Annotated in this window: 718 protein-coding genes, 13 tRNA genes, 1 other RNA gene, 8 pseudogenes and 2 riboswitches (1 of these 742 only partly in view); of the genes and pseudogenes, 283 read left to right on the forward strand and 457 right to left on the reverse strand. The window is 69.3% G+C overall.

The features are described 5' to 3' along the window. Both AVP41_RS03925 and AVP41_RS03930 read right to left on the reverse strand, forming a co-directional pair. On the reverse strand, nt 1-2777 hold the 5' portion of the coding sequence (locus AVP41_RS03925) for a UPF0182 family membrane protein (protein WP_067161001.1). Its footprint begins 145 nt before the window's first position; 2777 of the gene's 2922 nt are visible here — the first part of the coding sequence; the start codon lies at nt 2775-2777; its stop codon lies beyond the left edge, outside the window. Nucleotides 2778-2847: 70 nt separating this feature from the next. Further along, nucleotides 2848-3969 carry a YlbL family protein gene (locus tag AVP41_RS03930; RefSeq protein ID WP_067161004.1) on the reverse strand — a complete coding sequence of 374 codons (1122 nt, stop codon included), beginning with the start codon at nt 3967-3969 and terminating at the stop codon, nt 2848-2850. A 123-nt stretch (nt 3970-4092) separates the two neighbouring features. Between AVP41_RS03930 and AVP41_RS03935 the strand changes: the two genes are divergently transcribed. Then, a complete protein-coding gene (locus AVP41_RS03935; protein ID WP_067161006.1) occupies nt 4093-5493 on the forward strand; it encodes a zinc-dependent metalloprotease in 1401 nt (466 codons plus the stop codon). A 760-nt stretch (nt 5494-6253) separates the two neighbouring features. Here the strand turns inward: AVP41_RS03935 and AVP41_RS03945 are convergent. Further along, nucleotides 6254-7990: an ATP-dependent helicase gene (locus AVP41_RS03945; RefSeq protein ID WP_067162766.1), complete on the reverse strand. Its 1737-nt coding sequence runs from the start codon at nt 7988-7990 to the stop codon at nt 6254-6256. Continuing rightward, nucleotides 7987-8892: an NAD(+) diphosphatase gene (gene nudC / locus AVP41_RS03950; protein ID WP_067161012.1), complete on the reverse strand. Its 906-nt coding sequence runs from the start codon at nt 8890-8892 to the stop codon at nt 7987-7989. Before nudC ends, AVP41_RS03945 begins: the two co-directional genes overlap by 4 nt. A gap of 63 nt (nt 8893-8955) precedes the next feature. On the opposite strand from nudC, the gene AVP41_RS03955 reads away from it, so the two are divergent. Then, entirely contained in the window at nt 8956-10221 is a 1266-nt protein-coding gene (locus AVP41_RS03955; RefSeq protein ID WP_067161014.1) for an aminoglycoside phosphotransferase, read from the forward strand. Nucleotide 10222: 1 nt separating this feature from the next. Here the strand turns inward: AVP41_RS03955 and AVP41_RS03960 are convergent, their stop codons facing one another. Then, nucleotides 10223-13585: an ATP-dependent DNA helicase gene (locus AVP41_RS03960; RefSeq protein ID WP_082829001.1), complete on the reverse strand. Its 3363-nt coding sequence runs from the start codon at nt 13583-13585 to the stop codon at nt 10223-10225. Continuing rightward, a complete protein-coding gene (locus AVP41_RS03965) occupies nt 13582-16686 on the reverse strand; it encodes an ATP-dependent helicase (protein ID WP_067161020.1) in 3105 nt (1034 codons plus the stop codon). Before AVP41_RS03965 ends, AVP41_RS03960 begins: the two co-directional genes overlap by 4 nt. Before the next feature lie 147 nt (nt 16687-16833). On the opposite strand from AVP41_RS03965, the gene AVP41_RS03970 reads away from it, so the two are divergent. Further along, nucleotides 16834-17058, forward strand: coding sequence for a DUF3107 domain-containing protein (locus AVP41_RS03970; protein ID WP_067161022.1), 225 nt, complete (start codon nt 16834-16836; stop codon nt 17056-17058). Between the two features lies 1 nt (nt 17059). After that, nucleotides 17060-17350, forward strand: coding sequence for a hypothetical protein (locus AVP41_RS03975; RefSeq protein WP_067161025.1), 291 nt, complete (start codon nt 17060-17062; stop codon nt 17348-17350). A 4-nt stretch (nt 17351-17354) separates the two neighbouring features. Here the strand turns inward: AVP41_RS03975 and AVP41_RS03980 are convergent, their stop codons facing one another. Beyond that, a complete protein-coding gene (locus AVP41_RS03980) occupies nt 17355-18071 on the reverse strand; it encodes a ferritin-like fold-containing protein (RefSeq protein WP_067161030.1) in 717 nt (238 codons plus the stop codon). A gap of 176 nt (nt 18072-18247) precedes the next feature. Between AVP41_RS03980 and AVP41_RS03985 the strand changes: the two genes are divergently transcribed. Then, a complete protein-coding gene (locus AVP41_RS03985) occupies nt 18248-19759 on the forward strand; it encodes a DEAD/DEAH box helicase (RefSeq protein WP_067161033.1) in 1512 nt (503 codons plus the stop codon). 8 nt (nt 19760-19767) lie between these two features. Here the strand turns inward: AVP41_RS03985 and AVP41_RS03990 are convergent, their stop codons facing one another. Then, on the reverse strand, nt 19768-20658 hold the full coding sequence (locus AVP41_RS03990) for a PHP domain-containing protein (RefSeq protein WP_067161036.1): 891 nt from the start codon (nt 20656-20658) through the stop codon (nt 19768-19770). A 57-nt stretch (nt 20659-20715) separates the two neighbouring features. On the opposite strand from AVP41_RS03990, the gene AVP41_RS03995 reads away from it, so the two are divergent. The 3 genes from AVP41_RS03995 to AVP41_RS04005 are packed head-to-tail and all read left to right on the forward strand — an operon-like array spanning nt 20716 to nt 25006. Beyond that, nucleotides 20716-21750 carry an endonuclease/exonuclease/phosphatase family protein gene (locus AVP41_RS03995; protein WP_067161039.1) on the forward strand — a complete coding sequence of 345 codons (1035 nt, stop codon included), beginning with the start codon at nt 20716-20718 and terminating at the stop codon, nt 21748-21750. A 38-nt stretch (nt 21751-21788) separates the two neighbouring features. Then, on the forward strand, nt 21789-23213 hold the full coding sequence (locus AVP41_RS04000; RefSeq protein ID WP_067161042.1) for an aminopeptidase P family protein: 1425 nt from the start codon (nt 21789-21791) through the stop codon (nt 23211-23213). Then, nucleotides 23210-25006 (forward strand): gamma-glutamyltransferase family protein, encoded by a 1797-nt coding sequence (locus AVP41_RS04005; RefSeq protein ID WP_067161045.1) that lies wholly within the window; start codon nt 23210-23212, stop codon nt 25004-25006. Before AVP41_RS04000 ends, AVP41_RS04005 begins: the two co-directional genes overlap by 4 nt. Nucleotides 25007-25030: 24 nt before the next feature. On the opposite strand, the gene AVP41_RS04010 is transcribed toward AVP41_RS04005, so the two are convergent. Together AVP41_RS04010 and AVP41_RS04015 are read right to left on the reverse strand one after the other, a co-directional pair. Continuing rightward, nucleotides 25031-25711 (reverse strand): alpha/beta hydrolase family protein, encoded by a 681-nt coding sequence (locus AVP41_RS04010; RefSeq protein WP_067161048.1) that lies wholly within the window; start codon nt 25709-25711, stop codon nt 25031-25033. Further along, complete coding sequence (locus AVP41_RS04015) at nt 25708-26313, reverse strand: general stress protein (protein WP_067161051.1); 606 nt, start codon at nt 26311-26313, stop codon at nt 25708-25710. Before AVP41_RS04015 ends, AVP41_RS04010 begins: the two co-directional genes overlap by 4 nt. A gap of 124 nt (nt 26314-26437) precedes the next feature. Between AVP41_RS04015 and AVP41_RS04020 the strand changes: the two genes are divergently transcribed. The 3 genes from AVP41_RS04020 to AVP41_RS04030 are packed head-to-tail and all read left to right on the forward strand — an operon-like array spanning nt 26438 to nt 29462. Beyond that, a complete protein-coding gene (locus tag AVP41_RS04020) occupies nt 26438-27703 on the forward strand; it encodes a magnesium transporter MgtE N-terminal domain-containing protein (RefSeq protein ID WP_067161054.1) in 1266 nt (421 codons plus the stop codon). Beyond that, complete coding sequence (locus tag AVP41_RS04025) at nt 27703-28257, forward strand: DUF1003 domain-containing protein (protein WP_067161057.1); 555 nt, start codon at nt 27703-27705, stop codon at nt 28255-28257. Before AVP41_RS04020 ends, AVP41_RS04025 begins: the two co-directional genes overlap by 1 nt. Further along, complete coding sequence (locus tag AVP41_RS04030) at nt 28254-29462, forward strand: Mrp/NBP35 family ATP-binding protein (RefSeq protein WP_067161060.1); 1209 nt, start codon at nt 28254-28256, stop codon at nt 29460-29462. The genes AVP41_RS04025 and AVP41_RS04030 overlap by 4 nt, the downstream gene beginning before the upstream one ends. A 78-nt stretch (nt 29463-29540) precedes the next feature. Here the strand turns inward: AVP41_RS04030 and AVP41_RS04035 are convergent, their stop codons facing one another. Continuing rightward, complete coding sequence (locus AVP41_RS04035; protein ID WP_067161063.1) at nt 29541-29963, reverse strand: translocase; 423 nt, start codon at nt 29961-29963, stop codon at nt 29541-29543. A gap of 73 nt (nt 29964-30036) precedes the next feature. Between AVP41_RS04035 and AVP41_RS04040 the strand changes: the two genes are divergently transcribed. Further along, nucleotides 30037-30684, forward strand: a complete 648-nt coding sequence (locus AVP41_RS04040; protein WP_067161066.1) for an O-methyltransferase — start codon at nt 30037-30039, stop codon at nt 30682-30684. 86 nt (nt 30685-30770) lie between these two features. Here AVP41_RS04040 and AVP41_RS16275 read toward each other — a convergent pair whose 3' ends face one another. From AVP41_RS16275 to dapE, 3 genes are all read right to left on the reverse strand, one after another. Then, complete coding sequence (locus tag AVP41_RS16275; protein ID WP_082406089.1) at nt 30771-30944, reverse strand: DUF3117 domain-containing protein; 174 nt, start codon at nt 30942-30944, stop codon at nt 30771-30773. A 98-nt stretch (nt 30945-31042) separates the two neighbouring features. Continuing rightward, entirely contained in the window at nt 31043-32263 is a 1221-nt protein-coding gene (locus AVP41_RS04045; protein WP_067161069.1) for a hypothetical protein, read from the reverse strand. Further along, a complete protein-coding gene (gene dapE / locus AVP41_RS04050; protein ID WP_067161071.1) occupies nt 32245-33321 on the reverse strand; it encodes a succinyl-diaminopimelate desuccinylase in 1077 nt (358 codons plus the stop codon). The genes AVP41_RS04045 and dapE overlap by 19 nt, the downstream gene beginning before the upstream one ends. An 89-nt stretch (nt 33322-33410) precedes the next feature. Here dapE and dapD point away from each other — a divergent pair, with 89 nt between their 5' ends. After that, nucleotides 33411-34355: a 2,3,4,5-tetrahydropyridine-2,6-dicarboxylate N-succinyltransferase gene (dapD, locus tag AVP41_RS04055; RefSeq protein WP_067161074.1), complete on the forward strand. Its 945-nt coding sequence runs from the start codon at nt 33411-33413 to the stop codon at nt 34353-34355. A gap of 46 nt (nt 34356-34401) precedes the next feature. Then, nucleotides 34402-35214, forward strand: coding sequence for a polyphosphate kinase 2 (ppk2, locus tag AVP41_RS04060; RefSeq protein WP_231902656.1), 813 nt, complete (start codon nt 34402-34404; stop codon nt 35212-35214). A 2-nt stretch (nt 35215-35216) separates the two neighbouring features. On the opposite strand, the gene AVP41_RS04065 is transcribed toward ppk2, so the two are convergent. From AVP41_RS04065 to AVP41_RS04095, 7 genes are all read right to left on the reverse strand, one after another. Next, a complete protein-coding gene (locus tag AVP41_RS04065; protein WP_067161077.1) occupies nt 35217-35588 on the reverse strand; it encodes an SHOCT domain-containing protein in 372 nt (123 codons plus the stop codon). A 94-nt stretch (nt 35589-35682) separates the two neighbouring features. Continuing rightward, a complete protein-coding gene (locus tag AVP41_RS04070) occupies nt 35683-36978 on the reverse strand; it encodes a citrate synthase (protein ID WP_067161080.1) in 1296 nt (431 codons plus the stop codon). A 102-nt stretch (nt 36979-37080) separates the two neighbouring features. Then, nucleotides 37081-38184, reverse strand: coding sequence for a succinyldiaminopimelate transaminase (dapC, locus tag AVP41_RS04075; protein ID WP_067161083.1), 1104 nt, complete (start codon nt 38182-38184; stop codon nt 37081-37083). Beyond that, on the reverse strand, nt 38184-38504 hold the full coding sequence (fdxA, locus tag AVP41_RS04080; RefSeq protein ID WP_067161086.1) for a ferredoxin: 321 nt from the start codon (nt 38502-38504) through the stop codon (nt 38184-38186). The genes dapC and fdxA overlap by 1 nt, the downstream gene beginning before the upstream one ends. Before the next feature lie 94 nt (nt 38505-38598). Then, nucleotides 38599-38982 (reverse strand): DUF6113 family protein, encoded by a 384-nt coding sequence (locus AVP41_RS04085; RefSeq protein WP_067161089.1) that lies wholly within the window; start codon nt 38980-38982, stop codon nt 38599-38601. Between the two features lie 29 nt (nt 38983-39011). After that, nucleotides 39012-39326 carry a branched-chain amino acid transporter AzlD gene (locus AVP41_RS04090; protein ID WP_067161091.1) on the reverse strand — a complete coding sequence of 105 codons (315 nt, stop codon included), beginning with the start codon at nt 39324-39326 and terminating at the stop codon, nt 39012-39014. Further along, nucleotides 39323-40054, reverse strand: a complete 732-nt coding sequence (locus AVP41_RS04095) for an AzlC family ABC transporter permease (protein ID WP_067162771.1) — start codon at nt 40052-40054, stop codon at nt 39323-39325. Before AVP41_RS04095 ends, AVP41_RS04090 begins: the two co-directional genes overlap by 4 nt. 65 nt (nt 40055-40119) lie before the next feature. Between AVP41_RS04095 and AVP41_RS04100 the strand changes: the two genes are divergently transcribed. Together AVP41_RS04100 and AVP41_RS04105 are read left to right on the forward strand one after the other, a co-directional pair. Beyond that, the gene (locus tag AVP41_RS04100) at nt 40120-40707 is read left to right on the forward strand and encodes a helix-turn-helix domain-containing protein (protein WP_067161096.1); all 588 of its coding nucleotides are present in this window, start codon (nt 40120-40122) and stop codon (nt 40705-40707) included. Between the two features lie 15 nt (nt 40708-40722). Next, the gene (locus tag AVP41_RS04105; protein ID WP_067161099.1) at nt 40723-41067 is read left to right on the forward strand and encodes a DUF2200 domain-containing protein; all 345 of its coding nucleotides are present in this window, start codon (nt 40723-40725) and stop codon (nt 41065-41067) included. A 36-nt stretch (nt 41068-41103) separates the two neighbouring features. On the opposite strand, the gene typA is transcribed toward AVP41_RS04105, so the two are convergent. The 10 genes from typA to AVP41_RS04155 all read right to left on the reverse strand — a co-directional run bounded on the left by typA (nt 41104) and on the right by AVP41_RS04155 (nt 54969). Next, complete coding sequence (gene typA, locus AVP41_RS04110) at nt 41104-43014, reverse strand: translational GTPase TypA (protein WP_067161102.1); 1911 nt, start codon at nt 43012-43014, stop codon at nt 41104-41106. Between the two features lie 193 nt (nt 43015-43207). Further along, entirely contained in the window at nt 43208-44911 is a 1704-nt protein-coding gene (locus tag AVP41_RS04115; protein ID WP_067161105.1) for an ABC transporter family substrate-binding protein, read from the reverse strand. A gap of 56 nt (nt 44912-44967) precedes the next feature. After that, nucleotides 44968-47049 (reverse strand): ABC transporter ATP-binding protein, encoded by a 2082-nt coding sequence (locus AVP41_RS04120; protein ID WP_231902657.1) that lies wholly within the window; start codon nt 47047-47049, stop codon nt 44968-44970. Next, a complete protein-coding gene (locus tag AVP41_RS04125) occupies nt 47042-47953 on the reverse strand; it encodes an ABC transporter permease (protein WP_082829002.1) in 912 nt (303 codons plus the stop codon). The genes AVP41_RS04120 and AVP41_RS04125 overlap by 8 nt, the downstream gene beginning before the upstream one ends. Nucleotide 47954: 1 nt before the next feature. After that, nucleotides 47955-48938 (reverse strand): ABC transporter permease, encoded by a 984-nt coding sequence (locus tag AVP41_RS04130; protein ID WP_067161111.1) that lies wholly within the window; start codon nt 48936-48938, stop codon nt 47955-47957. Between the two features lie 141 nt (nt 48939-49079). Continuing rightward, the gene (locus AVP41_RS04135; protein WP_067161114.1) at nt 49080-49625 is read right to left on the reverse strand and encodes a PH domain-containing protein; all 546 of its coding nucleotides are present in this window, start codon (nt 49623-49625) and stop codon (nt 49080-49082) included. Further along, nucleotides 49622-51358, reverse strand: coding sequence for a dipeptide ABC transporter ATP-binding protein (locus AVP41_RS04140; RefSeq protein WP_067161116.1), 1737 nt, complete (start codon nt 51356-51358; stop codon nt 49622-49624). The genes AVP41_RS04135 and AVP41_RS04140 overlap by 4 nt, the downstream gene beginning before the upstream one ends. Continuing rightward, the gene (locus AVP41_RS04145) at nt 51355-52308 is read right to left on the reverse strand and encodes an ABC transporter permease (protein WP_067161118.1); all 954 of its coding nucleotides are present in this window, start codon (nt 52306-52308) and stop codon (nt 51355-51357) included. The genes AVP41_RS04140 and AVP41_RS04145 overlap by 4 nt, the downstream gene beginning before the upstream one ends. After that, nucleotides 52298-53227 carry an ABC transporter permease gene (locus AVP41_RS04150; protein ID WP_067161119.1) on the reverse strand — a complete coding sequence of 310 codons (930 nt, stop codon included), beginning with the start codon at nt 53225-53227 and terminating at the stop codon, nt 52298-52300. The genes AVP41_RS04145 and AVP41_RS04150 overlap by 11 nt, the downstream gene beginning before the upstream one ends. A gap of 125 nt (nt 53228-53352) precedes the next feature. After that, nucleotides 53353-54969: a peptide ABC transporter substrate-binding protein gene (locus AVP41_RS04155; protein WP_067161120.1), complete on the reverse strand. Its 1617-nt coding sequence runs from the start codon at nt 54967-54969 to the stop codon at nt 53353-53355. A gap of 386 nt (nt 54970-55355) precedes the next feature. Here AVP41_RS04155 and AVP41_RS04160 point away from each other — a divergent pair, with 386 nt between their 5' ends. Genes AVP41_RS04160 through AVP41_RS04180 form a run of 5 tightly spaced genes read left to right on the forward strand, consistent with a single transcriptional unit; the run spans nt 55356 to nt 60481 of the window. Then, on the forward strand, nt 55356-56516 hold the full coding sequence (locus AVP41_RS04160; RefSeq protein ID WP_157532379.1) for a M24 family metallopeptidase: 1161 nt from the start codon (nt 55356-55358) through the stop codon (nt 56514-56516). Then, entirely contained in the window at nt 56516-57892 is a 1377-nt protein-coding gene (locus AVP41_RS04165) for a M20/M25/M40 family metallo-hydrolase (RefSeq protein ID WP_067161126.1), read from the forward strand. The genes AVP41_RS04160 and AVP41_RS04165 overlap by 1 nt, the downstream gene beginning before the upstream one ends. Continuing rightward, on the forward strand, nt 57889-58491 hold the full coding sequence (locus AVP41_RS04170) for an Lrp/AsnC family transcriptional regulator (protein ID WP_067161128.1): 603 nt from the start codon (nt 57889-57891) through the stop codon (nt 58489-58491). Before AVP41_RS04165 ends, AVP41_RS04170 begins: the two co-directional genes overlap by 4 nt. After that, nucleotides 58491-59687 (forward strand): pyridoxal phosphate-dependent aminotransferase, encoded by a 1197-nt coding sequence (locus AVP41_RS04175; protein ID WP_067161131.1) that lies wholly within the window; start codon nt 58491-58493, stop codon nt 59685-59687. Before AVP41_RS04170 ends, AVP41_RS04175 begins: the two co-directional genes overlap by 1 nt. A gap of 26 nt (nt 59688-59713) precedes the next feature. Further along, nucleotides 59714-60481 carry a CPBP family intramembrane glutamic endopeptidase gene (locus tag AVP41_RS04180; protein ID WP_067161134.1) on the forward strand — a complete coding sequence of 256 codons (768 nt, stop codon included), beginning with the start codon at nt 59714-59716 and terminating at the stop codon, nt 60479-60481. A gap of 21 nt (nt 60482-60502) precedes the next feature. Here the strand turns inward: AVP41_RS04180 and gcvP are convergent, their stop codons facing one another. From gcvP to AVP41_RS04200, 4 genes are all read right to left on the reverse strand, one after another. Further along, nucleotides 60503-63316 (reverse strand): aminomethyl-transferring glycine dehydrogenase, encoded by a 2814-nt coding sequence (gene gcvP, locus AVP41_RS04185; RefSeq protein WP_231902699.1) that lies wholly within the window; start codon nt 63314-63316, stop codon nt 60503-60505. 53 nt (nt 63317-63369) lie between these two features. Then, nucleotides 63370-63753, reverse strand: a complete 384-nt coding sequence (gene gcvH, locus AVP41_RS04190; protein ID WP_067161138.1) for a glycine cleavage system protein GcvH — start codon at nt 63751-63753, stop codon at nt 63370-63372. After that, the gene (gcvT, locus tag AVP41_RS04195) at nt 63750-64895 is read right to left on the reverse strand and encodes a glycine cleavage system aminomethyltransferase GcvT (protein WP_067161141.1); all 1146 of its coding nucleotides are present in this window, start codon (nt 64893-64895) and stop codon (nt 63750-63752) included. The genes gcvH and gcvT overlap by 4 nt, the downstream gene beginning before the upstream one ends. 50 nt (nt 64896-64945) lie before the next feature. Further along, nucleotides 64946-65042: riboswitch (glycine riboswitch) on the reverse strand. Nucleotide 65043: 1 nt separating this feature from the next. Beyond that, nucleotides 65044-65138, reverse strand: a riboswitch (glycine riboswitch). Between the two features lie 38 nt (nt 65139-65176). Next, nucleotides 65177-66361: a MarP family serine protease gene (locus AVP41_RS04200; RefSeq protein ID WP_067161144.1), complete on the reverse strand. Its 1185-nt coding sequence runs from the start codon at nt 66359-66361 to the stop codon at nt 65177-65179. Nucleotides 66362-66531: 170 nt separating this feature from the next. Here AVP41_RS04200 and AVP41_RS04205 point away from each other — a divergent pair, with 170 nt between their 5' ends. Genes AVP41_RS04205 through AVP41_RS04230 form a run of 6 tightly spaced genes read left to right on the forward strand, consistent with a single transcriptional unit; the run spans nt 66532 to nt 73298 of the window. After that, a complete protein-coding gene (locus AVP41_RS04205; protein ID WP_067161148.1) occupies nt 66532-67242 on the forward strand; it encodes an NUDIX hydrolase in 711 nt (236 codons plus the stop codon). 42 nt (nt 67243-67284) lie between these two features. Further along, the gene (gene nadA, locus AVP41_RS04210) at nt 67285-68598 is read left to right on the forward strand and encodes a quinolinate synthase NadA (protein ID WP_067161150.1); all 1314 of its coding nucleotides are present in this window, start codon (nt 67285-67287) and stop codon (nt 68596-68598) included. Beyond that, nucleotides 68595-70277, forward strand: a complete 1683-nt coding sequence (gene nadB, locus AVP41_RS04215) for an L-aspartate oxidase (protein WP_067161152.1) — start codon at nt 68595-68597, stop codon at nt 70275-70277. The genes nadA and nadB overlap by 4 nt, the downstream gene beginning before the upstream one ends. Beyond that, nucleotides 70277-71158: a carboxylating nicotinate-nucleotide diphosphorylase gene (gene nadC / locus AVP41_RS04220; protein ID WP_067161155.1), complete on the forward strand. Its 882-nt coding sequence runs from the start codon at nt 70277-70279 to the stop codon at nt 71156-71158. Before nadB ends, nadC begins: the two co-directional genes overlap by 1 nt. Before the next feature lie 2 nt (nt 71159-71160). Beyond that, nucleotides 71161-72345 (forward strand): cysteine desulfurase family protein, encoded by a 1185-nt coding sequence (locus AVP41_RS04225; protein WP_067161158.1) that lies wholly within the window; start codon nt 71161-71163, stop codon nt 72343-72345. Further along, nucleotides 72342-73298, forward strand: coding sequence for a glycosyltransferase family 2 protein (locus tag AVP41_RS04230; protein WP_067161161.1), 957 nt, complete (start codon nt 72342-72344; stop codon nt 73296-73298). The genes AVP41_RS04225 and AVP41_RS04230 overlap by 4 nt, the downstream gene beginning before the upstream one ends. A gap of 16 nt (nt 73299-73314) precedes the next feature. On the opposite strand, the gene AVP41_RS04235 is transcribed toward AVP41_RS04230, so the two are convergent. Continuing rightward, nucleotides 73315-75243: an ABC transporter ATP-binding protein gene (locus AVP41_RS04235; RefSeq protein WP_067161164.1), complete on the reverse strand. Its 1929-nt coding sequence runs from the start codon at nt 75241-75243 to the stop codon at nt 73315-73317. Nucleotides 75244-75283: 40 nt separating this feature from the next. Then, the gene (locus AVP41_RS04240; protein ID WP_067161167.1) at nt 75284-75922 is read right to left on the reverse strand and encodes a DUF1345 domain-containing protein; all 639 of its coding nucleotides are present in this window, start codon (nt 75920-75922) and stop codon (nt 75284-75286) included. A 131-nt stretch (nt 75923-76053) separates the two neighbouring features. On the opposite strand from AVP41_RS04240, the gene AVP41_RS04245 reads away from it, so the two are divergent. Next, a complete protein-coding gene (locus AVP41_RS04245) occupies nt 76054-77559 on the forward strand; it encodes an MDR family MFS transporter (protein WP_067161170.1) in 1506 nt (501 codons plus the stop codon). Nucleotides 77560-77726: 167 nt separating this feature from the next. Here the strand turns inward: AVP41_RS04245 and AVP41_RS04250 are convergent, their stop codons facing one another. Both AVP41_RS04250 and AVP41_RS04255 read right to left on the reverse strand, forming a co-directional pair. Then, nucleotides 77727-78833 (reverse strand): fatty acid desaturase family protein, encoded by a 1107-nt coding sequence (locus tag AVP41_RS04250; RefSeq protein WP_067161173.1) that lies wholly within the window; start codon nt 78831-78833, stop codon nt 77727-77729. 161 nt (nt 78834-78994) lie between these two features. Continuing rightward, nucleotides 78995-79198 carry a cold-shock protein gene (locus AVP41_RS04255; protein WP_067161176.1) on the reverse strand — a complete coding sequence of 68 codons (204 nt, stop codon included), beginning with the start codon at nt 79196-79198 and terminating at the stop codon, nt 78995-78997. A gap of 294 nt (nt 79199-79492) precedes the next feature. Between AVP41_RS04255 and AVP41_RS04260 the strand changes: the two genes are divergently transcribed. From AVP41_RS04260 to AVP41_RS16285, 4 genes are all read left to right on the forward strand, one after another. Beyond that, the gene (locus tag AVP41_RS04260) at nt 79493-80041 is read left to right on the forward strand and encodes a type 1 glutamine amidotransferase domain-containing protein (RefSeq protein ID WP_067161179.1); all 549 of its coding nucleotides are present in this window, start codon (nt 79493-79495) and stop codon (nt 80039-80041) included. 7 nt (nt 80042-80048) lie between these two features. Further along, entirely contained in the window at nt 80049-80990 is a 942-nt protein-coding gene (locus tag AVP41_RS04265) for an AraC family transcriptional regulator (RefSeq protein WP_067161182.1), read from the forward strand. A 117-nt stretch (nt 80991-81107) separates the two neighbouring features. Further along, complete coding sequence (locus AVP41_RS04270) at nt 81108-81458, forward strand: DUF7882 family protein (RefSeq protein ID WP_067162775.1); 351 nt, start codon at nt 81108-81110, stop codon at nt 81456-81458. Beyond that, entirely contained in the window at nt 81455-82426 is a 972-nt protein-coding gene (locus AVP41_RS16285) for a nicotinamide-nucleotide amidohydrolase family protein (protein ID WP_197464245.1), read from the forward strand. The genes AVP41_RS04270 and AVP41_RS16285 overlap by 4 nt, the downstream gene beginning before the upstream one ends. Before the next feature lie 68 nt (nt 82427-82494). On the opposite strand, the gene AVP41_RS04280 is transcribed toward AVP41_RS16285, so the two are convergent. The 4 genes from AVP41_RS04280 to AVP41_RS04295 all read right to left on the reverse strand — a co-directional run bounded on the left by AVP41_RS04280 (nt 82495) and on the right by AVP41_RS04295 (nt 84898). After that, nucleotides 82495-83673, reverse strand: a complete 1179-nt coding sequence (locus AVP41_RS04280) for an alcohol dehydrogenase catalytic domain-containing protein (protein ID WP_067161185.1) — start codon at nt 83671-83673, stop codon at nt 82495-82497. Continuing rightward, nucleotides 83670-83933, reverse strand: coding sequence for a hypothetical protein (locus AVP41_RS04285; protein ID WP_067161193.1), 264 nt, complete (start codon nt 83931-83933; stop codon nt 83670-83672). Before AVP41_RS04285 ends, AVP41_RS04280 begins: the two co-directional genes overlap by 4 nt. Nucleotides 83934-83996: 63 nt before the next feature. Then, a complete protein-coding gene (locus tag AVP41_RS04290) occupies nt 83997-84221 on the reverse strand; it encodes a hypothetical protein (protein ID WP_157532380.1) in 225 nt (74 codons plus the stop codon). Between the two features lie 59 nt (nt 84222-84280). Further along, nucleotides 84281-84898 (reverse strand): TetR/AcrR family transcriptional regulator, encoded by a 618-nt coding sequence (locus tag AVP41_RS04295; protein ID WP_067161197.1) that lies wholly within the window; start codon nt 84896-84898, stop codon nt 84281-84283. A 96-nt stretch (nt 84899-84994) separates the two neighbouring features. On the opposite strand from AVP41_RS04295, the gene AVP41_RS04300 reads away from it, so the two are divergent. After that, nucleotides 84995-85309, forward strand: a complete 315-nt coding sequence (locus AVP41_RS04300) for a hypothetical protein (RefSeq protein WP_067161199.1) — start codon at nt 84995-84997, stop codon at nt 85307-85309. Nucleotides 85310-85321: 12 nt separating this feature from the next. Here the strand turns inward: AVP41_RS04300 and AVP41_RS04305 are convergent, their stop codons facing one another. Both AVP41_RS04305 and AVP41_RS04310 read right to left on the reverse strand, forming a co-directional pair. Next, nucleotides 85322-85864: a GNAT family N-acetyltransferase gene (locus tag AVP41_RS04305; protein ID WP_067161201.1), complete on the reverse strand. Its 543-nt coding sequence runs from the start codon at nt 85862-85864 to the stop codon at nt 85322-85324. Nucleotides 85865-85936: 72 nt separating this feature from the next. Further along, nucleotides 85937-86473, reverse strand: coding sequence for a pyridoxine/pyridoxamine 5'-phosphate oxidase (locus AVP41_RS04310; RefSeq protein WP_067162779.1), 537 nt, complete (start codon nt 86471-86473; stop codon nt 85937-85939). Between the two features lie 142 nt (nt 86474-86615). On the opposite strand from AVP41_RS04310, the gene AVP41_RS04315 reads away from it, so the two are divergent. Next, complete coding sequence (locus AVP41_RS04315) at nt 86616-87050, forward strand: hypothetical protein (protein WP_067161203.1); 435 nt, start codon at nt 86616-86618, stop codon at nt 87048-87050. Between the two features lie 174 nt (nt 87051-87224). Here the strand turns inward: AVP41_RS04315 and AVP41_RS04320 are convergent, their stop codons facing one another. The 5 genes from AVP41_RS04320 to AVP41_RS04340 form a co-directional block, all read right to left on the reverse strand. After that, nucleotides 87225-88139 (reverse strand): restriction endonuclease, encoded by a 915-nt coding sequence (locus AVP41_RS04320; protein WP_067161206.1) that lies wholly within the window; start codon nt 88137-88139, stop codon nt 87225-87227. A 166-nt stretch (nt 88140-88305) separates the two neighbouring features. Next, the gene (locus AVP41_RS16290; protein WP_231902658.1) at nt 88306-89214 is read right to left on the reverse strand and encodes an Abi family protein; all 909 of its coding nucleotides are present in this window, start codon (nt 89212-89214) and stop codon (nt 88306-88308) included. A 335-nt stretch (nt 89215-89549) separates the two neighbouring features. Then, nucleotides 89550-90718, reverse strand: a protein-coding gene (locus AVP41_RS04325) for an IS3 family transposase (protein WP_157532381.1) whose coding sequence is annotated in 2 segments (ribosomal slippage) — nt 89550-90431 and nt 90434-90718 — 1167 coding nt in all. Because the reading frame shifts where the segments join, the coding sequence is not laid out codon by codon here. A gap of 124 nt (nt 90719-90842) precedes the next feature. Then, on the reverse strand, nt 90843-91916 hold the full coding sequence (gene ychF, locus AVP41_RS04335; RefSeq protein WP_067161214.1) for a redox-regulated ATPase YchF: 1074 nt from the start codon (nt 91914-91916) through the stop codon (nt 90843-90845). Between the two features lie 11 nt (nt 91917-91927). Then, on the reverse strand, nt 91928-92716 hold the full coding sequence (locus AVP41_RS04340) for a class I SAM-dependent methyltransferase (RefSeq protein ID WP_067161218.1): 789 nt from the start codon (nt 92714-92716) through the stop codon (nt 91928-91930). 108 nt (nt 92717-92824) lie between these two features. On the opposite strand from AVP41_RS04340, the gene AVP41_RS04345 reads away from it, so the two are divergent. Then, nucleotides 92825-93436 carry an exonuclease domain-containing protein gene (locus tag AVP41_RS04345; RefSeq protein WP_067161220.1) on the forward strand — a complete coding sequence of 204 codons (612 nt, stop codon included), beginning with the start codon at nt 92825-92827 and terminating at the stop codon, nt 93434-93436. Between the two features lie 36 nt (nt 93437-93472). Beyond that, nucleotides 93473-94798: a DNA recombination protein RmuC gene (locus AVP41_RS04350; RefSeq protein WP_067161222.1), complete on the forward strand. Its 1326-nt coding sequence runs from the start codon at nt 93473-93475 to the stop codon at nt 94796-94798. Here the strand turns inward: AVP41_RS04350 and AVP41_RS04355 are convergent. Together AVP41_RS04355 and glpX are read right to left on the reverse strand one after the other, a co-directional pair. Beyond that, entirely contained in the window at nt 94773-94964 is a 192-nt protein-coding gene (locus AVP41_RS04355; protein WP_067161230.1) for a UDP-N-acetylmuramyl pentapeptide phosphotransferase, read from the reverse strand. The genes AVP41_RS04350 and AVP41_RS04355 overlap by 26 nt on opposite strands. A 125-nt stretch (nt 94965-95089) precedes the next feature. Beyond that, a complete protein-coding gene (glpX, locus tag AVP41_RS04360) occupies nt 95090-96079 on the reverse strand; it encodes a class II fructose-bisphosphatase (protein WP_067161233.1) in 990 nt (329 codons plus the stop codon). A gap of 194 nt (nt 96080-96273) precedes the next feature. Here glpX and fbaA point away from each other — a divergent pair, with 194 nt between their 5' ends. Further along, nucleotides 96274-97302, forward strand: coding sequence for a class II fructose-bisphosphate aldolase (gene fbaA / locus AVP41_RS04365; RefSeq protein WP_067161236.1), 1029 nt, complete (start codon nt 96274-96276; stop codon nt 97300-97302). A 111-nt stretch (nt 97303-97413) separates the two neighbouring features. On the opposite strand, the gene AVP41_RS16985 is transcribed toward fbaA, so the two are convergent. The 3 genes from AVP41_RS16985 to AVP41_RS04380 all read right to left on the reverse strand — a co-directional run bounded on the left by AVP41_RS16985 (nt 97414) and on the right by AVP41_RS04380 (nt 101201). Beyond that, nucleotides 97414-99498, reverse strand: coding sequence for a peptidoglycan DD-metalloendopeptidase family protein (locus AVP41_RS16985; RefSeq protein WP_067161244.1), 2085 nt, complete (start codon nt 99496-99498; stop codon nt 97414-97416). A 108-nt stretch (nt 99499-99606) separates the two neighbouring features. Then, nucleotides 99607-100170: a DUF6264 family protein gene (locus tag AVP41_RS04375; protein WP_067161245.1), complete on the reverse strand. Its 564-nt coding sequence runs from the start codon at nt 100168-100170 to the stop codon at nt 99607-99609. Next, entirely contained in the window at nt 100167-101201 is a 1035-nt protein-coding gene (locus AVP41_RS04380; RefSeq protein WP_067162781.1) for a 4-hydroxy-3-methylbut-2-enyl diphosphate reductase, read from the reverse strand. The genes AVP41_RS04375 and AVP41_RS04380 overlap by 4 nt, the downstream gene beginning before the upstream one ends. A gap of 119 nt (nt 101202-101320) precedes the next feature. Here AVP41_RS04380 and xseA point away from each other — a divergent pair, with 119 nt between their 5' ends. The 8 genes from xseA (at nt 101321) to AVP41_RS04420 (ending at nt 108147) form a co-directional block, all read left to right on the forward strand. Then, nucleotides 101321-102658 carry an exodeoxyribonuclease VII large subunit gene (xseA, locus tag AVP41_RS04385; protein WP_067161246.1) on the forward strand — a complete coding sequence of 446 codons (1338 nt, stop codon included), beginning with the start codon at nt 101321-101323 and terminating at the stop codon, nt 102656-102658. After that, nucleotides 102655-102876, forward strand: a complete 222-nt coding sequence (locus AVP41_RS04390) for an exodeoxyribonuclease VII small subunit (protein ID WP_067161249.1) — start codon at nt 102655-102657, stop codon at nt 102874-102876. The genes xseA and AVP41_RS04390 overlap by 4 nt, the downstream gene beginning before the upstream one ends. Further along, nucleotides 102876-103493, forward strand: a complete 618-nt coding sequence (locus tag AVP41_RS04395; RefSeq protein ID WP_067161253.1) for a DUF4245 family protein — start codon at nt 102876-102878, stop codon at nt 103491-103493. The genes AVP41_RS04390 and AVP41_RS04395 overlap by 1 nt, the downstream gene beginning before the upstream one ends. Further along, complete coding sequence (locus tag AVP41_RS04400; RefSeq protein ID WP_067161256.1) at nt 103490-104131, forward strand: carbonic anhydrase; 642 nt, start codon at nt 103490-103492, stop codon at nt 104129-104131. Before AVP41_RS04395 ends, AVP41_RS04400 begins: the two co-directional genes overlap by 4 nt. Before the next feature lie 76 nt (nt 104132-104207). Beyond that, nucleotides 104208-105602: a class II fumarate hydratase gene (locus AVP41_RS04405; RefSeq protein WP_067162783.1), complete on the forward strand. Its 1395-nt coding sequence runs from the start codon at nt 104208-104210 to the stop codon at nt 105600-105602. 10 nt (nt 105603-105612) lie between these two features. After that, entirely contained in the window at nt 105613-106590 is a 978-nt protein-coding gene (locus tag AVP41_RS04410) for a sensor histidine kinase (protein WP_067161257.1), read from the forward strand. Further along, a complete protein-coding gene (locus AVP41_RS04415; protein ID WP_067161258.1) occupies nt 106587-107240 on the forward strand; it encodes a response regulator transcription factor in 654 nt (217 codons plus the stop codon). The genes AVP41_RS04410 and AVP41_RS04415 overlap by 4 nt, the downstream gene beginning before the upstream one ends. Before the next feature lie 4 nt (nt 107241-107244). Beyond that, the gene (locus tag AVP41_RS04420; protein ID WP_067161259.1) at nt 107245-108147 is read left to right on the forward strand and encodes a metal-dependent hydrolase; all 903 of its coding nucleotides are present in this window, start codon (nt 107245-107247) and stop codon (nt 108145-108147) included. Here AVP41_RS04420 and AVP41_RS04425 read toward each other — a convergent pair. The 3 genes from AVP41_RS04425 to AVP41_RS04435 form a co-directional block, all read right to left on the reverse strand. Then, nucleotides 108140-109495, reverse strand: a complete 1356-nt coding sequence (locus AVP41_RS04425) for a PhoH family protein (protein ID WP_067161261.1) — start codon at nt 109493-109495, stop codon at nt 108140-108142. The genes AVP41_RS04420 and AVP41_RS04425 overlap by 8 nt on opposite strands. Nucleotides 109496-109661: 166 nt before the next feature. Beyond that, nucleotides 109662-110810 carry an aminotransferase class V-fold PLP-dependent enzyme gene (locus AVP41_RS04430; protein ID WP_067161264.1) on the reverse strand — a complete coding sequence of 383 codons (1149 nt, stop codon included), beginning with the start codon at nt 110808-110810 and terminating at the stop codon, nt 109662-109664. A 42-nt stretch (nt 110811-110852) separates the two neighbouring features. Next, the gene (locus tag AVP41_RS04435; RefSeq protein ID WP_067161267.1) at nt 110853-111638 is read right to left on the reverse strand and encodes an isoprenyl transferase; all 786 of its coding nucleotides are present in this window, start codon (nt 111636-111638) and stop codon (nt 110853-110855) included. A 133-nt stretch (nt 111639-111771) separates the two neighbouring features. Between AVP41_RS04435 and trhA the strand changes: the two genes are divergently transcribed. Then, a complete protein-coding gene (trhA, locus tag AVP41_RS04440) occupies nt 111772-112476 on the forward strand; it encodes a PAQR family membrane homeostasis protein TrhA (RefSeq protein WP_067161273.1) in 705 nt (234 codons plus the stop codon). On the opposite strand, the gene AVP41_RS04445 is transcribed toward trhA, so the two are convergent. After that, nucleotides 112448-112732 (reverse strand): hypothetical protein, encoded by a 285-nt coding sequence (locus tag AVP41_RS04445; protein WP_067161276.1) that lies wholly within the window; start codon nt 112730-112732, stop codon nt 112448-112450. The genes trhA and AVP41_RS04445 overlap by 29 nt on opposite strands. 108 nt (nt 112733-112840) lie before the next feature. Here AVP41_RS04445 and AVP41_RS04450 point away from each other — a divergent pair, with 108 nt between their 5' ends. Next, a complete protein-coding gene (locus tag AVP41_RS04450; RefSeq protein ID WP_067161282.1) occupies nt 112841-113242 on the forward strand; it encodes a DUF4307 domain-containing protein in 402 nt (133 codons plus the stop codon). A gap of 89 nt (nt 113243-113331) precedes the next feature. Then, nucleotides 113332-113823 (forward strand): transcription elongation factor GreA, encoded by a 492-nt coding sequence (gene greA / locus AVP41_RS04455; protein WP_067161284.1) that lies wholly within the window; start codon nt 113332-113334, stop codon nt 113821-113823. 4 nt (nt 113824-113827) lie between these two features. On the opposite strand, the gene ilvA is transcribed toward greA, so the two are convergent. The 6 genes from ilvA to AVP41_RS04485 all read right to left on the reverse strand — a co-directional run bounded on the left by ilvA (nt 113828) and on the right by AVP41_RS04485 (nt 120431). Next, entirely contained in the window at nt 113828-115072 is a 1245-nt protein-coding gene (gene ilvA / locus AVP41_RS04460) for a threonine ammonia-lyase (RefSeq protein ID WP_067161293.1), read from the reverse strand. Next, on the reverse strand, nt 115069-116271 hold the full coding sequence (locus AVP41_RS04465) for an AI-2E family transporter (RefSeq protein ID WP_067161294.1): 1203 nt from the start codon (nt 116269-116271) through the stop codon (nt 115069-115071). Before AVP41_RS04465 ends, ilvA begins: the two co-directional genes overlap by 4 nt. 49 nt (nt 116272-116320) lie before the next feature. Next, nucleotides 116321-117205 (reverse strand): M48 family metalloprotease, encoded by an 885-nt coding sequence (locus AVP41_RS04470; RefSeq protein ID WP_067161295.1) that lies wholly within the window; start codon nt 117203-117205, stop codon nt 116321-116323. Between the two features lie 39 nt (nt 117206-117244). Next, a complete protein-coding gene (locus tag AVP41_RS04475) occupies nt 117245-117811 on the reverse strand; it encodes a LemA family protein (protein WP_067161298.1) in 567 nt (188 codons plus the stop codon). A 77-nt stretch (nt 117812-117888) separates the two neighbouring features. Beyond that, nucleotides 117889-119202: a D-arabinono-1,4-lactone oxidase gene (locus AVP41_RS04480; protein WP_067161312.1), complete on the reverse strand. Its 1314-nt coding sequence runs from the start codon at nt 119200-119202 to the stop codon at nt 117889-117891. Further along, nucleotides 119199-120431, reverse strand: a complete 1233-nt coding sequence (locus tag AVP41_RS04485) for an alanine racemase (RefSeq protein WP_067161315.1) — start codon at nt 120429-120431, stop codon at nt 119199-119201. Before AVP41_RS04485 ends, AVP41_RS04480 begins: the two co-directional genes overlap by 4 nt. 115 nt (nt 120432-120546) lie before the next feature. Here AVP41_RS04485 and AVP41_RS04490 point away from each other — a divergent pair, with 115 nt between their 5' ends. Beyond that, entirely contained in the window at nt 120547-121371 is an 825-nt protein-coding gene (locus AVP41_RS04490) for a hypothetical protein (RefSeq protein WP_067161316.1), read from the forward strand. On the opposite strand, the gene AVP41_RS04495 is transcribed toward AVP41_RS04490, so the two are convergent. The 12 genes from AVP41_RS04495 to AVP41_RS04550 all read right to left on the reverse strand — a co-directional run bounded on the left by AVP41_RS04495 (nt 121368) and on the right by AVP41_RS04550 (nt 131986). Continuing rightward, nucleotides 121368-122321, reverse strand: a complete 954-nt coding sequence (locus AVP41_RS04495) for a hypothetical protein (protein ID WP_157532382.1) — start codon at nt 122319-122321, stop codon at nt 121368-121370. The two genes, AVP41_RS04490 and AVP41_RS04495, sit on opposite strands and share 4 nt — an antisense overlap. 49 nt (nt 122322-122370) lie before the next feature. After that, nucleotides 122371-122443: transfer RNA gene (locus tag AVP41_RS04500), tRNA-Leu, on the reverse strand. Nucleotides 122444-122466: 23 nt separating this feature from the next. Next, nucleotides 122467-123879: an NAD(P)/FAD-dependent oxidoreductase gene (locus AVP41_RS04505; RefSeq protein WP_067162785.1), complete on the reverse strand. Its 1413-nt coding sequence runs from the start codon at nt 123877-123879 to the stop codon at nt 122467-122469. A 68-nt stretch (nt 123880-123947) separates the two neighbouring features. Further along, nucleotides 123948-125240, reverse strand: coding sequence for a S8 family serine peptidase (locus tag AVP41_RS04510; RefSeq protein WP_442922772.1), 1293 nt, complete (start codon nt 125238-125240; stop codon nt 123948-123950). Continuing rightward, nucleotides 125237-125719 carry a DUF501 domain-containing protein gene (locus tag AVP41_RS04515; protein ID WP_067162787.1) on the reverse strand — a complete coding sequence of 161 codons (483 nt, stop codon included), beginning with the start codon at nt 125717-125719 and terminating at the stop codon, nt 125237-125239. Before AVP41_RS04515 ends, AVP41_RS04510 begins: the two co-directional genes overlap by 4 nt. Nucleotides 125720-125842: 123 nt before the next feature. Further along, complete coding sequence (locus AVP41_RS04520; protein ID WP_067161318.1) at nt 125843-126328, reverse strand: FtsB family cell division protein; 486 nt, start codon at nt 126326-126328, stop codon at nt 125843-125845. A 47-nt stretch (nt 126329-126375) separates the two neighbouring features. Beyond that, a complete protein-coding gene (gene eno, locus AVP41_RS04525; protein ID WP_067161319.1) occupies nt 126376-127656 on the reverse strand; it encodes a phosphopyruvate hydratase in 1281 nt (426 codons plus the stop codon). Between the two features lie 100 nt (nt 127657-127756). After that, entirely contained in the window at nt 127757-128446 is a 690-nt protein-coding gene (locus AVP41_RS04530; RefSeq protein WP_067161320.1) for an O-methyltransferase, read from the reverse strand. A gap of 31 nt (nt 128447-128477) precedes the next feature. Beyond that, the gene (locus AVP41_RS04535; protein WP_067161328.1) at nt 128478-129524 is read right to left on the reverse strand and encodes a DUF1648 domain-containing protein; all 1047 of its coding nucleotides are present in this window, start codon (nt 129522-129524) and stop codon (nt 128478-128480) included. Further along, nucleotides 129514-129870, reverse strand: coding sequence for a GntR family transcriptional regulator (locus AVP41_RS04540; protein ID WP_067161336.1), 357 nt, complete (start codon nt 129868-129870; stop codon nt 129514-129516). The genes AVP41_RS04535 and AVP41_RS04540 overlap by 11 nt, the downstream gene beginning before the upstream one ends. Nucleotides 129871-129961: 91 nt before the next feature. After that, nucleotides 129962-131254 carry a histidine--tRNA ligase gene (locus tag AVP41_RS04545; RefSeq protein ID WP_067162790.1) on the reverse strand — a complete coding sequence of 431 codons (1293 nt, stop codon included), beginning with the start codon at nt 131252-131254 and terminating at the stop codon, nt 129962-129964. A 78-nt stretch (nt 131255-131332) separates the two neighbouring features. After that, nucleotides 131333-131986 (reverse strand): MazG nucleotide pyrophosphohydrolase domain-containing protein, encoded by a 654-nt coding sequence (locus tag AVP41_RS04550; protein WP_067161337.1) that lies wholly within the window; start codon nt 131984-131986, stop codon nt 131333-131335. 86 nt (nt 131987-132072) lie between these two features. On the opposite strand from AVP41_RS04550, the gene AVP41_RS04555 reads away from it, so the two are divergent. Then, the gene (locus tag AVP41_RS04555) at nt 132073-134739 is read left to right on the forward strand and encodes a phosphoenolpyruvate carboxylase (RefSeq protein ID WP_067161338.1); all 2667 of its coding nucleotides are present in this window, start codon (nt 132073-132075) and stop codon (nt 134737-134739) included. A 19-nt stretch (nt 134740-134758) separates the two neighbouring features. Here AVP41_RS04555 and AVP41_RS04560 read toward each other — a convergent pair whose 3' ends face one another. Then, nucleotides 134759-135361 carry a gamma carbonic anhydrase family protein gene (locus AVP41_RS04560; protein ID WP_067162792.1) on the reverse strand — a complete coding sequence of 201 codons (603 nt, stop codon included), beginning with the start codon at nt 135359-135361 and terminating at the stop codon, nt 134759-134761. 147 nt (nt 135362-135508) lie between these two features. On the opposite strand from AVP41_RS04560, the gene gdhA reads away from it, so the two are divergent. Further along, nucleotides 135509-136867 (forward strand): NADP-specific glutamate dehydrogenase, encoded by a 1359-nt coding sequence (gene gdhA, locus AVP41_RS04565; protein WP_067161343.1) that lies wholly within the window; start codon nt 135509-135511, stop codon nt 136865-136867. Between the two features lie 40 nt (nt 136868-136907). Here gdhA and mfd read toward each other — a convergent pair whose 3' ends face one another. Continuing rightward, nucleotides 136908-140495 (reverse strand): transcription-repair coupling factor, encoded by a 3588-nt coding sequence (gene mfd, locus AVP41_RS04570; RefSeq protein WP_067161346.1) that lies wholly within the window; start codon nt 140493-140495, stop codon nt 136908-136910. Between the two features lie 193 nt (nt 140496-140688). Here mfd and AVP41_RS04575 point away from each other — a divergent pair, with 193 nt between their 5' ends. After that, nucleotides 140689-141807 (forward strand): alcohol dehydrogenase catalytic domain-containing protein, encoded by a 1119-nt coding sequence (locus AVP41_RS04575; RefSeq protein ID WP_067161349.1) that lies wholly within the window; start codon nt 140689-140691, stop codon nt 141805-141807. A 53-nt stretch (nt 141808-141860) separates the two neighbouring features. Here the strand turns inward: AVP41_RS04575 and pth are convergent, their stop codons facing one another. Continuing rightward, nucleotides 141861-142445 (reverse strand): aminoacyl-tRNA hydrolase, encoded by a 585-nt coding sequence (pth, locus tag AVP41_RS04580; RefSeq protein WP_067162794.1) that lies wholly within the window; start codon nt 142443-142445, stop codon nt 141861-141863. Nucleotides 142446-142523: 78 nt separating this feature from the next. Then, entirely contained in the window at nt 142524-143153 is a 630-nt protein-coding gene (locus tag AVP41_RS04585) for a 50S ribosomal protein L25/general stress protein Ctc (protein ID WP_067161350.1), read from the reverse strand. A gap of 237 nt (nt 143154-143390) precedes the next feature. On the opposite strand from AVP41_RS04585, the gene AVP41_RS16990 reads away from it, so the two are divergent. Beyond that, nucleotides 143391-143513, forward strand: coding sequence for a hypothetical protein (locus tag AVP41_RS16990; RefSeq protein WP_269454406.1), 123 nt, complete (start codon nt 143391-143393; stop codon nt 143511-143513). Here AVP41_RS16990 and AVP41_RS04590 read toward each other — a convergent pair. Beyond that, entirely contained in the window at nt 143498-143992 is a 495-nt protein-coding gene (locus tag AVP41_RS04590) for a gluconokinase (protein ID WP_067161359.1), read from the reverse strand. The two genes, AVP41_RS16990 and AVP41_RS04590, sit on opposite strands and share 16 nt — an antisense overlap. 260 nt (nt 143993-144252) lie before the next feature. Between AVP41_RS04590 and gndA the strand changes: the two genes are divergently transcribed. Both gndA and AVP41_RS04600 read left to right on the forward strand, forming a co-directional pair. Beyond that, nucleotides 144253-145659, forward strand: a complete 1407-nt coding sequence (gene gndA, locus AVP41_RS04595; protein WP_231902701.1) for an NADP-dependent phosphogluconate dehydrogenase — start codon at nt 144253-144255, stop codon at nt 145657-145659. 53 nt (nt 145660-145712) lie between these two features. Further along, nucleotides 145713-146126, forward strand: a complete 414-nt coding sequence (locus AVP41_RS04600) for a VanZ family protein (RefSeq protein WP_231902660.1) — start codon at nt 145713-145715, stop codon at nt 146124-146126. A gap of 93 nt (nt 146127-146219) precedes the next feature. Here AVP41_RS04600 and AVP41_RS04605 read toward each other — a convergent pair whose 3' ends face one another. Beyond that, nucleotides 146220-146945 carry an ABC transporter ATP-binding protein gene (locus tag AVP41_RS04605; RefSeq protein ID WP_067161365.1) on the reverse strand — a complete coding sequence of 242 codons (726 nt, stop codon included), beginning with the start codon at nt 146943-146945 and terminating at the stop codon, nt 146220-146222. Between the two features lie 24 nt (nt 146946-146969). Beyond that, on the reverse strand, nt 146970-148439 hold the full coding sequence (locus AVP41_RS04610) for an ABC transporter permease (RefSeq protein WP_067161367.1): 1470 nt from the start codon (nt 148437-148439) through the stop codon (nt 146970-146972). Between the two features lie 227 nt (nt 148440-148666). On the opposite strand from AVP41_RS04610, the gene AVP41_RS04615 reads away from it, so the two are divergent. Further along, complete coding sequence (locus AVP41_RS04615) at nt 148667-149398, forward strand: response regulator transcription factor (RefSeq protein ID WP_067161370.1); 732 nt, start codon at nt 148667-148669, stop codon at nt 149396-149398. Beyond that, nucleotides 149395-150876, forward strand: coding sequence for a sensor histidine kinase (locus AVP41_RS04620; RefSeq protein WP_067161374.1), 1482 nt, complete (start codon nt 149395-149397; stop codon nt 150874-150876). Before AVP41_RS04615 ends, AVP41_RS04620 begins: the two co-directional genes overlap by 4 nt. A 24-nt stretch (nt 150877-150900) precedes the next feature. Here the strand turns inward: AVP41_RS04620 and AVP41_RS04625 are convergent, their stop codons facing one another. From AVP41_RS04625 to AVP41_RS04640, 4 genes are all read right to left on the reverse strand, one after another. Further along, entirely contained in the window at nt 150901-152454 is a 1554-nt protein-coding gene (locus AVP41_RS04625; protein ID WP_067161377.1) for an FAD-dependent oxidoreductase, read from the reverse strand. Further along, a complete protein-coding gene (locus AVP41_RS04630) occupies nt 152451-153317 on the reverse strand; it encodes an FAD:protein FMN transferase (RefSeq protein ID WP_067161381.1) in 867 nt (288 codons plus the stop codon). The genes AVP41_RS04625 and AVP41_RS04630 overlap by 4 nt, the downstream gene beginning before the upstream one ends. Beyond that, nucleotides 153317-153769, reverse strand: a complete 453-nt coding sequence (locus AVP41_RS04635; RefSeq protein ID WP_067161384.1) for an FMN-binding protein — start codon at nt 153767-153769, stop codon at nt 153317-153319. Before AVP41_RS04635 ends, AVP41_RS04630 begins: the two co-directional genes overlap by 1 nt. Before the next feature lie 87 nt (nt 153770-153856). Continuing rightward, complete coding sequence (locus AVP41_RS04640; protein WP_067161389.1) at nt 153857-156574, reverse strand: cation-translocating P-type ATPase; 2718 nt, start codon at nt 156572-156574, stop codon at nt 153857-153859. A gap of 52 nt (nt 156575-156626) precedes the next feature. Here AVP41_RS04640 and AVP41_RS04645 point away from each other — a divergent pair, with 52 nt between their 5' ends. Then, on the forward strand, nt 156627-157970 hold the full coding sequence (locus AVP41_RS04645; protein ID WP_067161393.1) for a leucine-rich repeat protein: 1344 nt from the start codon (nt 156627-156629) through the stop codon (nt 157968-157970). A 30-nt stretch (nt 157971-158000) separates the two neighbouring features. Here the strand turns inward: AVP41_RS04645 and AVP41_RS04650 are convergent, their stop codons facing one another. The 3 genes from AVP41_RS04650 to AVP41_RS04660 form a co-directional block, all read right to left on the reverse strand. Then, nucleotides 158001-159032, reverse strand: coding sequence for a ribose-phosphate diphosphokinase (locus AVP41_RS04650; RefSeq protein ID WP_067161396.1), 1032 nt, complete (start codon nt 159030-159032; stop codon nt 158001-158003). Continuing rightward, nucleotides 159007-160479, reverse strand: a complete 1473-nt coding sequence (glmU, locus tag AVP41_RS04655) for a bifunctional UDP-N-acetylglucosamine diphosphorylase/glucosamine-1-phosphate N-acetyltransferase GlmU (protein ID WP_067161399.1) — start codon at nt 160477-160479, stop codon at nt 159007-159009. The genes AVP41_RS04650 and glmU overlap by 26 nt, the downstream gene beginning before the upstream one ends. A 1-nt stretch (nt 160480) precedes the next feature. Next, nucleotides 160481-160552 (reverse strand) — tRNA-Gln (locus AVP41_RS04660). Nucleotides 160553-160699: 147 nt separating this feature from the next. Between AVP41_RS04660 and AVP41_RS04665 the strand changes: the two genes are divergently transcribed. Then, nucleotides 160700-161197, forward strand: coding sequence for a MarR family winged helix-turn-helix transcriptional regulator (locus tag AVP41_RS04665; RefSeq protein ID WP_157532383.1), 498 nt, complete (start codon nt 160700-160702; stop codon nt 161195-161197). 27 nt (nt 161198-161224) lie between these two features. Here AVP41_RS04665 and AVP41_RS04670 read toward each other — a convergent pair whose 3' ends face one another. The 4 genes from AVP41_RS04670 to AVP41_RS04685 form a co-directional block, all read right to left on the reverse strand. Then, nucleotides 161225-163045, reverse strand: coding sequence for an ABC-F family ATP-binding cassette domain-containing protein (locus AVP41_RS04670; RefSeq protein WP_067161405.1), 1821 nt, complete (start codon nt 163043-163045; stop codon nt 161225-161227). Between the two features lie 51 nt (nt 163046-163096). Beyond that, nucleotides 163097-163687, reverse strand: a complete 591-nt coding sequence (locus tag AVP41_RS04675; protein WP_157532384.1) for an FHA domain-containing protein — start codon at nt 163685-163687, stop codon at nt 163097-163099. Between the two features lie 73 nt (nt 163688-163760). After that, the gene (locus tag AVP41_RS04680; RefSeq protein WP_067161411.1) at nt 163761-168092 is read right to left on the reverse strand and encodes an FtsK/SpoIIIE domain-containing protein; all 4332 of its coding nucleotides are present in this window, start codon (nt 168090-168092) and stop codon (nt 163761-163763) included. A 22-nt stretch (nt 168093-168114) separates the two neighbouring features. After that, a complete protein-coding gene (locus AVP41_RS04685) occupies nt 168115-169188 on the reverse strand; it encodes a hypothetical protein (RefSeq protein ID WP_067161414.1) in 1074 nt (357 codons plus the stop codon). Nucleotides 169189-169284: 96 nt separating this feature from the next. Here AVP41_RS04685 and AVP41_RS04690 point away from each other — a divergent pair, with 96 nt between their 5' ends. Genes AVP41_RS04690 through AVP41_RS04705 form a run of 4 tightly spaced genes read left to right on the forward strand, consistent with a single transcriptional unit; the run spans nt 169285 to nt 172003 of the window. Further along, nucleotides 169285-169824 (forward strand): hypothetical protein, encoded by a 540-nt coding sequence (locus tag AVP41_RS04690; RefSeq protein WP_067161417.1) that lies wholly within the window; start codon nt 169285-169287, stop codon nt 169822-169824. Beyond that, nucleotides 169821-170582 carry a hypothetical protein gene (locus AVP41_RS04695; protein WP_067161419.1) on the forward strand — a complete coding sequence of 254 codons (762 nt, stop codon included), beginning with the start codon at nt 169821-169823 and terminating at the stop codon, nt 170580-170582. Before AVP41_RS04690 ends, AVP41_RS04695 begins: the two co-directional genes overlap by 4 nt. A 51-nt stretch (nt 170583-170633) precedes the next feature. Next, a complete protein-coding gene (locus tag AVP41_RS04700) occupies nt 170634-171254 on the forward strand; it encodes a hypothetical protein (protein ID WP_067161422.1) in 621 nt (206 codons plus the stop codon). Next, nucleotides 171251-172003 carry a hypothetical protein gene (locus AVP41_RS04705; protein ID WP_067161425.1) on the forward strand — a complete coding sequence of 251 codons (753 nt, stop codon included), beginning with the start codon at nt 171251-171253 and terminating at the stop codon, nt 172001-172003. The genes AVP41_RS04700 and AVP41_RS04705 overlap by 4 nt, the downstream gene beginning before the upstream one ends. 4 nt (nt 172004-172007) lie before the next feature. On the opposite strand, the gene AVP41_RS04710 is transcribed toward AVP41_RS04705, so the two are convergent. From AVP41_RS04710 to hemE, 19 genes are all read right to left on the reverse strand, one after another. Beyond that, nucleotides 172008-172340, reverse strand: a complete 333-nt coding sequence (locus AVP41_RS04710) for a hypothetical protein (RefSeq protein ID WP_067161428.1) — start codon at nt 172338-172340, stop codon at nt 172008-172010. Next, nucleotides 172337-173572, reverse strand: a complete 1236-nt coding sequence (locus tag AVP41_RS04715; RefSeq protein ID WP_067161431.1) for a hypothetical protein — start codon at nt 173570-173572, stop codon at nt 172337-172339. The genes AVP41_RS04710 and AVP41_RS04715 overlap by 4 nt, the downstream gene beginning before the upstream one ends. Beyond that, on the reverse strand, nt 173569-173910 hold the full coding sequence (locus tag AVP41_RS04720) for a hypothetical protein (RefSeq protein WP_067161434.1): 342 nt from the start codon (nt 173908-173910) through the stop codon (nt 173569-173571). Before AVP41_RS04720 ends, AVP41_RS04715 begins: the two co-directional genes overlap by 4 nt. 80 nt (nt 173911-173990) lie before the next feature. Next, entirely contained in the window at nt 173991-177950 is a 3960-nt protein-coding gene (locus tag AVP41_RS16910; protein ID WP_231902661.1) for a hypothetical protein, read from the reverse strand. A gap of 24 nt (nt 177951-177974) precedes the next feature. After that, nucleotides 177975-178283: a WXG100 family type VII secretion target gene (locus tag AVP41_RS04730; RefSeq protein ID WP_067161440.1), complete on the reverse strand. Its 309-nt coding sequence runs from the start codon at nt 178281-178283 to the stop codon at nt 177975-177977. Beyond that, complete coding sequence (locus tag AVP41_RS04735) at nt 178283-178978, reverse strand: WXG100 family type VII secretion target (RefSeq protein WP_067161443.1); 696 nt, start codon at nt 178976-178978, stop codon at nt 178283-178285. The genes AVP41_RS04730 and AVP41_RS04735 overlap by 1 nt, the downstream gene beginning before the upstream one ends. A gap of 53 nt (nt 178979-179031) precedes the next feature. Beyond that, nucleotides 179032-179325 (reverse strand): WXG100 family type VII secretion target, encoded by a 294-nt coding sequence (locus tag AVP41_RS04740; protein ID WP_067161446.1) that lies wholly within the window; start codon nt 179323-179325, stop codon nt 179032-179034. Between the two features lie 151 nt (nt 179326-179476). After that, nucleotides 179477-180784 carry a GNAT family N-acetyltransferase gene (locus tag AVP41_RS04745; protein WP_067161449.1) on the reverse strand — a complete coding sequence of 436 codons (1308 nt, stop codon included), beginning with the start codon at nt 180782-180784 and terminating at the stop codon, nt 179477-179479. 5 nt (nt 180785-180789) lie between these two features. Beyond that, entirely contained in the window at nt 180790-181728 is a 939-nt protein-coding gene (locus AVP41_RS04750) for a 4-(cytidine 5'-diphospho)-2-C-methyl-D-erythritol kinase (protein WP_067161452.1), read from the reverse strand. Further along, nucleotides 181725-182783 carry an aldo/keto reductase gene (locus AVP41_RS04755; protein ID WP_067161455.1) on the reverse strand — a complete coding sequence of 353 codons (1059 nt, stop codon included), beginning with the start codon at nt 182781-182783 and terminating at the stop codon, nt 181725-181727. The genes AVP41_RS04750 and AVP41_RS04755 overlap by 4 nt, the downstream gene beginning before the upstream one ends. Further along, a complete protein-coding gene (gene rsmA, locus AVP41_RS04760; RefSeq protein WP_067161457.1) occupies nt 182780-183646 on the reverse strand; it encodes a 16S rRNA (adenine(1518)-N(6)/adenine(1519)-N(6))-dimethyltransferase RsmA in 867 nt (288 codons plus the stop codon). The genes AVP41_RS04755 and rsmA overlap by 4 nt, the downstream gene beginning before the upstream one ends. 31 nt (nt 183647-183677) lie before the next feature. Next, nucleotides 183678-184985, reverse strand: a complete 1308-nt coding sequence (hemL, locus tag AVP41_RS04765) for a glutamate-1-semialdehyde 2,1-aminomutase (protein WP_067161460.1) — start codon at nt 184983-184985, stop codon at nt 183678-183680. Then, the gene (gene hemB / locus AVP41_RS04770; RefSeq protein ID WP_067161463.1) at nt 184982-185977 is read right to left on the reverse strand and encodes a porphobilinogen synthase; all 996 of its coding nucleotides are present in this window, start codon (nt 185975-185977) and stop codon (nt 184982-184984) included. The genes hemL and hemB overlap by 4 nt, the downstream gene beginning before the upstream one ends. Further along, on the reverse strand, nt 185974-186831 hold the full coding sequence (locus AVP41_RS04775) for a uroporphyrinogen-III synthase (RefSeq protein ID WP_082829010.1): 858 nt from the start codon (nt 186829-186831) through the stop codon (nt 185974-185976). The genes hemB and AVP41_RS04775 overlap by 4 nt, the downstream gene beginning before the upstream one ends. Then, nucleotides 186828-187769 (reverse strand): hydroxymethylbilane synthase, encoded by a 942-nt coding sequence (hemC, locus tag AVP41_RS04780; protein WP_067161466.1) that lies wholly within the window; start codon nt 187767-187769, stop codon nt 186828-186830. The genes AVP41_RS04775 and hemC overlap by 4 nt, the downstream gene beginning before the upstream one ends. Then, nucleotides 187766-188995 carry a ferrochelatase gene (locus tag AVP41_RS04785; RefSeq protein ID WP_067161468.1) on the reverse strand — a complete coding sequence of 410 codons (1230 nt, stop codon included), beginning with the start codon at nt 188993-188995 and terminating at the stop codon, nt 187766-187768. Before AVP41_RS04785 ends, hemC begins: the two co-directional genes overlap by 4 nt. Beyond that, the gene (gene hemQ / locus AVP41_RS04790; RefSeq protein WP_067162798.1) at nt 188995-189669 is read right to left on the reverse strand and encodes a hydrogen peroxide-dependent heme synthase; all 675 of its coding nucleotides are present in this window, start codon (nt 189667-189669) and stop codon (nt 188995-188997) included. The genes AVP41_RS04785 and hemQ overlap by 1 nt, the downstream gene beginning before the upstream one ends. A 52-nt stretch (nt 189670-189721) precedes the next feature. After that, a complete protein-coding gene (locus AVP41_RS04795) occupies nt 189722-191092 on the reverse strand; it encodes a protoporphyrinogen/coproporphyrinogen oxidase (RefSeq protein WP_231902662.1) in 1371 nt (456 codons plus the stop codon). Next, nucleotides 191089-192165: a uroporphyrinogen decarboxylase gene (gene hemE, locus AVP41_RS04800; RefSeq protein ID WP_231902663.1), complete on the reverse strand. Its 1077-nt coding sequence runs from the start codon at nt 192163-192165 to the stop codon at nt 191089-191091. The genes AVP41_RS04795 and hemE overlap by 4 nt, the downstream gene beginning before the upstream one ends. Nucleotides 192166-192338: 173 nt before the next feature. On the opposite strand from hemE, the gene AVP41_RS04805 reads away from it, so the two are divergent. Then, nucleotides 192339-193565, forward strand: coding sequence for a glutamyl-tRNA reductase (locus AVP41_RS04805; protein ID WP_067161474.1), 1227 nt, complete (start codon nt 192339-192341; stop codon nt 193563-193565). Further along, nucleotides 193562-194566 carry a LacI family DNA-binding transcriptional regulator gene (locus tag AVP41_RS04810; RefSeq protein ID WP_067161477.1) on the forward strand — a complete coding sequence of 335 codons (1005 nt, stop codon included), beginning with the start codon at nt 193562-193564 and terminating at the stop codon, nt 194564-194566. Before AVP41_RS04805 ends, AVP41_RS04810 begins: the two co-directional genes overlap by 4 nt. A gap of 33 nt (nt 194567-194599) precedes the next feature. Here the strand turns inward: AVP41_RS04810 and AVP41_RS04815 are convergent, their stop codons facing one another. From AVP41_RS04815 to AVP41_RS04825, 3 genes are read right to left on the reverse strand one after another with little or no spacing between them, the layout of a single operon-like run. Next, the gene (locus AVP41_RS04815; protein ID WP_067161480.1) at nt 194600-195475 is read right to left on the reverse strand and encodes a TatD family hydrolase; all 876 of its coding nucleotides are present in this window, start codon (nt 195473-195475) and stop codon (nt 194600-194602) included. 22 nt (nt 195476-195497) lie between these two features. Beyond that, nucleotides 195498-197069, reverse strand: a complete 1572-nt coding sequence (gene metG, locus AVP41_RS04820; protein WP_067161483.1) for a methionine--tRNA ligase — start codon at nt 197067-197069, stop codon at nt 195498-195500. 48 nt (nt 197070-197117) lie between these two features. Further along, nucleotides 197118-198131 carry a LacI family DNA-binding transcriptional regulator gene (locus tag AVP41_RS04825; protein ID WP_067161486.1) on the reverse strand — a complete coding sequence of 338 codons (1014 nt, stop codon included), beginning with the start codon at nt 198129-198131 and terminating at the stop codon, nt 197118-197120. Nucleotides 198132-198300: 169 nt separating this feature from the next. Here AVP41_RS04825 and AVP41_RS04830 point away from each other — a divergent pair, with 169 nt between their 5' ends. The 4 genes from AVP41_RS04830 (at nt 198301) to AVP41_RS04845 (ending at nt 204349) form a co-directional block, all read left to right on the forward strand. Next, a complete protein-coding gene (locus tag AVP41_RS04830; RefSeq protein WP_067161489.1) occupies nt 198301-200352 on the forward strand; it encodes a beta-galactosidase in 2052 nt (683 codons plus the stop codon). Nucleotides 200353-200488: 136 nt separating this feature from the next. Then, nucleotides 200489-201733: a sugar ABC transporter substrate-binding protein gene (locus AVP41_RS04835; RefSeq protein ID WP_067161492.1), complete on the forward strand. Its 1245-nt coding sequence runs from the start codon at nt 200489-200491 to the stop codon at nt 201731-201733. 58 nt (nt 201734-201791) lie between these two features. Next, entirely contained in the window at nt 201792-203423 is a 1632-nt protein-coding gene (locus AVP41_RS04840) for an ABC transporter permease subunit (protein WP_067161495.1), read from the forward strand. Next, the gene (locus AVP41_RS04845) at nt 203423-204349 is read left to right on the forward strand and encodes a sugar ABC transporter permease (RefSeq protein ID WP_082829013.1); all 927 of its coding nucleotides are present in this window, start codon (nt 203423-203425) and stop codon (nt 204347-204349) included. The genes AVP41_RS04840 and AVP41_RS04845 overlap by 1 nt, the downstream gene beginning before the upstream one ends. 6 nt (nt 204350-204355) lie before the next feature. Here the strand turns inward: AVP41_RS04845 and rsmI are convergent, their stop codons facing one another. Continuing rightward, nucleotides 204356-205171 (reverse strand): 16S rRNA (cytidine(1402)-2'-O)-methyltransferase, encoded by an 816-nt coding sequence (gene rsmI, locus AVP41_RS04850; protein ID WP_067161498.1) that lies wholly within the window; start codon nt 205169-205171, stop codon nt 204356-204358. Nucleotides 205172-205194: 23 nt separating this feature from the next. Here rsmI and AVP41_RS04855 point away from each other — a divergent pair, with 23 nt between their 5' ends. The 12 genes from AVP41_RS04855 to hrpA all read left to right on the forward strand — a co-directional run bounded on the left by AVP41_RS04855 (nt 205195) and on the right by hrpA (nt 227236). Next, on the forward strand, nt 205195-206784 hold the full coding sequence (locus tag AVP41_RS04855; protein ID WP_067162805.1) for a dolichyl-phosphate-mannose--protein mannosyltransferase: 1590 nt from the start codon (nt 205195-205197) through the stop codon (nt 206782-206784). A 71-nt stretch (nt 206785-206855) separates the two neighbouring features. Then, complete coding sequence (locus AVP41_RS04860; RefSeq protein WP_067161501.1) at nt 206856-207824, forward strand: FHA domain-containing protein; 969 nt, start codon at nt 206856-206858, stop codon at nt 207822-207824. A gap of 2 nt (nt 207825-207826) precedes the next feature. Further along, a complete protein-coding gene (locus AVP41_RS04865; RefSeq protein WP_067161505.1) occupies nt 207827-208972 on the forward strand; it encodes a serine/threonine-protein kinase in 1146 nt (381 codons plus the stop codon). Between the two features lie 2 nt (nt 208973-208974). Further along, on the forward strand, nt 208975-214923 hold the full coding sequence (locus AVP41_RS04870) for an Ig-like domain-containing protein (RefSeq protein ID WP_067161508.1): 5949 nt from the start codon (nt 208975-208977) through the stop codon (nt 214921-214923). Between the two features lie 49 nt (nt 214924-214972). Further along, the gene (locus tag AVP41_RS04875; protein WP_067161511.1) at nt 214973-215938 is read left to right on the forward strand and encodes an AAA family ATPase; all 966 of its coding nucleotides are present in this window, start codon (nt 214973-214975) and stop codon (nt 215936-215938) included. Continuing rightward, the gene (locus AVP41_RS04880) at nt 215935-217293 is read left to right on the forward strand and encodes a DUF58 domain-containing protein (protein WP_067161514.1); all 1359 of its coding nucleotides are present in this window, start codon (nt 215935-215937) and stop codon (nt 217291-217293) included. Before AVP41_RS04875 ends, AVP41_RS04880 begins: the two co-directional genes overlap by 4 nt. Continuing rightward, nucleotides 217290-219809, forward strand: a complete 2520-nt coding sequence (locus AVP41_RS04885) for a transglutaminase domain-containing protein (RefSeq protein WP_067161517.1) — start codon at nt 217290-217292, stop codon at nt 219807-219809. The genes AVP41_RS04880 and AVP41_RS04885 overlap by 4 nt, the downstream gene beginning before the upstream one ends. A gap of 43 nt (nt 219810-219852) precedes the next feature. Then, nucleotides 219853-221061 (forward strand): FHA domain-containing protein, encoded by a 1209-nt coding sequence (locus tag AVP41_RS04890; RefSeq protein WP_067161521.1) that lies wholly within the window; start codon nt 219853-219855, stop codon nt 221059-221061. Next, nucleotides 221058-221891 carry a PP2C family protein-serine/threonine phosphatase gene (locus AVP41_RS04895; protein ID WP_067161524.1) on the forward strand — a complete coding sequence of 278 codons (834 nt, stop codon included), beginning with the start codon at nt 221058-221060 and terminating at the stop codon, nt 221889-221891. The genes AVP41_RS04890 and AVP41_RS04895 overlap by 4 nt, the downstream gene beginning before the upstream one ends. Nucleotides 221892-221936: 45 nt before the next feature. Further along, a complete protein-coding gene (locus AVP41_RS04900; RefSeq protein WP_067161527.1) occupies nt 221937-222389 on the forward strand; it encodes a hypothetical protein in 453 nt (150 codons plus the stop codon). Next, nucleotides 222386-223117, forward strand: a complete 732-nt coding sequence (locus AVP41_RS04905) for a hypothetical protein (RefSeq protein ID WP_067161531.1) — start codon at nt 222386-222388, stop codon at nt 223115-223117. The genes AVP41_RS04900 and AVP41_RS04905 overlap by 4 nt, the downstream gene beginning before the upstream one ends. 84 nt (nt 223118-223201) lie before the next feature. Then, the gene (gene hrpA, locus AVP41_RS04910) at nt 223202-227236 is read left to right on the forward strand and encodes an ATP-dependent RNA helicase HrpA (protein ID WP_067161534.1); all 4035 of its coding nucleotides are present in this window, start codon (nt 223202-223204) and stop codon (nt 227234-227236) included. A gap of 48 nt (nt 227237-227284) precedes the next feature. Here hrpA and AVP41_RS04915 read toward each other — a convergent pair whose 3' ends face one another. Then, on the reverse strand, nt 227285-228631 hold the full coding sequence (locus tag AVP41_RS04915) for a M20/M25/M40 family metallo-hydrolase (RefSeq protein WP_067161537.1): 1347 nt from the start codon (nt 228629-228631) through the stop codon (nt 227285-227287). A gap of 66 nt (nt 228632-228697) precedes the next feature. Here AVP41_RS04915 and AVP41_RS04920 point away from each other — a divergent pair, with 66 nt between their 5' ends. From AVP41_RS04920 to AVP41_RS04955, 8 genes are all read left to right on the forward strand, one after another. After that, a complete protein-coding gene (locus AVP41_RS04920) occupies nt 228698-229681 on the forward strand; it encodes a Gfo/Idh/MocA family protein (protein ID WP_067161540.1) in 984 nt (327 codons plus the stop codon). A gap of 89 nt (nt 229682-229770) precedes the next feature. Further along, on the forward strand, nt 229771-230958 hold the full coding sequence (locus AVP41_RS04925) for an ROK family transcriptional regulator (RefSeq protein WP_082829097.1): 1188 nt from the start codon (nt 229771-229773) through the stop codon (nt 230956-230958). 31 nt (nt 230959-230989) lie between these two features. Next, complete coding sequence (locus AVP41_RS04930) at nt 230990-232048, forward strand: sugar ABC transporter substrate-binding protein (RefSeq protein ID WP_082829015.1); 1059 nt, start codon at nt 230990-230992, stop codon at nt 232046-232048. Nucleotides 232049-232098: 50 nt separating this feature from the next. Further along, a complete protein-coding gene (locus AVP41_RS04935) occupies nt 232099-232902 on the forward strand; it encodes an ATP-binding cassette domain-containing protein (RefSeq protein ID WP_067162809.1) in 804 nt (267 codons plus the stop codon). Between the two features lie 38 nt (nt 232903-232940). Beyond that, on the forward strand, nt 232941-234107 hold the full coding sequence (locus AVP41_RS04940) for a sugar ABC transporter permease (RefSeq protein WP_082829098.1): 1167 nt from the start codon (nt 232941-232943) through the stop codon (nt 234105-234107). 157 nt (nt 234108-234264) lie between these two features. Continuing rightward, nucleotides 234265-235353, forward strand: a complete 1089-nt coding sequence (locus AVP41_RS04945; RefSeq protein ID WP_067162811.1) for a sugar ABC transporter substrate-binding protein — start codon at nt 234265-234267, stop codon at nt 235351-235353. 86 nt (nt 235354-235439) lie between these two features. Beyond that, complete coding sequence (locus tag AVP41_RS04950) at nt 235440-236228, forward strand: ATP-binding cassette domain-containing protein (RefSeq protein ID WP_067161546.1); 789 nt, start codon at nt 235440-235442, stop codon at nt 236226-236228. Then, nucleotides 236225-237493 (forward strand): sugar ABC transporter permease, encoded by a 1269-nt coding sequence (locus tag AVP41_RS04955; protein WP_067161550.1) that lies wholly within the window; start codon nt 236225-236227, stop codon nt 237491-237493. The genes AVP41_RS04950 and AVP41_RS04955 overlap by 4 nt, the downstream gene beginning before the upstream one ends. Here AVP41_RS04955 and AVP41_RS04960 read toward each other — a convergent pair. After that, entirely contained in the window at nt 237490-237855 is a 366-nt protein-coding gene (locus AVP41_RS04960) for a PLDc N-terminal domain-containing protein (protein WP_067161553.1), read from the reverse strand. The genes AVP41_RS04955 and AVP41_RS04960 overlap by 4 nt on opposite strands. A gap of 66 nt (nt 237856-237921) precedes the next feature. Here AVP41_RS04960 and AVP41_RS04965 point away from each other — a divergent pair, with 66 nt between their 5' ends. Then, nucleotides 237922-238782: an NYN domain-containing protein gene (locus tag AVP41_RS04965; protein ID WP_067161556.1), complete on the forward strand. Its 861-nt coding sequence runs from the start codon at nt 237922-237924 to the stop codon at nt 238780-238782. 60 nt (nt 238783-238842) lie between these two features. Here AVP41_RS04965 and AVP41_RS04970 read toward each other — a convergent pair whose 3' ends face one another. Then, a complete protein-coding gene (locus tag AVP41_RS04970) occupies nt 238843-240381 on the reverse strand; it encodes a CitMHS family transporter (protein ID WP_067161559.1) in 1539 nt (512 codons plus the stop codon). A 149-nt stretch (nt 240382-240530) separates the two neighbouring features. Here AVP41_RS04970 and AVP41_RS04975 point away from each other — a divergent pair, with 149 nt between their 5' ends. Then, the gene (locus AVP41_RS04975) at nt 240531-242222 is read left to right on the forward strand and encodes a sensor histidine kinase (RefSeq protein WP_197464247.1); all 1692 of its coding nucleotides are present in this window, start codon (nt 240531-240533) and stop codon (nt 242220-242222) included. Next, the gene (locus AVP41_RS04980; protein WP_067161562.1) at nt 242219-242902 is read left to right on the forward strand and encodes a response regulator; all 684 of its coding nucleotides are present in this window, start codon (nt 242219-242221) and stop codon (nt 242900-242902) included. The genes AVP41_RS04975 and AVP41_RS04980 overlap by 4 nt, the downstream gene beginning before the upstream one ends. 14 nt (nt 242903-242916) lie before the next feature. Here the strand turns inward: AVP41_RS04980 and AVP41_RS04985 are convergent, their stop codons facing one another. Then, nucleotides 242917-243297 (reverse strand): DoxX family protein, encoded by a 381-nt coding sequence (locus AVP41_RS04985; RefSeq protein ID WP_067161568.1) that lies wholly within the window; start codon nt 243295-243297, stop codon nt 242917-242919. A 90-nt stretch (nt 243298-243387) separates the two neighbouring features. On the opposite strand from AVP41_RS04985, the gene AVP41_RS04990 reads away from it, so the two are divergent. Both AVP41_RS04990 and AVP41_RS04995 read left to right on the forward strand, forming a co-directional pair. Next, on the forward strand, nt 243388-244722 hold the full coding sequence (locus AVP41_RS04990; protein WP_067161570.1) for a DUF4921 family protein: 1335 nt from the start codon (nt 243388-243390) through the stop codon (nt 244720-244722). Further along, on the forward strand, nt 244719-245837 hold the full coding sequence (locus tag AVP41_RS04995) for a class I SAM-dependent methyltransferase (protein ID WP_067161573.1): 1119 nt from the start codon (nt 244719-244721) through the stop codon (nt 245835-245837). Before AVP41_RS04990 ends, AVP41_RS04995 begins: the two co-directional genes overlap by 4 nt. A 3-nt stretch (nt 245838-245840) precedes the next feature. Here the strand turns inward: AVP41_RS04995 and AVP41_RS05000 are convergent, their stop codons facing one another. The 9 genes from AVP41_RS05000 to AVP41_RS05040 all read right to left on the reverse strand — a co-directional run bounded on the left by AVP41_RS05000 (nt 245841) and on the right by AVP41_RS05040 (nt 253099). Beyond that, entirely contained in the window at nt 245841-246644 is an 804-nt protein-coding gene (locus AVP41_RS05000; RefSeq protein ID WP_082829017.1) for an ABC transporter ATP-binding protein, read from the reverse strand. Beyond that, on the reverse strand, nt 246641-247486 hold the full coding sequence (locus AVP41_RS05005; protein WP_067161576.1) for an ATP-binding cassette domain-containing protein: 846 nt from the start codon (nt 247484-247486) through the stop codon (nt 246641-246643). The genes AVP41_RS05000 and AVP41_RS05005 overlap by 4 nt, the downstream gene beginning before the upstream one ends. Then, nucleotides 247483-248346: an ABC transporter permease gene (locus AVP41_RS05010; RefSeq protein ID WP_067161579.1), complete on the reverse strand. Its 864-nt coding sequence runs from the start codon at nt 248344-248346 to the stop codon at nt 247483-247485. Before AVP41_RS05010 ends, AVP41_RS05005 begins: the two co-directional genes overlap by 4 nt. Continuing rightward, nucleotides 248343-249287, reverse strand: a complete 945-nt coding sequence (locus AVP41_RS05015) for an ABC transporter permease (protein ID WP_231902664.1) — start codon at nt 249285-249287, stop codon at nt 248343-248345. Before AVP41_RS05015 ends, AVP41_RS05010 begins: the two co-directional genes overlap by 4 nt. A gap of 35 nt (nt 249288-249322) precedes the next feature. Beyond that, nucleotides 249323-250837, reverse strand: a complete 1515-nt coding sequence (locus AVP41_RS05020) for an ABC transporter substrate-binding protein (protein WP_067161582.1) — start codon at nt 250835-250837, stop codon at nt 249323-249325. Between the two features lie 64 nt (nt 250838-250901). Then, a complete protein-coding gene (locus AVP41_RS05025; RefSeq protein WP_231902665.1) occupies nt 250902-251663 on the reverse strand; it encodes a DUF1684 domain-containing protein in 762 nt (253 codons plus the stop codon). A gap of 107 nt (nt 251664-251770) precedes the next feature. Further along, nucleotides 251771-252160 carry a DoxX family protein gene (locus AVP41_RS05030; RefSeq protein ID WP_067161588.1) on the reverse strand — a complete coding sequence of 130 codons (390 nt, stop codon included), beginning with the start codon at nt 252158-252160 and terminating at the stop codon, nt 251771-251773. Nucleotides 252161-252212: 52 nt separating this feature from the next. After that, nucleotides 252213-252668 carry a DUF3817 domain-containing protein gene (locus tag AVP41_RS05035; protein WP_067161591.1) on the reverse strand — a complete coding sequence of 152 codons (456 nt, stop codon included), beginning with the start codon at nt 252666-252668 and terminating at the stop codon, nt 252213-252215. Between the two features lie 20 nt (nt 252669-252688). After that, nucleotides 252689-253099: a MarR family winged helix-turn-helix transcriptional regulator gene (locus AVP41_RS05040; protein ID WP_197464248.1), complete on the reverse strand. Its 411-nt coding sequence runs from the start codon at nt 253097-253099 to the stop codon at nt 252689-252691. A gap of 75 nt (nt 253100-253174) precedes the next feature. On the opposite strand from AVP41_RS05040, the gene AVP41_RS05045 reads away from it, so the two are divergent. The 3 genes from AVP41_RS05045 to AVP41_RS05055 all read left to right on the forward strand — a co-directional run bounded on the left by AVP41_RS05045 (nt 253175) and on the right by AVP41_RS05055 (nt 254596). Further along, nucleotides 253175-253546: a VOC family protein gene (locus tag AVP41_RS05045; RefSeq protein ID WP_067161594.1), complete on the forward strand. Its 372-nt coding sequence runs from the start codon at nt 253175-253177 to the stop codon at nt 253544-253546. Nucleotides 253547-253607: 61 nt separating this feature from the next. Next, nucleotides 253608-254111, forward strand: a complete 504-nt coding sequence (locus AVP41_RS05050; RefSeq protein ID WP_067161597.1) for a hypothetical protein — start codon at nt 253608-253610, stop codon at nt 254109-254111. Between the two features lie 122 nt (nt 254112-254233). Next, nucleotides 254234-254596 carry a RidA family protein gene (locus AVP41_RS05055; protein ID WP_067162816.1) on the forward strand — a complete coding sequence of 121 codons (363 nt, stop codon included), beginning with the start codon at nt 254234-254236 and terminating at the stop codon, nt 254594-254596. A gap of 60 nt (nt 254597-254656) precedes the next feature. Here AVP41_RS05055 and AVP41_RS05060 read toward each other — a convergent pair whose 3' ends face one another. The 5 genes from AVP41_RS05060 to AVP41_RS05080 are packed head-to-tail and all read right to left on the reverse strand — an operon-like array spanning nt 254657 to nt 257959. Then, nucleotides 254657-255409, reverse strand: a complete 753-nt coding sequence (locus AVP41_RS05060; RefSeq protein WP_067161600.1) for an ABC transporter permease — start codon at nt 255407-255409, stop codon at nt 254657-254659. Next, nucleotides 255409-256299 (reverse strand): ABC transporter ATP-binding protein, encoded by an 891-nt coding sequence (locus AVP41_RS05065; RefSeq protein ID WP_067161603.1) that lies wholly within the window; start codon nt 256297-256299, stop codon nt 255409-255411. Before AVP41_RS05065 ends, AVP41_RS05060 begins: the two co-directional genes overlap by 1 nt. Continuing rightward, nucleotides 256296-256595 carry a transcriptional regulator gene (locus AVP41_RS05070; RefSeq protein WP_067161606.1) on the reverse strand — a complete coding sequence of 100 codons (300 nt, stop codon included), beginning with the start codon at nt 256593-256595 and terminating at the stop codon, nt 256296-256298. The genes AVP41_RS05065 and AVP41_RS05070 overlap by 4 nt, the downstream gene beginning before the upstream one ends. Continuing rightward, nucleotides 256592-257248, reverse strand: coding sequence for a hypothetical protein (locus AVP41_RS05075; RefSeq protein ID WP_067161609.1), 657 nt, complete (start codon nt 257246-257248; stop codon nt 256592-256594). Before AVP41_RS05075 ends, AVP41_RS05070 begins: the two co-directional genes overlap by 4 nt. A gap of 51 nt (nt 257249-257299) precedes the next feature. Next, on the reverse strand, nt 257300-257959 hold the full coding sequence (locus tag AVP41_RS05080) for a TetR/AcrR family transcriptional regulator (protein ID WP_067161612.1): 660 nt from the start codon (nt 257957-257959) through the stop codon (nt 257300-257302). A gap of 49 nt (nt 257960-258008) precedes the next feature. Here AVP41_RS05080 and AVP41_RS05085 point away from each other — a divergent pair, with 49 nt between their 5' ends. Together AVP41_RS05085 and AVP41_RS05090 are read left to right on the forward strand one after the other, a co-directional pair. Then, the gene (locus AVP41_RS05085; RefSeq protein ID WP_067161615.1) at nt 258009-259307 is read left to right on the forward strand and encodes a glycosyltransferase; all 1299 of its coding nucleotides are present in this window, start codon (nt 258009-258011) and stop codon (nt 259305-259307) included. Between the two features lie 151 nt (nt 259308-259458). Further along, complete coding sequence (locus AVP41_RS05090; RefSeq protein WP_067161618.1) at nt 259459-260394, forward strand: hypothetical protein; 936 nt, start codon at nt 259459-259461, stop codon at nt 260392-260394. On the opposite strand, the gene AVP41_RS05095 is transcribed toward AVP41_RS05090, so the two are convergent. Then, nucleotides 260327-261118: an ABC transporter permease gene (locus AVP41_RS05095; RefSeq protein WP_067161621.1), complete on the reverse strand. Its 792-nt coding sequence runs from the start codon at nt 261116-261118 to the stop codon at nt 260327-260329. The genes AVP41_RS05090 and AVP41_RS05095 overlap by 68 nt on opposite strands. Beyond that, complete coding sequence (locus AVP41_RS05100) at nt 261115-262056, reverse strand: ABC transporter ATP-binding protein (RefSeq protein ID WP_067161625.1); 942 nt, start codon at nt 262054-262056, stop codon at nt 261115-261117. Before AVP41_RS05100 ends, AVP41_RS05095 begins: the two co-directional genes overlap by 4 nt. Before the next feature lie 95 nt (nt 262057-262151). Here AVP41_RS05100 and AVP41_RS05105 point away from each other — a divergent pair, with 95 nt between their 5' ends. Further along, a complete protein-coding gene (locus tag AVP41_RS05105) occupies nt 262152-262955 on the forward strand; it encodes a TetR/AcrR family transcriptional regulator (RefSeq protein ID WP_067161628.1) in 804 nt (267 codons plus the stop codon). Between the two features lie 92 nt (nt 262956-263047). Here the strand turns inward: AVP41_RS05105 and AVP41_RS05110 are convergent, their stop codons facing one another. From AVP41_RS05110 to AVP41_RS05120, 3 genes are read right to left on the reverse strand one after another with little or no spacing between them, the layout of a single operon-like run. Continuing rightward, nucleotides 263048-264970: a heavy metal translocating P-type ATPase gene (locus AVP41_RS05110; RefSeq protein WP_442922773.1), complete on the reverse strand. Its 1923-nt coding sequence runs from the start codon at nt 264968-264970 to the stop codon at nt 263048-263050. Continuing rightward, nucleotides 264967-267549, reverse strand: a complete 2583-nt coding sequence (gene mgtA, locus AVP41_RS05115) for a magnesium-translocating P-type ATPase (RefSeq protein ID WP_067161634.1) — start codon at nt 267547-267549, stop codon at nt 264967-264969. The genes AVP41_RS05110 and mgtA overlap by 4 nt, the downstream gene beginning before the upstream one ends. 48 nt (nt 267550-267597) lie before the next feature. Continuing rightward, nucleotides 267598-268632, reverse strand: coding sequence for a zinc-dependent alcohol dehydrogenase (locus tag AVP41_RS05120; protein ID WP_067161637.1), 1035 nt, complete (start codon nt 268630-268632; stop codon nt 267598-267600). A 363-nt stretch (nt 268633-268995) separates the two neighbouring features. Here AVP41_RS05120 and AVP41_RS05125 point away from each other — a divergent pair, with 363 nt between their 5' ends. Further along, a complete protein-coding gene (locus AVP41_RS05125; RefSeq protein ID WP_067161641.1) occupies nt 268996-270642 on the forward strand; it encodes a sensor histidine kinase in 1647 nt (548 codons plus the stop codon). A 104-nt stretch (nt 270643-270746) separates the two neighbouring features. After that, nucleotides 270747-273137 carry a phosphoenolpyruvate synthase gene (gene ppsA / locus AVP41_RS05130; RefSeq protein ID WP_067161644.1) on the forward strand — a complete coding sequence of 797 codons (2391 nt, stop codon included), beginning with the start codon at nt 270747-270749 and terminating at the stop codon, nt 273135-273137. A 70-nt stretch (nt 273138-273207) separates the two neighbouring features. On the opposite strand, the gene AVP41_RS17045 is transcribed toward ppsA, so the two are convergent. The 3 genes and pseudogenes from AVP41_RS17045 to AVP41_RS05140 form a co-directional block, all read right to left on the reverse strand. Next, nucleotides 273208-273957, reverse strand: a complete 750-nt coding sequence (locus tag AVP41_RS17045) for an MBL fold metallo-hydrolase (RefSeq protein WP_331709383.1) — start codon at nt 273955-273957, stop codon at nt 273208-273210. Nucleotides 273958-273981: 24 nt separating this feature from the next. Then, nucleotides 273982-274506: pseudogene (locus AVP41_RS17050) on the reverse strand (MBL fold metallo-hydrolase); the annotation flags it as partial. Between the two features lie 113 nt (nt 274507-274619). Then, complete coding sequence (locus AVP41_RS05140) at nt 274620-275165, reverse strand: flavodoxin family protein (protein WP_067161653.1); 546 nt, start codon at nt 275163-275165, stop codon at nt 274620-274622. A 186-nt stretch (nt 275166-275351) separates the two neighbouring features. On the opposite strand from AVP41_RS05140, the gene AVP41_RS05145 reads away from it, so the two are divergent. Beyond that, complete coding sequence (locus AVP41_RS05145) at nt 275352-276194, forward strand: universal stress protein (RefSeq protein ID WP_067161657.1); 843 nt, start codon at nt 275352-275354, stop codon at nt 276192-276194. A 150-nt stretch (nt 276195-276344) separates the two neighbouring features. On the opposite strand, the gene AVP41_RS05150 is transcribed toward AVP41_RS05145, so the two are convergent. Then, the gene (locus AVP41_RS05150; protein WP_067161661.1) at nt 276345-276980 is read right to left on the reverse strand and encodes a response regulator; all 636 of its coding nucleotides are present in this window, start codon (nt 276978-276980) and stop codon (nt 276345-276347) included. Nucleotides 276981-277143: 163 nt separating this feature from the next. Between AVP41_RS05150 and AVP41_RS05155 the strand changes: the two genes are divergently transcribed. After that, nucleotides 277144-277671, forward strand: coding sequence for a pyridoxamine 5'-phosphate oxidase family protein (locus AVP41_RS05155; protein ID WP_082829022.1), 528 nt, complete (start codon nt 277144-277146; stop codon nt 277669-277671). A 169-nt stretch (nt 277672-277840) separates the two neighbouring features. Here AVP41_RS05155 and nrdF read toward each other — a convergent pair whose 3' ends face one another. From nrdF to AVP41_RS05175, 4 genes are read right to left on the reverse strand one after another with little or no spacing between them, the layout of a single operon-like run. After that, complete coding sequence (nrdF, locus tag AVP41_RS05160) at nt 277841-278818, reverse strand: class 1b ribonucleoside-diphosphate reductase subunit beta (RefSeq protein ID WP_067161667.1); 978 nt, start codon at nt 278816-278818, stop codon at nt 277841-277843. A 52-nt stretch (nt 278819-278870) separates the two neighbouring features. Further along, nucleotides 278871-281027, reverse strand: coding sequence for a class 1b ribonucleoside-diphosphate reductase subunit alpha (gene nrdE / locus AVP41_RS05165; RefSeq protein ID WP_067161670.1), 2157 nt, complete (start codon nt 281025-281027; stop codon nt 278871-278873). Next, entirely contained in the window at nt 281009-281440 is a 432-nt protein-coding gene (gene nrdI, locus AVP41_RS05170; protein ID WP_067161673.1) for a class Ib ribonucleoside-diphosphate reductase assembly flavoprotein NrdI, read from the reverse strand. Before nrdI ends, nrdE begins: the two co-directional genes overlap by 19 nt. Nucleotides 281441-281458: 18 nt before the next feature. After that, nucleotides 281459-281692 carry a redoxin NrdH gene (locus tag AVP41_RS05175; RefSeq protein ID WP_067161678.1) on the reverse strand — a complete coding sequence of 78 codons (234 nt, stop codon included), beginning with the start codon at nt 281690-281692 and terminating at the stop codon, nt 281459-281461. A 351-nt stretch (nt 281693-282043) separates the two neighbouring features. Here AVP41_RS05175 and AVP41_RS05180 point away from each other — a divergent pair, with 351 nt between their 5' ends. Beyond that, entirely contained in the window at nt 282044-283252 is a 1209-nt protein-coding gene (locus AVP41_RS05180) for an MFS transporter (RefSeq protein ID WP_067161681.1), read from the forward strand. A 152-nt stretch (nt 283253-283404) separates the two neighbouring features. On the opposite strand, the gene AVP41_RS05185 is transcribed toward AVP41_RS05180, so the two are convergent. Next, the gene (locus tag AVP41_RS05185) at nt 283405-283809 is read right to left on the reverse strand and encodes a pilus assembly protein CpaE (protein ID WP_067161684.1); all 405 of its coding nucleotides are present in this window, start codon (nt 283807-283809) and stop codon (nt 283405-283407) included. A gap of 57 nt (nt 283810-283866) precedes the next feature. Here AVP41_RS05185 and AVP41_RS05190 point away from each other — a divergent pair, with 57 nt between their 5' ends. After that, entirely contained in the window at nt 283867-285027 is a 1161-nt protein-coding gene (locus AVP41_RS05190) for an acyl-CoA dehydrogenase family protein (protein ID WP_067161687.1), read from the forward strand. Nucleotides 285028-285200: 173 nt separating this feature from the next. On the opposite strand, the gene AVP41_RS05195 is transcribed toward AVP41_RS05190, so the two are convergent. After that, nucleotides 285201-285473, reverse strand: coding sequence for a metal-sensitive transcriptional regulator (locus AVP41_RS05195; RefSeq protein ID WP_067162818.1), 273 nt, complete (start codon nt 285471-285473; stop codon nt 285201-285203). A gap of 70 nt (nt 285474-285543) precedes the next feature. On the opposite strand from AVP41_RS05195, the gene AVP41_RS05200 reads away from it, so the two are divergent. The 4 genes and pseudogenes from AVP41_RS05200 to AVP41_RS05215 all read left to right on the forward strand — a co-directional run bounded on the left by AVP41_RS05200 (nt 285544) and on the right by AVP41_RS05215 (nt 288762). Further along, nucleotides 285544-286812 (forward strand): DUF445 domain-containing protein, encoded by a 1269-nt coding sequence (locus AVP41_RS05200; RefSeq protein ID WP_067161690.1) that lies wholly within the window; start codon nt 285544-285546, stop codon nt 286810-286812. A gap of 65 nt (nt 286813-286877) precedes the next feature. Beyond that, complete coding sequence (locus AVP41_RS05205; protein ID WP_157532385.1) at nt 286878-287219, forward strand: gamma-glutamylcyclotransferase family protein; 342 nt, start codon at nt 286878-286880, stop codon at nt 287217-287219. Then, nucleotides 287216-288091, forward strand: a pseudogene (locus tag AVP41_RS05210) (arginase family protein); the annotation flags it as partial. The gene AVP41_RS05205 and the pseudogene AVP41_RS05210, both read left to right, overlap by 4 nt. A 200-nt stretch (nt 288092-288291) precedes the next feature. Next, on the forward strand, nt 288292-288762 hold the full coding sequence (locus tag AVP41_RS05215; RefSeq protein ID WP_067161694.1) for a SixA phosphatase family protein: 471 nt from the start codon (nt 288292-288294) through the stop codon (nt 288760-288762). A 6-nt stretch (nt 288763-288768) separates the two neighbouring features. On the opposite strand, the gene hutI is transcribed toward AVP41_RS05215, so the two are convergent. The 3 genes from hutI to hutH are packed head-to-tail and all read right to left on the reverse strand — an operon-like array spanning nt 288769 to nt 293227. Continuing rightward, on the reverse strand, nt 288769-289947 hold the full coding sequence (gene hutI / locus AVP41_RS05220) for an imidazolonepropionase (RefSeq protein ID WP_067161697.1): 1179 nt from the start codon (nt 289945-289947) through the stop codon (nt 288769-288771). Continuing rightward, nucleotides 289944-291611 (reverse strand): urocanate hydratase, encoded by a 1668-nt coding sequence (gene hutU / locus AVP41_RS05225; RefSeq protein ID WP_067161700.1) that lies wholly within the window; start codon nt 291609-291611, stop codon nt 289944-289946. Before hutU ends, hutI begins: the two co-directional genes overlap by 4 nt. Then, a complete protein-coding gene (gene hutH / locus AVP41_RS05230) occupies nt 291608-293227 on the reverse strand; it encodes a histidine ammonia-lyase (RefSeq protein WP_067161703.1) in 1620 nt (539 codons plus the stop codon). The genes hutU and hutH overlap by 4 nt, the downstream gene beginning before the upstream one ends. Nucleotides 293228-293279: 52 nt before the next feature. On the opposite strand from hutH, the gene AVP41_RS05235 reads away from it, so the two are divergent. Continuing rightward, entirely contained in the window at nt 293280-294086 is an 807-nt protein-coding gene (locus AVP41_RS05235; protein WP_442922774.1) for an IclR family transcriptional regulator, read from the forward strand. Between the two features lie 75 nt (nt 294087-294161). Here AVP41_RS05235 and AVP41_RS05240 read toward each other — a convergent pair whose 3' ends face one another. Continuing rightward, entirely contained in the window at nt 294162-295175 is a 1014-nt protein-coding gene (locus AVP41_RS05240) for a LacI family DNA-binding transcriptional regulator (protein ID WP_067161707.1), read from the reverse strand. Nucleotides 295176-295322: 147 nt separating this feature from the next. Between AVP41_RS05240 and AVP41_RS05245 the strand changes: the two genes are divergently transcribed. Genes AVP41_RS05245 through AVP41_RS05260 form a run of 4 tightly spaced genes read left to right on the forward strand, consistent with a single transcriptional unit; the run spans nt 295323 to nt 300485 of the window. After that, complete coding sequence (locus AVP41_RS05245; protein WP_067161710.1) at nt 295323-296588, forward strand: sugar ABC transporter substrate-binding protein; 1266 nt, start codon at nt 295323-295325, stop codon at nt 296586-296588. Between the two features lie 5 nt (nt 296589-296593). Then, nucleotides 296594-297724, forward strand: coding sequence for a carbohydrate ABC transporter permease (locus AVP41_RS05250; RefSeq protein WP_067161712.1), 1131 nt, complete (start codon nt 296594-296596; stop codon nt 297722-297724). Then, a complete protein-coding gene (locus tag AVP41_RS05255) occupies nt 297721-298599 on the forward strand; it encodes a carbohydrate ABC transporter permease (RefSeq protein WP_067161715.1) in 879 nt (292 codons plus the stop codon). The genes AVP41_RS05250 and AVP41_RS05255 overlap by 4 nt, the downstream gene beginning before the upstream one ends. Next, complete coding sequence (locus tag AVP41_RS05260) at nt 298596-300485, forward strand: glycogen debranching N-terminal domain-containing protein (RefSeq protein ID WP_067161718.1); 1890 nt, start codon at nt 298596-298598, stop codon at nt 300483-300485. Before AVP41_RS05255 ends, AVP41_RS05260 begins: the two co-directional genes overlap by 4 nt. A 12-nt stretch (nt 300486-300497) precedes the next feature. Here AVP41_RS05260 and AVP41_RS05265 read toward each other — a convergent pair whose 3' ends face one another. After that, the gene (locus tag AVP41_RS05265; RefSeq protein ID WP_067161721.1) at nt 300498-300977 is read right to left on the reverse strand and encodes a YbaK/EbsC family protein; all 480 of its coding nucleotides are present in this window, start codon (nt 300975-300977) and stop codon (nt 300498-300500) included. 162 nt (nt 300978-301139) lie between these two features. On the opposite strand from AVP41_RS05265, the gene nhaA reads away from it, so the two are divergent. The 3 genes from nhaA to AVP41_RS05280 are packed head-to-tail and all read left to right on the forward strand — an operon-like array spanning nt 301140 to nt 305136. After that, nucleotides 301140-303080, forward strand: coding sequence for a Na+/H+ antiporter NhaA (gene nhaA / locus AVP41_RS05270; protein WP_082829024.1), 1941 nt, complete (start codon nt 301140-301142; stop codon nt 303078-303080). Between the two features lie 36 nt (nt 303081-303116). Then, entirely contained in the window at nt 303117-304745 is a 1629-nt protein-coding gene (locus tag AVP41_RS05275) for a cyclic nucleotide-binding domain-containing thioredoxin-disulfide reductase (RefSeq protein ID WP_067161724.1), read from the forward strand. A gap of 40 nt (nt 304746-304785) precedes the next feature. Beyond that, a complete protein-coding gene (locus AVP41_RS05280; protein ID WP_067161727.1) occupies nt 304786-305136 on the forward strand; it encodes a UBP-type zinc finger domain-containing protein in 351 nt (116 codons plus the stop codon). A 224-nt stretch (nt 305137-305360) separates the two neighbouring features. Here the strand turns inward: AVP41_RS05280 and AVP41_RS05285 are convergent, their stop codons facing one another. Next, a complete protein-coding gene (locus AVP41_RS05285; RefSeq protein WP_067161730.1) occupies nt 305361-306221 on the reverse strand; it encodes an endonuclease domain-containing protein in 861 nt (286 codons plus the stop codon). A 305-nt stretch (nt 306222-306526) separates the two neighbouring features. On the opposite strand from AVP41_RS05285, the gene AVP41_RS05290 reads away from it, so the two are divergent. Then, a complete protein-coding gene (locus AVP41_RS05290; RefSeq protein WP_067161733.1) occupies nt 306527-307594 on the forward strand; it encodes a Glu/Leu/Phe/Val dehydrogenase family protein in 1068 nt (355 codons plus the stop codon). A 37-nt stretch (nt 307595-307631) separates the two neighbouring features. On the opposite strand, the gene AVP41_RS05295 is transcribed toward AVP41_RS05290, so the two are convergent. Next, nucleotides 307632-308129: a DUF805 domain-containing protein gene (locus AVP41_RS05295; RefSeq protein ID WP_067161736.1), complete on the reverse strand. Its 498-nt coding sequence runs from the start codon at nt 308127-308129 to the stop codon at nt 307632-307634. A 127-nt stretch (nt 308130-308256) separates the two neighbouring features. Then, a tRNA-Ala gene (locus AVP41_RS05300) sits at nt 308257-308332 on the reverse strand. A 59-nt stretch (nt 308333-308391) separates the two neighbouring features. Between AVP41_RS05300 and AVP41_RS05305 the strand changes: the two genes are divergently transcribed. Continuing rightward, a complete protein-coding gene (locus tag AVP41_RS05305) occupies nt 308392-309609 on the forward strand; it encodes an amidohydrolase family protein (RefSeq protein ID WP_067161739.1) in 1218 nt (405 codons plus the stop codon). Between the two features lie 17 nt (nt 309610-309626). Here the strand turns inward: AVP41_RS05305 and AVP41_RS05310 are convergent, their stop codons facing one another. Genes AVP41_RS05310 through galU form a run of 3 tightly spaced genes read right to left on the reverse strand, consistent with a single transcriptional unit; the run spans nt 309627 to nt 312210 of the window. After that, entirely contained in the window at nt 309627-310595 is a 969-nt protein-coding gene (locus AVP41_RS05310) for a large exoprotein (protein ID WP_067161743.1), read from the reverse strand. Nucleotides 310596-310649: 54 nt separating this feature from the next. Further along, nucleotides 310650-311309 (reverse strand): GNAT family N-acetyltransferase, encoded by a 660-nt coding sequence (locus tag AVP41_RS05315; RefSeq protein WP_067161746.1) that lies wholly within the window; start codon nt 311307-311309, stop codon nt 310650-310652. Nucleotides 311310-311334: 25 nt separating this feature from the next. Further along, nucleotides 311335-312210 (reverse strand): UTP--glucose-1-phosphate uridylyltransferase GalU, encoded by an 876-nt coding sequence (gene galU / locus AVP41_RS05320; protein ID WP_067161748.1) that lies wholly within the window; start codon nt 312208-312210, stop codon nt 311335-311337. Between the two features lie 89 nt (nt 312211-312299). Between galU and AVP41_RS05325 the strand changes: the two genes are divergently transcribed. The 3 genes from AVP41_RS05325 to mscL are packed head-to-tail and all read left to right on the forward strand — an operon-like array spanning nt 312300 to nt 313655. Further along, the gene (locus tag AVP41_RS05325) at nt 312300-312896 is read left to right on the forward strand and encodes a 5-formyltetrahydrofolate cyclo-ligase (RefSeq protein ID WP_067161752.1); all 597 of its coding nucleotides are present in this window, start codon (nt 312300-312302) and stop codon (nt 312894-312896) included. A 20-nt stretch (nt 312897-312916) separates the two neighbouring features. Beyond that, on the forward strand, nt 312917-313195 hold the full coding sequence (locus AVP41_RS05330) for an FmdB family zinc ribbon protein (protein WP_067161757.1): 279 nt from the start codon (nt 312917-312919) through the stop codon (nt 313193-313195). A gap of 40 nt (nt 313196-313235) precedes the next feature. Beyond that, nucleotides 313236-313655 carry a large conductance mechanosensitive channel protein MscL gene (gene mscL / locus AVP41_RS05335; RefSeq protein WP_067161760.1) on the forward strand — a complete coding sequence of 140 codons (420 nt, stop codon included), beginning with the start codon at nt 313236-313238 and terminating at the stop codon, nt 313653-313655. A gap of 174 nt (nt 313656-313829) precedes the next feature. On the opposite strand, the gene AVP41_RS05345 is transcribed toward mscL, so the two are convergent. Next, the gene (locus AVP41_RS05345) at nt 313830-317516 is read right to left on the reverse strand and encodes an AAA family ATPase (protein ID WP_231902704.1); all 3687 of its coding nucleotides are present in this window, start codon (nt 317514-317516) and stop codon (nt 313830-313832) included. 221 nt (nt 317517-317737) lie between these two features. Between AVP41_RS05345 and AVP41_RS05350 the strand changes: the two genes are divergently transcribed. Then, complete coding sequence (locus tag AVP41_RS05350) at nt 317738-318298, forward strand: methylated-DNA--[protein]-cysteine S-methyltransferase (protein WP_067161768.1); 561 nt, start codon at nt 317738-317740, stop codon at nt 318296-318298. Between the two features lie 73 nt (nt 318299-318371). Here the strand turns inward: AVP41_RS05350 and AVP41_RS05355 are convergent, their stop codons facing one another. Beyond that, nucleotides 318372-320009, reverse strand: a complete 1638-nt coding sequence (locus AVP41_RS05355) for a solute symporter family protein (RefSeq protein ID WP_231902667.1) — start codon at nt 320007-320009, stop codon at nt 318372-318374. After that, on the reverse strand, nt 320006-320356 hold the full coding sequence (locus AVP41_RS05360; protein ID WP_067161771.1) for a DUF485 domain-containing protein: 351 nt from the start codon (nt 320354-320356) through the stop codon (nt 320006-320008). The genes AVP41_RS05355 and AVP41_RS05360 overlap by 4 nt, the downstream gene beginning before the upstream one ends. A 131-nt stretch (nt 320357-320487) precedes the next feature. Between AVP41_RS05360 and AVP41_RS05365 the strand changes: the two genes are divergently transcribed. Beyond that, the gene (locus tag AVP41_RS05365) at nt 320488-321339 is read left to right on the forward strand and encodes a LuxR C-terminal-related transcriptional regulator (protein WP_067161774.1); all 852 of its coding nucleotides are present in this window, start codon (nt 320488-320490) and stop codon (nt 321337-321339) included. 7 nt (nt 321340-321346) lie between these two features. On the opposite strand, the gene AVP41_RS05370 is transcribed toward AVP41_RS05365, so the two are convergent. From AVP41_RS05370 to AVP41_RS05380, 3 genes are read right to left on the reverse strand one after another with little or no spacing between them, the layout of a single operon-like run. Next, nucleotides 321347-322210 (reverse strand): hypothetical protein, encoded by an 864-nt coding sequence (locus AVP41_RS05370; protein ID WP_157532386.1) that lies wholly within the window; start codon nt 322208-322210, stop codon nt 321347-321349. A 39-nt stretch (nt 322211-322249) separates the two neighbouring features. Further along, nucleotides 322250-323575 (reverse strand): cellulase-like family protein, encoded by a 1326-nt coding sequence (locus AVP41_RS05375; RefSeq protein ID WP_067161781.1) that lies wholly within the window; start codon nt 323573-323575, stop codon nt 322250-322252. Next, nucleotides 323568-326837 (reverse strand): DUF5107 domain-containing protein, encoded by a 3270-nt coding sequence (locus AVP41_RS05380; RefSeq protein ID WP_067161784.1) that lies wholly within the window; start codon nt 326835-326837, stop codon nt 323568-323570. Before AVP41_RS05380 ends, AVP41_RS05375 begins: the two co-directional genes overlap by 8 nt. Before the next feature lie 95 nt (nt 326838-326932). Here AVP41_RS05380 and AVP41_RS05385 point away from each other — a divergent pair, with 95 nt between their 5' ends. Continuing rightward, nucleotides 326933-327796, forward strand: coding sequence for an AraC family transcriptional regulator (locus AVP41_RS05385; RefSeq protein ID WP_067161787.1), 864 nt, complete (start codon nt 326933-326935; stop codon nt 327794-327796). 10 nt (nt 327797-327806) lie between these two features. Here AVP41_RS05385 and AVP41_RS05390 read toward each other — a convergent pair whose 3' ends face one another. The 3 genes from AVP41_RS05390 to AVP41_RS05400 form a co-directional block, all read right to left on the reverse strand. Further along, nucleotides 327807-328694, reverse strand: coding sequence for a carbohydrate ABC transporter permease (locus AVP41_RS05390; protein WP_067161790.1), 888 nt, complete (start codon nt 328692-328694; stop codon nt 327807-327809). Then, nucleotides 328688-329602, reverse strand: coding sequence for a carbohydrate ABC transporter permease (locus AVP41_RS05395; protein ID WP_231902668.1), 915 nt, complete (start codon nt 329600-329602; stop codon nt 328688-328690). Before AVP41_RS05395 ends, AVP41_RS05390 begins: the two co-directional genes overlap by 7 nt. 73 nt (nt 329603-329675) lie before the next feature. Next, complete coding sequence (locus tag AVP41_RS05400) at nt 329676-331001, reverse strand: ABC transporter substrate-binding protein (protein WP_082829026.1); 1326 nt, start codon at nt 330999-331001, stop codon at nt 329676-329678. Nucleotides 331002-331212: 211 nt separating this feature from the next. On the opposite strand from AVP41_RS05400, the gene AVP41_RS05405 reads away from it, so the two are divergent. Further along, nucleotides 331213-331818, forward strand: coding sequence for a flavodoxin family protein (locus AVP41_RS05405; RefSeq protein ID WP_067161798.1), 606 nt, complete (start codon nt 331213-331215; stop codon nt 331816-331818). Between the two features lie 99 nt (nt 331819-331917). After that, nucleotides 331918-333819, forward strand: a complete 1902-nt coding sequence (locus AVP41_RS05410; protein WP_067161801.1) for a hypothetical protein — start codon at nt 331918-331920, stop codon at nt 333817-333819. An 83-nt stretch (nt 333820-333902) separates the two neighbouring features. Here AVP41_RS05410 and AVP41_RS05415 read toward each other — a convergent pair whose 3' ends face one another. The 6 genes from AVP41_RS05415 to AVP41_RS05440 form a co-directional block, all read right to left on the reverse strand. After that, nucleotides 333903-335096, reverse strand: coding sequence for a serine hydrolase domain-containing protein (locus AVP41_RS05415; protein ID WP_067161803.1), 1194 nt, complete (start codon nt 335094-335096; stop codon nt 333903-333905). Next, the gene (locus tag AVP41_RS05420) at nt 335093-335929 is read right to left on the reverse strand and encodes an ABC transporter ATP-binding protein (RefSeq protein WP_067161806.1); all 837 of its coding nucleotides are present in this window, start codon (nt 335927-335929) and stop codon (nt 335093-335095) included. Before AVP41_RS05420 ends, AVP41_RS05415 begins: the two co-directional genes overlap by 4 nt. After that, complete coding sequence (locus AVP41_RS05425; RefSeq protein ID WP_197464249.1) at nt 335926-336921, reverse strand: ABC transporter ATP-binding protein; 996 nt, start codon at nt 336919-336921, stop codon at nt 335926-335928. The genes AVP41_RS05420 and AVP41_RS05425 overlap by 4 nt, the downstream gene beginning before the upstream one ends. Nucleotides 336922-336926: 5 nt before the next feature. Continuing rightward, on the reverse strand, nt 336927-337832 hold the full coding sequence (locus AVP41_RS05430; protein WP_082829027.1) for an ABC transporter permease: 906 nt from the start codon (nt 337830-337832) through the stop codon (nt 336927-336929). Beyond that, nucleotides 337829-338899 (reverse strand): ABC transporter permease, encoded by a 1071-nt coding sequence (locus tag AVP41_RS05435; protein WP_067161811.1) that lies wholly within the window; start codon nt 338897-338899, stop codon nt 337829-337831. The genes AVP41_RS05430 and AVP41_RS05435 overlap by 4 nt, the downstream gene beginning before the upstream one ends. 73 nt (nt 338900-338972) lie before the next feature. Then, nucleotides 338973-340574: an ABC transporter substrate-binding protein gene (locus tag AVP41_RS05440; protein ID WP_067161814.1), complete on the reverse strand. Its 1602-nt coding sequence runs from the start codon at nt 340572-340574 to the stop codon at nt 338973-338975. Nucleotides 340575-340682: 108 nt separating this feature from the next. Here AVP41_RS05440 and AVP41_RS05445 point away from each other — a divergent pair, with 108 nt between their 5' ends. Then, the gene (locus tag AVP41_RS05445; RefSeq protein WP_067161817.1) at nt 340683-341579 is read left to right on the forward strand and encodes a LysR family transcriptional regulator; all 897 of its coding nucleotides are present in this window, start codon (nt 340683-340685) and stop codon (nt 341577-341579) included. An 18-nt stretch (nt 341580-341597) separates the two neighbouring features. Here AVP41_RS05445 and AVP41_RS05450 read toward each other — a convergent pair whose 3' ends face one another. The 3 genes from AVP41_RS05450 to AVP41_RS05460 all read right to left on the reverse strand — a co-directional run bounded on the left by AVP41_RS05450 (nt 341598) and on the right by AVP41_RS05460 (nt 343913). Next, nucleotides 341598-342341 carry a YidC/Oxa1 family membrane protein insertase gene (locus AVP41_RS05450; protein WP_067162832.1) on the reverse strand — a complete coding sequence of 248 codons (744 nt, stop codon included), beginning with the start codon at nt 342339-342341 and terminating at the stop codon, nt 341598-341600. Between the two features lie 75 nt (nt 342342-342416). Continuing rightward, a complete protein-coding gene (locus AVP41_RS05455) occupies nt 342417-342707 on the reverse strand; it encodes a DUF6412 domain-containing protein (RefSeq protein WP_067162835.1) in 291 nt (96 codons plus the stop codon). Between the two features lie 153 nt (nt 342708-342860). Then, complete coding sequence (locus tag AVP41_RS05460; RefSeq protein WP_067161820.1) at nt 342861-343913, reverse strand: alpha/beta hydrolase; 1053 nt, start codon at nt 343911-343913, stop codon at nt 342861-342863. 148 nt (nt 343914-344061) lie between these two features. Between AVP41_RS05460 and AVP41_RS05465 the strand changes: the two genes are divergently transcribed. From AVP41_RS05465 to AVP41_RS05480, 4 genes are all read left to right on the forward strand, one after another. Further along, nucleotides 344062-345093, forward strand: coding sequence for an AraC family transcriptional regulator (locus tag AVP41_RS05465; protein ID WP_067161823.1), 1032 nt, complete (start codon nt 344062-344064; stop codon nt 345091-345093). Between the two features lie 138 nt (nt 345094-345231). Continuing rightward, on the forward strand, nt 345232-346620 hold the full coding sequence (locus AVP41_RS05470) for a flavin-containing monooxygenase (RefSeq protein WP_067161825.1): 1389 nt from the start codon (nt 345232-345234) through the stop codon (nt 346618-346620). Continuing rightward, entirely contained in the window at nt 346617-347495 is an 879-nt protein-coding gene (locus AVP41_RS05475; RefSeq protein WP_067161828.1) for an SDR family NAD(P)-dependent oxidoreductase, read from the forward strand. Before AVP41_RS05470 ends, AVP41_RS05475 begins: the two co-directional genes overlap by 4 nt. Then, nucleotides 347492-348904, forward strand: coding sequence for an aldehyde dehydrogenase family protein (locus AVP41_RS05480; protein ID WP_067161832.1), 1413 nt, complete (start codon nt 347492-347494; stop codon nt 348902-348904). The genes AVP41_RS05475 and AVP41_RS05480 overlap by 4 nt, the downstream gene beginning before the upstream one ends. Nucleotides 348905-349079: 175 nt before the next feature. Here AVP41_RS05480 and AVP41_RS17095 read toward each other — a convergent pair whose 3' ends face one another. From AVP41_RS17095 to AVP41_RS05505, 4 genes are all read right to left on the reverse strand, one after another. Next, nucleotides 349080-350006 (reverse strand): DUF1990 family protein, encoded by a 927-nt coding sequence (locus AVP41_RS17095; protein ID WP_442922775.1) that lies wholly within the window; start codon nt 350004-350006, stop codon nt 349080-349082. Nucleotides 350007-350066: 60 nt separating this feature from the next. Further along, nucleotides 350067-351572, reverse strand: coding sequence for an alanine/glycine:cation symporter family protein (locus AVP41_RS05495; RefSeq protein WP_067161836.1), 1506 nt, complete (start codon nt 351570-351572; stop codon nt 350067-350069). Between the two features lie 76 nt (nt 351573-351648). After that, nucleotides 351649-351723 (reverse strand) — tRNA-Arg (locus tag AVP41_RS05500). Between the two features lie 23 nt (nt 351724-351746). Further along, nucleotides 351747-352745, reverse strand: coding sequence for an alpha/beta fold hydrolase (locus AVP41_RS05505; protein ID WP_197464250.1), 999 nt, complete (start codon nt 352743-352745; stop codon nt 351747-351749). Nucleotides 352746-352773: 28 nt separating this feature from the next. Between AVP41_RS05505 and AVP41_RS05510 the strand changes: the two genes are divergently transcribed. Together AVP41_RS05510 and AVP41_RS05515 are read left to right on the forward strand one after the other, a co-directional pair. Continuing rightward, the gene (locus AVP41_RS05510) at nt 352774-353292 is read left to right on the forward strand and encodes a DUF2087 domain-containing protein (protein WP_067161843.1); all 519 of its coding nucleotides are present in this window, start codon (nt 352774-352776) and stop codon (nt 353290-353292) included. Next, the gene (locus AVP41_RS05515) at nt 353289-354164 is read left to right on the forward strand and encodes an endo alpha-1,4 polygalactosaminidase (RefSeq protein WP_067161846.1); all 876 of its coding nucleotides are present in this window, start codon (nt 353289-353291) and stop codon (nt 354162-354164) included. The genes AVP41_RS05510 and AVP41_RS05515 overlap by 4 nt, the downstream gene beginning before the upstream one ends. A gap of 87 nt (nt 354165-354251) precedes the next feature. On the opposite strand, the gene AVP41_RS05520 is transcribed toward AVP41_RS05515, so the two are convergent. Beyond that, nucleotides 354252-354809: a hypothetical protein gene (locus AVP41_RS05520; RefSeq protein WP_157532388.1), complete on the reverse strand. Its 558-nt coding sequence runs from the start codon at nt 354807-354809 to the stop codon at nt 354252-354254. A gap of 180 nt (nt 354810-354989) precedes the next feature. Further along, the gene (poxB, locus tag AVP41_RS05525) at nt 354990-356720 is read right to left on the reverse strand and encodes a ubiquinone-dependent pyruvate dehydrogenase (RefSeq protein ID WP_067161852.1); all 1731 of its coding nucleotides are present in this window, start codon (nt 356718-356720) and stop codon (nt 354990-354992) included. 165 nt (nt 356721-356885) lie between these two features. Between poxB and AVP41_RS05530 the strand changes: the two genes are divergently transcribed. Then, the gene (locus AVP41_RS05530) at nt 356886-357167 is read left to right on the forward strand and encodes a HesB/IscA family protein (protein WP_067161855.1); all 282 of its coding nucleotides are present in this window, start codon (nt 356886-356888) and stop codon (nt 357165-357167) included. 103 nt (nt 357168-357270) lie between these two features. Here the strand turns inward: AVP41_RS05530 and AVP41_RS05535 are convergent, their stop codons facing one another. The 6 genes from AVP41_RS05535 to AVP41_RS05560 all read right to left on the reverse strand — a co-directional run bounded on the left by AVP41_RS05535 (nt 357271) and on the right by AVP41_RS05560 (nt 365957). After that, a complete protein-coding gene (locus AVP41_RS05535; protein WP_067161858.1) occupies nt 357271-360675 on the reverse strand; it encodes an error-prone DNA polymerase in 3405 nt (1134 codons plus the stop codon). A gap of 33 nt (nt 360676-360708) precedes the next feature. After that, nucleotides 360709-362301: a DNA polymerase Y family protein gene (locus tag AVP41_RS05540; RefSeq protein WP_067161861.1), complete on the reverse strand. Its 1593-nt coding sequence runs from the start codon at nt 362299-362301 to the stop codon at nt 360709-360711. A 1-nt stretch (nt 362302) separates the two neighbouring features. After that, nucleotides 362303-363007, reverse strand: a complete 705-nt coding sequence (locus AVP41_RS05545) for a hypothetical protein (RefSeq protein WP_067162839.1) — start codon at nt 363005-363007, stop codon at nt 362303-362305. 136 nt (nt 363008-363143) lie between these two features. Beyond that, nucleotides 363144-363641 (reverse strand): HNH endonuclease, encoded by a 498-nt coding sequence (locus AVP41_RS05550; protein ID WP_067161863.1) that lies wholly within the window; start codon nt 363639-363641, stop codon nt 363144-363146. Nucleotides 363642-364081: 440 nt separating this feature from the next. Further along, on the reverse strand, nt 364082-364984 hold the full coding sequence (locus AVP41_RS05555) for a M23 family metallopeptidase (RefSeq protein ID WP_067161867.1): 903 nt from the start codon (nt 364982-364984) through the stop codon (nt 364082-364084). Nucleotides 364985-365249: 265 nt separating this feature from the next. Next, complete coding sequence (locus tag AVP41_RS05560) at nt 365250-365957, reverse strand: metal-dependent transcriptional regulator (protein WP_067161870.1); 708 nt, start codon at nt 365955-365957, stop codon at nt 365250-365252. Nucleotides 365958-366056: 99 nt separating this feature from the next. On the opposite strand from AVP41_RS05560, the gene serC reads away from it, so the two are divergent. After that, nucleotides 366057-367175, forward strand: coding sequence for a phosphoserine transaminase (serC, locus tag AVP41_RS05565; protein ID WP_067161873.1), 1119 nt, complete (start codon nt 366057-366059; stop codon nt 367173-367175). A 199-nt stretch (nt 367176-367374) separates the two neighbouring features. Here serC and AVP41_RS05570 read toward each other — a convergent pair whose 3' ends face one another. Then, the gene (locus AVP41_RS05570; protein ID WP_067161876.1) at nt 367375-368007 is read right to left on the reverse strand and encodes a TetR/AcrR family transcriptional regulator; all 633 of its coding nucleotides are present in this window, start codon (nt 368005-368007) and stop codon (nt 367375-367377) included. Nucleotides 368008-368190: 183 nt separating this feature from the next. On the opposite strand from AVP41_RS05570, the gene AVP41_RS05575 reads away from it, so the two are divergent. The 6 genes from AVP41_RS05575 (at nt 368191) to AVP41_RS05600 (ending at nt 376032) form a co-directional block, all read left to right on the forward strand. Further along, complete coding sequence (locus tag AVP41_RS05575; RefSeq protein WP_067161880.1) at nt 368191-369855, forward strand: ABC transporter substrate-binding protein; 1665 nt, start codon at nt 368191-368193, stop codon at nt 369853-369855. Nucleotides 369856-369996: 141 nt separating this feature from the next. Continuing rightward, entirely contained in the window at nt 369997-370821 is an 825-nt protein-coding gene (locus AVP41_RS05580; protein WP_067161883.1) for an ABC transporter ATP-binding protein, read from the forward strand. After that, nucleotides 370818-371645, forward strand: coding sequence for an ABC transporter ATP-binding protein (locus AVP41_RS05585; RefSeq protein WP_067161886.1), 828 nt, complete (start codon nt 370818-370820; stop codon nt 371643-371645). The genes AVP41_RS05580 and AVP41_RS05585 overlap by 4 nt, the downstream gene beginning before the upstream one ends. Next, nucleotides 371642-372736: an ABC transporter permease gene (locus AVP41_RS05590; RefSeq protein ID WP_067161890.1), complete on the forward strand. Its 1095-nt coding sequence runs from the start codon at nt 371642-371644 to the stop codon at nt 372734-372736. Before AVP41_RS05585 ends, AVP41_RS05590 begins: the two co-directional genes overlap by 4 nt. Nucleotides 372737-372739: 3 nt before the next feature. After that, nucleotides 372740-373744: an ABC transporter permease gene (locus AVP41_RS05595; RefSeq protein ID WP_067161893.1), complete on the forward strand. Its 1005-nt coding sequence runs from the start codon at nt 372740-372742 to the stop codon at nt 373742-373744. After that, on the forward strand, nt 373741-376032 hold the full coding sequence (locus AVP41_RS05600; protein ID WP_067161897.1) for a glycoside hydrolase family 3 N-terminal domain-containing protein: 2292 nt from the start codon (nt 373741-373743) through the stop codon (nt 376030-376032). The genes AVP41_RS05595 and AVP41_RS05600 overlap by 4 nt, the downstream gene beginning before the upstream one ends. Nucleotides 376033-376110: 78 nt before the next feature. Here AVP41_RS05600 and AVP41_RS05605 read toward each other — a convergent pair whose 3' ends face one another. Both AVP41_RS05605 and AVP41_RS05610 read right to left on the reverse strand, forming a co-directional pair. Then, the gene (locus AVP41_RS05605; RefSeq protein WP_067161900.1) at nt 376111-376698 is read right to left on the reverse strand and encodes a DUF3027 domain-containing protein; all 588 of its coding nucleotides are present in this window, start codon (nt 376696-376698) and stop codon (nt 376111-376113) included. Continuing rightward, nucleotides 376682-377065: a cold-shock protein gene (locus AVP41_RS05610; RefSeq protein WP_067161903.1), complete on the reverse strand. Its 384-nt coding sequence runs from the start codon at nt 377063-377065 to the stop codon at nt 376682-376684. Before AVP41_RS05610 ends, AVP41_RS05605 begins: the two co-directional genes overlap by 17 nt. Nucleotides 377066-377186: 121 nt before the next feature. Between AVP41_RS05610 and AVP41_RS05615 the strand changes: the two genes are divergently transcribed. The 6 genes from AVP41_RS05615 (at nt 377187) to AVP41_RS05640 (ending at nt 383832) form a co-directional block, all read left to right on the forward strand. After that, the gene (locus AVP41_RS05615; RefSeq protein WP_067161906.1) at nt 377187-377468 is read left to right on the forward strand and encodes a multidrug ABC transporter ATPase; all 282 of its coding nucleotides are present in this window, start codon (nt 377187-377189) and stop codon (nt 377466-377468) included. Nucleotide 377469: 1 nt separating this feature from the next. Then, nucleotides 377470-379191, forward strand: a complete 1722-nt coding sequence (locus AVP41_RS05620) for a helicase-associated domain-containing protein (protein ID WP_067161910.1) — start codon at nt 377470-377472, stop codon at nt 379189-379191. A 66-nt stretch (nt 379192-379257) separates the two neighbouring features. Further along, nucleotides 379258-380901, forward strand: coding sequence for a DNA repair helicase XPB (locus AVP41_RS05625; RefSeq protein WP_067161914.1), 1644 nt, complete (start codon nt 379258-379260; stop codon nt 380899-380901). Between the two features lie 76 nt (nt 380902-380977). After that, nucleotides 380978-381670 (forward strand): response regulator transcription factor, encoded by a 693-nt coding sequence (locus AVP41_RS05630; RefSeq protein ID WP_067161918.1) that lies wholly within the window; start codon nt 380978-380980, stop codon nt 381668-381670. 156 nt (nt 381671-381826) lie between these two features. After that, the gene (locus tag AVP41_RS05635; RefSeq protein WP_231902669.1) at nt 381827-383425 is read left to right on the forward strand and encodes a sensor histidine kinase; all 1599 of its coding nucleotides are present in this window, start codon (nt 381827-381829) and stop codon (nt 383423-383425) included. Nucleotides 383426-383544: 119 nt separating this feature from the next. Next, on the forward strand, nt 383545-383832 hold the full coding sequence (locus AVP41_RS05640) for a WXG100 family type VII secretion target (protein ID WP_067161925.1): 288 nt from the start codon (nt 383545-383547) through the stop codon (nt 383830-383832). Nucleotides 383833-383919: 87 nt separating this feature from the next. Here AVP41_RS05640 and groL read toward each other — a convergent pair whose 3' ends face one another. From groL to AVP41_RS05665, 5 genes are all read right to left on the reverse strand, one after another. After that, entirely contained in the window at nt 383920-385539 is a 1620-nt protein-coding gene (gene groL, locus AVP41_RS05645) for a chaperonin GroEL (protein WP_067161928.1), read from the reverse strand. Between the two features lie 141 nt (nt 385540-385680). Then, nucleotides 385681-386724: a DUF3048 domain-containing protein gene (locus AVP41_RS05650; protein WP_067161932.1), complete on the reverse strand. Its 1044-nt coding sequence runs from the start codon at nt 386722-386724 to the stop codon at nt 385681-385683. A gap of 28 nt (nt 386725-386752) precedes the next feature. Continuing rightward, nucleotides 386753-386959 carry a cold-shock protein gene (locus AVP41_RS05655; protein ID WP_067161936.1) on the reverse strand — a complete coding sequence of 69 codons (207 nt, stop codon included), beginning with the start codon at nt 386957-386959 and terminating at the stop codon, nt 386753-386755. 135 nt (nt 386960-387094) lie between these two features. After that, on the reverse strand, nt 387095-387670 hold the full coding sequence (locus AVP41_RS05660; RefSeq protein WP_231902670.1) for a LytR C-terminal domain-containing protein: 576 nt from the start codon (nt 387668-387670) through the stop codon (nt 387095-387097). 9 nt (nt 387671-387679) lie between these two features. Then, nucleotides 387680-387931 carry a DUF3263 domain-containing protein gene (locus AVP41_RS05665; protein WP_067161943.1) on the reverse strand — a complete coding sequence of 84 codons (252 nt, stop codon included), beginning with the start codon at nt 387929-387931 and terminating at the stop codon, nt 387680-387682. A gap of 104 nt (nt 387932-388035) precedes the next feature. Here AVP41_RS05665 and msrB point away from each other — a divergent pair, with 104 nt between their 5' ends. Together msrB and AVP41_RS05675 are read left to right on the forward strand one after the other, a co-directional pair. Further along, nucleotides 388036-388437, forward strand: coding sequence for a peptide-methionine (R)-S-oxide reductase MsrB (msrB, locus tag AVP41_RS05670; protein ID WP_067161946.1), 402 nt, complete (start codon nt 388036-388038; stop codon nt 388435-388437). Continuing rightward, nucleotides 388434-388997: pseudogene (locus AVP41_RS05675) on the forward strand (nitroreductase family protein); the annotation flags it as partial. The gene msrB and the pseudogene AVP41_RS05675, both read left to right, overlap by 4 nt. Nucleotides 388998-389228: 231 nt before the next feature. Here AVP41_RS05675 and AVP41_RS05680 read toward each other — a convergent pair. The 5 genes from AVP41_RS05680 to AVP41_RS05700 are packed head-to-tail and all read right to left on the reverse strand — an operon-like array spanning nt 389229 to nt 394919. Beyond that, nucleotides 389229-390191, reverse strand: a complete 963-nt coding sequence (locus tag AVP41_RS05680; protein ID WP_067161950.1) for a DMT family transporter — start codon at nt 390189-390191, stop codon at nt 389229-389231. Between the two features lie 58 nt (nt 390192-390249). Next, nucleotides 390250-390843, reverse strand: coding sequence for a TetR/AcrR family transcriptional regulator (locus AVP41_RS05685; RefSeq protein ID WP_231902671.1), 594 nt, complete (start codon nt 390841-390843; stop codon nt 390250-390252). Next, complete coding sequence (locus AVP41_RS05690; protein WP_067161954.1) at nt 390840-391367, reverse strand: MaoC family dehydratase; 528 nt, start codon at nt 391365-391367, stop codon at nt 390840-390842. The genes AVP41_RS05685 and AVP41_RS05690 overlap by 4 nt, the downstream gene beginning before the upstream one ends. After that, a complete protein-coding gene (locus AVP41_RS05695; RefSeq protein WP_082829100.1) occupies nt 391360-393345 on the reverse strand; it encodes an ATP-binding protein in 1986 nt (661 codons plus the stop codon). Before AVP41_RS05695 ends, AVP41_RS05690 begins: the two co-directional genes overlap by 8 nt. A gap of 5 nt (nt 393346-393350) precedes the next feature. Beyond that, the gene (locus AVP41_RS05700) at nt 393351-394919 is read right to left on the reverse strand and encodes a carboxyl transferase domain-containing protein (protein ID WP_067161959.1); all 1569 of its coding nucleotides are present in this window, start codon (nt 394917-394919) and stop codon (nt 393351-393353) included. A gap of 136 nt (nt 394920-395055) precedes the next feature. Between AVP41_RS05700 and soxR the strand changes: the two genes are divergently transcribed. Continuing rightward, nucleotides 395056-395541, forward strand: a complete 486-nt coding sequence (gene soxR, locus AVP41_RS05705) for a redox-sensitive transcriptional activator SoxR (protein ID WP_067161962.1) — start codon at nt 395056-395058, stop codon at nt 395539-395541. Here soxR and AVP41_RS05710 read toward each other — a convergent pair. From AVP41_RS05710 to AVP41_RS05725, 4 genes are all read right to left on the reverse strand, one after another. Then, entirely contained in the window at nt 395536-396408 is an 873-nt protein-coding gene (locus AVP41_RS05710; protein ID WP_067161966.1) for a transketolase family protein, read from the reverse strand. The genes soxR and AVP41_RS05710 overlap by 6 nt on opposite strands. Next, complete coding sequence (locus AVP41_RS05715; protein ID WP_067161970.1) at nt 396408-397091, reverse strand: transketolase; 684 nt, start codon at nt 397089-397091, stop codon at nt 396408-396410. Before AVP41_RS05715 ends, AVP41_RS05710 begins: the two co-directional genes overlap by 1 nt. Before the next feature lie 78 nt (nt 397092-397169). Then, nucleotides 397170-398297, reverse strand: coding sequence for a low temperature requirement protein A (locus AVP41_RS05720; RefSeq protein ID WP_067161973.1), 1128 nt, complete (start codon nt 398295-398297; stop codon nt 397170-397172). 51 nt (nt 398298-398348) lie between these two features. Beyond that, entirely contained in the window at nt 398349-398684 is a 336-nt protein-coding gene (locus AVP41_RS05725) for a nuclear transport factor 2 family protein (RefSeq protein ID WP_067161978.1), read from the reverse strand. 110 nt (nt 398685-398794) lie between these two features. Between AVP41_RS05725 and AVP41_RS05730 the strand changes: the two genes are divergently transcribed. Next, a complete protein-coding gene (locus AVP41_RS05730; RefSeq protein ID WP_067161981.1) occupies nt 398795-399499 on the forward strand; it encodes a TetR/AcrR family transcriptional regulator in 705 nt (234 codons plus the stop codon). Nucleotides 399500-399520: 21 nt separating this feature from the next. On the opposite strand, the gene AVP41_RS05735 is transcribed toward AVP41_RS05730, so the two are convergent. Together AVP41_RS05735 and AVP41_RS05740 are read right to left on the reverse strand one after the other, a co-directional pair. After that, nucleotides 399521-400510, reverse strand: a complete 990-nt coding sequence (locus AVP41_RS05735) for an SRPBCC family protein (RefSeq protein WP_067161984.1) — start codon at nt 400508-400510, stop codon at nt 399521-399523. Then, nucleotides 400507-400752: a hypothetical protein gene (locus AVP41_RS05740; protein ID WP_067161987.1), complete on the reverse strand. Its 246-nt coding sequence runs from the start codon at nt 400750-400752 to the stop codon at nt 400507-400509. The genes AVP41_RS05735 and AVP41_RS05740 overlap by 4 nt, the downstream gene beginning before the upstream one ends. Nucleotides 400753-400983: 231 nt before the next feature. Between AVP41_RS05740 and AVP41_RS05745 the strand changes: the two genes are divergently transcribed. Beyond that, nucleotides 400984-401538 (forward strand): hypothetical protein, encoded by a 555-nt coding sequence (locus AVP41_RS05745; RefSeq protein WP_067161990.1) that lies wholly within the window; start codon nt 400984-400986, stop codon nt 401536-401538. 36 nt (nt 401539-401574) lie between these two features. On the opposite strand, the gene AVP41_RS05750 is transcribed toward AVP41_RS05745, so the two are convergent. The 4 genes from AVP41_RS05750 to AVP41_RS05765 all read right to left on the reverse strand — a co-directional run bounded on the left by AVP41_RS05750 (nt 401575) and on the right by AVP41_RS05765 (nt 407501). Continuing rightward, a complete protein-coding gene (locus AVP41_RS05750) occupies nt 401575-402387 on the reverse strand; it encodes a hypothetical protein (protein WP_067161993.1) in 813 nt (270 codons plus the stop codon). After that, the gene (locus tag AVP41_RS05755) at nt 402384-403124 is read right to left on the reverse strand and encodes a hypothetical protein (RefSeq protein ID WP_067161996.1); all 741 of its coding nucleotides are present in this window, start codon (nt 403122-403124) and stop codon (nt 402384-402386) included. The genes AVP41_RS05750 and AVP41_RS05755 overlap by 4 nt, the downstream gene beginning before the upstream one ends. Nucleotides 403125-403261: 137 nt before the next feature. After that, nucleotides 403262-404059, reverse strand: a complete 798-nt coding sequence (locus tag AVP41_RS05760; RefSeq protein WP_067161999.1) for a hypothetical protein — start codon at nt 404057-404059, stop codon at nt 403262-403264. Between the two features lie 262 nt (nt 404060-404321). Beyond that, complete coding sequence (locus AVP41_RS05765) at nt 404322-407501, reverse strand: cutinase family protein (protein WP_067162002.1); 3180 nt, start codon at nt 407499-407501, stop codon at nt 404322-404324. A 220-nt stretch (nt 407502-407721) separates the two neighbouring features. On the opposite strand from AVP41_RS05765, the gene AVP41_RS16575 reads away from it, so the two are divergent. Continuing rightward, on the forward strand, nt 407722-408072 hold the full coding sequence (locus AVP41_RS16575; RefSeq protein WP_197464251.1) for a hypothetical protein: 351 nt from the start codon (nt 407722-407724) through the stop codon (nt 408070-408072). A gap of 560 nt (nt 408073-408632) precedes the next feature. Here AVP41_RS16575 and AVP41_RS05775 read toward each other — a convergent pair. Beyond that, nucleotides 408633-409343 carry a hypothetical protein gene (locus AVP41_RS05775; RefSeq protein ID WP_067162010.1) on the reverse strand — a complete coding sequence of 237 codons (711 nt, stop codon included), beginning with the start codon at nt 409341-409343 and terminating at the stop codon, nt 408633-408635. A 179-nt stretch (nt 409344-409522) separates the two neighbouring features. Between AVP41_RS05775 and AVP41_RS05780 the strand changes: the two genes are divergently transcribed. Continuing rightward, nucleotides 409523-410590, forward strand: a complete 1068-nt coding sequence (locus tag AVP41_RS05780; RefSeq protein WP_067162012.1) for a DUF3800 domain-containing protein — start codon at nt 409523-409525, stop codon at nt 410588-410590. A 258-nt stretch (nt 410591-410848) separates the two neighbouring features. On the opposite strand, the gene AVP41_RS05785 is transcribed toward AVP41_RS05780, so the two are convergent. The 4 genes from AVP41_RS05785 to AVP41_RS05795 form a co-directional block, all read right to left on the reverse strand. Next, nucleotides 410849-414310 carry an SIR2 family protein gene (locus AVP41_RS05785; protein ID WP_197464252.1) on the reverse strand — a complete coding sequence of 1154 codons (3462 nt, stop codon included), beginning with the start codon at nt 414308-414310 and terminating at the stop codon, nt 410849-410851. A gap of 465 nt (nt 414311-414775) precedes the next feature. Then, the gene (locus AVP41_RS16300; RefSeq protein WP_197464253.1) at nt 414776-415606 is read right to left on the reverse strand and encodes an FRG domain-containing protein; all 831 of its coding nucleotides are present in this window, start codon (nt 415604-415606) and stop codon (nt 414776-414778) included. Nucleotides 415607-416303: 697 nt separating this feature from the next. Then, nucleotides 416304-416376 (reverse strand) — tRNA-Thr (locus tag AVP41_RS05790). Between the two features lie 34 nt (nt 416377-416410). Further along, complete coding sequence (locus tag AVP41_RS05795) at nt 416411-417418, reverse strand: thioredoxin domain-containing protein (RefSeq protein WP_067162018.1); 1008 nt, start codon at nt 417416-417418, stop codon at nt 416411-416413. 268 nt (nt 417419-417686) lie between these two features. Between AVP41_RS05795 and AVP41_RS05800 the strand changes: the two genes are divergently transcribed. From AVP41_RS05800 to AVP41_RS05810, 3 genes are all read left to right on the forward strand, one after another. Then, nucleotides 417687-418790 carry an ABC transporter ATP-binding protein gene (locus tag AVP41_RS05800; RefSeq protein ID WP_067162021.1) on the forward strand — a complete coding sequence of 368 codons (1104 nt, stop codon included), beginning with the start codon at nt 417687-417689 and terminating at the stop codon, nt 418788-418790. Between the two features lie 106 nt (nt 418791-418896). Beyond that, on the forward strand, nt 418897-420204 hold the full coding sequence (locus AVP41_RS05805; protein ID WP_067162025.1) for a DUF4032 domain-containing protein: 1308 nt from the start codon (nt 418897-418899) through the stop codon (nt 420202-420204). 11 nt (nt 420205-420215) lie between these two features. Continuing rightward, entirely contained in the window at nt 420216-420530 is a 315-nt protein-coding gene (locus AVP41_RS05810) for a Dabb family protein (protein WP_067162028.1), read from the forward strand. Between the two features lie 17 nt (nt 420531-420547). Here AVP41_RS05810 and AVP41_RS05815 read toward each other — a convergent pair whose 3' ends face one another. Continuing rightward, a complete protein-coding gene (locus AVP41_RS05815; protein ID WP_067162032.1) occupies nt 420548-421186 on the reverse strand; it encodes an NAD(P)-dependent oxidoreductase in 639 nt (212 codons plus the stop codon). Nucleotides 421187-421285: 99 nt separating this feature from the next. Between AVP41_RS05815 and AVP41_RS05820 the strand changes: the two genes are divergently transcribed. Beyond that, complete coding sequence (locus AVP41_RS05820) at nt 421286-421843, forward strand: GNAT family N-acetyltransferase (RefSeq protein ID WP_067162036.1); 558 nt, start codon at nt 421286-421288, stop codon at nt 421841-421843. Here the strand turns inward: AVP41_RS05820 and AVP41_RS05825 are convergent. Genes AVP41_RS05825 through AVP41_RS05840 form a run of 4 tightly spaced genes read right to left on the reverse strand, consistent with a single transcriptional unit; the run spans nt 421791 to nt 427369 of the window. After that, nucleotides 421791-422903, reverse strand: coding sequence for a zinc-dependent alcohol dehydrogenase (locus AVP41_RS05825; RefSeq protein ID WP_067162039.1), 1113 nt, complete (start codon nt 422901-422903; stop codon nt 421791-421793). The genes AVP41_RS05820 and AVP41_RS05825 overlap by 53 nt on opposite strands. 7 nt (nt 422904-422910) lie before the next feature. Beyond that, nucleotides 422911-423840, reverse strand: coding sequence for an NAD(P)-dependent oxidoreductase (locus AVP41_RS05830; RefSeq protein WP_067162041.1), 930 nt, complete (start codon nt 423838-423840; stop codon nt 422911-422913). Between the two features lie 50 nt (nt 423841-423890). Next, nucleotides 423891-425180, reverse strand: coding sequence for a 2-oxo acid dehydrogenase subunit E2 (locus AVP41_RS05835; protein ID WP_067162043.1), 1290 nt, complete (start codon nt 425178-425180; stop codon nt 423891-423893). Beyond that, entirely contained in the window at nt 425180-427369 is a 2190-nt protein-coding gene (locus AVP41_RS05840) for an alpha-ketoacid dehydrogenase subunit alpha/beta (RefSeq protein ID WP_067162045.1), read from the reverse strand. The genes AVP41_RS05835 and AVP41_RS05840 overlap by 1 nt, the downstream gene beginning before the upstream one ends. A 162-nt stretch (nt 427370-427531) precedes the next feature. On the opposite strand from AVP41_RS05840, the gene AVP41_RS05845 reads away from it, so the two are divergent. From AVP41_RS05845 to AVP41_RS05855, 3 genes are all read left to right on the forward strand, one after another. Further along, complete coding sequence (locus AVP41_RS05845) at nt 427532-428086, forward strand: VOC family protein (protein ID WP_067162047.1); 555 nt, start codon at nt 427532-427534, stop codon at nt 428084-428086. Continuing rightward, nucleotides 428086-428811, forward strand: coding sequence for a GntR family transcriptional regulator (locus AVP41_RS05850; protein ID WP_082829101.1), 726 nt, complete (start codon nt 428086-428088; stop codon nt 428809-428811). Before AVP41_RS05845 ends, AVP41_RS05850 begins: the two co-directional genes overlap by 1 nt. 71 nt (nt 428812-428882) lie before the next feature. Then, on the forward strand, nt 428883-430259 hold the full coding sequence (locus AVP41_RS05855) for an NADP-dependent succinic semialdehyde dehydrogenase (RefSeq protein WP_067162049.1): 1377 nt from the start codon (nt 428883-428885) through the stop codon (nt 430257-430259). Between the two features lie 56 nt (nt 430260-430315). Here the strand turns inward: AVP41_RS05855 and AVP41_RS05860 are convergent, their stop codons facing one another. The 13 genes from AVP41_RS05860 to AVP41_RS05920 form a co-directional block, all read right to left on the reverse strand. Further along, entirely contained in the window at nt 430316-430951 is a 636-nt protein-coding gene (locus tag AVP41_RS05860) for a cupin domain-containing protein (RefSeq protein ID WP_067162051.1), read from the reverse strand. After that, nucleotides 430948-431631 (reverse strand): cupin domain-containing protein, encoded by a 684-nt coding sequence (locus tag AVP41_RS05865; protein WP_067162053.1) that lies wholly within the window; start codon nt 431629-431631, stop codon nt 430948-430950. The genes AVP41_RS05860 and AVP41_RS05865 overlap by 4 nt, the downstream gene beginning before the upstream one ends. 79 nt (nt 431632-431710) lie before the next feature. Then, nucleotides 431711-433024 carry a M24 family metallopeptidase gene (locus AVP41_RS05870; RefSeq protein WP_231902672.1) on the reverse strand — a complete coding sequence of 438 codons (1314 nt, stop codon included), beginning with the start codon at nt 433022-433024 and terminating at the stop codon, nt 431711-431713. Continuing rightward, on the reverse strand, nt 433021-433494 hold the full coding sequence (locus AVP41_RS05875; protein ID WP_067162056.1) for a RidA family protein: 474 nt from the start codon (nt 433492-433494) through the stop codon (nt 433021-433023). The genes AVP41_RS05870 and AVP41_RS05875 overlap by 4 nt, the downstream gene beginning before the upstream one ends. A gap of 25 nt (nt 433495-433519) precedes the next feature. Continuing rightward, the gene (locus AVP41_RS05880; RefSeq protein ID WP_067162058.1) at nt 433520-435157 is read right to left on the reverse strand and encodes an amidohydrolase; all 1638 of its coding nucleotides are present in this window, start codon (nt 435155-435157) and stop codon (nt 433520-433522) included. 19 nt (nt 435158-435176) lie between these two features. Further along, nucleotides 435177-435893, reverse strand: coding sequence for an ABC transporter ATP-binding protein (locus tag AVP41_RS05885; protein ID WP_197464254.1), 717 nt, complete (start codon nt 435891-435893; stop codon nt 435177-435179). Further along, nucleotides 435890-436693, reverse strand: coding sequence for an ABC transporter ATP-binding protein (locus AVP41_RS05890; RefSeq protein ID WP_067162061.1), 804 nt, complete (start codon nt 436691-436693; stop codon nt 435890-435892). The genes AVP41_RS05885 and AVP41_RS05890 overlap by 4 nt, the downstream gene beginning before the upstream one ends. Then, nucleotides 436690-437979 (reverse strand): ABC transporter substrate-binding protein, encoded by a 1290-nt coding sequence (locus AVP41_RS05895; protein ID WP_067162063.1) that lies wholly within the window; start codon nt 437977-437979, stop codon nt 436690-436692. The genes AVP41_RS05890 and AVP41_RS05895 overlap by 4 nt, the downstream gene beginning before the upstream one ends. A 5-nt stretch (nt 437980-437984) precedes the next feature. Then, nucleotides 437985-439091, reverse strand: a complete 1107-nt coding sequence (locus tag AVP41_RS05900; protein WP_067162065.1) for a branched-chain amino acid ABC transporter permease — start codon at nt 439089-439091, stop codon at nt 437985-437987. Next, nucleotides 439091-439957: a branched-chain amino acid ABC transporter permease gene (locus AVP41_RS05905; protein ID WP_067162067.1), complete on the reverse strand. Its 867-nt coding sequence runs from the start codon at nt 439955-439957 to the stop codon at nt 439091-439093. Before AVP41_RS05905 ends, AVP41_RS05900 begins: the two co-directional genes overlap by 1 nt. Before the next feature lie 241 nt (nt 439958-440198). Further along, nucleotides 440199-441581 carry a M24 family metallopeptidase gene (locus AVP41_RS05910; protein WP_067162069.1) on the reverse strand — a complete coding sequence of 461 codons (1383 nt, stop codon included), beginning with the start codon at nt 441579-441581 and terminating at the stop codon, nt 440199-440201. A gap of 43 nt (nt 441582-441624) precedes the next feature. After that, a complete protein-coding gene (locus AVP41_RS05915) occupies nt 441625-442332 on the reverse strand; it encodes an SDR family NAD(P)-dependent oxidoreductase (RefSeq protein ID WP_067162072.1) in 708 nt (235 codons plus the stop codon). Continuing rightward, nucleotides 442329-443252, reverse strand: a complete 924-nt coding sequence (locus AVP41_RS05920) for a cupin domain-containing protein (protein WP_197464255.1) — start codon at nt 443250-443252, stop codon at nt 442329-442331. The genes AVP41_RS05915 and AVP41_RS05920 overlap by 4 nt, the downstream gene beginning before the upstream one ends. A gap of 243 nt (nt 443253-443495) precedes the next feature. On the opposite strand from AVP41_RS05920, the gene AVP41_RS05925 reads away from it, so the two are divergent. Together AVP41_RS05925 and AVP41_RS05930 are read left to right on the forward strand one after the other, a co-directional pair. Then, on the forward strand, nt 443496-444935 hold the full coding sequence (locus tag AVP41_RS05925; protein ID WP_067162846.1) for an amidohydrolase family protein: 1440 nt from the start codon (nt 443496-443498) through the stop codon (nt 444933-444935). After that, nucleotides 444932-445321, forward strand: coding sequence for a RidA family protein (locus AVP41_RS05930; protein WP_067162076.1), 390 nt, complete (start codon nt 444932-444934; stop codon nt 445319-445321). The genes AVP41_RS05925 and AVP41_RS05930 overlap by 4 nt, the downstream gene beginning before the upstream one ends. A gap of 13 nt (nt 445322-445334) precedes the next feature. On the opposite strand, the gene rlmB is transcribed toward AVP41_RS05930, so the two are convergent. From rlmB to AVP41_RS05955, 5 genes are all read right to left on the reverse strand, one after another. Further along, a complete protein-coding gene (gene rlmB, locus AVP41_RS05935) occupies nt 445335-446327 on the reverse strand; it encodes a 23S rRNA (guanosine(2251)-2'-O)-methyltransferase RlmB (protein WP_067162079.1) in 993 nt (330 codons plus the stop codon). After that, complete coding sequence (gene cysS / locus AVP41_RS05940; protein WP_067162082.1) at nt 446320-447732, reverse strand: cysteine--tRNA ligase; 1413 nt, start codon at nt 447730-447732, stop codon at nt 446320-446322. Before cysS ends, rlmB begins: the two co-directional genes overlap by 8 nt. Nucleotides 447733-447815: 83 nt before the next feature. Next, nucleotides 447816-449012: a bifunctional 2-C-methyl-D-erythritol 4-phosphate cytidylyltransferase/2-C-methyl-D-erythritol 2,4-cyclodiphosphate synthase gene (locus tag AVP41_RS05945; RefSeq protein WP_067162084.1), complete on the reverse strand. Its 1197-nt coding sequence runs from the start codon at nt 449010-449012 to the stop codon at nt 447816-447818. Next, nucleotides 449009-450307, reverse strand: coding sequence for an acyltransferase family protein (locus AVP41_RS05950; RefSeq protein WP_067162086.1), 1299 nt, complete (start codon nt 450305-450307; stop codon nt 449009-449011). Before AVP41_RS05950 ends, AVP41_RS05945 begins: the two co-directional genes overlap by 4 nt. Before the next feature lie 41 nt (nt 450308-450348). Continuing rightward, the gene (locus AVP41_RS05955) at nt 450349-450831 is read right to left on the reverse strand and encodes a CarD family transcriptional regulator (protein WP_067162088.1); all 483 of its coding nucleotides are present in this window, start codon (nt 450829-450831) and stop codon (nt 450349-450351) included. Between the two features lie 188 nt (nt 450832-451019). Between AVP41_RS05955 and AVP41_RS05960 the strand changes: the two genes are divergently transcribed. Further along, nucleotides 451020-451523: a DNA modification methylase gene (locus AVP41_RS05960; RefSeq protein ID WP_231902673.1), complete on the forward strand. Its 504-nt coding sequence runs from the start codon at nt 451020-451022 to the stop codon at nt 451521-451523. A 4-nt stretch (nt 451524-451527) separates the two neighbouring features. Here the strand turns inward: AVP41_RS05960 and AVP41_RS05965 are convergent, their stop codons facing one another. Both AVP41_RS05965 and AVP41_RS05970 read right to left on the reverse strand, forming a co-directional pair. Then, entirely contained in the window at nt 451528-452211 is a 684-nt protein-coding gene (locus AVP41_RS05965) for a response regulator transcription factor (protein ID WP_067162090.1), read from the reverse strand. Beyond that, entirely contained in the window at nt 452208-453497 is a 1290-nt protein-coding gene (locus tag AVP41_RS05970; protein ID WP_082829038.1) for a sensor histidine kinase, read from the reverse strand. Before AVP41_RS05970 ends, AVP41_RS05965 begins: the two co-directional genes overlap by 4 nt. A 171-nt stretch (nt 453498-453668) precedes the next feature. On the opposite strand from AVP41_RS05970, the gene phoU reads away from it, so the two are divergent. Next, a complete protein-coding gene (phoU, locus tag AVP41_RS05975) occupies nt 453669-454349 on the forward strand; it encodes a phosphate signaling complex protein PhoU (RefSeq protein ID WP_067162093.1) in 681 nt (226 codons plus the stop codon). Nucleotides 454350-454509: 160 nt separating this feature from the next. Here phoU and AVP41_RS05980 read toward each other — a convergent pair whose 3' ends face one another. Next, entirely contained in the window at nt 454510-455259 is a 750-nt protein-coding gene (locus AVP41_RS05980; protein WP_067162851.1) for a phosphoglyceromutase, read from the reverse strand. Nucleotides 455260-455300: 41 nt separating this feature from the next. Here AVP41_RS05980 and AVP41_RS05985 point away from each other — a divergent pair, with 41 nt between their 5' ends. Next, nucleotides 455301-456137: a class I SAM-dependent methyltransferase gene (locus AVP41_RS05985; RefSeq protein ID WP_067162095.1), complete on the forward strand. Its 837-nt coding sequence runs from the start codon at nt 455301-455303 to the stop codon at nt 456135-456137. A 35-nt stretch (nt 456138-456172) separates the two neighbouring features. On the opposite strand, the gene AVP41_RS05990 is transcribed toward AVP41_RS05985, so the two are convergent. From AVP41_RS05990 to AVP41_RS06005, 4 genes are all read right to left on the reverse strand, one after another. Further along, on the reverse strand, nt 456173-457309 hold the full coding sequence (locus AVP41_RS05990; protein ID WP_231902674.1) for an FUSC family protein: 1137 nt from the start codon (nt 457307-457309) through the stop codon (nt 456173-456175). Between the two features lie 7 nt (nt 457310-457316). After that, a complete protein-coding gene (ygfZ, locus tag AVP41_RS05995) occupies nt 457317-458408 on the reverse strand; it encodes a CAF17-like 4Fe-4S cluster assembly/insertion protein YgfZ (RefSeq protein WP_067162097.1) in 1092 nt (363 codons plus the stop codon). Continuing rightward, nucleotides 458408-459013 (reverse strand): FABP family protein, encoded by a 606-nt coding sequence (locus tag AVP41_RS06000; protein ID WP_067162100.1) that lies wholly within the window; start codon nt 459011-459013, stop codon nt 458408-458410. Before AVP41_RS06000 ends, ygfZ begins: the two co-directional genes overlap by 1 nt. Before the next feature lie 173 nt (nt 459014-459186). Next, complete coding sequence (locus AVP41_RS06005; RefSeq protein WP_067162102.1) at nt 459187-459477, reverse strand: hypothetical protein; 291 nt, start codon at nt 459475-459477, stop codon at nt 459187-459189. Between the two features lie 104 nt (nt 459478-459581). On the opposite strand from AVP41_RS06005, the gene AVP41_RS06010 reads away from it, so the two are divergent. The 8 genes from AVP41_RS06010 to AVP41_RS06045 all read left to right on the forward strand — a co-directional run bounded on the left by AVP41_RS06010 (nt 459582) and on the right by AVP41_RS06045 (nt 468718). Then, complete coding sequence (locus AVP41_RS06010; RefSeq protein WP_157532391.1) at nt 459582-460280, forward strand: response regulator transcription factor; 699 nt, start codon at nt 459582-459584, stop codon at nt 460278-460280. A gap of 42 nt (nt 460281-460322) precedes the next feature. Next, nucleotides 460323-462491, forward strand: a complete 2169-nt coding sequence (locus AVP41_RS06015; protein ID WP_067162107.1) for an RNA degradosome polyphosphate kinase — start codon at nt 460323-460325, stop codon at nt 462489-462491. Continuing rightward, nucleotides 462488-463426: an NUDIX hydrolase gene (locus AVP41_RS06020; protein ID WP_067162109.1), complete on the forward strand. Its 939-nt coding sequence runs from the start codon at nt 462488-462490 to the stop codon at nt 463424-463426. Before AVP41_RS06015 ends, AVP41_RS06020 begins: the two co-directional genes overlap by 4 nt. Nucleotides 463427-463557: 131 nt before the next feature. After that, nucleotides 463558-464667 (forward strand): phosphate ABC transporter substrate-binding protein PstS, encoded by a 1110-nt coding sequence (pstS, locus tag AVP41_RS06025; protein WP_067162111.1) that lies wholly within the window; start codon nt 463558-463560, stop codon nt 464665-464667. 86 nt (nt 464668-464753) lie between these two features. Continuing rightward, nucleotides 464754-465704: a phosphate ABC transporter permease subunit PstC gene (gene pstC / locus AVP41_RS06030; protein WP_067162113.1), complete on the forward strand. Its 951-nt coding sequence runs from the start codon at nt 464754-464756 to the stop codon at nt 465702-465704. A 1-nt stretch (nt 465705) separates the two neighbouring features. Further along, on the forward strand, nt 465706-466812 hold the full coding sequence (gene pstA, locus AVP41_RS06035; RefSeq protein ID WP_067162115.1) for a phosphate ABC transporter permease PstA: 1107 nt from the start codon (nt 465706-465708) through the stop codon (nt 466810-466812). A gap of 24 nt (nt 466813-466836) precedes the next feature. Beyond that, nucleotides 466837-467616: a phosphate ABC transporter ATP-binding protein PstB gene (pstB, locus tag AVP41_RS06040; RefSeq protein WP_067162117.1), complete on the forward strand. Its 780-nt coding sequence runs from the start codon at nt 466837-466839 to the stop codon at nt 467614-467616. Nucleotides 467617-467884: 268 nt separating this feature from the next. Beyond that, nucleotides 467885-468718, forward strand: a complete 834-nt coding sequence (locus AVP41_RS06045; RefSeq protein ID WP_067162119.1) for a type IV toxin-antitoxin system AbiEi family antitoxin domain-containing protein — start codon at nt 467885-467887, stop codon at nt 468716-468718. Between the two features lie 201 nt (nt 468719-468919). On the opposite strand, the gene AVP41_RS06050 is transcribed toward AVP41_RS06045, so the two are convergent. The 5 genes from AVP41_RS06050 to AVP41_RS06070 all read right to left on the reverse strand — a co-directional run bounded on the left by AVP41_RS06050 (nt 468920) and on the right by AVP41_RS06070 (nt 473982). After that, a complete protein-coding gene (locus tag AVP41_RS06050) occupies nt 468920-469804 on the reverse strand; it encodes an aminodeoxychorismate lyase (protein ID WP_067162122.1) in 885 nt (294 codons plus the stop codon). A gap of 259 nt (nt 469805-470063) precedes the next feature. After that, nucleotides 470064-470702 (reverse strand): DNA-directed RNA polymerase subunit beta, encoded by a 639-nt coding sequence (locus tag AVP41_RS06055; protein WP_067162124.1) that lies wholly within the window; start codon nt 470700-470702, stop codon nt 470064-470066. 47 nt (nt 470703-470749) lie between these two features. Next, a complete protein-coding gene (locus AVP41_RS06060) occupies nt 470750-471637 on the reverse strand; it encodes an anti-sigma factor (RefSeq protein WP_067162126.1) in 888 nt (295 codons plus the stop codon). Then, nucleotides 471634-472233, reverse strand: a complete 600-nt coding sequence (gene sigK, locus AVP41_RS06065; protein ID WP_197464256.1) for an ECF RNA polymerase sigma factor SigK — start codon at nt 472231-472233, stop codon at nt 471634-471636. The genes AVP41_RS06060 and sigK overlap by 4 nt, the downstream gene beginning before the upstream one ends. Nucleotides 472234-472266: 33 nt before the next feature. Further along, nucleotides 472267-473982: a cytochrome c biogenesis protein DipZ gene (locus AVP41_RS06070; protein WP_067162128.1), complete on the reverse strand. Its 1716-nt coding sequence runs from the start codon at nt 473980-473982 to the stop codon at nt 472267-472269. Nucleotides 473983-474238: 256 nt separating this feature from the next. Here AVP41_RS06070 and AVP41_RS06075 point away from each other — a divergent pair, with 256 nt between their 5' ends. Further along, nucleotides 474239-474901: a fasciclin domain-containing protein gene (locus tag AVP41_RS06075; protein ID WP_067162130.1), complete on the forward strand. Its 663-nt coding sequence runs from the start codon at nt 474239-474241 to the stop codon at nt 474899-474901. 247 nt (nt 474902-475148) lie between these two features. Beyond that, a tRNA-Lys gene (locus AVP41_RS06080) sits at nt 475149-475221 on the forward strand. A gap of 613 nt (nt 475222-475834) precedes the next feature. On the opposite strand, the pseudogene AVP41_RS16305 reads toward AVP41_RS06080, so the two are convergent. The 6 genes and pseudogenes from AVP41_RS16305 to AVP41_RS06105 all read right to left on the reverse strand — a co-directional run. After that, nucleotides 475835-476959 (reverse strand): annotated as a pseudogene (locus tag AVP41_RS16305) (recombinase family protein); the annotation flags it as partial. Nucleotides 476960-477065: 106 nt separating this feature from the next. After that, nucleotides 477066-477296, reverse strand: a complete 231-nt coding sequence (locus AVP41_RS06085; RefSeq protein WP_231902675.1) for a hypothetical protein — start codon at nt 477294-477296, stop codon at nt 477066-477068. Between the two features lie 11 nt (nt 477297-477307). Then, complete coding sequence (locus tag AVP41_RS06090) at nt 477308-477943, reverse strand: hypothetical protein (RefSeq protein WP_058859026.1); 636 nt, start codon at nt 477941-477943, stop codon at nt 477308-477310. A 19-nt stretch (nt 477944-477962) separates the two neighbouring features. Further along, on the reverse strand, nt 477963-478409 hold the full coding sequence (locus tag AVP41_RS06095) for a single-stranded DNA-binding protein (protein WP_058859025.1): 447 nt from the start codon (nt 478407-478409) through the stop codon (nt 477963-477965). Nucleotides 478410-478497: 88 nt separating this feature from the next. Next, entirely contained in the window at nt 478498-480285 is a 1788-nt protein-coding gene (locus AVP41_RS06100; protein WP_067162132.1) for a type IV secretory system conjugative DNA transfer family protein, read from the reverse strand. Continuing rightward, the gene (locus tag AVP41_RS06105; protein WP_231902676.1) at nt 480282-480854 is read right to left on the reverse strand and encodes a hypothetical protein; all 573 of its coding nucleotides are present in this window, start codon (nt 480852-480854) and stop codon (nt 480282-480284) included. The genes AVP41_RS06100 and AVP41_RS06105 overlap by 4 nt, the downstream gene beginning before the upstream one ends. A 110-nt stretch (nt 480855-480964) precedes the next feature. On the opposite strand from AVP41_RS06105, the gene AVP41_RS06110 reads away from it, so the two are divergent. Both AVP41_RS06110 and AVP41_RS06115 read left to right on the forward strand, forming a co-directional pair. Further along, complete coding sequence (locus AVP41_RS06110; RefSeq protein WP_197464291.1) at nt 480965-481327, forward strand: ArsR/SmtB family transcription factor; 363 nt, start codon at nt 480965-480967, stop codon at nt 481325-481327. 45 nt (nt 481328-481372) lie between these two features. Beyond that, nucleotides 481373-482626 carry an MFS transporter gene (locus AVP41_RS06115; RefSeq protein WP_058859023.1) on the forward strand — a complete coding sequence of 418 codons (1254 nt, stop codon included), beginning with the start codon at nt 481373-481375 and terminating at the stop codon, nt 482624-482626. 81 nt (nt 482627-482707) lie between these two features. Here AVP41_RS06115 and AVP41_RS06120 read toward each other — a convergent pair whose 3' ends face one another. From AVP41_RS06120 to AVP41_RS06230, 23 genes are all read right to left on the reverse strand, one after another. Then, nucleotides 482708-484219: an ATP-binding protein gene (locus AVP41_RS06120; protein WP_067162134.1), complete on the reverse strand. Its 1512-nt coding sequence runs from the start codon at nt 484217-484219 to the stop codon at nt 482708-482710. After that, a complete protein-coding gene (locus tag AVP41_RS17100) occupies nt 484216-485451 on the reverse strand; it encodes a hypothetical protein (RefSeq protein ID WP_374939219.1) in 1236 nt (411 codons plus the stop codon). The genes AVP41_RS06120 and AVP41_RS17100 overlap by 4 nt, the downstream gene beginning before the upstream one ends. Nucleotides 485452-485570: 119 nt before the next feature. Beyond that, nucleotides 485571-487043, reverse strand: coding sequence for an SCO6880 family protein (locus tag AVP41_RS06130; protein WP_067162136.1), 1473 nt, complete (start codon nt 487041-487043; stop codon nt 485571-485573). 6 nt (nt 487044-487049) lie between these two features. After that, the gene (locus AVP41_RS06135; protein WP_067162138.1) at nt 487050-488471 is read right to left on the reverse strand and encodes a conjugal transfer protein TrbL; all 1422 of its coding nucleotides are present in this window, start codon (nt 488469-488471) and stop codon (nt 487050-487052) included. 41 nt (nt 488472-488512) lie between these two features. After that, nucleotides 488513-488845 (reverse strand): DUF6112 family protein, encoded by a 333-nt coding sequence (locus AVP41_RS06140; protein WP_058859019.1) that lies wholly within the window; start codon nt 488843-488845, stop codon nt 488513-488515. A gap of 110 nt (nt 488846-488955) precedes the next feature. Then, nucleotides 488956-489222, reverse strand: coding sequence for a DUF6112 family protein (locus AVP41_RS06145; RefSeq protein ID WP_058859018.1), 267 nt, complete (start codon nt 489220-489222; stop codon nt 488956-488958). Between the two features lie 6 nt (nt 489223-489228). Beyond that, nucleotides 489229-490881, reverse strand: a complete 1653-nt coding sequence (locus tag AVP41_RS06150; RefSeq protein WP_058859017.1) for a M23 family metallopeptidase — start codon at nt 490879-490881, stop codon at nt 489229-489231. 15 nt (nt 490882-490896) lie between these two features. Next, entirely contained in the window at nt 490897-491583 is a 687-nt protein-coding gene (locus tag AVP41_RS06155; RefSeq protein WP_067162140.1) for a hypothetical protein, read from the reverse strand. 50 nt (nt 491584-491633) lie between these two features. Further along, nucleotides 491634-492647 carry a ParB N-terminal domain-containing protein gene (locus tag AVP41_RS06160; RefSeq protein WP_067162143.1) on the reverse strand — a complete coding sequence of 338 codons (1014 nt, stop codon included), beginning with the start codon at nt 492645-492647 and terminating at the stop codon, nt 491634-491636. Then, on the reverse strand, nt 492644-493582 hold the full coding sequence (locus tag AVP41_RS06165; protein WP_067162145.1) for a hypothetical protein: 939 nt from the start codon (nt 493580-493582) through the stop codon (nt 492644-492646). Before AVP41_RS06165 ends, AVP41_RS06160 begins: the two co-directional genes overlap by 4 nt. Before the next feature lie 95 nt (nt 493583-493677). Next, the gene (locus tag AVP41_RS06170; protein WP_067162148.1) at nt 493678-494130 is read right to left on the reverse strand and encodes a hypothetical protein; all 453 of its coding nucleotides are present in this window, start codon (nt 494128-494130) and stop codon (nt 493678-493680) included. After that, complete coding sequence (locus AVP41_RS06175) at nt 494127-494882, reverse strand: DUF2637 domain-containing protein (protein WP_067162150.1); 756 nt, start codon at nt 494880-494882, stop codon at nt 494127-494129. The genes AVP41_RS06170 and AVP41_RS06175 overlap by 4 nt, the downstream gene beginning before the upstream one ends. A 59-nt stretch (nt 494883-494941) precedes the next feature. After that, nucleotides 494942-495895 carry a bifunctional DNA primase/polymerase gene (locus AVP41_RS06180; protein WP_067162152.1) on the reverse strand — a complete coding sequence of 318 codons (954 nt, stop codon included), beginning with the start codon at nt 495893-495895 and terminating at the stop codon, nt 494942-494944. Next, nucleotides 495895-497016 (reverse strand): ArdC-like ssDNA-binding domain-containing protein, encoded by a 1122-nt coding sequence (locus AVP41_RS16800; protein ID WP_058859012.1) that lies wholly within the window; start codon nt 497014-497016, stop codon nt 495895-495897. Before AVP41_RS16800 ends, AVP41_RS06180 begins: the two co-directional genes overlap by 1 nt. Nucleotides 497017-497251: 235 nt before the next feature. Then, nucleotides 497252-498148 carry a helix-turn-helix domain-containing protein gene (locus tag AVP41_RS06190; protein WP_067162154.1) on the reverse strand — a complete coding sequence of 299 codons (897 nt, stop codon included), beginning with the start codon at nt 498146-498148 and terminating at the stop codon, nt 497252-497254. A gap of 254 nt (nt 498149-498402) precedes the next feature. Further along, nucleotides 498403-498726 carry a metal-sensitive transcriptional regulator gene (locus tag AVP41_RS06195; RefSeq protein ID WP_058859011.1) on the reverse strand — a complete coding sequence of 108 codons (324 nt, stop codon included), beginning with the start codon at nt 498724-498726 and terminating at the stop codon, nt 498403-498405. Between the two features lie 58 nt (nt 498727-498784). Next, nucleotides 498785-501010, reverse strand: a complete 2226-nt coding sequence (locus AVP41_RS06200; protein WP_067162156.1) for a heavy metal translocating P-type ATPase — start codon at nt 501008-501010, stop codon at nt 498785-498787. Between the two features lie 42 nt (nt 501011-501052). Continuing rightward, nucleotides 501053-501646, reverse strand: coding sequence for a YdhK family protein (locus AVP41_RS06205; RefSeq protein ID WP_058859009.1), 594 nt, complete (start codon nt 501644-501646; stop codon nt 501053-501055). Between the two features lie 115 nt (nt 501647-501761). Continuing rightward, nucleotides 501762-502040, reverse strand: coding sequence for a YHS domain-containing protein (locus AVP41_RS06210; RefSeq protein WP_058859008.1), 279 nt, complete (start codon nt 502038-502040; stop codon nt 501762-501764). Between the two features lie 39 nt (nt 502041-502079). Further along, on the reverse strand, nt 502080-504407 hold the full coding sequence (locus AVP41_RS06215; RefSeq protein WP_067162159.1) for a heavy metal translocating P-type ATPase: 2328 nt from the start codon (nt 504405-504407) through the stop codon (nt 502080-502082). Then, on the reverse strand, nt 504397-505380 hold the full coding sequence (locus AVP41_RS06220; protein ID WP_067162161.1) for a heavy metal-binding domain-containing protein: 984 nt from the start codon (nt 505378-505380) through the stop codon (nt 504397-504399). The genes AVP41_RS06215 and AVP41_RS06220 overlap by 11 nt, the downstream gene beginning before the upstream one ends. A 1-nt stretch (nt 505381) precedes the next feature. After that, nucleotides 505382-505597, reverse strand: coding sequence for a heavy-metal-associated domain-containing protein (locus AVP41_RS06225; protein ID WP_058859005.1), 216 nt, complete (start codon nt 505595-505597; stop codon nt 505382-505384). Nucleotides 505598-505656: 59 nt separating this feature from the next. After that, nucleotides 505657-507210 carry an MFS transporter gene (locus AVP41_RS06230; RefSeq protein ID WP_067162163.1) on the reverse strand — a complete coding sequence of 518 codons (1554 nt, stop codon included), beginning with the start codon at nt 507208-507210 and terminating at the stop codon, nt 505657-505659. Between the two features lie 152 nt (nt 507211-507362). Here AVP41_RS06230 and AVP41_RS06235 point away from each other — a divergent pair, with 152 nt between their 5' ends. The 11 genes from AVP41_RS06235 to AVP41_RS16585 all read left to right on the forward strand — a co-directional run bounded on the left by AVP41_RS06235 (nt 507363) and on the right by AVP41_RS16585 (nt 519814). Continuing rightward, complete coding sequence (locus tag AVP41_RS06235) at nt 507363-508019, forward strand: TetR/AcrR family transcriptional regulator (RefSeq protein ID WP_067162165.1); 657 nt, start codon at nt 507363-507365, stop codon at nt 508017-508019. Beyond that, a complete protein-coding gene (locus AVP41_RS06240) occupies nt 508019-509209 on the forward strand; it encodes an FAD-dependent oxidoreductase (protein ID WP_067162167.1) in 1191 nt (396 codons plus the stop codon). Before AVP41_RS06235 ends, AVP41_RS06240 begins: the two co-directional genes overlap by 1 nt. A gap of 352 nt (nt 509210-509561) precedes the next feature. After that, a complete protein-coding gene (locus AVP41_RS06245) occupies nt 509562-510176 on the forward strand; it encodes a TetR/AcrR family transcriptional regulator (protein ID WP_067162169.1) in 615 nt (204 codons plus the stop codon). Further along, complete coding sequence (locus AVP41_RS06250; RefSeq protein WP_067162172.1) at nt 510173-513172, forward strand: non-ribosomal peptide synthetase; 3000 nt, start codon at nt 510173-510175, stop codon at nt 513170-513172. Before AVP41_RS06245 ends, AVP41_RS06250 begins: the two co-directional genes overlap by 4 nt. Further along, complete coding sequence (locus AVP41_RS06255; protein ID WP_067162174.1) at nt 513169-513945, forward strand: leucyl/phenylalanyl-tRNA--protein transferase; 777 nt, start codon at nt 513169-513171, stop codon at nt 513943-513945. Before AVP41_RS06250 ends, AVP41_RS06255 begins: the two co-directional genes overlap by 4 nt. Before the next feature lie 62 nt (nt 513946-514007). Then, the gene (locus AVP41_RS06260) at nt 514008-514709 is read left to right on the forward strand and encodes an N-acetyltransferase (protein WP_157532392.1); all 702 of its coding nucleotides are present in this window, start codon (nt 514008-514010) and stop codon (nt 514707-514709) included. After that, complete coding sequence (locus AVP41_RS06265) at nt 514706-515728, forward strand: methyltransferase (protein ID WP_067162179.1); 1023 nt, start codon at nt 514706-514708, stop codon at nt 515726-515728. Before AVP41_RS06260 ends, AVP41_RS06265 begins: the two co-directional genes overlap by 4 nt. Next, complete coding sequence (locus AVP41_RS06270; RefSeq protein WP_067162180.1) at nt 515725-517344, forward strand: acyl-CoA dehydrogenase family protein; 1620 nt, start codon at nt 515725-515727, stop codon at nt 517342-517344. The genes AVP41_RS06265 and AVP41_RS06270 overlap by 4 nt, the downstream gene beginning before the upstream one ends. Continuing rightward, nucleotides 517341-517973, forward strand: coding sequence for a hypothetical protein (locus tag AVP41_RS06275; RefSeq protein WP_067162182.1), 633 nt, complete (start codon nt 517341-517343; stop codon nt 517971-517973). The genes AVP41_RS06270 and AVP41_RS06275 overlap by 4 nt, the downstream gene beginning before the upstream one ends. 70 nt (nt 517974-518043) lie before the next feature. Next, the gene (locus AVP41_RS06280) at nt 518044-519231 is read left to right on the forward strand and encodes a cytochrome P450 (protein WP_176472509.1); all 1188 of its coding nucleotides are present in this window, start codon (nt 518044-518046) and stop codon (nt 519229-519231) included. Beyond that, entirely contained in the window at nt 519212-519814 is a 603-nt protein-coding gene (locus AVP41_RS16585; RefSeq protein WP_141236367.1) for a hypothetical protein, read from the forward strand. Before AVP41_RS06280 ends, AVP41_RS16585 begins: the two co-directional genes overlap by 20 nt. Here AVP41_RS16585 and AVP41_RS16915 read toward each other — a convergent pair. From AVP41_RS16915 to AVP41_RS06295, 3 genes and pseudogenes are all read right to left on the reverse strand, one after another. Then, entirely contained in the window at nt 519759-520151 is a 393-nt protein-coding gene (locus tag AVP41_RS16915) for a 4'-phosphopantetheinyl transferase family protein (protein ID WP_231902677.1), read from the reverse strand. The genes AVP41_RS16585 and AVP41_RS16915 overlap by 56 nt on opposite strands. 6 nt (nt 520152-520157) lie before the next feature. Beyond that, a pseudogene (locus tag AVP41_RS17105) lies at nt 520158-520523 on the reverse strand (hypothetical protein); the annotation flags it as partial. A gap of 260 nt (nt 520524-520783) precedes the next feature. Then, nucleotides 520784-521752: a helix-turn-helix transcriptional regulator gene (locus AVP41_RS06295; RefSeq protein ID WP_082829040.1), complete on the reverse strand. Its 969-nt coding sequence runs from the start codon at nt 521750-521752 to the stop codon at nt 520784-520786. Nucleotides 521753-522065: 313 nt separating this feature from the next. On the opposite strand from AVP41_RS06295, the gene AVP41_RS06300 reads away from it, so the two are divergent. The 5 genes and pseudogenes from AVP41_RS06300 to AVP41_RS16320 all read left to right on the forward strand — a co-directional run. Continuing rightward, entirely contained in the window at nt 522066-523466 is a 1401-nt protein-coding gene (locus tag AVP41_RS06300; RefSeq protein WP_217987206.1) for an MFS transporter, read from the forward strand. A 76-nt stretch (nt 523467-523542) separates the two neighbouring features. Next, entirely contained in the window at nt 523543-524739 is a 1197-nt protein-coding gene (locus AVP41_RS16315; RefSeq protein WP_082829041.1) for a 3-deoxy-7-phosphoheptulonate synthase, read from the forward strand. 2 nt (nt 524740-524741) lie between these two features. After that, nucleotides 524742-525407 carry an isochorismatase family protein gene (locus AVP41_RS06315; RefSeq protein ID WP_067162197.1) on the forward strand — a complete coding sequence of 222 codons (666 nt, stop codon included), beginning with the start codon at nt 524742-524744 and terminating at the stop codon, nt 525405-525407. After that, nucleotides 525400-527241 (forward strand): anthranilate synthase family protein, encoded by a 1842-nt coding sequence (locus AVP41_RS06320; RefSeq protein WP_067162199.1) that lies wholly within the window; start codon nt 525400-525402, stop codon nt 527239-527241. The genes AVP41_RS06315 and AVP41_RS06320 overlap by 8 nt, the downstream gene beginning before the upstream one ends. A gap of 89 nt (nt 527242-527330) precedes the next feature. Next, a pseudogene (locus tag AVP41_RS16320) lies at nt 527331-530504 on the forward strand (thioester reductase domain-containing protein); the annotation flags it as partial. Between the two features lie 135 nt (nt 530505-530639). Here the strand turns inward: AVP41_RS16320 and AVP41_RS16920 are convergent. Beyond that, nucleotides 530640-531959: an ISL3 family transposase gene (locus AVP41_RS16920; protein ID WP_442922776.1), complete on the reverse strand. Its 1320-nt coding sequence runs from the start codon at nt 531957-531959 to the stop codon at nt 530640-530642. Between the two features lie 179 nt (nt 531960-532138). Next, on the reverse strand, nt 532139-532357 hold the full coding sequence (locus AVP41_RS17110) for a hypothetical protein (protein ID WP_067162201.1): 219 nt from the start codon (nt 532355-532357) through the stop codon (nt 532139-532141). Between the two features lie 128 nt (nt 532358-532485). On the opposite strand from AVP41_RS17110, the gene AVP41_RS06335 reads away from it, so the two are divergent. Next, nucleotides 532486-532956: a CueP family metal-binding protein gene (locus tag AVP41_RS06335; RefSeq protein WP_218867906.1), complete on the forward strand. Its 471-nt coding sequence runs from the start codon at nt 532486-532488 to the stop codon at nt 532954-532956. Nucleotides 532957-533278: 322 nt separating this feature from the next. On the opposite strand, the gene AVP41_RS06340 is transcribed toward AVP41_RS06335, so the two are convergent. Both AVP41_RS06340 and AVP41_RS16995 read right to left on the reverse strand, forming a co-directional pair. Then, on the reverse strand, nt 533279-533986 hold the full coding sequence (locus AVP41_RS06340) for a DNA cytosine methyltransferase (RefSeq protein WP_255249018.1): 708 nt from the start codon (nt 533984-533986) through the stop codon (nt 533279-533281). Then, on the reverse strand, nt 533974-534204 hold the full coding sequence (locus AVP41_RS16995; RefSeq protein ID WP_255249017.1) for a DNA cytosine methyltransferase: 231 nt from the start codon (nt 534202-534204) through the stop codon (nt 533974-533976). The genes AVP41_RS06340 and AVP41_RS16995 overlap by 13 nt, the downstream gene beginning before the upstream one ends. A 325-nt stretch (nt 534205-534529) precedes the next feature. Between AVP41_RS16995 and mobF the strand changes: the two genes are divergently transcribed. The 7 genes from mobF to AVP41_RS06375 all read left to right on the forward strand — a co-directional run bounded on the left by mobF (nt 534530) and on the right by AVP41_RS06375 (nt 546551). After that, entirely contained in the window at nt 534530-538069 is a 3540-nt protein-coding gene (gene mobF / locus AVP41_RS06345; protein WP_067162861.1) for a MobF family relaxase, read from the forward strand. A gap of 44 nt (nt 538070-538113) precedes the next feature. Further along, nucleotides 538114-539220 (forward strand): CBASS cGAMP-activated phospholipase, encoded by a 1107-nt coding sequence (locus tag AVP41_RS06350; RefSeq protein ID WP_005049382.1) that lies wholly within the window; start codon nt 538114-538116, stop codon nt 539218-539220. After that, nucleotides 539217-540212: an SMODS domain-containing nucleotidyltransferase gene (locus AVP41_RS06355; protein WP_067162204.1), complete on the forward strand. Its 996-nt coding sequence runs from the start codon at nt 539217-539219 to the stop codon at nt 540210-540212. Before AVP41_RS06350 ends, AVP41_RS06355 begins: the two co-directional genes overlap by 4 nt. After that, nucleotides 540209-541963, forward strand: coding sequence for a ThiF family adenylyltransferase (locus AVP41_RS06360; RefSeq protein ID WP_005049384.1), 1755 nt, complete (start codon nt 540209-540211; stop codon nt 541961-541963). The genes AVP41_RS06355 and AVP41_RS06360 overlap by 4 nt, the downstream gene beginning before the upstream one ends. Nucleotides 541964-542117: 154 nt before the next feature. Continuing rightward, entirely contained in the window at nt 542118-542498 is a 381-nt protein-coding gene (locus AVP41_RS06365; protein ID WP_067162206.1) for a sulfate permease, read from the forward strand. 548 nt (nt 542499-543046) lie between these two features. Further along, a complete protein-coding gene (locus tag AVP41_RS06370; protein WP_034228238.1) occupies nt 543047-544012 on the forward strand; it encodes an AAA family ATPase in 966 nt (321 codons plus the stop codon). A 205-nt stretch (nt 544013-544217) separates the two neighbouring features. Beyond that, nucleotides 544218-546551, forward strand: a complete 2334-nt coding sequence (locus AVP41_RS06375; RefSeq protein ID WP_197464258.1) for a S8 family peptidase — start codon at nt 544218-544220, stop codon at nt 546549-546551. 55 nt (nt 546552-546606) lie between these two features. Here the strand turns inward: AVP41_RS06375 and AVP41_RS16925 are convergent, their stop codons facing one another. From AVP41_RS16925 to AVP41_RS17000, 4 genes are all read right to left on the reverse strand, one after another. Next, the gene (locus tag AVP41_RS16925) at nt 546607-547326 is read right to left on the reverse strand and encodes a hypothetical protein (protein WP_231902678.1); all 720 of its coding nucleotides are present in this window, start codon (nt 547324-547326) and stop codon (nt 546607-546609) included. Beyond that, nucleotides 547305-547811 carry a hypothetical protein gene (locus tag AVP41_RS06385; protein WP_067162209.1) on the reverse strand — a complete coding sequence of 169 codons (507 nt, stop codon included), beginning with the start codon at nt 547809-547811 and terminating at the stop codon, nt 547305-547307. Before AVP41_RS06385 ends, AVP41_RS16925 begins: the two co-directional genes overlap by 22 nt. A 798-nt stretch (nt 547812-548609) precedes the next feature. Continuing rightward, the gene (locus AVP41_RS06395; RefSeq protein ID WP_067162213.1) at nt 548610-548984 is read right to left on the reverse strand and encodes a hypothetical protein; all 375 of its coding nucleotides are present in this window, start codon (nt 548982-548984) and stop codon (nt 548610-548612) included. A gap of 166 nt (nt 548985-549150) precedes the next feature. After that, on the reverse strand, nt 549151-549279 hold the full coding sequence (locus tag AVP41_RS17000) for a hypothetical protein (protein ID WP_269454407.1): 129 nt from the start codon (nt 549277-549279) through the stop codon (nt 549151-549153). A gap of 134 nt (nt 549280-549413) precedes the next feature. Between AVP41_RS17000 and AVP41_RS06400 the strand changes: the two genes are divergently transcribed. Continuing rightward, nucleotides 549414-551000: a hypothetical protein gene (locus AVP41_RS06400; protein WP_067162215.1), complete on the forward strand. Its 1587-nt coding sequence runs from the start codon at nt 549414-549416 to the stop codon at nt 550998-551000. Between the two features lie 133 nt (nt 551001-551133). On the opposite strand, the gene AVP41_RS06405 is transcribed toward AVP41_RS06400, so the two are convergent. After that, nucleotides 551134-551478 (reverse strand): histone-like nucleoid-structuring protein Lsr2, encoded by a 345-nt coding sequence (locus AVP41_RS06405; protein ID WP_067162217.1) that lies wholly within the window; start codon nt 551476-551478, stop codon nt 551134-551136. A gap of 157 nt (nt 551479-551635) precedes the next feature. After that, nucleotides 551636-551830 carry a hypothetical protein gene (locus AVP41_RS06410; RefSeq protein WP_067162219.1) on the reverse strand — a complete coding sequence of 65 codons (195 nt, stop codon included), beginning with the start codon at nt 551828-551830 and terminating at the stop codon, nt 551636-551638. A gap of 266 nt (nt 551831-552096) precedes the next feature. Here AVP41_RS06410 and AVP41_RS06415 point away from each other — a divergent pair, with 266 nt between their 5' ends. Further along, nucleotides 552097-553275, forward strand: a complete 1179-nt coding sequence (locus tag AVP41_RS06415; RefSeq protein ID WP_067162221.1) for a cobalamin-independent methionine synthase II family protein — start codon at nt 552097-552099, stop codon at nt 553273-553275. A 33-nt stretch (nt 553276-553308) separates the two neighbouring features. Here AVP41_RS06415 and AVP41_RS06420 read toward each other — a convergent pair whose 3' ends face one another. The 7 genes from AVP41_RS06420 to AVP41_RS06450 form a co-directional block, all read right to left on the reverse strand. Continuing rightward, nucleotides 553309-553848, reverse strand: coding sequence for a CGNR zinc finger domain-containing protein (locus tag AVP41_RS06420; protein ID WP_067162223.1), 540 nt, complete (start codon nt 553846-553848; stop codon nt 553309-553311). Between the two features lie 254 nt (nt 553849-554102). Next, complete coding sequence (gene chrA / locus AVP41_RS06425; protein ID WP_197464259.1) at nt 554103-555290, reverse strand: chromate efflux transporter; 1188 nt, start codon at nt 555288-555290, stop codon at nt 554103-554105. 81 nt (nt 555291-555371) lie between these two features. Then, nucleotides 555372-556223 carry a DUF2510 domain-containing protein gene (locus AVP41_RS06430; RefSeq protein WP_067162227.1) on the reverse strand — a complete coding sequence of 284 codons (852 nt, stop codon included), beginning with the start codon at nt 556221-556223 and terminating at the stop codon, nt 555372-555374. After that, complete coding sequence (locus tag AVP41_RS06435; RefSeq protein ID WP_067162230.1) at nt 556220-556801, reverse strand: isochorismatase family protein; 582 nt, start codon at nt 556799-556801, stop codon at nt 556220-556222. Before AVP41_RS06435 ends, AVP41_RS06430 begins: the two co-directional genes overlap by 4 nt. Before the next feature lie 27 nt (nt 556802-556828). Beyond that, on the reverse strand, nt 556829-559126 hold the full coding sequence (locus tag AVP41_RS06440) for an MMPL family transporter (RefSeq protein ID WP_067162232.1): 2298 nt from the start codon (nt 559124-559126) through the stop codon (nt 556829-556831). A gap of 77 nt (nt 559127-559203) precedes the next feature. Then, nucleotides 559204-559620: a hypothetical protein gene (locus AVP41_RS06445; protein WP_231902679.1), complete on the reverse strand. Its 417-nt coding sequence runs from the start codon at nt 559618-559620 to the stop codon at nt 559204-559206. After that, nucleotides 559615-559687 (reverse strand) — tRNA-Thr (locus AVP41_RS06450). Before AVP41_RS06450 ends, AVP41_RS06445 begins: the two co-directional genes overlap by 6 nt. A gap of 215 nt (nt 559688-559902) precedes the next feature. On the opposite strand from AVP41_RS06450, the gene AVP41_RS06455 reads away from it, so the two are divergent. The 3 genes from AVP41_RS06455 to AVP41_RS06465 are packed head-to-tail and all read left to right on the forward strand — an operon-like array spanning nt 559903 to nt 562550. Continuing rightward, nucleotides 559903-560805, forward strand: a complete 903-nt coding sequence (locus tag AVP41_RS06455) for a MetQ/NlpA family ABC transporter substrate-binding protein (protein WP_067162236.1) — start codon at nt 559903-559905, stop codon at nt 560803-560805. A gap of 55 nt (nt 560806-560860) precedes the next feature. Further along, on the forward strand, nt 560861-561898 hold the full coding sequence (locus tag AVP41_RS06460) for a methionine ABC transporter ATP-binding protein (protein ID WP_067162238.1): 1038 nt from the start codon (nt 560861-560863) through the stop codon (nt 561896-561898). Continuing rightward, nucleotides 561891-562550: an ABC transporter permease subunit gene (locus AVP41_RS06465; RefSeq protein WP_082829044.1), complete on the forward strand. Its 660-nt coding sequence runs from the start codon at nt 561891-561893 to the stop codon at nt 562548-562550. The genes AVP41_RS06460 and AVP41_RS06465 overlap by 8 nt, the downstream gene beginning before the upstream one ends. A 27-nt stretch (nt 562551-562577) precedes the next feature. On the opposite strand, the gene AVP41_RS06470 is transcribed toward AVP41_RS06465, so the two are convergent. The 7 genes from AVP41_RS06470 to AVP41_RS16330 form a co-directional block, all read right to left on the reverse strand. Beyond that, nucleotides 562578-564149, reverse strand: a complete 1572-nt coding sequence (locus AVP41_RS06470) for an alpha/beta hydrolase (protein WP_067162240.1) — start codon at nt 564147-564149, stop codon at nt 562578-562580. Continuing rightward, nucleotides 564146-565342 (reverse strand): DNA polymerase III subunit delta', encoded by a 1197-nt coding sequence (locus AVP41_RS06475; RefSeq protein ID WP_067162243.1) that lies wholly within the window; start codon nt 565340-565342, stop codon nt 564146-564148. The genes AVP41_RS06470 and AVP41_RS06475 overlap by 4 nt, the downstream gene beginning before the upstream one ends. Before the next feature lie 45 nt (nt 565343-565387). Continuing rightward, nucleotides 565388-566011, reverse strand: a complete 624-nt coding sequence (tmk, locus tag AVP41_RS06480) for a dTMP kinase (RefSeq protein WP_067162245.1) — start codon at nt 566009-566011, stop codon at nt 565388-565390. Then, nucleotides 566008-568635 (reverse strand): type I DNA topoisomerase, encoded by a 2628-nt coding sequence (gene topA / locus AVP41_RS06485; protein WP_067162866.1) that lies wholly within the window; start codon nt 568633-568635, stop codon nt 566008-566010. The genes tmk and topA overlap by 4 nt, the downstream gene beginning before the upstream one ends. A 173-nt stretch (nt 568636-568808) precedes the next feature. Next, nucleotides 568809-569126, reverse strand: a complete 318-nt coding sequence (locus tag AVP41_RS06490) for an Rv3654c family TadE-like protein (protein ID WP_067162247.1) — start codon at nt 569124-569126, stop codon at nt 568809-568811. Further along, entirely contained in the window at nt 569126-569464 is a 339-nt protein-coding gene (locus AVP41_RS06495; RefSeq protein WP_231902680.1) for a TadE family protein, read from the reverse strand. Before AVP41_RS06495 ends, AVP41_RS06490 begins: the two co-directional genes overlap by 1 nt. Further along, complete coding sequence (locus AVP41_RS16330) at nt 569461-569625, reverse strand: DUF4244 domain-containing protein (protein ID WP_442922781.1); 165 nt, start codon at nt 569623-569625, stop codon at nt 569461-569463. Before AVP41_RS16330 ends, AVP41_RS06495 begins: the two co-directional genes overlap by 4 nt. 63 nt (nt 569626-569688) lie before the next feature. On the opposite strand from AVP41_RS16330, the gene AVP41_RS06500 reads away from it, so the two are divergent. Further along, nucleotides 569689-571335, forward strand: coding sequence for a recombinase family protein (locus AVP41_RS06500; protein WP_067162250.1), 1647 nt, complete (start codon nt 569689-569691; stop codon nt 571333-571335). 113 nt (nt 571336-571448) lie between these two features. Next, nucleotides 571449-572219: a hypothetical protein gene (locus AVP41_RS06505; protein ID WP_157532394.1), complete on the forward strand. Its 771-nt coding sequence runs from the start codon at nt 571449-571451 to the stop codon at nt 572217-572219. Here AVP41_RS06505 and AVP41_RS06510 read toward each other — a convergent pair. Then, nucleotides 572208-573419 (reverse strand): hypothetical protein, encoded by a 1212-nt coding sequence (locus AVP41_RS06510; protein WP_067162255.1) that lies wholly within the window; start codon nt 573417-573419, stop codon nt 572208-572210. The genes AVP41_RS06505 and AVP41_RS06510 overlap by 12 nt on opposite strands. A gap of 2 nt (nt 573420-573421) precedes the next feature. Next, entirely contained in the window at nt 573422-574258 is an 837-nt protein-coding gene (locus AVP41_RS06515; RefSeq protein WP_082829047.1) for a serine/threonine-protein kinase, read from the reverse strand. Between the two features lie 281 nt (nt 574259-574539). On the opposite strand from AVP41_RS06515, the gene AVP41_RS06520 reads away from it, so the two are divergent. The 3 genes from AVP41_RS06520 to AVP41_RS06530 all read left to right on the forward strand — a co-directional run bounded on the left by AVP41_RS06520 (nt 574540) and on the right by AVP41_RS06530 (nt 575950). After that, a complete protein-coding gene (locus AVP41_RS06520; protein WP_067162259.1) occupies nt 574540-574902 on the forward strand; it encodes a helix-turn-helix domain-containing protein in 363 nt (120 codons plus the stop codon). Between the two features lie 26 nt (nt 574903-574928). Then, a complete protein-coding gene (cmtR, locus tag AVP41_RS06525; protein ID WP_067162261.1) occupies nt 574929-575273 on the forward strand; it encodes a Cd(II)/Pb(II)-sensing metalloregulatory transcriptional regulator CmtR in 345 nt (114 codons plus the stop codon). A 62-nt stretch (nt 575274-575335) separates the two neighbouring features. Next, nucleotides 575336-575950 (forward strand): cation transporter, encoded by a 615-nt coding sequence (locus AVP41_RS06530; protein WP_231902681.1) that lies wholly within the window; start codon nt 575336-575338, stop codon nt 575948-575950. A gap of 126 nt (nt 575951-576076) precedes the next feature. Here AVP41_RS06530 and AVP41_RS06535 read toward each other — a convergent pair whose 3' ends face one another. The 6 genes from AVP41_RS06535 to AVP41_RS06560 all read right to left on the reverse strand — a co-directional run bounded on the left by AVP41_RS06535 (nt 576077) and on the right by AVP41_RS06560 (nt 578981). Further along, nucleotides 576077-576658 carry a recombinase family protein gene (locus tag AVP41_RS06535; RefSeq protein WP_067162263.1) on the reverse strand — a complete coding sequence of 194 codons (582 nt, stop codon included), beginning with the start codon at nt 576656-576658 and terminating at the stop codon, nt 576077-576079. Nucleotides 576659-577110: 452 nt separating this feature from the next. Then, nucleotides 577111-577371, reverse strand: coding sequence for a hypothetical protein (locus AVP41_RS06540; protein ID WP_067162265.1), 261 nt, complete (start codon nt 577369-577371; stop codon nt 577111-577113). Then, nucleotides 577368-577622 carry a WhiB family transcriptional regulator gene (locus tag AVP41_RS06545; RefSeq protein ID WP_067162267.1) on the reverse strand — a complete coding sequence of 85 codons (255 nt, stop codon included), beginning with the start codon at nt 577620-577622 and terminating at the stop codon, nt 577368-577370. Before AVP41_RS06545 ends, AVP41_RS06540 begins: the two co-directional genes overlap by 4 nt. After that, on the reverse strand, nt 577619-578002 hold the full coding sequence (locus tag AVP41_RS06550; protein WP_067162269.1) for a hypothetical protein: 384 nt from the start codon (nt 578000-578002) through the stop codon (nt 577619-577621). The genes AVP41_RS06545 and AVP41_RS06550 overlap by 4 nt, the downstream gene beginning before the upstream one ends. Before the next feature lie 2 nt (nt 578003-578004). Next, the gene (locus AVP41_RS06555) at nt 578005-578517 is read right to left on the reverse strand and encodes a hypothetical protein (RefSeq protein ID WP_067162270.1); all 513 of its coding nucleotides are present in this window, start codon (nt 578515-578517) and stop codon (nt 578005-578007) included. After that, the gene (locus AVP41_RS06560) at nt 578514-578981 is read right to left on the reverse strand and encodes a hypothetical protein (RefSeq protein WP_157532395.1); all 468 of its coding nucleotides are present in this window, start codon (nt 578979-578981) and stop codon (nt 578514-578516) included. Before AVP41_RS06560 ends, AVP41_RS06555 begins: the two co-directional genes overlap by 4 nt. A 226-nt stretch (nt 578982-579207) precedes the next feature. Between AVP41_RS06560 and AVP41_RS16600 the strand changes: the two genes are divergently transcribed. Next, nucleotides 579208-579591, forward strand: a complete 384-nt coding sequence (locus AVP41_RS16600) for a hypothetical protein (RefSeq protein WP_157532396.1) — start codon at nt 579208-579210, stop codon at nt 579589-579591. Between the two features lie 573 nt (nt 579592-580164). On the opposite strand, the pseudogene AVP41_RS17005 reads toward AVP41_RS16600, so the two are convergent. From AVP41_RS17005 to AVP41_RS06575, 3 genes and pseudogenes are all read right to left on the reverse strand, one after another. Further along, nucleotides 580165-580293 (reverse strand): annotated as a pseudogene (locus AVP41_RS17005) (DUF4244 domain-containing protein); the annotation flags it as partial. A gap of 57 nt (nt 580294-580350) precedes the next feature. Then, a complete protein-coding gene (locus tag AVP41_RS06570; protein WP_067162276.1) occupies nt 580351-581211 on the reverse strand; it encodes a type II secretion system F family protein in 861 nt (286 codons plus the stop codon). 119 nt (nt 581212-581330) lie between these two features. Then, nucleotides 581331-582422, reverse strand: coding sequence for a TadA family conjugal transfer-associated ATPase (locus tag AVP41_RS06575; protein ID WP_067162278.1), 1092 nt, complete (start codon nt 582420-582422; stop codon nt 581331-581333). 435 nt (nt 582423-582857) lie between these two features. Here AVP41_RS06575 and acs point away from each other — a divergent pair, with 435 nt between their 5' ends. Both acs and AVP41_RS06585 read left to right on the forward strand, forming a co-directional pair. Further along, nucleotides 582858-584822 (forward strand): acetate--CoA ligase, encoded by a 1965-nt coding sequence (acs, locus tag AVP41_RS06580; protein WP_067162281.1) that lies wholly within the window; start codon nt 582858-582860, stop codon nt 584820-584822. Nucleotides 584823-585034: 212 nt separating this feature from the next. Next, entirely contained in the window at nt 585035-585505 is a 471-nt protein-coding gene (locus tag AVP41_RS06585) for a GNAT family N-acetyltransferase (protein ID WP_067162283.1), read from the forward strand. A gap of 3 nt (nt 585506-585508) precedes the next feature. On the opposite strand, the gene AVP41_RS06590 is transcribed toward AVP41_RS06585, so the two are convergent. Together AVP41_RS06590 and AVP41_RS06595 are read right to left on the reverse strand one after the other, a co-directional pair. Beyond that, a complete protein-coding gene (locus AVP41_RS06590) occupies nt 585509-585976 on the reverse strand; it encodes a RidA family protein (RefSeq protein WP_067162286.1) in 468 nt (155 codons plus the stop codon). Next, on the reverse strand, nt 585973-586200 hold the full coding sequence (locus tag AVP41_RS06595) for a DUF4177 domain-containing protein (RefSeq protein ID WP_067162288.1): 228 nt from the start codon (nt 586198-586200) through the stop codon (nt 585973-585975). The genes AVP41_RS06590 and AVP41_RS06595 overlap by 4 nt, the downstream gene beginning before the upstream one ends. An 85-nt stretch (nt 586201-586285) precedes the next feature. On the opposite strand from AVP41_RS06595, the gene AVP41_RS06600 reads away from it, so the two are divergent. The 4 genes from AVP41_RS06600 to AVP41_RS06615 all read left to right on the forward strand — a co-directional run bounded on the left by AVP41_RS06600 (nt 586286) and on the right by AVP41_RS06615 (nt 590894). Beyond that, nucleotides 586286-588976 (forward strand): transglycosylase domain-containing protein, encoded by a 2691-nt coding sequence (locus AVP41_RS06600; RefSeq protein WP_067162290.1) that lies wholly within the window; start codon nt 586286-586288, stop codon nt 588974-588976. Between the two features lie 152 nt (nt 588977-589128). After that, nucleotides 589129-589932 (forward strand): metallophosphoesterase, encoded by an 804-nt coding sequence (locus AVP41_RS06605; protein ID WP_231902682.1) that lies wholly within the window; start codon nt 589129-589131, stop codon nt 589930-589932. A 50-nt stretch (nt 589933-589982) separates the two neighbouring features. Then, nucleotides 589983-590056: transfer RNA gene (locus AVP41_RS06610), tRNA-Pro, on the forward strand. 73 nt (nt 590057-590129) lie between these two features. Next, complete coding sequence (locus AVP41_RS06615; RefSeq protein WP_067162295.1) at nt 590130-590894, forward strand: HAD-IIB family hydrolase; 765 nt, start codon at nt 590130-590132, stop codon at nt 590892-590894. Between the two features lie 53 nt (nt 590895-590947). Here the strand turns inward: AVP41_RS06615 and AVP41_RS06620 are convergent, their stop codons facing one another. The 6 genes from AVP41_RS06620 to sigJ all read right to left on the reverse strand — a co-directional run bounded on the left by AVP41_RS06620 (nt 590948) and on the right by sigJ (nt 597520). Beyond that, a complete protein-coding gene (locus AVP41_RS06620) occupies nt 590948-592210 on the reverse strand; it encodes an alpha-hydroxy acid oxidase (protein ID WP_067162297.1) in 1263 nt (420 codons plus the stop codon). 43 nt (nt 592211-592253) lie between these two features. Then, nucleotides 592254-592976 carry a FadR/GntR family transcriptional regulator gene (locus AVP41_RS06625; protein WP_067162299.1) on the reverse strand — a complete coding sequence of 241 codons (723 nt, stop codon included), beginning with the start codon at nt 592974-592976 and terminating at the stop codon, nt 592254-592256. Between the two features lie 116 nt (nt 592977-593092). Next, entirely contained in the window at nt 593093-593749 is a 657-nt protein-coding gene (locus AVP41_RS06630) for a thymidine kinase (RefSeq protein WP_067162301.1), read from the reverse strand. A 109-nt stretch (nt 593750-593858) separates the two neighbouring features. After that, nucleotides 593859-595331, reverse strand: a complete 1473-nt coding sequence (locus tag AVP41_RS06635; protein WP_067162304.1) for a malate:quinone oxidoreductase — start codon at nt 595329-595331, stop codon at nt 593859-593861. A gap of 28 nt (nt 595332-595359) precedes the next feature. Further along, nucleotides 595360-596430 (reverse strand): aspartate-semialdehyde dehydrogenase, encoded by a 1071-nt coding sequence (locus AVP41_RS06640; protein WP_067162306.1) that lies wholly within the window; start codon nt 596428-596430, stop codon nt 595360-595362. Between the two features lie 160 nt (nt 596431-596590). Then, nucleotides 596591-597520: an RNA polymerase sigma factor SigJ gene (gene sigJ / locus AVP41_RS06645; protein WP_082829050.1), complete on the reverse strand. Its 930-nt coding sequence runs from the start codon at nt 597518-597520 to the stop codon at nt 596591-596593. A gap of 91 nt (nt 597521-597611) precedes the next feature. Here sigJ and AVP41_RS06650 point away from each other — a divergent pair, with 91 nt between their 5' ends. Beyond that, the gene (locus AVP41_RS06650; RefSeq protein WP_067162871.1) at nt 597612-598379 is read left to right on the forward strand and encodes an SDR family oxidoreductase; all 768 of its coding nucleotides are present in this window, start codon (nt 597612-597614) and stop codon (nt 598377-598379) included. Here AVP41_RS06650 and thrC read toward each other — a convergent pair. Both thrC and AVP41_RS06660 read right to left on the reverse strand, forming a co-directional pair. Then, entirely contained in the window at nt 598354-599754 is a 1401-nt protein-coding gene (thrC, locus tag AVP41_RS06655; RefSeq protein WP_067162308.1) for a threonine synthase, read from the reverse strand. The genes AVP41_RS06650 and thrC overlap by 26 nt on opposite strands. Nucleotides 599755-599786: 32 nt before the next feature. Then, the gene (locus AVP41_RS06660; RefSeq protein ID WP_067162310.1) at nt 599787-601082 is read right to left on the reverse strand and encodes an aspartate kinase; all 1296 of its coding nucleotides are present in this window, start codon (nt 601080-601082) and stop codon (nt 599787-599789) included. Between the two features lie 134 nt (nt 601083-601216). Here AVP41_RS06660 and AVP41_RS06665 point away from each other — a divergent pair, with 134 nt between their 5' ends. Beyond that, nucleotides 601217-601618: a DMP19 family protein gene (locus AVP41_RS06665; RefSeq protein WP_067162313.1), complete on the forward strand. Its 402-nt coding sequence runs from the start codon at nt 601217-601219 to the stop codon at nt 601616-601618. 36 nt (nt 601619-601654) lie between these two features. On the opposite strand, the gene AVP41_RS06670 is transcribed toward AVP41_RS06665, so the two are convergent. From AVP41_RS06670 to AVP41_RS06680, 3 genes are read right to left on the reverse strand one after another with little or no spacing between them, the layout of a single operon-like run. Next, nucleotides 601655-602581, reverse strand: coding sequence for a DMT family transporter (locus AVP41_RS06670; RefSeq protein WP_067162315.1), 927 nt, complete (start codon nt 602579-602581; stop codon nt 601655-601657). Next, nucleotides 602581-603174 (reverse strand): recombination mediator RecR, encoded by a 594-nt coding sequence (recR, locus tag AVP41_RS06675; RefSeq protein ID WP_067162317.1) that lies wholly within the window; start codon nt 603172-603174, stop codon nt 602581-602583. Before recR ends, AVP41_RS06670 begins: the two co-directional genes overlap by 1 nt. 14 nt (nt 603175-603188) lie before the next feature. Continuing rightward, nucleotides 603189-605372 (reverse strand): DNA polymerase III subunit gamma and tau, encoded by a 2184-nt coding sequence (locus tag AVP41_RS06680; protein WP_067162319.1) that lies wholly within the window; start codon nt 605370-605372, stop codon nt 603189-603191. A 90-nt stretch (nt 605373-605462) separates the two neighbouring features. Here AVP41_RS06680 and AVP41_RS06685 point away from each other — a divergent pair. Then, a pseudogene (locus AVP41_RS06685) lies at nt 605463-606561 on the forward strand (NAD(P)-binding domain-containing protein). An 18-nt stretch (nt 606562-606579) separates the two neighbouring features. On the opposite strand, the gene AVP41_RS06690 reads toward AVP41_RS06685, so the two are convergent. The 5 genes from AVP41_RS06690 to ffs all read right to left on the reverse strand — a co-directional run bounded on the left by AVP41_RS06690 (nt 606580) and on the right by ffs (nt 613580). Continuing rightward, entirely contained in the window at nt 606580-609135 is a 2556-nt protein-coding gene (locus tag AVP41_RS06690) for a glycoside hydrolase family 65 protein (protein ID WP_067162321.1), read from the reverse strand. 90 nt (nt 609136-609225) lie between these two features. Next, nucleotides 609226-609957 carry an HAD family hydrolase gene (locus tag AVP41_RS06695; RefSeq protein WP_067162323.1) on the reverse strand — a complete coding sequence of 244 codons (732 nt, stop codon included), beginning with the start codon at nt 609955-609957 and terminating at the stop codon, nt 609226-609228. Nucleotides 609958-610007: 50 nt separating this feature from the next. Next, nucleotides 610008-611213 carry an acetate/propionate family kinase gene (locus AVP41_RS06700; protein ID WP_067162325.1) on the reverse strand — a complete coding sequence of 402 codons (1206 nt, stop codon included), beginning with the start codon at nt 611211-611213 and terminating at the stop codon, nt 610008-610010. Continuing rightward, nucleotides 611210-613357: a phosphate acetyltransferase gene (gene pta, locus AVP41_RS06705; protein ID WP_067162327.1), complete on the reverse strand. Its 2148-nt coding sequence runs from the start codon at nt 613355-613357 to the stop codon at nt 611210-611212. The genes AVP41_RS06700 and pta overlap by 4 nt, the downstream gene beginning before the upstream one ends. 126 nt (nt 613358-613483) lie before the next feature. Beyond that, an RNA gene (gene ffs, locus AVP41_RS06710) (signal recognition particle sRNA small type) lies at nt 613484-613580 on the reverse strand. Between the two features lie 81 nt (nt 613581-613661). On the opposite strand from ffs, the gene AVP41_RS06715 reads away from it, so the two are divergent. The 3 genes from AVP41_RS06715 to AVP41_RS06725 are packed head-to-tail and all read left to right on the forward strand — an operon-like array spanning nt 613662 to nt 618263. Next, a complete protein-coding gene (locus AVP41_RS06715; protein WP_067162329.1) occupies nt 613662-614642 on the forward strand; it encodes an AAA family ATPase in 981 nt (326 codons plus the stop codon). Between the two features lie 8 nt (nt 614643-614650). Beyond that, the gene (locus AVP41_RS06720) at nt 614651-615961 is read left to right on the forward strand and encodes a DUF58 domain-containing protein (RefSeq protein WP_197464260.1); all 1311 of its coding nucleotides are present in this window, start codon (nt 614651-614653) and stop codon (nt 615959-615961) included. Continuing rightward, complete coding sequence (locus AVP41_RS06725) at nt 615948-618263, forward strand: transglutaminase family protein (RefSeq protein ID WP_082829051.1); 2316 nt, start codon at nt 615948-615950, stop codon at nt 618261-618263. The genes AVP41_RS06720 and AVP41_RS06725 overlap by 14 nt, the downstream gene beginning before the upstream one ends. A gap of 7 nt (nt 618264-618270) precedes the next feature. On the opposite strand, the gene AVP41_RS06730 is transcribed toward AVP41_RS06725, so the two are convergent. Then, nucleotides 618271-619239 carry a ketose-bisphosphate aldolase gene (locus tag AVP41_RS06730; protein WP_067162333.1) on the reverse strand — a complete coding sequence of 323 codons (969 nt, stop codon included), beginning with the start codon at nt 619237-619239 and terminating at the stop codon, nt 618271-618273. A 139-nt stretch (nt 619240-619378) separates the two neighbouring features. Between AVP41_RS06730 and AVP41_RS06735 the strand changes: the two genes are divergently transcribed. From AVP41_RS06735 to AVP41_RS06755, 5 genes are all read left to right on the forward strand, one after another. After that, nucleotides 619379-620800, forward strand: coding sequence for an FGGY family carbohydrate kinase (locus AVP41_RS06735; RefSeq protein ID WP_067162335.1), 1422 nt, complete (start codon nt 619379-619381; stop codon nt 620798-620800). A gap of 53 nt (nt 620801-620853) precedes the next feature. Next, nucleotides 620854-621927 (forward strand): LacI family DNA-binding transcriptional regulator, encoded by a 1074-nt coding sequence (locus AVP41_RS06740; protein ID WP_197464261.1) that lies wholly within the window; start codon nt 620854-620856, stop codon nt 621925-621927. A 110-nt stretch (nt 621928-622037) separates the two neighbouring features. Next, nucleotides 622038-623078, forward strand: a complete 1041-nt coding sequence (locus AVP41_RS06745) for a substrate-binding domain-containing protein (protein ID WP_067162339.1) — start codon at nt 622038-622040, stop codon at nt 623076-623078. A gap of 27 nt (nt 623079-623105) precedes the next feature. Continuing rightward, the gene (locus AVP41_RS06750; RefSeq protein ID WP_067162341.1) at nt 623106-624098 is read left to right on the forward strand and encodes an ABC transporter permease; all 993 of its coding nucleotides are present in this window, start codon (nt 623106-623108) and stop codon (nt 624096-624098) included. Next, nucleotides 624095-624841, forward strand: coding sequence for an ATP-binding cassette domain-containing protein (locus AVP41_RS06755; RefSeq protein ID WP_067162343.1), 747 nt, complete (start codon nt 624095-624097; stop codon nt 624839-624841). Before AVP41_RS06750 ends, AVP41_RS06755 begins: the two co-directional genes overlap by 4 nt. Nucleotides 624842-624899: 58 nt before the next feature. On the opposite strand, the gene AVP41_RS06760 is transcribed toward AVP41_RS06755, so the two are convergent. The 11 genes from AVP41_RS06760 to AVP41_RS06810 all read right to left on the reverse strand — a co-directional run bounded on the left by AVP41_RS06760 (nt 624900) and on the right by AVP41_RS06810 (nt 635062). Further along, nucleotides 624900-624990, reverse strand: a tRNA-Ser gene (locus AVP41_RS06760). Between the two features lie 52 nt (nt 624991-625042). Continuing rightward, nucleotides 625043-625708 (reverse strand): deoxyribose-phosphate aldolase, encoded by a 666-nt coding sequence (gene deoC / locus AVP41_RS06765; RefSeq protein WP_067162345.1) that lies wholly within the window; start codon nt 625706-625708, stop codon nt 625043-625045. A gap of 37 nt (nt 625709-625745) precedes the next feature. Then, nucleotides 625746-626777, reverse strand: coding sequence for an ABC transporter permease (locus tag AVP41_RS06770; RefSeq protein WP_067162347.1), 1032 nt, complete (start codon nt 626775-626777; stop codon nt 625746-625748). Then, nucleotides 626774-628288, reverse strand: coding sequence for a sugar ABC transporter ATP-binding protein (locus AVP41_RS06775; RefSeq protein ID WP_067162349.1), 1515 nt, complete (start codon nt 628286-628288; stop codon nt 626774-626776). Before AVP41_RS06775 ends, AVP41_RS06770 begins: the two co-directional genes overlap by 4 nt. Further along, nucleotides 628285-629229 carry a sugar-binding transcriptional regulator gene (locus AVP41_RS06780; RefSeq protein ID WP_067162351.1) on the reverse strand — a complete coding sequence of 315 codons (945 nt, stop codon included), beginning with the start codon at nt 629227-629229 and terminating at the stop codon, nt 628285-628287. Before AVP41_RS06780 ends, AVP41_RS06775 begins: the two co-directional genes overlap by 4 nt. Further along, on the reverse strand, nt 629226-630749 hold the full coding sequence (locus AVP41_RS06785) for an FGGY-family carbohydrate kinase (protein ID WP_067162353.1): 1524 nt from the start codon (nt 630747-630749) through the stop codon (nt 629226-629228). Before AVP41_RS06785 ends, AVP41_RS06780 begins: the two co-directional genes overlap by 4 nt. Nucleotides 630750-630764: 15 nt before the next feature. Then, entirely contained in the window at nt 630765-631808 is a 1044-nt protein-coding gene (locus tag AVP41_RS06790) for a galactitol-1-phosphate 5-dehydrogenase (RefSeq protein WP_197464262.1), read from the reverse strand. 123 nt (nt 631809-631931) lie between these two features. Further along, nucleotides 631932-632909, reverse strand: coding sequence for a substrate-binding domain-containing protein (locus AVP41_RS06795; protein ID WP_067162355.1), 978 nt, complete (start codon nt 632907-632909; stop codon nt 631932-631934). Nucleotides 632910-633075: 166 nt separating this feature from the next. After that, nucleotides 633076-633246 (reverse strand): multidrug transporter, encoded by a 171-nt coding sequence (locus AVP41_RS06800; RefSeq protein WP_067162357.1) that lies wholly within the window; start codon nt 633244-633246, stop codon nt 633076-633078. Between the two features lie 38 nt (nt 633247-633284). Further along, entirely contained in the window at nt 633285-634181 is an 897-nt protein-coding gene (locus AVP41_RS06805) for an SDR family oxidoreductase (RefSeq protein ID WP_067162359.1), read from the reverse strand. Between the two features lie 158 nt (nt 634182-634339). Continuing rightward, nucleotides 634340-635062, reverse strand: coding sequence for an NUDIX hydrolase (locus AVP41_RS06810; RefSeq protein WP_067162361.1), 723 nt, complete (start codon nt 635060-635062; stop codon nt 634340-634342). A 53-nt stretch (nt 635063-635115) separates the two neighbouring features. Here AVP41_RS06810 and AVP41_RS06815 point away from each other — a divergent pair, with 53 nt between their 5' ends. Next, nucleotides 635116-636156 carry a lactonase family protein gene (locus AVP41_RS06815; protein WP_067162363.1) on the forward strand — a complete coding sequence of 347 codons (1041 nt, stop codon included), beginning with the start codon at nt 635116-635118 and terminating at the stop codon, nt 636154-636156. A gap of 97 nt (nt 636157-636253) precedes the next feature. On the opposite strand, the gene AVP41_RS06820 is transcribed toward AVP41_RS06815, so the two are convergent. The 4 genes from AVP41_RS06820 to AVP41_RS16805 form a co-directional block, all read right to left on the reverse strand. Next, nucleotides 636254-637903 (reverse strand): DUF5671 domain-containing protein, encoded by a 1650-nt coding sequence (locus AVP41_RS06820; protein ID WP_231902683.1) that lies wholly within the window; start codon nt 637901-637903, stop codon nt 636254-636256. Continuing rightward, complete coding sequence (locus AVP41_RS06825) at nt 637900-638400, reverse strand: hypothetical protein (RefSeq protein WP_067162368.1); 501 nt, start codon at nt 638398-638400, stop codon at nt 637900-637902. The genes AVP41_RS06820 and AVP41_RS06825 overlap by 4 nt, the downstream gene beginning before the upstream one ends. A 269-nt stretch (nt 638401-638669) precedes the next feature. Beyond that, complete coding sequence (locus tag AVP41_RS06830) at nt 638670-639452, reverse strand: isocitrate lyase/PEP mutase family protein (protein ID WP_067162370.1); 783 nt, start codon at nt 639450-639452, stop codon at nt 638670-638672. Nucleotides 639453-639552: 100 nt separating this feature from the next. Continuing rightward, nucleotides 639553-639729 (reverse strand): hypothetical protein, encoded by a 177-nt coding sequence (locus AVP41_RS16805; RefSeq protein WP_197464263.1) that lies wholly within the window; start codon nt 639727-639729, stop codon nt 639553-639555. An 83-nt stretch (nt 639730-639812) separates the two neighbouring features. Between AVP41_RS16805 and AVP41_RS06840 the strand changes: the two genes are divergently transcribed. After that, a complete protein-coding gene (locus AVP41_RS06840; RefSeq protein ID WP_067162374.1) occupies nt 639813-640709 on the forward strand; it encodes an ATP-grasp domain-containing protein in 897 nt (298 codons plus the stop codon). Between the two features lie 273 nt (nt 640710-640982). Next, complete coding sequence (locus tag AVP41_RS06845; RefSeq protein WP_067162376.1) at nt 640983-641381, forward strand: hypothetical protein; 399 nt, start codon at nt 640983-640985, stop codon at nt 641379-641381. 13 nt (nt 641382-641394) lie between these two features. Here the strand turns inward: AVP41_RS06845 and AVP41_RS06850 are convergent, their stop codons facing one another. The 4 genes from AVP41_RS06850 to AVP41_RS06865 form a co-directional block, all read right to left on the reverse strand. Then, a complete protein-coding gene (locus AVP41_RS06850) occupies nt 641395-641949 on the reverse strand; it encodes an NYN domain-containing protein (RefSeq protein WP_067162378.1) in 555 nt (184 codons plus the stop codon). A 127-nt stretch (nt 641950-642076) separates the two neighbouring features. Continuing rightward, complete coding sequence (locus tag AVP41_RS06855; RefSeq protein ID WP_067162380.1) at nt 642077-643318, reverse strand: MFS transporter; 1242 nt, start codon at nt 643316-643318, stop codon at nt 642077-642079. 101 nt (nt 643319-643419) lie between these two features. Next, complete coding sequence (locus AVP41_RS06860) at nt 643420-645156, reverse strand: ABC1 kinase family protein (RefSeq protein WP_067162381.1); 1737 nt, start codon at nt 645154-645156, stop codon at nt 643420-643422. Nucleotides 645157-645213: 57 nt separating this feature from the next. Then, nucleotides 645214-645840, reverse strand: coding sequence for a PadR family transcriptional regulator (locus tag AVP41_RS06865; protein ID WP_231902684.1), 627 nt, complete (start codon nt 645838-645840; stop codon nt 645214-645216). A 173-nt stretch (nt 645841-646013) separates the two neighbouring features. On the opposite strand from AVP41_RS06865, the gene msrA reads away from it, so the two are divergent. Next, nucleotides 646014-646556 carry a peptide-methionine (S)-S-oxide reductase MsrA gene (gene msrA, locus AVP41_RS06870; protein WP_067162385.1) on the forward strand — a complete coding sequence of 181 codons (543 nt, stop codon included), beginning with the start codon at nt 646014-646016 and terminating at the stop codon, nt 646554-646556. Nucleotides 646557-646568: 12 nt separating this feature from the next. Here the strand turns inward: msrA and AVP41_RS06875 are convergent, their stop codons facing one another. Genes AVP41_RS06875 through AVP41_RS06885 form a run of 3 tightly spaced genes read right to left on the reverse strand, consistent with a single transcriptional unit; the run spans nt 646569 to nt 648962 of the window. Beyond that, nucleotides 646569-646952: a DUF3054 domain-containing protein gene (locus AVP41_RS06875; RefSeq protein ID WP_067162388.1), complete on the reverse strand. Its 384-nt coding sequence runs from the start codon at nt 646950-646952 to the stop codon at nt 646569-646571. Beyond that, nucleotides 646949-647677, reverse strand: coding sequence for a sulfurtransferase (locus AVP41_RS06880; protein WP_067162390.1), 729 nt, complete (start codon nt 647675-647677; stop codon nt 646949-646951). Before AVP41_RS06880 ends, AVP41_RS06875 begins: the two co-directional genes overlap by 4 nt. 4 nt (nt 647678-647681) lie before the next feature. Further along, entirely contained in the window at nt 647682-648962 is a 1281-nt protein-coding gene (locus tag AVP41_RS06885) for a M18 family aminopeptidase (protein ID WP_067162392.1), read from the reverse strand. Between the two features lie 281 nt (nt 648963-649243). On the opposite strand from AVP41_RS06885, the gene AVP41_RS16335 reads away from it, so the two are divergent. Next, nucleotides 649244-654235 (forward strand): IPT/TIG domain-containing protein, encoded by a 4992-nt coding sequence (locus tag AVP41_RS16335; RefSeq protein WP_197464264.1) that lies wholly within the window; start codon nt 649244-649246, stop codon nt 654233-654235. A gap of 142 nt (nt 654236-654377) precedes the next feature. Then, nucleotides 654378-654599, forward strand: coding sequence for an RNA-binding S4 domain-containing protein (locus tag AVP41_RS06895; RefSeq protein ID WP_082829054.1), 222 nt, complete (start codon nt 654378-654380; stop codon nt 654597-654599). 27 nt (nt 654600-654626) lie between these two features. Here the strand turns inward: AVP41_RS06895 and AVP41_RS06900 are convergent, their stop codons facing one another. From AVP41_RS06900 to AVP41_RS06965, 14 genes are all read right to left on the reverse strand, one after another. After that, a complete protein-coding gene (locus tag AVP41_RS06900; RefSeq protein WP_067162394.1) occupies nt 654627-655535 on the reverse strand; it encodes an alpha/beta hydrolase in 909 nt (302 codons plus the stop codon). A 46-nt stretch (nt 655536-655581) separates the two neighbouring features. After that, nucleotides 655582-656226, reverse strand: coding sequence for an NAD(P)H-binding protein (locus AVP41_RS06905; protein ID WP_067162396.1), 645 nt, complete (start codon nt 656224-656226; stop codon nt 655582-655584). Nucleotides 656227-656320: 94 nt separating this feature from the next. Then, the gene (locus tag AVP41_RS06910) at nt 656321-657160 is read right to left on the reverse strand and encodes an EamA family transporter (RefSeq protein WP_067162398.1); all 840 of its coding nucleotides are present in this window, start codon (nt 657158-657160) and stop codon (nt 656321-656323) included. Continuing rightward, on the reverse strand, nt 657157-657975 hold the full coding sequence (locus AVP41_RS06915; protein ID WP_067162400.1) for an energy-coupling factor ABC transporter ATP-binding protein: 819 nt from the start codon (nt 657973-657975) through the stop codon (nt 657157-657159). The genes AVP41_RS06910 and AVP41_RS06915 overlap by 4 nt, the downstream gene beginning before the upstream one ends. Beyond that, nucleotides 657972-658820 (reverse strand): energy-coupling factor ABC transporter ATP-binding protein, encoded by an 849-nt coding sequence (locus tag AVP41_RS06920; protein ID WP_067162403.1) that lies wholly within the window; start codon nt 658818-658820, stop codon nt 657972-657974. The genes AVP41_RS06915 and AVP41_RS06920 overlap by 4 nt, the downstream gene beginning before the upstream one ends. Then, nucleotides 658817-659596: an energy-coupling factor transporter transmembrane component T family protein gene (locus AVP41_RS06925; protein ID WP_067162406.1), complete on the reverse strand. Its 780-nt coding sequence runs from the start codon at nt 659594-659596 to the stop codon at nt 658817-658819. Before AVP41_RS06925 ends, AVP41_RS06920 begins: the two co-directional genes overlap by 4 nt. Before the next feature lie 6 nt (nt 659597-659602). Continuing rightward, nucleotides 659603-660448, reverse strand: coding sequence for a histidine kinase (locus AVP41_RS06930; protein WP_067162408.1), 846 nt, complete (start codon nt 660446-660448; stop codon nt 659603-659605). A 100-nt stretch (nt 660449-660548) separates the two neighbouring features. After that, nucleotides 660549-661598, reverse strand: a complete 1050-nt coding sequence (locus AVP41_RS06935; protein WP_067162410.1) for a nucleoside hydrolase — start codon at nt 661596-661598, stop codon at nt 660549-660551. Nucleotides 661599-661666: 68 nt separating this feature from the next. Then, entirely contained in the window at nt 661667-662590 is a 924-nt protein-coding gene (locus AVP41_RS06940) for a ribokinase (RefSeq protein ID WP_067162412.1), read from the reverse strand. Continuing rightward, complete coding sequence (locus AVP41_RS06945; protein WP_067162414.1) at nt 662587-663585, reverse strand: LacI family DNA-binding transcriptional regulator; 999 nt, start codon at nt 663583-663585, stop codon at nt 662587-662589. Before AVP41_RS06945 ends, AVP41_RS06940 begins: the two co-directional genes overlap by 4 nt. Before the next feature lie 305 nt (nt 663586-663890). Beyond that, nucleotides 663891-664715 carry an SDR family NAD(P)-dependent oxidoreductase gene (locus AVP41_RS06950; RefSeq protein WP_067162876.1) on the reverse strand — a complete coding sequence of 275 codons (825 nt, stop codon included), beginning with the start codon at nt 664713-664715 and terminating at the stop codon, nt 663891-663893. Between the two features lie 2 nt (nt 664716-664717). Continuing rightward, entirely contained in the window at nt 664718-665233 is a 516-nt protein-coding gene (locus tag AVP41_RS06955; protein WP_067162416.1) for a DUF427 domain-containing protein, read from the reverse strand. Continuing rightward, nucleotides 665230-666309, reverse strand: coding sequence for a DNA glycosylase AlkZ-like family protein (locus tag AVP41_RS06960; protein ID WP_067162418.1), 1080 nt, complete (start codon nt 666307-666309; stop codon nt 665230-665232). The genes AVP41_RS06955 and AVP41_RS06960 overlap by 4 nt, the downstream gene beginning before the upstream one ends. 1 nt (nt 666310) lies before the next feature. Beyond that, the gene (locus tag AVP41_RS06965; RefSeq protein WP_067162420.1) at nt 666311-666967 is read right to left on the reverse strand and encodes a DUF4386 domain-containing protein; all 657 of its coding nucleotides are present in this window, start codon (nt 666965-666967) and stop codon (nt 666311-666313) included. Nucleotides 666968-667104: 137 nt separating this feature from the next. Here AVP41_RS06965 and AVP41_RS06970 point away from each other — a divergent pair, with 137 nt between their 5' ends. Together AVP41_RS06970 and AVP41_RS06975 are read left to right on the forward strand one after the other, a co-directional pair. Further along, entirely contained in the window at nt 667105-667773 is a 669-nt protein-coding gene (locus AVP41_RS06970) for a TetR/AcrR family transcriptional regulator (RefSeq protein WP_067162422.1), read from the forward strand. 46 nt (nt 667774-667819) lie between these two features. After that, nucleotides 667820-668197, forward strand: coding sequence for an HNH endonuclease (locus AVP41_RS06975; protein WP_067162879.1), 378 nt, complete (start codon nt 667820-667822; stop codon nt 668195-668197). Between the two features lie 6 nt (nt 668198-668203). On the opposite strand, the gene AVP41_RS06980 is transcribed toward AVP41_RS06975, so the two are convergent. After that, entirely contained in the window at nt 668204-669643 is a 1440-nt protein-coding gene (locus AVP41_RS06980) for a dihydrolipoyl dehydrogenase family protein (protein WP_197464266.1), read from the reverse strand. Nucleotides 669644-669750: 107 nt separating this feature from the next. On the opposite strand from AVP41_RS06980, the gene AVP41_RS06985 reads away from it, so the two are divergent. The 4 genes from AVP41_RS06985 to AVP41_RS07000 are packed head-to-tail and all read left to right on the forward strand — an operon-like array spanning nt 669751 to nt 672959. After that, nucleotides 669751-670593, forward strand: a complete 843-nt coding sequence (locus tag AVP41_RS06985) for an ABC transporter ATP-binding protein (protein ID WP_067162426.1) — start codon at nt 669751-669753, stop codon at nt 670591-670593. Beyond that, nucleotides 670590-671267 carry an ABC transporter permease gene (locus tag AVP41_RS06990; protein ID WP_067162427.1) on the forward strand — a complete coding sequence of 226 codons (678 nt, stop codon included), beginning with the start codon at nt 670590-670592 and terminating at the stop codon, nt 671265-671267. The genes AVP41_RS06985 and AVP41_RS06990 overlap by 4 nt, the downstream gene beginning before the upstream one ends. Continuing rightward, on the forward strand, nt 671264-671980 hold the full coding sequence (locus AVP41_RS06995; protein WP_067162429.1) for an ABC transporter permease: 717 nt from the start codon (nt 671264-671266) through the stop codon (nt 671978-671980). Before AVP41_RS06990 ends, AVP41_RS06995 begins: the two co-directional genes overlap by 4 nt. A gap of 52 nt (nt 671981-672032) precedes the next feature. Continuing rightward, a complete protein-coding gene (locus tag AVP41_RS07000; protein WP_067162431.1) occupies nt 672033-672959 on the forward strand; it encodes an ABC transporter substrate-binding protein in 927 nt (308 codons plus the stop codon). A gap of 64 nt (nt 672960-673023) precedes the next feature. Here the strand turns inward: AVP41_RS07000 and AVP41_RS07005 are convergent, their stop codons facing one another. From AVP41_RS07005 to AVP41_RS07025, 5 genes are all read right to left on the reverse strand, one after another. Continuing rightward, complete coding sequence (locus AVP41_RS07005) at nt 673024-674340, reverse strand: LLM class flavin-dependent oxidoreductase (protein ID WP_067162433.1); 1317 nt, start codon at nt 674338-674340, stop codon at nt 673024-673026. Then, complete coding sequence (locus AVP41_RS07010) at nt 674337-675674, reverse strand: O-acetylhomoserine aminocarboxypropyltransferase/cysteine synthase family protein (RefSeq protein ID WP_067162435.1); 1338 nt, start codon at nt 675672-675674, stop codon at nt 674337-674339. The genes AVP41_RS07005 and AVP41_RS07010 overlap by 4 nt, the downstream gene beginning before the upstream one ends. 88 nt (nt 675675-675762) lie before the next feature. Continuing rightward, complete coding sequence (locus tag AVP41_RS07015) at nt 675763-676719, reverse strand: squalene cyclase (RefSeq protein ID WP_067162437.1); 957 nt, start codon at nt 676717-676719, stop codon at nt 675763-675765. A gap of 54 nt (nt 676720-676773) precedes the next feature. After that, nucleotides 676774-677574 (reverse strand): methyltransferase domain-containing protein, encoded by an 801-nt coding sequence (locus AVP41_RS07020; RefSeq protein WP_067162439.1) that lies wholly within the window; start codon nt 677572-677574, stop codon nt 676774-676776. Nucleotides 677575-677609: 35 nt separating this feature from the next. Beyond that, nucleotides 677610-678563: an aldo/keto reductase gene (locus AVP41_RS07025; protein ID WP_067162441.1), complete on the reverse strand. Its 954-nt coding sequence runs from the start codon at nt 678561-678563 to the stop codon at nt 677610-677612. A 99-nt stretch (nt 678564-678662) separates the two neighbouring features. Between AVP41_RS07025 and AVP41_RS07030 the strand changes: the two genes are divergently transcribed. The 3 genes from AVP41_RS07030 to AVP41_RS16810 are packed head-to-tail and all read left to right on the forward strand — an operon-like array spanning nt 678663 to nt 681217. Continuing rightward, a complete protein-coding gene (locus tag AVP41_RS07030) occupies nt 678663-679694 on the forward strand; it encodes an LLM class flavin-dependent oxidoreductase (protein WP_067162443.1) in 1032 nt (343 codons plus the stop codon). Nucleotides 679695-679736: 42 nt separating this feature from the next. Then, a complete protein-coding gene (locus tag AVP41_RS07035; RefSeq protein ID WP_067162446.1) occupies nt 679737-680285 on the forward strand; it encodes a GNAT family N-acetyltransferase in 549 nt (182 codons plus the stop codon). Then, nucleotides 680264-681217, forward strand: coding sequence for an AAA family ATPase (locus tag AVP41_RS16810; protein ID WP_197464267.1), 954 nt, complete (start codon nt 680264-680266; stop codon nt 681215-681217). The genes AVP41_RS07035 and AVP41_RS16810 overlap by 22 nt, the downstream gene beginning before the upstream one ends. Nucleotides 681218-681251: 34 nt before the next feature. On the opposite strand, the gene AVP41_RS07045 is transcribed toward AVP41_RS16810, so the two are convergent. Continuing rightward, a complete protein-coding gene (locus tag AVP41_RS07045; protein ID WP_067162449.1) occupies nt 681252-684053 on the reverse strand; it encodes a lamin tail domain-containing protein in 2802 nt (933 codons plus the stop codon). A 278-nt stretch (nt 684054-684331) separates the two neighbouring features. On the opposite strand from AVP41_RS07045, the gene AVP41_RS07050 reads away from it, so the two are divergent. The 5 genes from AVP41_RS07050 (at nt 684332) to cydC (ending at nt 691063) form a co-directional block, all read left to right on the forward strand. After that, entirely contained in the window at nt 684332-684955 is a 624-nt protein-coding gene (locus tag AVP41_RS07050; RefSeq protein WP_067162450.1) for a helix-turn-helix transcriptional regulator, read from the forward strand. A gap of 102 nt (nt 684956-685057) precedes the next feature. Then, the gene (locus AVP41_RS07055; RefSeq protein WP_067162452.1) at nt 685058-686503 is read left to right on the forward strand and encodes a cytochrome ubiquinol oxidase subunit I; all 1446 of its coding nucleotides are present in this window, start codon (nt 685058-685060) and stop codon (nt 686501-686503) included. 9 nt (nt 686504-686512) lie between these two features. Further along, the gene (cydB, locus tag AVP41_RS07060) at nt 686513-687547 is read left to right on the forward strand and encodes a cytochrome d ubiquinol oxidase subunit II (protein ID WP_067162454.1); all 1035 of its coding nucleotides are present in this window, start codon (nt 686513-686515) and stop codon (nt 687545-687547) included. A 115-nt stretch (nt 687548-687662) separates the two neighbouring features. Further along, nucleotides 687663-689405, forward strand: coding sequence for a thiol reductant ABC exporter subunit CydD (cydD, locus tag AVP41_RS07065; protein ID WP_067162456.1), 1743 nt, complete (start codon nt 687663-687665; stop codon nt 689403-689405). After that, on the forward strand, nt 689402-691063 hold the full coding sequence (gene cydC, locus AVP41_RS07070) for a thiol reductant ABC exporter subunit CydC (protein WP_067162458.1): 1662 nt from the start codon (nt 689402-689404) through the stop codon (nt 691061-691063). Before cydD ends, cydC begins: the two co-directional genes overlap by 4 nt. 170 nt (nt 691064-691233) lie before the next feature. Here cydC and AVP41_RS07075 read toward each other — a convergent pair whose 3' ends face one another. Then, nucleotides 691234-692007, reverse strand: a complete 774-nt coding sequence (locus AVP41_RS07075; RefSeq protein ID WP_082829107.1) for a helix-turn-helix domain-containing protein — start codon at nt 692005-692007, stop codon at nt 691234-691236. A 49-nt stretch (nt 692008-692056) separates the two neighbouring features. Between AVP41_RS07075 and AVP41_RS07080 the strand changes: the two genes are divergently transcribed. The 6 genes from AVP41_RS07080 (at nt 692057) to AVP41_RS07105 (ending at nt 698188) form a co-directional block, all read left to right on the forward strand. Beyond that, the gene (locus AVP41_RS07080) at nt 692057-692872 is read left to right on the forward strand and encodes a siderophore-interacting protein (protein WP_067162462.1); all 816 of its coding nucleotides are present in this window, start codon (nt 692057-692059) and stop codon (nt 692870-692872) included. 82 nt (nt 692873-692954) lie between these two features. Further along, entirely contained in the window at nt 692955-693947 is a 993-nt protein-coding gene (fepB, locus tag AVP41_RS07085; protein WP_067162464.1) for a Fe2+-enterobactin ABC transporter substrate-binding protein, read from the forward strand. Continuing rightward, nucleotides 693944-695029, forward strand: a complete 1086-nt coding sequence (locus tag AVP41_RS07090; protein WP_231902685.1) for a FecCD family ABC transporter permease — start codon at nt 693944-693946, stop codon at nt 695027-695029. The genes fepB and AVP41_RS07090 overlap by 4 nt, the downstream gene beginning before the upstream one ends. After that, nucleotides 695026-696090 (forward strand): FecCD family ABC transporter permease, encoded by a 1065-nt coding sequence (locus tag AVP41_RS07095; RefSeq protein ID WP_231902686.1) that lies wholly within the window; start codon nt 695026-695028, stop codon nt 696088-696090. Before AVP41_RS07090 ends, AVP41_RS07095 begins: the two co-directional genes overlap by 4 nt. An 11-nt stretch (nt 696091-696101) precedes the next feature. After that, nucleotides 696102-696923: an ABC transporter ATP-binding protein gene (locus tag AVP41_RS07100; RefSeq protein ID WP_067162466.1), complete on the forward strand. Its 822-nt coding sequence runs from the start codon at nt 696102-696104 to the stop codon at nt 696921-696923. Continuing rightward, complete coding sequence (locus AVP41_RS07105) at nt 696920-698188, forward strand: NtaA/DmoA family FMN-dependent monooxygenase (RefSeq protein ID WP_067162467.1); 1269 nt, start codon at nt 696920-696922, stop codon at nt 698186-698188. The genes AVP41_RS07100 and AVP41_RS07105 overlap by 4 nt, the downstream gene beginning before the upstream one ends. Nucleotides 698189-698191: 3 nt before the next feature. On the opposite strand, the gene AVP41_RS07110 is transcribed toward AVP41_RS07105, so the two are convergent. The 5 genes from AVP41_RS07110 to AVP41_RS07130 form a co-directional block, all read right to left on the reverse strand. Continuing rightward, the gene (locus AVP41_RS07110; protein WP_067162469.1) at nt 698192-698788 is read right to left on the reverse strand and encodes a GNAT family N-acetyltransferase; all 597 of its coding nucleotides are present in this window, start codon (nt 698786-698788) and stop codon (nt 698192-698194) included. A 9-nt stretch (nt 698789-698797) separates the two neighbouring features. Beyond that, the gene (locus AVP41_RS07115) at nt 698798-700435 is read right to left on the reverse strand and encodes an SDR family oxidoreductase (protein ID WP_082829058.1); all 1638 of its coding nucleotides are present in this window, start codon (nt 700433-700435) and stop codon (nt 698798-698800) included. A 264-nt stretch (nt 700436-700699) separates the two neighbouring features. Beyond that, nucleotides 700700-702697 carry a helicase HerA-like domain-containing protein gene (locus AVP41_RS07120; protein ID WP_067162471.1) on the reverse strand — a complete coding sequence of 666 codons (1998 nt, stop codon included), beginning with the start codon at nt 702695-702697 and terminating at the stop codon, nt 700700-700702. A gap of 4 nt (nt 702698-702701) precedes the next feature. Further along, on the reverse strand, nt 702702-703340 hold the full coding sequence (locus tag AVP41_RS07125) for a phosphatase PAP2 family protein (RefSeq protein ID WP_067162473.1): 639 nt from the start codon (nt 703338-703340) through the stop codon (nt 702702-702704). A 67-nt stretch (nt 703341-703407) separates the two neighbouring features. Then, entirely contained in the window at nt 703408-704745 is a 1338-nt protein-coding gene (locus AVP41_RS07130) for a multidrug effflux MFS transporter (protein ID WP_231902687.1), read from the reverse strand. A gap of 209 nt (nt 704746-704954) precedes the next feature. On the opposite strand from AVP41_RS07130, the gene AVP41_RS07135 reads away from it, so the two are divergent. Together AVP41_RS07135 and AVP41_RS07140 are read left to right on the forward strand one after the other, a co-directional pair. After that, a complete protein-coding gene (locus AVP41_RS07135) occupies nt 704955-705668 on the forward strand; it encodes a DUF3105 domain-containing protein (protein ID WP_067162475.1) in 714 nt (237 codons plus the stop codon). After that, nucleotides 705665-706339: a DUF305 domain-containing protein gene (locus tag AVP41_RS07140; RefSeq protein WP_067162477.1), complete on the forward strand. Its 675-nt coding sequence runs from the start codon at nt 705665-705667 to the stop codon at nt 706337-706339. The genes AVP41_RS07135 and AVP41_RS07140 overlap by 4 nt, the downstream gene beginning before the upstream one ends. A 157-nt stretch (nt 706340-706496) precedes the next feature. Here AVP41_RS07140 and AVP41_RS07145 read toward each other — a convergent pair whose 3' ends face one another. The 3 genes from AVP41_RS07145 to AVP41_RS07155 all read right to left on the reverse strand — a co-directional run bounded on the left by AVP41_RS07145 (nt 706497) and on the right by AVP41_RS07155 (nt 710042). Continuing rightward, entirely contained in the window at nt 706497-707453 is a 957-nt protein-coding gene (locus tag AVP41_RS07145) for a carbohydrate ABC transporter permease (RefSeq protein WP_067162478.1), read from the reverse strand. After that, on the reverse strand, nt 707453-708592 hold the full coding sequence (locus tag AVP41_RS07150; RefSeq protein ID WP_067162480.1) for a carbohydrate ABC transporter permease: 1140 nt from the start codon (nt 708590-708592) through the stop codon (nt 707453-707455). The genes AVP41_RS07145 and AVP41_RS07150 overlap by 1 nt, the downstream gene beginning before the upstream one ends. A gap of 112 nt (nt 708593-708704) precedes the next feature. Further along, nucleotides 708705-710042, reverse strand: coding sequence for an ABC transporter substrate-binding protein (locus AVP41_RS07155; protein WP_067162482.1), 1338 nt, complete (start codon nt 710040-710042; stop codon nt 708705-708707). A gap of 238 nt (nt 710043-710280) precedes the next feature. Between AVP41_RS07155 and AVP41_RS07160 the strand changes: the two genes are divergently transcribed. Continuing rightward, the gene (locus tag AVP41_RS07160) at nt 710281-711336 is read left to right on the forward strand and encodes a LacI family DNA-binding transcriptional regulator (RefSeq protein WP_067162483.1); all 1056 of its coding nucleotides are present in this window, start codon (nt 710281-710283) and stop codon (nt 711334-711336) included. Between the two features lie 84 nt (nt 711337-711420). Here the strand turns inward: AVP41_RS07160 and rplL are convergent, their stop codons facing one another. From rplL to AVP41_RS07175, 3 genes are all read right to left on the reverse strand, one after another. Next, nucleotides 711421-711813 (reverse strand): 50S ribosomal protein L7/L12, encoded by a 393-nt coding sequence (gene rplL / locus AVP41_RS07165; protein WP_067162486.1) that lies wholly within the window; start codon nt 711811-711813, stop codon nt 711421-711423. Between the two features lie 44 nt (nt 711814-711857). After that, nucleotides 711858-712373 carry a 50S ribosomal protein L10 gene (rplJ, locus tag AVP41_RS07170; protein ID WP_067162488.1) on the reverse strand — a complete coding sequence of 172 codons (516 nt, stop codon included), beginning with the start codon at nt 712371-712373 and terminating at the stop codon, nt 711858-711860. 399 nt (nt 712374-712772) lie between these two features. Beyond that, nucleotides 712773-713753, reverse strand: coding sequence for a type IV toxin-antitoxin system AbiEi family antitoxin domain-containing protein (locus AVP41_RS07175; protein WP_067162490.1), 981 nt, complete (start codon nt 713751-713753; stop codon nt 712773-712775). 295 nt (nt 713754-714048) lie between these two features. Between AVP41_RS07175 and AVP41_RS07180 the strand changes: the two genes are divergently transcribed. The 4 genes from AVP41_RS07180 (at nt 714049) to AVP41_RS07195 (ending at nt 718347) form a co-directional block, all read left to right on the forward strand. Continuing rightward, nucleotides 714049-714765, forward strand: a complete 717-nt coding sequence (locus AVP41_RS07180; protein ID WP_067162492.1) for a YqaJ viral recombinase family protein — start codon at nt 714049-714051, stop codon at nt 714763-714765. A gap of 141 nt (nt 714766-714906) precedes the next feature. Beyond that, the gene (locus tag AVP41_RS07185; RefSeq protein WP_067162494.1) at nt 714907-716592 is read left to right on the forward strand and encodes an MDR family MFS transporter; all 1686 of its coding nucleotides are present in this window, start codon (nt 714907-714909) and stop codon (nt 716590-716592) included. A gap of 9 nt (nt 716593-716601) precedes the next feature. Then, a complete protein-coding gene (locus AVP41_RS07190; RefSeq protein WP_067162497.1) occupies nt 716602-717096 on the forward strand; it encodes a MarR family winged helix-turn-helix transcriptional regulator in 495 nt (164 codons plus the stop codon). 204 nt (nt 717097-717300) lie between these two features. After that, complete coding sequence (locus AVP41_RS07195) at nt 717301-718347, forward strand: NADP-dependent oxidoreductase (RefSeq protein ID WP_082829060.1); 1047 nt, start codon at nt 717301-717303, stop codon at nt 718345-718347. Nucleotides 718348-718358: 11 nt separating this feature from the next. Here the strand turns inward: AVP41_RS07195 and AVP41_RS07200 are convergent, their stop codons facing one another. Further along, nucleotides 718359-719252: a LysR family transcriptional regulator ArgP gene (locus tag AVP41_RS07200; protein ID WP_067162499.1), complete on the reverse strand. Its 894-nt coding sequence runs from the start codon at nt 719250-719252 to the stop codon at nt 718359-718361. A 69-nt stretch (nt 719253-719321) separates the two neighbouring features. Between AVP41_RS07200 and AVP41_RS07205 the strand changes: the two genes are divergently transcribed. Next, complete coding sequence (locus tag AVP41_RS07205) at nt 719322-719972, forward strand: LysE/ArgO family amino acid transporter (protein ID WP_067162501.1); 651 nt, start codon at nt 719322-719324, stop codon at nt 719970-719972. Between the two features lie 40 nt (nt 719973-720012). Then, complete coding sequence (locus tag AVP41_RS07210; RefSeq protein ID WP_067162503.1) at nt 720013-720291, forward strand: acylphosphatase; 279 nt, start codon at nt 720013-720015, stop codon at nt 720289-720291. 123 nt (nt 720292-720414) lie between these two features. Here the strand turns inward: AVP41_RS07210 and rplA are convergent, their stop codons facing one another. The 6 genes from rplA to AVP41_RS07240 form a co-directional block, all read right to left on the reverse strand. After that, a complete protein-coding gene (gene rplA / locus AVP41_RS07215; RefSeq protein ID WP_067162505.1) occupies nt 720415-721104 on the reverse strand; it encodes a 50S ribosomal protein L1 in 690 nt (229 codons plus the stop codon). Nucleotides 721105-721117: 13 nt separating this feature from the next. After that, nucleotides 721118-721549 carry a 50S ribosomal protein L11 gene (gene rplK, locus AVP41_RS07220; protein WP_067162507.1) on the reverse strand — a complete coding sequence of 144 codons (432 nt, stop codon included), beginning with the start codon at nt 721547-721549 and terminating at the stop codon, nt 721118-721120. 226 nt (nt 721550-721775) lie between these two features. Beyond that, nucleotides 721776-722798, reverse strand: coding sequence for a transcription termination/antitermination protein NusG (gene nusG, locus AVP41_RS07225; protein WP_067162509.1), 1023 nt, complete (start codon nt 722796-722798; stop codon nt 721776-721778). Nucleotides 722799-722862: 64 nt separating this feature from the next. Beyond that, nucleotides 722863-723126, reverse strand: coding sequence for a preprotein translocase subunit SecE (secE, locus tag AVP41_RS07230; protein WP_067162511.1), 264 nt, complete (start codon nt 723124-723126; stop codon nt 722863-722865). Nucleotides 723127-723198: 72 nt separating this feature from the next. Then, nucleotides 723199-723271: transfer RNA gene (locus AVP41_RS07235), tRNA-Trp, on the reverse strand. Between the two features lie 233 nt (nt 723272-723504). Beyond that, nucleotides 723505-723939, reverse strand: coding sequence for a pyridoxamine 5'-phosphate oxidase family protein (locus AVP41_RS07240; RefSeq protein WP_067162513.1), 435 nt, complete (start codon nt 723937-723939; stop codon nt 723505-723507). Between the two features lie 143 nt (nt 723940-724082). Here AVP41_RS07240 and AVP41_RS07245 point away from each other — a divergent pair, with 143 nt between their 5' ends. Both AVP41_RS07245 and AVP41_RS07250 read left to right on the forward strand, forming a co-directional pair. Then, nucleotides 724083-725906, forward strand: a complete 1824-nt coding sequence (locus AVP41_RS07245) for an HSP90 family protein (protein ID WP_067162891.1) — start codon at nt 724083-724085, stop codon at nt 725904-725906. Further along, nucleotides 725903-728698, forward strand: coding sequence for a hypothetical protein (locus AVP41_RS07250; protein ID WP_067162515.1), 2796 nt, complete (start codon nt 725903-725905; stop codon nt 728696-728698). Before AVP41_RS07245 ends, AVP41_RS07250 begins: the two co-directional genes overlap by 4 nt. A gap of 90 nt (nt 728699-728788) precedes the next feature. On the opposite strand, the gene AVP41_RS07255 is transcribed toward AVP41_RS07250, so the two are convergent. The 6 genes from AVP41_RS07255 to gabT form a co-directional block, all read right to left on the reverse strand. After that, the gene (locus tag AVP41_RS07255; RefSeq protein WP_067162518.1) at nt 728789-730153 is read right to left on the reverse strand and encodes an NAD-dependent succinate-semialdehyde dehydrogenase; all 1365 of its coding nucleotides are present in this window, start codon (nt 730151-730153) and stop codon (nt 728789-728791) included. Nucleotides 730154-730172: 19 nt separating this feature from the next. Next, nucleotides 730173-731645: an NAD-dependent succinate-semialdehyde dehydrogenase gene (locus tag AVP41_RS07260; RefSeq protein ID WP_067162520.1), complete on the reverse strand. Its 1473-nt coding sequence runs from the start codon at nt 731643-731645 to the stop codon at nt 730173-730175. Beyond that, nucleotides 731642-733198 carry an APC family permease gene (locus AVP41_RS07265; protein WP_067162522.1) on the reverse strand — a complete coding sequence of 519 codons (1557 nt, stop codon included), beginning with the start codon at nt 733196-733198 and terminating at the stop codon, nt 731642-731644. Before AVP41_RS07265 ends, AVP41_RS07260 begins: the two co-directional genes overlap by 4 nt. Continuing rightward, nucleotides 733195-734082, reverse strand: a complete 888-nt coding sequence (locus tag AVP41_RS07270) for a universal stress protein (RefSeq protein WP_067162524.1) — start codon at nt 734080-734082, stop codon at nt 733195-733197. Before AVP41_RS07270 ends, AVP41_RS07265 begins: the two co-directional genes overlap by 4 nt. After that, entirely contained in the window at nt 734079-735437 is a 1359-nt protein-coding gene (locus AVP41_RS07275) for a flavin monoamine oxidase family protein (RefSeq protein ID WP_067162526.1), read from the reverse strand. Before AVP41_RS07275 ends, AVP41_RS07270 begins: the two co-directional genes overlap by 4 nt. Nucleotides 735438-735628: 191 nt before the next feature. Next, entirely contained in the window at nt 735629-736999 is a 1371-nt protein-coding gene (gene gabT, locus AVP41_RS07280; RefSeq protein ID WP_067162528.1) for a 4-aminobutyrate--2-oxoglutarate transaminase, read from the reverse strand. A gap of 97 nt (nt 737000-737096) precedes the next feature. On the opposite strand from gabT, the gene AVP41_RS07285 reads away from it, so the two are divergent. Beyond that, a complete protein-coding gene (locus tag AVP41_RS07285) occupies nt 737097-738632 on the forward strand; it encodes a PucR family transcriptional regulator (RefSeq protein WP_067162530.1) in 1536 nt (511 codons plus the stop codon). Nucleotides 738633-738658: 26 nt separating this feature from the next. Here the strand turns inward: AVP41_RS07285 and AVP41_RS07290 are convergent, their stop codons facing one another. Then, on the reverse strand, nt 738659-738994 hold the full coding sequence (locus AVP41_RS07290; protein WP_067162532.1) for a hypothetical protein: 336 nt from the start codon (nt 738992-738994) through the stop codon (nt 738659-738661). A gap of 33 nt (nt 738995-739027) precedes the next feature. Further along, entirely contained in the window at nt 739028-740512 is a 1485-nt protein-coding gene (locus tag AVP41_RS07295; protein ID WP_067162894.1) for a helix-turn-helix domain-containing protein, read from the reverse strand. Between the two features lie 151 nt (nt 740513-740663). On the opposite strand from AVP41_RS07295, the gene aceA reads away from it, so the two are divergent. The 3 genes from aceA to AVP41_RS07310 all read left to right on the forward strand — a co-directional run bounded on the left by aceA (nt 740664) and on the right by AVP41_RS07310 (nt 744952). Continuing rightward, nucleotides 740664-741971, forward strand: a complete 1308-nt coding sequence (gene aceA / locus AVP41_RS07300) for an isocitrate lyase (protein ID WP_067162534.1) — start codon at nt 740664-740666, stop codon at nt 741969-741971. Between the two features lie 41 nt (nt 741972-742012). Continuing rightward, nucleotides 742013-743641 carry a malate synthase A gene (gene aceB / locus AVP41_RS07305; RefSeq protein ID WP_067162536.1) on the forward strand — a complete coding sequence of 543 codons (1629 nt, stop codon included), beginning with the start codon at nt 742013-742015 and terminating at the stop codon, nt 743639-743641. A gap of 93 nt (nt 743642-743734) precedes the next feature. Continuing rightward, nucleotides 743735-744952 carry a pyridoxal phosphate-dependent aminotransferase gene (locus AVP41_RS07310; RefSeq protein ID WP_067162538.1) on the forward strand — a complete coding sequence of 406 codons (1218 nt, stop codon included), beginning with the start codon at nt 743735-743737 and terminating at the stop codon, nt 744950-744952. 44 nt (nt 744953-744996) lie between these two features. Here the strand turns inward: AVP41_RS07310 and AVP41_RS07315 are convergent, their stop codons facing one another. The 12 genes from AVP41_RS07315 to AVP41_RS07370 all read right to left on the reverse strand — a co-directional run bounded on the left by AVP41_RS07315 (nt 744997) and on the right by AVP41_RS07370 (nt 757991). Then, nucleotides 744997-746133 (reverse strand): UDP-N-acetylmuramate dehydrogenase, encoded by a 1137-nt coding sequence (locus AVP41_RS07315; RefSeq protein WP_067162540.1) that lies wholly within the window; start codon nt 746131-746133, stop codon nt 744997-744999. Between the two features lie 2 nt (nt 746134-746135). Continuing rightward, complete coding sequence (locus AVP41_RS07320) at nt 746136-746543, reverse strand: MaoC/PaaZ C-terminal domain-containing protein (RefSeq protein WP_067162542.1); 408 nt, start codon at nt 746541-746543, stop codon at nt 746136-746138. After that, on the reverse strand, nt 746540-746986 hold the full coding sequence (locus tag AVP41_RS07325; RefSeq protein WP_067162544.1) for an FAS1-like dehydratase domain-containing protein: 447 nt from the start codon (nt 746984-746986) through the stop codon (nt 746540-746542). The genes AVP41_RS07320 and AVP41_RS07325 overlap by 4 nt, the downstream gene beginning before the upstream one ends. A gap of 65 nt (nt 746987-747051) precedes the next feature. Continuing rightward, the gene (locus AVP41_RS07330; protein WP_067162546.1) at nt 747052-747846 is read right to left on the reverse strand and encodes a sulfite exporter TauE/SafE family protein; all 795 of its coding nucleotides are present in this window, start codon (nt 747844-747846) and stop codon (nt 747052-747054) included. Further along, the gene (locus tag AVP41_RS07335; RefSeq protein WP_067162548.1) at nt 747843-749906 is read right to left on the reverse strand and encodes an ABC transporter ATP-binding protein; all 2064 of its coding nucleotides are present in this window, start codon (nt 749904-749906) and stop codon (nt 747843-747845) included. Before AVP41_RS07335 ends, AVP41_RS07330 begins: the two co-directional genes overlap by 4 nt. Then, entirely contained in the window at nt 749903-751630 is a 1728-nt protein-coding gene (locus AVP41_RS07340; RefSeq protein WP_067162550.1) for an ABC transporter ATP-binding protein, read from the reverse strand. The genes AVP41_RS07335 and AVP41_RS07340 overlap by 4 nt, the downstream gene beginning before the upstream one ends. A gap of 183 nt (nt 751631-751813) precedes the next feature. Next, a complete protein-coding gene (locus AVP41_RS07345) occupies nt 751814-752056 on the reverse strand; it encodes a hypothetical protein (RefSeq protein ID WP_157532399.1) in 243 nt (80 codons plus the stop codon). 106 nt (nt 752057-752162) lie between these two features. After that, complete coding sequence (locus AVP41_RS07350; protein ID WP_067162554.1) at nt 752163-752993, reverse strand: aldo/keto reductase; 831 nt, start codon at nt 752991-752993, stop codon at nt 752163-752165. A gap of 687 nt (nt 752994-753680) precedes the next feature. After that, the gene (locus AVP41_RS07355; RefSeq protein WP_067162556.1) at nt 753681-754259 is read right to left on the reverse strand and encodes a hypothetical protein; all 579 of its coding nucleotides are present in this window, start codon (nt 754257-754259) and stop codon (nt 753681-753683) included. After that, nucleotides 754256-755515 (reverse strand): DUF7224 domain-containing protein, encoded by a 1260-nt coding sequence (locus tag AVP41_RS07360; RefSeq protein WP_157532400.1) that lies wholly within the window; start codon nt 755513-755515, stop codon nt 754256-754258. Before AVP41_RS07360 ends, AVP41_RS07355 begins: the two co-directional genes overlap by 4 nt. A 6-nt stretch (nt 755516-755521) precedes the next feature. After that, nucleotides 755522-756256 (reverse strand): ATP-binding cassette domain-containing protein, encoded by a 735-nt coding sequence (locus AVP41_RS07365; protein ID WP_067162561.1) that lies wholly within the window; start codon nt 756254-756256, stop codon nt 755522-755524. Between the two features lie 1225 nt (nt 756257-757481). Then, nucleotides 757482-757991 carry a hypothetical protein gene (locus AVP41_RS07370; protein ID WP_157532401.1) on the reverse strand — a complete coding sequence of 170 codons (510 nt, stop codon included), beginning with the start codon at nt 757989-757991 and terminating at the stop codon, nt 757482-757484. A gap of 330 nt (nt 757992-758321) precedes the next feature. Here AVP41_RS07370 and AVP41_RS07375 point away from each other — a divergent pair, with 330 nt between their 5' ends. Then, nucleotides 758322-758516, forward strand: coding sequence for a hypothetical protein (locus AVP41_RS07375; RefSeq protein WP_067162565.1), 195 nt, complete (start codon nt 758322-758324; stop codon nt 758514-758516). A gap of 195 nt (nt 758517-758711) precedes the next feature. On the opposite strand, the gene AVP41_RS07380 is transcribed toward AVP41_RS07375, so the two are convergent. Further along, nucleotides 758712-760031 carry an ISL3 family transposase gene (locus AVP41_RS07380; RefSeq protein WP_442922776.1) on the reverse strand — a complete coding sequence of 440 codons (1320 nt, stop codon included), beginning with the start codon at nt 760029-760031 and terminating at the stop codon, nt 758712-758714. A 226-nt stretch (nt 760032-760257) separates the two neighbouring features. Beyond that, entirely contained in the window at nt 760258-761073 is an 816-nt protein-coding gene (locus AVP41_RS07385) for a hypothetical protein (protein WP_067162566.1), read from the reverse strand. A 19-nt stretch (nt 761074-761092) separates the two neighbouring features. Between AVP41_RS07385 and AVP41_RS16615 the strand changes: the two genes are divergently transcribed. After that, entirely contained in the window at nt 761093-761530 is a 438-nt protein-coding gene (locus AVP41_RS16615; RefSeq protein ID WP_157532402.1) for a hypothetical protein, read from the forward strand. A gap of 224 nt (nt 761531-761754) precedes the next feature. Continuing rightward, a complete protein-coding gene (locus tag AVP41_RS07395) occupies nt 761755-762486 on the forward strand; it encodes a hypothetical protein (RefSeq protein ID WP_157532403.1) in 732 nt (243 codons plus the stop codon). Here the strand turns inward: AVP41_RS07395 and AVP41_RS07400 are convergent, their stop codons facing one another. The 5 genes from AVP41_RS07400 to AVP41_RS07420 all read right to left on the reverse strand — a co-directional run bounded on the left by AVP41_RS07400 (nt 762487) and on the right by AVP41_RS07420 (nt 765436). After that, nucleotides 762487-762702: a hypothetical protein gene (locus AVP41_RS07400; protein WP_067162572.1), complete on the reverse strand. Its 216-nt coding sequence runs from the start codon at nt 762700-762702 to the stop codon at nt 762487-762489. A 234-nt stretch (nt 762703-762936) separates the two neighbouring features. Next, a tRNA-Met gene (locus tag AVP41_RS07405) sits at nt 762937-763013 on the reverse strand. Between the two features lie 25 nt (nt 763014-763038). After that, nucleotides 763039-763110 (reverse strand) — tRNA-Thr (locus AVP41_RS07410). An 85-nt stretch (nt 763111-763195) separates the two neighbouring features. Next, complete coding sequence (locus tag AVP41_RS07415; protein WP_067162574.1) at nt 763196-764476, reverse strand: M23 family metallopeptidase; 1281 nt, start codon at nt 764474-764476, stop codon at nt 763196-763198. A 135-nt stretch (nt 764477-764611) separates the two neighbouring features. Continuing rightward, a complete protein-coding gene (locus AVP41_RS07420) occupies nt 764612-765436 on the reverse strand; it encodes an inositol monophosphatase family protein (RefSeq protein WP_067162576.1) in 825 nt (274 codons plus the stop codon). A gap of 31 nt (nt 765437-765467) precedes the next feature. On the opposite strand from AVP41_RS07420, the gene AVP41_RS07425 reads away from it, so the two are divergent. Further along, a complete protein-coding gene (locus AVP41_RS07425) occupies nt 765468-767066 on the forward strand; it encodes a phytoene desaturase family protein (RefSeq protein WP_067162578.1) in 1599 nt (532 codons plus the stop codon). 19 nt (nt 767067-767085) lie between these two features. Here the strand turns inward: AVP41_RS07425 and AVP41_RS07430 are convergent, their stop codons facing one another. Both AVP41_RS07430 and AVP41_RS07435 read right to left on the reverse strand, forming a co-directional pair. Further along, on the reverse strand, nt 767086-768075 hold the full coding sequence (locus AVP41_RS07430) for a hypothetical protein (RefSeq protein ID WP_067162896.1): 990 nt from the start codon (nt 768073-768075) through the stop codon (nt 767086-767088). Nucleotides 768076-768177: 102 nt separating this feature from the next. After that, nucleotides 768178-769269, reverse strand: a complete 1092-nt coding sequence (locus tag AVP41_RS07435) for a type I restriction endonuclease (protein WP_067162580.1) — start codon at nt 769267-769269, stop codon at nt 768178-768180. Between the two features lie 158 nt (nt 769270-769427). Between AVP41_RS07435 and AVP41_RS07440 the strand changes: the two genes are divergently transcribed. Further along, the gene (locus tag AVP41_RS07440; RefSeq protein WP_067162583.1) at nt 769428-769682 is read left to right on the forward strand and encodes a hypothetical protein; all 255 of its coding nucleotides are present in this window, start codon (nt 769428-769430) and stop codon (nt 769680-769682) included. A gap of 6 nt (nt 769683-769688) precedes the next feature. On the opposite strand, the gene AVP41_RS07445 is transcribed toward AVP41_RS07440, so the two are convergent. From AVP41_RS07445 to AVP41_RS07490, 10 genes are all read right to left on the reverse strand, one after another. Further along, a complete protein-coding gene (locus tag AVP41_RS07445) occupies nt 769689-770174 on the reverse strand; it encodes a hypothetical protein (RefSeq protein WP_067162585.1) in 486 nt (161 codons plus the stop codon). Next, entirely contained in the window at nt 770171-771163 is a 993-nt protein-coding gene (locus tag AVP41_RS07450) for a hypothetical protein (RefSeq protein ID WP_067162587.1), read from the reverse strand. Before AVP41_RS07450 ends, AVP41_RS07445 begins: the two co-directional genes overlap by 4 nt. Beyond that, entirely contained in the window at nt 771160-771684 is a 525-nt protein-coding gene (locus AVP41_RS07455; RefSeq protein WP_269454410.1) for an RNA polymerase sigma factor, read from the reverse strand. Before AVP41_RS07455 ends, AVP41_RS07450 begins: the two co-directional genes overlap by 4 nt. A gap of 137 nt (nt 771685-771821) precedes the next feature. Further along, on the reverse strand, nt 771822-773027 hold the full coding sequence (locus AVP41_RS07460; protein ID WP_082829062.1) for an ROK family transcriptional regulator: 1206 nt from the start codon (nt 773025-773027) through the stop codon (nt 771822-771824). A gap of 42 nt (nt 773028-773069) precedes the next feature. After that, a complete protein-coding gene (gene deoC / locus AVP41_RS07465; RefSeq protein WP_067162591.1) occupies nt 773070-773744 on the reverse strand; it encodes a deoxyribose-phosphate aldolase in 675 nt (224 codons plus the stop codon). Nucleotides 773745-773766: 22 nt separating this feature from the next. Beyond that, nucleotides 773767-775821, reverse strand: coding sequence for a transketolase (gene tkt / locus AVP41_RS07470; RefSeq protein WP_067162593.1), 2055 nt, complete (start codon nt 775819-775821; stop codon nt 773767-773769). Nucleotides 775822-775941: 120 nt separating this feature from the next. After that, nucleotides 775942-777414 carry a PTS ascorbate transporter subunit IIC gene (locus AVP41_RS07475; RefSeq protein ID WP_067162595.1) on the reverse strand — a complete coding sequence of 491 codons (1473 nt, stop codon included), beginning with the start codon at nt 777412-777414 and terminating at the stop codon, nt 775942-775944. A gap of 31 nt (nt 777415-777445) precedes the next feature. Beyond that, nucleotides 777446-777718 carry a PTS sugar transporter subunit IIB gene (locus tag AVP41_RS07480; RefSeq protein ID WP_067162597.1) on the reverse strand — a complete coding sequence of 91 codons (273 nt, stop codon included), beginning with the start codon at nt 777716-777718 and terminating at the stop codon, nt 777446-777448. 77 nt (nt 777719-777795) lie between these two features. Continuing rightward, nucleotides 777796-778248 (reverse strand): PTS sugar transporter subunit IIA, encoded by a 453-nt coding sequence (locus tag AVP41_RS07485; protein ID WP_067162599.1) that lies wholly within the window; start codon nt 778246-778248, stop codon nt 777796-777798. Between the two features lie 149 nt (nt 778249-778397). Then, a complete protein-coding gene (locus AVP41_RS07490; RefSeq protein ID WP_067162601.1) occupies nt 778398-778766 on the reverse strand; it encodes a hypothetical protein in 369 nt (122 codons plus the stop codon). A 405-nt stretch (nt 778767-779171) separates the two neighbouring features. Between AVP41_RS07490 and AVP41_RS16345 the strand changes: the two genes are divergently transcribed. Then, the gene (locus AVP41_RS16345; protein WP_197464271.1) at nt 779172-780365 is read left to right on the forward strand and encodes a type II toxin-antitoxin system death-on-curing family toxin; all 1194 of its coding nucleotides are present in this window, start codon (nt 779172-779174) and stop codon (nt 780363-780365) included. A gap of 821 nt (nt 780366-781186) precedes the next feature. Here AVP41_RS16345 and AVP41_RS07505 read toward each other — a convergent pair. The 8 genes from AVP41_RS07505 to AVP41_RS07540 all read right to left on the reverse strand — a co-directional run bounded on the left by AVP41_RS07505 (nt 781187) and on the right by AVP41_RS07540 (nt 787702). Further along, nucleotides 781187-781268 (reverse strand) — tRNA-Tyr (locus AVP41_RS07505). An 88-nt stretch (nt 781269-781356) separates the two neighbouring features. Then, nucleotides 781357-781845: an FBP domain-containing protein gene (locus AVP41_RS07510; protein ID WP_067162607.1), complete on the reverse strand. Its 489-nt coding sequence runs from the start codon at nt 781843-781845 to the stop codon at nt 781357-781359. Nucleotides 781846-781854: 9 nt separating this feature from the next. Continuing rightward, entirely contained in the window at nt 781855-782823 is a 969-nt protein-coding gene (locus tag AVP41_RS07515; RefSeq protein ID WP_067162609.1) for a family 43 glycosylhydrolase, read from the reverse strand. 68 nt (nt 782824-782891) lie between these two features. Next, nucleotides 782892-783725 carry a carbohydrate ABC transporter permease gene (locus tag AVP41_RS07520; RefSeq protein ID WP_442922782.1) on the reverse strand — a complete coding sequence of 278 codons (834 nt, stop codon included), beginning with the start codon at nt 783723-783725 and terminating at the stop codon, nt 782892-782894. Nucleotides 783726-783847: 122 nt separating this feature from the next. Further along, nucleotides 783848-784789: a carbohydrate ABC transporter permease gene (locus tag AVP41_RS07525; protein WP_082829064.1), complete on the reverse strand. Its 942-nt coding sequence runs from the start codon at nt 784787-784789 to the stop codon at nt 783848-783850. A 69-nt stretch (nt 784790-784858) separates the two neighbouring features. Next, nucleotides 784859-786148 carry a sugar ABC transporter substrate-binding protein gene (locus AVP41_RS07530; RefSeq protein WP_067162613.1) on the reverse strand — a complete coding sequence of 430 codons (1290 nt, stop codon included), beginning with the start codon at nt 786146-786148 and terminating at the stop codon, nt 784859-784861. Nucleotides 786149-786157: 9 nt separating this feature from the next. Then, nucleotides 786158-787279 carry a LacI family DNA-binding transcriptional regulator gene (locus AVP41_RS07535; RefSeq protein WP_082829065.1) on the reverse strand — a complete coding sequence of 374 codons (1122 nt, stop codon included), beginning with the start codon at nt 787277-787279 and terminating at the stop codon, nt 786158-786160. A gap of 147 nt (nt 787280-787426) precedes the next feature. Next, on the reverse strand, nt 787427-787702 hold the full coding sequence (locus AVP41_RS07540) for a hypothetical protein (RefSeq protein WP_067162615.1): 276 nt from the start codon (nt 787700-787702) through the stop codon (nt 787427-787429). Between the two features lie 98 nt (nt 787703-787800). Between AVP41_RS07540 and AVP41_RS07545 the strand changes: the two genes are divergently transcribed. Then, complete coding sequence (locus AVP41_RS07545) at nt 787801-788610, forward strand: MerR family transcriptional regulator (protein ID WP_067162617.1); 810 nt, start codon at nt 787801-787803, stop codon at nt 788608-788610. A gap of 30 nt (nt 788611-788640) precedes the next feature. Here the strand turns inward: AVP41_RS07545 and AVP41_RS07550 are convergent, their stop codons facing one another. Genes AVP41_RS07550 through AVP41_RS07555 form a run of 3 tightly spaced genes read right to left on the reverse strand, consistent with a single transcriptional unit; the run spans nt 788641 to nt 790093 of the window. Beyond that, the gene (locus AVP41_RS07550) at nt 788641-789207 is read right to left on the reverse strand and encodes a phosphotransferase (protein WP_231902688.1); all 567 of its coding nucleotides are present in this window, start codon (nt 789205-789207) and stop codon (nt 788641-788643) included. Beyond that, nucleotides 789138-789488 carry a hypothetical protein gene (locus AVP41_RS16930; protein ID WP_231902689.1) on the reverse strand — a complete coding sequence of 117 codons (351 nt, stop codon included), beginning with the start codon at nt 789486-789488 and terminating at the stop codon, nt 789138-789140. The genes AVP41_RS07550 and AVP41_RS16930 overlap by 70 nt, the downstream gene beginning before the upstream one ends. 47 nt (nt 789489-789535) lie before the next feature. Then, nucleotides 789536-790093 (reverse strand): hypothetical protein, encoded by a 558-nt coding sequence (locus AVP41_RS07555; RefSeq protein WP_157532405.1) that lies wholly within the window; start codon nt 790091-790093, stop codon nt 789536-789538. Nucleotides 790094-790246: 153 nt separating this feature from the next. Between AVP41_RS07555 and AVP41_RS07560 the strand changes: the two genes are divergently transcribed. Further along, a complete protein-coding gene (locus tag AVP41_RS07560) occupies nt 790247-790738 on the forward strand; it encodes a YajQ family cyclic di-GMP-binding protein (RefSeq protein WP_067162621.1) in 492 nt (163 codons plus the stop codon). Nucleotides 790739-790742: 4 nt separating this feature from the next. Here the strand turns inward: AVP41_RS07560 and AVP41_RS07565 are convergent, their stop codons facing one another. Both AVP41_RS07565 and AVP41_RS07570 read right to left on the reverse strand, forming a co-directional pair. Further along, on the reverse strand, nt 790743-791165 hold the full coding sequence (locus AVP41_RS07565) for a DUF1003 domain-containing protein (protein ID WP_442922777.1): 423 nt from the start codon (nt 791163-791165) through the stop codon (nt 790743-790745). 24 nt (nt 791166-791189) lie between these two features. Then, nucleotides 791190-791819, reverse strand: a complete 630-nt coding sequence (locus AVP41_RS07570; RefSeq protein WP_067162623.1) for a DUF1684 domain-containing protein — start codon at nt 791817-791819, stop codon at nt 791190-791192. Nucleotides 791820-792024: 205 nt separating this feature from the next. On the opposite strand from AVP41_RS07570, the gene AVP41_RS07575 reads away from it, so the two are divergent. Then, nucleotides 792025-794226 carry an FG-GAP-like repeat-containing protein gene (locus tag AVP41_RS07575; RefSeq protein WP_067162625.1) on the forward strand — a complete coding sequence of 734 codons (2202 nt, stop codon included), beginning with the start codon at nt 792025-792027 and terminating at the stop codon, nt 794224-794226. On the opposite strand, the gene AVP41_RS07580 is transcribed toward AVP41_RS07575, so the two are convergent. Together AVP41_RS07580 and AVP41_RS07585 are read right to left on the reverse strand one after the other, a co-directional pair. Then, entirely contained in the window at nt 794216-794575 is a 360-nt protein-coding gene (locus AVP41_RS07580; protein WP_067162627.1) for a hypothetical protein, read from the reverse strand. The genes AVP41_RS07575 and AVP41_RS07580 overlap by 11 nt on opposite strands. Next, on the reverse strand, nt 794565-795536 hold the full coding sequence (locus AVP41_RS07585) for an alpha/beta hydrolase (protein ID WP_067162629.1): 972 nt from the start codon (nt 795534-795536) through the stop codon (nt 794565-794567). Before AVP41_RS07585 ends, AVP41_RS07580 begins: the two co-directional genes overlap by 11 nt. Nucleotides 795537-795582: 46 nt before the next feature. Between AVP41_RS07585 and AVP41_RS07590 the strand changes: the two genes are divergently transcribed. Next, nucleotides 795583-795868 (forward strand): PadR family transcriptional regulator (locus tag AVP41_RS07590; RefSeq protein ID WP_067162631.1); only part of this gene is annotated, 286 nt, incomplete at its 3' end.

Raw genomic sequence — 795868 nt, forward strand, 5'->3', positions numbered from 1 at the left:
TGGTAGGCCACGTTCGTGTCGGTGCCCCCGGGGGTTCCCCCGCCGGGCGTCTCGGTCGCTCCGGGCGACGGGCTCGGGTTCGGCGTCGGTGTCACGTCGCCGTCGCCGGTGCTGGCACCCGAGTCGCCCTGGAAGAGGGAGTCGAGGGCCTCCTGCAGGGTGTCCTCGAAGGCCAGCTCGTCACCGAACGCGACCAGGATCTTCCGGAGCGCCGGGAGCTGTGTGCCGCTCGCCGGCTGGACGAACACGGGCTGCACGTAGAGGAAACCGCCACCGACGGGGAGCGTCAGCAGGTTGCCGTTGAGGACCTCGGACTGGCCGATCTTGAGGACGTTGATCTGCGATGAGATGACCTCGTCGGAGTTGAAACGGCTCTGCACCTGACCGGGACCGGGCACCGGCTGGTCGGCGCTGATCTCCAGCATGCGGAGCTTGCCGTAGCCCTCGCCGCGCACGCCCTTCTGGTTCCCGGCGTCGGCGTCCACGCCCAGATACCCCATGAGCACATTGCGCGCCCCCGTGCCCTCGGAGGCAGGGATGAAGGAGCTGAACATCGAGTACGTCGGCTCGTCCTGGCCGGGCATCTGCATCGTGAGGTAGTACGGCGGCTGAAGGACGTCGTTCTTGGAGACCGGGTCGTTGGGGGTCTTCCAGGCATTGTCACGAGCGTAGAAGGACGCGGCGTCGTCGACGTGGTAGGTGCCGAGCATCGCCCGCTGCACCTTGAACAGGTCGCTCGGGTAGCGCACGTGGCTCATCAGCTGCGCCGACATGTCCGAGATCGGCCGCAGCGTGTTCGGGTACACCTTCTGCCACGCCTTGAGCAGCGGATCGGTCTCGTCCCACGCATACAGCGTGACCGAGCCGTCATAGGCGTCGACAGTGGCCTTGACCGAGTTGCGAATGTAGTTGACGTTGTCCAGCGCCAGCCGGGAGACGTTCGTCGTCGAGTCGCTGATCGCCTGACGCAGGCTGACGATCGACGAGTAGGGATAGTTGGCGCTCAGCGTGTAGCCGTCGACGATCCACACGATCCGTCCGTCCACGACACTCGGGTACGGGTCGTTGTCGAGCTCGAGGTACGGCGCCGCCTTCTGCACCCGAGTGAGCGGGTCACGGTCGTAGAGGATCTGCGACTTCTCGTTGACCGCGTCGGAGAAGAGGATGTCGGTCGACTGGAACTTCAGCGCGTAGATGAGTCGGTTGAAGAGGTTCCCGATGTCCGGTCCACCGTCGCCCGTGAAGGTCGTCTTGGTCTGTGCCGCGCCGTCTTCGGTGCCGCGCGGGTAGTCCAGCTCGATGTCATCGGTGCCTTCGGGCGCGCCGACGATCGAGTAGGCGGGCGAGGACTCACCGAAGTACACACGAGGCTCGTACTTCTCCTCGGTGGTCAGCTGTCCCGAGGTCGGGATGCCGCGTTCGATGAAGACCGGGTTGCCGTCCGCCGTCCGGTCGTTGCCCTTCGCGGCCACCATGCCGTACCCGTGGGTGTAGACCAGCGTCGTGTTGTACCAGGAGGCCGCTTGACCCAGCTGCGGCAGGTCGAGCTCGCGGACCGAGACGACCGCGTCCTGCGTCTTGCCGTCGATCTCGTAGCGGTCGACATCCAGCGGATCGGCAAACTTGTAGTACGAGCGATACTGCTCGAGCTGACGCACCGTGGGCGGGATGATCGCCGGGTCCATGATGCGGATCGAGGCCGTGGTCTCGGCATCGGCGCGCAGCTGCCCCGACTCGGCGGTCGTCACCGCGTTGTAGTCGATCTTTTCCAGATCGTTGATCCCGTAGGCCTTCTTGGTGGCATCGATGTTGCGCTGGTAGTACGTGCTCTCCAGCCGCTCCTGGTTCGGCACCACCTGGAACTGGTTGACGAACCAGGGGTAGGCGACGCCCACGACGAGGGACGAGACGATCAGCAGCGCGGTCGCGATGAGCGGAAAGCGCCAGCGTCCGATCACGGCGGTGACGAAGAACAGCGCCGCGACGATCGCTGCCACGACGGCGAGGATGGTCAGACCGGGGATGATCGCGTGCACGTCGGTGTAGCCGGCGCCGGTGATGCGGTCCCCCTCCGACAGCAGCGTCTTGTAGCGGTCGAGCCACAGGCTGACGGCCTGCACCGCGAGATAGAGACCGGCGATCACGGCGAGCTGGATACGCGCCGACTTGGAGATCCGCAGCTCGCGCTGGCCGATCCTCATCGCACCGTAGAGGTACGCCACGATCACGGTGACGGCCAGGCACACCAGGAGCACGGCGGAGGCGAACCCGACGACCGAGCCGTAGAAGGGGAGCTCGAACAGATAGAAGCTCGTATCCAGCCCGAACTGGGGATCGAGGTCGCCCGTGGGAACGCGGTTCATCCACAGCCAGGCGGTCTCCCACTGTGCGGAGGCGGCGAAGCCGGCGAATGCGCCGAAGAAGACGGGAATGCCCCACATGGCCAGGCGACGCAGCGGCTCGACGACCTCCTGGTAGTGGTCGAGCTGCGAGCTCAGGCGGGCGTACACCGGGCGCAACCGGTAGGCGAGCTGGATCGCGACGAACACCGGCACGGCCATCGCGGCGAAGCCGACGAGGAACATGACGACCCGCGCTGTCCACTGCGTCACGAGCACCCCGTCGAAGCCGAGCTGTTCGTACCAGAGCCAATCGGCGAAGAGGCTCGCGAAGGTGAAGAACGCCACCACGAGCGCGGCGATCACCGCGAGCGTGATGCCGATCGCTCGGCGGAGGGGACTGGGCGTGGCCTGGTTCGGCGCTGAGGTCGTGGTCACCCCTCCATCCTAAGCGGGGGCCGTCTGGGTGAGCGCCGTGGATCGGCGGTCACCACCCCTGTCCGGCTCGTCAGGAGCTGCAGGTGGGAAGCGCATCCAGATCGCCGTGATCGCGCAGCGCCTTCAGTACCGCGAGCGAGTCGTCGAGTGTGGCGACGGAGAAGACCCGGAGACCGGAGGGGACATGGCCGACGACCTCGCCGCAGTTCCTCTCCGGTGCCAGGAAGTAATCGGCTCCCGCGCGGACGGCGCCGTACATCTTCTGCCGGATCCCGCCGATCGGGCCCACGGTACCAGCCGCATCGATCGTGCCGGTGCCCGCGACATCGAGCCCGCCGTTGAGCTCCCCCTCCGTGAGGGTGTCGATGATCCCGAGAGCGAACATCATTCCGGCGCTCGGCCCCCCGACGTTGTCGAGCTGGATGGTCACCTCGATGGGGAAGGTGTAGTCGTGCATCGCGGTGATGCCGACGACCCAGGAGGTCTCCCCGTCGACGACCGCCTGCGTGGGCGTGACGGTGACCGACACCGCCTTCCCGCTCCGATCCACGTCGAAGGCGACGGGAGCACCATCGGCGTCGTTGATGACCTTGCGAAGTTCGGAGACGTCGCTGATCTCCTTCCCGTCGGCCCGACGGATCACGTCGTCGGCTTCCAGCCGCCCCTGCGACGGGGAGTCGTCGGTGAGGGCATAGACCCGGACCACCGGCTTCACGTCGTATCCGAGGGAGGTCAATGCCGCTGCCGTCGCCTCCTTCTGCGAGTCGACCATCATCGCGGCACTCTGCTCGTTGCGCTGCTCCGTCGTCTCTCCTGCCGGGAAGACCTGATCGATCGGGATCACCGCACGGGAGGGATCGAACCACGCGGTGGCGAGCTCGAACCACGAGGGGGTGCGCTCCCGATTGCCGACCACCTGCACGGTGAGGAGATCGAGCGACCCGGCCGTCGGATACGTCTGCGCTCCCTTGATCGAGATGAGCGGGACGTCCTCCTTGTCGGCGTTCTGAGCCGTTCCCAGCGTGTTGAAGACGGGGCCCGCCTGCTGGATCACGAACGAGGTGGGGAGCACGGTCAGCGCGAGAAGGGCGGCGAGGGCGACCGTGACGGCCCAGATACCGGCGACGGCCGAGCGCGGCAGACGACGGCGGGGAGCGGGCGCGACCACGTCGCGGTCTTCGAACAGTGCCACAACGACCTTCCTGGCCGGACGTTCGCGACCGGCGTACACGAGACGGGCTCGCGCCGGACGGGGCGTGAACGCGTGCGACTAGCGTAGAACGCGATGTCATCATCCTGCTGAAAGGCCCCTGACATGAGCGACGACGACCGCCCCGAACCCGAGGACTTCGCCGAGATGCTCCGCAATCTGCTGGGGGGCCAAGGAGGCCTCGCGGGGCTGGATCCGGAGCAGCTGGAGCAGTTGCGAGGACTCGGTCTCGATCCCGCGATGGTGCAGCAGATGATGCGACAGCTCCAGGGCGCCTTCGCCGCCGGAGGTGACGGATCGATCGACTGGTCGGCGGCACGCACCCAGGCGCTTCATCTCGCCAACAAGGACAGCCACGCCATCGACAGCGGAGTACGGGCAGACCTCGACCGCGCGGTGTCCCTGGCCACCCTCTGGCTGAGCGAAGCGACCGCGATCTCCGAGCTCCCCGCTCCCGCCCGCGCCGTCACCCGCGGCCAGTGGGTCGAGTCCACCCTCCCGGTGTGGCAAGAGCTCGCCGAGCCGGTGGCCACCTCGATCGCCGACGCGCTGACGGAGGCGATCGGCACGCAGCTCCCGGAGGAGATGCGTGCCGCCGCGGCGAACGCGGGGCGCATCATGCGGACGGTGGGCGGCTCGCTGTTCGCCGCGCAGTTGGGCTCCGTCGTGGGCGCTCTGTCGCTGGAGGTGATCTCGGGCGGCGACGTCGGGATCCCGCTGATGCCCGACGGCGAGGCCGCGCTCCTCCCCCAGAACTTCGCCGACTTCGGCAGGGATCTCGAGATCGACGAGGATCAGCTCGCCCTCTACGTCGCGACGCGTGAGCTCGCTCACGCCCGGCTGTTCCGTCACGCTCGCTGGCTGCGCCTGCACGTGATCTCTCAGGTGACCGAGTTTGCGCGGGGACTGCGGGTCGACACCGACGCGCTGGAGGACATGGCCACACGATTCGACCCGTCGTCCCCCGAGGAGCTCCGCGACGCGCTGCAGAGCGGGGCCCTCCTCGATACACGGTCCGAGGCGCAGGTCGCCGCATTGGCTCGCCTCGAGAACCTGCTGGCCACGATCGAGGGCTGGGTCGATGTCGTCACGGCCGATGCGACTCACCGGCTCCCCGACGCGCACCGGATCGCCGAGGCCGTGCGACGCCGGCGCGCCGTGGGCGGACCCGCCGAACGCGCGATGGGATCCCTCGTGGGACTCGAGCTGCGCCCCCGGCGACTGCGGGAGGCGGCGGCGATGTGGCGTGCCGTCACCGATGCGGTGGGCGCGACCGCGCGCGACTCGCTGTGGGACTACCCCGACCTGATGCCCACGGCGGAGGACATCGATGATCCAGCCGCGCTCGTGGAACGCCTGCAGGCGCGAGAGCGCGGCGAGAGCCCCGCGCGCGACGCGATGGACGACGCGCTGGACGCCCTGTTGGCCGAAGCCACCGACGAGCGTCCGGGCGACGGGGCCGGTGGCGACGACGACCTGCCGCCGGAGGGTCCGCGGCCGGTCTGAGCGGCCCTGGCACGGCGGCTTGTGGACAGCGCGTCACTCCCGCTCCCGCCGCGCACGAGAATCGACCGCATGCTCCGGCTCGATCCCTCCCACCCGCCGCTGTGGCGCACGCCCTCCGATCTGCAGTTCGGCGTCGACGACGTGGCTCGGCTGCGAGACGTCCGGCCGTGGCAAGAGAGAGTGCTGGCCGCCCTGGAGGGCGGGGTCCCGGACGGGAGACTCGTCGGCCTCGCGCGGAGTTTCGGAGCCTCTCCATCCGAGGCAGAGGAGTTCGTGCGGGCGATCCGCCCGGCCTTGACCCATGACAGCGGCGAGGAGCGACCAGCCAGCCTGGAGTTTCCGGGGGACTTCCCGGTCGCAGATGCGAACCTCGTTCAGGAGACGCTGGAGCGGTGCGGAGTCGAGCTCGCCGACGTCCGACGTTGGCCGGACACCAGCCGCGCCCCGTTGATCATCGTCGCCCACCACCTCGTGGATCCGGGGCACGCCGCCAGACTCATGGCCGACGGGGTGCCGCACCTGCCGATCGTCCTTGCCGGAGCGCACGCGGTCGTCGGCCCCCTCATTCTTCCCGGCCTCACGGCATGCCTGTCCTGCCTGGCGGCTCATCATCGCGATCGCGACCCGCAGTGGCCTCTGCTGGTGAGCCAGTTGCTGGGACGCCCGGCACCGCCGACGTCCCGCGCCGTGCTCGTGGATGCCGCCACCCTCGCCGGGCGGTTCCTCCACGGCGCGGTGCGGCCGGGAGTCTCGGTCGCCGTCAGCGCCGCGAGCGTGCGTCGCCGGTGGCGCGTACATCACCCGCACGCAATGTGCCTGTGCCGATCTCCTGAAGGAAACGGGAGCGTTGACGCTCCCGCCCCCCGCTCCCCCGCGCCCACGACAGCGCGAGGGTTCGCGCGGCCCGCGTGATGCCGACGTAGGCGAGGCGTCGCTCCTCGTCGATCTGCTCCAGTCCCGTCGCGTACGAGATCGGGAGGAGTCCCTCGGCGAGTCCGACGATGTGCACGTGGTCCCATTCGAGGCCCTTGGCCGCATGGAGCGTGGCGAGGGTCACCGTCCTCAGCGAGGGCTCGTGCTGATCTTTCGCGCGCGCGTGCAGCTCGTCCGCGAAACGTCGCAGTGTCATGTCCGCCGGCGCTTCCTCAGCGAGACGGAGCAGCGCCGCCCGCGCCTCCCAGGTCTCCCGGAGCGCTCCTCCGACGGGTGGCGCCTCGTCGGTGTGACCGAGCGATCGCAGCACATCGCGGACGGCGGGCACGAAACCGGTCTCCATCGGTGCAACAGCGGCGCCCCGCAGCGCCATCAGCGCTTGACGCACCTCGGGCAGATCGAAAAACCGTGTCCCGCCGAGCACCGTGGCGGGGATCCCCGCCGCGGCCAGCGCCGACAGCAGCGGGGCGGACTGCGCGTTGGAACGATAGAGGACCGCGATGTCGTGCGGCGCGACGCCGGACGACAGTTGACCAGCGATGCGCGCGGCCACTCCGGACGCCTCCGCGGCATCGTCGGAGTAGGCGTACTCCGAGGGAGCCGATGATGCGGCCGACGAACTCCCGCTGACCTCACGCGCCGCGCTCTGGAGCCGGAGCGCGCCGGGTCGCCCGCGCATGAGCGCATTGGCGACATCGAGGACCGCGGGGTCTGATCGGTAGTTGCGCTCCAACCGGACCAGCCGGGCGTCGGGGTGGCGCGCCTCGAAGTCGAGGAGGTAGGAGGGGTCCGCACCGGCGAACGAGTAGATCGTCTGGCTCGCGTCACCCACCACGCACAGATCCCGCCGGTCCCCCACCCACAGCTCGAGAAGCCGGTACTGCAGCGGCGATACGTCCTGGAACTCGTCGACGGTGAAGTGGCGGTACTGCTCGCGCACTTGCGCAGCCACGCGCGGCTCGGACTCGAGCATCCCGGCGCACGCCAGGAGAACGTCTTCGAAGTCGAGCTGCCGACGCTCGTCCTTGAGCCTCTCGTACGCCCGCTGCAGCTCGGCGAGCGCGTCGGGCCCGACGCCGCCGATCGATCTCGGTCGGTCGCGGGCAGCCTGCTCGATCGAGCGCATCGTGACTTTCCGCCACTCGATGTAGCTCGCGACGTCACGCAGCGTCGCGCCATCCAGACGGAGCCGCAGACCGTCTGCCGCCTGACCGAGGAGCCGGACCTTCCCGGACACGATCGTCGGGGCCGTGTCACCGGCGACCTGCGGCCAGAAATGGTTCACCTGCGCCAGCGCCGCGGCGTGGAACGTCCGCGCCGACACCCCCGGCACACCGAGGCGCCGCAGCCGCCCCCGCATTTCCCCGGCGGCTTTGGCGGTGAACGTCACGGCCATCACCCGGGAGGGCGAGTAGGCGCCGGTGTCCACACCGTGGGCGATGCGGTGGGTGATCACTCGCGTCTTCCCGGTTCCGGCTCCCGCCAGAACGCACACGGGACCGCGCAGGATGCTCGCCGCCTCCCGTTGCGCCTCGTCGAGTCCGGCGAGGGCGTCGCCGCTCACGCCGCGGCCCAATCCGCGATCAGCCGGCGTGCGATCGAGGTCTCCCCGGGCAGCACGAAGTCGGCTCGGCCGTCGACGGCCGAGGCGATCTCGGCACGCGTGAACCAACGGACATCCACGATCTCGTCACCGTCGGGACGCGCCACCGAGGCGTCGTCCACCGTCGCGTGGAAGCCGATCATGAGCGATCTCGGATACGGCCAGGGCTGCGACCCGCGATACCGGATGTCGGAGACCCGCACTCCCGCCTCCTCTTCGATCTCCCGCAGGATCGCCGCTTCCAGGGACTCGCCCGCCTCGACGAAGCCCGCGAAGGTGGAGTACACGTTGCGGCTGCGCCACTGCGCGTTCTGCCCCAGGAGAAGACGGTCGCCTGCCGCGTCGGAGACCGCGACGATGACGGCCGGATCGGTACGCGGGAAGTGCTCGCGTCCGCACGCGGGGCATGACCTGGCCCAGCCGGAGGCGCGGACCGCCGTGCGCGCGCCGCAGTGGGAGCAGAACGCTGCGTCGCGCAGCCACCGCCCGACCGCGACGGCGGCCACCAGCGCCGCCGCGTCCTCCCCGGGAAGGGTCGCTCCGACCTCGCGCAACGACGCCCACTCCGGCGCGGGAAGCGCGGCGGCCTCGGCCTCATCGCATGGGGCGACGAGCAGGGCACGGCCGTTCCCGTCGCGCCCGAGGAAGGCCCAGTCCGCCGCCGCCGTCACCTCGGCCGGCCTGAATGTCCGCAGGCGGAGGTCGGAGGTGACCGGGGCGCGATCGCCGCTGACGACGACCACCCGGGTCTCCGCGTCGGCCCGCAGTCGCGGAACCAGAGTCGGGTCCTCGCGCTCCTCGGCGGCACGGCCGAGGGCCGCGCGCGAGAGAGCGGGCGGCTGAGGTGTGTCCTGAGGCGTCATCGAGGACCTCTCTTGCGGGCGTGGCGCCGTAGCGCCCGGACGTGCCCCGCCTACCCTGGGGGCATGGCACGCTCACCTCTCACTCTAGCCGCGTCGGTGACCTCGGCCCTGCCCGGAGCAGTGGTCGTCGGCGCCGCCGCACTGTCGGAGGGAGCAAGCGGGAGATACGACTCCGCGGTGGCCACTCTGCACGACGGCGCCAAGGTCGTCATCCGCGTCCCGATCGACGCCGCGGCGGAGAACGACCTCCGCAGCGACGCGCGCGCTCTGGGCGCCCTCACGCAGGGCGTTAGGAGCGTCCTGCCGTTCCACGCTCCCTTCGTCGTGGGTGAGACCACGGTCGACGGACGCCACGCCGTCGTCCAGACCTGGTCGCCCGGGTACCGCGTCGATGCGGCGCACGTGCCACCCGGTCCCGGCGTCGCCTCCGCCCTCGGCACCGCGATCGCTGCCGTCCACGCCTTGCCGGCCTCGATCGTGCGAGATGCGGGACTTCCGTTGCTGTCGGCGGCTCAGGTACGTGACGAGGCGGAGCGCCTGCTCGACCGCTGCGAGGCGACGGGACTCCTCCCGTTCGGGCTTCTCCGGCGCTGGAGCACGGCGCTGGGCTCCGACGCCCTCTGGCGCTTCGAGAGCACCGTGACCGCCGGCGGCGTCGACCCCGCCTCGTTCCTCTTCGAGGACGACGCGCAGGGCGTCCCCCGGGTCACGGGCCTCCTCCACTGGGGTGGACTGAGCGTCGGGGATCCGGCGAAGGACCTGCGCTGGCTGGCTTCCGCGCCCGACGCGCGCACCGCGGTGCTCGACGCCTACACCGATGCCGCGTCGCACGCGCCCGATGCCGCTCTGTGGGAACGTGCTCGGCTCCACGCCGAGCTCGAGTTCGCCGCGTGGCTCGTCCAGGGGCACGAGGCCGGCGCCGAGACGGTCGTCGCCGACGCCGTCGGACTGCTGGAGGCACTCGACGAGAGCGTGAGGGACGCCCCGCCACTGGCACAGGAGTCCATCACGGTCGACGACGCGATCGCGGCCCTCGGGCGCGTCGCCTCCGACACCGCGACCGTCGACACCTCGATGCAGACCGACACCTACGACGCGGAGGCGCTCGGCGAGTACACCGCAGACGACGCGGAGCCCGCTGCGCCCGGCTCTGCCGACGAAGAGACTGCCCCCCTCGAATGGGAAGGCTGGGCCGACACCGGCACGAGCGGCCCCGGCGCGACGACCGGCGGCACCCCCCACCGGTCCGAGCCCGACACCGAACCGCGAGACGAAGACATCGACGAGGCGGCTCGTAACGCACTTCGCCGGTGGACGGAGAGCGCCTGACTCACCCGCGCAGGACGACCCCGTCCGCGACGTAGAAGAGCACGACGTCGATCTGGTCCAGCGGAGTCCCGAACTTCGCGTGATACGCGCGCCGGTACAGCTCCACCTGGAACATCCGTTCCCGACGCTCCCGCGGCGTCACCGGCGGTCGCCCCGTCTTCCAGTCGACGATCTCGATGCGACCGTCACGCTCATACACGGCGTCCAGCTTGCAGATCACGACGTGCGGGCGGCCGCTGCCTGCCTCCTCGGGGAAGAGGTCGTCAGCGGTGAAGTCGATCTCCGTCTCCACGGCGATCGGCTGCAACGGCGCCCACTCGGAGGCGAGGAAACGCTCCTTGAGCTCGTCGAGAGTGCGCTGATCCGCACCCGCGTCCTCCGCCGGATCGTTCGCCTCCTCCCACAAGCCGTCATCGATCGAGGGACCGAGCCCGCTGACCCCCGAACGCTGCTCCACCCAGGCGTGGAACAGCGTCCCCACGCGCGTCTGTCGATAGGGCCGTTCCGGGAGCGGACGTGCGGCGGCTGCGGCCGCCGCGGTGTAGTCGAGGGCGAAGTCCTTGAAGCGCGACGCGGGGATCCGTGTCGGCGCGCGCGGCGACGTCCGTCCCGCACGCTCCTCACGCTCGGCAAGGAGCAGGCGCAGATCGCGCGAGGGCTCTGCTCGTCGCCCCTCCGCGGCCGCGCGCACACGGGCGGCGGCCTCTTCGACGCGAGGGCGACGGATGCCGAGGGGATCCAGCGGCCACGCGAGCAGCCGACGGACATCCTGATAGGGGTTCTCGCCGGGCTCGACCTCGCCCATCGGCGCCCCCAGAGCCTCTGCCGCCTCCCGCAGGAAGGTGCTGGGATCGCGCGGAGAGAGGGTGCCCGACCAGGATGACCCGGTCAGCAGGAGGTGCTCCCGCGCCCGGGTGACGGCGACGTAGGCGAGACGCCGCTCCTCGTCGAGCTGACGGCGCGCGATGTCGGTGCGGAACTCCCCCAGCGCGTCGCGCAGGTCCTGCTGGGTCGGGGAGTCCTCGCGTCGCCATCGCAGGCGGGGCAACCACTCCCGGTCGCCACGGAAGTCGTACGGGAGAACTCCGAAACGCGCCCAGCCCAGGCCGTCGCGAGGCTTGGCGGGAAGCTCATCGGTGACCATGCGCACGACCGCGACCGCGTCCCATTCCAGCCCCTTGGAGCCGTGGACCGTGAGCAGCTGGACCACATCGGGCTCGGGTGGTTCGGTCCGGGGCGCGAACTCGTCGATCCGTTCGGCGCGGTCGAGCCATGCGAGCAGCGCCGGAAGGGAACCGCTCTCCTCGGTCTGGAGAAAGCTCTGCACTTCGTCGACGAACGCGCGCAGCTGATCGCCCGCGGTGCGCGCCCGGCCGCGCGCCTCGTTCGCGGCCAGTTCGATGTCCAGACGCAGTTCCGACTCGATCAAGCGGACGAGTTCGGGGACAGGGAGCGTCGATGCGCGACGCAGGCCTTCGAACACCGTCCCCGCCTCGCGGAGTCGACCCCGTCCCTCGCGTGTGAAGCCGCTCAGCCAGCCGTGGTCGGGCTTTTGCCGGGTAAGGAAGTCGAGCGCGTCGATGAGCGATCCCGCTTCTCCGCCCGCCCGGCGGAGGTGGTCGACCACGTGAGGCTCCAGCGCTTGGAGCGATGCGTCATGACGCGTGAGCCGCCGCGAGAGCGCGGCGAGTGCGCGAAGGTCGGCGAGGCCGACCTCCCAGCGCGGCCCGGCGAGCAGTCGCAACAGGGAGGAGCCCGCCTGTGGATCGCTGATCACCCGCAGCGCCGCCACGACGTCCACCACCTCGGGGGTGCTGAGGAGCCCTCCGAGACCGAGGATCCGATGGGGGATGCCGCGCCGGGCGAGCGCGTCGGCGAAGCGGACCATATGCTTCTTGGCGCGGAAGAGCAGGGCCCCGGAGGTCGTCTCACCGCGCGCCGCGCGCGCCTCGCGCACTGCGGCGAACCAGCCCGCCACGCGGTCGGCCTCGGCGTCGATGTCCGGATCGAACCCGATCTCCACCGATCCCTCCGGCGCACCGGGCCGCACCCGCAGTCGGCCGACCGGAACCGGCGCGGTCTCTGCGAGCGGGGCGAGGATTCCGTTGGCCGCCTCCAGCACGCGCGCACTGTTGCGCCAGCTCGTCAGGAGGCTGTACTCGGTGGCCGAGGCGTCGTCATCGAGGCCTGTTCCCGCGAAGGCCCGCGCGAAGCCGCCGAGGTTGCCGGCGCTCGCTCCGCGCCACCCGTAGATCGACTGGTGCGGATCGCCGACCGCCATCACCGGTGTGCCGGCAAAGAGCGCCGCGAGCAGGTCGGTCTGCACGACGGAGGTGTCCTGATACTCGTCGAGCAGCACGACACGGAACCGGTCGCGCATCGAGGCGCCGATACCGGGATGACCACGAACGGCCCGCAGCGCGCCCGCGACCTGGTCGGAGAAGTCGATGAGGCCCGCGCGCCGCTTCTGGTCGTCGTAGCGGCGGGCGAGCTCGCTCAAGACGTCGAGGCCCCCCACCCGCGCGGCGGCGGTGCGCACATCCGCGTAGACCGTGGTGCGCTTGTCGCGCGAGGGTCGCTCGAGCACGTCGGAGAAGTCAGCGGCGAACGTCGCGAGCTCCTCGAGGTCGACGAGGTTGTCGACCTCGTCGCGTGCGAGTTGGAGAGCGGCGTCGATGATGGTGCTCGGCCGATACTCCACCGTCTCCAGGCGGGGGTCGTCGCTCTCGTGCACGACGCGACGCATGAGCAGCCAGGCGGCCGATTCGGTCAGCACGGCCGCGTCGGCATCACGTCCGAGGAGGATCGCGTTCTCCCGCACGATGCCGTCGGCGAAAGCGTTATAGGTGGCGATCGTCGGACGGTGGAGGATCGCATCGCCCGGCACGGACGACGAACCGCCTTCCCCGCCGAGACTCCGGAGGGCGGCACGCCGGTCGGCGGAGGACGCCCCCCGCTGCTGGAGCACGCCGAACGTGTCGAGCGCGCCCACGCTGTGCAACTCCTCCAAACGATCCAGGAGACCGTACTCCTCGAACTCGGCCAGCCTCTCCAGGCGATTCCGGATGCGCTCAGCGAGCTCGCCCGCAGCCTTACGGGTGAACGTGAGTCCCAGTACCTGATCACGACGCACGAGCCCGTTCGCCACCAGCCAGACGACCCGGCCCGCCATCGTCTCGGTTTTTCCGCTCCCGGCTCCGGCGACCACGAGCGTCGGCGTGAGCGGCGCGGAGATCACCGCGGCCTGCTCGTCCGTCGGGGGAAACTGCCCCAGCGCCGCCGCGAGGGCATGCGGTCCGATCCTCGGCCGCGGGTGAACGGAAGAGGACGAGGCAGCCCGGAGGACGTCGTCGGCTGTCGTCATGAGGCACTCACCGCGCCCACGGTGTGGATACGACACAGTCCGAAGGTGTGGTCGTCGCGACAGTGGGCTTCGTACGGAGCCAGGAACTGCGATCCCCCGACCACCTGCACGGCGTCGCGGACACGGGCGAGGAACGCAGCACGGGTCTCCTCGTCGAAGGGAGGCTGCGTCGGCGTGGCGTACGGTGCTCCGCGTGTCGGCTTGAGCACGAGCAGCTTCGCGCCGCCGGAGGGCCGTCCGGACACCGCGGCGATGGCTCCCGACTCCACCGCCAGCTGGTAGGCGCTCAACTGCGGGTTGGTGAGCGCGGCGCGCGGCCCCGTCGACTCGCTGCGCCCCGTCTTGAGATCCACGATCACCACCGAGCCGTCGCGGGCGAGTTCGACGCGGTCGATGGTGCCGCTGAGGACCGCCGGGCGGGTAAGGCCCTCTACGGGGACCTCGCACTCGAAATGCGGTTCGGCGCTGACCAACTGCACGCCGTCGGCCTCGACATCACGGAGATAGCGAGCCAGGCGCGAGATGAGGTCACGCGCCCGCGCGCGCTCCGTGCGTTCGATCCAGTCGGCCTCGAACTCCAGCTCCCCCCACCGGCGCTCCACGGCGGCCCACAGGGCCTCCTCATCATGGCCGTCGACGGTCTCGAGCGCGGCGTGGAGGAGCGTCCCCACTCCGGCGACCACCCCACCCCCGTCACCACCGAGCTCACCGATCACCCAGTTGAGTTGGCAGTCCTCGATCGCCTGGAGCTTCGACGGTGAGAGGCGGGCCTGCTCGACCTCCAGATCGAACAAGGGGCTCGCCGAGGAGGGTCCGGCCATTCCGTACCACGATGAGGGATCCGCACCCGGCACACGAGCCTCGGCGAGGAGGACGAGCTGGGCAGAAGCGTGCGCCTTGTCCGCCTCCGAGGCGTGGAGAGCCGTGAGGGTGCGCCGATGCGCGGCCACGAGACCCCGCAGCGAGAGGGGATGATCGGCCGACGCCGGCACGGGGGAAGGCGAAGGAAGGAGCTCGAACAGGACGCTCGGTCCGTTGTCGTCATCGTCCACCGCCGTGATCACGAGCTGGGAACGCGCCCGCGAGATCGCGCGTGCAAAAAGGCGCAGCTCGTCATGGAGCACATCACGTCGGCGGTCGAGGGCGTCCGCCGCCTCGCCCTCGGCCGCCCCGAGCCGCCACGTCTCCAGCAGACCGCCGCGAACGCGGAGATTGGGCCAGACGCCGTCCTGCAGTCCGGCGACCACGACGGTGTCGAACTCGGTCGCCAGTGCGCCGGCGGGTGTCATGACGCGCACGACGCCGTCGCGGGCCGCGACGCTCAGCCTGTCTTCCGCCACGTCGGAGTGGAGGACCCCTCGGATGAAGTCGATCGGGGACGTCCCGTCGGCGCGCTCCCCGTGCCGCTTCGCGGACTGGAACAGATCGACGACCGAGTCGAGGTCCCGACCCGCCTGGTCTGCCAGGACGCCGCTCCCGCGCGCCGCTTCGACCAGATGTCGCTCCCGCCCGGAGCGTTCCCATGCCGTCCACAGCAGTTCATGGGCCGTGGCGCCGTCCCGCAGTCCCGCCCCGAGCTGGATCAGCGTGTCGGCGACACGTGCCGCGCGGCGGCCCTCTCGCGTGTCGAGGAGCTCGAACTCCAGCGGATGCCGCAGGGCGGACACCAGCAGTGCCGCCGCCGTCGCCGCGTCCTCCCCCTCACGGCGGACGGCCGCATGGCGCAGCGCCGATCGCAGCCGGCGCGTCTCGACGACGTCCATCCCGGCCGCGCGCAGCGCGTCGTGCACCGTATCGGGATCCCAGGTGTCGGGGTCGGTCGCAGCGATGTCTACCATGCGCAGCAGGTCCCGCACGGTCGCCGACGACGCCAGGGTTCGCGCGGGGCCCGTGGCGCCGGTGGGCACGTCGCGCGCCGCGAGCTCGTCTTCGAGCGCCGCCACTTGACGCGTGTCGTGTGCGATGATCGCGCACTCCCCCCACGGCACCCCGTCGTAGACGTGACGCTCCCGCAGCAACCGTGCGATCGTGTCGTACTCCTCGGCGACCGACCGCAGGGCGAAGACGGCCACCGACCCGTCGGAAGGCGCGCCGGTGGGCCGTTGCCGGTGTGCGACCAGACCCCCCGCACCGATGCGCGAGGTGACCTCGGCCAGGAGGTCGCGCTGTGGCGGGGTCCCCCGGTGCGGTCGCGCGAGCACGTGGATTGGGCCCGAGGCCGAGAGCCGGGCGAAGTTCTGCGGCGTGGCGCCACGAAACGCTCCCGAGCCGACGTCGGGGTCACCGAACGCGAGAACCGACACCCCGCGCTGACGCAGGGCCTCGAGAACGTCGATCCCGCCGGCGGTCAGCTCCTGTGCGTCGTCGACCATGACGACCTCGAGATCGGACAGCGCACCCCACTCCGGCGCGCCGACCGGGAGATCGGCGAGGAGCTCCGCAGCCTCACGCACGAGACCGGCCGCATCGCGGTGCGCGCCCCGCATCCGTGACCGGACCCCGTGATACTCCCGCGCGAAGGACGCCATGGACTCCCACACCTCCACGCCATCGCGTCGAGCACGGCGGGAGAGCTCGGCCTCGGTGAGTCCGAGGCTCGTCATCTCGGCGAGGAATGCGCGCACCTCGGCACGGAACCCGCGGGTCGCCCGGACCTCGGCCGGCAGCGAGGCGGGCCACCGATGGATGCCGTCCCGCTCGTCCTCGGCGTCGCCCTGGAGGAGGTCCTCGATCAGACGGTCTTCGTCGGGCCCCGTCAACAGCTGCGGCGTCTCGGCTCGTCGATGGACGGAGACGGCGCGGACCACCTGATAGGCGAAGGCGGCGACGGACCTGACGAGCGCACCGGTGGTGGCCGCCCCGACGGCCACGGCGACCCGGTCGCGAAGCGCCGTCGCGGCCGGTCGCGTCGGCGTGAGCACGAGGATGCGGTCCGGTGACGTGCCGGAGGCGACCAGCGCCGCGGCACGCGCCACGATCGTCGCCGTCTTGCCCGTTCCGGGCGCGCCCACGACGACGCCCGATGCGTCGGCGGGGAGCGCGATGATCTCCTTCTGCACCGCATCCGCCTCTTCTGCATGCAGAGACGGGGCGATCGACATGTCCCCCACGCTAACGCTCTGCGCCGACATCACCGCACGATCGGCGCGGCGGTCGGCGGAGGCTTGCGGTAGCCGGGCCGCCGACCCCTTCACGTGTCGTAAAGTCGAAGCAGGCATCCGGAAGCCCGGGCCGGAAAGGCAATCATCGTGGAGATCCGCATCGGCCTCGCGAACACCGCACGCGAGCTCAGCTTCGAGTCCGACGAGACGGCGGAGGCCGTCAAGAAGACCGTCACGGACGCGATCGAGTCGGGCACCGGCCATTTGAGCTTCACCGACGCCAAGGGCAACTCGTACGTCGTCCCGACCACCGCGATCACTTTCGTCGAGGTGGGCACCGACCAGTCGCGCCGCGTCGGCTTCGTCGCCTGACATGCAGATCGTCATCGCCCTCGTCTTCGGTGCCGCGGCGGGAGGACTGCTCCACTTCCTCCAGGCCGGGCGCACCTCGCGTGGCGTGGCTCTCGCCCCGATCCTCGGAGCCTTCGTCGGCGGAGCCGTCTGGCTCGCGCTCACCTGGGCGGGCCAGACGACGCTCGACCCGTGGCTGTGGCTGATCTCCCTCGCCGCGCCCCTCGTCGTCGTGCCGCTCACCCTCGTCGCGCTCACCCGCGCGCGTGCCGCTCACGACGACCGTGAGCGCGTCCGTCTCGGCATCGCCTGACGGATCAGGCGTCGAGGCCCAGCTGAGTCATCCGACGCGAGTGCGCACCGAGGAGTTCGGTGAAGACCGGTTCGACGCGCTTCTCCTCCGCGGCATCGAGTCCCTGCGGCCGCAATGCTCCGCGCGCGATCAGCAGCGTGTCACCGACCAGACGTCGTCCCCAGAGCGCCAGTAGCGAGCGCCACTCGGAGTCACTCGCGATCGCCGCCGTGATGATGCCGACGAGGGCGTCTCGGTCGTCGTCGCGATCGAGGATGTCGGCGACGCGGCGGCCCGTCGATGCATAACTGGCCGAGAGCGAACGGTAGAAGTCGTCCAGCATGCCGGCCGTGATGTGGACCGAGAGCATCGTCTCCAGAGGACGCGCACCGTGGGTGGCTCGGCGAAACGCGTCGAGCGGCTCGCGGAACGGCAACATGAGATCGAGGGGGTCGTCCCCCCGCTCGCGGATCACGCTGACGAGCTCGCGGTGCTTGAGGAGCGCGGCGCCGGCGGCCAGCGACAGCGACTCCTTCTGATTGAGGTCGGGCGTCGGCGCGATGAGCTCGCTGAGCGTCTCGAAGTAGCCGAGCTGCAGGTAGGCGGCCTGCCCCAGGAACGTGTCGATGTCGGGAGCGAGCTCCTCGAAGTCCACGCGGGAGACGTCGCCCAGCTCGCCGCGCGACCGCAGCCGTAGCGTCCGTTCGGGAGTGCGCCCGCGTTGCCAGAACCACCTCACCACGGGCACCAGCCTAGAGGCACCGCGCGCGACGACACGGCCGATCACCCAGGTGGGTGACGGCGCCTCCGGTAGGCTGGTCGGGTCCCGGCGACGGATCGGGACCCCGCGCCTGTGGCTGAGTGAAGGGCGTGGACCTCATCACCGGCGGCTTCTCACCGCCAGACAGGCATGGAAAAGTGACGACATTCGTCGAACTCGGAGTGGACAGCGACATCGTCGACGCGCTCGCCGCGCGCGGCATCGTGGACGCCTTCCCGATCCAGGAGCAGACCATTCCGCTGGGACTTCCCGGCCAGGACATCATCGGACAGGCCAAGACCGGAACCGGCAAGACCTTCGGGTTCGGCATCCCCGTGGTCCAGCGTCTCGGCCTCGACCCCGCCCCCGGCGTCAAAGCCCTGATCGTCGTCCCCACGCGGGAACTCGCGGTGCAGGTGTACGAGGACATGGACATGCTCACCTCGAACCGCTCCACGAGCGTCGTCGCCATCTACGGCGGCAAGGCGTACGAGGGCCAGATCGATCAGCTCAAGGCCGGCGCACAGATCGTCGTGGGAACGCCCGGGCGCCTCATCGACCTCAACAACCAGCGACTGCTGGATCTCTCGAACGCGACCGAGGTCGTCCTCGACGAGGCGGACAAGATGCTCGATCTCGGCTTCCTCGCCGACATCGAGAAGATCTTCTCCAAGGTCCCCGCCATCCGCCACACGCAGCTGTTCTCGGCCACGATGCCGGGCCCGATCGTCGCTCTCGCGCGGCGCTTCATGTCCAACCCGATCCACATCCGCGCCACCGATCCGGACGAGGGGCTGACGCAGGCGAACATCCGCCACCTGGTCTACCGCGCCCACGCGTTGGACAAAGACGAAGTCATCGCCCGCATCCTGCAGGCGGAGGGACGCGGCAAGACGGTGGTGTTCACCCGCACCAAGCGCGCCGCGCAGCGCCTCGTCGACGAGCTCAATGATCGAGGATTCAACGCGGGTGCCGTGCACGGCGACATGAGCCAAGAAGCACGCGAGCGTTCCATGGCGGGCTTCAAGGCGGGCAAGAAGGACATCCTGATCGCGACCGACGTCGCTGCCCGCGGGATCGACGTGGACGATGTCACCCACGTCATCAACCACACGATCCCCGACGACGAGAAGACCTACCTGCACCGCGTCGGCCGCACCGGGCGCGCCGGAAAGACCGGGATCGCGGTCACCTTCGTCGACTGGGAAGACCTGCACAAGTGGGCTCTCATCAACCGCGCGCTGGAGTTCGGCCAGCCGGAGCCCGTCGAGACCTACTCCTCGAGCCCCCATCTCTACAGCGACCTGGACATCCCCGCGGGAACCAAGGGACGGATCACGACGGCACCCAAGACCCAGTCCGTCCGCACGGCTGCCCCCGCGCGCGCCGCAGACGCGGCCGCCGAGGGCACCACCGAAGGCGGCACCCGTCGCCGTCGGCGGCGGCGCAGCGGCGCGAACGAGGCCCGCGTCGGCTCCACGTTCGCGGACGGATCCGGTGAGGGAGAGGACTCCCCCGCCTCGGAGGGGTCGACGTCAGCAGCCCGCTCGGACGACGGCGCGGGGACGCATGACGGCGCCGGCAAGGAGCACCACGACGGCAAGCCCGCCCCGGCCCGGCGCCGGCGCCGGCGTCGCGGCGGATCGGGCGCCCCGGTCGCCGGAGCCTGAGCGCACGGTCACGACGGGAAGACCGGCGAGCTGCCGCGTCCCCGCTCGATGATCCGCGCGATCATCGCGACACTCGTGGTGTTCTCCCCCGGCACATTCGGCTTGCCGACGCCGTGGTAGTCACTCGAACCCGTCACGATCAGGTCCTCGCGCTCGACGAGGCGTCGGAGTCGGCCGAGCGCCGGCTCGACGTTCTCGCGGTGGCCGAGTTCGAATCCCGCGAGCCCCGCCTCGAGCATCCGCTCGGTGAGGTCGACCGGCAACAGCCCGGCCCGGCCCGCGGGGTGCGCGATGATCGGCACGCCCCCCGCCCCCGCGATCGCAGCGACGGCGGTCACCGGGTCGGGCGCATACAGATCGACGTAATAGTCACTGCGGGGATGGAGGATGCCCGCGAACGCCTCGCCACGGTCGCGAACGAGCCCCTTGGCCACGAGCGCGTCGGCGATGTGCGGGCGCCCCACCGTCGCGCCGTCGACTGTCTGGGCGACGATGTCCGCCCACTCCACGTCGTAGTCACGCGAGATCCGATCGGTCATCGTGCGCGCACGCGTCAGGCGTGAGTCCCGGATCCGGCTCGTCAGCGCCCGGATGCGCGCGTCGTCGGGATCGAACAGGTAGCCGAGCACGTGGACGCTCCGCCACTCGTGACGCGCCGAGAGCTCCATTCCCGGAAGGAAGGTCATCCCGAGCGAGGTGGCGGCCTCTGCCGCCTCTGCCCAGCCCTCGGTGGTGTCGTGGTCGGTCAGGGCGACGCAGCGCAGCCCTTCGCGGTGGGCGGCGAGCATCACATCGGCGGGCGGCTCGGTACCGTCGGACCAGTCGGAATGCAGGTGGAGGTCTCCCGGACCGGCGAACGGGAGGTCAACCGTCCCGCTTCCCTCGCCGTGCCACTGCATCCTCAGAGGGTATCGCGATGCCGAGAACTCCCAGCCTGCTGACATAGAGTCGGGCGCGTGGTGCGTGCGTTCGGAGTCCTGGTGACGGTGCTGTTCGCCATCGCCGCCGCGATCATCACCTGGCCGCAGTTCTTCCGTCTCGAGCGCACGTTCCCCTTCGCCCAGATCGTCTCGCTGCGCGGCGTCCTCGTCGCGGCATTCGCGGTCCTCGCGTTGCTCTCGCTGTTGCTTCTGCTCGCCCGGTCCGCGAGGGCGTTCGCTGCCTCGCTTCTGGTCATCGCGGTCGCCGCTGGTGGAGCCAACGCCGCCATCCTGGTCTCACGCGGCATCGGGACGACGTCGCTACCCGACAAGACGGCGGACTCGCTGCGGGTGATGACGTGGAACACCGCGGGCTCGGCGACCGATCCCGCGGTCATCGCACAGACCGCCGTCGCCATGCGCGCCGACATCGTCGCGCTCCCCGAGACCACGATCGAGGCGGGCAAGGAGGTTGCCGTCGCGATGCGGGAGATGGGTCACCCGATGTGGGCCCACCACGAGAACTTCGGCGATCGCGCCGACTACCCCGATTGGGATGCGAACTCCACGACCCTTCTCATCTCCCCCGACCTCGGAGACTACGCGCTGGTGGAGTCCACAGCGGGCGGCGCGAGCAACACGTCAGCCGTTCCGAGCGTCGTCGCGATGCCCGTCGACGGAGACGGTCCGATCGTGGTCGCCGTCCACGCCGTCGCGCCCCGAGAGGACGCGATGGAGGCCTGGCGCGGCGACCTGCAGTGGATCGCCGACCAATGCGCCGCCGACAACGTCATCCTCGCCGGCGACTTCAATGCGACCGTCGATCACATGGACCGTCTCGGCACCGACGGCGGCACGCTCGGCAAGTGCCTCGATGCGACCTCGGCCACCGGCACCGGAGGCATCGGCACCTGGTCCACCGAATGGCCGGGGCTGCTGGGCGCCCCGATCGACCACATCATGGCGACCGACGCCTGGACACCCCGCGCGTCCGTCGTCATCGGCTCGCTCGACGGGGCCGGCAGCGATCATCGCCCCGTCGTCGTGCAGTTCGAGCGTTCCGAGGGCTGAACGCCCCACCGCGCGACGCGGGGTGGGAGACTGGTGCCATGAGCACGAGCGACAGCGACACGATCGCGGACACCCCCGTCGACACCGAGACGGCGCCGGTCGAGAACACCAACCGCAAGCAGCCCTTCCCGCGCGGCTTCCTGGAGACGATCTTCACCGGGTGGGCGGACCGCGAGGCGCTTCCCTCGCCTGCTCGTCCTCAGTCCGCGTACACCGCGGCGCGACGCGATGCGGTGTCTGCGGCATTCGCCGGGCGGCGGCTGGTCATCCCCGCGGGCTCGGCCAAGCAGCGTTCGAACGACACCGACTATCCGTTCCGCGCGCATTCCGCGTTCTCTCACCTCACGGGGTGGGCCGCCGACACGGTTCCGGACTCGGTTCTCGTGTTCGACCCCACCCACGACGGGCATCGGGTGACGCTGTATCTTCGCGAGCGCGCCGATCGCACGACCGCGGAGTTCTACGCCGATGCCTCCGTCGGCGAGTTCTGGATCGGTCCGCGACCGTCGCTGGCGGGCGTCGCCGCGGACCTCGGCATCGACACCGACCACCTCGCGGCGTTCGAGCCCCATGACGACGACGTCCGGCTGGAGGACGATGCGGAGCTGACGAGGTTCCTCTCCGAGCTCCGCCTGGTCAAGGACGAGTACGAGCTGAGTCAGCTGCGCGAGGCGGTGGCCGCCACCGCTCGAGGCTTCGACGACATCGTCGCCGACCTCCCCCGCATCATCGCGACCGAGCGCGGCGAGCGCGTCGTGGAAGGTGTGTTCCACCTGCGGGCGCGCACCGATGGGAACGGAGAAGGCTACGACACCATCGCAGCCTCGGGTCCGCACGCCTGCTACCTCCACTGGACCCGCAACGACGGGCGGGTGATCCCCGGAGACCTGATCCTGATCGATGCCGGCGTCGAGGTCGACAGTCTCTACACCGCCGACATCACCCGCACCCTCCCGGTTTCGGGAACCTTCACGCCGATCCAGCGCCGCATCTACGAGACGGTCCGCGAGGCCGCCGACGCGGCGTTCGCGGCGGCTCGGCCCGGCGTCAAGTTCCGCACGGTCCACGAAGCGGCGATGTCGGTCATCGCGCAGCGCGTTGCCGAGTGGGGCCTGCTCCCCGTGACCGCGCAGGAGGCATTGGACGCCGACCTCGGTGGTCAGCACCGCCGGTACATGGTCCACGGCACCAGCCACCACCTCGGGATCGACGTCCACGACTGCGCGCAGGCGCGTCGGGAGATGTACTACGACGGCATCTTGGAGCCCGGGATGGTCTTCACGATCGAGCCGGGCCTCTACTTCCAGATCGACGACCTCACCGTTCCGGAGGAGTACCGCGGAATCGGGGTTCGGATCGAGGACGACATCGTCATGACCGCCGACGGCCCGGTGAACCTCTCGGCCGGAATCCCACGGACGGCCGACGAGGTCGAGGCCTGGATCGCTCGCCTGTCGTCGTGACCTACACGCCGCCGCCGGCCGTCACGACCCGGCCCCTCCTCCAGGGGTCGTTCGGGTTCAGCGCCTCCACCCACTGGCTCGCCACAGGCGCCGCTCAGTCGGTGCTGGAGCGCGGGGGGAACGCATTCGATGCGGCCGTGGCCGGAGGGTTCGTGCTCCATGTGGTCGAGCCCCACCTCAATGGTCCCGGAGGCGACCTGGTGGGGCTGTTCACGGAGGCGGGTACGGGTGCGACGCGCGTGCTCATGGGGCAGGGGCCAGCGCCGGCGGGCGCGACCATCGCGCACTTCCGCGCAGAGGGACTGGGCCTCGTGCCGGGTGCGGGCGGTCTGGCGGCAGCCGTCCCCGGGGCCGTCGACGCCTGGCTCCTCCTCCTTCGGGATCACGGCACGTGGGAGCTCGCCGATGTCCTGGCTCCGGCCATCGCCTACGCACGCGACGGGCATCCGCTCCTGCGCTCCGCGGCCGAGACGATCGGACGCGTGCGCGAGCTGTTCCAGCATCATTGGCCGACGTCCGCGGCCCTGTGGCTCTCGCGCGGTCACCCTCCCGAGCCCGGCGAGATCGTCCGGAATGCCGCTTATGCCGACGTTATGGACCACCTCGCCTCCGCCGCCGGACGGGAGGGCGGGGCGACGCCGCGCGCCGATCGTATCGACGCCGCCCGGCGTGCCTGGAGGGAACTCCTCGGTCACGCGGTCGACCTGGTCTCCCACCCGCATCGGCACTCCACCGGGACCGACCACGCCGGGGTTCTCCGCCAGGACGACATCGATGCCTTCCGGGCCGGATACGAGCGTCCCGTCAGCGCCACGTTCCGCGGGGCGACGGTTGTCAAGGCGGGGAGCTGGACGCAAGGGCCTGCGCTCCTGCAGGCACTGAAGATCCTCGAGCCTTTCCCCGATCACGCGCTCGATCCGGGCACGCCCGATGGCGCCCATCACATCGTGGAGGCCTTGAAGCTCGCGCTGGCCGACCGCGATGCGTACTTCGGCGACGGAGCGGATGTCACCGCTCTCCTCGAGGACAGCTACGTCGCGCAGCGGCGAGACCTCATCGGCGACCGCGCCTCCCGGCAATGGCGCCCCGGTTCCCCCGCGGGCCTGACTCCCTTCCGTCCGCCCCTGACACGGACCGCGGCCCGACCGCTGCCGGGCGCCGGAGAGCCGACCGTGGATGCCTCGGGGGCGACCCGGGGAGACACCTGCCACATCGACGTCGTCGACCGGTGGGGGAACATCGTCTCCGTCACCCCGTCCGGCGGATGGCTACAGTCCTCACCGGCAGTGCCGGAGCTCGGCTTCTGCCTCGGCACGCGGCTGCAGATGTGTTGGCTCGACGAGTCGTCGCCCTCGGCGCTGCGCCCCGGAAACCGCCCGCGCACGACATTGACCCCGACGCTCGTGCTCTCCGGAGACGGGTCGATCATGGCGATGGGCACCCCGGGAGGCGATCAGCAGGAGCAGTGGCAGCTGCCGATGCTTCTGCGGATGCTGGTCGGCGGATACCAGGCTCAGGAAGCCATCGACGCGCCCACACTCCACACCTCCGCGCTCGTCGACTCCTTCTGGCCCCGCGAGTGGGAGCCGGCCGGGGTGACGATCGAGGACCGGCTCGGCGCGGAGGTGATCCACGGCCTCCGCGCGCGCGGCCATGACGTGACGGTCGTCGACGGCTGGACCCTCGGCCGGCTCAGCGCCGTCGGTCATGCCTCCCGGCGGAGCGAGGAGACTCCCCGGCTCTGGGCCGCCGCCAACCCGCGGGGTCAGGCCGGTTACGCCGCCGGACGGTGAGGGTGCCGGAGGGAACACGACGGGCTACCGGCCCAGAGCCTTCCCGATCCACGGTTCGACGCGCTGCGCGATGTCCGCGCCGATCACCGCGGAGTCCCGCTTCGCGCCCCTCACCTCGAAGGAGTGACCCGCGTCTTCCACCCAGAGGATGCTCGCCCGCGGCAGGCCGTCAACGACGGCCGTGAACTGTTCGAGGGGCTGGAGGAAGGGATCCGCGGTTCCCGAGACGAACAGCTGCGGCGCGGTAATCGCCGGAAGGTGGTCGGCCCGCACCTTGTCGGGTGCTCCCGGGGGATGCAACGGGTACCCGAGGTAGACCAGCGCAGCCGGAGCGATCACGCCCTCGGCAGCGGCCATCGACGCCATGCGTCCGCCGTAGGAGCGACCGGCCGCGATCATCGGGACCTCGGGCCGGCGCCGCGCAGCGTGCGCGAACACGGCGCGCCAGGCGGCAACGGCGTGAGCGGCGGGCCCCGGCATCCGCCGTCCTCGCTGGGCGTAGGGGAAGGCGAACCGGACGACGTCGAAGCCCGCGCCGGCAAAGGTGTCGGCCACACCCGTCAGGAAGGGATGGTCCATGCCTGCCCCGGCCCCGTGGGCGAGGACGATGACCGCCCGCGGCCCCTCGTCGCGCGCCCGAGCGGCATCCACCGCGATACGGACCTCCACGTCATCCGAAGGAAGCTCGACGAGGACGGACGTCACGTCGCGGGTTTCTGCTCCGCGGAGGGGTCGGTGTCATCGGTCCCGGGCGCCGGGGCGTCGGAGGTCGGCGCGGGCAGGTCGATGCGTTCCCCGTACTTCGGCGGAGGAAGCGGAGCGTCCGCGGGCGGCGACACCGGGGCGGAGGAGCGAGCGCGTGCCCCGAGGATCTCACGCGACCGCGGCAACGAACGCGGCAGCACCGTGACCTCGTAGTGATCGGCCACGACCTGCGTGATCGATGTGAAGTCCCGCCGACGTCGCAGGAGCGAGTAGGTGACGATGCTCATGAGCATGCCGATCGCGATGCCGACGAACATCACTCCGACGAACAGCTGGATCGCCGCGTTGGGCGTTCCGAGGACGAAGATCGCGGAGAAGAGCAGACCCAGCAGGATGCCGTTGATCGCGCCGGTGCGGGCGGCCGCGGCGTACCCGAGCCTGCCCGTCACGGTCTCCACCGAGCGAAGGCCGCGGCCGACGATCGCGATGTCTTTCGCCGGGATCTCGCTCGCGATGAGCTGCGACACCGCTTTCTGCGCGCCCTCGTAGGAGGAGAACTCGGCGATCGTCTCGCCGTGCTCCTGCGGTGCACCACCCATCATGCTCACACCACCCATCTTCGCATGCCCCGCCGTCGACGGAGCGGGACGGGATGCGCCCCGCCTCCCTCGCTCGCCGGCGGCGCGGGACCGGCCGGGCGCCGCGGTCGCGGGCTACGCTGGACGAGTGAGTACGCAGCGGGTTTTCGTCGCGCGCCTGGTCGGGTGCGCCGTCTTCGACCCCGCCGGCGACCGGCTCGGCAAAGTCCGGGATGTCGTCGTCATCTTCCGAAAAGACGATCCGCCTCGAGTCGTCGGACTCGTGGTGGAGATCCCCGGACGCCGTCACGTCTTCCTGTCGATCGGACGGGTCACCTCGATCGCGACCGGTCAGGTGATCACCACCGGTCTCATCAACGTGCGTCGCTTCCAGCAGCGCGGCGGCGAGGTGCGGGTGATGGCCGAGCTCCTCGGACGCAAGGTCTACTTCCGCGATGGCTCGGGCGAGGGCGTGATCGAAGACGTCGCCATCGAGCGCAACCGCCTCGGCGAGTGGGACATCGGTCAGCTGTTCCTGCGCAAGCCGAAGACGAGCGCGTCCCCCTTCGCGAAGGGCCCGACGGCCTTCGCCCAGTGGCGAGACGTGCGCGAGCAGCAGACACCCGGCGAGGCGCAGTCGGCGGAGCAGCTCGTGGCGAGCTACTCGGAGCTGAAGCCCGCCGATCTCGCCAACACCCTTCTCGACCTCCCGGAGGAGCGCCTCCTCGAAGTGGCCGAAGAGCTGCCGGACGGGCGTCTCGCCGACGCCCTCGAAGAGATGCCCGAGGACGATCAGGTGCACATCCTCGAGGCGCTCGGCGATGAGCGTGCAGCCGACATCCTCGATCAGATGGAGCCCGACGACGCCGCCGACGTCCTCGCCCAGCTGCCCGAGCAGCAACGTGAGGAGCTGCTGGAGCTCATGGAGCCCGAAGAGGCCGAGGACGTCCGCGAGCTTCTGAAGTACGGCCCCGACACGGCGGGCGGACTCATGACGAGCGAGCCGATCGTGCTGTCGGCAGACGCGACGGTCGCGGAGGCCCTCGCGCTGATCCGGCGACACGAGCTGCATCCGGCCCTGGCTGCCGCCGTCTTCGTCACCCTCCCGCCATACGAGACACCGACGGGAAGGCTCCTCGGCACGGTCCACTTCCAGCGGATGCTCCGCTACCCGCCGCACGAACGGCTCGGTGCGATCATCGACGACACCGCCGACGCGGTGCCGGTGACCGGTTCTGCCGCCGAGGTCGCACGACTCCTGGCCAGCTACAACCTCGTCTCCCTGCCCGTGGTGGATGCCGCTCACCGGCTGGTCGGAGTGGTGAGCGTCGACGACGTACTGGACTACCTGCTGCCGGAGGACTGGCGCTCCAACGACGGTGAGCAGGCGGCGGCGACAGCAGGGAGGCGATGATGGCACGCACGACTCGCCAGGCCTCCCTCGACGCCCCTCTGGGCCGCACGACCCTCCGGGCGCGTCCCCCGCAGCCCTCCCGCGACCGGTTCGGCCGATTCACGGAGTGGATCGCACGCGCGATGGGAACCCCGACGTTCCTGCTGCTGCTGACCCTGTTCTGCGCTCTGTGGATGACGTACACGGTGGTCGCCGAGGCCAACGGCTGGTGGCGGTTCGATTCGGCAGCGCTGGGGTTCACCGCCCTGACCCTCATTCTGTCGTTGCAGGCGTCGTACGCCGCCCCGCTGATCCTGTTGGCACAGAACCGTCAGGACGACCGCGACCGCGTTCAGATCGAGCAGGACCGGCAGCGCGCCGAGCGGAACCTCGCCGACACCGAGTACCTGGCGCGCGAGGTCGTCGCGCTGCGGATGAGCCTGACGCACCTGACCGACGAGCTCGTCAGCAAGGACACCCTCCGCCAGGAGCTCGCCCGACTCATCGAGCATCTCGACGCCCGGGCGGCAGCCGACCCGCAGACCGACGCGCCGACCGGCGACGCGCGGGCATGAGCGCCGACCCCGCGTCCTCCTCCGCGCACGACCGGCGGGTCGCCGCGGTCCACGCCGCTGTCGCCGCCGTGATGGATCCAGAGCTGCGCCGGCCGATCGGAGAGCTGGACATGGTCCGGGCGGTCACGGTCTCGGCGGATCGGGCAACGGTGTCCATCGCCCTGACGATCGTCGGCTGCCCGGCGGCTGACCGCATCGAGCGCGAGGTGCGGGCTGCGGCCGCCGGTGTCCCCGGCATCGAAGAGGTCGACGTCGAGGTCGGTGTGATGAGTCCCGCTGAGCGTACGGCGCTCGTGGAGCGCCTGCGCGGCGGCACCCGACGGATGCCGTTCGGACCCGACTCGCTGACGCGGGTGATCGCGATCACCAGCGGCAAGGGCGGGGTCGGCAAGTCCACGGTGACCGCGAACCTGGCGGTGGCCCTTGCCGCCCGGGGGCTCGCCATCGGGGTGATCGACGCCGACGTCCACGGGTTCTCCATCCCCGCGCTCCTCGGCCTCGTGGGCGACGACGGCCTCCCTCCGCAGCCCACCCGCGTGGGCGACCTGATGCTTCCGCCGGTCGCCTTCGGCGTCAAGGCCATCTCGATCGGCATGTTCCTTCCCCCCGGCGCCCCCGCCGCGGTGGCGTGGCGTGGACCGATGCTCCACCGCACGATCCAGCAGTTCCTCACCGATGTCTTCTTCGGCGACCTCGATGTGCTGTTGATCGACATGCCGCCCGGGACGGGCGACATCGCGATCACGGTGGGACAGCTGCTGCCCCACGCGGAGGTGGTGGTCGTCACCACGCCGCAGGCCGCCGCGGCCGAGGTCGCCGTACGCAGCGGGCTGCTCGCCCGCCAGACCGGCCAGCGCGTGGTCGGCGTGATCGAGAACATGGGACCGCTCACCCTCCCCGACGGGACGAGCCTGGATCTCTTCGGGCACGGGGGCGGGGAGGCGGTAGCCCGCGCGCTCACTGCCGCCCCGGCGGAGCGCTCAGCGGATACGGACGCACCCTCGGCTGCGTCGCCCGCAGTCGTGGAGGTGTGGGGGTCTGTGCCCCTGAGCGCCGCCCTGCGAGCGGGCGGCGATCAGGGCGTCCCCCTCGTCGTGAGCAGTCCCGACGACCCCGCGGCGCGCGTTCTCGAAGACATCGCGACACGCCTCTCCTCGCGGCCCCGAGGACTGGGCACGCGGCGGCTCCCCCTCACCGTGACCTGAGCCGCGCGTGGGCGGAGGACGGAGCCCGCCCCACCGCGGCTGCTTCGCCCCACCGCGGCTGCTTCGCAGAGGCTCGACTCAGGTCGCCTCGGAGTCGAACGGAACGCGGACCGCCGAACCCGGCTGGAACGTCTGCACCGCATCACGGGCGGTGTTCGTCGGCGTCGGTACCTCCGCTGCCGACGTCGACGCGGAACTGATCGGCGCAGCGACGGCGGTCGAGGTCGCCGCAGGAGCAGCGGGCGAGTCTTCCAGAAGTGCGTCGCGGATGATCCTACGCGGATCGTATTGTCGAGGGTCGAGCTTTCGCCACTCGATCTCGTCGAAGTCCTCGCCCATCTCGTCGCGGACGCGCGAGCGCGCTCCATTGAGCCAATCGCGCGCGCGGACGGTGAACTTCGCGAGGAGCTCGGCGTAATGGGGCAGCTTCTCGGGGCCGAGGAGAAGGGCAGCCACCACCGCGATGATGACGATCTTCTCCATGTCGATCCCGAAGAACATGGGTCAAGGTTACCCGTGCGCCTCGCCGCCCCGCGCCGCCGCGGACCGTACGCTTGCAGTGGAGGTGCAGGCAATGCGCGACAACGATGCTGAGGCGGTCCGACGGTTCTCGGACGAGGTGACGACGGAGCCCGAGACCATCGCCCGTGCGCGCTCTCACGCCCTCGAGCTCGGCGCTGATCCGGTCAGTGCCGCCGTCGGCGCGCAGTGCGCGGTCATCTCGGCAGCCACCGCGGCCCTGAACATCGTCGAGATCGGAACAGGAGGCGGCGTCTCGGGCCTCTGGCTCCTGCGGGGATCGCCTCGGGCGACGCTGACGACGATCGACGTCGAACCCGAGCATCTCGCCGCCGCACGCTCCGCCTTCTCCGACGCCAAGATCCCGCCCGCGCGTGCCCGCTTCATCACCGGCCGCGCTGCCGACGTCCTCCCCCGTATGAATGAGGCGTCCTACGACATCGTCCTGGTCGACGCAGACCCCGACGGCGTGATCGAGTACGTGGAGCACGGCCTGAGGCTCGTCCGCGCCGGTGGCACCGTTCTCGTGCCCCGCGTCCTCAACGGCGGCGCGGTGGCCGATCCCGTGCGTCGAGACAGCGTCACCGGCGCGTACCGGTCACTGATCCAGGAGACGCAGTCGTCGCCGGCCGTGCTCGGTGCGCTCTCGATCGTCGGAGAGGGTCTGCTCCAGCTGACGACCACGTCGGCCGAAGTCCGATAAGGCGTCAGCCGCGCCCGTCTCCGGTCACGCGGCCGAGACACGACGAGAGGCCGGTCCGAAGACCGGCCTCTCGTCTGCGGGGGAGGTCAGGCGGCGCCGACGACCTCACCGAGAACGCTGTGGAGTTCCTTCGCCTCGTCGTCGTTCACCGAGACGACGAGACGTCCGCCGCCTTCGAGAGGAACACGCACGATGATCAGGCGTCCCTCCTTCACGGCCTCCATAGGTCCGTCACCGGTTCGCGGCTTCATGGCTGCCATTGCGGCTCCTTTTCGTCGTGTACCCGACAAGTTTACCCGTCCCGACCGACACCTCGGTTCGGGCCGTCATCGAGACGCCCATTGCGGCTCCGCCGCGTTCACGGAATCTGGTAATACGTGGACGCGACGGCATACATGTTGTAGATCCACCACCACTGGCCGCAGAGACAGACACCGAGCACACCCGCCCGCCACACCCGCGACCGGGGAATCGCGAGGGCACCCAGCAGCGGCGACATCGGCAGGAGGAGCCGAAAGACGCTCGACTGCGGGAAGAACACGGCCAGGAGATAGACGACGTAACTCGCCGACCACAAGCGCACCTCCATGCCGAGCCTCCTCACGTGCGGCACGAACAGCAGCATGCCCGCCACGGCCACCACGCCGAGTCCGAGGGCGACATAGCCCCACTCCGCGGGCAGTCCCCACAGCGGGAACCAGATTCCCGCAGCCCGGACGAACCCGTCGAACGGGACGAACCCGCCCGACTCACCCGTCCACGCGCGCCGCCAGCTCAGCTCGGTCTCGAGGTAGCCGGCGGGGTCGCCGGTCACCGCCCCCACGATCCACTGCCAGGAGAAGCCGATGACTGCGGCCCAGAGGCCGAGCGCCACGATGTGGATGATCTCCCCCACGCCCAGCGGCTCGGTGCGCCGTTGCCACCATCGCCAGATGCCGAAAAGCGCCAGGAAGAGCGAGAAGGCGAGGACTCCGGGACGCGTGTATCCCATGAGCGGAATGAGCAGATAGAGCCATCCGAACCGGCGCCGTTGGACGCACCACAATGCACAGAACAGCCACAGCAGAAAAAGCGACTCGGCGTATCCGACGTGGAAGAGGGCGGCGAGGGGGCCGCTGACGAAGAACACGACAGACCACATCGCAGCGCCCTCACCGATGCGTTCCCGAAGGATCGCGTGGAGGACCAGCGCTGCGAGATAGCCCGCGACGAGGGCGACGATGAGGGCCCCCGCTCCGTAGTTCCCGAAGGGAGCACCCACGATCCGAGCGATCAGGGGGAACAGCGGCATGAACGCCCACTGGTTGGTGGCCACGTTCCCGCTGTCGTCGCGCGGCAGATCGCTCGGGTAGCCCTGGGCGGCGATGAAGCCGTACCACTCCGCGTCCCACCCCATGACGAACGAGCCGAGCGTGGCCTGCTCGCCGAAGCGGGAGCCGGGTCCGGAGATCTCCGCCGCGAGCAGCAGAAACGCAGTGGTGATCAGCCGCGCGGCGAGGTAGACGAGCGCGATTCGGGCAGCCGCGGGCGCAGCGCGCAGCCGTCCCCACGCGAGCGCGCTCAGCGCGCCGCCAGCCACGCCCGAAGGCCCTCTTCGACGGCCAGGATCTGCGCCACCGGGACGCGCTCGTTGTCGTGATGGGCAAGGTGCGGGTCGCCCGGTCCGAAGTTCACGGCGGGCACGCCGAGCTCGGAGAACCGCGCGACGTCGGTCCACCCGTACTTGGGCCGCGGCTCGGCGCCGACGGCGGCGAGGAACTCCTGGGCCAGCGGCGCATCGAGACCGGGACGGGCCCCGGGGGCGACGTCGACGATCTCCACGTCGAACCCTGCGAAGACCTCCCGCACGTGAGCGGCGGCCTCCTCGCCGGAACGCTTCGGAGCGAATCGGTAGTTGACCTCGACCGCGCAGAGATCGGGGATGACGTTTCCCGCGACGCCTCCGCGGATCGCGACCGCGTTGAGCCCTTCGCGGTAGACCAGCCCGTCGACGTCGATGCTGCGGGGACGATACTCCGCGAGGCGGGTCAGGATCGGAGCGGCCTTGTGGATCGCGTTCTCTCCGATCCAGGACCGCGCACTGTGCGCCCTCACCCCGTGCGTGCGGACGACGGCGCGGAGTGTGCCGTTGCACCCTCCCTCGACCTGGCCGTTGGAGGGCTCCCCGAGGATGGCGAAGTCCGCCTGGAACACCTCGGGCCGGCTCGCGACGAGACGGGTCAGAGCGTTGCGGGCGGAGTCCACCTCTTCGTGGTCGTACCAGATCCAGGTGAGGTCGACGCGGGGGTCGTTCAGTTCGGCGGCGAGCTTGAGCTGCACCGCCACTCCCCCCTTCATGTCGACCGTGCCCCGGCCCCAGAGGTAGGCCTGGCCGTCCTCGTCGACTTCTCTCGTGGGGAGGTTGTCGTTGATCGGGACGGTGTCGATGTGACCGGCGATCGCCACCCGCTGCGGGCGCCCGAGCGACGTGCGGGCGATGATGGTGTCACCGTCGCGCTCCACGTCGAGATGCGGATAGGCCGACACCGCCGCGTAGATCGCATCCGCCAGCGCGGTCTCGTCGTCGGACACGCTCGGGATGTCGCAGAGGGCGCGGGTGAGCTCCACCGATGAGGCGGTCAGATCGAGCGTGGGCATGACGACGAGTCTAGTGAGTGCCCTCGGGTACGGCCTTGGCGCTGCCGCAGACGACGGGGCCCTCGGCTCGCTGCCGATACGCTGGAACGATGAGTGACGCGCGTTGGGTGTGGGGTGCCGGTCTTGCCACGAAGAGCGGAGACGGAACGGTGCTGGACACCTGGTTCCCGTCGCCCGCGCGCGGTCGGGCGCCGGAGAACCCCGACCTCGACGTGGTGGCCGGTGGCGCCGGAGCAGACGAGCGTCGTGGAGTGACGATCGAGGTCGTCGTCGTCGAGATCGATCTCGATGCGCCCCCGGCCGGGACCTCCGACGCCTACCTCCGCCTTCACGCTCTGTCGCATCTGCTCGTGGCCCCCAACGACCTCGACCTCACCGGCATCTTCGGGCATCTCCCGAACGTCGCGTGGACGAACGCCGGACCGGTGCATCCCGACGACGTCACCCGTCTGCGCCCGGGCTTCGTGCGAGCGGGGATCCAGCTGCAGGGTCTCGACAAGTTCCCGCGCCTGACCGACTACGTGGTGCCGGCCGGCGTCCGCATCGCCGACGCCTCGCGCGTGCGCCTGGGCGCCCACCTCGCGCCGGGGACCACCGTGATGCACGAGGGCTTCGTCAACTTCAACGCCGGCACCCTCGGCAGCTCGATGGTGGAGGGCCGAATCTCACAAGGCGTCATCGTGGGTGACGGCAGCGACATCGGCGGAGGCGCGTCGATCATGGGAACCCTCTCCGGTGGCGGGAGCCATCGCGTGTCCATCGGAGCGCGAACCCTGCTCGGCGCCAACGCCGGGATCGGCATCTCGCTGGGAGACGACTGCGTCGTCGAAGCCGGACTCTACGTGACCGCGGGCTCGAAGATCACCCTCGCCGGTGAGCCGCCGCGTGCCGACGGCAGCAGACCCACCGTCAAGGGGGCCGAGCTCTCGGGACAAAACGGCCTCCTCTTCCGCCGCAACTCGGTCACCGGAGCCATCGAGGCCGTGCAGCGCGCGGGCGTGGGCGTCACCCTCAACGAGGCGCTCCACGCCTGACCGCCCCGAGCTCACGCGGTGCGACAGGACAGCCTAGGCTCGTGCCATGACGACACGGGTGCCGAAGAAGGTCTACGAACGCGAGCTCAAGGCGCTGCAGGCGCAGCTGGTCGACATGCAGGCGTGGGTGCAGGCGACGGGCGCCCGCATCGTCGTGATCTTCGAGGGCCGGGACGCGGCAGGCAAGGGCTCGACGATCAGCCGCGTCTCCCAGTACCTCAACCCCCGGGTCACCCGGGTGGTCGCCCTGCCGACGCCCACCGAGCGGGAGAAGTCGCAGTGGTACTTCCAGCGCTACATCGCTCACCTGCCCGCCGCGGGTGAGATCGTCTTGATGGATCGGTCCTGGTACAACCGTGCCGGGGTGGAGCACGTCATGGGGTACTGCACCAACGCGGAATATCACCGCTTCCTCCACCAGACGCCGATCTTCGAGCGCATGCTGGTCGAAGACGGGATCCTGCTCCTGAAGTACTGGTTCAGCGTGTCTGACGTCGAGCAGGAGGCGCGGTTCCGTTCCCGCAACGACGACCCGATGCGCCGCTGGAAGCTGTCCCCCAACGACGTCCTGTCGATCACCAAGTGGGAGGACTATTCGCGCGCGAAGGACACGATGTTCGTGCACACCGACATCCCCGAGTCCCCGTGGCACGAGGTCGACAACGAGGACAAGCGCCGCGGCCGGCTCAACATGATCCACCACCTGCTCTCGCAGATCCCCTACCAGCAGGTGGAGCGCGACCGGATCGAGATCCCGGAGCGCCCCGCGCCAGGAGGCTACGAGCGTCCGCCGCGCGAGCTCCAGAACTACGTGCCCGACTATGCGGCCGAGGTCATCGCGCGAGCCTCGTCGAACTGAGCTCAGCCGCGGAGCGCGGCCGCGCGGGCGTCGCGGTGCTCAGCCTCGGTGATGACGCCGCGCGCGCGGAGGTCGTCGAGCTCCCGCAATCGCTCCTCCAGGGTCGTGATCGGCGCGGCCGGCGCTGACGGCGCCAACGCACCGCTCTTGATCACCTTCGCCGCGATCTCCGCGTCCACGGCGAGCGGGTCGATTCCCGCGTCCGTGAGGATGCGGTACTTCCGCACCGCGACGAAGACGCCGAACACGATGACACCGACGGCGATGACGGCGAAGAGGCCCATGAGCCCCGCCATCCCGCCAGCGAGACCGGCCACGGGATCGCCCATACCCGGGTCGATGACGTCGACATCGGGGAGATCGTCCGGGCCCATGCGCTCACCATACCGCGCTGCCGCGGTCACCGAGACGTGCGTCGTGGAGCTGGGCGTGACCGATCGCGGCCGTTGACACCTGGCTGCTGGTACGTCAGCCGATGCCGGGGTAGTTCCTCGCAGCGGAGCCTGTGTACAGCTGCTGCGGACGGCCGATCTTGGTCTGCGGGTCCAACTGCATCTCGCGCCAGTGGGCCAGCCAGCCCGGCAACCGGCCGATCGCGAACAGGACGGTGAACATCCGGGTGGGAAATCCCATCGCCTTGTAGATGACACCCGTGTAGAAGTCCACGTTCGGGTAGAGGCGACGTTCCTTGAAGTAATCGTCGTTGAGCGCGATCTCCTCGAGCTCCTTCGCCAGATCCAGCAGCGGATCGTGCACGCCGAGCTCGGCGAGCACCTCGTCGGCCGACTCCTTGACGAGCTTCGCGCGCGGGTCGTAGTTCTTGTAGACGCGGTGCCCGAAGCCCATGAGCTTCACCCCGTCCTCCTTGTTCTTGACCCGTTCGACGAAGCGCTGCACGGTCTCCCCCGAGTCGCGAATGCGCGCCAGCATGTCGAGCACGGCCTCGTTCGCACCGCCGTGGAGAGGCCCGTACAGCGCATTGATGCCGGCCGACACGGAGGAGAACTGGTTCGCGCCCGTCGACCCCACCAGCCGCACCGTCGAGGTGGAGGCGTTCTGCTCGTGGTCCTCGTGCAGGATCAGCAGACGCTCCAGCGCGCGAGAGGTGACCGGGTTGACCTCGTAGATCTCGGCGAGGACACCGAAGTTCAGCTTGAGGAAGTTGTCGACGAAGCTCAACGAGTTGTCCGGGTACAGGAACGCCTGACCGATGCTCTTCTTGTGCGCGTAGGCGGCGATGACCGGGAGCTTCGCGAGGAGCCGGATGGTGTTGAGCTCGACGTGGTCGGGATCGTTCGGGTCGGACTGGCCCTCATAGTAGGTCGAGAGCGCAGCCGTGGCCGCAGAGAGCATCGACATGGGGTGAGCGGTGTGCGGGAGCGCGGAGAAGAACCGCTTGAGGTCCTCGTGAAGCAGCGTGTGCCGACGGATCTTCTCGTCCCACTCGGCGAGCTGGTCGGCGGTGGGGAGATCGCCGTAGAGGAGGAGCCACGCCACCTCGAGGTACGTGCTGTTCTGCGCGAGCTGCTCGATCGGATAGCCGCGGTAGCGAAGGATCCCCTCGTCGCCGTCGATCAAGGTGATCGCCGACTTGGTGGCCGCCGTGTTGACGAACCCATAGTCCAGTGCCGTGTGGCCGGTCTGTCTCGTGAACGTCGAGAAGTCGACGGCGGGAGTGCCCTCGGTTCCCACCAAGACGGGGAGTTCGGCGGTGCGGTCACCGATGGTGACGGTGGCCTGCTGGGGGGTTCCCGACTCGCTCACGAAGCCTCCTTGCGGTCGAACTGGGCGTCCTTACAGCCTACTGGGCTCTGCGGCCTACTCAGATCGTCACCAAAGGAACGGCGCGATCGCGAGAGGATTCCTCTAAGCGCGCAGTCGCCGCGCCGCGGTCTCGATCCGCTCGTCGCTCGCGGTGAGGGAGAAGCGCACGTGCTGCGGGAAATGGGTTCCGTAGAAGTGACCGGGGCCGGCGAGAATGCCCCGATCGGCGAGGGCGCCGAGCGACTCCCAGGCGTCCTCGCCCGCTGTCGCCCAGAGGTAGAGGCCCCCCTCGCTGTGATCGATCCGGAACCCGGCCGCCTCCAGGGCGGGCTTCAGCGCGTTCCGTCGCGCTCGGTACAACTCCTTCTGCCGAGCGACATGCACGTCGTCGGTCACGGCGGCCGTCATTGCGGCCTGCACGGGCGCGGGAAGCATGAGGCCGAGGTGCTTGCGCGCGGTGAGCAGGCGCGAGACCAGCGCCTCGTCGCCGGCGAGGAACGCGGCACGGTATCCGGCGAGATTCGACTGCTTGCTGAGGGAGTAGACCGACAGCAGACCGGCCAGGGCGCCGCCCGTGACCGCCGGATCGAGCACGCTGGGCACCCGCTGGCTGGCCCACGGGCCCTCCCACCCCAGCTCCGCGTAGCACTCGTCCGAGGCGAGCACGGCTCCGAGCTCGCGCGCACGCGCGACCGCGGCGCGGAGCTCCTCGACGCCGAGGACGCGCCCGTCGGGGTTGCCGGGCGAGTTGATCCAGACGAGCCTCGTCCCCTCGGGCCACTCACTCGGGTCGTCGGAAGCGACCGGACGCGCGCCCACCAGCTTCGCGCCGACGGCGTAGGTCGGGTAGGCGGCACGGGGATGCACGACGGAGTCGCCCGGCCCGAGGCCGAGCAGGAGCGGCAGCAGCGCCACGAGTTCCTTCGACCCGACGGTGGGGAGCACGTGCGACGGGGGCAGCCCCGTCACGCCCCGGCGCCGGGCGTACCAGTCGACGATCGCCTCGCGCAGCGCCGGGGTGCCGGTGGTCTGCGGGTAGGCGTGGGCGTCGGTGGCGTCCCGCAGCGCGCGGGCGACCAGTTCCGGCGTGGGGTCGACAGGCGAGCCGATGGACAGGTCGACGATGCCGTCCGGGTGCGAGCGGGCGCGCGCGGCGAACGGGGCGACCGCATCCCACGGATACTCGTCGAGGTCGGCGACACCCATCAGTGCGACTGGGGCGGAAGTGCGGAGATCACGGGATGATCCTTGGCGATCACGCCCACCTTGGCCGCGCCGCCGGGCGACCCGATGTCCTCGAAGAACTCGACGTTGGCGGTGTAGTAGTCCTGCCACTCCTCGGGCAGATCGTCCTCGTAGTAGATCGCCTCGACCGGGCACACCGGCTCGCATGCTCCGCAATCCACGCACTCGTCGGGGTGGATGTACAGGGAACGCTCACCCTCGTAGATGCAGTCGACGGGACACTCGTCGATGCACGCACGGTCCTTCACATCCACGCAGGGCAGGGCGATCACATACGTCACGCCTCAAGTCTAGTTCGTCGGCATCGCGGGTCGGCCCATGCCACGGGTTCGCTTCCACTGTCCGCTCGCTCTCGATGGGCAGTGCAGAAGGAGGTCAGTCGCGCGGGCGCAGGGCGGGGCGCGACGGCCACGCGACGACCAGGGCGACGACGATCGGCACCCCGATCGTCCAGATGATCCCGGTGGACACAGCGCCCTCGGCCGGCGCCGGAACCACCACCGATCCCCCCGGGCCCCGGCCCGAGAAGACGAGGGTCGCGATCATCGCCCCCAACCCGGTCGCCAGCGCGGCCCACCGGTCGCCGGTGAGCAGGCGCACGCCGAGGAGGATGGCGGTCGTGCCGATGAGGGCGACGACAAGGCCGATCGGCACGCCGGCCCATGTCGAGCCCTGCCCGATGGTCCCGGCAACGCCGAAGACGATGCCGACGACGAGGGCGACGATCCAGGACCCCCAGCGGGACAGACGCGTGCTCACCCGGTCAGTCTAGGCGCCGGCGCAGATGATCAGGCCGCCCAGCCCAGGGCACGCAGACCCGCCGCCACAGCGGCGGCCGCCACCACGACGACCAGGAAGGGAGCGCGCATCGCGAGCAGCCCTCCAGCCACCAGGAGCGCCGGGACCCGCGCATCGACCACGATGCTCTGTCCGAGGCCGAGGGCCTGCACGACCACGAGCGCCGACAGCAGCGCGACGGTGAGAAGGTCGGTGATCCGGGAGGGCGCGGGCGCATCGAACCACCGCGGCGGGACGAGGTACCCGACGCCCTTCAGCGCCACGCACAGGATCGCCGCCACGAGGACGGCTGTCCACATCGTCATGAGGCTCTCCCCCGCGCCAGGACCTCGTCGCCGCGGCCGTTGCCAAACCAGTTGAACCAGCCGACGACGACAGCGACTCCCGCCGCCACGAGCACTGGGAGGCCCGGCATCACGATGGGCGTGAGCGCGGTGGCCACGACCGCCGCGGCGACGCCCACGGCGACGGCCTGACGTCGCCGCAGCCGGGGCCACAGGAGCGCGAGGAACGCCGCCGCGGCGGCGGCATCCAGTCCATAGGCCCGCGGGTCTCCGAGGACATCGCCCAGAAGGGCCCCCGCGAGGGTCGACAGATTCCACCCGACCCAGATCCCGAGGCCCGTCACCCAGAATCCGACCAGGCGGGCGCGCGGCGTCGGCTGTGCCAGGGCGACGGCGGTGGACTCGTCGATCGTCAGGTGCGCGGCGGCGGTGCGCCGCACGGCGCCCGGCCCGATCACCGGCGACATCCGCAGTCCGTAGGCGATGTTGCGTGCGCCGAGGAGGCCGGCCGAGGCGATCGCGGCCGGCGCGGCGGCGAGGCCTCCGGCGGAGATGACACCGACGAAGGCGAACTGCGATCCCCCCGTGAACATCAGAAGACTGAGGACGCAGGTCTGCCAGAGGTCGAGTCCCGACGCGACCGACAGCGCTCCGAACGACACGCCGTACGCGCTCGTCGCGATCGCGACTCCGGCGGCCTCCCGTCGCGCGCGGCGCACGTCGGAGTCGTCCGGTGGCGAGGTAGGCATGGTCAGCATGATGCTCGGTCGGGGATTGTTCGTCAAATCAGCCGATCGTTCGTCATAATGAACAGATGAACACGAGTGCAGCGGACGGCGTCCAGCCGGATAAGGCGGACACCCTCGGCACGCGGATCGCTCGCGCCCTCCGGCGGGAACGGGAGCGCGCGGGGCTCGGTGTGGCGGGGCTCGCGCGTCAGGCGGGTGTGGCCAAGGCCACCGTGTCCCAGCTGGAATCCGGCGCGGGCAACCCCAGCGTCGAAACCCTCTGGGCGATCGCCACGGCGCTGGATGTGCCGTTCTCCGTCTTCGTGGACGCCCCGGCGGCGGAGACCCATGTGGTGCGGGCTGCGGACCGGCCGGGTGTCCGCGCGAGCGACGCCCCCTACGAGGCCTTCCTCCTCGCCGCCGGCGCTCCGCATGCCCGCAGCGACCTCTACATCCTGCGGGCGCAGCCGGGCGAACCCCGCCGCTCGCTCCCCCACCCGTCGGGGACCACGGAGCACGTCGTCCTGATCAGCGGACGCGCGTCGGTGGGTCCGGCCGGCGAACCCGTGGTGCTCCATCCGGGGGACTACATGCGGTATCGCGGTGACGCCGCGCACGTCTTCGAGGCGTGGGAGCCGGACACCACCGCGGTACTGGTGTCCGAAGTGCGCTGACGGCAGACTGCCCTCATGAACAGTCGTATCGAACGGCTGACCTTCGCGTCGGTGTATCCGCTCTACGTCGCCAAGGTCGAGCGGAAGGGACGCACCCGCGCCGAACTGGATGACGTGATCCGCTGGCTCACCGGGTTCGACGATGAGCAACTCCACCGGCACATCGACGAGCAGTCGACGTTTCGCGCCCTCTTCGACGACGCGAACCCGCCGGCAGCGATCGCGTCGATCACCGGCGTCGTGTGCGGGGTCCGCGTCGAGGAGATCGACGACCCGCTCCTGCGCAACATCCGCCTGATGGACAAGGTCGTCGACGAACTGGCCCGCGGCAAGGCCGTCGACCGGGTCATCCGACGCTGACCGGCGGCTGCGGCGACACCGGGTGCCGCCGCGGGATCAGGCGTTCGCGTCCTGGCGCTTGAGCCGCGCAGCGGCGCGACCGCGCTCGGTCGCGTCGAGGACGACCTTGCGGATGCGCACCTTCTCCGGAGTCACCTCGACGCATTCGTCGTCTCGCGCGAACTCCAACGACTCCTCCAGCGACAGCGTTCGCGGCGGGGTCATCGACTCGAAGGAGTCGGCGGTCGACGAGCGCATGTTCGTCAGCTTCTTCTCCTTCGTGATGTTCACGTCCATGTCGTCGGCGCGCGAGTTCTCGCCGATGACCATACCCTCATAGACCTCTTCGGTCGGCTGGACGAAGAACGACATGCGCTCCTGCAGAGCGATGATCGCGAAGGGGGTGACGACGCCGGAGCGGTCGGCGACGATGGAACCGTTCTGACGGGTGGAGATGTGACCGGCCCACGGCTCGTAGCCGTGCGAGATCGCGTTGGCGATGCCGGTGCCGCGCGTGGTGGTCAGGAACTCGGTGCGGAACCCGATGAGTCCCCGAGAAGGAACGACGAACTCCATGCGCACCCAGCCGGTGCCGTGGTTCGTCATCGTCTCCATGCGGCCCTTGCGTGTCGCCAGGAGCTGGGTGATCGCGCCCAGGTACTCCTCCGGGGCATCGATCGTCAGGTGCTCGAAAGGCTCGTAGGTCTTGCCGTCGATCTTCTTGGTGACCACCTGGGGCTTGCCGACCGTGAGCTCGAAGCCCTCGCGTCGCATGTTCTCGACGAGGATCGCCAGCGCGAGCTCGCCGCGCCCCTGCACCTCCCACGCATCCGGCCGTCCGATGTCGACGACCTTGAGCGACACGTTTCCGATCAGCTCGCGATCGAGACGGTCCTTCACCATCCGAGCGGTGAGCTTGTGGCCCTTGACCTTGCCGACGAGCGGTGAGGTGTTGGTACCGATCGTCATCGAGATGGCCGGGTCGTCGACCGTGATCGCAGGAAGCGGTCGGACATCCTCGGGGTCGGCGATCGTCTCGCCGATGGTGATCTCCTCGATGCCGGCGATGGCGACGATGTCGCCGGGACCGGCCGACTCGGCGGGGTAGCGCTCGAGCGCGCGGGTCTTCAGCAGCTCGGTGATCCGTGCGGTGGTGTGCGACCCGTCATGACGCACCCACGCGACCGTCTGCCCCTTCTTGAGCGTGCCGTTGAAGACGCGCAGGAGCGCGAGACGTCCGAGGAAGGGCGAGGAGTCGAGGTTCGTCACCCACGCCTGCAGCGGCGCCTCGTCGTCGTAGGAGGGCGCCGGAACGTGAGCGAGGATCGCCTCGAACAACGGCTCGAGATCGTCGTTGTCGGGCAGCGACCCGTTCTCGGGCCGATTGCGCGACGCGGCACCGGCGCGACCGGAGGCGTAGACGATCGGCACGTCCAGGAGGGCGTCGACATCGAGGTCAGGAACGTCGTCGACGAGGTCGGAGGCCAGCCCCAGCAGCAGGTCGTGCGCCTCCTCCTCGACCTCGGCGATCCGCGCGTCGGGCCGGTCGGTCTTGTTGACGAGGAGGATGACGGGGAGCTTGGCCTCCAGCGCCTTGCGGAGCACGAAGCGCGTCTGCGGCAGCGGTCCTTCGCTGGCGTCGACGAGGAGGACGACGCCGTCGACCATCGACAGTCCGCGCTCGACCTCGCCGCCGAAATCGGCGTGGCCCGGCGTGTCGATCACGTTGATCGTGACGGGCACGTCGGTGTGTGCGCCGTTGTAGGTGATCGCGGTGTTCTTGGCGAGGATCGTGATCCCCTTCTCACGCTCCAGGTCGTTCGAGTCCATCGCCCGCTCCTCGACGTGCGCGTGCTCGCCGAAGGAGCCGGTCTGGCGCAGCATCGCATCGACGAGCGTCGTCTTGCCGTGGTCGACGTGTGCGACGATCGCGACGTTTCGGAGATCCGGACGGAGGGCATGCGCCATGGAGGTGGTCCTTGCGGAGGGTGTCGATGAGGTCGATGTCGGAGAGCCCGCGCAGCAGATCCGCGCGCGGCCGACGTTCCAGGATACCCTGTGCGGCGCCCTGGGCCGCGCGTTCCGCGGATCGCGGTCGTCGACGGGACGCGGAACGGGGCGGGATTCCGAAGAATCCCGCCCCGTTCGGGTGCGAAGGGGATCAGCCCTTGTAGCCCACGATCGACCAGTCGGTCGACTTGAACGTCGCCTTGCCGAAGTTGACCAGCCCCTCGTCGGTCGCAGCGACCTCCGGGTAGGGGTAGATCGGGATGCTCGGCAGGTAGTCAGCGATCACGCCGCTGATCTCGTTCGCGATCTTGATGCGCGCGGCCGGGTCGAGCTCGGCGTTCGCCTTGTCGAACAGCGGCTTCAGACGGTCATCCGTGAAGAAGGAGTAGTTCTGACCGTTCTGGTCGCCGAACTCCTGCTCCGGGTAGTAGATCGTCTCGGACGACGAGATCGGGAACGGGGTGCCCTGCCAGCCGAACGTGGCGGCCTGGTACTTGCCCTCGGAGATGTTGACGAAGTAGTCCTCGGAGGGCGACTCGTCGATCGTGACCTCGATGCCGAACTCCTTCAGCGCGTCCTGGATGCCCAGTGCACGGTTGATGTTCGACTGCGTACCGGCGGGAACGATGATCGCGAACGTCAGCTTCTGACCGTCCTTCTCCCAGTTCTGACCGTTCTTGGTGTAACCCGAGGCCTCGAGGTACTCCTTGACCTTCTCCTCGCTGCGCTGGTACTTCTCACCGAACGCGTCGATGTAGCCGTCCTGGCCGGGCATGAAGATCCAGTCACCGAGCGTGGCCGCCGGGGCGCCGAGCGGGGTGTTGGCCACCTGCGCGATGAGCTCGCGGTCGATCGCCGAGGCGACGGCCTTGCGCACGTTGGCGTCGTCGAACGGAGCCGACTTGCCGTTGAACGTGAGGTGCGACCAGGTCAGACCGCCCGAGCGCTGGATGACCGCGCCCGCCTTCGACTCGGCCGTGGCCAGAGCGTCCGGCGTCTGGATCTCGAGGTAGTCGATCTCGTCGTTCGCGAACGACTGCGGCAGGGCCTCCTGAGCGATGCGCTTCCAGGTGATCGAGTCGAGCTTGGGCTTGTCCTCGCCCCACCAGTTGGGGTTGGGGACCATCGTGTAGATGGCGGCGTCGTTGTCGACCTTGTCGACCTTGTACGGGCCCGCCGTGGGGATCGGCTTGTTGGTGTAGCCGGTGTTGAAGGCGTCCTTGTCATTGGCGATCGCAGCCGGGATGACGGGGACGAGCATGAGGTTGGCCCAGTCGGCGAAGGTCGCCTTGAAGCTCACCGTGAACTCGGCGTCACTGACGACCTCGACCTTGTCGATCTGCGCGAAGACGGAGGACGGGATGACCTCGTAGCCGTCGTCGGTGTTGCCGGCGGAGTCGAGCGTGGCCTTCCAGTCGTCGGCCGTGATCGGCGAGCCGTCTTCCCAGACCGCCTTGTCGTTCAGCTTGACCGTGACGACCTGCGGCGACTCGCTGGTGAGCTCGACCGAGGTGGCGTAGTTCGGGTTCGCGACGACCTTGCCGTCCTCGGTCACCATGCCCAGGTTGCCGAGCGTCGGAGCGAGGAGGTTCTGCACCTCGACGTTCGCGGCCTTGGCATGGTTGGGGTTCCAGTTGCCCTCGTCGGTCGGCGTGCTCAGGATCGACAGGTTGAGCGTGCCGCCCTGCTTGACGTCCGAACCCGGCACCTGCTCGTAGGCGACGGTCGCCAACGTGGGCTGCTCGGACGGCGCAGGAGACGTGTTGGTCGGCGTCCCTCCACCGGCGCAGGCCGAGAGCAAGAGCGCTCCGGCACTGAGCACGGCGAGGGCCGCAACTGCTGTCTTGCGGTTCATGTGCGTTTTTCCTCTCTGGTGTCCCGTCGCACGCGACGGAAGTCTCTGAATCCTCGTCAGACCGCGACGAGGGTGTTCTTGTCGACGTGGTGGCAGGCTATCTCGACATCCCCGCGCACGTCGAAAGCGGGGTACTCGGTACGACACTTCTGCTGCGACGCCTCGTCCAGGATCTTGTAGAGCGGGCATCGTGTGCGGAAGCGGCAGCCGTCGATCTGGACGGCGGGGCTGGGCAGGTCCCCATCGAGCAGGACCCGCTCGCGGGTGCGCTCGATCCGGGGGTCCGGGATCGGCGCCGCCGACATGAGGGCCTGCGTGTAGGGGTGCCGGGGGTTCATGAAGACCTCCGCGATCGGCCCGGCCTCGATCACACGACCGAGATACATGACCGCCACGTCGTCGGCGAGCTGACGCACGACGGCGAGGTCGTGCGCGACGAAGATCATCGACAGTCCCAGTCGATCGCGCAGATCCTGCAGGAGGTTGATGATGCCGGCCTGGATGGAGACGTCCAGAGCGGAGACCGGTTCGTCGAGGACCAGCACCTTCGGGTTGGTCGCGAGCGCGCGTGCGATGCCGATCCGCTGTCGCTGACCGCCCGAGAACTCGTGCGGATAGCGGTCGGCCATCGCGGGGTCCAGGCCCACGAGGTTCAGGAGCTCCATCACTCGCGCCTCACGCTCACGCGGGGGGACCTTGTGCGCAAGGAGCGGTTCTGCGATCACTTCGCTGACGGGAAGTCGCGGGTCGACCGCCGCTGCCGGGTCCTGGAAGACGATCTGGATGTCCTTGCGCAGCGCGCGACGACTCGATGCGGTGAGGCTTCCCACTTCGCGTCCCTCGAAGCGGATGTTGCCGCTCTGCGGTGCCACCAGTTCCATGAGCTCCAGGATCGTCGTGGTCTTCCCGCATCCGGACTCGCCGACGAGCGCCAGGACTCGCCCCGGCTTGAGGTCGAAGGACACACCGTCGACGGCGCGGACCGTTCCGACCTGCCGCCGGAAGACTCCTCCCCGCGTGAGCGGGAAGTGCTTCACGAGGTCGTCCACCTCGACGATGGGCTCATCGCTCGTCTCGGCCTTGACCGTCTCCGGCAGCGCCGGCGGACGCGGGAAGATCTCGGCGCGGGGCAGTGTACCCGCCGCGATCTCACCGGCGCGGTGGCACGCGGCCTGGTGCCCTTCGACACCCGTGGGGTGGACGAGCTCCGGCTCGACCTCGCGGCACACCGCGATCGCGGCGGGGCAGCGGTCGGCGAACGGGCATCCCTTCGGCAGAGCGGACAACTGCGGCGGACGACCCTCCAGCGGCACGAGGCGTTCGGTCCCGGCGGTGCGGATGTTGGGCACGGAGCGCAGAAGACCGACCGTGTAGGGCATCGCGGGCTGGCTGAAGAGGGTGTCGACGTCGGCGATCTCGACGAGCTTCCCCGCATACATGACGCCCACGCGGTCGGCGTGACCCGCGACGACGCCGAGGTCGTGCGTGATCAGCGACACTGCGGCGCCCGTGAGACGCTTGGCCTCCTCGAGCACCTCCATGATCTGCGCCTGGATCGTGACATCGAGCGCCGTGGTCGGCTCGTCGGCGATGATGAGTCGCGGATTGTTCGCGATCGCGATGGCGATCATCGCGCGCTGGCGCATTCCACCGGAGAACTCGTGAGGGAAGGCCCGGACGCGGCGTTCGGGGTCGGGGATCCCGACGATCTTCAGCAGTTCGATGGCCCGCTTCTGCGCTGCCTGAGCGCTCAGGTGCCGATCGTGCAGCCGCAGTCCCTCCGCGATCTGGTCGCCCACCGTGTACACCGGTGTGAGCGCGGAGAGCGGATCCTGGAAGATGATGGCGAGCTCGGAACCGCGGATCTTCGAGAACCGCCGGTCATCGAGATCGAGCAGATTCTTGCCCCGGAAGAGGATCTCGCCCTCGATCTGGGCGGTGTCGGGAAGAAGCCCCATGATGGCCAGCGACGAGACCGACTTGCCCGAACCGGACTCACCGACGATGCCGAGGAACTCGCCCTCGTGAATCGTGTAGCTCACGTCGCGCACGGCGCGGACGGGGGATCCGTTGCGCTGCGGGAAGGTCACGGTGAGGTTCTTGACCTCCAGGAGAGGAGTGTTGAGGTTTTCAGCCACGGTTGACTCCCGAGGTCGGATCGATGGCGTCGCGGAGGGCGTCGCCGAGCAGGCTCAGGCTCAGCAGCAGCAGGACGAGGACGCTGGCGGGGAAGGCGAACAGCCAGGGACGGGTCGCCGCCGCCGTGTTGCCGTCGGCGATGAGCACACCGAGCGACACGTCAGGCGCCGGAACGCCGAAGCCGAAGTAGCTGAGACTCGTCTCGGCGAGGATCATCGCGCCCACACCGAGCGCGGCATCGATGATCAGCAGCGAAGCCACGTTGGGGACGATGTGCCGCGTGACGACCGACCACGATCCGAAGCCCATGTAGCGGGCCGCCTTGACGAACTCGCGCTCGCGGAGCGACCGCGTCTGCGAGCGGATGACCTGTCCCATGATCATCCAGCCGAACAGCGCGAGGAAGAACGTCATGACGATCCAGCTGGCGCTGCGGAAGAACGGCCACAGCAGCACGAGGATGAAGAACGACGGCAGCACCAGCAGGAGGTCGATGAACCAGGCGATGACCTTGTCGGCCCAGCCGCCCAAGTAACCGGCGATCGATCCCACGATCGCCGCGATCGCCGTGGCGAGCAGGCCCGCGACGAACCCCACGATGAGTGAGATGCGAAGACCTGCCATCACTCGGGCGAAGATGTCGTACCCCAGCGTGTCGGTGCCGAACGGGTGCGCCAGGCTCGGCGCCTGGTTGAGGGCGAAGTAGTCGCGCTCGGTGTGGCTGATCGGCCACAGCATGGGCCCGAAGATCGCCCAGAGGACGATCGCGGTGAGGACCACGCCGCCGATCCAGAACTGCTTGGACGAGCGCAGTCGGCGCCACACCACGCGGGCGCGGGAGAGCGGGCGCCGGACCTCGATGAGCTCCTGGCTCTGCTCGACCTGTTGGGGGGAGAACGACACGTCAGCGCCTCACTCTCGGGTCCAGGGCTGCGTACAGCACTTCGGACAGCGTCGACGAGCACAGGATCAGTACCGCGACGAACATGGTGGAACCGGCGAGGGCGTTGATGTCCTCCTGGCGCACGGCCTGAATGGCCCACTCCCCCATGCCGTGCCAGCTGAAGATGACTTCGAGCATCGTGGAGCCGGCGACGAGGGTCCCGAAGCTGTACGCGAAGAAGGTGGACATCGGGATGAGAGCGACGCGGACGCCGTGACGCACCAGCGCCGACCCGCGGGTGCGCCCCTTGGAGCGCGCCGTGCGGATGTAGTCCGCACCGAGGACGTCGAGCATCGCGTTGCGCTGATAGCGGCTGTACGACGCAGCGGCGGCGAGGATCAGGACGAGCGTCGGCAGGAGCAAGTGGGAGAGGCGGTCTCCCAGTTGTGGCCAGAACTCGTCGGGTATGCCCGGGGAGTACTGACCGCTGAATCGGATGACTTGCGCGCCGACGAGCTGGTTGAAGTTCGTCGCCACGATCATCAGCAGGATCGCCATGACGACGGTCGGCGTGGCGAAGACGAGGTAGGACACGATCGTCACCACGCGGTCGCTCAGGCGGTACTGGCGCACCGCTCCCCAGACACCGAGGATGACGCCGAGGATCGCGCCGATGAGAGAGCCGATCAGCAGGAGCTGCAGGCTCACGCCGGCGCGCACCCAGATCTGGTCGATGACGGGCTGATTGCCGACGGTGAGACCGAGGGAGCCCTGCGTGAAGAGATTCCAGAGCCAGCGTCCGAGGCGGACGATGAGCGGGACCTCACGGTTGACGCCGAGGCGATCGAGGATGGAGTCGACCGTCTCCTTCGGCACCGGAGGGTTGCGCAGCTGGAACTGTCGCGCAGGGTTCAAGCCGATGCTGGCGAGCATGTAGGCGAGGGAAGTCGCCACGAGCGTCAGGATGAGGTAGTTGATGACCCGACGAAGGAGGTAAAGCGTCACGCGGAGTCGGGTCCTTTCTCACGGCGAGGGGATTCGACCGAGCGCTTGCCTCGCGCTCGCTGCCCCGCAGCCTCGTCAACGGTAACAAAGGTCGAACGGAATGGACCCCTGTGTTGAACATGTCGTTTCATGATCTTTACATCACGGACGCACAATTATCAGCGCGAGGAGGGCCAGGGCGAGCAGAATGCACCCGACGGTCACCGCCCGAACGTCCCAGCCGGACCAGGCGACCGCATCGGATTCCGGGGCGGATTCCTTCGCCGCCTCCAGGAGCTGCACGGCTTGGCTCGGCCCGGTCTCGCGTCCCCGCAGTCCGGGCCGGGCGGCGAACGGCGCGCCCCAGCAGTCCCGCCGCGAACCATCGGCGAGTTCGATCCTGATCTGGGGTTTCTCGACGATCGCTCGCACCTGCCGCCACGGGATGCGGTGCACGCGCAGCAGGTTGACGACCACGACATGATCCGGTTCGATCCGGATGCTCGAGTGGTAGAGCAGCACCCAGAATCCCCAGACGACGAGAGCCACGACGGCGGACCAGCGGAGGAGGAACTCGGAGCTGCCGCGCAGCGCCGCGTCACCCATGAGAAGGACCACCAGTCCGACGACCGCCCAGAACGCCACGAGCGACGAGGTCGCGCGCAGCACCGTCGGACGCGACGAGCGCGCCCCGGGTCGATCGGTCACTGGGCGAACTCGAAGCCCGCGCCCGGGATGGCCGCGAGCAGTTCCCGCGTGTAGGGGTCCTGCGACTTGTCGAACACCTCGTCGGTCGTCGCCGACTCCACCAGGCGACCGGCCCGCATGACGCAGACGTTGTCGGCCACCAGACGCACCACCGCGAGGTCGTGCGTGATGAACAGGTAGGTGAGGTCGAGCTCGGACTGCAACTCGGTCAGGAGTGTCAGGATCTGCCCCTGCACGAGAACGTCGAGCGCCGAGACAGCCTCGTCGAGCACGAGGACCTCGGGCTTGAGGGCGAGGGCGCGAGCGATCGCGACGCGTTGCCGCTGACCTCCCGACAGTTCGCTGGGGTAGCGGTCGCGAGCGGCGGCGGGGAGTGCCACCTGATCGAGTAGCTCCCGCACCCGGGCGCGCTGACTCGCGCGGTCACCGACTCCGTGCACGCGCAGGGGCTCGGAGATCGTGTCCCCCACGTTGTACTGCGGGTCCAGCGTGCCGTACGGGTCCTGGAACACCGGCTGCACGCGGCGGCGGAAGGCGAGCATCTCTCGCTTGCCGAGACGCTCCTGCTTCTTGCCGTCGAAGAGGATCGAGCCGCTCGTGGGCTGCTCGAGCTGCAGGATCATCCGCGCGAGCGTCGACTTCCCCGATCCGGACTCGCCCACCACCGCGGTCGTCGTGCCCTTGGCAACCGAGAAGCTCACGTCGTCGACGGCGACGACGTCCTTCGTGCGCAGACCGCCGGTGCGGACCTTGTACACCTTGCGGGCACTCACGACCTCGATGAGGTTCTGGGGCCCGGTCGTCGCGGCGGACTCCGCTTCGGCTTCGCGGACCTGCGCGCGCTCGAGGAACTCCTCGCCGGCACCGAAGACGTCGACCTCGTCGTGGTGACGGACGGCCTGGATCCGGCGCGAGGCGAGGCTCGGGGCGGCAGAGACGAGTCGCTGCGTGTAGGGGTGCTGCGGCGCCGCGAGGATCTCCTGGGACGGGCCCGACTCGACCACGCGGCCCCGGTACATCACGACCAGGTGCTCGGCGCGCTCGGCGGCAAGGCCCAGGTCGTGCGTGATGAAGAGGACGGTCGTGCCGAACTCCTCCGTGAGCTCCCCCAAGTGGTCGAGGATCTGCCGCTGCACCGTGACGTCGAGCGCCGAGGTCGGCTCGTCGGCGATCAGCAGCTGCGGGCGTGCAGCGAGACCGATGCCGATGAGGGCGCGCTGGCGCATTCCTCCCGAGAACTGGTGCGGGTACTGCCGCATCCGCTCGGAGGCGTTGGGGAGCCCGGCCTCGTTGAGCACCTCGATCGCGCGGTCCTTGACGGCACGACGCCCTCGCACCGAACCATTGTTGCGGACCGCTTCTTCCACCTGGTAGCCGACCGTGAGGACCGGGTTGAGGTTCGACATCGGGTCCTGCGGCACATAGCCGATCTGAGATCCTCGCACGTGCCGCAGTTCGCGCGGCGAGAGAGTGGCCAGATCACGGCCGCCGAACATGATCGACCCCTGCGTCACCTCTCCCGAGCCGGGAAGAAGACGAATGATCGCTTGTGCCGTGGTCGACTTCCCCGATCCCGACTCCCCGACGATCGCCACCGATTGGCGCGGATAGATCGTGAGGTCGACGCCTCGGACGGCCGGAACCACGCCCGACTTCGTCGTGAAGCTGACGTGCAGGTCACGGATCTCGAGCAGCGGCGACGCGCTCGAGGCGCTCGCGTGGGTTTCGCTCATCGGCGCGCACGCTCCTTCGGATCGAGGGCATCCCGGACGACATCACCCAGCATGAGGAAGGCCAGCACCGTCAGAGAGAGCGCCGCGGCGGGGTAGATCATCGTCATCGGGTTGGTGAGGATCGAGACACGGGCCTGCCCGATGTCGTTGCCCCACGACATGACGCTCGGCGGGAAGCCGAGACCCAGGAACGACAGGGTGGCCTCGGCGACGATGTAGGTGCCGAGCGAGACCGTCGCGACTGCGATCGCGGGTGCGACCGCGTTGGGGAGCACGTGGCGCACGAGGATGCGGAAGCGCGAGACACCGACGGCGATCGAGGCGATGACATAGTCGGACTGCTTGGCGCTGAGGACCGCGCCCCGCATGACCCTGGCGATCTGCGGCCAGGCGAACACCGCGATCACGACAGCGACAAGAAGCGCGTTGCGATCGGGGAACACCGACATCAGCACGATCGCGCCGAGGATCGTCGGGATGGCGAAGAACACGTCACCGATGCGGGAGAGGATGGCGTCGAGCCAGCCGCCGTAGTACCCGGCGATCGCGCCCACGACTCCGCCGAAGATCGTGACGATGAGGGTCGCGAGCACGCCCACGAGGACCGACGCCTGCGCGCCGTGCACGACGCGCGAGTAGACGTCGCATCCCTGCCGCGTGAACCCGAACGGGTGGCCGGGCTGCGGGCCGCCGTCGCCGTTGGCGAGGAAGCACTGCGAGCTGGGCGGGAACGGCGCGAAGAAGCCGGGGAAGATCGCGACGAGAAGGATCAGGACGATCAGGACGGACGACACCCAGAAGAGCGGACGACGCCGCATCAGCTCCCAAGCGTCCCGCCAGACGGTGCGGGGCTTCGAGTCGACGTCGACGGCATCGATCGGAGCGATGGGCGTCTCGTCGAGCGGCGCGACGACGTGCTTCTGCGGGGCGGGACGGTGATCACTTGGCATAGCGGATCCTCGGGTCGAGCCAGGCGTAGAGGAGATCGACCAGGAGGTTCGCCATCATGATGACGACGACCATGATCGCGACGAAAGAGACGACCGTCGGCCCCTCACCGATGATGATCGCGCGGTAGATCGTTCCGCCGACGCCGTTGATGTTGAAGATGCCCTCGGTGACGATCGCGCCGACCATCAGCGCGCCGAGGTCGACGCCGAGGAAGGTCACGACGGGCACGAGGGAGTTGCGGAGCACGTGGACCGTGACGACGCGCGGACGGCTGAGGCCCTTCGCGGTCGCGGTGCGGACGTAGTCGGCGGAGAGGTTCTCGGCGACGCTCGACCGGGTCAGGCGCACGATGTAGGCGAACGACACCGAGGCCAGCACGATGGCCGGGAGGACCAGCTCGTTCCAGGGGGCGGCGGGGCTCACGGTGGGACGCGCCCACCCCAGCTGCACACCGACGACGAGCTGCAGGACGAAGCCGATGACGAACGTCGGCACCGAGATGAGCAGGAGGCTGATCACGAGCACGCTGGCGTCGAAGATCTTGCCCTTGCGCAGTCCCGCGATGAGCCCGATGACGATCCCGAACACCGCCTCGATGGCCAGAGCCAGCACGGCGAGGCGAGCGGTGATCGGGAACGCACGCGCCATCACGTCGGCGACGGGCTGGCCGGAGAAGGTCGTCCCCCAGTTGCCCTGCAGAAGGTCTCCGATGTACAGGAAGTACTGCACGAGCAGGGGCTGGTCGAGGTTGTACTGCGCGCGGATGGCGTCGATCGCGGCCTGAGACGGCTGACGATCGCCGAACAGTGCGGCGATGGGGTCCCCGGGGAGGGAGAACACCATGAAGTAAATGAGGAAGGTCGCCCCGAAGAAGACGGGGATCAGCTGCAACAGCCGTCGACCGATGAACCACAGCATCGACGATTCCTACTCTCGGCGGTTCTCGGCGGACAGGGACTCAAAGAGCATATGCCCTCTCATGACGCAACCGGTGCCCGGGGTGTCGCGCACCCCGGGCACCGGTTCACGCCATCAGTGAGGGGTCAGCCCTTCGTGATGTCGTGGTAGAGCGGGACGGAGTCCCATCCGAAGACGACGTTCTGCACGCCCTCGGCCCACACGCCCACGGCGTTCTGGTACCAGAGCGGAACGCTCGGGAGGTCCTTCATCAGGATCTCCTGCGCCTCCTTGTAGAACGCCGTCGACTCCTCCAGGGAGCCGGCCGCGGTGGCCTCGGCGAGCTTGGCGTCGAAGTCCTTGCTCGAGTAGCCCTCGTAGTTGGAGCTTCCGCCGGTCGAGTACTGCGCCGAGAGGAAGTTGTACTGCGACGGGTAGTCCGCCTGCCACCCGGCGCGGGTCGCGCCCTCCAGCGTGCCGGTGACCCGCTTGTCGAGCGCGGCGGCGAAGGTCGGGAAGGGCAGGCCCTCCGCCTTGACGCCGAGCGTGTTCGAGATCGAGTTGGCGACGGCATCGACCCAGGCCTGATGGGGCCCGTCGGAGTTGTACGCGATCGTGAACGTGCCCTCGTACGGGGAGATGGCGTCCGCCTGGGCCCAGAGCTTCTTGGCCTCTTCGGGGTTGTAGGCGAGCACCTCGGCGCCGGCCAGGTCGTCGGTCCAGCCGTCCACGACCGGCGACGTGAAGTCGGTGGCCGGGGTGCGGGTACCCAGGAAGATCTTGTCCGTGATCTCCGCGCGGTTGATCGACATCGAGATGGCGGCGCGACGGAGCTTGCCCTCTTCGTCGTTGGCGAAGTGGTCGAGGTAGAACGGGATGTTGAAGCCCTGGTAGATCGCGGCGGGCTGGTTGACGCTCCGGTCCGGGAAGTCCGTCTCGAACGAGGCGAACGAGGTGTCGGGAACGGCGTCGAGGACGTCGAGGTTCCCCGTGCGCGCGTCGGCGTACGCGGCGTCGAGCGACGTGTAGAACACGATGTTCAGGCCGGCGTTCTTGACCTCGCGGACACCCTTATAGTCCTCGTTCTTGACGAGGTTGATGCCCTCGTCGTGGCGCCAGGCGCCCTCACCCTCGAGCTTGTAGGGACCGTTGCCGATGGGGTTCTCGCCGAAGGCCTCCATGTCCTCGAACGCGACCGAGGGAAGCGGCATGTAGGCGGTGTAACCCAGGCGCAGCGGCCAGTCGGCCTCGGCCTGCTTGAGCTTGACCGTGAACGTGCTGTCGTCGACGACGGCGAAGCCGGTGGGCTCCCCCTTGCCGTCTTCGGTCACGCCCTCGACGTTGGTGTACCAGTACGCACCGGCCGGGTCCTTGGCGGCGGCGGTCCAGGTGTCGACGAACGTCTTCGCCGTGATGGCCTCGCCGTTGGTGAAGGTCCAGCCGTCCTTGACCTTGACGGTCCAGGTGATGTTGTCATCGCTCTCGATGGAGTCGGCGACCTCGTTCACCGGCTCACCATTGGCGGTGTAGCTCACCAGACCCGCGTAGATCGACGTCAGGATCTTGCCACCGCCGACCTCGGTCGTGCCGAAGGTGATGAGCGGGGCCTGCGGCTCGTTACCGTTCGTGGTGATGATCGCGTCGCTGGCACCCGCGCTCGGCGACGTGCCCGGGTCGGTGGCGCTCGGAGAGCAACCGACGAGGGTCAGCGACACCACGGATGCGAGCGCGAGGCCGGCAAGGCCCCAACGTCGTCTCGACATTATTCCTCCATGTGCAGTCGAACGTGCCGCAGTCGTGCGTGATGACCGGGCGAAGGGCCCGGGCTGCGGTCACGTGAATGAATCGACCATAAACGGCGCCGTCGCCACGGACCGCGTCCGACGGCAAACCGTTACAAGGCGGCAACAATCCCGGCCCTTCGATTGTGCAGATCCCCCACGTCTGAGCGCGGGAGCGAGGGGATCTGCACAATTTCAACGGACCGCGATGATCACATCGGAGGCGGCGCGGGGCTCGGTGCGTACGGGATCACTCGGCCTTGACCTTTCACACCCCTGCTCGGATCCATCCTGGGCCTTACATGTGACGGCGAGATGATACGGTTCCCTTCGTATCGCCGGTTCCGGCGGTGGAGGAAGGAGTCACGGTGAGCAACGACACCGTTCTGATGTACGCGAGCACCGAATCGGCCGATATGCGGCACGTGATCCCTCACGAGGTGCACGACCCGTTCCTCTACATCGAGACGGATGGTGAGCGGTACACGGCGATCAAGTCGCTGGAGGCCGCGCGCATGCGCGACGTGCAGGGAATGACGGTCTTCCCGCTGGAGGAACTGGGCTACGACGATCTGCGCGCCGCGGGTCAGGACCCCGACACGGCCGAGCTCAACGCCCTCGTCGAGGCGTGCCGCCGGACGGGCGTCACGAGCGCCGCCGTGCCGCCGACGTTCCCGCTCGAGGTCGCCGACCATCTGCGTGAGCACGGGATCGCGCTCCACGTGGACCGGGAGCTGTTCGTGATGCGACGCAGGGTCAAGACCCCCGAGGAGCTGGCCGGGATCCGACGGGCCCAGGTGGCCGCCGAGGCCGGCGTCTCCTTCGTGGCGGCGTCCCTCGATCGTGCCGAGATCGGTAGCGACGGCGGCCTGCTCCTGGACGGCGAGCCTCTCACCTGCGAGTGGCTCAAGGAGGGCATCCGTGCGGCATATCTGCGCAACGGCTGCGAAGACGCCGGCATGATCGTCGCCCACGGGGCACAGACCTGCATCGGCCACCACGCCGGTTCGGGTCAGATCTTCGCCGGCGAGCCGGTGACGGTGGACATCTGCCCGCGTGATGTGATCTCGGGCGGCAACTCCGACATGACTCGCACCTTCGTCAAGGGCGAGATCAACGAGGAGCTCGCGTTCTACTACCGCATCGTGAAGGAGTCGTTCGACGCGACGCTCGCCGCCATCCGCCCGGGTCTTCCGGTGGCCGAACTCCACCGCATCTCCTGCGAGCCGATCGAGCGGGCGGGGCAGCCCACGCAGTTGTCCAAGAAGCCGGGCGAAGTGCTCGACGAGGGCTACTTCCACAGCCTCGGGCACGGAATCGGCCTCGAAGTCCACGAGGCGCCCAGCCTCAACCAGAACGACGCCGTCCTCGTGGTGGGGGACGTCATCGCGATCGAGCCCGGCTGCTACCGCCAGGGCTTCGGCGGCGTGCGGCTGGAGGACATCGTGCGGGTCACCGAAGACGGCTACGAGCTGATCACCGACTACCCGTACGAGCTGACTCCGGTCTCCCTCCCGCGGGGCGCGTGATGCCGACCGGTGTCATCGGTCGGGATGCGCGCATCCAGGCACGCGCAGACCAGATCGTCGCCGACTGGCAGGCCCTGTGCCGCATCCCGACGGTGGCGGGCGATCTCGCCGCGATCGGAGAGGCGGCCGACTGGCTGGAGATGCGGCTGCGGCCGCTCATGGACCGGGTGGATCGCTATGAGATCCCCGGATACGGCCCCGTCGTCGTGGGCTTCCGGTCCGGCCGCAGCGATCGCACGCTGCTCCTCTACAACCATTACGACGTTCAGCCGGCAGGCGACCCCGCGCGCTGGACCTCGGGGCCCTTCGATGCGGAGATCCGGGACGGCGCGATGTACGCCCGCGGCGCCTGCGACGACAAGGCCGATGCGGCCGGGCGGCTGATCTCGCTGGAGCTGTGGATCGACGAACACGGCGGCGATCTGCCGTACTCCGTCATCTATCTCGCCGATCCGTGCGAAGAGATCGGGAGTCCCGGGCTGGCCGACGTGCTGGCCGCCCACGCCACGGACCTTCGGGCGGACGCGTGCCTGTGGGAGAGCTATCTGCGGGAGGAGAGCGGGCGCCCCGCGATCGGCTTCGGGTGCCGCGGTGCCCTGGAGATCGAGCTGCGCCTGGACCTCCTGGCGGCCCACCAGCATCCGTCGTACGCGTCGGTCCTCCGTTCGGCTCCGCTGGAGATGATGAGCGCGATTGCCTCGCTGCAGACGCCCGACCAGCGCATCGCTGTGGAAGGCTTCGCCGACGGGGCGCTCCGGCCGGACGCCGACGCGCGGCGTCGGACCCAGGACATCGCGGTGCCGGGCGACTCGATCGCCCGCCCCGGTGTCGACCCGCACCCCCGCGTGGCGGAGGACGAGCTGCGCACCCGCTTCATCTACGAGCCGTCGATGAGCCTCTCCGGCTTCGATCTCGACGACGCGGTCCGCCAGAGCATTCCGGCCTCCTGCACCGCGCGCGTGCGGTTCAGCCTCGTCCCCGGGATGGTGCCGCGGACGGCGCTGGCCGCCGTCACGCGACACCTGCAGGCGCGGGTTCCGGAGATGCAAGTGTCGCTGATCCGCGAGATGGAGCCCGCCTACTCCCCCGTCGACTCCGCTTTCGGCGTCGCGGTCCAGCGCGCCGCGCGGCGCGCCTTCGGGGACGAGCCGGTCGTCTACGACGTCATGACCGGCGCGGGACCGGGAGCGATCTTCCTCGAGCACCTCGGCGCGCCGATCATCTCTCCCACGGGAACCCTCCGCCCCGAAGGCAACATGCACGGATACGACGAGCACGGCTACGTCGAGGACTACCTCCAGCACGTGCAGTTCACGCTCGATGTGCTCCGCGAGCTCGACGCGGCCGGCTTCGCAGACGGGGACGCGCGACCGTGAGCGCCGCCACGAGCCCCCGTTCCGGCGAGGAGACGCCCGACGAGACTCCGGGCCTCCGCCAGATCCTCGAGCCGGACCGCGAACCCCTCGACCTCGATGACGTGGACCGGCAGCTCCTGCAGCACCTGCACGAGGACGCGCGACAGCCGATCCGCACCCTCGCCGCCGAGGTGGGGATGTCGGCCCCCGCCGTCGCGGAACGGATCGCACGGCTCGAGCGTGGCCACGTGATCCGGCGTCGGACGATCGAGCTCGACTGGGCGGCGCTCGGCTATCCACTGCTCGTGGTCATGCCCATCAAGCTGACGGCGTCGGCCGACGCGCTCGACGTCATCACCGAGCTCCGCAGGATCCCCTCGCTCACCGAGGTGCTCGTCCTCGCGTCGCGCTACGACCTCATGGCGCGTTTTCGCGTGCGCGACCACGCTGACCTCCAGCGCCTCCTGATCGAACACATCTGGACCATCCCGGGGATCGAGGACTCCGAGGCGATGATCTCGATCGGTCGGCTGGCCGACCAGAGTCCGCTCCGGCACGTCCTCGCGCTCGACGACGCGTCGTCGAGTTCCCCCACCCCGACCCGAAGGCGACGTTCCTGATGCGCATCGACGACTCCTGGCGAACCCTCGCCTCCCCTGACTTCTCCCTCTTCGCCGACATCGACGAGCACCGGAAGATCATGATGATGGGGGCTGACCCGTTCGCCCCGGATCCCTGCATCCCCTCCCACGTGATCGAGGCCACCAAACGCGCGCTCGACGAGGGCAAGACCCACTACTCCCTCGCCAACGGATACGCCGAGCCCCGCCTGCGGGATGCGTTGGTGGCGAAGCTCCGCGACTTCAACGGGATGGAGGTGGACCCGGACACCGAGCTCATGGTCTGCCCGAGCTCCGCCTTCGGGCTCTACCTCGCGATCCGCATCTGCGTGCGCCCCAACCAGGGCGACGAGGTACTGACGACCGGCCCGGGCTTCAGCGAGAACTTCAACGACGTGCACCAGATCGGCGCCGTGAACGTCGAGGTCCCGACCTCCGCCGACGACGACTTCGAACTGGACATCGACGAGGTGCGCGCCCGGATCACGGACCGCACCCGCTGCATCGTCATCACGAACCCCAACAACCCGACCGGCACGGTGTACCGCCGGGAGACCCTCGAGGCTCTCGCGGCGCTGGCCGAGGAGTTCGACCTCGGCGTCGTGGTCGATCAGGACTTCGAACGCCAGGTCTACGACGACCGCGAGTACGTCACCTTCGCGACCCTCCCCGGGATGCGGGAGCGGACGATCACCGTGTTCGGAACGTCGAAGGATCTGGGACTCACCGGGTTCCGCGTGGGCTACATCGTCGCCCCCGCCGAGATCATGCCGATCCTCAAGACCGCGACGTTCAACTACGTCGGCCCCACCAATACCTTCGCCCAGTACGGCGTCGCCGCCGCGTACGAGGACCCCGCCTACACGGACGAGTGGTTCGCCCGCTATGACTCCCGCCGCCGCCACGTGTTCGACGCGCTGCAGGGCATTCCCGGCGTGATCTGCCGCATGCCCCAGGGCGGTTTCTACCACTGGGTCGACGTCCGCGCCCTCGGCACCTCCGTCGAGGTCGTCCGCCATCTCGTGACGACCCAGGCTCTCGGCGTCTCCCCCGGCAGTTGGTTCGCTCAGGCCGGGGAGGGCTACATTCGAGTGATGTACGGCACCAACGGTGACGACGCCGTCTTCGAAGAAGGCGTGCGACGGCTCGCCGCGGGCCTGCGCGACCTGGCCGCGCATCGGGGCATCGCCGGATAGGACGACGCGGGAGGGGTGACAGGCGCATGAGCGAGAGCACCATCCGCGTCCCCTCGGCCCGACTCTGGTGGGAGATCTCGCTCGTCCTCGCGCTGTCGGTCGGACGCTCCGCGCTTTACTCCGTCCTCTCGCTGGTGCAGGCGCTGACGCGGGAACAGTCGCTCGGTGAGCAGTCGACGTCGCTGAACCCGGGCGCCAACGCCCAGGACTTCTGGGACGTGCTCTATCAGTTCCTCGGGCAGTTCTTCGCGCTCGCTCCGATCGCCCTGGCGATCTACTTCCTGTGGGAGCCGGGACGCTCCGCGTTCCGGCGCATCGGCCTCGACTTCCGGCGCTTCGGCCGCGACCTCGGCGGCGGAGTGCTCCTCGTCGCCGTCATCGGGGTTCCCGGCCTCGGGCTCTACGCCGCCGGGCGGGCGATGGGGATCACCCTGCAGGTGGACGCGTCCCCGCTCGACCCGTCGTGGTGGACGATCCCCCTGCTCCTGCTCGCCGCGGTCCGCGCGGGTCTCACGGAAGAGGTCGTCTTCATCGGCTACCTGTTCGATCGCCTCCGCCGGCTCGGCTGGAGCACCTGGACGATCATCCTGTCCACCGCGGCGCTGCGCGGCGCGTACCACGCCTACCAGGGGTTCGGCGCGATCGTCGGCAACCTCGCGATGGGCATCGTCTTCGGATGGGTCTACCAGCGGTGGGGCCGCGTGATGCCCCTCGTCATCGCGCACACGCTCATCGACGTGATCGCCTTCATCGGCTACCCCCTGGCGTCCGCCTGGTGGCCCGGACTCTTCTGACCCGAGTCCGAACCACTCCACTCAGGCGAAGGCCTCGATCGGCGGGCACGCGCAGACGAGGTTGCGGTCGCCGTAGGCATTGTCGATACGGCGCACCGGCGGCCAGTACTTCGTCCGGATCAGGCTCCGGAAGGGATACACCGCCTCCTCCCGGCTGTACGCGTGGCGCCACTCCCCGGCGATGACCGATTCGGCCGTGTGGGGCGCACCGACGAGCGGATTGTCGTCGGCCGGCCACTCCCCCGCTTGGACACGACGGGCTTCGGCATGGATGGCGATCATCGCCTCCACGAACCGGTCGAGCTCACCGAGGTCTTCAGACTCGGTCGGCTCCACCATGAGGGTCCCCGCCACCGGGAACGACATCGTCGGGGCGTGGAATCCATAGTCGATGAGGCGTTTGGCCACGTCGTCGACGGTGATGCCGGTCTCCTCCTTGAGGGGACGGAGATCGAGGATGCACTCGTGCGCGACGAGGTCGCCCTCACCCGCGTACAGGACCGGGAAATGGTCCTTCAGCCGGTGCGCGACGTAGTTGGCCGCCAAGACCGCCGCTCCGGTCGCCTGCCGCAGCCCGGCCGTCCCCATCATGCGCACGTAGGCCCAGGAGATCGGGAGGATCGAGGCCGACCCGTAGGGCGCCGCCGAGATCGGCCCGCCGTCGAAGACGAAACCTCCCGCGTGCTCGGCGCGCTGCGCCAGCGGGTGCGACGGCAGATACGGAGCGAGGTGCGCCTTGGCCGCGACGGGGCCGACGCCCGGTCCCCCACCACCGTGCGGGATCGCGAACGTCTTGTGGAGGTTGAGGTGGGAGACGTCGCCGCCCAGATCGCCGAAGCGCGCGAATCCCAGAAGCGCGTTGAGGTTCGCCCCGTCGACATAGACCTGACCTCCCGCCGCATGCACGGCGGAGGTGATCTCCACGACGTCCTGTTCGTACACGCCGTGCGTGGACGGATACGTGATCATGAGCGCGGCGAGCGTCTCGGCATGCGCCGCGATCTTCTCGCGGAGGTCGGCGAGGTCGACGTTGCCCGCCTCGTCGCACGCCACGACGACCACGCGCATCCCCGCCAGGACCGCGGAGGCGGCGTTCGTCCCGTGGGCGGACGACGGGATCAAGCAGACCGTGCGTTCCGTGTCGCCGTTCGCGTGGTGATAGCCGCGGATCGCGAGGAGCCCCGCCAGCTCCCCCTGCGAGCCGGCGTTCGGCTGCAGCGACACCGCGTCGTAGCCGGTCACCTCCGCCAGCCACGACTCGAGCTGCTCGATCATCACGAGGTACCCCGCGACGTCGTCGGCCGGGGCGAACGGATGCACCCGCGCGAACTCGGGCCAGGACACGGCAGCCATCTCGGTGGCGGCGTTGAGCTTCATCGTGCAGGAGCCGAGCGGGATCATTCCACGATCCAGCGCGTAATCGCGATCTGCGAGCTGCGCGAGGTAGCGCATCATGGCCGTCTCGGACCGGTGGACGTGGAAGACGGGGTGGGTCAGGTACTCGTCCTCGCGCACGAGGCCCGCCGGGATGTGCGAAGCGGCACCCGAGCCCGCGACGAACGCGAAGGCGCGCTGCGAGGGTCCGCCGAACACGTGCGCGATCGCATGGAGGTCGGCGACCGTCGTGGTCTCGTCGAGCGAGATGCCGACCGAGTCGCTGTCGCGGAACCAGAGCTGGAACCCGCGTTCGCGCGCCGCGTCCAGCACCTCTGCCGCGCGACCGGGAACCCGCACGACCAGGGTGTCGAAGTAGTGCTCGTGGAGCACGTCGTTCCCCGCCTCGACGAGCCATTCCCGGAGCATCGCGGCGTCGGTGGCGATCTTCGCCGCGATCGCCCGCAACCCATCGGGGCCGTGGTAGACGGCATACATCGATGCCATCACCGCGAGGAGCACCTGTGCCGTGCAGATGTTGCTGGTGGCCTTCTCGCGCCGGATGTGCTGCTCCCGCGTCTGCAGCGACAGGCGATAGGCGGGGTGACCCGCCGCGTCCTGGCTCACGCCGACGAGACGGCCCGGGAGCTGCCGCTCGAGCCCGGACCGCACGGCCATGTACCCCGCGTGGGGACCGCCGAAGCCCATCGGCACGCCGAACCGCTGCGTCGTCCCGACCGCAATATCGGCCCCGAGCGACCCGGGCGATCGCAGCAGGGTGAGAGCGAGGAGATCCGCGGCGACGACCGCCAGCGCGCCGTTCGCCTGCGCGGCCGCGATGACCTCGGAAGGATCCCATACCCGCCCGCTCGCACCCGGGTACTGCACGAACACGCCGAACACGTCGAGGTCTTCGGGAAGCTCGCCGACGGCGAAAGCCACCTCGCGGATCTCGATGCCCAGGGCGGCCGCGCGGTGCGCGATCAGTGCCTTGGTCTGCGGGAAGGCATCGGCATCGACGAGGAAGGTCGACGAACGGCTCCGTGAGGCGCGCCGGGCCACGAGCATGCCCTCCACGACCGCCGTCGACTCATCGAGCATCGACGCATTCGCCGTCTGCAGTCCGGTCAGGTCGGTGACCATCGTCTGGAAGTTGATGAGCGCCTCGAGACGACCCTGCGAGATCTCCGGCTGATAGGGGGTGTAGGCCGTGTACCAGGACGGGTTCTCGAGAACGTTCCGAGAGATCACCGACGGCGTGACGGTGTCGTAGTAGCCGAGCCCGATCATCGACCTGGCCGGGCGGTTCAGTGCCGCCAGGTCACGCAGCTCCGCCAGGGTCTCCGCCTCACTCGCCGCCGCCGGGATGACGGAATCTGCCACCGGCTCCGCGTGGATCGACGAGGGAACCGCGCGGTGCACCAGCGCGTCGACCGACTCGTATCCGAGCGCGGCGAGCATCTGCCCCTGCGCGTCGGGCCCCGTTCCGATGTGACGACGGACGAAGGGGACGCTCACTCCTCGCCACCTGTGAGGGCGACGTAGGCGTCTCGGTCCAGGAGTCCGTCCAGAGCGGACGCGTCGGCGACCTTCACCTTGATGAGCCAGGCGCCGAAGGCGTCGCCGTTGACGAGGGACGGGTCGTCGGAGACCGCGTCGTTCACCTCGACGATCTCGCCGCTGAGCGGTGCATACAGCTCCCCGACCGATTTCGTCGACTCGATCTCGCCGCAGACGTCACCGGCCGTCACGGCCGCTCCGACCGCCGGGAGGTCGACATAGACGACGTCGCCGAGCTTGTCAGCCGCGTAGTCGGTGATCCCGACCGTGGCCACGTCGCCGTCGAGGGCGATCCATTCGTGTTCCTGGGTGTAGGCGAGCGCGTGCAGGTCGGTCATGTTGTCCTCCGGTAGAACGGCAGTGCGGTGACGGTGGCGGGGATACGGGTGCCTCGGACATCGAGGAAGAGTTCGGTGCCGAGCGCGCTGACGCGCGGGGAGACGAACGCCATCGCGATGGGGTGACCGAGCGTCGGGCTGAGGGCGCCGCTGGTCACTTCTCCGACGGGGGAACCCTCGGCGTCCAGGACGGCGTAGCCGGCGCGCCCCGCCCGGCGCCCCTCCGCGACGAGTCCGACGAGGACCGGAGCGTCGCCCGCGACGACCGCGGCAAGGGACTGCTTGCCCACGAAGTCGTCTTTGTCCAGGGCGACCACCCGGCCGAGCCCCGCTTGGGCGGGGAGGATCTCGGCCGACAGCTCGTGCCCGTGCAGCGGCATGCCCGCTTCCAGACGCAGGGTGTCGCGCGAGGCGAGCCCGGCCGGCACGAGTCCGCGGGGTCCGCCCGCTCGAAGAAGAGCGTCCCAGAGCTCGCCCGCGCGCTCGTTGGTCACGAGGAGCTCGAACCCGTCCTCGCCGGTGTACCCCGTCCGGGCGACGAAGAGCTCGTCGCCCGCGAACGTACCGTTCCGCCACGCATAGAAGCCGAGGTCATCGAGCCCGGGGATCTCGACGGACTCGGTATCGGCGAGGATCTCCGCCGCGCGTGGCCCCTGCACGGCGATGAGCGACACCTCTGCGGAGATGTCCCGGACCGCGACGTCGAAACCCGCCGAGCGCTCGGCGAAGGCCGCGGCGACGACGGCGTGGTTACCCGCGTTGGAGATCACGAGGTAGGAGTCCTCCCCCTGCCGGTACACGATCACGTCGTCTACGACACCGCCCGCGTCGTTGAGCAGCAGCGAGTACTTCGCCTTGCCCTCTCGCAGGACCGACAGCCGGCCCGCGAGCGCATAGTCCAGGAACGCGCCGGAATCGGGTCCGTCGATTCGGAACTCGGCCATGTGGGAGATGTCGAACAGCCCCGCGGCCGTGCGGACGGCGTGGTGCTCGGCGAGGTCGGACGTGTATCGCACGGGCATCGACCAGCCGCCGAAGTCGGTGAACGAGGCGCCGAGCGCCCGGTGCCTGTCGGCGAGCGGAGTCTCGGCGAGCGCGGTGGCGGGCACCGGATCGCCGTTGGGCAGAGCTGGGTCGGTCATGAGTTCTCCCGGGTCGGGCGGGCAGACGCCGAGAACCGGCGTCCGTGAACTCCCCCTCTGTCATTGGCCTGAGAGTTTCGCCCCTCGCGCACGGCGGCGGGCTTTCACCTTCGGCACGATCCGCGGACGGATCGTTTTCCAGAGCGGCCGGACGCGAGCGGTACGCGGACCTGAGAGATTGGCGGGGAGGCTTGCTCCTTCGGTGCCCGGGCCCTGGGCCCGGAGCTCTCCCGCACACGTCATGCGGCCTGTCTTCAGTTGCAGGCCCAGCATAGCGTGGGCTAGCTCGTGCACCGCCCTGACGCGACGGTGGGGCTCGAGGCGTCGATGCCGTCCAGTGCCGGCCGCACCTCGGCGCTGGTCATGGCGTAGCCGCGACGGTCACCGTCGACGCCGCGCGCGAAGACGACTCCGATCACCTCACCCTCGGCGTCCAGGAGGGGACCTCCGGAGTTCCCGGGGCGCACCTCCGCGTCCAAGGCGTAGACCTCGCGCGCGGCGACGGACTGATCGTAGATGTCGGGGACGGGCACGGGCCCCACGCTCAGCACGGCAGCAGCCCCGCTCGTGAAGGGGCCGCCGAGGGGATACCCCTGCACCGCGGCGCGGGTGCCGGGTTCGGCCGGCGCCGCCAGTCCCAACGGCGCGGTGGGCAGTCCCCGTACCGCGATCACGGCGAGATCGTCGACGGGGTCGAGATACACGAGCCGCCCTTCCGCCGCGATGCCTCCGGGAAGCTCGACGATCGGCGCGTCGACACCGGCGACGACGTGGGCGTTGGTGACCACGAGACCGTCGGCCGCGACGAAGCCCGAGCCGGTCATCGACCGGCCGCAGCTGTACGCGGTGCCGCTGATCCGCGCCACTGACTGCGCCGCCCGTTGCAGCTCAGGATCATCGAGAGCGATCGGCGGGCCCGTCACCGGGGTCGTCACCCCGATGACCTCCGCCAGACGCGGCACGGTGTCGTCGATGACGAGCGAACGCAACTGCGCCACGACATCGGCGACAGGTGCCGGCGTCGCATCGTCGATGACCGTGAGCACTCGGGACGAGGCGACCGCCGCGGACACGACGGGGATTCCGGCGGTCTTCAGTCCTGCAGCCAGCGTGGTGACGACGAGGGTCGTGGCGAGAAGGCTCACGACTCCGCCGAAGAACCGCTCCACGCCACGAAGCCGGGCGCGGTCGGCGCCACGGCGGACGACGGCGCCGATCCCCGCCCCGATACCGACCGCCAGCAGGACGATCGCGACGGCGAGCGCCGCCAACGCGACGCTGCGCCACAGGCCCGCCGGAACCACCGTCGAGACCGCGGGCGTGGCCAACGGCACGAGCCAGAGAGCGGCCAGCGCCCCGGCCACCATGCCGACGATCACTCCGAGGCTCGCGAAGAATCCGCGCGTGAAACCCGAGACGAGAGCCACCGCCAGGACGATCAGCACCACGATGTCAACGACGAGCATGCCGATCCCCCTCCTGCGCTGCGGCAACCACCGTAACGAGGGGCGGCTCGGATTTGCCTGAGCATCGTTCCTGCGCGTCGGCGGTGACGCGCCGGGCGTTATCACCGGCCGGGCGGATTTGCCCTTCGAGTCACAGAGACCCTAAGATCGTTCAGGAACTTAGAGTCACCATGACACAAACACCTTCCTCCCCTGTCGACGGCATGGAGATCCGCGTGGCGGTCTCCACCGTCATCTTCAGCCTGCGCCACGACCGCGATGCGGAGATCCCTCGTGTGATCGTCCCTCTTGTCCGCCGCACGCGCGACCCTCACGAGGGTCAGTGGGCGCTCCCGGGCGGCTGGCTGGGCGCGGCGGAGAACCTCGAGGCCGCCGCGTCGCGCACGCTCGCCGAGACGACCACGCTCGCCCCGAGCTACCTGGAGCAGCTCTACGCGTTCGGCGATGTGGACCGGTCGCCCAGCCGCGTCGTCTCGATCGTCTACTGGGCGCTGGTGCGCGAGGACGACTCCCGCAACTCCGAGCTCCACAACGTCGCCTGGTTCGACGTCGACGCGTTGCCCGCCCTCGCCTTCGACCACGCGCAGATCCTCGATTACGCCCTCTGGCGCCTGCGCAACAAGGTCGGCTACAGCCGGATCGCGCACGGCCTCCTGGCCGAGACCTTCACCCTCGCCGACCTTCGCGAGGTCTACGAGGCCATCCTCGGACGGCGCCTCGACCCGGCGAACTTCCGCCGACAGGTCGAGAACTCGGCCACGCTCATCCCGACAGACCGCTTCCGCACCGGAAGCCACCGCCCCGCACGTCTCTACCGCTACAACCACGCCGTCGAACTCGCCGACCGCGGACCTCTCCCGGGGTCTGCGGCCGATCACTGACCACCCGCAGACGCACCGCGCGCCCTCACTCGAAGGAACCCCATGGCCGCCACCGCCCTGACCCTCCAGCCCCGACCGCTCGACCCGAGCGTCGACCACGAGATCCAGGCGATCGTGGCCGGAGAGCTCGTGGCCGAGACCTGCAACACCGACCTGGCCGCCGCTCCCTGGACCTTCGACACCCGTCCCGGGTACGGTCCGGGATCGTCCATGGGCGACGTCATCCCCGCGGGCGCACCGCGCCAGGGGGCGCTCCCCGAGGAATACCGCACGGCCGACGAAGCCGAACTCGCCGACCGCATCCGACGGGCGAAAGAGACGCTCGGCGACCGGGTCGTGGTGCTCGGCCACTTCTACCAGCGCGAGGAGGTCGTGGTGCATGCCGACTACGTCGGCGACTCGTTCCAGCTCGCCCGCGCGGCCAAGGCCCACCCCGAGGCCGAGGCGATCGTCTTCTGCGGGGTCCACTTCATGGCCGAGACGGCCGACCTCCTCTCCGGCGCCGATCAGGCGGTGATCCTGCCGAATCTCGCCGCCGGATGCTCGATGGCCGACATGGCAGACATCGATCAGGTCGAGGAGTGCTGGGAACAGCTGGCCGACGTGCTCGGCGACCTCGACACCCCCGACGAGGACGGGCTCCTTCCCGTGATCCCGGTGACCTACATGAACTCCTCCGCCGCCATCAAGGGTTTCGTCGGGCGCCACGGCGGGATCGTCTGCACCTCCTCGAATGCCCGCACCGTGCTGGAATGGGCGTTCGCCCGTGGTCGGCGCGTGCTGTTCTTTCCCGATCAGCACCTCGGACGCAACACCGCCAAGGCGATGGGCGTGAGGCTCGAGGAGATGCCGATGTGGAACCCGCGGCGCCCCCTCGGCGGTTCCACGGCGACGCAGGTGCAGGACGCGCGCGTCATCCTCTGGCACGGCTTCTGCTCCGTCCACCGACGCTTCACGGTGGACCAGATCACCCAGGCGCGGCGAGAGCACCCCGGAGTCCGTGTCATCGTGCACCCGGAATGCCCGATGGACGTGGTCGACGCCGCCGATGAGGCCGGCTCCACCGACTACATCCGGAAGGCCATCGCCGCCGCGACCGAGCCCACGACGTTCGCGATCGGGACGGAGATCAACCTCGTCCAGCGCCTGGCCGCGCAGTACCCCCAGCACGAGATCTTCTGTCTCGACCCCGTCGTGTGCCCGTGCTCGACGATGTACCGCATCCATCCGGGCTACCTCGCCTGGGTGCTGGAGGGCCTCGTCGCCGGTGAGGTGCGCAACCGCATCACGGTTCCCGGCGACGTCGCCGAGCCCGCCCGCGTCGCCCTGGAACGCATGCTGGCGGCCCAGCCGTGACCCACCCCGTCGCTGCGCGGTCGTGTGCGGACGAGCCCGCACACGTCGTCGTCGCCGGCTCCGGCATCGCCGGGCTCACCGCAGCGCTCCACGCCGCCGATAAGGGCTGCCGCGTGACGCTCGTGACCAAGAACGCGCGGGAAGAAGCAAACACCCGCTACGCCCAGGGCGGGATCGCCGCCGTGATGTTCGAGGACGACCAGGTGGAGTCGCACGCGCAGGACACGCTCGTCGCGGGTGCGGGGCTGTGCGACCCGGACGCGGTCGCGGTGCTGACGTCGGAGGGGCCGGGACGCGTGCGCGAGCTGATCGCGCTCGGGGTCGCCTTCGATCGGTCTCCGGAGGGAGTCTTGCGGCGGGGTCTCGAAGCCGCGCACTCCGCACCGCGGGTGCTCCATGCGGGAGGCGATGCGACCGGCGCCGTCATCGAGGCGGCCCTCGTCGCCCGCGTGCGGCAGAGCGGCGTCGCGATCCTCGAGCACACACTCGTCGTGGACGCCGTCATCGACGGTGGCCGTGTCACGGGCGTCACCGTCCTGCAGGAAAGACCGGGCCGCGAGGGCCGACGGTCCACGAGCGATGCGCCCGGCACGATCGGCTGCGACGCGCTCGTGCTCGCCACCGGCGGCGTGGGCGAGTTGTACGCCCATACGACGAACCCGCGCATCGCCACCGGCGACGGCATCGCGATCGCCCGGCGCGCCGGAGCCCGAGTGCGCGACCTCGAGTTCGTCCAGTTCCATCCGACGGTGCTTCCCACCTGCCGCGCGGAGGCCGGCGTCGGCGAAGCCTTCCTCGTCTCCGAGGCCGTTCGCGGGGAGGGCGCCGTTCTGCGCGACCGCGAAGGTCGGCGCTTCATGCCGGACATCCATCCCGACGCGGAACTCGCTCCGCGTGACATCGTCGCCCGCGCGATCGCCGCCCAGATGCGACGACAGGACGGAACCCCCGTGCTGCTGGACGCCACGGGGCTGCGCTCCGACGATGAGACGACGTCTCGTTTCCTCGCCGAACGCTTCCCGACGATCGACGCCGCGGTGCGCGCGCGCGGCCTCGACTGGTCGCGCACACCGATCCCCGTCACTCCTGCCGCCCACTACGCGATGGGCGGGGTGGAGACCGACCTCTGGGGGCGCACCGGCGTCCCGGGCCTGTACGCCGTCGGCGAGGTCGCCCGCACCGGTGTGCACGGCGCCAACCGCCTCGCCTCGAACTCGCTGCTGGAGGGGGCCGTGTTCGGGGCCCGCGCGGGCGAGCGCATCGCGGCCGACACGCTCGGCGCCCGCGCGGGCGAGCCCTGGCCCGTCGACCTCCCGGTCCCGCCCCGCGATGCGGAGCTCCCGGCGGCTCCGCTCGGTCTCGACGCGGACGGCTTCACGCGTCACGGCCTGCAGGAACTGATGTGGGCGCACGTCGGCCTCGTCCGAGACGATGCAGGGCTGCGCCACGCCGCGGCCGTCATCGATCGGTGGGAGCGGGCGCTTCCCGCGCCGCAGAACCTCCGCGACCATGAGGATGCCAATCTCCTGCTCGTCGCGCGCGAGATCGTCGCGGCGGCGCGGGCGCGAACGCGCTCGGTCGGCGCGCACTTCCGCAGGGACGACACCGAGTCACCGCGTCACCCGATACCCGGCCTTCGACACGGCCACGCCCCGCTCTCCGGAAAGGTGACCGCCTGATGCTGCCCCCCGCCCACATCGACCGCGTCGTGACCGCGGCCCTGGAGGAGGACGCTCCCTGGGGCGATCTCACCGGCGAGTACCTGCTTCCGGCCGACGCACGCGCGACGGCCGTCCTCGTCGCGCGAGAAGGCGGCGTCTTCAGCGGAGGCGACGTCTTCGCCGCCGCCTTCCGGCTCACCGACCCGCGGATCGGGATCGAGGTGCACACCCCGGACGGCGGCCGGATGGTGCCCGGGCAGGTCCTGGCGACCGTCTCGGGCCCCGCCCGGAGTGTGCTGACGGCCGAGCGGGTCGGCTTGAACTTCGCGCAGCGGATGAGCGGCATCGCGACGCTCACCGCACGCTACGTCGCCGAGGTCGCCCACACCGGCGCGCGGATCGCGGACACCCGCAAGACCACGCCCGGACTGCGAGCCCTCGAGCGGCACGCCGTCCGGTGCGGCGGGGGCCACAATCACCGCTTCTCGCTCTCCGACGCGGTCATGGCCAAGGACAACCACCTCGCGGTCCTCAGCGCGCTGGCGCCCACGACGACGCCGGGGGCCGCAGTGACCCAAGCGCTGCAGGCGGCCATCGCCCGCCTGCCCCATACGACGCACGTCGAGGTGGAGGTCGATCGCCTGGACCAGATCGACGCCGTCCTGGCAGCCGGCGTCGGCACGATCATGCTCGACAACTTCACCCTCGACGAGCTGCGCGCGGGAGTCGAGCGGATCGGAGGACGGGTGACCGTGGAGGCGTCCGGCGGCGTGTCCCTGGAGACCGTCCGCGCCATCGCCGAGACCGGCGTCGATGTCATCTCGGTCGGCGCGCTCACGCATTCCGCCCGCGCGGTGGATCTCGGTCTCGACGTGCGGGTGGAGATCGCGGGGGCCTGAGCATGCTCTATCTCGATCACGCCGCCACGACCCCGGTGCGCGCCGAGGTACGCGAGGCGATGCTCCCGTACCTCAGCGAGCGTTTCGGCAATCCGTCCAGCCACCACACCGTCGGCGAGGCTGCGGCCGACGCGCTGTCCGACGCCCGTCGACGCGTCGCGGCGGTGCTGGGGGTGCGCGCCGGCGACATCGTCTTCACCTCGGGAGGCACCGAGGCCAACAACCTCGCGATCAAGGGACTCGCCCTGGGTGCCGCTGCCGCCCGCGCCGAGCGGGACTCACCCGCCGATCGCCGGGCGCACGCGGCGATTCCGGCGGTGCACATCGTCACAACCCCGATCGAGCACGAATCGGTCCTCGCGTCCTGCGAATACCTGGAGCGCTTTCACGGCTTCACCGTGACGCGCCTACCGGTGTCTTCGACCGGCCGGGTCGACCCCAATGACCTCGCCGCAGCGATCCGGCCCGACACGGCGCTCGTGACGCTCGGATACGCCAACAACGAGATCGGCACGATTCAGGACGTCTCCCGCATCGCCGAGGTGTGCACGGCTGCGCGCACCCCCCTGCACCTCGACGCGGTCCAGGCCGCCGGCTGGCTGCCGCTGCGGTCGACGGGCGCCGATGCCCTCTCCATCGCCGGACACAAGATCGGCGCCGCTCCCGGCAGCGGAGTGCTCGCCGTGCGCGGCCGCCTGCCGCTGGAGCCGCTGCTCCACGGCGGGGGGCAGGAACGCGATCGTCGCAGCGGCACCGAGAACGTCGCGGCGGCGGTCGGCTTCGCCGTGGCGCTCGAGCGCGCGGAGGCGGAGCGCGAGGCGCTCGCGGCGCGGGTCGCCCGCCGTCGCGACGCCTTCTCGGCGCGCGTTCTCGCGCTCGTCCCGCAGGCGCGCCTGACCGGAGATCCGGTACACCGGCTCCCCGGCACCGCGAGCTTCACGTTCGCGGGGGTCTCGGGCGAGTCCGTGCTGCTCGAACTGGAACGTCGGGGCGTCGTCTCGTCGAGCGGTTCGGCGTGCGCGGCGGGAAGCGACGAGCCGTCACACGTGTTGCTGGCCTGCGGAATCGCCCCCGAGGTGGCGCAGACCTCCGTGCGCTTCACGCTCGGACACGGGCCCGATCTGGACCTCGAGCCGGTCGCCGACGCCGTCGCCGATGCGGTGGCGGCGGTACGATCGGGCGGGTGAGCACTCCCGCCATCACGGTCATCGTCCCCGGTCGAGACGTCGCGGCCTATGCGCCGGACGCTCTGGAGTCGCTGCGGAACCAGACCTCCACGCAGTGGCGCGCGATCCTCGTCGACGACGGCTCGACCGACGAGACCACGCGGATCTTCCAGGAGGCCGCCGCCGACCCCCGGTTCGAGCTCATCCGTCACGACGTGCCGCGGGGCCTCGGCGCGGCACGTAATGCGGCGCTGGACCGCGTGGAGACGCCGTTCGTGACCTTCCTCGACGCCGACGACGAGTACACGCCGCAGGCGTTGGAGCGACTCGTCACGACCATCTCCGAATCGGGGAGCGATCTCGCGGTGGGCGCGTACGTGCGCCTGCGCCCCGGCGTGGACGGCTACGTCGAAGGCCCCGTGCAGCCCTGGGTCGCCGCCTCGACCTCGCCCGCGCGCCGCGGAACCACGCTGCGGGACCATCCCGCCGTCTCGGGGAACATCGTCGCGTGGTCGAAGATCAGCCGGATCGAGTTCTGGCGCCGGCACGATCTGCGGTTCCCCGAAGGGCGGATGTACGAAGATCAGGTGGTCGCCCAGCGGATGTACACGCTGGCCCGCGCCATCGACGTGATCCCCGATGTCGTCGTCCGCTGGCGCGAGCGCGCCGACGGATCGTCCATCACCCAGCACAAGGACGCGGTAGACGTGCTCGCCGACTATGTCGCCGCGATGCGCGACGGGATCGCGGTGCTCGATGCCGCCTCGCAGCGCACCGCTGCGACCGAGCGGGTACGGCTGATCCTGGAGATGGACACTCCGCCGCTCGTTCGGATCGCGAGCACCCACGACGACGCGGTCTATCGGCGCATCGTCGGCGACTTCGTGCGGGAGCTCACCTCGCGCGCCGACGCGGACGCCCTCGCGATCAACCCCGAGACGAAGGGACTGCTCGACGCCGCCAGCCTGTGGTGATCTCCGCCCACCGCGCTCACCGCGTGCCGTGCTTCTCCGGACCGGATTCGAGCTCCGGTGCTCTCTGAGACTCCAGTCCCTCGATCCGCGCCGCCGCCGTCTGCTCCCTCGCAAGCTCCGCATACAGTCCGCCCTTCGCCAGCAGCTGCCCGTGCGTCCCGGTCTCCACGATCCGGCCCCCGTCGATCACGTGGATGACGTCTGCCCCGACTACCGTCGACAGTCGATGGGCGATCGAGAGCGTCGTCCGCCCGCGGGCGACGTTGTCGAGCGCTTCCTGCACGACCCGCTCCGACACCGTGTCCAATGCCGAGGTCGCCTCGTCGAGCAGCAGGATGGGCGGGTCTTTCAAGAGCACCCGCGCGATCGCGATCCGCTGCTTCTCCCCTCCCGAGAGGCGATAGCCGCGCTCCCCCACGACGGTGTCGTAGCCCTGGGCGAAGCCACGGATGACGTGATGGATGTTCGCCGCCGCGCACGCCGCCTCCAGCTCTGCCGCCGTCGCGTCGGGCTTGGCGTAGCGGAGGTTCTCGGCGATCGTCGCGTGGAAGAGGTAGGTCTCCTGCGAGACGATCCCGATGTGATCGATGATCGACTCCTGCCGAAGTGTGCGCACGTCGGCTCCGGCGAACAGCACCGACCCGCCACTGGCCTCGTACAGTCGCGGCGCCAGATAGATGACCGTCGTCTTGCCCGCCCCGGACGGACCCACGAAAGCGACGTGCTGGCCGGGTTCGGCGACGAAGCTCACCCCATCGAGAGTGGGACGGGAATCCGGGCCGGCATCGGGATAGCGGAAGACGACGTCGCGGAACTCGATCCTCCCGATCGGCCCCGGCGCCGAGGCGACGTCCGCCGCGCCGGGGGCGTCCACGATCGCCGGCCGCAGGTCGAGGTACTCGAAGATGCGGGCGAACAGCGCCCGCGAGGTCTGGAGGTCGAGAGCCACCCGCATGAGACCCATGAGCGGCTGGAGGAGCCGGGCTTGGACCGTCGTGAAGGCCACGACCGTGCCCGCCGTGATCGCTCCGGCGCCGCCCGCGATGAGCCAGCCGGACACGAGGTAGATGACGGCGGGAACCGAGGCCATCAGCACCTGGACGACGGCGAAGAAGCCCTGCCCGCTCATCGCCCGGCGCACCTGCAGCCGAATCTGGTTGACGTTCTCCTCCTGGAAGCGCGCCGACTCCGTGCGTTGCCGGTTGAACGCCTTCGACAACAAGATCCCCGAGACCGAGAGCGTCTCCTGCGTGATGGAGGTCAGCTCGGACAGCGACTCCTGGGTCTGCCCGGCGATACGGGCGCGCACCTGGCCGACGCGACGTTGCACGAACACGAGCACCGGCATCATGACCACCGCGATCGCCGTCAGGCGCGCATCGATGATGATCATCGCCACGAGCGCGGAGATCACCGTCACGGCGTTGCCCAGGATGCTCGTGACGGTGTTGGTCAGCACACCCGAGACCCCTCCGACATCGTTCTGGAGGCGCGACTGGATGACGCCGGTCTTGGTGCGCGTGAAGAACCCGAGCTCCATCGCCTGCAGGTGCTCGAAGAGCTTCACGCGCAGGTCGCCGGTGACCGCGTTGCCGACCGTGGCGGTGAGCCAGGTCTGAAGGACGCCGAGTGCCGCCGTGAGGAGGAAGAGTCCGACCATGACGGACACGAGCACGCTCAGGAGCCGCAGGTCGGGCGCCGAGCCGGTCACGGGGAAGAGCGCGTCGTCGAAGATCCGTTGCACGATCACGGGAGGGACCACCGCGATCCCCGCACCGAGCACCACCAGGACCCCGGTGAGGACGATCCGCCCGCGGTAGGGACGGAAGAGGGCCACCACGCGCCGCCCGAGACCGTCGATGTGGGGTGCGTCGGCGTTGCTCCGTCGCTGCGCTTCCTCGTCGACGCCGCGGAATCCGCCGCGGCCACCGAACCCGCCGCCCATGCTCACCCGCTCACTCTAGAGCGGTCCTGTGACCTCGGGGTCAGCCGAGCGAGGTGACGAGATTGATGACGGTCGCGAGGATCACCGCGCCGAAGAGGTAGGCGAGCAGCGTCTGGGCGATGACGATCCGCCGGATCTCGCCGCGGGTGACGTTGGTGTCCGCCACCTGATACGTCATCCCCAGGCCGAGCGAGAAGTAGGCGAAGTCGGTGTACGCGGGAGGCTCCTCCTGGTTGAAGTCGATCCCGCCGCCCGGACGGCCGTAATAGATGCGGGCGTACCGGAGCAGGTAGTCGACCTGGATGAGGGCCCATGACGCGGCGACGGCCACGACCGCGATCCCCGCCAAGGCGAAGGAGGTCGCGGGAGCAGCACCGTGTGTCTGCAGCAGCACCACCACGACCGCCCCGAGACTGGCGACGCTGCCCACGACGGCCACGAGACGAGCGACACGGCGGCCGGGATCCTCGATCTGCGCGTGCGTGCGGGTCTCGGACGCGTTCATCGGCCAGATGACCGCCACCACCCAGACGACGTCGACCAGCGCGAGAGCAGCCCAGCCCGCCAGGAGCGCCGCGGCGAGACCGAGCGACGGCGCCACCATCAGACCGATCACGACGCCCACAGCGACGGCCGCCGCTTCGCGGACGGCCGCTCGGCGGGGGTGGAAACGGCTCATGCGGCCCATCGTTCCACGGGAAAGCGCCGGATCGGGGAATAACGTGTCGGCGGTGCGGGTTAGTCTCGTTCAGGCGCTCGGGCTGTCACGGGCGTTCCGCGTTTTTCTGCCGCCATCGCCCGAGGAGTTCCATGACGTCTGCGACGACCCGCCGTTCGGCCCCGCCCTTGCTCGGTCCGGCCGAAAACCGCATCGTCTGGCTCCTGCTCGGCGCGGCGTTCGTGGCGATCCTCAACGAGACGACCATGGGCGTCGCCATCCCGCACCTCATCGACGACCTCGGTATCACGGCGGTCTCGGCGCAGTGGCTCACGACGGCCTTCATGCTCACGATGGCCGTCGTCATCCCGATCACGGGCTTCCTGCTGCGCCGCTTCACGACCCGTCAGGTGTTCATCACCGCGATGAGCCTCTTCTCGCTCGGCACCCTGATCGCCCTCCTCGCGCCCGGGTTCCCCGTCCTGCTCGTGGCTCGCGTCGTGCAGGCGATGGGCACCGCGATCATGATGCCGCTGCTCATGACAACGCTCATGACCATCGTCCCGCCTCATTCGCGCGGGCGGATGATGGGTCGCGTCTCGATCGTGATGTCGCTCGCCCCGGCGATCGGGCCCACCCTCTCGGGTTTCCTGCTCGAACTCGGTTGGCGGTGGATCTTCGCGGTCGTGCTGCCGATCGCACTCGTCTCGCTTTCGGTGGGAGCGCGCTGGATCCGCAACCTCGGTGAGACCACGAGGGCTCCGATCGACCTCCTGTCGGTGGTCCTGTCCGCCTTCGGGTTCGGCGGGATCGTCTACGGACTCAGCCAGATCGGCGGCGCGGCGTCGCACGGATCGACCGAGAACGCAGCCGCCGATGCGGCCGCCCAGAACATGTCGAGCGTCTCTCTCGTCGTGGCTTTCGCAGTCGGTGCGGTCGCGCTGGGCCTCTTCCTGTGGCGGCAAGTCATCCTGCAGCGCGCCGACGACGCCCTGCTGGATCTGCGCGTGTTCCGGGATCGCAACTTCAGTCTCGCGATCGGCCAGATGGCGCTGCTCTCCCTCGCCTTCTTCGGCACGATCACCGTGCTGCCGCTCTACATGCAGCGCGCCCTCGGGCACAGCGCGCTCGAGACGGGGCTCGCGGTTCTGCCGGGATCGCTGCTGATGGGCTTGGCGGGCCCGGTGATCGGCCGCATCTACGACGCACGCGGAACCCGAATCCTGCTCGTTCCCGGCGCGGTCATCGCGGCGGGCGTACTGTGGACGTTCGCGATGACGTTCACGGCGACCACGCCGTTCTGGTTCATCGCCGCCGCCCAGACCGTGCTGTCCCTCGGGCTCGCACTGTCCTTCACCCCGCTTTTCACGGCGTCGTTGGGGTCGCTCGAGCCCCGCTTCTACAGCTACGGCTCCGCCGTGCTCGGTACCGTGCAGCAGGTCGCCGGGGCGGCAGGCATCGCCGTCATGATCACCGTGATGTCATCGGTGGCCGCCACAGCGGCAGAGGCCGGCGTCGATGCTCAGACGACTGAGGCGCAGGGGGCCCACTCGGCGTTCCTGCTCGCCGCGATCGTGTCGCTGCCGCTGCTGATCGGCGCGTTCCTGATCCGCAAGCCGGCCGACACTGGGGCCGGCGAGCTCGCCCCCAGTCACTGAGAACGGGGTCGCGGGGCGGAGATCAGACGCCGCAGGTGCCGCCGCCGCAACACGATCCGCCGTCGGACAGAACCTCGATCAGGTTCTTGTCATCGGGAACGGGCTGAAGCTGCGGGGTCGGGAGGTTCGACGTGGCCATGCCCCCTATCCTACGACCGTGGTGCGGATCAGGCGCGGCGATACGTCGCAGCCATCGGGCAGTCGAACGGGTCGCGTGCGCCAAGCCCCACCCGGTTGAGGTAGTCGATCACGATCGCGTACGAGCGCCAGAGCGTGGTCTCGGTGTACGGCACGTCATACGCACGACACTGCTCGATGACGATCTCGCGCGCCCGGGAGAGCGCGGGGCGCGGCATGTTGGGGAAGAGGTGGTGCTCGATCTGGTAGTTGAGACCGCCCATCAGCCACGTCGCCCACCAGCCGCCGCCGACATTACGCGAGGTCCGCACCTGCTTGCTGAAGAAGTCGAGCCGAGCATCCGGCGCGATCACCGCCATGCCTTTGTGGTTCGGTGCGAACGACGCCCCCATGTACACGCCGAACACGGCCAGTTGCACCCCCACGAAGGCGAAGGCCAGGCCGAGCGGCAGGAAGACGAAGACGGGGGCGACGAACACGAGGAAGCGGACGACGAGCAGCCCGAGTTCGATGAAACGGCCCTTGACGGGGGCCCGACCCAGCAAGTGTCGGAACGCGAGAGCGTGGAGGTTGAGACCCTCCAGCGTCAGGAGCGGGAAGAACAGCCATCCCTGATGCCGCGTGACGAGGCGCTGCACACCTCGCGCCCGGGCCGCGTCCTCCTGCAGGAACGAGATGGTGTCCACCTCGATGTCCGGATCCTTCCCGACGCGGTTGGGATTGGCGTGGTGACGCGTGTGCTTCGTCGACCACCATGAGTAGCTCATGCCGACGACGCCGTTTCCGAGCAGGCGCGCGAGCCGGTCGTTGGCGGGACCCGACGCGAGGATCTGGCGGTGCGCGGCCTCATGCGCGAGGAAGGCCACCTGCGTGAACAGGATTCCGAGCGCCGCGGCAATGAGCAACTGGAACCAGCTGTCCCCCAGCAGGACGAAGCCCGTGATGCAGCCCGCGAACGCCACGGCGATCGCGGTGCCGACCAGCGCATAGAACCAGGGCGTCCGCCGCAGCAGCCCCGTCTCTCGCACGACCTGCGCCACCTCGGTGTAGGCGCGGGTAAGGGGCGGGAACTCGTCCGTCCCGGCGTAGGTCTGGCGAAGCGGGCCGAGGCGAGGGGCGAGAGCGGAAGTGGAGATGGAATCACCTGCTGGAGATCGGGACCCGGAGGCCGGAGAGCCAAAGGCGGGCGCCGATCGCTATGCCCCACCGTACGCCTGCCCACATGGCCGCATCGGCATGTGCCCGGGCACACGAAAGCCGGGCCCCGTGCAGTACGGAGCCCGGCTGACGGGAAGTCTCAGAGCGCGCGAATGTTCGCTGCCTGCATGCCCTTGGGGCCACGCTCGGCGTCGAACTCGACCTTCTGGTCTTCGCGGAGTTCCTTGAAGCCTTCGCCGGCGATCGCGCTGAAGTGAGCGAACAGGTCGGCGGAGCCGTCATCGGGAGCGATGAAGCCGTAGCCCTTCTCGGAGTTGAACCATTTCACGGTGCCAGTGGCCATCGTGTCTTTCCTTCTGTTGTTCGGGCCGCCGAAGCGACCGGGGTGCCGAGCCGAAGGTTCCGACTCGGACGTATGTGGTGGTGTGGAGGACAGGCGAGCGGATCGCGTGTCGGAATCAGAGGACACCGGAGCAAACCATCATCAACCCGTCTGCATCGGAAGAGCAGAGGATCGGGGACGAATCGGCCGGTCAGGACGACTGAGCCTAACACGGTCGCCCGCCGCCGCGTCAGTGCCTGTGCGTATGTTGTCAACCCCCTCTTTCATGTCGGGGGCCCGACCTAGCCTGCCGTCATGACTCATCTCAGCGGAAAGAAGGTCGCCTTCCTCGCGACCGACGGCTTCGAAGACAGCGAGCTCACATCCCCGTGGGAGGCGGTGACGTCCGCTGGAGCGGAGGCCGTGCTCGTCGCCCCGTCCAGCGGCAGCATCTCCGGGAAGAACGGATACGCCCAGTCCGTCGATCTGACGACGGACGGCGCCCGGGCGAGCGACTTCGACGCGCTCGTGCTTCCCGGCGGCGTCGTCAACGCCGACCACCTGCGGCTCGACGCGGCGGCAGTCGACTTCACCCGCGACTTCTTCGAGCAGCACAAGCCGGTCGGGGCGATCTGCCATGCGGCATGGATCCTCGCCGAGGCGGACGTGCTATCGGGGCGGACGCTCACGAGCTACCCGAGCTTGAAGACCGATCTGCGCAACGCCGGCGCCACCTGGGTGGACGAGGAGGTCGTCGTCGACGAGGGACTGGTCTCCAGCCGCACGCCCGATGACCTTCCCGCCTTCAACGCCAAGGTGGTCGAAGAGATCGACGAGGGCGCGCACTCGGGTCAGACCGCATGACGCGACGATGATCGAGAGGGTTCGTATCCACACCACGGGAGCGGAAGCGGTCGAACAGACGTGGCGGGCCGTGGTGCCCTCGGCCCATCTCCGACGCGCCGAGCACCAGCAGTACCGGTTCTCGTGGTCGTCGGCCACATGGCAAGGGGCGTCCGTGGTCGCCTACGATCTCGACGCTCCCGTGCGCTCGCACGCGGCACCCGAGGACCAGATCATGATCTGCCGGCTGACCGTCGCGGGCGGTGGCGCCTGGGATGAGGACGGTGCGCTGAACGGTGAGCTGCCGTGGGGAACCGACGGACGCCCCATCAGCGCGCGGTGGGACGGACGCGGTCGGGTCCACGCTCTCGTGTTCGACCGTTCGGAGATCGAACGGGCCGCCCACGCGCTCACCGGGCGGGAGCATCCGCGTCCGCATCGCTGGGACAGTCGTCCGATCTCCGACGCCGCGGCGCGACACTGGGAGCGCACCTATCGGTATGTCGCCGCGTCGGTCCTGGGCGACCCGGAGGAGCCGAGCGCGCTCGCAGCGGTCGAGCTCCGGCGCCTCGCCGCGCAAGCGACTCTCCTGGCCTTCTCCCCGACCTTCCTCGACGACACCGACCGCACCTCACAACGGCGGGCGGCCCCGACGAGCGTCCGACGCGCACTCAGTTTCATCGAGGCGAACGCCGACCAGCCGATCGGACTCGACGACATCGCGCGGGCGGCCGGGATGTCCACGCGCGGACTGCAGTACGCGTTCCGTCGCGCTCTCGATATCACGCCCATGCAGGCACTCCGGCACGCACGACTCGTCGCCGTGCGGGAGGAACTGCGCCGGGACGAGACGATGAGCGTCGCCGAGATCGCTCGTCGCTGGGGGTTCCTCCACCCGTCCCGCTTCGCGGCGCACTACCGCGCCGCGTTCGGCGAAAGCCCGCATGCCACGCGCCGGAACCGCCGATGATCACGTCGCGGGAGCCGTTCGGTCACCCGTCGCTCGACGCTTTCGTTTTGCGGCTCCGCTCTTCGTCCAGGGGGCACGGCGACCGCCGGTGTCCCGGCGCGACGCATGCTGGTTCCGGTGAGCAGACTGGTCTACGACGGACATCATCGCCTCGTCACCGACGACCGCACCCTCCGTCACCTGCAATGGGTCATCGGGGACAAACTCCGTCGCCACGAACCGTTCATGTTCACCTGGACGCACCCCCCGGAGGACGGCGGCGGTCGCCTGGCCGTGTGGGTCACCCCCGACGTCGGGCTCGCCTATACGTTCGACGAGCGCCGGGGCGGGCCGCTGAACGCCCGCTGGATCCAGGCGCTCGCTCTAGCCGCGCACTCACCGGCCGGCCTGTGGCTGGTCCCCGAACCCGTCGACGAGGATGGGGAGACGGAGACGAGCGACCCCAGCCCCCAGGAGGTTTCCCCGTGACCGACACGCCCCCGGCAGACATCGACGATCTCCTTGCTGCCATCGCCGGCAGGTGCGAGGAGACCGGAACGCACGTCGGCGCCGTGGAGTCGCTGACAAGCGGAGCGATCGCGACTGCCCTCGGCCGCGGTGAGGGCGCGTCCGCGTGGTTCCGAGGCTCCATCGTCGCGTATGAGATGCAGACGAAGCACGACCTCCTGTGGCTCGAGCCGGGCACCGACCCCTGCTCCCCCTCGTGTGCCCGCCAGCTGGCCCAAGCGGGCCTGAGGGCGCTCGCCGCCGACGCCTGCGTGTCGGCGACGGGAGTCGGAGGGCCGGATCCGTCCGACGGACACCCACCGGGCGAGGTCCACATCGGGGTGGCAACCCGCGCGGGAGTCACCACGCAGGCGCACCAGTTCGACGGATCACCCGAGGAGATCCTGGAAGCCACCGTGCGCGCGGCACTCCTCGCCCTGTGGGAGCGGGGCGAACCGGATCCCTCCGCCACCGTGACCGCAGACGACGACGGTGTGCGGATCGAGCCCCTGCGTCCCGACGACGCCGGCGAAGTCCTCACCGTTCAGCGAGCGGCCTTCGTCAGCGAAGCGCAGCTGTACGGCTCGGCCGAGACGCCGCCGCTGACGCAGACCCTCGAGCAGGTCGAGGCAGAGCTCGCCGACGCGGACGGCTGGGTCGCCCGGCGTCACGGGCGTCTCGTGGGCGTGATCCGCACGCGCGAGCACGACGACTCGCTCCTCATCGGGCGGATCGCGATCGCGCCCGACCAGCAGGGTCAGGGTCTCGGTCGCCGGCTTCTCGAGGCCGCGGAGTCGCACAGCACCGCGCGGGTGGCGGAACTGTTCACCGGGAGTCTCAGCGAAGGCAACCTCCGGCTCTACCGCGACTGCGGCTACCGGGAGAGCGAGCGCGTCGACCAGGGCGACGGCACCGCGCAGGTGTTCCTCCGCAAGACGCTCCGCGACTGAGCGGGCGACTCGCCTCCCGGGCGGCGGGGAGGGGACGCCCCGCCGCGCCTCCGGCCCGGAGTCGTCGATCACGACTGCGCGTCGAGCACGACCTTGATGCAGCCGTCTTCCTTCTTCTGGAAGAGCTCGTAGTGTTCGGCGGCTCGCCCCAGCGGTGGTCGATGGGTGACCAGATCCTCGGTTCCGAGCGGATCGTCCGGCGCCTCGACGAGCGGCATCAGCACGTCCGTCCAACGCCGGACATTGCACTGCCCCATCCGTAGGGTGACCTGCTTGTCGAAGAGCGTCTTCATCGGCAGCGGGTCGGCCTCCCCCGCGTACACGCCGCTGATCGAGAGCGTTCCGCCGCGCCGCACCATGTCGACGCCGCTGAGCAGAGCCGCCGTCCGATCGAGCCCGGCGGTCTGCAGGAGCGGCTGCGCGACGGCGTCGGGGAGCGCACCGAGCAGGTGATGCGCCGCGCTGACCACCGGATTGCCGTGTGCTTCCATCCCGACCGCGTCGATCACGGCATCCGCCCCGCGACCCCCCGTGGCGCTGCGGACGACCTCGACCGCGTCGTCGACGTCGATGGCGCGCACGCCGTGACGCTCGGCCATCGCCCGACGCTCGGGGACCAGATCGATCCCGACGACGTCGTATCCCAGGTATCGGCCGATGCGGGAGGCGAACTGTCCGACCGGCCCCAGCCCGACCACCGCGAGCGTGCCGGCTTCGGGGACGTGGGCGTACTGCACGGCCTGCCATGCCGTCGGCAGGATGTCGCTGAGGAACAGGTACCGGTCGTCGGGAAGGTCGTCGCCGACGGGGATGGCGTTGGCATCGGCGAGGGGAACCCTCAGTCGTTCGGCCTGGCCACCCGGCACCTGTCCATAGAGCTTGGTGTATCCGTAGAGCGCCGCCCCGGACTCGTACTCGCGCACCTGAGTGGTCTCGCATTGGGACTGGAGGCCACGCGCGCACATGAAGCACTGTCCGCACGCGATCGTGAAGGGGATCACGACCCGCTGGCCCGGGGCGAGCGACTGCACCGCCGAGCCCACCTCCTCCACGACCCCCATGGTCTCGTGACCGAGCACGTCGCCCCGGTCGAGGAACGGGCCGAACACCTCGTACAGGTGGAGGTCCGAGCCGCAGATCGCCGTGGACGTGACCCGGATGATCGCATCGGTCGGCTCGATGATGTGCGGATCCGGGACCTCCCGCACCTCGACGTGCCGACGCCCTTGCCAGGTGAGGGCCCTCATGCCTGACCCCCCGACTCGGAGGCGGCTGGAAGCTCGGTCCGCAGATCGCGGGGTCCGCCGGCCGGGTCGGCGGGTTCGGCGAGGTCGTCGGGGCTGAGGTCGCCCTCCCCGTCCTCGCCGATGTCGGCGATCAAAGGGTCTGTCCCCTGCGACTCCGGCTGAGCCGTGGATGGGGGGAGGTCCTCCTGCGGGATCTCTTCCGTGACCTCGGCCTGGTCATCGTGCGGGAAGCGGTCGGTGAAGTCGGCTGCGGTGGTCATGCCCCCCACGTTCAGGGCGCGGGATCCACGGACGAAGGGGGTTGCGTCGCCTCGCCCGCCCCGCTAGGCGCTCCTCCCCGCACGCCGGACTCCCCACGTGAGCGCTGCGGCGCCAAGGGCCGTCACGACGATCACCGCGAGCCACAACGCCGGCATCGCGGGCAAGGCGGACAGCGCGAACCAGAAGGAGGTGCAGGAGTCGTCGGCGGTGCCGGCAGGGCACGCGGTCGCCTGCACCAGCGGGGCCCAGAGCACGGTGGCGACGAGAACGAGGGCGGCGGCTGCCATCCACACGATGGCAAGGGTGCGGCCGGACCATCGGCTCAGACCTTCCCCCTCCCGGCGATTCATCGCGCCCGCCCGTCGCCGCTGACAGGCCTCGACGCCTCCTGGATCTCCGTGGCGAGATGGGTCGCGAGCGCCCGCACATGCTCACGCCGAGCGCGGGCGGCGGCTTCCCCCTCGCCGACGAAGAGTTTGGCCAACTGTGGGAAGACGTGCCAGCCGTCGGTCAGCGTGACGATCGAGAGGAGCAGTCCCCCGGCCGCCTCTCTGGAGACATCCGGGAGGGCGGCCTGCACGGCGGTCACCTTGTCGAGGCAGTGCGCCTGGCGACGCTCGAGTGCGGCGACCTCGACACCCCGGACGAGCCCCTCCCACGCCATGAGGCGCGGGAGCTCCGGATGGGCGGACACGTGGTCGAGCAGGCGCGCCGCGTAATCGCCGATCGCCTCGGGCCCCGATCCGTGGATCGGGACGTCGGCGGTGGCTCGGCCGAGCTCGTGCGCGACCACCGCGTCGAACAGCCCGTCCTTGCTTCCGAAGTATTGGTAGATGCGCTCCTTGTTCACCGTCGCGCGCTCGGCGATGCGATCCACGCGCGCACCGGACAACCCGTGTTCGCTGAACTCCGCCGTCGCTGCCTCCAGGAGCAGCTGGCGCGTGCGTGCCGTATCGCGTGCCATGACCGGAGTGTATCGTCTTCCAACTATTCAGTTGCTAACCCCTCACGCGAGCTCTATGCTCGGAATACTCAAACCAACCAGTTAGTTGGAGTCGTCATGACCACACCGACACCCGCATCCCGTCCTCTCGCTCCGTCCGCCGAAGAGGTCACGCTGCCCACCGCTATGCCGACTCCCCCGCCGATGCCGAGCATCCACGTCCGCGCGTTCCTCACGTGGCTCGCGATCTTCCCCCTCGTCACGCTCGGGATGACGGCGATCAGCCCCCTCACGGAGGACTGGCCGATCGTCCTCCGCGCACTCGTGTTGACCGCCATCGTCGTTCCGATCGCGGTGTACCTCGCCATGCCGCAGCTCCTCCGGGCCCACGGCGCGCTCGCACGCCGGCGAGGCCGCCGCTCAGCGCGCTGAGGACCCGCCGGTTCAGCTGCTGAGGATCCGCTGGAACAGCAGGTGATCCTGCCAGCGGCCGGCGATGCGCAGATACTCCGGAGCCATCCCGATCCGTTCGAACCCGCAGCGATGCAACACCGCCTGCGACGCACCGTTGTCGACGAGCGTGCTGGCCTGGATCCGGTGGAGACCGATGGCGGTGCCGGCCAGCGCGACCGTCGCCTGCACGGCCGCGGTCATCAGCCCCCGGCCGGCATACTCGGCATCGATCCAGTAGCCGAGGTTCGCGCTCTGGAACGCGCCGCGAGCGATGCCCGACAGGGTCACCCGACCGATGATCAGGTCTTCGTCGAGGAGCGCCAACGGCACTCCTCCGCCGGCCTTCTCATCCGCGAGCGCCCGCTCGATCTCCGTCCGCTGCCCCTCCTCGCTGAAGAACGTCTCGTCGCGTATCGGTGACGTGGGTTCGAGGTGAGCCCGGTTCCGCCGGTATGCCTCCGCAAGCGCGGCGGCATCGGCCAGGGCAAGTGAGCGGAGGCGGATGTCGTCGGAGAGCGCGATGTCGTGGTGCACTCGAGGGACCCTAGTGCGACGTGGGGCGCCACACCAATCCGCGCCCGCTGAAGGCGCTCAGGGCTCCACGACTCAGGTGCCGCCCTCTCGCGTGTAGACGATGCGGAGATGACGTAGGTCTGCCGAGCCCTGCCAGAACTCCACGCGTGTGGGCACCACGCGCCACAGGGTCCAGTCGTCGGGATCGATGCCGTGCTGCGCGGCGGCGCTGCGCGCATGGAGGTCGGCGAGACTCTCCTCGCCCGACGCTTCGCCGACGCGACCCCGCACGCGGATCGACCGGACGAGGGGCTGCCACCAGAAGGTCAGCGCCGCCTGCGGCGCGGCTTCGAGCTGGCGCCCCTTGGCGCTGCGCCGCGTGCTCGCGAACGCCCATCCGCGGTCGTCGACGTCTTTCAATACGAGCACCCGCGCGTCGGGGACGCCGCTCTCGTCCACCGTCGACAGTGTCATCGCGTGCGGCTCGGGAACCCCGGCGCGACGCGCTCCGTCTAGCCAGTCCAGGAACAGACTCACCGGGTCGTCCGGGAGGCGGTCCGCGTCCCACGACGGGGCGGTGCCGGCCAGCGACGGAAGCGAACGCAACAACGCTCGAGTGTCGTCGGTCATGCTCTCCTCCGTCGATCGGTCCGGGGCGCGGCCGGTGGCGGCATGCGGTGCCGGCGCCATCTAGACGTTGACGCGGAACTCCACCGGGTTACGTTATGGATAGGCATCTGCCTCGCCGTTCGAACGCGGCAAGATGGAAAGCATGTGCGCTACCAACCTGTGGGTGATCAACGCGGCCGCATTCACACCCGAGTTCACTCGGTTCACCACCGACGTGCTCGGCGTCGAGCCGACACCGTCCGAGATACGCATCTCCTCCAGCCGAGTGCGCAACTCGTCCACTGTCTTCACGCTCATCCGGCGGATGTGCGACTGTGACACCCTCGTCGGGCGTCGCAACGATCCTCCCGTGGACGGCGAGATCAGCGCCGAGGCGTGGCTCACGTGGCTTCGCGACCTGCCCGCCCACGTGCCACATGTCTCGCGCATCGCAGTCATGCGCGCATGGAGCCCTGAGGATGACGTCATTGCGCCAACCCATGCGCGTGGCATCCGGATCGGCGAACTCACCGAAGACGTTCTTCGCGATGTCCGCGACGACAACCTGCTGACGATCGACTATCCGCGCGCCGCGTGAGTACTCATCAAGCGCGGAAAGGATCACACGTTGAAGCGGAACTCCACCGAGTTCCGACACAGGGAAGTGTATTCTCTGACGGTCATGAGTGCCGCCACTCGCAAGAATTCGGTCACAAAGCATCGTCATGGCACGAACTGCTGCCGAGGACAGCCCCTTGCCTGAAGGTGGGCACTACTCGAAGTAGTCCTCATCGACCTCGACAGCGCTGAATCGCTGCTTCTCTTGCACACCGACGCGGTAGGCGATCATCAGGTCGACAAGCTTCGATCCGTCGATCAGAATGATGCGCGACTGAACCTTCTGGGCGTAGTCGATGGCACCAGACGTGAACGCACTCGTGGTGAGGAAAACTCCCCGAGAGGCCCCGAACCCATGGAGCGCCCCAACGAAAGCCTGAATAGGCTCCCGCCCGACGTTGTTGCCCTCTTTGTATCGCTTCGCCTGAATGTAGACTTGGTCGAGACCGAGGGCATCTTGATCGATCAGACCGTCGATTCCTTCATCGTTGCTACCCCCGATGCGTTTGCCACGCTGGGCCGCTCCCCCGTAGCCCATCTTCAGGAGCAGATCCACGACGGCCTGTTCGAAGAAATCGGGGTGACTGTTGCGGAGCCGGTCGAGCAAATCTTCACCGACGCTGGCTTCGATACGAGCCACAGCGTCTTCGATGACCTCGATGGGATCGGAGATCTCGTCTGAGGGCTCCGGCGCTGCGCTCGGTGACGACGCCTTGGTCTTCTCGGGCCAGAACGGCGCGAACACCTCTCGAGCGAGCGCGTAGTCGAATCCGTTCGGGTAGTCCGCCAGAGCCTTCCTGCCGGCGTCGTTGATGACGTAACGGCCTCGCTCTGGCTTATCCACCCACTGCGCCTTCCCCAGATGGCTCAGCACCCAGCCCATGCGCTGCTCGTATCGGGTCCCGCCGGACTTGAGCGTCTCGGCACGGGCATCGTCGCTGATGCCAGCGCGCTCAGCGACAGCATCGAAGATCTCCCGCCGCTGATAGTTCCTGCCGTCGGAAAGTACCCGCAGTGTGGGTACCACCAGAACTGGCCAGATCGGCACGAGAGATGAGTCTTCGGACATGCTCTTGATTATCCCAGGTTGGCTCGTCGGCCATCTGAAGCGGTGAGGCGACCGGGAGGGGCGACCAGCTCGGGTTGTCCCGCTGAGGACTGCATGCGCAACATCGATGCGCTCGTCAGCGGATTCTTCCCACTGCTCACGGGAGTCTTCGTCATGACTCCAAGCTTCAAGCCCAAAGCGGGCTCGCCGTCTGCCACCCCTCGGGAACGCCCATATGAGAGATCGGAACGATTTGCACTGTCGGGAAACTCTTGACCACAGCGGGCAGTAGCCTACTTTGCCCTACCTCGAGTCTGTCCGAGAGAAAACGGATGAGCGTCAGTTGCCCGAACGTGCGGCTCCAATCGGTCGCCACAGAATCAAGGTCGGGGTGACGGCCAACTCTCGGAAGCTTCGGGGCGATGGTGTGCACTCGGTTGAAAAGCCTTCCGTGATGTGCACAGGTGTTACGCACAAGATTGAGCGCCTTGAGCCAGCTCGTCAGCTGCGGCGCGCTGAGTCCACAAGCATCGGCAACCACGTCCTGAACATTTCTGGGTGCGAAACCATAGAGGTATGTGAGGCTCCCCCAATCAAGGATCTCCGTCGCAGCCCAGACCGGCAAGCGTCCACCGTATTTCTTGTGGTGGTGGTCAACGAAGTCCTCACGCGAGTCGTTCAGTTCTTTCTCGTAACGCTCAACCCAGCGCGGATACTGGTCACCCCGTCTTGCCGTAGGGCCCAGCATAGAAGGATCCAGATGAGCACAGGGATCGATTCGACCGAGCTCGTGGCCGAGCAGGGCACGTATAGCAAGTTCGACCGGCGTCAGAGCAGCGAACGTCGCAGCCCTGAGCCTCGCGTCGAAGTCGTACAGCGCGATGACATCCGCAAATCGGCTACCAGGGTAGAAAGAGTCTTCGCGGCCGCTCGAAGTGAGTTTTCGAAAGGGATACCAGTAGCCGCTCAAACGGTAGTAGTTCACCCTGCGAAGAGTCGCGGCGGCGGCTTCATCATCACCCATGTCCATGCCACGACTCGCGAGGAGGGCGACCTGCTGTTCATAGGTCTTGTGCTCCTTGACGTCTTCGTCCACGAACACCACCTGAGAAAAATGAAGACCGGCCCTGGACCTACCGAGGTAGGCGGAACCGGTCGTAGTGGTTCAAGTGTACGTCAGATCCAGGTGCTTGTGCAAGAAGTCGGACGAGCGAGGCGCTCTGGCCTGGTAGTCACTCAGCAGAGCACGCCCGCAGCCCGTCGAGTCGCTGCTCGGCAATCGCCAGAGCAGTGTCTGCCTGTATCGCGTTCTGCTCCTGGACAAGGATGCGGTCGTGCAGTCGCTGTACGGACACGGAGTCGACTTCTTGGAGTGCAAGCTCGCCCAGCTCGTGAAGGGGACTGCTGCACGGATAGGTGACGGTGGGTTTGTCACGCGGCCGGTGCGGCTGGCGTGTTCATGATGACCTCGAACTCCACGGGCGTCAAACGTCCGGGGCGAAGTTGGCGGCGGCGTCGGTGGTAGGTCCGCTCGATCCAGGTCACGATGGCGATGCGGAGCTCATCGTGAGTGGCCCAGGATCGGCGGTTGAGGACGTTCTTCTGGAGTAGTGCGAAGAATGACTCCATGGCGGCGTTGTCGCCTGCGGCGCCGACCCGGCCCATGGATCCGACCATGCGGTGGCGGGCGAGGGTGCGGAGGAACTTGCGGCTTCGGAATTGACTGCCTCTGTCGCTGTGAACCACGCAGCTGGCGACGTCGCCGCGCATCTGGGCGGCGTTCTCCAGGGCCCTGACGGCCAGGGTCGACTTCATCCGGGAGTCGATGGAGTACCCGACGATCTTGTTCGAGAAGACATCCTGGACCGCGCAGAGGTAGAGCTTTCCTTCGCCGGTTCGGTGCTCCGTGATGTCGGTCAGCCAGAGCTGGTTCGGCTCGGCCGCGGTGAAGTCGCGGCCGACGAGATCGTCGTGGACGGGCGGTCCGGGCCTCTTCCCGCTCCCGCGGCCCCGCTTCTTCCCGAAGCTGGACCACCAGCCATTGGCTGCAGCGATCCGCCACGCCGTCCGATCCGCCATCGCCTCACCCGCATCACGGGCCTCGTCCGCGAGCAGCCGGTGTCCGAACTCCGGGTCATCCTTGTGAGCGTCGAACAGCGCGTTCGCGCGGTACGCCTCCACCACCTCGCTTTGCGTGATGGGGGCCGCCAGCCACCGGTAGTAGGGCTGGCGAGAGAGCTTGAGCACCCGGCACGTCACCGTCACGGGAATCCCCGAGCCGGCGAGCTCCTTCACGAGCGGGTAGAGCCTTTTCCCGGCAGGTTCGCCTGTGACAGATACGCTGCCGCCCGCCGGAGGACCTCGTTCTCTTGCTCGAGTAGCCGGACCCGCTGCCGCAGCTCACGGTTCTCCGCGGACTCCGCCCGGGACGGGCCCGGCGCAGTCCCATCGTCGACCTTCGCGCGGTGGAGCCACTTCTGCAGCGTCATCGGGTGAACACCGAAGTCTTTCGCGATCTGCTCGATCGTCACTCCGGGCTCACGGTTCCGCGCGACGCGCACGACGTCATCACGGAACTCACTCGGGTAGGGCTTGGGCACAGCAACATCCTTCCAGGCCCACCCCTCGGGCAAGCCAGATCAGATGTCACCTACTCGCGCAGCAGTCCCCAATCACCCAAACTCTGTGTTAGTGATGCCCCGAAAAGCGCGAGAAATCAACGATCTAGTTATTAAATCTAAACTCCACCACGTCGCCGTCCTGCATGACGTAGTCCTTGCCCTCCAGGCGCGCCTTGCCCGCCGCCCGTGCGGCCGCGACGGACCCGGCAGCGACGAGGTCGTCGAAGGAGATCACCTCCGCCTTGATGAAGCCCTTCTCGAAGTCGGTGTGGATCACCCCGGCCGCCTGCGGCGCCTTCCAGCCCTTGCCGATCGTCCAGGCCCGGGCCTCCTTGGGGCCTGCCGTCAGGTAGGTCTGCAGTCCCAGCGTGTCGAAGCCGATGCGCGCGAGCTGGTCGAGCCCCGACTCGTCCTGACCTGTCGAGGCGAGCAGCTCGGCTGCGTCCTCGGGATCGAGGTCGATGAGCTCCGACTCGATCTTCGCGTCGAGGAAGACGGCGGAGGCGGGGGCGACGAGCGCCGCGAGCTCCGCGCGTCGGGCATCGTCGGTGAGCACCGACTCGTCGACATTGAAGACGAAGATGAAGGGCTTGGCCGTCAGAAGGCCGAGCTCCTTGATGGGCGCGAGATCGAGGGACGACGCCGAGAGGAGCTCACCCCGCTGCAGCACCTCCAGCGCTTCCTGCGCGGTGGAGAGGACGGCGGGGTCGAGCTTCTTCCCGCGGACCTCCTTCTCGTACCGCGCGATAGCCCGCTCCAGCGTCTCGAGGTCGGCCAACTGCAGCTCGGCGTTGATCGTCTCCATGTCGGAGGCGGGGTCCACCTTGCCGTCGACGTGCACGACATCGCCGTCCGCGAAACCGCGGACGACCTGAGCGATCGCGTCGGCCTCCCGGATGTTGGCGAGGAACTTGTTGCCGAGACCCTCACCTTCGCTCGCGCCACGGACGATGCCCGCGATGTCGACGAACGAGACCGCCGCGGGAAGGATCCGCTCGGAGCCGAAGATGCCCGCGAGGGTCTCCAGGCGCGGATCGGGAAGGTTCACGACGCCGATGTTGGGTTCGATCGTGGCGAACGGATAGTTCGCCGCCAGCACCTGGTTCTTGGTGAGGGCGTTGAAGAGCGTCGACTTGCCGACGTTGGGGAGACCGACGATTCCGATGGTAAGAGCCACGGGATGTCAGTCTACGTGGGCTCCCCGCCCTCTCCGCGCCCGGGCGTGCGGGCACGGAAGGCTCGCGTCACGTACGGCAGCCGCACCTCCGCGTCGCCGACCGCACCGATCTCGTCGAACAGCTCCGCGATCTCGGCCTCGATGCGCGAGCGTTCGGCCGCCCCGGCCGTGATCACGTAGCTGCGCGAGCGCACCATTGCGGTCAGCCCCGCCTGCGTCATCGGGCGCTCCCACGACCACCGCTGCTCTTCGAGACCCGCGAACGGCGGCCTCACCTCCGGACCGCCGCGAGCCAAGAGCTCCTCGGCGTGGCTGCCCTTCATGATCGCGGTCAGCCGGGCGACCCACGGCACACGCTCATCCCGCAGGTTCCACACGAGCCCCAGGACGCCACCGGGCCGGAGGACCCGGGCCACCTCGATGGACGCGGCGCCGGGGTCGACCCAGTGCCACGCCTGCCCGAGCACGACCGCATCGAGCGCGCCGACACTCTCCCCCGCTCTCGGCAACGGCAAAGCCTCCGCACTCCCCACGAGCGTCGGCACGCCCGGGACGGCGGTTCTGAGCGCGGCCAGCATCTCCGGATCTGGGTCGACCGCCACGACGTCCGCGCCGAGGCTCCGAAGCACCCGGGTGAGCTTGCCCGTTCCCGCTCCGACGTCAGCGACGCGGACCGGCGCGGCACCCCCGACGGGTGCGAGCATCCACGACACCGCCTCGACCGGATAGTCCGGGCGACCCGCCTCGTAGACGTCGGCGGCGCGGCCGAAAGACCGGGAGAGATCCTGGGCATCGCGCATGTCCCGACCCTACGCTCGCGTCGCGCGACGCGGTCGAGGGCGCGTCCACCGCAAGCGTTCCCGGCGCGCCTTCCTCACGCGAACCGGGCGCGGGGTGAGTCTGGGGAGGTGCCCCTGGACTTCACCGCGATCGACTTCGAGACGGCGAACTCCTCCAGCGCGTCGGCCTGCTCGGTGGGGCTCGCCCGTGTGCGGAACGGCCGCGTGGTGGCCACGGCGGGATGGCTCATCCGCCCGCCGGCGGGCCACGATCGATTCTTCGAGATCAACACGCGCATTCACGGCATTCGGGCCGACGACGTCATCGACGCGAAGGACTGGACCTCTCAACTCCCGGACCTGTGCGCCTTCCTCGGCGACGACGTTCTGGTCGCCCACAACGCCGGATTCGACATGACGGTGCTGCGCCGGGCCTGTGAAGCCACCGGAGATGTGCATCCCGCGTATCGCTACCTGTGCAGCCTGCAGGTCGCGCGGAAGACCTACGACCTGGAGTCGTACCGTCTTCCGCTGGCCGCCGCAGCCGCCGGCTACCTCGACTTCCCTCACCACGACGCTTTGGCCGACGCGATCGCCTGCGCGCACATCGTCATCGACGCCGCCGCCCGAGCGGGCGCGGGAGACGCTGTCGAGCTCGCCATGCTCCTCGGCCTGCGCGTTCCGCAGGTGCCGGTTCCGGAGAGGGCAACCGCTCTCTCCGACGTGCCCGCCGTCGCCTGACGCGGCGATGTCGGGACCTCCGAGGAGGATGGCTCCATGAACGACATGCCCCTGCTCGTCACCTGCCTCGCGTGCGTGCTCGTGGGGGTCGCGGCAGGCTGGTTCGGTGGAGCCGCACGCGCCACGGCGCGGGCTGCGGTGGAACGCACCACCACAGCGGCCCGACTGGCCGCAGCCGAGGCGGAACGTGCCGCGCTGGCGACACAGCTCGATCAACAGCGCGAGGTGACGCGGGAGCTCGCGGCGCAGGCACGGTCAGACCAGGCGATGCGCGACGAGCGGGAACGTCGGGAGCAGCATGTGTTGCGCGCACTCGCCCCCGTGAACGACGCCCTGCAGGCGATGCAGCAGAAGGTCGATCACCTGGAACGCGAGAGGCAACAGCAGTACGGCTCGCTCGCCGAACAGCTCCGGCGGGCCCACGAGCAAGGAGAGCGGTTGCGGGCCACCACCGAGTCCCTGTCGGGTGCCCTGCGATCGACGTCGGCACGCGGCGTGTGGGGCGAGACCCAGCTCCGGCGGATCGTCGAGTCGGCCGGCCTCACGCGGTACGTCGACTTCGAGACCCAGGCCTCGGTGACCTCCGATGCGGGCGCCGGGCGGCCCGACCTCGTCGTGCGCCTTCCCGGCGACAAGGCGCTCGCCGTCGACGCGAAGGTGCCTCTCGACGCCTATCTGGAGGCGAACGATATTCCGGTCACGGCGACCGGCGCCGAAGGCACGCGCCGCAAGGCCCTCTTGGATCGGCATGTGAAGGCCGTCCGCGCCCACGTCGACGCGCTCGCGAAGAAGAGCTACTGGTCCGGGCTGTCGTCGAGCCCGGAGTTCGTCGTCTGCTTCATTCCGAGCGAGTCGCTCCTCGCAGCGGCCCTCGACGAGGATCCGTCGCTGCTGGACTACGCGTTCACTCGCCGCGTCGTGCTGGCGTCGCCGGTCAACCTCTGGGCCGTGCTCAAGACCGTCGCCTACACCTGGACTCAGCAAGACGTGTCCGATGAGGCACGCCGGCTCTTCGACCTGGGGAACGAGCTCTATCAGCGCCTCGGCGGCCTCGTCCGACACACCGACGATCTGCGGCGCGCGATCGAACGGACCGTCGATAGCTACAACAAGCTCACCGGTGCCCTCGAGTCCCGGGTGCTCGTCAGCGCACGGCGGTTTCCCGGCATCGATGCGACCAAGCTCGACGCAACGGCTACTCCGACCGCGATCGAGAGCTCTCCGAGGCGGCTCACGGCGCCCGAGTTCATCGAACCTGCGACGACCAGCGCCGAGCAAACCGTCACGGAGACGACCAGCGCCGACGTGGGTGAACTGCGTGTCCGCTTGGACGGGGTCAGCCGCCCGGGAAGAAGTTCATGAGGCCGATCACGGCGGCAGACACCGCGACGAAGGCGCCGATCATCCACCACGCGCTCACCTGGTGGTCTTCGGGCATCCGGCGACGCAGCAGCACGTCGGGGCGGCGGGCGGGGTCGATGGGTACCGCGATCTGACCGGTCTTCGGACTGTTCATTGCTGCGGACATCAGGACTCCCAAATCATGTGGAGGGCGACGTGTCGCCGATGACACCGCTCACCATTCTGCCAGAGGGGGCTGTGAACAGCCTCCATCCCGATGGTGTCCCGCGTGGCGCATCCGTCTCGATCAGGTCACAGCCACTTCGAGGTGAGGTGCTCCGACGAGATGCGTCGCAGTGTTCCCGACGCGCCGCGGAGCACGACCGACTCGGTGTAGACGTAGTCACCCTCACGTCGCACGCCGGCCACGAGCTCGCCGTTGGTGACGCCGGTCGCCACGAAGATCGTGTTCTTCCCCGTCACCATCTCATCGGCCTCGTACACGTGATCGTCGAGCTTGAGCCCCGCGTCGATGCCGCGCTGCTTCTCCTCGTCGTCGCGGGGCCACAACCGACCCTGGATGTGTCCCCCCAGGGCCTTGATGGCGCACGCCGTCACGATCCCCTCGGGGCTGCCGCCGATGCCGACGCACATATCGGTCCGGGCGTTGTGACGGGCCGCGTTGATCCCGCCCGCGACATCGCCGTCGCTCATCAGCCGGGTGCCGGCACCGGAGGCCCGGATCTCCTCGATCAGGCGGGCATGTCGGGGCCGGTTGAGCACCGAGACGACCATCTCGTCGACGGGCTTACCCAGCGCCTTGGCCAACCGGTGGACGTTCTCGGCAACGGGGAGACGGATGTCGACCACCCCGACGCCCGCGGGGCCGGTGACGATCTTGTCCATGTAGAAGACCGATGAGGCATCGAGCATCGCACCACGGTCAGCGACGGCGAGGACCGACAGCGCGTTGTTGCGCCCTTCCGCGGTCAGCGTCGTCCCGTCGATGGGGTCGACGGCGATGTCGCACTGCGGGCCGCGCCCGGTGCCGACGTGCTCTCCGTTGAAGAGCATCGGGGCGTTGTCCTTCTCCCCTTCGCCGATGACGATCACGCCGTCGAAGTTGACGGTCGACAGGAAGGCGCGCATGGCATCGACCGCGGCACCGTCGGCGAGCTCCTTCTGACCACGGCCGATGAACGGCACCGAACGGATGGCCGCCGCCTCGGTCGCGCGCACCAGTTCGAGTGCGAGGTTGCGGTCGGGATGCAGCGGACTCATGTCCGCGGTCAGGCTCACCATGCGCTCAGACTACGCGGCGAAGAGGCTCCGCTCCGCGTTTTTCCAGCGTGCCGAGGCGAAGGAATCGCGTTTCTTGACAGCGGTGAAGACGTCGCGCAACGACGGCTTTTCCTGGCGGCCCGCGCGTCGGCGCGGAGTGTGCTTCGCTAGAGTGACCGAGGAATCACCGCCGCACATATGACCGAGGAGTCGTCATGCCCGTCGCCACCCCTGAGCAGTACGCCGAGATGCTGGATCGCGCGAAGGCGGGCGGATTCGCCTACCCCGCGATCAATGCCGCCAGCTCGCAGTCCGTCAATGCCGTGCTGCAGGGACTCACCGAGGCGGGTTCCGACGGCATCCTGCAGGTCACGACCGGGGGCGCGGACTACTTCGCCGGCCACACCGTCAAAGCCCGCGCGACGGGAGCGCTCGCCTTCGCCGCCTACGTGCACGAGGTCGCCAAGAGCTACCCGATCACCGTCGCCCTCCACACCGACCACTGCCCGAAGCCCGCGCTCGATGACTTCGTCCTGCCGCTGATCGCCGAGTCGGAGAAGGTCGTCGCCGACGGAGGCCAGCCGATCTTCCAGTCGCACATGTGGGACGGTTCGGCCGTGCCGCTCGACGAGAACATCGAGATCGCGAAGGAGCTGCTCCCCCGGATCAAGGCGATCAACGCCATCCTCGAGGTCGAGATCGGTGTCGTCGGTGGCGAAGAGGACGGGGTCAAGCACGAAGGCTCCAACGAGGCGCTGTACACGACCACCGCCGATGTGGCCAAGGCGGTCGAGGCGCTCGGACTGGGCGACCAGGGCCGGTGGATCGCCGCGCTGACCTTCGGCAACGTCCACGGCGTCTACAAGCCCGGCAACGTCAAGCTGCGCCCCGAGCTCCTCGGTGAGATCCAGGCGGGCATCGCGGAGAAGTTCGGCACCGGCCCGAAGCCCCTCGACCTCGTGTTCCACGGCGGCAGCGGTTCGACGGACGAAGAGATCGCCCTCGCGGTGGCCAACGGCGTGGTGAAGATGAACATCGACACCGACACCCAGTACGCCTTCACCCGCTCGGTCGCCGGCTTCATGTTCCAGAACTACGACGGCGTCCTCAAGGTCGATGGCGAAGTGGGCAACAAGAAGGCCTACGACCCGCGGGCCTGGGGCAAGATCGCCGAGTCCGCGATGGCCGCCCGTGTCGTCGAGGCGACCCAGCAGCTCGGATCGTACGGCAAGTCCACGTCCTGATCTCTGTCACGCCGATGCCGTGGCACCCCTCGGGGTGACCACGGCATCGTCGTCTCGGCCCCGGCGAGGCAATCCCCGTCACGGGGCCGCCTGATCCTGCCGCGCCGCGGCTCAGTACGAGGCGGTGCCCAGCAGATCACGCGGGTAGAGGATCTTCGCCACGCCATCGACCTTGACCCCGAGGTGCAGGTGCGGGCCGGTGGAGCAGCCCGTGGAGCCCACCTCCCCGATCTTCTGCCCCGCCTTGACGGTCTGGCCGTTCTTGACCGAGAACTTGCTCAGGTGCGCGTAGTTCAGCTCGAACTCGGTCCCGTCGATGACCGAGGTGATGCGTACCTGCTTCTGGCGCGTGTTGTTGGGAGCCCAGGAGGGACAGCCCGAGGTGATCCACACTTCCTCGACCTTCGCCTTGCCCCCACGCATCGCGTAGACGGGGGTGCCGGTCGGCTCGGGGAAGTCGTCTCCACTGTGCCCCGAATAGGTCGTCATGGTGGCGGAGGGACGGATCGGATAGGCCCAGCCGTACCGGCCCGGAGTGCTGCCGGTGGCGGCGGTCGCGTCGGAATAGACGGGGAGCTTCTTCTGGTCCCACGTCCACAGGCCGTCGACCTCGACCAGACGCAGGTTCCCGCTGTTGTCGAGAGTCAGTGCACTCACGGCGTACCCGGTGGTGCCCGACTGCCACGCCGGCCGGTCCGACGACGAGTAGACCGCCAGCAGCCCGTCCTCGCGCAGGACGAGAATCGGGTCGATCGTCCCCGTCGTCTTCGTGGAGCGAAGCGGTGTGCCGTTCTTGGTGAGGACCACGTTCCCGTCTCCCTGGACGGTGAGACGATAGGTGCCGTTGGGGGAAGCGAGGTAGGTGCCCGTGCGCATCGCGGTTCCCGGCCGCAGCACGTCGCCGAGCGACCACGATGCGGACCGTTTGGCGGACTGACGCGTCACGGTGAGGTAGCCGCTCTTCTTCGCCGTCACCTCGACGGTCACCAGTCGACCGGCCGCCCATTCGGGAACGGTCCAGGTGGAGGACGTCGCGCCGGCGACATCGGAACCGTCGACACGCCACTGATAACTGAAGCTCGGTGCCGGCTTCCACGATCCGACATCCGCACGGAGTTGCCGACCCGCGGCGACGGTGCCGGTGACCTTCGGAGAGGGTGAGGCGGTGAAGCCCCACTTGGCGTCGACGGCGCCGCTCGTGCGGGTGACGGTGGTGTACCCGGTCTTGGAGCCCGTGATCCGCACGGAGATCTCGTGACCCGCGTCCGCCGACACGAGTGTGTACGTCTTCTTGGTGGCACCACTGATCGACTTGCCCCCGCGGAACCACTCATAGCGGAAGGTGACCGGCGACGGCCCCCACGTGCCGGGCTTGGCCGTGAGCACGGAACCGACCGTCGGCGTTCCGCTGAGGCTGACGGTCGACGGCACCGTCAGAACCTTCGGCACGCTCACGGCGCCGGAGGCCTTGGTCACAGTCGTGTAGCCGCTCTTGGTGGCGGTGACCCGCACCGAGACCTCTTTCCCGGCGTCCGCCGCGACGAGGGTGTACGTCTTGCCATCGGCTCCGGAGATGGCGCTCGACCCTCGATACCAGCGGTACGAGAGAGTGACGGGTGCCGGCGCCCATGCGCCCGGGCTCGCCGTGAGCTTCTTGCCGACGGCGACCGTCCCGGTGATCGCGGGCGCCGGGGCTGCCGTGAATGCGCGTCCGACCTTCTTGCCGTCGCTGGTGGCCGACGCCGTGATATAGCCGTCTCGCGTGGCGACGACCTTCGCGGAGACGGTCGCATCCGCGTCGGCGGCCGTCAGCGTGTAGGTCGACGCTGTCGCCCCCGAGATCGCCTTGCCGGATCGCAGCCACTGATAGGAGAAGACGCTGGGCGTGGGCTTCCAGGTCCCCGGCGCGACGCGAAGGGTGCGGCCCACCGTCGCCGTGCCCGAGACCGCCGGTTCACCGATCGTGGAGAACGGCTTCGGGGTCGGAGAGGGAGTCGGCGTGGGTGACGGCGATGGCGAGGAGGTCGATGAGGGCCGAGGGGTGGGCGTAGCGGCGGTCGCGACGTTCTCCGATGCGACGGTGGTCGCGGCGACCGCGGGAAGGGCCTGCGCGGGCACGAGACCGAGCGCCAGGCTCGAGGCGGTGATCAGCGCCAGCGAGACCGTCAGGGCACCACGACGGAGGGCACGGGGCATTGCTCGCTCCCTTCGGGGGGTCTCGGGGCGCACGCCTGAGCGCAGCGTCACCGTACCAGACCCGTGGGGCTGGTGTGACCAATGAAGCGGAAGTTGTCTCGCGTGACGTCAGCGCGCGCGAGCGAGTTCGCCCATCAGAGCGGGGTCGGTCACCAGGGGAATGCTCAGGCAGAGGCTGACGACGATGAACGACACGACCGCCCCGACGATCGGTATCCACCACGACCGCCGGCCCCGCCGAATCGCACGCCAGGACGCGAGGGCGGTGAGCACCCAGCCGACAGCGAATGTCACGGCTCCCGTGATGCCCCACGCGCGCGCCGACGCGGTGACCTCGAAGGTGGCATCGATCTGGGCGAGCTGCATCCAGGTCTTCACGAACCCGCCGTAGTCGATGAGCTGACCCATCGTGGAGACGACGACGAACAGCCCGTAGGCGAGGAGTGCGATCGTGACGAACCGGTCACCCCGGCGTACCGCGGCCTGCTCGGAGACCTCGGCGACTCCCCCGGCGGCCGGATGCGGTGCTTCCACGCGGCCCGCTCCGACAGGCTCTGCCGGCCGGGGCACCGACGACGCGCCGTCGCCTCCACGGAAGCGCGCCTGCTGCTCGGGCGTTGCGTACTCCCCATACCTCGGCGCGGGCGGGGGCGTGGGGTCCTGGTCGCTCACGCGCGACCCCGGCCACCCAACGCGCGCTCGTCTCGACGTCCGGCCGCATCCTGACGCAGTTCCTTCGGCAGGGAGAACATGAGGTCCTCCTCGGCGGTGCGCACTTCTTCGACATCGCGGTAGCCGGCACCGGAGAGCTCCGCGAGAACCTCGCGGACGAGGACCTCCGGAACCGATGCGCCGGAGGTCACCCCGACGGTCTCGACACCGTCGAGCCACGCCTGATCGATCTCATGCGCGTAATCCACCCGATAGGCCGCTTTGGCACCGTACTCGAGCGCCACCTCGACGAGCCGCACGCTGTTGGACGAGTTCGCAGATCCCACCACGATCACGAGGTCGGCGTCGCGAGCGACCTTCTTGATCGCGACCTGACGGTTCTGCGTCGCGTAGCAGATGTCGTCGGACGGGGGGTCCTGGAGTTCGGGGAAGCGCATCCGCAGCCGCCGCACCGTCTCCATCGTCTCGTCGACCGAGAGAGTCGTCTGCGACAGCCAGACCACCTTGCTCGGGTCGCGCACTTCCACGCGGTCGGCCTCTTCGGGGGAGTTGACGACCGTGACGTGCTCCGGCGCCTCTCCCGCTGTCCCCTCGACCTCTTCGTGCCCCTCATGACCGATCAGGAGGATCTCGTAGTCGCTGCGCGCGAACCGCACCGCCTCGCGATGCACCTTGGTCACGAGCGGACAGGTGGCGTCGATCGCCTGGAGCCCTCGTTCTTCGGCCGCGCCGACGACGGCCGGGGATACGCCGTGGGCGCTGAAGACGACGTGCGCACCGGAGGGAACCTCGTCGACCTCCTCGACGAAGATCGCTCCCTTGGCCTCCAGCTCGGTGACCACGTGGATGTTGTGGACGATCTGCTTGCGTACGTACACCGGCGCGCCATACCGCTCGAGAGCCTTCTCTACGGCCACGACCGCACGGTCGACCCCCGCGCAGTAGCCCCGCGGCGCGGCCAGCAGCACCCGCTTGTGTCCGGCGACCGGGTTATCCTGGAGCCGCCCACGGGCCCCGGGAATGCGGGGCAAGGGCAGGGGGACGGCGGAAGTGCTCACCCCTTGATTCTACGAGTCGCCGGTCGGCAAAGGCCTGAACGTCCCCGATCCGGGCGGCGCCGCGTGCCAAGCCGCCCGGCGAAGGAGGACGAGTGACCGCGTTCGAGACGGCAACGGGCGACGCCGCTCCCCCGGATGCCGTGCACCCCCGGGACTCGAGCCCGCAGGCACCCACCTCCGTCTCCCGCCTGAACGAGACCATCCGCGACTTCGTGCAGCGATGGAACTCGGTATGGGTCGAGGGTGAGATCACCTCTTGGAACGTTCGCGGCGGGCACGTCTTCGGCCGCCTCAAGGATTCCTCCCTCGACGCGGTGATCTCCTTCCGCCTCTGGGCGTCGACCCTGCAGCGTCTCCCCGAACGCCCCGGCGTCGGCGACCGGGTGGTGGCCTGCGTCAAGCCGGACTACTTCGTCAAGACCGGCGATTTCACCTTCACGGTGTCGGCGATGCGCCACACAGGCCTCGGCGACCAGTTGGAGCGGCTGGAGAGACTCCGCGCGCAGCTGCGGTCGGAGGGACTGTTCGACCCCTCGCGAAAGCGCCCGCTGCCCTTCCTCCCCCACGTCATCGGCCTGATCTCGGGCGAGCGCAGTGACGCCGAGAAAGACGTCCACCGAAACGCCGAGCTGCGCTGGCCGCATGTCCGGTTCCGCACGATCCACGCGGCGGTGCAGGGCGACCGCTGCGTGCCGGAGACGATGGCCGCGCTCGCGACGCTCGACGCCGATCCCGAGGTGGACGTCATCGTCATCGCTCGCGGAGGCGGCGACCCGCAGACCCTTCTCGGCTTCTCCGACGAGCGACTCCTGCGCGCGGTCGCGGCGGCCCAGACACCCGTCGTCTCCGCGATCGGACACGAGAACGACCACCCGCTCCTCGATGACGTCGCCGATCTCCGCGCATCGACTCCCACCGATGCGGCAAAGCGGGTCGTCCCCGACGTCGCCGAGCAGCGCGCGCTCGTCAGACAGCTGCGCAGTCGGGCGGGATCCCGTCTCGCGCAGCGCGTCGCGCACGACATCGGCCAGCTCCAACAGCTGCGCTCCCGCCCCGTGCTGCGCGATCCCGAGACGATGCTGACCGGTCGGGCCCAAGAAGTGTGGACGTGGGCGTCGCGCGGACGAGAACAGGTGCGCACGCGCCTGGACGACGCCCGCGCGACGACGGCCGAGCTCCGCGCCGCACTCCGAGCCCTCTCGCCCGGGGCGACCCTGGCCCGGGGATACGCGATCGCCCATGTCGGTGACGGTGTGATCGTCCGCGACGCGGCGCAAGCGCCGACGGGGACCGAGGTGGTCGTCACGGTGGCCCGTGGGTCCTTCGCCGCGCGCTCAGCGGGTGAGCTGACGCAAGACCCCGGAAGCCACGACGACGGCCCTACCGGATCGAAAGCGACGTCGTCGCGGGAACATAGGATGGACGCATGAGCAGCGACGGCACCGCCGACATCGCCGACCTGTCTTTCGAACAGGCGCGCGATGAGCTCGTCCGCGTCGTCGCCGAGCTCGAACAGGGCGCCCCCACGCTCGAGGAGTCCCTCACCTTGTGGACGCGCGGCGAGGCGCTCGCGGCCCGTTGCGAGGAGTGGCTTCTCGGGGCGAAGCGCCGACTCGACGCGGCGCGAGCCGCCGACACGGAGTCCTGATGGCATCCGGCCCGCGCGTCGTCGCGGAGCTCGGGCGCCCCGAGACTCCGGAGGAGACGGCCGCCCGCAAAGCAGAGTCCTCGCGCGTCTACCGCTCCAGCCAGACGCTCCGCAATCTCGTGGCCGCGCTCGTGGTCACCGTCGCCGTCGTCGCGGTCGTCTACTTCGGCGTGCCGCGGGGCACTCCACCGGAGCCGAAGCCCGCCGACGTCGCCGCCGCTGCGGCGCGGGTGTCCGCGTCCCTGGACCGGATCGTGCTCGTGCCGGACGTGCCGGCGGGGTGGCGCGCCAACTCGGCGCAGATGGATGCCGGCGCCTGGGTCACGGTGTATGCACCGGGCGATGGCTTCGTCCGGATCGCGCAGGGCTTCGACGCCGACGAGCAATGGGCCGCGAGCCTCTTGGGCGGATTCGCCCCCACCGGCACGACCACCGTCGATGGGATCGAGTGGGACGTCTACGACCTGCCCGGCACGGCACGACTCAGCTACGCCCTGGCAACCGAGGCCGGAGCCGACACGGTGGTCGTGTACGGGTCGATGTCGGCCGAGACCGCCCAGACCGCCGCCGAAGGATTGACCGACCAGATCCGCCGACTCCGGGAGGAAACGCCATGACCGCACCCCGCCCCGCCCCCGCGACCGTCTGGGAAGAAATGCGCCGCGGCAACGCACGTTTTGTGGCCGGTGAGCCGCGACACCCTCGCCAGGACGTCGAACGCCGCCACGAGCTGGAGGCCGCACAGAAGCCGCGCGCGGTGCTGTTCGGCTGCTCGGACTCCCGCCTGGCGGCCGAGATCATCTTCGACAAGGGCCTCGGCGATCTCTTCGTCGTCCGCAATGCCGGCCAGGTCGTCTCAGATTCCGCCATCGCGAGCATCGAGTACGCCGTCGCGGTGCTCGATGTGTCGCTCATCATCGTGCTGGCGCACGACCAGTGTGGCGCCGTGCGCGCCGCGATCGACTCGACAGCTCTGGATGCTCCCGAGCTTCCGCCCCACATCTGGCGGTTGATCGCCAAGATCGTTCCCGCCGTGCGACGGGTCCTGCGCTCCACCGAGGGCGCGACCCCCGACACGATCGACGCGGAACTGGTCGGACGGGAGCACCTGCGCAACACCGTCGACGAACTGATGGCGTCGTCCCGTCTCATCAGCGACGCCGTGGCCGACGGCCGACTGGCCATCGTCGGTGCGAACTACCGCCTGGGCGAGGGAACCGCCATCGCTCAGGTGAGCGTCGGCATCGACGACTGACTCTCCCCGACTCCACGGGCCGCTGCGACGGCCCTCCGAACACCTACCCGCACGAGGAAACGAGGACGTGACCGCCATGACCGACACCGAGTACCGCATCGAGCACGACACCATGGGCGAGGTGCGCGTCCCGAAGGATGCGCTCTACGCCGCCCAGACCCAGCGGGCGGTGGAGAACTTCCCGATCTCGGGGAGCGGCCTGGAGTCCACGCAGATCGCGGCCCTCGCACGGATCAAGAAGGCTGCCGCTCTCGCCAACAAGGAGCTCGGCACCCTCGATGCGGCGATCGCCGACGCGATCGCATGGGCGGCCGACGAGGTCGCCACCGGACGCTACGACGACCAGTTCCCCGTCGACACGTACCAGACCGGTTCCGGCACCTCGTCGAACATGAACATGAACGAAGTGTTGGCGACCCTCGCCACACAGCACCTCGGGGCGCCCGTCCATCCGAACGACCACGTCAACGCTTCCCAGTCGTCCAATGACGTCTTCCCCACCTCGGTGCACATCGCCGTCACCCAAGCCCTCGTCGACGACCTGATCCCTGCCCTCGACCACCTCGCGGTGGCGCTGGAGGGCAAAGCGGAGCTCTGGAAGGACGCCGTGAAGTCGGGGCGCACCCACCTCATGGATGCGACGCCGGTGACCCTCGGCCAGGAGTTCGGCGGATACGCCCGCCAAGTACGGCTGGGTATCGAGCGCGTGCAGGCCGTCCTCCCCCGCGTGGGCGAAGTGCCGCTGGGAGGCACCGCCGTGGGTACGGGGATCAACACCCCGCTCGGCTTTCCGCAGAGGGTCATCGCATTGCTCCAGGAGGAGACCGAGCTGCCGATCGTCGAGGCGAAGGACCACTTCGAAGCTCAGGCGAACCGAGACGGTCTCGTGGAGGCATCGGGCGCGCTCCGCACGATCGCCGTCTCGCTGACCAAGATCAACAACGACATCCGCTGGATGGGTTCCGGACCCAACACCGGCCTCGCCGAACTGCACATCCCGGATCTGCAGCCGGGCTCGTCGATCATGCCGGGCAAGGTGAATCCCGTCGTTCCGGAAGCGACCCTCATGGTGTGCGCGCGCGTCATCGGCAACGACGCCACAGTCGCGTGGGCGGGAGCATCCGGGGCGTTCGAGCTGAATGTCGCGATCCCGGTGATGGGGACGGCCCTGCTGGAGTCCATCCGCCTCCTCTCCAACGCCATGCGCGTGCTCGCGGACAAGACCATCGATGGCCTGCAGGCCAACCTCGATCGTGCCGCCGCCTACGCCGGGATGTCCCCGTCGATCGTGACGCCGCTCAACAAGCTCATCGGGTACGAGGCGGCGGCGAAGATCGCGAAGCATTCGGTGGCCAAGGGCATCACGGTGCGGGAAGCGGTGATCGACCTCGGGTACATCGAGCGGGGCGAGCTGACCGAGTCGCAGCTCGACGAGAAACTCGATCTCCTGTCGATGACCCACCCGGGTTGATAATCGGAGAGTGAACCGCACGAACTCCGTGCATTCCCGCCGAACGCGCACCCTGGGGCTCCTGGTCGCCGTCGTCGCGGCGGGCTTTGCACTCGCAGGCCTGGGCGACGCCGTCGTCCACGTCCTCACGGACCAACCGTTGCCCTGGGCATCGATCCCGGTATACATCGTGATCGCCGTGGCGACGATGGTCGTGACGGCCGTCGTCGGGTGGGCCGTGATTCCTGCGGTCCCGCTGGGCGGCTTCCCCGCCGATGGGGACGAGACCGCTTACGAGGCCCAGCGCCGGCTCTTGGACGACGTGCGGCACGAGCTCAAGACCCCCATCACGATCGTGCGCGGTCACCTCGAGGTGATGAACCCGCAAGACCCGGCCGACGTCGCGGCCATCCGTGAACTCGGGATGGCGGAACTCGACCGGATGACGCGGCTGATCGGCGACATCGACCTGCTCGCGGCCGTGGAGACGGACAAGTTCACGATGACCGACGTCGACCTCGCTCTCCTGACGCAGCGCGTCGGAGAGCTCGTCACCGTCATCCCCGACCATGTCTGGCGGGTCGAGCACAGCGCCGCCGCGGTCATCCGCGGCGACGGCGATCGGCTGCTGCAGGCGTGGCTCCAACTCGCCGACAACGCCGCCAAGTACACCCCTCCCGGAAGCTCGATCGAGGTGGGCAGCGCCGTCCACCCCGGCGGCGTCCAGTTGTGGGTGCGCGATCACGGTCCCGGCATCCCGCCGGCCATGCGCCACCGGATCTTCCGCCGCTTCGATCGCGGCGCCGGGAAGCGCGCGGTGGGAGGATCGGGGCTGGGCCTGGCGATCGTCGACGCGATCGCCAAAGCCCATCGAGGGCACTGTTCCATCGCTGAGACCCCCGGCGGCGGTGCGACGTTCACGCTCGAGATCCCCGTGGGGACCCGAGCACACGTCCCTTCACCGGTGCGTGCCGGTGATGTCCTGCTGCAACGGGAGGCCTCCGCATGACTCGTATCCTGGTCGTCGATGACGAACCGCACATCGTCTCCCTCGTGACACGGGGCCTCGCCTCCGAGGGATACGAGACCGCTGTGGCCGAAGACGGGGCGGAAGCCCTGGAGCTGGCGATGGAGCCCGACCTCGACCTGATCATCCTGGATGTCGGCCTGCCGACGATGGACGGGTTCGAGGTCCTCCGGCACCTGCGCGCTCGAGGCAACACCGTCCCGGTGATCATGCTGACAGCGCGTAGCGGAACGAGCGACACGATCGAGGGGCTCGATGCCGGAGCGAGCGACTACGTCTCCAAGCCGTTCGCCGTCGCCGAGCTCCTCGCCCGGGTGCGCTCCCGTCTGCGGGAGTCGCCCGCGACCCCCGTCGTGCTCACGCGCGGCGACGTGAGTCTCGATGTCCTCGCCCGTCGCGTCACCGTGGGCGACCGGGAAGTCGACCTGTCCGCCCGCGAGTTCACGCTGGCGGAGCAGTTCCTCCGCCACCCCGGCGAGGTGCTCACTCGGGAGGTGCTCCTCAGCCGCGTCTGGGGGCTCGACTTCGATCCGGGCTCCAATGTCGTCGATGTGTACGTGCGCTACTTGCGCTCCAAGCTCGGCCCCGATCACATCGTGACGGTCCGTGGCGAAGGCTACCGGTGGGACTGACCTCGTGACCCTTCCCTCCCGTGACACCCGTGTCACCTATCCCGACGGCGACGTGGTCAGTGAGGCGACCGTCCTGCACGTGACCGACAGCGGCGACGGACGCACGGTCGTCCTCCTCGACCGCACGGCATTTCACCCCGTGGACACGGCCTGGCCCGACCAGCCCTCCGACCGAGGCAGCATGAGCGACGGCATCCAGCGGTGGCCCGTGCCGGAGGCGGTGACGGGAGGAATCCACGAAGGTGAGCTCTTCCTCGGTGCCGACCTCCCTGTTCGCACGGGAACGGAGGGATGGGTCTTCGTCGTCGGGCACGTCGTCGAGGGGTCGGGACCGCGCGTCGGCACGCCGGTGCGGATCGAGGCGGACCGGGCGCTGCGAACGGATCTGTCGCTCGGGCACACGGCCTGTCATCTTGCCTCGCTCGCGCTCGATCTCGCTCTGCGCGACTCGTGGACGAAGGAGCCTCCGCGTGACGGGCTCGGGAGCCCCGCCTTCGATGCCCTGGCGATCCAGCGTTCTCGCATCGAGCCTCGGGGATCGGTGGACACGTATCGGATCGGCAAGTCGCTCCGCCGCAAGGGCTTCGACCCGGCGGGACTCGACGACCTCGACGCCGTGGCCGCTCGCGTCGACGAGGCTCTGGCACGCTGGCTCTCTCAGGCGTCGGCCGTCCGCGTCGAGCGCGAGGCCGAGGAGCTCTCGGCCCGCCGCGCATGGACCTGCCGCCTGGATGACACCGACATCCGCATCCCGTGCGGCGGCACACACGCGGACTCCCTCACCCGGTTCTCCTCGGTGCACGTCGACCTGGAGCGGCGTGACGTCGAGGGCGGTCTGGAACTCGTCATGCATACGCGCGCGGTCGCCCGTCACGACCGCGCGCGTATGGCCGGCTCCGTCAGCTGAGCTCGCCCTGCTCCAGCAGGTCGGTCACGAGCGCCGCGATCGCCGAGCGTTCCGATCGCATGAGCGTCACGTGTCCGAACAGGCCGTGGCCTTTGAGGGTCTCGATCACGGAGGCGACGCCGTCGTGGCGCCCGACGCGGAGGTTGTCGCGTTGGCCCACGTCGTGGGTGAGGACGACGCGCGAGTTCTGCCCCATCCGACTCAGGACGGTCAGGAGGACGTTGCGTTCCAGTGACTGGGCTTCATCGACGATGACGAACGCGTCGTGCAGGGAACGGCCGCGGATGTGCGTGAGCGGCAGCACCTCGAGCAGTCCGCGCGCGACGACCTCCTCCAGCACGTTTCCCGAGACCACCGAGCCGAGGGTGTCGAAGACGGCCTGCCCCCACGGGTTCATCTTCTCCGCCTGGTCGCCCGGGAGATAGCCGAGCTCCTGCCCGCCCACCGCGAACAGGGGGCGGAAGACGATGATGCGCTTCTGCTGCTGTCGCTCCAGCACGGCCTCCAGACCCGCGCACAAGGCGAGGGCGGACTTTCCGGTGCCGGCCCGGCCACCGAGGGAGACGATGCCCACCTCGGGGTCGAGGAGCAGATCGATGGCGATCCGCTGCTCCGCCGAACGTCCGTGGAGGCCGAACACGTCGCGATCTCCACGGACGAGACGGAACTCGCCGTCACCGATCACCCGCCCCAGAGCGGATCCGCGCTCGGAGTGGATGACGAGGCCGGTGTTGACGGGGAGACCTCGGACGTCATCGCTGAGGGCGAGCTCGGTCTCGTACAGGTCGCTCATGTCGTCGCCGGACACATCGATGGTCGCGATTCCCGTCCATCCCGAGTCGACGGCCTGCTCGGCCAGGTACTCCTCGGCGTAGAGCCCCAGCGAGGCGGCCTTCACACGCATCGGCATGTCCTTGGAGACGACGGTGACCGCGTGCCCCTCCTGCGCCAAGTGCATCGCGACCGAGAGGATCCGGGTGTCGTTGTCGGCCAAGCGCATGCCCACCGGGAGGATCGAGGGATCGGTGTTGGTGAGCTCGACACGCAGCGTGCCTCCGTCGCCGACCGGCACCGGGAAGTCCAGCCGGCCGTGCTCGACTCGGAGTTCATCGAGGTGGCGGAGGGCTTGCCGGGCGAAGTACCCGATCTCGGGGTCGTGGCGTTTGCCCTCGAGTTCGCCGATGACGACGATCGGGACGACCACCGAGTGCTCGGCGAATCGGAAGAAGGCTCGTGGGTCACTCAGCAAGACGGAGGTGTCCAGCACGTAGGTGCGGAGATCCTGTGCTGCAGCGGCGGAGCCGCTCGTGCTGGTGGAGCGCTGCTTCTCTGGTGCTCGTGTGGTCACAACCCACTCCCGCCCCGGGTGAGTCTCACCCGGCAGTCACGAGTCGACCAGGGGCCACGAGTCAGTGGATGGCCGACTCGAACGGGCGCCTTGCCCGATGAGATGAACGTACGTCTCCCCGTCGTCGGGTGGCCGACGCGACACGCGGGCCCAGATGTCCTTCTCGTTAACTATCGAGAGCGACGACCGCGGGAGGAACGGGAACGTTCCGACGCGCCGCGACCTCGGCGAGCGCATCGCCGAGCAACTGCAGCGTGTCGGCTCCGGTGCCGGCGTGGGCCCCCAGGCGCACCACGCCGCCGCGCGCCGTGGCCGTCACGCCGTGGTTGGCGAGAGCCGCTGCGAGGGGCCCGGCATCGGCGGGCTCGGGTTCGAGCGCGACGATCCCCGAATGCGCCTCGCGTGGCGTCAGGACGGGGATCTGGTACCGGTCGGCCAGAGCCATGACGTGCCGCGCGCGATCGGCCACCTCGGCTGCCACCGCCGCGACACCGGCGTCGACGACCTCGGAGACGGCCACGGCGAGCCGTCCCGCGGCGAGGGAATCGGTTCCTGTCACGGTGAACGCGTCTGCCCCCGCGCGGGCGCCGCCGAACTCGCCGGGACCGAGCTCCCCCTCGAGTCCCGCGAAACCGGCCAGCACCGGCTCGATCCGTTCACGCGCGGTCGGGGAGAACCGGACGAAGCCCGTGCCGTATCCGGCGCGCAACCACTTGTATCCGTTGCCGCAGAGCACGTCGGCGGCCGCGTAGTCGGCATCGACCACACCCACGGCCTGAACGGCGTCGACGATGAGGAGGCGATCGCCGATGACCTCCCGCACGGTGCTCAGGTCCAGCGTGTAGCCGGTGCGGTAGTCGACGAGGCTGACGAGCACCGCGTCGATGTCGGCGGTGAGTGCATCGCGCAGCGCCTCGGGCCGGAGCATCCCGTCCGCCGGCGCGAACTCGCGCACGTGAAGACGACCCCGTGCCTCGTGTGCCCGGCGGGCTGTGACCGGCAACGCCGGGTACTCGGCGGAGGAGACGAGGACAGTGCCGGTGAGCCCGAACAGCGCGTGCATGAGCCCATAGGTGGTCGAGGGCTGAAGCGAGATCTCGTCGGCGGGTACCCCCAGCAGATCGCCGAGGGCGCGGCGGGCCTCGTCTCGATGAGCCGCGACGAGCGCGATCCCGGAGGCGCGTCCCGATGCGAGCAGTTGCGCGTCGGCGCGGCTCTCCTCGAGCACCGTCGGCGACAACGGACCGAAGGCCGGCCAGTTCAGATATCCCGGTTCCTCATCGAAGCTGTCGAGAAAAGACTCCAGCGCGCTCACCCTTCCAGTCTGTCACGGGGCGCGGCACCGGCGACGACGGGTTCAGCCCCCGTAACGACGGTCGCGGGAGGCGTAATCCCGGATCGCGCGCAGGAAGTCCACTTCGCGCAGGTCGGGGCCCAAGGCCTCGACGAAGTAGAACTCGGAGTGTGCGGACTGCCAGAGGAGGAAGTCGCTGAGCCGCTGCTCGCCGGAGGTCCGGATGACGAGATCGGGGTCGGCCTGACCTCCCGTGTACAGGTGCTCGCCGATCTGCTCGGGAGTGAGGTGAGCCGCCAGCTCCTCCAGCGATCCCCCCCGCTCCTGGTGCTTGGCGACGATCCGTCGGACGGCGTCGACGATCTCGCTGCGCCCCCCGTAGCCGACCGCCAGGTTCACGTGCAGTCCTCGGTTCCCGGCGGTGCGCTCCTCGGCCGTCCGGAGGGCCCGCGCGAGATCGGTGGGGAGGAGGTCGGCGCGGCCCACGTGTTGCACACGCCACTCGGGCTCGAGGGAGATGGCATCGGCCAGCTCGGCGATGATCTCGATCAGGTCGGCGAGCTCGCCGGAGTCGCGCTTGGTGAGGTTGTCGGTCGACAAGAGATAGAGCGACACGACCCGGATGCCCAGTTCGTCACACCAGCGCAGGAACTCCCGCATCTTCGCGGCTCCCGCGCGGTGTCCCTCGGCGACGGTCGGATACCCGGCTTGGCGAGCCCATCGACGGTTGCCGTCGATCATCATCGCCACGTGGTGCGGCACCGTCTGGGGTGCGAGGCGCCGACGCAGGCGCGAGATGTACAGCCGGTAGAGCGGACCGCGCCCCTCCCCCGAACCGTTCGCCGTCACGAGGTATACCGTACCCCTCACGACTCGGAATCCGCCGTCTCGACGAGCTCTTCGCACCGCGGCGCGTATGTGAGGGTGGGCATACGGCGCGGCGTAGGCTCGGGTCGTGACCACCCCATCCGAGGGCGCTGAGATGCCTCAGCTCCCACTCCTCGATGCCGCTGCGGCTGGTGCCCAGATCGAGTTGAAGCCGTCGTGGCGCGGCTGGATCCATGCGGCGACCTTCCCCGTCGCCATCGCCGCCGGAGTCGTGCTGATCGTCCTTGCCCATGGAGCGGCCGCCAAGTGGGCCAGCGCGGTGTTCATGGCCACGTCGCTCCTCCTGTTCGGAAACTCCGCGCTCTATCACCGCTTCCACTGGGGTCCGCGGACCAAAGCGGTCCTCAAGCGCATCGACCACGCGAACATCCTGCTTCTGATCGCCGGAACCTATACACCGATCGCGGTGCTGGCCCTCCCCCGGGACAAGGGCCTGCTGCTTCTCACACTCGTCTGGACGGGGGCCCTCCTGGGCATCCTCTTCCGCGTGTTCTGGATCAATGCGCCCCGCTGGCTGTACGTCGCGCTCTACCTGCTGCTGGGCTGGGCGGCCGTCATGTACATGCTCGACCTGCTCCAGGCGAGCGTGCCGATGATGATCCTGGTCATCGTCGGCGGTCTCCTCTACACGGGCGGCGCGATCGTCTATGCACTCAAGCGCCCGAACCCGTGGCCGGGCCACTTCGGCTTCCACGAGATCTTCCACGTCTGCACCGTCCTGGCCTTCCTGTGCCACTGGACGGCGTGTCTCCTGATCGCGCTGTCGCCCCTCAGTCCTTCACTGGGCTCGGCGGGATGAGGCTCGGCCCATCGCCGTCGCCGTCAACGTCGCGCGCTTCCGCTGCCTCCGCGTCGAGCTGTTCGGCGATCTCGGAACGATAGCGGGCGCGACGGATGCGTCGCTGCATGTCAACCAGCAGGAGCACCACGGCGATCGCGATCACGGCGATCCCGATGAAGCCCGCGACACCGGGGGTGACCCGGTCGGGGTCGATGAGCGTCGGAGACGGCGAAGGAGTCGGGGTCGCCGTCGCGAGCCACATGAGCGCGTACATCTGTCCTCGTTCTGCGCGCGAAGCGCATAGCCTGGAAGTCCAGCCTAGAAGATCCCTCCGCGCGTCCCGACCGCTCCGTCGGGCTGCGACCACGACCGACGGAAGACGATGACCACCGAATCCACGCAGGCGATGCTCGACGACCGGTATGGGCGCTCCTCCGCCCGAAGCCGCCGGCTGCGATGGATCGTTCTGGGTGTCCTCGCGGCGGCGCTCGTGGGATACCTCGGCTGGACGACGATCTCCCGCACGATGAACCAGGTGGACTACGACACCACCGGCTTCCGAAAGGTCGACGATCACCAGATCACGATCGACTTCCAGGTCACGTCGCAACCCGACACCGCTGTCGCCTGCGCCATTGAGGCCCAGGACACCGAGCACGGGGTCGTCGGATGGAAGGTCGTGGAGTATCCGGCCGATCCGGCGCACACACGCCGATTCAGCGAGACGGTGCCGACGACCGCACTCGCGACGACGGGTTTGGTCACCTCCTGCTGGATCCCGTAGGCTGAGTCGACACTCATGCGCCCCGGCTCGGCTGCCGGGGCGTTCGGTTTAGGTCCGATCCCATCGGCCTCTTCCCCCTAGGAGACGACGTGTCCAGCGACAGCACTGTGACCTTCCTCACGCAGGATGCCTACGACCGGCTCGCCGCAGAGCTCGAGCACCTCTCGACGGTGGGCCGCGAGGAGATCGCGAAGCGCATCGAGGCGGCCCGCGAGGAGGGCGATCTCAAGGAGAACGGCGGATATCACGCCGCGAAGGACGAGCAGGGCAAGCAGGAGGCCCGCATCCGCACCCTTCAGCAGCTGCTCAAGGAAGCCCAGGTGGGCGAAGCACCCGAGTCCGACGGCACCGTGCAGCCGGGAACCGTCGTCACCGCCGTGGTTGCGGGAGGGGAAGAGGTGTTCCTGCTCGGCAACCGCGAGATCGCGGCGGGTTCCGAGCTCGACGTGTACAGCGAGGCATCCCCGCTGGGGTCTGCCATCCTGGGCCTTGCCGAAGGAGCGAAGACCTCCTACACAGCACCGAACGGGCGCGAGATCTCCGTGGAGATCGTCAAGGTCGAGACCTACGCGGGACAGTAACCCCTCAGTCGGACACGACCCGCGGCTGGAACCCCGCCTCTTCGAGGACGGAGATCACGTGGGCGCGGTGGTCCTCGCCGCGCGTCTCCACGCTCAGCTGAAGGATGACTTCGCTGATCTGGAGCCCTTGTCCGTGACGGGTGTGCAGCACCTCGATGACGTTGGCGCCGGCCACCGACAACAGCTCGGACACGCGGGCCAGCTGACCCGGGCGGTCCGGGAGCGGGATCTGCAGTGTCATGTACCGCCCGGAGGCGGCGAGGCCATGGGCCACGACGCGCTGCAACAGGAGCGGGTCGATGTTCCCCCCGGAGAGGATCACGACGGTCGGGCCGCTGGCCACGACCTTCCCGGAGAGGATGGCCGCCACCCCGACCGCCCCGGCTGGCTCCACGACCTGCTTGGCGCGCTCGAGGAGCACGAGCAGTGCCCGCGCGATGTCGTCGTCGGTCACGGTGACGACCTCGTCGACGAGGTCCCGGATCACCTCGAACGGCGCCGCGCCCGGTCGGGCTACCGCGATGCCGTCGGCGATCGTCGGGGTGGTCTCGATGGTGACCGGCTCCCCCGCCGCCAGGGAGACCGGGTACGGCGCCGAGTTGGCCGCCTGGACGCCGATGATCCGCACGACACGTCCGTCGGCGGCCGCGCGGGCCTTGATGGACGCCGCCACGCCGGCGATGAGCCCGCCGCCCCCGATGCCGAGGATGACCGTCTCGACGTCGGGCACCTCGTCGTAGATCTCCAGACCGACGGTTCCCTGACCGATGATGACGTCGCGATGGTCGAACGGGTGGATGAGGACGGCGCCGGTGCGCTCGGCGAACTCGGCCGCCAGCCGCAGGGGCGTCTCCACGGTCTCGCCTTCCAACACGACCTCGGCACCGTATCCGCGGGTCGCGAGGAGCTTGGGCACCGGGACGCCGAGAGGCATGAAGATGGTGGCCGGGATGCCGAGCTTCTGCGCGGCGCGCGCGACGCCCTGTGCGTGGTTGCCGGCGGATGCGGCGACCACGCCGCGCGCGCGCTCGTCATCGGTCAATCGCGACATCCGATAGGCCGCACCACGGATCTTGAACGATCCGGTGCGCTGCAGGTTCTCGAGTTTGAGGGAGACCGGGACACCGAGGACCTCGCTGAGGAACTCGGAGTCCTCCAGCGGCGTGCGCGCGGCGACGTCGCGGAGGAACACCGCCGCATCGTGGAACTCGGCGAGCGACGGGTGGGTCGCGGTACGGGGGTCGGTCACAGGGCACTCCTCTTCGCGCGGGGCACGGTACTCCAGATCAGGTCGTCGGGTCCCAGCCGCGCCCCGGTCTCCCATTGACGGCGCGACAGGTACAGCGCGACGACGTTGACGAATGCGGCCAGCGGCACGGCGAACAGCGCACCGGGGATGCCGGCGATCATGGCGCCGCCTGCCACCACCAGGACCACCGCCAGCGGGTGGACCTTGACCGCTGCGCCCATCATGAGGGGCTGCAGGACGTGGCCTTCCAACTGCTGCACGCCGAGCACGACGATGAGCATCCACAGCGCGATCCAGGGTCCGTTGTAGACGAGCGCGAGGAAGACCGCGAGGCTTCCGGTGACCACCGCCCCGACGAACGGGATGAACGAGCCGAGGAACACCAGAACACCGATCGGGATCGCCAGCGGAACACCGAGGAAGAAGGCCCCGAGTCCGATGCCGATCGCATCGATCGTGGCGACGAACATCTGGGTGCGGGCATACGTGACGACGGTCTTCCATCCGGCGTGGCCCGCGCCGTCGACCGCCGGCCTCGCCGCGGACGGGAAGAGGCGCACCACCCAGCGCCAGATACCGCCGCCATCGGCGAGCGTGCAGAGGAGGATGAACAGGGTGAGCAGGGCGCCGGTGGCCACGTGCCCGACCGTGGATCCGATCGCGAGGGCGCCCGACCAGAGCGTCTCGGCCTGCTGCTGGAGGAACGTGCCGGCCTGGGCGAGGAGATCGTCGATCTGCTGGGCCGTCAGGTGCAGCGGACCATCGATCAGGTACTGACGGAGCTGCTCCACCGATGCCTCTGTGCTCGCGCGCACGCGCGGCCACTCCCGCGTGATCTGCCAGATCGCGAGGTAGACCAGCCCGGAGACGATCGCGATCGTGCCGAGCACGCTGATCACGAGCGACAGCCATCGCGGAACGCGATGGCGCAGCATCCACGTGAAGGCCGGCCAGACCAGGGCCGTGATGAGCAGGGCAACCAGCAACGGGATGACGAGGAGCTTCAACTGGATGACGAGCCACACGAAGATCGCGAACGCAGCGGCGATGACGACGAAGCGCCACGAGTAGGCTGTCGCGATGCGCAGCCCCCGCGGGATCGACTCTCCGATCTCCGTGGAGACGGTGCGATTGCGCAGCGCATCCCGGAACGTGCCGCGGGGCTTCGGATCCGACGACTTCGGGGCTGAGCCGGTCATCCCGCCAGTCTACGACCGGGCGTATGCGCCACCGGGAACGCGCACGCTCCTAGAAGCGGCCGCCCATCTCGTGCAGCCGAGAGATGCGGTCGGGCAGCGGTGGGTGCGTCGCGAACAAGCGTGACATCGCGCCCGGTCGCAGGGGGTCGCTGAACCAGAGGTGCGCCATCGACGTGCTCTCCTTCGCAAGAGGGCGTCCCTGATCGGCGAGCTTGGCCAGCGCCGAGGCCAGACCGTCGGGGTCACGGGTCGTGAGCGCGCTCGTCGCGTCGGCGAGATACTCCCGCTGCCGCGAGATCGCCGCCTGCACGAGTCCGGCCAGCAGAGGTGCGACGACAGCGGCGACAACGCCGAAGATGAGGAAGACGATCTGCGCCTGGTTGTTGCCGCGGCCCCGACCTCCGAAGAAGGCGACCCGCATCATGACGTCGGCGAGGATCCCGACGGCCACCACGAGCCCGAAGACGATCAGCGAGACGCGGATGTCGTAGTTGCGGATGTGACCGAGCTCGTGACCGAGCACCCCCTCCAGCTCGCGATCGGTCATGAGCTCGAACAGGCCGGTGGTCACCGTGATGGAGGCTTCTTCCGGGGTCCGTCCGGTCGCGAACGCATTGGGGGCGGGATCGTCCACGACGTACAGACGGGGCATCGGCGTGCCCGTCGTGATGCACAGGTTCTCGACGAGTCGGTAGTAACGGGGAGCCTCCTCGCGAGTCACCGGTTGGGCACCGGCGAGAGCGAGAGCCTCCTTGTCGGCGACGAAGTACTGCACGGTCGCGTACCCGGCCGAGAAGATCAGCACGAAGGCGGTGATCCACCAGTTGTTGCCGGCCAACCAGCCCGCCACCAGACCGATCGCTCCGAGGACGAGCACGAACCCGATGAGGATGAACCAGGTGTTGCGCTTGTTGCGCGCGATCGCGGAGTACACGTCATCACCTGCGGTTTCCCGCGGCGCTCACCGCCGACCTCAGAATTGGATGCGCGGAGGCTCGGCGATGGCGGCACCATCGACGACCTCGAAGAACTCGCGCTCACTGAACCCGAGGTTGCGCGCGAAGAGGTTGTTCGGGAACACCTTGATCTTCGTGTTGAGTTCTCGCACTCCGCCGTTGTAGAACCGCCGCGAGGCCTGGATCTTGTCCTCGGTGTCGACCACGGCCTGCTGCAGCTGCAAGAAGTTCTGGCTCGCCTGCAGTTGGGGATACGCCTCGGCGACGGCGAACAGCGACTTGAGCGCCTGCTGCATGTGGCCCTCGGCGACGCCGGCGTCGGCGGGGGTGGAGGCCGTCAACGTCTCGGCACGTGCGCGCGTCACGTTCTCGAAGACCGCCTTCTCATGCGCCGCGTACCCCTTGACCGCCTCGATCAGATTCGGCAGCAGATCGGCACGACGCTTCAGCTGGACGGTGATGTCGCTCCATGCCTCGTCGACGCGAACGTTCAACGCCACGAGCGAGTTGTAGGTCGCCCAGAGGTAGATTCCGACGATGACGACGAGTCCCACGACGATGAGGACGGGGATCAGCCACTCCATAGCACTCCCAACGGTTATGTGCTCATCCTATCCAGGCGTCGAAGGCTCACGGACCGCGGCGGCCTCACTCCCAGCCGTTACTCACCGAGGACGCGCTGGAGATACGGGTTGCGGAAGCGTCGGTCGGGGTCGAGGCGGTCGCGCAGGGCGACGAAGTCGTCGAAGCGCGGATACTCGGTCCGAAGGTCGTCGGCCGTCTGGGTGTGCATCTTCCCCCAGTGCGGCCGTCCTGCGTGGGAGCGCATGATCTGCTCGACCGCGGCGAAGTATTCGCGGTGGTCGGCGCGCCAGTAGCGATGGACGGCGATGTAGCCGGTGCGACGTCCGGACGCCGTGGACAGCCACAGGTCGTCCGCTGCGGCGGTCCTCACCTCGACCGGGAACTCGATGCGCCACCCGTGGGCGTCCACCAGTTCTCGGACCTCGGCGAAGGCCGATGCGACTCGTTCGAGGGGAACCGCGTACTCCATCTCGCGGAAACGTACGCTCCGTGCCGTCGTGAACACACGAGACGAGGCGTCGGAGAAGGCCCGGTCGCCCCACACCCGCGCGGACAGTCGATTGATCACGGGAACGGCGGGCGGCACGATCCTCCCCGCACTGCAGACCAGCTGATGCACACCGTTGCCGACCACGACGTCGTCGATCCACCGCCTCACGGGCGCGAGCGGCGCGGTCGGCTCGCCCGGCGGGAGTCGTGTGTTGGCCTTGGTGAGCGCGACATCCGTGTGGGGGAACCAGTAGAACTCGAAATGGTCGGTTTCCTTGGCGCGGCCGAGAAGTCCGGCGACGACATCCTCGAGGGGTTCCGGACGCTCGACCGCCCGCAGGCCGAACGCGGGCACGCATTGCAGGGTGACATCCACGATGACACCGAGAGCACCCAGACTGACAGCGACAGCGGGAAGGAGCTCGGGCTCGTGCTCCTCGTCGATCGTGAGCAGCTCGCCGTCGGCCGTGACGAGGGTCATGGCGCGCACCTGCGTGGCGATGCCTCCGAACGCGAGGCCGGTCCCGTGCGTGCCCGTGGACAGAGCACCCGCGAGCGACTGCCGGTCGATGTCACCGAGGTTCTCCATGGCCAAGGCGTGCGGTGCGAGCAACGCCGGGATCTGATGGAGCCGGGTCCCCGCCCACAGCCGCACCCGGCCCCGGTCGACATCGACCGAGACGATGCCGGTCAGATCGGAGAGATCGAGCAGCACACCCGGAGCGACCGCGGCGCCACTGAAGCTGTGCCCGGCTCCGACGGCTTTCACAGCGAGGCCGCGCGACGCGGCGGAGCGCATGGCGCGACGGACCGCATCCAGGGTCGGTGGATACTCCACCCGCTGGGGACGCACGCTCTCGGTGCGCGCCCAGTTCCGCCACGTGCCGCCGGGCCGCGTCACAGGAAGGCCTTCCCTTCGCCCCGGTATGTCGGTGTCTCGCCGATCAGCTCCGATCCTCGCGTGAGGTGATATCGATCGACGCGCTCGGCGAGCTCGCCGCTCTTGGCGTGTCGGAACCAGACGCGATCGCCCACGCGGAGGCCTCGTGCGTTGTCGCCCTGCAGCGGGGTCTGCACCTCTCCGGTGCCCTCTCGTCCGAGCGTGCGCAAGCCCGCGGGCCAGACGGGGCGCGGCTGGCGAGAGGCCACGGGAGGCCCGGAGGCGACCCACCCGCCTCCCAGCACCGTGGCGATGTCGAGCGTGGGACGGCGTACGACCTCGAGGGCGAAGGCCGCGGCAGGCGCCGGATCGAAGGCTCGGTAGCCGTCGAAGAGGTGGCCCGCGAGCAGGCCGCTCCCCGCCGTCGTCTCGGTCACCGCCTGGTCGGCGGAGGTCGACTCCAGTGACCCGGTCCCACCCCCGTTGACGAACTCCAGCGGTGCGATCTCCCGCAGAGCGGCGACGATCGCTGCGCGGCGGTCGCGCAGTTCGTGGTCGCTGCGCCTCTGCATCCACCGAATCACCGGATCGCCGGGTCCGACGTCGTCGGGCTGGCCGGCGATCTGCGCCTCGTACATCATCAGCCCGACGAGCCGGAATCCGGGCCGCGCGACGATGCCCCGGGCGAGACGGGAGACTTCCGCCGCATCGTGCGCGGGCGATCGGCGCACCCCGATGTGCCCGAGCACGGGTGCCCGCCACGAGGCGTCGGCGTCGATCGCCACGCGAAGCGTCGCGCGGTGCGAGGGGGCTGCGACCGCGTCGATGAGGTCGAGCTGGGCGAGGTCGTCGACCATGAGCGTGATGCGCGCGCTCGCTGTCTCATCGGCGGCGAGAGAGGCGATCGCCGCGCGGTCTGCCGTCGGATATCCGAGGACGATGTCGTCGTACCACTGCGCGAGCCAGAGCGCCTCCGGCAGGGTGAAGGCGAGGATGCCCGCGTAGCCATCGAGCGCCAGCGCCGCATCGAGCACCGCCCTCACCCGGATGGACTTGCTCGCGACCCGGATTGGCACCCCGCTGGAGCGGACGACGAGGTCGAGGGCGTTGTAGCGCACGGCGTCGAGATCGATCGTCGCGATCGGTCCGGACAGCGACGCGATCGCGCGGTCGCGGGCGGTCCAGTACGCCTCCGGGTCGCGCCAGGGCGCGAGCGCGCCCGCGGGTTCGGAGAGAAGATCGAGGCCCATGTGAGGCTCCTTCGCACGTCGAGGCCCAGCCTAGACGTCCACCGGCGCCGGGCGCCCACATCCGCCGCCGACGGCGCGCGGTGACGATGTGGGACGATGTGGGACGATGCGTAGGATGTCCTCTCCCGATGCCGAGCTCCGCGACCTCCGCCAACGCGCATACGGTCGCCACGCCGACCTCGACGACGTCGGCCGACGCCGACTCGAAGAACTGGAGGAGCTCGAGCGAGTGGCACGGTCGAGCGCTCCCGCTGCGATGCGCCCGGCGGGCGCCGACGATGGGGAGCCAGATCGTGACGATCGGGACGGGGATCAGCGAGACGGGGAGGCCGCCGAAGCCTCGCCCGCACCGGTGCACTGGCCGGACGCGGACGCCGACGCCCTCCCCGAGCCATCCGCGTCGGTGATCGAAGGCCCCGACCTCCGACGCCGTCTCCCTGACCTCCGACGCCGTCTCATCGGGCGCCGATGGCTCTATGCCGCGTCGCTGGTTCTGGTCGCGGCGGTCTCGGCAGCCCTCACCTGGTCACTGTCGGCCGTCGCGCCCGTCGTCACCTCGAGCGGTGCACGCCAGGTCGCGACGCTCCAGCAATCGGGTCAGCCGGTGCCCGGATTCTTCAAGTCCGCGGGCGAAGGAACACGCGTGTACGAGTTCCACGGTATGACGATCGTGCGCACCGAAGGCTCCTTCTATGGGACGGCCGGCGAGTGCATCATGGCCTACCCGTCCCTGAACGCGTCCGCCTCGGGCGACGCCATCACCGGGCCGAGCTACTACGGCTGCCGAGCCGGCGACTTCCCCGCCTCCGTCCAGTTCACGGTAGGCGCCGACGACCCTGCGGAACTACGGGATTCCGTCGGCGAGGGGAACGGCGTGCAGTTCGTGCTGGATGGTGACGTCGTCGGCGTCTTCGTGAGCGAAGCCGCCTCCGACGACTAGGTGTAGTTCCCCGTGAGCCGGCGGGACTCGTCGCGCTCCGACACCGGGGACGTGAGGAGCTGGAATCGGAACAGCACTCCCCCGCTGACGAGCCACAGGATCCAAGGGTTCTCGGTGACGGGATGCGCGGAGAGCAGGGCTCCCTCGTCGTGCGGGTCTTCGATGAGCGCCGTGTCGTGGGCGAAACGCTTGCCCAACACGACGAGGTTCCCTCGACCCTCCGCCAACTCCGCGACGCTGAGCTCGAGCCAATCGCCGAGCTCGTGCGCCTGCGGCGAGAACGTCATGCCTCCTACGGGGCTCGGATCGGGGACGAACGCCGTCTCCTCCGCCATGTCGATGTGGATCATGCGTGCCCAGCGCTCGGCGAAGATGAGACCACAGGTCTCCAGTTCGCCGCGCACGCCGCGTACGGCGTCGACGGCGTCGGCGCGCGCGAGTGTCGGACTGGCCGTCAGCGCTTCGAACTCGTGGAACGGAAAGGCGGAGCGTCCCCGCACCACCGTCGTCGTGCGCCGCACGCCACGTCCACGCTCCGCGCTCCCCGCGACATCGGCGCAGAAGTCGCCGAGGTGACTCAGCATCACCGGCCCCCACTCGGGGACGAAACCGATCGGCGCCAGCTCCTGCATCGCCCGATCCCAGGCCTGGTTCGTCCGGTCGTCTGGGCGGCGCACGTCGGGGACCACCGAGGGATCGACCTCTTCGACGATGCAGTGGTCCAGATCGCGCGTCTCGGTGACACGGAAGGCGACCTGACCTCCATCGATCACCCCCGTGAGGAAGGAGACAGAGGAGCGTCGGTACAGAAGGTTGACGGCCAGCTGTTCGGCGTAGGCGCCAACGGCCGACTCCTCCCATCCCGGCCGCGACGTGTACCACTGCGTCCCGTCCTCAGAGACGAGACGAGCCTCGGTCGCCACCGCCGCGAAGACCTCCACACACACCACGCGGGCCAGAAGGTATCACTGCTGCGCAGCCGTCTGCAGAGAACAGACGTACCCCCGCTGGGACTCGAACCCAGACTGAAGCGATTTTAAGTCGCCTGCCTCTGCCATTGGGCTACGGGGGCCTGCGCCCACGATAGCCCGCGGGTCAGCGCGCGGTGGTCTCGGCGGGCTCCTTGGCGGCCGCCTTCTTGGCCGGGGCCTTCTTCGCCGCGGGCTCAGCCGGAGCCTCCGCCACCGCCGGACGCGGGCGAGCGGCGAACTCCTCGAAGACGTACCGCGGGTTCTGCACGGTCTGCAGCGACACGTTGTCGCGGTTGAGCCAGAAGTTGTGCCACCAGTCGCCGATCACACGCCACTTGCGCTCCCACGACGGCATCGCCAGGCCGTGGTAGCCACGGTGGGCGATCCACGCGACGAAGCCCTTGAGCGCGATCTTGCCGGACTGGAAGACACCGTTGTAGAGACCGAGACCGGCCACCGCACCGAGGTTCTTGTGGATGTACTCACGAGGCACCTCACCGCGCATGACGGCGACGAGGTTCTTGGCGAGGAGCTTGGCCTGGCGGACGGCGTGCTGAGCGTTGGGCACGCAGTATCCACCCACGCCGGCACCGGTGAGGTCGGGCACGGCCGCCACATCGCCCGCGGCCCAGGCGCCCTCGACGGCCTCGTCGGAAGTGCCCACCCGGAGGTCGGCGCGAGTGCGGATGCGGCCGCGCTCCTCGACGGGGAGGTCACCGCCGCGAACGACGGTCGGGTTGGCCATGACACCGGCGGTCCAGATGATGAGGTCGGTGGGGATGACCTCGCCGGTGGAGAGCTCGACGTTGCCGTCGACGGCGCCGGTCACCTGCGTGTCGAGGTGGACGTTGGCGCCCCGCTTCGCGAGGTCCTTGAGCACCCACTCGCTCGTCTTGAGCGACACCTCGGGCATGATGCGCCCCATCGCCTCGATGAGGTGGAAGTGCGTGTCCTCGAAGCGCAGCTGCGGGTAGAGCTTGAGAAGCGACGACGCGAGGGCGCGGGTCTCGGCGAACACCTCGATGCCGGCGAACCCGCCGCCGACGACGACGACGGTGAGCAGGCGGTCGCGCTCCGGCCCGGCCGGAAGGTTGGCGGCACGATCGAAGTTCGTGAGGATGCGGTCACGGATCGCGACGGCTTCTTCGATCGTCTTCAGACCGATCGCGTTCTCGGCAATGCCGGGAATCGGGAACGTGCGGGAGACGGCACCCGCGGTCACGACGATCTGGTCGTACGTCTCGGTCCACGGCCCACCCACCTCGGGCGTGATGGTCGCCGTGCGCGTTGCGTGGTTGATGCCGGTGACCTTCGCCACCACGACGCGGGTCTTCTTGAGGTGCCGGCGCAGGCCGACGACGACGTGGCGCGCCTCGATCTCACCCGCGGCGACCTCCGGCAGGAAGGGCTGGTACGTCATGTACGGCAGCGGGTCGACGATCGTGACCTCCGCCTCGCCCTTCCGGAGGTGCTTCTCGAGCTTCCACGCGGTGTAGAAGCCGGCGTAGCCGCCTCCGACGATGAGGATCTTGGGCACAGCGCTGGTCGCGGGGGCGAACGCAGGGCTGGTCGCGGTGCTGGTCACAGGACGCGGAACTCCTTGAATCAACGGCTCGACGTGCGGGAGGCGCGCGCCGATCTAACTCGCCGGGCAGCAGCGGTGACGCCGAGCCCCACCATTATAGCCACCACGGTACCGGCCAAGAGCGGCACGGTGCCGTACCTCAGGCTCTCCGCGCTCGGCAGGAGCGCCGATTCCGGCGGCGTTGCCGCCTCCGGGGCGGGAAGCTGCGGGACCACGACGGGCGCCACGGTGGGAGTCGGCTGCGGCTTGACCTCCTGGCGCCGGTACAGACGGATCCACTCGGTGAGGCTTCCCATCGGGTTCTCATCGACGCGGGCGACCTTCGCCGAGACCGCCGCGGCGGCATCGACCAGACCGTAACCGTACAGCGCAGGCTTGGCCCGAGACTCCGGGGTCGACCGTGCGGTGCGGATGATCCGGTTGATGACGTTGTCGGCGTCGAGCTCGGGGTGGGCCGCCCTGACGAGTGCCGCGATCCCCGCCACGATGGGGGCCGCACCGCTCGTGCCGTCCCAGATCACGATCTGACCGTCGGGCGACACCCCGAGCAGTTCTTCGCTGGGCGCCATGATCCCGATCGCGATCCCCTGCGTCGATGCCTCGACGCTCGCCTTGCCGGAACGGTTGACGCCGCCCACCGTGAGCACACCGGGAATCGTCGCGGGCGCCCCTACCTCGTCGGTGCCGGTGCCCCGGTTCCCCGCAGCGACGACGACGACGACGTCGTGCTGGAACGCATAGAGGAATGCCTCGTCCCAGCTCGGATCCCATTCGAGAGTGTTCGTGGTGAACGACAGGTTGATGACATCGGCGCCATGGTCGACGGCCCAGCGCATGGCGTCGGCGATCTGGTCGACGAACGGCACGGCCGCCGACGAGCCGAAGCCGACCGACAGCGACAGGAGCGTCGCCTCGGGGGCGACCCCGAGCATCCCGGCTCCGTCACCGGTGCCCCGCGATGCCGCGAGCGATGCCACCCAGCTGCCGTGGTTCGAGTCGACGGCGCCGACGGGGCTGCGTCCGTCCGGTGCGCCGACGCCGGAGAAGTCCGCGCCGTCGCGTACCCCGCCGAACTCCACCGGGCCCTTCCCGATGCCGGTGTCGATGACGGCGATCGTGACACCCTCGCCCCGACTGGTCTCCCACGCGGTGCGGATGCCGTAGTCATCGAGCCAGTACTCCAGCGACTGGACCGGATCGATGTCCGCGTCGTCGTCGGGCGGTACCGTCGCGGCCGTCGTCCCCCCGAGGACGATGAGGAACGCGACGGCCGCGGCGCTCCAGCGCACCCACGGGCTCCATCGGGCCGTCACGCGGCGTCCTCCGCGCCGGGCCCGGGACGCGCGCAGGTGCACCTGGACGGAGACCAGTCGCCGCGCTCGAGCGCGAGATCGCCGATCGGGTTGACGCCGGGGCCTGCCGCCAAGGCGTGTCCCGCGAGGGCGTGGAGGCACTTCACACGCGAGGGCATACCGCCGGCGGAGACTCCCTCGATCTCGGGCACCTCGCCATAGGCCGCACGGTCGGCCAGGTACGCCGTGTGCGCTGCCGCGTACGCGGTCGCGACCTCATCGTCCGTCGCCAACAGCTCCGAGAACTCGCGCATGACCTGCGCCGCCTCCAGCGCGCTCATCGCGGCGGTCGCGCCCGGATGCGTCAGGTAGTAGAAGGTGGGGAACGGAGTGCCATCGGGAAGCCGCGGCTCGGTGGCCACGACCGTCGGGTTGCCGCACACGCACCGCGCGGCGATCCCGACGACGCCGCGCATGGGGCGACCGAGCTGCTCGCGCATGATCTCGAGGTCGCGGTCGGTGGCAGGCGTCAGAGGCACCCGTCCAGGCTACCCGGCCGCACCTGAGGCCCCGCTGCGTCGCGAGTAATGGTGAAGGGGGCGGCGCGATGGCCCGGCGACCGCTCACTCCCCCACGGCCGGCCGCGAGAGCCCTGCGGCGGCGACGGATCGCACGAGCTGCGCCATCCAGTCGGTGCGCGTCTCTTCGACATCCTCGCTCACCGGGGCCTGCTCCTGCGGGATCGCGGAGGCGGGAAGATCGTCGTCGACGAGATAGACGACCTCACCGGGCCGGTAGTAGTAGAGCCTCTCCCGCGCCTGTGCCGTGACATAGGCGGGATCCGCCCAGCGCTCGCGCTCCAGCTGGAGCTCGGCGATCTCGTCCTTGCCGAGCGTCACGGCCTGACGCAGCGCCGCGATCTGCTGCCGCTGATCCAGGTACGTCCCCACCGACGGAACGAGGACCAGCGCCGCGAGCACCACGAGTCCCAGCATGATCCCCGTGAAGGCCGTCAGCCGCAGACGCCCCACCCAGTCGCGGACGTCCACCTGTGACCGGGACGGCGAAGAGGGAGCCGACGCGGCGCGTCGGGCTCCCTCTTCGTTCATGTCTTCCAGCCTACGTCGCCGCAGTTGGGGCCGCGGCAGGCGCTCCGTCAGCCCGCGAAGCGCGGGAAGGCGGCGCGCCCGGCGAAGACCGCGGCGTCGCCGAGCTCCTCCTCGATGCGCAGCAGCTGGTTGTACTTGGCGACACGCTCGCTGCGTGCCGGCGCCCCCGTCTTGATCTGGCCGGCGTTGACCGCGACCGCAAGATCGGCGATCGTGGTGTCCTCCGTCTCGCCGGAGCGGTGCGACAGCATCGAGCGGTAGCCGCTCTGCGTGGCGAGGGAGATCGCGTCGAGGGTCTCCGACAGCGTGCCGATCTGGTTGACCTTCACAAGCAGCGCGTTGGCGACCCCGAGGTCGATGCCGCGCTGCAGTCGCTGCGGGTTGGTGACGAACAGGTCGTCACCGACGAGCTGGACCTTGGAGCCGATCGCGTCGGTGAGCGCCTTCCACGCGTCCCAGTCGTCCTCGGCCAGGGCATCTTCGATCGTGACGATCGGGTAGTTGGCGACGAGGTCGGCGAAGTAGTCGGTCAGCTGCTCGGCCGACCACGCCTTGCCCTCGACGGTGTAGACGCCATCGGCGAAGAACTCGGTCGCGGCGACGTCGAGCCCGACGGCGATGTCCTTGCCGGGCTGGAAGCCGGCCTTCTCGATCGCCTTCATGAGGAAGTCGAGGCCCTCGCGGTTGCTGGGGAGGTCGGGGGCGAAGCCGCCCTCGTCGCCGAGGCCCGTCGCGAATCCGGCGGCCTTCAGCTCACCCTTCAGGACGTGGTAGACCTCGGTGCCCCAGCGCAGGGAGTCGGCGTACGTGTCGGCGCCGATCGGCGCGAGGAAGTACTCCTGGAAGTCGATGCCGTTGTCCGCGTGCTCGCCGCCGTTGATGACGTTGAACAGCGGGACGGGGAGGACGTGCGCGTTCGGGCCGCCGAGGTAGCGGAACAGCGGCAGGTCCGCGCTGTCGGCAGCCGCCTTGGCAACGGCGAGCGAGACGCCCAGGATCGCGTTCGCGCCGCAGCGCGACTTGTTCTCGGTGCCGTCGGTCTCGATGAGGATCTCGTCGACGATGCGCTGCTCACTGGCCTCGACGCCCTCGAGCGCCGGACCGAGCTCGTCGACGACCGCGGCGACGGCCTTCAGGACGCCCTTTCCGCCGTAACGGCTCTTGTCGCCGTCGCGCAGCTCGTACGCCTCGAACGCGCCGGTGGATGCGCCGGAGGGGACGGCGGCGCGCTGGACGATTCCGTCGTCGAGCAGCACCTCCACCTCGACGGTCGGGTTGCCACGCGAATCCAGGATTTCGCGTGCGCCTACAGCCTCGATCAGTGCCACAGGGGACTCCTTGCTTGTGGAGGATGGATCTGGGAGCGTCGTCGGTCCGCTCCCGAGTCTAGTGATGCCGCGACGGGACTCACAGAGCGTGGCCGCCGGGTCAAAGCTCCCCTGCGCGGACGACCACCGCGAGGGCGATGCCGTCCCACCCCTTGAGATCGAGGGTCTGGAGAGCCGTGGCGTCGAAGCGCGGGTCGCTTCCGAGCATCGCCAGGGCGCGCTGCGTGCCGACCACACGCGGGTCGGTGGCGTCGGGATCGGCCACCTCCCCACCGCGGGCCACGTTGTCGACCACGACGACCGTGCCCTCCCGCCCGAGCCGTGCGGCCCAGTCGAGGTAGAGCGTGTTGGACTCCTTGTCGGCGTCGATGAAGACGAGATCGAACGGCTCCTCGTCGGACAGGGTCGGCAGCACGTGCTCTCCCCTGCCGACCCGGATGTCCACGAGTGATCCGACTCCGGCGCGGTCGACGTTCGCACGCGCGACCCCGGCGTTGACGGGCTCCGCCTCTATTGTCACGACCCGACCGCCTCTGGGCAGGGCGCGGGCGAGCCAGATCGTCGAGTACCCGCCGAGCGTCCCGATCTCCAGCACCCGGCGAGCGCCGCTGATGCGAGCCAGGAGGTGGAGGAACTTGCCGTTGACCGGTGCGACCTCGATGGCGGGAAGGCCCGCGTCGCGCTGCGCCTCGACGGCCTCCTCCAGTGCGGGATCGTGTCCCACGAGGGTGTCGGCGAAGTAGCGGTCGACAGCGAGCCAGCCGTCAGGAGTGGGCGATGCAGATGTCATGCCCCCAGCGTCGTTCCGCCTGGTCGCCTCGTCAAGCCGCGCCGCGATCGGAGCGGCGGGCCGCGCGGGCGGCGAGTGCCGTCAGCACCGAGGCCCCGGCCGCGGCGTCGTCGACGGTTACCGTGAAGGTCTTGCCACTCCGGCGACGCACCTCGATGCCCTCGCCCGCGCGCATGACGACGCCGAAGCGCCCCGAGGGCGCCCAGCGGAGTCCCCACCCGCCGAACTCCGCCATCGGGTCGACGTGCACGACGGCCGCCTCGGCCACCTCCGCCAGAGGAACCCGCATCCGCGGCCATCCCAGCCCCGAGGTGACGGCGAGGCCGGCCTCGTCCACCCGCACATGGAAGACGAGGTTCATCGCGACGAGGAGGACGAGGAGCACGGTGACGCCGAGCATCACCGCCTGACCGGCGAGGTCCATTCCGGAGAACCAGGCGATGACCGCGATGACCACCATGAGACCGGTCGCGGCGAGCAGGATGACGATGCCGCCCCGCGCCATCACCGTCCGCTGGAGCCAGACGACCTGTTCGTCGTCGGCGACCTCCAGCGGTGCGGCGTCGCCGAGCCGCGTGGGGACGTAGACCATCCGGGGTTGAATCGCGAAGCCGACGGCCCCGGCGGCGGCACCCGCGAGGACGCCGGCGAGGAGCGGCATCCAGATCGTGGCGGCGTCGGCGGCGTCGGCGAGCCCCGCCTGGGCCGTGGTGGCGACCGTCACGAGGACCGTCAGGAACACGGCGAGCCCCCACGACACCGCCCCGAGGAGTCGAGGAGAGCTCCCGATCCCGCCTCGCCGCAGCGCGGGAAGCGTCGTCAGGGCCATCAGGAGCGAGGTGCCGGCGACGACGGCAAGGAGCACGAACGCCACGAGCCACAGCGGCCCGAAGCCGTCCGGGTGTCCGCTCGCGCCCCAGTGCACGGCGATCGGGTCGGGAAGCGCCTCGGCGACCGAGATCAGGACTCCCAGCCCCGCGGCGACCGTGAGGAGCGGCAACACGATGGCGACGAGGACGAAACGGCGGACCGCCGCGCGAGGCTCTGCCGTCTGTGGGGTCGGTGTGTCAGCGGTCATGGGCTGCCTCCTTCACGAGAGCGGCGAGGGTGTCGGGCGATAGCGAGAGGGCGCGGGCGCGGGCGGCGAGCGCCGTGATGTCCTCGTGGAGATCGGCGAGTGGCGCGACGGCGGCGGTCACGACGGCACCGCGTCCCGGGCGCAGATCGACGAGGCCTTCGTCGCGCAGTCGCTGATACGCGTGGAGCACGGTGTGGAGGTTGACCTCGAGTGCCCGAGCGAGTTCGCGGGCGGCGGGAAGGCGATCGCCGGGCTTCATGCGGCCTGCGGCGGCGTCGGTGCGGATCGAGGCGGCGATCTGCTCGAACAGCGGCGCACTGCTGGTCGGGTCGACGCGGACGATCATGCATCCATTCTATGACAACTAGAACAAATGGAGCGTGCGTCGACGATCGGATCCCGCTCCTCCGAGGCGGGGAGACGGATCAGCGGCGGGATCAGCCGAGCGTCTTGAGCTGGAGGTCGTCGCGCCCCTGCCCCGCGCTGACGGTCGCGAAGGAGGTGTAGCCGTCGGCGGCCGCGCGCTCGAGAAGACCCTTGAGATTCTTCGTCCGCTGCTCGAGTCGAACGCGGGCCCCCTCCCCCACGAACGTCGCTTTGAGGTGAGCGAGGTGCGCGACCGGAACGTCTCGGTCGTGGACGAGTACGACAGCGTCGGCCGCGATCGCCGTCGCCGGCGCCACGAGGTCGACGATCCGCTCGAACCCGAGCGAGAAACCCACCGCGGGCACGTCCTGGCCGAGGAAACGCCCGATCATCCCGTCGTAACGTCCGCCGCCACCGAGGGAGAAGCCCACCGACGGGTGGGCGAGCTCGAAGATCGTGCCGGTGTAGTAGCCCATCCCGCGCACGAGGAACGGATCGAAGACGAGGGGGACGCCTGCGACCGGGACACCGCGCGCCGCGGCGACGGCCTCGGCGATGCCGGCCAGGTCGGCGGCGGGCTGCCGCACCTCCTCCGGCAGGACATCGACGGCAGGGAGGACCCTCAGGATCGCATCGACCGTGACCGGGACCGACACTCCCGTCGAGGAGACGCCGTCGGTGCCGACCAGGAGCGACCGCAGGTAGTCGGCAGCGGCATCTGCCGGCACGCCGTTGTCGTGCAGTTCGGCGACGACCCCGTCGGGGCCGATCTTGTCGAGCTTGTCGAGGGTGATCAGCGCCGAGGCGGAGAACTCGTCGCCGATGCCGAGGAGGCTCAGGATGCCCCGAAGGATGCGGCGGTCATTGATGCGGATGGTTCCGCCGTCGAGGCCGAGGGCGTCGAGAGTGTCGAGGCTCGCCGCGAGCAGCTCGGTCTCGGCGCGCGCCGACGCGTCTCCGATGATGTCGATGTCGCACTGCAGGAACTGCCGGTAGCGGCCCTTCTGGGGGCGCTCGGCGCGCCAGACGGGAGCGATCTGGATGGAGCGGAAGACCGCGGGGAGCTCCGCACGGTGGCTCGCGTAGAAGCGCGCCAGCGGCACTGTCAGGTCGTAACGGAGCCCGAGGTCCGACAGCGCGGCGGGATCGTCGGCGCTCGCCCGGATCGCCTCGGCATCCATCCCGCGCTTGAGCACGCTGAAGGAGAGCTTCTCGTTGTCGCCGCCGATCCCGGCGTGCAGGCGCGCGTACTCCTCGACGACGGGAGTCTCGATCTCGTCGAATCCGTGCGCCCGGTAGCGGTCGCGGATCACGGCGAGCACGCGCTCGCGACGGGCCTTGTCAGCGGGGAGGAAGTCGCGCATGCCACGCGGCGGGTTCACGGATGCCACCTGGCCATTGTCCCAGGTCTGCGCCACTCCTCCGGTCCGGCTCCGGAAGAGTCAGGCCACGCCGTCCGCGTGGGACTCGGCCCGGCGCACCTCGACCTCGACTCCGCGCAGCCGCTCACGGAGCGCCCGCTCGGCATCCCATCCCTGCGCGCGCGCGGCGGCCACCAACGCCAGGAGAGCGTCACCGAGCTCCTCTTCCGACGCCGGAGACGGGGAGGGCGGCAGAGGCGAGTCGATCACCGCGCCGACACGCCCGAGCATCTTCTGCGCCAGCGCCAGTGAGGGCATGTGCGGCGACACGCCGTCGAGCACACTGGTCCGAGCGCTCTTCTCGGCCGCCTTCGCGGCGTTCCAGTGCACGAGCACCTCTTCCGGTGTCGTCGCCACGGCGTCGCCGAACACGTGAGGATGCCGCCGCACCATCTTCTCGGTGAGCGCGCGGGCCACATCGTCGATGTCGAACGGATCGTCGCCGTCCTCCGCGGCGATCTGTGAGTGGAAGAGCACCTGCCACAGCAGATCGCCCAGCTCTTCCCGCAGGTCGTCACGGGTGCCGGCCTCGACGGCATCGACGAGTTCGGCGGCCTCTTCCTGCAGGTAGGGCACGAGGTCGCGGTGGCTGATCCGTGCGCTCCACACGCACCGCTCGCGGACGGCCTGCATCGTCGCGACGGCACGGCGGAGCGGATCGAGGTCGGTGTCCATGCGGCCACCCTAGATCCTCGTCTCCCCCGCGGCATCCGGCGTCACACGTGACGAGCCGGTAACAACCTGCCGTTACCGTTGAAGCCATGCGTGAACTCACCCGGACGGAAGCCATCGACCTCGTCGGACGCGGCGAGGCCGAGCAGGAACTTCCCGAGCAGATGCGCGCCGACGTCCGTCTGCTCGGCGGCCTCCTGGGACGGGTCCTGCGCGAGAGCGGGTCGCCGGGCCTCTTCGAGGACGTGGAGCGGCTGCGGTTGGCCACGATCGCCGCGTACACCGACGAGTCCCCCGAGGCGTTCGAGCGCGCCGAAGCGATCGCCGAATCGTTCTCGGTCGCCCGCGCCGACGAGGTCGCCCGCGCCTTCACCGTCTACTTCCACCTGGTCAACCTCGCCGAGGAGCACCAGCGCGTGCGCGTGCTCCGGGAGCGCGACGGACGTCCCGACCGCGAGGACGTCACCGACTCGGTCGCCGCCGCCTTCGTGCGCCTGGCGGCGGAGGTCGGCGACGACACCGCGCTGGAACGCCTTCAGCAGATGCGGTTCCACCCCGTGTTCACCGCCCACCCGACCGAAGCACGACGACGGGCCGTCTCCTCCAGCATCCGTCGCCTCGCGGCGCTGCTGACCGAGCACGACGCGGCGCTCCGAGGCGGGGCCGACGAGCGCCGCGCGGAACGGCGCATGCTCGAGGAAGTGGACACACTGTGGCGCACGGCTCCGCTGCGGGCTGAGAAGCCGACCCCGGTCGACGAGGTCCGCGCCATCATGGCCGTCTTCGACGAGACGTTGTACACCGCCGTTCCGCACGTCTACCGCCGCGTCGACGACGCGTTGCAGGGCCCCGCGGCGGGCGGCCGCGCTCCGGTCGTGCGTCCGTTCGTGCGCTTGGGCACGTGGGTCGGCGGCGATCGCGACGGCAACCCCTTCGTCACCGCCTCGGTGACCAAGAAGGCGGCCGCCATCGCGTCCGAGCACGTGCTCCTGGGCCTGGAGCACACGGCGGAGCGCATCGCGCGCACCCTCACACTCTCGGCCGACACCACTCCCCCGTCTCCCGCGCTCCAGTCCCTGCTCCAGCGCCTCGCGGCCGCCGACGAAGAGGGCGCGACCGACGCCGTCAAGCGCGCCAGCGGGGAGCCGCACAAGCGGGCGCTCTTGCTCATCACCCGACGGATCACCGCCACCCGCCTGCGCGACGCCGACCTCGCCTATCGCGACCCGGAGCATCTGCTGGCCGATCTGCGCGTGGTCCAGGACTCCCTCGTGGCCGCGCACGCGAGCCGCCAGGCCTACGGACACCTGCAGCAACTGCTGTGGCAGGTCGAGACCTTCGGTTTCCATCTGGCCGAGCTCGAGGTGCGTCAGCACTCCGCCGTCCACGCCAAGGTGCTCGCGGAGTGCGAGGCGGGCGGCCCGCTGAGCGACCAGGCCGAGGAGGTGCTGGACGTCTTCCGCACCATCGCGCAGGTCCAGCAGCGCTTCGGCCCGCGGGCGGCCGGCCGCTACATCGTGTCCTTCACCCAGTCGGCACAGGACCTCGCGAACGTGCACCGTCTCGCGCGCCACGCCGCGGGCGCTTCGGGAATCCTGCCCGTGCTCGACGTCATTCCGCTGTTCGAGACCTTCGCCGATCTGCAGGCCGCGCCGGCGATCATGGCGGAGGTGGTGGAATTCCCCGAGTTCGCGGCGCGCCTGGCCGCCACCGAGCGTCGCCTGGAAGTGATGCTCGGCTACTCGGACTCCTCGAAGGACGTCGGCCCCGTCGCCGCCAACCTCGCCCTCTACGAGGCGCAGGCGAAGATCGCCGCATGGGCCAAGGAGGCGGACATCCGCCTCACCCTCTTCCACGGTCGCGGAGGCGCGCTCGGACGCGGCGGCGGACCGGCGAACTCGGCGATCCTCGCCCAGCCCCCGCACTCCGTCGACGGACGGTTCAAGCTCACCGAGCAGGGCGAGGTCATCTTCGCGCGGTACGGCGACCCCGCCATCGCGATGCGGCACATCGACCAGGTCGCCGCCGCCGTACTCTTGGCCTCGGCGCCCTCCATCGAAAAGCGCAACAGCGACGCCGCCGACCGCTACGCCCACGTCGCCGCGACCATGGACACCGCCTCACGGGAGCGGTTCTTCTCGCTCGTGAAGGCAGACGGGTTCGCCTCCTGGTTCGCGACGGTCACCCCGATGGAGGAGATCGGGCTGCTGGCACTGGGTTCGCGCCCCGCGCGGCGCGGGCTGTCGGTGGAATCGCTGGAAGACCTCCGCGCGATTCCGTGGGTCTTCGCGTGGTCGCAAGCGCGCATCAACCTCGCCGGCTGGTTCGGTCTCGGTTCGGCGCTCGAGGCCGTCGGAGACGAGGATCTGCTCCGAGAGGCCTACGAGCAGTGGCCCCTCCTCCGCACCGTCATCGACAACGTGGGCATGAGCCTCGCCAAGGCCGACACCCGGATCGCCCGCCGCTACCTCACCCTCGGCGATCGCCCCGACCTCGCGGAGCTCGTCCTCGCCGAGATGGACCTCACGCGCGATTGGGTGGTCCGCATCACGGGAGGCGACGAACTGCTGGCGAACCGGCCCATCCTGCAGCGTGCCGTGAAGATGCGCGACCCGTACGTCGACGCGCTCTCGCTCTTGCAGCTGCGTGCGCTGCGCGTCCTCCGCACCGACGAGGCCGCAGCGTCCCCGGACTGGCAGCGACTGCTGCTGCTCTCGGTCTCCGGCGTCGCCGCGGGACTCCAGAACACCGGGTGACGAGCGGCCCGTCCAGGCGTCAGTCCTCGAGCCGCCGGTCGCTCGAGTGGCGGGAGAGCGATGAGGCGTAGCGTTCGGTGAGCTGCGTCATCAGGTCGGGCGTGTCACGGTCCAGGCCGAAGACGAACCCCGGGAAGTCCAGGTCGTGCTGACGCTCCCAGATCTCCTCGTGACGGTCGGGCGAGAGGACCTCCGCCGGGTCGCCCACCGCGACCCAGCCGATAGGGACGACGGTGCGCGGCGGCAGGACCGTCCGCAGATGCACGACCGCATTGATGCGCACTTCGCTCCCGGTGCCGATGCGCGCCCCGTTGAACACGCGCGTGCCGGTGGCCAGGAAGACCTCGTCCTCCACCACCGCTCCCGACACGCTCGCCATCGGCCCGACGAGGACGTGATCGCCGATGTGGACCGGGTGACTCGCGCTGGCGCGGACGAGGGCGTTCTCCATCACGATGACCGACGAGCCGAGGGTCACGGGGCCGCCCTCGGCGGTGAGGACCGCGCCGTGCAGGATCTGGCATCCGGCGCCGATCGTCACATCGCCGGAGATGACGGCGGTGGGAGCGACGACGGCTTGGGGGTGGATCCGGGGCTGCGCCCCGAGGTGCTCGAATCGCATGCCGCCAGCGTAGGGCCCGGTCGTCATCTGCGTCGAGGTGACCCGTGAGCGCCGCTAGGGTGAAACCCGGACCTCGCTCCACCCCGACCCGCCGCACCCGTACGGCAGGGCTCTCCCCGCCACATCCCTCGGCCAGAAAGCTCCACCATGACCGAAACGCTCACCGCCCTGCCCGCGTCCGTCCGGGAGGTGTTCCAGACGGTCGTCGCCCGCAATCCGCACGAGCCCGAGTTCCAGCAGGCCGTCCACGAGGTCCTGGTGTCGATCGCCCCAGTGCTGGACGAGCACCCGCAGTTCGTCGACGGCGGAATCCTCGAGCGCATCGTGGAGCCCGAGCGGCAGATCATGTTCCGCGTGCCGTGGGTCGACGACGCCGGCCGCCTGCAGGTCAACCGCGGCTATCGCGTGCAGTTCTCCTCCGTGCTCGGTCCGTACAAGGGCGGTCTTCGGTTCCACCCGTCGGTGAATCTGTCGATCGTGAAGTTCCTCGGCTTCGAGCAGATCTTCAAGAACGCGCTCACCGGACAGGGAATCGGCGGCGCCAAGGGCGGCAGCGACTTCGATCCGCACGGCCGCTCGGACGCTGAGGTCATGCGCTTCTGCCAGTCGTTCATGAGCGAGCTGTACCGCCACCTCGGTGAGCACACCGACGTCCCCGCCGGCGACATCGGCGTCGGCGCCCGCGAGATCGGATACCTGTTCGGGCAGTACCGCAAGATCACCAACCGGCACGAGTCGGGCATGTTCACCGGCAAGGGCGTGCAGTGGGGCGGTGCCGAGGTGCGCACCGAGGCCACCGGCTACGGCGCGGTGTTCTTCGCCGAGGAGATGCTCCGGATCCACCGCCGCTCTCTCGAGGGACTGCGGGTGTCGGTGTCCGGATCGGGCAACGTCGCGATCTACGCGATCGACAAGGCGTGGCAGCTCGGAGCGACCCCCGTGACCGCCTCGGACTCCTCCGGCTATGTCGTCGACGACGACGGGATCGATGTCGCCCTCCTCCGACAGGTCAAGGAGCAGGAACGGGCCCGGATCTCGGAGTATGCCGCACGCCGCCCGAACGCCCGCTTCGTCGACGGCGCCCGGCCGTGGGAGGTGCCCGTCGACGTCGCGATCCCCTCGGCCACGCAGAACGAGCTCGACGAGAGCGACGCCCGTGCCCTCATCGACAACGGCGTGCGCGCGGTCGCCGAGGGAGCCAACATGCCCTCGACACCCGGCGCCGTGGCGGCGTTGCAGGGCGCCGGCGTGCTGTTCGGTCCGGGGAAGGCCGCCAACGCCGGCGGGGTCGCCACGTCCGCGCTCGAGATGAGCCAGAACGCCTCGCGCCAGCGCTGGAGCTTCAGCGACAGCGAGCGCAAGCTCCGCTCGATCATGAAGGACGTGCACGACGCGGCCTTCGAGGCCGCTGACCGCTACGGACACGGCGGCGACTACGTCGTGGGCGCGAACTCGGCCGGCTTCGAACGGGTCGCCCACGCGATGCTCGCCCAGGGTGTGATCTAACCCGGGCGGTTCGCGCCCGAGGACCTGAACCGGCTCGCGGTCACGCGTCGGCTGCGCGACGCTCCGGGATCGGGAACATCTGGTCGAGCAGTTGCCGGGTCCAGGCCAGCAGATCGTCGGGGGCCACCGGCTCCCCTCCGGCCGTCGGCAGGGGGACGATCATCGCCTCGCCGCCGGCCAGCACCTTCGCCTTCGGGTGCAGGCGCTGCAGCCGCACTCTCAGGGAGTCGGGAAGGTGGGCGGGAGCGATCCGCAGGTTCGGCCCCATCGCGACGACGTCGGTGAGCTCCGACTGTGCGGCGCGGCGACGCAGGCGCGCCACCGCGAACAGCGCCTCCACCTCGGGAGGCGTCGCGCCGTAGCGATCGCGCAGCTCTTCGGCGACGAGATCGATGGCATCGGGCGCGGCGGTGACCGCGGCTGCCGCCGACAGCTTCTGGTACGCCTCCAACCGCAGGCGCTCACTGTCGATGTACGACTCGGGGATGCGCGCCTCGATCGGCAGTTCCAGCCGGAGCTCGGCCGGCCCGGCCGTGTCCTCGCCGCGGAAGGTGGCAACCGCCTCACCGATCATCCGGAGGTAGAGGTCGAACCCGACGCCCGCGATGTGTCCGGCCTGCTCGGCACCGAGGAGGTTTCCCGCGCCGCGCAGCTCGAGGTCTTTCAGGGCGACCTGCATGCCCGAGCCGAGGTCATTGTTGACCGCGATGGTCTCCAGGCGATCCGCCGCGGTCTCGCTCAACGGCTTCAGTTCGTCGTAGAGGAAGTAGGCGTACGCGCGTTCGCGTCCGCGACCGACCCGGCCGCGCAGCTGATGGAGCTGACTGAGCCCGTACTTGTCCGCACGGTCGATGATGATCGTGTTGGCGTTGGAGATGTCCAACCCGGTCTCGATGATCGTGGTCGAGACCAAGACGTCGGCGCGACGCTCCCAGAAGTCATCGACGACCTGTTCGAGCGCATGCTCGCCCATCTGCCCGTGGGCCACGGCGATCCGGGCCTCCGGCACGAGCTCCGCCAGATGTGCGGCGACCCGCTGGATCGACTGCACGCGATTGTGGACGTAGAAGACCTGACCCTCACGCAGCAGCTCACGCCGGATGGCGGCGGCGACCTGCTTGTCGCTGCGTGGTCCCACGTACGTGAGGATCGGATGGCGATCCTCGGGTGGCGTCTGGAGGGTCGACATCTCCCGGATGCCGGTGACGGCCATCTCCAGGGTGCGCGGGATCGGGGTCGCGCTCATCGCGAGGATGTCGACGTTGGTCTTGAGCTTCTTCAGCTGGTCCTTGTGCTCGACGCCGAATCGCTGCTCTTCGTCGATGATCATGAGTCCCAGGTCGCGGAAGACCACCTTCTCGGTGAGGATGCGGTGGGTGCCGATGACCATGTCGATCGTGCCGTCCAGGAGCCCGGCGATCGTGGCGCGCGCCTCCTTCTCGGACTGGAACCGCGACAGCGGGCGCACCTTCACGGGGAACCCGGCGAAGCGCTCGGTGAACGTCTCCAGGTGCTGCTTGACGAGGAGGGTCGTCGGCACGAGCATCGCAACCTGCTTGCCGTCCTGGATCGCTTTGAAAGCGGCGCGCACGGCCACTTCGGTCTTCCCGAAGCCGACGTCACCGCTGAGGAGACGGTCCATCGGGATGGGACGCTCCATGTCGGCCTTGATCTCATCGATCGTCTGGAGCTGGTCCTGCGTCTCGGCGAACGGGAACGCCTCCTCCAGCTCCCGCTGCCAGGGCGTGTCGGGACCGAAGGCGTGTCCCTTGGCCGCCATGCGTGCGGAGTAGAGCTTGACGAGCTCGACGGCGATGTCGCGCACGGCCTTTCGCGCACGCCCCTTGGCCGCCGCCCAGTCGCTCCCGCCCATCTTCGAGAGGGTCGGGGCCTCGCCGCCGACGTAGCGGGAAAGCTGGTCGAGCTGATCGGTGGGGACGAAGAGCTTGTCGCCCGGGAACCCGCGCTTGGACGGCGCGTACTCCAGGACGAGGTACTCACGCTGCGTCTTGACCGCATGGCGTCCGCCGCTGGAGACCTCGCGCTGCACGAGTTCCACGAAGCGCCCGATCCCGTGGGTCGCATGCACGACGACGTCTCCCGGCTTGAGCTGCAGCGGATCGACGACGTTGCGGCGCCGCGAGGCGAGCTTCTTGACGACACGGGAGTCGCCGCCGATCGTCCGGCCGTAGAACTCGTTCTCGGTGAGGACCGCGAGCCGCACCTCGGGCGATTGGAAGCCCGACTCCAGGGAGGCCACGACGGCGGTGGCGACGCCGGGCTCCGGAGCCGCCTCGAGCTCCGCGACGGTGCGGGCCGCAACCCCGCGCTCGGCCAGGACATCGCGGGCACGGTCGACGAGGCCGGCACCGCTCGCCGCGATCACGACGCTCCATCCGTCGGCGACGAGTCCGGCGACGTGACCGGTCGCGCCCTCCACGTTGCCCTGGAACGAGGGGACGGGCGCTGCCGGCACCCGCACCGCCCCATCCGCCTCGACGAGCCCCTCGGCATGCGCGTCGGCGGCCCCGGAGTCGAAACCGCTGAACGTCCACCAGACGCCGCCGCGTTCGGTCGCGGTCTCCCGCAGCTGGGGCAGCGTCAGGAAGTCGCCCGAACCGAGGTCGACGGGGGTGTCCGCCCCCGCGGTCGCGGCGCTCCAGGCCGCCTCGAGGAACTCCTGATTGGTCTCCCCCAGAGTCATCGCCCGCGTCACGGCGCGCTCCGGGTCGACCACGGCCGTCGCCGTGCCCCGAGGAAGGTAGTCCAGCAGCGGCACCACATCGTCGGCGACGGCGGGAAGGAGCGACTCCATCCCTTCGACGGGGATCCCCTCGCTCATCTTCTCGAGCATCGTGCGCAGACCGGGGAACGCGTCGCGGAGCCCGGCGGCGCGCTCCCGCACGCTCGGAGTCAGTAGGAGCTCGCGGCTGGGGACCAGAGTGGCCGAGGCGATCTCTCCGGGAAGGGACCGCTGGTCGGCGACGGAGAACGCGCGGATCTGATCGATCTCGTCGCCGAAGAACTCGACCCGGACGGGGTGATCGGCCGAGGGGGCGAAGACGTCGAGGATTCCCCCTCGCACCGCGAACTCGCCCCGCCGGGACACCATGTCGACCCGGTGGTAGGCCAGATCGATCAACCGGCGGACGACCTCGTCGAGCTCTTGGCCGCGAGCGCCGACGGTCAGCTCGACCACGCCGGCCGCGGTGAGCCCGGCCGCGAGCGGCTGGAGGGCGCTTCGGACCGAGGCGACCACGATGAGGGGCATCGAGCCGTCCCATGCTTGCGCGCGACGCAGCACCTCCAGACGGCGGCCGACGGTCTCGGCGCTCGGACTCAGTCGCTCGTGGGGCAGGGTCTCCCAGGCGGGGAACTCTCGCACGTCTGCTGTCGGGACCAGGGAACGCAGCGCCGTCGCGACGCTCTCGGCGCGGCGTCCGGTCGGGGTGATCACGAGGAGGGACGGCGCCGTGCCGCCCGCGGCACGCGCGTCGAGGAGAGCCGCCAGCAAGGGGGCGTCCAGGCCGGCGACGACGGAGAAGTCGGCATCGCGGCGGGCGTGCCGCAGGACCTCGGCGAAGGAATCGGACTGCGAAAGGGCGCGCACGATCCCGGCGACTGTCATCCCTCCAGTCTAGGCGTCGGGTCCGACACCACGCCGCCGAGGAGCGTCTTGCCGGCGACATCCGGCATCCTCCCGCCGTTCACCGGGTCGTCACCCCCTCTCCGTAGTGTCGCTCGTCCGACATCCCCCGGCAGACCCGCCGCGCGGGATCCGTCACCGAGGGACCCCCGCGGGGAATCCGAGAGGCCGACAGATGAGCACGCAGACCGTGACGCGCACTCCGGCGGGCGTGCGTGTGGGGCTGCGCCCTCCCGCCGAGGCCTACGCGTTCATCGGCGCGGACCATCCTCTCCAGCCCATCGCCGTCCTCGACGTCACCCTCCAGGAAGGCGAGGCCTTGGCCGCCATCGAGCTGGCCACGGTGTGCGAGTGCGACCTCCGCACGACGAGCTCCTCGCGAGCCGCCACCGTCCCGCAGATCCTGGGCCATGAGCAGGTGGGCCGGATCGTCGCCCTCGGCCCGGGGGATCCGGCGCTCACCGCCGACGGACGTGTCCTTGCGCTCGGAGATCGGGTGGTCTGGGCGCGCGAGGTCGCCTGCGGGCGGTGCGACGAGTGCCGCACCCGCTCCGCGGGAGCGGTCGAGCAGACGGCGGCATGCCGCCGGCCCCACCGCTACGGGCGCGAGCGGGCGACGCGAGGGTGGGAGCTCTCGGGCGGGATCGCCACGCACGTGCATCTGCTCGCCGGAACCGTCGTCTTCCGCGCACGGGACTGGGTCCCCGCCGCGGTGCTCGCCCCGGCCGCCTGTGCCGGCGCGGCCGCCACCGCCGCGCTCGACTCCGCCGCCCGGCAGCAACCACTCGAAGGGGCCCGCGTCGTGATCTCCGACGCGGGGATGCGCGGTGTCACCGCCGCGGCGATGGCTGCGGCCCGCGGGGCCGTGGTCACGGTGCTGGACGCGGATCCCGTCCGCCGGCAACGCGCGCTTCGCTTCGGCGCCTCCGCCGTGTTCGCCCCCGACGTCTCTCCGAAGGGGCACGACGTCGCGCTGGACTTCGTCGGAACGACCGAGGCCGTCGACGCCGTCGCTGCCCGAACGCGTCACGGTGGCCTGATCGTCGTGGCCGGCGACGACGCTGCGCCACAGAGACGTCTGGTCCAGACCGCATCGGTGATCTCACGCGAGCTTCGCGTGCATGTCGTCGAGAAGGTCGAGCCCGTCCACGTGGGTCAGGCGCTGGCGTTCCTCGAGCGCGCCGATGCCGCTGTGTTCGCCGAGGCGGTCGGTGAGACCGTGCCGTTGCGCGAGGCGCCGCGCGCCTTCACGGCCGCGCCTCACCTGCGCCTCCGCACCGCGATCCGCCCCTGAGACGCCCTCTCCATCGAGCTCGCGGCGGCCGGGGGGCGCCCCGAGCGGCGGTCTCAGGATCGGGGGGCGTGCCAGCGCTGCTGCGCGGCCAGAAGGCCCTCGCCGACCACCTGCTCGACGGCGTCCGCCGCATCCGAGACGAGGGACGGGAGCACGGCGCGCTCGGTCGCCGAGAACGGATCGAGGACCCAATCGGCGGGGTCCTGGCGGCCGGGCGGCCTCCCGATGCCCACCCGCACGCGGGCGAACTCCGGCGTTCCCAGGGCCTTGGTGACGTCGCGGACCCCATTGTGCCCCCCATGGCCGCCGCCGACCTTGAGCTTGAGCGAGTCGAACGGGATGTCCAGCTCATCGTGGACGACGATCACGTGGTCGGGCGATATGCCGTAGAACGCCGTCAGCGCCGACACCGGACCTCCCGACACGTTCATGAAGGAGTTCGGCTGGGCCAAGACCATCTTCGCCGCGCCCGGGCGCAGCCACGTCTCCGCGACGCGAGCGTTCGCCTTGTGGGAGCGGAGGGTCTCGGACCGTCGCGCCGCGAGCTCGTCCACCACGAGCTGTCCGATGTTGTGGCGCGTGCGTTCGTATCGGGGCCCGGGATTACCGAGTCCCACCACGAGCCAGGTGTCAGCCATGCGCATGCCTTTCACGACGATGCCCGCCGTCGCCATGAGCGGCGTCGGCGGGCATCGTCATACGGGAGGGTGTCGCGATTACTCGCCGTCCTCGGCCGAATCGGCCTGCTCCTCGGCCACGGCCTCGTCGGCGGCCTCGATCTCATCGGCCTCGGCGATCGTCGCGGCCGGGACGGAGATGGCGACGATGAGCGTCTCGGCGTCGGTCACGAGCGACGCACCCCGCGGCAGGGTCAGGTCTGCGGCCGTGATGTGCGTGCCGTCCTCGAGACCCTCGACGTCGACCTCGATGTTCTCGGGGATGTGGGTGGCCTCGACCTCGAGCAGGACGGTCGTGTTGTCGAGGTTGGCGATCGTGCCGGAGAACGGCTCGCCGACGACGGTCACGGGCACATCGACCTGGATCTTCTCGCCCTTCTTCACGACCAGGAGGTCGATGTGCTCGATGATCTGGCGCACCGGGTCCTTCTGGACGTCCTTGACGAGGGTGAGCTGCTGGGTGCCGTCGACCTCGAGCTCGAGGACCGCGTTGGCGCGGCGGACGAGCAGGGAGACCTGGTGGCCGGGAAGGGCCACGTGGACGGGGGTGGTGCCATGCCCGTAGATGACGGCGGGGATCTTGCCGGCGGCGCGAAGGCGACGCGCGAAGCCCTTGCCGAAGTTCTCGCGGGTCTCGGCGATGACCTTGGTGTCGGTCTCGGTCGACATTGTTGTTCTCCTTGTGGACCGCTACCGGCCCGGATGTGGGGTCTGTGGTTTCGACTCGAACGCACGCGCGTGAGGAAGCCATCAGGAGAACGGAGGAGGAAATCCACCGCCTGCATCTCCAGGCCGAATCACCGCGTCGATCACGGATGCGTGAACGCACCCCTCGCCGAAGGACACCGTGAGTCTACCAGGACGCCCGCTACGATGGGGACGAGCCCGCACCGACCAGGAGGAACCATGGACTACGGCTGGATGTCGCACGCACTTCTGTGGCTGATCGGCCTGATGTCGATCGGAGCCACGCTGGGAGCGCTCGGCGCGCTCTGGTCGATGGGGCGCTCCAACTACCGCAAGGACTGAGCCTCGCGGAGAGACGCGATCCGGCCGACCACCGATTCCAGGTCGGCGTCGTTGGCGACGCGGATGCCCGGCTCGTCTGTGGCCAGCGGCTCGAGAGTGGCCAGTTGCGAGTCCAGCAGCGCCGGCGGCATGAAGTGATCCCGCCGCGACATACGCGTCTTCAGCTCTCCCTCATCGACGACGAGCTCGACGAACCAGGCGTCACTGCACGTCTCTCGAATCCGGTCGCGGTAGGCGCGACGCAGCGCGGAGCACGCGACCACCACGGGAGCCTGTCTCATCAGGACCAGGGCGACGGCGTCGAGCCACGGCGCCCTGTCGGCGTCGTCGAGGGGCACCCCCGCCGCCATCTTGGCGACGTTCGCTCGCGGGTGGAGGTCGTCGCCGTCCACGAACCGCGCACCGCGGCGGGCGGCCAGCGCCGCACCCACGAGCGACTTCCCCGATCCGCTCGGCCCCATCACGACGATCCGGCTCATTCCGGTTCCTTTCTTCCCCTGCGACGCGGAGGCGTCCGGCGCACACGGCCCTGGAGGCTTTCGTCGGCTCGAACGCCCCGGTGTCGAGCCTAGGCGCTGACGTCATCCGGCCACACGCCGATACGCATCCGACTACGCTGAGAGGTACCCCGAGCGTGTGACGACGCCCTGCCGCGTGTCGCCACCCCGAGCGTCTATCTGAGGAGATCTCTGTGCCGGACCAGCCTGTCGCCAACATCGGAGTCGTCGGACTCGCCGTCATGGGATCCAACCTGGCGCGCAACCTGGCCTCGCGAGAGGGCAACACCGTCGCGGTGTACAACCGCAGCCGCTCCAAGACCGACGAGCTGGTGTCCACTCACCCCGAAGCCGGTTTCGTGCCGGCGTTCTCCTACGAGGAGTTCGCCGCTTCACTCCAGAAGCCCCGCACCGCGATCATCATGGTCAAGGCGGGCCGGCCGACCGACGCGGTCATCGAAGAGCTCATGAACGTGTTCGAGCCCGGCGACATCATCGTCGACGGCGGCAACTCGCTGTTCACGGACACGATCCGCCGCGAGAAAGCGGTCGGCGAGCGCGGGTTCAACTTCGTCGGAATGGGCGTGTCCGGAGGCGAGGAGGGTGCTCTGCACGGCCCGTCGCTGATGCCCGGCGGCCCCGACGCCTCCTGGGTCACGCTCGGTCCGATACTCCGCTCCATCGCCGCCGTCGCCGAGGGCGAGCCGTGCGTCACCCACGTGGGCCACGACGGCGCCGGACACTTCGTCAAGATGGTCCACAACGGCATCGAGTACGCCGACATGCAGCTGATCGCGGAGGCGTACGACCTCATCCGTCGCGGCACGGGCAAGAGCCCCGCCGAGATCGCCGACATCTTCGCCGAGTGGAACCGCGGCGAGCTCGAGTCGTACCTGATCGAGATCACCGCGGAGGTGCTGCGGCAGAACGACGCCGCGACGGGGCTCCCCCTCGTCGACGTCATCGTCGACGAGGCCGGCGCGAAGGGCACTGGCGCGTGGACCGTGCAGACCGCGCTGGATCTGGGCGTGCCGGTCTCGGGTATCGCGGAGGCGACCTTCGCCCGGTCGTTGTCCAGCCACCGCGAGCAGCGCGACGTCGCGGGATCGCTGCCGGGGCCGAGCGAGGACTCGTTCACGGTCGAGGACGTCGACGCGTTCGTGGAGCAGGTGCGCCTCGCCCTCTACGCCTCGAAGATCGTCGCCTACTCGCAGGGCTTCGACGAGATCCGCGCCGGGGCGGCGCAGTACGGCTGGAACATCGATCTCGGTGCGATCTCGAAGATCTGGCGGGCGGGCTGCATCATCCGGGCGCAGTTCCTCAACCGCATCGCCGACGCCTACGACGCCCAGCCCGATCTGCCCGTGCTGCTGACGGCCCCCTACTTCGTCGACGCGCTCACCCGTGCGCAGGACGCGTGGCGGAAGACCGTGACGATCGCCGCGGAAGCGGGGATCCCCGCGCCGGCGTTCTCGTCGTCGCTGGCTTACTACGACGGCCTGCGGGCCGAGCGCCTGCCGGCCGCCCTCATCCAGGGACAGCGCGACTTCTTCGGGGCACACACCTACCGCCGGACCGATGCCGCGGGCACCTTCCACACGCTGTGGTCGGGTGACCGGTCCGAGGTCGAGGCCGAGGACACGCACTGAGCGGCACCATCGACACGACCGCGTTCCGCGTCCAGCGAGTCGCGGCGCGCGTCGTGCTCGCGCTCTTGTCGGCGGCGTACCTCTGGGCAGTCGCCTGGATGACCCTCCGCGCCGCACCGTACGGATCGGACATCGGCGCGGCGCTCGACCGGCTTCTCGCGTGGCTGGCAGAACGTCCGTCGACCGCGTGGATCACGTTCGATCGCATCGAGTTCGCCGCCAATGTGGCGATGTTCGTCCCGCTCGGGATCTTCGCCGTGCTGTGGTTCGGCGTGCGACGCTGGTGGACGGCGCCGCTGCTCGGTTTCCTCGCCAGCGGCGCGATCGAGCTGACCCAGGCAGCATTCCTCGACAGCCGCGTCGCCGACGTACGAGACCTCGTCTCCAACACGCTCGGCGCGATCATCGGCATGCTGCTCATGCTGCTGCTCGCCTTCCTGCTGTCGTCCTCTCGCCCCCGACGCTGAGAACCCCGCATCCCCGCCGCGTCCTGCGCCGGGCACCCAGGGGGAGGAAGGGGTGCGGGCGCGGGAGCGACGCGGATGCGGGGAGTCGTGCAGTCAGCGGGTGATGTCGCGGACCGTGCCCTTCTCCAGCCGCAGTCGACGACGGGCGCGACGCGCCACCGCGGAGTCGTGGGTGACGACGACGAGCGTCAGCCCGTCGGCGTTGAGGGCCCCCAGCACGGCGAGGATCTCCTCGCGCATCGACTCGTCGAGGTTCCCGGTCGGCTCGTCGGCCAACAACACCCGTGGCCGCTTGGCGATGGCCCGCGCGATCGCCACGCGCTGCTGCTGACCGCCCGACAGCTCGCCCGGAAGGTGCTCGGACCGCTCCCCCAGACCGACATGGTCGAGCGCATCGGCGACCCGAGCGGAGCGCTCGTCGCGGTCCAGACCGAGCGGTTCCAGCCCCATCCCGACGTTCTCGGCGGCCGTCAGGGTCGGGATGAGATTGAACGCCTGGAAAACGAAACCGATCTCGGTGGCCCGCACGCGCCCCTGGACCGCCGACGACGCGCTGGCGAGGTCGGTGTCCCCGATGAAGACGTGACCGCTCGTCGGCGTATCGAGTGCTCCGAGCAGTTGCAGCAGCGTCGACTTCCCTCCCCCGGTCGGCCCCTGGATGGTGACGAAGTCCCCCTGCGCGATCTCGAGGTCGACGTCCCTGAGGGCGTGGATCTCTCTGCCCTTCTGCCGGTAGGTCTTGGTCACCGAGGCGAGTCGGTAGGCGGGGAGGTCGGGCGAGGGGATGCCGCCGGTGGGCTCGGTCTGTGTCATGGTCATCTCTGTCTCCTGGTGAGGTACGGGTCAAGCGAGGGCACGGAGGGCTTCTGCGGGCCGGAGGCGGGCAGCCCGCCATCCGCCGAACGCGCCGGCGATGAGGCCTCCCGCGACGGCCAACAGCAGCGCGGCGAGGACGATCCCGACGGACAGCGGCGCGCTCAGGACGATGTCGCTCGCGTTCTGGGCGAGCGGGCCGAGGCCGCCGCCCATGCCGCCGGGGCCCCTGCCGACGGTCGTCTCGGCGGGCGTGGACGAGATCGTCGGAGCGGCGAGGGTGACCGCCGTCGCCCCGGCAACGCCGAGAAGGACCCCGGCGACGCCGCCGAGGAGGGACTGGACGACGGACTCGCCGGCGACCTGGCCGACGACGCGACGCTGGGACCACCCGATGGCCTTGAGCGTGCCGATCTCGCGGGTGCGGCGAGAGATCCCGGAGACGGTGAACAGCACGGCGAGGGCGACGGCGACCGCGAGCACGATGATCGACAGCCACGTGCCGAGGCTGGTGATCAGCGAGCTGGCGCTGGCGAGGGAGCCCGACACCGTCGAGGCGAGCTCGGACTGCGAGCTCACCGTCGCGTCGGGCAGGGCCTTCTGCACGGCCGCCTGAACGGTGGAGATCTGGTCGCTGGAGGCGGCGTGGACGTAGACGGTGGAGACCACCTCCCCCGCACCGGACAGTTCCTGGGCCACGTCGAGCGGGATGTACACGTTCGCGGCTGTATCGGCGTCGGAGGAGGACGAGGCAACGATCCCGACGATCTCGAACGATGTGCCGCCCACGTCGATCGTGTCGCCGACGGCGAGCTCCGAGCTGGCGGCGTACGTGGCGTCGAGGACGGCGACCTTGCGTCCGGCGTCGGCCTCGGTCAGGGCGCGTCCCCCCGACACCTCGACGGCCGACAGGGGGCCGACGGCCGTGTCGACGGCGTCGATGCCCAGCACGGTGAAGGAGTCGACGTCGAACGAGCCGCCGCCGAATCCGCCTCCACCGCCCGTCGGGTCGCCGGGGTCGCCCTCGGGAGCGGTCTGGCTGGACCCTCCTCCGTCGGCGCCGCCGGGACGCTGCGGCAGTTCGCCGTCGAATGTCATGTTGGTCAGGCTCAGAGCGCCCGAGGCCTCCGAGACTCCCTCGACGGACGCCACGGTCTGTACCGTGTCCGCCGCGAGGGTGCTCCGTCCGAAGTCGGTGATCAGGCGCGACTGGCTGAGGGTGGTGGTCCCGTCGTCGTCGGTGTCGCCACTGTCCTCATCGAAATCGAACTGCCGTCCTCCGTCGCCTCGCTCCCCCGGCTCGGCTTGCGCCCCGGTGACGGTGAGATCGGTGCCGACGCCGTACACCGACTCCAGCGCCTGTGCCTGCGCGTCGCGGACACCCGCCGACAGCGCGTTGACGATGATGACGAGCGCGACGGCGATCGCCAGACCGAGCGCAACGATCACGGTCTGTTTGGTGCGCCCGGCGAGCTCTCGCCGCAGATACGTCCAATACATGTCTCTCCTCTCCGCGCACGGGCTCGGGCGCACACTCCTCCGGTGCGCTCTCGGGAGCCGTGGCCGATGATCCGACGCTAAGGAGGGCTCTTCTGCGCCCGTGTGGCGCGGCTATGCAGTCCGTATGGGCGATCGCGAGGCGCCCGAAGAGCAAGCGGCTGCTTTTCACAGAGAGCGCATAGGAGCGTCCATAGGAAAGCCACAGGATGTGGCGGACACTGGATGTCATGACCGCTGCTTCCTCGCCCGCCCTCCGTCGCGCCGACGGTTCGCCCCTGCGCGTCCTCGTCGTCGACGACGAACAGATGCTGACCGACCTTCTGTCGATGGCTCTACGGATGGAGGGGTGGGATGTGCGGACGGCGGGCTCCGGCTACGACGCCCTGACGGTCACGCGGGAGTTCGACCCCGACGCGCTGGTGCTGGACATCATGATGCCCGACCTCGACGGGATGTCGGTGCTGCAACGCCTGCGTCACGGGGGCAACGACGTGCCGGTCCTGTTCCTCACCGCCAAGGACGCCGTCGCCGATCGCGTCGCAGGCCTCACGGCGGGCGGTGACGACTACGTCACGAAACCCTTCAGCCTCGAGGAGGTCGTGGCTCGACTGCGCGGACTCATGCGTCGGGCAGGGACGGCGACCGCAGGCGGCGCGGATCCCATCCTGCGGGTGGGAGACCTCACGCTGAACGAGGACTCGCACGAAGTGGAACGACACGGTACCGAGATCGAGCTCACCGCGACGGAGTTCGAGCTCCTGCGCTTCCTGATGCGCAACCAGCGGCGCGTGGTGTCCAAGGCACAGATCCTCGATCGCGTGTGGAACTACGACTTCGGCGGACGCTCGAGCGTCGTCGAGCTCTACATCTCCTACCTGCGCAAGAAGATCGACGCCGGGCGCGAGCCGCTCATCCACACGGTGCGCGGCGTCGGGTACATGATCAAAGCACCGCAATGAGCCGGCGCCGTTCGCGCCCGCATCGCTGGAGCCTGCAGACGCGACTCATCGTCGCGGTCATCTCCTTCGTCGCCTTCATCCTCGTCGCCGTGGGCGCGGCGACGGGAACGATCCTCCGATCGATCCTCGTCGAGAACCTCGATGCACAGGTGACCTCGGCGGCCGAGCGCGTACCCGCGGCCGCCACCGGCGACGCGGCGGACACGGTGGCGGGCAGGCAGCCCGGAACGCTCCTGATCGTCAACAACCTCACCGGCCTCACCGGGGCGTACGTGGCCCGCGACGGCGAGACCGTCGCGTTGACCGGCGCCAAGCTCAGCGCCGTCATGAACAGCCTCACGGCCCCCGAGCACGGCGGATGGACGAACGGGACCGTCGCCGGGGTCGGCGACTACCGCCTGCGGGTGCTGTCGGGGCCGGCGGGGAGCACCTACATCGTCGGGATGCCCACATCGGAAGTGACCGCGCTCGTCGCCCACATCCTCACGACCGTGACACTGCTGACCCTCGGTGGGCTGCTCGTGCTCGCCTCGGTGATCGCGTTCGTGATCCGCCAGTCGCTCCGGCCGTTGCGCGCCGTCGCGGACACGGCGACCCGCGTCGCCGTCATGCCGCTCGACTCGGGAGATGTCGCCATCACCGAGCGCGTGCCCGCCGCGCACGCCGACGCCTCGGACGAGATCGGACGCGTGGGCGCCGCCCTCAACACCCTCCTCGACCACGTCGACACCTCACTGGCCGCCCGACAGCGCAACGAGGAGCGCATGCGCGCCTTCGTCGCCGATGCCAGTCATGAGCTGCGGACTCCGCTGGCCGCGATCCGCGGCTACTCGGAGCTCTCCCTGCGTTCGCTCGGCCAGAACGGTCCCCGGGCGACCAAACCGCAGCTGCAGGAGGCCACCGCGCAGTCTCGGGCGGGGCTCGAGCGCATTCAGGCGGCATCCCTCCGGATGACCACCCTCGTGGAGGATCTGCTGCTCCTGGCGCGGCTGGACGAGGGGAAGGAGCTCGTCTATGGTGCCGTGGACCTCAGTCGCACCGTCGTCGACGCTGCGGCGGACGCGCAGGTGGCCGGCCCCGACCACCGCTGGAGCATCGAGGTCGCAGAGGAGCCGGTCGTCGTCGCCGGCGACGGAGCGCGACTGCACCAGGTCGTCGCCAACCTCCTCACCAATGCCCGCGTGCACACACCCGCCGGCACCCACGTGACCGTCTCGGTCGCCGCCGACGCCGGGGACGCCGTGGTCCGCGTGCACGACGACGGGCCCGGCATCGATCCGACGATCGCCGACGAGATCTTCGAGCGCTTCTCCCGGGCCGACACATCCCGCGCCCGGCAGACCGGCGGAACGGGGCTTGGACTGTCGATCGTGAAGGCGATCGTCACCGCCCACGACGGCACGATCACCGTGGCGAGCGAACCGGGGTCGACCACTTTCGAGGTGCGCCTGCCCGCCCGTCCCTCGGCTCCGGCCTGAACTCCCGAGAGCCGGCCCGCGTGGTCAGTATCCGGAGAAGGCGTCCGTCGTGAGCGACCGCGCCTTCTCCAGGGCCGGGGCGAGCTCTGCGATCAGGCGCGGCGGACCCGACACGTAGGCGTGCCGCGCACCGATGTCGGGGACCATGGTCACGAGCGCGGCGGCATCCAGACGGGCGCCCCGTCCCCATCGCCAGTGCGGCGGAAGGGTGGCCGGCTCGTTCCGGGTGAAGACGATCACGGGAACACCGGAGGCCTCGAGCTCATCCCGGAAGGCGAGCTCCTCTGCCTCGGAGGCGACGTAGACGAACACGACGTCACGGTCCTCGCCCGAGAGCCGCAGATGGCGCAACTGCGACACGAACGGGGTGACGCCGATCCCGGCGGCCACCATGAGGACCGGGCTCACCGTCTTGACCGGAAGCACGAAGTCACCCCAGACGCCCGTGACGGCCAGGGACTGTCCCGGCTCGACGAGGGCCAGGGCCTTCTTGTAGCTGGACTGAGAGCCCTCGCGCAACGCGATGCGAACCGTCGGCAGCTCCTCCGGTGCCGAGACGATGCTGAACTCGCGCCGCGTTCCCCGCGCATCGGGCCGGGGATGCGGCACCTCGAGCTCGAGGTACTGGCCCGCCGTGAAGCGGAAGCGCCGCCCCGCGCGGAACACGAGCTCGCGCACGGTGGGAGTGAGGACGACGCGTTCGACGAGCGTCAGACGCACCGCCGAGCGGAAGGCGAAGACGAAGGCCAGGAGATTGCCCACCAGGAGAGCACGCTCCTGGCCGATGGTGATCTCGCCGATCGTCAGCGGCCATCCGGCCAGCACACCGACGACCACGGCGACCGCGAACTGCTGCCACCGCCGGGGCGGGAGAGTCAACGGCTCGGAGAGCATGAAGGCACCGAGGAACAGGAACGGCGAGGACCACAGGATCTGCCAGAACAGCGACCCGCCGTCGACCTCGAGTCCTGCCGCCTGGAACTGACTGGCGGTGCGCAGGAGCGCCACCGCGACGGCGATCACGAGGAAGACCGCCACCACGCGCACCTTCTCCGTACGCAGGAGCACGAGCAGCCCCAGTAGCAGCACGGGACCGGCCAGGGCCGGCGAGCCGACCCACCAGGCCGAGGAACCCAGCCCGGGAACCCAGATGCTCAGGATCGTGAGCGCAGTGGCTCCGACGGCGGCCGGATTGAAGATGTGACGGCCCTGCCAGGCGAGGAGGTACTTCGAGGCGGACGCCACGACGCCGGCCACCGCGATGCCGCCCAGAGCGAGGGGGTCGACCGTGGGTCGCAGCACGAACAGCAGGATGAGGACCGTGATGAGGGTGGACTCCCATCGCCAGGAGGTCCGCAGCACGCGGTGCGCGACGGCATCGGTGACCGTGCAGGCGACGGCGAGCACGGCGTACGACGCGAGCAGGTCGAGGGGCGTGGGCGCGAGCACTCCGAAGAAGGAGATGACGAAAGAGATCACCGCCAGCGAGACCAGCGAGAAGAGCACGAGCCGGTACATCGAGACGCGGCCGAGGACGGCGAACAGGCGATTCCACGCCGCGGTGAGGGAGGAGATCACGAGAACAACTCTGCCTTACAGTCGGGCGACCACTCCAGGCGGCCGTCGGTGGTCATGCGGACCCACTCCACTCCCCTGTGGTGAGCGAATTCGGGTCCCCCGTCGAAGAAGAGGGCGGTGGCGGCAGCGTCGGCCACCAACGTGTCCGGGGCCACGGCCCAGGTCGCGGCGACGGTGCGTACCGGGTGGCCGGTACGGGCGTCGAGCACGTGGTGGAGACCGTCGCCCCATGCCCTCCGGCCCACCGCCGACGCGCAGAGCGACCGATCCTGCACTGTCCAGGTCCCGATGGCGCGCGCCGGGTCGAACGGGTGCTCGAGGGCGATCCGCTCCGAGTGGCCGTGCACGGCGATGTCTCCGCTCGCGTCCACCGTGAGGGGGCCCGAGACCTCGCCGCGCACGACGGCGACGACGAGGTCCACCAGCCGTCCTTTTCCGATGGCGCCGACGTCGAGCGTCGCTGCCTCGGCGAGGCTGAGTGCGCCCTCGCCCCACCGCACGATCTGCTGCCAGGGGCGCGCGGGCGTCGCACCGCGGTCGACGAGCGTGTATCCCGGCCCATACCCCCGCCGGTCCAGGATGTCGCCGATCAGCGGATTGACCGCGCCGTGCGTGGCGGCATCGAGCTCCCGGTAGAGGTCGAGCAGCGCGTCGGTGTCCGCGGGGGCGGCCACCCGGCCGGGAACCCGCGCGAGCGCCGAGACGAGGGAGTCGTCACGGAAACGCGACCAGTCGCGGTCGAACTGGTCGATCGTGCGCTCGACGCGGTTGCGGGCCTGCGCCGACAACGCGACGGCGGTGTCGATCTGCCACCGGGTGCCGATCGCCGAGAACTCCCACCGGCCGACGGCGGCCGCGCTCATCAAGCGGCCGCTTCGGCCTTGATCGTCTCGATCGCCTTGTTGAATCCGCCGCTGGTGAGCGAGGATCCTGCCACGCGGGACACGGAGATCTCGTCGACGTTCTTGCCGACGACCTCCTCCTTGATTCCCCCGATGAACTTCGCCTGATACTCCTCCGACTCACGCTTGGTCGGGTTTCCGGTGACCGTGACGTCCGTGATGACGTTGTCCTTGAGCGTGACGCTGACGCTGATCGTCTCCACCGACTCCGGCGTCGCGTACGACCCCTCCGCCGTGTAGGTGCCGTCTTTCAGCTCGGCGCCCGCGGCCGGGGCATCGCCGGAGGGAGACGACGGAGCGGACGAGCCGGGTGTCGTCGAGGCGGCGCATCCCGCGAGCACGGCGATGCCGACGACGGAGGCCGCGGCTGTGCCGAGGCGAACGGGGCGGGGAACGGCGGTGGTGCGGATCATGACGGTCCTCCTTCTGTCGTGCCCGGCCGCATCGCGGGGGCAGAAATCACGCTATCCGGCGCCGGATCGACAGAAGCCTATGCAGGGCTATGCATTTGCAGTGAACGCGAGGGATGCGTCCGCTCCAGAGCGCAGGTCTCCCCGACGACGGAGGGCCTTGAGCACTTCGACGGCGAGGAAGACCACGACCGAGAGCGCCAGCGGCAGGAGCCAGCCCGTGACGTCGAGCGGCCGTGAGCCGAAAAGGTCGTTCATGAAGGGCACATAGGTATAGAGCAATTGGAACAGCACGAGCGATCCCGCGGCGATCCACACCAGGGGATTGCCCCGCAACACATCGGGCGTGAGCGAGCTGCGACCGAGGAACCGGCAGTTCAGCAGATAGGCGAGCTGGCCGAAGGCGAGCATGGTGACCGCCTCGGTGCGCGCCGTGTCGAGGTCGATCCCCCGGCCGGCCGCGATCCAGAAGACCGCCAGCGCCGCGCCACCGATCAGGACGGAGACGATGAGGACGAAGCCCAACTCCCGCCGGTTGATCAGCGAGCCCCCCGGCGGGCGCGGCGGGCGATCCATGATCCCGCGTTCGGCCGGCTCGTACGCCAAGGCGAGAGAGAGCGTCACGGCGGTGACCATGTTGACCCACAGCACCTGCACGGGGGTGAGAGGAAGCGTGAGGCCGAACACCACGGCGACCAGGATGACAAGCGACTGGGCGCCGTTGGTGGGGAGGAGGAACACGACCGACTTGCGCAGGTTGTCGTAGATGCGGCGGCCCTCGCGGATGGCGCTGCGGATCGTCGCGAAGTTATCGTCGGCCAGGACGATCTCGGCCGCCTCCTTGGTGGCCTCGGTCCCCTTGATCCCCATGGCGATCCCCACATCGGCGCGCGTGAGGGCGGGAGCGTCGTTGACACCGTCGCCGGTCATCGCCACCACTTCGCCGCGCGCCTGGAGAGCACGGACGATGCGGATCTTGTGCTCCGGACTCGTCCGGGCGTAGACGTCGACATCGACGACCGCGGCCTTCAGCTGCTCCTGCGACATCTCTTCGAGCTGGGCCCCCGTGAGCACGGCGACCTCACCCGAGGCGAGCCCCATCTCGCGGCTGATCGCCACGGCCGTTCCGGCGTGATCCCCCGTGATCATCTTGACCCGGATGCCCGCGTGGTGGCAGTCGGCGATCGCCTCCACCGCCTCGGGACGCGGCGGATCGAGGATGCCCCACAGGCCGAGGAACTCGAGGTCCTGCAGATCGTCGACCGTGACCGCATCTCCGCGCGTCGCCTTGCGGGCGGCGGCGAGCACCCGCAGCCCTTCTCCGCTCAACTCATCGATCGCCGCCTCCCAGAAGGCGCGATCGACCGGCTCCGCACCGTCGGCTCCGCGCTGGGTGAGAGCGCGGTCGAGGAGACGGTCGGGGGCTCCCTTGACGAGGATCGCTCGCGCGCCGTCGGCGGACTCCTGGAGGGTGGCCATGAACTTGTTCGCGGAATCGAAGGGCACCACGCCGATCCGGCGCGAGCCCGCACCACCGCCGGCGCGCCCCTTCATGGCGACGACTTTCAAGGCCCCCTCGGTGGGCTCCCCCACGAGGGTCCATCCGTCGTCGCGGCGGGTCACGTGCGCGTCGTTGCACAGGTCGGCCACCGCGAGGAGAGCGCGGAGGTCTCCGCCGGCCGGTGAGCCGAAGATCTCACCCGCGGGGTCATAGCCGAGACCGGTCGCCTCGTAGCGCGCGACGGGCGTGATCAAGCGTCGAACGGTCATCTCGTTCTTGGTGAGGGTGCCCGTCTTGTCGGAGCAGACCGTCGTGACCGAGCCGAGCGCTTCCACCGCGGGGAGCTTGCGCGTGATCGCGCGCCGCCGTGCCATCTGCTGCACGCCGATCGCGAGGGTGATCGTCACCAGCGCCGGCAGCCCTTCGGGGATCGCCGCCACCGCGAAACCGATCGTGGCGGAGATGAGGTCGGCGAACGGCATGGCATGCAGGAACCGTCCGATGAGCATCATCGCGACGGCCATACCGAGGATGACGAGGGTCAGCACTCTCCCGAATCGGGCCAGCTGTCCGGTGAGCGGGGTCTGGAGCGTACCGGCGTCCCCCACCAGCGACTGGATCTTGCCGATCTCGGTCGCAGCCCCGGTGGCGGTCACGATGCCGCGACCTTGGCCCGCCGAGACGATCGTGCCCGAGAACGCCATCGAGGCCCGGTCCCCCACACCCGCGTCATCGGGAACGGCCTCCACCTGTTTGGAGGAGGGAACGGACTCGCCGGTCAGCGCGGCCTCCTCGATGCGCAGCTGCGCCACCTGCACGAGCCGGACGTCGGCGGGGACCTTGTCCCCCGGGGCCAGGCGGACGATGTCGCCGGGCACCAGGTCGGCTGAGGGGATCTTCGACCACTGACCGTCACGGCGCACCTGCGCCTCGGACGAGAGCATGCCGCGGATACCGGCGAGCGCCTTCTCGGCACGGCCCTCCTGCAGGAAGCCGATGACGGCGTTGATGATCGCAACCGCCATGATGACCCAGAAGTCGAGCCAGTCGGCCATGATCGCCTTGATCGCCGCCGCGCCCAGGAGGATGTAGATGAGCGTGTCGTTGAAATGGCCGAGGAAACGCAGCCAGGCGGGGGTGCGCGTGGCCTCCGGCAGCACGTTGGGGCCGACCGACGCCAGGCGCGATCGCGCCTCCGCAGCGCTCAGTCCCCCGGACTCGGTGCCCAGCACCTCGGCGATGACATCGACGTCCAGCGCAAACGGTGCATCGACAGTGAACTCGGAAGAAGTCGTCGCGGCGCCCATGTCGCGATTTTAGGCGCGTGGAACCGGGCGCCGCGAACTGTATCTTGGCTCCATGCGCTCACGCTCGCGGGCCCGCCTCGGCCGCCTCCTGCCCGTCATCGTCGTCGCGACTCTCGCCGCGGTCAGCATCACGCCACCGGCCGTCGCTTCGCCCGCGGCTGCGACCTCGGCGACTTCCTCCACGACAGCGGCGGCACCCACGTCCGTGAAGTCCCAGAGGGTGGGGGCCTACGCGTACCAGCTCGACACCGCCACACGCACGGCGACCGTCACGGGCTGGAGCGGGAAGCGGAAGAAGGCCATCGCGATCCCGGCGAAGATCACGGTCGGCGACCGCTCCTATCGGGTGACGCGCATCGGCTACGGAGCCTTCGCCGGCCCCGTGACGTACGTGCTTCCCGGCTACTCTCCCGTCCCTGCGACCAAGCTCACCCTCCCCGAGGGCATCGAGTCGATCGACGACTTCGCCTTCTACGGGAACGCTCTGCCCTCGGTGACGATCCCGAAGACGGTCACCTGGATCGGTACGAGCGCGTTCGATCAGGACCGGATGGCCGGCGCCAGTGGGTGGACGTACCCGCTCCGCAAGGTGACCTTCCGGGGAAATGCCCCGCAGATGTCGGAACTCGGCAGCTACATCGTGAGCCCAGGAGGAGGCGGGTGGAACGGAGCTGCGCCGTTCGGAGTCGGGAACGGGTTCTCCGTGTTCTATCCCAAGAATGCCGTCGGGTTCACGTCGCCGATCTGGGCGGGCTATCTCGCCTCCCCGACCGGTTCCGCCTCGGTGCCAGGAGGTTACGGAAGCCGCGTCAAGAACTACGGCATCACCATCTCCCCGACGGCGCTGGCGGGAGCGAAGCTGACCGCAAAGCTCCAGGACTTCTACAACGGATCGAAGTTCTCACCGAAACCCACCTCGCTCACGTATCGATGGGAGCTGCGTGAGTCCGACGGCACATGGCGTGTCCTCAGCACGAAGAAGACCGCCACCCTGCCGCGTGACAGCACGGGGAAAGTCATCCGGGTGCTCGTGATCGCCAAGGGTCCCGGCACTCGCAAGGCGGTCCTGCAGCTGGGCGGCGTGCGCACGGTGCTCGACCAGTTCCGCACGTCCCCCACACCGCGCATCATCCTGCCTGCGGGCAAGAAGAAGGTGACCGTCGGCATGAAGCTCCGCGCCGACGGCGCGACGGCGAGCGCGTGGACCCCCGATGCCGATCGCGTGGACTACCAGTGGTATCGCAACGGCAAGGCCATCTCGAAGAACGGCTGGAGTCGCACCTACAAGGTCGTCGCCGCCGACAAGGGAAAGAAGATCACGGTGCGTGTGACCGGGATGAAGTACGACTTCGTCGCCAAGACGCGAACGTCGGACGCGGTGACCGTCGCGCGCTGATCCAGCCGCGGCGGAACCGGCCCGATTCGTTCAGGCCGCGCCGTCGAACATGCTCGTCACCGAGCCGTCTTCGAAGACTTCCTTGATGGCCCGGGCCAGGAGCGGAGCGATCGGCAGCACCGTCAGCCCCGGGAAACGCTTCTCGGGCGGCAGCGGGATCGTGTCGGTGACCACGACCTCGTCGATCGCCTCGTCCTGCAGGCGAGTGGTGGCCGGGTCGCTGAAGATCGCGTGCGTCGCGGCGACGATGACCCGCTCCGCGCCGTCCTTCTTGAGGGCCTGGGCGGCCTTGACGATCGTTCCCCCGGTATCGATCATGTCGTCGACGAGGAGGCAGACGCGCCCCTCGACGTTGCCGACGATGTCGTTGACGGTGACCTGGTTGGCCACATTGGGGTCACGACGTTTGTGGATGATCGCCAGGGGGGCGTCGAGGCTGTCGGACCACGTGTCGGCCACACGCACGCGGCCGGTGTCGGGCGAGACGACGGTGAGCTTGGCGCGGTCCTCGGCGGAGAGGCTCTTCTCGAAGTACTCCAGGAGCACCGGCTTGGCGAAGAGGTGATCGACCGGACCGTCGAAGAATCCCTGGATCTGGGCGGCGTGCAGATCGACGCTCATGACCCGGTCGGCACCCGCCGTCTTGAGGAGGTCCGCCACCAGACGCGCGCTGATGGGCTCGCGTCCGCGGCCCTTCTTGTCCTGCCGCGAGTACGGGTAGTACGGCGCGACCACCGAGATGCGCTTCGCCGAGGCGCGCTTGGCGGCGTCGAGCATGATGAGCAGTTCCATCAGCCATTCGTTGACCGGGGGTCCGAACGACTGGATGAGGAAGATGTCGCAGCCGCGGATCGACACCTCGAAGCGGGTGAGGATCTCCCCCGACGCGAAGGTGCGGTGCTCGGTGGGCACGAGGGTGGAGCCGAGCTCGGAGGCGACCTCACGCGCGAGCTCCGGATGGGAGCTTCCCGCGGCGACCACGAGCCGCTTCTTGGTCTTCACGACCAGTCCGGGAGCGATGTCGTCCCGATCGGGCTCAGTGGCTTTCTTCTTGCGCGACATCGTCCGCTTTCTCTGCGGACCGAGCACGGGCCGCGGCCTCGGCCGCTCCAGTCCCCGGTCGGTGGTTCTCGACCCACCCCTCGACGTTTCGCTGAGGGGCGACGCTCAGTGCCAGCGCACCAGCGGGAACATCCTTGCGGATGACCGCACCGGCACCCGTCTTGGCGCCATCTCCGATCCTAACGGGCGCGACGAACACGTTGTGCGACCCCGAGTGCACCTCGTCACCGATCTCGGTGCGGTGCTTGGCGATGTCGTCGTAGTTGGCGGTGATGGCTCCCGCGCCGAGGTTGACGCCGCGGCCGATCGTCGTGTCGCCGATGTAGGAGAGGTGCGGGACCTTGCTACCCTCGCCGATCGTGGAGTTCTTCGTCTCCACGAACGTGCCGATCTTGCCGCGGGCCCCGAGCTGCGTGCCCGGCCGCAGGTAGGCGAACGGCCCCACCGAGGCTCTTTCGCCGATCACGGCGAGCGTGGCGTCCGAGCGCCGCACCGTCGCCCCCGCGCCGACCTCGCAATCCTCCAGGGTGGTGTCGGGGCCCACGACGGCGCCTTCACCGATGACGGTCGCCCGCAGGATCTGGGTATGAGGGAGCACGGTGACATCGGGGGCGAGCGTGGCGGTGACATCGATCCAGGTGGACGCCGGATCCTGCACCGTCACCCCCGCGAGCTGCCACTTGCGGACGGTCCGGGCGTTGAGCACCCGAGCCGCCTCGCTCAACTGCACGCGGTCGTTGACGCCCATGACGGACGTGACGTCGGCGACGATCGAGGCAGCCACCTCGTACGCATCGGCGCGGAGCATCCCGATCACGTCGGTGAGGTACTTCTCCCCCTGCGCGTTGTCGGTCCCGACGCGCTCGAGCTCCGCGCGGAGAGGGCCGGCCTGGAACAGGTAGACCCCCGCGTTGACCTCCCGCACCGCCGCCTGCTCCGCCGTGGCATCCTTCTGCTCGACGATCTGCGCGACGGCACCCGTCTCGTCGCGCAGCACCCGGCCATACCCGGTCGGGTCGTCCAGCACCGCGCTCAGCAGTGTCGCAGCCGAGGAGGCCGCGCGATGGGCGGCGAGGAACGGCGTCAAGGCGTCCGCGTCGAGGAGCGGGACGTCGCCACTGAGCACCAGCACGTCACCTTCGAAGTCGCGGAGATGGCGCAACGCGACCTCCACCGCGCGCCCGGTTCCGGGGATCTCGTCCTGATCGACGACGACGACCTCGTCGGAGACGCCCAGGACCGCTTCGGCCACGAGATCACGCTCGTGTCGGACGACCACCACGACATGGGCGGGAGCGAGGTCCCGCGCCGTGTCGAGGACGTGCCCCACCAAGGGGCGGCCCCCGATACGGTGCAGCACCTTCGGGAGCGACGAACGCATCCGGGTCCCCTGCCCTGCGGCGAGGATGACGACGGCGAGTGAGGCGTCGAGCGCGTTGTCTGTCATGCTCCGCCGCCAGGACTCGAACCTAGACCTCACAGCTCCAAAGGCTGTCGTGCTGCCATTACACCACGGCGGACCGCGGCGCCCCGGTCGCCGGCTTCTCGCGAAGCGTGCGGGCCGGTGGCCGCCCGACAAGTCTGCCATGCCCACTCACCCGCAGCGAGACGCGCGGGCTCGCGGCGGCGGGCGCGCCACGCGTCGGCGGACCGGGATAATGGGCTCCGTGACAGCAGAGCACGACGAGGTCGACCGGATCGTCGACGCGTGGACCCGCCAGCGTCCCGACCTCGACTTCTCCCCCCTCGAGGTGCTCTCGCGCGTCGATCGACTCTCGCGTCATCTCGACCGAGCGCGCCGCGAGGCGTTCCGCCGCAGCGAGCTGGAGCCCTGGGAGTGGGACGTGTTGTCGGCGTTGCGCCGAGCGGGCGATCCCTACCAGTTGAGCCCCAAGCAGTTGCTGCAGCAGACGCTCGTCTCCAGCGGCACGATGACCAACCGCATCGACCGGCTCGTCGGTCGGCGACTCGTGCGACGGGAGGCCGATCCTGCCGACGGCCGGAGCGTCCTGGTCACCCTCACGTCGGACGGGCGCACGCGCGTCGATGCCGCCATCACCCGCTTGGTCGATGCCGAGGCGATCCTGCTGTCGGTGCTCTCCCGCGGCGACCGGGACCGGTTGGCGGGACTCCTCCGCAAGCTCAGCCTGGGTTTCGACACCTGACCGGAGCCCGGCCGGCACCGGTCGGGATCACTCCACGGCCTCGGAGAGCTCCAACCACCGCTCCTCCAACGCGGCGACCTCTGCCTCGACCTCGCCGATCGCGCGCATCTTCTCCCCCAGCCCCACATAGTCGGCCTGGTCGTGGTCGGCGAGGGCGGTCCGTTCGGCGGCGGCCTGGGCGGTGAGCTTGGCGAGCCGGCGCTCGATCGCCTGCAGCTCCTTCTGAGCGGCGCGCCGCTCGGCTCCGGAGAGCTCCGGCGAGGACGTCGTTCCCGGCACGGAGGCGGCCGGGGCCGGGGTGGCGGGCCGGTCGCGCTGCAGCTGCCGCAGCCGCAGGTACTCGTCCACCCCGCCCGGAAGGTGCCGCAGCCGGTGGTCGAGGATCGCGTACTGCTGATCGGTGACGCGCTCCATGAAGTAGCGGTCGTGCGAGACGACCAGGAGGGTTCCCGCCCACCCGTCGAGCAGCTCCTCGATGGCGGCCAGCATGTCGGTGTCGAGGTCGTTGGTGGGCTCGTCGAGGATGAGGACGTTCGGCTGGTCGAGGAGGATCAGCAGCAGCTGCAGCCGTCGCTTCTGACCACCGGAGAGATCGCGGACGGGCGTCGACAGCTGAGCGGAGGAGAACCCCATCCGCTCCAACAGCTGCCCCGGGGTCAGCTCTTGCGCCTTCGACCCGGCTCCGAACGTGTAGCTCGTGCGCAGGCGCGCAACGACGACGCGCACGGGCTCGTCGAGGTGGGGATCGAGCTCATCCATCCGCTGGGTGAGCACGGCGACCTTGACCGTCTTCCCGCGCTTGACTCTGCCGGAAGTCGGCTGCACCGTGCCGGCGATGAGCCCCAGCAGAGTGGACTTCCCCGCCCCGTTCACCCCGAGGATCCCGGTCCGCTCGCCGGGCGCGACCCGCCACTCGACGTCTGTCAGGACCGTCTTCGGCGGACTGTCGGGCGTCGCGGGATACGTGACACCGGCATCGAGGAGGTCGACGACGTCTTTCCCGAGCCGGGAGACGGCCAGCGACTGGAGGGACACGCGGTCGCGCAGCTCGGGGACGTCGGCGATCAGGACGTTGGCCGCCTCGATCCGGAACTTCGGCTTGGAGGTGCGGGCGGGGGCACCGCGCCGGAGCCACGCGAGCTCCTTACGCGCGAGGTTCTGCCGACGCGCCTCGATGGAGGCCGCCTGCCGGTCGCGCTCGACGCGCTGGAGGATGTACGCGGCGTAGCCGCCCTCGAAGGGCTCGACGATGCGATCGTGCACCTCCCACGTGCGCGTGCAGACCTCGTCGAGGAACCACCGGTCGTGGGTGACCACCAGGAGCGCGCCCGCCTGCGGCGTCCACCGACGCTTCAGGTGCTCGGCGAGCCAGGCGATCGCCTCGACGTCGAGATGGTTGGTGGGCTCATCCAGGGCGAGGACGTCCCAGTCTCCGGCGAGGAGACGCGCGAGGGCGACACGACGCCGCTGACCGCCCGAGAGCGAACCGATCGGCGCGTCCCACGGCAAGTCGGTCAAGAGCCCGGCAATGACGTCGCGGGTCCGCGCATCACCTGCCCATTCGTGCTCGGCCGCATCGCCCACGACCGCGTGACCGATCGTGTCGGCGTCATCGAGAGTGTCCTGTTGGTCGAGCACACCGACGCGCAACCCGCCCACCCGGGTGACCCGCCCCGAATCGGGTGACATCGTCCCCGCCAGCAGCTTGAGCAACGTCGACTTGCCGTCTCCGTTACGCCCGACGATGCCGACACGGTCGCCCTCGTTGAGACCGAGGGTCACGGAGTCGAACACGACCTTCGTCGGGAACTCGACATGGAGCGCCTCAGCGCCGAGTAGATGAGCCATCGCTTCCAGGGTAGACGGGCGCGCTCCGCCCCCGGACCGCCGGGACGCGGCTCAGGCGAGGATCGACACCGAGAGGTCGCCCAGCCAGACGACATCGCCGGGGGCGGCCTGAGCAGGGCTTCCGCCCGATTCGAGCTGGTACACGGTGCTCCCGCGCTGCAGCCGCGAGCCGTTGGCGGAACCGGCGTCGGCGACCGTCACCTTGCCGTCGGCAACCTCGAGGAACAGGTGCACCCGCGAGACCGACCTGCTGTCGTCGGTGACGGGCACCGGGCGCGCACCCATCGTGCGGGCGGTGTCGGACGGCTGCCGACCCAAGACGACTTTGCCCGTCACCCGGAGCCGCTGCCCCGTGGGGAGGGCGAGTTCGACGCTCTCGATCGCCCGGGGTGCGGCGGTGACCACCGGAGCGACCTCCGGTTCCGGAGCGCGGGAACCCTGCCAGGGCAGCGAGCGCGGCAGCGGCACGCCGCCAGACGGAGGAGCAGAGGCCCGCGCACTCGCGGGAGCGGCGGCGGATACACCTGCCGCGGCCGCCGCCGACACCGCGGAGGCCTGCGGAATCTGCTGCCCGCACTCCAGGCAGTAGGCGCTGTTGGGCGTCAGGGTCGCGTTGCAGTACGCACACCGAGCAGATGCCATCTCGCTCCCGTCCTCTCCCGTGGCACAGACTCACCCAGTCTAGGCTCGTGACCGCTCGCGCGTCTGCGCGCGGTCATTGCCGCACGTCGGGCACGCGCGCGGCCAGCCAGCCGGCGGGCGTGGTCACCACGGCGGAGCCGGGGGTGCCGCGTCCCAGCATGAACTTCGGGATGGGCGAGCCGATCGCCTGGGTGCCCATGATCGTCGACTCCGGCCGCAGCACGAGCGCCTGCCGGGACCGTTTGGCCTCGACCACCGGCCCGCCGAACAAGGTCGACAGAGCATCACTGTCCGCGCCCACGATGAAAGCGGCACGATGCTTGACGCCGGTGAGGGCGTGCTCGATCGGCGCGTTCTTGTACTGGTCGGCATCGTCCACGACGATCGTGGTCAGCGCCCCGTCGGCGGGGAGCTGGGCTTCCAGTTCCGGGGGCGTCAGCAACGCGCTGTCCACGACCGCGATGCCGTGCGAGCGCGCGACCTCCGTCAACACCGACTCGCGGGCGGAGACGACGAGGAACGGCCCGCGTCCGCGCGAGGCCAGCTGGTGCAGGATCCCGGCGAGCGCCGTCGACCTCCCCGACCGCCGCGGCCCTGCCACGAGGAAGCCGCCCGCCCCGGGCCAGTCGACCGTGTAGCGGGAGAGGACGTCGCCGCCGACCGCGACGACGGGAGCGTCCTCGGGCCCCGAGTCACCCACCGGGAGCGCGAGCGCTTCACTCAGCGAGATGTAGCTCGGCAGCGGGTCCACGCGCAAGGCCGTCGGGAGATCCGCGAGCTCCGGGAAGGCGTCGAAGTGGTCGCGCACCTGCTCCACCGTGCGGCGCAGGAGCGTCGTCTGGGCTTCACCGGCGGTGTCGCGCGAGAGCGTGGCCAGTTGCGCCTCCGCTCCCCCGGCCCCGAAGAGCACCCGCCCGGGAGGCATGTCGGCCGGGATGTCCTTCGTCATGATGCCCGCGGTGCGGTAGTCCGAGAGGTCGCGCAGCGGCAAGACGTACTGCTCGTCGATGAATGCCGTGATCTTGTCGCCGGAGACGCCGCGGTCGCCGGTGATCAGCACGCGCACACCGACCGCGGGCCCCTCACGGAGGATCCTCATGAACTGGTCGCGGAAGGTCACGAGCTGATCGGGGTTCATCGTCGAGAGCATGCGCTCCCAGCCGTCGACGACCACGACTGCGTACGCCAGCCTGTCCTCCGGCCGGGCCTGCGCCCGCTGTTCCGAGATGTGGCCCACCCCGGCCGAGGCCATGACGGCCTGACGTCGTGCCAGGTCCTCCAGAAGCGCCTGGACGAGTCGCGGCAGCCGGTCGGCATCGAGCTGGGTGACCACCGCACCCGTGTGCGGCGCATCGACCAGAGGCAGGAGCGCGCCGTTTCCGAAGTCGACGACGTACATGTGCAGATCATTGGGGGCGAACTGCTGGATGAGCTGCGCGGTCATCATGCGCAGCGCGGAGGTGCGTCCCGACATCGACCCGCCGATGAACAGGACGTGGGAGGCCGACCGGGCATCCCACACGAGCGGATGCTGCGACTGTTCGCCCGGAACGTCTTCGAGACCGAGGACGATCGCGTGCTCGGGGATCGGCTCACCCTGGAAGCGGTCCAGCGGCAGCACCGTGGGGAGCGGAACGAGCCACGGCGACGGGTTCCTCCGGATACCCAGTTCCGCCGTCGCTCGCCCGATGAGGCCGACGATGGCGCGGAGGTCGGTGTCGTCGTGATCGGTGACCTCGCCGGCGGCCGACGGCGCCGGCGGGAACTTGGGGGTGAACCCGAGGGTGTCCCAGCGCAACGCCGCTTTGCGCGGCGCCATCCGGGTGGTGCGCTGCACGCCGGGGCGAAGACCCGCCACGCGCGCCGCCTGGAAGGCGACCGGCGCCGAGGAGGGCCCCATCCGCACGTACGCGCGTCCCGGCGTGGCCGGCGAGATGAGCGAGGCCTCCGGGGAGCCCAGCACGTCGGACGAGTCGGTGCGATCGGTCACCCGCAGCGCCACCCGCAGGTTGATGTTGGACTGCATCTCGGGAGTGACCACCCCGGCGGGGCGCTGGGTCGCCAGGATCAGGTTGACGCCGAGCGAACGTCCGACGCGGGCGATGCGCACGAGGCCGTCGATGAACTCGGGGAGCTCGGTGCGCAACTCAGCGAACTCGTCGATGACGATCATGAGGCGAGCGAGCCCCCGCGCGGCCGCCGTGTCGGCGTCCTTCGCCCAGGCGGCATCGATGTCCTTCGCTCCCATGTCGCGCAGCACGCGCTCGCGACGCTTGAGCTCGGCCTCCAGCGAGGCCAACGCGCGTTCGGTCTCTCGCGCGTCGAGGTTCGTCACCATTCCCACCGTGTGGGGCAGCCGCTCGCAGTCCGCGAACGCCGAGCCGCCCTTGTAGTCCACGAGCACGAAGTTCAAGGCGTCGGGACGGTTCGCGAGCGCCAAGGAGACGACGAGCGTCTGCAGGAACTCGGACTTTCCCGACCCGGTGGTTCCGGCTACAAGCGCGTGCGGACCGTCGCGGCTGATGTCGAGCGCGAACTCCCCGTCGCCGGTGGCGCCGACGACGACGAACGTGTTGCGTGGCTGCGTGGTCCAGCGACGGATCAGCGGCGACGGGTCCTCGAGATCCATCCGCATGAGGTCGACGAAGCGCACGGTGTCGGGGAGGATCGCGTCGTCCCCCACACCGCTGACGTGCCGCAGCGAGCACAGGCTCCGCGCGATCCGTTCGGCCCGCGGGATGGACATCCCGTCGAGGAGGACCACCGGGTGGTAGGCGCCGCCGGTCTCGACTCGCGCGATCGACGGGTCCAGCGGATCGATCTCGACGATGCTGCGTGCCTCCTCCGGGAGCCGGGCGCGCTCGGAGTCGATCGCCACGATGTGGATCCCCACCGCGGCACCCTGCTCCAAGAGGGGCACCATGCCGGGAAGCATGCGCGCGTCGCGGGCACCGTCGACGACGACGAGGATGTCCTCGGACGCGCCGGCCCCCTTCTGCCCCGCGACCCGTATCCGGTGCTCGAGGTCGACCGTGAGCTCCCGCAGGCGCTCCCGACGCGTGTCGTCGGTGTTGCCGATCGTGACAGGACCGGCTCCGGCCGGCTGGGTGTGGGGAAGCCACTGCGCGAACGACCAGTCCTCGGCGGCGTCGTCGGGGCAGATGACGACGATGCGTCCGTCGCGGGGAGACCGCAGCGACGCGAAGGAGACGACGACCGAGCGCACGAGCGAGGTGGCGGCGCTGCGGTCTCCCGCGATGCCGAGGACGCCGCGACGCAGGTCGGCGGCGATCGGTGACGGCGTGACGCCCACGCGATGGGCGACTCCCCGGTCCTTTCCTCCCCCCTCGAATCGGGCGTCGAGGTCGACTTCGCCGACGCCGATCCGCACGGCCATCGCGTCGGAGTCGGCCCGACGCCGCTCCCAGAGGCGCGACAACGGCGCGGTGGCGATGTCCTCGATCACGACGGCGTCGGGCATCCGATACCAGGAGCTGAGCCGCTGGCGGCGGGTGAGGTCGGCGATCCGGTCCCCGGCGGCGTGGACCTCGTCGATCCACTGCTGCTCGGTCTTCAGCCCCTTCTTCTTCGCGAGCTTGCGATTGGTCAGGAACGACCCGATCACCATGATGGGGCTCGCCGCCGCCATGAGGAGCATGATCGCGCGGCCGAAGACGAGCGCCATCGTCACCCCCAGCACGACCGGGATGATCGCCGAAAGCCACGGCAGGGGCGACTGATCGGGATCGTCCGGCTTCTCCCCCGGCAGGACGACGATCGGCGGCTCGGTGGGCGGCATGATGCGCGCCGGACGGTTGAAGGCGCGGTCGCCGAGCGGGTCGCGGCGGACGTCGGCGTCGGAGGCGGGGACGAACCCGAGGCGGAGGATGCTGGCACCCACCTGGACGAGGTCGGCGGGAGCGAAGGTCGTCGGTCCGGAGATCCTCTCTCCGTTCACCCAGACGGCGGCCTCAGGCCCGGCCGGCTCGATCTGCCCGGTCAGCGGGCCCCCGCCCTGGGTCTCCGCCGAGGTCGTGATCGATGCGTGCACCGGCAGCAGTCCCTCGTCGGCGATGACGAGGTCGGCGCCCGCGCTCCCCACGGTGAACGCGACGCCGCGGCGCAGGGCGATGGCCTCGCCGGAGAAGGGGCCGCCGACGATCGCCAGCCGGACGGCGCCCGGTTCCAGCGCCACCGGAGCCGCATCGGGCAGGATCATGCCGCCCGAGAGCACGGGAGCGGCAGCGAGGGGGTCGGTGGGCTCCGCTCCGGGTGCCAGCGCCCCCACCGGGACACCGAGTGCCTCCGCCGCCTCGGCGACCGTGGTCGCCTCGTCGGTCTCGAGGACCCACGAGCCTGCGGCCGACCGGCCTGCGCGACTGCCGACGGTGACTCTCATCGTCATGCGTTCTCCTCGTCGTGATTGGTCATCGGGCACCCACCCGGTCCAGCAACTCCGTGAAAGGGACGAAGAGGCCGCCGTCAGCGCCGCTCTTCTCCGTCGGCGGCGCCGGCGGGATGATCCGCATCGGCACCGTCGTGCGCTCCGGGGACGGTGCCATCGGAACCGGCCCGACGGCCTCCCCCTCCGGCACCAGTGTCACAGACCCCCACGCCTGGTCGGCGCCGGCGAGGACACGGAACGCGAACTGATCCGGCAGGGTCTTCCCGGCGTAGCGAGCCGTCCCGTCCGCGCAGGTGACCGTCCCGTGGACGGCGGCACCGCACCCCACCACGTCGACATCGGCCCCCGCGGCACTGCCCGCCAGCGCGGCCAGATCGATCTCGGCGCGGCCCTTCGCATCGACGGCCACGAACACGTCGCCCGCCCAGACCTGGTCGCGCGCGGGATAGACGAAGGCGACGATGCCCGTCTGCGTCTCGGAGCCCACATCGTCGCTGACTCCGACCCGGATCTCCGCGTCGCCGCGATAGTCACGTGAGGCGCGGAAGACGACGTGCGTCGGAGTCGTCCAGGCCGACCCCGCCTCTGCCGGCTCGACCCCGAGCACACGGGTCCCGCCCCCGTTGCCGCAGAGGGTGCACGCGAGCGAGAACTCCGAGAACGGCACCCGCAGGAGCGCTCCGGCAGCGACCGCCCGCTCGGGGATCGGACGCGCGGCGGGCGCCGGGGGCGGTTCGAGCGTGACACGATAGCGCACCGTCATCTTCCGCCCCGAGGCGGAGGGACCGGTGCCGGACAGCGTCACCGGGATCACCGTCGTGCCCGCGTCCGGGTCGTAGGTCTCGGCCGAAAGGACGATCGATTCCGCATCGCACGAGACCACCAGGTCGCTGACGGCACGAACGTCGGCGCACGAGGCGACGCGCCATGGGTACTGCGGCTCGATGGAGGCCGTGTCGCCGTAGGGGATCGCGACGTCGGCGGGCCCCGACGGCGTCGGCGCGTCCTCGGCGTCGGCCTGGGCGACTCCCGCACCACCGATGGCGAGCACGGCCGCGACGAGGAGCGCGACGATGCCGCGTCGATGTGCGCCCACGCGCCCTCCTGCCTCACCGGTCGTGCCGTATGCCTCGATATAGCATGGTACGGGCCGCACGGACCGTCCGCGGGCGCGGGCAACGGAGGGAACCGAATGACTGGACAGTCGGCGCCGTCGTCTCACGCGAGCATCGGCGACGAGCCCGGTCGCCCGCGCATCGGTGCGTCATCGGTGCGGGATCTCGGCTCGGGCGGCGCGCCGCTCCCGGAGATCGTGGAGGCCCCCGACCGGCAGCGTCCGTGGTGGCTCCACCCCGCGTTCCTCGTGTCGGTCATCACGACCTTCCTCGCACTGGCCGCCGCCGCCGCGTGGTGGATCGTCTCGATGGTCACCGACGACTCCGTGAAGGTCACCGGCCTCACCATCCGTTCCGAGACCGGCAACATCGTCTTGCACTGGGACGGCCCCGACGCGGACTACGCGCTGTACCAGGTCTCGGGGGGAGGCGAGGTCACCGACCTCAGCCAGATGGTGCGCGGAACCTCGGCATGGATCTTCTCCGCCGCCGCGCTGTACGACGACTCGAGCTGTTTCGTCGTCCGTCCCGCCTCTCGCACCGAGGCCGTCTCCCTCGACGCGGCAAGCCTTCAGGCGCAGAACGGCGCCGCGGCCTGCGTGGTCGACGCGCAATGAGGCGCCGGCCCGCGCTCGTACTCGCGGCCCTGCTCGCGGTGGCGATGCCGCTGTCGGCGTGCAGCCGTCCGGCCGATCCGCCGCCGACGCCCAGCGGCATCGATCTGCGCTCGGCCGACCCCGCCGACGGCAACGGCCTGTGGCTGCGCAGCGGCGCTGACGTGACGGCGATCGTCGCGCAGGCGGTGCGCGCCGGCGGCCCCGTCCACATCACCGGGCAGATCACGGAGATCGTCCAGCCCGACCCCGACGCGGATCCGCGGCGAGGACGCACCCTGTCGCTCGACTTCCACGGCACCGCATCGACCTACACCGCGACGATCACCGCGGGTGACGTGCGCGTCGCGGCGCTGGTGACCGCGGAAGGCAGTCGCGTGCGCGGCAACGCCGGGTTCGCGCGCGCGTTCGAGGGGCGCGCCGCGGATGAGGTCGTGTGCAGTTCGGGTCTGGATCCCGCGCTCGTCGATTTCGCTCCGCTCCTGGACCCGGCCGCGCTCGTGACCACGCTCCTCGGCAGCGGCGGCGTGGGAGCCAACCCTCCCGTCGGTGACGATGTCGACACGCTCGACGTCGTCACCGGGGAAGAGGGCTCCGTGGTGGGAGTTCTCACCGTCGAGCGCTACGGACCGCCGCTCCCCCGCTCGTTCGTCGCTGCCGACGCGAGCGGCGAGGGCGCCCTGACCTTCGCGGACTGGGGCAGCGAGCCCGACGTCGATGCCGCGGAGAAGACCCTTGCCTGTCCCGGCGCCGCCGGATGACGGGCCCGACCCGCACCCCGATGCCGGTGCGACAGTGACGATGGAGGATCGATGAAGGACGCCACGCTCTCCCCGCACCCCGACTTCGCGCTCCGCCGCTCTCCCGGACTGACGGCGGTCTTCGTCGCCCTGGCCGCGATCGCCCTCCTGGGCCTCGTCCTGTCGATCGTGTTCTACGGCGACCTCGCCCAGACCGAGACCGTGTCATGGCGGGGACGTTCGACGACCGCCTTCGCCGGGATCGTCGCTCCCGCGTCGGTGGGCCTGAGCGCCTTTGCCGCCTTCCTGTTCGGCTGGCTCGCCCTGTCGAGCTCCACGCGATGGGTGCGCCTGTCGACCGGGAGTGTGCTGCGCGGGTTCGAGCTCGTCGTCGACGGCGACGCATCCACCGCCGATGAGCTTCACCGTCGGCTGTCGACCGGGGATCCGGCGCAGTACCTGCCGATCCCGGTGTCCAAGCGCGGCGACCTGCGCGTTCACGTGTACCGCGCCGACGCGGATCGCCGCGCCTTCGTGACGATCGAGCAGCGCGGCAAGGGCGAACCGCGCACCTGGCCTCTCATCGAGCTGGCCGACCGTGGGTACGTGCAGATCAAGCGCCGCCGCGCCGAGGACTTCGCGAAGCCCTACGTGCCGGCCGGCGGCACCACCGATCCCCAGCTGCGGCCGTGAGCGATTCCGCTGCGTCGGCGCCGCGCCTGCCCGACTTCGCGGTGCGTGCCGACGAAGGACTCGTCTCCCGGGCACGCCGGTGGAACACCGGGCTCGTCACCGGCGCCGTGATCCTGCTGGTCGGCGCCGTCGCCGGCCTCGTGGCCATGATCGCAACGGGCTTCGGCTCCGGGTTCACCTATGCTCTCGCGGGCTTGTTCGTGGTTCTCTGCCTCGCCGTCCTGTGGACGTCGCGGTCCCGCACGCGCATGCTGCGCCTGCTCACGGGCGGTGACGGCGTGCTCCGCGCCGACGAGGGCGGCGTTCACCTGCCGGGCCTCGGCGAGATCGCCTGGGACGAGCTCGTGTTCATCTGCGTCACCGACCATCGGGAGAGGGTGCGCCGGCAGGCCCGGATCCCCGTGTTCGGCTGGGCCGGTCGCGCCGCCGTCAACGCCGGGAACGGCACGATCCTCTGCGAGCTCGCCGTCCGAGACGGCGAATCCCTTCGTTCTCGGGCTCGAGACACCGCCGCCGCGTCGCGGGTCACGCTGTACCCCCGCTGGCCCGACGGCCATCGCCGCGGCGTGATCCCTCTCCTCCTGGATGCGGTCTACGACGCCCACGACGTGCAAGCGGTCGTGATCGTGCTGTTCGGGGTCGCGAAGCAGCGCGGGATCGCCCATTCTCTCTTCGCGCAGCTCCCGCCGGCCATGCGCTGGAAGGGCCCTTACCTCGATGACGTGATCGCCGGAGGCATGCCTCGGTAGGTTCTCACCAGCCCGGCTGGCCCTGGCACGACTGACTCAGCGGGAAGAAGCCGGTGGTCGGCTCCTTGAACAGGCGCCAGGCCTCCCCCGCGTCTCCGGCGCGCGCGGCCTGCTCCATCCGATGCAGAGTCGCGACCGCCACGGGATGCCAACTCAGGTACGACTCCTCCTCGATGCCATCGGTGCCCTGTGCCAAGACGGACTGCACCACGGCGATCCGCTCACGCAGCACCGGCATCTCCGACGGCTTCATCGTCGCCAGAATGCCGGTCTCAACCAGATCGACTACCGGCTGCCGCAATGCCGCGCACCGCGCCTCGAGCGCAGCGCTGGTCATCGAGCGCCCCCCTCAGGGGCACGCGGCACGAACTCCGCCTTGTCGGTGCGCTTGCCCGACCGGAACAGCTCAAGCGCCGCGCCTGGTTCCAGGGACGAGGCGGCGAACATCACCGACTCATCGGCGGCGACATACAGAGTGACGCCACCGCGGGCCGGCTGCACCAACACGATCGCACCGTCTGACGGCAGCGCGAAGGCGTTCAACTCGACTCCCGGCCACAGGCGATGGATCAGCTCGGTACCGACGTCGATCAGTCGCTGCTGCGCGCTCGTCGGGTCGCCAAGCGGAACAGGACCGGAGGATGGTTCCTCCGCAGCAGCGGGCTCGGCGTCACGACGTGCGGACGTCTCCGCACCCAGATCGACGACCCGCCGCTCCTCGCGCAGATCGGTCAACTCGTCGGCGGGGACGGCCGATTCGTAGACTCCCGCATCCGTCTTGGTCATTCCCGCGTTCTCCGCCTCGAACATGTCGCGACCGACATAGACGATCTGCGCGGTCACCCCGTCGTCCGTCTCCTCGAGAGCGACGACCTGCACGGGTGCCTCATGCCACGTGGCGAGCACGCGCAACACGACGACATCGGTCAGCTCGTCTCGCGACACCTGCGTCCACCAGACGTCTCGAGCAGACTTCTCCCCGCCCTCGATCTCCTCGGCCGAGCACACGATGAGGCGCCCGTCGGGAAGAAGGTCGATCAGGTGCTCGCTCCCACGCCAGGTCGCGCGCATGCCCAGCAGGTGCGCGTTGAACACGGGTGTGGCCGGAAGGGTGACTCCCGGACCCGCGACCCACCCTTCGGCGACGTTGGCGTAGCCCGCGATCATCCGAGGCTCCTGATCGGCGGAGATTCGCCACACGGACGCCCCTGCGGGGATGCGCGAGGGCGCGGCCCACCACACCGGAACGAAACCCGCGGCGCTGTCGACGAACCCCGAGCCACTGGCGAAGGGCGCATGATCGATCATTGCCGCGGCCCCGTCGCCTTCGGCGGGCGACACGAGCATCAGGTCCGGCGACGGCGGAAGGTTGATGACGTCGCAGAACGCCTCGCCGGCAGCGAAGGGCGAGGACGGAAAACCGAGGCCCAACTCGGAGAAGAGCGACTCAGGACTGGGGGGAGAGGTCAGGTCGTCCAGGCGTACGACGTAGCCCGCGACCCACGACAGCCCGCGTCTCAGCCACGCGTCTTCACGCCCCGCAGTGACCGCCTTCGTGAGCTGACTCATCGATCTCCCTCTCGCTCGCTCTTTTCATCCAACCACGGTGCCCGCACGCTCTCCCATCGCGGAGAGATCCTCAGTCGGCCATCGTCGGCGGGAACCACGAGCTCCCACGTGCCCCGATCGAGCGAGGTGAAGCCGGCCGCCTGCGCACGTGCATCGCCCGTGCTGAGCATCACCCGCCCACCCGTTCCGGGCTCTGCGTCGACGGGGATCCCCCGATACGTTCCCGCGTAGCTCAATCTCTCGACCGGGAGTTCGACGTCGTCACCGACGGGGCGGACGAATCGATCGTGCCCGATCGGCTGGAAGCCGTCTCGGACGCTGTGAGGATCGCGGGTCATGATCTTCCAGCCGCCGCTCCTGATCACTTGGCAGTCACGACCCGCCGCCCGGACGTACAGACCCGGGGGCAACATCGCCGTCAACGCGCAGCACCGGTCATCACGAAACCAGCGCCCGCGTGGTAGATGCCCACCACGCGCGCACCATCAGGCCCGACGATCCACAACCGCGCGCCGTCGTTCAGGTCGAGACGGCCGTCGGCCTTGTACTCGGGACGCCACACATCGTCGGCGTTTGCGAGGAAGCCGTTTCCGGTCGCGGGTGCGCCATCGGTCGTCGTCCCCCCGAAGTCGGGCGAGAACGGGATCTGAAGCGCCTCCGGGTTGCTCGTCGTGAACTCGATGAAGCCGTACTCGGTCACGCCGGGCGCCTGGAACGGACTCGGAGAGCCATCGCTCATCGTGTAGTCCAGACGGAGATCGGCGATGATCTGTGACAGACCCGCCCAGGGATTCGCATCCGTGGCACGGATCACATATCCGGCCACCTGGGTGAAGCGATCGGGCCCTCGGAGATAGCGCGAGACGCTGTCGATCGGCATCACCTTGATCAAGGGAGTGCGCGAGGTCGGCGGCTCGATCAGCTCACGGATGGTCTGCAGAAGACTTCGGTCCGCCGCTGACAGGCTCGATGAAGGCGTGAGCCGCAGGTCGTGGACGTCTGCCGGCGAGCGCCCGTGCGACGTCAGGTAGTCGTCGATCCGGCTGTCCGAATCCACGCCGGCCGATCCTCGATCGTCCCCCGAAGCCACGGGCTGCGAGTCGCCGCCGTCGGATGCCGTCGCAGGGTGGGGAGTCGTCGCACCGTCGGTGGCGGTCGCGCCATCGGAAGCGGTCGCGCCACCAGCCGACGCGTCCGCAGCTGCATCGGCCACCGGGTGCACGGCCGTGCCGTCGGCGTTGACGAGAACGCCCTTGTCGATGGAGACGTCCCAGTTCGTCGCGTTCGGCTCGTGGGGCGGCCATCCGGAGCGGGTACCGGTCTGGGCGTCGAGAGCCCAGACGTTCGTTCCATCGAAGTATGCGTTGAACCAGTGACCGTCGCCGCTCGAACGATCGATACCCACGACGCAGTGCGATCCGGCTCCCCCGGCTCGCAGCGTCGCTTCGATCTGCGCCGGCGTGGCGGGTGTCTGCGGACGACCGGTGGCAGTAGCCATCTCCGCCATCGACAGGGTGGAGCCTCCAGGTGCCTCACGGACCGTTCCGCCGTTGAGCACGTCGTTGAGGATCGACGAGGTGTGGCCACAGTTCGTCGCGAATCCGTTGGAGGGGCTCGTCGGGTCGAAGTTCGGATTGATCGCGTCGAGCGCGGCGTCGATCTCGTCGGTGCTCAGCTCGGTCTTGTCGATACCGGCGGGATGGTCCGCATCGGGCGATCCCTCGCCGTCCTGCGAAGGCGCGTCCTGGCTCGGCGCGTCGGAGTCGGCGGAGGGCGACGCCTCGGGGGCGGTCGCATCCGGCGCGGCCGGCGACCCGGCATCCGGGCCCGTGGCGCTGGGAGCCTCCGGCGACGAAGCCGACGCGTCCGGAGACGAGGGCGCCGTGCCGAAGAGCGAGCTGCCGCTGGGGGTGCGCACGAAGGGCTTCGCAAAGAGACCACCCGCGGCTGCTGCGGCACCGGCGGTGGCGGCCGCCTGAGCCTCGACAGGAGGCACGTCACCGTCGGGAGCCGAGCCGTCGGGCGTGGAGCCGTCGGGCGTGGAGCCGTCGGGCGTCGTGGCCTCCGGCGAGGACGGCGCGTCGACCGGGAGTGCATCCGGGACCGCAGGAGCCTCGGCGTCGGGGCCCGTTGGTGCGTCGCTGTCAGGAGCCGTGGGGGCGTCGGCGTCGGGCGACGACGGCGACGAGGGCGCGGTCGGGACCGCACCGCCCGCGACGGGAGCGTCAGAGGACGGCGACGTCGGCGCATCGGCGCTCGGGGCGTCAACCGTGGATGCCGGAGCATCGGCCGTCGACGACGGCGCATCCGGAGCAGAAGGCGCATCGGCAGCGGACGGTGCGTCCGGCGCGGACGGCGCGGACGGCGCGTCCGGAGCGGACGGCGCATCCGGAGCCGACGGAGCATCGGGGGCCGTGGGCGCGTCCGGAGCCGTGGGCGCGTCCGGAGCGGACGGGGCCTCCGGAGCCGAAGGCGCGTCCGGAGCGGACGGGGCGTCGGGGGCACTCGGAGCCTCCGGAGTGCTCGGAGCCTCCGGAGCAGACGGTCCATCCGGGCTCGACGGCGCATCCGGAGCAGACGGGGCGTCGGGGCTCGACGGCGCATCCGGAGCAGACGGGGCGTCGGGGCTCGACGGCGCATCCGGAGCCGAAGGCGCATCCGGCGACGACGGCGCATCCGGGGTACTCGGCGCATCCGGAGCAGACGGCGCATCCGGGCCAGAGGGCGAAGACGGACCATCGCCACCCAGGCTGGCGGGCAGGTCGGGCGTCTGGGACGACACGTCGACCGAGCCGCCGTCGCCGGCCGAGGAACCCCCGTCGGCGGTGCCCGCACCCGGAGTAGGGCCATCGTTGTTCACGGTCACGCCAGAGCCGTCACCGACCGCGTTCGACGAGCCGCCCGAGGCTGCTCCCGGCGTCGGGCCGTCGGCGGTGACCGTCACGCCGCCGCCTCCCGCTGCCGCAGCCGTGCCGGATCCGCCCGCGCCGCCCGCGCCGGGAATGTTCCCGAGGCTGGGCGCGCTGGGCGCACCCGAACCGCCGCCCGTGGGCGTCGGACGGGCACCGCCGGGCTTTCCCGCCATCGCGCCGCCCAGGAGCGATCCGAGGACGACAGCGGACAGCGGGTTGAAGGGGGTGCCGTTGAGACCGGATTCGGCTCCGGCACTGACGAGGCCATCGACCGCGCCGCTCCCCATCTCCACGCTCACGTGCGTGACACGCTGGAGGCCGGTGGTGGTCACTCGCGAGGTCGCCGCGCCGCCCACGCGCGAGGCGAACCCGCCCGCGCCACCCCCGGCGGTGGCCGCCAGCGCAGCGGTCAGGATGTTCTGGGGCTGGTACGACGGATCGAGCGACCCCCGCACCACGTTGAAACCGGTCGTCGTGATCGCCGAGGCGAGACCGGCCGACAGCGCCTCCTTGGCCACGTGCACGCCGGCACGGATCGCCATGCGCGCGGCGCGGAGCGCGGCCATGATGAGCGTGCGGAGCTTCCGGCAGAGGTTCGCGATCTTGATCGCCCAGCGCATCACGGTGAACGCGATCTTCGCGGCCATCGCCGCAGCACCGGCACCGAAGGTCACCGCACCGAGCAGCGCGCCGACACCGATCTCGATGGCGATCTCGACGGCCATCTGCGCGATGAACCAGCCGATCTCCTCCCACGCCTTGTTCGTCTCGTCGATCATCGATCGCGCGAAGCCACCCATGGAGGACGCCGACTCGGAGAGACTGCGGAACGACTCCGACATCTTCGACTGGCAGGCAAGAATGCTGGCCTGCTGCGGGAGCGTGGCTGCCGCGGTGTTGGTGAACGCGGAGTCGATGCGGCCCTGCACGCGCGACATCGCGCCGGAGAGCTCATTCCACGCCGACTCGGCGGCACCGAGCTTCCCGGTGTCGGCGTCAGGGAGCCGCACACCGATCTGGGCGAGTGCGTCCTGCAGGAACTCGCCGAACTCACCCAGAGGCGTCGTGGGACCGGGACCCAAGGCGGAGGGAACCGACACCGAGACCCCGAACGGCACCGCGGTCTCCTCCGCAATGCTCGACTCGTCGGCGGAGCGGAACGCTCCCACCAGCTGCGCACCGTCGTAGGCGCGCCCCGTGTTCGCGAGTGCCGCGTCCAGAGTCTTCAGGGTGTTGGCCGCGTTGATGACGCCCTTCAGCACATCGCGGGCGTAACCGTCATAGCCGGGCTCACCGTCTTGACCGTGCGCGAAGACCTCCGCGGACTCCTCGTCACCGGCCATTCCCCCCGTGCCGCCGAGGGCCGACTGACAGGCCTGCGCGGCCTGCCACGCGGTCTGCGCGATCGAGTGCAACGTATTGCCGTCCGCGACGAGGCGGGCGGCGTTCAACTCCACTGCGGGCATCGGTCCCGACTCCCCTTCCGCCGCTCAGCCGAGCGACGATCTGATCTGATTCCAGGCGCTGTCGAGAGACTCGATCGTCTGCTCGTAGGCCTGACGTGCTCCATCCACCTGGTCCTGCAGTCCTTCCGCGGCCGCCGTCAGCGCCTCGGCGCCGAGCTGCCACTTCTCGAACATCGCCAGGAAGTTCGCCATCGCAGGCCCCTGCCACTCGGCCGGGAGCATGTACGCGAATCCGCTCGCGCCCTGCTTGAGGGCAGTGCAGTAGTTGACGAGTTCCCCGAGCGCTTGGGCCAAGGCTTGGAGGTCGGCGGTGTCCGCCTTCTGCTGACCCATCAGTCCACCTTCCCGACGGCTGCCGCCAGGTCGTCGAGGCCACCGCTGAGCTGCGCGGCCGAAACGTTGCCCGCATCGACACGGGCATCCACTGCGCTGACCGCGGCGCTGGAGCCATCCACCTGCGCCTCGACCCTGCCGGCGTCCACGACGGGGGCGCCGTCGGGGACGAGGGCGGGATCGATGTCCACCTCGATGACGGCGTCATCCTCGTCGGCGGGCGCCTCGCCGGTGCGCTGGCCCGAACTGGCACGCACTCCGCCACCGCCGACGAACGCGCCGCCGGCGGATTCCTCACCGCGACCGAAGAACTCCTCGATCAGCTCGGCGCGCTCCTCACCCGTGTCCACCCGCGCGTTGACGGTGCGGGCGGCTCCACCGACGTTGCGCACCGAGTCGATGCGGCCCGTGAAGCTGCGCTGCACTCCCGCCTCCGACTGCGTGTACGACCCGTCGGCGGCCACGAGGCCCGTCTGCAGCGCCACGAGGGATTGCCGAACCGCCGCCGAGGTGGCCAGGAACGTGTCCCACCCCTCAGCGAACTTGTCGGCGTCCTCGCCCTGCCAGCTGACGTCGACCGTGCGCTTGACGTGCGAGTCGACCGCCGACAGGTTCGCGTCGAACGTCGCGATCACCGTTCCCAGCAGCGACGACACCTCGCTCAGCGACGAGGCCCGTACCCGGAATGTCACCATGGGTCACTCCCTCCCCCGGTGCGATGAGTGCCTGAGGCACTCCCGCGAACTGATCAGCCGTTGAAGGTCGAGGCGATGGCGTTCTCGCTGTCCTCGTAGGACAGGGCAGCCTGGTTGAGGAGGTCGCTGATGCCCTGCAGCGACTCCTTCAGCTGGATGCCGGCCTGGTCCCACTGCGAGTAAAGCTCGTTGAAGGACTGCGAGGCGGTGCCGCCCCAGTCTCCGGAGATGAGTCCCTCGACGAGCGACTTCAGGTTGGACAGCTGCGACTCGATCGACTGCGAGCCGCTGGAAAGCTGCCCGGCGACGCCGGCGAGCGATTCGGATGTGACGCGGATCTCGGCCATGGGTACCCTCCCTGGGTGTTCTGTACGATCTCGGAGCCCGATCCGACATCGGGACCATCCGGTGGGTTCAGCCTAAACAGAGACCCCTGCGAACCCCAATGGGGAGAACTCCCCACTCGGCTCACCGGCGGAACCTGCGCCGAGTCGCGGCTCAGTACCAGAAGCTCAGCCGCGGCGCGCTCGACGTACGGAAGACGCGATCGATGCGATGGGGGTCCGCCGCACGGAGCCGGCCGGCTCGGGCCAGGGCGAGCGCGCTGACCCCGCCGAGGAACAGCGCCGACAGCTCTTCGATGCCGAGAGAGGCATCGGGCTGAGCGCCGGCGGGTGCCGGTGAGGCGGCCGCCGTGCCGTCGTTCCCGATCTCCAGGAGCACGGCGCCGCCGGTGATCCCGAGGGGGTCGTGCACGTCGAGGAGCAGCGTGTCCGCGGCGTCATAGCGTCGCCCCGCAAGAGCGGTCGGAACATCGAGGATCCGCAGGTAATGGTGGTCGCGCAGCGTGATCGTGACCGCTCGCTGGTCGGTGATCATCCACCACAGCGGCTCGTCCACGGCCAGCTCACTGGCACGGACGACCCCGATCAAGTCCATCGACAGAAGGAAGCGCCAGAGCGCGGCGTACGCGTCGTCGGTTGCGGCGAGCAGCTGCACGACGTCGAGCGTCGAGGCCGCGAAGTCGTCGTGATTCTCCGAGACCCGATACAGCGCAAGCCCGTCGATGGAGCCCTCCGCGCTCCGATACTGGAGCACACGCGTCTCCCCGGCCTTCTCGACGTCGGGACGGGTGCCGAAGAAGCGGTCCCAATGGCCGCCGGGCATCTGCACCTCGCCGGAGCGGGCGGGACGGATCCTGTCGTGCAGGACCTCGACCTGCGCGCGGCCCTGCTCCCGAGTGAGGAAGTCGATGCGGCCGCCCGGGAGGGGGCCGCGCCATCCTGCGCGGCGCGGGTCGATGCGCCAGTGCGCCGCGGGAACGGCCGGGGCGAACCCGAAACGCCCGTAGATCGACGACTCACTGACGGTGAGGGTGGCCACCGGGAGCCCCAGCTCGGCGGCGGTGCGCAGCTCTCCCGACATCAGGGAGCGCAGGAGCCCCCGCCGGCGGTGGGTCGGCGCGACGGTGACGGAGCTGATCGCACACGCCGTCAGCCGGTCGCCGGGGGTACTGAGCTCCGTCGTCCACGAGGCGAAGGTGGCGACGGGCTGCTCGGGAATCGGGGCCGCATCGTCGTACACCCCGAGCTTGCGGCGATAGGCGGATGCCGCGAAGAACGCGTCACGCTGCACGTCGGTGCGCTCGCCATCGAGAAAACCGCGCGACACGACCTCCAGCCAGGCGTCGGTCTGGGCACGAGACCCCTCGTCCACACGCGCGACCCGGAGCCCCTGATCGGAGATCTCGGCGAGGAGCCGAGAGTCCAGCGGAGCGTCGTGGTGTCGACCGTCGATCGTGGTCATGTCGCTCATCCTTCCGTCGAGACGATCCGGGCACCGGGCACCGGACCGTGGGTGGCGATCGCGGTGTGACCATCCCGGTTCAGTGCGTCGGCCAGGGACGCGGCCGCCGCGGCGTCATCGGTCAGGAAGCCCACGGTAGGGCCCGACCCCGACACGAGCGCCCCGCGCGCTCCGATCGCCATCCCGGCCTCGATCACCTCGCCGAGCGAGGGCCGGCGAGCCAGGGCGACGGCCTGGAGGTCGTTGCGCATCGCGGTGGCCAACGCCGCCGCGTCCCCCGCTCGGAGCGCCTGGAGCACCTCGGCATCGACGGTGGGCACGCCGCGGCGCGGCGCGATGTCCATCCGCTCCCGGAGCTCATCGAGCCCGGCATACGCCTCCGGAGTGGACATGCCGTCGTCCTGGGTGACGAGCACCCAATGGAACTTCCCGCGAACGAGAGCGGGAGCCAGCTGCTCTCCGCGACCGGTGCCGACCGCCGTGCCCCCGAGAAGCGCGAAGGGCACATCGGCACCGAGCCCCGCAGCCAGTTCGTGCAGCTGGCCGGAGGACAGCCCACCGTCGAGCAGCGCGTTCACGGCCACGAGCGCCGCCGCCGCGTCGGCCGATCCGCCTCCCATGCCGCCGGCCACGGGGACTCCCTTGTGGAGGTGCAGACGCACGCCCCCGTCCCAGCCCACCGCGTGGGCGACGGCGCGCGCGGCGCGCACGGCGAGGTTCGACCCGTCCAGGGGCACGTCGGACACGTCGACGTCGCCGGTCACCGTGACGGAGAACTCGTCGTCGTGCGAGGCCCAGACGTCCTCGAACAGCGCCAGTGCCTGATAGACCGAGGCGACCGGGTGGTAGCCGTCGTCCTGCAGGTCGCCCACGTCGAAGAAGACATTGACCTTGCCCGGCGCACGCACGTGGACGCGGCGCTCCTCCACTCGGCTGAGGCTCACGCGGTCGGCATCCAGAGCTCGCCGATCCCGGCGGCGATGACATCGATCCGCTCCAGCTCCTCGGCGTCGAAGGCAGGCCCCGTCACCGCCGCGAGGTTCTCGTCGATCTGCTCGGGGCGGGATGCGCCGATCAGGGCCGAGGAGACGACCTCGTCGCGCAGCACCCATTGCAGGGCGAGCTGCGCGAGGCTCTGGCCCCGGTCGCGGGCGATCACATCGAGGGCCCGCAGAGCGCTCAGCGCCTCGGGCGTGAGCTGTGAGCCGCTCAACGACGAGCGCTGCTGGGCGCGCGAGGCGGTGCCGTCTTCGAGGTACCGGCTCGTGAGCAGGCCCTGGGCGAGGGGGACGAAGGCGATCGCCCCCATCCCCTCCTGGCGCAGCACCCCGGTGAGGCCGTCCTCGATCCAGCGATCGAGGATCGAGTACGAGGGCTGATGGATCACCAGCGGGGTTCCCAGCGAACGGGCGATCGCCACGGCTTCCGCCGTCTGCTTCTCGCCATAGGACGAGATCCCGACGTACAGCGCCTTGCCCTGACGCACGAGAGCGTCCAGCGCCCCGATCGTCTCCTCCAGCGGAGTGACCGGATCGAACCGGTGCGAGTAGAAGACGTCGACGTAGTCGATCCCCATCCGGGTGAGGGACTGCTCGGCGCTCGCGATCAGGTACTTCCGCGAGCCCCACTGACCGTACGGGCCGTCCCACATGTCGTACCCGGCCTTCGACGAGATGATCAGCTCGTCGCGATAGGGCGCGAAGTCCTCCCGCATCATGCGACCGAAGTTGGTCTCGGCGGAGCCGTAGGGCGGCCCGTAGTTGTTGGCGAGGTCGAAGTGGGTGATGCCGCGATCGAACGCGTGCCGCAACAGGGCGCGCTGCCGGTCGAACGGGATGTTGTCACCGAAGTTCCACCACAGTCCGAGTGACACCGGCGGCAGATACAGGCCGCTGCGTCCGACTTGCCGGTACGTCGTGCCCTCGTATCGGTCGGGCGCAGCTCCATAGGGGCGGTGCAGGTCTCCGCCGCGGGACGGCGGGAAGCGGTTCTCGGTCACTCCCCCAGGCTAGCGAGGCTCGCGCTCGCGTGGGCGACGGCGACGTAGTCGTCGATCGTCAGCTCCTCGCCCCGCGCGGTGGGCGCGACCCCCGCCGCCTCCAGAATCGCGCTCGCCTGAGCGGCGGAGCCACCGAGCACGCCTGCGAGCGCCTGCCGGAGCATCTTCCGCCGCTGTTGGAAGGCCGCATCGACGATACGGAACGTACGCCGTCGCTCGGTCTCGTCGCCGCGCGGGGTCGCGTCGCGGTCGAACGCCACCAGCACGCTGTCCACGTTGGGCACGGGCCAGAAAACCTGGCGCGACACCGTTCCGGCCAGTCGCCACGCCCCGTACCAGGCTGCCTTGACGCTCGGCGCCCCGTAGATCTTCGAACCCGCCGGCGCAGCCAGACGTTCGCCCACCTCGGCCTGGACCATGACGACCCCGCGGCCGATCCCCGGGAAGTGCTCCATGAAGTGCAGCAGCACCGGGACACTCACGTTGTAGGGGAGGTTGGCCACCAGCACGTCGGGCTCTCCCGGAAGATCGGTGACGGCGAGCGCATCGGCGGCCACGACCGTCAGGGCGCCGTCGGGCACGCCGTGAGCCCGAGCGGTCGCGTCGAGGCGTGCCGCCAGGCGGCGATCGATCTCCACGGCGGTGACCCGGGCACCGGTCTCGAGGATCGCGAGGGTGAGGGACCCGAGTCCCGGCCCCACTTCGACGACACGATCGGCTGCCGTGACGCGCGCCACGGCGACGATCTTCCGGACGGTGTTGGCGTCGACGACGAAGTTCTGCCCCAGTTTCTTGGTCGGCGTCACATCGAGGTCGGCAGCGAGTGCACGGATCTCCGCCGCACCGAGCAGAGACACGGTCATCCCCCCAGCCTACTCAGCCGTCGCCGGCCGGTCACGCGGCCGCGGCCGCCTCCGCCGCACGGGGAAGGGCGGCCACGACCTCCGCGAGGACCGCGTCGTCATGGGCGGCCGTGAGGAACCACGCCTCGAACGCGGACGGCGGCAACGACACCCCTTCCGCGAGCATGGCATGGAAGAAACGGGCGTAGGCGGCGGCATCCTGCCGCTGCGCCGTGGCGTAGTCGGGCACTCCGGCGACGACGGCCTCGCCGAAGAAGACGCTGAAGAGAGTGCCCGCCTGCTGCACGACGTGCGGGACGCCGGTCGCATCGAGCGCCGCGTGGACCTCGGTGGCCACGAGGTCGGCAGCGCGAGCGATGCGGGCGTACACGTCGCCATCTGCCAGACGCAACGTCGCCAGTCCCGCCGCCACCGCGACCGGGTTCCCGCTCAGGGTGCCGGCCTGATACACCGGTCCGGTGGGCGCGAGCAGATCCATGACCTCCGCGCGTCCGCCGAGCGCGGCCACCGGAAGCCCGCCTCCGATCACTTTGCCGAAGGTCACGAGGTCGGGACGGACGTCTTCGCCTTCGGTGCGGAGGACCTCGGCGTAGCCGCCGGGAGCGGCCCGGAACCCCGTGAGCACCTCATCGCTGATCAGCAGGGCGCCCTCGCGGCGGCAGGTGTCGGCGAGGAAGGTCGTGAAGCCGGACTCCGGCGGCACGACGCCCATGTTGGCCGCGGCGGCCTCGGTGATGACGGCGGCGATCCGCCCCGCGTGGGCGGCGAAGGCGGCACGCACCGCCTCTCGATCGTTGTACGGGAGGACGAGCGTCTGGGCCGCGATGGCGTCGGGAACGCCCGCGGATCCGGGGAGCGCGAAGGTCGCAAGCCCCGATCCGGCAGCGGCGAGCAGCCCATCGGAATGGCCGTGGTAGTGCCCCGCGAACTTGATCAGCAGGTCACGTCCCGTGGCACCGCGCGCGAGACGGATGGCCGTCATCGTCGCCTCCGTCCCCGTCGAGACGAGACGCACCTTCTCGACGCCGGGCACCCGACTCGCGATCTCCTCGGCGAGCTCCGCCTCGGCCGCCGTCGGCGCGCCGAAGGAGAGCCCGCGCCGCGCGGCCTCGACGACGGCCTCCACGACCTGCGGGTGCGCATGCCCGAGGAGGGCCGGTCCCCAGCTCGCGACCAAGTCGACGTAGCGGCGGCCGTCAGCGTCGGTGACGCGAGCGCCCTCGGCGGAGCGGAGGAAGAGAGGCGTCCCTCCCACAGAGCCGTAAGCGCGGACCGGGGAGTCCACGCCGCCAGGGATCACCCGCAGGGCTCGGGCGAAGAGCTCCTCGTTGGCGGTCATGTCAGGTCCTCTCCGCGCGCCAGGCGCTGGGCCACCTCGACGGCCCAATAGGTCAGGATGGCATCGGCGCCGGCTCGCCGGATACCGACGAGGGTCTCCCCGATGGCGCGGTCGCGATCGATGAGTCCGGCGGCGGCTGCATGCTCGATCAGGGCGTACTCGCCCGACACCTGGTACGCCCAGACCGGCACCGGGGAGGCGTCGGCGACGCGGGCGAGGACGTCGAGGTAGGGTCCGGCGGGCTTGACCATGACGATGTCGGCACCCTCGGCGACGTCGGTGTCCGCTTCCCGAAGGCCCTCCCGCCCGTTCGCGGGGTCGAGTTGATAGGTGCGGCGATCTCCGTCGAGGGTGGACTCGACGGCATCGCGGAACGGACCGTAGAAGGCCGACGCGTATTTGGCGGCGTAAGCGAGGAGCACCACGTCGGTATGGCCGGCCTCGTCCAGGGCGTGGCGAACGGCGACGACCTGGCCGTCCATCATGCCGGACAGCCCCAACACGTCGGCCCCGGCCCGGGCCTGAGCCACCGCCATCCGCCCGTACACGGCGAGCGTGGCGTCGTTGTCCACCCGACCACGATCGTCGAGCACGCCGCAGTGGCCGTGGTCGGTGAACTCGTCCAGGCACAGATCGGCCTGCACGGTGAGGCGCCCCTGCGCCGCATCACGCGCCACCGTGATCGCACGGTTGAGGATGCCGTCGGGCGAGGTCGCGCCCGAGCCGACCGCGTCGCGGACGGCGGGGACGCCGAACAGCATGATGCCGCCGATCCCTGCACGTGCCGCCTCATCGACGACGTCGGCGAGGCCGTCGAGGGGGTGCTGCTCGACACCGGGCATGCTCGCGATGGGCTGGGCCTGGGCGATGCCCTCCTTCACGAAGACGGGGAGGATCAGGCGCCGCGGCGTGAGGTCGTGTTCGGCGAACAGGCGCCGGTGGGCCGCGGTCGTGCGCAGTCGGCGCAGCCGGCGATCGGGGAAGGCGGTCATCGGAATGTCTCCGTTCCTCCACCGGCGGTCATCCTGCCGGGCGAGATCGTATCGGGAGGGGTGGTCGTGAGGGCATCGGGCTGCGCGTCGAGCTCGGCGATGAGCGCGTCGATGCTCTGGTTGCGAGCGGTATAGGCCACCGTGAACCCCAGACGCTCGGCGTCTCGCGTCGTGCCGGGGCCGATGGAGGCCAGGAGCGTGCGGGGGGCGAGGACGCCGACCTGGCGCCGGAGCTCGCGTCCGACGCTGAGGGAGGTGAGGAGGACGACGTCGATCCTGCCCTCGCGGAGGTCGACCGCGATCTCGGGCTCCAAGTCGACGCCCACCGTCCGGTAGCCGATGCACGCGTCCACTGCGAACCCTCGGACCTCGAGCTCGTCCGAGACGACCGAGGTCGCGAGGTCGGAGCGCACCACGAGCGATCGGCCGGTTCGGCGGGGCTCACGCCCCGCGCACCACTGCGACACGAGCGCCCGAGCTGAGGCGTGGCCGACCGGGACGAAGGAGACCTCGTACCCGGCGGCGGCAGCCGCTCGCGCGGTCGCGGCGCCGACGACCGCCACGCGCACCGACGCGGGGAGACGGACCTCCGCGCGGCTCAGCTGCTCCACGGCGGCGGCACTCGTCAGGAACAGCCACTCGTACTCCCCCGCCGCCAGCGCCCGGAAGTCCCGATCGCGCGCCGCGATGTCGCGCGGGGGCACGGAGGCGATCAGGGGCGCCACGACGCCGATCGCCCCGCGGGCGGAGAGGCCGGCACGCACGCGCTCGCCCCACCCTCCTCCGCGAGGGATCAGCACGCGGGCGCCATCCAGGGCGCCCCGCTCCGCTCCCCCGTGCGACGCGACGGTCACGCTCCGCTCCCGGAGAGATCCGCGAGCTCACCGGCCCCGGCGCGCAGGAGCTCGTCGACGACGTCGACCGCAGCCGACCGTCGCGCCTCGTCGGTGGCGAGGGCTTCGGCGGGAAGACTCCGGGTCGCGCGCACCGCCTCGGAACCGTCGAGCGAGTAGACCTCCGCGAGCAGGGCGACTGCTTCTCCGTCCGAGTGCGCGCTGATCCCCACCGGCGCGGCGCAGCCGGCCTCCAGGAGGCGCAGGACCTCCCGCTCCCACAGCGCGTTGCGGGTCGAAACGGCGTCGCCGATGCGCGCGACGACCTCAGCGAGAGCGGGGTCGTCGGTGCGGACCTCCACCGCCAGCGCCCCCTGCCCGGCCGAGGTGGGCCACTCCGAGAGGGCGAACCGGTCGGTCGCCTCGCCGGTCAGCCCCATCCGCGTGAGCCCCGCCTCGGCGAGCACGGTCGCGTCGAACTCGCCGTCACGGACCTTGCGCAGGCGGGTGTCCACGTTGCCGCGGATGCCCCGGACGTCGAGATCGGGGCGGCGACGCCGGAGCTGGGCCACTCGGCGGGGCGAGCCGCTGCCGACGACCGCTCCCTGCGGCAGCATGTCGAGGGTGAGCCCGTCGCGCGCGCAGAGGACGTCGTTCTGCGGCGCCCGCGGCGGCACAGCGCCGATGACCAGGCCGTCCACCGGTGCGGTGGGGAGGTCTTTCATCGAGTGCACGACGAGATCGCATTCGCCCCGCAACAGCGCTTCGCGCAGGGCTGCAACGAAGACACCCGTTCCCCCGAGCTGCGCGAGCGGCCCGGTGAGCACATCGCCGTCCGTCGTGATGGGGACGAGCTCGACCTCGCGGCCGGTCGCCTCACGGAGAGCGTCGGCGACGTGCCCGGACTGCGTGGTTGCCAGCACGCTCGCGCGCGTCCCCAGGCGCAGCGGAGTGCTCATGGCGCGATCCCGGCGAGGGCCGGCTGGAAGCCGAGCCGCTTGTTCTCGCAGCACCCGGGCCGGCACACGTCGTACCACGGGCCCAGGTCGGTCAGATGGGGTCGCTCATCGGCGGGGGTTCCCGCCAGCCGCTCTTCGATGAGGTCGACGAGGCCCGCCACGTACGCGGGATGGGTCCCCGGCGTCGCGGTGCGCACGGCGACCAGCCCGAGCTCCTCCGCGGTCTCGAGGGCTTCGGTGTCGAGGTCCCAGAGCACCTCCATATGATCGCTCACGAACCCGAGCGGAACGATCAGAACCGCGCGGCGGCCGCGGGCGGGAAGCTCCCGCAGGGCATCGTTGATGTCGGGTTCGAGCCACGGGACCTGCGGCGGGCCCGACCGGCTCTGGAACACGAGCTGCCACGAGCTGTCGATCCCGAGCTGGGACATGATCTGCGCGGCCACCGCCGTGTGCTGGGCGACGTAGGCGCCGCCGGCCCCGAACGCACGCTCGGGAGGTCCGGAGCGGTCGGCGTCGGCATCGGGGATGGAGTGCGTCGAGAACAGCACCTCGACCTCTCCGGCGAGGTCGGTGATCCCGCGCTCGGCGAGCGCGTCGATCCCGGCACGGATCCCCTCGACGAAGGGCGTCACGAAGCCGGGGTGGTCGAAGAACTGACGCACCTTGTCGATCTCCACCTCACCCGCCAGCCCCGTCGCCGCGACCGCGTCGGCCAGGTCCTCGCGATACTGCCGGCACGACGAGTACGACGAGTACGCGCTGGTGGCGATCGCGAGCAGTCGCCGGTGGCCGGCGGAGTGGGCGTCTCCGAGTGCGTCGGCGACGTAGGGCATCCAATTGCGGTTGCCCCAGTACACGGGGATGTCCCGCCCGCGTCGGGCGAGCTCGGCGTCCAGCGCCGCCTTCAGCGCCCGGTTCTGATCGTTGATGGGCGATACGCCGCCGAAGTGCCGGTAGTGGTGCGCGACCTCTTCCAGACGCTCGTCAGGGATGCCGCGACCGGCGGTGACGTTGCGGAGGAAGGGGATCACGTCGTCCTGACCTTCCGGACCCCCGAATCCGAGGAGGAGCACACCGTCGTACGCGACGGCCTCCGTGGCGTGCGGCTCGCCGGCGCAGGTGGCGGCCGTGGCGGCGGGCACGCGGCACCCGGGCGCGCAGTCCGGGGCCGCCTCGGCGCGCGGGGGCTTGGGGCGGAACGGCTCGCGGATGATCTCGGCCATCAGGACAGCACCTCCGCGAGCTCGGCGATCTCCACTCGACGGCCCGTGTAGAACGGAACCTCTTCTCGCACGTGTCGGCGCGCCTCGGTCGCGCGCAGATCGCGCATGAGGTCGACGAGGCTGAGAAGGTTGTCGCTCTCCAACGGCAGCAACCACTCGTAATCGCTCAGCGCGAAGGTGGAGACGGTGTTGGCCACCACATCGGTGAACCGGGCACCCTGGCGGCCGTGCTCGGCGAGCATCTGCGCCCGCTCCGCTTCCGGGAGGAGGTACCACTCGTAGCTGCGCACGAAGGGGTACAGACAGAGCCACTCCCGCGGCTCCTCCCCCCGCAGGTAGCCGGGAACGTGTCGCTTGTTGAACTCCGCCTCGCGGTGCACCCCCATCGCGCTCCACTCGCACGAGAAGTCCGCCAGCACCTCGGTGCGTCGGAGCGCCCGGAGCCCGTGCTGGAGGGCTGCGGCGTCTTCCCCGTGCAGCCACACCATGAGGTCGGCGTCGGCCCGCATTCCCGTGACGTCGTAGAGGCCGCGAAGGGTGACCCCCTTCGCCGCGACCTCTGCGATCCGATCGCCGAGCGCATCCAGGCCCGACGTCGACGGGGCGGACGAACGGGGCCGCGGTCCGCGGAGGATCGCGAACAGCGTGTATCCGACGAGGTTCTCTTCGGTCATGGTGTTCTTCCTGTTCGAGGGATGGAGTCGGAGGGGCGTCGCGAGGTCGGGATCACGCGGCGAGGAGGGCGCGGAGCTCGGCGGCGACACCCCGGGCGTGTGGAACGACCGACGCGAGGCCGGTGCCGGCGACACCCGCGCCGGCAAGGATGACACCGGCCTCGCGCCAGTGCTCACGACGTTCGTCGGAGATCGCGAGGGCGCCGGTCGCGTCGTCCCACTCCGCGCCGGTCACCTCGGTCACGCGGGCGGGATCGACCGGAACACCGGTGAGGAGGGCGATCTCTCGGGCGATGTCGTCCCGGTCGACGAGACGGCCGCTGCCGGGGTCGCGGAGCGAGAGCCGGAAGACGTGCGCGCCGGCGGGTACCGCTTCGGCCGCCCAGGCCCACTTCGCGGTCACGTGCGTGAGGGCCTTCGCGGCGGACGGGACCTCGTGGGCCACGATCACGCCGGAGCCGACCGGGTGCGCGTCGAAGGCGGGCTCGTCGACGCGCGCCGCGACGACGCGGACGGCCACGTCGTGAGCCCGCTCCGCGGCTGGGTCGAGCAATGCCGCCGCCGCCCGGGGACCGGTGGCCACGACGACGCGACGAGCGCTCCACGTACCGCCGTCGGCGTGCACCTCGATCCCCTCGGGCGTGCTCGCGAGGGAGCGCACCACGGTCCGGCCATGCAGCTGAGCACCCTCTGACCCCGCGGCACGGCCGAGGGCATCGGCCAGACGCCACATCCCGCCCGCGATCCCCGCGACAGCGGCACCGGCCCGGCCGGGTGCGGCCACCGCGGCAGCCGCCGCGACGAGCGATCCGCGGGCGCGGTACTCCCGCCACATCGCCGGGTGCACGCGGGAGAGGAGGAGCCGGTCGGCCGGCAGGGAGTAGACGCTCCGGCAGAGCGGATCCACGAGGCGCCGCAGGAGTGTCTCGCCGCACTGGGCCGCGACGAGATCGGCGAGGGAGGGTTCGGGCCCGTCCCCCGCGTGGCCGTCGATGACCTCGGCGGCCACGCGGTGCGCGCCGGCACGCCCCAGAATCCGCACGACATCGTCCGCGTGAGGATCCGAGGGGATCCCGAGCACCGTCGCCCGCGGAAGCGCCGCGCGGAGGATCGTCGCCCCGGCGCGGGGATCGCTGTCGTCGACGGCGGCGATGACCGCCCCCGGGGTGGCCGGAGAGACGATCGAGAGATCGAGGCCGGCCTCGGCGATCAGGTCGGCGACGCCGCTCGTCCGCGTCGCGAACGACTCGGCCCCGACATCGATCGCCACTCCCGCGAGCTCGCGCGCGCGGAGCAGACCGCCCGGCTTCTCCCCCGCGTCGAGGACCACCACGCGGTGGCCCGCTCGCGCGACCTCCTGCGCAACGGTGAGCCCCGCGATCCCGGCGCCGACGACCACCAGGTCGACTGCGGAACCGCTCACGGTTGCTGCCCTCCCGCGGCACGCCAGTCGTGCACCGTCCGCACGACCGCTCCGATCGCATCGGGATCGGCGTCTTTGGGCACCCCGTGGCCGAGGTTGAAGACATGGGCGCGAGCATGACGTCCCTCCTCGAGGATGCGATGCACCTGAGCGGTACGCGCCTCCTCGCCGGCGAACAGCATCGCCGGGTCGAGGTTGCCCTGCACGGTCAGATCGCGTCCCACGCGCCGCATCGCCTCATCCAGCGGAACGCGGTAGTCGACGCCGATGGCATCGATGTCGGCGGAGGCCATATCGGCCAAGAGCTCCCCCGTGCCGACGCCGAAATGCACGAGCGGCACCCGCCCGACGCCGGCGGGCGACAACGCGCGGACGCGATCGAGGGCGGCTCGAGAGGCCGGCAGCGCGCCCTCTCGATAGTCATGAGGCGCCAACGCTCCCGCCCACGAGTCGAACAGCTGTCCGGCGCTCGCCCCCGCCGTCACCTGGAGTGCGAGGAACTCGCCGCTCACCTCCGCGAGCCAGGCCGTCAGGTCGTGCCATGCCGCGGGGTCGTCGTGGAGCAGCCGGCGGGCGGCGAGGTGATCTTTGGACGGACCCCCCTCGACGAGATAGGCCGCCAGCGTGAACGGCGCGCCGGCGAAGCCGATGAGCGGAAGCGGCTCACCGCGATCAGCCGACACCTCTCCGAGCATCTGGGTGGTCCGGCTCACCGCGCTCACGACCGCCTCACCGCGTTCGCGGACGAGCGCGGGATCGATCCGCACGGCGCGGGCGATCTCCGCGGCCGTGGACAGAGGCCGGGCGAACACCGGCCCGCGCCCCGGGGCGATCTCCACCTCCATCCCCACCAAGGCCAGGGGCACGACGATGTCGCTGAAGAAGATCGCCGCGTCCACGCCGTGTCGACGCACCGGCTGCAGGGTGATCTCGCTCGCCAGCGCAGGGTCGAGACATGCGTCGATCATGCCCCCGGTCGCACGGAGGGCGCGGTACTCGGGCAACGAACGCCCCGCCTGACGCATGAACCACACCGGGGTGATCTCGGGCCGCTCGCCGCGGAGGGCGCGCACGAGGCGCGACGAGGCGGTGTCGTGCGCGATGAGAGGGTGGGAGATCGCCGCCGTGTCAGCGGTCGCCGAGGGCGAGGGCGCGGCAGATGCAGAAGGCGTGGAGAGTGAGATGGTGCGGCTCCTCGATCGAGTTAATCGATATACTAGCCCGGATCCGAAAGGGGCTCCGCACCGTGCTCGTCTGCCTCACCGCGCATCAGCGCACCACGCCACTCGACTCGCTCGAGCGGCTCGCCGGCATCGGAGACGCGATCGCTCCTCGTCTCACGGCGGCTCACGAGGAGATCCGCGGCGCGGTCGTCCTGTCGACGTGCAATCGGTTCGAGGCCTACTTCGACCTCGACGACACCTCACCGGTGCCGGCGATGGACGCCGCGCTGGAACAGCTGTCGGGACTGAGCGATCTCCCGTTCCGGACCCTCCGCGACACCGTCGAGTTCACGCAGGGGCATGGAGTGGCCGAGCACCTCTTCTCGGTCGCGTCGGGACTGGACTCGGTCGCCCTCGGCGAGGACGAGATCGCCGGCCAAGTCCGGCGGGCACTGGAGGCGGCGCGCCGCGACGGCGTGACGACCGCTCCCCTCGAGCACCTCTTCCAGCGGGCGACCGAAGCCTCGCGTTCGGTCCGCAACAGCACCCGGCTGGGCGAGTCGGGAAGATCGCTCGTGCGCTTGGCGGTCGATCTCGCCGGCTCCCGCATCGACGACTGGGCGACGGCGCGGGTGCTGCTGGTCGGCACCGGTCGATACGCGGCCGTGGCCCTCGCGGCACTGCGCGAGACCGGCGCCCGCGACATTCGGGTCCACTCGCGCTCCGGACGCCGCCGCTTCGCCCATCGCGAGCACCTGGTCTCCGTGCCGCCCGAGGCCTACGCCGCCGAGGCGGCCGCCGCCGACGTCGTCGTCACGTGCACGACCACGACCGGTACCTACGCGATCGCCGCGGAGGATCACACGGTCGCGCGCGCCGGTGCCGCCCGGCCGCAGGTGATCGTCGACCTCGGCCTCCCCCGCAACGTCGACCCGGGCGTGCGCAGCATTCCCGGCGTCGAGCTGCTCGACCTGGAGACGATCCGCGTGCACGCTCCGATCGACGAAGACGCGACGCTCGGCCACGCCCGCGAGATCGTCCGCGCGGCCGCCTCCCGTCACGCCGTGTCCCATCGCGTCCACGAGGTGTCCCCCGCCGTCGTCGCCCTGCGCGAGCATGTTCGTGGCGTCCTGGAGAGCGAGATCGCGCGCGGCGTGAGCGCCGAGTCCGAAGCAGCCCTGCGTCACTTCTCGGGCGTCCTCCTGCACGGTCTCATCGCGCGGGGCCATTCGCTGGCCGCCGTGGGCGACGGCGGCGCGTGGGCGGACGCGGTGGCCACGGTCCTCCCCGGCTTCCCGGAGGAGACGTGAGCGAGGCGCGCGGGGTCACCCTCAAGGACATCGCCCTGCGCGCCGGGGTGTCCACCGCCGCGATCAGCCAGGCGCTCAACGATCGCGGCAGCCTTCGGCCGGAGACCCGCGAGCGCATCAAGCTCATCGCGGCCGAGCTCGGCTATACGCCCAACAAGCACGCCGCCGCCCTGCGGAGCGGACGCACCATGTCGGTCGGATTCGTCATGGGCGACACGACCGACGGCGACGCCCGCCGCGCGCTCCAGCGCACGCGCCAGCTGAACGCCCTCGTACGGGCCTCGGCAGCCCACGGGTTCACGGTGACGGTCCTCCCCGATGCCCGCCCCGACCTCCTGCCGGGCGCCCAGGTCGATCTGCTCTACTTCCCCGATCCCGCCGACGACCGCGCCGTCCTCCGTGAGGCGGCTGCCCGCGGCATCCCGGTCGTCGCGAACGACCTCTACATCGCGGGGGCGCCCGGTCTCAGCATCCGCACCGGCTACGACGCGGCCGTCCGCGCCGGGCTCGCGCATCTGGAGAGCGCGGGGGCCGAGCGCATCGGCTTCCTCGTCGATGAGAGCGAGGTCCCGCGCGATCAGATCGGCGAGAGCGCCTACCTCGCCTGGTCGGCCGTGCGCGGTCGCACGCCGCTCGTCGCCCGCGTGGACCCGGGACGCCGCCGCCTGGCCCGGGAGGTACGCGACCTCCTCGAGCGAGGCGCCGACGCGGTGTTCGCCTTCTGCGAGGAAGGGCCGGAGATCTATCTCCAGCTGGAGGCCACCACCGCGGTCATCCCGCGCGATCTCCAGCTCGTCGCGCTGTGCACCAGCGAACCGGGAACCCGCGACTGCGCCCTCAACGAGCGCCTCGGTGTCACGCACGTGTGCGTCCACCCCGAGCGCGCGGCCGACGCGATGTTCGCCGCGATCGAGTCCCTCACCGGCACCCTCGTACCCCGGGACGTGCCGCAGGTGATCGACCTGCCCTGGGAGCTCGTCCGCGGATCCACGACGCGCTGATCCACCCCGACGCCCGTCCGCCGGGCTCGTCTGCTAAGAGAAGGAGCCGTAGACGGCGAGAGTGTTGGCGGCGATCTGTGCGCAGAACTCGTCGAGGCCCAGCCCCCGCTCCTGTGCAAGGAAGCGCACCGTGAGCGGCACGAGGTACGGCGCATTCGGCCTCCCCCGTAGTGGCACCGGCGTCAGGAACGGCGCGTCAGTCTCGACCAGCACGCGATCGAGCGGCGTCACCGCGAACGCGTCGCGGAGGTTCTGCGCGTTCTTGAACGTCACGTTGCCCGCAAAGCTCAGCCAGTAGCCGCGGTCGGCGGCCACGCGTGCCATGTCGGCGTCGCCCGAGAAGCAGTGGAAGACGGTCCGTTCCGGCGCTCCCACCCGCTCGAGCGTCTCCAGTACGGCGTCGTGCGCGTCGCGATCGTGGATCTGCATCGCCAGGTCGTGCTTCTTCGCCAGGGCGATGTGCGCCTCGAAGCTCTCGAGCTGGGCCGGCACCCCCTCCTCACCCGTGCGGAAGAAGTCGAGCCCGGTCTCCCCGATGGCCCGTACGCGCGGCTGAGCGGCGAGATCGTCGATGACGGCGATCGCCTCGGCCAGTCGTCCCTGCGCGGCGTAGGCCGGGGCCTCGTTCGGATGGATCGCCACCGCCGCAAGGACCCCCGGATGGTGCGCCGCCGCCCACGCCGACCACCTGCTCGACTCGATGTCGCCACCGGCCTGCACGACCCCGGCGACCCCTGCCGCCGCGGCGCGGGCGAGGTGCTCGCCGAGGGGAAGACCCTCGCCGTCCTCGATCTCCAGGTGGGTGTGGTTGTCGTAGACCGCGACGGAGAGGGGCTCGGGCGCGGGCGGATAGCTCACATCGCGGTTGCCCTTCTCTCGCACCCGGACATAGCCCGACGGATCGGTCATGGCGTGTCGGCTCCTCGAGAGGTCAGGACTGGTCGACGCGGGGGAACAGCGGGGCGAGGCCGTTGACGCTGCCCCCGGGACGCAGCCCTCCCCATGTGCCCGCCTCGCGCAACGGCTGGTCGACGAGCCGGCCGAGGGCGTCCGCGCCGAGCGCGACCCAGAGCTTCTCCGTCGCCGCCGGCATGATCGGAGACAGCAGCACGGCGAGCGCACGCAGTCCCTCGGCGGCGGTGTACAGCACCGTCCCGAGGCGCGCGCGTCGACCGTCGTCCTTCGCGAGCGCCCAGGGCTCGTTCTCGGTGATGTAGCCGTTGAGGGCGTCGACGATCGTCCAGATCGCCGTGATCGCCTCGTCGGGCCGGAACCGTTCCATCGCCGCGTCGGCGGCCTCGGCCGCATCGGCGACCGTGCGCTGGATGCGCTCATCGGCCTCGGTGGTCTCGGCCGAGGGCGGCACCACGCCGTCGAAGTAACGCTCGATCATCGCGACGGTGCGCGAGGCCAGGTTGCCGAAGCCGTTGGCGAGCTCCGCCTGGTAGCGCGCCGACAGATCTTCCCACGAGAACGAGCCGTCCTGACCGAACGCGATCGCCGAGAGGAAGTAGAACCGGTACGCGTCCGAGCCGAAGACGTCCGTGATCTCCTGCGGTGCGATGCCCGTGAGCTTGGACTTGGACATCTTCTCGCCGCCCACGAGCAGCCACCCGTGCGCGAAGACACCGCGCGGGACGTCGAGACCGGCCGCCATCAGCATCGCCGGCCAGATCACCGCGTGGAAGCGGAGGATGTCCTTGCCGACCACGTGGTAGGCGGGCCATCGGCGCGCGAACTGCTCGGGATCGGTCCCGTAGCCCACGGCCGTCGCATAGTTCAAGAGAGCGTCGACCCACACGTAGATGACGTGGGTGTCGTCCCACGGCACGCGGATGCCCCAGTCGAACGCGGAGCGCGAGATGGAGAGGTCCTTCAGACCGCTGCGCACGAAGGAGATGACCTCATTGCGCGCGGATTCGGGGCGCACGAAATCGGGTTCGTCGCGGTAGAGCTCCAGGAGACGGTCCTGGAACTCGCTCAGCTTGAAGAAGTAGTTCTTCTCCTGCAGCAGCTCCAGCGGCTTGGAGTGGATCGCGCAGACCTTGAGCCCCTCGAACGGTCCGGTGCCGTCGACGATCTCCGCCTCGGGCTTGAACTCCTCGCACCCGACGCAATAGAGCGCCTCGTACTCCCCCGCATAGATGTACCCGCGGTCGTAGAGCGCCTGCACGAACTGCTGCACCCGCTCCTCGTGACGGGGCTGGGTCGTCCGGATGAAGTCGTCGTTGGCGACGTCGAGGGTCTCCAGCAGGGGGAACCACGACTCCTGCACGAGGCGGTCGACCCACTCCTGGGGCGTGACGCCGTTGGCGGCAGCAGCACGCAGCATCTTCTGACCGTGCTCGTCGGTGCCCGTGAGCATCCAGGTGTCGTCCCCTGCCTGGCGGTGCCAGCGCGCGAGGGCGTCGACGGCGACCGACGTGTACCCGTGACCGATGTGCGGAAGGTCGCTCGGGTAGTAGATCGGCGTCGTGATGTAGAAGGAACGGCCGTTGCTCACCCCAGGATTCTAGTTGGGCGGGCGGAGCCGATCGCTCTGTGTGACGGGTCAGGCCGTGTCGCGCACCACCAGAGTGGTCGGAAGCATCACCGGCTCACGGGGGGTCCCCCCGATGACGTCGAGGACCATGTCGACCATCGTGCTGGAGATCTCCGCCCAGGGCTGGCGCACGGTCGTCAGCGGCGGGGTGTGCAGCGCGGCCAGTCCCGAATCGTCGAACCCGGCGACGGCGACGTCCTCGGGAACGCGCCGGCCCGCGCGACGCAGCGCCGCGATGGCGCCGACGGCCATCACGTCGGACGCGGCGAAGACGGCGTCGATGTCGGGCGCGCGCTCCAGCAGCCGCGTCATCGCGGCGTCTCCGGTGGCCTGCTCGTAGCTGCCCTGCTCCACCAGTGCGGGATCGAACAGCTCGCCCATCTCTTCGCGGAAGCCGACGAGGCGGAAGCGACCGCCCGGAGTGTCGTTCGGACCGGTGATGAGGGCGATCCTGCGGTGCCCGCGGTCCAGGAGATAACGGGTCATCATCCGGGCCGATCCGGCCTCGTCGACCGAGACGTGGGGGACGCCGGCGACTTCGCCCAACGGGATACCGGTGCAGACGGTGGGAACGCCGGCCTCGACGAGCGCGGCCAGCAGCGAGTCCGACTCGTGCGAGGAGACCAGGAGGACACCGTCCACGTGACCGGCCCGGACGTAGCGTTCGACGTTGGCCTGTTCGGTGGCGGTGTCGGCGATCAGGAGCACGAGGGTCATCGAACGCTCCGCGAGAGCCTCGGTCGCCCCGCGGAGGAGGAGAGCGAAGGTCGGGTCGGCGAAGAGGAGGTGCTGCGGCTCGGTGAGGAGGAACGCCAGCGAGTTGGACCGCCCGGTCGCGAGGCTCCGCGCGGCGTGGTTGGCGGTGTACCCCGTCTCCACGATCGCCGCCTCGACGGCGGCGCGGGCTTCGGGGGACACCCAGTGCCCTCCGTTGATGACGCGCGACACGGTGCCGTAAGAGACCCCGGCCACGGCCGCGACATCGCGGATGGTCGGTTTCCGGGGAGTCGGCGCCGCAGTCATCGACGTGACTCTACCCTGTCGTCTCGCCACGACGGGGAGACGGGCACCGGGAATCTGTAACCGGTCACAGTTGGATAACGAACGACGGCGGCCCGCGGCGTCGGACGTACACTGATCGCGAGGCTGTGACCGGTCACAGTTACCCAGGACGATGAGGACCCGACTCGACATGCATGCCCCCGCGCTTCCCGACACGCTCGGTGCCACCTCCGCGTGGCCCGCCCTCACGGGAATCGCCTACGGAGGCGACTACACGCCCGAGCAGTGGCCGCGCGAGGTCTGGGAGGAAGACGTCGCCCTCATGCGCGACGCCGGCGTCAACCTCGTGAGCATCGGCATCTTCGCGTGGGCGCTGCTGGAAGTCAGCGAGGGCGAGTTCGACTTCGACTGGCTCGACGACGTGATCGACCTGCTCCACCGGAACGGCATCTCCGTCGACCTCGGCACCCCCACCGCCTCTCCACCGGCCTGGTTCTTCGCCCAGCATCCCGATGCCCGCGCCGTCACGAGGGACGGTGTCCCGCTGGGGTTCGGGGCCCGCGGCATGGCCTCCCACTCGGCTCCGGCCTACCGCGAGGCCGCCGTGCGGATCGCCACGGAGCTGGCCCGCCGCTACGGCCACCACCCCGCCGTCGTGCTGTGGCACGTGCACAACGAGTACGGCGTGCCCGTCGGCGAGGACTACTCCGCCCACTCCGTCCGGGAATGGCGGCGGTGGCTGCAGGAACGCTACGAGACCCTCGACGCGCTCAACGCCGCGTGGGGAACGGCGTTCTGGGGACAGCACTACGGAGAGTGGGAGCACATCGGCGCCCCCGCCACCGCACCCTCGGTCGTCAACCCTGCACAACGCCTCGACTTCGCCCGGTTCACCGACCACCAGCTGCGCTCCTGCTTCATCGCCGAACGCGACGCGATCCGCGCGCACAGCGACCGGCCCATCACCACCAACTTCATGGCGAACCAGCACAACGGATGCGACCTCTGGGCCTGGGCGCGCGAGGTCGACATCGTCTCCGACGACCACTACCTCTGGGCCGCCGACGAAGAAGGAGAGATCGGGCTGGCGATCGCCGCGGACCTGACGCGCTCGGTCGGACGCGGGGCGCCCTGGATCCTGATGGAGCACTCGACGTCCGCGGTCAACTGGCAGCCGCGCAACGTCGCGAAGCGGCCCGGCGAGATGGCGCGCAACTCGCTGTCCCACTTCGGGCGGGGCGCCGACGGCATCCTGTTCTTCCAGTGGCGGGCGTCCCGTTCCGGCGCCGAGAAGTTCCACTCCGCGATGCTCCCCCACGCCGGCACGACCTCCCGCGTCTGGCGGGAAGTCGTCGACCTGGGGGCGAAGCTGCGCGCGCTCGCCGAGGTGCGCGGCTCCCACGTGCCCGCCGAGGTCGCCGTCCTCTGGGACTTCGAGTCGTTCTGGGCCCAGGACCTCGAGTGGCGCCCGTCCGAGGACGTCAGCCACGCCGAGCGCATCCGTGCCTTCTACGAGAAGCTGTGGCGCGACCAGATCACCGTGAACTTCGCCCTCCCCGGCCACGACCTCTCCCGGTACAAGCTCGTGATCGCCCCCGCGCAGTACATGCTGAGCGCGGCCGACGCCGAGAACCTGAACCGCTACGTCGAAGGCGGCGGCACCCTCGTCGTCTCCTTCTTCTCCGCCGTCGTCGACGAGCACGACGCCGTCCACGCCGGGGGTTTCGCGGCTCCGCTCGAGCCCTCGCTCGGGCTCCGCGTCGAGGAGCACCTGCCCCTTCGCGCGGGAGACGTCGCCGGCATCGTCTTCGACGAGACGCCCTACCCGGCCGACACCTGGCAGGAGGACCTCGTCCTCACGACCGCCGAGGTCCGCGCCACGTACGACGGCGGACCCGCCGCGGGAGGGCCCGCCGTCACCCGGAACACGCACGGCGACGGCGTGGGCTGGTACCTCAGCACCCGACCCGACGCAGCGGGGCTCGCCGCGGTGCTCGATGCGGCCTATGCCGACGCCGGCATCTCCCCGAGCGGGCTTCCCGCGGGAGTGGAAGCGGTCCGGCGCATCACCGACGAGGCCGAGTACCTCATCGCCATCAACCACGGAACCGAGACCGTTTCGTTGCAGACATCGGGCTTCGACCTGCTGACACAGGAGGAAGCACGAGGCACGCTGGTGCTGAGTGCGGGAGACGTCGCCGTCATCCGCACGCAGCGCACAGCCGAAGGGGGTGGTCGATGACCGACCCCGCACCTGCGGGCCCGCCCGCGAACACGCACTGAACACAGCGCCGCAGCATCCGTCTGCGGCACCCCACCCGGTCGTGACGAATCCCCCCAGGGGGACGAGGCCCGGCCATCCTTCGGAAGGAAAATCCATGCGCAAGATGGGCATCGCCGTCGCCGCCCTCGCGACGACCGGCATCCTGCTGGCCGGCTGCTCCAGCAACACCCCCACCACCCCGGCACCGTCGGAGTCGTCGGCCGCCGCAATCGACGCGAGCGGCGTGACGCTCACCGTCTGGACCGACGAGAACCGGAAGCCGGCGATCGCGGCGGCGGCCAAGACCTTCGAGTCGGAGACCGGCGGCAAGATCGAGCTCGTCCAGAAGAACTTCGACGACATCCGCACCGACTTCACCAACCAGGTCCCCACCGGCGAAGGCCCCGACATCACGATCGGTGCCCACGACTGGCTCGGCGGACTCGTGCAGGCCGGTGTCGTCTCACCCCTGGACCTCACCGACACCGCGAGCAACTTCGCGCCGGTGTCGCTGGACGCCTTCACCTACGACGGCCAGCTCTACGCCCTTCCCTACTCGCTGGAGACCATCGCGCTGATCCAGAACACCGACCTCGTCGGCGAGGACGCCCCGGCGACGTGGGACGACATGATCGCGGCGGGCGAGAAGGCCGGAGTCGAGCGCCCCGTCGTCATCAACACCGCGGGACAGACCGGTGACGCCTACACGATGTACGGCTTCCAGACCTCCTTCGGCGCGCCCGTCTTCCAGAGCGACGACAAGGGCTACACGACCGAGGTCGGCATGGGCGGCGACGCCGGCAAGGCCTTCGCCGAGTGGCTCGGCGCGAACGGGGAGAAGGGCGACGGCTACATCTCCACGACCGTCGACTACGACACCAACAACGAGCTGTTCGCCAGCGGCAAGGCCGCCTACACCGTCCAGGGTCCGTGGGCGATCGCGGCGCTCACCGAGAAGGGCGTGAAGGTCAAGGTCAACCCGATCCCGTCGGCCGGTGGCCAGACGGCATCGCCGTTCGTCGGTGTCCAGGGCTTCTACATCAGCTCGCAGAGCAAGAACGCGCTGGTCGCGCAGGAGTTCCTCACCAAGTACCTCGCGACCTACGACGCGCAGAAGGCGCTGTACGAGGCCGACCCGCGCATCCCCGCGTGGAACGACCTGGCCACCGAGGTCTCCTCCGACCCGGTCATCGCCGGCTTCGTCGCCTCCTCGAAGAACGGCGTCCCGATGCCGAACATCCCCGAGATGGGCTCGGTCTGGGACCTGTGGAACGCCGCACAGGTGCAGATCATCAAGGGCGCGAACCCCGCCTCCACCTGGGACAAGATGATCAGCGACCTCGAGGCGCTGATCGGCTGATTCCGCTCCGGGGCGGGTGCCTGCACCCGCCCCGGACCTCTCATCGAAGGAGATGCACATGTCGGTCCCGGTGGAAACCCCCGCGGAGCAGGCCTCACCCCCGCCCTCGCCGCCCCGCGGCGCGCGGACGACGGAACCGCACGGTCGCCGGTGGAACGGGATCGGGTGGGGCTTCCTCGTCAAGCTCGCGATCCTCGGCGTGGTCAACGCCTTCGGGCTGATGGGCATCTTCGCCGCGGCCCAGGCCCAGTCGTGGCTGATCTGCGGCGCGGCCGTGGCCCTGCTCCTGGCCGCCGACATCATCTACTTCACCAAGCGGGCGCTGCCCCTCAAGTACCTCCTGCCGGGCCTCGCGTTCCTCCTCATCTTCCAGGTCTTCATCTTCGGATACACGGCCTACATCGCCTTCACCAACTACGGCGCCGGCCACGTCGGCTCTCAGGAGCAGGCCGTCCAGGCCGCCCTGAGCCAGGGCGAGCGGCGCGTCGAGGGATCCCCGACCTTTCCGCTGGCCATCGTGGAGCAGAACGGCACGCTCGGCTTCGCGATCGTCGAAGACGGCCAGATCAAAGCGGGTTCGGCCGAGACCCCCCTGCAGACGGTGGGACCGGCCTCCGGCACCGGTGCCCCCACCGAGGTGCCCGGATGGAACGTCGTCCCGCGCAACGACATCATCGGCGACCAGGCGCTCCAGCAGGAGGTCGTCGCCCTGCGCGTGCCGGTCTCCGACGATCCCAACGCCGGATCCGTCCGCACCAACGACGGCACCTCCGGGTCGATCTACCGCTCGACCCTGGAATGGGATGCCGCCACCCAGACCATCACGGACACCGCCAACGGCACCGTCTATCACGCGACCGATCGAGGGAACTTCGCCAGCGACGACGGCACGACCCTTCCGACCGGCTGGACCGTCCACGTCGGGTTCGACAACTTCCTGCGCCTGTTCACCGATTCGTCGATGCTCCAGCCGCTGGCCATGGTCACGGCGTGGACCTTCGCGTGGGCGCTGCTGTCGGTGATCGTGCCGTTCGCGATGGGACTCGTCCTCGCCATCATCTACAACGACGAACGGGTGCGGGGACGGAAGGTCCTGCGGACCCTCTTCATCCTCCCCTACGCCTTCCCCGCCTTCATGTCGGCGCTGCTGTTCCGGGGCATGTTCAACGCCGAGTTCGGAGTCATCAACGACTTCTTCTTCGGCGGAGCACAGATCGACTGGCTCGGTGATCCGTGGCTCGCCCGGTTCGCCGTCCTGTTCGTGAACGTCTGGCTCACCTACCCCTACTACTTCCTGGTGTGCACGGGAGCGATCCAGGCACTGCCCTCCGACGCGCTCGAGGCCGCCTCCATCGACGGCGCGGGACGCTTCCGCCAGTTGCGGTCGATCATCCTGCCGCTGGTGCTGGTGGCCACCGCTCCGCTGCTGATCTCGTCGTTCGCGTTCAGCTTCAACAACTTCACGATCATCTACATGTTCAACGACGGCGGGCCCGCCATTCCGGGCGCCCCCTACGCGCTCGGCGCGACGGACATCCTCATCTCCGCGATCTGGGACATCTCGGGGGTCAACGGCGGGAAGGCCGACTACGGCCTCGCGAGCGCCCTGTCGATCCTCGTCTTCATCGTCGTCGGCCTCATCTCCGCCCTGGCGTTCCGCCAGACCAAGAAGCTCGAGGAGTACCAGTGATGTCCACCGCGAACGAGACCCGTAGCGCTGCCCGTCAGGCCCGCGCCACCGTGACGCTCGACGCCGGACGCCGCGGAGCGGTGCGGCGCCGGTTCCTCCTCGAGGTCGGCTGGAAGTACCTCCTCGCGGCGGTCATCCTCTTCTACGCCGTCTTTCCGCTCGTCTACGTCGTGTCGGCCTCGCTCAACCCGGGCGGCAGCCTCGCCGCGAGCAACGCCCTGTTCTCCGCCTTCGACCTGGGCAACTACGCCGCCCTCGGCGGTACCCGGTACTGGACCTGGTACGCCAACACGCTGCAGGTGGGGATCGCCGCCGCGGTCGGCGCCGTGCTCATGGGAGCGGCCGCCGCCTACGCCTTCTCGCGCTTCCGGTTCCGGGGGCGTCGCGCCGGTCTGACGACGCTGCTCATCATCCAGATGTTCCCCCAGGCGCTCGCCTTCGTCGCCATCTTCCTCATGCTGCTCGCCCTCGGTGAGGTCTTCCCGGCGCTCGGCCTCAACTCGAAGATCGCGCTGATCTGCGTGTACCTCGGCGGCGCGCTCGGGGTCAACACCTTCCTGATGTACGGCTTCTTCAACACGATCCCGATCGAGTTGGACGAGTCCGCCAAGATCGACGGGGCCACCCACGCGCAGATCTTCTGGACGATCATCATGCCGCTGGTGACCCCGATCCTCGCGGTGGTGGCGCTGCTGGCCTTCATCGCCTCGTTCGGGGACTACATCATCTCCAAGATCGTGCTGGTCTCGGAGGACAACTGGACACTCGCCGTCGGCATGTTCCAGTGGGTGTCCAACCAACTCTCCAGCAACTGGGGGCTGTTCGCTGCGGGAGCGATCCTGGCCGCCGTTCCGGTCCTGACCCTCTTCCTCGCGCTGCAGCGCTACATCATCGGAGGTCTCACCGCCGGCTCAGTCAAGGGCTGAGGCGGCTCATCGCTGCGCGAGGGCGGCGCCGTACAGGTCGCGGGAGGACCGACCGGTCTGCGCGGCGACCTCGGCGGCCGCCTCCTTCAGCCGCATGCCCCCGGCCACGAGGGCGAGGACCTGGGCGACCGCGTCGGATTCGGAGACCTCTCGCGCCGCGGCGCCGCCCACCACCACGACGAGCTCGCCGCGGACGCCCTCGGCCGCCCAGCGGGCCAGGTCGGCGAGGGGGCCGCGTACGACCTCCTCGTGGAGCTTGGTGAGCTCGCGGCAGACGGCGGCGGGACGGTCGGCGCCGAAGGCGTCCGCCATCGCTTCCAGGGTCGCCGCGACCCGCGAGGGCGCCTCGAAGAAGACCATCGTCCGCGGCTCGGAGGCCAGCGCCAGAAGGGCCGAGCGCAACTCGCCGGACTTGCGCGGAGGGAAGCCCTCGAAGGTGAAGCGGTCGGTGGGAAGTCCCGATACAGCCAGCGCCGTGACGACGGCCGAGGGACCGGGGATGACGGTGACCGGCACGCCGGCTGCGGCGGCGGTGGTCACCACGGCGAAACCGGGGTCGCTGACCGTCGGCATCCCGGCATCGCTCAGGACCAGGACGTCCTCGGTGCGGGCCCGCTCGACGAGCTCGCCGGCGCGCTGCTTCTCGTTGTGATCGTGCAGCGCGATCAGCTGCGGCCGGTGCGCGATCCCGAGCCCCCGCAGGAGCCGCGCGGTCGTCCGCGTGTCCTCGGCGGCGACGACGGGCGCCGACTCCAGCGCCGCCACCAGCCGCGGCGAGGCGTCCTGCAGGTTGCCGATCGGCGTCGCGGCGAGGATGATCACCGCCCCAGCATAGGCTTGTGCGCGTGACGAACACGGTCGAGCCGCTGCTGCCCGCGTCGCCTCCCACGTTCTCCGAGCGGTGGCAGGCGAGGCTCGCGACCGACCCCCGCGTGCACCGGCTGTGGACCTGGATGGTGCCCGTCGCGGTCACGTTCGTGGCCTTCGTGCTCCGGGTGTGGAACCTCGGCCACCCGCGGGCCCTGGTGTTCGACGAGACCTACTACGTCAAGGATGCGTGGACCCAGTGGGTCCTCGGCTACGCGGCGACGTGGCCCGACGACGCCAACGACCGCTTCGTCGCCGGGCAGGCGGACATCTTCGGCACCGATCCCAGCTTCGTCGTCCACCCGCCCCTCGGGAAGTTCCTCATCGGCGTCGGGATGTGGGCGTTCGGGCCGGAGTCGTCGTTCGGCTGGCGGATCTCCGCCGCCCTGTTCGGCACCGCCTGCGTGCTCGTCCTCTACGTCCTCGCCCGCAGCCTCACCGGCTCGATCGTCTTCGCGGGCATCGCCTCGTCCCTTCTGGCGGTCGACGGTCTCGGCATCGTCATGAGCCGCGTCTCGCTGCTCGACATCTTCCTCACCTTCTTCGTCCTGCTGGCGGTCTGGTTCGTCGTGCTCGACCGTCGACGCCACCTCGACCGGCTCGCCCGCGGCGTGACCGCCGCGTCGCGGCTGGGGCAGCCGCCGACGTATGGGCCGGTGCTGTGGAACCGGCCCTGGGTGATCGCCGCCGGTGCGGCCGCCGGAGCGGCCACGGCCGTCAAGTGGTCGGGGGTCTGGGTCCTCGCGGCGATCGGGCTGTATCTCGTCGTCACCGACGCCCTGGAGCGGTCCCGACTCGGCGTGCGCGCCTGGATCCCGGACGCGCTGCGCCAGGGGATCGTCTCCTTCTTCCTGCTCGTCCCCGTGGCGTTCGTCGTGTATCTCGGCTCGTGGACGGGATGGCTGCTCAGCGACGGCGGCTACGACCGGCACGCCGCCGACGCCGATCCCTCGACGAACCCTCTGTTCAGCTGGATCCCGCTGTCGCTGCAGAGCCTGTGGCGCTACCACCAGACGATCTACGACGCGATGCTGCGGATCACCTCGGGGCACGACTACATGAGCCCCGCCTGGCAGTGGCCGCTGCTGTGGCGCCCGACCTCGATGTATGCGCAGTCCACGGCGGGCGGAGAGCCCGGGTGCATCGGCGGCGACAACGGCTGCCTCCAGGTGCTCTACAGCATGCCCAATCCGCTGGTCTGGTACGCGAGCGTGCTCGCCGCGGCCTACCTGGTGTACCGCTTCGCCCTCGACCGCGACTGGCGCCACGCGATCGTGCTCGTCGGGATCGCCGCCACCTGGGTTCCCTGGCTCGTCTATCCGGAGCGCACGGTCTTCCAGTTCTACACGATCGTGATCTGGCCGTTCCTCCTGCTCGCCCTCACCTTCGCCCTGCAGGATCTCGCACGCGGCAAGATGTGGCTCCCCCGCGCCACCGGCCGCCGCATCGTCATCGGATTCCTCGTCGCGGCCGCCGTGCTGGCCGTGTTCTGGTACCCGCTGTGGTCGGCGATGCAGGTGCCGTACGAGTTCTATCGGCTCCACAACTGGCTGACGGGCTGGGTGTGAGGCTCGTCGCGCCCCCGACGCGGCGCGACACGAGGGAGGGGCGCGCGGCGCCCGCCGTTTAGGCTGGACCCGTGTTCACCTACGCCGTCTCCCGCGACCCCTCCGTCGCCGGTTTCGTGCTGGTCTCCGATCGGTTCCTGGCCGTTGCGTCGGGCGCGTCGGATGGGGCCGCCACGCGCCTCTGGCGCCGGCTCGGAGAACCCGGAGCCACCCTCGCCTCGGTCATCGCCGCCCTCGATGCAGACGCCGACGCACCGGGGGACGTGGCGCTGGTGGAGCTGGTGGACGCGCCGTCGCGCACGGTCGAGATCGCCGTCCGCGGCCAGGCGCGGGTGGAGCTCTCCGGCGGGCGCGACGTGCGGCTGGGCGGAGAGCAGGCCCGGTGGGCACAGAGCACCGCGCGGGAGGTCGCCGGGATGGCGCTGGCGCTCCCCTCTTCCTCCCGGCGCGCCCTGGGCTCCCTTCCCCTCACGCGAGGTGTCGCACGCTCCGACCTTCTGGAGTGGGGCGCGCCGACACCCTCGCCCGCCGCGAGTGCGACGCCGGCTCCGGCCGCCGCGGAGCCGCCGGCGCAGTCCGAGACGGCCGCCGTGACGATCGACCCGCCGCTGGAGACACTCCGCCGCGACCGGCTGCCCGCCCTCGACCTCGACGATCGGACCGAGCTGCGCCATACCGCCCGTCGCCGTCCCGAAGCACGACCGGTGCTGCGGATCGGGTCGGACCGGGTGCTGGAGCTCGATGTCCCCCTCGTCCTCGGCCGGTCGCCCCGGCCCGCCGCGCACCCCGGCACGCGCCTGGTCTCGGTGGCATCGCCGCAACGCGAGATCTCCGGGGCCCATCTGCAGGTGCATCTGGAGGGCGACCGTCTCGTCGCGCGCGATCTCGAATCGACCAACGGCACGATCGTCCGGGAGCCCGACGGTGCGTCGCTGCTCCTGCGTCACGGCGCGTCGGTGCGGCTGAAGTTCGGCTCGTCGCTCGATCTCGGTGACGGCGTCGTGGCGGTCTTCGGCGTCTCGGACACGGAGGAAGCCTGACGATGGCGACACGGCTGCCTTCCGCTCCCCCCGTCGTCGGGGGCTTCACGTATGTCCGTCCGCTCGGGACGGGCGGTTTCGCCGACGTCTTCCTGTTCGAACAGAACCTCCCGCGCCGCCCCGTGGCCGTGAAGGTGCTGCTCAAGGACATCGTCGACGAGGGACTGCTGCGGATGTTCAACGCGGAAGCCGATGTCATGGCTCGGCTGAGCTCCCACCCCTCGATCCTCACCGTCTACGAAGCGAGTATCTCGGCCGACGGCCGCCCCTACCTCGTCATGGAGTACTGCCCGACGTCGCTCACCACGCGGTACCGGCGCGAGTCGATCCCGGTGCCCGAAGTGCTCCACATCGGAGTGAAGATCGCCTCCGCCCTCGAGACGGCTCATCGCTCCGGGCTCCTGCACCGTGACATCAAACCCTCCAACATCCTCATGACGACCTTCGGCGCCCCCGTGCTCAGCGATTTCGGGATCGCCGCCGCGATCAGCGGGCGCAGCGGCGCGGACGACGTGTTCGCGATGTCGGTGCCCTGGAGCGCCCCGGAGGTCGTCGACGAGAGGGTCGCCGGATCGATCGCCTCAGAGGTGTGGGGACTCGGCGCCACCGTCTACTCGCTGCTGGCGGGACGCAGCCCCTTCGAGCGGCCGGGGAGCGGGCAGAACAGCCGCGAACAGCTCAAGGCCCGCATCCGTCGCGCCACCTACACCCCCATCGGGCGTCCCGACGTCCCCCCGCGCGTGGAGGCGACACTCGCCCGCGCCATGAGCAAGGATCCGGCACGCCGACACGCCACGGCGGCCGAGTTCGCCTATGACCTGCAGCTGGCGCAGCAGGACCTCGGCCTGGCCTACACCGCGATGGACGTCGCCGTGGACGAGTGGGCCACGGCGGGGGTGCCGATCGACTTCGAAGACGACCGCGCGCGCGGCCCCGTGCGCCCCACGGTCGCCCACGCCTCCCGCCGCGCCGCTCGCCCCGCCGCCGCTCCCACGCGGCGCGCCCCCGACGACGGCACCGTGCTCGCCGGTTCCGAGCCCGCTCGTCGTCCGCGCACCGCCCTGTATGTCAGCCTCGGGGTCGTCGGGGCGCTCCTCCTCCTGGGCGGCGGCGTCACGGCCCTGGCCCTCCTGCTCGGCGGAGGCTGACGATGGCCGAACCCGCTGCTCCTCGACGACTGCGCACCAGCACCCTCGTGGGTGCCGGTGGCGTACTGGCCGTCGTCGCCCTCGTGGTGACCCTCGCCGTCGTGTGGCCGGGTTACGACGCGCGGCAGACCCCCCTCGACGACGGCACGCTGTGGGCCGTGCAGACCGGGGCCGGCGACGGATACGCGCGGGTCAACCTCGAGCTCGGCGAGCTGGACACCGTGAAGACCGCCGAGAACGCGAGCTCGCTGGCTCAGACGGGCGACCGGCTGTTCGTCTTCGCCGAGAGCGACACGCAGTTCGCCGACGTCAACCCCGCCACCCCGCAGGACCTGACGGCCACGAGCGAGGACGCGTTCACGAGGGCCCCGGCCGGGACGGTGCAGACGGTCTCGGCCGGCGACTTCCTCGCCTTCCGCTCCGACGTGGGCGGCGTCTACGCCGCCACCCTCTCCGGCGGCGGTCGCACTCTCGCGATCGACCCCTACGCCGACGTCGAGGTGACGGAGGGCCAGGAGCGCCCCCGTTTCGTCGCGACGGCGGTGGCGGTCGACGCCGACGGCATCGTGTACGCGTACTCGGCCGAAGAAGGACGCGTCGTGCGTGCCGCCGCCGATTCCGGGCGCATCCTCGGAGAAGACCCGGTCGCCGGGACGATCGACGACGCCCAGCTCACCGCCGTCGGAGGACGGTGGGCGCTCCTGGACGAGTCCACGGGGGCGGTCACCGTCTCCGGTCGTGACGATGCGATCGCCACCGACGCCGTGGCCGGTGCGAAGCTCCAGCGCACCGCCACGGGCGATGGCGACGTGTACCTCGCCGACTCGGAAGGACTCGTCCGCATCTCGCGGGACGCGGGCACGGCCGAGCGGGTCGTCGCCGAGACCCTGGGAACGCCCGCCGCGCCGCTCACCCTGAACGGCACCACTTACGCCGCCTGGCTGCGCGACGGGACCGGTGGCGGCACGCTCTGGACGAGCACCGATCCGACGCTGAACCCCCTCGACTACGGCGCGGGCACCCTCGGCGAGCAGGTCGACCCCGATTTCCTCACGAACGGGACGCGCATCGCCCTGAACGAGCGGAGCTCGGGGTGGGTGTGGACGGTCCCGGCCGGTGCCCTCGTCGCGTCGTCGCAGCAGTGGGCGCTCGACGAGACGGCCGAAGCCTCCCCCGACGACGACACGGTCGCCGAGCGCGTGCTGGAGCCCAAGCCCCCGGTGGCCGTGGACGACGCCTTCGGGGTGCGCGCCGGATCCGTCGCGCAGCTGCCCGTGCTGCTCAACGACCACGACCCGAACGAGGACGTGCTGAGCCTGGACGTCTCGTCGCTGAAGGGTCTCGACCCGGCGTTCGGCACCGTCTCCGTCACCGGCGCCGAGCAGAGCCTCGTCGTCCATGTCGCCGACGATGCGACGGGGTCGGCCACCTTCCGCTATCGCGTGACCGACGGCACGCGCAGCGACGGGCTGCTCTCGAACGAGGCGACCGTCACCCTCACCGTCGTCGGCTCCGACACCAACCGGGCTCCGGCGCCCTGCAACCCCGACGACTGTCTCGCGGAGCGTCCGCGTCCGACGGTCGCCCCGGGCGGCACCGTCACCTTCGACGCCCTCTACGGCTGGGTCGATCCCGACGGCGACCCGCTGTACCTCGCATCGGTGGACAACGAGACGGGTGTCGGGTCGGCCGCCGGCCAGCCCAGCGGCACGGTGACCTACCAGCACCCCGACGCGCAGAGCGACGAGGCGATCGACGTCACCCTCATGCTGACGATCGCCGATGCGCGGGGGGCGACCACGCAACGAGCGGTGACCGTCGCCGTCACTCCGACCCCTCGACTGACCGCCCAGTCGTTCGCCGCAACCGGAGTGGCGGGGACGCCGCTGTCGATCGATCTCTCCACGCGGGTGTCCGGCGCTTCCGGAGCCCCCGTGCTCTCCAGCGCCGTCGTCCTGGACGAGGCGTCCGCCACCGTCTCCCCCAACGTTGCGGGGCTGAGCATGGAGTTCGCCGCCGAGCGCCCCGGCTCGTACCTGGTGCAGTACACCGTCCGCGACGACCGCGGCGAAGAGACCGCCTCGGTCCGGGTGACGCTGCGCGACCCGGACGAGACCGCCATCTCCACCCCGCCGCTCACCGCGTTCGTCCGACCGGGCGAGGACGCCACGGTCGATGTGTTCCCGCCGGTGTCGAACCCCGCCGGACTCGTCCTGCTCCTGAGCGACCTGCGCCCGGAGAGCGCCGCGGGAGCGACGCTGAGCGTCGACCTCGTCGGTCAGAGCATGATCCGCGCGAGCGGTTCCACCGACGACGGGTCGCCCGGCGTGCTCGGGGTCGTGCGCTATCGCGTGTCGGACGGCACCGGTGGTGAGACGGCGAGCGCGGACGGCGAGCTGACCGTGATCCTTCTGGACTCCCCTCGCAGCGACCCGCCGATCGCCGTCGACGACGTCGTCACCGTCCGCGCCGGCGCGCAGATCGACATCCCGGTGCTCGAGAACGACAGCGCGCCCGGTGGAGCGCTGTTCTCGATCGACCCGTCGACGATCGTCAACGAGAACGACGCCGGCCTCGCCTTCGCCACCGGCCGCGTCGTGCGCTACCTCGCCCCGGATCAGCCGGGCACCTACGGCATCGGCTACACGATCTTCCGACTGGGCTTCCCCGATGCCACCGACTCCGCGCGCGTCATCGTCACGGTGGTCGGAGACGAGGCGAACCGCCCGCCGCTGCCCCGCGTGCTGGAGGGGCGCGTCCTCAGTGGCGAGTCGGTGCGCATCCCCTTCGACCGCTACGGCGTGGACCCCGACGGCGACGCCGTCACTCTGGACCGCATCGTCAGCCAGCCTGCGCAGGGCGGTTCGGCGACGATCTCGCCCGAAGGCGACGCGATCGTCTACACGAGCCCAGATCAGTTCAGCGGCCAAGACTCCTTCCGCTACCAGGTGCGCGATGCCGAGGGGGCGACGGGAACCGCCGAGGTGCGCGTGGGCGTGCTGGCGGCCGCCTCCGACCCGAGCCCGGTGACCTTCAGCGACTACCTGCAGATCCAGGTCGGCGCCGACAGCACCGCGGTCGTCCGTCCCACCGACAACGACCTCGATCCCGCCGGCGGCACGCTGACCCTCGAATCGGTCAAGCCGAACGCTCCCGCCGGCTCCGAGGAGTACGCGACGCTGGCGAGCCTGCTGGGCGAGGTCGAGGGCGACCAGGTCACGCTCCGGGCCGGCGAGACGCCCGGCACGAGCTCCTTCGTGTACACCGTCAGCAACGCCAGCGGTGACACCGCGATGGGTCTCATCGTCGTCAAGGCCGTCCCGACTCCCGTGCCCGACTATCCCGTCGTCAGCGACACGACGCTCACGATCGAGACGCGGGAGGCCTTCCCCGCGGGCGTCGACGTGCTGAGCGGCAAGGTCGCGTGGAACACGGGCGACGTCTCGGGGCTGCGCCTGCAGTTGTGGGGCACGCACCCGGGAATCCGCGTGGAGGGCACGAGGATCTCCGGCCAGATCCCCTCGGAATCGCTCCTGATCCCGTTCCAGGTCTCCGGCACGTCGTTCGACGGCACGGATGTCGTCTCGTACGGGTTCCTGCGGGTGCCGGGGGACCGCGACGCGCGGCTCGCCCTCCGGGCCGACGCCGCCCAGCTCGAGGTCCGGGAGAACGAGTCGCGGGACCTCGACCTGCGGACGGCGATCGCCATCCCGAGCGGCCGCACGCTGGACGTCGATGCGTCGGGGGTCCGTGCCGGCGGCGCGAGGGCGAACGCGCGCTGCGAGCTGGTGTCGGGGACCACGATCCGCTACACCGCGGGAGCGGACGCCCCGTGGACCGACACCTGCGTCGTGCCGGTCAAGCTCGACGTCCAGGACGACTACACGTACCTCACGGTCCGCGTGAGCATCGAGGCGGAGGAGCCTCAGCCGAGCCTGCGGAGCGCGTCGATCACGGTGGGACCGGGGCAGAGCCAGGAGTACGACCTCACCGGGATGGTCCGATGGGCGGGCAAAGAGGATTGGGACGCCCTCGCCTTCGCCGAGTCGTACCGCGGCGATCAGTTCACCGTGACGCGGTCGGGTTCGACGCTCACCGTCACCGCTGACGATGCGGCACGTCCGGGGCGCGAGGAGCCCGTGAGCGTCTCGCTCTCCAGTCACCCGGATGCGGCACCGGCGGCTCTTCTGCTGACCGTCGGGCCGGCCCCGTCGCAGCTGCCCAAGGGCGGTACGGCGAGCGAACGCTGTTCGCAGTCGGGCGGATCGTCCTCCTGCCTCATCACGGTCGTCGGCGTCCCGGGAGAGATCAATCCGCTCCCCGGCACCCCGCTCGCGCTGGTCTCGGTGCGCTCCCCTGCCAACTGCCCCGGCGTCACCTTCCGCAAGGAGAGTGCCACGGCGGTGCGCGCGTCGTGGTCGGCCGACACCCCCGGGCGCGCCGACTGCAGCGCCGGTTTCGTCGTGGCCGATGCGCAGGGCCGGCAGTCGGCCGGCGAGCGCAACGGCACCGTCCTGCTCGATCTTCAGGGGCTCCCGGCCGCGCCCACCCGGGTGGAGTGGACCGCCTTCACCGCCTCGACGGTGACGCTGCGCGTCATCTCGGACGCGGCGTCGTATCCGTCCGTCGACGGCTTCCGGATCTCGGCGGGCGGTCGTGTGGTCGCGACGTGCGATGCGTCGGGGGCATGCCCCGCGATCGAGGCGGAGACGGGCGTGCCGGTGACCTACCAGGCCCGAGCGTTCAGCTCCGTGGGCGAGTCGCGCACTTCGGTGCAGGTCAGCGCTTGGCCCTACGCCGCCCCGGCCGCGCCCACCGGAGCGGAGGTCACGCCCATCCCCCACGGCAACACGGGCGGCGTCGCGACGATCACCGTCACCGGCGTGGACCCCACGACCGGCACGCTCACCCTCTCGGGCGGCGCGGCCGGCGAGGTCACCCAACCGGTGCGCGGCTCCACCGTCGTCTTCCGCGACTACGACATCGGCTCCAACAGCCCCGTCTCCCTCACCGCGACGCCGCTCACCCGCTTCGAGCTGCCGCCGATCCCCGGCGGCTCGCAGACCGGAACGAGCTTCAGCTTCCGCGCGAATGGAATCGGAGCCCCTTCGCTGAGCCTCGAGGTCACCGCGTCGCGCAGCAGCGATCCCGGAACGGTGACGGCCACCGCCACCGTCGCGCCCGACGGGACGGGCGAGCGGATCGTCGTCGGCTTCACCCTCGACGGCGTCTGCATGCCCGACGAGCAGGTCGCCGCCGGGGGCGGTACGGTCACGCGCACCTTCACGGGACAGGAGCTGTGGCGGGAGGCGACGGTCACCGCGTGCGCCGTGACCGAGCGTGGCGGACAGCGATTCGGCCGCACCGAGAAGTCCGGCTCGGCGACGCCGGTGGCCGGGGTGCCGACGCCCACCGGGTCGTCGACCTACGCCATCGACAACCGCTCCTCGCAGCGCGGTGCGACCTTCACCTGGGACCGATTCGCCCGCACGCCGGATCTGCGGGCATCGTGGCCGTTCGAGTTGCGCTACCGGGCGCACGGAGATGAGTCCACCGACTTCCGCTCGCTGTTCCCCGAGTTCGGCGACCCCGGCGCAATCACGGCGGTCTCGTGCAGCCGCTTGTTCGGCTGCGGCGACCCGGTCCCGGTCACGGCGGACGGGCCGGCGTACCGCGCGCAGGTGACGTTCCCGACGTATTGCGAGAGCGACCCCGACGGCGTCCGGCCCGGGACCGGCGACATCACGGTGCGCGCCAACCCGAGCGACTTCACGACGTCCCGGTCGGAATCGACCGACGATGCGGGCCGGCTCTCCCTCACCTACACGATCGCTTGGTCGGGAAGGCTCGCCGGGCTCGACTCGGCCTCGTACACCGTGCGCTGCGAGCCGCCGACTCCCGATCCGGAGCCCGAAGAGCCCGATCCCGACCCAGGCGCGGACGCCCCGTGATCCCCCTCGCTTCCCTCCCCCGTCACCCGTTCCCCTCGAGAGGACCCCGATGACCGTCACCGCGGAACAGACCGCCTGGTTCCAGGAGACCTTCACCTCGCTCGTCGACAACGTGGAGCAGGTCGTGCTCGGCAAGCGCCACGTCGTCGAACTGGCGTTCACGGCGATGCTCTCCGAGGGGCATCTGCTCCTGGAGGACGTCCCGGGCACCGGGAAGACCTCTCTCGCGCGTGCGATGGGGCAGAGCGTCCAGGGCACGAGCACGCGCATCCAGTTCACCCCCGACCTCCTCCCGGGAGATGTCACCGGCATCACGGTCTACGACCAGCGCAGCGGCCAGTTCGACTTCCACCAGGGGCCGATCTTCGCGAACATCGTGCTCGCCGACGAGATCAACCGGGCGTCGCCCAAGACACAGTCGGCGCTGCTGGAGGTGATGGAGGAAGGTCAGGTCACCGTCGACGGGATCACCCGCCGCGTCGGCGTGCCGTTCCTCGTCGTGGCCACGCAGAACCCCGTGGAGCAGGCCGGCACCTACCGGCTCCCCGAGGCACAGCTCGACCGGTTCCTGCTGCGGACGAGCCTCGGCTACCCCGACCACGCCGCCACCGTGCGGATCCTGGAGGGAAGCGGCGCGCCGCGGCGCGAGGTCTCCTCGATCATCAGTCCGCAAGGAGTCGTGGGGATGGCCGACATCGCGCGCGACGTCTACCTCAACCCGCTGGTGCTCGACTACATCGCGAGGATCGTGGAGGCGACCCGCCTCGCGTCGCAGGTGCGCATGGGCGTGAGCGTCCGCGGCGCCCTCGCGCTCACGAAGGCCGCGAAGACGTGGGCGGTCGCTCACGGTCGCGGCTACGTCACGCCCGACGACGTCAAGGCGCTCGCCGAGCCGGTGCTCGCCCACCGCCTCATCCTCGACCCCGAAGCGGAGTTCGACGGCGTCACGGCACACGCGGTCATCGGCCAGGTGCTGCTGGACACCGTTCCCCCCAGCCAGCGGGACACCGTGTGAGCTTTCCCACCGAGTCGCGCCTGACCCGTACCGTCGCCGGTTCCGACGGGACGGGCATCTCGCGCACCCGCTACTCGACCGCCAGTTCCTCCACGGCGCTGGCGCTGCGCGGCCTGCGCTCGTGGCGGCGGGTGCGCGCGGCAGCCTCGGCGGTGGCGGCATGGGTGGCCGGGACGCTCACGGTGGCCGGCTGGACTCTGCTGTCGGTCGCCGTCCTCGGGATCGGGATCGGACTGGCGTTCGGATGGCTGGAGTTCGTCGCCGCGGGCGTCGTCGCCACCGTGCTCATCGCGTTGTCGATCCCGTTCCTGTTCAGCGCCCGTTCGTATGACGTCGACCTCACCCTCGAACACGACCGCGTGGTCGCGGGGAGCCCGGTCAGCGGAACCCTGACGGTGAGGAACACGGGACGCGGCATCGCCCTTCCCGGGCGCATCGACATCCCGATCGGCGACGGGCTCGTCGACGTGTACATCCCGCTCCTGCGCAGTGACCACGTCCACGTCGACCAGGTGATCGTCCCCACCCACCGACGCGGCATCGTCCATGTCGGCCCCGCCCGCACGGTCCGTGGAGACCCCCTCGGGATCCTCCGCCGCGAGGCGACGTGGGCCGACCGCCACACCTTGTTCGTCCACCCGGTCACGACGGCGCTGCGGAGCACGACCGCGGGATTCATCCGCGACCTCGAGGGCAGCGCCTCCCGCATGATTGTCGACTCCGACATCTCCTTCCACGCGATTCGCGAGTACGTCCCGGGCGATGCGCAGCGCAACGTCCACTGGAAGTCGACCGCCAAGACCGGCACCCTCATGGTCCGCCAGTACGAGGAGACGCGACGCTCCCGCATGGTCATCGCGTTGGCCGCATCGGACGCGGAGTTCGCCACCGACGAGGAGTTCGAGCTCGCGGTGAGCGCCGCCGCCTCGCTCGGCGTCCGCGGCATCCGCGACGGACGCGACGTCGATGTGGTGCTGGGCGGCGAGCTGCCCGAGCTCGTCCGGGCCTCGGCGCGGTCGATGCGCGAGCTCGCCACCGTCACGGCGCGGACCCTCCTGGACGATCTGTCCTCGGTCGAGCGCGCGCCCCGCGTGAGCGCGCTCGCCGACGTCACCTCGCTCGCCGCCGAGACCCACCCCGATGCGTCGATCGCCTTCCTCGTGTGCGGATCGACGCAGACCGCGCGAACCCTGCAGGCGGCCGCACTCGCCTTCCCCGCCGACGTGGCCGTCGTCGCGGTGATCTGCAACCCCGAGGCCGAACCGGGGTTCCGTCGCCTCGCCTCGATGTCGGTCCTCTCGATCGGTCTCCTCGACGACCTCCGGCTCCTCCTCGCCCGCGGAGCGCAGTCATGAGCGCCGCCCCGCCGCTGCGGAGGCGATCGGCGCGTCGCGCCGATCGCGCGTCGACCTCGGCGCTGCTGATCGGGGCGGGCCTGCTGGATCTCCTGTTCCTCATCGCGGCGATCACCGCGTGGCCGATCTACCAGACCCCGGCCTTCGTCGTGGTGGTCGTCGTCGCCCTCGCCGCCGCGCACGTCATCGCCGCCGCCGGCCTGCGCTGGCGTTGGTCGGGGTGGTGGGTCGCCCTGGCCACGATCGGCGTCTACGTCCTCGTCGGCACTCCGCTCGCCGCACCCACGCTCGTCGCCGGAGGGCTGGACCAGATCCTCCTCGCGCTTCGCGGTGTGGTCACGGCGCCGGTCACCGGCTGGAAGGACCTCCTCACACTGGAGCTTCCGCTGGGCAGCTACCAGACGATCCTCGCTCCCGCGTTCCTGCTGTGGCTCGCCGTCCCCACCGCCGCCCTCTCGCTCGCGTGGCGCACTCGGCGGCTCTGGGTCCTCGCTCCCGCGCTCGGGCTGGCGCTCACGGCGTTCGGCGTGGTCTTCGGAGCGCCCAGCGTCAGCCCCCCGGTGCGCTGGGGACCCATCACCGTCACCGGCGCTCGCGAGATGGCGGCCGGCGCAGCCGCGCTGCTGGTCGCGCTGGGATTCCTCGTCTGGCGCACGATGTACGAACGTCGCCGCGCATTGCGGGCCGCCGAGGCGGCGACGGGGGTCCGCACCACGAGCAGGACCACCTCGGCAACGCTCGGACGTGTGGGCATCTCGATCGGCATGGTCGTCGCGGCCGTCGCCGTCGGCACTGTCGCCGCGCCGTGGGCTCTCGCCGGCGCGCCGCGGCAGGTGCTGCGCTCCGAGATCGATCCGAGACTCGAGATCCAGCAGAGCCTGAGCCCTCTCGCGGAGTACCGGTCGTTCTTCTCGGACGACGTGGTGGACGAGGTCCTGTTCACGGTCTCGGGCGGTGGCGAGCGGGTGCGCGTGGCCACGCTGTCCTTCTACGACGGGCGGCTGGCGCGCGTGCTGGATCCTGCCGCCGCCCCCGGCGACCAGTCGACGGCGTTCGTGCGAGTCCCCTCCGCCCTCGCCGCCCCCTCCGGAACGCGGCCGGAGTCCGCGCAGATCACGATCGGCGGCTACCGCGGCATCTGGATGCCCACGGTCGATGCCCTCACCGCGGTGCAGTTCCGCGGACCGAACGCCTCGTCACTGGCCGACGGCTTCTTCTACAGCGCGTCGGCGCAGATGGCCGTGCAGCTGGGCGACCCGGGCCTCGGATCGGGCTCCGCCTACCGTCAGGACGCGGCAGTTCCGACCCGGCTTCCCGCCGTGGCCGACCTCGTGCCCGGGGGCTCGTCGCCCCGCTTCGCCCCCGAGACCGTCCCCGAGAGCCTTCAGGAGTGGATGCGGATGCAGGAGGCGCCGGCCGGAGGCCAGGGGCTCCAACTGCTCATCGATCGCCTGCGTGCCCGCGGATACCTCAGCCATGCGCTCACCGTCGACCAGTCCGCCCCACCGCGGTGGCAGGCGGATCTCGGCGACTACACCTTCGCCCCGAGCCGCGCCGGGCATTCCACCGACCGCATCGACGCACTGTTCAGCGCCCTCGTGCAGCGACAGAACGAGGTGGGAGGCGACGAGGACGCTCGCCTCGTGGCCGCCGTGGGCGACGACGAGCAGTTCTCGGTCGCGGCCGCGATGATCGCCGACCAGCTCGGTTTCGCCGTGCGCATCGTGGTCGGCGCGCGACTGTCCGGCGAGGACCTCCCCGCGTGCGAGGACGGCTGCCGCGGCGGCGACGTCTCCGCGTGGATCGAGGTGCAGGACGTCTCGGGCGTCTGGGTCCCCATCGATGTGACTCCGCAGTGGACGGCGGGAATGTCGCCGGACGACCTGCAGAACCGCGACCCCGAGGTGCCGACCGAAGTGCACGAGCAGGATGCCGAGCAGGTGCTGCCCGGCGAGGCCGACCCCGCCGATGCCGGCGACAGCCCCGAGGATCCCGGCGAGGAGACAACCGACTGGAGCGGGCTGTGGTCGGCGCTGCGCATCGGGGGCATCAGCGTCCTCGCGCTCCTGATTCTGATCGGCCCGTTCCTCCTCGTCCTCATCGCCAAGGCTGTGCGCCGGCGCTCGCGGCGCTCGGCGCCCGCGGCCGTCGACCGCGTCACGGGTGGCTGGGACGAGTACGTGGACGCGGCGATCGACAGCGGCCTCCCGGCCCCGCGCACCCACACGCGGCAGGAGCTCGCGACGCTGCATGCCGCATCCGCACCGGGCAGTCGCGCGACGACCCTCGCCTCCTGGGCCGACCGTTCGGTCTTCGATGTGGCTCCCCCCTCCGCCGAGGACTCCGAGCGCTTCTGGCAGATCGTGGAGGAGGAACGGGCGCGGCTGATCGCTGACCGCGGGTTCTGGGCGCGCCTTCGGGCTCGCCTCTCGCTCCGGTCGCTCCTGCGCCGGCCGGCGCGCACCGATCGCGCCGCCGCCCCTGACCGGTCCGAGCCGAGACGGAGGACCGCATGACGAGTGAGAGCATGAAGAGGACAGATCGGTGGGGACGGAACGCATGACGGAGATCACGGGGCTCGTGCTGGCGGGCCAGGCGATCATGGCGGTGGCCGTGTATGTCTGGATCGCCCTGGCGCTCTCGGCGGCGTTCCGCAAGGCGGGTGAGCAGCCCGGCAAGGCGTGGGTGCCGGTGCTCAACGCCTGGGTGCTGTTCGTCCTGGCCGGAATGCGCGGATGGTGGTCGGTCGTCGTGGCCGGTGCCATCGCCGTCGGCGCAGGCGTCTCGATCGGCCTCGGCGGGGTGTTCGGCGCGGCCGCGCTGGAGGCGTCCTTCGAGGGCGACACCGCCGGCGCCCAGTCCGCCCTGCTGATGGCGACGCTGATCCCGGGGGTCGTGTGGCTGGCGGTCCTCGCCTTCGCGGTGGTGCTCCATATCCGCCAGCAGATCGCCCTCAACGCGCGGTTCGGCCTCGGCACGGGGTCGATCGTGCTCGGCGTGCTTCTCTTCCCGGTCTGGGCGAGCATCGTGGGGTGGGGCTCGGCGCGATGGCTCGGCGACAGGCCGGCCGGCGCTCCCGCCTCCGGCGCACCCGCCCCCGCTCCGGCCGCTCCGATCGTCCCGCCGTTGGCCGACTTCTCCGCTCGGCCGGCCGGCACGTCGCCCTTCGCCACGACCTCCGCTCCCTTCGCCTCGGGCCCCGCCCCGGCATCGGCGACGCCGTTCCTCACGCCCGACGCCCCCGTCGCGCCCTCGGCGCCCGACACGATGGCCGCCGGCGGACCTCCCCCGGCGGCGCCGATCGGCGGAAACCCGTGGGCTCCCCCGGTTCCTTCCGCCCCTCCCGCGACGGTCCCCGTGGCCCCGGCGCCGGGCGTCCCCGGTGCGGGAACCGGGTCGGGTTCCGAGACCGGCGAGCACACCGTCATCGTCGATCGTCGCGCCACGACCTGGTCGCTCCTGCTCCCCGGCGGCGCCCAGGCGACGCTGACGGGATCCGCTGCCGTGCTCGGACGCAACCCCGTCGCCCCGGCCCACGCGCCGCACGCCCAGCCGGTCGCCATCGACGACGTCACGCGCACGGTCTCCAAGACCCACGCCCTCCTCTCCCGGAGCGAGGCCGGGTGGACGATCAGCGACCTCAGCTCGACGAACGGCGTCTTCGTGGGACCGACCGCCGATGCTGCGACGGAGGTCGTCGGCACCGCCGAGGTCGACGGTCCCTTCTTCCTCGGCGACGCGGCCATCGTGCTGCGCAGGGACTCATGACCGGGCTGCGCACGACGGTGGGAGCGCACACCGACACCGGCCGGCGACGGTCGGTCAACGAGGACGCGTACCTCGCACGGATGCCGGTGTTCGTCGTGGCCGACGGGATGGGCGGTCACGACGCGGGCGACCGCGCCAGCGCCGCGGTGGTGGAGGTCTTCCGTCCCCTCGCGGGCCGCGACGATGTGAGCGTCGACGACGTCACACGCGCCGTCGATGCCGCCCACTCGGCGGTCGGGTCGATCGCTGCCGCGACGTCGCGCGGCGCGGGTTCGACCCTGACCGCCGTGCTCGCGGTGCGTCACGACGGGGAACTGCGCTGGCTCGTCGTCAACATCGGTGACTCCCGCGTCTACCGCTTGGTCGGCGATCGACTCGAGCAGGTCACGGTGGACCATTCCGTCGCCCAGGAGATGGTGGACGCCGGACGTCTCTCCCGGGAGGAGATGGCCGCCTTCCCCGGGCGCAACGTCATCACGCGGGCCGTCGGGGAGGAACGCAGTCCCGCCGACTACTGGCTCCTCCCGATCGTCACCGGGGAACGCCTCCTGCTGTGCTCCGACGGGCTGACGACGGAGCTGTCGGACGAGGCGATCCGTGCCGGTCTGCTCATGGGCGGCGCACCGGGGCGCACCGCGCAGGCGCTCGTGGCGCAGGCGGTCACCGTCGGCGGACGAGACAATGTCACCGCCGTCGTGATCGACGTCGTCGCCGGAGGCGCCAGTCCATCCGCAGAAGACGTGACCGGCGGCCTGTCGTTGTCGGCGGAGTCGACGACCATCGAGGCGGCGACGATCCGCACCCGGCGCAGCCGCGGGCGAGCCGGATGAGCGTCGCGCGACGGTGGATTCAGCGTGGTTGAGGAAGGAGCGAGGATGATCGAGGACGAGCACACGCGACGGAGCGACCGAGGTGTCCCCCTTCCCGACGAGGGCACGCGGGTCGTGGCACGCGTCGTCCCCGGCGAGGAGGCCCCCGCCGACGACGAGGCGACACGGCTGCGGACCCCCGCATCCCGCGGGCCGGCCACGCCACCGTCCTCGAGCTCTTCGGTCCCGATCGTCTCCCCAGGCCCTCCCACCCGCCGCGCGCGCGATCCCCGGCTCGAACCGGACGACGGCCACTACGGCATCCGCCGCACCCCCCTCACCGAGCCGGTCACGCGTCGGCCCCCCGCGATCGAGGCGCCGGAGGTCCGCCCCGTGCCCGGGGCCGGGTCGTCGCCTCGGCGCAGGGGCCTGCCGATGGCCGTCGTCGTCACCGTCGTCCTGGCCATCGTGGTCCTCGCGGCCGCGGTCGTGATCCTCGCGGTGCTGGCGGCCTCATGACGGGCGTCGAGATGGACCACCAGAACGCCACCACCCCCGACTTGCGCATCGAGTTCTGCGGCGAGTGGTTCGAGCCGCAGGCACCCGGGCCGTTCACGGTGGGGCGAGAGGCCGACCTGGCCGTCGACGAGAATCAGTACCTCCATCGCCGCCTCCTCTCCTTCACCTACGAGAACGGCCTGTGGTGGCTGGCGAACGTCGGCCAGACGATCGGGGTGAGCCTGTCCACCGGCGACGGCGTCTACCAGGCGATGCTCGGTCCCGGCGCGAAGGTGCCGGTCGTCTTCCCCCGGCTGGTCCTGCTCTTCACCGCGGGACCGTTCACCTACGAGCTCGCAGTCCACTGCGCCCAGGCGGCGTTCCATTCGGCGTCTGTCGTCGCCGATGTCGACGACCCGCATCAGATGACGATCGGAAGCGTCGCGCTCACCCCGAGCCAGAAGCTCCTCGTCATCGCGCTGTGCGAACCCCTGCTGCGCGACGGCCTCGCCGGTCAGAGCCAGCTGCCGACGTCGGCGCAGGCCGCCGCGCGGCTGGGGTGGCCGCTGACGACGTTCAACCGCAAGCTCGACGCCGTCTGCGACAAGCTCGACCGCGAGGGCGTTCCGGGACTGCGCGGCGGCGTGGGGAAGCTCGCCACCAACCGTCGTGCCCGGCTCGCCGAGCACGCGGTGCTCTCGCGACTGGTGACGCCCCTCGACCTGCCACTCCTGGACGCGCCCTCCTAGACGCTCGGAGGCCGACGGCGTCCCGTGTCCGCGAGTCTCCCCACGCGGCGACCGCCCGCACCGCCCGGCCTACGATGGAATGTCATGCCCACGCCCGTGATCTCCTATCCCGCCGAGCTGCCCGTCAGCGCTGCACGCGACGAGATCGCGCGCGCCATCGACGCGCACCAGGTGGTCATCGTGGCGGGGGCCACCGGATCGGGCAAGACGACCCAGCTTCCCAAGATCTGCCTCGAGCTGGGACGGACCAACATCGCGCACACCCAGCCCCGACGACTCGCCGCGCGGACGATCGCCGAACGCATCGCGCGCGAGCTCCAGGTGCCGCTGGGAGGGCTCGTCGGCTACAAGGTGCGCTTCACGGACCAGGTCTCGGCCGACACCCGGATCTCGCTCCTGACCGACGGCATCCTGCTGAACGAGATCCACCGTGACCGCCTGCTCCGGCGCTACGACACGATCATCATCGACGAGGCGCACGAGCGGTCCCTCAACATCGACTTCCTCCTCGGCTACCTCACCCGCATCCTTCCCGAGCGCCCCGACCTCAAGGTCGTCATCACTTCGGCCACGATCGACCCGGAGAGCTTCGCCCGGCACTTCGCCCGCGATCCTGAGCATCCGGCACCCGTGATCGAGGTGTCCGGTCGGACCTTCCCCGTCGAGATCCGCTACCGGCCCGCCGTCGCCGAGGTGACCGAGGGTGGGGCGTCGACTCCGTCGCAGGCCGATGGCGACACCGGCGACGGCGACGACGTCGACACCCTGCTGCGGGCACTCCGGGAGCTGGACCGCGAGCCCGACGGCGATGTGCTGGTCTTCCTCCCCGGCGAGGCCGAGATCCGCGACGTCGCCGATGCCGTGCGCGGCATGTATGCGCGCGACGCGCGTCCGACCGAAGTTCTTCCGCTGTTCGGCCGGCTCTCCGCTGCCGAACAGCACCGTGTCTTCGAGCCGTCGACCGTCCCGGGCGTGCGCCGGCGCATCATCCTGGCCACCAACGTCGCCGAGACCAGCCTCACGGTGCCGGGGATCCGGTACGTCGTCGACGCCGGAACCGCCCGCATCTCGCGCTACAGCGCCCGGTCCAAGATCCAGCGCCTGCCGATCGAGGCGATCTCGCAGGCGTCCGCTCAGCAGCGCTCGGGGCGCGCGGGTCGCACCTCGCCCGGCATCGCGATCCGCCTGTACGCGGAGGAGGATTTCCTCGGGCGTCCGGAGTTCACCGAACCCGAGATCCTGCGGACATCGCTGGCCGCCGTGATCCTGCAGATGCTCGCCCTCGGATTCGGCGACATCTCGGACTTCCCCTTCCTCACGCCGCCCGACGCGCGCGGAGTGCGCGCCGCGCTGGATCTGCTGACGGAACTGCGCGCGGTCACGCGCCGTGGCGACGAGGTGCGGTTGACGAAGATCGGTCGCGAGATCGCGCGACTGCCGATCGACCCCCGCTTTGCCCGCATGCTCCTGGAGGCGCGCACGCTCGGGGTCACTCGGGACGTCCTGGCCATCGTGTCGGGGCTGTCGATCCAGGACGTGCGCGAGCGCCCCTCGGCTGACGACGGTGCCCGCCGAGAGGCGGCGGACCGCGCGCACGCGCGCTTCGTCGATCCGACGAGCGACTTCCTGACCCTGCTGAACCTGTGGAACTACCTGCAGGAGCAGCAGCGGGAACTCGGCTCCAGCGCCTTCCGCAGACTGTGCCGCACCGAGTTCCTGAACTACGTACGCGTGCGGGAATGGTTCGACGTGCACCGGCAGCTGCGCACCCTCACCCGCCCGGGCGCCGCGGGCGACCGGCGCGGACGGAACAGCCGCGGCGACGGCGTCCCCGACGCGTCCGCTCGGGAGGGCGCCGCGGACCACACGTCGGGCGCCGCCGCCGATCCCTCCGCCGTCCATCGCGCGATCCTCTCGGGCCTGCTCTCACACATCGGCATTCTGGACACCCGGACCCTCTCGGCCACCTCCGACCGCAAGCGCCGGCCGCTGGCGGAGTACCGCGGAGCGCGGGGAGCGAGGTTCGCGATCTTCCCCGGATCGGGACTGCGGTCGGCCGGCAAGCGCGGCAGCGCTCCGGACGCGGTCATGGCTGCCGAGCTGGTGGAGACCTCCCGCCTGTTCGCGCGCACGGTGGCGGCCATCGATCCGGCCTGGGCGGAGGACCTCGCCGGCGACCTCGCCCACCGCACCCTGAGCGATCCGCACTGGTCCAAGGACGCCGGTGCTGCCGTGGCCGCCGAGAAGGTCACGCTGTTCGGCGTCGAGATCATCCCGCGTCGCCGCGTGCAGCTGGCGCGCACCGACCGCGACCTCGCTCGCGAGCTGTTCGTGCGTCACGCCCTCGTCGACGGCGAGTGGAACATCCATCACCTCGACAAGCGACTCACCGCCTTCGAGCGGCGGAACCTGGAGCTCCGCCGGCGCCTCGAGAAGCTCGAGGAACGCGAACGTCGTCGCGACATCCTCGCCGGCGACGAGGCGGTCTTCGCCTTCTACGACGCGCGCATCCCCCGCGACGTCTTCGACGTCCGCTCGTTCGAGACGTGGTGGCGCGATGCGTCGTCACGGACGCCGCGCCTCCTCGACCTGAGCGAGGCAGACCTCGTCGATGCGTCCTCTCGCTCCGACGCGCGCGACTTCCCGGCGCGGTGGCAGCAGCGGGACCAGGTGCTCTCGCTCGCGTATCGGTTCGAACCGGGTGCACCCGACGATGGCGTGACCGTCGTGATCCCCCTGCCGTTGCTGGCGCAGATCACCCCGGACGGCTTCGACTGGCAGGTGCCGGGAATGCGCGACGAGCTGATCACGGCGCTGTTGCGCGCCCTCCCCAAGGCCATCCGCCGACACGTCGTGCCCGCGGCCGACTGGGCGGCGACCCTCGGCGCCGAGATCGCCGGTTCCGGCCCCGAGGCCCACGAGGGCGTGCCCCCGGTCACGCTGCGCGCCGCGCTGGCGTCCCGGATCCAGCGCGTGGCGAATCAGCCGGTCACCCCCGACGACTTCGAGCTGGACCGCGTGCCGCCGCACCTCCTGATGTCGTTCCGGGCGGTGGACGAGCGCGGGCGGGCGCTGGGCTCCTCCCGCGATCTGCGCGAACTGCAGGACCGGCTCTCGGGGCGAGCGCGCGCGTCCGTCGCGCGCTCGCTGTCGCGCGGCGCCGGGCCCGCGGCGGCGGCCCGCCCGGGGCCGGGCGCCGCGACGGTCGGCCCTGCGGCGGCGGCATCGAGCAGCGGCGGAGCGCCGACGGTGGTGGAGAGGTCGGGCATCACGACGTGGGACGTGGGCACCCTCCCCGAGGTCGTGGACACGAAGGTGGCCGGCGGAGTGGTCCGCGGGTACCCCGCCCTGTCCGACGACAAAGACTCGGTGTCGCTGCGGATCGAGGCGAGCGCGGAGCGTGCGACCAGGCTCACGCACGACGGCGTCCGGCGCCTCCTCCTCCTCGCCGTGCCCTCCCCCACGGCCTACGTCCTGGACCATCTCACCTCGGCGGAGAAGCTCGCCCTGGCGACCTCGCCGTACCCGTCGACGAAAGCCCTGATCGAGGACGCCCGGGTCGCCGTCGCCGACGCCGTGATGGCCCGCACGGCGCAGGTCGTTCGCACCGAGGCGCAGTTCGCGCTCGTCCGCGACGCCTTGTCCGAGGCGATCGTCGACGAGCTCTTCCAGGCGGTGTCGCTGACCGCGCGGATCCTCACCCTCGCGCGCGACGTCGAACGAGGGATCAAGGCTCAGAACTCCCTCACGCTCCTGACTGCTCTCGGCGACCTCAAGGCCCAGCTCGCGGGGCTGGTGTATCCCGGTTTCGTCGCACGGACCGGCCTGGCACGCCTCGCGCACCTTCCCCGTTACCTCCAGGGCGCTCTGGACCGGCTGTCGACGCTGGCCGACAATCCGGGACGCGACCGGCAGCGGATGACGGAGTACGAGCGGGCCGCTGCCGGCTACCTCGACGCCGGGGGCGCCTTCCCGCTCGCTCCCGACGCGCCCCCCGCCCTCTCGCGCACGCGCTGGCTCCTCGAGGAGTTCCGCGTGAGCCTCTACGCGCAGCAGCGCGGAACGGCCGAGCCCGTCTCGCCGCAGCGCATCGCGAAGGCCCTGTCCGGGCGCGACTGAATCAGCGGGACGCGATCGCGCCGGCTCCGACGAGTACCCTCCCCGCCGTCAGCTGGCGGCGAGGAGCTCCCGATAGAAGTCGATCCCCCTCAGCCACGACGAGATGCGGATGCGCTCGTCGTGCGAATGGAGGGCATCGCGTTCGGCGCGGGTGAGGTGGAACGGCGTGAACCGGTAGACATGCGCGCTGAGGGCGGTGAACCAGCGGCTGTCGCTGGCTCCCAACTGGAGGTAGGGCGTCGTGACGACCTCCGCCCCCACCGCGACGGAGACGGCGGTCGCGATCCGCCGCCACGGCTCTCCCTGCCACGGCGACACCGGGGAGGGGTCCGAGCCGTGCCGCACCTCGATGTCGACGGCATCATCGCCGATCGCCCGGCGCACACGTTGGGTGACGCCGGCGACGGTGTCGCCCGTCAAAAGGCGGACGTTGACCGCCGCCCGCGCCGTGGCCGCCAGCACGTTCTCCCCCGGCGCCCCGGACAGCTCGGTGACGACGGCGGTCGTGCGTACCATCGCGTTCAGCTCCGGTCCGAGGCGGGGGAAGATCCGCGCCATGACCGGGCCCCACGCGCCCATGCGGGCGAACACGAGGCGCAGGGGTCGCCGCGCGTGGGGCGCGAGGGTGGCGAACATGGCGCGGATGGGTGCGGTGATCCGCGGAGGGAAGGGGCGACGATGGAGGCGGTGGATCGCCCGGGCAAGCCGAGCCGTCGCGGGCAGGGCGGGCGGTGTCGAGGCGTGGCCACCGTCCTCGCGCACGGTGAGGATCAGTGTCATGACGCCCCGCTCCGCGACGCCCACCATCGCGGTGGGCACCGTGACGCCGGGGACCGCACCCTCGACCACGGCCCCGCCTTCGTCCAGCACCAGCCCCGGGCGCACATCCCGGGAGCGCAGCAGCGCGACGATCGCCTGCGCGCCGTCTCCCGCCGTCTCCTCGTTGTGCCCGAAGGCCAGGTACACGTCGCGCGCCGGCGTGAAGCCGGACGCGACGAGGCCCTCGACCGCCTCGAGGATCGCCACCAGCGACCCTTTGTCGTCGATCGCTCCGCGGGCATGGATCTCCGCCGCCTCACCCTCTCCGACGATGTCCGCGTCGAACGGCGGGTGCTGCCAGTCCGTCTCGACGACCGGCACCACGTCGATGTGAGCCATCAGCACCAAGCAGCCGGCCTCACTGCGGCCGCGCCAGCGGTACAGGAGGGAATGCCCGGCGACCACCTCCCGCTCCAGCTGGGCGTGGAGCAGGGGGTAGAGACGCTCCACGGCCGCCGAGAACTCGTCGAAGGCCGCCCCGTCGGTCGCGCTCTCATCGGCGTGAGAGATCGTGGGGATCCGCAGGAGCTCGCGGAAGCGATCGACGGCGGCGGCATCGGGGCGGGGGGCTCGCATGCCTCGAGACTACGTCGCGCACCGCTCTCCGACGGGCGGGGCCCGGCGGGTCACTAGGCTCGGAGCATGACCGGTATTCGATGGGGCATCCTCGCCACGGGCGGTATCGCCCACGCCTTCACCTCCGACCTGCGCACCGCGGGCCTCACGGTCGCAGCGGTGGGATCGCGTCGCCCCGAGGCGGCGCGCGCGTTCGCGGAGGAGTTCGCGATCCCGCACGCTCACGGTTCGTACGAAGACCTCGTGGCAGACCCCGACGTCGACATCGTCTACGTCGCCACGCCGCACGGCCGTCATCTCGAAGACGCCGCCCTGGCCCTCCAGGCGGGCAAGCACGTGCTGATCGAGAAGGCCGTCACCCTCGATGCCGACGAGGCCACGGCGCTCCGTGACGTCGCCGCCGATGCCGGGCTCCTTGCGATGGAGGCCATGTGGACCCGCTACCTCCCGCACATGGTGCGGCTGCGGGAGATCCTCGCGGAAGGCACGCTGGGCGAGGTGCGTACCGTCTTCGCGGACCACACCCAGCGCATCAGCTCGGATCCGTCCCACCGTCTCAACGCGCTCGAGCTCGGCGGCGGCGCGCTCCTGGACCTCGGGATCTATCCGATGTCGTTCATCTGGGATGTGCTGGGCGCCCCCACCTCACTCCGCGCGAGCGGTCGACTGGGCGAGACCGGCGCGGACACCGAGGTCGCCGCTTCCCTCACCCATGCGTCGGGTGCGGTCTCGTCCTTCGTCACCTCGTCCCGCGCGGCCGGACCCAACATCGCACACATCGTGGGCACCGAGGCGCGGATCGAGATCGACCGCGTCTGGTACACCCCGACCTCGTTCCGGGTCGTCGGTCATGACGGTGCCGTCCTCGAGGAGCACCGGTCGGAGGTGGAGGGTCGCGGCATGCAGTTCCAGGCTCTCTACGCCGAGAAGCTGCTGTCCGAGGGACGCACCGACAGCGACGTGCTCCCCTTCTCCGAGAGCGTCGCGATCATGGCGAGCCTCGACGAGATCCGTTCGCAGATCGGCGTGGTCTACCCCGAGAAGCGGTGACCGGCGGGCGGGACGGGACAGCGTCCCGAACCGGTCGAGAAGTGCCGATCAGGGGCGGATCCGACCCTCGGACCGGTACAGTGTCGTTCGTGGTAGGCCGGAATCCTCCGCCCGGTTCGCAGTCATCGCTCCGGGAAGCGAACAGGACTCGTGTCGTCGAGTCCCTCAAGAGGCATGGCCGCCTGACGCAGATCGAACTGGCCGGGAGCACGGGACTGTCCCCCGCCACCGTCTCCAACATCGTCAAGGAGCTGACCTCCGCAGGGGTGCTCCACACGTCGTTCACCTCACGCAGCGGACGACGGGCGACCCTCGTCTCGCTCGCCCGGCGCGTGGGCCTCGTGGCCGGGACGCACTTCAGCACCCGCCAGCTGCACCTCGCCATCGCCGACGCCACCCGTGCCACCGTCGCCGAGACCGTGGTGCCCCTCGCTCCGGGTCACCGCCACGACGCAGAGCTGGACCGGCTGACGCTCCTTCTCGGCGACATGATCGAGTCGCTCGGAGGCCAGCTCACCGATCTGCTGGCCATCGGGGTCGCCCTTCCCGCCCCCATCGACCCGCGCACCGGCATGGTCTCCACTCCGGGCCTTCTCCCGGGGTGGGAGGGCGTCGATGTCGCGGCGAGTCTGTCCGCCCGCGTCGGGCGCCCGGTCTTCGTCGACAGCGAAGCCAATCTCGGCGGTCTCGCCGAGGCCCGCGAGGCCGCCAACCGCGGCGTCAGCTCATCGGTGTTCGTCCGCGTCGGTCACACGATCAGCGCCGGCCTCATCGTCGACGGCGACCTCTTCCGCGGCGTGAGCGGCAAGACCGGGCAGATCGGTCACGTCACGATCGACGAGAACGGCCCGGTGTGCCGGTGCAGCAACCGCGGCTGCCTCGAGATGTACGCCGCCGCCCCGGCGCTTCTCGCCCTGTTCCCCGAGAGCGAGGGGATGCAGCGCCTCACCGACCTCCTCGCCGCCTCCGACGCCGGCGTCAGCAGCGCGCAACGCGTCATCGCCGATGCCGGCCGCCACATCGGCATCGCGGTCGCGAGCCTGTGCAACCTGTTCGATCCCGAGCGGATCATCGTCGGTGGCGAGCTGGCCCAGGCGGGCGAGATCCTCATGGCCCCGATGCGCCACGCGCTGGAGCGATCGGCGCTCGTCGCGGCGGGAGGTCTGCCCGAGATCGTCGCCGCGTCCTTCGGCGAGTGGGGCGAGACGCGGGGAGCGATCGCGCTGGCCCTGGACCACGTGAGCGTCGACGCCGACGTCGTCACCCGCCTCGCGTGAACCACCCCGACACCCGAGGAGATCACCTCACGTGCACCGTCGCACCCTCGCCGTCCTCCTGATCGCGGCGCTGACCTCGGCATCCCTCGTCGCCTGCGGTGCGCCCGGGGGCGGTCCCGAGATCGCGTTGCTGCTGCCCGACAAGAAGACCGCGCGGTACGAGACCTTCGACCGTCCGGTGTTCGAGGAGCGGGTCGCCGAGCGCGGCGACTACGACGTGCTCTATGCCAACGCCGATCAGGACGCGGCCAAGCAGCAGCAGCAGGCGGAATCCGCGCTCGCCGCGGGGGTCAAGGTGCTGGTGCTCGACCCGGTCGACGCGAAGGCCGCCACCACGATCGTCAACGCCGCCCGCGCGCAGGGCGTGCCGGTGATCTCCTACGACCGGCTCGTCGACGGCGGAGGCCTGGCGTACTACGTCTCGTTCGACAACGTCCGCGTCGGGGAACTGCAGGCCCAGGCCCTCACCCAGGCGTTGGCGGACCAGGGAGATCCCGACGGCGGCGTGCTGATGGTCAACGGATCACCCACCGACAGCAACGCTGCCCTCTTCCGCGAGGGCGCGCTCCGCGTGCTCGCCGAGAACGACGTGCGCGTACTCGCCGAATACGCGACCCCGGATTGGAGTCCCGACAAAGCGCAGGACTGGGTGGCCGGGCAGATCAGCCAGTACGGCGATCGGATCGCCGCGGTGTATGCCGCCAACGACGGCACCGCCAGCGGAGCGATCGCCGCTCTGCGCGCCGCCGACGTGACGCCGCTGCCCATCGTCACGGGCCAGGATGCCGAGCTCACCGCGGTGCAGCGCATCCTCACCGGCGACCAGTACATGACCGTCTACAAGGCGCTTCGTCCGCAGGCCCAGCGCGCCGCCGACGTCGCGGTCGATCTCGTGGAGGGACGGGAGGTCGTCGGCGACACGGAGGTCGACGGCACCCCGTCGACGTTGCTCACCCCCGTCGCGGTGACCGTCGACGACATCATGTCGACTATCGTGGCGGACGGCTTCTGGTCGGTCGCAGACATCTGCACCCGCGAATACGAGGCCGCGTGCACCGCCGCCGGCATTCGTGAGGACGACACCCCGTGACCACCCCTTCCCCGACCCGCACCGGTCGCCACCGAGAGCGCGTGCTGACGATGCGCGGCATCGGCAAGCACTTCGGGGCGGTCAAAGCGCTCACCGACGTCGACTTCTGGGTCAACGAGGGCGAGGTGGTGGCCCTCATCGGCGACAACGGGGCCGGAAAGTCCACCCTCGTCAAAGTGCTCGCCGGCGTCCACCCGCCCGACAGCGGCACGATCGAGTTCGACGGGGAGCCCGTGCACATCGGAAGCCCCGCCGACGCGCAGGACCTCGGAATCGCGACGGTGTTCCAGGACCTCGCGCTCTGCGACAACCTCGACGTCGTCGCCAACCTGTGGCTCGGCCGGGAGCTGGTGACCGACGGCTCCCTGGACGAAGTGGAGATGGAGCAGCGCACGTGGGCGCTCCTGCGGGAGATCGCCGCGAAGATCCCCTCCGTCCGCACCCCGGTGGCCGCCCTGTCGGGCGGGCAGCGACAGACGGTCGCGATCGCCCGCTCGCTGATCGGGGAGCCGCGCGTCGTGATCCTCGACGAGCCGACCGCGGCACTGGGGGTCGCCCAGACCGCCGAAGTGCTCAACCTCATCGAGCGGCTGCGCGAACGCGGCCACGGGGTCGTGCTGATCAGTCACAACATGGCCGACGTGCTCGCCGTCGCCGACCGGATCGTGGTGCTGCGCCTGGGCCGCAACAACGGCGAGTTCACTGCGGCCGACGTCACGAGCGAGACCCTGATCGCGGCGATCACGGGCGCTCTCGACCTCACCCGGCGGGTCCCGCCGCCCCCGCGTCCCTCGGCCGGTGAGGGCGAGATCATCCCGCTGTCCGCGCGGCGGCGGCCGGGAGCCGCGCCGTGAGCGCCGACACCCTCGAGCAGCCGAGCTTCCGGAGCCGGATGCAGGCCCTCGGTGCCCGCATCCGCGGCGGCGACCTCGGCGCCCTTCCGGTGATCTCGGGCCTCATCGTCATCTGGGGCGTCTTCCAGGCGCTGAACCCCGTCTTCCTCTCCTCCACGAACCTCGTCAACCTCACCATGCAATGCGCGTCGATCGGCACGATCGCCCTCGGCATCGTCCTCGTCCTCCTCCTCGGCGAGATCGACCTCTCGGTGGGCTCGGTCTCGGGGCTGGCCGGTGCGGTCCTCGCCGTCACCTTCGTGCAGGCAGGATGGCCACTCGTGTTCGCGCTGCTGGCGGCCCTCGCCGCCGGCGCCGCCGTCGGCGCCCTCTACGGACTGCTGTTCACCCGCTTCGGCCTGCCGAGCTTCGTGATCACGCTCGCAGGGCTGCTGGGGGTGCTGGGAGCCCAGTTGTGGGTGCTGGGTGAGACCGGATCCATCAACCTCCCCTTCGACTCGTGGATCGTGCAGTTCGCGCAGCAGATGTTCCTGCCGCCGTGGCTGTCCTACGTCCTGGTCGCTCTCACGGTGACCGCCTACGCCCTCTCGCTCCGACGACGCGCGCGCCGCCGCGCCGCCGCCGACCTCGTCAGTCAGAGCGGTGTGGAGATCTCCATCCGCACGGGCCTGCTCCTCGTCGTCCTCTCGGGCGCCACCTGGTATCTCAACCTGTCGCGCGGGGTGGGCGTGATGTTCGTGTTCTTCCTGGCCCTCGTCGTGGCCGCTCACCTCGTGCTCTCCCGCACCCGGTGGGGCCGCGCCGTGTACGCCGTCGGCGGCTCGGTCGAAGCCGCGCGGCGTGCGGGCATCCGCGTCGAGCGGATCTATCTCTCCGTCTTCACGTTGTGCACGACCCTCGCCGCCGTCGGCGGGATCCTCGCCGCCGCGCGCCTGGCGGCGGCCAATCAGAGCTCGGGCACGGGCGACATCAATCTCAACGCGATCGCCGCCGCCGTCATCGGCGGGGTCTCGCTCTTCGGCGGCCGCGGCACCGCCTTCGCCGCCCTCCTGGGCGTCATCGTCATCCAGTCGATCAGCTCGGGCCTGACGCTGCTGAACCTGGACTCCTCGGTGCGTTTCGTGGTCACCGGCGTCGTCCTGGTGCTCGCCGTCATCGTGGACTCGCTGTCTCGTCGCACGCGCGCCGCCGTCGGCCGCGCCTGACGTTCCGGGGGTTCCCCTCTGCGTTCACCTGGCGAACGCGCTCAGACCGATACCAGTTCTTTATGTTCACATCTTGACTCCAAGACTTGAACACATAAAGATCGGTCCAGATGCGAAGACGCATCCTCGACTCGCAATTCGATGTGGAAGGCGAATGATGAAGAAGTCTCTCCTGGCGGCTGCCGCTCTCGGCACCGCTGCACTCCTGCTGGCCGGCTGTTCCAGCACGACCCCCTCCCCGGGATCCAGCGGCAACGGCAGCGAACCGCCGGCCGCCGCCGGCCGCGCCTGCGTGATCCTGCCCGACGCCGCCTCCTCCCCGCGCTGGGAGAACTTCGACCGGAAGTACCTGCAGGAGGGGCTCGAGGGCGCCGGCTTCGAGGTCGACATCCAGAACGCGCAGGGCGATGTCTCGAAGTACACGACGATCGCCGACCAGCAGCTCACCCAGGGCTGCGGCGTCATGCTGCTCGTCGATTACAACGGCGCGGCGGAAGGCGTGGCCACCAAGGCCAAGGGCCAGGGCATCCCGGTCGTCGCCTATGACCGCCCGTTCAAGGGCGCCGACTACTACGTGTCGTTCGACAACGTGGAGGTCGGGCGTCTCGAGGGCCAGACGGTGCTCGACGGACTCAAGAAGGCCGGCAAGGACCCCAAGACCGCTCAGGTGTTCTACATGGGCGGCGACCCGACCGACGGCAACGCCGCGATGTTCCGCAGCGGCGCCGTGGAGGTCATGGAGGCGGCCGGCATCAAGCCCGTCGCCGAGCCCACCGGTGTCTGGGACGGCGCGAAGTCGCAGACCAACTTCGAGCAGGCCCTGACGGCCAACGACGGCAAGGTCGACGGCGTCTGGGCCGCCAATGACACCAACGCCGACGGCGTCATCAAGGTGCTCCAGGACAAGGGGCTCACCGGTGTCGCGGTCTCCGGTCAGGACGCGAACCTCGAGGGCCTGCGCAACATCCTCACGGGATGGCAGACGGCGACGGTCTACAAGCCGGTCAAGCTCGAGGCCGACAAGGCCGTGGAGGTGGCCACCGCGCTGCTGAAGGGCGAGAGCGTCAGCGCCGATCAGAAGCTCGACGACGGCACCCCGTACATCGCCGTCACCCCGCAGCTGGTCGGTCCCGAGCAGGTCAAGGACGTCGTCGCCGCCGGTGACGCCTCCGCGGACGAGATCTGCACGGGCGACATCGAGGGTGTGAGCCTGGCCGACAAGTGCGAGGAGTTCGGCGTCAAGTAACCGCCGTCCCCCGGGAGGCGTCGCATCGTGGGACGGTGCGACGCCTCCCGTCACGCACACCCGACCACATCGCAAGGAAGCGAGACATGACAGAACCGATCATCAGACTGCGCGGGGTGAAGAAGTCCTTCGGCCCCGTGAGCGTCCTGAAGGGCGTCGACCTCGTCGTCATGCCCGGCAAGGTGACCGCCCTCGTGGGAGACAACGGCGCCGGGAAGTCCACGCTCATCAAGGGCCTGGCCGGCGTCCAGCCCTACGACGACGGCGAGGTGCTCTTCGACGGCTCCCCCGCCACGCTCCACACCCCCCGCGACGCGGCGGCGCTCGGCATCGAGGTCGTGTACCAGGACCTCGCCCTGTGCGACAACCTCGACATCGTCCAGAACATGTTCCTCGGCCGCGAGGAGCTCTCCGCGGGAACCTTCGACGAGGGCCGGATGGAGCGCGAGGCCTCCGACACGCTCCGCTCGCTCTCGGTCCGCACCGTCAAGTCGGTGCGGCAGAAGGTGTCCTCGCTCTCGGGCGGGCAACGGCAGACGGTCGCGATCGCCCGCGCCGTGCTCAAGAAGGCCCGCGTGGTGATCCTGGACGAACCCACCGCGGCCCTCGGGGTGGCCCAGACCGAGCAGGTCCTGAACCTCGTCAGCCGGCTCAGCGAGCAGGGGGTCGCGGTCGTGCTCATCAGCCACAATCTCGCCGACGTCTTCGCCGTCGCCGACGACATCGCGGTGCTCTACCTCGGCCAGATGGTCGCTCAGGTGCCGACCGCCGAGACCACGCGCGACGACATCGTCGGCTACATCACCGGCACGAAGGTGCCCGCGGGGGTCGAGCTGATCGGCACCAGCACCATCAAGATCGGAGGAGAGGCATGACCACCAGTCAGCGCACCGCAGCGGCACCCGACCCCGTGGCCAGCGACCTGATCGGCAGCGGGGTCGAAGGCGGCCTCGGCGACCAGGTCAGCGCCTGGTGGCAGCGCGTCCGCGGCGGCGAGATGGGCGCCCTTCCGGCGATCGCGGGGCTCCTCTTCCTCACGGTCCTGTTCGGGATCCTCAATCCGTACTTCCTCACCCCCGTCAACTTCGCGAACCTGATGAACCAGTCGGCTGCCCTCGTGGTGCTCGGCATGGCGCTCGTGTTCGTGCTCCTTCTCGGGGAGATCGATCTGTCCGCCGGCGTCACCGGCGGTGTCGCGATGGCCACCTTCGTCGTGCTCAACGTCAAGGGCGGCGTCCCGTGGCCGCTCGCGCTCGCGACGGGCTTCGCCGTGGGCCTGGCCACCGGAGCGCTCATCGGGTTCCTCGTCGCGCGGGTGGGGATCCCGTCGTTCGTGGTGACCCTGGGCCTCTTCCTCGGCTACCAGGGACTGGCGCTGCTCATCATCGGCGCCGGCGGACTCTATCCCATCAATGCGCCCGAGGTGATCGCCCTCCAGAACGGACGGCTTCCCGTGTGGGGAGGCTGGGTGATGCTCGCCATCATGCTCGCTGTCTCGGGGGCGACCTCCGTGTGGGACCGCCGTCGCCGCACGCGTGCCGGCGTTCCCAACCGGCCGGTCTCGCTCGTGTGGATCAAGCTCGTCGTCATCGCGCTCGTCGGGGGCGCCGCCGTCGCGGTCCTGAACCTCAACCGCTCGCAGTCGGTGATCCCGATCGAGGGCGTGCCGATCATCGTCCCGGTGGTCCTGGTGATCCTATGGGCGGGGACGTTCCTGCTCGACCGCACCCGGTTCGGGCGTTACGTCTACGCGATCGGCGGCAACGCCGAGGCCGCCCGCCGCGCCGGCATCAAGGTACGTCTCATCAAGTGGTGGTGCTTCGTGATCTGCTCGGGCCTTGCCGTCATGGCCGGCCTGTTCGCGCAAGCCCGGATCGGATCCGTCGACGGTGCCGCCGGACGCGACATCGTCCTGTCGGGCGTCGCGGCCGCCGTCGTCGGAGGCGTCAGCCTCTTCGGCGGACGGGGACGTCTCGTGCATGCGGCGATCGGCGCCCTCGTGATCGCGATGATCATCAACGGACTGGGGCTCCTGCGGCTCGACGCCGGGATCAACCTGCTGGTCACCGGCGGGGTGCTGATCCTCGCCGCCACGGTGGACGCGATCTCGCGACTGCGGGGAGGGAACGTCCGGAGTTAGTCCGCGGTTCCCTGCTGCTGCGCCCTGCGACGCGCGATCTCGGCACGCAGCCGATCCTCCTCGATCTCCCGTTCGAGGTCGGCAAGCTGCTGCTCGATCGTCCGCGTGTCGCGGGGCGCAGTTGCCGGAGGCGCCGGTTCACTCGCCCACGGGGCGAACTGCGGGGGCCGCGGTGCCTGCCGCTCGGCATACTCCCGCCCGATGGCGAACCACAGGATGGTCCCCAGCAGCGGCAGGAGGATCACGAGGAAGAGCCACACGATCTTGGGAAGGTGACGCACCTGGCCCTCGTCGCGCAGGATGATGTCCACCACGGCGAAGACCATTCCCACCAGCACGAGCAGGGAGAAGACGTAGGGCATGGGCGTGAGTCTATGAGAGTGCGGTGACGGCGCGCATCTCCCCGAGCGCCCTGACACACTGGTGACATGCCTGATCCGCAGAACCCGCGCGTGGCCGTGTACTTGGACTTCGACAACATCGTGATGAGCTGGTACGACCGTGTGCACGGCCGAAACGCCTACGCTCGCGACCGGCAGCGGATCGCCGACGATCCCTCGGAGCCGGAGGTCGCCGCCCGCCTCAAAGACGCGACGATCGACGTCGGCGCCATCATCGACTACGCCGCCTCGTTCGGCACGCTCGTGCTCACCCGTGCGTATGCGGACTGGTCCTCCCCCGTCAACGCCGTCTACCGGTCGCAGCTCGTGGCCCGGGCGGTCGACCTCGTCCAGTTGTTCCCTGCCGCCGCCTACGCCAAGAACGGCGCCGACATCCGCCTCGCCGTCGACACCGTGGAGGACATGTTCCGCCTGCCCGACCTGACGCACGTCGTGATCGTCGCGGGCGACAGCGACTACGTCCCGCTCGCCCAGCGCTGCAAGCGTCTCGGGCGGATCGTCGTCGGCGTCGGCGTGGCGGGCTCGACGGCCAAGTCGCTCGCGGCCGCGTGCGATCAGTTCGACGCCTACGACACGCTCCCCGGCGTCCAGCTTCCCGAAGAGCCCGAGAAGAAGGCCGACGCCGCCCCCGTGCGCCGCAAGCGCGCGACCGTCGATGCGGCCGGCGATCTGCTGGCCCGTGCCCTGCGACTGGAGCAGGAGCGCACGGACGACGAGTGGGTGCACCTGTCGGCGGTGAAGAACCTCATCAAGCGCATGGACCCCTCCTTCAGCGAGAAGGCGCTCGGGCACCGATCGTTCTCCGACTTCGTCGGTGCGCACCCGAAGGTCGCCGAGCTCGACGAGTCGACCAACATCGTGCGCGTCCGGCTGGTCGCCGACCGCTGACCGCCGACACCGGAGGGGAGCCGGAGCAGGTGACCGCCCCGGCTCCCCTCTGAGCGACGCTCAGGCTGCGAACGGGATGACTCCCACCAGCACACCGACCGCGAGCATGGCGAGGGAGACCACCGTCGCCCGCCACAGCACCTTCTTGTGGTGGTCGCCGAGGTTGACGTTCGCGAGCGATACGAGCAGCAGGATCGCCGGCACGAGCGGGCTCTGCAGGTGCACAGGCTGCCCCGTGATCGATGCGCGGGCCATCTCCACCGGTTCGATGCCGAAGTGCGCAGCGCTCTCGGCCAGCACCGGCAGGATCCCGAAGTAGAACGCGTCGTTGGACATGAAGAACGTGAACGGGATCGAGAGCACCCCGGTGATCACGGCGAGGAACGGTCCGAGGGAGGCCGGGATCACCGAGGTGATCCACGAGGCCATCGCCGTGACCATGCCGGTGCCGTTCAGGACTCCCACCAGCACCCCCGCCGCCAGCACCATCGAGACGACGCCGACGATCGAGGGCGCATGGGCCACGATCTCGTCGGCTTGTCCCTTGAGCTTCGGGAAGTTCACGATCAGCGCGATGGCGGCGCCCACCATGAAGACGATCGCGAGCGGGAAGAGGTCGAGCACGAGCAGCACCATCACCGCGAGGGTGAGCGCCAGATTGAACCAGATCAGCTTCGGTCGCAGAGTGGGACGGTTCGGGTCGAGCATCGTGTCGGCCATCGCGGTGTCGGTGGCCGAGACCAGCTCTGCCGCTGCGACAGCCGCGCGAGCTCCCCGCACCGTGACGACATTGCCCGTGCGCAGCGTCGCGGCGGCGCCCGGCTTGGGCTCGGCGCCGCGGACGATGCGCGGTGCGGCGAACAGCCCCTCGCGCCGTTCCCCGTCCATTCGGCTGGTGTCGATCGAGCCGCCGAGGCGGCGGCGCTCCCCGAGCCCCAGGAACCAGGCGAACGCCAGCGCGATCACGAGCCCCGTGGCCAGCGACGGGAGCATCGGCACGAAGATGTCGGTGGGCTGCAGTCCGAGGGCGGAGGCGGCGCGCACCGTGGGGCCTCCCCACGGGACGATGTTGAGTGTGCCGTTCATGAGACCTGCGACGCAGGTGAGCACGACGGGGCTCATCCCCAGTCGCAGGTAGATCGGCAGCATCGCCGAGGTGGTGATGATGAACGTCGTCGATCCATCGCCGTCCAGCGAGACGGCTCCGGCGAGGATCGCCGTCCCGAGGACGACCTTGGCGGGGTCGTCCCCCAGGACGCGGGTGATGACGCGGATGAGCGGATCGAACAGTCCGACGTCGATCATGATGCCGAAGTACATGATCGCGAACATGAGGAGCGCCGCCGTCGGCGCCATCGACTTGATGGCGTCGATCACCATGTCGCCGATGCCGAGACCCGCCCCGGCGAAGAGGCCGAAGATCGTCGGGACGACGATGAGGGCGACCATGGGTGTCAGCCGCCTCGTCATGATGAGCGCCATGAAGGTGAGCACCATCGTGAACCCGAGCAGCACCAGCACGCCGTCGGACGGCGTGAACGCGAGGTCGTAGCCGTCTTCGGCGGCAGCTGCCGTCAGCACGGCGGGGATGAGGGACATCTCGACTCCTTCGTCTGCGATCCACCGACGTCGTGGACCGGATCCCGTGAAATCTAGGGACATCCCGGCCCCGCCGCGCGCTATCTCTCATTGCGAGACTTCTGCGCGATCCGCGGGTTACGCGCATTATGCTCACCTGGGAGGTGGACATGAGGTTCGCGACACGTGCCGTGCTGCTGCTGGGGGTGACCGTCGTGGCCGTTGTCGCCGTGTGCACCGCGGTGTTCGCGCTCCTCGGTGTCCAACAGTTGCGCGAGGAAGCCGAGAACTCCGCGCTGAACATCGCCCGTACCGTCGCCGTCGATCCCCAGGTGCGTGCCGAGGTGGCGCGCATCAGCGCCGACCCCGAGCCGCCGTCGCCCGAACGACTGCGCGGCGGAGAGCTGCAGCGGCTCGCTCAGGCGGTGACGAGCCGTACGGGAACGCTGTTCGTCGTGATCGCCGACGATGACGGGATCCGTCTCGCCCACCCCGACCCGTTGCTCCTCGGCCAGCGCGTGAGCACCGACTTCCGCGATGTCCTCGCCGGCCATGAGGTCGTCACGTGGGAGCAGGGCACCCTCGGCGTCTCGGCGCGGGCCAAGGTGCCGATCCTGCCGCCGGACGGCGGTCGGCCGGTGGGTGAGGTGAGCGTCGGCTTCGAGCCCGCCAGCGTCTTCGACGACCTGCCCGCCCTCATCGGTGGGATCACCGCAGCCGCGGCCGCCGCCCTTGCCCTGGGAGCTCTGGCCGCCGTGCTCCTGCGCCGCCGGTGGGAACGGCTGACCCTGGGGCTCCAACCGGAGGAGCTCGTGACCCTCGTCCAGAACCAGGCCGCCGTGCTGGACGGTGTCGGCGACGGGGTCATCGCCCTCGACGAGTCGGGCACGGTGCGCGTGTCGAACGAGACCGCCCGCCGCCTCCTCGAGCTGCCCGCCCCCGAGGGCCGCTCCCTCTCCGAGCTCGGTGTGGGCCCCGTCGTGCTGGCCGCCGTTCGCGACGGCACCGCAGGAGACGGGGTGGTCGCGGGGAACCGGGTGCTCTACGTCGACGCGCAACCCGTGCGGCATGCCGGCCGCGAGCTCGGCACCGTGTTGATCGTGCGCGACCGCACCGATCTCGTGGCGCTGACGGAGAGGCTGGAGACAGTACGCGCGATGACCGGGGCGCTCCGCGTGCAACGGCACGAGTTCGCCAACCGGATGCACGTGGCGGCGGGCCTCCTCGACGCCGGTCGCGTCGAGGAGGCGCGCGACTTCCTCTCCGAACAGCGGCAACGAGGACCCGTCGACTACGCCGTGGAGAACCTCGACGAGATCGGAGACGCGCTCCTGCACGCCCTCATCGGCGCCCAGGCACTCGAGGCCGGGGAACGCGGGGTGCGCATCGCCGTCACCGCCGACTCGCTGCTGCTGTCGCCGGTGCGAGAACCGGAGGATGTCGCCGCGGTCCTCGGCAACCTGGTGCACAACGCCGTGCGCGCCGCCGTGGAGGGTCCGGAGCCGCGCCGCGTGGAGATCGGGTGTTACGGCGACGGCGCCGATCTCGTGCTGACGGTCGCCGACTCCGGATACGGGGTCGCGCGAGACGTCGACCTGTTCGCGCGGCGCCCCCGGCTGGATGCGCCCGAGACCGACCGCGTTCACGGTCTCGGCGTCGGGCTCCCCCTCTCCCGCGAGCTCGCCCGCCGGGGCGGTGGCGACGTGTGGCTGATCGAGGCGGGGGGCGACGGATCCGGTGCGGTGTTCGGCGCGCGACTCGTGGACGTGCTCGGCACCGGCCCCGCCCGCGCTGCCGCCTCCGATGCGGGGGACGGCTCCCTGTCCCCCACCGCGCCGTCAGGAAAGGACGACCTCCCATGACCTCTCCCGTCCGTGTGCTCATCGTCGACGACGACTTCCGCGTCGCGGGCCTCCATCGCGACATCGTGGCCGCGCGACCGGGCTTCGTCGTCGCCGAGCCCGCGCGCACGCTGGCCGACGCAGCGGACGCCCTCCGCGGAGAGCGATTCGATCTGCTCCTGATCGACGTCTTCCTTCCCGACGGCGACGGCATCGCCTTCGCCCGTGGCGTCGACATCGACACGATCGTCCTGTCGGCCGCCACCGACGCCCCGACGGTACGACGTGCCCTGCGCGCCGGCGCGCTCACCTTCCTTCCGAAGCCCTTCGAGGCCCGCGCCCTCAGCGATCTACTGGAGCGCTACCTCCGCTTCCGCAACGTCCTGAACACAGAGCGGAGCCTGTCGCCGGACGACATCCAGCGCGCCCTCGGGATCCTCCACGCCGGTGCGGAGTCCGCGACGGTGTCACGGTCGGCCACGGAGAACGTCGTGTTGGAGGCTCTCGGGGACGCGGAGTCCTCGGCGTCGGAGATCGCGGAACGCGCCGGCGTGTCGAGGGCGACCGCCCAGCGCCACCTGTCGGCGCTGGCGGCGCGCGGCGTGGTCGACGTGCGGCTGCGCTACGGGGCGACCGGCCGGCCCGAGCATCGGTACTCCGTCGTCGACCCGGGGCTCACTCGCGGCGGCCCTCGGCGCTGATCGGCGCTGCGTCGTCAGTCCCGCGTGGACCAGAGCGCCCAGGCCACGAGAACAGGCTGGAACAGGAGGCGCACAAGGCGAGCGCGATCGCTGTCGAGCCCGAAGCCGCGCCGCTTTCCGACCGCCTGCGCGATGTTGCCGGGAAAGATCGCCACGAAGAACGTCGCCAAAAGGGCTCCCACGCGGCGACGCTCGCGCGGGAGCGCGATGAGGGCTGCCCCGAGCATGATCTCCACCGCCCCCGACGCGACGACCACGCCGTCCTTGTCGATGGGAAGGACGTCGGTGACGAGGTCCGGTACCTGAGCCTGGAACTCGCGCCGCGCCCAGAACAGATGGCTGAGGCCCGCGAACACCATGCCTGCGGCCAGAACCGTGCGGGCAAGAGTCTTCATCCCCCGAGTATGCCCCGTCGCGCGGGTGGCGGGACGGGGCCGGCGGGCGGGAGCGCTCCCGTATCGACGGCCGCTGAGTAGGCTGGAGGGGTGAGCGATGGGGCGCGGACAGCGATCGTGCGGATGCCGGACGGCACCGTCAAACAGGTCGGCCCCCTCACCGGAACCCGGGTGTGGACGGTGCCCGGGCGTGCTCACCGGCCCCTGTCGCCGCCGCGCGACGACCCCCGGCGGCTCGCCCCCGGCGAGGAGCGACGCCTGTGCGCGTTCTGCGTCGACCGGTACCTGGAGACCACCCCCGAGAAGTCGCGTCTGGTCGGGCCCGCCTTCGTCGAGCGGCGCCGTGTCCCGGCGGACGAGGTCGACGACACCGTGGCCGAGTTCCGCCGGTTCGGGAACCTGTTCGAGATCGTCTCGGCCGAGTACTGGCGCGAGAACCACGGGTTCCGGCAGCCGTCGGCGATCATCGAGTGGGCCCAGGAGTATCTGTCGAGCCCCATCGGGCGCGCCCATCTCGAGAAGCTCGCCGCCATCCGCTCGGCAGCGTCGGGCATCCCGCAGTCTCTGGAAGAGGCGACTCTCGATCTGCTCGGCGGCTCGCACGACGTGATCGTCGCCCGGCGCCACGTGGCCGACGGCGCCGAGACCGACGACGACCTCGTCTCGTCGGGGCGGCTGACCCCTGACGAGCACGCGGCCTATTTCGCCTTCACCGTCCGCTCCCTCGCCGAGATCCAGGCCTCGCAGCCTCACGCCGCGTACGTCGCCGTCTTCCAGAACTGGCTCCGCCCGGCCGGAGCCTCCTTCGACCACCTGCACAAGCAGTTGGTCGCCATCGACGAGCACGGACCACAGGTCGACCGCGAGCTCCGCATGCTCGCGGCCGATCGCGAGCTCTATCAGCACCGGATCGCGGACCTCGCCGTCGAGGAGGGGCTGATCGTCGCGGCGAACGACCACGCGGTCGCCTTCGCGGGCGTCGGGCACCGCTACCCCGCGTTCGAGGTGTACTCCCGTTCGCCCGCCAATCTGCCGCAGGAGCACTCCGCAGCGGAGATCCGCGGCATGTCGGACCTCGTCCATGCCCTCCACGCGGCGACAGGCGTGCACGTGCCGACGAACGAGGAGTGGCACTACCGCCCGCCCGAGGCGCCGTGGCCGATGCCGTGGCGCGTCGTGTTGAAGTGGCGCATCTCCAACCCCGCCGGTTTCGAAGGCGGCACCAAGGTGTACGTCAACACCATCGACCCGTGGGAGCTGCGTCGACGGGCGGTGGAGGCGTTGATCCCGTTGCGTCACGACGGCTCGATCGCCCCCGACCTCCGGATCGGGGAGGAATGCACGGCGGAGGACGCCCGTCTGCGCTACAGCGAGCCGGTGACGGCGCCGATCCCGGCGACCGCGGGCGCGGAAGAGGCCGAGTGAGCTTTCCCTTCTCCTCCCTCCGCCGGTGGCCCGATGTGGAGGCGCCCGATCTCGTGGCCGCCGACGCCGCGGACCGGCTCCTGATCGACGAGTCGCACGACGCCCGCGCCGTCCTTCGTCGCGGCGAGCTCGCCGTCATCGGCGACGCGTACGGAGCACTCACCCTCGCTGCCGTCCATGACGGGGCGACCGAGGTCCGCGCCCACCAGGACGCGCTGACGGGCGAGCGGGCTCTGATGGCCAACGCGTCTCGCCTCGGCGGCGCCGGCGCGTTCACCTCCCATGCGCTGACCGCCGACCTCGTGCGCGACGCTCGGGTCGTGCTGGTGCGCCTTCCCCGCACCCTGGACGCTCTGCGCGACATCGCCGGCCTCGTCGCCGCGCACGCGGCACCCGAGGTCACGGTGTTCGCGGGGGGCCGAGTGAAGCACATGTCCCCCGCCATGAACGACGTGCTGCGAGAGTCGTTCGGCCGGGTCGATGTGACCCACGCGCGGCAGAAGGCGCGCGTGCTGGTCGCCCGAACGCCGACCCGCGGCCGGGATCCCCTTCCCGCGACGGCGGAGGTCGACGGACTGACGCTGTGCGCCTTCGGCGGGGTCTTCGCCGGCGCACGCATCGACATCGGCACACGGCTGCTGCGGGAGCACCTTCCCGAGGCGGTCGACGGCGGATCGGTCGATGACCCGCTCATCGACCTCGCCTGTGGGAACGGCGTGGTGGCCGCCACGCTGGCGCTGCGCCACCCGTCGGCGCGCGTCTACGCCTGCGACCAGTCCGCGGCCGCGGTGGCCTCGGCACGAGCGACGGCGGCCGCCAACGGCGTCGACGATCGCGTGCGCGTGGAGCGCGCTGACGGATTGGACGCCCGGCCCGACGCTTCGGCGTCGTTCATCGCCCTCAACCCGCCGTTCCATTCCGGCGCCGCCGTGACCGACCGCCTGGCCCCGCGACTGTTCGCCGACGCCGCACGCGTTCTCCGCCCCGGTGGCGAGCTGTGGTGCGTGTGGAACTCGTCGCTGCGCTACCGGAGCGCGCTGGAACGGCTGGTGGGGCCCACCCGACAGGTCGCCCGCAACGCGAAGTTCACCGTCACGGTCTCGACGCGCCACTGAGCGTCACTCGCCTGCGGAACGAGTCGGCAGGCGCGGCACGGAAGAGCGCAGCCGCCGCGTGTAGGGATGAGCGGGAGCGGTGAGGACACGCCCCGTGGGACCTTCCTCCACGATGCGCCCCGACTCGAGCACGGCCATGCGGTCGCAGAGGGCGGCGACGATGGTGAGGTCGTGGGAGACGAGCAGGAACCCGATGCCCTGGTCGTGCGCGAGACGCTGGAGGAGCTCGATCACCTGCATCCGCACCGACGTGTCGAGGGCACTCACCGGCTCGTCGGCCAGCAGGATCCGCGGCCGGGGCGCCAGCGCCCTCGCGATCGCGATGCGCTGGCGTTGACCGCCGGAGAAGGCCTCCGGGTAACGATCGGCCGCGTCCGCGGGCAACTCGACCGCCGCGAGCAGCTCCGCCACGCGAGCGCGATGGTCGCCGCGGACACCCAGGGAACGCAGCGGCTCGGCGATCGAGCGTCCGATCGTCATCCGCGGATCGAGCGAGGAGTACGGGTCTTGGAAGACCGGCTGCACCGCGCGACGGAACGCGCGTCGAGTGGGGCGCGACGCGACGCGACGTCCGTCGGCGCTGAGCGCCTCGCCCGCGAACCTCACCGTCCCGGTCGTCGGGGGGAGGAGGCCAAGGAGGGCGCGGAGCACCGTCGTCTTGCCCGCGCCGGATTCCCCCACGAGCCCCAGGCTGTCTCCCGGAGAGACCGACAGCGACACGTCCGAGAGCACGGGGCGGGAGCCGTAGGCGACCGAGATCCCTTCGGCGCCGAGGAGCACCGGCGGCGCGGCGGCGGTCGTGGTCATGACGGGGACCCCTCTGCGCCGAGGCCTGTACCGAGGGGCGGAAGCAGGTCGTCGAGGCGCCGGGAGGCCGCCACGAGCCGTTCCGTGTAGGGGTCGCTCGGCGCGTGGAGGATGCGCGCGGTCGTATCGAGCTCGACCTGTCGCCCGTGCCGGAGCACGAGCACACGATCGGCGATGCCCGCGATGACCGGAAGGTCGTGGCTGATGAACAGCAGCGTCATCCCGCGCTCACGGACCTCGCGGTCGAGGAGCTCGAGGATGCCCGCCTGGACCGTGACGTCGAGGGCGGTGGTGGGCTCGTCGGCGATGAGGATCCGCGGCCCCGCCGCGAGGGCCACGGCGATCGCCACGCGCTGGCGCTGACCACCGGAGATCTCGTGGATGAGCGAGCGCGCGATCCGCTCGGGATCGGTCAGCTGCACGTCGGCGAGCGTATCGAGGACGGCACGGCGGAGCTGTTCGCCGCGCAGCCCGCGGTGGCGCCGCAGCGGCCAGGCGAGTTGCGCCCCCACCCGCATGAGCGGATCCAGTGAGACCAGCGGCTCTTGGAAGACCGCCCCGACGACCGCGCCCCGCACCCGATCGAGGTGGCGGGAGCGGGTGCCGATCACCTCGACGGCTTCGTCTGCGACCGTCAATCGCACCGAGCCCACCGCCGTCAGCGGATAGGGCAGGAGCCCGAGCACCGCGAGGGCGGTGAGGGACTTTCCCGACCCCGACTCGCCGACGATGCCGATCCGCTCCCCGGGCAGGGCGGTGAGATCGACGCGGTGGACGAGCGGGGTGCCCGCGTCGAGACTCGATCGCACCGAGAGGCCGGCGATCTCCAGCGCGGCGGTCATCCGATGCTCCTCGTCGTGGGGTCGGCGATGTCCCGGATGCCGTCGGCGAGGAGGTTCATGCCGACGATGAGGGCGACCAGGAGCACGCCCGGGACGATGGCAGCGGTCGGAGCGATGAGGACGGTGCTCTGCGCCTCCTGAAGCATGCGGCCCCACGAGGCGTTGGGGGGCGGCGAGCCGAGTCCGAGGTAGGAGAGGGAGGCCTCGGCCCCCACGGCCCCGCCGAACTGCAGCGCCAACGGCACGATGAGGGTCGGCCAGACGTTGCGGAGCACATGGTCGCGGACGATCCCGAACGTTCCCGTGCCGGAGGTGCGGGCGGCGGTCACGTACTCCTGCGCGAGCACGCGGGTGGCCGTCACCCGGGTCAGACGCGCGATCACCGCGGCCCCGGCCAGTCCGATCGCCAGGATGGCCGACTCCAGCGAGGCACCGCGCCAGGCCACGATCAGCATGGCCAGCAGCAGCGTGGGAAAGGCGATCGCGATGTCCAGCAGGCTGGACAGGGCGTCGTCGACCCACCGGCGCGCGACCGCGGCGAGCAGCCCGAGCGCGATCCCGACGACCGCCGCGATGACGACCGAGCCGAAGCCGACGGCGAGGGCGAGACGGGCGCCGATCATCAGCTGGGTGAACAGATCGCGACCGAGGCGATCCGTCCCGATCCAGTGCTCGGCGGAGGGCGGTTGTAGTCGGCCCCCCGCCGTGTCGTCGGGGGCGTAGGGCGTCCAGAAGAAGGACACCAGACCGACGACGGCGATGAGGCCGAACAGCACTCCGCCGACGAAGAGGTTGACCGAGCGCCGACGACGCGGACGGGAGCGCACCGCGGGCGCCGCGGGAAGCAGGGCGGCGGTCATGCGCGCGCCCGCGTTCGCCGATTGCCGGAGAGGGAGTCGCGCAGTCGCGGGTCGATGAGGCGCTGCGTGATGTCGGCCGCGAAGCCGAGGAGGAGCACGAGAGCGGTCGAGAACAGGAGGACGCCCTGGATGCTGGGGAAGTCCTGCTCCTTGATCCCGACCAGGAGCATGTCTCCGAGGCCCGGGAGCGCGAAGACGCGCTCGATGATGACGGCACCCACGAACGTCGTCGACAGCTGGATCGCGAGGACCGAGATCAGCGGCACGACGCCGTTGCGCACGCCATGGCGCCACATCGCGGTGCCGAAGCTCTGGCCGGTGGCACGCGCCGCCCGGAGGTACTGCTGCCCCAGCACGTCGAGCGTGGCGCTGCGGACATAGCGGGCCAGGTCGCTGCCGGCGACCAGGGCGATCGTGAGCACGGGGAGGGCGAGAGCGTAGAGAGCGGCTCCGGGGTCCTCCCAGTCGGTGCGCGGGAATCCGCCCGCGGGGAACAGCCGCCAGCCGAGGGAGAGCACCGAGACGAGCAGGATCCCGACCCAGAAGACCGGGATCGCTCCCCCGAGCTGCGTCATGGCCGAGAAGGCGGTGCCGTACCAGGTGCGGGACTTCCACGCCGCGAAGAACCCCACCGGGATCGCGATCAGCACCGACAGGGCGAAGGAGAGGAGGGTGAGCGGGAGGGTGACGTTGAGCCGGCGGATGATCTCGTCGCCCACCGACAGATGGTTGGTGAACGACTGGCCGAGGTCGAACGAGGCGAGCTGGCCGAGGTACGAGACGAACTGCTCCGGCAGCGGGCGGTCGACGCCGAGCCGCGCGGCCGCGGCGGCGACCTCCGCGTCGGTCGCCCCCACCGAGATGAGGGCGAACACCGGGTTGCCGAGCACGCGGAGGACGACGAACAGGATCGTCACCGCCAGCGCGAACGCCAGCAGCAACAATCCTGTTCGTCGAAGGAGATACCGAGTGATTGCTATGCCTTGGTGATGTCGTACACGTAGAACAGCGAGTTCAGTCCATTCTGCGGCACACCGGAGATGCCCTCGGCGGCGATGCGCAGCTGCGGGTTGAGGTAGAGCCACACACTGGCCGCGTCGTCGGAGATCTGCTGGTTGGCCTTCTTGATGAGCTCCGTCTGCTCCTCGACGCTGCCGGCGGCCTCGGACTCGCTCAGCCACTTCTGCACGTCGGCGTTGTCGTAGCCCCAGTAGAAGTCGGGGTTGCCGTAGAAGTTGATGTCGCGGTCGTTGACGTGGCCCTGCAGGGTCGCCTCGAAGTCGGTGTCGGTATACACCTTCTGGTACCACTCGTCGTCGGTGATGATGTTGATCTCCACCGTGATGCCCACCTTCGCGAGCTCCGACTTCAGGAACTCGGCGACGGTGGAGTGGACCCCCGAGTCGGGAGTGTCGATCGTGAACGTGAACCCGTCGGCGTACCCCGCCTCGGCCAGGAGCTTCTTCGACAGCTCGGGGTCGTAGGGGTTGTTGTCGGCGAGGTCGAGGTACCACGGCTCGGACGGCGGGACCATCGATCCGATGAGCTCGCCCCGGCCGTCCCAGATCGCGTCCAGGAGCTTCGCGCGGTCGATCGCGGAGTAGACCGCCTTGCGCACGGCGACCTCGTCGAACGGCGCATTCCGGTCGTTGAAGGCGAGCAGCTCCTTCGTCGTCGAGGTGCCCTCGATGATCTGGAAGCCGGAGGCCTCGAACTCCGCGAGGCTGTCGGGGTTCGACTGGCTCGTGACGAGGTCGACGGCGCCGGTGCGCAGCGCGTTGTCGAGCGCCGTGGGGTCGGCGTAGTACTGGTAGACCACCCCGCCGTTGGCCGGCGCCTCTCCCCAGTAATCGGCGTTCACGTCGAGGGTGATCGAGTCGCCCTTGCGGTAGTCGGCGAGGGTGTACGGACCGGTACCGTCGGCCGAGGTGGTCAGGTCCCCCGCCTCGGAGTTGACGATCCACACGTAGCCGAGGTTGTACGTGAAGCTGATCGACGGCTGCGACAGGGTGACCGCGACCGTCTTCGGGTCCACGACGTCCACGTGGTCGATCACGCTGAGCTGGCGCTTGCGGGCGGCGATCGAGTCGTCTCCGACGAACCGGTCGAGGCTGTACTTGACGTCGTCGGCGGTCAGCGTCTTGCCGGAGTGGAAGGTCGCGTCCTGCAACGTGAACGTGTAGACCAGGCCGTCATCCGAGACGGCCGTCTCGGCGGCCAGGAGAGGTTCGACGGTCGCGTCGTCGGTGATGCGGAAGAGCCCCTCGTAGACGTTGCCGGTGAAGACCTCCGTCACCCCCGAGGATCCGCCGAAGATCTGGTCGAGGTTCGTGGGCTCGTTCTGCGATCCGACGACGATCTCGGCCGTCGGGTCGGCCGCGGCACTGCCGCTCGGGGTCGGGGTGCCTGCGGCGCAGCCGGCGAGCACGAGCAGCCCGGCGGTGGCTGCGGCGGCGGCCGTGAGGAAACGGGTGAGGCGGCGTGAGGTCACGTCAGGTCCTTTGCTGTGGGTGAGGGTCGACGCGGCGGGGTGCGGTCCGCCGGACGCGGGTGGGTCAGAGGGAGAAGCCGTCGGCGAACCGCACGCGCTTCTCGCCCGCGTGCACCGGGAACGGCAGCCGGTTCTGCGCGGGTGGGAGGGGGCAGTTCATCTGCGACGAAAAGCCGCAGGGCGGCACCGTCGCGCGATTGAAGTCGACGGTGACGGGCGTGCTCCGCTCCCCCGCCTCATGGCCGACCGCCGGGCGGTCGAGGAACAGGAACCGGCCAGCGCCGTACGTCTCCGAGCCGTTGGTCCGGTCTCCGAAGACGAGCTGCAGCTTGGCCGTGCCTCCCGAGACGGTGTCGAACGCGGCGAGGCGGTACTGCGTGCCCTCCCACTCGAACACGAGGTCCCCGGAGACCGGCAGGCTCCGCGTGGCTCCGGCGTCGCGAATGTGCTCGAAGGGGACGACGCGGTCCTCGTCGACCAGCTCGAACCGCCCGTCGATCACCCAGGCGGGGTCGTACGGGTATCGCTCGATCTCTTCGAACGCGGTCGCGGCGGGCGAGTCCTGTCGCCAGATGCGATACCCCTGCTGCGGCAGACCGGTGTCGATGTCGGCGCGCTCGAGACGCGAGAACAGCACCGTGTCGGGGTGACCTTCCCGGGCGACAGCCTCCGGCACCGGCTCGGCACCGGGCTCCGACCAGTGCGTGAGCACGAGGGCGAGAGCCCCGTGGGGTCCGGTCACCGCGGCGCGGCGCGCCTCCGACCACGCGCGGTAGTCGGCTTCGGCCGCTCGGAGCTCATCGGACCCGGTTGCATTCACACTCACCATGACAGGCAATCAAACGCGTGCGCGCGCGAGAAATTCCGTTGCGGTCTGTTTCACCTGAATGGATCTCCCGATCGAGGTCGTGCGCGCCTCGTGGGCGACCGGGGTCAGCGCGCGGACCGCGTGGACCACAGGGCCCACGCCACGAGGACCGGCTGCAGGAAGAGTCGGGCCAGGCGCCGCCCGTCGGTGTCGAGTCCGGGAGCGGACGTCCCCCGTTGCCACTGGTGGACATTCCCGGGGAAGACCGCGACGAAGAAGGCCGCCACCGCTGCCCCCATACGGCGAGACTCGCGGGGCAGCAGCACGAGACCAGCCCCGAGCAGGATTTCGACCACCCCGGACACCACGACGATCGTGTCTTTGTCGGTGTGCAGCACGCGAGCAGCCCAGTCGGGGACCACGATCCGGAACCCTCTCCGGAGGGTCGAGAGGTGAGCCGCGCCCGCGACCAGCAACACGAGGGCGAGGAGGATGCGGGCGCCGTGGCGGATCATCCCGACACGCTACCGCGCGCCATCACGTCCACCCGATCACTCGCCTCCACGCTCATTTGCCTCCGGGAGGCCCCACGACCAGCAGGACGACGAACAGCGCCGTGACCGCCGCGGCGATCAGCAGCACGAGCACCCAGGGCCGTCGGAGGAACCAGCGCAGCGGCCCGTCGTACCAGCGGGCGTCGCCGTCCTCCTCCCCCGTCCGCCACCGGCCGTCGAGCCGGCCGCGACGCACGAGCCACCGCTCGACCGGGATCGTCGCATACGGGATCACCGCCGAGACGATCGCGAGCGCCGCGCTTCCGACCGGCCAGCGACTGTTGAGCGCAACGAGGATCGCGGTGGCCCCATAGGAGAGGAAGACGAACCCGTGGATGCCCCCGGCGACCGTGACGGCCGGCGCCCAGCCGGCGGTGGCGCGCAGGATCAGCGCGGAGATGAGAAGGGTCCAGGTGACGGCTTCGGCGAACGCGAGCAGACGAAAGGCGGAGAGAGGCGTACGGAACACGCCTTCAGCATACCTGAAGGCTAGACGATCCCGGCGCGGATGCCGTCAAGCGACTCCGCCACCTTCGGCAGGCGCTGCGAGAGGGCCCCGTCGAGCTCGGCCAGGCGCTCGCGCGCTTCCTGCAGCACGCGGGCACCCTTCGGAGTGACGTTCAGATCGCTCGCCGCTCCCGCGTGAGCGGTGGCGTCCTGCACCAGCCCCTCGTCGACGAGCGAGCGCACCGCCGTGTGCGCCGACTGCACCGTGATGTGGGAACGGCGCGCCAGTTCCGAGAACGAGATCCCGGGCTCGGCGTAGATGTGCCCCAGCAGGCCGAACTTGCGCGTGGTGATGCCGAGGTCCCTCAGCACGGCGGACAACTGCCCCTCCCACATCGCCGACACCGCGAGGAGCGCGATGACGGGACTGAAGCGCGGCGAATCGTCGGTCATAGGCACCATGCTAACGATCCGGCCGCGATGTCCGAGGCCCGGCGTACCGTGACTTTGTCAGAGAAGGAGACCCCGATGGACTGGAAGATCGAGCTCATTTTCGTCCCGGTGACCGACGTAGACCGAGCAAAGGACTTCTACGTGCGCATCGGGTTCCACGCCGACCACGACCACCGCCCGTCGCCCGACCTCCGCTTCGTGCAACTCACCCCACCCGGATCGGCCTGCTCGATCGCGATCGGCGAGGGGCTCGGCCTGTCGATGGCTCCGGGCACGCAAGACAGCATCCAGGTCGTCGTTCCCGACGCCGACGCCGCGCTCGCGCAGCTACGCGATGCCGGCGTCGAGGTCGACGGCATCGACGACCAGGAGTGGGGGCGCTTCGTCCGCTTCTCCGATCCCGACGGCAACACGTGGACGCTGCAACAGCTCCCCTCCTGGAGCTGACGCCGCAGACGACGCGAGAGCCTCCCCGCCGGTGCGGGCGTGACTGCATAGGCTCGGAGGCATGCTCGAGCAGAACCAGGGACACATCAGCCCCGACAGCCAATGGTCGACCTACGAGGCGAACGTGCAGTCGTACCGCGGGCTGTCGATGTCCGCGCAGTCGCTCTATCTGGCGGTCGGCGCGATCCTGCTCGGCGTGGGTGACAAACTGCCCTTCTTCACGGTCCTCGTCCTCGCGATGGTCACCACGTGGTACGCCTTCTTCCCCGTCATCTTCGCGCGATGTGCGATCGTCGACTTTCACAAGTTCGATCTCGGGTCACGCTTCACCTCGACCGGCGATCTCCGCGACGGGTCCGATGACAGCCGTCTGTCAGAGCGCGCCTACGCCAATCTCTGGCGGGGCCGGCCGCTGCGCGCTCGCGTGGCGTCGCAGATCCCGATGCCGGCGGGGCAGCGTTTTCGGACGATGAGGCAGACGCGACTCAAGCTCGACATGTTCATCCCCGTCAGCATCACGGTCGTGTGGGGCGTGTTCGCGCTGTACATCGTCTTCGCCCATTGAGTCCCTGTCGCACGCCTCGGCCCGCGTGCGGATCCCGCACACGGGTGACCACCGTGGCGTCGGACGATTGACACGGCGCAACGCCGCCGTCTCCGCCCCGTCGACGCCGTATGGTGTGCGACATGACGGCCATCCATCGATCGGACATCGACGAGCACTGGGCGCACGCAGGGGTCGTGGAAGCGGGCGGCATGGTCTTCGTGTCGTACTGCGTCGGCAACACCGACGGGTCAACGAGCCAGCAGGTCCACGGCGCTCTCGATGCGCTCGAAGCACGCCTGCTCTCCATCGGCCTTTCTCTCTCCGACGTCGTGAAGGTCGACGCGCTCTTCGCAGACATCTGGGATATCCCGGTCATGGAGGCGGCGTTCCGCGAGCGATTCCACGGCGGCTACCCCGCCCGCAAGTCGATCCAGACCGCGTTCGCGCACCGCGGCCTGAGATTCCAGCTGGACGCCGTCGCGTACCGTCCGGCGGCTCCCTGAAACCTCCGAGGGACGCTCTCGAGGAGGCTCGCGGCGTCGCCGCACGGCCGCCAGGCCAGCTCAGCGGAAGCGTCGACCCTCGTCGCGGCGCGACAGCCATGCCGCGGTCAGCCCCAGCGCCAGCGTCCATGCAACGATCCCGATCACGGCCCACACCGGCATCTCGTCGCCGAGGGCCGCGGCCAGCACGATCTCGCGCGCCTGCCGCACCGGCAGCACGCGGGACGCCGCATCGAGCCACTCTGGGAAGAGCATCGGCGGCAGGAAGAGGCCCCCGCCGAAGGCGAGCAGGAACATGGCGACCTGCGTCACCGCGATAGCCGCCTTCGGCCCACACGCGGTGCCGATCACCACACCGACGAGCATGGACGGCACGGCGGTGAGCACGACGAGGCCGATCGCGGCGAGCATCGGTACCAGGCCCGGGCGGGCGGCCGTGAACAGCCCTCCGACGACGAGAAGCGGGATCATGGCGGCGAGCGAGATGACGAGCGTCGCCGCGATCAACCCGATCGGTCGCGCGGCCGCCGCGCCGGGAAGCGTGCGCAGGTACGGCGCCCAGGGCTTGGAGCGCTGCTCGGACAGCTCCAGGCCGATCGAGAAGAGGCCCGACGCCATGAAGGCGAACACCACCATCGAGGCCACTGCGGCCGTCGCGAACGTCGGATCGGCCGTCACCACGCCCTGAGGCAACACGAACATGCAGAAGGCGAGCGTGGGGAAGACCACCGAGCCGATCACCGCGATCGGCACACGAGCGGTCTCGATGAGGTTGTACTTCGTGTAGACGGCGGAGAGGGCGAGCGTGGACATCAGCGGGTTCCTTCCGGGGTCGCGGTGAGCGCGAGGAATGCTTCTTCGAGGCTGGCGCCACGGACGGCGAGGTCGCGGAACGGCGCGCCCGCCTGGACGAGCGCCCGCACGAACGCGTCCGCGTCGGCGACGAGTGCCGTCACCTGTTCGCCCTCTGCGGTGATGACGGCCTCGGGATCCAGCGACTGGGCCGTGGTGCGGTCGACGCCCGTCAGTGTGACGCGCCGCCGGGAGACCCCCTCGACGATCGCGGACAAGGTGTCGTCAGCCCGCACGACCCCGTGATCGATCACGACCACGCGCTGGGCGAGCTGTTCGATCTCCTCGAGGTGATGACTGGTCACGACGATCGCGCACCCGGCGGCATGGCGCGCCCGCACCGCGTCCCAGAGGGCTCGCCGGCCGTCGACGTCGAGCCCGGTGGTCGGCTCGTCGAGCAGCACCAGCGCGGGATCGCCGACGAAGGCGAGGGCGACCGCCACCCGCCGCTGCTGACCTCCGGAGAGTGCCCCACAGGGGCGGCGGACGAGATCCTCGAGCCCGAACTCGGCGACGATCCGCTCTCGCGACGACGGGGACGGATAGTGTGCGGCGACGAGGTCGATCACTTCCCCCACACGGAGAGCATCGGGGAGCGCTGTCGCCTGCGGAGTGGACCCGAGCCGCGTGCGCGAGCCCGGATCGCGAGGATCTCCGCCGAACAGGCGGACCTCTCCGGACGTTGGCAGACGCAGTCCCTCGATGAGACTCAGGAGCGTCGTCTTCCCGGCGCCGTTGGGCCCGAGCAGCCCGACGCTCTCCCCCGCGCCGACCTCCAGGGTCACTCCGTCGAGGGCGACCCGGTCGCCATATCGTTTGGTGAGCGACGCGGTACGAACGAGGGGGTTCATCGGGATCCTCCGAGGATGTCGAGCAAAGCGGTGCGATAGGCGCGGAACGCCCCGCGGCCCGCGGGTGTCATCGCGACGCGGGTCACCGGCTTCCGTCCCGCGAAGGTCTTCGCCACCACGATGTAGCCGGCGTCTTCGAGCTTCGCGAGATGACTGGTGAGGTTTCCCGCGGTCATGTCCAGCAGCTTCTGCAGGGCGGGGAAGGCGATCTCGTCGCCGTCTTCGAGCGCTTCGTTGAGGGCCGTCATGATCCGCAGACGCGCCGGCGTGTGGATGACGGGATCGAGCTCGGTCATGCCGCGTCTCCACCCGACCGCGGCTCCGCGGGGATGATGCCGCCGAGGAGCATGACGGCCACGACGGACATCGCGAGCGGCCCGGCCGTCGCGTAGATCAGGTAGTGCCAGGGACTGCCGACGAAAGTGGCGACGACCACGACGGCGATGAGGGCGATCCCCAGCACGTATTGCGCCGGCGAGCGCCAGAGGGCCCCACCCGCGAGGTAGAGCACGCCGACCAGGAGCACGAACAGCGCCGGGTACAGCAGGTTGGTGGTCTCCGGTGACAGCCCCGACTTCTGCAGGCCCATGAGGAGCAGCCATCCGCCGATCATCGCGATCATCCAGGAGTAGCCGTAGAGGGCCCCTTGGAGCTGCGATCTGCCCGAGATGCCCGATGCGGCGCTGCGGAGTCCCGCCACGATCGACCACACGATCGCGGCGGCGATGAGTGAGCCGAATACGGTCCAGGCCACGGGGGCGGGGAGCACCGGCGCACCGCCGATCCCGTCCCCCAGCATGAGGGCACCGAACCCGAACAGCCAGGCCGCCGCCCAGACGAACAGGAGCGTCGAGTACATGCGGGTCAGGCGACTGTGCGTCCGGCGACGCGTCGACTGCATGACCTCGAACATCTGCGCCGGGTCGAGGGAGGTATCGTCATCGCTCATGCAAACTACTTTGCACTGCAAACTAGTTTGCGTCAAGCCGACAGCGATGCCTCAGCGCAGGCCGGGCCGATGCAGAGCGTGAACCAGCACGTCGACCGCGAAGGCCTGCACCTCCTCGCGCGGCCACCCCCGCTCGATCCCCCAGAGGCGCCAGAGTTCGGGACTGAGGATTCCGTGAACGATGTCCGCCGCCCGATCCAGCGGAACGGCCACCCCGTGGAGCAGGCCCACCAACGCCCGCTGATCACGATGACGACCATCCTCGAGCTCCTTCAGGTCGGGCAGGAGAGCGGCATCGAGGGTCGCCGCCTCCGCCACCACGCGCCAGATCGGGTAGGCGCGGGCGGCGAGAGACACCGACTCTCGGACGAGGATCTCGATCTGCACCGCCGGGTCCGTCTGGACCGCGAGCTCCGTGACCCACGACGCCTCACTGACGGCCGCGACGGCTTCACCGGCCAGCACCGTGTCACGCACCACCTGACGCAGGAGCTCACCCTTGGACCCCACCGCGAGATAGATCGTCTGCACCGACACTCCCGCACCGGCGGCGACGGCGCTGAGTGAGGTGGCGCCGTACCCGTCGGTGAGGAAGGCATCGCGCGCCACCTCGATGATGCGCGACCGCGTGCGCGCACGGTCGTCGCGGGCGCGGGCGCGTCGTGCACGAGCGTCGTAGGAACGACGGGCTTCCGAATCTCCGGGCGGCATGGTCTAATTCTAACTTGAACCTGATTCCAACCTGAATTGAGACACTCCGATGTCCACCGTTCTGCTCGCGTGCGCTCCCCTGCGCGGCCATGTCGACCCTGTGCTCGCCGTGGCCCGCGGCCTCGTCGACGACGGTCATCGCGTCGTGGTGACCACGGGGTCGCGGTTCGCGGCACGGGTCGATGCCGCCGGGTGCGAGTTCGCACCCCTCCGGGGCCGCGCGGACTACGACGAGCGCGACCTGGACGCGTATCTCCCGGATCGGCACCGGTATCGCGGTCTCGCCCTGTCGCAGTATCAGCTGCAGCACACCTTCATCCATCCACTCCCCGACCAGTGGGCGACGCTGGAGGCGCTGCTGACCACCCTGCGCCCCGACCTCGTGATGACCGATCACCTCTTCGCCGGCGCAACACCCCTGCTCGCAACACCCCGACCGGAACGCGTCCCCGTGGTCGGCCTGGGAATCGGTCCGCTCGCCCAGCTGAGCATCGACACCGCCCCGCCGGGAATGGCCCTCCAGCCGTCGTGGACTCCCCTCGGCCGCGTCCGCAACCGGCTGCTGAACGCGATGGCGACGAAGGTCGCGTTCCGCGATACGCAGCGGCTGGCTCGCCGGCTCTTCGAGCGCGCGACCGGTCGTCCGCTCCCCCGGGACTTCCCGTTCATCCTCGACCTGACCTCGAGATTCGATCGGCTGCTCCAGCTGGGGCCCGGTGAGTTCGAGTACCCCCTGACCGATCTGTCGCCCGGTGTGCGGTTCGTGGGGCGACCGACCCACGCCCTGCCGTCGATCCCGGTGCCGGGCTGGTGGGACCAGCTGTCCGACGGCAAGCCGATCGTGCATGTGACCCAGGGAACGCTCGCGAACGCCGACACCTCGACGCTCCTCCGGCCTGCGCTTGACGCGCTCGCCGACCTCGACATCCACGTCGTTCTCAGCACCGGCGGCACGCCGGTCGCGGACCTCGGCCGTCTCCCCGCGAATGCGAGAGCGGCGGAGTACCTCCCCTACGACCTCCTCCTTCCCCGCACCGCCGCCGTCGTCAGCAACGGCGGGTACGGCACCGTTCTCGCCGCCCTCGCGCAGGGTGTTCCCCTCGTGGTCGCCCCGGGCGCGGAGGACAAGCCCGAGGTGGCGGCGCGCGTACGATTCTTCGGCGTCGGGATCGACCTGCGGACCGAGCGACCCTCCCCTGCGGATCTCCGCCGGGCCGTCGTCGCCGTGCTCGGCGAGCCCCGCTATCGCACGGCGGCGTCGATCGTCGCTGTCGCCATGGCCACTTCTCGGCCGCACGATGCGGTGCGCGATGAAGTGGACCGCCTGCTCGCCCTCGAGCACCCCTGAGCCGGGTGCTGGCGCCCCCTGGGGGAGATTAGGGCGCCGGCACCCATGGGCGGGTCGGCGGTGGGGACCGCTGCCCGCCGGGCCTTCCGGCCACCGTCACGATCCGGTCCCTCCCTCACCGGACACCGCCAGAGAGGGAATGACACCGACGATGAGGTCACTGATCGCCTACAACGGAGCCGACAGCGGCCTCGGCAACCGCATGCGCGTCGTGCTCGGCGCGAAGGTCCTCGCCGAACACGAACGGCGGAAGCTCTTGTACGTCTGGCCCACCGGAAAGCTGTTCGGGCCCCGGCTCACCGACCTCTGGGACTTCGCCGGCGGCACCAGGATCTCCCGCTCGGTGAGCCGGGCGCTGGCAAAGCTCTATCCGTACGAGACCGCCGACCTCGCCGCCGCGCCGGCTGCCGTGCGCGCCCGGCGGGTGCGGCAGATCCGCACCGGCGGCGAGCTGAGGCTTCCCGCCGGTCTCCGATCGTGGCGGGAGGAGTTCCGAGACCTCACCCCGGCGGCCGACATCGCCGAGCGCGTGCGGGTGTTCTACGACGAACAGCTGCGGGGCAGATCGTACGTCGGAGTCCAGATCCGCGCCCACGCCGTGTCCCATCCGCAGACGAAGGAGGCCTCTCCGGTGTCGTGGTTCGTCGAGCGGATGCGGCAGATCGCGGCGCGGCAACCGGACACCGCGTTCTTCGTCTCGTGCGACGTCCCCGATGTCGTCACGGCGCTGAGGGCAGAGATCCCGCACGTCCATGCCCTCGGCGACAAAGGCGAGTACAACACCGTGGCGGGAGTGAAGTCGGCGATCGTCGACCTGTACCTCCTCGCGTCGTCCGGGTACGTCCTCGGCCCGCACTACTCGAGCTTCCTGCACCTCGCGGATTACCTCGCCGGGGAGCAGATCCCGATCGAGACCTCGCAGCACACACCCCCGGACATCGTCGACCTCGATGCCCGGGGGTGGGTGGCGGACCCTTTGCGTCCCGCTCAGCGCTCGGCGTGGCGCGGGGGCGGCGCGTTCAGCCTCGCCGCCGCAGCGCCAGACCCGCTCCCACGACGGAGAGGGCACACCACGCGACGACCATGATCCAGGCGCGGCCGGAGACCGGGAAGTCGGTCGTCACGAGCCCGCCACGCATGAGCTCGGCCATCGATTGCAGCGGCAGCCAGTCGTGCATGCTCTGCGCCCACGCCGGCATCCGATCGGCCGGGAAGCTGATGGGGGTGAAGAGCATCACGAGGAAGACAAAAACCTGGCTGATGAGCAGGGCGGCCGTCGGCGGGAGGAGACAGGCCAGCGCGTAGCCGATGGACGCTGCCGTGAGCGACACCAGGAGCACGACCACGACGAGCCACCACGCCGGTGCCAGCTCGACGTCGAACCGCAGAGCCCCCGCGACCACCCCCGCCGAGATCCCCGGGAGGGCGATCAGCGACCAGACGGCAAGGTCGGCGAAGAGGTAGATCTCACGGGAGATGGGCAACGTCCGCATCCAGTCGAGGCTCCCCTCGGTGCGCGCCTGGCTCACCCACTGCGGCGTCATGACGAGGCCCACCATGATGAGGGCCGCCGTGGGTGCGCCGGTGGCGAGGTACAGCCCTGACAGCGGGTCGGGCTCGCCGATCAGGAGCCCGTAGCCGATCACGGTCGCCACGGCGAGCAGCAGTTGCACGAGCACGAGGAGCGGCAGCATGTGGAGGGACCTGCGCGCCTGCCACTGCATGAGCAGAGCCAGTTGCCGCCACCACGCCACACCGGCCGGCGCCGATGAGGCCGCGAGGGACGCGGAGCTCGCGACGCCGGCGCTCATGCCGCCACCTCCTCGGGCTGCGACACGATATCGATATAGATGTCTTCCAGCGAGGCGGGGCTGAGCGCGTAGCGCTCGATGCGGTCGTCGGCGACGCGCGCCGTCGCCCACGCGACGATCTCGGCCGCGCGGTCGGCCGAGACGGCGAGCGAGGCGTGCGTGGCACCCCGGAGCACCGGATGGTCTCCGTCGAGCCAGCCGGGGTCGACCCCCGCGATGAGGTCGACCTCCAGCACCAGGCGCCCGGCACGCGAACGCACGAGTGCCCCCGGGGAGTCGGCCGCGACGACGACACCGTGATCGAGGATCACGAGATCGTCCACCACCCGCTCTGCCTCCCGCACGTTGTGCGTGACGAGCAGCACGCCCGCCCCGTCGTCGGCCAGTCGGCGGATCTCCCCCCACAGCAGCCGCCGGCGCACGGGATCGACGTCGTTCGTGGGCTCGTCGAGCACCACGAGACGCCCGGGGACGATCGCCGTCATCGCGAACGCCGTCAGACGCGCGATTCCCCCGGACACCTTCTGCGACGGTGTGGCCGCCCAGTCGCCCAGGTCGAGGGCGTCGATGAGCTCGGTCGCGCGCGCTCGCATCGCGCCGGTCGCGCCTCCGCGCATCCGCCCGACCAGTTCGATCGCCGTTCGCGGGGAGAGCCCGGTGATGGGCACGTTCGCTTGGGCCTGAACGCTCACCATCCGCCGCGCCAGCGCGGGGCGGGCGATTGCGTCGACGCCATCGACCACGACGGTCCCGGAGTCAGGGCGCAGGAGCCCCACCACCTGGTTGACGAGCGTCGACTTCCCGGCGCCGTTGTGGCCCAGGAGGCCCACCACCTGTCCCGGCGCGACCGTGAGGTCGACACCCGCGTTCGCGTGGACCACCCGTCCGCCCCGTCCGAAGCTCTTCCGCAGACCGCGGATCTGCAGCACATCGTTCATGGAACACCTTTCAAATACCGGTCGGTATCTGAACCGTACTCCGAATACCACTCGGTACTCAAATCCTCGTACCGATCGGGATGTACGATGGCCCGATGGCGGAACGCGAGGACGAGGTGGGGTCGGCCGCGCGCGCGTTCGCGGAAGCCGTCACCGCGCTCACGAAGGCGGTCGGCAGCGGACTGACCGATGCGAGCAAGGAGATGAGCGAGAGCCTCGCCGTCTCCCTCCGCGATGCCTCCCGCGAGCTCGCCCAGGCCTCGACCCAGGTGCGCCGTGCCCGGGGAGGCAGTCGCGAACAGCGCGATGCGCACCGCCAGACGGCGAGCACGCGACGCCGCGCGCAGGCCGAACGCACCCGCGCCGACCTCATCGCCGCGGCGCGCCAGGTCTTCGCCGAGCGCGGTTATGAGGGCGCGAGCGTCGGCGACGTCGCTGCCGCGGCCGGCTACACCAAGGGCGCGGTCTACGCGAACTTCGACGGCAAGGAGGATCTCCTCCGCCAGATCGTCCACGAGCTGTCCGACGAGCAGGACCGCTGGTTCGCCGCGCAGACGGGCAGGCCGCTCGCAGACGTGTTCGCGGAGGCGTGCGATCCCGAGGTCTCGCTCCCCTCCACGCTCCTCTCCCTCGAGCTCTACGCGTACGCGGTGCGCCACGCCGAGGCGCGCGACGACCTCGCCCCGTACCTGGCCCGGAGTTGGGACCATGCCGCCCGGCTCATCGCCGCCGCACGCGCAGGCGTCGACGCGGAGCCGTCACAGGGCGATCGCGACACGGCACTCACCGTGCTGTCGGTCCTCACGTTCGCCCAGGTGCTCGACCCGATCATGGGCGACGCCGAGCCACTCCGCGCCGCCGCGCGCATCATCGAGCGGCACCTCTCCGCCGCCGGGTGATGGCGCGAGCGGGCACCGACAGAGCGCGAGCACAACAGCGTCGACGAGGAGAGGATCCCGATCGAGATCTCGCCGCACACTCGCCCCGGCCGTCATCGATCTCGATGCTCGGGGCGGGCGGTACGCGCGTGCCGCTGAGACTCATCGGCATCGCGCGCCGCGTGCCCCCACGCGGCCCGTCTCCCCGCGCTGAGGGCCTTGAGAGCGTAGAGGATGGTGGCCAAGTCGACCACTTCCTGCAGGAGAGCCCCGACGAGGGCGGGGATGATCCCGGACGTCGCGACGAGCATGAGTCCGATGCTCAGCACGATCCCGATCCAGATCGCCGTGAGCGCCACGCGGAGCGTGCGTTTACCCACGGACATCGCCGTCACGATCGCGTCGAGAGAATCGACGAGCACGACGACGTCAGCGGCCTCACCGGCCGCGGTCGCGCCGCGCGCTCCCATCGCGACACCCACATCCGCTGCCGCGAGCACCGGGGCGTCGTTGACGCCATCCCCGACCATCATCACAGGCCTCGGCCGCAGTTCCGCCGCGAGCCGAGCCTTTTCGCTCGGCAACAGCTCCGCGTGGACCTCGCTGATCCCGACCAGCTGCGCCACCGCCGAGGCCGTGGACAGGGTGTCACCGGTGAGCATCACGACGCGTTCGACACCGTGCCGCAGCATCCACTCCACGACACGCCGCGACTCTGCGCGCGGTTCGTCAGCGACGATGAGCGTTCCACCGAAACGTCTGTCCACCGCGACGTACACGACCCCTTCCGCCGCGGACGGGTCGACGCGAGCGAGGTCTGGCACGAGCGACTCGATGTACGCAGGCTTGCCGACCGCGACGCGGTGATCCCCGAACGTCCCCGCCACGCCGTTCGTGGCGACTTCGGTGGCGTCGGAGGCGGAGACGAGTCGGATACCGCGCTGCTCCGCATCGCGGCGGATCGTTTCCGCGAACGCATGAGAGGAGTATTGCTCCGCCGAAGCGGCGAGGCGAAGGAGCTCATCGGGGTCGAGGCCAGAGGTGGGGCGGACCGAAACCAGCCGCGGGCGACCCTCGGTTAGTGTCCCTGTCTTGTCGAAAGCGACAGCCCGCACCCGTGCGAGCTGCTCGATGACGGCACCACTCTTCAGGATCACGCCCGACTTCGCAGCGCGTGAGAGCCCGCCAAGAAACGCCACGGGCGCCGCGATCAGCAGAGGGCAAGGGGTGGCGAGTACGAGCACCTCTGCGAAACGAGACGGCGCACCGGACACCGCCCAGGCTGCAACCGCCAAGACGAGGGCCCCCGCCGTGAACGGAACGGCGAACCGGTCAGCCAGCCGCACCACCGGTGCTCGGCTCTCCTGCGCGTCTCGCACGAGGGCGACGATCTGCTGGTACTGACTGTCCGCACTCCTGCGCGACGCTCGGATCACCGCCGCCCGCGTTCCATTGATCGCACCAGAGAGGACTTCCTCCCCCTCGTCGCGCGTGACCGGCAAGCTCTCCCCGGTCAAGGAAGATTCGTCGAACGATGCGTCCGAGCCGACGAGGGTTCCGTCGACCGGAACGATCTCGGAAGGGCGCACGAGTAGCAGATCCCCCACCTTGACGTCATCGACGGCGCAGTCATCGACACGATCTTCGCCCCCCGCGCTCGTCTTCAGGAGATGCGCGATGCGCGGCGCACGCTTCATCAAGGCGGTGAGGTCGCCTCGTGCGCGCCGACTCGCGAATTCCTCGAGTGCGCGTCCGCCGGACAGCATGAGTACGACAATCAGTGACGCGATGTACTCACCGACGGCGAGCGTCGCGGCCATAGCCACGACCGCCAGAACATCAAGGCCGATGCGACCCCGGAGCGCGTCGTGCACCATGCCGATGATGGTCCAGACCATATACACACCGACGAACACCGTCGCGGCGACCCGACCCGCGCTGGGCATCCCGCCGACGTGAAGGAGGAGGACGCCGACAAGCACAGCCGTCGACACGGCGATTGCACCATAGCTTCTGAGCGCGCCCAGCATTCTCACGGTCCGCCCCGCTTCGCTCGACTCCCCCGGCGGACAGCTGCCCCCCGCTCGATACGTCGCCAGAAGATCCCCTTGGCGATCTCGTTTGCGAGCAGATACACCAGCACCACGACCCCCACCGCAGTGAGGAGCTCACCGGGAAGAGCGACCAGGGAGAGCGCGGGGGCGGCCGGCGAGTACGGCAACCACAGGGTCACGACAACCACCAGGAGACTCGTGAGGACCAGCCCGCCTGCAGGGCGGCTCGTGTGGACGGGGAGACGCGTCCGCAGCACCAGCAACACCCCGACCTCGGTCAGGATCGAGCCCACGAACCACGCTGTGCGGAACTCGGGCGCGTCTGCATGGAACGCAGTCCGTAGCAGGGCGAAGGTCGCGAGATCGAAGACACTCGACAGCGTCCCGAACACGATCATGAAGGTGCGGATGAGCCGCACGTCCCACTTCTCCGGGTGGGCCACGCGCTCATCGTCGACCGCATCGGTGGCGATTGTCATTGCGGGAGCATCGGAGAGCAGGTTGACGGCAAGGATCTGACTTGCGAGGAGTGGAAGGAAGGGTAGGACGGGTGCCGCGACGGCCATGCTGAGCATGTTGCCGAAGTTGGCGCTTGTGGTGACGAAGATGTACTTCATCGTGTTCTGGAACGTCCGCCGCCCCTGCGTGACGCCCTCGAGGGTGACTTCGAGGTTCTTGTCGAGCAACACGATCGACGCAGACTGCTTCGCCACGGGGACGGCGGTGTCAACCGTGAGTCCCACGTCCGAAGCGCGCAGCGGCGGCGCGTCATTGATGCCGTCTCCCAAGTAGCCCGTGACGTGGCCTGCACGCCGATACGCCCGGATTACCCTTTCCTTCTGCACGGGATTCATCTCACAGAAGACGGATACGCCCTCGACGGCCACGGCGAGCGCCTCCTCGCCGTGCCGGTCAACGTCGACGCCCGTGTAGACGAGGCTCGTCTCCAGACCAATCTGCTCAGCGACATGACGGGCAACGAGCCGGTTGTCTCCGGTGACCATGCGGATGCTCACCCCGATCGCATGGAGCTGTGCCACGACATCTGCCGCGTCCACCTTCACGGGGTCGGAGAAGACGAGCATCCCCACGAAGGTCATCTCGGATTCGTCCGCTTCTTCGAAGTCTCCGGGCTCTCGTGAAGTCCACCGTTTGACGGCCAGGCCGAGCACGCGATCCCCCGCACTGCTGCGCTCGACGAAGCGCTGCTCGAGCTGGGAACGAATCTCCGAGAGTGGCACCGTCTCCCGCTCGTGTGCCGCGTGACTACATACGTCGAGAACCGAGGTGAAAGCACCCTTCGTGATCAGCGTGATGGCCGACTCATCGTCGCGTCGCACCGCGACGCTCTGACGCTTGCGATGAAAGTCGTACGGAACCTCACCACACCCCGTGATGCCCGTGGGGTCGAGCGGACAAGCATCGAGGACCGCCGTGTCGATCGCGTTGAGCCATCCCGTGTGAAGGCCCGCGTTGAGGCTGGCCAGCCGACTCACCTCGGCTTGCTCGTTGCCCGCCGCGTCCAGCGACTCCAACAGGCGCACCTCTCCCTCGGTGAGAGTGCCGGTCTTGTCGCAGCAGAGCACCGACATGGACCCGATATCCTCGATCGCGTCGAGCCTGCGGACGATGACACGCTTGCGCGCCATAGCGCGCGCGCCCTTCGAAAGGCCGATGGCGACAATCGCCGGCAGTAGTTGCGGCGTGAGCCCCACTGCCAGCGCGAGAGAGAAGAGCGCAGCCTCGACCGCGTGGCGCTGAAGCAGCATGTTGACGGCGAAGACTACGACGACGAGGACGAGCATGACCCGTGTGAGCATGAGCCCGAAGCCGGTCAGCCCCTTCTCGAAGCCTGTCGGCGTGCTCGTGGACACCAAAGCCGCGGCGATGTGGGCCAGCTCGGTTGCGGGGCCGGTGCGCACCGCGAGGAGCGTTGCGGTACCCGAGGCGACGTGCGTGCCGAGCCGCACGCGCGCGACATCACACGTGTCCCCGCCGGAAGGCACGGCGGGACGCCTCGCGACGGGAAACGTCTCTCCGGTGAATGTCGACTCATCGATGGTCAGCATGTTCGACTGCAGGACGATGCCATCCGCAGGAATGACATCTCCGGCGCTCACTTCCAGGAGATCGCCCGGGACAACAGCGCTGAGCGGCACAGCCACCCGCTCGCCGTCACGCCGCGCGGTGCAGGCAACCTCGACGGTAGCCAGGAGTGCCGCCATCGTCCTCCCCGCGTTCCATTCCTGAACAAAACCGAGAACGCCTGCCACCAGCAGTATGGCGAGGATGATCACCGCGTCTGTCAGGTCCCCGAGGATGCCGGCGAGAACGGTCGCCGCGACCAGGATCACCTCGATAGGGCTCGCGAACTGGCGAAGCAGGAGTCGCGTGCGCGACAGGTGACTCTCACGGTCGACGGTGTTGGGACCAGTCTCGGCGAGCATGCGCGCGGCCTCGACCGATGACCATCCGGTCACGGGAGCACCGATCGCGGCGCGGGCCGCGTCAGGCGACGCTGGCCATCCGCCGCCGACGTCGTCGGCGGTCCCAGCCCTCACCCTGCACCTCCTCGCGCGCGGCAACGCAGGCGCGCCGCGCTCACGTGGCTACTGCGTCACTAGATCTGCGGTGTGATAGGTGAAGACGAGACGGGCCGCGACATGGCCGGCCAGCACGGCCTGCACGCAGTCGTTCACCTGCTCGAGCTCTCGGGGTTCGGCGACGACACGGGTACGGCCTGCGGCGTGCAAGTCGAAGACTTCCACAAGATCCTGACGTGTACCGACGATCGAGCCGATGATGCTGATGCCTTTCAGCACCGTGTCGAAGATCGGGATCTTCAGAGTGCCGTCGACGGGGAGGGAGACCAAGACGAGCCGGCCACCACGGTTCAGCGAGTCGAACGCTTCTCGGAACACGCTCGGCGCCACTGCCAGAACGACAGCGATATCGGTTCCGCCGAGATCTCGGATCGCCGCCACGGGGTCCGTTTCGGCGGCATTCACGACCCAATCGGCTCCGAGATCCCGCGCCAGTGCGAGTTTCTCCTCGGTGACGTCGACCCCGATCACTTTCGCCCCCACCAGTCGCGCGTACTGCACGGCGAGGTGCCCCAGCCCGCCGATGCCGAAGATCGTGACCGTCTCCCCGGGAATGACCCGTGCGTTCTTGATCGCCGCATATGTCGTCACGCCCGCGCACGTCAGCGGCGCCGCATCCAGGGACGTGATCGAGTCCGGGACGCGCACAGCGAATCGAGCGTCGGCGAGCATGTACTCCGCGTACCCGCCGGGAACGCCGTATCCGTTGTTGTACTGCTTCTCGCAGAGATTCTCCCGGCCACTGATGCAGTACCGACATTCACCGCACGCGTGACCGAGCCAGGGCATGGCGACCCGTTGCCCCACCCATCGACCGGTGACGCCGGAGCCGACGGCTTCGATGACTCCCACACCCTCATGACCGGGGACCAAGGGGAGGACGGGTGTGATGGGCCAGTCGCCCCGCATCGCGTGGATGTCTGTATGGCAGAGCCCACAGGTGTCGAGCCGCACGAGCACCTGCCCGGGACCCGGCACGGGGATGTCGCGCTCCTCGATGATCGCCGGATCTCCGAACTTCGAAACGACGGCAGCCTTCATGGTTTCCTCCCGTGGGTGAACACCAGAAGTCTCACTCTCGGAATGGCCACGCTTCGGGCCCAAGGTCCCGCGGTCACTGCGCTGCATCTGTGATCCGTCCCCACCCCGAGGATGACCCGGTCCACCTGCCCGGAGGCACGCGTGGGTCTGCGTGCCTCCGGGCAGGTGTCGGACTACCGGACGGGCGGTGGCCGAGAGACGGGTCATTCACCACCGCACCGGCACCCGACGACGGGGGCAAGGCGCTTGAGGGGCGGTACTCACGGGCGTAGCCTTTCGCTGTCGATTTCGCAGACGCGGAAGTGCCGAATGAGCCATTCATCTGAGTCCTCCGAGCACCCACGTTCGGAGTTCGCGAAGAGTATGAGCGACCTGATCGTGGATGCTCAGCACGTGCTGACCGCTGAGAGCCGACTACGCGCGCTCCTTACCGCATACCGCGCCGTCGCGGAGGGACTAGAACTCGACCACGTGCTCGAGCGCATCGTGGGAGCAGCGGTCTCCCTCGTCCACGCCGACTACGGGGCCCTCGGTGTGCTGGGGCTCGATGGGCGGCTCGAGCGATTCGTTCACACGGGGATGGACGCCTCTCAGGTCGAAGCGATCGGACATCTCCCCGAGGGGCGCGGAGTATTGAGCGCCGTTCTCCAAGACGGCCAGACCCTCCGGCTGCCGCACCTCGGCGACGAACCTCGGTCCGTGGGCTTTCCGGCTCACCACCCTCCGATGGACGCGTTCCTCGGCGTCCCCGTCCGCACGCGCGATCATGTGTTCGGCAACCTCTACCTCACGAACGCCTCCGGGACGCCGTTCACGCAGGAAGACGCCGAGATGATCGAATCGCTTGCCGCGACAGCCGGGATCGCTATCGACAATGCGAGGCTCTTCGACACCGCCCGACGGCAGGAGCGGCTGGCATCCGCGCTTTCTCAGGTCAACGCCGCCCTTCTTGCCCCAGCGGACGAAGACGTGCTCACGATCGTGGCGGCGCATGTCGGATCGGTCGTAGACGCGGACCTCATCACGATCGTGGTGCCGGACGGTGACCCTGGCCCGATGCACGTCATGGCCGCTCATGGGTACTTGGCGGAGTCCGTCGACGGCACATTCTTCGATGCCGACGGTTCTCTCTCCGCGCAAGCGATGAGGACGAACAGCGTCGTCGCCGCCCCGGAGGAGCGCGCCTACCTGAGCGGGGCCCTTCTGCTCGGTCCCACAGCAGCGGTCCCGCTGACGGCCGGTGGTAAGCCGCTCGGCGCACTGTGCGTTGCTCGCATTCCCGGGCGGGAGGCATTCCGTCAGATCGATCTGGACACGGTCACGGAGTTCGCGGCGCACGCGAGCATCGCGATCACCCTGGCATGGGCGCGGAGAGACAGGCAGCGACTCGAAGTCAGCGAGGATCGCGCGCGGATCGCCCGAGATCTTCACGACCACGTCATCCAACGTCTCTTCGGCGCGGGGCTGAACCTGCAAGCACTCGCCGCCGCGGACCCCGTCCACGAAGCCCGTCTCGAGGCGCAGGTCGCGGAGCTCGATGCAGCCATCGGCGAGATCAGAACCGCCATCTTCACGCTCCGGACCCGGCCAGAGGCCCGCACGGCCAGCGCGCGCCACCGCGTGCTCGATGTGGCCGCTGAAATGACGACGGCCCTCACCACTGCCCCCAGACTGACGTTCCGAGGTCCCGTAGACCTGGCCATCCAAGGAGACCTCGTCGACGATGTGGTCGCGGTGGTACGAGAAGCACTGGCGAACGTCGCCCGTCACGCGTTCGCGCGCACCAGCACGGTGATCATTGCCGCAGAGGAGGACTCGGTCTCCGTCACCATCGAAGATGATGGACGAGGCATGCCGGTCACAGTCGATCACGTCGGGGGCACACAGAACCTGCGCGACCGCGCTCGGCAACGGCACGGGTCGTTCTCGATGGCGACTCGACCGCATGGTGGGACACGAGCCCATTGGCAGGTTCCCCTCGACGCCTTCGAACGATCGTCTCCCGGGTAGTTCGCCGTCGGTCGCGGGACCTTTGACCCACCGCTGTCGCCCGCCGCCGAGAGACGCTCAAGGAGCAGCGCAGGTTGGCTGCACTGCGACGAGAGAGGTCGGTCATGGTCGGGGTCATCCCATTGCGGGACGTATCGCTCGCAGGCATCGCACAAGTCGGAGGAAAGAACGCGTCGCTGGGAGAGATGATCGGCTCGCTCGCTCGGTTAGGCGTGCGCGTCCCCGACGGATACGCGACGACGGCGAGCGCATTCAGGGATTTCCTCCGCGGGGACGGCCTCGCCCTCCGCATCGATCGCGCATTGTCGGAGCTAGACGTGTCCGATCTTCACGCGCTCACCGACACATCCGCTCGTATACGGCAATGGATCATCGAGCAGCCGTTCCCCCCGGATTTCGAACGAGAGCTGCGCACGGCCCACGAGTCAGTCGTCGGCGACGCGGGGGGCTCGCCTGACCTGTCGTGGGCCGTGCGCTCATCGGCAACCGCTGAGGACCTGCCGGACGCATCGTTCGCGGGACAGCAGGAGACATATCTTCACATCCGCGGAGTAGAGTCCGTGCTCGACGCCGTTCGTCATGTCTTTGCCTCGCTGTACACAGATCGCGCGATCGTCTATCGCACGGAGCGCGGGTATGACGCGACCGCGATCGCAATCTCCGCAGGCGTGCAGAGAATGGTGCGATCCGACATCGGCGTCTCCGGCGTGATGTTCACCGTCGACACCGAGTCCGGGTTCAGCGATGCGATTCTGATCACGAGCACCTATGGTTTGGGCGAGACCGTCGTGCAAGGCACCGTGAACCCGGACGAGTTCTGCCTCTACAAGCCGTCGCTGCGCGCACATCGTCCCGCGATCACCAAACGCCAATGTGGCGACAAGGCGATCGCGATGCGCTTCGCCGCCGACACGCGGGTAGGCGCCAGCACGCTGGTCGAACCCGTTGACCCCGCGGCGCGTAAGCGCTTCAGCATCAGCGACGCGCACCTCGAGGAGCTTGGCCGGACCGCGCTGATCATTGAGGAGCACTACGGCCGGCCTATGGACATCGAGTGGGCCTTGGACGGCACCGATGAGTTGCTCTACATCGTGCAAGCACGTCCCGAGACCACGGTTGCGAAGCGTGACCGTGCCACGGTGACGCGTTTCACGCTCACCGAGCACAGCGATGTGCTCGCTCGAGGGCATGCCGTCGGGTCGAAGATCGGAGCAGGCCACGTCCGTGTACTGCACGACCTGACCGAAATGCATGCCTTCGAGAAGGGAGACGTGCTGATTGCGGAGCGAACAGATCCAGACTGGGAACCGATCATGAGGCTCGCGTCCGCCATCGTCACCGATCACGGCGGGCGCACCTGTCACGCCGCGATCGTCGCTCGCGAGCTCGGACTGCCGGCTGTTGTCGGAACCGGCAACGCCACGGCTGCGATCGCCGACGGCGCGGCGGTCACCGTGTCCTGCGCGGACGGTGACGAAGGCGTGATCTACGCGGGCCTGCTGCGCTACGACAAGACCGTCACGACGATCACCGACCTTCCCGCCCTGCCGGTGGACATCATGCTGAACGTGGCGGTGCCGGATCAGGCTTTCGAGCTGTCGGGGATACCGAACAGCGGAGTGGGCCTTGCACGGATGGAGTTCATCGTGGGGTCGATGATCGGAATCCACCCACGAGCCCTGCTCGATGCGGACACGCTGGTCCCCGAGCTGCGTGCGCAGATCGCTGACCTGACCGCGGCCTACGAGTCGCCCCGCGAGTTCTTCGTCCGCCGCGTCGCCGAGGGGATCTCCACGATCGCCGCAGCGTTCGCCCCCCGCCCGGTGATCGTCCGGCTCAGCGACTTCAAGACCAACGAATACGTCGGGCTGCTCGGTGGTGGCCTTTACGAGCCGACCGAGGAGAACCCGATGCTGGGGTGGCGGGGCGCATCCCGGTACGCCTCACCCGCGTTCCAGGACTGTTTCGGGATGGAATGCCAAGCACTCGCTTTCGTTCGCGACGACATGGGACTCACCAATGTGCAGGTCATGGTGCCCTTTGTCCGCACCCCCCGCGAAGGTGCGGAGGCTCTGGCCGCCATGCAACGCCACGGGCTTCGCCGCGACAGCGGACTCAAAGTGATGATGATGTGCGAGATCCCTTCGAACGCCCTTCGCGCAGACGCCTTCCTCGACCTGTTCGACGGGTTCTCCATCGGGTCGAACGATCTCACACAGCTGACGCTCGGCGTCGACCGCGACTCTGAACTCGTCGCACGTTCCTTCGATGAGCGGGACCCGGCAGTGCTCATGCTCCTTGAGCGAGCGATCGGCGCCTGCAACCGCAGAGGGAAGTACGTGGGGATCTGCGGCCAAGGGCCCTCAGACCATCCTGACTTCGCGCGATGGCTCATGGAGATGGGTATCACGTCGATCTCGCTGAACCCCGACGCCGTGATCGCCACGTGGAGAGCACTGTCGGCAGGGCTCGCCTCAGCGGCCGTCGACGACTGAGCCGGGCTGTCGGGCGGCGTTCACGAACGCGTCGAGAAGCGTGCGCGCTCGGCGCGACGCCCGCGGAGGACTACCACGCGACGGTCTCCATGTGCTCGGGGACTCGTGCCGGCCAATGCAGCTCTCGCTTGATACGCGCACGTAGCGTGTCCGCAGCTCGCGGCTCACCATGAGTGACAAAGACAGCGCGCGGCTGCCCTGCGGGCCGCATCCAGTTGATGAGCTGATCCGCATCGGCGTGGGCGGACATCGATTCGATGTGATGCACGTGCGCGCGTATCTGGATGTCCGTCCCGTAGATACGCAGAGTGCGGTCGCCAGCCAGCAGCGCGGCTCCGCGAGTTCCCCCCGCTTGGTAGCCCGTGATGACGATCGCGTTGTTCGGATCGGGGCCATACGCGCTCAGATGGTGGAGGATGCGTCCGCCCGTGAGCATGCCGCTCGCCGAGATGATGACCATGGGACCGCCTCGAAGGTTGAGTAACTTCGAATCGTCGACCGACGAGATCAGCGTAGGCAGGCGGTACATCCGATCTAGCTCGAGGGCGTCGAGGCGGTGTTCTTCTTCATGCCGCCGGTACGCTTCGATCGCGCTCACTGCCATGGGGCTGTTGACGTAGATCGGGATGCCGGGGATCTCACCTCTGTCGTGGAGTCGAGACAGATGCAGAAGGACGGTCTCGGTGCGCCCGACGGCGAACGCAGGGATCAGGACCACGCCATTGCGTTTGGCCGTTCGACGGATGATGTCGCCGAGCATGATCCCTGGATCGCTCTGCTCATGATGGCGGTCGCCGTACGTGCTCTCGGTGACGAGCATGTCCGCGTCCTCCAGTGGCGCGGGTGGTTGCATGAGCGGATCATCCACCCGCCCGAGGTCTCCGGTGAAGCGGAGTCGCGTCTCCCCGACGTCGAGCGCGATCCCCGCCGCGCCGAGAATGTGGCCCGCCGTCCGGAGTGTCATCTGCACCCCGCCGGCAACGGGGCGGCGCTCATCGAAAGGAAGAGCGCGGAAATGACTGAGCGCACGTTCGGCATCGTGCTGTGTGTAGAGCGGCGTCGGCCTCTCGTGAGCCGACCAACCGTGCTTCTTGGCGTGACGCGCCTCCTCTTCGAGCAGGTGAGCGCTGTCGGGCAGGAGAAGGCGGCTCAGCTCGACGGTACCCTCAGTGGCGTAGATGGGACCATCGAAGCCGTCGCGGACCAGGGCCGGGAGATAGCCGGTGTGATCCAGGTGAGCGTGGGAGACGATGACAGCATCGATGCTCTCCGGCGCAACGGGGAATGGCATCCGGTTTCGTTCTCGAAGGACTTTGAAGCCCTGGAACAGACCACAGTCGACGAGGATTCTTGCGTCGGGGGTCTGCATTAGGTAGCGGGAGCCCGTCACGCTGTCTGCAGCACCGAGGAAGCGAAGCGATGCTCCGTCTCCTCCTCGGCTCTGCACGCGTGACTCCGGCAGCGGACCCTGAGTGCCCACGATCACACCCGCGTGCCAAGACGAGCGGCGAGGCTTGCCCCCCAGGCACGTGCGTCATCGGCTTCGTTCGGCAGGAGCTGACTGGATTTGTCTACGAGGAAGCTGTGCGGTTCGTCTATCGCACGTGAGCCCAGCTTGGTCAAACGACGGTCGATCGCGACGGCCGCGGACCCGGTGAAGATGCGCGGCATGTCCGCGCGCGTGTCGAATGCAGCGTGGCGAATGATCCAGGTCGGTTGCGATTTCAGCCATTCGCGTATGCCTCCGCCGCTTGCCGGCTCAAGGTGGAGGTGCTGGCGATCGTGAAGAGCCCAGCGAGCCGCCTCGGTTCGCGACTCAGGGCGACTGAGCCCGTGAGCATGAGTGGGAGCGCCGACGATCACTATGTCGTCGTCCACACCGGTCTCGCCGAGATCCCCGATAGCGACCACCCGCGCCGCGACGGCGTCTCCCATCCCGGTGGCGATCGCTTCGGCGATCTGCCGGGTGGCGCCGAACATCGATTCGTAGACGACGAGGACGCGCTGACTCGATGTGTACCCATTCATGATCACTCCTCCGCCGTCGCCTTGCAGGTCACTCCTGTCACAGTGCCTCATCGCCATAAGACACCCGCCTTCGGGACAGGCGGAGGCCGAAAGTCCCGTCGAGCGCATGGGACCTTCGACCCCCGCCACCGCATCCCTCCCGCATACGTTCAGGGGAAAGATCTGGGGATTCGCGAAGGGCGGCACATGGTGGAGCGCATTCTTCTCGGCTATGACGGGACACCCGCAGCCGTCTCTGCGTTGCACTGGGTCGCGGCGCGCGCCGCACGCGAGGTTGCGGCGGTCGACGTCGTCACCGTGCTCTCCCGGTTCACACGCGAGCGCAAGCTCGCACTCGAGCAGCTCAATGACGCAGAGATGTATTTGCGCGAGAACGCGCCCGGGGTCGGTGTCGAGTTGCACCGTCTGGAAGGCGGAGTGATCGAATCGCTGTCGGGCATGCCCGACTCCGATCTTGTCGTCGTCGGGGTCAACACCGGACACGTGGTACACGCGATCGCGGCGGGTGCTCTGCCCCTGCGGATCATCACCACCTCGCGGTCGCCGGTCGTCCTCGTCCCCTCCGGTGGAGTAGACACAACCGCGCCCGTGACGGTGGGCTTCTCGCCCGATGGCTCTTCGAGCCGCGCCATCGCTTTCGCCGCAGACGAAGCCGACGCTGCGGGCCTTCCTCTCCGTCTTGTGTATGCGTCGCAGGTGGCGTTGCCGACCAGTCCTGGACGTGTGGCGCTGCGGGTCAACGCCGAGGAGGAGGTGGCCACCCACCACAACGCACTCCACATCGCGAGCGCTACTGTCGTCGGGACCCACCCGCACGTTGAGGTCAGCGGCGAGGTTGTGCAGGACGAACCTGCTGCAGCATTGCTGCGATACGCGCTGCGTTCATCGCTCGTCGTGATAGGTACGCACAGGCAGCGCATGGTGGACGGCCTCGTCGGCGGCTCCGTCGCACATCGCCTGCTCTGGCGGATCACGTGCCCCCTCGCAGTGGTGGGGGCGATCCCACCTGCGGACAGCGATGACCGATGAAACCAATGACCCGCATCACGTTGCTGGGCGCCACGCTATCGCGGTGGTCACCGCCCCTGCGGATGAGGGGCGACCTGTTCCCCGAGAGCCGCCCGGACAGGGTCGAGTTAGGCGTCGACCCGGCCGCGGTCGGGCGTTGATCCGTTGCCGTCAGTCTCGCGGATGCTCGATCTGGAAGATGACCGCCTGGGTCCGCCGCTCCAAGCCGAGCTTGCTGAGGAGAGACGAGACGTAGTTCTTGACCGTCTTCTCGGCGATCCCGAGGCACTCGCCGATCTGCCGGTTGGTCAGCCCATCCGCGATGAGGCGAAGAATCTGACGCTCGCGAAGACCCAGGGCGCCCATCCGCGGGTCGTTGTCGTCCGCGCGCTGCCGGAGACTCTCGGTCGCTCGATGCACGACCGACGGACTCATTGCGGACCTGCCCTGAGCAACAGCTCGCACAGCAGACACAAGACGGGTCCCATCGACGTTCTTCAGGGCGTATCCGGCGGCGCCAGCAAGCACTGAGGCATTCACGGCCTCGTCGTCGTCGTAGGCCGTGAGCATCATGCAGGCGACTTCCGGAGCCCGCGAACGTATATCTCGGCACAGATCGATACCACTACCATCGGGCAGTCTCACGTCGATCACAGCGACGTGAGGTGCGGTGGCCTCGATCCGTCTGAGGGCGTGATGGATCGTGGCGGCCTCGCCGACGACCTCCATGTCGCGCTGCGCGTCCAGGAGGTCCGACAGCCCTCGACGCACAATCTCGTGATCGTCGACCAGGAAGACCTTGATCATCTCGGTCCTTTTCGATCGGTGTAAGTGGGCCCTGCGCTCAGCGTAGGAGGACACCGACCGCAGGGCCAGGTAGTGCCCAGGGCTACGTGGTGCCCACGGGACCTTCGGTCTATCGGTACGACCGCGAGAGTGCTGCGATGGAGGGACATGAGAGGACGCCACCATGACTACTCAATCGCCGAGCACCCACCTCGAAACCGCTGAATGCTGGACACTCCTCGAACGCCGAAGCGTGGGGCGGCTCGCAATGACAGATGCGGAAGGCGCTCCCGACATCTTCCCTGTCAACTTCGTGACGTTCGAGGGCGCCGTCTTCATTCGCACCGCGGCAGACATCAAGGACGTGCAGCTGACGACTCGCCCCAGCGTGGCATTCGAGGTTGATGGGCACGATGACGCGGGTTGGTGGAGCGTCGTGATCCGCGGCACAGCCGCACAAGCGACGGATCCGGTCGAACTCGAGCGAAGCGGGGTGCGCCGGCTCTCTACTGCCAGTCCCCGGCGTAAGCCGCACGTCTTGAAGATCACCGCGGCCGCGGTGACCGGACGTCGCTTCGCCAACCACGACGACCAGCCCACCCGCCCGACTCAGACCCGTCATGGTGCCACGCCCGCAGATCCACACCTCATGAAGAGCGCGACACGCCCCACCCCGATCCCGTCACTGCCACCCTTGACCGATCATCCGTGACTCATCAGGTGAGGACCGCACCGCCCGCCGGTCGCCGCGTGAGCGCGAACACGCTCTGCGTCTCCCCGCCGTGTGACGCGAGACGACATCTCGCGACAACTCGATCAGCACCGCCGAAGCTTCGTGCCGCCGGTGAGCCTCAGCGTCACTCCAACTGCACAGGAAGCTCCTAGAAGTCCCAGTCCTCGTCTTCGGTGGCGACGGCCTTGCCGATGACGTACGACGAGCCGGACCCGCTGAAGAAGTCGTGGTTCTCGTCGGCGTTCGGCGAGAGCGCCGACAGGATCGCCGGGTTCACGTTGGTGACCGTCGACGGGAACATCGCCTCGTAGCCGAGGTTCATGAGGGCCTTGTTCGCGTTGTAGTGGAGGAACTTCTTGACCTCCTCGGTCAGCCCCACCCCGTCGTACAGGTCCTGCGTGTACTGCACCTCGTTGTCGTAGAGCTCGTAGAGGAGCGAGAACGTGTAGTCCTTGATCTCGTCTCGCTCGGCTTGGCTGAGCTTCTCGAGACCCTTCTGGAACTTGTAACCGATGTAGTAGCCGTGCACGGCCTCGTCGCGGATGATGAGGCGGATGATGTCGGCCGTGTTGGTCAGCTTCGCCTTGCTCGACCAGTACAGCGGCAGGTAGAAGCCTGAGTAGAAGAGGAACGACTCCAGGAGCGTCGAAGCCACCTTGCGCTTGAGGGGCTCGTCGCCACGGTAGTAGTCCATGACGATCTGCGCCTTGCGCTGCAGGTTGGGGTTCTCGACCGACCAGCGGAACGCGTCGTCGATCTCCGGCGTCGAGCACAGCGTCGAGAAGATCGACGAGTAGCTCTTGGCGTGCACCGACTCCATGAACGCGATGTTCGTGTAGACGGCCTCTTCGTGCGGAGTGATCGCGTCGGGGATGAGCGACACCGCGCCCACGGTCCCCTGGATCGTGTCGAGGAGCGTGAGCCCCGTGAACACCCGCATCGTGAGGGTCTGCTCCTCGGGCGTCAGCGTGTTCCACGACTGGATGTCATTGGACAGCGGCACCTTCTCGGGCAGCCAGAAGTTGTTCACGAGGCGGTTCCACACCTCGAGATCCTTGTCGTCCTGGATGCGGTTCCAGTTGATCGCCTGCACGTGGTCGACGAGCTTGAGCGGTTCGGGGGTCATGATCGTTGTCCTAGTTTTCCGGTCGTGGAGCGAGCGAAGCGAGACGCGGGGCTCAGAGCATGCAGGAGACGCACTCGGACATGTCCGTGCCCTCCAGCGCCAGCTGCCGCAGACGGATGTAGTAGATCGTCTTGATGCCCTTGCGCCACGCGTAGATCTGCGCGCGGTTGATGTCGCGAGTGGTGGCGGTGTCCTTGAAGAACAGCGTCAGCGACAGCCCCTGATCGACGTGCTGCGTGGCGGCGGCGTACGTGTCGATGACCTTCTCGTAGCCGATCTCGTAGGCGTCTTCGTAGTACTCCAGGTTGTCGTTCGTCATGAACGGCGCCGGGTAGTAGACGCGGCCGATCTTGCCTTCCTTGCGGATCTCGATCTTCGACGCGATCGGGTGGATCGAGCTCGTCGAGTTGTTGATGTACGAGATCGAACCGGTCGGCGGCACGGCCTGCAGGTTCTGGTTGTAGATGCCGTGCTCCTGGATGGAGGCCTTGAGGGCACGCCAATCGTCCTGCGTGGGGATGTGGATGCCAGCGAACAGCTCCTTGACCTTCTCGGTCTGGGGAGCCCACTCCTGCTCGATGTACTTGTCGAAGAACTCCCCCGACGCGTAGGTCGAGTCGGCGAACCCGTCGAAGGTCGTCTTCCGCTCGATCGCGATGTTGTTCGAGGCGCGCAGCGCGTGGAACAGCACCGTGTAGAAGTAGATGTTCGTGAAGTCGAGACCCTCTTCGGACCCGTAGCGCACGTGCTCGCGGGCGAGGTAGCCGTGCAGGTTCATCTGTCCGAGGCCGATCGCGTGCGAACGGTCGTTGCCGTCCTCGATCGAGCGCACCGAGCGGATGTGGCTCTGGTCGCTGACGGCGGTGAGAGCCCGGATGCTGGTCTCGACCGTGCCCGCGAGGTCCTTGCCGTCCATCGCCAGCGCGATGTTCATGGACCCCAGGTTGCAGGAGATGTCCTTGCCGATCTGGGCGTAGGAGAGGTCTTCGTTGTAGGTCGTCGGGGTGTTGACCTGCAGGATCTCCGAGCACAGGTTGGACATGTTGATGCGCCCCTTGATGGGGTTGGCGCGGTTCACCGTGTCCTCGAACATGATGTACGGGTAGCCCGACTCGAACTGGATCTCAGCGATCGTCTGGAAGAAGTCGCGCGCCTTGATCTTGGTCTTCTTGATGCGGGAGTCGTCGACCATCTCGCGGTACTTCTCGGTGACCGAGATGTCGCCGAACGGCACGCCGTAGACCTTCTCGACGTCGTACGGCGAGAAGAGGTACATGTCCTCGTCGTTCTTGGCGAGCTCGAAGGTGATGTCGGGCACCACGACACCGAGCGACAGCGTCTTGATGCGGATCTTCTCGTCGGCGTTCTCGCGCTTGGTGTCGAGGAACTTCATGATGTCCGGGTGGTGCGCGTTCAGGTACACCGCGCCGGCGCCCTGGCGAGCACCGAGCTGGTTGGCGTAGCTGAAGCTGTCCTCGAGGAGCTTCATGACGGGGATGATGCCGCTGGACTGGTTCTCGATCTGCTTGATCGGCGCCCCGGACTCGCGGATGTTGGAGAGCAGCAGCGCCACGCCGCCGCCGCGCTTGGAGAGCTGGAGAGCGGAGTTGATGCCGCGGGCGATCGACTCCATGTTGTCCTCGATGCGCAGCAGGAAGCACGAGACGAGCTCACCGCGCTGGGCCTTGCCGGTGTTGAGGAACGTCGGGGTGGCCGGCTGGAAGCGGCCCGAGATGATCTCGTCCACGAGCTTCTCGGCGAGCTTCTCGTCGCCGTCGGCGAGGCCGAGGGCCGTCATGACGACACGGTCCTCGAAGCGCTCCAGGTAGCGCTTGCCGTCGAACGTCTTCAGCGTGTAACTCGTGTAGTACTTGAAGGCTCCGAGGAACGTCTCGAAGCGGAACTTGGCCGCATAGGCGCGGTCGTTGAGGCGCTGGATGAAGTCGAACGAGTACTTCTCGAGCACAGCCCCCTCGTAGTACTCCTTCTCGACGAGGTAGTCGAGGCGCTCCTTAAGGGAGTGGAAGAACACGGTGTTCTGGTTCACGTGCTGCAGGAAGTACTCCCGCGCGGCACGCTTGTCGGCGTCGAACTGGATCTTGCCGTCGGCGCCGTAGAGGTTCAGCATCGCGTTGAGCGCGTGGTAGTCCAGCCCTTCGAACCGCTCGTCGGTCTTGAAGGTCGTCTCGGTCACTGCAGCTTCCACCATCGTTCCAATCCGTCGGTCACCCGATCGACGTCGTCCTGCGTGCCGAACAGTTCCAGCTTGTACAGGTGCGGCACGCGGCACTTGCGGCTGATGATGTCTCCGGCGCGACAGAAGTCGTCGCCGAAGTTGGTGTTGCCTGCGGAGATCACTCCTCGGAGCAGGTTCCTGTTGGCCTCGTCGTTGAGGAAACGGATCACCTGTTTGGGAACGGCGCCCTTCTCCACGCCCCTCCCCTGTCCCCCGCCGTAGGTGGGGGTGACCAGCACGAACGGCTGGTCGACCACGAGGGCCGGGTCGGACGGGTAGAGGGGAATGCGGAGCGCCGGCATCCCGAGCTTCTCGATGAAACGCGCCGTGTTGCCCGACACACTCGAGAAGTAGACGAGCAGCGGCGCGTGGGTTGCTGTCAGCATCTCAGCGCCGCCCCCGCCTCATGCCAGCCGCGAAGCCAGCTCGTCGATCTTGTCGGGACGGAAGCCCGACCAGTGGTCTTCGTCGGTCACGACGACCGGCGCCTGGAGGTAGCCGAGCGACTTGACGTGCTCGAGGGCTGCCGGGTCCTCGGACAGGTCGAGGATCTCGTAATCGATGCCCTTGGAGTCGAGCGCGCGGTAGGTCGCGTTGCACTGCACGCAGGACGGCTTCGTGTAGACCGTGATCGCCATGGTGACCCGTTCTTCCTCTCAAAAATCATGGTGTCGTCGGCGGGGAGCCCGCCGGGAGTCCAATACTACATATGGGGACGGACATCGGGGGCAACCACAAGGGATAGTAGTTACATCCGTGTAGTTTTCCACCGCTCTCCCCTGGTTCAACACAGGTTGTCCACCGATTCATCCACAGGCTGCGGCGTGTCGCCGAACCTGGAAAACGCCTGAATCACCGGCCTTTTCAGCGGCCCCGTCGGATCTGTCCACAGGCTGGACGCTACGACGGGCCCCCGACATCGGATCCGCCTGTGGAATGCACGCCCCGGCGTGTCGCGGCGTGTCCCCCCGGGTCGCTAGCGTGGAGGGGTGGCCGCCTACCGGGATCTCCTTCGCACTCCGGGGGTCGCGCGCATCATCGCGGCGCAGCTGACCGCCCGCTTCCCCAACGGCATGACGAGCCTGGCGATCCTCCTCCACGTGGAGCAGACCACCGGTTCGTACGGAGCGGCGGGGCTCGTCCTGGCCGCGGCCTCCATCGGCCAGGCGGTGGCGGGGCCGGTCACCAGCCGGTGGATGGGCGTGTGGGGCATGCGGCGCGTGCTCACGCTCACGACGGCCGTGTGCGCCACCGCGATCCTCGTGCTGGCGCTCGCGCCGATGCCGCTGTTCGGCTCCATGTTCTTCGGGCTGGTCGCGGGCCTGTCGACACCGCCGGTGCAGTCCGCCGTCCGCACGATCTATCCGAAGATCGTCAACTCACGCCAGCTGACGCCACTGTTCTCCCTCGACGCCAGCTTGCAGGAGATCATCTGGATCCTCGCGCCCGTGCTGATCACGATCGTCGCGACCCAGGCCGGCACCGTGGTGGGGCTGCTCCTGATCGTGGCGTTCCTCGTGGGCGGCGGCGCGTGGTTCATCCTCTCCCCCGAAGTCGGCCGCGTGCGCATCCCGCGCAGCCGCCGCGCGTTCGGGAAGGTGCTCGCCAAGCCCGTCGTCCTCCTGGCCACGGTCACCGGCTTCCTGCTGATCGGCGCGTGCGCGGCGGTGGAGGCCGGGGTCGTCGCCACCTTCGGACACGGCGGGCTCGACGCGGGCATCGTCCTCGCCATCTTCTCGCTCGGAAGCCTCGCCGGGGGCCTGTCGTTCGGACACATCCCGATCGGGCGGTGGGCGATGGCGCGGCGGCTGACCGTCGTGGCGGTGGGACTGACCGCGACGGTGTTCCTCCTCGCCTCGTTCTGGGGGCTGAGCGCGTCGCTCTTCCTCGCCGGGATCGGGATCGCCCCGGCGCTGGCCGTGATGTTCGCCATGACGAGCGCGAGCGTCAAGTTCAGCGAGACGGCCGAGGCGTACGGCTGGATCGGCACGGGGCAGCTGATCGGGGCGGCCGCCGGGTCGGCCGCCGCGGGCTTCCTCATCGACGGCGTCGGCCCGGTCGGTGCGTATTGGGCTGCCGCGGCCTTCGCCATCGTCGGCGCGCTGGTCGCGATCGCGTGCGTCCGCGGCTTCCCCGACCTCCGGGGACGCGACGCCAGCCCCATCCCCGACACCGAACCGGTGCCCACGATCACCTGATCCACGGCCGCGCGTGCGGGCGACGGCGGCTCGACGGTGCACAACGGCGGATCCACAGCCCGACACGCCGTGCCTCGTTCACGACACGCCGGTTCAGGCGCCGACGACTCCGCCGTTGTGCTCCCGGGTCCGACCTCGTCAGCGCCGCGCAGTCACTCGATCCGGCGCAGCACCGAGAGCACCGCGAGCGCGTACGCGTCCTCGGGCTGCGGATGCTCGAACGACTCGGCCCGCCCGGCGAACTCGATGTCCACGACGTGGGTGTCGCTCTCCCGCCTCAGCGCCCGGAACGCACCGCGCAACAGCTCGCGGAGCTGATCCTCTCGCGGCAGCCACAACGCGTCGTCGAGCGCCACGGAGTCCAGCGCCCACTCGGTGGTGCCGTTGAAGGCGAGGATCGTGCCGGTGGGATAGGAGCGGGGTTCGATCGTCATCTCACTGACGGTGAAGACATCCGCCTCGAACTCCGGTTCGTCCAGCTGGAACCGGTCACCCGACCGGGGACGCCACACGAGCCCGGCGTCGCGGAGCGCGAGAGCGAGGTCTGTCGAGATCATGCGCCCATCCTCCCCCGAACGAGCCCGCACCGGGCGCGGCAGAGGGACAATGGAGCGGTGACCGCGTTCGACCCCTCCGTGCTGCTCCCCGACGATCTGCTCGACCGCATCCGCCGCCGCGCGGCCGCCGTCGACGCCGAGAACGCCTTCCCCGAAGAGGACCTCGCCGACCTCCGCGACGCCGGATACCTCGCCGCATTCGTCCCGACCGACCTCGGCGGCGCGGGCCTCGGCCTGGCGGAGGTGTCGTTGCTGCAGCAGCGCCTGGCGGGGGCGGCGCCCGCGACGGCCCTGGCGGTCAACATGCACCTGGTGTGGACCGGGGTGGCCAAGGTGCTCGCCGACCGCGGGATCGACAGTCTGCGCTTCGTCCAGGAGGGGGCGGTGGCCGGAGAGGTGTTCGCCTTCGGGATCAGCGAGGCCGGCAACGATCTCGTCCTCTTCGGCAGCGATACGGTCGCGGCCCCGCAGGGAGACGGCGGCTACACCTTCACCGGCACCAAGATCTTCACGTCCCTGGCGCCGGTGTGGACGCAGCTGGGCCTCCACGGCCTCGATACGACGAGCCCCGACGGCCCGCACCTCGTCTACGCCTTCGTGCCGCGATCCGACCAGGTGGTCACGCGCGACGACTGGGACACCCTCGGGATGCGGGGCACTCAGTCGCGCACCACGGAACTCCACGGCGCTCACGCACCCGCCGACCGGGTGGTGCGCCGGCTCGCTCCCGGTCCGCAGCCGGATCCGCTCGTCTTCGGCATCTTCAGTGTGTTCGAGCTGCTTCTCGCATCGGTGTACACCGGGATCGCGCGGCGAGCCCTGGATCTCGCCGTCGAGACGGCACAGTCACGCACGTCGAAGAAGACGGGCCTCGCCTACAGTCAGGATCCCGACATCCGGTGGCGGATCGCGGAGATGGCGCTCGCCTACGACGCCCTCCTCCCCCAGCTCGATGCGCTCGGCCGCGACGTCGACACTCAGGCCGACCACGGATCGATGTGGTTCGCCAAGCTCAGCGGAATGAAACACCGCGCGGTCACCGCGGCCAAGCACATCGTCGACGAGGCGATGCTCGTGGCGGGCGGCTCGTCGTACTTCACGAGGAGCGAGCTCAGTCGCCTGTATCGCGACGTGCTCGCCGGTCAGTTCCATCCTTCGGATCCGGAATCGGCGCACAGCACCGTGGCCGCGGCCTGGCTGGGCCCGCTCGGCTCCTAGCCCCGCCTTCTGCGTCCGCACGTCACCGGGCACAACGGCGGACCGCCTCACCGACACGCCGCGGTTCGGCGCCCGCGGCGCGGCGTGTCGCCGGCCGAATCCGCCGTTGTGCATGGGGGCGCGGCTGGTTGCGCCACGGCCAGCGCAGGGTCGCGCCTCTGCGGACGCCGGGGTCAGCGCCCTTCGAAGTCGTAGGCCTTGAGCATCTCGGCGATGGCCCGCTCGCGCTCCTCGCCGCCGCTGTCGAACATGTGCGCGACGTGCGTGCGGAGGTGGTTCTCGATCAGGAGCTTGTCGAGCGAGGCGAGCGCCTTCTGGATCGCGCGGGACTGACCGATGATGTCCATGCAGTAGTCCTCGTTCTCGATCATCTTGGCGAGCCCCCGCAGCTGTCCCTCGAGGATGCTCGTACGGTGGCGGGCGCGCTTCTTGATGTCGTCGATCACGCCCGTCAGAATACGCCGCTCCGGGATCACCCCTCCGGTATCGCCGCGGGCCCCGTGCGATCATTGCCGCATGCCTCGCACACCGATGTCGCTGCTGAGCCCCGCCGACCAGGCGCGCCTGCGCGGATTGAGGCTCATGAAAGCCGTCGCGCTGGGCGCGCTGCTGGTCATGGCTGTCGTCTTCGTCATCGCCTTCGTCCTCGAGGACCGCTACCCCTGGCTGGGATATGTCCGCGCTGCGGCCGAAGGGGGAATGGTCGGCGCCCTGGCGGACTGGTTCGCCGTCACCGCACTGTTCCGCCACCCTCTCGGCATCCCGATCCCCCACACCGCGATCATCCCGCGACGCAAAGACGAGATCGGCCGGACACTGGGCGAGTTCGTCGAGACCAACTTCCTCGACAGCGCGGTCGTGCGCGAGAAGCTCCTGTCGACGCGGATCGCGGAGAAGGCGGGCGAGTGGCTCCGCGTTCCCGAGCACGCCGAGACTGTCGCCGCCGAAGCCGCGACGATGGCCACGGGAGTCCTCCGTGCCCTCAGCGACGATGAGGTGCACGACCTCATCAGCGACCTCGCCCGCGAGCACCTTCTCGACCCGGAATGGGGACCGACGGTCGGCGGGTGGCTCGATCGCGTGGTGACCGCCGACGCGCATCGCGATGCCGTCGATCTCGGCGTGGACAGCATCGCCACCTGGCTGCACGGCAACCGGGAGGCCTTCTCGGGCCTCGTGTCGCGGCGCCTGCCCTCGTGGGTGCCCTCGGTCGCGATGCGCCTGGTCGACGACACGGTCTACCACGAGGCGATCACGTTCGTCGAAGCCGTGCAGAAGGACCCCGACCACCCCGCCCGGCGAGCCGTCGATGCCTATCTCCGGCGACTGGCGGACAACCTCCAGCACGACCCGACGACGATCGGACGCCTGGAAGAGGCCAAAAGCGCCGTCTTTGACAGTCCGCGTGTGCGTGAGCTCGCCACCGACGCGTGGAACACGGCGAAGAGCGGACTGCTCCGCTCGCTCGATGACCCGCAGAGCGGGCTGCGCCGACGCCTCACGGAAGCACTGATCGAGATCGGGAGCAGGCTGCACGCCGATCCGGCACTGCAGCGCCGGGTGGATGACCGGATCACCGATGCCGCGGTGTTCCTCGTCGGCCGTTACCGCCACGACATCGCCTCGATCATCACCGACACGGTGGAGAAGTGGGACCCGGCCGAGACGACCGAGAAGATCGAGCTGATGGTCGGTCGCGACCTCCAGTACATCCGCCTCAACGGCACGATCGTCGGCGCGCTGGCGGGACTCGTGATCTACGCGATCGCCCACGCGGTGCTCTGACGACACGGCGACTGCCGCGCGCAACCCCCTTCGCTCCTCGGTGGGCGGCGGGTAGCCTGAACGACGTGGCAGACGCCGAGCACCTCCTGTTCACCTACGGGACTCTTCAGTTCGCCGAGGTACAGCTCGATACGTTCGGCCGGCTCGTCGCCGGCGAATCGGATGTCCTTCCGGGGTACACGATCGACTACGTGGAGATCGAAGACGCTCGCGTCGTGGACCTCTCGGGGCTGTCGGTGCATCCGGTGCTGCGCGAGACCGGGAACCCGGTCGACAAGGTCGTGGGAAAGGTGCTGTACGTGACCGCTGAAGAACTGGACGCCGCCGACGAGTACGAGGTGTCGCTCTATCGCCGCACCGCCGTGACGCTGGCCAGTGGACGCACGGCCTGGGTGTACGTCGGATGAGCGCGCTGCCGATCGACCCGCTCTGGCCCCGCGCGGGCGGCTGGCCCGAATGGACCGGACGCGCCGACGCCGTGCTGCTCGGCGCTCCCGCCTGGCGCACGTCGCTGTCGCCGACGGGCGCGCACGCCACCCCCGCGGCGATCCGTGAGGGGTTGCAGCGGTTCAGCCCGACCCTTCTCGGACCCCCCGCGCTCGATCTCACCGACGTCCTGCGGATCGCCGATGCCGGCGACGTGGACGACCCGGACGGCGAAGACGGCGAGGAGCGCCTGCGCGCCCGTGTGGCCGAGCTCTCCCGCGCGGCGCTCGTGATCGCGCTCGGCGGAGACAACTCGGTGACCTACGCGACCGCGCAAGGAGCGCGAGCGACCGGACTCATCACCCTCGACGCCCACCTCGACCTGCGCGACGGTGTCTCCAATGGCTCTCCCGTCCGGCGCCTCGTGGAAGGTGGCCTCGACCCGAAGCGGATCGTGCAGATCGGGATCGCCGACTTCGCGAACTCCGCCGCCTACGCCCAGCGCGCTGCGGACTGGGGCATCACGGTGATCACGTTGGACGAGCTCAGCCGCCGCGGGATGGACGACGTGATCGCACAGGCGATTGAGATCGCCGGCCACGACGGCTCGATCCACCTCGACATCGACGTGGACGTGTGCGACCGGACGGTTGCGCCCGCCTGCCCCGCCTCATTGCCGGGCGGTCTGGCCGCGTGGGAGCTACGGGCACTGGTGCGCGGTCTCGCCGTCGACCCACGGGTGCGCTCGGCCGACATCGTCGAGGTCGATGCGACCGCCGACGCCCCCGACGGACGCACCGTGCGCCTCGCCGCCCTCTGCGTGCTGGAGCTTCTGGCCGGCGTCGCCGGACGCGCAGCGCATCCGGCCCCGGTGAGCCCGCCCCCGATCGCCGCCGAGGCGGATGCGGCCGCGGACACGGACACGGACACGGAGGCCGACGCGGAGGCCGACGCGGACGTGGAGGCCGACGCGGACGTGGAGGACGTCGACACGCACGAGGACGCCGATGCCGATGCCGATGCCGATGAGGCCACGATGCAGGAGGACGATCGATGACCACGCTCGTGCTCGTCCGACACGCGAAGAGCGACTGGGGCGACCCCAGTACGGGCGACCACGAACGACCGCTGAACGACCGTGGGCGCCGCGACGCGCCGGTGCTCGCCGCCCGGCTGGCCGAGACCGGCTTCCGCCCCGGCGTGCTCCTCTCCTCGACCGCTCTCCGGGCCCGCACCACGGCGGCCGCCTTCGCCGACGCCCTCGGCGTGGCGATCGAGGAGCGCGAGGACCTCTACGGCGCCTCCGCCCGCACGCTCCTCGCGACGGCGACGACGAGCGGGCACGAGAACGTCCTCATCGTCGCTCACGACCCGGGGATGACCGTGCTGGCCGAATCACTCTCGCGCGGCGGCATCGGCCACATGCCGACCTGCGCGGTCGCGACGTTCCGGTGGCGCGCCGACGACTGGGATGTCGCGAGCGCCCTCGACCCCGACGACTGGGAGTTCGACAGCCCGCGATAGTCGACCTCAGACCCGTCGCACGCCGTCGGCATACACGGCCTGGACGAGGGGAACGCCCGGCCGGTAGGCCAGATGCACGCGCGTGGGCGCATCCAGCACCACGAGATCGGCGCGCGCCCCCGCACCGAGGTGGCCCACGTCGTCGCGCCGCAGCGCGCGAGCGCCACCCGCCGTCGCGGCCCACACCGCTTCGGCCGGCGTCATGCCCATCTCTCGCACGGCGAGGGCGATCATGAGGGGCAACGAGCTCGTGAAGCTCGAGCCGGGATTGCAATCGCTGGCCAGCGCCACGGTCACGCCCGCGTCGATCAGGCGCCGGGCGTCGGGATATGGCTGCCGCGTCGAGAACTCGACGCCCGGAAGGAGGGTGGCCACGGTCGAGGACGCCGCCAGGAGAGCGACGTCGTCATCCGAGAGGTACGTGCAGTGATCGACGGAGGCCGCACCGACCGCCACCGCGAGCGCCACGCCTGGTCCCGCCGACAGCTGGTTGCCGTGAACCCGCGGGAGGAGACCGGCCCCGATCCCCGCCCGGAGGATGCGCTCCCCCTCCTCCGCGGTGAACGCGCCGGTCTCGCAGAACACGTCGATCCAGCGCGCGTGGGGGCGAACGGCGTCGAGCATCGTGGTGCACACGGTCTCGACGTAGCCCGCGCGATCCTCGTCCCACTCCGGCGGAACGACGTGGGCCCCCAGGAAGGTGACCTCTTCGGTGACTTCCCGCGCCAGGCGAGCCAGTCGCTCTTCGCCGTCGACGGTGAGGGCGTAGCCCGTCTTGATCTCGAACGTCGTGGTCCCTTGCCGGTGGAGCTCGGCGACGAGGGCACGCAGCCGCTCGCGAAGCTCCTCCTCGGTCGCCGCGCGGGTCGCCGCCACCGTGCGTCGAATGCCGCCGGCGGCATACGGCACTCCCCTCATCCGCGCCTCGAACTCGTCAGCGCGATCGCCCCCGAACACCAGGTGCGTGTGGCTGTCGACGAACCCGGGGAGCACGGCCCGGCCGGCCAGATCGTGGTGCTCGTCTTCGGTCACGTCGTGGTGCGGCAGGTCGTCGCGGCGACCCGTCCACGCCACACGTCCGTCGCGGATCACGACCGCGGCATCGACGATTGTGCCGCAGGGGTCGTCTCCGCTCGCGACGTTCGTGGTGAGCTCGGAGATCCCCGTGAGGACAGTGGTGGTCATGACATCGGCACCTTCAGTCCGCGCTCCCGTGCCACCTCGACGGCCCGCTCATACCCCGCATCCACGTGTCGCATCACACCGGTCCCCGGATCGTTCGTCAGCACCCGCGCCAGCTTCTCAGCGGCCAGGGGCGTGCCGTCCGCCACCGTCACCTGGCCGGCATGGATCGAGCGGCCGATCCCCACCCCGCCCCCGTGATGGATCGAGACCCATGAGGCTCCGGACGCTGTGTTCAGGAGGGCATTGAGAAGGGGCCAGTCCGCGATCGCGTCGGATCCGTCGGCCATCGCCTCGGTCTCGCGGTAGGGCGATGCGACCGACCCGGCGTCGAGGTGGTCGCGACCGATGACGATCGGTCCGGCGAGCTCACCCGAGGCCACCATCTCGTTGAACTTCAGGCCGGCCAGATGCCGTTCCTGGTATCCGAGCCAGCAGATGCGGGCGGGAAGCCCTTCGAACTGCACCGTCTCACCGGCCTTCTGGAGCCAGCGCCGCAGCGCGACGTCGTCGGGGAACAACTCCGCCACGGCACGATCCGTCTTCGCGATGTCCTCGGGGTCGCCGGACAGTGCGACCCATCGGAAGGGGCCGCGTCCCTCTGCGAACAACGGACGGATGTACGCGGGGACGAATCCCGGGAAGGCGAAGGCGCGCTCGCACCCGCCGAGCTCCGCCTCACGCCGGATCGAGTTGCCGTAATCGAACACGGCGGCCCCGGCATCGTGGAACCCGACCATCGCTTCGACCTGCCGAGCCATGGACTCCCGCGCCCGCCGCGTGAACGCCTCGGGGTCGCGCTGCGCCTCGGCGCGCCACTGCTCGACCGTGACGCCCGACGGGAGGTAGGCGAGGGGGTCGTGAGCGCTCGTCTGATCGGTCACGATGTCGATCTCCACCTCTCCCGCACGGTGTCGGCGCAACACCTCGGGAAAGACGTCGGCCGCGTTACCGACCAGCCCGATGCTCCGGGGGGTCCGGGCGCGCTTGGCCGCGATGGCCCGCGTGAGCGCGGTCTCGAGATCGTCGGTGTACTCGTCGAGGTAGCGGTGCTCGACCCGGCGCGCGAGACGGGAGGCGTCGACATCGACGACGATCACGACTCCCTCGTTGAGGGTGACGGCCAGAGGCTGCGCGCCGCCCATTCCCCCGGCGCCACCGGTGAGGGTGAGCGTGCCGGCAAGGTCGCGGACCCCCTCGCCCAGGCTGCGCGCGACGGCGGCGAACGTCTCGTAGGTGCCCTGGAGGATGCCCTGCGTGCCGATGTAGATCCACGATCCGGCCGTCATCTGCCCGTACATCGTCAGCCCCAGTTGCTCGAGACGGCGGAACTCGGGCCACGTCGCCCAGTCGCCCACGAGGTTCGAGTTCGCGATGAGGACGCGTGGAGCCCACTCGTGCGTGCGGAAGACGCCCACGGGCTTCCCGGACTGCACGAGGAGCGTCTCGTCGGGTGCCAGCTCGTCGAGCGTGCGCACGATCGCGTCGAACGCCTCCCACGAGCGAGCCGCACGGCCGGTGCCGCCGTAGACGACGAGGTCCTCCGGATGCTCGGCCACGTCGGGATCGAGGTTGTTCATCAGCATGCGTTTGGCCGCTTCCGCGCCCCAGCTCTGGGCGGTGCGCTCGGCGCCGCGGGGCGCACGCACGGTGCGGGATGTGCTCATCGGTTCCTCCTGGAGGGCTCGGTCGCGGCGGGGACAGCGGGGCGCGACGAAGGATCGGCCGTCGCGTCGCGACCGATACGGGCGAGGGATCCGTCGGCGACGAGGGCGACCACGGCCTCGATCTCCGGCGACAGGGACCGGTCGGGGCCCGGCCCGGCGACATCCCGCCGGACGAGGTCGCGCACGCGCGCGGTGACGGGCCCCGGATCCAGCGGGGCGCGCAGGTCCAGGGCACGGCACCCCGTCAGGATCTCGATCGCGAGCACCCGCGCGAGCCCGTCGATCGCTCGGCGGAGCTTGCGGGCGGCGGCCCATCCCATCGACACGTGATCCTCCTGCATCGCCGACGAGGGGATCGAGTCGACGGAGGCGGGAACGGCGAGCCGCTTGAGCTCGGACACGATGCCGGCGGCGGCATACTGCGCGATCATCAGCCCCGAGTCGACGCCCACCTCGTCGGCGAGGAACGGCGGAAGCCCGTTGCTGCGGGCAGGGTCGAGGGCGCGGTCGGTGCGCCGCTCGGAGATCGAAGCGAGGTCGGCCACCGCGATCGCCAAGAAGTCCAGCACATATGCCACGGGAGCGCCGTGGAAGTTGCCGTTGGACTCCACACGACCGTCGGCGGTGACGACGGGGTTGTCGATGACCGAGGCGAGCTCGCGCTCCGCGATCGCCCGGGCGTGGTCCACCGTGTCGCCGACTGCCCCGTGCACCTGGGGCGTGCAGCGGAGCGAATACGCGTCCTGCACCCGAGTGCACACCGACGGATCGCGGTGACTCGCGACGATCGGCGAGGCACGGAGGAACAGGCGCAGCCGCGCCGCGGACCCCGCCTGCCCGCGCTGGGGACGCAAGGCCATGAGGTCATCGGCGAAGACGGCATCCGTGCCCAGTTGCGATTCGATCGACAGCGACGCAGCGAGGTCGGCCGTGATCAGGAGGTCGTCGAGATCGTGGAGCGCGAGGGTGAGCATGCCGAGCATGCCGTCGGTGCCGTTGATCAGCGCGAGCCCTTCCTTCTCCGCCAGCACGAGGGGCAGGATCCCCGCCGCGGCCAGCGCATCGCTCGCCTCGACCGGGTCTCCGGCCGCGCTCGAGTCTCCGACTCGCACCTTCCCCTCACCCATCGCGGCGAGCGCCACGTGGGCCAGCGGCGCGAGATCGCCCGAGCAGCCGAGGGAGCCGTACTCGCGGACGACGGGCGTGATCCCCGCGTTCAGGAGAGCGGCGTAGGTCTCGACGACGACCGGGCGCACCCCCGTGTGACCCGAGGCGAGCGTCTGCAGCCGCAGGAGCATCAGGGCGCGAACGACGTCGCGCTCGACCTCCGCGCCGGTCCCGGCGGCATGCGAGCGGATGAGGCTCAGCTGCAGCTGCCGCCGCCGTTCCGGGGCGATGAAGGTCGTCGCCAGAGCCCCGAAGCCCGTTGAGATTCCATAGTGGGGTTCGGGATCGTCGGCGAGGCGTTCGATCAGGGCGCGGGTCTCGGCGACGCGCCTCACCGCGTCGTCGTCGAGGACGACCCGTGCGTCGTGGCGCGCGACCGCAACGACCTCCTCCGTCCGCAGCGGGCGAGCGCCGACGGTGACGTGCGCGAGCGAAGTCTGTGCGTCCATGCCGTGATTCCATCGCGGGAACGGCCCGGCGACCAGAGCGCTCTGACATCCTGTGTCTGTGATCCCAGACAAAGAGGCGCCGCTGCCGCAGGTGCCCGCCGCGGACCAGACGCTGCGCATCCTCAGCCATCTCGCCCGCCAGCGCGGGCCCGTGGCGGCACGCACGATCGCCGACGCGCTCGCGATCCCCCGCTCCACCGTCTATCACCTGCTGTCGGAGATGGCGCGGCACGGGTTCGTCGTCCACCTCGCCAGCGATCACCGGTGGGGACTGGGCACCGCCGCGTTCGAGCTGGCCGGCGGCTACGCCAGACAGGAACCGCTGGCCCGGCTCGGCAGGCCGCTGCTCGCGGCACTGTCCGATCGCACCGGAGAGAGCTCGCACCTCGCCGTCATGACCGGACGCGACGTGCTCTACATCGTGGAGGAGCGTGCACACCGGCGTCCGGCGCTCATCACCGATGTCGGCGTGCGCCTTCCCGCGCCCCTCACGGCGACCGGACGCGCGATGCTGGCCCTCCTCCCCCGCGAACAGGTGCGTGCCCTGTTTCCCGACGCGCGCGCCTTCGCGGATCGCACCGGTCGAGGCCCCACCCGGCCGCGAGAGCTCGCCGAGGTGCTGCGGGAGACCCGTGCCCGCGGGCACGCCGAGGAGGACGGGGAGGTGACGCTGGGCTTCCGATCGATCGGCGTGGCCGTTCGCGACCACGCCGGGTGGCCGGCAGCGGCGATCGCGATCACCTGGCCGGACGACGTCACCGACGATCGCGGCGCACTCGTCGAGGCGGTCCGGGCGGCCGCCGGAGAGCTCTCGCGACGCATCGGCGGTCCCGGGGCATCGGGGTCGTCGATGCCCTGACGGCGACGTTTCCGCCGTTCCGGCCCCGACGTCGAAGACCCCGCGGATCGGGAGCCGGACCGGCTCGACGTCCCGTCAGCGCACGACGAGCTTCGGTTCCACGAGCACGTGCGCGGTTCCCGGTGTCACCTCACGCACCGCGATCGCCCCGGCGGAGTCGACGAGGAGATCGAGTACGCCGGTCGCGACGCGTTCGGGCAGCTGCTCGACGCTCGAGAGACCGAGCGCCTCGGCGGCGGGCGTGTTGTCGAAGCCGATGATCGGCAGGCGAGGGCACCCGGCCGCGACGGCAGCCAGATGCGCGCCGATCGCGAGGGAGTCGCTGGCACACACGAGGGCGTCCAGGTCGTGACGAGCCAGCGCGTCGCCCACGATGTCGCGCGCGAGCGCGACGCTCTCCTCGCTCACCAGTCGAAGCCCGTCGCGCGCCGCGGCGTCGGCGACCGTGTCGCGCCAGCCCCGCTCTCGGTCGTCGCCGGTCCCCGAGCCCGATGGCCACCCCAGGAACGCCACGCGAGGCCCCGCCGTCTCCATTGCATGCCTCGTGGCGGCGGCCGTCCCCGCTGCGCCGTCGACGTCGACCCACGGATGCGCGGGATCAGCGACGTCGTCGAGGCCCCAGGGCCGGCCGAAGGAGACGAACGGGATGCCGCGCTCGACGAGCCACCCCGTTCGGGGATCCCCGTGGAAAGTGCCGGTGATGACGACGCCGTCGATCTCCCCGCCGTCGCGGAGGTCGGTCATGCGGCGGATCTCCTCCTCGGGCGAGCGAGCGGCGTACAGCATGACGCGCAGGCCCCGCTCCCCGGCGCGTTCGGTCAGGGCGTGGACGAACCGGTCGAGGACGACGCCCGAGATCCCGCCGGCATACGGGTCGAGGTGGATGCCGATCGTGGAGCTGCGACGCGTGCGCAAGCGGCGTGCGGAGGCATGCGGCGCGTAGCCGAGGCGATCGATCGCGTCCTGCACCCGCTGCCGCGTCGTCTCGCGGACGATCGACGGCGTGTTCAGGACGTTGCTGACGGTCTGTCGCGACACACCGGCCGAGCGCGCGACGTCGTCGATCGTCGCCGATCTCTGCGGGCCCATCCGCTCACCTGCCCTTGACACTCACGCCGCGTTCGCCTTATCTTTTCAACCATCCCATAATTTGAACGATCAAATCTCGAGATTGCAGAGATTCTTGATCGTTCAAGAACCACACCCACGGGATGACCGGCAATCGAAGGAGATGCGATGAAGCGACACACAGCACGGACGCTGTTCGCGGCAGGGGGGCTGGCGGTCGTCACGACCCTCGCCCTGACCGGCTGCGGCCAGGGGTTCACGGACACCACACCCAGCCAGAGCGGGAGCGCCGCACCGGGCGGCCTCACCGCGTCGGACGACGCACTGACGGTCCTGATCGGTTCGAGCGGCGACGCCGAGACGAAGGCGGTGAAGGACGCGGTCGCGGCCTGGTCCGCGGACTCGGGCACGAAGGCGGAGGTCGTCGTGGCCACCGATCTGGCCCAGCAGTTGTCGCAGGGCTTCGCGGCGGGCTCGCCGCCTGACCTCTTCTACCTCTCCACCGACCAGCTGGCCGGCTACGCCGACAACGGGTCGCTCCAGGCCTACGGCGACATGCTGGCGAACAAGAGCGACTTCTACGAGTCGCTCGTGAGCAACTTCACCTACGACGGCACCTTCTACTGCGCGCCGAAGGACTTCTCCACGCTGCAGCTCATCATCAACGAGGGCCTGTGGGAGGATGCGGGGCTGACCGACGCCGACATCCCCACCACCTGGGACCAGCTCGCCACCGTCGCGAAGAAGCTCACCACCGACAAGACCACGGGCCTGGTCTTCGGCGGCGAGTACGCCCGCGTCGGCGCCTTCATGGCGCAGGCGGGAGGCCGGCTCGTGTCCGAGGACGGCACGAAGGCGGAGGCCAACAGCGACGCCAACGTCGAGGCGCTCACCTACGTGCAGCAGCACCTCAAGGACGGCACGTTCGCTTACGCGGCCGATGTGGGCGCCGGATGGGGTGGTGAGGCGTTCGGGAAGGAGCTGGGCGCCATGACCATCGAGGGCAACTGGATCACCGGAGCGCTCGGCGACTTCCCCGATGTGAAGGCCAAGGTCGTGGAGCTTCCCGCCGGCCCCGCGGGCAAGGGCACTCTGCAGTTCACGAACTGCTGGGGCATGGCCGCGGACAGCCCCAACCAGCAGGGAGCGCTGAAGCTCGTGGAGTACCTGACCAGCGCCGAGCAGCAGCTCGCCTTCTCGAAGGCGTTCGGGCCGATGCCGTCGGTGCAGTCCGCTGCCGAGCAGTGGAAGACGGACAACCCCGATCTGGTCGCCTTCCTCGACGGCTCCGCGTACGCGCAGGGCGTGCCCACCAACAAGGGTGCCGCTGACGTCGTGACCGACTTCAACGCCCAGCTGGGATCGCTCGCCACGGGCGACCCGAAGGCGATCCTCGACTCGGTGCAGTCGAACCTCGAGGCCATCGTCGGCTGACGACCATGACCGCGACCGTCACCCCGGCCGCGACACCCTCCCGCCCGGCCTCCTCGCGTCCGTCCCGCTCCCGCGGGACGCGGCGCGGGGAGGCCCGAGCGGGCTGGCTGTTCGTCTCGCCGGTGATCCTCATCCTGGGCCTGTTCCTCTTCGTGCCCGTGCTCATGGCGCTCTGGGTCAGCTTCTCGGACTGGTCCGGGCGCGGGAGCCCCTTCTCCTCCACCGTCAACTTCGTCGGTGCGGACAACTACGCCGCGATCACGACCGGCGGGCTCGCGACGCGTGACTTCGGCACGGCGCTGCGCAACAACGCGTGGTACGTGCTTCTCGTCGTCCCCCTGCAGACGGCGCTGTCGCTCTTCCTCGCCGTGCTCGTGAGCCGACGCATGCTGCGCGCCCGCGGCTTCTTCCGCACCGCGTTCTACTTCCCTTCGGTGACCAGCTCAGTGGCGATCACGGTGCTCTGGTTGTTCCTCTTCTCCTTCACCGGTCCGGTCAACGCGATCATCGCGTGGTTCGGCGGCGAAGGCCCCAACTGGTTCCGTGACCCCCGTGGCCTCGTCCACGTCGTCCTGAGCGCCTTCGGAATCACCTCAGGTCCCGACGCGCTCACCCAGAACACCGCACTGGGGCTGTCGTGGTGGGACTGGCTCGCCGGGCCCTCCGTCGCGATGTTCGCGCTCATCCTCATGGCCGTGTTCACCACGAGCGGCACCTTCATGCTGCTGTTCATCGCGGCTCTTCAGAACGTCGGCTACGAACTGACCGAGGCGTCGATGATGGACGGCGCGAACGCGTGGCAGCGCTTCTGGCGGATCACCCTGCCGCAGCTGCGGCCCACCCTGTTCACCGTGATCACCCTCGGACTCATCGGCTGCTGGCAGGTCTTCGACCAGATCTACACCGGCACGCAGGGCGACCCGGCCAAGACCACGATGACCCCTGCGTACCTCTCCTACACGGCCGCCTTCGGCAGCCAGGACTGGGGCATCGGCGCCGCCATCGCCTTCATCCTGTTCGTGATCATCATCGTGTTCACGATCTTCCAGCGCTGGGTGCTGCGGGACCGGCCCGTCTCGCAGCGCCGGATCCGCGCCTACCAGTCCCGGGCGACACGAGAGGGGATGTCGTCGTGACCGGCACCACCGTCACCGCGCCCGCGCGGCGCCGTCGCCGCCTCACCCTGCGGAGCACCAGCGGCCAGATCGCCCTGTACGCGCTCATCGTGCTGCTCGCGGTCGTCTACATCTATCCGTTCCTCGTCCAGGTCGCCACGTCGTTCAAGTCGGAGGCCGAGGCCGCATCCGACCCGATCTCCCTCCTGCCGCAGACGTTCACGACCGCGGCGTACGAGCGGCTCTTCCTCAACAGCGACTTCCCGCTCTGGTTCGCCAACTCCACGATCGTCACGATCGCCGTGACGCTCGGCCGTGTGTTCTTCGTCTCGCTCGCGGGTTATGCGCTCGCTCGCCTGCAGTTCCGCGGGCGGAGTGTCGTGTTCGGCATGGTGGTGGCCGTCATGGCGGTGCCCACCGTGGTGCTCCTGATCCCGAAGTTCCTCGTGCTGAACCAACTCGGCCTGTACGACTCGTACGCCGGCATGATCCTGCCGCTCCTCGTGGACGCGGCGGGTGTGTTCATCATGAAGGGCTTCTTCGAGTCGATCCCGGTGTCGGTGGAGGAGCAGGCCCGTATCGACGGCGCGGGAACCTTCCGCGTGTTCTGGTCCGTCGTCCTGCCGATGGCCCGGCCCGCCCTCATCACGATCGTGATCCTGTCGTTCCAGGGGTCGTGGAACGAGCTCAGCCACTTCATCGTGTCGACGCAATCGCCGGGGCTGACGACCCTCACCAAGGGCGTCGCCTCGCTGTCGTCGGGGGCTCTCAGCCAGGGCACGCAGTACCCGCTGCGTCTGGCGGCCGCAGCGCTGATGACCATCCCGGTCGCCGTGCTGTTCTTCATCTTCCAGAAACGCATCATGAACACCAGCGAAGGAGCAGTGAAGGGATGACGGACGGATTGCAGCCGTTCCTGTCGGATCGGGTGGTGGCGCTGTCGGCCCCCACCCAGGCATGGTCGGGATCGGACGGTGACCTGGGCGCGGCCACGATCGACGGCTTCTACCACGGCGATACGCGATTCGTCCGGACGCTCCGGCTGGAGTATGCGGGCGCGGATACCCCGTTCGCCGCGCCGGAGTGGATCCGTGCCACCTCGCCCGCCGCCGGCGAGGTGCGGTTCGACGCCGTCCTGAGAGGGATCGACGACCCCTTCCCCGACCCGAAGGTGCGTCTGGAACGCGTCCGACGCGTGACCGACGGCCGTGTCACCGAGACCGTCACCGTCCGATCGCACCTCGCCGAGCCCGTCTCGCTCCGAGTGCGGAGCACGTGGGAGCCCGACTTCACGGCCCTGCAGCAGGTGAAGGCCGGCGCTGCGGAGCGGTCTTCGTGGGGAGCGGAGTCTGTCTCCGATGGTCTTCGCGTGTCGTCGGGTGCAGCCGCTCTTCAGGTGCGCACCGACGGGGCCGAGGTCGTGATCGGGGCCGACATCGCGCTGACCTGGACGCGGGAGGTGGCGGCCTTCGGTACGGCGACCGTGGAGTGGAGCGTGACGATGGACGATCCGTCGCTCGTCGTCCGCGGTGTCGCCGCGCCCGCCCCGTGGCAGACGCCGGAGGTCGCCCCGGCCGCTGACCCGCGCCTCTCGCGCTGGCTCGATCGCGCGCTGGGAGACCTCGACGCGCTGCGGCTCGCACTCCCGGACCATCCCGACGACGTCTTCTTCGCCGCGGGGGCGCCGTGGTTCTTCACGCTGTTCGGCCGCGACTCGCTCTGGGCGGCGCGGTTGCTCCTGCCGCTGGACGTCACGACCGCGGCCTCCACCTTGCGCGTCCTGGCCCGGCTGCAGGGCACGAAGAACGATCCCGAGACGGCGGAGCAGCCCGGCAAGATCATGCACGAGCTCCGCTCCGGTGAACTGGCCATGCCCGGTGAGGGGATCGTGCTCCCTCCGCTCTACTACGGCACCGTCGACGCGACGGCGCTCTGGGTATGCCTGCTCGTGGAAGCCGCCGAGGCGGGAATGCCCGAGGCGGAGGTGCGCACGCTCCTCCCCCGCCTGGAGGCGGCGCTGGAGTGGATCACGACCAGCGTCGGCGCGCACGGCTTCCTCGACTACGTCGACGAGACCGGACACGGGCTGTCCAACCAGGGGTGGAAGGACTCCGGCGACTCGATCCAGTGGCGCAGCGGCGCGCTCGCGGAGGGCCCGATCGCGCTGAGCGAGGTGCAGGGCTACGCCTACGAGGCCGCGCAGGGTGCGGCAGACCTGCTCGACCGCTTCGACCGCCCCGGTTCCTCGGAGCTGCGGGAGTGGGCGGCACAGCTCAAAGAACGCTTCGCGGAGCGTTTCTGGGTCACCACGGCCGAGGGGCGCTACCCCGCGATCGCGCTCGACCGCCACGGAGCCCCCGTCGACACCCTGACGACGAACGCCGGGCACCTGCTCGGCACCGGGATCCTCGACCCGGAGGACGAGGCAGCGGTCTCGGCCCTCCTGTGCGGGCCGACCGTGTCGTCGGGGTTCGGGCTGCGCACGCTCTCCACGCAGGCGGCGGGGTACTGGCCGCTCAGCTACCACGGCGGGAGCGTCTGGACGCACGACACCGCGATCGTCGCACGGGGAATGGCCCGCGCGGGCCTCACCGACGACGCTCGGAGCATCGTGGCCGGCCTGCTCGCGGCGGCCGAGGCCTTCGACTACCGCGTGCCGGAGCTCCACGCCGGCGACGATGCGCGCGAAGTGACGGCACCGAGCCCCTACCCGGCCGCGTGCCGGCCGCAGGCATGGTCGGCCGCCGCCGCGGTCACGGCGTGGGAGATCGCCGGACGCTGAGACGCGGCGTCGTCAGTCCAGTTTGCTGACGACGCCGCCGGTCAGCCGGACGAGTTCGTCGAACGTCAACGGGAACACCGTGTGCGGGGTGCCACCGGCAGCCCAGATCTCGGGGTACTCGGCGAGCGCCTCATCGACCACGGTCGTCAGCGCGGAGGGATGACCCGTCGGGGCGACGCCCCCGATCGCCTGACCGGTCGCCTCCCGCACCTGATCGACGCTCGCCCGTTCGATACGGCCGCGACCGAGACGCTCCGCGAGCGCCGCGGTGTCGACCCGGTGCGCGCCGCTGGTCATCACCAGGAGCGGCTCGCCGTCGGACCAGAACACGAGGCTGTTCGCGATCGCACCCACCTCCACGCCCAGCGCTTCGGCGGCGAGCGCGGCGGTGGATGCGGCGTCGGGCAGCACGATGATCTCGCCGGCGACCCCGGCAGCGACGAGCGCCTCCTGGACGAGTCGACTACGAGGGGGAAGCGACGAGGACGTCATGGTGTTCTCCTGTGCGTAGACAGTGGGATGAGGATCGGGTCGGGGACAGCATAGGGCGCTCTCGGACGCTCGCCGGAGAGCGAACACGACCCTCGGACCCTTGCGAACCCCTATTCTCAGACGCAGACGACAGCGAAGACCTGCGAAGGACGGCGCACACGCATGACGATTTCGTCGACCACCACCAGCGGCACCCCCGCACCACGCCCCGCCCCGCAGAACACGGGCCGGCGACCGCGTGCGGGCACCGGCCGGCGCGCACCCGTGCGGAAGCGCACCTCGATCGCCGCGACGATCCGTGCGATGGGCCAGGCCCGCGTCGGCGCCCTCCTGCTGCTGGCCGCCACGGTGGTCGCGATCGTCTGGGCGAACGCGTCGGGCAGCTACGCGGCCTTCTGGGAGACGCACCTCAGCATCGGACTCGGCGACCTCCACCTGGAGTTCACGCTCCATGCGCTCGTGAACGACGCGCTGATGGCGATCTTCTTCTTCACCGTGGGACTGGAAGTCCGCAGGGAGTTCGCGATCGGCGAGCTCACCAGCTGGTCCCGCGCCATGGTTCCCGTCATCGCCGCGATCGCCGGGCTCGCCCTCCCGGCACTCCTGTTCGTGCTGATCGCCGCGCCGTCCGGGCACGCGGCCGCGTGGGGCGTCGTCATCTCGACCGACACCGCCTTCCTCGTCGGTGCCCTCGCCCTCATCGGACCGCGCGTACCGGGGCGACTGCGCATCTTCCTCTTGGCCCTCGCCGTCGTCGACGACATCGGCGCCCTCAGCATCATCGCGCTCGTCTACACCGACTCCTTCGAACCGATGTGGCTCGCCGTGGCGGCGGTGGGGCTCGCCGGCGTGTTCGCGACGCGGTACCTGCGCAGCGGTCGGGGCCCGGTCTACGCGACCCTCGCGATCATCGTGTGGCTCGCGTTCCTGGCCTCCGGCGTGCACCCGACCTTGGCCGGCGTCGCCATCGCGCTCCTCGTGCCGGTCTATCGCCCGAACCGCCGCGACGTGGAGCACGCGCTGGAACTGGCCCGCACCTTCCGACAGTCGCCGAACACGGAGTACGCCCGCGCCGCCGCCAACAGCCTGCGCGAGTCGATCTCCATCAACGAACGATTGCAGTCCGCCTATGCACCGTACGTCGCGTACGTCATCCTGCCGCTGTTCGCGCTCGCCAACGCGGGCGTCGTCATCACCGGAGACATCCTAGCCGGGGCCCTCCGCTCCCCTCTGACGTGGGGCATCGTCGCCGGTCTCGTCGTCGGCAAGTTCCTCGGCATCTTCGGATCCACGGCGCTCCTGCGCGTGTTCCGGCTGGGCGAGTTCGGCCCCGGTCTCACCCTCGACCGGATCGCCGGAGGTGCGGCGCTCAGCGGCATCGGCTTCACGATCTCGCTCTTCATCATCGATCTCGCCATCTCCGATCCGTCCGCGCAGAACGAGGCCCGCGTCGGGGTGCTCGCGGCCTCCGTGATCGCGTTCCTGCTCGCCACCGTGGTGTTCCGGATCTCCGATGCGGTCCGCGGCGACATCGACACGGGCCAGACCCTCGTCCGCCCCGTGGATCCCCGACGCGACCACATCTGGGGCTCTCCGGACGCGCCGTTCACGATCGTGGAGTACGGCGACTTCCAGTGCGAGTTCTGCTTGAAGGCATCGGGGTCGATCCAGGAGGTGCATGCCGAGCTCGGCGATCAGCTCCGGTATGTCTGGCGCCACGCTCCGCTCACCACGCAGCACCCCAACGCGCTCGCCGGCGCCGAAGCCGCGGAGGCAGCAGCCTTGCAAGGGAAGTTCTTCGAGTTCGAGCGCGGGCTGTTCGCCGACCAGGAGAACCAGCTCCCCTCCGACATCGTGCGACTGGCACGCCGCCTGGATCTCGACGTCGAACGGTTCGAACGGGATCTCGAATCGGCGGAGGTCACTGCCCGCGTCCGCGACGACATGCTCGACGCGGAGGCCATGGGTGTCACCTCGGTGCCCACGTTCTTCCTCAACGGACGACGCCACGTCGGCCCGTATGACGCCCAATCCCTGATCCGCGCCCTGCAAGAGACATCGACGACCGGCACGGCGAGCACGACGCAGGCCACCCCCGCTTAGGCCGGTCGGCCTCACCTTGGACACCCGGAGGTCCCCATGACAGACGCCCCGATCGATCCCGCCATCTCACCGACCCTCACCGACGCGCAGTGGGCTCGGTTGACGGCGGTGGGCACCTCTCACGACGTGGCCGAGGGCGACTACGTGTTCCGCTCCGGCGAGCGCGACTACGACCTCATCGTCATCGAGGAGGGCGAGATCGAGATCGTCCGCGACGCCCTCCGCTGGGTGGACGAGGTGGTCATCACGCGGATGGGCCCGCGCACCTTCGCCGGAGAGCTGGGGCTGCTCAACGGCCAGGGCGCCTTCCTCTCGGCGCGGGCGACCGGTCCCGGGCGGGTGCGGCGGATCAGCCGGGCCGAGCTGCGTCAGCTCATGAACGAGGACGACGAGCTCAGCGACCTGATCCTCCACGCGCTGTGGGCTCGGCGCGAGTCACTGCGCAACGGACCGGCCGCCATGACGCTCAAGTTCGTCGGCTACAGCTCCTCCAGCGACTTCCTGGCCCTGCGCCGATTCGCCGAACGCGTGGACCTGGTGCACGCCGCCGTCGCCCTCACCCCGGGCGACGAGTACCTGATGGGCCACGATCTCTCCGAAGCCGACCTGCCGCTCGCGTTCATCCAGGGCGAGCCGGTGCCGCAGGCGACTCCGGGCATCGTCGCCGAGCGCCTCGGGCTGAGCTATCAGTCGACGGCCGACGAGGTGGTCGACCTCGTCGTGGTCGGCGGCGGACCCGCAGGGCTCGCGGCGGCCATCTACGGCGCGTCCGAGGGCCTGGACACCGTGCTCCTGGATGCGGTGGCTCCCGGCGGGCAGGCGGCGGCCACCTCGCGGATCGAGAACTTCCTCGGGTTTCCGTTCGGTGTCAGCGGCGGCGACCTGATCGGGCAGGCGACCCTGCAGGCGCTCAAGTTCGGCGTGCGTGTGTACGCCCCCTGCGAGGCGGTCGATCTGGGAGCTGTCGACGACGCGTTGGACGTGACCCTCGCCGACGGGCGCGTCGTCCGCACGCGGTCCGTCGTGGTGACCTCCGGCGCCGCCTACCGGCGCCTGTCGATCGACCGCTGGAGCGACTTCGAACGCGCAGGGATCTACTATGCGGCGACGCCCCTGGAGGTGCGCCAGGTGACCGGAGCGCCGGCCGTGGTCGTCGGCGGCGCCAACTCCGCGGGACAAGCGGCCCTGTACCTGGCCGCCCATGGCTCGCCCGTGCACCTCGTCGTCCGCGGCACCGATCTGGGCGCTCGGATGTCGTCGTACCTGGTCGACCGTCTCGTCGAAGAGCCGCGCATCCACATCCACCGGGAGTCGCACGTCGTCGCCCTCGACGGTGACACGTCGCTGCAGTCGGTCACGATCGACACGGCGGGCCGACTCGACGCGCGCGGCCTGTTCTGCTTCATCGGGGCCGATCCCGCGACATCGTGGGTGCCGGGCCTCGACCGCGACCACGACGGCTTCATCCGCACCGGCACCGACGTGGCCGTGCAGTCCCTGCAGCGGTGGCAGCACCTCGGCCGGGAACCGCTCCCGTTCGAGACGTCCACGCCGCGCGTCTTCGCGGCGGGCGACGTGCGTCGCGGTTCGATGAAGCGGGTCGCCGCCGCGGTCGGCGAAGGATCCAGCGCCGTCGCCTCGGTGCACCGGGCCCTGGCCGGATGACCCGCCGGCGGGATCGTTCCAGGATGGAGAGGACACCACGATGACCGATGCCGAGATCGACACCACCGTTCCGCCCTCGGGCACGGGATGCGTCGAATGCGACGAGGCCGGCGGATGGTGGGTACACCTCCGCCGATGCGCTGCGTGCGGCCACGTGGGCTGCTGCGACAGCTCCCTCGCCAAGCACGCGACGGCCCACTTCCACGCCACGGGCCACCGCTACATCCAGAGCTTCGAGCCGGGCGAGGACTGGTTCTGGGACTACGTCGCCGAGGAACTCGTCGACGGCCCACCGCTCGCTCCTCCCACCAGCCATCCCGATACCCAGCCCGCGCCGGGCCCGCGGGGCCGCGTGCCCCTGGATTGGCGCGCCCGCCTCGAGCAGCCCTGACCCCTCCCTCCCGCCGGGGCCGAGTCCCGCCCCCTCCGGCCGCGCCCGAGTCCCGCCCCCTTCGGCCGCACCCGAGTCCCGCCTCCTTCGGCCGCACCCGAGTCCCGCCTCCTTCGGCCGCGCCCGAGTCCCGCCCCCTTCGGCCGCACCCGAGTCCCGCCCGCTTCGTGCCAAAAGCAGGCTGAACCGGCCCCCGGCCACCCCGGGTGAGTCTTCCTGCCGTGTCAGCCTGCTTTTGGCACGCGCCGACCACGAGACACGGCTCCACGGATCGCGGCCTGAACCCGCGCCGGGTCCCAGAGGATGTCCTGCGCGGCGACGCGCAGCACGAGGTACCCCTGTGCCGCGGCGGCGAGGTCACGCTCGCGGTCGCGCATCTGCGCTCGCCACTCCGAATGGAACTGTTTGCTGTCGCACTCGACGATGAGCCATCCGGCGATGAGGAAGTCCACACGACCCACGCCGGCGATCTGCACCTGGGCGTCGAAGCGGACGCCGATGGCGCGGAGGATCAGCCGCACGAGCGACTCGGGGCCGGACTCGGCCCGGGCATCCAGCAGACGACGCAGACGCAGATAGCGGCGCGGCAGTGCCGCGAAGAGGTCGTCGAGGTCGTCGTCACGCAGCAAGCCGTGATGGAGGGCGGAGTCGATCGTCGCGATCGCCGACCGGGGATCCTGACACAGCACCGCGCACCGCACCGCATCGAAGACATCGACGCTCATCGCCCGCGGATGGGGTTCGCGCGTCAAGACCTCGCGGTGCACGCGGGCTCCGGCGGGCACCGCGACGAGCCGAGCGGACGTGCGCCGGATGTGGAGGTGGAGCCGCGAGCTGTCGCGGACGAAGACGCCGCGACGGCTCAGCTCCGACACGCAGGAGAGGCGGCCGCGCGCCCGCGCGGCGTCTTGGCAGGAAGGGTCGACACCCGGGTGGCAGTAGAGCCCCTGATGGAGCCGGACGAGCGAGCCGTCGGCGACCGCCGCGGCGATCCGGCGGCGGGAGTAGCCGCCCCGACGAAGGTCGATCGTGCGTGCGGCGCGCGGTTGGTTCCGGAACGGAGAGAGCGAGAGAAGGTCGTCCATCCGGGTACGCTGCCGCGCACCATGTCCGCCCCGTTCGTTCGGAACCGCAGATCGTGACACCACGGGTCCGGAAGGCGGCCGGGGAGGAGCCGACGGAGCGGGCCGGAAGCAGGCCGTATCGGCCGGATCCGTGCCGCGCCGTACCGATCCGGCTCCCCGGCCTGCTTTTGGCGCGGTGAGGTGGCGACACACCGTCCCGCCGACCACCGCGCGCGGCCTACGGGGGTGAGGCAGAATGGGCGGCGGTGATCGCAACGCCGCGATCACCGGAGCGCAGGCCCACAAGGCCGCCGAAAGAGGACGTCATGACGCACACCCTGCCCCTGCCCGATTTCAGCCACGAACGCGTGGAGGTGACGACGGGACCGCGGAGCGGGTTGGTGATCACCGTCGCGCTGCATTCCTCCGTGCTCGGCTCCGCCTTGGGTGGGGCGCGGCTGTGGACCTACCCGTCGTGGTCGGACGCGGTATCCGACGCGCTGCGCCTCTCCGCCGCGATGACGCTCAAGAACGCCGCGGCCGGCCTCGATGCGGGAGGCGGGAAATCGGTGGTGTGTCTCCCCGAGGGCACCGTGCTGGATGCGGATCGTCGCCGCGCCGCTTTCCTCGACCTCGGCGACGTGGTGGAGTCCTTCGACGGCCGTTACCGCACCGCCGAGGACGTCGGCTCGACGACCGAGGACATGCTCGTCGTGAGCGAGCGCACCGCCCATGTCGTCGGGCTTCCTGACGCGGTCGGCGGGTCCGGCGAACCGGCGGGCCCGACGAGCCTGGGCGTCTACGAGTCTCTCCGCGCCACCCTCGAGCAGGTCGCAGGCTCCGGCGATGTGGCGGGCCGACGGATCACCGTGTCGGGTCTCGGACAGGTCGGGAGCCGCCTCGCCGTGCGCCTCGCGACGGAAGGCGCGGTGCTGACGGTCACCGATGTCAATCCCGCCAAGCGTCACCTCGCCACGGAGCTCGGCGCCCACTGGGCGGAACCGGGCACCGAGCACCTCGTTGCCGCCGACGTCTTCGTGCCGGCGGGAATCGGCGGACTCCTGACCGACGAGGTGATCGACGCGCTCGCGGCCCGCGCCGTGTGCGGACCCGCCAACAATCCCCTCGCCGACCGTTCCGGGGCGGAGCGCTTGGCGGGGCGGGGCATCCTCTATGCTCCCGACTTCGTCGTGAACGCGGGCGGCGTCATCTACCTCGACCTGGAGGCGAAGCACCTCGCCGGTCGAGAGGAGACGATGGCCCGCGTCGCGGCGATCGGCGACACCCTGCGTCTCATCTTCGGGGAGGCGTCCGCACGCGGCATCACTCCCCTGGCCGCGGCAGAGGAACGCGCCGCGGAGCGGCTCGCGGCCGGCGCGTCGGTCCACGCCTGACGCCGCCCGCCATACTCCCGGGGGCGCCGGTCGGCGATCAGTCGAACCGCGCGCCCTCCGGGCGTGAGCGCCGCGTCGTGAGCAGGAGCACGATCAGCGCTCCGACCGGCAGCAAGACGAGCAGCACCCACCACCCGGAGAGGTTGGAGTCATGGAGGCGCCGCACCGCCACCGTGTACCCGGGGATCAGGGTCACCAGGAGCCACAGGCCGCAGGCGATGAGGATCCCCGCGGCGAGCGCCGTCTGCGGCGCCGCGGTCGGCGCGACGGAGAAGAGGGTGATGTTCGCTGCCAGCCACGGACCGAAGGGGCCGAACAGCAGCGCCGGCTGCGGGAGCCGATTCTCGATCAGCCACGGCAGCACGAACTGCGCGAGCGCCACGACGACGAGGTTGATGAGCATCCACCACCAGTACTCGCTGCGGCTGGCGCGGCCGCGCAGTCGGAATGCGTTCGCGACGAAGCGAACGAACGCCTGACCCGGACCGGCGCCCACGAGGGGCGGCGACTCGGGATCCAGGACGACGGAGGACATGCTCCGAGCCTACGACGGTGCGTTCGACCGGGTGAGAGCCCGCGCACGTGAGCGCCGGCGAGACAGGGAAAATGCCCGGTCACACGCGCGAAGAGCAGGAACATGCCTGTCGAAGCCTCACGGAGAATGGTGGACCTGAGGGGATTTGAACCCCTGACCTCCTCGATGCGAACGAGGCGCGCTACCAACTGCGCCACAGGCCCGTGAACCTCGTCGAGCCTATCACGCTCGCTCCCCCGTCCTCGCACGGGACAATGGAACGATGCCCTCCCCGAACGCACCGCTGATCGTCCGCAACGTCCGCCTCGGGTTGTCCGACGAGTTCGCTGCGGACGCCGCTGCGGACGCCGCCGTGGATGTCCGCATGGAGGCCGGGACGATCACCTCCGTTGCCCCCGCATCCAGCAAGATCGACCCCGGCGCTGAGGCGATCGACGGGCGAGGCCTGCTGGCGCTGCCGGGTTTCGTCAACACCCACGCTCATGTGGACAAGTCGTGGTGGGGACACCCGTGGGAGTCGTACGGCGGCGAGGGCGGCACGGAGGGGCGCATCCGACACGAACGGGCGCGCCGGGACGACCTCGGGATCCCCAGCCGCGAGATCAGCGGGAGGGTGCTCGGTGAGCTCGTCCGTCAGGGGACGACGGCGATCCGCACCCACGTCGACGTGGACCTCGGCGTCGGCCTGCGGGGCATCGAGGCCGTGCAGGAGGCCGCCGCGGAGTACGGCGACGCGCTCCGGCTGGAGATCGTCGCCTTCCCGCAAGACGGCGTTCTGCGCCGGCCCGGCGTGAGCGGCCTGCTGGCCGACGCCGCGCGGGCGGGCGCCGACCACATCGGTGGCCTCGACCCCGCGTCGATCGATCGCGATCCCGTCGGTCAGCTCGACACGATCTTCGGAATAGCCGCGGAACACGGCGTCGGCGTGGACATCCACCTTCACGATCCGGCCGACCTGGGCGCATTCCAGATCGAGCTGATCATCGCCCGGACCGAGGCGCTGGGCCTTCACGGCCGGGTCAACGTCGCACACGGGTTCGCGCTGGCCCAGGTGGGCCAGACGCGACGCCGCGACCTCCTTCAGGCGATGAGCGCGCTGGGCATCACGATGACCACCGTGGCGCCGCTCCGGCTCCCCCAGCTCCCGCTCGCCGAGCTCGATGACGCGGGAGTGCGATTCGGGTTCGGGACCGACGGGATCCGCGACCTGTGGAGCCCGTACGGCACGGGCGACCTCCTCGGCATCGCCTGGCAGTACGCGCGCGCCTCGGGACTCGTTCACGACGAGGACCTGCGTCGCATCGTCGACATCGCCACCGGTGCCTCCGCTCCCTTCACGGGCCTCGAACCGAACCGACTCCGGGGCGGAGACCGCGCCGACGTCGTCCTCCTCGATGCCGAGAACGCCATGGACGCGCTCGTGCGCGTTCCGCGGAGGGAGCTCGTGATCGGCGGGGGTCAGGTGCTCGCGCGGGCGTGAGGCGACCGCCCCCGGCGTCACATGCCTGCGGCGCGGCGCTCCAGGAGTGAACGGACGTGCTCTTCGATCGCCGCGTCGTCGACGTAGCCCATGCGGGCGAAGTCGGGCGCCTCGGCAGACGCCGCAGCTGGCCGGCTCCGCCGGACCTCGTCCAGCGACGGCGGCGCGGTGCGGGCGGCGTGAACGCGGACGGCCTCGTCGAAGGCGGCGTGACGAAGCGCCTCCTGCGCGGCCACGCCGTCGAGGAGCGCCGCGGCGCGGGATCCCGCCGATGCCGTCAGCGGTCGGGGCAGCTCGCGGGGCACCCACGCGGAGCGCTCCGCCTCCACGGGGAAATCGGGAACGGTCGCGACCTGTGCGTCGCGCACGAGGGGCGCAGCAACGGCTCGCACAGCGGCGCGACGCTGCACAGCGGCCATCCGCTGCAGCACGGCGAGGGCGACGATCCCCACGACGACACCGACGATGACCCAGGTGGCAGTACCTGCCGTCACCATCTCGTACACGCCCCAGCCTGCGGCGGCGAGGGCGAGAACGGCGATCGCGGTCGCGACGAGGCGCGCCCGGCGACGGGCACGAGCGCGGCGGACCTCAGGAGCGGCAGCGGCCAGTCGCGCCTCGGCGAGCGCACGCTCCCGCTCGGCGACCGCCCGTTGCCGAGCGATAGCCGCCTCAGCACCCGCGCGGGCCTCCGCCGCCTCCTGCTCCGCTCGGGCGTTCTCGAGCTCCCGCTGCTCCCGCTCCAGTTGCGCGCGCCGAGCGAGCTTCTGCTGAGCCAGGGCGGTGCGGGCGTTGAGCTCGAGCCGGACTTCCTGCGGCGTCTCACTGGTCTCGGCGAGCACGCGAAGGGCCTGATTGAGGCGTACAGCGTTGCGCTCGGCGGCGTCGAAGCGGTGCCGACCCTGCCAGGACGGAAGAAGGTAGACGAGCCAGAGCAGCACGGCGACCAAGACGATCACGCCGCCTCCGAGTACCTGCCCGCCCATGCCGTCAACGGTAAGCGGCGACAGCCCATTCGGCGCGTCGCGACGCCGCGTGTCTCAGGTTCGATCTGAGGTCGAAGGTTTGACGGCACCCGGGAGGCGATCGGCCGGAGGCACGGCGGCGGCGTGAGCGGGCGCCCGGCCGGACACCCAACGGTTCAGCACGCCCTCCGGCACCTCTTCCCGCACGAGGGCGAAGCAGTAGTGGTCGCGCCAGTCGCCGTCGATGTGGATGTACCGGCGTCTCAGGCCCTCGTAACGGAAGCCGAGCTTCTCGACGACGCGCAGGCTCGCGTGGTTCTCCGGGCGGATGCAGATCTCCATCCGGTGGAGGCGCAACTCGTGGAAGCACAGATCCGTTGCGAGAGCCACGCTCGTGGGGGTGATCCCCCGCCCCGCGAACCGTTCGCTCACCCAGTACCCGATCGTCGCCGACGACAGCGACCCCCGCGACACGCCCCACACGTTGAGCTGGCCGGCGATCTCGCCCTCGTACTCCATGACGAGCGGCACGCCGCCACCGTCACGGTACTGCTGCAGCAGGCGCCGGATCGCGAGCTTCATGTCGAACGACACCGGCCCGTCGGGGCTCGTCGCCTCCCACGGACGCAACCATCCGCGGTTGCCGAGCAGCTCCGATTGGAGCACCCGCGCATCGCGTTGCCGGACGAGCCGGATGGATACCGGACCATGTTGGCGCGGCACCGTGAGGTCCATCCGCTCCCCCTCCGACAGCGCGGCGTCAGAGGTTCGCCGCGAACTCCTTGAGCCAGGGACGCAGCTCGGGTCCGAGGTCTTCGCGATCCGCGGCCAGCTGCACGATGGCCTTGATGTAGTCCACCCTATCGCCGGTGTCGTAGCGGCGACCGCGGAAGACGACACCGAGCACCCCGTCGGTCGTGGCGAGCTCCTGCAGCGCGTCGGTGAGCTGGATCTCCCCGCCCTTGCCGGGCTCGGTACGCTCGAGGATCTCGAAGACGTTCGGAGTGAGGACGTAGCGGCCGATGACGGCGAGGTTGGAGGGAGCCTCCTCCTTGCTGGGCTTTTCGACCAGTCCGGTCACCGTGACCACATCGGGGTCGTCGGTCGGCTCCACCGCCGCCGCACCGTACATGTGGATGTGGTCGGGGTCGACCTCCATGAGCGCGATGACCGTGAGCCCCGACCGCTCGTTCGCGGCGATCATGGTGGTCAGCAAGGGGTCGCGCTCGTCGATGAGGTCGTCACCCAGAAGCACCGCGAACGTGGACGTGCCGACATGTGCCTGCGCCCGGAGCACCGCGTGGCCGAGCCCCTTCGGCTCGCCCTGACGGACGTAGTGGATGTCGGCGAGGTCGCTGGATTCCTTCACCCGCAGCAGACGCTGCAGATCACCCTTGTTGCTGAGGCTCGTCTCCAGCTCGGGCACGGCGTCGAAGTGGTTGGAGATGTTGTTCTTGTTGCGCCCGAGGATGACGAGGATGTCGTCGATGCCCGCTTCCACCGCTTCTTCGACGACGTACTGGATCGCCGGCTTGTCGACGACAGGGAGCATCTCCTTCGGCATCGCCTTGGTGGCGGGGAGGAATCGTGTTCCCAGTCCCGCGGCAGGAATGACGGCCTTGATGCGTGAAGTCATTCCTCCAGAGTAACCACCGCGCCGACACGACATCCGAGGCTTGACACCGGCGACCGCGTTCCCCTCTCGCCCGCGCCTACAATCGGAGGATGACCGGGGCCATAGACAATGCGAAGCGCGCCTTGCGCGCGGAGCTGCGCGAACGGCGTCAGCAGCGCCCCGAGACCTCGTTCGAGTCCGACGCCGAGGGGGTCAAAGCCCAACTCGACCGTCTCGTCGCCGAGACGGGCGCACGCTCGGTCTCCTGCTTCCTGTCGGCTCCCACCGAACCGGGAACGCACGCGTTCATCGTCGACGCGGTCCGGCGCGGGATCCGGGTGCTCCTGCCGATCACGCGCGCCGACGGGCTGCTCGACTGGGCAGTCGCCGACGAACACGGCGACATCGTCGAGGGGCTTTTCGGCATGCCCGAACCCGTGGGCGAGGTGTTGAGCCCGCTCGCGGTCAACGACGTCGACCTCCTCATCATCCCAGCCGCCGCCGTCGACCGCACCGGCATGCGCCTGGGCTGGGGACGCGGCTACTTCGACAAGACCATCGGCTCGATGGAGCGCTGCCCGCCCGTCTATGCCGTCATCTTCGACTCCGAGCTCTTGGACGAGGTCCCCCGCGATGTCCACGACCAGCCGGTCGACGGAGTCGTCACCCCCACCCGAACCGTCACTCTCGCGTCGCACCGACGCTGATCATCTCTCCCGAGGACGCCATGCCCACCTACTCCTATGCCTGCAAGACCTGCGGTCACCAGTTCGACGCCGTGCAGTCCTTCACCGACGCGGCCCTCACCGAATGCCCCGAGTGCGGTGGCGTCCTGCGCAAGCAGTACGGCTCGGTCGGGGTGACCTTCAACGGCTCCGGCTTCTACCGCACCGATTCCCGTTCCGGCGCGAAGACGTCCGGCAGCGAGGGTGGTAGCGGCAGCGCGGCGCCTGCGTCATCATCGAAGACCGAGACGAAAGCACCGGCGGCATCCTCGGGCGCCTGAGCGCGTCGCCTTCCCTCCCCGCCCAGAACAGGAGCACCTCGTGATCAAAGGCTTCAAAGACTTCATCATGCGCGGCAACGTCATCGACCTCGCCGTCGCAGTCGTCATCGGCGGAGCGTTCACGGCGCTCGTCACCGCCGTCGTCGAGTCCGTCATCAACCCGGTGATTCAGCTCTTCTGGAAGGCCGATGCCACCGGCAACATCGGATTCCCGGTCACAGGCCTGTACGGCGAGGTCATCTTCCCCATCGGCAACCTCCTCACGGCTCTCATCTCGTTCCTCGCGGTCGCGGTCGTCGTGTACTTCGCGTTCGTCTACCCGATGAACAAGTTCAAGGAGCGCGCGGCCGCCAAGGCCGGCGTGGTCGAGGAGGAGACGCCGCTTCCCACCGAGCAGGAGCTTCTGGTGCAGATCCGCGACCTGCTCGAGAAGCGCGAGTCGGACGCCCCCAAGCTCTAGTAGTGCGGAGGAACGTCGCGCTTCATCCGCTCGTCGTTCGGCCCTGACGTCCCGGTTGCAGAGGTGGCCGGGACGTCGTCGCCTCCGGCGGGGAGATCGGGCGTGGCGTCGGTTCCGGGCACGGCGGTCAGGCGCGCCCGACGGGCGCCGGGGACACGCTCGACGCGCTGACCGTCAGCCCCCGACATCCACGGGCTCGGTCGCGGTGTCGGCCGTGGGGGTCTCGGGCCCGATGCCGAGGATCGCAGCGATCCGCGAGGCGACGCCGGCCGGGTCGCTGTAGAGGTCGAAGGCGTGCACGCGCACGTAGTGCCAGCCGAGGCGGCGGAGCGTCTGCGGCCGGAGCCGCAGAGACTCGCGCAATGACTCCCCCGTGGTCTCGGGATCACTGACGGCGACCACGGCCTTGCCGCGATGCTGAGCGACGATGGGGAGGAGACCGCGGTAATCGACGTCGACGGCGATGCCGAGTCGACGGAGATGCTGAGCCAACACGAGAGTGAGGGGATCGGCGAGGTCCTCGAGGCGCGCGGCGCGCGAGCGTGCCGCGATCCCGCTGAGGATGGCCATGAGGCTGGCAGCGCCCGATTCCAGTCGGCCCTCTTCGAACGCCGAGGGACGGATCGAGGAGACGATCACCATCGACCGGCGCGCGCGGGTCATCCCGACGGTGAGGAGGCGCTCGCCATCCGGTCCCGACAGGTCGCCGAAATCGCTGAGCACCCGCCCGTGGCGAGTCAGCCCGAACCCGAGGGAGAACACGACGCGGTCGCGGCTCTCGGCCACCGACTCCTCGAGGGTCAGCACGGCGAAGGGCTCCGCCGTGTCACGGCCTACGAAGTCGGCGACATCGCTCCGCCCGGCGAAGGCCGCCTCCACCGCCGCCCGAACCCGCTCGGCGTGGCGGACCGAGGCCGTGACGACCATGAGCGACTCCGACGGCCGGTTCACGGCGTGCTCGACGACGAGCGTCACGACGCGTGCGACCTCGGCGTCGGGGCTCTCCACCGCCCCCGTCTCGGGGTCCGGAGTGCCGGTGCCGCCCTCGACGTAGTCGACGCTGAGGCTTCCGCGTCCGAGGTACGAGCCGGCCCACGGCAGTGAGACCAGCTCGCCGCCGTAGAACGCGTCATTGACGAGCTCGGCCAGGTCCTCACCGCCGGCGCGGTAACTGCGGGTCAGAGTCTCCACGGGCACCAACTCAGCCATCCGCTCGAAGACGCTCGTCTCGTCGAAGGCGACCTCGAACTCATCGGCCCCCTCGGGGCGTCCCGCCGCGATCCGGAACGGGGTCGGTTTCTGGGTGACCGGGTCGCCGAAGAGCACCACCTGACGTGCCCGGCGCAGCGCCGGCGCCGCCTCGGCGAGACAGATGGCGGCCGCATCGGCGACGATCACGACGTCGAACGGCGGCTGATCGGGGATGGCGGGAACGTCGTAGGGAGAGGAGATCCACACCGGCGCGAGGGTGCGAAGGAGGGTGGGAGCGGCCTCGACGAGTTCGGCAGCCGAGGCCGTGCCGCTGCGCAGCGCGGCCTTGAGGGCCGTCGCCTCCGCCGCCTCGTCGACGATCGCGATCTTCCAGCGCGTCGCGAGCTCTGCCGCCAGGAGCGGGCCGCCGAATGCGGCGTGCGCCTCATCGACGAGGCGGAAGTCGCGTTCGAGGCGATCGACGACCGAGGTGTTGGCCCCGAGGAGGGCGCGATCCGACCGCAGCATGGCCTCGAGTGCCGACTGCCACCACGTGAACTCGAACTCCGCGGTCACATCCTCTTCGGACACATGACGCACCGACAGCTCGGTGAGCAGACCCTCCAGCCCGAGTTCGGCGAGCTGGTCGCGCAGCGTCGCCCGCTCGACGAGGTTGTCGAACACGTCGGACTCCGCAGCCAGTCCCGAGAGCGTACGGAGGAGCTGCGCCACGGGGAGACCCGCGAGCGGCTCGGTGCGGCCGAGTGCGGCATCGAGGGTGGTGAGGTCGGCATCGACCCGCTGCCACGCGGTCGCGACGTCGTCGAGCCCCAGCGGGATCTCGGGAGTCACGCCCGCCTCGACGAGGCGCTGCCATTGCGTCCGCTGCTGCTGAACCCGCACGAGCGCCTCATACATGTCGCCGATGTGCATGCCGGGACGCACGTACTCGCGCGAAAGCCGCCGCAGCCGTCGGCGCTGAGCGCTCGACATCGAGGGTGCGTCGCGCCGGTTCCCATGGGCCTGGATGAGCTCGTCGAGGGGGCGCTCGAAGACCGTGAGGCTGAAGCGGTCGAGCGAGGCGCGGATCCCTTGCAGCAGGCGGATGTAGGAGCCCAGCTCGGACACGGTGGCGAAGGGACGCATGCGCGTCTGGGCGATCAGTTCGTATCCCCGCTCGAGGATCCCCGGGACCTCTGACCGATGCAGCCGACCCGCGAGAGCATGAGCGGACCGCGCCGCCTCCGTGCTCTCAAAAGACACGCCGTACCACGGGGAGTCGTTCGGCCCGAAGCGGAACTCACCCAGCCGAGCAGCGTCCGCGAGTGCGCTGGCCGCCTCCGCGCGACGGGTGGACAGGCGCTGGAGGGTCGGGAGGTCGAAGCGCGTCGTCGCCGACGGCTGCGGCGAGCGCGCCGCGATCGTCGCGAGTGTCCGCAGCACCTCGAGCGGCGAGACGCCGAGCTGACCATTGCGCTGCGTGAGAGCGTTGCGGTAGTCCCGCAGCACGGTGCGCAGGCGCACGAGTGCGTCGTCGACATCGCTGATCTTCGGCGGCACGGCCTTCTCGTTGCGCGCGATGGCGCGGATGAGGTCGCGGTGGAGGCGTCGGGGCGTCACCGCGAGACCCGGGAGGCCGATGCCGGCCAGACGATGGCGGACGCCGTCGAGCGTCGAGCGACGGGTGCTGACCACGAGCACGCGCTTGCCGGAGCGGACGAGTTCGCCGACGGCGTTGATGATCGTCTGCGTGCCGCCGGTGCCGGGGAGGGTGTGGACGGCGAGGGACTGCCCTGCGCGGATGCGGGCCAGCACCGCCTCCTGCTCCGCGTCGGCGTCGAGGAGAAGCCGGTCGGAGGCCGGCGGACGGTCGTCGGGGCCGACGAACTCAGGAAGTGCCCGCACGAGCGACAGTGCCTCGCGGTCGGCGGCGTGGCCCGCGAGCGCATTCAGTACCGGATGGTCGAGGTGAGCGGCGTCGCGCTCGAGGTCGGACGCCGCGTCGGCGAAGGTGGAGACGATGAGTCGCGGCAGGACCGTGAACGTAGGGATGTGTGCTGTGAGGGAGCGCAGGCGATCGATCACCGGCTGCGGCTTGAAGACGTTCTCGTCGTAGGCCATGTCGGCCAGCGCCCGTCCGTCGAGCTCGATGCCGAAGTGCGTGCGCGCGGCATCGACGAGCTCGGGGTTGATCGCGAATCGGCCGTGCAACGTCAGGTCGAAGTCGGAGTGATGACGCCGGATCGCGAGGGGCCGCAACAGCACGGGCGCGGTGTAGACCACGCCCCCGATACGCCACGAGGCCATTCCGACGGCCAGGTGCACCGCGTCGAGCCCGCGGGCGGTGCGCAGCTCGACGTCTTTCGCGGCGATGCGTTCCGCCGCGAGCCGGGCCGTCCGCAGCGCCACCTCGTCGCGGAAGAGGTTGGACAGGAGCGTCGATCGCCCCGTGATGAACTGCGGCAGACTGCCGGGGTGGGCCTTGGTGATGTCGATGCCGGCATCGCCCTCGTCGGTGTAGTGCAAGAGAGTGGAACGGCCGCCGATCTGGGCCGCCTCTTCCCGCAGACGCGTGCGCTGGGCGACCGCGACGTGCGCGACCTCGGTGCCCGGCTCGGCCACGTCGAGAGTCGCGGGGGTCACCGTCTCCTCGTGCGCCACGTCGTTCACGTCACGCACGGCGCCACCGTTCGCTCGCCACACACACGTCACCTTAGGCACCGGGGTGGGTCGATGGCCGTATCCACTGCCGAGTTTCGCGCGATCGGGGGCTTCCTGGGCCCTCTGACGGCCGCGATCACGACTCCTCCCCACCGGCGCACAGAGCGACTGCCTCCCCAGAGGCCCCCGCACGACGGCCCGCGCCGTCGGACGGCCGCCATCATGGGGACATGACCTTCGCTCACTACTCGGTGCATCCCACGCCGCTCGGCGACGCGTTCCTCGTCGTCACGGCAGAGGGGCTCGTCATCCTCGATCTCCTTGACGGCCCGGTCGATCACGCGGTCGAGGCGTCCAGCCGCGCCCTCCACGTCGTTCCCGAGCACCGCCCCGATACCGTCGCTCCCGTCGCCGATCAGCTCGACGAGTATTTCGCCGGCGATCGCAGGCAGTTCGATGTGCGCGTGGACTGGCGACTCGTCGACGGCTTCACCCGAGCGGCACTGCAGGCGGTGTGCGACATCCCCTACGGCGAAACGGCGTCCTATGGCGAGGTGGCCATCCGCGCGGGCTCCCCCGGCGCCCACCGCGCCGTCGGCAGTGCGTGTGCGCGCACCCCGATCTCGATCATCGTGCCGGCCCACCGCGTCGTGCGCGCCGACGGCAGTCCCGGCGAGTACGGCCGCAGCCCGGAGCACAAGCTCTTCCTTCTGGATCTGGAGGCCCCCGCGCCTCGCACGCCGCGCGCGGGGCAGGCGCGCGCGGCGGCGAGGTCGTCCGCGGGCGAGTAGGCCGCACGGCGGACGACCGACGGCCCCGCGCAGACGTTCGTGCGCAGGGCCGTCGGTGGCGGTCAACCGGGCGTCAGTGGTCGACGGCCTTCTCTGCTCCGTGTCCCGTGAGCGAGCGAACGTCCATCTCCGCCGCCTTCACGGGATCCTCCGATCCGCGACGCGAGGTCACCGAACCGAGCCAGCCGAGGAAGAACCCCAACGGGATCGAGACGATGCCCGGGTTGTTGAGCGGCCAGATCGCGGTGCCGGTGTTCTTGAAGACGCTCGTCTCGGTGCCCCAGAACACGGGCGACAGCACGATGAGGATGAGCGCTGCCGCCAATCCCCCGTACATGCTCCAGACCGCGCCTCGCGTGGTGAACCGGCGCCAGAAGAGCGAGTAGATGATCGTCGGCAAGTTGGCGGACGCCGCCACGGCGAAGGCCAACGCCACCAGGAAGGCCACGTTCTGGCCCTGCACTCCGATGCCGCCGAGGATCGCCAGGACCCCGATCACCACGACGGTGCGCCGCGCGACCTTGACCTCGCCGTCGGCGGGGACATTGCCCTTCTTGACGACGTTGGCGTAGATGTCGTGCGCGAACGACGCGGCCGCCGTGATGGTGAGTCCGGCAACGACCGCGAGGATCGTCGCGAAGGCCACTGCCGAGATGAACCCGAGGAGGATCGGGCCGCCGAGGTGAAGAGCCAGCAACGGTGCCGCGGAGTTGACGCCACCGGGCGCCGCTGCGATCTCCGCCGGCCCGACCAATGCCCCTGCCCCGTAGCCGAGAACGAGGGTGAGGAGGTAGAAGAGGCCGATCAGCCAGATCGCCCAGACCACCGAGCGACGGGCCTCCTTGGCCGTCGGCACCGTGTAGAACCGCATCAGCACGTGCGGGAGCCCTGCCGTGCCGAGCACCAGCGCGAGGGCGAGGGAGATGAAGTCCCACGGGTTCTTGCCGTACTGCAGCCCGGGCCCGAGGATCGCGTCCTTCGGGTCGGTCGTGGAGGCCGCGACCGCTCCCTCCAGCAGCGTGTTCAGGTTGAACCCGTTGATCGCGAGCACCCAGATGGTCATCACGATCGCGCCGCCGATGAGGAGGAAGGCCTTCACGATCTGCACCCAGGTGGTGCCCTTCATCCCTCCCACGAGGACGTAGACGATCATCAGGACGCCGACGACGGCCACGACGATCGACTGCCCCAGCTGCTCGGTGATCCCCAGCAGAAGCGAGACGAGACCGCCCGCACCCGCCATCTGCGCGAGCAGGTAGAAGAAGCACACCGCGAGCGTCGTGATCGCCGCCGCCATCCGTACCGGTCCCTGCTTGAGCCGGAAGGAGAGGACGTCGGCCATCGTGAACTTGCCGGTGTTGCGCATCAGCTCCGCCACGAGCAGCAGCGCGACCAGCCACGCGACCAGGAATCCGATCGAGTAGAGGAAGCCGTCGTAGCCGTTGATCGCGATGGCCCCGCAGATCCCGAGGAACGAGGCCGCCGAGAGGTAGTCCCCCGCAATCGCGAAACCGTTCTGCGGGCCCGTGAACGAGCGGCCGGCCGCGTAGTAGTCGGCCGCCGTCTTGTTGTTGCGGCTGGCCCGGATGACGATGAACAACGTCACGGCGACGAATGCGCCGAAGATCGAGATGTTCAGGACGGGGTTGTTCTCCACCGTGGTGTTCGCGGCGGCGAGCGCAGCGTTGATGTTCGCGAAGATCTCGTTCACGCGCCCGCCTCCTGCTTCTCGAGGTCGCCGCGGATTTCCGCGGACACCGGATCGAGACGGTGATTGGCGTACCACACGTACCACATGGTGATCGCGAACGTCGTGACGAACTGTCCGAGGCCGAGGAGAAGCCCGACGGTGATCGCGCCCGACACGGGGGTGGCCATGAACTCCGTGGCGAAGGAGGACAGCAGGACGTAGGCGAAGTACCAGAGGAGGAACACCGCCGTGAGCGGCCACACGAAGCTGCGATGGCGCCGTTTGAGCTCCCGGAAAGGCGGGGAGTTCTCGACCGCGACGTAGTCGATGCCTCCCGGCGGAGCGGATGGTGCGGATGATGCGGACATGGCAGTCTCCTTACCTGTCGAGCCGTCGTCATCGACGGCTACTTCGACGGTCCCCGATGACCGCCGCGGTGGTATCGTCGACGATACGAAAGCGGATGACGCAGCCGTCACCCCCGGAAGTAGGTAACGCGATGGCACTCCCCAGCCTCGCCTCCGACGCCGACCTGATGGCTCACGCCGTCACCGAGCTCGCGCAGCGCACCGCGTTGCCGGTCGCGTTCGGGGGCTATGAGCGCAGTGACGCCGTCGAGGTGAGCGCCGTGGTCGGTAACCGCACGGCGCATCTGGCGGGGCTCGTCGTGCGCGCGAGCCGCGGACTGGGTGGTCGGGCGATGGTCGAACGACGCCCCCGGCTGGCGCTGGACTACAAGACCTCACGGCACATCACGCACGACTACGACCGCGTGATCCTCGGCGAAGGGATCTCCACCCTCTTCGCCGTGCCGGTACTGGTCAGCGGCGTCACGCGTGGCGTGCTGTACTGCGGCTCGTTCCATCCGTCGCCCTTCGGGGAGAACGTCGCCCGACACGCGGTGTCGGTCGCGCAAGACCTCGCCACCGAGTTGCGCGTGCGCGACGAGGTGCAGCGGCGCCTGTCACAGGCGACCCCGGACGCCGCCGGCAGCATCACCGCTGCCGCACGCGAACAGTTGCGTCAGACCTACGCGGAGCTGCGCTCCATCTCTGCCGACGTCACGGACCGAGCGTTGCGGGAGCGACTCGCGGCGCTCGAGCACCGGCTCGCGACGCTCTCTCACGACGGAGCCGATCATCACGAGGCCCTGGATGTCCGGCTCTCCCCGCGGGAGACCGACGTGCTCGCCTGTGCCGCGCTCGGGTCGACCAACGCAGAGATCGCCGCGACGCTGCACCTGCGCGAGGGAACGGTGAAGTCGTACCTGCAGTCGGCGATGGCGAAGCTGGAGGCCTCCACGCGGCACGCGGCCGTCGCCAAGGCCCGCCGCGCAGGCATCCTTCCCTGAGTGTCGCTCAGCTCTCCGAGGTATCGGGCTCGGCGATCGACACGTAGACCCGCACCTCGCCGTCCTCCAGCGCGAATCGGAAGCCCTCCGCGTCCTGCAGCGCTTCCTCGTCGACGATGTTGCCGGCGATCTCGCGTGCGGCGATGTCCACGACGGGTCCGAAGCCGGGCGCTCCGCACCCTCCACGACTGCCGCCGGTCGGCGAGCCGGAGCCGGGGCTTCCCGAGCCCGAGTCGTAGCGGATGATGAGGCAGGTGCCGCTGACGGCATCCACCCTGCCGCTGATCACCCGTACGCCGAGGAAGTCCTCGTAGCGCTGGGCCCCGCCGTCGAGGGAGAACTCCTCGTCCTCGACGAGTCCCCCGGTCGGGGCCAGCACCGCGTAGGGACGGGGTGTCGATGAGGCCGTGCCCATCGTGAGCGGCACGGCGATGGCGGCGGTCACCGCCGCCGAGACGGCGGCCACCCCGGCAAGGAGGCCCCACCGGGGCCGCGGCGCCCGCGCGACGGAGCCTCGTGCGTCGAGGGTCTCCGGGGCCGGCAGGACGACCGAGGCGGGACCGGCGGATAGGGATGCGGACGCCGAGGAGTCGACGACGCCCCGATCGGAACGCTCCGACGTCGAGGGGTCCGCGGCCGTCCGCAGGCGCGCCGCGTCTCCCGCCGACAGCTCCGGGACGGGAACGGTGATCGGGCTCACTGCACCCGGGAACACCTCCCGGGAGGCGGCGGTCAGGCGTGCGCCTTCGCGCGCGCGAGCCTCGAGGATCCGGAGCCGCTCCAGCGCGTCGGGATCGTGCGCGATATCGGCGTTCGCTCCGTAGGCTCGTGCCCGCAGTCGGGACAGTTCGTCGTCGGGAGATTCAGCCATGCCGACCACTCTGGCACGGAACTCACCGCGCGCCCCGCGTCAGGAGGCGCGAGGCGGAGCAGGTGCGGCCAGCACTTCGGCGTTGAGCCCTTGCTGCCACTCCCGCAACTGCCACATCGGGTGGTGCGGAGCCGCATTCGAGCACAGGACGACGCCCCAGACACCATGGTCGAGGGCCGTGCGCACCCCGTGTTCGGCCAGTGCGCGGCCGAGAGGTCCCTCCTCGAAGGTGCCGTGAAGCGGCGTGTAGCCGACCCACCCCTCGCCGACGATCGCGGGCACCCCCTGCCAGCGCGCCCAGCGCGAAATCGCGATCGTGCGCGCGGCGATCTCGCGGCGCATCACGTGCTCGTAGGGCGGGTAATGATGCTCGAGCCACGAGTCCCACGCCTGCGGGTCGATCCAGTCGTATCCGTACACCATCTGGTCGGTCACCACGGTCGCCGCGAACTTCCAGTCCTCCGCGCGCCCGTACGCCGCCACCGACGGCGCCTCGGGCCGGAGGAGCTCCCGCAACGGCGGGTTGGGGAATCCGGCGCTGCCTTCCGAGCGGATGTCGATCCGCTGCTGCAGCGCATCGAGCACGCCGTAACTGTAGACGTGGAACTGCGCGGCCCCGAGCCCGCTCGGAAGGCTGTGCATGTCCAGGTGCGGCGGCTTGCCGTAGCTCGCCGTGACGAGGAGATCGGGGTGCCGAGCCCGCAGCGCGACGACCTCGGCCGCACCGCCGTCCGCGAGCGCGGGGAGGATCGAGAAGTCGACTTCGTTGTGGAGCTCGACGAGGGCGATGCGCTCGCGGTGCCCGGCTTCGGTAAGGCGGTCGATCAGGGCGTCCCACGCTCGCCCGAGCACGGCGTACCGTTCGGACAGCGGGACGGCGTCGATCGCATGGAACCAGCGCGGCGACGCCGCGAAGGCGGTCGACTGCTGGTATTCCCAGCTGGCGAGGATCAGCACCATGCCGTGCCGCTCCGCGGCCTCGAACAGCGCGAGGAGGCGGCGCCACAGGTCCACGCGGAAGCCGCCGGGGGTGTCGTACCAGCGCGTACGCTGCCCGAAGTACCCGCCCGCGGGCGACGAACCGAGCCCTTCGATCTCGAGCGATTCGGCGAGGTCGTCGAGCCCGAGACCGCCCGCGAGGAGCAGGGGCGCGGCGCAGATGCGGATGGCGTTGTACCCGAGGGCCGCCGCGTCGGCGACGGCGGCGTCGAGGTCGGCGTAGGGCTGCCCGGGCCCCGCCTGGGTGTACCAGGAGAAGTCCCACAGAGTGATCGTCAGCCGCGGGGGAAGATGCGCGGGCACCTCCCCGGTGAGGGGACGCTCGTCGGGGTGGATGGTCCCGGAGCCGAGGTAGCGCTCAGTCACGCGTCCATCCTCCCGCGGCCGACGCGGCCAACGCCCGCCCCTCGGCGGCCAGTCGCTGCAGCCGGTCCGCCTGTTCCGCTCTCACGCGCGTCGTGCTGACGTCGAACGGAGTGAGCTCCGGAACCGATGTCGCGAAGTAGTCGACGTCATCGCGGGCGGCGCGGAGTTCCGCGGCACGCGCATCCAGTGCGTCCCACGATCGTGCCGCCGCTGCCGCGTCGCCGAGGCGGAGGTGGGCCACGCCCGCCCAGTACACCGATTCGTCCGCCGGGCGGGGGTCGACGGCGAGAGGGGTCGGAGCCACCGCCGCGCGCCAGGCCGCGGCAGCGGCCTCCTGATCGTCGCAGCGGGCGTGGGCGTCGCCGCGCAGGACCCACCGGCGCACGGGCCGGTCGGCGGGGTGCCGCCCTTCGCCGAGCGAGCGCGGCGGCTCCATCCCGGAGACGAGCAGGTCGACGGCCGCGGCCGGGTCGACATCCAGCAGGCGCTCGGCGAGGAGGCACGCGGCGCGGTCGTAGGCGGCGATGACCGCCCCCTCGCCCCCCTCGAACGGACGGAAGCGGCGCGTCGTGAGGAGCTCCCACGCCTCGTCGAGGCGGCCGAGGTCCAGGAGCAGGGTCGCATAACGGACGGCGAGGTCGTCGCGGTCTGTCACGAGGCCGAGGTGGGGCTCGAGGAGCGCGAGACGCTCGGCGGGAGCCAGCCCGCGGCGGACCGCCAGCAGATCGCGCTCCGCGACCAGGCGCGCGTCCGCGCGGAGCTGGAGGGCGTGGGCCAGCGCGCGCTCGGCGGCGTCCTCATCTCCCGTAACCGAGACCTCGGCGATCGCCAGGTTCCGCCAGACGACCGGGTCCACGGATCCGTCTCCGGTCGCGCGCCGCAGTTGGTGGAGGGCCTCCTCGTGCCTCCCGGCATCCAGCAGCCACATGCCGAGAAGGCCCGCTGCCACCGGATCGCGCGGGTCGGCGACGACGGCCGCGCACAGCGCGTCGTACTGATCGAGGCCCGCCGGGAAGGCGAGGTCGCTGAGCATCTCGCGCGCGGCCCGACGCTCGCGGAGCGCGTCGTCTGGGCGGCCGGCCCGTTCGCACCAGTGCGCGCGGAGGTAACGGCGCACCGGCCCCGCCGCGCCGGCGGCGGGAGTGCGATCGACCGGCGTCGCAGTCGCCGCGAGGGCGTCGTCGTACCGTCCCGCGCGAGCGAACTCCGCCCCCACGTCCAGCGGCGTGCGCGCGTCGATCCACTGCGGATCGCCCCGCAGCGCACGAGTGGCCGGGTCGAGGGGGTCGAGGTCGGCGAGGCGGGCGAGCACGGAGCGCGCCGCATCGGCGTCGTGAGCGGCGAGCGCATGGGCGCGCAGCCGCTGCGCCTCAGGGATCGAGGTCGTCTCCGGCAGGAGGCGAAGAACACGCTCCGGGTGCCCGCGCCGCAGCGCGAGTCGGGCGCGGGCGAGATTCGCGGGGGCAGCGAACGCCGCGTTCCACGCCGCCTTCGCCCACGCGCGATCGGCGGCCTCATCGTTGCCGAGGCGCTCCTCGACGAGTCCGAGCAGATAGGCGGTCTCGCCGTCGCGCGGATTGAGGTTGCGGCGGGTCTGCCGGCGTTGGGCCGAGAGAAGGGCGTCGCGCGCCAACGCGTATTGCCCGCGCGCCACGTGCCACGCGCCGAGCGCGGTCGCCGCCCGCGCGTCGCCCGGATCCCGCCGGAGCGCCTCCTCCAGGTAGGGCAGAGCTGAGCGCGAAGGATGCCGGTACTGCAGCAGGTGCACCGCGGTGACGTAGAGCTCGTCGTTGGACGGGATGTCCGCCGGGGAATCGGGAGCGGTGGCCAACCAGGGCTCGTCGACCGTGGGCTCGCCGACCCGGGAGCGCCAGGCCACGAGGAGCTCGCCGGCGTGCGTCACCTCGACAGCCAGACCCGGGGTATCGGCGGCCACGTCGACACGGCGCGCGAAAGGCCGGTCAGGCGCGAGGTCGGTCTCCCACCGGGCGATCTCGGCTCCGTCGCGGCGCACGACGACCACGGCACCCGCGCGCGGACGGGTCGTCAGCGCGGTCACGCGTGTCGCGTCGCCCTCCGCCTGCACGCCGACCGCCGCCTCGGTGGTCGCCTGGCGCGCGGGTCCGGTGGCATGCACGGGATACCAGTACTGCTGGAAGCGCTTGGTCTCTCCCGGGAGCAGCCAGCTGAAGTCCGGCTGGTTGTCGGTGTAGACGCCGGCCATCAGCTCGACGTAGGGGCCGTCGTCGTCGGTGAGCTGGTCGTCCCAGGCCCGGCCGATCGCGCCGTCGCCCCACGTCCATTGCTTCTTGCCGGGCGAGACGGCACGGTCGGCCCAATGGACGAAGCCGGCGTCGGCGGCGTGGTCATAGCCGCCGAAGAACTCGTCCTCGGTGTCGGTGATCATGTACGACGAGGGCACTGGAATGTTGCTGTAGATGTCGATGCGGTCCGCGTCCGCGCGCTCGTCCGCCAGGGCCGGGTAGTCCACGCCGTAGTACGGGCGGTCGGCGCGGGGGAACGCGGTGATGGCCCGACGGGCGTGGTCGGCGACGTAGGCCACGTCGTCGGGGAAGAACGACTGATACCGGTCGTGGGAGCGTGCGGCCACGTTCGCCCACCACAGGAAGGTCTGCGGCATGTCGGTGCGGTTGTGGAGCTCGGCGTCCAGCTCGATCAGCGACGACCCTGGACGCAGCCGTACGCCGTGCAGGCCGCGCATGCGCTGCAAGGGGTCGAGGTCGCTGTGCCACACCACCGCGGCGCCGTCGGGCTCGCGCTCGATCCGCCACTGGACGGGCAGGAAGGTCGCCGGCCGGTGATGCTGGGGCCAGTTGAACTCGACCCCGCCCGACATCCAGGGACCGGCCAGCCCCACCAGGGCCGGCTTGATCACGTTGTTGCGGTAGAAGAAGTCGTACCCGGCGACCTTGTCGTAGCCGATGTGGATCCGACCGCCGATCTCGGGGAGCAGGACGAGGCGCACGTACGCGTTCTCGAGATGGATCGCCTGCCACAGCCGCGCCTCCTTCTCGTGCGAGATGCGGTCGGTCATCGGCAGCGGGTACAGCTTTCCGCTCGACCCCTGATACACGCGACGGTCGAGGAAGAGCGGGTAGGGGTCGGGCTCTCCCGGCGCGTACGTGTCGATCGACAGCGGCTCGCTCCAGCACGCGACGCCCCCCTCCGCGAGCACGGCGGCCTGGTCGGCCGGAGGTTCGGGGAGGATGATGCGGCTCGGGGTGGTGTCATCTCGGGTCACCTGGCAAAACTATGGCGCGAAGGTGACGCGAGGAATGGCCAAACCTGCGGTGCACCTGGATGATTCGACGATCACCCATATGACAGAATGCGACCATGGAACGCGCCGACGGATTCGAACGGCAGCGGCTCAGCGTCGTGCCGAGACCGCTCGTCGACGCGGCCCTCGCTCGCCCCGTGACCCGTCGCATCCTCGTGACCGACGCGGGGTACTTCCCCCGCGCGGAACACCACGGCAGGCACCGTCCCGAGGGCGTTCCCGAGACGATCATCATCGTCTGCGTCGCCGGCACCGGGTGGGTGGAGACGGCCACGTCGCGGACGACCGTGGGCTCGGCGACGGCGATCGTGATCCCGGGCGGCACCGGGCACTCCTACGGCGCATCGCCCGATGATCCCTGGACGATCTGGTGGTGCCACGTGCGCGGCACCGATGTCCCCGAGCTCCTCGACGCGTCCGGCATCACCTCCGAGCGGGTCACGCTCTCCCTCCGCGCCGTGGAGCGGGTGACCTCGCTCCTCGACGAGATCTCGGTGGCGATGGCCCGCGACAGCACACCGGCGCGGCTGACCGCCACGTCCGGCATGGCGTGGCGGCTCCTCACCCAGCTGGCCGTGGACCGGGTGACCCCCGGGGAGGGCGCTCCGATCGAGCGGGCGATGCGCTACCTGGAGGAACGGATCGACGGACGCATCCACGTTCCGGAGCTCGCAGCGATGGTCGGGGTGTCCCCCTCGCACCTCGCGGCGCTCTTCCGCGACGCGACCGGTGGCGGCGTGCTGGCCCACCACAACGCGCTGAAGATGGCCAAGGCGCGCGAGCTTCTGGACACGACGACGCTGTCGGTCGCCGAGATCGGCCGACGGATCGGGTGGGAGGACCCGTTCTACTTCTCGCGACAGTTCCGCCGCACTCACGGCATGAGCCCCCGCGCCTACCGCGAGACCCGCAAGGGCTGACCTCTGCGGGTCACCCCTTGGTGGCCCCCGCGGTGAGGTCGGCGCGCCAGAACCGCTGCAGTCCGGTCATCAGGGCGACCAGCAGGAGCGCCGAGACGGCGGAACCTGCCACCACGAGCGAGTAGAACATCGGATCACGCTGCGTCTGCCCGTTCCAGAGCGTCAGCCCGAGAGTGACCGGGAACGTGGAGGTGTCGTTGAGCATCACGAGGGGCAGCAGATAGTTGTTCCAGATCGTCACGAACTGGAACAGGAAGATCGTCACGAGCGCCGGCGTCATCATCCGAGCTGCGATCGAGCCGAAGATCCGCAGGTCTCCCGCCCCATCGAGCCGGGCCGCCTCCACGACCTCGTCCGGCACGCTCGCCGTGGCGTGGATGCGGGCGAGATAGACGCCGAAAGGGCTCACCATGCTGGGAAGCAGCACGGCCCAGTATGTGCCGGTGAGTCCGACGGTGTTGAGCAGGAAGTACAGCGGCAGGGCGATCACCGTCGCCGGGACGAGCACGCCGCCGAGGATGACGGAGAAGAGCATCTCGCGACCGCGGAACGGGAACTTGGCGATCGCGTACCCGCACGCCGCGGAGATGACCATCGCGACGAAGGCGCCCACGCCGGAATACAGCACGCTGTTGAGGATCCACCGCGTGAATGCGCCACCGTCCTGCGTGAACAGGGCAACGAGGTTCTCCCAGGCCCGCGGACTGTCGGAGAACCAGAGACCGAAGGTGCCGAACAGGTCGCCCGGGGACTTCGTGGCCGCCACGAGTACCCAGACCAACGGCAGGAGGAAGTAGATCGCGGCGACACCGAGGGCGAGGTTGACGGCGGTGGTGCTGAGGGCGCCCCGTGCCGTCGGCGCACCCGCGGGACGCGAGGTCGAACGGGAGCTCACCATGCGCGGCTGTCCTTCCGGTTGACGAGGCGGAGGAACCCGAACGAGAAGACGAAGCCGAGCACCGCCACGATCACGGCCATCGCCGCCGCGAGGTTCGGGTTGCCCTGCGCGAAGGCCTGGTTGTAGGCGGCGAGGTTGGGGGTGTAGGTGGAGCTGATGGCGGTCGTCAACGGCTTCAGGACGAGGGGTTCCACGAACAGTTGGAGGGTTCCGATGATCGTGAACACCGTCACGAGGATGATCGAGGGACGAACGAGCGGCAGTTTGATATGCCAGATGGTCGACCAGGCCGATGCGCCGTCGACCCGCGCCGCCTCGTAGAGCTCGGAGGGGATGGCGTTGAGGGCGGCCATGAGGATCACCATGTTGTAGCCCGCGAACCCCCACAGGGCGATGTTGGCGATGGAGAACAGCACGCTCCCGCTGGAGAGCGGATCGACGCGGAGCCCCATCGACGACAGCACCTGGAGGACGGGGCTCGTGGCCGGGACGTAGAGGAATCCCCAGAGGAGGGTCGCCACGACGCCCGGCACACCGTACGGGGAGAAGAACACGACGCGGAAGAAGCGCGGCGCGAGGGCGCGTCCGGAGTCGAGCAGGAGGGCGAGGGCGAGGGCCGTGAGCACCATGAGCGGCACGAGGATGGCCGAGAAGGTGACGAGGCGTCCGAGGCTCTCCACGAACGTGGGGTCGGACAGCGCGCGGGCGTAGTTGTCGACGAACACGAACGTGGTCTCGGGGGCACCGAATCCCAGCCCCGAGCTCCGCGTCGCGAACATGCTCTGCACGAGCGCATAGACGATCGGGGCGACGAAGAACGCCGTGAACATGATCACGAAGGGCAGGATCAGCACCCAGACGGCACCGGGAAGGCGCCGGCGGGGACGGGTGTCGGGTAGGGAGCTCACGGATCCTCTCCAGAGGGCCACGGACGGGGTGGGTTCCGGCGGATGACCGCCGAGACCCACCCCGTCGCCGGTGTCAGTCGACCGAGATGCCGCGCTCGGTGAGCGCCGCGACCATGTCGGCCTGGGTCTTCGCGTACGCGTCGACGAGCGGTGTGCCCGCGTCGACGGCCGCCTTCACGTTGTCGGTGAGACTCGCGAACAGCGTGGAGGACAGCGGCGGCCACGACCACGAGGTGTCCACGGCCTTGTCCGACTCGGCGAAGACGTCCCAGATGTCCTGGCCGCCGTAGAACTCGAACACCTCGGGCGCGTCCTGGAGCGACGCGATCGCGGCGGTGTCCACGATCGAGGGCCATCCGGCACCGATCTCGGTGAGGATGCTGACGCTGTCGGTGTGGGAGTTGAGCCACACGGCGAACTCCGCGGCCTGCTCCGGGTGCTTCGAGCCCTTCAGCACGGCGTTGGCCGAGCCGCCCGCCCACGTGGCGGAGACGTTCTCGCCGGCCTTCCACTGCGGCATCGCGCCGACGGCCCACTTGCCCGAGGTCTCAGGAGCGGTGCCGCGCAGGATGGCGTCGGCCCACGAGCCGGAGATCCACGTCACGACGTCGCCGTTCTGGATGTCCGCGTTCCATTCGCTGGAGAAGTCGGCCTCGATCTTCACGAGGTCCTCATCGATCAGCTTCTGCCAGAACTCGGCCACTTGAGCGGTCTCGGGACCATCGATCGACACCTTCCAGGAGTCGTTCTCCGGTACGAACCAGTTCGCGCCGCCCTGCTGGGCCAGGCCGATCATCCACGGTGCCTGGTTGAAGGCGAACGCGGCGATGTACCGGTCGGGGTCGGAGGCACGGATCACCTTGGCGGCCTCGTAGAACTCGTCCCACGTCTTCGGGTAGTCGATGCCGAGCTCCTCGAAGATGTCGGCGCGGTAGAACTGGCCGAGCGGCCCCGACGCCTGCGGGATGGCGTAGACCTTGTCGCCGAAGACACCGGTCTGCCACTGCCACGGCACGAAGAGGTCTTTCGCGTCGGACACGTAGGGGGTGATGTCCTCGAGGGCGTCGTTGATGAGGAAGTCGGGGATCGCGTCGTAGCCCAGCTGGACGACGTCGGCGGGGTTCCCCGCCTGGACCGCGGAGAGCATGGTGGCATAGCCGCCGTCGGGGCCGGCGGTGATCGTCTCGAGGGTGACGTGGATGTCGTCGTGCGCGGCGTTGAAGGCATCGACCGCGCGGTCGATGTTGGGCACCCACGACTGGAAGGTGATCTCGACCGGCTCGCCGTCGGCGGGCTTCTCGGCCGGGCCGGCACAGCCGGTGAGTGCGAGCGCGACGGCGGCGGCGCCGGCGATCGCAACGGTCGCCATTCGGGTGTGGCGACGGGCGGATATGGACATACATGCTCCCTTGCAATGCAGGCTGACAGTGCCTCGGCTGGATGGTGCGCACTGACACTACGGGGGTCGGGGCCGTCGGGAACATAGCCGAAAAACGGGTACACCTGGACGATTCGACGGAGGGTCGGGTGTCCTCATTCTAGAGGGCGCCGCCCCGGCCGACCGTGTCAAGCCCCTGCCTCCGCGCCGCCCGCGCCCGTAGCGTCCGACCATGACTCTCACCGCGCTCGCGATCAACTGCACCCTGACCCCCTCCCCCGATGCGTCGAGCACCGAGCTGCTGTTGTCCCAGGTGATGACCGCCCTCGGCGAGCACGATGTCACCGGGAGCACGGTCCGCCTCGTCGACTTCGACGTGCGCCCCGGCGTGGAGAAGGACATGGGTGACGGTGACGAATGGCCGATCATCCGGGAACGGGTGCTCGCCGCCGACATCGTGATCGTCGGCACCCCCATCTGGATGGGCCACATGTCCAGCCTCGCGCAGCGCCTGCTGGAACGTCTCGACGCGGAGTTGTCCGAGACCGACGAGGCGGGTCGCCCGATCCTCTTCGACACCGTCGCCGCGGTCGCCGTCGTCGGCAACGAGGACGGCGCACACCACGCCACGGCCGAGCTCTTCCAGGGCCTCAACGACGTCGGGTTCAGCATCCCCGCTCAGGCGGCGACCTACTGGAACGGCGAGGCGATGCACACGACCGACTACAAGGATCTCGACGAGACGCCGGAGAAGGTCGCCGCCGCGACCGCGACGCTGGCGCGCAACACCGCGCACCTGGCCCGGCTGCTGTCGGAGGGCGGGTACCCGGCCTCCTGAGCGACGAATGCCCCTCGGGCATCGATCAGATGTCGGACGGGTCTTGGACGCCCACCCCGCAGGCTCCCTACGGTGTGTCGTGATCGGAGGAGGATCATCATGCACACCAGAAGAAGGCTCCGCGTCGCGGGGTTCGCGACACTCATCGTGGGAACCCTGGCCGCCGGGGTACTCACCGCGCCCGCGGCGTTCGCGGCGACCCCCGTTCCGGGAGACCCGCTGACCGGGTCGGGCGGGGTGAGCCGGAGCGTAGTCACGCGCGCGCAGCTCCAGTCCACCACCAATCCCGGTGGGGTGGTCGACAGCACCGCAGGCTTCGGGGTTCCCGCGGGGGCGGCAGCGCCGTCGCACAGCTTCCAGGGAACGCTCCGGATCAACAACGTCAACACCGCCGCCACCACCGGTTTCGCCAAGGTCTACGCCCCGGCCGGGGGCTACGACTACTTCGGAACCGCCAGCACCTGGTACCGCTATCTGCCCTACAACACCGTCATCGGCTCCAACTACGCGCTGCAGCAGAAGTTCGTGCAGAACGGGAGCCACCTCATCCCCACCGTGCGAGGACTGCAGGTCATCTCAAGTCTGAACTACAACATCCTGTGGAGTCCCGGGCGAGCGTGGGACGAGTCGGGCGATGTCATCGGCGGCGTGCAGTACACGCGCGCCGCGATCCCCTTCACCCTGGTGTTCAAAGAGGCGAACTGCTCCTTCTCGGGCCTGCTCACCTTCCTGTTCACCGACACGGCGATGACCCGGGTGCGCTACCAGGTCTCCAGCGAGACCTGCGCGTACTACAAGGGCAACCTGTGGGGGAACCTCACCGGCACCTACACGGCGTCCACCGTGTCGGGTGCGGAGGCGCTGCGAAACGCCTACGCGGCCGAGGTCGCGTCGCGGATGCCGACGAAGCCGATCTCGTCGCTTGCCGCCGATTACCCCGCTGCCGGCATCGACACCAGTGCGTTCACCTCGGGTATCACCGCGGCGCACATCACCTCGTACGGTTTCGTGTACAACGGCACGAACTACGTCAGCGGCTGCGTTACCCGGCGCAGCAACTCGGCCACCGACGCGACGGGGCTCCACCCCTACTGCGAACAGGTGATCCTGCCGTCGTACTCGACCGCGAAGTCCGCGTTCATGGGCACGGCTCTGATGCGGCTGGCGCAGAAGTACGGGATCGGCGTCAGAAGCGAGCTCGTCAAGGACTGGGTCCCGGAGCTCGCCTCGGATGCCACGTGGAGCACGGTGACCTTCGGTCAGCTCGTCGACATGGCCACTGGCCACTACACGAGCGACGGCTATGAGGTAGACGAAGCCGGGACCACGATGGCGAGCTTCTTCGCGCTCTCCAACTCGACGCGCGCGGCGAAGATGAGCGCGGCGACATCGTTCCCCTCGAAGGTCGCTCCGGGGACGAAGTGGGTCTACCACACGTCCGACAGCTTCCTTCTGTCGGCCGCCATGAACGCCTACCTGAAGTCGAAGGAGGGCGCGTCGGCCGATATCTGGAACATGACCTATGGCGAGGTGCTCGCCCCCATCGGCGTCTCCCCCGACTCGGCGGCCTCGGCGCGGACCACGGATGCCGGCAAGACCCCGTGGGGCGGCTACGGCCTGTTCTGGAGCCGTGACGGCCTGGCCCGCGTCGGCGAGTTCTTCGCCGGCGGTGACGGCTCGCACGGTGGTGTCCAGCTCTTGTCGGCCAGCATGGTCGATGACGCTCTGCAACGCGATCCGTCCGACCCGGGACTGCCCACCGCCGACCAGCCGTTCCTCTACAACGAGGGATTCTGGGCCCGCCCGTTCACGAGCGCCGACGACGCCGCCTACACGACGCCGTTCTCGGTGCCGTTCATGTCGGGCTACGGCGGTATCACGGTCGCACTCATGCCCAACTGCTCGGCGTTCTACATGGTCAACGACGCGCAGGAGTACTCCTGGAAGGCCGTGGTGCGCGAGTCGAACAAGCTCCACGCCATGACCGCCGGATGTAGCTGACCCCCGTCACGAAAGCGGCCCGATCCCTCACGGGGTCGGGCCGCTGTGGCGTGAAGCACGTCGCATCCGCAACGTGTGCGCCGTCAACCGGCGGCGGCCACCAGGTCGGCGAACAGCTCGGCGTGCGCCCGCAGCGATGCCGTGCCGACGGGAGCGGGCTGCGTCGAGAACTTGGCCACGAGCGTGTCGGTCAGCGGGTCCAACCACAGGTACTCACCGTGGATGCCGATCGCGTACACGTTGCCGCGCTCGTTGCCGGTGGCCCACCACTGGTTCCGATAGGACACCTCGGGGAACACGGCGCGGTTGGGCGAGTCTGCCGCCAGGGCGGGATCACCGCCCGCGAGCGTCTGGCGCACCCATTCCTCGGACACGATGCGCCGTCCGTCGATCTCGCCGCCGCCCAGCATCAGGCGCCCGACGCGGGCCAGATCGCGCAGGGTGCACGACACTCCGCCGTTGGCGAGGGCGCACCCGCCGCGGTCCACCGAGACGCGGGCATCGTGCTCGGCGCCCAGGCGGGACCACAGCCGCTCGGACAACACGTCAGCGTAGCGCTGGCCCGTGACCACCTCGATGATCCACCCGAGGGTGTCGGTGACGGCGGAGCAATACTGGAACCGCAGCCCGTGGTCGCGACTGCGCGTGAGCCGCGCGAGGAAGGCGAACGTGTCGTCGGCATCGTCGTCGTGCGGTGTGCGCCAGCGGGCCGCGCGGTCGTGCGCTTGCACCTCCGCGCGGGGATCGGTGTAATCCTCGCTGTAGTCGGCCGCCGCCACCATGTCCATGAGCTGCTGGACCGTGGCGTCGCCGTAGGCGGAGCCCGCCAGTACCGGAACGTAGACCTCAGCGCGCCGAGAAAGATCGATCAGCCCTTCGTCGGCGAGCGCTCCCACGACGATGCCGCACAGCGACTTCGAGACGCTCATCAGCAAGTGCGTGCGGTCGGGGCCGAAACCCTCGGCGTACCACTCGCCGACAACGCGTCCACCGCGTTCGACGAGGATCCCGTCGGTGTACAGCTCTTCCAGCCGACGGCTTCCGCCCTGAACGTCACGGAGAACGCCCGGTTCGATCGGCGCGTGGCCTGCCGACATCCGCGACACCACGGCGGAGGGCAGAAGCTCCTCGACGTGCCGGAAGACCCAGCGATTGTCCGGTGCGCTCTGCCAGGAGTCGAGCGTGGGATGCGCGAGCACGCCGAGGCGCGCGCGAGCTGCTGCGGTCGCGGTGCCGTGCGCGAGAGACTGCTCCAGGGGAGCGCGGTGGGTCGTCATCGGGTTCTCTCCCCGTTCGTCGAAGGGTGGGGCGGGGGTGCGGAACCGGGATCGATCGCGCGTCCTCCGGGGGTGGGCGGCATCGATGCCAGCAGTCGCGCCGTGTACTCCTCGCGCGGCGCCACGAGCACCTGAGTGGCTGGTCCGCTCTCGACGATCCGTCCCCGCTGCATGACGGCGACGACGTCGCTCATGTGTCGGACCACGTCGAGGTCGTGCGAGATAAGGAGATAGCTCAGACCGTGTTCGTGCTTGAGGTCCGCGAGCAGGTTGAGCACCTGCGCTTGCACCGAGACATCGAGCGCGCTGGTGGGCTCATCGAGGATGAGGAGGCGCGGACGCATGGCGATCGCCCGGGCGATCCCGACGCGCTGACATTGGCCACCCGAGAGCTGATGCGGGAAGCGATCGGCGTGCACCCGCCCCAACCCGACCTCGTCGAGCAGTTCGTCGACCCGTCGCGAGCGTTCCTGCGCCGTGGCGCGGCCGTGCGTGCGGAGCGGCTCGGCGATGCAGTCACGAACCGTCAACCGGGGGTTGAGGGCAGCGACCGGGTTCTGGAACACCATCCCCGCCGCGCCGCGCAGTCCCCGCAGCCGGCGTCCGCTCATTCGCCCGAGGTCTTCTCCGGCGACGCGACTCGTCCCCGACGTCGGCTCGATCAGTCGCAGCGCACAGCGGGCGACGGTTGACTTTCCCGACCCCGACTCGCCGACGAGGCCGAACGTGGCCCCTTCCGGCACCGAGAAGCTGACCTCGTCCACGGCGACGAACGGGCGTCCGCGGCTCGCGAAGACCTTGGTGATCGCGTCGACCTCCAGGATCGCGCTCATCGAACCGCCTCCATCCGCAGGCACGCACCGAGATGGTCGGCGCTCGCCGTGGCGCCCACGGCGGGAGCTGACACGAGGACGGGATCTGTGATCAGGCATTCCGCGTCCGCGCGCGGACACCGCGGCGCGAACACGCAGCCGACGACGCCGACGAGTCGGGCTGGCACCGAGCCGCGAATGGCATCGAGGGGCTCGCCTGGCACGTGCCGAGCCGGAAGGGCGCCCAGCAGGCCGCGTGTGTACGGGTGGGCCGGTGCCCCCAGTACGTCGTCCGTGAGCCCGGTCTCGACGACGCGACCGGCGTACAGCACCGCGACTCGATCGCAGATCTCGCTCACGACACCGAGGTTGTGGGTGATGAGCATGACCGCGAAGTCGAACCGGTCCCGCAATGTGAGGACCAGGTCGAGGATCTGTTTGGCGACCGTGACGTCGAGCGCCGTCGTGGGCTCGTCGAGGATGAGGAGCTTCGGCCGGCACACCAGCGCCATGGCGATCATCGCGCGCTGCAGCATCCCGCCGGACAGCTCATGCGGGTAGCTGTGGAAGACCCGATCCGGATCGGGAAGCCCGACCTCGGCGAAAGCGGCGAGGATCAGCTCGCGGCGCGCCGCTCGCGGCGCCGGCCGGTGACGTGCCACCACCGCATCGATCTGCCGCCCGATGGCGAACACCGGGTTGAACGCGGTACCGGGGTTCTGGAACACGAGCGAGATGACATCGCCACGCAGGGGCGAGGGGCGGGTCAGATCCAGTTCGTGGCCGTCCACGCTGATCCGTCCGTACGGCACCGCCCCTCTGGGAAGCAGGCCCAGCACCGCGAGTCCGGTCAGGCTCTTGCCGCACCCCGTCTCCCCCACGACGCCGAGGATCTCGCCGCGCTCGATCCGGAGATCGATGCCGCGCAGCGGCATGTTGGTGATCTCGCCGCGCTCTCGGAACTCCACCCGGAGATCCTCGATGACCAGGAGCGCAGTCTCACGAGGGGTCATGGCGGTCATCGCTTCACCTGCCGAGGGTCGAGGAGGTCGCGCAGAGAGTCGCCCAACAGGTTGAATCCCAGCACGGTGACGAAGATCGCGACGCCCGGGAAGGTCGAGATCCACCAGTGGGTGAAGATCGCGCCTCTGCCCTCGGCGACCATGAGGCCCCAGTCCGGCTCGGGGGGCTGGGCGCCGAGACCGATGAAGGCGAGCGAGCCCGCGGCGAGGACCACCGTGCCGATGTCGACGGTGGCCTGCACCAGGATCGGGGTCAGACAGTTGCGCAACACGTGGCGGGGAACGATGATCCACGCAGGCACGCCGATCGATCGTGCTGCCTCCACGTAGGGGCGATCGCGCAGCGCCGCGGCCTCGGCTCGGACGAGCCGCGCGTACCAGGGCCACCACGAGATCGCCAGAGCGATCCCCGCGTTCATGAGGCTGGGGCCGAGAAGGGCGACCACCACCATCGCCAGGAGCAGTGGCGGGAAAGCCTGGAAGATCTCGGTGATGCGCATGAGGAGGTTGTCGAGCCAGCCCCCGCGGTAGCCCGCGATCGCGCCGAGCGGCACACCGATCAGCGCCGCCAGCGCGACCACCGCAAAGGCGACCGTCACCGCCGGTCTCGCACCGAAGAGGATCCGGCTGAGAACGTCGCGACCGAGCTGATCAGTGCCGAGCAGGTTAACCCCTCCCGGGGCGAGGTTGCGCCGGGCCGCATCGGTCACCCCCGCCCCCTGCTCGGGGAACGGAGCGATCCAGGGGCCGAAGATCGCGGCCGCGAGCACCAGTACGATCAGGAGGGCACCGAAGAGCGCGAGGCGGTCTTTGCGCAGCACCCGCAGCACACGCGCCCCTGCGCTCTGGCGATCCACCGCATAATCGGGCAGCTGTGTCGATGTCGTCAGCACCCTGCTCATGCCGTCAGGCTCCCTTCCGGTGTGCGCATGCGCGTTCGTCGCGGGCGTGACGCGGAGATACGGATGCGGGGATCGATCCGTGCCTGCGCGAGGTCGACGAGGAGATTGGCGAGGAGGTATCCGACCGCGCCGAGCATCGTGATCGCCAGGATCGACGGGTAGTCCACGGACAACATCGCGTTGACGGCGAACTGCCCGATGCCGGGCCAGTTGAAGACCACCTCCACGAAGAACGTTCCTGTGAGGGCATACGCGGCCGACAGACCGGTGACGGTCAGCGTGGGCGGCAGAGCGTTGCGCAGAGCGAGGCGCCAGCGGATCAGGCGTTGCCGCAGCCCATAGGCCTGGGCGGTGAAGATGTAGTCCTGCGACTGCACCTCGAGCATCGAGGCGCGGGTCATCCGGGCGATGAGGCCGGCCGGGTAGGCAGCCAGGGTGATCGCCGGAAGGATCAGGTGGGCCACCCCGTCCGACAGAGCCACCACGTTCCCCGTGATCATCGCGTCGAAGAGGGCGAAGCCGGTCACCGGGGTGACCGGGCTGATGTAGGCCAGCTCTTTGCTGAACTGCCCTGTGGCGGGAAGGATGCCGAGCCACCCGACGAACACGACCTGGAGGAGGAGCCCGAGCCAGAACGCGGGCATGGAGATGCCACCGATCGCGAGGAAGCGGATCACGCCGTCGGTCAGTCCACCGGGCCGCCGCGCCGCGATGACACCGAGCACGACCCCGAGGAGGAGAGCGAGCACCATGGCCGCGACGAGCAGTTCCAGCGTGGCGGGGAGGCGGACGGCGAACTCCATGAGCACGGGGCGGCGGGTGGAGAGCGAATCGCCCCAATCGCCCGTGAGCAGGCCGCCGAGATAGCTCAGGTACTGCACGGGGAGCGGGCGATCGAAACCGAGTCGCTCACGGATCCGCTCCAGCTCCTCCGGCGGCGCCTTCGGACCCGCATACACGACGGCGGGATCGGAGGGGATGATCCGCGTCAGCGTGAACACCACGACCGTGAGCACCAGCAGCACCAGAAGCGCGCTCCCGAGACGAGAGACGAAGAACCGCCACATGGCTTCTCCTCAGGTGAGGACCGGCGGCCGGGCGAGGGGATCCCGGCCGCCGGTCTGGTGACGAACCCGCGCGTTACGCCCGGGGACGGATGGAGGCGAAGAACGTGGTGAACGGGTAGTTCTCGTTGAAGTCCCCGATCTCGAGATCCTTCGGGACCACCATGACCGCCTGCGGATCGTAGAGGAACACACCGGGAGCCTGGTCGACGAGAAGCTTCATGGCCTCCTCGTACGTCGCCTGCGCGGCGGCACGATCGCTGCCGGTGAGCTTGCCCGCCTCCGCGAGCAGCGCGTCGTACGTGTCGTTCTTCCAGTACGAGAGGTTGAAGAACGGCTTCTCGCTGGAGCCGAAGAGGCTGCTGAGGTTGTCGACTCCCGCGTCGCTATAGGTCGGCCAGTAGTAGACGACGAAGATGTCCTGCGCCGTCTCGGGGTCGGCCTTGGCCTGCTCCCACTGCTGGTTGAAAAGTTCGGCGCGCACGTTCACGGTCACGCCGATCTTGGCGTACGCGTCTTTGATGAGCGGGACGAAGCGCGCTTCGGAGGAGTTCTCGGAAGCGTAGGTCAGCGTCAGCTCGAAGCCGTCGGCGTGACCGGCTTCGGCCAGGAGCGCCTTGGCCTTGTCAATGTCGTAGCTGTACTGGGGCACCGCGTCCGAGTAGGGGAAGATGCCCTTGGGCACGGGCCCGTGCGACGGGGTGCCGTACCCGTAGGCGCCCACGTCGATGATGTCCTGATACGGGATCGCGTAGCTGAGCGCCTGACGCACCTTCGGGTCGTCCAGCGGCGGACGCGTCGTGTTGAAGTACGCCAAGAAGTTGAAGGGCGAGTTCGCGGTGCGGACCTCGCCTCCGGTCTGCTCGGCGACGGCGGTGATGTTCTCCATCGGCAGGGCGGTGGCGAGGTCGATCTCCCCCGCCGTCAGCATCTGCTGCGCTGTCACCGCATCCGGGGTGATCGCGACGTTGACCGTCGTGTAGTACGGTGCGGCTTCGGTGTTCCAGTAGCCGTCGTACGCGTCGAGCACGACCTCTTTGCCCGGCGTGTAGCTGTCCACCGTGTACGGTCCGGTACCGGCATCGGTGCCCTCGGCGAAGTAATCCTCGTCGTCCTTGGATGCCGCCAGCGCGGACGGCTCGACGATCCAGGCCCCGTAGGTGGAGGCGGCGATGAGGTCCATGGGCGCCGAGTAGGACAGCGTCATGACCACGGTGCGGTCATCGGGCGTGTCGATCGACTCCAGAGGCGCCCAGATGAACGAGGCACCCCCGTACTCCTTGGCCGCCTCGATGCTCTGCTTCACCGCGTCGGCGTCGACATCCGACCCGTCGTGGAAGGTGGCACCCTCCCGCAGATGGAACGTCCAGGTCTTGCCGTCGGCGCTCGTCTCCCACGATTCGGCCAGCACGGGGGTGAAGTCCTCCGCTGCCCCTTCCGGGTTCTTCTTGAGCAGTGTCTCGTACACGTTGCCGAGGCAGAGCGCCTCGGTCGAGAACGATCGGATCGGGTCCCACGTCGTCACTGCCGCCGATGCCGCCACCGAGAGCAGCTTCGGCCCCTCCGTCGGCTCGGCACCCTGCCTCTGCACGGTGCACCCGGTCAGCAGCAGCGCGCTGCCGACGACAGCCGCGACGGCGCGTACGGTGCGCCGGGAACGTCTTTGCTCAGATCCCATCGATACCCTCCCAGGTCGTCCGCGACTCGCGGCTCACCTAACCCTAGAAAGCGCGCGACTTCTCGACAAATACCAGAACTTCAGTAAAGTGATGCCTCGGAGGCATCATTGGAGCTTCGACTTCTGCGCTACTTCGTCGCCGTCTCGACGCACGGCTCGCTGCACGCCGCCTCCGCAGCGGTGCATGTCGCCCAGCCCTCGCTCAGTCGCCAGATCCGCACGCTCGAGACCCAGCTCGGATTCGCCCTATTCGACCGCGCGCCGCGCGGGTTAGTGCTCACGGCGGCGGGGCGCGCTTTCCTCCCCGTCGCCGAAGACCTGCTCGTGCGAGCCGATCGCGCTGATGCGGCCGCGCACACGATCGCGCGCGGCGCGGTCACCGACCTCACGGTGGTGGCAGCATCGACCACCGTGGCCGACGTCGTCGCGCCCTTCGTCGCCGCCGCCGGATCGGACGGCGCCATCGGCAACGCCATCGAAGCACTGCCCGAACACGTCTACGGCCGGCTGATGCGCGGCGATGCAGACTTCGCGATCGGCACGCTCGCACCGCCCGACGAGTATGAATGGATGATCCTTGGCCGGGCATACGTCTGGGCGATGGTTCCGACGGATCACCCCCTCGCCACGCAGTCGAGCGTTCCCATCGCCGACCTCGTGACCGAGCCTCTCATCGTGATGGACCGCACCCATCGCGCGCGCCAGATCCTCGATGGCGCGGTAGCGCGAGCGGGTTTGAGCTACACGATGGCCGAGGAGACGTCGGTGACAGCCCTCGCCCGTGGGCTCGCCGCCGCGGGCAGGGGTGTTGCGATCCTCTCGGACGATCCCATTTTCGGGCTCAGGACCGTACCAATCACCGTGGACGCGGAGACGCTTGCCATCACCCTCTACGGCGTGTGGGACCGCGGCCACTATGCGGCACGCGCGATCCGGCGGGTACTGGGCGACCTCTCCCGCTTCAACTCGGCCAGCTACCCCGCGATCAACGCGGCGACCTCATAAGAGGGGGCGCCGGCCCACTCATGGCGCCGGCAGGGGAAAGAACCTCCGCAGCACGAGGCGCTGACCGAGGGTCCACGCGACCGTGACGAGCAGGTAGAGCGCGGCGGCCAACGGGACGAAGACCGCCACCGCAGCTGTCGCGAAGTGCAGCACGCCGAGAAGGCCCGATGCGATCCGCGGTGTCGAGGCGTCCGGACCGATGGCCGCGGGACGCAGGAGCCTGCGCGTCAGCTCGCCCACTGCGGCGATCGCGATCACGACGACGCCGAAGACGAGCCAGGTGGCCCCGTCGGCGGTGCCCGCCGCGACGGCACGCACAAGGCTCTGTCCCAACGGCACACCGGCGAGCGCCTCGGTGAGCAGGGCGTTGGGGTGCCCGCCGATGGTGGGATGGAGAAAGACGGCGTAGATCAATCCGACGACAGGAGCCTGGGCCAGGAGCGGGAGGCACCCCGCGAAGGGTGAGGCGCCCTCCTCGCGGTAGAGCCGCATCGTCTCGCGCTGCAGCCGCTCGGCGTCGGAGCGATGTCGCTTCTGGATCTCGCGGAGCCGCGGGGCGAGCCGTGCGCGCGTCTGCTCGGCCCGTGCCTGGGCGATCCCCGCCGGAATGAGCCCAGCGCGGACGAGAAGCGTGACGAGCACCACCGCGGCGGCCGCCGCCGAGGGACCCGCGAGGGGGGTGAGGAGGGAAGTCAGGGCCATGAGGCCGGAGGAAGTGAGGTCGAGCAGCGCCGCCAGCGGCGCGAAGGAGAAGGGGTCCACGGTCATCCGTTCGTCGGAGCGATCAAGGGCTGATCGGCCGCAGAGGATGCCGGAGGATGTGGTCCGGAACGATCGTCAGGCGGCCGAGAGCACCACTCCGGGGCCGCGTCGACGCACGTGACCGGCGGCGTCGGGATCGCTCTGGGTGAGCGGGGCAGTCAGCTCGCTGTCACGGGTGGGGTGTCGCCGTGGTGATCCCGTGGCGCCGGGCACGACCGCGCCGATCGTCGCGATGACCAGCGCCACCACCGAGACCACGACGAGGGCCACCGCGCCGGCGACGCCGAGGGCGGCGGCGTCGGGAAGCGCGACGAGCCCGAGGGTGGAGACGAACAGCCGCACGAACGACGAGAGGGCATCGATCACGGTGCTCTCCTCTCGGTCGCGCGGTGTGCCCACTCTATCCGGCAGGCCCCCAACGGCCTCACGGTCGATGCACAGCGGCGGATCCCCCACCCGACACGCCGCACGGAGAGCTCCCTCCCCGGCGTGTCGCCCGGCGTCTCCGCCGCTGTGTCCTCACACAGCTGCCGGGACGAGCCCTCGTACGAGGTGGTCCACGGCGTCGGCGAGCGCGCGGCGACTGAGTCGCCCCACACCCGTGGCGTTGACGAAGGCGTGGATGTGTCCTTCCACCAGCTGCGAGGTGACGTCCACGCCGCACGCGCGGAGCCTATCGGCATATGCCATGCCCTCGTCGCGGAGCACGTCGAAGCCGGAGACGGCGACGTGCGCGGGAGGCAGTGCTGCCAGGGCCGCGTCGTCGGCGCGCAGCGGCGAGACCAAAGGATCCTGCGCCTGCGCCGGATCGGCCAAGTAATGCCCGCGGTACCAATCCATCTGCTTCTCCGTCAGGAAGTAGCCGTCGGCGAAGAGCTCGTACGATCGGCTCTTGGCGGCGAGGTCGGTGACCGGGAAGAAGAGCAGCTGATAGTCCGGCTGCCCCAGCGGCTCGTCGGTGGTGGCCAGGCACACGGCCGTGCTCAAGTTCCCGCCGGCGCTGTCGCCCGCAACCGCGACGCGCGCTCCCGGACGCTCCCGCCTCACCCATAGGTAGGCGTCCACGGCGTCCTCCACGGCGGCGGGATAGGGGTGCTCGGGCGCCAGGCGATAGTCGACCGAGACCACCTCGAGTCGGGTGCTCGCGGCGATGAAGCGGCACACCGAGTCGGCGGAGTCGAGACTGCCCACCACCCAACCGCCGCCGTGGAAGTAGACGACGACTCCCTCGGCTTGCGCCGGATCGACGGCACAGTAGCAGCGCGCGGGCACGGTTCCCGCGCGAGTGGGGAGGACCAGTTCGTCGACGTGGGCGACGGCGTCACGGCTGCCGAAGATCCGCGCCTCGGCGTCGATCTGGGCACGAGCGCGATCGAGAGGGAGTTCGGAGAAGTCCGACCCGGGCAGGGCGTTCAGCAGCCGCAGCGCCATCTGCACCTCGGTGTAGAGCTTCTGCCCGTCCACGACGACGGGCTTGCCGGCGATCAGGCGCTGCGCGGGCTCGGGAAGGGCGCCGAGGGCTCGGATGACGGCGCGCGTCACGCGCTCGGAGGCGGTGGCTCGGTCGGACATGGCGGCTCCTCGGAATCGGCGTCATCGACGATGGGGCACGAACCGCCGCTCGGGTGCGGCGTCTGCGACGACCGTAGACCCGACGCGAGCCGATCGACAGAACGGCCCTGCCAGCCCGCGGACATGATCGGCCAATTATGCTGACCAGATGAGCGACGGCCCCTTCCTGACGCCTTCCTCGGCGATCATCACGCCCAACATCATCCGGCACCTGCTGCGTGTCGCCGACGACCACGGCGTCTCCCTCGACCGCGCCCTGCGGGCCGCCTCGCTCACCCGCGAGAGCATCGACTCGCCCGCGCTGCGGGTGTCGTACCGGCAGGGTCGCCTCATCATCGAGAAGGCCCTCGGATCGCTCCCGATCCCCGCGCTCGGGCTGGAAGTCGGACAGCGCCAGCCCATCACCGCGTCGGGCGTCCTGGGTCTCGCGATGATGTCGAGCGCGACCCTCCTCGACGCCGTCGAGCTGGGCATGAGGTTCCAGAACCTCGCCGGCTCGATGGTGCGGTGGCAGTCGGGGATCGAAGGAGGCTCCGTCGTGGTGACCGCGACCGTGCCCGACAGCGCAAGCGCCGTGGGCAGATTCCTCGTCGAGGAGGGCTTCGCCAACATCACACGCATGGCGCGGGACGTGGCCGGGATCCCCTCTCCCCGCCAGGTGGAGCTCGACTTCGCCCCCGACGGGCACGCCCGAAGTTATGCGGACTTCTTCGACTGCGCGATCGTCTTCTCCGCCGGACGCAACGCGTGGCATCTTCCACTGCACACCGCCCGCGAGCCGCTGCCCACCGCCGAGCCCTGGACTCTGGCCGCCATGGTCGCCGCGCTGGAGGCCGAGACGCGGAGCGTCGTCGAGCGACAGGAACTGGTGGCCGTGCTCGCCGCCCACGTCGAGGACGCACTCCCTCTCATCCGGCCCCTCGCCGACTACGCGCGCCTTCTCGCGACCAGCGAGCGCACCCTCCGACGGCGCCTGATCGACGTGGGCTCCAGCTACTCGCGCGTCCTCGACGATGTCCGAAAGCGAGTGGCATCGGAACTGTTCGCCACCCCTGGGCTCAGCACGGCAGAGATCTCCTACCGGCTGGGATACGAAGACGAGCGGTCACTGCGCCGGAGCACCCTGCGGTGGTTCGGCGCGTCGCCCGCCGCGCTGCACGGCGCGGCTCTGCGCACTTGAACGGGACGCGTGAGGACACTCTCTCTGGCCGTTTGTGTCCGCGGGTTGGATCGTACGCGTCCGCCGCACCGCGATGCGGCCGCCGTACGGTGAGGGCTCATCGTCCAAGTCCGTCCGAGCCTGCCCGATGGAGTGCACATGACCTCTCCGACCCCGACCCCTTCCCCTCTCCCGGCGGAGACCGCCGGGGAGAACCTGCCCGTCTGCGTCATCGGCGCAGGCCCCGCCGGCCTCGCCGTCGCGCGCGCCCTCAGCGCCCAAGGCGTCGACTACGTGCACCTCGAGCGCCACTCCCGCGTCGGCGGGCTGTGGGATATCGAGAACCCCGGGACGCCGATGTATGAGTCGGCTCACTTCATCTCCAGCCGCACGGTGTCAGGCTTCTCCGGTTACCCGATGCCGGAGGACTATCCCGACTACCCGCGGCACGACCAGATCCTCTCCTACCTCCAGAGCTTCGCCGACGCGTACGGGCTCATCTCTCGGATCCGCTTCGACACGGCGGTCTCCGACATCCGCCGCGACGGCGACGCCTGGCGCGTCACCCTCGCCGACGGTTCCCACAGCCGTCATGGCCAGGTGGTGGTCTGCACGGGCAGCCAGTGGCACCCCTTCTCCCCGGAGATCCCCGGAAGCTACACCGGCGAGGTCCGCCACAGTGTGGAGTACCGGTCTCCTTCCCTCTTCGCCGGCAAGCGCGTCCTGGTCGTCGGCGGAGGAAACTCGGGATGCGACATCGCCTGCGACGCGGCACGCACCGCCGACCGGGCGGTCATCAGCCTCCGGCGCGGCTACTGGTTCATCCCGAAGCACGTGTTCGGCGTGCCGTCGGACATCGTCGGAGGCAAGGGCTCGTTCCTTCCCAAACCGCTCGAACGGGCGATCCTGCAGCCGATGCTGCGCCTGCTGACGGGCGACCCCACCCGACTCGGCCTGCAGAAGCCCGACCACAAGCTCTTCGAGACCCACCCCGTGGTCAACTCGATGCTGTTCCACCACCTCCAGCACGGCGACATCTCGGCCCGGCCGGGGATCCGCCGCGCCGACGGGCTCACGATCGAGTTCACCGACGGGTCCGCAGAGGAGATCGACCTCGTGCTCATGGCCACGGGTTACCGGCACCGCGTCCCCATCGCTCAGGAGTACTTCGGCGACGAACAGCACCCCGACCTCTACCTCAACTGCGCCTCACGCGAGCACGAGGGACTGTTCGGCGTGGGGTTCATCGAGACCAACAGCGGCGCCTACCACCTGTTCGACCGCCAGGCCCACCTGATCGCGGCGTTCATCGCGGGCTCTCGACGAGGCACCGCCTCCGCGGCGGAGTTCGAGCGGCTGCGCCGGGCCGACCAGCCCGACCTCTCGGGCGGGCTGCACTTCGATGCGTCTCCGCGACACCGCGGATATGTGGACGCCGACGCCTACGTGAAGTACGTCACCAAGCTGTCGCGACGACTGGGATGGCCTCTGGAGGCTCGGGGTCCGGAGCCCCGGCGCACGCGCGACCGGCTGGAGGCGGCGGTATGACGTACGACTACCGGGACAAGGTGATCGTCGTCACCGGCGGTGCGGGAGGGATCGCCCAGGCGTTCGCCGCCCCCGCCGCCGCACGCGGGGCCCGGCTCGCGCTCGTCGACATCCGCGCCGAGGCCGCTGCCGCCGCCGCTGCCGCACTTCCCGGACGAGGGCATCTCGGGTTCGCGGGAGACCTCACCGACGACACGCAGGTGGAACGGATCCTGGAGGAGATCGCCGCCGCCTACGAGCGCATCGACGTGCTGGTCAACAACGTCGGGATGACCAGCTCGGAGCGTTTCGACGCGCGGTCGGTGGCCAGCATCCGCCTCGAGACCGAGGTGAACATGCTCTCTCCGCTCGTACTCACCCGCCTCGCGTTGCCGCTCCTGCAGCGCTCGACCGATCCCCGGATCGTCACGACGGTGTCGCTGGGCGGAATCTTCCCGCTCGGCGAGACCCCGATCTATACGGCGTCGAAGTTCGGGCTGCGCGGAGCGATGCTCTCGATCGGCCTCGACCTGAGGAGGATCGGCATCCGCGCCGGCTCGGTCCTGCCGTCGGCCACCGACACCCGCATGCTCCGGCAGGAAGCCCTCGACGGCGGAAATGCGCTGCAGTTCCAGGACCCGCCCCAGCAGCCGGCCGATGTCGCGCGGGCGATGATGCGCCTGCTCGACAAACCGCGGTTGGAGGTCTACCCGAAGCCGTCCGAGTCGGTGCTCATCCGCGCCGCGATGCTCGTCCCCAACGCGCTCCCGCGTCTCATGCGCCTGTTCCGGCGACGCGGCGACCGGGGGATGGCCCGCTACCTGGAGAAGCTGCAGCGGGAGGGGCACGTCGTCCGTCGCGACGGCCGCCTCGTCCTCGCGGAGGAGAACGCATGACCGGTCCGACCCTGACGCTACGCGCCCCCGCCGACGGCTCCGTGCTCGGAGAGGTTGCCCTCACCTCGCGCGAGGAGGTGCGCGCGGCCGTCGCACGCGCTCAGGCGGCTTTCCGTTCGGGCGCGTGGGCGGCCCGCCCGCCGCGCGAGCGTGCCGAGACGCTGCACCGCCTCGCCGACCTCATGCAGCGCGACGCGGAGGCCCTGGCACGCCTCGACAGCGAAGATGCGGGAAAGCCGATCACCGAATGCCGGGAGAACGACGTCCCCTCGGCGATCGAGTCGATCCGGTGGTTCGCCGAAGCGGCCGACAAGGGGCGCGGATCCACCAGCCCGGCCGGCTCCGACGTGCTCGCGTTCACCGAGCGGGAGCCGTTCGGTGTCGTCGCGGCGATCCTTCCTTGGAACTACCCCCTGGCCATGGCGGCGTGGAAGATCGGCCCCGCTCTGGCGGCCGGCAATGCGCTGCTGCTGAAGCCCGCCGATGCGACGCCGCGCTCCGTTCAACATGTCGCCGCCCTCGCACGGGAAGCGGGACTCCCGGACGATGTGCTCCAGGTGGTGACCGGCGACGGTCCGACCACGGGGGCGGCCCTGGCAGACGATCCGATCATCGGCGCGCTCTCCTTCACCGGCTCGACCACCACCGGCCGCGGGATCCTCGCCGCCGCCGCGACGAGCAATCTCAAACGCGTGAGCCTGGAGATGGGCGGAAAGAGTCCCCAGATCCTCCTCGACGACGCGCTGGAGTTCGGTGAGACGCTGATCGAGGGAATGATCGAGTCGGCTTTCCTCACCTCGGGGCAGAACTGCACCGCAGGTTCCCGGGTGCTCGTGCACGAGTCCATCCACGACGAGGTCGTGGCGCGTTTCGCGGCCGCAGCCGCCGCGCTGCGCGTAGGGCACCCCGCCGACCCCGCCACGCAACTGGGCCCGGTGATCGATGACCGGGCCGCCGATCGCATTCTGGCGGCGGTCGATACCGCCGTCCGTGAGGGGGCCACTCTCGTCACGGGAGGAGGCGAGGTCGACGTGGTGCCGGGCGGTCGCTATCTGGCTCCGACGGTGCTCACCGGCGTCGTCCCGGGGTCTGACATCACTCGACGCGAGCTGTTCGGCCCGGTCGTCACGGTGCAGTCGTTCCGGACGCGCGACGAGGCGCTTGCCCTCGCCAACGACACCGACTACGGGCTTGCCGCCTCGGTCTGGACGAGGCGGCTCGACGATGCGGTGGCGCTCGCCCGCGGTGTGGAGGCGGGACTGATCTCCGTCGGCGCCTACAGCGAAGGCGACCTCACCGTGCCCTTCGGCGGCTGGAAGCAGTCGGGGTTCGGCGGCGTGGAGAAGTCGCTCCGCGCCTTCGAACAGTGGACCCGGGAGAAGACCGTCTGGATCGCCCTGCGGCACTGACCCACCCTCGGTCCCCTCCCCCTCCCTGTCCGCGTGCACAACTCCTGTCCTCGTGCACAACGGCGGATCTCCGGCACGACACGCCGCCGAGCGCCTACCCCGCCCTCGGCGTGTCGCGAGCCCAGCCCGCTGTTGTGCTCGCAGGCGGCGGAGGCGCCGTGGCGCCGTCGGCGGGTCAGCGCAGGGCGCGACGATAACGGCGACGCGCGACGCGCTGAGCGACACGAAGCAGGGGATGAACCACTCGCCATCCCCAGCGGTCGCCGGGCGCCGTCAGCGAGCGGAGCGTGAGGAGCACGCGGTCCCCGTCCCGGTGCACGATGAACGCCTCCTCACCCGACACCGGATGCCCGGGCAGCGTGCGGTAGGAGAAGGCCACCCGGTCGGGCGTGCGGACCACCTCGACCACCTCCACCGGCTCCGTCACGCGAACGGAGCCCCACCCCGCCGTGATCACCTTCTGCTCACCCGAGAGCACCTCACCGTCGCCGGGCACCGTGAATCCGCTTCGCGTCTTCACCGCCCAGCGCAGGACATCCGCCGATGCGCGTTGCCAGACGTCCTCACCGGTTCCCACCGCGGTGGTTGACTGAGCGGCGCGGTAGGGCGTCACATCCCCCGGCTCCCACTCCTCGCTCGCGGGACTCGTCGACGGCTCCGCTCCCGCCGCGGCCACGAGGTGCCTGTTGCGCGCGCTGATCAGCCGGCGGAGGTAGGGAACGAGCACCACACGCTCCGCGAGCCGTCCGAACACGGGCGACGCGACGGTGATGATGTCGGTCATCCTCGTCTGTCCGTCGACGACATCGAACCGGTGCTCGTGACGAAACAAGCGGAAGGGACCCCGCACCTGCTCATCGACGAAGCGTCGCGGCCGGTCGAGTGCCGTGATCCGCACCGTCATCGTGAACCAGACGCCGAAGTGGCGGGCGCGCCAGGTCACGGTCTCGCCCAGACCGATCCGCCCCGTCGCGACTCCGCCGATCGCACGCTCCCCCGTGCCGGCCATCGAGGCGAGGTGCGCGTCGATGTCGAGGGACAGATCGAACAGGTTTTCCTGGGGGACCGGTGTGATGGTGACGAGTTCGATGGTTCGCGGCACACCTCGATCCTGCCGGAACCGGGACGCCGCGCGGATCGCCATCCCCGACGGAGATCGGCGTCAGCGGCGGTCGTGAAGATGATCGCGATGCTTCTCGGACTGCCTCTTCTTGGTCGGGATGTCGATCGGACCGGTGACCGAGAGCTCGTCCTCCCAGACCTCGATCCCGCGCACATCCGGAAGCCGGTCCCGCGTGAACACAGGATCGAGCCCGCGCTTGCGCTGGGCGGTGTAGTCCTTGAGCAGCCGGAAAGCCACACCGGAGAGGAGGGCGATGGCGATGAGATTCACGAGCGCCATGAACCCCATCGCGCCATCGGCGAAGTTCCACACGACGTCAGCCGAGACCACGGAGCCCACGAACACGGCGACGACGGCGACGATGCGGTAGCCCAAGCGGACGCCGCGATGCGCGGTGATGAACTCGATGTTCGATTCCCCGTAGTAGTAGTTGCCGAGAATGGAGCTGAAAGCGAGCAGGAAGATGATGACGATGAGCAGGACGTTCGCCCACCCTCCGAGCACGCCGCTGACGGCGTTCTGGGTGAGGCTGATGCCTCGTTCAGCCGAGGTCAGGTCCGGCACCGAGACAAGAACGATGAACGCGGTGATGGAGCAGACGAGGAACGTGTCGAAGTAGACACCGAGGGTCTGAACGAGCCCCTGCTTGACCGGATGGGTGACCGCAGCGCTCGCCCCCGCGTTGGGAGCGGACCCCAAGCCGGCCTCGTTGGAGAACATGCCCCGCTTCACTCCCGTGAGAATGATGTAGCCGAGGGTGGCGCCGATGACCTCGTTCGGTCCGAACGCCTGAGTGAAGATGGTCGCGAACACCTCCGGCAGGCGGTCGATGTGGATGACGACGATGACGAGCCCGAGAAAGAGGTAGAGAAGGGCCATCAGGGGCACGAGCGCCTGCGTGACCGACGCGATGCGTCGCACTCCCCCGAAGACCACCAGGGCCATCAGCACCGCGAGTACGCCACCCACGAGCCACGGGAGCCACGCAGGCGCCTGTCCGTTGGCCATGCTGCCCGCCACCGTCGCCTGGATGGTGTTGGCCTGGAGCGAACTGAACGCAAGGGGGAAACAGATGAGGAGGATGACAGCGAACAGCACCCCCATCCACCGAGCACCCAAGCCGCGCTGCATGTAGTAGGCCGGTCCGCCACGGAAACCGTCGGCGTCACGCGTCTTGTACAGCTGAGCGAGCGAAGACTCGATGAACGAAGACGCTCCCCCCACGAACGCCATGAGCCACATCCAGAAGACCGCTCCCGGTCCCCCGATCGCGATGGCGGTGCCGACGCCCGCGATGTTGCCGACCCCCACTCGAGATGCGGCGGAGATCGTGAACGCTTGAAAGGCCGAGACGGACTGGGGCGCTCCGGACTCCGTGCGCGGGGTTTTGTCGGTCAGTGTGCGGAACATCTCGGGGATGAGACGGAACTGCACCACGCCGGACCGGATCGTGAAGTAGACCCCGAGCGCCACCACGACAGGGAGCACGATCCAGGTCCAGAGGGTGTCGCCCCACGTCGTCAGCCAGCTGTTCAGTGCGTCCATCGGCTCAGTCTGACGGAGGTGCACTCCTCAGCGAAAGAGTCGACGTGACGGGCCAATGTCGAGCGTCGAGCTTTTGTGGTGCCCCTGGAGGGACTCGAACCCCCAACCGTTTCCTTAGGACGGAACTGCTCTTCCATTGAGCTACAGAGGCTGGCTCCCCGAGTCTACCCGGGCTCAGCGAACGATCCCGAGCCTCCGGCCGATGATCCGGTACAGCTCCGGCTCGTCCAGGTAGCCCGTGTGCGCCGCGAGGAGGTCCCGGGGCTCCTCGATCGTCTCGTCCTCCGGCGGCGCCTCGGCCCAGGCGAACACTTCCGCCGCGCGGAACGCCAGTGGATCGCGCGGGTTGAGCACGTTGAGCCACGGCGCGAACGGGTGCCGTGCCGGAGCCTCTGCGCCGACGCCGGGCATGACGCCCATGAGCCACAGGAGCGGCGCCTGACTGCCGGCCGTCACCAGGAGGTCGATGTCCACCGGCCGCGCCGTGAGGCTCTCGAGGGCGATCACGCCCCCGAGACTGTGCCCGGCGACGACGAAGGGACCACCCCGATGCCCACCTCGCGCCTCGTCGATGGCCTCGTCCACATAGGCGCGGACGCGATCGCTCTCACGGAGGAAGAAGAGGACGTTCCGCAGGAAGTCGACGACACCGTTCGTCAGGCTCAACCGGTGACGGGCAAGGACGTCGGTGAGGATCCGGAGCCCGACGGCCTCCAGCCCCGGCGGGAGGGCCGCAGGCAGGGCAGGATCCGCGCCGACCGCGGCGAGGGAGGCGGCGTGGAAATCCGCTGCCGCTTCGGGAAGGCCGCGCCCTTCCTCCACCCCCGAACGGCGGGCATCGGCATACGAGACGGGGAGCGCCGGCAGGATGTCGAGGTCGGGCGGACCGACCTCCGCGCCCCACGGCGGGCAGACGACGTGTGCATCCCCGATCCCCAGGTCGTCTCGGAGGTGGCGCTCGATGCGGGTCCGATCGGCCTCCGGCGAGGCCGCCCCTGTGCCGTGCAGATAGAGGAAGGTTCCCCCCATCGTGTGCTCCGTCCCGTCCTCGTCGTCCACTCCCCGACCCGACCCGCTCCGCCACACGATGCCACCGCCCGTCTCGCCCGGCAAGGCCCGCGCCGTCGCCGGAGAACCGTCCCGGACCGCGCGCCATGAGAGGGTGGGGTTCACGACCCCCGGAACGTACTGGAGACCCGTAGTGAACGCCCCCGTCCCCGATTGGCGCCCGATCCTCGCCGCCCTCGCCCACCCCGACTCGGGGCGAGTGGTCGCCGCCCTGATGCTGGGCGCACGCCTCGACGACGAGGTGTCGCCTCTGCCTCCGTCGCGGCGGCGCCACCTCCTGGAGCGCCTCCGGGCCGCCGGCCTCCTCCGCGAGGAGGACGGGACACTCGTCTTCGACGGGTCGGTGTTCGCGGCGGCGCTCCGAGGTGCCGCGACCGTGCGACCGCAGGGGGTCGAGCGCTTCTTCCGCGACGGACGCCTGGAGCAGCTCCCCGCCCGCCCGGGCGACCGGGACGCGGTGCTCGCCGAGGTGGCCCGGCGCGCCTTCCGACCCCACGAGATCCTGGATGAGCCTGCGGTCAACGAGCGGCTCAGCGCCTTCTATGACGACACCGCGCTCCTGCGCCGCTACCTCGTGGACAGCGGACTTCTCGACCGCCGTCGCGACGGCTCGGAGTATGCGTCCACTCGTGCTGCGGAGCCATCACCGTGAGGCCGACACGCCGGCGGAAGCCGCTCGTCACCGCCACCCTCACCGCCGCGACCCTCGTCCTCGCCGGATGCACCGATGGCACCACCCCGACGGCGACGCCGACCGGCACCGTCGCTCCCCCGACTTCGACCGGCACGGCGGCGCCGGTGACTCTTCCTCCCGTCGGCGCCCTGCCGGACTATCAGCTCGGCGGAGCGTACGACCCGCCGGACGGGGTGGGGGTGGTCGTGCGCGATCGCACCGAGCATCCGGCCGCGGGGATCTACTCGATCTGCTACGTCAACGCCTTCCAGACCCAACCCGGCGAGATCTCCGCCTGGCCCGTCGACCTCCTCCTGCGCGGCGAGAGCGGTGACGTGGTCTTCGACCCGGACTGGCCCGACGAAGCGATCGTCGACACCCGCGACCCGGGAGCCGTCGCACGACTCGTGGCGCCCTGGATCGAGGGATGCGCGGCCTCCGGCTTCGACGCCGTGGAGTTCGACAACCTCGACACCTACACCCGCACGAGCGGCGCCCTCTCTCGCGAGGACAACATCGAGGTGGCACGGCTGCTCGTGCAGACGGCGCACGCCGCAGGGCTCGCGGCCGGGCAGAAGAACGCCGCCGAAGACGCGTCCCTGCTTCGAGCGACCGCCGGGTTCGACTTCGCGGTGGTCGAGGAATGCTCCGTCTACGACGAGTGCGGCACGTACGCCGCGGTGTACGGCGACCACGTGATCGCGATCGAGTATCCCGACGCGCTGACGGAGTCGTTCGCCGTGGTGTGTGCGTCCGCCGACGCCCCGCGGTCCCTCGTCCTCCGCGATCGCGATCTCGCCACCCCCGCAAGCGACGGCTACGTCTTCGTCGCCTGTGCCGACGCACGCTGAAACGCCCCCGCGGGGGGAGCGGGGGCGTTTCGGGGGATCGCGGGGGGCGACCCGGGCAGATCGTGTGGGGCCACGATCTGAGGGGGATCACCAGAGCCAGGTACGGTCTCCGACGATCGCGCGCCAGGTCTTCGCGAGGCTCAGACGCTGCTGGGGAACCGCGAAGAAAGCGATGGCCATGACGCCCATGTCGAGGATGTGGCTGTCCACGAGAGGGTTGGTCGCTCCGGTGAGGGTCAGGGGGAACTCGGCCAGGTACATGAGGAGCAGCATCGCCGCACCGGCGATGGCGCCGAGACGGACGCCGATCCCTGTCATGAGGGTCACACCGACGGCCAGCAGTCCGAGCATGAACAGCCAGTCGACGAGGACGTTTCCGGCGAGCGCAGCGAAGACATCGGCGAAGGGGCTCTCCGCGGTCGCGTTGCTCAGGAACCCGGTGGTCGGGCTTCCGCCGTTGATCCACGCCCGGTCCCCCGGGGTGACGTATCCGAGCCCGAACACCTTGTCGAGGAAGGCCCACAGGAAGTAGAACCCCATCAGGATGCGCGTGACCGCGATGGCGATCGGCAGAGCGGAGTGTGTCGCCACCGGGGCGTCGACGGCGGAGCCGGACGGTGCGGGTGTGACGGTGGGGGCGGCCATGATCGGACCTTTCTCATTCATTCGGTGCTCCGGAGGGTGTCCGGTGCGGGTTGATGAGACAAGTTTCTGTCCGGCTGAGAGCTCCCTGGGAAAACTCGGTGCGCAGCCTCCATGTGGTCTGACCACAAGCGGATAGTTTGTGTGGACGATCTACAAACGGGCGATTTGTCCCGTACGCGCTCAGTGGAACAAACGACGCCAGACGTTGGTGTCGGCCAGGTCGATGAGCTCGTCTCCGCGGCCGGAGAGCACGGTGCGCAACGCCCACAACGTGAAGCCCTTGGCCTGCGCCGCGGTGATCGCCGGCGGCATCGACAGCTCCTCTCGAGCGGTGACGACGTCCAGGAGCACGGGCCCCTCCTCGGCGAACGCGCGCTGGAGCGCGCCCCGGAGCTCCGCCGCCTTCTCCACCCGGATACCGGTGATCCCCACCGATTCCGCGACGTCGGCGAAGTTCGGATTCTGCAGGTCGGTGCCGTAGGTGACGATGCCCGCGGCCTTCATCTCCAGCTCCACGAAGTTCAGCGAGGAGTTGTTGAAGACCACGATCTTCACCGGGAGGTCGTTCTGGCGGATCGACAGGAGGTCACCCATCAGCATCGCGAGGCCCCCGTCGCCCGACAGCGCGACCACCTGACGACCGCGGTCCACCGCCTGCGCCCCGAGCGCCTGTGGCATCGCGTTGGCCATCGAGCCGTGGAGGAACGACCCGAGCAGGCGCCTTCCGCCGGTCATGTGCAGGTAGCGAGAGGCCCAGATGACGGGGCTTCCCACGTCGGCGGTGAACACCGCGTCGGGGGCGGCCAGCTCGTCGATCAGTCGCGCCACGTACTGCGGATGGATCGGCTCCTTGCCGTCGTCCACCGCGAGGTCGTCGAGCTGCGCGCGGGTCTTGGCGTAGTGCGCCACGGAGTCGGAGAGATGCTTACCGTCTCTCCCGGGCTCGATCTGCGCGCGAAGAGCGGCGGCCGTCTCCTTCACTCCGCCGACGAGCCCGACGTCGATCGGGGTACGGCGGCCCAACTGCTCACCGCGGATGTCGACCTGGATGACTTTCGCCTTCGAGGGATAGAACTGCCGATACGGGAAGTCGGTACCCAGCATGAGGAGCGTGTCGCAGTGCTCCATGGCGCGATACCCCGAGGCGAACCCGAGGAGGCCGGTCATCCCGACATCGAACGGGTTGTCCGCCTCGATGTGCTCCTTGCCGCGCAGCGCGTGCACGATCGGCGCCTGCAGCGCCTCGGCGAGCGCGAGCACCTCCGCCCGCGCCCCCGCGACGCCGGCTCCGGCAAGGATCGTGACCTTCTCGGAGGAGTTCAGGAGATCGGCCGCTGCACGCACCGCCTCGGGCGCGGGCAGCACCTGCGAGGAGGACGCACGGATCGGAGCCGAGGGACGTCGGTCGGGCGCATCGGCGAAGAAGACGTCGCCGGGAACGACGACGACCGCCACGCCGCGCTTCTCCACCGCGGCGCGCATGGCGATCTCCAGCACCCACGGCAGCTGTGCAGGGTCGCCGACGAGTTCGACGTACACGCTGCACTCGCGGAAGAGCTCCTGAGGGTGCGTCTCCTGGAAGTAGCCGCTGCCGATCTCCTCGGAGGGGATGTGCGAGGCGATGGCGAGCACCGGCACGCGATTGCGGTTGGCGTCGAAGAGGCCATTGATGAAGTGCAGGTTGCCGGGACCGCACGAGCCGGCGACCACGGCGAGTTCACCGGTCAGTTCGGCGGCGGCACCGGCCGCGAAGGCGGCGGCCTCCTCGTGCCGCGCGTGCAGCCAGTCGATGCGACCGTCACGGCGGAGGGCATCGGTGAAGGCATTGAGGGAGTCGCCGGGAAGTCCCCAGATCTGGGTGACTCCGGCACGGATCAGGGTCTCGACGAAGAAGGAGGCGACGTTCGACATGCTGCCGACGTTACGCCTCGCACACCTCAGCGGGGCGGCCCTTGACGGATCCGCGAACCTCCGTATCCCGTGTGAGTCATCGCCCACCGCGTGTCAGAGGTTGCATGTCCTCCGGATTCTCGGAATCGTGGCCGACTCCGCAGCAATCCACGGAAGGAGAGCACCATGCTCACACTCACCGAGAACGCCACGATCGCCGTCAAGTCGCTCACGGAGCAGGTCTCCACCGACACGGGCGGGCTCCGCATCAGCGAGGCCGTCGCCCCGGAGACGGGCTACGCCCTCGCGATCGCGGGAGCCCCCGAGCCCGACGACACGGTCGTCGAGAGCGCCGGCGCCCGGGTCTTCGTCGACCGAGCCGCCAGCATCGCCCTCGACGACCGCGTCTTGGACGCACGGGTGTCGGACGACGGGTCGGTCGGCTTCGCGCTCGCGCAGCAGCGCTGACAGCGTCACCGCACGCACAGGAACGCCCCGGTTCGCCCCGGGGCGTTCCTGTGCGTGGAGACGGGACGGTGGCCGGCCCGTCGGAGGGACCGCCGCCGGAGCCTCACCGGAAGTCCCGCGAGCGGTGGGTCACCCCCACCCGCAGATCCTCGAAAGCGTCGGCGACGAGATTGGTGACCCCCTCGGGCGAACGCTCCAGGATGCCCCGCGCGATGAGGGCGGGAGAGTCGCGCAGCACCCGCCGGAACCTCCCCCAGACGCCGGCCGAGCAGACGATGTTGACGAGGCCGTGCTCGTCTTCGAGGTTGAGGAAGGTGATCCCGGAGGCGGTCGCCGGCCGCTGCCGATGCGTCACGAGCCCGGCCACCTCGACTCTCCTGCCCACCTCGTGGGTGCGAAGGCCCACCGAGGTGAGCACTCCGCGCGCGTCCAGTTGCGAGCGGTAGTGAGCGAGCGGGTGGTCGTCGGTGGAGATCCCCGTCGCCCAGAGATCGGCAGCGAGGATGTCGTAGCTGCTCTGGTCTCCGAAAAGCGGCGGCTGGACGGCGACGAGGGTTCCTTCCAGGAACTCCGCGCGGTTCTGCGCGGCATCGCCGGCGAGCCAGATGCCTTCCCGTCGCGAGATGCCGAGCGACTCGAACGCCCCTGCCGTCGCCAGCGCTTCGAGCTGGGCCGTCGTGGCACCTGTGCGTCTGACGAGGTCGCGGAGGTCGCGGAAAGGCCCCTCTTCGGTGCGAGCGCGCACGATGCGCTCGGCCAGCGCCGCGCTGATCCCCGAGACCGAGGTGAGCCCCAGCCGCACCGCGAACGCACCGTCACGGCGGTGCGCGGCACTCTCATCGGGAGCATCGGCGTCGAAAGGGGGCACCGGGGGCTGTCGGCGGGCGGCGCACGAATCCCGTCCCGTCGGGCGTCGCACCTCGCCCGACGACCCTCGCTCACCGTCCCGGGAGTCCCCGGCCAAGGGTTCCATCCCGGCGTTCACCCCCGAGGCATGCAGGTCCGGGCGCCGCACCGTCACCCCGTGCCGCCGCGCATCGGACACCAGTGACGACGGCGAATAGAAGCCCATCGGCTGCGCCCGCAGCAGCGCAGCCAGAAACGCGGCCGGGTAGTGGAGCTTGAGCCACGACGACGCGTAGACGAGGAGACCGAACGACAAGGAGTGGCTCTCGGCGAAGCCGAAATTCGCGAACGCCTGCACCTTGGCGTAGATGTCGTCGGCGGCCTGCCCGACCAAGCCGTGCCGTTCCATGCCGGCATAGAGCTTCTTCTTGAGCGAATCGATCCTCTCGACCCCACGCTTGGATCCCATCGCCCGGCGAAGGAGGTCAGCGTCTTCACCGCTGAGATCCCCGACCGCCATGCCCATCTGCATGAGCTGCTCCTGGAAGACGGGGATCCCGAGGGTGCGCTCGAGCACCGGGATCAACTTCTCGTGCGCGTAGGTGACCTTCTCCCGTCCGAGCTTCCGGCGGACGTAGGGGTGCACCGCGCCGCCCTGGATGGGTCCCGGCCGGATCAGGGCGATCTCGATCACGAGGTCGTAGAACCGTCGTGGCTGCAGTCGGGGCAGGAGCCCCATCTGCGCGCGCGACTCGACCTGGAACACACCGATCGAGTCCGCACGACACAGCATGTCGTAGACCCCCTGCTCCTCTTTCGGGATGGTCGACAGCTCCCACTCCTCCCCCGTCGCCTCGTGGATCATGTCGAAGCAGTACTGCAGCGCCGCGAGCATGCCGAGCCCCAACAGGTCGAACTTCACGAGTCCCATCCAGGCGGCGTCGTCCTTGTCCCATTGGATGACGGTCCGGTTCTCCATGCGGGCATGCTCGATGGGCACCACCTCCCCCACCGGACGATCGGTGAGCACCATGCCGCCCGAGTGGATGCCCAGATGACGAGGAGCCTTCAGCAGTTCGCCCGCATACTGGAGCACTCGTTCGGGGATGTCGTGGTCGGCGGCCTCGAACGTCCCGTCCCACCTCTCGACCTGCTTCGACCAAGCGTCCTGCTGCCCGGGCGAATGCCCGAGAGCGCGCGCCATATCACGCACCGCGTTCTTCGGACGGTACTGGATGACGTTGGCCACCTGCGCGGCGCGGTCACGGCCGTACTCCTCGTACACCCACTGGATGATCTCCTCCCGCCGGTCCGAGTCGAAATCGACGTCGATGTCGGGCTCCTCGTCGCGCAGAGCGGAGAGGAACCGTTCGAAAGGCAGGTTGTAGGCGATGGCATCGACCGCAGTGATGTCGAGCAGGTAGCAGATGGCGCTGCTGGCCGCCGATCCGCGCCCCTGACACAGGATGCCGCGACGCCTGGCCTCCTGGACGATCCCGTGCACGATGAGGAAGTACCCGGGGAAGTCCTTCTGCTCGATGACCACCAGCTCCCGCTCGATGCGAGCCCGATCCGACGCGGACGCATCGGGGTACTTCCGGGGCACTGCTTCCCACACGAGATGACGCAACCACGACATCGGCGTGTCCCCCTCGGGGACGGTGAGCTTCGGCAGGGCCGGTTTGGCGCGCCGGAGGGGAAAGGCGAGCTCGTCGGTCAGAGTCACCGTCCGTGCCACCGCTCCGGGATACCGCCGGAATCGACGCGCCATCTCCGCTCCCGACCGCAGATGGGCGCTGGCGTGCGCGGGCAGCCATCCGTCGAGCTCGTCCATCCCCCGCCGGGCCCGGACCGCGGCGATCGCCGCGGCGAGGTGCACCCGGTCGGGAACGGCGTAATGGACGTTGTTGGTCGCCACGACCGACAGCCCGCGTTCGCGGGCGATCCCGAAGAGCACGTCGTTGTCTCGTGTATCAGTCGGGGCGCCATGGTCGATGAGCTCGATCGACACCGCATCACGCCCGAAGAGCCCGACCAACCGGTCGACCTCGTCGGCCGCCGCGGCCGCACTGAGGGCGAGCGCACGTCGAACGGAACTCTTCCGGCATCCCGTGAGGATCTCCCAGGTGCCCTCCGCCCGAGCCGAGAGATCGGCGAGATCGTAGACCGGCCGCCCCTTCTCCCCTCCGGTCAGCTGCGCATGGGTGATCGCGGAGGCGAGACGGTGGTATCCCTCCTCACCGCGCGCGAGCACCACGAGGTGGGTTCCTTCCGGATCGGGTTCTCCCTGCGGCACGCGCGACAGCCCCAGGGAGAGCTCCGCTCCGAACACGGTCTTCACCTGCAGCTGCTCCGCCGCCTCCGCGAAGCGCACGATCCCGTAGAAGCCGTCGTGGTCGGTCACCGCGAGCCCGTAGAGCCCCAACCTCTCCGCCTCTTCGGCGAGCTCCTCGGGTGAGGACGCCCCGTCCAGGAACGAGTACGACGAGTGGGCGTGCAGTTCGGCGTAGGGAACGGGGTCGGAAGGGCGGACGATCGGCGGAGCCTGGTACTTCTGTCGTTTGCGCGAGAAGGCAGGGCCGTCTCCGCCGTTGAGGGCCGGCCGGCCCGAGAGCACCCGTTCCATCTCCGACCAGGAGACCGCCGGATTGTTGAAACCCATCAGACGCTCCCCGCCCTCTGCCGAGGACGCCGCTCAGTCATAACGGCCCTCCGCATGCCAGACCCCGGCCTCGCACACCAGGAGCCACGCGGTCTGGACGACGTCGACGACCTGGAACCGGTGGGCATGACGGGCGCGAGTGGGATCCCATCCGCGCTCGACGATCGGCCACGGACCGGCCCACGTGCCGATCTCCCGCCGCCTCCCTTCGATCACCAGCGCAGCGGGTTCGGCGGTGAGCTCGCCCCGTGCATCGACGGCGACCATGTCGCCTTCGGCATCGATCACATCGACCGGCGCCGGCTCGACGAAAACCGTCGACGGCAGCGGGTCGGGAAGGCTCCCGGGCCACGGCCTCGGCGGGGTGGAACCCGGACGCGCCGCCCCCGCTCCGGAGGTCACGCTCCCCTGCTCCACCCGGTCGCCCCAGGGAACGAGCACCTGCCGCTCCCGCAGCCACCGGCCGCCGCCGAGAGCGGGGGTGAGCACGCCGCGGTGCCCGATCATGGCCTGCACCCGGGACAACGCGTGGTGCACCCGTTCTTCGGGACCTGATCCGAAGAGACCGCGAACGTGATGGGCGGCCGCCTCCACCCGCTCCGGCTCGAGGCGGACGTGTGCGACGGCGCTGCGCAGCGCCTGCTCGGCCAGCTGCCAACGCACCCGGTCGACGACCCCCGCCGCGTCGAAGGCTCCGGGATGAAGCCAGACCCGTGAGCTGCGTTCGCCGCGCTCGCCCGTCACGACGATCCGCAGCTCGGTGCAGACCAGGTCGACCGCCCCCAGCCCGGTGATGAACGCGTCGGCGGCCATACGCGTGCCGAACGCCACCTGCTCGGCCAGGTCGAGCGGAGGTTCGAAGTCCACCTCCCGGTGGAGCTCGGGCGGGGGCGTCCGCGGGGTGACGGCACGGGAGTCCGCCCCCGCGGCCAGGGCGTGCAGGCGCGCGCCGCGCGGGCCGAACCTCTCCACGAGCCGCTCCGCCGGGAGGGCGGCGAACTGCCCGAGAGTCTGTACTCCGAGACGCGCCAGGAGATCGACGATGTCCTCGTCGTCGAGCTGGGAGATCGGGAGCCGGGAGAGGAAGGTCGCCGCCTCACCGGGTGGCACGATCCGCACCGGCTCGCCCGGACGGGTGGCGGCACGGGCCGCCTGCTCGGCGGTGAAGGGTCCGTCGGCCACCCCCGCCCGCACATCGACGAGGCCTTCCTCGATGAGTGCGCCCGCCAGTGCGGTCGCCGCCGCCGCTTCTCCCCCGTAGTACCGCGCTGGTCCCCGAGCCCGCAGCGCGCACAGCCCCGGGGCCAGCAACTGCACTCCCGGAGCGAGGTCCTCCACTCGGGAGACCAATGGCGCGAACACCCGGTGGTCCCGCACCGGATCGGCATCGACGACGAGCAGCTCGGGGCATCGCGCCTGTGCATCGCGGCGACGCTGCCCCCGCCGCACTCCGTCGGCACGGGCCGCCGCCGAGCACGCCAAGACGGCCCCTTTGTGGATGACCGCGATCGGAGCCGCCGCATCGAGGGGAGACTCGCCGTCGCGGGTCGTCGCGACCACGGGCCAATCCGGCACCCAGAGGACCAGGCTGCGGACGGGCGCGGCATCGGCGGGGAACGGTTCCATCTCACACCGCCGATCGGAGGGGAGCGAGATCCTGCGGGCTACGGATGCGGCTCCGGCCCTCGGCGACCGGGGCCAGTCGCCCGTCGGGCGACGGCAGCAGCATGCGCTCTTGCCGGGGAACGGGGAAGCGGCGACTGCTCACCGTCACCGTGAGCTCTCGCGCGGCGAGCAGCCCGTGCCCCTCGCCGAGTCCCGACCACTGCCCCTCGTCCACGGCGATCATCGCCTCGGTCTGCGGCCAGGGCCCCTGGACCAGGAGAACGGTGCCGCGATCGCGCATGCGGGCGGAGAGCCGCGCGACCTCCGCATCGCGCGCGCGACCGGGAGGGCGGAGGGCGACGACCGGGATCACTTCGGCGATCGCCGAGGTGATCGCGAGCCACCGCGGACCCGGATCGGGAACCAGCACCAGCCGAGAGAGGTCCACTCCTCCGTGCGCCGCCGCCTCCACACCGAACTCGGGCATCCCCACGACGGCGCACCATGATCCTTCTTGGGACGGCGCGGCCAGGAGCGCCGACAACAGCGACATGGACGCTCCGAGCGCATACGAGGCGCCGGAGCGGAGCCCCCGCCCGGGCAGAAGGGCAGCGAGCGCGGGGTGCGTGGGAAGCACAGGGGTGTCGAGCGAGCGGCCCTGCAGCTGTTCGACCTTGGCTCGCAGCGCGCGGACCGTGTCGAGCGACGTATCGACGTCGCCCGTCACGGCCACAACACTCTGCACTCTCGCCCCCACCACGACAGGTTAGAACTTTTGTTCTAACGACTCAAGATGATGGATTCGAAGATAGGGACGACCACCGACACCGGCGTCGGGGCGGAGGACTCCTGCGGAGGGGAGGCTAGGCGGCCAGGGCCAGGTAGGGCTCCCACACCGGATCGCTGCGCTCCGTGCCGCGCACCGTCCACTGCGTTCCCCGGGGAGGCTGCGGCACCCAACGCAGCTCCCAGCCCATCTCCTGCGGCGTCCGGTCGCCCTTCGCGTTGTTGCACCGCAGGCAGCAGGCGACCAGGTTCTCCCACGAATCCGCTCCCCCGCGGGACCGCGGCAGCACGTGGTCGATGGTCGAGGCGCCCTTGCTGCAGTACGCGCACCGATGCCCGTCGCGCCGGAGCACTCCGCGGCGCGTGACGGGCACGCGACGCGCACCGGGCACCCGGACGTATCGGGTGAGGAGGATCACGGCGGGGCGGTCGAAGGCACCCCGCGTCCCCCACACCGGATCTCCGTCGACACGTTCGATGACGGTGGCCTTGTCGTTCATGACGAGCACGAGCGCTCGCTTGAACGAGACGACGGCCAGGGGTTCGTATCCTGCGTTCAGCACCAGAGTGCGCATTCGGTGTCCTCTCGAACTGCCGTGACGGCTTCAGCGGTTGTTCGGTGTGCGACGTTTGCGCGATCGGAGTGGTGCGGGCACGAAAAAGGCGCCGTCAAAAAGACAGCGCCTTGGATCCGCGACGAATGTCGCGGCAGTCGTGCACACGATGCCGAAGGACATAGCGACCGAGCGCATTCACGGTTCGAATGCGGGGTACTGCGTCCATCTGCTCCCCCTCCGCTCGCGCGGGCGTCGGGATCAGGCTAATGCACGGCGAGACCGGTCCGCCCCATCGCGCGAGGATTCGGAAGCCGCGTGTCGGTTGCCAGGCACCTCCAGTCCGCTCCAGAAGCAGGCCGAACCGGACGAGAACGGCGTCCGGTGAGCTCTGCTCACGGTTCAGCCTGCTTTTGGCACGCGAGAACCGATGTCGGCGCCGTCGAGGGGCGCGGATGACGTCAGCCGACGTTGGCGCGCAGCCAGGACTCGGCGTTGACGTACCCGCCGTTGAGCCGGATCTCCAGGTGGAGGTGCGTGCCGAACGCGCGTCCGGTGTCGCTGACCTGGCCGATGAGCTGACCCGCCGACACGGTCTGACCGACCGAGACGCGGCGACTGCCGTACAGCATGTGCGCGTAGAGCGACGTGACGCTCTTGCCGCCGATGTTGTGGGCGATCTTCACGTACACACCCCAGCCGGGGCCGCTCTCGCTGGAGGCGACGACGACCCCGTCGGCGATCGCGTAGATGGGCGTTCCGCGCCCGACCATGTAGTCGGTGCCCTTGTGACCGGCGTAGGGGGTGCCGAAGTTGTTGAACGACGTGAGGGGACGCACGACGTCTCCCGCCGCGGCGATCGTCTCGGGAACGGACATGCTCACCGAGGAGGACGAGGAGGTGCGCGACTGCGACGCGACGCGTGCAGCGAGGGCGGCCTTGGCCGCCTCCTCCTGCTTCTTCTTCTCGATCTCCTCGGGCGTCGTGGCCGAGTATCCGCCACGGTCGAGGGCCTCCGGCGTGGCCTCGGAGCCGATGACGAGCGACTGCGCGTTCTCCGCGGCGACCTGCTGCAACGTCACGGCGTCCGCGTTCTCGCCACGGGCGGCGGCGAAGGCGGGGATCGCGACGGTGGCGACCATCCCTGCGACGGCGGTGACCGTCAGGAACGTGCGCACCGGGTGAGCGGTGCGTGCCGGCGCCGGACGACGGCGGACGGGCGCACTCGCTCCGGCGGCGGACGTCGTGGCGACGGCCCGTGATCGGATGAGGCGGCGTCCGCGCCCACGCGGGGCAGGGGTGGTCTCGGCAGGTGTCGTCTCGGACTCGGGTCGTTCCTTCGACGAATCGAACTGTTCGGCCAAACTTTCCTCCCGGCCTTCGCATCTCCCGAGGCCGGGTGAGGCGGGTCCGTCGGCAGTGTTCGTCGTACTGTGTCGGGCACAGATGTACGGGCTTCACCGCACGAACGACGGACCATCAAGGCTTTCCGTGCGGAGGTCCTGTGGCGGGCTTCTCGCCGTCGGACGTACCGAGGCTACCGGAAGGTAACGAATATGTCACGCATCAGACACTCGGACAGCGACGTTCTGCGCCGATACCCAGGGTCGCGGACGGGTGAGCGAACGCTCAGACGGTCGCCGCGACCTCGGTGAGGAAGATGTGCGAGGCCACCTCGACGGGCAGCTCCAAGCCGTCTTCCCGGCCCTCCATCTGCACGAGGACGTACCCCTCGCTGAACCGGAACCGACCGCTCGCACCGGGCAGGACGCCGGCGGCGCGCAGCTGCTCGAGCAGTTCGGGGTCGACCTGCACGGGCTCGGCGAGGCGGCGGACGGTTCCCTCGATGGGGCCCTCCTCTGCCTGCAGGGCCCGGACCAGTCCGACGACCCCGTCGTGGAAGGTGCGGGCAGGAAGGTCGCCCAACTGGTCGAGCCCCGGGATGGGATTGCCGTACGGGGATTCGGTCGGGTGGCCGAGCAGTTCGATCAGGCGACGCTCGACGAGCTCGCTCATGACGTGCTCCCAGCGGCAGGCCTCTTCGTGGACGTAGGCCCAGTCGAGCCCGATGACGTCGCTCAGGAGCCGCTCCGCCAGGCGATGCTTGCGCATGACGTCCACGGCCTTCTGGCGACCCGCGTCGGTGAGCTCCAGCGACCGGTCGTCGGAGACGACGACCAGACCGTCGCGCTCCATTCGTCCGACGGTCTGGGAGACCGTCGGACCGGAGTGACCGAGACGCTCCGAGATGCGGGCGCGCAGAGGAACGATGCCCTCTTCCTCGAGTTCGAGGATGGTGCGCAGGTACATCTCGGTGGTGTCGATCAGATCGGTCATGGCAGGCCTCGTCGCGCGGTTCTGGGGTGCGCTTCCAGCCTATCCGTTTGTGACGGCCCCTGGCCGCCCAGCCCCGGCGGCCAACCCTAGAATCGGTCCATGGCCCACGTCACCCTCCCCCGCGAGATCCTGCCCTCCGACGGTCGCTTCGGCTGCGGCCCGTCCAAGATCCGCGCCGAGCAGATCGCCTCGCTCGCCGGCCCCGGGTCGGTCCTCCTGGGCACCTCGCACCGTCAGGCCCCGGTGAAGAACCTGGTCGGCCAGGTGCGCATGGGACTGTCCGACCTCCTTCGCCTTCCCGACGGCTACGAGATCATCCTGGGCAACGGAGGGTCGACGGCCTTCTGGGACGCCGCCGCGTTCGGACTCATCGAGAACCGCGCGCAGAACCTCGTGTTCGGCGAGTTCGGCGGCAAGTTCGCCGCCGCCGCCGGGGCCCCGTGGCTGCAGAGCCCGGACGTCCGCACGGCCGAGCCGGGAACCAGCGTCGCCGCCGAGCCCGTCGAGGGCGTGGACGTCTACGCCTGGCCGCACAACGAGACTTCCACGGGTGTCGCCGCGGCGATCAGACGCGTGGCGGGCGACGAGGGTGCGCTGACCGTGATCGACGCAACGAGCGCGGCCGGCGGCATCAACTTCTCCGTCTCGGAGAGCGATGTCTACTACTTCGCCCCGCAGAAGAACCTCGGATCGGACGGCGGCCTGTGGTTCGCTGCCGTGTCCCCCGCCGCGATCGAACGGATCGAGCGGGTGGCGGCGTCCGGGCGCTACATCCCCGAGTTCCTCAGCCTGAAGAACGCGCTCGACAACTCGCGCCTCAATCAGACGCTCAACACGCCCGCCGTGGCGACACTCCACCTGCTCGACAAGCAGCTGGAGTGGATCACCGGCAACGGCGGACTCGGATGGGCGTCTGCCCGCACGGCGGAGTCCTCGAACGCGCTGTACGCCTGGGCGGAGGAGACGTCGTACACGACCCCGTTCGTCGCCGATCCCGCCGACCGCTCGCCCGTCGTGGTGACGATCGACTTCGACGACACGGTCGACGCGGCCGCCGTCGCCGCGAGCCTGCGCAGCAACGGCGTCGTCGACACCGAGCCGTACCGCAAGCTCGGCCGCAACCAGCTGCGCATCGCGACGTTCGTCTCGATCGAGCCCGACGACGTGCGCCAGCTCGTCAAGTGCATCCAGTACACGGTGGAGCACCTGAACGGCTGACCCCGTCGCCGCCGCGCCTCCGCGACACCGCCGCTCCTCCGCGGGTCTCTCCGCTCGTCATCCCCGTCGTGCACAACGGCGGGGATGACGGCGTGCTGGCGGCGTGTCGGCGGCGGATGACGGCGTGTCGGGGCGCACGTCCGCCGTTGTGACATGTGTGACGCGCGGGAGACAGGCGCGGCGGCACGGCCGCCGCGGGTCAGACCAGGGGTGAGGGCCGGGGGTCGAGGACGGCGGAGACGATCGACTCGATCGCGAACTGCGACGCACGAGCGAGGTCGACCGCGGTCGGCTCGAGGAGCCACTGCACCTGGAGTCCGTCCATGACGGCCAGGATGCTCGCCGCCGCATCGTCGATGACGGCCGGCGCCTCGATCCCGCGCTCGGCGCACACGAGCCGGAAGGCGGCGTCGACCTCGGCACGCAGGGTCCGGTAGCGCCCCTCGAAGTAGGCCCGCCCGGGATGGTCGTCGGTGACCGATTCGGCGGACAGCACGGCGTAGGCCTGCACGATCCCGGCGCGCTGGGAGTTGTCCAGCGCGGTCTTGACGAGGTGGCGGAACAGATCCATGCCGTCGGGGATGTGCTGCCCCTCGAGGTCGGCGACATCGGTCTGGTCGCGATGGACCAAGACCTCCAGCAGGAGCTGATCCTTGGAGCCGAAGTGGTGCAGGATCCCGGCGTGGGTCATCCCGACCTGATCGGCGATGTCCTGCAGCGTCCCGCCCGTGAATCCCTTGGCGCCGAAGATGTCGACGGCGGCGTCGAGGATCTCTCGGCGGCGCGCGATCGTCTCCGGCCGCGAGCGCGGCTGACGACGGTGATCGACCATGCCGGGATCCCCCTCTCGAGTTGTCGGATCAGAGTCTACGCAGTGCCCCCGGCCTGGTTTCGCGAGGGGTTGTGTACTTACTTACTTGATTGTAAGTTAACTACGCAATCACGCTCAGCGCCGAGTCTGCACTCCTCTCGAGGGGACACCCGGCGCCGGGACCCCACGTATGAAGGAGATGCAATGAGGCTCAGAACCTCCCTCGCCGCCGCCGGCCTCGCCGCGGCTCTCGTCCTGTCTGGTTGCGCCGCCGGAAGCGGCGACCAGAACACCGGCGACTCCGGCCAGCCCGGCGCCGCCCTCACGATCGCCAAGCCCGACGGCGCGATCACCACCGAGTCCCACAACCCCTACCTCGGCGACTCCTCGGCCTCGAAGTACGGCTATGCGAAGGTGATCTTCGAGCCGCTGGCCCTCGTCAACCCCACCGGCGACCTCGGCACCACGCCGTGGCTGGCCGAATCGGTGGAGTGGAACGACGACTACACCCAGCTCACGGTCGTCCCCCGCAGCGGCGTGAAGTGGAGCGACGGCACCGACTTCACCGGCGAGGACATCGTCTTCACCTTCGACCAGTACCTCAACGGCACGCTGGCCGACACCGGCGCCCTCAACTACACGGGCGCGACCGTCGACGGCGACAAGATCACGCTGTCGTTCAAGAACTCGAAGTACACGGCCCAGGCCCGGGTGCTGCACACTCCGATCGTGCCGAAGCACATCTGGGAGAACATCGACGACCCCAACACCGACCCGCTCAGCGGCGACGGGCTCGCGGTGGGAACCGGCCCCTATGTCCTCGACAGCTGGACCACCGAGTCGGTGACGCTCAAGGCCAACCCCGACTACTGGGGCGGCGAGCTCGCGGTCCCGGAGCTTCACTACGTGTCCTACGGCGACAACGCCGCGCTGACGACGGCTCTCGTCTCCGGCGACGCCGACTGGGCGCAGGCCTTCATCCCGCAGATCGAGTCGAGCTACCTCTCGGCCGACGAGGACAACCAGTTCCTCGTTTCGCCGACCGCGGGCGCGGGGACGCTCTTCATGAACCTGCAGACCAAGCCCTTCAACAACGTCGCCCTGCGCCAGGCGCTGGCGTGGACGATCGACCGTCAGGCCTACGTCGACATCGCTCGCGAGGGCGCGAGCGCACCGGTGTGGAGCGTCACCGGTCTCGGCGACGTGCTCAGCAGCGAGATCCTCCCGGAGTACCAGGGACAGAACTACTCCGTCGACGTCGACAAGGCCAAGCAGATCCTCACCGATGCCGGTTACACGTGGAAGGACGAGAAGCTCATCGACCCCGACGGCGAGGCCGTCTCGTTCTCGATCTCGGTGCCGGCCGGGTGGAGCGACTGGAACACGGAGCAGGCGCTGATCGCCGAAGAGCTCGACGAGGCCCTCGGCATCGAGGTCAAGGTCGACCAGCCCGACTGGGGCGGCTGGGACGCCGCTCGCCAGGAGGGCACGTTCCAGGCGATCATCCACTGGCTGGAGGACACCGGGAACGCCTACGGCATGTACACCTCCACGATGGACCCGAAGTGGATCGTCGACGACAAGGCGCAGTTCAACTTCGGCCGCTTCGACGACCCGAAGGTGACCGAGGCGCTGAACACCTACGCGAACGCGTCGTCGGACGATGAGCGCCAGGCCGCGCTCGCGGTGATGCAGAAGGCGTTCGTGGACACCGTCCCCGCCATCCCGCTCGGGTCCCACCCGCTGCTGGGCGAGTTCAACACCCGCAACTACGTGGGATGGCCGTCGGAGGACGATCAGTACGCCTCCGCCGACCCGACACAGCCGGGCATCGTCCAGGTTCTGACGAAGCTGAAGCCGGCCGAGTAAGCCGCACCGGCGGGGTGGGCGCGATGGCGTCCACCCCGCCGCACGCATCTTCTCGAGCCCCGCCCGCGCGCTCCCCGTCCGCGCGCTCCCTGCCCGCGCGCCCCGTCTTCCTCGTCACCACGAAAGCGAGTACGCCCCACGATGAGCGACACCTTGCTGTCCATTCGCGACTTCTCCGTCGCCTACGATGTCGATCCGCCGGTCCGGGCGGTCAACGACGTCACCCTCGACCTGCAACGCGGCGAGATCCTCGGTCTGGCCGGAGAGAGCGGCTGCGGAAAGACCACCCTCGCCTACGGCGTGCAGCGCCTGCTCAAGGCGCCGGCCGTGATCACCAGCGGATCGGTTCTGTTCCACGATGCGTCGGGCGAAACGATCGACATCAACGCCCTGGATCCCGAGCAGATGCTGCGGTTCCGCTGGGACAAGATCTCGATGGTGTTCCAGGGCGCGATGAACGCGCTGAACCCCGTCGCGACCATCGGCTCCCAGCTCGCCGACGTCTTCGAAGTGCACCGGCCCTCGATGTCGTCCTCGGAGCGACGAGCGGCCGTCGTCGAGTTGCTGGAGATCGTCAAGGTGGGCGGTCAGCGCATCCGCTCCTACCCCCACGAACTGTCGGGTGGCATGCGACAGCGCGTCATGATCGCGATGGCGCTGGCCCTGCGTCCGCAGCTCATGGTGATGGACGAGCCGACCACCGCGCTGGACGTGCTCGTCCAACGCGAGATCCTGCGCCAGATATCCGAGCTGCGCCGCGAGTTCGGCTTCTCGGTGATCTTCATCACCCACGACCTCCCGCTCCTGCTGGAGATCAGCGACCGCATCGCGATCATGCGGGACGGGGAGATCGTGGAACTGGACACGGCGGAGCGGATCTGGACCGATCCGCAGAACGAGTACACCCAGACGCTGCTGTCCTCCTTCCCCCGCCTGACCGGAGAGAAGGGGGTGGTGGTGCGATGACCCTCCTCGAGTTCGACGACGTCACGAAGATCTACTCGGTGCGCGGGGCCGGTCAGATCCGCGCCTTGGATCAGGTGAGCTTCACCCTCGAATCCGGGCGGACGATCGGCCTCGTCGGCCAATCCGGAAGCGGCAAGTCGACCATCGCCAAGATCCTCACGCAGCTCGAGGTGCCCACGAGCGGGCAGGTGCGTCTCGACGGCGCTCCGATCCCGCGCCACGGAGCGGGGCTCCGGCGATACCGCCAGCAGCTGCGCATGGTCTTCCAAGACCCGTTCGCCTCCCTGAACCCGTACCACTCCATCCGCTACCACATCGAGCGCCCCCTGCGTCTGGACGCGGTGGTGCCCAAGGCCGAGATCGAAGACGAGGTCCGGCGTCTCCTGGAGCGGGTCCGGCTCTCCCCCGACGCCGTCATCGACCGTCGCCCGCACGAGCTCTCCGGCGGGCAGCGCCAGCGGGTGGCCATCGCCCGCGCCCTCGCCTCCCGACCGCGCCTGCTCGTGGCCGACGAGCCGGTGTCGATGCTCGACGTCTCGATCCGCCTCGGTGTCCTGAACCTCCTCGCCGATCTCCAGCGCGAGGAGGGGCTGGGCGTGCTCTACATCACGCACGACCTCGCCACCGCGCGCCACTTCAGCGACGAGATCATGGTGCTCAATCAGGGACGCGTGGTCGAACGCGGCCCCGCCGACGACGTGATCCTGCGTCCGCAGGACCCCTATACGCGCGAGCTGCGCGCCGCCTCTCCCGATCCCGAGCGCCACTTCGCCGCGGCGGCGGGAACGCCCGAACGCCGCGACACCCTCGGAGGTGACCTGTGACCGCCGTCGAACCCCAGCTGCCACCGGAGGAGCTCGTCCCCTCCCCGGCCGACCCGCTCGAACTCGGCACCACCGCCACGGCCGCCGTGAAGGGGCGCTCCCGCATCCCCTGGCGCTTCCTGGGCGGACGGGCGGCGTTCTATCTGTTCACCCTCTGGGCCGCGATCACGATCAACTTCTTCCTTCCGCGGCTGATGAAGGGCGACGCGGTCGACCAGTACCTGGCGCGCAACCGCAACGTGAGCCCCGAGGCTGCCGAAGCACTGCGCGCCCTCCTGGGCCTGGACACCGACAAGTCGCTCCTGCAGCAGTACGTCGACTATTGGGCGCTGCTACTGCGCGGCGACCTCGGAGTCTCGCTGCTCCACGGCCTCCGCCCGGTCACGGAGGTGATCAGCCAGGCCCTTCCGTGGACGATCGGGCTCGTCGGCTTCGCGACGATCATGTCGTTCGCGATCGGCACCATCGGCGGCGCGATCGTCGGATGGCGGCGCGGAAGCAAGCTCGACGTCTTCATCCCGATCACGACATTCCTGAGCACGATCCCGTACTTCTGGCTCGGGCTGCTGGCCATCGCCCTGTTCTCGGTGAACCTCGGCTGGTTCCCGATCGGCAAGGCCTACGGCGTCGGCGTGAAACCGGAGTGGTCGGCCGAGTTCATCGGCGAGGTGATCCATCATGGAACTCTCCCGGCGCTGACGATCATCGTCGCCTCGCTCGGCGGGTGGATGCTGGGCATGCGCAACATGATGCTCACGGTGCTCGACGAGGACTACATCACCGTGGCCCAGGCCAAGGGCATGCCCAACCGGCGCGTGTTGTGGCGCTATGCCGCCCGCAATGCGGTGCTGCCGCAGATCCAGAGCTTCGCCCTGTCGATCGGCTTCATCGTCGGCGGGACCATCGTGATGGAGATGGTCTTCAGCTACCCCGGTGTCGGCAAGCTGCTGCTGGACGCCACCAACGCGAAGGACTACGCCCTCATGCAAGGCGTCTTCCTCGTCATCACCCTCTCGGTGCTCGTGGCCAACGTCCTCGCCGACGTCGCCTACGCCTTCCTCGATCCGCGCACCCGTCAATCGGAGGCCTGACCCATGACCCCCACCCCCTCTGGCACGCCGACCACCTCCGGCACGCCCAGCACGTGGCGCTCGCGCCTCGGCTCCGCGTTCGCGATGTTCCGCAACCCCAAGTCGATTGCGGGGCTCTCGATCCTCGGGTTCTTCGTGCTGGTCGCGATCTTCGCCGACGTGCTGGCACCCTACTCACCGACCAAGGTCGACCACACCGCACGATTCCAGCCTCCCTCGGCGCAGCACTGGCTCGGCACGACCCACATCGGCGAGGACGTCCTCAGCCAGGTGATCCACGGCACGCGCGGGGTGATCGTCGTCGGGTTCCTCGCCGCCATCATCGCCACCCTGATCGCGATCGTCGTCGGCGTCGTCTCGGGGTACCTCACGGGGTGGCGCAGCGAAAGCCTGTCGGCCCTCACGAACGTCTTCCTGGTGATCCCGGGCCTCCCCCTGATCATCATCGTGGCCTCCGTGTTCGAGGACCCGCCGCTCCTGCTCATCGCCGGGGTGCTGGGGCTCATCGGCTGGGCATGGGGCGCCCGCGTACTGCGCGCCCAGACGATGTCGCTGCGCAATCGCGACTTCATCCAGGCGGCACGCGCCAACGGAGAACCGCTGCGGCGCATCATCACCGTGGAGATGCTCCCCAACCTCATGGCACTGATCGCCGCGAGCTTCGTCGGCACCGTCACCGCCGCGATCCTGGGCTTGACGACCCTGTCGTACATCGGCGTGATCCCGGTGACGACGTACAACTGGGGCACCATCCTCAACTGGGCCGGCGCGCAAGGCGCGTTCCGTCAGAATCAATGGTGGTGGTACCTTCCGCCCGGCCTGTGCATTGCCGCCATCGGTGTCGCTCTCTCGCTCATCAACTTCGGGATCGACGAATACGTCAACCCGCGGTTGCGTTCCGCCGGCGAGCGGGCACGCGCCATGAAGAAGAAGGGCCTGAGCGTCAACGACGCCGTCACGGCCGTCCGCCCGACCTCCCCTCAGCCGACTCAGGAGACCGCCTCATGACGACCGTCGACCTCACCCACGCGCCCTACCTCGACGCCTCTCTGACGGCCGAGGAACGCGTCGCCGACCTCCTCGGGCGGATGACGCTTCCCGAGAAGGTCGGCCAGATGCTCCAGCTCGACGCGCGGGAAGACCTCGACGAGATCGTGCACGCCCGCCATGCGGGGTCGATCCTGCACACCTCTCCCGAGAAGGTCATGCAGGCGGCGGAGCTGACCGCGCGCACCCGGCTGCGCATCCCGCTGCTGGTGGCAGAGGACTGCATCCACGGCCACTCGTTCTGGCGTGGAGCGACCATCTTCCCCACGCAACTCGGGATGGCCGCCACCTGGGACCCGGACCTCGTGGAGCAGGTCGCCCGGGTCACGGCGGCGGAGGTGGCGGCCACCGGCATCCACTGGACCTTCTCGCCCGTGCTCTGCATCGCTCGCGACCTGCGATGGGGGCGCGTCAACGAGACGTTCGGGGAGGACCCCTTCCTCATCGGCGAGCTCGCCTCGGCGATGGTCCGGGGATATCAGGGCGGTGGCTTGGACGACCCCGACGCGATCCTGGCGACCGCGAAGCACTTCGCGGGCTACTCGGAGACGCAGGGCGGCCGCGATGCGAGCGAAGCGGACATCTCCCGCCGCAAGCTGCGGTCGTGGTTCCTGCCCCCGTTCGAGCGGGTCGCCCGAGAGGGCTGCCGCACGTTCATGCTCGGCTATCAGACCACCGACGGCGTGCCGATCACGGTCAACGACTGGCTGCTCAGCGACGTGCTCCGCGGAGAATGGGGATACACCGGCACCCTCATCACCGACTGGGACAACATCGGCCGCATGGTGTGGGAGCAGAAGGTGCAGCCCGACTACACGCACGCAGCGGCTGCGGCGGTGAAGGCCGGCAACGACATGGTCATGACCACGCCGCGATTCTTCGAAGGAGCTCTCGACGCCGTCGAGCGAGGCATGCTCGACGAAGCCGACATCGACCGGGCCGTCGCACGCATCCTGCGTCTGAAGTTCCGCTTCGGCCTGTTCGAGAACCCCCGCCACCCCGACCCGGAACGGATCGGGAGGGTGATCGGGTCCCCGGAGCACACGGAGCTCAACCTCGAGGTGGCGCGCCGCTCGCTCGTGCTGCTGCGCAACGACGGGACGCTGCCGCTCGCGTCGGGACGCACGACCGACGAGTCCGGACGCGCGCTCTCGGGAAGCGGACCCCGACGGATCGCAGTGGTCGGCCCTCTCGCCGACGATGCGCAGACCCAGCTGGGCGACTGGGCGGGGTCGTCCGGCCAGGTCGACTGGCTCTCCGACGGCCACCCGCGCGAGCAGATCGTCACGGTGCTCGACGGCCTTCGCGCCCTCGTCCCCGAGGACGTGGTCGTGGAGCACACGGACGGGGCATCGATCCTGACCCTCGCCGAGGATCCGCTCGGACCGCTGTTCCCCGACGGTCAGCCCCGGCCCCCGATCGTCGTGGCGTCCGAGCCCGATGCCGCACAGATCGCCGCGGCCGTCGACGCCGCTCGTCGCTCCGATGTGGTGGTCGCCGTCGTCGGCGACCGGATCGAGCTGGTCGGTGAGGGACGCTCGACGGCGACGCTCGAGCTCATCGGAGGGCAACGCGCGCTGCTGGACGCCCTCGCCGAGACGGGCACGCCGTTGGTGGTGGTGCTCCTGGCGTCCAAGCCGCTCGTCCTCCCTGAGTCGGTCCGCGACGCCTCACTCGTGTGGGCGGCCAATCCGGGCATGCAGGGTGGGCGTGCCGTCGCGGAACTCCTGTGGGGGCTCGTGGAACCCGTCGGGCGACTCCCGATCTCGTTCGCCCGGCACGTCGGCCAGCAGCCCACGTACTACAACCAGATCCGGGGCCAGCACGGCGACCGCTACGCCGACCTCACGCAGAGTCCCGCGTACGCCTTCGGCGAGGGACTGTCGTACACGACCGTCGAGTACGACGAGGCCGAGGTCCTCACCCCCGTCGTGTCGGCGGACGACGAGGTCCGGGCCCGCATCCGTGTCCACAACACCGGGCAGCGTCCGGTCGAGGAACTCGTCCAGGTCTACGTGCGCGACAGCGTGACCTCGGTCAGCTGGGCGGACAAGGAGCTCAAGGCCTACCGGCGCGTCGCACTGGAGCCCGGCGCATCGACGATCGTCGAGGTGTCGGTGCCGGCCGCGGACTGCACGATCGTCGACGCGGCTGGGAACAGGATCGTGGAGCCGGGGGCGTTCGAGCTGCTGATCGGGCCCTCCTCGCGGGACGCGGACCTCCACGCGGTGGCGTTCGAGATCGTCTGAGGCTCCAGCGGTCGCACGGCGACCGCCTCCTCCCGCTCGACGGCCGGGACGACACCCCGGTCGTCGAGCGGCGAAGCATCAGTCCTCGTCGTCCGACGCGTCCTCGTCGTCGGAAGCGTCCTCGTCGAGCTCATCGATGTCGACGCCGTCGAGATCGCCGGAGTGCAGCAGGGGCGATCCATCGTCGTCGAAGTCCGCGGTGTCGAGGTCGTCGAGGTCGGACAGATCGTCGCCCTCGTCCTCCTCATCATCGCCCTGATCGGCGTCGTCGAGGGGATCCTCGCCTCCCTCGGCCTCGGCCAACGCCGCCTGTGCCGCCTGGTACTCGGCCAGCCGCTCGGCCCAGGGCACCCATTCGGGCGCAAGGAGCGCACCCTCGCCGGGCAAGAGCTCGACCTCCAGCACGGTGGGATCGGCTCCCTCGACGACCGCGACACTCACGGTCCAGAACCACTGCGGATAGCCGGCAAGACGCGTGGCGAAACGCAGCGATACGACGCCACCGTCCTCGACGGTGTATCCGGCGGGGTCGCCGATCGTCTCGGCGGGGGTCACCTCGGCCAGCGCGGCGCGCGCGAGATCGTGAGCGGCGAGCAGCCGCTCATCGACCGGAGCCAGCGCCTCCGCGGGCCGGGCCTCCTCCGTCGGATCAGGCGTCGAGGTCATCGGCCACCTTGCGGAGAATGGCCGCGACCTTCTTGCCCTGCGCGTTGCTGGGGTAGCGGCCGTGGCGCAGATCTCCGCCGATCGTATCGAGCACCTTCACGAGGTCTTCGACGACGATCGCCATGTCGTCGGCCTTCATGCGATTGCGCTTGGACAGGCTGACCGGGGCGTCCAGCACCCGCACGGCGAGCGCTTGGAGTCCCTTGCGCCCGTCGGCCACGCCGAAGTCCAGCCGCGTCCCCGCCTTGAGCGAGTCCGTTCCGGCGGGAAGCGCCGTGGCGTGCAAGAAGACGTCCTGGCCATCATCTGTCGTGATGAAGCCGAACCCCTTCTCCTCGTCGTAGAACCTGACCTTGCCGGTGGGCATCTCAACCTCGCTGCGTGCTGCTGGGCCGCGCGCGAGCGGCGCGCGGGCATGACGGAACCGGAGCCGTTCCAGGCCCCGCGACAAGCCTACGCCACGGCGGCGAACCGCTAGGCTGAGCCCGATGGCCACTTCGAAATCCCCCTCCCCGTCGTCGGGGGGCGACCTTCCCGTTCGACGGATCGATCGCGTGCTCGCGTTCATGTCGCTCGGCCTGCTGGTCCTGTCGCTGGCGTGCTTCGTCGCCATCATGATCGGCTCCGGCCTGAAAGCCGACTTCGGGACGCCGATCTGGCAGACGGTGGGACTGCTCGTCTACGTGGCACCGATCCTGGCCTTCGTGCTGCTGCTGGCGGTGCTCATCATGACCTTCATCCGGAGGGCCCGGGCTGGCAAGGACGGCTAACGTGGCCGCCCCCGACGCGCGCACGCTGGCCACGCTCCTGGCCACACTGGACGACGCGTCACTGGCCGCTCTCCTCGACGAGCGCCGCATCCTTCCCTCGGTGGGCTGGGACGACTACTTCGACGCCGCGGATGCTCTGCTGGATCCGGCATCGGTCGCACGCGGGCTGGCGAGCCTCTCGCGAGAGCCCGCCGAAGCGCTGAGTGCGGCCATCGATGCGTCCGAACCCGTGACCCCCGGGTCGGTGCGCGACGAGCTCGTCCGACGCGCGCTCGTGACCCCCGACGGCGATCCCTACCGCGCGGTCGCCACGGCGTGCCCGCCGCTGACGCCCGACCCCGACCTTCCTCGTTCGACCGAGGCGGTGGCCGAGCAGGATGCGGCGCAGGCCGCTGAGCGGGCGTTCGCCTCGGCCACCTCGCTCGCCGATGTCCTGCAGTCGGCGCTCGCCCTCCCCCTGACGCGGATCGGGTCGGGCGCGCTCGGAGCGTCCGATCGTCGTCGCCTGGTCGAGGCGCACGCGGTCGAGACCGCGGATGCGGCCGACGAGCTGCTGGCCATCTCCGCGGCAGCCGGGCTGGTCACGGGCACCGACCGCCAGTGGCTCGTGACGTCCCGAGGCGTCGACTGGCTCGCCCTGCGCACCGTCTCGCGCTGGCACGAGGTCGCCCGCCGCGTCCGCGACGCCCTGCCCGCGGGACTGCGCCTTCGCGACGGAGGGTGGATCCCGGTCTCGCAGTGGGCGGGCGCCTACCCCTTCGATCCCACCTGGCCGGAGCGCGCCGAACGCTGGCGGGTGCTCTTCGAACGGTGGGCCCTGATCGGCCCCCAGGGGGCCGTGCCCCCGTGGGCCGCTGGGCTCGCCGACGGCCACGACGCCGACGAGGCGGCACTGCAGGCGCTCCTGCCCATCGAGGTCGACCGCGTCTTCCTGCAGAACGACCTCACCGCGATCGCCCCCGGACCGCTCGAGCCCGCTCTGGACATGAGGCTGCGGTCGATGGCCCACCGCGAGACCCGCGCCCAGGCGTCCACCTATCGATTCACCGCCGAGAGCCTCAGCGCCGCACTCACCGCGGGCGAGACTGCGGAGTCCTTGCGCGAGTTCCTCTCGTCCCTGTCATTGACCGGCCTTCCCCAGCCCTTGGTGTACGAGATCGAGCGCAATGCCCGGCGACACGGCAACGTGCAGGTCGGACCCGACGGGGCCGGCAACACCCGAGTGACCGCCGACGACCGATCGCTCCTCCAGGCCCTCGCGGTGGATCAGGCCCTGCGGCCCCTCGGACTGGTGACGGATGCGGACGGCCTCCTCACGCGCTCCGCTCCGGAGACGACGTTCTGGATGCTCGCCGACGCACGCTACCCGGTGACGGCCGTCGACGTCGACGGTCGACCCCGCGTCCTGGACCGTCATCGCGTGGCCGCAGAAGCGCCCGCGCAGCCCGCCAGCGAGGTGTACGCCCCCGTGCTCGCGCGACTCCGGGATGCCCACGACACCGATGCCGACTCCGCCTGGCTCGGACGCGAACTGGAGCAGGCCGTGCGGGCCCACGCGGTCCTCGCGATCGTCGTGCGCCTTCCCGACGGGAGCGACCGGGAGATCACGATGGAGGCGACCGGGCTCGGCGGCGGACGCCTGCGCGGCCGAGACCGCGTCGCCGATGTGGAGCGCACGCTCCCCGTCTCGAGCATCGTGAGCATCCGTCCGGTCTCGGGGTGAGGGCACCCGCGACGTTCCGGTGACTCCCGCGCCCCCGTCGCGCCGCGGCCGGTAGACTGGCACGTTATGGCTGATGGCCCCCTGATCGTGCAAAGCGACCGCACCGTCCTGCTCGAAGTCGCTCATCCCGACGCGGAGAACGCGCGCCACGAGCTCGCGATCTTCGCCGAGCTCGAGCGGGCCCCCGAGCACATCCACACGTACCGGATCACGCGTCTGGGGCTGTGGAATGCCCGCGCAGCCGGACACGATGCCGACGACATGCTCACCACCCTCGATCGGTGGTCGCGGTTCCCGGTGCCCCCGTCGGTGTCCCTCGACATCCGCGAGACCGTGGGCCGCTACGGCCGCCTCGTCATCGAGCGCGACGACGACGGCCAGCTCATCCTGCGCTCCACCGACACGGCGGTGCTCGCCGAGGTCTCGCGCAACAAGCGCATCCAGCCGCTGCTGATCGCCCACCCCGCACCCCACCTCTTCGTCATCGACGCGTGGGCTCGCGGGCACATCAAGCAGGAGCTGCTGAAGATCGGCTGGCCCGCGGAGGATCACGCGGGCTACACGCCGGGCACCCCGCACGAGATCGAGCTGCACGAGGACGGCTGGACGTTGCGGCCCTACCAACGCAAGGCGGTCGACATCTTCAGCGAGGGCGGCTCCGGCGTCGTCGTCCTGCCGTGTGGAGCGGGGAAGACCCTCGTGGGGGCGGCCGCCATGGCCGACACCAAGACGACGACGCTCATCCTGGTCACCAACACGGTGAGCGCTCGACAGTGGCGCGACGAACTGCTCAAGCGCACGAGCCTGACCCCGGAGGAGATCGGCGAGTACTCCGGACAGGCCAAGGAGGTCAAGCCCGTCACGATCGCGACGTACCAGATCCTCACGGCCAAGCGGAAGGGCGAGTATGCCCACTTGGCCCTGCTCGACGCCCTCGACTGGGGACTCATCGTCTACGACGAGGTGCACCTGCTCCCCGCCCCCGTCTTCAAGCTCACCGCCGATCTCCAGGCACGGCGCCGGCTGGGGCTCACCGCCACGCTCGTGCGCGAAGACGGCCGCGAGGGCGACGTGTTCAGCCTCATCGGGCCGAAGCGCTTCGATGCACCCTGGAAGGAGATCGAAGCACAGGGGTTCATCTCGCCGGCCATCTGCTACGAGGTGCGCGTGGACCTTCCCGCCTCCGACCGCCTGGAGTACGCGGCAGCGGCCGACGACGAGCGCTACCGGATCGCGGCGACGGCGCACGCGAAGATCGGCGTGGTGCGCGACCTCGTCGCCAAGCACCGCGGCGAGCAGATCCTCGTGATCGGCCAGTACCTCGACCAGATCGACATCCTGGCCGAGGCGCTCGACGCGCCGCAGATCACGGGGGCGACGCCGGTGGACGAACGCGAGGAGCTCTACGGAGGCTTCCGCGAGGGCAGGATTCCGGTGCTCGTCGTCTCGAAGGTCGCCAACTTCTCCATCGATCTCCCGGAGGCATCGGTCGCGATCCAGGTGTCGGGCTCGTTCGGCTCGCGCCAGGAGGAGGCCCAGCGTCTCGGGCGGCTCCTGCGACCGAAGACGAGTGGTCACACCGCCAGCTTCTACACCCTCATCGCCCGCGACACGGTCGACCAGGACTTCGCGCAGAATCGCCAGCGGTTCCTCGCCGAGCAGGGCTACAGCTACACGATCCTCGACGCCGACGACCTCGCCGCGGCGTGACGACCACGCTCGGGGCCTCGACCGCGCGCCGCGGGATATCCAGCATGCGCATGGTTTCCGGTGCCAAGATGGGGCTATGACCGCTCCGCGCATCCTCGTCGTCGACGACGAACCGAACATCCGGGACCTGCTGGTCACGAGCCTGCGTTTCGCCGGCTTCCAGGTACGTGCCGTCGCCAACGGCGCGCAGACCATCTCGGCCGTCCTCGAAGAAGAACCCGACCTCATCGTGCTCGATGTGATGCTGCCCGACATGAACGGGTTCAGCGTGACGAAGCGTCTGCGCGGTGCGGGCTACACGGCGCCGATCCTCTTCCTCACCGCCAAGGACGAGACCGAGGACAAGATCGAGGGGCTCAATGCCGGTGGCGACGACTACGTCACCAAGCCCTTCAGCCTCGACGAGATCGTCGCCCGCATCCAGGCGATCCTCCGCCGCACGATGCAGGCGGACGAGGAGTCGACCATCAAGGCCGGCGAGCTCACGATGGACCAGGACACCCACGACGTGCTCGTGGGTGACGTGTCGATCGACCTCTCTCCCACCGAGTTCAAGCTGCTGCGCTACCTCATGCTCAACCCCAACCGTGTCCTGAGCAAGGCGCAGATCCTCGACCACGTGTGGGAGTACGACTTCAACGGCGACGCGGGCATCGTCGAGAGCTACATCTCCTACCTGCGCCGGAAGATCGATCCGTACTCGTCCGAACCGCTGATCCAGACCAAGCGCGGCTTCGGCTACATGCTCAAGACCGGCAAGACCGCGTAGCGACCCCCACCGGAAGGGACGGCTCTGACCGGCACCAGCGCGAAGACCGACCGGGTCACCTCATGGTGGCGCGGTACGAGCCTGCGCGCCAAAGTCACCGGCGTCACGGTCGCCGTCCTCGCGATCGGCCTGATCGCCGCCGGCGTCGGCACGGGCGTGCTGCTGCGGAACGTGCAGATCGCCGCCCTCGACCAGAACCTCCGTCAGCTCGCGCCCACGGATGTCACCAGCACGCTGTTCGACATCGATGTCGTCGATGAGACCCCGACCTTCACCCGCAACCAGACCACGGCGACCCAGTTCTACGTCGCCGTCTACGGGCCCGACGGCGAGCTCGTGGTCTCGGGCGGTGGCGGGACGCAGCGCCCCGATGTGCCCAAGGTGTTCTCTCTCGAGAAGACGGTTCTCGTGGGGACCGAGCCGTTCGAGCTGTCGGCTGTCAACGGGGGCACGAAGTTCCACGCCGCCGTCGACATCCTTCCTCCTATCCCCGGCGTGCGCGACAGCTATACCCAGCTCGTGGCGCTCCCGCTGTCGAGCGTCAATCAGACGGTGGCCAACTACGTGGGGATCTACACGATCTTCGTCGTGCTCACGATGGTCGCTGGGGCCCTGCTGACCCGCTGGCTCGTCACGCTCGCCTTCCGGAGCCTGGGCGAAGTGGAAGAGACGGCGATGTCGATCGCGGCCGGCAACTTCAGCCAGCGGATGGGCGACAGCTCGACGCGCACCGAGGTGGGCCGCCTCAAGACCGCGATCAACGCGATGCTGGACCGCATCGACCACGCGCTGGGTCAGCGCGACGCCTCGGTCCGGCAGATGCGCCGATTCATCGGCGACGCGAGCCACGAGCTGCGCACCCCGCTCGTGACGGTCCGCGGCTACGCCGAGCTCTACCGCATGGGCGCGATCTCTGGTGACGAGCAGATCGCGCAGTCGATGGAACGGATCGAGAAGGAAGCGGTGAGGATGGGTGCCCTCGTCGAGGACCTGCTCGCCCTCGCCCGCCTCGACGAGCGACGCGACATCATCATCGTCGACGTCGATCTTCGGCCCATCGCCCGCGACGCGGTCTTGGACACGCGGGTGACCGCGCCGGGACGCACGGTGACGATGGTGGACGAGACCCTCGTGCTGCCGCCGCTGACAGAAGAGAGCAGCGCGAACGAGCCCGCGGAGAGCAAGGACACGTCCGCCCGGGGCCGACGATCGGCGACGCTCGCCGATGCGACGCGGTCGATCCTGCGGCGGCGTCCCCGGCCGGCGCCGGAAGCACGTGCCCCCGAGGAGACGGTCGAGGCCGCTTCTCCGGCACCCCGCCCACTCTCGCCGCCGATCGTGCTGGGCGACGAGAACCGCATCCGGCAGGTGGTCACGAACCTCCTCACCAACGCCCGACGCTATACGCCAGACGACTCGCCGATCGAGATCGCCGTGGGCGTGGACGAACGGGCCGGGATGGGCTGGATCGCCGTGATCGACCATGGCGACGGCATTCCCGAGATGATCCGCGACAAGATCTTCCAGCGCTTCTGGCGCGCAGACACCTCCCGCACCCGGGAGACGGGCGGTTCGGGCCTGGGCCTGTCGATCGTCGCCTCGATCGTCGAGGCTCTGCACGGCGCGATCGACGTCGTGGAGACCCCGGGGGGCGGCGCGACCTTCCGGGTCTCCTTCCCGCTCGCCCAAGCGCGGCCCGTCGAGGAGCACCTGCTCATCGAGACGCAGCCGCTCCCGCGGTTCCGCGAGAGCTGACCGCCGCCCCTCCTCCCCACGCCCGGATTCTGTCGGGCATCCGCTCGCGGTGCGCCGAGGGACCTCGCGCGGGATCAGGACCCGTCTAGCGTTACCGCATCCGGAAGAAAGGGGAAACGATGGCAGTGTTCAGCGTCGACAGCGAGGCCATGCTCGCCGCGACCACATCGGTGCGGGCGACCGCGGATCGGCTCCAGGCCGATACCTCGGCGATGATGGGGCAGCTGACGCAGCTGCAGGGCTCGTGGACGGGGTCGGCCGCCACCGCCTTCCAGGGCGTGATCGAGCGGTGGCGGGCGGCGCAGCGCGAGGTCGAGAGCGCTCTGGCCGATATCAGCACCGCTCTGGGGCGTGTCGGCGACCAGTACGCGCAGACCGAGACGGCGGCGACCGGCGTGTTCCGCTGACGCACCGGGATCGACCGGCACACCGCGCACACGACAGCGGGGCCCCTCCCGAAGGAGAGGCCCCGCTGTCTCGTGTGTCGCGTGGGATCAGAAGTCCATGCCACCGGTCGGGTCGCCGGCCGGAGCCGCGACCTTCTCGGGCTTGTCCGCCACGACGGCCTCGGTGGTGAGGAACAGACCCGCGATCGACGCCGCGTTCTGCAGCGCGGAACGCGTGACCTTGGCCGGGTCGATGATGCCCGCGGCGAACATGTCGACGTACTCGCCCGTGGCCGCGTTCAGGCCCTGGCCGACGGGGAGCTCGCCCACCTTGTTGGCCACGACGCCGGGCTCGAGACCCGCGTTGAGGGCGATCTGCTTGAGCGGAGCCTCGATCGCGACCTTGACGATGTTCGCACCGGTCGCCTCGTCACCGACGAGCTCGAGCGAGTCGAACGCCTTCTTGCCCGCCTGGATGAGCGCCACGCCACCACCGGGGACGATGCCCTCCTCGACGGCCGCCTTGGCGTTGCGGACGGCGTCCTCGATGCGGTGCTTGCGCTCCTTGAGCTCGACCTCGGTGGCCGCGCCCGCCTTGATGACGGCGACGCCACCGGCGAGCTTGGCGAGGCGCTCCTGGAGCTTCTCGCGGTCGTAGTCGCTGTCGGTGTTGTCGATCTCGCGCTTGATCTGGGTCACGCGACCCTCGATCTGAGCCGAGTCACCGGCACCCTCGACGATCGTGGTCTCGTCCTTCGTGACGATGACCTTGCGCGCGCGGCCGAGGAGGTCCAGCGTCGCGTTCTCGAGCTTGAGGCCCACCTCTTCGGTGATGACCTGGCCGCCGGTGAGGATCGCGATGTCCTGCAGCTGCGCCTTGCGGCGGTCGCCGAAGCCCGGCGCCTTGACGGCGACCGACTTGAAGATGCCGCGGATCTTGTTGAGCACGAGCGTTGCGAGCGCCTCGCCCTCGACGTCCTCGGCGATGATGACGAGCTCCTTGCCGTCCTGGATCACCTTGTCGACGATCGGCAGAAGGTCCTTGATGTTGGAGATCTTCTGGTTCGCGATCAGGATGTACGGGTCCTCGAACACGGCTTCCTGACGGTCGGGGTCCGTGACGAAGTAGGGGTTGATGTAGCCCTTGTCGAAGCGCATGCCCTCGGTGAGCTCGAGTTCGGTGCCGAAGGTCTGCGACTCCTCGACGGTGACGACGCCCTCCTTGCCGACCTTGTCGATCGCCTCGGCGATCAGCTCGCCGATCTCGGGGTCAGCAGCGGAGATGGAGGCAGTCGCGGCGATCTCTTCCTTGGTCTCGACCTCCTTGGCGGAAGCGAGCAGCTCGTCGGAGATGGCCTTGACGGCCTTCTCGATGCCCTTCTTCAGGGAGATGGGGTCGGCGCCGGCCGCGACGTTGCGCAGGCCCTCACGCACGAGCGCCTGAGCGAGCACCGTCGCGGTGGTGGTTCCGTCACCGGCGACGTCGTCGGTCTTCTTGGCGACCTCCTTGACGAGCTCCGCACCGATCTTCTCGAAGGGCTCGTCGAGTTCGATCTCCTTGGCGATCGAGACGCCGTCGTTCGTGATGGTGGGGGCGCCCCACTTCTTCTCGAGCACGACGTTGCGGCCGCGGGGGCCGAGCGTCACCTTGACGGCGTCGGCCAGGATGTTGAGGCCGCGCTCGAGGCCGCGACGGGCCTCCTCGTCGAAAGCGATGATCTTTGCCATGTGTGTGTCGTCCCTCCCGGACGTAGGCGATGTCTTTAGCACTCACTGATAGCGAGTGCTAAATCATTCTGGCACTCGACCATGCCGAGTGCAAGCCGCGTGGGAGGTGTGCCGCCGTCGCGGCAACGCGGCGTCAGAACGTCACTTGACGATCGCGACCGATCCGCGCTCGGGGACGAGTTCGACCCACGTGTTGCCGGCGGCCAGCGTCACCGGCTCGCCGTCGGAGTCGGTGAGCACGATGCGGGAGTCGCGGTCCTTCTTCGACCACTTGATCTTCAGCGTCTTCCCCCCGGTCGAGACCGTTCCCGACCCCTTGCCCACCAGGCGGGTACGCGGCACCGTGCCGTAGTCGACCTTGACGGTCAGTGTGACGACGTTGGTCGCCCGCAACTGCGTGCCGTGGGAATCGACGTCCTTGCGACCGCTCTGCGACCGCAGGTAGGCGCCCGCCTTCTCGCTCCAGCGCCACGCACGATGCGACTCGCTGGAGAACACCAGGTCGAGACCTTTGGCGCTCGACCCGTCGGCGGCGGCCGAGGCCTGTGTGGCCGCGGTGGCGTAGTCGAACTGCTGCTTCGGCGGCGCGAGCTTCTTGTAGGCCTTCCGGAGCTCCTGCGCCTTGACGACGACGTTGTGCGGCGCCCGCTTCTGATTGGACCGGAACATGTGCACGCCGTCCTTGCCCCCGTGGATCGCGGCGTGGACATCGGTGGCCCAGATCATCTCGATGAAGGGTCGCTTGCCACCGGAGAAGGCGATGATCCCCTTGAAGGGGCCGATGATCTCGGGGTCCATGGGCCGGATGCTGCGGATCGGACCGATCTCTTTCGGCACGTCGGAGAACCACACCGCCACGTAGCGGGTGATGCCGCCTTCGACGAGCTCTTCGAAGACGATGTCCGTGCGCTCGAGCCCCCACTGCGGACGCGCGTCCCAGTGGTTGTCGATCTTGGCGGCGAGCGCCGGGCCGGTGATCTCATCGAGCGGGACGACGGTCCCCCGAAGCGGCGACACTCCCGTGGTGGGTGTCGGCGTCGGTGTCGGCGTGGGAGTGACCGTCGTCGTACTCGGCGCGGCGGTCGGCGACGCGACCGTCTCGGGTTCGGGACCGCAGCCGACCAACAGCACCGAGGAGACGGCCAGAACGGCGAGCGCCGAGACGGCGCGCAGGGGAAGGCTCACCTGGGCAGGATAGCCGAGGGCGTGCGGATCAGACCGTGACCACGCGGACCGACTCGGCCTGCGGGCCCTTCTGCCCCGTGCCGACGGTGAACTCGACGGTCTGACCTTCCTCCAGCACACGGAAACCGGACATCTCGATGTTGGAGTAGTGGACGAAGACGTCCTGGTCTCCGGCGACGGTGATGAAGCCGAAGCCCTTCTCGGCGTTGAACCACTTGACGGTTCCCTGGGTCATGATCTTGCTCCTGAAGCTGCGGTGGGACGTCGCAATGCTAACGACGCCTCAGCGCCCGATCAGGCCGTTCCGGCAACTGTTGACATCGGCGCATCGAAGTCTTCACACGCGCGAAACACGAGCGCATCCGCGGCCTCAGGGAGTGGAGCTCTCCGTGCTGTCGGCCCGGTCCATGCCGATCACGATGACCAGCTGTCGCAGGGTCGCATCGTCGCCGTCCTGATAGGCCTGGCTGAACTCCACCTCGGCATTGCCGATGGCCTCCGCCAGTCCACGGGCGGCGCCTTCGTCGTCTTCGCGGGCGTAGAACACGGTGGTCTGGGCGAAGTCGTGCTCGCCCGCGTCACCGACGCTGACATCGGCGGCCTTCCATCCGGCCGCGACCACATCGGCGCTGAGCGTGCTCCCCAGTCCCTCCTGCGGAGTGGCATTGAGGATCAGGACGGTGTACGACGTGTCCACGGTCGGCTCGGCCGGCTCCCGCGGCGCTGCCGCCGTCGACGCTGCCGGTCCCGGGCCGAACGTTCCCCCGGCCCACAGCGTGCCGGTGACGCCTGCGGCCACGAGCACCACCGTGGCGATCGCCGCCCACAGCCACACGCGTCCCCGGCGGATACGCGGCTGCTCCGCCCGGTGTGCGCCCACACGACGGGCGTCGCGAGAAGAAGCGGGGGGCAGCTCGTCGAATCGGTCGGTCGGATGAGTCTGCACCAGAGAATGCTATCGGCCGAGGCTGAGCGCCTCCGCCGCGGTCGCCCGAACGCGACGGTCGCGCTGGCGACGCAAGCGGTGCAGGAGAAGCGGGTCGTGGGCGAGAGCGTCGCGATCGTCGACCAAGCGGCCCAGCAACTGGTAATAGCGGGCGGGGGTCACCGCCAGCTCCGATCGGATGGCCTCTTCCTTGGACGCCGAATGCCGCGGCCACCGCGCCTCGAAGTCGAGGATCGATCGGTCGCGGTCGGACAGGGCCATGTCTTCAGGCTAAGCGCCGGCCGGGGCAGCGCGCGGAGCCACACCCGGGGCAGGAACATGTCGGGGCCCGGTCGGGTTGAATGGAGTGGACCTAAGGAGTCGACATGAACTATCGCGTGACCAAGACCGACGAGCAGTGGCGCGAGGAGCTGACCCCGGAGCAGTACGCCGTCCTCCGGCAGGCCGGGACCGAGCGGGCATGGACGGGCGAACTTCTCGATGAGAGCCGCGCAGGCCTTTACACCTGCGCCGCCTGCGGCGCGGAGCTCTTCAAGAGCGGTACGAAGTTCGACTCGCACTGCGGGTGGCCGAGCTTCTACGAGTCGATCCGCCCCGACGCCGTCGAGCTGATCGAAGACCGCAGCCACGGCATGGTGCGCACCGAGGTGCGCTGCGCCGCCTGCGGATCGCACCTCGGGCACGTCTTTCCCGACGGGTTCGGAACGCCCACCGGTGACCGCTACTGCATGAACTCGCTGTCGCTGTCGTTCAGCCCCGAGTCATGACGGCCGGCTCACCCTCCGAGACGACCGAGCGCGGCGCGCTGTCCGCGGTGCGCGCGCGGCGTTCCTGGTCGAAGGTGACCGATGCCGCGCCGACCCGGACGGAGCTCGTCTCCCTCGTCGCCGCGGCGGGGCGGGTCGCCGATCACTCCGCGCTCCGCCCGTGGCGGCTCATCGAGCTTCGCGGCGCCGACCGGGAACGGCTCGGCGCCGCGATCGCCACCGCCCAGGGAGACGACCGCCCCTCGACCAAGCCGCTGCGCGCCCCCCTGCTGATCGCGGTGGTCGCCAGCTATCGGCCGAGCGAGAAGGTGCCGCGCTGGGAGCAGGAAGCCGTGGCATCCGGCGTGGCGCACGTGCTGAGCCTGCTTCTCGACGAGGCCGGCTGGGGCGTCATCTGGCGCACCGGCCATTACACGCGCGACCGCGCGGTCGCCGAGGCGCACGGGCTGTCCGCGGATGAGGAGCTTCTGGGGTGGCTGTACGTCGGGGGCAAGCCCGCGAACGCCCGCCCCGGACGGCGGAAGCCGATCGACGCCCGAGCCCTCCTCACCCGCATGCCCGTCCCGCTCTCCCCTGTCGACGACCCCGCGGGCCCCGACGCCTCGAACGACACGAAGCCGTCGGAGAAGGAGGCGTCGAAGAAGTCGCCCGGCACGACGAGCGCGAAGACGCCGAAAGCCTCCGGCGAGAAGAAGACGAAGAACGCCAAGAAGGCCAGGAAGAAGGCCAAGAAGGCGGCGAAGAAGGCGAAGAAGAACGCCGAGGCGTCGCGGGCGGGATGAGACCTCCGCTCAGCTGCGAGCTCGGCGCGCACGCCACGGCGCTGCGGCGACGACCACGGAGGCGAGGGCGACCGTGACCATGAGGAGCTCCACCGCCCAGCCGGGGCCGGAGCTCGCCGGCCAGACGACGTCGATCACGAGCGCCGTCAACAGCTGACCGGCAACCGTTCCGAGCCCGAGGAGCAGGACGCCGGTGTGCACGACGAGGGCCGCCGACAGGAAGATGTAGAACACGCCGATCGCCCCGCCCACGTAGAGCCAGGGCTCGGTGGGGACGACGTCCGGCGCTCCCCGCCACAGCACGCTGACGACCGCGGCGGCGAAAAGGAGGATCGTTCCCCCGATGAAGTTGACGAGCGTCGCGGTGAGCGGGGTCCCCACGCGCTGACGCAGGCGTCCATTGGTCGCCTGCTGCCACGCGATGCCGACGCCGGCCACGAGCGGCAGCAGCAGCATCCACAGCGGGATCCGCTGGAGCACATCGCCTTGGAGGGAGACCCCGACGGCGACGAGCGCGAGCGCCCCGCCGATCAGCCGCGGGACGGTGACGGCCACGACCCCCGCGGGTCCGTACCCGGCGCGGTCGAGCACGAGCCCGTTGACCGTCTGGCCGGCAACGACCCCGACCGTGAACAGGGACACTCCGATCACGGCGACCGCGAGGCCCTGCGTCGCGACGGTGAGAGCGCCCGCGGCACCTCCCGCGAGCATCCACCACGGGATCGAGCGTTCGCGCACCCCCGAGACGAGGGCACGGAATCCCCGGCGCCCCGCGGGGAGGGCGGCGGACAGCGCGATCAGGAGCAGGAGACCCGAGCCGAACGAGATGGCGGCGGCGACCAGCCCGTCATCGAGGCGCAGCCCCAGTTCGCCGTTGATCCGCGCCTGGATCGCCGTCATCATCCCCACCACGACGGCTCCGGACAGCGCGACGGCTGCGGGAAGGCGGGGCGACGGAGACGCAGAGCTCACCCGTCGAGCCTAGGACCCCGCCGCGCCGGCGGCGTCGAGGTCGTCGCCGATGCAGGGGTCACGCCCCGGCGACCTCCCCCAGCAGGGCGTGCTCGGCCATCTCGGCGAGGATCACCCCCGCCTGATCGCCCGTGGGCACCGCGCTGTGCGGAGTCGAGTTGAGGAGTCCGAAGGTAGCGAGCAGGCGGGTCTGCCGCTCACCCTCGCTCATCTCGGGCCGCAGAGACGCGAGCACGCGGTCCCACTCCTGCACGTACTCCCGCTGCAGACGCCGCACCGTGTGCCGCGCGTCGACGGGCAAGAGGGCGAGCTCCCGATCCTGCAGCCGGATGACGTCGGGTTCGCTCGTCGCGAAGTCCAAGTGGAAGGCGATCAGCTGCCGCAGCATCTCCGCCGGAGCCGACGCCTGCTGGAGGATCAGACGACCACCGTCGAGGAGGCGCTCACTCGCGTCGAGGAGCACGGCGACCAGGAGCGCCTCCTTGCTGGAGAAGTGCTTGTAGAGCGCCGGGCCGCTCACTCCGGCGGCATCGCCGAGCTCGACCGTGGTGACCGCGGCGTAGCCCCGATCGGCGAACAGGCGCGCGCCCGCTCGCATGAGCGACTGTCGCGTGCTCGCCTTCTGCTGTGCGCGCCCCGCCGGCGCGGTCACCGCGAGCGCTCCGGGTCCGAGCCTGTGCCCGGCTTCCGCTGCATGAGTGCGGACCGCATCGCCTCGGCGACCACGACTCCGACCTGGTTGCGCATGGTGTGAGCGAACTCGACGATGCCCTGGTCCGGCCGTGATCTCGACGGGCGCGTGCTCGCGATGCGCGTCTCCGCGCGGAGCGTGTCGCCCACCCGCACGGGGGCCGGGAAGCGAACGTCGCGAAAGCCGAGATTGGCCACGATCGTCCCCTGCGTGAGCTGGGCCACCGAGAGGCCGACGAGCGTCGAGAGGGTGAACATGCTGTTCACGAGGCGCTCTCCGAACTCGGTCTCCGCTGCCCACGCAGCATCCAGATGCAGCGACTGTGTGTTCATCGTCAGCGTCGTGAACAGCACGTTGTCGGCTTCCGTCACGGTGCGCCCGGGGGCGTGCACGTAGACGGCCCCCTCGATCAACTCCTCGAAGTACAGTCCGCGCTGCACGATGCGCTGCACAATGCGCGGGGCGGTGCCCCCGTCGTCACTCATTCCGCTCTCCTCCGGGTGTGTCGTCGTCGGGACGCACGCGGGCAAGGGTCTGGCCACGCGAGACGACCTCGCCCACCGCCACCTCCAGGGAGACGATGCCGGCGACGCCGGCCCGGACGACGTGTTCCATCTTCATCGCTTCCACCACGACGACGGGATCGCCGACCTCCGCGCGTCCGCCCTCTTCCACAGAGAGCAGCACGATCGTGCCCGGCATGGGCGACACGATGAGCGGGTCGGCGGCTTCCCCGCTCTGCGCGGCGCGCTCGCGGGGAGCAAGATCCAGCCGGAGGACGGAGCCCCCGGCGGCGATCCAGACGCCGCAGGGATCGACGCACGCCGCGATCGCGCGCGCGGATCCGTCGATCTCGACCGAGAACGCTCCCTCGGCGCCGGGCCGCGGCCGAACGCGGCTGGGAACGCCGTCGACCCGCAGGTCGTCGTCCGGCCCCGAGAGCGAGACCACGCGGCGAAGATCACCGGCACGGAGGAAGTACCGCCGCGGCGCGGAGGCGCCCAGCCTCCAGCCATCGGCCCGCTGCCAGGGGCTGCCGTCGCCCCGTCCGCGATGCGCGTCGAGCAGGAGCGCCGCTTCCGCGACGACCCGATCGTCCGGCGAAGCGAAGGAGAGATGCGGGAGCACGCGGGCAATCAGCCCGGTGTCGAGGTCTCCCGCGACCACTTCCGGCCGCTCCAGAAGCAGCCGGAGAAACTCGACGTTCGTCGGGAACCCGAAAACCGCCGTCTCGGCCAGCGCCGCCACCAGACGCGAGCGCGCTTCGTCGCGGTCGACACCCCAGGCGATCACTTTCGCGAGCATCGGGTCGTAGTCGACCGAGACGTCGAGCCCGTCTTCCAGAGCGGTATCGACCCGCACGCCGGGCCCCGACGGATGCCGCACGGCGAGGACGCGTCCACCCGTGGGAAGAAAGCCCGTCGCCGGATCCTCCGCGTACACGCGCGCCTCGATGCTGTGCCCCCGGATCACGATGTCTTCCTGCGTGAGCGTCAGCGGCTCCCCTGCGGCGATCCGTATCTGCTGCTCGACGAGGTCGATGCCGGTGACCTCTTCCGTGACGGGGTGCTCCACCTGCAGCCGCGTGTTCATCTCCATGAAGAAGAACTCGTCCGGCGCATCGGCCGACACGATGAACTCCACCGTGCCCGCACCGCGATATCCCACGGTTCGCGCGGTCTCACAGGCGGCGCGCCCGATCCGCTCGCGCGTCGCGTCGTCCAGGAGCGGCGACGGCGCCTCTTCGATGACCTTCTGATGACGCCGCTGCACGGAGCACTCCCGCTCGCCCAGGTGGATCACCGAGCCGTGGCCATCGGCCAGCACCTGCACCTCGATGTGACGCGGGGTGCGCAGATACCGCTCGAGGAACAGGGTGTCGTCACCGAAGCTCGCGGCCGCCTCACGACGCGCGGCGGCGAGCGCGGCGGGAAGCCCGGCGGGCTCCTCGACAACGTGCATGCCCTTCCCTCCGCCCCCGGCCGACGGCTTGATGAGCAGCGGATATCCCACCTCCGGGGCGGCTGCCACGAGGTCGGCGTCGGTCCATCCGCGTGCCGCGACCCCGGGAACGGTCGGAACCCCGCGCTTCGCGACCGCGGCCTTCGCGGTGATCTTGTCACCCATCGTCTCCAGCGCTTCCACCCCCGGCCCGATGAAGACGACGCCCGACGCCGCACACGCCCGCGCGAACGCAGCGTTCTCGGAGAGGAACCCGTATCCGGGATGGATGGCACCGGCGCCCGTCTGCTGCGCGGCCCGGATCACGGCATCGATATCGAGGTAGCTCTGCGCGGCGGGGGACGGACCGATCCGCACCGCGGCGTCTGCGAGTCGGACGTGCCGGGCTCCGGCGTCGGCATCGCTGTACACGGCGACCGAGCGGATGCCCATCGCGCGGAGCGTGCGAATGATCCGGCAGGCGATCTCGCCTCGGTTGGCGATCAGTATCGTGTCGAACACGGCCGTCACATCCGGAAGACGCCGTAGCCGGGCGCCTCGTGGGGACTGCGGTGGACGACATCGAGGGCGAGGGCCAAGACGTCGCGGGTCTGTCCGGGCTCGATGATCCCGTCGTCCCACAGGCGCGCCGTCGAGTAATAGGGGTTCCCCTGCTCTTCGTAGGTCGCGCGGATCGGAGCCTCGAAGGCCTCCTGCTCCTCGGTGCTCCACGGCGTCCCGGCCGCCTCCAACTGGTCTCGTCGGACCGTGGAGAGGACGGCGGCGGCCTGAGGCCCGCCCATCACCGACACCCGGGCTCCGGGCCAGAGCCACAGGAACCGGGGCGAGTAGGCCCGACCGCACATCGAGTACGTGCCCGCGCCGAACGAGCCGCCGATGACGACGGTGAGCTTGGGCACCGAGGCGCAGGCCACGGCGTTGACCATCTTGGCCCCGTGTTTCGCGATACCGCCTGCCTCGTATTCGCGCCCGACCATGAACCCGGTGATGTTCTGCAGGAACACGAGGGGGATGCCGCGTTGGTCGCACAGCTGCACGAAGTGGGCTCCTTTGAGCGCCGACTCGCCGAAGAGCACACCGTTGTTCGCGACGACCCCGACACGGTGCCCGTGGAGGCGGGCGAATGCGGTGACGAGCGTCGGGCCGTACTCCGCCTTGAACTCGTGGATGCTGCCGGCGTCGACGATCCGCCGGATCACCTCGCGCACGTCGTACGGCACCGTGAGTTCGACCGGCACGATGTCGAGGAGGTCGTCGGGCGGCAGCTCCGGGTCGACGGCGGGCGCGGACGGGGCGGCGTGCGCCGGCGGCGGAAGGGTCGCCACGATCCCCCGCACGATCTCCAGGGCGTGCTCGTCGTCGTCGGCGAGGTGGTCGGCGACGCCCGAGACGCGCGTGTGGACGACTCCGCCGCCGAGGTCTTCTGCGGAGACCTCCTCGCCCGTCGCCGCCTTCACGAGGGGCGGCCCCCCGAGGAAGATCGTCCCCTGGTTGCGGACGATCACGGTCTCGTCGCTCATCGCCGGGACATACGCACCGCCGGCCGTGGAGGATCCGAGGACGGCGGCGATCTGCGGGATGCCGTCGCGCGACATGCGCGCCTGGTTGTAGAAGATGCGGCCGAAGTGGTCCCTGTCGGGAAAGACCTCGTCTTGCATCGGCAGGAACGCGCCGCCCGAGTCCACCAGGTAGATGCACGGGAGGCGGTTCTCGGCCGCGATCTCCTGTGCGCGGAGGTGCTTCTTCACGGTGATCGGGTAGTAGCTGCCGCCTTTGACGGTGGCGTCGTTGGCGACGACGAGCACGTGCCTGCCGTGCACCAGCCCGATGCCCGCGACGACACCGCCCGACGGGCACTCCCCACCGTAGAGGTCGTAGCCGGCGAGCGGAGCAATCTCCAAGAACGGGCTCCCCCGGTCCAGGAGCGCATCGATGCGGTCGCGGGCGAGGAGCTTGCCCCGCGCCGTGTGGCGTTCGCGCGCCGCTGCCGGGCCGCCCCGGGCGATGCGCTCCCGCCGCTCCCGCAGGTCATCGATGAGGTCGCGGTAGGTGTGCGCTCGCTCGACGACAGGCATGACAACTCTCCATCGGGTTATCGTTCGGTAACCGAAATCACGTTACCGCCCCGTTGCCGTGTTGTCCATCGTCGCGTCCGGGGCGGCTCCGGCACCGAGTTCGCACGCTCTCTCCGGCACCACCTAGAGTGGCTGCGTGCCACGCTCCGACGACCTGCTGACCGTGGGCGAGGTGAGCGCACGCACAGGCGTCGCCGTCTCGGCTCTGCACTTCTACGAGCGCGAAGGGCTGATCTCCTCCACGCGCACGGCGAGCAATCAGCGGCGTTTCACGCGACATATGCTGCGTCGGATCTCGTTGATCCTCGTCGCCAAGCGGCTCGGCATCCCCCTCAGCGAGGTCGCAGAGGTGTTCCGCGCGTTGCCCGCCGAAGCCGAGCCCACCCGCGACGACTGGCGGCGCGTGTCGCGCGCCTGGAAGATCCGCCTCGAGGAGCGCCGGGCCGCCATCGAAGCGCTCGAACGGGAGCTCGTGGGATGCATCGGGTGCGGCTGCCTCTCGATGCGCTCCTGCGATCTCCTCAATCCCGGCGACGCGTTGGCCGCCGAGGGCGCGGGCCCGCGCCGCATCCGCGCCGTCGTGGAGACGGAACCGGACCCGGCGCGGGAGGAACGCTCATGAGAAGGCGGACAGGCGCCGCCTGATGCCCGCGGCGTCGAGGCCGTGCCACCGGGAATGGTCGGCCGGCGTGCCGTAATGGCGCCACTCGGAGTGGCCCACCCCGAGGTGCTCGATCCGGAGGCCGCGCCCCCGCAACGCGGCCGATACGGCGTAGGCCAGGGTTCCCTCCAGGAACGGCTCGAGGACGAGCACGCGGTCGTAGCCGTCGGCGAGGCGGCGAAGACCTGCCGCGTCGAGCGGAAGCGGCGTGGAGGTGTAGGCGATGCCGACCTCGAGGTCGCTCGTCGCCGCCAGCGCCGGAGCCAGCATCGGACCGATCGCGAGCAGGAGGGTCCCCGACCCCTGCCGGACCGCGTGCACCGATCCGTCGGCGGGGAATGGATGCGCATTCTGCTGGCTGGACAGGCGGATGTACTGCCGGTCGCGGGCGGCGACGGCGCCACGGGTGATCGCCTCGACCTCATCGGGGTGGCCGGGCGTGTGCACACGCCAGTCCGGCAGCGTGGACAACAGGGCGACGTCCCCCGGACACTGGTGCGTCCTCCCCTCGACGGAGGCATCGTAGCTGGCGCCGATGGAGACGAGGACAGCACCCAGATCCTGATGCGACAGGTCGAGTTTGATCTGCTCGAACGGGCGCTCCACGAGGAACGGGGCATAGGTGTGGACCACGGGGCGGAGTCCGGCGAGGGCGAGGCCGGCCGCCACCCCGATCATGGCCTGCTCTCGGATGCCGACGTTCACCACGCGCTCCCCCGCCGGCGTACCGGCCAGGAGCCGGATCGGACCGATATCGGCGAGGACGAGAGCCGCCTGAGGGTCCTGGACGAGCACGTCCGACATCACGTCGGAGAACCGGGCACGCATCAGGCCCCCTTGGCCAGGGTGTGGACGACCGTGACGCGGGGCCCATCCCCCTGCGCCGAGAGCGCCGCGGCGATCCCGTCGTGGTCGGCCGTGTCGACGTCGGTCGTGGCCCACCCCTCGACGGCGAAACGGGAGGAGATCCCTCCGGGCCATCCCCAGGAGGCCGAGGCGTTGTCGACGACGATGCAGTGGAGCCGTCCCAGCGACCACCGGGCAGCAACGGCAATCGCCTCATGGTTACTGCCCTCGTCGAGCTCGGCATCGCCGACGAGCACGAAGACCCGGCCGGACTCGCCGCGGATGTCGAGCCCCCGCGCCAACCCGACGGCGATCGGCAGGCCATGGCCCAAGGAACCGCTCGATATCTCCACCGGCGGGATCAGCAGACGGTCCGGATGATGCCCGAGCGGCGAGTCGACACCGCCGAGGTCGTCGAGCCAGGCATCGGGGATGAGCCCGAGGGTCGCCAGTACCGCATAGTACGAGGCGGGCCCGTGCCCCTTGGAGAGGAGAAAGCGGTCACCACGCGGAGCGTCAAGGACCCGGTCGTGCAGCACCCAGAGCACGTCGAGGGTGGAATGCGCGGCGGCGTCGTGCTTCTCGTCGCCCGTGACGCGGCGGAGTCTCTGAAGGAGCGCGTCGGGGAGTCGGGGAGGGGGTGATGTCAGGAGTGTCGAAGGCATGCCCTCGACGCTAAAACCTCAACTGAAGTTGAGGTCAAATCGACCGGTCGCGAACCCCCTGTCGGCCCCTGCGCCCTCTCAGGAGAGCTCGGAAACGGGACGCCGGCTGGCCACCACCGCGATGACGGTTCCGGCAGCGGTCGCGATCACGACCCACACTCCCGGCAGGAAGGTCGCCGCGAGGATGAGGACGACAGCGACCAGCACACCCACGTTGCCCGCGGGCGCCAGAGTGCGCCGGATCGTCAACGCCCAGATGCCGAGGATGAAGATCGCGACGGGAACCGTGAGCGTCGCCCCCGCGGTCAGGGGCGCCGTATCGGCGTGGTGCGTGCTGATGTCGATGATCACCTCGATGCCGGCGGAGAAGGCTCCCGCCGCCGCGAAGATGAAGTAGTGGGAGTACCCGTAGACGAGGGATGATCGCACCGTCGTGATGTGGTGGTGGTGCTCACGGGAGAAGTAGATCCACCACATTCCCGCGGCGATGACCAGTCCCGAGGCGGAGATGGTGAGCAGCTCCGGAACCGCCTCGCCGAGGTCGAGGGCTTCGACGACGGCGTTCGCCGAGGCGAGGATCGACTCCCCGAGGAGGATGAGGGTGAACAGGCCGTATCGCTCGGTGATGTGATGCGGATTCCGGGGTGTCGAGGTGTGCGACTCCGCCCAGACCGGAATCGCGATCTCGGCGGCGACGAGGACGAAGAAACCGATGAACCCGATCGCCTCGGGGAGAAGGAGGCGGATGACCCACGCGATCTGGACCACCAGGATCCCGCCGGCGTAGCGCAGCGCTGTCACTCGGAATCGCGGGGTGGTGACAGCGACGCGCAGCCACTGGGTAACCATGGCGAGCCGCATGATGACATAGCCCAGGGTGATGACGGTGAAGTCGTGGTGCTCCATCGCATCGGCGGCGCCGGAGGCGACGACCAGCACACCGGCCATCTGCACGAACGTGAGGAGACGATAGGGAACGTCATCCGTGTCGAACGAGGTGGCGAACCACGTGAAGTTCATCCACGACCACCAGACCGCGAAGAACACCATGAGGTACCCGAGGACGCCCGCGCCGAGGTGCCCATCGGCCTCCATGTGGTGCAGCTGCACGGACGAGAAGGAGACGGCCACGACGAACACGAGGTCGAAGAAGAGCTCGAGCGGGCTGGCGGTGCGTCCGCTCTCGTGCGGGTCGCGTCCGGTCATGCGCCGAAGGACGCGGGCAGGAGAAGCCGGTACGGAAGGCATGGCCACGGGTCAGTGCTCGGGCGGGATGGTGAAGCTGACGAGGCGCCCGTCGCGGGAGACGAAGATCCCGGTGGACTCACCGTTGAACACGCGGCTCCTCCAGTCGAAGCGCACCGTCGTGGTGTCCCCCTCGGTCGTGGCGGAGAGGAGGGTCATACGGGCCCCCGCACCGATCGCGTCGGAGCCGGCCCAGCGGCGCACTCCGTCGTGACCGGTGTAGCGCGTGCCCCAGTCGTCCACGGCGCCCTCGGGCGCGAACACCTGGACGAACGCTTCGGTGTCGGCGGCATTGATGGCCTCGACGAACGCCCTGACCGGCGCCGGCACATCGATGACATCACTCATATTCTGTCCCCCTCCCCGCGCCCCCGCGCGGTGGATCCATCATGGCCGACACGCGCCCGTGTGCCAGCAGCACACCCACCCATATCGACGATACGGATTAATATAGCGATATGACAGACGAGGCGCGAGGCGATACGCGCACCCGGCTGCTGGAGACGGCCGCCGAGATGATCGCTGCAGCGCCGGGCGAGGATGTCTCGCTCCGGGCGATCTGTGCGGCCGTCGGGGTCAAGATGCCCACCTTGTACCACTTCTTCGGCAACAAGCAGGGGCTGATCGACGCCGTCATCGAACGAGGCTTCGACCTCTACCTGGCGGAGAACTCCTCGATCGAGAGCACCGGCGACCCCATCCAGGACATCCGCGCGGGGTGGGATGCCCACGTCGCGTTCGGCCTCGCGAACCCCGGGTTCTACACGCTGATGTACGGCACCGTGCACCCGGGGCACTCCCCCGCGCCGCAGGCCCGCCCGAGCGAGCTCCTGCGCGCGCTCACCGCCCGCGCTGCCGCACAGGGGCGCCTCGCGGTGGATCCCGGGCAGGCGGCGGCACACATCCTCGTCACCAACATCGGCGTCACGCTGCGGCAGATCATCCTCGCTACGGAGGATCGCGCCCTCTCGGTCGCCGTGCGGGAAGGCGCCATCGCGGCCATCACGGGCAGCTCCTCCACGGCGCACTCGGCCCCCGAGCACATCCACCGCGTCCTCGAACTCGCCAACGCGCATCCCGACGTGCTGGGCACGGCCGAGACGGCACTGTTGTCCTCGTGGCTCCAGCGCCTCGCGTCGGCGACGGCGGAAGCCGGGCAGTAACCGCGTCCGACGGAGCCGGTCTCAGCGGAACGCGCGACTGACGGCGCCGCCGGTCTGGAACAGGGAGAGCCAGACGATGAACTTCACGATCGGGCGGAGGGGGACACCGACGACGCGCCTCCATCCACGGGAGCGGGCCCACGAGGTCGTGATCGTGATCTGAGTTCCCCCCGTGGTGGGGGCCAGAACGAACGTCGTCTGCGTCGGGCCGCGATGGGCGACGTCGGGGTAGGAGGACCGCCAGGTGACACGGTCGGGCGCGTCGGCCTCCACGAGCTCGATGACGCGGCGACGGTACTGCGGCTTGAGCTTGAGTCGCCGGCCGTCCGGGCGCTCGTGCGGTGCGCGGCCCTCCCAGACGCTCCCGGGGGCTCCCCCACGCTCGACGTGATCGATGGATCCGACACTGACGTCCCAATCCGGCACGCGGGAGACATCGGTGAGGAACTCCCAGACATCGGCGATCGGCGCCGGGACGAACGTCTCCGTCGAACCCGACACCCTCCCCCTGCCCACTTCCTCGCGCACTCCCCCGGACGCCGGGGCCGCGTCGAGGCGGTCGAGTTCGGCCTGCACGTGCTGAGGTGTCACGTCGAGACGCTCCAGGATCTCGACGATGAGTCCGCTGGGCTCAATGAGGAGCTCTCGCAGCACCGCACCCGCGTCACCATCACGGCCCATGCCGGCCGAGCGCGCGAGCAGGTCGGAGGCGCGCTTGCGCCACTGATATCCGTCGGTCTCGTGAAACACGATGCGCCCGGGAGCGGGGAACTCGGCATCGATGCCGAGCGACGCGAGGTGAGTGTCGTGCTGCTCGGCCACTGCCTGCCGTGCGGCCTCGATGTCGACGCCGAGACCTCGAAGCGCCCGTCCGGCCTTCTGATCATTCAGGACCAGTGCGAGCAGGAGGTGCTCGATGTCGGCCTCGCGCACTCCCAGCCGGGAGGCCTCCTCCATAGCCACCAGCGACAGTGACTGGCTGGTCTGGGCCGCGCGAACGAACTTGCTCATGTGGTTCTCCTGGGGTTGAGGATCGTGGGGTCGACGCGTTTGGCGTGCTTCTTGTGAGCGGCTTGCCGGGTCACTCCGAGGGCGTCGGCGATCTCCTGCCACGTCATTCCCGACCGCAAAGCCGCCTCGACCTGCCGAAGCTCCAGCGCGTCCGCCAAGACGCGCAGCGATGCCACGGCACGCAATCCCGCCTTCGGGTCACTCGTGTCGGCAGCGACGGCTGCCACTCGTGAAGACTCCATGCTGTCAACCTACGTTGCTAGCCTGGACTCTGTCAACTCAGGTTGCTCGCTTCTGCGAGGGACGGGCACAGGAGAGGAATACGTACCTCCGCGGAGGGGTACGGTCGCGTCGCCTACCTCGAGTCGCTGGCGAAGTCGGAGCCTCTGCGCATCGACCGGGCGGGTTGAACGGTAACGCTGCCGGAGGGCACCACCGTCGCACACCGATCGCACATCTGCCACGATGCAGGAGTGAGGAAGAGATGGATCGCCGTCATCGCAGGTGTCACGGTGGCGCTCGCCGGATGTGCACCCCAGACCTTTCCGGCGGCAGGGCCGCCCTCGCCTCCGGAGCGCGGAGCCGCAGGCTCCGCCGAGGAGCTGGCCGATCCGGATCCCTCCTTCGCCGCGCACTTCACGGATCCGATCTACGACGACCCTGCGGGCGAGTTCGCCCCCTTCGGCTCGGATGAGGGAGCGGATCTGCTCGCCGAATGGAGCGAGCGGCGCGATGAGCTCGACGCCGACTCCACCGTTGCCGAGCTGATCGGAACCGCCGACGGGGCCGCCGAGATCTTCTCGCTGCTCGACGCGCGCGACGCGTCCGGTGTCCCCCTCCCCGGTGAGGGCGTGGACGCGGCAACGATCATCGTCGGCGCGGCCTTCACCCTCCTGCGCCTGACCGGACACATCGACGCGCCCGGCCGAGAGCACGCGATGCGAGCCCTCGACGTCCTCATCGACCGGTACGGCCCACAGGAAGACCTGCTGCGCCAGCGACAGGACCTCGACGCGTGGCGCCGCTGACGCGGGAACTCCGCGGACGGTTCGGCTGAGGGCTCCTTACCCGTCCGTCGCTCGCTCGTCGAGAACGAAGAGAGTCCCGAGCGGCGCGGCGAGCGCACGGGTCACAGTCGCCTCGTCGAGGAGCCCCCGACCGGCAAGGATCCGTAGGGCGTCGTCGCGGTCGGCCAGGATCGCGGCCCGCTCCACCTCGGGGATGCTCCGCGCGGCCCGCTCGGCCACGAGCCGCTCGCTCATCGTCGTCGGCGTGAGGGGGGCGATCTCCGGTTCCGGATCACGCACGCGGTAACGACGCGCCGTCGCGACGGTGAGCACGAGGCCGAGAACGAGCGTGGCCCAGACCGGGATCTGCATGATCGTCGAGAGGTCATAGCCATCGCGGCCCGAGACGGTCGGCATGCTGATGGAGGAAAAGAGTCCGCACAGCGCGGAGACCGCCCCGATGCCGCACACCATCCCCGACCACCGGGCGCCGCTTCGCACCCAGAGGACACCCGTGACGAGGAGTACCAGCGCGGCGACGACGAAGCACACGGCGGCGATCGGCACTGATGTCTCGGCCGGGATGCGGTCGATGAGGTACGACTCCGCGCCGAGCACAGAAACCCCCGCGACGGGGGCGATCAGTGCGGCGATGGCGAGAGCGACGGCGATCCCGGTGAGGGCGCGCCGAACGCGGCTGGGCGTGCGCCGACCCAGCAGCTCCGCGATCGCGGCACCGTCGCGACCGAACGTCGCGACCACCTCGGGATGCGCCTGGCAGGCCACCGCCTCGAGCAACCCGAGTCGCGGAGTCTCGGACGCCGAACGAGCCTCGGCCCATGATCGTGCGTCGGGATGAGTGAGCGTCATGATCCTGCTCCGTACGGCGCGACGGGGAGATCGGTCGTCGTGGGCGGCGGGTCGATGGGCGTACCGTCCTCATTCCAGTAGACGGGGCTGCCGTCCTCGGGGAAGTAGAACCGTGGCTGCCAGTCGGTGCCCTCGAAGGCGGGGAGGCGGCGCGCGAGCCCGGGGTACGAGACGCCGGCGAACACCATGTCCGACAGGTCCGCGGCGTCGCCGGCGAAGCACCCGGGCTCGGCGGTCACCCGGATCGTCCCGCGCGCAGGACGGATCGTCACCACCCCGCGCACCACCGCACCGCCCGTAGCGATCACGTTGACCTCCTCGCGGTCGCCTGCGCCATACGTGGCCGTCGTCACCGTCATATCGGCATCCTCGAATGCGGCGGAGGCCGCGGCGACGATCGTGTCGACCTCGAGGTCGTCCTTCTTCAGCACGCGGGCCCAGGAAAAGGCGTAGCCCGCTCCGCCGCCGTCGGTGCGGCAGGGAATCGGCGAGGCGCCCCACGAGCCCTGGTCGACGTCCCACCTCCCCTCGTGGATCGCCATGATCACCGAGTGCATGGTCGTCGCGTAAGAGTCGTACCGGTCCTGTCCGTCTCGGTAGAGCGCGTCTCCCGTCGGCACCTGTGTCGTCGACGCGCACGCCGTGACGGTCATCAGCGTGCCCGCCGCCAGGGCCGCCGTCAGCACCCGCCGCATCCCGTTGCGCATCTCACCGCCGTCCGATCCGATGCCGAGCACGACGCAGGCGTCGCTCGGCCACCCGTCGCTCCTCTCGCGAAATCTCCGCGTGCTGCCACCTTAACGACCCCTCTCCACGTCCTCGATGGGGACAACTCCCCTCCGCCCGTCGCCCCGCGGCGCGGCGCCCCCCTCGGTCAGGAGGCGTCGAACGAGCCGGTGAGGTCCGGCCGCGGAGCCATTCCCATCCCCAGCATCCCGAGCGGCCGGTCGCGCGCCCGTTCGATCTGGTCGGGAGAGACGACCGCCCTCTTCTCGAGCTCGTCGAACGCCGCACGCAGATCGGCGGACACCCGCTCCCGCTCCGCCGCGGGAACCGCTTCCATCGCCGTCTTGAGCCGTGCCATGTTTCGCGTCCACCGCGCCGCGTTCACGTCTCCCGGTCGCCGGAACATGACGAGATGGACCACTCCGGTCGCCACATCCCCCGCGATGAGCAGCAGAGCGAGGGGCACGTCCGCTTTCCCCGCCGCGAAGGCCGCCGTTCCGATCAGGAACGCGATGGTGGAGGGGATCAGGTGCAGCCACCCCAGAAGACGGGCGGATGAGGCGTCGACGAGTTCACGCCGGCGAAGGTTGCTCACCAGTCCGGGCGTCACGAGGAGGGCGGCGATCAGGGCCATGATCCCGACCATGAGGACCGAAGCGGTGCGATCCGGGCGGAACACCCATCCGAACAGCGCGAGCATGCCGAGAACCGGCAGCGTCAGGGCGCCGATCGGGATGAAGACTCCGAGACATCCGCCTCCGGGGGCGCCTTCGGGCTCTCTGGCGAGATCCTTCCAGACATCTGCGGGCGAGAAGTAGGCCAGGGCGCGACGCACCGACAACGTCCGCTCCCACGCCCGAGCCTCCAGCCGCCACCAGTTGTTCGGCTGCCAATCGGTGACGCTGCGGGCGAAGCGCGTCGCCGGCCCGTCGGTCACCTCTTCCATGTGGGCCCGTCATCCTCGCCGCACAGGCCTGCGGAGTTCGCCATCGGCGTCCTCCCTCACGTCACGCGATCCGTCGTCCCCGGCTCCACCGAGGTCGGCGAGAAGCAGTTCCCCGCCATCGGCGACACCCACGGTACCGGAGGGCATCGGCGCGTTTCGCGCACGCACGGCGTCGACATCCGCCGCTCCGGACGGCGTGTGAGAGGAGCTGACCCTTCCGCGCGTCGCCGTCTCTCCAACGGTCGTGGGCGGTGCACTCAACTCAGCGCGACAGGACGACGTCGGCGAGTTCTCTGCCGAGGAGGCGCCGGTCTCCGATCGGATACCCCGTGTGTATCGCGGCGGCCTCTCCCCAGGAATGGACGGACAACTGCGGCGCGCAGACCAGGTCCCCGAAAGCGCAGTGCTGAACCGAGCGGTCGACCAATCCGGAAGACAGCGACCAGTTCGCCATGATGCTGTCCTCCAGCAGCTCCTGCCCAATGACCGTCGCGGCGACACCGTTCCCCTCCTGGTCCGCGAGCACGTCGGGGATGTCGAGGTCGGCCCTGCGAAGCGGGTCGGCGAGGTAGGCCACTCCGCGAATGTTGTCGACAGCGGTCGACGAGAGCACGGTGAGGACGGAGAGGGTGGCGTGGATCACCCATGCCCCCTGCGAGTATCCGGCCAGCACGATCTTCTGATCCGCGCCGCATTCATCGAGGACCCTGCCGATCTGTGCGTTGAGCACGGTCACCCCCACCTCGGCGCCGGGAACATACCGCAGGATGTCCACGGCCACATCCCCGAGGCTGTCGGCGTCAGGATTGTTGAACGGCACAGGATGGGCCGGATAGCTCAGCGCGATCACATCGATCGTGCTGGTTGGCTCCACTGTGGCAAGCCTCTCCGCAAAGCCCAAGACGACCTGCTGGATCAGGCCGAGGCCTGGTGGCTCGCCCGACCCACGCACTCCGATGAGCACGTAATCGGCGCAACTCCCCGGCGCCGGCACCGGACGCACGTCGCTCCCCTCGACCCCCGGCTCGTAGCGCGTCCCGGCCCATGGCAGGTAGTCGACATCACCCACGATGCGAGGATTGCCGCGCACGCCCGGTGGCAGATTGCTGCCCCACTGGACTCCCCTCGCATCGAACGTCCCCGACGTCCGCGTGCGGATCGACTCGACACCGATGTCGCATCCCGTGACGGACCCCGAGAAGAACGCATCCGCCGGGGCGTCCTCCACCCTCACACAGCGCGACGCGTCGAACTCGATCCGAGAGTCGGAGACCTGTAACCACTGCGGCTCCGTCGCTCCCAAGGAGGCGTACTTCATGTGCAGATGTGATGCCTCCAGCACCCCGCCCCTGTTCACGCCGATGCCGTTCCAGTCGCCGGCCGCGGGATCGCGCCAGTTGCCTTCGGTATCGACGTAACGACTCGCATCCTGGTCATACAGAGACGTGAAGAACACCGGTTCGTCGGAGGTGCCCTCGATGAGGAGGGTGCCGTGAACGACCAAACCCCCGTTGATCGACGGGATCACCGTGCCCTCGCGGATGGTGAGCGTGACGTGTGGCCGTACCTCCAGACTCCGGCCGTGATCGGGGATCGCGCCGAGGCTCACATCGAGCGGGCCTAACGGGAACGTCGTGTCACCCTCGAGGCGTCCGGCGATGGACATGAGGTTGATCTCGTTGCTCGTCCCCACGTTGTCGACGAGCTTCGCGCCGTCCAGGTTGTACCCGAAGATCTGCATGGCGAGGAAGGAGTCGGTGACGTGATTGCGGCGGACGGTCGGGGTCGTGTAGTCGGCGGACGGCCCGCCTGCCTCGTCGTACAGATTGCCCACGGCAATACCTACGCCGCCGACGCGCTGGACGACGTTGTCCTCGATAACGATGGTCGCGTCCTCGTTGTATGCAGCGGAATCGACGGCGATGCCCGTCCACTGTGCATCGGATATCGAGGAATGACGCACCTCGAAGCGCTCCGCCCACCCCGACGCGATCCCCGTACGCGCGTACCGCACCCGGACGCCGTCCATCACGAGGACCGCACCGTCGGCCGCCGTCACACCCCACCAGTCCGAAGCCCCGGGCCCCACGTCCGCTTCGCCCGGGACGGATGCGCCATCTCGAAGGGAGGTGAACGTGATCGGTTGATCGGGAGGCGCTACCGCCCACAGCTCACCGTCGACGGAGATCTGCGCGTTCAGCGCCCGCACCGTCGTCCCCGGCATGATGTCCAATGTCACGCCACGATCCACACCGAGCCCGGCAGACTCGACGCCCTTGGCGTACACCCCTACCGGGAGTTGACCCAACGGAAAGACGGTGTCGCTGACCAGGGTGCCGGAGAGGGCGATGAGATCCAGCCCATTGCCGTGCCCCGTGTTCCCGGTGAGGTTGCCTCCTCGCAGCTCGCCGTTGGCGACGACGATCGCCTCGTTCTCACAGCCGACGACGCTGTTGTCTCGCACCACGGGAGAGTAGGTGGGTCCCGGCCCGTAGTACTCGCCGTCGGCGTGGAGCCAGATCCCGGCATCGCCGCAGCGGTCGACGCTCACATCTTCGATGCGCACTGCCGTGGTCTTGCCAGGTTCGGTGTGCGGAGCGAGGTCCACCCCGGAGCCGGTGAGGTCCGCCACGGTCGCGTCCGAGAGGTCGAGCACCCGGGGCTGCTCCCCTGTGATGCCCGTCGTGGCGAAGCGCACCTCCACATGGGAGGCGGTGAAGGAGCCACCGGGCGCGACCCGGAGACCGGCCCAGTCGCCGGCCGCCGGCGGCGCGGCGCGCTCGGTCGGAAGCACTCCGGCTCGCGGGTCGAGCGTCGACGTGAACGTGACGGCGTCCTGTGCGGTGCCGATCGCGGTCAGCGTGCCCTCCACCGTCAAGCTGCCTCCGAGGGAGGCGATCGTGGCGTGCGGCCCGATGTCGAGAGCGGCGCCGCTGGCGATGGTGACGTCACCGTCGAGGATGTACGTCGTGGGCACCGTCGGTGTCCACGACGCGTTCTGGGTGATCTCGCCCGAAACCCGGGTGACCGTCGTGACCGGACCCTCGGGGAGCTTTGCCACGCGAACCGCAGCGCTCACGCGGGCAGCCGGGGCGTAGCCCTCCCTGGTGCCGGTGACAGCGACCGAGATGAGCGCATCCGAGTCCGCGGGGCCAAGAGTGAGTCGCGTAGCCGTCGCCCCAGGGATATCGACGCCGTTCCGTCTCCACTGGTAGGTCAGCGTCGCGGTCGGCGACCACGTGCCCGGGTCCACGCTGAGGATGTCGCCGACGGCGGCGGTTCCGGTGATCGTGGGGGTGGGAGCCGTGCGGAAGGCCGCGGCCGTCACGATCTGGGTCGCGCTGGTCCTCGACGTGGTGGCGTATCCGGCGCGCGACCCGGCCACGGTGACGGAGACGGTCTTGCCCACGTCGGCCACCGCGAGCGCGTATGTGCGCTGCACCGCTCCTCGGATGGCCGCTCCATTGCGTTTCCACTGGTACGAGAAGGCCGCCGCCGGTGCCCAATCTCCCGGGTCAGCGGAGAGCACGGCGCCCATGACGGGTGAACCCGTCACTTTCGGCGTCGGCGAGGTGGTGAAAGCGGCGCTTCCGGCGACCTTCGAGCCGCTGGTCTTCGACGTCGTCACGTAACCCGCCCGAGAGCCCGTGACGGTGACCGCGATGTGGGCACCCACGTCCGCCGATGCCACGGTGTACGTGCTGGACTTCGCCCCCGGGATCGCCTTTCCGTTGCGCTTCCACTGGTACGAGAAGGTCGGTTTCGGAGACCACGTTCCCGGCCGTGTCGTCAGCCGTGCCCCGAAAACGGGCTGGCCAGAGATCACAGGTGTGGGGGCCGACGAGAAGGCCGCTTTCTTGACGGTCTTCGCGGCACTGGTCCGAGACGTCTTGACGTATCCGGATCGACTGCCCGTGACGGTCACCGCGACATTCTTGCCGGCATCCGCTGCGACGATCTTGTACGACCTCGACCTGGCGCCGGAGATGGGTTTGCCGTTTCGCAACCACTGATAGCGAAGATCCGCCTGGGGCGACCACGTGCCCGGCTTCACGGAGAGGCTTTCGCCGACCATTGCCGTCCCCGAGACGGTGGGCTTGGGTGCCGCGCGAAACGCCTTCCCCCCGGCCGCTGCTTCCGCAGGCGAGACGATGAAAGATGTCAGCACGATCGCCGCAGCGACCGCGAGAGCGACCAGACGCAGCCACGCAGTGCGTCGCGACGGCGCCACGTCAATCACATGAGACACGACGGACCTCCCCAGATCCGGCACGCCCCCAGAAGCTGAGCGAGCAGAAGTCGATGGGGCTCCCCACGATGCCCCCTCCCGCACCATACTGGAGCGCCCGTCGGACCTGCAATCAGAGGCTGCGTCCCCCTTCTTCAGTTCACATGCAGAGTGGCGGAACCGGTCGTGAACCACCACCACGCGAAGGCGGCTGCAGTGAGAACGGCGACCGACGCCACCATCCACACGGAGTGGTCCCATGCCGCGCGATGCCTGTTTGCGGAGCGATCTGCACGCGACCTCGCCGAGTGGGACTCAGGCTCTCTGCCCCGCAAGGTCAGAAAATCAAGGACTCGCCGGCCGTGGCAGTCTAGTTCTGGCGGCAGCCTCCATCGATGCGGCGGACCGCGATTTCCAGGCTTTGCGGATAGGGCTTTTGGCTTCGCGCGTCGTGGGGAGTGGATCGGCGGATCGGAGGACCGCAAGGCTGTCCGGAAAATCGCCTTCGCCCGTCCAACGGATCAGCTCGTTTGCGATCGCGCGTAGATCGCTGTTGGCTGGCGCGAGTGCTTGCCTCAAGGCGTGGCCCATTGCTTCATCCGTGATTGATGGGTCTGACGCTAGAACGCTGCGCCCCACCGCCCAAAGGGCATCTCGCTCTTTGAGGCGCGCCACGGCAACATGCGCATTGAAGTGGGGAAAGTAGATCGTAGCCTCGACCTTGGCAGTGTTGGCGAGGTCGACATCCAGTGGCTTCGACGTACTGCGCAGTAATGCGCCGAGCTCACGATTGGAGTAGTCGCGATTAGACAGGGCAATCTGCGCGAGCAACCGACCTATGCCCGCCGCGGCGACGGAGAGCTTCTCCTGCTGAGCGATGCGCTGCGTCTCCTTTCGCTCGTCTTCAGCGAGCTTGCGATCCGCCACGAGCTGCCGCTTGAGGATCAAGAAGGCGACTGCGATCGCAGCGGTCCCACCGGCTAACCCTTGGAGCAGGCCCGCGGTCCAGGCGCCGTCCGTTACGGCGCGCATGAACTCATTCCACCACTCGGTCATCTTTGCTTCCTGCCGCTCGCACTAGTTGACGTGATGGAATGTTATCGGACCTGACGTCCCGGGAAGGCGATGCATCTTCAGCATGGACGAACGCATGGGGTCGCCTAGCCGACCATCCCTCTCTGCTTTCGTCGGGATGTTAAGGCGCTGCGGGAACGCTCTCGTGTCACGATAGACGGATGACGGCAGACAATACGAGCAGCGGGGCTGAGGAGCCCCTCAGCGTTGCTTGCGATGAGTCGGGAAACGATGGGGAAAACCTCCTCGCCGGAGGTTCCCGTTTCTTTGTCCACGCGAGTGTGACAATCAGCGACCTGGATGCCACGGCGATCATGGCTGAGGTTCGATCACAAACCGGGAGCCAGAGTGTCGAGCTCAAGTCCAAGACGCTGCTGCAGAGGAAAGACGAAGCAACCGCGAGATGGTTGTTGGAGCTTCCGGAGCTGAGGGACCATGCGTCCCTGCATATCACCGACAAACGGTACTTCCTCGTCTCGAAGCTGTTCGATGCCACGATCGAAGAACTCGCTCACGAGGACGAGTACGACATGTTCGCTGACGGCGCCGCGCTCTGTGGCGCGAACATTCTGTTCTTCACCTCCCCGGCTCTCTTCGGCGAGCGGTGGGAAGCGCTGTTGGTCGCGTTTCAGAGCTTTCTTCGCGCCAGGTCGACCTCGGAAGCAGCGGCTACCCTCAGGACGTTCGACGGCCATGTTGTCGACGTGCTGGCCGCGGGTGTTTCGCCCGGCGACATGTTCTTCAGCCTGATTCATGCGGGCGTCAGACACCTGCGGACGCTCTCCCGGTTGCAGCTGGGTGAGGGCATCGACCATCGGCTGCGCACTCTCGATCCCCTAATTCCTGCCCTCGGTGCTGCCGTCCTGCACTGGGCTACCCAGTCGGGTCGTCCGGTGGAGGTTTTGCACGACGCCGCCAAGGAGTTGACTCCCGAACGCATCGAGGCGATGAGGAAACACTTGGCCGCGCCAGAGATCGTCTCCCCTAACCGAGCTGGAAAGGGCGTGGAACTCGTGAACGTCACTTTGGCCGATTCGAAGCTGGAAGCCAGAGTTCAGGTCGCGGATCTGTTGGCGGGGCTCGGCAGGAGTGTGCTCGAAGCGGAGAGCTATGGGAAGCGTCACCCGTTGACTCCACTTGTGGAGGGATTCATAAGCAGGCTGAGCGTGATACCAAACCCGGAAATGATGAACCCAGATACCGCGAAGGCTGTCGCTGAAAGCATGTGAGCCGGCTTCAGCGGGCCGCGGGGCCGCCGCCCCGGAACAAAGCCGGATCCTGGCTCACGCTCTCGGGTCTGCCGCACTGGTAGGAGACATCTGGGTTGGGTTGCCCGGGCCTGATCGAGCGTTCGCCGACGTCGTCCGATACCATCGCGAGGGCCCCGTCACCGGCAACCTTGCAGAGAGACGCAGCTAGTGAGGCGGAAGGACCGAACTCGCGGTTCAGGACGACACTCGCCACTAGAAGCATCTACCCACACCGCATTACGCATCCACCCAGGAGAGAGCTTCGTGGACGCCTCGTTGAACAGCGAGCTCAGCGAGTTGACGAAGTGAAGCAGGTGCAGCGTCCGCTTTCACTCGCTCGAAGAGCTGCTCTAGCTCGGAACGGATGTGCCAGTCGGCAGTTTCTGTTAGGCGCAATCTGGCAGTCACGACCCTGACGAGCAACTCGACGATCAGCTGAGTGCGCGCTGGGTCGAGGTGGTGGAATCTCGTGCGCGCACCGATAGCGCCGGGGCAGGACGTTGTGAGTGTCAGCGCATCCTCAGTCCCGAGTTCGAGAGCGAGGTCCCCCCAAGCGGTCCGCTCCTCAGGAGACTGAACGCCTGGCGCGGCCGCTTGGCGGGTGGCGATCGCACTTTCCAGCCAAGATGACCACAGACTCTCGCGACCTGCGTCGTCGAGGTCGGTCACGGCGTGACCCAACGCGCGGATGAATGCGACGAGTTGCCCCGCCCGCTGCGGGGTAGCCAAGTAGTCGATCAAGGCGAGTCGATCCACCGTGCTCGCGGTGGAGAATGCCGCGATCGAGGCGACTGTCGCCCAGTACCGCTCGGCCATGCCCTGGTCGCGGCCGGTCGCCGCATCCACTGAGCGTAGGAGAAGTTGCCAGAAACCTGCGTCGAGGAGATCGGGCGAAGTTCGGGGTTCGTGGAGGAAGCTGAACCACGCGTCCGGCGCGAACGCGGATACATCCGAGTCGAAAAGTGGGAACACGCGCGCAGCAGTGAACTGCGGGTCTGCGGCGAAGAGAAAGTGAAGCTTCCAGCTGAGAATGCTCGCGGCCGTATCTCGCGTGGAGGTTGGTGACGTCAGCATCAAACTGAACGCGCGACTTTCAATCTCAGTAAGACCCTCCCACTGCTCCGGCGCCGCCTGCCACCTTGCGGCGACGCGATTCAGCCAATACTGGGCGAGGATGCCTGGCCAGGTGTTCAGGCCTCGCATCAGCAAGTCGCTCCACCCGCCAGGATCAAACTCGGGCGCGTGCATCTCCCACAACTCGACAGCGAGAGCGTCGAGCTTCTCCATCGCCAGCGGAACCAAGTCCCCTTCCGCGGGCTTTGACACGGAGTTCAGCACCTCACTCACAGGGCGAGCAAGCTCGGGTCTGACGCTCTGCTCTTCCAGGGCTCCGACCAGGTCGTTGATGCTCTCCAGTAGAACTGAGCTCTGACTCCATCCGTGCATGATCGCGCCGAGCAGGTCGTGGTGCCGCGCAAAGGGGGCGAGCATAACTTCCGGGAGCAACTGGAGACCGACCGATGGTTGCGCTGCAGCGGCCTCTCGTACGAGCTTGCAGGCGTCCTCCCACGTGGGGTCGTCGAAGTTTCGCTCCGAGTAGTCGAGGACAAGGAGCGATTGAACGCTGGCGCGCGCCCCATCCTCGCGCACCCGCGTGAGGAACTCGTCGACTGTCAGCGGCATCTTGCCGCCCCAGGTTCCTGAAGTCATGTAGTGATCGAGGTCTGGGTGAGTGCGGACTCCCATGTCTGGCTCATCTCGGCGGATGTCTGAGATGGCTGCGTCCAACTCCGGCCAGGGCGACTCGGCGTACCTGCTCAACCACTCAGCCCTGTCAAAGATCGCTCTGCGACGCGGGCGCGCATCCACCCCCTCGACGGGATCGTCATTTGGCGGGCCCGCGAGAACGGAAGCCAGCAACCGTTGTCTGGAGTCGGGACTCAGGTCGGGCGCCACAAGCTGAAGCAGACGAAACAGTTCATGCTTCGCTTCGGGGTCGTAGAGGAGGCCGCCGAGCACAGTGGCGCACTTCTCGTCACCGCTCAGGTGTGGGGATTCGGCAATGAGATGCAGTCCAAGTCTGCGAAAGAGAGCGTAGGGACTTGACAGCCACCGGGCCGAAAGGTCTGAACTGCTGGATCTCGCCCGCAAGGCGCTATCACGAAGCATGTCAATGATCGTCCCCTCCTCATCGCTGAACCTGTCTTGCTCGTGCGGCTCGATCGCGGAACGACGAAAAGACCACGGGTCGAACGTACGCTCGGGGTCGAACGCTCTCAGCAGTTCGTACGCATCGGTCAGCGCCTGTTCGGCGATCTGGAGCACGGTGTCAGCGATCTCCAGACCTTCCTCTGAGACCTGCTCCCACAGCACCTTCAGGACGTCGTCTGAAGTCGCCCATTCAATCTCAGCCGACACCCGACGCGGCTGAGTCTCGTCCTCGTCGATGGGGAACCAGGGTCGGTCCTCTCTCAGAATGAGACGAGGCACGAGCGCGCGACGAAGTAAGGGAAGCGCGTCGCCACCAGAGAGTGGGTTGCCGTAGCCCTGGAACCAGCTGAGGCTCGACTCTGCAGGGTCGGTCCGCATAACGGCGGTCAGGATGGTCATCCAACGGCGCGCGTCTTCGGGAGCCGTCGATCGCAGACCCCGCGCAGCGCGGGAAATCTCCCACTGAAGCTCGGTAGAAACTACCGGCCCAAGCCTGGCGAGAGCGCCAAGCGCAAGCATCGAATACTCCGGTACCGCAACGTATTGGCTCACGAACCAGTCGGCCAACACCCGAGATGACTCGCTCTCGGCTCGCCCCACTTCGAACAACCTCCGGAACACGGGCTGCTCTTCCGCCCACCGCAACCACTCGTAGCCAGTGGCCACCGCCGCAAATCCACGTGCTCCGGCCGGCGTGTTCAAGACATCAGCGAGGTAGTCCGCTTCCTCCGGCACCGCTGGCGGGCTCCCCGCAGCGATGTCCTTCGCTCGCGCGTAGTGCTCGAGAACGCCCATGTTCATCAGCGCCGCCCATGCCTCCAACGCGCGAGGCAAAGCCGCGTGCTCTTCGTCGCCTGGATAGGCGACCGGAGTGATCCGAAGGTTCTCCCATCGAGGACTGTCCGGCTCATGAGTGAGCGCGAACCGCGGTTGGGCGCTCGGTGGAAGCCCACGAGCGAGGTACGTCATCACAACATCACTGTGGCTGTAGCCGACGAACAGCACAGTCCGATGCTCAAAGAGGTCCTGCACGAACCGGCGAGCCCAACCGTCCGTGAGGTATGCGCGCCCGAAGTCGTCGTCCGTGACAACGAGCTCGGCCGCGGGACGAGACGAGGCCCCGTGAAGGTAGACCAGACCTTGGAAATCCTTCCCCAAGGGCACGGCCGGACCCGAGTACGTATCACCGAGCTCAAGGGACGCCTCTGCAGCCGCCTTCTGAACGTGGAGGTCGTAGTTTGTCGTCACGATTGGCGCACCAATCGCAGCCGCGAGGCGGGCGAGTGCTAGGTGGTTCGCATTGGCACGCGACTCCGCGCTTCCGATGATTGCGCGCACGTGCTCCCTGACCAGCGGGTAGCTCTGAGTCAGCTGGCCCAGAAACCGATCGGGGCTCAACGTGGCGTCATACTCCACTCCGAGCGACCGAGCGATTTGCTGCGCAAGCCCGTCAAAGAGAGGGAGGTTGGACGGATCGTTCAACGACACACCGGCGCCCACAAATAGGACCAGGCGTCCATCGCGAGCTGCCGCCAGGAGAGCGTTAGGGATGTCGACGTGTTGGGTAATCCTCACGTGCTGAGGTCCTCTCGGCCTGTGTGCGCCACGGTTTGCCGCGATCCAGGCCCGGCTGCTGCTGGGCCCGCGACGAGAGTACTCGCCGTGTCGATTAGCGTCGCGGCGGCTCGGGTGCGCATGCGCTCATCGTACTGACGAGGTGGGCCAGCATCGGTGGTGTCGCCTTACGATGGGCTCCTCGGCCAGAGAAGCGATGCTTCGGCTTGTGGGGACGAACAGGCGCTACACCGACGCTCTAGACGCACGGATGACGGTCGCGCACTGAAGTCTATGGTCGGGTCGGGATCGCTTTAGTAGTTGACGGCGTTGGAGCTGGGTCTCGATCGGTTCAAGCCTTACCCGGATTTTCGGACACCGCCTTCCCCCACCCATCTTCTAGAGGGGTATGGTTCTCCCAAACCGTCTGGCGAAGCTCTGTATCGGGTGATCGGTCCACGCAATTGGATACACGGTCTCCGAGTCCAATCCGCTTCGGGAGACTAGCAACTCACGAAGGTACGGCTTAGAGGATCTCGGAATCTTGAAGCAAATGACTTCTGCAGTCCGTTGAGCAGGTTTCCCGCGCTGGCCCATTCGTGTCATACGTTTGGCGAGGAAGTCGGAGTCAACATCTCCGAGATTGAGATTCAGCGTCGACTCTTCATGTGGAGTAGTGAAAGCACCGAGGATGAAGGAGCCGCGCTGGATCCTTAGGCGCTCCGCAACGTACGGGGGCCGATACCACAGATAGCCAGACTCGGACTGTGCCGCGACTTCAGTGTAAGAACGATCGTCCACTGGCGAGATCCATCGATCTTCGGATGGGCGGAGAATTCCAAGGATGCGACCGTCAAGGTGGTCCTTCGAGCCGGCCTTCACGGGATCGTCGGCGTCCGCGAACACAGCCATCCAAAAAGCGATCAACGGGTCGACTGAAACGTCGAGCAACGGCGTCGCTGCGCCATAGTGCTGCAGATGCGCCAATAGTGCAAGGTCTGGGTAACTGCGATCCGAAGGCGACCGGTCCAAGCCCGCAGCCCGCGCCTTATCCAGCAGAGTGGTCGTATGCTCACGAGTCGTGGCTTGCGCATCGTGCAGTGCCGTGCCGTCGCCGAGAACGCGCGTGTGCATTCCTGGTTCGAGTCGATACCGATCCTCTGCCTCGCCACGCCAGAGCCACACTTCCTCCTTGAAAGTAACGTGCATGTGCTGAACAGCAGACAGCACCTGGCGAGCCTTGTGCTCCGGGGTAGTAGATCGCGGCGTCCATATGAGCATCAGTACTTCTCTCCTGACGTTTGCTGTGATCAAGGGGTGCTTGCGGTGAGCGTCAAACACCGTGACCAGGCGGAGGTGACTGCTGCTCAAGCATGGCATCCGATTGGCGTCTCCGCGGAGCGGCCCACTGAACGTGCGCCGTTGACATATGGGCTCGGTTGTCAGCAACGCCGGCGGGCTCTCCTCTGGACGTTCGGTCGGAGCAGCGCATCGTTGTCAGCGACAACGTCCAGACCGGTCGCAACGAGCAACTCACGGGCGTCGAGAATCACACGCAGCGGGCCTTGCGCGCCATCCGCGACGAGTAACTATCGCTGTGTTTGTGAGCGACAGTGGCAGGTCGCGTGCGTGTCCACCGGCAACGGCGACCTCACCCTCCCCCGGGAAACGACCGCAGTCGGGCTCAAGGCCACCGAGTCGCCGACGAGTCCGCGGGCGATCCCCCTCCGGGCGCGAGCCACACCCGCCAGCACCACCCGCCTGCGGCGGCACTAGCATTCTCAGCGCTCACGAAACGATCGAACGCGCCTGGAGACCGGGCGCCAGGACCGCAAACGGCCCAAAACACCGACGGACACCCGCACGATGCGAGTGCCCGTCTAGCTTTCGGCCGGTTCTGCGAATAGTCTCACCGACGGCCCAACGGTGCCGGCTACAGGACTTGAACCTGCAACCCCCGTATTACAAGTACGGTGCGCTACCAATTGCGCCAAGCCGGCAGAACGCCCAGTCTAGCCGGGCGTCAGAGCCACCCTACGGCTTGTCCTTCGGCGCCTTGGACGCCTTGGGCGACGGCGAGGAGGTCGGCGTCGGGGTGGGCGTCGCCGTCTCCTGCGACTTGTAGAACGCGTCGCTGGCGCTGGTCATGACGAACTGGGAGAACTCGGCGGGATCGTCGAGCGCGCCCACGTATGCCTGACCGTTGACGACGACCATCGGGATGCTCGTGAGCGCCAGGCCGTCGGTGTCGGGGATCTCGGCCACCGCGCGCTCGGTCGCTTCCTTCACCCAGGAGGAGAAGGCCCCCGTCTCGATGCAGGTGCGCACCTCTTTGGGGTCGTCGGCGCCAGAGGCGATCGCCAGGTTGGCGAGCTCATCGTCGGAGTAGCCGTCGGAGTCCACGGCCGGCTGACGCGAGAGCAGCTCGTTGTTGAAGTTGAAGAAGTCATCGGGAGAGTACGTCGCCATGCAGGCGGCGGCTCCCGCGGCGCGCAGCGAGTACTTCGTGCCGTTGGACTTGGCGGCCAGCATCGACACCGGGTGGTACGTGAGCGTCGCTGCTCCCTGGTTGACCCACGAGCTCAGCTGCTGGAGGTTCGCCAGCTGCCACTCCCTGGCGCCGGGCGAGAGGTAGTCGACGTAGACGCGGATGTCGACTGGCGGCGCGGCGGATGCGGCAACGCTCTCGCTCACGGTCGGCGAGGGCGTCGGCGTCTTGGCGTCGGCCTGCGGGGTGGCGCTGGGCGTGGCGTCGACCTGCGCGGTGGTCTCGCCGCCGACGACGCCGGTGATCGACGAAATCGCGAATCCATCGGCCGACGCGTTGCGCGGCTCCAGCTGCGGCCGGCTCGCGGTGGCGGCCACGGCCCACGCCACCACGACGGTCACGGCAGCACCCGCGAACAGCGCTCCGGCCACGAGCGCGGCGCGGCGCACCAGGCGGGCTCGTGACTGCTGCACGCGGACCTGCTGGGCCTTCTCGCGCACCGCTTCGCGACGGTCACTCGCGGACGGTTCGGGGGTGGGGCCGTCGATGGACATGGAACCTCTTGCGAAAACGAATGTGCCGGATCGGCCTCCGGCTGTCCGCACGGGTTAGCGAACAGATCGATGGTAGTCAGACACCCTGGGAAAAACCCAGACACGGAACGGGCAGGGACCGTGATTTCCCCGGCCTCGAGCCTCCGCGGCGAGCCCCCGGCGTGCCATACTGGTCGAGCGTCCTCCCGGGACGTGCGGGCCAAGCCCCCGCTCATTCCATTCACTACGGATCGTCCGGCACGTACCTGCCGGTGAAGGAGAAGAACAAATGGCGTCCGTCACCTTTGACAACGCAACCCGCCTCTACCCCGGCGGAACCCGCCCCGCGGTCGACAAGCTGAACCTCGAGATCGCCGACGGCGAGTTCCTGGTTCTCGTCGGCCCCTCCGGTTGCGGTAAGTCCACCTCGCTGCGCATGCTGGCCGGCCTCGAAGAGGTCAACTCGGGCCGCATCCTCATCGGCGACCGCGATGTCACCGACATCCCGCCGAAGGACCGCGACATCGCGATGGTGTTCCAGAACTACGCGCTGTACCCGCACATGACGGTCGCCGAGAACATGGGCTTCGCCCTGAAGATCGCCGGCGTCGGCAAGGAAGAGCGCGCCAAGCGCGTGGAAGAGGCCGCCAAGCTCCTCGACCTCGAGCAGTACCTGAGCCGCAAGCCCAAGGCTCTCTCCGGTGGTCAGCGTCAGCGTGTCGCCATGGGCCGCGCGATCGTCCGCAGCCCCCAGGTGTTCCTCATGGACGAGCCGCTGTCGAACCTCGACGCCAAGCTCCGCGTCCAGACCCGCAGCCAGATCGCCTCGCTCACGCGTCGCCTGGGCGTCACCACGGTCTACGTCACGCACGACCAGACCGAGGCCCTCACGATGGGTGACCGCATCGCCGTCCTCAAGGACGGTCTGCTGCAGCAGGTCGGCACCCCGCGCGACCTGTACGAGAAGCCGCAGAACGTGTTCGTCGCCGGCTTCATCGGCTCGCCGGCCATGAACCTGTTCCCGGCCGACATCGCCGAGGGCGGCGTCCGCTTCGGCACGAGCGTCGTGGGCGTGGAGGCCGACACCCTCGGCAAGGCGAACGGATCGCAGGTCACCATCGGTGTCCGCCCCGAGGACATCGTCGTCAACCCCGAGGACGGCCAGGGCATCACCGTGAGCGTCGACCTGGTCGAGGAGCTCGGTGCCGACGGTTACCTCTACGGCCACGCCGACGTCAACGGCAAGAACACCGACTTCGTCGCCCGTGTCGACGGCCGTCGTCACCCGAGCGCCGGCGACAAGGTCGTCCTCGCTCCGATCCCCGGCCACGTGCACGTGTTCGACTCCGAGTCGGGCGAGCGCCTGACCGACAAGGCCATCGCTTCGGCCTGATCCGACACAGACGAGCGACGCGGCGCGGTGGGTCACTGACCCCCGCGCCGCGGCGCATGTGGGGCTGGCACGCCCCGCACGACCGGTACGCAAGGGAGGACGCGCCGTGGTGGAGTCGCTGACCATCACCGCCAGCAGCGTCGATGCGGGGCTGCTCGCCCTGCCGTGGTCCACGCCGCTCGAAGAGTGGTCGAACGACACGATCGTCTCGCTGCCGAAGGGGATCTCGCGTCATCTCGTGCGCTTCGCGAGCCTGTCGGGACGGGTGGTGGCCGTCAAGGAGACGACCACCGAGATGGCCCGCCGAGAATACGAGATGCTCGGCTCGCTGTCGCGGCTCGATGTGCCGTGCGTGGATCGCGTCGCCGTGATCGACGGACGCCGCACCCCCAAGGGCGACCCGCTGCCGGCGGCCCTCGTCACCGCCCACCTCAAGTTCTCCCTCCCCTACCGCGCCCTGTTCACCCAGGTCCTGCGCCCCGACACGGCGGGGCGCCTCGTCGACGCCCTCGCCGTGCTCCTGGTCCGCCTCCACAACATCGGGTTCTTCTGGGGCGACGTGTCCCTCTCCAACACCCTCTTCCGCCGCGACGCGGGGGCGTTCGCCGCCTACCTCGTCGACGCCGAGACCGGAGAGCTCCACGAGCGCGGCCTCACCCGCGGCCAGCGCGAGCACGACCTCGACATCGCCCGCACCAACATCGCCGGCGAGCTGATGGACCTCGAAGCCGGCGGACGACTGGAGGGCAGTGTCGACGCGGTCGCGATCGCCGACAGCATCATGTCGTCGTACTGGTCACTGTGGGGCGCGCTCAACGACCAGGAGTCGTTCTCGGTCAACGAGTCGTGGCGCCTCACCGAGCGGGTGCAGCGCCTCAACGACCTCGGCTTCGACATCGGGGAGATGTCGATCCAGACGATCTCCGACGGCACCGTCGTCTCGATCCAGCCCAAGGTCGTCGACGCCGGCCACCACCAGCGGCGGCTGCTGCGCCTCACCGGCCTCGACGTCGAGGAGAACCAGGCCCGGCGTCTGCTCAACGACATGGACGAGTTCAGCGCTCGCGTCTCCCGTCTCGGCAGCGACGAGGAGATGGTCGCGCATGAGTGGCTGACGCGCGTGTTCGAACCCGTCGTGAAGGCGATCCCGTTCGATCTGCGCGCGAAGCTGGAGCCGGCCGAGGTGTTCCACCAGGTGCTCGAACACCGGTGGTACATGTCGCAGGCGCGCGGGACGTCCGTTCCGATCGCGGAGGTCGTCTCGTCCTACATCAACGACGTCCTGCGCTTCCGCCGCGACGAGGCGACCGTCATGGGTCCGCCGACCGAGACCATGGCGCTGCCGATCCTGACCGGCGCCGTCGACATCGAGGAAGAAGACGATGAGGGCGTCGACTGGCGCGACCTCGTCTAGAAGGGAACCCCATGATCCTGCACCAAGTCGCCTTCACCTGGCGCGAGTCGGTCAGCGACGACGACGTGCGCGCCCTCACCGCCGCCCTCACCGAGATGGCGACCCAGATCCCGTCGATCCGCTCGTACGTCGCCGCACCCAACCTCCGGGTCCGCCCGAGCGACGTGGACTATGCGATCGCCGCAATCGTCGACGACGAAGCGGGGCTGGCCGGCTATCTGGACCACCCCGCGCACCTCGCGGTCTACGAGTCGCACCTCGGCCCGATGCTGGCCAGCCGCCACGCTTCGCAGCTGCCGCTGTCCGCCGGGACCCTCACGGCCTGAGCATCCCGGCGGCCCGCTCAGTAGCCGACCGTGAAGCGCTCGCGGTGGTGGCGCGGCTTCTCGATCTCGTCGAGGACGGCCACCGCCAGGTCGGCTCCGGAGATGAACGACTCGCCCTCGTCGTCGGTGACGATCACCTCGCCGCCGTCGCGGTACTGACCGGTGCGCTCCCCCGGGTTCCACGCACCAAACCCGCCGGCGGGGTGCACATAGAACCAGTCCCGACCGGTCTGCTCGGCCTGCAAGTCTTCGAGCACGCCGATCGCTTCCAGCGCCTCGGCCTTGAACTCGTCGGGGAACCCGCTGTCGACCACGCGGGGACCTCCCGGCGCGACGAGGCTGCCGCCGGCGCCTCCGATGACCCCCACCCGCACGTCGTCCGGGAGGACCGAGAAGAGCGCCTCGAGGTTGGGGCGCACCTGGCCCTCCATCTCGCCGCGCGGCGCCACGGCCGAGACGACGACATCGACGCCGGTCAGCTCTTTCGCGAGCGCCGGGACGTCGAGCAGTGTGCCTTCGACGTAGGTCGCCCCGGGGACGCGCTCGGCCGGCGCGGTGCGGGCGACCGAGAGGACGCTGTGTCCGCGGTGGACGGCTTCGGCGACGATGTGGCGTCCGGCGTAGCCGGTTCCTCCGAGGACGGCGATGGTGGCCATGGGTGTTCCTTTCGACGGGTGTTGCTCCTCCTCCATCATCCGTCCCGGCGGCGCATTCCCGCCAGGACATCCCCGCCCGATGGGATACTCCCAGACGTGATGTCTTCTCCTTCCCCGGGCAGCGGGCTCCACGCGGTCCCCCTGACGACCTCGGAGCTCGACGCGCTGGCGACCGGCACGGCAAGCGACGCCGTGCGCCGACGGCTGGGGCCGCACGTCGGCGGAGAGCCCCTGCGGTGGCTGTGGGAGATCCGTGCGGCGCAGGTGCGGGAGCGCCCCGGCGACCTGCCGTGGATCGCCCGGCCCCTGTATCTGGGCGACACCCCCGTCGCCGTCGGCGCGGCGGGGTTCCACAGCGCTCCCGACGACGAGGGCGCCGTGGAGATCTCCTACGAGATCGACCCCACCTTCCGGGGGCGAGGGCTGGCGACAGCGGCTGCGGAGATGCTCGTCGCCGAGGCGATCGCCGCGCCTGAGGTGCGGACGGTCGTCGCATCGGTATCGCCGGGAAACTCGGCGTCGCTGCGGATCGTGCGGCGCCTCGGCTTCGTGAAGGTGGGAGAGGTCGACGATCCCGAGGACGGCATCGAAGAGGTGTTCCACCTCAGCGCGAAGGCGCCGTCACCGACCGGTCCGGGGGCCGCACGAGCGTCTTGACCGCCGGCGGTCGTCCCTCTGACAGAGGCTCGAGGGCCCCCTCGACGAGATCGTCGAAGGCGATCGGGTCCGACGCGACGGCCTGCCATCTCCCCGCCCGCTGCGCGACCAGGCGGGCCGCGTCGACGAGGTCGGTCTCGCGGACCATCGCGTTGGTGCCGACGAGCGTGAGCTCGCGCACGGTGACCCGTCCGAGGTCGACGGGTGCCGGTCTCTTCGCGATCCCCACCGCCACCACGGTCGTTCCCATCGGCACGATCTCGATCGCGAGGTTCATGCCGCGCTCGCTCCCCGTGACCTCGAAGAACACGGGAAGCCTCTCTCCCCAGCTCGCCGCGATCTCCGCGGCCGAGGAATCGGTGCCGGCGCGCACGGTGAGCTCCGCGCCGAGGTCGGCGGCGAGCTCCACGCGCTGCGGGTCGAGGTCGACCGCGACGACCCTCACTCCGCGATCGACAAGGGCGTGGATGAGGAAGGCGCCGATCCCGCCGACCCCCTGCACGACGGCGACGTCACCGGCGCGAACGCCCGACCGGCGCGCCGCGTGCACGGCGATCGACATGGGCTGGACGAGCGCCGCCTCACCGCCGTCGATGCCGAGCGCGCCCGCGTCGACGCAGCTGGCGACGGGAGCCGTGACGTACGAGGCCAGTGCGCCGTCGCGGTGGAGACCCACGGCGCTGTAACGGCGGCACACGTTGGAGCGACCCGACACGCACAGGTCGCACGAGCCGCACGGGGCGGCGCCGCAGGAGGCGACGAGCCGACCGGTCCACGCCGCGTCGACCCCTTCGCCTGTCGCGACGACCGTGCCGGCGAACTCGTGCCCGAGCGTCATCGGCCCCCGATGCCCGGTCACGGCATGACGGTTCTCGATCGGGGTGAGGATCGGCCCGTACGCCCATTCCGCCGCGTCGGTGCCGCACACCCCGACCATCGTGACCTCGATGAGCACCTCGCCGGCGGCGGGGCGGGGCACGGGCACCTCTTCGAACCGCAGATCCCGGCGACCATGGAGCACGGCGGCGCGCATGGTCGCCGGGATCTGCGAAGGTGTCATCGAAGGGTCAGTCGGTCAGACCGTCGGTGACGTCGGCGTTCTCGGACTGGAGGTCGAGCCCCGCGCCGCGGGCGACGGCGAGCAGGAGCGTCGCGAAGTCCTGCTCCGTGTTTCCGGCCCCCACTTCCTGAGCGACGATCTGACGGGTCGCCGAGGCGATCGGCATCGGTGCCCCGAGTCGGTACGCGGCGTCGAGTCCGAGATCGAAGTCCTTCTGCAGCAGCGGCATCGTGAAGGTCGGCGTGAAGTCGAGGTTGACGAACGCAGGGGTCTTGTAGCCGGTGAAGACCGAGCCCATGACCGAGTCGTTGAGGAAGGAGAGGAACGCCTCGCGCGACACCCCGCCCTTCTGCGCGAGCACGGTGATCTCGGCGAGGGACTGGGTGACCACGCCCAGGAAGACGTTGTGGGCGATCTTCACGAGGCGAGCCACCTCGCCCTCGCCGACGTACGTGACCCCGCGGCCGAAGACCTGGAGCACCGGCTCCACCTCGTCGAAGACGTCGCGCGGACCGGAGACGGCGACGGTCAGCTTTCCCGCAGCGATGACGGCGGGGTTGCCGGAGACCGGAGTGGCCAGGAACGCGGTGCCGCGCTCGGTCGCCGCAGCCCGCACCTTCTCGCTCGTGGCGACCGAGACGGTCGACACGTCGGCGACGATCCGCGGCGCGGACGGCCCGGTCAGCAGCCCGTCGGGCCCGAGGAGCACGTGCTCGAGGTCCTTGTCGGCCGAGACCATGCTGAAGACGAGGTCGCGACCGGCGAGGTCCACGGGACGCGCCGCGTGGGAGGCTCCCGCGTCGACGAGCGGCTGGACCTTGGCGGCCGTGCGGTTGTAGACGGCAACGTCGTACCCGGCATCGAGCAGGCGCTGGACCAGCTGGGTGCCCATGCGGCCCGCGCCGATCCAGCCGATGGTGGGCAGGTTGTCAGTCATGTGGGTGTTTCCTTATCTCTCGACGTCGAGGGTCTTCGGGTGGGATCGGATCAGACGAGCAGCGACAGCGGGTTCTCGATGCGTTCGGTGAACGCCGCCAGCCACTGGGCGGCCAGCGCGCCGTCGAGGACGCGGTGGTCGGCGGAGAGGGTGACGCTCATGACCGTGGCGGGCACCAGCGTGTCGCCCTCGACGACGGCACGACGCTCGGCCGCCCCCACGGCGAGGATTCCCGAGTGCGGCGGGTTGATGATCGCGGAGAACCGCGAGGTGCCGTACATGCCGAGGTTGGAGACGGCGAAGGAGCCGCCCTCCAGCTCCCGCTGCTTGAGCCTGCCCGCGCGGGCCTTGTCGGCGAGGTCGCGGACGCCGCTGCTGATGGCACTGAGAGTGAGCCCCTCGATGCCGCGGAGGACGGGGGTGACGAGTCCCCCCGGGATCGAGACCGCGACGCCGACATCGACCGTCGAGAAGCGTCGGGTCGCCTCCTCCGTCCAGATCGCGTTGGCTTCGGGAACGTCGAGCATCGCGGCGGCGACCGCCTTGAGCACGAAGTCGTTGACCGAGATCTTCACCGTGCCCCGCTCGTTGATGCGCGCTCGGAGCGCGAGCACCTCGTCGACGCGGCAGTCGGCCGACAGGAAGAAGTGCGGCACGGTGGTGACGCTCTCGGTGAGCCGGCGCGCGATCGCCCGCCGCATGCCGGTGTGCGGGATGTCGGTGTAGGCCGCGTCGGGCTCGGGCGCCGACATCCGCGCGGGCGGCGTGTGGGTGGGTTCGGGAAGGGCGTCGAGGTCGCGACGGACGATGCGCCCGTGCGGTCCCGAACCGGCGATGTGCGAGAGGTCGATGCCGCGCTCGCGGGCGAGTCGGCGAACGAGCGGGCTCGCGAAGAGCCGGGCGCCCTCGGCGCGCTCGGGTGCGGCGGCGGGTGCCTGGTCCGTCGAAGCGGGCGCCGTGGGAGCGGGCGCCGTGGGGGCGGGAGCATCCGGGACGGCGGGAGCCGGCGTGGCAGCGGAGGGCTCGTCCGGGGCGGGAGCGGACGGGGCGGGAGCGGACGGGGCGACTCCGGCCTCGGCGATCGCGTCGTCGGCGGACTGTCCGGGCGCGGCGAGCACGGCGATGGGAGCACCCACCGCCACGGCCGCACCGGCGTCGACCAGTAGCGCCGCGACGACGCCCGCCTCCTCGGCCTCGTACTCGACGACGGCCTTCTCGGTCTCGATCTCGACGATCTCCTGCCCCGCTGCCACGCTGTCGCCGACGGCGACGAGCCACGACTGCACCGCGGCCTCGGTGGCCCCGGCGGCGAGCGCGGGCATGCGAACCACGGCGGCCATCATCGTCCTCCGGCGTTCACGCGCACACGTTCGAGACCGGCCACGACCTCTTCGGTGCGCGCGATGGCGGCTCGTTCGAGGACCCGGGAGATGCTGGGGCTGGCCTCTCCGCCGGTGACCCGCTCGACGGGCTGGTCGAGCCAGTCGAAGAGCCGGCGCTGGACCTCGTCGGCGAGCCATCCGCCGTACGAGGTGCCCCGCGCGCCCTGCTCGACGATGAGGACGGCGCCGGTCTTCTTGACGCTGCGCTCGATGGTCTCCCAGTCCAGCGACGCCCGGTCGAGCCAGCGGAGGTCGATGACCTCGCCGTCGATGCCGGTCTGCTCCACGGCCTCCAGCGCGTGCCCCACCATCGAGAGGTACGTGAGGATCGTGACGTCGGAGCCCTCGCGCCGGACGGCGGCGCTCCCGGGCGGGATGATGTAGTCGAGGTCGCCGTCGGGTACCCGGTCGGCGGTGCCGTAGAGGTCGACGTGCTCGATCACGAGCACCGGGTCTTCCAGGGCGAGGGCGGCGTTGAGGAGGCCCACGTAGTCGGCGGCCGTGGAGGCGGCGACGATGCGCCACCCGGGGGCGGTCGCGAAGATCCCCGCGGGGTCCATGAGGTGCTGGGAGCCGTACCCGGAGCCCATCGCGACCTTGGTGCGCAGGACGAGCGGAAGCGTGTTGTTGTCGCCGAACATATGGCGCGCCTTGCCCACCTGGTTGAACACCTGGTCGGCGGCCACCCACATGAAGTCGGGATACATGAACTCGACGACGGGACGGAACCGGCCGTCGAGCGCGATCCCGCCGGCGAGCCCGAAGAACCCGTTCTCGCTGATAGGGGTGCCGATCACGCGGTCGGCGCCGAAAGCGTCGCGCAGTCCCTTGGTGGCGCCATTGGTGCCGCCGGCGAGGCGGTGGACGTCCTCGCCCATGACGATGATGCGGGAGTCGGCTGCCATGCGCCGCTCCATCGCCGCCGCCACGGCGTCGACGAACTTGACCTCGGTCCACCCCCCGGTGTGCGCGGAGGGCTCGGCGACCGTCAGCCCGGCCAGCTCCGACGCGTCGCCGCGGATCCCGGTGTCGACCACGGCGGGATCCGGCCACAGCTCGGGGCGGATACGGCGACGCCCCGCGTTGTCGGGGTCGTCCTCGACGAGCTGGGCTACGGCTTCCGCCATCGCCTGCTGAGCCTGCGCGCGAACCGAGGCCGCCTCGTCGGGGCCGAGAATGCCCAGACGCGCGAGCTCGGTCTCGACCCGCGTGATCGGATCGCGGGCGCGCCACGCCTTCTCCTCGTCCTTCGTGCGGTAGCCGAACGCGCTCCCCGGGTAGGGACCGTTCTGGTGGAAGAACCGATAGACCTCCGCCTCGACGATGGCGGGGCCCTCGCCTGCGCGCATCCGATCGAACGCCTCTTGACTGGCGAGGTGAACCGCGAGCGGGTCCATGCCGTCCACGCGCCACGACGGGATGCCGAAGCCCTGACCACGCACGGAGAACCGCGGGTCGGCGGTCACCTCGTCGGCGTGGGTGGAGACGGCGTAGAGGTTGTTCTCGATGAAGTACATCACCGGGAGCTTCCACGCGGCGGCGAGGTTCATCGACTCGAGCACCGAGCCGATCTGGCTCGAGCCGTCGCCGAAGTAGTTGATGGAGACGTCGGTGGTGCCGGCGTGCTTCTGCGCCCAGGCGTTGCCCGTCGCGATCGGGGCGCCACCGCCGACGATCGCGTTCGTCCCGAGGGCGCCGGCCTCCAGCCACTGCAAGTGCATCGATCCCCCGCGGCCGCCGGAGAAGCCCTGGGCGAGGCCGAGGATCTCGGCGAGCGTCCGCTGGAGCAGTCCTTGCATCGGCTCGTCGACGACGGCGGCGGGGTCGATCGCACCGCCGCTCACGTGCGTGATGGCCTTCGCCAGGAACTGGTGATGCCCGCGGTGCGAGCCGTTGACCGCGTCGCTGGAGCGGAGGGTCACGATCGATCCGACCGCGCCGCCCTCCTGTCCGATGCTCGAGTGCGCCGGGCCGTGCACGAGACCGGTGCCGGCGAGCTCGAGCACGCTCTCCTCGAAGGCGCGGATCAGCTGCAGCTCGCCGAGCATCGTCGTCAGCAGCGCGGGGTCGGCGGCCTTCCAGTCGGCCGCCGTCGTGCGGAGCTCGACCCAGGGGACGTCGGTCGAAAGGGTGCGTCGTCGCGGCATGTGCGTCTCCATCGATGTCATGCGATGCCCTCACCGTAACCGGGATTGCATCCAATCGCAAGACAACTACCGAGAATCAGGAACGAACCTGCCGAAAACGGTGACGATCTGGATACAATGACGATGCTCACCTGCACACCGCCGTGACGAGAGGAGCCACGGATGCCGATTCCGGGTATGCGCGGGACCGATCACGTGGGATTCACCGTCCCCGATCTGGACGAGGCCCAAGAGTTCTTCGTCGACGTCTTGGGCGCCGTCCACGTCTATACGCTCGGCCCCAAGCGCGCCGACGACGACTTCATGGCGGTGAACCTCGGCGTGCACCCCCGCACCGAGATCACCGAGATCCGCTTCCTGCGCCTGGGCAACGGCAGCAACGTGGAGCTGTTCCACTACGCGAGCGCCGACGGCCAGGCCCCCCAGCCGCGCAACAGCGACATCGGCGGCCATCATCTCGCGCTGTACGTCGACGACCTCGACGCCGCCGTCGCCTACCTCCGAGACAGGGGCGTGGAGGTCATGGGCGACCCGGTCACGAGCGCGGGCGCGTCGGCGGGGCAGCGATGGGTGTACTTCCGCAGCCCCTGGGGCATGCAGTTCGAGCTCGTCTCCTTCCCCCACGGCAAGGCGTACGAGAAGGAGGCGACGACGCTCCTGTGGCATCCCGTATCCTCGTGCGACGCGATCCGATCCGATCCGGAGCATGCATCCTGATGACGCCGGACACCGTGACGCGCACCGACGAGAACCCGTCGCAGAGCGCATCGGAGCACGAGTCGGGACGCACCCGCGACGGGGATGCCGGCGCGCGCATCGCCGAGGGGATCCGCACGAAGATCATCGCGGGCCTCTACCCGCCCGGCACCCGCATCCGCCAGGAAGACGTCGCGGCCGAGTTCGGCGCGAGCCGCGTGCCCGTCCGCGAGGCGATCCGGCAACTCGAGTACGAGGGCCTCGTGACGATACGCGCCAACGCGGGCGCGTGGGTCTCCCGCCTGACCCTCGCCGAGTGCGAAGAGGTGTACCAGATGCGGGAGCGCCTCGAGCCGCTGCTCCTGCGCTACGCCGCGCCCCAGCTCGACGAACAGGCTCTCGCGCACCTCGGCGAGCTCGCCCAGCGCATCAGCGCGGCGGGAGCCGACACCGAGCAGTTCCTGCTGCTGGACCGCGAGTTCCACCTGGCCAGCTACGCCCCCGCCCAGACGTCGCAACTGGAAGACCTCGTGCGCAAGCTCTGGAACACCACCGCGCCCTATCGCCGTGCGTATGTCTCCTCGTGGGGAAACGACGCGCGCCGTATCGCGCACGAAGAGCACCACCTCATGGTCGCCGCCCTCAAAGACGGCGACCTCGAAGAGGCGGAGCGGGTGCTGGGCGGTCACATCCGACGCACCCGCCGGCAACTCGCCCGCACCCCCGAGATCTTCGACACCGCCTGAGCACCGCCCGAGCATCGCCCGACCGCCGGCATCGTCGCCGCTGCCGGCGGGCCCGACAGAGAGAGACACCCATGGCCATCGCCTCTATCAACCCCGTCGACGGATCGGTCATCGCGCAGTTCGACGCGCACGACGACAACGAGATCGAGGAGCGCATCGCCGCGGCCGCCGCGGCCTACCGCTCCCTCCGCGACACCGCCTTCGCCACGCGCGCCGGCTGGATGCGTTCGGCGGCCGACCTCCTGGACGCCGATGTCGACCGCGTCGCCGAGCTGATCACCGCCGAGATGGGCAAGCCCCTCGCTCAGGCCCGGGCCGAAGTGCACAAGTCGGCGACGGCGATGCGCTTCTATGCCGACCACGCCGAGGAGTTCCTCTCCGGCGCCGAACTGGACGACCCCTCGGTCGTCGGCGCGTCGGCGGCACGCACGGTGTATCAGCCGATCGGTGTGGTGCTGGCCGTCATGCCGTGGAATTACCCCATCTGGCAGGTGATCCGCTTCGCCGCCCCGGCCCTCATGGCAGGGAACACGGGGCTCCTCAAGCACGCCTCCAACGTTCCGCAGGCCGCGCTCTACCTCGACACCCTGTTCGAGCGGAGCGGTTTCCCGCACGGGTCGTTCCGGTCGCTGCTCATTCCGGCGGCGAAGGTCGAGGGAGTGCTCCGCGACCGGAGGGTGGTGGCGGCGACTCTGACCGGATCCGAACCCGCGGGCCGGTCGGTCGCGGCGATCGCCGGCTCAGAGGTCAAGCACGTCGTGCTCGAGCTCGGCGGCTCCGACCCGTTCATCGTCATGCCGTCGGCCGACCTGGACCGCGCCGTCGCGACGGCCGTGAGCGCCCGCACGAGCAACAACGGGCAGGCCTGCATCAACGCCAAGCGCTTCATCGTGCACCGTGACATCCACGACGCCTTCGTCGAGAAGTTCGCCGCCGCGATGGCGGCCCTCACGGTCGGCGATCCGATGGCCGAGGGAACCGACGTCGGTCCCCTCGCCACCGAGTCGGGGCGGGACGAGGTGGCGGGCCTCGTGGCCGACGCACTGTCCTCGGGCGCCACGGCGGTCGTCGGCGGGGCCGTGCCCGACGGGCCGGGATGGTTCTACCCGCCCACCGTGGTCACCGGGATCACCGACGCCATGCGGCTCTACCGCGAGGAGGCCTTCGGCCCCGTCGCCTCCGTCTACCGTGCCGAGGACGCCGCCGACGCCCTGCGGATCGCCAACGACACGACCTTCGGGCTGAGCTCCGCCGTCTGGACGACCGACGACGAGGAGGAGGCGTTCTTCATCCGCGGGCTCGATGCCGGCGCGGTCTTCGTCAACGGCATGTCCATCTCCTACCCGCACCTGCCCTTCGGCGGGGTGAAGGACTCGGGCGTCGGTCGTGAGCTGTCCGCGGAGGGAATCCGCGAGTTCTGCAACCTCAAGTCGATCTGGAAGGCCTGACCGGCCGCGCGACAGCCTCGGCCCGCTCCGACGGACCCGCGACGGGTCGGAGCGGGTCAGGCGTGCGGGACAGGATCGATCGCGTGACGGTCCCGGACGAACCAGATGGCCCGCACCCGCACGTCCCCGGCGTTCCAGAAGCGGTGCGGCAGCGCGGAATCGAACACGATCGAGTCACCGGGGACCAGCGTCGTGGCTTGCCCGTGAACCTCGACGCTCAGCTCGCCCTCGATGATCACGCCATACTCGCGCCCCTGGTGCACGATGTGCTCGGCCGGCGCCTCGGTGCCGGGCGCGTAGATCACCTCGAGGAACTCGGCATCGGCCTCCCCCACCGCGGTCAGCCGGCTCCACTGCGGACCCGAGCTGAGCTTGATCGTGGGGTGCTCGCCCCCGCGCTGCACGATGCCGGCGGAGACGAGATCGCCGCCGTCCTCCCACGGCTCCGGGACGGCGGCGGGGGGAACCGGGGCGTCCGGGTCGAGGAGCACATGCATCTGCACGCCGAGCTCGGCCGCCACCGCGTAGAGCGCGGGAACACTGAACGATCCGATGCCGCGCTCCACCTGCGAGACGTGGCTGGCCGAGACGCCGATGCGGCGGGCCAGTTCGCGCACGGTGAGACCGGCGGCCGACCTCAACTGGCGGATCCGCTCCCCCACGGTGTTCCACGGCGTCTGGGACTCACTCATCGGGTGCCCCGGTCGTCGTCGGCAGCGCGGCCGTGGAGCCTTCCCATGGCGTCGAGGACGTCGACGGCACTGCGGATGTCCGCCGGCGCCACGGCGGTGTCGGAGCGGGTGGCGCCGAGGATGTACCACACGCCTTCGGCGACCTCGTCGGTGTGATTGACGTAGTAGTGCGGGCGCTGCGCGTCGAAACACAGCGAGTCGCCGGCCCGCAGGACGAACGTGTCGAACTCGAGCTTGAGGGTGAGCTCCCCGCGAACGATGTAGCCGTGCTCCACGCCGACGTGACGCATGTGGGTCTCATCGATCGAGCTCGCCGCGCCCGGCTGATACGTGGCGCGAACGGCGTCCACCCCTTCGTCACCCGTGACAGCGAGGCTCCGCCAGGTGACACCGTTCTGCATGACGATCTCGGGGGCATCCTCGAGGGGCTGCACCGGATGCGGGCGTCCGCGCACGGCGGGCGGAGCCGCTGTCGGCGGATGGTGACCGAGCACGTCGTCGACGGAGAGCCCGAGGCAGCTCACGATCGCGTAGAGGGTGCTGACCGAAGGCTGCACTTTTCCGGTCTCCACCTGCGAGAGCAGGCTCGGCGAGATCGCCGCCTGTGCCGCCGTCGCGCGGAGGCTCAGTCCCTGCGCGGTGCGCGCCGCCCGGATGCGTTCACCCAACTCCGCCGTCATGGCGCTCCCTTCGCGACTCCGACCCTACCGGGTGATGTGCCGTGAGACTGAACAGTCGCGCGACTGTGTCACCGATGCGTCAATAGGGGTTCGCCACGAAGAGCTCCTGCGCCGGGAAGCGGGTGAGCACCTCGATGCCGTAGTCGGTCACCACGACCTCCTCCTCGATCCGCGCCGCCGACGAGCCGTCCGACGCCGGGCAGTAGGTCTCCATCGCGAAGACCATGCCCGCCCGCAGCTCCACCGGGTCTGCCAGCGAGTTGAGCCGGGAGATGATGGGCCGCTCGTGGAGGCCGAGGCCCAGTCCGTGGGCGAACTGGAGTCCGAAGGCGGCGAGCTCGTTCTCGAAACCGAAGTCCTGCGCCTTCGGGAGGACCGCCGCCACCTGGTCGCTGCCGACGCCCGGACGGATCGCGTCGAGCGCGGCGTCCATCCACTCACGGGCCTGCTTGTAGGCGTCGTGCTGGCTGGGTGTCGCCCAGCCCACCCCGAACGTGCGGTAGTAGCAGGTCCGGTAGCCGTTGTAGGAGTGGATCACGTCGAAGAACGCCTGGTCGCCCGGGCGGATGATCCGGTCGGTGAAGTTGTGGGGATGCGGGTTGCAGCGCTCGCCCGAGATCGCGTTGATGGCCTCCACCTGGTCACTGCCGTATTCGTACAGTCGCGCGTTGGCCAGCGCCACGATCTCGTTCTCCCGCACGCCCGGGCGAAGGGCGTCGGCGATGTCCTGGTAGACACCATCGACCATCGCTGCCGCCTGGTTCAGCAGCATGATCTCGTCTTGGTTCTTGATCACGCGGGCGTCGAGCATGCGCTGCTGTGCATCCATGACGCGGATCCCCCGGCGCTGCAGCTCGAACAGGAACGGCGGCTCGACGATGTCGATGCCCACCGGGGCGTCCTGCAGCCCGGCCTCGGTCAGGAGCGACACGATCTCATCGACGGCCGTCTTCATGAGGTCTGCGCCGCCTTCCGGCGCCACCGCGCCCCGGAAGCCGAGGAACCCCGCGCGGTAGTTCTCGTCCGGCACCCAGTCGGAGTAGAGCTTGTGGTGCCGGACTGCCGAGCCGAAGTCCCACAGGATCGGATCGTGATCGCGCATGAGGAGCGCGTAGCGGATCATCTTGTCGCCGAGCGCTCCGCCGATCCAGGTCTGGGTGGTGTACCGGATGTTGTAGAAGTCGAACAGCAGGAAGGCGCCGCACTCACTCGCGGCGAGCGCTTCCTTCGCCCGCCCGAGGCGGTATTCGCGCAGGCGGTCGAAGTCCACGCGGTGCTCGTAGTCCACCCCCATGATCCCCGGCGCGCCGAGGGGGCGCACCCCTGCCGGACGATCGACCGGTCGCTCGAACCGGCGCGTGTTGTGCGCGTGTCCGTGCCCGTGCCCGCTCATGCGTCGTCCTGCGCGGGCGCGGCGGCGACCACGTGGAACTCGAACCGCAGTCGCGGGTCGGTGGCGAGGCGGACCACCTGCACCGTGGTGCTGGTGGGGATGTGGCCGCCGAACCAGGCCGCCTGGTGGGCGTTGACGACGTCCTGATCGGCCTCGACGTCGGTGAAGAACCGGATCATGTTCACGACGTCCTGGCGACCGCACCCGGCCGCGGCGAGGGCGAGGTCGAGGTGGTCGAAGGCGTTCGCGACCTGCCCGGCGGCATCGGCGGGAATGGCGTCGAAGACCTCCGGCACGTGGGGGTGGTCGTGATACACGGGGGCGCCGGTCACGCCGCTGATGAAGACGAGGCGCGACGGGTTCACGACGCGCATCGCCGGAACGAAGGGACTGACGATGGCCGGGTCGTAGCCGTCGTGGTGGATCACGTCGGCCTGCCCGACGCGTCGCGGGGCGGGGATCTGGGTCATCTCGTCTCCAGGTGCTCGGTCGCCCTCACAGGGCGGGGGATCGGTGGGTCACGCGACCGGCGAGGATCGTGAGGTCGCTGACGATGTGTCGGAGTTCGTCGTCGGTGCAGGAGTAGGGGTCGATCGAGGGGACGCAGAGGTCGGCGTCGTACCCGGGGAGGATCCGCCCACGGTGGCCCTGTTCTCCCGTGAACCACGCGGCGTCGCGCGTGTAGGAGGCCAGCGCGGCGTGCCGATCGAGACGGTGAGCGGCGTCGCGCTCGCCTCGACCGTCGAGGGTTCCGCCGGTCACGAGCCACCAGATCGACGCCCACGGCGAGAACCAGTTGGCACGGGTGGCGTCGGTGCCTCCACCGATGACGATGCCGAGCTCGCGCATCACGCCGATCGGGGGCGCCATGCGGGTGGCCTCGGCTCCCCACGTCTCCACGTAGTCGCCGCCCTTGAGCACGAGACGGTTCTGGACGAGGATGCCCGCCCCCAGGCGCGCGAGTCGCTCGAGGTTGCCACGGCTGGCCTCATCGGCGTGGACGATCGACCAGCCTCGCCCCGCGACGAGACCGGTCTCCTCCTCCACGCGCTCCCACGCATCCAGGATCCGGCCGAGGGTCGCATCCAAGACGGCGTGCACGCTCATCCGCCAGCCGCGGAGAGCGCACAGGCGCACGACCGCGACGAGTTCCTCGAAGGCGGCGTCCGGGACCGTGAACGGGTCCAGCCCCTCCATGTCGTGGCATCCGAGGTGCGGGATCTCCCCCACCCCCACCACCCGAAGGAGGTCGTCTCCGGCGTCGGGCTGGACGAGGGTCGTCAGCGCGTCGATGTCGGCGACCTCGCCGCCGCGCGTCCACGCCGAGAGGAAGAGCCGCGCACGGAGGCCGAGCTCGCCCGAGCGCCACACGGCGTAGATCGGGTCGTAATCACGAGGCGTGACCAGAAGCCCGCCACCGTCCACGACGCCGGTCAGGCCGTGACGGGCGAACTCGGCAGCCATCTCCCGCACGCCGCGCTCGGACTCGGCGGCATCGGCGGTGAGGGCCCGGGCGATCGGGCCCGCGAAGGCCCCGACACCGTGCAGACGTCCGGTGAGGCGGCCGTCGTCGTCGCGGTCGAGATGGCCCCGCGCAGGATCCTCGGAGGCGTCGGAGAGCCCGCATGCGGCGAGCCCCGCGGAGTTGAGGACGCCGACGTCGTAGAGCTCCTGCACATACACGGGGTGTCCGGGCGCCGCCTCGTCGAGCTCGTCCCGCGTCGGGATGCGCCCCTCGGCGAACTGCGAGCGATGCCAGCCGCCGACCACCGAGATCCACTCCCCCGCGGGGCGGGAAGCCGCCGCATCACGGACGGAGCGGAGCGCCTCGTCGACCGAGGTCATCCCTTCCCAGTGGAGCGAACGGCTCCAGGAGTTGGCCCCGCGGACGGCGTGGATGTGCGAGTCGTTGAGGCCGGGAAGGACGCGGCGGCCGTCGAGGTCGATCACGTCGGCCGCGAGCGCCGCGTAGGGAGCGAGGTCGTCGTCCGAGCCGACGGCGACGATCCGTCCGCCGGCCATGGCGACGGCTGTCGCCTCCGCAGGACCGGTGCCCGGATCGGCGAAGGTGGTCACGTGTCCCCCGCGCAGGACGAGGTCGACCAGCGGCAGGGCGTGCGGGATGGAGCTCATGGGACGGGTTCCGCTCAGATCAGATGCTCAGGTGTCGTTCGAGGAGCACGTCGTCGGCGCGCAGCTGCTCCGACGTCCCCGACCAGGCGATCGTGCCGGAGTCGTCGATGACGATGACGCGTTCGGCGATGTCGAGCGCCAGATCGACGTTCTGCTCCGCGATGAGGATGGACAGGCCCGAGGCGCGCAGTCCCTCGAGGCGGTCCTGAATGACATCCAGCACGCTGGGAGCGAGGCCTTCGCTGGGTTCGTCCATGATCAGCAGCGACGGGTTGGTCATGAGGGCGCGGCCGATCGCGAGCATCTGCTGCTCGCCACCGGAGAGCGAGCGGGCCATCGACCCCGAGCGCTCGGCGAGCCGCGGGAAGAACTCGAACACGCGCTCCACGGTCCAGGCCTGCCCGTCGGGGGCGGATCGACGACGCGGCACGACCGTCAGGTTCTCGAGAGTGGTCAACGAGCCGAAGACGCGCCGTCCCTGGGGGACGAGGGCGATCCCCGCCCGCGAGATGCGGTGGACGGGCATCTTCGTCAGCTCGGCGCCGTCGTAGGTGATCGATCCGGCCGAAACGGTCGGCGGACGCAGACCACAGATGGCGCGGACGAGCGTCGTCTTGCCCATGCCGTTGCGCCCGAGGAGGGCGACGCTCTCGGCGGCACCGATGGTGAAGTCGACGCCGTGGAGCACTTGCGCCGTCGCATACCCGACGTGGAGCCCCGTCACCTGCAGAGTCACTTCTTGTCCCGCCTTCCGAGGTAGATCTCCTTCACGGTGGGGTGGTCGCGCACCTCGTCGGGTGTGCCCGTGACCACATGCCGACCGTTCTCCATGCACATCACCCGGTCGGTGAGTCCGAGGGCCAGCGACATGTCGTGCTCGATGAGCAGGACCGGGAGGGTCCGCGGCAGCGACTCGATGAGGTCGCGCAGCGTCGTGCGCTCGGCGGCGGACAGACCCGCTGCCGGCTCGTCGAGCAACAGGATGCTCGGCTCCGTCACGAGCGCCATCGCGATCTCCAGCTGCCGCTGCTCGCCGTGGGACAGATCCGCCACGGTGTCATCGCGGCGGCTCGTGAGATCCACCGAGTCCAGCATCTCGATCGCACGCGTGGTCACCTCATCGCGCAGGCCCTGGGTGCGCCAGAAGATCCGCGCCTGTGACGAGCCTCCCCGCGCCGCGACCCGCACGTTGTCGAGCACCGTCATGTCGCGGAAGAGGTTGGAGACCTGGAACGTGCGTCCCACTCCCAGGCGCGCGCGGCGTGCCGTGTCGAGCTTGGTGACGTCGCGCCCGAACAGGTCGATCGTGCCCACCGTGGGCGACACGTCGCCCGCGATCATCTTGAACAGGGTCGTCTTGCCCGCGCCGTTGGGTCCGATGACCCCCATGCGCTCCCCCGGGGCGAGGGAGAGGGAGATCCCGTCCACGGCCTGGACGCCGCCGTAGCGCTTGCCCAGCTCCGTGACCGCGAGCGCGGGGGCGGAGGCCCCGGATCCATGTGGACCCGGGACCCCCGCGATGGCCGATGTCGTCACTCGAGCCCCTGGAAGCTCTGCGAGTACGTCGGCTGAGCCAGAGCCTCTTCGGGCGTGCGGCCCAGCCACTGGTCGACGTCCTCGAAGGTCGCGATCGGCGTGTTGTAGAAGTTGCCGTCGTCGCCGGCGGTCACCTCACGGATGTACACGGGGCCGACGACGTTGTTGTAGTCGTCCCACGAGACGCGGCCGAAGATGCTGTCCTCGAACGTGTACTCCGTGATCGCGCTCACGAGGTCCTTCCCCGTGACCATGCCCTTCTCCTTGAGCACCGAGGCCACCAGGGAAGCGGTCACGTAGCCACCGGCCACGTAGGCACCGGGCACCTTGCCGTCGGAGAACTCCTTGTACGCCTCGATGAACTCGGCCACCGCCTCGCTGTCGCGGCCCTCGGCCCAGTAGCTCACCGACTTGACGCCCACGACCTGGTCACCCATCGCGCGGAGGGTGCCCTGGTCGATCGAGCAGCAGTTCATGAGGAGCTTGGACGGGTCGAGCCCGAGGCCCAGGTAGGCGTTGAGGAAGTTCGGTCCCGGTGCGCCACCGGCGGTGGCGACGTAGACCACGTCCGCACCGGCAGCCTGGATCTGCGACACGTAGGTGGAGAAGTCGGTCGTCGTGTTCGGGAACCAGATCTGCTCCTTCACCTCGCCGCCGTTCTGGGTGAATCCCTGCACGAAGCCCGCGCATGACTCCCATCCGAACGCGTAGTCGGCGCACAGGGTGACGGCCGTCTTGTTGCCGCCTTCCGTGGCCGCCCACTCACCGCCGGGGTAGTTGGCCTGCGATCCGCCCATCGAGCCGGTGCGGACGGTGAGGTCGTTGGCGTTGCGCTGAGTGAGGTCGTCGGAGGCGGCAACCGGGTGCAGGTTGGGGATGCCGACGCTGGAGGTGTACTCCGCCACTGCGAGCGCCGTGTTGGCGATGAGCGGCCCGACGATGAAGTCGACCTTGTCCTGCTCCACGAGCTTGTGGGCCTTGGTCAGCGAGGTCTCGGGGTTCCCGGCGTCGTCCTCCACGATCGTCTCGATCGTGATGCCGTTCACCTCCTTGCCGTTGAGCTCCCAGTACAGGTTCCAGCCGTCGACCATCTCCTGACCGGCGACGGCGAAGTTGCCCGTCGTCGGAGAGATGTAGCCGACCTTGAGGGTGCCACCGTCGCCCCCGCCGGGCTCACTGGCCGCCGGCTCGTTGGCTCCGGGAGGGGCACAGGCGGTGAGGGCGAGAGCGGTGACCGCGGCGATGCCGGCCGCGGCGAGAGCTGATCGACGACCGCGTGTCTTCATTGACGTCATTGCAGGTCCTTTCCTTGGGGTGGGTGAGGTGCCGTGTGATGTGGTGCACGGTGGGTGCCGTCGGGTGTGGAGACACCGTCGGGCGCGCCCCGATCGGGCGGGGGCGCCGAGGACGCTCGTGCACGCAGCCGGCGATAGAGCTTTCTGGTGCTGCCGGCGATGCCCGCGCGGGCGAAGAGGATCACGAGGATGAAGATGAGGCCGAGGATCGTGGGCCAGCGATCGACGTGGCTGGACAGCACGTTCTCGACCAGCACGACGATCGCCGCGCCGATGAGGGGGCCGAGGAGGGTTCCCACCCCGCCGAGGATCACCATGACGATCAGGTGCACCGAACGGTCGACGCCCGCAGAGGACGGGCTGACGAAGTGGGTGTGCCAGACCGCGAGCAGACCCGCGAGACCGGCGACGGTGCCCGACATCATGAACGCGCCGAGCTTGTAGGAGCGGACGCTGTAGCCCAGGCTCCGCATCCGGCTCTCGCTGTCTCGGATGCCGCGCAGGCTCGCTCCGAACGGCGAGTTGCCGATCACCCAGAGCGCGGCGGTCGCCGCCACGAACACGCCCAGGACCACGTAGTAGTAGATCCAGTACGAGTCCATCCACTCGGGACGCGCGATGCCGGAGATCCCGTTCTCTCCCCCGGTGACCGACGAGAGCCGGAAGGCGAGACCATAGATCAGCATGCCGACGGCGAGGGTGACCATGAGGAAGTAGATGCCGCTCGTCCGCATCGACAGAAGGCCGTAGACGAGCGAGACGAGGAGGGTCATCCCCAGCGCGAACAGCACCTGCATCCCCGGGTCGAAGCCCTGCCGCGAGGCCCATCCGGCCCCGTAGGCAGACGCGGCCGCGATGCCCGCGTGACCCAGCGAGACCATTCCGCCGTTGCCGGCGAGGAAGTTGACGCTCGTGGCCAGCGTCGCCGCGATGAGGATGGTCGAGGAGAGCGAGACGAAGAAGCTCGACACCCCCAGGTAGGGCACGGCGAGGGCGGCGACGAGCAGGAGCCCGAGCAGCGCGATGTTGACGAGCTGCCCGCGGTCACGGCGGGGCGCGCCGAGAGTGCGGACCGTGCGGGTTTCGACGATGCGGTTGCTCATCAGGCAGCCTTTCCGAACAGGCCTGTCGGGCGGAAGACGAGGACGAGGGCCATCGGCAGGAAGATCGTGAAGTAGGCCAGCTCCGGGATCCACGCCTTGGCGAACGCGTCGATGAGTCCGATCAGCACGCTTCCGACGGCGGCCCCGGCGACGCTGCCGAGCCCGCCGATGATGATCACGACGAGCGCGTAGAGCAGCACCTCGTTCTGCACGCCCGGGAGGATGCTCTGCATCCCCGCCCCGATCGTGCCGCCGATCGCGGCCAGCGCCGCTCCGACGACGAACATGCCCGTGAACACCCAGCGGATGTTCACTCCCATCGCGGTGATGATCTCCCGGTCATCGACACCGGCCCGGACGACCGCGCCGACCCGGGTGCGGGTCTGGACGAGGGCGAGCGCGACGCCGATGACGACGGCCAGGATGATGACGAAGATCCGGTACCAGGGGTAGGCGAAGTCGCCGATCATCAGCGCGCCGGGGATGCGGACCGAGTTGGGGAGGTTCTGCGGGTCCCCGCCGAAGACGGCGAGGCAGAGGTCGGCGATCACGAACGAGACGCCGATGGTGAGAAGCACCTCGGGCATCTCCTGTCCCCGCACGAAGCGGAGGAGAAGCACCTCGACGACGAACGCCGTGAGACCGACGGCGACCACCGCGGCCACGACCGCGACCAGCAGGTTGCCGGTGAGAGTGGCGATCACGACGCCGATGTAGCCGCCGAGCATGTAGAACGCGCCGTGCGCCATGTTCACGATCCGCATGAGACCGAACACGAGCGTGAGGCCGCTGGCCAGGAGGAAGAGCAGTGCGCCGAAGCTCAGTCCGTTGAGGACTTGCTGCGCGAGGAATACGGGTTCGAACACCGGGTGTCAGACCTTCCACATCGTCGGGGATCCGTCTGGGATGGATTCCAGTGAAGCAATCAGTGAACACTCTGTCAAGTGTCACTGCACATCAGTCAATTCAAAGTGCACAACTCCGCCGCACACAGGCGCCCGCCGGAGCGGGTCCCCTTCTCCGCGTGCGAAAAGCAGGCGCAAACGGGCGCCGCCGGTCGCCATCGGCGACACGGCGGCGCCCCGCCTGCTTTTCGCACGGTGGCGGTCAGACCTCGCCGCGCCCTTCCGGCGTGTTGAGGTGGGACTGGGAGTCGCGGATGCCGGCGAGCGGCCCGTTCACCGTGAAGTAACGCCCACCCCCGGCCACCAGCAGCTCCTCGGCGGGGAACTTGGTGATGACCTCGCAGCCGTCGGCGGTCACCACGACCTCTTCCTCGATACGGGCCGCGCCCCAGCCGTCGGCGGCGGGCCAGTACGTCTCCAGGGCGAAGACCATCCCCTCCTCCAGCACCTCCGGGTGGTCGAGCGAGGTGAGCCGGGAGAAGATCGGCTTCTCCCAGATCGAGAGCCCCACGCCGTGCCCGTACTGCAGGGCGAAGGCAGCCTCTTCGTCGGGGAAGCCGAACTCCTCGGCGGTGGGCCACAGCTCCACGATGTCGGCCGTCGTCGCCCCGGGCTTGACCGCCGCGATCGCCCGGTCCATGTACTCCCGGCACCGCTTGTACGCGTCGCGCTGCGCGGGGCTGGCCGATCCCACGGCGAAGGTGCGGTAATAGCAGGTGCGGTAGCCGTTGTAGGAGTGCAGGATGTCGAAGAACGCGGGATCACCGGGTCTGACGGCGCGATCCGAGTACACGTGCGGGTGGGGCGCGCAGCGCTCCCCCGAGATGGCGTTGACGCCCTCGACGTACTCCGACCCCTGGTCGTACAGGGACTTGGCGACGAGTCCCACGCACTGGTTCTCGCGCACGCCCGGCCGGAGGAACTCGTAGAGCTCGTCGTAGGCCGCGTCGACCATCGAGGCCGCCGTGGTGAGGAGGGTGATCTCGTCCTCCGTCTTGATGCGACGCGCCTCCATGAACACCTGCTGCCCGTCGACCACCTCGATCCCCTCGCGTTGCAGCGCGAAGAGGATGGGAAGCTCGACCACGTCGACGCCCAGGGGCTCGTTCGCGAGCCCGAAGCGCTCCAGCTCCCGCTTGATCTTGCGCGCGACCTCTTCGGCGATCCCCGCATCCGGCGGGAAGGCCCCGCGGAGGGTGGAGATGCCCGCGCGGGCGCCGGATTCCTGCCGCGGCCGCGTGGCCCCGTGGTGCGGAGCGTGCGGGTCGGCGTCGGCTTCCATGTGCGTCTCGTGCAACCACGGGTTCAAGAGCGCGTGGTGCTTCGCCGCCGATCCGAAGTCCCACACGATCGGGTCGGTCTTGCGGGTGACGAGACAGAAGCGGATGAGCTTGTCCATCGCCCAGGTGCCGATGTGCGTGGCGGAGGCGTACCGGATGTTGGAGAAGTCGAAGGCGAGGACCGCACCCAAGGACGATCGCTCGAGCTGCGCATGCAGACGGGCCAGCCGCTCGTCGCGCAGCCTCTCGAAGTTGACGCGCTGCTCCCAGTCGACACCCATCGTGCCGCGTGTCGCGATGCTCATGATCGCCCCTTCCTCTCGTTCTGCCGATCGCGCTGGAGGCGACTCAACTGATGCGCCAGCCGCGGTCGACGTTCAGGCTGTGGGCCGACACCCCGCGGTTGAACAGCAGGAACTTCGTCGCGTCGACGACGTCGAGCATCGTCGCGAGCGCTCCGCCGGGGGTACGGCTCTCGTATCCGCTCAGGACGCCTTCGGGCTTGCCTGCCCAGAACGGCGAGTCGCCGATGATCCCGGGGTGGAGCGAGTTGACCCGGATGGGCGCCAGCTCGTGCGCGAGGGTGTTCATGAGCCCGTCGACGCCACCGTTGATCGTCGACACCGTCGTCGATCCGGGATAGGGGGCGTCCTTCGCCCGACCGCCGAAGAGCACGATGCCGGTGTCGACCGACGGCTCGAGGCGATCGAGGAGCGTGTGGATCGTCTCGGTGTATCCCACGAGCTTCAGGGTGATGAGGCGGCGAGCGCGAGCGATGTCGTACTCGCGCAGCGTGTTGGCGTCGCGTTCGATCGCCGCCATGACGACCCCGTCCAGGGCCCCGACGCCGCGAAGCTGCTCGGCGATGCCTTCCGGCTCCGACACGTCCAGCGCGATGCCGACGGCACGGTCGCCGATGCTCGCCGCCACCTCCTCCGCGGTCTCGCGGCTGCGGCTGGTGAGGACGACGCGGTCGCCGCCGGCCACCAGGTCCTTCGCCAGTTCCAGCCCGATCCCCGAGGATCCTCCGGCTACGAGAATGGTCCGTTCGCTCACATCTCCTCCTCGAGACGTTCTTCCAGGTACTGCCAGTCGCGCACGAAGCGGTATGCGTGTCGTGGGGGCATCTGCGGCGACTGGGTCTCCAGCCACTGCACTTCCTCACCGGTCGCCTCGAACGAGTGGACGCAGCCGACACCGGCCCAGGCGATGTCGCCGGCAGTCAGGAGGAACTCCTCGCCGTCGAACATCGCCCGCACTTCGCCCTCGGTGATGAGGTAGGCCTCTTCCAGCGGGTGGTCGTGGGGTCCGGCCTTGCCGTCGGGGGCGTAGCGCACCATGAACAGCGTCCCGAGGGTCGCGCCGAGGTCGGAGTCGACCATCATCTTCAAGGTGATGCCGCTGTACACGAGCAGGGCGGTGCGCATACTCGCCGAGACCGCCAGCAGCTCCTGCGACTGCCGCCCCGGGTTCATGTGCTCGTCGGTGATGTTGCCGAACGAGCGCGTCCGGGGGTCGCGCGTGTCGACGGCGATGGGCTCGCGCTCCGGGAGCTCGGGAACCCGGTAGGTGTCCGAGCCGTAGCGCTCCCGCGCCGGAGGCGTGAACAGGTCCGACCATGCCGCGCCGTGGTCGCCCGAGGCGCGCCAGGCGTGCGGGACTCCGATCGGGATGACGCCGTAGTCGCCGGCGACCAGCCGCACGGTGGCCTCGGGGGTGACGAGCACCACCTCGCCCTCCAGCACGTGGAAGCTCTCCTCGAAGGAGTGGACGTGCGACGCGGTGCTGCCGCCGGGTGCGAGCCGGGTGATCCCGAAGTCGGTGTGCGCCGCGCCGTCTTCCTCTCCCACTCCGCGCCAGCGGGTCACACCGACCGCCCCCGGGGCGAGGGGCCCCGGATCGACGTACTCGGCCTCCGCTGCGCGGCGGACCACGAACCTCGCCATGCGCTGCCTCCCTGCAGTTGCGTCAGTCACTCGGGCGTCCTCGCACCGGGTGGTGGATCGACACTCCGAGAGTGTTCAGTACCACTGAACTCACTGTAAACCACCGCGCGCGATCCCTGTCAAGCCGAACGGCAATGAGCAAACCTGGGAGACGATCAAGAGCCTCTTCCGATTCGCGTCGCGATGGTCCATGCTGGGGTCACCCAGCGTTTGACCCGACTGTACAAAGCGCTGAACAACCCGACAACGCAGCTGATCGAAGGAGATGAGCTCATGGCCTCGCCCGCTCTTCACGCGGCCACCCCGCGCCCCGGACAACCGGTGCTGTTCACCGGCGGCATCGTCCTGACGATGGATGCCGCCCACACCGTCCTTCCCCGCGGAGACGTGCTCGTCAAGGACGGCGTGATCGCCGAGGTGGGGGAGCACATCGAGGCACCTGCCGACGCGTGCGTCATCGATGCCTCCGGCGGCATCCTCATGCCGGGGATGGTGGACACGCACCGCCACATGTGGCAGACCGCGATGCGCGCCTACGGCGCCGACTGGACGCTCACGCAGTACTTCGTCTGGTACTACCTGCAGCACGGCGCCAAGTTCCGTCCGCAGGATTATGCGGCGGGCAACCTCATCTCCGCTCTCGACGCGATCGAGTCCGGCGTGACGACGAGCGTCGACTGGTCACATGGACTGCGCACCGTCGAGCACGGCGAGGCGGCCTTCGACGCGCTCGTCTCCTCGCCCGGACGCTTCGTCTTCGCCTACGGCAACATCCACCAGTCACCCTGGGAGTGGACCGCCGACCCTGCCGTGCAGCGCCTGCTGATCGCCTCGCGGGACGACTCGCGCATGTTCGGCACGCAGATCGCCTTCGACGTCCCCAATCAGGACGAGCAGTTCCCGGAGCTGGCGGCCTACCGCGTGGCCAAGGAACTCGGCCTGCGGGTGACCACCCACGCCGGCGTGTGGGGAGCGACGAACGACTGGGGCATCCGCAACGCGTATCACGCGGGGGTGATGGAGGAAGGCTTCACCTACGTCCACGCGGCGTCGCTGTCCGACGAGTCGTACCAGATGATCGCCGCCACGGGCGGAAACGTCTCACTGGCGACCGAGTCGGAGGACACCTGCGGCCAGGGCTACCCGCCCATCCATCAGCTGCGCAAGCACGGCATCCCCACCTCGCTCTCGGTCGACACGAGCGTGTGGTTCTCGGCCGACCTGTTCTCGGCGATGCGCGCCACCGTCAACGCCGACCGCGCCCTCGAGCACTTCCACGCGCACCGCCGGGAGCCCGCCGAGACGATCACGCACGTCAAGCTCCGCGCGGAGGACGTCGTGCACATGGCCACCCGCGGTGGCGCCGAGGCCATCGGAGAGATCGACCGCATCGGCTCGCTCGAAGTCGGGAAGCTCGGCGACGTCGTGCTCTTGAAGAACGAGGACTCCCCCACCTGGGCGCCCCTGATCAACCCGTGGGGTCAGGTCGTCTACCAGGCGCAGCGCGGCGACGTGCACACCGTCCTCGTCGGCGGCGAAGTCGTCAAGTGGCAGGGCAAGGTCACGGCGGGAGACCTGCGTGGCGTCCGGGCGAAGCTCGACGAGACGGTCGCATACCTCGAACGCGAGGTCGGCGACGACTGGATCGCCGGTCAGCACCCCGACATCCCGGAGACCGAAGTGCTCACCAACCCCTACCAGTACAAGAAGTGACCGCAGCGAACCCGCGGCTCACGCGGCACCCGGCCCCGATCTACCCGGGGATCTCCGACAGCGTGCGCGTGAGCGCGGGCGACCTGCTGTACGTGTCGGGGGTGGTCGGCCTCGAGGACGACGGCACCGCACCCGACGACTTCGCCCGCGCCGTCGAGCTCGCCTACACCGGTCTGGAGCGTGCGCTCGCGAGAGGGGGCGCCCGGCTGACCGACATCGTGCGGGTCGGCGTCTACATCACGCGACTCGACCAGGAGCGACTGGGCGTCTGGCGCGCCGTGCGCGACCGCTTCCTGCCCGATGAGCTGCCGGCGAGCACCCTCATCGGCGTGCATTCCCTGGTGGGCGGCGCTCAGATCGAAGTGGACGCCGTCGCCGCGCTGTGACCGCCGAGGCGGCTTACGCCGTGGCGGCGCGGAGAGTGGAGACCTGGTAGAGCGCGACGGAGGCCGCGATACCGGCGTTGAGTGACTCGGTCGCCGCGGAGATCGGAATCGAGACGACCTGATCGCACGTCTCGGTCACCAACCGTGACAGCCCCTTGCCCTCCGACCCCACGACGATCACCACGGGACGGTCGGCGAGCTGCAGCGCGGGCAGCATGACGTCGCCGTCACCGTCGAGGCCCAGGACGAAGACGCCCTGCTTCTTGAACTCCTTGAGCGTCGTGGTGAGGTTCGGCGCGACCGCCACGGGGATCCGCGCGGCGGCTCCGGCGCTCGTCTTCCACGCAGCGGAGTTGACGCTCGCCGAGCGTCGCTGCGGGATGATGACGCCCTGCCCGCCGAAGGCGCCCGTCGATCGCAGGATGGCACCGAGGTTGCGCGGGTCGGTGACCCCGTCGAGTGCCACCAGCAACGGCAGCTCGCCCCGGTCGACGATCTCCTCCAGCAGGTCCTGGGGGTGCGAGTACTCGTAGGGCGGCACCTTGAGGGCGACGCCCTGATGGACGCCGTCGAACCCGGCCATCCGGTCGAGCTCGGGACGCGTGACCTCCATGACGGGGATCTCGCGGTGCGTGGCGATGGAGAGCATTTCCTTGACGCGGTCGTCCATCTCCACACGCTGAGCGATGTAGAAGGCGGTCGCGGGGATCTTGGCACGCAGCGCCTCGAGCACGGAGTTGCGCCCGGTCACGAACTCGGTGTCGTCGTCCTTCTTCGCGCGCCCTCCCGATGAGGAGCGTCCCCCCTGGCCGGGCTTACCCTTGCCGCCCGCGGCCACATAGCGCTCCGCCGCCGCCTTGCGCTTGCCGGCGGGGTGCCACGCCCGGTCCTCGGCCTTCGGCGTCGGGCCGCGACCTTCGAGCGAGCGCCGGTTCTTTCCGCCCGACCCCTTGGTCGGACCCTTCTTCTTGCCCCTGCCGGCAGCGGGGTTTCCGGGCTTAGCCATCGTTCAGACTCCAATGGGTCCCCTCGGGACCGTCCTCGAGGGCGATGCCGGCGGCCGCGATCGCATCGCGGATCCGGTCGGCTGTCGCCCAGTCCTTCTCTTCACGGGCGCGGGCGCGCTGGGTGACCATCGTCTGCACGAGCGCGTCGAGTGCCTGCGTGGCCCCGCCCTCCGCGGCCTGCCACTGCGGATCCTCGGGGTTCACCCCGAGCAGTCCCGTCATCCGGCCGACCTGCACGGCGGCGACGGCCGCGGCGGTGTCGTCGCCCGCGTCCAACGCGCTGTTCCCGGCCCGAACGGTCTCGTGCACTACGGCGAGCGCCTGCGGCACGCCCAGGTCGTCGTCCAGCGCCGCCGCGAACGCCTCGGGGAGGTCGGCGGCGACGAGCTTCGCGTCGGCGCCCCGCACCCGCGCGACGCGCTGCTGGAACGAGCGGATGCGATCCACCGCAGCGGCCGCATCCTCGAAGGATGACGCGGTGATGTCCAGGCTCGACCGGTAGTGCGCGGCCGCGAGCGCATAGCGCACGACCAGCGGATCGTGAACGCGCAGCACGTCGTCGGCGAGGAGGAAGTTGCCGAGCGACTTCGACATCTTCTGATCGCCGACCGTGACGAGCCCGTTGTGCACCCAGTACCTGGCGAAGCCGTCTCCGGCGGCGCGGGACTGGGCGAGCTCGTTCTCGTGATGGGGGAAACGCAGATCGAGTCCGCCGCCGTGGATGTCGAACTCGGCGCCGAGGTACCGACGGCTCATCGCCGAGCACTCGATGTGCCAGCCGGGGCGGCCCCGCCCCCACGGCGACGACCAGGCGGCATCGCCGGGCTCACCGTCCTTGACACCCTTCCACAGCGCGAAGTCGCGCGGATCGCGCTTGCCCCGCGGGTCGGCGTCGGTGGCGGACTCCATCGCGTCGATCGACTGGCGGGTCAGCTCTCCGTACGCCGGCCACGATCGCACGTCGAAGTAGACATCGCCGGGCGCCGTCTCGCCGGCGGCATAGGCGTGGCCCGCCTCGATCAGCCGCTCGATGAGCTCGATCATCTGCGGGATGGATCCCGTGGCGCGCGGTTCGTAGGTCGGCGGGCGGATGCCCACCGCGGCATACGCCCGGGAGAACTCCTGCTCCATGCGGTAGGCCAGCGCCCACCACGGCTCGCGCTCGGTGGCGTTGGCCAGCACCTTGTCATCGATGTCGGTGACGTTGCGGACGAAGGTGACGGCCCCGAAACGGTACTCGAGCCAGCGGCGGAGGAGGTCGAAGCTCAGCGCCGCGCGCACGTGCCCGATGTGCGGGCCGGACTGGACCGTCGGTCCGCAGACGTACATCGTGACGCGTGCGGGGTCGACCGGCGCGAAGTCACGCAGAGCGCGCGCCTGTGTGTCATAGAGCCGGACCGTCACTGCACCAGCCTACCGGCGCCCGCCCCGGAGAACGGTGCGGGTTGAGGGACCGCGTCCCGAGCCGCATCGCGGACGTGTGGAGCTCAGACGGGATGGACGAGCGCGACGGCGAAGGCGGCGACGCCCTCTCCGGTGCCGGTGAATCCGAGGCCGTCGGTCGTGGTGGCCGACACACTCACGGGTGCCCCCAGCGCGGCGGTCAGCACGCGCTCGGCCTCCGCCCGGCGGGTGGCGAACCGCGGACGCCGCGCCTGCACCTGCACCGACACGTTTCCGATCCGGAAGCCGGCGCTCTCGACGAGGTGCCGCGTGCGGGCGAGGAAGGCCGCGGCGTGCGCACCGGCGTACTGAGGCTGATCGATGCCGAAGTGCTCGCCGATGTCACCGAGGCCGGCCGCCGCCAGCACGGCGTCGACGATCGCGTGGGCGACCGCATCGCCGTCGGAGTGACCGTGGAGCGCCTGCTCGCCCGGCCATTCCACGCCGGCCAGCCACAGTGTGCCCTCGCCGCCGAAGGCGTGCACGTCGGTTCCGATGCCCACCCGGGGTAGCGCTGCCGCCTCTTCCGCGCCCTCGGCCCGCGCGTGGCCGAGGAGCGACCGAGCGCGGTCGAGGTCGGCGGGGGTCGTGATCTTGAACGAACGCTCGTCGCCCGCGACGGTCGTGACGGGGTGACCGGCCGCCTGGACCGCCGCCGCATCGTCGGTGTGGTCCTCGGTCGCTTCGGCCAGTGCCGCGAGAAGGACAGCGCGCCGAAAACCCTGCGGCGTCTGCGCCGAAGCGAGGACGGAACGGTCCACGGCCTCGACGACGTCCTGGCCGTCGACGCGCTTGAGGGTGTCGACGACGGGAAGGACGGGAAGGACCGCGTCGCGACCGTCCTCGAGCGCAGCCACCACCCGGGCGAACACGTCGGGCGGCGTGAGCGCCCGCGCCGCATCGTGGACGAGCACGAACTCGACGTCGGGCCAGACGGCGGCCAGCCCCGCGGAGACGGACTGCTGTCGCGTGGAACCTCCCGCGACGATCCTGATCAGATCGCGCCGCGCCCCCGCGAGGGCGTCGACCTCGGTGCGCGCATCGCCGATCCGGTCGGCGGGAACGACGACGACGATCTGTGCGAGCGGTCCCGCCAGCACGCCGCTCAGGGCGTGGTGCAGGATGCTGTGTTCGTCGATTCCGACGAAGGCTTTCGGGCCTCCGGCAGCCAACCGTGTTCCCGAGCCCGCCGCCACCAGGATGATCGACGTGCGGGGCCGGGGAAGCACGGAGTCCGTCATGACTCCGAGACTACCGAGCGCGGCGCTGGCGACGGCTCGTGCGTGCCGCGCCCACGGCGACGCAGCAGCACGACGGCGACCGTCAGCAGGATCGTGCCCGCGACGGCCGAGCCGAGGTCGAGGAACCACTGCATGACGACGAACGGCGGGATGAAGGCGCAGACCCACGCGGCGGCGACGACGGTCGCCGCCGGCGACGGGCCGATGTCGCCGATGGCCTCCCACCGCACGATCAGGAGCGAAAGGGCCAGGACGGAGGCGAGCACGACGACGAACATGAGGGGCCTCGACCACCACCACGCGGGCGAGGACGGTGCCGGGGCCGCCCCCGGGATCAGGAGGGTGACGCCGGAGACGATGAGGATGACGGGAAGGTGCCACAGGTAGACCGTCATCAGCCGCGTCCCCATCACGAAGATGAACGCGCGTACCGGCCGCCATTCCATGAGCCGCGCGAGGGCGGGCCGGGCCAGCCGCAGCAGGCACGCCTGAGCGAGCCCCAGGACGACCAACGGGAGGGTCGGCGGGTTGAGGTTGCCGAGCATGGACGCGGAGTACGGCCCCCACGTCGTCAGCGGCCACAACAGGGCGTAGCACGCTGCGGCGATCGCGAGGAGAGTGACGGGATGCCGACGGTCGAACCATCCATCGCGGTACCAGAAGCCCATCTGCTGCACGAGGGGCCAGACCAGCAGCAGATTGACGAGCCCGATCTCGGTCACGCCGGTCGAGAACCTCACCGCGTCGACGACGATCACGCCGATCGCCAGGAAGAGCACGGTTCGCCGCGGCGCCCGGTCGTGCAGGCCCACCATCACCGGCACCAGCGCTTGACAGAGCAGATAGGCGGCGAGGAACCACAGCGGCGACCCGGCGCCCACGGCGGCCGCCGCGACGACGTCGGGTGCCAGATTCGCCAGCGCCGCGACGGTCAGGACGATCGCGAAGAACACGAAGACCGGGAGCGCGGGCTGGGCGAGGCGCAGCGTCCGGCTGCGGACGAATCCTGCGGCGTCTCCCCCGCGCGCACGCCATGAGGACCATCCGGCCGCCGAGGCGAATCCCCCCACCACGAAGAAGAGCGGCATGATCTGACCGACCCACGTCGCGGCGTTGAACCAGGACTCCTGTTCGGCGGGACGCGACGTGACGAGCGACCCGTCGGGCGCGACCCCGATCCCCACTTGCAGCAAGTGGACGATGATCACGAACAGCACGCACACGACACGTGCGAGATCGAGGGTGAGGTCGCGACGTCGGAGGTCGGGAACCGACCCGGGCGCAGAAGGGCTCATCGCCCCATCATGGTGCGCGAGGGCCCTCGAGCGAGGGATTGTCAGCTCGCGAGAACCTCGTCGAGGACGGCCGAGGCCTTGTCCTCGTCGGTCTTCAACGCCAGGGCGATCTCGGAGACGAGGATCTGACGCGCCTTGGCCAGCATGCGCTTCTCACCGGCCGACAGACCGCGGTCCTGGTCGCGGCGCCACAGGTCGCGCACGACCTCGCTCACCTTGATGACATCGCCGGAGGCCAGCTTCTCGAGGTTCGCCTTGTACCGGCGCGACCAGTTGGTGGGCTCCTCCGTGAAGGGAGCGCGCAGCACGTCGTACACACGCTCCAGACCGTCTTGCCCGATCACGTCGCGAACGCCGACCAAGTCGACGTTGTCCGCCGGGACCTCGATGACGAGGTCTCCCTGCGTGACGTTGAGCTTCAGGTACTTCTTGGTCTCGCCCTTGATGATCCGGTCTTTGACCTCAATGATCGTCGCGGCGCCGTGGTGCGGATAGACGACCGTCTCGCCAACCTCAAAAAGCATGCAGTTATGTCCTTTCGGCAACCTCAAGGATACCACAGCGCGGATAGGGTAAGGTTCGCCACCTGGCCCCTCCTCCCTCCTCTCGCGCGCGTGTGAGGGCCGATGGGATCCGCCCTGCTCGGACACTAGACTGGTGGCGAAATCCCGCCCGGTTCCGCAGAAGGAACCGTGATCACGACGGAGGAACCGTGCACACCACCCCCCGCGCTGCGGCGCTGCGCCCGAAGACGTCCCGACTCGTCGCCGCCGTCGCAGTCGGCCTCGCGGTGGCACTGGGCTCGACCGGGTGCAGCATGATCTCGCCGCAGGCCACGACGATCGAGTACTCGGCCTCCGACGGGGTGAACGTCCCCTCCTCCGGTCCGTTGCTGGTGCGCAACGCCCTCATCGTCGCCGACGAGTCCGGATCGGCAGGCAATTTCATCGCGGCGATCATCAACGACACCGACTCCACCGAGACGCTCAACGTGGGTCTGAACGGTCAGCGTGCCACGGTCACCGTGCCGGCCCGCACCACCGTCAGCCTCGGAGTCGATGGCGTGGAGCCCCTCCTCATCCAGGGCCTGGACAGCGCTCCGGGCACCGACGTCTCGGTCGCGTTCCAGTCCGGCAACGGCGAGGGCGTGGAGCTCGCCGTCCCCGTCCTCGACGGCACCCTGCCCCAGTACGCCCCGTTCGTTCCCGAGGGCTGAGCGCTCAGGCCTCGAAGCGGTATCCGAGGCCGCGCACGGTCAGCAGCATCGTCGGTTCGCTGGGGTTCTGCTCGATCCGTGAGCGGATGCGCTTGATGTGCACGTCGAGCGTTTTGGTGTCGCCGAAGTAGTCGCTCCCCCACACGCGATCGATCAGCTGTCCGCGGGTGAGCACGCGACCGGCATTGCGCATGAGCACCTCCAGGAGCTCGAACTCCTTGAGCGGCATGGCGATCTCGGCTCCGTCGACCGAGACGGTGTGACGGTCGATGTCGATGCGCACGCGCCCGCCCTCGACGATCCGCTCGTCCATGTCGAGGTCCGGCCCCTCCGCCCGGCGCAGAACGGCCCGCATGCGCGCCAGGAGCTCACGCGAGGAGTAGGGCTTGGTGACGTAGTCGTCGGCCCCCAGCTCGAGCCCCACGACGATGTCGACCTCGGAGTCCTTGGCGGTGAGCATGATGATGGGGATCTTGGACGTCGTCCTGATGACCCGGCAGACCTCCGTGCCGGGCATGCCCGGCAGCATGAGGTCGAGCAGGACGATGTCCGCACCGCGCGCGGCGAACGCGTCGAGGGCCGTGGGACCGTCCTCGGCGATCTCCACCTCGAACCCCTCACGCCGGAGCAGGTAGGCGAGGGGGTCGGCGAGGTCCGGTTCGTCCTCGACGATCAGCACGCGGGTCATTTCTTGTCTCCCTTCGCCCGCGTGGCACTGCGGGCGGATTCCGTGGTCTGGGACTTGCTGTCCTTCGGGGCGCGGTCCTTCGCGCGTTCCTTCGTCGCGCCGGGCGCCCCCTTGCCGGACGCGCCCTTGGCGGCCTTGTTCCGGCGGCGTTTCTTCGAGGGGATGTCCTGCGGAGCCGCGACCGTCTGCAACCGCACGGTGAACGTAGAACCTCGGCCCGGTCGCGACCACAGTTCGATGTCACCGCCGTGACGCTGGATCGCGTGCTTGACGATCGACAGGCCGAGCCCCGTCCCGCCGGTCCGACGCGAGCGGGCCTGGTCCGCACGGTAGAACCTCTCGAAGACCCGCGCCTGCTCGCCCTCCGGGATGCCGATGCCGCGGTCGGTCACGGCGATCTCCACGACATCGTCGACGAGCTTGACGCCGACCCCCACCGGCGAGCCCGGCGGCGAGTAGGCGATCGCGTTGGCGACGAGATTCGCGAACGCCTCAGTGAGCACCTGGACGTCGCCGCGTACGTACACTCCCCGCGTCCCGCCGCGCACCACCTCGATCCGCGCTGCGTCCGCGGCCACGGCCTGCGACTCGATGGCCGAGGTCAGCACCTCGTCGAGGGCCACGTCGCGGAGCTCGGTGAGATCGTCGGCGGCCTGCAGGCGCGACAGGTTCATGATCCGCGACGTCAACTGGCCCAGACGCCCGGCCTCGGCGGTGAGCCGGCCGGCGAAGTGCCGGACCTGCTCGGGGTCGTCGGCCGCCGACTCGATGGCCTCCGCGAGGAGGGTGACCGCGCCGACGGGGGTCTTCAGCTCGTGGCTCGTGTTGGCCACGAAGTCGCGGCGCATCTCCTCCACCCGTTCGCGCTCGGTGATGTCGCGGATCACCACCAGTGTCAGCCGAGACGTGATGACGCTGGCGCGCGCAGCGACCGAACGCAGCTCCGATCCCCGCTTCAGGCGGAGGGTGTGCGATTCGGGTCGTCCCGTCGCCCGCGCCGACCGGACGAGGTCGCGCAGCTCGTCGCCCGGCAGAGTCTCGTCCTCGGTCATTCCGAACAGCTCGGCGGGCGCGGAGGCGGCCACGACCCGCAGGGAGGAGTCCACCACCACCGCCACATCGTCCATCCCCTGGAGAACGGCCCGGGTCCCGTCGGGCAGATCGGTGGACGCACGGGCTCGCGCGGCATCGCGCAGGCGCAACGAGAAGAGCAGCAGTGCCGCCAGCGCTCCCCCGATGAGGGTTCCCACGGCGAGCGCGATCAGCGCCAGCTGCGTTGAATCCATGCCCCCAGCGTAGAGTCGCAGGGACCGTCGAATGGGACGTCCGCCCGTGCTGGCGGGGGTCGCTCGATGAGAGTTCACCGACGCGGCACCATTCGTTAACCTTCGGAGGGGATGATCGCCGCGTCGCCGGGCCGGCATCGTGCCGCGCCCGCGAGGAGAGAGGTTCCGCAGATGCGCGAAGTGTTCCACCAGTCGCTCGAAGACGTCCAGGCCCGCCTGGTCGAGATCGGTGACCTCGTGACCGTCGCCGTGGACAAGGCCACGCGCGCGTTCGGCGCGAGCGACGTCGCCCTGGCCGAAGAGGTCATCGACGACGACCAGGTGATCGACGACAAGGCGATCGCCCTCGACGAGCTGGCCATCGAGATCCTCGCCCGGCAACAGCCGGTCGCCCGTGATCTGCGCATCGTCGTCGCCGCCCTCCGGGTGAGCGCCTCGCTCGAGCGGATGGGCGACATCGCGGAGCACATCGCTCAGCTGACCCGCATGCGCTTCCCGGAGCGCGCGATCCCGAAGGGGCTCAAGAGCACGTTCATCAAGATGGGCGAGCTCGACGTCGAGGTGGCGCGCACCTTGACCGAGCTGCTCCGTACCGAGGATCTCTCGCTCGTGGAGCGCCTGCGCTCGCTCGAAGAGGAACTCGACGACCTGCACCTCGCGATCTTCGAGAAGGTGCTCGGCGAGACCTGGAAGGGCGAGGCGGCGGCGACCGTCGATGCCACCCTGGCCAGCCGGTACCACGAGCGCTTCGCCGACCACGCGGTCTCGGTGGCCAAGAAGGTCGCCTACCTCGCGACGGGCGACTGGACGCCCGACACCAACTCGATCGCGATCATCGCCGCGGAGGGCTGACCGCCCGCCTTTTTTGCCGAGAGCACATGCTCCCACCGAGCGCACACGTCTCCGACGCACGGATCGTGTGCTCTCGATGAGAGCGTGTGCTCTCGATGACGCGCCGCCTGGCGGGGAGGCCGCCCACCAGGCACGCGGTGATGTCGCCGCGCCGGGGGACCTACTTCTTGCCCTGCGCGGCGACGGCGGCGGCTCCCGCGGCAGCCGCCTCGGGATCGAGGTACTCACCGGGACCGAGGGGCATGAAGTCCTCGCCCAGCTTGTAGACGAGCGGGATGCCGGTGGGGATGTTGAGCTCGGCGATGTCGGCGTCGCTGATCCCGTCGAGGTGCTTCACGAGCCCGCGCAGCGAGTTGCCGTGCGCCGTGACCAGCACCGTCTTGCCGGCGGCGAGGTCGGGGATGATCGCACTCTCCCAGTACGGCAGCATCCGATCGATCACGATCTTGAGCGACTCGGTGCGGGGGACCTCACCGTCGATGCCCGCGTAACGAGGGTCGTGCACCTGGCTGTAGGGGCTGTCGTCGTCGAGGTCCGGCGGCGGAACGTCGAACGAGCGCCGCCACAGCATGAACTGCTCGTTGCCGAACTCCTCGAGCGTCTCCGCCTTGTCCTTGCCCTGGAGAGCGCCGTAGTGACGCTCGTTGAGTCGCCACGACCGGGCGACCGGGATCCACAGGCGGTCCGCGGCGTCGAGGGCGATGTTCGCCGTCTGGATCGCGCGGGACAACAGCGACGTGTGGAGGACGTCGGGCAGGAGCCCGGCCTCCTTCAAGAGCTCGCCGCCGCGCTTCGCCTCGGCCTTGCCCTGGTCTGTGAGGCGGACGTCCACCCATCCGGTGAACTGGTTGGTCTTGTTCCACTCGCTCTGCCCGTGGCGGAGGAGGATCAGCGTGTACGGCGCGGTCATGTCGACCATCCTATCGAGCGGCTCCCTGCCATCATGGAGGGATGCCGCCGGAGAAAGTGCCCGGCCGAGTGGTCGGCCGGATCACCCGCGGTACGACCAACACCAACCGGCTCCGCCGCGTCGACCGCTGGATCGCTCGGCACCCCGCGTTGCGCCGCACGGCCGATCCCCTCGTGGTCGACCTCGGCTACGGCGCCAGCGGCGTGACCGCTTTCGAGCTGGAGGCGCGCCTGCGATCGGTGCGACCCGATGTGGAAGTCTGGGGGCTGGAGATCGAACCGGCACGCGTGGAGCGGGCGCGCGTGCAGCTCGCACAGGTGCGGGCAGGCGCGGGCGTCTTCGCGCCGGACGCACGAGTCGGCTTCGGCCGCGGCGGCTTCGAGGTTCCCACGCCACAGGGGCGCGCGCCGGTCGTGATCCGCGCGTTCAACGTGCTGCGGCAGTACGACGAGGCCGACGTCGCCGACGCATGGGGGCGCATGTGCGCCCGGCTCCAGCCCGGCGGCATCCTCGTGGAGGGGACGTGCGACGAGCTGGGACGGATCTGCACGTGGATCGAGGTCGGGGCCGACGCCACGCCTCGAACCCTCACGATCTCACTGCGCCTCTCGGGTCTCGACTCCCCCGCCGTCGCCGCCGAACGTCTCCCCAAGGCGCTCATCCATCGCAATGTCCCCGGCGAGCGCGTGCACGCCTTCCTCACCGCGCTCGACCAGGAATGGACGCGTGCCGTCGCGGCATCCGCGTTCGGGCCGACGCAGCGGTGGCGGGCGACCCTCGACGCTCTGGTGAGCGGCGGATGGCCGGTCGGCGCCCGGTCGCGCTGGCGTCTCGGCGAACTCACCGTGCCGTGGGAGGTCGTCGCGCCGACGGCGTGACCCGCGACCGTCGGTCCCGACGCCGCGTGGCCGCGTCAGGTGCGCGGCAGGGCGGCCCGGGCTTCCGCGGCGGGCATCCCCGCGGCGGTGAGCAGGTCGACGGCGAGGGGCCTGAGCGCTGCCAGGAGGGTGACGTCGACGGTTCGGCCGTCGGCCGACAGTGCCGCCGGGTCGAGTCTGCCCGCCACCGCTCGCAGGGCCTCGCGGGCGAGCGGCTCGAAGGAGATGTCGTCGAGGGAGTCGGAGATCAACCGGGCACCGGCGGCCAGTTCATTGAGGAGGTCGGCCGCGACGGGCCGGGGCCGTCCATCGTCGCAGGCGTAGACGGCGCGGCGCGCGATCACGCGGAGGTTGCGCACGGCGAGATCGAGATGCGTGCGGATGCGTTCGTGGCGCTGCAGCTCGGCGCGCTGTCGGCGCAGGAACGGCGAGAGGCGCGCGATCGCCCGCCCGGAGTCCAGCGCCACCGACCAGCGATCGATCAGCCCCTGCAACGCTCGAGCCTTCTGCAGCCCGCGCTCCGCTCTCACGCGGTCGCCACGGTGAAGAGCTTGGACGAGGGTGCGGCTCGCGTCGCCGAACGCGCCCAGGAGCAGGCGCCCTTCGCGGGTGACGGTCCGCAGCGGTCGCCGGGGCACGAGGGCGGTGACCAGGAGCGCGGCGACGCCTCCGATGACGCCGTCGACCAGGCGCAGGAAGGGCGCATTAGCCGGGATCACCATGACGATCGCGGATTGGATGGCGGCGGCGATCGCAAACCCGGCCTGCGCGGAGAGGAAACGGGCGACGAGGAGGCTCGCAGCCAGCGTCGCGACGAGCTGCCACCAGCCGGTTCCCGCCGCGATGAGGATGAGCTCGGCGATCAGGATCCCGACGATCATCCCGATCACCGTCTCCAGCACGCGACGAGGGCGCGCATCGCCGACCAGTCCGAGGCTGGAGATCGTGACGGTGACCGCGAGGAGCGGAGCGGCGTGACCGAGGAGGAAATGCGCGAAGGCGTAGGCAGCCCCGGCTGCCACGACGATCTGGAGGACACCCGGCCCGGACTCCCGGATGCGCGACAGCCCCGGGCGCACGTCGACACGCGCCCGCCAGCCGACCCGCACCGACGTCGTGGGCACGGAGCCCGTGGTGGGGTGGGCGGGCTTGGGTGCCTGCGGCGCACTCACGCGCGGCCTACCGGCGGCGGGACAAGCGCGGCAGACGCGGGATCGCGGCGGTGCGACCGGCGTCCGGCGGGACGATCTGCTCCTGCGCAGCCGAGATCACGCCTCCGTCGACCCCGACGGTGACGGGAGCATCCGTCGGCGTCGTCCGCTTCAGGAGGGCCAGGGCGATCGGCCCCTCCTCGAAGTGCCGAGCGACCGAGGTCACCGCACCGACGACGTCGTCACCGACGCGCACCTCGGCGCCCGGTTCCGGAAGGACGGCGTCGCTGCCGTCGAGCTGCAGAGCGACGAGCCGGCGCGGCGGATGCCCGAGGTTGTGGACCTTCGCGACGGTCTCCTGCCCGCGATAGCACCCTTTGGAGAGGTGCACGGCGGTGCGGAGCCAGTCGAGCTCGTGCGGAAGCGCCCGGCCGTCGGCTTCGGAGCGCTGCCGCGGGCGCCATGCCGCGACGCGCAAGGCGTCGGCCGCGAGCGTGCCCGCCAGCGCGATCTCGCCTCGCGCCACCGCCTGCGCCAGTTGCGCTTCCCCGTCGCGGGGGACGATCGCCTCGACCCAGTCGCGCTCGGTTCCCGGATGCGGGTCGACGGCCGCGTACCCCCAGCCGCCGACCGAGACGGCCGGCCACGGGTCGGTCCAGGTGGCGACGGTCCCGACTTCGGACGGCAACGCCGCGATGGCGGCCGCGGTGCCGCCGATCACGGTGTACGCGTCGGAGACGTCCTGCGGATCGACCCGCAGGCGGAAGCGCATACGGAGCAGCCATGTGAGGAGCCCCGGGGCGTCGTCGCGGTCGACGATGAGCCACGTCCGCTCGCCATCGTCGACGACCGCCGCGGCGTGCTCGACATGACCCTGCGGGTCGAGCACGAGCAGCTCGGTGCTGATGCCGGGCGTGAGGGCGGCGAGCGCCTGCGACGTCAGGGAGTCGAGCCAGCTCAGCCGGTCCTCCCCCGAGACCGTCAGCACCGCGCGGTCGCCGAGGGGGGCGATCGCCTCGCCTTCGGCGAGCATGCGCTGCTCGCGCAACGGGCTTCCGACGTGGACCAGCACGTCACCGTCCCACACCGTCGCGGGAAGCTCGGCGAACGGGGAGGACATCACTCGGCCCGCGCGAGTCGCGCGGATGCATGGGAGGCGAGTCCGCCGCCGAGAGCCGCGATGTCCCACGCCCAGAGGAGGTGACCGTCGACGTAGCCGTACATGCGCGTCGCGGCACCGTACGGCTTGGCGCTCTCGGGGCGCACGACGGCATCGGTCGCGAGGTCGATGCGGGGCCCCTGCACCTGGCCGACGTAGACCTCGCTCACGCCGTCGGAGTGGACGATCGCGACTTCGAGGTCGAACCCGCCGTTGGCGTTGCGGAGCGCCTCGACGTCGTCCACGGTGCGCGGAGTCGACCGCGACGTGAGCGCGGGAAGGAGAGCCGGTCCTGCGTCCTCGTCGGACGCGGGACGCGCCAGACGCCAGTATCCCTGCTCGGCGACGAGAGGGGTGCGGTGGTCGTCATCGCCGATCAGCCAGGCGCTGGCGGCGTAGTTGACGTAGTCGCCGCCGTCGTGGCTGAAACTCACGCGATGCGCGAACTCGCCGCTGAAGTGGCGGTCCGCCGCCTCGTAATCGATGACGCCGGTGCCTTCCCAGACTCCCAGCAGCCACGACAGCGGGACGATGTCGGCGGGAAGATCGGTGGGCAGGTCGATCACGGGATCAGCGCTGGCCGCGGTACAGGTTCTTCAGAACGACGGCCGACACGAACACGATCGCCAGCGACGCGAGCCCGAGCAGCCCGACGAAGAACAGTTCGAGTGCGATGAGGTCCATGCCTCCACTCTACGCCGTGGCGCACGGCGCGGCGTAGCGGCGGCGCGGCGACTCCTCATCCCGAGAAGAGTGTCGCCAGGCCCAGTCCGACGCCGATCAGGCCCATCACGAAGAGGGAGCCGATGACGCTCAGCGCCATGCGCTGGATGAAGCCCTGCGATCGCCCCGACCACAGATGCACGGTGAAGGCGATCGGCACGATGAGACCCATCCCCACCCCCATCCACGCGGCGCGCCAGTCGGGTTCGGCGAGCACACCCACCAGCACCGCCAGCACGGCCGCGATCCCCCACACCACGAACACTCCGATCAAGGTGTGGCGGGGAGCGATCAACGGCGAGGTCACTCCGCCATTGTGACGCACTCGGGCCCGATGTGACGCACTCGGGGCCTGCGGCGAGGTCATAAGATGGGCTCACGGTTCCGGCATCCGGACCGGGAGGGATGCCCTTGGCTCAGCTGCTCGTCTTGAGTTCCGCCGCGAACGGCGGAGCGGTGCTCCCCGCGCTCGAGCTACTGAGTCATCGCGTCCGTCAGATCCCGGCCGAGCCGGCGCAGCTGGTGAACGCTCCGAGCGCCGACGTCATCTTCGTCGACGCGCGAGTCGATCTCGTCGGGGCCAAATCGCTCTGCAAGATCCTCAACACGACCGGCCTCGATGCCCCGCTGATGCTCGTGGTCACCGAGGGCGGACTCACGGCGGTCTCACCCGATTGGGGCATCGACGACGTGATCCTCGTGGGCGCCGGGCCCGCGGAGGTCGATGCGCGGATCCGCCTCGTGATCGGCCGCCTCACGAAGGACCCGGTCTCCACCCGCATCCAGACCTCGGGCATCTCGATCGACGAGTCCTCGTATTCGGCCAAGGTGCACGGAAAGCCCCTCGACCTCACCTACAAGGAGTTCCAGCTCCTCCACTTCTTCGCGACGCACCCGTCGCGGGTGTTCACGCGCGAGCAGCTGCTCAGCGAGGTGTGGGGGTACGACTACTTCGGCGGCACGCGCACCGTCGACGTGCACGTGCGGCGGCTGCGGGCGAAGCTCGGCGACATGGAGCAGCTGATCGGCACGGTCCGCAACGTCGGTTACCGCTTCAACGTGTACGAGGACGACCAGGTGCCCGCACCCCGCGAGCGTTCCGACGCGTGAACGGTTAACGCGCCGGTCACCTGCTCCTGCAAGGATGAGGGAATGATCGACACCGAGGTACTCGACTCCGGCCTGGGCGACGCCGACGACGACGACTTCGACACGGCCGCCGAGGTGGACGACTCCCAGCTCCCCGACCACCGTTACCTCGACCGCGAGGTGAGCTGGCTCGCCTTCAACCAGCGCGTCCTGGAGCTGGCCGAGGACCCGACTCTCCCGGTGCTCGAGCGCGCGAACTTCCTCGCGATCTTCGCGAGCAACCTCGACGAGTTCTTCATGGTCCGCGTCGCCGGCCTCAAGCGACGGATCATGACGGGATTGGCCGTTCCCACCAACGTCGGCCGTTCGCCGCAGGAGGTTCTCGCCGACATCTCGGCCGAGGCCCACGCGCTGCAGCTCCGGCACGCCGCGGCCTGGGAGGAGCTGGTCAAGCCCGCGATGTCGGAGGCCGGCATCGACATCGTGTCGTGGGACGACCTGTCCGACGACGATCGCGCCGGCCTCTACGACTACTTCCAGGCGCAGGTCTTCCCCGTCCTCATGCCGCTGGCCGTCGACCCCGCGCACCCGTTCCCCTATATCTCGGGACTCTCTCTCAACCTCGCGATCCGCATCCGCAATGCCCGCACCGGGCGGCAGGAGTTCGCGCGCCTCAAGGTGCCGCCGATGCTGCCGCGCTTCGTCGCCCTGCCCCGGTCGGAGTCGGGTGCGCGCTACCTGCCACTGGAGGAGCTGATCTCCAACAACCTGGGCGACCTGTTCCCCGGCATGGAGATCCTCGAGCACCACGCGTTCCGCCTCACCCGCAACGAAGACGTCGTCATCGAGGAGGACGAGACCGAGAACCTCATCCAGGCGCTGGAAGCCGAGCTGCTCCGCCGCCGCTTCGGGCCGCCCATCCGCCTCGAGGTCACCGACTCGATGGACGACGTCACGCTCGACCTGCTCCTGAACGAGCTCACGATCACGGAGCAGGAGGTCTATCGCCTCCCCGGCCACCTCGACCTGCGGGGACTGTTCGACCTCGCCCGCATCGACCGGCCGGAGCTGCGCTACCCCGCGCACGTGCCGACGACGGCGATGGCGTTCCAGCCGGCGGAACAGAACGGCCGCGCCGACCTGTTCGCCGCCATCCGCAAGGGCGACGTGCTGGTGCACCACCCGTACGAGTCGTTCAACACGAGCGTGGTCGCCTTTCTCGAGCAGGCCGCGCGTGACAAGCACGTGCTCGCGATCAAGCAGACGCTGTACCGCACGTCGGGTGACAGCCCGATCGTCGAAGCGCTGATCGATGCCGCAGAGAACGGAAAGCAGGTGCTCGCGCTCGTCGAGGTCAAGGCGCGGTTCGACGAAGCGGCCAACATCGTGTGGGCCCGCAAGCTGGAGAAGGCGGGCGTCCACGTCGTCTACGGGCTCGTGGGGCTCAAGACCCACTGCAAGCTCCTCCACGTCATCCGCGAGGAAGACGGGATGCTCCGCAGCTACAGCCACATCGGCACCGGCAACTACAACCCCAAGACCAGCCGTCTGTACGAGGACTTCGGGCTGTTCACGTCCGACGAACAGGTCGGCCGCGATCTCACGCGCCTGTTCAACGAGCTGTCCGGATATGCGATCGAGAAGAAGTTCAAGCGGCTGCTGGTGGCCCCGCTCCACCTGCGCAAGGGACTCCTCCGCCAGATCGACAAGGAACGGCGCAACGCGATCGCCGGAAAGCCCGCCCACATCCGGATCAAGGTCAACTCGATGGTCGACGAGCAGATCATCGACTCTCTGTACCGCGCGAGCCAGGCCGGCGTCCGCGTCGACGTGTGGGTGCGCGGCATCTGCTCCCTCCGCACCGACCTCGACGGGGTCAGCGACAACATCACGGTGCGCTCGATCCTCGGTCGCTATCTGGAACACTCGCGGATCTTCGCGTTCGCCAACGACGGCGATCCTCAGGTGTACATCGGCAGCGCCGACATGATGCACCGGAACCTCGATCGCCGGGTGGAGGCCCTTGTCCGGGTGACCGCGCCGGCGCACGTCAAGGAGCTCATCGATCTGTTCGACAGCGCGATGGCCGACACCACCAGCTCGTGGCACCTCGGCGAGGGAGGCGCGTGGACTCGCCACAGCACCGACGCCGACGGCACCGCGCTGACCGACCTGCAGGAGAAGACCATGACCCAGATCCAGCGCCGTCGCCGCGCTCGCGCGGTGCGATGACCGAGACGGCGGTCTACGCGGCCGGAGGCGTGGTCTGGCGTCTGGTGGAAGGCAAGCTCAAAGTGCTCGTCATCCACCGCACGGCGTACGCGGACGTCACCCTCCCCAAGGGGAAGGTGGATCCCGGCGAGATGCTCGCCGAGACGGCGGCTCGGGAGATCTTCGAGGAGACCGGGATCCGGGTTTCCCTCGGCATCCCGGTCGGGGTATCGCGGTATCGCATGCCCAACAAACGGCAGAAGATCGTCCACTACTGGTCCGCAGAGGCCACCGACAAGGCCATCCGGGAGTCGGCGTTCGTTCCCAACAAGGAGATCGCCGCGATCGAATGGGTGGGCCCCAAACGGGCGCTCAAGCACCTGAGCTACCCGGTCGACGTCGAGATCCTGGAGAACTTCCTGCGTTTCGTCGACGATGGGATCCTCTCGACCTTCCCGATCGTCGTCCTCCGGCACGCGAAAGCCACTCCCCGCGAAGAGTGGAACGGTGCGGACGCCGCCCGCCCGCTCACCGCCCGCGGAACCAAGCAGTCCTCGGCGATCGTCGGCCCCCTCCGGGCGTTCGGGGTCCGCAAGATCATTTCGAGCGACGCGGTACGGTGCGTGACCACCGTGACCCCGCTCGCGGCGGCTCTCGGCAAGCCGGTCGAACGCACTCCCCTCATCAGTCAAGAGGCGTGGGAAGAGGGTGCCGCGGACGCCCGCACGGTCATCGGCAAGCGCGTCCGCTCCCGCAAGCCGGCGGTGCTGTGCAGCCACGGCCCCGTTCTCCCCGACATCCTCACCGAACTCGCCCTGGCGACCGGGACCCTGCGCGGCTCGTACCTCGGGAGTGCCTCGTCGCTCGACGTGGGCGCGTTCTCGGTCGCGCACCTCTCCTCGACCAATCCCGGCTCGGGGATCGTCGCGATCGAGACGCACGCCCCCAAGGTCTGACGCGAATCACCGGGCGACCGGCATCCGTTCACCTCCCGTTTACCGGCACAGCGCACTCTCTTAAGAGTCGATGTCTACCGTCACGGACGAGCCCTGCACCGGGCTACTACCTGACAACGTGAGGATTCACAGTGAAGCTCAACCGCATCGCCCAGCTGGGCGCTGTTGCCGCCGTCGCGGCTCTCGCACTCACCGGATGCGCCGCCAACGAGCCGGCGGGCAACGGCTCGACCAACTCCCCCGGCGGATCGTCGTCGGCGCTCACGGGCACCCTCGTCGGTCAGGGCGCCTCGTCGCAGCAGGTTGCCATCCAGGCCTGGACTGCCGCCTTCAACGAGGCCAACCCCGACGTGGTCGTGCAGTACGACCCGGCCGGCTCCGGCACGGGCCGCGAGTCGTTCCAGCAGGGTGCCGTGAACTTCGCCGGCTCCGACCGCGCGTTCAGCGCCGAGGAGATCGCCGCGGGCGGGTTCGGTGCCTGTGCCGCCGACTCGCCGATCGTCGAGATCCCGGCCTACGTGTCGCCGATCGCGATCATCTTCAACGTGCCGGGCGTCGACACGCTGGATCTCGACGCCGCGACCGTTGCCGGCATCTTCGCCGGGACGATCACGAAGTGGAACGACCCGGCCATCGCCGCCACCAACGACGGCGTCGACCTGCCCGACACCGCGATCAACCCCGTGCACCGCTCCGACAAGTCGGGCACCACGGGCAACTTCACCGACTACCTCTCCGCGAACGCTTCTGACGTGTGGACGTGGGGCTCCGTCGAGGAGTGGCCGGCCGGTGTCGTCGGTGAGGCTGCGGAGAAGACCTCGGGTGTCGTGGAGGCCGTCAAGGCCGGCGAGGGCTCGATCGGCTACGCCGACTCGTCGCAAGCCGAGGGTATGTCCTCGGTCAACGTCAAGGTCGGTGACGCTTTCGTCGGACACTCCGCCGAAGGCGCGGCGATCACGCTCGACGCGTCATCGATCGAGTCCGGCCGCAGCGCCGGCGACCTCGCCTTCACCATCGACCGGACCACGACCGCCGAGGGCGCCTACCCCGTGCTGCTGGTGAGCTACCTCATCGGTTGCGAGAAGTACGAGGACGCCAACATCGCGGCTCTCACCAAGGCCTTCTTCTCCACCGCCGTGAGCGCGGAGGGTCAGCAGTCGGCCGCCACCAACGCGGGCAGCGCCCCGATCTCAGACGACCTGCGCGCAAAGGCTGTCGCCGCGATCGACCTGATCAAGTAAGTCGCAGGGCGGTCCTTCGGAGCGATCCGGAGGGCCGCCCTCGGCCGGCCCACCCGAAACTCCCCCGGTCCCAGAGAAAGACGACCATGACAACAACCTCCGCGCCGCCGGCGCAGAAGATCGCCGCGAAGCAGCGCCCCGGCGACATCTGGTTCTCGGGAACGGCCGTCTTCGCCGGCTCGATGATCGTGGTCACTCTGGCCGCCGTCGCGATCTTCCTCATCGTGCAGTCCATTCCGGCGCTCGGGCTCACCAGCGCTGACGCATCGCTGCTCACGACGAACTTCTGGGACTACGTCCTCCCCCTCCTCTTCGGCACGATCTGGGCCGCCTTCCTCGCCCTCCTCGTCGCCGTCCCCCTGTCACTGGGGATCGCGCTCTTCATCACCCACTACGCACCACGCCGGCTCGCACAGGGGCTCGGCTACATCGTCGACCTCCTCGCCGCCGTCCCTTCCGTCGTCTTCGGCCTCTGGGGCATCCTCGTCTTCGCCCCGTCGGTCGTCCCCACCTACAAGTGGTTGAACGAGTACCTCGGCTGGATCCCGCTCTTCTCCGGACAGGTGCTCAACAGCGGTCGGACGATCCTGACCGCGGCGCTCGTCCTCGCCGTCATGGTGGTGCCGATCATCACGGCGATCTGCCGAGAGATCTTCCTCCAGACCCCCCGGCTCCACGAGGAGGCCGCCCTCGCACTGGGCGCCACGCGGTGGGAGATGATCCGCATGGCGGTCCTCCCCTTCGGGCGGTCCGGAATCGTCTCGGCAGCCATGCTCGGACTCGGGCGTGCCCTCGGCGAGACGATGGCCGTGGCCATGGTGCTCTCTGCGACCAACGTCGTGACTCTCGGGCTGCTCACCTCGCAGAACCCCTCGACGATTGCGGCGAACATCGCCCTCACGTTCCCCGAGGCCTACCGCCTCAACATAAACGTCCTGATCGCCACGGGCCTGATCCTGTTCGTCGTCACCTTCGCCGTCAATGCGCTCGCGCGCTGGATCGTCAGCCGCCGCAAGGAATTCTCGGGAGCCAACTGACATGACCACCGCTCCTGCTCCGGCCCCCGTGCGCCCCGTCGCCGCGGACCCCGCACGCGCCGGGCTGACCTCCGGGCACCTTCCCCGGTGGGCTCCCTGGGCCCTGCTGCTGGGCAGCCTCGCGGTCTCAGGCGCGATCTTCCTCGTGCTGGGACTGGCCTCCGATGCCGGCTTCAACGTCGCGGGCTGGATCGTCGTGGCGGTCCTGGCCTACCTGGTGCTCGTCTACACGATCTCGCGGATCGTCGAAGGTGCGCGACGGGCGTTCGACCGCTTCGTGACGGGCATCGTCACGTGCGCCTTCGCGATCGCGATGGTGCCTCTGGTATCGGTGGCGTGGACCGTCGTCGGCAACGGCCTGGCACGCTTCGACGGCGAGTTCTTCAGTTGGACGATGCGAGGCGTGCTGGGCGAGGGGGGCGGCGCCCTTCACGCCATCATGGGAACCGTCTCGATCACGCTCACCGCCGCGGTCATCTCCGTTCCCATTGGGCTCATGACGGCGATCTACCTGATCGAGTACGGACAGGGCAAGCGACTCGGGCGGGCCATCACCTTCCTCGTCGACGTCATGACGGGCATCCCGTCGATCGTCGCGGGCCTGTTCGCCTATGCACTGTTCGCCCTCATCTTCGGCCCCGGCGTGCGCATGGGGTTCGCGGGTGCCATCGCTCTCTCCGTGCTGATGATCCCCGTGGTCGTCCGTTCGAGCGAAGAGATGCTGCGCCTGGTTCCCAACGAACTGCGAGAAGCCTCGTACGCACTCGGCGTTCCGAAATGGCTCACCGTCGTCAAGGTGGTGCTTCCCACCTCCATCGCCGGAATCACGACGGGCGTCATGCTCTCTATCGCCCGCGTGATCGGGGAGACTGCGCCGCTGCTCATCACGGCCGGCTTCACCGACGCGATGAACTACAACCTCTTCGACGGGCGCATGCAGACGCTCCCCGTCTACATCTACTCGCAGTACGCGTATAAGGGCATCCCGCCCGAGGCGTACGTCGACCGGGCGTGGGCCGCCGCGCTCACCCTCATCCTCATCGTCATGGTGCTGAACCTCGTCGCGCGCGTCGTGGCCAAGGTGTTCGCCCCCAAGACCGGCCGCTGACCGGCCCCTCGAGAAAGAACCGACGTGTCCAAGAGCATCGAAGTCAACGACCTCAACGTCTACTACGGCGACTTCCTCGCCGTCGAGGGCGTGTCCCTCGAGATCGAACCGCGGAGCGTGACGGCCTTCATCGGCCCGTCGGGATGCGGCAAGTCCACGTTCCTGCGCACCCTGAACCGGATGCACGAAGTGATCCCCGGCGCCCGAGTCGAAGGCGAGGTGCTGCTCGACGGCGACGATCTGTACGGGGCGGGCGTGGATCCCGTGCTCGTGCGTCGCCAGATCGGGATGGTCTTCCAGCGTCCCAACCCGTTCCCCACGATGAGCATCAAGGAGAACGTGCTGGCCGGGGTGAAGCTCAACAACAAGAAGATCTCCAAGAGCGACGCCGACGCTCTCGTCGAGCAGTCGCTGCGGGGGGCGAACCTCTGGAACGAGGTCAAGGACCGCCTCGACAAGCCCGGCTCCGGGCTGTCCGGCGGGCAGCAGCAGCGTCTGTGCATCGCGCGGGCGATCGCCGTGTCCCCCGACGTCCTGCTCATGGACGAGCCGTGCTCAGCCCTGGACCCGATCTCGACTTTCGCGATCGAGGAGCTCATCCAAGAGCTGAAGAAGGAGTACACGATCGTCATCGTGACCCACAACATGCAGCAGGCGTCGCGCGTGAGCGACAAGACCGCCTTCTTCAACATCGCCGGCACGGGTAAGCCGGGCAAGCTCATCGAGTACGACGAAACCGGCACGATCTTCACCACCCCGTCGGTCCAGGCCACCGAGGACTACGTCTCCGGCCGCTTCGGCTGATTCCCGGGGCGGACCTGGGGGCCTGCCCCGGGTGGGGCCAGTCCAGGTTCCGGGACACAACGGCGGACGAACTGGGCAACACGCCGACCCCATGGTCGCGGAGGCCGGCGTGTCGCTCACCCGGTCCGCCGTTATGCGCGAGCGAGCGAACTCGCGGATGTGGTCGCCCGGGCGCCCCGGCTCCTCCCCAGCCATGAATTGACCTGCACTGTGAACGGTGAGTCCGCCGCGGTGCCGGGCCTCTCCGCCGCGGGGGCATGGTGGGCACATGTGTGTGCCGTCGATCGCCATCCAGCGCTACCGCGAGCTCCGCGCGGCGGGGCTCTCGCGCTCAGCCATCCGCAGAGCCGTCGCGACAGGTGAGCTGCACCATTTGCGCCGCGGCGTGTATGCCTCGGCCGACGCGTGCGCGGAGGTCATGATCGCTGCGACGCACGGCGGAGCGCTCGCGTGCGTGTCGGCGGCGCGGCACTGGGGGTTGTGGGTGCTCGACGAGCCCGGCGACGTTCACGTCTGGCTCCATCACGACGGACATCGTCGGCACGCGGACGACCCGTGCACCTGCATCGAGCACTGGGATGAGGGCACTCGCGATGCCTTCGCCCTCCCGTCCGCCGCCCGTGTCCTGCGTCAGATCCTGGCGTGCGCGGGCGTTGAGGCGTTCTTCGTGGCGCTGGAGTCAGCGCGACGCGCGGGAATCGTCGGGCCGGCTGCCCTTCGCTGGCTCACCAGTCACATCGGTGACGAGGGTCGCGAAGCGGTCGCGCTGTCCCGCGACGACGCCGACAGCGGGCTGGAGTCGCTCCTCCGGTGGCGTCTGCGGCATCACGGGCTGACCGTCCGCACCCAGGTGCGTATCGCGAGCGTCGGAGTGGTCGACGTCCTCATCGGCGAGCGGCTCATCGTGGAAACCGATGGCAAGGCGAATCACGACAGCCCCTCCCTGCGCCACAAAGATCTTCTGCGTGATGCGCACGCCGCACTCTGGGGCTACGTCACTCTGAGATTCGACTACGCGATGATCGTTCACGAATGGGAGCTGGTGGAGTCCGCGATACTCGCGTCGGTCGCCAGCGGGCACCATCTCGTGCCCGGTCGATGAGTTCGCCGCCGCGGCGAAGCGGTCGCCGGCCCAGTGGCACAACGGCGGATGTGGGAACCGACACGCCGGGCGTGGGCAACGAGGTATCGGCGCGCCGGCCCGGCCGTCCGCCGTTGTGCATCGGCAGCATGCGACGGGCCCGGCGGCACGGGCCGGGGACACGGGCCCTGCGGCACAGGCTCGGCGCCGGCGCGCGCCGTGTCAGTCGCGGCGGCTGAGGAGGTAGTCGTTGAGTCTCGACGTGATCGCGACGTCGTGGGACAGCGCCTGTCCGTCCACCGCCGTGATCGGAGCGGCCAGCCGCACGCTGGACAGCAGCCACGCGGCTTCGGCGGCACGGAGGTCGGCTACAGGAATCGGCTCGTACGCCGTGTCGTAGCCTTCGCCCCGGATGAAGCCGAAGAGGCTCCGCTGCGTGGTGCCGTGGAGGATGCCGGCGTGGGGCTCGGGCGTGACGAAGGTGCTCCCCCGGCGCACGACGACCGAGGCGGTCGGGGCTTCGAGAACGTACCCGTCGCTCGTCACGAACACGGCGTCGTCCGCGCCACGGCGCTTCGCCTCCCGGATCGCGGCCATGTTCACCGCGTACGAGAGGGTTTTCGCGCCGAGGAGGAGCCACGGTGCCCGCGCGGGGACGTCGCTCGCAAAGCCCCGGTCGAGCGTGGCCACGCGAACACCGGACGTGCGCGCGGTGGCGAAGTCGGCCGCGTCGGCGACCGTCACCCACGCGGTCGGGCCGCTTCCGTGCTCCACACCGCGGCTGAGGATCAGTTTGACGACGGCCTCCCCCGGGGCCGCCTGCGCCACGGCGAGTTCGACCGCCTGCCGCCACTGCGCACGGTGAGGACCGGGCAGCTCGCACAGCTCCGCCGAATGCTCCAGGCGGGCAAGATGTGCATCGACCTCCTGGGCATGACCGCCGATCACCCCGATCGACTCGAACACCCCGTCGCCGCGCTGGGCGGCAAGATCGCCGACGCTGAGCCCCGGAGCGAGCGGATCGACCTCGGTGAAGGTCTCACGAAAGTCGGTACGTGCGTCGGTCGCCGACGCCGGGACCAGGAGAAGTGCAAAGCGCCAGGCCATTCCCCGAGCCTACGCGCCGCGCACGCCGGATTCAGGCTCATCGACCTCTCGGGGCGTCGCCCCCGGAATAGCCTGCGCGGCCCCTCCGTTACAATGGAACAGCCGGGCCGCAGTAACCCCGGGCTCCAACTTCTGCCGCTGCGAGCGGCCTCGCGCCGAGAGGCGTTCCTGCGGTCCGGCACTTCTCTTTCCCGCTGCGCACAGGCCCACGGCGTCCCCGCCACCGGCAGCGAGGCCACCGGCACCGAGCCCCCAGCACTCAGGTCAGCGCATCGCGGCGCCACAGCGCGGCGGCCGCCCCGAGGTCCTCCGCGAACGTCGTCAGCCGGAGCGCGCGGGCGGTGAATGCCGTCGCGCGGTCGGGCTCGGTGTGGTCATGATCATCCGCCAGGTCGGCGGCGCCGGCCGCCTCGACGCGGCAGAACGAGGCGGCGCGCTCCAGGGCGACGGCGAAATCCCCGCTGAAGACACCGCGCAGGATCTCGTCGCTCAACGAGACGAGTTCATCCGGCCCTGCGGGCGTGGGGGCACCGGCCACCACGTCATCGGCCGACGCGAGCCGCGCCCGGCCCCGCTCGTAGAGCAGGGCGGCGGTACGCGCATCGTCGTGGACCATGAGCTGGAGCAGGTAGATCCGCCACAGCGTTCCCGGCAACGACTTGGCCGGCGAGCGCGACCAGAGCTCCGCGATCGTGTCGATCCCGTGCTGATCCGTGAAGCTCACGAGCCGGTCCACCGCGCCGTCGGCCGGCTGCTCCCGGACGCGCGACAACAACGCCACCGCCGTGGCGTGGGCGACGCGCGACACCTCGGCCGGGTCCTCGGCGCTGAAGAGGCGGTCGAGCATCTCGGCGGGGCGGCGGACGGGCTTGTGGAACGAACGCGGGTCGTCAGACATCGCGTTCCAGGGTACCGGGGGGCGAGAGCCCGGGCTCCGCGGGCCGGTCAGCTGGTCTCGGACGGGACCGCGACGATGGGGTCGGTGGTCGGCTTGCCGTCGGGAGATCCGCCGCGCTGCTCCACGGTCACGGCGATGGTGTCGCCCGGCTTCATCGAGCCCACGAGCTGCGCCGTGGCCTCGCCATCACTCGCATCGAAGGTGCCCGCGGCGATCGGGGTGTCGTCTCGGACGAACCAGAGTTCGAACGTGCGGTCGTCGGCGATCTCGGGCATCCCCTTCGCCACGAACACGGCCTCGCCCAGCGACTCCGACCAATGGAGCGACGCCTGTCCGTCCTCGCCCATCTGCGTCGTCACCGACTGGGCGTCGGGCTGGGACTCGATCTGTGCGAGGAGCTGGACGGCCGGAGGCGTGCGGAGCGAGTCGGAGATCGCCCCGACGCCCCACCCGATTCCGACCAGGAGCGCGACCGACGCGACGAGAGCGAACAGTCCACGGGTCCAGTTGCGACGCTGGATCGCCTGCACCACCTCGGTGGGAGGAGCGGCATCCACCGGCGGCACGTCCCCGGACGGCGCATCCGAGGCGGCAGGCTCGGCGAGAGAGGCCGACGACGCGCCCCGATCGAGAGCGACCGTGTCGTCGGCAACGGTGGATGGGTCGCGCGGCGGAGCGTCGTCGACGACCGAAGCCTCGGGCGCCTCGGCGGCACCACCGCGGATCTGCGACAACAGCCGCGATCGCACGTTCAGCGGCGGGGCAACCGGGGTCACGCTGTCGCCCAGCGCTCCGACAGTGTCCAGATCGAGGCGGACGATCTCCTGCCATTCCGGGTGGGCGACCAGTGCGTCCTGATAGCGACGTTCGTCATCGGGAGACAGCGCGCCGAGGGCATGGCCTGCGGAGAGCGCGGCGAATTCCTGCTCGTTCATACGGCCACCCCCAATTCGGTGCGTAGGCGCGACAGGCCGTCGCGCATTCTCGTCTTGATCGTTCCCAGCGGCGTTCCGCTCAGCGCGGCGATCTCGCTTTGAGAGTAGCCGCCGAAGTACGCCAGAGTCAGTGCTTCACGCTGTGCTTCGGGGAGCGCTTCGAGGGCCCGCGCCACGCGCCTGCTCTCGATCCGCAACTCGACCTGTTCTTCGACGGCGACGGCCGGGGTGTTCAGTTCCCGCATGCCGGCGCGGACGTCTCGTTCTCCGGCTGCCTGCGCAGACCGGACCCGGTCGACGGCCCGTCGGTGTGCGATCGTGAGGACCCACGACCTTCCCTGTCCTCTATTCGGAGCGAACGAGCCAGCGGATTGCCAGATCTCGAGGAAGACCTCCTGGAGGACCTCTTCGCTCTGGGCGCGGTCGACCAGCACGCGCAGGATCAGGCCGAACACGCGGGACGACATCATGTCGTAGAGCGTCCCGAAGGCGGTGTCGTCACCGGCGGCGATACGCATCAGAAGCTCCGCGACGCGATCGGCGCTGTCGCCGTCCTCGCCCACTTCCACACCGTCGATGACCATCTCGACAAGCATGCACCATCTCCCGCTTCATCGTCGTATCCCCGATCACCCGAAGGTGAAGGAGTAGGCCTCCACGCCCTTCGGCACCTCGAGCGTGATCGTTCCCTGCCGAGCTTCTCCGCGCTCGATCACGGCGTAGGAGCGGGGCGTGCCTCCCACGTCGATCGAGGACTTCTTCCCGTCCACATCCACCTGGATCGTGCCCTGGCCGGCCGCGACGATCCGCACTTCGGAGGCGCGGTAGGTCAGCACGATCCGTCCGGTGTCGGCGGCGGGGGTGACGAACTGCGTCTGCACGTTCCACGCGCCGTCGAGGGCGAAGGTGTCGGCGGCCTGATCGGCGGGGGCCGTGAACTGTCCCTCGCCCGCGCGGTATTGACCGGGGCCGGCGAAGTTGACGTCCTTCGACGACCCGAGGAAGGTCTCCGGCGTCGTCGATCCCAGCTCGGGGGTCTCATCGGTGACGTTGGTGGCCGCGGGGAGGCTCACCGACGGGTTCGCATCGGTCAGCAGCTCGCGGATCATCTTCTCGGTCGCGGCGTAGTTCCCCTCGCCGAACGCGATGTGGCGCACCGTGCCCTGCGCATCGATCAGGTAGTGCGCGGGCCAATACCGGTTGCGGTAGTTGGTCCAGGTGGCGAGGTTGTTGTCGAGGGCCACCGGGTAGGTGATCCCGAAGTCGCGCGCGCCGGCCTCGACGTTGGCCGCGTCCTTCTCGAACGCGTATTCGGGAGAGTGGATGCCGATCACCTCGAGCCCCGCATCGCGGTAGGCCTTGTCCCACGCCACGACGTGAGGGATCGACCGCTGGCAGTTGATGCAGGAGTACGCCCAGAAGTCGATCAGCACGACCTTGCCCCGCAGTTCCTTCAGGTCGATCGCCTCACCGCCGGGGGTGTTGAGCCACTTCTCGATGCCCTTGATCGATGGTGCCGTCCCGCAGGACTCCAACTGGTCGGCGCCGTTGGTGCACTTGTCGAGGTCGCGGTTCTCGTCGGTGACGAGGCCGCCGAGACCGAGCGCCCGGGCGGCCTGGTCGTTGTCGGTGAGGTCGCGCTGCAGTTGCGCCGTGTAATCCGGGACGAGCCGCTGGAGCGCCTGCGGCACGTTGAACGCGAGTCCCACCGCGAGGGCGAGCATCGCCACGCCCGCCGCGATCCGCAAGCCCCGCTCACGGCTCCGGAACGCACGGATGCGCTCGACGAGACCGCGCCCGGCGAGGGCGAACACGAGTAGCGGGATGGCGACGCCGATGGCGAACGACGCCGTGAGAAGCACCGTGTCGACACCGATGCGCCCCGTCGCGCCGGCCACGATGATGGCGGCGAGGACGGGCCCTGCACACGGCACGAACACCGCGCCGAGAGCGAGACCGACGCCGAACCCGCTCCCCCGGTTCTGCACCTCACGTCGGGGCAGCCACTGGAAGGGCTTCTCGAGGAGCTGTTCGAACCGCGGGATCAGCAGGCCGACACCGATGAGGATCAGCACGGCAATGCCCACCCACCGGATCACGTCCTGCGGAAGGTTCAGCAGGCCCAGCACCAGCGAGCCGACGAGCGTCACCAGGGTGAAGCTGATGACGAGCCCGAGGATCACGAGGTAAGGACGACTGCGCCGAGCCGGCTTGGTCTTCGCGTCGCCCTCGAAGCGCGCGGACTGCGCCCCTCCGGTGAGGAAGATGACCGGCAGCACCGGCAGGATGCACGGCGATATGCCGGTGATGAGCCCGCCCAGCAGGCCGATGATGATCAGGTCCATGACGCTCCCTCGGTGTTGAGAGCCATTCGGCGGGCGCGGCGAATCGGATTGGCCCGGGCACGTTCGGGGTGGCGGCTCGCTGACCGGCGAGGGCGACACACGGAGGGCCCGCGAAGAGGGGGGAAACGCGGCGTTGATCCGCCGCGCGGAACTCTTCTGGAATTTTCTCCCATCCGATCCCGACACGACTCCGAAGAACTGCCAAAGCCGCCGACGGAGCGCGGCACGACAGCACACAACGAGGAATGGAGCCATCATGCTCAGCACCAAGAAGAAGCTCGGCAGCGCACTCGCCCTGACCATCGCCGGCATGTTCGCGTTGGCCGGTTGTTCGATGGGTAGCACCACCGCTGCACCGTCCGAGAGCTCGATGGCGCCGCAGCCGTCGATGAGCGAGTCGGCGCCGGCCATGGACCCCGCCGCCAACCTGGTCGGATCGGGCTGCGCCGCCTACGCCGAGCAGGTCCCCGACGGCCCCGGCTCGGTCCAGGGCATGTCGCAGGACCCCGTCGCCGTCGCGGCGTCGAACAACCCGCTGCTGAAGACGCTCGTTGCGGCGGTCAGCGGTCAGCTCAACCCCGACGTGAACCTCGTCGACACCCTGAATGGCAGCGAGTTCACCGTCTTCGCCCCGGTGGACGAGGCGTTCGGCAAGCTCGACGCCGACACGATCGAGAAGCTGAAGACCGACAGCGACATGCTGACCTCGATCCTCACGTACCACGTGGTTCCCGGCCAGATCGAGCCCGACGCCATCGACGGCACCCACACGACCGTCAACGGCGCCGACCTCACGGTAACCGGATCCGGTGACGACATCATGGTCAACGACGACGCCAAGGTGATCTGCGGCGGCGTCCAGACCGCCAACGCCACCGTCTACCTGATCGACTCGGTGCTCCTCCCCCCGGCCGAGTGATCACGACTCCAGCGAGGGAGCGGTACCCACGCTGAGAGGGCCCGCCGCCGCCGGATGCTTCGCGCTCCGGCGGCGGCGGTTTGCCGTGAGCGGGGGGCGCAGGGTGGCGTGCGCGTCGCCGGGGCCGGTCGTTCATGCCGCCGCCGTACGAGCGGGGCGGCGAACGCACCTCCGTCGCGAGGGGGAGATCGATCGGCCGAGCCGCGGCGCGCGTACGGGGCCGCGTCCTAGGTAGGCTAGGACGCGAGGGCCTCTAGCTCAGTCGGTAGAGCATCGGACTTTTAATCCGCGGGTCGTGGGTTCGAGCCCCACGGGGCCCACCCCGCGCACAAGGCTCGAACCCTTGCCAATGGAATCGTTGGCTGGGGTTCGGGCCTTGTCGCCGTTCTGGGTCCAGTTGAGTGCGTTGGCGTTGACCTCGGGGTCAAGGAGCATCTCGAAGGGCCGGTTGTTCTCGACGCGGAGTTCGTTGTCTTCGTCGATGTAGACCTTGGTGAAGAAGGCTTGGTTGCACAGGCGCCGGTTGGCGTCGTCGCACCGTTGGTAGATGTCGGCGCAGTTGGCCAGGAGTCCGAGGGCGTCGTCGAGGTGGGCGCGGGCGTCGGCGTAGTCGCCGTGGTGGGCGTCGATACGCCGGTTGAGGCGGTCGAGTTCGCCGAGGATGCGGTCTTGTTCTCGTTTGAGGACGGGCAGCGGGATGGCGTCGGCGTAGTGGGCTTGCATGAGCCGGTCTTGTTCGTGTTCGAGCCGGTCTCGGTGAGTGGTGAGGCGTTCGAGTTCGTCGGTCTCGGCGGCCATGAGTCGGTCGAACTCGTGGTGGAGCATCCCGGAGAGGGCGTCGCGCTGGGCGGGGCTGATCTGTACGCGGGTGTAGTAGTCCTCGATCAGCTTCTCGACGTCTTCGATCAGGATCGCTCCGCGGGTGCAGTCGGTGCGTTTGGAGTGCCGGCCGGAGCACACGAAGTAGCAGTAGACGTTGCCGTGTCGGTTCTTGGCGTTGGAGACGATCAGCCGGGACCCGCATTGTCCGCAGTGGATGGTGCCTTTGAGGTAGTGGTCGTGGACCTGGGTGGCTTCGGCGGCGGTCTTGTGAGCGGTGAGCACGGACTGGACCTGGTACCAGACCTCGGGTGGGACGAGGGCACGGTGGGTGCCCTTGTAGCGGGTGCCGCGGTAGACGACATCGCCCTTGTAGTAGGGGTTGGTCAGCAGGCGATGTACCGAGGAGACCGCCAGCGGCTTCGATGGCCGCTTCGGGGTGGGCAGGCTGACCAGTCCGCGGGAAGTGAGTTCGTCGTGGAGCTGGCTGACGGTCCAGTTCCCCGAGGCGTAGGCCTTGAACGCCCACTCGATCAGGGGCGCTCGCTCGGGGTCGAGTTCGACGGTGCGGACCTCGCGGCCTTGGTCGTCGCGGGTGCGGACGTTGAGGTAGCCGATGGGGGCCTTGCCGAGGGTGCCACCGCTGATGGCCTTCTGGGTCATGCCCTTGGTGACCTCGGTGGCGAGGTTGCGGGAGTAGAACTCCGCGATGGTGGACATGATGCCGTGCAGCAGCATCCCGCTCGGGGTCTCGTCGATGTTCTCCGTGGCCGAGACGAGCATGACCCCGGCCTGTTGGAGGGCGAGGTGGATGGTCACGTCGTCGGCGCGGTTGCGGGCGAGCCGGTCGACCTTGTGGACGATGCAGTAGGCGACCTTGTTGGTCTTGACGTACTGGATCATCCGCATCAGGTCGGGCCGGTCGGCGGACTTGGCCGAGGCTCCGGCGTCGACGAACTCCTCCACGATCGCCGCGCCGAGCTGGTCGGCTTTGCGGCGCACCGCGTCGCGTTGCGCGGGGATGGAGAAGCCTTCGTCGGTGCCGCCCTTGGAAGCCTGTTCACGGGTGGAGACCCGCAGGTAGGAGATCGCGACAGCGGTGCTGATGGGCGGGTCGATCAGGCTGGCGGCTGGATCGGTAGCAGTCGTAGTGGTGGTCATCGGGTCCTTGCCTCTCACGCGATTCGACCCTCGCGCCCCAGACGCCTGGGAGGAGATGTTGATCGTGAGAGCAGCCATCGGTGTGGCTGTAGGACGAGACCCGACCGGGTCACGGTGCGTGTTGCCCACCCGTGCGGGTGAGGTTTGGGACCACAACACCCCGCGTACGCGAGGCTTGCTGGTGTCATTCTACCAACGGGCCTGCGACACTCGCCGCTGAGCGGAGGGCTGCGGCTGGGTCGCGGTAGGTCTCCGGTGGTTCGGCGGCGCGGCGGTCGGCGCGGCTGCGGCCGGTCTCCTGCAAGGTCAGCCGGATCAGCACCTCGGCGAGCTTGTGCAGGTCGGCTTGGTCCCGGTGCACGGCCCGGACGGAGAAGGAGCGGTCTTCGTAGCGGCGCCGGTCGGTCTTCTTCACGTAGCCGCCCATCAGTCCCGCACCTGCCCGGTGGTCGGGTAAACATCGAGGTCGAGGTCGTCGTCGAGGCTGGCGAAGAACTCGTCCTCGGCCTCCTGGCGTCTGCGGACCTGGGCTTGGACGAACTCCACGAACTCGGCGTCGCGGTCGGCGATCACCACATCCTCCACCGGCGGTCCGGGTTCTTCGCCGGGCCAGGTGGTCTGCCGGGTGGGCCGGTCACGATCGATCCGGGTGCCCGAGGCGGCCACCCAGTCCCGGAGGCGGGCGCGGGTGTCGGCGAAGTCGCGGTGCCAGCCGATCGCCGCGGAGGCGTTCTGCTCGGGGTCGTAGGCGCCCAGCCAGTGCAGGTGCAGCGCGGAGAGTTCCCAGACCAGTTCGGGGTGGTGGTGCCAGAACGGCGGCAGCACGCTGGCGGGAAGTCCGTAGGTGTGGCGCAACCAGTCCACCCATCGGTTCAGCGCGAGCCATTCGGTTTCCAGGTCATGCGCGGACAGCAGGTTCCAGTTCACCGGGTGCGGCGTCTCGGGCACATCGGCGTCGCTGACGCGCGGCGGACCGTCGAACACATCCGGCTCATCCAACTCCGGCCCCTCACCGTTGGTTGGGTCGGCGCCGGGTGGATCGGCCTCGGGGGTGTCAGTCATGATGCTCGGCTCCCGGCGTTCACAGGCCGATGGCCGTGGATTGCGGTGCCTGGGCGGGCCGGGACGGTGGCTCGAACGCGGCCGCGTCCCGCTCCGCTGCTGCGCGGCGTGGGGTGCGGTCGACCTCGTAGCGGGTGCGGGCGGTGTCGTGACCGATCTTCTTGGCCACGAACTCCTCGCTCTCGACCGCCTGGCCGTCGCGTTCGTAGTTGACCTCGCGGGTGTAGCCCTCGGCGATGAAGTTGTCGCCCTTGGCGAACCGGTCATGCGCGTGCTCGGCCGACCGGCCGAACATCACCATGTGGTGATAGGTCGTCTCGGTCTGGGTGAAAGACCCATCGTCCTCGCGACGGAAGTGCTCCTTGCCGACCCGGGCGTAGAACCGAGGATCACCCTTCGAGGTCTGGCTGAGCTGGGGGTCTGAGGCGATGAACCCCGAGAACGATTCCTGGGTGCGGATAGCCATTTGACTCTCCTCCTGACACTCACGCGACCCCGCCGATCGGAGCCGCTGATGTCAGGCAGGTGCACAGGCCGCACCACGCCCGCCCCGGTTACGAGCCGGGTCCACGCAGCAGTGCCTCGACCTCTGCCCGGTCGGCCGTCAACTCGGCCGCGTCAGGACGAGAGGGCCAGGGTCGTAGGTCGGTGACGATCGGCGGGGCACTGCGTAGGAGCGTGACGCCGGTGCCGAACGGGAGCGTCCTGATCCGGTCTGGCGGCAGGATCGGGACTCGGCGGACCGAGCGTTGGTTGGATCGGCTGCCGTGGTCACCCAGGGTCACCGAGTCGGTGTACTCGTCACGTTCGCCGATGAGGGTGGAGAGGTCTTGGAGGTCGCGGGAGTTGGAGGCACCACCGAGAATCACCTTGACAATGGAGGCGTCCCAGATCGCCCCGGCGGCATTGTCGGACCACTTCTCCCGCGCCTGAGCGAGCGACTGCAACACGGCCAGCGTCGTGATGCCGGTGCCACCGCCCTCGGCCATCAGCGTCGGGAGGCTCGGCAATGGGGCGAGGTTGCCGATCTCATCGAGTGCCAGCAGCAGTGGTGGGTCGAGACGGGCGCCGGGTGAGCGGGCCGCGATCCGGCGCGCGGTTTCGATGAGGTCTTCCACGAACGCCGCCACCAGAGCGGCGGATGCGCCGGCCCCCGCCCCGGTGGCCAGCAGATAGAGGGTGCCGCGGGCTTGGATGAAGGTCTCGGGGTCGAAGTCCTCACCCGGCCCCGGCGACACCGCGTCGAGCACCCGCGGGTCAGCCAGGGCACCGAGGGCCAGCGCCACGCCCTGCCAGATGGAGTCGCGGGTCTTGGGGTCCGAATCGATCATCGCCCCAAGCGAGTCCGCCCACCCCGTCGCCGCCTGGGTGCTGTTGGTGAGGATGGCGACGGCTTCGGCGGCGGCCGTGGGGTCGAGGGTCCAGCGGAACAACTCTGAGGGTGGCCGTCCGTCGAGGGCGGCGGCGTGCAGCAAGGCTTGGAGGGCGGTGCGGGTCTTGCCTTCCCAGAACCCGCCGGACTCCACCCCGCCCGCAGACAGGCCGGTGGCGGAGGCGAGGCCGGTGGCGCGGATCATCGCCGTGAGTGGGTCGTGGCAGCCGCGAATCGGTGACCAGCGCATCCCGGCAGGGATGCCTTCGGCCAGGTGCTGGGGGTCGAACACCGCCACCGGCCGTCCCTCGCGTTGGCGGGCGCGGAGGGTCGCGGTGAGGTTGTCCGGACGCGTGGAGGTGGTGACGACGGCTCCGGGTGCGTCGAGGATGGCGTTGATGACCACATGCAGGCCTTTGCCGGAGCGGGGTGGACCGATGAGCAGGATCGAGTCCTCCACCGAGGCCCACACCTGCTTCCCTCGTGAACGGCCCAGCAGGTATCCCACATCGGAGGGCGTCGGCTCATCGAGTGACGGGCGCAGTGTCGTGGCTCGGCGTAGCAATGCCTTCGAAGAGGCGGTCTGGGTGACCTCATGTGCCGTGGCCGTGCCGGCCAGGCGTCGCGGGTCGGTCTCGACCCTGCGCGAGTGGCGACGCAGCCTCACCCACACCCACCCACCAGCCGTCACGAGGCCACCGAGCAAGATCGCGGTGACGATCCAGTAGGCGACCGGGCTCAGCCCTTCGGCATCGAGCGCGGTGGCGGGGTCGGTGGGGTTGAACAGCACCCCGAGCCCGGATGCAGGTCCGGCGGCGGGTTGGGGTGTGCCGGTCAGGAACGCCGCCACACTGCCGGCGGCGCGCAGGACGAGTGCGACACCGAACGCGCCGATCAGGGCGATGATGGCGGCGTTGGTCAGCTCGTCGCCCAGGCTCCCGGTCTGCCGGCCCGGCGCCGGCCCGGTCATGGCAGCCGCCGCACCCGGACCGTGCCCGAGACCCGGCCCAGCAGCACGACCTCTCCGACGCCATCGTCGAGCAGCCCAGCGAGGCGACTGGCATCGAGCAGGGCGCGGGCGTGACCGGTGCCGGCGGCGTCCGTGTGCGCGACAATCAGGGCGACGGCGATGTCCTCACCGGGCACAAACCCCTCACCAGTGACCTCCACCAGCTCCGGTGCCGGCTTCGCCTTGGTGTGCTTGCTGCGCGGTTGACTCGGCTCGGTCTCTGCGGGTCGTGGCGGTGTGGGTTTGCGGACGTGGATGAGGTCGGTGAACACGGTCCCGTCGCTCTCGCGGACCTCGATCCGCACCGCGACCGTGCGGTCCTCGGTGATGGCGTCCAGCAGGGCGCCGAAGGTGCCCCGCGTCCACGCCTGCCCCTCAGCCGGTGGCGGGAAGGCGGCACCATCGATGGTGACATCCAGGGCACCGGTCTCGGCGGCGGTGATGATCACGTGCGGCAACACCACCGGCGGCCCATCGGGCGGCGTGTTGCGGCGGCTACGGCGAGAAGGAAGATCGGCGTTGGAACCCATACCGGCCAGGTGCACCAGTACGCCCGCAGAGAGGACCGGGAACCGTCTGCGGTCAGGGCGCAACACACTTCACCGGTGCTCGGCCTTCACAGGAGTGTTAGTATATGCGTATGAACGCAGATAAGCAGTTATGCGGGATGGACCCGGCATCGGAATACGTCGACCTGGCTGCGGAGGTGCTGGGCATCCTGTCCGATCCGACTCGGATCAGGATCGTGCTCGCACTGCGGCGCGCCGAAGAACTGCCGGTCAAGGCACTGGCAGAGATCGTCGACAAGAAACCTCCCGGGGTCTCCCAGCATCTCGCCCGGCTGCGGATGGCGCGGATGGTCACAACGAGGCAGGAGGGCACAAGCGTGCTCTACAAGCTCACTGACGAACACGCCCTCGCTGTCGTCGTCGAGGCGATCAAGCAGGCAGAGCACGCAATCGCCAACGGGCAGACACCACCGCACCACCACACACCTCAGTAGCGCCTGCCGCCCCCCTTTTGTTCTCGATCTGATCGGCCCGACCTCATGCTCACCGTCCTTAGGAATCCGACCTACGCGAAGCTGTTCACCGCGCAGGCCATCGCACTGCTGGGTACCGGACTGCTCACGGTCGCACTCGGCCTGCTCGCCTTCGACATCGCTGGCGGAAATGCCGGGATCGTCATGGGCGTCGCGATGAGCATCAAGATGGTCGCCTACGTCGCCGTCGCTCCGGTGACCACCGCCCTACTCGCACGTCTGCCCCGCAAGCCGGTACTCATCGGCGCCGATCTGATCCGCGCTGGAGTCGCCGTCTCGTTGCCGTTTGTGACCGAGGAGTGGCAGATCTACCTTCTGATCTTCCTGCTCCAGTCCGCCTCGGCGACCTTCACCCCCACATTCCAAGCCGTCATCCCCTCGGTCTTGCCTGACGAGAACGACTACACCCGGGCATTGTCACTGTCACGGCTGGCCTACGACCTCGAATCGCTGCTGAGCCCGACGCTCGCCGCCGCCTTGCTGACCGTGATCAGCTACCACAACCTCTTTGTCGGCACTGTGATCGGATTCCTCATCTCCGCAGCGCTCGTCATCGCTTCTCGTTTTCCGCGAATCGAGACGCCGCCACCGACACCGTTCCTCAACCGCCTTACCCGCGGCGCACAGGCCTTCTGGGTCGATAGAGAGCTGCGCGGGCTGATGGGCCTGAACCTCGTCGTCGCGACCACCACCGCTATGGTCATCGTCAACTCCACCGTGCTCGTTCTCGGCGAGCTAGGGCGACCTCAATCAGACGCCGCTCTCTTACTCGCTGCCTACGGAGGCGGCTCGATGGTCGTCGCTCTCCTCATGCCGAAACTGTTGGAGACACTGCCAGACAGACCGGTCATGCTCACCGGAGGGATCGCGCTCCCCACTTTGCTCCTCGCCACGGCCGGGAGTATCGCCTGGATGGAGGGTCCATCCCAGTGGATCGCGCTGCTGGCCATCTGGGCGCTGCTGGGATCTGCGACCTCCACGATCCTCACCCCATCGGCCAGGCTCCTGCGTCGAGGCAGCACTGAGCAGACCCGACCCGCCGTCTTCGCCGCCCAGTTCTCCCTCTCCCACGCCTGTTTCCTCATCACCTACCCTCTCGCCGGTGTTCTCGGTGCCACGATCGGTCTCGACGCCATCGCGCTTGTGCTCGTCGCAATCGGAATCCTCGGTGCGCTCTTCACCGCTCTCACCTGGCGTAGAGTTCCGCGCCCGTCGACGCCGTCTAACCACAGCGGCCGTCGGCAGCCTGCGGCCCAATGATGAGGGCGCATGTTCCACGAGCACGCACCCTCACAACCCTGAAAAGCGGCCCCCCATCCGCAGGTTCCCACGAATCAGGCTTCAGGATTTCTGAACCTGTGAGGCGGTGTAGCGCTGGTCGGTCCGGAAGAGTTCCAGCTCGGCCGGGTGCAACTGGTGCTGAGTCACGAAGCTCCTGGCCTTGATCCGCCACAGCCCCTGACCCACGCCCAGCGACGGGAGGAGTTTCTGTTCGGTGCCGGTGAGTCCGAGCGCGGTTGCGGTGGGGCCGAGCTGGTCGGATTCCTGCCGGTACACGATCCTGGTTTCTGCGTTCGCCAACAGGGAGTTGGCGAGGGAGCGCATGGCTGAGCCGACGTCGCCGACGTTGTCCAGGTCGGAGAGCTTGTGGAAGATCAGCATGTTCGCGATCCCGTAATGCCTGGCCAGCCGCCAGTGCGCATCCATCCGCTTCAACAGGGCGGGGTGGGACATGAGTCGCCATGCCTCGTCGTAGATGACCCATCGCTGCCCGCCGTTGGGGTCGAGCAGGGCCGACTCCATCCACGCCGACGAGCACGTCATCAGCACCGAGATGAGCGTGCTGTTCTCGGTGACCCGCGACAGGTCGAGGCTGATCATCGGCAGTGACGGGTCGAACGCCACCGTCGAGGGACCGTCGAAGAGGCCTTGAAGGTCACCGGCGACCAGGCGGCGCAGGGCGTGGCCGACGAGACGACCGTCCTCGGCCAGCCGGCCGTCGGCGTCCGTCTCTGAGCTGCTCGGGGTGAGGATGTGGTCGACAACCGTGGGCAGGATCGGCACGTCGTTCTCCCGCACCGTGGTAGTGAGGGCAAGGTCGATGGCGGTGTGCTCCAACGGCGTCAACCCTCGCGCCAGGACGGTCTCGGCCAGAGCGCCGATCAGGTCCCGACGCCGCGAAGCCACGGTCGTCTTCCACTGCTCATCGGTCAGCCCACCGGGACGGTGGCCTTCGTCGAGGGGGTTGAGGCGAGTGTTCAGCCCGTGGCCGAGGACGATCGCGCGTCCGCCGACCGCGTTCGCGACGGCGGTGTGTTCGCCTTTGGGGTCGCCGGGGACGTAGACGCGGCGCCCGAACGGCAGGGACCGGGTGTAGAGGGACTTGGCGAGGGAGGACTTTCCGGAGCCGACGATCCCCGCGAGCACCACGTTGGGTGCGGTAATGATGCCGCGGGCGTAGAGCACCCAGGGGTCGTAGACGAAGCTGCCGCCGGAGTAGAGGTCTTGGCCGACGAACACCCCGTCGGAGCCGAGTCCGCCTTCGGCGACGAACGGATACGCCCCGGCGAGGGTCGCTGAGGTGTCCTGGTGGCGCGGGAGGCGGAACCGGCCCGGTGTGCGTAGCGCGGCAGGGCCGGGTTCACCGGCGGCGGGCAGGTAGGTGGTGGCGCGGCGTTCGGCGCGCTCAATCTCGGCCTTCGCGCGGGCGGCGGTCTTCTCGGCGGCGTGCTGTTCGGCTTGGAGCCTCGCCGCGGCCTTCCGGCGCTGCTTACGCAGCCGGCGGCGCTCTTTGGCGGGGGCGACGAGAACCGAGGTGTGCAGCCGCTCCCGCTCGCCTCCCTCGCCGCTCACAGTGACAGCCCTCGCCCGGACTGGCCGGCGGTGCCAGCAGGGTGGGCGTACCAGTCGCGGTCCGCGCCGAGGGCAGCGCGCCGGGCAACCGACGCATCCCGATCCGGTGCGGGCGCGTGGTGTGACTGCTCGTTGACGACCGCCGAGGGCGGCTGCTCGGCCTCGTGCAGTGCGGGGTCGGGTGGGGTGTCGAACTCCCGGTACAGCCCCACATGCCCGAGCGCGTGGTTGTAGGTCAGCGCGTACCCGCCGTCCTGGACGGTTCGGTCGGTGCTGCCGGTGGGTGGCTGGTCGTCGTAGACGTACCCGTTCTCCAAGGCCGCCTGGGTGGTCTCCTCGCCATAGTCGTACCCGCTCAGATGCGCGATGGCGGCTTCGGTGCCGTCGCGGTCGATCAGATCGAGTACCGCATCGGCCTCCTCGCCCTGGAGGAAGGCCACGTTGAACCACCGCCGCCCCACCTGCGCGGGTCCGGCGACGCGCTCGGTGGACTCGCGCTCGCTCAGCTCGGCCAGGGCGTCGGTGTTGGTGCGGGCGGCCTCGGACACCCACACCGGGAACAGGCCCTCGTGCTCCGGGCTGCTGCCGGGCTGGTCGAGCGCGTACTGGCGAGCCTCACCCGCCGCGCTCAGAAAGCTCGCGAGGTCACGGAGCGCGCGGTCGGGGTCGACGGGGGCGCCGGCGCCGGCGAACAGGTCCCGGCCCTCCACCGCCTGGCCGGTGGTGGTGTCGGTGATCCGGTAGGCGTAGCGCTGATGCTCACCCACCGGGGCATCGGGCCACACCGCCAACGCGAGCGAACCGGCCCGCACGGTCCTACTGGCGGGGTCGCCGTCGAGCCGTGCGGCCAGGCGTTCCCGCTGGGCGTCTCGGTCGACGACCGGTTCGGAGTGCCAGGCGATCCGCCCGGAGTGCGAGAACGCGGCGTCGAGCCGGCCGTAGGCCTGATCCAGCAGCGTGCCGGCCTGGTGCAGCTCATCGGCCGCTGCCAGCGCGGACGCCGCACCCGCGGCGGCGCTGCCGTCATCGTCGAACGCCCGATCCCGCGCGTCCAGGTGGGTGGTGGCGAGCTGGTCGAGGACTTGGCGCAGCGACCGCACCCCCGCGACGAGGTCACCGAACACTCGGTAGGTATCGGCCGGGTCCTCGAACACGCGGGAGGCGTGGGCCAGGCCGCGCAGCGCCTCGGAGGCTTCGGCCGCATCGGCGAGCGGGTCGTGGAACGTAGGCATCACAGCCTCCAAGACGGTGGGCGAACAGAGAGGGGCGAGCCCGTGGTTCGGGCTCACCCCTCAGGTGCACGCACCACGCCACCGCCATCACTGGGCTGGGGGCCGGCGACTGTGCGCGATCAGACGCGGCGACACAGCGGCAGCGCGGCGGCGGTGAACGCCGCAGCCTGCTGGCCCACCAGGAGCCGGGTCTCACAGGAGGCTTGGATGGCAGCCTGCTCGATCGCCGCGACCCCGGCCTCGAGTTCCTCGACCGTGGGCGCGGACACCGAGATGAGGCCGGTGTAGCGCAGAATGCCGTGGCCGGCGGTCAGGTCGGCTTCCTGCTGGAGCACGTCCTGGTACTCCGCGGTCTGGGCGGCGTCTTCGATCTGCCCGATCTTCGCCCGCTGCGCGGCGTCGGAGATGTGCTCGACCTTCTTCTTGCGAATATCCCTGGCAGCCTGATCGGAGCGCATCGGCGTGCAGATCAGCGAGAACGACCGCTGGATCCCGGTCGACAACAGCACCGGCGACAAGAACCCCGGATACACCAGCGACCGCGGCCACTCGGAGACCCACAGCACGGCGTGATGGGCAGAGTCGGTCCGCAGCCGAGTCCAGGACTCGTTGACCGCGACCGGGCCGGCGGTGGCGAGGGACTGGCCGAGTTCGCCATGACGTTCCAAAGTCGCCGCGATCGCCGGGTCATAGGCCGAGCGGAGGATGACAGCGATCTCACCCGGGCTCAGCCATCCCGACGGGGTGAGGTCAGCGGACCGGAGCGCGGCGACCAGAGTGGACATCTCTTGGCGCAGGACAGCGGCCGCACCCCGGATACCACCACCAGCCGTTCTGATATGCCGTGCCGCGGTTCTCATGTCCAGCGACAGCGACAGGGTGGTGGCGTGGCGTTCGCCGGCGGGTCCGGCGCGGTCGATCAGCTCCGCGTAGGTGGTCGCGGCCCAGGTGTCGTCGTCGGTGCCGTGGGCTTTCCACCATTCGGCCAGCCCGGTGCCCGAGTCCGGCAGCGTCCGTTCGAGAACCTGCAGCGTGGCGATACGTCCGGAGCGGCAGACGGTGGCCAGGACGCGGCCCCAGGAGGTCACGCGCCGTTCCTGCTCGCCGGGATCGAGGAGCACGAACGCCGGATGGGTCACTTCGCAGACCACGGTCAACGTCTGCTGATGGGGGTCATGGATCATCCCCGCCTGCGTCTCGGGGTCGGTGTACTCGCGCAGCCGCGCCTGGTCACCGGGCAGGGCGAGGGTGCCCACAGGGCGGGGTGTGACGACCCGCCGGCGATAGAGGAACTGACCGCCGGTCGAACGCCAGAGCCACCAGAACGCCACCGGCAACCACTCCACCGCCGGACGTCCGGCGATCGGGGCCCACGTCAGCGCGGCGGCGATCACCCAGATGGGTGCGGTGTAGGCGAGCAGGATGCCACCCCCGGCGTAGAGGGCTCCGACGATGGACAGGACGCCGGTGGCGAGGGTGATGAGCTGCGACAGGGACAACCCCAACAACACCCCGCGGCGGGTGAGACGGGAGAACTTCACCGGCACCAACTCCGCCGAGGCCACAGCACTCTCGTTCTGCTTGGTAGGCACGAGGGTTCACTCCTTCCCGGTCGGCTTCGGTGCAGGCGGCGGAGGCTGCTTCGGAGGACGCACCTCCACACCCGACGACCCGCCGGTGGGTGTCTTCGGTGCCGGCGTTGATGGCGGTGGCGCCTGCGCGGCCGGTGGGGTGCTGCCGGTCTGGCCGGCGGAGTCGGCGGCGGCCTCGCCCTGGTTGCCCAGGGCCGTGCCGGCCTTGGGTCCAGCGGTCGCGGCGTCCTTGGCGACCTTCGCCGCGACCACGGCCGCGGCTGCGGGACCAGCCGCCGCGGCACCAGCGCCGGCGCCTGCTCCACCGCTTGCCCCGGCGCCGCTGCTCGCGGCCGCCTTCCCACCACCGGACCCCGTCGAGCCAGCAGTGCCGCTGGATGCCTGCGGCTTCGGGTTCTTCGGCTCCGGCGGCTTCTTTCCACCACCACCGCCGTTGTCACTCTTGCTTCCGCCGCTGTCGTCGAGGATCTTCTTCGGCTCCGCGCCGCCTTGCGGCTTCGAGGGGGTGGGGACGGGCCGGTTGAGGGCGTTCTTGGCGTCCTGTTCGGAGCCGATGGCGTGGTACATGTCGAAGCCCACGAAGTTCAGGAACTTGTAGGTCATGTAGGGGGCGAAGGCGGCCATCGCCATGAGGACGATCCCGGCGATCGGGTCGGCCACCGATGCCAGGTCACCATCAATGGGCGCGGAGACTTGGGTGATGGCGACGAGGAACATGACGACCAGGACGAGTTTGGAGACGATGAGGGCGATGACGAACATCGCCCACTTGCTGATCCACCCCTTGGTGGCATCCCATGAGGCGCCGGAGAACGCGAGCGGTGCGAGGACGATCGCGACCAGCAGCAGCGCCTTCCTGACCAGGAGGCTGAGCCAGACGATGGCGGCTGCGCTGATCGCGAGCCCGGCGAGGAAGATGGTGATGATCGCGCCGACGCCGGGGGCGGCGATGTTGATCCCGACCAGCCCGGCGGCGAGCAGGGTGATCTTGTCGCCCATCGACTCGGTGGTCTCGCCTGCGGCTTGGATGATGCCAATGCAGAGTTGATCGACGATCTCCAACAACAACGCCGTCAACGTGATCACGACGAAGCTGCCGAGGACGCTCTTGGCGAGCCCGAGGGCGGCACGGCTGAGTGCGGTGGGGTCGCGGCGGATGAGTCCGGTGATGAGTTGGAGGCAGAAGAACAGCAGCATCACGAAGATCGCGATGCCGAAGAGAATGTTGTAGACCGCCACGTACTCGTCGCTGGTGACGTCGACGAGGGTGGTGGTGTCGAAGACTGACCAGACGGCCTCGAACAGCCAGCCGGCGGCGGCGCCCATCGCTCCGGCGAGCCAGTCGAACGGGGCGGAGACCAGGCTGGCGGCGGCTTCGCCGGCGGTGTCGCAGACGGTCGAGACGAGGGGGATATCGCACACACCCACCGCGGATCACTCCTTCAGGAAGCAGAGTCGAGTGGGTGGGGTCAGACCTGCTGGCCGACGTCCCAGAAGAAGTTGATGAGCGTCACCGACGCCCCGCAGATCACGGCGGCGCCGCAGCTCACGAGGACGCCGATCTTCCCCCGGCCGGCCAGGTTGGGGTTGGAGGAGTTGGCGCCGAAGCCCCACACGATCGCGCTGACGATCAGCGCGAGGACGGAGAGGATGAGGCCGATCGTCATGACGGCGCCGACGATGGTGCGCAGCTGGGCGATGCCCGGCAGGCCGGAATCATTCGGGTTGATGTCGATGTTGGCCGGCAACACCACCGGCAGCGCGGCGGTGGTGGTTTCGGTGATCAGGCTCAGGATGGTCATGACGGGGGTGCTCCTTCGGGGCGTCGGCGAGACAGGGGGTTCTCGTCGATCAGGTGCACCGCCCGCCCCACACGGGCGGAGCCGATGAGGGGTCGGCTGGTGGGGTGCGTTCAGAGTTGTTGGCCGAGGTCGATCAGCCAGTTCAGCCACGCCACCCCGCTACCGGCCAGGACCGCGGCACCCAGGGCGGTCCAGGCGCCGATCCTTGCCCTGGTGGCGGCGGCGTGGTGACCGTTCGCGGTCGACAGCGCCCACACGATGGCGCAGACGATCAGCATCAGCACGGCGATGATGAGCACGAAGGTCAGCAGGGCACCGATGACCTCGCGCAGGTCACCGATCCCTTCGAGGCCGTCGAAGTCGGGGAACACGTCCATGCCCGATCAACTCCCAGCCCGGACGGTAACGTGCAGGTGGTCGTCGTGCCGGGTGGTGACGTCGGTGCCACGTTCGTAAGGCCGCCAGCCCTCATCTGCTCGGGCAGTCGACCAGATCTGGTTCTGCCAGATGAGGTAGTCGATGCCGAGGGTGTCAGCGTGCTCCCGCATCCAGTTCGTGACCTGCCAGCCGAGGTCCAGTGCTGGTCCGGTCGCCGCCCCGCCGATGGCGTTGCCGAACGTCCCGTCACAGGCTCGCCCGAGCGGGTGTTCAGAGACGGTGCCGGGGCGGGGTGAGTAGCAGGCCCAGGAGGTGTCGGGGAAAGCGGCGATCGTCTGGGTGTAGAGGTGCAGCATCCGTGCGGTGATCTGCCCATCCGAGGTCGGGTCATCGACCATGCGGTCGGGGTCGCCATCGACGGGGTCCGGCTCACCACCAGGAGTCCCGGAATCGGGGTCGCAGTCGCCGCCGGGTGCGCCGGTCTCGGGCTCGGGTAGGTCGGCGGCGTTGTGGGCATTCAGCCAGACAGCGGGGTCGGTGTGCTCACCGTTCGTGCCGCCGAGGCGGACCTCGAAATGCAGATGCGGCCCGGTCGAGTTGCCCGAGGAGCCGGTGTCGCCGATGTGCTGCCCGGCCGTCACCTGGTCGCCGACCTGGACGTGGACGCCGTGCTCCCACATGTGCGCATACGCCGTCGCGACCGTCTGCCCGTTGATGGTGTGCTCGATGACGATGAGGCCCCCGTAGCCGCCGGAGAACTCCGCCACCGTCACCGTGCCGTCCGCTGCGGCGAGGAGGGGTGTGCCGTCGGGGGCGGCGAAGTCGGTGCCGGTGTGGAAGGAGTCCTCACCAGTGATCGGATGCACCCGCGGCCCGTACTCGCTGGTGAGCACCCAGGTGCCTTCGGGCATCGGGAACACCACCCGCGACGTGCCCGCCGTTGTCGTCTGCGCAGCCGGGACCACAGCATCGCCGCCAGACGCGTCCGTGCCGGCCGTTGTTGTAGTGGTGAGGGTGGTCAGGATGGATTCGGCGACGGGCTCGTAGTTCCGGTACCGGTCCGGATACGCGCTGACCTCAACGGCTTGGGCGGCTTCGCCCTTGTCCATCTGTTCCCATCCGGGAATGTCCAAGAGTCCCCGTGGTGAGGGGTGGTTGGGTCCGGTGGGTCCGCCGAAGAACGCCTGCGCCTGGTAGACGGGGTCCATCAGCTCGGCGACTGTGCCCCAACCTGACTGCGGCCGCATCTGAAACAGGCCCAGGGAGTCGTGGTCGAAGCCGTCGCCGTCGTTCGGATAGTCACCGGATTCCGGGTAGGCGCTGGTGTTAGAGAGCATCCGCAGTGTGCTCTCGGTGAGCGCCGCCATGAGCGCGATGACCAGGCCGTCGCGGGTGATGCCGTCGATGCTGTTGCCGGTCTCGATGATCGTCGCCGCGTGGGTGAGCTGGGTCCGGTTTAGCGTGAACGTCTCACCGTTCGCGGTCGTCACGGTCAGTTCGTCGGGGACGTCGCCGATCGTGACGGTCGAGCCGCCGGGGATGGTGCAGGAGCCGGTGGCGCTCAGGGCGGGGTTCATCACCACGCCGATCCCGATCAGCACCAGCGAGGGTGCGAGGAAGGCCAGGGCGAGGGCGGCGACGACGAGCTTCTTCAACACGACATGTCACCGTCCTTACTGGAGGGGGTTGTCGAGTTGGGACAGCCGCAGCAGATGACAGGTCTCGTAGGTCGGGCCGCAGACCACGAACACCGTGAACGCCACCGCATGTTCGGAGGTCACCGGTTCGTCGTTCCAGAGTCCCTTGCGGTGGCGGGTGCCCTCGATCGTGACCGCGACCGTGCCCTCGGCGAGCTGACCGGGCTGGGCCTGCTCGACCGCGGTCGTCCACGAGTCGGGGATGAAGGTGTTGTCGATGGTGAGGTGCTGGGCGGTGGCGTACTGCCTCAGCTCCAGCCAGGCGTCCCGGGATGGGAGGTAGGCGGCGATGTCCGAGGCGAGCCCCGCTTGCTCTTGGCCGGTGGGGTCGCCGACGTCGAGGACCACGCTGGTGTAGTCCAGGGGCATGAACCCGCTCGCGGTGTCCCACTCGAACAGCACGGTGGCGACGTTGCGGGCGAAGGTCTGCGGATCATCTGAGGTCCGCACGACCGGCAGCCGCGGTGTCGTGGTGGGGGCCGGATCGGACGGTGCGGTCACCACTGGGCCAGGAGTCTCGCCTTCGTCGTTGTCGTGGCTGGGTGGGCCGGTGATCAGGCCGTAGACGCCCACACCGGCCAACACGAGGACTACGACCGCCGCGATCAGGGCAGCGATAAGTCGGCGGCGGGTCCGGGGTTCGGAGAGGTCGGGAGTCTTCATACCCACCAGGTGCACGCCCGCCACCCACCGGGCCAGAGGGAGGCTGGTTGTCAGAGGGCGCGCAGATGCGCGCGAGCCGGCACCGGCTCATCGCCGGCGGTGTCGCGGTCGCGCAGGGTGCGCAGCTCCTCGGCGAAGCGGCTGGTGCCCTCGACCGTGGCGAAGAACAGGTCGATCTGTTCATCGCTCAGCTCGGCGGCGAGGTGCTGGGCGTCATAGTGGGTCCACCACTGGTCCAGCTCGCCCCAGGTGAGCACGAATGCCCGCACCGGGTACTGGGCGGGCTCACCGTCATTGTCGGTGACCGGCCGGGGACGGGGCGTGCGGGTCTTCTTGGCGTCCTTGGCGCGTGCGAGGGCGTCGGCGGCGAGCTGATGCAGGTCGGTCTCACGTTCTGCCTGCGCGCTCTGGGCGGCGGCGCGGATCGCCTCAAAGATCGGATGCACCGGGGCGCCGGCGTCGATGCGCTCCAGCGCAGCACTTGCTTGTGCTCGGAGTTCGGCGGGTTGGGCGGGGTCTTCGGCGATCTTCTGGAGGTAGCCGATCTTCTCCAGCGTCGTGTGCGAGGCACCACCGGGGATCATCGCTGCCGCCTGCTCGCGGGCGATACCCGAGGGGCCGGGCGACGGTCCTGCAAATTTTGCAGGACCGTCCGATCCAGGCTGGTTGTCGGCGCTGAACTGCGTCGCGGCTTTCCGCCGGGCTGCGTCCTCGTGCATGAGGGTCTTCAGCTCGCGGTAGAGGGCGGCGGCCTCGGTCTGGGTCAGCGGCTTGTGGAGCACGTTGTCGTCCTGCTCGGCCAACAGGTGGCCAAGGCGGTCCGATATGCCGGAGCGGACCCAGACGTTGACCTTGCGCCAGCCGAGCTTCTTGATCGCCGCCAACCTCCTGGCCCCGCACACCAGCGCCCCGTCGGGGGTGATGGTGATGGGCTGCAACAGCCCGTCCCGCTCGATCGAGGCGGCGAGTTCGTCGATGTTGCCGAACGCGGTCCGGTGCCGGCGCCCGACCCGGATGGAGTCGACGGTGCGCTCCAGCTCGATGTACCCGGCCGGTGCGGTCACGACCGATCACCACCAGAATCGTCGCGGTCCTCATGGGTGCCGGGTGCGGCCAGGGAGATGGTCAGGATGAGGTCGTCATCGCGCAGCAGCACCGGCAGGGTCTCGCCGATCAGCAGTCGCAGCAGCACACCCCGCCCCGCGGTCGTGGCGGCGTAGGCGGGGTGCGGGTTGCCCAACAAGACGCGCAGCAGCGCGGTCCACGAAGAACGTGGGATGTCCAGCAGCGCGCGGGCGTGCTTGTCCCGCCGCAGCGCCTCGTAGGCGGCCTGGCGGGTGCCGGTCTTTGTCAGCGCCCCGCAGACATGCTCCACCCCGGCCCGGGCGGTGGCCGGGTCCCAGCCCAACAGCGTGAACAGCGCGATGGCGTCCTCGGCCGCCGACCCCGCGGACATGCATGCCCGATCCGACCCGCGCCCACCACCATCGGAGCCTGATCCGGCAGCGTCCGTCTCCGCGTCGGCGCCGTCGTCGTGGTTGTGGGTGTCGGTGATGTGGAAAGCCGGGTGATAGTCGGTCAGCGCGTTCTCCCGGTCGGAGAACCGCTCCGGGTCATGAAACGCCGAGACGTGCGGGCGCCTCGCTTGGTGGACCGAGCAGAGCAGTCCTTGGGCGCGTTCTTCGAAAATGCAGGTGATCCGCACCGCGTGCGTGATCACCGCCCACGGGTCGCGTGCCTCACGGGCGGCGCGGGTGATCATCACCTTGAACGCCGCCGACGCGGCCTCCCACGGGTCCAGGCCGTGCTTGCGGGCGAGGGGTTCGTACTTGGCCGCGGTGTGGGCCATCAGCTCCGCGGCCACCGGATCATGGCTCCACGAGCCCGCTCCCGCGGCGTGGAGCCGGTGCAGCAGCGTCCGCAACCCGTCGCTGGTAGTGAAGTCCTCAGCACCCTCGCCGTCAGCGATGTGCGAGTGGGTGGGTGTTGTCGTGGTCATGGTCTGGCACCTCCTGACAGGTAGGTGCACGCGCGTCCCCACACCACCGTCAGGGACGGCGACGGCGACGTGATGATGGGGGTGCGCATGTCAGGTCACCCCCACCCGATCCCCGAACGGCTCACCCACGACTGGTGCCGGCTGCCGCGGCCGAACTCCGAGACATCCGGCAGCCGCCGCGCCCGCTCACTGATCGCCTGCGCGGCCTTACCGAGACCGCGGCCGCTGGTCTGCGTGATGTGGCCGGTGAGGTTGCGGGTGCGGCGAGCGAGTTCGACCTCGAAGTCGATACCCCGCCCCGCGGCTATCGCGGATTGCCGGGCGAGCAGATCGGTGGGGCGCACCCACTCCACACCCCGCGCCCGCCGCGCATCGTCCACGCTCTTCGTGTTCATGCCGCGGTTGCACGCGGCGACCTTTGCGGCCTGCACCGCCTCCGGCGTCCCCGCCTTCTCCGGCTCCTCCCGGACCGAGTGGTCCTTGGTCGGCTCGGGTGGGTTCTGCCGGCGCTCGTACCGGTGACGGGAGTGGTCGGTGGGGGTGGTCATGGTGTCTTCGCCTCCTCGACGGTCTGCTTGTCGGGAAGGTGCGCGGGCGTGAACCAGCGGCCGACCGTGGACGGGTGCACACCGAGTTCGCGGGCGATGCGCTTGTTCGACCACCCCTGCTCACGCAACCTCGCGGCGCGCTCACGCCGGTCCGAGCGCGTGCCGCCGGCCCGCGTGTGCCGGGTAGTTTCGACCACCGGCGGTGGGGCATCTGGCGCGCTGTCCCCATCAGCGGCGTCCTCCACCGGCGCTGGCGTCGCCGGGAGCAGACTCGGTTCAGGCGCTTCGACGGGCACGGACGACTGCATCTGATGCTCCACCGGCGCGACCCGGTCACGGGCGACCATGCACGTGTCAGTCAGGGGGTCGGTGGCTGGTGGGAGTGGTCGGGTGAGGATGACGGTCAGGTGGGTGATCGCCAGCAGCACCACCGGCGGCACCGCCGCCACGGCGGCGGCCAGCACCCCAGGCACATCGGCATCGGCGGCGACCACGGCATGGAGGGCGTTGGCGGTCACCGAGACCGCGGCGCCGCCGATCAGCAGCGCCCACGGATACCACGCCGACCTTTGGCCTGCGAGGGCGACGACGGCGACGGTGGCCACGACGATGATGCCGTCCACGATCAGCGGCCACGCCCACGCCTGCCCGGCACCGACACCGCTTCGGGCCGCGAGGTCTGCCAGCGCGGTGAAAGACAGCCAGAAGGCGCCGGCGGCGATGAACACCGTCCCGGATACCGCCGTCACCACCGCCCACCGGCGCCCGGCGGTCCTGCTCACGACCCTGCTGCTGATGATTGGGGTGGTCATCACAGCCCCCGCACCCTCGACGACATCGGCGGGCGGGTGCTGGTGTTGCGGTCGAACCAGCCGTCCGCGGCCACCGGCGAGGCACCCCGCCCCGGCGACGAGGTGCCGCGCCCGGCAGGCGCGGGACGGACGGTCCGGTAGGCGGAGCGGACCGTGGCGGTGATCTCGCGCTCAGCGAGCCCGGCGTCCCCGGCGGCCACGGTGAGCACATCGAGGGCATCCGAGGCCGGGAGCCCGTTCTCCGCGAGCCGGCACGCTGCCCAGAACAGGCCACGGTTCCGCTCACCCTCGCCACGGGCAGCGACCCACGCCGCCAGCCGCGACACATCGACACCTCGGTCCAGACCCGCGGGCGTGGCTCGGGGTGTGGGGCGGGGGTCGAGGAAGTCCCGCAGCCGTCCCGCGGCCAGCGTGCTGGCGGGGCCTGTATTGACCTCCTCGACCTGGTAGCTGACCGTGGTGCCGTCGATGGAGCGGGCCGAGGGCGGGACGATGATGTAGCCGCCATCACCGCGGAAGTCGATCCCCGCACGCGCCGCCTGCCACGACCGCTGCTCTGTGCCGGGTGTGGCCGGGTAGTAGGCGTGCATCCCGCCGGTGGGTGTGCGCACCAGCAGCTCCCACCCCTCCACCAGCCCGGCGCGAGCGGCGCGGTCGAAACTGGTCCGGCCATCTACCGGGCCGTGCACGTCCACGTCCACCACGACCGCGCCCGAGGCGGTGCCGGTCGGGACACCGATGTTCGCGCCGGGCGACTGCCGCCACCACTCCTCGACCTGGTCCAAGTCCGTGGTGGCGTCATGGAAGCCGTGTCCGGTGGCCGGCCGCTTCCCCCACGGTGCGCAGGGGAAGACCGGCACCCCCGCGGATGCGAACTCACGCGCGGCGGCCGAGAGCGGCCACGCCGCGTTCATCCGCAGCAGCACCGAGGAGACGGCGCCGTGCTTGGTCATCACAGTCCCCGCCCCTCGAACGGCGACACCGGTGCGGGTCTGGTGGCCGGTTCAAGCGATGGAGTCGCCTGCCGCGGCGATGCCGGCTCCGCTGTCGGCGACGCTTGCGCTTGTGCGGGTGCCTCGCGCTGGGCGGCGTCCCGGTCCAGACCTGGCGGGGTGCCGTCACCGACCTGCGCGGTGTCGAGCTGGTCCAGGATCGTCAGCGCGGTCTTGCGGACCCGCTCCCCGGTGGCCCTGACCACTTCCACCGGCTCTTTCCCGTCGACGCGGGCCGCCCAGGTCGAGACGTACGGGACCGTGTAACCGGAGGTGTCCATCCCGTGGGCGGCGCCGATCATCAGCGCGACGGACTCGGCTTCGACCTCTCCGATGCCGCGATGCTGCCGGGCCTCATCCTGGTCGGGGCCGTGCAGGAGGACGTGGCCGAGTTCGTGGGCGAGGGTCTTGACCTGCGCGGCCGGGTCCATGTTCTCCCGGACCGCGACGGTGTTCGCGGTGTAGTCGGTCATCCCGTTGGCGCCGTGGATCATGCCCTCGTGCGGCACCCGCAGCACCGTGAACCCGGCCGCCTCAACCTGCGCCGTGAGCCCGTCCCACAGCCCGGCCGGGGCCCGGCCTTCCAGCAGCTTCGGTGCGGGTGGTTCGGGGATCGGGTCGCCGGCGGTCTGGGAGGCGTCCCACACGTAGGCGGGGCGGACGCCGACCATCCGCGTGCGCACGACCTCGCCGGCACGGGGCTTCTCGCCCTTGCCGAGACGGCGCCACGACTCCGCATCCGCCGGGGTAGCGGTAGCGAAGCGACCGGTCACCGGAGCGAGAATCTGAAACCCCGGCTGGCCCTTCTGCACCTGCCGGCCCAGGCCCTGCCACTGCCGATACCCGGCCACATACGACGGGAACGGCTCGGGCACCAGACCGGCCTCGAACGCGGCCTGGTGCTGCTCCCAGATCAGCAGGGTGTTGGAGAACGATCGAGTCCTGAACTGTGCCGCGAACGCGAGCGCCCGCGCCCAATCCTCACCGGAGACGAGCCGTTCCACAGCGCCACTGAGGCGCTCGTGCAGCTCGTTGAGCTTGGCCTCCCGCCTGGCTTGGGTCTGCTCCCGTGTTGTCGCCATCGTCGTGTCCTCCCGATACCCTGAGCACCGGGGCCGAACTGGGCCCCGGTGACCATCAGGTGCGCCGGGATCACCAGCAATGACGAGACGGACAACGGACGATGTGACCGTCAGGCGTGTGGTGAACCCGACGAGTCCGTACCGGACTATCAGCCCCTCAGCGGTCCCGGGCGCCGAGGCGGGCGATGATGCGGATGTGGGTATCTCAGATGCGGCGATCGGTATCGTCCGCTGATCAGGCCACAGCGCGTTCCCGCACCAGCTCGCGGTAACGAGCCGGGGTGACTCCGACCGCCTGGCGGAACAATCGGGCGGCGTGGCCGCGGCTGTTCCAACCGACCTCGCGCATCGCGGCCTCGATCGGCAGGTCGGTCTCCCGCAGCAACCGGGCGAGGTGTTCGGCGCGCACGGTCATCAGGTACGCCATCGGCGACTTGCCGTAGGCATCGACGAACACCCTTCCGAGTTGCGATGGGGACAGGTGCACCGCGTCGGCGAGTGCACCGAGCGTCCACCGTTGCGCCGGCGCCCCGCGCAAGAGTTCAACCACTGCGCGCGCCTCAGCCCGCAGCGGCGCAAGCTGACGCGGGAGTGGCGAACCGGGGTAGGCCGCTCTGCGTTGGGTCAGCGACCGGCGCACCGGTGTGGTCGTCACGTAGGGCGTGATTACGTCCAGGACCGCGAACAGCAACGCTTGCATCCGGTAGAACCGTTCCGGCGATGGGCCGTCCAGACTGAGAGCCACCAGCTCGTCCAGCCACGGCATCAACAGCCCCACGCGGTCCTCACCGAGACGGAGCACCTGCGCCGGCTCGGAGTACAGCTCGTCGGCGAAGTCCTGCGCGTCGAGCCGGTCAGCCAGCAGGGCCGCGTGTTGCCAGAAGACCTGGTCGATGACGTAGTCACGGTCTAGGTAGATCGTCGTCACCGTGATTGACCCTTCAGGCTCGCTCCCGCACAGCGTGTTCGCGCCGAGTACCACCACGTCGCCGACGGCAACGAGTCTCTCGCCGAACTCGCTGAGCAGGAGTGCCGACCCGTGACGGACGAAGATCAACTTCACACAGTCATAAGCCAGGGGTGGGACCGGAGCGTAGATGCTCTGACTACGAGCAAGGATCGGCCCACGCATCCTCTTCGTGTCGCGCCGCACTAGCTTCCGCGACGGTCAGCGGCACGCGACCGCGCAGCGTCCTTCCTCGCCTCGTGCCCTCCATCGGTCAGCGTGGCTCCTGCGAAGCTCGCTCATCGATCACCCACCCCGCGAGCGAACCGGATCGTGACGAGCCAGCGCATCGCCTGGCAGCACCGATGGGCAGACACTTCGACATCGCGGACGACGATGGAAGGCGTGAGCGTGCGTAGAAGGGCGAGCATGGCGAACCCCTATGACTTCACGAGGCGGGCGATGGCGTCGGAGGCCTCTTTGATCTTGGCCTCGGCGCTGAGGTCGCCGTCGCGGATCGCTGCGGTGACGCAATGCTTGAGGTGGTCGTCGAGCAGCCCGAGCGCGACATTCTCCAGTGCTGCGGTGACCGCGCTGATCTGGGTGAGGATGTCGATGCAGTAGGTGTCCTCGTCGATCATCCGGTGGATGCCTCGAGCCTGTCCCTCGATGCGCTTGAGGCGGGCCAGATAGCGGTCCTTGTCGTTGATGTAGCCGTGCCCGGCAGGGCCCTGCCGCATCGGAGGCGTGGTGGTGGTCGTCATCGTGCTGCTCCTTCCCGTGTCTGCTCATGGCGGTGCCCGGCGCCCATGGCCTGACTGGTCATGGTGTCGGTGAGCGGTCGAGGAACTTGGCGGTGCTGGCGGCCGGCGTGAGATCGAGGCGTCGCAACAGCTGAGCATTGAGGGCCACGACGACGGTGGAGGCGGACATCAGAATCGCGCCGATGCTCATTGGCAGGACGAACCCGATGGGCGCCAGCACGCCCGCGGCCAAGGGCACAGAGATGAGGTTGTAGCCGGCGGCCCACCACAGGTTCTGCTTCATCTTGCGGTAGCTCGCGCGAGAGAGATCGATGACCGAGAGCACCGAGCGCGGGTCGGAGGAGGCCAGAATGACCCCGGCCGAGCCGATAGCGACATCGGTGCCGGCGCCGATCGCGATGCCCACATCGGCCTGGGCGAGCGCGGGAGCGTCGTTAACGCCGTCGCCGACCATCGCGACCTTCCTGCCCTCGTCCTGCAGCTCTTTGACCTTGGCGGCCTTGTCCTCGGGTCGCACCCCTGCGAAGACGCGATCGATGCCGAGCTCTCCTGCGACGGTGGCGGCCACGGCCTGGGCATCGCCGGTGATCATCACGACCTGCGCCCCGGCAGCATGGAGAGCATCGACGGCGTCCTTGGACTCGGGGCGGATCTCATCAGCCAGCCGCAGGGCACCGATGACCTGCCCGTCGGCAAGGACGTGCAGGATGATCGCCCCCTCATCCCGCCAGGTCTCGGCTATCGGCAGCTCGGTGAGTCCGTGCTGTTCGAGTAGGTAGGGACCGCCGACTTCCACGGTGGTCTCTCCGATGATGGCTTTGACCCCCACGGCCGGCGAGGAGGAGAAGTCACGTGCCTGGGGGACGTCGAGGTTGCGGTCCTTCGCGGCGCCGGTGATGGCCCGGGCCAGGGGGTGCTCGCTGTCGGCTTCCGCGGCGGCGGCCAACGCCAGCACCTCGTCGTCAGTCCGGTCGCCGACCGGGTGGATGCCGGTGACGGTGGGTTCGCCCTTGGTGAGCGTGCCGGTCTTGTCGAACAGCACCGTGTCGACCGTGCGCATGGACTCCAAGGCGAGGCGGTCTTTGATCAGCACGCCGCCGCGGGCGGCGCGTTCGGTGGCGATGGAGACCACCAGCGGGATCGCCAGGCCGAGCGCGTGCGGGCAGGCGATCACCAGCACCGTGATGGTGCGCACCACCGCGGCATCGGGCATCCCGACGAGTGTCCATACGATCGCGGTGACGGCGGCGGCGCCGAGGGCGAACCAGAACAACCAGGCCGCGGCGACATCGGCGATCCGCTGCGCGCGAGACGACGACGCCTGAGCATCGGCGACGAGCTTCTGAATCCCGGCCAGCGCGGTGTCCTCACCGGTCGCGGTCACCTCCACCCGCAGCCCGGAGTCGGTCGCGACAGTCCCGGCGACCACGACATCGCCCACCTCGCGGCGGACGGTCTTGGACTCGCCGGTGACCATCGACTCGTCCATCGACGCCGACCCGTCGACGATCCGGCCGTCGGCGGGGACCGCGGAGCCGGGTCGGACGATGACCACGTCGCCGACGGTCAGGTCGGCGGGTGCGATCTTCACGACCTGGTCGCCGTCGAGCTTCTCGGCTTCGTCGGGCAGGAGCGCGGCGAGGGAGTCCAGGGCCGAAGTGGTCTGGGCCAGGGAGCGCATCTCGATCCAGTGACCGAGCAGCATGATGACCACCAGCAGCGCCAGCTCCCACCAGAAGTTCAGCTCATGGTCCAGCAGGTGCAGGCTCGCGCCCCAGGAGGCGAGGAACGCCACCGTGATCGCCAGCCCGATCAGCAGCATCATGCCGGGTTTACGGGAGCGGACCTCGCTGATCGCGCCGGTCAGGAACGGCCATCCGCCCCAGAAGTAGATGACCGTGCCGAGGATCGGGGAGACCCACCACACCCACTCGGCGTCGGGCAGATGGTAGCCGATCAGGTGGGCGAACATCTCGTTGAAGCCGACCACAGGGACGGCGAGGACGAGCATGATCCAGAACAGCCGCCGGAACTGCCCGACATGATCGCCATGCCCGCCATGACCCCCGTGCCCTTCGTGAGCGGAATCACCCGCGTGCACGTCGTGTCCACTGTGATCCTGATGGTCGGCGTGACCGTGGTGCCCAGCATCGTGGCCGTGAGCAGAGTGGCTCTTGTGCTGGTGGTCGTGATGCGCGCGACCATGCTCGGGCGCGGAGTGGTGCTCTCGCGTCGCGTTGCCGCCACCGTGATCGTGATGATGTTCGCTGTGCTTGTCGTTCATGCCGGTCTCACTGCTCCTGGTCCGCGTCCGTCCTGTGGCGGGTTAGCTGGTGGGTTCGATTTCGCTTTCGACGACCCACTTGTGGTTGGTCATGGTCATGCCGTCGGCTTCGTAGTCGACGACGTAGACGGTCTCCTCGGTGGAGGAGGCGATGGTGGCCGCAGCTCCGTCCATGCCGTCCATGTGTGCGGCCGCGAGGGTGACCTCGGTGCCGTCGGGCAGGCGTTCGTCGCCGGCGCCTTCGAGTTCTTCCTGGACGACCCACTTGTGGTCGGTGATGGGGTCGCCGCCGGTGGTGGGGGTGTAGTCCACGGAGTAGGTGTAGGTGTCGTAGGCGCCCACGATCGTCGCCGTCGCCCCGTCCATGCCGTCCATGTGGTCGGCGGTCAGGGTGACCTCGGTGCCGACCGGGTAGGTGGGGTCGGTGGCCTCGGTCATGCCCTCGGGCACAGGCCCGCCGTCGGCCGGGTGCTCCATCCCGCCATGTTCGCCGTGCTCCTCCGGGCTGTTTCCCGGCGGGTCCTCATCGGTGTTGTCGGCGGCGCAGCCGGTGAGCAGGATCGCGGCACTCAGCAGTCCGGCCCCGACGGCGGCACCCAGGCGTCGGTTCCGGCGCCGGGTCGTGCGTCCGTTCATGATGTTTCCCTCCTCATGATCGCTTCCCGCCAGCCTCCGTGGCCGAACGCCGGGCTTCGTGCCCACCTGAGTGGTTCTCGGGGGCACGAAGCCGGCTGCGGGTTACGGAGCCGACTCAGGCCGCGTTCGCGTAGCGGTCGGGGTCGGCGTCGAAGAGTGGGCCGCAGGCCGCGCAGCAGAACCAGTACCGCTTACCCTCGTAGTCGCGGTAGAGCCCGGCGGCCTCAGCGTCTGACTTGATGACCGGGGTGCCGGCCATGACCAGGCACTCGGTGACATCGTCGCTGTTCGCCTTAGCGAGGTCCTCGGTGTTGGGAGCGTGGCCGCTGCAGCCGCCAGAGGCGCTGCCGTGGTCGTGATCGTTTCCGTGGTTGTGGTGATCGTGTGCAGTCATCGTGAATGGTGTCCTTTCTGATTTGATGACGGGTTCTTCTCAGACCTGCGCCGGCTCGCGTGCCGGGACAGGGGCACTGTCTGCTGGGGTGTTCTGGTTGTCGGCCTTGGCCTTGAACCTGCGCAGCCTCAGGCTGTTGGAGACCACCGAGACGGACGAGAAGGCCATGGCCGCTCCGGCGAGCATCGGATTCAACAGCCCGAAGGCCGCAATCGGGATGGCGGCGCTGTTGTAGCCGAAGGCCCAGAACAGGTTCTGCTTGATCGTGCGCAGCGTGCGCCTCGCGAGCCGGATCGCATCCGCGGCCGCCCGCAGGTCACCGCGGACCAGGGTGATATCAGCGGCTTCGATGGCCACGTCGGTGCCGGTGCCCATCGCCAGGCCGAGGTCGGCCTGGGCCAGGGCGGGGGCGTCGTTGACACCGTCGCCGACCATGGCCACGACCTTGCCTTCGCCCTGGAGGCGGGCGACGACGTCGACCTTGTCCTTCGGCAGCACTTCGGCGATGACCTCGGTGATGCCGACCTCGGCGGCGACCTGCTCGGCCACGGTCTGGTTGTCCCCGGTCAGCAGCACCGGAGTCAGACCCAGGTCCTTGAACTGGCTGATCGCCTCCGCACTGGTGGGCTTGATCTGGTCCGAGACCACCAGCACACCGCGCGCTTGCCCGTCCCAGCCGACGGCGATCGCTGTCTTGCCCTCGGACTCTGCGGCCTGCTTGGCGGCTTTGAGCTCCTCGTCGAGGTGCATCGACCAATCAGCCAGCAGCGCCTCTCGGCCGGCGACCACGGCGTGACCGTCGACGACGCCTTGGACGCCCTTGCCCTCGATGTTGTCGAAGGACTCCGGGGTGGGCAGTTCACCGACCTGTGCGGTGGCGCCTGCGGCGATGGCCTGGGCGATGGGGTGCTCAGAGTAGTCCTCAAGCCCGCCGGCGATCCGCAGCAGCTCATCACGGCTCACGCCTGGGGCGGGGATCACGTCGGTGAGGGTCATCTTGCCGGTGGTGACGGTGCCGGTCTTGTCCAGCACGATCGTGTCGACGCGCTTGGTGGACTCCAGCACCTCGGGGCCTTTGATGAGCACGCCCATCTGGGCTCCGCGTCCGGTGCCGACCAGCAGCGCCGTCGGGGTGGCCAGGCCTAGGGCGCAGGGGCAGGCGATGATCAGCACCGCGACCGCCGCGGTGAACCCGGCCGAGAGCGGGAATCCTGCGCCGATCCACGCACCGAGCGTGGCGACGGCGATGGCGATCGCGATCGGCACGAACACCCCGGAGACCCGGTCGGCGAGGCGTTGGATCTCAGCCTTGCCCGACTGGGCGTCCTCAACAAGCCTGGCCATCTGCGCCAGCTGGGTATCCGAACCGACCCGGGTCGCCTTGACGACGAGACGTCCGCCGGCGTTCACGGTCGCTCCGGTCACCGTGTCACCCTCGCCGACCTCGACCGGCACGGACTCGCCGGTGAGCATCGACGCGTCGATCGCGGAACTGCCGGAGACGATGACGCCATCGGTGGCGATCTTCTCGCCGGGCCGGACCACGAACTCGTCCCCGACGCTCAGCTCCTCAATGGAGATCCGCTCTTCTTTGCCGTTCCGCAGGACGGAGACCTCCTTCGCGCCGAGTTCGAGCAGGGCACGCAGGGCGGCACCGGCGCGGCGCTTGGAGCGCTTCTCGAAGTAGCGGCCCAGCAGGATGAACGTGATCACCCCGGCGGCGACCTCCAGGTAGATGTGCCCGAGGCCATCGGAGCGGGAAATGGTGAGCTCGAACGGGTGCACCACGCCGCGATCACCAGCGGTGCCGAAGAACAGCGCGACGATCGACCAGATCATCGCCGCACTCGTACCTACGGAGATGAGCGTGTCCATCGTGGCGGCACCGTGCTTGAGATTCATCCAGGCGGCCTTGTGGAAGGGCCACCCGGCCCAGACCACCACGGGTGCGGCCAGAGCCAGGGAGGCGAAGCCCCAGTAGTCGAACTGCAGCGCCGGGATCATCGCCATCGCGATCACCGGGACTGCGAGCACGGCCGAACCGATGAGCCGCTGACGCCGGGTGCGCAGCTCGGCGTCCTCGCGAGACTCGCCGTCATCCTCGCCGCCGGGGGCGGCGGCGTCCTTGGGAGCGGGGAGCTCGGCGGTGTAGCCCGTCTTCTCCACTTCCGCGATCAGCAGCTGCGGGTCGTAGCCCTCCGGGGCGGTGACGCTGGCCTTCTCGGTCGCGTAGTTCACGCTCGCGGTGATGCCGTCGAGCTTGTTCAGCTTCTTCTCGATCCGGTTCGCGCACGACGCACAGGTCATGCCGCCGATCTGCAGTTCGACCCCAGCCAGGTTGGTCCCGGTGGACTGATCAGTGCTCATGGCCTTCTCCTTCCTCCTCGTGCCCGCCGCCGCTTCCGGCGTCGGCGCCGCCGTCGCCAGTGGTGGTGTCGATGACCAGCGACGCGGTGTGCACCTGCCCGTCAACCTGGAAGTCCAGGAACAGCAGGTAGCGGCCGGGCGTGGGTGCAGTGGCCTCGAACACGATCTCCGGGCCCGAGGTCTGCCCCGCGTCGGGCGCCTCGCCGTGGGGGTGGACGTGCAGGTAGGCCAGGTCCCCATCGCGCAGCGCGACCAGATGCCCGAACGCGCCCAGATACGGTTCCAGTACGGTGACCGGCTGCCCGTCGCGGGTAATGGTCATGGTCAGCGTCGAGGACTCGCCCGCGACAAGGTCACCGGTCACCGCGACGTCGAACCCGTCTACGGTGGTCTCCGCGGTCGGCTCCGCCGCCACGGTCTCGTAGCCGCCGGACACCTGCACGGTGGTCGAGAGCGTGATGCCCTCTCCGGTCTGGCCGGGCACGAAGTCCGCGAACACCCGGTAGGTTCCGGCCGCGTCCCACCGCCAAGGGATGGACCACGTGCCGTCGGCGTCCATCTCGGGGTGCACATGGCGGAACTGCTGCCCGTCGGCGCGCACGACGATCAGGTGCAGCTCCTTCTCATGTTCCAGCTCGAAGTCGGTCACCGCCTGGCCGTCAGGCCCGGTGATCGTCAGCGACAACTCACCGTCGGCGCCGGTCTCGGTCGGGGCGCCCAGGTCGGTCAGTTGGTAGCCGTCCTGTGCCACGCCCAGCCCGAGCGACGACGCGTCCGCGGCGTGGCCGGCGTGTCCGCCCTGCCCGTTCATGTCCTCTCCCTCCTCGCTGTTGTGGGCGGCGTGGTCACCGCTGTCTTCTGTCCAGGCCTGCACGGCGCTCTCGGGGACGACCGCGCTCGCCGTGGCGAACGCCACGGCGAACACGGCCACCAGCCCCGCGCCGTACAGGCCGAGCCGCGCAGGCGCCTTCATCTCAGCTCCTGACCGCGGCGTAGCCGGCCTCGTCGACCGCCGCGATCACCGCAGCGTCGTCGAGGGGCTGCTCACTGGTCACGGCCAGGCGCCCGGTCTGGGCACTGACCTCGATGCCGGTCACCCCGGCGATTTCGGAGACCTCGGACCGGATGGCGGTCTCGCAGTGTCCGCAGCTCATCCCGGTCACCTGGTACTCGGTGGTGGTTGCGCTCATCTCAGAACTCCTTCATCTGTGTACGAGTTATTCGAGACTATACCCATAGGGGGTATAGGTCAATGAGTGGATGCTTCCTCCGGACTGTCCTGCGACTGCCCGGTGGGGCGGATGTGACGCAGTCGCGTAGCGGCGATGATCGCCGCCACACCCGCGATGACCGCCGAGACGATGGCCGCAGTGTTGAGTCCGCCCGTGAATGCGGCTTGCGCGGCAGCGATGACCTGCTCGCCGAGCGCTCCCGGCAGTTCCGCAGCCGAGGCGAGCGCCCCGTCGATGCTGTCCGAGGCGGCGGCTGCCGCCTCGGGTGGCAGCCCCTCGGGGAGTCTGGACTCGATGTTGCCGCGGTAAGCGGCGATTCCGACACTGCCGATCACTGCGACACCGAGGGAGATCCCCAGGTCGTTAGCTGTGGTCGCGAGTCCTGAAGCGCCGCCGGTCTTCTCCGGCGGGACGGAGCTGACGACGAGATCGGTGGTCAGAGCCATCGATGGGGCCACGCCGGGGTAGGTGATGACGAAGCTCGCGATCACCAGCGCCAGTCCCGTGCCGGCATCCAGTTGAGTGAACAAGATGTAGCCGACCACCTGAGTGAGTAGGCCGATCGCGATCACGTTGCCGGGCCGGAACTTCCTCGCGAACACCGGCGAGAGCGTCGAGACGACGATCAGCACCGCCGCGGCCGGCAAGATCGACAGGCCCGCCTGCAGCGGCGAGAGCTCCTGCACGTGCTGGAGGTACTGCGTGAACAGCGAGTACACGCCACCGAGCGCTGCAGCCGAGAGCAGGAACACCGCCAGCGCTCCTGAGACAGTGCGGTTGGCGAACAGGCGCACGTCCAGCAGCGGCCGCTCGGCACGCAGCTGGCGAAGCACGAACCACAGTCCGATCAGCAGGCCTGCGACGAGCAATCCGATCGAGGGTCCCGCCGGCTCCTGCGCGGCGAACCGCTTGATGCCATAGATGATCGCCAACAGGCCGCCAACCAGCAGCAGAGCACTGAACAAGTCGATCCTCGCCGAAGGATCGCGGTGCTCTGGCACCAGCAGCGGGGCGGCGATAGCGACCAGTGCCATGATGGGCACGGCCACCAGGAAGGTTGCCTGCCAGCCAAAGCCCTCCAGTAGGACACCCGAGAGCAATGGGCCGAGGGCAACGCCCGCGGAGATTCCGCCGGCCCACACCCCGATCGCGACGCCGCGCTGCTTCGCGTCGGCGAAGAGCACGAAGATCAGCCCGATCGTCGCCGGCACCATCATTGCCGCGGCCAGCCCGAGGATGGCCCGCCAGGCGATCATCAGTTCCGGGATCGTCGTCAGCGCCGCGGCGATCGAGACGGCGGCGAACAGGATCGCGCCGATCACCATGAGCAGGCGCTTGCCGATCCGATCGCCGAGCACGCCCATCGCGACGAGGAACCCGGCCATCACGAAGCCGTAGATGTCGAGGATCCACAGCAGCTGGGTGCTCGACGGGTTCAGGTCCGCGGCCAGGTTCGGGGCGGCGAGGAACAGGATCGTGAGCATCATGAACAGCAGCGTCGAGGGGATCACCAGCACGGCGAGCCCCCACCACTGCTTGGCGCCGGCACGCGGCGCGGCGGTGTCGCTCATTGCGCACCCCCGGGGATGTGTGTCGTGGACATGGTCGTCATCTCCTCTCTGCCGGTCCCGCCTCGCCCTCCGAGCCGGAACTCGATCATCGGTGTACGAGTTGTAACGGCTACACTATCTCATACATTCCAGTACGACTTGTGAGGTGGATCATGACGGCGAAGAGGACGACGCCCCGCGGCGCGACGGCCGGTGCGTCAGGTGGCGGTGGGCGGGCGGCCAATCAGCGGGCGGATGCGCAGCGCAACCGGGCGAGGATTCTGGCCGCGACGGCGACGGCGATCCGTAAGAACCCCGACGCGTCGGTCGGCGACATCGCCGCCGAGGCCGGGATGGGCAGAGTGACCGTCTACGGGCATTTCCCGACCCGTGCGGAGCTGATCGAGGCTGCCCTGGTCGACAGCCTCGAACGCGGCGAAGAGGTGCTCAGCGGGGTGCCCTTGGATGGTGATCCGGGTGAGGCGTTCCGGCGGCTGGTGGCCTCCAGCTGGGTTCTGGTCGACCAGTCGCGGGCGCTGCTGGCGGCTGCGCTGAAAGAGCTGCCCGCGGCACGCATCCGGGAGTTGCACGAGAAGGCCGAGGGGCGGATGCGGGCTCTGCTGCTTCGCGGCCAGCGCGAGGGCGTCTTCCGGGTCGATCTGCCGGTGTCCTGGCTGCTGACCACCACGCACGTGGTGATGAACGGTGCTGCCGAAGAAGTGCGTGCCGGGCGCCTCGACGCCGACGACGCGCCGTGGTTCATCGAGGCGATCCTGCTGCCCGCCTTCACCGCCACCACCAGCACCACCACCATTGGGGAAGGAGCCTGATGAGTATGCCGAGCGTCGCGATCATCGGGGCCGGTGCCGCCGGCACCGCAGCCGCGAGAAGCCTGCACGCCGCCGGCCTCGACGTCGACCTCTACACGCGGAGCGGCGAAGCACCGTACAACCGGACGTTGGTCAATAAGGGCATCGCGATCGGGCTGCTCGAACCGGCCCAGGCGGCCCTGCCCGACACCGGGGCCACCCTCCGGTCGGAGACGGTGCGCGGCCTCGACCCGAGGTCTCGGCGGTTGCGCCTGGACTCCGGTGATACCCGCGCCTATGACGCGCTCCTGATCGCCACCGGTAGCCGGCCGCGCACGCTGGATGAGGAGGTGATCGGCCGCGACCAAGCGATCAGCGCCGGCAGATTGACCACCCTGCACTCGGCCGCCGACGCCGTCCGCCTCCGCGATCTGCTCGCGACCACCAAGCCTGCCCGGGTGCTCATGCTCGGCGGCGGCCTCGTCGCCTCCGAGACCGCGTCACTGCTCACCGACGCCGGCCACGACGTTGCCCTCATCACCCGCGCCGCGATCCCAGGAGCGAACGCCATCGGCGCACACGTCGCCCGGCGGCTACGCGACCTGCACCGCCCCCAGCACGCCGCCTACCTGGAACGAACCGTGCGCTCGATCCGCACCCACACCGACCGCATCAGCATCACCCTCAACGACGGCAGCCGGGTCGAGGGTGACCTCGCGATCGTCGCGCACGGCACCATGCCCGCCGCCCCCGCACCCTGGACCGGGCCCGACGGCATCCCCGTCGACTCCCGCCTGCGCTCCATGCACGCCCCGCGCCAGCGGATCTACGCCGCCGGCGGCGTCGCCGTGCATCACTATCCCGGCCACGGCTCCTACCGAATTGACCACTGGGACGACTCGGCCGCCCAGGGCATCCACGCCGCGAACACGCTGCTACACGACCTCGGTATCGCCGGCGACCCCGGCCAGTACCTGCCGAGCTCGACGTTCACCGCACGCATCCACGGCCACACCCTCACCGGCGCCGGACACCCCGCCCTGGGCAACCGCACCCGCATCCTTTCCGAGGAACCGCTGATCACAGCCCACTACCTCGACGAGGTGCTGGTCGCGCTCACCGGGGTGAATGCCGCCGGCCCTATGCGTGAGCTGATACCCCGCCTGCATCACCCTGATACCGCGGCTGATCCGGTGACGCAACAGGCCTGAAGTATCGTCGATCCAACCGGCGTTCAGACTGTGCGCACGCAGGCGTGCTGGCGCACACCGCGAGAGCGACTCGGGCAATCTCGGTCTTTGCGCACTACCCGATGGCTCGTCGTCTCTGCGGCAAAGCCCAGGCACATGCTTTCCGATCCTCACCGATCGAACCCGACTCAGCCCGACCAGTTCTGAGCGAATCGCCTATGCCCGTCTTCGCCAGCCCAAGCGCTGCGGAGCGACGCTCAGGCGGCTGATCACGCAGGTCCGAGCAGACGCCGTCGCCTCATAACTCATACACCAGTGCCTGTGTTTCTGGTACCGTAAGTCAAACAGCAGTGTTTGACTATCGGAGTTGGAGATGATGCCTCGCACCACGATCACCCCCGAACGTCGCCGCTCGGATGCGACCAGAAACACCGAGCGCATCCTCGCGGCAGCTATTTCGCAGCTGAGCACTCGCCCCGATGCCACCATCACCAGCATCGCTCGCGAGGTCGGCCTCGGTAGAGTGACCGTCTACGGGCACTTCCCGTCTCGCACGGCCCTCGTCGATGCCGCCGTCGGCCGCGTCATCGCCGACAATCAAAAATGCCTCGACGACGTCGCCGGGAATCCCGATCCCGTCCGCGCCTTGGAGTACGTGCTCGGGATCAGCTGGCAGCTGATGGACCAATCTCGGTCCATCGTGATGGCCGCCTCTGACGCGCTCACCCCAGCACGGCTGCGCGAACTCCACGCGGCGTTCGAGGCTCGCATCTGCGCACTCATCGAACGTGGACAGGCAGTGGGCATTTTCCGCTCCGATCTCCCCGCCTGGTGGCTCGTCACCGCCATCCACCGGATCTTCCACGGCGCCGCGAACGAGATGGCCGGGAACCGACTGGATCAGGGGAAGGTCCTGCCTCTACTGATCGGGACCGTGCTGGCACTGATTCGCGACCCCGCGGCCTCCCCGAAGGAGAGCACGTCATGATTACCACCCGCACCTATCTTTGCGACCGTGTCGACCAGATGGCACGGTTCCGGCCCGAGGCGATCGCCGTTGTCTGTGGCGACCTCCAGCTCACCTATGCTCAGCTCGCCGCGCAGGCAGCAGACCTTGCCGACGAACTCGCCCAACACGGGCTGCCCCTCAACGGCTCGGTCATGGTGGCCTTGCCACGCGGGCCTGAGCAGATCGTGGCCATGCTGGCGATTTGGCGAGCTGGTCTTGCCTACCTGCCAATCGACCACCGAGACCCGCCCCAACGCCACAACGAGATCCGTCGAATTACCGGCGCGGTCGCCACGCTGACCCTGCAACATTCCACTTCTACGGACGCGCAGGCCGTCACGATCACCCCTAACATCCCCGTGATAAACGCGACCTCAGCCGGTTCATGGCAGACCGAGGCTTCAGAGATCGCCTACGTGATCTTCACTTCCGGTTCCACCGGCCACCCCAAAGGAGTCGCCGCCTCCCATCAGGCCCTGGCTTCTCTACTTGATCAGCTCGTGACTCGCTACGGCATCACGGAAGAGGATCGCGTACTGCAGTTCGCGGCGTCGACTTTCGACACCTCAATCGAGCAGATCGGCGTGAGCCTGGCCGCCGGGGCGACGCTGGTCCTTCCCGAGACCCTCTGGGCGCCCTCGGAGTTTCACGACAAGATCAGCCAGGCCGGTGTGACCGTCATGGACCTCACGCCCAGCTATTGGCGCGAAGTCGTCGCACATTCCGCCGACGCCGACGTCGCCGACCAATCGATCCGACTGCTCATTCTCGGCGGTGCGGCAGTGTCCAACCGCGATCTCAAGGCCGCGCGGAGCCTCTATCCGCGGGCCCGCGTGCTCAACGCCTACGGCCTCACCGAGACCGGCATCACCTCCTGCCTCTCCGAAGTCCACGACATCGGCGCCCTCGATGACGGCCCGGCCGCCGTCGGGTTTCCTCTCGATGGTGCTGGCGTGCGCATCCTCGATACCCACGGCACTCCCGTGGTCGACGGCCGCGCCGGAGACGTCGCTGTCTCCGGGCGTCTGGCATTGGGCACTACACACGCAGGCGCCGGCCTGGACCCGCTGCCGAGCGTGAAGCTCGATGGTCACCATTTCTACCTCACCGGGGACACCGGCTTCCTGGACCCGCGTGCCGGCCTATTCATCACCGGGCGTGCTGACCGGCAGCTGAAGATCCGCGGCTACCGCGTCGACCCGGAAGAAGTCGAGAACATCCTGCGCAGCCACGACGCCATCAGTGACGCCGCAGTGCTCGGCGACAGCGAGGGGACCCGCCTGCATGCTTTCTACACGGTGGCCCCGGGGCGTCGGGATCCTGGCAGTCAGGCCGCACGAGATCATGTGAGTGCCGCGCTTCCGGCGCACGCCGTTCCCAATACCGCCACAGTGGTGGACTCACTGCCGCAGACCGCCCACGGCAAGACCGACTACAAGGCTCTGGCCGCCGGCCTTGAAGCGCTCCCCGCCGAGACCCCAAGCACCACCATCGAACTGGATTCGGCGATCGAGCACGCGGTGGCAGGCATTTGGACCGAGGTCCTCGGCATCGCCCGTCACCAGCTCGGGCTGTCCTTCTTCGACGCCGGCGGCACCTCTATAGCCGCTGCCGAACTCGTCGCCCGCACCCGGTCCAGCCTCGGCATCCACGTCCGGTTCGTCCGGGCGCTGATCGAGCGGCTGCTCAGAGACCCGTACTTCACCAGCTACTGCCAGGCCGTCGCGCACGCCCGCGCCGGAGTCCTCGAAGCCGGTAGCCATCCACGCACTGCCATGCAGGCAGACCTCCAACGCTCCATCACCCTCAACGGCGCAACTCCGAGCCCGGGCCCGCCGGTCCTGGAGGAGACCTCCACCATACTGCTCACCGGCGCTACCGGCTTCCTGGGCTCGCACCTGCTGCCACGACTGCTCGCATCGACCCCGGCGCGGCTGGCCTGCGTGGTGCGCGCCCCGTCAGAGGAAGCTGCACGCCAGCGATTGCGTACTGCTTGGGAGACCTACGGTTCGGCCCCGGACGTTCGTCCGGAGGATGAAGCCCGCATCGACATCGTCCTCGGGGACCTCGCCCAACCCTGCCTCGGGCTGGACGAGATCAACTTCGAGGGGCTGACCGAACGCACCAGCCTCGTGGTGCACTCGGGCGGAACGGTCAACTTCATCTACCCCTATGCGCAGATGAAGGCGGCCAACGTCGATGGCACCTATGAGCTGCTGCGCCTGGCAGCCAGACATGGCATCGCGTTCCACTACGTCTCCACAATGGCGGTTGTCGCCGGCCACGGCGTTGCCGGTACGCGCACCATCAGCGAGGACACTCCTCTGGATCACCTCGACCAGCTTGGTGTCGGCTACGCCGAAAGCAAATGGGTTGCTGAACACCTGGTGCAGGACGCTGCACGGGCCGGGCTGCCAGTGGCCATCTACCGGGCAGCCGACATCTCCGGACACAGCAGCCGCGGCACTTGGAATACCACCACCGAGATGTGCTGCATGAAGCGTTTTATTCGCGACATCGGAGCCATCCCACACGCCGAGCTCCCGATGGACTACACCCCGGTCGACGTCTTCGCCGACGCCCTGGTCCACATAGCCACCCACGAACCGGCCACCGGGCAGGTTTATCACCTGACAAACCCGCACAAGGCTCCCATCTCGCTGCTCCAGCAACGTCTCCAGGCGCGCGGCAACACGATCGCGGAGATCCCTTGGGCGGACTGGGTCGCCCAGATGATCGACCTGGCGGTCACTAACCCCGAGCATCCGATGACCCCCTTTGCGCCCCTGTTCATCGACAAGTGCCCCAGCGGGCAGATGAGCGTGGCCGAGATGTACCTCGAGGACACGTTCCCCGCTTTCACCCGAACCAACGTCGAGCAGGCCCTGGCTGGCACGGACATTACCTTCCCCGATGTCGACGCCGAGCTGATCGACCGCTACCTCGACTTCCTGGAGCGAAAGGAGTTCCTATGAGTCTCGACTGGACCGCGCTCAGCCGCGACACCCTCCCAGCCACCGGGCCCGTGGCTTTCGACGCTGACCTCTCAGCGCCGAACATCTTTGCCGCAGCGTCACACGGTTTCTACTGCTTTCCCGCTTCCTCCTACGAAGAAGCCATGCTCAATGAAATCCGCTACGCCGCGGACGCCGAGAGCGGCAGCCTCACCGTCAACGAGCAATCGTCCGAGCCTTACTCCGTCGCCTGGTTCAACCCGGACCCCCGGCCCGTAGCAGAGCTGACCACCCGCCGCACCGGCCGTACCATGCGCCGATTCGCCCGACGGCGCGCCGAGTGGCGCACGAGCATCAACGCCGCCTTCGACCAGGTCGTCAACGCCTGCGCCCAGACACACCAGAGCACCTGGATCACCGACACCCTCCGACCGGCCCTGCAGGAGCTCCATGAGCAGGGGCTGGCTCACAGTTGCGAGGTCTGGCACGACGGAGAACTGATCGGCGGAGTCTTCGGCCTCCAACTTGGCGCGGTCCTCTCCGCCGACTCCCAATTCACCCTCGTCGAGGGCGCTGGCAAGATCGCCGTCGTCGACCTCATGACGCGCTTCCTGCAAGGCGGAGGGCGTCTCTTCGACTTCCAGCATGACTCCCAGCACGCAACAAACCTGGGAGCAAAGCCGATGCCCCGTGCTGCCTACCTGCAATCCCTGCGCCAGCTCATCGAGAAGCCGGTCCATATTCCCCACGAGCAGCGCTCCGCCGAACACCTCGCAGAGTTGGTGACGACATGACAAATTCTATTCGGACCTTAACCCTCGCCCAGCGCCCGGACTTGCTGCCGGCATTCTTGAACTTGGACATCCCGTGGCCGGCGTTCATCGAACCCAACCGGCTGCTAGTGGAATGGGGCATCCACGCCCACGCCGAGCACCAGCTCATCGTGCTCGACGGTGATACCCCGATCGCCCGCGCCTCCTCTCTGCCCCTGCACTGGGACGGCAACCCGCAGACGCTTCCGAGCCGCGGCTGGGACGGAGTCATCGAGCAATCAGCGACCGATACCTACAGCGAGGCGACTCTCAACACGTTGTGCGCACTCGAAGCCGGCATCGACACCAGCCACACGGGCCGGGGCCTATCCCAATCCGTGTTCGCTGCTCTGCGCGATCATGCTCGCGAGGCCGGGTTCGAGCACTTCATCGCCCCGGTCCGGCCCAGCGGCAAGACCGAGTTCCCCGAGATGCCCATCGAGGACTACGTCGAGCGTCGCCGAGACGATGGGCAACGCGCCGACAACTGGCTGCGAATCCACGAACGGATCGGTGGGCGCATCATCGCACTCAGCCACACTTCCATGACCATCTCCGCACCCCTCGACATCTGGAGGACCTGGACCGCGGAACCCTTCACCACCACCGGCCTGATCATCGTCGGTGGCGGTATCGCCCCGGTCTACGCCAACACAGACCTCGACTACGCCGTCTACATCGAGCCCAATGTCTGGGTCAGACACCGACTCACCGACGCGCCCGCCGAGGAAGGACAGGGATCATGACAAGCCTTCAAGACCGCGACACCGTCATCCGTCTCATCGGCGGCTACATGGTCTCCGACGCTATCCGCGCGGCAGTACACCTCGCCGTCTTCACCCACCTGGACACGACCCCCGGGATGAGACTGGAAGAGCTAGCAGCCCGGACCAGAGCTCCGGCAGACCACCTCGACCGCGTCCTGAACCTGCTGCGCTATGCCGGGCTGATCGAACAGCGCGAATCTGGCCTGCACAATACCCGCCTCGGCACCGTGCTGGTGCCCGGCAAACCCGGCTCGTTGGCAGCCTTCGCCGAGAATTTCACCAGCCCCTTGTTCCAGCGCGCCTGGGACCATCTCGAAACCTCGACCCTCACCGGCGAAGCCGGGTTCGACCGCGAATACCACCAGCCGGTCTATGACTATCTCAGCCAGGACACTGGCGCGAACACCCTGTTCAACCAGGCCATGCAGGAAGAAGCCACCGCCACCGCCGAGTCCGCTGCCGCGTTGATCTCCATCGGCGAGGACGAGACCGTCGTCGACATCGGCGGCGGAGACGGCACCTTCCTGACCACCGTGCTACAGACAGCACCGACGGCGACCGGCATTGTCTTCGACAGCCCCGCCGGAATTGCCGCCGCCGAGAACGTCATCGCCCGCGCCGGGCTGACCGAGCGGTGCGCCAGCATCGCCGGAGACTTCTTCGCCGCGATCCCACCGGACGGGACGACCTACATCATCAAGAGCGTCCTCCAGGACTGGGACGACGAGCACGCCCTGGCCCTCCTCTCCACGTGCAAAGAGCAGATCCCGGATGGAGCACGTCTCATCATCATCGGGAACTTCCTGCCCGACGTTTACACCGACGAAGCAGCCGTGGGGTATCTGACCGATGTGTGCATGCTCGTCATCAGCGGCGGCCGCGAGCGCACCCTCGCCGACCTCACGGCACTGCTTGATCGGGCAGGGTTCAACACCGCCGAGCTGCGCCACCAGCGGCTCGGACCGCTGACCGCCGTCGAATTGGGGCCACGCCGATGACCGCACCGAGCCGCGACTACGACCCCAACTCCATCATCGACCAGATCCTCAGCGGACACGCCCCTGCGTCGGACCAGCCGAGCACTCGTACGGAGCTCTCACCCGAGGAAGCCCGCTTCGTGGTGAGCATCACCGACTGGTGCTCACGACATGACCTGGCAGAACGCATCGAATCCAGTGCCCAGATACCCGATGACCTCCTCCAGGATCTCGGACAGCTGGGCGCCTTCCGGATCACCATCCCTACCCGCTACGGCGGTCTGGGATTCTCCGATACCTGCCTACTCGCGGTGCTCTCCGTGCTCACCTCCGCGCATGCGAGCCTGTGCGAGGTCATCGCCGCGCACCAGGTCATCGGCGCCGTTCGCCCCCTCCTTGAGTTCGGCACCGAGACCCAGCGTGACCGCTACCTACCGCAGCTGACCGAACAAGTCTCGGCCTTCGCGCTCAACGAGCCCGAACTCGGCTACGGCAGCGGACCCCTGCGGACTACCGCCTTCTTCGACGCCGATGAGGGCGCCTATCGGGTCACCGGTACCAAGACGTGGATCACCAACGCCACGATCGCTTCCCACGTGATCGTCCTGGTCGACGTCGCCGCCACCGAGAACTCATCGGGCGGGATCACTGCCATGCTGATCGCCACCGATGATCCCGGCGTAATGCGTGGCCCTCAGAGTCGCTTCGCCGGCATGCATGGCCTGCCCAACGGCCGGCTGCAGTTCAATGACGCCCGCGTTCCTGCCGACCGGATCATCGGTGGGGAGGGCAACGGCGTCGAGGTCGCCCTAACCTGCCTGAGTCAGTGCCGTGCCGCTCTGCCGGTGGCGGGACTGACGACGATTCTCACCTGCCTGCAGCAGGCCGTGGCCTGGGCCGGCGAAGACCGGCAGACCCGTCGCGGACTGCACACCCACCCCCAGACTCAGCACCACCTCTCCACCCTCATGACCGAGGCACTGGTCGCCAACGCCGTGACCTGGCATGCCCTCGACGAGCAGTGTGCGCCGACCGACAGCGAAGCCGCCAAGCTCATTGTCAGCGAGGCCGCCGACCGAGCGACCGACACGGTGATGCAACTGGTCGGCGGACGAGGCTACGAAACCGCGGCCTCGGCACGAGCCCGCGAGGCAACACCATGGCCAATCGAACGTCTCTGGCGCGACACCCGCGTCACCCGCATCTTCGACAGCTCCACCGAGATGCTCAAAGACTTTCTCGCCCAACCCCCGAGCGATGCCCCCACGACGGCGCCGACGATGGCCAACGGAGATATGGCCGAGCGCGTGACCCGCCTGCACCGCGCGATCGCCCGCGAGCCCTACGACCCATGGATGAGAGCGAGCGCCGTCGACTGTGCTCTGGAGCTGTTCACCCTCGCATGCTTGCACCGGTACCGGCGGCACCTCGGCGAGGACAGTCATCCCACCACCACGGCATGGGAGACGGCCAGCGTCGAATTGCACCGCCGCATCGACGCACACTTGCAAACCCTCTCCAGCCCCTCCCGCCTTCAGCGGCAGCGAAAATTGTCCACCGAGCTCCTCAACATCCCCCGGGCAGGCCTTCCCGCCGCGTTCACTCGTCCCCTCAGCGACCTCGGAGTGCACCGATGACAGCAGAAATCCCGGACGCGGTCCTGTCTGAAAACCCACTGGCCCACGCCATCGAGTCTGGCAGCATCACCCCCGGCGACCTCGGCTCGCTGGCATCTCATCTCGACGCTCTCGTGGCATCAAACGTCGCCTCGACCCAGCTCATGATCGACCGGCACCACAACACAGCGGTCGCGGAGCTCTACACGCTCAGCCACCAATCCGAACAGGAAGCACACCGCCTCCTGCAACCGTTCGTCAGCGCCTACCACCAGTCTTCCGAGCGGGGGAGCGACTTGGACGCCTACGCCATGGTCTACCCCGCCCACATTGCTCGCATCGCCGTCACCGGCAGCCCCTGGGACTATCCGGTCTGCTTCCGCCACCTCGTGAACGCCTCCACACGCTGCTACCAGCAACTGCGCGAAGCCCTGGCGCACACCGGGGCGTTCACCGACAACCAGCTCGCACACTTCGACTACTTCGGCCATGCCGATGCCGCCGAGATCCAGACGATCGACACCTTGCTCGCCACAGCACCGCCGAAGGCACTGACCCCGGCCCTGGGACTAGCCAGACATCTTGCCGTCTTCGAAGACCTCTTCTGGCAACGCATGCTCGCCCTATGCACCCCGAGCCCCGCAGCCTAAGGAGATACTCATGCCCATCCCGTTTCACACCGCCCCCGTGACCACTCTGCCCAGTAGATCCGGTGCTTGCATGTACGCCAAGACCGAGGAACTCCGACGTCTCGGCCCCGCCGTTCCGGTCGAACTGCCCGACGGACTCACCGCATGGTCAGTTGTGCGCGGTGAGACCGTCTCCTATCTGCTCACCCACCCAGACGTCTCCCGCGACGTGACCCGCGCTGTGCCCACCTATGAGACCGGCGAGGTGCCTTGGTTGGCTCCCTGGATTGATCTGCAGAACATGACGACCAAGGACGGTGCCGACCACTCCCGTCTGCGCCGGGTCGTCGTGCCCTCGCTGACCTACCGTCGCATCCAGCAGTTGCGCCCAGCCATCGAGAACACAGTGCGTGGCCTTATCGAGGACCTCGCCAACAAGGCCGACGACACCCCCGTTGATGTCCACGCCGCATTCTCCTACCAGATCCCTACTCTCGTCATCTGCGATCTGCTTGGCATCCCCGAGGACCAGCGGCCCGAGGTGCTGCGTGTGTTCCGCCTCGTTGCTCGCACCGATGCTCTCAGCGAAGACGAAGCCACCCAGCTCAACCTCGATCTGCTCACCGCTATGCGCACACTCATCGACGAGAAGCGCGCCCACCCCGGCGACGACCTCACCAGCATCCTCATCATCGAAAGTCAGAAAGAGGAAGACCCTCTCACCGAGGACGAACTCATCGCCACGTTGCTGCTCATGATCGGCGGGGGCAGCCAGACGACCATCAACCTCATTGACCATGCTCTGGCCGATCTCACTGCCTGCCCTCACGCCCGACAGTCCCTGATTCGAGGAGAAGATCCGAGACCCATCATTGAAGAGTCTCTGCGCAAGGACTGTCCGGTGATGAACTTGCCAATGCGATGGGCTCTTGCTGACATCGACCTTGGCGAGGGTGTCATGATCCGAACTGGAGAACCCATCCTGCTCAACTACGGCGGCCACGGCAGAGACGAGAACGTCAACCCCGAACCCGCGCACTTCGATCCGGACCGGACGAACCCGCAGCACTTGGCGTTCGGACTCGGGGTGCATCGTTGCCCGGGCTCGCACTTGGCGATCCTTGAGGCAGAGGTCGCCGTAAGCCTGTTCTGCCAGGCCTTCCCTCATGCACAGCTCGTCGGCGCCATCGACGATTATGCAGGGCCGACATTCATCGGCAATGACTTGCTCGAACTGCCCATGCGACTCGGAAACGCCCATGAAGCCGCACAGCACTGACTTCGAGATCGCCACCCGAGCCGCCGGGATCATCCGGGACGCCGGATATCTCACCGTCGCCACGACAGCACCTGACTCGAGCCCTTGGGCGGCGCAGCTCCAGTACGCATGGTTCACCGACCCGCTGCGGTTCGTGGTGGGCTCAGCTGTCAGCGCACGGCATACGTGCCATGTCCTCAGCACGGGAGTTGCCGCAGCGACTGTCTCCACACTGCCCGGCACTGCGCACGGCCTTGACGGGCTTCAGATGGCCGGTGATTGCCGCGCGCTTTCCGGTGCGGAGCTGACATCGGTACTGGAGGCGTTCTACCAGCAGATGTTCACTGACCCGGCAGAAGCACGGGCCCAAGCGCTCCCGGTCGCCCAACTCCATGGAGGCGGACCGCAGCGCCTGCTGGAGCTGCGTCCGCGCGAGCTCTGGATCCTCGATCTCGATCGCTGGGAGCATGACGGTGTCTCGGTACGTCGAATCGTTGATATTCAGGCCGTCGAAGAATCCCTCGCTGCACTGCTCACAGGTGAGTCCGCTACTGACTTACCTGCTGCTCCAGAGCGACCGCCGTCAGGACGCGATCCTCGCTGATTCCCCACCGCCCGTCGATCGAGCTGATACGGAATCGAGATCGCGCTTCGCTATCCAGAGGCAGACAGCCCGTGAAGGTGCCAGTAACGGGGTCGATGCTGAGCACACGCTCCTGGTAGTCCAACCACTGACCGGTCAGCGGGAACCACGCCTTGAACATGGCCTCCTTGGCACTGAACAATAGGCGATCCCACGCAACGGTCGGCCACGATGTTTCCAGCGACGCAAGCGCCAGGCGTTCAGCGGTACTCGCGATCAAATCCAATGTGCCTTTAGGCAAGCTGGTATTGGGTTCGACGTCGATACCAACCGCTCGATACTGCCGCTTCAATGCCACGGCAGCGGCATGGAGGTTCGCGCCATGCGTAAGGCTTCCCACGATACCGGGAGGCCAGACGGGCTCTCGATGTGTTCCCACTGGGATCGGGCCGGGTGGAAGCCCCAGGCGCTGGAGCGCTCGACGCGCACACTCCCGCGTGGTCACGAACTCGATTTGACGCCTGGGAACGGCACCCTCTACACATGCGACTTCCTCGGACCACGCCGGCAGTGGTCTCCCGCCATCCCCGTTGATCTGGACAACCTCCACCGCTGATGGCAACAGACCGCTAAACCCTGTGCACTCCTGCATAGCACGATTCTGCACGCTGTAAGGCGATATGCACGGCGCCGGCCGCTCCGATGCAAGACAGTCTGAATCGATCCCCATGAAAGCTGGATTGGCAACTCCGGGAGCGATCCCTCGGACGAGCAGAGTCTCCGACGCAGTCAAGGCGCCTGTTATCACTGGGTTTGTTTGAATGGTGCTGCAATGTCAAGGTATGGCGCAGCGAGGTCGAGATGGTGTCTCATCTACTGAATTGCGCTCAACGGCTGATATATATGGCGCTCGAACGGTTTTAACAGACATTGCCCCTGCCACGTTCTTGCCTATTCTGCTGGCGACGAGCGGCGGGTGATGCTCGTTACTCAGGGGCGGGGGATCCTTGAGTGCGGCACCGACTCCTGGCGGCTCGTTGGAGCGCTCTCGTGCTCTCCCCCCTTTGGAACGAGCCTTTCGATAGATCGCTTCTCCCGAGACGGATCTGTCGTAGAGTTAACGCGGCTCGGAAGGAGAGTGAGCGTGTCCCGCGTGACGGAATCATTGGGAGTGTAGACCTCAAGCCGATGATCTGGAGATTCCGGCTGGAGCCAGACCTGGTAGTCCACGTCCATCGCACCGAGGGTCGGATGCGATAGAACCATGCGCCCCACCGTGCAGTCGGCCACATCGCCTTCGGCCCATAGATTCGCGAACTCGTCACTCTTCATGGACAGTTCGCCGATCAGCTCGGCCAACCTGGCGTCGCCTGGGTAGCGGCCACACGTCAGCCTCAGGTAAGCAACATGAATACGGGCAAGCTCATCCCAGTTGCTGTAGAGGTCTCGGGTCAGGGGGTCAAGAAAAAACGACCACGGTACGGACGGTCGCCGTCCAATGTCGTGAGGAGCCTCGAACGGTAGATGCTCGAAAAGCAATTCGTGGCCGGAATGATTCCAGGCTAAGACATCGCCGCGTCGCCCGAGGACGACTGCTGGCACCGTCTCGTGCAGAGATTCGAAGAGGGAGAGCACTCGCTTATGAGGGCTCTCGGGCGCTTCGCGCACCATCGGCACCCGCGAGGGCGCGTGCGCGAGGTTGTAAAGGTGAGTTCGCTCGGCATCATCCAGACGCATCACGGAGGCGAGCGCATCCAGCACCTGGAGCGAGGCAGTGCCGGTCTGATCCTGCTCGATTCGTACGTAATACCCCACGCTGACTCCAGCGAGACGCGCGAGCTCCTCGCGACGAAGTCCAGGAACTCGTCGTGGCGCAACTCCAGGGTCGAGGCCGATTGCCGCCGGGTCGGTCTTGTTGCGCCGACTCTTCAAGAAGCTCCCCAGTGTCTCGCCCTTCATGGTTCCAGGCTAACTCGTCGCGAGGCGCGACGGCAGGGCCGAAGGTATCCCTCCCAGGTGTACCCACCTGGCTGGTCAGTATCCCTGGCTCGCCGCACACGCAGACTCGACTTCCCTTGAGTGCACCTGCTGAGGGTACCCACGCCGCGAGATCCCATCCGACTGAGTACCCGAGACGGTGATCTTGTTGGTCAGGCGAGCGCCTTTGAGGATTGAAAGCATGGACACACAACAGACTCTCAGACGCACATCAGCTCCCGCGAGATCATGGTGGGGGCTGATCGCAACCCTGGGCCCAGTCCTGGTTGTCGCTATGGATGGATCCATCCTCTTCCTCGCGATGCCCAGTATCAACGAAGCCATCCAACCGACCACCGACCAGAGCCTGTGGATTCTCGACATTTACGGGTTCGCCGTTGGTTCACTACTGATCACATTCGGAAATCTGGGAGACCGCTTCGGAAGAAAGAAGCTCCTCATGATCGGGGCGGTGATCTTCGGGATTGGTTCACTCTGTGGCGCGTTCTCGCCGACACCCGAGCTGCTGATCGCCTCCCGCGCCCTGATGGGGCTCGGTGGCGCGACGCTCCTCCCTTCGTGTCTCGCCGTGATCAGCGAACTGTTCGAAAATCCAGTCCAAAGAGCACGCGCCATCGGCATTTTCGCTGCGACGTTCGCCGCGGGCTTCGTAATCGGCCCAATCGTAGGCGGCATTCTCCTCAACCACTTCTGGTGGGGCTCCGTCTTCCTGATCAACATCCCAGTGATCGCACTGTTCCTAATCATGGCACCGGTCCTGCTGCGCGAAGTTCACGGCACGCGGCCCGGCAAGATCGACCTGCTCAGTGTCGCTTCATCCGCCGTGGGCCTCCTCATCGCAATCTACGGTGTCAAGCATGCGGCGACGTACGGGATCGACTTGCTGTCTGGTGCCCTGATTCTCGCTGGGATCGGTGTTCTCACATTCTTCGTGCTCCGACAGAAGCGCCTGGAGATCCCACTCTTGGACATTGCACTTTTCAAGAGCCATGTTTTCGCGGTCGCGATTTTGACGGGCCTGCTCTCACTGTTCGTGTGGTCAGCAGCCGCCTACCTGAGCATGACATACCTCCAGTCGGTCCTGGGCTACTCGGTGCTAAACGCAGCGCTGCTGGCAATCCCGGGCGCCGTGGTCCTGACCTTGTCGAGTGTCCTGGCTCCCCGCCTCGTTGAGAAAGTCGGACCGCGAGCAGCGCTGATCATCTGTCACTTCTCCATGGCCGCCGGCATGGGGCTCCTGATCCTCACCAACGACTCCACCGGCGCCGTGTTCTACATCGCATCCACCGTCGTCGCCGGCATCGGCTTCGGCATCTCCTTCAGTTTGGTGGCCGATACAGCGGTCGGTGCAGTACCGGAATCGCGAGCAGGAGCAGCGGGCGCCATCGCCGAAACCAGCAACGAGATCGGGAATGCCCTGGGAATCGCGCTCCTCGGGTCGCTGCTCACCGTCGTCTTCCGCGCGACCTATCCCGGTGAAGAAACCGGTATCGCTGAGGTCGTCGATGGAGCAGGCACGGCCACCGCGATGTACGAGACCGCTCAGACTGCCTTCCTAAACGGCTTCCACGCAGTCGCCGCCACAGCCGCCGTCATCTGCGCGGCACTGGGAATCCTTGCAATCCGATGGATCCCGAAATCGACCGCACTTCCCTCTGCCTACGGCGACGAGTAGATCCAACTCACGCCGCTGACTTCCAGCGGAATCGCGACCACCATCCGTATTTGCACTCCTCCAGAAGGATAGAACATTGACCGTACTCAATGCCACCGTCGATCCCAGCCTCGCTCGTCTCGTCGGCGGTGTGCGGGAGCGCATCGCCTCCCGTCCTGCCCAGCAACAGCCGACATGGGAAGATGCCGATTCGCGCCAAGAGATTGTTTCGCTCCTCGCCGCTAGCACACCGCTCGTCTCCGAAGGCGAAGTTCTGCGCTTGCGTGAAGGACTGGCCAACGTCGCACAGGGTCAGGCTGTCGTGCTCCAAGCGGGAGACTGCGCTGAGCCGATCACCGATACCGCGGACGACGTCGTGGATGCGAAGGTCCATGCGCTCGCCAAGATGGAAGACGCTCTGCAAACGCGAAGTGGGCAGCCTGTCGTCAAGATCGGGCGTATCGGCGGGCAGTTCGCCAAGCCGCGTTCGCAGACGCATGAAGTCGTATCCGGATCTTCACTGCCGACGTATCGCGGGGCGTTGGTAAACGATCCGTTCCCATCAGCGCGTGCCCGACGACACGAGCCCGAGCGAATGCTTCGAGCTCACGCCGCCGCCGCCGCAATCACTGGCCGGGTTCGAAGCCACACAGAACAGACGGTCTGGACGAGCCACGAGGCGCTGGTTCTGGACTATGAAACTCCCTTGCTCCGGACCACCACGGCGGGAGAGGTGATGCTCTCATCAGCTCACACGGTCTGGATCGGAGCCCGAACGAACCAGGCCGATCACGCCCACGTCGAACTGGCCTCCCGAATCATCAACCCGGTCGGCTGCAAGGTGACCGCTTTCACGACCGAAGAGAGCCTCAGCGCCATCGCTCAGCGGATCGATCCAGCTCGGCAGGACGGAAAACTCATGCTCATCGCGCGCATGGGCGACAGCATAGATCGCCTTCCAGCATTGATGAGAACCCTTCAACAGGAGGGCTACAAGCCGATCTGGATGAGCGACCCAATGCACGCAAACACTGTTACGGCATCGGACGGACGAAAGACCCGGTACATGGAAGCAATCACTCGTGAATTGACAGCGTTCCAAGATGCCGCCGCCAGCGAAGGAGTCCATGCCGGCGGAGTGCACCTGGAGACCACCATCGACGCCGTGAGGGAGTGCCTCGGCACTTCCAGCGATCTTCGGGACGGACACGCTCCCTACACCTCCCTGTGCGATCCCCGCCTCACCCTGAGCCAGGCGATCGAAGTACTCAACCATTGGAAGATCAGGAACTGACCATGCCAACCAACACCTACTGGGACACAGCGCAAACCATCCACTACGCCATGCCGCAGAGCTCGGAGTATCCCAATCCCGTGGTTCCCTGGCGGGCCTCGGCAAAGCGATCCGTCCTGCTGGTCCACGACATGCAGCGCTACTTCCTGGAGCGCTTCGATACGGCTCGACAGCCCGCAACTGACCTTGTGGACAACATCGAACGAAGCATCTCCGTTGCCCGTCGACTCGGAATTCCAATCGTGTACACCGCTCAGCCCGGAAGCATGACTCCTGAGCAGCGGGGACTTCTGAAAGACTTCTGGGGACCCGGCATGACGATATCGCCAGAGCACCGAATGGTGATCGATCGCCTCGCTCCTCAACAAGGAGACCTTGTTGTCGACAAGTGGAGGTACTCGGCCTTTGCCCGTACGCCTCTGGAAGACTTCATCCGAGGAACAGGCCGCGATCAGCTGGTCATCTGCGGCATCTATGCACACGTCGGTGTGCTCGCCACCGCCACCGACTCGTATACGAAGGATCTCGAAACCTTCCTCCTCGCGGATGCGGTCGCCGACTTCGACAGAACCCAGCACCTTCGCGCCCTCGACTACACCGCCCGAACGTCAGCGCGAGTCCTCCCGACTCAAATTGCCATCGCAGAATGGGAGGAGTCCGATGTTTGATCTCGCCGCAGAGGCTTTCGCCCTCGTCATGAAGGACGGCCAGGTACACCAGTTTGCCGGCGACTCCATGCTTTTCGACGATCTCGACCAAGCACGATCCCACCCAGGCGAAAAGATCGTCGCGATCCCTTTCCGTCAGGCTCTCTGGGGCGACCGCCCTATGTCTGCTGCGGAACGGCGGGCACGTCAGCACGTTTCGTCGATACAGGTTCATCACCACGAGAAGACGCCTCTGCGTGATTTCCTCGCACAGGCCGACCTCGAATCGGTAGAGCTGCGCAGCGGACACTTCGACGTCAACGATCAGGAGTATGCGGAACGCGTCAGGGCAGTTATCGACAACGAGATCCGAGCTGGGCATGGTTCAAACTTCGTCCTACACCGGACGTACCAAGGTCGCGTTGATAAGCGCGACCCATCCATTGAGCTATCGATCTTCCACGCGCTCCTTCGCAAGCAGGTCGGGGCGTATTGGACATTCCTCGTTCACTTTCCCGACCACACCCTGATCGGCGCCAGCCCAGAGATGCACCTCAGCCGGACTGAGGACGGGCTTACGACGATGAACCCCATCTCCGGCACTTACCGATATCCGAGCGGCGGTCCGGACGCGGCGTCGTTGCGAGAGTTTCTCCAGGACCCCAAGGAGCGCAATGAGCTCTACATGGTTGTGGACGAGGAACTGAAGATCATGGCGGATCTCTGCGAGGAACGGCCGTGGGTCTCCGGACCACAGCTGCGCTTCATGTCGAACCTGGCACACACCGAGTACTTCATCCACGGGTACAGTTCTCTGGACTGGGCGACCGTGATCCGTCGCTCGTTGATCGCCCCCACGATTCTCGGAAGTCCGCTAGAGTCGGCTTTCCGGATGGCCGCTCGCAATGACCTCAGCCCTCGGGGATATCTGGGCGGGGTCCTGGCACACGTATCCGGCAAGGACACGGGAGACTTTGATTCCGCGATCCTGATCCGCACCGCCTGCCTTGAGCAGACGGGAGAAGTGTCCATCCCCGTCGGCTCCACCATCGTCAGGGATTCTGACCCGGTGGTGGAGGCCGCTGAAACCAGCGCCAAGGTCAGTACGGTGCTCACGGGTTTCTCAAGAAAGGGCGACGACGACGCCTTGGCCACACTGGGGCGGGAGTTCCTCGAAGGCAGGCGTTCCGAGGTCGCGGACTTCTGGAATCAGGAAGTGCGCGAATGGTACCAGGGCATGCTTCCTTCTCCGCGACGGGCCCTGGTGGTGGATCATGAAGACCGCTTCACCGGTATGCTCGCCGCCCACCTTCGCTCGATGGGTCTTGACGTCCAGGTGGTGACCGGCTATCCCACTGAGTCCGAGCTCGCGTCGGCAGACCTGCTAGTACTCGGACCGGGCCCAGGCGATCCCAACGATGACAACGACCCGCGTATTGCCAACGCGCGGAGCCTCGCAAGACGAGTCGTTGCTGAGCGCCGCGTCCCGACGCTTGCCGTGTGCCTCTCACACCAAGTCGTGTGCCGGGAACTCGGATTCGAGGTTCGACGACTTGCTCTTCCGAACCAAGGCACTCAACGCAACATCCAAGTCTTCGGTGAAGAAGTACGTGTGGGCTTCTACAATTCCTTCTGCGCATTCGGGCACGCGGATATCGACTCAGTTGTCGACGTGGCAAGCGACAGCAGAACCGGAGAAGTCCATGCAATCCGAACTGACAATCTCATCGGCTTCCAGTTTCACCCGGAATCCATCTTGAGCGTCGACGGCGCACGAGTGCTCCGAAGTGCCGTCGAGACGCTCCTGACAAACAGCACCGCTACAGCGATGGCCGCCACGCAATCGTCGACCTGAAGACGCCTGCTGCGACCAGAAGTACCGGGGCATCTTCGCATAGCGCCATGAACTTGAAGGGAAAGACACCCATGCTCTTGAACACCCAGATGACCTCGATCTTCGAGCGCTTCTCCGGCAGGCCGGCGCTTGCAGACCGCCGACCCATCCCAAGGTCAAACGGGGATCGTGACCTGTTCGACAGCGAGGTACTGGATTGGTACGAGACTCTGAGCTATGAAGAGCTCCGCCGCCGTGTCCTTGCCGCTGCGGCTCAGCTTCATGGTCGACGAATGGTCAAGGGCCCGCTCGCGAGCGGCGACCGCCTTGCGCTACTCGGCTTTCCGGGTATCGACTTCACGACTATCGATTTCGCGTGCAACCTGGCTGGGGTCACAACGGTTCCGCTGCAGACAAGCGGATCTCTGGAGCAACACCGGAGCATCATTGGCGAAACGTCACCTCGCGCACTTGTGATCTCCATTTCCCTGCTGAATAAGGCGGAGAGCATCCTTTCTCACGCGGATTCCATCGATCGCCTCATCGTTCTGGACTACCGTGGCGGTGACCTTTCGCATCGGCGCATCCTTGAATCTGCCGCAAACAGTCTGCCCATCGCTCCTGAACTTCTCGAGCTTGACCCTGATCCAGGGGATGCATTTGGTGATATATGTGACGACCACTTGTCGATGCTTCTATACACTTCGGGGAGCACCGGCGCACCAAAAGGGGCGATGTACTCTGCCAGGCTCGTTCGCGAGATGTGGGGTGGGGAGGGCTGGTCAGAGTTTTTCGCGGAGCAGGACGAGATCGCGAGCTTTCACTACATGCCCATGAGCCATGTTGCTGGGCACTCTTCGGTGCGCAGCACCCTCTCCCGTGGAGGCGTTACGTACTTCTCCTCAACGCCCAACCTCGCGAACTTCTTCGACGATCTCGCACTCGCCCGTCCGACGGAGCTGTCTCTCGTGCCACGTGTATGCGAGTTGCTTCATCAGGAGTACCAGCGTCGCGCAGAGTCCCGGCGCGACGACACTGACGGCTATGCGAGCCAGGCGGTCCTCGAAGACATGCGTACGTCAGTACTCGGCGGGCGGGTGGAATGGGCAAGCTGCACCTCCGCCCCCGTCTCGGCTGAGCTCAAGGCGTTCATGGAGCGTCTGCTCGGGATCGAGCTCCATGAGCTGTACGGCACTACGGAGATCGGCGGCGTTCTGGCAGATGGACGATTTCTCACGCCGCCAGTAATCGACTATCGCCTCGACGACGTTCCCGAGCTCGGATACTTCCGGACCGATCGTCCCTCCGCCCGCGGTGAACTACTCGTGAAGAGCACGTCCACCGTCCCTGGCTACTTCAACCGTCCTGACCTCAATGCCGAGATCTTCACGGAGGATGGCTACTACCGCACCGGCGACATCGCCGCCGTCGATTCCAACGGCACCGTCCGCATCATCGATCGGAAGAATTCTATTATCAAGCTCTCCCAGGGCGAATTCGTTGCGTTACCATCTCTTGAGGCAACCTTCGTCGCCGGTAGCACCTTGATCAGGCAGGTGTTCCTCTACGGCCGGAGTGACTGGTCAGCCCTCGTCGCCGTCGTCGTGCCGACCGACCTCGCTCAAAGCGCGGCCGCCGACGACGAGCGGAATCAAACCATGGCCAAGCTGATGCTCGACGAGCTGCGCCACGTGGCCGAGCGAGAGCACCTGAATTCATATGAGGTGCCGGCCGCAGTGATCGTCGAGAGCGAACCCTTCTCCGAGGAGAACGGGCTGCTCTCCGATCACCGCAAGCCCGTTCGCCCACGCCTCCATGACAAGTACCAGTCACAACTGGAGGCAATCTACGAACAGATTGTCGCTGCCCGAGACGATGCTCTCACCGACCTCATCGCCCACGGAGCCGAGAACGACACTGCGAGCACGATCCGTGACGCAGCCGCGCTGACGCTGCAGATCGAGCCAGCGACGGTCTCGATCGACGCCAAGTTTCGGAACCTCGGCGGTGACTCTCTGACGGCCGTGCACCTTTCGCGCCTGTTGAATCAGATCTACGGCCTTCACATCCCGGTCGACGTCCTCGTCAGCGAGGCCAGAACCTTCGCGGACCTCGGCGAGTACATGGACGGCAAACGCGGACAGCGCGAGTGGCTCGCGACGTTTGAGGAGATTCACACTTCTGATATGCGCCCCCTCTACGCCGAAGAACTCACCGTCGAGCGGTTCCTCTCATCTAGGGCGACCATCAACCCAAGCTCCACACGCTACGGGGCACCTCAGGGGGTGCTCATCACTGGCGCCAGCGGTTTCCTCGGCCGCTTCCTCTGCCTCGAATGGCTACGCAGGTTCGCCGGCACGACGCGACGCGTCACCTGCCTTGTCCGCGCCAACAGTCATGCCGCGGCAAGAGCGCGCCTTCGCGCGACCTACTCCTCGTCGCCAGAGCTGCTAGCTGAATTCGACAGGCTCGCCGGGAATCTTGACGTGGTTGCCGGAGACCTGGCCGAACCGCGCCTCGGACTCGATGAACAGATCTGGAAGTCACTTTCGCAGGACATCACGCACATCATCCACGCTGGTGCGATGGTCAATCACGCGCTGGGATATCGCGAGCTTTTTGCCTCGAATGTCGCCGGTACCGCCGAGGTCCTGCATCTGGCGCTAACCGGACCCCTAAAGCGCATCACCTTCATGTCAAGTATTGCCACGGCTCTCCTCCAGCAAGCTGGGGGGCCGATGACGGAGCGGGTGGATATTCGAGAGGCACTTTCACAGATCGAGGATGCCGGCGGAATCGTTGATGGGTACGCTGCAACGAAATGGGCAAGCGAAGTTCTGCTCCGCAACGCCAACGAACAATTCGGCGTTCCCGTCACGGTCTTCCGTTCCAGCATGATCCTGGCGCACTCTCGCTATCGCGGCCAGATCAATGTTCCAGACACCTATACCCGCCTTCTATTCAGCGTCCTGCAGTCGGGAATCACGCCATCGTCTTTCTATGCGGCGAATGGAGAACACGCACACTATGACGGCCTCCCGGTGGACGTCGTCAGCGAGGCGATCGCCTCACTGGCACAAGACGAGACCCGCGAATATCGCACGTATCATCTCGTCAATCCCTTTGACGATGGGATCTCCCTTGATCGGTTCGTGGAGTGGCTCATCGAAGCGGGTGTAAGTCTCGTGCGGGTAGGCGAGTATGGCCTTTGGATGGAGCGCTTTAAGATGGCACTCTCTGTTCTCGATGACGACGACAAGCGAGCTTCTCTTCTGCCTCTCATTGATGGCTTCCGCGCTCCAGAGGACCCTGTCCGAGGATCGCGCATCGATTCGACCGATCTCCACGGAGCGTTGGCGCAGGCAGGCCTTGCCGATCGCCTGCAACCGTTGAGTGGCTCTTCGGACATCCGGTGGGGGTCATGGGGTGAGTCCGCCGGCGGCGAGGAGCATGCGGAGCCGGTAGTTGTGCCGGTTGCGGTAGCCGCGGGCGAGGCGGCGGTGGAGCTCGATGATCCCGTTCACGGCCTCGGTGCCACCGTTCGATGATCGCCCCGTCGTGAAGTACGCCAGGAACGCGTCGCGCCAGCGGCGGAGGGTGCGGCCCAGTCGTGCGATCTCGGGGATCGGGCAGGTGTGGAACGTGTCGACGACTTGCTCAGCGATCCGCCGCCCCGCGGCCAGATCGCCCTGGTGGTAGGCGGAGCGGAGTTGCTGCGCGCACTGCCAAGCGACGAACACTTCGTCGTGCGCGGGGTCGGCTTCCATCGCCGCGGTCAGCCTCACCCGCTGCTTCTCGGTGAGGTTCTCGGCCCCGGCGCGCAGGATGGTCTGCACCCCGTAGAGCGGGTCGCCCTTGCGTCCGCGGTGCCCGAGGGTGTCTTGCTGAACGCGACGGCGGACCTCGTCGACCGCAGCGGTGCCGAGCTTCACAACGTGGAACGCGTCGAGGACGGCGACGGCGTCGTCGAGCTTGTCGTCGATCGCGGTCTTGTATCCGGCGAACGGATCCAACGCGGCGACCTTCACCTGCTTCCGGAACGCGTCGCCGCGCTCACCGAGCCAGGTCGCGTACGCCTTCCCGGATCGACCGGGCACCAGATCCAGCAGCCTGGCCCGCGTCTTCCCTTGGCTGTCGCGGGTGAGGTCGACCATCCCGGTCAGCTCCTTCGGCCCCCGTCGGCGCGGGTCGACGTGATGCCAGACGTGCTCGTCGACGCCGAGGCTGGTGACATTCTCGAACCGGGACTCGTCCGCCGCGAGCTTGACCAGTTCGGGTTCGACGGCCCGCCACACCGTCTTCCACGACGTCCCGAGCTGCCGGGCGAGTCCTTGGATGGTGGCGTGCTCGCGACGCAGCTGCCCGATCGCCCACGCGACGGCGCGCTTCGTGATCGACCCGCGCGGCGCGACCAGCGACGGGACCTGTTCCACGAACGTCTTCCGCGGACAGCCGGACTCGCCGCACCGCCACATCCGCTGCCGCCACACCACCCTCACCCGCGTCACACCCGGCACGTCATGCAGCACCCGAAGGCGCCGACCACGGCTCGTCACGAGCACGCCGCACCCCGGGCAGCCCGTCGGGGACGCCGGAGTCGAAACGGTCACCACAAGAAGTCCGTCGCGACGCTCGACGTGCTCGACATGGACACCGTCGAGGCCGAGAAGCAGGTCGCAGCGGGCACACGGACAGTCGGCGGGGCGCGCGTCAGCGCACCCCGAAGTAGGGTGAAGCACGTCGAGGTCCTCGGTCGGAATCAGAGAGTTAGCGCTTCTGATCCTCGGGGACCTCGACCCCTACCGCCGAATCACCGCCCGGCCACCCTCACCCCACCGGATGTCCGAAGAGCCAGAAATGGGCCCAACGGTATGCCGAACACAGTAGGGTCGGGATGAGTGATGTCCGTAGTGCACCACTAGGAACCAATTGCAGATGGCTGCTTCATTGCCGAATAGGATCGGGACTGGCGCGACGGTTGCAGGGGATCAGCGGCGGCAAGCACCGGTCCCGCGCTCGGGCCGGCAAGGTCGTAGGCGAGGAGGCCCAGCGCGACCGTCGCCAGCCCAGTGCCGAACAGCGCGGTGATCTGCGCACCGAACAGGTGGCGGATGTCGCGAATCGCGAACAGGCGCATCCATCTTCTCCTCAAACCCTCTCAAGAACACGTAACCCCTCGCCGCTGCCCTCATCCTCTCCGGATGCTCGACGACATCGACCCAACCCGAACCCCCGCCAACCACTTCCCAGTCAATCGACGCCGAGTTGCTGGCCGACCATGATCTGGCCGGCCTCGACGCCGCGCAGATCATCGAACGCCTCGACACGATGCCCGGCGCTGAACGTCCGAGCGACCTCATCGCCTCCGTGCAACCCGACGCACTCGTACTCACCGACGACCAGGAACGCGAGACGGGGCTGCCGATGTCAGACGACGAGGTCTTCATCTCGATCGCCCCGTACCGGGAGCAAACCCACGGCTGCCACTTCCACCGCCTGACCACCTGCCTCGGGGAGCTCGCCGACGCGGAGGTTCGGATCACGCTCACCGGGGAAAACGGCGAGGTACTCATCGACGAAGCACGGCAGACCTACGACAACGGCTTCGTCGGCATCTGGGCGCCCCGCAGCATCGAGGCGACACTCACGATCGAGCACGAAGGCCAGACGGACACCGCGACCATCTCCACGACCGACGAGGACAACCCGAGCTGCATCACCTTGCAGCTGAGTTGAACCCAGGGCATCAACTACTCCATGAACTGTCCCGGGGACTTGTTCTGTTTTTCACGAGTGCAAGCTACGTGAGCGTTGCAGGTGGCCGAATACAACGCAGGTGCTGCCACGTTGAGCCGGGAACCCCGTTCTCATCGTGGCTCAGTGCCTGCCTGCAGCGCGTCAAGCGCGACGACTGCTTGCAGGGGTAGGACGCCGTTGCCCAGGGCTGTGTTCTGCTGGGCCGCGGTCATACCGTGCTCAGGGTCGGTGACCCAGCCGGCAGGGAGGCCCATGAGCCATTCCACGAACTTGGGAGCCGGGCGTGGGCCTTTCTCCTCGTTCAGGATCGCGGGGGCGGGGCTGCCCGTCCGGTGATGTGCTCCCATCGGGCGATGGCCTGGGTGTATCGCCCCCAGCGGTGAAGATGTCCTCGATCAGCGAGAACAGGGTCTCCGACTCGTTCCAGCTGGCGGGCGAGCCATGCGGCCCGTGCAGCGCCAGGTCGATCACCTGGTGACTCAGCGCGATCGTGCCCCGCCGAGCCCGTACCTGATCCAGGGTCTCGCCACCGCGTGAGGAGTCCGATGCCAGCGGCGTCCGGAACAGCGCCTTCGCGGTAGGCGGTGATGAAGATGCGGAACCGGTGATGCGGTGCGCCGGCCAGTGACGCCGGTAGGCCGATCCATCGTGCACTTCTCCGGAGGTCGGCCAGATCTCCGAGTACGGCGCCGTGCGCCCGAAGAGGTCGCGCTGGCTGGTCTCCCAGCAGCCACGGGTCGGGTTCCAGGTTGCGAACGGCGGTTGCGCGCTCGTCGGTTGCATCGTCTGGGTTGCGTGCATCGGGGGTTGCTCCTTCCGGGTTGGGGCGGATTGCGGGTGCGGAGAGCAGGCCGCGGACGTTCTCGATGACGACGAGCTCGGGTTGCAGCGCGTCGATCGCGGCCGCCATGTGCGACCAGAGCCCGGAGCGCGTGCCGGGCGCGAGTCCGGCGCCCTTGCCGACCGTGCTGACGTCTTGGCAGGGGAACCCGCCGATCAGCACGTCCACGGGCGGACCGTCGCCCAGTCGACGGATGTGATGTCGCCGAGGTTTGGGATGCCCGGCCAGTGGTGGGCGAAGACGCGAATGGATGGGGTGTTGATCTCGGAGAACCAGATCGTCTCCCCGCCGGTGGCGTACTCGACGGCAAGGTCGAGGCCGCCGTAGCCGGAGAACAGCGACCCGACCCGGAGAGGGCGGCCGCGCTGGGAATGATCGTCGCGCATGAGGGCTCCGCAGGCTTCGTGAACCCCGGACCTCGACGCGACCGAACGGGCGCCGACTCTCCGGGCTGAACACCTGCCAGGTGCACCACCAGACGACCAGCGCGCATCGAACTACCGCGACCCCGAAACGCCTTCGGCCGACTGCCTCCTCGAACCCTCGGCAGCGCGTTACTCGACCGTCTCCGCGACCCGTCGCTCTCGCCGCCCCAACGAGCCGCCACGCGTCTTGCAGGTCGAGGTTTGTCAACCAAAGTTGACGGAGCGTTCGCGCGGTCAACGCCCGCTCACCTGACCGTCGAAAGGCGGTGGCGTGGTGACGGTCTCGATGCGCGTGATGTCGGCCGGGGACGGCTACATGTACCTGCTGCGCACCGTCGCGGCCGCAGACGGCGACCGCGCTCTTTCAACACCACTGACCAGGTACTACGTGGAGGCGGGGACACCGCCGGGCCAGTGGCTCGGCTCTGGCGTCGCCGCGCTCGGCAAGGGGCAGCTCGCGGTCGGGGATCGGGTGTCGGAGGCCCAGCTCCAGCTCTTGGTCGGGATGGGGCGTGACCCGATCACCGGCGACCCGCTCGGGCATGCGTTCCCGGCCTACAAGTCGGTGCCGGAGCGGATCGAGGCTCGGATCGCCGACCTCGACCCGAGCCTGAGTCCGGGTGCCAAGGGCGAGGCGGTCGCGCGGATCGAGGTCGAGGAGACCGAACGTGGGAAGCGGCGGGCGGTGGCGGGGTTCGACTTCACCTTCTCGGTTCCGAAGTCGGCCTCGGCGTTGTGGGCGGTCGCGGATGCCGGGACGCAGGCGTTGATTGGTGAGGCGCATCATGCGGCGGTTGCGGAGGTGGTTGCGTTCATGGAGCGGGAGGTTGCAGCCACCCGGTCGGGTGCAACTGCCGGTGACGGTGCGGTTGCGCAGGTCGATGTGACCGGGTTGGTGGCGACGGCGTTCGATCACTTCGATTCCCGCGCCGGCGACCCCCATCTGCACACGCACGTCGTCATCTCCAACAAGGTGCAGACCGCGTTCGACGGCAAGTGGCGGAGCTTGGATGGCCGTCCCATGCACGCCGCCGTGGTGGCGCTCTCGGAGCTGCACGAGGCGGTGTTCGCTGATCACATGACCCGCACTTTCGGCGTTGAGTGGGAGGCCCGCGATATGGGCCGGGACCGGAACCCGGCTTGGGCGATTAGCAGCGTGCCGGAGGAGTTGGTCCGGGAGTTCTCCACCCGTGCCAGGTACATCGACGCCGAGAAGGACCGGCTGATCGCCGAGTACGTCGCCCGGCATGGCCGCCAACCCTCCACGGCCACGATCATCAAGCTCCGCGCCCAAGCCACCCTCGCCACACGCCCGGAGAAGGAGGTGCGGTCGATGGCTGACCTGACTGCCGAGTGGCGCACCCGCGCCACCGGGGTACTCGGCCACGACGCCACCACCTGGGCACGTGGGGTGATGGACAACGACAAGCCGCTGCTGCTGCGAGCCGATGACGTGCCCTTGGACGCGATTGGCGAACTCGGCCAGACCGTGGTCGAGATGGTGGGCGAGAAGCGCTCCACTTGGCGCAGGTGGAACCTGATGGCCGAGGCGTCCCGGCAGACGATGGGCTGGCGCTTCGCCACCATGCACGACCGCGAAGCGGTCGTGGGGATGATCGCCGACGCCGCCGAGCAAGCCTCGCTGCGGTTGACGCCGCCCGACCTCGCCACCAGCCCGGTCGCGTTCCGGCGGGCGGACGGCACCAGCGTGTTCCTGCCCAAGCACTCCACCGTGTTCTCCTCCGAGCTGCTGCTCGCGGCCGAGGACCGGCTACTCGACCGCTCTCGCACCCTGACCGCTCCCACCGTGCCGCTGGCGACGGTCGAGAACGTCACCACTAAGCCTGATCGTGAAGGGCGGATGCTCGGTGAGGATCAGGCCGACGCACTCATGAAGATCGCGGTCTCTGGCCGGATGCTCGATGTGCTGGTGGGCCCGGCGGGCGCCGGGAAGACCACTGCCATGAACGCGCTGCGCAGGGCGTGGGAGAAGGAACACGGCGCCGGGTCCGTGGTCGGGCTGGCACCGTCCGCCGTGGCGGCGCAGGTCCTCGCTGACGACCTGGGGATTGCGACGGAGAACACAGCGAAGTGGTGGCAGAACCACCTCGTCCACGGAACTGACTTCCAGGCGGGTCAGCTCGTCATTATCGATGAAGCCTCCCTCGCTGGAACCCTCTCGTTGGATCGCATCACCCAGCTCGCCGAACGGGCCGGCGCGAAGGTGTTGCTGGTCGGCGACTACGCCCAGCTCCAGTCGGTGGATGCTGGCGGCGCGTTCGGGCTCCTCGTCGGTGACCGGGATGATGTACCCGAGCTGGTCGACGTGCACCGGTTCATCCACGAGTGGGAGAAGTCCGCGTCCCTCGCCCTGCGGCACGGCCGTACGCAGGTGATCGACACCTACCTCGACCATGACCGCATCCGCGACGGCGACGGCGACGCGATGACCGATGCCGCCTACACCGCGTGGCGCGCGGACCGGAACCAAGGTTTGGTGTCGGTGCTGGTCGCCGAGACCCGCGAGGACGTGACCGGCCTCAACACCCGCGCCCGCGCCGATCTGATTCTCGACGGCGCGTTGAAGCCTGGTCGGGAGGTCGAGCTGAACGACGGGACCACGGCGGGGGCTGGGGACACGATCATCACCCGCCGTAACGACCGCCGACTGCGCAACGGCAAGGACTGGGTGCGCAACGGTGACACGTGGACCATCACCGGCGTCCGTGACGACGGCTCGGTCACGATCCGCAAGGCCGGCCGCAGGTTCGGCGGCTCCATCGTCCTGCCCGCCGCCTATGTGGCCGATCACGTCGATCTGGGTTATGCGGTCACGGCGCACAGGGCGCAAGGCGTCACTGTCGACACCGCGCATGTGCTGGTGGAGCCGACCACGACGAGGGAGAACTTCTACGTCGCGATGACCCGCGGCAAGCAGGCCAACAACGCCTACGTGATCCTCGACCGGGCCGACGAGCACGCCGAGCCACATCCGGGCGACAACCCCGACGCCACTGGCCGATCCGTCCTGTTCGGGGTGCTTCAACACACCGGTGCTGAGCTGTCCGCGCACGAGACCATCACCGCAGAACAGGAGCACTGGGGCTCGATCGCCCAGCTCGCCGCCGAGTACGAGACGATTGCTGCCGCAGCCCAACGAGACCGCTGGGCCACCCTCATCCGTGCCTCTGGTCTGACTGCCGAGCAAGCCGACACCGCGATCGAGTCCGAGGCGTTCGGGGCACTCACCTCCGAGCTCCGCCGAGCCGAGGCCAACCACCACAACCTCGACACCTTGTTCCCTCGGCTGGTCGCGGCGCGCGGGTTTGCCGATGCCGACGACATCGCCTCCGTCCTGCACTACCGAGTGGCTCGTGCCACTGCCCGCCCGGCTGGCTCGGGTCGCACCCGTAACGCACCACGAATGATCGCAGGGCTGATCCCATCCGCGGACGGCCCGATGACCGACGATATGCGCCAGGCGCTTGATGAGCGGCGCGAGCTGATCGAAGCCCGTGCCGACGCGGTGCTCGACACCGCACGCCAGGCTGGCGAGCCCTGGACGGAACCGCTCGGTGAGCCACCCCGTGATCCGCGCAAGGAAGCGGCGTGGCGACGGCACGCCCACACCGTCGCGGCCTACCGCGACCGGTACGGCATCACCGATGACTCGCCCCTCGGCCCGGAACCGGAGAACGCGGCGCAGAAGATCGACGCGGCTCGCGCAAGAAGCGCACTCGCACGGGTAAATGAAGCCGCCCGCCGATCCGCGGCCGTCACCGAGCGTCGCTCGATCGAGCGAATTTCTCCCGGGCGGAGCCTGTGATCTGAGCCCGAGGGAATGTCGGTGCGGCAGCGTAGAATAGTTACATGGGTGTAGTTCCTGCAAGTTCGACCGATCCCGGAGGCGAGACGCCGACCGGACAGGCCGACGCGCCCGGACGGCAGGACCCTCCATCCACGACGATCGAGTCAAGCACCCCATCCGTCGATCGTTTCCAGATTCTCGCCCTCGATGGCGGGGGAGCCAAGGCACTGTTCACCGCTCACGTGCTGGCGCGGCTGGAACAGGACCTCGACGTCAGCATCAAGGACTCGTTCGACTTGATCGCTGGCACGTCGGCGGGTGGGATCGTCGCGCTTGGGCTGGGTGCCGGTCTCGCCCCGAGCGAGATCGTGGGGCACTACGAAGAACTGGTCGAGGCGGTCTTCCCGGCCGTGCGCCGGCGACTGTGGCGGCGGCCTCGCCAACTCACTGCACCCATCTACGACGGCGATGCGCTGCGCACTGCCTTGACGAAAGTGCTCGGCCAAAGGCTGCTGGGAGACAGCGCGAAGCGGTTGGTCATCCCGGCGTGGGACGTGCAACGAGGCTCCGTGCATATCTTCAAGACGCCCCACCACACACGGCTCGCCCGAGACTGGCGCATCCCGATGGTGGACATCGCGATGGCGACCTCGGCGGCGCCGCTCTACTTCCCTGCCGCGCGTGTCGATGGACACCGCCTCATTGACGGCGGCGTGTGGGCGAACAACCCTTCCGTCGTCGCGATTGCCGAGGCCGTGAGCATGCTCGACGTACCGCTCGCCTCGATCAGGGTGCTCAACGTCGGCACCATCGACCAGCTCACGAACCACCCCAAGCGCCTCGACCGCGGCGGGCTGTTCAACTGGGCGAAGCCGATCGCGCCACTGATCCTCACAGCCGGCAGCCGTGGCGGACAGGGCATCGCTGAACATCTGATCGGCAAGGCCGCTTTCACCAGGTTCGATGCTCTCGTGCCGAGCGGACTGTACGCACTCGACTCGGCAGACCCGAGCGATGTCGCCGGCCTCGCCGCGTCCGTGAGCCGCGAGCTCAGCCCTATCTACACCGCGCGGTTCGCAGATCATCGCGCGGCGGACTACACACCGTTGATCGGAGACCGACACCGCGGCGACCCGACCAGCACGTCGACCACGGAGGTCTCCCGATGAAGCTCACTGACTACTTCAACGTCTTGCTCAAGGACACCGTCAACCTTGGCCAGGTGAAGCTCGACTCGCTCGACTCTCGCGTCGAGGCGGTCTACAAGGCGTTGAAGGCCGACGAGCAGATCGGGCACCTGATCCTCGGCAAGACGCCCCAGGGCTCGTGGGCGCACAAGACCATCATCAATCCGGTGGGCAGCAACGAGTTCGACGCGGACTTCATGCTCGACATGAGCGAGAACGCGGACTGGGCCGACGATCCCAAGAAGTACATCGAGGAGGTCTACGCGGCTCTGCACCGGCACAGCACCTACGGAAACATGCCGCACTCACGCAAGTGCCGTTGCGTCCGAGTTGTCTACGCGAACTCCATGCACCTGGACATCGTTCCGCACCTCAACCTCGCCGATGGACGCGAAGTCATCGTCAATCGCGACGACAACGACTGGGAGCAGACCGACCCCCAGGGGTTCACGGACTGGATGAGGGACAAGGACGCGCTCGCGAAGGGCAACCTCCGCAAGGTCATCCGGCTGATGAAGTACCTGCGTGACCACAAGAACTCCTTCACCGGGACCCGGTCGATCCTCCTGACGACACTGCTCGGTGAGCAGGTCACCGAGTTGCGCACGCTGCTTGACCCCGGCTACTACAGCGACGTCCCCACGACTCTCCTGCACCTCGTAAAGGACCTCGACGCCTGGCTCCAGGCGCGCCCGATCAAGCCCTCCATTCCGGACCCGTCCGGGTCCGGGGTCGCCTTCGACCATCGGTGGGAGCAGTCGAGCTACAGCTACTTCCGGGACCGTATTCATGTTCACGCCGCCGAGATCGAGGAGGCTTACGAGGAGGAGAACAAGGAGCGCAGCATCGAGCTGTGGCAGGGCATCTTCGGTGACGGCTTCAAGGCCCCGGCCACCTCGTCCAGCAGCGCGAAGTTCCCGGCAGCAGCTCCCGCGGCCGCTTCCACCGTGGGGCGGTCTGGCCGCGCGGGATGAGCCGCCGCAACCGGGCCACGCTGTCGGCTTGGCAGAAGCACCTCTTCGATGAGCTGAGGTCACTCGCCAGGGAGCACCCCAGCGACGTGCGGATAGTCGAGCAGCCTCGGCTCGACTCTGACGGCGACGCCACCCTCCGACTTCGGCTCCACACCGCAGATATCCTTCATCGCCCCGGTGGGCTGGGACTTGGAGACGACGAGGAGTTCATCGTCAAGATTCGCCCCTCGCTGTTCGCACCCCCGAGCGCCGAGGTTGACCACACACGCTTCCTCGGTTTCCCGCACGTCCTCCAAGGGCAGCGGCTCTGCATCTATCTCGACCCCTCCCGCGAGTGGCGCCCTTCCGCCGGGATGGCCGGATTTCTCAGCCGACTGTGGGACTGGCTCACCGATGCTGCCGGCGGAGCGTTCGATCCCTCGACCGCGATGTACCACGCTGTCGGAGGAGTGCTCCACCACGCCGATGACACACCCACCATCGTCGTCCGCGAACCTGGGCCGCCGAAGCGGCAGCAGATCGCTCGGCTCGTCGCCCGCTCACCGCACCGCTACGACCTCACCTACTCGACCGACCGCGACGGACACCGCACACCCGTCTTTGTCCTCGCGAGGGACCTCCCGTTCGGTGCGGCATCCACCTTCGCGCTATTCCTGACGCTCTTGGACGACCCGCATCTTGACCGCGCCGAAGGACGACCGCCAGAGGTCTCACCGCAATCGCCCGCTTTCCTTACCTCGCTCCTCGCCAGCGCTCTACGAAACCCTGACGGCACCGAGCAGTACTTCGTGCTCGCCGTTCCGCACCCCGCAGGTGGACCGCACCATCTTCTCGGCGGACGCCTTCCCGCAACTACCGCCGACGCCCTGCGACGCCTCGCCAAGAAGCACGGCACAGCGGTCAACCTCGACCCCGCGATCATCAACGCCGACATCCCCATCGAATGGTGCAACATGTCCGACGAACGGCAAGAGGTCACAACCCGACGCGACGACAACCGTCCCGTCAACGGCTTCCAAGGACGAGCCGTCCACATCTGGGGCTGCGGCGGCCTGGGCTCATGGCTCGCCGAGTTCATCGCACGCGCCGGAGCCAGCGCCATCACCGTCTGCGACCCCGGCACCATCACCGGCGGACTTCTCGTGCGACAGAACTACACCGAGGCCGACATCGGCCAGACCAAGGCCGATGCCCTCGCCACACGCCTCCGCGCGATCCGCGACGACCTGACCGTGACCGTCGCAGAAGGAAGCGTCCCCGACCCAGCCGTCTCACTCTCCGCGGACCTCATCATCGACGCCACCGTCAGCCACAGCATCACCACCTACCTCGACACCCTCGCCGGCGAAGACCGCACGGCACTCATCGCCCAGGTCGCCACCGACGCCAGGACAGGATCGCTCGGTATCGCCAACATCTGCGCGCCCGGTGACACCTGTACGCCGTCTGAGCTTGACGACCAGGCAGGCCGCTCGGTATTGGCCGATGGTGGCTTAGAGCTGTACCACCGGCTCTGGGAGGACGCAGCCGAAGGCGACGAACTGACTCCCACGAGGGGATGCTCCGTACCCACGTTCCATGGCTCGGCCGCGGACCTCGCTGCTGTCGCCGCGACACTCGTCAACATGATCGGCCTGCACCTCCAACAGGCAGGGGCACCTGTTTCAGGGACCCACCTCATCGCCCTGCCACACGCACCAGCCGGCCCACGGCATCACTTCCTTCCCGCGGCGTCGGACACTCGCGGATGAGATAGCACGGGTTTACGTCTGTCCGGGCTTGGGCGTAAAGTTGGGGGCCGAGGCAGGTTCTCCTCGATTGCGGGTCCTTCGGGACGGCCCAGCTTGGGCGCTCATACACGTACTGCCTCCTCGACGGAGAGACACGTGTGACGAGAGGCCCGCCATGATCCGCCTTATCTGGACGCTCAGCGCCCGCACCCGCTACTACCTGCGCCGCTACATGCCCACCAACCGGCTGCTCGACGCGATCCGACGCCGACGCAACTTTAAGTGGGGCATCCCCGCGACGCTCCTCGCGGTGCCCTACCTGCTGATCGCGAGCATCTGCACCAACGCCCTCGACCAGGGGGCACCAGGCTGGTTGCATCTGGTCGTGTTGTGGGCGGTGTGGAACGCGATGAAGTTCATCGTCATTGGACCGGTCAGCCTGATCCTCCTGATCCGCGCCCGGACCCAGGAAGCCATTGCCCGGCACCGCGACCGGCAGGGCACCCGCGACCGCTCGGAGTCCCAGGTGCCTATGACCGTAGGGGCGGCCCGATGAACGCCCCCACCTACACCTACGCCGCTCGCCTACCTCCGAGGCGCACGAGCGGCAGCAGACCGCTTGTCTGGCGCTGCCCGCGACCTCGACCTTGATGTCACTCGCAGATACAGCGATGAAGCCGGCGATCGCTCGGAGCTGACATGACTGCTCGCTGACTCTGCAACCGGCAAGTTCTCAGCCCTGGTGATCGCGCGGCTGGACCGTCTCGGGCGGACGATCCCCGTTGCCCCCCACGTCCTGGCAGACCTCGACACTGCTGGTGTGTGCGTCTGTGCGGTCGATCGTGGCACGTACGCCCTCACTGACCGGATGACGTTGGCAGACATCTTGACCGCCACGATCCGACCGTGCACGTGCGGAAGGCACCTCACGCGCTGACCCTGAGCACGGCGTGGACTCGGCCGAATCGCGGCGCCAGTCCCGGCCAGTGCGCTTGGCGGCCTGCTGGCTGACCCGAGTGGTCGGCATGCGGGGGATCAGCGATGCTCTGACGGTCCTGGCCCGTAGACTTGGGACAACACGCGGCGTACGGCGGGAGGTGAGTGGTGGCCGGATCAGGAGAGCACTTCAAGGCGCTCGTACGAAGCCACGGGAGCGGCGACGACGAGGCGTTCTACTCAGTCGCGCTACAGGTTGCCGCTCAGGCGGCTCGGCAGGGGCACCACCATCTCGCGGCTGACCTCAAAGCCGCAGTTGATCACTCACGTGTCGAGCGGCCGAAAAAGGTCACCTCAATCGCTCAACCGCGAGGCGATCTTTCAGAACTCGTTATCGCCTCTCACCCAGCCGTTGGCTTGAAAGACTTGGTCCTGCCGGATGAGCTGGCCGCGCAGGTGCGACGTGTCCTCAGCGAACAGCGCCAACGCAAGCAGCTTCTGGATCACGGCTTTGAGCCTGCGCATCGCCTCCTGTTCGAGGGGCCGCCTGGTACGGGCAAGACGATGACCGCGGCAGTCCTGGCTCACGAGCTCTCTCTGCCCTTGCTGACGATCAGGCTCGACAGCCTGCTGAGCAAGTTCATGGGCGAGACCGCCAGTAAGCTGCGCGTCATCTTCGATGCAGTGGGCGCGCAGCGCGGGGTGTACCTGTTCGATGAGTTCGACGCGCTCGGTGGCGACCGAGCAGGAAACGACGTCGGTGAGGCCCGACGCATCCTGAACTCCTTCCTGGTGTTCCTGGAGAACAGTTCTCCCGAGAGCATCGTCATCGCTGCCACCAACCACCGGTCGATTCTGGACAAGGCCCTGTTCCGACGTTTCGACATGGTTCTCAACTACTCACTGCCGGACGCGAAACAGGCCGCCGCCGTGATGCGCGGCAGGCTCGGGTCTCTCGCCAAGGGCGTCCGTTGGGCCGCACTGGCAGAGCACATGGCAGGGCTCTCCCATGCGGACCTCGTAAGGGCTGCGGAGTCTGCCGCCAAGAGCGTCATCCTCGCTGGCGGAACACGAGTGAGTGCCGACGACATTCGACAGTCGCTCAAATCGCGGCAGGCGGCGAGCCTTGGCTGAGGGGCAGGAACACCTCAGTCACCTTCTGGTAGAAGATCGAGCGGCAGACGAGGAGTTTCGCCGACGGGGTGGACCGGACCCGAAGATTCGTCCGGTCGAAGACCGTGCCGGTCACGGCGGCGGGCGGCTGAACGAGTTGCAGTCCGCGTTCTCTAGCGGTGACGAGACCCGTGAAGAACAACTCCCAGACGACGAGCTACGTGCCTTGGGCACCATCATCACGTTGGAGGGCTCTGACCCCGCGTATCCGCTCAAGCTCGACACTCTCCAACAGCTCACCTCGCACCGCGATCCGCAGCGCAGGCGCCCCAAGTGGCTCCTTCTCTCGGTTCTCCCCGCGGACTCGGGTTCTGGCATCCCCGAGCGAGCGACCGTCTGGGTCAGCGACGACTACCGTGCGAAGTTCCTGCAGCTCTTCGAGGACTACCTGGCGAAGGAGTCACCGAAAGGCAAACCTCGCAACAACGAACTCGTCGCGAACATCGCACGCATCCGCGCCACCATCCTGGGTGACCTTTGGCAGTCCGAGGGTCGCCCGCCAGAAGGTACGACGACATGGTGGGAACTATGGCTACGCCCAAACGCTGACGGCCCCGATCTGCTACGGCGCTTCGCCGAAGCCTCCGGACTGACCATCTCGCAGCGTCTCCTCCGGCTCGTCGACCGCGACGTCATGTGGGTCGAGGCGACGTGGGCGCAGCTTGAAGTCCTACCGTTCACCGCGGTGCCGCTGGCCGAAATCCGGCGCCCGGAGTTCATCGACTCCATAGAAGACCTCACCGCCGAGGAGCAAGCCGAGTACGTCGACGACCTGGCCAAGCGACTGGAACCTGCCGACGAACTCCAGCCCGCCGTCTGCCACCTCGACACGGGCGTAGCGAGAACTCACGTCCTCATCGAGCAGTCCCTGGCACCCCAGGACCTGCACACCGTGATCGGCGTCAGCGGCTTCGATCAAGACGGACATGGCACCAAGATGGCCGGCATCGCGCTGCTGGGAGCCGCGGTCGACCGCCACCTGCTCGGATCGGACTCCGTTGTGCTGCGACACCGACTGGAGTCGGTTCGCATCCTTCCGACCAAGACCGAGAAGCCGCACGAACCCCGCGCGTACGGAGACGTCACCGCCCAAGCCGTCTCGCTGCCCGAAATCGCAGCGACACGGCGCCGGGTGTTCTGCATGCCGGTCAGCACCAGTACCGACACCCCCGGAAACCCAGGTCAGCCCACGCTGTGGTCGGCCACCGTCGACGCACTGGCCGTCGGCGCCAACGTCGTCAGCAACGGCGACGAACTCCGGCTACTCGCGCCACCAGACAGCGAAGCAGCAAGACTCCTGATCGTGTCCGCCGGAAACGTAACCGGCTACGTCGCCGACCACCTCGCCGAATCCGACACCTCTCCGGTTCGAGATCCCGGCCAAGCCTGGAACGCACTCACCGTCGGCGCCTACACCGACCTCGACGCGGTCCCGACCGATCCGGCCTTCGCAGGCTGGACCCCTGTCGCGCGGAAGGGCGACCTCTCGCCCCACAGTCGCACGTCTCTGCCGTTCGGGAACAAGCCCTGGCCGATCAAGCCCGACATCGTCATGGAAGGCGGCAACGTCCTCCATGACACCGCCTCCATGTTCGAGCCGAATCACCCGGCGCTGTCCCTGCGAACCACCGGGCACACAAACGACCAGGCTCTGGCGTCGGCCAACGCAACCAGCGCCGCGACCGCGCAAGCCTCCCGGCTCGCAGCCCTCGTCATGGCCACCTATCCCGAGTACTGGCCCGAGACGATCCGAGCACTCCTCGTCCACTCCGCGCAGTGGACACCCATCATGCGCGACGAAATCGATCGTGCGGGGCAGAGCGGACTTCAAGCCAAACAGATGCTGCTACGCCGATACGGCTGGGGCGTCCCGACCGAGGAACGCGTGTTGTTCTCCTCCGATCGGTCCGTAACCCTGGTCGTACAGGACGAGTTCACCCCTTTCGAGGGCGATGAGTTCAAGGTCCCGTCGTTCCGGCTACACGACCTTCCTTGGCCGCGCGAAGTACTGCAAGACCTGGGCTCCGCTTCCGTGACCCTGCGCGTCACCCTCTCCTACTTCATCGAGCCGACGGCGTCCCGACGAGGATGGCGTCAGCGGTACAAGTACGCATCACACGGACTCCGGTTCGAGCTACAAGACCCCCTTGAATCTGAGGCCCATTTCGTTCAGCGAGTGAACCGTGAAGCCCGCACCGAGGAAGCCGGCGGGCGCCCCGCAAGCGGACAAGTGTCGTGGCTCGTCGGCGCCAACCAACGCCTGTACGGCTCACTGCATCAAGACATCTGGGAGACCTACGGTTCAGCACTCGCCGACACCGGAAAGATCGCCGTCTACCCCGTCGGCGGCTGGTGGAAGAACAACAAGAACCGCGAACGCGTCGACCGGAAGATCCGATACGCCCTCGTCGTATCACTCCAGACCGACGCCACCGACGTCGACCTGTACACACCAGTGGCGAACCTCCTCCACACCCCGATCGAGATTCCGATCGAGTGATGTCCGATTCGCTCCGAATCCCGCGGATAACGGATAACACCGCCGGACTCGCAGCTCAGACGTTCGTTGCGACGGCCTGTGCGCGCCGACCAGCCGGTCGAATCGTGACGCCCTCTACGGCCAGCGCGCGTCGGACAGCCTGCTGGCTGACCCCGTACCGCAACCCGACTTCCATTAGCGTAAGGCCCTCGTCGTACAGCTCGACCGCTTCGGCGAGATGGCACTCATCGAGCCCCCGCTGGCGTATCGGTACCGAGCGGCGGACAAGGTGCGCCGCCGCGGTGCGGCGATGAATGCTGAACCGCTCGCCCAACTCCACGAGTGTCGCGCCCGACTCATACGAGGCCACCAGCTCGTCCACCTGCGCCGGGCTCAGAAAGGTTTGAGTCATCCCAACTGCACGCACCATCCGCCCCCGCTCGTCCACTACAGACGGCTCCAGCGGCCTCCGGTCCCGCCGGTAGACGCCCCGCGACCTGCGAGAAGCCACGGTTTTCAAGGCCGGGCAGGGGTTCTCGAACTCTCTACGGAGGTCCACCACATTCGCCTTACTCGAATAAGCGACCGTGAGATGAAGGTCGTTGGACGAATCAGATAGAGCGTCGGAGAGGTCTCCGGCGCTCTTTCGTTTGGCCCCGGCCCGTTCGCCTGCGGCGGCCCGAAGCAGTGCGATCGGCCCGGGCACTTCGACGGACACGGTCATCTCGCGCTGTTCGTCCTCGATCCAGATGCGGCAGAAGAAGGCGCCGAGAATCAGCAGCGGACCTGTGCCCAAGGAAGCCCCACCGCATCCTGATAGCTGGTGAGGCTCCCCACGCCACCACTCCACAGGACGTTGTCGCCCTCCACGTCGTCCAGACTACCGAACAGGGTGGAACCGAACTCCGGCTCCGCCTGATCGTCACCCCAGTCCTCCAGCCATCCGATGGCAAACTCCCTGCTGGTGTCGACCGCGGCAACCGGTTGCTCCACGGTGAATCCGTCTTTTGCCTGGAAAAGCGTCACCGTCTTGCTCCCCGGGCCCGGCTCCGCCGTCGCTTTCCACACTAGAGGCAGATCCTCAAACCCTGCCGAGTCGTCTTCATCGTCGTAGTATCTGACCTCGACGTCTGAGATCTCGTACGAGCATTCGTCAGGGACTGTGAGAACGAAGTTCCCGCCGTCGTTCCAGATGTACGCCGACGTTGTCGGGGTGCATCCGGTGAGCAGCACAGTTGCCGCCGCTAGGAGAACCACGCCCGTAAGCGGCTTCTTCAGCATTTGTTGTATCCGCCTCTCGCCTTCACCCAGGCTACCTTCCAGTGCGCGCCTGCCAACTCGCAATCACAGCGATCCCACCACCAATCCCACCGGTGAACGCAAGAGCGAGCCCGAGCTGAAATGGGGTGCGCGTGAACCAGGCGATGAGGCCGATCACTATGAACGTAGTGATCGACGCACCCATCAAACTGACCAAAACAGTAGCTATCACTCGTCGCACGCCCGCGGCTCCTTCATCTGCAGACCCACTGCCTCTACTTCCATTACTTCTTCTCTCCTGTGAACCGGTTATTTATCCTCTTCGCATCTGATTGAGATTGCTGTTTATCGCTTTTGCTGCATTCGTTAGCCCCAACTTCTTCACGACCGGGCGCGCCGGTTCAGGGCGTAAGTAGCTGGCTGACGCGACGTCGACCATGCGGCCGAAGCTGAACCACTGTGTCAAGGATGGCTTCACGCACGCGGCCGTAGCTAGCATCGAGTTGCTCGGCGATGGCGTCAATGGTCACGCCGCCTTGGTACAGCCGCACCGCGGGGCGCCGCCGAGATTCCGACAGTGGTTGACGGCACATGTGTACTCCGTGGCCGTGGAGCAACGTCAAGACGCTGCACTTCGACAGGCGACACTCCCGGCAGAGTTGTGGAGTCGCCACTCCACGTACGTATCGCGCCACGATCCCGCTGACCGCTTCCGGACCGAGCCGGCGACGCACCGACCAGGACTCCGCCTCCGCTTTCGGCTCGACTGCAGCAACGACGACCGCCTGAGCCGCGATGCCGGCCGCTCGTCGTGGCCCATCAATCCGAATAGGGCCGGCGCTCGATCTCTGGGATCGGCCTACCATCCGACGTCACGTTGTGAAAGCCCAACTCGCGCAGCAGTCCTTGCATCCTCACCCACAGCAGGATGTCGGCCGCGAGAAGGAGAATCCCCAAGCCCATGATCGCGAGGGTGAACCCCGGCACCGGTGCCACCAGGGGCACCCAGATCAAGTCGACGCCCAACGCTCCAAGGAAGAGAAGTCCGATGGTCCAGCGGTATCCCTTGCGAGTGACTGTCACATCCCATCTCGGCACGAAGAACCGTTCATCTGTTCTCGGCCTTCCGGCCAACGCCCAGGCGGCGACAACGTCAGAGAAGAAGATCCAGCTCGCTCCGAAGAGCAGCGTCACCTCCCGACCAATCCAGTTCCGCCTTTTCCTCGGTCCGTTCCAGTGACAAGCCTACGGTGGGGAACTGGATCGACAGCCGCCACGGATGAACCGAACAGCCCCCGGTTCCCCAACACGACGTAGTCGCGGATGGCGCAGAAGCGCGGGCCTCACCCGCAGGCCCCGCTTACTCCCCCGCGGCGCCGCCCGCCCGCTCGTCGAGTTCCTTCAACCGCTTGAGCTTGGTCCAGGGGACGAAAGCGATCCACGCGACCGACGCGATCGATGCGCCCATGATCATTGATGCGATGTCCATGCCCTGACGATAGGGGGCGCACAAGGCCGTGCGCCTCCCCCGCGCGGCGGAGATACGGGCGCACCGGCAATCGCGAGGCTGCCGCCTTCATACCGGAGGGCCCCTTCCTCGTCGCGTCGGATAACGTACGTCTCGTGACGACCACCCACACCCGAGCCACCGTCACGTCACCGCCATCGACGCACTCCTGGGGCCGCGCGATCCTCCACGAGGCGGGCGGATATGCCATCGCGGCGGTGCTGGCGCTGGTCGTGACCGCGCAGCTGGCGACGACACAGGCATGGATGATGTTCGCCGACGGCGACTCGCTCATCACCGTCCTGCTGACGAAGTCGCTGGTGTCGGGCCGCGCGCAGGACTGGGCGATGTCTCCCGTGCTCTTCATCCCGGAGACCGCCGTCTACGCCGCGCTCTCCTCACTCGGTCTCGGCGTGCGCGCCACGCTCACCCTGAACGCGTGGGTGAACTTCCTCGCCCTCTACGCCGCGATCCGAGTCGTCAGCGGCAGTCGCCGGCACGTCTCGTCCCCCGTTCGCGGAGCGCTCCTCGCCTTCTCGGTGTTCTGCCTGTTCGCGGTGCTCAACAGCGGGGAGGGACGCGACGGCTTCCACCTTGCGTCGGCGTTCGCGATGACGACGTACTACTCGGCAACGGTGGTCGGCGTCATCCTCGTCGTGGGGATCACGCGGCGCGTGCTGGATCACGCTCCCTCGCCGCCGCGACTTCCTGCCCTCGCCCTCGTCGGAATCGTCCTGATATCGGCGCTCTCCACGCTCACCAATCCCCTCTTCGCGGCGTGGGGAACGGTGCCGCTGATCCTGGTGCTGTTGCTCTTGCGTGCGACAGGAATCGCGACCTGGCGACCTGTTCTCGTCCTCGCACTGGCCGCGGTTGCCGGCACGGCACTCGGAATGCTGGCCCGGATGCCGGTCTCTGCGTGGATCGTCGCGGATGCGCGGCTGTATGTGCGCGCGGGCCAGTGGGCGGAGTCGTTCGTTCGCTATGCCGGACTCGCGGCGGAATCTGCCGCGAATCCTCTCGGCGCGGGTTTCCTTCTCCTGACCGCAGCGATGTGGGGCGTCTCGTGCGCTCTCGCCGTCCGGTTCCTGCACCGACGAATGACAGCTCCCGCATTCGTCACCGGGAGTGCCGCGCTCGTTCCGGTGGTGGTCGTGATCGGGATGGTCGCCTTGGGCACCGACGGGATTCGCTATCTGCAACCCGTCGCTTTCATGCCCCCACTGGCCCTCGTCACGATTCCGGTCCTGCGGAGGAGAAGAGAACGAGCCCGCAGCTCCGAGAATCGGTGGTGGCAGGCGGGGGCGGCAGGAATGGCAGCCATTGTCGCGCTCGGATGGTCGCTGCCGCGTGCAGTCAGCGAAGCCCGCACGACCGATGTCGATCTCGCGTGCGTGGTCCAGTGGGTCGATTCCGCCGGCAGAGTCGGGGCGGGCCAGTTCTGGACCGTTCGAGCCCCGCAGGCCTACGCGAAAGACCCAGCATCGCTCATCCAAGTCGATCATCAGTTCACCGTCTACGAGTGGCTGACCAATCGAGCGGACAGCGCGTCGCCAGACGTCACGTTCGTCGTGACCGACGCCATGTCCGCCCCCTTCCAGTACCCGGACGGAGTGAGCGAGTCGGACGCATCGACGGTCACCTGCGGCCGCTACACGATCCACGACTTCGGCGACCTCCGCATTCCGATCGCCCATCGATAAAGGCATCTCGCACACCCACACGCGCACGCCGGGAAGGACAAAGGCGGCCGCCCCGTTTGGGACGGCCGCCTCATCGGGTCACGCGGCGCGGGTGATGCGCAGCGACGACCCGAGGTGCTTGTCGAGATCGACCTCAGTGTGCGGCCGCGTAGGCGTCCAGGACGTTCTTCGGAATGCGCCCACGCTCGTTCACGGTGTGGCCGTTGGCCTTCGCCCAGCTGCGAATCGCGGCGAGGTCGGAGTTGCCGCCCGAGCGGCGACGCGCCGGGCGCGCCTGCGCGGCTGCGGCCGCGCTGACCGAACGTCCGGCCGTGATGAAGGGGGCGAGAGCCTCACGGAGCTTGTCGGCGTTCGCCGAGGTCAGGTCGACCTCGTACGCCTTGCCTTCGAGGGAGAACGTGACAGTCCCGCCGTCGCCGTCCGCGATCGGGGTGCCATCGACATCGTCGACGAGTTCCACAGTGACCTTCTTTGCCATTCCTGGCTCCTGCTCTGTTTCGGCTTCGAATGCGCATCCGGATAGAGGCGCCGGATAGATCGTACGCAATTTCGCCAGGAAAAACATGGAGGTTGCGCCCACGACCCGCCGTGAGATAGGCAAAACCGCTTTGAGGAGCGCTCCCACGCCGCCGGTTTCACATAAACCACACAAGGGCAACGAGGAGGATCGGCACCGCGAGGGCGCACGCGAGGAGAATCAGCACCCACCTCGTCCGCCATTTGCCGTTGCGTTCGGCGGCGGGCCGTGTCGTCTTCAGCACACGCCCCGCAATCCCTGCGGCCACCATGAGCACCACGATGACGACGGCGACGAGCAACTGAGCCGGCACGAGACCCTCCGGTTAACCCTCGTCACGGTGACCTTGTGCCACCACCGGTGTCGCGCAGATCGATCACCCGCCTCTCTCATCATGCCGTATTCGGCCACGCTCTCGAGCCATGTCATCCGGCGTCATACGACGGGGCCCCGACCACCCGGTCGATAGGCTGTGATCAGCTCGGAAACCGGAAGCCTCCGCCTTGAGCACCGCGATCCGACGCGGCGCAAGAGCAGACATCCCGCCCATCGCGGCCGTCCCCCGGAGGTTTCTTTCCCATGCCTGTCGCCACCACCACTTCGGGAAGCCTTCCCCGCACCTCTTCCCTCATCGAGGCGAATGCGGCACGCACATTCGCCGCGGATGGCTTCACTCTCGAGTCGACTCCCGAATTCGACGAGCTCACCGCTCACGCCGTCGCCGATGTGGTCGCCCGCCAGCGCGATGCGGGAATCACCCTCGTCGGGGATGGCGAGTTCGGCAAGGCGATGTCGAACCCCGTGGATTACGGCGCGTGGTGGTCGTACTCGTTCCAGCGCGCGTCCGGCCTCTCCCTCACCGACGTCAATGCGTTCAATGAGCCACCCGTACGCTCCGAGCCCGGCAGCATCCGCCTCACCTCCTTCCTCGACCGCCGGGACCGTCAGCTCTTCCCCGCGGTCTACGCCGAAGCGGTCGAGGTGGGAGCAGTCGCGACCGCCTTCCCCACCACGACCGGCCCGATCTCCTACCGCGGGCACGACGCCGTCGCCGCAGACATCCGCCACCTCACCGCGAGTCTCGACGAGGGCGAGCAGGGCTTTCTCACCGCGATCGCTCCCGGCTCGGCGGCGCGCGTGCGCAACGACTTCTACGCCACCGACGAGGAGCACATCTGGGCGTGGGCGGACGCGCTCCGCGAGGAGTACCGAGCGATCGTCGACGCAGGCCTCATCGTGCAGCTCGATGATCCGTCGCTGGCCGAGAACTTCGACCAGATCTCCCCCGAGCCCTCGATCGCCGACTACCAGGCCTTCACACAGATCCGGGTGGACGCGATCAACCACGCGATCGCGGGGCTACCCAAGGAGCAGGTGCGCCTTCACCTGTGCTGGGGATCCTGGCACGGCCCCCACACCACCGATATCGAACTCCGTCACCTCTTGCCCGTGATCCTGAAGGCCAACGTCGGGTCGATCTCGTTCGAGGCGGGGAACGTCCGGCACGAGCACGAGTTCGCCGACTGGGCGAACGTCGACCTCCCCGACGACCTCGTGCTGGTGCCGGGTGTCGTCAGCCACGCCACGAATGTCGTCGAGCACCCTGAGCTCGTCGCGCAGCGCATCCGGCGGTTCACCGACATCGTGGGAGCCGATCGCGTGATCGCCTCAACCGACTGCGGCCTGGGCGGGCGCGTGCACCCCGACATCGCCTGGGCCAAGCTTGCCGCTCTCGGCGAGGGCGCCCGCCGCGCCTGACGACCCCGACCGCCGGAGCCGTCGTCGCGCGCGTCAGCCCGACGCGTGGCGCGCGCGATGGCGGCGGACGCCGTCACGGTTTGCGCATCGCACCGAGCAGTAGCGCTGGCGGCCGTTGCGCGTGATGTCCACGACGACGTTCCGGCAGAGGTCGCCCGGCGCCTCCCCCGCCGCACACCGGTGGAGGCGACGCATCCCCCGCGTCGTGACGTGCAGCGCCGTGCCGACCGCGATGACGGCGCGCAGCACGTGCGGCAGTCGCTGATCGTCGTCGCGGTAGTGCAGGTGCCATGCGCCGTCGTGGTCGGTGAGGCGGGGATACGCCGTCGCGCGCGCCATCTGCCGGTTCAGGAGCCGCGCCCGTTCCTCATCGGTAGCGGCGTCGACGACGGCAAGCCAGTCGTCGATCACGGCGCGCGTCCGCGCATGGTCGTGCTCCGACGCGGGCGCATAGACGGCCGTCATCCCGTGCTCGTAGGTCCGAGCTACGACGCCTTCCCGGTCTGCCGGCCAGTCGTTCGCGAGGGATGCCGCGAGCAGCACAGCATACTCGCCGTAAGGGTTGAGTTGCACAAGGCCATTACATCATGCTGTCAGACATGAACGCCGCCGACCTCGACGCCCCTCTCCTCCTCACCACCACCGCCGCGCACGAACACGGGTGGATCACCGAATCGGCGCACGCCACCTCCGAGGGAAGGATCGTCTACGTCCGGTGCGCCACCTGCGACGCTCGACGTGTCGACGCGGTGCAACCCGGCCTCCCGCCGGTCGCCGCCGCTCGAGTGGTGCGGCGGGCCGATACGACGACGGGCGGCGACACGGCATCAGCCGGTGATGACCCCGACGACGGCTCCTCCCACCGCCCCGACGACCACCAGCACCACGGGTGGCAGCCTGCCCGCAACGAGCGCCACGAAGGCCACGAGCGCACAGGCGAAGGTCACCGGGCCGGTGACCGCCTCGGTGAAGACGGGATCGTAGAGGGCCGCGGCCAAGATGCCGACCACGGCGGCACTCGCTCCCCGCATGATCGCGCCGGCCGCCGCGGTCGCCCGCACACGAGCCCAGAACGGGAGAACTCCAAGCAGCAGGAGGAATCCGGGGAGGAAGATCGAGAGAGTCGCGATCGTGGCCCCGGCGATCCCCCCGGGCCCCGTCGTGGCCAGCGCGCCCAGATAGCTCGCGAAGGTGAAGAGCGGCCCCGGAACCGCTTGCGCAGCGGCATAGCCGGTGAGGAACTGGTCCGGCGTCACCCAGCCGGGCTGGACGACCGCCGCATCGAGCAGCGGGAGGACGACATGGCCACCGCCGAAGACGAGGGCCCCCGAGCGGTAGAACCCGTCGATGAACGCGAGGATCGGATCACGCGTCGCCGCCGCTGCCGCCGGAAGCCCGAGGAGCAAGGCCGCGAACACGAGAAGACTCGCTACACCCACGCCGAGAGGAACCCGCACGGGCAGCGGCGATGAGGGCTCACGATGCGCGTCGCGGCAGAACATCAGCCCGGCGAAACCTCCCAGCACCAGCGCCGCGATCTGACTGAGCGGACCGCCGACGACGAGGACGATCGCAGCCGCCCCCGCGGCGATGAGGCCTCGCGGGAGATCGGGCGTGAGGGTACGCGACATCCCCCAGACCGCTTGGGCGACGACGGCGACCGCGACGATCATGAGCCCTCGGACGGCCCCCGCCCCCGCTCCGCCGGCAAGAACGGTCGCCCCCGCGGCGACCGCGGTCAGGAGCACCGCGGAGGGCAGCGTGAAGCCGAGGAAGGCGAGGAGAGCCCCCGGCGCTCCCGCCCGCAGGAGCCCCAGGGCGAAGCCCACCTGACTCGACGCCGGACCCGGGAGGAACTGGCACAGGGCGACGAGTTCGCCGTACTCCTTTTCGTTCAGCCACCGTCGACGTTCGACGAATTCGGCACGAAAGTAGCCGAGGTGCGCAATCGGCCCGCCGAACGACGTCACTCCCAGGCGGAGGAAGACGAGGAAGACAGACAGAGCGCGCGGCACCCTCCCATCATCCTCATCCAGGTGAACGGCGGGTGTCAGCGCTCAGCCGACCACCCTCAGGGAGGTGCCGCGCGCGCCGCGTCAGGAGGTGACGCTGAGTGGAAGGGAAGAGGCGAGCTGCTGCATGAACCACACGAACCAGAACACGCCGATCAGGATCGACAGGACGATCGAGCCGATCCACACCCACAGCGCAGCCATACCCGAACCGGTCTCCCGCTTGAGCACCACCGTGCGGCCGATGATGTAGACGCCAATCGACAGCGCCAAGGCGATGAACGCGAAGGCCCAGTGGAACGGACGTGCCACGCCGCGCTTCTTGAGCTCCCGCCAGTCGAGGTAGGCGAACACGATCGACGCAGCCAGGAACACGTAGCTCAGGAGCGACAGGCCGAGAACCCCGCCCGTCCACTGCAGCATCGCGGCCACGGCCTCGCTGCCGGCCGCACTGTTGGGCGAGACGCTCTCCATCGAGACGAGCGCGTCGACGTAGCCGTTCCAGTCGATGAAGAACAGCGAGAACACCGGCAGGGTCGACGCGACGATGCACAGGTAGATCCAGAGGGTGTTCGTGTTCGCGCCCGGGGCCGACGGTCCCGTCGCCACGGCCGGGGCGGCCGCGTAGCCCTGCGAGGGATAGCCGCCCTGGGGATAGCCGCCCTCCTGGGAGGGGTAGCCGCCGGACGACGGATACGCGGGCGTCGTAGCGGCGTACGGGGGTGCCGCCGGGGCTGCCGGTGCCGCGCTTCCCGGCTCTGCGACCGGCGCGTACTCACCGAAGCGGGGCCGCTCGGGGGCGGCGGGGGTGGCCGGCGCGGAGGACGCCGCCGCAGCGGGGGAAGCCGTCGTGTGCTCGGTCCACCGGGAGCCGTCCCACCAGCGGGTGCGGCTCGCGTCGGCGGGGTCGGGGTACCATCCGGCGGGGGTGCTCATGACGTGCTCTCCTGGAGTTCGGCGCCCGAGTGGGCGAGTTCGGCAAGGGCGGCATCGCTGGAGTCGGGGGCGACTCCGGCGACGAGGTCGGTCAGCACTCTCACGTGCCGGCCGTGGGCGATCGCATCCAGCGCCGAGGCGCGGACGCAGTAGTCGGTGGCGATCCCGGTGACATCCACATCGGTCACGCCGTGCGCGGTCAGCAGGTCGGCGACGGTCTCCCCGTCGTCGGTGACGCCTTCGAAGAGCGAGTAGGCGGGGACGCCCTGCCCCTTCTTCACGTGATGCGTGACGGCCGAGGTGTCGAGCCCGGGATCGTACTCCGCGCCCTCGGTCCCGGCGACGCAGTGCACGGGCCAGGAATCGACGAAGTCGGGCTGGCCGTCGGCGAAATGGCCGCCGTTGTCGTTGTCGCCGTCGTGCCAGTCGCGCGAGGCGATGACGAGGGCGTAGTCGTCGCGGTGCGCTACCAGGAAGCGCGAGACCCCTACGGCGACCGCGTCACCTCCATCGACGCCGAGCGCTCCGCCCTCGGTGAAGTCGTTCTGAACGTCGACGATGAACAGGGCCCTGGTCATACATCGAGCGTATCCCCTCGGGGCGGCTCACGACTCCGGGGTCTGCTCCCGTTGGCGGCGCAGCGAGCGCCGCGTCGCCGTGGGGGCGACCGCGACGTCGGACTCCGGAGCGTCGAGAGCGCCCGGCTCGGCCTTCCCTGCGGGACGAGCATCGACGCGGGACAGGCGCGAGGGCCACCAGATCGCCCGGCCGATGTCGTACGAGATGGCCGGCACCAGGAGCGACCGCACCACGAACGTGTCGAGCAGCACACCGAAGGCCACGATGAACGCGATCTGGGCGAGGAAGAGGATCGGGATCACGCCGAGGGCCGCGAACGTGGCGGCGAGGACCAATCCAGCCGAGGTGATGACGCCACCGGTCGCCACGAGGCCCCGGAGGATTCCGGGTCTCGTGCCGTGGCCGAGCGACTCCTCCCGGACTCTCGACATCAGGAAGATGTTGTAGTCCACCCCGAGCGCGACGAGGAACACGAAGCCGTAGAGCGGCACGGCGGGATCAGCGCCGGGGAACTGGAACAGGTGATCGAAGACGAGGGCGCTGACTCCGAGGGCGGCGCCGAACGACACGATGACGCTCAGGATGAGCAGCACGGGCGCGAGGACCGCACGCAGCAACAGCATCAGGATGAGCATGATCACCACGAGGATGACGGGGATGATCACCGTGCGATCGCGGATGGAGGTGTCATTGGTGTCGAGGTCGACGGCCGTGGTGCCCCCGACGAAGGCGACGTCCGCGCCCCACGCCTCCGCGAAGTCGGCACGGATCTCCCGGATCGTCTCCTCCGCCTGCAGCGAGTCGGCCTCGTCGGCCAGCGTCGCGATGAGGAGGACGTCGCCCTCGGAGACGGTCGGTGCGGGAGCCGCCGCTCCGGGAGGCCCGGCCGCGGCGTAGACGGGCTCGCCGTCCTCGACCGTCACGCCGACCTGGCCGGCGGCGGAGTCGGCCGACGCCGCAGCGATCGAGTCGATCCCCTCGGCCCTGGTCAGCACGTCGACGGCCTCGGCGACCCGCGCCTCGGGAACGATCACGTAGGCAGGACTCCCCGATCCGGCCGGGAAGTGCTCGGCGAGGGCGTCCTGCCCGTCGCGGGCTTCGCTGGCGCCGAGCACCAGGTCGCTGGAAGGGACGCCATCCGCCTTCAGCTGAAGGACGCCGACCGACGCAGCCAGGAGCACGACGGTGCAGATGATCCACGTCGCTCGCGCGTGGCGGGCCACGAAGCGTGCCTGGCGCGCCCACACGCCGCGCACCGGCTGGGTGAGGTCATCGGGCAGGTCGATCGCCCCGCTCTTCGGGATGAACGGCCAGAACGCCACGCGGCCGAAGAGGGCCAGGAGCGCCGGGAGGAACGTGAGGGCCGACAACACCGAGAAGGCGATCCCGATCGACGCGATGGGGCCGAGGGCGCGATTGCTGGCGAGGTCGCTCAGGAGGAGGCAGAGAAGTCCCGCGATGACCGTGCCGCCCGATGCCAGAATCGGCTCGAACGCCCCCTTCCACGCGGCCTTCGTCGCAGGCCACCGGGGCAGGCCGGCACCGATCGCCTCACGGAACCGGGCCACGTAGAGGAGCGCATAGTCCGTGGCCGCACCGATCACGAGGATGAAGAGGATCCCCTGCACCTGCCCGTTCAACACCACGATGCCCGCCTTCGCGAGCCACCACACCGTCAGCAACGCGACGCAGAGAGCGAAGGTCGACGTCAGCAGCACGAGCACGGGAAGAAGCGGTGAGCGGTAGACGACGATCAGGATCACGAACACGGCGGCCAGCGCCACGATCAGGAGCAGTCCGTCGATGCCGAGGAACCCCTTGACGAGATCGGCGGTGAATCCTGCCGGGCCGGTCACCCATGCATCCACCCCCGCGGCGACCTCCTCCTGCACGAGCGAACGGATATCTTCGACGATCTCGCGCACCTCGCCGTCGGCGTCGATGGGCACGAACAACTGCACCGCTTCGCCGTCTTCCGAGGCGATCGGCGGCGAGACCTCCCCCACTCCCGGGAGCTTCGCGATCTGATCGGCGATGCCGGTGAGGTCGGCCAGCTGCGCGTCATCGAGCTTCCGATCGGAGGCGAACACCACGACGGCGGGAATCGTGTCGTCACCCAGGAACTCACCGAGACGCTCCTGCACCTGCGTGGCCTCAGCACTGGCGGGGAGGAAGCTCGACTGGTCGTTGGTGGCGACCTCGTCGACCTTGCCGAAGTAGGGCCCGCCGACCGAACCGCCGACCAGCCAGATCAGCACGAGCACCACCGGGATCCCGATCCGCACCCAGCGAGTCGGGAGGCGGTCGGCGCGCGAAGAAGTCATATCGCTAGCTTATCTAGCAAAATATCCGCGCGCGACCCCGTTCTGAGCCAGACGCGGCGCGCTCGTGCGATCGGAGGTCAACGGAGGAAGATCAGCACCCACGACAGAACGAGGGTGGCGACCCCCAGTGCCACCGCCGCACCGGCCGCCCACAGGACGGGGACCAGACCCGGCGGACGGCGAGTGAGGCGCATCCGGTCTCGCCAGCCGTGGCGATACCAGAGCGGAACCCGGTCGCGGCCGTCGAGCGCCGACGCCTCGGAGGGGGTCAGCTGCGCACTGTTGGCGTCGCCGTCTCCGTCGTACCAGCGAACGGTCGCGCCCGACTCCTCGTGGTCGACCCAGCCGTCGGCCGGGAGCCACGTGCCGTCGGCGGCCCACAGGATGACGGCCACGATCAGCAGGAGCGCGCCGACACCGAATCCCAGCCAGGAGAAGATCTCGACGACGGCATCCAGCGCGTTCACGCGGCCTCCCGAGAAGTGCGGAGCCACCTAAGGGAATCGAACCCTTGACCTATTCATTACGAGTGAATCGCTCTGCCGTCTGAGCTAAGGTGGCGCGTGCTCTGCTCGCGCATGCACGATCAACGATCTTACAGGGTCGACGGTGATGCTGCGAACCTCGCCCGTACGACGCCCGGTGTCGGCGTGTTACGACCGATTCCTCGCGGGCACACGGCGCCCCGTACGGTCGTCGAGGCACCGCGATGACGCGAGCGCGGTTCCTCGCGTTCGACGGCGCCGCGTGGCCCCCGACCCACGAGGAGCACCACGATGTCCGCCAAGATCCTGAAGACCGCCGCCCTGACCCTTCCGCTCACACTCCTGCTGAGCGCCTGCGCCACCGGCGCCCCCGCGCCCGGCGGTTCGGGGAACGCCGACGCTGCACCCGAGACAGTCAAGATCGGCGTCGTGGGGGCCGGCGACCCGTACTGGAAGACGTACGTCGACGCGGCCGCCGACGCAGGGATCACCGTGGATCTCGTGGACTTCAGCGAGTACACGCAGCCGAACCCGGCTCTGTCAGCCGGTGAACTGGACCTCAACCAGTTCCAGCACATCATCTACCTCGCCACCTACAACGTGCAGGCCGGCGACGACCTCGTCCCGATCGGCTCGACCGCGATCTACCCGCTCGGGCTCTACTCGCAGAAGTACGACTCCGTCGCCGACATCCCCGCCGGCGAGACGGTCGCCGTGCCCAACGACGAGTCGAACCAGGCGCGCGGGCTCCTCGTGCTGCAGTCCGCCGGGCTCGTGAAGCTGAAGGACGGCGGCTCGACGCTCTCCACCGTCGCCGACGTGCTGGACGGATCGAAGGTCAAGGTCGAGGCCATGGACGCCGCGTTCACCGCCACCTCGCTGCCCGACGTGGCGGCCGCGATCATCAACAACGACTTCGTCAAGGACGCGGGGCTCAGCTTCGACGACGCGATCGCCACCGATGACCCGTCAGACCCCTCCGCCTTCCCGTACATCAACATCTTCGCGGCGCGTGCGGAGGACGCCGACAACCCCACCTACGCGAAGCTCGTCGAGATCTACCAGAACACTCAGGCCGTCCTCGACGGGGCCGACGAGGCCTCCGGCGGCACCGCGGAGTTCGTCAAGACGCCCGCCGCCGACCTCGTGACCTCTCTGCACGACGTCGAAGCCGACATCCGCGACAACCAGTGACACAACCGTGTGCGGCCCGCTCCTCGGGGCGGGCCGCACACGTCGGGAGTTCCCCATGAGCGTGATCCGCCTCTCCGGCGTCACCAAGACGTTCCCGCCGCCGCGCGCGGGAGCGTCGCCGACGACCGCCGTCGACGACGTCAGTCTGGAGGTCGAGGCCGGATCCATCACCGGCATCATCGGCTATTCCGGCGCCGGCAAGTCCACCGTCCTCCGGCTCGTGAACGCACTGGAGACGCCGACCTCCGGCACCGTGGAGATCGACGGGCGCGACATCACCGGGTTGCGGGAGCGGGAGCTGCGCGCTCTCCGCACCGACATCGGCATGATCTTCCAACAGTTCAACCTGTTCACGTCGAGAACGGTCGCGGGCAACGTCGCGTACCCGCTCGAGGTCGCCGGACGACGAAAGCGCGAGATCGCCGAGCGCGTGGATGAACTGCTGCGTTTCGTCGGCCTCGCCGACAAAGCGCGCAGCTACCCCGAACAGCTTTCCGGAGGCCAGAAGCAACGCGTCGGCATCGCCCGCGCCCTCGCCACGAACCCCCGCATCCTCCTCGCCGACGAGGCGACGAGCGCCCTCGACCCACAGACCACCCACGAGGTGCTCGACCTCCTCCGACGGGTGAACAGCGAACTCGGGGTGACGATCCTCGTCATCACTCACGAGATGGAGGTGATCCGAGCGATCGCCGATCGAGTGGTCGTCATGGAGGCGGGGCGCGTGATCGAAGACGGACCGGTCTTCGACGTCCTGTCCTCTCCCCGGGAGCCGGCGACTCGGCGATTCGTCGCGAGCATCATCGAGGAGACCCCCACCGGCGCCGCTCTCGCTGCGCTCCGCGCTCGCCATCCCGGTCGTATCGTCACCGTCTCACTCCGCGACGGCGACGTGTCGCAGGCCGACGTCTTCGCCGCGCTGCAGCGCAATGACGTGCGCTTCGAGCTGATCCACGGCGGCATCAACGACATCGGTGGCCGGGTGTTCGGCCACCTCACCCTCTCGCTCACCGGCGACGCCGAAGCGGTCGAACGGGGAGTCGCCGCGGCCCACGCCATCGCCCCGCTCATCGAGGAGGACGTCCGTGGATAGGCTCATCGATCTTCTCCCGCAGCTGTGGCCGGCGACCTTCGAGACGCTGTACGTCGCCACCTTCGCCCTCGTGTTCGGCGGCCTGCTGGGGCTTCTCCTCGGGATCCTGCTCTACGCCACCCGGCCGGGGAGTCTCTTCCCGAACGCTCCCGTGTTCACGGTGCTGAACGTGATCGTCAACGTGTTCCGTCCGATCCCCTTCGTCATCCTGTTGATGGCCGTGCAGCCGCTCGCCCGCGGCATCGGCATCCCCGGAATCGGTCCGAACTTCGCGATCTTCGCCATCACGATCGCGTCGCTGTTCGCCATCAGCCGCATCGTCGAGCAGAACCTCATCACGGTGCAGCCGGGGATCATCGAGGCCGCCCGCGCCGCCGGCGCCTCGCGCGCACGCATCCTGTTCCGACTCGTTCCCCGCGAAGCTCTCGGCCCGCTGATCCTCGGCTACACGTTCGTGGTCGTCGCACTCGTCGACATGACGACCATCGCCGGGGCCGTCGCTGCGGGCGGTCTGGGCGAGTTCGCGATCGTCTACGGCTTCAAGCAGTTCAACCCGTGGGTGACCTGGGCCGCCGTGCTGGTGATCGTCGTCATCGTGCAGGTGGTGCAGTTCCTCGGAAACGGGCTGGCGCGCCGCGTCCTGCGCCGCTGACGGCGGCAGGCGGTGCGAGCGGCGGGGTCACTCGCACCGCAGGCCGTCGGCGGGAACCGTCCCGGTCACGAAGTAGTCGACCACCGCGTCGTCGACGCAGTCGTTCCCCTTGTTGAAGCCGGTGTGTCCCTCGCCGACCCGCGTGACGAGCACCCCCGAGGACAGCTGCTCGGCGAGGGAGACGGACCACTCGTACGGCGTCGCGGGGTCGTTCGTCGTCCCGATCACGACGATGGGCTCAGCACCCTCGGCGGTGATGCGCTCGCGCACTCCGGTGGGAGGAGCGGGCCACTGCTCGCAGACGTCGACGCCCTGCCAGTACGGGGCGATCGTCGGGGCCTTCTCCTTCACCAGCGCGTCGGCGGCGTCCTGGTCTGCCTGCGAGGTGTCGACGGGGTAGTCCATGCAGTTGTAGGCACGGAAGGCCTCGGCAGAGTTGTCGGAGTAGGTGCCGTCCGCGTTCCGTCCGTAATAGAAGTCGGCCAGGAGGAATGCCGTCTGGGGGTCACCGGACAGCGCCTGGTCGAGCGCCATCGTGAGGTAGGTCCAGCTCTCCTGCGAGTAGAGGGCAGCGATGATCGCGGTCATGAGGCTGTCGGCGCCGAGGCGTCGACCGTCGCTGTTCTGCAACGGCGTGCGATCCACGCTGGCCAGGAGCGTGCCGAGATCGGCCATCGCTTCGTCGACCGTTCCGCGGAACGGGCAGTCTCGTCCTTCCAGGCAGTCGGCCATGTATGCCCGGAGCGCCGACTCGAACCCGACGGCCTGGGTCGTCCCCACGTCGAGCCCCGAGATCGAGGGGTCGATCGCCCCGTCGAGGACCAGACGCCCGACGCGCTCGGGGAAGAGCTTCGCGTAGGTCGCACCGAGGAAGGTGCCGTAGGAGTAACCGAGGTAGTTCAGCTTCGCGTCGCCCAGCACGCCGCGCAGCAGGTCGAGATCGCGGGCGGCGTTGTCGGTCGTGATGAACGGGAGGATGCCGTCGCTCCCCTTCACGCACGCGTCGACGAACTCCTTGTTCCGCGCGGTCAGCTCGTCCTCCCACCCGTCGCTTCCTCGCGGGTCGGCGGGGATGTCGAAGAGGTACGCGTCCATGTCGCGGGCGTCGAAGCACGTGACCGCCGTCGAGCGCCCGACCCCACGGGGATCGAACCCGATGACGTCGTACTTCTTGGCCAGTTCGTCGCCGACCGCGAACGAGGCGCTGTCGGCAATCAGGTCGTATCCGCTCGATCCGGGTCCGCCCGGGTTGGTGAGGAGGGATCCGAGCGCAGCCCCGTCATCCGCCGCGCGACGGATCACCGCGAGTTCGATCTCGCCTCCTTCGGGATCGCTCCAGTCCAGCGGCGCCGACACCGTGGTGCAGTCGTAGGCGCCGCCGTCGGCACCCTTGCACTCGGACCAGTCCAGACGCTGCCCGTAGTACCTCTCGAATCCGGCCGGCACGCCCTCGAGGTTCGGGGACGAGCTGTTGCCGGGGCGCGGAACGGGCTGCGCGCCCTCGGTCTTGAGATCCCACAGGACGCCGCAGCCGCTCACGGCGAGGGTGGCGACGACGAGTCCGGCAACGACGGTGGAGAGGCGGCGAGTGCGATTCACGGTGTCCTTCCGCTCGCGACGGTCACGAGCATGCTCTCGAGGGCGAGCAGCGGGGCGGCGTTGCCTTCGAGATGGGTTCGGGTCAGGGCGATCTGGTCGAGCACGATGAGAGTGCGCTCGGGGGTCCAGGCGGAGGCGAGGGCGGCGATGTCGTCGGAGAGCTCTCGGTTGATGAGGTCGGCATCACGACCGAACTGGAACATCAGTGTGTCGCGATACATCGACTCCAGGTCGGTGAGCACCCGGTCGATCCCGTCGCGGAGGCTCCGCGTCGCGCGCCGCTTCTGATCGTCCTCCAGCGCGCTCAGCTGCCCCCGTACCGCGGGCGGCACCGCTCCGCCGGGAGCGATGCCGAGCGTCCGCAGGAGCGATTCCCGCTCCGCCTCGTCACGCTCCGCGGTGAGCGACTTGGCGTCGTCGGTCGCCAGCTGAACGATCCTCGCGGCGGCTTCCACGGCATCACCGACGCCGCGCACCGCCAGGACGGAACGCAGGGTCTCTTCGCGACGGGCCCGAGCGGCTTCGTCGGTCGCCAGCCGCTGCGCCATGCCGATGTGCCGTTGGGCAAGCCGGGCGGACTGCTCGGCGATGACGGGGTCGACTCCGGTGCGCTGGACGATGAGGCGAGCGACGTCATCGACGGCGGGTTCCCGGAGGCGCAGCGTGCGCACGCGGGAACGGATCGTCGGGAGGAGATCCGCGTCGCTCGGGGCGCAGAGGATCCACACGGTGCGCTCCGGCGGTTCCTCGAGAGCCTTGAGAAGGACGTTGCTCGTGCGTTCGACCATGCGGTCGGCGTCTTCCATCACGATCACGCGGTAGCGGCCGAGCGACGGCGAGAAGTAGGAGCGCTCGACGAGAGCTCGAGCGTCCTTGATCGAGATGATCACGCCCTCGGTGCGCAGTGCGGCGAGATCGGGGTGAGTGCCGGCGAGCACCTGGCGCATCGCGGCCTCGTCGCCCGGCTCGGCGATCAGCGCGGCAGCGAACGCGTAGGCCAGAGTGGAGCGCCCCGAGCCGGCGGGGCCTGTGATGAGCCAGGCATGGGCGAGCTGGCTCGGGTCCTCCGAGGCGGCGCGCAGCTGAGCAATCGCGTCTTCCTGCCCCCAGACCGCACCCCAGGGGACGCTGTCGTGGGCGACCGGCTCCCGCTGCTCCCCCGTCGGGGGCGGCGCCGGCGTCACGGAAGTCATGAGGTCCAGCCTACGGTGTCGGGCCGACACGCCCATGGACCGGTCTCAGCCCCAGAGAGAGGTGACCCGGTCCCGGATTTCTGCGGCGATCTCGGCGATAGGAGCAGCCGCGTCGAGCACGAGGAACCGGCTCGGCTCGGCCGCGGCCAAACTCAGATAGGCCGACCGCACGCGCGCGTGGAAGTCGGCCTTCTCGGCTTCCAGACGATCGAAGGGCTTGTCGTCGGCGTCCAGTCGACGGCGGGCCGCGACAGGATCGAGATCGAGGAGGACGGTGAGGTCGGGCAGCGCGCCGCCGGTCGCCCAGAGCGACAGCCGTCGGATCTCGTCGGCGTCCAGCACACGCCCCGCCCCTTGGTAGGCCACGGAGGAGTCCAGATAGCGGTCCTGGATGACCACTTCTCCCCGCTCCAGCGAGGGTCGCACGAGCGTGGCGACGTGGTGGGCGCGGTCCGCCGCGTAGAGCAGCGCCTCGGCACGGGGCGCGATGTCACCCCGATGGTGCAGCACGATGTCGCGGATGAGGTTCCCGACCTCCGTGCCGCCCGGCTCGCGGGTGCGCACGACGGTGCGGCCGCTCTCGCGGAGCCACTCCTCGAGCAGGCCGGCCTGCGTGGTCTTTCCCGAGCCGTCGCCGCCCTCGAAAGTGACCCAGAGACCGCCCGTCACTTCTTCGCCGGCGCCTTGCGCGTGCTGGTCCGCCGCGTGGTGCGCTTGGGCGCGGGGCCCTTGGCGCGCTTGTCGGCCAGCATCTGCACGGCGATCTCATACGTGATGTCGTCGGCGGTCTGTCCGCGCGGGATGGTCACGTTCGTCGTGCCATCGGTGACGTAGGCGCCGAAACGTCCGTCCTTGATCCGGATGGGCTTCTCACTCACCGGGTCAGGCTCGAACTCCTTGAGCGAGGTCGCCGCACGGTTGGCGTACTTGGGCTGGGCGTAGATCTCCAGCGCCTGCTCGAGGGTGATGTCGAAGATCATCTCCTCGCTCCCGATGCTCCGGGAGTCACGACCCTTCTTGATGTACGGGCCGTAGGGCCCGTTCTGCGCCGTGATCGGCTCGCCCGACTCCGGATCCTCACCGACGACTCGGGGAAGGCTGAAGAGCTTCAGGGCGGTCTCGAGATCGATCGTCTCCGGCGACATGCTCTTGAACAGCGACGCGCGACGAGGCTTGGGGGCCTCCTCCTTCTTGGCGCCGCGCTTCTTCGGAGCGTCTGCGGGCGGCGCGTCCGTTTCGGGCAGCACCTCTTCGAGGTAGGGGCCGAAGCGGCCGTCCTTCACGACGATGTCGCGGCCGTTCTCGGGATTCTGCCCGAGCAGGCGGTCGCCGCCGACGGGCGCCTCGATGAGCTCGCGAGCCTTCTCGGGGGTGAGCTCGTCGGGGGCGAGGTCGTCGGGCACATTGATGCGACGCGGGTTCTCGGGGTCGTCGCCGACCACTTCGAGGTAAGGCCCGTAGCGCCCGAACCGGAGCGTGGCGACGTCGCCGATGGGCGTTGAGTTGATCTCGCGCGCGTCGATGTCGCCGAGGTTGTCGACGACGTTCCGGAGGCCCACGTGGTCGTCTGCGCCGAAGTAGAACTTGCGCAGCCATTCGGCCCGGTCCTGCTCTCCGCGCGCGATCGCGTCCAGATCGTCCTCGAGGGCCGCCGTGAAGTCGTAGTCGACCAGTTCGGAGAAGTGCTGCTCGAGGAGACGGACGATGCTGAAGGCGAGCCAGCTCGGAACGAGGGCCTGGCCTCTCTTGCTGACGTAGCCGCGGTTGAGGATGACATCGATGATGCTCGCGAAGGTCGAAGGACGGCCGATGCCCTTCTCTTCGAGCGCCTTGACGAGCGATGCTTCGGTGTACCGCGGCTTCGGGCTCGTGGTGTGCCCCTTCGCCTCGATCTCGGTGAGGGCGACCTCGTCTCCGACAGCGAGAGCCGGAAGCGCCTGATCGTCGGACTTGTCGGCGTCGCTGCGCTTCTCGTCGCGCCCCTCTTCGTACGCCTCCAGGAACCCCTTGAACGTGTAGACCGTGCCCGAGGCGGTGAACGCCGCCGTCTTGCCGCCCGCGTTGACCTCCAGCGTGACGGTCGTCGTCTCGTACTTGGCGTCGGACATCTGGCTCGCGACAGTGCGCTTCCAGATCAGCTCGTAGAGGCGCAGCTCGTCGCGATCGAGAGCAGAGGCCACCGACGCGGGCGTACGGAAGTCCTCGCCCGAGGGACGAACCGCCTCGTGGGCTTCCTGCGCGTTCTTGCTGTTGTTGCGGTAGCTGCGCGGGTTGGCCGGAACCGCCTTGTCACCGTAGAGGGCCACCGCCTGTGCGCGCGCCGCGGAGACCGCCTGCGTCGAGAGGGCGGTGGAGTCGGTGCGCATGTAGGTGATGTACCCCTTCTCGTAGAGGCGCTGCGCCACGCCCATGGCGTGCTTGGCGCTCATCGAGAGCTTGCGCCCCGCCTCCTGTTGAAGGGTCGAGGTCGTGAAGGGAGGCTTGGGGCTGCGGGTGCCGGGCTTGGCTTCGACGGAGGTGACGGCAGCCTTCCCCGCCGCCTCGATCGCCGACGCGAGCTCACGAACCTGCGGCTCGGTGAGGACGACGACGGCCTTCTTCAGCTCGCCGTGGTCGTCGAAGTCCGTTCCGCGGGCCAACGGCGCCCCGTCGAGGCGGGCCAGTCGCGTGGCGAAGGACTCGGCTGCGGGCTGCCCGGTCTTGGCGGCGATCGCCTCGACATCCCAGTACGACGCGGAGACGAAGGCCATGCGCTCGCGCTCGCGGTCGACGACGAGGCGCGTGGCGGCGGACTGGACGCGGCCGGCCGAGGTGCCCTGACCCACCTTGCGGCGGGTGACGTCGGAGACGTCCCAGCCGTACAGACGGTCGAGGATACGGCGGGTCTCCTGGGCGTCGACGAGGGCCAGGTCGAGTTCACGGGTGTTGTCCACGGCGGCGCGGATCGCGTCCTTCGTGATCTCGTGAAAGACCATGCGCTTGACCGGGACCTTCGGCTTGAGCGCTTCGAGAAGGTGCCAGGCGATCGCTTCGCCTTCCCGGTCTTCATCGGTGGCGAGGAGGAGTTCGTCGGCGGTCTTCAGAGCGCGCTTGAGCTCGGCGACGGTCTTCTTGCCCCGATCGCTCTCCACATAGAGAGGAGTGAAGTCGTTCTCGATGTCGATGGAGTACTTGCCCACCGACGTCTTCTTCAACTCGGCAGGGATGTCCTTCTTGTCAGCCAAGTCGCGGATGTGTCCGACGGAGCTGAGCACCTCATAGCCGTCGCCCAGGTACCCCTGGATCGACTTCATCTTGGTCGGCGACTCGACGATGACGAGCTTCTTGCCCGTCGACGCCTTCGTTGCTCGCGCGCCGCGTGTGCCCTTCGTGCTCTCCGCCACTGGCTTCCTTTCTCCGTTGCACACCATACACACCGGCGAGACATGAACTGGCTGGGAGGGCGTGCGCCCCTTGGCTTGTCCGCTCAGAGCGGAGGACCCGCTCGCGCCCGGGCGGCGACCGGGAACGACCCCACCCGCGTCGTCACGGTCACCGTGACGACCATGCCCTCCACGGCGCATGCGGCGAGGACGGACCCCGCGACCGCGGCGATGTCACGCGCGCGCTCGCACGGCACGCCCGGGATGGCGCCGCTGACAGCATCCGCGGCTGCCAGCGCCGCCGCATCGGCGACGCCGGCCAGACGAGTCGCCGCGACCGACACCCCGCCCGCCACAGCGCACCCCACGACGAGCGTCGCGCTCACGGCCAGCACCCCGACCGACAACACCGCACCGGCCATCAGGGACGACTCGCCACAGCGCAGGAGGACGCGCGCGCCGCGGGAAGCGGCAGCACCGCGGACAGGGGCGCGGCACCGTCGACGCATACGAGGTCGCCCTGGGGCCGGATCACGACGGTGCCGCCCTCGACGAGACGGACGAGCGTCGCTCGGACGCGTTCGTCGCTCTCACCTCGCGCGGCCAGCCGAGCACCCTGCGCGACTGCGTGCTCCAGCCGGACGAGCTTCCCCGCGGTCAACAGCACCGAGACCGAGAGGAGGACGACGAGGATCACCGCGGGGACGGTGACAGCGAACTCCGCCGCCACCGCACCCCGCTGGTCGCGCCGCAGGCTCACTCGACCGTCAAGGCGCGCCGGACGAGATCGGTGAGAATGCCCCTCACCTCGTCGCTGCGCATGATGATCACCAGCAAGCCGGCGAAGGCGACGGCGGCCATCGTGGCGCGTAAGTGCTTATCTGCGGTCTGAGGCGAAGTACGTCCGGGAACCCTTGTCAGGTCGCCTCCAGAGACGTATCACCCTTGGGGCACCCAGTGAGCGGTGCCGGATTAGGAGAGATCATGAGCGACGGAACCGCGCTGCGAGCCGCCATCTACGTGCGCCAGAGCGTGCGCGAAGACCAGGGCATCAAGCAACAGATTGCCGAGTGCAAGCGCCGCGTCAGTGGCGAGGAATGGGACCTCGTGGACGTTTACAACGACAACAACACGTCGGCCAGCAAGGCGCGCGGCGAGGGCACCCAGTGGGCACGCATGCTCGCCGACATCGACGCGGGAAAGGTCGATGTTGTGGTGTCCGTCACCGCTGCGCGTCTCTTGCGCCGGATGGGGGACATCTACGAACTTCAGAAGCCCAAGCGCGACGTTCGTGTCCTGACCCTGCGAGACGGCATCGACACCGCGACCATGGGCGGCAGGATGATGCTGTACATGCTTGTGCTGTTCGCCGAGTCGGAGATCGAGGAGAAAGAGGCGCGTGCGCTGCCGTACCGCGCTGAGCGGCGCAAGGCTGGCCATCCCGCACCGGGACTCGTGCCGTTCGGCTACTCATGGGTTCCCAAGCTCCAGCGCGACGCAAGGGGCACGCGCTATGCCGTCGTGCCGGGCGAGGCTGCCGTTCTGCGGTTCATGTCTCGTGAGTTCCTCGCAACGGCGGGCCTCGGCTCGGGGGCGCTCGGGACCATCGCGGCGACGCTGAACGCGGGCGAGGCGACCGACGAGCATGGCGAGCCGCTCGGGGAGTCCAGCAAGACCACACGACCCAGGCTGGACCGTGACGGCAACGTCATCCGAGAGGGCAAGCCGTGGACGACTACGACGATTCGCCGCATGCTGCTGTCGCCGTTCCCTGCCGCGCTGCTGCCGTCCAAGATGCCCGAGGGCGAGCATTACAACGCCGCCCGCGTGGACATGTCCAAGTGCCAGCCGGGCGCGTGGCCGGAGATCCTCACTGAGGATGCTGTGTTGGCCGCGCGGGCCATCCTGCTGAATCCGTCGCGGCGGAAGCACGACGGCGACACGCGGGCCAAGCATTTGCTCTCGGGCGTCGGCAGGTGTGCCGTGTGTGGCGGGCCGATCCGCTCGGCCCAGGTCAAGACGACGGCTCCGGACCCTCTGCGGGCCTATCGCTGCACCAAGGGCTGTTTCGTGCGTGCCGCTGCGGTCATCGAGGCCTACGTGACTGAGGCCGTCGTGTCCCTGCTGAGCGCCCCCGATCTGCTCCAGTGGGTGCCCGATGATGGGGCGGACATCAACACGCTGCGCGCTCGCCGCGTGGCCCTCCAGAGCGACCGCGACGACGCCGAGGCGCTCTACCGCGAGGGGACGATCTCAGCGGCCACGCTGCGCGCCAAGACGGGCAAGCTCGATCCCGAGATTCACGCCGTGGATGCCTCGCTCGCCGCCGCGCTCCAGGCCGACCCGCTCGCCGAGATCGTGACCTCCGACGACGTGCGCGGCATGTGGGACAGCATCACGACGGCGAGGCGTCGGGCCATCCTCGGCGCGCTCGTGCATCGCGTCGAGGTCGGGCGCGTTGGTAAGGGCGTTCGCGTCCTGACCGTCGAGGCGGCAGAAGGCACGGTCTCGATGGGTTGGAAGCGCACCGAGCACCGCGTGAGCCTCACCCGCGCGCGCTCGCTCAGCGCCGGTCGTCCCATCGTGCCTCTGGACGCACGCGAGGGCATCGCCGCCGCGCTCAGCGCTTGATCTACGCAGGTGGCCGCGTATCGCCGCGATGGGAGAAGTCCCGAGTATCGTGGCAGTGCTGGCAGGCGCTCACCTGGCCGTCGGCGCACGCCCTCGGAGAATCGGAGTCTCGGATGAGTAATGCTGCCCTCGCGGCCCCATCCGCACAGTTCCGCTACGAGTCCGAGATGATTCCGGCGCTCCGCGCCGCGCTGCCCGAACTGGCATTTGGTCACCGCTTCCGCTCCGATGTTGAAGTCTTCACCGAAGTGCCTGCCGTGCACGGCAGGCCTGACGTGGTGGGCGTGCGGTTCGATACCAACGCGTTGCGCGTTCGCGTGCTCGCTGGCGTCGTCCCCCTGTCTGGCGATGCCGAGGTCCGCGCTATCCACGCGCTCGGGAGCGCGGGGGCTGAGATCGGTGAGATCGCCGCGCGCATCGGGATGTCGAGGGACTATGTTCGCCGCGCGGTCGTGCCCTTGCTGAGCGATTCGGGATGGGTTGTGCGTGACGCGGAGCGGATCGTGCGCCGCCCGGAAGCGCAGTGGGCCGGGCGACGCATCGTCACCGTTGAAGCGAAGCTGAACGATTGGCGGCGCGCCCTGGCTCAGGCACGTCGCCAGAAGCACTCTGCGGACGCTGCTTACATCGCGCTCGATGTGCGTTCGTCCGCGCGACTCCAACCGCACGCCCGGCAGATCGCCGAGGGCGGCATCGGCGTGCTCACTGTGCATCCCGATTCGGGACGGGTCGAGATTCTGGCGCGGCCCGCAGTCTCGTCCAGGCACGCCACCGCAGTGGGTCGTGCACTGCTGGCCGAGCGCGCACTGGACATGATGAACCGAGGAACGCGCGAGGGGCAGATCAGTCCCGTCTTCGGGTGGACCCTTCCGCTAGCGGAGTAGCTTCATCCAAGGCTGTAGATGTAGCGGCTTGCTGATCCCGTTGAGCTGGTCAACGGGCGACAATCCGTCGATGAACTTTTGACCCCGCCGTGCCCGCCTGTGTGCGAGGAAGTTGGGGCGGGTTCCGTTGAGGCTTGCGGTCAACTCACCCACCGCGAGCAGGTAGTGCAGGCTCGCACGCTCGGGAGTGTGACCATGCAGGTCGATTTCTGCTGAGTAAGGCGTGGAGTACTCACGATGCTTAGGCATGCCACGGAGGCGCGAGTGCTCGTTGAAGTCCATCGTGTGTAGGACGGTGGAATCGAAGATCCTTGGGATCTTCGGGGGCCGCTTCGCGCCCTTCTGGGAACCCATCGGGCGGGTCGCCGCGAAGGCTTGCTCGCCCCACGCCTGTCCCGTCGAGAATCCTGACGCGCCGAGGGCAGTGGCTACCCAGCCGGTAAGCCCACTGTTCGCAAGGTAGATGCGTTTACCTTCCACCGCCGTAGCGGTCGCAAGCTCCCGGTAGCCGCGCAACAGTGAGTCATCCACCAACTGGCCGTAGCGGGGTTTCACTTCCGGCCACCAGAACCGTAGATACCACGCCCTCTCGCTGCTCTCCACGATCTCGTCAATGAGGGCATTGCGGAGGGATGTGTCGCTCAGCCACTTGGAGTCCATTGTGAGGTTTACCCACATCGGATCACTCCCGGCGAGCCGACGGCTCTCAGTTACCCAGTCCATGGCCGACGCGAGCGACTTCGTTCCGTTGGCCTCGCTCAGCCAGCCTGTGGCGCTCAACAGGACGGATGCACCGTTGTCCCGCTGCACGTCGAGCACGGACTTGGCCCACACGCCCGAGACCTTCGCCGGTATAGGAGTGAGATACGGCCATTTGCTCTCAGTCGTGTTCAGCGCCTTCGCCGACGGCCATCCTGAGTTGGGAACGCGCCACAACTCAGGATCAGCGATCCGAACCGGCACATGTTCGACCTCGGACATGAAGGACTGAGCACCCTTCTCGCTCATTCCTGGAAGACGAATCTGCGCACCAACTCCCAGAGCCTTCCCGTGCTCAGCCGCCATGTGGTCGAAGACTTCGGGGAGACGGTGAGCGTTCTGATGGCTTCGGTTCACGATCAAGAGGGGCACTTTGGCGCTCAGCGAACGCTTCAGCGTCGGTCCGTCCCACTGGTCGTCGGGAATCGCCTGATCAGACATTGTCACTTTCCCTTCAGATCGGTGACGGCGCGCTGCGCGGTCCCGCGTGAGTACAGAGGTTCGGCTGTGAGGAAGCGGCTGACTAGTCGCGCGAGCGACTTCGGCGCGCTGTCCGGGAGGGGCTTGGGAGGGACCGTGAACAGGTCGTACAACTCGTCTTCATCGAGCTGGTCAAGCGCCGCCATATCGACGAACGGGTGCTCCCCCGAGACGACCGAGTGAAGGACCACGCCGCACGCCCAGATGTCGGAAGCCTTGCGCGCTCGCTCCGCCGATAGTTGCTCGGGGGACATCCAAAGAAGGCTCCCCACCCGTGCCGGGTATCGAGTGAACGTCTTGTCCGAGAGCGACCTAGCGAGGCCGAAGTCGATGAGCACGGGCTTAGCCCAATCGCCATCGCGGAGCATGATGTTCGCAGGCTTGATGTCGCGGTGGATCGTTTCTGAGGCGTGAAGTTCAGCGACCGCCTCCAGAAGGCCGCGCGCGAACTTCTTCGCTTGCTTCTTCGTCGGGAGCCGCCCCGCCTTCAGCGCGTCGTGGACGCTTCCACCTTCGATGTACTCACAGACGAGCGCAGTCCGTGACTCGGTTCCCAGAGTGATGGTCCGGACTTCGAAGAGCCGCACGATGCCGGGATGCTCAAATCTCTGCAGTCCCTGAATCTCGCGCTGAACGCGGGCCGCGTGAAAGAACTCGGGTTTGAGTACCTTTACCGCGAAGTCATCATCCGTGCCGTCCATGCCCTGAACGCACCATGTCTCCCCGAACGTGCCGCTGCCTAAGAAGTGAGCGGCCCTTGCTGAGAACGCATGAGCGATAGCGGTTGCATCGACATCCATGCTTCGGAGTCTGCCCTAGAGGCTGCGCTGCGCGCGTGATTGCTCGCCGAGGCGGTGGCGCGCCGTCTAGCACGAGTCGCCGCGCTGGGGACCCGAGCGCGCGTCAAGCGAGGCGCACGGACCCGCACGCCGCACAAAGCCAGCGTGGGCGGTCTGGAGCGCCAGCTGGCCGCATCCGCTCCAGCGACCCGCACACCTCGCACAGCGGCGCGGCGAGCGTGTCAAGCGGCTCGGGATCGGCATCCATGGGCATGAGCCTAGGCCCGGCTACAGTAGGCCGCGTGACGCCCGAGACCTCCGCCGCAATCGCCCGACTGGAGGCGTCAGGACTCATCGCCGAGGCGCTCGCCGCGTTCCGCGTGGATCACGTCTACGCGGTCACGATGGCCAACGAGCACGCCAGGATGACGCGCACCGCCGAAACTGCCGAGGCCCGGCGAGCGAACCGGCCGCGCCTGCGCGTAGCTGCCGAGGGCGAGCGCCCGTCAAAGCTCAGCACTGCCGATGTCCAACGCGCCCACGAGCTACGCCGCGAGGGCCAGAGCGTGCCCGACATCGCCGCCGCGTTCGGCGTCTCCGCCGCTGCCGTGTACAAACGCCTGCGGGGCCTCCGAGCGGCGGAAGCGGCACTAGAGTCGCGATAGTTCAGCGCTCGCTGTATGGTCAGTGTGTGCTGACCATTGCAACGCATCTCGACGTGATGAGCCGCCTCGGCAAGGCCATGGCCGACCCCACCCGCGCACGCATCTTGCTCGCGCTTCTCGACGGGCCTAGCTACCCCGCCGTCCTCGCGCGGGATCTCGACTTGACCCGCCCGAACGTCTCCAACCACCTGACATGCCTGCGCGGCTGCGGCATCATCGTGGCCTCTCACGAGGGGCGTCAGACTCGATACGAGATCTCGGACGCTCACTTGACCAAGGCGCTCCGCGAGCTTGTCTCCGTGGTGCTCGCCGTGGACGAGGGTGCGCCCTGTCTCGATGCAAGCTGCGACGTTCCGGGGTGCTGCTCGTGAGCGGCACAGAGGCCATCACGGACGAGCGACGCGCGGTGCTTCACCGCCGCATTAGGTTCATCGTGACCTTCACAATCGCCTACAACGTCATTGAGGCCGTAATCGCGATCTGGGCGGGCGCGGTCGCGTCATCCGCCGCTCTGATCGGCTTTGGTCTCGACTCGGTAGTGGAAGTGCTCTCGGCGGCGGCGGTCGGCTGGCAGTTCACTCGCCGCGATCCCGAGCGGTGGGAGCGTCCAACGCTGCGACTGATCGCGCTCGCGTTCTTCGCCCTCGCCGCCTACGTGTCAGTCTCCGCCGTGCTCACTCTCGCCGGGGCGATGGAACCGGAACACTCCACGGTCGGCATCATTCTGGCCGCTGTGTCCGTCGTCATCATGCCCGCCGCATCCCTGTTCGAGAGGGCGACAGGGCGCGAACTCGGCTCGGCAACGGCGGTCGCTGACTCCAAGCAGACGATGCTGTGCGCTTTGCTCTCAGCCGCCGTCCTCGTCGGCCTCGCGTTCAACTCCCTTTTTGGCTGGGCGTGGGCCGACTCCGTGGCCGCGCTCTTCATCGCAGGGTTCGCCATCCGAGAGGGAATAGAGGCATGGCGCGGCGACGCGTGCGCAACCTCGGTCGGGATGCTCATGGAAGACGATCATGACCACGAGCACGAGCACGAGCACGAGCACTGACGGGACGAGGGTTGCCGCTTTGGCCGTCTCCCTAGCGGCCATGCCGGGCGATGGTCGGTGGCTTGCGGCGAAACGACGACGCCCCCGGCCCTTCAGATCGGCCAGGGGCGAGGTCGACGGCCAGCGCTACGCGGCGGGAATCTCCCGGTAGAGACTTGCGCGCGACACGCCCAGCTTGGCGGCGACCTGCACGCGGGACTGTCCAGCGGCGAGGAGGGCGCGGGCCGTCTCGATGTCGTCGGCGCTCATGGACTTGGGGCGTCCCACCTGACGGCCACGGGCGCGGGCGGCGTCGCGGGCTGCCTCGGCGCGCTCCAGGATCAGGGCGCGCTCATACTCGGCGAGGCTGGCGAAGATGCCCGCCAGCATCCGGCCAGTGGGCGTGCCGAGGTCGATGCCCTCGCGAAGAGAGCGAAGCTGGATGCCTTCGGCGATGATCCAGTCCAAGAGCTTGACCATTTCTGAGAGGGAGCGGCCCAGACGGTCGAGCGCGACGACGACGAGAGTGTCGCCGGGGCGCAGAAGCTTGCGCAGGATGTCGAGGCCGTCGCGGTCCCACCTGGCCCCCGAGATGACATCGCCGTAGATGTCGGCCTCGGCGACGCCTGCGGCGGTCAGGGCGTCCACCTGCTGATCGACGGTCTGGCGGCGAGTCGAGACGCGGACATAGCCGAACGTGCGGCCCCTGGATTCGTGATTCTTGGTCATGAGTCCATGATGTCCGCAAGTCGGCGCATTTGTCAATATCGGACGTATGAGTTTCGGACGTACTTGTGCGACAGATTCAGGCGCTCCAGCGGGCGCGAAACGGCCTTGCTCGGCAGGTGTCCGATTTGAAGACATCGGACAGCGCCGAACAGAGCGGCCCCGCCGCCCGATTCGACCAAGAATCACGGGGCGGCGGGGCCGGATCAAGTATCCCTCAGGTCGCAAGGGTGGCCCCGGCTCGTGCGGGTTTGGGCTTTCCACCAGATGTAAGCGGCGAGCCGGGGCCGGTCTAGGGGTGCGGCTCTCGGGCGAGGTTCCAGTGCCTGCGCCCGAGAGCCGCGTGCAGGTGGTGAGAACTCCCGGAAGATGGGCACCGCCTGCGATCCGCGTTCGGCATGAGCGACCGGCGCGGGGTTCTGTGGAGTTGTCGGAATCTTGTTGCTGAAAATCGGTCAGCGAATCTTGTTCGCCTGCCTCGGGAAGTAGCGGCGTACGAGCGCATCCCTGAGCCGGGCCGGGATGGGGATCTCTCCCGCCTCGGTCAGCAGATGCAAGCTGCCGTCCGGCTCCAGCACATAGACAGCCTCGGCGCGCTTGTGGTCGCCGTGGATGCGACGCGAGGTCCAGCCGGGCGGGATGCCGTACCGGCTGCGCCCGATCTGAACGTGCGAGGCGTTGCCGCCGAACGTGACCGGGACGGCCTGAGCGCTCATGCTGCGGCCCCCTGTCCCTGCCGCGTGCCTCGGCGTCGTCCCGCCCAGTAGCCGACGATCAGGTGCCGCGACTCTGCGAGCGCGTAGGCGCGGCACTCGGCGAGCACGGGACACGCTGCGCAGATGCTCTCTAGGTCGGCGTTCGTCGCCTCTGAGCGCCCGTCATCGGTGAATCGGTCATCGCCCGCGCACGCCGGGGCCGTGGCCGTCAGCGCGTCGCTGAGAGCCTCCCAGGCGTGCGCGGCGGTCATGCCGTGGCCTCGGCGATCAGGTCGGCGAGGTCGGCCAGAGTCAGCACGGCGTAGGCCTCGGAGACGGGGCGCGCCTGCCGGTATCCCACGAGCACGGCGCGGCGTCGCCCCGCGAGCGATGCGTCACGTCGGGCGGTGTCCAGGGCAGGCCCCCAGCGGGCCGGGTCGGCGCTCGTGACATCGACGTGCCAACCCTCGGGCAGGCCGTCCACGTCGGGCGCTGGCATCCGCTCCAGGACATCGGGCGCGAGTGCGTCGGCGAGGCGTCGGCGCGGCGTGCGCGGGGTCGGGCGGGCGTCGCCGTGACCGTGGAGGCGGAGCACGAGCGCGACCGACTCGGCGAGCGCGGCGTGCCGTGTGGCGTTGCGCTTGTCTGCCATGGTCAGCGGGTCCGATCTGCGATGCCACGCGCGCGGCGCTCGGCCTGCTCGCGTGCCCGCCGTTCGGTGTGGTGCTCGCGGATCTCGTTGCTGCTGCTCGTCGTCGGCGCGGGGCCGTAGCGGCGTTCCACCTCGGCGCGGGCTGCGGCGCGTTCCTCGGGGTCCGTGATGGCCCAGGCGCGGCGGCGTGCGACCTCGCGTGCCTCCTCCCAGTCCGGCGCGCCGTGGACGTAGGGCGAGGCGTCGGCGGGGAACGGACCCGGCGCGATCCGGACCTCTCCCCACTTCTCGATCTGCGCCTCGGGGTCGCCGAGGTAGCGCGAGATCCAGGGCGAGGCGTCGAGCATCTCGGCGGTGATCGTGACCGTCTGTCCGCGCTGCGAGATCTCGGAGCCGCTGCCGAACAGAGCGGCAGGCTTGGCCCGCCACATCATGCCCGTCGTCAGGAAGTGGAACTGCTCGGCGGGGCGGGCGTAGGGGTTCGCCGTGGGCGTCGTGTCGGTCTCTGCGGTCATGATGCGGCCTCCAGCCGTGGGGTTGGTCGATGGGTGCCCGCCTGCTGGCGGATGTCGTCAGCGATGGCGGGGCGGTCCAGCGCGTCCAGCTCGGCGGCGACGGCCTCGGCGACGGCGGGACTGTGGCGGGCGGCTCGGAGCACCGCGTGCGCGGTCGCCTTGAATGCGTCGGCGTCTTGCACGTCGCCCTCGTGGCGAACGCCCATCGACGCGAGGATGCCGAGCGCGCGGGCCTCGGCATCGCCTGCCCGGATGACGGCGGAGTGATGCCCAGAGCGCCGCGCCTCTAGGGCCGTCTCTCGTGCGCGCTGCGCGATCTCGTGGATGCGGTAGGCGAGCGTGGTCGAGTCCAGCCCGTGTGTAGCCTCTGCCGCATCCTGAAGCTGCGGCGGTAGGTGACCGGCCACGACGTGACGACGGAGGGCGTCAGGTTCCACGAGACCGCCAGAGGCACGCGAAATCACGCGGTAGGCCTCTCCCTGGGCTAGGGCCGTCTCGACGCTCAGGCGAGGCTCAGGGGGCAGAGCGCACACGGTACAGCGACGCCCAGAGGGGCGGGTCTGCATCGCGGTGCTGTCCGTCATACCTAGTGATATCGACCGCGAGCGCTCCGACCTATCGGATGTCGTTTCGATCCAGTCATGGAGCGCCTCGCGCCCACCCTCCGCGCCCGTCGATAGGTTCGAGGACGTGGATGTGGGTTGGTGGGCGTTGATCGTCGCCTCGCTGAGTTTCGTTGTCAGCGCCGCCACGTTTTGGCGCAACCGAACGCGACGCCCTCATCTGGAGCTTGCCGGACATGTGCTGGCCGTTAGGCCCAAGCGGATGGAGGTCACCGTCGTGAACCGGGGACCAGGTGTCGCCCATGATGTTCAGTTCGGGCCAGTCGATGGGATGAAGGGCTTGCTGTACGGCGAGCGGGCTGAGCGGCTCGCTTTCGCCGAGGGGGCAAGCATGGAGTTCTTCCTGGAACCGGAGGACCGTTCGATCACCCTGCAAGCCACTTGGAGTCAGGAACCGAACCTGCGAAAGCGGCACTCTACGCGCATCGCCGTGGCGGTCCATCCGGGCTGAACCGGGATGCACGGGTGGGCAGAGTGGTGCTCTTGAAATGAAGAGCTTGAAAGGCTCTGTGGCTGCGGAGACTAGGAACCCCTGCGGATGCTGGGCATAGGCCCCCTACCCCCAAACGTCCGAGCTAATCCAGTCGCTGGGAGAGGTGAACCCACACCCTCCCGCTGGGGGTCCGGTCATCCGCGTTCTGCGTCCGACTGAGGCCCTGCGCCGGATGGCCTAGCTAGAGGTTCGCGGCGCTTGCTGGAGAGGCTGGGGGCGTCTCTCGACGCCAGGCCCCACGGTTTCCCGTGCCGTAGATGATGCTCCAGGCTGCGGAGGGGGTCAAGCTCCGCCAGACGGCGGCGCTCAAAACGCCAGGTTAGATGCATAAAACGGATGTCCGAGCTAAGTTGAAACGCGGTCAAGTCTCCGGAATCATGAAATGAGAATGCCCCCAAATCGATTCCGTGGGGCGGTGACCGGGGGCGAGTCACAACGTAGCACGATAACGCTTCTCACCTGGACTTTATCGCGATACGGGTGAGCGTGGCGAGATGAGCGATCTCGCATCGCGAAGACATGTCTTTAGCGCGCCAGGGTTGCCATCGTGGCGATCGCATACTCGGCCGTGGCGGCGCCGGACTCATCGGCGAACAGCACGGCGGCGCGTCGACGCGTGAGCGGGGGCAGGGTGGGGCGGGTGCGGGCGGTTCGAGTCATGGCGACTCCTCTCTTTCGGTGGCGATGAGCAGGGCAGGTAGGAAGGACGCGCACGCCCTAGAAGATGACGGGGGCGGAGGAGAGCACCGACAGCATCATCGGCCCCACGCCGAGCAGGAGAAACGCCGGCAGCGTGCAGACCCCGAGCGGGAGAAGCAACCGGGCCCCCAGCCGGGCGGCCCGCAACCTCCCCTCGGTGCGAGCGAGTCGTCGATGGTCCCGCGCTTCGGCGCGCAGCAGTTCCACAGCCGGAGCGCCGGAGGCGCGCGAGAGCTCGAGGACGCCGGTCGCGCGCTCTCGCACCGTGCGGCAGCCCGACCTCTCGCAGACCTCCAGGGCGCGGTCGATCGAGACACCTCCGCTCAGAGCGATGGCGAGCAGGTCACACTCCCACCCGGGCGCCCCGGGAGCGGGCTGCGCCCGGCGGACCAGGTTCGCCGACCACCGACGCGCCGCAATCATCAGGACGGCACCCGCCACGACACAGCCGATGCCGACCGGCTGGGTCACCATGGCGGTGAGATCGAAGCCGAAGGCGACGACGAGCACCACGCCCAGGAGCGGAAGCCAGGAGATCACTCGCGCCGTCGTCGCCGGTTCGGCGAGCGCCACCGCCACGTCGTCACGCGCCTGATCCGCATCGCGCAGCGCCTCTGCCGTGCCCCGCAGACTGTCGGACAACGGCGCCCCCACGGTGGTGGCCACGCGCCATGCCACGGCGACGTCACGCCACGCCCCGCCGCGCCGGTCCATCACCTCGGCGATGCCCGCAGCCGACGGGTCTTGATCGCTCGACGCCTCCTGCCCTGCGCCAGACCCGGGGTCCCGGTCGCTCACGTGCTGCCACGCGCGAACAGGTGCGACACCCGCCTGCAATAGCACGGCCAGCCGGTGCACCTGCGCGGCGACCGAAGTCACCGAGCCCCCGGAGGATCCGCCGCCGGGTGACGTATCGGAAGCTCCCGAAGCCTCCCCGGGGCCCTGGCCAGCTACGGTTCCGCGCCGACGTCGGGCGACGGTGTGGCGAGGCGGCGTCTTCATCGCGCCTCTTCCACGGCGAGCCGCCCCTGCTGCACGACCGGCCGTGCGATGCCGGTGATCCGACGCACACCGTCTCTCTGCCGCTCGACGTGGATGATCGCGTCGATGGCGCTCACCACCTGTCGGGCCACGGCATGGTCGTCCATTCCGGCCGCCGCGCCCAGCGCCTCCAGTCGCGCGGGAACATCCGCGAGGCCGCTCGCGTGCACGGTACCGGCCCCGCCGTCGTGGCCCGTGTTGAGCGCCGTCAGGAGTTCGCGGACCTCGGGACCGCGACACTCGCCCACCACGAGTCGATCCGGTCGCATGCGCAGGGCTTCCCGGACGAGACGGTCGAGACCGACCGCACCTGCCCCCTCGAGATTGGGCTGACGTGCCTCCAACCGCACGTGATGCGGATGATCGATCCGCAGCTCGGCGACGTCTTCGATCGTGACGATCCGCTCGCCCGGCGGAACGACACCGAGGAGCGCCGCCAGCAGGGTCGTCTTTCCCGCCCCGGTGGCGCCGGTGACGAGCAGATTCGCGCGCCCGTCCACGAGCCCCCTCAGACGATGCTCCGCATCGGCGTCGAACATGCCGCGCGAGCCGAGATCGGCAAGGGTGGGGCGATCCGCCGAGGGAAGCCGGATGGAGATGGCGGCGCCCGTGCACGAGACCGGTGCGAGCACAGCGTGGACGCGAACGCCATCGTCCCACCGGACATCCACGAGAGGGGTGAGGTCGTCCAGATGACGTCCGCCGATGCCGATCAGCGCGACGGCGAGATCCCGTACCGCGCGGTCGTCCGCCTGCCACGTCGCGATGTGCTCGGTACCGCGACCACGATCGACGAACAGCCCATCGGTGCCGTTGATGAACACATCGGTGACGTCGGGATCGGACAAGTACGGCGCGAGCGACGCCACGGCGGGGTGATCGGGGAGCCGTCGCGGCGTGCGAGGCACGTGAGGAGACGCACTCCGCTCACGCGCACGATCACCGCGAAGCCCCGCTTTCTCTCTCGGCGCCGTCGATGCCGCGGGCATGCGGGAAGCGGACGGGGATCGAGACTCCCCGCGAGGGCGGACGACGAACGGTTGGGGCATGTCCCGACGCTAGATCGTCCGCCGAGGCCGTATCCCTCATTCCTCCGGGGCCGTGGACAGACGACAGTGACGGCCGAGCTGGGGAGGACGGGCCCACCGCGGCGGGGCGACATTTCCCCCGAGACAAGGAGAGGGGCGGCACCCTTAGGGGGAGAAGGGTACCGCCCGGAACAGCGGCCGCTACGGGGGATGGCGGACCACTGTTGTGCCAGAATCTGAGTTCGGCCGCGACCGAGCTTACGCAACGCCCCGCTCAGGTCCAAACATGTCCGAGGCGTGGCGGCCCGATATATCGGCCTGATCCCGGGCGGTGGACGCGTCCTCAGTACCCCACTATCGGAGGTAGTCGGGGCTCCGCATTCCCGGATAAATTGTGCCGATCGTCTCGGCGTCAGCGCGCCGTCCCGGAGTACGCACAGCCGCAAAGGAGCGAGCATGAGCAGTCAGATCGACCACCTGCTGACCGAATCCCGTCGGTTCGCGCCGAGCGAGGAGTTCGCTCGCCACGCCGTGGCCACCGCCGATCTCTACGCGGAGGCGAAGGCGGATCGCGAAGCGTTCTGGGCCCGACAGGCGAAGGAGCTTCACTGGCACACTCCGTTCACGCAGGTGCTCGACTGGTCCAACCCTCCGTTCGCACAGTGGTTCGCCGATGGCGAGATAAACGTCGCGTACAACTGCCTCGACCGCCACGTGGAGGCAGGGCTCGGGGATCGGGTGGCCCTGCTGTGGGAAGGCGAGCCGGGAGACGAGCGCCGGATCACCTATGGCGAGCTGACCGAGGAGGTCAAGCGCGTCGCCCACGTTCTCAGTGGCCTCGGCGTCGGGCAGGGCGACCGCGTGGCGATCTACATGCCGATGATCCCCGAGGCCATCGCGGCGATGCTCGCCGTCGCTCGCCTCGGCGCGATCCATTCCGTCATCTTCGGCGGATTCTCCGCCGACAGCCTGCGCACGAGGATCGACGACGCGGGGGCGCGTGTGGTGATCACCGCCGATGGCGGCTACCGGAAGGGCCGCGTATCGCCCCTCAAGCCGGCGGTCGATCAGGCGCTGTCCGATCGGGGCGCGGGTGTGCAGGAGACGGTCGAGCACGTGCTGGTCGTCCGTCGCACCGGCAACGAGGTGGGCTGGAACGCAGACCGGGACCTCTGGTGGCACGACGTCGTCCCCGCCGCGCCGGCGGAGCACGAAGCACAGCCGTTCCCCGCCGAGAACCCGCTCTTCATCCTCTACACGTCGGGAACGACCGGGAAGCCCAAGGGCATCCTCCACACGAGCGGCGGCTACCTCACACAAGCGGCCTTCACGAACAAAGTGGTCCACGATCTGCACCCGGAATCGGACGTCTTCTGGTGCACCGCCGACATCGGGTGGATCACGGGCCACTCGTATGTGACCTACGGGCCGCTCGCCAACGCAGCGACGCAGGTGCTCTACGAGGGAACGCCCGACACGCCCCACCCCGGCCGGTGGTGGGAGATCGTCCAGAAGTACGGCGTGACGATCCTGTACACGGCGCCCACGGCGATCCGCTCGTTCATGAAGCTCGGCCGCGCCATCCCGCAGCAGTTCGACCTGTCCTCCCTCCGCCTGCTCGGATCGGTCGGTGAGCCCATCAACCCCGAGGCATGGATGTGGTACCGCAAGGTGATCGGCGGCAAGACGGCACCGATCGTGGACACGTGGTGGCAGACCGAGACCGGGGCGATCATGGTCTCTGCTCTCCCGGGGGTCACGGAGACCAAGCCGGGATCGGCTCAGGTGCCGCTTCCCGGGATCGCCGTCGACGTGGTGGACGAGGACGGCGCGCACGTCGGGAACGGGAACGGCGGTCTCCTCGTCCTCACCCAGCCCTGGCCGAGCATGCTCCGGGGCATCTGGGGCGACCCCGACCGGTTCCGCGAGACGTACTGGGAGAAGTTCGAGAAGCAGGGCTACTACTTCGCCGGCGACGGTGCGCGCCTCGACGACGACGGAGACGTCTGGTTCCTCGGCCGGGTCGACGACGTGATGAATGTGTCGGGCCACCGACTGTCCACGACCGAGATCGAGTCGGCACTCGTGGGGAACGAGGCCGTTGCCGAGGCCGCCGTGGTCGGAGCCTCGGACGAGACCACCGGTCAGGCGGTGGTCGCGTTCGTCATCATCAAGCAGAGCTACCTCGACGCGCACTCGCCGGAAGGCCTCGCGGGCACGCTGCGCGCGTGGGTCGGCGAGCAGATCGGGCCGATCGCCCGGCCGCGCGACGTCTACATCGTCGGCGAGCTTCCCAAGACCCGCTCCGGCAAGATCATGCGACGGCTCCTGCGTGACGTCGCGGAAGGCCGCGAGGTCGGCGACACCACGACGCTCGCCGACACGGCGGTGATGAGCGTCATCTCCGCCCAGGTGAAGTAGCCGCCGCCCCGCCCACCGGCCCCGCCTCCGCCGAGCACGACGGCGGATGCGGACACCGACACGCCGGCACTCCGTGCAGGCATCCCGGCGTGTCGGCGTGGGCGTCCGCCGCTGTGTCACAGTCGGACCCATCGTCCGCCACGGTGCGGCGAGCCCGGGCCGAGGCGGGGCAGGCGACGGTGCGCCCGTCACGGACGCGGCAGACTGGAGGGATGGACCCCGCGCGTTACGAGATCCGCCCCCTGCGCCGCGACGAGCTGGAGGGGGCCGGGTTCGACGCCCTCGTCTGGCGTGCGGCGGAAGTGGATGCCGAGGCGCGCGCGAGGATCGTGCGCGACGAGCTGACGACGATGACCGTGTGGGGCGCCGTCGAGCGCGACGGGACGATCCTCGCCTTCGCCGCCTTCGACGCGAAGCCCACGCTGGTGCACCTGGAATACATCGCGACCTCGGAGCGTGCGGAGGGCCGTGGCATCGGGCGGGCGCTGGTCCAGCTGCTCCGCACCCGGACCCCGGGCAGCACCATCCATGCCGAGACGGATGACGACGCGGTGGGGTTCTATCGTCGACTCGGGTTCACCATCTCACCACGCGCGGGACGCGACCCTCGATGGCCCGACCGGCAGCGCTACGACTGCGACCTGCCCGCCGAGCTCGACCGCACCGGCGGTCGGCCAGCGTGAGGCTCAGGACAGCGCGAAGATGACCTCGACCTCGACCGGGCTGTCGAGGGGGAGGACCGGCACACCGACGGCGGAGCGCGCGTGCCGCCCGGCGTCGCCGAAGATCTCACCGAGCACTTCGCTGGCGCCGTTGATCACCCCGGGCTGGCCGGTGAACTCGGGAACCGACGAGACGAACCCGGTGAGCTTGACGACGCGAACGAGGCGGTCGACGCCGCCGGCGACCTCCGCTGCCGCCGCGAGGGCGTTCAGCGCGCACTGCCGCGCATAGTCCTTGGCGTCGGATGCGGGCACCAGCCCGTGCCCCTCGCCGACCTTCCCGGTGGCGGGCAACGCGCCAGCGATCATCGGAAGCTGGCCGGAGGTGTAGACGAGGTCGCCGTGGACGGTGGCGGGGATGTACGCCGCGACCGGCGGGACGACGGCAGGCAGCTCGATGCCGAGCTCGGAGAGACGTGCGGAGATGGTCATCGCTGTCCCTCCCCCGCGGGGAACTGCTGTGCTGCCACGGCTGCCGCATCCAGTCCGGCGTTGGCGGCGCCGCCGCCCACCGGCCGCTTGAAGTACGCGACCAGTCCCCCCTCGGGGCCCGGGACGACCTGCACGAGCTCCCAGCCCTGCTTGCCCCAGTTGTTGAGGATCGCGGCGGTGTTGTGGATCAGCAGAGGAGTGGTGAGGTACTCCCACGTGGTCATCGGTACTCCCGTTCGAGGGCGCGGATCGGCGCGGCATGCGGGGATCACCGAGCCTTCGCCCAGCTACCTCCCTTACGATCACCCTATGCCCCATGCGAAACGGACTGCCACTGGCGTGCTCGGAGGTCTCCTCGGTCTCATCGGCCTGAGCACCGTGGCCGGCGTGCTGATCACCGCCACCGTGACCCCCGCGATCGCCGTCTCCGGCTACGCGGCGTCGAGCGCGATCACGATGTTCAACAACATGCCGAACTACCTGAAGATCGAGAAGCTCATGCTTCCGACCAAGCTCTACAAGAAGAACGCCGACGACAAGTACGTCCTCATGGCGCAGTTCTACGACCAGAACCGCATCCCCGTCACCTCCGACAAGATCGCCGGCGTGATGAAGGACGCGATCCTCTCCAGCGAGGACAAGAACTTCTACGAGCACGGCGGAGTCGACCTCTTCGGCACCGTCAAGGCGCTGGCGGGCAACGCCTCGGGAAGCAACACCCGCGGTGGCTCCACGATCACCCAGCAGTACGTGAAGAACGTGCTGCAGCAGAACTGCGAGCGCAAGGCGACCTCCCAGGAGGAAGTCAACAAGTGCTACAAGGAGACGACCGTCAACGACGGCCCTGAGGGCTACCAGCGCAAGCTGCAGGAGATGCGCTACGCGATCCAGCTCGAGAAGGAGAACGAGAAGGACGACATCCTCACCGGCTACCTGAATATCGCCTCGTTCGGCGGCCAGGTCTACGGCGTCGGTGCCGCGGCGCGGTACTACTTCGACACGACCGCTGCCAAGCTGACGCTGCCCCAGGCCGCCACGATTGCCGGCATGGTGCAGGAGCCCAACAGCTTCCGCATCGACATGAAGGGCGGCTCGGTCACCACGAAGTCGGGCGAGAAGCTCAACAGCGAGGAAGACGGATACGCGCTCACCAAGAAGCGTCGCGACTACGTGCTCAACCGCATGAAGATCGACGGGAAGATCACCGAGGCCGAGTACACCGAGGCCGTCGAATCGCCGATCACGCCGAAGATCAAGAAGACCCAGCAGGGCTGCGGGCAGGCGAAGGACGCGGAGTTCTTCTGCGACTACGTCACGCACATCATCAAGAACGACCCCGCGTTCGGAGAGACCGATGACGAGCGCGCTGCGGCCCTCCGCCGCGGTGGGCTGAAGGTGTACACGACGCTCGATTACGACCTGCAGAAGGCGGCGTCCTCTGCGATCTCGATCGTGGAACCGCGCGTGGACTACATGAACCTCGGGGCCTCCGGCATCCAGGTGGAGGTCGGGACGGGTCGCATCCTCTCGATGGTCCAGAACCGCGGCTACGATGCCGCGGCCACCGACAAGAACGGCAAGACCACCGCCGTGAACTACAACGTCCGCTCCAAGGACGGGGGCGGCGTGGGCCACTCGGCCGGATCGACGTACAAGGTGTTCAGCCTCATCAACTGGCTGCAGCAGGGGAACTCCGTCAACGCCTACCTGAACGGCCGCGTCGGCACCAAGACGGTCGAGATCTGCGACGGCGCCACCCAGACGGTGGAGACCGGTTCGGGCAAGGACCGGTTCGGGCAGAACAAGATCGGTAACTTCGAGGGCAACCGGGGCTACACGGGCACCATCTACAACTTCACGAAGGACTCGCTCAACTCCGGGTTCATCGCGATGGCGGAGAAGATCTCGGTCTGCAGCACCAACAAGGTCGCCGGGCAGATGGGTGTGACGTGGGGCGACGGGACGCCGCTGACGAGCGTTCCCTCATGGTCGAACGATCCGTCCAACGCGCCGTACAACGTGCTCGGCTCCTCCGCCGTCGCGCCGATCGACATGGCTCAGGCCTACGCCGCGATCGCCGCGAAGGGCACGCTGTGCGAGTCGAAGTCGATCGACCGCGTCGTCGACGCCGACGGCAACGAGCAGCCGATCCCGGAGACGAAGTGCGAGCGGGCCATCAGCGAGGACGTCGCAGCGACGGCAGCCTACACGCTCCAGGGCGTCATGCAGGGCACCGGCTCCGGAGCCCGCACGTTCGATGGCACGCCGATCTTCGGAAAGACCGGTATCCACCAGTTCCTCCACACGTGGATGGACGGATCCAGCACCAAGGTGACGACGGTCGTCTGGGTGGGCAATGTCGAGGGCGACGAACGCCTCGAGAACCACTACATGGCGGGCTACCGGCTCTCCCGCATCCGTAACAGCATCTGGCCGAACATGCAGCGTGCAGCCAATGCGAAGTACGGCGGCGAGGCCTTCCCGAAGCCTCCGCAGGACCTCATCAAGCGCCAGCTGGTCGATCTCCCGAGCGTGATCGGGATGACGGTCGACGATGCCACCCGCACGCTGCGCGCGGCCGGGTTCTCGGTCACGGTGGGCGAGGCGGTCGACTCGACCGAGACGGCGGGCACCATCGTTGAGCAGAGCCCCGGCGCCGGCCGAGTGGCGGGCGGCACGAACGTGACCATCTCCCCCAGCAACGGCCAGGGCGTGACGGTGCCGTCGGTGGGAGGCACGCCCGCCGACGCCGAGAACCAGCTGCGAGGCGCCGGGTTCACCCGATTCGCCCAGCAGTGCAGCGAGGCGGAGGGAGCGCCCGACCAGGGCGTGGTGACCGGCACCGATCCTGCGGCGGGCAGCGTCGTCGGACGGGACGACACCATCACCATCAAGTTCCAGGCAGCCTCGTGCGGCGGCGACGGCGGAGCGCCCGGCAATGACGGTCCCGGCAACGGGAACGGCCCGGGCAACGGCAACGGGCGCGGAGGCAACGGCTGAGCGCGTACGACCCGCAGCGCACCGCCCTCACGGCTCTCGGCGTCGTGGGGGCGGTCGGCGTCGGGTCTGCGATCTGGGGTGTCGGGATCGAGCGATACCTGTTCACCGTGCGCCGACACTCCGTGGCGATCCTCCCCCCGGGAGCATCGCCGATGACGGTGCTCCACCTCTCCGACGCGCACATGGCTCCCTGGCAGCGACGCAAGCAGAGCTGGATCGCTCGTATCGCAGACAGCGTGCAGCCGGACTTCGTGATCAACACCGGGGACAACCTCGGGCACGCCGACGGGCTCAGCGGCATTCGCCGCGCGTTCGCTCCGCTGCGTGGCGTGCCGGGCGTCTTCGTCCACGGCTCCAACGATGTCGTCGGTCCTGCCCCGCGAAACCCGTTCGGCTACTTCATGGGGCCTTCGGGGCATTCCCCGAAGGTGCAGAACCTCGACACCGACGCGATGGACGCCTACTTCACCGAGGACCTCGGCTGGATGCCGCTCCACAACTCCGCGGCACGGCTGACCGTCGCCGGCGTGCGTATCGACGCGTTCGGCGTCGATGACGCACACCGCGACTGGGACGACCTCGAGGCGCTCCCGCCAGCGCTCGATCGGATCCGACGGGGATCCTGGTGGCGGGGCGCCCCTGCGGCCGACCTCCGCCTGGGAGTCACGCACGCCCCCTACCGGCGCGTTCTCGACCGGTTCGTCGGTCTCGGTGCCGATCTCATCGCCGGCGGACACACCCATGGCGGGCAGGTGCGGGTGCCCTTCTCGCGCTCGGCCCTCGTGGCCAACTGCGACATCCCCCTCGACCAGGCGCGCGGACTCAGCTCCTGGTCGCACGCCGGGCGCTCGGTCCCGCTCAACGTCAGCGCCGGCCTCGGTCACTCCATCTACACACCGATCCGATTCGGCTGCCGGCCCGAAGTCTCCGTCCTTCGACTGCTGCCGCGCGGGTGAGGCCCGATTCGTTCTGAGCGCACGAACAGGGTAGACTCGGAGGGTTGCCACGGGGTGTGGCGCAGCTTGGTAGCGCGCTTCGTTCGGGACGAAGAGGCCGCAGGTTCAAATCCTGTCACCCCGACCGCAAGAGGCTCCGCCTGAGATCCGATCCCAGGCGGAGCTTTTCGCATCACCACGGATCCGGAGCTCGCGCCATGACCACGCCCCGCCTCGTCGCGTTCGACCTCGACGACACGCTCGCCCCGTCGAAGACGGCGATCTCGCCGCGGATGGGCAGCCTGCTCCTCGACCTCGCCACGCGCGTCGAGGTCGCCATCATCTCCGGCGGGCAGCTCCAGCAGTTCCAGTCACAGGTCGTCGAGCGGCTTCCCGACGCCGATGCCGACGCGCTCACGCCGTTCCACCTCCTGCCCACCTGCGGCACGCAGTACTACCGCCTGACGCCCGAGGGCGTCCGCACCGTCTACGCCCACCCGCTCACCGACGACGAGAAGCAGCGCGCTCTCGCGGCGGTGGAGGAGGAGGCACGCCGGCTCGGGCTGTGGGAGTCGGAGACATGGGGCGAGATCCTCGAGGACCGCGGCTCGCAGATCACCTTCTCGGCGCTCGGACAATCCGCGCCCGTCGAGGCGAAGACGGCCTGGGATCCCACCGGTGCGAAGAAGAACGCGCTCCGCGACGCCGTCGCCGCGCGTATCCCCGACCTGGAGGTCCGCTCCGGAGGATCGACGTCGGTCGACATCACCCGACGCGGCATCGACAAGGCCTACGGCATGCGTCGCCTGTCGGAGCAGACCGGCATCGCTCTGGATGACATGCTCTTCGTCGGCGACCGCCTCGACGAGCACGGCAACGACTATCCGGTCCTGGCGATGGGCGTCGCCTGCCACGCCGTCACCGGCTGGGAGGACACCGCCTCCTACCTCGAAGAGCTCATTCCGACTCTCCCCCGCCGCTGACCCCGCGCCGCGACTCGCGAGCCGGCTCACGCCCTCCCCGCGAGCGGCGCACGTCAGCGCGCGACGACCGGGGCCTCCGACGACGAGGTCACGGGGGCCAGGCGCCGCAGCTGCGTGACGTGCCGCGGCTCCAGCTCCGCCAACGTCGCGACCCCGAGCAGCTGCATCGTCCGCTCGATCTCGCTGCGGAGGATGGCGATCGTGCGGTCGACACCGCGCCGCCCGCCCGCCATGAGGCCGTACAGGTACGCCCGGCCGATGAGGGTGAATTTCGCCCCCAACGCGACGGAGGCCACGATGTCAGCGCCGTTCATGATCCCGGTGTCGACCATGATGGTGGCGTCCCGCCCGACTTCCCGCACGACCTGGGGAAGGAGATGGAAGGGGATCGGAGCGCGGTCGAGCTGACGCCCGCCGTGGTTGGACAAGACGATGCCGTCGACGCCGAGATCGACGAGCCGCACCGAGTCGGCCACGTTCTGCACGCCCTTGACGACGATCTTGCCGGGCCACATCTCGCGGATCACGGCCAGGTCCTCGTAGCTGATCGTGGGATCCATGGCCGCGTTCAGGAGCTCCCCGACCGTGCCGCCCGTCGTCGTGAGCGAGGCGAACTCGAGTTTGGGCGTGGTCAGGAAGTCGATCCACCACCACGGACGCGGGATCGCGTTCACGATCGTGCCGACGGTCAGCTGGGGAGGAATCGAGAACCCGTTGCGCTTGTCGCGGAGGCGCGCACCCGCGACGGGGGTGTCCACGGTGAACATCAAGGTGTCGAACCCCGCGTCGGCCGCGCGCGTGACGAGCCCGTAGGAGATCTCGCGCTGCCGCATGACGTACAGCTGGAACCAGTTGCGTCCCGCGGGGTTTGCGGCCCGGACGTTCTCGATCGAGGTGGTCCCCAGCGTCGAGAGCGTGAAGGGAATGCCCGCCGCCGCGGCGGCCGAGGCCCCGGCGATCTCGCCTTCGGTCTGCATGAGCCGCGTGAAGCCCGTCGGAGCGATACCGAAGGGGAGCGCGGAGGGCCCGCCGAGGATCTCGACCGAGGTGTCCACGTTCTCGGCCGGACGGAGGATGTCGGGGTGGAACTCGATGTCCTCGAAGGCCTGACGCGCGCGCGCCAGCGAGAGCTCGCCCTCGGCGGCGCCGTCCGTGTAGTCGAAAGCCGCCTTCGGCGTGCGCCTCTGCGCGATCCTGCGCAGATCCGCGATCGTCAGTGCGCCCTCCAGCCGACGCTTCGTGGCGTCGAGCTCCGGCTTCTTGAACTGCATGAGCTCGAGCAGTTCGGGGATCTTGGGCAGCTGGCGCTGAACCATGCGGGGTGACATCTCTCTCGTGAGGAAACGGGGTGGGAGGGGCTCACTGAAGGGCGGGAGGGGCGGGAAGCCCCGCGTCGGCGTAGTAGCCGGTGATGTGCGCGCGCACGAGCGTGCGGGCCCGATCCGCCTCGCCCGCCTCGATGGCGGCGAGAACGTCGGCGTGCTCGCGACGCAATCGCGCCGACGTCGCCTCCCAATCGGGGATGCGCTCCGCGCCGGCCCGGATGTAGCTCTCGATCGTCGTGCGCAGACCCGCCATGGTGGCCGCCACCACGACGTTTCCCGCCGCATCGGTGAGGCGCAGGTGGAACTGGGTGTCGAGCGCGAGGAACTCCTCCGCCGTCAGCCCCTCGGCCTCCATCGCGTCGAGGGTGGCGTGCGCCTCCGCGAGGTCGGTGTGTGCGTCGCCGGCCAGATGCGCGACGGCCCACTCCTCGAGCAGGAGGCGGGTCTCGTAGACATCAGGGATCGGGAACCCCTGCGCGGCGACCTGCAGGCGCAGGAACTGGGCGAGCCCGCCGTGGGGCGTCGCGGTCACGATCGCGCCGGCGGTCGGCCCGGATCCCGTGCCGGTGCGGATCAGGCCCATGACCTCGAGGACACGCAGCGCCTCGCGCACGCTGGAGCGTCCGACCCCGAGCGTCGTGGCGAGTTCCCGCTCCGGCTGGATGCGATCGCCCGGGCCGAGCCGCCCCTCCAGCAGATCGGACTCGATCTTCTCGAGTACCACGCGCCAGGCGCGCGCCGGAGTGCTCTCTGGCATTGATCCCCCTCGGACCGTGTTGGAACCGCAATGTCAGACCACATTAGTCCCGGTGGTCTGACCTTGCAAACCCGGTGCGTTCGACTCTCGCACGTGCTCGGGGGTGCCTGCGGAGGTCACCTCAACCGGCCGCCCGACTCGCGCAGATAGCACTCGGCGCACATCGACTCGTACGTGACCCGCGCGGCGCTCAGCTCGTCGATGGCGACCTGATCGCCGTCGAAGACGAATCGGCCGCCGACCAGACGTGCGTTGAACAGCGCCTTCCGGCCGCACCGGCAGATGGTCTTGAGCTCCTCGAGACTGTGCGCCAGTTCCATCAGCCGCGCCGACCCGGGAAAGGCCCGGGTCTGGAAATCCGTGCGGATGCCGTAGGCGAGCACCGGGATGCGGTCCTCCACGACGATGCGCAGGAGGTCGTCCACCTGGTCGGGGGTGAGGAACTGTGCCTCGTCGATCAGGAGGCAGGCGACGTCGGGGCGAGACCCGGTGGCCGACGACTCCGGGATGAGCGCCTCCTGCTCGGCCTGCTCCCGCACGCGCGCGCGATGCTCGGCGAACACCGCGCGGACATCATCGTCGGGAGTGATGAGGAAGTCGACGAGACGCTCGACCCCGAGGCGACTGGAGATCCGATCGGCGCCCTTGGTGTCGATCTCGGGCTTGGCCAACAAGACGTGCTGACCGCGCTCCTCGTAGTTGTAGGCGGCCTGCAACAGAGCCGTGGACTTCCCCGAGTTCATCGCTCCGTAGCGGAAGTAGAGTTTGGCCACCGCACGAGTCTATTGGCACCCGTCGACGCCGCTCCGCGTCGGGGCGAGGAGGCCGACGACCGGTCGGGGCCAGCAGGCACTAGCCGGGCGCGCGAGCGCCGGACCCTCGTCAGCGGTTGATGTGGAGCACGGCGGCCGTCTCCGTCAGAGACGCGTCTGCCGCTTCCGGTCGAGTGTTGAGGGTGTCCCCATAGCTCGGGATGAGCTCGCGCAGTGTCGGCTCCCACTCCCCCATCCGGTCGGGGAAGCACGTGCGCAACAGGTTCAGCATGATCGAGGCCGCGGTGGACGCTCCCGGCGAGGCACCCAGCAGTCCCGCGATCGATCCGTCGGCGGAGCTGACCACCTCAGTGCCGAACTGCAGCACACCGCCCTTCGCCGGATCCTTCTTCATGACCTGGGCGCGCTGACCGGCCTGGAGGAGCTCCCAGTCCTCGTCGCGCGCCGTCGGCATGAACTCGCGCAGCGAGTCCACCTTCTTGGCGTGGTTCTTCAGCAGCTCGGAGACGAGGTACTTGATGAGCCCGGGATTGTCGACGGCGACCTTCAGCATGGGCCAGAGGTTGCCCGGACGCACCTGCGCGACGATGTCGGTGATGCGCCCGTTCTTCAAGAACTTGGGGCTGAACGTCGCGAACGGACCGAACAGCAGCGATGCCTCGCCGTCGACCACGCGGGTGTCCAGGTGCGGCACCGACATCGGCGGCGCTCCCACCGAGGCCTGCGAGTACACCTTCGCCCGGTGCTGGGCGACCAGCTCCGGGTTGGACGTCTTCAGCCACTGGCCGCCGATCGGGAACACGCCGTAGCCCTTGATCTCCGGGATACCGGAGCGCTGCAGGAGCTTGATCGCCCACCCGCCGGCGCCGACGAAGACGAAGCGTGCGCGCAGGCTGCCGGGGGTCTTACCGAGCGAGTGCCGATAGGAGACCTTCCAGGTGCCGTCGGCGAGCTTCTTCAGGCCGCGAACTTCGCGATTGGTGACGACGTCGACGCCCTGCTCCGAAAGGTGCGAGAAGAGCTGGCGGGTGAGCGCGCCGAAGTCCACATCGGTGCCCGCCGGCACCCGCGTCGCGGCGAAGGGTTCGCCCTTGCGGCGCTGCTTCATCAGCAGCGGCGCCCACTGATGGATGACGCGCGAATCCTCGGAGTACTCGATCCCGGCGAACAGCGGCTGGTCCTTGAGCGCCTCGTAGCGCTTCTTGAGGTAGGCGACGTCCTTCTCTCCGCGGACGAACGTCATGTGCGGGGTCGCGTTGATGAACGTCGACGGCTCATCGAGCACGCCCCGCTCCACGAGGGAGGCCCACAGCTGGCGGCTCTGCTGGAACTGCTCGTTGATCCCGACGGCTTTGGCGGGGTCGACCGAGCCGTCGGGCGCCTCGGGCATGTAGTTGAGCTCGCAGAGGGCGGCGTGTCCCGTTCCCGCGTTGTTCCAGGCGTTCGACGACTCCTGGGCCACCTCGGACAGCCGCTCGCAGACGACGATCTTCCACTCCGGCTGCAGTTGCTTGAGGAGGGTACCGAGGGTGGCGCTCATGATGCCACCGCCGATCAGGACGACGTCGACTGGTTCACTCACGATTGTCCAGTCTAGGCCCGGGAGCGGGCTACACCGCCGTCGTGAGGCGGGCCGCGACCAGCTCCGCGATCTGCACGGCGTTCAGCGCGGCACCCTTGCGGAGGTTGTCGTTGCTGATGAACAGCACGAGCCCCTTGCCCGCCGGCGCCGACTGATCGGCGCGGATGCGGCCGACGAAGCTCGGATCCTTGCCCGCCGCCTGCAGCGGCGTCGGCACCTCCTCCAGCACCACCCCGGGCGCAGCGGCGAGGACCTCGCGTGCCCGCTCCGGCGTGAGCTCGCGGTCGAACTCGGCGTGGATGGACAGAGAGTGCCCCGTGAAGACCGGCACCCGCACGCAGGTCCCGGCGACGAGGAGGTCGGGGAGCTCGAGGATCTTGCGGCTCTCGTTGCGGAGCTTCTTCTCCTCGTCCGTCTCGTTCTCGCCGTCATCGACGAGGTTGCCGGCCAGCGGGATGACGTCGAACGCGATGGGCGCCACGTACTTCTCGGGCTGCGGGAAGTCGACCGCGGAACCGTCGTGGACGAGATCCAGCGTGTGCCCTTGAGCGAGAACACCCTCGACCTGGCCCAGCAGCTCCTGCGCCCCGGCGAGACCCGATCCGGACACCGCCTGGTAGGTGCTGACGATGAGACGCGTGAGCCCGGCCTCGGCGTCGAGGGGCTTCAGGACCGGCATGGCGGCCATCGTGGTGCAGTTGGGGTTGGCGATGATCCCCTTGGGCGGGTTGACCGCCGCGTGAGGGTTGACCTCGCTGACCACGAGCGGCACCTCGGGGTCCATGCGCCACGCGCTCGAGTTGTCGATGACCACGGCACCCGCCTCGGCGAACCGGGGGGCGTGGGCCCGCGAGCCGGTGGCGCCGGCGCTGAACAGGGCGATGTCGATGCCGGACGGGTCGGCGGTCGCGACGTCCTCGACGATGATCTCGTGGCCTGCGAACTCGACGGCGGTACCGGCGCTTCGAGCTGTGGCGAACAGCCGGAGCTCGCGAATCGGGAAGTCGCGCTCGATCAGGATCTCGCGCATGACCGTCCCGACCTGGCCGGTGGCGCCCACGACGGCGACGGAGAGTCCGGATGCGGAGATGCGGGTCATGACGGTGTCCTTCGGAGGTGCGGAATCGTGCGGGGCAACGGCCCGTCGGGGCGGGTCCCGTGCACGGAGGTGGGCCGACCGTCGGAACTCGGGGAGTCGATCGGCGCAGCGTTGTGGCGATTCTACCGGCCGCAGCGAACCCCTCGCCCCGTGTTGCGGCTCACTGCCACTGACCGAGCTTGGCGGGGTTGCGCATGATCCAGACATCAGTGATCCGCTCCTCGTCGGTCACGAACGAGAGCACCGCGATCACCTCTTCCGCGACGCGGGTCACGAGGGCGACGCCGTCCCCCGTCGGTGCCGCCTCGTAGCGGGCGTCGGGCTGCTTCCGGGCGATGCCGAGGAGGAACCGGGCGACGTGATCGGCGCCGCGCACCGGCCGCGGCGCCGCCGAGACGATGCCGCCGCCGTCCGAGCGCAGCACGACGGCGGGATCGAGCACGCCGATCAGCCGCTCGAGGTCGCCCGATGCCGCCGCCTCGGCGAACGCGGCCACCAGAGCGTCGTGCCGCTCCCGCGGAACGGCGGTGCGACTGCGTTCACCGACGTGCCGGCGTGCCGAGACCGCCAGCTGCCGCGTGGCCGCCGGCGACCGGTCGAGGACGCGGGCGACCTCGGTGAAGGGAACCGCGAACACCTCATGAAGAACGAACGCCACCCGCTCGGCGGGGGTCAGGGTCTCCAGCACCACCAGGAGCGCCTGGGACACCCCCTCGTCGTCGGTGACCCGGTCCAACGGATCGGCACTGAGCCGGGCAAGGGAGGAGGTGCTCGGGACCGGCTCGGGGAGCCACTCCCCCACGTACCGCTCGCGCCGCATGCGCGCAGAGCCCAGGACGTCGAGACAGATACGGCCCGTCACCCTCATGAGCCACGCGCCGGGCGAGGCGATCTCCGCCCTCTCCGCGGCCGAGAGCCGGAACCACCGGACGAAGGCTTCCTGCACCGCGTCCTCGGCGTCCGCGACCGCGCCGAGCATCCGGAAGGCCGCGGCGCGGAGGACCGGCCCCTCGGCGTCCCACAGCAGCCGGTCATGGTCATCCGAAGGTGCGACGTGCTCCTGCCGCTGCCGATGTCCGCCACGATCCATGTCGCTCCCGTCTCCGGTCCGGATCGCCCGTCCCCCTCACATTCTGTCCCGCCGCATCGTCGATCGAGTGAACGTCGAGAAAGGACACCACATGAGAATCATCGTCGCCGGAGGAACCGGGGTCGTGGGCAGGGAGATCGTCGCGGCCGCACGGGCACGAGGGCATGAGGCGGCGGGGATGTCCCGCGCCACCGGGGCGGATCTGCAGACGGGGGAAGGCGTGGCCTCCGCACTGCGCGACGCCGAGGTCGTCATCGACGCCGTCAGCGTCGCCACGATGGACGCGGAGACGTCCACCCGGTTCTTCCGGCGCAGTACCCAGACGCTGATCGACGCCGCTCGTCGCGGGGGCGTGCGGCACATCGTCGCGCTCTCGATCGTGGGCGTGGATCGAAACCCGCACGGCTACTACGCCGGCAAAGTGGCACAGGAGGAGGCGTACCAGGCCGGCGACGCGCCGTTCACGATCGTGCGGGCGACACAGTTCCACGAGTTCGCGGGACAGGTGGCGCGGCAGGCCCGCTTCGGCCCGCTCCAGCTCGCCCCTCGCGCCCGCGTGCAGCCCGTCGCGGCGCGCGCGGTGGCCGAGCACCTGGTCACCGTGGCCGAGGGGGCCGCCCGCGGTCGGACCAGCGACATCGCCGGCCCGCGGGAAGAGGAACTGTCCGCGATGATCCGCGCATGGCGACGCCACCGGGGCGAGCGGGGTCCGGTGCTCACCGTGAGCCTGCCCGGTGCGCAGATGCGGGGCATGAGGCAGGGCCTCGCCCTCCCCGACGCGGACGCGCGAGTGCTGGGCCCGTCGTTCGAGGACTGGCTGTCCGCTCAGCCGATCAATGCAGGGCGCGCTGGGCGATGAAGGCGCGGAGTGCCTCGGCGTCGTCGGGGAGATCGACGACATGCTGGGGCGCGTCGAGCATCTCCCGCAGCTCCGGCGTGTAGGCCAGGTCCACCCCGATCGCCTCGTGGATCGTCTCGGCGAACTTCTCCGGCTTGGCGGTCTCCAGCACGAGCATCCTCACGCCGGGCTCGACGTAGTCGCGGGCCACGCGCACGCCATCAGCGGTGTGGGGGTCGATCACGTCTCCGGAACGCTCGTAGACGGCCCGGATGGTGCCCACACGATCGGCGTGGGTCGACGTGCCGCTGACGATGCCGAACTCGTCGGCGAAGCGCGCACGCTCCGCCGAGAAGTCGATGTACCCCTGCGCGTCGAGGTCACGCCATGCCCCGACGACCCGTTCGGGATCACGGCCCACCAGCTCGAAGATGAAGCGCTCGAGGTTCGAGGCCTTCGAGATGTCCATCGACGGGCTGGAGGTGGCGACGGTCTCGGCGGCGCTACGCGGACGATAGATCCCGGAGCGGAAGAACTCATCGAGGACGTTGTTCTCGTTGGCCGCCAACACCAGGCGACGCAGGGGAACACCCATCTGCCGGGCATAGAAACCGGAGAGGATGTTGCCGAAGTTGCCGGAGGGCACGGTGACCGAGACCTCGACGACGCCGGCGTCGGTCGCTCGCAACCAGGCCCAGACGTAGTACACGACCTGGGCCGTGATGCGGGCGAGGTTGATGGAGTTGACCGCGCCCAGGAAGTGTGCGCGCTTGAACCCGAGGTCGCCGGCGAGCTCCTTCACGAGGTTCTGGCAATCGTCGAACACGCCGCCGATGGCGATGTTGTGCACCCGCGGGTCGTCGATCGAGAACATCTGCGCCCGCTGGAAAGGACTCATTCGGCCCTGCGGTGAGAGCATGAAGACGGCGATGCGCTCCTTGCCGCGCAAGGCGTGCTCGGCCGCCGACCCGGTGTCACCCGAGGTGGCACCGAGCACGTTCATCACGGCATCGCGCTGTTCGAGCGCGTACTCGACGACCTCGCCGAGGAACTGCATGGCCATGTCCTTGAACGCGAGGGTCGGTCCTTCCGAGAGCCCCACGAGGGTGAGCTCGTCGTCGAGGCGGCGCAGCGGCACGACGGCCTCCGGGAAGCCCGCGTACGCGGCCTGCGTCATCCGCGCGAGGTCGGTGCGGGGGATGTCGGTCGCGAAGAGAGCGAGGACCTCGGTGGCCAGCTGGGGATACGTCAGCGCGCGCCACCGCTCCAGGAGATCGGCGTCGATGGTCGGCAGGGTCTCGGGGACCGCCAGTCCACCGTCGGTCGCGAGCCCCTCCAGAAGGGCCTCGCAATACGAGAGCGGCTCGGAGCCGCCGCGGGTGGAGATGTACTGCACGGGAGCTCCTCAGCTAGCTGTCGAGAGGGGGTTCAGCGGCCGGTGCCGGCATACACGACGGCCTCGGTGTCGCCGTCCAGGCCATAGGCGGTGTGCACGACGCGCGCGGCGTCGGCGAGTTCGTCACCCCGGACGACGACGGAGATGCGGATCTCCGACGTCGAGATCATCTCGATGTTGACACCGGCGGCCGACAGCGCCTCGAACAGCGTCGCGGAGACGCCGGAGTGCGCGCGCATGCCCGCTCCGACCACCGACAGCTTGCCGATCTGGTCGTCGTGGACGAGGCTCTCGAAGCCCACCTGCGGTTGCTCGTCGGCGAGGGCGCGCAACGCGGCCGACGCGTCGGCCTTCGGGAGGGTGAACGAGATGTCGGTGCGCCCGGTGGCCGCCGCCGACACGTTCTGGACGATCATGTCGACGTTGGCGCCGCTGCGCGCGACGATCTTGAAGATCTCCGCGGCCTTTCCGGGAACGTCCGGCACGCCGATCACGGTGATCTTCGCCTGGCTGAGATCGGTCGCGACTCCGGCGACGATCGGCTCTTCCATCTCTTCTCCCTCTGCGCCCTCGACTCCGGCCGGCACGGTCATCCCCGGGCCGAGGACGAACGTGCCCACCCCGGAACTGAACGTGGATCGGGCGTGGATCATCACGCCGTGCCGGCGGGCGTACTCGACGGCACGGATGTACAGGACTTTGGCGCCGTTGGCGGCGAGCTCGAGCATCTCCTCGGCGCCGATGACACTCAGCTTGCGCGCGTTGGGCACGACGCGCGGGTCGGCGGTGAAGATGCCGTCGACGTCGCTGTAGATCTCGCAGACGTCGGCATCCAACGCGGCGGCAAGAGCGACGGCGGTCGTGTCGGAGCCGCCGCGGCCGAGGGTCGTGATGTCGCGGGTGTCGCGGTTGAATCCCTGGAAGCCGGCGACGATGACGATCGCCCCCTCGTCGAGCGCCTCGCGCACCCGCACGGGGGTCACATCGACGATGCGGGCGGCACCGTGATGCGCCGTGGTGATCATGCCGGCCTGGCTGCCCGTGAACGAGCGGGCCTCGAAGCCCATGGAGTGGATCGCCATCGCCAGCAGCGCCATCGAGATGCGCTCCCCCGACGACAGCAGCATGTCGAGCTCACGCGGGGCCGGAATCGGCGCGACGGCGTGAGCGAGGTCGAGGAGCTCGTCGGTCGTGTCACCCATCGCGCTGACGGCGACCACCACGTCGTGCCCGGCGCGGCGTGCATCGACGATCCGCTTCGCGACGCGCTTGATGCTCTCGGCGTCGGCGACGGACGATCCGCCGTACTTCTGGACGATCAGCGCCACTGCACAACTCCCGGGTGAATACCGGCCTCGACGGGCACGGTCGGGGCACCGGCGGCCCCGAGGAACCATCTTAGGGAGAGCAGGATGCCGCCACGGCCATGTGACGACGTCGGGCGAACGCGTAGCGTGGACCCATGAGCGCTCACGACATCGATGCGATCTGGAACCGTGCGCTGGACCTCTCCTCCCCGGCCGACGCGGTCCGTCCCGGCGACCGCGCCCTGGTGACGGTCCTGACCTTCCACGGGCTGGCGAACAACGGCGGGCTGCTGGCGGCGGTCGACCTGCACGTCAACGACGATGTCTATCCCATCGACGCCGTGGTCAACGCGTATCGGTATCTCGGCCTCGAAGACGCCGCCGCGGCGATCGACAACGCCGAGCTGGAACTGCGCGACCTCTCCGATGACGACGAGGACCGCGAGGACGCCGCGGCACGGATCGACGAGACCTACACGCTCAGCGAGGACGACATCCGCGACGCGGTGGGCATCGCCGTCGCGCAGGACCGCGACGACTTCGCCCCCGTCGACTGACGCGTCGACGGGGCGACCCGCGCCCGGCAGGAAGACTCAGACCGGCGGAAGAGCGTCGGCCGCGAGGGGGCGGCGGCGCAGGCGCCCGCCCGTGGCCGCGAGCCAGCAACCGAGGACCACGAGCGGGAACCCCAGGACCAGTCCCGCCGAAAGCGGCTCCCCGAGCATCACCACCCCCAGCAGGATCGCCACGATCGGGTTCACATAGGTGAACAGCGGTGCCTGCACGGGGCCCACCTCCCGGATCAGGGCGAAGAAGCCGAGGAACGCGACCGCGGTGCACAGGATCCCGAGCGCGACCAGCGAGAGGGTGGAGCGGAGCGTCGGCACCTCGTGCTGCGTGAGGAGCCCGATCGGCAGGTAGACCGCGCCCACCATCAGCAGTGCCAGGGTGATCGTGCCGATCGAGGGGACGTCTTTGAGCGCGGTGGCGATGATGAACGGCGCGATCGCATAGAGGACGGCCACGAGCAGCACTTCGGCGATGGCGACCAGAGCTCGGCTGGGGTCGGCCACCGCGAGCCCGGGACCCATGACGATCACCGCGACCCCGACGAACCCGATCCCGAGGCCGACCGAGCGCCAGCGGGAGAGGACACCCCGATCACCACGGAGGAGGGCGATGAGCGCCGCGAACAGAGGAACGGTGGCCACGAGCAGCCCCGTGAGCCCGGAGGAGAGCGTCTGCTCCGCGTGACCGAGGAGGACGAACGGACCGGCCATCTCGATCGCCCCGAACGCGAGCACCCACGGCCACGCCCGGAGCGCGGGGCCGAGCGCGCGCCGATGGAGGGCCAAGGGCAAGAGGACGAGCGCTCCCAGGAGTGTGCGGCCCGCGACGATCGCGGGCGGCGAGTAGGAGTCGACGGCCTCTTTGATGAACAGGTAGGGGATGCCCCACAGCAGCGCCATGGCGCCGTAGAGCAGCCATCCCCGCACGGACACCGCGGACGCGGAGCCCATCACACGCTGCGACGGCCCTCGAAGGCGCGGCCGAGGGTGACCTCGTCGGCGTACTCGAGGTCGCCGCCGACAGGGAGCCCCGACGCCAGGCGAGTCACGCGGATCTCGAGGGTGTGCAGCAGTCTGCTGAGGTAGGTGGAGGTCGCCTCGCCCTCGAGGTTCGGATTGGTGGCGAGGATCACTTCCTGCACCGTGCCGTCGGCCAGCCGCTGCATGAGCTGGGCGATCCGCAGGTCGTCGGGACCGATGCCCGCGATCGGGCTGATCGCTCCACCGAGGACGTGGTACAGCCCGCGGAACTCTCGGGTGCGCTCGATGGCGGAGACGTCCTTGGCGTCTTCGACGACACAGATCAAGGTCTGGTCGCGGCGCGGGTCTCGACAGATCGCGCACCGCTCCTGCTCGGAGACGTTGCCGCAGATCTCGCAGAAGCGCACGCGCTCGCGGAGCTCGCCGAGCAGTTGCGAGAGCCGCGAGACATCGAAGGTGGGCGTCTGCAGGATGTGGAACGCGATGCGCTGCGCCGACTTGGGCCCGATCCCGGGCAGTCGACCGAACTCGTCGATCAGGTCTTGGACGATGCCGTCGTACATGAATGCTCCGCCCGTCAGTTGAACCTGGTCGGGGGCGTGTAGGGCTCTTCACGCACGAACGTCGCTCCGAGCATCTGCCGCACGACGGCTTCGCCGACGCGTTCGATGCCCCCCGAACGCGGCGCTCGCGGGGGCGCCGGTCGTTCGATCGTCACCGGAGCGCGCGGGGGCAGCGGCGCATCCGCGCGGGTGGGAGGAGGCAGTTCCTCTTCCTCTTCGGCCGTGAGCGGCGCCTCGTCCGCGAGAACGTCGCCCTCGCGTGGGGGGGCCAGTGTGCGCACCGCCGCCGGGGCAGCCGTCGAGGCCTCCTCCGGTTCGTCGTCGACGGCGAGCATCGATGCGGAGGGGGAGGAGTCCTGAGGGTCGGTCGGGATCGGCGCGACCGCCCATTCCGTCACGGGCGCGGCAGCCGAGGCATGCACGCCCGACCGCGGTGCCGGACCCGGGCGATGCGAGGAAGCGGGTGCCGGGCCTGCCGAGGTGGCACTGCCGCCGCGCGGCGGTGATCCGCCGGAGGAAGCCGGAGCCGCTCCCGCCGGTCCCCCCGTGGCCCCGTCGCCCGCGGAGGGGGGAGCATCAGGGGCGGGTGAACCCCCAGGGCCGGAGCCACCGGATTCGGGAGGCGCCGGTTCGTGACGAGCCACGTACTTCACGCGCACGCCCAACACCGCGAGGATCGCTCCACGGAGGTCTTCGGACGGCCCCTTGCCGCCGGCGAGCTTCTTGAACGCGGCGAGATCGGCGGCGCGTTCGAAGACGAGGGTGAGCACATCGTCGGCATACGCGACAGGACGGGCACCCGACGCCAGCATCCACGACGAGCGGCTGATCGGTTCGAGCTGGGCGAGGACCTGCGGCCACGCGGCCAGCACATCCGTGAGCAACAGCGGGCCTCGCGGCGCCGGAGCCCCGGACGATCCGGCAGCCGCCGTCGGAGCGGAAGCGGTGGCCGCCGTTCCCGTCTCTGCAGGAGCCGCCGTCGCCGGGGCTGCGGGGACCGCCGGCGCGGAGACCGCCGGCGCGGAGACCGGGGACGCCGGGGCAGGAGAGGCGGCCTCCGGGACAGGCGCGGCGGCGGGCGCGACCGAGGCGGCGGGCTGACCGTGCGCGAGGACGCGGGCGACGAGCAGCTCGAGCTGCAAGCGCGGAGACGTGGCACCGGACATGTCGTCGAGTGCGGCCACGACGATGTCGGCGATCCGCGAGAGGCGCTCGGTGCCGAAGGCCGCCGCTTGGGCCCCCATGCGTTCGAGCTCGTCAACCGGGACACCGCGGAGAACGGCGGAGGCACCCGCACCGGTCGCCGAGACGATGATCAGGTCGCGGAGACGCTCGAGGAGATCGTCGACGAACCGGCGGGGGTCCTGCCCGGTCTGGACCACCCGGTCGACCGCGCCGAAGGCAGCCCCCGCATCGTGGGCGGCGAAGGCGTCGACGACCTCGTCGAGAAGCTCACCGTGCGTGTAGCCGAGCAGGGCCACGGCGCGCGCGTAGCCGACCGCCCCGTCGTCGGAACCGGCGATGAGCTGGTCGAGGAGCGAGAGCGTGTCGCGCGGAGAGCCACCGCCTGCACGCACGACCAGCGGAAGCACCCCCGGCTCGACCGTGACGTTCTCGGCCGTGCACAGCTGCTCGACGTACTCCAGCATCGCCGCCGGCGCCACGAGACGGAACGGATAGTGGTGCGTGCGGGAGCGGATGGTGCCGATCACCTTCTCGGGCTCGGTGGTGGCGAAGATGAACTTGACGTGCGCGGGCGGCTCCTCGACGAGCTTGAGCAGGGCGTTGAAGCCCTGCGCCGTCACCATGTGCGCCTCGTCGAGGATGAAGATCTTGAACCGGTCGCGCGCGGGGGCGAAGACGGCACGCTCGCGGAGATCACGCGCGTCGTCGACGCCGTTGTGGGACGCGGCATCGATCTCGACGACGTCGAGCGAGCCCCCGCCCCCGCGGCTGAGCTCGACGCAGCTGTCGCACGTTCCGCACGGGGTGTCGGTGGGACCCGCGGCGCAGTTGAGACACCGGGCGAGGATGCGGGCCGACGTGGTCTTTCCGCAGCCGCGAGGACCGGAGAAGAGGTACGCGTGGCCGACGCGATCGCCGCGCAGAGCCGTCATGAGCGGGTCGGTGACCTGTGACTGCCCGATCATCTCGCCGAAGGTCTCTGGCCGGTAGCGGCGATACAGGGCGGTGGTCACCCCAACAGACTACGGCGTACCGGCGACATCGTGCCGGGGACCGCGAGCCGGGGAGGGAAGAACCCGACAGACCACGACGTTGGGGATGGCGTGTCGGGGGAAGAGGTCGAGGTCGTCGTCATCGGCGCGGGGCAAGCCGGCCTCTCGGCGGCCTACCACCTCCGCCGTCGCGGCTTCGTCCCCCAGGGAGAGGACGCCCCGCCCGGAACGCCCCGGTTCGTCGTGCTCGACGCCGAGCGCTCCCCCCGGCGGTGCATGGCAGCACCGCTGGCCCTCGCTGCGGATGGCGACCGTCAACGGCATCCATGAGCTCCCCGGAGCGGCGGTTCCGCCGGCCGACCCGCGTGCGCCGAGCCGCGAGGTGCTTCCCGCGTACTTCAGGGACTACGAGGAGCGCTTCTCTCTCCGCGTGCGCCGCCCCGTGCGCGTGACGGCGGTGCGACGCGCCGACGACGATCCACACGGCCGGCTCCGTGTCGAGAGCGACCGCGGGGTGTGGGCCGGACGATTCGTCATCAACGCCACCGGCACCTGGCGCCGACCGTTCTGGCCGCATTACCCCGGGCAGGAACTCTTCCGGGGGCGACAGCTGCACGTGCACGACTACCGGTCGGCCGACGAGTTCGTCGGGGCCCGCGTCGTCATCGTCGGTGCCGGAGTGTCGGCCGTCCAGCTGCTCGAGGAGATCTCCCGCGTCGCGGACACCTTCTGGGTGACGCGGAGGGAGGTCGTGTGGGATGCGACCGAGTTCGACACCGCCGCCCGCATCACCGCGATCGCCGGAGTCGAGGACCGGGTGCGCCAGGGCCTTCCGCCGGGGAGCGTCATCTCGGTGACGGGCCAGCATTGGACACCGTGGGCGGACGCGGCGCGCGACCGCGGCGTGCTCGTCCGCCACCCGATGTTCGTCTCGATCGAACAGGACGGGGTACGCATGCCCGACGGCTCGTTCGAGCCGGCCGACGTCATCCTGTGGGCCACCGGGTTCCGCGCCGACATCGCTCACCTCTCCCCGCTGGGACTGCGCACCCCGGCGGGAGGCCTCCGGGTCGCGCAGGGCCGTGCGATCGACGAGCCGCGGCTCTTCCTGATCGGCTACGGCCCCTCGCAATCGACGGTGGGAGCCAACCGCGCGGGGCGCGACGCCGTGCGCGCGATCCTCGCCGCACGCACGGCGCTCACGGAGTGAGCGGACCGGCAGACCCGGTCAGGAGTCGACGCCGAGATTGCCGTGCTCGGCGGGGTGCCCGGCGACGACGTTGGCTCCCGTGATCACGGGAATCGTGGACGTGTTCGTCGAGATGGGCACCGAGGCCGAGATCATGGATCCGTCCTCGCGCAACTGCTCGCCGATGTCGCCCAGGGTCGGACGCCCGGGCCGGACGGGGCCCTGCCCGTCGAGCGGCACCACGACCGTCTCACCCCCGGCGACCGCGTAGCCCTTCCCGCGGACCTCGAACGACACCGACTCTCCGGGCCCCGCCACGACCGTGAGGGCATCGGCGGTGACGGTGATCTTCAGCTCCGTGCCGTGCCAGTGCAGCGTGTACGACAACGAAGGCCAGTCAGCGGGAAGACGCGGATCGAACGACAGGTCGCCGAAGTGATCGCGCATGCCTCCGAAGCCCGACACCAGCGCGGTCCACACCCCGCCGGCGGAGGCCACGTGCACGCCGTCGGCGGCATTGTGATGCAGATCGCCGAGGTCGACGAAGATCGACTCGTTGAAGTACTCCAGGGCGAGATCCTGATAGCCCACCTCGGCCGCAAGGATCGACTGCACGACCGCCGACAGGGTGGAGTCGCCCGTGGTCAGCGGGTCGTAGTACTCGAAGTCGGCGAGCTTCTCCGCGTCGGTGAAGTGATTGCCCTGCAGGAACAGGGCCAGCACGACGTCGGCCTGCTTGAGCACCTGGTACCGGTAGATCACGAGCGGGTGGAAGTGCAGCAGGAGCGGTCGCTGCTCCGCGGGGGTGTTCTCGAGGTCCCAGACCTCGCGCTCGAGGAAGACGGCGTCTTGCGGATGGATCCCCAGCGCTTCGCTGTACGGGATGTGCATGGCCTCGGCGGCGGCGTCCCAGCGATCGGGTTCGCTCGGGTCGAGACCGAGACGGTCGACCATGCGCGCGTACTCGGCCGGGGCGGTCTCTGCCATCTCCTGCACGACGCGCGCCGCGAAGCGCAGGTTGTAGCGCGCCATCACGTTGGTGAAGAGGTTGTCGTTGACCACGGTCGTGTACTCGTCGGGACCGGTGACTCCGTGGATGTGGAACACCTCCGGCTCGCCGACCTCGTTGTAGCGCCAGAAACCGAGGGTGGTCCACAGCCGGGCGGTCTCCACCGCGATGTCGACGCCCTCACGGTGGAGGAACTCGTCGTCACCGGTCGCCCGGACATACTTGCCGAGGGCGAAGCTGACGTCGGCGTTGATGTGATACTGCGCGGTGCCGGCGGCGTAATACGCCGACGCTTCCTCGCCGTTGATGGTCCGCCACGGGAAGAGGGCGCCCGCCTCGTTCAGCTGCCCGGCACGCTTCCGCGCCGACGGCAGCATGAGATACCGCATCCGCAGGGCGTTACGCGCCCAGAGCGGGGTCGTGTACATCAGGAAGGGCAGGACGTAGATCTCGGTGTCCCAGAAGTAGTGGCCGCTGTAGCCCGAGCCGGAGACCCCCTTGGCGGGCACGCCCTGACCGTCTGCGCGGGCGGCGGCCTGGGCCAGCTGCCACAGGCACCAGCGGGTCGCCTGCTGCAGGTCGTCGTGGCCCTCGATCACGACGTCGGAACGCCGCCAGAACCCTTCGCACCACTCCGCCTGCCGGTCGAACTGGACCTGCACCCCTTCCGAGGCCACGCGGTCGAGGCTGCGACGCCCGCGATCGACGAGCTCGCGAGCCGGCACACCGCGGGACGTGTGATAGCTCACGAGCTTGGTCACGGTGACGGGCACGCCGGCCTTGGCCTGCACGCGGAAGACGTTCTTGGCGATGTCGGGCTCGGTGAGCATGCGCGCCGAGTACTCGTTCTCGGTCTCGATCACGTGGTCGGCCACGACGGCGATCGTCATGCCGGAGGAGGTCACGCGGTACGACAGCGCGGAGCGCAGACCGTCGTGCCAGTACTCCTCGGGCTGCAGGACGCGCTCGTCGATCTTCTCGGCCTTGCGCGGGTCGAACGCGGCGGTGGCGGCCTTGCCCGTCTTGGGGGCTCCGCCCCCGTACACGTCCTGGCCGTCCTGCCGATTGATGATCTGACAGCTGATCGTGACCGGCGCGTCGGCGTTGAGCACCGTGACGGTCACCTTCATGACGGCGAGGTGCTTCTCCTCGAACGAGACGATGCGCTCGAAGTCGACGACGACGTCCTTGCCGCTCGGCGTCACCCACCGCACGTGGCGGCTGAGGACCCCGGTGCGGAAGTCGAGCGAGCGCTCGTACTCCCGCACGTCCGCGACGTCGAAGGACAGCGGCTCGTCGTCGACGTAGACGCGCATGACCTTGGCATCGGGCGCGTTGATGATCGTCTGTCCGACCTCGGCGAACCCGTAGGCCTGCTCGGCGTGACGGATCGGGAAGATCTCGTGGAACCCGTTCACGAAAGTGCCGTGCTCGTGCGCGTGGCGGCCCTCGGGCTGGTTGCCACGCAGGCCGAGATAGCCATTGCCCTGGGCGAAGAGGGTCTCGGTGACGCCGACGTCGTCGATGGAGAAGCTGCTCTCGACGAGACGCCACGGGTCGACGGGGAAACGATCGCGGTCGATCATGTGACTCCTCCGGTGTGAAACGAGGGTGGGTGAAAGAGGTGAGTGCGGTGCGGTGTGGGACGGTGGAGCAGCCCGGGCGGGCGCTGCTGCTCAGGAGAGGAAGGCCGACAGGTCGTCGACGACGATGGTCGCTCCCGAGGCGAGGAGGGTCTCGGCCCCCACGCCCCGGTCGACGCCCACGACGAGAGCGAAGCCGGCGGCGGCAGCAGACTGCACGCCGGAGTGGGCGTCTTCGACCGCGGCGCTGCGCGCCGGGTCGACTCCGAGCAGACGTGCCCCTTCGGCGAACACGTCGGGAGCGGGCTTGGACGGGAGGTTCTCGCGCTCGGCGATCACGCCGTCCATCACGACGGGGAACAGGTCGCGGATGCCGGCGACCTGCAGCACCTCCTCCGCGTTCTTGGAGCTGGAGACGACGGCCACGGGGACGCCCGCCGCGCGCAGGTGGTTCACGAGGGCGAGCGACCCGGGGTAGGGCGCGATGCCCTCCGTCCGCAGGACGCGTGAGAACACCTCGTTCTTGCGGTTGCCGATGCCGCACACGGTGTCGGCGGTCGGCGGGTCGGACGGGTCACCCCACGGCACCTCCACGTCGCGCGAGCGCAGCAGGCTCGCCACGCCGTCGTAGCGCTTCTTCCCGTCGAGGTACTCGAAGTAGTCGCGCTCCGTGTAGGCGGGGGTGATCCCCCACGCGGTGAACAGATCGGTGAACATCGTCGCCCACGCGTGCATGTGCACGTCGGCGGTCGGGGTCAAGACCCCGTCGAGGTCGAAGAGCACGCCGTCGAACGTCGTCAGATCCGGGAGCGATGCGGCTGTCACCCGTCCAGCGTAATGGCCCACACCCGCGCGAGCGAGACGCGCGAAGGCCCTCACACTCGGTCGATGACGGACAGGGTCTGCCGGGCGATCTCCAGCTCCTCGTTGGTGGGGACGACGAGCACCGTGACGGCCGAGTCGTCGGTGGAGATCACGCGGGTGCCGCGCACGCGCGCGGCGTTGCGCTCCGCATCGACGTGCACACCGAGGAAGCCCAGGGTGGCAAGCGCCTCGGCGCGCACGAGAGGCGAGTTCTCCCCGACGCCGGCTGTGAAGGAGATCACGTCGACGCCCCCCATCTGCGCGATGTAGGAGCCGATGTAGGCCCGCAGGCGGTGGATGTAGACGTCGAAGGCGAGCATCGCGGCTCCGTTGCCGGCCTCGCGCCGGTCCTCGATGTCGCGCATGTCGGAGACGCCGGCAAGACCCAGCATCCCGCTCTGCTTGTTCAGGAAGGTGTCGAGCTGGCCGGGGCTCATCTCCTCCCGGCGAGCGAGGACCAGCAGGATCGACGGATCGATGTCGCCCGATCGGGTGCCCATCACGAGGCCTTCCAGGGGCGTGAGACCCATCGAGGTCTCCACGGAGTGTCCTCCGTCGACGGCGGTCACCGACGCACCGTTGCCGAGGTGGAGGACGATCTGCTTGAGCTCCTTGAGCGGTCGCTCGACGAAGTCCGCCGCGGCGCGACTGACGAACTTGTGACTGGTCCCGTGGAAGCCGTACCGGCGGATGCGGTGCTTGCGCGCGAGGTCGCGGTCGATCGCGTAGGTGTAGGCGGCGGGGGGAAGCGTCTGGTGGAACGCGGTGTCGAACACCGCGACGTGGGCGAGGTCGGGGAAGGCGGCCCGGGCCGCGCGGATGCCCTGGACCGCACCCGGGTTGTGGAGCGGCGCCAGCACCGACAGCTCATCGATGTTGATCTCGACCAGGTCGTCCACGAGCGTCGGCTGGAAGAAGCGCGCCCCGCCTTGGACCACGCGGTGGCCGATCGCGGCAGGCGGCTCCTCGACGAGGGAGGGACCGTTCTGCTCGAAGGCCTCCAGCATCACCTGGAACCCTGCGCTGTGGTCGGGGATGGGAAGCTCGCGCGAGGACTCCGCGTCGGCGTCGCCGCCGATCACCTTGTGGCGTGCGGAGCCGACGGCCTCGCCGATGCGCTCGACGAGTCCGGAGGCGAGCGAGCGCTCGCTCTCGACGTCGATCAGCTGGTACTTGAACGACGACGATCCGCTGTTGATGACCAAGACGACGGTCATGCCCGTGCCTCTCCTTCGGCCTGCGCCTGGATGGCGGTGATGGCGATCGTGTTGACGATGTCTTCGACCAGCGCACCGCGCGAGAGGTCGTTGATGGGGCGGTTGAGGCCCTGCAGGACCGGGCCCATCGCGACGGCACCCGCCGAGCGCTGGACGGCCTTGTAGGTGTTGTTCCCCGTGTTCAGATCGGGGAAGACGAACACGGTGGCGCGGCCGGCCACCTGCGAGTCGGGCATCTTCGCCTTGGCGACGGCGGCATCGGCGGCGGCGTCGTACTGGATCGGCCCCTCCACGAGCAGCTGCGGCGCACGTTCGCGCACCAGCTCGGTGGCCGCCCGGACCTTGTCGACGTCGGCCCCCGAGCCGGACTCGCCGGTGGAGTAGGACAGCATCGCGATCCGCGGGTCGATGCCGAACTGCTGCGCCGTGGCGGCGGAGGAGATCGCGATGTCGGCCAGCTGCTCGCTGCTCGGGTCGGGGATCACGGCGCAGTCGCCGTAGACGAGCACCCGGTCGGCGAGCGCCATGAGGAAGACGGAGGAGACGACCGAGACACCGGGCTTGGTCTTGATGATCTCGAACGCGGGACGGATGGTGTGCGCCGTCGTGTGCGCGGCACCGGAGACCATCCCGTCGGCGAGCCCGAGGTGGACCATCATCGTGCCGAAGTAGGAGACGTCGGTGATCGTGTCGGCCGCCTTCTCGTACGTGACGCCCTTGTGCGCGCGCAGACGCGCGTACTCGGTGGCGAAGCGGTCGACGGTGGCCGGATCGAAGGGGCTCAGCACGTGCGCTGCGGTGATGTCGAGGCCGAGCTCGACCGCGCGCCCCCGCACCTCCGCCTCCTCTCCCAGGATCGTGAGGTCGGCGATCCCGCGGGCGAGCACCGTGGCCGCGGCCCGGAGCACGCGGTCATCGGTCCCTTCCGGCAGCACGATGCGCTTGCGCCGCGTGCGCGCCGTCTCCAGCAATTGGTATTCGAACATCAGGGGCGTCACGACGTTGGAGCTCGTCAGCCCGAGGGAGGTCGTCAGCTCGTCGGTGTCGACGTTCCGCTCGAACAGGGCGAGGGCCGTGTCGTACCGCCGCTGCGAGCCAGCCGCGAGCCGCCCCCGGGTGCCCATGACGCGCACGGCGGTGTCGTAGGTGTCGAGGTCGGTCTGGATGATCGGCAGCGCCGAGTCGAGTCCGACCATGAGCTTCTCGACGGCGTCGGGCAGCGGGAACGGCCCGTTGAGGATGATGCCGGAGATGGAGGGGAACGTCCCCGAGGAGTTGGCCAGCAACAGGCCCAGGAGGATCTCGGTGCGGTCGGCGGGGACGATGACGATCGCGCCCTCGCGCAGGCGCGGCAGGATGTTGTTGAGCGACATGCCCGCCACCACGACGTCGAGCACTTCCCGGGTGAGGAGCTCCTCGTCGCCGCGCAGGAGCTTGCCCTCCAGCGACAGCATGACGTCGCGCACGGCGGGGGCGACCAGGAACAGGTCCTCGGGGATCGACCACACGCCGACCTCGGCTTCGCGGTGGCCGTCGGCGGCCGGTACGTCGGCGACGACCGCGCGGATCGCCCCGTTGATGGCGTGGAGCTTGACGGGGTCGGCGCGGTTGGTGATGACCGCGAAGAGCTCCGCTCGCTGGTGGCGCACTTCCGTGACGGCAAGCTCGGTGACCTGCGAGAGCTGCTCGGGGGTGCGTGCGACGCTCACTCCGAGCCGGTCCCCCTCGCTCGCGCGGCCGTTGAGGACGAGGAGCACGGGGGCGCCGAGGTTCGCGGCGATGCGCGCGTTGTATCCGAGCTCTGACGTGGACCCCACATCGGTGAAATCGCTTCCCACGATCACCACGGCGTCGCACTTGGCCTCGACGGCTTTGAAGCGCTCGACGATCTTGGAGAGGGCGGCATCCGCGTCGCGGCGCACGTCGTCGTAGGTGACGCCGATGCATTCGTCGTACTTCAACTCGACGCCGACGTGATCCAGCAGCATCTCGAGGACGTAATCGCGCTCGACCGTGGAGCGCGCGATCGCGCGGAACACGCCGACCTTCGGCGAGACACGGGTGAGGGCGTCGATCACGCCCAGGACGATCGTCGACTTTCCCGACAGGCCTTCGGTCGAGGTGATGTAGATGCTCTGAGCCACGCGTTCCAGCCTAGGCTCGGCGCCTCAGAGACGCCCGGTCCCCGCCCGGACAAAACCTGCCCACCTCGGGGAAGCCCGTCACCGCCGGCTCGGGCGTCCGCGCGGCCGCCACGGGGAGCCCGGAAAAAGTAAGACTCTCCGCGAACCCGGCAGAGCCTGGTTACCCTTGCTACGTTTCCGTCCTGGGGGAGTTGGCCTGGATGCCGTCTCGCGGAGAGCTGCTGCAAGTTTACCCGACGCGCCCGCCCGCCCGTACCGCCCGGGTTAGCATCGAAGGACGCATCGACGCGGCGAAGGGGAACGCATGCTCGACAACCAAGTCGCTCCGGAGGATTTCGCGCGCGAGACGGAGGCGATCGTCGAGTCGGTGACGCGAGTGATCGACGGCAAGCCGGAGATCGTGCGGTCTGCGCTCGTCTGCCTGCTGGCCGAGGGCCACCTCCTCATCGAAGACGTGCCCGGCGTGGGCAAGACCGTACTCGCCCGTGCACTGGCCGCCACGATCGACGCGACCGTGCGCCGCATCCAGTTCACTCCCGACCTGCTCCCCGGAGATGTCACCGGAGTCAGCGTCTACAACCCCGTGGAGCGGGTGTTCGAGTTCAAGCCCGGCGCGGTGTTCGCCCACATCGTTATCGCCGACGAGATCAACCGCTCCTCCCCCAAGACGCAGTCGGCTCTCCTGGAAGCGATGGAGGAGCACCGGGTCACCGTCGACGGCACGAGCCGGTCGTTGCCCGATCCGTTCCTGGTGGTCGCGACGCAGAATCCGCTGGAGATGGAGGGCACGTACGCCCTTCCCGAGGCGCAGCTCGACCGCTTCATGATGCGGGTGTCGATGGGGTATCCCGACGCCGCATCCGAGGCGCTCATGCTCCGCCAGCGCGACACCGTCAATCCTCTCGACGGCCTGCGCCCCGTCGTGACTGCGGCCCGGGTCAGCCAGCTCATCGACTTCGCCCGGAACGTCCATGTCTCCCCCGCGGTGGAGGAGTACGCCGTCGGCCTCGCGCGCGCCACCCGCTCCCACCCCGACGTGCGTCTGGGGGCGAGCCCGCGTGCCACGCTCCAGCTCGTGCGCGCCGCGAAGGTGTGGGCGGCGCTCGACGGCCGCGACTTCGTGATCCCGGACGACGTCGCCGCTCTCCTGGAGCCGATCTTCGCCCACCGCATGATCGCCGCACGGGGCAGCGGAGCCGGGCGGGGACGCTCGTCCGCCGAATCCCTCACCGCCGCACTCCGGGCGATCGCGTCGTCGGTGCGGGTGCCCTTGGCCGCGCACTGAGCCCGCTCATGGCCTCCCCCCGCCGAGCCACACGCCGCGCACGCCGGCAACGCGGTGTGACCCGCTGGCCGCTGACGCTGCGCGGTCTGGGCGCTCTCGCGCTCGCGCTGGCGTGCGTCGTCCTGGCCGCGCGGTTCGGGGTGATCGAGCTCGTGTACGTCGGAGTGCTGATGCTCGCGATCGTCGGCGCCAGCGCCGCGACCCTCTACCTCGCGGGACGTCGCGTGCGTGTCGCGCGCTCTTTCCATCCGGACCTCGCCACGACCGGCGATCCCGTGCACGTGCGGGCGCGGGTGGAGATCCGCTCCGCTCTGCCCGTCGCGCAGGGGCGCTGGGAGGATCGGCTCGGTCCGGGGTTGGACGGGGAGACGGCGGGGATCTTCCCCGCGACCGTCTCGGGAACCCGCGCCGGAGCGCAGGCCCGTGAGATCGAGATCGCGTACGACATCGTCGCCGCGCGCCGTGGGGTCCGTGCGGTGGGGCCCCTGACGGTCACCTCCACCGATCCTTTCGGGCTCGTCCGCCGCACCACGTCTGCACGCGAGCCGGCGACGCTCACGGTGGCGCCGGCGGTGGTGACCCTGGAGAGCGTGGCCGACCTGCCCGGCAGCGCAGGCGGGCGGATGAGCTCCTCGACGAACCGTCTCGGCCAGGGCACCGACAATCTGATCCCCCGCCACTACGTCCCGGGCGACTCGATGCGCCGGATCCATTGGCGTGCCAGTGCGCACCGCGACGAGCTCATGGTGCGGCAGGAGGAGCAGGAGACGACACCCGAGGCCGTCGTGGTGCTGGACCGGGGGCTTGCCCGGTGGAGCGAGGCCGCCCTGCGCGCGCCCGGGGAGGACGAGCGGTTCGAGACGGCGGTGACGGCGACGGTGTCGGTCACCGCCCAGCTCGTGCGCGAGGGCTACCACGTGAGCATCCTCGACGTCGACGGAACGCCCCTGGTCGACCCGGTCGAAGGTGGTGACGCCGCCGGGCTGAGGGAGATGCTCTCCGCCTTCGCCACCGTGACCGCCCGTCGCTCGACCGATCTGACCGACCTCGCCCGGCTGTTCTCCACGGCGCAGACCGGACCGTTGGTCCTCATCACGGGCGACCTCGATGCCGCCGACGTCGGCGCGCTCGCTCGCGTTCCGGCACACAGCGCGCTGCCCGTGCTGATCTGCGTGACGAACGGGCCGCCGGCAGCCCCCTCGGACGAGAGGGCGCGCGCGGCGGACACCGGCTGGCGGGTGGCCGCGATGACGCCGCGGGACGACCTCACCGCCGTATGGTCGTCGGTGGCCGGAGGAGGCCGTCGTGTCGACGCCTGACCGCCGCCCCGCCCGTCCGGGTCGCCATGTCTCGCGACGTCCGAGCCGCCGCGGCGAGCGCCGCCTCGCCCTCGCGCTGTGGGCGGGAATCGCCGCGGCACTGCTCCCCGTTCTCGGCGTGGTCAGTGCCGGCCCCTGGGTGCTCGGCGCCCTCGCCCTCAGCGCTGCGATCCTCGTGCTGGCGGCTACCCTCCGGCGTCTGCACGCCCCCGCGCTCGCGGTGACCGCAGCGGCGACGGGACTGTGGGCGATCGTCGTCACGGCGGTGTTCTTCGGCGGACAAGCCCTGGCCGCCCTGATCCCGACGCCGGCCGTCGTCACCGCGGCGATCAGCGCGGTGCGCCGCGCCTCGAGCGAGATCCTGCTGGGCGCGGCGCCGCTGGAGGCCACCCCCGCCCTGTCGTTCGTGCTCGTGGCCTCGGCCGGAGCGCTGACGGTAATCCTCGATCACGTCGTGGTGACCGCGCGCATGCCGCTCCTGGCGGTGATCGCTCTCGTGGCCGTGTGGGTCATCCCGGCGGTGGCGGTGCCCCGCGACGTCGACGTGGTGAGCTTCGTGCTCTTGGCGGCCACCGTGCTCATCCTGCTGCGCGCCGAGACGCGAACGCGGGAGGCCCCGGAACCGGGAACCTCCGGGGGCGTCACGACGCTCGCCGTGGCGATCGGTACCGTCGCGGTCGTGGTCGCCCTCATCGGGGCGCCGTCGTTGCCGGCACCCGTCGCGGCGGAGCCCGGCAGCGGAGCTCTCGCCAGCATCGACCCGACACTCGATCTCGGCGACGACCTCCGGCGCAACAGCGACGTCCCGGTCCTCACACTGTCGGGCGACTCCCCCGCCCCGCCCTACCTCCGAGTGGCCACGCTCTCCCTCTTCGACGGCAGCGTGTGGCGGCCCGACCGTCTGCGTTCGGTGTCGCTCGACGACGAGGGCTTCGAGCCGCTGGCCGTCGACGACGGCGTGCGTGTCGTGCAATACACGACCCGGGTCGAGGTCGCCGGTCTCGCCTCCGCCTATCTCCCGCTTCCCTACGCGGCCGTCGACATCACCGGGCTCGAGGGGGTGTGGCGCGGGGTTCCCTACAGCCGCACCGCCCTGAGCGGCCAGACGAGCGCGCGGGGCCAGTCCTACGACGTGGCGTGGCAGACCGCTCGCCCCACCGCGGAGCAGATCCGCGGGGCGGACGCGCGCATCGACGACGTCGCGGTGGATGTGACCGGTCTTCCCGCGGAGACCCCCGAGGTGATCGGCGAGCTCGCCAGGGAAGTCACCGCCGACGCGTCGAACGACTACGACCGGCTCATCGCGCTCCAGACCTGGTTCCGCGGGTCGGAGTTCAGCTACTCGCTCGACGCCCCCGTGCTCGACGGGTTCGACGGCACCGGATCCGACGCCGTCGCGGCGTTCCTGGAGGTGAAGGAGGGCTACTGCGTGCACTTCGCCGGCGCCTTCGCGCTGATGGCGCGCGCGCTGGACATGCCGTCCCGGATCGTCGTGGGCTTCCTCCCCGGGCCGATGGTCGACGGGGAGGATGGCAGACGGGTCTCGGAGGTGACGACGAGCCAGCTGCACGCGTGGCCGGAGGTGTACTTCCAGGGCATCGGCTGGGTTGCGTTCGAGCCGACGAAGAGCCTCGGCACCGAGACCCGCTTCCTGCCGGAGAGCACACCCGTGGACGACGGCGGCGAGGAGGTCACACCCCCCGCCGCCTCGCCCAGCGCGACGGCTCCCCCCAGCACCGCCGCCGCACCCCGCCCCGACGACGACCCGGCGCGCAACGCCGGCACCGGAACCGCGATGATCGATCTGCGCCCGCTCCTCGCGGTGCTCGGCATCGCCGTCGTGGTCCTCGGAACCCCGATGCTCGTGCGGTGGAGCCGCCGGCGCTGGCTGGCCGGACGTGCCCGCCGAGGCGAGGCCGCTGCGGCGTGGCGCATGCTGCAGGACGCGGCGATCGATCAGGGGGTCGCGGTGCCTGCGGCCGAGTCGCCACGCGCGTTCGGCGCGCGTCTGGTCGCCGACCACGCGGCCCCGGAGGCCGAGATCGCGAGGCTCGTGTCGGCCATGGAGCACGCGAGCTACGCGCGACCGGGCGGCGAGGAATCGCCGCCCCGGCTCGACCGCGACGCCGACCGCGTCCGCACCGTGATGCGGGAGGCCCTTCCCCCGCGCGCACGCGCCTGGAGCGGGCTCGCGCCGCGGTCGCTGCTCATCCGTCCCGGATCCGTGCTCGCGGGGTCGGTGCCTCCCGGCCGCCCGGGGACGACGAGCCCCCGGGAGCGGGCGGCACCGACGCCGCGCTGAGCCCCGATCAGCGGTGGCGGTAGGACTGCCCGGCCTGGCCGAACACCTGCATCCGCTCGGCGACGATCCGCTGCATCGCGATGCGCCCGGGCTTGCCGTACAGCGCGGGGTCGACCCCGATCCCATCGGCGTCGAGGTAGGTCCGCACGGCAGCACTGTGGGCCATGTGCGAGTCCATTCCCTGATTGATCTTCCGGATGCCCAGCTTGGTGGAGCGGGCCTTCTCGCTCTCGGGGACGCCCCACGATTCGGGGAGCTTCCCGCCGTGCGCGTTGATCGTCTCGCGGAGATCGGCCGGCAACGACGACGACCCGTGCATCACGAGGTGCGTGTCGGGGATGCGGCCCGCGATCTCCTCGATGAGGTCCATCCGCAGCACCGTGCCGTCCGGTGGGCTCGTGAACTTGTAGGCACCGTGGGAGGTGCCGATCGCGACGGCGAGGGCGTCGACGCCCGTCTCGGCCACGAACCGCGCGGCCTCGTCGGGGTCGGCGAGGATGATCTCCTTGCTGCTGGCGCCGCCGTCCTCAGATCCTCCGATCGTGCCCAGCTCTCCCTCGACCGAGACCCCCCGCGCGTGGGCGTACTCGACGACGCGACGAGTGACCGCGACGTTCTCCTCGAACGTGGCGGGCGTCACGTGGTCATCGCGCATGCTGCCGTCGATCATGACGCTCGTGAAGCCGGCCGCGATCGCCCGCACGCAGTCGTCGTACGAGGCGCCGTGATCCAGGTGCAGCACGACGGGGACGTCGGGATAGTTGCCGATGAGGGTGACCAGCGCCTCCCAGAACAGCTCGTCGCGGCCATGGACCGAGGCTCCGGCGATCGTCTGGACGATCACGGGTGAGTCGGTCTCGGCGGCGGCGTCCAGCACGGCCTCGGCCTGCGCCAGGTCGGTCACGTTGAAAGCGCCGACGCCGTAGCTGCCTGCACGTGCGGCGTCCAGTGCCGCCCTGAGTGTGATGAGAGCCAAGGGCCCGTCCTCCGTTCCTCGCGCCCGTCTTCCGTGACGGGCGACTTTTTCTGACAACGGTAGACAGACTAGGTTGCGGGTGTTACTTTGTCCATCGATAGACAGAGATTGTCCACACGTCGAAGGAGACGAGGTTCGGATGCGGGACGAGTTGCTGCTGGGGATCGACCTCGGCACGTCGTCGATCAAGGCGAACGCGATCGACCGCCACGGCCGCTCGCGCGGCGTCGGCGTCGCGCCCACGCCGTTCGCCCGCGGCGCCCACGGCGTGGAGATGACCACCGAGGCCCTCTTCGACGCCATCCGCGCCGCCATCGACGACCTCGGCGTCCTCGCGACACGGATCGCCGCCGTGGGCGTGGCGAGCATGGGCGAGACCGGTACCGCCATCTACGCCGACGGACCGAGCAACCTCCCCCTCGTCGCCTGGCACGACGAGCGCGGCGGTGAGATCGTGGACGAGCTGCGTGCCGAGTTCGGCGATGCCGAGATCCACCGGCGCACCGGCCGTCAGGCCCGCAGCGTCACGAGCATCGCCAAGCTGGGCTGGCTCGCCCGCAACGGGTACGACGCTCGGGGCACGTGGACCGGCGTCGCGGGACTCACCGTGTGGCGCCTCACCGGTGCCCTCGCGCAGGAGGAGTCGCTCGCGGCCACCAGCGGCGCCTTCGACCCCCTCCGCGGCGAGTACGACCGCGACATCCTCAGCCACGTGGGCCTCGACTCCCTCGTGTGGGCGCCGGCGCGCATCGCGGGAACCCCGCTCGGCCACATCTCCCCCGACGGCGCGGCGTGGAGCGGTCTGCCCACCGGGATCCCGGTCACGATCGCGGGCCACGACCACCCGGTCGGAGTCATCGGCGCGGGCGGCGACCGGAGCGAGGTCATCGACTCGATGGGAACCGGCGAGCCCCTCGTGGTCGCCTGGGAGGCCCGCCCCGACGCGCCTCACCCGACCTGGCCTGACCAGCTCGGCGACCTCACCGTCACGGCGTGGCCGGGAACGCCCCGACACATGCTGCTGTGGGAGACCCTGCGCCCGGGCCTGGCCACTCGACACCTGCAACGGGCGCTGCGCGTCGCGCGCGACGACATCGAGTTCCGCGCCATCCGCGTGGATGCCGAGCCGCTCGACCTCGCCACCCTCGTCGCCATGCAGGAAGGCGCGATCCCCGCGGCACTCCTGGAACGCCCTGCCGAAGAGGCCTGGGCGGCGACCCTGGAAGGGTACGCGTCCGCCTCGGCCGATGCCGAAGCACGGCTGCGCGCCCTGAGCGGCGTCTCGGGCACGACCCTCCTGATCGGCGGCGGACTGCGCAGCCGCCGCTGGGTGGAGGCCAAGCTCCGCCGCGCCTCCCACCCGCTGGCGATGGCCGCGGAACGCGAGGCCGTCTCGCGCGGCGCCGGGCTCCTGGCGGGCGTCGCGGCAGGATGGTGGACACCGGAACACTATCCGCCCGCCGATACGGTGGCACTCTCGAGCCCGGCTTCCGCTCCGCCGCCTCCCCCGCTCGCGGAGCCGGCGACGAGCGCCATCGCGGTGGGGCACGGAACGCCATGACGAGAAGAGGGATCCCACTCTATGCCTGCCTCATCGCCTGGACCGTGGTGCTCATGAGCAGCTCCTCCGACGCCCCCCGGGGCCTGCGCCGCCCCACGCGGCTGGTCGATCTCGCCCAGCACGCGGGAGTGTCCACCAAGACCGTCTCCCGCGTGCTCAACGGAGAGGCCTATGTCGCCCCGGCGATGCGGGAGCGCGTCATGGCGGCCGTCGCCGAGCTGTCCTACGTCGGCGATGCGGCCGCTACGGGACTGCGCACGAAGCGCTCGGGCTTCATCGGACTGATCATCCCCGACGTCCGCAACGGCTTCTTCGCTCTGCTCACCCGGGCGATCGAGGAACGCCTCTCACCGACCTCTCCCACCCTCCTCCTCGGAGACTCCGACGAAGAGGCCGACCAGGAGGAGCGCTACCTCCGGACGTTCCGGCAGCAGAGGGTGGACGGGCTCATCGTGCTCCCGAGCGGCGCACCGAGCCTCCCCGACGCCGTCTCCGAGATCCCCACGGTGATCGTGGACCGCACCGTGCCGTCGGTGCGCAAGAGCGCCGATCACGTGCTGGCCAGCAACCGTCGCGCCGCCGAGCGGCTGGTCGAGCACCTGGTCGCCCATCACCGGCTGTCGCAGGTCGCCCTCATCGCCGGGAACACCGCCGTCTCCAACGTGCGTGACCGCCAGAGCGGGTACACCCGCGTCATGAACGCGGCGGGCCTCGCGCACCACGTGAGCGCAGGACACGCGACCCCCGACGACGCCGCGGCGGGAGCGCTGGAGCTCTTCCGCACCCTCACTCCCCCGTTCGGGGTGTTCACGACGAACAACCGCATGTTCTGGGGCGCCATGGCCGCCATCTCGCGACTGGGTCTGCACATCCCGCGGGACGTGCTGGTGACCACGATCGACTCCATCGGCGAGGCGACGGTGACGGGCTTGAAGCCCACGCAGGGCGTCATCCCCGTCCAGACCGTCGCCGCGAAGGCGATGAAGCTGCTGGCCGAGCGGACGGAGGACCCCACGCTGCCGCCCCGGAGCGTGACGGTCGACATCGACATCGAGTACGGCACGACCTGCGGGTGCATCCCGCTGACCACGGCGCCGCTGATGATGGGGCCTCTCGCGGCCCCCTGAGACACCCGTCGGCGACGGACGGGTCGAAGCTGACCGCAGTGTGCCAGCAAAGCGAACACTGCGGCCAGCCGCGTCGCACCAGGAAGCAATCACCCACTCGAAGGAGAGAAATGATCACGACCACTCGGATGCGGACCGCGGGAGCGGCCGCTGCGACGGCGACCATCCTAGCGGTGGCGCTCGCGGGCTGTTCGAGCGCCACCGAACCCACGCCCAGCACGTCCGGCGCTGCGGAAGGCGGAGGCAAGGTCGCCTTCGTCATCAAGCCGCTCGACAACACGTACTTCGGTGCGATGGCCGAGGGCGCGGAAGCCGCCGCGAAGGAGGCCGGCGTCGAGCTGACGGTCGTCGCCGCCGAGAACGTCACCGACGACTCGGGCCAGGCGTCCAAGCTCAACGCCCTCGTGACGGCCGGCTACGACTGCTACATCGTCAACCCGACGAGCCAGACGAACCTGCTCACCGGTCTCGTCCCCGTGTCGGACGCGGGCACGCCGATCGTCAACCTCGACCTGCCGATCGACCTCGACGCCGCCAAGGACGCAGGGGTCAAGGTCACGACCTACGTCGGGACGAACAACGAGACCGCCGGTACTGCGGGTGGCGAAGCCATGCTCGATCTCGTCGACGAGGGCAGCCAGGTGGCCCTCATCGGCGGCCTGGTGGCCGACCCCGGCAACATCGCACGTCTCGCGGGCTTCGAGAAGGCCGTCGCCGGCAAGCTCGAGATCACCCAGACGGTCGCCGCCGACTTCGACAAGGCGAAGGCCAAGAGCGCCGCCGCGACGATCCTCATCGCCAACCCCGACATCAAGGGCTTCTTCACCCCGTCGGGCGACATGGCCATGGGCATCCAGCAGGCAGTGGAAGAGGCGGGCCTGAAGGGGAAGGTCGCCGTCGTCGGCATCGATGGCACGAAGGACCAGCTCGCCGACATCGTCGCGGGCGGACAGCCGGCGGCGATCGAGCAGTTCCCCTACCTCATGGGCGTGCAGTCGGTGCAGGCCTGTGTCGCGGCGATGGGCGGCAAGACGATCCCTGAGACGGTCGAGACGCCGGTGCTCATCGTGAACAAGGACAACGCTCAGGCAGCACTCGACGCCTTCCCGGCACCGCCGGCGGGCTTCGAGGTCCCGAACCCCTTCGAGTAAGCCGATCAGAGACGGGGATCCTCACCCATGACCACCCAGACACCCACCCGAAACCGGGGCCGGGCCGACGAGACGGCGTACGCCGTCCGCCGCGCGCTCGGCTCCGAAGAGACCTGGATGAAGCTCGCCGCCCCGGTGGCGCTGGTCGTCCTGGCCATCGTGCTCGGCTCGATCAACCCGAGATTCCTCTCGTGGCCGAGCATCACGAGCATGCTGGCCGACGCGACGATCCCGATCATCCTCGCCCTGGGAGCCACGTTCGCGGTGACCCTCGCCGGGATCGACCTGTCGCTGGCAGCGACGGTCGCCCTCGGCAGCGTCACCCTGGCCACGGCCTACCAGGCGGGTCTGCCCCTGATCGTCTGCTGCGGCATCGCCCTCCTCACGGGCCTGGCGGTCGGGACGATCAACGGGTCGTTCATCGGCTGGGTGAGGATCCCCGACTTCATCGTGACGCTGGGAAGCCTCAGCATCGTGATGGGGCTGAGCCTCATCATCTCGCAGGGAAAGCCCGTGCAGATCCCGGAACGGGCGCTGACGGCCGTCAGCACGATGAACGTCGGCGGGATAAGGATCAACTTCCTGATCGCCATCGGGATCGCCCTCGTGCTGCACGTCGTCCTGTTCCACACCCGGTTCGGCACGCACCTGCTGGCCGTCGGCGACAACCCCGACGCCGCGAAGGCGATGGGGTTGAAGGTCCCGCGGATCAAGCTCGCCGGCTACATGATCTGCGGCGCGATGGGCGGGATCGGTGCGATCATGCTGACCTCCTACATCGGGTCGAGCCAGCCGGCCACCAACACCGACTACCTGCTCAAGGCGATCGCCGCGGTCGTCCTCGGCGGGGTGAGCCTCTTCGGTGGCCGCGCCACGATCTACGGACCGGTCATCGGCGCGATCCTGCTCACGTTCCTGCAGTCCGGCCTCACCCTCCTCGGTGTGAGCGCCTTCTACTCGCCGCTGATGATCGGCATCGTCGTCATCGCCGCGGCCACGCTCATGAGGGGGCGGAAATGACCGACAAGATCGTCGTCGAAGACATCCACAAGTCCTTCGGCAACGTCGACGCGCTCAAGGGCGCCTCGCTCACCATCAAGGCGGGAGAGATCACCGCGATCGTCGGCGACAACGGCGCGGGCAAGTCCACCCTCGTCAAGTGCCTGACGGGGCTCTACACGCCCGACCGGGGCGAGATCCGCATCGACGGCGAACCGGTGCAGTTCTCCTCGCCGCGCGATGCGCGCGACAAGGGCATCGAGACGGTCTACCAGGACCTCGCCCTCAGCGACCAGCTGAGCGTGTGGCAGAACATGTACATGGATCGGGAACTCGTCCGCGGCATCCCCGGCTTCCAGTTCCTGCGCCGCCGCGAGATGCGGGCCCGGGCGGCGGAGCTGATCTCCGACCTCGCGGTGAACGTCCCCGGCGTCGGCCGGACCGTCAAGCGTCTCTCGGGCGGCCAGCGTCAGGCCGTCGCGATCGCGCGCGGTGTGATGTGGGCCGAGAACATGATCATCCTCGACGAGCCCACCGCAGCCCTCGGCCTCAACGAGACGGCTCAGGTCGAGGCGCTCATCCGGCGCGTCGTCGAGGGCGGCAAGACCGTGCTGGTGGTCTCGCACAACTTCGAACAGGTCAAGCGCCTGTCGCAGCAGGTGTGGGTCATGCGCGGCGGCAAGGTCGTCGGCGGCACCCGCACCGAGGATGTCACCGGCGAACAGCTCGTCGGCATGGTCACCGGCGCCGTGCGCACCGTCTAGAGCCTCCCCCGAAACGGCGATGAGCCCCACCCTTCACGGGGTGGGGCTCATCGTCTTGTGGCGGAAGTGACAGGATTTGAACCTGCGATACGGGAAAACCGTATACATGGATTCCAGCCATGCTCCTTAGGCCGCTCGGACACACTTCCAAGGATTGATCCTACCAGGATGCGATCCCGTGGCCGCGACCAGCGCGATCGATCAGTAGTCGCCGACCGCGCCCTCGGCGTTCACGATCGCCCGGGTCGACGACAGCCCCAGGCGGGTCGCGCCGGCCGCGATCATCGCCTCGGCCTCGGCACGGCTGCGGATCCCTCCGGATGCCTTGACCTCGAGGCGTTCGCCGACCGTCTGCTTCATGAGTGTCACGGCGTGCAGCGACGCGCCGCCGGCCGGATGGAACCCCGTCGAGGTCTTCACGAAGTCGGCGCCCGCCGCTTCCGCCGCACGACACACGGCGACGATGGCGTCGTCGGAGAGAGCGGCGGACTCGATGATGACCTTCAGCACGGTCGGCGCGGGGACGGCCTCGCGGACAGCGCGGATGTCGGCCTCGACGGCGTCGACGGCGCCCGCCACGGCAGCGCCGACGTCGATCACCATGTCGATCTCGTCCGCGCCCTGATCGACCGCGAGCGCCGCCTCCGCGGCCTTGATCGACGAGTGATGCTTGCCGCTCGGGAAGCCGACGACCGCGGTGAGCAACAACCCCTCCGGCACCTCGACCGGGAGAGCGGAGGGCGAGAGGCACACGCTGTAGGCGCCGAGCTCCGCCGCCTCGGCGACGACCGCGGCGACGTCGGCCGGGGTCGCCTCGGGCTTGAGAAGGGTGTGGTCGACGAAGCGCGCCAGATCGTGCGTGGTCATCGGGTCTCCTGGATATCGATGGTTGTCGTCGGGGATGTCATCGGGCGACCGCCGCGGCGCGGCTGTCGAGGAAGCGGTTCAGGATCAGCGCGAGCACGAGGATCACGCCGGTGGCGATCATCTGGACGAACGAACCGATCCCGAGAAGGTTGAAGAGGTTCTTCAGCACCGAGAGCAGCAGCACGGCGATGAAGGTGCCGCCCACGCCGCCGCGGCCTCCGAAGAGGCTCGTCCCGCCGAGCACCACGGCGGCGATCGCATCGAGCTCGGCGCCCTGGAACGCCGTCGGCTGGCCGATCGTGAGCCGGCTGGTCAGAAGGATCCCGGCCAGCGCCGCCGTCAGTCCCGAGAAGCCGAAGACCGACGCCTTGATCCACTTCACGGGCACCCCTGACAGGCGGGCTGCCTCCTCGTTGCTGCCGACCGCGTAGATGTACTCGCCGAAGGTCGTGTAGCGGAGGATCAGCCCGGTGATGATGGTCACCGCGATGAAGATGACTCCCGTGAGCGGCAGGATGCCGAGGTACCCGCCGCCGATCAGAGTGAAGGCCTCGGGAAGGTTCGACCCCGCCGGCCGGCCGTCGGTGAGGGTGTACGACCAGCCGCGCACGGCGGTCAAGCCCGCGAGGGTCACGATGAAGGCGGGCAACCGGATCCAGGCGGAGACCGCGCCCATGAGGAGGCCGACCGCCACGCCGACGGCGAGCGCGGCGATGATCGCGAGGGCGATGGGCACCGAGCCGTCGAGGAGCACGGCGACGATCATCCCGCTCAGGGCCGCGACCGAGCCGACGGCCAAGTCGATCCCCGAGGTGAGGATCACGAGGGTCATGCCGATCGCGATGATGCCGGTGAGGCTCGACTGCTGCAGGAGGTTGGCGAGGTTCCGCGTGGTGAGGAACTCCGGGCTCAGGAACGCCGCGATCGCGCAGATGACGACGAACACGATCAGCAGGTTGCCCTTGATCAGCCACATCGACCCGCGCTGGCGCCACGTCGGGCGGGCGGCGAGGGCCTGGGTCGAGAGGGTGGGGGGTTCGACCGTTCCGGTCGTCGGGGAGTCGTTCATGATGCCCTTCCGCTGATGATCGCGTGGCTGATGTGTTGTTCGGAATCAGTGAGCGGATCGAACTCGCCCACCTTGCGCCCCTCATGGAGCACCACGATGCGGTCGGCGTTCGCCATGAGCTCGTTGAGTTCGCTCGAAGCGACGACCACGGCCGCTCCGCCTTCGGCGAGGAGGCGCACCTGCCGGTACAGGTCGGCCTTCGCTCCGATGTCGAGACCGCGGGTCGGCTCGTCCAGCAGCAGGATGCGGGTGTCGCGCGCCAGCCACTTGGCCAGCACGACCTTCTGCTGATTACCGCCGGAGAGCAGGCGGATCTCCTGGTGAGGACTTGCCGCCTTGACGGACAGCTGCTTGAGGATCGGCCCGGTGCGTCGCTGCTCGCGCTCGCGGGGGAAGAGCGCGGACCCGCCGCGGAGCGCGGCGAGGCCGGCATTGCGCGCGACCGAGAGGCCGAGGAGGAGCCCCTGGGTCTTGCGGCTCTCGGGGACGAGCCCGAAGCGGTGCCGGACGGCGTCCCGAACCGAGCCGATCTTCACCGGGCGCCCGAAGACCCGCAGCCGCATCTGCGCCTTCTGCGCACCGAACACCGACGCGAGAAGGGTGCTCCGACCGGCACCGCCGAGCCCCGCGAGCCCGAGGATCTCCCCCGCGCGCACCGACACGTCGCGGACATCCAGCACACGCGGGATGGTCACCCGGTCGATCTCGAGCGCGAGCTCGCCGTCGAGCGTCCGTCGGGAGCGGTGCTCGGTGAGCTCGCTCTTCTTGTCTCCGATCATGTCGGAGATCCAGCGCTCCGCGTCGGTGCCCGCGACGGGGTACTTGGCGGCGTTGACGCCGTCCCGCAGCACCGTGATCCGGGTGCCGATGGTCGCGATCTCGTCGAGGCGGTGGGAGATGTAGATCACCGCGCGTCCGTCGGCGACGAGACGGCGGATCACGTCGTACACCTTCTCGACGTCCGCCTCGCCGAGCGTCGCGGTCGGCTCGTCCATGACGATGATCCGGGCGTCGGTGGTGAGAGCGCGGGCGATCGCGGTCAGCTGCTGGTCGGCGATGGGAAGGTCCGCGACCCGGGCATCGGGCGAGAAGGTCGCCCCCACCCGGTCGAGGTACTCGCGGGCACGCTGCCGGCGTTCGCGCCGGTGGACGATGCCGCCGGTGCTCGGCGAGTGGCCGAGGAAGAGGTTCTGCGCGACGGTCAGGTCGGCGAACAGATCGAGCTCCTGGTAGATGACGGAGATCCCCGCCCGGATGCCATCGAGCGGGTGGGCGAACTGCACGGGCTCACCGTCGATGCGGATCTCGCCGGAGTCGGGAATGTAGCTCCCGGCCAGGATCTTCATGAGCGTCGACTTGCCGGCCCCGTTCTCGCCGAGCAGGCAGTGCACCTCTCCCGCGTAGACGTCGAGGTCCACGGAGGCCAGCGCGACGGTGCCGGGGAAGGTCTTGCGGATCTTCCGCATCTGGAGGAGTGGCGTCGGCGACGCCGGAGTCTCAGGGATGGTCATCGGTCCTTCTCCTCGAGGAGGTAGGTGGCGGTGGTCTCATCGGTGACCAGCACGGAGCAGTAGTTGTTGGCGACCACGGCGCGGGCCACCGCCCTCTTGGCGGCGCCGCTGATGACCGCGACGGCCGAGCCGGCCCGGCGGAGGTCGTCGAGGGAGAGACCCAGCGTGCGCTCGTCGAGCTCGTGATCGACGATGTGGCCATCCGAGTCGACGAACCGGCCGACGATGTCGCCGACGGCGCCCTTCTCGACGAGCTCCCGCATGCGGGCGGGCGCGATGTAGCCGCTGGAGACGAGGACGGATGCGGAGGTCACCGGCCCCGCACTGAAGACGAGCGCCGACGCCGTGCGCGCTTTGTCCAGGATCGGCGCGACCATGCGGTCCTCTTCGATGGCTCGGCGGGTCGTGGCGTGCTCGAGGATCGCCGGGCTCGGAAGGAGGGTGACGGTCCCACCCGCCTTCTGCGCGATGGTCGTCGCGGTGGCCGACGCCATGCCGACGCGGCGATTGACGGTCACTCCACCGTTGATCTGCACGACCTCGATGCCGCTCGCCCACCCGTCGGGGAGCGCCGCGGCCACCTGCTGAAGCGTGCGCCCCCAGCTGATCCCGAGGACGCGCGGAACGGGCCGCATCGACGCGAGGTACTCCCCCGCGGCCGCAGCGACGCGCTCCGCCTGCTCTGACTCGTCGGCGAGCGCGGGCACCACGATCGCATCGCGCAGGCCGTACTCCTCACGCAGGCGGCGTTCGAGCGGCAGACGGCGGGCGCGCGGGTGGGCGATCTCGATGCGGACGATCCCCGTCTCCTTCGCGTACGCGAGGAGACGGCCGACCTTCCACCGGTTGATCCCCAGGAGCGCTGCGGCCTCGGCCTGGCTCTTGCCGTCCTGGTAGCAGAGCTCCGCCGCCCGCACGGCGAGGGTGTCGTCGGTGCTCATCGGCTCATCACCTCCCGGCGGCCGGCTGCCGCGTCGGCGAGCTCGGCGCTGATCCCCGCGATCAGCGATGTCGCCGCGAGGTAGTGGTCGTACGCCTCGCGCAGAGGGGCGACGGCGTCCGGGCGGGGTTCGACGAGGGTGTACTCCGGGGCGAAACGTGCGGCCACCTCGGCGACGGACTCGCCGCTCACAGCGGCGACCCCGAGGATGCCGAGGGCGCGCGTCGTGAGGTTCTCACCGGCGATGAGACCGACGGGGCGACCGAGGGTGTCTGCGGTCGTCTGCATCCACAAGCGGTTGTGGCGGATGCCGCCGGTCACGTACACGTGATCGGTGTCGACGCCGACGGACTCGAACGATTCGAGCACCTGCCGAGTCCCGAAGGTGACAGCCTCGACCGTCGCCCGATAGATGTGCTCGGGCGTGGTGCCCAGCGACAGCCCGAGCATCGCGCCGCGGAGCTTCGGGTCGCGCAGCGGCGTGCGATTGCCCATGAAGTGGTCGAGCACGAGGAGTCCGTGAGAGGCGGGGGCCACCGCCTCCGCACGGGAGATCAGGTCGCCGATCCGGTGTCGCGTCACCCCGAGGATCCGTTCGGACAGCCAGGACAGCGCCGCGCCGGCGGAGATCTGGCCGCCCTCGACCAGCCAGCGCCCCTCGGTGAGCGCGCCGGGATAAGGACCCCAGATCGTCGGGGAGAATACGGGCTCGTCGAGCTCGGCGATGAAGGCGTTCGAGGTTCCCGCGACGATGGCCACCGGCTCCCCGGGCAGGCCCGCCATCGAGACGAGCGCGAGATGTGCGTCGATGCCGCCGGAGAAGACGCGCGCGCCCCGGGCGATGCCCAGTTCGGCCGCCGCGGCCGACGACACCTCGCCCACGATCGCGCCGACCCGGTGGATCTCGCCCGGGAGCTTCTCGGCGAGGTCGTCGATGCCGAGCGCCGCGTAGAGGTCGACGGGCATCGCGCCCGAGCGGTGGTCGTAGTTCCACTTGCAGGTCGCGTTCATCCGCGAGCCGATCCACGCCCCGGTCAGGCGGAAGGTGAGGTAGTCGACCGACTCGCCGATCCGCGCCGCCCGGCGATACACCTCGGGTTCGTGGCGGGCCAGCCACATGGCCTTCGGCACGAGCCACTCGGCACTGTCGGATCCGCCCGAGAAGGCGAGGGCGGGATGGTCGATCGTCGCGGTCTCGGCCGACTCGGCGACGGCACGGCTGTCCATCCAGAGGATCGCTGGACGCAGAGCCTCGCCGCGCTCGTCGAGGACGACGACCGACGATGCCGTCGTGGCCACGCCGACCGTGTCGACCTCCGTGACGTCGGCGTCGGCAAGGGCCCGGCGCGCGGCCTGCACGGCCGAGCGCCACCAGTCGTTCGGATTCTGCTCGGCCCAGCCCGGACGCGGGTAGCTCGTCACGTACGGCGCGGACGCGTCGCCGAGCCGGGTGCCGTCGGCGTCGAAGACGCCCGCCCGGGCACCCTCGGTGCCGATGTCGATCGCGAGGGAGAACCCCATCGTTCCTGCCTTCTCTCAGTCCTGGTTCGGCAGAAACAGTACCTTCGAGCTGAAGATCGAACGCTCGCCGAGCTGCTTCATGGTCTCGGGCAGCGCGTCGAGCCCGAGCTCGTGCGTGATCATGAACTCCCAGCGCAGGCGACCGTCTGCCAGCGCTGCAGCCGACTCGACCCACTCGCGGCCCGGGAAGGGAGCCGAGAAGGAGTTCCAGCTGCCGTGCAGCGATGCCTCGCGGCGCAGGAAGTGGCTGAACGTGCCCTTGTCGAGCTCCACCGGCGAATGCGGGATGCCGATGAAGACGGCTTCGCCATGCCGCGCCGTGAGCGTGGTGGCCAGCGCGACGGTGGCCGGCACCCCGGCCGACTCGATGACCACGTCGAAGCCGAGCCCCGCGTGGGCGCGCGCCTGGTCGTCGTTGTTGGCGGTGAGGTCGGCGCCGGCCTCGACGGCCATCGCCGCCTTGTCGGCGCTGACGTCGACTGCGAGCACCTCACGGGCGCCGAGGAGCTTCGCCCACTGCACGGCGAACAGGCCGATCGGGCCCGCGCCGATCACGGCGACGCGGGAGCCCTCGGTGAGGCCGGTGCGGTAGATGGCGTGAAGGGCGATCGCCGAGGGGTCCATCATCGCGGCGGCGCGCGGGTCCACGCCCTCCGGCATGACGAACGCGTTGCCCGCGTTCACCGACACGTATTGGGCGTACGCGCCGTCCTGACGGCTGCCGAAGTAGCCATAGTCCTCGCAGAGGGAGAAATGCCCCTCGCGGCAGCTGGCGCACTGGTAGCACGGGATCAGGGGCGGGACGGTGATGAGCTGCCCCACCTCGAGACCCGTCACATCGGCCCCCACCTCCACGATGTGTCCGGAGAACTCGTGGCCGCACACGATCGGGTGGTAGTACGCGCCGGAGAAGTTCATGCGCGGGATGTCCGAACCGCAGACACCGCACGCGGCCACCTTGACGAGCACGTCGCCGGGGCCGATCTCGGGGACGGGGATCTGCTCGACCCGGATGTCACCGGGGGCGTGCATCACTGCGGCGGTCATGGTGTCGGACATGGGTCTCCTCCGTGATTCCTGCGCGTCGAATCGCGCGGTTGCTGCGGGCGGCACGGGCGAGGATCCGCCCGCGCCGCCCTGGCAGTCGTGCTACTTGGGGGCTGGTGTGACTGGGGTCTCGTGCTACTTGGCCTGCGCGAACAGCGTGCTGCCGACGAGGTCTGCGGCGTTCTCGGCCGTGACGAGCTCCGTGCCGGCGTCGATCTCGGCGTCGACCGAGTCGCCTGCCGCAACCGAGAGCGCCGTCTCTGCCGCCGTAGCGCCCAGGGCGATCGGATCGTTCAGCGCGGTGGCGACGTACTGGTCACCGTCGGCGATCGCCTGCACCGCCTCCATGAGCCCGTCGACACCGGCGACGAAGACATCGGTGCGGCCGTTCTCCGCCAGCACCTGCAGGGCCCCGAGGGCCATGTCGTCGTTGTGGGCGTACACGGCGCGAACGTCGGGGTTGGACTGCAGGAGGTCCTGCATCGCGGTGACGGCGTTCGAGCGGATGTACTCCGCGTAGGGGCCTTCGACGATCGTCACGGCGTCGTCGCCCTCGAAGGCGTTGTGGAAGCCTTCCGAGCGATCCATCGCGACGGTCCCTCCCGCATCGCCCTGGATCTCGATGATCTTTCCGCCCTCGTCGCCGAGCTTCTCCTTGAGCGCTTCGCCGACGAGCTCACCCATGGCCACGTTGTCGCGGCCCACGTGGGCTGCGGCGCCGGCGGCGGGACGGTCGACGGTCACCACGGGGATGCCGGCGGCCTTCGCCGAGGCGAGGCTGGGCGCGATGCCCTGCGGGTCGACCGGGTTGATCAGGAGCACATCCACGCCGCGGGTGATGAGGTCCTCGATGTCGTTGTTCTGCTTGGTGATGTCGCCGTTGGCGTCGACATACTCGAGCGACGCGCCACCTGCCTCCGCCGCCTGCTCGACGCCCTCGCCGAGCTCGACGTAGAACGGCGACTGCTGCGTCGCCTGGCTGAAGCCGATGACGATGTCACCGTCTCCCGCCGGTGCGCTCGCGTCGCCGCCGGGGGTGGTGCTCACCGAGCACGCGCTCAGGCCGAGCGCGAGTGCCGTCAGGCTGGCGAACGCGATTGCTGCCTTCTTCATGGAATCTGAACCTCCTTGGTCAGTGCTCCTGGTCAGTGGTGCCGAACTGACGCTAGGGAGTTCTCGGGGTTCGATTCAACTTCTGAGCACCTGTTTGCTCATATGAGCATTCAGCTGCGCAGTGCCTGCGCATATGAGCACGTCCGGCGTGCTCTGTCGACGAGATCTATCGATCGTCGGCGCCCGGGCCGGGCCCGGGACGCACGGCAGCCCCCTCGGCGACGTCGATGCGTGTGACGCCGTCGTGCTCGCTGACCTCGATGCGCGGCGCCGCGTCGGCCTCCGTGGATCCCTCCGCGCGCAGCAGCTGATCCCGGCGCTTCTCCTCCGGGGTCATCTCCTCCCCCTCGTGCTGCCGCCCCCGTCCCGCCGCGCTCACGGGCTCACCATCCCGCCGTTGACGTTCAGGGTCTCCCCCAGGACGTAGCTGGACTCCGCAGAGGCCAGGAAGACGTAGGCCGGGGCGAGCTCCGCCGGCTGCCCCATGCGGCCGAGCGGGGTCTCCTCCCCGAAGGAGTCGAGCTTGTCCTGCGGCTGTCCGTCGCTCGGCTGGAGAGGGGTCCAGATGGGCCCCGGAGCCACCGCGTTGACCCGGATGCCCTTCGGTGCGAGCTGCTGGGCGAGCGCCTTGGTGAAGGCGTTGATCGTGGCCTTCGTCGAGGCGTAGTCCACGAGGGTCTCGGACGGCGAATAGGCCTGGATCGAAGTGGTGTTGATGATCGTCGATCCCGCCGGCAGGTGCGGGAGGGCCGCCTTGGTGATCCAGAACATCGCGGAGACGTTGGTTCGGAAGGTGTCGTCGAACTGCGTGTCGGAGATCTCCTCCAGCGACTCCTGGAAGATCTGCTTCCCGCCGTTGTTGACGAGGATGTCGAGGCCTCCGAGCGCCGCGACGGCGTCGGCAACCAGCCCGCGGCAGTACTCGGGATCGCGCAGGTCGCCCGGAAGCGTCGCGACGGTCACCCCCGCGTCCCGGGCGATCGCGGCGATGCGCTGGGCATCCTCCTCCTCCTCGGGGAGATACGACAGCGCGACCGACGCCCCCTCCCTCGCGAAGGCGATGGCAGTGGCTGCACCGATGCCCGAGTCGCCGCCCGTGATGAGGGCGCGGCGCCCCGACAGTCGCCCGGTACCGCGGTAGGTCTCCTCGCCGAGATCCGCCTTCGGGGTGAGGTCGGCGTCGAGGCCGGGTTCGGCCATGTGCTGCCGCTGCGGCTCGATGTCGGCGTAGAGCGTGGTGGGGTCGACGAACGTGTACTGATCGCGGGTCATGATTCCTCCGGTTGTCGTGCGAGGCCGCATCCACGGGGACGACACGGAATCTCCCGTGGGCGGGAGCCGTCAGTCTGCACGAGCCCACGCGCTCGCGCGGCCGGGTTGACAGCGCCCGTCGCCCCGTGGAAGGGCCTGCCCCCTCGCGCCGTCGGCCGTCAGAGGCGGAGGGGGAGTTCGCGCGCCGCGTCCCAGGGCTCGGTCCATCGCAGGCGCTCGAACAGCGCGTCGAGCACCATGGCCGTGAACCCCCACACCAGGTATTCGCCCTCGCCGTGCGGCACGACGAAGCCGGGACCGCGCCACTGGCGACCGTCACGATGCAGGACGGTGGTTCCCCGACGCGCGGGATCCAGCAGATCAGCCACGGGCGTCCGGAAGACGGCGGCCGACTCCGCCTCGTCCACCACGCGCACCGGCGACGGGTGCGCCCACCAGGCGAGCACGGGCGTCACCAGATGACCCGAGTAGTCCAGCGACACCGGCGCGAGGGATCCGAGCACCTCGACGCCCGCCGTGTCGAGCCCGGTCTCCTCTCGCGCCTCCCGCAGCGCCGCGGCGACCGGTCCGTCATCGCCCGGGTCGATGCGGCCGCCGGGGAAGGCCACCTGCCCCGGGTGGGCGCGGAGCGTCGCTGCCCGCGACAGCAGGAGCACGTCGAGGTCGCGCGAGACCGCCGCCAGCGGATCGTGGCGACTCGGGGCGTCGTCGAGCACTCCGAAGAGGATCAGGATCGCCGCCGCACGGGCCTCGCCGTCACTGCGCGGAACGTCGGTGACGAAGGGCTCCGCGCCCGGCTCCACGAGGGCGGCGAGCTGCCGACGCGCTCCGGCCTCCGCCGCGGCCGAGTCCGGCGCAGGGCGGTGACGGGGGTCGGGCACCCCTCCAGGCTACGCGCCCTGCAGGTGTCGGGGCCGGGACGTACGATCGAGGAGTGACCGCTTCTCCCCTCGTTCTCGTTGCCAACGCTGCCGACGGCAGCATCTCCGCCTTCGCCGTCCAGGACGGCACGCTCGAGCGCCTCGCGGTGACCGAGGGGCTCCCGGGATGCTCGACCTTCGTCGTCGACGGCGAGCGGGATCTCGTCTACGCCGCCGTCAAAGGGCGTTCGAGCGACGAGCCGGCCGGCATCCTCACCCTTGCCCTCGACCGCACGACCGGAACGCTCGAACCCCGCTCGCGCCTCGACCTGCCGGACGGCGGGATGAACTACCTCGCCCTCACCCGCGGCGGCACGGGCCTCCTCGGCGCTGCGTACAGCGGCGGCTACGGCATCAGCAGCCCGGTGACGGACGGGATCGTCGGCGCGCCGGTCTCGACCGCTCGCTATCCGAACCTCCATTCGGTGCTCCCGAGCGCGGACGGGCGCTTCGCCTACTTCGTCTCGCTCGGCGCAGACCTCGTCGCGCAGTACGCGATCGGCGACGATCTCGCACTCACCCCGCTGGAGCCTGCGACCGCACCGGCACCGGCGGGCAGCGGCCCCCGCCACCTCGTCCTCAGCGACGCGCAAGACGCCGTGTACGTCATCACCGAGTTCTCCGGCGAGGTGCTCCACTTCGCCCGCGATCTGCACGACGGCACGCTGACTCCGCGAGGTGCGGCGACGGTGTTCGACACCTCGAAGGGCCTGGGCCACAGCGAGCTCGGCGCAGACCCCCTGGCTCACCATTTCATCTGGGGCGCGGATCTGCACTGGGGCGCGGGCCAGCGCCACCTGTGGGGCTCGGAGCGCACCGAGAGCACGCTCGGCGCGGTCACCGTCGGCGCAGACGGCAGCGTGACGGCTGCGGAGGCCTTCACGGTCACCGAGACGCAGCCCCGCGGATTCGCGCTCAGCCCGGACGGCTCGACGCTGGTGGCGGCGGGCGAGAAGTCGACGCAGGTATCCGTCTACGCCGTCGACGGCGACCGGCTCGACCTCCGACAGCGCGTGGAGACCGGGCGAGGCGCGAACTGGGTCCGGTTCGTCTGATCCTGGCCCGCGCCCGGTCCGCCGCGACCTGACCCGCGTCCGCCGGCTCCCTCGCCGACGGAGGTCGTCGTGATCGTCTCCGGAGAGTCGGTCGCGCTCAATCGGCGAGCGGGATCACCTGCACGGTGCCGCCTGCCCCTCCGAGCACGAGAGCGCGCCGCGCCGCCACGGACTCCAGCGCCTGCAGGAGCGCGCCAGGGTCGGTGGCAGTCTCCAGGTCAGCGCGCACCCAGCGCGTCACACGCGCTCCCGTCGCGTCCCGCACCGCGCGGGCGAGGTCCTCGACATCGCTGCCGGCCACCACGACGACCTCGTCGATGGCGTGGTCGACAGTCGCGGCGGCATGAGCGCGCTCTCGGCGCCACACCGGGAAGTGGTACCCCGCGACGAGGACGGTGGCCGCCAGCAGGCCGAACGGCGCTCGGATCCGCTCGAAGAACCCGTCGGGATCGGAGTCGAGCACGAGCGAGAACACCCGGTAGCCGACGACCAGGAGCGCGATGATGGCCACGACGGCGCTCACGCCGAACACCGCGACGAGGTAGATCCGCCGCGACGTGCTGCCGCTCTCGTCCGACGCGCGGTCGGGGCGCCATGCCGCCCACCACACCGGAGCGCCCACGAGGAGTGAGGCGATTCCTCCGAGGAGGAGCGTGCGGGCGTCGTCTCCGGCGAGAGGCGTGCCGAAGGTGGCCAGGAGCGCGTTGATGACGACCCCGATGCCCGAGGCGGCCCCCACGAGGCCGGCTCCGGCGATCACGAGGCGGGCAGCGCTGCGTGTGGCGGGGCTCCGGTCGGCGACGGTGGCGCGATGCCCCGTCCAGATCAGCGCGCCGATTGCGGCGGCCGCGACGGCGATCGGAAGCGGCGACAGCACGTCGCCCCAGCCGTCGTCACGGTCGGCGATCGACCGCAGCACCACCGACAGTGTGACCCCGAGTCCGCCGAGCGTGAGCACGGCCCCGCCGAGGACTCCGGTGAGCACCACCATGACGTCCGCGAACCCGCCACGCAGCTGCCGCGCACGGTCGACCCACCAGTACCACGCCCACACCGCAGCGCCGAGGATGCACCACGCCAGCGGCGAGACGAGCGCGACGCCCCACGGCGCCCCCAGGCTGACACCGGCGCCCTCGGGTGTCGGCAGGGCCTCGTCGATCAGCACCGCGAGAGCCCGGACGCCGCCAGCCGCGGCGACGGTGAGTCCGTAGGCCGCCCCGAGGACGACAGGGACGGAGGCGAGCCGGGTCGGGCGCCGCGTCGGGTGGGCCCACATCGCCCGATGCGCCGCCCACAGCAACAGCCACGTGACGGCGACGGCGAGGGTGTCGGGCTCCCACTCGCCGCGCGCGAGGGCGCCGGCCAGACCCGCCAGCGCGGAGGTGAAGACGATGAGCGAGACGACGCTGACGGCAGCGAGGTAGAGCCCCCAGGCCACCGAGTCACGGTCACCCCTCTCCAGCCGGCGCCACACGAACCACCACAGCACGACGGCGAGCGCACCGCCGATGAGGGCGAACGCGAGCGAGAGGGCGAGACTGGCCGGACCGCTGTCGTACTCCGGACGCGTCTCGAGCAGGCGTCCGAGCAGTCCGCTGACGCCGGTCGCCGCCACCATGACGAGGACGAACAGGATGGAGAAGACGATGAGACGCCGGACGGTTCCCTGCGTGCGTCCGCCCCGGACCGCGGTGGATCGGGATGACGGCTCGTGCGAAGGCTCCTGCATACGCGACGGAGCGCTCACGAGACCGCCTCCTCACAGATGGTGAAGATCCACGGCGAGGTGCGGATCCGCCACGCGCCGCCCTCCTTCTCGAGCGAGAACGCGTCATCCTGCTGGTACTCGCCGGCGCCGAACAGTCCGCCGCGGTCGCGGGTGACGAGAGAGACGTCGACCGTCGCCGTGTCGGCGCGCTCGCGCGCGCGCAGGAGCGTCATGCGCGTGTCCCCCACGGGGCCCGGATCGACTCGACCGCAATCCTCGGCGAGGTCGGCGATGAGGTAGCGCGTGGCCGCATCCCGGTCGCCGTCGAGCACGGCCTGCGTGTAGCGCTGCACCACTCCGGCGGGAGTTCCCTCATCCAGCGGTTCCCCCTCGCCTCTCGTGAAGACGACGACGAGCGCGACGATCACGATCGCGACGATCACGCCGACGACGACGAGCAGGGCCCGGTCCGGCTTCCGGGGCGCCGGGGCGGTGGGGGCGGGATCGGTGGCGGCGGGATCGGTGGGGGCATCCATACCGCCATCATGTCGACTCCCGTCGCCACTGGCCAGCATTCGCGCAGGGCCGGTCGGGTATGCGCGGGCGGAACACATCGGGTCGCGGGACACAACGGCGGATCCGGCGGCCCCTCCATCGGCGCGTCGCCGCCGTCGCGCGGCGTGTCGCCCCCCGTGATCCGCCGTTGTGCTCGGCAACAGGTGACCGAGCGGTCGGCACAGGGGCACCCCCTCACGGCGGGCACACCGACGCGCCCCGAGCGGCCGGCCAGCCCCGCCGCGATGGATCAGTTCAGGGCGCGCGTGGAGGAGGGGATGACGCCGTCGGCGTAGAGGCTCTTGGCCACATCCTGCAGCGCGGTCAACGCCACCCGCTGGGTCAGGGGGCCGTAGGAGATGCGTGCCACGCCGAGCGCCTCGTACTCCGCCGCGCTCAGGGCGCCCGGCAGCCCGATGACACTCACCTTGCGTTCCCCGATGCCTTCCACGAGCTGACGAGTGACGTCGGCGTCGAGGATCCCGGGGACGAAGATCACGTCGGCGCCCGCCTGGAGGTAGGCCCGCCCGCGCTCGATCGCGTCGGCGATCGACTCCTCGACCGGGCGATCCCCCGCCCGGACGAACGCGTCGGTGCGGGCGTTCAGCGCGAACGGCACACCCTCTGCCTCGCCCGCGCGGACGATCGCCTCCACCGCGGCCACGGCATCGCCGAGCGGCCGCAGGCGATCCTCGACATTCGCGCCGACGGCTCCGACGCCGATGGCGCGCCGGGCGGTGTCACCGGGGTCGCCGAAACCCGCGTCGAGGTCTGCGCTGACCGGCACGTCGCCGGCGACCGACACGATGCGGCCGACCATGTCGAGCATGAGGTCGCGCGGGATGTTCTCGCCGTCGGCATATCCGAAGGTCGCCGCGATCGAGTGCCCCGCGGTGGCCAGCGCCCGCGTCTCGGGGAGAGCCAACACCGCTTGTGCCGACACGACATCCCACACGTTGACGACCCGGAGGATCTCGGGGGCGGTGTGGAGGGCGGACAGGGTCTGCGCGCGCTGCGCGGTGCTCGTGGTCATGCTTCCACGGTAGCCGCCGCCGAAGCGGCGAGGACCGGGATCGACGAGTTCGCCCGGGCAGCCCGCAGCACCCGCCCGAGACGCCGCCCGCGCCCGCGGATCAGGACGAGCGGCGGAGCATCCCCCGCAGCACGAAGAACACGACGGCGGCGACGATCGCCACGATGACGAGCTTGACGATGAAGGCCAGCACGCTGAAGATCACGTTGACGAGCACCCAGGCGATCACGACCGCCACGACGACGCCGACGATGGTCCACAGCCCGTTCCTGGTCATCCCTCCAGCGTAGGTCACGGTCTCGCCGCGCGATGCCTCCGCGGCGCCGTCGCCCTGCATCCGCCCCGCTACGCTGGGGCCTCGTGAGCTCCCCCGCGCGTATCGGCATCGTCGTCACCGACGGCTACACGGAGGAAGACCCGGACCACGACACACCCCTGCTCGTGGCGGCGCTCCTCGACCGCGGCGCGGCAGCGTCGGCGGTCGTCTGGCACGCCGGCGACGATCCGGCCTCCTACGACCTCCTCGTGCTGCGATCGCCGTGGGACTATCCGGATCGCCTGGACGAGTTCCAGGACTGGCTATCCCGGGCGGCGGCGTCCACCCGCCTGGCCAACTCGCCCGCGATCGTCCGCTGGAACCTCGACAAGACGTACCTCAGCGAGCTGGCCTCGGCGGGCATCGCCGTCGTCCCCACCCGTTACTGCCGCACGACTTCGGAGGCGGCGGAGGCGCTCGACGCAGCGACTTCCGCACGCGTGGTCGTCAAGCCGACGATCTCGGCCGGCGCTCGCGACACCGGGCTCTTCGCGCGGTCGGATCCCGCCGCGCTCGCCCTGGCGGAGCGGATCGTCGCCCGCGGCGGCGTCGCGATGATCCAGCCCGAGATCGCCGAGCTCACCGCCGGCGCGGAGAAGGCGCTGTACGTCATCGAGGGCGCGTTCACCCACGCCATCGCGAAGGGGGCTCTCCTGGCTCCCGGCGGCGGGCTCATCGGCGGCGTCTACGTCGAAGATCCACAACCGGTGCCGGCGACCGCTGCCGAACGCGGCTTCGCCGCCGATGTGCTCACCGCCGTCGCGGCGATCACCGGGGAGGGGATGCCCCTGTATGCCCGCGTCGACACGGTCGACAGCGCGGAGTTCGGGCTCGTCGTCCTCGAGGTCGAACTGATCGAGCCGGCCCTCAACCTGCACCGGGCCCCCGAGGCGATGCCCGCGGTCGCCGACGCGATCCTGCGCGCGGCGTCTCACCCCTGACCCGGTCTCCACACCGGCCACCCCGCGATCACGACGCCCTCCCGGTCGGCGACCTCCGGATGACGGCATCTTGACGCGGACGGACGGCAGCCGCTACGGTCGGCTCTCGTGTCTGCCTCCCGCTTGCCCTCTCGCGCCCGTTGCGGCGCTGGTCGGCGCGCGGTCGAGGTCCGGTCGAACCCAGGGAGCCGTGCCTCCGCCACGGCATAGCCCGCATCGGTCGGCTCCCGACCGATGCATCCTCCAGTTCCTCTCGACCCAGAACACACGACCATGGACACGACTCTGTGGAGCGACGACCAGTTCCGCTCCTTCTTCGCGGCCCTCCGCGATCACTCCTGCTTCGCCGAGCCCGACGACGCGCAGCGCGACGCCTTCCTCGTGCAGGCGCGTCTGCGCCTCGCCCCCGAGGTGCAGCGCCGCCTGCTCACCGACCTCGGCGCAACGACCGACGCCCAGGGCATCGCTCGCGTCGCTTGGGAAGCACTCGAAGACGAGGCGTGGGGGAAGCGGCGCTCCTGGCTGCTCGTGTCGACCGAGCCGTGGGGTGTGCTCGTCGACCTCGTGACGCGCCAGATCCGCGAGTCGTACCGGGCGAGCGTGCGCCGTCCGCGCGCCAAGGCGCTCAAGGAGCTCGCGCGCGCGAGCGACGACGCACCGGGCGGCGCCTGAGGCGACGAGGCGCTCAGTCCAGGAAGAAGGCCGGGTCGAACTCGTCGATCGGGATGATCCGCACGCGGGGAAGCTGCGCGTCGAAGGCGTGCACGTCGTACTCGAGGTCGAAGAACTCGACCCCGGGGATGCTCGCGAGCTCCGCACTGCGGAACTCCTGGAACCCGATGAGACCGACCCGGCGCATGCCGTCGGCGAGCGCAGCCGTCTCGGCGACGAAGTCCCGGTCGTGGCTGACCAAGACCACGTCGGCGTCGCGCTCTCCGAGCGTGCGGAGGGTTCGCTGGATGGCGATGTCCACCACCTTGGCATCCGACGGCCCTGAGAGCGGCACGGGACGATAACCCAGAGCGAGGAGCGCCTGCACGAAGGACATGGGCAAGTGATCGGAGGCATTGAGGAAGAACAGTCCCTTGGCGGGCTGGTGCCAGCGGTCGGCGACGAAGCCGAGCAGGCGATCCCACCGGGGGCGCTCCTCCGGCTGCGGGCGGCGCCCGAGGATGGAGCCGCCGAGCGTGGCGTCGATGTTCTCGCCGTCGACCAGCACCCAACTGTTGCGCTCGGACACCGCTGCTCCCTGCTGTGCTGTGAGAACCGGATGCTCACCGCACCCGACGACGGATCGGTCGCGTCGCTGGAGCCGACGCTAGCAGGCCCGGGGTGCGACCAGGCCAGCGGGGGGCCGGCCCGACGTGTCAGTCGCGAGCGGAGCGCGCAGCCCCGTCGACGGGAGTCCGGACGCGCGAGTTGACGAGGCCGAGCACCAGGACGAGGGAGGCGGCGACGACGGGGAGCAGCATCGCGACCTGGGCCGACGCCGTCTCGGCCACGGCACCGGTGACCGCGGCCGCGATCGCCTGCGCGAGGGTGAGCGCCGATCCCAGCAGCGTCATGGTCGTGGCTGACCTGCCGGCGGGACTGCGCTCCCCCGCCAGGCTGAACAGCGTGACCAGGGTGGGGCCGACGCCGAGTCCCATGAGGCACAACATGACCGTGACCGCGCCGAGGTCGTTCGCGAACGCGTACCCCGCTGCCGACGCCACCAGCACACCGCTGAAGACGAGCCATCGCCACGACAGCCGGAACCGGGACGGAAGCAGCATCACCGTGAGAGCCAGGACGGCAGAACCGATCCCCATGAGGCCGTAGAGGAGGCCCGACAGCTCGGGGCGGCCGCTGGCCTTCGCGAACGCGGTGAGAGAGGTGAGGGTCGAGCCGAAGAACAGGCCGACGCCGAAGGTCGCCGCCACGAGCAACAGCACGGGTCCGCTCAGCACGGCGCCCAGCGGCGCACGCCCGGCGGCCGGCGCGGGAGCACGGTCGACGAGCGCGGCGGTGGAGTGCAGGGCGAAGGCGGTCACGAAAGCGAAACTCAGCGCAGCGGCGATCGCGATCGGGGCCCACGGGGCGAAGAGGGCGGCGAGGAGACCCACGAGGACGGGACCCACGACGAACGCCGTCTCGTCGGCGGCAGACTCATACGACATCACGCGGGACAGCGTGCGCTCGCGGCGCGGCTCGGCCACCCGTTCCCGTGTGATCGCGATCAGCCGGGTGCGCGACAGTGCCGCCGCCTGCGGGGCCGTCAGGCCGATCAGCGCCCCCGCCGCGAGGATCGCAGCGTCGGGGAGGCCCGACAGGACGACGAGAGGGAACAGGCTCAGCAGCACTCCGTTCGCGATCCCGATGGGAAGCAGCACGGGCCGTTGCCCGAACCGGTCCACGAGGTCGCCGATGAGAGGTCCTGCCACGACGACGCCCACGCCGACGGCGCCCGAAGTCAGGCCGGCGAGAGCGACCGAATCGGTCGCGGACGACACGAGGGTGAGGACGCCCACGACCATCATCGCGAACGGCAGTCGGGCGAGGAAGGCGACCGGGAAGTAGCCCCAGCCGGTGTGGTGGATCAGGGAACGATCACGCGTGATCGTCGTCATAGGTGCCTCCGGAACAGTCGGCTCGTCGTCACGTGCCGCCTTGCTCCCACAAGCAGGTAGATGCACCTCCACGTCCGCCGATCGGCGGGCGCCCCTCGATTCTAGCGGAGCCTCCTGCCACCACCCCGGGTGCCCCGACCCCGAGCCGAGGCGCGGGAGAACACCCCCGCCGTCACCGCGTGCAGGAGCGGCACGACCGAGAGCGACATGAGGACGATCCCCGACACGGAGTCGGTGGCCTGCAGGATCGCGCCGGCCACCAGGAGCGCGGCGAAGACGACAGCCGACACCACCCGACGTACCGCGAGGTCGAGCCGATCCAGCTTCCGCTCGACGGCAGGACTCTCCACGCGCAGTCGCCCCTCCTCGGCACGGGTCACCAGCGCATCGATCTTGCCCGGCAGTCGCGCGGCCGTTCCCCCGAACGACACGACGCGCGAGACCACGTCGCGCACCACTCCGCGCGTCTCCTCGGCGAGGAGCCGCTGCGCGTAGGGATCGACCGCCTCCCAGATGTTGAACGTCGGATCCAGCGCGCTGCACAGCCCCGAGGTGAGCGACATGGCGCGGATGATGAGGAGGAAGTCCTCCGGGAACTGGAACGGCAGCGAGCGCATCACCTCGCCGAACTCGTCGGCGAACGCGCGGAACTCCCGCGGATCCACCTCCTGCAGCTCCGCGAACCCCATGCCGCCGAAACGCGCGAACAACTGCGTGAGAGCGTGTTCGAGGTCGGCGGTGTCGGCCGTCGGCAGCAGAACGCCGACGTCCTGGATGGCCGACACCAGTCCCGCACCGTCGCGTGCGGCGACGGCGAGGACGAGCCGCCGGAGTCCCCGACGCAGCCCCTCGGGTACGTGACCCATCATCCCGAAGTCGATGAACGTGAACCGCCACGCGGGATCCTCACCGGGCTCCCCCGGCGTGACGAAGATGTTGCCGGGATGCGGATCGGCGTGGAAGAAACCGTCGCCGAAGAGCTGATCGAACATGACCGCCGCGAACTCGGCCGCCACCTCCGCGGGGTCGATCCCGGCCCGGCGCAGAGCCTCGACGTCGTTCACCTTGATCGCGGTGACATCGGCGAGGGTGAGCACACGCCCGGTGGTGCGTTCCCAGACGATCTCGGGCGCCGCGACGCGCGAGCGGTCGGCGATCTCCATCGCGAAGCGCTCGGCGTCGGCCGCCTCGTGGAGGTAGTCGATCTCCGCGTTGCTGGTGGTGGCGAACTCCTCCACCAGGGCCGGCATGTCCACGCGGTCGGAGACGATCCGTACCCGATCGAGCCACCGCGCGACGCGGCGGAGCGCCGCGAGGTCCACGGCGACGATGCGATCGATTCCCGGACGCTGCACCTTGACCACGACCTCGTCGAAGCCCGCGAGCCGCGCGTCTTCCTCGGCGAGCCGTGCGCGATGCGCCTGCCCGAGCGACGCGGCGGCGAGAGGGCGCTCGTCGACCCACGAGAACGCCCGCTCGAGCGTGACGCCCAGTTCCGTCTCGGCGAGAGCGCGGATCGCGGGAAACGGAACGGGCGGCACCTCGTCCTGCAGCTGTTCGAGCTCCCGAGTCACTTCCGGCGGAAGGACATCGAGCCGCGAGGAGAGGAACTGGCCGACCTTGATCATGAGCCCACCGAGGTCCACCGCCAATCCGCGGAAGCGCTGGGCGGTGCGCTGCAGGCGCCGCGCACGCGTGCGCTCCGCCACGCGCCGCAACCCGACGCGGGGAAGGGCGAGCTCGTACCACCACGTCTGCGCGATCGCGCGCGCCGCGAAGCGAAGGATGCGGCGGTACCGCGCGCGTCCGTCGGGAGACGGCGTCTCCACGACGGCCACGCGGGAATCCCCCCGCCCGCGCGCCGGGGACGGGGAATCGGGCCGGGCCAAGAGCGCTCAGCCCCGCGCGAGGATGGCGTAGAGCTTGCGCCGCGCCTCGTCGATGACCTCGACGGCCTCCTGGATCTGCTCCGACGTTCCGGTGCGCCCCACCTGCATGGCGGCCTGCGCGAGGTGTGCGCCCGCCTTCGGCAGCGCGCCGTGGCGGTGGCCCTGCGCGTCGGGTGCCGAATCGCCGGACGCTCCCTCGGCGCTCGCCCACGGCCGGTCCGTGTGCTCGGACTCGGTGCGGCCGGCGGGGGTCAGGGAGTAGGTCTTGCGTCCGGCCGACTCCTCCACCTCGATGAGCCCTTCGTCGGTCAACAGCTGCAACGTGGGGTAGACCGAGCCCGGGCTGGGCTTCCACGACCCGCCGCTGCGCTCCTCGATCTGCTGGATGATCTGGTAGCCGTGCATCGGCTGCTCGGCGAGCAGCGAGAGGATCGCCGCACGGACGTCGCCGCGTCCCACGCGCGTGCCCACCTTCTGCCCGAAGGCCTGGCCGAACCCCTGCCCGAAGGTCTGCTCGAACCCCTGCCGCAGCTGGCCGAGCGTGTCCCACAGCTCTTGCGGCATGCCGGATCCGAAGCCCTGACCCGAGAAGCGTCCCGAGAACCCGTCACCCATGTGTGCGCGATCATTCATGTCGTCCTCCAACGATATATCGAGCGATACTCGACGATACATCGCACGAGTGGGGATGCCGAGGGTACGGGAAGGGCTCACAGCCAACCCGAAGCATCACCGGGACCAAAAGCCTCCTCCGTCGCGTTGTCCCCGATGACCTGGAAAACTGGTCGACGACGAAGGAGCCCACCATGACCGACGACGGCAGCATCACCCGCATCCCCGGCACCGAGACGGCGATCCTCGCCGGCGGCTGCTTCTGGGGGATGGAAGACCTCATCCGCCGCCAGCCCGGCGTGCGCGACACGCGCGTCGGCTACACGGGCGGCACCAACGACCACGCGACCTACCGGAACCACCCCGGCCACGCGGAGGCCGTGGAGATCGTGTTCGATCCCACCGAGACGACCTACCGCGACATCCTCGCCTTCTTCTTCCAGATCCACGATCCGTCCACCCTCAACCGCCAGGGCAACGACATCGGCACGAGCTACCGCTCGGCGATCTTCCCGCTGACACCGGAGCAGGAGAAGGTGGCGCGCGAGACGATCCAGGACGTCGACGCCTCCGGGCTCTGGCCCGGGAAGGCCGTGACCACGATCGAGCCCGCCGGTCCCTTCTGGGAGGCCGAGCCCGAGCACCAGGACTACCTGATCCGCTATCCGAACGGCTACACGTGCCACTTCCCGCGCGCGGGCTGGGTGCTGCCGCGACGGGCGGAGTCGACGGTCTGAGTCGCCGCGCTCTCAGCACGCGGGGCGTCGCCGCCGGGCGATGATCCCGCGCGCGACGGCGCGCCATCCCACGAGCACGACGAAGAGCGTCCCGGTGGCCACGAGGATGAACGGCAGCGCGACGCCCTGACCGCTCACCGCCCGGACGGCCAGCCCGCCGATGAGCGTCACCGCCCAGACGACGACCCCGGTGCGCAGCGGGGCGACGGGGTCTCGCCAGGCCCGACTCGCGAGCCATCCCGCGGCGAGCGCGAGCAAGAACGGACCGGCCGTCCCGACGAGCCCCGACCACACGTCGGAGTCGTGGCTGGCGCGGCCGACGGCAGCGAAGCCGATCACGAGGACGGCGTCGGCGAGGAGTGTCGCGCCGACGGTCGCCTGCCGCCGACTGCTCATCGCCGCGCCGTGAGATCGGGAGCCAGCGCCTCGCGCTCATCGAACACGAAGCACTCACCGTTCCAGTGGGCACCGCCGACGTGCTCGAAGTAGCCGAGGATGCCACCCTCGAGCTGGTAAGCGTCCACCCCGTGCTCCCGCAGGTACAGGGCTGCCTTCTCACAACGGATCCCGCCGGTGCAGAAGCTCACCACGGTCGTGTCCGCCAGCTCGGCCGCGTGACGCCGCGCCGCATCGGGGAACTCCGTGAACCGCGACAGCCGCCAGTCCTGCGCCGACGCGAACGTTCCGTAATCCACTTCGAACGCGTTGCGGGTGTCGAGGAGGGTCACCGGCCGTCCCGCGTCATCGTGCCCCTGATCCAGCCACCGGCGCAGCGTCGCCGGAGCGACCGCGGGCGCGCGCACCTCCCCCGGGCGGATCGTCGGGCGATCCATACGGATGATCTCCGCCTTCACCTTGACGATCATCTTCCCGAAGGGCTGCTCGTCCGACCAGCTCTCCTTGGCGGTCAGTGCCGCCAGCCGCGGATCTTCCCGGAGCTCAACGAGGAAGGCGCGAACAGCGGTGGGATCACCGGCGAGGAAGAGGTTGATGCCCTCTTCGGCGAGGAGGATCGTCCCCTTGAGACCCGCCGCGACGGCACGGTCCTTCAGGCGCGGACGGAGCTCGTCCCGGTCGGGCAGGGCCGTGAACAGGTAGGCCGAGACGTTGAGGACTCCCACCGGATCACCCGCGCCAGAAGGCGCCCGCCGCCCGCGACAGCGCGGTGAGATCGTGCGTCCCCGCGAGTTCCCGCGCCGAGTGCATCGACAGCAGCGGGATGCCGACGTCCACGGTGCGCAGGCCCAGTCGGGTCGCGGTGATCGGACCGATCGTCGAGCCACAGGGGACCGCGTTGTTCGAGACGAACTCCTGGCTCACGACGCCCGCAGCGGCACACCACCCGTGCCACGCCGCGGCACCGGCGCCGTCGGTCGCGTAACGCTGGTTGGCGTTGATCTTGAGGATCGGCCCCGATCCGAGCACCGGCTGGACCACGGGGTCGTGCTTGTCGGGGTAGTTGGGGTGCACCGAATGCCCGACGTCGCTCGAGACGCACCAGGAGTCGGCGAGAGCCCGCATCTGCTCCTCGCGATCGGCTCCGAGCCCCCGCTGGATCCGCTCCAGCACGTCGGCCAGGAACGGACCCGCGGCACCCGATCGCGTCGCCGACCCGACCTCCTCGTGGTCGAACACGGCGAGCACGGCGATGTGCGGGTGGTCGTCGCCGAGGTCCTCGAACGCGACGAGCCCCGCGTGCACCGAGGCGAGGTCGTCGAGGCGGCCGCTGGCGAAGAACGCGTCGTCCTTGCCGAAGACCGCTCCGTGCGCCGCATCCGCCGTGACGATGTCGTAGCCGCGGATACGGGATGCATCGACGCCGGCTGTCGCAGCGACCTCAGCGAGGAGGTCGGCGGAGTCGGGCGACCCGACGCCCCACACCGGTTGGGTGTGGCTCTGCTTGTGGAGGGCGAGGTGCTCGTTCGCCTCGCGGTCGAGGTGGATCGCGAGCTGCGGCAGCCGCAGCAGCGGTCCCGTCGCAGCCAGCACGTGGGTACCGTCATCCAGGACGAGTCGTCCCGCCAGTCGCAGCTCCCGATCCAGCCACGAGGTCAGCAGGGGACCGCCGTAGATCTCCACCCCGGCCTGCAGCCAGCCGTAGCGGCCGGTCGTGGGCTGGGGCTTGAGCTTGAACGCCGGTGAATCGCTGTGCGCGCCGAACACGTGAAATCCGGTGCGAGCGTCGGCGTGGCGCGGGACCGACCAGGCGATCACGGCACCCTCCCGCACCACCACGTTCCGCGATCCCGGACGCACGTCCCATGCGTCCGCTTCACGGAGCGCGGAGAATCCCGCCTCGCCCAGGCGCCGGGCAACCTCGGCGGCAGCGTGGTAGCTGGACGGTGACGCCGCGACGAAGTCCGCGAGGTCCTCCGCGTGACGGACGTCGGTGTGCGAAGAGGTCATGCCCTCAGCCTATGCCGGGGAGGGGTCCGTCACCCCGCCCGCACCCGATCGAACGGCACGGCGAAGAGCGCTCTCACCGCCGCCTCCCTGCGGTCTCCGAAGGAGCGCTCCCAACGCGAACTTCGTCACGATACCGCCGATCAAGGGGCGAATCTAGAGGGGTTGCCTGGCGCACTGGGAGCGCTCTACATTCCCCAGGCACAGCCCTGTCCCCCGGGGCTGGTCGCGGCCCCCGAGCGCCGCGACCGTTCGAGAGAAACGGACCGGCGAAGATGCGCGCCTTGAGAAAAGCCCCCCGTTCCCCCCAGGTCGAGCCATCGAGACAGCGTGGCGCGCGGCGGCATCGTCACGTCGCGGCGGGTGTCGCCGCCGGCCTCTTCCTCGCCTCGGCGACTCCGGCCGCGGTGTTCGCCGCACCCGGAGACCGAAGCGAGGCCGAAGCCCTCATGCTGTCGGGCGGCGGACTGATCGATCTGGGCACGATCGCGCAGCTCCAAGGGCCTTACAACGCCTACACGCCGGGAGACACCGACAACTCACCGATCGACCTCGACGCACTCGGCCTGATCGATCTGGGTCTGGGCGTTCAGCTCTTCGGCGGGAACGACGTCCTCACGCTCGGCGCCGTCGGCCAGTACTCCCGCACCGACGCTTCCGGTTCCTTCGCCTCGGCGGGCCTCATCGGCGCGAACGGGGCGATCCAGGCAGGGACCGGAGCGGCGGGTGAGAACGCCACGCTCGATCTGAGCCCCGTCCTCTCGGCCGTCGGCGTCCAGGCCCTGCTGAGCGACCTCCGGCTCGACCTCGGAGCCCTCTCGGCGTCCGCCACCGCGACCCGCGGCAGTGCCGTGGCCACCGAGGGCGACTACCAGATCGCCAGCGGCGAACTCACCCTGACCTCGCCGGTCCTCAGCGCCGTCGCCGCCGACCTCGACGGCACTCTCGACGACGCCAGTGCCGCCGTCAATGCCGTCGCTGGCACGGGCGGCACGATCGCCTCGACCGTCAACGGACTCTTGGGAGGGATCGAGGACATCATCGGCACCCTCCTGCTCGGCGCCGTATCGCTCGACAGCCCGGCCGTCACGGCGACGGTGAACGCGAACCTCGGGACGGCGCTCGACGCCGTGGCAGAGACGCCCTTCGTATCGGGGCCGGTGACCCTCACTCTCGGAACGGGAACGATCGTCGTCGACCTCGACGAACTGTACGCACTCAACGCGCTGGGTCCCAACACGCCGATCCTCTCCGATCTCGCCCTCAACCCGACGATCGCCGAGGCGCTGAGCGACATCCTCACCGACCAGCTTCCGACCGCGCTGACCACTGCGGTGCGTGACGTCCTGAACTCCACCACGCTCACCGTGGGTGTCACCGCCGGCGTCGACCTGGGTGTGCCGCCGCTCGCGGCCGATGTGGGCGACCTCGCGCTCACGGTGACCGGGAGCCTCGGCGGCTTCCTCGCGCTGACCGGCTCGACAGCCCCGACCGTGTCGCTGGCCGGTACGAACATCCTCGGGCTGCCCGTGGGAACACTCTTGACCCCGATCACCTCCTTCGTCACGGACGACCTCGTCCCCGCGGTCGGCGGAGTGGTCGAGGCCGCGCTGGATCTCGACGCCCTCGAGGCGGACTTGACATCCACTCTCACGTCCACCGTGACCGCGCTGCAGCCCGTGCTCGGCGCCGTGAACCAGGTGGTCTCCCTCACCGGCAATGTGCAGGAGCAGGACGGCGACTTCCGGGACCCCGCCGGCACCGACGCGGGATCGTTCACCCAACGGGCGTTGAGCATCGTGGTCGCTCCGTTCCTGGGAGGAGCGGTGACGCTGCATCTGGCGTCGGCGACCGTCAACGCGGTGCCGCTCGACGCCCCGGGCGGCCTCGCCATCGATCCCGACCGCGGCCCGGTCGCGGGCGGCACCGAGGTGACGATCACCGGTGACGGTCTCGACGACGTGACCGAGGTGCTCTTCGGCGACGAGCCCGCCGCCTCGTTCACGGTGAATCCTGACGGCACGATCACCGCGGTGACTCCGCCGGCAACGGCGCCGGGGACTGTCGCGGTCACCGTGACGAACCCCGACGGGTCGGACGATTCGCTCGACTTCGAGTACTTCGAGCCGACGCGCATCGACGGGATCGATCCGGACAGCGGCACGACCGCCGGCGGCACCGCGGTGACCATCACCGGCGTCTGTTTCACGGGAGCCACGGATGTCCTGTTCGGCACCACCCCGGCGGCGAGCTTTACCGTCGACAGCGACACCCAGATCACGGCCGTGACGCCTCCGGGCGCCGAAGGGTCGGTCGACGTCACGGTGGTGGGATCGGCGGACTGCGGCGACGGGACACTCCCGGACGGCTTCACCTATGTGGTTCCGGGCGCCCCCGCCCTGACCTCGCTCGACCCGGACAGCGGGCCGGAGACCGGCGGTACCGTCGTCACGATCACCGGTACAGACTTCACCGGTGCGACCGACGTGACCTTCGACGGTGTTCCCGCGACGAGCTTCACGGTCGTGAGCGACACCGAGATCACAGCGACCTCCCCCGCGCACGCGCCGGGCGCGGTCGACGTCGTCGTCACGAACCCGACGGGCGCCTCTGCTCCGCTGCCGTTCACGTACCTCGTGGTGACGGGGGTGGATGAGGTGGATCCGGGTAGTGGTCCGGAGGCCGGTGGCAACACCGTCACGATCACCGGCGTCTGCTTCACCGGTGCCACCGACGTGCTCTTCGGCGATGTGTCGGCCACGAGCTTCACGGTCGACAGCGACACCCAGATCACCGCGGTCGTCCCCGCCGGGACCGGAACCGTCGACGTCACCGTCGTCGGAACCGGCACCTGCGGCACCGGCACCCTCCCCGACGGCTACGAATACGTCGCCCCGCCCACCGTCACCGACCTCGACCCGACCAGCGGACCCGAAGCGGGCGGCACGCTCGTCACCATCACCGGCACCGGCTTCACCGGCGCCACCGCGGTCACCTTCGACGGCACCCCGGGGACGGCGTTCACCGTCGTCAGCGACACCGAGATCCAGGTCACCACTCCGGCACACGCGCCCGGCACGGTGGACGTGGTCGTCGAACACCCCGGCGGCGACACCGACGCGGGCGAGTTCACCTACCTCGCCGCGCCGGAGGTCACCGGCCTCGATCCGACCAGCGGACCCGAAGCCGGCGGCACGCTCGTCACCATCACCGGCACCGGCTTCACCGGCGCCACCGCGGTCACCTTCGACGGCACCCCGGGGACGGCGTTCACCGTCGTCAGCGACACCGAGATCCAGGTCACCACCCCCGCCCACGCCCCCGGCACGGTGGACGTGGTCGTGGAGCACCCCGGCGGCGACACCGACGCCGGCGAGTTCACCTACCTCGCCGCACCGGAGGTCACCGGCCTCGATCCGACCAGCGGACCCGAAGCGGGCGGCACGGTCGTCACCATCACCGGCACCGGGTTCACCGGCGCCACCGCGGTCACCTTCGACGGCACCCCGGGGACGGCGTTTACCGTCGTCAGCGACACCGAGATCCAGGTCACCACCCCCGCCCACGCCCCCGGCGCGGTGGACGTGGTCATCGAGCACCCGGTCGGAGACGCGGGCGCGGGCGAGTTCACCTACCTCGCCGCGCCCACCGTCACTGGCCTCGATCCGACGAGCGGACCGGAGACCGGCGGCACCGTCGTCACCATCACCGGCACCGGGTTCACCGGCGCCACCGGAGTCACCTTCGACGGCACCCCGGGGACGGCGTTCACCGTCGTCAGCGACACCGAGATCCAGGTCACGACCCCCGCGCACGCCCCCGGCACGGTCGACGTGGTCGTCGAGCACCCCGGTGGCGACGCAGAGGCGGGCGAGTTCACCTACCTCGTGGTGACGGGGGTGGATGAGGTGGATCCGGGTAGTGGTCCGGAAGCGGGCGGCAACACCGTCACGATCACCGGCGCCTGCTTCACCGGTGCCACCGATGTCCTCTTCGGTGGCGTGTCGGCCACGAGCTTCACCGTCGACAGCGACACCCAGATCACCGCGGTCGTCCCCGCCGGGACCGGAACCGTCGACGTCACCGTCGTCGGAACCGGCACGTGCGGCACCGGCACCCTTCCGGGCGGATACGAGTACCTGCCCGCCCCGACCGTCACCGACCTCGACCCGACCAGCGGACCCGAAGCCGGCGGCACGGTCGTCACGATCACCGGCACCGGATTCACCGGCGCCACCGCGGTCACCTTCGACGGCACCCCCGGGACGGCGTTCACCGTCGTGAGCGACACCGAGATCCAGGTCACGACCCCCGCCCACGCCCCCGGCGCAGTGGACGTCATCGTCGAACACCCCGGCGGCGACACCGACGCCGGCGAGTTCACCTACCTCGCCGCGCCGGAAGTCACCGACCTCGACCCCACCAGCGGACCGGAGACCGGCGGCACGGTCGTCACGATCACCGGCACCGGATTCACCGGCGCGACCGCGGTGACCTTCGACGGCGCCCCAGGAACCGCGTTCACCGTCGTGAGCGACACCGAGATCCAGGTCACCACCCCCGCCCACGCCCCCGGCGCAGTGGACGTGGTGGTGGAGCACCCCGGCGGCGACACCGACGCAGGTGAGTTCACCTACCTTCCCGTCACCCACGTGGACGACGTGGAGCCGGGAGTCGGGCCGGAGTCCGGCGGGACCACCGTGACGATCACCGGCTCGTGCTTCACGGGCGCCACCGATGTGCTCTTCGGCGACGTCTCGGCCACGAGCTTCACGGTCGACAGCGACACCCAGATCACCGCGGTGGCTCCTCCCGGAGTCGGCGTGGTCGATGTCACCGTCGTCGGCACGGAGTGCGGCCCGGGAACCCTGCCGGGCGGCTTCGAGTACACCACCGCGCCGATCATCGCCGACCTCACGCCCGCGCGCGGACCGGCCTCGGGCGGGACTTTGGTGACGATCACGGGAGCGAACCTCGGCGGCGTCACCTCCGTCACGTTCGACGGCGTCGACGCCACGGCGCTGCAGATCGTCAGTGATACCGAGCTGACCGTCCGCACACCGGCCGGAACGCCCGGCGTCGTCGATGTGGCGGCCGTCGCGCTGACCGGCACGAGCGACCCGGGCACGTTCGAGTACTACGCGACCGGCTCGGATCCCGTCGATCCTCTGCCTGCGACCGGCGCGCGCTCGACCGGCGACCTCTGGGCAGCCGCTGGCCTGTTGCTGATCCTGGCGGGCGTCGGCGCGGTGCTGCGTCGTCGATGGTCGGCCTGATCCCCCGGGGAAGAAGGAGGGTGGGGCCGTCCCCCCAATACAGCCCCACCCTCCGTGTCGCCGCTCCTGCACGCCGGGAGCGGCGACGGCGGGAGGGAAGCGAGGCATCGCCGCCCACGATGTCGGCGGCTAGCATGCTGGAGTGACGGATCCGATCGACGACATCTCCATCGGCGGCGACATGATCCGCCTCGGCCAGTTCCTCAAGTTCTCCGGGCTCATCGACTCCGGCGGCGACGCGAAAGAGGCCATCATCGACGGCCTGGTGCACGTGAACGGCGACGTCGACCGACGGCGCGGTCGCCAGCTCAATGACGGCGACCTCGTCACCTTCGGCGCGCGGACCGTTCGCGTCCGCGGTTGAAGACCGTCTCCCAGTCGACCGGACCGGTCAGCGCGTGACCGCCGCGGGATCGGCCGCGAACTCCCGCACCACGCTGTAGGCGTCGCGCGCTTCACGCGTCCAGAAGGCGCCGGGGTACACATGGAAGCCATCCTCGGCCACGACGAGGCGCACCCGCGTGCCCGCCGACCGCCATTTCTCCGCCAGCGCGACGACATCGTCGTGGAAGACGTCGCGACCGCCCTGGAAGAGGAGCGTCGGCGGGAGTCCCGCGCCGCTGTCCCGGAGGGGACTGAGCTGCGGGTCGTCGAGAGACGCACCAGCCGCCCACGCGACGGCCGCCGCGCGCAGGCCCGCGCAGCGCAGCGAAGGATCACGCCGCTGACGGGACCATGCCCCCGGGTTTGCCATGGACACCTCCACCCACGGCGCGAGGAGGACGAGCCCGTCGGGCATGCGGCGCCCACCGTCGCGGATCCGAAGCGCAAGCGTCGCGGCGACGTTGCCGCCCGCGGAATCGCCGGCGACGAAGAGCTGTCTCGTCGTCGCACGCGCGGCCACGTCGTCGTAGACGGCATCGACGAACCGGCGCGCGTCATGGATCGTGTGCTCCGGGATCAGCGGATACTGCGCGATCGTGATGGCCGCCTTCGTCTGCTCCTGCAGCCGCCGGATGATCAACCAGTGCGCCGTGACCAGCGGATTGACGAAGCCGCCGCCCGGGAAATAGACCAGCTCCCGGCCGGCCTCATGATCCCGTGGCTCCCAGCGCCACACCCGGCGACCCTCGACCGTGGACTCGGTGAGCTCGCCCGCACCGATCATGCCGGACGGAGCCGAGACAGGCGCGCGGCCGGGGTCCACGCGCTGGAGGTAGTCGGACCCGGAGAGATCGCGACGGGTGCTCCCCGCCGTCAGCCAGAGCGCGGCCGCGGTGAGCTTCATGAGAAGGGACACGGCGCCACGTTAACACGCCGCGACCGACGAGCCGTCGACCGCAGCCTCAGGCGCGGACGGCCTCGGCGATGGGAGTCGCCCCGTTGTTGAAAGAGATCGTGCGACCGGAGGCGGTGGGCTCACCGATCACCGCCGCGATGACCGCGGCCACATCGGCCCGGCTCACGTGCTGCGACGAGGAGGCGGAGACGTCGATCCGACCCGTGGGCGCGTCCATGGTGAGGGCGGAAGGGGCGAGGATCGTCCATTCCAGCGCGCTCGCGCGCAGGTGCGCGTCGGCCGCGGCCTTCGCCTCGGCGTACGCGAAGAAGGGGTCATCAGGATCGATACCGTGGTCGGGTCCCGCACCGAAGTACGACACCATGACGTAGCGGGGAACGCCGGCCACCTCGGCTGCGTCGATCGAGCGGATGGCCGCGTCGCGATCGACCGCGAAGGTGCGCTGCGGGTCTCCCCCACCGGCGCCGGCCGACCACACGACCACATCGTTTCCGCTGACGAGGTTGGTGAGCTGGTCGACGTCGAGGGTCTCCACATCGGCGACCAGGGCGTGCGCTCCCGTCGCTTCGACCTCGCCCGTATGCGCAGGACGACGGATGACGGAGGTCACCGTGTGACCCTCCTCGACGAGGATCGGCGCGAGCAGGAGCGCGACCTTTCCATGCCCTCCGATGATGAGAATGCGGCTCATGGTGACTCCTCGCTGTCGTCCGGATCGTCCTCGATCCACCCTAGGCGCCGCATCATCGCGGCGGGCCGGGTCCACTCCCTCCGCGCCCCGCCGGTCAATGCGAGACCGCCACCACCGCCACTCCGCCGAGGACGAGCACGACACCCAGTACCTGCACGCGGAGGAGCCGCTCCTTCAGCACCCACCACCCCAGCACCGCGGTCACGGCGGGGAAGACCGACGCACACACGGCGACGACGGAAAGCATGCCGGAGTCACTCGCGACGGCGAAGCAGAGATTCGCGACGAACCCGAGGAGCCCGATCGCGACGATACCCACGAGGTCTCGGCCGCGCGCCTTGGGGACCACTCGCAGCACGGCGAGCGCCACGAGGTAGAGACCGAGGGTGACCAGGACATTGGCCAGCAGCGTCGCGGAGATGTCATACGCGCTCCCCCACGCCACGGCGAGATTGTTGGTACCGAACCCCACCGCCGCCACGAGCGCCAACAGCACCGGCTTGGCCCCTCCGCCACGTCCTCGGCCGCGCAGTTCCGGCCCGCTGGCGCACACGGATCCCACGACCGCCACGATCATCCCGATCACGAGTAGCAGCCCGGGAGCGTCGCCACCGACGAGACCGGCGGCGACGGGGACGAGCACCCCCAACGCCGAGATCGGGGCGACGACGCCCATGGTGCCGATGGCGAGAGCGCGATAGAGCGCGGAGACCCCCACGGCCGCGCCGACGCCGCTGAGCGCACCCCATCCGTAGGCAGGCAGGGCGTCGGGACCGATCGGCTCGAGGAGCACCCGGGGGACGACGGCGGCCGTCGCGACCACCTGCGAGAGGACGAGGACCGTGATCTGCGCGACCCTGCGCGAGAGCACCCCGCCGAGGAAGTCCGCGACACCGAGGAAGAGCGCCGCCAGCAGGGCGAGGGCCGCCGTCACGAGGAACGCTCGCGCGCGGCCGTCCCCACGAAGGTCTCGACGGTTCGGGGGCGCGCGTCCCAGCCGAGCCGGGCGGCCAGTCGCATGAGTTGCGGCGGCTCCACGCGAGCGGCACCGATCACCTCGGACTGCGCGAAGACCTCTTCCGGCGATCCGTCGGCGCGGACCTGCCCCTGCGTCATCACGATCACTCGGTCGAACTGCTCGACGCAGAAGTCCATGTCGTGAGTGATGGCGACGACGGTGCGCCCCTCGGCGCTCACCTGCCGCACCACGCGCGAGATCATCTCGACGCCCCGGGCGTCCTGCCCGGTGGTCGGCTCGTCCAGCACCAGCACCGGTGTGCGCATGGCGAGGACGCCCGCGAGCGCGACGCGTTTCCGCTCCGACAACGACAGCTGGTGGGGGTGGCTGTCCGCCTCCCCGGCCAGGCCCACGGTCTCCAGCGCCTCCATCGCGCGCGCCCGCGCCTCGGTATCGTCGGCGCCGAGGTTCTTCGGTCCGAACATGACGTCGGCGATCACCGTGCGGGCGAAGATCTGCTCGTCCGGGTTCTGGAACACGTAGCCCACGAGCGCGGCCATCTGGGCGATGGTGCGGTCGGCCGTCGTATGCTCCCCGACCGTCACGCGTCCGCTCGTGGGAACGAAGATGCGGTTGAGATGACGGACCAGGGTGGTCTTCCCCGCCCCGTTCTGCCCGACGATGGCCACACGCTCGCCCGCACCGATCGACAGGCTGACGCCCCGCAGCGCCTCCGTCCCGGAGGGGTAGGCGAAGCGGACGTCGTCGAAGACGATGGCCGCGCCGGTCATGAGGCGACCGCCTCTCCGAAGAACGCCGCCGCTTCGTCGAGCGAGACCGGCAGCTCGCCGTCGCCGGGGAGGATTCCCAGCCGCTGTGCCCCGCGTGCCGCGAGGGTGAACCGGGTCTCCCCGATCCCCCACTCGCTCATGCGCGGGTCGGCCAGGATCTCCCGCGGTGCTCCCACCGCCGCGATCGTCTCACGCGCAATGACCGCGACGCGGTCGCAATGCTCGCGCAGGAGCTCCACCTTGTGCTCCAGCACGACGATGGTGCTCCCCGCGTCTCGCAGCGACGACAGCACGTCGAACACCATCCGCGTTCCCGCAGGGTCCAGCTGTGAGGTCGGTTCGTCCATCACGAGCACCGGCGTGCGCAGGACGACCATCGAGGCGATCGCCACGAGCTGCTGCTGCCCGCCGGACAGATCGTAGGGCGACGAGTCGAGCAGATGCTCGATCCGCAGAAGCTCAGCGGCGGCGACGACGCGCTCGGCCATCTCCGCGCGGGGCACTCCGAGGTTCTCCAGGCCGAACGCGATCTCATCGCGCACGGTGTATTTGGCGCCCGAGATCTGGTTGAACGGGTTCTGGATGACCAGCCCGACCTTCGCGACGGCGTCGGTGAGCTTGAGGTCGGAGACGTCGGCTCCATCCACCTCCACCCGACCGGTCAGCTCACCGCCGTCGACATGCGGGATGAAGCCCGCGATGATCTTCGCCAGAGTCGTCTTGCCCGCCCCCGACGCGCCGACGACGCCGAGGATCTCGCCGCGGTCGACCTGCAGGTTCACCTTCTCGAGCGCGAAATGCTCCGCATCGGGATAGGCGTACGAGATGTTCGTGAGGGTGATCACAATGCTCCTGTCACGATCGGAAGAACGATGGCGGCCACGCCGACCACCGGCATGGTCCAGCGGACGATCCGCTGCGTGGTCGTATCGGGCACCGGAGTGAGGGCGGTGCGCTTGGCGGTCGACCCGAAGCCGCGCGCCTCCATCGCCGTCGCCCGCTCCTCCACGTCGGTGAACATGCCCAGCACGAGGGGCGCCAGCAACGGCATCATCGCTCCGATGCGCCCTCGCACGCCTTTGCCGACCGCGAGCCCGCGCGCCTGCTGGGCGAGGAGGATGCCGTTCGCGCGGTCCTGGAAGGCGGGGATCAGCTGCAGAGTGGAACTGATGATGTAGCTGAACTTGGGCGACATGCCCCGCTCGGTCAAGGCCGAGAGGAGGTCGCCGGGGTGGGTCGTCAGAACGAAGAGGATCGAGGCGAGGACGAGGCAGACGATCCGCGATCCGATCCCGAGCGCGAACAGCAGCCCTTCCGTCGTGAGGGCCAGGGGCCCCCACGCCCAGAGGGCCGTGCGGCCGCCCGGGAAGGTGAGCCCCTGGACGACGAACAGGACGAGGACGATCGGCAGCAGGATCGTGACCCCCATCCGGGCGAGCCGGCCGCCGCAGCCGGAGACGACGGCGGCCGGCACGATCACGACGGCGACGACACCCGCCGCGACCCACCAGAAGGGGATCGCGAACACGATGACGATCAGAGTGACCAGGATCACGAGTTTGGTCACCGGGTTGAGGGCATGGATCGGCGAGGTCCGATCCACGTAGAGTGTCGACGCCATCGCGTCTCAGCTCCGGGACTCGTCTGCCGAGGCGCTGCGGCTGGTCGCGCTGACGGGTGCCTTTCCGAACACGCGGTACTGGCGCACGAAGGGGAACCGCTGCCGGAACCGGCTCGGGAGGGCGGCGAGGATGAGCACGACGATCGTGAAGGTGATCGCTTTGTCGAGCGGGTCGGAGAGGAGGCCCTGAAGCGTTGTGGCCCCGAGGAGCGTCTGGCCCATGGCTTGGAAGGCTCCGACGATGGCGCCCGTTCCGCCACCCGTCGCGCCACCGAAGATGAACGCCGAGATCGGCGCCGAGACGACGGCCGCGACGATTCCGGTCACGGCACCGGCGATCGGGGCGAGGTAGAAGCGGCGGAACATGCCGTAGCGGGCGGCGTAGCCCGCCAGGACGCCGATGATCACCTGGACGACGGCGAACGGGAGGGCGATCGGGCTCAGCGTGAGCCCCCAGATCACGTTCGTGAGGATGCCGGTGACGACGCCGGCGGCAGGACCGGCGAGCGCGGCGACGAGCACGGTGCCGATCGAGTCGATGTACACCGGCAGTCCGAGGATCGCGACGAGCTGGCCGACCACGATGTTCAGGGCGATCGCCACGGGGATCATGGCGATGGTCGCGGTCGGGAGCCGGTGGATCGATCCCGCGGCGAGCAGGATCGCGCCGATGACGTACCCCGCGATGGCGATGAGCGAGGCCTGGCTCGTGCTGCTCTGGGCGACTTCGGCGGGCTGCCCGATCACGAGGTAGAGGTAGGTGGCGACGATGACGACCGAGCCGATCGCGATCAGGACGGTGTTGCGGAGCCGACGCGAATCGTCGGTCTTCGCGGGTGCGGTGCTGAACATGAATGCCTCCTTGCATTCTTCGGGTGAGGGTGCCGGAGATCCGGCGGTCGATGAGACGGTGCGGTGGTGGGCGGGAGGTGGCGGTGCGGCGGGGCGGGCGTCAGCCCACGGTGCGGGCCAGGCGCCCCACGCGCTCGATCACGCGACGGAAGAACTCCTCCGGGTCGGTGTCGACGACGATGGCCGCATTGTGCGGCCGGCCCCACATCCCCCGCCAGTCGGCCACCGTCTGACCGCGGGTGAGGGTGCCCGCCAGCTCCAGATCGACGGTGGCGCCTCGCGTGGTGGCCAGCGAGGGGTCCAGCGCCACGGCGGCGGCGAACGGGTCGTGCATGTGGGCGAGGAAGCCCTGGTCGTAGGCCCGGTGGAACTCCATGTAGAAGCGCACGGCGTCGGAGAGGTGGCGGACGATGGCGTGGGAGGCCGTCGAGCGGGTGCCCTCCGGGTCTTCCGGCGAGATGATCTCCTCCGGCGTGCTCCCCGCTTCGCGCGCGAGGGCGGCGATGTGCTCGGGCTTCATCTCGATCCGCTCCGTCACGTCGAGTGCGCAGATCACGGGATGACGCTCCGCGGGAAGTCCCGAGAAGGCGTCGAAGACGATCTTGGCCGACTCGGGATCCACGGCGATGTTCCACTCGGTGGTCGGGAGCGTGTTGCCCGCGTGGTTGAACGCGCCGCCCATGATCACGAGACGTTTGAGCAGCGACGGCAGCTCGGGGCAGAGCTTGACGGCGAGCGCGAGGTTGGTGAGCGGGCCGGTCACCAGACCGACGATCTCTCCGGGACGCCGGCGCACCGCGTCGATCCACACCTCGGTCGCATGACGATCCGACACCGGACGGGTGGGCGCCGGGAGCTCCGCGTGTCCGATGCCCTGGGGGCCGTGGGTCTCCTCGGTCGTCATCAGCGGCTGGACGATCGGGACTTCGGCACCGAGGGCGACCTCCACGTCGTCGTAGCCGCAGAGCTCGAGCCACGCGAGATTGTTGGTCGCGACCTGACGGGCCGGCACGTTTCCGGCCGTGCAGGTGATCGCGACGATCTCGGCCTCGGGACTGGCCATCAGGTAGAGGAGAGCAAGAGAGTCGTCGATCCCCGTGTCCACGTCGACGATCAGGGGCGTGCGAGGGGCGGTGGTCGGGTCGGTCATCGGGAGGTCCTCCGGTTCGGGTGAGGGTGAAGGGTGAGAGCGGTGCGGCGCGGCGGGTGTCGCGGCCGTCAGGCGGGATGGGCGGTGCGGCGCAGGATGCCGTCGACGAAGTCGGGGGTGAGTGAGGGATGTCGCGCCCCGCGGACAGCGACGGTCGCAGCACCGGCTGCCGCACCGCGGCGCGCGGCCGCGACGAGGTCGTCTCCTGCGGCCAGTGCCGAGACCATCGCCCCCACGAAGGCGTCTCCCGCACCCACCGTGTCGACGGTCTCGGCAGGAAACGCGGGGATCACGCTGGCGTCGCCGTCGCGGGAGGCGACGATCGCGCCCCGTTCGCCGAGCGTGACGACGAGGTCGACGTGCTGGCGTCGCGCCGCTTCCGCCACCGCTGTGGCGTCGCCGGCCGCGGTCAGGGAGAGGAGCTCTTCCGCCTCACCCTCGTTGACGATGAGCACGTCGACGAAGGGAAGGAGGGATTCGGCGCCGGGAGTGACCGGGGCGGCGTTCAGCACGACACGAGCCCCGGCGGTGCGAGCGGCGCGGGCGAGGTGCTCCACCACGTGCAGCGGGATCTCCAGCTGCAGGGCTAGCACATCGCCCGCGCCGACGGGGGGTTCGGGAAGCTCCCCCCACCGGTGATTGGCTCCCGGGGCGACCACGATCACATTGCGGCCGTCGGGATCGACAGCGATCATGGCCATTCCCGACTCACCGGTCGTCCGGATCACGTGAGCGACATCGACGCCCGCATCGGCGAGGTCGTCGATGAGGCGCGCCCCCGCGTCGTCGTCTCCGACCGCGCCGGCCATCGCCACCGAGACGTCGCGCGTCGTCCGCGCGGCCGCATGCGCCTGGTTCGCGCCCTTGCCGCCCGAGGCGCGACGCACAGCGTCGGCGACGACGGTCTCCCCCGCCGCCGGGATGCGGTGCACTTCGAAAGTGATGTCGGCATTGAGCGAGCCGAACACCACGACACGTCGCGAAGCGGTCATCGAGAGCCTCCTCGGGCGCGGACACTCGCGCCGGGCATCAGAACGGTGGGCAGGGTGACGTCGGGGACGGAGGAGTCGGCGTCGATCTGGGCGAGCAGGCTCCGGCACGCCGCAGCGCCGAGCTCGCGGATGGGCTGTGCGATCGTCGTGAGCGCCGGCGTCGTATAGCGGGCGAGCTCGATACCGTCGATGCCGATCACCGACATCTCGTCCGGTACGCGGATGGACCGCTCCGCGCACAGCGCGAGGAACCCGATGGCGCTGAGGTCGTTCGCGGCGAAGACCGCCGTGAGGTCCGGCACCCGATCCAGGAGTTCCTGGCCCGCCCGGTGACCGCCCTCTTCTTCGAAGTCGCCACTGGCCACGAGCTCCTCTCCTGCGGGAAGACCGGCCTCCTCCAGTGCCCGGCGCCACCCCGCGCGGCGCGCGTGGGCCACCGACAGCTCCGCCGGGCCCGCGATGTGCCCGATCCGGATGTGCCCCGCCGCAAGGAGATGTCGCGTGGCGTCGTAGCCTGCGGCCTCCTGATCCACTCCGACCGTCGCATGCACGCCGCTATGGCCGCGGTCGAGCAGAACGGCAGGCGTGTCGCCGAACAGGTGCGCCATGTCGTCGTCCAGAGCGCTGGCGACCAGGAGGATGCCGTCCACCTGCTTGCGGCGAAGCGCGGCCAGACGCGGCCGGAGAGTCTCGGCATCGGTGGGCGCGTCGAGGAGGAGCAGCAGCAGGTCGTTCTCATCCGCGACGGACTGCACGCCCTTGACGAGTTCCGGGAAGAAGGGGTTGGTGATGTCGGGAACGAGCAGGGCGATGGTCTGCGTCGACTTCGCCACGAGCGAGCGAGCGACCTCGTTGCGCTGATACCCCAGTTCGTCGGCCGTCCGAAGGATTCGTTCCGCGGTCGCCTGCGACACCCCGACCTGGCCGTTCAGGGCGCGGGACACGCTCGCGATCGACAGGCCGCAGGCCTGTGCCACGTCGTAGACCGTCACCATGAGAACCCTCGCGTCGTTGCGAACGTAAGCGCTTACTAAAGCTGATTCGGAGCATAGCGGCGCCGTCGTTCCTTCCGCAACCCTTCGCCGCACCGCGGGTGCGAATGGCAGCCGGGTGCGGGACGCGGGTGGTGCGGACCGCGGCGTGCGTCCGCGCGTGCACAGCGGCGGATCCCCAGGCCGACACGCCGCACACACCACCGCGACACGCCGCATGACGCCCGCCCTCTCCGCCGTTGTGTCCCGAGCGGCCCGCCGCCGGGCCGAGCCCGACGGAGGGCCGGCATCAGCCCCGAGGATGTCGACTAGAGGCCGAGGAGGGCGGCACTGCGGCGCCAGAGTTCGGCGGCGAGCTCGACGTCGTCAGCAAGCGGATTCGTGCGCGCGAGCCGATTGCGCTCGTAGTAGCCGCCGCGACGCCACCGGGCCCCCGGCTCGCCCTCGGCGAGCCAGGTCAGGCGGGCGCCACCGGTCTCGGTCGACGTGAGCACGCGGCGGGCCAGCGGGTGGTGATACAGGAACTCCCACGCCCCACCCGCGCCGGCGGCGAAGCTGGTCGCGACGACGCCCGGGTGGAACGCGACAGCGGAGAGCGCCGGTCCGTACCTCCGATCGAGCTCTCGCGTGAACAGGATGTTGGCGAGCTTGGCATTGCCGTAGGCCGTGCCGGGATTCCAGCGGCGCTCGCCCTGGAGATCGTCGATGTCGAACCGGGCGAATCGGCGCGCAGCCACCGACGCGGTCTGGATCACCGCCGCACGACTCAGACGCGGCATCAGGAGGTGGGTCAGGAGGAACGGTGCCAGATGGTTGACCTGAAAGGTGCGCTCGAAGCCGTCGACGGTCACGGCGCGCGGCGAGGGCATGACTCCCCCCGCGTTGTTGGCGAGCACGTCGATCGTCGGTGCCTCCCTCGTGAGGTCGTCGGCCAGACGACGCACTTGGTCGAGGTCGCCGTAGTCGGCGACGAAGAACGGGGCGCCGATCTCCCCCGCCAGAGCGCGGGTCTTCTCTGAATCGCGTCCGACGACGATGACGCGATGCCCGTCTGCGCTGAGCTGCCGCGCGGCCGCGGCACCGATGCCGTCGCTCGCGCCGGTGATCACGATCGTGCGCGGCGCTCCGCTCATGCTCACCATCCCACCGATCCCGGCACACCCTTGAAGGGCCCGACGACGGCAGCCGTGATCCACCCGCCGTAGAACCCGCCGGGCTGCGGCTGCACCGTCTCGCCCGCCACGGTGCACCGGTCCATCGCCCCGGCGTAGATGGCGACACGGCCGCGCAACGCTTCGAACCCGGGCGCCGGATCGGGATATGCCCATCCGGCGCGCTCGCGCACCCAGCCGCCACCCAGCACGTCGACGTACGAGGCCATCCCCTTGTACTCGCAGAACGACGATCCTTCGGCCGGCCGGAGGGATCCGGCGACGAACGCATCGACCGGGAGGTAGTAGACCGGCGGATGGCTCGTCTCGAGCACCCGGACGACGTCGGTCGTATCGGCGATCAGTTCACCGCCGAGCTCGACCGTGACCCGCTCCGGCACCGCTTCCAGACGTGGCGGGCGGGGGTAGCTCCACACCGATTCCTGCCCGGGCCCGACAGGATCGGGCGTGACGGGAGGCCGACGCCGACCGGACCTCATGACAGCCCCACGACCGGGACCCCGAGCCACCCGCCCAGATCGCGGATCTCGGCGCGCACCATCTCGACGTCGTCGTCATCGAAAGGGCTCATCTCGTGGATAGCGGTCACGACGAGGTTCTCCTTCTTCTTGTCGAGGGCGGCGTCGAGCTGGCCGACGAACCGGTCGCCGATGAGGATCGGATGAGCGAAGTAGCCGTAGCGGCGCTGCGAGGCCGGTTTGAACTGCTCCAGCACGTAGTCGAACGAGAACAGTTCGGACAAGCGAGGCCGGTCGAACAGGATCGAATCGTACGGATTGAGGATCGCGACGCGTCCGCCCGGGTCGTCGTCGAGCGCCGCGACGGCGGCGGGATCGACCCGCCACTTCCAGGCGCTTCCCTCGACCGTCGCCTCCTCACCCGCCATCCCGACCGGCGTCCACGACGACTTCTGACGCGCGATGCCCACCGCCTGGAGCCTGCGCTCGTCCAGCAGGCGGGTCGCCTCCTCATCGCTCAGCTCCGGGAGCGAGGCGGGGTAGACGCGTTCGCCGATGTCCCACACGCGCTGTCGCCCCTCCCGACGGACGATGCCCACCTCGCCGAGATAGGACAACAGCTCGAGCATGCGCGGCACCTGATTGGAGCCGTACCAGCCGGCTTCGTTCTTGTGCGCCACCTGGCTCGTGTCGGGGATCTGTGCCGCCAGCAGAGGCCCCTCCGCGCGCAACCGTGCGAGCACGTCGCTGCGGAAGCGAGCGTTGGCCGTGAGCCACTCGGCGGCTTGCGCCCGGAAGACACGGCGCCGCATGCGGGCGACGAGAGCCGGCATGAGGCTGACCGGCCGGAAGTGCCCGTCGTACTCGAACAGGAGCCGGTCGTCTTCCACAGCCTTCTTCAGCTGACCGGTCTCATACGCCCACCCGATCCGCGCCCACGGAATGGCCTGTTCCGAGGTGGCGATCACCGCGGTGGGATCGATCTTGATGGCCGCCAGCTGCTCGGCCACCTCGACGACGTCGCCGGGGCGCTGAGCGTCGAGGAGCTGGGCCCGGACCGCGATGCGGCGCGCGTCGTCGCGGCTGAGCTCGTGCATGTCACGACAGTAGCGACCCCCTCCGACGTCGCGACACCTCGCCCGACGCCCCGGCGCCCGGGCGAGCGCCCGCGCCCCGCGCGAGCAGCCACGCCCCGAGGACGAACTCCCAGAGTGCGATGGGCAGCGCCAACAGCCCCGCCAGTCCCGAGACCTGATCCACGGCGCCGAGGATCGACAACACCGCCGACACCATCAACAACGGCGAGCCGACCAGTCCCAGGACGGGGATGGCGCGTGGCACGAGCCGGGCCCGGATCACCGCCGGCGCGAGGAGTGCCGCGTTGATCGCCGGCATCAGCCCGGGGCCGAGGAGGAACACGGCGTCGTGGACGGGGACCAGCGAGCGCTCTGCGCCGCCGACGATCGCGAGCACGACGGCGACGCCGATCAGCACCAGGGTCGCCTCGATCGTCCGCGCCGCCACGAATCCGAGAGCAAGCGTCTCGGAGCGGCGACGCAGAAGAGGGAAGAGGGCCACCGCCGTGCCGGCGCAGGCGAACGCCAGGACCACTTCGAGCAGCGATGCCGCCGCAGCGGCCTCGGGTGCTGACCCGTCTCGCAAGAACGGGGTCTTCCACAGGAGGGCGGGGATCGACGTGGCGAACGTCGCGAGGTAGAGCGCCCCCGCGATCCGGGCCCGGTGCTGATCGGTCATGGTTCTTCCTTCGGGAAAGTGGAATGCGATATCGCTAGGTGTACGGCGTACACTCACTCTCTCACCTTAGGTATACGGCGTACACTTGCGCAAGCATGGAGCATCTCCGTCGCGACGGCATAGCGGAGAATGGAGCAATGCCCTCCTCCAGCGATCGTCCGCGGCTGACGCGTGACCGCGTCGTGGCCGAAGCGATCTCGCTGGCCGACGAGCAGGGCCTCGACGCCGTGAGCATGCGATCGCTGGCCGCGCGGCTCGGCGTCGTGCCGATGGCGCTCTACAAACACGTCCCCGACAAAGAGGGCCTGGTCGCGGCGATGATCGATGCCGTCGTGGCCGGGTTCCCCACCGTCCCCCCGGCCCAGCCGTGGCGTGACGCCCTCCGCACCCGGATCCGCCATGCCCGCCACGCGCTGGGGCGGCACGGGTGGCTGCAGGGGGCGATCGAAGCGGCACCCCACCCGACGCCGGCCGTGCTCGCCCATCTCGACGCGGCAACGGGCGACCTCCTCGCCGCGAGATTCTCGGTGGATCTCACGCATTACGCGATGCATGCGCTCGGCAGCCGCGTGTGGGGGTTCTCGCCCGAGGCCTTCACCGGACGCGCGCCCGCCGAGGCGCTCGACGAGCAGTCCGCTCGGGCAGCGGCCGAGCGCTTTCCGCACATCGCCGCCGTCGCTGCCGACGCGGCGACGCGTCATCCGGCGGGTGGGTGCGAGCCGGACGGGGAGTTCGACTTCACCCTCGACCTCATCCTCGACGCCGTCGCGCGCCTCCATGCCGACGGGTGGACCTCGCACCCGTGAGCGCGCCGTCGACGCGGGTGCGAGCCCGGTCGATACCCTGCTCCTCATGACCACCCCGCGCGCCCGCCCGTCGCCGTCGCGCCGCGCGCGGGCCTCGCGCCGGCGCTCCCGCCGGGTCGCCGCCTCGGGGAGCGATCTCACCGCCGACGAGTGGTACCGGATCCTCGACGCCTGGAAGCGATGCGCCTACTGCGGCGCGGACGGGGCCGCACTCCAGAAGGACTGTGTGCTTCCCATCTCGCGCGGGGGCCGCTACACGCTGGAGAACGTCGTTCCCGCCTGCCGCTCGTGCAATGCGAGCAAGTGCAACGAGGAGGTCACCTCGTGGATGCGCCGGCGGCGCCTCGACGAACCGGCCTTCCTCGTCCGCTGGTACGAGGTCACGGCCGCCCTCCTCGGCCCCGGAGCCGGCGACGAGGACTGACGCGCGTCAGTCACCCTGCCGGGCAGCGCCCGGTCTCCCCCAGGCCTCGAGCCACCGCAGCCAGACTTCGCTGACCGTGGGATAGGCGGGCACCGCGTGCCAGAGCCGTTCGAGGGGCACCTCCCCCACGACCGCGATCGTCGCGGCGTGGAGGAGTTCCGCCACATCGGGGCCGACGAAGGTGGCGCCCACGAGCACGCCGCGGTCCTCGTCCACCACGGCCCGGGCCGTGCCCGCATAGGAGCGCGCGTACGTGCTCGCCCCGGCCACCCACGACAGGTCGTAGTCCAGCGCGCGGACGCGCAGACCGGCACGCTGCGCCTGGGCGAGGGTGAGCCCCACCGAGGCCAATTCGGGCTCGGTGAAGGTCACCTGCGGCACCGCGGCGTGGTCGGCGGTGGCGACGTGGGCGCCCCACGGCGCATCGTCCACCTCGCGGCCGAGAGCGCGCGCGGCGATGACGTCGCCGGCCGCTCGCGCCTGGTACTTGCCCTGGTGGGTGAGGAGTGCTCGGTGGTTCACGTCGCCGACGGCGTAGAGCCAGTCGTGGCCGCGCACACGCAGCGTGTCGTCGACGTCGAGCCACCCGCCCGGCTCGATCCCAATGGTCTCGAGTCCGAGATCCTGGGTGCGGGGAACGCGACCGGTCGCGACGAGCCCTTCCGCCGCGCGCACCTCGGTGCCGTCGTCCAGGGTGACGACGACGTCGCCGTTCCCGTCGCGCACGACGCGCACGAGGTCGACGCCGGTGCGGACATCCGCCCCCGCCGCCCGCAGACTCGATGCCACGCGGTCGCCGGCGAACGGCTCCGCACCCCGCAGCAGGCCCGAACGCGCGAGGACGGTGACTCGGGAGCCGAAGGAGACGAAGGCGGTGGCCATCTCGCACGCCACGACACCACCGCCGACGATGACGAGCGAGGGCGGCACCTCTCGAACAGCCGTGGCCTCTCGACTCGTCCACAGTTGCGCGGCAGCGATCCCCTCCACATCGGGGAGGAGCGACGCAGTCCCGGTGCACACGGCGACGGCGTGCCGCGCCCGGAGCACCCGGTCGCCGACCGTGACCTCGCGCTCGCCCGTGATCCGGCCGTGACCGCGCACGAGGTCGATCCCCGCACCGGCCAGCCACTCCACCTGTCCGCTGTCGTTCCAGTCGTGGACGATCTCGTCGCGGCGGCGGAGCGTCGCGGCGACATCCACCTCTCCGGTCACCGCCTCCGCGGCTCCCGGAACGTCCTTCGCTGCGCGGAGCGCCGCCCCGGCGCGCAGCAACGTCTTCGAGGGCATGCACGCCCAGTACGAGCACTCGCCCCCGACGAGCTCGCTCTCCACGATCACCGCCGAGAGCCCACCCTGCACGGCACGGTCCGCCACGTTCTCCCCGACGGGTCCCGCCCCGATGACGATCAGATCGTAGGTCGCAGTCTCCACTCGTCCACGCATACCGGAGTGTGACGCTGTATGCCACCCCGTTCCCCCATGTCGGACACGTGTGATTGGGTGAACCACGGGAATCTGTCCCTCTGTCCTCACGTCGAATCGGAGACGACATGTCGATCGAGTTCCGCGCCGTCACGAAGCGGTTTCCCGACGGCACGGTCGCCGTCGACGACTTCAGCTTGCTCATCCCCGCGCACAAGACGACCGTGTTCGTGGGGTCGTCGGGGTGCGGCAAGACCACGCTCCTGCGCATGATCAACCGGCTGATCGAGCCGACGGAGGGCGAGATCACGATCGACGGCGACAGCATCCTCGATCGCGACCCGGTCCGGCTGCGGCGCGGAATCGGCTACGTCCTGCAGAACTCGGGCCTGCTCCCCCATTTCACCGTCGCCGACAACATCGCCACGGTTCCCGTGCTCGGCGGAACCCCCCAGCGCGTGGCCCGCGAGCGGGCGCTGGAGCTCCTGGACATCGTGGGACTCGACCGCGCCCTGGCCGATCGCTATCCCCGCCAGCTCTCGGGCGGTCAGCAACAGCGTGTCGGCGTGGCGCGCGGGCTCGCCGCCGATCCCAACATCCTCCTCATGGACGAGCCGTTCGGCGCCGTCGACCCGATCGTCCGCAAAGAGCTGCAGGCCGAGACGCGAAGGCTCCAGCGCGACCTCGACAAGACCGTCGTGTTCGTCACCCACGACATCGACGAGGCCTTCCTGCTCGGCGACCAGGTCGTGATCCTCCAGAAGGGGGCCCAGATCGCCCAGGTCGGGAGCCCCGACGAGATCATCGAGAACCCCGCCAACGACTTCGTCGCCGACTTCGTGGGCTTAGAGCGCGGGGCGCGGGCCCTGCGCACCAAGCGCACCCCGCGCGGCACCGTCCTCATCGACGACAGCGGCCGCACGCAGGGCGTGCTCGTCGGAGAGGCGCCCGCCTCCGAGGACCGCCCATGACCTGGATCCTCGACAACCTCGACCTCATCGGGAAACTGAGCCTGGTGCACCTGCGCCAGAGCCTCATCCCGATCCTGCTGTCCTTCGTCATCGCGGTGCCGCTCGGATGGCTGGCCTGGCGATACACGGCCCTGCGCGGCGCGACGCTCACGACGATCGGCCTGCTCTACACGATCCCGTCGCTCGGACTGTTCGCCGTCCTCGCGGGAGCGGGGATCCCCCTCCTGTCGGAGGCCAACCTCATCACGGCGCTCACGATCTACGGCGTCGCCATCATGACGCGGTCGGTCACCGATGGCCTCGATGCGATCGATCCCGCGGTGCGTGCGTCGGCCGTCGCGGTCGGCTTCGGCCCGTGGCGGCGCTTCTGGACCGTCGACTTCCCGCTCTCCGGACCGGTGCTCCTGGCCGGTCTCCGGGTGACGGCCACCTCCACGATCGCCCTCGCGACCGTCGGCATCCTCATCGGCATCCAGAACCTCGGTCTGCTGTTCACCGACGGCTACCAGCGACGCATCGTCGAAGAGGTCCTGTCGGGGGTGGTGGCCGTCGTGGTCATCGCCCTCCTCATCGACCTCGTGCTGGTGCTCCTGGGCCGTCTGCTCATGCCGTGGCTCCCTCGACGGCAGCGGCGGGTGCCGGTGCGCGCTCCGCAGGCGGTGGTGCAGGCATGAACTTCTTCCTCGACGCCTTCGGCTGGATCTTCTCGCCCGACCGGCTGGAGGGGTACCTCCCTCTTCCCCTCGCGATCGGGCAACACCTCGCCTTCACCTTCGGGGCCGTCGCGATCGCGGCCCTCATCGCCATCCCGCTCGGCTGGCTGATCGGCCACACCGGCCGCGGCCGCGAGGTGGCGGTGGCCCTCTCCGGCGCCGCGCGAGCGTTGCCCTCGCTCGGGCTCGTCCTCCTGCTCGTGCTCCTGATCGGCGTGGTCCACAAGACCGAGGCCGCCGTGATCTCGTTCGTCCTCCTGGCGATCCCCTCGATCCTCGCCGGCGCGTACGCCGGCTTCGAGGCCATCGACCGCACCGTGATCGACGCAGGTCGCGCCATGGGGATGACCCCGTGGCAGGTGCTGTGGAAGATCGAAGTACCGCTGGGGTTGCCCCTCCTCATCGGCGGCATCCGCAGTGGCGCCCTCCAGGTGGTGGCCACCGTCACGATCGCCGCCTACGTCGGCCTCGGCGGGCTGGGGTTCTTCTTCATCCAGGGCATCCAGCTCCAGCGATTCGAGCAGATCCTCGGCGCCTCGATCGTCGTCATCGCTCTGGCCCTCGCCGTCGACGGCGTCTTCGCCCTGCTGCAGCGGCTCGTGGTGCCGCGGGGCGTCGCTGTCCGCTCGCCCGCCCGCGACCGCCGCCCTGCCACCGCGGCGACCTCGACCTGACTCTCTCTCCGGCACCATCCCGCGCCTACAGCACACCAGAAAGGCACCTCCCATGTCCCGCATTCGTTCCCGCTTCACCGCGGCAGCCGGCCTCGTCGCCGTCGCCGCCCTGGCCCTGGCCGGCTGCGCCTCCTCCGATCCGCTCGGTGGAGACTCGTCCAGCCCGGCACCCACCTCCGGCTCCGGAACCGGGTCGTCGACGATCGTCGTCGGCTCCCAGGCGTACTACTCGAACGAGATCATCGCCGAGATCTACGCGCAGGCTCTGGAGGGCGCCGGCTTCACGGTCGAGCGCAAGTTCCAGATCGGTCAGCGCGACCTCTACATCCCGTCGCTCGAGGACGGCAGCGTGCAGTTGTTCCCCGAGTACACCGGAAACCTCCTCCAGTTCTTCGAGCCCGACACCACCGCAACCACGTCCGAAGACGTCTACGCGGCGCTCAAGAACGCCCTCCCGGAAGGCCTGACGGTGCTCGACCAGTCGTCGGCGACCGACCAGGACTCCTACAACGTGACGGCCGACTTCGCGCAGAAGAACAACCTCACGTCGCTGGAGGACCTCGCCGGCCTCAGCGGTCTCACGCTCGGCGGTGCCCCCGAACTGGAGGAGCGTCCGTACGGGCCGAAGGGTCTGAAATCGGTCTACAGCGTCGACGTCGCCTTCTCGGCCACTGCCGACACCACGGTCGACGAGCTGGTCGCCGGCAACATCCAGATCGCGAACGTCTACAGCGCCGACCCGCGCATCCAGACCAACGACCTCGTGACGCTGGAAGACCCGAAGGGCCTGTTCCTGGCCTCCAACGTGGTCCCCGTCGTCAACTCGGCCATCGCCGATGAGATCGCCGATGTGATCAACCCCATCAGCGCGGCCCTGACCCCCGAGGGCCTGGTCGCCCTGAATGTGGAGTCGACGGAGCAGAAGCGCTCGTCCGCCGACATCGCGAAGGACTGGCTCGCCGCCAACGGCGTCGGCTGATCCGACACACCAGAACGGCGCCCCGGATCTCCCGGGGCGCCGTTCTCGCGTGTGCGGGTGCTGACTAAAAGGCGCGGAGCGTGGCGTGGAGGCCGCCGTCGATCAGGTCGCGGCGGAGGATGCCGCGCCGGCGCAGCACCGGCACGAGCTCGTCGAGCGTGCGGTGGATCGTCACGGGGTGGAGGTCGCCCCACAGCAAGATGCCGTCGTTGCCCCAGTCGCCCAGCTCGTCGATGAGATCGGCGAACTCGTCGGCCGTCCCGACGAAACCGGTGCGATCGGAGATCCGGCCGAGCCGCGCCAGCGCCGCGAGATGTGTCCGCAGCGGCGTGGAGGCCACGTCGCGGTCGCCGGCGAGTCGGCGGATGCTCCCCTGGGAGACGTGCTCGCCGAAGATCCCGAGATCCAGCGGCGCATCGAGGTCGAGCCCGGTGAGGTCCGTCTCGAGATCGCTCGACTGCCGCCGCGCGATCAGACGCAGCGTGTCGTCGTCGGGATCCGCGGCCGCCGCGACGAGGCGATCAGCTTCTGCTGCGCTCGCGACGATCGTGGGCTGGATCGCGAAGAGGATCTTGATGTCCTCCGGCGCGCGGCCCCGCTCGATGGCTGCGGCGTGGATGCGGGCGCGATACTCGCGCACGCTCTGTTCGTGGAGCGGCGCAAGAGCGAGCTGGATGTCGGAGTTCGCGCCGGCGAAGGCGAGACCCCGTCCGGATCCGCCCGGCGAGGCGATCACGGGTTCGCCATGCTCGAACGGGATGGCGTTGAGGGGACCGTCGAAGGCGAAATACTCGCCGCGGTGCCGGACAGCCTCCAGTCGCGAGCCGTCGGCGTAGACGCCCGAGACCGGATCGGTCACCAGCGCGCCGTCGCCCCAGCTCCGCCAGAGCGCACGAAGCCCGCTCAACCACTCCTCGGCGCGATCGTAGGCGGCATCGTGACCGAGTTGCGGCGCATCCCCGAAATGGCGTGCGCTGGCGGTGTCGGTCACGACGTTGAGCCCGAGACGGTGGCCGGACAGGTGCTGCAGGGTCGCGAACTGCCGAGCCGCGGTGTACGGCAGGTAGGCGGCGGGATTGACGGTGGGGATGATCCCCAGATGCGTCGTGGCGGCGAAGAGATACGGCGCGAGAAGCAGCGGATCGTGCTTGGGACCGCCGAACGCGTGCCGCACGCGGAGATCGATCGTGGCCGCCGAGCCGAGCGAGGGGGCGTCCTCGATCAGCACGAAGTCGAACCCGGCGCGCTCCAGCTCGCGCGCCGACTGCTGATACAGATCGGGCGATGTCCAGCGCCAGTCCCAGTCCAGCGAGGGGCTCCCCCAACCGTGCGGACCGAATCCCCGCGCGAGGAACCAGCCGAAGTGCTGCGGCCTGCTCATACCGTCACCTGCGCGTGTGCGGACGAAAGTGGGCCGCCCACCGCAGCACCGGAGGCGGCGAGCGCGGTCGCGAGGTCGGCGATGAGGTCGGAGGCGTCCTCGATGCCGATCGAGAGACGGAGCGTTCCCGGGAACACGCCGACCGCGGCCTGCTCTTCTTCGCTCAGCTGCAGGTGACTCGTGGTGCCGGGGTGCAGCACGAGCGAGCGGACATCGCCCAGGTGCGTCATGTGCGTGAACACCTCCAGCGCCTCGACGAAGCGCCGCGCCGTGGACTCGTCACCGGCGAGCGTGATCGTGAAGACCGATCCGAAGCCCCGCGGCAGGATCTCGGTGGCCAGCTCGTGATCGGGGTGAGAGGGAAGGCCCACATAGTCGACGGCCGCGATCCCCGGCTGCTTCTCGAGCCACCGGGCCACGGCGAGCGCGTTGGCGGACTGACGGTCCACGCGAAGACTCAGCGTCTCGATGCCCTGCGCGATGAGGAAGGCGTTCAGCGGCGACGGCGTGGGGCCGAGGCGGGGCGCCACGCTCTCGCGGGCGTACGCGAGGCGGGCATTCCCGCCGACCCGGTCGGCGATGCTGGGCGCCCCCCGCCGGCCCGGTGCGACGAGGTGCGGGAAGAGCGCACCGGAAGCGATCGGGTCGAACCGGCCGCTGTCGACGATCGCACCGCCGAGCACCGCTCCCTGCCCGGCGAGGAACTTGCTGGCCGAGTGGACGACGACATCGGCTCCGTGCTCGATGGGACGGAACAGGTAGGGCGTCGCGAACGTGTTGTCGATGACGAGCGGGATCCCCCGCTCACGCCCGACGCGCGAGATCGCGGCCACATCGATGAGGCGATTGGTGGCGTTGGAGATCGACTCGGCGAACAGCAGTCGGGTCTCGGGGCGGATGGCGGCCGCCCACGCGGCGGGATCGCGGATGTCGTCGACGAAATCGACCTCGATCCCCAGGCGCGACAGATTGTCGAGGAAGAGGCCGCGCGTTCCCTCGTAGATGTGTCTCGACGACACGATGTGGTCGCCGGCTCCGGCAAGGCTCAGCACCGCGACGGTGGTGGCGGCTTGGCCGCTCGCGAGGAGTAGCGCCCCGCTCCCACCCTCGAGCGACGCGAGCGCGGACTCGGCGGAGGAGACGGTGGGATTGCCGGTGCGCGTGTAGGCGAAGCCGTCGCCGGCCCCGAAGTGCGCCGTGGCCTGCTCATACTCGTCGAACGAGAACCCTGCCGTCAGGTAGATGGGGGTCACCCGCGGCGAGCCTCCGTGGGCGCGGTCACCGTCGTGCACCTGTCGCGTGGTGAACCCGCGATCCGTCGAACCACCGCTCATGCGCGCCCTTCCTTCCGGCCGGGCCTCACCCGCCGAGAGACATCATGCGGTCGCGCGGAGCAGTTCGCCTATTCGCGGTGTCGCCGTGTTACGCGCCGCCGTCCCACCGTCGCAGGGCACGCTCGGCGAGAAAGGTCACCCACTTCGAGGGCTCGCCCGGGGCAACGTCGTGCGTGACCCACGTGTCGCCTCCGAACCGCCAGCCCTGATCCCAGCGGCCGTCGTCGCGTCGCGCTGCCCGCAGACGCTCCACCGCCTCTTCGGCGCGGGAGTCGTTCGGTGCGCCATCCCACTCCGCAGCCTCGGTGACGTGGTCCACCGCCTTGAGCAGGGTGAAGGGCGCGCGATACGGGTACACGATGAGGTCGGTCCACCGTCCCACCTGTTCTCCCGTCGATGCCCGGTAACGGAGCCGCCGACTCAGCAGGTATTCCTCACCGCGGTGCCGCGCATCGCGGACGCTCGTGTCGCCGGTGAGCTTCTCGTAGGCCAGGAGCCCGCGCACCGCGTTGATCGTGGAGTGGAACGATGACCGAGCCGAGCCTTCCACCCATTCGCAGTTCCACCCGCCGTCAGCGAGCGCGTGGGAGGTGAACCACGCCGCGAGGTGTGACATGTCCTCGCCCAGCCACGCACCGTTGGCGAGCGTCATGGCGTTGATGCACACGTCCACCTCTCCGTCCCAGTAGGGGAGGTCGTCGTACTCCCACCGGCTGTGCACACGGAGCTTGCCGGCGGTGCCATCGAGGACGCGGGGGTCGAGCCCCCACTCGCGCAGACTCGTCAGGGTCCACGTGGTGGCGGTGTAGGGCTGGTCGTCCTGCGGCGGATGCTCGGTCATCGTCGCGGGGAAGAACGCCCCACCGGCCCACTGTCCGTCGTCGTCCTGGTGCGACAGGAGCGTCGCGCCGTCTCCCTCGACCGCGATGCGCGCCCGCGTCGGCTCCCAGACCTCGCTCGGAAGATCGAGCAGGTCTCGTTGCACCTGCCATCGAAGGGTGGGATCGGAATCCTGCAGCCATTCGAGGACGGTCGCCGACGTCATGCGCTCACGCTACGCCGGGGCGCCGACACCGTGGAAGCGCCCTGCACAGACGCATCAGCCGCGCGCGAGGATCTCCCCGTGCGGCATCAGCAGCCATCCATCCTCGCTGTCCGCCCACTCCCGCCATCCGGCGCTGATGCGTTCGAGCGCTGCCCGATCGGCGATCCCCCGGCGAAGGACGTTCTCGGCGAACGAGGAGTGCAACGCCCGGTCGGCCCAGGCGCCGCCCCACCACTGGCGCGCCTCCGGGCTCTCGAAGAGCCAGATGGAGGCGGACGAGGTCACCTCGGCGAATCCCGCCTCCCGCGCCCAGGCCTTCAGCCGGCGGCCCGCGGCCGGCTCGCCGCTCGTGGCGCGATGACCGGCGAGGTAGACCTCGCGCCATTCGTCGAGCCCCGGCGGCTGCGGCCACCAGATCACGCCCTCGTAGTCGACTTCGCGCACGGCGACGACGCCATCGGGCGTGCGCACGCGACGGAACTCGCGGAGCGCGTCGACGGGACGGCTCAGGTGCTGCAGCACCTGATGCGCGTGCACGACATCCCACTCCTCGTCGCCCGACGAGAGCGCGTAGGCATCGTCGACGGCGTATTCCAGGTTCTCGATCCCGAGGTCCACGCGATCCGCCTCAGCGGCCTCGATGACGTCCGCCGCCGCGTCCACGGCTCTCACGCGACCGGGCGCGACGGCGCGGGCCAGGTCGATCGTGATGGTTCCCGGCCCGGCACCCACATCGAGGACGGACATCCCGGGACGCAGCTCGGGGAGGAGATACGCGGCCGAGTTCGCCGCCGTGCGCCGGCGGTGCACCCGCAGGACGCTCTCGTGATGTCCGTGTGTGTAGTCGTCGGCCATCCCCCCATCATGCGGCCTGCGCGGCGCGCGCGATGTCACATGTCGGTCGGCGTCCACTCCGAGACGGCGTCGAGGTCGGCGACCTCCTCGGCGGTGAGATCGACACGCGCACCATCGAGGAGGTCGGCGACTTGCGACACCCGCGACGCGGACGCGATGGGGGCGACGACAGCCGGCTTCGCGCGGAGCCAGGCCAGCGCCGTCGCCGCGATGGAGACCCCGTGCGCGGCGCCGATGCGCTCGAGGGTGTCGATGATCTGGAGTCCCTGCGGCGTGGCGTACTCGACGGCGGCACGGGCCCGCGGCGAGTCGTGGCCATCGACCTCCGGCGAGCGGTACTTGCCGGTGAGGAAGCCCTTCGCGAGCGCGAAGTAGGGCACGAGGCCGAGACCGTTGTCCTCCGCGAACGGCACGATGTCGCTCTCGATCTCCCGGTGCACGAGGTTGTAGTGCGGCTGGATGGCGACGGGCTCGGCGACACCCAGTTCGCGCGCGATCCGCACCCACTCGGCGATCCGGTCGGCGGAGTAGTTGGAGACGGCCGTGTAGCGCACCAGGCCGTCCTCGACGAGGCGGCCGAATGCGGCGACGGTCTCCTCGAGCGGAGTGTCGGCGTCGTCGAAGTGCGCGTAGTAGAGGTCGATCCGCTCGACGCCGAGTCGCTGCAGCGACGCCTCGGCGGCCGCGCGGACGTTGGTCGCCGACAGCCCCCGGAAATCGGGGTGCTGGCTGACCTTGGTCGCCACCACCACGTCGTTCGAGGCGCCACGGGACGCCAGCCACTCGCCGATGAGGGTCTCGCTCTCGCCACCGGTATTGCCCGGCACCCACGCGCTGTAAGAGTCGGCCGTGTCGATGAAGTCGCCCCCTCCCTCGCGGAAGGCATCGAGCACGGCGAACGAGGTGTCGCGGTCGGCGGTCCAACCGAACACGTTGCCGCCGAGGGCGAGGGGGAAGACGTCGAGGTCAGAGGATCCGATGCGGGTCATACTCGTGACCCTACGCTCCGCCGACGACGTCGCGGCCTGCAGATGACGAGGTTTTACATTCAGAGGAATGCACCGAGCCGGCGTATCGTTGACACCGACATGCAACGCTTCGGAACTCTCTCGTTCGGCCATTACGGGCCCCTCGGCGGCGGGCGCGAGCTCACCGCCCGCGACTCGCTCCACCAGGCGATCGACCTCGCGCAGGGCATGGACGACCTCGGGGTCAACGGCGTCGCGTTCCGCGTGCACCACTTCGCGCGCCAGCAGGCCTCTCCCATGCCGCTTCTGGCGGCGATCGCCGCGACCACCCGGCGGATCGAGGTCGGCACGGGCGTCGTCGACATGCGCTACGAGAACCCGCTCTACCTCGCCGAGGAGGCCGCCGCCGTCGACCTCATCTCCGACGGCCGGCTGGCGCTCGGCATCAGCCGCGGCTCACCCGAGACCGTCGTCCGCGGATACGAGGCGTTCGGCTACACCGGGTCGGAAGACCCGCGCGGAGCCGACATGGCACGCGAGAAGTTCGACCTGTTCCTGCGCGCGATCGAGGGGGAGCCTCTCGCCGAGCGCGATGCGACCAGTCCCTTCGGGGGCGGGTCGGGACGCCAGCGCATCGAGCCCTACTCCGAGGGCCTGCGCTCGCGGATCTGGTGGGGAGCCGGCACCCGCGAGACCGCGGAATGGGCGGGGCGCAAAGGCGTGAACCTCATGTCGTCGACTCTCGTGACCGAAGCCGACGGCCGCCCGTTCGACCTGCTGCAGGCCGAGCAGCTCGACCTCTTCCGCGCCGCGTGGAAGGAGGCGGGTCACGCGGGCACGCCGCGCACCTCGGTGAGCCGCTCGATCTTCCCGATCACGACGGCGGAGGACGAGCTGTACTTCGGCCACTCCGCCGAAGGCGATGGCATCGGCTACATCGACGGCTTCCGGTCGACCTTCGGCAAGACCTATGCCGCCGCACCCGACGTGCTCGTGGAGCAGCTGCGCCAGGACGCCGCCGTCATGTCGGCCGACACGCTCATGCTCACGATCCCGAGCCAGTTGGGTGTGGAGTTCAACCTCCGCATCGTCGAGTCCTTCGCGAGGCATGTCGCGCCGGCGCTGGGGTGGGAGCCGACCACCACGAGCTGAGGCCGCTCCCGTCGGTCCGAACCGGCCGTCTAGGTTGGAGGGATGGCCGTGACGTTCACCCCCATCGACCCGGAGGGAGCGGACCGCGACGAGCTCGTCGCGTTCATGACCTCGCAGACCTTCCCCTTCCACGTGCGCACCTCTCCCACCGCGGAGCAGATCTCCGACGCGATCGCGGCGGGCGCGTACCGCGACGACGACAACGCGTCGTTCTGGATCGATCACGCCGAGCATGGTCGCGTCGGGTTCTTCCGCTTCGAGGACCTCTCCGAGGACACCCCGTTGTTCGACCTGCGCCTCGCCGAGCAGTGGCGCGGACGCGGGCTCGGCGGTGAGATCCTCGCGGCGGCGACCGAGCGGGTGTTCACGACGATGCCCGAGGTGCGCCGCTTCGAGGGGCAGACGCGCGAGGACAACGTCGCGATGCGCCGGGTGTTCGTCCGCGCCGGGTGGGTGCAGGAGGCGTACTACCGCGAGGGCTGGCCGGTCGAGGGCGGGGAACCCGTGGCTTCCGTCGCATACAGCGTGCTGCGTCGCGACTGGGAGTCCGGCACGGTCACGCCCGTGGTGTGGGACGCGGCCTCCGCGTGAAGGGCACCGGCGGGGCCCGGATCCTCGTCACCGGCATGTCGGGGGCGGGTAAGAGCTCGCTCCTCCGCGAGCTCGCGAGCCGCGGCATCACGACCGTCGACACCGACTACGGCGACTACGTCGACGCCGACGGCCGCTGGAACGACGAACGCGTCCGCGCGCTGCTGGACGCTCACCGCTCGATCGTCGTGTCGGGCACCGTCGAGAACCAGGGCGACTACTACGACCGGTTCGACCACGTCGTCCTGCTGAGCGCACCGCTAGCCGTCCTGCTCGCCCGCGTGGCGGCACGCACCGACAACCCGTACGGACAGACGGGGGAGGACCGCGACGAGATCCGGCGGCACGTCGCCGAGGTCGAGCCGCTCCTCCGCCGCGGCGCCGACGTCGAGCTCGACGGCACTCAGCCGCTCACTGACCTGGCCGATGCGGTGGAACGCCTCCTGCGCTCAGGCTCAGCGGAGGTTCGGGACGCGGTGTTCCCGCGCGACCTGTCGTCGGTGTCCGCTCTGCTGGAGGACTACCTCGTCCAGACGGAGCGAGAGAAAGCCGACCACGGCCTGGCCGCTCCCTCCGACGAGCTTCCCGCGCGTTATGCGCGCGAGGTCGACGATCCCGCGAGCGCGTTCCGGGGTGTCCGCGTGATGCTCGCCTCGGTCGCGGGCACAGACTGCGGCATCATCGTCACGGCCGCGATCCCCGGCGGCTCGGAGATCAAGCGCTTCTGGACGACTCCCCCGGCGCGCGGCCGGGGTGCGGGAGCGGCACTCCTCGACGCCGCGCTCGCCGCGGCTCCCCCACCCGTCCGCTTGTCGGTGTGGGAGTGGCGGACACCGGCGATCGAGCTGTACCGGAGGCGCGGCTTCGAGGTGGTCGCACCCGCCGACGCGTGGGATTCGCGTCCCGGGATCCTCTGCCTCCGCCGCGGCTGACCATCACGTCCGCGCACACCGCTGCGCAGGAGGGTCAGCCCGCGACGCGCGTCCGGCGCCGCACGAGGGCGAAACCGACGAGGAGGGCGATCATGCCCCCGACGACGGCGAGTGCGGAACCGCCACCGGCGCCACCCGTGGCGGCGAGGGCATCGTCGGTCACCGTCAGCTCGGTCCAGGCCAGCACCGTGCCCGTGGGGTCGGCGACGACGAGGCGGTGCTCCCCCGCGGGCACGGTGACCGGGATCCGGACGGTGATCGTCCCGTCGGACCCGACGACGGCGGCACCGAGGTCGGTCGGTGCGGAGAAGAGCCACACCGCCACCGTCTCGCCGGCAAGGGCCGGATCGAGTCGCACCCGGAACGAGCTTCCCGCCCGGACGGTCGAGGGCGCCTGGATCGTCCCCCGGTTGGCCTCGGTCAGCTCCGACGGATCCGGGGCCACCCTCGCCGGCGCCGACGGACCGGGCGTCGCGGTCGCTGACGGATTCGGCGTCGCGGACGGCTTCGGCGTCGCGGACGGCTCGGGCGTCGCCGTCGGCCGCGGTGTCGGGGAGGGATCCGGCGTCGGCGACGGCTCGGGGGTCGGGCCCGTTCCCTCCTCGGTGCAGGAGAGGGTTCCGCCGCGGAGGGAGAAGCCATCGGTGTCGGCGTCGTCGGCGTAGAACGTCGCGGCCTTACCGTCGACGCACGCGGAGGCGATCGCGAACCCCTCGTTGGCGACGTTGGCCGCCTCCGCCGGCCGCGCATACACGGCCGTCGGAACGAATGCCCCGGTCTCGTCGATCTCGTAGGTGGCGCTCCGACCGTCGCAGGCCTCGTCACACACCACCCACAGCCGGTCACGGTCGAACTCCAGCTCCGCGACGAGCGCGAAGTCCGTGTCGATCGTCGCGATGCGCGCGAACGAGCCGTCATCCATCAGCACATAGGCGTATGCCGCAGCGGTGCCTTCGACGCCGACGAAGAAGACGCCCTGTCCGTGACCCGTATAGTCGCCGGGCGCATACGCGCGTCCGGTGCGCTCGTCCACGAAGCCGCGCGCGACCAGCCAGCTGTCGGGGATCCAGGTGATGCCCTCAAGCCCGGCGTTGGCGCCGAGCCCCGGGAAGTCGGCCGCGAGGTTCCACTCGGCATCCGCCGTCAGCTCGGTCCCGCTCGCCGCCGGATCGACGCGCAGCACGGCGGGGCGGCTCACCGAGCTCGCGTCGTTATTGCGCTCGCTGGAGATGTACACGTCGCCGCCGACCGCGACCACGCCTTCCGCGTCCACGGTTCCGCCGCCACCCGGATACCGGAGCTTCTTGCCCGACTCCCAACCGGTCTCCGGCAACCACCGGCTGCCCTGGGGCTGGAGGCGGTACAGCAGGCCGTTGCCGTTCTCGACGCCCCACAGCACGCCGTCGACCTCGTCGAGACCGCTGAGGTCGCCGCTGAAGGTGGCCTCCTCGTCGAGGATCCGCACGCTCGCGCCTCCCGGCCACGGCGAGACGACGACCTCGCCCGCACACCGGTTCGCCGCGGCGCGCGTCGACTCCGCCGTCACGGCGAAGGGCCCCGTGCCATCGCCGCAGCGCCCCCACGTCGTGGCGGCGTGCGTGGTCCACGAGGTCTGATCCAGCAGCGTCACCCCGTCGGTGTCGAACAGGTGCACGGCGTCCGCGCCGCCGAGCCCGAAGCCGAAGGCGCTCTCGTCGAGCACGAGGTAGCCCCGGGCGGGGATCGTCGCGCCGGAGGGCAGCATGTACCGGTGACCGGACACATCGGAGTCGGTGACGACGAGTGCTGCCGCCTCGACGGCGGTGTCGCTGAGGTTCACGAGCTCGATCCAGTCGCCCGGTGTCCCGCCGCTGGATTCCACTTCGTTGATCTTCACCGGGAGGGCGCAGTTGTTGGGCGCTCCCTTCGTGGTGACCGTGGTCTGCCGCATCTCACCGGTGCCATCGGGGCACCGGCCGTAGCTGGTCGCGGCGTGCACGGTCCAGGCGTAGGAGGCGACGAGAGTGGCGCCGTCGGGCGAGAAGACCCGCACCATGTCGGCGTTGCCGAGCCCGAAGTCGAATCCGGGCGAGTGGGCCGTCAGCTGGTCGACGAGGAGGATGCCCTGAGCCGGCACCACCGACCCCGCCGGGAGGACGTAGGCCTTCGCGTCGTCGTTGTCGCGCACGATGTAGCCGGTGAGGTCGAGCGGAGCGTCGCCGAGGTTGAACAGCTCGAACCAGTCGGTGTCGTCGCCGTTGGACTCCACCTCGTTCACCACGAGCACGCCCGACGCGGGGTCGGCGGTCGGTGACGCGGCGGGCGAGGATGGCGCCGGGGACGTCGGGGCCGTGCAGTCGTTGGCCGCTCCTGGAGTGGCAGCCGCGGTCGTGACGAACGACCCGGTGCCGTCGGGGCAGCGTCCGAAGGTCGTCGCGGCGTGCTGGGTCCACGAGTACTCGTCGACGAGCGACTCGCCGTCGGGGAGGTAGAGACGCGCGGCGTCTTCCTTGCCGAGTCCGAAGCTCATCTCGGGGGCGGTGACCACCACGAACCCGCCCGGCTCGATGACCGTGCCGCCTGGCAGCGCGTCGGTGCGAGAGGGGTCGTTGTCCTTGACGATCCAGCCCGAGACGTCGATGTCGGCGTCGGACGTGTTGGTCAGCTCGATCCAGTCCGACGCGTCGCCATTGGACTCGATCTCGTTGATGACGACGCCCGGGGGGACCGGTGCGGCCGAGGCCGTCGAGGCGGCACCGACGGCGCCGTATCCGATGCTGGCGATTCCGAGGAGGATCGCGACGGCAGCGGCGATGGGGGGACGAACACGCGACACGCGCGGGGAGGTGGCAGGCATCTCGCTCCAGAGGGGAGGGGCGGAAGGGAGGGTCGACATCGCGATCCGGACGGGCCCGGGTCGCCTTGCCTCCCGATGGTGACGTCCTCGGGCGAACGGCCGGGAAACAGAAGGCATCGCGACGGCAACCGACGACGAACATGGCCGAGCGGCGCGGTACCGCTCCCATCCACGACAACGCGGGCGACGCGCCCCACCCCCTCCGTTTTCAGGGGGGTGGGAAGAATCGCGGGGCTCCGCCTCTTCCCCCGGCCCGGAAGACCGTGAATAATAGTGGTATGACCACAGGGCGACCCGCCGGATACAGCGCGATCTCCAGCTACTCTCGCGTCGAGCTGCTGCACCTCATCCAGGAGCAGCAGCAGCGGACGATCACCGAACTCGTCGAAGCGACGGGGCTCCACCCGAACACGGTGCGCGAGCACCTCCAGCGACTCATCGAAGACGGCTACGTCGTCGCTATCCCGGAACTGCGCACGACGCGCGGCCGTCCGCGGGTGCTCTACAGCGCCGCCGACGGCACCGTCGCCTCCAGCCCCGTGCAACGCCGCAAGGTGAAGGCCGCGGCGGAGCGGGGCGACCTCATGCGTCGTGTGTTGCCCGGAGCGCCTCCGGAGCTCGACACCGAGGCACTCCACCAGGTGGACGCCCTCATCGACGACCTCATCGACGCGGGCTTCGATCCCCTCGTCGACGAGACCGAGCTCACGGTCGATCTCACCCCGTGCGCCCAGGCCGAGGCGCAGGCGGCGCACCGCGAGGTGCTCTGCAGCGTCCACCTCGGGCTCATGCAGAGCGTGCTGAGCGAGGCCGGCGGTCCGCTCTCGATCGACGGCATGCGCTCGTCGTGCGATCCCCGGCAGTGCGTCGTGCAGCTCGTCCACGCCGCGGCCGCGAGCTGATCCACCTCACCGGGTCTTTTTCACGGCTGGCTCCGCGGCCGGCTGGCAAAGGCCTGTGTACCTTCAGGCAATAGGAAGACCCACGCTCGGGGAGGGACTCGCATGGACTTTCTTGATCCACTGCTGCTGGCGCGCTGGCAGTTCGGACTGACCACTCTGTACCACTTCATCTTCGTTCCGCTGACGCTCGGGATGTCGCTGTTCGTCGCGATCTTCCAGACCGCGTGGTACCGGACGGCGAACGTGAAGTGGCTGTACCTGACGAGGTTCTTCGGGAAGATCTTCCTGATCAACTTCGCCATGGGCATCGTCACCGGCATCGTCCAGGAGTTCCAGTTCGGCATGAACTGGTCGTCCTACAGTCGCTTCGTCGGAGACGTGTTCGGAGCCCCCCTCGCCTTCGAGGGACTCATGGCGTTCTTCTTCGAGGCCACCTTCATCGGCCTGTGGATCTTCGGGTGGAACAAGCTTCCGCGCGGCCTCCACCTCGCGACGATCTGGATCACGGTCGCCGGCACGTGGCTCTCGGCCTACTTCATCCTCGCCGCCAACGCCTTCATGCAGAACCCGCAGGGCTTCAAGATGTCCGAGGAAGGACATCGCGCCGAGATGGCGAACTTCGGCGAGGTGCTCACCAACCCCGTCGCCCTGACGCAGTTCCCCCACACGATCTTCTCCGCGATCATGTTCGCCGCCGGAGTCATGGTGGCCGTCGCCGCCTGGCACCTCTCGCGCAAGCAGCATGAAGAGATGATGCGCCCGGCGCTCCGCCTCGGACTGTGGTCGGTCGTCATCGCGTTCGCCGGCGTGGCGCTCTCGGGCGACCAGCTCGGTCTCGTGATGGTCCAGACGCAGCCGATGAAGATGGCCGCCGCTGAAGCGCTCTTCAACAACGCGTGCGGCGCGAACGCCTCGTTCTCCCTGTTCTCGATCGGAACGCCCGACGGCACGAGCGAGATCTGGTCACTGCGCGTGCCGCACCTGCTCGCCTTCCTCTCCACTCACGATCTGAACGGCTGCGTCGAGGGCATCAACGACCTCAACGCGAAGTACGCGACCGAGCTGTTCCCGCAGTTCGCCGACCAGGTCGACGGCAACTTCGCGCCGATCCTGTGGGTCACCTACTGGTCGTTCCGCTGGATGATGGGCTTCGGCGGTCTCGCCGCCCTCATCGCCGTCGTCGGCCTCTGGGTCACCCGCAAGAACGCCAAGCGTCCGGTCGCCGGCTGGATGTGGAAGATCGCCATCTGGCAGGCGCCGCTGGCCCTCCTCGGCATCCTGGTCGGGTGGGTGTTCACCGAGATGGGGCGCCAGCCCTGGATCGTCTTCGGCCAGATGCTCACGCAGGACGGCGTCTCGCCGAGCGTCCCCGGCTGGACGGTGCTCATCTCGCTGATCGCGTTCACGCTGATCTACCTCATCCTCGCGGTCGTCGAGTTCGGTCTCATCTTCAAGACCGTCAAGACCGGCCCCGACCCGCTGCCCGGACCGGACGACCCCGATCCGTCCGATCTCTCGGTCGACCAGACCCCGTCGACGGTGTACTAGGAGCCCGCCATGGATCTCGCCTACCTCTGGTTCTTCATCGTCGGAGTGCTGTTCGTCGGCTACTTCGTGCTCGACGGCTTCGACTTCGGCGTCGGGATGTCGCTTCCCTTCCTCGGCAAGGACGAAGTGTCGCGCCGCCAGGTCATCAACACGATCGGCCCTGTCTGGGACCTCAACGAGACCTGGGTCATCGTCGCCGGCGCGTGCCTGTTCGCGGCATTCCCCGAGTGGTACGCCACGCTGTTCAGCGGGTTCTACCTCGCCCTGCTGCTCATCCTGCTGGCGCTCATCGCCCGTGGCGTGTCGTTCGAGTACCGGCACCAGCGCGATGACCCCCGCTGGAAGCGGCGCTTCGACTGGATGATCGTGATCGGCTCGGCCCTTCCGGCGCTCCTGTGGGGCGTGGCGGTCGCCAACATCGTGCAGGGCGTCCCGATCGACGCCGACCACGAGTTCACGGGCTCGCTGTTGACGCTCCTCAACCCGTACGGGCTGTGGGTCGGCGTCACGACCCTGCTGCTCTTCTTCCTGCACGGCGTCTACTTCGTCGGCCTGAAGACCGACGGGCAGGTGCATCACGACGCGCAGGCGCTCGGCAAGAAGCTCGCGATCCCGACGGTGATCTTCGCGGCCGGGACGGTCGTCTGGACGATCTTCCTCGCTGCCGGACGCGAGGCTCCGCTCCTGTGGGCCGTGATCGCCTGCGGCGCGATCGCCGCCGTCGCCCTCCTCGTCTCGGTGTTCTTCAACTGGGCCGACCGTGACGGCCGTGCGTTCGCCGCCGGTGCGGTGACGATCGTCTTCGCCGTGCTGACCTTGTGGCTCGCGCTGTTCCCGTTCGTCATGCCGTCCTCGACGGACCTGGCGAACAACAGCCTCACGATCTCCAACGCGTCCAGCACCGAGATGACGCTCCAGATCATGTCGTGGGCGGCGCTCATCTTCCTGCCGCTCGTGCTCCTGTATCAGGGCTGGACCTACTGGGTGTTCCGCAAGCGCGTCACGCGATCGGTCATCGAGAAGGCGGAGGCCGCGGCGCACTGACCGCACACCGTGTTCACCGGGTTCCGGGGCGGCGAGGAGCGACACCTCGCCGCCCCGGCTCTTTTCCCCCCTCCCCCGCCCGCCCACACACCGACCGATCTGCGAGGATCGAAGAATGCCGGATGACGACACGACGAGAGCCCCCGCGCGCGGGCGCCCCGTCGATCCCCGGCTCCTGCGGTACGCGACAGCGGCACGCGGGTTCTTCGTCGTCATCGCCCTGATCGGGCTCGCTCAGACGGCAGTCACGATCGCCTTCGCCTGGACGCTCACGCGGGCGATCACGGGCGCGATCGAGCGCGAGCCTCTCACCGAGGTGCTGGGATGGTTGACGGCCACCATCGTGCTGCGCGCCCTCCTGCTGTGGGCACGCGATACCGTGTCGGCCCGCGCGGCCGCGCGCGTGCAGGCGCAGCTGCGCGGCACCCTCGTCGACGCCGTGGGGACGCTCGGGCCCGGGTGGCTCGAGACGCAGAACAGCGCACGGCTGGCGGTCACCGCCGGTCGGGGCCTGGAAGCGCTCGACGCCTACTTCGCGCGTTATCTTCCGCAGCTGACGCAGACGATGATCGCGACGCCGATCATCCTGGCGGTCATGTGGTGGCAGGACTGGATCTCGGGTCTCACGGTGCTGCTGACCCTCCCCCTCATCCCGCTGTTCATGATCCTCATCGGATTGGCGACCCGATCGGTCCAGCAGAAGCAGTGGAACACCCTGGGACAGCTCGCTGCCCGGTTCGCCGATACCGTCCGGGGCCTGTCCACGCTGAAGGTGTTCGGCCGCCACCGCCGAGCGGTCACCTCGATCCGCACCGTCACCGATACGTACCGCCGGGAGACGATGCGCGTGCTGCGTGTGTCGTTCCTCTCGGGCTTCGCGCTGGAGCTCCTCGCCTCCATCGCCGTCGCCATCGTCGCCGTCACGATCGGGTTCCGCCTCATGGACGGGTCGTTGACGCTCGTGGTGGGTCTTTTCGTCCTCCTCCTCGCCCCCGAGGCGTACCTGCCGCTCCGGCAGGTCGGCGTGCAGTTCCACGCCGCCGCGGAGGGCGTGGCCGCCACCGACGACGTGTTCGCGGTGCTCGATGCCGCCCGTGACCTCCGGCGCGCGCCCACGCAGGCCGCGTGCGCCGACACCGGTACGGCGGTCGACGACCGCGCTCTCGAGGTGTGCGACCTGCGCGTCGTCCGCGGCGACCGCGAGCTGGCCCCGGTGTCGTTCACCGCCGCGCGCGGCACCGTGACCCTCATCGAGGGGCCGAGCGGCAGCGGGAAGTCGAGCCTCCTCGCGGCGCTCCGGGGAGCCGCTGCGTTCCGCGGCACCGCGACATTCGGAGGCGTGGGCGTCGACGTGCTCGATCCGGCCACGTGGATCGCGTGGGCAGGCCAGAACCCCGGTCTCATCGGCGGCACCGTCGCCGACAACGTCGCACTCGGCGAGGGGGACGGCGCGGGCGAGTCCGGCGCCCCCTCGCCACAGTCCTCCGGTTCCGACCGCGACGCGCGTGTCCGCGACGCACTGTCCCGCGCCGGTGCGGCCGAGATCGAGCCGGACCGTGTGCTCGGAGTGCAGGGGGCCGGACTGTCGGGCGGGCAGTCGCAGCGGGTCGCGGTGGCCCGCGCGATCCATCACCACCTCCACCACCGCGTGCCCGTCCTCGCGCTGGACGAGCCCAGCGCCGCCCTCGATCCCTTCACCGAGGCCGAGCTGTGGTCGCAGGTGCGCCGCCTGGCCGACGAGGGCGCGATCGTCCTCCTCGTCTCCCACCGCACCTCGGCCCGCGCGATCGCCGACCACGTGCTCGACTACTCCGCGGAGCCCGCGGGCGTGCCCTTCCCTGAGGGGGTGGACGCATGACCTCGGCCGCCGACATCCTCCGGGGCGCGATGCCGTCCGCTCGCCGATTCTGGCCCGGGGCGGCGTCCGGATTCGCGTCCGAGGCGTCGGCTGTCGCGCTCCTCGCCGTCAGCGCCTGGCTCATCGTCCGCGCAAGCGAACAGCCGCTGCTCATGTACATCTCGGCGGCCGTCGTGGGGGTGCGGATGTTCGCCCTCACGCGCGCCGCGTTCCGGTACACCGAGCGTCTCGCGAGCCACGACGCGGCCCTTCGGCAACTCGCCGACACCCGCACCGACCTCGTGCGGCGGCTCGTGCCCCTCGCCCCGGACGGCCTGACCCGCACGCGGCGCGGCTCGGTGCTGGGCGCGCTCGTCGACGACGTCGACGAGCTCCAGAACCTGCCCCTGCGCGTCGTGCTCCCGCTCGTCTCGTCGACCGCGGTCGCGCTGGGCGCGGTCGTGCTGATCGCGTTCGTGTGGTGGCCCGCCGCCCTCACCCTGCTCGGGTGTCTCGTGATCGCGGCGGCGGCGGCATCTGCGTGGGGCTGGGCCTCCGGGTCGCGCGCGGAGAGGTCGATCGCCCCCCTGCGGGCCGCCCTGTCCGACGCCGTGACCGACCATCTCGGCAGCCTCGACGTGCTCGCGGCGTACGGCGCCGAGGCCGCCAGCCGCGAGCGCATCGCCCGCGCCGATCAGCGGCTCCGCCGGGCCGTCGTCCGGCGTGCCGGATCTCAGGCGGGAACCGCCGCCGTCGTCTCGCTCCTCGCGGGCGCGGCCTCCCTCCTCGCCGTCCTCGTGTCGGCACCGGCGATCGCCTCGGGCCATCTCGGCGGACCCGAGATGGCGGTCGCGGTGCTCGTTCCCATGGCCGTCTTCGAGGTGTTCGCGGCCGTCCCCTTGGCCGCGGCCTCGTGGCGGCAGGTGCGCGCCGCCGCGACGCGTATCGCCGACGCCGTCCCCGCCGACGTTCCCGCCGAGCTCCCCCGGGATCGCGAGCCGACCGGCCGGGCACCGGCGCTCGGCTCCGGGATTCGCCTGCGCGGCGTGACCGCACGGTGGCCGCACACCGCAGAACCGTCGCTCCACGGCGTCGACCTCGATGTCGCGCCCGGTGAGCGGCTGCTCGTCGTCGGCTCCAGCGGCGCCGGCAAGACGACCCTCGCGCATGTCTTGGTCCGCTTCCTCGAGATCGAGGGCCAGTACGCGATCGGGGACGCCGACGTCGCGACGCTCTCCCCCGATGACGTGCGCCTCACGGTGGGCCTGTGCGAGCAGAACCCGATGCTCTTCGACGAAGACATCCGTCAGAACCTCCTGTTCGCGCGCGACACCGCCACGGATGCGGAACTGGAGGCGGCGCTCGACGCCGTGGGACTCGGTGACTGGGTGCGCGAGCGTGGCGGACTCGACGCGCGCGTCGGCGAGCGGGGCGCCCTCGTCTCGGGCGGACAGGCCCAGCGCATCGCCTTGGCTCGGGCACTCCTCCACGGGTTCGACGTCCTCGTGCTCGATGAGCCGACCGCCGGCGTCGATCCCGCGGCCTCCGATGCCCTCCTTGCCGACCTGCTGACGGCGGTCGGGGACGACCGCGCCGTCGTCCTCATCTCCCATGTCCGCGTGCCCGACGGCCTCGTCGACCGCACGGTGCGGCTCGAGAACGGCCGCATCGCCGATTGACCGACGCGGGACACCGCGGCCTCGTCCGAGGAGCACAACGGCGGATCAGCGGCTCGACACGCCGAGGCACGAGCCGGTGAGGCCGGCGTGTGGTCGCAGATCTCCGCCGTCGTGCACGGCCACCACTGTGCTCACTCGGGCGAGACCCAACCACACCCGGGCGATGCGCGTCAGCTCCGGTCGGAGAAGACGCGCGCGCGGTGTGCCCCCGGGGTCACGCCGTACTCGCGGCGGAATGCGGCGATGAACGCCCCCGCCCCGGCGTATCCGACAGCGCGAGCCACCGACTCGACGCTTCTCCCGTCCTCCAGCATCGTCCGCGCGGCGAGGAGGCGAGCGCGGAGCCGCCACCGCGGATAGGTCATCCCGGTCTCCTTGACGAAGGCTCGCTGGAGCGTCTTCGCGCTCGTGTGCACGACGCGCGCCCAGTCCTCCAGACGTAGTGCCGAGGCGGGATGCTCGACGATTCGCGCAGCCACACGACGAGCGCGGGCGTCCGTCGGCAAGACGAGCTCCGGTCGTCGCCGAACCGCCTCACCCACTCGCCGGATCACTTCCGACCGCGCCGCAGCCACGGCGCGCGGAGTGGCGATTCCCGATTGCAGGAGAACGCGGACGCACGAATCGAGCTCCGCTGTTCGGGGGATCACGTGAGCCTCGGCGGCGAGACCTTCGGGGAAGAACAGCGGGAAGACGAGGGAATCGGGGCGTGGCACGACGACGTGCTCCCTGTCTGCGGGAACGACGAGCGCTCGCGAGGTGTCGACGTTCCAGCGCCGCTCCCCGATGACGAGAGTGCAGCTGCCCGAGACGACCCAGGTGAGCTCGTCCTCGTCGTGTCGATGCGTCGCGCGATCGACGAGTCGGGCATCGGCGAAAGCAGTCCCGTTCGGGGGGCTGCTCACTCGTCCGGCACGGCGCATCGTGTGTCCAGTTCTCGTCATCAAACCAGGTAAGGCAAACCTAACCTGGAACCCCGACGAGAGGAAACCCGTGCCACAGCAGCGCCTGCCGATCGAGACCGTCCGACACGATCTCGGCGTCCGTCTGCTTCGCGTGATCCAGAGCGAACGTATCGGACCGCGAATGCAGCGCGTGATCCTGGACGGCGAAGACCTCGATGCGACGTTCCCGTTTCCCTCGCGCGCGGTCGCCGACCACGTCAAGATCGTCCTCCCCGACTCCGCGACCGGGACCGTCACCCTCCCCCGTCGTGAGCCCGACGGTTCGGGCCTGCGCCTGCGTGAGCTGCCGAACTCCGTGCGCGACTACACCGTGCGGCGCCTCGACGACCACGGGCTGACGATCGACTTCGTCCTGCATGCCCACGGACCGGCAGGACGATGGGCGCACTCGGCGCTCCCCGGGATGCCGTTGGGGGTGCTCGGCCCCCGTGGTTCGCACCTCTACCCCACCGGCTACGACCGGTTCGTCCTGATCGGCGACGAGACCGCACTCCCGGCCTTGGGCCGCTGGCTGGACGACCCGACCTGGACCGCGCCAATGGAGGTGCACGTCCTCGCGGCGAGCAAGGACGAGTACCCGCTCCCGGCCCGCTCCGGCACCGACGTGGTGTGGCATGTCTCTCCCGACCCGACCGCGCGGACCGAAGCGGTGACTGCACTCGCGGCGGACCTGTCGATCAGCGAGGGCACCTTCGTCTGGGCGGCGGGCGAAGCCGACAGCCTGGTTCCCCTCCGCCGCTCGCTCCGCCAGCGAGGCGTGGCGCGCACGCAGTACGACATCGACGGCTACTGGCGCACTGGCGTCGCGAACCTCGACCACCACGCGGTACCCGACGAGGACTGACACGACCGCTCTGCTCGCCCGCCGTCGAAACCCGTTCTCCGCTCCACCCACCCATCCAGTCACACATCCAGAGGGAAGACCCATGACGACTCTCCGCCTCCGCGCGTTCGGCACCGCCTCGCTCGCCCTCGCCGCCGCTCTCGCTCTTTCCGCGTGCACCGGCGCGCCCGCCCCGGCATCCTCCGACTCCCCGCCCTCCTCCGCGGACGAGGGCGCCGGATGGCCCCGCACGTTCGACAACGCCGACGGGAGCACGACGGAGATCCCCGCCGCACCCCAGCGCGTCCTGTCTACGGCGGTGTCGGTGACCGGCACGCTCCTCGCCCTCGACGCGCCCGTGATCGCGAGCGGCACCTCCACGGGCGGCGCGTGGTTCGACCAGTGGGCGGGCATCGCCGAGGAGCGCGACGTCGACCCGATCTGGGAGGTCGGGAGCTTCGACCTGGAGGCCGTCATCGCCGCCGACCCCGATCTCATCGTCGTGGCCACCTCGGGCCGTGACGCCCTGCTCGATCAGGTGGAGGCGTTGCGGGATGTCGCTCCCACGATCGTCGTCGACTATGGCGGACAGACCTGGCAGGACCTCGCAGACGAACTGGGCGAGGCCACCGGACGCGAGGCGGAGGCCGACGCCGTCGAAGAGAGCTTCGATGCGCTCGTCGACGACGTCGCTGAAGAGATCGCCGTGCCCGCGGGCACCGCCAACATCATCTCGTTCAACGGCGCAGGCCAGGACAACCCGATCGCGCGGAAGGGCGGTGCTCAGGCCAAGCTCCTCGCCGACCTCGGCTTCACGATCGAAGACCCCGACCCGGCATGGCACACGCAGGCGCAGCAACGCGAGGACTTCGTCTGGGCGCCCTATGAGAACCTCACCCGGCTGACGAGCGAGACCACCTTCATCCTCAGCGCCGACGACGCGACCGCGCAGCGCTTCGCCGAAGACCCGGTGATGGCGAACGTTCCCTCGGTGCGCGCCGGACAGGTCTACGGGCTGGGCGTGAACTCCTTCCGCATGGACCCCTACAGCGCCACCGAGATCGTCGAGGGCGTGCGGGCGGCCTTCGCCCCGTGAGTTCTGTCCCCCCGGACCTCGTGGAGGGGGCGGCGCCGTCGGAGGCTTCGCCCCTTCCCGCGGAGTCGGCACGTCGACCACTGAGCCGGGTGGCGTTCGTCACCGGAGCGACCCTCCTCGCATTCGTCGTGGTCACGGGAATGGCCCTGAGCACCCTCGTCGGCACACGGATGCTGGCACCGTCTGACCTGTGGGGGGTCGTCACGCGTTTCTCCGCGGAGGATGATGCGCACCTCATCCTGCTCCACACCCGCATCCCGCGGACGATCCTCGCCGTGCTCGCCGGAGCGGCACTGGGGGCGGCAGGAGTCGTCATGCAGTCACTCACCCGCAACCCGCTCGCCGAGCCCGGCATCCTCGGCGTCAACGCGGGCTCGGCCCTCGCCGTCGCCGTGGCGATCGCCGTCTTCGGCGTCATCCAGCCCGCCGGCTACTTCCTGTTCGCGTTGGGAGGTGCTGCTTCGGCAGGGGTCCTCGTGCTCCTCCTCGGCGGCGTACGCCGGGGCAGCGATCCGGTGCGGCTGGTGCTGGCGGGGGCGGCTCTGTCGGTGGTTCTGGGGGCGCTCGCCCAGATCGTCATCGTGAACGCCGACGATCTGCTCTTCGACCGGTACCGCAACTGGATCGTCGGCTCCCTGCAGGGGCGCGGGCTCGACGTGCTGATCCCCACCCTCGTCCTCATCGGAGTGGGCGTCATCCTGGCGCTCACCCTGGCGCGCTCCCTCGACGCCGTGTCGCTCGGCGACGATGCCTCCCGTGCTCTCGGGGTACGCCCCGCTCGGGTCTGGACCCTGGCCGGGACGGCCGTCGTGCTGCTGTCGGCGGGCGCGACAGCCGCCGCCGGTCCCGTCGCATTCATCGGCCTCACGGCACCGCACGTCGCCCGCCGCTGGGTGGGCTCCGACCATCGACGGATGCTTCCCGCCGCGATGCTCCTCGGCGCCGGTCTCGTGCTCGTCGCCGATGTGGCCGGCCGCGTCGTCGCCCTCCCGGGTGAGGTCGGCGTCGGGATCATGGCCGCCCTCATCGGCGGCCCCGTGTTCGTCGCGATCGCCCGCCACCGACGGATGGCCCTCCTGTGACCGCCGTCGATCTGACCCGCGCGCCCGGTGGCGCCCGCGTCCTGCGGCTCGCGGGGGTATCGATCGTCTACCGCCCGCGTACGCTCGCGGTGACCCTCGCCCTGGTCACCGCCGCACTGGCGGCCGGGGTCATCGCGATGGGCATCGGCAGCGTGCCGCTCACCGCGGCGGAGGTCGTGAGCGCCCTCGGCGGGACGGGGACGGACGCGTCGGTCCGTGTCGTGCACGGCATCCGTCTCCCCCGGGTCGTCACGGCGGTGGCCGCCGGCGCGGCGCTGGGGATCGCGGGCGCGGTGTTCCAGTCGATCTCCCGGAACGCACTGGGATCCCCGGACGTGATCGGGTTCACGACCGGCGCGGCGACCGGCGCGCTGACCTTCATCGTGGTGTTCGGCGCGAGCTCCGGGCAGATCGCGTTCGGAGCGCTGGTCGGCGGCATCGCGACAGCCGCCGTCGTCCTGGTCCTCGCTCGCCGCGGCGGATCGCTACGCGGTCGGCAGCTGATCCTCGTCGGCATCGGCGTGGGAGCCGTGCTGTCGGCGGTGAACGGTCTCCTCCTCGTCAAGGGCGACCTCGACAGCGCCGCCCAGGCGAACCTGTGGCTGGCCGGGTCCCTGGATGCGCGCGGATGGGAACACGCCGTGCCCGTGACGATCGGGGTCGTCATCGCGCTCCCGGTCGTCCTTTCCCTCACCCGCAGCGCCGACATCGTGGAGATGGGCGATGACCTGGCCGGACAGCTCGGTGTGCGCACCGAGCGTGTGCGGCTCACGCTCGTCGCCCTCGCGGTGACGCTCGCCTCTCTCGCGACGGCGGCGACGGGGCCCATCGCCTTCGTCGCCCTCGCCGCACCCCAGCTCGCCCGTCGCCTCACGCGGGACGACCATCTCCCCGCCGTCTCCGGCGCTGCCATGGGTGCCGCGCTTCTCGTCGTCGCCGACCTCGTGACGCGGGTGCTCCCGGTGTCGTTCAGCGTCCCGATCGGGCGGATGACGGGTGTGATCGGCGGCCTGTACCTACTCTGGCTGCTTGTTCCTTCGCGCCGCCGGGCCAGTCTGTGAAAGGAATCACCGTGACCTCAGCGCAGCTCCGGACGCTCGGCCTCCGGACCCACGGACTCACCACCTCGTACGACGGCCGTCAGGTGCTCCACGGCGTCGACATCGCTTTCCCGCCGAGCGCCGTCACCGTCGTGCTGGGGGCCAACGCCAGCGGCAAGTCGACCCTCTTGCGCACGCTCGCCCGGCTTCTGCCGCCGACGAGCGGCGCCGTCACCCTCGACGGCGACGACCTGCGGAACCTCCACGCCAAGGCTCTCGCGCGCAGGATCGGGCTCCTCCCCCAATCGTCGACGGCACCGCCCGGGATCACCGTGGGCGAACTCGTCGCGCGCGGACGATACCCGCATCAGCGCCTCCTGCAGCAATGGTCGGCCGACGACGCGGATGCGGTGACCGCCGCGGTGACCGCCACGGGGATGGAGGATCTGGTGAACCGCCCGCTGGACGAGCTATCGGGGGGTCAGCGCCAGCGCGCGTGGATCGCCCTGCTGCTGGCTCAGGAGACTCCCGTCCTGCTGCTCGACGAGCCGACGACCTACCTCGACATCGCCCATCAGCTCGACGTACTCGAGCTGATCCGCGACCTCAATCGCACACAGGGGCGCACCGTCGTCATGGTGCTCCACGATCTCGACCAGGCCTGCCGCTACGCCGACGAGCTCATCGTGCTGAAGGACGGGAGGATCGTCGCCACCGGTGCCCCCGCCGAGGTGATGACGGCAGAGCTCGTCGCCCACGCATTCGGGATCGAGGCGGAGGTTCAGCCGCATCCTCGCACCGGTCACCCCATGGTCCTCCCGATCGCCAGCTTGTCGGGGCGGGTGGGGTCATGAGCCGCACACTGCTCACCGGGTTCACCCTCGCCCCGACGTGGCTGCGCGGGTGGGGGTGGCGTCACCCCGGCAGCCGCGTGGAGGAGATGTTCACGGGCGGGCCGATCGTCGAGGCCGTCGCGCGGGCCGAGCGGGCCGGCTTCGACTTCGCCTTCCGGCCCGATGCCCAGGAGATCGATCCGGCGCGTATCCGCGACGACGCCGGCCAGCTGGGCCTCGATCCCCTCATTCAACTCGCGGCGGTGGCCGTCCATACACACCGGATCCAGCTGATCGCGACCCTCTCGGCGACCTTCGCCGACCCCTTCACGGTCGCGCGGCAGCTCGTCTCGCTGGAACATCTCGCCGGACCCCGCGTCGGCTGGAACCTCGTCACCTCCCTCGGGGGCGACCGCAACCACGCCACGCCGCGACCCGAGACCTCCGAGGGGCGGTGGCGACGCGCGGAGGAGTTCGTCGAGGTGGTGGAGGGCCTTCGCGCCGGGTTCCCCCCCGACGCCGTCATCCACGATCGCGCATCCGGTCGCTTCACCGACCCCGAGCGCGTCCGCCGACTGGATCACGAGGGCGAGAGCTTCCGCGTGGAGGGCCCCCTGACCACCCCGTCGGGATCCGCCGGTCGGCTGCCGATGCTGCAGGCCGGCGGGTCGGAGGCCGGAAGGGAGTTCGCGGCCCGTCATGCCGATGCCGTCTTCACCGCCGCGCCACAGGAGGAGACGGCGGCGGAGCTGCGCCGCGATCTCATCGTGCGAGCGCGGGGGCTCGGCCGAGCGCCGGCGGCCGTGGTCCCCGGGCTCAGCCTGTTCTTGGGCGCGACGAGCGCGGAGGGCTGGACCGCCTTCCGGGCCGCCCAGGCGCCCGCGACGCTGGCGCGACGTCGTGATGCGGTGGCGGCCGCGATCCACGCCGATCTGTCGGGCCTCTCCCTCGACGACTCGGTGCCACGAGCGCGGCTACGGACTCCCGACACTCCTCTCGACGCTCGCGCAGAGCGCCTGCGAGCCGCCGCAGCGGGGCACACGCTCGGCACGCTGCTGGAGTCCCCCGATGCCGTCGCGGATCTGCACTGGACGGTGATCGGCTCCGTCGACGACGCGGCGGATGCGATCTCGGCCCGCTTCGAGCGCGCATCGATCGACGGGTTCATCGCCTTCCCCGGCGGCAGCTGGACCAGCGTCGAGCTCGCGTGCGCTGCGCTCCTGCCGGAGTTGCGCCGGCGCGGTCACCTCGCCCCGGGAACGGGGCTGCGACGCGACCCGCCGTGACCGCTACAGGCGCAGGCCGAACGCTTGCGACCCCGGTGACGAGGGCAGCGGCGCGAAGCCGAGGCGCTCGTAGAAGGCGAGAGCGCCGGTGTTCTCCGCCGACGCCACGAGGTGGAGGGCGGGAACACCACGGTCGCGGAGCGAATCGACGACCGCGCCGATGAGGCGCCGCCCCCATCCCTGACCCTGGAGCTCGGGCAGGAGGTCGATGTGCAGGTGGGCGGGATACTCTGCGGCGTACCTTTCGTCCTGATGTCCGCGTCCGTACGCGTAGAGCAGAAGCCCGTCCTGGCGAGACTCCTCCTGTTCGGGTCGCGGCCACCGTACGCCACGACGAGGCCACCACTGATCACGGAACCACGCCTCGAAAGCGACCGTGTCGGGCGTCGCCACCGCGTATCCTCGCGCGCTGCCGGACTCGTCCTCGACGACGAAGGCATGCTCGGGGTGTCGAGCGACGTACGGCAACACGAACAGATCCGCCCAGATGTCGTCGTCGTCGAGGATGCCGGTGCCGTCGGTGCCCGCGTCGGCGGTCCGGAGGCAGATCTCGGCGAGCGCCGACTCGTCGCCGGCACGGGAGGGTCGAATACGGGCCATCGCCCGAGTCTATGTCCGGGTCCGGGCGCGACGCGGCGGCGCGGAGTCGGCAGGAGACGCGGCGAGCGCCTCGGCGGCCGCCGTGATCCGCACGGCCATGCCGCGGAAGATGAACCCGTGGAACGGCAGCACGGCCAGCCAGTACAACCGCCCCGAGAGGCCCCGCGGGAAGAACACGGCTCGCTGCCGGTAGACCGAGCCCTCGCCGTCAGGATCGCACCGCAGTTCCAGCCAGGCCAGCCCCGGCACCTTCATCTCCGCTCGCAACCGGAGGAGGTGCCCCGGCTCCACCGCCTCGACCCGCCAGAAGTCGATTGCGTCGCCGACCGATACCCGCGTGCGGCTCCTCCGCCCTCGCCGAAGGCCCACGCCGCCGACGAGGCGGTCCATCCAGCCGCGCAACGCCCACAACAGGGGCGACGAGTACCAGCCGTTCTCGCCGCCGACACCCGCGATGACCTCCCACAGGTGTGCGGGAGAGGCCGAGGTGCGCTCGGTCTGCTCGTCGGTGAAGACCGTCCGTCCCGCCCATTCCGGGTCGCTCGCCAGCGGATCGGACGGCACTCCCGACACCTCGGCGTCCTGCCAGCTGGTCTCCACCGAGTCGGCCTCGACGCGGCCGAGGGCGAGGGCCACCGCCCGGAGATAGGGAGTCAGTCCCGCCTCGGGCGGCGGGATGAGCGTGTCGATCTCGTGATCGTCCATCACGCATTCGTTGACGAGAGAGGCGATCAGCGGACGCGCGATCGACCTCGGCACGGGGGTGACGAGGTTCACCCAGTGCGACGCGAGCCCGGGCGTCAGGACCGGGAGAGGGGCGATCGGCCGCTGCGGGAGTCCCGCTTCGACGGCGTAGCCGTTCATCATCTGGCCGTAGCGGAGCACGTCCGGCCCGCCGATGTCGACCGCGCGATTGACGTGGGGATCCACCCGCGCGGCGCCCAGCAGATAGTGGAGCACGTCACGCACCGCGATGGGCTGGATGCGGTTGCGCACCCAGCGCGGGGCGGGCATGTAGGGCAGCACCTCGGTGAGGTGCCGGATCATCTCGAACGAGGCCGATCCCGAGCCGATGACCACTCCGGCTTGGAGGACGAGCGTGGGAACACCGCTGCGCAGGAACTCCTCCCCCACGGCGACGCGCGAGCGGAGATGCGGGCTCAACTCGACGCCCGTGGGATGCAAGCCGCCGAGGTACACGATCCGACCGACCGACGCCGACGCCGCCGCCTGCGCGACCGTCCGCGCCGCCGACAGGTCGGTCTCCTCGAATCCCTTCCCCTGGCCCATGGAGTGGATGAGGTAGTAGAGCACGTCGACGTCCTCGACGGCCTCGGCCACGGCCGCCTGATCGGTCGCCGAGCCGGCGACGGCTTCCACGCGGTCACCCCACTCGAACGCGGCGAGGCGTCCGAGGTCGCGCGCCATGACGCGCACCCGATACCCGGCGGCGAGCAGGCGCGGAACGAGGCGCCCGCCCAGGTAGCCGGTGGCGCCGAGGACGAGAGCGCGGGGAGCGGTGCCGTCCGGACGAGGAGTCGCGCGCAGCGCCTGCTCGCGACCGCTCGGAGCGAACGGCAACGGCGCACCGTTCCTCTCCGCGTCGTTCGATGACTCTTCTGCGCCGCGTGCGGGTTCCTCGGACATGCCCCGAGCGTAGGCTCCGCGACCGACCGGGTAAACGCCTTGCCCCACGTCCCCCGACCGGCTAAGCCCCCCCCCCGATCGCTCAGGTGTCACATATCGTCGCCACAGCACCCCTCAAGCAACCAAGTGCGCCACCTGAGCGACGGGAAGACCACCACGCGCGCCACCCGAGCGATGCGGAGACCCCCACGTGGGCCGGGTGAGCCACGCGCGAGGCACGTGAGCCACTCGCGAGGGGCGAGAGCACGCGCGAGAGTGGACGGGTCAGCGTCGGCGGCCGGTGCCGAAGACCCCGCGGATCACCGAGGTGAGGATCGTCTGCGTCGCCTTCGACCCGAGCACCTGCTCCAGAGGCGACTTCGGCGCCGTCGCACGAGAACGGGACGATCCGCCCGTCGCTTTCATGAGGCGGTCGTACTCCTTCTGCCGCTCCTTCTCGGCCGCAGCACGTTCCTTCTCCGCGGCCGCCTGCGCCTTGGCGACGGCCGCCTGCTGCCGGGCGTACTCGGCATCGGTCTTGGCCTTGTCCTTGGCCGCCTGCTCGGCCGCCTCCTTCTCCGCCGCCGCGTTCATCTTGGCCGTGAGGATCTCCCGCGCCGATTCGCGGTCGATCGCTGTGCCGTACCTCGCCAGCAACGGCGAGGCCTTCACCGCACGCTCGATGTCGGGATCGGGAGTGGGAGACATGAGCCCCTGCGGAGCGCGCAGTCGCGTCCACGCGACGGGCGTCGGCGCGCCTTTCTCGCTCATGACGGTGACGATCGCCTCACCCGTGCCGAGCTCCTGCAACACCCGCTCCAGGTCGTACCCGCTCTTCGGATACGTGCCGACCGTCGCACGGAGCGCCTTCGCGTCGTCCGGAGTGAAGGCGCGCAAGGCGTGCTGCACGCGAGATCCCAGCTGCGCCAGCACGTCGCCGGGCACGTCTTTCGGGGTCTGCGTCACGAAGAACACTCCGACGCCTTTGGAGCGGATGAGCCGGACGGTCTGCGTGATGGCGGCGAGGAAGTCCTTCGAGGCTCCCGAGAAGAGCAGATGGGCTTCATCGAAGAAGAACACGAGCTTGGGCTTGTCGAGGTCACCCACCTCGGGCAGGATCTCGAACAGCTCCGCCAGCAGGTACATGAGGAACGTCGAGAAGAGCGCGGGCTTGTCGGCGACGCCGGGAACCTCGAGCAGGGAGATGATGCCGCGCCCGTCCGGCGCTGTACGGAGGAACTCGCGCACGTCGAACTCCGGCTCGCCGAAGAAGACGTCGGCGCCGTCATCCCCGAAGGTGATGAGCTCACGCAGGATCACGCCGGCCGTGGCGGCCGACAGCCCGCCGAGGGTCTTCAGCTCTGCCTTCCCCTCATCGCCCGTGAGGTAGGTGAGGACCGCGCGGAGATCGGACAGATCCACGAGAGCGAGGCCGTTCTCGTCCGCATAGTGGAAGACCAGGCCGAGGCTCGACTCCTGTGTCGCGTTGAGACCCAGGACCTTGCTCAGCAGCAGGGGGCCGAACCCCGACACGGTGGCCCGGATCGGCACGCCCTTGCCGACGCCTCCCAACGCGTAGTACTCGGTGGCCGAGGCCGTCGGCTGCCAGTCCTGACCGATCGCCCTCGTGCGGGCGAGGAGCTTGTCGCTCGGCTGCCCGGGCGTGGCCACGCCCGACAGGTCGCCCTTGATGTCGGCGGCGAAAACCGGAACTCCGCGGGCCGCGAGCTGTTCGGCAAGCCCCTGCAGAGTCCGCGTCTTTCCCGTGCCCGTCGCGCCGGCGACGAGGCCATGGCGATTCATCATCGCGAGGGGGATACGCACTTGCGCCTCGGGCACGGGGTCGCCGTTCACGAGCGCTCCGAGGTCGAGGGTCTCGGCCTCGAACGTGTAGCCGGCGACGATCGCGGCGACCGCATCGGCGTCGAGCGGACTCTCGGCTGCCGGCACCGCAGCAGGCACGGCACCGGGAGCGGCTGCGGGCGCGGCAGAGGTCGCACTCGCCGCATCCGCATCCGCATCCGCAGGGGACTCCCCCTCGGCGGACGGGGCGAGCGCCGGATCGACCGCCGTCACCTCCTCCCCGCGCGGAGCATCGGCTTCCGACCGTGCGCTCGCCTCCGAGGCGTCCCCCTCCGTCGCGGGGGCAGTCCCCGCCGCCTGCGCTCGCGCCGCGGCGAGGGCGGCCTTGGCTCGGGCCAGCGCGAGCGCGGCCTCTGCGGCTTCGGCCTCCGCCTCCAGGCGGGCCAGTTCAGCGGCTGCGGCGTCGTCGGGCGCGGTCATGCGCTCAGCCTAGCGAGCGCTCCCGCATCAGCGGCAGGGTGAAGACCGCGGCCACGACGAGCGCCATTCCGGCCCCGACGAGCACGCCGCCGATAGTGTCGCTGAACCAGTGCGCGTGCACCTGCGTGCGGCTGAAAGCCATCAGGAGCGTCCATGCCGCTGCGACGACGCCGACCCACACGCGGGGAAGCAGGATGAGCGCGACGACGGCGATCGTGGCGGCGTTGGCGGTGTGTCCGGAGGGGAAGGAGCCGTGGTCGGAGATCACGAGCATGTCCTCCGGACGCACCCGACCGAAGACGTTCTTGAGCACCTGGACCATGCCGGCGCTCAGGCCCGAGGCGACGAGAAAGAAGAGGCCCGCGCGCCAGCGCCGGACGGCGACGAGGGCGAGGCAGCCGCCGATCGGCACGAGGTAGGTCGCGAACCACCCGCCGCCGAGGAAGTTGAGGGCGTAGGAGAGGCCCGTCAGCGACGGGGAGAGCGCCCCGACGGCGCCGTTCCACCAGGTGTCGATGTCGAAAGGGTCGACCTCGACGGCGATCATGATCCCCAGGACGACGGCCAGCAGCACGAGCACGACTCCGACGACGGCCCTGCGCAGCGCCACGGTGACATCGACGTCTGCGGCGGGAGGGGTCATCGCCTCAGCCTAGACGGCTGAGCTCTCCTCGCGACGGAACGCCAGAGCGTGGCCCCGCCGAGCCGCCTCAGGGTGTCAGACGCTCGACGGTGCGAGGGCGCACGATGATCCACAGCGAGAGGATCCCGACGACGGCGCATCCCACCATCACCGATGCCATCGTGGTCGCCGTGATCCCCGCACCGCGCGAGAGCCAGCCGACGAGCGGGGAGATGATGCCTGCGACGCCGAAATTGGTGGCACCGATGATCGACTGCGCGGTCCCGGCCGCGTTCCCATGACGGTCCAGGGCCAACACCTGGACACAGGGGAACGTGAACCCACAGGCCGTCATGAAGAAGAAGAGCGGAACGACCGTTCCCCACAGGCCGAGCCCGAGCTGATCGGTGACGACGATCGCCGTCCCGGCGGTGACGAGCACTCCCGTCGACCACGCCAGCACCCACTGCGGACCGAACCGCGCTGCCAGCCGCGACGCGACCTGGACGCCCAGGACGACGCCCAGGGAGTTGACCGCGAACAGGATGCCGTACTGCTGTGCATCGAAACCGTAGGTCTTCTGGAAGAGGAAGGACGACGCGGAGAGGTAGCTGAACAGGCCCGAGAACGTCATCCCTCCGATGATGAGCACGCCGACGAACACCCGGTCGCCGAAGACGCTCCGGTAGCGCTGCCAGACCGTGGTCGACCCTCGTTCCTGACGGCGGGCGGGAGGGAGGGTCTCGGGGATGAAGGCGATCGCCGAGACGAGCATCACGGCGCCGTACAGGGCCAGGACCACGAACACCCCGCGCCAGGGCACGATCAGCAGCAGCGCCGACCCGACGAGAGGCGCGAGCACCGGCGCGACGCCCGAGACGAGAGCGAGGCGGGAGAGCATGACCACCAGGCGCCGACCACCGAAGAGGTCCCGCACGATGGCGGCGGCGACCACGCCTCCCGCGGCGGCACCGGCCCCCATGAGCACGCGAGCCACCGACAGCAGTTCCAACGTCGGAGCAAAGGCCGCACCGGTGCTGGCGATGACGTGCAGCGCCGTCACGAGGAGGAGCGGCAGCCTGCGGCCCACCTTGTCGCTCAGGGGCCCGACGATCAGCTGGCCGAGCGCGAACCCGATCATCGTGCCGGTGAGGGTGAGCTGGATCGCCGCAGCCGAGGTGCGGAAGTCCTCTTCCAGCACCGGGAACGCGGGCAGGTAGAGGTCGATCGTGAACGGGCCGAGCGCGGTCAGGGCACCGAGGAGGATCACGTAGAGCACGCGGCGGCGCGTCGAGATGCGGTCGCCGGGGTGGAGCACGATCGGCGCCGTGGCGGGGTTCGTACCGAGGGTACGAATGGCTCCGGTCGACGCGCCGGGAGCGGGTCGACCGGAAGGGGGCAGCGGGATGGAAGCGGTGTCGCGCACGGGGTCCTGACGGGGCGATGACGGAGAGGGAGAAGATCGAGAGGGCGTCGAATCGATTCGGAGCGCCGTCACGATCATAACGCTTTCCCAGCCTCCGGTCCCATTCCCCCGCATAGGATTGAAGCCCCGCTCTGCGGTCGTCCCCACGGAACGATCCCGCGGCCCCGCGTCTCCGACGCGTCCCCGTCCCCGAGCCGAGATCACCTCACATGACCCCGACTTCCTCTTCCGGCAAGCGCGCAAGCGGCAATCCTGCACAGCAGGCGCAGCTCAACCTGACCGCCAAGCAGCAGCGCGAGGCGCAGAAGCAGCAGAAGCTGGCCGAGTATCAGCGGCAGCTCGAGAAGCGCCGACGCAGCAAGATCCTCTGGTGGGTCGTCGGCAGCACCGCAGGCCTGGCTGTCGTGGCGCTCGTGGTGGCCTCGATCATCTTCACGCCGCGTCCGGTGAGCATCCCTCGCGGCGACGGCGACGGCTCCGGCGTGCAGGGCGTCCAGACCTACACGAACACCGCCACGCATGTCGACGGGGACGTGACCTACCCGCAGACTCCGCCGACCGGCGGCGACCACAACGCGATGTGGCTCAACTGCGGCGTCTACTCGGAGCCGGTTCCCAACGTGAACGCGGTCCACTCGCTCGAGCACGGTGCCGTGTGGGTCACCTACGACCCGGCGGTCGTGGATCAGTCGCAGGTCGATGCGCTGCGTGCCCAGCTGCCCTCCACGTACACGATCCTCTCGCCCTACCCGGGCATCCCCTCCCCCATCGTCGTGAGCGCATGGAACGCACAACTCACCGTCGACAAGGCCGACGACCCGCGGATCGGCGAGTTCCTCCGGGCCTTCTGGCGCAGCACCGCAGCGCCTGAGCCGAACGCAGCGTGCACCGGCGCGCTGGACGCGCCCGGAAAGCAGTCGTGACGCCGAGCGACGACGCACCGGTACGTACCCTGCCGCCCTGGTGGGCGGTGCTGCTCGTCGTGATCGCGATCGCCGCGAGCGCCTTCGCGATCGGCCGGTTCTCCACCTTCGGCATCGCCCCGACGACCCCTGCCGACACGTCCCCCGAGGCCGGGTTCGCGCGTGACATGCAGGTTCACCATGCACAGGCGATCGACATGGCCATGACGATCTACCGCAAGACGGACGATGCCGACCTTCGCGCCCTGGCGTACGACATCGCCACCGGTCAGGCGGAGCAGAAGGGCGTCATGTACGGCTGGCTCACCCAGTGGGGCTTGTCACAGGCCGGTGGTCCGCTCATGGCCTGGATGGCCGAGGCGCCGGGAGGCCATGCTCACGGCGTCGCGACGGCGGCACCGTCGAGCCCCGAGGAGGCCCAGGAAGCGATGGGGATGGCCAGCGCCGCCGAGCTCGGTGAGTTGTCGCAGGCGACCGGTCGCGCCGCCGACTGCCAGTTCCTCACGCTAATGATCCGCCATCACGAGGGAGCGATCCCCATGGCCTCTGCGGTGATCGATCTCGGGTCGGAACCCGGCGTGCTCGCGGTCGCGGAACGGATGCGCACCGCTCAGCAGTTCGAGATCGATGCGATGACCTCGATGCAGCAGCGACTCGGCTGCTCGAACTGAGCGCCCTCCGCGCCTGACACTCGCCGTCGCGGGCGGCGATGTCCCCCTAGGGCCGGCCCGCAACCACCCCTTCCGACGAACGGAGACGGGGCCGCTCCCTCCCGAGCGACCCCGTCTCCGTGGTCGAGCTGACGTTGTTGTGCTCGCCCTTCTTCTCTCAGCCCTTCGTCGACCCGGCCAGCAGACCCCGGACGAAGAAGCGCTGCAGCGAGAGGAACACGATCAACGGCACGATCAGGGCGATGAAGGCACCGGCGGTCAGCAGGTACCAGTCCTGACCGCGGCTTCCCGTCATCTCCGCCAGCAGCTTGGTGATCGGAGCGACGTTGCCGTCGGCGAAGATCAACGCCACGAGCAGGTCGTTCCACACCCAGAGGAACTGGAAGATGGCGACCGAGGCGATCGCGGGAGCCGTCAGCGGCAGGATGATCCGGAAGAAGATCTGCCCGTGACCGGCGCCGTCCACGCGGGCCGCCTCGATGACCTCGCCCGGAATCTCCGACACGAAGTTGTGGAGCAGGTAGATCACCAGCGGCAGACCGAAGATCGTGTGCGCGATCCACACCTGCGCGTAGCCGGCCGACCCGAAGGCCTCCACGACGGGGATACCGAAGATCGTCCCCTGCGCGAAGAACTGCAGGAGCGGGATCAGCGCCATCTGCAACGGCACGATCTGCAGCGCGAAGATCCCGATGAACAGGATGTTGCGCCCGCGGAAGTTCATCCATGCGAAGGCGTAGGCCGCGAGCATCGCCACCGAGATGGGGAGGATCGTCGCCGGGACCGAGATCACGATCGAGTTGACGAACGCGCCCGCCATGTTCAGCTGGCTGTTACCGGTCTGGAGCGCCGTCGCATAGTTGTCGAGCGTGAATCCCCAGTTCTGGAAGATCGTCCACCAGCCGCTGGTGTTGATCAGTTCCGGTGGCCGGAACGAGGTGAGGAAGAGCCCGAACGTGGGCACTGTCCACACAGCGGCGATGATGAGCGCGGCCGCGGTCGCCCACGGCGAGCTGAGGCGCTTCTTGGTGCCCGAGAGCATCTTCTTCTCGCCGCGCTTGATCCGGCGAGCAGCTTGGTCGTCGACGACGACGGCAGCGGATGTCGTGGTCATCAGCGGATCTCCCTCTGCTTCTTCAGTTGCACGGCGTTGTAGATCACGATCGGCAGCACCAGCACGAACAGGATGAGCGCGAAGGCGGCCGAGCGCCCCGCCTCAAAGCTGCGGAACTGCGTGTACATCTCGTTCGCGAGGACGGAGGTGTTGTTCGCGCCCGCGGTCATCGTGCGGACGATGTCGAACACCTTCAGCGAGGCGATCGAGATGGTGGTGAGCACGACGATGAGTGCCGGACGGATGCCGGGCACCACGACGTTGCGGAACTTCTGCCATGCGTTCGTGCCGTCGAGCTCTGCCGCCTCCAACTGCTCGGTCGGAACGCCCTTGATCGCGGCCGAGAGGATCACCATCGCGAAACCGGTCTGGATCCAGATGAAGACGAGGATCAGCCAGAACGTGTTCCACGGGTCATCGGCGAGGAAGTTGTACGGCTGGCCGCCGAACCACACCACGATCTGGTTCAGGAAGCCGATCTGCTCCTGACCCGACGGGCGCTGCGTGTACATGAAGCGCCAGATGATCGAGGCCCCGACGAACGAGATCGCCATCGGCATGAACACGAAGATCTTGTAGTACTTCTCTCCGCGGATCTTGTCGATGAAGTACGCGTAGGCGAGCCCCGCGATCGTCGAGAACACGGGCGCGATGAGCACCCAGAGGATCGTGTTGACGATGACCCTGACGTTCTGGGGCTGGGTGAAGATCCACGCGAAGTTGTCGAGACCGACGAACTCCGTGCCGCGCGAGTTCATGAACGCCTGAACGGTGGTCTGGATGGTCGGGACCACGAGCCCCACGGCAAGCAGACCCAGGGCGGGGGTGAGGAACCCCACGAGCTGGAACATCGACCCCGCACCGTCTTTGGCGCGTTTGTCGAGGAAGAAGAACAGAAGACCGAGGACGGCGGCAACGGCGGCTGCCTCGTACCACGAGCCCAGGAAGATCAGGACGAGCGCCGGTCCCACGACGCACGCCACGAGGCGGATCACCGTGTAGAGCGTGCCCTTCCGTGGCGCGATCTCCACGAAGAACAGGATCAGACCGACCACGCCGACGAACAGACCGACGATGACGACGATCTCGAGCCAAGGATTGAGCGTGGACAGCCACTGGAAGAAGTGCTGGATGTTCATGGATGCCTTTCGAGTGCGACATCGGACTCAGAGTCGGCCGCGCGCTGGAGGCACGGCCGCAGGGAGGGAGTGGGGCCGCCCCTTCGGGACGGCCCCACTCCTCGGTGTCAGATCACTGCGAAGGCCAGCCGGCCTCGATCTGCTGGAGAACGGTGTCGGTTCCGGTGCCATTCACCCAGTCGATCATTCCCTTCCAGAACGTGCCCGCACCCACGGCCGACGGCATCAGGTCGGAGGCGTCGAAGCGGAACGTGGTGGTGTCGTCCTGAAGGATGCCGATGGCCTCCTTCAGGATGTTGCTCGAGGCGTTGGCCGGGTCGAGACCCTTGTTGGCGCTGATCACGCCGCCGAGCTTGACGCGGGAGTTCGCCCACTCCGGGCTGGAGAGGTACTCCTGCACCTTCTGGGTCGACTCGGAGTCGTCGAACGCGGCGACGATCTCGCCACCGCCGGTGACGACAGCACCACTGCTGGAGCTGCCGGCCTCGAACGGAGGCATCAGGAACGCCCAGATGTCCCCGTCGGCCGCGACCGTGCCACCGGCATCGGTGATGAAGCCGTCGTAGAACGAGGCCTGGTGGTGCAGGGCGCACTCCCCCTTGACCAGCGCGGTCGCCGGGTCGCCGAAGGGCGTCGTGACGATCGACTTGACGTCGCCGAAACCGGCGTTGACGTAGTCGGGGTTCAGCGCGATCTTGCCGAACTCATCGAACGCCGACTTGATCGCCGGATCGGTGAAGGGCACCTCGTTGGCGACCCACTTGTCGTAGACGTCCGTGCCCGACTGGCGCAGCACGAGGTCTTCGACCCAGTCGGTGCCCGGCCACCCGGTCGCCGCGTCAGAGCCGAAGCCGATGCACCAGGGAGCCTTGTCGGTGTCCTTCTGGATCTGCGCCGTCAGGTCGAGCAGTCCCTGCCAGTCCGTGGGCACCTCGTACCCGTTGTCCTTGAAGAAGGACGGCGAGTACCAGATCCAGCCCTTGACCGAGGCCATGAGCGGAGCGCCGTAGAGCTTGCCGTCGACCGTCGCGTAGTTCGCCCAGTCCTCGGTCCACCCGCTCTTGACGTTCTCGGCGACAGCGGCCGGAGCCTCCTTGAGGAACCCACGGGTGGCCATGTCGGCCATCAGGCCCGGCTGCGGGAAGATCGCGATGTCGGGGGCGTTGCCACCCTGCGCGCGCACCGCGATCTGAGCCTCGAACTCCTTCGAGGACTCGTACTTGATGTCGATGCCGTTTTCCTTCTCCCAGTCGGCCCACGACTCTTCGAGCAGCTTCGCCTCGGTGTCGGCGATCGTGCCGTAGACGGTCACGACCTTGTCATCGGCCCCGCCCGAGTTGTTGTTGTTGTTCCCCGTGGACCCGGGGCCCCCACTGCACCCTGCCAACGCGATGCCCGCGACGCCGAGTACGGCGAGAGGGGCGAGTAGACGACGCTGTGCCATCCCCATGTGTTTTCCTCCTCGTTGAGCGCCCGGAACCGCCCCGGGCGACACGTCGGAACCCCGATAGGGAACCGATTCCAGGTAACGCTAATGGAATGCGCGGCACACCCACAACGTCGCTCACATCACAACCCGGTAACGGCCGTGATTCCCGCGGAAACCCGGGGCGCCATGAGATCACAACCGGTTCCATAACAAGGCCCTATCGGCTAGAGTTCCATCGGTTCGACTCGAAGGAGAGAGCATGGCGGGGATCGCGGACGTGGCGGCGCGCGCAGGCGTGTCGAAGGCCACCGCGAGCCGCGCCCTCACCGGTAGCGGATACGTCTCGGAAGCCACACGGGCGCGCGTCCGTGCCGCGGCAGACGAGCTGGGCTATGTGCCGTCGACGAGCGCCGTGAGCCTCGCGACCGGAAGGACGCAGAACATCGGCGTCGTGATGCCCTACGTCAACCGATGGTTCTTCGCGGAGGTGCTCGAGGGGATCCAGCAGACGCTGCTGGACTGCGGGATGGACCTCACCCTCTACGACGCGAAGCCGGGAACGGCCGGGCGCCGACGGATCTTCGATGATTTCCTCGCCCGCAAACGCTTCGACGGGCTCATCGCGGTCGGGCTGGAGCCTCAGGACCACGAGATCGAACGGCTGGTGCAGATCGATCGGCCCGTGGTCAGCGTGGTGGGAAGCGGCGACGAGACAAGTCTGATCACGATCGACGACGATTACGCCGCCCGTCGCGCCACCGAACACCTCCTAGGTCTCGGTCACACCGCGATCGCCTTCCTCGGCGGCGGCATCGGCGCGCACTGGGCCCATGTCGACAAGCAGCGTCTGGATGGGTATCGCGCCGCGATGACCGAGGCGGGGTTGAGCGACCGGATCGACCACGTCCGTTCCGGCGTCTCGCTCTCGGGAGGTTACGACGCGGCAGTCGATCTGCTCGGCGACGCGCGCCGCCGCCCCACGGCGCTCGTCGCGACGTGCGATGAGGTGGCCGTCGGGGCGATCATCGCCGCGCGCCGGCTCGGGATCCACGTGCCGGGCGCCCTCAGCGTCGTCGGGATCGATGACCACGAGTTCGCCGAGATGTTCTCGTTGACGACCTTGCAGCAGGTGCCGCGCGAGCAGGGGCGCGCCGCCGTCGAGATGCTGCTGGCCCAGATCGCCGACCCCGACCGTCCGGTCCAGATCGTCCGGATGCACGCTCGCCTCATCGTCCGCAGTTCGACCTCCGCGGCCAACGCGCAGAGCTCAGCGATGCTCGACACGGATCTCATCCGCGGCGCTTCGCACGGCTGATCGCCGGCCACTGGAGCACGCAGACCGGAGACGACGAAGGCCCCCGGGACGGATCCCAGGGGCCTTCTGATCTCGCGAGAGAGATTACTTCAGGGTCACCGAAGCGCCGGCCTCTTCCAGAGCGGCCTTGGCCTTCTCGGCGGTCTCCTTGTTGGCGCCCTCGAGGACAGCCTTGGGAGCACCGTCGACGACGGCCTTCGCCTCGCCGAGGCCGAGCGAGGTGAGCTCGCGGACGACCTTGATGACCTGGATCTTCTTGTCGCCGGCGGCCTCGAGGACGACGTCGAACGAGTCCTTCTCCTCCTCGGCGGCGGCGTCACCGGCACCACCGGCGGGAGCGCCGGCAGCGGCGACCGCGACGGGGGCGGCAGCGGTGACGTCGAAGGTCTCCTCGAACGCCTTGACGAACTCGGAGAGCTCGATGAGCGTGAGCTCCTTGAACGCGTCGAGCAGCTCCTCAGTGCTGAGCTTTGCCATGATGTTTCTCCTTGATTGGGGTTGTGCTATGCCGAAGCCCGGATTCAGGCCGCGGACTCCTGCTTCTCGCGCAGCGCGTCGACCGTGCGAACGGCCTTCGACGGGAGCGCATTGAAGACGTAGGCCGCCTTGGTCAGCGAGGCCTTCATCGCGCCGGCGAGCTTCGCCAGCAGGACTTCACGGCTCTCGAGATCGGCGAGCTTGTTCACCTCAGCGGGGGTCAGAGCGGCACCGTCGAAGTACCCGCCCTTGATCACCAGCAGAGGGTGTGCCTTGGCGAAGGCACGCAGACCCTTGGCGACGGCGACCGGGTCACCGTGCACGAAGGCGATGGCAGACGGGCCCTTGAGCTCGTCGTCCAGGCCCTCGACCCCGGCCCGCTGGGCCGCGATCTTGGTCAGCGTGTTCTTCACCACGGCGTACTCCGCGTCCTGACGGATGCTGTTGCGCAGCTCCTTGAGCTGGGCAACCGTCAGACCGCGGTACTCGGTCAGCAGAACGGCGGTCGAGTCCTCGAAGTTCTTCGTGAGCTCGGCGACCGATGCTTCCTTCTGCGCCATGGCCACTCCTTGTGTGTACGAGACGTCCCGCGATGACGGGGCGTCAGCCGCGGGCGTCGGTCCGGTCTTTCCACCCCGAACACGAAAAAGCTCCGGCGCAAGCGCACGGAGCTCTGGATCCGGTTTCCCGGGAGGTTCTGTGTACCTGCGTGGGCCCCTGCGTGCAGAGCTTCGTCGACGTCCGCTTGCGCGCACGCCGAGACCGACGGTCTTTGGCTTGCTCCCACTCTACCTCGCGCGCATCCATCCCCCAAATCCCCGCCCCTTCCCCCGCATCGTGGCCCCCGCCCCTCTCGTCGAGAGCACATGCTCCCATCGAGGGCATACGTCATGGACGAACAAGACATGTGCCTTCGACGAGAGCATGTGCTCTCGACAATGGCGGACGGGCGGAGCGAGTCATCGGATGCCGAAGCGAGCGAGGTAGGCGGCGAAGGACGAGGACGAAGCGATGTCCTCGTCGACGGCGCGCAGCACCCTCCACCCCGTGACGGCTCGGATCTCATCCTCCCTGAGCTTCTCCTCGATGACCACATGCTCCACCGGACGACCGTTGCGCATATCGGCGTCGACGTACTTGACGCGCCCGTCAAACTCGAAGAACGACCGAATGTCGCCGATCGCGAGATCACAGCGGCGCCGCCGTCCTCGCGAGAGGAGGACGTCGGGCTGCACCTCGATCCCACGGAAGCCCGCCTCGTGCCATCGCAATCGCGAGACACTCTCTCCGGGCGACTCCGCCCGGCCGTCGGCGAGCTCGAGTACCTTGATCGCCCGGCGAACTCCGCGGCCGCCGCCGTTCTGCGCGCACCTCGACAGCATGTCCTCCCGCCACCTGTCGGCGACACCGTTCTCGTACCTCACCGTCGCACCTGCTGCGACTCGCCCCAGCACGACATCGGCCGCAGAGAGCGCCGCCTCGGCCCCGACAGTGCGGGCCAGGTCATAGACCGTGCGGTCCAGCGACGTGCATCGAAGGCCGTCGACCACCACGACATCCTCAGGAGGAAGCTCGTCCCGGTGCCGGAACAGGCCCGCGCGGCTCGGCATTCTGCCGTCGCGCCTCACGGTGACGTGAAGAGACCGGAAGGTGTGCCGGTACAGCGGAAGTCCGTGGATGACGGCGGCGGACTCATGAGAGAACACAGACGTGCCGGTCGTCATCTCGCCGTGCGCGGCGACGATTGCCGTGAGATGTCGAGCCTCGGGCCAGAGGTCGCGCCAGGCCTCGCCGTGGACGTATCGGTTGCGCTGGAGCCGGATCCACTCGCCTGACTCGACAGCGGCGCGGAGCGCCCGCGCGGTCCATCCCGCCAACGCGAGCTGCCGAGAGGTCACGACGAGTTCACGACACTTCTGGATATCGAGCCCCAGCCTCATTCGATCAGCCTTGCGCGGTGTGGAGGGCTCGGCCCATCACCGGCTCGTGTCGGTCCTCACCCCTCGCCCCTCGGGCGCCTGGGGAGGAGCCGCCGACCCCCCGACGCCGCGTGCGCGCCTCCCCGCGAACTCGTCGAGAGCACATGCTGCGGGCGAGCGCACACGTTCGTGACGTCCAGATCGCGTGCGCTCGATGACAGCATGTGCTCTCGAGGAAGGGCCCCGGGCGAAGGGAGCGGAGCGACGCGGAGTGTCCCGACGAACGGGGTCGGCAGGGCGGGTTACCCTCGATGACATGACTCCGGAGGCTTTCGCGCGCGTCGCCCCGGAACTGGCTCAACGCATCGTCGCCGACTCGCGCGACCGCGTCGCCTGGATGCGCGCACGCTCGCGAGGCATCACCGCCACCGATGTGGCGCAGCTGACGAGCCCCAACGCGATCGCGCGCGCAGCCGACGCGAAGCTCACCGGCGGGTCGGGCTTCTCCGGAAACGCGTATACCGCCCATGGACGCCAGCGCGAGCCCGAGATCGCCGCGTGGGTAGCCGCCACCCACCGCATCCACCCGTCGTCGGCGCTGTTCCACGCCGTGGTCGAGAAGCGACACCTGGCCACTCCCGACGGCATCTCCGTCGACGCGCAGGGCCGGGTCACCCTGTGCGAGATCAAGACGACCAAGAAGCCGTGGCGATCGATCCCCCGCTCGTACTTGCGGCAGGTGTGGTGGCAGCAGCACGTCCTGGGCGCCGAGCGCACGCTCGTCGTCTGGGAGCAGCACGACGATTTCGTGCCGGTGGGCGACGAACCCCGGTGCGCCTGGGTGGACCGCGATGAGCGCGAGATCCGTCACCTCGTCGGGCTTGCCACCGAGTTGATCGACGAGCTGTACCGGCGGACCATGCAGCGGCGGCAGACGGCCGACGGCGCTCTCCTCGACGCTGCCCGCGCTCGCGCCGGGGCCGATACCACCCGCCCCGCGCAGCCGTATCGCGCCCTCGCCCTCGCGGACTGATCCCGCCCGCGCACGCCCGCCGCACACCACCAACCAGACCGTGTCGCGTCGCGGGAATAGTTGACGCATCTCAACGATTGAACCTATAGTTGACCAATCTCAACCGTTGACCTAGATCAATCAATTGTCGCAAGGAACTCCATGTCTGCCCCCTCTTCTCCGGCCGTCGAGAAGCCGCGCATGACGCACCGCCAGGTGCTCGAGGCGCTCTCCGGCCTGCTGCTCGGCATGTTCGTGTCGATGCTGGCCTCCACCGTCGTCTCGACATCGTTGCCGGTCATCATCCATGACCTCGACGGAAACCAGACCGCCTTCACGTGGGTCGTCACCGCGACCCTCCTCACCACCGCGATCTCCACCCCCATCTGGGGGAAGCTCGCCGACCTCACCAACCGCAAGCTGCTCTACCAGCTCGCGATCGCGATCTTCGTGCTGGCGACCGCCGCCGCGGGCTTCTCACAGAACCCCGAGACGCTGATCGCCTTCCGCGCCGTGCAGGGCATCGGCGCCGGCGGCCTGGCTGCCCTCAGCCAGGTGTTGATGGCCGACATCATCAGCCCTCGCGAACGCGGACGGTACATGGGCCTGTTCGGCGCGGTCATGGCCGTGGCCACGATCGGCGGACCGCTCCTGGGTGGAGTCATCACGGACGCCTGGGGCTGGCGCTGGAACTTCTTCGTCGCGCTGCCGATCGCGATCATCGCCCTGATCCTCGTGCAGCAGACGCTGCACATCCCCCCGCGCGCCAAGAAGAAGACCACGATCGACTATCTCGGCATCGTGCTGCTGTCCACCGCGGTCTCCCTCCTCCTCATCTGGGTCACCCTTGCCGGCGATTCCTTCGAGTGGTGGAGCCTGACCACCGTGCTCATGGTGGGCGGTGCGCTCCTGGGGGCCGTGCTGTTCGTGATCGTGGAACTGCGCTCGCGCGAGCCCCTCGTCCCGCTGTCGCTGTTCCGCAACCGCACCTTCACGCTGTCGGTGATCGCCTCGATCGCCACCGGCATCGCGATGTTCGGGGCGTCGGTGTTCCTCAGCCAGTACATGCAGCTCGCCCGGGGCGCCACCCCGACAGAGGCCGGCTTCATGACCATTCCGATGATCGCGGGGCTTCTCGTCGCCTCGATCGGCGTCGGCGCGCTCATCACGCGCACCGGCCGCTGGAAGGGTTTCCTGATCCTGGGCGCCGTCTTCCTCATCGCCGGCTCCACACTGCTGTCGACGATCCACTACGACACCGACTTCACGCTCGTCTCGATCTACATGTTCCTGCTCGGCGCGGGCGTCGGCATGACGATGCAGAACCTCGTCCTCGTGGTGCAGAACACGACCAAGCCGACCGAGATCGGGGTCGCCAGCTCCGGCGTCACGTTCTTCCGGAGCCTCGGCGGCACCGTGGGCGTCTCGGTCATGGGAGCCGCTCTCGCCTCCCGCGTCACCGAGCTCGTCACCGAGCGCAAGGACGACATCGTCTCGGCGCTGATGAGCCTCGGCGCCGAGGCGCAGAAGTGGCAGGAGCAGCTCCAGTCGGGGACCCTCCCGCAGGTGTCGACGATGCCGCATGCGCTGCGGATCGTCTTCGAGGACATCTACGCGACCGGGATCTCGCATTCCTTCCTCATCGCGGTGCCGTTCGCCGTGCTGAGCCTCATCGCCATCGTCTTCCTGCCGAACAAGGCCCTGACGACGATGACGACCACCGAGAGGCTGCGCGCAGGCGAGGCGGACCTGGCCACGGTGTCCGTTCCCGCGGGGATGGACGGGGTCACCGCGACGGCCGAAGAGGCACCGCCTGCGGGACCGCGCCGCACGGGCGGCGCGGAGTAGGGAGACTTCGTGTCCGCCTCCGACGCCGACCTCCGGGCGGCCTCCAGCGACACCGACGGGCGCCTCGCGGCCCGCACCCGAGCGGTGCGGGCCCTCGAGGCCGAGTTCGGCGAGCTGATCAACCAGTTCCGCCGGATCATCACCGACAACGCCAACCGGGTGAGCCCGGGCATGCTCCCCGGGGCGTACAAGGTGTTCACGACGATCGCCCGCCGGGAGTCCGTGACGCAGACGGCGCTTGCCGAGCACCTCTTGGTCGACAAGGGACAGCTCTCCCGGACGGTGCGCGAGCTCGAGCGCCTCGGCCTCGTCGAGCGCGCACCCGATCCGTCCGACGGCCGCTCGAGCCTGCTCTCGGCGACCCCGTTCGGGCGCGAACGGCTGGAAGCTGCCCGCGGCCCGCAGGAGGATCTCCTGCTGCGAAGCCTCGAGGACTGGCCGGAGGAGGACATCCGGAGCCTCACCCGGCTCCTCCATGCGCTCACCTCGGGCGTGCGTCCCTGACGGTGCGCGGCGCGGTGGCCCCGCCGGGGACGCACCGCCTGACATCATGGGGGTTCCGCTCGTCCGTCTGGTGTCCCGACGGGCGCGGGACCGGTTCCCACCGGTAGCACCGGCGTAACACGGACGAGACAATCGCGCGATTGACTGGTGCCATGAGCCGCACGTGCTGACGACGTCGACACGCACGGGGAAGGATACACACCGATGGACAAGTCCCGACTCACGCGACTCCGTCCGACGCGCTCCGGCGGCACTCCGGTCGCGGCGTCCACGAACGAGACGATCCCCGACACGATGCGGGCGGTCGTGTTCGACGCCCCAGGCGATGCGGGCGTCCTCCGCGAGGAGCGGATTCCGGTCCCTGCCCCCGTCCTCAGCGAGGTGCTGGTGCGCGTCGTGGCCGCCGGCGTGAACCCGATCGACGCCAAGACGCGCGGAGGTCGTGGGGCACATTCGGGCATCACCCAGCACCCGAGCACTCTCGGTTTCGACTTCAGTGGTGTGGTGGTGTCCTCGCCCTACGAGAGCCACCCTCTTCCTCCGGGCACCGAGGTGTTCGGAATGGTCCCCTTCCCCCGGTCAGGCGGAACCTACGCGGAGTACGCCGTGGTTCCCACCCTGTCGGTGGCGCGCAAGCCGACGTCACTCTCGCACGTCGAGGCCGCCGGGGTCCCGCTGGCGGCGTTGACGGCGTGGGGGCTCGTCGTCGAGACCGCGCACGCGCATGAGGGGCAGCGCGTGCTCATCCATGCGGGATCCGGCGGTGTCGGTCACTTCGCGGTCCAGCTCGCCGCCTACTTCGGCGCCCACGTCACCGCGACGGGATCGGAACGCAACCTCCCGTGGCTGCGCGACCTGGGCGCCGCGGTGACCATTGACTACGCCACGACCCGATTCGAGGATCTGGTCGACGGAGTGGACGTCGTGATCGATCTCGTCGGCAACGTCCACGACGACACCGGGACGCGCTCCCTCACCGTCCTCCGCCCCGGAGGCCTCTACATCATGGTGCCGACGGGGTCGTGGCCCGACTACGCCGAGGCCGCGGCGCGAGCCGGCGTCCGCGCGACGTCGTACAAGGTGATCCCCGACGGAAGCGTCCTGAGCACCCTGGCACGCCTGCTCGACTCCGGAGCGATCCAGGTCTACGTCGATCGCGTCTTCGATCTGGCGGAGGCACCCGACGCGCACCGGGAGATCGAGCGCGGTCACTCGCGGGGAAAGGTCGTCCTGCGTATCGGCGACGCCTGAGGCCGCGGGAGTCACCCGACCCGAGCGAGCACACGCGTACCTTCGGCCACGATCTCCTCGGCCACCAGATCGAGCAACGGCGACTGCAGATTCCACTGCTGCCACGACAGCTTCACGTCGATGGGCGGGCCGCCGAGTCGGACCAGGGATCCCTCGGTGAGAGCCTGAGCGCTCTGCACCGCGGGCAGCAATCCCCATCCGAGCCCTCGGAGCACGGCCTCCGCGAAGTCGTGCGAGGCGGGAACGAAGTGTCGAGGTCCTGAGTCGTCCGCGGCGCCGCGCAGCTCCAGCCACCGGCGCTGGAGGTCGTCGCGACGGTCGAAGTCCACCCTCGGCGCCGACGCGAGCGCGTCGAGCGAGGGCGCCGCATCACCTCGTGCACCCCACCAGCGCTCCGCGAAGTCCGGCGCGGCAACCGCCTCGTACCGCATCGCGCCGAGCGGCACCGCGCGGCATCCCGCGACCGGCTCAGCCCGCGAGGTGACCGCTCCCATCACGGTGCCCGACTCCAAGAGGCCGGCCGTGAAGTCCTGATCGTCACGATGCAGGTCGAAGACGAGCCGGGTGCGTCGTGTCAGGCGCGCGAGCGGCTCGAGGAACCAGGTCGCGAGGGAGTCGGCGTTGACGGCGAGCGGAATGCTCACGAGCTCTTCCCCCGCGAGAGCGGTCATCGCATCGTGCTGGATCAGGGCGAGCTGTCGGGCGAAGCGGACGACCGGTTCCGCGGCCGCCGTGGGCCGGACGGGTTTCGACCGGACGATCAGCACCCGCCCCACGCTTTCCTCCAGGGCTTTGATGCGTTGACTGACCGCGGACGGCGTGAGGTGCAGGCGCCGGGCCGCTGCCTCGAGACTGCCCTCGTCGATCACGGTGGCCAGCGTCCGAGCGAACTCCGCATTGAACATGAAGCTCAGCTTATGTGTCCTGAGTTCTCTGAACTGGACCTGTCGGCAGAGCGGACCTACGGTCGAGAGATGATCACCGCCGTGCTGGCCGGCTTCGGACTGGGGCTCTCCCTCATCGTCGCCATCGGGGCCCAGAACATGTTCGTGCTTCGCCAGGGCATCCGCCGCGAGCACGTCGTGGCGGTCGCCGCCGTCTGCGCCGCGTCCGACGCGGTGCTCATCGTCGTCGGGGTCTCCGGACTCGGGCTGGCCGTGCACGCGGCACCCTGGCTGGTCGAGGTCGTGCGGTGGGCCGGTTTCGCCTTCCTCGTCGGATACGCCGTTCTCGCCGCGCGGCGTGCACTCCGGCCGACCGGCGCGACGCTGGCGATGGGGCCGGAGTCCGACGCTGTTCTCCCGTCCACCCGGGCCGCGCAGCTCACCGCGACGGGAACACGGCTCGCCCCGGTGCTCGCCACGTGCCTCGCCCTCACGTGGCTGAACCCGCACGTCTACCTCGACACGGTGTTCCTGCTGGGCTCGGTCGCCAGCGCGCAGGGCGACCTCCGCTGGTGGTTCGCGGCAGGGGCGGCCACGGCCAGCGTGGTCTGGTTCTTCGGCCTCGCCATCGGCGCGCGGTACCTGGGGCGCTGGCTCGCGACCCCTCGGGCGTGGCGGATCCTCGACGGCGTGATCGCCCTCGTGATGGTCGCCATCGCCGTCTCCCTCGTGGTCGGCTGACCCCGGGCTCCGCCCCACCCGGCCCTGCGAGGATGGGGCGATGAGACACGTGCATCTGACCGTGGCAGGGATCGTCCAGGGTGTGGGATACCGCTACTCACTGCAGACGGAAGCGCGGCGACATCACGTGACGGGGTGGGTACGCAATCGACGCGACGGAACGGTGGAGTCCGAACTCCACGGCGCTGACGCCGACGTCGCCGCGATCCTCGCGTGGGCCGGGAAGGGACCGCGCGGAGCCTCCGTCTCGGGCGTGACGGTGAGCGAGCTCGCCACCACTTCCGACGTCGAGGGGTTCGAGATACGCGCCGACGCGTGAGCGGCCGCCCGCGCCGGTGTCCGCGCCGACGCGTGAGCGGCCGCCCGCGCCGGTGTGCGCGCCGCGGTGGGGACGACGAAGGGGCCCCGCCGAACGGCGGAGCCCCTTCTGCTGACCCGAGGGTCAGGCGAGCGAGTTGACGTCCAGCGGGATGCCGGGACCGAAGGTGGTCGACACGGCGCCCTTCTGGATGTAACGACCCTTGGAGCTCGACGGCTTCAGACGCACGATCTCTTCGAGCGCAGCCTTGAAGTTCTCATCCAGCTGCTCAGCGGTGAACGAGGCCTTGCCGACGACGAAGTGCACGTTGGCGTGCTTGTCGACGCGGAACTCGATCTTTCCGCCCTTGATCTCCTCGACGGCCTTGGCCGGGTTGGGGGTCACGGTGCCGGTCTTGGGGTTCGGCATGAGGCCACGGGGGCCGAGCACCTTACCGAGGCGACCGACCTGGCCCATGAGCTCGGGGGTCGAGACCGCCGAGTCGAACGCGGTCCAGCCGCCGGCGACCTTCTCGATGAGCTCGGCGCCGCCGACCTCGTCGGCACCCGCGGCGATCGCGGCCTCGGCCGCGGCGCCGGTGGCGAAGACGATGACGCGGGCGGTCTTGCCCGTGCCGTGCGGGAGGATGACCGTGCCACGGACCATCTGGTCCGCCTTGCGCGGGTCGACCGCAAGCTTGAGGGCGACCTCGACGGTGGAGTCGAACTTCTTCGACCCGGTCTCCTTCGCCAGCTTCACGGCCTCGGTGGACGTGTAGAACGAGTCGCGGTCGATCTTGGCCGCGGCTGCTTCATAAACCTTGGACTTAGCCATGTTGTTCTCCCCCTCAGTCCTCGACCGTGATGCCCATGGAACGAGCGGTGCCGGCGATGATCTTCGAGGCGGCCTCGAGGTCGTTCGCGTTCAGGTCGGGCTGCTTGGTCTCGGCGATCTGGCGCACCTGGTCCTTGGTGAGCTTGCCCACCTTGGTCGTGTGCGGCGTCGGCGAGCCCTTCTGCAGGCCGGCGGCCTTCTTGATGAGCTCCGCAGCCGGCGGAGTCTTCAGGATGAAGGTGAAGCTACGGTCCTCGTAGACCGTGATCTCCACGGGGATGACGTTTCCGCGCTGCGACTCGGTCGCGGCGTTGTACGCCTTGCAGAACTCCATGATGTTGACGCCGTGCTGACCGAGCGCGGGGCCGATCGGCGGCGCCGGGTTGGCGGCACCGGCGTTGATCTGGAGCTTGATCAGGCCGGTCACCTTCTTCTTGGGTGCCATGTTCTTCCTTCTGTCGAGCGCCCGGGTGCCGGAGCATCTCGGGCGCGCTTCCACGTGTCAGGCCATTCCTGATGGTGGTGGGGTGGTCACGCGACACGCGCGCAACCGCTCAAGTCTACCAGTCCTGTGCAGAGGCACGCAGGCCCCCACAGCAGAACAGGACGATTCGCGGGGAATCGTCCTGTTCTGGAGACGCCGTCCTGTAGTGCGGACGAAGCGCCGGTGACTACTGCTTGGTGACCTGGTCGAACGAGAGCTCGACCGGGGTCTCGCGCTCGAACAGGGAGACGAGCACGGTGAGCTTGCCGCTCTCGGGCTTGATCTCGCTGATCGAGCCCGGAAGACCCGCGAAGGAGCCTTCCTTGATCGTGATGGTCTCGCCGATCTCGAAGTCGACCTCGGTGACGACGCTGCGCGCCTGGGTGGCCGACCCCTTGGCCGCGCCCTTGGCGGGGGCGACGTCCTTGACCTCGACGAGCGACTTCAGCATGTTGAAGGCCTCCTCGAAGCGGAGAGGAGTGGGGTTGTGCGCGTTGCCCACGAACCCGGTGACGCCCGGGGTGTGGCGGACGACTGACCAGGTGTCTTCGTTGAGCTCCATGCGCACGAGCACGTAGCCGGGGATCCGGACGCGCGTGACCATCTTGCGCTGACCGTTCTTGATCTCGACGACGTCCTCCATGGGGACCTCGACCTGATAGATGTCCTCCTCGACCTCGAGCGTCGACTTGCGCTGCTCGATGTTGGCCTTCACCTTGCGCTCGAACCCGGCGTAGGAGTGGATGACGTACCACTTGCCCGGGAGGCTGCGCAGCTCGGCACGGTAGGCCTCGTACGGGTCGAGGTCGGTGTCCGACTCGTCGTCCTGCGACGCCTCGGCGTCGTCGTCGCCCAGCTCGGGTCCGTCGTAGGGAGTGACCTCCTCGGCAGCCTCCGCAGCGGCTTCGGCCTGCTCCTCGGCGAGGGAGTCGGTGAGCACCTCAGCGGCCGCCTCGGCTTCAGCGGCCTCGTCGATCTCCAGTGCGTCGTTCACGATGGCATCAGCCTCCGGGTCGTCGATCTCGATGTCGGCATCGGTCTCGTCGACACCGTCCTCGTCTTCGTCGACCACGTGGATCGCGATGTGCTCGGCCGCCTCTGAGGAGCGCTCCTGGTCGGCGAGGTAGTTGCCCTCCTGGGCCTCGTCGTCCTCGCTGGACTGCTCCGCGGCGGTCGCCCAATCGGCGTCGTCGACATACTTCTCAGACAATTGCCTTCTCTTCCATCGGATGGTCGGGTGAGGTCATCCCGCACGTGTTCGAGCGAACGGTGGATCAGCTCGGCACGCCGAAGACGACGTTCACGACCGCGGTGAACAGCAGGTCGAGGCCGTAGACGACCGCCATCATGACGACGACGAAGCCCAGCACGACCGCCGTGAACTTACCCAGCTCCTGGCGGGTCGGGGTGACGACCTTGCGGAGCTCCGCGAACACCTGGCGGATGAAGAGGGCGATGCGCTGGAAGAAGTTCAGCTTCTTCTCGCGAGACACGCCACCGACCGCGACGATCTCGCCGTTCGCCTCATCCTGGACCATGTACCCACCTGTATGAATTGCGTCGGCGCCAACTCGGTGCTGGCGCTGTGTGTCAACGTATGCGCTGACGCGCAGGGCGGACAGGAATCGAACCTGCAACCTGCGGTTTTGGAGACCGCTGCTCTGCCAATTGAGCTACCGCCCTATGCCGGACGCGAGTCCGACGGGTGTGCAGACGGCCACCTAGCGGTCGCCCGTCCACGCACTTCTACCGTAACCATGGATACGAGGTTTCAGGCCCGCGGGCACGGCAAAAGAATGCAGACAACTGCGCGCACAAGTGTACGGCATGCCCCGGGGCCGTGCGAATCGGACCGCGCGAATCAGCCCGTGCGGGTCAGCGCCGGCGACAGCCGCGACGGCGACCCACGCAGTGGTTCAGTACTGCTGGATGCCGTAGCGGTCCGGCTCGTCGCCACGGCGGAAGTCGCGACCCGAGACGGAGTCCGGCGTGATCCGCACGTAGTTGTACTTGAGCGTCGGGATCCACGGCTTCAGCGGCAGGTCATCGGCGGCTCGGACCTCGTCGGAGCTCTCGAGACGGTGCGCACGCCCGCGGACGACCACGCTCCACGCGTCGGTGGCGGTGTAGTCGTCGACCTCGAACAGCACCTCGTCGTTGATGGAGAGCTCGGTGAGTTTGCTGCCCTCCGCCGTGCGGAACACGATCGTGTCGTCGTCGAGCGTGTAGTTGACGGGGAAGATGTCGAGCACTCCCCCGACGGAGGTGACCAACCGGCCGAGCTCCTGCTCCGCCAGGCGGTCGAAGCACTCCCGGTCGCTGAGATAAGAGATGGCGGCAGTGTTGTCCATGACCCCATCCTGCCCCCGAGACCGGCATCTGCACAGGCCTGGATGGCCGGGATAATCGCGGACGCGCTGGGTAGGCTGGAGACACCCGGATCACCGCCTCGCGGCGGCGACGCGCCATGACACAGCACCATCGAGGAGTGACGCTGAACGACCACGCTGCCGCGCACCAGTTCCAGGTGGATCTCCGCGGCGTCATCGACCTCCTGAGCCGGCACATCTACTCGAGTCCACGCGTCTTCTTGCGCGAGCTCCTGCAGAACGCCGTCGACGCGATCTCCGCCCGACGGGCGCTCGACGGCGGTGGTGGCCGCGTGCGCATCACCCCGCTCAGCGGGGAGTCGACGGAGTTCGTCCTCCGCGACGACGGCGTCGGACTCACCGAGGCCGAGGTCGCCGACCTCCTCGCCACCGTCGGGCGCAGCTCCAAGCGCGACATCTTCGACCTGCCCCGCGGTGACTACCTGGGACAGTTCGGCATCGGGATGCTGTCGTGCTTCATGGTGTGCGACACGATCGTCATCCGGTCGCGGAGCGCGGCCGGCGGTCGCGGAGTGGAGTGGACGGGGCATTCCGACGGCACGTTCACCGTCGCTCCGACCGAGGACGACCTCCCCATCGGGACGAGCGTTCACCTGCACCCCCGGCCCGACAGCCGTTCGCTGCTGGGCGCCACGACGATCCTCGAGCTGGCCGAGACCTTCGGACGTTACCTCCCGGTGACGGTCGCGGTCGACCTCCCCGCGGGCGGTGAGGCCGTGGTCACCGAGCCCGCCCCGTTCCTGGAGGGCGACCCCGAAGCGCAGCGCGCATACGGGCGAGAGCTCATCGGCGCCGAGCCGCTCGACGTCATCCCGCTCACCGTCGCCGCAACTCAGACGCGCGGCCTGGCCTTCGTCCTGCCCTTCGCTCCCCCGCCCGCCGCCCGACAGCGCACGCGAGTGTACCTGCGCCGGATGCTGTTGACCGAGCGGGCGGACGATCTGCTGCCCGACTGGGCGTTCTTCGCCCGGGCGGTGGTGGACTCGGGGTCGCTGAACCCGACGGCGAGCCGGGAATCGCTCGTCGACGACGACGCCCTCGAGCAGACGCGACGCGAGATCGGGGAGGCCATCCGGCGCTGGATCCTGGATCTCGCGCTGAGCGACCCTGCGCGGTTGGCGCACTTCGTGGCGATCCACGAAGTCGCGCTCAAGTCGCTCGTGCGTCACGACGAGGAGCTCGCGCGGTTCATCGTCCGGTGGCTGTCGGTGGACACGACCGTGGGCCGCCTGCGCATCGAAGAGCTCGTGCGGCGGTTCCCGCGCATCCGCTTCGCCGAGACGGTGGACGAGTTCCGGCAGGTGGCGAGCATCGTCGCGCCCGGTTCCGCGCTCGTGAACGGCGGATACCTCTACGACGCCGACCTGATGCGCCGCCTTCCCGAGCTGTTCGACGATGTCGTGGTCGAGCAGGTCGACGTCGTGAGCGAGATCGATCGCCTCGACCCTCCCGCCCTCGAAGACCGCGACGCCGCCCTGGCGCTCGAACGGCGCGCGGCGGCGGCACTGGAGGGCGTCGACGTCTCGGTCCGCTCCTTCGATCGCACCGAGCTGCCGAGCCTGTTCGTCGCCGATCCCGAGGTGCTGCGCGCCCTCGACCGAGGCCGGGCCCGCAGCGCCGGCGGAGCGCTGTGGGGCGGTGTGCTCGACCGGGCCGCGCGTGCCGGTCGGCGCGCCGACGTCCCCACCGATGCCCCGGCCGCGCGACTGTGCCTCAACTGGCAGAACGCGCTCGTGCGCCGGCTCGCGCACGCCCCGGAGGGCCGCGTGTTCGACACCGGTATCCGGCTCCTGTACGTCCAGTCGCTCCTGGCGGGACACCACCCGCTCGGGCCCGCCGACCGGGAGATGATGACCACGTCGCTGACCGAGCTCCTCGGCCACGCCCTCGATGACGACACCCCCACGGCAACGGAAGGAACCCCATGACCGGCTACGCCGACCGCGTGCGCGCACTCTTCGACGAGATCGACCAGACCCCCTGGGGACCGCAGGAGCGCGCCCTGGTCGCCGAGGCGGTGGCCCTCGCGCAGGAGAGCGGCGACGAGCGCTTGGAGTACGAAGCGCGGATGCGGCAGACCTCGAGCGCCAACATGATCGGCGACACCGACCTCATGCTCACCTCGTTCGCGTGGTGCCTCGGCCACCACGACGCCGATCCTTCCCGCTTCCCGGCCCTCATCGAGCCCGCGGGCGACCTGATGTGGCAGTACAAGTGGATGGCGGGAGCGCTACGCGGATCCCCCGAGTTCGCCCCCGAGCAGATCTCCGCCGTGCTCGACGACATGGAGGAGCACTACCGCCGTGCGGGGCTCGGCTCCAGCGGAGTGCTCATGGCCCGCTTCGAGGACGCGTGGGCGGCGGGGCGCTGGGAGGAGGCCGACGCGCTGCAGAAGCAGCTCGAAGCCACGCCCCGCGACGACTACAGCCATTGCGACGCGTGCGTCCGCAGCCAGTTCGCCGGGTTCTTCGCCGAGACCGGCCGTGAAGACGACGCCATCCGCCTGGTCCAGGAGCTCCTCGACGGCGGCTTCGCCTGCGGAGAGGAGCCCGAGCACGCGCTCGCCCGGGCCCTCGTGCCCTATCTCCGGGCCGGGATGCTCGAGGAGGCCCGCACCGCGCACCTGCGCAGCTACCGGTTAGCGAAGGACAACCCCGACAACCTCACGATCGTCGCGAAGAACGTCGTGTTCTGCGTCATCACCGGGAACGCGGCGCGGGCGCTCGCCCTCGTCGAGCGGCACCTGCCCTGGCTCGTGCACGACGGGCTCAACGCCGAGGCGCACGTGAGCGCCCTCGCCGCCTTCGCCGTCGCGCTGGACGCCGTCGCCGCGGCCGGCCACCCCGACACGGTCGCGCGCGGCTCCGACGCGGAATCCCTGGTCGCGGTCTTCGGGCCTCACGAAGGCCCCTGGACGGTGTCCGACCTCGCTGCGCGCGCATGGACCGAGGCGGAGCGGATCGCCGCCGCGTTCGATGCGCGCAACGGCACCGATGCCCACGCGCAGGGCCTCGAGCGACTCCGGGAGACCGCACGCGAACGCTACGACGTGCCGATCCGGTCCCACGAGTTCTCGACGCTGCCGGCACCCACGACGCCGCAGACGGCCGCGGAACGGATCTCCCACGCGCTGGTGCTCAGCAGCGCCGGTTCCCGCACCGCCATCGACGCCATCCGCGCGGCGCTCCCCGATGCCGACGAGAGCGAGCGGGTGGTCCTGACCTCGCACCTGCTGTCGGCGCTGGTGGCCTACGGAGACGTCGAAGAGGCCTCCGCCGCGCTTCCCGAGCGGCTCTCGGTGCTGCGCGCGGCGGGGCGGACCGCTCAGGCGGACCTGGAGGAGCGTCTCGGCCTGATCCTGTTCGGTGCCGGGCTCGAGGAGTCTCTGCACCTCATCCGCGCCGAGCTGGACAGTGCCGCCGAGGCCGATGTCGACGTCCGCGCCGACCTGTGGTCGACCCTCGCGATCGGACTGCTCTGGACCGGCGAACACGCCGAGGCCGCCGAGGCTGCGCGCACCGCCGTGGAGCTGTTCCGCGCGGCGGGCGACCTGCGCCGCGCCCACGGGATGCAGCTTCTGGAAGCCGACGCCCTCGCCTCACCCGACAACGCGGCGGCCTCGGCGTCGGCCGTCGACGCGCTGCTCGGCGATCCCGCGGTGGACGACGGCCGCCGCACGCGGGCCCTCGTCACCCGAGCGCGCCTCCACGGAATGGCCGAGGAGTTCACGGCGGGTGCGGCGGCAGCCGACGAGGCGACCCGTCTCGCCCTCACGATCGGCGCGGACGATCACATCGTCGCCGAGACCAGCCTGCTCGCCGCCGCGCTCCACGAGGATGCGGGAAGCCCGGCCGAGGCCGTCAGCCGCTATCGCCTGGCCGCAGACCGGCGCGAGGCGGCCGACCTCACCAGTATCGACGTGCGCTTCCGCCTGGGGCGCGCGATGCTCGCCGCCGGCTTCGCCGCGGAAGCAGTCGACACCCTGAACGACGTGCTGCGCGAGGAGAGCGAGAACGAGGAGGAGCCCGCGTCGCGGGCGATCACGGCGGGACTGCTGGCGCAGGCGCTCCACGCGGCCGAGGACTTCGGCAACGCCGTCGGCGCGTGGGCCTACACCGCCGACCTGCGGGAGGAAGCCGGCGACGTTCCGGGGCGGGCGTTCGCGCTCGTGCAGCAGGGGCGACTCTTGGGCCGGTTCGGCGAGGTCGACGATGCGATCGAGATCCTCACCGAGGCGGTCCGCCTGCTGCGCGGCAACGAGGACGAGGTGGGCCTGCTCGCCGACGGTCTCCACACCCTGGCGCAAGCGCACCACCAGCGTGGCGATGACGAGGTGTTCGCGCTGCTCGACGAAGCGCTCGGCCTCGGACGACAGCACGAGGCCGACTGGTTCGTCGCCGACGTCCTGGACACGCGTGCGCGTGTGCTGGGTGGGCGCGGACGCACCGACGAGGCGGTGGCCACCGCGTTGCAGGCGGCAGACGCGTTCGCGGGCGCCGGCGACGCGTCGTCGTCCGCCGGTGCAGAACTGCTCGCCGGCCGCATGCTGCTCGGAGCCGAGCGCCCGGGTGACGCTGTCCCGCTGCTGCGGACCGCGCTCGAGCACGCGGACGGCGTCGAGGGTCTCCGCGACGCCGTGGCCCTCGACCTCGGCAATGCGCTGGAGATGCTCGGCCGCCACGCCGAAGCGGCGGAGATCCGCGCGACCATCCGGTCCTGAGCCGCGGCGCGCGGCGCAGACGAGAGGGGAGGATGCCCGGGCGGCATCCTCCCCTCTCCTGTCCACGACCTCTGTCGTGGGTGTCGCGGCTCAGGCCACGCGGATGAGCTTCTTGTTGACGAACTCGTCGGCGGCGAGAAGCCCCATCTCTCGGCCCGTGCCGCTGCGCTTGACGCCGCCGAACGGGAGCGCCGGCTCGTCGGCGAGAACGACGTTGACGTAGACCATGCCCGCCTCGATCTGATCGGCGACGCGCTCGGCCTGCTCGGCGTCGGTCGTGAAGACGTACGAGCCGAGGCCGAAGGAGGTGCCGTTGGCGACCTCGACGGCTTCCTCTTCGCTCGACACCCGGTAGACGACGCCCACCGGCCCGAAGAACTCTTCGAGGTACGCGTCCATGTCGGAGGTGACACCGGTCAGCACCGTGCCGGGGTAGAAGGCGCCGTCGCGCCTGCCGCCCGTGACGAGCGTGGCCCCCTGCGCGACGGCACGGTTGACCTGCTCCTCGAGCCGCTCGGCCGCCGCGAGAGACGACAGGGGCCCCAGCACCGTGTCCTCGGCGAACGGATCGCCGACGGTCGCGGCGGACATCGCGGCGGTGAACTTCTCCAGGAACGCGTCGTAGAGATCGTCGATCACGATGAAGCGCTTGGCCGCGTTGCAGGACTGGCCGGTGTTGTCCAGGCGCGCTTCGACGGCGGACGAGACGGCCCCGTCGAGGTCGTCGGTCGACAGCAGGATGAACGGGTCCGATCCGCCGAGCTCCAGCGCCACCTTCTTGAGGTGCCGACCGGCGATCTCGGCGACGGCGGCGCCGGCACGCTCGGATCCCGTGACCGAGACGCCCTGTACGCGACGATCGGCGATCACCGTGGCGGCCTGATCGTTCGTCAGTCGTACGTCGGCATATGCTCCTGCCGGGAACCCCGCATCGGCATACATCTTCGCGATCGCGGCCGCGGACTCGGGGCACTGCGGCGCGTGCTTGAGGAGGATGGTGTTGCCCAGCGCCAGGTTCGGCGCCGCGAACCGCGCCACCTGGTAAAAGGGGAAGTTCCACGGCATGATGCCCAGCAGCACCCCGAGCGGAGCCTTCCGGATGACGGCGGTGCCGTCGCCCTCGATCTCCAAGGGCACATCGCCGGTGATCTTGTCGATGTGGTCGGCGTAGTACTCCGTGATGTCGGCGGCGAAGTCGACTTCGCCCTCCGCCGCCGCGAGGGGCTTGCCCATCTCGCGGACGATGATGGCGGCCAGCTCGTCCCGGCGCTCCCGGTGCAGCTCCGCGACCTTGCGCAGGAGGTCCGCACGCTCGGCCGGAGACGACGTGCGCCCCCAGCTGCGGTACGCGGCATCGGCGGCCGCGATCGCCGCCTCCACGTCTGCGTCCGTTGCCGTCGGGTAGGTGGCCAGGGTCTCGCCGGTGGCCGGGTTGACGACCGCGTAGTCACTCATGTTGCTCCCTCGCTCCCGCTCAGTCGGCGGGGATCAGCGTGTACTTGGTGGACAGATACTCGTGGATGCCTTCCAGCCCGCCCTCACGGCCGACGCCGGACTGCTTGACGCCGCCGAAGGGCGCCGCCGCATTGGAGACGACTCCGACGTTCAGACCCATCATGCCCGTCTCGAGTCGATCGATCATGCGGTGTCCGCGGGCGAGGTCCTGCGTGAAGACGTAGGAGACGAGGCCGTACTCGGTGTCGTTGGCGAGGCGCACCGCCTCGTCCTCGTCGGAGAACGTCGCGATCGCGAGCACCGGCCCGAAGATCTCCTCGGACAGGATCGCGCTGCCGGGAACGACGCCGGAGACGACCGTCGGCTCGTAGAACGTGCCGGCCTCCAGCCCGTCCTCGCGCGGCGCCCTGCCGCCGGTGAGCACCGTGGCGCCGCGCGAGACCGCGTCGGAGACGAGTTCGTCGGCCTTCGCGACCGCGCGGTCGTCGATCAGGGGTCCGATCTGCACCCCGTCGTCCGTGCCGCGGCCGATCTTCATCCCGGCGACACGCGCGGTGACCCGGCGGGCGAACTCGTCGGCCACCGATTCGTGCACGATGAACCGGTTGGCCGCCGTGCACGCCTGGCCGATGTTGCGGAACTTGGCCTGCAACGCGCCCTCCACGGCCTTGTCGAGGTCGGCGTCGTCGAACACGACGAACGGTGCGTTGCCGCCGAGCTCCATCGACACGCGGAGCACGCCCTCGGCGGCCTGGGCGATGAGCTTCCGCCCGACCTCGGTCGACCCCGTGAACGACAGCTTCCGCAGCCGCGGATCGGCGATCACCGGCGCTGACGTCGAGCTCGAACGCGTCGTCGTGAAGACGTTCACGACCCCGGCGGGAAGTCCCGCCTCCACCAGCAGCTTCACGAAGAAGAGCGTGGTCAAGGGGGTCAGCTCTGCGGGCTTGATGACCACGGTGCAACCGGCGGCGAGTGCGGGCGCGATCTTGCGGGTGGCCATCGCGAACGGGAAGTTCCACGGCGTGATGAAGAACGACGGCCCGACGGGTCGCTGCGAGACGACCATGCGCCCCGTACCTTCCGGGTTGAGCCCGTAACGGCCGGAGATCCGCACCGCCTCCTCGCTGAACCACCGCAGGAACTCGCCGCCGTAGGTGACCTCCCCCCGCGCCTCGGCGAGGGGCTTGCCCATCTCGAGCGTCATGAGGAGAGCGAGATCTTCGCGGTGCTCCTGCACGAGGTCGAACGCCCGCCGCAGGATGTCGCTGCGAGTGCGCGGCGGCGTGGCCGCCCACGCCTCCTGGGCGCCGACCGCGGCGTCGAGAGCCTGCACAGCCTGTTCCGGCGAGGCGTCGGCGATCTCGAGCAGGGTGTCGCCCGTCGAGGGATCCTTCACGGGGAAGGTGGCGCCGGTGGTGACCCACTCCCCCGCGATGAACAGCCCCGTGGGAACCTGGGCGAGAAGCGCGCGTTCTGTCTCGGTGCTCATCGAGTGACCTTTCCGCCGCGGCGAAGGCTGGGGGGAGCGTCGATGCTCAGCGTTTCGCCGCGGAAGAACGCCGGACGCACGAAGTACTGCCAGATCATGACGACGATGCCGATGACGATGATGAGCATGCCGAGGATGAACACGATCCCGATGCCGCCGATGTTCGACCCCGACCCGTACGCCGGGTCCATCGAGTCGATCAGCGTCGTGACGAACAGCACGGCCAGGATGGCACCCCCGACGAGGGGGAACAGGAACGTGAAGAAGAAGTTCCGGATCGAGTCGAACCACTGGTTGCGGAAGTACCAGACGCACGCGAACGCGGTGATGCCGTAGTAGAAGCAGATCATCATGCCGAGCGTGAGGATCGTGTCCCACAGGGTGTCCTCGCTCACGACGCGCATGACGGCGTAGAACACGGACGCCACGATGGCCGACGCGATCGTTGCGTAGCCGGGTGTGAAGAACCGGGGGCTGACCTTTGCGAACGACGGGGGCAGCGCTCCGTAATGTCCCATCGACAGCAGGGTGCGCGCGGGACCGACGAAGGTCGACTGCAACGACGATGCGGAGCTCGTGAGCACGGCGAGCGATACCAGGAACGCGAGGGGCCCCAGCACGGGATCGGAGAGGAAGAAGAAGACGTTCGCCTGGATGTCCTCGTTGCCGAGCCCGAGCTTCCCGGTCCCGACGCCGGCGAACATGATCATCGCGACCGCAAGCAGCAGGTAGAGCGACACGATCGTGATGACGGTGACCGTCGCCGCTCGGCCGGGTGTCTTCTCGGGGTCTTTCGTCTCCTCGTTCATCGTGAGGGTGACATCCCACCCCCAGAAGATGAAGATCGACAGCGACAGGCCCGCGGCGAAGGCGCTGAACGACGACACCGCGAAGGGGTTGAACCAGTCGAGCGAGAACGGCGTGAAGTCGAACCCGTTGCCGGCCGTCGCCTGCACGATGGCGGCGATCGAGAAGATCAGCAGGACCGCCACCTGAAAGGTCACCAGCACGTACTGGAGCTTCTGCGTCGTCTGCATGTCGCGGTAGGAGATGTACGTCGCGCCGAGCATGAACAAGAGGCAGACGCCGATGTTGACCGGAAGGATGAAGGCGAGGTCGGCGATACCCGGATTGCCCGTGACCTGCGAGATCAACAGGAACAGGAACTCGACCGCGACACCGGCGAGGTTGGAGAGCACGAGGATCGTCGCGACGACCAGACCCCAGCCGGCCATCCATCCGATCCAGGGTCCGAAGGCGCGCGTGGCCCAGGTGAAGGACGTGCCCGCGTCGGGCATGCGATTGTTCAGCTCGCGGTAGCCGAACGCGACGAGCAGCATCGGCAGGAAGCCGACGAGGATGACGGCGGGGATCTGCGCACCGACGACGGATGCCGTGGGTCCCACGGCCGCCGTGAACGTGTACGCCGGGGCGATGCACGAGATGCCGATGACGACGGCCCCGATCAGGCCGATGGTCCCGGCGCTCAGGCCCTTCTTCGACAGACCGCCGTCGGTGGCGGCCGCGGGGACTGCAGGAGCGTCGTTGCTCATGCCTCCCCTCCTTCCTGCTGGCGGGTGCGAGGCACCACGATGACGGGGACGGGAACCTCGTGGAGCATCTTCGCCGCGGTCGATCCCAGGAACAGGCGCCGCGGCTGCGCGAGACGGCTCGAGCCCGCCAGGAGCACCTCGCCGGGCAGCCACTCCAACTGCGAGACGGCGTCCTCGATGCTCTCGCCCTCAGCGGCGACCACCTCGGCGGTCATCCCCTCGGGCAGTTGCGTGCGTGCGGCGGCGAGCACCTCGGCGGCCTCGGTCGACCCGGCGATGCGGATCGCGGCGGTATCGGCGCTCGGCGGAAGGTCGACGGGGAGGAGGGAGAGGAGCCGTACGGGCGCGCCGGTCGAGGCGGCGAGCGCCTCGGCGTCGGACATGAGCGCATCGGCGCCGGGGCGGGTTCCGACCGCGACGGTGAGGCGGGAGATCCCCACCTCCGATGCGATCTTGCGTGCGCCGCGGGGCACGAGCACCACCGGGACGTCGGACGAGTGCAACAGCTCGGTGGTCGTGGCCCCGAGCCGGTGCCGCCCCCGGGACGCGCCGTCGGCGGCGCCCACGACGATGTAGTCGGCACGAAGGGCATCGGCGATCTCGATGAGGCCCTCGGCGAACGACTCGCTCGGCCGCACGTGGGCGTGGGCGACCACGTCGGCGGGAATGCGGTCGATCGCGGCGGCGATCCACTTCTGTGCCTGCTCGCGAAGGTAGCGGTCGTACGATGCGTCGGGCGGGGTGATGACGCTCCGCCCATCGGAGGGGAGGATCACGGCCACGTCGAGGACCGCGTCGGTGGCCGCCGCCAGGCGTGCCGCGAAGGCGACGGCGTCGCGTCCCGTCTTGGTGGCCGTGTACCCGACGACGATGCGCCCGGTCATGACCGCAGCTCCCCGACGATCTGGTCCGCCACGAGACGCCCCATCCGGATCGCGCCGTCGACGTGCTGGTAGCCGGCACCGGCGAGGTCGCTGCACGCGAAACGGATCGGCCCGACGGCCGTGCGCAGGTCGGCGCCGTAACGGTGGAGTCCGCCCATGTCGAAGCTCGCCGCGTACGCGCCGCGCGTCCATTCCTCCGAGCCCCAGTCGCTCTCGTAGTACACGACCGGGTCCTTGGCATCGGGTCCGTAGTAGTGCGAGAGCGACTCGAGGATGCGTTCCTTGCGCTCCTCGGCGCTGAGCGTGAACAGATCGTCGGCGTTCTGGTCGGACACGAACCCGACGAGCGTCCCCCGCTCATCGCCGTGGTTGGTGTTGTCATACGCCTCGTGCGACAGCTCGTACGGGCTGAACGCCGTCCCCGACAGGCCCTTCTCCCGCCAGAACGGGCGGTCGTACACCGCGTGCACCTTGATGACGAAGCCCATGGAGATGTGCTGATGCATCTGGTGCTGCCGGCGCGGCAGAGCGGGCACGAAGGAGATCCGGTTGTACAGCACGGGGGCGAGGGCGAGGATCACGTGCCGTGCGTGAACGGTCATGCCGTCGCTCGTGACCGTCACGCCGTCGCCGGACCAGTCGACCGTGCGCACCGGCTCACCCAGGAAGACGTCGGCACCGATGCGCTCGGCGAGGAGGATCGGCACCTGCTGGAGACCACCGACCACGCGCTTGTCGAGGATGAAGTCGGCATCGACGAGGTGGGAGTACGACCCGGCCGAGGCCGCCATGAGCAGGGACTGCAGGAGCGAGAAGGTGTGCGTGGGCTTGGTGAGCATCGCCGACCCGGTGGCGAACGCGAGATTGCGCACCGCCTCGTCGTCGTCGGTCTGGGACCGCAGCCATGCGTCCCAGGAGATCCGGTCCCATTCGGCGGCCTTCTCGTGGGCCCACGGACGATCGGGGTCGATCTCGGCGACCATGGCGTCGAGCTTCTCGGTGATCTCCGCGATCGTGCGCTCGGTCTCCGCCGAGACGGGGAACATCTCCCCCGTGAACCGCTTCGCCACCCCGTCAGGCCCCACATAGACGTTGTCGCCCTCGCGGTAACGGGAGTAGGTCTCCAGGCCCAGTTCGGCGACGGTCTCGATCAGCGCGTCCTGATCGGGCGAGACCCACTGCCCGCCGATCTCGAGCAGGGCTCCCTCGATCGTGTCGGTCCAGAGCCTCCCACCCACGCGATCGCGGGCTTCCAGCACGGCCACCGACAGGCCCGCCTTCTTCAGCTGGTTGGCGGCGGTCAGGCCGGCGGCACCGGCTCCGACGATCACGACATCACGGGTGATCTCGCTCATGAGGGGTACTCCTTTGTATCTCGGGATTCGGGCTTTCGGGCTTCGATGTGGCGACCGGCTCCGGATCGGGTCGGGTGAGGGCAAGAACGGGGACCCCTGCCCCGATTGCCCTCACCCGACCCGATCCTGCGCCTCTCCCCAGAGGTCGAGGGCTGATGCGTGTCGCCGATTCGCTGGGACGAAGGGAGGGGTCAGTGGGCGGCGAGCGCGGCGGCCACGACGTCCAGTCCCTCGTTCAGCAGGTGGTCGGGAATGCTCAGCGGCGGCAGGAACCGGATGACGTTGCCGTAGGTGCCGCAGGTCAGGACGATGACACCCTCGGCGATCGCCGCCTTGGCCACCGCTGCGGTCAGTGCCGCATCGGGAGCCTTGGTCTCGGGGTCGACGAACTCCGCCGCCATCATCGCGCCGTGACCGCGCACGTCACCGATGCGCGGATCGTCCTGCTGCAGAGACTCGAGACGGGCGCGGAGAATCCCCCCGACCTCACGCGCCCGCTCGAGCAGTCCGTCGTTCTCGAAGGACTCGATGGCGGCCAGCGCCGCCGCGCAGGCGACGGGATTGCCGCCGTAGGTGCCCCCCAGGCCCCCGGTGTGTGACGCATCCATGATTTCGGCCCGGCCGGTGACGGCCGCCAGCGGCATGCCGCCCGCGATGCCCTTGGCCGTGGTGACGAGGTCGGGAACGATGCCGAACAGCTCGCTGGCGAACATGGCGCCGGTGCGGGCGAAGCCGGACTGCACTTCGTCGGCGATGAAGACGACACCGTGGTCGCGACACCAGTCGACGAGCGCCGGAAGGAAGCCATCGGCCGGGACGATGAACCCGCCCTCGCCCTGGATGGGCTCGATGATCACGGCGGCGAGGTTGTCGGCGCCGATCTGCTTCTCCATCACGGAGATCGCCTTGGCAGCGGCCTCCGCGCCCGACAGCCCGTCGCGGAACGGGTAGGACATCGGCGCGCGATAGATCTCCGAGGCGAACGGACCGAATCCACTCTTGTAGGGCATCGCCTTGGCCGTGAGGCCCATGGTGAGGTTGGTGCGGCCGTGGTAGGCGTGGTCGAAGGCGACCACCGCCTGGCGGCCGGTGTGCTTGCGCGCGATCTTGATCGCGTTCTCCACGGCTTCGGCGCCGGAGTTGAACAGCGCCGACTTCTTCTCGTGGTCGCCGGGCGTGAGACGGTTGAGGGCTTCGGCGACCTCGACGTAGCTGTCGTAGGGCGAGACCATGAAGCACGTGTGGGTGAGCTGGGCCGCCTGAGCGGCGATCGCGGCCGCCACGCGCGGGTGCGCGTTCCCGACGGTCGTGACGGCGATCCCCGAGCCCAGGTCGATCAGCGAGTTGCCGTCGGCGTCGACCACGACGCCTCCGCCCGCGGCGACCGCGTGGATGGGAACGGTGTGCCCGACTCCCGCCGCGACGGCCGCGGCCTTTCGATCCAGGAGCTCCTGCGAGCGCGGTCCCGGCAGGGCGGTGACCAGGCGACGCTCCTGGGGAAGTGACGGACCTCCGGTGAGCGTGTCGCCCGGGGGGATGGCAGCGGTGTCGGCGAGGGTCATGCGGGCGAGCGTACGACCGGAAGGCCGCACCGCACAGCCGCCGCCGTGTACATTCTGATCACTGTGACGTACATCACGTACACGGTGGAAGGAAGCGATGTCGGCGTCTGAACCCACGCTCAGGGCCCTGCTCGGGCGCCGCGAGCTGCACTTGCGACTCGAATCGGATGCCGACGCGCTCGCGCCCGATGCATTGGACGCTCCGTTGCGCTGGGTGCACGGCTCCGATCTCCTCGATCCCACTCCGTTCCTCGCCGACGAGCTGCTGCTCCTGACGACGGGTACACAGTTCACCGCGGATGCCGACGCCGAGCTCTTCCGGTCCTATGTGTCGCGTCTACGCGCTCGCGGCGTGCGCGGCCTGGGCTTCGGTACCGAAGTCGTCCGCGACGGTATTCCGCCGCTGCTCATCGACGCGTGCGCGGCCGAAGGGATGCCCCTGTTCGAGGTGCCGTACCGGACCCCCTTCATCGCACTCGCCCGGGCGAACGCGGAGGCCATCGCGGCGCAGGCCTACGCTCGACGCACCTGGGCACTCGCGGCCCAGCGGGCGATTTCGCTCGCCGCCCTGCGCCCCGACGGACTGGGAGCGACGGTGGCCGAGCTCGCCAAGCAGCTGGACACCTGGGTGGGTCTGTTCGATGCGGCCGGCGCCCTCACCCAGCGCCACCCCGCCGATACCCTCGACGCCACGACCCTCGCGCAGCTCACCGACGAGGTCGGCACCATGTTGCGACGGGGCGTGCGCGCCGCGTCCACCTTGGAGGTGGCGGGAGCGCGATTCACCCTGCAGACGTTGGGCCGGGGCGGGCATCTCCGCGGCGCGATCGTGATCGCCGGCGCCGAGCTCGACCTCGAAGGCCGCGGCGTGGTGACGTCGGTCATCGCGATGGCGGGGCTGGCGCTCGAGCAGAACGTCGGACTCGAGCGGGCGCGCTCGGCGTTGCGCGCCGGCCTCGTCCACAGCCTCCTCACCGGCGATCCGACGCTGGCGCGGCGCGTGTCGCGAGAGCTGTGGGGGCCGCTTCCCGCCGGCCCGGTCCTGCTCGCCGCTTGCACGGTGGCGCCCGCGCAGCTCGATGCCGCGGTGGACTGGCTCGAGCTCCAGGTCACCGAACACCGCGGCGCGCTGTTCTTCGGGCGGGACGGTGACGGCCTCGTGCTCGTGGTGAGCGCCGACCGCCGCGAGCTCATCGAGCGGTTCGCGGCCCTCTTCGAGGCGAGCACCGGCGTGTCGGCTCCCGTGGCCTACTCCGCGTCCTCCGACGCCCACGCGCAAGCGGTCGCCGCGTTGCGCCGCGCGGCGCCGGGCACACTCGTCGCATTCTCCGACCTCGCCGAGCACGGCATCCTGAGCCAGCTCGACACGGTCGAGGCGCGCGCGCTTGCCGCCGCCCGCCTCTCGCCCCTGCGGGAGCACGATGCACTCCACGGCTCCCACCTGCTCGTCACCGTGCGCACGTGGCTGCAGCACGACGCGAGGATCGACGCGGCCGCCGAAGCGCTCGGGATCCACCGGCACACCGTTCGAGCCCGCGTGGCGCAGGCGCAGACGCTGCTCGGCGTCGACCTCGGCACCTTTCCCGCGCGCGCAGAGCTCTGGGCTGCGCTGGTCGCCTCCTCCCCCCGGTGAGCCCGGGGCGCCGACATCGCACCGGCTCAGACGAAGCGCAACGCGACATCGCTGACGTGATGAGCGATGATCGCCGCGCCCAGGGTGAGCGCGATTCCTCCAGCGGGAAAGACCCATGACCACCGCGTCTTCCGCGCCAGCAGCAGACCGACCGCGGCGGCCACGACGAGTCCGACCGCGACGACAGCGAACACGACGCTGGTGCGACTCAGCAGTTCGAAGTCACCGTCCTGGGCGCAATGCGCAATGCTGATCGATCGGAACCAGACGAGTGCACTCGCCACGCTCGCCACCACGATCTGGATGCCCCAGAGGATCCCGCCGATGCGGCGTGCGGGGCGGGACGCGTGATAGCTCACCATCAGTCCTGGCTCCTCAAGGTGTCGTCCCTCCGCTCAAGCCTCGGCGCGAGGGGCGTGAGCGTCGAGGAACTCGTAGAGGTCGGTGGTATCGACGCCGGGGAACGACCCGGACGGAAGGGTTGCGAGAAGCGTGCGAGGGGTCCGGACGTTCGGCCACGCCTGGTCGCGCCACGCTCCTTCGAGCTCGGCGGGAGGGCGGCGACAGCACACCTCGACGGAATGCCGGGAGATGCCGCGATTGGCCGTCTCGCGACCGATGAACCACTTGGTGTCGTCGAATCTCACCCCGACGCTGACCGAGTGCGCCCCCTCACTGGAGGCCTCGACGCGTGCGGTGCACCAGAAGGTGCCCTGTCCGGTGTCGGTGTACTGGTAGTACGGGTTGAACTTGTCGGGGATGTCGAAGACGACCCGGCTCGTCCACCTCCGGCAGCACAGCTGCCCCTCGATCGATCCGAGCCGGTCGGCGGGGAAGTTGACGTCGTCGTTCTCGTACGCCTTGGTGATCGTCCCCGATTCGTGCACCTTGAGGAAGTGCACCCGGATGCCGAGGTGCTCGGTGGCGAGATTGGTGAACCGGTGCGCCGCGGTCTCGTACGACACCGAGTACGCATCGCGAAGGTCCTCGATCGAGATCGCGCGCCGCTCCTTAGCGTCGCGCAGGAACGGCGCGGCGTGGGCCTCGGGAACCAGGAGCGCGCCGGTGAGGTAGTTCGTCTCCACGCGCTGACGGAGGAAGTCGGCGTAGGAACGCGGCTCGCTGTGTCCGAGGATGCGGCTGGCGAGCGCCTGCAGCACGGCGGTGCGGGAGTCTCCCTTCGCCGGCACGGTCGAGGAGAGGTAGAGCCGACCGTGACGCAGATCCGCGACGCTGCGGGTGGACGCGGGAAGATCGGCCACGTAGTGCAGCGAGAACCCCAGGTGCGCCGCGATGTCCGACGCGGTGCGCTGCGTCAGCGGTCCGCCAGGATGGTCGACTGCGTCGAGGATCTGCCGCGCCTGCGCTTCCAGCTCGGGGAAGTAGTTGTCCTGCCGTCGCATCAGGTGGCGCAGATCGACGTTCGCCCGTCGAGCCTCCTCGGGCGTCGCGGATCGCTCGTCGGTCAGGCGTTCGATCTCGCGCTGCAGCGACAGGAGGGCGGCGAGCGCCTCGTCGGGGACGGACCTCCCGATGCGGAACGGGGTGATGCCCAGCGCATGGAACGTCGGGCCGCGCATCGCCCGCTCGAGGGCGATCTCCATCGAGGTGCGGTCATCGAGCGGCTCCGCCTCCAGCACGGCGTCGATGGTCACCCCGAGGGCGCGGGCGATGGCCTGCAGCAGCGAGAGCTTCGGTTCTCGCTTCCCGGTCTCGATCATCGAGAGCTGGCTGGGGGCGCGGTCGACCGCCGCCGCGAGATCGTCGAGGGTCATCTTCCGCGCCGTCCGAAGGTGACGGATGCGCCGTCCGATGGTCAGGGCGTCGACCGTCGGGGCATCGCCCCCGGGTCGACCCTGCCGAGCTTCTTCGATCGTCATGAGCGCGAGCATGCCACGAAAACAGAAATACGCGCAATCTTCACACAGGAAATGGTCTGTCTGGGCTCAGATCTTCACGCACAGTGGATCCACCACCCGAGCACCGGAGCTCGCAGCCCTCCCGCACGGCGGGCCCACGAAGGAGACAGAGATGACCACCTCACACACGCCCGGCCTCCGCGCCGGCGACCAGACACAGACCGCCGCCGAGCTCCAGGAGAGCTGGGACACCGACCCCCGCTGGGACGGCATCGAGCGCACGTACCGGGCCGAAGATGTGATCCGCCTCCGCGGATCGGTGCGCGAGGAGAACACCCTCGCGCGACGCGGGGCCGAGAACCTGTGGAACCTCCTCCACACCGAGGAGTACGTCCGCGCTCTCGGGGCGTACACCGGCGGCCAGGCGGTGCAGCAGGTGCGGGCCGGCCTCAAGGCGATCTACCTGTCGGGATGGCAGGTCGCCGCCGATGGCAACCTCGCCGGCCAGACCTACCCCGACCAGAGCCTGTATCCCGCCAACTCGGTGCCGTCGGTGGTTCGCCGCATCAACAACGCCCTGCTGCGGCAGGACCAGATCGAGCATGCGGAAGGCACGAGCGGCACCGACTGGATCGCGCCGGTCGTCGCCGACGCGGAAGCCGGCTTCGGCGGTCCGCTCAACGCGTTCGAGCTGGCACTCTCGCTCATCCAGGCCGGCGCGGCGGGCATCCACTGGGAGGATCAGTTGGCGAGCGAGAAGAAGTGCGGCCACCTCGGCGGCAAGGTGCTCGTGCCTACGCAGCAGCACATCCGCACGCTCAACGCCGCGCGTCTCGCCGCTGACGTCGCCGACGTCCCGACCGTCCTCATCGCCCGCACCGACGCGCTGGCGGCCGACCTGCTCACCAGCGACGTCGACGAGCGTGACCGCGCCTTCACGACCGGCGAGAGGACGTCGGAGGGCTTTTACCGGGTGCGTCCCGGGCTGGAGGCGGTCATCAGTCGCGGGCTCGCCTTCGCCCCCTACGCCGACCTGCTGTGGGTGGAGACGGGCGAACCCGACATCGAGCTGGCCCGCGCCTTCGCCACCGCGATCCACGAGCAGTTCCCCGGAAAGCTCCTCGCCTACAACTGCTCCCCCAGCTTCAACTGGAAGCGCCACCTCGACGACGCGCAGATCGCGCGCTTCCAGCAGGAGCTCGCCGAGCTCGGCTACGCGTTCCAGTTCATCACGCTGGCCGGTTTCCACGCGCTGAACTACTCCATGTTCGATCTCGCCGCAGGCTACGCCGAGCGCGCCATGAGCGCCTACGTCGACCTGCAGGAGGCGGAGTTCGCCGCCGAATCCCGCGGCTACACCGCCACCAAGCACCAGCGGGAGGCCGGGACGGGGTACTTCGACCTCGTCTCGACCGCGCTCAACCCCGACAGCACCACGCTGGCGCTGGCCGGTTCCACCGAGACCGCGCAGTTCCACTGAGCCCGCTCGACCCGACTCCACACGCACAGAAAGGCAGGGCCATGACCCCCACCGCCACGGGCACCGCGCCCGCACCCACCCTGACCGTCACCGGGACGCTCCGCGACCGGTACGACGAGATCCTCACCCCCGACGCCCTCGCCTTCGTCGGCGACCTGCACCTGCGCTTCGCCGGCCGCCGCCACGACCGGCTCGCCGACCGCATGCGTCGCCGGTTCGAGATCGGCAACGGGCACGACCCGCGCTTCCGCGACGACACCGCCCACATCCGGGACGATCCGGACTGGCGCGTCGCGGGGGCTGGACCCGGGCTTCACGACCGCCGCGTGGAGATCACGGGGCCGACCGACCCCAAGATGACGATCAACGCGCTCAACTCCGGGGCTCGGGTGTGGCTGGCCGATCAGGAGGACGCCACGAGCCCCACATGGCGGAACGTGATCGAAGGCCAGCTCTCGCTGTTCGACGCGATCCGCGGACAGCTGACCTTCACGTCGCCGGAGGGGAAGCGTTACGAGGTCACGGCGGAGCGCACGCCCACGATCGTGATGCGTCCGCGCGGCTGGCACCTCACCGAGAAGCACATCGAGTTCACCGACCGGAACGGACGACGCCTGGCTGCCTCGGGTTCCCTCGTGGACTTCGGTCTCTACTTCTTCCACAACGCGCAGGCGCTCATCGACAACGGCGTGGGGCCCTGCTTCTACCTCCCCAAGCTCGAGTCGGCCGAGGAGGCGCGGCTGTGGGACGACGTGTTCACCTTCAGTGAGCAGGCCCTCGGGATCCCGCACGGCACGATCCGTGCGACGGTCCTCATCGAGACGCTGCCGGCCGCGTTCGAGATGGAGGAGATCCTGTTCGAGCTGCGCGACCACTGCGCGGGCTTGAACGCGGGACGGTGGGACTACATCTTCTCGATGATCAAGAACTACCGCGGACGCGGCGCACGATTCGTGCTCCCCGACCGCAGCCAGGTGACCATGACGGTGCCGTTCATGCGCGCCTACACCGAGTTGCTCGTGCAGACCTGCCACAAGCGGGGCGCCTTCGCGATCGGCGGGATGAGCGCATTCATCCCGAACCGGCGCGATCCGGAGGTCACGGCACAGGCGTTCGAGAAGGTCGCCGCCGACAAACGGCGAGAAGCGGGCGACGGCTTCGACGGCACGTGGGTGGCCCACCCCGACCTGATTCCCGTGGCTCAGGCGGAGTTCGACGCCGTCCTCGGCGAGCACCCCAACCAGGTGTCGCGCCAGCGCCCCGACGTCACGGTCACCGCGTCGCAGCTGATCGACGTCCACATCGGCCTTCCCATCACCACCGCCGGCGTGTACGGCAACGTCTCGGTGGCCATCCGCTACCTCGAAGCATGGCTACGGGGGCAGGGCGCCGTCGCGATCGACAATCTGATGGAGGATGCCGCCACGGCGGAGATCAGTCGCAGCCAGGTGTGGCAGTGGATCCACCAGGATCGCGTGACCGACGACGGCACGCCCATCACGCGCGAGCTCGCGGAAGCTCTCATCACGCGCGTGCTGGGCGAGGTGGAACGGACCGACGGCGACCGGTTCGACGACGCCGCCGAGATCTTCCGAGAGGTGGCGCTGGGGCAGGACTTCCCGGCGTTCTTGACCGTCCCCGCGTACGCGCGCTTCCTCGGCGAGGGGTGAGGCCGAGGCGACGGCGCCGGGCGCGGGTCTTCGGCCCCGTCCGGCGGCGTCGCACGGCGGTGGCGAGCACGCGGGACGACTACGCTCTAGAGCGTGACCGAAAGCGCTTCTTCTCCTCGTCAGCCCCGTGTCTCCGCGAAGCTCAGCGCCATCGCCGAATCGGCGACCCTCAAGGTCGACGCGAAGGCGAAGGCACTCCAGGCCGCCGGTCGACCCGTCATCTCCTACGCCGCGGGCGAGCCCGATTTCGCGACGCCGCAGTTCATCGTCGACGCCGCGGCCGAAGCCCTGCACGATCCCGCCAACTTCCGCTACACGCCCGCCGCGGGCCTGCCGGTGCTCCGCGAGGCGATCGCGGCGAAGACCCTCCGCGACTCGGGCCTGGAGGTCGCCCCTTCGCAGGTCATCGTGACCAACGGCGGGAAGCAGTCGGTCTATCAGGCCTTCCAGGCGGTCGTGAACCCCGGTGACGAAGTGCTGCTCCCCGCCCCGTACTGGACGACCTATCCCGAGGCGATCGCTCTCGCCGACGGCGTGCCGGTGGAGGTGTTCGCCGGCGCAGACCAGGACTACAAGGTCACCGTCGAGCAGCTCGAGGCGGCCCGCACCGAGAAGACCACGGCGCTCGTGTTCGTCTCACCCTCCAACCCCACCGGCTCCGTCTACACGGAGGAAGAGACCCGCGCGATCGGTCAGTGGGCTCTCGAGCACGGGATCTGGGTCATCAGCGACGAGATCTACCAGAACCTCGTCTACGAAGGCGTCCGCGCGGTGTCGATCGTGGAGGCGGTTCCGGAGCTCGCCGGCCAGACGATCCTCGTCAACGGCGTGGCGAAGACCTACGCCATGACGGGCTGGCGCGTGGGCTGGATGGTGGGGCCGAGCGCCGCGATCAAGGTCGCCGCCAACCTGCAGTCGCACCTGACCTCGAACGTCAACAACATCGCGCAGCGCGCCGCCCTGGCCGCCCTCACCGGCCCCCAGGACGAGGCCGAGCAGATGCGGCAGGCGTTCGACCGGCGTCGGCGCCTGATCGTGTCGGAGCTGGCGAAGATCCCGGGGGTCACGGTGCCGAACCCCCTCGGCGCCTTCTACGTCTACCCCGACGTCCGTGGCCTGCTCGGACGCGAGTGGCGGGGAAAGACGGTGACCACCTCTCTGGAGCTGGCCGACCTGATCCTCGACGAGGCGGAGGTGGCCGTCGTGCCCGGCGAGGCGTTCGGCCCGAGCGGATACCTCCGGCTGTCGTACGCCCTCGGCGACGACGCGCTCCGGGAAGGCGTGCAGCGGCTGCAGTCGCTCTTCGCCTGACGCCGCGGTGCCGTGCGGTGCCGGCGCGGTGCCGTGGGGTGCGATTACAGTTCGACGCCGACGAGCACCGGCTCCGGCTGCAGCACGAGGCCGAACTCCGACTGCACCCGACCCCGGATGAACCGTGCGAGCTGCGCGAGCTCGCCCGCCGATGCGCCGCCGCGATTGGTGAGGGCGAGCGCGTGCTTGGTCGACAGGCCCGCGCGCGACCGCGGCAGGGAGAAGCCCTTCCGCAGGCCCGAGTGCTCGATGAGCCACGCCGCGCTCACCTTGACGTCGGGCTCCTGCGTCGCGGGCGCCGGGACGATGCCGTCATAGCGGTCGAGAGGGATCACCGTGATCGGATCGAGGTCGACCGAAACGGGCCACCGCGGACACTCGGGCGGGAGAGTGCGTGCGAAGGCCGCCGACACGATCGCGTTCTGGAAGAACGATCCGGCGCTGAAGGTGTCGGGATCGGTCGGATCGAGGACCATCCCCTTCCGGGCGCGCGTGGCGAGCACGGTGTCGCGGATCCACGCCAGCGAGGCCGTCGCATCCGCGGGAAGCCCGAGGGACTGCCGCAACTGCGCACCGGCGACGGGGATCTCGGCGTGACCGACCTGGGCCAGCTCGAGCGTGATCGACAGCACGACCGCGTCACGCCGGGCCGCGTCTCCGTAGTGGGCCTTCAGCACCGAGGTGCGAAAACCCAGCTCGAGCTCGGCGGCGGGGACGACCACGACCTCGTGGGTGTCCTGGTCGAGCAGCTCCACCTCGACGAGAGTCTGGACGAGCTCCTGACCGTAGGCCCCGATGTTCTGCACGGGAGACGCGCCGGCGGTTCCGGGGATACCCGACATCGCTTCGATGCCCTGCAGCCCCGACCGGACGGTGAAGGCGACCAGGTCGTCCCAGTCGTGGCCGGCTTCGGCCTTCACGCGAAGCATGCCGGGGCGCTCCGACGGCAGGACCTCCAGCCCTTGCGTCCGAACGAGCACGACTGTGCCGTCGAACGGTTCGTCCCCGACCAGCAGGTTGGAGCCGCCACCCACCACGAGCACGCGCTCGCCCTCACTCCACAGGTCGCGCAGGTGCGCCACGAGTTCGTCGCGCGTCCGGGCTTCCACCATCCGCCGCGGCGTCGCACCGGCACGCAGCGTCGTCAGCTCGGCGAGAGGGCGAGGCTCGATCTCGGTCATCGTCAGGCCGCGAGGCGCACGCGCACCTGCGCCTTGCCCAGCACGACGGTGTCACCGTGCGAGACCGTCAGGTCGATCCGCGCCGCTTGCTCGTCGAGGGCGCCGACCTTGGCGACGACGGTCAGGTCTGCGCCGTTCTCGGCGTCGACGACGACGGGGCGGGTGAAGCGAACGCCGTACTCGAGAATCCGGCCGCTGTCACCCAACCATTCGACGATCGTCTCGACGGCGAGCCCCATCGTGAGCATTCCGTGGGCCAGGACGCCGGGCAGCCCGACGCGCTCGGCGACATCGTCGCGATAGTGGATGGGGTTGAAGTCGCCCGAGGCCCCTGCGTAGCGCACGAGCGATTCGCGGGTGAGGTGCACCGACCTCTCGGCGACGACCGATCCGATCTCGAGCGCGCTCACTCTTCTCCTCCGATCAGCAGCACCGAGACGGCGGTGACGACGTGATCGCCCGCCGCATCGGAGATCTCTGCTTCGCTGGTCACCATCGCGCCCTTGCCGAACGGGCGCACCCCTGTCACCTGGAGCCGAGCGGTCAGCTCGTCACCGGCGACGATCGGTCGCGAATAGCGGAACCGCTGCTCGGCGTGCACGGTGCGCTCGAGGGCGATGCCCGAGTCGGGTTCAGCGAGCAGCTGCTGCAGCGTGAGGTCCTGGATCACCATGGCGAACGTGGGGGGAGCCACCACGTCGGCGTATCCGAGCGTGCGGGCCACCTCGGGGTCGAGGTGCTGCGCATCGGTCGCGAACACGGCGCGCGCGAACTCCCGCACCTTCTCACGTCCGACCAGATACGGAGGGGTCGGTGGGAACTCACGACCGACCAGTTCAGGATTCACAGGCACCCGTCGAGTCTATCGACGCGGCCGGAGGCCGACGCCGGCCGATCCCGTGACAACTCCCCGTCCCGTCAGTCCCGACGCCGCGCACGCCAGGCGCGCACCGACAGCTGCGACGCGATGAACAGCAGGAAGGCGGCGAAGAGGATGTTCGACACGAACGGGTCGAGGAGCGTGGCCACCCACGCGCCGACGGCGGTCGTGGTGCACGCGGCGACCCCGATCAGGGCGGCTGCCAGCAGGTCGACGTTCGCGCGGCGGACGTTGCCGATCGTCCCGGAGATCGCGGTGGGGATCATCATGAGCAACGACGTGCCCTTGGCGATCAGGTCGCTGGTACCGAAGAGGAACATCAGGGCGGGAACGACGATCACCCCGCCGCCGACGCCGAGGAGCCCGGCCATGATCCCCGTGAAGACGCCGAGACCCGCGAGCCCCAGACCGGTGAGCCACGTCAGCTCCAGCTCCGCGTCGCGCGAGGGAACGACGACGAACAGCATCACGATCACGACGAGGAGGAAGCCGACGAACCCCCACCGCAGCGCGTTCTGCGGGAGGCGCGCCAGAAGCCAGGTGCCGATCTGCGCTCCGACGACGGCCCCCGCCGCGAGGATGAGGGCGGGAATCCAGGCCACAGACCCGTGGATCGCGTAGGAGACCACCCCGACGGTGGCCGTCGGCACGATGGCCGCGAGCGATGTGCCGGCCGCGAGCCGTTGGTCGAAGTGCAGCAGCAGGAGGAGCATCGGCACGATCACCGTTCCGCCGCCGACCCCGAACAGACCCGACAGCAGCCCCGCGATCAGGCCGATCGCGATGCACGAGAGGACGAAACGGGGCGAGCGACGAGCAACCGCCGCCGTCACGCCGTCGTCTCCGACTCTCCCGCTTCCGCGTCCGCCCGCGCGAGCTGCTCCACGTGGTCATCGACCGCGGCCTTCTCGAACTGCGACCGGTACAGCCGCCAGTAGGCGCCCTGCGCGGCGATCAGCTCGTCGTGGCTGCCCTTCTCGACGATGTCGCCGTGCTCCATGACGAGGATCAGGTCTGCGTCGCGGATGGTCGACAACCGGTGCGCGATGACGAACGAGGTCCGCCCCTCGCGCAACGCCGACATCGCGTGTTGCAGCAGCAACTCCGTGCGGGTGTCGACCGAGCTCGTCGCCTCGTCGAGGATCAGCACGGCCGGTTGCGCGACGAACGCGCGCGCGATCGTGATGAGCTGCTTCTCACCGGCCGAGACGTTCGCCGCGTCCTCATCGAGGACCGTGTCATAGCCGTCGGGAAGCGAGTGCACGAACCGGTCGACGCGCGTGGCCACCGCGGCATCGACGATCTCGTCGTCGGTGGCCGATTCGTTGCCGTAGCGGATGTTCTCGCGGATAGTCCCCGCGAACAGCCAGGGATCCTGCAGCACCATCCCCGTGCGCGAGCGCACCTCGTCGCGGGTGAGCTCGGCGATGTCCTGACCGTCGAGCAGGATGCGGCCGCCGTCGAGCTCGTAGAACCGCATCAAGAGATTCACGAGCGTCGTCTTCCCGGCGCCGGTCGGTCCGACGATCGCCACGGTCTGCCCGGGTTCGACGCGGAACGACAGATCGCGGATCAGCGGCTTGTCGGGCGAGTACGAGAAAGCGACGTTCTGGAACTCGATGACGCCGCGTCCGGGCGCGAGCTCGGGCGAGTCCCCGGCGTCGGGCTCCTGTTCGGGCTCATCGAGGAGCTGGAACACCCGCTCCGCCGACGCCGTGCCCGACTGCACGACGGCCGCCATGCCGCCAAGCTCGGAGAGCGGCTGGGTGAACTGCTGCGAGTACTGGATGAAGGCCTGCACGTCGCCGAGACGCAGTTGTCCGGAGGCCACCATGAGACCGCCGAGCACAGCGATGCCCACGTAGCTCAGGCTGCCGATGAACATCATTGACGGCATCATCAGCCCCGAGAGGAACTGGGCCTTGAAGGCGGCCTGGTAGAGCTCCTCGTTCTCCTCCTGGAACCGCTCGCGAGCGTCCTCCTCGCGACCGTAGACCCGCACGAGCGCGTGACCCGAGAACGACTCCTCCACACGGGCGTTGAGGCGGCCGACCTTCTTCCACTGCGTCGCGAACGCCTTCTGCGAGCGGGGACCGATGACGCCGAAAACGACCGCCATCAGCGGGAGAGCGATGAGAGCGACGATCGCCAGCTGCCACGAGATCGAGAACATCATGATGAGCACGCCCACCACCGTGAGGATGTTGGTGACCGCGGTGGACAGCGCTTGCTGCATCGTCTGGGTGATGTTGTCGATGTCGTTGGTGACGCGCGAGATGAGCTCGCCTCGCTGCACCCGGTCGAAGTACGACAGCGGGAGGCGGTTGATCTTGGCCTCCACGTCTTCGCGCAGACGCCACATCGACCGCACCATGATCACGTTGATCACGTAACCCTGGAGCCACGTCAGGATGGAGGAGACCACGTAGATCGCGAGCACTCCGACCACGACCCACCGGAGCCGGTCGAAATCGACGCCGGCCCCGACCTGGAAGTCGTGCATCGCGGCGACCATGTCGGCGCGATCGGTGTCGCCCGACGCGCGCAGCGCCTCGACGACGGCCGCCTGGCTGGTGCCCGGAGCGAAGAACTCCGTGAGCGAGCGCGAGACGACGCCCTCGAAGATCAAGTTGGTCGCCTCACCGAGCACCTTGGGCGCGATGACCGCGAGGACGACACCGATGGCGCCGAGCGTGGAGACGAAGATGAAGGCCCACTTGTGCGGGGCGAGGAGTCCGATCATCCGCGCGAAACTCTTGCCGAAGTTGGCCGCCTTGCCCGGCGCAACGGAGTCCCAGTCGCCGGAGGTCAGTCGCGCCTGCTCGGCGCGCTCGCTCTCGAGGCGTTCCTCTTCGGTCATCGTCGCGTCGGACGACGTGTCGGGCGCGCTCATGCGTCCACCCCCAGCTGCGATTCGACGATCTCTCGGTAGGTCTCGTTGCCGGCCAGCAGCTCCTCATGGGTGCCGAGCCCCACCATGCGGCCGTCTTCCAGGACGACGATGCGGTCGGCATCGGTGATGGTCGACACGCGCTGGGCGACGACGATCTTGGTCACGTGCGGCAACTCCCGCCAGAGCGCCTGTCGCAATCGCGCATCGGTCGCGACGTCCAAGGCGGAGAAAGAGTCGTCGAAGACCAGGATGTCGGGCTGGTGCACGATGGCGCGGGCGATCGCCAGACGCTGCCGCTGACCACCCGAGACGTTCGTGCCGCCCTGGGCGATGCGAGCCTCGAGCCCGCCGTCGAGCTCGGACACGAAGTCTTTGCCCTGCGCGATCTCCAACGCTCGCCACAGCTCCTCGTCGGTGGCGTCCTCCCGGCCGAAGCGGAGGTTGGAGGCGACGGTGCCGGTGAAGAGGAAGGAACGCTGCGGCACGTAGCCGATGCCCTTCCAGAGGAGATCGAGGTCGGCGTCGCGCACATCGACCCCGGCCACCTGGACCGAGCCCGAGGTGACGTCGAACAGCCGCGGGATGAGCGACACGAGCGTCGTCTTGCCCGCACCCGTCGAGCCGACGATCGCGACCGTCTCCCCCGGGTCGGCGCGGAAGCTCAACCCCTGGAGCACCGGGGCCTCGGCACCCGGATAGGTGAAGGTCACATCGTCGACGACGACGGAGCCCGGGGTCGGGAACGTCTGCACGGGGTTGGTGGGACGCGTCAGCTGGTCTTCGGAGTCCAGGACCTCGCCGATGCGGTCGGCCGAGACCGCCGCTCGCGGGATCATGATCGTCATGAAGGTGGCCATGAGCACGCCCATGAGGATCTGGCCGACGTACTGCATGAAGGCGAAGAGCGTACCGACCTTCACGTTGTCCTGGTCGACCTGAATGCCGCCGAACCAGATCACCCCCACGACGGTGATGTTCAGCACGAGCATGGCCAGCGGGAACATGAGGACGAAGAGGGAGCCGACCCGCCGTCCCACGACCATGATGTCGGTGTTGGCGCCGCGGAAGCGCTCCTCCTCGATGCGCTCACGCACGAATGCACGCACCACCCGGACGCCGGTCAGCTGCTCGCGCATGATGCGGTTCACGGCGTCGAGCTTGTGCTGGTACTGCCGGAACAGCGGCACCATGCGGCTGATGATGAGTCCGGCGACCACGAGCAGCACGGGCACGGCCACGCCGATCAGCCAGCTGAGCCCGACGTCCTGCTGCAGCGCCATGACGATGCCGCCGATGGCGAGCAGCGGCGCAGTGACGAGCATCGTCGCGCCCATCATCGCGAGCATCTGGACCTGCTGCACGTCGTTGGTGTTGCGCGTGATGAGCGTGCCGGCGCCGAAGCGTGACACCTCCCGCTCCGAGAAGCCGCCCACCTTGTGGAACACGTCGCGCCGGATGTCGCGACCGGCGCTCATCGCGGCTCGTGCCGCGAAGTACGTCGCGATGACGGAGGCGATGATCTGGCCGAGGGCGACGGCGAGCATGAACATGCCGTGCGTCCAGATGTAGGCGGTGTCGCCCGTGGTCACACCCTTGTCGATGATGTCGGCGTTCAGGCGCGGCAGGTAGAGCGATGCCATCGCCGAGGCGAACTGGAACACCAGGACACCGACCAACAACCACTTGTACGTCTTGAGATAGCGCACCAGCAGCCTGCCCAGCATGCCGCACCTCCGAGATAGGCCGTGGGGGGAGAACGGTTCATGCTAGCGCCGTCCTCCGACACCGGCGGAGCCGGATCGGCCGGTGTTCGCTGTCAGCATGCGCATTCGCCGTCTGCGCGCGCCGCAAGGAGTGGACCGCGCCTCTGGACGGAGCGTGAGGCGGGTCCACTCCTCGGCGATCGATCAGGCGACGCGCGGTACCGCGGCAGTCGTGCGCGTCCACCGTCCGTCGAACACGCGCCGATGCGGCAGCTGGTCGTGACCAGAGCCCGGGCAGACCACCGAGACCCGGAAGGTCTCGGAGGTGCGGTCGGTGAACCACTGCGCTTCGCGGTCGACCTGGTCGACGACCCGCTCCGTGAGCAGCTCGACATTGTCGTGGTCAGGACAGCGGAAGGCAGCCGGAACCAACGTGATATCGCTCATCGAATCCCCCCAGTGATCGATGCACGGGACCCCCATCCCGTCGATATCCAGTGATACCAGGTCCAGCCTGCCAGCGGCAACTGCCGGGCCCGGTGTCACCGCTGCATCAGAAGGTGGCGGTGTCGGGGTTGGCCCCGACGCGCTGACCACGGTCGAGACCGTCGATCGCCGCCACCTCCTCGGCACTCAGTTCGAAGCCGAACACGTCGATGTTCTGAGCGATCCGCTCGGGCGTCGACGACTTGGGGAAGACGATGATGCCGCTCTGCAGGTGCCAGCGGATGACGACCTGCGCCGGGGTCACCCCGTGCGCCTCGGCCGCACGCCGGATGGGCTCCTCGCTGAACAGGTCGTACTTCCCCTGCCCCAACGGCCCCCACGCCTCGGTGCGGATTCCCTTCCCCTCGCCGAAGGCGCGGAGCTCGCGCTGCGCGAACGCGGGGTGGAGCTCGATCTGGTTCACCGCGGGCACGGTGTCGGTCTCGGCCAGCAGCCGCTCCAGGTGAGGACGGTGGAAGTTGGAGACGCCGATGGAACGCGTCAGCTTCTCCTCGCGCAGCTGCTCCAGCGTCTGCCACGAGGCGACGTACCGGTCGAGATCGGGGCGGGGCCAGTGGATGAGGTAGAGGTCGACGTGGTCCAGGCCGAGCTTGTCGAGGCTCGTCGCCAGCGCGGCGCGCGCGGAGTCGGTGCCCTGGTCGGCGTTCCACAGCTTCGTCGTGACGAACAGGTCGTCGCGGGAGATCCCACTGGCGGTGATGGCGCGGCCGACACCTTCCTCGTTGCCGTAGACGGCGGCGGTGTCGATGTGGCGGTAACCGGCGGCGAGCGCTTCGCTCACGATCCGCTCGGTCTCCGCGGGATCGACCTTGAACACGCCGAAGCCGAGCTGCGGGATCGTGTGACCGTCGTTGAGGGTGATGTTCGGAATCGTCATCCCTCCAGCCTGGCACCTCTCGGTCGGGTGCGGGGCGGCACGCGTCGCAGAGCGCAACCGGCCACGACCAAGAGGTGGCCGGGGCCGTGCGCCGCCTCCCCCCGGATAACGACGCACGACCCCGAGCCGTAGGAGCGTCAGCCGAACAACTCGACGCCCAGAGGAAGAGATGCCGAACAGGCAGGTTCATTACGCGAAACGCGGAAGATCTCTTCCCGGCGTGCTGAGCCCCCGCTCAGCAGAGCCCTCTCAAAGCACGAGGGCCGAGAGGGCTCTGGCGGGCCATGCTCGGAGCTGGGGAACTCCTCACGACACGGGGGGAGTGTCTTCTGCGAAATCGGCCCGCACTTTCAGGCTAGGGGAAGGCTCCGCGGGATGCACGGCTCTTGCGCGTGGCGTCAGGGTCGTGTCGCGCATACCGGCAGCGCAGCACCCTCGTCAATACCCTCGGAAGCGTCGGCGGCTTCACCTACGCTGGCCCTTCAGCGTGAGCGTTCCCCCTGGGGAGAGGAAAAGGACGCAGATCGGCCTGCGAACGCCTGGCCCACGCGATGACCTCGGCGACGTGGGGGCTCTCGCCGGGGTCATCGGCACCGGTCAGGGTTCTCATTCGTCGTTTTCATTCGTCTCCGTCGGCTCGGCCTGGCGGATCGGTGTGACCTCTACCGAGGGCAACGGCGCGAGACGCTAGTTCGGCGTGGACCGATGAAGGCCGACGACCGCCAGGAGCGTGCTGGCGAGAACGAAGGCGGTTCCGCCGAGCAAGAGGGAGAGGGCAGGGTTGATGCCCGCCAGAGGCCATGCCCAGGGCTGCACGACGGAGTCGATTCGCCCGAACAACGTGCAAAGAAGGATGTACAGCGCGGGTGCGACGCCCTGGTAGGTGGAGCTGACCATGACTCCTGCGGTGAACTGGATCGCGAGCAGCCAGAGAAGTATGCCTGCGTAGGACGGGCCCGCGGGGCCCCCACTCACACCGACTACGACAGCGATCAGCAGCGATGGAGCGAGTTGCGCCAGCACGATCAGGAGCGCGATGACGCCCGCGCTCCGGGAGGGCACGGTGCGGTCTTTCGGCCACGTGTGGACGATGCCGGGGGCGATCAGCAGTGTGGCCAGCAGCGCGATCAGCAGCGCGAGCGGCGCGTCGCCGCCGGGGCCGGGGAGACCGACGATGATCGCGCCGAAGCCCGAGCCGATAAGGGCGAGAGTCGCCTGGACGACGGCGATCCAGGTGGTGCGGGAGGTCTTGAACGCGAGTCTCACGGAGCCCCCGGTGGGAGCGTGCCACAGTCGCCGAGGGAGGCGATGGCCGCGTTGATCCACGTCGCTTGCTCCGTCGGCGACCGCTCCAGGAGCACGTCGAGGTATGACTCGGGATCGTCGGCGGAGGAACCCGCACCCGGGGTGCCGAGCAACGTCCCCTCCAACCAGCCGTAGGTGGTGAAGAGCGCCGCGCTCCGCGCCAGCGATCGTTCTTCATCATCGGCCTCACACGTCCCATCAGGGATCGCACCCGCAAGCGAGGTGGCGATCTCCTCCGTCGTCATCCCCGGGATGAACCCGAACGGGAGGATTCCTCGATCCTCGGGCTCGCGCGTGGCGACGACTCTGGTGGCCAGTGGCACGCCGGCATCGATCACACGCTGAACCATGGTCTGCACGCTTCTCACGACGGCCGGATCCCACTGTTCCGGGTAGAGGCAGACCGTGACCGCCGCCTGCGTGCAGGTGAGATCGCGTTCGTCGCGAGCCTCCGCCGCGCTCGGCCCGAGGCCCTGCGCGGCCACAACACCGAGCACGAAACCGACCGCCATCAGCGACGAGCCCGCGGCCGTAGCCGTGGCGGTGGAGATCACCGGAATCCGCAACGCCGCCGATGCCAACAGGATCAAGCCGACTCCCGCCAGCACGGAGAACGCGCTGACCGAGGCGATCGAGCTGGCTGCGGGCTGCTGGTCGTAGAAGCAGCACGTCTCCAACACGAGCCCCGCCAGGTGGCGAAGCTCGAACCAGTCCACCACCCCGGTGAATCCCAGCCAGACATAGCTGGCCGCCAACGCGGCAGGAATCGCGAACACCGGGCGAAGAACACTCCCGCACATCAGTCCCAGCGCCGTGTGGAAGAAGAGCATCGCGAGCAGCGCTCCGATCAGACCCCACGGCGGGGCTCCCTGGCCCCCCGAAGCGCTGAACGCCACGATCACGACGGCCACAGCCTGAGCGGCGACGCCGCCGACGTAGTTCGGCCAGAACGCATCAAGCAGAATACGGGCCGGGGCGCGAACAGCAAGCGCATTCTCCTCCCGGCGCACTCGAAGCCGAGCCGCGTCGAGCGCCGCTCCCGTGGAAGCGACCGCCGCTGGAACGATGATCAACAGAACCGAATGCGCAACGATCCACGTCCACCAGTCCAAGACCAGCAGTGCAGGAGAAAGCTGGGCAACGATTACCAGCAGGGGGACGGCAGGGAGCAGCAGCCACAGGATCGCTCGGCGACGAAGAGGAAGCGGTGACCTCATCCAGACTCAGTCCGCCCGCACCATTGCTGCATACGCCTGCCGCAGTTGCATACTCTCCGACCCACCCTCGTGCCCGGAGACGAACGACGAGTATGGGCCGACAAATCGCGACCGCCCGTCCACCAGCACATGAATCCGAGACTCACCATCGATCAACGTGTCCGTGTCGTGCGTTGATACCAGAACGGCCCTGTCTATCTCGATCGAGCGAAGGACCTCGACCAAGCGGTCGCGTTCGTTCGGATCGAGCCCCGCCGTCGGCTCGTCCAACAGCAGATATCGCGCATCATGCACAAGCACACCCGCGATCCCCAACCGACGCGTCTGCCCGCCCGAAAGAGTGTGGGCACGCGCCGCACCTTCCGCGGTCAGTCCGACCATCGCGAGCGCCCGCTCCGCCCTGGTCCACGCATCCGACGCCCGCATGCCCTTCAGCCATCCGACGTAGGCCACGTGCTCACGGGCCGTCAGGTTCGGAAAAGGGATCACCCGTTGCGGCAGCCAGCCGACGGCCCGTCGAAACGTCTCCGGACGCCGCGTGCGCGGCGACACCGCTACTCCGTCGAGCGACAGTGATCCGCGATACCCGACCGCTCCGGCAAGGGCCTTCAGCAGCGTCGTCTTCCCCGCCCCATTGGGCCCGAGCAGCACTGTCCGACCGGCGCTCAACTGCACGTCGACATCGACGAGAGTCGACCGACGCCGCCGATATCCGAAGTCGGCGACCGTCGCTTCAAGCATGCGCCTGCCTCTCGACTTCCCTGGGACGATCTGTCCACGGGGTCATGGTCTCACAAGCGAACGTCGTGTCCGCGACTCGATGCACCCCATTAGGCATAGTGAGACACTCCAGGCCCTCCGTCTTCATCGGACCGCGTCGACAGCGTCAATCAACGCCCGCGAACTCTTCACCATTCTGTACGCAGCGCCGGTACGGTCAATCTGTGCGCGTTCTTCCACACATAGTCGATCCCGTTGTCTGTGCTCCACACCTGACCCACAGTCCACTTATAGCTACCGGCGCTCGTCATCCTGCCCCAACTCGCCCAAGTGTTGTTACAGTTGCTTGTTACACGCCCGTGGTTGTGATCCGGGAAAATACCGTTGTCGCGCCAGAGGTGAACACGCACCTTGCCGAAAACGGCTCTCCAGTCGATCTCGCTAACGTTTAGGCAGTCACTGTACCGCACCCTCGTAGCCGCCGATTCCGTCCCGTTTTCGCTCCACCATCGCGACGAGAAGCCGGTGGCGACGCGACTCATTTCTGAGGTGAACCCGGCGGCCACCGCCGGGGTGCTGGCAAGCCCCCACAGAAGCGCCGTGGAGGCGAGCAGGGCGGCCACCCTGCGGCGTTTTCCGAGTCGTTTGTCCAGCATCGTGTGCTACCGCCTCTCTGAGGATCTCATCGTAGGTTCCACCCTCTGCAAGAAGGCGTTGTCCCACAGGCTACTTCTTGAATCATAAACGAGTCGAGCATCCGATATCACTCACTCGACAGCCCGGCCGCGCTGCGATTCCAGGCTTGGCACGAGCGGAGCTCCAGGCTAAAGTGAGATTCTGTAGCGCACGATTGATGCACTCCGACCTGAGTACGATCGATGCAGGTTAGCAGTCCGCTCACTATGTCTGTGCCGCGGGCCGCAATGTGCGCCCTTACTGCAACTTCTCGAAGGCTCTGACGAGAAGTTCTTCGCGAGGTAGCAGGTCACTTAAGTGCGTGATAAAGGAGCCGTGCTGGCGACCCGGCTCGCGGCAGCACCTGAGTACGCCGACGAGCCGTACCGCAAGGCGGAAAAGCAGAGCCCCCTCAGCCGCAGCAGATTCCTGACCTACGCAGCCGTTCGTGCGCTACGCGCCGGCCTTCGAGATCGGCCGGAGTGTCCGGGAGCTCTGGTGCTGTCCTCCGCCAAGCAGCTGGGCGCGACAAGCACCTCCAACCGGGAGACGCGGATGGATTGGATGCGACCTATCGCCAGTCGTCCGCGACGAAGTCAGCGCAGGCGCGTCGGTCCTCTTTGCCGAGGCAGTACGAAACGACGAAGTACTCGCGCAGCTGCTCATCCGAAACAGTCACATTGCCGTGCAGCGACCACTCAGAATCGGGCCCTTGCGCGTAGGCGGCTCGGTAGAGATCCTCCCACCCGTCGCACTTCTCGTAGACGGGGTCGATGATCTTCGCGTACTTGGCTTCGTCGTCAGCGATCCATTTCGAGAGCTGCTTCTGCTCAGCGTCCGTCAACCCGTTCTCGTAGAGCTTGTCGGACTCGGGACCGTAGAGGGGATGAGTGTCGTAGTGCATGCGGATGGCGGCAGCCGCCCTATCGAATGCCTTCCCGCAAGCCGCACTCGGAGCGCTCACCGCCGTCGTCGGTTCGCCCACACCGGTGGACCCCACGGGCGGGGTTGGGGCGCAACCGGCCAGGGAGAACATGAAGACGGCCCCCAGAGCCAGCACCGCTGCTCTCGAACGTTGCATGCCCGCACTCTATCGGGACCCACCCACCCCAACGAACAGGAGCAATCATGACCGCACCGCGCAACCGATGCATCGTGATCGCCGCGTCGTTCAGTGACCGCGACTGTGCCGGGCACGTAGACCAACAAGGCTTTGTCGTCACGCCTCGGCCCCGGTCTCGCGTGAGGGCACCACAGCGGATGCGGTTCGCATCACGCCCGCGGCGTGGAGACTGCCGCGCGCCTGGCGCGCAACGCTCGCCGAGGTGGTGGCGCCATCGGTAATGAACGCACCCAAAGCGATGGCCGAACTGGAGTGATTCGCCGAGTCCCTTGGACCGGGTGATCCGGCATGAGCACGATCTTGCCGCAGAAGATCGCTGTCTGTCTGTTGAAGCAGCACCGTCATCACCGCAGCTGGGGGCGAGCCTGCTACGGGCTCGAGGAACTCGGATTCGACCGTCGGTTCGTCGACGAGATCTACTTGGTGGGGGTGGTGGACGTGGGTGCGGGGTGGCCCCTGTACAACGCGCTCCGCACCGCCTAACCCAGCGAGATCGAGGCGGTCAACAGCCACTACCGGGCGATCCTGAGGGGCGCGCGTGTCTGAGGCCAGGGAGTGGAACACCGTCGCTGAGGCCGCCGTCCTCACCGGCCGGCACAAGTCCCGCATCTACGCGTGGATCGACCAGGACCGCGTCGCCACCCGGACCAACGTGGCTCTTCGGACATCCGGTGGGGGTCATGGGGTGAGTCCGCCGGCGGCGAGGAGCATGCGGAGCCGGTAGTTGTGCCGGTTGCGGTAGCCGCGGGCGAGGCGGCGGTGGAGCTCGATGATCCCGTTCACGGCCTCGGTGCCACCGTTCGATGATCGCCCCGTCGTGAAGTACGCCAGGAACGCGTCGCGCCAGCGGCGGAGGGTGCGGCCCAGTCGTGCGATCTCGGGGATCGGGCAGGTGTGGAACGTGTCGACGACTTGCTCAGCGATCCGCCGCCCCGCGGCCAGATCGCCCTGGTGGTAGGCGGAGCGGAGTTGCTGCGCGCACTGCCAAGCGACGAACACTTCGTCGTGCGCGGGGTCGGCTTCCATCGCCGCGGTCAGCCTCACCCGCTGCTTCTCGGTGAGGTTCTCGGCCCCGGCGCGCAGGATGGTCTGCACCCCGTAGAGCGGGTCGCCCTTGCGTCCGCGGTGCCCGAGGGTGTCTTGCTGAACGCGACGGCGGACCTCGTCGACCGCAGCGGTGCCGAGCTTCACAACGTGGAACGCGTCGAGGACGGCGACGGCGTCGTCGAGCTTGTCGTCGATCGCGGTCTTGTATCCGGCGAACGGATCCAACGCGGCGACCTTCACCTGCTTCCGGAACGCGTCGCCGCGCTCACCGAGCCAGGTCGCGTACGCCTTCCCGGATCGACCGGGCACCAGATCCAGCAGCCTGGCCCGCGTCTTCCCTTGGCTGTCGCGGGTGAGGTCGACCATCCCGGTCAGCTCCTTCGGCCCCCGTCGGCGCGGGTCGACGTGATGCCAGACGTGCTCGTCGACGCCGAGGCTGGTGACATTCTCGAACCGGGACTCGTCCGCCGCGAGCTTGACCAGTTCGGGTTCGACGGCCCGCCACACCGTCTTCCACGACGTCCCGAGCTGCCGGGCGAGTCCTTGGATGGTGGCGTGCTCGCGACGCAGCTGCCCGATCGCCCACGCGACGGCGCGCTTCGTGATCGACCCGCGCGGCGCGACCAGCGACGGGACCTGTTCCACGAACGTCTTCCGCGGACAGCCGGACTCGCCGCACCGCCACATCCGCTGCCGCCACACCACCCTCACCCGCGTCACACCCGGCACGTCATGCAGCACCCGAAGGCGCCGACCACGGCTCGTCACGAGCACGCCGCACCCCGGGCAGCCCGTCGGGGACGCCGGAGTCGAAACGGTCACCACAAGAAGTCCGTCGCGACGCTCGACGTGCTCGACATGGACACCGTCGAGGCCGAGAAGCAGGTCGCAGCGGGCACACGGACAGTCGGCGGGGCGCGCGTCAGCGCACCCCGAAGTAGGGTGAAGCACGTCGAGGTCCTCGGTCGGAATCAGAGAGTTAGCGCTTCTGATCCTCGGGGACCTCGACCCCTACCGCCGAATCACCGCCCGGCCACCCTCACCCCACCGGATGTCCGAAGAGCCACCAACGTCGACGGCGTCACCGAAGTGATGAGCAAGGCGGTACTCCGAATCGAACCCGCCATCCGCCGCGGCCGCCCCAGAGGTACCGCATCACGCAACGCTTAGGCGACGTTCACGATCGCCCCTCGGTGAAGTTCCATTCATGACCGCATTTGCGGCAGACCCCGTGGAACGGGGGCAGGGTGTATCGGTCGGGGTTGCGGGTCACGTCGGCGACAGCGCCGCACTCCGGGCAGTAATCGGTCATTCGCCATTCCGTCGTCTTGTCCTGTTCGCGCCGCGCCGACGCGAGGTATCGCTCAGGATCTCGCGTCGCCAAGTTCAGGGCAAGGACAATCTGCCGTTCACTCTGTTCAGGATCGAGGGCCCATTCGCGGATACGTGCGAACGTTCGTGCGATGCGGTCGTTCTGCAGTTGCTTCCTCTCCGCCTCCGCGCGCTCCTCGTCCTCTTCCTCCGCAGACTCTGGCAGATACTCCCACCGGAGCTCGAGGTCGCGCTCCGTGACTTTGAGGAGCGCCTGCGCTCCCGGGACGATGCTCTGTTCCAGCATCACGCGAGCGTCGTCTCGAGCCTGTTCCAGGGGCGACTTCGGAGGCGAAGACTCGCTGAGAAGCCGCCCGCGACCCGGCCACCTGGGCTTGAGCGTCTCAATCACGTACCGGTGAAGTGCGCGCGCCTCCTCAACGGACATGTCGATCAGTCGGCGACGCTGGGCCTCAGCAGCACGCTCCTTCTCCGCAGCGTCCCTCTGCCGCTCCACCTCACGCGCAAGACTCGTCGCCCGAGAAGACGCGACCAGGGCAGCAATCGAGACGACAACGGTCGCCACTCCCACGAAGAGCGGAATCCAGATCGACGCGAACCAATCAAACAGGTCGCGCTGGATCACCTCCACAACTTGACCCCACCCTGAGCCCACCACCATTGCTCTCTCCTCATCCGGGATGCCACTACGAGCCAAACCTAGGGCCGATCCTCGACATGAGGCGCGGCTGGCGCGGGATGAGAGTGCCAGGCTTGCCGGAGAGGCCAATGCGGCGTTCGTTCGGCAGGCGGAGGCGCAGGAGCACGCGAATCGCCTGAAGGAGAAGGAACTCACGCCGCCGGACTGGGCGGCGGCGCACGTGCAGGGGGCTCCTTTCCGGGCGACGAACACGTCGGAGCGGCCGCTGGTCGTTGAGTCGATCGACGTGCAGCCTTCGACTATTGCTGACCGGGTCACGATCGAGACTTCCCACCAGGACGGTCGCTACGCGTATGGTGACTCGTTCGACTTCCTCGTGGTCCAGGGGTTCGGCGGCGGTGTCGAGAAGATTTCCATTCGGTACCGCTATGAGAGCGACGACGAGGTCAACTGGCGCACCTTTCACATGACTCTCTGATTGCGGTCGCTGCGTTGCCAGAAGCCCCGGTCTCCCCGTGTAGGGCGTCGGGGCTTCGTGGTCTGGGCGGAGTGCTCCACCATCGACGTTCTATCCTGCGGGCTTTGCGGACTTTGCGTAATTGATTCCAGGGTTTCAGAGCTTCCGGCGTGTCGAAATCGTGATGTCGCCCCACTTGCGGGGTTCTGAAGCGTCTCCGAAGATGGCTGGAAAGGGGATGGGAGATGAGCATGGGGGCTCCAGGAACAATCAATCGGCGGTCGCTTCTCACCACGGCGGCAGTGGGATCGTTGGCTGCCCTCAGCACGACGGCGCTCGCGGGCTGCGCTGCTCCGGCAGTCGCACCGGTGCTGACGGGGGCATCGGGCATCGGAGCAACCTGGCTCGCCGACATGACAGCGGCGCTCGCAGCAGGGGCAATCGTCGCGGCGGTATCGGACCCGCTCAAGGACGCGTGGCAGAAATGGGAGAAGGGGCGCCAGCGCGCCTACGCCGAAGAGGGAGAGCGGGGCCATCAGTACGTGACCCAAGCCTGCTACGGGGACAGCGTCCCGCCGGCGATGATGTTCGCTTCCTGCCAAGCGAAAGAGGCCGATGTCAGTAGCGATCGCTTCATCGTCTGCGTCAAGGGAGGCGAAGAGTACGTCGGCTTTGATCCCTGGGCATGGCAAGCGCTGTATCTATTCATCGACGACCTCACCAAAGGCAAGGAAGGCGATACGCTCGCCGGCTTTCGTGCTCTGTGCAAGATCAGCCTCATCCCGTCGGCGACGATCTCGTCCAGTTCTGTCACCGAGAGCGGGCGATCACAGCTACTCAGCTACAAGACGCGCAATGGCGAGGTGGAGATGAATCGCCGTACGAACTCGGACGGGAGCACCACCGTGCAGGTTGTCTCCACGGGAATCCCGTCCGCGTCCTCAGTCACGACGACGAGAGAGGTCAATCTCTCGTAGCTATCTGTGGGTCGGGGTCCCTCGTGGCCTACCCCGACGCACGGTCGGCTCGACACGGACCACGGCCTTGGACAGCACCTCCGGAATCCCGTCGCTGCTCATGCGCGACGCGGGGCGGTCGTTCTCGATCCACTCGTAGATCGTGCGTGGGGCGCGGCCAACGAGGGCAGTCGCGACCTTGACCGTGATCCACTCGGCGAGCTTGCCGTCAGCCATCGCCAGACTCCCGTGCAGCCGGCTCCTGGCGCGACCTGCTCTCTGTTGCCCAAGTCTCCGAGATCACGGGCCTAGCTGTCCAGACGCTCTGCAACCTCCGGTGCGCCAGCGAAGGGCCTCCCCCGTTCCGCCTGTGCTGCAACCGGGACGACCTCGACGCATGGATCGAGCACTCGCAAAGCGATGGTCAAACGATGGGTTGGGATCTGACCGAAAGCCAACTTCCCAGTGTTCTGGTAGCAGGAGCGGGGCTTGAACCCGCGACCTCACGATTATGAGTCGTGCGCTCTCACCAACTGAGCTACCCTGCCGCGATCCACCCGAAGGTGTCTTGCGAGCCCCGAGTCAGGATTGAACTGACGACCCCTTCCTTACCATGGAAGTGCTCTGCCACTGAGCTATCGGGGCGTGCTGCCCGCGAGCGGGCAACCAGAAAAGAATACCAGAGCGACGGCGTCCGCTCGAACCGGGGCGGACTCCGGTCGGGCGAGGCTCAGCCCTGGGTGTGCTGCGTCATCCACGCCATGGGGTCGGTGTGGACGGTTCCCCCCAGGAGCACCTCGAAGTGCAGGTGCGGCCCGGTGGCCTTGCCGGTCTCGCCGACCCGGCCGAGCACGTCGCCCGCCTTCACGGTGTCGCCGGCGGCCACCTGGAGCGACCCGTACTGCATGTGGGCGTAGCGGGTGGAGACGAGCTTGCCGTCGATGATGTGGTCGACGACGACGGTCACGCCGTAATCGCCGCCCGCCTCGGTGGCGATGCGCACTGTGCCGTCGGCGATGACGTGGATCTCCGCTCCGGCGCCGGGCGTCAAGTCCACACCACGGTGCGGTGAGGAGAACTTCGACAGGTACGTCTGCGACCCGTAGGCGGCGGAGATCGGAACCCCGACCGGGAAGGGCCACTGGATGTCTGCAGTGGGATCGTTGACCCACGTGCCGGCGAACTGAGTGACGCCGGAATCCGCCGCGAGGTCGGCCATCGACGCCACGTCGTAGTCGACGGAACGGTCGAGCTCGTTCGCCGCATCCGTCGAGGAGACGTAGGCCTGAATGTTCTCGGTCTCCACAGGAGCAGGGAGAGTCGTGACGACGTCGTCGTCGGGGCTGAAGGCGGCCGCGAGGGCGGAGACGGGCGTCGTCGTTCCCACTGCGAGCAGGCCCACGATCGTCATCACGCCGAGCGAGAACGAGGCGGCGGCGACCTTCTTGGCGTTCACCCGTCGCGCGCGACGGGGCACGCGATGCGGAGCCACGGGAATGATCGGCGGGTCGACGACCGCGTCGGCCTGGATCGGCGTCTGGCCCGTGAAGGAGAAGAGCTGAGCCGCACGCTCGAAGTCGTCGACCAGGCACGGCTCCGCGACGGCGGCGACGAACGCCAGCGGGATCGCGTCGGCGGCGACGGTGTCGATGAGCGTGGCGACCGTCTCGGGCGCAGACACGTGCTCGTCGCGTCCGGCGGTGCCCGTAGACGCCGAAACGCCGGGTTCCGCGAGTCTGCGGTCCCGGCGTCGAAGGGGAGCGGGGGCTGCCGCCACCTCGGCGGCGACGGTCTCGGCGATCGAGGTCGTCAGGTCGATCTGCGATCCCTGCGAGATCTGGGTGCCCGGGGCGGGGGCGACCTCTGCCGCGGGCGAGCCGCTCGCGGCGAGCGCCTCGGCCCGCTGACGACGCAACTCCGCGCGAGTGAGCGGAACCGGCTGCGACGACGCCACGGCACGGGTCGACCGTCGCGTGGGTGCGGCGTCGGCCTGAGGTGCGTCGAGGGTCACGGACGAAAGGCTCTCGGTCAGGGCGCGTTCGGGTGCGCAGTACTTCGGGGGGCTTCGGCTTACCTTCGCCGATCGGGAGGCAAAGGTAACGATCGGGTAAACACTACCCCGCTTCGGCTGAGAATGCCATGGACATCATCGATATACCGCGTCGGAGATCCGGTCGAACAGTTCCGCCCCCGCGGCAATCGTCATCTCCCGGCCCGGCGCTCCGCCGGGCATCCCGCCGAGACGTCCGCCGGCCTCGGTCACGAGCAAGCCGCCGGCGGCGTGATCCCACGCATGGAGCCCCCGTTCGAAGTAGCCATCGAGACGACCCGCGGCGACGAAGGCCAGATCGAGCGACGCCGCCCCGCCACGACGGATATCGCGAGCGAGGGGCATGACCCGGCGCAGGCGCGCGAAGTCGCCGTCGTGCGTGGCGGGGTCGTAGCCGAACCCCGTGGCGATGAGCGCACCGGCCTCCCCCGGTGTCGAGACGGCCAGGCGCGTGTCGTCGAGCCAGGCGCCGCGACCGGCGGCAGCACGGAACAGCTCCTGCGTGGCCGGGTTGACGACGACTCCGACGAGCGCTTCCCACTCGCGCGGATCGGGCCGGCCGCGGACGGCCGCGATGCTGACCGCGTAGTGCGGAAGGCCGTAGAGGTAGTTCACGGTGCCGTCGATCGGATCGACGACCCAGGTGATCTCGCTCGCCTCGCCGGTGTCGGGACTGTCGGCGAGGCCTGATTCCTCACCCAGGAAGCCATCGGCAGGCCGCGCCTCCACCAGACGGCGACGGATGAGGGCTTCCACCTCCCGGTCGGCCTCCGTGACGACATCGGCGATCGTCGACTTGGTCGCCGCCACCTCGACGCCTTCGGAACGCCGCTGGCGCGCCAGCGCTCCCGCTTCTCGCGCCACCTCGATCGCCAGGCTCCACAGCTCGTCGACGGGGGCGGATTCCGCAGGGGTCCTCATGCCGTCCACGCTACGCCGCTACCGTGGGCGCATGAGCGTCACCGCCGCCCGCCCTTCATCCGAGTACGACGTCGTGATCGTGGGAGGAGGCCACAACGCCCTCGTCGCGGCGGCCTACCTCGGCCGCGCCGGCAAGAGCGTCGTCGTGCTGGAGCGCAACGATCGCGTCGGTGGCGCCGCCGTCTCAGAAGAGCCCTGGCCGGGCGTCGCGGCACGCCTGTCGCGCTACTCCTATCTCGTGAGCCTCCTGCCCCAGCAGATCATCGACGACCTCGACCTGCGGCTGGACCTCCGGCGGCGACGCTACGCGTCGTACACCCCCGACCCGGCAGACCCCTCGCGGGGCATCCTGATCGATCACGCCGACGCCCTCGCCACTGCGGAGAGCTTCCGCCGCACGACCGGCGATGCCTCCGAGGCGGAGCGCTTCGCCGCCTTCTCGGACCGGATGCTCCCGCTCGCGGCCGCTCTGTTTCCGACGATGACCTCTCCCCTTCGTCGCGAAGACGCCGTGCGCGCGGAGATGCCGGACCCGTCGCTGTGGCACGCGCTCACGGCGCGACCCCTCGGCGAGCTCCTGCGCGAGAGCCTGGGCTCCGACCTCACTCGCGGGATCGCTTTGACCGACGGGCTCATCGGCACGTTCGCGTCAGCCGACGATCCCTCGCTTCGCCAGAACCGCTGCTTCCTCTACCACGTCATCGGCGGCGGCACCGGCGACTGGGACGTTCCGGTCGGAGGGATGGGGCAGGTGAGCGGCGCGCTGGAGCACGCCGCGCGGACGGCCGGGGCCCACCTACGGACGCAGGCCGAGGTCACGGCCGTGACACCCGATGGTGCGGTGGCGCTCGCGACCGGCGAGGAGCTGCGCGGGCGCCTGGTGCTCAGCGGCGTCGGCCCCGCGGTGTTGCGTCGTCTGCTCGACGCGGGCACCACCGGGTCAGGCACTATCGCGCAGCCTCTGGCCGAGGGAGCGCAGGTGAAGGTGAACATGCTGTTGTCGCGCTTGCCGCGACTGCGCGATGAGTCGGTGGCGCCCGAGGCGGCGTTCGCCGGCACCTTCCACATCAACGAGGCGTACTCCCAATTGGAGGCTGCGCACGCGGCTGCGCTCGCGGGACGCGTCCCCGATCCCCTCCCGGCCGAGATCTACTGTCACTCGCTCACCGACCCGTCGATCCTGGGTGAGGAACTCCAGCGGTCGGGGGCACAGACTCTGACGCTCTTCGGTCTGCAGGTTCCGCATCGCCTCCTGGAGAGCGGCGACGGCGACGCTCATCGGGAGGCACTCCTGTCCGCCGCTCAGCGCTCGCTCGATTCCGTGCTCGCCGAGCCGATCGCCGACTGTCTCTTCGAGGCGCCGGATGGCACGCCCTGCATCGAGGCGCGAACGACCGCGGATCTGGAGGCCTCGCTGGGCATGACCGCGGGAGACATCTTCCACGGACCGTTGGCGTGGCCGTGGGCGGATGCGGACGAACCTCTCGAGACCCCCGCTCAGCGGTGGGGCGTTGCGACGGAGGACGAGCGGGTGCTGCTGTGCGGATCCGGCGCGCGGCGAGGTGGCGCGGTCAGCGGGATCGGCGGGCACAACGCGGCGATGGCCGCGCTGGAGCTGTTGGGCTCCTGAGCGCGGCCATCGACCGGGGTCACTGCGGCGGGGCGGGCGGCGGCGGGTAGCCCTGGTAGCCGGGCGCCGGCGGCGGGGTTGCGTCGCCTTCGGCAGGAGCGGCAGGAGCCTGCGGAGCGGCAGGAGCCGACGGTTCGGGAGCAGCCGCCGGAGTCTGCGGCGGAGCGTCGTACGCCGGGGCCGCGTAACTCGGTGCCGCACCATAGCCCTGAGCCTGCGCGGGCTGGGCCGGGTAGGTGGGCTGGCCGGTGTAGTACGCGTTCCAGTCGGGCGAGCCGTCGGGCATGACTGGCAGCGGGGTGCGTCCGTCGGCATACGTCGGCCACTGGGCGACGGGCGCGGCGGGCTGCTGCGGGTAGTAGTACCCCTGCGTCGGAGCCGGCGCGCGGTCCTTCTTGGGAGCGAAGAGAGCATTCACGAGCGGAACCAGCGCGGTTCCGACGGCGGCCAGGATGGCGAGGGCCACCACCACGCGCCAGTAGAAGTCTCGGAAGACCACGTACTCCTCGATCATGATCGGAAGCACGAGCATGACGGCGAGGATCACGACCAGACCGATCGTGACGTAGGTCACGACGGACGTGAAGGTCGTGTGGTGACGCTGGTGGGCCTTGGAGAAGAGGCGGATGTGGAGGAGCGCCGCCTGCAGGATCAGCACGATCAGCAGGAACTTGAAGAAGCGCTCCGGGCCGGTGCCGAAGGAGTCGCGGGCATCGGGCAGCCAGATCAGGAGCGCTCCGATGAGCAGGATCAGCACCCACGTCACCATGCTCGACAGCGCGAACCACGCGGGTCGACGCGACGCGAGGCTGGCCTCGAGGATCGCGATCCCGGCGAACGACGCGAGCAGCACGATGGTCAGGAAGGCCTTGCCGATCATCCCGTTGGCATCGCCGACCAGCACCCAGACGACGCACACGATGGCGGCGGCGATGAGGGCACCGATCGCCACCCAGATGGATGCTCGCAGGATCTTGCTCGAGTTCGGATGGGTGAGGGGTTCGCTCATCTCGGTTCCTCCGGTCGCGGACACGTGGACGTTCTCATCCTCGCACGCGAGCCCTCCTCACGCGCGCCCTCTCCCCCGCGCGAGCGCGCCACTCCACCGGCGTCATGCGTACCGGCGGACGGCCGCGCGAATCTCCTCCGCATGCAGGTAGATCTCGTCCAGCGACTCGATGGGGTGGCGCGTCTCGTTCTTCTGCTCGTCGAGCAGACCAAGGTACTTCTTGCTCGAACTGTTGAAGTGAAGGCGTGCGATGGGCTTCCGGTTGTTGTCGTCGAGGAGAACAGCGAAGTAGCTCTTGGAATCACGGTGGAAGACCCGCTGGGGCTTCACCTCGCTGCACGCGATGGCTTTGACGATCTGATAGCCCTCCAGCTCTTCGAGGGTCGTGGTGATCTCTGTGTCACGATCGAGGTCTGCTTCAGCCACTTCGGCGGACGACGCCGGCGCCGTGGCGACACCGACCGGCGCCATCGGGGCGGATGCACCGAGCGCGGTCTTGAGCCGATCGTTCACTTGATCGTTCAGGTACTGCTTCGTGGCCTTCTTCACCAAGATGGAGAACTGCTCTCGCACGCGAGCTGTGAAGGATCCGTCGTACACCCGGGTGGTGAAGAAGCGAACGAAGTCGTCGGTCGGTTCGCGGAACTGCGCAGCGATCTCGCGCTTGAGAGCGCCGACGTACTTGAGTTCCTCTGCGGCATTGACGATCGAGTCCAAGTCGAAGGCGTCTTTGCTGAGCTTCTGAATCTCCGGGACCAGAGTGTCATCGATCTCTCGAAGGTCCAGCACCAGGAACGGTTTCTGGTCCATGCGATTCGGGGAATCGATGTCGGAGTAGAACTGCCACACGACTCCGTTGGTGAGCACCGCGACTCGCGCGTTGGTCACTCCGAAGTACCGGTACAGCTGAGATGCATGCTCGAGGGTGAGCTCACCGCGGTGAACCTTGCACTCGATGAGGATCTGAACCTCGCCGTCACGCACGATCGCATAATCGATCTTCTCCCCACGCTTGATCCCGACGTCGGCCGTGAACTCCGGCACCACCTCAAGCGGATCGAACACGTCGTAGCCGAGGATCGTCGCGATGAACGGCATCACGAACGCGTTCTTCGTCGCCTCCTCTGTGTCGACTGACTCCGACTGGTTCTGCACCTTGGCCGCCAGGGCATACAAACGCTCGATGAAATCCACTGCCGCTCCTTCGACGGATGCTCCGCCATGAAGCTCCTACATATAAGTCGCCGCAGCGACCCATTTCCTTACACTCCGGCACTCCACGCGTGCGCCCTCTCCCCCGCAGGAGCGCGCCACTAACATGGGTCCACCGTTGTGCAGGAAGGGATACGAACATGCACGTCCTCGCCTCCAACCCGATCGACCCCGGCGTGTTCGCGGGCATCGGATTCGGCTTCATGATCCTCGCGCTCGTGATCTACCTCGGCCTGATCGGACTGATGCTCTGGATCGGCTACCTCATCATGCGGACCGCCGTGAAGAACGGCGTGATCCTTGCGATGCGTGAGACCGGTGCGCAGATCACACCGCGGCCGGGCTACAGCGCCCCTCCCGCACCACCGGCCGGCTGGCACCCGCAGGGCGGCTGAGTCGCCTCAGCAGTACACGTTGGTGATCAGCGCGCGGTAGGCGATCGGCACGGTCGCCGCGGTCCCCGCTGTGGCGGACGCCCGCACGGTCGTCCCCTGACGGGCCTGCAGCGTGCCGCTCGATCGCGCGTTGGCGATGGAGCCGACCGTGGCGAGCGCCGCGGTCGACTTCGAACCGCAACTGGTCCACTCCAGCTTGGTGCCGCCCTGCGAGGCCTGGGAGTAGGCGCAGATCGCACCCGTGGCGCAGCTGCCCACCGAACGGGCGCCGATCCCGGAAACGGTCAGCGTCATGTCGAGCGCCGGCCACTCCGCCGTGCTCCACGAGGTTGCAACGCCCCCCGGCTCCGCCAGCAGCGCGTAGGCGACATCGGGATGGACGAGAGCGACATCGGCGCGGGCGGCTGGAGCGGGAGCCGCCGACAGCGTGACGGCGACCACGACGCCGAGCGAGATCGCGAACGTGGTGAGGTATCGGGAGACAGTGTTCATTTCGTATCCGGCCAGAGAGAGTACGAGGCGACGGTGCCGACGGGCACAGGGAGAGGAGATCCCGGACCCGTCACCGACATCTCATAGCCGACGATACGTCCGGTGCGGGTACTGATCAGGAGGGTCGCCGACTGATCGCCCATCGCCTCCGCCATCACACCGATCACCTCTCGCCCTTCGCGATCGGTCGTCACGCCGAGGACGTCGACATCTGGCACGGAGAGAAGCGCCTGCAGGATGTCCGCGTGCTGCGCATTGGTCATCGTCAGCTCCGAGAAGAGATCAGGTACGGCTGTAAGCGCCTGTCCCGAGAATCCCGACCCGTACTCGATGTAGAGCTGGAGCAGTTCATCGGCGAACTGCGCATCCAAGTCCTCCGCACCGGGTGTCGCGGGTGAGTACGTTCCCGGCTCCCACGTCAGCTCATCGATGATGGTCCCCGGCGGCTTCGCGTTCGGCGGCGTCGCCGGAAGGCCCGAAGAGCTGAGGAAGGGTGCACCGGTTCGCACGATCTGTGTCGCAGAGAGATCCTCCGACCACACGAACTCGCGCTCGAGCGGCTCGATGTACACGGTCGGCTCCGCTTCGCCGTCTTGTTTGAGCGTCAGCGACCACGACACCGTCTCCGAGCGGCGCTCCGTCGTCGCGGGGCCGGGTGAGTCGGCGAGCCGGCCCTTCGCCTCGGCGACGACCTCGGCCAGGCTCTTGTCGATCGCGGTGTAGGTCAGCGGAGCCGGCCCGTAGGCGGCGGCGACCGGCGCGGTGAACGGGTTGAGGAACGCGACCAGCGCCACCGCCAGGGCCGCCACGGCGGCAGGCACCGCGATCCAGGCCGCACGCGCCCGCGCCACCCGCGAGCGTCGGGCGGGTGTCGGCGCCTCTGCCATGATGCGTTCGAGGGTCGCCTTCTGACGCTCCGGCGGGATCGGCGCGAAGGCGCGGGACGGGTCGGCGTCGCGAAGACGCCGTTCGAGTTCTTCGTCGTTCATCGCACCTCCGCCCCTTCGTCGACCAGGAGCTCGCGCATGCGGCTGCGCGCGCGGTGCAGTCGCGTCCACACGGCGGCTTCCCGCATCTTCAGCACCTGCGCGATCTCGCCCGCGCTGAGCTGGGTCCAATAGGTCAGTTCCAGCACCTGACGATCTTTGGGGGCGAGCTTCTGCATCGCCTCGTGCACGGCGAGGCGTTCGAGGTCGCCCAGGGCGCTCTCCGCATCGTCTTCGCGTGTGTGCGAGAGCACGGCGACGGCCGCGCTCCGGCGGTAACGTGAGCGCACCACATCGTGCGACCGGTTCATCGCCGTGCGGATGAGCCACGGCAGCCCGAAGGGATCCTGCGGGTCGAACTTCTGCCACGCGATCTTGAAGACCTCCGACGCGACGTCTTCGGCTGCGGTGGCGTCGCCGAGTACCGATTCGGCATAACGCACGACCCGTGTGTAATGCGTCTCGAACATGACGCGGAACGCTTCCTCCCTCGACGCAGCCGTCAGAAAACGTGCGTCTTTCACGTTGCGGCTCCGTGCGGTCCAGGGGGAAAACTGGGGGTGGGTACTCCGCTAACTGTAACCGGCCACGAGACCCGCAAAAGCCGCGTGTAAGGAATCGGCGGTCTGCGGCAACTAAATAAGGGGTGCCGCGGTCGGTCTCAGCGCCGCCGCGCGATCAACGCGTCGACGTTGTCGGGGCGCAGGATGTCATCCACCGCGAGCTGCGCGGCACCGGCCAGGCCCGCCTCGGCACCGATGGCGCTGGGCACGATCGTGATGCCGCGGGTGAGGCTGGGCGGGAAGTCGCGGTAGATGGTCTCGCGGATGCCCGCCAAGAGCGGTTCCGGCGACTCGGCGAGGTTTCCGCCCACCACGATGACCGACGGGTTGACCACGGCGCACAACACGCCCAGTGACGAGCCGAGGTCTCGTCCCGCCTGCCGGACGAGGGCGAGCACCTCGGGATCGTTCGCGCGCACGAGGTCGACGATCTCCCGGCTCGTGCGGACGTCGCGGCCCGACGCGCGCAGCGCCGTCTCGATGGCACGGCCGCTCGCGACCGCATCGGTGCAGCCGATCATCCCGCAGCGGCAAGGAACTCCGCGCTCGGGCGCGGGGAGGTGACCGATGTCGGCCGCGGCCCCCTGAGCACCATGGAGCACACGCCCGTCGACGATCACCCCGCAGCTGACGCCCATTCCCACCTTCAGGACGATGGTGTTGCGGAACCCCTCCGGATCGCGGGCCTGCTCGCCCCGCGCCAGGATGTTGGCGTCTTTGTCGACGAGCACGGGAAGACCGGGGAACGGCTCGGCGAAGTAGGTGGGGATCGACTCCCCCTCCCAGCCGGGAAGGTACGCGCGCTGCATGACTCCTTCGTCGACCGGACCGGGCACCCCCACTCCGATGCCGCGGAGCCGGGCGCGGTCGAGGCCGACCTCGTGGGTGAGCCGGTCGAGCCGCTGCACCACCTCGGTCATGACGACCGCGGCCCCCTGATCACTGTCGAGGTCGGCTTCGGCCGAAGCGATGAGCCGCCCGGCAAGGTCGGTGATCCCGAGGCGGGTGTGGCGTCCTCCGATGTCGGCGACGAGAAGACGCCCCTCGTCGGCGTGGAATGAGTAGGTCTCCGCCGGGCGCCCGCCGGTCGACGTCGCTTGCGGATTGATGCGCACCAACCCGGCCTCCACGAGGAGATCGATGCGCTCGGCCACCGCCGTCCGCCCGAGACTGGACTGACGCACGAGCTCGGCCCGCGTCCACACCGGGGCGCTGCGGATCATCTGCAGGAGGGCTCCCGGCCCGAACGAGCCGCGCTGGGCCCGCTCGGTCGACGACCTCGGGGGCTCGGTGTTCTCGGGCATCTGTCTCCTCGCGGCGTCAGCCTAGCGGGCCGTCATGGCGACTCAGTACGCGCCGCCCGCACGCTGCTCGCCCGCCAGGAGAGCCCGCGTGCCGGAGACTCCGAGCCGGGTGGCACCCGCGTCGATCATGGCCTGCGCGTCGGCGAGCGTGCGGACGCCGCCCGAGGCCTTGACGCCGAGTCGTCCGCCGACCGTCTGCGCCATGAGCGCGACAGCGTGGACGCTCGCGCCGCCCGCCGGGTGGAAGCCCGTGGACGTCTTGACGAAGTCGGCGCCGGCACGCTCGGCGGCACGGCACACCTCGACGATCTGGGTGTCATCCAGCGCGGCCGACTCGATGATCACCTTGAGCAGCACGGGGTGCGGGGCGGCCGCACGCACCGCGGCGATGTCGGCCTCCACGCGCGCGAAGTCACCCTCGATCGCCGCGCCGACGCTGATGACCATGTCGATCTCGTCGGCCCCGTTCTCCGCGGCGAGCGCCGCTTCGGCGGCCTTGACACGGGAGTCGTGGGCACCGCTCGGGAAGCCGCAGACGACCGCGACCTTGAGGCCGCTCCCCTCGGGAACGGTCACCGGAAGCATGTTCGGCGACACGCACACCGAGTAGGTGCCGAGGGCCACCGCCTCCTCCACCAGGGCTGCCACATCGGCATGGGTGGCCTCGGGCTTGAGGAGGGTGTGATCGATCATTCCAGCGATGTCGTGCGCGTTCATTTCAGTTGCCTTTCGTGGAGGTTCAGCGGGTGGCGTGGAGGGAGCGGCGGGCCGCGGCGACGACCGCTTCGCGGGTGATGCCCCGGCGACGGAGCACTTCCGCGCCGTTGCCCGAGAGGCCGAACTCCTCCACCGAGACGGCTTCGCCGTGCGTTCCGAGATAGCGATACCACCCCTGCGCGATGCCCGCTTCGACACTGACCCGCGCAGCGACCGGAGAGGGGAGGACGCTTTCACGATAGTCCGCGTCCTGGGCCTCGAACCACTCGACGCACGGCATCGACACGACGCGTGCCGCGACACCCTCGGCGGCCAGTTCGTCGGCGGCCTCGACGGCGAGGTGGAGTTCCGAGCCGGTGGCGATGAGGATCACGTCGGGCTGCTCGGGGGTGTCGACGAGGACGTATCCACCGCGCGCGACCGGCGCCTGGGCCGTGCCGGGAAGGGTCGGCAGGTTCTGCCGGCTCAAGACGAGCGCGGTGGGTCCGGCGTCGGACGCGAAAATGTGGCGGTAGGCGGCCACGGTCTCGTTGGCATCGCCGGGCCGGACGACCGACAGGCCCGGGATCGCGCGCGACGCCCACAACTGCTCGACCGGTTCGTGCGTGGGCCCGTCCTCCCCCACGGCGACCGAGTCGTGCGTCCAGATGTAGAGGGTCGGCAGCCCCATGAGCGCGGCGAGACGGACGGCGGGACGCATGTAGTCGGAGAAGACGAAGAACGTCGCTCCGAAGGCGCGGGTGAGCCCGTGCAGCGCGATGCCGTTGAGCACCGCCCCCATCGCGTGCTCGCGGATGCCGAAGTGGAGCACGCGTCCGTATTCGTCACCGGGCCATTCCTCACTCACCAGCCCCGGGCGGAGCATCGAGGGGAACTCGGCCGACCACGTGCCGTTCGTCTCGGCGAGGTCGGCGGAACCGCCCCACAGTTCCTCGACGGCGCGACCGGCTGCCGCGAGGGTCTTCGCACTCGCGATTCGCGTGGCAAGGCTCTCACCCGGCGCAAACGTCGGGAGTTCCGCGTCCCATCCGTCGGGAAGCTCGCGCCGCTGCAGCCGCTGGAGAAGCGCGGCGCCCGCGGGGTTCGCGCGCTGCCACGACGCGAAGCCCTGCGACCACTCGTCCCGCAGCGCCTCGGCCCGCGCGGCGGCCAGGGACCGCGCGTGGCGGAGAAGGTCGTCGGGCATGACGAACGAGGACTCGGGGTCGAGGCCCAGCGCGCTCTTGGTGGCCGCGACCTCATCGGCGCCCGGTGCACCGGAGTGGGCCTTCGCCGTTCCACCGAGTGTCGGCATCGGGTGGCCGATGCGAGAGCGGAGCCGGATGAACACGGGGGCGCCGCGGTGCGCGACGGCGGCGTCGAGCACGGCGCGCACCTCCTCGCGCGACTCGGCGTCGGAGATCGTGAGGGTGTGCCAGCCGTAGGAGGCCATACGGTCGACCGTGCGCTCGACGGTCGCGATCGTGGTATCGCCTTCGATCGAGATCTCGTTGTCGTCCCAGATGAGGATGAGGTTCTCGAGGCCCCATGCGCCGGCGAGCGCGGCGGCCTCGTGGCTGATGCCCTCCTGGAGGTCTCCGTCGGAGGCCAGGCAGAAGACGCGGTGGTCGAACGGGCTTCCGCCCGGGCCGGCATCGCGATCGAGCATGCCCCGCACTCGACGGGCGGCCAGCGCCATGCCCACGGCGTTGCCGATCCCCTGCCCGAGGGGGCCGGTGGTCGTCTCGACGCCCGGCGTGTGACCCCACTCGGGGTGTCCCGGGGTCTGCGAGTCGAGGGTGCGGGCGGCCCGAAGGTCGTCCATCTCGAGGCCGTAGCCGTGGAGATACAGCTGGAGGTAGAGCGAGAGGCTCGTGTGGCCGGCCGACAGGACGAATCGGTCCCGCCCCAGCCACTGCGGGTCGCTCGGGTCGTGGCGGAGGTATTCCTGGAACAGCGTCGTCAGGAACGGCGTGAGACCGACCGCGGTGCCGGCGTGCCCCGATCCCTTCGCCTGCACGACATCGAGGGGAAGCACACGCGCGTAGCGGATCACGTCGTCGGCGAGCGAGGGGGCGGCCGGTCGGTCGGTGGTCATGGAGTGCTCCTCGGCATCGAGACGGGGTGAGTTATGCCGCTAAGTTTACGGCTATTGCCGCTTAATGGCAAAAGGGGACGGATGGCCGCGCGCGCCATCCGTCCCCTGTGCGATCGACGGTCAGGAAGCGGCCTTGGCCTGCTCCGCTTCCTTGGCCAGACGAGCGTCCCGGCGGGCACCGGGCACCCATCCGGCGTCGACCACACGGCGCTGGAAGATCGAGGCTCCGACCACCAGCACGATCGCCAGCACGAGGCTGAGCACGACGCCCACGGTGGGTCCTGCCACGAAGCCGGCGCCGAGAACCGTGCCGAACCAACCGAAGTCGGCGTCGCCGAAGGTCGAGTTGGCAAAGCCGAGCCCGCCGAACACCTGCAGCAGCAGCGCCGGAAGGATCGTGATGAGGACACCGTTCACGAAACCACCGAGGGCTGCACCACGGCGACCACCGGTCGCGTTGCCGTAGACACCCGCTCCACCACCGGTGAAGAAGTGGGGCACCATGCCGGGGAGGATGAGCGCGAGCCCGAACACGGGACCGAGCCAGACCGCCAGCACGCCGAGAGCGACGAGACCACCCACGAACGAGGCCAGGAAGCCGATGAGAACGGCGTTGGCTGCATAGGGGAAGACCATCGGGATGTCCAGCGCGGGCTTGGCGCCGGGCACGACCTTCTCGGCGATGCCCTGGAAGGCGGGGACGAGCTCACCCAGCACGGTGCGGACACCGTAGAGGATGACAGCGACACCCACACCGAACTGCAGCGCCTGGGCGAAGGCGGCCATGATGAACGCGCCGGCGTCCTTCGCGTTCAGGAGCGGGAGAGCCTCTTCGGCGGGCAGGGCGATGAGGGCCCAGATCGCGAACACCCAGTAGATGAGGACCATCGACAGAGCGGTGGCGACCATCGAGTCGCGGAGGAACCGGAGCCCCTGCGGGAACTTGATCTCCTCGGTGGAGCGGCTGCGTCCGCCGACCGCCTGGCCGGTGGCGCCGGCGGCGATGTAGCCGAGCGTGCCGAAGTGACCGATCGCGATCGAGTCGTCGCCGGTGATCTTCCGGGTCCACGGCTGCGAGAACGCCGGCATGACCACCATGATCACGCCGAGAAGCACGGCGCCCAGCGGAACGACGAGCCAGCCCATCTCGTCGCCGAGTCCTACCGAGAGAACCACCGTCAGGAGGATCGACATGAACACCATGTGGTGACCGGTGAGGAAGATGTAGCGCAGCGGCGTGAAGCGCGCGAGCAGGATCATGACGATGAAGCCGAGGACGAGCACATACGCGCCCGAGGCGCCGTACTTCTCCGCGGCGATCGCCGTGATCACCTCGTTGGTGGGGATGACGCCGCGGGCGCCGGTGACGCGCAGGATCAGCTCGCCGAGCGGGGCGAGCGCAGCCACCACGACGCCGGCTCCGGCGCCGAGGATCAGGAAGCCGAGCGCGGCTTTGAGTCCGCCGCCGATCACCTGGCCCGCATTGCGACGGAGCGCGATGAGGCCGATGGCGGTGATGATGCCGATGAGATAGGCGGGGACGTTGAGGATCTGCTGTCCGATGAAATCGAGGACTGCGACGAGCCATTCCATGGGAGGAGTGCCTTTCAGGCCGGGGGGAGGGTTAGTTGAGGGCCTCGGAGATCTTGGTGGTGATCTCGTCGACGCTCGTGAAGTTGTTGATGACGATGACCTTCGCGGGGGTCTCGCCGATTTCGTCGGCGAGGTCGGCGGAGGTCAGCACGATGTTCGCGGTGCGGGCCATGCCGCGCGCGACGCCGATGTCGGCCGCTTCGACCTCGGCATCGATGTCGAGGGCGCGCAACGCCTTCTCGGCGTTCATCTTCAGGAGCACCGATGTTCCGATGCCCATTCCGCAGACGGTGACGATTTTCATGGTGCTTCTCCTTGTTCTCTGGGTGCGAGTGAGTTCTGGGTTCGGGTGAGTTCTCGTTGCGGGTGGCGACGGCCGGGTCAGGCCGACGCCGCGTCGAAGACGGCGTGGAGCGCGTCGACGGAGTCCGCCGCTCGGAGCGCGGCGAGGGTGTCTTCATCGGAGATGACGCGGGCGAGCTCCGACATCATCTCGATGTGCCCGTCGTGATCGAGGGCCGCGAGACCGATCACGAGGTCGACCGGGTCATTCTCCGCCGAGCCGAACTCCACGGGGGTCGCCAGCGAGACCCAGCTGAGACCGGCGCGCTGAACCGCCGGCGACGGACGCGAATGGGCCAGCGCCAGGCCGGGGGCGATGACGATGTAAGGCCCGAGCTTCTCGACCGTGGCGATCATCTCGTCGGTGTAGGCGGGGAGGGTGACCCCGGCGGCGACGAGGGCTTCGCCGCTGACCTTGAGCGCGTCGCGCCAGTCGTCGGCAGAGGCGTGGAGGCGGACCGCCTCGGCAGGCAGCCACTGGGAAAGGGACATCTTCACTCCTTCACGGCAGGGCACGTCGTTGACCGCCGCACCTGTAGTTTTGCACACTTCCGCTCGATTTTCGCCGTTTTTCGGCAAAAGCGATTCAGGCGCGCCGGACGAGCGGTCCGACGCCCACGACAGACGGCGTCGAGGGCGATTCAGGCGGAGGGGCGGGCGAGGAGCGCGGCGGCGGCTCGCGACGCTCGCGACGCTCCCGAAAAGCCCTCGAGCCAGGCCCGAAGTGCGGGCGTCGTGATCGAGCGCGAGGGGCGCCCCGAGAGCTCGGCGAGGAGGTCCAGGAGCTTGTCGATGCCATGATGCGCGTGGGAGAGATGTGGAAGCGTCGCAGCGAGCGTGTCCGCGACGGCCCTCTCTGCAGACAGGGAGATCGCCGATCGACGAACGTGTGCGGATGCACCCAGCCCGACCGTTCGTCGGGCGTGGCCAGCAGGATGCGGGGAGCGCCCCCGGCGCAGCACGCGGCTCACTTCACGCGCTCGGGCGATGAAGGGCTCGCTGCCGCTCATCCCCCACAGGCGCGGGGGGGTAGCGTTTACCGAGAGCGTCGAGGACGAGCAGAGCCAGCACACTGCGAGAGACGGCTCCGCGCCGATCCGATGTCGGCTCCCATGCGTATTGGCGTGCGGCAAGCGAGCTTCTCCGCTTCGCACGGATGCAATGGAGATCGTCGCCAAGGAGATGAGCCGCACCAGTATGTGATCTACAAGCACTTCCTGCACTTGTTCCGCAACCGGGACGACGCAACCCGATTGGGCGCACTGTGCATCCGGGCACATGTGGGCGCTCACGTCAAGAGCTGGCGCGCTTCGTGCAGTTGCGGACTAGCAAATTGACTCTCAGGGGCTTCACTCGTTCCTAATGTCGGCCACATCCTGCATGATGGGGTTGATTGGAGCCCCATGCCAGCAACGATGAGCGTACGCGAACTCGCGACTGCTGCCGACAAGGATGTTGAAGAGGTTCTCGTGACCCTCTGGTACGCCGACATTGAGTACGTCACTGAACCGTCGTCCCTTATCCGAAGCGAAGACCTGAACGCCGCACTACGAGCGTGTCAGCTGCCTGCGCGCGGTGACCGGAGAAGAAAGTCCTACTGGGCGTCACAGCTCGGTGTCGAGATCGCGGAACTGGATGCTCTTCTAGCCTCCCTTGGATATGTGTCGCCGGAGCGTGCTCGGAACATCCCCAAGGGTTCTTCCTCGCGGTTGGCTCGGATGGCCCGGGAGCGCCCTGCTGCTCCACCGGCCCCGCCCGTGGACGCGGTTGAAATCCCCTCCGCGCCGCCCATCTCCTGGAAGGTGATCGGGCAAAAGGAGCCTTCGTCGTTCCTGACCGTGGACGAGGTGCGATCTATCCACGAAGCGCTCGAGAACGATGCTAGCCAGGCAAACGATCCGATCTGGCCCCCCGGGGTGAAAAGCGAAGACTCGCTCGCAAGTGCTATCATACGCCCACAGTCAGGCCATGGAGTCGAACCCAAGTACCCGACCGTTGAGATGGCGGCGGCGGCGCTGGTTCATTCCCTCGTCCATAACCACCCTTTCCACAACGGCAACAAACGCACCGCCGTGGTGAGCCTGCTTGTCTTTCTCGATCGACATAACCAGTGGCTTCGTGACTCAGTAGATAAGGACGCCCTCTTCAAGTGGATGCTGGAGGTCACCAACCATCAGATTCTTCCCAAGGGCTTCATCTACGACCAAATCGCTGACCGCGAGGTGCTGGTCATCTCGGAGTGGATCAAGAAGAACTCGCGACCAGTGTCGCGATCCGAGCGACCGATCACGTGGCGCAAGCTACGGGCGATTCTCGAACAAGAGTTCGATTGCGCGATCGGACCAAGAGGCACTGGCGTACTCGTGGAGCGAACCATCATCGAGCGTGGTTTTCTGGGTAGACGGAAACTAGACACACGCCGTTTCCAGTTCGTGCCAGCAGGCGATGGGCGCGAAGTGGGCCTTGGCACGATTAAGCAGATGCGTCGCGAGCTCCATCTCGATGATGGACACGGCGTTGACTCAGTGATCTTCTACGGCGACGAACGAACGCCAGACGAGTTCATAGTGCGATACCGCTCGCTGCTGCGAGCACTGGCGAAGGTATAGTCGGCGGCGGAGGCCCGTCGTGACGTGTCGCGTCACGACTCGCGAACTCGGCGGCTGCGGGCGGTCGATCGCTCGATTCTTCGATAGCGGACGCAGTCTCCGTTTCCGCTCGAAGCTCCTTGAGCTCGCCCGGCACCTCGAAGAGGTTTCGTATCACCTGCGTCGTGAATAGAAGTGATCTCTCGACTTCTCGCGCCATGAGCGCCGTGTCTGTGTGGTGAGCACCGATGTTCCCATCTCGCGGACGTGCTCCAAGACACCTGAAAGGCCTTGCGTACGATAGGCACCGTCGAGGAGCTTCTTAACGGAGCCCTAGAGGTTTCGTTTCCTGAACACCTTTCGCAGCGGCAGCCGCTTCCAACGTCTTGCGTAGCTGGACCGCTGCCGCATCCGGGCTGCCAGCCAGCAGCGCACGCTGCGCAGTGTCGAAGAATCACCTGGTGTCGTCGGGCACATGCTTGACCACGACTCCGAGATCGTCCGCACTCGGGAGCGCCGCAACTTCGATGACCTCGTCGCCGTCGTGGATAGGAACCTTACCGTCGCCCACCTTCGCGGTGATGACATGGCCAACGAGCGTGAGCCGTCCGCAACAAGGGCAACTCAAGACAGCTTGAGGGTGGTAGCCCCCCGGCTGCATCGCGAACATATCGCGATGACCACTCAACTCCCATCGAGACATCGACGTGCGGCAGTATCCGCAGTTGCGATACGTCGCCTTCTCATACTTCGGCATTCCCGAGCAGCTCAGCGCGGCACCGCGGGCCAACGACGGAGGGGCCCTCGCCGTCTTCTGGCGAGGGCCCCTCCGTGTCCTGCGGTGGCGAGTGAGGGATTCGAACCCCCGAAGGCTATGCCGGCTGATTTACAGTCAGATCCCTTTGGCCGCTTGGGTAACTCGCCAGGTGCGCACCCGACCGGCTTGTACAGTCGACCGGAGGCGCGATCCACCATCTTACCGGGTCGAACGCCCCACGAAAAACCACCGTCGCTACGCGGCGACGGCCACCCGTTCCACGAACGACTCGACGCGGTGGCGGGTGCCGTCGATCCGGCGGTCGACGCTGGCGCGCACCTCGCTGGGCGCGAGAGGTGCCGCCAGTCGCACGTTCTCGTGGCAGGAGAGATCCGCGCACACGTACGTGCCCACGCTGTCACCCCGCTCCCCCGCGTCACCGGCTCGGCGAGCAGTGAACAGGGCCACCTGGTCGCCCGGCTGCATCGTGTGACACAGGTTGCAGAGGGCAGGCCGTCCCCGGCTCGATCCGTCGGTTGCGCGGAGGACGACGCCCGTGGGGGCGCCGTCGAGCTCGGCGATCACGTAGCCGCGAGCGCGCGTGCGCGGATCGCGCCAGGCGAGGAAGTCGAGGTGGTCCCAGTCCACGAGCAGGAAGTCGACCGGCAGGGCCACCCTCTCGATCTCGTCGGTCGTCGCATTGACGAGCGCGGCGCGCACCTGGTCCTCCGTGAGCGGCTGCATCCCTCCAGTCTAGGAAGCAGTTGCCGCCACGGGGGCCTCGGCGACGAGCCGTCCGTCGACCCACGACACCGGCATGGGGTCGGTCACCCCGCCCAGGAACGCGCCGTCCGGCCCCACGTTACGGAAGGCGAACAGGAGCCACTGCCCATCGTCGCGACGGCGCAGCAGCCGTCCGACGTACAGGTCCTGCCCCGTCAGAGGCTCCGCGCGGTCGACGTCGAAGGGCCCGAGCACGCTCTCGGCGGGGATCGCCCAGGTGCCGGCCCGCGCCGCGCGGCGTGAGGGCATCGAATGGTCGGCGAGGCAGGAGAACAGCAGCACGGGGCGCCCGTCCACCACCTCGACCTGCGTCACTTCCAGCTGTCCGAATCCGTTCTCCGACGGCACGCTCACCGGCTCGCGCAGCTCCCACTCGCGAAGGTCGGCCGACCACGCATGCGCGATCACGCCGCGTCCGTTCACGGGCCCTTCCGGTGCGCGAGCGGTCACATACATGTGCCAGCCGTCACCCTCGGGATCGGCGAAGACCCACGGATCGCGGAAGGCCTCGTCGTGCCAGTCACCGCTGTCGAGCGTCTCGTACCAGGGCGCGGCCGCTTCCAGCACCGCCCCCGGCGCCTTCTGCCAGGTCACGAGGTCGGTGGACGTGGCATAACCGATCCGCTGGACGTTCTTGCCGCCCTCTGCGCGGGTGGAGCCGGTGTAGAAGAGGAACCAGGTGCCGTCGGGGTGGCGCACGGTCGAACCGGTCCACGTGGCGAGGTCGTCGAACTCCCCCGCTTCCCCCCGCACGAGGGCGTCGGCGATCCGCTCCCACTCCACGAGGTCGGTGGAGACGGCATGCCCGATCGAGGCACGGTAGTGGCGCGCCTCGGGGTCGTGGAGGGCCCGCGAGGCGTAGAGGAAGAAGAGGTGATAGCGGTCGCCGTCGTCGGCGAACCAGTAGTCCCAGACCCAGGAATCGGGAAGATCGAACACGATGAACGTCCTTACTGCGGGCTGAGCCCGCGGATGAGATGCAGCGTGAGGCGACGGCGGGGTGCCGCTCAGCCCTTCACACCGCTCGCGGCGATCGAGCTGACGAACGCGCGCTGGAAGATCAGGAAGACGATGAGCACGGGGATGGTGATCATCGAGGTGTACGCCATGACCTCTCCCCAGGCCGTGTTGAGCTGGAAGAAGTACTGCATTCCCACCATGACCGGGCGGAGGTTCTCCCGCTGCACGACCATGAGGGGCCAGAGGTACTGGTTCCACGCGGGGAGGAAGGTGAGGATGGCGACCGTCGCGAACGCCGGACCTGACAGCGGAACGATGATCCGCCGGTAGATCGTGAACCAGCTCGCGCCGTCGATGCGGGCTGCCTCATCGAGCGACTTCGGAATGGTCGAGAAGTACTGCGTGAACAGGAAGATCGAGAACGCGTTCGCGATGAACGGCACGATCTGCACCTCGTAGGTGTTCAGCCACCCGAAGTCGTACTTGAGCACGCCGCCCTCGAACACGAGGGTGGGCAGCTGCGACACCCAGTAGACCATCGGCACGGCGATCGTCTCGAAGGGCACGATGAGCGTCGCGATGATGAGGCCGAGCACGACGAGGCGTCCCTTCCACGCCAGCCGGGAGAGGGCAAACCCCGCCATCGAGTTCACGACGAGGCCGAGCCCCACCGTGAGCACCGTCACGAGCACCGAGTTGAACATGAACTGCGCGACCGGCACCCGGTCGAACACCCCGAAGTAGTTGTCGAGGCTGATGTCCCCCACGGGCAGGAACGCCATCGGCGAGTCGAGGTCCTGCAGGATCTGGCTGTCGGGCTTGAGGCTCGACACGAACATGAAGACGAGCGGGAACAGGAAGATCACGGCGAGGACCGACATCGCGATGTAGGTCGCCGCAGTCCCCCAGCGGCGCCCCGCCGAGGCGGAGCGGACGGGCCGGCGCGACGTGTTCCGCGAGGCGGAGCGGCGCGAGGCCGGCGGGGCGGGAACGGTGGCGGTCATCAGTCCTTCTCCCGGGTGAGGCGGCGCTGGATCAGCGCGATGAGGAGCACGGCGACGAAGAAGATGAGCGAGATCGCCGCCGCGTAGCCGATCTCCTGTTGTCCGTAGCCCTTGCGGACGGCGTGGTAGACGACCGTCGAGGTGGCGCCCTGCGGCCCGCCCTGGGTCATGACGTCGATCTGCACGAACAGACCGAGCGCGGCGATCGTGATCGTGACGAGCACGAACACCATCGTCGGGCGCAGCCCCGGCCACGTGACGTTGGTGAACTGACGCCAAGGGCTCGCACCGTCCATCCGTGCCGCCTCATACAGTTCCTCGGGGATCGTCTGCAGCCCCGACAGCCAGATGATCATGTGGAACCCGACGGCCTGCCAGATCGACATCACGATGATGGCGCCGAGCGCCGTCTGCGGATCGTTCAACCAGTCGGTGCCGCTCCACAGGCCGAAGGTCACCGCGTCGATCATGGAGTTGATGAGTCCGTCCTCCTGATAGAGGAACTTCCACAGGATCGAGACGACCACGATCGAGGTGACGACGGGGACGAAGAAGACGACGCGGAAGAACGTCGTCCCCCGCAGCTTCCGGTTCACCAGCACGGCGAGGGCGAGGCCGAGGCCTGCCTGGACCGGGACCACGACGAGGGCGAACAGCGCCGTGTTGCCGATCGACTGCACGAACACCGGGTCGGCGGTGAACGCACGGATGAAGTTGTCGAACCCGACGAACCGCGGCGGATTCGGGGAGATCAGGCGTGCGTTGGTGAAGGAGAGCGTGAAGGCGAGGATCACGGGGATGACGAGGAACAGGAGCAGCAGGATCGCCGCGGGGGCGACCATGCCCATCCCCGCCCAGGTCTCTCGTCCCCGGATCGAACGGAAACGGCGGAGCGATCGCCGAGGGGTCTCGGCGGCCACCGTGGGAGGCGTGACAGTCATGACAGAGGTCCTTCCGGGCGCACGGGGCACCGGCGCCGACGCGTCGGCACCCCGTGCGATCGGGATCGGTTAGAAGCCGTACCCGTCGTTCGACGCGATGTTCGCGTCGATGTCCTTGACGGCCTGGTCGAGCGTGCCCTTGACGTCGGCGCCGCTCATGATGTTCTTCGCTGCGGTCTCGAACGTCGTCGAGATCACCGCGTAGGCGGGGGTCTCGGGACGCAGCACCGCGTACTTCTGGGAGAACTCGACGAAGGGGCGGAGGACGCCGTCGTCACCGAAGTACTTCGACGCCTGCGCCGCGGCCTCGGTGGCCGGGATGACGATCTGGTTGTCGGCGAACTCGGTGATGTACTTGTCGTTGAAGCTGAACTCGAGGTACTCGCGAGCGCCGTCGGCGTCGTTGCAGCTCGAGGAGATGGCCCACTGCCACGAGCCGCCGCCGATCTTCGGGCCGTTGCCGAGGTCCGGCGGGGGCAGGATCACGAGGTCGTCACCGATCGCCTCGACCGAGGCGAGGGCGTTCCAGACGCCGGTGTAGCTGAGGGCGACCTTGTCGTCGACGAACTCCTGGTTGCCGATCGTGCCGGCGTTGCTCGCATAGCCCTTCTCGAACAGGCCCTGGAACCACGTGCCCCATGCGACCGCGTCGTCGCCGTTCAGGGCGCCGTCGGCGGTGAGCATCGTGTCGCGGTTGATGAGGTCGCCACCGAAGCTCTGCAGGAGCGGGGAGTAGGCATAGGGCCACCACTCACCGGTGTCCTCGGCGCCGATGTCGATCGGGGTGTCGTACCCCGCCTTCTTGAGGGTGTCCAGCGCGGAGTCGAACTCGTCCTTCGTCCACGGCTGCTCCGTCGTGGGGATGCGGATGTCGTTGGCTTCCAGCACCGACTTGCGCGCGAAGATCGACAGCGCAGCGTCCCAGTAGCCGGCGGAGTAGATCTCCCCGTTCCACTTCCCGACCGCGGTCGGGAGGAGCTTGTCGGTGATGTCGGTCGAGATCCCCAGCGGCTGGAGGTACTCCGCCCATGCCCAGTTGGGCATGATCGGTCCGTCGAGGTCGAGGAGGCACGGGAGATCGCCCGAGGCGGCGGCCGCGACGATCGCGTCATTGTACGCCCCCTGCGGGAACGACTCGTGCACGACCTCATAGGTGTCCTGCGACGAGTTGAAGTCGTCGATGATCTTCTCGTAGACCGCGAGCTCGGCGGCGTTGCCCGCCGAGTGCGTCCACATCGTCAGCTGCGTGCGGCCGTCCTTCGTGGTCGTCCCGCCCTGGCCCGCCTGTCCGCACCCCGTGAGGGCGAGGGCTGTCGCCAGCCCCGCGGCCACGAAGACCGGCACCGTTCTGCGCATCATTGTGGTTTCCTATTCCTGGTGGCCGACGCCCACGTCGGTCACCCGATCGGGGGCCGCTGCGCGCGGCCCTTCGGTTACATGTGAAGCCCGTCGCCGGTTCTGTTTGCCGACATGCGCCGGCGGCGGGCCCACGGAGCTCCGTCTGATGACGGGACACTCCATGCGGTGCGCGGCGTCCTCATCCCCCTCCGCGCGGACGCCGAGCGCGACCTCCATCGCCCAACGACCCATCTCGTAATGGGGAAGGGCGATGGTGGTGAGGGGAGGATCCAGCTCCGCGGCGACCAGCTGCTGGTCGTCGTAGCCGACGACCGAGAGGTCACGCGGAATCTCGAGACCGCGATGGTGGGCGGCGGTGTAGACGCCGATCGCCATCCGGTCGTTGAAGCAGAAGATCGCCGTCGGACGCCGATCCTCCGGCAGGTCGAGGAGCTCGTCGGCGGCCGCGCGCCCGCCCTGCGCCGACGTCTCGCCGCGCACGTGCAGGGCCGGGTCGGGCTCGATCCCCGCCTCACGAAGCGCATGGAGGTAGCCGTCATGGCGCAGCCGGGAGGCGATCGGCTCCCGGTCGCTCGTGTCGAGATAAGCGATGCGGCGGTGGCCGGCGGCGAGCAGCTCACGAACCGCCGCCTGTCCACCCGCCCAGTCGTCCGGTACGACGCTCGGGAATCCGCCGCCGATCGGGTAGCAGTCCAGGAACACGGTGCCCTTCGGCAGGCCTGCCGGAGGCGTGGCACCGCGATGCCACATCGCGGCGTAGAGCAGCCCATCGACCTGCTGGGCCGTCATCGCCCGCACGGCCTCGGTCTCGATGCTCGTCTCGCCACCGGTGTCGACCAGCATGACCATGTGGCCGCTCTCGCGGGCCGCGTCCTGCGCGCCGGCGAGCATGCGTCCGGCGAACGGGGTGGTGGCGATCTGATCGGAGATGAGCCCGACGATGCGGGTGCGCTGCGTCCGCAAGCCGCGCGCGACGGCGCTCGCCGAGTAGCCGACCGCTTCGGCTGCCTCGCGCACACGCTGGCGAGTCTCCTCGGAGATGCGGGACTCGGCGTTGTTCAGCACGAGCGACACGGTGGTGACGGAGACGCCCGCGGCGGCGGCGACGTCGAAGATCCGCGCCCGTCCCATGCTCCACCTCACACCCTTGTGTTGATAAAACGTTTTATCGCTATACCGGAATGGTAGGGCAGATCGCGCGCTGACGTCAACATCGCGTCGCCGGGAGCCCGGGAAGAAAGGCAACGGGGTGGGCCACTCGCCCGGGCGAGCGGGGGTTTACTGCGGGGCGCGCCACCGCACCGCGTTGACAGCGAGATGGAGGAGCGCGACGGCAGCGGCGGCGATGAGCAGGCGTGTGCCGACGGCGGACAATACGTCCGGATCCGTCACCTCGCTACTCAGTGAGCCCGCCAGCAGCATGAGCCCGAGGGCGCCCGCGGTGATCCATACCGCCATGATCACGAGGAGGTACGGATTGGTCGGAGGCCGCACCGGCTCCGGCGAGGATGGATCCTCGTGGGCGGAATTGCGTGCGGGCGTGCGGTCGGTCATGGACACCTCCGGGGTCTCCCGGCAGTATGACGCAGCTCGCCCCATACGGGCGACCCACGGTTTGCCCCTCCCCCTGGGGCAGCTTCTACGGTGAGAGCATGCTCACGACGGGACAGCTCGCCGCGCACGCCGCGATCTCCGAGAAGGCCGTTCGACTCTATGCGGATCGGGGTCTCCTCACGGCGACGCGCGACGCGTCGGGGCGCCGAATCTTCGACGGCGCCCAGGCCGAGCGTGCCCGCACGATCGCGCTTCTGCGGTCCCTCGATCTCTCGCTGTCGGAGGTCGCCGAGGTGATCGACGCGCACGCTCCTCTCCGCGTGTTCGACACCGTCTGGGAACGACGGAGAGCCCGCGCCGCCGGAGTCGACGCCGCCGGCGAGTACGCCCGCTCCGTGCTCTCCGGCACCTCCGCACTCCCGGCCGGACTGGCGGTCGGCCAGCGGCAGGTGACCGACCGCGTCGTCCTGCGCGTGGACGGCGACGCCAGGCTGTCCGAGATGGGCGCGGTGATCGCGGGCCTCACGCAGCAGGCCTTTTCCGCGCTAACCGCCGCCGACGTGCCGGTTGCGGCCCCGCCCTTCCTCGAGATCCACACCCGTGCCACGGAGGTGTCGACGGCGAAGCTGACACTCAGCGTCCCCTTCGATGGCCTCATCCCGCCCCCACCGGGCATGCACATCGCGCGCGACGAGGCCCATGCCGAGATGGTCGTGAGCCTCGACCAGGCAGAGGCGGACGACCAGCCGCTCGTGGTGGCTGTGCACGATCACCTCTCCCGGGCCGCGGGCGCGCAACGACGAGGCCCCAACCGGGAGATCTACCTCCCAGGGTTCGGAAGCGGCGCGGCGGGCACGGTCATGGAGATCGCGGTTCCCGTCGACCCCGCGGGGCCATCCGTAGCCTGACGCCGCATGACGCCGCATGACGGACGGCGTTCAGCGGCCGTAGGCCTGGGTGGCGCGCGCCACCGCCCGCTCTAACTCGACCCCGGTGCGACCGCGGTGAAGGGTGAAGGCCACGAGCTGCAGAGGATACGTCGCGGCGATCGTCCGCGCCCGACGGAGCACGGCCGCGGGCACGACGGGCGACAGCGCTTCCCACCCGTGCCAGGTCGCCAGCGCCGCGACGTCCTTCGCCTCGTCGGCGGCAGCGGCGAGGTCCCAGTCGATCACGCCGGAGACGGAGCCCGCCGTCCACAGCACATTCGAGCCGGCGAGGTCGCCGTGGGTCAGCACCTCGATGCCGGGCTCGAGCGCCCCCAGCTCCTCGACGGCTCGGAGGGCGCCGTCGCGCGCTTTGGGGCCGAGGAGCGGAAGCGCGTCCTCCACGAGTACTCGAAGGCCCTCGTGGCCGCCGAAGAAGGCGTGGGGGTGGGCCAGGCTGTCGCGGAGAGGGTCGAGGTCCACGCCGCGCAGGGCATCCAGCAGCGCTCTCAGCGCGGAGCCGTCGCCGCGGCCGCTCGGGTGCGGATCGCCGTCGAGCCGTCGTTGGGCGACAGCCACGACGCCGTCGGCCTCGACGCCGTCGGCCTCGACCGGGGCACAGCGAAGGGAAGCGGAGGCAGCAGATCGATCAGACGCTGCGTGCGAACGGTCTCCGCGGCCGCGGCCGGGGTGCGGGTGACGCGCACCGCGACCGTTCCTGCCAAGACGACCAGGTGCGCGGAGCCATGGGTCACCCGCCGCCAGTCCGGACGAGAGACACGCTCTCCCGCCGCAGAAAGTACGGCGGCGACGAGCTCGTCGATGACATCCTCGGGCGGGGCGGCGAAGCCGGTGTCCACCCTTCGACCCTACAAATCCGTCTCGGAGCGGCGTGGGCGCCCTCGACTCAGTGACCCCCGGGACCGGCGAGGCATCCGCCGTCCTGGACCAGACCGCCGATCTCGACCGCGAGGCGGTCGGTGGTGACCTCTCCGAAGAGGCACGCCGCCATCGACGACGAGGTCACCTCCGCGGGAAGGATCGCGCCGAAAGCGACGGAACCGGTGTCGCCGAGCGTCTGAATCCCCTCCGGGGGCAACCCGGAACGGGCGAGCACCTCCCGAACGCCCTCGGCCGTGAGAGAAGCAGATCCCTGGAGATCGGCGAGTCCCGCCGTCACCGCGTCGACATAGGGCGCTCCCGCCGCCACGACGTCATCGCCGACGGGGTAGCGGTCGCGATACGACTCGTTGAGGGCCATGTTCGCCTCGGGGTCATAGGTGATGCACCCTTCCGGGGGCTCCGCGTGCGGGTTCTCCGCCACGACGCAGACCGACGGGGACGGCGAGAGCGCCGACGACGGCGAGGAGGACGGCCCACCCGGTGAGGCGCAGCCGGTGAGAGCCGCGACGCTCACGGCGACGCCGACGAGCCCGCACACGCCGCGTGCGCCGCGCCGCTGCACGGGCGTTCTTCCCCGGTGCGGCGGAGAGGGCGCGAGGTGCGACACCTTCACGGACGGTCCTCCTCGGTGCTCGCGGCGGGCTAGCCGGCCCGTTCTGGGCAGACTACCCGAGGCCGTCCCGCGCGCTCCGGGCCGGCGCAGTACGGTGGAGGCATGGCTAGCGACTCTTCGTTCGACATCGTTTCCAAGATCGACCGCCAGGAGGCGGACAACGCGCTCAACCAGGCCCGCAAGGAGGTCGAGCAGCGATACGACTTCAAGGGCACCGACGCCTCGATCGAGTGGAGCGGCGAGGCGATCCTCATCAAAGCCAACAGCGAGGAGCGCGCCAAGGCGGTGCTCGACGTGTTCCAGTCCAAGCTCATCAAGCGAGGCATCTCGCTGAAGTCGCTCGACTCGGGCGACCCGGTGGCCAGCGGCAAGGAGTACCGGATCACGTCCACGCTGAAGCAGGGCATCTCCTCCGAGGACGCCAAGAAGATCAGCAAGCTCATCCGCGATGAGGGCCCCAAGTCGGTCAAGGCGCAGATCCAGGGCGACGAGCTGCGCGTGCAGTCCAAGTCTCGCGATGACCTTCAGGAGGTCCAGCGCATGCTGAAGGCCGCCGACCTCGACGTGGATCTGCAGTTCGTCAACTACCGCTGAGCCGTCACGGCGTTCCCGCGTCCTGCTCCGGCGTGATGCCGTGCTGGACGCAGAGGAGCCGGATGTACTCGAGCTGGCGCCGGTTGACGGCCATGAGCTCTTCGATCTCGATCTTCGCCGCGCGGTTGGTCTCGAAGTCGTGTTGGGCAAGGGCAGCGGCGATGGCGTCCTGACGCTTGGCCGCGATGAGCAGGATCGCGCCCTGCAGGCCGGCGAGCATGCTGAGGAACAGGTTCAGCAGGATGTAGGGGTACGGATCCCACCTGAGGGATGTCGTGTTGATGACGGCCCACGCGATCATCACGCCGACGAATCCGCCGATGAACACCCACGAACCCATCCAGTTGCGGAGGCGGTCCGCCGCGCGTTGGCCGGGTGTCAGGCTCTCCGTGGCGTGGGTGTGCCAGTTGGTCAATGGTCGGTTCACGGCCCCATCCTAGGCACCGCGTGATCACGCTCCGGGGGCGAGTTCTCCCACGGGCACCGGGACGTCGAGCACGTTCCCCGGCGGTGCGAGGGGGCACGCCCAGGCGGGATCGTACGCACAGGAGGGGTTGTAGGCGAAGTTGAGATCCAGCACGATCGTTCCGCCGGCGGCGTCCGATCCGAGGTCGGCGCCCTTGACGGTGTCGATCACGTAGCGTCCTCCGCCGTACGTGCCGCCGGGCATGCCGGCGAGCGCATCCCGCATCGGGATGAACAGCCCCCCGCCGTAGCTGGTGAGTCTCCACACGTCGAGGCGACCGACGTCGGGCACCCCCACATGTGCGACGCGCTCGAAGGAGACGACACCGTCCGTTCCCGTGGCGAACTCGAATCGCTCGGGGTCGGCAGGCTGCAACGACAGCTCGAAACGCCACGCCGGATCGTAGGGGGCGACCGGCAGGCCGCGGAAGGACGGGCGGTCGGCAGGCAGCAACGGACTGGCGGAGTGCTGCGCGAACAGCTCGTCTCGTCCGCGCCTCCACATCGCGTGCGCTCGTTCCGCGTTCTCTGTCGAGCGCACCGCCGCGTAGAGAGCGAAGACGCGACGACGCCAGTCCACCACCTCGGCGGCGATGCGTGCCGTGTCGTGGTTCATTCGTCTGCCGCCATCCTGTGAGGGTAGCGGGCGTCGCCGTCGGGTCGACTGCTCTCGACCGGGATCCGCGCGCCCGGGCCGCCGCTAGCGCGTCGGCACCGCACGGGTCAAGCCCCTGCGCCATGTCCTTCTCGCGCCTAGGGTGAGTGACCTGGGGAGATCCCGTTCGGGGAGATTCCGGAGAAGGCGGATGCACAAGAGGCGAGTGAAGTCCATCAGTTGGTGCGTCGCGGGGCTCCTCGCCATCACGCTCGTCTCCGCGGAAGGATCGCTCGCGGCGACTCCGCCCGACTCCTCACCTGCTCCGAGCCCGGCGTCGTCCCCCGAGGCGGACGACGCTGCATCGCCGGCTCCTCCCGCACCGACGCCGAGCGAGGCTGCATCGCCGACACCGGAGCCGACGGTCGACGGTCCCGCCTCGCCCGAGCCGACGGTCTCCGAGACGCCCGGGTCCCCGACGCCGGATCCGTCGCCGTCCGAGGAACCCTCACCCTCCGAAGACCCCTCGCCGACACCCTCGGTTCCTGTCGACGACCTCGGCCACGACGGCCCGACGCTCCCCCTGACGCGGGAGATGCCCGGCGGACCCTCGGCTCGCCTGGTGACGACCTACGGCCCACAGCCGGTGTTCCGCTTTCCGTTCGCCCCGAATCAGCGCTGGGGCGCGAGCGGATCGCACGCCGACAGCGACGGGATCCACCGCGGAGCCGTCGACTTCGCCCCGCTCAGCTCGGCCGACAAGAAGGTGCGGGCGGTCGCGGCGGGCCGCGTCTACCGCGTGACGTGCGGCAAGGGGTGGTTCCTCGGCGTCGACCACGGCGGCGGCTGGATGAGCGAGTATTACCACCTCACCAACGCACAGTCCTCGCTGGTCGGCGACTGGGTGCAGGCGGGCACCTACCTCGGCAACGCGGGTCAGACCCTCCCCTGCGGCGGGACACCGGGCAACAGCGCCCACGTCCACCTGTCCATCCTGAACCTCGCCACAGATGTGCCCAGCGGCAAGCGTCACTACATCTCGCTCAACGGCATTCAGTTCGACAACTACACGCTCCACGATTCCAGCGGTGCGTACAACGGTGTGTGGCGGAACCTCGCCGGGAGCACGGTGCTCACGTCTCGGCACGTCACGTGCTGCCTGCGCGCCGACGACCGGGTGGGGCCGGTGAACGTCTCCTCGTCCCTTCCCGACGCGGGCGCCGACGGGATCGACGACTACTCCCAGGCCACCGATTGGAACACCGACATCGATCGCGACGGGCGGCCCGATCTCGTCGGCTTCGGCCCCGGAGGGGTCTACACGGCGCGGAACACCGGGGACGGGTTCAGCGCTCAACGGCGAGCAGTAGCGACGTTCGGCACGGCGAAGGGGTGGGAGCGTTCCACCAACCCGCGCATGGTGGTCGACGTCAACGGCGATGGCCGCGCCGATGTGGTCGGCTTTGCGAACAGCGGTGTCTACGTCGCCACGAGCGCCGGGAGCTCCTTCAGCGCTGCGCGCCAATGGGTGGCGGGATATGGCGCCGCCAAGGGGTGGAAAGTCGGTCGCCACGAACGGGTGCTCGCCGACGTGACCGGAGACGGACTTCCCGACATCGTCGGGTTCGGTGAGGCGGGCGTGTACGTCTCGCGCAACACCGGAACCTCGTTCACGGCGCCCGCCCTGTGGGGGCGCGTGATGGGATCGGCATCGTCCGTCGGCGGGTGGCTGTCCTCCCGGAATCCCCGGTTCGTCGTCGATGTCACCGGTGACGGGCGGGCCGATCTCGTCGGGTTCGCCAACAAGGGCGTGTATGTGTCCCGCAACACCGGGTCGGGGTTCGCGAAGCCACAGCTGTGGGTGTCGAGCTTCGGCAACGAACGCGGCTGGACCGTTGCCTCCCACCCGCGCATGGTGACGGACATCGACGGCGATGGCCGTCCCGACATCGTCGGATTCGGCAGCGCCGGTGTCTACGTGTCGCGGAACACGGGCTCGTCGTTCGCGACGGCGAAACGATGGTCGGCGTCCTTCGGCTACGACTCCTCGGCCGGCTCGTGGCGCGGTGGGCGTGACGGCAGAACCCTCGCCGACGTCAACGGTGACGGCCGACCGGACGTCGTCGGATTCAGCGCGACCGGCACCTTCGTCGCACTCAACCGCGGCACCTCTTTCGGCACCAGCTCGCGGTGGACGGCGGACTTCGGATCCCGCGAGTGGACGGCGGGATGGATGCCACGATCGGTCGTCGACGTCGATGGGGACGGGCGCGCGGACATCGTGGGCTTTGCCCGGGACGGCGTCCACGTGTCATTGAGCGACGGCTCCCGGTTCGGAGCGGCGACGCATTGGTCGCAGGGCTTCGGATGGGGCGCCCCGTCGGGGTCGTGGCGAGTGGCGACGCACCCGCGAGCCGTCAGCGGGTGATCCCGTCCCCGCTCCGCTGTTCGCGAAGACGTTCCCACTGCGCCTCGAACACCTCCGGGCGCGACGCCGATACGCGCGCCGGCACCACGTCTCCGGCCCGCGGCCAGAGGGAGCGGGGAAAGACGGCGACGTGTGTCACTCGCGCCGTCTGCCGCCCCGGAAGTGTCACCTCGAGGTCGAGCTCGCACTCCTGGTAGCGCCCGCGGGGCGCGGGGTCGCTGGCGCGCAGGACGGTGAGCCGCCCCAGCACGGCGTCGGCCAGCGGGTCGCGCGTGAGGCGTTCCAGCCACGCCGCCGCCTGCTCGACCTCGCTGACCTCGACGTCGGCGTTCGGTTCGTCATCGCGCAAGAGCGCCTCCTGTGAGCCAGTGTCGAAGGTCGTCGAATGCGCGGGCGCGCGGTTCGGGTGCGGAGAGGAACACGTCGTGGAGCGCATCGGGGATCCGGGCCACCGTCACGAGCCGCCCCATGCGCGTGGCGGCGCGGGCGATGTCGTCGACGTCGAGGACGGAGTCCGACGAGGTCATCGACGCAGACCACTGCAACGGCGCGGTCCATGTGCTGGAAAGCAGGACAAGGGCCGGGCAGCCGACGTCGACGCCGGCGGCGACGGTCGCGTGGCCGGCGAGGATCGCTGCGAGCCACCCCGGGTGGGTCGGAAAGCCACGCGCCGGTCGCCAGTCCTCGTGCCCTTCCGGCAGCGAGCCCACCTCGCGCTGGGCCCGGGTATAGAAGCCGAGGTCGACCTCGGGATGCCGGCCGAGCGGGTCGACCCAGGCAGCGGCCCGGACGAGCGGGGCGAGGGCCTGGCGACCGAGCGACCCGATCTGCAGCTCCAGCCAGGGACTGTTGAGGACGAGGGCCGCGGCTGCGCCCGGGTGTCGCGCCGCCCACAGGGTGAGGATGAGTCCTCCGGTCGAGTGCCCGACGAGAACGAGCCGGCGCCCCCGACGCGGCCCCATCGCCTCGATCGCGGCAGCGATGTCGGCGTCATATTCAGAGAGCGAGTTCGTGTACCCGGGGGTCTGCCCCTCGCGGAGGCTGCGCCCGTACCGGCGCAGATCGAGCGCATAGAAGCGCGCCCCGAGGTCGTTCCAGAACCGCGCCACCTCGGTCTGGAAGAAGTAGTCCGACCAGCCATGGACGTAGAGCACGTCGACGTCGCGGAGCGGCGCGAACAGGCGGGGCACGGCTCCCGGCAGCCGCCGCACGACCGTGGCGACCACCGGGCCTGCGGCGTCGCTGCCCAGCGGCAGCGTGCGCTGCTGGAACGGAGCACCGAGGACATCCGGGGCCCAGTCGGTGTTCATGTGGCCAGCCTAGCCATCGCTATCTCTATATATGTAGGATTGCGCCATGGACCCGCTCACCCGCGTTCCCGAGGCCACCGCCGATGTGCTCGACGTCCTCCTGCAGGCCGAAGATCCCGTCTGGGGGCTCCAGGTGGTCGGACGCACCGGACGCCCCGCCGGATCGGTGTACCCGATCCTCGAACGTCTGGAGCGCCTCGGATGGATCACGTCGGAGTGGGAGGAGCCGTCGGAGCGACGGGGGGCCCGCCGGCGCCTCTACGTCCTGAGCGGCGAAGCCCGCGCGGCCGCGGGGGCGGCGGTCGCGCGAGCCCGGCGCGGCGCGGCGCTGC

Source organism: Microbacterium sp. TNHR37B (assembly GCF_001620065.1).
In the GTDB taxonomy this organism is placed as follows: domain Bacteria; phylum Actinomycetota; class Actinomycetes; order Actinomycetales; family Microbacteriaceae; genus Microbacterium.

Excerpts from the sequence above, each read along its gene's own strand:
- AVP41_RS03935 (WP_067161006.1), top strand. The coding sequence starts at position 4,093 with ATGAGCGACGACGACCGCCCCGAACCCGAGGACTTCGCCGAGATGCTC.
- nudC (WP_067161012.1), bottom strand. The coding sequence starts at position 8,892 with ATGACGCCTCAGGACACACCTCAGCCGCCCGCTCTCTCGCGCGCGGCC.
- AVP41_RS03955 (WP_067161014.1), top strand. The coding sequence starts at position 8,956 with ATGGCACGCTCACCTCTCACTCTAGCCGCGTCGGTGACCTCGGCCCTG.
- AVP41_RS03960 (WP_082829001.1), bottom strand. The coding sequence starts at position 13,585 with ATGACGACAGCCGACGACGTCCTCCGGGCTGCCTCGTCCTCTTCCGTT.
- AVP41_RS03965 (WP_067161020.1), bottom strand. The coding sequence starts at position 16,686 with ATGTCGATCGCCCCGTCTCTGCATGCAGAAGAGGCGGATGCGGTGCAG.
- AVP41_RS03975 (WP_067161025.1), top strand. The coding sequence starts at position 17,060 with ATGCAGATCGTCATCGCCCTCGTCTTCGGTGCCGCGGCGGGAGGACTG.
- AVP41_RS03990 (WP_067161036.1), bottom strand. The coding sequence starts at position 20,658 with ATGCAGTGGCACGGCGAGGGAAGCGGGACGGTTGACCTCCCGTTCGCC.
- AVP41_RS04000 (WP_067161042.1), top strand. The coding sequence starts at position 21,789 with ATGAGCACGAGCGACAGCGACACGATCGCGGACACCCCCGTCGACACC.
- AVP41_RS04015 (WP_067161051.1), bottom strand. The coding sequence starts at position 26,313 with ATGATGGGTGGTGCACCGCAGGAGCACGGCGAGACGATCGCCGAGTTC.
- AVP41_RS04025 (WP_067161057.1), top strand. The coding sequence starts at position 27,703 with ATGGCACGCACGACTCGCCAGGCCTCCCTCGACGCCCCTCTGGGCCGC.
- AVP41_RS04030 (WP_067161060.1), top strand. The coding sequence starts at position 28,254 with ATGAGCGCCGACCCCGCGTCCTCCTCCGCGCACGACCGGCGGGTCGCC.
- AVP41_RS04035 (WP_067161063.1), bottom strand. The coding sequence starts at position 29,963 with ATGTTCTTCGGGATCGACATGGAGAAGATCGTCATCATCGCGGTGGTG.
- AVP41_RS04040 (WP_067161066.1), top strand. The coding sequence starts at position 30,037 with ATGCGCGACAACGATGCTGAGGCGGTCCGACGGTTCTCGGACGAGGTG.
- AVP41_RS16275 (WP_082406089.1), bottom strand. The coding sequence starts at position 30,944 with ATGGCAGCCATGAAGCCGCGAACCGGTGACGGACCTATGGAGGCCGTG.
- dapE (WP_067161071.1), bottom strand. The coding sequence starts at position 33,321 with ATGCCCACGCTCGATCTGACCGCCTCATCGGTGGAGCTCACCCGCGCC.
- dapD (WP_067161074.1), top strand. The coding sequence starts at position 33,411 with ATGAGTGACGCGCGTTGGGTGTGGGGTGCCGGTCTTGCCACGAAGAGC.
- ppk2 (WP_231902656.1), top strand. The coding sequence starts at position 34,402 with ATGACGACACGGGTGCCGAAGAAGGTCTACGAACGCGAGCTCAAGGCG.
- AVP41_RS04065 (WP_067161077.1), bottom strand. The coding sequence starts at position 35,588 with ATGGGCCCGGACGATCTCCCCGATGTCGACGTCATCGACCCGGGTATG.
- dapC (WP_067161083.1), bottom strand. The coding sequence starts at position 38,184 with ATGGGTGTCGCCGACCTCGACGAGTATCCGTGGGATGCGGTCGCCCCG.
- AVP41_RS04090 (WP_067161091.1), bottom strand. The coding sequence starts at position 39,326 with ATGACGATGTGGACAGCCGTCCTCGTGGCGGCGATCCTGTGCGTGGCG.
- AVP41_RS04095 (WP_067162771.1), bottom strand. The coding sequence starts at position 40,054 with ATGCCTACCTCGCCACCGGACGACTCCGACGTGCGCCGCGCGCGACGG.
- AVP41_RS04100 (WP_067161096.1), top strand. The coding sequence starts at position 40,120 with ATGAACACGAGTGCAGCGGACGGCGTCCAGCCGGATAAGGCGGACACC.
- AVP41_RS04105 (WP_067161099.1), top strand. The coding sequence starts at position 40,723 with ATGAACAGTCGTATCGAACGGCTGACCTTCGCGTCGGTGTATCCGCTC.
- typA (WP_067161102.1), bottom strand. The coding sequence starts at position 43,014 with ATGGCGCATGCCCTCCGTCCGGATCTCCGAAACGTCGCGATCGTCGCA.
- AVP41_RS04115 (WP_067161105.1), bottom strand. The coding sequence starts at position 44,911 with ATGAACCGCAAGACAGCAGTTGCGGCCCTCGCCGTGCTCAGTGCCGGA.
- AVP41_RS04140 (WP_067161116.1), bottom strand. The coding sequence starts at position 51,358 with ATGAGCGAAACCCACGCGAGCGCCTCGAGCGCGTCGCCGCTGCTCGAG.
- AVP41_RS04145 (WP_067161118.1), bottom strand. The coding sequence starts at position 52,308 with ATGCCAAGTGATCACCGTCCCGCCCCGCAGAAGCACGTCGTCGCGCCG.
- AVP41_RS04150 (WP_067161119.1), bottom strand. The coding sequence starts at position 53,227 with ATGCTGTGGTTCATCGGTCGACGGCTGTTGCAGCTGATCCCCGTCTTC.
- AVP41_RS04155 (WP_067161120.1), bottom strand. The coding sequence starts at position 54,969 with ATGTCGAGACGACGTTGGGGCCTTGCCGGCCTCGCGCTCGCATCCGTG.
- AVP41_RS04165 (WP_067161126.1), top strand. The coding sequence starts at position 56,516 with ATGCCGACCGGTGTCATCGGTCGGGATGCGCGCATCCAGGCACGCGCA.
- AVP41_RS04175 (WP_067161131.1), top strand. The coding sequence starts at position 58,491 with ATGCGCATCGACGACTCCTGGCGAACCCTCGCCTCCCCTGACTTCTCC.
- AVP41_RS04180 (WP_067161134.1), top strand. The coding sequence starts at position 59,714 with ATGAGCGAGAGCACCATCCGCGTCCCCTCGGCCCGACTCTGGTGGGAG.
- gcvP (WP_231902699.1), bottom strand. The coding sequence starts at position 63,316 with ATGCTCGCCGCGCTCGGATACGAGTCGGTCGACGCGCTGGTGCACCGC.
- gcvH (WP_067161138.1), bottom strand. The coding sequence starts at position 63,753 with ATGACCGACCTGCACGCGCTCGCCTACACCCAGGAACACGAATGGATC.
- gcvT (WP_067161141.1), bottom strand. The coding sequence starts at position 64,895 with ATGACCGACCCAGCTCTGCCCAACGGCGATCCGGTGCCCGCCACCGCG.
- AVP41_RS04200 (WP_067161144.1), bottom strand. The coding sequence starts at position 66,361 with ATGCTCGTCGTTGACATCGTGGTGCTGATCGTCCTGGCGGTGGCTCTC.
- AVP41_RS04205 (WP_067161148.1), top strand. The coding sequence starts at position 66,532 with ATGACACAAACACCTTCCTCCCCTGTCGACGGCATGGAGATCCGCGTG.
- nadA (WP_067161150.1), top strand. The coding sequence starts at position 67,285 with ATGGCCGCCACCGCCCTGACCCTCCAGCCCCGACCGCTCGACCCGAGC.
- nadC (WP_067161155.1), top strand. The coding sequence starts at position 70,277 with ATGCTGCCCCCCGCCCACATCGACCGCGTCGTGACCGCGGCCCTGGAG.
- AVP41_RS04225 (WP_067161158.1), top strand. The coding sequence starts at position 71,161 with ATGCTCTATCTCGATCACGCCGCCACGACCCCGGTGCGCGCCGAGGTA.
- AVP41_RS04235 (WP_067161164.1), bottom strand. The coding sequence starts at position 75,243 with ATGGGCGGCGGGTTCGGTGGCCGCGGCGGATTCCGCGGCGTCGACGAG.
- AVP41_RS04240 (WP_067161167.1), bottom strand. The coding sequence starts at position 75,922 with ATGAGCCGTTTCCACCCCCGCCGAGCGGCCGTCCGCGAAGCGGCGGCC.
- AVP41_RS04245 (WP_067161170.1), top strand. The coding sequence starts at position 76,054 with ATGACGTCTGCGACGACCCGCCGTTCGGCCCCGCCCTTGCTCGGTCCG.
- AVP41_RS04255 (WP_067161176.1), bottom strand. The coding sequence starts at position 79,198 with ATGGCCACTGGCACCGTGAAATGGTTCAACTCCGAGAAGGGCTACGGC.
- AVP41_RS04260 (WP_067161179.1), top strand. The coding sequence starts at position 79,493 with ATGACTCATCTCAGCGGAAAGAAGGTCGCCTTCCTCGCGACCGACGGC.
- AVP41_RS04265 (WP_067161182.1), top strand. The coding sequence starts at position 80,049 with ATGATCGAGAGGGTTCGTATCCACACCACGGGAGCGGAAGCGGTCGAA.
- AVP41_RS04280 (WP_067161185.1), bottom strand. The coding sequence starts at position 83,673 with ATGAGGGCCCTCACCTGGCAAGGGCGTCGGCACGTCGAGGTGCGGGAG.
- AVP41_RS04285 (WP_067161193.1), bottom strand. The coding sequence starts at position 83,933 with ATGACCACCGCAGCCGACTTCACCGACCGCTTCCCGCACGATGACCAG.
- AVP41_RS04290 (WP_157532380.1), bottom strand. The coding sequence starts at position 84,221 with ATGGCAGCCGCCGCCCTCGTTCTCGTCGCCACCGTGCTCTGGGCCCCG.
- AVP41_RS04295 (WP_067161197.1), bottom strand. The coding sequence starts at position 84,898 with ATGGCACGCGATACGGCACGCACGCGCCAGCTGCTCCTGGAGGCAGCG.
- AVP41_RS04300 (WP_067161199.1), top strand. The coding sequence starts at position 84,995 with ATGACCACACCGACACCCGCATCCCGTCCTCTCGCTCCGTCCGCCGAA.
- AVP41_RS04310 (WP_067162779.1), bottom strand. The coding sequence starts at position 86,473 with ATGACCGACGACACTCGAGCGTTGTTGCGTTCGCTTCCGTCGCTGGCC.
- AVP41_RS04315 (WP_067161203.1), top strand. The coding sequence starts at position 86,616 with ATGTGCGCTACCAACCTGTGGGTGATCAACGCGGCCGCATTCACACCC.
- AVP41_RS04320 (WP_067161206.1), bottom strand. The coding sequence starts at position 88,139 with ATGTCCGAAGACTCATCTCTCGTGCCGATCTGGCCAGTTCTGGTGGTA.
- AVP41_RS04340 (WP_067161218.1), bottom strand. The coding sequence starts at position 92,716 with ATGCGCGATGCCCAGGATCTCTCCCGGTCTTTCGGCCGCGCCGCCGAC.
- AVP41_RS04350 (WP_067161222.1), top strand. The coding sequence starts at position 93,473 with ATGAACGACATGCCCCTGCTCGTCACCTGCCTCGCGTGCGTGCTCGTG.
- AVP41_RS04355 (WP_067161230.1), bottom strand. The coding sequence starts at position 94,964 with ATGTCCGCAGCAATGAACAGTCCGAAGACCGGTCAGATCGCGGTACCC.
- glpX (WP_067161233.1), bottom strand. The coding sequence starts at position 96,079 with ATGGTGAGCCTGACCGCGGACATGAGTCCGCTGCATCCCGACCGCAAC.
- fbaA (WP_067161236.1), top strand. The coding sequence starts at position 96,274 with ATGCCCGTCGCCACCCCTGAGCAGTACGCCGAGATGCTGGATCGCGCG.
- AVP41_RS16985 (WP_067161244.1), bottom strand. The coding sequence starts at position 99,498 with ATGCCCCGTGCCCTCCGTCGTGGTGCCCTGACGGTCTCGCTGGCGCTG.
- AVP41_RS04390 (WP_067161249.1), top strand. The coding sequence starts at position 102,655 with ATGAGCAGCGACGGCACCGCCGACATCGCCGACCTGTCTTTCGAACAG.
- AVP41_RS04395 (WP_067161253.1), top strand. The coding sequence starts at position 102,876 with ATGGCATCCGGCCCGCGCGTCGTCGCGGAGCTCGGGCGCCCCGAGACT.
- AVP41_RS04400 (WP_067161256.1), top strand. The coding sequence starts at position 103,490 with ATGACCGCACCCCGCCCCGCCCCCGCGACCGTCTGGGAAGAAATGCGC.
- AVP41_RS04405 (WP_067162783.1), top strand. The coding sequence starts at position 104,208 with ATGACCGACACCGAGTACCGCATCGAGCACGACACCATGGGCGAGGTG.
- AVP41_RS04415 (WP_067161258.1), top strand. The coding sequence starts at position 106,587 with ATGACTCGTATCCTGGTCGTCGATGACGAACCGCACATCGTCTCCCTC.
- trhA (WP_067161273.1), top strand. The coding sequence starts at position 111,772 with ATGCCTCAGCTCCCACTCCTCGATGCCGCTGCGGCTGGTGCCCAGATC.
- AVP41_RS04445 (WP_067161276.1), bottom strand. The coding sequence starts at position 112,732 with ATGTACGCGCTCATGTGGCTCGCGACGGCGACCCCGACTCCTTCGCCG.
- AVP41_RS04450 (WP_067161282.1), top strand. The coding sequence starts at position 112,841 with ATGACCACCGAATCCACGCAGGCGATGCTCGACGACCGGTATGGGCGC.
- AVP41_RS04465 (WP_067161294.1), bottom strand. The coding sequence starts at position 116,271 with ATGACCGGCTCAGCCCCGAAGTCGTCGGATCCGAAGCCCCGCGGCACG.
- AVP41_RS04475 (WP_067161298.1), bottom strand. The coding sequence starts at position 117,811 with ATGGAGTGGCTGATCCCCGTCCTCATCGTCGTGGGACTCGTCGTCATC.
- AVP41_RS04485 (WP_067161315.1), bottom strand. The coding sequence starts at position 120,431 with ATGGGCCTCGATCTTCTCTCCGAACCCGCGGGCGCGCTCGCGCCCTGG.
- AVP41_RS04490 (WP_067161316.1), top strand. The coding sequence starts at position 120,547 with ATGTCCTCTCCCGATGCCGAGCTCCGCGACCTCCGCCAACGCGCATAC.
- AVP41_RS04515 (WP_067162787.1), bottom strand. The coding sequence starts at position 125,719 with ATGCGCGAGCAGCTCGGTCGCCCCATGCGCGGCGTCGTCGGGATCGCC.
- AVP41_RS04520 (WP_067161318.1), bottom strand. The coding sequence starts at position 126,328 with ATGAACGAAGAGGGAGCCCGACGCGCCGCGTCGGCTCCCTCTTCGCCG.
- AVP41_RS04530 (WP_067161320.1), bottom strand. The coding sequence starts at position 128,446 with ATGACATCTGCATCGCCCACTCCTGACGGCTGGCTCGCTGTCGACCGC.
- AVP41_RS04535 (WP_067161328.1), bottom strand. The coding sequence starts at position 129,524 with ATGACCGCTGACACACCGACCCCACAGACGGCAGAGCCTCGCGCGGCG.
- AVP41_RS04540 (WP_067161336.1), bottom strand. The coding sequence starts at position 129,870 with ATGATCGTCCGCGTCGACCCGACCAGCAGTGCGCCGCTGTTCGAGCAG.
- AVP41_RS04545 (WP_067162790.1), bottom strand. The coding sequence starts at position 131,254 with ATGCGCGACTTCCTCCCCGCTGACAAGGCCCGTCGCGAGCGCGTGCTC.
- AVP41_RS04550 (WP_067161337.1), bottom strand. The coding sequence starts at position 131,986 with ATGGACACCGACCTCGATCCGCTCCGCCGTGCCGTCGCGACGATGCAG.
- AVP41_RS04555 (WP_067161338.1), top strand. The coding sequence starts at position 132,073 with ATGCGTGAACTCACCCGGACGGAAGCCATCGACCTCGTCGGACGCGGC.
- AVP41_RS04560 (WP_067162792.1), bottom strand. The coding sequence starts at position 135,361 with ATGCGATTCGAGCACCTCGGGGCGCAGCCCCGGATCCACCCCCAAGCC.
- gdhA (WP_067161343.1), top strand. The coding sequence starts at position 135,509 with ATGACCGAAACGCTCACCGCCCTGCCCGCGTCCGTCCGGGAGGTGTTC.
- mfd (WP_067161346.1), bottom strand. The coding sequence starts at position 140,495 with ATGACAGTCGCCGGGATCGTGCGCGCCCTTTCGCAGTCCGATTCCTTC.
- AVP41_RS04575 (WP_067161349.1), top strand. The coding sequence starts at position 140,689 with ATGAGCACGCAGACCGTGACGCGCACTCCGGCGGGCGTGCGTGTGGGG.
- pth (WP_067162794.1), bottom strand. The coding sequence starts at position 142,445 with ATGGCTGACACCTGGCTCGTGGTGGGACTCGGTAATCCCGGGCCCCGA.
- AVP41_RS04585 (WP_067161350.1), bottom strand. The coding sequence starts at position 143,153 with ATGTCGACCGAGACCGACACCAAGGTCATCGCCGAGACCCGCGAGAAC.
- AVP41_RS16990 (WP_269454406.1), top strand. The coding sequence starts at position 143,391 with ATGGACTACGGCTGGATGTCGCACGCACTTCTGTGGCTGATCGGCCTG.
- AVP41_RS04590 (WP_067161359.1), bottom strand. The coding sequence starts at position 143,992 with ATGAGCCGGATCGTCGTGATGGGGCCGAGCGGATCGGGGAAGTCGCTC.
- gndA (WP_231902701.1), top strand. The coding sequence starts at position 144,253 with ATGGGATCCAACCTGGCGCGCAACCTGGCCTCGCGAGAGGGCAACACC.
- AVP41_RS04605 (WP_067161365.1), bottom strand. The coding sequence starts at position 146,945 with ATGACCATGACACAGACCGAGCCCACCGGCGGCATCCCCTCGCCCGAC.
- AVP41_RS04610 (WP_067161367.1), bottom strand. The coding sequence starts at position 148,439 with ATGTATTGGACGTATCTGCGGCGAGAGCTCGCCGGGCGCACCAAACAG.
- AVP41_RS04615 (WP_067161370.1), top strand. The coding sequence starts at position 148,667 with ATGACCGCTGCTTCCTCGCCCGCCCTCCGTCGCGCCGACGGTTCGCCC.
- AVP41_RS04620 (WP_067161374.1), top strand. The coding sequence starts at position 149,395 with ATGAGCCGGCGCCGTTCGCGCCCGCATCGCTGGAGCCTGCAGACGCGA.
- AVP41_RS04630 (WP_067161381.1), bottom strand. The coding sequence starts at position 153,317 with ATGAGCGCGGCCGCCGTCGGCCGGTGGGAGTTCTCGGCGATCGGCACC.
- AVP41_RS04635 (WP_067161384.1), bottom strand. The coding sequence starts at position 153,769 with ATGATCCGCACCACCGCCGTTCCCCGCCCCGTTCGCCTCGGCACAGCC.
- AVP41_RS04640 (WP_067161389.1), bottom strand. The coding sequence starts at position 156,574 with ATGGGCGCCGCGACGACTTCTTCCGAGTTCACTGTCGATGCACCGTTT.
- AVP41_RS04645 (WP_067161393.1), top strand. The coding sequence starts at position 156,627 with ATGCGCTCACGCTCGCGGGCCCGCCTCGGCCGCCTCCTGCCCGTCATC.
- AVP41_RS04650 (WP_067161396.1), bottom strand. The coding sequence starts at position 159,032 with ATGTCGCGCAAGAAGAAAGCCACTGAGCCCGATCGGGACGACATCGCT.
- glmU (WP_067161399.1), bottom strand. The coding sequence starts at position 160,479 with ATGACAGACAACGCGCTCGACGCCTCACTCGCCGTCGTCATCCTCGCC.
- AVP41_RS04670 (WP_067161405.1), bottom strand. The coding sequence starts at position 163,045 with ATGGCTCATCTACTCGGCGCTGAGGCGCTCCATGTCGAGTTCCCGACG.
- AVP41_RS04675 (WP_157532384.1), bottom strand. The coding sequence starts at position 163,687 with ATGGCATCTGCTCGGTGTGCGTACTGCAACGCGACCCTGACGCCCAAC.
- AVP41_RS04680 (WP_067161411.1), bottom strand. The coding sequence starts at position 168,092 with ATGACGATGAGAGTCACCGTCGGCAGTCGCGCAGGCCGGTCGGCCGCA.
- AVP41_RS04690 (WP_067161417.1), top strand. The coding sequence starts at position 169,285 with ATGACTGGACAGTCGGCGCCGTCGTCTCACGCGAGCATCGGCGACGAG.
- AVP41_RS04695 (WP_067161419.1), top strand. The coding sequence starts at position 169,821 with ATGAGGCGCCGGCCCGCGCTCGTACTCGCGGCCCTGCTCGCGGTGGCG.
- AVP41_RS04700 (WP_067161422.1), top strand. The coding sequence starts at position 170,634 with ATGAAGGACGCCACGCTCTCCCCGCACCCCGACTTCGCGCTCCGCCGC.
- AVP41_RS04710 (WP_067161428.1), bottom strand. The coding sequence starts at position 172,340 with ATGACCAGCGCTGCGCTCGAGGCGCGGTGCGCGGCATTGCGGCAGCCG.
- AVP41_RS04715 (WP_067161431.1), bottom strand. The coding sequence starts at position 173,572 with ATGAGTCAGCTCACGAAGGCGGTCACTGCGGGGCGTGAAGACGCGTGG.
- AVP41_RS04720 (WP_067161434.1), bottom strand. The coding sequence starts at position 173,910 with ATGACCCGCGATCCTCACAGCGTCCGAGACGGCTTCCAGCCGATCGGG.
- AVP41_RS16910 (WP_231902661.1), bottom strand. The coding sequence starts at position 177,950 with ATGCCCGCAGTGGAGTTGAACGCCGCCCGCCTCGTCGCGGACGGCAAT.
- AVP41_RS04730 (WP_067161440.1), bottom strand. The coding sequence starts at position 178,283 with ATGGGTCAGCAGAAGGCGGACACCGCCGACCTCCAAGCCTTGGCCCAA.
- AVP41_RS04735 (WP_067161443.1), bottom strand. The coding sequence starts at position 178,978 with ATGGTGACATTCCGGGTACGGGCCTCGTCGCTGAGCGAGGTGTCGTCG.
- AVP41_RS04740 (WP_067161446.1), bottom strand. The coding sequence starts at position 179,325 with ATGGCCGAGATCCGCGTCACATCCGAATCGCTCGCCGGCGTCGCCGGG.
- AVP41_RS04745 (WP_067161449.1), bottom strand. The coding sequence starts at position 180,784 with ATGACCACGATCGACGGTCGACACCACGACGCTCCGCTGGACTCTCGG.
- rsmA (WP_067161457.1), bottom strand. The coding sequence starts at position 183,646 with ATGACCGTGTCTCTGCTCGGTGCGGCGGAGATCCGTGCACTCGCTGCC.
- hemL (WP_067161460.1), bottom strand. The coding sequence starts at position 184,985 with ATGACCGCCAACGAGGAGCTCTTCGCCCGAGCCCTGCGGGTGATCCCT.
- hemB (WP_067161463.1), bottom strand. The coding sequence starts at position 185,977 with ATGACCGCCTTCCCCGATCGCCGGCTGCGCCGACTGCGCACGACCGCG.
- hemC (WP_067161466.1), bottom strand. The coding sequence starts at position 187,769 with ATGAGCACTCCGCTGCGCCTGGGGACGCGCGCGAGCGTGCTGGCAACC.
- AVP41_RS04785 (WP_067161468.1), bottom strand. The coding sequence starts at position 188,995 with ATGGCCGAGATCATCCGCGAGCCGTTCCGCCCCAAGCCCCCGCGCGCC.
- hemQ (WP_067162798.1), bottom strand. The coding sequence starts at position 189,669 with ATGACCGAAGAGAACCTCGTCGGATACACGCTGTTCGCGATCCTCCGC.
- AVP41_RS04815 (WP_067161480.1), bottom strand. The coding sequence starts at position 195,475 with ATGACCGATCCGTCGGGCTATGTCCGGGTGCGAGAGAAGGGCAACCGC.
- AVP41_RS04825 (WP_067161486.1), bottom strand. The coding sequence starts at position 198,131 with ATGACTGCGGCGCCGACTCCCCGGAAACCGACCATCCGCGATGTCGCG.
- AVP41_RS04830 (WP_067161489.1), top strand. The coding sequence starts at position 198,301 with ATGCATGCCCCCGCGCTTCCCGACACGCTCGGTGCCACCTCCGCGTGG.
- AVP41_RS04835 (WP_067161492.1), top strand. The coding sequence starts at position 200,489 with ATGCGCAAGATGGGCATCGCCGTCGCCGCCCTCGCGACGACCGGCATC.
- AVP41_RS04840 (WP_067161495.1), top strand. The coding sequence starts at position 201,792 with ATGTCGGTCCCGGTGGAAACCCCCGCGGAGCAGGCCTCACCCCCGCCC.
- AVP41_RS04845 (WP_082829013.1), top strand. The coding sequence starts at position 203,423 with ATGTCCACCGCGAACGAGACCCGTAGCGCTGCCCGTCAGGCCCGCGCC.
- AVP41_RS04865 (WP_067161505.1), top strand. The coding sequence starts at position 207,827 with ATGGCGACACGGCTGCCTTCCGCTCCCCCCGTCGTCGGGGGCTTCACG.
- AVP41_RS04870 (WP_067161508.1), top strand. The coding sequence starts at position 208,975 with ATGGCCGAACCCGCTGCTCCTCGACGACTGCGCACCAGCACCCTCGTG.
- AVP41_RS04875 (WP_067161511.1), top strand. The coding sequence starts at position 214,973 with ATGACCGTCACCGCGGAACAGACCGCCTGGTTCCAGGAGACCTTCACC.
- AVP41_RS04885 (WP_067161517.1), top strand. The coding sequence starts at position 217,290 with ATGAGCGCCGCCCCGCCGCTGCGGAGGCGATCGGCGCGTCGCGCCGAT.
- AVP41_RS04890 (WP_067161521.1), top strand. The coding sequence starts at position 219,853 with ATGACGGAGATCACGGGGCTCGTGCTGGCGGGCCAGGCGATCATGGCG.
- AVP41_RS04895 (WP_067161524.1), top strand. The coding sequence starts at position 221,058 with ATGACCGGGCTGCGCACGACGGTGGGAGCGCACACCGACACCGGCCGG.
- AVP41_RS04900 (WP_067161527.1), top strand. The coding sequence starts at position 221,937 with ATGATCGAGGACGAGCACACGCGACGGAGCGACCGAGGTGTCCCCCTT.
- AVP41_RS04905 (WP_067161531.1), top strand. The coding sequence starts at position 222,386 with ATGACGGGCGTCGAGATGGACCACCAGAACGCCACCACCCCCGACTTG.
- hrpA (WP_067161534.1), top strand. The coding sequence starts at position 223,202 with ATGCCCACGCCCGTGATCTCCTATCCCGCCGAGCTGCCCGTCAGCGCT.
- AVP41_RS04915 (WP_067161537.1), bottom strand. The coding sequence starts at position 228,631 with ATGCGAGCCCCCCGCCCCGATGCCGCCGCCGTCGATCGCTTCCGCGAG.
- AVP41_RS04920 (WP_067161540.1), top strand. The coding sequence starts at position 228,698 with ATGACCGGTATTCGATGGGGCATCCTCGCCACGGGCGGTATCGCCCAC.
- AVP41_RS04935 (WP_067162809.1), top strand. The coding sequence starts at position 232,099 with ATGCGCGGCATCGGCAAGCACTTCGGGGCGGTCAAAGCGCTCACCGAC.
- AVP41_RS04940 (WP_082829098.1), top strand. The coding sequence starts at position 232,941 with ATGCAGGCCCTCGGTGCCCGCATCCGCGGCGGCGACCTCGGCGCCCTT.
- AVP41_RS04945 (WP_067162811.1), top strand. The coding sequence starts at position 234,265 with ATGAAGAAGTCTCTCCTGGCGGCTGCCGCTCTCGGCACCGCTGCACTC.
- AVP41_RS04950 (WP_067161546.1), top strand. The coding sequence starts at position 235,440 with ATGACAGAACCGATCATCAGACTGCGCGGGGTGAAGAAGTCCTTCGGC.
- AVP41_RS04955 (WP_067161550.1), top strand. The coding sequence starts at position 236,225 with ATGACCACCAGTCAGCGCACCGCAGCGGCACCCGACCCCGTGGCCAGC.
- AVP41_RS04960 (WP_067161553.1), bottom strand. The coding sequence starts at position 237,855 with ATGCCCTACGTCTTCTCCCTGCTCGTGCTGGTGGGAATGGTCTTCGCC.
- AVP41_RS04965 (WP_067161556.1), top strand. The coding sequence starts at position 237,922 with ATGCCTGATCCGCAGAACCCGCGCGTGGCCGTGTACTTGGACTTCGAC.
- AVP41_RS04970 (WP_067161559.1), bottom strand. The coding sequence starts at position 240,381 with ATGTCCCTCATCCCCGCCGTGCTGACGGCAGCTGCCGCCGAAGACGGC.
- AVP41_RS04975 (WP_197464247.1), top strand. The coding sequence starts at position 240,531 with ATGAGGTTCGCGACACGTGCCGTGCTGCTGCTGGGGGTGACCGTCGTG.
- AVP41_RS04980 (WP_067161562.1), top strand. The coding sequence starts at position 242,219 with ATGACCTCTCCCGTCCGTGTGCTCATCGTCGACGACGACTTCCGCGTC.
- AVP41_RS04985 (WP_067161568.1), bottom strand. The coding sequence starts at position 243,297 with ATGAAGACTCTTGCCCGCACGGTTCTGGCCGCAGGCATGGTGTTCGCG.
- AVP41_RS05000 (WP_082829017.1), bottom strand. The coding sequence starts at position 246,644 with ATGACCACGACCGCCGCCGCGCCGCCGGTGCTCCTCGGCGCCGAAGGG.
- AVP41_RS05005 (WP_067161576.1), bottom strand. The coding sequence starts at position 247,486 with ATGACCGCCGCGCTGGAGATCGCCGGCCTCTCGGTGCGATCGAGTCTC.
- AVP41_RS05010 (WP_067161579.1), bottom strand. The coding sequence starts at position 248,346 with ATGACCGCCGCCCTGCTTCCCGCGGCGCCCGCGGTGCGCTCCCGTCCG.
- AVP41_RS05030 (WP_067161588.1), bottom strand. The coding sequence starts at position 252,160 with ATGATCCGCCACGGCGCCCGCATCCTCCTCGCCCTCGTGTTGCTGGTC.
- AVP41_RS05040 (WP_197464248.1), bottom strand. The coding sequence starts at position 253,099 with ATGACCGACGATTCGCCGCGCTTCAGTCCCGTCATCGCGCTCCTCGCG.
- AVP41_RS05045 (WP_067161594.1), top strand. The coding sequence starts at position 253,175 with ATGGACTGGAAGATCGAGCTCATTTTCGTCCCGGTGACCGACGTAGAC.
- AVP41_RS05050 (WP_067161597.1), top strand. The coding sequence starts at position 253,608 with ATGCTCGAGCAGAACCAGGGACACATCAGCCCCGACAGCCAATGGTCG.
- AVP41_RS05055 (WP_067162816.1), top strand. The coding sequence starts at position 254,234 with ATGACGGCCATCCATCGATCGGACATCGACGAGCACTGGGCGCACGCA.
- AVP41_RS05060 (WP_067161600.1), bottom strand. The coding sequence starts at position 255,409 with ATGTCCACGCTCGCCCTCTCCGCCGTCTACACGAAGTACAACCTCATC.
- AVP41_RS05065 (WP_067161603.1), bottom strand. The coding sequence starts at position 256,299 with ATGAACCCCCTCGTTCGTACCGCGTCGCTCACCAAACGATATGGCGAC.
- AVP41_RS05070 (WP_067161606.1), bottom strand. The coding sequence starts at position 256,595 with ATGACCGAGCTCGATCCCGTCATCCACACGCCGGCGCGTCTGCGGATC.
- AVP41_RS05075 (WP_067161609.1), bottom strand. The coding sequence starts at position 257,248 with ATGAGCGATGACGATACCTCCCTCGACCCGGCGCAGATGTTCGAGGTC.
- AVP41_RS05080 (WP_067161612.1), bottom strand. The coding sequence starts at position 257,959 with ATGCCGCCCGGAGATTCGGAAGCCCGTCGTTCCTACGACGCTCGTGCA.
- AVP41_RS05085 (WP_067161615.1), top strand. The coding sequence starts at position 258,009 with ATGTCCACCGTTCTGCTCGCGTGCGCTCCCCTGCGCGGCCATGTCGAC.
- AVP41_RS05090 (WP_067161618.1), top strand. The coding sequence starts at position 259,459 with ATGAGGTCACTGATCGCCTACAACGGAGCCGACAGCGGCCTCGGCAAC.
- AVP41_RS05095 (WP_067161621.1), bottom strand. The coding sequence starts at position 261,118 with ATGAGCGCCGGCGTCGCGAGCTCCGCGTCCCTCGCGGCCTCATCGGCG.
- AVP41_RS05100 (WP_067161625.1), bottom strand. The coding sequence starts at position 262,056 with ATGAACGATGTGCTGCAGATCCGCGGTCTGCGGAAGAGCTTCGGACGG.
- AVP41_RS05105 (WP_067161628.1), top strand. The coding sequence starts at position 262,152 with ATGGCGGAACGCGAGGACGAGGTGGGGTCGGCCGCGCGCGCGTTCGCG.
- AVP41_RS05120 (WP_067161637.1), bottom strand. The coding sequence starts at position 268,632 with ATGAAGGCTGCCGTCGTTTCGAAGTTCGGAGATCCGGCGATCATCGAG.
- AVP41_RS05125 (WP_067161641.1), top strand. The coding sequence starts at position 268,996 with ATGAGCGACCTGATCGTGGATGCTCAGCACGTGCTGACCGCTGAGAGC.
- ppsA (WP_067161644.1), top strand. The coding sequence starts at position 270,747 with ATGGTCGGGGTCATCCCATTGCGGGACGTATCGCTCGCAGGCATCGCA.
- AVP41_RS17045 (WP_331709383.1), bottom strand. The coding sequence starts at position 273,957 with ATGCTCGTCACCGAGAGCACGTACGGCGACCGCCATCATGAGCAGAGC.
- AVP41_RS05140 (WP_067161653.1), bottom strand. The coding sequence starts at position 275,165 with ATGAATGGGTACACATCGAGTCAGCGCGTCCTCGTCGTCTACGAATCG.
- AVP41_RS05145 (WP_067161657.1), top strand. The coding sequence starts at position 275,352 with ATGGTGGAGCGCATTCTTCTCGGCTATGACGGGACACCCGCAGCCGTC.
- AVP41_RS05150 (WP_067161661.1), bottom strand. The coding sequence starts at position 276,980 with ATGATCAAGGTCTTCCTGGTCGACGATCACGAGATTGTGCGTCGAGGG.
- AVP41_RS05155 (WP_082829022.1), top strand. The coding sequence starts at position 277,144 with ATGACTACTCAATCGCCGAGCACCCACCTCGAAACCGCTGAATGCTGG.
- nrdF (WP_067161667.1), bottom strand. The coding sequence starts at position 278,818 with ATGACCCCCGAACCGCTCAAGCTCGTCGACCACGTGCAGGCGATCAAC.
- nrdE (WP_067161670.1), bottom strand. The coding sequence starts at position 281,027 with ATGGTGGAAGCTGCAGTGACCGAGACGACCTTCAAGACCGACGAGCGG.
- nrdI (WP_067161673.1), bottom strand. The coding sequence starts at position 281,440 with ATGCTGACAGCAACCCACGCGCCGCTGCTCGTCTACTTCTCGAGTGTG.
- AVP41_RS05175 (WP_067161678.1), bottom strand. The coding sequence starts at position 281,692 with ATGGCGATCACGGTCTACACGAAGCCGTCCTGCGTGCAGTGCAACGCG.
- AVP41_RS05185 (WP_067161684.1), bottom strand. The coding sequence starts at position 283,809 with ATGATCTCGACAGACCTCGCTCTCGCGCTCCGCGACGCCGGGCTCGTG.
- AVP41_RS05200 (WP_067161690.1), top strand. The coding sequence starts at position 285,544 with ATGCCTCGCACACCGATGTCGCTGCTGAGCCCCGCCGACCAGGCGCGC.
- AVP41_RS05215 (WP_067161694.1), top strand. The coding sequence starts at position 288,292 with ATGACCACGCTCGTGCTCGTCCGACACGCGAAGAGCGACTGGGGCGAC.
- hutI (WP_067161697.1), bottom strand. The coding sequence starts at position 289,947 with ATGACCACCACTGTCCTCACGGGGATCTCCGAGCTCACCACGAACGTC.
- hutU (WP_067161700.1), bottom strand. The coding sequence starts at position 291,611 with ATGAGCACATCCCGCACCGTGCGTGCGCCCCGCGGCGCCGAGCGCACC.
- hutH (WP_067161703.1), bottom strand. The coding sequence starts at position 293,227 with ATGGACGCACAGACTTCGCTCGCGCACGTCACCGTCGGCGCTCGCCCG.
- AVP41_RS05240 (WP_067161707.1), bottom strand. The coding sequence starts at position 295,175 with ATGGGCCCGCAGAGATCGGCGACGATCGACGACGTCGCGCGCTCGGCC.
- AVP41_RS05245 (WP_067161710.1), top strand. The coding sequence starts at position 295,323 with ATGAAGCGACACACAGCACGGACGCTGTTCGCGGCAGGGGGGCTGGCG.
- AVP41_RS05250 (WP_067161712.1), top strand. The coding sequence starts at position 296,594 with ATGACCGCGACCGTCACCCCGGCCGCGACACCCTCCCGCCCGGCCTCC.
- AVP41_RS05260 (WP_067161718.1), top strand. The coding sequence starts at position 298,596 with ATGACGGACGGATTGCAGCCGTTCCTGTCGGATCGGGTGGTGGCGCTG.
- AVP41_RS05265 (WP_067161721.1), bottom strand. The coding sequence starts at position 300,977 with ATGACGTCCTCGTCGCTTCCCCCTCGTAGTCGACTCGTCCAGGAGGCG.
- nhaA (WP_082829024.1), top strand. The coding sequence starts at position 301,140 with ATGACGATTTCGTCGACCACCACCAGCGGCACCCCCGCACCACGCCCC.
- AVP41_RS05275 (WP_067161724.1), top strand. The coding sequence starts at position 303,117 with ATGACAGACGCCCCGATCGATCCCGCCATCTCACCGACCCTCACCGAC.
- AVP41_RS05280 (WP_067161727.1), top strand. The coding sequence starts at position 304,786 with ATGACCGATGCCGAGATCGACACCACCGTTCCGCCCTCGGGCACGGGA.
- AVP41_RS05285 (WP_067161730.1), bottom strand. The coding sequence starts at position 306,221 with ATGGACGACCTTCTCTCGCTCTCTCCGTTCCGGAACCAACCGCGCGCC.
- AVP41_RS05290 (WP_067161733.1), top strand. The coding sequence starts at position 306,527 with ATGACGCACACCCTGCCCCTGCCCGATTTCAGCCACGAACGCGTGGAG.
- AVP41_RS05295 (WP_067161736.1), bottom strand. The coding sequence starts at position 308,129 with ATGTCCTCCGTCGTCCTGGATCCCGAGTCGCCGCCCCTCGTGGGCGCC.
- AVP41_RS05305 (WP_067161739.1), top strand. The coding sequence starts at position 308,392 with ATGCCCTCCCCGAACGCACCGCTGATCGTCCGCAACGTCCGCCTCGGG.
- AVP41_RS05310 (WP_067161743.1), bottom strand. The coding sequence starts at position 310,595 with ATGGGCGGGCAGGTACTCGGAGGCGGCGTGATCGTCTTGGTCGCCGTG.
- AVP41_RS05315 (WP_067161746.1), bottom strand. The coding sequence starts at position 311,309 with ATGGACCTCACGGTGCCGCGCCAACATGGTCCGGTATCCATCCGGCTC.
- galU (WP_067161748.1), bottom strand. The coding sequence starts at position 312,210 with ATGACTTCACGCATCAAGGCCGTCATTCCTGCCGCGGGACTGGGAACA.
- AVP41_RS05325 (WP_067161752.1), top strand. The coding sequence starts at position 312,300 with ATGACCGGGGCCATAGACAATGCGAAGCGCGCCTTGCGCGCGGAGCTG.
- AVP41_RS05330 (WP_067161757.1), top strand. The coding sequence starts at position 312,917 with ATGCCCACCTACTCCTATGCCTGCAAGACCTGCGGTCACCAGTTCGAC.
- AVP41_RS05350 (WP_067161768.1), top strand. The coding sequence starts at position 317,738 with ATGACCTTCGCTCACTACTCGGTGCATCCCACGCCGCTCGGCGACGCG.
- AVP41_RS05360 (WP_067161771.1), bottom strand. The coding sequence starts at position 320,356 with ATGTCCGCATCATCCGCACCATCCGCTCCGCCGGGAGGCATCGACTAC.
- AVP41_RS05365 (WP_067161774.1), top strand. The coding sequence starts at position 320,488 with ATGGCACTCCCCAGCCTCGCCTCCGACGCCGACCTGATGGCTCACGCC.
- AVP41_RS05370 (WP_157532386.1), bottom strand. The coding sequence starts at position 322,210 with ATGGCTGAATCTCCCGACGACGAACTGTCCCGACTGCGGGCACGAGCC.
- AVP41_RS05385 (WP_067161787.1), top strand. The coding sequence starts at position 326,933 with ATGGAACGCGCCGACGGATTCGAACGGCAGCGGCTCAGCGTCGTGCCG.
- AVP41_RS05390 (WP_067161790.1), bottom strand. The coding sequence starts at position 328,694 with ATGGTGAGCTCCCGTTCGACCTCGCGTCCCGCGGGTGCGCCGACGGCA.
- AVP41_RS05400 (WP_082829026.1), bottom strand. The coding sequence starts at position 331,001 with ATGTCCATATCCGCCCGTCGCCACACCCGAATGGCGACCGTTGCGATC.
- AVP41_RS05405 (WP_067161798.1), top strand. The coding sequence starts at position 331,213 with ATGACTCTCACCGCGCTCGCGATCAACTGCACCCTGACCCCCTCCCCC.
- AVP41_RS05410 (WP_067161801.1), top strand. The coding sequence starts at position 331,918 with ATGCACACCAGAAGAAGGCTCCGCGTCGCGGGGTTCGCGACACTCATC.
- AVP41_RS05415 (WP_067161803.1), bottom strand. The coding sequence starts at position 335,096 with ATGACGACCCACCGCGCTCCCCTGGAGCAGTCTCTCGCGCACGGCACC.
- AVP41_RS05420 (WP_067161806.1), bottom strand. The coding sequence starts at position 335,929 with ATGAGCGCGATCCTGGAGGTCGACGCGATCACCAAGGTCTTCGCGAGC.
- AVP41_RS05425 (WP_197464249.1), bottom strand. The coding sequence starts at position 336,921 with ATGACCCCTCGTGAGACTGCGCTCCTGGTCATCGAGGATCTCCGGGTG.
- AVP41_RS05430 (WP_082829027.1), bottom strand. The coding sequence starts at position 337,832 with ATGAGCAGGGTGCTGACGACATCGACACAGCTGCCCGATTATGCGGTG.
- AVP41_RS05435 (WP_067161811.1), bottom strand. The coding sequence starts at position 338,899 with ATGTGGCGGTTCTTCGTCTCTCGTCTCGGGAGCGCGCTTCTGGTGCTG.
- AVP41_RS05440 (WP_067161814.1), bottom strand. The coding sequence starts at position 340,574 with ATGGGATCTGAGCAAAGACGTTCCCGGCGCACCGTACGCGCCGTCGCG.
- AVP41_RS05460 (WP_067161820.1), bottom strand. The coding sequence starts at position 343,913 with ATGTCCGACCGAGCCACCGCCTCCGAGCGCGTGACGCGCGCCGTCATC.
- AVP41_RS05465 (WP_067161823.1), top strand. The coding sequence starts at position 344,062 with ATGAGCGACGGCCCCTTCCTGACGCCTTCCTCGGCGATCATCACGCCC.
- AVP41_RS05470 (WP_067161825.1), top strand. The coding sequence starts at position 345,232 with ATGACCTCTCCGACCCCGACCCCTTCCCCTCTCCCGGCGGAGACCGCC.
- AVP41_RS05475 (WP_067161828.1), top strand. The coding sequence starts at position 346,617 with ATGACGTACGACTACCGGGACAAGGTGATCGTCGTCACCGGCGGTGCG.
- AVP41_RS05480 (WP_067161832.1), top strand. The coding sequence starts at position 347,492 with ATGACCGGTCCGACCCTGACGCTACGCGCCCCCGCCGACGGCTCCGTG.
- AVP41_RS05495 (WP_067161836.1), bottom strand. The coding sequence starts at position 351,572 with ATGGACGCACTGAACAGCTGGCTGACGACGTGGGGCGACACCCTCTGG.
- AVP41_RS05520 (WP_157532388.1), bottom strand. The coding sequence starts at position 354,809 with ATGGCCGCCCCCACCGTCACACCCGCACCGTCCGGCTCCGCCGTCGAC.
- poxB (WP_067161852.1), bottom strand. The coding sequence starts at position 356,720 with ATGTCGAACGTCGCCTCCTTCTTCGTCGAGACCCTGATCCGTGCCGGA.
- AVP41_RS05530 (WP_067161855.1), top strand. The coding sequence starts at position 356,886 with ATGCTCACACTCACCGAGAACGCCACGATCGCCGTCAAGTCGCTCACG.
- AVP41_RS05535 (WP_067161858.1), bottom strand. The coding sequence starts at position 360,675 with ATGGGTTTCAACAATCCGGCGGTCTCCTGGTCGGAGATGGAACGGGTG.
- AVP41_RS05540 (WP_067161861.1), bottom strand. The coding sequence starts at position 362,301 with ATGGAACCGTTCCCCGCCGATGCCGCGCCCGTCCGCAGCCTGGTCCTC.
- AVP41_RS05550 (WP_067161863.1), bottom strand. The coding sequence starts at position 363,641 with ATGCGCACTCTGGTGCTGAACGCAGGATACGAACCCCTGGCCGTCGTC.
- AVP41_RS05560 (WP_067161870.1), bottom strand. The coding sequence starts at position 365,957 with ATGACCGATCTGATCGACACCACCGAGATGTACCTGCGCACCATCCTC.
- serC (WP_067161873.1), top strand. The coding sequence starts at position 366,057 with ATGGCCCACGTCACCCTCCCCCGCGAGATCCTGCCCTCCGACGGTCGC.
- AVP41_RS05570 (WP_067161876.1), bottom strand. The coding sequence starts at position 368,007 with ATGGTCGATCACCGTCGTCAGCCGCGCTCGCGGCCGGAGACGATCGCG.
- AVP41_RS05575 (WP_067161880.1), top strand. The coding sequence starts at position 368,191 with ATGAGGCTCAGAACCTCCCTCGCCGCCGCCGGCCTCGCCGCGGCTCTC.
- AVP41_RS05580 (WP_067161883.1), top strand. The coding sequence starts at position 369,997 with ATGAGCGACACCTTGCTGTCCATTCGCGACTTCTCCGTCGCCTACGAT.
- AVP41_RS05585 (WP_067161886.1), top strand. The coding sequence starts at position 370,818 with ATGACCCTCCTCGAGTTCGACGACGTCACGAAGATCTACTCGGTGCGC.
- AVP41_RS05595 (WP_067161893.1), top strand. The coding sequence starts at position 372,740 with ATGACCCCCACCCCCTCTGGCACGCCGACCACCTCCGGCACGCCCAGC.
- AVP41_RS05600 (WP_067161897.1), top strand. The coding sequence starts at position 373,741 with ATGACGACCGTCGACCTCACCCACGCGCCCTACCTCGACGCCTCTCTG.
- AVP41_RS05605 (WP_067161900.1), bottom strand. The coding sequence starts at position 376,698 with ATGACCTCGACGCCTGATCCGACGGAGGAGGCCCGGCCCGCGGAGGCG.
- AVP41_RS05610 (WP_067161903.1), bottom strand. The coding sequence starts at position 377,065 with ATGCCCACCGGCAAGGTCAGGTTCTACGACGAGGAGAAGGGGTTCGGC.
- AVP41_RS05615 (WP_067161906.1), top strand. The coding sequence starts at position 377,187 with ATGGCCACTTCGAAATCCCCCTCCCCGTCGTCGGGGGGCGACCTTCCC.
- AVP41_RS05625 (WP_067161914.1), top strand. The coding sequence starts at position 379,258 with ATGGCTGATGGCCCCCTGATCGTGCAAAGCGACCGCACCGTCCTGCTC.
- AVP41_RS05630 (WP_067161918.1), top strand. The coding sequence starts at position 380,978 with ATGACCGCTCCGCGCATCCTCGTCGTCGACGACGAACCGAACATCCGG.
- AVP41_RS05640 (WP_067161925.1), top strand. The coding sequence starts at position 383,545 with ATGGCAGTGTTCAGCGTCGACAGCGAGGCCATGCTCGCCGCGACCACA.
- groL (WP_067161928.1), bottom strand. The coding sequence starts at position 385,539 with ATGGCAAAGATCATCGCTTTCGACGAGGAGGCCCGTCGCGGCCTCGAG.
- AVP41_RS05655 (WP_067161936.1), bottom strand. The coding sequence starts at position 386,959 with ATGACCCAGGGAACCGTCAAGTGGTTCAACGCCGAGAAGGGCTTCGGC.
- AVP41_RS05665 (WP_067161943.1), bottom strand. The coding sequence starts at position 387,931 with ATGGCCCTGTCCGACCGCGACCGATCGATCCTCGACTTCGAGGCGCGG.
- msrB (WP_067161946.1), top strand. The coding sequence starts at position 388,036 with ATGAACTATCGCGTGACCAAGACCGACGAGCAGTGGCGCGAGGAGCTG.
- AVP41_RS05690 (WP_067161954.1), bottom strand. The coding sequence starts at position 391,367 with ATGAGTGACGACGGGGGCACCGCCCCGCGCATTGTGCAGCGCATCGTG.
- AVP41_RS05700 (WP_067161959.1), bottom strand. The coding sequence starts at position 394,919 with ATGCCTGTCGTCGAGCGAGCGCACACCTACCGCGACCTCATCGATGAC.
- AVP41_RS05710 (WP_067161966.1), bottom strand. The coding sequence starts at position 396,408 with ATGCGTGCCCGGTTCTCCGACGTGATGTCGGACGTGCTCGTCCAGGAC.
- AVP41_RS05715 (WP_067161970.1), bottom strand. The coding sequence starts at position 397,091 with ATGCCTTCGACACTCCTGACATCACCCCCTCCCCGACTCCCCGACGCG.
- AVP41_RS05720 (WP_067161973.1), bottom strand. The coding sequence starts at position 398,297 with ATGACCGGACGCGACCCGCACGAGAGCGGACGCACCGCCAGCCCGCTC.
- AVP41_RS05725 (WP_067161978.1), bottom strand. The coding sequence starts at position 398,684 with ATGAGTGATGTCATCGATGTGCCGGCGCCGGTCAGGGCGTTCGTCGAG.
- AVP41_RS05730 (WP_067161981.1), top strand. The coding sequence starts at position 398,795 with ATGACAGACGAGGCGCGAGGCGATACGCGCACCCGGCTGCTGGAGACG.
- AVP41_RS05735 (WP_067161984.1), bottom strand. The coding sequence starts at position 400,510 with ATGAGCAAGTTCGTTCGCGCGGCCCAGACCAGCCAGTCACTGTCGCTG.
- AVP41_RS05740 (WP_067161987.1), bottom strand. The coding sequence starts at position 400,752 with ATGGAGTCTTCACGAGTGGCAGCCGTCGCTGCCGACACGAGTGACCCG.
- AVP41_RS05750 (WP_067161993.1), bottom strand. The coding sequence starts at position 402,387 with ATGACGCTCACTCATCCCGACGCACGATCATGGGCCGAGGCTCGTTCG.
- AVP41_RS05760 (WP_067161999.1), bottom strand. The coding sequence starts at position 404,059 with ATGGAAGAGGTGACCGACGGGCCGGCGACGCGCTTCGCCCGCAGCGTC.
- AVP41_RS16575 (WP_197464251.1), top strand. The coding sequence starts at position 407,722 with ATGTGGGCACCCACGTCCGCCGATGCCACGGTGTACGTGCTGGACTTC.
- AVP41_RS05775 (WP_067162010.1), bottom strand. The coding sequence starts at position 409,343 with ATGACCGAGTGGTGGAATGAGTTCATGCGCGCCGTAACGGACGGCGCC.
- AVP41_RS05780 (WP_067162012.1), top strand. The coding sequence starts at position 409,523 with ATGACGGCAGACAATACGAGCAGCGGGGCTGAGGAGCCCCTCAGCGTT.
- AVP41_RS05795 (WP_067162018.1), bottom strand. The coding sequence starts at position 417,418 with ATGTCCATCGACGGCCCCACCCCCGAACCGTCCGCGAGTGACCGTCGC.
- AVP41_RS05800 (WP_067162021.1), top strand. The coding sequence starts at position 417,687 with ATGGCGTCCGTCACCTTTGACAACGCAACCCGCCTCTACCCCGGCGGA.
- AVP41_RS05810 (WP_067162028.1), top strand. The coding sequence starts at position 420,216 with ATGATCCTGCACCAAGTCGCCTTCACCTGGCGCGAGTCGGTCAGCGAC.
- AVP41_RS05815 (WP_067162032.1), bottom strand. The coding sequence starts at position 421,186 with ATGGCCACCATCGCCGTCCTCGGAGGAACCGGCTACGCCGGACGCCAC.
- AVP41_RS05820 (WP_067162036.1), top strand. The coding sequence starts at position 421,286 with ATGTCTTCTCCTTCCCCGGGCAGCGGGCTCCACGCGGTCCCCCTGACG.
- AVP41_RS05825 (WP_067162039.1), bottom strand. The coding sequence starts at position 422,903 with ATGACACCTTCGCAGATCCCGGCGACCATGCGCGCCGCCGTGCTCCAT.
- AVP41_RS05830 (WP_067162041.1), bottom strand. The coding sequence starts at position 423,840 with ATGACTGACAACCTGCCCACCATCGGCTGGATCGGCGCGGGCCGCATG.
- AVP41_RS05835 (WP_067162043.1), bottom strand. The coding sequence starts at position 425,180 with ATGGCCGCCGTGGTTCGCATGCCCGCGCTCGCCGCCGGGGCCACCGAG.
- AVP41_RS05840 (WP_067162045.1), bottom strand. The coding sequence starts at position 427,369 with ATGCCGCGACGACGCACCCTTTCGACCGACGTCCCCTGGGTCGAGCTC.
- AVP41_RS05845 (WP_067162047.1), top strand. The coding sequence starts at position 427,532 with ATGCCGATTCCGGGTATGCGCGGGACCGATCACGTGGGATTCACCGTC.
- AVP41_RS05850 (WP_082829101.1), top strand. The coding sequence starts at position 428,086 with ATGACGCCGGACACCGTGACGCGCACCGACGAGAACCCGTCGCAGAGC.
- AVP41_RS05855 (WP_067162049.1), top strand. The coding sequence starts at position 428,883 with ATGGCCATCGCCTCTATCAACCCCGTCGACGGATCGGTCATCGCGCAG.
- AVP41_RS05860 (WP_067162051.1), bottom strand. The coding sequence starts at position 430,951 with ATGAGTGAGTCCCAGACGCCGTGGAACACCGTGGGGGAGCGGATCCGC.
- AVP41_RS05865 (WP_067162053.1), bottom strand. The coding sequence starts at position 431,631 with ATGACGGCGGAGTTGGGTGAACGCATCCGGGCGGCGCGCACCGCGCAG.
- AVP41_RS05870 (WP_231902672.1), bottom strand. The coding sequence starts at position 433,024 with ATGAGCGGGCACGGGCACGGACACGCGCACAACACGCGCCGGTTCGAG.
- AVP41_RS05875 (WP_067162056.1), bottom strand. The coding sequence starts at position 433,494 with ATGACCCAGATCCCCGCCCCGCGACGCGTCGGGCAGGCCGACGTGATC.
- AVP41_RS05880 (WP_067162058.1), bottom strand. The coding sequence starts at position 435,157 with ATGAGCTCCATCCCGCACGCCCTGCCGCTGGTCGACCTCGTCCTGCGC.
- AVP41_RS05895 (WP_067162063.1), bottom strand. The coding sequence starts at position 437,979 with ATGAAGACACGCGGTCGTCGATCAGCTCTCGCCGCGGCCGGCATCGCC.
- AVP41_RS05900 (WP_067162065.1), bottom strand. The coding sequence starts at position 439,091 with ATGAGCAACCGCATCGTCGAAACCCGCACGGTCCGCACTCTCGGCGCG.
- AVP41_RS05910 (WP_067162069.1), bottom strand. The coding sequence starts at position 441,581 with ATGAGCATCGCGACACGCGGCACGATGGGTGTCGACTGGGAGCAGCGC.
- AVP41_RS05925 (WP_067162846.1), top strand. The coding sequence starts at position 443,496 with ATGGCCTCGCCCGCTCTTCACGCGGCCACCCCGCGCCCCGGACAACCG.
- rlmB (WP_067162079.1), bottom strand. The coding sequence starts at position 446,327 with ATGGCTAAGCCCGGAAACCCCGCTGCCGGCAGGGGCAAGAAGAAGGGT.
- AVP41_RS05945 (WP_067162084.1), bottom strand. The coding sequence starts at position 449,012 with ATGACGGACTCCGTGCTTCCCCGGCCCCGCACGTCGATCATCCTGGTG.
- AVP41_RS05950 (WP_067162086.1), bottom strand. The coding sequence starts at position 450,307 with ATGAGCCCTTCTGCGCCCGGGTCGGTTCCCGACCTCCGACGTCGCGAC.
- AVP41_RS05955 (WP_067162088.1), bottom strand. The coding sequence starts at position 450,831 with ATGCTTTTTGAGGTTGGCGAGACGGTCGTCTATCCGCACCACGGCGCC.
- AVP41_RS05965 (WP_067162090.1), bottom strand. The coding sequence starts at position 452,211 with ATGACCCGCGTGCTGATCGTCGAGGACGAACCGGACCTCGCCGACCCC.
- AVP41_RS05970 (WP_082829038.1), bottom strand. The coding sequence starts at position 453,497 with ATGGATTCAACGCAGCTGGCGCTGATCGCGCTCGCCGTGGGAACCCTC.
- phoU (WP_067162093.1), top strand. The coding sequence starts at position 453,669 with ATGCGCGAAGTGTTCCACCAGTCGCTCGAAGACGTCCAGGCCCGCCTG.
- AVP41_RS05980 (WP_067162851.1), bottom strand. The coding sequence starts at position 455,259 with ATGACCGCGCCGTACACGCTGATCCTCCTCCGCCACGGGCAGAGCGAG.
- AVP41_RS05985 (WP_067162095.1), top strand. The coding sequence starts at position 455,301 with ATGCCGCCGGAGAAAGTGCCCGGCCGAGTGGTCGGCCGGATCACCCGC.
- ygfZ (WP_067162097.1), bottom strand. The coding sequence starts at position 458,408 with ATGTCCTCCCCGTTCGCCGAGCTTCCCGCGACGGTGTGGGACGGTGAC.
- AVP41_RS06015 (WP_067162107.1), top strand. The coding sequence starts at position 460,323 with ATGATCGACACCGAGGTACTCGACTCCGGCCTGGGCGACGCCGACGAC.
- AVP41_RS06020 (WP_067162109.1), top strand. The coding sequence starts at position 462,488 with ATGACCGAGACGGCGGTCTACGCGGCCGGAGGCGTGGTCTGGCGTCTG.
- pstC (WP_067162113.1), top strand. The coding sequence starts at position 464,754 with ATGACAACAACCTCCGCGCCGCCGGCGCAGAAGATCGCCGCGAAGCAG.
- pstA (WP_067162115.1), top strand. The coding sequence starts at position 465,706 with ATGACCACCGCTCCTGCTCCGGCCCCCGTGCGCCCCGTCGCCGCGGAC.
- AVP41_RS06045 (WP_067162119.1), top strand. The coding sequence starts at position 467,885 with ATGTGTGTGCCGTCGATCGCCATCCAGCGCTACCGCGAGCTCCGCGCG.
- AVP41_RS06050 (WP_067162122.1), bottom strand. The coding sequence starts at position 469,804 with ATGGCCTGGCGCTTTGCACTTCTCCTGGTCCCGGCGTCGGCGACCGAC.
- AVP41_RS06055 (WP_067162124.1), bottom strand. The coding sequence starts at position 470,702 with ATGTCTGACGACCCGCGTTCGTTCCACAAGCCCGTCCGCCGCCCCGCC.
- AVP41_RS06060 (WP_067162126.1), bottom strand. The coding sequence starts at position 471,637 with ATGAACGAGCAGGAATTCGCCGCGCTCTCCGCAGGCCATGCCCTCGGC.
- sigK (WP_197464256.1), bottom strand. The coding sequence starts at position 472,233 with ATGCTTGTCGAGATGGTCATCGACGGTGTGGAAGTGGGCGAGGACGGC.
- AVP41_RS06070 (WP_067162128.1), bottom strand. The coding sequence starts at position 473,982 with ATGGACCTGATCATCATCGGCCTGCTGGGCGGGCTCATCACCGGCATA.
- AVP41_RS06075 (WP_067162130.1), top strand. The coding sequence starts at position 474,239 with ATGCTCAGCACCAAGAAGAAGCTCGGCAGCGCACTCGCCCTGACCATC.
- AVP41_RS06090 (WP_058859026.1), bottom strand. The coding sequence starts at position 477,943 with ATGACTGACACCCCCGAGGCCGATCCACCCGGCGCCGACCCAACCAAC.
- AVP41_RS06095 (WP_058859025.1), bottom strand. The coding sequence starts at position 478,409 with ATGGCTATCCGCACCCAGGAATCGTTCTCGGGGTTCATCGCCTCAGAC.
- AVP41_RS06100 (WP_067162132.1), bottom strand. The coding sequence starts at position 480,285 with ATGACCGGGCCGGCGCCGGGCCGGCAGACCGGGAGCCTGGGCGACGAG.
- AVP41_RS06105 (WP_231902676.1), bottom strand. The coding sequence starts at position 480,854 with ATGGGTTCCAACGCCGATCTTCCTTCTCGCCGTAGCCGCCGCAACACG.
- AVP41_RS06110 (WP_197464291.1), top strand. The coding sequence starts at position 480,965 with ATGAACGCAGATAAGCAGTTATGCGGGATGGACCCGGCATCGGAATAC.
- AVP41_RS06115 (WP_058859023.1), top strand. The coding sequence starts at position 481,373 with ATGCTCACCGTCCTTAGGAATCCGACCTACGCGAAGCTGTTCACCGCG.
- AVP41_RS17100 (WP_374939219.1), bottom strand. The coding sequence starts at position 485,451 with ATGCCTACGTTCCACGACCCGCTCGCCGATGCGGCCGAAGCCTCCGAG.
- AVP41_RS06140 (WP_058859019.1), bottom strand. The coding sequence starts at position 488,845 with ATGACCATCCTGAGCCTGATCACCGAAACCACCACCGCCGCGCTGCCG.
- AVP41_RS06145 (WP_058859018.1), bottom strand. The coding sequence starts at position 489,222 with ATGGACGTGTTCCCCGACTTCGACGGCCTCGAAGGGATCGGTGACCTG.
- AVP41_RS06155 (WP_067162140.1), bottom strand. The coding sequence starts at position 491,583 with ATGAAGACTCCCGACCTCTCCGAACCCCGGACCCGCCGCCGACTTATC.
- AVP41_RS06165 (WP_067162145.1), bottom strand. The coding sequence starts at position 493,582 with ATGACCACGACAACACCCACCCACTCGCACATCGCTGACGGCGAGGGT.
- AVP41_RS06170 (WP_067162148.1), bottom strand. The coding sequence starts at position 494,130 with ATGACCACCCCCACCGACCACTCCCGTCACCGGTACGAGCGCCGGCAG.
- AVP41_RS06180 (WP_067162152.1), bottom strand. The coding sequence starts at position 495,895 with ATGACCAAGCACGGCGCCGTCTCCTCGGTGCTGCTGCGGATGAACGCG.
- AVP41_RS16800 (WP_058859012.1), bottom strand. The coding sequence starts at position 497,016 with ATGGCGACAACACGGGAGCAGACCCAAGCCAGGCGGGAGGCCAAGCTC.
- AVP41_RS06190 (WP_067162154.1), bottom strand. The coding sequence starts at position 498,148 with ATGCGTGGGCCGATCCTTGCTCGTAGTCAGAGCATCTACGCTCCGGTC.
- AVP41_RS06195 (WP_058859011.1), bottom strand. The coding sequence starts at position 498,726 with ATGACGACCACCACCACGCCTCCGATGCGGCAGGGCCCTGCCGGGCAC.
- AVP41_RS06200 (WP_067162156.1), bottom strand. The coding sequence starts at position 501,010 with ATGAACGACAAGCACAGCGAACATCATCACGATCACGGTGGCGGCAAC.
- AVP41_RS06205 (WP_058859009.1), bottom strand. The coding sequence starts at position 501,646 with ATGAACGGACGCACGACCCGGCGCCGGAACCGACGCCTGGGTGCCGCC.
- AVP41_RS06210 (WP_058859008.1), bottom strand. The coding sequence starts at position 502,040 with ATGACTGCACACGATCACCACAACCACGGAAACGATCACGACCACGGC.
- AVP41_RS06215 (WP_067162159.1), bottom strand. The coding sequence starts at position 504,407 with ATGAGCACTGATCAGTCCACCGGGACCAACCTGGCTGGGGTCGAACTG.
- AVP41_RS06220 (WP_067162161.1), bottom strand. The coding sequence starts at position 505,380 with ATGAAGGCGCCTGCGCGGCTCGGCCTGTACGGCGCGGGGCTGGTGGCC.
- AVP41_RS06225 (WP_058859005.1), bottom strand. The coding sequence starts at position 505,597 with ATGAGCGCAACCACCACCGAGTACCAGGTGACCGGGATGAGCTGCGGA.
- AVP41_RS06230 (WP_067162163.1), bottom strand. The coding sequence starts at position 507,210 with ATGAGCGACACCGCCGCGCCGCGTGCCGGCGCCAAGCAGTGGTGGGGG.
- AVP41_RS06235 (WP_067162165.1), top strand. The coding sequence starts at position 507,363 with ATGACGGCGAAGAGGACGACGCCCCGCGGCGCGACGGCCGGTGCGTCA.
- AVP41_RS06240 (WP_067162167.1), top strand. The coding sequence starts at position 508,019 with ATGAGTATGCCGAGCGTCGCGATCATCGGGGCCGGTGCCGCCGGCACC.
- AVP41_RS06245 (WP_067162169.1), top strand. The coding sequence starts at position 509,562 with ATGATGCCTCGCACCACGATCACCCCCGAACGTCGCCGCTCGGATGCG.
- AVP41_RS06250 (WP_067162172.1), top strand. The coding sequence starts at position 510,173 with ATGATTACCACCCGCACCTATCTTTGCGACCGTGTCGACCAGATGGCA.
- AVP41_RS06255 (WP_067162174.1), top strand. The coding sequence starts at position 513,169 with ATGAGTCTCGACTGGACCGCGCTCAGCCGCGACACCCTCCCAGCCACC.
- AVP41_RS06265 (WP_067162179.1), top strand. The coding sequence starts at position 514,706 with ATGACAAGCCTTCAAGACCGCGACACCGTCATCCGTCTCATCGGCGGC.
- AVP41_RS06270 (WP_067162180.1), top strand. The coding sequence starts at position 515,725 with ATGACCGCACCGAGCCGCGACTACGACCCCAACTCCATCATCGACCAG.
- AVP41_RS06275 (WP_067162182.1), top strand. The coding sequence starts at position 517,341 with ATGACAGCAGAAATCCCGGACGCGGTCCTGTCTGAAAACCCACTGGCC.
- AVP41_RS06280 (WP_176472509.1), top strand. The coding sequence starts at position 518,044 with ATGTACGCCAAGACCGAGGAACTCCGACGTCTCGGCCCCGCCGTTCCG.
- AVP41_RS16585 (WP_141236367.1), top strand. The coding sequence starts at position 519,212 with ATGAAGCCGCACAGCACTGACTTCGAGATCGCCACCCGAGCCGCCGGG.
- AVP41_RS06295 (WP_082829040.1), bottom strand. The coding sequence starts at position 521,752 with ATGAAGGGCGAGACACTGGGGAGCTTCTTGAAGAGTCGGCGCAACAAG.
- AVP41_RS06300 (WP_217987206.1), top strand. The coding sequence starts at position 522,066 with ATGGATGGATCCATCCTCTTCCTCGCGATGCCCAGTATCAACGAAGCC.
- AVP41_RS06315 (WP_067162197.1), top strand. The coding sequence starts at position 524,742 with ATGCCAACCAACACCTACTGGGACACAGCGCAAACCATCCACTACGCC.
- AVP41_RS06320 (WP_067162199.1), top strand. The coding sequence starts at position 525,400 with ATGTTTGATCTCGCCGCAGAGGCTTTCGCCCTCGTCATGAAGGACGGC.
- AVP41_RS17110 (WP_067162201.1), bottom strand. The coding sequence starts at position 532,357 with ATGCGCCTGTTCGCGATTCGCGACATCCGCCACCTGTTCGGTGCGCAG.
- AVP41_RS16995 (WP_255249017.1), bottom strand. The coding sequence starts at position 534,204 with ATGCGCGACGATCATTCCCAGCGCGGCCGCCCTCTCCGGGTCGGGTCG.
- mobF (WP_067162861.1), top strand. The coding sequence starts at position 534,530 with ATGCGCGTGATGTCGGCCGGGGACGGCTACATGTACCTGCTGCGCACC.
- AVP41_RS06350 (WP_005049382.1), top strand. The coding sequence starts at position 538,114 with ATGGGTGTAGTTCCTGCAAGTTCGACCGATCCCGGAGGCGAGACGCCG.
- AVP41_RS06355 (WP_067162204.1), top strand. The coding sequence starts at position 539,217 with ATGAAGCTCACTGACTACTTCAACGTCTTGCTCAAGGACACCGTCAAC.
- AVP41_RS06360 (WP_005049384.1), top strand. The coding sequence starts at position 540,209 with ATGAGCCGCCGCAACCGGGCCACGCTGTCGGCTTGGCAGAAGCACCTC.
- AVP41_RS06365 (WP_067162206.1), top strand. The coding sequence starts at position 542,118 with ATGATCCGCCTTATCTGGACGCTCAGCGCCCGCACCCGCTACTACCTG.
- AVP41_RS06385 (WP_067162209.1), bottom strand. The coding sequence starts at position 547,811 with ATGCTGAAGAAGCCGCTTACGGGCGTGGTTCTCCTAGCGGCGGCAACT.
- AVP41_RS17000 (WP_269454407.1), bottom strand. The coding sequence starts at position 549,279 with ATGGACATCGCATCAATGATCATGGGCGCATCGATCGCGTCGGTCGCG.
- AVP41_RS06405 (WP_067162217.1), bottom strand. The coding sequence starts at position 551,478 with ATGGCAAAGAAGGTCACTGTGGAACTCGTCGACGATGTCGATGGCACC.
- AVP41_RS06415 (WP_067162221.1), top strand. The coding sequence starts at position 552,097 with ATGCCTGTCGCCACCACCACTTCGGGAAGCCTTCCCCGCACCTCTTCC.
- AVP41_RS06430 (WP_067162227.1), bottom strand. The coding sequence starts at position 556,223 with ATGAGCACCCCCGCCGGATGGTACCCCGACCCCGCCGACGCGAGCCGC.
- AVP41_RS06435 (WP_067162230.1), bottom strand. The coding sequence starts at position 556,801 with ATGACCAGGGCCCTGTTCATCGTCGACGTTCAGAACGACTTCACCGAG.
- AVP41_RS06440 (WP_067162232.1), bottom strand. The coding sequence starts at position 559,126 with ATGACTTCTTCGCGCGCCGACCGCCTCCCGACTCGCTGGGTGCGGATC.
- AVP41_RS06455 (WP_067162236.1), top strand. The coding sequence starts at position 559,903 with ATGTCCGCCAAGATCCTGAAGACCGCCGCCCTGACCCTTCCGCTCACA.
- AVP41_RS06460 (WP_067162238.1), top strand. The coding sequence starts at position 560,861 with ATGAGCGTGATCCGCCTCTCCGGCGTCACCAAGACGTTCCCGCCGCCG.
- AVP41_RS06475 (WP_067162243.1), bottom strand. The coding sequence starts at position 565,342 with ATGACTTCCGTGACGCCGGCGCCGCCCCCGACGGGGGAGCAGCGGGAG.
- topA (WP_067162866.1), bottom strand. The coding sequence starts at position 568,635 with ATGAAGTCGATCCAGGGGTACCTGGGCGACGGCTATGAGGTGCTCAGC.
- AVP41_RS06490 (WP_067162247.1), bottom strand. The coding sequence starts at position 569,126 with ATGGCCGGTGCGGTGTTGTCGGTCGGGGTGCTGGCCGTGAGCGCGACG.
- AVP41_RS06500 (WP_067162250.1), top strand. The coding sequence starts at position 569,689 with ATGAGCGACGGAACCGCGCTGCGAGCCGCCATCTACGTGCGCCAGAGC.
- AVP41_RS06505 (WP_157532394.1), top strand. The coding sequence starts at position 571,449 with ATGAGTAATGCTGCCCTCGCGGCCCCATCCGCACAGTTCCGCTACGAG.
- AVP41_RS06510 (WP_067162255.1), bottom strand. The coding sequence starts at position 573,419 with ATGTCTGATCAGGCGATTCCCGACGACCAGTGGGACGGACCGACGCTG.
- AVP41_RS06515 (WP_082829047.1), bottom strand. The coding sequence starts at position 574,258 with ATGGATGTCGATGCAACCGCTATCGCTCATGCGTTCTCAGCAAGGGCC.
- AVP41_RS06535 (WP_067162263.1), bottom strand. The coding sequence starts at position 576,658 with ATGACCAAGAATCACGAATCCAGGGGCCGCACGTTCGGCTATGTCCGC.
- AVP41_RS06540 (WP_067162265.1), bottom strand. The coding sequence starts at position 577,371 with ATGAGCGCTCAGGCCGTCCCGGTCACGTTCGGCGGCAACGCCTCGCAC.
- AVP41_RS06545 (WP_067162267.1), bottom strand. The coding sequence starts at position 577,622 with ATGACCGCCGCGCACGCCTGGGAGGCTCTCAGCGACGCGCTGACGGCC.
- AVP41_RS06550 (WP_067162269.1), bottom strand. The coding sequence starts at position 578,002 with ATGGCAGACAAGCGCAACGCCACACGGCACGCCGCGCTCGCCGAGTCG.
- AVP41_RS06555 (WP_067162270.1), bottom strand. The coding sequence starts at position 578,517 with ATGACCGCAGAGACCGACACGACGCCCACGGCGAACCCCTACGCCCGC.
- AVP41_RS06575 (WP_067162278.1), bottom strand. The coding sequence starts at position 582,422 with ATGCCCCAACCGTTCGTCGTCCGCCCTCGCGGGGAGTCTCGATCCCCG.
- acs (WP_067162281.1), top strand. The coding sequence starts at position 582,858 with ATGAGCAGTCAGATCGACCACCTGCTGACCGAATCCCGTCGGTTCGCG.
- AVP41_RS06585 (WP_067162283.1), top strand. The coding sequence starts at position 585,035 with ATGGACCCCGCGCGTTACGAGATCCGCCCCCTGCGCCGCGACGAGCTG.
- AVP41_RS06590 (WP_067162286.1), bottom strand. The coding sequence starts at position 585,976 with ATGACCATCTCCGCACGTCTCTCCGAGCTCGGCATCGAGCTGCCTGCC.
- AVP41_RS06595 (WP_067162288.1), bottom strand. The coding sequence starts at position 586,200 with ATGACCACGTGGGAGTACCTCACCACTCCTCTGCTGATCCACAACACC.
- AVP41_RS06600 (WP_067162290.1), top strand. The coding sequence starts at position 586,286 with ATGCCCCATGCGAAACGGACTGCCACTGGCGTGCTCGGAGGTCTCCTC.
- AVP41_RS06605 (WP_231902682.1), top strand. The coding sequence starts at position 589,129 with ATGACGGTGCTCCACCTCTCCGACGCGCACATGGCTCCCTGGCAGCGA.
- AVP41_RS06615 (WP_067162295.1), top strand. The coding sequence starts at position 590,130 with ATGACCACGCCCCGCCTCGTCGCGTTCGACCTCGACGACACGCTCGCC.
- AVP41_RS06620 (WP_067162297.1), bottom strand. The coding sequence starts at position 592,210 with ATGGTTCAGCGCCAGCTGCCCAAGATCCCCGAACTGCTCGAGCTCATG.
- AVP41_RS06625 (WP_067162299.1), bottom strand. The coding sequence starts at position 592,976 with ATGCCAGAGAGCACTCCGGCGCGCGCCTGGCGCGTGGTACTCGAGAAG.
- AVP41_RS06640 (WP_067162306.1), bottom strand. The coding sequence starts at position 596,430 with ATGACCCGCATCTCCGCATCCGGACTCTCCGTCGCCGTCGTGGGCGCC.
- sigJ (WP_082829050.1), bottom strand. The coding sequence starts at position 597,520 with ATGGATCGTGGCGGACATCGGCAGCGGCAGGAGCACGTCGCACCTTCG.
- AVP41_RS06650 (WP_067162871.1), top strand. The coding sequence starts at position 597,612 with ATGAGAATCATCGTCGCCGGAGGAACCGGGGTCGTGGGCAGGGAGATC.
- AVP41_RS06665 (WP_067162313.1), top strand. The coding sequence starts at position 601,217 with ATGAGCGCTCACGACATCGATGCGATCTGGAACCGTGCGCTGGACCTC.
- AVP41_RS06670 (WP_067162315.1), bottom strand. The coding sequence starts at position 602,581 with ATGGGCTCCGCGTCCGCGGTGTCCGTGCGGGGATGGCTGCTCTACGGC.
- recR (WP_067162317.1), bottom strand. The coding sequence starts at position 603,174 with ATGTACGACGGCATCGTCCAAGACCTGATCGACGAGTTCGGTCGACTG.
- AVP41_RS06690 (WP_067162321.1), bottom strand. The coding sequence starts at position 609,135 with ATGATCGACCGCGATCGTTTCCCCGTCGACCCGTGGCGTCTCGTCGAG.
- AVP41_RS06700 (WP_067162325.1), bottom strand. The coding sequence starts at position 611,213 with ATGACCGTCGTCTTGGTCATCAACAGCGGATCGTCGTCGTTCAAGTAC.
- AVP41_RS06715 (WP_067162329.1), top strand. The coding sequence starts at position 613,662 with ATGCTCGACAACCAAGTCGCTCCGGAGGATTTCGCGCGCGAGACGGAG.
- AVP41_RS06720 (WP_197464260.1), top strand. The coding sequence starts at position 614,651 with ATGGCCTCCCCCCGCCGAGCCACACGCCGCGCACGCCGGCAACGCGGT.
- AVP41_RS06735 (WP_067162335.1), top strand. The coding sequence starts at position 619,379 with ATGCGGGACGAGTTGCTGCTGGGGATCGACCTCGGCACGTCGTCGATC.
- AVP41_RS06740 (WP_197464261.1), top strand. The coding sequence starts at position 620,854 with ATGAGCAGCTCCTCCGACGCCCCCCGGGGCCTGCGCCGCCCCACGCGG.
- AVP41_RS06745 (WP_067162339.1), top strand. The coding sequence starts at position 622,038 with ATGATCACGACCACTCGGATGCGGACCGCGGGAGCGGCCGCTGCGACG.
- AVP41_RS06750 (WP_067162341.1), top strand. The coding sequence starts at position 623,106 with ATGACCACCCAGACACCCACCCGAAACCGGGGCCGGGCCGACGAGACG.
- AVP41_RS06755 (WP_067162343.1), top strand. The coding sequence starts at position 624,095 with ATGACCGACAAGATCGTCGTCGAAGACATCCACAAGTCCTTCGGCAAC.
- deoC (WP_067162345.1), bottom strand. The coding sequence starts at position 625,708 with ATGACCACGCACGATCTGGCGCGCTTCGTCGACCACACCCTTCTCAAG.
- AVP41_RS06770 (WP_067162347.1), bottom strand. The coding sequence starts at position 626,777 with ATGAACGACTCCCCGACGACCGGAACGGTCGAACCCCCCACCCTCTCG.
- AVP41_RS06775 (WP_067162349.1), bottom strand. The coding sequence starts at position 628,288 with ATGACCATCCCTGAGACTCCGGCGTCGCCGACGCCACTCCTCCAGATG.
- AVP41_RS06780 (WP_067162351.1), bottom strand. The coding sequence starts at position 629,229 with ATGAGCACCGACGACACCCTCGCCGTGCGGGCGGCGGAGCTCTGCTAC.
- AVP41_RS06785 (WP_067162353.1), bottom strand. The coding sequence starts at position 630,749 with ATGGGGTTCTCCCTCGCGATCGACATCGGCACCGAGGGTGCCCGGGCG.
- AVP41_RS06790 (WP_197464262.1), bottom strand. The coding sequence starts at position 631,808 with ATGTCCGACACCATGACCGCCGCAGTGATGCACGCCCCCGGTGACATC.
- AVP41_RS06795 (WP_067162355.1), bottom strand. The coding sequence starts at position 632,909 with ATGAAGAAGGCAGCAATCGCGTTCGCCAGCCTGACGGCACTCGCGCTC.
- AVP41_RS06800 (WP_067162357.1), bottom strand. The coding sequence starts at position 633,246 with ATGACCCCGGAGGAGAAGCGCCGGGATCAGCTGCTGCGCGCGGAGGGA.
- AVP41_RS06805 (WP_067162359.1), bottom strand. The coding sequence starts at position 634,181 with ATGACCCGCGATCAGTACACGTTCGTCGACCCCACCACGCTCTACGCC.
- AVP41_RS06825 (WP_067162368.1), bottom strand. The coding sequence starts at position 638,400 with ATGGATGCCCCCACCGATCCCGCCGCCACCGATCCCGCCCCCACCGCC.
- AVP41_RS06830 (WP_067162370.1), bottom strand. The coding sequence starts at position 639,452 with ATGACCACGAGCACCGCGCAGCGCGCGCAGACCCTGTCCGCCCTCCAC.
- AVP41_RS16805 (WP_197464263.1), bottom strand. The coding sequence starts at position 639,729 with ATGACCAGGAACGGGCTGTGGACCATCGTCGGCGTCGTCGTGGCGGTC.
- AVP41_RS06845 (WP_067162376.1), top strand. The coding sequence starts at position 640,983 with ATGGACACGACTCTGTGGAGCGACGACCAGTTCCGCTCCTTCTTCGCG.
- AVP41_RS06855 (WP_067162380.1), bottom strand. The coding sequence starts at position 643,318 with ATGACGACGATCACGCGTGATCGTTCCCTGATCCACCACACCGGCTGG.
- AVP41_RS06865 (WP_231902684.1), bottom strand. The coding sequence starts at position 645,840 with ATGAATGATCGCGCACACATGGGTGACGGGTTCTCGGGACGCTTCTCG.
- msrA (WP_067162385.1), top strand. The coding sequence starts at position 646,014 with ATGACCGACGACGGCAGCATCACCCGCATCCCCGGCACCGAGACGGCG.
- AVP41_RS06875 (WP_067162388.1), bottom strand. The coding sequence starts at position 646,952 with ATGAGCAGTCGGCGGCAGGCGACCGTCGGCGCGACACTCCTCGCCGAC.
- AVP41_RS06885 (WP_067162392.1), bottom strand. The coding sequence starts at position 648,962 with ATGACCTCTTCGCACACCGACGTCCGTCACGCGGAGGACCTCGCGGAC.
- AVP41_RS06905 (WP_067162396.1), bottom strand. The coding sequence starts at position 656,226 with ATGAGCCGCATTCTCATCATCGGAGGGCATGGAAAGGTCGCGCTCCTG.
- AVP41_RS06915 (WP_067162400.1), bottom strand. The coding sequence starts at position 657,975 with ATGACCGGCGCGGCCATCGTCTTCGACGACGTCCGCTTCGCCTACCCC.
- AVP41_RS06925 (WP_067162406.1), bottom strand. The coding sequence starts at position 659,596 with ATGGCGTCGACACTCTACGTGGATCGGACCTCGCCGATCCATGCCCTC.
- AVP41_RS06930 (WP_067162408.1), bottom strand. The coding sequence starts at position 660,448 with ATGTTCAGCACCGCACCCGCGAAGACCGACGATTCGCGTCGGCTCCGC.
- AVP41_RS06935 (WP_067162410.1), bottom strand. The coding sequence starts at position 661,598 with ATGACCGACCCGACCACCGCCCCTCGCACGCCCCTGATCGTCGACGTG.
- AVP41_RS06940 (WP_067162412.1), bottom strand. The coding sequence starts at position 662,590 with ATGACCGCTTCGCGACGTGTCGTGGTGTTCGGCTCGCTCAATGCCGAC.
- AVP41_RS06945 (WP_067162414.1), bottom strand. The coding sequence starts at position 663,585 with ATGGTGACGGTCTACGACGTGGCACAGGCCTGCGGCCTGTCGATCGCG.
- AVP41_RS06950 (WP_067162876.1), bottom strand. The coding sequence starts at position 664,715 with ATGAGCGGAGCGCCGCGCACGATCGTGATCACCGGCGCGAGCGACGGC.
- AVP41_RS06955 (WP_067162416.1), bottom strand. The coding sequence starts at position 665,233 with ATGAGGTCCGGTCGGCGTCGGCCTCCCGTCACGCCCGATCCTGTCGGG.
- AVP41_RS06960 (WP_067162418.1), bottom strand. The coding sequence starts at position 666,309 with ATGCACGAGCTCAGCCGCGACGACGCGCGCCGCATCGCGGTCCGGGCC.
- AVP41_RS06965 (WP_067162420.1), bottom strand. The coding sequence starts at position 666,967 with ATGACCGATCAGCACCGGGCCCGGATCGCGGGGGCGCTCTACCTCGCG.
- AVP41_RS06970 (WP_067162422.1), top strand. The coding sequence starts at position 667,105 with ATGCCCTCCTCCAGCGATCGTCCGCGGCTGACGCGTGACCGCGTCGTG.
- AVP41_RS06975 (WP_067162879.1), top strand. The coding sequence starts at position 667,820 with ATGACCACCCCGCGCGCCCGCCCGTCGCCGTCGCGCCGCGCGCGGGCC.
- AVP41_RS06980 (WP_197464266.1), bottom strand. The coding sequence starts at position 669,643 with ATGCGTGGACGAGTGGAGACTGCGACCTACGATCTGATCGTCATCGGG.
- AVP41_RS06985 (WP_067162426.1), top strand. The coding sequence starts at position 669,751 with ATGTCGATCGAGTTCCGCGCCGTCACGAAGCGGTTTCCCGACGGCACG.
- AVP41_RS06990 (WP_067162427.1), top strand. The coding sequence starts at position 670,590 with ATGACCTGGATCCTCGACAACCTCGACCTCATCGGGAAACTGAGCCTG.
- AVP41_RS06995 (WP_067162429.1), top strand. The coding sequence starts at position 671,264 with ATGAACTTCTTCCTCGACGCCTTCGGCTGGATCTTCTCGCCCGACCGG.
- AVP41_RS07000 (WP_067162431.1), top strand. The coding sequence starts at position 672,033 with ATGTCCCGCATTCGTTCCCGCTTCACCGCGGCAGCCGGCCTCGTCGCC.
- AVP41_RS07005 (WP_067162433.1), bottom strand. The coding sequence starts at position 674,340 with ATGAGCAGGCCGCAGCACTTCGGCTGGTTCCTCGCGCGGGGATTCGGT.
- AVP41_RS07010 (WP_067162435.1), bottom strand. The coding sequence starts at position 675,674 with ATGAGCGGTGGTTCGACGGATCGCGGGTTCACCACGCGACAGGTGCAC.
- AVP41_RS07015 (WP_067162437.1), bottom strand. The coding sequence starts at position 676,719 with ATGACGTCGGCGACCGTCCTCGAATGGCTGCAGGATTCCGATCCCACC.
- AVP41_RS07020 (WP_067162439.1), bottom strand. The coding sequence starts at position 677,574 with ATGGCCGACGACTACACACACGGACATCACGAGAGCGTCCTGCGGGTG.
- AVP41_RS07025 (WP_067162441.1), bottom strand. The coding sequence starts at position 678,563 with ATGACCCGCATCGGATCCTCTGACCTCGACGTCTTCCCCCTCGCCCTC.
- AVP41_RS07030 (WP_067162443.1), top strand. The coding sequence starts at position 678,663 with ATGCAACGCTTCGGAACTCTCTCGTTCGGCCATTACGGGCCCCTCGGC.
- AVP41_RS07035 (WP_067162446.1), top strand. The coding sequence starts at position 679,737 with ATGGCCGTGACGTTCACCCCCATCGACCCGGAGGGAGCGGACCGCGAC.
- AVP41_RS07045 (WP_067162449.1), bottom strand. The coding sequence starts at position 684,053 with ATGCCTGCCACCTCCCCGCGCGTGTCGCGTGTTCGTCCCCCCATCGCC.
- AVP41_RS07050 (WP_067162450.1), top strand. The coding sequence starts at position 684,332 with ATGACCACAGGGCGACCCGCCGGATACAGCGCGATCTCCAGCTACTCT.
- AVP41_RS07055 (WP_067162452.1), top strand. The coding sequence starts at position 685,058 with ATGGACTTTCTTGATCCACTGCTGCTGGCGCGCTGGCAGTTCGGACTG.
- cydB (WP_067162454.1), top strand. The coding sequence starts at position 686,513 with ATGGATCTCGCCTACCTCTGGTTCTTCATCGTCGGAGTGCTGTTCGTC.
- cydD (WP_067162456.1), top strand. The coding sequence starts at position 687,663 with ATGCCGGATGACGACACGACGAGAGCCCCCGCGCGCGGGCGCCCCGTC.
- cydC (WP_067162458.1), top strand. The coding sequence starts at position 689,402 with ATGACCTCGGCCGCCGACATCCTCCGGGGCGCGATGCCGTCCGCTCGC.
- AVP41_RS07075 (WP_082829107.1), bottom strand. The coding sequence starts at position 692,007 with ATGACGAGAACTGGACACACGATGCGCCGTGCCGGACGAGTGAGCAGC.
- fepB (WP_067162464.1), top strand. The coding sequence starts at position 692,955 with ATGACGACTCTCCGCCTCCGCGCGTTCGGCACCGCCTCGCTCGCCCTC.
- AVP41_RS07105 (WP_067162467.1), top strand. The coding sequence starts at position 696,920 with ATGAGCCGCACACTGCTCACCGGGTTCACCCTCGCCCCGACGTGGCTG.
- AVP41_RS07110 (WP_067162469.1), bottom strand. The coding sequence starts at position 698,788 with ATGGCCCGTATTCGACCCTCCCGTGCCGGCGACGAGTCGGCGCTCGCC.
- AVP41_RS07115 (WP_082829058.1), bottom strand. The coding sequence starts at position 700,435 with ATGTCCGAGGAACCCGCACGCGGCGCAGAAGAGTCATCGAACGACGCG.
- AVP41_RS07120 (WP_067162471.1), bottom strand. The coding sequence starts at position 702,697 with ATGACCGCGCCCGACGACGCCGCAGCCGCTGAACTGGCCCGCCTGGAG.
- AVP41_RS07125 (WP_067162473.1), bottom strand. The coding sequence starts at position 703,340 with ATGACCCCTCCCGCCGCAGACGTCGATGTCACCGTGGCGCTGCGCAGG.
- AVP41_RS07135 (WP_067162475.1), top strand. The coding sequence starts at position 704,955 with ATGACCCCGACTTCCTCTTCCGGCAAGCGCGCAAGCGGCAATCCTGCA.
- AVP41_RS07145 (WP_067162478.1), bottom strand. The coding sequence starts at position 707,453 with ATGACCACGACATCCGCTGCCGTCGTCGTCGACGACCAAGCTGCTCGC.
- AVP41_RS07150 (WP_067162480.1), bottom strand. The coding sequence starts at position 708,592 with ATGAACATCCAGCACTTCTTCCAGTGGCTGTCCACGCTCAATCCTTGG.
- AVP41_RS07155 (WP_067162482.1), bottom strand. The coding sequence starts at position 710,042 with ATGGGGATGGCACAGCGTCGTCTACTCGCCCCTCTCGCCGTACTCGGC.
- AVP41_RS07160 (WP_067162483.1), top strand. The coding sequence starts at position 710,281 with ATGGCGGGGATCGCGGACGTGGCGGCGCGCGCAGGCGTGTCGAAGGCC.
- rplL (WP_067162486.1), bottom strand. The coding sequence starts at position 711,813 with ATGGCAAAGCTCAGCACTGAGGAGCTGCTCGACGCGTTCAAGGAGCTC.
- rplJ (WP_067162488.1), bottom strand. The coding sequence starts at position 712,373 with ATGGCGCAGAAGGAAGCATCGGTCGCCGAGCTCACGAAGAACTTCGAG.
- AVP41_RS07175 (WP_067162490.1), bottom strand. The coding sequence starts at position 713,753 with ATGAGGCTGGGGCTCGATATCCAGAAGTGTCGTGAACTCGTCGTGACC.
- AVP41_RS07180 (WP_067162492.1), top strand. The coding sequence starts at position 714,049 with ATGACTCCGGAGGCTTTCGCGCGCGTCGCCCCGGAACTGGCTCAACGC.
- AVP41_RS07185 (WP_067162494.1), top strand. The coding sequence starts at position 714,907 with ATGTCTGCCCCCTCTTCTCCGGCCGTCGAGAAGCCGCGCATGACGCAC.
- AVP41_RS07195 (WP_082829060.1), top strand. The coding sequence starts at position 717,301 with ATGGACAAGTCCCGACTCACGCGACTCCGTCCGACGCGCTCCGGCGGC.
- AVP41_RS07200 (WP_067162499.1), bottom strand. The coding sequence starts at position 719,252 with ATGTTCAATGCGGAGTTCGCTCGGACGCTGGCCACCGTGATCGACGAG.
- AVP41_RS07205 (WP_067162501.1), top strand. The coding sequence starts at position 719,322 with ATGATCACCGCCGTGCTGGCCGGCTTCGGACTGGGGCTCTCCCTCATC.
- AVP41_RS07210 (WP_067162503.1), top strand. The coding sequence starts at position 720,013 with ATGAGACACGTGCATCTGACCGTGGCAGGGATCGTCCAGGGTGTGGGA.
- rplA (WP_067162505.1), bottom strand. The coding sequence starts at position 721,104 with ATGGCTAAGTCCAAGGTTTATGAAGCAGCCGCGGCCAAGATCGACCGC.
- rplK (WP_067162507.1), bottom strand. The coding sequence starts at position 721,549 with ATGGCACCCAAGAAGAAGGTGACCGGCCTGATCAAGCTCCAGATCAAC.
- secE (WP_067162511.1), bottom strand. The coding sequence starts at position 723,126 with ATGGTCCAGGATGAGGCGAACGGCGAGATCGTCGCGGTCGGTGGCGTG.
- AVP41_RS07240 (WP_067162513.1), bottom strand. The coding sequence starts at position 723,939 with ATGGACAACACTGCCGCCATCTCTTATCTCAGCGACCGGGAGTGCTTC.
- AVP41_RS07250 (WP_067162515.1), top strand. The coding sequence starts at position 725,903 with ATGACCGGCTACGCCGACCGCGTGCGCGCACTCTTCGACGAGATCGAC.
- AVP41_RS07255 (WP_067162518.1), bottom strand. The coding sequence starts at position 730,153 with ATGAGTGACTACGCGGTCGTCAACCCGGCCACCGGCGAGACCCTGGCC.
- AVP41_RS07260 (WP_067162520.1), bottom strand. The coding sequence starts at position 731,645 with ATGAGCACCGAGACAGAACGCGCGCTTCTCGCCCAGGTTCCCACGGGG.
- AVP41_RS07265 (WP_067162522.1), bottom strand. The coding sequence starts at position 733,198 with ATGAGCAACGACGCTCCTGCAGTCCCCGCGGCCGCCACCGACGGCGGT.
- AVP41_RS07270 (WP_067162524.1), bottom strand. The coding sequence starts at position 734,082 with ATGACCGGGCGCATCGTCGTCGGGTACACGGCCACCAAGACGGGACGC.
- AVP41_RS07275 (WP_067162526.1), bottom strand. The coding sequence starts at position 735,437 with ATGAGCGAGATCACCCGTGATGTCGTGATCGTCGGAGCCGGTGCCGCC.
- gabT (WP_067162528.1), bottom strand. The coding sequence starts at position 736,999 with ATGACCCTCGCCGACACCGCTGCCATCCCCCCGGGCGACACGCTCACC.
- AVP41_RS07285 (WP_067162530.1), top strand. The coding sequence starts at position 737,097 with ATGTCGGCGTCTGAACCCACGCTCAGGGCCCTGCTCGGGCGCCGCGAG.
- AVP41_RS07290 (WP_067162532.1), bottom strand. The coding sequence starts at position 738,994 with ATGGTGAGCTATCACGCGTCCCGCCCCGCACGCCGCATCGGCGGGATC.
- AVP41_RS07295 (WP_067162894.1), bottom strand. The coding sequence starts at position 740,512 with ATGACGATCGAAGAAGCTCGGCAGGGTCGACCCGGGGGCGATGCCCCG.
- aceA (WP_067162534.1), top strand. The coding sequence starts at position 740,664 with ATGACCACCTCACACACGCCCGGCCTCCGCGCCGGCGACCAGACACAG.
- aceB (WP_067162536.1), top strand. The coding sequence starts at position 742,013 with ATGACCCCCACCGCCACGGGCACCGCGCCCGCACCCACCCTGACCGTC.
- AVP41_RS07315 (WP_067162540.1), bottom strand. The coding sequence starts at position 746,133 with ATGACCGAGATCGAGCCTCGCCCTCTCGCCGAGCTGACGACGCTGCGT.
- AVP41_RS07335 (WP_067162548.1), bottom strand. The coding sequence starts at position 749,906 with ATGAGCGCGCCCGACACGTCGTCCGACGCGACGATGACCGAAGAGGAA.
- AVP41_RS07340 (WP_067162550.1), bottom strand. The coding sequence starts at position 751,630 with ATGCTGGGCAGGCTGCTGGTGCGCTATCTCAAGACGTACAAGTGGTTG.
- AVP41_RS07345 (WP_157532399.1), bottom strand. The coding sequence starts at position 752,056 with ATGAGCGATATCACGTTGGTTCCGGCTGCCTTCCGCTGTCCTGACCAC.
- AVP41_RS07350 (WP_067162554.1), bottom strand. The coding sequence starts at position 752,993 with ATGACGATTCCGAACATCACCCTCAACGACGGTCACACGATCCCGCAG.
- AVP41_RS07360 (WP_157532400.1), bottom strand. The coding sequence starts at position 755,515 with ATGAGGTCACCGCTTCCTCTTCGTCGCCGAGCGATCCTGTGGCTGCTG.
- AVP41_RS07365 (WP_067162561.1), bottom strand. The coding sequence starts at position 756,256 with ATGCTTGAAGCGACGGTCGCCGACTTCGGATATCGGCGGCGTCGGTCG.
- AVP41_RS07370 (WP_157532401.1), bottom strand. The coding sequence starts at position 757,991 with ATGCAACGTTCGAGAGCAGCGGTGCTGGCTCTGGGGGCCGTCTTCATG.
- AVP41_RS07375 (WP_067162565.1), top strand. The coding sequence starts at position 758,322 with ATGAGCACGATCTTGCCGCAGAAGATCGCTGTCTGTCTGTTGAAGCAG.
- AVP41_RS07385 (WP_067162566.1), bottom strand. The coding sequence starts at position 761,073 with ATGGTGGTGGGCTCAGGGTGGGGTCAAGTTGTGGAGGTGATCCAGCGC.
- AVP41_RS16615 (WP_157532402.1), top strand. The coding sequence starts at position 761,093 with ATGCCACTACGAGCCAAACCTAGGGCCGATCCTCGACATGAGGCGCGG.
- AVP41_RS07395 (WP_157532403.1), top strand. The coding sequence starts at position 761,755 with ATGAGCATGGGGGCTCCAGGAACAATCAATCGGCGGTCGCTTCTCACC.
- AVP41_RS07400 (WP_067162572.1), bottom strand. The coding sequence starts at position 762,702 with ATGGCTGACGGCAAGCTCGCCGAGTGGATCACGGTCAAGGTCGCGACT.
- AVP41_RS07420 (WP_067162576.1), bottom strand. The coding sequence starts at position 765,436 with ATGAGGACCCCTGCGGAATCCGCCCCCGTCGACGAGCTGTGGAGCCTG.
- AVP41_RS07425 (WP_067162578.1), top strand. The coding sequence starts at position 765,468 with ATGAGCGTCACCGCCGCCCGCCCTTCATCCGAGTACGACGTCGTGATC.
- AVP41_RS07430 (WP_067162896.1), bottom strand. The coding sequence starts at position 768,075 with ATGAGCGAACCCCTCACCCATCCGAACTCGAGCAAGATCCTGCGAGCA.
- AVP41_RS07440 (WP_067162583.1), top strand. The coding sequence starts at position 769,428 with ATGCACGTCCTCGCCTCCAACCCGATCGACCCCGGCGTGTTCGCGGGC.
- AVP41_RS07445 (WP_067162585.1), bottom strand. The coding sequence starts at position 770,174 with ATGAACACTGTCTCCCGATACCTCACCACGTTCGCGATCTCGCTCGGC.
- AVP41_RS07450 (WP_067162587.1), bottom strand. The coding sequence starts at position 771,163 with ATGAACGACGAAGAACTCGAACGGCGTCTTCGCGACGCCGACCCGTCC.
- AVP41_RS07460 (WP_082829062.1), bottom strand. The coding sequence starts at position 773,027 with ATGCCCGAGAACACCGAGCCCCCGAGGTCGTCGACCGAGCGGGCCCAG.
- deoC (WP_067162591.1), bottom strand. The coding sequence starts at position 773,744 with ATGAACGCGCACGACATCGCTGGAATGATCGATCACACCCTCCTCAAG.
- tkt (WP_067162593.1), bottom strand. The coding sequence starts at position 775,821 with ATGACCACCGACCGACCGGCCGCCCCCTCGCTCGCCGACGACGTGATC.
- AVP41_RS07475 (WP_067162595.1), bottom strand. The coding sequence starts at position 777,414 with ATGGAATGGCTCGTCGCAGTCCTCGATTTCATCGGACAGCAGATCCTC.
- AVP41_RS07480 (WP_067162597.1), bottom strand. The coding sequence starts at position 777,718 with ATGAAAATCGTCACCGTCTGCGGAATGGGCATCGGAACATCGGTGCTC.
- AVP41_RS07485 (WP_067162599.1), bottom strand. The coding sequence starts at position 778,248 with ATGTCCCTTTCCCAGTGGCTGCCTGCCGAGGCGGTCCGCCTCCACGCC.
- AVP41_RS07490 (WP_067162601.1), bottom strand. The coding sequence starts at position 778,766 with ATGAGCGGCAGCGAGCCCTTCATCGCCCGAGCGCGTGAAGTGAGCCGC.
- AVP41_RS16345 (WP_197464271.1), top strand. The coding sequence starts at position 779,172 with ATGAGCGTACGCGAACTCGCGACTGCTGCCGACAAGGATGTTGAAGAG.
- AVP41_RS07510 (WP_067162607.1), bottom strand. The coding sequence starts at position 781,845 with ATGCAGCCGCTCACGGAGGACCAGGTGCGCGCCGCGCTCGTCAATGCG.
- AVP41_RS07520 (WP_442922782.1), bottom strand. The coding sequence starts at position 783,725 with ATGTCGGTCCTCGCCGTGATCTTCCTGTTCCCGCTCGTCTTCATGTTC.
- AVP41_RS07525 (WP_082829064.1), bottom strand. The coding sequence starts at position 784,789 with ATGACTGTCACGCCTCCCACGGTGGCCGCCGAGACCCCTCGGCGATCG.
- AVP41_RS07530 (WP_067162613.1), bottom strand. The coding sequence starts at position 786,148 with ATGATGCGCAGAACGGTGCCGGTCTTCGTGGCCGCGGGGCTGGCGACA.
- AVP41_RS07535 (WP_082829065.1), bottom strand. The coding sequence starts at position 787,279 with ATGGGACGGGCGCGGATCTTCGACGTCGCCGCCGCCGCGGGCGTCTCC.
- AVP41_RS07540 (WP_067162615.1), bottom strand. The coding sequence starts at position 787,702 with ATGACCGACCGCACGCCCGCACGCAATTCCGCCCACGAGGATCCATCC.
- AVP41_RS07545 (WP_067162617.1), top strand. The coding sequence starts at position 787,801 with ATGCTCACGACGGGACAGCTCGCCGCGCACGCCGCGATCTCCGAGAAG.
- AVP41_RS07560 (WP_067162621.1), top strand. The coding sequence starts at position 790,247 with ATGGCTAGCGACTCTTCGTTCGACATCGTTTCCAAGATCGACCGCCAG.
- AVP41_RS07570 (WP_067162623.1), bottom strand. The coding sequence starts at position 791,819 with ATGAACCACGACACGGCACGCATCGCCGCCGAGGTGGTGGACTGGCGT.
- AVP41_RS07585 (WP_067162629.1), bottom strand. The coding sequence starts at position 795,536 with ATGAACACCGACTGGGCCCCGGATGTCCTCGGTGCTCCGTTCCAGCAG.